We start from the raw sequence: 782,571 nt of genomic DNA, 5'->3' as shown, positions 1-782,571 counted from the left end.
CAAAAGCGAAGGTCATCGCGTCTACCGTGGCCGCGCAGCCGATCGCAAGTGCCATTGCAGGGCACACCGCTGCCGGAATCGTCAGCGACCACCTGCATGGCCACCGCCGCTCCCGGCGCGCACGCGCCTGCCACCGCGAGCGCATGCCCCCGCTCACATCCGGAACACCCCGAATCGGCTCGGCTCCGCCGGCGCGTTCAACGCCGCCGACAGCCCCAGCCCCAACACCCGCCGCGTCTGCGCCGGATCGATCACCCCGTCGTCCCATAGCCGCGCACTGGCGTAGTACGGATGACCCTGGCGCTCGAACTGATCGCGGATCGGCGCCTTGAACGCCGCCTCTTCCTCGTCCGACCACTGCCCGCCCTTGGCCGCGATGCCGTCGCGGCGTACCGTCGCCAGCACGCTCGCCGCCTGCTCGCCGCCCATCACCCCGATGCGCGCGTTCGGCCACATCCACAGGAAATTCGGCGAATACGCGCGCCCGCACATGCCGTAGTTGCCGGCGCCGAACGAGCCGCCGATCACCACCGTGAACTTGGGCACCTTGGCGCAGGCCACCGCCATCACCAGCTTGGCGCCGTCCTTGGCGATGCCGCCGTGCTCGTACTTGCGGCCGACCATGAAGCCGGTGATGTTCTGCAGGAACACCAGCGGGATGCCGCGCTGCGCGCACAGCTCGATGAAGTGCGCGCCCTTCAGCGCCGACTCGGAGAACAGGATGCCGTTGTTGGCGACGATGCCGACCGGATAGCCGTGCACGTGCGCGAAGCCGGTGACCAACGTCGTGCCGTAGCGCGCCTTGAACTCGTCCAAGCGCGAGCCGTCCACCACCCGCGCGATCACCTCGCGCACGTCGAACGGCTTGCGTGGGTCGGCCGGGATCACCCCGTACAGTTCCTCGGCCGGATACAGCGGCGGCTCCGGCGTGCGCAGCGCCAGCGCCGGCGCCGGCTTGCGCCAGTTGAGCTGGGCGATGATCGCGCGCACCCGCGCCAGCGCCTGCAGGTCGTTGTCGGCGAAGTGGTCGGCCACGCCGGAGATGCGCGTATGCACGTCGGCGCCGCCCAGCTCCTCGGCGCTGACGTCCTCGCCGGTGGCCGCCTTCACCAGCGGCGGACCGCCGAGGAAGATGGTGCCCTGCTCGCGCACGATCACCGTCTCGTCGCTCATCGCCGGCACGTAGGCGCCGCCGGCGGTGCACGAACCCATCACGCAGGCGATCTGGGCGATGCCTTGTGCCGAGAGGTTGGCCTGGTTGTAGAAGATCCGGCCGAAGTGGTCGCGGTCGGGAAACACCTCGTCCTGCAGCGGCAGGAACGCGCCGCCGGAATCGACCAGGTAGATGCACGGCAGCCGGTTCTGCTGGGCGATCTCCTGCGCGCGCAGGTGCTTTTTCACCGTGATCGGGTAGTAGGTGCCGCCCTTGACCGTGGCGTCGTTGGCGACGATCACGCATTCCACGCCGGAGACGCGGCCGATGCCGGCGACCACGCCGGCGCACGGCACCTCGTCGTCGTACAGGCCCAGCGCCGCCAGCGGCGCGATCTCCAGGAACGCGCTACCCGGGTCGAGCAGAGCATCGATGCGCTCGCGCACCAGCAGCTTGCCGCGCGCCTGGTGCTTGGCGCGGGCGGCTTCGCTGCCGCCCAGGGCGATGCGGGCCTGGGTGGCGTGCAGGTCGTCGACCACCGCGCGCAGCGCGGCGGCATTGGCGGCGAAGGCGTCGCTGCCGGGTTGCAACTGGGTCTGGATCGCGCTCATGGCTGGGCCGTGGAGGGAGGAGGGAAGGCTGGGCGGCGAATGTGGGAGGGGCTTCAGCCCCGGCGCGGTGACGTCGGAACGGTCTTTCGGCCGATACCTGTTTCGCAGCGCATCACTTGGTCCGCTCGAACAACTCGCGGCCGATCAGCATGCGACGGATCTCAGAGGTGCCCGCGCCGATCTCGTAGAGCTTGGCGTCGCGCCACAACCGTCCGGTGGGATAGTCGTTGATGTAGCCGTTGCCGCCCAGCACCTGAATCGCCTGGCCGGTCAGCCAGGTCGCCTTCTCGGCGGCGTAGAGGATGGCGCCGGCGGCATCCTGGCGAGTGGTGCGGCCGGCGTCGCAGGCGCGCGCCACCGCGTACACATAGGCGCGACAGGCGTTGAGGCCCACGTACATGTCGGCCAGCTTGCCCTGCATCAGTTGGAAGCTGCCGATCGGCTCGCCGAACTGGCGGCGCTCGTGCACGTACGGCAGCACCACGTCCAGCGCCGCGGCCATCAGCCCCAGCGGACCGCCGGACAGCACCACGCGCTCGTAGTCCAGGCCGGACATCAGCACGCGCACGCCGCCGCCCACTTCGCCGAGTACGTTCTCCGCCGGCACCTCGCAGTCCTGGAACACCAGCTCGCAGGTGTTGGAGCCGCGCATGCCGAGCTTGTCCAGCTTCTGCGCGGTGCTGAAGCCGGGCATGCCCTTCTCGACGATGAATGCGGTGATGCCGCGCGCGCCGCCGCTCGGGTCGGTCTTGGCGTAGACCACCAGTACGTCGGCGTCGGGGCCGTTGGTGATCCACATCTTGTTGCCGTTGAGCACGTAGCGGTCGCCGCGGGCCTCGGCGCGCAGCTTCATCGACACCACGTCCGAGCCGGCGCCCGGCTCGCTCATCGCCAGCGCGCCGACGTGCTCGCCGCTGCACAGCTTGGGCAGGTAGCGCGCCTTCTGCGCCGGGCTGGCATTCTTGCGCAACTGGTTCACGCACAGGTTCGAATGCGCGCCGTAGGACAGGCCGATCGCGCCGCAGGCCCGCGAGATCTCCTCCATCGCCACCACGTGCGCCAGGTAGCCCATCGCACTGCCGCCGTATTCCTCCTCGACGGTGAGGCCGAGCAGGCCCTGCTCGCCGAGCTTGCGCCACAGCGGCGCAGGGAAGGCGTTGTCGCGGTCGGCCTGCTCGGCCAGCGGCGCGATCTCGCGCGCGGCGAAGGCGGCGACGCTGTCGCGCAGCAGGTCGACCTCCTCGCCCAACTCGAAATTCAACGACGGCATCAGCATGGCGGCAACTCCGGGAATGGCGGGTGGCCGGCGGCGCCTAGAATCGGACCCGCGCCGGGCAAGAGCGCCCAGCGTAGCCGGGAACGGCAAAGAAGTGAACAGAAATTCATTAATTGAACTTAGAATCACGCCATGGCCTACAAACGCTCCGCCCTGATGGAAGAACGCCTCGCCGGCAACCGCCAGCGGATCCTGCTGGCGGCGCGCCGGCTGATCGCCGCCGACGGCTTCCGCGGCGCCCCGGTGACCGCGGTGGCGGCCGAGGCCGGGGTCTCGACCGGGCTGATCTACCGGCATTTCCCGTCCAAGGCCGAACTGTTCGTGGAGGTGCTGACCGCGGCGGTTGAATACGAGCTGACCATCCTGCGTGCCATCGCCGCCGCGCCGGCGCCGGCCGCGCAGCGCCTGCGCGACGCCATCGCCTCATTCGTGCGCCGCGCCCTGGCCGGCCCCGGCCTGGCCTACGCCTTCATCGCCGAGCCGGTGGAGCCGGAGGTGGACGCCGAGCGCATCCGCTGCCGGCGCCTGCTCGGCGACGTGTTCAAGGGCATCCTGGCCGACGGCGTGGCCGCGGGCGAGTTCCCCGCGCAGGACCTGGATGCGGCGGCCGCATGCCTGGTCGGCGCCTATACCGAGGCCCTGGTCGGCCCGACCGCGCCCAGCCGCGACGGCCCGCGCGACAGCGAGCGCCTGGTCGAGGCGGTGTGCGGGTTCTGCCTGCGCGCGGTGGGCAGCGCCTGAGCCGACGCCATGCCGCCTGCGCCGAACTGCTGCGATGCAGCACGCATCGCCTGCGATTCCGTGCCATTGCGGCGTGCCGCGCGGCGCAAACGCTGGCTATACTCGGTCGCGTAGCGGTGGTCCGGATTACCACGTGCCAAAGGGGTGTGATGTGCGGAATTACGACCTCGAATTTCTCAAGCGCTTCTCGATGGTGATCGGCCTGCTGGTGCTGATCACTATCGGCCTGATCGTGTTCGCGCATTACCTGCAGCGGGCCATCCCGCCGGAGGTGTCGCCGATCGCGCAAAAGCGCACCGAGGAACGCATCGCGCCGGTCGGCGCGGTCTATGCCGGCAGCACCGGCGCCGCGGCGCAGGCCGCCGCCCAGGCGGCGGCGCTGGCCAAGGCCTCGGCGCAGGCGGCCTACGGCGGCACCACCGACGGCAAGACCATCTTCAACAACCTGTGTACCGCCTGCCACACCACGGGCGTGGGCAAGGCGCCGACGCTGGATCATGCGCACTGGGACAAGCGCGTCGCGCAGGGCAAGGAGACGCTCTACAAGCATGCCATCGAGGGCTATACCGGCCCCGACGGCGGCATCATGCCGCCCAAGGGCGGCAATCCCGGGCTGACCGAGGAGCAGATCCACGCCACCGTGGACTGGATGCTGGCCAACCTGAAGTAACCTTGCGCCTCCCGCACGCCACTGCGCCGCCTTCGGGCGGCGCATTCGTTTCCGCGCCCGTCGCGTGCCGGCGCAAACAAGGAGAGTGATCACATGCGCATGCCGCCGCCATCGTTGTTGTCGTTGTTGCTGCTGGTCGCAGCCCCCGCCGCGCAGGCGCTGACGCCGCCGACATTGCTGCCGATCGGGCAGTTGCGCCCGGGCCCGCAGGCGCAGGGCGTGGTGTTCGAGGGCGTGGTCACCGCACGGGTGGAGGCCGGCGGCAGCGGCTACCTGGTGCAGGATGCCGGCGACGACGATCCGCTGACCGCCGACGCGCTGCTGGTGCGCGGCGATGCCGAGCGCAGCCTGGCCCCGGGCGACCGCGTGCGGGTGTGGGGCGAACTGGCGCCGCAGGCCGCTGCCTCGGCCAAGGCCGGCACCGCATTCGTCGGGCGCAGCGTGCTGGAGCAGGGCCACACCGTGCTGGCGCGGGCGCAGCCCTTGCCGCTGCAGGTGCTCGACGCGGCGCCGGGCGACTGGTCGGCATTGGCCGGCATGCGCGTGCGCATCGCCGCGCCGCTGACCGTGGTCGACAACGATGCCCTGGGCAAGACCGGCGAACTCGGCGTGGCCTTCGGCGGGCGCCTGTGGCAGCCCAGCGAAGTGGCCGCGCCCGGCAGCGCCGAGCAGGCGGCGGTCGTCGCCGACAACGCGCGGCGCGGGCTGCGGCTGGGCACGCTCGATGCTCCGGCTCCGGCTCCGGCTCCGGCTCCGACATCAACATCGGCAACGGCAACGGCAAAACTCCCGGACTATCTGGGTAGCGCCGCCGCACCACCACGCGCAGGCAGCGCAGTGCAGGACGTGGAGGGCATCGTCGGCGGGGTGATCGACGGCGTCGCGCGGCTGTACCCGACCGCTGCGCTGCAGCTGACGCCGCCGCCGGAACCGGCGCCGCCGCAGGTCGACGGTACCTTGCGCATCGCCGCGTTCAACCTGGAGAACTTCTTCAACGGCGATGGCCGCGGCGGCGGCTTCCCGACCCTGCGTGGTGCACGCACGGCGGCCGAGTTCCAGGCGCAGCTGCGCAAGCTGGTGGCGACGATCCGTCCGCTGCAGGCCGACGTCGCCGCGCTGATGGAACTGGAGAACGACGGCTACGGCCCGACCTCGGCGATTGCCAGCCTGGTCGACGCGCTCAACGCCGGCGGCGGCGACTGGCGCTTCGTCGATGCCGGGCACGGCCCCGGCAACAACCCGATCCGGGTCGGCCTGATCTACCGCGCCTCGCGGGTGAGCCCGGTGGGCAAGCCGGCGATGCTGGAAGGCGGCCCGTTCGCCGAGCACAGCCGGGTGCCGCTGGCGCAGGCTTTCCGCCACGGCAGCGGTGCGCCGTTCGTGGTGGTGGCCAACCACTTCAAGTCCAAGGGTTGCGGCGAAGCCAGCGGTGCGGATGCCGACCGCGGCGACGGCCAGGGCTGCTGGAACGCGACCCGCACCGAGTCGGCGCGGCGCCTGGACGCCTGGCTGCGCAGCGACCCCACCGGCACCGGCAGCACGTCCAGCGTGCTGCTCGGCGATTTCAACGCCTACGCGATGGAAGACCCCCTACGCCTGCTGCGCGACGCCGGCTGGCGCGACGCGCTGCAGGAGGCGCATGTCGCGCAGCCCTACAGCTTCGTCTACCGCGGTCTCAGCGGCCGCCTCGACCACGCCTTGCTGAGCCCGGCGCTGGCAGCGCGGTTGCGCGGCGCCGCCGAATGGCACGTCAACGCCGACCTGCCCGACAGCGATGGCTATCGCGAGCGCGATCTGCCCGGCCCGTGGCGCAGTTCGGACCACGATCCGTTGTTGCTGGGGTTTGATCTGTAGGGCTGGGAATGGGGAAACGGGAATGGGGAATCGGAAAAAGCCGTTCGTCGGCCTCCTTTTCCCCATCCTCGATTTGCGGGACGTCCCTATCTGGGCTCCTGTTGTTTGCAACGCGTACGACTGCCGTCATGCGGAGTTGCGCTGCGTTGCGTTTCGGGAGGACTGCGCGCTGCGCGTCCTGCCTTGCGTGTCACCAGCGATCCTGAAGGAGTGCTGGTGTCTTTCACGGCGTTGGCTGCGCGTTTTGCCGTTGTGCCAATCGAAGTCGGTAGATGCGGTGCTTTGCGCGATAGAGCGACAGCATCGGCTGTTGCTGCCGCCTTGGCAGTTGCCGTTGTTGTTGCTTAGCTTTGGCTCTTGTTTTTGACTTGCCGGGTTCCCTTCCGAAGCGGCGGCCAGCGCGGGGAAAAACCCCGAAGGGGCGGCGCACATGGACGTGCGCCGTCCGCGGCAGGGGCAGGATGCCCCTTCCGCGGATCCCCGTGATGGACGCGGACCCGGAGCGCGCCAGCGCGGAGGGCGCGAGGCAGGGTGTGTTTTCTTTTGGTTACTTTTCTTTGCACAAGCAAAGAAAAGTAACTCGCCGCAAGGCGAAAGCTTTGCTCTTGCACTTGCTGCTACGTCGGCGGCCGCTGAATTGTAGGAGCGGCTTTAGCCGCGACAGCGCGAGTCCATTCTGCCTGTCGCGGCTAAAGCCGCTCCTACAGACCTTCTCGCCTGACACACAAACTTCGAGCAACAGCAACGGCTTTCGCCCTTTCGGGCGAGTTACTTTTCTTTGCTCGCGCAAAGAAAAGGTAACCAAAAGAAAGCGCGCCCTGCCTCGCGCCCTCCGCGCTACGCGCTCCGGGTCCGCGGATGCACCGGGGATTCGCGGAAGGGGCATCCTGCCCCTGCCGCGAACGGCGTACATCCATGTACGCCGCCCTTCGGGTTTTTCCCCGGTCCATCCGCCGCTGCGGAAGGGAACCCGGTAAGTCAAAAGCCAGAGCAACGGCAACAGCAACAGCAACAGCAACAGCAACAGCAACGGCAACGGCAGAAACAGCGGCAACTGCCAAAGCGTCAGCAACAGCAGAGGCGACGGCAACTGCCAAGGCGACAGCGACAGCAAACTGCGCCTCGGACCTGATTGCCGCTCGGCGACCGCACGCTACGCCGCATCCAGCACGCGCCTGCGCCCGCGCTCAATGCCGACAACGCTGCCGGTGTCGGCGCCAGTTCCACAGATGCGCACCGGCCAGGGCCAGGCTGCCGCACACCGTCATCGCGGTCTCGCTGGCCTCGTCGGGAATCCCGAAGGCGCCGGCCAGCAGCCCGAGCAGGCCCAGCGCCGCCAGCGTCCACAGCGGCCAGGGCAGCGCGTCGCGCCGATGCCCGCGCCACAGCGCCAACCCCGCCAACGGCGCGGCGATCGTGACGAACAGCACGTGCACCCATTCGGCCTCGGCCCAGACCCCGAACAGCGGCAGCGCCGCGGCCAGCAACGGCAACGCCAGGCAGTGCAGCAGGCACAGCCCGGACAACACCATCGCCGAGGCATCGAAGAAGGATTGCGGCAGGGATTTCATCGACGTCCACTCCAGTGCATCAATTGTTATATAGTAACATTTCCAGTCCGCCACGCCTTCGCGCCGATGCCCGCCATGTCCATCTCCACCGTTTCCGATCGCCGCCTTCCCGTCACCGTGCTGTCCGGCTTCCTGGGCGCCGGCAAGACCACCCTGCTCAACCGCGTGCTGCACAACCGCGACGGCCGCCGCGTGGCGGTGATCGTCAACGACATGAGCGAGGTCAACATCGACGCGGCGCTGATCCGCGACGGCGGCGCCGCGCTCAGCCGCACCGAGGAGACGCTGGTTGAGTTCAGCAACGGCTGCATCTGCTGCACGCTGCGCGACGACCTGCGCCAGGAAGTGCAGCGCCTGGCCGAGAGCGGGCGCTACGACTACCTGCTGATCGAATCCACCGGCATCTCCGAACCGATGCCGGTGGCGGCCACCTTCGCCGTGCGCGATGCCGACGGCCGCGGTCTGGCCGATGTCGCGCGCCTGGACACCATGCTCACCGTGGTCGACGGGGTCAGCTTCCTGCGCGACTTCGGTTCGGCAGAGCGGCTGGCCGACCGCGGGCTGCAGGCCGGGGCCGACGACGACCGCGGGCTGGTCAACCTGCTGGTGGAGCAGATCGAGTTCGCCGACGTGATCGTGATCAGCAAGGCCGACCTGGCGGAAGCGGCCACCCTCGACCGCACCCGCGCGGTGCTGCGTGCGCTCAACCGCGATGCACGCATCGTCGAGGCCAGCCGCGGCGACGTGCCGTTGGAGTTGGTGCTGGACACCGGCCGCTTCGACTTCGTGCGCGCACAGCTTGCGCCGGGCTGGATGCAGGCGCTGCGCGGCGAGCATGCGCCGGAGACCGAGCAGTTCGGCATCGAAAGCTTCGTCTATCGCGCGCGCCGGCCGTTCCACCCGCTGCGCTTCGCGCGGCTGGCGCAGCGCGGCCTGCGCGACGTGATCCGCAGCAAGGGCTTCTTCTGGCTGGCCAGCCGCATGGACTGGGTCGGCGAACTGTCCATCGTCGGCGCGGCCACCCAGACCCAGGCCGCCGGCTTCTGGTATGCGGCGCGCGAGCGCGTGGACCGCGGCCTGCTGGACACGCCGCTGGCGCTGCCGCCGTCGCCGCTGCCGTATACCGAGCTGGGCTGGCAGCGCCAGCAGACCGCGTGCTGGAACGCGCCGCCGCCGCAGGCCGAGGAGGTCGGCGATGCGCGCGAGTACGCGGCGCTGCGGGCGATGTGGCATCCGCTATGGGGCGACCGTCGCCAGGAACTGGCGGTGATCGGCGTCGGCCTGGACGCGGCACGGGTGCGCGCCGAACTCGATGCCTGCCTGCTCGACGACGCCGAGCTGCGGCAGGGGCCGGTGGCGTGGCAGGGGTTGGAGGATCCGTTTCCGGTGTGGAGGCGCTGAGGGGCTGGGAATCGGGAATCGGGATTGGGGAATCGTAAGAGCGGGGTGCGGGCGCTGAGAGTTAGTTGCCTGCGTCAAACGATCAACGCGTATAGGGGCGGTCCCGGTGTAGCCGACTGGTTTGCGGCGGTCCGTTCCCGTGTGGATGCGCCGAGGCGATTGGGATTCGTCACTCGCGAGTTGGATGCGCAGTGGGCGCTGAGGGCTAGCCGCGCGCACCCATCGCGATCAGCACGATCGCCGGCACCGCCAGCAGCAGGCCGAGGCGGTTCCAGCGATTGGTGCGTTCGCCGAACACGGCGACGCCAAGCAGGGTGCCCAGGCCGATCACGCCCAGGTTCATCGCCGCGAACACGCTGGCGGGGCTGTCCGGCAGGGCCTGGTGCGCGCGCACGTAGAACAGGATGTTGCCGAAGTTGAGCGCGCCCAGCAGCAGGCCGGCGCCGAGGTTGCGCCAGGCCAGCGGGTCGGTGCCGCGCAGGTGGCGCCACAGCTGCACGCCCAGCAGCAGCGCGAAGGCCAGCGCGAAGGCGACCAGCAGCGAGGCGGCGAACGGCGTGCCGGCCTGGGCGATGCGCTTGAGCAGCACGTCGATCGCGGCGAAGCCGACCCACACCAGCAACAGCCACGGCGCGGTGCCTGCGGCGCTGCGCGGCGTCGTGTCCGGCCGCTGCACGATGCCGGCGATGGCCAGCAGGCCCAGCGCCAGGCCGGCCAGCTTGGCGCCGTTGGCGTGTTCGCCGAACCAAAGGAAGGCCGCGGCCAGCGACAGCAGCAGCGACAGCCGCTGCGCCGCGTCGGTGCGCACGATGCCGGCGCTGGCCACCGCGCGGCCCAGCACCAGGAAGATGCCCGGCAGCAGCACGCCCAGGGCCAGCAGCGACGCCCACGGCGTGTGCGCGCCGCCCAGCGCGGCCAGCGGCGGCTGCAGCAGGGCCGCGCACAGCAGCAGCGCCGCCAGGTAGTTCCAGGTCACCGCCTGGGCCAGGTCGAGGCGCCGTTGCGACGCCAGCTTCAGCAGGGCCGAGACCAGCACGCTGCACACCACACTCAGCAGAACGAAGACCACACGCGGGATCCGGATCGGGAAGGGAAAAAGAACGCTGCGTGCACCGCATCCGCATGTGGCCACGACCCAGCCCCGGTATTATGACCGCATGACCTCTCCCGCTTTCCCCACCGCCTCCGGCCCAGTGACGCTGCAAGGCCCCGCCGGCCCGATCGAGGCCGCGGTCGATCTGCCCGACGCCGACGTCGCCGCGCTGCCGGTCACCGCCATCGTCTGCCATCCGCTGTCCACCGAGGGCGGCAGCATGCACAACAAGGTGGTGACGATGGTCGCGCGCGCGCTGCGCGAACTGGGCGTGCACGTGGTGCGCTTCAACTTCCGCAGCGTCGGCGCCTCCGCCGGCAGCTTCGACCACGGCGAGGGCGAGCAGCAGGACCTGGCCGCGGTGGCCGCCTGGGTGCGCGCGCAGCGCCCGCACGACGCGCTGTGGCTGGCCGGTTTCAGCTTCGGCGCCTATGTCTCGCTGCGCGCCAGCGCCGCGCTGCAGCCGCAGGTGCTGATCTCGATCGCGCCGCCGGCCGGGCGCTGGGATTTTTCCGAGATGGTGCCGCCGCCGCAGTGGCTGGTGATCCAGGGCGAGGCCGACGAGATCGTCGATCCGCAGGCCGTGTACGACTGGCTGGAGACCCTGGAAGCGCAGCCGGAGCTGGTGCGCATGCCCGACACCAGCCACTTCTTCCATCGCAAGCTGATCGACCTGCGCGGCGCGCTGCAGCACGCGGTCAAGGGCTGGCTGCCGGCGGCACAGGCGTGAGCGCGGCGGCATTGCCGTCGCAGCGCTACGCCGAGGGCGTGGCGCGCGGCGACTGGCGCGACGATCCGGCCCAGCATGCGGCGCTGGCCGAACTGGACCGCATCCACGTCGCGATCGTGGATGGCGACCAGGACGGCTGGCTGGACCGCCTGTCGGCGTTCTGGAAGAAGCCCGAGCCGGTGCGCGGCCTGTACTTCTGGGGCGGGGTCGGCCGCGGCAAGACCTTCCTGGTCGATCTGTTCTACGACGGCCTGCCGATCACGCGGAAGTACCGCACCCATTTCCACCGCTTCATGCGCGGCGTGCACGAGCGCCTGCGCGCGCATGCCGGGCAGAGCGATCCGCTGGCCAAGATCGCACAGGAGTGGCGCAGCCGGCTGCGCGTGCTGGTGCTGGACGAGTTCTTCGTCACCGACATCGGCGATGCGATGCTGCTGTCGCGCCTGCTCGAGCGCCTGTTCGCCGAGGGCGTGACCCTGGTCACCACCTCCAATACCGCGCCGCAGAACCTGTACCTCAACGGCCTGCAGCGCGACAGTTTCCTGCCGGCGATCGCGTTGCTGCAGACCTACTGCGTGGAGCTGTACGCCGAGGGCACCGAGGACTACCGCATGCGCGCGCTGACCCGCTCGCCGGTGTACCGCGCGCCGCTGGCCGAGGACAGCGACGCCTGGCTGGAGCAACGCTGGAGCGAGCTGACCGGCAAGGCCGAGGCGCGCCGCGGCAACATCGAGATCGAAGGGCGCAAGATCCCGGTGCGCGCGCGCGGCAAGAGCATCGTCTGGTTCGATTTCGTCGCCTTGTGCGAAGGCCCGCGCGGTCCCAGCGACTACATCGAGATCGCGCACGAGTTCACCACCGTGCTGCTCGGCGGCATCCCGCACTTCGACCGCATGAACGAGGACGCGGCGCGGCGCTTCGTCAACCTGATCGACGAGCTGTACGACCGCCACGTCAACCTGGTCTGCACCGCGCAGGATCCTCCGCCGTCGCTGTACACCGGCGAGCGCCTGGCCGGCGCCTTCGAACGCACCGCCTCGCGGCTGATCGAGATGCAGAGCGCCGAGTACCTGTCGGCCGCGCACCGGGTCTGAACGCAGGAGCGCCGGCGCGCGCTCAGCGCACTGCGCCGGGCGCACACAGCCCGGCGACGAAGCGCGGCATCAGGCCCGCGCCCGCAATCTCCTCCAGATAGGCGGCCGCCGGGCAACTGGCGCCGCCTTCGCTGCGTGCGCAGCGGGCCGGGCCGAACGCCCCGTCCTGCGGCAACTGCCGGTCCATGGCCTGGCGCTGCGCCACCGACAGCCCGTCGCGAAACGTGTCCTCGGCATCGAGCAGGTCGGCCGGGGTGAGCCGGTCGGTCGGCACCGTTGGGCATTGGCGACGGGTTTCACGCGCCAGCGCGTCGGCGCCGGCGCCGACCAGCACCGGGCCGGCGGGCAGGGTGTTCGGCACGACGGCGGCGGGCGCACCGCCAAGCGCGGCTAGCAGCAGGAACGATGCGCGCATGCGGAGACTCCTCGGGCTGCGCGGCAGCGTAATCCTGCGCCAGCAGCGGCGCAGTGGCAGGACGCCGACCGCTTCAGCCGGAAGTTAGCACCGGCAAAAATATCGCTTGCGATTGAATTGCACGCTATGTAATATCTCCTCCCATGGACCGCAACTCTCCCCCCGACGCCACCGCGCTGCTGAAGCTGGACACCCAGCTGTGCTTCGCGCTGTATTCGGCCAACCTGGCGATGCACAAGCTCTACCGCGGGCTGCTGGGCGAGCTCGGCCTGACCTATCCGCAGTACCTGGTGATGCTGGTGCTGTGGGAACAGGACGGCTGCAGTGTCTCGGACATCGGCGAGAAGCTGTTCCTGGATTCGGCCACGCTGACCCCGCTGCTCAAGCGCCTGGAGGCGGTCGGCCTGCTGACCCGCCGCCGCGCCGCCGAGGACGAGCGCCGCGTGCTGATCGCGCTGACCGCCGAGGGCCAGGCCCTGCGTGCGCGTGCGCAGGCAGTGCCGGAAGGCGTGCTGTGCGCGGTCGCCTGCGACCTGCAGCAACTGACCCGGCTCAAGCACGACCTGGAAGAGGTCCGCGGCAAGTTGCTGGCCGCGCCCTGAGCGATTCCGGCTCCGATCACCCCATCCCCTCTACACCCATGGCGCCGCGGCGCCACCCTCCAAGGAGAACCACCATGGCTTCACCGACCACCATCGTCTACACCGCCACTGCCACCGCCACCGGGGGCCGCGACGGCCGCGCCGCCACCCCCGACAAGGCGTTGGACGTCAAGCTGTCGACCCCGCGCGAGCTGGGCGGCGCCGGCGGCGACGGCACCAACCCGGAGCAGCTGTTCGCGGCCGGCTACTCGGCCTGCTTCATCGGCGCGCTGAAGTTCGTCGCCGGGCAGGAGAAGGTGACGCTGCCGGCCGAGACGAACATCGAGGGCCATGTCGGCATCGGCCAGATCCCGGGCGGCTTCGGTATCGCGGTGGAACTGCGCATCGCGGCGCCGGGCGTGGAGCGTGCGACGCTGGAATCGCTGGTGGAGAAGGCGCACCAGGTGTGCCCGTACTCCAACGCCACCCGCGGCAATATCGACGTCAAGCTGGTCGTGCTCGGCTGAGCCAGCGAGCGGGATGTCTTGGCCGGTGCGTGCGCCGGTCCATGGCGGTAAGCGACGGGCGGCCAGTGGCCGCCCGTTCGCGTTGCGGGTGCCGCGAGTGTTGCCGCGCACATTGAGGCCGCCCTACGTCAATGTAATAGTTTGCGCTCCATCAAATCGGGCGCGCCATGCTCAGTTCCGCCTACAACGCCGAGACCGTCGCCGCCTTCCTGCAGGGCGCGCGTCGTGTGCTGGTGCTGACCGGTGCCGGCATGTCCGCCGAGAGCGGGGTGCCGACCTTTCGCGGCCAGGACGACAGCCTGTGGTCGCGCTTCGATCCCGAGCAACTGGCCACCGAGGACGCCTGGCGCGCGGACCCGGCCCTGGTCTGGGGCTGGTACCGCTGGCGCATGGCGATCGTGGCGCTGGCGCAGCCGCATGCCGGGCATCTTGCGCTGGCGCGCCTGGCCGAGGTCCGCCACACCACGCTGGTGACCCAGAATGTGGACGACCTGCACCAGCGCGCCGGCAGCGAGGTCGCCGCGCACGTGCACGGCCGCCTGTCGGCGCTGCGCTGCAGCGACTGCGGCCAGCCCTGGCGCGGGCTGCTGCCGCCGGTGGACGTGCACACGCCGAGCCAGCGCCTGGCGCCGCCGGTGTGCGCGGCCTGCGGCGGCACGGTGCGCCCGGGCGTGGTGTGGTTCGGCGAAGCGCTGCCGGCGGCGGAGTGGACGCGCGCGCAGACCGCGGCGGACGCCGCCGACCTGGTGCTGGTGATCGGCAGTTCCGGCCTGGTCTATCCGGCCGCCAGCCTGCCGCTGCAGGCCAAGGAGCGCGGCGCCTGCGTGGTCGAGATCAACCCCGAACCCAGCGCGCTGTCGGTGCGCGCCGATCTGCACTGGCGCGACAGCGCGGCGGTGGCGCTGCCGTTGCTGTTGCAGCAGTGCATGGCGGCCTGAGGCCGCTGCACGTTGAAGATGTGGCTTCGATTGCTTCGGTCGACCCCCCGTGGAGTGTGATGATGGGCATCAAGCCTGGCCCCAAGCGCATCGCAAAGAGCACCGGCAAGCCGGATCGGCGTCAGCGGGACAACAAGGACATTCCGGGAAACACGAAATCCCTCAAGCCGCACAAGCACAAGCAAGGCGACTGAGCCGACCGGCGGCGCGGATGGCCGGGGAGGGCGCGCGCCGGGCGGCCGGCGGGCCGTTTCGATGGCATCTTGGCCCTTTCCGGGGCCCGGCTTCACGGCCCCGTTATGGCCGCGAACGTTCTCCGCGGCGGGGCCGAAACCGGCTGCCGACGGCAAACCGTTGCCAGGCTTAGGTTTTCGTAATTTGACCCATATTTAGCGTTGACGTCGTCGACCGACCACACTATCTTGGGGTGGTCGGTTCCGGCGGCCCCAAGCCGCGGGATCAAAAGGGAAGCCGGTGCGGCGTGCCAACGCCAATTCCGGCGCTGCCCCGCAGCGGTAATTGGGAACGAACCCGTCATCCGCACTGAGGCGCCCGCCTTGGGAAGCGACGGGCTAGGAACCGGCCACGGCCGTTGCCCATCAGCCCGAAGACCTGCCGACAGCCGCGCGAAGCACACCGCGCGGCGCCGACCGCGCGATCTCCGGGGGGAGATGGTCGGTGCAGCGATGACCGCCCGCAGGCCCGGTGCCTGCGCCGTTTGCAGTCTTCGCGACACCGCCTGCCCCCTTCGGACCCGGTCGGACCGCTGCCTGCGAGGGTCGGGCGGCCGCGTGCACCACGCTTGGAGACCTTCATGAGCCAGACCCACAGCCTGCCGGCCACCGCGTCCGTCGACGCCGCCGTCGACCCCACGACCGCCGCCGCCACTGCCGCCACCGCCCAGCCGGAGCCGGCCAGCAGCGAGCCGAGCAACGACCAGCGCGCCGTGACCTGGATCGTCAAGGACGGCGGCAACCGCCGCATGGCCTTCGACCGCTCGCGCCTGCAGCGCACCCTGGACCGGATCCACGCCGAGTTCCCGCAGCTGGACGTGAGCGACTACGAGCGCAAGGCCTTCGCCTTCATCGAGAAGAGGGAAAGCCTGTCGGCCGACGACATGGTCGACTACCTGATCCGCGAGGCCGAGTCGCGCGTGGACATCGCCACGCCGGAGTGGGAGTACTTCGCCGCGCGCCTGTACCTGGACCGCCTGTACAAGCGCGCCAGCAAGAACCGTTTCTACGATGCCGGCGAGAAGTACGGCTCCTACGTCGGCCTGCAGGAAAGCCTGGCCGACCGCGGCGTGTACTCGATCGACATCCTCAAGAACTACTCCAAGGACGAACTGGCCGAAGCCGGCCGCATGATCGATCCGGAGCGCGACAAGCTGTTCGCGTACAACGGCCTGTACCTGCTGGCCACGCGTTACCTGGCCACCGACAACTCGCGCAAGGTCTACGAACTGCCGCAGGAGCGCTGGCTGACCATCGCCCTGTACCTGATGCAGGACGAGAAGCCGCGCGAGCGCCGCATGCAGCTGGTCGGCGAGGCCTACTGGGCGCTGTCCAACCTGTACATGACCGTGGCCACCCCGACCCTGGCCAACGCTGGCAAGATCGGCGGGCAGCTGTCGAGCTGCTTCATCGACACCGTCGACGACAGCCTGCAGGGCATCTACGACTCCAACACCGACGTGGCGCGCGTGTCCAAGCACGGCGGCGGCGTCGGCGCCTACCTGGGCTACGTGCGTTCCTCCGGCTCGGCGATCCGCGGCGTCAAGAACTCCAGCGGCGGCGTGGTGCCGTGGATCAAGCAGCTCAACAACACCGCCGTGTCGGTGGACCAGCTCGGCCAGCGCAAGGGCGCCATCGCCGTGTACCTGGACATCTGGCACCGCGACATCGAGGCGTTCCTGGACCTGCGCCTGAACAACGGCGACCAGCGCCTGCGCGCGCACGACGTGTTCACCGCAGTGTGCGTGCCGGACATCTTCATGGAAGCGGTTGAGCGCCGCGGCGAGTGGTACCTGTTCGACCCGCACGAGGTGAAGGAGGTCAAGGGCTGGTACCTGCAGGACTTCTTCGACGAGAAGCGCGGCGAAGGCAGCTTCCGCGCGCGTTACGAGGAAGTGGTGGCCGACGAGCGTATCGGCCGCAAGGTGGTCAAGGCCATCGACATGTTCAAGCGGATCATGGTCAGCCAGCTGGAGACCGGCAACCCGTTCATGTTCTATCGCGACGAAGTCAATCGCATGAACCCGAACAAGCACCAGGGCATGGTCTATTCCAGCAACCTGTGCACCGAGATCCTGCAGAACATGAGCCCGACGCGGGTCATCCAGGAGATGATCAGCGGCGACCAGATCGTCACCACCAAGCAGGCCGGCGACTTCGTCGTGTGCAACCTGTCCTCGGTGAACCTGGGCCGCGCGGTCACCGCGCAGCCGGACCTGCTGTCGCCGGACATCCTGGAGCGGCTGATCCGCGTGCAGGTGCGCATGCTCGACAACGTCATCGACCTCAACGAGCTGCCGGTGCCGCAGGCCACCATCACCAACCAGAAGTACCGCGCGATCGGCCTGGGCACCTTCGGCTGGCACCACCTGCTGGCGCAGAAGGGCATCGACTGGAACTCGCGTGCGGCCGAAGACTACAGCGACGAGCTGTACGAGCGCATCAACTACCTGACCATCCAGGCGAGCCTGGCGCTGGCCAAGGAGAAGGGCGCGTACAAGGTGTTCAAGGGCAGCGACTGGCAGAACGGCGAGTACTTCAGCAAGCGCGGCTACGACAGCGCCGAGTGGCAGGAACTGGCCGCGCAGGTGAGCGTGCATGGCGTGCGCAACGCCTGGATGGTGGCGGTGGCGCCGAACATGAGCACCGCCCAGATCGCCGGCTCCACCGCGTCGATCGACCCGATCTACAGCGCGTTCTACTACGAAGAGAAGAAGGACTTCCGCCGTCCGGTGGTGGCGCCGGGGCTGACCGTGGACACCTATCCGTACTACGAGAAGGGCGCCTACAAGGTCGACCAGTTCGCCAGCGTGCGCCAAAACGCGCGCCGCCAGCGCCACGTCGACCAGTCGATCAGCTTCAACTTCTACGTGCCCAGCGGCATCCGCGCCAGCACCCTGCTGGACCTGCACATGACCGCGTGGAAGGAAGGCCTGAAGACCACCTACTACGTGCGTTCCAACGACATCGACATCAGCGAGTGCGAGTGGTGCTCGAGCTGATCGCCGGCGTCTGACGCCACCGACGCGCGGCGGCCCATGGCCGCCGTGCGTTTCGCATTCCCGCGCCTCCCGCCGGCGCCGTTCACCCGACTTGACGAAGCAAATCCATGGCCATCGCGCTCGACCGCATCAAGATCCTCGAACCGCTGCACCCCAACCGCTCCACCGGCATCATCAACGGCACCACCAGCGGCATCCTCAACTGGAACGACATCCCATACCCGTCCTTCTACCGGGCGTACAAGGAACTGTCGACCAACTTCTGGATCCCCGACGAAGTGGACATGAAGGGCGATGCCAAGCAGTACGGGGAGTTGTCGGCGCGCGAGAAGAACGCCTACGACTCGATCATCGGCCTGCTGGCCACGCTGGATTCGCCGCAGACGCGCTTCATCTACAACGTCGCCGAATACATCACCGACCCGGCCGCGCACGCCAACGCCGCGATCATCGGCCAGCAGGAAGTGATCCATAACGAGAGCTACTCGTACGTGCTGGCGTCGATCGCCGGCCTGGCCGACCAGAACCGCGTGTTCGAGATCGCGCGCACGCATCCGACCATCATCGCGCGCAACCAGCCGATCATGCAGGCCTACGACGACTTCATGCGCGAGAAGACCGCAGAGACCCTGCTGCGCTCGCTGATCCAGTCCTCGATCCTGGAAGGCATCAACTTCTATTCCGGCTTCGCGTATTTCTACAACCTGGTGCGGCAGAACCGCATGACCGGCACCGGCAAGATCATCAGCTTCATCAACCGCGACGAACTGGCCCACACCAAGTTCATCAGCGAGCTGATCCGCGCCATCATCGGCGAGAACGCCGAGCTGCAGACCAACGAGCTGACCGACTACGTGCACCAGGCCTTCGAACACGCGATCCGCCTGGAGACCGAGTGGTCCTCGGAAGTGCTCGACGGCATCGAGGGCATCGACGTGGACGAAATGATCCAGTACGTGAAGTACCGCGCCAACAAGATGTCCGGCATGCTCGGCATCGAGAAGCTGTACAGCGGCGCCAGCGACAACGTGATGCCGTGGATCAAGGCCTACGCCGACAACTTCACCGAGACCAAGACCGACTTCTTCGAGATGCGCAACGCCAGCTACAAGAAGACCAACTCGGACAACGGTTTCGACGATCTTTGAGGGGCCGGGATTTGGGATTCGGCATTCGGGATTCGTAGCAGCAACGTGGAACCCGCTTTTCCCAGTCTCTGATCCCGTGCGCAGGAATTTGTTCTGCGCGACGGGTGGAAACCACGTCGACCCGCTCTTTCGAATCCCCAATCCCGACTCCCCAATCCCGGCTCCATGCGTATCCTGCTCGCCTACGCTTCGCTCAGCGGCAACACCCGCGACGTCGCCCGCCGCGTGCATGCGCAGTGCGAGGCGGCTGGGCACGCGGTGACCTGGATCCATACCGACCTGCAGACGCTGCAGGGCGCGCTCGGCGATGACGCGCGCGCGGCGGACTTCGATCTGCACCTGCTCGGCAGCTGGAGCGACAACGCCGGGCGCACGCCGGCGGAGATGAAGCGCTACATCGCCGAGCTGGTCGAGGCGACCGGCAAGACGATCGAGGTGGCTGCGTTCGGTACCGGCGAGACGCAGTGGGGGTTGGAGTACTACTGCGGGGCCGTGAAGCGCATCGCGCGGTTCTTCGACAGCGCCTATCCGTTGCTTGAGATCGAGCAGATGCCGCATGGCGACCGCGACAACGCGGCCATCGACGCCTGGTGCGCGCAGGTGTTGGCGTTGCGCGCGGGGCGGGCGTCGTCGGCAGATGCCGTGCCAGTGGCCGCTGCCGAGCCCCCGTCCGCCGGTGCGGGCGGATTCGCTGCGAGGGTGTTGCCGCTGCAGGGCAGCGGCTGACGCCGTCGTCGTTCCTTCGTTTTCCTGGCATTGCCGGTGTCGCCATCGTACGCCGGGCTTCTTCCGACATCAGACAAGGTTCCGTTCCATGCTCACCACCATCACCGTCTCCAGCGCCGAACAGTTCGCCGATGCGCTCGCCGCCCACCCGCGTGTGCTGGCCGATTTCAACAAGGACAACTGCCCGGGCTGCCGCATGCTCGACAAGTCGCTGGAGCGCTTCGCCGAGGGCGAGAGTGCGCAGGGCGTGACCCTGCTCAAGGTGAAGATGGAAGACGTGGGCGAGGATTTCTTCCGCGCCCAGGGCCTGCGCCAGACCCCGACCCTGATGCTGTTCCGCCAAGGCGAGGAAGTGGCGCGCGTCCCCGGCTTCGTGCCGCCGGCCAAGATCGACGAGGCCGTGCGCACGCACCTGGGCTGAGCGCGCTCATGCTCTCGTAGGACCGGCTTCAGCCGCGACGGGCTTCACCGATAGAGCCTGTCGCTGCTAAGCCGACTCTTGCGGTTGTGCTTGTCCGAAGCGCAAATCTCAAGCAGCAACGGCAAAGGCAAAGGCAAAGGCTTTCGCCCTTTCGGGCGAGTTACTTTTCTTTGCTTGTGCAAAGAAAAGTAACCAAAAGAAAGCACACCCTGCCTCGCGCCCTCCGCGCTAACGCGCTCCGGGTCCGCGTCCATCCCGGGGATTCGCGGAAGGGGCATCCTGCCCCTGCCGCGAACGGCGCACGTCCCTGTGCGCCGCCCCTTCGGGGTTTTTCCCCGGGCTGGCCGCCGCTGCGGAAGGGAACCCGGTAAGTCAAAAGCCGAAGCAACATCAACAGCAAAGGCCGAGGCGACTGCGACTGCTGCGCACGCCTGCGTCATTGCAGTGTCCGCCAGCGAATGCGCTGCACGTGGCGGCCCATGTCGGCTGTTGATCGTGGTGGACACGCAATCACCCTGGTTCCGGAAGAAGCTGCAGGCGCGGTTGTGCGTGGCGTATAGGCGGCTGTGCCGGCGTGCGCCTAGGCAGGCGCATCACCAGTGCAATGACGTATGCATGCGCTGTATCCGCAATAGCTTCTGCTTTTGCTGTTGATGTTGCTTTGGCTTTTGACTTACCGGGTTCCCTTCCGCAGCGGCGGATGGGCCGGGGAAAAACCCGAAGGGCGGCGCACAGGGACGTGCGCCGTTCGCGGCAGGGGCAGGATGCCCCTTCCGCGAATCCCCGGTGCATCCGCGAACCCGGAGCGCACAGCGCGGAGGGCGCAAGGCAGGGCGCGCTTTCTTTTGGTTACCTTTTCTTTGCGCGAGCAAAGAAAAGTAACTCGCCCGAAAGGGCGAAAGCCTTTGCTCTCTCCTTAAAACTGGTTCTCGGATGAGAAGCGCTGTAGAACCGGTTTTAGTCGTAATGGACGCTACCGGGAAAAGCTCGCGGCTGAAGTCACTCCTACATTGCCGCTAGGAGAGTGCAGTACCCACTACCCACGCCTGCCCGCCGCATGCCCCTGCGCCAACTGCCACAGGTGGCGCACGATCGGCATCGTCTGCACGGTGGCCGGTAGCGCGGCCAGCGCCAGCCGCGCCATCGGCACGCGGCCTTCGATGTCCAGGTAGCGCACGCCGGGCAACTGCACCTGGGTGGTGGAGGCCGGTACCACCGACACGCCCAGTTCGGCGGCGACCAGGTTGACGATGGAGGACATCTGCGGCGCCTCCTGGTCGATGCGCAGGTCGAAGCCGGCCTGGCGGCAGGCGTCGAGGATCTCGTCGTACAGGCTGGTGCCGAAGCTGCGCGGGAACAGGATGAAGGGTTCGCCAGCCAAGGCCGACAGCGGCGCGCGCTTGCGCTTGGCCAGCCGGTGCCCGGCCGGCACCGCGATCTTCATCGGCTCGTTGGGGAACTTCAGCAACTGCAGTTCCGGCGGCGTGACCACGCTGTAGCGGATGAAGGCCGCATCCAGACGGCCCTGCAGCAGCGCGGCGAGCAGGCCGGCGGTATTGGTTTCCTCCAACGACAACGCCACCGCCGGCCAGCCGCGGCGAAAGCCGCGCACCAGCGTGGGCACGACCGGATTGAATGCGGCCGATGCGGTGAAGCCGAGCCGCAGCACGCCGCTTTCGCCGCGCGCGGCGCGCCGGGCCGCCTCGCTGGCGCGTTCCAGGTCGGCCAGCACGCGCCGTGCCTCGGTGCGGAAGGCGTGCCCCGCTTCGGTGAGCTCGGCGCCGCGCGGCGTGCGCACGAACAGCGGCGTGCCCAGTTCCTCTTCGAGCGCGCGGATCTGCTGGCTCAGTGGCGGTTGCTGGATGCCCAGTTGCGCCGCGGCGCGGGTGAAATGGCCGACCTCGGCCACGGCCAGGAAATAGCGCAGATGGCGCAGTTCCACGTCATATCCATCACGTATGGAGGGTGGGTGCATCATATATTGGACGTGGGGTCGGCGCAGGCGAATACTGCACCTCCATCCACTCCTACGATGTCCGTCGTGAACGCTTCCAGCCAATGCCCGCCCGTGCAGGCGGTGGACGATGCGCCGCTGCTGCGCATCCGCCTGGCCCTGTTCCTTGCCGGCTTCGCCACCTTTTCGCTGCTGTACAGCGTGCAGCCGTTGCTGCCCGAGTTCGCGCACGAGTTCGGGCTCAGCGCCGCGACCAGTTCGCTGCCGCTGTCGCTGGCCACCGGCGGCCTGGCGATCGCGATCTTCTGCGCCGGCGCGGTGTCGGAAACGCTGGGCCGGCGCGGCCTGATGTTCGTGTCGATCGCGTTGGCGGCGCTGCTCAACCTGTTGGCGTCGTGCCTGCCGCACTGGGGTTCCCTGGTGGTGGTGCGCGCGCTGTCCGGCATCGCCCTGGGCGGCGTGCCGGCGGTGGCAATGGTGTACCTGGCCGAGGAACTGCCGGCGAACCGGCTCGGCGCGGCGACCGGGCTGTACGTGGCCGGCAATGCCTTCGGCGGCATGGTCGGCCGTATCGGCATGAGCATGCTCACCGACCATTTCGACTGGCGCATCGCGCTTGGCACGCTGAGCGTGGTGGATCTGCTGGTCGCGATCGGTTTCGTCCTGCTGCTGCCGCCGTCGCGGCATTTCGTTCGCCGCCAGGGCGTGAACCTGCGCTTCCACCTGCGCGCCTGGGGCGGGCACCTGCGCGATCGCCATCTGCCGTGGCTGTTCGCGATCCCGTTCCTGGCGATGGGCGTGTTCGTCAGCGTCTACAACTACGCCGGCTTCCGCCTGGGCGGGCCGGAGTTCGGACTGAGCCAGAGCCAGCTCGGCCTGATCTTCAGCGCCTACGTGTTCGGCATCGTGTCCTCGTCGGTCGCCGGCGCGGCGTCGGATCGCTTCGGCCGCGGCCCGGTGGTGCTGGCCGGCATCACCACCGCGGCGCTGGGCGTGGCGCTGACCCTGGCGCATGCGCTGGTGCCGATCATCGCCGGCATCGTGCTGCTGACCATCGGCTTTTTCGTCGCGCATTCGGCGGCCAGTGCCTGGGTCGGACGCCTGGGCGGCCAGCACAAGAGCCATGCCGCCTCGCTGTACCTGCTGGCCTACTACGCCGGTGCCAGCGTGATCGGCTCGCTCAGCGGTGCGGCCTGGCAGCACGGCGGCTGGAATGCGCTGGTCGCCTGTTGCCTGGTGTTGCTGGGCATCGGCCTGGTCGCTGCACAGGTGCTGCACCGCGGCGCCGACGACAGCCGCCCTTACGGCCGCTTCGGGCCGCATCCGCCGCGCGGCGAGTGAGCCGCGCCGCCATCAGCCAACGGGGATCCGCAATGCAGATCGACCACCTCGACCATCTGGTTCTCACCGTCGCCGACATCGAGGCCAGCTGCGCGTTCTACACGCGCGTGCTCGGCATGCAGGTGCAGCGCTTCGGCGAAGGCCGCACCGCGCTGGCGTTCGGCCGGCAGAAGATCAACCTGCATGCCGCCGGCCGCGAATTCGAGCCGAAGGCGCGCGTGCCCACGCCCGGTTCCGGCGACCTGTGCTTCCTCACCACCACGCCACTGGCGCAGGTGGCCGAGGAACTGCAGGCCGCCGCCGTGCCGATCGAGGACGGGCCGGTGCAACGCACCGGCGCCATCGGCCCGATCCTGTCGCTGTATTTCCGCGACCCGGACGGCAACCTGATCGAGGTCGCCAACCTGTCGTGACCGCGGGCGCCGCCGTGGCAGCGCCCGCGTCGTGCGCTCACTCCGAGTAGCTCACCGACAGGGTCACGTTGGCGTAGCCGCCGCTGCCGCCGACCAGGCGGAAGAAGTAGCTGCCGGTGGCCGGCACCGCCATCTGCACATTCTGCGTGGTGCCGTTGCGCACCGAGCTGTAGTCGGCGTCGCTGCCGTCGGCGCTGGGCGCGCGCACCGCGCGCACGTACAGCCGCAATTGGCCGCTGCCGCCGAGGGTGCGGATCTGCAGGTTACGCGCGTTGGTGGGCACGTCCAGGCGGTACAGCGTGCCCTGGCCGGCCGCGGCGGACAGCTTGCTCTGCGTGCCGCGTGCGATCGGAGTGGCGGTGGCTTCCTCGCCGCCGCCGCTGGCGCCGGCCGCGCGCGCCACCGCCTTGCCGGCATTGAGGATGCCGGCACCGATGCGCAGCGTCGGCTTGACCGGGAACACGTTGGAGGTCTGGGTCAGGATGTCGCGCATCTGCGCGCTCGTCGGCACCGGCCGGCCGGCGCTGATCGCAGCGCTGATCGCCAGCGCGACCACGCCGGCCACGTGCGGCGAGGCCATCGAGGTGCCGGCATAGCCGGCGTAGGTAGGCTGGTCCGGACCATGGGTGCCTTTGTTGAGGGTGGACCAGACCAGACCGGTACGTACCGATCCCGAGCCGCTGGACGCATCGTTGGCGTAGACGCCGCCGCCGGGCGCCGACAGGGTGATGGTGTTGCCGTAGTTGGAGTAGTACGCGCGGCCGCCGGTGATGCCGGTGGCCGCGATGTTGATGACGCCCGGGCAACTGGCCGGCGAATAGGCCGCGGCGTCGGCGTTGTCGTTGCCAGCGGCCACCACCACCACGCTGCCGCGCGCGATGGCGCTGGAGATGGCGTTGGCGGTCACCGAATCCTGCGCGCAGCTGCCGCCGCCGCCCAGGCTCATGTTGATCACTTCGGCCGGGTTGGTGTTGTCGGGCACGCCGTCGACATGGCCGCCGGACGCCCACACGATGGCATCGGCGATGTCGGCGGTGGTGCCGCCGCAGTGACCGAGCGCGCGGATCGGCAGGATCTTCGCGTCCGGCGCGATCCCGGCCATGCCGATGCCGTTGTTGGTGCGCATGGCGATGGTGCCGGCGACGTGGGTGCCGTGCCAGGAGCTGTCGCTCTGTTCGTTCGGCTGCGCGCAGCCGCCGTTGGCGACCAGGTATTTGTCGTCGGTGGTCCAGTCGCCGGTATCCCAGCCGCCGGCCGCGCGGCCGTTGCTGGCGCGGCCGGACATCAGCGCATCGCTGATGAAGTCGTAGCCGGCGTTGGCCAGCGACGTGTCCAGATCCGGATGCGCGGTGATGCCGGTGTCGATCACCGCCACCACCACGCCCTGGCCGGTGCCGTACTGCCAGGCCGGCAGCAGGTCGATGCCGCCGCGGTTGGCGTAGCCGGTGGTCTCCGGCGCCAGCGTTTCCAGGTGGCCGTCGGGCGTGCGCAGGTGCCATTGCACCTCGTAACCCGGGTCGTTGGGCGCGGCGACGGCACTGGCCGTGGCCTGCGCGGTGCTGCGCACCGGCTTGAGGATCAGGTTCGGCTCGACGTGCGCCACCGCGGGGTCGGCGCGCAGGCTGGTCATCAGCGTCTCCAGCTGCGAAGGACTCAGCGCGCGGTTGGGCCGCACCAGGTCGGCGCCGGTGGCCAGCCGCCGCACCCGGCTCAGCGCTGGCACGCTCTGCCGATAGGTGCTGGCCCAGGTGCCGGCGCTGCTGCGCGCGGCCTGGTTGAGCGTGCTGGCTGCAGCGTTGGCATCGCGGCGTGCGCTGCTGCCGTCGCGGTAGGTCACGATCAGGCCATCGTAGACCGTGGATTGCCCGGGCGTGGCCTGGGCCAGGGTCGAGAAGCGCGGGGTGGACTGCGCCTGCGCGGTGCCGGCGAGCGCCAGGCCCAGCGACAGGGCGAGCAGGTTGCGGGAGAACGGTGCGGTGGACGTCATGGCGGTGTCTCTGCAGAAGAGCGGGGAGGCGGAGTGGGAGGCGTGACGGGATGCGCTGCGCGCGTCACCAACTGAAGCCGGCACCGGCGGACACGCTCTTCTCGCTGCCGGAGAAGGCGCCGCCGAGCGAGACGCTGGCGCGGTTGCCGATCGCGCGCTGGTAGCCGACGGCCAGTGCGCTTTCGCCGCCCTGCGAACCGACGCCGACGCCGACGCGATTGGCTCCGGCCAGGCCGGAGGTGTTGACCGCCATGCCGGCATAGGCGGCGCTGACCGCGCCCATCCGGTCGATGCGCCGGTCCAGGTGCTGGAAGCGCTGGTCGGTGTCGTTGCGCAGCTTGGTCAGGTTGTCGTCCCATCCCGCCATGCGGCTGTCGGTGTAGGCGTTGGCGCTGCGGAGGGTGGCGCTGTCGCCGGCCTGCATCTGCGCGACGTTGACCGCATCGGTGGCGGCGCTGCCGGCAGCGACGTTGCTGATCTGCCGTTCGTTGCCGGCGCTGCCCACCGAGACGGTGTTGGCACGGGTGGCGGAGGAACCGCGACCGATGGCCACGGCGTTGGTCGCCGAGACCGAGGCGCCCTGGCCGATGGCGGTGCCGGAGGCCGCAGTGACCGTGGCGCTTTCGCCCACCGCCACCGCATTCGTGGCGCTGGCACTGATGCTGGCGTTGGCGCCGACCGCGGTGCTGCCGTCGGCATTGACCTGCGCGTTGCCGCCTAGCGCGGTGTCGTTGGGGCCATAGGCCAGCGCATTGGAACCGATCGCCGTGCCGTTCTGGCCGTTGGCGGTGGCCTGCGCGCCCACTGCCACCGCGTTGGTGCCGGCGCCGACGCTGGGGCCGCCCTCGGCACCGCCGCCCACCGCCACGCCGCCGGCACCGCTGCCGACACGGGTGTCCAGCGACGACAGCGCACCGTCCAGCGCCGACAGCGCCGAGCCGACCGTGCCGTAGCTGCGGCCCTGGATCAGATAGCTGCCGCCGTTGAAGCTGCCATCGCCGCCGACCGCGCTGCCGGCGCCGAGCGCGCTGGCGATGCTGCGCAACTGCAGCACGTTGACCGCATCGGTGTCGGCGGTGCCGGCGGCGACGTAGGTGAGCTGGCGCAGCGCGCCGTCGTTGCCGAACGCCACCACGTTGTCGCGGTCGGCCATCGAACCGGCGCCGATGGCCACGCTGTTGATGCCGGTGGCGGCACTGTTGTAGCCCAGCGCGACGCTGCCCGCGGTGAGCGCGGTGGCGCCGCTGCCGAGCGCGGTGGCGCCGGCGGCATTGGCGCTGGCGACGGACCCGAAGGCGCTGGCGTCCTGCCCGTCGGCGAAGGAGGTCGCGCCCATGGCGAGCGCATGGCTGCTGGTGGCCACCGCCGAGGCGCCCAGCGCCATGCTGTAGTCGGCATCGGCATGGCTGTCGAAGCCTAGCGCGGTGCCGTAGTCGGACAGCGCCCAGGCACCAGCGCCGACGGTGACCGCGCCCAGCCCGTTGGACTGCGCCGGCACGCCGGCATTGCTGGCGCCGATCGCCACGCTCTGCTGGCCGGCCGCCGCGGCGTTGTCGCCGATCGCGATGCCGCCATCGCCGCTGGCAGTGGCGGAATAGCCCATCGCCACGCCGAAGAAGCCGGAAGCGACGCTGTAGCCGCCAGTGGCGATGGCGCCGGTACCGCCGGCATTGGCCGCGTAGCCGAACGCGCTGGACTGCACGCCGCTGGCGGTGGTGGAGGAACCGCTGGCGGTGGCGTACTCGCCGGTGGCCGCGGAGGTCGAGCCCACCGCCGTGGCGCCGCCGCTGGTGGCGCTGGCGTTCCAGCCCAGCGCGCTGGCGGAGTCGGCGGTCGCGGTGGCGGCGGTGCCCAGGGCCAGCGAGCCGAAGCCGGTGCTCTGCGCTCCGGCCGAGTCGCCATAGGTGCTGCCGAAGAAACTGCCGCCGATCGCGATCGCCGAGGTGCCGCTGGCGACCGCGCCGTCGCCCATGGCGATGGCGGCACTCTCGGAGGCGACGGTGTGGTGGCCGATGGCGACGGCGAAGGCGCCGGAGGCATCGGCGCGGGCGCCCATCGCCACCGCGCGCAGGCCAGCGGCGCTGGCGTAGTCGCTGCCGTCGTTCAAGCCTTCGGCCAGGAAATAACGGGCGGTGTTCTGGCTGCCCGGCTGCACGTCCTGGGTGGTGGCATCCTGGGGCGCGGCCTCGGCGCTGTCGGTCTCGGTGCTGGCGGCCGCGGCGGCAGTACCGCTGTCCGTCGCCTGTGCGTGTGGCTGCGGCTGCGTGGTCGCAGCCGGCGCCGTGGCGGCGAAGGCGCTCGCGGGCAGGCTCAGCGCGAGCAGCAACGCGGCGGTCAACAGACCGTCAGACGCCCGCGGCAGGATGAACGAGGTTGGCGACAGCGGGCGCACACCGGTGCGCAAAGCGGTAAGCAGAAGAGGCATGGTCGGCTCCGGGCTGGGTCGGGAGCGTCGTCCCGACAACGAGTCAGGCCCGATTAAGGCCGCAAGGGGTCGCCCCCTTCAATGCACGCAGATTCACGCCTTCCTCACGGTAGACTCACCGCCATGGGAGTCTGGGTGAGATGGGGTGCGCACTCTCCGCCGGTCGCGCTGGCTGCGCGGCTGTGGCGGCGCCTCTCGCTGTGGCTGCGCCGGGTGCCGATCACCGACCCGCTGGACCGGCGCAACGCGCCCGCACTGCAGGTGCTGTTCGTGTTCCTGGGCAGCGAGATTCCGCTCAACAAGCTGTATCACCTGCTGACCGCGCCGCGCATCGAGATGAGTGCGGTGCAGTTGGCGGTGGATGTCGGCACCGATGCGGCGATCGCCGCCGCAGCCTGGGGCGGGGTCTGGATGATCCGTCGCGGCCTGCTCAAACAGGCCGCCGCTGCGTTCATCGCGGTGGTGCTGTGCTCGGCGGTCGCCGCCAACCTGGCCTTCGGCTACCAACTGCAGGCCTTCGATCCGTATCCGATGATGATGCTGACCCTGGCCGCGCTGGTGATCGGGCGCCGCGCGCTGTGGCTGGTGTACCTGTGCATCCCGCTGATCTTCTGGCTGGGCATGGAAAGCCCCTGGGGCCAGGACCCGCACGGCAACCGCAGCCCGTTCCAGAACCTGCCGTCGCTGGCGCTGAGCTACCTGATGATCACCCTGGTGCTGGACCGCACCGTCGCCGCGCTGCGCGAGAGCCTGTGGCGTGCGCGCCGCAGCGCCGCGCGCCTGCGCGTGGAGATGCGCGAACGCACGCAGGCCCAGCAGCGGCTGCTGCATCTGCAGAAGATCGAGCTGGTCGAACAACTGGCCAGCGGCGTGTCGCACGACTTCAACAACATCCTCAGCGCGATCCTCGGCTACACCGAGCAGCGCCATTGCGTGCACGAGCTGGACTATCACCCGCCGCGCGATGCGCTGCTGCTGGCCGAGGCGCTGGAAGGCGTGGCCCTGGCCGCGCAGCGCGGCGTGGCGGTCAGCCGCAAGCTGCTCAGCTTCAGTCGCCGCGAGGCCAGCGTGCCCGAGCGCTTCGACGCCGGCGAAGCGCTGCGCAGTTTGCAGCCGATGCTGCGACAACTGTTCGGCCCCACGGTGCAGGTGCGGCTGGACCTGGCCGCCGAGCCGGCACCGGTGTTCCTGGACCGCAGCCGTTTCGACCTGGCATTGCTCAACCTCGCCGCCAACGCGCGCGACGCGATGCCCAGCGGCGGCTGCTTTTCGCTGCAGCTGCACCGCGATGGCGAGGCCGTCGCCATCGCCATTGCCGATACCGGCGTGGGCATGAGCGAGGCCGTGCAACGGCAGATCTTCGAGCCGTTTTTCACCACCAAGCCGGCGGGGCAGGGCACCGGACTCGGCCTAGCGGTGGCGTTCGAGATGGCGCAACAGGCGCATGGCAGCCTGCAGGTGCGCAGCGCGCCCGGCGCCGGCAGCTGTTTCGTGCTGCGCCTGCCGCTGGCCGGGCTCAGCGTTCCTGCGGCATGAGCAGATAGCCTTCGCCGCGCACCGCGCGCAATGGCAACGCGCTACCGGTGCGCTCCTGCACCTTTTGCCGCAAGCGATGCAGCAACGCGTCGAGCCGGTGCGGGTCGATCTCCAGCCCGGCGTTGCCGCCGAGCATGCCGATCAATGCCTCGCGGCTGACCAGCCGCCCGCGCGCCTGCCACAGGCTCTGCAGCACCTTGCGTTCGGACGCGGTCAACGGCACCGCCTGCCCGTCCGGCGCGAACAGGCACCAGCCATCGTCCTGCAGCTGCCATTCCTCGCTGGCCGGCGCGCTCGGCCGCAGCATGCGTCGGGCCACGCTGAACAAGGTGGCGGCGAGGATCTCGATCTGCACCGGCTTGATCAGGTACGCATCCGCGCCTTGCACCAGCCCGCGCACCAGATCCGGCTGCTCGCCGCGGCCGCTGAGGATGACGATGCCCATGCCGGGGCGGCGTTCCTGCAGTTGCTGGGTCAGGGTGAAGCCGTCGCTGTCGGGCAGGCCGATGTCGAGCACGATCAGGTCGAAACGCTGCGCCTCCAGCGCTGCCCACAGCGCCTGCGCGGTGCGCAGCGGGGTGGCCTCGAAGCCGTGGCGCAGCAATCCCGGCAACAGCACGCGGTCGCGCAGCACATCGTCGTCCTCCAGCAACGCCACCCGCAGCAGGGCGTTGGCAGTGGCGGCGAGCGGGGACGGGCTGGGATCGGAAGCGCGGCTCACGAGGCGGAATCGGCGAAGGGACGGCATTCCTCACACAGCAGCGTACGGCGTCGAGGACGCCGTGACCGCTGAGCATCCTGCCGCGTCCCGGACAGTAGCCAGTTTCCGACGGGCTTTCAATGCGCGGGCAACGCTTCAGCGGCCGCGGCGGCCCGGACTTGCGTTGCCGCCACCCGCACCCAAGATAGGAAGGCGTCGCGCCATCGGCGCGCACCTCCACCACGCCCGGGACCGCCACGATGTCGCAGTTGCTGCAGGATCACGCCGCGTCCGCGCAGGCCGCGTCTTCCGCGCTGGAAGCGTTCGTCGACCGCCATCGGCGCCTGTTCGTGCTGACCGGCGCCGGCTGCAGCACCGACTCGGGCATTCCCGACTACCGCGATGCCGCCGGCGACTGGAAGCGGGCGCAGCCGGTGACCTATCAGGCCTTCATGGGCGAGCTGGCGACGCGGCAGCGCTACTGGGCGCGCAGCCTGCTCGGCTGGCCGCGCTTCGGCCATGCGCGACCCAATCCCGCCCATGCCGCGCTGGCGCAACTGGAAGCGCGCGGCCAGGTGGAAGTGCTGCTGACCCAGAACGTGGACGGCCTGCACCAGGCCGCCGGCAGCCGCGCCACCATCGACCTGCACGGGCGCCTGGACGTGGTGCGTTGCATGGGCTGCGAGCGGCGCATGCCGCGCGAGGCGTTCCAGCAGCATCTGCTGCAGCACAACCCGCAGTGGGCGACGCTGCAGGCCGCACCCGCGCCCGACGGCGATGCCGACCTGGAGGGCGAGGACTTCGCCAGCTTCGTGGTGCCGGCCTGCACGCGCTGCGGCGGCGTGCTGAAGCCGGACGTGGTGTTCTTCGGCGAGAACGTGCCGCGCGAGCGCGTGGCCAGCGCCTTCGCGCATCTGCAGCGCGCCGACGCGGTGCTGGTGGTGGGCTCGTCGCTGATGGTCTATTCCGGCTTCCGCTTCGTGCAGGCCGCGGCCAAGGCCGGGCTGCCGATTGCCGCGGTCAACCTGGGCCGCACCCGTGGCGACGACCTGCTGCGCCTGAAGGTGGAACAGCCGTGCGCGCAGGCATTGGCCTTCCTGCTGCCGCGCCCGGCCGCCTGACCGCTCCGGCCGATCCTGTCGCTGTACTTCCGCGATCCAGACGGGGCGATCCAGTCCAGTAGTGTCCTGCAGCGCGTCGGCTCTACCGGCGAGGCGCACCCATGCTCGCTACGCATCGGCGCGCGCTGCCGTTTTCGGCGTATGTCGGCGTGCCTGGAACAGCAGCGAGCCTACTGAACGCCCACGATCGGATTCTGATACCGGCCGACAGCTGGCACCAGGTGCCGGGCATGGCTAAAGCATCGAGATCCAGGCCTGTGGCCTATTCGGCGTGATGCCACTTGCATACGCCGTTCAACACAGGGAGGAGCCGGCCATTGCCCGTCGGCTTCACCACCACGCCGTCGATCACCTCGCCGTCGCGGTTGATCGTGACGTCGGCCTGCAGGATGTCGCTGGACGACGTGTCGACTCTTTCGTGCTCCGTCCATTGGTAAATCGTTCTCGTGCTTTGGTCGTACTGCGACTGCGGCGTTGTGATGTAACTGGTGGCTTCGCCATGGAAGAGCGCCATGACGATGTAACGCCCTGGCTTGATCCGGGTGAACATGAACTCGCCATTGGCGTTCGTCTTGCCCGCAAGGCCTGACGCAAACGCGCGCTTATCTACGTCAACCCGCACTTTTGCGCCTTTGTTGCGGTTGGCATCGATCAGGTCGATCGCTTCCTTCAGATAGGGCGTGTACGGGAAAAGCATGATTCCCTGATTCGGCGTCGTCTGGAATTGGGAACCACCTGCCGTCATTACCCGCCCGCACGTGAAGCCCTTGATCGTCGAGCTGCCTTCGGACTGCAGGCGCGTATCCGCGTCTGTGGGGGTGTATGTCGCCTTGGGCGTGACGACCTTGCGGCGGTCGGCGATTTCAGGCGCGGCACCGCGGTCGTCACCAGCGCTGACGACCGCTGTTTCTCGCTTGGCGGTCACCGATGCCTTGGCGGCCTCCTCTGCACTCATGCCACCATTCAGCGCGGCCAGCAGTGGTTTGGCGAGTGCGGAATTGCGAGCGGCATTGCGTCGGCTGGCATTTGCAGGCTGTCCATCCAATTTTGCGTCAGCAAAGAACGAACAGACGCTGCCTTTCGCATCGGGCGCGGTCATGCCTTTGGGCAATTCGAAGGAGATGACCGCCGCATCAGTGTCGGGTGCGACCATCATGACAACAGGAAAGCCGCGCGCGGTCGCGGATGCTTCCTGTGCGTAGACCATGGTGATGAGGCCGTCTTCGAGAATGGAGGGGCCTTGGATGAGTTGAAACTTCTGTCTCTTTGCCATGGCCGCAAGATTGGACGTCACTGCAGTCTTGTCGGCGCCGTACAGTCCAACGAAGCTCTGGTGGACAACGCCGCCATTGGAGCCGGGAGATGAACTGTAGTTTTGCTCGCATTCGCTCGCTGCATGGGCGGCCTGCGCACAAAGCAGCATCCCCAACGCTATTCCGTAAGCACCACACTTCATCGCACCAACCATTGCCTTTTCCATGGCGCTACATGCTCTTGTATGAAGGGAATTGTTGTCCTGGATCGGCCTAACGATAGCAAACGTCACCAAGGGTTTCCGGTGTTCGGATGAGGCTGGTCATGCGGTGCGGTGGCGGCGACGCATTTTACACGGCCTTTCCGTGGCCTGAAGCGTGTCGTCGACTTGATGCGATCTCGTTGTCATGGCCGAATGCAAGCGCCATATCCAGCCGAAATTTCCGATGAGGGGTGGGCCTCGGCTTATCTGGCACGAAGGCGGAATGGGCTCTGCAGCGCAAGTGTGCGTTGCGGGCGATATTCAATGCCTTGCGCCCGATGGCGTGAACTGGAGCGCCGCTTATCTGCAGCAGGCTGCGCGATGCTGGTGGTGGGCTAGGCGCCGATGGTCCATCCGGCTTCCGCTTCGTGCAGGCTGCCCCAAGGCCTGCCTGCCGATCGTCGCGGTCAACCTGGGTCGTCCCCGCGGCGACGACCTGCCCAGCCTGAAGGTGGAACAGCCGTGCGCGCAGGCATTGGCCTTTCTGCTGCCGGCGGCGGCGCGCGTTCCCAATCCCGGCACGAACTGATCCACCGGCAGTGGTTGATCGCGCCGCGTGGCAGGAGTGCAATGGCCGTCTTCTGCGCCGCGCGCGGCGTCTTTATGGATCCCTATCGTGAGTCAGTTGTTCTCGCCCCTCGCATTGGGGCCGCTGTCGTTGTCCAACCGCATCGTGATCGCGCCGATGTGCCAGTACTCCGCCGAGGACGGCCGTGCCAGCGACTGGCACGTGCAGCACCTGGGCCAGCTGGCGCAGTCCGGCGCCGGTCTGTTGATCCTGGAAGCGACGGCGGTGGAGCCGCGTGGACGCATCAGCTACGCCGACCTGGGCCTGTGGGACGACGCCACCGAGGCGGCGCTGGCCACGGTGTTGCGTTCGGTGCGGCGCTGGTCGCCGATGCCGCTGGGCATCCAGCTCGCGCATGCCGGGCGCAAGGCGTCCACGCGCAAGCCCTGGGACGGCGGCGGCGCGATCGCCCCTGACCAGCCGAACGGCTGGCAGACCGTGGCGCCGTCGGCGCAGGCGTTCGCCGCCGACGGCCCACCGCCGCAGGCGCTGGACCAGACCGGCATCGACGCCATCGTCGACGCGTTCGTGGCGTCGGCCCGACGCGCCGAACGCCTGGGCTTCGAGCTGATCGAACTGCATGCGGCACACGGCTACCTGCTGCACCAGTTCCTGTCGCCGCTGAGCAACCAGCGCGCCGATGCCTACGGCGGCAGTCTGGAGAACCGCATGCGCCTGCTGCTGCGCGTGCATGCGGCGGTGCGCGACGCCGTGGCGCCCGGCATCGCGGTGGGCGTGCGCATTTCCGCCACCGACTGGGTCGACGGCGGTTGGGGCCTGGCGCAGAGCGAGGTGCTGGCGCAGGCGCTGCAGGCGCAGGGCTGCGATTATCTGCACGTGTCCAGCGGCGGGCTGGACCGGCGCCAGCGCATTCCGGTGGCGCCCGGCTACCAGGTGCCGCTGGCCGAGGCCCTGCATCGGGCGGTGCGCATGCCGGTGATCGCGGTGGGCCTGATCACCGAGCCGCAGCAGGCCGAGGCCATCCTCGCCGAGGACCGCGCCGACGCCATCGCGCTGGCCCGCGGCATCCTCTACGATCCGCGCTGGCCGTGGCACGCGGCCGCCGCGCTGGGCGCGCGGCTGCGGCCGTCGCCGCAGTACCTGCGTTGCGAGCCGCATGCGGCGCGCGGCGTGTTCGACGCCTGACCGGCGCGGCGCGCTCGCTGGTGGCGGCCTCCATTTCGATTTCTTCAGGGAGCATGCAATGACGACGATTGGATTTCTCGGCCTGGGCACGATGGGCCAGCCGATCGCGCTCAACCTGCTGCGCGCCGGCCATGCGTTGACGGTCTGGAACCGCAGCGCCGCGGCGGCGCAGCCCCTGCTCGAGGCCGGCGCGCAACTGGCCGCGCAACCGGCCGATGCGGTGCGCGGGCCGGTGCTGTTCTCGATGCTGGCCGACGACACCGCGGTGCGCGAGACCCTGCTCGAACGCGGCGCGCTGGACGCGCTCACCGCCGGCAGCGTGCACGTCAACATGGCCACCATCTCGGTGGCGCTGGCGCGCGAACTGCACGCGCTGCATGCCGAGCGCGGCGTCGCCTACCTGGCGATGCCGGTGCTGGGCCGGGTCGAGGTGGCCGCGGCCGGCCAGCTCAACCTGCTCGCCGCCGGCGACGCCGCGGCGCTGGCGCGGGTGCAGCCCTTGCTCGATGTCATCGGGCGCAAGACCTGGTACTTCGGCGCCGCGCCGGAACAGGCCAACGCGGTCAAGCTCGCCGCCAACCTGTGCCTGGCCAGCGCCATCGGCACCATGGCCGAGGCGTCGGCGCTGGTGCGTGGGCATGGCGTGGAGGCGGCCGACTTCCTCGACATGCTCACCAGCACCGTGTTCGCCGCGCCGGCCTACCAGACCTACGGCGGCATGATCGCCGAGCAGCGCTACAGCCCGGCCGGCTTCAAGGCCACGCTGGGCTTGAAGGACGTGCGCCTGGCGCTGAACGCCGGCGAGACCAGAAACGTGCCGATGCCGCTGGCGGCGGTGCTGCGCGATGCCTTCATCGAGGCGATCGCGCACGGCGACGGCGAGCTGGACTGGGCGGCGCTGGCCAAGGTCGCCGCGCGCCGCGCCGGGCAGGGCTGAGTGGGGCCAACGGATCTTCAGCGGACCTTGGCGGGGCATGCCGCACACTGCGTCCCCGCTTGAGCCTGGCGCACGCTTGCCGCTAAGGTGCGGCGATTTGCTGGCGCATCACAGGAGGATGCCATGAGTCCGAATTCGTCCGATCCCGGCGACAGAGCCCCGATCCAGCCACCGCGCGCGGTGGTGCGCGAGGCCGTGCCCGGCCCCGATCATCCGGACCATCCCGATCACCTCCTGTACGCGCAGATCCGCGAGGGCGTGCATGCGCTGGACGCTGCCTGCGGCCGTGCGCCGGACGCGATCAGCGAGCGCATGGTGGCGCGGCTGCTGCCGCTGGCCAAGGAGTACGGTTTCGACCAGGTCGACCACGTGGTGCTCAGCCGCGAGATCGGCGACGTGGAGGATGGCGAGAACGTGTTCCTGGTGCGCGGCGACCTGGACGATCCGGCGCACCTGCGCGCGCACATCACCACCCACGAAGCGGTGGGCATGTCGGTGGAAGATTCGCTGGCGCGCCTGGAAAAGGTCAACCGCCGCCTGGCGTTGCGCCTGCGCCCGGAGTGAGCGCTGGCGCGTGAGCAATGTCATCGGCGCGACGTCAGCCTAGACGGGATTTTCAGGTTAAGGAGGCCGAGCCCCTCTCCCCCCGGGAGAGGGGTTGGGGTGAGGGTCCGGGGGCGCGAAGCGCCCGCACTGATCTGGCGATGCGAGGCTTCGCGCGAACCCTCATCCGCCCCTTCGGGGCACCTTCTCCCGAGGGGAGAAGGAAAAGCCGGCTTCGGCTGGATTGCTTTTAGCCCCTCTCTCCTCGGGAGAGGGGTTGGGGTGAGGGTACGGGTCCCCTATCATCTGCAAATGCGCCCCGACTACATCCTGACCCTGTCCTGCCCGGACCGTACCGGCATCGTCTTCCGCGTCAGCGGCCTGCTGTTCGAACACGGCTGCAACATCCTCGATGCGCAGCAGTTCGGCGACGAGGAGAGCGGCCGCTTCTTCCTGCGCGTGCATTTCGACGTACCCGCCGACGGCGTCGCCGCCGCGGTGAAGCTGCAACTGGAGCCCCTGGCCGCCGACTACGCGATGGACTGGCAACTGCACGACGCGCGCCGGCGCGCGCGCCTGCTGGTGCTGGTCAGCAAGCAGGGCCACTGCCTCAACGACCTGCTGTTCCGCGCGCACAGCCGGCAGTTGCGGGTCGACATCGCCGCGGTGGCTTCCAACCATCCCGATTTCGCCGCGTTGGCCGGTTCCTACGGCGTGCCGTTCCATCACCTGCCGGTGAGCGCCGCCAATCGTTCCGAACAGGAAGCGCAGCTGCTGGCGCTGGTCGAACGCGAACGCATCGACCTGGTGGTGCTGGCCCGCTACATGCAGATCCTGTCGCCGACGCTGTGCGCGGTACTGGCCGGACGCGCGATCAACATCCACCACAGCTTCCTGCCCAGCTTCAAGGGCGCGCAGCCGTACCACCAGGCGCACGCACGGGGGGTCAAGATCATCGGCGCCACTGCGCACTACGTCACTGGCGACCTGGACGAAGGCCCGATTATCGAACAGGACGTGGCCCGCGTGGACCACGCCATGACCCCGCGCGAGCTGGTGCGCCTGGGCAGCGACACCGAGTCGCAGGTGCTGGCCCGTGCCGTGCGCCGCCACGTCGAGCATCGCATCTTGCTCAACGGGCATCGGACGGTCGTGTTTCGGTGAGGCGGGGAGTGGGGATTCGGGATTCGCCAAAGCCGGCAGCGCTGCAACCGCAACGGTGATCAGCCAAGCCGCTTTTGCGAATCCCGAATCCCGAATCCCCAATCACGGCTCGAAGCGATAACCGGCCCCGTACACCGACCGCACCCAATCCGCGACACCGGCGTCGGCAAGCTTGCGGCGCAGGTTCTTGACGTGGCTGTCGACGGTGCGGTCGGTGACGATGCGGTGGTCGACGTAGAGCCGGTCCATCAGCTGCTCGCGCGAGTACACGCGGCCCGGGGCGGCGGCGAGGGTGCGCAGCAGGCGGAACTCGACCTGGGTCAGGTCCAGGTCGCGGCCGTGCACGCTGGCGCGGCAGGCGTCCTCGTCGATCTGCAGGCCCGGCGCCGGCGCGCCATTGGGATCGTGGCGATGGCGGCGCAGCACCGCCTGCACCCGCGCCACCACCTCGCGCGGACTGAACGGTTTGCAGATGTAGTCGTCGGCGCCGATCTCCAGGCCCAGCAGGCGGTCGATCTCCTCCACCCGCGCGGTGACCATGATCACCGGCACCGTGCTTTCCTTGCGCAGGTCACGGCAGAGTTCCAGCCCATCCCGATTGGGCAGCATCAGGTCCAGCAACACCAGGTCCGGCTTTTGCGCGCGGAATGCGCCCAGCGCCTGCGCGCCATCGGCGATCCAGTCGTGCGAATAGCCGGCCGCGTGCAGGTACTCGCCCATCACCGCCGCTAGCCGCGGTTCGTCCTCGACGATCAGCACGTGCCCGATCGGGTCCAGGCCGCTCATCCCGCCAGCGCCGGCAAACGCAACACCACGCGCAATCCGCCAAGCGCGGAGGCGTCGGCATCGATCGCACCGCCATGCGCCTCGGCGATGTTGCGGCAGATCGCCAGGCCCAGGCCGCTGCCGCCGCTGGCGCGGTTGCGTGACGCCTCGGCGCGGTAGAAGCGTTCGAACAGGCGCGCGCGCTTGTCCGCCTCCACGCCCGGCGCGCTGTCCTCCACCACCAGTTCCAGCAGCGCGTCGCGGCGCGCGCAGCGCACCTGCACGACGCCGCCAGCGTCGGTGTAGCGCAGCGTGTTCTCCAGCAGGTTGCCGAGCAGTTGCTGCAGACGGCGTTCGTCGCCGTCCACCGGCAGCGGGCCGGCCTGGATCTGCTCCTGCAGCTGCAGCCGCGCGCTGGCGAAGCGCGCGCGCATGCCGTCCAGCACGGTGGCCAGGATCACCGCCAGGTCGACCGGCGCGCGCCGATAGGCGAGCGCACCGACGTCGGTCAGCGACACGTCGTACAAATCCTCGATCAGCTTGCCGAGTTGGCCGATCTGCTGATGCAGCGAACCCAGCGAGTCCGACGTCATCGGCCGGATGCCGTCCTGCAGCGCTTCCAGTTCGGCGCGCAGCACCGCCAGCGGCGTGCGCAGCTCGTGCGAGATGTCGGCCATGAACGCGCGCCGCGCGCGTTCGTTGTGCTCCAGCGCCTGCGCCAGCAGGTTGAAGTCGCGCGCGAGTTGGCCGAGTTCGTCGCGCGCGGCCGCGTCGATGCGGGTGGCGTAGTCGCCGGCCGCCAGCAGGTGGGTGGCGCGGGTCAGGCCGCGCAGGCGCCGCAGCATGGTGCGCGACAACAGCCAGCCGAGCAGCGCGGCGACCAGCAGCGAGGCGCCACCGATCGCCCACCATGCGCGCTGTTGCGCGGCGTAGAACCGCGCGTCGGCCGCCGCCAGCGCCTTCTGGAAAGGCAGCATCGCCATCCAGCCGACAGTGCGGCCGTCGACCACCACGGGGCGCAGGATGTCGTCGCGCCCGACATCGGGATTGCCGATCACCGGCTTGTAGTCCTGGTCGAGCACGGCGAAGCGGAATACCGCGCCGGTCTGGTCGGAAATCGGCGGCCGCAGCGGCAGGCTGGGGCGGGGCTCCGGGCGCATCATGCCGAACCAGGCGTCGGGGTTGTCGCGCACGAACTCCCAGCTGCCGTGCCGCGCGTACTCAGCCCTGACCCGCGGCATGGCCTCCAGCATGCGCTCCACGCCCTGTTCGTTGAGGTAGTCCAGGAACTGGCGTTTGACGAAGGCCTGCACGGCCAGGCCATTGATCAGCAGCACCGTCACGCAGGCGGCGAGGATGGCGAGGAACAGCTTGGCGGTGAGGCCCAGTTTCATCGGCGAGGCGCGGCGCGGCGCAGGAACGGCTGATGCTGCGTATTAGCCGCGCCGCGGCAGGGGAAAGCAAGCCAATCCACGCTGTCGCCGGCAATCTCCAAATTTGCTGCACATTCGGGTCCTAGCGTGGCGACCTTCGGATCTTCCGTGAGTTCGCCGTATGTCGTCGGTCGCCCGTCGTTTCTCCATTTCGTCCTCGCGCTGGCTGCTGCTCGCCGTCGTCGCCACGGTCGTGGCCGCGTGTTCCTCCAAGCCGCCGCCGCAGATGCCGCAGACGCAGGTCGGCGTGCAGACGGTGAAGGTGCAGCGCCTGGCTGTGGATCAGACCCTGTCCGGCCGTACCGTGGCCTACATGAGCTCGGACGTGCGCCCGCAGGTCGGCGGCATCCTGCGCAAGCGGCTGTTCGCCGAGGGCCAGGACGTCCACGCCGGGCAAGTGCTGTACGAGATCGATCCGGCCACGTACCAGGCCGCGTACGACACCGCCAAGGGCGACCTTGCGCAGGCCGAGGCGGCGGTGTTGTCGGCCAGGCCCAAGGCGCAGCGCTACCAGACCCTGGTCGGGCTGGATGCGGTCAGCAAGCAGGACGGCGACGATGCGGTGGCCACGTTGCGCGCGAACGAGGCGGCAGTGGTCGCGGCCAAGGCCGCCTTGCAGACTGCGCGCATCAATTTCGACTACACCCGCATCACCGCGCCGATTTCCGGCCGCATCGGCACCTCCAGCTACACGCCGGGCGCGCTGGTCAGCGCCGGCCAGAGCGAGGTGCTGGCCACCATCAACCAGCTCGACCCAATGTACGTGGACGTGACCCAGTCCAGCGCGCAACTGCTGCAGTTGCGCCGCCAGCTCGACGCCGGCCAGCTCAAGGCGGTGGACGGCAAGGCCGAAGTGACGCTGCAACTGGAGGACGGCAGCACCTATGCGCGCAGCGGCACGCTGGAGGTGGTGGATGCTGCGGTCGATACCGCCACCGGCACGGTCAAGCTGCGCGCGGTGGTGCCCAATCCTGATCGCCTGCTGCTGCCGGGCATGTACGTCAAGGCGATGCTGTCGATGGCCGTGGACGAGCAGGCCATCCTCGTGCCGCAGCAGGCGATCAGCCGCAACAGCAAGGGCGAGGCGGTGGCGATGGTGGTCGGCCGCGACAACAAGGTCGCCCAGCGCGTGCTGATCACCGGCGATGCGATCGGCGACAAGTGGGTGGTGCGCGACGGACTGAAGGCTGGCGACCGGGTCGTCGTGCAGGGCCTGCAGAAGGTGTCGGTTGGCGCCGAGGTCAAGGCGGTGGAAGTGACCGAGAACGCGGCGACCGGCAATGCCGCCGCCACTGCAACGACGGCCTCGCAGGGCAACGCTGCCGCTGCGCCGAAGGCCGACTGAGAAACCGCCATGGCCCGCTTCTTCATCGACCGTCCCATTTTCGCCTGGGTCATCGCGATCGTGATCACCCTGGCCGGCGCGCTTTCGATCCTGTCGCTGCCGCTGGAGCAGTACCCGGACATCGCGCCGCCGTCGATCAACGTCAGCGCCACCTACACCGGCGCCTCGGCGGAAACCGTGCAGAACTCGGTGACGCAGATCCTCGAGCAGCAGATGACCGGCCTGGACCACCTGCTGTACATGTCCTCCAGCAGCAGCTCCGCCGGCACCGCCTCGATCACCCTGACCTTCGACTCCGGCACCGACCCGGACACCGCCCAGGTACAGGTGCAGAACAAGGTCTCGCAAGGCGAGGCGATGCTGCCGGAGGCGGTGCAGAGCAATGGCGTGACCGTCACCAAGTCCATGGGCAGCAGCATGTTCATGGTGCTGGCCTTCACCTCCGAAGACGGCAGCATGGACAGCACCGACATCGGCGACTACATGGTGTCCACGCTGCAGGATCCGATCAGTCGGCTCAACGGCGTCGGTGGGGTCAACGTGTTCGGCTCTGAGTATTCGATGCGGGTATGGCTGGATCCGGAAAAGCTGCGTACCTACGCGTTGATGCCCTCGGACGTCAGCAATGCGATCTCGGCGCAGAACGCCGACGTCTCCTCCGGCGCGCTGGGCGCGTTGCCGGCGGTGCAGGGCCAGCAGCTCAACGCCACGGTCACCTCGCGCAGCAAGCTCAAGACGCCGGCGCAGTTCGAGGCGATCGTGCTGAAATCGCAGCCCGGCGGCGCCACCGTCTACCTGCGCGACGTGGCGCGGATCGAGTTGGGCTCCAGGTCCTACGCGTCCAGTTCCAAGTACAACGGCAAGCCCGCCTCCGGCATGGGCCTGGAACTGGCGACCGGCGCCAACGCACTGGATGCGGCCAAGGCGGTGGAAGCCAAGCTCGAACAGCTCAAGCCCTACTTCCCCACCGGGCTCAAATACGAGATCGCCTACGACACCACGCCATTCGTGCGCATTTCCATCGAGGAAGTGGTCAAGACCCTGCTCGAGGCGATCGTGCTGGTGGTGCTGGTGATGTACCTGTTCCTGCAGAACTGGCGGGCCACGCTGGTGCCGGTGATCGCGGTGCCGGTGGTGCTGCTGGGCACCTTCGGTGTGCTGGCGTTGCTCGGCTATTCGATCAATACGCTGACCATGTTCGCGATGGTGCTGGCGATCGGCCTGCTGGTCGACGACGCCATCGTGGTGGTGGAGAACGTCGAGCGCCTGATGAGCGAGGACGGCATGTCGCCGCGGCAGGCGACCTACACCTCGATGGGGCAGATCTCCGGCGCGCTGGTCGGTATCGCCCTGGTGTTGACCGCGGTGTTCCTGCCGATGGCGTTCTTCGGCGGCGCCACCGGCGAGATCTATCGGCAGTTCTCGGTGACCATCGCCGCGGCGATGCTGCTGTCGCTGCTGGTGGCGCTGACCCTGAGTCCGGCGCTGTGCGCCAGCCTGCTCAAGCCGATCGCGCGCGGCGGGCACGTGTCGCGCAAGGGTTGGCTCGGGCGTTTCTTCGGCTGGTTCAACACCCGTTTCGACCGGGGCGCCGACGGCTACGGCCGCGGCGTGGGCAAGCTGATCGGCCACCGCAAACTGGGCGGACTGGTCTATCTGGTGCTGCTCGCGGTGATGGCGCTGCTGTTCTGGCGCCTGCCCAGCTCGTTCCTGCCCGATGAGGACCAGGGCATGCTGATGGTGATGTTCACCACGCCGGCCGGCGCCACCCAGCAACGCACCCAGCAGTCGATCGACCAGGCCACCGGCTTCATCCTCAAGCAGCCGGAGGTGGCCGGCATGATGACCATCACCGGCTTCAGCTTCGCCGGCAGCAGCCAGAATTCGGGCATGGGCTTCATCAAGCTCAAGGATTGGGCCGAGCGCGGCGCCTCGGCGCAGGAGATCGCCAATCGCATCACCGGCGCGATGATGGGCACGCTGCCGGATGCGCAGGTGTTCGCGCTGTCGCCGCCGGCGATCAACGGCCTGGGCACCACGTCCGGCTTCACCCTGGAACTGCAGGACGTGGCCGGCAAGGGCCATGACGCGCTGGTCACCGCGCGCCAGCAGCTGCTGCAGTCGGCCAACGCCGACAAGGAGCTGAGCGCGGTGCGCTTCAACGGATTGGAAGACGCACCGACCTACCGGGTGCAGATCGACGACGCCAAGGCCGGCGCGCTAGGCCTGAGCGCTTCGGACATCAACGCCACGCTGGCCACGGTGATGGGCGGCAGCTACGTCAACGACTTCCTCAACAACAACCGGGTCAAGCGCGTGTACGTGCAGGGCGAGCCGTCCGCCCGCATGCTGCCCGCCGACATCGGCCGCTGGTACGTGCGCAACAGCAGCGCGGAGATGGTGCCGTTCTCGGCCTTCTCCGGCAGCCAGTGGGCGTATGCGCCGCAGGTGCTGAGCCGGTTCAATGGCGTGGAGTCGATGGAAATCACCGGCAGTGCCGCCAGCGGCATCAGTTCCGGCGAGGCGATGAATGGCATCGCCGCGCTGGTGGGCAAGCTCGGCAAGGACGTCGGCTATGCCTGGTCGGGCATGTCCTACCAGGAGCAGGCCGCCGGCACGCAGACCTGGATGCTGTACGCAGTGTCGCTGGTATTCGTGTTCCTGTGCCTGGCCGCGCTGTACGAGAGCTGGTCGATCCCGATCTCGGTGATGCTGGCGGTGCCGGTGGGCATCGTCGGCGCGCTGCTGGCGACGTGGCTGCGTGGGTTGTCCAACGACATCTACTTCCAGGTCGGCCTGTTGGCGACGATGGGCCTGGCAGCCAAGAACGGCATCCTGATCGTGGAGTTCGCCAAGGAGCTGGAAGAGAAGGGCCAGCCGCTGATCGACGCCACCCTGCACGCGGCGCGCATGCGCCTGCGTCCGATCCTGATGACCTCGCTGGCGTTCATGCTCGGCGTACTGCCGATGGTGGTCAGCAGCGGCGCCGGCTCCGGCGGCCGCCATTCGCTGGGCACCGGCGTGCTCGGCGGCACCCTGATCTCGACCATGCTCGGCATCTTCTTCGTGCCGCTGTTCTACGTGATCGTGCGCAGTCTGTTCCCCGGCAAGCGTGCCGAACCGGAACCGGCGCAACTGCAGGAGGCGAACCCGTGACCCCCGTGACCCTGGCCCGCTCGGCGCTGGCGCTGGCGCTGGCCTGCGCCGGCCTGCTCGCCGGCTGCGCGAGCCTGGCGCCGAGCTACGCGCGTCCCGACGCGCCGGTGCCGGCCACCTTCGCCGACAGCGGCAGCGGCGCCGCTGGCGACGGCGCCAACGTCGCGACCCTGGACTGGCGCCAGGTGTTCCTCGATCCGCGCCTGCAGCAGGTGATCGCGCAGGCGCTGGACAACAACCGCGACTTGCGCGTGGCGGTGCTCAACATCGACAAGGCGCGTGCGCAGTACCGCATCCAGCGCGCGGACCTGTTCCCGTCGGTGAGCCTGAGCGGCAGCCAAAGCGCCTCGCGCAGCAGCGCGTCGACCAGCAGCAGCGGGCGCTCCGACGTCGCGCGAACCTATGCGGCCGACGTGGGCATCAGCAGTTGGGAGCTGGACCTGTTCGGACGCATCCGCAGCCTCAAGGACGAAGCCCTGGAAACCTACCTGGCCACCGCGCAGACCCAGCGCAGCACGCGCATGAGCCTGGTCGCCGAGGTCGCCGCCGACTGGCTGGCCGTGGCCGCCGACCAGCAGCGCCTGGCGTTGGCGCAGCAGACCCTGGACAGCCAGCGGCGGACCCTGGCGCTCACCGAGGCGCGGCACCGCGAAGGCATCGCCTCCGGACTGGACCTGGCGCAGGTGCAGACCAGCGTGGAAAGCGCGCGTGCCGACGTGGCCAGCTACACCACGCAACTGGCCACCTCGCGCAATGCCCTGGACCTGGTGGTCGGCGCACCGGTGTCGGCCGATGCCCTGCCGCAGGCCGGCGCGCTGGAGGGCGGCGTGGCGCTGGCGCCGCTGCCGGCGCCACTGGAATCGCGCGTGCTGTTGCAGCGCCCGGACGTGCTGTACGCCGAGCACACGCTGAAGTCGGCCAACGCCGACATCGGGGCGGCACGCGCGGCATTCTTCCCGACCATTTCGCTGACCGCCTCCACCGGGCGCAGCAGCACCGCGCTGTCCAGCCTGTTCGATGCCGGCAACCGCACCTGGTCGTTCGTGCCCAGCATCAGCGTGCCGATCTTCCGCGCCGGCGCGCTCAAGGCCGAACTGGACGTGGCCCGGATCACCCGCGACGTCAACGTCGCCAGCTACGAGAAGGCCATCCAGAGCGCCTTCAGCGAAGTGGCCGATGCGCTGGTCACGCGCGCGCAGCTGGACGAACGCATGGACGCACAGCGCGCCCTGGTCGACGTCACCCAGCGCAGCTACACCCTGGCCGACGCGCGCTATCGCAACGGCGTGGACAGCTACCTGGATGCGCTGGATTCGCAGCGCTCGCTGTACTCCGCGCAGCAGGACCTGATCACCCTGCGGCTGAGCGAGGCCGGCAACCGTGTGACCCTGTACAAGGTGCTCGGCGGCGGCGCCGATGCGCAGAGCCGCGAGGCCGTGGCGGATGCGGCGCGTTAGCGTATTCCCCGCACCACCGTAGGAGCGGCTCCAGCCGAGACAGGCATGACCTACAACGCCCGTCGCGGCTGAAGCCGCTCCTACAAAAAGCCGCACGCCGAGCGAATTGCACCAGCGGCGGCTTCGGCACTGGGGAAAGATCGGCGCTGCACCAGGCTGACATGCCCGGGCAGCGCTTTCACCAATCCCCAATCCCGACTCCCTAATCCCGGCCCCTCAACGCGCCGCGTTGGCGTTCATCGTCGCGTTGCGGCTGGCGTCCAGGTACTGCGCCGGATCGCGCATGCCGGTGGTGTGGCATTCGCCGGTGGTGTGGCCGCGGTTGACGCCGCCGGGCAGTTGGCCGTTGACCTGCTCCACGGTGCCGTCCTCCGGGTCGCTCAGCACCAGGTCCGAGGCCGCATTGCAGTAGTCGTTGGTATACCAGTTGGTCTTGGCGAAGGAGGTGGTGTAGTAGTTCACCAGCGCCCGCGCCGAGTTGGGGATGCCGGCCAGCCAGGCCTTGGCGCCGTCATAGGTCAGGTCGTTGTTGGTGCCGCAGCCCACACCGAACCACGAGCCCACCGTGGCCAGGATGCCGGCCAGGTTGGTGCCCTGGTACGGAGTGCCTACCGACTGCATCACCCGTCCGCCGCTGGCGTTGTCCAGGCCGCTCCAGTAGTACACGTACAGATGCAGCGCGGCCATGCCGCCCTGGCTGTGCGCCACCGTGCCGAACGAGTTCCACTGGCTGCCGAACTGCGCCAGGCGCTGCGCGAACTGGTCGTTGCTGCGGTTCTGGTTGACGTCCAGGAACGCGGAGGCGTTGCTGAACTGCGCCACCGGCCATACCCCGCCCGAGCAGTAGCCGTGCACCAGCACCAGGCGCTTGCCGGTGGCCTGCGCCTGCATGTCGGTGGTGGCGGCGCTCAACTGCGCCGGGCGCTCGCCCATGCGCATGCTCTCGTCGATCGCGCCGGTGCTGCGCGCCACGCTGCTGCGGCGCAACGCCGGCAGGGTCAGTGGCAGTGTCGCGCGCGTGGCCAGCGGCACGAAGTTGTCCGGATCCTCCACGCGCAGGTTGCGCAGGGTGAACGGTGCACGCGCGCCGGCGCGGGCGATCCAGCGTTCGTCCACGCTCAGCGGCAGGCGTCCATCCTGCGGCGCGAGCATGCCGCCGAGCCAGGCCACCGGCACCGCGCTGCCGTCGCGGCCGGTGCCCCACAGTTCGCCGAGCACGCGGTAGTGCGCCGGCGCCTGGCCGCCGCCGATGCGTACCGGAATCGGCAGGGTGAGGCGGGTGCCGGGCTGGGCGCTGGCGGCGACCGCATCGGCGTTGATGCGCAGGGTGGTGTCCAGCACCGGCAGCACGTGCTCGCTGGTGCGCACGAAGGGCTGGCCGCCGGCGTCGTGGCCGTGCACCACCACCTGCGCGATATAGGTGCCGGTGGCGGTCGCCGGGAAGTCGCCGGCATACACGCCGTCGCCCGCGGCGCCGTCGCCGTGGCGGCCGTCGTCGGCCATCGGCCATTGGCTGACGGAGCCGTCCGGCGCGATCACCCGCAACTGGGCGGTGTCGATGCGGCCGCTGCCGGCGCTGCGCGCCAGCGACACGCTGCCCTGCGCATCGATGCCGCCGAGCAGGGCGGTCAGGCCGATGCGCTGCCCGCGCTGCAGTTGCGCGCGGTCGCTGGGATAGGACGCCAGTTGCGTGCGCGCATCGCCTTCCATCAGCACATAACCGCGCTGCGCCGTGCTGTTGCTGTCGGCCTGCAGGGTCAGGGTCCACTCACCGTTAGCGGCTGTGTCCACGCGGTACTCGCGGGCTGGCAGTGCGGCGCCGCCGGCGCCCAGTTGGGTGGCCTTGGCGCTGGGCGCGAGCATCGGCGTCGCGGCGGCGGTGCCGGCGCGCGCACTGGCCGTGGCCGGCGCGCTCAGGCGCGGCTGCCAATCGTGTTCGCCGGACAGCACCACGAAGCGCAGCTTGCCGTTCTCCACCGGCAGTGTGGTGTGCCATTGCGCCGGCCCACTGCTGCGTGCGGCGGAGAACTCCACCGGCAGCAACGCGCTCTTGGACAGGATCGCCGCTTCCGCCGGGGCGGGCGCGCGCATCTGCGCGAACTCCTCCGGCGGACCGGCCAGTTGTTTGGGAATCAGTTCGGCCGCGTGCAGCGCGGCGGTGGGGATGACGAGATACAGGACGCAGACGGCGGACAGTTTCGACAACTTCGGCATGACGCGCTCTCCCTGGCGGTGCTGAGTAGCAGACGCACCTACCGGACCTCGCGGCGCGATGCGCCGCCGGCAGCACGTCGGCGAGGACGCAGCGCCCCCTCGCCACGCGTTCGCCTGCGGTTATAGCCAGCGCACATTGCCGGACAAAGACGCAATGCAGCAAAGCACGCCGAACTGGGATGCTGGACATGCCTGGAGCACGAAGATGCCCGGCGCACGTGGCGCCGGGCATCGCCGGTCACGCCGCCTGCGCCTGCTGACTGCGCAATTGCCGCGCCGCGGCGACCATCGCTTCCAGGGCGCTGCGCGTTTCCGCCCAGCCGCGGGTCTTCAGACCGCAATCCGGGTTGACCCACAATTGCTGCGGATCCAGCACCGCCCGCGCCTTCTCCAGCAACTCCACCATTTCCTGCGTGCTCGGCACGCGTGGCGAATGGATGTCGTACACGCCGGGCCCGATCGCATTCGGGTAGCGGAAGCGCACGAAGGCATCGAGCAGTTCCATGCGCGAGCGCGAGGTCTCGATCGAGATCACGTCCGCGTCCATCGCCGCCACCGCCTCGATGATGTCGTTGAACTCCGAGTAGCACATGTGGGTGTGGATCTGCGTGGCGTCGCGCACGCCGGCCGCGGCGATGCGGAAGCACTGCACCGCCCAGTCCAGGTACGCCTGCCAGTCGGCGCGGCGCAGCGGCAGGCCTTCGCGGATCGCCGGCTCGTCGATCTGGATCACGCCGATGCCGGCCGCCTCCAGGTCGCGCACCTCATCGCGCAGCGCCAGCGCGATCTGCCGGCAGGTCTGCGCGCGCTCCTGGTCGTCGCGCACGAACGACCACTGCAGCACCGTCACCGGCCCGGTCAGCATGCCCTTCATCGGCCGCTCGGTCAGCGACTGCGCGTACTGGGTCCAGCGCAGCGTCATCGGCGCCGGACGCTGCACGTCGCCGTAGATGATCGGCGGCTTCACGCAGCGCGAGCCGTAGCTCTGCACCCAGCCGTGCCGGGTGAAGGCGAAGCCGTCGAGTTGCTCGCCGAAGTACTCGACCATGTCGTTGCGCTCGAACTCGCCGTGCACCAGCACATCCAGGCCCAGTTGCTCCTGCGCGCGCACGCAGCGTTCGGTCTCGGCAGCCAGGAACGCGTCGTACGCGGCATCGTCGAGCTTGCCGGCCTTGTGCTGCGCGCGCGCCTGCCGCACCTGCTCGGTCTGCGGGAACGAGCCGATCGTGGTGGTCGGATACAGCGGCAGCCGCAACGCGGCCTGCTGCGCCTGGCGGCGTTGCGCATACGGCGACTGCCGGCGGCCGGCATCGTCGGTCAGTGCGTCTACCCGTCGCGCCACCTCGGCGCGGTGCACGCGGGCGGAGGCACGGCGGCTGGCCAACGCATCGCGCGCTGCATCCAGTCCCGCCTGCGCCTGCGGCTGATCGTCCAGCGCATCGGCCAGGGTGCGCAGTTCCTGCAGCTTCTGCCTGGCGAAGGCCAGCCAGCCGACCAGTTCACGGTCCAGCTTGGTCTCCTGCTGCAGATCCACCGGCACATGCAGCAGCGAGCACGACGGCGCCAGCCACAACCGCTCGCGGCCGACATGGCCGGCCGCGTAACGGGCCAGGGTGAGCGCGTTGTCCAGCGGCGTACGCCACACGTTGCGGCCGTTGACCAGGCCGGCCGAGAGTACGCGACCGGCCGGCAAGGCTTGCAGCACCGCGTCCAGTTGCGCCACGCCGCGCACCAGGTCCACGTGCACGCCGTCCACCGGCAGCGCCATCGCCAGCTCCAGGTTGTCGCCCAGCTCGCCGAAGTAGCTGGTCAGCAGCAACTTCGGCCGCGGCGCCTGCGCCAGGACGTCGTACGCGCGGCGATAGGCGGCGCGTGCGGCCTCGTCCAGGTCCAGCACCAGCGCCGGTTCGTCGAGCTGCACCCAGCCGGCGCCGGCCGCATGCAGGCGTTGCAACAGCTCGGCGTACACCGGCAGCAGGCTGTCCAGCAGCGCCCAGCGGTCGCTGCCGTCCACCGTCTTGGACAGCGCCAGGAAGGTCACCGGCCCGATCAGCACCGGCCGGGTCTGGATGCCCTGCGCCTTGGCTTCCAGGAACTCCACCACCGGCTTGTCGCCGCGCAGGCGGAAGTGCTGGCGCCGCGCCAGCTCCGGCACCAGGTAGTGGTAGTTGGTGTCGAACCACTTGGTCATTTCCAGCGCGTGCAGGTCCAGGCCGTTTTCTTGGGTGCCGCGCGCCATCGCGAAGTAGCCGGCCAGCGGATCGGCATCGGCCAGCGCGCGGTAGCGCTGCGGGATCGCATCGAACAGGAACGCGGTGTCGAGCATCGCGTCGTACAGGCTGAAGTCGTTGCTGGGCGGCACGTCCACCCCGGCCTCGCGCTGTAGCTGCCAGTGGCGCAGGCGCAGGTCGCGTGCGGTGTCCTGCAGTTGCGCGCTATCGATGTCGCGGCGCCAGTAGCGTTCCAGCGCCTGCTTGAGCTCGCGCCGCGCACCGATGCGCGGGAAGCCCAGGTTGGTCACGATCGTCATGTTGCGTTTCCTCATTGCGTTCAAGGGCATTGAGGAACGAAGGAACCGCGCGCCGCGCGTCCCGTTCGCACGGACCGCCCGCCACGCCAGCGACCTTCGCCCCCGCGGGCGAACCGGTACCGCGCGGGCAGGCGGACGACGCGGCGCGGCGCAAGGCCGGGTCGCGGTCCGGCCGCCTCCCCGCGGAGGCGCCAGGTCGAATCGGAGGACGCACGGTCCTCCGGCCGGGGCCGGTATTCGGGCTGATGGACACGCGCACCGTGCCGGCTGCGCACCTACTGTCCGTCGCTTCCCAGGCCGGCATGCGCCGGCCCAGTGCCATTGACGGAGGTCGTTTCCATTCACCGCTGCGGGGCAGCTCCGGAATGGGCAGGCGCTTGCGGCGCCGGCCGTCACCGGATTCCCGTTTAAATCCATCCCTTCATCCGAATGAAGAGATGAATACCTTCGGCGAGCGCACGATAGGCCGGATGGGGCGGCGGGTCAAGCGCCAGTGCGTTTTTGTCGGTAGGTCCCGGCAACGTTCATGGCGAACGTGTAAGCTATTGATCCCTAAGTCAATGACTTGGCGCTGCGGCGGATAGCCGGCGGCGCCCGCCCGTCGTGCCGATGACGCTTCCGCTCCCCACCGCCGATCTCCCCGCGCGTTACGCCGCCTCGCTGCGCCTGTCCGTGGCCCCGATGATGGACTGGACCGACCGCCACTGCCGGGTGTTCCACCGGTTGCTCGCGCCGTCGGCGCGGCTGTACACCGAGATGGTGCACGCCAATGCGGTGGTGCTGGGCGATCGCGCGCGGCTGCTGGATTTCGATGCGTCCGAGCATCCGCTGGCGCTGCAGCTCGGCGGCAGCGAGCCGGCGCTGCTGGCGCAGGCGGCGCGGATCGGCCAGGACTGGGGCTACGACGAGATCAACCTCAATTGCGGTTGCCCCTCCGACCGGGTGCAAGCCGGGCGCTTCGGTGCCTGCCTGATGCGCGAGCCGACGCTGGTCGCCGAGTGTGTGGCGGCGATGGTCGCGGCGGTGGACATCCCGGTGACGGTGAAGTGCCGGCTGGGCGTGGACCAGGACGACGACTATGCGGTGTTCCTGGCCTTCGTCGACCAGGTTGCCGCGGCCGGCTGCGGGCTGTTCGTGGTGCATGCGCGCAATGCCTGGCTGCAGGGCCTGTCGCCGAAGGAGAACCGCGAGGTGCCGCCGCTGCGCTACGACTGGGCGCACCGGCTCAAGCGCGAGCGGCCGCAGCTGCAGGTAGTGCTCAACGGCGGCCTGGCCGCGGTGGAGACGGCGCAGGCGCAGTTGCAGGCGGTGGACGGGGTGATGCTGGGACGCGCCGCCTACCACGACCCCTACGTCCTGCACCGGCTGGACACGGCCCTGACCGGCGCCGCGCCGCGCCCGCGAGCGGAGTTGCTGCGTGCACTGCGTCCCTACGTGGAGGCACGCCTGGCCGAGGGCCTGGCGCTCAAGCACATCACCCGCCATCTGCTCGGCCTGTTCCACGGTCAGCCCGGCGGCCGCGCCTTCCGCCAGGTGCTCAGCGAGGGCGCGCACCGGCCGGGTGCGGATTGGGCGCTACTGGAGCGGGCGTTGGCGATCACCGATGGGGCGACACGCGCGGCGGCCTGATCGGCGGGAGCCAATCGGAACGCAGTGGAGGCGCCATGGCCTTGCTCGTCGGCTGGTCGACCTCGTCTCTTCTCTAGAGTGTAGGACAGCGTCGCGAATCGGTCGGCGACGGGTCCGCATCCCACTTTTATCCTTTCGTTCAGGGATTCCGTTCAGGTATGGCCGGCTAGTCTCTGCGTTCCCGGAGACGCTGCGAAGCACCTGCCGTAGGGCCTCTCCAGACCCCAGGCGCGGCCCTTGCATCGACTCTTCATAGGTTCATTTGACTGAATGTCGCCCGTGGCGGCCGGAAAAGTTCAGACCGGATTCACCCCGAAAAATCAAGAATTTGCCTCGATTTCTCGAGGTCGTCTCCGTTTCCACGAGGTGTCGCGCTTCACAAGTTTTGAACGTTTCCGATCAGTCCGTTAGGATGCCCGTCGTGACTTCTCCTGCTTCCCGCCACTACCGCTTTGCCGCCGTCTTCGCGCTCGCGCTGGCGTCGGTCGCGGCTGGGCATGGCCGTGCGCAGCAGCCGCCCATGCCGGGCGCGATGGCGCCGCCGGAGCGCGACGCGGGACGCAGCCGTGACTATGCCGGCAGTTCCCTGTCCGATGCGGTGCGCCGGGTGCAGCGGTCCACCGGCGGTCAGATCCTCGGCGCCGAGCGCGTGCCGTTCGACGGACGCGACATCAACCGCGTCAAGTACATGGACGGCCGTGGGCGGGTACGCTACATGGACGATCCGCAGCCTGGCCGTGCGGCACCGCCGCGGGCGCCGCGGTCGGGCGAGCCTCCCGAGCCACCACGCGACGATCACCCGTGAGTCCGGATAGTTCGGTTCAGGTTCCACACACCGCCCCGGCCACCGGCCACCTGTAAAGTTACTAGGGAGAGTTCATGCGTATCCTTCTGGTCGAAGACGAAGCTCCGCTGCGAGAGACCCTGGCCGCTCGCCTGAAGCGCGAAGGCTTTGCGGTGGATGCGGCGCAGGACGGCGAGGAAGGCCTGTACATGGGCCGCGAAGTGCCCTTCGACGTGGGCATCATCGATCTCGGCCTGCCGAAGATGTCGGGCATGGAACTGATCAAGGCGCTGCGCGACGAAGGCAAGAAGTTTCCGGTGTTGATCCTGACCGCGCGCTCCAGCTGGCAGGACAAGGTCGAAGGCCTCAAGCAGGGCGCCGACGATTACCTGGTCAAGCCGTTCCATGTCGAAGAGCTGCTGGCGCGCGTCAATGCGCTGCTGCGCCGCGCTGCCGGCTGGAGCAAGCCGACCCTGGAATGCGGTCCGGTCGCACTGGACCTGGCGGCGCAGACCGTCAGCGTCAGCGGCAGCAACGTCGACCTGACCAGCTACGAGTACAAGGTACTCGAGTATTTGATGATGCATGCTGGCGAACTGGTCTCCAAGGCCGACCTGACCGAGCACATCTATCAGCAGGATTTCGACCGCGATTCCAACGTGCTCGAAGTGTTCATCGGCCGCCTGCGCAAGAAGCTGGACCCGGACGGCGAGTTGAAGCCGATCGAGACCGTGCGCGGCCGCGGCTACCGGTTCGCGATTCCGCGCACCGAAGGCTGATCGCAGGCGCCGGCGAGCACACCGAGGAAGCGACCGCGTGGCGGCACGACCCAGGTGGTACAAACGCTGGCGCCCGCGTTCCTTGCAGGCGCGCCAGCTGCTCGCCGCCAGCCTCAGCCTGCTGGCGTTCCTGGCCGCGGCCGGTTACGCGCTGGACCAGGCGTTCGCCGACACCGCGTTGAGCAACCTGCGCGAGCGCCTGAAGAGCTACGCCACCGCGTACGCCAACAACATCGACGTCGCCCGCGACGGATCGCTGTACATCAACAACGACAAGCCGCCGCCGGACCCGCATTTCGACCGGCCCGGCAGCGGCCTGTACGCGCAGATCGTGTTGCCCACCGAAGGCTGGATCTCGATGTCCAGCGAGGGCCCGCTGCCACCGCGCGGCGGCATGCTCGAGCCGCGCCAGGAAACCTTCGACGGGCCCTGGCCGATGACCCAGATCGACGGCAGCGAGGGCGAGGTCTACCGCTACGGCATCGGCCTGGCCTACGTGCGCCGCGACAAGGAAACCCCGGTCACCATCTACATCATGGAGGACACCCGCGCGCTGGGCGCGCAGCTGCGCGTGTTCCGCGGCCGGGTGTGGTTCAACCTCGGTGGCGCCGGCCTGATCCTGTTGGTGCTGCAGGCCTTCATCCTGCAATGGAGCCTGCGCCCGCTGCGCCGGGTCATCAACGAACTGACCAAGGTACAGCGCGGCGAAGCCATGCGCATGGGCGATCGCCACCCACGCGAGCTGGAGCCGCTGACCGACAGCATCAACGCCTTCATCGAGAGCGAGCGCGAGAACCTGGACCGTCAGCGCAACACCCTGGCCGACCTGGCGCACAGCCTGAAGACGCCGCTGGCGGTTCTGCGGACCCAGCTCGATAGCGGCGCGCAGGGGCCGGAGCTGCGCGAAGAGCTGGACGTGCAGCTGCGGCGCATGAACAACCTGGTGTCGTATCAGTTGGCGCGCGCCGCCTCCAGCGGCCACAAGCTGTTCGCCGCGCCGTTGCCGATCGAGCCCAATGCCGAGGAGATCGTGCGCGGCCTGGAGAAGGTCTACGCGGCCAAGGGCGTGCTGTGCGAGTTCGACATCGAGCCGAGCGCGCGCTTCCACGGCGAACCCGGAGACCTGCAGGAACTGCTCGGCAACCTGCTGGAGAACGCGTTCAAGTGGGCGCGCCGGCGGGTGCTGCTGAGCGTGCGCCCGGAACCGGCCGCCGGCAGCCGCCGCGCCGGCCTGATCATCTCGGTGGAGGACGACGGCCCCGGCATCGCCCCGGACGAGGTCGCGCACATCCTGCAGCGCGGCGTGCGCGGCGACGAGCGCGTGCACGGCCATGGCATCGGCCTGGCGATCGTGCAGGACCTGGTCAAGGGTTACCGCGGCGAACTGCAGGTCAGCCGCTCCGAGGAACTGGGTGGGGCGCGCTTCCTGGTCACCCTGCCGCCGGGATTTTGAGTCCAGCGGTGTCCCCGCGCTGGCTTGGGACCGACATCCCGCCGCGCAGCGGCCATGAGCACTGACAGACCGCACATGACGCTGCTGCGCCGCAGCAGCAGGTGAATCCCGTGCAAATGACCGGGAGGTTTCCGACAGTGGCTTAACGCGACCGGCGCACAGCTGGCGATACTGCGCCGGTCTTCACGCCGCTTTTCGTCCAGGAGCCTCGCATGTCCGTATCCCGGCATCGTCCTGCAGCAACGCGTCTGCGCGTGCGCGGCCGGCGTGTATTGCGCAACACCCAGCGACTGCTGCTGTCGTTGCTGCTGGTGCTGTTCACCGTCGGCGCCATCGCCGCTAGCGACAAGGTGATCAAGCGCGACGACGCGCGCTGGCTGCAGTCGATGACCCTCGGCCTGGACAGCGCCAGCGTGGCGCAGTTCGAGCACGACGGCCGCAAGCGTTTCCTGCGCGAGCAACTGCAGGCCGATACGGGCGATGCCGCGCTGCCGGCACCGGTGCGCGCGCAACTGGATGGCTATGAGGCGCTGCACACGCCGGTGCAGGAACTGCTCAAGCAGCAGGCTGCCGCACAGCAGGCGATCAAGGCGATGCCGGACGGCGATGCCAAGGTCGCGGCGAAGAAGGCCGCGCAACAGCGCGGCGATCTGCTGCTGAACCAGGCACGGCAGGCGCAGCTGCTGCGTGCGATCTACGCGCCGGACCAACTGCGCGAGCAGATGGTGTGGTTCTGGCTCAACCATTTCAGCGTGTTCGCCGACAAGGGCCGCCTGCACTGGACCGTGGCCGACTACGCCGACAACGCGATCCGCCCGCATGCGCTGGGCAAGTTCTCCGACCTGGTGATGGCGACGCTGCAGAGCCCGGCGATGCTGGAGTACCTGGACAACGCGCAGAACGCCAAGGGCAAGGTCAACGAGAACTACGCGCGCGAACTGATGGAGCTGCATACCCTCGGCGTCAACGCCGGCTACACGCAGAAGGACGTGCAGCAACTGGCGCTGATCCTCACCGGCGTCGGCATCGCGCCGGTCGACCGCGACGGGCCGCCGAAACTGCCGCCGGCGCTGCAGGCCCAGTATGTGCGCCGCGGCGCGTTCGAGTTCAATCCGGCACGGCACGAGCAGGGCGACAAGACCTTGCTCGGCCAGCGCATCGCCGGCGGCGGCTTCGACGAGGTCGAGCGCGCGGTGCAATTGATCGTGCGCCAGCCGGCATGCGCGCACTTCATCTCGCGGCAGCTGGCCGAATACTTCGTCGCCGACGATCCGCCGCCGGCGCTGGTGGAGAAGATGGCGCGCACGTTCCAGCGCAGCGATGGCGACATCGCCGCGGTGCTGCAGGTGATGTTCACTGCGCCGGAGATGGCGGCCGGCGCGCCGCACAAGTTCAAGGATCCGTACCGCTTCCTGGTCTCGGCGCTGCGCCTGGCCTACGACGGGCAGACCATCGTCAATCCGCAACCGTTGCTGGGCTGGTTGAATCAGATGGGCGAGCCGAGCTTCGGACGGATCACGCCCGATGGCTGGTCGCTGCAGTCCAGTGCCTGGAACAGTTCGGGGCAGATGGCGCAGCGCTTCGAGATCGCGCGTGCGATCGGCAACGGCAACACCCAGCTGTTCACCGTCGACGGGCAGCAGCGCGGCGGTTTCCCACAACTGAGCACGCCGCTGTACTACCACGCGATCGAGCCGCAACTGAGCGACGCCACGCGCCAGGCGCTGGCGCAGGCGCGCTCGCAGCAGGAGTGGAACGGCTACCTGCTGGCCTCCCCCGACTTCAATTACCGCTGACCGCGGCCTTGGCCGCACGGAGATCCGCCATGCACCGTCGCCGCTTCCTGCTCGCGTCCGCCGCCGCCGCGGCCAGCCTGCCGTTCGCCGGGCGCCTGTTCGCCGCGCCTGCGCCGTCGCCGCGCCTGTTGGTGGTGTTCCTGCGCGGCGGCTACGACTGCAACAACCTGCTGGTCCCGTACGCGAGCGATTTCTACTACGCCTCGCGGCCGAGCCTGGCGATCGCCAAGCCGGATCCGGCCAATCCCAACAGCGCCATTGCGCTGGACACGCAGTGGGGCCTGAATCCGCGGCTGCGCGAGACGTTGATGCCGCTGTGGAACGACAAGCAGCTGGCGTTCGTCCCGTTTGCCGGCACCGACGATCTCTCACGCAGCCACTTCGAGACCCAGGACAGCATCGAGGCCGGGCAGCCGGCCGGGCAGCGCAGCGACTATCGCACCGGCTTCCTGGCGCGGCTGTCGCAGGTGGCCACCGGCACGCCGTCGATCGCCTTCACCGATTCGTTGCCGCTGAGTTTCCAGGGCGGCGGCGACATCCCCAATCTCTCGCTCAAGCGCAATCCGACCCCGGCCTTCGACCAGCGCCAGGCCGACATCCTTGCCGGCATGTACCACGGCACGCAGCTGGCCAGCGCCGCGCACGACGGCCTGGCGCTGCGCCAGCAGGTCTCGCGCGCGCTGCAGGACGAGATGCAGCAGGCCAACCGCGGCGCCGCCAGTGCGCGCACCTTCGCCGACGAGACACGCCGCATCGCCACGCTGATGCGCGAGCGCTACCGGCTCGGTTTCGTCGATGTCGGCGGCTGGGACACGCACGTCAACCAGGGCAGCACCGACGGCGCGCTGGCCAACAACCTAGCCAACCTGTCCGAGGGGCTGTCGGCCTATGCCGAGGCGCTGGGACCGGAGTGGTGCAACACCGTGGTGGTGGTGCTGTCCGAATTCGGCCGCACCTTCCGCGAGAACGGCGACAAGGGCACCGACCACGGCCACGGCACCACGTACTGGGTGCTGGGCGGCGGGATCAATGGCGGGCGCATCGCCGGCGAGCAGGTGGCGGTGAGCAAGGACAAGCTGTTCCAGGACCGCGACTACCCGGTGCTGACCAACTACCGCGACATGTTCGCCGGCCTGCTCGGCCGCATGTGGGGCCTGTCGCCGACGCAGCTGCAGAAGGTATTTCCGCAGGCGCATGCGCGGGATTTGAAGTTGGTGTGATGCCTTTTCCGCGATGAAGGGATGCGGGAAATGTCCTGTAGGAGCGGCTTCAGCCGCGACAGGTACCGGACGCCCCGTCGCGGCTGAAGCCGGTACTACACGGCACCTGGCGCCCTACGGGTGCACCGCGGGAGGGACTTCAGTCCCGACGCGTTACGCGCTCGACTCCTCATAACGCATGCTTTGTCGCGTTCATCGCGGCGAAGTCTTGAAGCAATGCATCAAGACGCGATCGCCACATCGCCATTCAGTCCGCGGCAAACGGAGAGCGACCGTAGAACCGAGCCAAGTGTGCAGCTACCTCCGGCATCTCGCGCTGCAGTCGCTCCGGCGCGGAGAAGTGATATTCGCTGACCACGGCGAAGAACTCTTCCGGCGCTTCGGCAGCGTAGGCGTCGATCTCGCTGGCGCGGCCGCGGTCCACGCGCGCGCAGAAGGCGTCGTAGCTGCGCTGGAAATCGTCTGCCCATTGCCGCTGCCACGCGCGCGGCAGCAGCGGCGTGCCGTCCAGGGCGCCGTCGAGTACGTCGAGCTTGTGTGCCATTTCGTGCACGGCCACGCAGTAACCGGCGCGCGGATCGTCCAGGTCGGCCTGCACATCGGCCCACGACAGGATCAACGGGCCGCTGTCCCAGGACTCGCCGATCAGTTCGTCTTCCCACTCGTGCAGGACGCCGGCCGCATCGACATGGCTGCGTTGCACGCGGAACGCGTCCGGGTAGACCAGCAGTTGCGACCAGCCGCTCATGCCGCCGACGCCGTATTCCAGCAGTGGCAGGCAGCACAGTGCGGCGAGCAGGCCGCACTGCCGGGCATCCAACTGCAGGCCGCCCAACGGCGAGATGGTCTTGCGGTGCAGGAATTCGCTGGCCAGCGCACGCAGGCGCTGCTCGCGTGGCGCATCCAGGGCCGCGACCCAGGCGCAGTCGCGGCGCACGGCCTGCCAGGTGGCGTCATCGATGGCCGCGGCGGGCGTCGACCACAGCCCGCGCAGCCAGCGTGGAATCAGCGGAACATCCCCGGCAGAAAGCTGTGCCACTTCGGCATGCGCATGCGCGGCACCAGGTCGCTGTCGCTGCCGCCACCCGTGGTGGTCGAGGCCGGCTTGGTGGAGGAGGGCGCATGCGTCGCCGGCGCACGCGTCGGCGCGCTGTCGGCATCGGGTGTGTCGCCGTAGGCGCAGTCGGTATGCGGCTTCTCCGCCAGCACATTGGACGCGTGGGCGGCGGCGAGTGGCAGCAGCAACAGGAGCAGGCAGGGCAGGGAACGGCGCATCGTCGGCATCCAGGGCGAGCGGCGGTGAATCCCGATTCTAACGCGGTTTTCACCGGCTGCAGGACTTCGGCCCTGGGCGCCCGCGGGGCGTTGCCGCATACTTTTCGGTTTACGAGGGTGCGCCGCGGCGCGCCCGGGGGCGAAACGAGGCGATGGAACCGGCGTTGGACGAGCGCGAACTGTTGGCCAGGCTCAGCAAGGGGCCCCTGTCCGGCGACGCCCTGGCGCGCGCCTGCGGGTTGACCCGGGCGGCGGTGTGGAAGCGCATTCAGGCGCTGCGCGCGGCCGGGGTGGAGATCGAGGGCCGGGCCGGCGAGGGCTATGGCCTGGCGCGGCCGCTGGAGTTGCTCGACGCCGCGGCGATCCGCGACGGACTCAGCGGGCCGGCGCGCGCCGAGCTGGCCGGGCTGGAGATCGCCTGGAGCCTGGTCTCCAGCAACACCACGCTGCTGCAGCGGCCGGCGCCGGCGCAGGGCAGCGAGGTCCTGCTGGCCGAGCGCCAGACCGGCGGGCGTGGCCGCCGTGGCCGGGTCTGGGCCTCGCCGCTGGCGGCGCATCTGTACCTGTCGGTGGCGCGCAGCTTCCAGGGTGGGCTGGGCCGGCTGGGCGGCCTGAGCCTGGCCGCCGGCGTGGCCGTGGCCGAAGCCCTGCGCGCGGCCGGCTTCGCCACGGTCGGGCTGAAGTGGCCGAACGACCTGCTGGCCGACGGGCGCAAGCTGGGCGGCCTGCTGGTGGAAGGTGGTGGCGAGTTCGCCGGGCCGGCGCGGGCGGTGATCGGCCTGGGCCTGAACGTGGCGATGCCGGCGGCCAGTGCCGCAGACATCGACCAGCCGTGGACCGACCTGACGCGGTTGGCCGGTGGCCCTGTGTCGCGCAACACGGTCGCCGCGGTGGTGCTGTCGCACCTGCTGCCGGCGCTGGCGCTGTTCGACGCCGAAGGGCTGGCGCCGTTCCTGCCGCGCTACGCCGCGCTGGATCTGCTGGCCGGGCGTGCCGTGCGCATCGACGATGGCGGCCAGGTGCGCGAAGGCACGGCCCTCGGGTTGGCCGAGGACGGCGCGCTGCGGGTGGCCTTCGCCGATGGCGAGCAGCCGGTGCATGCGGGCGATGTCAGTGTGAGGGCAGCATGAGCGACTGGCTGTTCGACCTGGGCAATTCGCGTTTCAAGTTCGCCGCGCTGGAACACGGGCAGGTGGGCGCGGTGCAGGCCTGGCCGCATGGCGCCGAAGCCATGGACGCGGCAGCGGTGGCGGCGCTGCCGCAGGGCGGTACCGCCTACGTGGCCAGCGTCGCCGCGCCGGCCCTGACCGCGACCGTGCTGGAGGCGCTGCGCAGCCGCTTCGCGCAGGTGCAGGTGGTGCGCACCGAGGCTGCGTGCGCCGGGGTGCGGATCGCCTATGCGCGACCGCAGGCGTTCGGCGTGGACCGGTTCCTCGCGCTGCTCGCCGCGCATGGCGGTGGCGACGTGCTGGTGGTCGGCGTGGGAACGGCGCTGACCGTGGACCTGCTCGACCGCGACGGCCTGCACCGCGGCGGCCGCATCGCGCCGTCGCCGACCGTCATGCGCCAGGCCCTGCAGCAGAAGGCAGCGCAACTGCCGGCCGAGGGCGGCGATTACCACGAGTTCGCCGCCGACACCGCCGACGCGCTGGCCTCTGGCTGCGATGGCGCCGCAGTGGCGCTGATCGAACGTAGCCTGCAGCAGGGCGAGGCCTTACTCGGACGACGGCCGCGGCTGCTCCTGCATGGCGGCGGTGTGCCGCCGCTGTTGCACGCACTGCCGCCCGCCGAGCAGCGCCCCGCCCTGGTCCTGGACGGACTGGCGCTGTGGGCGCAGGCGCACGCCGTGGTTGATCACGCCTGAGCGGGGCGGCGCTGGCGGCGGCGGGCAGCGCAGACGCTGCGTTCAGGCGGTCACGTCCAACACGAACGCCGCTGTCTCTCCCAATGTGCATCGCACGCTCTAGAATCCGGCCATGCTCGTTCGCGCCCTGCTCGTCGTCCTGACCATCCTCAACCTCGGCGTCGCGGTGTGGTGGGCGATGCAGCCGCCCACCCCGCCGGCAGTGCCGATGCCGGCCGTGCCGGCCGGGGTGGCGACGCTGCAACTGGTCAACGAGGCGCCGGCACCGGCCGCGGCGCCGCCCCTGCCGGCGGCCGCGCCTGTCGCCGTGCCAGCCGATGCGCAGGACGACACCGCCGTCGCTGCCGATGCGACCGAATCTGCCCCTGCACCGGCCAGTACCCCGGCGGCCACCCCGGCCGCCGCGCCAACGCCACCCGCTGCCGCCCCTGCGCCCGCCCCCACCCAGGCCCAGGCCGATCCTGCGGCCAAGCCCGCCGCCGACGCGGCGGTGTGCCTGAGCGTGGGGCCGTACCCTGACCGCGATGCCGCCCAGGCGGCCATCACAACCTTGGCTTCGGGAGCGCCGCGTCCGCGCCTGCGCGAGGACGCCGACAGCGGTGCCACCAGCTTCCGCGTGCTGCTGCCGACCATCGGCGGCGAGGATGGCCTCAGGCAGGCCACCGAGCGCATCGTCGCCGCCGGCATCCGCGACTATTACCCGTTGCGCCAGGGCGATGCCGGCAATGCCATCGCCCTGGGCCAGTACCGCAGCCGCGAGGGGGCCGAGCGCCGCCGCGCGGAGCTGGCCCGTGCCGGCTTCAACGCCGACCTGATCCCCAGCGGCGGCGACGGCCAGTCGCGTTGGTGGCTGGACCTGCGCGCCGGCTCCGCGGCGCAGGCCGCCGCCCTGCGCCGCCAGCTCGGCGCCGCGCGCCAACGCACCGTGGACTGCGCCACGCTGCGCTAGAATGCCGCGCCTGTCGGTCTTCAGCGCCTTGCCGCAAGACGTGTCGAGGCTCGCGCCAGCAGGTAGACTGCCTCGGGCCCGCCCGCGGGTGTCGTCCATCTTGCCGCTTTAGCTCAGTCGGTAGAGCAACTGTCTTGTAAACAGTAGGTCATCCGTTCGATTCGGATAAGCGGCACCATCTTCCGCTACGTCGGCATCTGCAGATGGCCGCGTTGCGCCATCAGCCCGCTGAAAAACAGCGGGTTTTTGCTTGCTGTTGCGCGTGCTCACGAACATCCATTCGAGCCGGGAACAACTGCGCGTTAAGCGAGCCGGGTGGATGGCGCGGCAGTTGGCAGGCACGCCGCAGCGCAGGTGCGAAGCAACAGCGGTCAACCGAAGCGCGCTTGGATCGCTGCGCGCTGTCGGAAGCTGCTACGGGCTTCGCGGTAACAGCAAGGACTGCGCACGCGCGGAAAGCGGGCAACCCTGTCGCTGCAACAAGGCGATGGCCTCTCTGGTGCGCCGGACCAGTCCGGTGTTCGCGATGAAGGTGGTCTTCGCCCCCAGGAACTCCAGCACGACGTTCTCGGTTCCCCACGCTTTCCGATAGTCGACCCTGGCGATCTCACGGTACGGGCGGGTGCGCGTGCGCAGGACGCGGTACTCCACGTGGTCCGCGTGCAGGATCAGTGTGGGATTCAAGCTGTTGTGCGCCCACGCGAACCAGGGAAGGAACGTGAGCCCGGCGAACGCAGCCTCCAGGGTCACGATCAAGGGCTTTTCCAAGGCGATCTCCAGAAACGGCGGAGCAGCTTAGCCAGCCAGCGCCGTGGGCGTCCAACCGCACGCCTTTGGCTGCCGCAATGTACATGCCGCCTGCTGCGACGCGGCGGGTCGTGTCATGCCGGTCCCGCTAGACTGGGCCACTTTTTTGGTTGGAGCGTATGCGCATGAAGTCGTCTTTTCTGCCGGTGTCCCTGATCGGCGTTCCTACCGACATCGGTGCTGGCCATCGCGGTGCGCGCATGGGGCCGGAGGCGCTGCGCATCGCCGGCTTGCACGAGGCGCTGGCCAATCGTGGCGTGGAGGTGCGCGACGTCGGCAACATCGATGGCCCGCGCAATCCCTGGCAGGCGCCGGTCGACGGCTACCGCCACCTCGACGAGGTGGTGGCCTGGAACCGCGCGCTGATGGAGGCCAGCTATGCCGAACTGCGTGCCGGGCGCATGCCGATCGTGCTCGGCGGCGACCACTGCCTGGGCATCGGCTCGATCACCGCGGTGGCGCGGCACTGCCGCGAGCAGGGTCGCAAGCTGCGGGTGCTGTGGCTGGATGCGCACTCGGACTTCAACACCAGCGAGGTCACGCCGTCGGGCAATGTGCACGGCATGCCGGTGGCCTGCCTGTGCGGGTTGGGGCCGCAGGCGCTGACCGAACTCGGCGGCAGCGCGCCGGCGCTGCGGCCGGAGCAGGTGCGGCAGATCGGCATCCGCTCGGTCGACCCGGACGAGAAGCGGCTGATCAAGCAGCACCGCGTCGACGTGTACGACATGCGCTACATCGACGAGATGGGCATGAAGCGGACCATGGAGGCGGCGTTGGAGGGGCTCGATGCCGATACCCACCTGCATGTCAGCTTCGACGTGGACTTCCTCGACCCCAGCATCGCCCCGGGCGTGGGCACCACCGTTCCCGGCGGTCCCAACTACCGCGAGGCGCAGTTGGTGATGGAGATGATCGCCGATAGCGGGCGTATGGCCTCGCTGGACATCGTGGAGCTGAATCCGGTGCTGGACCACCGCAACCTGACCGCGGAACTGGCGGTGGACCTGGTGGAAAGCCTGTTCGGCAAGTCGACGCTGATGCGGGACTGAGAGGCCCGGCCTGGCTGGGTGGCGCCGCCGCTGCCTGAATGGGTCGCCGGTTCATTCACGTGAAATCCACAGTCGTGACGGCAGATTCACCGCCAGACGGTAGCGCGGCGACGCCTATCGCCGCCCACCCGACCACCTGCGACTGCCGAGGACGACCACGATGAAGCGACTGACCACCCTGTTGATGCTGACCCTGTTTTGCGCTGGCGTTCTGACCGGCTGCAACACCGTTGCCGGCGCCGGCAAGGACATGCAGAAGGCGGGCGAGAAGGTGGAAAACAAGGCGGATGATTGCAGCGCGGGCAAGTGCTGAGCGCCCCGGTCGATCGCGGCGGCGATGCGCCCCGCGGACGACCGATCCACGAGTTTCGTGCGGCCGTGCTGGCCGCGTTCCATGACCATGAAGGAGTGAACCTATGAAGCGTACGTTTGCGTGGATGCTGCTGGCGATGTTCTCGGTGGGCCTGCTGGCCGGTTGCAACACCGTTGCCGGTGCCGGCAAGGACGTGCAGAAGGCGGGCGAGAAGGTCGAAGACGCCGCCAAGAACTGAGCCTCGGCTCGGTCACCAAAACGGGTCGGCTTGCCGACCCGTTTTTTTTTGCGCGATCGTCGGCGATGCATAACGGTTCGCGATGCTCATGCATCGCTGACGCTGCGTTGATCGGTTCGCGACGCAGGCCGCGCGATGCTGCGCGAGCGGCGTGCAGCGCCGCTTACACATCACGAGAGATTCCATGAACAAAGACATCATTGCCGGCAAGTGGACCCAGCTCAAGGGCAAGATCAAGGCGCAGTGGGGCGACCTGACCGACGACGACTTCGATGTCGCCGAGGGCAACACCCAGTACCTGGCCGGCAAGCTGCAGGAGCGCTACGGCTGGGCGCGCGATCGCGCCGAGAAGGAAGTGCACGCGTTCCGCGACAGCCTGGGCAAGGAATACCACGACTGAGGCGCACACCGCCGCAGCGTCGTCGACACGGGCCGCATTGCGGCCCGTGCTTTTTTGGGCGTCGGGGAGGCTCAGCGCTCCGGCGGATCGGGCACGTAGTCGCCGGGAAACGCGCTTGGCGCAACCGCCACGCGCCGCGGAAGCAGGTCACGCGGCAGCACACCGCGTGCGATCAGCCGTGCGCGGCTGTCGTAGCGCAACTCGGTCCGTTGCATCGGCACGTCGCTGGCGCGCTCGAATTCTGTGACCCGCGATGGCGACCACTCGCGCGCGCCGTGGCCGGTGCCCAGGCGCCGCTGCACGCGGGCAGCGGAGGTGCCTTCGCGCGCATACGCCCGCGCGTCCGCGGACGGCGCCGCCGCGAGGGGCGCAGCCGCACTGCGTTGCGGCATGTCGGCGGCCAGCGCCGGTGCAGGCATCGCGTCCGGCGCCGGGACGACGGGCGTTGCCGCGCGCGCTGTTGCGTTGGCAGCTCTCTCGGCGTCGACGCCTGCGTCCCCCAGGACGGCATCGGGCCATGCCCGCGCTTCGTCGAACACCGCCATGCCGATCACGCCCACGTTGCGCGGCCGGCCGGTGCGTGCCGCATAACTGTCTTCAAGATCGGTGAACACGAACTGCGCCACATCCTCGGAAGATTTGCGCCAACCGGCGATCTCGGTGCGTTGCCACGGCGCCAGCACATAGCCGCGTTGATCGCTGGCCGCGGTCTGGCCACTGACCGCGTTGACGCCGTCCACCGACAGCACCACCAGCACCCGCGCACCGGTCAGGTTGGTCAGGCGCAGTGCATAGCGGTGGCCGGGCGTGGCGGCGATCCAACGCTCGCCGCGCCAGGCATGCGCCGGCAGCGGCGCCTCGCCGGCATCGCGATCGATCACCTGCAACTGCACCGCCGGCGCCGAGGCCGGCGGCGAAGGCCATGGACGGAAGCCGCACAGCCCGCCGATGCACACCAGGGCGAAGGCGAGGACGGCGAGGGAACGGGAACGGCGGGACAGGAGCGGAGGAAGAGGATGCATCATGGCGACTCCAGAACGGGGACGCCGGATTGAACGCGCCATGCGCCGGAACGGGGTTGTCGCGCAGCGGGTAAACTCGCCGGGTTTCCCCCCGGACCGTCCTTTTCGCATGACCACCCGCGTTCTCACCGGCATCACCACCTCCGGCACGCCGCACCTGGGCAACTATGTCGGCGCCATCCGTCCCGCGCTGCAGGCCAGCCGCCGTCCCGGCATCGAGAGTTTCTTCTTCCTGGCCGACCTGCACAGCCTGATCAAGGCGCAGGACCCTGCGCGCACGCAGCGCTCGACCCTGGAGATCGCGGCGACCTGGCTGGCGGCGGGCCTGGATCCGGCGCAGGTGTGGTTCTACCGCCAGTCGGACGTGCCGGAGACCAACGAGCTGACCTGGTTCCTGACCTGCGTCGCCGGCAAGGGCATCCTCAACCGCGCGCATGCCTACAAGGCGGCGGTGGACAAGAACCGTGCCGACGGCGAGGACGACGATGCCGGGGTCACCGCCGGCCTGTTCATGTATCCGGTGCTGATGGCCGCCGACATCCTGCTGTTTAAGGCGCAGCAGGTCCCGGTGGGCCGCGACCAGATCCAGCACATCGAGATGGCGCGCGATTTCGCGCAGCGCTTCAACCACGTCTATGGCCGTGAGCACTTCGTGCTGCCCGACGCGCTGATCGACGAGCAGGTGGCGACGCTGCCCGGGCTGGATGGGCGCAAGATGAGCAAGAGCTACGACAACACCATTCCGCTGTTCGCCCCGCGCGAGGAGCTGAAGAAGCGGGTGTTCGCCATCGTCACCGATTCGCGCGCGCCGGGCGAGCCGAAGGACACCGAAGGCTCGGCGCTGTTCCAGCTGTACCAGGCCTTCGCCAGCGCCGAGGAGACGGCCGCGTTCGCGCAGGCGTTCGCCGCAGGTATCGGCTGGGGCGAGGCCAAGCAGCAGCTGTTCGAACGCATCGATGCCGAGATCGCGCCGATGCGGGTGCGCTACGAGGCGCTGATGGCGCGCCCGCAGGACATCGAGGCGATCCTGCGCGACAACGCGCAGCGCCTGCGCGAGCGCTATGCGATCCCGTTCCTGGCCGAGCTGCGGCACGCGGTGGGCCTGCGCGACCTGTCGGCCCAGGCCGGCGGCGCCGCCGAAGCGTCGACGGCCAAGCAGGCGCTGCCGAGCTTCAAGCAGTACCGCGAGGCCGACGGTCAGTTCTACTTCAAGCTGCTCGATGGCGAGGGCGTGCTGCTGTTGCAGAGCGGCGGCTTCGCCTCGCCGCGCGACGCCGGGCAGACCATCGCCGCGCTCAAGCAGGCCGTGCAGGCCGACGCGCTGCAGGCCGCGCCGGTGACCCTGGAGGCACCGGCCGAGACGGTGCTGGCGGCGCTGGCGCGGCTGCGTGAGGCGGGCTGAGCGCTCGCACGGCGGTCCGTCGTAGGAACGGCTTCAGCCGCGACGCCTCAACGGCAAAGCGTCGCGGCTGAAGCCGCTCCTACAAGATCCTACAAGGCATACGACGCGTCCTGGTGCGACACCCCGAGCGCGTGTGGTTGCCGGTCGCATGCAGTCGGGACTGAAGTCCCTCCCACGGTGAACCCTCGCGGTCGTCGGGTCGGTTCCGTCCTTCGTCCTCATCCGGCCGCTGCCGCGCAGCACTGGCAGCGCCCTCCATACCGCCTAGAATGGTGGCTCGCCCAGCCACGCTCTGCGCCATGCCACGCGATCCCAGCATCCATCTCGTCGATACCGGCTTCCAGCGCGCGCAGTTCGATGCCGCCTACCTGATCGTGGAGAACGGGCGCGGCGCCTTCGTCGACTGCGGCACCAGCCATGCCGTGCCGCTGTTGCTGGATGCGCTGGCGCGCGCCGGCCTGGCGCCGGGCGAGGTGGACTGGCTGATCCTCACCCACGTGCACCTGGATCACGCCGGCGGCGCCGGTGCGCTGCTGCAGCACTTGCCGAACGCGCGCCTGCTGGTGCATCCGCGCGGCGCGGCGCACATGATCGATCCGGCGCGGCTGATCGCCGGCGCCACCGCGGTGTACGGCGAGGCGGAGATGGCACGCAGCTACGGCAGCATCGTGCCGGTGCCGGCAGAACGCGTGGTCGTGGCCGAGGACGGCCATCGCGTGTCGCTGGCCGGGCGCGAGTTGCTGTGCATCGACACCCCTGGCCATGCTCGCCATCACCTGTGCGTGTGGGACGCACGCAGCCGCAGTTGGTTCAGCGGCGACACCTTCGGCCTGTCCTACCGCGAACTGGACAGCGCGCGCGGCGCGTTCGCGATCCCGACCTCGTCGCCGGTGCAGTTCGAGCCGGACGCGATGCAGGCCTCGATCCAGCGCATGCTCGGGTACGCGCCGCAGACGCTGTATCTCACCCACTACGGTCCGGTGGAGGGCGCCGACACGCTGGCGGCGGAACTGCTGGAACAACTCGAGGCGATGGTGGCGATCGCGCGCGGCTGCGATGGGCGCTCCGATCGCCATCGCTGCCTGGTCGCGGCGCTGACCGCGCTGTATCTGGAGCGGGCGCGGCTGCATGGCTGTCCGCTGGACGATGCCGGCGTGGAGCGCGTGCTGCACATGGACATCGAGCTCAACGCGCAGGGCCTGGCCTGCTGGCTGGATCGTCCCGCGCGCTGAACGGCGCTTCGGTCGCACGCACGCGAATGCGTCGCCGTGCTGTCTCGGCACGACGCCATTCTCTACACTGTGCGGCCCGCTTGTTGCCAGGTCGTGACCGTGAACCCGATGCGCATGTTGCTGCTGTCCGCTTCCCTGTTCATGGGAGGTGCGGCACAGGCGGCCAACGATGCGCTGGCCGGCGACGCGGGCGGCGATGCCGATGCGCTGGAGCGGCATGCGTTGCCTGCGCCCTGCGATTCCTCCGAGGCCTGTGGTCCGGCGATGCCGGGCTGAGCGATCGGCGGGGAGGGGCTTTTTTTACGCAGGCCAGGCGCATGCGAGCGCCGCGATGTCATCCTGCACGCGCTTGGCGAAGCCGAAGAACAACGCGCAATCCGCCGAGGCGGCCACGCAGCACTGCTCAGGCAGTGGTATCGATCAACCCGCCGATGATGCCCTGGTTGAGCAGATCGCCGGTCACCGTCCCGCTCAGGCTGGGATTGGACTGCAGCAGGGACGACAGCTGCGGGGTCAGGCCCTGGCTGCTGAAGACGCCGGAGGCGTTGTACAGGCCCGGGGTCGACGGCGGCGTAGTAATCGTACCGAGCAGTCCCTGGTCGTAGGTCTGGGTGGCCTGGTCTAGGGTGGGATACGGCGCGGTGCCGGTCGAGGTCGACGTGCCTGTGGACGAGGTCGATGCGCCGGTGGTCGAGGTAGAGCTGCCGGCAGACGAGGTCGAGGCCGCATCGGTCGGGCCGGCGCTGACGATGCTGTTGAACAGCCCGGCCGCGTTGTAGGTCAGGCCCGTGTCGGCCGGGGTGCTTCCCGCGAGGCCGCCGAGGCTGAAGATCACCGAGGCGTCGCCGGACAATTCCACCGCCTGCTGCACCGCCGCCGGGTCGTTGCTGGCCACGATCGGGTTGCCGGCCTGGGTCGAATCGCTGGAGGCGCCCGTTGCCGGAAAGCCATAGGGCGACGCCCCGTAAGGCGAGACGGTGCCCAGTGGCGACAGTGCGGTATCGATGGCCATGGTGGTGCCCAGCGAGCAGTAGGGATTGGCGCACTGATACGCCCATGCGGCTGAACGGACTCTTAGGTCTTTCCGGGCGCCGCGACGCGCCGGAACAGGCGGCGGCCGCGCTGCCATGGACGTCCCGGCGCAGGGGAGGCGAGCGCACCCGAACTGCATTACGCCGCACGCGATGGACGCGACGTCGATTCCATTTCCCCGCCCGAGCATGGCGAGGCGATGGGGCGACCTGCCGATACGCGCGCGCCTGTCGCCAAGGCGGGACGAAGCACAGGCACCCGTCCCGCATCGGAATTGCGCAAAACAGCGTGCCGCCATTGGCGCCGGTGCGCGGCTGTCGCCGCCGGTGGCCGCTGGCCTAGAATTGCGCCATACCCGTTCCGCGTGCACGCATGTCTTCCCCTTCTTCCACGGCCGCCGCCGCACCTGCGCGCGGTGGCTTCGTCGTTCTCGCCCTGTTCCTGGTCTACGTCGTCTGGGGCTCGACCTATCTGGCGATCCGCTTCGCCCTGGAAGGCGGCGCGCCGCCGCTGAGTGTGGTCTCCGGCACGCGCTTCGTGATCGCCGGCAGCGTGCTGTACGCGGTGCTGCGCTGGCGCGGGGTGGCCGCGCCCACGCGCGCGCAGTGGCGGCCGCTGGCCATGCTCGGTGCGCTCATGCTGGTCTGCGGCAATGGCCTGGTGGTGCTGGCCGAGCGCCAGGTGTCCTCGGGGCTGGCAGCGGTGGCGGTGGCTTCGGTGCCACTGTGGATGGCGCTGTTCGGCACGCTGCGCGGCCACCACGCCAGCCGCGGCGAATGGCTGGGGATCGTGGTCGGCTTCGCCGGGGTGGTGTGGCTCAACGCCGGCAGCAGTCTCAATGCCAGCCCGCTGGGCCTGGTGCTGCTGTTGATCGCGCCGGTGGGCTGGGCGTTCGGTTCGGTGTGGTCGCGCGGGCGCGACCTGCCGATGCCGTTCATGGCCGCCGCCGGGCAGATGCTGTGCGGCGGCGTGATGCTGGTGGCGATCGGCCTGCTCAGCGGCGAGCGCCTGCACACCTTGCCGAGCGCGCAGGGGATGCTGGCGGTGGCCTACCTGTGCGTGTTCGGCTCGATCGTCGCGTTCACCGCCTACGTGTGGCTGCTGCAGAACGTGCGCCCGGCGCTGGCCGGCAGCTATGCCTACGTCAATCCGGTGATCGCGGTGGCGCTGGGCAGCTGGCTCGGCCAGGAGCGCTTCAGCGCCAGCGACTTCGGCGCGATGGCGGTGATCCTGGCCGGCGTGGTGGTGATCACCGTGGCGAGGACCCGACGATGACCGCGGTCGCCGAGCAGGAGGCCCGGCGCGGCCTGTGGATCACCGCGGCGACCTTCGCACTGTGGGGCGTGGTGCCGGTGTACTGGCACCTGCTGCAGGCGGTGCCGTCGCCGCACATCATCGCCCACCGCATCGTCTGGAGCACGCTGCTGGTGGTGGCGTGGCTGCTATACAGCGCGCGCCTGCAGTGGTGGCGGCGCATCGCCGCGCAGCCGCGCGCGCTGGCCACGCTGGTGCTGAGCAGCCTGGCGATCGCCTTCAACTGGGGCCTCTATATCTGGGCGGTCAATGCCGGCCATGTGATCGAGACCAGCCTGGGTTATTTCATCAATCCGCTGGTCAACGTGCTGCTCGGGGTGCTGGTGCTGCATGAGCGGTTACGCCCGCTGCAGTGGCTGGCGGTGGCCTGCGCCGCGCTGGGCGTGGCGTGGCTCACCGTCGACGCCGGCACGCTGCCGTGGATCGCGCTGGGCCTGGCCGGCTCGTTCGGGCTGTACGGCCTGCTGCGCAAGCTGGTGCAGGTGGACGCGGTGGCCGGGCTGGGCGTGGAGAGCCTGTACCTGTTCCTGCCGGCGCTGGGCTTCGTGCTGTGGGGCGAGGCCGGCCACGGCGGCGGCTTCGCCGGCGAGTGGGGCTGGCGCAACGACCTGCTGCTGGTGTTCGGCGGCGTGGTCACCGCGGTGCCGCTGATCGGCTTCGCTTACGGCGTGCGGCGTATTCCGTTGTCGCTGGTCGGGCTGCTGCAGTACATCGCGCCGAGCCTGCAGTTGCTGCTGGGCGTGTGGTTCTTCCGCGAGCCGTTCGACACCGGCAAGGCCATCGGCTTCGCCGCGATCTGGATCGGGTTGCTGCTGTTCGCGGGCGAGAGTCTATGGCGGTCGCGTGTGTGGCGGCGAGCGGGGATTCGGGATTAGGGATTCGGGATTGGCAAGAGCCGGCGCCCGCCTAGGTCGCCAGCGCAGCCGCTCTTACGAATCCCCAATCCCGACTCCCCACTCCCGGCTCAGCCGCGGCTACCGCTCGCGGCCGGCCCACCGGTCAGCTGCAGCTCGGGGTCCGCACGCGGCGGCAGCGGCTGCGGGCAGCGGCCGTCGTGACGCTGTGCCGGCAGATCGGCGAACCAGTCCTCCACGGTCGGCGCCAGCAGGTCCAGCCGCATCGGCAGGCTCAGGTGGTTCTCGCCGGGCATCTCCAGGTAGTGCGCGCGCGGTGCGTCCAGCGCCAGCAGGCGGCCATGCGCCACCGGGATGTGCTGGTCGGCGCTGCCGTGCAGCAGCAGCACGCAGGCCGGCGCGGCGCGCGCGGCGGCGGTGACGTCGACCTGGTCCAGGTTCAGCGCCAGGCGCTGGTTGGCGTTGGCGATCACCGCGTCCAGGTTCTGCCCGCCGTAGCGCCAGCGCGCCAGGTCCATCGCCGCGCTGGCCATCCAGCCGCGCGGGCGGCTGGCGAGCATGTGCGGGATCATGTCGCGGATGCCGCGGCCGGCGTTGGCGAAGGACTCCATCGCGACCACGCCGTCGACCTGGTCGCCGAGCTTCTGCGCGGCGAACAGCGCGGTGGCCGCGCCATAGGACACGCCGAACAGGTACAGCGGACCCTGCACCTCGCCGCTGGCGCGCAGCGCGCGGATCACCGCGACCACGTCGTCCGACTCGCGGGTGCCGTAGCCGGCCGGGCCGCCGCCGGAGCGGCCGTGGTTGCGCAGGTCGATGCTGATGCTGCGGTAGCCGGCCTGGGCCAGGTCCAGCGACCAGGGCAGCAGCGAGTCGCCGTCCATCATCCAGCCGTGCAGCAGCACCACGGTGCCGCGGGGTGCGATCTGCGTGGCCGGCGCCGGGGTCGCCACGTCCATGGCGAAGTCGGCGTGCTCGTGGCCGCTGGCGTCGCGGCCGGCGTGCTCGTAGCGGTAGCGCATGTGGTAGTCGCCCGGATCGATGGCGCGCCAGAAGATCGGGATGCCGCCCGGCACCACCACGTGGCCGCTGCGGTTGGGCAGGGTCGCCAGCAGGCTCTGGATGCGTTCCTCGTCCATCAGCGGCGACACGCCGCCCGGCGCGACCAGGCGGTCGCTGAGCGAGGTGGAAGAGCAGGCGCTCAGCCACAGGCTGGCGCAGAGGACGAGCAACAGGCGCAGGCGCGAGGACATGGGGGTGGCGGCGTGGAACCAAATGGCCGCGCAGGCTAGCGCCTCGGCGGCGGCCGTTCTACCGCGTTTCGATGACGAAACGATGACGCGTCATCCGCCATTGGGCCGGGCCGGGACAGGGGTCCCGACCCAGCGCGTTCAGCCGTGGCGCTACAGCGCGCGCAGGGCGGTGGTGATCGGCAGCCGCGCCGCGCGCAGCGCCGGGAACAGGCCGCCGACCAGGCCGATGCCCAGCGCCCACTTCAGCCCGGTCCATAGCAGCGGCGGGGAGACCTTGAACTGGAACACCACCTGGCTGAAGTTGCTGCCCAGCGTGGACACGCTGTAGCCGTTGAAGATCGCCCAGGCGATCAGCCCGCCCAGCATCCCGCCGAGCAGCGCCAGCAGCATGGTCTCCAGCATCACCGCCACCACCACCGGCAGCCCGCGGAAGCCCAGCGCGCGCATGGTGGCGATCTCGCGGGCGCGGGTGGCGACCGCCGCGTACATGGTGTTGAGCGCGCCGAACACCGCGCCGATCGCCATGATGGTGCCGATGAAGGTGCCCAGGACCTCCAGCACCTTGCTGAGGTTGCCGCCCTGCTTGCGGTAGTACTCGCGGGTGGTGAACACGTCCAGCTTCAGTCGTGGGTCGGCGTCCATTGCCGCCTTGAACTGGCGGAAGCCGTCCTGGCCCTGGGTGCGCACGCTGATCGACTGGTAGGCGCTGCGGTTGTAGGTGGTGGCCAAGGTCTGGGTGTCGGTCCACAGCTCCGAGTCGTGCGCGTCGCCGCTGGCGAACACGCCGACCACGGTCCAGGCCTGGTTGCCCAGGGTCAGGCGCTGGCCGAGCTGCAGGCCGCGGAACTGCGACTGCGCGCCCTTGCCGACCACGATCTCGCGCAGGCCGGGGGTGAAGCGACGGCCCTGCACGATCTTGACCTTGTCGTGCACCGCCCAGCCCTGCTCGCCGACGCCGCGGAACTGCGCGTTGACGTCGGTGCCGTCGGACTTGGACTGCAGGTTCACCACCTGCGACAGCTCCGGCGAGACCAGCGGGCGGTTGTCGGCCCCGCGCGCCACCCCGGCCAGGCCGGCGATCAGCGGCACCTGGTCGCGGAGGATGACCGAGTTGGTCTCGGCCTGGGAGCCGCCGCGCAGCACGATGGCGGTGGTGTCGTCGCCGGTGCTGTCCAGGGTCGCTTGGAAACCCTGGCCCATCGCCAGCATCGCCACCAGCACGCCGACCACGCCGGCGATGCCGACCACGATCACCGAACTGGCGCCCCAGCGCTGCGGCAGGCTGGCGATGCCGATGCGCGCGGCGGCCAGCGATAGCCGGCCGCCGCGGGTGGCCAGCAGCAGCACGGCGAGCACCGCCACCAGCGCCAGCACCAGGAACCAGGGCAGGGCGATCCAGATTCCCAGGCCGATCGCCAGCGCCGCGATCGCCAGGACATTCCATAACCATTGCATCTTCATTGCGTTGTTCCTCGGGTCTGCTTTGCCGTCCGTGGCATCGATGTGCTGGAGAGAAGGTGCGGGCTCAGCGCCCGGCCAGGGCGTCGACGATCTTCAGCCGTTGCGCGCGCAGCGCTGGCAGCAGGCCGACCACCACGCCGATGACCAGCATCAGCGCCGCGCCGATCAGCCAGGTCTGCGCCGGCACCGCGTGCACCGGCAGCGCGCCGCGGCTGGCGCTGGCCAGCACCGGGATCGCCGCCGCCGCCAGCGCCATGCCGAGCAGGCCGCCGAGCACGATCAGCAGCACCGACTCCACGATCACCAGGGTCAGCACGGTGCGGTCCTGGAAGCCCAGGGTCTTGAGCGTGGCCAGTTCCGGGATACGTTCGCGCACTGCCTGCGCCATGGTGTTGCCGGTCAGCAGCACCAGGGTGAAGAACACCGCGCCCATGATCGAGGTGACGATCAGGCCGATGTCGGCGAACTGCTTCACGAAGGCCTGCTGGAACGCCGACTCGGTCTGCGACTTGGTCTCGTGGTCGGAATTGGCCGACAGCGCATCGATCGCCTGCGCCACCCGCGAGGCATGCTCGGGGTTGTCCAGCCGCACCGTGTACCAGCTGACCTTGCCCTTGATGTAGTCGTTGCTCTCGTCGAAGTACTTCCAGTTCATCATCAACTGGTTTTCCGCCTGCACGTTGGCGCGGTCCTTGGCGCGGAAGATCGCCTTCAGCTCCAGCGGCCAGTCGTTGCTGCCGCCGCGGGGGAAGATGGTGGCCTGCAGCGGGATCACGTCGCCGACCTTCCAGCCGTACTTCTTCGCCAGCGCCTCGCCCACCGCCGCCCCGGTGCGGGTGTCGCGGAAGGCCTTGAGCTGCTCCGGCGGCATCTCGTACTCGCTGTAGACGTCGAAGAAGTTCGGCGCGACCGAGAAGTTGGGGAAGAAGTCCTTTGGGTCCTTGTAGATGCCGCCGAACCACATCGCATAGGTCACGTCGCGCACGCCGGGCACGCTACGGATCTGCGACTCCAGGCGCACCGGCAGGGATTGGGTGATCGACAGGCGCGAGGCCACGACCAGACGGTTGACCCCTTCCACCGAGCCGCCGGCGGTGAACGCGACGCGGACCGAGTCGAGCAGGCCGAACAGCAGGAACGCGACGATCACCGAGAACAGGGTCAGCAATGTCCGCGTCTTGCTGCGGAACAGTTGTGCCCAGATCAACGAGAAATACTTCATGGCATCGCCTCGCTCAGTGCGCGGCCGGCGCGTCGGCCAGCTCGCCCTTGTCCAGGTGCACGGTATGGGTGGCGTACTCGGCGGCCTTGGGGTCGTGGGTGACCATGACGATGGTCTTGCCGTGGCTGCGGTTGAGTTCCTGCAGCAGGCCCAGCACGTCCTCGGCCGAGCGCCGGTCCAGGTCGCCGGTGGGTTCGTCGCAGATCAGGAAGGTGGGGTCGGAAACGATGGCGCGGGCGATGGCCACGCGCTGCTGCTGGCCGCCGGACAGTTCGCTGGGCTTGTGGTTGCGGCGGTCTTCCAGGCCGACCAGGGTCAGCGCGATCTCGGCATTGCGTTTGCGCTGGGCGGCGCTGAGCGAGGTCAGCAGCAGCGGCAGTTCGACGTTCTTCTGCGCAGTGAGCATCGGCATCAGGTTGTAGAACTGGAACACGAAGCCGACGTGGTGGCTGCGCCAGGTGGCGAGCTGGCCGCCGCTCATGCGGTCGATGCGCTGGCCTTCGATCTCGATCTCGCCGCCGCTGGGCGAGTCCAGCCCGCCGATCAGATTGAGCAGGGTGGTCTTGCCGGAGCCGGACGGTCCCATCAGGGCGACGAAGTCGCCGCGGGCGATGTCCAGGTCGATGCCGTGCAGGACCTGGACTTTCTCGGGGCCGCGCTGGTAGGTCTTGGTGACGTTGCGCAGGGTGACGAGGGTGGACATGGTGGTGTTCCTGGCGGTGGACGAGGTGGAGGCGATGCGGTCGCCGATGGGCGAGGGGATTACCGTTGCGGTTGCGGTTGCGGTTGCGGTTGCGATGCAGGTGCAGGTGCAGTTGTTGCTCTTGTTGTTGCTGTTGCTTCTGCCGTTGCGGTTGCTCCGGCTTTTGATTTACCGGGTTCCCTTCCGAAGCGGCGGCCATCGCGGGGAAAAACCCCGAAGGGGCGGCGTACATGGATGTACGCCGTCCGCGGCAGGGGCAGGATGCCCCTTCCGCGGATCCCCGTGATGGACGCAGACCCGGAGCGCGTTAGCGCGGAGGGCGCGTAGGCAGGGTGTGCTTTCTTTTGGTTACTTTTCTTTGCACAAGCAAAGAAAAGTAACTCGCCGTCAGGCGAAAGCTTTGCACTTGCACTTGCTCTTGCTGCTACGGTGGCGACCGCTGGATCGTAGGAGCGGCTTTAGCCGCGACAGACATGACCAATTACGTTTGTCGCGGCTAAAGCCGCTCCTACAGTTTTTCTCATATGACACCAAAGCTTGGAGCAAAGGCTTTCGCCCTTTCGGGCGAGTCACTTTTCTTTGCTCGCGCAAAGAAAAGTAACCAAAAGAAAGCGCGCCCTGCCTTGCGCCCTCCGCGCTGCGCGCTCCGGGTCCGCGGATGCACCGGGGATTCGCGGAAGGGGCATCCTGCCCCTGCCGCGAACGGCGTACATCCATGTACGCCGCCCTTCGGGTTTTTCCCCGGTCCATCCGCCGCTGCGGAAGGGAACCCGGTAAATCAAAAGCAAGAGCAACAGCCAAAGCCAAAGCAACAACCAAAGCAACAGCTAAAGCAACAGCTAAAGCACAGCTAAAGCCAGGGTCGTGCGGCTGCTGTCTGCCGCAGCGGGGACGTCGGATACGTCAGGCGAAGACGACGGCGCGCTACTGCGCAACCGCCTCCGCCATCTTCACCTGCATGCCGGCACGCAAAGCCTCCGGCGGATCCAGTACCACCGTGTCGCCTGCGGCCAGGCCGGACAGCACCTGGCGGTCGTCGCCCAGGGCGATGCCGGTCTTCAGCGCGCGCTGCTCGACCGTGTTGTCCTCCTTCACCGCGAATGCCACGTCCTGTCCGGCGCGCTTGACGATCGCCGCGCCCGGCACCCGCACGCCCTGCGGTTTGTCCTGCGCCTGCGGCTGCGGCGCCTCCAGGAAGCTGACCCGCACGCCCATCTCCGGCACGATCCGCGCGTCCTTCTGCTTCAGCGCCACGCGCACCTTCACCGTGGCCTTGCCGCGGTCCGCGGAGGGAATGATTGCGATCACCTCTGCCGGGATCTTCCAGTCCGGGTAGGCGTTGAGCACCGCTTCCACCGGCATGCCCGGCTTGACCCGGCCGATGTAGGACTCGCCCACCTCGACCTCGATCTCCAGCGACTCCATGTCGACGATGGTGCCGATGCCGGTGCGGGTGAAGCCGCCGCCGGCCGACAGCGGCGAGACGATCTCGCCCGGCTGCGCCGCCTTGGCGGTGACCACACCGGAGAACGGTGCGCGCACGATGGTGTTGTCGACGTTGAGATCGGAGATCGACAACTGGTTGCCGGCCACCGCGACGTTGCGCTGCGCGTTCTGCAACTGCGCGCGCAGGGCGTCGCGCTGCGCCACCGCCTGCTCGTATTGTGAGCGCGAGACCAACTGCTGGCCGGCCAGGGTCTGCAGCCGTTGCGCGTCGGCATCGGCCTGGCGCACCTGCGCCTGCATGTTGGCCACCAGGCTGCGCGCCGCATCCAGTTGCGAGGCCGACAGCACCCGCTGCGCGTTGGCGTCGATCGGGTCCAGCGTCGCCATCACCTGGCCTTCCTCCACGCGCATGCCTTCCTCGATGCGCACCTCGCGGACCTTGCCGGTGATCTTGGCCGAGACCGTGGCCATGCGCCGCGCCACCACGTAGCCGCTGGCGTCTAGCACCGAGGCACTGCTGCTGCCGGGCGCGATCGCCACCACCGCGGCGGTGCGCACTTCCAGCGGCTTGCTGCGGCCGAACAGCAGCCAGGCGCCGGCGCCGAGGGCGAGCAGCACCACCAGCAGGACCACGGCGATCCACAGCCCGCGCCGCGACGGCGGTTCGCTCGGCGGCGCCTTGCGGTCGATACGGAGTTCCTTGAGCAGGTCGGAGGAAGTACTCATCGTGTCCTTGATCGAAAACGGTCGGCGCGCTGCAGTGTGCGAGCGTCCGGTCGCCGTGGGCATGGCCGGAAGTCACTTTCTGCGGTGCGATGTCGCGGGAGAACGCCGCCCCTCGGCGTGGATCGCAGCATGCGGCAATCGTGCCGGGGCTGCCAGTGACAGATGTCATCCGCTGCAGTTGACGCGCCACACTGGGCGGCGGCCCCGTCGCGGCGCAGCCTAGACGCTCCTTGCCATTCCGGGAGCGTCCCATGTCCGATCACGATGCGTTGCCGCTGGCGCAGCTCAGCGGCGTCCACAAGCGCTACGGCGCGCTGGTTGCGCTCGACGGCGTCGACCTGCAGTTGCGCCGCGGCCAGTTGCTGGCGCTGCTGGGCGCCAACGGTGCCGGCAAGAGCACCGCGGTGAGCCTGCTGCTCGGGCTGCAGACGCCCGACGCCGGCAGCGTGCGCCTGTGCGGACAGGATCCGCGGTCGTTGGCGGCGCGCCGCCAGGCCGGGGCGATGCTGCAGACCGCTGGGCTGCCGGAGACGCTGCGCGTGGGCGAACTGTTGCTGCAGGCGCGCGGCTATTACCCGACGCCGCGCAGCGTCGCCGACTGCGTGGCGCTGGCCGGGCTGGACGGGTTGATGGCACGCCGCTACGGCCAGTTGTCCGGCGGCCAGCAGCGGCGTGTGCAGTTCGCAATGGCGATCTGCGGGCGGCCGCAGGTGCTGTTCCTGGACGAGCCCAGCACCGGCTTGGACATCGAGGCGCGGCAGGGCCTGTGGCGGGCGATCCGCGAACTGGTCGCCGATGGCTGCGCGGTGCTGCTGACCACGCACTATCTGGAAGAGGCCGAGGCGCTCGCCGATCGGGTGGCGGTGCTGCAGCGCGGCACGCTGATCGCCGAGGGCAGCGTCGCCGAGCTGCGCGCACGCTTCGAGCAATGCACCATCCGCTGCCGTAGCGCGCTGCCGGCCGCGCAGGTGGCGCAGTGGCCGCAAGTGCGCCGCGCCGACAACCGCGATGGCGTGCTGGAGGTGGTCGCCGAGCCGGCCGAGCCGGTGGTGGCGCGGCTGCTCGCCAGCGATCCAGCGCTGCAGGCACTGGAAGTCCGCCGTGCCGGCCTTGCCGACGCCTTTCTCGCCATCACCCGTGCGGAGGCTGCATGAACCCGATCGATCTTTCCGTTGCCCCGCCGGCGGCCGCCTGGTCGTTGCGTGACCAGCTCGCGCTGCTGCTGCGCGAAATCCGCTACGAGGTGGTGCGCTGGCTGCGCACGCCATCCTTCGCCTTGCCGACGCTGCTGTTCCCGCCACTGTTCTACCTGCTGTTCGGCGTGCTGCTCAATCATGGGCGCCACGATGCGGCGGTGTACCTGATGGCTAGCTACAGCGTGTTCGGAGTGATGGCGCCGGCCTTGTTCGGCTTCGGCGTCGGCCTGGCGCTGGACCGCGAGCGCGGGCTGTTGGCGCTGAAGCGGGCGATGCCGGTGCCGCCGCTGGCGCTGCTGCTGGCGCGCACCGCGCTGGCGATGGCGTTCGCGCTGGCGATCGGGGTGGTGCTGCAGGCGCTGGCCGCACTGCTTGGCGGGGTCATGCTGACGCCGACGCAGCGGATCGGGTTGCTGCTGGTGGACGTGCTGGGCACGCTGCCGTTCTGCGCGATCGGGCTGGCGCTGGGTGCCTACGCCGGCGGCAGCGGCGCGCCGGCGCTGGTCAACCTGATCTACCTGCCGATGGCGTTCCTGTCGGGGTTGTGGATCCCGCTGCAGCTGCTGCCCGCGTGGCTGACCACGCTGGCGCCGCTGTGGCCGTCCTATCACCTGGGCCAGCTGGCGCTGCGCGTGGTCGGGCAGGGCGACGGCCATGGCAGTGCCGGCCATGTCGCCGCACTGCTGGCGGTGACGGTGGTGTTCTACGCACTGGCGCAGCGGCGCCTGCGCCGCGGCTGATGGTGCGCCCTGTCGATCCCGGCGCCGTCGCGCGGCTCTGCGCGCCGGCGCCTTCGCTAAGCTATGCGCCGCGGCAGCCGTGCCGCCCTGGGAGCCCGACGTGATCGCCTTGCTGCACGCCTCGCCCGACTCGTTGATCGCCCGCCGCATCGGCTGGAGCTCGGCCAAGTCCAGCACCCACTGGTTCGTGTGGCTGTCGCTGGTGTGGTCGATCTGGCTGTTCGTCACCCCGTTGTACGAACCGCATTACTTCCGCAACTGGGTCGCGCCGACCCTGGCCAGCTATGCGGTGTTCCTCGCCTTGTACTACGTGGCCTATTACCGCCACCGGCGCTACCTGCCCTGGTGCGTGGCGGGCATGACGGCGCTGGCATTGGTGCTATTGCCGTACAACCCCGGTGCGCAGTGCTACATCATCTATGCCTGTGCCTTCCTGGCGTTCTGCCTGGAGCCGGTGCGTGCGGTGGTGGTGATGCTGCTGGTACTGGCGGTGTTCGCGCTGGCGTGGACGCTGCGTGGCTGGTCGCCGCTGTACATGGTCAGCGCGGTGGTGGTGGGCCTGTCGGTGGGGCTGATGAACATCAGTTTCGAGCGGCGTGCGCGCGGCGAGGCGCGACTGCGCCTGAGCCACGAGGAAGTGCGGCGCCTGGCGGCGGTGGCCGAGCGCGAGCGCATCGGCCGCGACCTGCACGACCTGCTCGGCCACACCCTGTCGCTGGTGGCGCTGAAATCGGACCTGGCCACGCGCCTGCTCGCCCACGACGCCGCCGCAGCGCAGCGCGAGATGGAGGAGGTGGGCCAGGTCGCACGCGAGGCGCTGGGCCAGGTGCGACGCGCGGTCAGTGGCATCCGCGCGGCGCAGCTGGCGGCGGAGATCGCCTCGGCCAAGCTGCTGCTGGAATCGTCCGGGGTGACCTTCCGCTACCAGGTCGAGGCGTTGCCGCCGTGCCCGCAGCTGGAGACGGTGTTCGCGCTGGTGCTGCGCGAGGCCGCCACCAATATCCAGCGGCATGCCTCTGCCCGCAACGCGCAGCTGCGGCTGTGGTGCGAGCGTGGCCAGGCCCTGCTGGAACTGCGCGACGACGGCCGCGGCGGCGCGCTGCAGCCGGGCACCGGGCTGAGCAGCATGCGCGAGCGGCTGGAGGCGGTGGGCGGCAGCCTGCGCATCGCCTCCGAGCGCGGCCTGGGCACCTGTCTGGTCGCCGCCGCGCCGTTGCCGCGGGCCGAGGTGGCCGTGCCGGAGGCCACGCTGGCGCCGCGGACGCAGGCCCCGGCGGACCAGGACGCCGCGCTCGGCTGAGCGCCTGCCCGGGCCGGGCACTACAATGGGCCGACAAGGACCGGGGGGTGCCGTGATTCGTTTAGTGCTGGCGGAGGACCAGGCGATGGTGCGCGGTGCGCTGGGCGCACTGCTGGGCCTGGAAGCGGATCTGGACCTGGTCGCCAGTGCGGCCGATGGCGAGGCCGCCTGGCGCGCGCTGCAGGCGCATGCGCCGGATTTGCTGGTCACCGATATCGAGATGCCCGGCCTCAGCGGCCTGGAACTGGCCCAGCGCATCCAGCGCCAGCAATTGCCGGTGCGCGTCATCATCGTCACCACCTTCGCCCGCCCCGGTTTCCTGCGGCGCGCGCTGGACGCCGGGGTCGGCGGCTATCTGCTCAAGGATGCGCCGCCGCAGCGGCTGATCGAGGCGATCCGCCAGGTGCACCGCGGCGGCCGCGCGATCGATCCGGAACTGGCGCTGGAAGCCTGGTCCGAGGCCGACCCGCTCAACGACCGCGAGCGCCAGGTGCTGCGCCTGGCCGGCGAGGGCGCCTCGGCCGGCGATATCGCCACGCAGCTGGGACTGTCGGCGGGCACGGTGCGCAATTACCTGTCCGAGGCGATCGGCAAGCTCGGGGTCGGCAACCGCATCGAGGCGGCGCGGCTGGCCCGGCAGAAGGGCTGGCTGTGACGCCACACTCGGTTCGGCCCGGAATTTGCATGGCTCCCTGCGCTTGACTGCGCAGCGCCGTGCGGGGCGCGCGCGGCCTCCCTCCTTCCCACTGGCCGACGCCATGCATTCCACCATGATCAACCGCTATGGCGTGCCGCTGGCCTTGCTGCTGCTGTTGGGCATCAGTGGCGGGGTGCTGGTGGGCAGCGAGCGCTTCCTCGACGATGCCGCCGCGGTGCAGCGCAGCCACCAGGTCATCGCCGAGATCAATGGCCTGCAGCTCAACCTCGCCGACTGCGATGCCTCGCTGCGCGGCTTCCTGCTACTGGAAACCCGCGAACACCTGGTCGACTTCCAGCAGTGCCAGCGCGCGCTGCCGCCGCGGCTGCAGCAGCTGGCCACGCTGCTGCAGGGCAAGCCGGCCCAGCAGCAGCGGCTGCAGGAGGTCCGGGCCCAGATCCAGGCGCGCATGCGCGACAGCGCGCGCGCCGTGGCCCGCTTCCAGGCCAAGGACGCGGGCCTGCTCAAACCCGACCCCGAACGCGCGCGGCACGGCCGCGCGCTGTCGCAGGCGATCCGTCGCAACACCGACAGCATGGTGCGCAGCGAACGCGCGGCGCTGGCCAGCAGCGCCCGCTCCACCACCGCCAACGCCGACCTGCTGCGCCGGCTGGCGATGGTCGGCATCCCGGCGGTGTGCGCGTTGACCCTGGGCCTGTACCTGCTGCTGCGCCGCGAGATCGGCCGCCGCAGCCAGGCCGAGCAGCGCGGCCACCATGCCAATGCGCTACTGGTGGGCACCGTGCAGCAGATGCAGCGCACCGAACAGGATCTGCGCACACTCAACCGGTGCAGCCGTGGGCTGCAGAGCTGCGTGCAGCAGGACGAGGCGGTGGAGGTCGCACGGCAGGCGCTGGAGCGCCTGCTCGGCGACGCCGGCTGCAGCGTGTACTGCACCGACGCGACGGGCGAGCAGGCCGTCTGCGTGGCCCACTGGGGCGAGGATGCGGTGTGCGCACCGGCGCTGACGCTGAGCGGCTGCGAAGGCCTGCGCCGCCGCGCCACCCAGATCCAGCGGCCGGGCGCAGCGCCGGCCTGCGCGCACGCCGCCGGCGCCACGCGGCATGGCACCTGCGTGCCGATGATGGTGCAGGGCGAGCCGCTGGGGCTGATCCACCTGTCCAGCCGCGATCCGGGCTTGCTCGAACGGCTGCACCTGGTGGAGGTGGTGGCGGAGCAACTGGCGATGGCGCTGCACAACCTGCAACTGCGCCAGCGCCTGCAGATGCAGTCGATCCGCGATCCGTTGACCGGGCTGTACAACCGCCGCTATCTGGAAGAATCGCTGGTGCGCGAGCTGGCCCGCTGCGAGCGGCGCGACCAGCCGCTGGCGCTGATGATGCTGGACCTGGACCACTTCAAGGCGCTCAACGACCGCCTCGGCCATGCCGGCGGCGACGCCTTGCTGGCCGCGTTCGGCCAATTGCTGACCGGGCTGGTGCGGCCGGAGGACATCGCCTGCCGCTACGGTGGCGAAGAGTTCACGGTGATCCTGCCCGGCGCCAGCGCCGCCGCCGCGCAGCGTCGCGCCGAGCAGATCCGCGCCGCGGTGGCGGCGCTGCAGGTGCAGCACCAGGGCCAGGCGCTGCCGCCGGTGACCGTGTCGATCGGCGTGGCCGCCTATCCGGACCATGGCCGCAGCACCGAGGAACTGCTGCGCTGCGCGGATGCGGCGCTGTACCGCGGCAAGCGCAGCGGCCGCAACCGCGTCGCCGCCGCCGGCGATGTGCCGCTGTGCGTCGTCGAGGCCTGACCGCGCTGGCTCAGAACGACCAGCTGAAGCTCAGCGCGCCGCTGCGCGGTTCGCCCCAGGCGCCGTAGCCGTAGATCTGCGCGTAGTAGCGCTTGTCGAGCAGGTTGTTGAGGTTGAGCTGCACCGAGAACGCCGGCGACAAGCGATAACGCGCAAAGGCGCTGACCAGCGCGTAGCCGCTCTGCTCGAAGCGGCCATAGGTGGGGTCGACGTAGTAGATGCGGTTCTGCCAATTGACGCCGCCGCCGAAGGTCAGTTCGCTCAGGCTGCGTGGCGTGTAGCTGCTGTAGAGCTTGAGCGTGGTCTGCGGCAGCTGGCTGTTGATGTCCGCGCCGGCAACGTCCTTGGCGACGTAGCGCGAGGCGCCGAAGGTCGCGTTCCAGCCCGGCGCCAGCTCGCCGTTGAGCTCGAGTTCGAAGCCACGGCTGACCGTGCCCTGCGCGGCGACGTAGGCGGTCTCGGTGGTGCCTTGCACGAATCCGGCAGTGGCCTGGGCGACGTTGTCCTGGTCGATGCGGAACACCGACAGCGCGGCGTTGAGGCGGTCGTCGAACCAGGCGCCCTTGATCCCGGCCTCGTAGCTCTTGCCGATCACCGGGTCCAGGTAGGCACCGCTGGCGGTGCGCGCGGTCTGCGGCTGGAAGATGTCGGTGTAACTGGCGTAGACCGACCAGACGTCGTCGAGCGTGTACACCAGGCCGGCATAGGGCGTGGTCTTCTCCTGGTGCAGCACATAGCCCACCCCGCTCTCGGCGCCGTCCACCTTCCAGTCGGTGTAGCGCGCGCCCACGATCAACTTCAGCGGATCGGCCAGCGACAATCGCGCCGCCGCATAGCCGGCCTTCTGGGTGACGGTGCCGCGGCTGAACTCGCTGATCGGCGACCAGGCCGGTTCCGGATACGCACCGGTCCAGCCCAGATAGCTGGGCAGCGGCCCGGGGAAGTCGAACGCCCCGGTGTTCACGTAGCGGCGGCGGTTGTAGCTGAGCCCGGCCATCAGTTCGTGTTCGCGCCCGCCCAGTTGGAACGGGCCTTCGGCGTAGGCATCCAGGCCGTCGACCTTGCGCCCGATGATGTAGTCGCCCGAATACGGCACCACGCCGGCGCCGGTCTGGCGGTCGAAACCGTAGATCGTGTAGTACGGGTAGAACAGCTTGTCGGTGACGTCGGTCTGGTCGTGGGTGGCGTTGAGCTTGAGCTGCCAGCCGTTGCCGAAGGCGTGCTGCAGGGTGGCGAAGGCGCGCTTGCTGGTGGTGTCCCAGAAGGTCCAGTCCGCGGCCGGGTTGAACCAGCGCGGATAGTCGGTGCGGCTGCCGTCGGCGTACCACAGCGGGAAGCCGCCCCAGGTGACGCCGTCGGACTGCTTGTTCTGGTAGTCGTAGCCCACGCTCAGCTGCGTGTCCGGGGTCAGGTCGGCATCGATCACCGCATAGCCCAGCGACTTGCGCTGGCTGTAGCGCTGCACGTACGAATCGGTATCCAGGTAGCTGCCGATCACCCGTGCGCGCACCGTGCCGCTGGCGTTGAGCGGCGTGGTCACGTCGACCGTGGAGCGCGTGCGGCCCCAACTGCCGGCGCTGACGGTGACGCTGCCGGTCAGTTCGGCGCTGTCGGCGTGCTTGCGGATCAGGTTCACCGAGGCCGAGGGGTTGCCGGCACCGGTGAGCAGGCCGGTGGCGCCGCGCACCACTTCCACGCGGTCGTACAGCGCAAGGTCCAGCGCCGAATCGCCGTAGCTCCAGTTCTGCACCATCGTGGTCGGGATGCCGTCGAACTGGTAGTTGTCGATGTAGAAGCCGCGCGCGTAGAACTCGAAGCGTTCGCTGTCCGAACGCGTGCTGGACACGCCGGTGGTGTTCTCCAGCACGTCGATGATGTCGTCCAGGCCCTGATCCTCGATGCGCTGGTGGCTGATGATGCTCACCGACTGCGGGATCTCCCGCGGCGCCAGTTCGAAGCGCGTACCGGCACTGGTCTTGCGCACGCTGTAGCCCTCGGCGCGCTCGCCCTTGACGCTGATCTTGTCCAGGGTGGTGACGTCGCGTTCGGTGTCGTCGGCGCCGTCTGCAGCGGCCGCGGTCGGTGTCGCGGCGAACGTCGGCACGGCGGCCAGCAGGCAGGCGACGGCCAGGGCCGAACGGTGCGGGAAACGGCAGGCGGGGGCAACACGGGACATCGCGGACTCCAAGGCAGCAGGCATGGCCATCGCCGGCGCAGCGCCGGACGACGATCGGATGGTGAGCTGGCTTGGCGCGGGCGCCCGCAGGCCGGCGTGGCGGCTGCGGACCATCGGCGCTGGCTGGCGCGGTCGCGGCGCCGGATTCCCATGGGGGCGACCGGCGCGCGGGAACAACTGGGGGCGGACGAGCGTGCCCGTCCGCCGGCAAGTGTAACGGCGGCCCGACGCCGGCACCATGTCGTTGCCGACACAAATGCCTGGCGCGGCCCGGATGCAGGGCGACCCCGCGGCGGCCGCTGCGCGCGAGCGGGGCCAGTGCGGCGCGGCGGCGGTGCCTGCGTGCGCGGCAGGTGGCGCTCGCGCGGCCCCGCCTGCGTGTCCGGGGGACTACGTCTGGTCGTGCGGCGCGACTGGCGTCACCGGGCCGCGCGCCATGCTCGAGAACACGCCGTCGCGGCGCACCCAGGCATGGAACAGCGCCGCGCACAGGTGCGCCAGCACCGTGGCGAACAGCAGGTAGGCCAGCCAGCCGTGCGCGCTGCGCAGCCAGGCGTACAGCGCCGGGCTGTGCGGGGCGATCGGCGGCAACTGCATGCCCGGCCACAGCACGATCGGGTAGCCGCCGGCCGAGAGCATCGACCAGCCCAGCAGCGGCATCGCCAGCATCAGCGCGTACAGCAGCCAGTGCGAGGCATGCGCGGCGGCCTGCTGCCAGCGCGGCAGGTCGGCCGGCAGCGGCGGCGGCCGGTGCCGCAGGCGGTTGCCCAGGCGCACCAGCGCCAGCAGCAGGATCGCGATGCCCAGTGGGCGATGCAGGTCCAGCAGCCAGGGCCGCTGCGACACCGAGGCGACCATGCCCACGCCGACGAACAGCATGGTCAGGATCATCGCCGCCATCAGCCAGTGCAGCACCCGCGCGGGCAGGTTGAAATGCGCGGAGCGGTCGTCGCGGTTCATTGCGCACCTCCATGCGGCGTGCCGGTGGCATCGGGGGCCTGGCCGTGGGCGATCTCGCGCTCGCGGCGATTGAAGGACTGCGAGTACACCGCCGAGCGCGCGGCCAGGATCGGGTCGTCCGAGCCGGCGATGCCGCGCGGCAGGATCAGCGGATCGTAGTTGAGGTCGCGGCACGGCCCGGTGGCCTGCGGCTCGGCATGGTCCAGCACCAGGGTGCCGGCGACCACCTGCTGGCGGTCCTGCGGCCACGGCTGCGACGGGTCGTCGACCGGGTCGCCGGGCGCGGCCACGGTCAGCACCAGGTCCCAGCGTAGTGGGCCGTGTGCCAGCCGCGCCTGTAGGTCCTCGCTGAGGAAGTCGGCGTCGGCCTTGGCGCGTTGCTCGGCCGACAACGGCGCGAACGGGGTCTGCGGGCGCATCGACCAGCGCACCGCATGCGTGCTGCCGTCGGCGGCGGTGAAGCGGAACGCGTTGACGCCGTTGTACTGGGTGTTGGCCCAGCTGTTCGACCACGGCGCGGTCTTGGCCCATTCCTGGAACTTCTTCGCCTCCGGGTAGCGCTGCACGAACGCCGCCATCTTCGCCGGGTCCGGCTTGCCGGTGGCCGGGTCGGGTTGTGCGGCCAGGGTCTGCGCCATGAAGCCCTCGGGGCTGGCGACCACGAAGAACGGGAAGCTGTTCATCGCCGTGCGCCATTCCTGGCCGTCGTCGCTGCGCAACTGCAGGGCCATGCTGCGCACGCGCGCCGCACCGTCTGCGCCGTGCGGGTCGCCGCCGCCGATCGACAGGCGGCCCAGCACCGGCACCGAGGATTGCGCGAACACCCGCGCCGAGGACAGCGCGCTGCCCTGGCCGTTGCCCTCGAAATGGCCGCTGACGCACACGCCCTTGCTGTGCGCGCGGCGGAAGCCCGGATGCGGCGGGCCGCCGGCTTCGATGGCGTCGGTCATGCGTTGCGCAGTCAGCCGTTGCGGACCGCCCAGCCAGCCGGCGCTCCAGGCGAAGGCGGCGGCGAGCACGGCGGCGATCGCGGCGATGCCCGCCAGCGCCAGCCAGGGCCGCCGCGGCGGCGTGGGATCGGGACGGGACATGGGGCGGCTCCTGTGGCGATGGCGAGGGAGGGACGCGGTCGGGCGCGTGGCAGGCGCTAGCAGACACGGTCGGGCATGAACGCGGTGCAGTCGTGGCGAGCGGGCTGCGCGCGGTCGGCCGCCGTAGCGTGCCATGAGCGGCGGGGCACGACCACGGCGGCATCATCGACGCTGCGCATAGAATCGCCGCATCTTGCGGGCAGGAGTCGGCGATGGCCGGTGCGATCGGGTGGGTACTGGTGGGGCTGGCGTTCCTGGCGCTGGGCGGGGACTCGATCGTGAAAGCGGCCTCCGGCCTGGCCCAGCGCTGCGGCGCCTCGCCGTTCGTGGCCGGGTTGCTGCTGGTGGCCTTCGGCACTTCGCTGCCGGAACTGGCGGTCAATGTGCGCGCCTACGCGGCCGGCGCGCAGGACCTGGCGCTGGGCAACGCGGTCGGCAGCAACCTGGCCAATCTCGGCCTGACCCTCGGCCTGGCCGCGCTGGCGGCACCGCTGCTGCTGCGTACCCGCCTGCTGCCACCGCTGCTGGTGTTGCTGACCCTGGCGACGCTGGCGCTGATCGGCTTCGGCCTGGATGGGGCGATCTCGCGCGTGGAAGGCGTAGCGCTGCTGCTGGCCTTCGTCGGCGTGGTCGCGTTCCTGCTGCTGCGCGCGCGTCACGAACCGGCCGCGCGCCAGCTCGGCGTGTCCGGCTACGCGGTGACCCGCACCGGTCTGGTGCTGAACCTGCTGCGCCTGCTGATCGCCATCGTGCTGTTGAACGCCGGCGCCAACCTGGTGGTGACGCATGCGCCGCAGCTGGGTGCGGCCTGGGGCCTGTCGCCGCTGCTGGTCGGCCTGCTGCCGGTGGCGATCGGCACCGCGCTGCCGGAAGCGGCCGCCGCGGTGGCCGCGGCACGCCGTGGCCAGGGCGACATGGTGGTCGGCCACGTGCTGGGTTCGAGCCTGTTCAACCTGCTGGTGGTGATCGGCGGCATGGCGGCGCTGCGGCCGCTGCCGTTGCCGGCCTCCTTCGTGCGGCTGGAGCTGCCGGCGGCGATTGCGCTGGCCGTGGTGCTGTACCCGATGCTGCGCGGCGACATGCGCTTGAGCCGCGGCGAAGGTGCGGTGCTGCTGGCGGCGTTTCTGGCCTGGGTGGGCCTGGAGTTGGCGTTGGTGGCTTGAGTGCCGAGAGTGGGGATTCGGGAGTGGGGATTGGAAAAAGCGGCTGGCTTCAGTGGTAGGAGCGGCTTTAGCCGCGACGGGCGTTCCCGGTAAAGCCTGTCGCGGCTAAAGCCGCTCCTACGCAGACCTGCGCGCTCAGCGCTCCTCCGGCTGCTCCGGCGGCGGCAGCCCTTCCTGATCGGCGTGGTCGCTGCCCGGCACCTGCGGGCGCTGTTCCAGCATCAACGACAGCGCCGCCTTGGCCATCATGTGCGCGCTGATCGGCGCGGTGATGAACAGGAACGCGGTGATCAACAGTTCGCGCGGCTGCGGGTCCTGGCCCAGGAACAGGTGGTAGCCGACCGAGGCCAGCAGCACGCAGCCCACGCCCAGGGTGCTGGCCTTGGTCGGCGCGTGCAGGCGCTTGAAGAAGTCCGACAGCTTCACCAGCCCCAGCGCGCCGACCAGGATGAAGAAGCAGCCGACGATCAGCAGCAGCGACAGCCCGACCTGCAGTGCGGCGATCATTCGACGATGTCCCGGCGCAGCACGAACTTGCTCAGCACCACGGTGCTGCCGAAGCCGAGCATGGCGATGATCAGCGCCGCCTCGAAGTAGACCGGCGAATCCAGGTACATGCCGAACAGCATCAGCTCGGCGATGGCGGTCACCGACAGCGTGTCCAGCGCCAGGATGCGGTCGGGCACGGTCGGCCCGCGCAGCAGCCGCCACAGCGCCAGCAGCATCGCCAGCGCCACCACGTGCATGCACACGACGATCGTGGTCTCGATGAACATGTGGCTGGTCATGGGAAGATCTCCATCAACGGCGCCTCGTAGCGCGTCTTGATCTGCCGGATCACGGTCTCGGCATCGTCCAGGTGCAACACGTGCACCAGCAGGTACTTGCGGTCGTCCGACAACGCCGCCGACACCGTGCCCGGGGTCAGGGTGATCATGCTGGTCAGCGCGGCGATACCGTGGATGTTGGCGATGTCGAGCGGCACCCAGATGAAACCGGGGTGGATCCGTTTCTCCGGGCCGAGCACCTGCAGCGCCACCACCACGTTGGAGCGCACGATGTCCCAGGCCGCCACGCACAGCATCTTCGGCACCGAACGCAGCGAGCCGATGCGCGCGAACTCGCGGTCCAGGCGCGCGGCGAACAGCGGCACCGCCACGCCCAGCATGGCGCCCAGCAGCAGCTGGCCGAGACTGAAGCTGTCGCTCATCAGCAGCCAGAACGCGGTGACGGTCAGGCTCAACGGCCAGGACGGGAACAGGCGGCGCGACCAGGGACGGGCGGACATGTCAGGGCTCCCGCAGGATCGGCGCGGTGCCGCGCAGCTGGGTGGTGTAGTCGGCCGGGCGCAGCAGTTGCGCGGCGGCGGCCTCGCCGTAGCGCAGCAGCGGCCCGGCGGCCACGGTCATCGCCACGCCGTAGCCGAGCAGCAGCACGGTGGCGGCGGTTTCCAGCGGCCGCGCCGGCGCCTTGCGCGGGGCCGGGCGCGGCAGCTCCACGGTATCGTCCTCGGCCGTTTCCTGGTCGCCGGGCACGCGCCAGAACAGGCGCACGCCGCCGCGGGTCAGGCCCATGATCACCATCAGGCTGCTGAGCAGCACCGCGGCCCACACCGGCCCGGTCAGCCCGCCCGGCGTCGCGCTGAGGATCGCCACCTTGGCCAGGAAGCCGGACAGCGGCGGCAGCCCGGCCACCGAGATCGCCGCGATCAGGAACAGCACGCCGGGCACGGTCTTGCCGGGCAGCGGCGCGATGATCTCCTTACGGTCGCTGGCGCCGCCGCGGCGGCGCCGGATCAGGTCGGCGATCAGGAACAGCGCCGCGGCGACGAAGCTGCTGTGCGCTAGGTAGTACAAGCCGGCGCCGAGCGTGCCGGGCGCATCCAGGGCGAAGGCCACGAACAGCGTTGCCGCCGACACGATCACCAGGTAGCCGATCAGCACCCGCAGGCGCACCGCCGCCAGCACGCCCAGCGCGGCCAGCAGCAGCGTCGCCAGGCCCAGCCACAGCAGCCAGTCGCGGCCATAGCCGTCCAGCGCCTGCGCCTGGTTGCCGAGGATCAGCGTGCTCACCCGCAGCACCGCGTACAGGCCGACCTTGGTCATGATCACGAACAGCGCCGCCACCGCCGCCGGCGCGCGTGCATAGGTTTCCGGCAGCCACAGGTACAGCGGCAGCAGCGCGGCCTTGGCGCAGAACACCAGCAGCAACAGGCCGAACGCGGCCTTGATCAGCGCCACGTTCTGCGGCGGCGCCTGCGCCACGCGCTGCGACAGCTCGGCCATGTTCAGCGAGCCGAGTAGCGCGTACAGCAGGCCCAACGCAATCAGGAACACGGTGGAGGAGGTGACGTTGAACACCACGTAGTGGAAGCCCACACGCAGGCGCAGGCCGCGCCCGCCGCTGAGCAGCAGGCCGTAGGAGGCGATCAGCATCACCTCGAAGAACACGAACAGGTTGAACACGTCGCCGGTCAGGAACGCGCCGTTGAGGCCGACCAGCTGGAATTGGAACAGCGCGTGGAAATGCGGCGCGCGCCGGTCCCAGCCGGCGCAGGCGTGCAGCAGGCAGGCGCCGGCGAGCAGGGTGGTGGTCGCCAGCATCCACGCCGACAGGCGGTCGGCCATCAGCACGATGCCCAGCCGCGAGGGCCAGTCGCCGAGCAGATAGGCGTGGACCTGGCCGTCGCTTACCTGCACGCACAGCGCCAGCACCGTCGCGGCCAGCGCCGTCATCGCGGTCCAGGCCACCACGCGGCGCACCTTGCGGCCATAGCGGCGGTGCTCCACGAACAGCGACAGCGCCGCGCCGAGCAACGGGATCAGGATCGGCAGGATCAGCAGATGGGTCATGGCGGCTGGCCCTCGGCCGGATCCTGGCGCGCATCGACGTGGTCGCTGTGGTTGTCGCCGCGGCTGCGCATCGCCAGCACGATGCTCACCGCGGTCATCGCGAAGGCGATCACGATCGCAGTCAGCACCAGCGCCTGCGGCAGCGGATCGGCGTGTTCGGCCAGGGTTGGGGCGATGCCGTCGCGCAGCACCGGCGCCTTGCCCTGCACCAGCCGGCCGCCGGCGAAGATCAGCAGGTTGGTAGCGTAGGACAGCACGGTCATGCCCAGGATCACGTCGAAGCTGCGCGCCCGCAGCAGCAGGTACACGCCCACCGCGGTCAGCACCCCGATCGCGCTCGCCAGTGCCAGTTCCATCAGTGCATCTCTCCGGTGATGGGCGAACGCTGCGCCGGGTCGATCTGCCCGCGCTGCGAGTCGCGGGTGCGCGAGGGCTTGATGGTGCCCATCATCGACAGCGACAGCATGGTCCCGCCGAACACCACCAGATACACGCCGGTATCGAAGATCAGCGCACTGGCCAACGGCACGCTGCCGATCAGCGGCAGCGCCAGGTCGAGATGGCCGCTGGTCAGGAACGGCACCCCGAACAGCATCGAGGCCATGCCGCCCAGCGTGGCCAGCAGCAGGCCCAGGCCGATGCAGCGGATGTAGTCGAAGCCGAAGCGCGACTCCACCGAGGCCGCGCCCTGGATCACGTACTGCATCAGCAGCGGCACCGCCAGCACCAGCCCGGCGATGAAGCCGCCGCCGGGCGCGTTGTGGCCGCGCAGGAACAGGAAGATCGACACCGTCAGGGTCAGCGGGAACATCAGCTGCGCCAGGTCGGCCGGCACCGGCAGCTTGATCGGCGGCCCGGGCATCACCTTCTCCGGCGCCATCCGCGCGCGCCGCAGCAGCGCGTGCACCACCAGCGCGGCGATGCCGAACACGGTGATCTCGCCGAAGGTATCGAAGCCGCGGAAGTCCACCAGGATCACGTTGACCACGTTGCGGCCGTAGGCTTCCGGCAGCGCGCGCTGCAGCAGCTCGCCGGCCATGGTCGTTGCCGGCCGGGTCATCACCGAGTACGCCAGCAGCGCCATGCCGCCGCCGGCGACGATCGCCAAGGCCGCATCGCGCCAGCGGCGCCAGCGCCGCGGTTCCGGCGGCGAGGCCTTGGGCAGGTAGTTCATGCCCAGCAGCATCAGCACCAGGGTCACCATCTCCACCAGCAACTGGGTCAGCGCCAGGTCCGGTGCCGACAGGAACACGAACACCAGGCTCACGCCCAGCCCGCTGCCGCCCAGCACCAGCACCGCCAGCAGGCGCTGGTGGTACAGGAACAGCGTGGACAGCGCGCAACTGAGGATCAGCAGCCACAGGCCCCAGCCCAGCAGCGGCATGCCCTGCGGCGCCGGCCACTGCTGCCACAACGGTGGCGCGTTCAACAGCGGCGCGGCCACCACCACCACCGCGGCCAGCACCAGCCAGCGCAGGCTGCGTTGCAGGCTGCCGTTGGCGAGCACGCGGGTGAAGCGCGCGGCCACGCCGAACAGGGTCTGCACGTGCCAGTGGAACACGCGCTTGCCCAGCGAGTGGCGCACCTCGGTGTACAGCGCGGTCAACCGGCGCAGGCCGAAATACAGCGCCACGCCGCCGACCACGCCGGCGATGCTCATCGCCAGCGGCGCGTTCCAGCCGTGCCAGACGGCCAGGCTGTAATCGGGCAGGGCGTCGCCGAGGATCGCGCCGGCGGCGCTGCGCAGCACCGGCGCCACGGTCAGCGCCGGCACGATGCCGACCGCCACGCACACCAGCACCAGGATCTCCACCGGAATCTTCATCCAGCGTGGCGGCTCGTGCGGCATCGTCTCAAGATCGCGCGGGCCCTTGCCGAAGAACGTCTCGTAGACGAAGCGCAGGCTGTAGGCCACGCCGAACACGCCGGCCAGCAGTGCCGAGGTCGCGGTGAACAGGCGCATCGCCGCCGGACCGTCGGCGCCCAGCGCCTCGGCGAAGAACATCTCCTTGGACAGGAAGCCGTTGAGCAGCGGGATGCCGGCCATCGACAGCGAGGCGGTGATCGCCAGCGCGCTGGTGATCGGCATCCAGCGGCGCAGGTTGCCGAGCCGGCGCATGTCGCGGGTGTGGGTCTCGTGGTCGATGATGCCGGCGGCCATGAACAGCGAGGCCTTGAACACCGCGTGGTTGAGGATATGGAACACGCCGGCCACCACCGCCATCGGCGTGGACAGCCCGAACAGCATGGTGATCAGGCCCAGGTGCGAGATCGTGGAATACGCCAGCAGGCCCTTGAGGTCGTGCTGGAAGATCGCGAACCAGGCGCCGGTGAGCAGAGTGACCGCGCCGATGCCGCTGACCGTGTAGAAGAACAGGTCGCTGCCGGCCAGCGCCGGATGCAGCCGCGCCAGCAGGAACACGCCGGCCTTCACCATCGTCGCCGAGTGCAGGTAGGCCGACACCGGGGTGGGCGCGGCCATCGCATGCGGCAGCCAGAAATGGAACGGGAACTGCGCGCTCTTGGTGAAGATGCCGAGCAAAATCAGCCCCAGCGCCCACGGATACAGCGGGCTGGCGCGGATCACGTCGCCGGCGGCGAGCACCGCGTCGAGCTGGTAGCTGCCGACGATGCGCCCCAGCAGCAGCACGCCGCCGAGCAGCGCCAGGCCGCCGCCGCCGGTGATCACCAGGGCCATGCGCGCGCCGTCGCGCGCGTCCTGGCGGTGCGACCAGAAACCGATCAGCAGGAACGAACTGATGCTGGTCAGTTCCCAGAACACCATCAGCAGCAACAGATTGCCGGCGATCACCATGCCCAGCATCGCGCCCATGAACAGCAGCAGATAGGCGTAGAAGCGCGCCGCGTTCTCGCGTGCGCTCAGGTAGTAGTGCGCGTACATCACTACTAGCGCGCCGATCGCCAGCACCAGGCCGGCGAACATCCAGGCCAGGCCGTCCAGGCGCAGCGAGAACTGCAGGCCGATCTGCGGCAGCCAGGCGTGGTCGGCGCGGACGATGCCGCCCTCAAGCACGGTCGGCGTCAGCGCGCCCAATATTGCCAAGCCCGCCAACGGCGCCAGCGCCGCGGCCCAGGCCAGGGTGGCACGCGAGCGGTGGCGCAGGGCAACCACGGCCACTGCCATCAGAAACGGCAAGGCCAGCAGGAGGTCGAGGGCTGGGATCATGCAGGGAATACGAGATTCGCGAGCAGGAGCCCGAGTGTAACAGGCGCGTCACGGCGTTGGCCGGCGCGGAAACGAAAGGCGTGCACGGTCATGCGCACAGCATAGCCGCAGGCAGGTGATGTGCCTGCGAGTACGCGTTGCATGGGGCTGTCGACTGCCGACTGTGCAGGGCGTGCGCCATGCGTGTGGCACGAGCGTTGCCGTGGGTGGGCATGTTCTGCAGCAGAGGCGCCTGTCGCTCTCGATGCGGGCACGTGCGGCGTAGGGCGAGGGCGCCGTGAGCGTGGCGATCGTGGGTGATTGCGTACGCCAGCGCCGCGTAATCGCGCGCCTCCATCCGCCGTGGCGTGCTGTGCAGCGGCCCGATCCCGCATGCTCCCGGCCGCAAACGGCCGTGCACGCACTATTCTGTGTCGATGATCGATTCGCCTGCCGCTGCGTCCGCTTCCCCTCCGTCCGTCGCCTCCCCGCGCGTCGCGCTGGTGTTCGGCGGCAGCGGCCAGATCGGCGAGCGCCTGCTGCACCGCTTGCTGGCCGACGGGTGGGAGGTGCATGCCTACTCCCGTCAGACGCGCGCGCCGCAATCCGGCCTGCACTGGCATGCCGGTGAACTCAGCGCGCTGCAGGCGCCGCCGGTGGCGGCCGACGTGGTGTTCAGTTGCGGTCCGCTGGACGCCTTCGCCGACTGGTACCGGCGCGCGCCGGTCGCCGCGGCGCGCGTGGTCGCGTTCGGCTCCACCAGCCTGGAAGTCAAGCGCGACTCGCTGGATCCGGCCGAGCGCGACGTCGCCCGGCGCCTGCGCGAGGCCGAGGCCATCGTGTTCGCGGTCGCGGCCGAGCGCGGCGCGGCGGCGACGGTGCTGCGGCCGACCCTGGTCTACGGCGCCGGCCGCGACCGCACCCTCAGCGCGATCGCGGCACTGGCGCGGCGCACCGGCTGGTTCGTGCTGCCGCGCAGCGCCAGCGGCCTGCGCCAGCCGGTGCACGTGCAGGACCTGGCCGACGCGGCGCTGGCGGTGCTGGCGCATCCGGCCACGCACGGGCGCAGCTACGCCCTCGGTGGCGGCGAGACGCTCACCTATTGCGAGATGGTGCGGCGGGTCTTGGCCGTACTGCGTCCGCCAGCGCGGTTGCTGACGCTGCCGCATGCGCTGTTCGCGTCGGCGCTGGCGCTGGCCCACGCCTGCGGCCGCCTGCAGGGCATGAACCGCGCCGCGCTGCAGCGCATGCGCGAGGACCTGACGTTCGATCTGCAACCGGCGCGGCGGGATTTCGGCTACGCGCCGTGCGCCTTCGCGCCGGATGCGGGGATGTTGGGCCTGGACCTTGGGGACACGGCGAAGCAGGGCTGACGCCGCGTCGCGCGCACGCGTCAGCTGGGTGCGGACGGCGCGCAGGCGCCGCGGCGAACGAGGGGAGGAAGGTCCGGGCAGCGTCCGCGCGTACCCGGCGGCTGTGCTGCGGTGTGGGGCGGCCGCGCTCAGTAGCGCCAGTGCATGCGCCGGTACAGCTTGGCCAGCACCCAGGCCGGGCCGATCAGCAGATAGGTCAGGTCGGTGAGGAAGCTGGGCCGGTGGCCTTCCAGTGCGTGCCCGATGAACTGCGCGATCCAGGCCACCACGAACACGCCGATCGCCAGCCACAGCAGCCCCTGCAGGCCCAGGTGCGCCTCCAGCAGCCGGCACAGGCAGCCGCAGAAGAAGAACGCCGCCAGCATGCCGTAGCCCAGCGGACGCGACAGGCGGTTGTAGTACATCCACGCCGCGAACATGCCCAGCGCCGCCCACAGCCCGCTCTGGAACCAGGTGCCGCCGACCGGGATGCACCACAGCAGCGCCACCACAGACCACAGGATCGCCGGCACGGCGACCACGTGGATGCGCTGGTTGGCGGCATTGCGGTGATCGTCGGAATAACTGGCGAAATAGCGGTCGATCGGGCGCGCGTAGGCGGTGGTATCCATCTTCCCTCCCAGGAACCGGCCCAGCATAGCGCCATCGTCGGTGCGATGCGGAGACACCGGGCCGCGCATCCGGCGACGCCGGCAGCCGTTGCCAGCAGCACGGACGCCTTGCCCGTTTGCTGGTCGCGCCCGATGCCGTCCATGTCCTCGCCCAGCACAGCACGCATGCAGCCGTCCCCAGCGGAGCGACCTTCGGGGTCCTGCAAAACGTCGGGCAATGTCCTGTGGGAGCGGCGTCAGCCGCGACGGGCTTTACCGGGGACGCCCCGTCGCTTTCACAAGGCAACTTGCATCTGGTTCGATCGTGCCGGATGCAGGGGATGAGAGGTGCTTTTTTCGTTTCGACGAACGGTGTCTGCGATGCGTCGGCCGCCTGAGCGGTCGTCGCAGGCAAGCGGTGGAGTCGCCGAGCAGGGGCGATCGCGCTGTCGGCACGACCGCCCCGCCACGGCCTGGCGGCTCAGGCGCGCGCCATGCTCCTGTTCGTCTCCTGCTGCTGCTCGCGCTGCCCCGACTCCTGCTGCTGTGCGGACTGGTGCGCCAACTGCGCGCTGGTCTGCTCCAGCGGTGGTGCCGGCTGCTGCAGGTCCACCACCGCACGGAAGCCCGGCGTGGTCCCGGCGACGAAGGCCTTGTCGTTGGCGACATTGACCTCCTTCAGCTTGTCGGGGCTATCGATCCCGGCCTGCTTGGCCTGCAGGGTGAGGTTGGCTACTGCCTCGTTCGACAGCTTGGCGTGCGGCGGATTGGCCTTCTCCGCACCGCGATCGGCTTCCGTGCGCATCTTGTCGTACAGCGGCGTATCCGGATGCCCCGGCTCGCCGAGCTGCGGACCCTTCGCCGGCTTGGCCTGCGCCTGCTCGGCGGCCGCCAGCCCGGCCCGGGTATCGCGGCCGACGATGCCGTCCTGGGTGAGGCCGCGCTGTTTCTGCAAAGCCGTTACCGCCTCGTGGGTGTTGTCCCCGAAGCGGCCGTCCTCGGCCAGCGGACGGCCTTGCGCGTCGCGGATGCCGAGGCGGTTGAGATGCTGCTGCAACTCGCGCACCTCCTGGCCGTGGTCGCCTTGGCGCAGCGTGCCATTGCCATGCTGCGCCTGATCGCGGCCATGCGCGTCGACCTGCTGGCCGCGGTTCCACCACGTCTCCGGACTGACCGCCTTCCCGTTCGCATCGTGCATCTGGTAATGCACGTGCTGCGCGTACTGGTTCGCCCCGTTCGGGCCACGTCCGCCCATGGTGCCGATCGCATCGCCGGCGCGCACGGTATCGCCTTCTTTCACCGAGCGCGAATCCAGGTGCAGGATTTCGTGCGAATTGCCCTGCGCGTCGCGGATTTTCACCGTGCCGTACTGGCCGCCGGAGAAGGTCACCGTGCCGGAGATCGGCGCGTGCACCGTCGGATGCTGCCGGTTGATGCCGGTTTGGCCGCCTTCGTAGTTGAAGTCGGTGCCGCCGTGCGGACCGCGGGCGCGGTGTTCGCCATAGTGCCCGGTGATGTGCGGATCGACCTTGCCCTGGCTCGGCAGCATGCGCTCCATCGTCTGCTGGAAGTTGCTGTGACTGGTGCCTTGCGGTTGCTGCGTCGGCGCAGCCGTGTGCTGCTGGCTGCGTCCCTGCTCCTGTGCCTGTCCCTGTCCCTGTCCCTGGGTCTGGGTGCGCGCCTGGTGCTGCTCGACGAACTGCTGGTAGCGGTCGAGATACGGCGTCACTTCGCGCCGCGAAATGGCCAGGCCGCCATAGTCCTTGCTCGGGCCATCGTGGTGGTACTTGTAGATGTGGTCTTCGCCCTGGCCGCGGCGTTGGGCAAGGTCGCGGTTGTCGATGTAGTGCTGCACCAGTGCGCGCGACTGGGTGTCCACGTCGAACCGATTGGCATTGTTGACGCCGTAATGCGCGCCGGTACGGTCGACGAACTGGCCGAGGCCGGACGCGGAGGTGGTGCCGGCCGCCGCATCCGGATTGAAGCCGGATTCGACCCGCGCGATGGCCAGGACATAGGCGGTTTCCCGTGACGACAGGCCGGCCTTTTGCGAGGCGTCCATCAGGCTGTCGATCACCCTGGACTGCGTTTCTGGTGTGGCATCGCCCCAGCGCCGCGACTCGCCGTGCAGACGACCATCGTTGGTGTCGATGGGTTCGCGGTAGTGGCTCCAGGGCTTGACGTTCTCGCTGCGGTAGCCGGGCCCCCGCGGCTGCACCATGTCGTTGTAGATCGTGTTGTTGTCGCTCATGTGCGTTCCTTTCTGTGAGACGGATTCTTCCTTGGGATGGGTGTTGCTCCATGTACTGCGTACTACGTGTGCCATGCGCCGTTCCTCGGCGCACGGTCATGCTTGGCTCAAGGCAGGAACGGCTCCACGTCCGGATGCTTCAGGCCCAGCGCCTCGAGCTGGTGTTCGTATTCGTCGTTGTTCGGGCTTTGCTGGCCCTGTTCTTCGCGCAGCGGCGGATTGGCATGATTGAGCAGCTGGCCCTTGCCGTCGTAGAGAAAGAACCACTCGCAGAACTCGCAGCCGTACGGCAGTTCGCCGTATTGCACGACGAAGTACGCGTCGCCCTTGGCGTTTTCGCTGCAGCCCAGTCCCACGGGTGTGTAGTCGGCCATCTCCGGCGGCGGCGCGAGCGGCTGCTGCTGTCCGTTACGCTCCAGGGCAACCTGGGTCTTGGCGGGGGCGGACGCGTCCGCGGAAGGCAACGGGGTCAAATGCAGACGCGCTCCGGGGCATTCCTTGATCATGCCGTCTTTTCCTTTTCTGGCCGAATCGGGTGTAGCAGGTGCGGGGGCGGCCTCCGTAGCTGCCGCCTTCGGTGCCGCGTCGCTCGCAGGCTGGGGTTGGCCACCACAGGCGGCGAGCAACAACGTCAGGCCGAATGCGGAAGACAGGGTGATCGGATGTGGCATCGACGCCTCCTTGGAGGTGGTTACGCAGCCTGAAATCTACGGTTGCTTGAGCTGACAGCCAGCGGCACCGCTCGCTGCCGTGCACTACCAGATCGGACTTGTAGGCCGTTGTCCCGGCCATCGTCCACCCGGCTCGGCCGCGAGTCGACGAACACCGAGCGTAAAGCGATGCAGATCGGGGGCGAGGTGGGCAGCACGTCCATGGCCAGTCCAGTCCAGTCCAGGCTACAACGCCTGGTCGTCGACCTTTACCAGCGTCCAGCACGGTTTCTGCGCGAACTGGTAGACCTGCTGGTCGCCGGTATCAGGGGTGCGCACCAGGACCTGCCGGCCCTCGGCGTTCTGCGTCACCACGACCTCGCGCCCACCCTTGCGGGCCGCGTCCAGGTTCGGGATCACCGGCCATTCGACTTCGGCGAGCGGCACGTTGCGGGTGACTGGCGCCGGTTCCGGCTGCGCGTCCGGATCGATATGGATCATCGTCAACGGATCGGCGGTGGCCTTTTCCTGGACCGCGATGTCGGCGCTGAAGCGCTTGAGGAAGGCATCGAAATCGGCGTCCTGGCAGCGCGGCGCGGCTGCGGCACCTGTGGTCTGCGAGGGCGCGGCCGTGGCCGCAGCCACCGTGGAGCCGGCCGGTTGCGCCTTGCACGCGACCAGGGCCGCTGCCAAGGCGAGGGACGTCAGAATGGGGCGTGCGATAGCCAACGGATCCTCCTGATCGGGTCGGGCGGGGCAATCGCCCTGCGGGCGGCTGAGTTTAGTCGACCAGGATCATCACGTCGTGAAGCCGCGGCGGGGCATTGCGGCGGAATCTACCAGCGCCTAACGCCAGCGCGGTGATCAACCCCTGTCGAGCGCCTTCGCCTCACGGCGGATCACAGGCCTTCCGAAAATACGTCCAGCTTCTGCGGTTCGATCCACCCCTGCGCACAGTCGCCCTCAGGGCGCGCCTTGCCTGCAACGGCGCAGCGCTTTCCCTGCTTGCGCTGTGTCACGAAGTCAACCGGACGCTCGCCATACTGAGTGCAAATGGGCTTTCCCTTGCACGCGCCTACGCTGGCAGGGGGAATGGCGACCACGTAGTAGTAGGCCGCCCGTTGACCCGCGTGCGCGGTGGCCAGGATGCAGACGAATTGCCCGTCCGACAGCCTGGCGGCGACCTGCACCTTGCTGCCGGTCACTGGCAAGGCATCCAGAAGTGTCGCGTCGCGTTTGGCCACGCCTGCGAAGTTTCCGTCTGCGCCACAGCCTGGAGACACATCGACATCGTAGAAATCCCCGGCGTCCATATTGCCCGCCACGCAGCCGCTGCCCTTGGCCGCATTTTCACAGCGAAGGTGCAAGGACTCGGCCAGCGCTGCAACGCCGTCATCCTGGCGTGCAGCCTGTGATGTGCTGGGCGCGCGACCGGAAGTGGCCTTGTCCGAAGATGCAGTGCGAGCGGCTGCGTCAGCGACGGGGCTCGCAGTCGTTGAGGCGTCGGCCTGCCTAGAGTTGCAGGCTGCCAGTGCCATGAAAAGCGCAAGGGCGGCAAAAAGCGGGGGCGAACTGGCCAACGGATCCTCCTGATCAGGTCGGACGCACGAGCGCTCGCGCGGATGACCGAGTCTAGTTGGCCAGGATTATCAGCTGGTGAAGCAACAGGCAGAGCGGCGCGTGACCGCAAGGTGGCCGCCTTCCGCGACCACCCGCATGCGCCGGCACACCGGCGCATGGCAGCACCCCACTCAGTCGACCGAAATCCCCGCCAGCCGCTGCAGCGCCTCGGCGTACTTGGCGCGGGTGCGGTCGATCACGTCCTGCGGCAGGCGCGGGCCGGGCGCGGTCTTGCCCCAGTCCAGCGTCTCCAGGTAGTCGCGCACGAACTGCTTGTCGTAGCTCGGCGGGCTGGTCCCGACTTCGTACTCGTCGGCCGGCCAGTAGCGCGAGGAATCCGGGGTCAGCATCTCGTCCATGATGTACAGGCGGCCGTCGGCGTCGGTGCCGAACTCGAACTTGGTGTCGGCCAGCAGGATGCCGCGCTCGGCGGCGAAGTCGGCGGCGAAGCGGTAGATGCGCAGGGTGGCGTCGCGCACGCGCTCGGCCAGTTCGGCGCCCACGGTCTTGACCATGGCGTCGAAGTCGATGTTCTCGTCGTGGTCGCCGACGGCGGCCTTGGTCGAGGGGGTGAAGATCGGTTCGGCCAGCTTCTCGGCCTGGCGCAGGCCGTCGGGCAGTTCGATGCCGCTGACCTTGCCGGTGCGCTGGTAGTCCTTCCAGCCGCTGCCGATCAGGTAGCCGCGGGCGATGGCTTCCACCGGCACCGGCTTGAGCTTGCGGGTCACCACCGCGCGCTTGGCGTACAGGGCCTTGTCCACGCCCTCGGGCAGCACCGCAGCCACGTCGATGCCGGTGAGGTGGTTGGGCATCAGGTGGTCGGTCTTCTTGAACCAGAAGTTGGAGACCTGGCACAGCATCTCGCCCTTGCCGGGGATCGGGTCGGGCAGCACCACGTCGAAGGCGGAGAGGCGGTCGGTGGCGACCATCAGCAGGTAGTCGCCGGGCGGCGCGTCGGCCGGCAGGCGCTCGCGGGGAATATCGAACACGTCGCGGACTTTGCCGCGGTGGCGCAAGGGCAGGCCGGGCAGATCGGATTGCAACAGCGTGGTGGACACAGGCACTCCTACGGACTTCGCAATGGCGACCGTCCCGGGACCCGGCGGGCCCGCGGCGGACGGCGGGCCGCGTAGTGTACGGCCGGAATGCCCCGCTGTGCCGTAAAATGGCCGGCCCTGACGCCGCGCCCGCCCTCGCCCATGCCCTGGTACGGAAAACTGCTCGGCGCCATCGCCGGGGCCCTGCTGCTGCGGCCCACGCCGGTGCTGGGCGCGTTGATCGGGCTGCTGATCGGGCATGCCTTCGACGCTGACTGGTTCAAGCTGTCCCAGCGCGAGGATCCCTATCGGGAACTGGGCCTGACCCGCGACGCCACCGACGCCGAGATCGAACTGGCCTATCGCCGGCTGATGTCCCAGTACCACCCCGACAAGGTCGCCAGCGCCAGCCCCGAGCTGCGCGCTCGCGCCGAGAAGAAGGCCAGCCAGCTCAACACCGCCTACGACCGTATCCGCACCCTGCGCAAGCGCTGAGATCCCACCATGTCCGACTGCATCATCTCCCCGTCCATCCTGTCCGCCGATTTCGCCCGCCTCGGCGAGGAAGTGGATGCCGTGCTGCGCGCCGGCGCCGACTGGATCCACTTCGACGTGATGGACAACCATTACGTGCCTAACCTGACCATCGGCCCGATGGTCTGCCAGGCGCTGCGCAAGCACGGCGTCACCGCGCCGATCGACGTGCACCTGATGGTCGAGCCGGTGGACCGGCTGATCCCGGATTTCGCCGAGGCCGGCGCCAGCATCATCAGCTTCCACCCCGAGGCCAGCCGCCACGTGCACCGCAGCATCCAGCTGATCAAGTCGCACGGCTGCAAGGCCGGCCTGGTGCTCAACCCGGCCACGCCGGTGGACATCCTGGACTGGGTGCTGGACGACCTGGACCTGGTGCTGGTGATGTCGGTCAACCCGGGTTTCGGCGGCCAGGCCTTCATTCCCTCGGCGCTGGACAAGCTGCGCGCGATCCGCGCCCGCATCGACGCCAGCGGCAAGCCGATCCGGCTGGAGATCGACGGCGGGGTCAAGCCGGACAACATCGCCGCGATCGCCGCCGCCGGCGCCGACACCTTCGTCGCCGGCTCGGCCATCTTCAATGCGCCGGACTACGCCGCGGTGATCGCGCAGATGCGCGCCGCGGTGGCAGCGCGCTGAGGTGGCGGCCCTGCACATCCGCCCGGCGGTGGCCGACGACGCGGCGCTGATCCTGCGCCTGATCCGCGACCTGGCCCGCTACGAGCGCGCCGAGGACGCGGTGCAGACCGACGAAGCCGGCCTGCGCGCCACGCTGTTCGGCGCCGACGCCCGCGCGCAGGCGCTGATCTGCGAGGCCGACGGCCAGCCGATCGGCTACGCGGTGTACTTCTACAACTATTCCACCTGGCTCGGCCGCAACGGCCTGTACCTGGAAGACCTGTACGTGGACCCGGCGCACCGCGGCGTGGGTGCCGGCAAGGCGCTGCTGCAGCATCTGGCGCGGCAGGCGGTGGCCGAGGGCTGCGGTCGCTTCGAATGGTCGGTGCTGGACTGGAACCAGCCGGCGATCGACTTCTACGAAGCGGTCGGCGCCCTCGCGCAGGACGAGTGGACCGTGTACCGGCTGCAGGGCGAGGCGCTGGCCAGATTCGCGGCCGGCTGAGCGGCGCCGGGCGGCCAAAAGAAAAGAACCGCACCGTCGCCGGTGCGGCCCCTGGGAGAGAAATCGGAGGCTGATCCTGCCTCCATCCGTCTTCCTTGCTATGGCCTTCCATGTTCCGGACGCTCGGTGACGTGCGTATGACAACGCGCGCGCCTGGATTCACGCATCGCGCATGCCGTGCCCGTTAGCGTGGGCGCCTCACCCCGGGAAGGTCCGCATGGCTGCAGCGCACTGGCGTCTGATCCTCAACGGCAAGTCGGCCGGCGACGAGGCGTTGCGCGAGGCGGTCATGGCCATGCGTACCCGCGGCGTGGCGCTGCAGGTGCGGGTGACCTGGGAGCAGGGCGATGCCGAACGTTACGTGGCCGAGGCGGTGGCCGATGGCGCGGCCTGCATCGTCGCCGCCGGCGGCGACGGCACCCTGAGCGAGGTCGCCACGACGTTGGCGCATCGCCAGGAATCGGCCGCCGAGCTGCCGGCCTTGGGCCTGGTCGCGCTGGGTACGGCCAACGATTTCGCCACCGCGACCGGCATTCCGCTGCCGCCGCTGGAGGCGCTGGAGTTGATCGCACGTACCCCGGCGCTGCCGATCGACCTGCTGCGCATCGAGGCCGAGCACGGCCCGCACTGGTGCGCCAACGTCGCCAGCGGCGGCTTCGGCACCCAGGTCACGGTGGAGACCGACGAAGGCCTGAAGAAGATGCTGGGCGGGCTGGCCTACCTGGTCACCGGCATGAGCCGGCTGGGCCGGATCGATCCGATCCGGGCGCGTTTCGCGGGGCCGGACTTTTCCTGGGAAGGCGATTTCATCGCGCTCGGCCTGGGCAACGGCCGCCAGGCCGGCGGCGGCCAGGTCCTGTGCCCGGACGCATTGCTCGACGACGGCCTGCTCGATCTGACCCTGGTGCCGGAACTGACCGGCGAGGTCGCCGCGACCCTGGGCACCCTGGTCACCTCAGGCAAGCAGGCGGCGCTGGAGCGGGTGGCGGTGCGCGCGCGCCTGCCGTGGCTGCAGATCGAGGCGGCGCAGCCGCTGACCCTGAACCTGGACGGCGAGCCGGAAACCTCGCGCCACTTCCGCATCGATTGCGTGCCCGGGCGCCTGCGCATGCACCTGCCGCCGGAGTCGCCGTTGCTGCAGCCGCGCAGGCGTTAGCGGCCACGCATTCGTCTGCTCGCGTGCTGCCAGCGTATTGCTCTCCGTAGGAGCGGCTTCAGCCGCGACGGGCATTCCCGGTAACGCCCGTCGCGGCTGAAGCCGCTCCTACGGAGATGTACCCAGGCAATCAACCCCCTGTGGGAGGGACTTCAGTCCCGACGCGACGCCCTTGCCGACCACCTCTGCACCGCACTCGATCGATCGCGTCTGCAACCGTTGCCAGTCGCCGCAGTTGCGGTAAAGTAACCGCCGTGTCCAGCCTGACGACCCCGCTTTCCTTCACTTCCGCTCGCCGTGCGTGGCGATGGTGGCCTGCAGCCGTCGTCCGCCCTGTCACCGAGTCCCGGAAGGAAAGCCGTCTTGATTACCCGCGAGCAGTTCCAGCGCTACGCCGCTGAAGGTCACACCCGCATCCCCGTCGTCCGCGAAGTGCTGTCCGACCTGGACACGCCGCTGTCGGTCTATCTCAAGCTCGCCGACGCCCCGCACACCTACCTGTTCGAATCGGTCGAAGGCGGCGAACGCTTCGGGCGCTACTCGATCATCGGCCTGCCGGTGCGCCGCGTGTACACCTTCCGCGGGCACACGCTCGAGGTGCGCGACCATGGCGAACTGATCGAGCGCCGCGAGGTCGCCGATCCCTTCGCCGAGGTCGAGGCGCTGCGCGCGCAGCATGTGGTGCCCAAGCTGGCCGGCGTGCCCGGCTTCACCGGCGGCCTGGTCGGCTGGTTCGGCTTCGAATGCATCGGCTACATCGAGCCGCGCCTGGCCGGCGCCGTCGCACGCGACGAACTGGACACCCCGGACATCCTGCTGATGCTGTCCGAGGAAGTGGCGGTCTTCGACAACCTCAAGGGCCGCCTGTACCTGATCGTGCATGCCGACCCGACCGAGGCCGATGCCTGGGAACGCGCGCAGGCGCGCCTGGATGCGCTCACCACCACGCTGCGCCAGCCCGGTGCCGGCTACCCCGCGCCGCTGGCGCGCGACGTGCTGGACGAAAGCGACTTCGTCTCCGGCTTCACCCGCGAGGGTTTCATTGCCGCGGTGGAGAAATCCAAGGACTACATCCGCGCCGGCGACATCTTCCAGGTGGTGCTGAGCCAGCGCCTGAGCGTGCCGTTCAGCGCGCGCCCGGTGGACGTGTACCGCGCGCTGCGCGCGCTGAATCCGTCGCCGTACATGTATTTCCTCGACGTCGGCGACACCCAGGTGGTCGGCTCCTCGCCGGAGATCCTGGTGCGGCTGGAGAACGGCCAGGTCACCGTGCGCCCGATCGCCGGTACCCGCCCGCGCGGCAAGACCCCGGAACAGGACCAGGCGCTGGAAGCGGAGTTGCTCGCCGATCCGAAGGAGCGCGCCGAGCACCTGATGCTGATCGACCTGGGCCGCAACGACGCCGGCCGCGTCTCGCAGGCCGGCAGCGTCGCGGTCGGCGAGCGCTTCGTGATCGAACGCTATAGCCACGTCATGCACATCGTCAGCGAAGTCACCGGCACCCTGCTGCCCGGGCTCAGCTACGCCGACGTGCTGCGCGCCACCTTCCCGGCCGGTACCGTCAGCGGCGCGCCGAAGATCCGCGCGCTGGAAGTGATCCGCGAGCTGGAGCCGATCAAGCGCAACGTCTATGCCGGCAGCATCGGCTACCTGGGCTGGCACGGCGACGCCGACACCGCCATCGCCATCCGTACCGCGGTGATCAAGCACGGCCGCCTGCACGTGCAGGCCGGCGCCGGCATCGTCTACGACTCCGACCCGCAGGCCGAATGGGACGAGACGATGAACAAGGGCCGCGCGCTGTTCCGCGCGGTCGCCGAAGCGGCGAAGGGGCTGTGAGCGGCGCCGCGTCGCCGCGGATCGGCTTCCGCAACGACTACAGCGAAGGCGCGCATCCACGCCTGCTCGCCGCCCTGGCCGCCGCCAGTGCCGAGCAGAACGCCGGCTACGGCCTGGATCGGCACAGCGCGCGCGCCGCGCAACTGATCCGCGCCGAGATCGGCTGCGCCGACGCCGACGTGCACCTGCTGGTCGGCGGCACCCAGACCAACCTCACCGCCATCGCCGCGTTCCTGCGCCCGCACCAGGCGGTGATCGCCGCGGTCTGCGGCCACATCGCCACCCACGAGACCGGTGCGATCGAAGCCACCGGGCACAAGGTGCTCACCGTGGACGCGGCCGACGGCCGGCTCACGCCGGAGCGGATCGCGCCGCTGCTCGCCGAGCACGGTAACGAGCACATGGTGCAGCCGCGTCTGGTCTACGTGTCCAACACCACCGAAGTCGGCACCCTGTACCGCAGGCACGAACTGCAGGCACTGCGCGCGTTCTGCGACGCACACGGCCTGCTGCTGTTCCTGGACGGTGCGCGCATCGGCAGCGCGCTCACCGCCGAGGGCAACGACCTGACGCTGGCCGACGTCGCCGCGCTGACCGATGCGTTCTACATCGGCGGCACCAAGAACGGCGCCTTGCTCGGCGAGGCGCTGGTGATCCTCGATTCGGCCCTGAAAGCGGATTTCCGCTACCTGCTCAAGCAGCGCGGCGCGCTGCTGGCCAAGGGCATGGTGCTGGGTACGCAGTTCGCCGCACTGTTCGAGGACGGGTTGTTCTATCAGCTAGCCGCGCACGCCAACCGCATGGCCGCGCGGCTGCGCGCCGGGCTGGCCGCGGCAGGCGCGCAGTTCGCCTCGGACTCGCCGACCAACCAGCTGTTCGTGATCCTGCCCGCCGCCGCGGTCGAGGCCCTGGCGCAGCGCTACGACTTCGAGCGCTGGCAACTGCTGGACGACGGCCGCTGGGTGATCCGCTTCGTCACCTCGTGGGCCACGCAGGACGCGGCGGTCGATGCGTTGATCGCGGATTTCGCGACGCTGATCCAGTCCGGCGCGCCGCGTGCGGCCGGCTGATTTTCCACCAAGGAGAGGACGATGAAACTCAGCAAGATCGGTCCATGGGTTCTTGCCGCCGTGCTGGCGCTGCCGGCGTGCGCTAGCGCACAGGTCAACAGCCTGCCGTCGCAGCCGCATTTGTTGGTGAAGGGCGAAGCCAAGCGCGAAGTGGTGCCGGATCGCTTCGGTCTAACCATCACCCTCAGCGCCGTGGATGCCGACCCGGGTGCGGCGCGCAAGCGCGTGCAGGCCAATGCCGAAAAGGTGCTGGCCGCGTTCGCACAGCGCCACGCACTGGCCGGCAGCGTACAGGCCACGACGCTGTCGATCGCGCCCGAGCGTCGCTACCAAGGAGACAAGCAACTGTTCGAAGGCACGCGCGTGCAGCGCACACTGTCGGCCGAGTTCGCCGCGTTGGACGATGTGCGCGCCTTGCTGGGCGCGTTGGCTACCAGCGAGGACGTGCAGGTGTCGGGAATCGCGCCACGCTACAGCGGCGAAGCCGCGCTGCGCGCCGAGCTCAAGCGCCAGGCGGCCGAGCAGACGCGAAGCTCCGCACAGTCCCTGGCCAAGGCCTACGGCGTGCGCCTGGGCGGCCTGTACACCATCTCCGAGGTGGCACCGAATTTCGCTTATGGCATCCAGGCCGGGCAGTGGCCGTCCGAGTCGGTCGCGGTGCAGTTGGTGAGTGCGCCACCGGCGCCGGCAGCTGACCTCTCCACAGCGCGTGCGGCCGATGGCATGGCCGAATCCCTCGAAGCCGGCACCCTCACCCTTTCCGAAAACGTCTATGCGGTCTTCCTGATCGCGCAATGAGTCCTTCGCCATGCTGCTGATGCTGGACAACTACGACAGCTTTACCTACAACCTCGTGCAGTACCTGCAGGCGCTGGGCGCCGAGGTCAAGGTGGTGCGCAACGACACGCTCAGCGTGGACGAGATCGAGCGCCTGGCGCCCGAGCGCATCGTCATCTCGCCGGGGCCGTGCACGCCGAACGAAGCCGGGGTGTCGCTGCCGCTGATCGAGCGACTGGGCCAGCGCATCCCGATCCTGGGCGTATGCCTGGGCCACCAGAGCATCGGCCAGGTCTACGGCGGGCAGGTGGTGCGTGCCGGCACCATCATGCATGGCAAGACCTCGCGCATCCGCCACGAAGGCCGCGGCGTGTTCGCCGGCCTGCCGGACCGCTACGAGGCCACCCGCTACCACTCGCTGGTGGTGGAGAAGACCACGCTGCCCGACTGTCTGGAGGTGACGGCCTGGACCGAACACGACGACGGCACGGTGGAGGAGATCATGGGCCTGCGCCATCGCCAGTTCCCGGTCGAGGGCGTGCAGTTCCATCCCGAGTCCATTCTCACCGAGCATGGCCACGCCTTGCTCAAGAACTTCCTGGAGCGCTGAGCGCGCTGCGCCGACGCCGCCCGCCTTCCGTCATTGCCGGACCCTGCCGATGCACGATCGCACCGACGCCTTCCATTTCTACGAACCGGCCAATGGCCACGGGCTGCCGCACGATCCGTTCAACGCCATCGTCGGGCCGCGGCCGATCGGCTGGATCGGCTCGCGCGGTGCCGATGGCGTCGCCAACCTGGCGCCCTACAGCTTCTTCAACGCCTTCAACTACGTCCCGCCGATCGTCGGCTTCGCCAGCATCGGCTGGAAGGACAGCGTGCGCAACATCGAGGCCACGGGCGAGTTCACCTGGAACCTGGCCACGCGGCCGCTGGCCGAGGCGATGAACGCCAGTTCCGCCGCAGTCGCGCCGGAGGTCGACGAGTTCGCCCTGGCCGGCCTCGTTGCCGCGCCCTCGCGCCTGATCGCCGCGCCACGGGTCGCCGCCAGCCCGGTGAGCTTCGAATGCCGGCTCAGCCAGCTGCTGCCGCTGCAGAGCGCGCGCGGCGAGCCGATCCAGACCTGGCTGGTGCTGGGCGAAGTGATCGGCGTGCACATCGCCGAGCACGCGCTGCAGGACGGGATCTACGACCCGGCCGCGGTCGCCACCCTGCTGCGCGCCGGCGGCCCGGCCGACTACTTCGAGGTGCTGGCGCAAGGGCGCCTGCGCATGCCGCGGCCGACGCAGGCGCGCTGAGCGCATCCGGCGCGGTGCCTCCCACTTCCAGCCCTACGAGCAGATCCTCCCCCATGACCATCACCCCCCAGCAAGCCCTGCAACGCACCATCGAGCATCGCGAGATCTTCCACGACGAGATGGTCGGGCTGATGCGGCAGATCATGCGCGGGGAGGTGTCGCCGATGATGACCGCGGCCATCCTCACCGGGCTGCGGGTCAAGAAGGAGACGGTCGGCGAGATCGCCGGCGCGGCGGTGGTGATGCGCGAGTTCTCGCGCACCGTGCCGGTCGTCGACCGCACCCACATGGTCGACATCGTCGGCACCGGCGGCGACGGCTCGCACACTTTCAACATCTCCACCTGCGCGATGTTCGTCGCCGCGGCCGCCGGCGCCAAGGTCGCCAAGCACGGCAACCGCAGCGTCTCCTCCAAGTCCGGCAGCGCCGACGCGCTGGAGGCGCTGGGCGCGGCGATCGAACTGCAGCCCGAGCAGGTGGCGCAGGCGCTGGACGCCACCGGCATCGGCTTCATGTACGCGCCGGTGCACCACCCGGCGATGAAGGTGGTGGCACCGGTGCGGCGCGAGATGGGCGTGCGCACCATCTTCAACATCCTCGGCCCGCTGACCAATCCGGCCGGCGCGCCGAACATCCTGATGGGCGTGTTCCACCCTGACCTGGTCGGCATCCAGGCGCGCGTGCTGCAGGAACTGGGCGCCGAACGCGCGCTGGTGGTGTGGGGCCGCGACGACATGGACGAACTCTCGCTCGGCGCCGGCACCTTGGTCGGCGAGCTGCGCGACGGCCAGGTGCGCGAGTACGAGGTGCACCCGGAGGACTTCGGCATCGCCATGTCGGCCAGCCGCAACCTCAAGGTCGCCGACGCCGCCGAATCGATGGCGATGCTGCGCGCCGTGCTCGACAACGCGCCCGGTCCGGCGCTGGACATCGTCGCCTTCAACGCCGGCGCGGCGCTGTACGTGGCCGGCCTGGCCGAGGACATCGGCGCCGGCATCGCCCTGGCGCGCGCGGCCATCGCCGATGGGCGTGCGCGGGCCAAGCTGGAGGCGTATGTGGCATGTACGCAGGGCCTGGTCGGGGCCCGGGACCCGGGACCCGGGACCCGGTAAGAGCGCAGTTTGCCGATCTGCGGCGATTCGCGTCCGGCCATCCAGTCGTCAGTTGCAACACGTGCATGGCGGCCTAGGCTGTTGCGGGTCCCGGGTCCCGGGTCCCGGGTCCCGATCCCTTCTTTACCCCACATCGCCGATAATCCGGCCATCCCCCAGGATCCCAACCGCATGAGCAGCGACATTCTCCGCACCATCCTCGCGCGCAAGGCCGACGAGATCGCCGCGCGCAGCGCGCGCGTGCCGCTGGCCGAGCTGGCCGCCCGCGCGGAGGCCATGCCGCCCACCCGCGGCTTCGCCCGCTCGCTGCAGGCCGCCATCGCCAACGGCGATCCGGCGGTGATCGCCGAGGTCAAGAAGGCCAGCCCGTCCAAGGGTGTGATCCGGCCCGACTTCCACCCGGCCGACATCGCGGTCAGCTACGAATTCGGCGGCGCCGCCTGTCTGTCGGTGCTGACCGACGAGGACTTCTTCCAGGGCCACGACCGCTATCTGCAGCAGGCGCGCGATGCCTGCACGCTGCCGGTGCTGCGCAAGGATTTCACCATCGATCCGTACCAGGTCTACGAGGCGCGCACGCTCGGAGCCGACTGCATCCTGCTGATCGTGGCGGCGCTGGACGACCTGCAACTGGCCGAGCTGTCGTCGCTGGCGCTGCAACTGGGCATGGACGTGCTGGTGGAAGTGCACGACATCGACGAACTGGAGCGCGCACTGCAGGTGCCGGCGCCGCTGATCGGCATCAACAACCGCAACCTGCGCACCTTCGAGGTGTCGCTGCAGACCACCCTGTCGATGCAGGATGCGGTGCCGCGCGACCGCCTGCTGGTCACCGAAAGCGGCATCCTCGGCCCGGACGACGTGACGCTGATGCGCGGCGCCGGCGTGCATGCGTTCCTGGTCGGCGAGGCGTTCATGCGCGCCGAGGAGCCGGGCGAGGCGCTGCGCCAGCTGTTCTTCGCGGCATGAGCGCGCAGGACCCGAGCGCGTATCCGCTGCCGCGTGCCGATGCGCCGCTGGTGGTGTTCGATTTCGACCACACCCTGTACGACGGCGACTCCGGCAGCCACCTGTTCGCCTGGCTGATCAAGCGCAATCCGCTGCGCCTGGCCGCCGCGGTGCTGGCCACGCCGTTGCTGGGGCCGCTGGTGGCGATGCTGCCGACCCGGCGCACCGGCATCTCCGGCTACGTCTGGATCGCCAGTTTCGGCCTGCGCCGCGCGCGCGAGTTCAACCGCATCATCGACCAGTACGTGCTGCAGCACCAGGCGCAGATCCGCCAGCGGCTGCTGCCGCAGGCGCTGGACGTGTTCGCCCGGCACCGCGCCGCCGGCGACCGGGTGGTGGTCGCCACCGGCGCGCCGCCGGAACTGGCGCGCGCCATCCTCGGCTTCGTCGCGCACCAGGACGTGCCGGTGGTTGGCAGCCTGATCGGCCCGCGCCTGGGCGCGGTCACCGCCACGCGCCACTGCCACAACGAGGAAAAGATGCGCATGCTGCGCGAACTGGGCTACGGCGAGATCGCCATGGCCTATTCCGACAGCACCGCCGATCTGCCGCTGCTGCAGGCCGCGGCCGCGCCGGTGGTGGTCAATCCCAAGCACAGCGCAGTGACGGTGTTCCGCCGCGTGCTGCCGTCCGGCACGCCCATCCTCAACTGGGGCTGCCGCGACCGCGCCGGCGAGGCCGTCGGCTCCGAGTGAGTCACTGCGCCGCGTCGCATTCGGCGGCGCAGCGTCTACGACCGCGCCCGTCAGCGCCGTTCGCGCGGGTGCCGCCGCGCCGCCCCTGCGGCGATCAGCCGCCGGACTTGGCGTACGTGCTGTCGCTGCCCACCAGCGCGTGGTGCAGCGGCGCGACCCACTGGCCGCGGTCGATGTCGTAGGCGCCGAAGCTGCCCTCGAACTCCCAGTACGCCCAGGCGAAGTGGCGCTTCTCCGCGGCATTGACCACGGCCACGGTCCAGGCCAGTCGATCGGCCGGCGGTGCCTGCTCGTAGGCGCCGAATTCGCCCAGCAGCACCTGCCGATGGTGCGCCTTGGCCCAGGCCGCGATGCGGTCGAACTCGCCGTACAGCTTGGTGCGGTCGGCCGCGCTGCCCCAGGCCACGCCGGTGTGGTCGCGGATGTCCGCAGGCGCCCACGGCGCGCCCTGGTGGGTGAAGCGGAACGGGTTGTAGTAGTGCACGGTGACCAGCAGGTGGGTGTCGTCGTCGGGCAGGCGCAGGCTGTCGAGCGCGGTGAAGGAATTGCTGTTGCCCGGGCCCACCACCACCGTGCGGGTCGGGTTGTCGCGGCGGATGATCTGCAGCGCATCGCGCAGCAGGTCGTTCCACACCGCGCTGGTCATCTGGCCATTGGGCTCGTTGAGGATCTCGAACAGCACCGACGGCGGCGCATGGCGGTAGCGCGGGGCGATCTGGCTCCAGAACGCCAGCAGCTTGGTCCGGCACACCGCCGCATCGGCGGCGCAGGGGTGGAAGTCGTGTTCGTCCAGGATCACGTTCAAGCCCGCCGCGGTGGCCTGGTCGACCACCGTGTCCAGCGTCTTCAGCCAGGTCGGGTCGAGCTGGTTGGCCGCGTCCATGTGCGCGAAGGCCTGCAGGTTGACCCGGACCGTGCGGAAGCCGCCGTCGCGGATCGTGCGGTACAGCGGCGGGCGGAAGCGCGCCTTCGCCGGGTCGGTCCACAGCGGGTCGTAGCCGAGGATGTTGACCCCGCGCCCGAGCCGGGCGAAGGCGTCGTCGGCCTGCGCGCGCGGCGCAGGCAGCGCCAGGCACAGCAAGGCCAGGAAAAGCGGAACGGCACGGCGCATGGCGGTCTCGCGGGGCAGGGGCGGGGCGAGACGCGCGGCCATCGGCGGCAGCGTCCCGGCCGCGATCATCGCGCGGCCCGCCCCGGGAAAAGCGAACGCGGCCTGACCGCCTGCAGCGCAGCCAGCACCGCGTCAGATGCCGCCGACGCCGCTCCTGCGAATCCCCAATCCCGACTCCCGACTCCCGGGCATCAGTCCACCCACCGATACAGCGCGCTCCCCACCTGATACAGGCTGATGCCCAGCACCAGCAGGCCCACCGACACCAGCACCCAGCGCTCGCGCACGCGCTTGACCAGCAGCGCCGCCAGCGGCGCGGCGAGCATGCCGCCCACCAGCAGGCCGAGCACGATGTCCAGGTGCTGCACGCCCATGGTCAGCAGGAAGGTCAGCGAGATCGACAGCGTCACCAGGAACTCGGCGGCGTTGACCGTGCCGATGGTGGTGCGGGCCTGGCCGCCGTGGGCGAGCAGGGTCGAGGTCGCCACCGGCCCCCAGCCGCCACCGCCGCTGGCGTCGAGCAGGCCGGCGACGAAGCCCAGCAGCGGCACCCGCCGCACCTCGCGGCGCGGCAGCGCCCGTCCGGCCGCGCGCAGCAGGATCAGCACCGCCAGCGCGAGCAGGTACAGATAGACGAAGGGGCGGATCAACTCGCCCGGCAACTGCGTCAGCACGTAGGCGCCGGCGACGCCGCCGACCATGCCGGGCAGTGCCAGGCGCAGGAACAGCCGCTTGTCGACGTTGCCCAGCGCCAGGTGCGACAGCCCGGAGGCACCGGTGGTGAACACCTCGGCACTGTGCACGCTGGCGCTGACCACTGCCGGCGGCAGGCCCAGGCTCAGCAGGACCGACGAGGAGACCAGGCCGAAGGCCATGCCCAGCGCGCCGTCCACCAGCTGCGCGGCCAGGCCGACCAGCACGAACCAATAGAAGGTCTCGCTCAGCACCATCGCGCCGGGCCTACCGACCCAAGGCGGTCAGCGTGCGCCGTACAGCACCACGGTCTTGCCGCGGGCATGCAGGATGCCGTCGACCTGCAGTTTCTTCAGCACCCGCCCGGCCATCTCGCGCGAGCAGCCGACCAGCCGCGCGAGTTCCTGCCGCGACACGCGCAACTGCATGCCCTGCGGATGGCTCATCGCCTCCGGCTCCTGCGCCAGGTCGTGCAGGGTGCGCACGATGCGGTCGGTGACGTCCAGGAACGCCAGGCGGCTGGCCTTGCGCGAGGTGTCCAGCAGACGCTTGGACAACTGCACGCCGATCGCGAACAGCACCCGCGGCGCATCGGACGACAGCGAGCCCAGGAACAGCTGATGCAGGCGCTCGTAGCTGATCTCGGCCAGCTCGCAGGGCGTGCGGGTGCGCAGGATCACCTCGCGTTGGTCGGACTCGATGAACAGCCCCATCTCGCCGACGAACTCGCCGCTGCCGAAATAGCCCAGCACCAACTCGCGGTCGTCATCTTCCTCGGCGATGATGCTGACCGAGCCGCTGACCACGTAGTACAGGGTGCCGGCCGGATCGCCAGGCCTGAACACATCCGTCCGCGCCGGATAGCGGCGACGGTGGCTGTGGGCCAGGAAGCGGTCGATGGTGGCGGTGTCCAACGTCAAAGGACTTGGAGCGATGCGCACAGGTGCTGCAGTGGATGTGTTTCCGGGGCTCATGGCGGCTTCGCTACGGCGTAATTCCTGAAGCTTAACGGGACGCGTTCGCGGCGGCAAACAAGAGACGGACGCCACGTTTCGCGACGCGGCCATTTGGCTCATAATTGATTGGCTTTCCCCCCGACCAACTTCCAGAGGATCCACGCCGTGGTCAAGCCGTTGCCTCGCCTGAGGCTGCAAGGTTTCAACAACCTCACCAAGGCGTTGAGCTTCAACATCTACGACGTCTGCTACGCGATCTCCGAAGAGGAGCGCCAGCGCTACATCGAGTACATCGACGAGCAGTACGACGCCGATCGCCTGACCCAGATCCTCACCGATGTGGCCGAGATCATCGGCGCCAACATCCTCAACATCGCGCGCCAGGACTACGATCCGCAGGGCGCCTCGGTGACGATCCTGATCTCCGAAGAGCCGGTCATCGACAAGAAGGCGGCCGGCAAGGAGATCATTTCCGATGCCGTGGTCGCGCACATGGACAAGAGCCACATCACCGTCCATACCTACCCGGAAACCCATCCGCAGCACGGTATCGCCACGTTCCGCGCCGACATCGACGTCGCCACCTGCGGTGTCATTTCGCCGCTGAAGGCCCTCAATTACCTGATCGAGAGCCTGGAATCGGACATCGTGATCATGGACTACCGCGTGCGCGGCTTCACCCGCGACGTGAAGGGCAAGAAGCACTACATCGACCACAAGATCAACTCGATCCAGAACTTCCTGGCCAAGAACGTCAAGTCGCGCTACGAGATGTTCGACGTCAACGTCTACCAGGAGAACATCTTCCACACCAAGATGCACCTGAAGGACTTCGACCTGGACCAGTACCTGTTCGAGGAAAAGGCCAAGAACCTCTCGTTCAAGGAGCGCATGCGCATCGAGGCGCTGCTCAAGCGCGAGATCGAGGAGCTGTTCCACGGGCGCAACCTGTCCGAGTAAGCGACCTCGTCACGGCGGGACGGCCCGCCCGCAGCCTGCGCTGCGACCCCTGCCGACGGCGGCCCGATGTGCAGACATCGGGCCGTTTTCATTTGGATTTGTCTACGGAGAAAGACAATGCCTTGGATCTACCTGTTGCTCGCCGGTCTGTTCGAGATCGGCTTCGCCCTCGGCCTGAAGTACAGCGAAGGCTTCACCCGGCTCTGGCCGACCGTGGCCACCCTGGCCGGTGCTGGCCTGAGCCTGTGGTTGCTGACCCAGGCGCTCAAGCACATCCCGCTGGGCACCGCCTATGCGATCTGGACCGGGATCGGCGCATTGGGCACGGCCACGCTCGGCATCGTCCTGTTCGGCGACAGCGCCTCGCCGGCGCGGCTGGCCTGCATCGGCCTGATCGTGGTCGGGGTGATCGGCCTGAAGCTGGTCGGCCACTGAGCGCGGCCAGCGCTGGGCTCAGGCGACGACGGTGCGGCGCCGGGTCAGTACCCGGCCGATCAGCATCCGGTGCGCGATCACCGCCAGCAGGGCGACGATCGACAGCACGATCATCGCGCGGGTGAACACGCTGCCGAGGTTGCCGGCGTGCTGCAGCTGGTCCAGGCGCCCGAAGCGCGAGGGATCGGCGTTGGCGTAGGCGATCTCGACGGTGGCACCGTCCAGCAGCAGCGGCGCGGCTTCGGCACCGCTGGCTTCGAAGGCGCCGCTGTGCAGGCGGCCCTTGCTCTCGAACACGTAATGGAAGCGGTAGCGCACCAGCGGCTCGGTCTGTACGCCGAAGGCGCCGTCGGCGATCACCGGCACGGTGGCGACCGAATGGTCGCGCAGGATCGCGCTGGCCTGGCGATAGTCGCCGAGCAGGTGATGCAGCAGGGCGCCGCCGCCGAGCGCGAACAGGGTCGCGAACAACAGGCGCGACAACCAGCGGGTGCGGGGCGAAGGCAGATGGAGGTGGAGCGAAGAGGCGGGCATGGCAATCGGCAGGCGGAGCGCACGCGGGCGTGACTCGGCGGGGGTACATCGGATGACTGCGGCACGGGGGAGATGCTGCGGCGGAAGCGGCGTGCGTCGACGTGGATCAGTCAGCGTTCGTTCACTTTAACCCGATTGGGCCGACAATGCCAGTCGGCCCGGTCGCAGCCCGACCGGCGGGCGGCTACAGCCGATAGGCGACCGCCTTCATCAGCCGCGAGGCGGCGGCCATGACCGTGGGGATCGGCGGCGGCAGGCGCCGCGCCCCGGCCTGTTCGGCATGCTCGGCGTGGCGGGCCTCGTCGGCCTTCATCACCTTCAGCACGTCGCGGCTGCGCAGGTCCGCCGGCGGCAGGGTCTGCAGGTGTTCGTCCAGGTGCGCCTCGACCTGACGCTCGGTCTCGACCACGAAGCCCAGGTTCCAGCCGTCGCCGCGCAGCCCGGCCAGGGTGCCGATCGCGTAGCTGCCGGCGTACCACAGGGGATTGAACAGGCTGGGGCGGCTGTCCAGTTCGCGCAGCCGCGCCGCGCACCAGGCCAGGTGGTCGGTTTCTTCCTGCGCCGCCTCCAGCAGGTGCGCACGCGTGGCCGGATCGCGCGCGACCGCGGCCTGGCCGAAGTACAGGCCCTGCGCGCAGACCTCGCCGACGTGGTTGATGCGCATCAGGCCGGCGGCATGGCGCCGCTCGTCCGGCGCCAGCACCACATCGGCGGTGGCCGCGGCGGGGTAGGGGCGCTGCGCCGGCGGGTCGCCGAACACGGTTTCCAGCGCGCGCTGGGCCTCGACCAGGGCGCGATCGAGCGGGGAATGCTGGCGGCTGGCCGTCATGGGGAAAAGCCCGGAAGCGGTGGGGACCCCGATTTTCGCCGCCGGCCGGCGCACTGCCAAGCGCGCCGCCGGTCCTGCCGACTCCGGCAGGGCGGACTTGCGCGCTGCGGCCGGGCCACGTAGAATTCCGCCTCTTGCGTTTTTGCAATTCACAACGCGTGGCAAAGTTCCGGCCGTTCGCTGCAGGAATCCGCCCGACCAACCGAGTCTGATCATGAGCACCTTCACTGCTAAGTCCGAGACCGTCCAGCGCGACTGGTATCTCGTCGACGCCGCCGGCAAAACGCTGGGCCGGCTTTCCACCGAATTGGCCCGCCGCCTGCGCGGCAAGCACAAGCCGGTCTACACCCCGCACGTCGATACCGGCGATTACCTGGTGGTGATCAACGCCGAGAAGATCGTCGTCACCGGCAACAAGCTCAAGGACAAGAAGTACCACCGCTTCACCGGCTACATCGGCAACCTGAAGACCGAGAGCCTGGAGCAGGCGCTGGAGCGCCACCCGGAGCGCGTGATCGAAATCGCCGTCAAGGGCATGCTGCCCAAGGGCCCGCTGGGTCGCGCGATGTACCGCAAGCTCAAGGTCTATTCCGGTGCGGAGCATCCGCACGCCGCTCAGCAGCCGCAGGTTCTGGATATCTAATCATGGCGATTTCGCAAAACTACGGCACTGGCCGCCGCAAGTCCTCCACTGCCCGCGTGTTCCTGCGCAAGGGCACCGGCAACATCTCCGTCAACGGCCGTCCGCTGGACGAGTTCTTCGGCCGCGAGACTGCGCGCATGATCGTGCGCCAGCCGCTGGAGCTGACCAAGAACACCGAGAGCTTCGACATCCTGGTCACCGCCACCGGCGGCGGCACCACCGGCCAGGCCGGTGCGATCCGCCTGGGCATCGCCCGTGCGCTGGTCGAGTACGACGAAACCCTGAAGACCGAGCTGCGCAAGGCCGGCTTCATGACCCGCGACGCCCGCGAAGTCGAGCGTAAGAAGGTCGGTCTGCACAAGGCCCGTCGCGCCACCCAGTTCTCCAAGCGCTGATCCATCGCGCCTGGCGTGGGCTCCTTCGGGAGCTCGCTGGGACCAAGCAAAAGCCCGGCTTCGGCCGGGCTTTTGTCGTTCTGGAGTCGCGTCTATGCCGACAGGCATGTGTGGCAGGGGCGATTCGAAGCCATGGATCTGCTCGCGCGATCCGGGGATTGCTGGCTGGCCTGGGGCTGAAGGTCCGAGGTCGCCGCAAGGGTTCGGCGTCTATATCTATAGGAGGCGTGGTGCGCGCGACCTTGCCAGGACGGCGCCGATGCCGGTGGATCGCGAGTGCTGGCGCCTGCTTCTGCTGATCGGATTCCATCTGGTGGAATAGCCCCCTTGGAGTCCAAGGGGGCGCGCCGACAGGCGCGGGGATGTGGAGGCGGAAGGGCTGGGGCCCGCGTCTTGCGCAGCAAGGCGTGGGGCGCAGGCGCATGGCGCATGGCGCCTGCGCAAACCCCGCGCCAAATAAAAAAGAAGGCCGATCTTGCGATCGGCCTTCTTTTTTATTTGGCTGCCCCGGATGGATTCGAACCACCGAATGCCTGAGTCAGAGTCAGGTGCCTTACCGCTTGGCGACGGGGCAATGTGGACTGCAAGTATCGCACGCCTTGGGCGTACACACCATGGTGGCTATGGGTGGACTCGAACCACCGACCCCAGCATTATGAGTGCTGTGCTCTAACCGGCTGAGCTACATAGCCTTGGTGAACCGCCAATTCTTATAGAGAAGCGGGCGGCTGTCAACGGGTTTCTACGCTGCTTGTGGCCCGGCCGCAGCCATGGCAGAGTCGGAGCCAGTAGATTTTTCAGGAGTCCGCATCGTGATCGATCCGGACGGCTATCGACCGAACGTAGGCATCGTGCTGATGCGGCCGGATGGTCAGGTGTTCTGGGCACGTCGTGTGCGCCGGGACGGCTGGCAGTTCCCGCAGGGCGGCATGAACACCGACGAGACCCCGGTGGAGGCCATGTACCGCGAGTTGCGCGAAGAAACCGGGCTGTTGCCCGAGCACGTGGAAGTGCTCGGCGCCACCCCCGGTTGGCTGCGCTATCGCCTGCCCAGCCGGGCCATCCGCCGCAACGAGCGCCAGGTCTGCATTGGCCAGAAGCAGGTCTGGTTCCTGCTGCGGATGCAGTGCGACGAGAGCCAGCTGAACCTGGAACTGACCGAGACGCCGGAATTCGACCACTGGCGCTGGGTCGATTTCTGGTACCCGGTGGAGCACGTGGTGCTGTTCAAGCGTGGCGTTTACGCACGGGCGTTGCGCCACCTGGCGCCGCTGGCGCAGAGCATCGCCGGTGCCGGCATCCGTGCCATGCCGACCCTGGCCCAGGAGGCCTGGTTGCCGGGCAATACCGCCGGCCACGATCGGCCGCGCAAGCGTCCACGCAAGCGCGGCGGACCCTGGGCGGCGCGGATTAATAACGATTAACGGGCGGAATTGACAACCATTCTCACTTTGGTTTGAATGGGCGCCAGGCGCAGTCCGCGCCGTCCGCCGCCAAGCCCGCCGTGTACGTCTGCATCTGCAATGGGGTCACCGATCGCCAGATCCGCGAAGCCGCCGAAGCCGGCTGCCGCAGCGTGTCCGAACTGACCATGCGTACCGGTTGCGGTGCCACCTGCGGCTCCTGTCTGGACATGGCCGGCGACCTGCTGCAGCGCGCGCTCAGCCGCGAGCTGCCATTGCCGGTGCTGGGCGGCCTGGCCCGCGCCGCCTGAGTCCCGTCGCCGCGCTGCGGCGCATTCGGGATGATCACGATTCGCGTTCCTTCACGCCGCGGCGCGATTCGCTAGAGTCTGCGCTTTCCGGCTTTACGCGAGCGATGCAATGAAGGGCGACAGCAAAGTCATCGAGTTCCTCAACAAGGTCCTCTACAACGAGCTGACCGCGATCAACCAGTACTTCCTGCACGCCAAGATGCTGAAGAACTGGGGCCTGAAGGAACTGGCCGAGCACGAGTACAAGGAATCCATCGACGAGATGAAGCACGCCGACAAGCTGGCGGACCGCATCCTGTTCCTCGAGGGACTTCCCAACTTCCAGGCACTGGGCAAGCTGCGCATCGGCGAGAACCCCAAGGAAATCCTCGAGTGCGACCTGGCGCTGGAGCAGGAAGGCACCGTCACCCTGCGCGACGGCATCGCCTACGCCGAATCGATCCAGGACTACGTCAGCCGCCAGTTGCTGGCCGACATCCTGGAATCGGAAGAAGAGCACATCGACTGGCTGGAAACCCAGCTCGACCTGATCGAGCGCATCGGCGAGCCGAACTACCTGCTGACCAAGCTCGACGACTGAATCGTCGGCGCATGACGCCGCGGCGCTGGCCTGTGTCCGCGCCGCGCTGGATGCTGTACGCCCCGCACTCCCGGATATGCGTCGGCGTTGTCGTGCGCGTGTAGGAGCCGCTTCAGCCGCGACGCGGTGCCGGCGGACCGTCGCCGCTGATCCTGAAAAGCGGCGCATGCCGCTCCTGCGCGGGTCCATGCGGACGGCATAGCATCGGCATCGCGCGACGTCGCTCTCTACGAGAAAAGCAGCAGGCCGTGCGTCTGCGTCTTCGATGCACTGTGGCCAGGTCTTGCGGGCGTTCGTGTCGCCCGCAGTGGTGGCGCAGTGCGATGTCGCGCTACGGCGCGGCGGGTTCGGCGTTGTCGCGGACGCTGGCGCGGTAGCCGCTCAGCGCCAGGCGCGCGCGTGCGAACTCGGCGATCACCAGGGCGACTGCGACCACCGGGCGATCCAGGGTGCCGGTGCGCACGCCCGACTCGATGCGCAGTGCCGCTGCCGACAGCGCCAGTGCGCCGAGGTTGGCGGCCGAGGACTTCAGCGTGTGCGCGGCCTCGCGCAGCGCGTCGGGCTCCGACGTCGCCGCGGCCTGCTCCAGGCGCTGGATCAGCAGCGGCGCATCGGCCAGGAACAGCTCGACGATCTGCGCGACGCTGGCGCTGCCGATGACATCGCGCAGTTCGTCGAGCACGGCGATCTCCAGTACCGGCGCCGGCACGGCGGGGGGCTCGACCACCGCGTCGACGTTGGTCGCGTCGGTCGGCGCGGACGTCGCCACGGTGGATGCCGATGCCGCTTCGGGCTTTGCGGCAACCGGTGCCTGCGCTCCGACCTGTGGAGCGGGCTGCGCGTCCGCGGATGTCTTGGCAAGAGGGATCGTGTCCGGCACCTGGCCGCTCGCGGCGATCTCCGGCGCTGTTTGCGGTGCCGCTGCTGCGGCGGGCTCGGGCACGAACGCCGCGCTGGCCGGCATGGCCACCGGCTGCAGCGGCAGCCAGCGTTGCAGGCAGGCCTCCAGCCGCGTGCGGTCAATAGGCTTGGACAGGTAATCGTCCATGCCGGCGTCGAGGCAGCGTTGGCGGTCGCCGGCCATCGCGTTGGCGGTCATCGCCAGGATCGGCAGGCGCGGGCGTCCCGTCTCGGCCTCGCGCTGACGCCATTGCCGGGTGGCGGCGTAACCGTCCAGTACCGGCATCTGGCAGTCCATCATCACCAGGTCGTAGGGTTGCCGCGCCAACTGCGCCAACTGCGCCAGCGCGGCGGCGCCGTCCTCGACGCTGTCGGCGTGGTGGCCGAGCGATTCCAGCAGCCGCTTCGCCACCATCAGGTTGACCGGATTGTCCTCGACCAGCAGCAGCCGGTAGCCGCTGCGCGGCGGTGGCGCATCGGTCACGGCGGTCGCCGGGTCCGCGGCGAGCACCGGCGCGGGGGCGTGCACGGCGTCGGTCGCGAAGGCGTCGTGGTAGAACTCGCCAGCGTTGGCGGTGCCGTCGCCCGCGGCTTCATTGGTAAGGCTCGGGGTCGCCGGCGCCAGCGCCAGCATGCTGCGCAGGTCGATGTCGGCGGCCTGCCGCGACAGCAACGCGCCGTGCGCGCGGATCTCCTCGGGAATGTCGGCCTCGCCGTACAGCCAGATCAGCCGCGCGGTCTGCGGCGCCGGTAGTCGCGCCACTGCGCGCTGCAACGCGCGCGCGCTCTGCCGCAGGCCGTCCAGGTCGCCAATGACCAGATCGTAGGCCGGGCGCACGCCGCTGCCGTTGCCGCGCAGCCGCTCCAGCGCTTCCTGGGTCGAATCGACCTTGCTCACCTGCACGCCCCAGTTCGGCAGGAGCACGCTCAGGCGTTGCTGCAGGCGCTGGTCGGCGCCGACCAGCAACGCATGCAGCCGCGGCAGCCCGCCCGGGCTCTGCGGCAGGTCGCCGATCACCTTCAGCAGCGGAATCTCGAACCAGAACGTGGCGCCCTGGCCCTGCCGCGACACGACGCCGATGCGCCCGCCCATCAGCTCGACGATGCGCTTGCAGATGGTCAGGCCCAGCCCGGTGCCGCCATACAGGCGGGTGGTGGAGGCGTCGGCCTGGGTGAAGGCCTGGAACAGGTGCTCCTGGCGATCGGCGCTGATGCCGATGCCTGTGTCGCGCACCTCGAAGCGCAGCAAGTGCTGCGCCGGAGTCTCGCCGAGCCGGCGCACGCCCAGGTCGATGGCGCCGCGCGCGGTGAACTTGACCGCATTGCCGAGCAGGTTGCTCAGCACCTGGCGCAGGCGCACCGGATCGCCACGCACCGGCAGGCGTACCGCCGGGTCCAGTTGCAGCGCCATGCGCAGGCCCTTGGCCTCGGCCGCGCGCTGCATCAGCTCCAGCACGCCGTCGAGCAGCTCGCGCAGGTTGAAGGTGGTGATCTCCAGCTCCAGCCGGTTCGCTTCGAGCTTGGAGTAATCGAGGATGTCGTCGACGATGCGCAGCAGCTGCAGCGAGGAGGTGCTGGCCGCGCGCAGCATCTCGCGCTGGTCCAGGCCGAGCGGGCCGCGCCCGATCAGCTCCAGCATCGGGATGATGCCGTTGAGCGGGGTGCGGATCTCGTGGCTCATCGTTGCCAGGAACTCGCCCTTGGCCAGCACCGCCGCTTCAGCCGCCTGGGTGGCCGCCTCTGCGGCCTGCTTGGCCTGCAGCAGCTCCTTTTCCAGCCGCTCGCGCACGTGCACGTCGTGCTGCAGGGCGTTGCGCTCGGACTCGGCCAGGGCCGCACGCGCCAGCGCCGCATCCAGGCGTTCGATCTGCTGGCGTGCCCGGCAGCCGGCGACGGTGGCGAGCGCCGCGGCGGCGGCCATGCACAGCGGCGCCAGCCAGTGCCACGGCGCCGGCAACGGCAGCGCCAACGGCGGCAGCGCAAGCAAGGTGCCGGCGACGGCGAGCGCCGCGGCGAAGGCCGCCGGCCACGGAACGGGCCGGCGTCTGCGGTCGGACATGGCTAGAGCACCGCGTTCTGGAAGTCGAAGTTCAGCTGGTCGCCCACCGACTGCACCAGGTTGCCCTGGATGAAATCGACTCCGCCCATCCACATCGCCGCTGCCGCCTGCGCCTGCTCGATCTGCTGGCCGATGATCAGCAGTCCGGCGCGGTGCGCCAGATCGATGGTGGCGCGCAGTTGGTCGCGCAGTTCGGGGTCGGCATGCGCGCCGGCGAAGCGCGCCGACAGGCGCAGATAGCCCAGCGGCAAATGCGCCAGCAGCGCCTCGGCTTCGGCGCCCGGTTCGAACTGGCTGATGCAGAACTGCACGCCCAGCGGCATCAGCCGTGCGCAGAATTGCTGCAGCGTAGCGGTATGGACCAGCGCATCGTCCAGGCGCAGGTCGATCACCAGCGACGTGCCGGTGACGCCGCGGCGGCCAATGGTCTCGATCAGCCACTCGGCGAAGGCGGTGCGCGCCAGCGTACGCGTGGACTGCGAGACGAACAGGCGCAGCGGCGGGGTGGCGTGCTGGTACAGATGCAGCAGGCCCAGCGCGTGGTCCAGCACCTGCTGGTCGAGGTCGGCGATACGTCCGCCGGCTTCGGCGGCCGGCAGGATCTGCCCGGCCGAGAGCAGGCTGCCGTCGCGCTGACGCAGGCGCAGCAGCACCTGGTATTGGGCGATGTCGCCGCCGGCGACGGCGACGATCGGCTGGTAGGCCGGCTCCAGTTGCCCTTCCAGCATCGCGATGCGCTGCAGATCCTCTTCCGCGTGAGGTGGCACGTAGACGGCGACGCCCTGCGGATGCAGCCGCGCCTGCAGTGCGCTGCGTTCGACCGCTTCCAGCGCGCTGCCGGCGTCCTCGAAGCCATGACCGAAATCGGCGTAGCCGACCGCGCAGCGCAGATGCAGCGCCTCGTCCTCGCGCAGCGCGAAGGCGTGGCCGGACAGGGTGTCGCGCAAGCGCTGCGCGCGTTGCCGCTGCGTGTCGGCGTCGGCGTCCTCGGCCAGCAGCAGGAAGCTGTTGTCATTGAGCCGCGCCAGCGGCTGCGGCGCGGTGATGCCGGCCAGGCGGCGCCCGGCCTGCACCATCAGCCGCTCGAACGCGGCGTAGCCGTAGCGTTCGCGCAAGCCGAGTGCGCTGGCGATCTCGATGAAGTACAGGCTGCCGGGGCGGCGCGCGCGCAGCGTCGTGTCCAGCAGTTGCAGCAGATGGGCGCGGGTCGGCAGGCCGGTCTCGGGGTTGTTCAGCGGCACCGCCTCGGCGTGGCCCTGCTGGGCCTGTTGGCGGGCACGGCGGATGCGGTTGGACACCGCGGCGATCAGGTGCCGCGGCCGGATCGGCTTGGTCAGGAAGTCGTCGGCGCCGCTGTCGAGCACTTCGTACTCCAGCTCCGGATCCGCGTCGCCGGACAGGAACACGATCGGCAGCAACTGATGCTGCGGCTGCTGGCGGATCAGCGCGGTCAGGCGCATGCCGTCCAGTCCCGGCATGTGCAGGTCCATCAGGATCAGGTCCGGCCGGTAGTCGAGGATGGCCTGCTGCACGCCTTCGGCCTGCATCTGCACCTGCGCGTGCATGCCGGCGCCATGCAGCACGCTCTGTGCGAACAGCGCCTGCGCGCGGTCGTCCTCGACGATCAGTACGCGGTACGGCGCGGCCGCATCCTGTGCGGCGTGATCGGCGTCGGCGTCGGCGACCAGGAAGGCGGCCGCGCTGGCGTCGGCCGGGCCATCGTCGTGCTCGCTGCTGGCCAGCGGCATGGCGGACGCCGCGGCGTGGTCGGCAGGCGCGCGATCGGAGGCGAGGTCGGCGGGCGCGGCGACGTGCTCCGCGTCGCCGACCCAGCGGCGCCAGTAGTGCGGCGGCGGAGTCTCGGCGCGGACGGCGCGCGCGCGCGGGTCCTCGCGATGGGAAAGCGGAGCGGCGTCGTTGGCGGGCATCGCGTCTGGTTCCTGGTGCACGTCCAATTATGCGATCAAGTTCGCGAAGGCTGCGTGCCTTGCGGCGCGGCGGGCGCCGACGCCGGCGCCAGCAGGCGGCGCATGCCCCGCCACAGCAGGCGCCAGGTCCACCACACCAGCAGCGCGCCGAGCGCGCTCGCCGTCAGCACCACCGCCAGCGCCAGCCACGGATGCGCCAGGGCCAGCGCCAGTGCGGCGATCACCACCGAATCCTCGGCCAGCGAGGCGATCCAATTGCTGGCCGGCTCCGGCGAGGTGTTGAGCAGGGCGCGGGTGCCGGCCTTGAGCGCGTGGCTGGTCAGGGCCACGCCGGCCCCGGTGGCGAGCGCGCCGGCGCTCAGCTGGCCGTCGGGCGAGAGCGTGGCCGCGGCCAGGAAGGCGCCGGCCGGAATCCGGGTGAGGGTCTGCAGCAGGTCCCACACCGAATCCACACCGGGGATCTTGTCGGCGAAGAACTCGGCCAGCGCCAGCGCGCCGGAGGTGCCCAGCACCCACCACGACTGCGTCGCCTGCAGTGCCGGCGGCAGCTCCAGCCAGCCGCACAGGCCGGCCAGGCCGATCCCGAACACGGTCAGGTAGACGCGGATGCCGGCCAGCCAGGCCAGCAGGATGCCGATTACGAAGAGATGGGCGTCGGTCATGGCAGGCGCTCCTGCAACTGCACGGATGCCGGCCACTATCGGCCAAGCCCGCCACGAAGGCCAGCCCGCGGCGCGGGCTGGCCGTGCAGTCCGGCGCCGCTCAGGAGGGTGGCTTACACTAGGTGGCCCAGCAGGCCGACCCGCGAGGATCGACGCCGGCGCCGCCTTGGTGGCGCGGCCGCGCGCATGAACCGACCCGTTCCCCGTTTCCAGATCGTGCCCAATGGCGCCACGCCGCCGCGCGGCCGGACCGTCTGGCTGTTGCTTGCCGGTCTGTGGCTGCTGTCGCTGGCGCTGACCTGGTGGCTGGCCAGCCGCCAGGCCGCGCCGCGGCTCAGTGCGGTCAGCGCGCAGTTGCGCGAGGCCGAGCGCAACCTGCAGGCGCAGCAGCGGCAGATCGAGACGCTCAACCAGCGCCAGGCCACCCTGGCCCGCTCCGACCAGATCAGCCGCGCCGCCAACAACGAGGTGCAGAGTTCGCTGGCCGAGCGCGACGAAGAGATCGCCGGATTGCGTGCCGACGTGGCGTTCTACGAGCGCCTGGTCGGCGCGACCAGCCAGCGCAAGGGCCTGAGCGTGCACTCGGTGGAGTTCTCCGCCGAGGCCGGTGGCACCTGGCGCTACAACGTGGTGCTGACCCAGAACCTCAACCGCGGGGCAATCAGCCAGGGGCAGCTGCGGCTGACCGTGGAGGGTGTGCGCGGCGGCAAGCTGACCAGCGTGGGCTGGGACGAATTGCACCAGAAGACCGGTGTGCCCGGGCAGGACTACTCGTTCCGCTACTTCCAGCAGCTGGATGGCAGCGTGATCCTGCCCAAGGGCTTCACTCCGCAACGGGTGCGGGTGGTGTTGAGCGGCGGCGGGGCGCCGGTCAGCCAGACCTTCGATTGGACATTGGCCGGTAACGGCAAAGGGGAATAATCAGCCTATGTTTGGGAACAAGAACAGCCGCAACAGCGGCCAGACCGTGGTCGATACGCTGATCGGCGCGCAGGTGGTGATCCGCGGCGACCTGGTGTTCAGCGGCGGGCTCTACGTGGAAGGGCGCATCCTCGGCAAGGTCGTGGCCGAGGACGGCGCGCCGGCCACGCTGACCCTGTCCGAGCACGGCAGCATCGAGGGCGAGGTGCGCGCGCCGGTGGTCATCATCAACGGCCAGCTGATCGGCGACGTGCACGCGGCCGAGCGCGTGGAGCTGGCGTCGAAGGCACGGGTGCAGGGCAACGTGCACTACCAGGTGGTGGAGATGAACGCCGGCGCGCAGCTGACCGGGCGCCTGATCCACGCCGGCAGCCTGGTCGCGCTGGCGCCGCCGGAAGCGCACCGCGAGCAGGCCGGCAGCGACACCGAGCCGCCGCGTGCGCTGACGGCCGAGACTTGATTCGGGCGCCGGCCGTCCCCATCCTGCCGCCATGAGCACTCTCGTTTCCCTGCCGGGCGCCGCGCCCACGCCCGACTACCAGTCGCTGGAGCGGCCGTTGAACTTCACCGCGGCCGCCGCGGCCAAGGTGCGCGAGCTGATCCGCGAGGAAGGCAACGACGCGCTGGCGCTGCGCGTGTACATCCAGGGCGGCGGCTGTTCCGGCTTCCAGTACGGCTTCGAGTTCGACGAGAACCGTGCCGAGGACGACCTGGCGGTGCAGACCGACCAGGTCACCCTGCTGGTCGACCCGCTCAGCCTGCAGTACCTGATGGGCGCGGAAGTGGATTACAGCGAGGGCCTGCACGGGGCGCAGTTCGTGATCCGCAATCCCAACGCCAAGACCACCTGCGGGTGCGGCAGCAGCTTCAGCGTGTAGACACGCTGCGGCTTGCGGGACGCACGGTTTGCCTGCACCCTGCGGCGCATGTCCGATCCGACGCCCGCTTCCTTCGCCTTCGCCGGTCCTGCGATCGACCGTGCCGATGCCGTGCGCAACGATCCAGCGGCATTGTGCCAGGCCTGGGAACAGGCCCGGGTGCTGGTGCTGGACGCCGATGGCCATGCGCATGCCGATGCCGACGCACGCCCGCTGATCGCCAGCACCGCCGCCCTGGGCGCGCTGGCCGAGCACGCGCTGTTTCTCGGCCTGGACCACGGCCAGGCCTGGTTTGCGCTGGCCGCCGATGCCGTGCCGCAGTTGGCGCCGCCACCGCAGCGCATCGATCTGCGCCGCGCTGCGGCCGAATGGCCGGCGCTGGAGGCCGGCCTGTTCGCCTACGCCCGCGCAATGTTGCACTGGCAGTCGCGTACCCGCTTCTGCGGCGTATGCGGCGGCACCATCGCCTTGCAGCGCGGCGGCTTCCTCGGCGTCTGCACGCAGTGCGCCAGCGAGCACTATCCGCGGGTGGACCCGGCGGTGATCGTCGCGGTCAGCGACGGCCGGCGCCTGCTGCTGGGGCGCCAGGCGAGCTGGCCGGCGCGGCGCTACTCGGTGATCGCCGGGTTCGTCGAGCCGGGCGAATCGCTGGAACAGACGGTGGCACGCGAGGTGGCCGAAGAGACCCAGGTGCGGGTGCGGCCCGGCAGTTGTCGCTACTACGGTGCGCAGCCGTGGCCGTTTCCCGGCGCGTTGATGCTCGGCTTCAGTGCGCAGGCGGAGGCGGACACGCCGCAGGTGGACGGTGAGCTGGAAGACGCGCGCTGGTTCGAGCGCGAGGACGTCGGCGCCGCGCTGGCGCGCCTGGCCGCGCACGGCGACAGCGCCGACGACGGCCATGGCCTGCGCCTGCCGCCGCGCATCTCCATCGCCCGCGCGCTGATCGAGGACTGGTACCGGCACGGCGCGCCGGCCTGACCGCGCCGGCGCGCTGCGCGCATCCGTTTCAGAACGGTCCCGGAGGACCTGCATGTTCACGACCCTCGTCGCTGTGATCGTCGCCCTGGTGCTGGGCCATGTCGCGCCCGGCATGGTGGCCTCGTTGCGCCGCTTCGACGCCTTCGGCGACTGGCTGAGCTGGCTGGACACGCATGCCGGCGAAGGCAGCGCCTGGCGCGGCCGCTACGGCATCGCGCTGGCGCTGCTGCCGCCGCTGCTGCTGGTCGGCCTGCTGCAGTGGCTGCTGGCGGCGCCGCATCTGGGCCTGCTGACCCTGCTGTTCGGGATCGCGGTGCTGGCCTTCAGCTGGGGACCGCGCGATCTGGACACCGACGTGGAGGCGATCATCGATGCCGACGATGCCAGCGCGCGGCGCCTGGCGGTGGCGCAGCTGCAGGCCGATGGCGGGCCGCTGCGTGAGGATCCGGCCGGACTGGTCGAGGCGGTGGCGGTCAGCGCGCTGCGGCGCTGGTTCGCGGTGCTGTTCTGGTTCCTGCTGCTGGGGCCGTTCGGCGCGCTGGGCTACCGGCTGCTGGCGCTGGCCGCGGTCGGCCCGTATGCGCCGCGGCTGCCGCCCGCGACCGCCGCCGGCGCGCGCCTGCTGCTGGCGGCGATGGAATGGCCGGTGGCGCACCTGATGACCTTCTCGCTGGCACTGGTCGGCAATTTCGAGGCGGTGTTCGGCGCCTGGCGCGCCGCTGGCGGCAAGCGGTGGCAGCTGGACACCGGCTTTCTCGGGCCGGTGGCCTGCGCCAGCGTACGCGGCGAACTCGATGCCGAGGCGCACGACTACAGCGATGCGGGCATGGTGGTGCCGGCGCTGCGGCGCCTGCCCGAACTGCGCGATGCGATGAGCCAGGTCTGGCGGGTATTGCTGCTGTGGCTGGTGCTGCTGGCGCTGCTGGTGATCGCCGGCTGGGTCAGCTGAGGTCCGGCGGCGAGGGATGCACACACGCAGGCGATGCCTGCGCCCGGCGCGAATCGCGGCACCGTCCGCTAGTGCGGAGCCAACAGGGTGAACGGGAACCACGGCAGGTTGCGCGCGATCCAGTAGCCCGGCAGCGCGACCAGCCAGAAGTTCGGCCGCGAGACCACGCCGACCACCGGGGCGAACCAGGCTGCGCGCCAGCCGGCTTTCCAGGCGATCAGCCCCGGCAGCAGCGCCAGGCCGAGCATCGCGCCAGGATTCATCGCAAACGCACCGACCGGGTCCAGGTGCACCAGCGCATGCAGCGCACGGGTCATGCCGCAGCCTGGGCAGTAGTAGCCGGTGAGCGCATGGAACATGCACGGCGCGAACGGGTTGTTCGCGGCATTTGGGTCGAAGCGGTACAACAGCGTGGCGCCGCCGGCCGCGAATGCGGCGGCGGCACCCAGGCACGCCCGTTGTTGCCAGGCGCGCATGCCGGTCAGCTTGCGTGCTGCATCTGCTGCATGTAGTCCATGTAGGTCTGCATGCCGCCGGTGGCGAACATGACCACGTTGATCAGCAGGCCGATGATGGCCAGCGCGGTGGTCACCCAGCACCAGGTCTTGGCGGTGTTGGAGGCGCGGCGCGCGCCCTCCAGGTCGCCCTGGTTGAGCAGGCCGTTGACCTTGCTGGAAAACACGATGGCGACGATGCCGGTGATCAGCGCCGGACAGCACAGGCAGAAGCCGAGCACGGTCGAAATGATCGCCCAGGCCAGGTGATTGGGAACCGGGCCGGGGACGCCGGAGGCGGGGGGCGGCGGAGGCGCGACGGGGCTGACGGTGCTCATGTGGATCTCCTTGATGGGTGGTGCACGGCAGTCGGGGAGTCTAGACGAGTCGCTGCGGTGCGGGTGTGGCGGGCCGTCAGTGCGGCGCGAGCAGGGTGAAGGGATACCAGGGCAGATTGCGCAGCAGCGCATAGCCGAGCAGCACCCACAGCCACAGTCGTGGGTCGGCGAGGATCTTCAGCAGCGGCGCCAGCGGGCGCAGGCGCAGGCCGGCGGCGTTGAGCGCCATGATCGCCAGCAGCGGCAGCGCCACCACCAGCAAGGGATTGCTGGTCCAGGCGTGGGCCAGGTCCAGATGCACCAGCGCGTGCAGGCAGCGGGTACTGCCGCAGCCGGGGCAGTACAGGCCGGTGAGGGCACGGAACGGACAGCCGGGCAGCGGATTGCCGGGCACGTTGGGATCGATCCGGCGCAGCACCACGGTGGCGACCAATGCCGCGCCGCTCAGTGCGGCCAGCGGCAGCCAGCGGGGCAGGGACTGCAGGCGCGGCAGGGACATGGCAGGGAAGCGAGCGTGGGTGGCTGGCCGCCGTCGCCGGGCGACGGCGGCCGCGGTGCTCAGGACGCGGACGCCTGCTGCATCATGCCCAGGCCGCCCAGGGCGAAGAGGAAGATCATGTACAGCACCATCAGCACCACCGCAGTGATCGCCGAGTAGATCGCCCACTTCTTGGCCTTGTCCGCCGAATCGCGCGCGCCGGTCACGTCGCCCGCGGCGAGCTTGGTGTTGACCTGCGCGGCGTAGACGATGGACACGATGCCCAGCGGCAGGCAGCAGAACAGCGTGGTCAGGATCGCCCAGACGAGGTTGTTGGACACTTGCGGTGCGGTGGTATTCATCCGTGTTGCTCCGGTGGTTGGGTGGTGAAACGGGAAACGCCCAGCGCTAGTGGCTGGTCAGGCTGCCGAGGAAGGCCAGGCCGCCGAACAGCAGGAACCACAGCGCGATCAGGATCGGTCCGGCAAGCGCGGACCACAGCGCCCACAGGCCGGCCTTGCGCGAGGCCTCGCGCGCACCGGCGATATCGCCGGCGGCGCGGCGGCCATCCACCTGCGAGGCATAGACGATGGAGACGATACCCAGCGGCAGGCAGCAGAACAGCGTGGACAGGATCGCCCAGACGAGATTGTTGGGCACATAGACGCCCGTCGCGTTGGGCGCTGGTGGTGGCACGACCTGGTTCACTGTGTTCGGTCCTTCGCAATGGACGCCACCGCTTGTGGCGCCTCCCCTGCGGCTAATCTACCCGAAGCGCGCGCTTGCGGCACCTGCGCCGCACTCAGGCGGCGTCGCCGCGCAGGCGCCGCACCTGCGCTTCCAGGATCTCGGCGGTGGCCTGCGCGCCCGCCACAGGCGCGTCGGCGATCACCTCGACATGCGCGCGGAAGCGCCGTGGCACGCGCATGCGCCGCAGCCGCGAATCGCGCTTGCTCCACATACTGGTCCACATGTTGCGCAAGGCCATCGGCACCACCGGCACCGCGCGCCGGGCCAGGATCTTCTCCACGCCGGATTTGAACGCGGCGATCTCGCCGTCCTTGGTCAGCGCGCCCTCGGGGAAGATGCACACCAGCTCGCCCTCGGCCAGTGCAGCATCGATCGCGTCGAACGCGCGCTGCATCAGCTCGGGGTCTTCGCGCGCGCCGGCGATCGGGATCGCCTTGGCGGTGCGGAAGATCCAGCGCATCACCGGGATGTTGAAGATGCGGTAGTACATGACGAAGCGCACCGGCCGCGGGATCGCCGCCGCCAGTACCAGCGCGTCCATGTAGCTGACGTGGTTGCACACGATCAGCGCCGCGCCTTCCTCGGGCACGTGGCGCTCGACCCCGTGCAGGCGCAACCGGTACAGCGTGCGCACCATCACCCAGCTGAGGAAGCGCATCAGGAATTCGGGGACGATGCTGAAGATCCAGAGCGCCACCAGCGCGTTGGCGATGGCCAGCGCCAGGAACACCTGCGGGATGCTCAGCCCGGGCATCGCGACGCGCGTGCCGAACAGGTGCAGCTCCCGCATCTGCAGGACGATGCCGATCATGGCCGCCAGCACGATGAACAGCGAGTTCTGGATGTTGAGCCCGGCGATGACGCGCGACAGTTCCGCCTTCGGCGTGCGGCTCTGGATCAGCGCGAACAGCGGCACCACGAACAGGCCGGTGCACAGGCCGATGCCGACCAGGTCGAGCATGATCCGCCAGCTGCCGGCCTGGTGCACGAACTGACCGATGCTCAGGCCGGTCTGCAGCGCGGCGCCGGGCCGGGCGAAGTACAGGTCGAGCATGAAGGCGCTGATGCCGAACGCGCCCAGCGGCACCAGGCCGATTTCCACGGTGCGCCCGGACAGCTTCTCGCACAGCAGCGAGCCGGTGCCGGTGCCGATCGAGAACAGCGCCAGGGCGAAGATGTACAGGTCCTGCGCGCCGCCCAGGTTGAGTTCGGCATAGGTCGGCAACTGCGCGGTGAGCACGGTGCCGACGAACCAGAACCAGGACACGCCGAGCACCGCGTTGCGTACCGCCAGCTGGCGCCGGGTCAAGCGCATGATCGCCAGCGACTCGGGCAGCGGGTTCCAGTTGATCTTCAGGTCCGGCGCGCCGGCGTCGACCTTGGGGATGCAGCGCGCCATCAGGTTGCCGGTGACCGCCAGCGCCACCACCGCGGTGGCCGCGGCCACCGGCCCGTGGCTGCCGGCGATCTGGAAGATCAGCCCGCCCAGGATCATGCCGCACAGGATCGAGATCGAGGTGCCCATCTCGACCAGGCCGTTGCCGCCGGTCAGTTCCTCCGGCTTGAGCACCGAGGGCAGGATCGAATACTTCACCGGCCCGAACAGGGTCGACTGCAGGCCGGTGCAGAACAGCGCCACCAGCAGCACCGCCATGTTCTCGGTCAGGAAGCCGACCGCGGCCAGCGACATGATCGCGATCTCCATCGTGGTGGTGATGACCACCAGCCGCGATTTCTCCAGCTTCTCGGCGATCTGCCCGGCCAGCGAGGAGAACAGGAAGTACGGCAGGATGAACAGCGCCGGCGCCAGGTTGGTGTACAGCGTGCGCTGCTCCGGGGTCACGCCCAGATAGAACAGCAGGCCGATGATCGCCTGCCGGTACACGTTGTCGTTGAAGGCGCCCAGCGCCTGGACCACGAAGAACGGCAGAAAGCGGCGTTGCCGCAACAGGGCGAACTGGCTGTGGGCGGACATGCAGGCTCCTTTGCGAACGCGCGCAGCCTAGCAGGTTCGCCGCGCGCGCAGGCGCGGCGCGCGGCGGCCGGCCTCGGCGCTGCCGGCCGCGGCCTGCAGTGCATCGCGCCGCGCACGCAGCAGGGCGATGAAGGCGCGCGCGGCCGGGGTCGGGTCCGGCCGCCACACGGCATAGGTGAGGAAGCGGAAGCGCTCGCGCAGCGCCACCGTGGCCACGCCGTGCATGCCGGTGGCCATGGTCTGCGGCACCACCGCCAGGCCCAGGTCTTCGGCCACCAGTTGCCGCTGCAGGTCGGCGTGGGTGACCTCGTACTGCAGGCGCTGGCGCAGGCCGGCGGCGGCGAAGGCGCGGTCGATGATGCCGCGCACGCCGGCGCCGGGGATCAGCCCGGCCATCGGCGCGTCCTCCAGTTCGCGCAGGGCCACCTCGCGGCGCGCGGCGAAACGGTGGCCGGGCGCGGCGATCAGCGCCAGCCCTTCCTCGTGCAGCAACAGGTGCTGCGGCGGCAGCGCCACATGCGGGCCGACCCCGACCAGGGCCACGTCGAGCCGGCCTTCGCTCAGTTCCAGCAGCAGCGCATCGCTCATGCCGGTGCGCAGGTGCACGTCCACCGCGCTGTGCGCCTCGCGGAACTGGCGCAGCACGGCCGGCACCTGCACCGCATTCAACGAGGAGATCTGCCCGATCTGCAGGCGGCCGCGCACCGTGCCCAGGGTCTGCGCCATCTCCTCGTGCAGGCGCTCGGCCGCGCGCAGGGTGGCGCGGGCGTTGTGCAGGAACACCTCGCCGGCGGCGGTGGCGCGCACCTGCCGCGCACCGCGCTCGAACAGCCGCGCGCCCAGCGCCTGCTCGATCTTGGCGATCTGGTGGCTCAGCGCCGACTGCACGGTGTGGCAGCGGCGCGCGGCAGCGGTGAAGCTGCCTTCCTCGGCGACGGCCACGGCGAATTCGAGCTGGCGCAGGGTCAGCATGGCGTTGCCTGGCATGCGCCGTGGCGACGCGCCAGCCGAGCAGTGGTGGCGCTGCATGCATGCAACGACGTTTGTCGCAGCGGCCGCCTCACGTCGCGCGCCCCAGCCGCTTGCGCCATTGCTGGCGCAGCCACAGGCGGATGTTGTAGCGGCGCTTGCGGCTCATGAACGGGTAGCGCAGGCTCAGGCCGAGCAGGCCGTGCAGCGTCTCGAGCCGCGGCGCACGCGCGGGCAGCACGTCGCAGCGCACCGAGATGCGGTCGCAGCCGGCATCGTGGGTACGGTGGATGACATCGGCGCGCATGATCAGCAGGTCGCCGACCGCGAGTTGCGGCACCACCTTGTGCGCTTCCAGGTCGAAGTCGATCTTCCAGCCGGGACTGGCGTCGTGCAGGTCCTCGATCGCATACCAGTCGCCGATGGCGATGGCCTGCCCGGGAAAACGCAGCCGGAACCAGTCCAGCGTGTCGGCCTCCACGCAGCGGAAGCGCAGCGCGCCGCGGCCCTGGATGCGCCGGTGCAGCTGCGGATCCAGGCGTGCGACCACGTCGTCGGCGACGATGGCCACGTTGGCCAGGCCGGCATCGGGCTTGCGCACCGGCATGTAGCAGATCAGGTAGTTGCGATGGTCGCCATGCAGGAAATAGCTGAAGTGGTCCAGGTGCCAGTTGAGCGCGCCGCCCGGCGCGGTCTTCGGATCGCGGTGTTGGTCGAACGGCAGGCGCAGGCTCGGCGCGGCATGGCTTTCGCGGATGCGGATGGCGCAGTAGCCGAAGCGGTCGGCGGCGATCGCCAGGCCCATGGCTGCGGCCACGGGCGGCACGGTGGCGGCGATGCGCGCCTGGATCCGCTGCATGTCCGCCGCCGGCAGGTCACCGATCACGCCGTCGTGGAACTTCTCGGCGCCTTCCAGGAAGCGCAACAGGCTGTCGGGAATGTCGCCTTCGCCCAGGAAGCCGCGGACCACAGCGTACCCGTGCTGTTGCAGCGCCTCGGCGATGTCGGTGCTGGGCATGGGACGCGTTCCTTCGAGGCGATGGCAGTCGGTGGGGCCGCTTTTTTTTCTGGACTGCAGGGCTGCACGCGTCCGCAGCGGCAACCGCGGCGAAGCGGCCCGGCTGCCGGCTGCCGGCTGCCGGCTGCCGGCTGCCGGCTGCCGCGCCCACGCTATCTCAAAAGCAGATGGCAGTGGTGAAAAAAATGCGTTTGTAAGATCGCTGCCGTCACCACAGACTGCGCCCCTCCCCACGATTTCTGGTGTCCTTCCATGGAAACGACCTCGCACCCGCCGATGCGCCGCGGCCTGGTGCTGCTGATGGCCACCGCCACCGGCCTGGCGGTGGCCAGCAACTACTACGCGCAGCCGCTGCTGGAAGTGCTGGCGCAGACCTTCGCCATCGACGTGCGCCGCGCCGGCGCGGTGGTCACCACCGCGCAGCTGGCCTACGCGGTCGGCCTGCTGTTCCTGGTGCCGCTGGGCGACCGCTTCGAACGACGCAGCCTGATCGTCGGCCTGTACGCGCTCAGCGCGGTCGGCCTGCTGGTCAGCGCGATGGCGCACAGTTTCGCGCTGCTGCTGCTCGGCACCCTGATCACCGGCCTGAGTTCGGTGGCGGCGCAGATCCTGGTGCCGTTCGCCGCCACCCTGGCCGCGCCGCACGAGCGCGGCCGGGTCATCGGCACGGTGATGAGCGGCCTGCTGCTGGGCATCCTGCTGGCGCGCACGGCCTCCGGCCTGCTTGCCGGGATCGGCGGCTGGCACACCGTGTACTGGGTCGCGGCGGTGCTGATCCTGGTGGCTTCGGGCCTGCTGTGGCGCGGCCTACCGCGGCACCCGGGCAACCCGCACCTGTCCTATCCGCACCTGATCGGGTCGGTGCTGGCGCTGCTGCGCGACGAGCCGGTGCTGCGCGCGCGCTCGGTGCTCGGCGGGTTGTTGTTCGCCGGCTTCAGCATGTTCTGGACCACGCTGGCGTTCCTGCTGTCCGGCCCGGACTACCGCTACGGCACCGCGACCATCGGCCTGTTCGGGCTGATCGGCGCGGCCGGCGCGTTCGCCGCCAACCTCTCCGGCAAGCTGTCCGACCGCGGCGCCGGCCATCTGGTCGGCTGGGGCGGCCTGGTCATGCTGCTGCTGTCGTGGCTGTTGCTGCTCGGCGCGCCGCACTCGCTGTGGCTGCTGATCGCCGGGGTCGTGCTGTTGGACGTGGCGGTGCAGGGCGTGCACATCGGCAACCAGAGCGTGATCTATCAATTGGATCCGGCCGCGCGCAACCGCATCACCTCGGCCTACGTCACCTGCTACTTCATCGGCGGTGCGATCGGGTCCAGCCTCGGCACCGCGGCCTATGCCTACGCCGGTTGGCGCGGGGTGGCGCTCGGCGGCGCGGCGCTGGCGGTGGCGGCGCTGCTGTGGATGGGCATCAGCGTGCGGCCGGCGCGGCAAGCGCCGGCGCCGGCGGCACCGTCGCGGCGGTGACCGCCTGCGCGGCGGCGCGCAGCTTGGGCAGCAGGCGCAGGGTCAGCGCGAGCTGATTGCGCACCAGCCGGCGCTTGGCCTCGTCGATGCCCTCCTCGCGCTCCAGCGCGTCGGCCAGCGCGGTCTCGGCCGCTTCGTCGGCGGCCGGCAGCGCGCGCCGCTCGGCCAGCGCGTCGGCCAGTGCGCCCAGCGCCTGCGGCAGGTAGTCGCCAGCGCGGGCGATGTCCGGATCGGTCTCGCCGGCCAGCGCGGCACGGTGCGCGCCCAGCGCCGACAGATAGCCGAGCAGAGTGTTGGACAGGGCCAGGAAGCGGAAGCCGGCATCCAGGTTGCGGCGGTAGCGGCCGGGCTCGCGCAGCATGTTCGACAGCGCCACCGACAGCGCGGCGTCGGCGTTGTGCATGTCGCGGCGGGCGATGCGGTAGGGCAGGTCGTCGCGCATGCCGCTGCGGTACTGCTCCAGCACCTGCGCCAGGTAGCGCGCGCTGCTGGACAGCACGGTTGCCAGCACCTGGTTGAGGCGGCGACCCTGCCAGTCCGGCAGGATCAGGAACGAGGCGGCGGCGGCGATCGCGCAGCCGATCAGGGTGTCGAGCAGGCGCGGCCAGATCAGCATGAAGCCATCGCCGATCAGGTTGAAGCAGAACAGCGCCATCACCGTGATCGCCGCGGTGGCGAGCATGTAACGGTCGGTGCGGGTGACGAAGAACACCAGCGTGCCGAGCAGGGCGAACAGCAACTGCAGCTCGGTGCCGGGGAACAGCTGCATCAGCGCCCAGGCCGCGCCCAGGCCGATCAGGGTGCCGGCCATGCGCTGGACCAGGCGCAGGCGGGTGGCGCCGTAGTTGGGGCGGCACACGAAGGCGGTGGTCAGCAGGATCCAGTAGCCGTTGCTGGCGTGGATCGATTGCATGATGGCGTAGCCCACCACCAGCGCGATGGCCATGCGCAGACCGTGCCGGAACAGCACCGAGCCGGGCGTGAGTTGCTGGCCGAGGCGCCGCAGCATCTCGCGCAGGGTGTGCGGCGAGGAGTCGCGCAGGCGGGTGTCGAGGGTGTCGCTGGTGGTGTCCGACTGCGCGGCCTCTGCCAGGCGCCGCTCGATGCTGTGCAGGTTGGTGACCAGCAGTTCCAGCGAACCGAGCAGCCGTGCCTGCCGTGGATCGGCGCGGGCGTGCAGGAAATCCAGCGACTCGCGCAGGTCGGTGGTGGCCTGCTGGGTCTGCTCGCCGTAGTCGAACGGCTGGCGCAGCCGGATCGCCTCGCCCAGCGCCGCGCAGGCCTTGCCCTGCAGGGCCAGCAGACGCTGGCAGCGGTACAGCACGTCGCTGTGGAAGAACGCGTCGGTCAGCGCCTCGTACGGGTAGTGCGAGGAGCTGGCGCGCTCGTGAAAATCCTGCGCCATGTAGTACAGGCGGAAATACAGGCCCGATTGCACGCCGGGTCGGCCGGAGCGGCCGAAGCGGCTGATGATCGCGGTCTTGGCCGCGTTGAGCGCGGCCACCACCTGCGCGTTCTGCTCGGCCAGCGCCAGCCGCCGCGCGTGCAGGTCGCTCTGCCGCACCGGCTCGAACAGGGCCGCCTTGAGCCGCAGGTAGCGGCCCAGCTCCAGGTACAGCCGCGACAGCCGCTCGCGCACCGGCCGGTTGGCGAACAGCACCGTCCACAGCACCGACAGCACCGCATACCAGCCGGCGCCGAGCAACAGGAGCGCCACGCCGTGCCAGGCATTGCCGCCGACGTGGCCGTTCTGGGTGCCATGGTCCAGGCCGATCATCGCGTAGATCGCCAGCGCCACCGTGGCCTGGGCGATCGAGGCGTAGCGTTCGCCGAGCGCGCCGAGCAGGGTCAGGGCGAAGGTGGACAGCGCCAGGCCGGCAGCGAACGGCCACGGATACGGGAACAGCAGCACCACTGCGGCGGCGGCGGCGGCGAAACACAGCAGCGACAGCAGCACCGACTTGATCCGGCCTAGCCAGTTGTCGTCGGTCTCGGCGATGGCGCTGGCGATGGTGCCCAGGAAGAGCGCCGGCACCGCCTCCAATTGCTGCTGGTGCCAGCACACGCCCATCGCCACCGCCAGCGCGATGAACACGCGCAGCCCGTAGCTGGCCTTTTCGTGGGCCCACAGGCGGCTCAGGCGGGTTTCGATCGAGGGGGTCGGCACCGCGACACGATAACGCACCGTCGCTGTATGCGATCCCCCTCTAGAGGGCCCGTCTACGCGAGCGCGCTCAGACTTCCAGTTGTCGCAGGCGGGCGTCCAGCAGTGCCGGGAAACGTTTGTACCAGGTCTGGTTGAGCGGCGAGGGATGCGGCAGCGGATGCAGCACCACGCGGCGGGTGCGGCGGCCGTCCTCGCTGCGCAGCTCCACCTCGGTCTGCGCCTGGAAGCGGTCCTCGCGCGCCCAGAACGCGTCCAGCGCCGCACGCACCTCGCGCGGCTGGTCGATGCCGAACCACAGGAAGGCCTCGCGGCCGAGGGTGAGCACATCGCGGCCGCGCCACTGCTCGAGCAATAGGCGCCGCATCAGCGGATGGAAGCGCCGCTTCACCGGCATCGACCAGGCCTTGTTGCCCACCGGCTTGTACGGCACGGTGTTGAGCCAGAATGCGACGCGGCCGGCCTCGAGCCCGGCGGCGAAATCGGGCATCTCCGCCCCGTCGTGCAGGTGCCGGTACAGCGCCTTGCGCACCAGTTGGCCGCCACTGCCGACGAAAGGCTCGCCGTGCTCCACCTCGCTGCGGCCCGGGTCGCGGCCCAGGATGCACACCCGCGCGTCGCGGCGGCCAAGGCCGATGATGGGATCGAGCGGATCCTTGTCGCAGGCGGCGTAGGCCGCGGTGTCGATGCCGTCGGTCTGCGCGGCGAGCGCGCGGAAGCGGGTGCGGAGGGCAGGGGAGAGGGCCATGGGGAGTGCTGTGCGCAGAACCGGGGGAGGTGTCAGGCTAGCGCAAGGGCGATGGTGACCACGTGCGTGTTTCCACGTGCGCTCGACGTGCGCTCTTTGTGGGAGGGACTTCAGTCCCGACGAGGGAGAGTGTCAGCCGGCTTTCGGCTTCACTCGTCACGGCTGAAGCCGCTCCCACAGAGGGTCTGGTGCGACATCGTGGACTGCCAGCACGACCGGCTTCGTGGGCCGATGCTTCACTCCGATTCCCGATTCCCGATTCCCAGCCCCTTACGCCCCCTGCTCGCGCGCGATCGCACGCCAGCCGATGTCGCGGCGGTGGAATTCGCTGGCCCAATGAATCCGCTCCACACCGGCGTACGCATGCCGCTGCGCCTCGGCCACGCTGTCGCCCAGCGCCGCCACGCACAGCACGCGGCCGCCGGCGCTGAGCACGCCGCCCTGCGCGTCCAGCGTGGTGCCGGCATGGAACACCTTGGCGTTGGCCGGCACCGCGTCCAGGCCGGTGATCGCTTCGCCGGTGACCGGGGTCTCCGGATACGGCGCCGCCGCCAGCACCACGCCCAGCGACGGGCGCGGATCCCACTGCGCTTCGGTTGCGTGCAGGCGTTCGTCGAGCGCGGCCTCGAGCAGGTCGAGCAAGTCCGACTGCAGGCGCAGCATCACCGGCTGCGTTTCCGGGTCGCCGAAGCGCACGTTGAACTCGATCACCTTGGGCGCGCCGCTGGCGTCGATCATCAGCCCGGCGTAGAGGAAGCCGGTGAACGGCACGCCGTCGGCGCGCATGCCGCGCACGGTCGGCTCCACCACCTCGCGCATCACCCGCGCGTGCACCTCGGGCGTCACCACCGGCGCCGGCGAGTACGCGCCCATGCCGCCGGTGTTGGGGCCGGTGTCGCCGTCGCCGACGCGCTTGTGGTCCTGGCTGGTGGCCATCGGCAGCGCGGTGTGGCCGTCGACCATGGAAATGAAGCTGGCTTCCTCGCCGTCGAGGAATTCCTCGATCACCACGCGCGCACCGGCGTCGCCGAAGGCGTTGCCGGAGAGCATGTCGCGCACCGCGGCCTCGGCCTCCTCCAGCGACATCGCCACGATCACGCCCTTGCCGGCGGCCAGGCCGTCGGCCTTGATCACGATCGGCGCGCCCTTGTCGCGGACGTACGCCAGCGCGGGTTCGACCTCGGTGTGCACGGCGTAGAACGCGGTGGGAATACCGTGGCGCTGCAGGAAGTCCTTGGCGTAGGCCTTGCTGCCTTCCAGCTGCGCGGCGGCGGCGCTGGGGCCGAAGATGCGCAGCCCGGCGGCGCGGAAACGGTCGACCACGCCCAGCACCAGCGGCACTTCCGGGCCGACCACGGTCAGTGCCACGCCTTCGTCCTGGGCCAGCGCCAGCAGCCCGTCGAGGTCGTTCACCTTGACCGGCACGTTGCGGCACTTGGCCTCGCCGGCGGTGCCGGCATTGCCGGGTGCCACCAGCACTTCGTCGACACGGGGGGACTGGGCCAGCTTCCAGGCCAGGGCGTGTTCGCGGCCGCCGGAGCCGATGACGAGCAGTTTCATCGCGGAGTTCCAGATTGCAGGGGAAAGGGAAGCGGGTGCACCGGGCGCGCACGCCTCACGTGCAGCCTTCGCGCTGCAGCGCCTCGGGGAAATGGTAGGTCCAGGTCTTCTGATCCAGCGCGAAGCGGTGTTCGCGGTGCACCGGACGCTGGCCGCAGTCCGTGCCGGTTTCCTCGATCAGCAGCGGCCACACGCGGGCGGCATGGTCGCGGTCGTCGAAGCGCAGGGCGAAGTCGATGTTGAACTGGCCGGCCTTGCAGTCCGCCGCCGCATCGGCGTCGTCGCAGTCGGCGGCGCCGCCGTTGTCGATGTGGCTGCGCACGCTGCCGGCGTCGACCAGGCCCTTGGGGCCGGGCAGGATCAGGGTCTGCGATTGCAGCGCGTAGCCCTGGCCGAACCAGCCGTCCTCGACCCGGAACCCGTAGAAGTCGCTGCCGGAGCGGACGATGCCGACCTCGCCCGGCTGGCCCTGGCTGCCGTAGGTGCCGCCGGTGCGTTCGGCGGCGACGGCGAAGCCCTGGCCCTCGGGGCGCAGCACGTAGAAGTCGATGGTGCCCGGCTCCGGGTGGCCGGCATCGCGCAGCGCGCCGCACACTGCCAGCAACTGCTGCCAGCCGTCGCCGATGACCACCGGTTGTTCGGCGCAGATTTGCCAGTCCACCGCATGGCTATCGCCGTCCTGGGTCCATTGCCCCGGCCAGTGTCCGGCGAGCGTCGCGGCGCTGCCGTAGCGTTGCTGCACGAATGCGAGCAGGCGCGCGGTGCGGCTGACGTGGGCTGGTGCGGCGGCGCTGGCGGGCGCTGCCGCAGGTGCCTTGCCTTGTGAGGGCGCCGGCGCTGGCGCGCAGCCGCCGAGTACGACGGCGCCGGCCAGGGCCAGCACGGCGAGCGGACGCGGCGCGACAGCGGACATGCGCATCGCTCCGGACTCAGTGGCGGAAGTGGCGCACGCCGGTGAACACCATGGCGATGCCGTGCTCGTCGGCCGCGGCGATCACCTCGGCGTCGCGCATCGAACCGCCGGGCTGGATCACCGCCTTGATGCCGGCCGCGGCGGCGGCGTCGATGCCGTCGCGGAACGGGAAGAACGCATCGGAGGCCATCACCGAGCCTTCCACGGCCAGGCCGGCGTCGGTGGCCTTGATGCCGGCGATGCGCGCCGAGTACACCCGGCTCATCTGCCCGGCGCCGACGCCGATGGTGCGGTGGTCCTTGGCGTAGACGATGGCGTTGGACTTGACGTACTTGGCCACCTTCCATGCGAACAGCAGGTCGGCGAACTGCGCCTCGCTCGGCGCCAGCCGGGTCACCACCTTCAGCGCATCGCGCGGCACCACGTGGGCGTCGCTGGTCTGCAGCAGGATGCCCGAGCCGACCCGCTTGCTGTCGATGCCGTACGCACCGTCGCCGGCGGGGATGCGCAGCACGCGCACGTTGGCCTTCTTCTTGGCGTACTCGAGCGCGGCGTCGTCATAGTCGGGGGCGATCAGCACCTCGACGAACTGGCGGTCCAGGATGACCTTGGCGGTGGCCGCGTCCAGCGTGCGGTTGAAGGCGATGATGCCGCCGAAGGCGCTGGTCGGGTCGGTGGCGTAGGCCAGTTCGTAGGCGTCGCCGCAGCCGGCGCCGACCGCCACGCCGCACGGGTTGGCGTGCTTGACGATGACGCAGGCCGGCGCGTCGAACTGGCGCACGCATTCCCAGGCCGCATCGCTGTCGGCGATGTTGTTGTAGGACAGCTCCTTGCCCTGCAGCTGGGTGAAGGTGGCCAGGGTGCCGGGCGTGGGGTAGAGGTCGCGGTAGAACGCGGCCTGCTGGTGCGGGTTCTCGCCGTAGCGCAGTTCCATCACCTTGACGAAGCTGGAGTTCATCTGCGCCGGGAAGGGACTGCGCGTCGGCACCGCGGCGTCGCTGGCGGTGACCGCGGACAGGTAGTTGCTGATCGCCGCGTCGTACTGGGCGACGCGGTTGAACGCGGCCACCGCCAGGGCGAAGCGCTTGGCCGCCGACAGCCGGCCGTCGTTGGCCTCCAGTTCGGCCAGCAGTTCGGCGTACTGCGCCGGGTCGGTGGCCACGGCCACGCGGGCGAAGTTCTTGGCCGCCGAGCGCAGCATCGCCGGGCCGCCGATGTCGATGTTCTCCACCGCGTCGGCAAGCGTGCAGTCGGCCTTCGCCGTGACCGCCTCGAACGGATACAGATTCAGCACCAGCAGGTCGATCGCGGCGATGCCGTGTTCGGCCATCACCGCATCGTCGGTGCCGGCGCGGCCGAGCAGGCCGCCGTGCACCAGCGGGTGCAGGGTCTTGACCCGGCCGTCCATCATCTCCGGGAAGCCGGTCAGTTCGGACACGTCCTTCACCGCCAGCCCGGCCTCGCGCAGCGCCTTGGCGGTGCCGCCGGTGGACAGCAGTTCGACGTTGCGCGCGGCCAGCGCGCGGGCCAGGTCGATCAGGCCGGTCTTGTCGGAAACGGACAGCAGCGCCCGGCGCACGGGCAGGAAATCGGAGGGCATGGGGCAGGGCGGGGGCAGCGGAACGGGCCGCCATTGTAGGCGCTGAGGCCCGCCGACGCCCGGCTGGGGCCCGCACCTGGTAAGCGGATCGTGCGTGCGAAGGTCGATTCCACGCGATGACGCCGAGCGCTCGGCGGCCCTTGCGTAGGTGGGTTCTCGTGCCGCAGACAGTGCTGCGCGGCCCCCGCGGTGTGACGGCGACGCGCACTGGTCGTGCCGCCGCACGCGGCGCCTGGCGCGGGCGTGGCGGGCTGCGCCATCGCGCGCGCAGCCGCTGCGATGCATTAGGCTGTCGCCGCCCCGCCCTCGCCGTCAGGACCACGCGCGTGTCGATCTATGCCCTCAAAGGACGTTTCCAGGACCTGCTGCGGCCGGGCGTGCGCGTGCTGGACCGACTCGGCGTCACCGCCAACCAGGTGACGGTGGCCGCGGCGCTGCTGTCGCTGCTGGTCGCCGCGGTGGTCTACGCGCAAGGCGCGGCGCAGCCGCTGTGGTACGCGCTGCTGCCGGTATGGATGCTGCTGCGGATGGCCTTGAACGCGGTGGACGGCATGCTGGCGCGCGAGTTCGGCCAGCAGTCGCGGCTGGGCGCCTACCTCAATGAACTGTGCGACGTGGTGGCCGATGCGGCGCTGTACCTGAGCCTGCTGAGCGTGCCGGGCGTGATGGGCGGCTGGGTGTGGTTGATGGTGCTGACCGCGGCGCTGACCGAGTATGCCGGGGTGCTGGGGCTGATGGTCGGCGCCAGCCGCCGCTACGATGGGCCGATGGGCAAGAGCGATCGCGCCTTCTGCGTCGGCGTGCTGGGGGTGCTGCTGGCCTGTGGCTTACCCGGCGCACCAGCCGTCAATGGCTTCGCTGGGGTGGTGGCGTTCCTGTGCGTGTCGACGACGGTGCGCCGCGTCGCGGCCGGATTGCGCGAGGCGGACGCGCGCGACTGAGCGGGTGCGGCCATTGCGGGCCGCGGGATACATGGATTCACCACAGACAGGACATCGGCAACGGATGCGGCAGGTCAACGAAAGCGAATTCGCCAGTTTCGACGGCACACGGCTGTTTTACCGGCACTGGCCGGCCACCGCGCCGGTGGCGCCGCCGCGGGCGATCGTGCTGCTGCATCGCGGCCACGAGCATTCCGGGCGGGTCATGCACCTGGCCGAGGAATTGGGCCTGGACGACTGCGCGGTGTTCGCCTGGGATGCGCGCGGCAACGGCCGCTCGCCCGGCGCGCGCGGCGACGCGCCCGGTTTCCCGGCACTGGTGCGTGACCTGGACCGCTTCGTCGCGCACATCGGGCAGGTCCACGGCATCGCCGTGCAGGACATCGTGGTGGTGGCGCAAAGCGTGGGCGCGGTGGTCGCCAGCACCTGGGTGCACGACTACGCGCCGCCGCTGCGCGCGCTGGTGCTGGCCTCGCCGGCGTTCAAGGTCAAGCTGTACGTGCCGTTCGCACGGCCCGGGCTGGCCCTGATGCAGAAGTTGCGCGGCAACTTCTTCGTCAACAGCTACGTCAAGCCGCAGTGGCTGACCCACGACCCGGCGCGGGTCGAGAGCTACCGCAGCGATCCGTTGATCACCCGGCCGATCTCGGTGCGGGTGCTGCTGGGTCTGTATGCGGCGGCCGACCGCGTGGTCGGCGACGCGCAGGCGATCACCGTGCCGGTGCAACTGCTGGTGTCGGGCAGCGATTTCGTGGTGCATCGCGGGCCGCAGGATCGCTTCTACGAGCGCTTGTCCTCGCCGGTGAAGGAGCGCCACCTGCTGCCCGGTTTCTTCCACGACACCCTGGGCGAGCGCGACCGCGCACCGGCGCTGGCGCAACTCCGCCGCTTCGTGCGCGAGCGCTTCGCCGCCGCGCCGGCGCTGCCCAGCCTGCTGCAGGCGCACCGGCATGGCCCGACTTTCGAGGAAGCCGAGCGCCTGGCCTGGCCGCCGGAGCGCTACAGCCTGCAGGACCTGCGCTGGCGCGGCGTGCGCGCCGGCCTGCGCCTGGGCGGGCGGCTGTCCGAGGGCATCGCGCTGGGCCTGCAGACCGGCTTCGATTCCGGCAGCACGCTGGACTACATCTACCGCGATCAGGCCGCCGGGCGCGGCCCGCTGGGGCGGATGATCGACCGCAACTACCTGGATGCGATCGGCTGGCGCGGCATCCGCGTGCGTCGCCAGCACCTGCACGAACTGCTGGGCCTGGCAATGCAGCGCCTGCGCGCGGCCGGCCTGCCGGTGCGCGCGCTGGACATCGCCGCCGGCCATGGCCGCTACGTACTGGAAGCGCTGGCCGGTGGCAGCCAGCGCGCCGACGCGATCCTGCTGCGCGATTTCAGTCCCTTGAACGTGGCGCAGGGCCGCGCGCTGATCGCCGCGCTCGGCGCCACCGACATCGCCCGCTTCGAGCAGGGCGATGCCTTCGACCGCGACGCGCTGGCGGCGCTGCAGCCGCGGCCGACGCTGGCGGTGGTGTCGGGCCTGTACGAGCTGTTCCCGGACAACGACCAGGTGCTGCGCTCGCTGCAGGGCGTGGCCGCGGCGGTGGAGCCGGGCGGTTACCTGGCCTACACCGGTCAACCCTGGCACCCGCAGCTGGAATTCATCGCCCGCGCGTTGACCAGCCACCGCGGCGGTGCGGCCTGGGTGATGCGCCGGCGTACCCAGCAGGAGATGGACGAGCTGGTGTGCGCGGCCGGCTTCCGCAAGCTGGAGCAGCGCATCGACGACTGGGGCATCTTCACTGTGTCGCTGGCGCAGCGGATCGCGCCATGAGCGTTGCCGCCGCGCGGCCGTGGCGGCGTGCGCTGGTCTGGCTGGCGCTGCTGGGGCCGTTCTTCTTCCTCAGCTACGGCTTGGCCAACACGCTGGCCGCGCGTCGCGTCGACGTGCCGTCGCTGCCATTCGCCTGGGAAACCCAGATCCCGTTCTGGCCGTGGACCATCGTGCCGTACTGGTCGATCGACCTGTTCTACGTGGCCTCGTTCTTCGTGTGCCGCACGCGTGCCGAACTGGACACGCATGCGCGGCGCCTGCTCACCGCGCAGTTGCTGGCGGTGGGTTGCTTCCTGCTGTGGCCGCTGCGCTTCGGTTTCGAGCGGCCAACCACCGAGGGCGTGTTCGGCTGGCTGTTCGCGGTGCTGTTGGGCTTCGACAAGCCGTTCAACCAGGCGCCGTCGCTGCACATCGTGCTGCTGGTGGTGCTGTGGGTGCGCTACGCGCAGCACCTGCACGGGCTGCCGCGGCTGGCCCTGCACGGCTGGTTCGCGCTGATCGGGCTGTCGGTGCTGACCACCTACCAGCATCACTTCCTGGATGTGCCTACCGGCCTGGCCGCCGGCTGGCTGTGCGTGTGGCTATGGCCGGAGCGCATCGCCGCGCCGTTGCCCGCGGCGGCACTCGCGCGCGATCCGCGGCGCTGGCGCCTGGCCGCGCTGTACCTGCTCGGCAGCGTGGCCTGCGTGGCCGCCGCACGCGCGCTCGGTGGCGCCGGCTGGTGGCTGCTGTGGCCGGGGCTGTCGCTGCTGCTGGTCGCGCTCAGCTACGCGCTGCTCGGTCCGCTCGGTTTGCAGAAGCGCACCGACGGCCGCCTGAGCCTGGCCGCGCGCTGGTTGTACGCGCCGTACCTGGTTGCCGCGTGGCTGAACTCGCGCGCCTGGACCTGGCGCGATCCGGCGCCACGCGCGATCGCCGACGGCGTCTGGCTCGGGCGCATGCCCGGCCGCGGCGAGCGCACGCGCTTCGCCGCGGTGGTCGACGTCAGCGCGGAACTGTCGTTGCATCCGGCGCAGGCGCACGACCGCGTGGTGCCGATGCTGGACCTGGTGGCGCCGCCGGCCGCGGCCCTGCGTGCGGCCGCCGACGCGATCGAAGCGGCGCGCGTGCACGGCCCGGTGCTGGCCTGCTGCGCGCTGGGCTATTCGCGCAGCGCGGCCGCGGTTGCCACCTGGCTGCTGCGTAGCGGCCGCGCTGTCAGCGTGGACGACGCGCTGGCGCTGCTGCAGGCGCGCGCGCCACGCATCGTGCTGGGGCCGGCCCAGCGTGCCGCCATCGCCGCCGCCTGCACTGCGCCGCCGGCGTCGCTGCAGGCGCAGGAGCTGCCGGCATGAGCGCGTCGCTGGAACTGCGCACGATGGCGGCCGTGCTGCGCCAGGGCGCGCCGCTGGACCGGCTGTCGCAGGTGGTGTTGGCAACGGCCCTGCTGCTGGTCGCCTGGTATGCCGGCACCGGCGCCGTGCTCACCGCGGCGCTGTGCGGATGCTCTGCGCTGGCCGGCCTGCTGCAGCGCTACTGGGCGGCGCGGGTCGGGCTGGATGCGGATCTGCTGGAGGCAGTGCTGACCGAAGCGGATCCAGCGCGCGCCGGTGCCGATCTGGACGCGGTCCTGCACAGGTTGGGCCTGCTGCGCGCGCTGCCGCCGCCGCGCGACTGGCTGGCGCGCTGGCAGGGCATGCGCCGCCTGCTGCGGCGGCAGTTGATCGCCCTCGCGGTGCAGCTGCTGGCACTGGTACTGGCGCTGTGCACGGGGCAGTTTGCATGAGGAGGCAGACGCCATGACCGACGAACCCGCAACGACCTTGCGCTCCGAGGTGGATGCGGCCCGGCACGCGCTGTGGCAGCGCCTGCAGGTTTACCGTTTCGGCGACGGCGAAGCGGCGCTGCCGGCGTTCGTGCGCCGCGTCGCCAAGGAAGCCAACGTGTCGCAGGCGCTGGCCGCGCGGGCGGTCGAGGAGTACCGGCGCTTCTGCTTCCTGGCCTGCGTGGCCGGCGAGGAGGTGACGCCCAGCGCCCTGGTCGACCAGGTCTGGCATACCCACCTCACCGACACCCGCGAGTACTGGCAACGGTTCTGTCCGCAGGTGCTGCGGATCACCCTGCATCATCACCCCGGGCGCGGCGACCCGGCCGACGCCGAGCGCTTCCAGGCGCAGTACAAGGCCACGCTGGGGCACTACTGGCATCACTTCGGCGAGCCGCCGTTGGCGTGCTGGCCGGCCCCGGCCGGCGCGCCGACCGCGCCGGCACCGCGCCAGGCCGGCACGCGCCGCGTCGTCCCCGCGCGCGGCGGCGTCGCCCTGTGGGGCTGGATGCTGGGCGTGGCGCTGCTGTTCGCGGTGCTCTGGCAGGGCAACGGCCCGCACTCGCCGCTGCACTGGCCCGGGCCGCCGTTCCTGCTGCTGTTCCTGGCCGGCATCGGCCTGGCCTGGAGCCTGGGCGCGCGGCTGCGCCTGGCCGTGCGCGGACTGCGCGGCGGCGACACCGAGGCGCCGCTGGATCCGGCCGAGCTGGCGTATCTGGCCGGCGGCAGCGAGCGCGTCGCCGATCAGCAACTGGCCCTGCTGCTGGCGGCCGGCGCGGTGCGCCTGCAAGCCGACCAGCGCCTGCGCCGCCACGCGCGGCTGGAACACACCCGGGTCGCCGCACCGCCGGCGCTGCAGCGCGCGCTGGCGATCGTGCGCGCGCAACCGCAGCTGCAGCAGGCGCTGGCCGCCTTGCGGCGCGACGCCGCACCGCTGCGCCGGGCCCTGGTCGCCAAGGGGCTGTGGCTGGGCCATGCGCAGGCGCTGTGTGCGCGCCTGTTCGGCGCCGCACCGTTGCTGGCGCTGTGGACCGTGGGTTTGCTGAAGCTGCGCATCGGCCTCCAGCTGCAGCGCCCGATCGGCTTCCTGGTGGCGGCGATGGTGGTGGTCACGGTCGTTGCGCTCGGCTTCCTGCTCACGCCGCCGCGGCGCAGCGTCGCCGGCGACGCGCTACTGGCCGATCGCGATGCGGCCTGGCGCGACGGCGTCGCCGCTCCCTCGCTGGCGCCCGGTTCGCACCTGGCGCTGCCGCTGGCCCTGGCCGGCACCAGCGTCCTGATGACCACGCCCTGGGCCGACTACCACGCCTTGCGTTCGCCGCTGTCCAACGGTGGCGGTGGTAACGCGTCGACCAATAATTGCGGTGGCGGCGGTGGCAGCAGCGACGGCGGCGGCAGTTGCGGCAGCAGTTGCGGCGGCGGTGGCTGCGGCGGTTGTGGAGGCGGCGACTGATGGCCGGTTCGACCTGGCAGGTGCGGCGTGCGCAGTGGCGTGCGCGCCTGGCGCTGGCGTTGCGCGCGCGCGGGGCCACGCCCAACGGCGTGTCGTGGACCGGGCTGGCGTGCGCAGTGCTGGCCGCGCTGATGTTCGCCCTGGCCTGGCGCGAGCCGCCGCTCAATGCCGCCGCGCTGCTGGTGCTGGCGGCGCTGGCGCTGCAGGCGCGGCTGCTGTGCAACCGCCTGGACGGGCTGCTGGCGCATCAGGCGCAACTGATCGGCCGTGCCGGTGCGGTGTACAACGAGGCGCCGGACCGGCTGTCGGATGTGGCGGTGTGCCTGGGCGTGGGCTATGGCCTGCAGCCGGTGTTGGGCATCGGCGCGGAACTGGGCTGGGCCGCCGCCTTGCTGTGCGTGGGCACCGCCTATGTGCGCATGCTCGGCCTGGCCTGCGCGGTGCGCGAACCGCTGCAGGGGCCGATGGCGCGCGTGCAGCGCATGCATTGGCTGTCGCTGGCCGCGTTGGCGGCGGCCGCGGCGCTGCTGCTGCAGCACGCCACGCTGGCCCACATGATCCTGGCCGTGGCGCTGGCGCTGCTGATCGCCGCCGCCGCCCTGACCATCGTGATGCGCGTGCGCGCCATCGTGCGCGAACTGGAGTGGACATGATCGCCCGCCTGATCGCCCGCGGCTGCAGCGCCGCGATCCGTCTGCTCACCGGCGCACGTGCGCTGTGGCGCGGCTGCATGCCGTCCAGCGAGCGCCGCGTGTACTACGGCAACCACGCCAGCCACGGCGATTTCGTGCTGATCTGGTCGTCGTTGCCGGCACCGCTGCGGCGCGAGGTGCGGCCAGTGGCGGCGGCCGACTACTGGCAGCGCGACGCGTTGCGTCGCTACCTGATCCATGCCGTGTTCAACGGCGTGCTGATCGAGCGCGATCCGCAGCAGCGCCAGCGCGATCCGATCGCCTGCCTGTGCGAGGCGGTCGACGCCGGCGGCTCGCTGATCCTGTTCCCGGAAGGCACGCGCAACACCGAGGATGGCCTGCTGCCGTTCAAGAGCGGTCTCTATCACCTGGCGCGGCAGCGGCCGGAACTGGAGTTCGTGCCGGTGTGGATCGACAACCTCAAGCGGGTGATGCCCAAGGGCATGTGGCTGCCGCTGCCGCTGCTGTGCACCACCACCTTCGGCGAACCGCTGCGGCTGGGCGCCGGCGAGGACAAGCAGGCCTTCCTCGATCGCGCGCGTGCGGCCCTGCTGGCCTTGGCGCCGGAGCAGGCGGAGGCGGCCCGATGAATCCGATCGCGCTGAGCGAACACCTGCAGCAATCCTCGCTGCGGCAACAGACGGTGTGGTTGTTCCTGGGCATCGCCACGGTGCTGATCGTGGCCACGCTGATCGCCGAGACCCTGCGCTGGCGCGCGCGCGGACGGCCCAGCGCGGTGCTGGACAACCTGGTGGCGCGGATCCGCGCCTGGTGGGTGATGGCCGCGGTGGTGGCGCTGGCGTTCGCCTTCGGCCGCCTGGGCGTGATCGTGCTGTTCGCGCTGGTGTCGCTGTTCGCGCTGCGCGAGTTCATCACCCTCACCCCGACCCGGCGCGGCGACTACTACGCCTTACTGGCCGCGTTCTATGTGGTGCTGCCATGGCAGTACTGGCTGGTGTGGAGCGACTGGTACGGCCTGTACACGTTGCTGATCCCGGTCTATGCGTTCCTGGTGCTGCCGATCCTGTCCACCATCGGCGGCGACACCACGCGCTACCTGGAGCGCACCGCGAAAGTGCAGTGGGGGCTGATGATCTGCGTGTTCTGCATCTCGCACGTGCCGGCGCTGCTGAACCTCAAGATTCCCGGCTACGAAGGCCGCAACCTGCTGCTGTTCGCGTTCCTGGTGATCGTGGTGCAGTCCTCGGACGTGCTGCAGTACGTGTGGGGCAAGCTGATCGGCAAGCATCTGATCGCGCCCAGGCTGTCGCCGTCCAAGACCGTGGAAGGCTTCGTCGGCGGCATCCTCTCGGCCAGCCTGCTGGGCGCAGCGCTGTGGTGGATCACCCCGTTCTCGCCGCTGCAGGCGTTCGCGCTGGCGCTGGTCGCCAACCTGATGGGCTTCTTCGGCGGCCTGGTGATGTCGGCGATCAAGCGCGATCGCGGCATCAAGGACTGGGGCCACATGATCGAAGGCCATGGCGGCGTGCTCGACCGATTGGACTCGGTGTGTTTTGCGGCGCCGGTGTTCTTCCACCTGATCCGTTATGGATGGGTGTGAGGGGCGGGGATTGGGGATGTCGGGATTTGGGATTCGCTGGAGTGTCGCGCGCTGTGCGTGCGTAGGAGCGGCTTCAGCCGCGGTGCCTTCCCGATAGCGCGTCGGGGCCGATCGCGCAGCAAGCGGGCAGGAATTTCTTTCGGATTCCCATCGCCGTTTGTCTGTCGGCGATGGAGGTTGGGTGATGCGATCGCGTTTTGCAGCCAGGGTGTGGCGTGGCATTCGTTGCAGCAGGGCTGCAGCCCTGGCGCTGCAGCCAGTGTCGCGTCGGGGCTGAGCCCCTCCCACATGGCAATGTGCGGCCTTCGGCGCTCGCTGTTTCTTCGCGGCAACACTTCGCTCGACATCGCCTCGCGAGGCGATGCAGGTTTCAGGCGTCGCGGCTGAAGCCGCTCTTACAAGGATGATGCGCAGCGCTTACAACCAGCGTCGCGTGCTGTGTCGGATCGCTTGCCACTCAAGTCCTGCAGGACAGCGTGCTGCCATCCCGAATCACGAATCCCGGCTTTCACCAGCCGCAGGCTGGTCATCCCGAATCCCCAATCCCGAATCCCGGCCCTCAAGCCAGCCCGTATTCCTTGAGCTTCTTGCGCAGCGTGGCGCGATGGATGCCCAGCATCGCCGCGGCGCGGCTCTGGTTGCCTTCGCAATGGTTGAGCACTTCCACGAACAACGGGATCTCCATCTCGCGCAGCACGATCTCGTACACGTCGTCGGCGTCGCAGCCATCGAGGTCGCGCAGGTAGCGGCGGACCGATTGCGCCACGTGTTCGCGCAGCGGCGGCTTCGGCGCGCCGCGACTGGAGTCAGGACGAGTGGTGGCGGCGTTCAAGTTCGACGGATCCCCGGATGACAGCGGCGCCGGACGGCAGGAGGGCCGGCGCGGGGGGACGAGTCTAGCGCGTGGCCTGCGCCGCTGCCATGGCGCAGTGCCCGAACGCAGCGTTCTCAGTGGAAGTCGAAACTGAATGCCGCAGTCTCGGCGGCCGGTTCGCGCACCTGGAACGCGATCTGTGCGCTCTGTCCCGGCGCCAACGTGGCGCTGTCCGGGCGTGCGCGGCCCAGGTACTCCTGCGGGCGCAGCACACGGCTGCCGATGGTGCGGCCGTCGGTGTCGGCCAGCGACAGTTGCAGCAGCGGCCAGGCCTGCGCCCAGCGTGCGTCGTTGCGGAAGGTCGTCTGCACCTGCAGGGTGCCGGCATGGCCGGGCAACGGCCGCACTTCGCGGCTGAGCATGGTGAAAGCCGCCGGCTCACGCCAGGCCGGCACGCTGCAGCGCAGGACCTGGCACACCCCGACCACCCACGGCCGCCAGCGCGGGTCGGCGCCCAGACGCTGGCGATCGGCGATAAGGATTTGCAGCGCCAGCAGCAGGCCCAGCCCCGCCAGCGCGATCCACTGCCACGGCGCGGCGTGCAGCACCGGGCGCCGCGCGCGTGGGCCATGCAGGAAGCTCGGGGCGGCAGTGGCGGCGGACGCAGGCGCGATGGGGGCGGTACCGATGGCCGCGGTCGTAGCCGGTGCCAGTGTTGGTGCGGGGTCCGTCGCCGATGCGGGCGCTGACGGCAGCGCCCCCATGTCCGTGTCACGCGCGGCGTGGTGCGCGTTGGTGTCGGCGTCGTCCTCGGTCTCGCTCGGCTTCGCGTTCGCAGACGCTAGCGAGACGCTTGGCGCTACGGGCGGCGCTGCCGTGTCGGTCAGCGCCGCCGCCGGTGCCGGTGCATCGTCGCCCGCTGCCGGCGCGACCGGTGCCTCGTCCTGCGTGGCGGACGGATCGGGCTGACGCAGCAAGGTGGCGAGGCTGGGACGGGGCGGAGTGCGATCGGGCATGCGCGCGGGCAACGACGGCGAGACCGGTATTCAAGCACGCGCCGGCTGGATCTGCAGCGCGCTACCGCTGGATCGTGGCCTTCGTCAGCGCTAGACGCGTCACGGCGCGAGGGTCCCGCGGCCTGCTCAGCGCGACTTGCGGGTGTCGAGCAGGTCGAGCAAGCCGGCGCGCTGCCGCGGGCTCAGGCTTTCGAAGCGCTCCAGCAGGCGCAACTGCTGGTCGGTGAACTGGTATTGGTTGGGTAGTTCGCCGATGGCGGCGGCGTCCGCGGCGATCGGTTCGCCGAACACCCGCTCGCCGCGGCCGGTGGCCAGGTACTCGAAGCTCAGCCCGCTGCGGCGGGCCAGCGCGATCAGGTGCTCCACCGCCGGCGCTGTGCCTTCGGCCATTTCCCACTGCGCCACGGCGCTGCGGGTCACGCCCAGGTCCAGCGCCAGGGCCTCCTGGGTGAGGCCGGTCAGCTTGCGCGCTTCGCGCACCCGTTGGTACAGCTTGCTGTTCACACGCACCTCCGCAAGGGAGGCGAGATATAGCCGTGCCGGTCGTTGCGGTTGGTTCGTAGCGCTGCCTATTGGTCGAATGTTAGCGATACTATCTTCGTCGCGAGCCCGCCCTCTGCGGCCCCCGACGCTTTCCCGTTTTCCCGTTCCACGCGCCCAATCGCGCAAAGCGTCGACCATGCGCCGCGGGGTGGTGCTGGCTTATTCAGGTGCCTCGCAGCGCGAGCGATCGAACCAGAACCGCTTTGCCTGGTGGTCGTAGACCAGGCGCTGCCCCATCATCGCGTTGATGCCCAGGATCATCGCCGGCTCCTGGCCAAACCCGAAGCTTTTGAACACTGGCAGATCGGCCACGCGAACGGTGAGACGGTCCACGCGGCGACCTGCGAATGCCACCGCGTCGACCTCGCCTTCGCGCGTTTCCCTTGCCTCCGATGCCGCGCCGTAGAGCGTCTCCCCGCGCCGGAAAGACGGGCCATCCACATCGAGATGCGCGGCACGTGCGAACGCCGGATTGATCTGCGTCCCGCGCGAACCCGTGTCGAGCACGGCGATTCCCGCCACGCCGTTGACGGTGACAGGCAGCGTCAGTTGCGTTCCGTCGACGACGGTCCCGCCCTGGAGCATCACTGCATCCTTGGTGAGGATGCGGCGCATCGAGACGGGTTTGGGGCGCAGCGAGACTTCGCGGCACGGGAAGTCGAAGATTGCGATCGCACCGTCCATCAGGTCGTTGCCCGTCACCCCCGCCGCGACCTCGGCGTCCTTGCGATCCGGCAAGCCGGTGGCCTCGACGTTGCGCATCGTGCGGCCATCGACCGTGAGGCTGTCGAGTCGATAGGTCGGCATCATCGCCGCTCCGGTCATGCCCTCCACGCTGATGGGCAGGCCCGGTTCCAACGCCTGCTGCTTGGCGAACCACTGATAGACATGTGTTCCGTCAGCCCCGGTGTCGAGGATGAAGGGCACGGTCCCCTTGCCGTTGACGAAGGCAGGCACGACCAAATGGCCGTTCCCCGCCGGGGTCAGCGGCACGGAGGATTCGGCATGGGGGCTGAGCAACAGGCACGAGGCGACGAGCGCCGACATCGGACGCATGGGCTTCTCCATCATTGAGGGGGCGAGGGCGCGCTGAGCGCGGCTGATCAGGGGGGCGACGGCGTGTCCGGGTCGTATTCGAGAAGGTCGCCGGGCTGGCAGTCCAGCTCCCGACATATCGCTTCCAGTGTCTCGAAACGCAGTCCTTTGACCTTCCCCGATTTGAACAGCGACAGGTTGGCCTCGGTCGCGCCGATCGCACGCGCCAGATCTTTCGACCGCATCTTCCGCTTCGCAAGCATGACGTCGAGCCGGATGACGATCGGCATCAAAAGAACCCGGCACGGTCGCGTTCGATCTCTGCACCGACGGCGACGACGTTCACGAACGCGAACAGCAGGATGCCAAGGACCGCCGCGTCGAGCTGGCGGAGTTCCAGCTTGATGGCGACCGGGCTCATGTCGGCGGCATAGAGCGCGGCATGGGTCATGAGCGGGACGACGGCATAGGCGATGAGCGCCCATGCGATCCGACGCACCAGCGCTTCATTGGCGGCGGTGAAAATCAGGTGTCGGGCATAAAGACGGAACAGACCGATCAGCCCGGACAGGATCACTAGACCCGGAATCAGACGCAACGTCAGCAGCGCAGCCGCCAAGGCGGACTGCCAACCTGCATAGCGTGAGATCGCCACGAAACCGGCCGGCATCGCGCCATCATGCGCCTGCGTCAGGATGAAGGCGAACCCGCCGTGCAGCATGCCGGCGTGGTCCCCGACACGGAAAAGCAGCAAGAGCACCTGAAGTGCGGCGGTTGCCGCCATCAGCGCCATCACGGCACACGCGATGGCGAAGAACAGCCTTCCCCGGCGAGCAAGCGCATCGCCTGCCGCGGGTGTTGCCCCGCCGTCCTCTTTCCCCTGATGCCGCATGATGCTGCCTCCGCGTCGGTGCGCTACGCGGCGATAATTATCTTTTTACGATAATTAATCAAGAACTAATTTGCAGGGCGTGCAGGTCCTGTCCATGTGCCTACCCGCTGCCCTGCCGCGGGCCGGTCGGCGCCGGGCGCGGTGGCGCGTCGGATCGGGTGTGGCGAATCAGCCGCGGCGCACGCCGTCGATGCGCATCCAGTCGCCGTCCTGCTCGGTGCGCAGCTGGGTGAACCACGGCGCGTAGCGCTGCAGCAGCTCCTGTTCCTGGCCGTGCAGGATGCCGGACAGGGCGATGCGCCCGCCCGGGGCCACGCGCGCGGCCAGGGTCGGCGCCAGTGCGTCCAGCGCCGAGGCGAGGATGTTGGCCACCACCACCGGATAGGTGGCCGCCGGTTCGTCGGCGGGCAGGTACACCGCCAGGCGCTCGCCCACGGCGTTACGCTCGGCGTTGTCGTGGCTGGCCAGCAGCGCCTGCGGGTCGTTGTCCACGCCCACCGCGGCGGCGGCGCCCAGCTTCAGTGCGGCCAGTGCCAGGATCCCCGAACCGCAGCCGAAATCGAGCACGCGCGCCTGCGCCAGGACGCCGTCGGTGGCCAGCGCGTCCAGCCAGCGCAGGCACAGCGCGGTGGTCGGGTGGGTGCCGGAGCCGAACGCCAGGCCCGGGTCCAGGCGCACCACTGCGGCGTCAGCGCCGCGGGCGTCCTCGGGCAGGTCATGGTTCCACGGCACGATGAAGGTGCGCGTGCCGAAGCGCATCGGCTGGAACTGGTCCAGCCAGGCCCGCTCCCAATCCTGGTCGTCGACCTTGCGGAACGTGGCCTGGGTCCAGTCCAGCCCGGGGTCGAACGCCTCCAGCGCGGCCAGCAGCACCAGCGCGTCCTGTTCCTCGGGGAACAACGCGGTGAGCACCAGCGTGCCCCACAGCGGTGTCTCGCCCACGCCCGGCTCCAGGATCGCGCGTTCGTTGCTGGTGTCGGCGTCGGCATCGAGCAGGGTCACCGCCAGCGCGCCGACATCCTCCAGCGCAGTCTCGTAGCGGGGCTGGGTGGCGTCGGTGCAGCGCAGGGTCAGTTCGAGGAACGGCATCGGTCGGTGGGCAATGGGGGGAAGGGCGCATCTTAGACGGGCGGCGGACCTCGCGCTGGATGCGGCCTGTGCTGGCGCGTCGTGCCGTCCGTCCGTGCCGCCGGTCCGCGCGTCCGTGCTGCGGCGCCATTTGGCGCATGCCCTGGCCGCGGCCTGGGGTAGACTGCCGGCTCGCAGCACCGGGCGACAGGGGGTCCGGCTGCGCTTCTGCCCGTTGTCCGGCTCTCTCGCGCATGCCCGTCGTGTCCCGTCCAACCTGGCTGTTGCTGGCGCCCGCCGCGCTGTTGCTGGGCGTGGTCGCCTATCGCGCGCTGTCGCTGCCGGCTGCACCAGTGGTGGCCGCGCCGTCGACTGCGGTGGCGTCCGCTGCCGCCCCTGCGCCCGCCGCGCCTGCCACCGCGCCCGTGCCGCCCTCGGCGCCGACGCGCCTGCGTGGAGATACCGAGAGCGAACGCGGCGCCGATCTCTACCGCGCCGCGCAGCAGCTGTCGATCGCCGCCGCGCACGGCGATCCAGAGGCGTCCTGGCGGCTCAGCCGCATCTACGACTACTGCGCCGGTTACGCGATGGACCCGGTCGGCTACGGGGCCGATACCCGCGCGATCGCCGACGCCCGCCTGCCGACCTCGGCGCAGATGGTGCAGGCGCGTGCCCGCGTCGGCCGCCGTTGCGCCGGGTTCTTGCCCGGCGACGGCCTGACCCGCCAGGCCATCGTCGCCCAGCGGGTGCAGGCCGCGCGCGGCGGCAACCTGGCCGCCGAAGCGGCGCTGCTGGCGCTGGGCCAGCCGTTGCATGCCGGCGCCGAGTACAAGCGCGATCTGGTCGCGCGGGTGCGCGCCTCCGGCGATCCCGATGCCTACGTGGCACTGGCGCCGGCGATGGGCCTGGCCGCCAGCGGCGACGACGGCATGGACGGCGGCGTGGCCGGCACCCAGTTTTCCGAATTGGCCTGGCAGTTGGCCGCCTGCAGGCTGGGATTGGATTGCGGCCCGGACAGCGAACTGATGACCCGCTATTGCGCCAACGGCGGGATCTGCTCGCGCGACCCCAGCCAGGATTTCAGCAGTTTTGTTTATGACGCCGCGGTTCCGCGGCAAGGCACGGACACGATGAACGACATGGTCAACCGACTGGTGGACACCACGGGAGCAGGCTCATGAATTACCGGCGATGGCTGCATGGCGCCAAATTCTGGTTCTGGGTCCTGGCCTTCGTCGCCTATTCGGCGGCGGCGGCGGGCCTGCTGCTGATCGACACCGCCGAACAGCGCTACCGCGGCCTGTCCAAGGTCGAACTGACCACGGCACACTCCGCGCCGGACGTGCGCCGCGCCGGCGCCGCGCAGGTGGCGGCGATCTACCGCGCCAACAGCGGCATGCCGTTCTCCACCCTGGCCCCGGGCAGCACCTTCCAGATCGTCTGGCCGGACGGCTCCACCGAGACGGTGATGATCGTCAGCCCGACCTCGAGCCTGGGCGTGGAGCCGGTGACGGGGACGCAGACGAAGTAGCCGGGATTCGGGATTGGGGAGGTCGGGATTCGCAAAAGCGGATCCAGATCCGGATCTTTCAGGTGCGGCTGGGCGCATCTGCGACCCGAAGCCCGGCAGGACCATGGGTCCATCGAAGCCGCGCCCTTTGCGCCTGCCGGCATCGATCCGAAGCCGGCTCTAGCGAATCCCAAATCCCGAATCTCGAATCTCGAATCCCAGCCGTTCCTACAACGCGATCGACTTGTTCTTGCGTTCGGCCAGGCGCTTTTCCAGGTAGTGGATGTTCTGGCCGCCGGCCTGGAAGCCCTTGTCGCGCATGATCCGCTGCTGCAGCGGGATGTTGGTCTTGATGCCGTCCACCACCATCTCGCTCAGCGCCACGCGCATGCGCGCGATCGCGGTCTCGCGGTCGGGGCCGTGCACGATCAGCTTGCCGATCATCGAGTCGTAGTTCGGCGGCACCTTGTAGCCGCTGTAGATGTGCGTATCCACGCGCACGCCGGGGCCGCCGGGCGGGTGGAAGCCGGTGATCAGGCCCGGGTTGGGCATGAAGGTTTCCGGGTCCTCGGCGTTGATGCGGCACTCGATCGCATGGCCGCGCAACACGATGTCCTTCTGCTTGATGCTGAGCTTGTGCCCGGCGGCGATGCGCAACTGCTCGCAGACCAAGTCGATGCCGGTGATGCGCTCGGTGACCGGGTGCTCCACCTGGATGCGCGTGTTCATTTCGATGAAGTAGAAGCGCCCGTTCTCGAACAGGAACTCGAAGGTGCCGGCACCGCGGTAGCCGATGCGGATGCAGGCGTCCACGCAGACCTTGCCGATCTCGTTGCGCAGTTCCTCGGTGATGCCCGGCGCCGGCGCTTCCTCCACCACCTTCTGGTGGCGGCGCTGCATCGAGCAGTCGCGCTCGCCCAGGTGGATGGCGTTGCCCTGGCCGTCGGCCAGCACCTGGATCTCCACGTGGCGCGGGTTCTCCAGGAACTTCTCCATGTACACCTGGTCGTTGCTGAAAGCGGCCTTGGCCTCGGACTTGGTGGTCTCGATGGCGGCCTTCAGCGCGGCCTCCGAATGCACCACGCGCATGCCGCGGCCGCCGCCGCCGCCGGCGGCCTTGATGATCACCGGATAGCCGATCTCGCGGGCGATCTTGGTGTTGGCGACGATGTCCTCGCCCAGCGGGCCGCCCGAGCCGGGCACGCACGGCACGCCGGCGGCCTTCATCGCGCGGATCGCCTCGACCTTGTCGCCCATCAGGCGAATGGTGTCGGCCTTGGGCCCGATGAAGATGAAGCCGGACTGCTCCACGCGCTCGGCGAAGTCGGCGTTCTCCGACAGGAAGCCGTAGCCAGGATGGATGGCCTGGGCGTCGGTGACCTCGGCCGCGGCGATCAGCGCCGGGATGTTGAGGTAGCTCTCCGAGGAGGGCGCCGGGCCGATGCACACCGACTCGTCGGCCATGGCCACGTGCTTGAGGTTGCGGTCCACGGTGGAATGCACCGCGACCGTGCGGATGCCGAGCGTATGGCACGCGCGCAGGATGCGCAGCGCGATTTCGCCGCGATTGGCGATGACGACTTTATCGAGCATGGGATTCGGGATTCGAGATTGGGGATTCGTAAAGGGCGCCGGCATCGCGCAGGTGTCGCGAATCGTCCAGCGTGCGGATCAATGCGTTGAGCCTGGAGAACGTGCGGTTCAAGAGATCATGGGTTGCCGCGTCGGTCGCACAGAATTGCAGCCGTGTCGCGATCTGCAGTTGCGTATCCAACTCGGCCAGCGAACCCCGCGCCATCGACAGATAGCGCAGGTACTCGGCGGTGGAGCGCCGCGCGGCGCCCTCGGCGATGTTGGAGGGAATGCTGATCGCGGCGCGCCGCATCTGGGCTGTCAGTCCGAAGCGCTCGGCATCCGGGAAATCCTGGGTGAGCCGGTAGGTCGCTTCCACCAGCGCCATCGCGTCGCGCCAGACGTCCAGGCGCTCGTGAGGCCGCTGTTGCGAATCCCGAATCACGACTCCCCAATCCCGGCGTCTCAGCCAATCACGAACAACGGCTGGTCGAACTCCACCGGCTGGCCGCTTTCGCCCAGGATCGCGACGATGGTGCCGGAGACGTCGGCTTCGATCGGGTTGAACATCTTCATCGCCTCGATGATCGCCAGGGTCTCGCCGGCCTTGACCGACTGGCCGACGCTGACGAAGGCCGGCTTGTCCGGCGACGGCGAGGTGTAGAAGGTGCCGACCATCGGCGCGCGCAGCACGTGGCCCTCGGGCAGGGCGTTGCCGGGCTTGGCGCTGCCGCCGGTGGAGGCCTCGGTGGGCGAGCTCATCGGCATCGGCGCGGCGGCGGCCGGCGCGGCCACGGGGGCGGCGGCCAGGTACTGCGGCGCGCTGGCGGTCATGCCCTTGGGGGTGCGCGCCAGGCGCACGCTTTCCTCGCCTTCCTTGATCTCGATCTCGGCGAGATTCGATTCTTCCAGCAGGTCGATCAGTTTCTTGATTTTGCGGAGATCCATAACGGCCTCGTGAGGTGACTTTGAAAAAGACCGGGCGCGCGGCCCGGGGACTCAGACGGGGGTGTGCGGTGCCGGTCGTGCGTGGGCGCGGCTCATGCGACCGCTCCCAGCCGGGTCAGCGCCGCGTCCATCGCGTAGCGGTAGCTGTCGGCACCGAAGCCGCAGACCACGCCGACCGCGTGGTCGCTGAAATAGCTGTGGTGGCGGAACGGCTCGCGGCTGTGCGGGTTGGACAGGTGGATCTCGATGAACGGGATCGCCACCGCCGCCAGTGCGTCGCGCAGCGCCACCGAGGTATGGGTGAAGGCGGCCGGGTTGATCAGGATGAAGGCGGTGCCGTCGCCGCGCGCGGCCTGCACCCGCTCCACCAGCACGTGCTCGGCGTTGGACTGCAGGCTCTCCAGCTGGTGGCCGGCGGCGCTGGCCTGGGCCTGCAGCGCGGCATCGATCTGCGCCAGGGTGGCATGGCCGTACACGCCCGGCTCGCGGGTGCCGAGCAGGTTGAGGTTGGGGCCGTGCAGCAGCAACAGTCGCGCCATCGGGAACAAAGCAGCGGAAAGGGCGGCAGTCTGCGCGAAGCCGGCATTGCTGTCCAGTTCGGCGAAGTTGCGGGTGTTTTAAACAAATGTTTGATTTCGCCGCCGGGCCGCAGTGCGCATGCGGCGGGCCTGATTGGCGTCGGCGGCGCTGGACGGCGCGCGCTGGCGCCTACGTTTATGTCGCATCCTGCGCGCGCCGCGCAAGTGTCGCTGCAGCATGGGACAGCGGCATTTCAGATGTCGCCACGGGAGCGCGGCGACGCTCCTGGAAGTGGTATATACCATTTTAAAATCACTGAAAGACCAATCAGGAGTGGGCGCATGCGAACCGACCGCGCTGGCCGTTGCGGCCTTGGCTGCTCCATCCTGGCGCTTGCGCTGCTGGCCGGTGCGATCGCCACCCCCGCAGTGGCGGCGGCGCCGGCGACACTGCCGGCGGTGTATCCGGCGCCGATCGCCTTGCGCCTGCTCGGGCCGGAACTGCCGCTTGGGCCCTCGGTGGTGCTGGTGCAGGCCGGCACGCCCGATCCGGCCACCGAGGCGCTGGTGCGCGCGGTGCTGCGCGACGCCGGGGTCTCCCACATCCGCCGCGCCAGCGCGCTGCCGCGCGATCCGCAGGCAGTGTCGGTGGTGCTGGGCACCGTCGACGCGGCGTCGGTGCGTGACGCGCTGGCCGCCATCGACCTGGACGTGCCCGAGCGCGCGGAAGGCTATGCGCTGGGCAGCATGGCCCGTGGCCGCGGCACGCTGATCGTGCTGGCCGGTCGCGACGACGCCGGCCTGTACCACGCGGCGCAGACCTTGCGGCAGCTGGTCGCGCACGGGCGCGTCGCCTCGGTGGCGGTGACCGACGCGCCGGCGATGCCGGTGCGTGGCACGATCGAGGGCTTCTACGGCAAACCGTGGAGCATGGCCGAGCGCGCCGCGCACCTGGCGTTCCTGGCGCGCTTCAAGGCCAACACCTATATCTACAGCCCCAAGGACGACGTGTTCGCGCGCGACCGCTGGCGCGCCCCGTACCCGGCCGCCACGCTGGCGGCGCTGGGCCGGCTGGCCGCGGTCGCTAACCGCGAGCACATCAACTTCGTCTATGCGCTCTCGCCGGGGCCGTCGATCTGCTACAGCGATGCGGCCGAGCTGCAGGCGATCCGACGCAAGTTCGCCGCACTGCGCGCACGCGGCGTGCGCAGCTTCTACATCGCCTTCGACGACATCGAATACACCAAGTGGAACTGCCCCGGCGACGCCACCGCGTTCGGCGCCGCCAGCGAGCAGGCCGCCGCCACCGCGCAGGCGCAGCTGCTCAACGCGGTGCAGGCGGACATCGCCGCGGCCGGCCACGGCGCGCTGATCATGGTGCCGACCGAGTACTACAACGTCACCGAGTCGCCGTACAAGGCGACGCTGCGGCAGGCGCTGGATCCGCGCGTGGTGGTGCAGTGGACCGGCACCGACGTGGTCCCGGCGTCGATCTCGGTGAGCGATGCGAAGAACGCGACCAAGGCGTTCGGGCGCAAGACGCTGCTGTGGGACAACTATCCGGTCAACGACTTCGCCGAAACCGCCGGGCGCCTGCTGCTGGCGCCGTACGACCGCCGCCAGGCCGGGTTATCGGCGGAGCTGAGCGGCATCGTCGCCAACCCGATGAACCAGGAAGTGGCTAGCCGGCCGGCGGTGGCCGGGGTGCTGGCTTTCGCCTGGAACGACCGCGGCTACGACGCGCCGCGCACCTGGCGCGCGGCCGCGCGCGACCTGGCCGGCGGCGATGCGCAGGTGACCGATGCGCTGCTGACCTTCTTCGACACCCAGCACCTGGCGCCGACCTTCGGCCATCTGCCCTGGCAGCCGCAGGCGCCGCGACTCAAGGCGCTGATCGACGCCACCCGCGACGCACTGGCCGACGGCGATCCGGCCGCCCGCGCCGCGGCGCTGGCCGCGCTGGGCCAGGCGGCCGACGACCTGGCAGCGGCACCACAGCGCATCCGTGCCGGTGCCGCCACCGGCGCGTTCGTGGCCGAGGCGGCGCCATGGCTGGACGCGACCGCGCTGTGGGGCCGCGCGCTGCGCCTGAGCGTGGACGGATTGAACCAGGCGCTGGCGGCTGGCGATCCGGCGGCCGCGCAGGCCTTCGCCACGGCCGGGCAGCTTGCGGCGCAGGCCGCGGCGATCCCTTCCATCCCCGGCGCCACCCGCTTCGGCGGCCCGGTCAAGGTCGCCGATGGCGTGCTGGACAGCTTCGTCGCCGATGCGCCCGGCCTGGTGGAGCGTCCGCCGGCGCGCTAGCGAGACGGGGGCCGTGGCGGATCGGCGGGCCCGCGCGCCGGTGGCCCGGACCTGCTCATGGGCATCGCCCATGTGCTGATGCCCGATGGCCATGCCGCGCAGCGCACGCATTAACCGGCGATTTACACCCGCACGTCGCATCCGGGGCACAAAGGATGCCCCGAGCGGCCAAGGTGCCAGCCATGCGAATTGCGATCATCGGCGCAGGATTCTGCGGCAACGCGCTGGCCGCGGCGCTGGCCAGGCAGGGCACCGCCAGCCACGTCACCCTGGTCGGCATGGCCGACACCTTCGGCCGCGGCGTCGCCTATGGCGCGGCGCGGCCGGAGCACCTGTTGAACGTGCGCGCCAAGGACCTGGGCGTGGATCCGCAGGATCCGGGCGGGTTCGCCGCGGCGCTGCACCTGGACGCCGCGCAGGGCATGGCGTTCCTGCCGCGGCTGCAGTACGGCCAGTACCTGGAGCAGCACTTGGCCGCCGCGCTGGCGGAGTCGGCGACCGAGGTGGTGCCGCTGGCGCAGGAGGCAGTGGCGCTGGAGCGCGATCCGCAGGGCTTCCGCGTGTTCCTGGCCAACGGCGAGGACTTCGCAAGCGACGTGGTGGTGCTGGCGATCGGCGCGCTGCCGCCGGCGGCGTTGCCGGGCATCGGCCCGCGCCTGGCGGTGCACCGGCGCTACATCGGCTGGCCGTGGCAGGACGGCGTGCTCGACACGGTGCCGCCGCAGGCGCGGCTGTTGCTGGTCGGCACCGGCCTGACCATGGCCGACGTGGCCTTGACCCTGCGCCGGCGCGGCCACCGCGGCGCGATCACCGCCTTGTCGCGGCGCGGCCTGGCGCCGCAGGCGCATCTGCCGCAGCCGGGCGCACCGGTGAGCCTGCCGCCCAGCGTCGTGCAGGCGCTACGCAGCCACGACCTGCGCGGCCTGGTGCGCAGCCTGCGCCAGCTGACCACGGTGGTGGAGGACTGGCGCTGCGTGGTGGATGCGCTGCGTCCGCACCTGCAGCCGTTCTGGAGCGGCCTGGCGCCGGCGGCGCGCGCCCGTTTCCTGCGGCATCTGCGGCCGTACTGGGAAGTGGCACGGCACCGTCTGGCGCCGGCTGCGGCCACCGCGTTGGCGCAGATGCAGCAGCAGGGACAGTTGCGGATCCGCGCCGGCCGTCTGCTGCGTGCGCGCCTGGGCGACGATGCCGTGGAGGCGGTGATCCGCGACCGCGCCGACCGCGGCGCGCGCACCGAGCAGTTCGACGTGCTGATCCGCGCCACCGGGCTGGATACCGACGTCGCCCGCACCAGCCATCCGCTGGTCGCGGCCATGCGCGAGGCCGGCCTGCTGCAGGCCGATCCGTTGGGCCTGGGGTTGGCGGTCGATCCGCGGCTGCGGGTGCGCGACGCCGGCGGCCAGCCGGTCGCCGGCCTGTACTGCCTGGGCCCGCTGCTGCGCGGCGGCCTGTGGGAGATCACCGCGGTGCCGGAACTGCGTACCGCCGCGCAGCGCCTGGCCGAGGAGCTGGCGGCGCTGGCGCAGGCACGGACTGACGATGAGGGTGCTAGCGATGCGCGGCAGCGGCAGGCGTTGTAGCAGGCTGATCCAGTGCGGCGTGGAGGTGGTGTGGGCGTCGACTGCCATGCAGCCGCGACGCGTGAAGTGGGGTGCTTTCCGATGGCGCCATGCGTCGGGACGGAAGTCCCTCCCACAGCGCACTCGGCGGGTTCGCCGCAAGCCTCTGGGGGAGCGACTTCGATCGCGACGGGCGTGACCTGTCATCGCGTCGCGACTGCAGGGCAGCCTCCGCATCCTTCTGAAAGGCGCGTGTAGGAACGCCTGGCCGTGACGAGGCGTGATCGGCGATGCTGAAGTCGTTCCCACAAGACCGCGCATCGGCGGCGGGGTCCGTCGGTTAGCGCGAGGGATGAGCGCCGCCCGCCCAGCCCTCGACTTCGCCCGGCGCGAACGGGCCGAGCTTCTGCTTGACGATGCGGCCGTCGGCGTCGATCAGCACGCTGTACGGCAGCAGGCCCTGGGTGTCGCCCAGGCGCACGCTGGCGTCGGCCGGGCCCGGGGTCTCCAGGGCGATCGGGTAGCCGATCGGCACCCGCTGCAGGAAGTCGCGCACGTCCTCGGCGCGGTCCAGGGCGATGCCGAGCACCTGCAGGCCGTCGGCCGGCTGCGCGCGGGCCAGCCGGTCCAGTTCCGGCATTTCGCGCACGCATGGCTCGCACCAGCTCGCCCATACGTTGACCAGCAGCGGCCGGCCGCGGAACTGCGCCAGGGTCAGCTGGCCACCGTCGAGCGTGGGCAGGCGCAGCGCCGGGGCGGGGTCGCCCGGGCGCGCCGCAGCAACCGGGGCCGCCGCAGCATGGCCGCTGGCCGTGGCGGAGGACACCGAGACCGAGGCCACAGCCGGCGTCCGCCGTTCCCACCAGTGCGCCGCCGCCACGCCGAGCACCGCCGCCACCGCGGCGACCGCCAGCAGGCGCGCGGTGCCGGGTGTCATCGCGCCGCGCGCAGCAGGGCGTCCTCGACCACCGCCTGGCTCAGCACCGGCGGCAACACGGTCGGCGGCGCGCCGGGTCCGTAGACCACGTACAGCGGCACGCCCACCGCCTTGTGCTCGGCGAGGAAGGCGCTGATGCGCGGATCCTCGTTGGTCCAGTCGCCCTTCATGTACACCGCGTCCACCCGCTTGATGGTGTCGCGGAAGGCGTCGCTGTCGAACACGTTGCGCTCGTTGGCCTTGCAGGTGACGCACCAGTCGGCGGTCATGTTGACGAACACCACGCGGTTGTCGGTGCGCAGGCGGTCGAGCATCTGCGGCGAATAGGCCACGGTGTTGCGCTCGACGCTGGCGCCGGGCGGCGGCAGCCGGGTGACGCTCCACGCCGGTACCAGCGCGGCCAGCAGCAGCACGGCGGCCAGGCGCATGCCGGTCTTGTGGTCGCGCCAGCGCGCGCGCTCGAACCACCACAGGCCCAGCGCCAGCAGGGTGGCGCCGACCAGCAGCAGCGCCACCGCGTCCACGCCGCGCTGCTTGCCCAGCACCCACAGCAGCCAGATCGCGCTCAGGTACATCGGGAACGCAAGCACCTGCTTGAGCGTCTCCATCCAGGCGCCGGGCCTGGGCAGGCGCCTGGCCAGCGACGGCACGAAGCCGATCAGCAGGAACGGCAGCGCCAGGCCCAGGCCCAGGGTCAGGAACACCAGCATCGCCATCGCCGGCGGCGCGGTCAGCGCATAGCCCAGGGCCGGGCCCATGAACGGGCCGATGCAGGCGCTGGAGACCACGCAGGCCAGCACGCCGGTGAAGAAGTCGCCGACCGGGCCGCTGCGCGTGGACAGCGACTGGCCGACGCCGCCGAGGTTGGCGCTGAGGGTGAACACGCCCGACAGGCTCAGCCCGACCACGAACATCAGGTACACCAGCACCGCGACGAAGCCCGGGCGCTGCAGCTGGAAGCCCCACAGCAGGCGCGCGGCCACGGCGATGCCGCCGACCACGGCGAAGGAGACGAGCACGCCCAGCGTGTACCACAGCGCATGGCTGCGGGCACGGCCGCGGCTCTCGCCGCTCTGCGCCAGGCCCAGCACCTTCAGCGACAGGATCGGCAGCACGCACGGCAGCAGGTTCAGCAGCAGGCCGCCGCCGAGCGCCAGCAGCAGGATCCACAGCAGGTTCTGCGTGGCCGGCGGCGGCGCGGCGCTGCGCGCGGCGTTGTGCGCCGAGGCGTCCGGCGTCGCCGGCAGGGCGTTGGCGGCCGTGGCGGCGGCCGCGTCGTTGGCATCGGCCTGGCGGCTGTCCAGCGGCGTCACCAGCAGCGGGCTGACCTCGGCCTGGTCGGCGGGCGTGACGCTGCCCTTGGGCAGCGCCAGCTTCACCCGCCGGGTCATCGGCGGGTAGCAGATGCCGTCGGTCTGGCAGCCCTGGAAGGTCGCCACCAGGGTCGCGGCGGTGGCGTCGGCGCGCTGGCGCTGCAGCGGCACGGTGACCTCGGTCTGGTCGAAGTACACCACCACGTTGCCGAAGTGCTCGTCCTGGTGCGAGCTGCCCTGCGGCCAGCGCGGCATGCCGGTACGAATGCCGGGCGCGCCTTCCAGCGCCAGCGCGGTGCGGTCGCGATACAGGTAATAGCCGGGTGCCGGGGTGAAGCGCAGCAGCAGCGTATTGCCATCGCCGACGATGGCTTCGAAGTGGAAGGCCTGGTCCGAGGGCAGCGGCAGGCCCTGCACCGCGCCGGCGCCGGCGCCGAACAGCGGCTTGGCGCCAGTGCTCGCGCCGCCCAGGCCATTGCCCGGCAGCCCGCCCATCGCGGCCGGCGGCGCCGGCGTGGGATCGGCAGCGGCGGTGGCGGCGGCGGCCGCGGCCGCCGGCAGGGTCACCTCGAGCAGGCGTTTCTGCGGCGGGTAGCACACGCCGGCATCGGCGCAGCCCTGGTAGCGCACCTCCAGCTGCACGCGGTCGGTGCCGGGGTCGGCGATGCCGCTCTGCACCGCGTTCAACGCGTCGCGGTAGGTCTCCACCTCGCCGAAGTACGGGTCGGTCTTCTTGTGGCCGGCCGGCAGCTGCAGGGTCGGGTTGGGCTTGAAGCCGCCGATCACCTTGACCGCGATGCGGTGCCGGTACAGGTAATAGCCCTTGGCGATGTCCCAATGCAGCGCGATGCGGCCGCGCTCGGGCGCCTGCGCGCTGAGCGCGAAGGCCTGGTCCACCGGCAGCAAGTCCTTTTCGCTGATCGCCAGGGCGGGGAAGGCGGCCACGGCCAGCAGGCACAGGGCGGCGAGGCGGTGCAGCAGGGTCATCGGCTTACGGTTCCTCACGGGTTTCGGCATGCACCCATTGCAGGTAGGCCGGCAGGCCGCCGGCGACCTCGAGTTCGACCAGTTCGGGGACCTCGTAGGGGTGCAACGCGCACAGCCGCTGCCGCAACGCGGGCAGCCGGTCGGCGGCGGTCTTGATCAGCAGCAGCACTTCCTCGCCTTGCTCCACCTCGCCTTGCCAGCGGTAGGTGGACTGCACGCCGGGCAGGCGGCTGACGCAGGCGGCCAGGCGTTCGTCGACCAGCGCCTGGGCGATCCGCGCGGCGCTGGCCGGATCGGGGCAGGTGCTGAGCAGCAAGCGGAGGGCGGGCGCGGACATGCGGCCGACAGTATAGGGATGCCGGCCCCCCTTTGGCGGCGCCCGGCCGTGGCCGGCCGCCGCGAATCCCCAATCCCGAATCCCCGGCTTTTCAGCAGCCGAATGGCTGATCATCCCCGCCCGCTGCAGCCGCAGCGGGCGAGGCAACACGGCTCAGTTGAGCAACTGGCAGCTGGCCGGCTTGGCCGAGGTGAACAGCGACGAGGTCGCCCACTCCGGGTGGTCGATGAACGGATTGCGGTTGCCCTGGAAGCTGTAGATCACCTCGTTGCGGGCGCGCTCGGCATCGTCCGGCGGATCCTGCTGGCTCCACGCGATCAGGGTCGACAGCAGGCCCATGTAGGCCGGCGAGGACGAGGTCTTGACGATCTTGCTGCGGTCGTCGGTCAGCTCCAGGTCCGGCTCGGACTGACCGGTCTTGGCATCGGTCCCGCCTTCATAGCGGATCGCCATGTACATCACCGCGCGCGCCATGTCGCCCTTGCGGTGGTCCCACACCTCGAAGGTGCCGCCGTTGCCGTCCGGGGTGCGCACCCAGTTGGAATTGCCCGGGTAGCGGCCGCTGCCGCCGCCGAAGCCGGCGTTGGCCTCGGTGGCGCGCTCGCCGCAGTTGCTGTCGCACTTGGCGTAGGGCTTGTTGCCGCGGTCGGCGTTCCAGGTGGCGTCGGTCAGGTACAGCATGTGGGTGTCGGTGTACGGCGCGTAGGGCAGGCCCTTGTCGCCGGTGGAGGTGCCGAAGCCCAGCGAGTTCGGCCAGCTGTGCTCTCGGTTGTACTTCAGGCCGCTGCCGCTGCCGGCGCGGTCGGTGCCCTTGGCGTAGCTGCGGTTGCGGTAGGCGTCGAGCACGCGCTGGCTGTTGTTCGGATCCTCGTCGGCGATCTCCAGGATGGCCCAGGTGTCGGTGCCGGAGTTGCTGCTGTACGGATAGGCGGTGTGGCCCTTGATCGTCTCGTGCAGCGAGCAGCGCAACTGGCTGGGGCTGGAGGTGTTGACCCGCGAATAGTAGGTGCCGGCACCGCTGCCACCGCCGCCGGAACCGTTGGCGACGTTGAACGCGACGCTGCGGTCCTGCGCCGGATGCGCGCCGTCGGCATCGCTCACGCGTGCGGCGACGATGCTCAGGGTGCAGCTCTCGCCGGCCTTCAGCGCGGTGTTGGTGGACAGCGCGAACTGGGTGCCGCTGCCGGGGTAGGTCAGCGCCACGCTGCCGGACTGCTGGCAGCTCAGGCCGAACGCGCCGCTGGTCAGGCTCACCGCTTCGCTGAAGGTCACCGCCAGGTCGCCGGCGGCGGGGAAGTCGGTGGCGCCCTGGGTCGGGGTGGTGGCGGTCACCGTCGGCGCGGCGTTGCTGCCGCCGCCGCCGGCGAAGGTCTGGCCGTTGTTGCAGGCGCCGAAGGTGCCGGTGGCGCTGTCGGTCCAGCTGAAGTCGGCTGCGGCGCTGCCGTTGCCGCGCAGCTGCAGCGAGGTGCCGGCCGGGGTGCTGTTGCTCTCGCTGACCGGCAGGTTCTGGCTGGTCATGCCCGCGGCCGGGCCGCTGCCGCCGGTGATGCTGCCTTCGTAGCTGAGGAACTGCACCACCTTGCCGTTGCCGTCGACCAGCGCCAGGCCGTCGTTGGGCCCGTTCTGGATGCCGTTGCTGGCGTAGCCGACGGTGGCGATGCGCACCTGCCCGCCGCAGCTGACCAGGTTGCCGGCCGGCACCGCGCTGTTGGCGTAGACGGTGGCCGAGCCGGGGTTGCTGCCGTTGTACAGGTAGACGCGGTAGCCGCTCAGGCTCTCCCCGGCGGTGGCGACGATCTCCACGCCCTCGCCGGTGTCGCCGGCGGCGGTGGCATCGTCGTAATGCAATTCATTGATGAATACGGCGGCCTGGGCCGGCCCGGCAAGGGCGAGCAGGCAGGCCAGCGGCAGCGCAACGGCGGATGGCTTCATCGACAACTCCTTTTGGTGACGGATCCCCCCCTGGGTCCGCGGCCAGCCTAGCCTGCCTCTGTGACAATGTGACGGGCTTCGGTCACTGCTTGGCACCGAATGCACGTTGCCGGCAAAAATTTTTTGCCTCCAGCCCTTGAAAGGGCCTGCCACGGCACTACATCAGGCGCATCCCGGCGTTACCGGGTTTTTTCGCGAGCGTTGCTAGCAGTCGTCATGGGCGAGTGCTAATATCGCCGGCCTTTCCTAGACCAATCAATCACTTAAGAGGTCTCACTCAATGAGCATCAAGCCGCTTCACGACCGCGTCGTAGTCAAGCCGATCGAAGCCGACGAAATCTCCGCCGGCGGCATCGTGATCCCGGATTCGGCCAAGGAAAAGTCCACCAAGGGCGAAGTCGTGGCCGTCGGCGCCGGCAAGCCGCTGGACAACGGCAGCGTGCGCGCCCCGGCGCTCAAGGTCGGCGACAAGGTCATCTACGGCCAGTACGCCGGTTCCAGCTACAAGGCCGAAGGCGTCGAGTACAAGGTGCTGCGCGAAGACGACGTTCTGGCGATCGTGGGCTGAAGCCCCCGATCGCGGGATTCGGGAGTCGAGATTCGGGATTGGCAAGGCGCTCGGCGCCGCGCGACCCAGGATCTCAGACACGAATCCCCGCTCTAGCGAATCCCTAATCCCCAATCACGAATCCCGGAGCAACACACATGGCTGCCAAAGATATCCGTTTCGGTGAAGACGCTCGTTCGCGCATGGTGCGCGGCGTCAACATCCTCGCCAATGCCGTCAAGGCCACCCTGGGCCCGAAGGGCCGCAACGTCGTGCTCGAGAAGAGCTTCGGCGCCCCGACCATCACCAAGGACGGCGTCTCCGTCGCCAAGGAAATCGAACTGGCCGACAAGTTCGAGAACATGGGCGCGCAGATGGTGAAGGAAGTCGCGTCCAAGACCTCCGACAACGCTGGCGACGGCACCACCACCGCCACCGTGCTGGCGCAGGCGCTGATCCGCGAAGGGTCCAAGGCGGTCGCCGCCGGCATGAACCCGATGGACCTCAAGCGCGGCATCGACAAGGCCGTCGTGGCTGCCGTGGCCGAGCTGAAGAAGATCAGCAAGCCCACCGCCGACGACAAGGCCATCGCCCAGGTCGGCACCATCTCCGCCAACTCCGACGAGTCGATCGGCAACATCATCGCCGACGCGATGAAGAAGGTCGGCAAGGAAGGCGTGATCACGGTCGAGGAAGGTTCGGGCCTGGACAACGAGCTGGACGTGGTCGAGGGCATGCAGTTCGACCGCGGCTACCTGTCGCCGTACTTCATCAACAACCAGCAGAGCCAGCAGGCCGACCTGGACGACCCGTTCATCCTGCTGCACGACAAGAAGATCTCCAACGTGCGTGACCTGCTGCCGGTGCTGGAAGGCGTGGCCAAGGCCGGCAAGCCGCTGCTGATCGTCGCCGAGGAAGTGGAAGGCGAGGCGCTGGCGACCCTGGTGGTCAACACCATCCGCGGCATCGTCAAGGTCGTGGCGGTCAAGGCCCCGGGCTTCGGCGACCGTCGCAAGGCGATGCTGGAAGACATGGCCGTGCTGACCGGCGGCACCGTGATCTCCGAGGAAGTGGGCCTGGCGCTGGAGAAGGCGACCATCAAGGACCTGGGCCGCGCCAAGAAGGTGCAGGTCTCCAAGGAGAACACCACCATCATCGACGGCGCCGGCGACACCACGGCGATCGAGTCGCGCATCAAGCAGATCAAGGCGCAGATCGAGGAGACCTCCTCGGACTACGACCGCGAGAAGCTGCAGGAGCGCGTGGCCAAGCTGGCCGGCGGCGTGGCGGTGATCAAGGTCGGTGCCTCGACCGAGATCGAGATGAAGGAAAAGAAGGCGCGCGTCGAAGACGCCCTGCACGCGACCCGTGCGGCGGTGGAAGAAGGTGTGGTCCCGGGCGGCGGCGTGGCCCTGGTGCGCGCGCTGACCGCGATCGGCGAGTTGAAGGGCGCCAATGAAGATCAGACCCACGGCATCCAGATCGCGCTGCGCGCGATGGAAGCGCCGCTGCGCGAGATCGTCACCAACGCCGGCGAAGAGCCGTCCGTGATCCTCAACAAGGTCAAGGAAGGCACCGGCAACTTCGGCTACAACGCCGCCAACGGCGAGTTCGGCGACATGGTCGAGTTCGGCATCCTGGATCCGACCAAGGTGACCCGTTCGGCGCTGCAGAACGCCGCTTCGATCGCCGGCCTGATGATCACCACCGAAGCGATGGTGGCCGAGGCCCCGAAGAAGGAAGAGCCGGCCGCCCCGGGCGGCATGGGTGGCGGCATGGGCGGCATGGGCGGCATGGATTTCTGATCCAGCCGGCTTCGGCCGACCTGTTCCACGCAGTCGAAAGGAGCCCCGCAGCGATGCGGGGCTCTTTTTTTGTGGGTCGTCATGGCGGCATGCCGATGCGCGCGTCCGCGCGTTCGTGCGCCTTGGTCAACGACGCGGTGCATCCGCTGGCCGTGCCGCGGCAGAACCTGCTTGGCGAGCGTCTGTAGAGCACTTTGGCAAAGGCGGGAAGCAGTGTTGTAGGAGCGGCTTCAGCCGCGACGGGCATTACCGGTAACGCCGCGTCGCGGCTGAAGCCGCTCCTGCGAGGACAGCGGCGTGTCCGCCAGCCGCAGCAAAAAGTGCGTCATTGGAAGCTGCCTGCAGCCGCGCTCGTGCGATCTCACCGACCGAGGCGCGGCACAAGCGTGCCAGGCGACAGTGCCGGATGGGAGGGACGAGATGCGAGCGTCGTGGCATGCACCCCAGGCACGGCGAGACGCTGCGCGCCGGACCCTCACCCCAACCCCTCTCCCGTCGGGAGAGGGGCACGCGATCGCGATGCGGGAGCAGCACGTCGTCGCTCACCGGCGTCTCGGCCAGTGCTGCTGCTGTGACCGCCTACGATGGCGATGCGGCGAGAATCGACGCGCTGCGCGGCGAATCGCGCACAACGCGCAATCGTCTACATGCGCGGGGTGGCCGCGTGTTGACAGGGTTTTCGGCGGCATGCAGGTTAGGACGCACGGGCGCCCAGGGGGATCTGCACGCCCGCATGTTCGTCTTCTTCTGTGCGTCGCGGCCGGCGCAGGGCTGCGCGTGCCTGCGGCATGCGTGGCGTGGCCGTGGGCGCGGCGCAGCGAAGAGGACACCGCACGTCGTGCGCGCACGGCGCTGCTCCCATCCGCTGCCGGGGACATTGCATGCCACTTCGCCCATTCACCACCCTCGCGTTCGGCATCGTGCTGGCGCTGCACGGCGCGCCTGATGCTCGCGCGCAAAGCGAGGCCACCGACACCGCCTCTTCCAAGGCCGCCGCCACCGACCTGGGCCAGGTCGTGGTCACCGGCTCGCGGATCAAGCGCTCGGACGTGGAGGGCGCCGAACCGGTGCTGACGATCAGCGCGCAGCAGATCCAGCAGGAAGGTTTCCTCACCGTCTACGACGTGCTCAGCACGCTCAACCAGCAGGGCAGCGTCGAGGCCGACACCAAGTACGGCTCGCACACGCCCAACGCCTCGCCGGTGAGCCTGCGCGACCTCGGTCCCGGGCGCACCCTGCTGCTGGTCAACGGCCACCGCGTCGCCGACTACCCGCAGCCCTACGCCGGCGAAAGCAACTTCGCCAACTACGCCAACATCCCCTCCGCGGCGGTGGAGCGCATCGAGATCCTCACCGGTGGCGCCTCGGCGATCTACGGCTCGGATGCGGTCGCCGGCGTCATCAACGTGATCCTCAAGCAGGGCTACGAAGGCAACCAGGTGCGCCTGCGCGGCGGCACCGCCACCGCCGGCGGACGCGACGTGGTCGACCTGTCCTGGGTCGGCGGGCATAGCGGCGACAAGTGGAACCTGACCTACGCGCTGCAGTGGACCCGGCGCGACCCGCTCTCGGTCGGTGAGCGACCGAAGATGGACGACCAGGACGACGAGTCCTACAGCAACTGGACCGCGCAGGCGCGCAAGTACGGCTTCAATCCTTCCACCGGGCTGAGCCTGGTCGATGCCGGCGACAACACGCGCCTGGCGCCGCCCGCCGGCACCTGCGCGCGCTTCGGCGGCCAGTTCATCGATGCGCAGCGGCTGAGCTACGACTACAACAGCGACACCGTGCGCAACCTCGGCGGCTACTGCGGCATGGCCCACGACTACGCCGACTGGCTGGCCGCCAGCGGCGGCGACAGCGGCTCGGCCTATCTGTACGGCACCTTCGACTTCGACAACGGCGTGCAGGCCTGGAGCACGCTGTCCACGACCAAGAGCCTGGGCTACTGGACCTACGACCCGCCCTACGTCTACCTCGGCCCGTTCCACGACACCGGCAGCGACCGCGACCTGTACGCGATTCGGCAACTGACCCGCTTCGAATCCGGCGGCTGGAAGAACCTGGCCAACATCACCAAGGAACTGTCCTGGGACCTGAGCGCCGGCCTCAAGGGCCGCCTCGCCGACCGCTTCGACTGGGAAGTGGCGGTGGGCCGTGCGCGCTACACCGTCGACGAGTACGTGCGCACCGTGGACACGCGCAAGGCCACCGCCTACTTCCTCGGCCCGCAACTGGGCAGCACCGCCAGCGGCATCCCGCTCTACGATCTGAACGAAGCGCACTGGTACCAGCCGCTGACCGGCGCGCAGTACGACGACCTGGCGGTGAAGGCGCACAACCGCGCCGATTCCTGGGTCAACCAGGCCAGCGCCAACATCACCGGCGAACTGCTGCAGGGCTGGGCCGGGCCGATCAAGTTCGCCGCGGTCGGCGAAGTGGCCAAGCAGGGCTACCGGTTGGCGCCCGATCCCTGTGCCAACACCTGCTATCCGCTGGACGTGGTCGACTACGGCGGCGGCGAGCGCCTGCGCTACTCCGGCGGCGTCGAGTTCGATGTGCCGCTGCTGTCCTCGGTCAATGCCAGCCTCGCCGCGCGCCACGACCGCTACGGCGACTACCGCGCCTACGGCAGCGACCTCGGCGCGGCGATCGGCACGCAGCGCGACACCACCTGGAGCGCCGGCCTGGAATGGCGGCCGCTGAGCACGCTGCTGCTGCGCGGCAGCGTCGCCACCAGTTTCCGCGCCCCGGACATGCACTACGTGCTCGGCGAACCCAGTTCGACCCAGCAGACCGTGATCGACCAGTACCGCTGCATCCAGAAGGGCTACTACCTCACCGGTGGCTGCAGCGCCGAGAACAGCGACGTGTTCTACCTGATGCAGGTCAACCGCCGCGGCACCCCCGACCTGGAATCGGAGCACGGCCGCTCGCTCACCGCCGGTTTCGTCTGGGACATCGCCGAGGGCCTGTCGCTGACCGCGGACTACTACCGGATCCGCCTGCAGGACATGATCAAGGACCTCAACCGCGACGAGGTGCTCAGCGCCGAAGCCGGCTGCCGCACCGGCCTGACCACCGCCGGTGGCGTGTGGGTCAATCCCGGCGGCGCCGAATACTGCGCGCGCATCCTTTCGCGCGTGTCGCGCGACGCCGCCGGCCGTGTCACCGGCATCGAGCAAGGGCCGATCAACATCGCGCAGATGCACGTGTCCGGCGTCGACGCCTCGCTGAAGTACCGCCTGAACACCGCGCGCTGGGGCAACTTCAGTTTCGCCCTGGATTACAACAACCTGATCGGCTACCACGAGCAGACCTACCGCACCGACGACGACAAGAACCTGCGCGACCAGAAGATCCGCAGCAAGCTGCGCGGCAGCGTGCACTGGGAGAACGGCGGCCCGCTGGACCTGACCGTCTACGTCAAGCGCTTCGGCTCCACCCAGGCAGTGAACTGGGGCACCTGCACCCGCTTCGACGACGGCTACCAGCCCAGCCCCTCCGACGCCTGCCGCGTCACCGACAGCGGCAACCGCCACTTCGGCGAGAGCACCAGCCGCTACTTCGGCCGCGTCGGCCCGGCGCTGTACTGGAACCTCACCGCCGGCTACCGCATCGCCCCGAAGATGAAGATCAACCTGTACGTCAACAACGTGCTCGACACCGTCGGCTACGACAACAAGGAGCGCTACTACGGCTACCAGTTCTACAACACCACCCTCTACGACGCGATCGGCCGCGAGGTGGCGGCGGAGTATGTGTTGGATTTTTGAAAGGCCGGGATTGGGGATTGGGGATTGGGGATTCGGGATTGGGCTTGGTCAGCGTTGAAGCCGATCCGATACATGCGCAACATGTGGCAAGGAAAGCGCGCTACTAGCCCCTCTCCCGTCGGGAGAGGGGTTGGGGTGAGGGTCCGGAGCGCGCAGCGCCACGCAAGAACCCAGAGGCGTGCGCTTGTGGAGATGGATCGCTTGCTGCCGCACCCTCATCCGCCCCTGCGGGGCACCTTCTCCCGGTGGGAGAAGGGAAGCGCGTTAGCCCCTCTCCCACCGGGAGAGGGGTTGGGGTGAGGGTCCGGAGCGCGCAGCGCCGCGCAAGAACCCAGAGGCGTGCGCTTGTGGAGATGGATCGCTTGCTGCCGCACCCTCATCCGCCCCTGCGGGGCACCTTCTCCCGGCGGGAGAAGGGAAGCGCGTTAGCCCCTCTCCCACCGGGAGAGGGGTTGGGGTGAGGATCCGGAGCGCGCAGCGCCACGCAAGAACCCAGAGGAGTGCGCTTGTGGAGATGGATCGCTTGCTGCCGCACCCTCATCCGCCCCTGCGGGGCACCTTCTCCCGGTGGGAGAAGGGAAGCGCGTTAGCCCCTCTCCCACCGGGAGAGGGGTTGGGGTGAGGGTCCGGAGCGCGCAGCGCCGCGCAAGAACGCATGCATCAACCGCTCCTATTCGATGACGGCGACCTCATAGCCTTCCCGCCGCGTTGACCCGCTTTTTCCAATCCCGAATCCCCACTCCCCAATCCCACGTTCGTTGCATCAGCAACTGTGGCGCTGCCGCAAACCCTGTGCTATCACTACGTCCCATGAACGCTTCCTGCCGCAGCTTTTATTTTTGGTACTACGGTTTTCCGATGCCGCTGGCGGAGGAAGGATCGCGTTCACCCTGAAGGCAACTTCAGCCGCAATCCCGAAAGCCGCCAGCGAACCTGGCGGCTTTTTTCATGCCGCCGGATCTGGCCCCCCACAGCCCCCCGACGAGACATGCACATGGCCCCCCACACCGACGATCTGCGCATCCGCAAGATCGAACCGCTGACCCCGCCCTCCCAGTTGCTGGCGCTGCTGCCCTGCGACGAGGAGGCCTCGCAGACCGTCGCCGCCTCGCGCGCGGCGCTGCACGAGATCCTGCACGGCCGCGACGACCGCCTGGCAGTGGTGATCGGCCCGTGCTCGATCCACGACCCGGTCGCGGCGATGGAGTACGCGCAGCGCCTGCGTCCGCTGCGCGACACCTACGGCGATGCGCTGGAGATCGTGATGCGCGTGTACTTCGAGAAGCCGCGCACCACGGTCGGCTGGAAGGGCCTGATCAACGACCCCAACCTCGACGGCAGCTTCGACATCAACAAGGGCCTGCGCCTGGCGCGCGGCCTGCTGCGCGACATCAACCGCCTCGGCCTGCCCGCCGGTGTGGAATTCCTCGACATCATCTCGCCGCAGTACATCGCAGACCTGGTGGCCTGGGGCGCGATCGGCGCGCGCACCACCGAGAGCCAGGTGCACCGCGAGATGGCCTCGGGCCTGTCGTGCCCGGTGGGGTTCAAGAACGGCACCAGCGGCGACGTCAAGATCGCCGTCGATGCGGTCGGCGCGGCCTCGCATCCGCACCATTTTCTGGCAGTGACCAAGGACGGGCAGACCGCAGTGGCGGCGACCGCCGGCAACCCCGACTGCCACGTGATCCTGCGTGGCGGCACCCAGCCCAACTACGATGCCGACAGCGTCGCTGCGGCGGCGCAGGTGCTGGAGAAGGCGGGCCTGCCGGCGCGGCTGATGGTCGACGCCAGCCACGCCAACAGCGGCAAGAATCCGGACAACCAGCCCAAGGTGATCGAGGACATCGCACGCCAGCTCGAGGCCGGGCAGACCCGCATCGTCGGCGCGATGATCGAGAGCCACCTGCACGGCGGCCGCCAGGATCTGGTGGCGGGCCAGCCGCTGGTCTACGGGCAGAGCATCACCGATGGCTGCATCGACTGGGACCATTCCGTGCAGGTGCTGGAGCGGCTGGCGCAGGCGGTGCGCGCGCGGCGCCAGGCGCGGGTGGCGCAGGCAGCCTGAGGACGATGGTGCGGGAAGCGCACGCAGCCAGACCGGCTGCGTGCGTGGAGGGCGGGAATCGCCCGAAGAGGGGCCGGCCGCGCCGCCGAATGCGAAGGGAGAGAGCTTCGGTGTCGACGGCTGCGTACCGGTGATGACGTTATCCGCCCATCCGGTGGCTGCGGTATGCCGCCGTGTGGCAGCTGCTGGCAAGGTGTTTGCAGCGCGTTAAAGGCCGTTGTCGCTGGTTCAGCGCGGGCGCGAGAAGCGGCACGACAGCACATACGTTCGTCGGGTAGTGATGGAGCTTGGGAACGCAGCAGGGATCGCCTCTCAGACTCGCCAGGTGCGCGCGACAACATGGTCTGGCCAGTAAGGCGACCGCGGTTGCGTAAGCGCACCGGCGACACCGTTGCTGGCGAATCCGGCCGTCACGTCGATAATGGGCGCATGGCCGCCGACACGCCCTGGTTCCTGTACCTGCTCGAATGCCGCAACGGCAGCTACTACGCCGGCATCACTCCCGACCTGCACGCACGCTTCCAGGCGCATCTGCGCGGCACCGGCGCCAAGTACACCCGCGCCAACCCGCCGGTGCGGCTGCTGGCCAGCCGCGCCTATCCCGACCGCGCCGCTGCCTCGCGTGCCGAATACGCCCTCAAGCAGTTGCCGCGTGGCCGCAAGCTGGCGTTCCTGTCCGCGCCGGCGTCCGACAGCCCGCAACCGGCCGCCGAATCCGCAGCAGTGTAGGAGCGGCTTCAGCCGCGACGGCTCTACCGGTAACGCCTCTCGCGGCTGAAGCCGCTCCTACAAGGGCGCGGGGCGTTCGCGCAGATGTCCGGATGGAGGATGGCTGCACTGTGGGAGGGACTTCAGTCCCGACGCGATACGTTCGAACGCCTCGACAATCGCACCAGGCATGCCGCTATCCGCAGCAGGCACGCCCGCGAGGCACGACCCGCCTCAGCGGCTGGGCCAATGCCACGCCGGGCGGTCGAGCGCGCGCAGGCCGGCGACGTCGGTCTGGCCGTGCTCCTTGATCAGCAGGTGGTGCAGGCAATCGGGCTGCTGCTCCAGCGCCGCGATCAGCCGGCTGGCATGCGAGACCACGATGATCTGCGCCTGCCGCGCGGCGCTGCCGATCAGCCGCGCCAGCGCAGGCAACAGGTCCGGATGCAGGCTCGCTTCCGGTTCGTTGAGCACCAGCAGTTCCGGCGGACGCGGACTCAGCAGCGCGGCGATCCACAGCAGATAGCGCAAGGTGCCGTCGGACAGCTCCGCCGCCGACAGCGGCCGTAGCAGGCCATGCTGATGCATCGCCAGGTCGAAGCGCCCGGCATGCACCTCGATCGTCAGCCGCGCGCCGGGAAAGGCATCGTCCACCGCCGCATGCAGGCCGTCGGCATCGCCGATCTCCAGGATGGTCTGCAGGGCCGCGGCGAGGTCGGCGCCGTCGTTGCTCAGCACCGGCGTATGCGTGCCGATCTGCGCCATGCGCGCCGGTGCCGCCGCGTCGGTGCGGAAGTGGTCGTAGAAGCGCCAGCGCCGGATGTTCTCGCGCACCTGGTGCATCTCCGGCGCCGCGCGCGGATCGGAGAACTGCGCCAGCACGCTGTCGAAACTGGCGATGCCGGCACCGGCATCGGTCCAGCCATCGTCCTGGGTGCGCAGACGCACCGCCGGCCCGTTGCGGTCGACCAGCAGGTTGGACTGGCGTAGCCAGGGGCCGGCCCAGATGCATTCGCGCTTGATCTGCGGATCCAGCCCGAAGGCCGAGGCCGAGGGCGTCGGCAGGCCCAGGTCGATGGCATAGCCGAACGCGTCGCTGGCGTAGCCCAGTTTCAGCCCGACGGCCTGCTGCCGCACCGTGCCCTCGACCGGATGCTCGCCGCGCCGGACCGCGCGGCTCAGCGTCTCCGGGCCGGCCCACAGCGCCGACGGCAAACCGCCTTCGCGGGCCAGCGCGGCGATCACCCCGCCCTGGGCGGTGTCGGCGAGCAGGCGCAGCGCGCGATAGACGTTGGACTTGCCGCTGCCGTTGGCCCCGGTGATCAGGGTCAGCCCGGCCAGCGGCAGCACCAGCTCGCGCAGGGAACGATAGGAGGAAACCGCCAGGGTGGTCAGCATCGGCGCAGCATACCCACTGTCGGCGCCCCGCTCAGTTGCCCGCGTGCATCGTGCCGGTGTCCAGCCAGCGCTGGTGCCAGGACAGCGCCTCAGGCAGAAGATGCGGGGTGTGCTTGCCGTAGCTGGCGTGCAGGGCGCGGTCGAAGTAGTCCTGCAGCTGCGCGCGGTAGCTCGGGTCCACGCAATGCGTGAGCAACTGCTGCGCGCGCTGCCGCGGCGGCAGGCCACGCAGGTCGGCCAGGCCATGCTCGGTGACGATGATGGAGACGTCGTGCTCGGTGTGGTCGACGTGGCTGACCATCGGCACGATCGACGAGATGCTGCCGTTCTTCGCGGTGCTGGGGCTGAGGAAGATCGACAGGAAACCATTGCGGGCGAAGTCGCCTGAGCCGCCGATGCCGTTCATGATGCGGCTGCCCATCACGTGGGTGGAATTGACGTTGCCGTACAGGTCGGCCTCGATCATGCCGTTCATGCCGATGCAGCCCAGCCGCCGCACCAGTTCCGGATGGTTGGAGATCTCCTGCGTGCGCAGGATGATGCGCTCGCGATAGAAATCGATGTTGCGCTTGAACTCCTCGTTGGCCTCCGGGCTCAGCGCGAAGCCGGTGCACGAGGCGACCTTGAGCACGCCGCTGCGCAGCAGGTCGAGCATGCCGTCCTGTATCACTTCGGTGAACGCGCTGAGATCGCGGAAGCCGCTGCTGGCAAGCCCGGCCAGCACGGCGTTGGGGATGTTGCCCACGCCGGACTGCAGCGGCAGCAGGTTGGGCGGCAGCCGGCCCTTGCCGACCTCGTGCTGGAAGAACGCGATCAGGTGCTCGGCGATGCGCTGGCTGGTGGCGTCGGCCGGAGTGAAGGGGCTGTTGCGGTCAGGGCCGTGGGTGCGCACCACCGCCACGATCTTGTCCGGGTCGCAGCGCAGCGACGGCTCGCCGATGCGATCGTCGGCATGCAGCAACGGGATCGGTTTGCGGTGTGGTGGCAAGGCGGTGCCGTAGTACACGTCGTGCATGCCGTCGATGCCGGCCGGCTGCCAGTCGTTGACCTCGACGATCACCTTCTTCGCCAGGTCCAGCCAGGTCTTGTTGTTGCCGATCGAGGTCGACGGGATCAGGCTGCCGTCTTCGCGGATGCCGGACACTTCCACCACCGCCGTGTCGATCTGCCCGTAGAAGCCGAACCACACGTGCTGGGCGACATGGCTGAGGTGGATGTCGATGTAGTCCAGGCTGCCGGCGTTGATGCGCTGGCGCGCGTCCGGGTCGGACTGGAACGGCATGCGCAGGGCGATGCCGTCGGCCTTGGCCAGCGCGCCGTCCAGTTCCGGTGCGGTGGAGGCGCCGGTCATCAGCTGGATCTTGAACGGCTGGCCCTGCAGGTGCGCCGCCTCGATGCGCTGCGCCAGCGCCATCGGCACCGCCTTGGGATAGCCGGAGCCGGTGAAGCCGCTCATCGCCACCGTCTCGCCCGGCTGGATCAACGCCGCCGCGGCCTCGGCGCTGACGATGCGCTCGCGCAGGCGGGGATGGAGGATGCGTTCGGCGGACATGCGGCGACCATGACGTGGGAAGGGGATGGCAATTATCGCGGATCGGGACCCGGCCCGCCCTGGGGTGCGTCCCCACTTTCTGCGCCTGTCGCGCGGCAGCGCATGCGGGCGCCACCAAAACGCAGAGATGCGGACGCACGCCACGGTCTGCGCGATGTGTGCGGCGCTGCGCGCACCGGACCCTCACCCAAACCCCTCTCCCGGTGGGAGAGGGGCTCTGGCTTCTCCCTTCTCCTGGTGGAGCCCGGCATTGCGACGGCGGACGCAGCGCGCGCGCCGCCGGTGCAACGGACGCGATCTGGCGGCCATGCGTGCACCGCCACGCCACGCCGGGTGCGCGCTACTGCCGCTTTCACGCGCTCCACGCCGCGCCGCGGCGATAGTGCGGCGGTGCCGCTCCTCATTCGCCCACTGACTGCCGTCCACGCGCGCTACCGGCGTTTGCCGCGCGGCTGGCGCCTGCTCCTGCGCGGCCTGTTGATCGCGTACCTGCTGTATCTACTGGCCGGCAACGTGTTCCTCAACACGCCGCTGTTCGACCTGGCCACCAACCGCAAGCCGGAGAAGTTCCGCATGCACACCGGGCCGGCATTCACCGTGCTGCCCGGCTTCATCACCGCCTGGAACGTGCGCATGCGCGGCCATGTGCAACGCAACGTCTGGCAGGTGCGCGCCGACCGCGTCAGCGCGCGCATCGCGCTGCTGCCGCTGCTGCATCGCGAAGTGCGCCTGCCGTGGATGGAAGCGGTGAACGCGATCGGCGAGATGGACCGCGTCGAGGAGATGATCCCGCCACCACCGCCCAGCGACCAGGGCTGGACCCTGCGCTTCGATGCGATCCACAGCGGCACGCTGCAGCGCGCGCGCTTCGGCGAGCTGGCGATCGAGGGCAAGGGCCACGGCACCGTGGGCTTCCTCAAGCAGTTGCGCGGCGGCCCGTCGGAACTGTTCCGCTCGCAGATCGTGTTCGAGGACGCCAGCGTGCGCTACGGCAAGCGCCAGATCGCCGACCAGGCCACGCTGGACGCGCGCTTCTCGTTCCCGCGCCACTACCGCGCGCAGGCGCCGGGGTTGCGCAAGCTGGATATCACCGACCTGGCGCTGCGCGTGCACGGACGCAGCGTGGCGCTGCGCATCGACACCGCCGGCGACACCACCAAGCTGAGCACCGAACCTGGGCTCGGTCACATTCAGGCCGACCTGCACCTGCTGCGCGGCGCGCTGCAGCCCGGCAGCACGCTCAACTGGCGGGTGCCGTTGCATGCCGGCGTCGGCGCCACCGATCGCGGCGTGCTGGCGCTGCTGCTGGACGTGGAGGGCGACAGCATCCGCGCACGCGCGCGCCTGCCCGGCCAGGTCGATCCGCGCAGCATGCTCGATGCCGACCTGCGCATCGCCGGGCGCCAGGTGCCGTTCGCCGACCCGGCGGCGCTGCTGCCGCGCACCTCCGGCCGCGTGCAGGGGCGCTGGCATTTCGAATCGTTGAACTGGATCAGCGACCTGCTGGTGCGCAAGCCCTGGTTCCAGCTCGACGGCGGCGGCGACGTCGCCGCCGATCTGCTGCTGCGGCAGGGCGCGCTGCAGCCCGGCAGCCGCCTCGACGTGCCCGACGTGCAGGCGGTGGCGGAGATCATGCGCGTGCGACTGAGCGGCAAGGCGCAGGCGGTCGGCCGCATCGTCGGCAGCGCCGAACAGCCGCGCACACAGTTGGATGTGCGCATGCGCCGTTTCGTGCTGGCGCCGCTGGCCGAGCCGAAGGCGAGTTTCGTCGAAGGCGAGAACCTGCAACTGGACTTGCAGGGCGATGGCGCACTGGCCACCTTGCGCGATTCGTTGCAGGCGCGGTTGCGCTTCGCCGACGCGCGTGTGCCCGACCTGCGTGCCTACAACCGCTACCTGCCGGCGGCGCAGGTGCGCGTGCTCGGTGGCGACGGCCGGCTCAGCGGCGACCTGCAGCTGGACGCGTCCGGCCAGGTCGGCCAGGGCAGCGTGCGCGTGCTCGGCCGCCAGGCGCGGCTGCAGACCGCGGGCCTGGAACTGGCCGGCGATCTCGACCTGGACGCGCGGCTGCGTCGCGCCGAACTGCAGGACAAGCGCTTCGATCTGAGCGGCAGCACGCTGCGCCTGCAGGGCGTGCGCTACGGCACCCAGCCCAAGCAAGGCGACTGGTGGGCGACGCTGCGCATTCCGCAGGGCCGCATCGCCGCGGCGGCGCCGGTGCAGGCCGATGCGCAGGTGCAGATGCAGATGCGCGATGCCGGCCCGGTGCTGGCGGTGTTCGCGCAGCACAGCGATGCGCCGGCGTGGTTGTTGAAGCTGGCCGACGCCGGCCAACTGCAGGCCAGCGGTCAGCTGCGCTGGCGCAAGGACGCGCTATGGCTGGATCGGGTCGCGGCGGAGAACGAACGGGTGGCCTTGCGCGCGCGCCTGCGCGTCGGCGACGCCGGAACGCAGGGCGATCTGTATGCGCGCTGGGGCGTGCTCGGCGTGGGCGTGGCCTTGCGCGGCGAACAACGGCAATGGCATCTGCTCGGCGCGCGCGAATGGTACGACAAGCAACCGGCGTGGCTGCCAGAGGCGCCGGCACCGGCCGCATCGCCCTAGCGCGACGGCGAACGCGTCGTGCCGTGCGCCGCGATCAGTGCACCGGCCAAGGGTGGGGCAATGCATCGCGGCGCCGGGAATACGCGGACATGCACAAGGCGCGCATCCGCCCGCTGTTCCCATTTCCTATTCTCGTTTCCCCATTCCCCCCAACACCGCAGAATGTACTGCCCGGTATCGTTTTGCAGTGCAGCGTGCAATGTCCAAAAAAAGCGCCCAAGATCGCCCTGCATCCCGACGTGGGGGAGGGAGCAAAGCCCGCTGGCAGTTCGCTGCAAGCGGGCTTTTTTATTGCCTGTTTCCCGGGCTGGGGCGAGCGCGGACACGGTGCGACGGCGTGGTCTGGGATGTCGATCCCGTCATCCGGCGCAGTGGCGTCGATGCGCCACGTTTTGGGGACGTCTTCGCTGGCCGTATCGGGTACGGCCAGCGTGCAGCTTCCGCGATGGCGTCAGGTCGGCATGGCCTGCGACGGCGGTTCCGGCGACGGCGGCAGTTCCGGCCGGGTCGGATCCACGGTCAGCGGCTCGTCGCTGCGCAGCAGCGCGTGCGCCTCGGCTTCGCTGGCGACCGCTGGCGGCGAGCCGCGCAGCGGCAGGCCGGCGGTTTCGCGCACGAAGACCATCGTCGCGATGCCCACCACCGCCGCACCCATCAGGTAGTACGCGGGTACCAGTGGGTCGCCGGTGCGCTCGACCAGCCACGCGGTGACCAGCGGGGTGGTGCCGCCGAACAGCGACACCGACACGTTGAAGGCGATCGACAGCGCGCTGTAGCGCACCGGCGTGTAGAACAGCGCCGGCAAGGTGGACGGCATCGAGCTGGTGAAGCACACCAGGGCCACGCCCAGCAGCATCAGGCCGAGGAAGATCAGCCAGTCGTTGCCGGTGCCGATCAGCAGCAGGCACGGTATCGCCAGCACCAGCAGCGCGATGCATGCGCCGATCACCATCGGCCTGCGGCCCAGGCGATCGCTGAAGAGTCCGCCGACCACGTTGAGCGGCATCATCACCAGCATCACGATGATGATCAGCAGCAATCCCTTGCTCTCGGCATAACCCATCGTGACGCTGAGATAGCTGGGCATGTAGGTCAGCAGCATGTAGTCGGTGACGTTGAACACCAGCACCAGGCCCACGCACTTGAGCAGCTGCGGCCAGTGGATGCGGAACAGCGCGCCCAGGCCCGGCGCGTCGTGCTCGCGCTTCTCCGCCTCTTCGGCATAGGCCTGGAACGCCGGGGTTTCCTCCAGCTTCATGCGCATGTACAGGCCGAGCAGGCCCAGCGGGCCGGCGATCAGGAACGGCACGCGCCAGCCCCAGTCGAGCATCTGCGCATCGCTCAGCGCGACGTGCAGCGCGGTTACGGTGGCGGCGCCGGCGATGTAGCCGGCCAGCGTGCCGAACTCCAGCCAGCTGCTCATGAAGCCGCGGTTGCGGTCGGTCGAATACTCGGCGATGAAGGTCGCCGCGCCGCCGTATTCGCCGCCGGTGGAAAAGCCCTGCACCAGCCGCGCCACCAGCAACAGGATCGGCGCCCAGATGCCGATGCGTTCGTAGGAGGGGATCAGGCCGATCGAGAACGTGCCCAGCGCCATCAGGATCATGGTCGCGGCCAACACTTTCTGCCGGCCGTAGCGATCGCCCAGGGGGCCGAACACCAGCCCGCCCAGCGGACGCACCAGGAACGCCACGGTGAAGGTCGCGAACGTGGCGATCAGCTGCGCGGTCGGGTTGGTGCTGGGGAAGAACACGTGGCCCAGGGTCACCGCGAGATAGCCGTACACGCCGAAGTCGAACCATTCCATCGCGTTGCCCAGCGCCGCCGCGCCGACCGCCCGTTTGAGCATGGGTTTGTCGACGACGGTGACTTCTTCCACCCGCAGTTGGCGGCGGCGCTTGAACCATCCGAAATGGGCGTGGAACTCCGACATGTCTTCTCCTGTCTGGAACGGTGAGGTCATGACCCCCGGCCCGCACAGGGCAGGCAAAGCAAGACGGAAGGGCGCAAGAGGCGCCGCACTGGTCTGCGGGGGCACGATCCCGGATGGCCGCGTCAACACCACGACGCCGCGGGATCGAAGAGACGGAGCGGGTGCGCGTGATCACGCGGGGCTCCGTCGAGGGGCGCATGATACACCATCGCCCGATTCGGCCGGGCGGCAGGGTCTGCGAAACGCGGCGAATATGGCGTGAAACGCTGCGTATTGCGGCGATGTGCGGCAACGCGTGGCGCGTGCGGCGTCGTGTTTGCGACGCCTCAACCGCGCCGCCGACGCGCAGCGGGCATTGCCTCGACACACGCCTGGCGCGTGGTGCTGCGTGCACGCGGATGGTGGCGTGTCGCTTTGAGCCGATCGCAGTTGCATTGGGGGCGCGATGCCGAACGCCTTGCATGGTGAAAGGCAGAAGCATCCCGTAGGAGCGGCTTTAGCCGCGACGGGGCGTTCCCGGGAATGCCTATCGCGGCTAAAGCCGCTCCTACGACGTGATGTTGTTCGCGACGAGCCGCGAAACGCATGCGCTGTTGGATGTGCCTGAACGCCCGGGATGCCAGAATCGCCCGATGTCCAACGCTTCCTACGCCGTTCCCGCCGCCCTGCAGCCCACACTCGATCGCGGCCTGTCGCGCCTGCGCCAGGCCATGGCCGCGCAGCCATGGCCATCTTTCCCCGATTTCGAGCCCGCGCTGGCGCGCGCGCTGCTGGCCAGCGATTTCCTGCTCGACACGCTGTGCCGGCAGCCGTCCTTGCTCGCGCACCTGGCGCAGCCGGACCCGCCGCCGTTGCCGCTGCCGCAGCTGGATCCGGCGCAGCCCGCCGCATGGCCGGCGCAGCTGCGCCGCTACCGCGCGGCGGCCTCGGCGCGGCTGGTGTGGCGCGACGTGCTGGGGCTGGACGATGTCGATGCCACCCTGGCCGGCAGCACGCGCTTGGCCGAGGACTGCCTGGCGCTGGCGCTGCAGGCGCTGGAGGGCGAATTCGCCGCGCGCCACGGCGTGGTGCGTGCCGCCGACGGCAGCGTGCAGCGGCTGGTGGTGTTCGGCCTGGGCAAGCTCGGCGGCGGCGAACTGAATTTCTCCTCCGACGTGGACCTGGTCTACGCCTACCCGCAGGGCGGCGAGTCCGATGGCGCGCGGGCGCTGGCCGCCGAGGAATACTTCGCGCGGCTCGGCCAGCGCCTGGCGCGGCTGCTCGACGAGACCACCGCCGACGGCTTCGCGCACCGCGTGGATCTGCGCCTGCGCCCGTTCGGCACGGCCGGCCGGGTGGCGCTGTCGTTCGCCGGCATGGATCAGTATTTCCAGCGCGAAGGCCGCGACTGGGAACGCTACGCCTGGCTGAAGGCACGCGCGGTGGCCGGCGACATCGCCGCCGGCGAGGAGTGGCTGCAGGCGCTGCGTCCGTTCGTGTACCGGCGCTATCTCGACTACACCGCGCTGGACGGCCTGCGCGAGATGAAGGCGGCGATCACCGCCGAGGTCGCGCGCCACGACCGCCTGGACGACATCAAGCGCGGCGCCGGCGGCATCCGCGAAATCGAGTTCCTGGTGCAGTCGCTGCAGTTGATCCGCGGCGGCCGCGAAGCCGCCTTGCGTGAGCGCCGCCTGTTGCCGGCGCTACGCGCGCTGGTTGCCGCCGGCCAGGTCGCGGCCGAGGACGGTGCTGCGCTGGAGCAGGCCTACCGCTTCCTGCGCCGGGTGGAGAATCGCCTGCAGATGTTGCGCGACGCGCAGACCCATGCGCCGCCGGAGGATCCGCTGGACCGCGCGCGCATCGCCTTCGGCCTCGGCTATGCCGACTGGGCCGCGCTGCACGCGGCCCTGCAGGTACAGCGCGACCGCGTCGCCGCCGAGTTCGCCGAACTGCTGGCGCCGCGTGAACGCACGCTGGCGCCCGATGCGCTGGCCGACTACTGGCGCGGCCTGCCCGATGGTGGCCAGGTGCAGGTGCTGCGCGCCGCTGGTTTCGCAGACCCTGACGGGGCCGACCAGGCCTTGCGCGGCTTCGTGCAGTCGTTGGGCGTGCGCAGCCTGTCCGATGCCGCGCGCGCGCGCCTGGACCGGGTGCTGCCGGCATTGCTGCACGCCGCGGCGCGCTCGGCGCAGGCCGATGCCGCCTTGCATCGCGTGCTCGGCCTGCTGCAGGCGATCCTGCGCCGCGCCAGCTATCTGGCCCTGCTCGACGAACAGCCCAGCGCGCTGGCGCGGCTGGTCGATGTGCTGGCGCGCAGCGCGTTCCTGTCCGAACGGCTGGCCGCGCATCCGCTGCTGCTGGACGAACTGCTCGACAGCCGCGTGGACGGCCCGATACCGGATCTGGCGGCGATGCAGCGGTTGTGCGATGCCGCGGTCGCCGCGGCCGGCAACGATCCGGAAGCGGCCTTGCGCGGCCTCAACGAAGCGCGCCAGGCGCTGAGTTTCCGCATCGCCCTGGCCACGCTGGATCGGCGCCAGCCCGCACTCGACAGCGCTCGCCAACTGGCGCAGCTGGCCGAAGCGGTGGTGCTGACCGTGTTGCGCCTGGCCCGCGCCGAGCTGGTCGCCGCGCACGGCGAGGTGCCGGGCGGCAGTTTCGCCATCGTCGGTTACGGCAGCCTCGGTGGCGTGGAGCTGGGCATCGGTTCGGATCTGGACCTGGTGTTCCTGTACGACCATCCGCCGGGCGTGGAAGCCTCGGCCGGGCCACGGCCGCTGGAGAGCGGGCGCTGGTTCGCGCGGCTGGCGCAGAAGGTGATCGCCCTGCTCGGCGCGGTCACCGGCGGCGGCCGCCTGTACGACATCGACGTGCGTCTGCGCCCGGACGGCGGCAAGGGCGCGCTGGTGTCGTCGCTGGCCAGCTACCGCGAGTACCAGCGCGACCGCGCCTGGACCTGGGAGCACCAGGCGCTGGTGCGCGCGCGCGGCGTGGCCGGCGACGCCGCGCTGCTGCAGCAGTTCGAGCAGGTGCGCGCGCAGACCCTGGCACGCCCGCGCGAGGCCGCAGCGCTCCGCGAGGAAGTGCGCAAGATGCGTGCGCGCATGCGCACCGAGCTGGACCGCAGCGATGCCGCGCGCTTCGACCTCAAGCAGGGCGCCGGCGGCCTGGTCGACCTGGAGTTCCTGGTGCAGGCCGGCGTGCTGCTCGGTGCCGCGCAGCAGCCGGTGCTGCTGGTGCCGCGCGACACTCCGGCGCTGATCGATGCGCTGGCGCATAGCGGCTGGTTGCCACCGTCCATCGCGGCGGGCCTGCATGCCGCGCACGCCACGCTGGTGGAGGCCGGCCTGGCCTGCACACTTGACCGGCGTCCGCGCCTGACCGCGCCTACCGCCGAGATCGCCGCGGCGCGTGCGGCGATTCGCCAGGCCGCGGCCGCCCTGGATCTGGTGTTCGTCGAAGGGCGTGCAGGCGATGAGGCGGCGCACTGAAGGCGCGGCGGACGCGCTGCGTCGAGAGGATGCTGCTGCTGCGGGTGCCAGGGTCGGGAGAGCGACAGGATCTGTAGGAGCCGCTCTGCAGGAGTGGGCATTGGTTGTGATGTCTCCGCGCAGTGCAGCGCGTTCGACACAGCGCGTCGGGACTGAAGTCCCTCCCACAATGCAGTTCCCGACAGCGTCGACGCCGCCACTGTAGGAGCGGCTTCAGCCGCGACGCGCGGAGGTGGAAGAGTGCAGCCCTAGTCGGCCGTCGGGACTGAAGTCCCTCCCACAATGCAGTTCCTGGCAGCGTCGACGCCGCCACTGTGGGAGCGGCTTCAGCCGCGACGGGTGGAGGCGGCGGATTGCCGCACTATCGATGTCTTACACAGCTACCGCGTCGGCGCCATGCGCCACAGCAGCGCGCGGAACGGTGCCAGCAGGCACACGCCGATGCCCAGTTTCACCGCCAGGTCGCCGGCGGCCCAGCTCAGCCAGGGCAGCGTCGAGCCGGCGAAGGCGATCGACCAGAAGATCGTGGTGTCCAGGGTCGCGCTGCAGGTGGTGGCGACGATCGGCGCGCGCCACCAGCGTCCGCGGCGCAGCCGGTCGAACACGGTGATGTCCAGCAGCTGCGCGGCGATGAAGGCCAGGCACGAGGCCGCGGCGATGCGCGGGGTGGCGATCCAGATCGACAGCAGCACCGCCAGCGCGAACCCGCACCAAGCCACCCGCCGCGCCGCGCGCGGGCCGAAGCGGCGATTGATCAGATTGCTGACCAGGAATGCCACCGGATAGCTGAAGGCACCCCAGGTCAGCCAGTCGTTGATCGGGAACTGCACCAGCACGTTCGACAGCAGCACCACCGAGCCCATCGCCAGTACGGACAGCAGCAGCGCGCGCGGGGTCAGCGCGGCGAAGGTGGGCGAGGGAGCGGCGACAGACGGCACGGCGATCGGGCAGGGCGGGGTGGGCGCGCATTATCGCGGTCCGGTCGCGCCATGACCAACGCCCGGGCGTGGACAGGCTCTTCGTAGGAGCGGCTTCAGCCGCGACAGCGCGTTCCCCGATCTCGCGTGGTCGCGCCTGAAGCCGCTCCTACCGTAGGCAATTCCGCGATGGGAACCGCTGTTGCGATTCCCCAATCCCCACTCCCGGCTTCACCACGCCGGCACTGCCGAAGGCGGCACTGTGGAAGGGACTTCAGTCCCGACCCGACTATGCGTCCGCTTTGCACTGCGCGTCCCGACCTCTGCGCGTCGCGGCTGAAGCCGCTCCCACAGGGGAACCCCGCGATGGGAGCCGCTGTTGCGATTCCCTATTCCCCAATCCCCAATCCCGGCTTCATCGCGGCTGAAGCCGCTCCTACCGCAGGCAATTCCGCGATGGGAACCGCTGTTGCGATTCCCCAATCCCCATTCCCCACTCCCGGCCTCAGCGCGCCGGCGGCGGTGTCCCGTCCACCGCGGCGCGACCCACGGCCGGGTCGTCGGTGAAGAAGCCATCGATGCCGGCATCGATCAGCGCGCGCATTTCCTTCATGCTGCCGGCGGCGTTCACCGCGGCCGGGCCGCGTGCGTCCTGCAGCTGCTTGGGCAGGAAATAGTTCTCGGGCCGGAAGGTGTACGGAATCACCTGCAGGCCGGCCGCATGCGCGTCGGCAACGAAAGGCGTGGGCGCGGCCAGCGCGCCGTCGCCGGTCACCGGCACGATCGCACGCAGATTCGGGCTGACCAGCTGCGCGTACCTGGCGATCGCGCGCAGACCCTGCGCGCTGCCCATCTGCGCGTAGGTCGGGCCGTCGCGCAACTGGTCGCCCGGGCGGTCCTTGGGATCGCCCAGCAACTGCACCAGGCGCACGTTCGGATGGGTGTCGCCGAGCTTGCCGTGCAGATATTCCAGGTTGCCGATCTCGAACGACTGGATCACCACCGGCGCCTTGCGCGTGTAGACATGCGCATCGAGCGTGGCGACCACCTTGTCTTCCATCGCCAGGCCGAGCCCGCGGAAGTAGGTGCCGTGCTTGATCTCCGGGATCAGCCCGATCGGCCGCCCGCGCGTGGCCGACTCGGCCGCGGTGAAGTCGATGATCTCGTCCAGGGTCGGCACCTGGAACTGCCCGTCGAAGGCAGTGCCGCGCAGTTGCGGCAGGCGCTCGCGCGCGCGCAGGGTCTTCAGCTCGGCCAGGGTGAAGTCCTCGGTGAACCAGCCTTCCACGCGCTGCCCGTCGATCTGCTTGACGGTCTTGCGCGCGGCGAACTCCGGATGCGCGGCCACGTCGGTGGTGCCGCCGATCTCGTTCTCGTGGCGCGCCACCAGCACGCCGTCCTTGGTCGAGACCAGGTCCGGCTCGATGAAGTCGGCGCCGTCGGCGATGGCCTTGGCGTAGGAGGCCAGGGTGTGCTCGGGGCGCAACGCGCTGGCGCCGCGGTGGCCGATCACCAGCGGCTTGCTCTCGCCCGGTGCGGCGGTCGGTGCGGCCGCCGCGGTGGTCGTCAACACGGCCATCGCGCATCCCAACAACCAGGAGGTGGATCGGATCATCGCATGCGTTCCGGTTCGGTGGGCGGACAGGATGGACGCGCTCAGAAGCGCGCGTCCAGGGTCAGGAACGCCTGCCGCGGCGCGCTGGCGTGGAAGGCCAGCGAGCGGCCATTCGGGTCGCTGTTGCTGAAGGCCGTGAGGTTGGAGGCGTAGCGCTTGTCGGTGAGGTTGGTGACGTTCAACGACAGCTTCAGGTCCTGCAGGAACGACACCGCCCCGAAATCGTAGCCGGCGCCGGCATCGAAGGAGGTGTAGCCGCCGAAGCCCTGGTCGTTGGTGTAGGTGTAGTAGCGCTGGCCGGTGTACTTGCCGCGCAGGTTGGCGTTCCAGCCGTTCCAGGTCCAGCTGAGTTCGCTGGCGAACATGCGCTTGGGCGTGTCCACGGTGACCTTGCCGGCGGTGGGGATGACCACGCCGTTCTGCACGTAGTTGTCGTCGTAGGTGGAGCGGTTGATCGAGGCCGAGTTGTACCACTGCAGGTGCGCGTTCGGCTTCCAGATGAAGGTCAACTCGCCGCCGCGGCTGCTCACCGAGCCGACGTTGAAGAAGCGCGTGGTGCACGCCGGGGTGGTGCCCTGCTGGATGCTCGGGCACGGGTTGAGCGAGAGCAGGCGGTTGTCGAAGGTGACGTCGTAGCCGACCAGCGAGGCCTCGAACTGGTCGCGCACCAGGCGGTAGCCGGCTTCGAAGGTCTTGGACTTCTCCGGCTGCAGCGCGCCGACGCTGGCGTCGAACGAGGCCTGGGTGACCAGCAGCGGGCCGCCGGCGCCGCCGCCCTGGAACGCGGCGATGTTCTCGGCGTAGGAGGCGAACACTTCCTGGCCCTCGGCCAGGCGGTAGCGCACGCCGGCCTGCGGCAGCAGCGCCTTGCTGGCCTTCAGTTCGCCGTTGGCCACCGGCGCTTCCACCGCGATCCCCGGGGTCTCGCGCGCGGTCATCGTGGTGTGCGGGCTCTTGGCGCCGATGTCCAGGGTCAGGCGATCGTCGAGCAGCTTGAAGGTGCCCTGCACGTAGGCCTGCTTGGTGGTGATGACGTAGTCCTGCGAGAACAGCCGCCGGTTCGGGTTGCTCAGGAAGATGTCGTCGTCGATCGGGCCGTCGATCCAGTAGAAATTGCGCTCGACGTGGTGCTTGTTGCGCTCGTACCACACGCCCGCTTCCAGGTGGTGCGGGCCGATGTCCCAACCCAGCGAGGCGATGCCGCCGGTGCGGTTGATGGTGTAGTTGGTGCTGCGGATCGAGATCGGCAGTGCCTGCGGCGTGCCCGGGTAGGACGGCTGGCCCGGCGACCACCAGTGACCCTGGCCTTCGTTCTCGTGGTGGTAGACCTGGGTGTGCACGCTCACCGTATCCGACGGCTGGAAGTCGCCGGCCAGGTAGTACAGGTCGTCGTTGCGCAGCGCGCGGCTCTGGTAGTAGGCGTCGTCGGTGTTGTCCACGCCGCCGCTGTAGCCGCAACGGCTGGGGTCGCGCGTGGCCGGCGCGCAGTAGGCCGCGGCCAGCGCGCGCTGCCAGTCCGGCGCGTACAGATTCCAGTCCCAGCCCAGGCCGCGGTGCAGGCCGCTCTTGGACAGGTAAGCGTAGTCGGCCTGCGAGGTGCGCGAGGTATCGACGAAGGCGGTGATCTTGCCGCCCTCGAACTGGTACACGCCCTTGCCGTTGAACTGCGCGGTGTGGGTCGGCGATTCCGGCTTGGCCCACATGTCGGCGTCGGCGTAGATGCCGGACAGGTAGGCGGAGAAGCCGTTGTGCTCGCCGGTATCCAGGCGCAGGTAGGTGCGGCGGTTGTTGTCCGAACCGACGGTCTGCGCCAGGCGCACGCCCACTTCGGTGGACGGATCGTCGGAGTAGTACTGCACCGTGCCGCCGAGGTTGCTGGTGGAGGCGGTACCCAGGCTGCCGATGCCCGAGGCCAGTTCCACGCCGCCGAAGTTCTCGGCGATCAGCGCGCGGCTGATGTTCAGGCCGTTGTAGTTGCCGTAGGCGTTGTCGCCCAGCGGCAGGCCGTCGAGCGTGTAGCCCAGGCGGGTGCCGTTGAAACCGCGCAGGCTGATGGTCTGCGATTCCTCGTTGGCGCCGAAGGCGTCGTTGGACTGCACGTTGACGCCGGGAATGCGGTTGAGCAGCTTCTGGATGCTGGTGCCCGGCGGCAGCACCGCCACGTCCTGGGCGGTGATGCGCTGCACCTGGCGGGTCTCGCCCTGGCCGATCACCGACACCGCGTCGAGTTGCTGCACGTCGGACGCAGCGCCATCGGCAGCGGCGGGCTCCGCGGCGGTGGCGGCGAAGGGCGACAACAGGGCGGCGAGGATCGCCGTGCTCAGCAGGGAATGGAGAGGCATGCGCAAGGGGATTCGTAAAGGAAGTGCGCACACGATGCGACAGCGACGTTGCAGGTTGGCGTCACCTGCATTGCGTTTGTCATGCAGCGGTCCTGTGGCATGGCGTTCGCGGCGCATCCGCAAGGCGGGTCATGGCGGCAAGCAGGCCATCGCGCGCCATGCCGGAAGACACGGCGTGGCACCGCGTGCATCGACATCAATGCGATACAGAGTGTCGTCGATTGCCACGCATGACGGGTGGCGAGCACATGTACGCGCATGTGTCAGAAACGCCGTGAAAAGCACTGTTTACAAAGTCGAAAACGGCGCCGGCCGTCAAAGTTTTGTGGTGCATTCCTCCTCAATGATCAGGCCTCGCCCAAGCCCGACGACGTGCCGATGCGTGCAGACATGAGCAGGAAGCGCAGCGCATTTGTGTCGCTTGGATCGTCGTCCGTGTCCATCTGCGCTGAATCGCCGTTCGTGTGCTGCGCTGAGTCCTCGCATCGACCGGCCTGCGTGCGCGCTGCGCGCACCGTACCCTCACCCCAACCCCTCTCCCGATGGGAGAGGGGCTCTGGCTTCTCCCTCCTCCCCTCGGGAGAAGGTGCCTCGCAGGGGCGGATGAGGGTACGGGCGCAGCCTCGCAGCAAGCGGTCACGTGGGCGCTGCGCGCGCCGTACCCTCACCCCAACCCCTCTCCCGGTGGGAGAGGGGCTCGGCCTCTCCCTTCTCCCACCGGGAGAAGGTGCCCCGCAGGGGCGGATGAGGGTACGGGCGCAGCCTCGCAGCGACGGATCATGCGTGCGCTTCGCGCGCCGTACCCTCACCCCAACCCCTCTCCCGGTGGGAGAGGGGCTCGGCCTCTCCCTTCTCCCATCGGGAGAAGGTGCCCCGCAGGGGCGGATGAGGGTACGGGCGCAGCCTCGCAGCGACGGATCACGCGTGCGCTTCGCGCGCCGTACCCTCACCCCAACCCCTCTCCCGGTGGGAGAGGGGCTCGGCCTCTCCCTTCTCCCACCCGGAGAAGGTGCCCCGCAGGGGCGGATGAGGGTCGGGCGCAGCCTCGCAGCGATGGGTCGCTTCGCGCGCCGTACCCTCACCCCAACCCCTCTCCCGATGGGAGAGGGGCGATGAATTTTCCACCGCGAGGCCGCTACGGCCTCGTCCATTCGCTCTACCCCCGGAGAGACGCCCATGCTTGATCGCATCCGCCGTCGGCCCTTGCTGGCTGCCGTGTTGTCCGCTTCCCTGCTGTGCGCGCTCGGCACCGCCGATGCCGCACCCAACGTCTCGCTCGCGGCGATGACCGCAACGCTGCGCAGCGCGCCGGTCAACTTCGACGTGCACCTGCCGTTGCGCGATCAGGCCGGGCTGGACGCGCTGCTGGCCGACATCCAGGATCCGGTCTCGCCGCAGTACCACCACTGGCTGACGCCGGCCGAGTTCCAGCGCCGCTTCGCCCCGGCGCCCGCGCAGGTCGCGCAGGTGCGCGCCGCGCTGCAGGCCGCGCACATGAACGTCACCGAGCAGGGCACCACCCTGCATGTCAGCGCGAGCGCGGACAACGTCGAGCGTCTGTTCGCGGTGCCGCTGACCGCCGAGGTGCAGCAGGGCAACCAGGCCCGCCTCGCCGCCGCCGCTCCCTTGCAACTGCCGGCCGCGCTGCGCGACAGCGGCGCGACCGTGACCGGCCTGACCCGCGGTGCGCCGCCGATGCACGTCAACTGGCAGCGCGCGTCCACCAAGAATCCCGCCAACCGCTACGGCGCCGGCGGCACGACCTACTGGTACAACGACCTCAAGCAGGCCTACGGCTATCCGTCCTACCAGGCCACGACCGGCGCGGCCGGGCAGCAGCGCCGGCTCGACGGCAGCGGCAGCACCATCGCCATCCTGATCAGCAGCGACGTGCTGGATTCGGACATCAAGGCGATGTTCGACCACGAAAACTTCAGCCGCTACGCGGCCAACCACGCCAACCCGACGCTGTACGCGCGCCACTACGTGGCCGGCGCCAAGCCGGGCCTGCAGGACGGCAACGACGCCGCGGCGGGCGAAGCCGCGCTCGATGTGGAGATGGCGCTCGGTGGCGCGCCGGGCGCGCGCGTGCTGCTGTACGTGATCCCCGATCTGACCGACGCATCGGTGCTGGCCGGCTATCGGCAGATCGTGCAGGACAACCAGGCCGACGTGGTCAGCTCCTCGTTCGGCGGCTGCGAGCTGTACTACACCGCGGCCTACAACGGCGGCAAGGATTTCACTTCGCTGCTGCGCCCCTACGATGCGGTGTTCAAGCAGGGCAACGCGCAGGGCATCACCTTCGTCGCCTCCAGCGGCGACAACGCCGGCCTGGACTGCGCCGATACGCAGTACGCGGTCGACCACAAGGACGGCCGCTTCGTCGCCGGCGTCGAGCATCCGGCGGCCAGCCCGCACGTGACCGCGGTCGGCGGCGGCAATCTGCTCACCGCGTACAAGAAGGGCAGCCTGGAGTCGGGCTACAAGAGCGAAAGCGCCTACGGCGATCCGCTGGAGACCGCCGACTACTACGGCTTCGGCGCGAACCTGGCCGGCGGCTACTGGGGCGCCGGCGGCGGCGTCAGCACGTTGTTCCAGCGCCCGGCCTACCAGTTGCGTGCGCTCGGCGGCACGCGCACGTCCATGCGTACGCTGCCGGACATCGGCATGCTGGTCGGCGGCTGCCCGACGATCGCCACGCAACCCTGCCGCGACGGCGACAGCTCGGTGGCCACCTACTTCAAGGGCGGCATCGAAGCGGTGATCGGCACCAGCGTCGCCGCGCCGGAGTTCGCCAGCGCGGTCGCGCTGCTGGTGGAGAAGCAGGGCCGCCAGGGCAATCTCAACGACTACCTGTACCGCCTGGCCGCCAATGGCCCGGAGGCGCTGCATCGCGGCATCCCCGGCTACAACGGCGTGGTCGACAACAACCAGCCGATCAAGGGCAAGTACAACTACACGGTCGGCCTGGGCACGCCGGTGGTGCGGTTGCTGATCGGCGCGCTGGATGCGGCGCCGGCCGGCGTGCCGCGTTCGCCCAGCAATCCCTGACGCAGCTTGATCTGACGCGTTGGGCCCGGTTGCCGTGTCGGCGTCGTGGCAGCGACGCCGGTGCGGCGGCCGATCAGGCCAGCGCCAAGTGCTCGCGGATCAGCGCGGCCACCCGCGCGGTTTCGCGCAGCGGTTCGATGCCGGTGGCGGGCGCGTCGCCGGCATTGTCTACAGGCAGCAGTCGTCCACGTGCCTGCAGGGCGCGATGGAAATCCAGGGCGCGGCCACGCGCCGCCTCCGGCATCAGCACCTGCACCGGCACGCGCGTGGCGCAGGCTTCCGACAGCAAATTCACCGAATCCGGCGTGCAGGCCAGGCGCTCGGCCCAGCCGAGCAGGCCGGCGTAGGGATTGGTGCCATCGTCCGCGCCGCACCACACAACCCCTGGCACATCGGCGAACGCGCGACGCAAGGCCGCGGCCACCGCCGGCGGCGTGCGCCGCGATGCGCTGGCAAGAATGCTGCCGCCGTGCGTGCGCAACTGTGCGGCGATCGCGGCGAAGGCGGCGTGCGCCTGCGCTTCGCTCCACGGTGCCAGCCCGGACGGGCCACCGACCAACAGGCCGACGCGCGGCGATGGCAGCGCGCCCAGCATAGGAAATGCCGCGCGCCCGGCGGCCAACCAGGCATCGTCGATGGGATGCAGGCTGCCGAGCAGGGTCAGCACGTTGCTACCGCGCAGGCGATCGTGGGCCGGCACCACCACCACGTCCCAGTGTCGCGGATCCAGCCGTGGATCCAGGATCTGCACCACTTGGCTGCCGCGTGCCCGCAGCAGTCGCGTCGCCAGCGCCGCCTGGCGGCCGCACCCCACGGCCAGCCGCGGCGGTTGCCGCAGCGCTTCGGCGAAGGTCGCGCCGTAGGCATGCTGGGCGCCGGGAAGCCAGCGCGGCGCCAGCCAGCGCCAGGGCATGTGCGGCTGCAGCAACCGCGGCTGGATCGGTGTCGCGGCCGCAGGCGCCAACGCGGCGGCCAGCGCCTCGGCCAGCGCCTCGGCCTGGCGGGCGTTGCCGGCGCGGCCATCGCTAATCGCCCAGGTCGCGTCCGATCGTTTCACGTTTGGTAGTAATCCGTTGCATTGCGGCCGGGTGTTGCGACAATCGTGCCACTCTACACTGGCCGCCTCGCATCGGGACGGCCCCACCGGCATCCTGGCGCTTCCCTCGATCAAGGAACTTCCCCGCATGTCCGACGCCTTGCACGACGCCGCCCTCGACCAGTTGTTCCGCACCGCCCGTACCCAGAACGCGTTTCTGGACAAGCCGGTCGCCGAAGACACCCTGCGCGCCCTGTACGACCTGGTGAAGTGGGGCCCGACCGCGGCCAACGGCAGCCCGGCGCGCTTCGTCTTCGTCACCTCGCCGCAGGCCAAGGAAAAGCTCAAGCCGGCGCTGTCCGAGGGCAACCTGGCCAAGACCCTGGCCGCGCCGGTCACGGTGATCGTCGCCCACGACGAGGACTTCCACGAGAAGCTGCCGTACCTGTTCCCGCACACCGACGCCAAGAGCTGGTTCGACGGCCCGCGCGAAGGCCGCAGCGAAGGCGCGTTCCGCAACGGCTCGCTGCAGGGCGCCTACCTGATCCTGGCCGCGCGCGCGCTGGGCCTGGATGCCGGCCCGATGTCCGGCTTCGACAACGCCAAGGTCGATGCCGCGTTCTTCGCCGGCACTGCGATCAAATCCAACTTCCTGGTCAACCTCGGCTACGGCGACCCCAGCGGCCTGTTCCCGCGCCTGCCGCGGCTGAGTTTCGATGAGGCCGCGCGCATCGAGTGAGCGCGCGCGTCCCGCTTCCCTGTCCCACCGCAGGCCCGCGCCTGCCGCAGTTTCGTCCCATCACCCTTTCAAGGAGTTCCACCATGACCAAGACCCGTAAACTGCTGCTCCCGCTCGCCATGGCCCTGGCCGTCGTCGTCGCCCAGCCGGCCACCAGCGCCTTCGCCGCGCCGGCCGCCGCCGCTGCCGCCGCCAAGGGCGTCTCCGGCACCTACACGCTCGATCCGGCGCACACCGACGTGCTGGTGCAGTGGAGCCACTTCGGCTTCTCCAACCCGTCCGCGCACTTCGGCGACGTCGACGGCACCCTGGTCTACAACGCCCAGGACGTGAGCAAGTCCAGCGTCAACGTGACCCTGCCGCTGTCCGGCCTCAACAGCTTCACCGCCAAGTTCGACGAGCACCTCAAGAGCGCCGACTTCTTCGATGCCGCCAAGTTCCCGACCGCCACCTTCAAGAGCACCAAGGTGACCTCGGCCGGCGCCAACAAGCTGACCGTCGCCGGCGACCTGACCATCAAGGGCACGACCAAGCCGGTGGTGCTGGCGGTGACCCTCAACGGTGCCGGTCCGCACCCGATGAAGAAGGTGCCGGCGCTGGGCTTCGACGCCACCACCACGGTCAAGCGCAGCGACTTCGGCCTGGGCGCCTACGTGCCGAACGTCAGCGACGAGGTGAAGATCCGCATCACCACCGAAGCGCTGCAGAAAGCGGCCAAGTAAGCCGGCCTGCGCGCATGGCGGCAGCGCTTCGCGCGCTGCCGTCCGCCGCAATGCAAACGCCCGCCATCCGGCGGGCGTTTGCGTTTCTAGCCTCCACGCACTTCCTGCGGGCGGCTTACATCGCCTGTTCGATCGACAGCGCGTAGACCTGCACGCCGTAGCGGCTGAAGGTGGCGGTGGTGTCGCTACCGATGTTCATTTCCTCCAGCGGCGTGCCCTGCGCATCGGCCAGGGTGAGCCGGTAGATCGGCCCGAAGCGCGTGGTGATCTCGGTCGGGCTGATCTTCACTCGATAGGTGCCGTTGCCCTTGAGCGCCAGCGGCTCGGAGAGCTGGCCGGGGATCAGCTGCAGGTCGGTCGACGGCTGGCGCAGGTCGCCGAGGACCTGCACCGCGAAGATCTGCGTCTCGGGCAGGGCGCGGCCGACGGGAGACGACGCTTGTGGAGCGCCGGCACCGGTTGCCGCCGCAGATGCAGCAGCGGCGGGAATGATCGCAGCAATTGCAGTAGCGGCAGTGCCGAAGAGGAAATTGCGGCGGCTATCGTTCGTATGCGTGGTCATGGCGATCTACCTGATGGTTGCGCGTCAGTCCTGGCCTATGCCTGGGTCGGTAGAAATGAAGCAGGAGCCTTTGTTGTTGCAGTTGGTATTGCTCCCCAGTGAGCAGTCTTTTGTATTCGTGCATGCCGGGTTTGTTCCATTGCAAACTTCATTGGTGGCTAGCGGGCCGAAGCGCCGCGTTGCAAGCGCTTCGACCGCAGCAGCGGTAGACGCTTCCGATTCATCGAACAGCACTTCTGCATGCTTGCCTAAGGAGATGTTGCCTGGGTCGATGCGGGTTGGCATTGGGATCCATCTCAAGTGCTGGCCAGTGTGGAAAGAGGGCAGCCAAGCGTCTGTTCGGAGAGATCGGAGAATCCGCTCATCCAACGCCGCAGCTTGTCGTTCTCGATATCGATGGTGCCGTCCGCGTGCAGACGCCCCAGGTCGTTGCGATCGTCATTGAGTGCGACAGTGCATTTGCCGATCTTGCCGTTGGCGCGAATCATCAGCGAGTTCGGTTTTGCCGCATAGCAGATGTACCCATCCAGGTGCTCTTCCGACAGCGGGCGTTCGTCGTTTCGGGAGCGGTCGACGCAGGACGTGATGTAGGAGATCGCTTCAAGGTAGCGGTCGCGCGGCAGTATCTTTTCCCCGATCGTGCCACCCGCGCTCAAATTGGAGACCTTGTGGAAGTAAACAGAAAAACGTGCGTCGCTCAGCAACTCCCGATGCAGGCTGGCGTAGAGGCGCCGCATCGATGCGATGTTGTCCTGGTGCAGATGCAGCCGCAGCGAGATGGCGAAATCCGCTGCCAATGACCGGTAGGCGAGGAGGTTCGACCAGATCTTCTCGAAGGTGGCGCCTTTGTTGGCGGTGATCCGCGTCCTGTCGTGCCATTCCGCGTCGCCGTCCAGCGTGATCTGGAACTCGCGGTGCCGGAGTTCGGTCAACCTTTGCAGTAGAGCCGGCTCCAGCAGGTAGCCATTGGTGGTGAAGCCCGCGCTGAACGCCACGCCGTGTTGCGCGCAAACTTCATTTGCGTGTTGGCCGATCTCCAGAACGACATCGCGCGCCAGGAGCGGTTCACCGCCGAACCAGGAGATGTTGAGCCGATCCAGGTGCGGTGCGCGATGGGCGATCAGCGCCTTGATGCCGCTGATCACGCTCGGCTGCATGCGTCCTATTGCAAAGTCTTCATAGCAATAGGTGCAGCGGAAGTTGCATTTTTCGGTCGGCAGGAGAATGAGGGACAGAATGCGCGGAGAAAGCGCTTCGGCGATGGTGGCTTCGCTCAGCATCGTTCTGCCTCAACCTGGCGGCAGAGAGCTGTTGCCGCCTACGCAAGAGCCGACATTCGAGGCTTTGGAACAGTCGCCCGTATTGTTGCAGGTGTAGTTGGTAGACGAGCAGGTACCGGAGTTGGTGCATCTCCCGGCGTTTTCGCTCATGGGCCGAATGGCGTCCGCCTTCGCTGAGGCGGTCGCCGCGGCACGCAATCGATGGTTGGCGAAGTTGAGTGATCCGTCCGGGTTCAGCGTGATGCCGCGGGGATCGATATCGTGAAATGCCTTGTCCATGTGCAACCCGCTTCTCGAGATCCGTCGATGGGTAGGTGGCTTTTTAAAACCCGGGCCAGGTGAATTCTGTGACAAAACCAACAATTTACTGCCGTGTCTACGGCCTACCCTCCGGTTCCGGTTCCGGTTCCGGCTGGCGGCATGTCGGCGTTCTGGCGTGCTACTCGTCCTGATCGCCGCCCGCCTTCCAATACCCCGTCGCGCGGATCCACTCCTTAGGCACCCCCAGGTGGCCTTCGACGAACTTGCGCATCATCCGTGCGCGCGCCGATTCGCAGGCGATCCAGTAGAAGGCGTCGCCGTCGGGGACGTCGAAGTCGCGCAGTGCGCCTTCCAGCAACTGGCTGCTGCGCGCGTCCACGCCGTTGCGCTCCAGCCAGGTGATGCGCAGTTCGGCGTCGCAGTCCAGCGTCTGCCGGTCGGCGTAGCCGGGGATCTCGATCAGGGCGTCGACTTCCGCGTCGGCCGGCAGGGTTTCCAGCCAGCGGCCGATCGCCGGCAGCGCGGTCTCGTCGCCGATCAGCACGTAGGCGTCGAAATCGTCGGCGGCCACGAACGAGCCGCGCGGCCCGCCGACCACCAGCGCATCGCCCGGGTTGGCCTGCGCCGCCCAGCGGCAGGCCGGGCCGTCGCCGTGCAGCACGAAGTCCAGGGTCAGCTCCTGCGCGTCGGCGTCGTAGTGGCGCGGGGTGTAGTCGCGGGCGGGCGAGGGCAGCGCATCGGCCGGATACACCGGGCCGTGCTCGGTCATCGTCGGCAGCACGAACGCGCCTTCGGGATTGGGGAAGAACAGCTTGACGTGATCGTCCGGCCCGGCACTGACGAAGCCGTCCAGTTCGGGGCCGCCGACGACGAGGCGGCGCATGTGCGGGGTCAGCGGTTGCGTGCGCAGCACCTGCAGATGACGCAGGCGCAGCGGGTGGCGCAGCAGGCGGTGTTCGTGGGTCGCCATGGGGAATCCTCGGAAGGGGGGAGGGGGTGGCGTGCGACGCGGGTGTCGAAAGCGCAGGTGCCCGCGTGCTGGCTGGATGGGGAATCAGGGTGTGCTGCCATCCATGCCGTCGGCGGCGGCATGCAACAGCGCGGCGATGCGGTCGATCTCGTCCGGGTCCCAGCGCCCGTGCCGCGCCAGCAGGCCGTGCTTGATGCGGCGCAGCGCCTCGCGCACCGGCGCCGGCACGTTGGCGCGCACCAGGGCGCGCGCGCTGTGCTGGGTGCGCTGCAGCGCCGCGTCCACTTGCGCGCGCTCGGCCCGCACGAAGGCGTGGCCGGCCTCGGTGATCGCGTAGCGCTTGCGGGTGGCGTCGGTGTCGGCCTGCACCAGGCCCTGCGCTTCCAGTTGCGCCAGGGTCGGGTAGACCGTGCCGGCGCTGGGCGTGTACAGGCCATGGAACAGCTCGGCGACCGCACGGATCAATTCGTAGCCGTGGCGCGGCTGGGTCTCGATCATCGCCAGCAGCAACAGCCGCAGGTCGCCGTGACCGAGCGGGCGGGGGCCGCGGGCGCCACGGCCACGCCCAGGCCGGTCCTCTTCGAACAGGCGATGTGCAGGGTGCGGGCCGGGGGCGTGGGATCGTGGCATTTCGATATGTCGAATCGTGTGTGGAAACGATATATCGAAGTTGGGCGGTCGGCAAGCGCCTGGCAGGGCGGGCGTTGGAGCGCGGTGGGATTGGTTCAGTCAAGACGGCAGAGCGCGCCGGTGCGCGTTGGATCTCTGCGGAGGAGCTGCCCAGGGTGCATCGGCCAGCGATGGCGCTGTGGGAATCAACTGTCATGCAGCCGCGACAAGCGAAGCCGAAAGCCGACTGACACCCTCCGTCGTCGGGACTGAAGTCCCTCCCACAAGGATGCCCAGCCCCTCCCTGTAGGAGCGGCTTCAGCCGCGACGGGCGTTACCGATGACGCCTGTCGCGGCTGAAGCCGCTCCTACGACAAGCACAAAGGCAGGGCACCCCGGGTGCAACGCACAAACGCCGCCGCCCCTCAGCCACCACGCTCCTGCGCCAGCACCCGCCGCTGCATCTCGTCCAGGTACTCATCCAGTTCCTGCACCGAGGTGAAGATCTCGTTCAATGGCACTGCCTTGACCACGTCGAACACCTTGCGGATCTGCGGTTGCGGGTTGACCACCAGCACCCGGCCATCGCGCGCGGCGAGCACCTTGCGTGCCTTGAAGATCGAGCGGATGCCGGCGCTGCTGATGTAGTCCAGGTGCGAGACGTCCAGCACCAGGGTGGTGATCGGCGTGGCCAGCAGCGGCGCCAGCGCCTCGTCCAGGGCCTGGTAGGTGTGGGTGTCCAGGCGCCCGCTCAGGGTGATGCGTTGGCGCTTGTCCTGCGCCGGATCGATCTGCAGGCTCAACGTGGTCATGCGGGCGACTCCTGAAGGGATGGATCGGCGGGTTGCAGCAGGACGATGCGCACGACGTTGCGGTCGCCGTCGTGGCGGTATTCCAGGCGATCGGCGAGCTGCTGCACCAGGTGCAGGCCGAGGCCGCCGATCGGGCGCTCGGCGATGTCCGCGTCCAGGTCCGGCACCGGTGCGTCGCGCGGGTCGAAGGCCGGGCCGCTGTCGTGGAACTCCAGCACCAGCGCGTCGTCCTGCAGGTGCACGATCACGTCCACCGGCAGCGGTGCGCGGCGCAGGTGGCCGTGTTCCAGGGTGTTGCAGGCCAGTTCCTCGACGATCAGCCGGGTGCGGCTGACCTGCTCGCCGCTCACGCCGTGGCGCCGCAGCGCCGCCTCCACGCTGTCGCTCAGTTGCGCCAGTGCGTCCAATGCCGGTTCCATCTGCCACCGCAGCATCATCGTGTCGTCTCCCGTGCCGGATCCTGGCGTAGCCGGATCGCCAGCAGGGTAATGTCGTCGGACTGCGGTGCGGGCGCGGTGAACGCGTACACGTCGGCCAGCACCGCAGCGCATTGCGCCTGTGCGTCGGCGCCGGGCTGCAGCGCCGCCAGCAGCCGCGCCTCGCCATAGGCCTGCTCCTGCGCATCCATCGCCTCGGTGATGCCGTCGGTGTAGCTGAGCAGGGTGGCGCCGGCGGCCAGGCGCCCGTGCAGCACCGGATAGCGCGATTGCGGCTCCAGCCCCAGCGGTGGGCCCGATTCCAGCGGCAGCAATTGCGCATGCCCATCGGCGCCGAGCAGCAGCGGCGGCTCGTGGCCGGCGCTGGACAGCCAGTAGTCGCCGCTGTGCACGTCGATCAGCCCGCACAGCACGGTGGCGAACATGCACGGCTCGTTGCCTTCCACCAGCCGCTGCGAGGCCGCGATCAGGATCGCGTCCGGGCGCGTGTGCCGGCGCGCGGCGATCTCCAGCACGGTCATCGCCCGCGCCATGAACAGCGCCGCCGGCACGCCCTTGTCGGACACGTCGCCGACCACGAACCACAGCAGCCCCGGCTCGGTCTCGAAGAACTGGTAGAAGTCGCCGCCCACCATCTCCGCCGGTTCCAGCAGCGCATGGGTTTCCAGATGCTTGTGGGCGCTGTCGAAGGTGCGCCCGACCGGCAGCATCGCCTGCTGGATGTCGCGCGCGATCGACAGTTCGCTCTGCATGCGCTGCCGCGCCTGCGCCAGCGTGGCGATCTCGTCCAATTGGCGCTTGATCGACCCGCGCGCGCTGTCGAAGGCGCGCGCCATCACCCCCACTTCGTCCGCGCGCTCGACGTGGCGCAGCGGGTAGTCGAACGCGCCCTGGCTGAAGTGCAGTGCCGAGTTGGTCAGATCCTCGATCGGCCGCACCAGCCGCACCGTGTAGCGGTGCAGCAGCCACAGCCACAGCGCCAGCGCCGCGGCGCCGGCCAGCGCGCCCCACAGCACGATGCGGCCGAGCCCGGCCAGGATGTAGTCCTCCGACACGCTCAGCGCGAAGGTCCAGCCGGTGTCGCCGACGGGCGTGCTCTGGGTCAGGTAGCGGGTGCCGTCCGGCGCGGTGTGCTCGAACCGCACCGGCATGTGCGTGTCGGCCGCCTGCGCCAGCGGCGACAGGTCCGGCCGCGCCCGCGCCACGTGCGCCTCCAGGGTGCGGCGGAAGCGCAGCGCCGGGTCCGGGTGCAGCACGAACAGCCCGTCCGGCGACAGCAGCATCGGCTGCAGCCCGCTGTTGGCCGGCAGCTCGGCGACGATGGCCTGCAGGCGCTGCAGCGGCACGTCCACGCTGACCATGCCGATCGCCGGCGCCTGCGGGCCGTCGCCGGGCAGGCGCAGCGGCAGGTTGTAGGTGGTGAGGTAGGCGCCACCGCTGCTGGCGTCGCTGTACGGCTCGGACCACCACGGCGCCGGCGCAGTCAGCGTGCGCCGATACCACGGCATGCTGTGCAGGTCGAAGCCCAGCGTCTCCGCCGACTGCTCCTGCACGCCGCCGGCGGTGCGCCGCAGGTGCCAGGCGAAACCGCGGCCATCGTCCTTCAGGGCCCCGGGCTCGATCACCAGCAAGGCGCCGGCGATGTCCGGGTCGCCCTGCAGCGTGGCCTGCAGCAGGCTGCGCAGGTTGAACGGCTGCCGGCCCAATCCCGCCGCGGTGGCGGCCAGGGTGCGCCCGCTCACCTGCACCGAGCCCAGCGTGGCGTCCAGGCTGCGCGCGGTCTGCTGGGTCAGCCCGGCCACCTCCTCGCGCGCGTTGCGCACCATCACCTCGCGCGCGCCCACGTAGAACAGCAGGGCCAGGCCCAGCAGCAGCGCCACCTGCAGCAGGCTGCCCCACAGCAGCAGCCGCGTGCGCAGGCTATGCCGCCAGGCGACCGCGGAGGCGTCCTGCGCTGACGAGGCAAGGGCGATGGCGGCGCTCCACGGGGGCCTGGAGTTCGATCATAAGCGCAGCCGCGGCTGCCCGGCGCAGCGGCCGCGGTGGCTGCCCCGCAGCGTGTCCCGAGCCAATGTGACAGTCCGTTCCATACGCTGGCGTACGAGGTCCTGAGAGGCGGTTGCGCTACACTTGCAGGCTTCGAGAAAACACATGCCATCGCGCGCGTGCGTGCGACCTACGGGAGCGTTATGAACTGGTTGAACGAGGTGCTGCAGAACGATCCGAACCCCACTGAGACCCAGGAGTGGATCGAATCGCTCAAGGCCGTCATCGATGTCGCAGGCCCCGAGCGCGCGCATCAGCTGCTGGAGGACATGGTCGAACTGACCCGTCGTTCCGGCGCCTACCTGCCGTTCTCGCCGACCACCGAGTACGTCAACACCATCTCCCCCGCCAACGAGGCCAAGAGCCCGGGCGATGCGGCCATCGAGTGGAAGATCCGCTCGATCATCCGCTGGAACGCGATGGCCACCGTGGTCCGCGCCAACCGCAAGCCGGGCGACCTGGGCGGCCACATCGCCTCCTTCGCCTCCAGCGCCACCCTGTACGACGTGGGCTTCAACCACTTCTGGCGCGCGCCCTCGGACAAGCACCCCGGCGACCTGCTGTACATCCAGGGCCACAGCTCCCCCGGCATCTACGCCCGCGCCTTCCTGGAAGGCCGCATCAGCGAAGACCAGCTCAACAACTTCCGCATGGAAGTGGACGGGCAGGGCATCTCCTCCTATCCGCACCCGTGGCTGATGCCGGACTTCTGGCAGACCCCCACCGTGTCGATGGGCCTGGGCCCGCTCAGCGCCATCTACCAGGCGCAGTTCATGAAGTACCTGGAGCACCGCGGCCTGATCGAGAAGTCCGACCGCAAGGTGTGGTGCTTCATCGGCGACGGCGAGAGCGACGAGCCCGAGACCCTGGGCGCCATCGCCCTGGCCGGCCGCGAAGGCCTGGACAACCTGATCTTCGTGGTCAACTGCAACCTGCAGCGCCTGGACGGCCCGGTGCGCGGCAACGGCAAGATCATCCAGGAACTGGAAGGCGTGTTCCGCGGCGGCGGCTGGAACGTCATCAAGCTGCTGTGGGGCGGCTACTGGGACGCCCTGCTGGCCAAGGACACCAACGGCGTCCTCAAGAAGCTGATGATGGAAACCGTCGACGGCGAGTACCAGAACTGCAAGGCCTTCGGCGGCGCCTATACCCGTGCCAACTTCTTCGGCAAGTACCCGGAGACCGCGGCCATGGTCGCCGGCCTGTCCGACGACGACATCTGGCGCCTGAACCGCGGCGGCCACGATCCGCACAAGGTCTACGCCGCCTACCACCAGGCAGTGAACACCAAGGGCATGCCCACCGTGATCCTGGCCAAGACCGTCAAGGGCTACGGCATGGGCTCGGCCGGCGAGGCGCTGAACCCCACCCACCAGACCAAGAAGCTGGACGACGACGCCGTGCGCGCGTTCCGCGACCGCTTCAACATCCCGCTCAGCGACAAGCAGCTGGCCGACGCCGAGCAGGTGCCGTTCTACCACCCCGGCCCGGACTCGCCGGAAGTGCAGTATCTGCAGGAGCGTCGCGCCGCGATGGGCGGCTACCTGCCGCAGCGTCGCCGCAAGGCCGACCTGTCCATCCCGGCACCGGGCCTGGACAAGTTCGAGCGCCTGCTCAAGGACAGCGGCGAGCGCAGCTACTCCACCACCATGGCCTTCGTGCAGAGCCTCAACATCGCCCTGCGCGACAAGGAACTGGGCCCGCGTATCGTGCCGATCGTGGCCGACGAAGCGCGCACCTTCGGCATGGAAGGCATGTTCCGGCAGATCGGCATCTACGCCCCGTTCGGCCAGAAGTACAAGCCGGTGGACGCCGACCAGCTGATGTTCTACCGCGAAGACCAGTCCGGCCAGGTGCTGCAGCAGGGCATCAGCGAGCCGGGCGCGATCTCCTCGTGGATGGCCGCCGGCACCAGCTACTCGGTCAGCAACGTGCCGATGCTGCCGTTCTACATCTACTACTCCATGTTCGGCTTCCAGCGCGTGGGCGACATCGCCTGGCAGGCGGCGGACATGCGCACCCGCGGCTTCCTGCTCGGCGGCACCGCCGGCCGCACCACGTTGAATGGTGAAGGCCTGCAGCACGAAGACGGCTTCAGCCAGGTCATCGCCGGCTCCATCCCGAACGTGCGCAGCTACGACCCCACCTTCGGCTACGAAGTCACCGTGGTCATGCAGTACGGCATCCAGCGGATGATGCAGGAGCAGGTGGACGAGTACTACTACATCACCCTGATGAACGAGAACTACGCCCACCCGGAAATGCCGGCGGGCGCGGAAGACGGCATCATCAAGGGCATGTACCTGCTCAAGGACGCCGGCAAGCCCAAGAAGGGCGAACTGCGCGTGCAGCTGCTGGGCTCGGGCACCATCCTGCGCGAAGCCATCGCCGCCGCCGAGCTGCTGGACAAGGATTTCGGCGTCACCGCCGACATCTGGTCCTGCCCCAGCTTCAACGAGCTGCGCCGCGACGGATTCGACGCCGAGCGCTGGAACCGCCTGCACCCGGAAGGCGAACAGCGCAAGCCGTTCGTCACCCAGCTGCTGGAAGGCCGCCAGGGCCCGGCCATCGCCGCCACCGACTACGTGCGCGCCTTCGCCGACCAGATCCGCGCCTTCGTGCCGATGCACTACACCGTGCTGGGGACGGACGGGTTTGGTCGTTCGGATACCCGCGCCAACCTGCGTCGGTTCTTCGAAGTGGATCGGTACTACATCGCGCATGCCGCCATTGCGGCGTTGGCGAAGGATGGGAAGATGACCGGCAAGGATGTGGCTCGGGCGATCAAGCAGTACAAGATTGATCCGGAGAAAGCGAATCCGGTTGGGGTTTGATTGCTGCGATTAGATGAAACAAAAACGCGGCCTCTGGCCGCTTTTTTGTTTCTGAGGGCGGTGCTTGCGAGCTCCCGCTCGCTTGGACCGATACTTAGCGCATTAGCTGCGTGGTAGATGTCTCACGCCACGAACGTTGCTAGGATCGTAAGTTCAGGACAGCTCTATGGAGGGGGAGAATGAAGCCTACGCAAGACTTTACTGCCCAGAATCTTTTCTGGATGAAGGGGCGCAGAATTCCCGAAAGTCTTAGGAGAAATTCTCCCAAGACAAAGGATGACTGGTTGAAGTTGGCTAGTTCTGTCGAAGAAGACGTTGCAAGAGGTAGGTTTAGATTCACCGGAATTTTTTCTGCGAGTGCGTCCGGTAAGCCTGCACTATCTACCTCGAATACAGCCGATGCACTTGTGCTAAGGAAGATAAATGACAACATAAGAAGAGCTTACGGAATTCGTCAGACTCAGCGTGCTCAGGCAGTCAGTTTGGCAAAGACCGCCCTTGCGGAATGGACGCCCAAAGGGGTTATATCACTTGACCTAAAATCATGTTTCGAGAGTATTACTCCGCGCGAAGTTATCGAAAAGCTCCGCGAAGATGCAAAGGTCTCAACCCAAACCATTCATCTTCTGGATATATTCTTGATGCAAGCGCGGCACTTTGGCGCAAACAAATATACGCGGGGTTTGCCTAGGGGGATCTTAGTTTCGTCTACATTGGCGGAACTCTATCTGAAGGTTTTAGATAGTAAGATAGGGCGGATGAAAGGCGTCTATCTCTATATTCGTTACGTAGACGACATTCTTGTCCTTGCTACACGGCAATCAAAGTCCGTCTTTGAAGAGATATCTGAGATTGTTAAAGCTCAGGGTCTAGCATTAAACGCAGCAAAACTCAGGGCCGTGGACGTTGGGTGCCATTGTGCCTTCGAATGCACCCACGCTGTTGGGAAGTGCCCGTGCGCAAATAAATGCAACTGCTATAAAGGCGTTGATAATCTTGAACATATTGATTATCTTGGGTATCGCTTGATATTTTCAACTGGAGCCGCTCTTGCAAGTCCTAAGTGCTATGCGATGGTTGCAAAGGCGAAAGCTGATAAGATAAAGAAAAAAATATCAAGGGCAGTGCTGGATTACAAGAAAACTGGCGATTTGGATTTGCTTGTCGATTCAGTGAAATATCTAACCTCTAATGTCACTATCGACAAGTCAATTAGAGATTCGCGATTGTCATCTGGCGTTGCATTTACGTACAGTCAGTATGAAGAGCCGCCTCAGCCCCATAGATTTTCAGACTGCTCTTTGGATGGTATAGATAAATTTCTAAGGACTAAGCTACGGAGAGTTTCGGCGGCGCACAGCCTAAGCTACATCCAGCGTAGGGAGCTCCTAAGGCATTCGTTTGTACACGGGCACGAAAAAAAGCATCGTGCATCATTTTCAAAAGCTCGTGTTCTACAAATTAAAAGGACATGGGGCGATGTCCTCTAAAAAAAAGATAGACATAAAGGCTCGCGAGCGAAGCCTTCTTACTGATACACTTCCATATGAAGTTCCTATATTTTTCACTAATGCAAATTTTGCAGCTTTTGCGATGCAGGAGCGTAAGAAACCTGGTTCTCATAAGCTGCACGCTGCATTTTTACTGTATGGGAAATCTACGAAGCCGACAAAGCCGCTCAACTTCGAGATATCTCGAGCTACGCAGGCACCAAGGCGCTTGTCGGTTCCACATCCAATAAGTCAGCATCGAATTTCGCTTCTTTACAGCAAGTACGAATTTTTCATAACTAATGCTTGCGCGAGGAGCCAAGCATCACTCCGCTATCCTAGCAGAGTGGCTACTCACTACATCGATAGCCGATATGCCCAGCCAGTTCAGTCGACTTCAACCGCCGTCGTCGATGAAGATCCTGCTGGCTTCAGGAATCAAAGTAAGTGGGCCTCAACCTACTTTAGCTACAGAGATTACAGTCTCAGTCACAGATTCTTTGAAAGCGAAGAGTTTTTAGAGCTTGAACGAAAATATTCCTTTTTGATGAAGCTGGACGTTGCTAGGTGCTTTGAATCAATCTATACACACAGCATCGAATGGGGGATGCGAGGTAAGGACTTCGCCAAAACACATTTGTCCAGAAAACACTCAACTTTCGAGGCTGATTTTGATGCAGCTGTAAGGCATGGGAACTGGAATGAAACCCATGGAATTTTAGTTGGCCCTGAATATTCGAGGGTATTTGCGGAGATAATTTTGCAGTCCGCAGATAGAGAGATTGCCATATCTTTGGATGGGCGCAGCCCATCGGTCTTGGTGAAGAGATATGTTGATGATTACTATGTTTTTTCCAATTCAAAAGACGTTTTGGATGTCGTTGAAGATTTGATCAGGAGGGCGCTTCTTGATTTAAACCTTCATCTGAATTCAGCAAAGAAAGAGGTGCTAGATCGTCCCTTTGTTTCAAAGATAAGTGTTGCGAGAGGTAGTGTTGCTAACTCGGTAGATTCGTTCTTTGATCGAACGAAGGCTGTTCTTGACGTTGATATTGAGGTGAACACTCTTACCCCTCAAGTGATTGAGTTTGCTAAAAATGAGTTCGTGTCGTCGGTTCGAAAGCTGTCAGTACAGCTTGGTACTACATATGGAAATGCTGCGTCATTCGCGTTAGCGGTTCTCAAAAGAAAGTTGGAGGAAATAATATTTAAAATTCGGCATAACGAAATGAAGTTTGTTGGTGGAAGCGTAACTAGACTCGCTTGGCTGATAGCTATAATGAGGGCTTCGCAATTCTTATATTCGACCGATCATCGAGCTACTACATCAGTTAAGCTCGCTTCTATCTATTCGTTGCTAGTGGATTTAGCGTCGTCTTTTGGCTGCGCGAGAGGGCCACTTGAGCGACAGATAATCGATGGCCTAAGGGATGAGGCAATGGGGAGTTCAAGTAATGACGCAGACGAGGTTACTCGAATAAACCACATCTGTTGCGTTGATCTATTGCTCACGGAAGGGAGGCGACTTGAATTGAGTGATATTGAGCGATATCTTGGTCCGGCAAGCAGTGCTTCCGATCTGGAAAAATTTTCTATCTTTCAGCTTTCTGCTCTCATGTTCTTATGTAGGAGGCGTCGAAGATTTTCGCTAATCCTATCATTCTGTCAGCAAGAACTACTAAGAAGGATTTATTCAAAATTTTTTCAGCCGATGGCTGATGCATCCCATGCGCTTCTGTTGAGTGAGTTCATTTCCTGCCCATATCTAGATGATAATGTTAAAGTCGATGTCGTGAGGCATGGTCACAAGGCGGTGCTCGGAGCGGATTGTTCTGAGGAAATCGCTAGGGAAATTCTCAGCCAAAGCAGCTGGATTTCCTTTACCGACTGGAGCTCGCAAGCCAGTCTTGCTGAAATGCTTAAGCGGAAAGAGTTGACACCTGCCTATGAATAGCCATAATTCTCCTGCGGATGGAGTCAGCTCCTGGGGGTAAGATCTAACTCTGCGTCCAGCATACTTTCGGCGGCTCAATGAAGAATTTCAGGCCGGAAGAGGGTTTAACTAGCTTCACCGATGTCGAGCGTTCTTCACTGAGCATGAGAGCAGGCATGATTCGGCATCGGACACACACTAGCTGCCCATCGGCCCTGAGAGCCCGCATTGCGGGCTCTCTTGTATCCAGTACTTTGGCAGGTGGCTTATTTGGTGGTCGTGGGAGACGTGTGAGATAGAGGTCTAATGTCGGTCTGATCTTCGGTAGCCTCCCGTCTGCAGTGGCGCCGATGCGACAGACGAACGCGTATCGGGTTGAGTTCGATGTAGCGATAGTAGCGCGACGTAGGCATGTAGTTGGCAGCCGCTGGTATGCACTGCACCACGCAACAGGTGCAGGTAGCGTATGCGGTCGCCGTCATCCAAAAAAATCTGGAAGGCGATTTCCCGCGCTGTACTATTTGCTGTGGTATGCCGGAAGGATCAAGCCGAGGAAGGCGAGCCATGCCTGCAAGCGTTGTCAACGATTGCTATCACCGACATCGAGTAAGCTTCGTAAATATTTTCAGGCATAATCGTGTCGGCGTGTAAGAAGTTAGCCTAATCCCGTTCTTGAAGGGAGCGATAGTCAATCGTCGCTTCCATAGGTTGAAAACTTACTTTCCATCTCCGAATGCGCCCTTAGTGAATCGGACGCTAATTCGTCTAACTTCCATGTCTTTGCAAGACTGTGGATCATTATAGCGCGATCACGGGCTTGGATCATTCTTTGTAAGTGCATTTCAGTAAGTAGTCGAAAGGAGCGTAAATTTATTCCATTAAATTGCGAGAATTGCGAAAATGCGTTATTGAATATATTAAGGGATATCTCAAATTCGGATGAAATAATGGTGGGGACTGCATCGAAATTGTCGGTTAGGATTCTTACGAACTCATCGATGCTGTACCGGTGCGGATTGGCGACTTTGTCTAGCTCGTAATCTTTAAGATATCCACTTGCTTCAAGTAGCCCAGCTAATCGCTCGTCATAATCCCTATTGGCGAAAACAAAATTAAATGCGTCAACGATGCTAGTGGGCGCCTTAAGTCCCGCGGCATGTACCGCTTTAGAAAAAGGTCGCAGCCACGCATACGTATTTATTTGATGAACCTTTACTGTATCTACTCTTTTTGAAATCTCCAGTTCGGCCGGAGTCGCAAGCCTAATAGCACTGGCTACTAATGCAAAGGATTCGGACCTGGCGAGTTCACCTGGAGAGCAGTAATCAGCATTTTTTACAACTGGAATGCCGGCGTGAAAGTACGCTTGGGCAACTAATCGAGAGCAAAATTGAGAGTTGTTTAGTGATTTGAAGTCCGTCCTCTGAAAAAGAATAGTAAGGATTGCTTGGGGGACCGAGTAGAGCGTTCCGGCTAAATTACGGGAAAATTGGCAGGCGTACTCAAGCTGTTGATCGCTTGCTGCTAAGTGCCTAAGAACGATAGAAGTTCCAGAAGGAAATAGTCGCCGTTGCGGATTCGTCGTAAATACTCCATCGCCGTCTGCATGTATGATAGTTTTGCCGACGTAGAGCATCGCGTGAGAATAGGGGCTTTTGGTTACTTTGCGAATAACACTGCTATTCTTCTCGGGACTAGTAGAGAGGATTACGTCGCCCTTGCGGAGGGATGGAATATCGTACGTGTACAAATCCGAGTTGGACCAGCCTTCATCGCTTATCATTCTTATTCCATTTTATTTCATGTAATTTATTTTCGCGATTCTCTAGGCGTAGAGTATTCGAAGAGAGTCAAGAAACTAACTGGAGGTTGCGCGCAAGCCAATTGCAGAAATTGGCCCGAAAGATCTATGCGTCTGGCCTTGGTGGCAGGGGCTCTTTATTCGATTCGACTGCATCAGTCTTATCTTCGGATTGAGATATGACGTAGGAAATTGTTTCCGTCACATAGTGGAGCCGTTCCCTAGATGCCATCGCCGCAAACGCTATGAGATACATGCAGGTTGCCATGGCTACTGGTAACCAAAGCATTAGGTTGGCGTCCTCTTTAATTAATCTAGAAGCGGAGAGCGCAGCTGCAGCAAGTGCTGGCATGAGTCCAAATTTTTTTAGATCGCCTACTATCAATGCGCTTCTGTCATTCATTACATTCCATGTGGTCTTGTATTGCATAAATGCGTATTCCAGGAGATGCTTCGGGTACAGCTTTAGCTTAACGACACGATCGTAATCTTCTTCGATATTGCGCTGAATCCTCTTCATGATCATTCCGTGCTTGCCCGGTATTTTTCTTTGCCGGAGATATATGGCGACCAATCCGGAAACTGCCGATGTAATATAAACTAGCCATGAAAAAGCCAGGGGAATGTAGAGAATCCAGAAAAAATATATCTTATTTTCCTGACTTGTCGATAATATTTTGGACGAGGCGGAAAATACAGTAATTATAAAAAGAAATACAATCAAAAGCTTGAGGGATATGGATTCACACTTTGCTAGAAACTTTGGTGTGGAAGCCTCATATAGAGGCAGCTTGTCTTCTGTCATCTCCTGAAATATCTGGAAAATCGAGTTGAGTTGCTGCTGTGTACTTTCCCGCATTAATAGAGCTCCTGAGACTACAATCGACAGATCGGCTGGTACACTTGAATCTTGAGCGAGCCTTGGCAGGGGAATGTAGACAAATGTGGGGGCTGGAGGAGTGGCCCACGAAGCAGGGACAGGGGTCAGGAACAGGGGTCAGGGTGTACTTTCCTCTACTATTATCCGGCCTTCACAGCTCAATCAATTTCGTGCGGGAGATGCACTGTGCTCAGTCTCGAAAGTCCGCGCTGGTCCGAGCTGCAGCACGCATATGGCTCAGCCAGTGATATCCCCGCGTTGTTGGGGCAGCTACAGACGGTGCCTTCATCCATGGATGGATCGGAGCCGTGGCTCACCTTGTGGAGCGCCCTTGCGCATCAGGGCGAAGTCTACTCGGCTCCTTCGCGGCAGTGCCGCATGTCGTCCATGCATTGGCACGGGCGCCCGGCAAGGCGGATCACGGGTACTTCCAGTTCCCCGCCTGGGTCGAGATCTGCCGCGCGAAGAGCCAGAACGAGATCCCCGAGGATCTTCGGGCCGCTTACCTGCATTCCCTCACTCAACTTCCCTCTTTGGTCGCGGCTGCGCCCTCTCGCGCCTGGAACCCGGAGTTTCTTGCTTGCGCTCTAGCCGCCATCGCCGCTGCGAAGGGGCAGCACGCGGTCGCGGAGGTCGTCCTCGAGCTCACGCCCGACGTCGCCGAGGAGTTCATGGAGTGGTTCTCTACGCGATGAGGCGTGTTCAACCACTCGCGGCAGTGTCTTGCCGGTTCGCTTCACCAAGCAACTGCTCGTATGTCTGCACGCGAACGCGCAATCGGATCAGGTGCCAGGAAAGCGCGTAAGCGAACAGTAGCAAAAACGCGAGAACGCTTTGGACGACCGTGATCTTGCTCAGGACGCTCCAGTCACCCAGGCGCCAGTCCTTGAACTGAAGATAGAGTGCAAGCAGCACTGGCATGATCCCGAGCTTCTCCATTCCGCCGGTGAACAAGCCCAGGCGTTCATGCATGTTCGTTCGGCGGTCACGCATGAAGGTCTCGCGTTGACGGCGCTGCTCAAGCGGAAACGCGCGTAGTGCGGTGACGATGTCTTGGTACTGGAAAAACTCCTGTTCCATTTGCTCTGCAGGCTTGGCATGTGGATGTCTCACGCCAGGCAGCTCACGTTTGATCTGCAAAATGGCGGCGACTGCAAAGCCAATGAGCTCGATGGTGAGTCCCGCGGCCGCACAGACGAGCGCTGCTTTGCCATCCAGCACAGTGCCGAACAACATGCCAAACCCTGCGCCCAACAAGCCAACGATGAAACTCCACCGCTCCACTGGGCCGGCTCGATTCTGCTCGGTCACTTGCGAGTATTGGCTCATCACCGCTGCGAGCCAAGGAAAGCTGAGCTCGCTGGCTGCCGCCGCACCACCTTCGAAATTCTTAGCAGGCGCTGCGGTCATTTCTTCCATTGCGTTCGCCATGTCTCTACCTTCGAGCGTCCAGCTGAGGCTGTCTGCAGCAAGTATTCCGTAGCCACTGACATCGCGCTAGAGGAATCCGACTTCCCAATGCAAGGTCTACAAATGGCTATTGACACGCCATGGAGTGCAGTAGCACTCTCCACTTCAAGGAGCGTCGAAACTCCTCTAACAGCGGTACCCACCTCCGACAAACCGGTGGGTTTTTTGTGCCCGAAGCTCGGGCGCAAGCCGACGCGATGCCTGCGTCGGGAGGGCGGCTAATACAATACCCCTAGGGGAAATACGCCCGCCGTCTGTTAGCGGTTTCGAACCTCCCGACTTCCCGTCCGCCATGCGTGGCGGACGGACCCCTTCATGGAACGAGGAGGCAACGATGGCGCACGACCGTTTGGACGACGACGACATGCCCGGCTATTTCCTGCCGGAGGACAGCCAGTTCCGCCTGGCGAAGCTGCGCGACCACGTGCGCTTCCTGGTCCGGCTGGCGCAGCCGCGCACGCAGGCCGAGGAGCGCGCCGCTGAACCCAAGGTACGCATGAGCGAACTGGCGCTCTGCCTGGAGCTGTTGGCCGAACAGGTGGAGTTGGTGCTGGACGCGCTGTCCTATCCCGCCCAGCACACCGACACGACGCGCGGCGCCTGGTCCGTTGCCACCGCCCAGCCAGCGCTGGATGCCGGCAGTGGCACGTTCCGCGTGACGCAGCAGCAGATCGACAGGCTCATGCAGCTGGCCGAGACCGTCTCGGCCAACGCCCAGATAGTGGCGGCCGGCGATACGGCCGAGTGTGCCGGCCAGGCGCTGCCGGAAGTGGGCAGTACGCTCTGTGCCGCAGCCAACGACGTGCGTGAACTGCTGCTGCAGATCGCGCGCCAGCCGCTGCCCGAGCCACCGTCCAACCGCGTGCGCGAAGAGCGGGCGGTGTATGCGCTGGAACTTGAAGCGCCGCCTGTGGGAGGCGGGCGGCTGCATTGATCCTGGCTACATTGGCGCGGCGCGGCGCGGGCGCTTTGTAAGACAAGGCCGGCCCAGCGCTGTTGGTCCGAACAGGGCCGCAGCGAGCGTCCGCGTGGGCTACGGCATACTCGCGCAGGTCGGCCGGCCGGACTACTCTCTGGTGCAAGAGAATCGAAGCGAGCGTGTCACGGTGACAGCGAAGCACCTGATCGGCATCCTCTTCATTGCCGCGACGCTGCAATTGACAGGATTCAGTCCCCAGCGCCGGACCGAGCGCCGCATGCCAGGGAGGAATCTGCAATGAGAACGACTGTGCCGCTGGTCAGGCCGCTGAGCCCGCAAGTGTTGTCTGATGCCATCACGTTGGACTTCGCTGTTTCCGCCCAGGCCGATGATCCGGAACCACCTATCTTCATTGGACTGAGGGTAACGGCCCCGGATGCCGAGGCTGCGCTGTCCAAAGTGGACCACTTACGCTACGCCGGCGTCACCGCTCAGGTCCATCTCTCTCGGTTGACGGCGGCAGGCGAGGAGCCCATGGCATTGCAGCGGAGCGAACTGGTTGGGCGCACCGAGTACCACGCGGTGGCATTGGACCGCGACGGACATGTGCCAGGTCTCCTCAAGGCGAATGCAGATGAACCGACGATGCGCGCCGCTGGATTGATCGCTCCAAGTGCCTTTTACCGTGAAATGGATCTGGCCTTTGTTCGGGATACGCCGCCCGGCCAATATCGGGTATCCGTCCACTTCGAGGGCAATGTCCGTGCCTTGGAGGAGGCGAGTCCTGAACTGTTGGTCGCCTTCACGGCCAAGGCGAAGTAGGAACGTACGGTCGGTGAGTGCGTCACGGGGATGTGCTTGCCAATCTGCTGATGAAGGGAGTATTTCCTCGTCTATCGTCGGTTGAAGGTGATTGTGCGAGCATGCCTGTGCGTTGCGTCCAGCATCGAATCCCCACGAGGAGGCCCGCGTGAAGAGTGTACTGAGCCAGGCGCGCATTCCTGCGCTGGCGCTGGTGGTGGGGCTGCTGGCGGGATGTGGCGGAGCCCCGCAATTTGCGGAACGGAATGTCGTCAAGGAGCGAAGCGATATGCGAACTGAAGTGCCCTTGGTACGCAACCTGGATTCAACTGGTCCAGCGGAAGTCCAGGTGGAGTTTGACGTGCCGAAACAAGGCGATGACGAAACGCCACCGGTCTTCATCGGGGTCAGGATCGCAGGCGAGGATGCGACTGCCCTTGCCGATCTTGCTGACCGGCTGGTGCGTACCGACATCTTGGCGGTTCTCCAGCTTGAGCGGATCGATGTTTCTGGTGCGACGAAAGTGGGGCTCCAGCGGAGTGAGCGTATCGACCGTGAGCGAGAAGCGCTTGTGCCGCTCCCAGCCGATGGCACGGCGGCGGGCCTGTTCGATTTCGATGCTGACGTGACCACGATGCAGGACGCCGGTCTGCTTTCGCCGAGCAAGCCGGAAAGAGAGCTTGCATTCGCCTTCAGCCCGTCGCTGAAGGCGGGACACTATCGGTTGAGGCTGCGTGTGGATCGGCATCGCGAGGCGCTTGTCGAGGCGCATGCGCAGCTCTTGATCGCGTACACGGCAAAGGGAAAGTAAGAGGTGGCGGACATGGATAATCCGGATAAGCGTTATACCGTGACGGTGTACGTGGCGGCGCCTGGAACGCCAACGCTTCTGTCTGGCGGTACGTCGGCTGCGGGGCATGTCTACTACGCGATCGACGATGGCACGACGAAGAACAGCTATGGCTTCGCCCCGAAGCATCATGGGGACTACAGTGGGCCGGGCAAAGTCTTCAACAATGACGTAAAGGATTACAAAGATCCTTACTACTCGCGCACGATGGAGATAGATAAAGCGCAGTACGAAAAGCTGAGGGACTTTGGTGCGGATCCAAAGAAGTACGGCTTCGATATGCAATACAACGGCGCAACGAACAGTTGCATCGATTTCACGTGGGGTGCTCTCAACCATGCGGGACTACATCGTCGGGACCGGCATGGGGTCATCGACGAGAAATTCGAAGGCGATCTCAAACCCTTGAACAACGAGGACGACATCCGCAGCATTCCGGCACCGAAGCCCGGAAGCGAGTTGAACAAGGAGCATCACAACCCAATGCCGGAGCAGAAATTCTGGCAAAAAGCCATCAGCGAGAATGAGACACCAGGCGCCCGAGGAGCGTCCCCAGTGCTCGCTAGTGCGGGCCCCGAGCCACCACGCGATCCACTGCTGCAGCAGGCGGAATCTGCGGTGGTCAAGCTGGAACAAGGCCTAGGGCGGGATTACGACGGCAACAGCGCCAAGTTGGCGGCAAGTGCCGCATACCTTGCAAAAGAAAGCGGGCTCTCGCGTATCGACCATGTGGTACTCAGCCAGGACTCGCGCAACGTACGGGCAGGCGAGAACCTGTTCGTTGTCCAGGGCGCGCTCAACGACCCCGCGCACCTGCGCGCGCACATGCGGACGGAAGATGCGTTGCGCAAACCGGTGGAAGAGACGTTGGCGCAACTGCAGTCGTTGAACGAGTCGCAACGCCAGGGTCAGACACAGAGCGTCGAGCAGCGCGATCAGGTACAGGCTCGACCACATCAGTTGGGATAATACGTGTGGGCTCTCGGTACCCACTCACTGTTGCGATGTTGCCCAGCATCGTCGTGATGCTGGCGCGCGCCAGATGCCCGATACTGCGGCCTGCGATTCAAACGCTCGAGCGCGAGGGTGCGATGCGAAGCTACGGATGGGGTGTGCTGTTGTGGTTGCTGCTGTTGCCGGCGATCAGCGCTGCGGAAACGCCGGCCGACCAAGCGTATGCACGGGCCACCGCCTTCCGCGACCGTGCTGGTCAGTTCAGCGAGCGCGGCGCCAAGAGCACGCGTGAGGACCTGCTGCAGGCACGCGATGCCCTGCAGCAAGGCTTGCACTATCTGGACGACCCGACGGTCGCGGCGCTGGCCGAGGGCAGCAAGACACTGCGCTTCCGCCGCCTGAACCTGCTGGGCGATCTGGTGCGCGTGCAGGTGTGGCTCGGCGACCGCGACGCGGCGGTGGCGGCCTGGCGCGCACTGGATGCGATGTCCTGGCATGAGGGGCTGATCGACTTCGTGGTGGACAAGGACCCGGCAACGGCGGCGTTGCTGGACGACCCGCGCCTGGCCGAGGTGCGGCGCCACGAAGCGCTCGCGGTGCGCGATGCCACGGCGCCCTCGATCGCGGTGCCTTACGCCGTGCAGTTGACCGAAGCCCAGCGCGTCGCTGGGTTGTCGCAGGTGTGGATGGCCGCGCGCGAGCGCTTCGTGTGGTTCGACCACGTGCCCGACCTGGACTGGGACCGCCTGTACCTGGAGACGATGCCGCTGGTCCAGCGTGCGGCGGATACCGATGCCTACTACCGCGTACTGGCGAGGTTCCTGGCGCAGTTGCGCGACGGGCACAGCGGGATCCTGCCGCCCAAGGAACTGGAGGGCCATTGGTATGCCCGCCCCGGGCTGCGGACGGCCTGGCTGGACGGGGAGGTGGTGGTGACCTCGGTCAGTGATGCCGCGCTGCGCCGCCAAGGGGTGGCACGTGGTGACCGCATCCTGGCGATCGACGGCGAGCCGGTGGTGCAGTACGCGCAGCGGGTGGTGCGTCCGCAGCTCAGCAGCTCCACCCCGCAGGACCTGCAGTTGCGCATGTACACCTATGCCTTGCTGTCCGGCGATGCCGCGACCCCGGTGCAACTGTCGGTGGAGCACGCCGACGGGCGCCGCAGCGAGGTGCGTGCCGCACGCAGCGGCTACACCGCGGTGAAGGTGCCGGAGGAGCCGCTGCTGCGCATCCGCCGCGATGGCGTGGCGGTGCTGCGCGTGCCGCAGTTGGAGAACGATGCCAGCCTGCAGGCGCTCAAGCAGGCACTGCCGCGCGTGCGCGCCGCGCGCGGGCTGATCCTGGACCTGCGCGGCAATGGCGGCGGCAACACGTGGTTCGGCCTGCAGATCCTGCGCTACGTCGCCGCGGCACCGCTGCCCTCGCTGCGCTCTGTCGAGCGCGACAACGGCTCGTCGTTGGCGCAGGCACGCGGGGCCAGGCTGATCGAATGGCGGCCGGTGCAACAGGAGCCGGTGGCGCCGGAACCGAACGCCTATTCAGGCCCGGTGGCGATGCTGGTGGACGCGGGGACGTTCTCCGCTGGCGAGGACACGGCGGCGGTATTCCGGCTGATGCGGCGCGGTCCATTGGTGGGGCAGGCGACCGGTGGGAGCACCGGCCAGCCGCTGCTGCTGGCCCTGCCCGGCGGCGGCTCGGCGCGGATCTGTGTCAAACGCGACAGCTACCCCGACGGCACCGACTTCGTCGGCGTTGGCGTGCTGCCGGACATCGTGGCCACGCCGACCCGCACCGACCTACGCGACGGCAAGGACCCCGTGCTGGAACGCGCGGTGGCGGTGCTGGGCCAGCAGTGGCCATCGACATCGCGCTGACACGGGATGCGCCGCGTGCGGTGCGGTGGCATGTCGGCGCCGTCGCACTGGCGATGGCGCTTTTGCTGTTGCCTGCCTGCGCCTCGATCAAGGTGCCACCTGCCAACTTGATCGCCAAGGAGGGTGCACACGCGACGGCGATGACCAGGATTGGGCCGGTGTTTGTCGTCAGAACCGTGAGCGTGTTGCCTGGTAGCTCAGGTAGGGCCGAAAAGTTTACTGTCATGGACGAGTGTCGCAGCGGAACGCTGCACGTCGCCTTGCGACGACAAGAGAGTGCAGCAACCTATGCTGCTCCCGCCTGTGCCGCGGTGCTGGCGTCACTCCAGTACGCCGTCGCCGCGTCCACCTTGCCTGACGTCGAGTTGAAACTGACTGTGGATCTGATCAGTCCCGGGCGGAAACTCATTGCCCGCACGTCGTCGCTGGCAACGGCGGCCAGCGCAAGCGCGCGCTATGCATTCGCGCTAGACAAGGACAGCGATCTGGCTGCCGCGAATGTCGTCTCCACGACGGCACACGAAACATTTCATCTATTGCGTGGCCTCAGCGGCGCAACATCCGAAATACAGGAGGAGGAACGTCTTGCCTACACGATGGGGGCATGTGCGCAACTGCAGGCCCTGGGATGGGTGAGGAGCAAGGACCTTCCTTTTATTGCACTTCCACAGGACGCCGAAGGCGTTTCTGAAAGCGTCAATGCATCCAACGCTGCAGGCATCTCGGCGGCGAAAGATCTCATGCCGTTCATGCGGGACGGCGTCGTGATCAAAGACGCGCCCGAGGGAATCGCAATGGCGCAGTTCTGCCAGGCGGTGCTTCAGTGAGCCGAACCACCATCGGTAGGCGACGTTGATCCGGTGGATATGGGCAGTACGCCATGCGGTCGGCTATGTTTTGGTGAGATGTCGACTAGACCTGCCATTTCACGGACGCCGGGGCCGCAAGGAGGAAGTGATGGTGAGACCATGCTGGTGCCTGGGACTGACCGCGTTCTCGTTGGTTGGATGCGCCAACGTCGCTACTAGCGATGTCGTGGTGGCAGCCTCTGGAGATGCGATCTGTAAGCAAGCGATCGATTGGGATGATGACGGGTCGATGCTCGCACAGAAGATCGCGCCGACGGTCGTAGAGAGCGATGCAGGGCGGACCTATCACTTCGACCTGCGAGGAACAGGCGGTTTGCGTTCGCTGGATGCGAGCTGCGGGTGGGGCAGCTACGCCGTGCGCCTTCACCGCATATCAGGTGGACGGCAAGGCGTACCGGTTCTCCGATCTCTCCACCTTTGGTCTTTGGCAGAAGGAAGGCCGCCTATATTTGCTGTATCGCATCGTGTCACCAAAGAACGACACGGCGGCGCGCCAGCGCCGAGTGATGGCGTTGGCCGACCCGCCTGTGGAGCTCTGCAATCAGATCGGCGACTACTCGAACCTCATGTAGACGCTCTCGCTGAATCCACAGATTACCTATGCGCCTACTTCCCGCTGGATCATCGAGACAGCAGCGCTCTGACATGAGGTGGCCCATGACCAAGCACGTCAGAACCATGGCCTTGGCGCTGGTCGACTCCGGCGCGCGCTTGCAGCGCAGGTTCCGCGCGTGCGGTTGGATGCGTCTGCTGACATTTCCATGCCTCTTGATCGGATCGTTCTGCACGCAGGCGGTGGCGGCGAATGTGCCCCGCATGTCTGTCGAGGGAATGAACAAGCACAGCGTTATCACTGGGATAGGGCTGTTTCTGACGCGCTCTCAGGTGGCAACCCAGGGTGCCGTGCAGCCTATGCACTTTCAGCGACGCAGCGTGTGTAGCGATCGCCGCATCAAGGTAGCGTTTGCCAAGGGGCTGGAGCGCACACCTGAGCAGATCTGCCGTGTCGCCTCCGAGGCGCTCGCGTTCGTCAGCGCCCAGTCGCACGTGCAGAACATCGCCATTACATTGCTGGTGGTGCCTAGTCGGGTGGACTACCAGGCGACCTTCTACAGGATGGGCAGAGGGCCGAAGCTGGTCCTCATCGCCCCGGTGTTGCAGACCGAAGAGGCGACGCTGGCCAACATCGCCGATCTGGTGGCGCATGAGGGCTTCCACGTGGGTATGTTCGCCGCGGGCGACGTGTCGCTGGCTGGGAACGAGTATGTCGCCTACCACTACGGGCTGTGCGGGCAACTGGTGGCATTGGGGCATGTGGAGCCCTCGGCGCTACCAGGTTTTGGTGTGGCCTCGGACGATCCGCATCTTGTCGATTCATCCCAGAGCGCCGAGCGTGTGCGGGACGAGGTGCTCGGGGCTTTCGGCGGCCTTCCCATGACGAGAGAAAGCGCCGCCGGCCAGGCGTTGCTCGCGCAATGCCGTGCGATTGCGCCTGCCAGTCCGAAGCAGTGAGGCTGCTACCTTCTGATCTTCAGCCTGCCGACGCGAACGTGGCATTCGCCAGCGTCAGCCTTGGGTACGGGGTGTGGCGTGAGACGACTGCGGCGCGAGGAGCGATCGGTCCGGATGCGTGCCTGGCTTTGGCGGACCAGCAGATGCCTTGCCCGTGACGATGCGCTAGCATCCCGGTACACGACGGCGCGCGGCGCCGTCCTTCAGGGGGACATCGATGAAACATGCCATGCTGGCCGCCGTCGTGGCGGCCTCGCTGTGCGGCTGTACCGTGGTCTCGCCCGATCCGGGGCAGCAGGCGGTGCTGGTGGACAAGCCGCTGCTGTTCGGCAAGGGTGGCATCCGCCTGGACGACGTGCGCGATCCCGGCCGCACCTACACGTGGATGACGACGTCGGCGGTGTACGTGGACACCACGCCGCAGACGGTGCAGGTGGCCTTCGACGACTTCTCGTCCAGCGACAACATCCTGTTGGACTTCTCCACGCAGATCCAATACCGGATCACCGCGCCGGCGCGGCTGCTGTCCGGTTTCGGCCAGGACTGGTTCAAGAACAACGTCGCCAGCCAGTACGCGGCGATCGTGCGCGACCAGGTCAAGCGCTACGACATGACCAAGATGATGAGCGACCCAGACAGTGCGCGGAAGATCGACGAGGCGGTGACCGAGAACGTACGCGCCCTGGTCAAGGAGCAGGGCCTGCCGATCCAGATCCAGAACATCACTCTCGGCCGTGCTCGCCCCAATCCCGACGTGCTGCAGCAGATGAACCTGACCGCGGCGCAGCAGCAGCGGGTCAAGACCCTGGTGGAAGCCACCACCGCCGAGCGCCAGCGCGAGCAGGAACAGGTGGCCAAGGCCGATGCGGACAACGCCTACCGCAACCGCATGGGCCTGACCCCGGAGCAGTACCTGGCCAGCCAGATCGCCGAGATCAACGCCGAAGCCTGTGCCAAGGCGCAGGCCTGCTACATGGTGCCGTCGGGGACATCGGTCATCGCCAAGTAACGCAGCGTGGTAGAGGCGGGCTTGGGATGGCTCGCTTCATGCCGATTCGATCGCACTGTGCGCGTCGCCGAAGCGGCACGCCGGCAGCGGTTGTCGCCACGCCGCGGGTCTGCCACTGTGATCGCCGTGTCCTGCGAAGAGATCCGCAGATGGAACCCGCCCCCTCCCCATCGTCGCAGCGCCCGCCGGCGACCCGCCTGTTCGCCCTGCTGGCGCGCGACGCGCGCACCGGCGTGATCTTTCGCCGCGGGCCGAGCAAGCAGGTGCAGTTGATCCACTGGAATCTGCGCGACGACAGCTTCGTGCACGGGCAGTGGTTCAAGGGCCGCATCTACGAGCGGCGCTGCGATCTGTCGCCGTCGGGGCGGCTGCTGGTGTATTTCGCCTCCACGCAGCGAGGCGACTACGGCACTTGGACGGCGCTGTCGCGGCCGCCGTTCTTCACCGCGCTGGCGCTGTGGCCGAAGGGCGACAGCTGGGGTGGCGGCGGGATGTTCGAGGACGAGCGGACCTTGTTGTTGAACCATTCGCCAGGCGACGGGCGCGATCCCTTTCCGATGCCGCCCGGCTTCCAGTTGCCGCACGATCTGCAGGTGCGCCCGTTCGGCAAGCATTCGGGTGGTGGCGAGGACGAGCCGATCGACGGCGTGTTGCGCGAGCGCGATGGCTGGCACCTGCACGATGACGGCGAGGGCGAACGTTGCGGCCTGCGCGGCGATGCGCTGTTCCGCTTCAGCCGCCCGCGCGTGCGCGAGAAGGTTGGCGCCAATGGCCGCCGCCTGCAGTCGCTGCTGCATGTGGTCGGCCAGGACAATCATGCATGGTACGGCCTGGATCACCGGGTGCTGGACCGCGAGGGCAACGTGCTGGTCGATCTGCCAGGCAGCGACTGGGCCGACTGGGACGGCGGCGACCTGGTGTTCGCACGCGATGGTGGGCTCTATCGCCTGCGCAAGAGCGACTTCCGCGAGGCGGCGCAGCAGCGCGCGCAGGCCTCCCAGTTGCTGCACGATTTCAGTAACGCGCGCTTCGCGCCATTGGCGCCGACGGCGGATGCGCTGAAGTATTGAGCGATCCGTGCAGAGCGCCTTCAGTAAACCTCTTCGAACAACGCGTCGTTAAACGGAAGGTATGGCTTTAGGAAATCTTTAGCAGCGACCGGAGCGCCTTTGTAGGAGCGGCTTCAGCCGCGACAAAGCCATGCGTAGAGACGCGGCATCCGCCCGGCCAGCGGCGTGAGTACCACACCTCACTGTGGTGGCACACCTAGCAGGAACTTCATTCCACGGGTGAGGCCGCGCGGCGCCACGCTCAAGTGATCCTCGTCGGCAAGCACGTCCAGCTGCAGGCGCAGCGACGGATAATGCCGCCCGCGCAAGGTCTGCACCATCTGCTGCGCGTCGGTCACCATGTCGTAGGTCTTGCCGTAGCGGCGCTGTTCGTACTCGCCAACATAGATGTAGACCTTCGCGGGCAGGTCGCGGTGGCTGGAGGCAAAGCGCGCTTCCTCGGCGCGCACGGCATGTTCGCCGAACCAGTACGACGGACTGCCCAGGATGTAGCCGGAGAAAAGCTCCGGCGTGCTCAGCAGGATCTGCGTACCGAGCAGCCCGCCGTACGAATGGCCAAGGAACAGGCGCCGCGCTTCGTCGGTGCGATAGCGCTGCGCGACGAACGGCAGCACCTGATCGCGCAGATAGGCGATGTAGCTGCTGGCACCCCCATGCGTCGCGCCAGCGGACGCGGCGCCGCCGTCCTCGGTGGTGGGCGTGTAGTCGCGGCGCCGGCTAGGCATCGGCGCGTCGCCGAGCGCATACGACAAGCCCACCAGGATGAAGTCCTCGATAGCCGGCCCTTCGCCGTTCAAGCGTCGCGCGATCTGGCGCGCCACCGGAAACGCATAGTCGGCATCGGTGACGTACAGCACCGGGTAGCGCCGCTCAGGATGGTCCGCGTAGCCGGCAGGCAACGCCACGAACACCTGATAGGTGCGGCCGGAGACAGGGTCGGGGACATCCCACACCGCCGTCCCGACCAGTTCGTAAGCCGCACCGCTGCCGCGCTGACCGCCGAGCTGCGTCGCCACTGTGCGTGCGGGAGGGGGCGCAGGTTGCGTGGTGGCAGTCGCTGCCGCGGGTGCTTGCACCGCGTTCGTGCACCCCGCCAGGAGCAGGGATGTCCAGACCAACCACAGTGCTTTTCTCATTCCTTCGCTTCCGTTTGCTTGTAGCACGCGCGCAAGTCGGCGTGCCTGCATGGTGCCATGGCTGCGCGAGTGCCGGCGCCTCCCGTGTGCATCGCGCGCAAACCCGCTCCGCCAACCCCGCGGCGCGTGTCGACTGGACTTGCGAGAAGGGATTCCGGCGCTGGCCTCTTCCCTCTGCATGAAAGGTGGATTAGGTTGCATGCACTGGGGGGAATCGCATGCGTATCGCGTTGGTCATCGCCGTTGCCGTTGCATCGCTCTGGCTGCTTGCTGCAGGAAGTGTTGCAGCGCCGGCTGGGCGGCAAGTCCCGATCAGGATCGTCTCGGTCTCGATCCAATACACGTACATGGGGTGGGGGTACGTCGATGAAAGGTTCCACTTGGTTCCGGCGCGTAACGGCATGGGGTTTATCATGCGGTGGACGGACAACGATGGCACGAGGCACGCTGAGCAGCAGGTCGCCACGGACAAGGTGATGGCGTTGTTCGCGGCAGCGCGTGCTCCCCGCATCGACCGCGCGACTGGGCTGGGCGAGTTGCAGCAGCGAGCGATGGCGGCGGAGACGATAACCAAAATCCGCAACGCGCTGTTTGTCGCTCCGAATTGCTCCCCCCTGCAACAGCGCCAATTGCGCGCCGCGCAAGCGAATGGGGATAGCGTGAGGGGCGCGCTTGAGCAGATCTACCGGGAGCCCATTTCATGGACCGACGATGATCCGTCCATGACGGTTCGCATCGTGCTCGAACGCGGGGTGCCGATGGAATTCTACTCGCAGTCGCAAAAGCCGTTCATGCTGTCATGGATCCAAGGCAAGCCGGTGTTCGGACGAGATGAGGACATGAATGGGCCCAAGGCGACCTGGTCGCTGCTGCTCAGCGATGCGCTTGCGGAAATCCTGCCCGCCACGTCGCCCGCGCGAAAGCGCCTGGCGCGCAAGCAGTTGGTAACGGTGTTGGCTCGAAACCTGGAACGTGGCGCCCCCACGTCTTGCCCGCAGAGGGCATATCGCGACAAGTTTCAGTTAGGGAATTGAAACTTCGCCCGCTCGGTTTGCTGGCGAGCCGCCCAGGCAGGGATCCGCACTGACTTCCACGTCGTGCTGCGCGTATAGACTGGTGTCCCAACTCCTAGGGACGTCCGATGAAACTGCTTCGCCGCCTGCTGCTGCCGGCCTTGCTGTGCGTCGCCGCACTCGCCCAGGCCCAGGACGACACCCGCCGCATCGCGGTGACCATCGACGACCTGCCGTGGCAGCGCATCGAGCAGACGCCGCCGGCGCAGTTGCCGGCGCTGCATGCGCAGTTGATGGCGGCGCTGCGGCAGGCGCAGGTGCCCATCGTCGGCTTCGTCAACGAGGACAAGCTGGAACAGGACGGACAAGTACAGCCGCAACGCGTGGCGATGTTGCGCGACTGGCTGGATGCCGGCTATGCGCTGGGCAACCACACCTATGGCCACGTGAATCTGCATCAGGTCGGCGTGCCGTCGTATGAGGACGCGATCGTGCGCGGCGAGCGCACTTTGCGGCCATTGCTCGCGGAACATGGCCAGTCACTGCAGTGGTTCCGTCATCCGTACTTAGCGACCGGCCGCAGCGTCGCCGATCGCGAGGCGGTCAACGCGTTCCTGGCGGCACATGGCTACCGCATCGCGCCGGTCACCGTGGACAGTGGCGAGTGGGTGTGGGCGTTCGCCTACGCGCATGTATTGGACGAGCCGCCAGGTCCGGCACGCGACGCCCTGCTGTTGCGCCTGCGCAAGGGCTACGTGCCGTACATGCTCAACAAGCTGGATTACTTCGAGCGCGAATCGCAAGCCCTGTTCGGCCGCCGCATCCCGCAGGTCTGGTTGATGCACGCCAATGCGCTCAACGCGGCCGCGTTCCCGGACCTGGTCGCGGCCACGCGCCGCCGCGGCTACAGCTTCATCTCCTTGGACGAGGTGCTGCGGGATCCCGCTTATGAACACGCCGAGGGCTACACCGGCCCCGGCGGGATCGGCTGGCTGCATCGCTGGGCGATGGCCGAGGACAAGCCGAAGGACTTCTATGCCGGCGAACCGGTGGTGCCACGCTGGGTGTTCGCGCTGTCTGGGGTGGATTCGGAGTAGTGCAGAGCGTGCAGCTGCTGGCGAGTCCCGGCAGGCCTTCACCGTCCACGCACGCATGCCGGAATCACGATGACGCCTCTCCGCTCACGCTGACGCCCATGCCCTCGTCCAAGACGCCTCCGTGGAAGAAGCCGAATCCGCGCGGTCAGCGCAGCCAGCCGTTGTCGCCATCGCAGAAGGCGGCCGCGCGGCAGCGCGCCGAGGAGAACGGCCGCCCGTATCCGAACCTGGTCGACAACATGTGGGCCGCGCGGCAGCCGTACGCGTCGCCCTCGTCCGTCTCCGACATCGGCGAGGAATGAGCCAGGCGCGTGTGCCTGGATGAGGGCGTGCCTGGCGCGCGTTGTCGGAGAAATGTCGAAGTTCGCCATGGCGTTCGCGGGTCTGGCTCGCGGGCCAGGCGCGATTGATGAATGCCGCTGCACCGAACAGGGGCCGCACCCTTGGCCTGCGCCGAGCGATGCCCATACCGTGCCGTGCCGGCACTGGGCCGGTCATCGCATCCAGGTACGGGTATGACTCCGCAAGAACAGCAGCTTCTCGAAGACTTCCTGGCGCGCCTGCGCAGCGCCGGCGGGGTGGCCAAAGATCCACAGGCCGACGCGCTGATCCACGCGCGGCTGGCCGATCAACCCGATGCCGTGTATCTGCTGGTGCAGCGCACCTTGCTGCTGGAGCACGCGCTGGAGGCCGCCAAGGCGCAGATCGCGCAGTTGCAGCAGGCAGCGCCACCGCCGCCGCCTGCCAGCTTCCTCGGCCAGGGTTTCAACGCGCCGCCGCCGCCGTTGCCGCCGGCGCCCGCTACCGCAGGCGTCGCGGGTGCCGGCGCGCCCGGCTGGCGCGAGCGCTGGTTCGGTGGCGGCGCTGCGGCTGCCGAGGCGACGCCCCCTCCGGCCGCGGCGCGCGGACCGAGCTTCCTCAGCACCGCGGCCACCACGGCGGCCGGCGTGGCCGGCGGCATGTTCCTGTTCGAGGGCGTGGAAAGCCTGCTGGGCGGCCACCACGGTGGCGGCCTGTTCGGCGCCGGCGCGCCGCAGGAGACGGTGGTGGAGAACATCACCAACAACAACTACTACGACGACACGCCGCAGCAGGACATGGACCAGGACTTCCAGGACGACGGCGACTTCGGCAACGACAACTGGACGTGATGCCGGGGCGCTTGCGTTACCGCACTGGTCGTCTGATCGAGCGAGTGCCAGCCGGCGCTCGCAATCGGGGCGCTTCGAAGCATCGACGCGCCCGGTCGACATGAGTTTCTATTCTTCAATCTATTCACGGCTGGTGCGGCGGGCTGGCGCAGGACTGCAAAAAAACTGCAGAAAACAGGCATAACCTTGCCCTGCGCCAGTCGATTATCTATTCATGAATCCATTTAATCGAAGTCATGCGCGAGATCCGGAGCATGGGTTGGACGCGCGGCTTCGTCTCGCTTGCGCTGGTGGACGCGGCCTGGCCATCGAATGGTGGCGGTTCGCGCTGCGGTTACCGCGTGACGGCTGGCTAAGCCGCGCGCGAATGCGCTTCGCCCACGCGCTGACGCTGCCGTCAAATCCACATCAGTGCGACGATTGGCACCGGCTACCCGGCATGGCGTTGCTGCTGCGGGTCATCGAGCACGCCCGCGTGTCCGCGCGATTCAAGCGCATCGCGCGGGATGCGCTGGCGCAGTCGACGCGTGCCGTGCCTCGGATCGGCTGAGCGCTTGCGCGTCGCGTTAAGCGACTCGACACATCGCCCTCACGCGGGCCGGACATGCCGCAGAGGAAGCTGCCGCGATTCCCCACCACCGAGGTCTTGCCCATGGCTGCAACCAACGCGCGTGTCCGTCTGCATGTAGAAGATACCGGCGGTGCCGGCCGTCCGGTAATCCTGATCCACGGCTGGCCGCTGTCGGCAGAGGCATGGAAGGACCAGGTCGGGCCGCTGCAGCAGGCCGGCTACCGGGTCATTGCCTACGATCGCCGCGGCTTCGGCCGTTCCGAGAAGCCGGCCGATGGCTACGACTACGACACCCTGGCCGACGACCTGGCTGGCATCATCGAGGACAAGCAGTTGCGCGAGGCGGTGCTGGTCGGGTTCTCGATGGGCGGTGGCGAGGTGGCGCGCTATGTGGCGCGGCATGGCACCGCACAGCTGGCAGGGGTGGTGTTCGCCTCCGCGGTGCCGCCGTACATGCTCAAGACCGACGACAACCCGGAAGGGCCGTTGAGCAAGGAGCAGGCGCAGGAGATGGAGCAGGGGCTGAGGGCCTCGCGCGAGACCTTCTTCGACGACTTCACCCGCGGTTTCTTCAGCGCCCACGGCACGTTGAAGGTCAGCGAGGCGCAGCGCCAGGAGGCGATCGCACTGTGCCTGCAGAGCGACCAGACCGCGGCGCTGGGCTGCATGCAGGCGTTCGGCACCACCGATTTCCGCGAAGATCTCAAGCAGGTCGACGTGCCGACCCTGGTGCTGCACGGCGATGCCGATGCCACGGTGCCGTACGAAGGTTCCGGCCAGCGCACCCATCGCGCCATCGCCGGCAGCGACGTGGTGTTGCTGAAGGATGCACCGCATGGCTGCAACACCAGCCACGCCGAGGAGTTCAATCAGGCCTTGCTGACGTTCCTGGCCAAGCTGGGCTGAGCGCGAGCCCCCGCCTCGGCGGCGTGTCGCGGTGCCACCGCGCTAGGCGTGGCACCGTGTCGATGCAAGAAGCGAGAACGTAGAAAACCGACCCGCGGCAGCACTCGGCTGCCGCGGGTCGTTCTGCGCGACTTACGCGATCGTACAGTTCACTCGCCGACCAGCGTGGCCACGCTCTGCGGGTCGACGTAGACCACGGTCTGGCCCGAGGCGACGCTGTACTTCCCGCCGTAGCCGACGTTGAGGCTGGACGAGGTGCTGTACTTGGTGAACGCGGTGGCGCTGCCGGCGGGAACGCGCACGGTGATCTGCCGATGCTGGGTGCCGGTATTGACCACGACCAGGGCCAGTTTGCCGTTCGGCGTCTTGTAGGCGCTGACCGCGACATCGCTATACGGCGCGGCGGTGGCGCCGATGCGCACCGAGCCCGGGCGCACGAAGCGCGCGAACTGCGACATCACATACCCGCGCTTGCTCACCGTGCCGTTCTCGGCGATCAGCCCGTAGCTGCGGCGGATATACCACCAAATGTAGCCGCTGTAGTTGGCGAGCATGCTGTTGTGCAGCTCGCTGGCCACGCCGAGTGCCGAGGGCCAGGCGTTGCCGTCGGTGTTGTCGGTGTAGTGCTCGGTCATCCACAGCTGCTTGCCCTTGCTGCGCGCCAGCGGGTAGTCCTTGGGCTGCACGCCATACAGGTGCCCGCCGATGATCGACAGGTATTGCGCGGCGCTGCTGTTGAGCACCGGGTCGGTCAGTGCGGTGTTGAAGCCCAGCGACTCGGCGGCGAGCAGCTTGAACTTGCCGAACTTCGCGCCCTGCGCGCTGATGAAGTTGAGGAAGTCGGTGCCGTTCCAGTCGCCCGATTCGTAATCCGGATGCCAGTCCGGCTCGTTCTGCAGCGACAGGGCGTAGATCGGCGCGCCCTTGCTGTCCATGTAGGCGGTGAAGTCCAGCAGATGCTTGGCATAGGCGTCGTAGTACTGCGGCAGCAGCTTGCCGCCATTGTTGAGGCTGTTGTTCGACTTCATGTAGGCCGGTGCCGACCACGGCGTGGCCAGCAGCACCGCGCCGTGCGCGCGTGCCCGCACCGCCGACGGCACCTGCTGGCTCCAGCCGGAACTGGACGGATCGATGCGCATGCGCATGATCGACAGGCCGATCTGCCCCGTATCGCTGCCGAACGCCAGATCGACCTGGGCCGGGGTGAGGTCGGCGACCCAGCCGGCGCCGTTCATGCCGCCGAAGCCCTGGATGGTCTGGTGGACTTCGGACGGATTGACGGTGACGGTCTGGGCCAGGGCGGCGCCGGCCGAGAACAGCGTGGCGGCCGCGGCGAGCAAGGTGCCTAGCAGGCGAGGGGTCTTCATGGTGCTTCCAGGGGTTGGGGGAGGCGTGACGCTAGCCAGCACAGATGACCATTTCAATGTCGCGATCGTCCAAACCTGGCAAGTGAGACCGACGGCGCAAGGCGAGCGCAACCCTGTCCTCAGTCCGCAACGCGCGCAGGCCACGTGGGATGACGCGATGCAGCGTGGATGCTTGCGCCGCTGCGCAGTGAGGAGCCACGTGCGGATTGTGCGCAGTTGCGCGCGCAAACGCCGCAAGATGCACAAGTGCACATGCGGCAAAGCTGCGCACAATGCAGGTGCCGGCAGGACGAAGGGGGCGTGCCGGTGTTTCCTCTTGCGAAGGGTGTTGCGCATGCCACTGTTCCGTATTCCGCAACGCTGCGGCGTTGCGCTGTTCGCCGCGATGCTGCTGATCGCGCTCTGCCTGCCGCCGTCGGCGCAGGCGCAGGCTACCCGCTATCGCGACGCCGCGCCGCTGCTGCTGGGCGTGGCCTGGTATCCGGAGCAATGGCCGGAGGCGCAATGGGAGCACGATCTGGCGCTGATGCAGGCGGCGCACGTGCGCGTGGTGCGCATCGGCGAGTTCGCCTGGAGCCGGATGGAGCCGCGCGAGGGGCAGTACGACTTCGCCTGGATGGACCGCGCCATCGCCGCCGCCGCGCGCCATGGCATGGTGGTGGTGCTGGGCACACCGACCGCCGCGCCGCCGGCGTGGCTGACCCAGGCCTATCCGGATACCTTGCGGGTCAGCCAGGACGGCGTGCGCGACGAGCACGGCAACCGCCAGCAGTTCTCCTTCGCCAGCACCCGCTACCGCCGCTTCGCGCATGCCATCGCCGAGCAGATGGCGCAGCGCTACGGGCACAACCCGCACGTGGTCGGCTGGCAACTGGACAACGAGTACGCGCAGTCCTCGTTCGATCCCGAGGCCAAGGCGCAGTTCCATGCCTGGCTGCAGCGCAAGTACGGCAGCATCGAGGCGCTCAACCAGCGCTGGGCCACGGCGTACTGGAGCCAGACCTATACCGATTTCGCGCAGATCCCGGTACGCGAGGACGAGGAGAATCCGGCCCTGCTGCTGGAGTGGAAACGCTTCGTCAGTGACACCTGGACCGACTATTCGCGCAACCAGATCGATGCGATCCGCCCGCATGCCGATCCGCGGCAGTTCATCACCACCAACACCATGGGCTGGTTCGCCGGCTTCGACGCCTACACGGTGCACGGCGTGCTCGACATCGCCGCCTGGGACGACTACGTCGCCGGCGAGCGCTACGACTGGGTGGACAACGCCGCACGCCACGATCTCACCCGCGGCTACAAGCAGCGCAACTACTGGGTGATGGAGACCCAGCCCGGCTTCGTCAACTGGCGCGCGACCAACGTGGCGCTGCGCAAGGGCCAGGTGCGGGCGATGGCCTGGCAGGCGGTGGCGCATGGCGCCGATGCGGTGTCGTACTGGCAGTGGCGGGCCGCGCCCAACGGGCAGGAGGAATACCACGGCACCCTGGTCGGCGCCGATGGCGCGCCGGTGCCGGTGTATGCGGAGATCCAGCAGGTCGGCGCCGAGTTCGCCAAGGCCGGGCCGGCGCTGGCCGGCACCACGCCGCAGGCGCAGGTGGCGCTGATCAACGACTTCGACAGCCGCTGGGCGATCGGCTTCCAGAAGCATGCGGCCGACTTCGATCCGGTCGTGCAGATGAAGAGCTTCTACCGTCCGCTGCGGCAGCAGGCGCAGGTGGTCGACGTGGTCTCGGCGATGGCGCCGTTGGAGCGCTACAAGCTGGTGGTGGCGCCGGCGCTGAACGTGCTGACCGAGGCGCAGGCGCAGCGGCTGAAGGCCTATGTCGAGCACGGCGGGCATCTGGTGCTGGGGCCGCGCAGCGGCATGAAGAACATCGACAACGGCCTGCATCCGCAGCGCCAGCCTGGTCCGCTGGCGGCCTTGCTTGGCGGTCGCGTGGAACAGTTCTATGCGCTGGACAAGCCGATCCCGCTGGTCGGTGCGGGCACCGATGGCAGCGCCAAAATCTGGGCCGAACAGTTGCAGGCCACCGCCGCCGATACCACCGCGCCACTGCAGTACGGCGCGGCCAATGGTTGGCTGGACGGTGCGCCGGCGCTGCTGACCCGACGTGTGGGCAAGGGCCGCATCAGTTATGTCGGTGGCTGGTTCGACGATGCCACGCTCGACCGCCTCACCGGCGACTGGCTGCGCGACGCCGATGTGCACGCGCCGCTGGCCGACGTGCCGGACGACGTGGAAGTGGGCGTGCGCAGCGATGGCGCGCGCCGCATCGTGGTGTTGATCAACCACGGCACCGCCGCGCACGAAGTACGGCTGCCGGCGTCGATGCGCTCACTGGTGGGTCCGGCGCCGAGCAGCGACACGGTGCGGCTGGCGCCCGACGACGTGGCGGTGCTGGAACAGCGCCGCTGAGCGCAGCCGCGGTGCGCTGCAGCGCACTGCGGCCAGGGACGAAGGAACAGGGCGGCCGGAGCGGCTGGCCCGCGCCTGCCGTGGCCGCGTCGCGCCTGTGCGCCACGCGCGACGGCACGCTCTACAATGCCACTGCCAGCGGGCGTCGCCGCCGCCATCGCGTCGCGGCCTTGTCCCCTCACTGGAGTCGCGTGTGTCCTTGTTTTCTTCTGCTCCGTTGTCGCCGGTGGGCCGGCTGTTCGCCGCTGCCGCCGTGTTCGAAGGCCTGACCTGGGCCGGCCTGTTGCTCGGCATGCTGCTCAAGTACGGCACCCAGACCACCGAATTGGGCGTATGGCTGTTCGGCCGCCTGCATGGCGTGGCGTTCCTGCTGTACGTGGCCGCCAGCCTGGTCGCGGCGCTGCGCCTGCGGTGGCCCTGGTGGGCGTGGGCGTTGAGCCTGCTGGCGGCGCTGCCGCCGCTGGTCACGGTGCCGCTGGAACTGTGGTTCCGCCGGATCGGCCTGCTCGGCGCGCCACGCCAGCGCGCAGTGGGGTAGTGCACGCGCCGCGGCGCAGGCGGGGCGCGGCGGGGCCTGCGATGCGGAGCGTTGTGCCAGCGTTCTCCGGCATCGCCCTAGAATGCATCGCCTAGCGCAGGCGAGGACACCATGGGCAAACGCCAACGACGACCGCCCCCGCCAATGCCCGCACCCACGCGCCTGCAGCGGCTGGTCGCGCGTGTGCAACGGCCGGTGTTGGTGCTGGTGGCCATGGCCATCGGCGCGAGTGCCATGTTGAAGCTATACCTGCTGGCGAAAGCGCTGCAGAGCGGCGTGTACATCGGCGTATCGAGAGTCGGTCCGACACGGATCTATCCGCTGCAGACCGACCCAGGCCACTATTGGTTCTCGATCGCGTGGGACAGCGTGCTCAGCCTGGTGTTGCTGGCGCTTGCCGTTGCCCTTGGCTGGTCGGTGATGGCGCTGCGCAAGCCGAAGTAGTGCGCGTCGGCCGGAGCGTCGCGGTCGTCACTTGTCCAGGCAGCGCTGCCAACGCTCGGCCACGCGCTGCGCGAACCAGGCGGTCGTCAGCTTGCGGGTGATCTTCGGACTTTCCAGGGCGATGCCAGGCAGCACCGCGCGTGGCAGCGGCTTGCCGGCATCGCGGTCGGCCAGCGCGAACACCTGCCGATACAGCGCGCTGTCGCCGAAATCCGCATCGCTGCCGCGCTGCAGTTCGCGGCGGATCCTGCGCGCGTCCATGCCCAACTGCGTGCCCAGGCTGCGCGCGGCGCGCTCGGTGGCGCCGGGAGCGTCGAGATCGGCACCCGGCGTCAGCAGGTCGCCGTCCAGCGCCAGGGCGATACCGCTGGCCCGCGCCAATGCGGCCTGGAATGCGGCATTGCGGCTGGCGTACCAACCGGCGTTGAAGTCGGCGAAGCGGTATAGCATCGCCGCCGCGTTCGGGTAGCCGAGCAGGTGACGGGTGCCGAACCAGATGCCGCCGCGGCGGCTGAATACCGCGTGGCGCACGCCGTCGGTCAGCGGGTATGGGTAGCCGTCGGTATGCGCTTCGGCAAAGGCGATGCTCACCTGCATCGGCCCGGCGGTGTGCACTGGGTTGAGATCGCCGAACAGGCGCTCGCCCAGCGGCACGCTGCCGGCGATGTCCTCGAAGAGCGCACTGAGGTCTTGCTCGGTGCGCGCGGCGGCGAGGCGCTCGGCATAGCTGCGTCCATCGGGTCCGCGCAGCTGCAGCGCCGCATCCAGCGCGAACGCCGGCACATGCAGCGTGGCCGCGCGCCGCTGCAGTTCTGCCCGCGCGATCTTGCCCAGTCCCGGCACCGGCGGGTTGGTCTGGTAGGTCGATTCCTGCTCGATCACCGCCAGCACGGCGCAGATGGTGTCGGCGCTGGTCGGCAGGTTCTGCGAGGACAGCGCCACGTAGACGTCGTCGGCCCAGCCGCGGCGATCGGGCACCGTCGCCGGGATGCGCCGGGCGATGTCCGCCTTGACCTCGCTGGGCGTGCGCTCGGGCACGCGCGGCGCCTGCGTGGCGCAGGCGCCGAGCAGGGCGAGAGTGCACACGGCGAGCAGGCGGGCGAAGACGGCGGCGGGCATCGGCGAGGCGGTTCCTGCGAGATGGCGATCGTCCGCATCCTACAGGCGAGGTGTTGGCGCCGCGCGACGTCGCCGGTGACCACTAGGTGTGATCGGAGGTCGCTGGCGCCTGTGCGTCCGTCTCGGCCACATGGATGCCGAAGCCGCTGCGGCCGGGGGCAAGATCCTCCCGCAGCGTCAGTGCCGGAATCGCGTAGTCGCCATGATTCTGCTTGCGGAACGCGATCGCCGCGGTACTGAACAGTGTATCCAGGCGCTCGCCCAGCGCGGCGCTGGTCTGCGCGAAACGTGCCGCGTCCATGCGCCCGCTGCGGTAGACCACGAACGGCGGCAGTACGTCGAAGCCCGGGTAGTGCAGGATGCCGTGCTGGATCGGGAACAGCAGGTCGTCGATAGGGCCATTGATGCCGCGCGGCGCGTAGTGCGAATCCCAGCCGCCAGCGGTGACGATCAGCATCGCGCGCTTGCCGGCCAGCGTGCCTTCGCCGTAGCGATCGCCCCAATGCGTGTCGGAGTGTTCGCCGACGCCGTAGGCGAAGCCGCAGGCATAGACTCGATCCACCCAGCCCTTGAGGATGGCCGGCATCGAGAACCACCACAGCGGGAATTGCAGCAGCACCGCATCGGCCCAGCGCAGCTTGTCCTGCTCGGCGGCGATGTCCGCGCGCTGGCGGCCGCTGGCGAAGGCGCGCTGCGAGTCGCGCGAGGGATCGAAGCGCGCGTCCGCGGCGCCGTCCAGGCTGTCCTGTGCGTCGACCGTGCACTTCCAGTCCATCGCATACAGGTCCGACACCTGCACGCGATGGCCCGCCTCCTGCAGGCGCTGCACCGCCACCTGCCTGAGGGCGCCATTGAGCGAGGTGGATTCGGGGTGGGCGTAGACCAGCAACACGTTCATTCGGCTTCTCCACGAGGAATGCCGCCACGCTAGGCCGCCATTGGTTATAGTGGAAATGAATTGCCTTAATGGCCGCTATTGTCATGGTTGATTTGCGCCGGCTGGATCTCAATCTGCTGCTGACCCTGGACACGTTGCTCGATACGCACAACGTGACCCGCGCGGCGGCGCGCCTGCATCTGTCGCAGCCATCGGTCAGCGTGCACCTGGCCAAGCTGCGCGAGGCACTGGGCGATCCGCTGCTGCTGCCGGGGCCGCGCGGCATGCGTCCCACTGCCCGCGCCGAAGCGCTGCGCGCGCCCTTGCGCGAGGCCTTGCAGGCACTGCAGCAGGCGGTGGCGCCGGAAGCGCCGTTCGATCCGGCGCTGGCGCAGACGCTGTGGCGGGTAGCGGCCAGCGACTACGGCGCCTCGACCGTGCTGTCGCCGGCGATCGCCGCCTTGCGCCGGGTGGCGCCGGGGACCCAATTGGCGGTGTTGCCATTGGCGCCGTCGTCGATTGCGCAACAGGCCGAACAGGGCCAGATCGATCTGGCCCTGCACACCGTCGCCGATGCGCCGCCCGGCCTGCGCCGCCGCACGCTATTCGCCGAGCGCTATGTGCTGGTCGGCCGCGCCGGCCACCCGCGATTGCGTCGACGGCCGAGCCTGGCGCAGTTCTGCACGCTCGAACACGTCATCGTCTCGCCCGATGGCGGCGGTTTCAGCGGCGTTACCGATGCGGCATTGCGCGCGCACGGCCTGCAGCGCCGCGTGGTGCTGTCGGTGCCGAACTTCCTGTTCGTCGTCACCGCGCTGCAGCGCAGCGACCTTGTCGCGATGCTGCCCGAGCGCTTGGTGCGCAACCAATCCGGCTTGCAGGCGTGCGCGCCGCCCCTCGAACTGCCCGGCTACGAAATGGCCATGCTCTGGCACGAGCGCGTGCATCGCGATCCGGCGCATCGCTGGTTGCGCGAGCACCTCCTCGCGTCGATCTGACACGGTGGACGCGCTGCCGCCTCAGCGGCGCGTGGCCAGTACCCCGTCCAGCGCCAGTTGCGCGGCGAAGCCGGCCTTCTCCAGGCGCTTGGCGACTTCGCGCGGCACATCGCGGCCGCTGGTGAGCTTGTTCGGCGTGCCGGTGTAGTGGAACAGCCGGCCGCCGCGGCGCAGCACCCGCGCGAGCTGGTCGTAGAAGGTTTGCGCGTAGAGTTCGCCGGCGATGCCGAAGCGCGGCGGGTCGTGCAGGATCGCGTCCATCGACGCGTCGGCGATGCCACCGATGGCGGCGCCGACATCGCCATGGGTCAGCTGCAGGCGGCCCTCGCTGGCGGCCGGATCTGGCGACCATGGATTGAGCGTGCGCAGCCACAGCACATCGGCGTTCTTCTCGAACGACTGCAGCCGCGCCACCCCGGCCTCCAGCGCGCAGGCGGCGAAATAGCCGAGGCCGCCGCAGGTGTCGAGCACCTGCTTGCCGCGCGGTTCCACCAGCGCCACCTTGCGCCGCGCGTCCTCGAACGGCGACAGCTGCGCGCTGGGCAACATCTTGATGCCGTCGATCTCGAAGGTCGGCGCGCCCCACTCGGTCGGCACCAGCTTGATCAGCGCGCCGCCGAAGCGCGACACCGCTGCGAACTCGTCGCCGTCCCAGTAGTAGAGGGTGCGATCCTTGAGCTTGCCAGGATAGGGGTAATCGCGCCCCTGCCACTGCCAGCTTTCGGTGCCAAGCAGTGCCTGGCCCTGGCTGCGCTCCAGGTCGAGCGAGCCGGACCAGGTGGCGGCGCCGGCATCGCGCGCGGCGAGCAGCGCGGCGGCGAGCGGACGGGTGAGCAGGGGGCCGGAGTAGCGGGTCACGTGGGATCTGCCGGCGCCACGGCGCGGCACGGGGCTCGGATGCGGGAGCGCATCGTAACCGATGCCTTTGTGCATCTGCACTGCTGGCGATGACTCGAAGCATCCCCACGCGCCCGTGGTCGCCGGTAAATCAGGATTCCGGGGTATAGCGCAGCGCCAGCGCCTGGGTGATGAGGGCAATCGTGGCCGGCTCCAACGGTGCCTCGTTGCGTAGCTCTGCCATGAAGCATGCCCCGCGGCCGGCTGGATTGAACGCGCGTACACCATCCTTAGGAATCATCGGCGCGTCGATCCACCAGCCAGGCAGTGCCAGGGCCGGTTTTACTGGAATGGGTTGGCCAAGCGCCTGCTGCAGGTGCCGACGCAGCCAGTCGGCTTGTTGTCTCGCCTGTTGGCTCGGTTGATCGGTACGGAAATTGGGAAATGCCAGCCAGACGCCGTCGTAAGTTACCTTGAACTGACTTTTGCCATCGGCGGCGCGCGGCTTGCGGAACGACTTGGTCTCCACCGCATAGACACCGGCCGGCCCAATGATCACGTGATCCAGATTGAAGCCGTCGGCAGGAACGTCGTGAAAGACAACGCAGCCTTGCGCCTGTAGCCGGTTGAGCTCCTGCGCGGTGTACAGCTCTGCACGCAGCCCTTGGAGCGCATCGCGACGCCGGTTGCCATGCACGACGATTCGGGAAGCAGCCCAAAGTGTCATTGCCACGAACGCCACAAGCAGCAGCACCTCCTTGAACCCGAATCGCAGGTGCTGCAGGTCGATCTGCAGCAATGCCCAGAATGCGAGCAGATAGGGGCCGATGAACACCAGGGAGGTGATGCCTTGGATGATCCGCTCGTCATGATCATCGATCCGTTTGCGTAGTTGCTCGCCTGCTCCATGGATGCGTTTGTTGGCGATTGGCGAACGCCGTCCATCACGGGCCTGCCACTTGCGGTAAAGCATCAGGAAACACAATGTGGCCAACAACGGAGCGGCGGCGACGGTAAGGACGATTAGAATCTTGAGAAACGGCATGACATCCATGTGGGGTATGGCGTTGGGCAGAGGAGCAGGGATGCTAGTGGCGCGGTAGCGGCTGCGGGTGGACAAATGCCCGCCGCTCCTTTCAGCCGCCACACCCCGGGCAAAAGAGAGATACTGACCATCCCCCCACGTACGCCGTCGCAGCGCCGCTGCCGGCCAGGATCGTCCATGCTCAAGGGTGTGCTGCTCGGTTTCGCCTGTTATGCCGCCTATTCGATCAGCGATGCCTTCGTGAAGGGGTTGGAGGGCTCGCTGCCGGCCTACGAGGTGGTGTTCTTCGGCGCGCTGCTGATGCTGTCCGCGCTGCCGTTCCTGAAGAAGCCGGGCGATCGCTGGCGCGAGGTGGTGGTGGCGCAGCGGCCGAGCATCTGGCTGCTGCGCGCGTTCACCGGCGCGGCCGGCAATCTGTCCGCGGTCACCGCCTTCACCCTGCTGCCGATGGCCGAGGCGTTCGCGCTGATCTTCCTGATGCCGATCTTCGTCACCGTGCTGTCGGTGCTGCTGCTCAAGGAGGAGGTACGCTGGCGGCGCTGGCTGGCGGTGATCGTCGGCTTCATCGGCGTGCTGGTGGTGTTGCGGCCGGGCTTCCGACACTTGAGTCAGGGTCATGTCGCGGCGATCGTCTGCGGGCTGGTGGGGGCGGTGTCGGTGATCAGCTTGCGCATGGCCGGGCCCGGCGAGAAGCGCCTGACCCTGTACGGTGCCGGCGTGCTCGGCCCGCTGCTGATGGGCGGCCTGTTGATGCTGCCGACCTTCGTCTGGCCGACCTGGCAGCAGTGGATCCTGCTGGCCGGCTACGGCCTGCTCGCGGGGCTGGCCGCGATCTTCATGATGTACGCCTCGCGCGCGGCACCGATCAGCGCGGTGGCGCCGACCCAGTACAGCCAGATGCTGTGGGCCATCGGCTTCGGCTACTGGCTGTTCCACGACCACCTGGACTGGCCGATGGCGGTGGGGATCGCGCTGATCCTGGGCGCCGGCCTGTTCACCCTGGTGCGCGAGGAAAAGGTCACGCGCTGGTGGCGTCGCACCAAATTGGTGTGAGCGTCGCCGCCTGAGCCGATCTCGGTCGCCGCCCCGGCGCCGATCAGGAAATCGCCGATACGGCCGCGCGCGCAGCGCGGCGATCCTGCCCGTTCACGGACGAGGCAATGCAGGCGCGCGGCCGCGAGGGACCGCTGCGGTCGCCGCGCCATCGGACTTTCCTTATCAAGATCGGAGAACGGCATGACGAACAATGCGATGGGGCAGTTGCTCGACGCCGCGGCCCATGCGGGTGCGGCGAGTGCGGGCGCGACGGGCGTGCGGGTGGTGGCGGGCGTGGTCGGCGCGGATGGCGGGGTCCGCAACGGCGCGGGGTACACGGTGGCGCATGTCAGCACCGGGCATTACCTGGTGAGCTTCCAGCCGCCGTTCCAGGCGCTGGACGGGGTCTCCGTCACCCAGATCTACCCGGGCGACGGCAACACCTGCGACAACGCGGTGATCATCCGCCTGGACGCGGGCCAGGTGCTGCTGAAGACCGGCGACGGCGGCGGCAACCAGTCCGACCGCGATTTCAGCTTCGTCGCGATCGGGCAGGGCGGCGCGCTGGCCTGAGTCCGGCGGCGTTCGGCGTCCCGGCGGCATGCGGCGTGGTCCGCGCCGCCGCGGGCGCCATCCGGCGCACGCGCGGCTGGCGCGCGCTGCCGCCATCTTCTATGTTTGCAGGCTAATCCCTCGCGATGGCCTGCGCCCATGACCGATCCGTCCGCCCAGCCCGACCACCTGCAGCGCAGCCTCTCCAACCGCCACCTGCAGCTGATCGCGATCGGCGGGGCGATCGGCACCGGCCTGTTCATGGGCTCGGGCAAGACCATCAGCCTGGCCGGGCCGTCGATCCTGTTCGTGTACCTGATCATCGGCGTGATGCTGTTCTTCGTGATGCGCGCGATGGGCGAGCTGCTGCTGTCGAACCTGGAGTACAAGTCGTTCATCGACTTCTCCACCGACCTGCTGGGGCCGTGGGCCGGCTTCTTCTGCGGCTGGACCTACTGGTTCTGCTGGATCATCACCGCCATCGCCGACGTGATCGCGATCGCTGCCTACGCGCAATTCTGGTTCCCGACACTGGCGCCATGGATCCCGGCGATGCTGTGCGTGCTGTTGCTGCTGGGACTGAACCTGGTGACGGTGAAGCTGTTCGGCGAAATGGAGTTCTGGTTCGCGCTGATCAAGATCGTGGCGATCTGCGCGCTGATCCTCACCGGCGCCGGCCTGGTCGCCTGGGGTTTCCAGTCGCCGTCCGGGCACGTGGCCTCGCTGGCCAACCTGTGGAACGACGGCGGCATGTTCCCGATGGGGCTGGGCGGCTTCTTCGCCGGGTTCCAGATCGCGGTGTTCGCCTTCGTCGGCATCGAGCTGGTCGGCACCACCGCCGCGGAGACCGCCGACCCGCGCCGCAACCTGCCCAAGGCGATCAACTCGATCCCGGTGCGCATCCTGGTGTTCTACGTGTTGGCGCTGGTGGCGATCATGGCGGTGACGCCGTGGCGCGAGGTGGTACCGGGCAAGAGCCCGTTCGTGGAGCTGTTCGTGCTGGCCGGCGTGCCGGCCGCGGCCAGCCTGATCAACTTCGTGGTGCTGACCTCGGCGACGTCCTCGGCCAACAGCGGCATCTTCTCCACCAGCCGCATGCTCTACGGCCTGGCCGAGGAGCGCCACGCGCCGCGCGGCTTCGCCCGTCTCTCGCGCGCGGCGGTGCCGGCGCGCGGGCTGCTGTTCTCCTGCGCCTGCCTGCTCGGCGGCACCGTGCTGATGTACCTGATCCCGAACCTGGTCACCGCCTTCACCCTGGTCACCACGCTGGCCGCGGTGCTGTTCATGTTCGTCTGGTCGCTGATCCTGTGCGCCTACATCGCTTACCGGCGCAAGCGCCCGCAGCTGCACGCGGCCTCGGCGTTCAAGATGCCCGGCGGCGTGCTCATGTGCTACGTGTGCCTGGCGTTCTTCGCCTTCGTGCTGGTGCTGCTGACCCTGCAGGCCGATACCCGCCAGGCGCTGTTCGCCAGCCCGGTGTGGTTCCTGCTGCTGGGCGTGGGCTACGCGTTGAAGCGCCGCAGCGCCTAGGGCGTGTCACCCATTCCCGAGTATGCCGCGTTGGGCCTGCCAGGCCCAACCCGAAGGGCCGCGTTTGCGCGCGCCCGTGGCCGCGTCATCGCTCGGGCGTGGACGCACGTCCACTTCCTCGCTCTTCCTTGCCACAGGCGCGCGCAATCGCGGCGCGGCATGCTCGGGGATGGATGACACGCCCTAGCCTGAACCGGTGTGCGCGGCGGGCGTTGACGCTCCGCGCGCGCTGACGGATGCTCGCGGCCTTTCCTGCGCGAGCCCGTCCCGATGATCACCATCCATCGCCTCGGCGGCACCTCCGACACGCCGGTGTGCTGGGTGGACCTGTGCCGACCGAGCGAGGCGGACCTGGCCGAGGTCGACAGTAAGGTCGGCTTCGCGGTGCCGACGCGTGCGGTCATTGGCGAGATCGAGTTCAGCAGCCGGGTGCGGGTGGAGGGCGAGGTGCTGTTCCTCAACGTGCCGCGCTTCCAGGACGACGATGGTCCGACCGCGCCGCTGGGCTTTGCGGTGTCGCCGCGGGTGCTGGTGACCCAGCGCGAGCAGCCGATGGCCTCGTTGGATGCGGTGGCCGCGCAGTTGCAGCACAACCCCTGCCGCAGCAGCGACGACCTGCTGCTGCGCCTGCTCGACGAACTGGTCGGGCGCCTGGCCGACCGCCTGGAAGCGTTGGAAGCGCAGATCACCGAGACCACGCGCGCAGCGTTCGCCAAGCCGCACGCGCGGCACAAGTCGCGGCACCTGGAGCGGATGCTGCACGACGTCGGCGACATGGGCCGGCGCCTGGGCGGCATGCACAACGCCGGTCACGGCCTGCTGCGCCTGGCCACCTACCTGGACGACGCCGCGCCGGACTGGTTCGGCGAGGACGCGGCCAAGCGCATCGGCCTGTTGCACAAGGATCTGGCCACCCTCATCGAATTCGAGCAGCACCTGGACGACCGGATCGAGTTCCTGCTCGACAGCGTGCTGGGCATGATCAACGTCGACCAGAACAACGTGATGAAGGTGATGGCGGTGGCCTCGGTGGTGGGCATCCCGCCGACGGTGCTGGTCGGCATCTGGGGCATGAACTTCGCGCACATGCCCGAGCTGAAATGGCACGACGCCTACTACTGGGCCCTGGGCGTGATCGCGCTGAGCATGCTGGTGCCGCTGGCGTGGTTCCGCCGGCGCGGCTGGGTCTGAGCGGCAGCGGCGGTCAGTCCGGGCTGCGCCGGATGCCGCGGCGTTTGCGCAGGTGCTGCCTGGCCAGGCGGAGCGCGCGCAGCCCCGGATAGGCCCATTGCAGCGGCCGCGGCAGATGCGTGGCCGCGCGGTCGTCCTCGGTCGGTGCAAGCAGGAACGGGATCAGCTGCAGGCGACCACGCCAGTTCGATTGCAGCGAGAGCAGGCGCAGGGTATAGCGCGCCATGCCGAGTCGGGCTGCCAAGTCGGCGCCGCGATCGGAGCCGAGCGCATCCAGGTGCGGCAGCAGCGTGTCGGCGGCGAAGCGCGCGCTGCGCAGCAACGACGTCTGTTCGCGCAAGACCGCAGGCACGCTGACGCCGAGCGTGGCCTCGGCCAACAAGACGCCCAGGGCCAGTTGCCGTTCCATGCCGAGGCTGCGTGCCAATGCCAGCGTGGCATGCCAGTCCAGCGACGGGCTGCGCAGCGCCTGGGCGAGGTCCACCAGCCAGAACGCGCGGTGCCAGTTGTGCTTGGTGCCGTGGAAGGCGGCATAGACCACCGCCAGCGGCGGTGCCAGTGTGGTCACCTGCATCCCGGCCACGCGGACGAGGGTGGTGTGGTAGTCCCACAGCGCTGCGGGTTGCAGCGGGAATTCGCGGGCCTGGTTGGCCAGACGCAGATGCAATTCCAGCACGAGTCCGCTGCCGGCATGCCGCAACGATAAGGCGTGATTGTCGCGCACGTAGCGGTCCAGCGCGCGCGCCGCATCGGCGTCCACCACATAGCCCAGGCGCTGCAACAGCGGCAGCGCGCGATCGCGGTCGGCGGCATCGATCAACAGGTCGATGTCGCAGGCTTCGCGATGCTGTGGCATGCCGAACAGGGCGGCATAGCCCTGTCCCTTGAGCAGGCAGTGGCGCAGGCCGGCGTCGTCCAGGCAACGGACGATCTGCTGCAGCGCCGCGGTCTGTCGCAGCGTGTGCACGAGCATGCGGCGTTGCCGTTGGCGCAGCGCATCGCACAGCGGTGCCGGCATGGTTGCCGCCAGCGTGTCGGCAGGCGGTAGTGCCAACGCCAGACGATGTTGCGCGAGCACGCGCGCGAAGGCATGCGGATCGACGTCGCCTGCAAGCGATGGATCGGCTCGCGCCCGCCACAGTCCTAGCGCATAGGCGAAGGCGGGCGACCATCCGGGTGTCGTCGCAATCAAGAATGGAACCCGGATTCATCGCGCGCTTCAGTGGCAGGCGTCTCCCAAACTGAGGCCGATTTTGTCGATTCGGATGACTTGTATTCGAATGTAGACAAAATTTCTTGACCAGCGCGCACTGCATTCCCTCGAAAAAGTGCTAAGTGATTCAGTGCGCACATGATTCTTGTCCGTCTCTGTCATTCCCGTGCGATGCGGATCGGCATCGGACTGATGTATCGCCCACTCGTACGCTGTGTAGCATAGCCCTCGACGCATGACGCGGCGCCCGGGGCGGTGCAATTTCGTGCGCGATCGCAGCCATGGCTCTCGCTGATCCGCTCTCAAGGAGACGACGTATGACCGATGCGTTCATAGGCGAAATTCGCCTGTTTACGATGGACTGGGTTCCCAGGGGATGGCTGCCATGCGATGGGCGCTCGCTGCCTATTCAAGGCAATCAGGCACTCGCGGCGCTGCTCGGCAATCAGTTCGGCGGCGACGGCAAGACCACGTTCAATCTGCCCGATCTGCGCGGTCGGGTGCCGGTGGGGCAGGGCGCCAACCCCCTCACCTCGCCGCCGGTGATGTACTCCGTGGGCAACTACGGCGGTCTCGAAGGCGTGGCGCTCTCCGCCGCGCAGATTCCGCCGCATATTCATACCGTCAATGCGGTTGCCGCGGTGGGAACGACTGCAGGGGCAAGTAACGCCTATATCGCCGAACCCGCCGATCCGCAGTACCTGTATGCGCCAACGGGGACGCTGGTCGCGTTGGCTCCCGATGCGGTCAGCGAGGAGGGCGCGGGCGCTGCGCACAACAACGTGCAACCGTCGCTGGTGCTGAACTTCTGCATCTGCACGGTCGGTCTGTTTCCGTCCCGCCCCTGACGCCCGCCACGAAGGAAACGACATCTATGGACGCCTACATTGGTCAAATCATCTTGTTCGCCAGCTATTTCGAGCCGAAAAACTGGGCGTTCTGCGATGGCCGCCAGTTGTTGATCAAGGATTACGTCGCGTTGTACTCGCTTATCGGCACCGTCTACGGTGGCGACGGCAGGACCACGTTCAATCTGCCGGACCTGCGCAGCCGGGTGCCGATCGGGCAAGGGCAGGGCGTGCCCCGTGCGCCGGCACCGCAACTGACCGCACGCGTGCTCGGGCAGCAACTGGGTGTGGAAACCATGACCTTGCAATTGACGGAAATGCCGGTGCATCGGCATACCCTGCAGGCGACTACCGCGGCTGCCACGACCGTGGTGCCGACCGGCAATCTGTTCGCGGTGCCGCCGACCCCGAACGTGGAATATTTCACGCCACCCAGCGGCTCTACACCGGTGGTGCCCACCTTGGCTGCCAGCACGGTCGGATCTGCCGGCGCGAACCAGGCGCACGACAACCGTATGGCCACGCAGGCGTTGAACTACCTGATCTGCCTGAATGGTTTGTTTCCGGATCGGCCTTGATCGGCCATCGCATAGGAGCCTGACATGTCCAATAGCTTCATCGGCGAGGTGCGTGCGTTTCCCTATACCTTCGCACCGGAGGGTTGGCTCGATTGCATGGGCCAGTTGGTGAGCGTGCAGCAGTATCAGATGCTGTATTCGTTGCTCTCCAATTTCTATGGGGGCGATGGCCGTACGACGTTCGGCTTGCCGGACCTGCGTGGCCGTGCCGTGGTCGGTCGCGGTCAGGGGACGGGCCTGAGCAACTATGCGCTGGCGCAACTGGATGGCGCCGACTCCGTCGCGCTGGTGTCGGCGGCGCAGTTGCCGGCCCATACCCACACCATCACCAGCAAGTTCACGCCATTCGCATCGGCACAGACCGCATTCAGTGCGACGCCTGGCGCCACCGCCTACATATCGCGTCTGATCAATCCGACCGGCAGCACTACTACGTACAGGCAGTACACGGCGGCGGCCAGTGTCACTCCCGCAGCCATGTCTCCGAACAGTCTGACGCCGTTTCCCGCGAACCCCGTGCCAGCTCAGGCGCACGAGAATCGGCAGCCCTTCACCGCCATGCGCTACTGCATCTGCGCCACCGACGGCATCTATCCGGAACGGGATTGAGCACGCTGCGCTTCGACTGTCCCGCGCCGTTGCTGGTGCGGGGCATGCAGACACGACCGGAATGCGTGGCGGACCTGCCGGCGCTGCGCGCGCTGTATCGGGAGCAGCGCTGGGCCGAGTTCGCGATGTTGGAGTGGGACGATGTGGCGCGCGCCGCGTTCATCGACCAGCAGTTCGCGGCGCAGCAGCGTCACTACACCGTTAGCCAGGAGCAGGTGCTGTTCCTGGTGCTGCTCGAAGATGAGCGCGTCATCGGGCGGATGTATCTGGGGGGCGATGCGGCAGGCGCTGTGCGCTTGATGGATATCCTGCTGCGGCCGGATCGCCGTGGGCAGGGCTTGGGAACGGCGTTGATCGCTGCGCTGCTGGAGCAAGCGGCGGCCGATGGCCGCGACGTGTTGCTGCAGGTGGAAAAAAACAATCCTGCGGCTGGCCTGTATCGCCGGCTTGGCTTTCACGCGTATGCCGACACCGACATCGCCTGGCAGATGGTCTGGTCCCGCAGCGTGTCATGCTTTCCCGGATGAGCGTTCCGGAAGCGGTGCATCGTCCCGGTAGCCCAGCCAGGCCATGACCGGGCCATGGTCGGTGAGCACACGCGCCGCCTGTGCCGGGCTGAGCACCGTGCGCCACGCGCCCGCGCGGCCCTGGCGGAAGAAGTGCGTCTGTCCGTCCTGGCGTTCTGCGAATCCACGGCGTTGCTCTGTATCGCGCAGCGTCTCGAAACGGCACGACGCCACCGCACGCTCCACCAGTGCGGGATCCGTGGGCAGGCCGAGAAAGTCGGCCAAGCGCGTGGTTTCCCGCAGTGGATCGGTTAACAGGTCTTCATAGCGCAGCAGCAGACGTGGGCCGGGCGCCTGCTGCCAGGACGCCACGTGCTCGGACCATGAGCCGAAACGTTGCCGAGCCTGTGAACGGTATGCGGACAGCGTGCCGCAGACGGTGGCTCCGCTTTCGCCAAGTTGGCCGATGGCGGTGTCCAGATCCAGGCGGGCGTGGTCCGCCCAGGACGGGGCGACGTCGCGCGGATCACGCACGATGTAAACAGTCCCGACTGTCGCCGTGGCGGGAAACAGCGTGGCGTCGTAGCGGTCGTGAACCTTGAGCACGCTCAGGGTCTGCGCTGCGCATCGCCGGTAGGCGGCGGCGCGTAGCAGATGCAGTTCGGCCGGCGTCAGGTCGCCGATATCCACGTCGAGGTAGCGTGCCAGCCATACGCGCCATGCGGCGTTCGGCAGCGCCGTGGTGAGTTCGTCCAGGTCTACTGCGGCAGCGCCTCTCTGCAGACTGGCGATCAGGTAGCGAACCCAGGTATTGCCGGACTTGGGATACGAGGCGAGCCAGAAGATGCCGCGCCGGCTCATGTGCCGAAGTGCGCCTCGAGCAGGTCGGCCGTGGCGGCGAGTGCGTCGAAGCGGCGCGGGCGCTGCAGTCGCCAGACCGGTACCTGGCGGGCAATGGCGGCGGCCTGCGCAAACATGGCGGCGCGCAGGCCCAGGCGTTCGGCCGCCTGCGGGCGTGCCAGGTAGCCGTGCAGCGTCGCCAATCCGGCATGCGGCGACAGACGCTGCAGATGCGGCTCCGAAGCTGCATCGTGCAGGACTACGACCGCATCCAACGTCGCCGGTGCGGCATCGAAGCCGATGCTTGGACGCAGATCGAATTTGTCCATGCCTGGCCGCACCCGTGGCGTGCCGGTCATCGGCAACTGCAGCGACTCCAGCGTGTCGCGCCACAGTTTCAGCCGCGGAAATGCCGGCAGCATCGTGATGCCGTGGGCACCATCACTGCGGATGACGGTGAGGTCGTCGCTGAGCAGGCCATGGCCGCGTTGCAGCAGTGCCGCCGCCAGCGTGGATTTCCCTGCGCCGCTATGGCCGGCGAAGGCCACGGTCCGTGAGCCGATGCGCAGACAGGCGGCATGCAGCGGGAACAGGCCGCGCTGCAGGCACAGATAGCCCAGCGCCGAGCCGAGCAGAAACAGCCGCCAACTCTCGTCCTGCGAGTCCAGCCTTTGCACGCGCATCGAGCGGCCGCTCTGGACGAGGATACGCACCACCTGCGGCACCTGCAGCAGCATCGCGCCATCGCGGTCGACGCTCAACCAAGAGTCGGCAGGTTCGCCGGTGTCCAACCATTCCGGAACCGGGGCTTCTTCGATCGTCACGTCCGCAGCGGTGCACTCGGCGCTGCCAGGCCAGGGGGCAAGTTCCGGCAATGCCAGCGTACTGCTCACCTGCAAATCGCATAACACGTACCGATAGTGCAGGGACATGGCGGGCGATGACCGATTGGCAAAGACGTGTGTCAGACGCGGATCTCCACCGCCCCGGCGTCGCGCAGCGTTTCCAGCAGCGTCGTCACGTCGGTCTCGATGGTGGTCCGGGGCGCTGCGTATTCGGCACTCAGGCGATCGCACAGCGTGGCGAAGGCGCAGGGCGGATCCAGATGCGACCACACGTCCTTGCCGACGCGGTCCAGCGACAGGTAGAGCCCGCGTTCGGTGCTCATGAGAACCAGTTCATCGCCCATCTCGGCGGCAAGGCAACCGGGCGTCCGCGCGATGATCGTGCTTGGTGCGATGTGCATCCTGGTGCCAGGTCGGTGTGGAATGCAGGAGCTTACCGAGGACGCCGTGCGCTGCAAAGCGCCGGTTCTGCCTGCTAATCGCAGGGGGCGATGCGGCGCCGGAACACGGCCTGTTCGTCGGCCTGCTCGGCCAGGCGCCGATTGTCCGGACCGAACAGCGGCGTATCCGCACGTGCTGGCGTCGGCACGCACAGCGCTGTGTCGAACCAGCGTGCCGCCTGCGTGTCGCGCAGGCGGAAATTGGCGTGGCGCAGCACCAGCAGTCCGCCAGGGCGCAGGCAACGTGCGAAGTCGAGCAACTGCGCCTCCACGTCCTCGAACCTGATGAGATGATCGCAGCGCTCGCCGCGATACGTCCCCAGATCGCCGCGACGCAGCACCGCCAGGCAGAAGATGGCGTCGTAAGCGCCGTCGGCCTCGCCGGTCGTATCGCCGGCCAGGCGGAACTGCAACCCGGGATCGGGCCGATCGCGCAGTTGGCGCAGGCAGGCGCGAACCGAATCGGGATGGATATCCACGCCTGTGATCGTGGCATTGGGGAAGTACGCGCGCAGGCTGAATACCTCCGCGCCGCTGGCGCAGCCGAAGGACAGCAGCCGCACGTGGCGATCGGCACCGAGCGTCTGTCGGACGAAACTGAACAGGGTGGGGTAACGATCCATCGAGGTGGTCGCGTAATCCTGGAACAGCGGCACCGGCGAGGTGAGTTGCAGCCAGGCATAGGTGCGGCCCTCGCGGCTGCGCATGGCGCGATACAACAGGCGCACGCCGCGACGGATCGGCAAGAGCCTGCGCCAGTGGAATCGGTGCAGGCTCATGCCGGCTGCCGCGACCGGCAGGAAAAGCGCACGCGGTTGAAGCGCGAGCCGGAAACCGGCAGCGCAGATGACGATGCGCGTCGCCTCTGGCGTAGACATGTGAGCGCCGCGGGCGGCATGTGGTGGTAACCTGAAAACACCCTGCGCAAGCTTAATCGGCGGGCGCGTCCGGGGGAATCGGAGCGGACGATGGATGGCAGGGGCGCGCGTCGTGCCCGCTGCGCCTGTACTGATGCGCTGGGGAAGCAGGCGTCAGGTCCCATAGCAAAAAGCAGATAAGGAGATTCCGCGATGTATGAGCACCAACCAACTGTTTCGTCTGTTGCTTCCGTCGAGGGCGGACGCAAAGCGTGGTCGGCACCCGTGGTGTCCTTCCTGTCGATCGACGAAACGGCGAACGGCACTGTAGCGGGCGATGATGGCGGCGGGACGAGTACCGGTTCTTGAGCCTGAACGCCTGCACGGGGCGGCATGAGTGATTTTGCCGGCGTCTGGCGGCTGGATGGCACGCCGGTTGCGCCTGGCGATATCCAGCGCATCGGCCAGGCGCTGGATGCACGCGGGATCGGCCCGGTCCGGGTCTGGCAGGACGGTGCCTTCGCGCTAGTGCATCGCCAGCATGTCTTCACCCCGCAGGATGCCGATGAGGCGATGCCATGCGTGGGGGCATCGGGCGCCGTGCTCGCGGCCGACGTGACATTGGCTGCGCGGCAGGAACTGGCAGCGGCGCTGGGGGATTTCGCCGATGCCGCCATGCCCGATGGCGCGCTGCTGCTGCAGGCCTTGCAGCGCTGGGATGTCGCGGCGCTGCCGCGCCTCCACGGGTCTTTTGCCTTGGCCTTGTATCGGCCGGACCTGCAGCGCCTGTTGCTAGCCCGCGACCCGGTGGGGATGCGCTCGTTGTTCGTGCATCGCGGGCCACGCCTGATCGCCTTCGCCACGCGCCTGCGAGCGCTGCTGGTGCTGCCGGAGGTACCGAAGGATCTGGACGATCGCGCCCTGGCCGACAGGCTCATCATGGCCCGTGCGCGTCCCGAGCGCACCATCTATCGCGCTGTCGACCGGGTACCGATGGCGCATGCGGCGGTGCTGACCGCCGAGGCGATGTACTGCCAGCGCTGGTGGTCGCCACCCGAGGCAGGTTCGCTGCGTTTGCGCGACGACGCCGAAGTTGAGGCTGCCGCGGCCGAGGTGCTGGATCGTGCGGTGAGCGACGCGCTGCGCGCGCACGGTCCGGTGGCGACCTGCCTGACCGGCGGACTGGACAGCGGCTCGGTGACGCTGTCGGCAGCGCGGCAACGGGCGCCGGCGCCGCTGCTTGCGCTCACGCGTGCCCCGCTGGCGGCGACCGCAGCCGCCAATGCCACCCACTATTACGACGAGGTACCGCGTGCGCGTTGCCTTGCCGCCAGCCACCCAGGGATCGACTGGCATCTGGTCGGCGATGATGGCGACGACTGGGGTGAACACGATCCCGCGTGTTGGTGGCGGGAAGGCGCGCAGCCGGTCCGCACGCCCTCCAACATGGCCTGGTTCTTTCCGCTGTACCGGTTTCTGCATGCGCGTGGCGGACGGGTGATGCTGGGCGGCGAACTTGGCAACGCGTTCTTCAGCTACGACGGCCGGTTGCGCCTGCCGCAACTGTTGCGTCAGAGGCAGTGGCGGGTGCTGGCGGCACAGCTGCGCGCACTTGCTGTCAGCGACGGCCTGAGTCGGCGCAAGACCGTGCAGCGCTACCTGTTGCGTCCCTTTGCGCCGGTTGCGCTACTGCGTCTCTGGCATGGCCTGCCGGCTGCGTTCTGGGAAGCGGAGGCGGCGCTGCAGCCAGCGCTGGCGCATACGGTAGGAATGCGCCAGTCGCTGGATCGGGACCGATACCGGTTGCGTCTGGGAGGCGGGCATCATTCCCTGCGGACCCTGCGCGAGTGGATGCTGGGCGATGCAGGCCCAATGGACGTCATGAACACGCTGCGTGCGGTCTCCGGGGTCGACATGCGCTTTCCACTCGGCGACCGGCGCGTGATCGAATTCTTCGGGAGCCTGCCGCTGGACCAGTTCTTGCGCGACGGGGTCACTCGCGCGTTGCCGCGCCGCCTGCTGGCCGCACGCGGCGCACCGCCGGAGATCCATGCCAACCGCATGGTCGGTGTACAACAGGGCGACTGGTTCGCGCGCTTGAGTGCGCAGCGCGGCGCGCTGCAGGCACAACTGGCCGATGCTCGTCGCTCCCCGCTGGCCAATCGCGTCGTGGATCTGCCGCGGCTACAGGCATTGCTTGAGCGCTGGCCGCAGGATGCCGCGGCCGCCGAGTCGCGGCGTGGCGAGTATCTGCAGGTGTTGGCGTCGGGTCTGCAGATGGCCGGCTTTCTGGCCTGGCACGAGCGCGGCGGCGCCTGACGCGCAGACACTGCAGGCCCCTTCAACAGCGCTCCAGCCGTGAGCGCGACATGGCATGACGCGGGGCATGCCATGCGCGTTGCATCCGCCACTGAGCGAACGCATGCGCCATACCGAATTTCGGTGCACATGCGAGCGCAGGCGATCACCGGTCTGGTTCCGCCGCCGCGGCTGGATCTGAGGATCGGCTAGGCGCCGCGACACCGATCACGCCGCAAGGCTGTCGGCCTCCGCTGCGGCATCCGTCGCCTCGTGCTCCTCGCCGCTGACGTGCTGCACCGCGGCGATGTCCCATGACACCGTGTCCGGATCGATCAGGGCGTGGATCGCGGCGCCCTGCAGTTCGCGCATCAGCCGCCGCGCCGACGCGGTGCCGTGCGCCACGCTGTCCCACAGCACCATGTCGACCACGCTGCCGTCGCGGCGGCGGGCGATGCGCCGCGAGCGGAAGCCGGGCTGGCGCTGCAGCCAGGCATCGACTTCGGCATTGGCGCGCAGGAAGGTGCGCCAGGTGCAGTCGTGCAGGCGGAAGGTGGCGATTTCCAGGGCTTCGGTATGGGGATGCATCGGTCTCTCCTGCGGTCTGCGTCGCCCGCATGGCGCGCTGGCGGCGACGCGGCAGCGCGACGAGGGGCATGGGGGAAGGGACAGGGCCGAACGGCCGGAACAGGCGGGCGGGGGCGGGCGTTCCGGGACGGCGCCGGGACGGGAACCGGCCGACACAGGATGCTGGCCCACGCCGAGGACGCGTTAGCGCGATCCAACGGAATTCTTGTACGATCCTGCAAGCCGCGTCGCGCCGTGGTCCGTGCCGGCGCAGCATCGTGCAAGCTTCCCTTCCTTCTCCGCACGCTACGGCGCCCTTGCCGATGACCGCGCTTGCTCACCGCTATCAGGAAATGGCCGCCCTGGTTGCCCGATTGGCCACGCCCGATGGCGACCACGACACCGCCATCGAGGGCTTCTTCTGTTCCTACCGCTCCGCGCCATCGCCGAAGACGCATACCGCGCAATGGCCCGTCTTCGCGCTGGTGCTGCAGGGCGAGAAGTGCCTGACCCTGGGCAGCGAGGAGTACCGCTACGGGGTCGGCACCTTTCTGCTGGTGACGCTGGATCTGCCGGTGGTCTCGCGCATCACCCAGGCCAGCCCGGAACACCCGTTGCTGGGCGTGGGCATGTCGATCCGGCCGGACCGGCTGCGCGAACTGCTCGAGCGCATTCCCTTACCGCCGCAGGTCGGCGCCGAGCGCCCGCGTGGGGTGTCGGTCAACACCGCCTGCCCGGACCTGCTGGACGCGACGCTGCGCATGCTGCGGCTGCTGGAACGCCCGGCCGATATCGCCGCGATGGCGCCGCTGATCGAGCAGGAGATCCTGTATCGCCTGCTGGTCGGGCCGTGCGGGCCGAACCTGCTGCGCATCGCCCAGGAGGACAGCCCCAGCAACCGCATCGCCAAGGCCATCGCCTGGCTGCGCCAGCACTACGCCGAACCGCTGCGGATCGAAGACCTGGCGCGCCAGGTCAACATGAGCGTGTCCTCGCTGCATCACCATTTCAGTGCGGTCGCGGCAATGACGCCGCTGCAGTACCAGAAGCAATTGCGCCTGCGCGAGGCGCGGCGGCTGATGGTGGTCGAGCGCATGGACGTGGGCGCGGCCGGCTACCGCGTCGGCTATCAAAGCCCGTCGCAGTTCAGTCGCGAATACAGCCGGCTGTACGGGCGTTCGCCGCGCAGCGACCTGGCCGAACAACTGGGTCTGGCCGGCTGAGCGACGCTGGCATGCGCGGTGGGCGCCGCGACGTTGCATTGCGCGCTACGTGTGGCAGCGCTCGACTGCGCGACCGGATGCGAACGCGCGTGCGGCCAGGCAGACAGCCGCGCGGAACGCGTTGGCCAATCCCGAATCCCCACTCCCCAGCCTCCGCCCCGCCCACCGACAGGTCGGTGACCGCGACGCGTCGAGGCAGGCTCATTCCGATCCTGCATCGACGCCGTGGCTTACTGCAGTTGCTTGAGCCGCTCGACGATCTCTTGGGCGTGGCGCTCGATCAGGCCTTCGGAGGTGCCCCAGGCGGTGCTGTTGGTCGATTCCACGTCGAACTGCGCGGCGGTCTTGCCGTTGGTATCGGCGATGTCCACCCGGCTCTTGATCTTGTCGCGCCCGGCCATGATGCCGGCCCAGAAGCGCGCGCCGTTGCTGCGCATGTAGTAGTGGTCAATGACGATGGTCATCTTGCGCGCATTGGCCTGGCCCTGCGCGCCGTGCAGGTGTGCCGCGTCCAGTTGCGCGTCGAGCTGGCGACGGAACATGGCCAGGCTCTCGGCGTCGGTATCGTCGTTGCCGGTGAGCTGGTACCAGTAGGTTTCGGCAGTGGTCGCCTTGTAGCTCTGGTGCACCACGCTGTTGGTCGCGCAGCCGGCTGCCAGCAACATCACGCCCACCAGCGCGAGCGTTCTCCATTGCAGTTTCATGCTCTCTCCTTGTTGAGGTCCCCGATGCCGGGGCGAACGCCACCGGCTGCGGCAGCATAGCGGCTGCGCGCGTGCAGGCGGGAAGCCTACGGCGTCGCCTCAGGCTCGCCCAGCCACGCCGCCACGATCCGCGCATAGGCACCGCTGGCCTTGCTCAGGTGCAGCCACTGGTCGACGTAGGCCTTCCAGGCCATGTCGTCGCGCGGCAGCAGGAATGCCTTCTCGCTGTACTGCAGCGGCTGCTGCGGCGCCACCGCGCATAGGCCCGGCACCTGGCGCTGCTGGAAGCGCGCCTCGGAGGCGTCGGTGATCATGACGTCGGCGCGGCCCTCGCGCAGGTCGCGGAAGATGGCCGGGTTGTCGTCGGAGAGGATCAGCTGCGCATGCGGCAACTCGCGGCGGGCGAAGGCCTCGTTGGTGCCGCCGCGCGGTTCGATCACCCGCACCTCGGGGCGGTCGATCTGGGCGATGGCGCGGTAGCGCGCGCGATCGGCGCAGCGCACCAGCGGGATCTTGCCGTCGACCTCCAGCACCGCGCTGAACCAGGCTTGGCGCTGCCGCGGCAGCGACACCGAGATGCCGCCGACGGCGATGTCGCAGCGGTCGGCGAGCAGGTCCGGCAGCAGGGTCGGCCAGCGTGTCGGCACCCACTGGATCTTGACCTCCAGGCTCTCGGCCAGCGCTTGCGCCAGGGCGATGTCGATGCCTTCGTAGCTGCCGTCGGCCCGCAGGCGGCTATAGGGCGCGTAGTCGCCGGTGGTGCACACGCGCAGCGCGCCGCGCTGCAGGACGCTGTCCAGGTGCGAGGGCGCGGCGTGCGCCGGCAGCGCCAATGCGGCGCCGAGCAGGGTGGCGGCCAGGCGTCGGATCATGCGGGTCTCCTGCGGCAGGGCGGGCGCCGGTGCCCGCTGGCTGTACGCCGGCTGTCGCAGCGCCGGCGCGCGCCACCTTAGCCGGTTTCCGCGCGCGCCGGCACAATCCCTGGCAGGACAAGGCCTTGCGCGCGCAGAGCGGCCGCAGGTGGCGCCGTATCGCCGCCCGCCGCGCGCGGCGGCACGCGCCGGCAACGGAACTCGCGGCACGCTGTACCGGTCCGTCCTCCACATTCGCTATCGCGCCTGCCCATGGATCCCCGATCGTCGTGACCGCCCTCCCTGCGCAAGACCGTTGGCAGCAGCTGTGGGCGGCACTGGCGACCGCAATGATCCTGGTGTTGCTGGGGCGCCTGCTGTGGGGCGCACCATCGGCGCCGCCACGCGTGGCGGCCGACGATGCGCTGCGGCTGGTGTTCCTGCCGCCGCAACCCGTGCAGCGCGCCGCGGTCCCGCCATCGGCCTCCGCGCCTGCGCCGTCGACGGCCGCGCGCACGCACGCCCCCGCACGGCAGCCGCCCGCCGCCGCCGCGCCGCCGTCCACGCCCACGCCCACGCAGGCTGCGCCCGCCGCGGCCGACACGCGGATGGCGGCGACGCTCTATACCGGCGATGGCCATCCGCGCCTGCCGGACGGGGTGGCGGTGGATCCGTTCGCGCAGGCGCAAGGCACGCCGCCGGGGACGCTCAATCCGCGCGACGTCGCCAAGTCCAAGCGCCTGCTCGAACGGCCCAACCCGATCGACTACCGGTCGACCCGCTTCGACAAGGACTGGGCCAGCGACGGCACCCTCGGCGACGTCGCCGTGCAGGGCATCGACCGGGCGATCAGGCAACTGCTGCCCAAGAACACGCATCAGTCGGCCGTGGCGCGGCCGCCGCCGGACGTGCGCTTCAATCCGGCGCTGCACGAACGCCCCAGCGATCTCGGCAGCGAGGCCACCGGCGATGCCTACAAGGCCGCGCCGATCGCCTTCGAAAAGGCGCCGGGGTTGGATGGGGAAGCCAGCCGGCGGATTCGCCAGGCCCTAGCCGATTTGCAGCAACGCCGCGGCGCTTGCCCGGCCGCGCAGCGCGCGCGCCTGCTGGCGCCGGTGCAGCAGCACCTGGATGCGCTGCTGCAGGTGGAGACCGCGATGGCCAAGGGCGCCGACCCGATCCGCGCGCAGCAACTGCTGCCGCGCGAGGCCGACAGCGCCTACGACCTGGCGCGGCGCGCGCTGTGGTATGCCGACCAGAAACTGGCGGCGTGCGCGCCGTAGGTAGCGTGCGATGGGCGCGGCTTCAGCTGCGAAGAGCGGAGGCGGCGGGGCGCTTCGACCATGGCAGCAGTCGGGACTGAAGTCCCTCCCACAGTGCACCCGGCCAGCGCGTCGCGCGTTCCTTGTGGAGCGGCTTCGGCCGCGATGCGCGAAGAAGGCGGGCGATTCGACCTTGGAAGCCGTCGGGACTGAAGTCCCTCCCACAGTGCGCCCAGACAGCGCATTGCACGTTCCTTGTGGAGCGGCTTCAGCTGCGATGGGCGAAGAAGGCGGGCGATTCGACCTTGGAAGCCGTCGGGACTGAAGTCCCTCCCACAGTGCACCCAGACAACGCGTCGCAAGTTCCTGTAGGAGCGGCTTCAGCCGCGACGCGTGGTGTCTGGCACCGTCGTGGTGTGTCGGCGCCTGGTCGCGGCTGAAGCCGCTCCTACAAGGGGCTGTCGGAAAGCGTACCGAGGGGCCGGCCGTCACTCGCGTCGACATGCGCTGGGCGATGATGCGCGCCCGTCCTGTTCGATCATGTCGCCGATGCCGCTTGCCCGTGCCGCGCTGTGCCTGCTGCTGTGCTGTGGCGTGGTCGCCGGCGCGTCTGCGCGCACCGTGTACCGCTGCGTGCGCGACGGCACGGTCAGCCTGGCCACGGCGCCGGAGCCGGGCTCGCGCTGCACGCCGAAGGAGCTGGATGACGCGGCGATCGCCACGCCCAATCTGTGGGGCAACCTGGGCGTGTTCAGCGGCACGTTGTACGAGCGCGAGCAGGACGGCCAGTTGGTCTACTCCACGCGCAACCTGCCGGGCTCGCGGCCCTATCTGCGCTTCACCGCGGTCACCCCGCCGGGCGAAAGCGCGCATCCCGGCCTCGGCAAGGTCGGCGCGCCCCAGTTGCAACCGCATGCCAAGCAGTTCCGCGCCGCGGCGCGCGCCACCGGCGTGGACGAGCCGTGGCTGCGCGCGATCGCGCATGCCGAGAGCGGCTTCGATGCCGCCGCGGTCTCACCCAAGGGCGCACAGGGGGTGATGCAGTTGTTGCCGGAAGTCGCGAAGGAATACGGCGTCCACGACCCGTTCGCGGCCGACCAGTCGATCGCCGGCGGCGCGCGCTACATGCGCGCGCTGCTGCGCCGCTACGCCGGCGACCGGGTGCTCGCCGCCGCGGCCTACAACGCCGGCATCGGCACGGTGGCGCGCTACGGCGGCGTGCCGCCGTACGCGGAGACCCGCGAGTACATCGACAAGGTGATGGCGCTGTACCAGCGCTATCGCGTCGCGATGGGCATCCCCGTGGAGACGCCGGCGCAGTAGCTGCGGCGCCGACCGCTGGCCATGACGCATGCGCAGGCGGACGCGGCGTGGCCGCGCTGCCGCCCGTGGCGCTTCAGAGCGCGACTGCTTCCGCCTCGGCGTCGGCCTGCGCTTGCGCGTGCGCCGCTGTCGGCGCGGCGGCCGGTGCCGCGTACAGATCCATCAGCAACAGGGTCACGCCATTGGTCCAGCCGAAGCCGTCCTGCAGGGCGTACTCGCCGCCGCCGCCGCCCTTGGCCTGCGCGTCCACCGCGTACTTCTCCACCAGCTTGTGCTGTTGCGCGAACAGCGCCTGCACCCGCGCCAGGAAGCGGCTGCCGATGCGCTGCGCCAGGGCGTCCTGGCCGTAGCGGCGCAGGCCGTCCACGGCGATCCACTGCAGCGGCGCCCAGCCGTTGGGTTCGTCCCACTGCTGGCCGGTGTGCAGGCGCGTGGTCGCCAGGCCGCCGGGGCGCAGCAACTGCGCCTGCACGGTGTCGGCGCTGCGCTTGGCCCGCGCCGGCGAGGCGACGCCGACGAACAGCGGGTACAGCGCCGCGGCGGTGACCTGCTCGCGCAGCCGGCGCTGCTGCCAGTCGTAGTCGGCGTAGTAGCCGGCATCGCTCCACAGGTGCTTGTCGATCGCGGTCTTGCGCGCGCTGGCCAGGGCCGCGTAGTCGGTGTCGCAGCCGGCCACGCCGGGGTTCTTGGCGCAGGCCAGGGCCAGGGTGCTCTCCAGGTGGTAGAGCAGGCTGTTCAGGTCGACCGGGACGATGGCGGTGGTGCGGATGCTGGCCAGGGTCTTGCGGTCGCCGAGCCAGCGGCTGGAGTAGTCCCAGCCGCTCTCGGCGCCGGCGCGCAGGTCGCGGTAGACCTCGGCGGCGGGGCGGTCCTTGGCCTCGGCGGCGGTGCGCACGTCGTGCAGCCAGGCTTCCGGGCGCGGCGTGTCGCGGGCGTCCCAGTAGCGGTTGAGCAGGCTGCCGTCGGCCAGCCGCACCACGTGCGCATGCGCGTGGCCCGGAGCCAGGTTCTGCGCGCCCTCCATCCAGTACGCGTATTCCTTCTGCAACTGCGGCAGATAGCGCGCGTAGGCCGCATCGCCTTCCACCTTGGCCTGCAACTGCACCATGTGCGAGAAGAACGGCGGCTGCGAGCGGCTCAGGTAGTAGGTGCGGTTGCCGTTGGGGATGTGCCCGTAGGTGTCGATCAGGTAGGCGAAGTTGTCCAGCATCTGCCGGCTGCGTTCGTGTTCGCCGCTCTCCACCAGGCCGAGCATGGTGAAGTAGGAATCCCAGTAGTAGACCTCGCGGAAGCGCCCGCCCGGCACCACGTAGGGGTGCGGCAGCGACAGCAGGCTGCTGTAGGCCGGCACCTCGACCTGGCGGCGTACCAGCAGCGGCCACAGCGCGTCGATGTGTTCACGCAGGCCGGTGTCCTGGCGGATCGCCTCGGTCTGCACCGGGCCGGATTCCTCGAAGTTGGCGGCGACGAAGCGGCGCAGGTCGAAGCCGGGTTGCTGGCGCTGCGCCAGATAGTCGGCGTTGATCAGCGCCGGGTCGCGCAACGGCAGCGCATCGACGAAGTGCTTCTGGTCGTCGAACAGCTCCTGCTGCTGCACCGCCTGGAACAGTTCCGGGTAGGCCAGGTCGGGCGTCTGCGGCGGCGGTGCCGGCGCGGTCAGGGTCGTCGCCGGCGCGGCCTCGGCCATGGCGGTGTCGGCGGTACCGAGCAACAGGCCGAGCGACAGGCTCAGCAGCGGGGTGCAGCAGGGAGGAGCGGCATGGCTCATGTCAGGTCCAGAGCAGGATGCGTGCGGCATGGTAAACGACCGAGGCGAAGACGGGGCGGACGCGGCCGGATCCGATGCGCGGCCTGCCGATCGTGCCTTGGCGGCCGCGCGCCGTCCGGCTCGCACCGGTGAGGGACCGCAACGCCTGGGGAGATGCAAGAACGGGGCCGCCGCTGCGGTCAGGTGGCTCGTCGCCGGGACAGCCGGGGGCGTGTTGTTTGGCCAAAGGGTGGCGCAGTGCCCGCTCGGTGGGGCGGGCAGGTCGTTCAGGGCGCGCCGACGCCGGCGGGTCGGCGTCCGCCGTGCAGGTCAGGGCGTCTGCGGCCGCAGGCGGTCCTTCTCGGCGCTGAGCGCGGCTTCGGCGCGCAGGAACACCAGCCCGATCGGCTCGTCCGCCCGCGTGGCCTGGGCGTCGCCGACCAGGACGGTCAGCCCCAGCGCCTGCTGCCGCGCGGCGATCTCGCGCAGGCCGCGCAGCTTCTGTTCGGCATCGGCGCCATGCAGCATGACGATGAACTCGGCGTGCTCGGTGGCGCGGTCCACCGTGTCGGCGCCGCCGTCGTGCACGTAGCTGGCCAGGGTGCGGTCGAGCTGCTGCAGGCTGCTGCCCAGCAGGCGTTCGCTCTGCCGCTCGGCCAGCGCGGCCAGTTCCTGCACTTCCAGGATCACCACCCGGTAGCGGCCATCGGTGGCGGCGCCGTGGGCATCGGCCGAATGCGGTTGCAGGAGCGCCTCGCGTTCGCGTTGCAGGGTACGGCGGCGTTCGTCGAGCAGGCGCATGGTGGTGCGCGCCAGCGCACGCAGGCCGTCGCGCTGGGCGTCGGTGAGCTGGCGTGGCGCGGTGTCGAGCACGCAGACCGTGCCCAGGGCGATGCCCTCATCGGTCACCAGCGGCATGCCGGCGTAGAAGCGCGCGCCGGTGTCGCCGCGGACCACCGCGATGTCGGCGAAACGCGGGTCGTCGGCGAGGTCGGGCACTTCCAGCAACTGCTCGGGCTCACGGATCGCGTGATCGCACACCGCTTGGCTGCGCTCGGTCTGCGGCACCTCCAGGCCCATCCGTGCCTTGAACCATTGCCGGTCGCGGTCCAGCAGCGACAGCAGCGCGATCGGCGTATCGCACAGCGCGGCGGCGATCTGCACGATGTCCTGGTAGGCGGCCTCGGGCAGGCTGTCGACGATGCGGTAGCTGTCGAGGACACGCTGGCGCTGGGCTTCATCGGTCATTTGGCGGCATCGGGTCTGGCGCGGATCGCGAGGCGCAGCACCATACCGCAGGGCGTGGCGACGTCGCGTGGACAAGCCCACAAGCGTGACGCGGTGCACGCTCGAGTCTTTTGCCGCGCATGACTGACCAGCGTCGCTGGCGGTCGTGCATGGTGCAAAGGAAGGTCAAATCGCCGTGATAGGATGCGCCGCGTTTCGCTCTGCCATTCCGGTAGCCCAGGGCGCATCACGCATGCGGCGATCTGCGATGCCGGTTTGCACGGTGGCTGCCGCATGGTCCGCCTGTACTCCTTCTGCAAGGGAGTGCGCCGCCACTTCGCAAGGACGATTCCCATGGCTCTACCCGACACGCGCCGTTTCCGCACCTGCGTCGCCTTCCTGCTCGCACTATCGCTGTTGCCTGGCGCTGCGTCTGCCAGCAGCGTGACCGGCACCATCAAGGACCTGTCGGTCCGTGCGACGGACGGCGTGCACTACGTGGTGATCAACGGCACACCGACGCAGCGTCCGACCTGCGCGGCGAACACCACGTACTACATGATCAAGGACGAGACCTCCGATACCGGAAAGGCACAGCTGGCGATGCTGCTGTCCGCCTACATGGCGGGGAAGCCGGTCTGGATCGAAGGGACCGGTGCCTGCACGCGCTGGGGCGACGGCGAAGACGTTGGCACGGTGAGCTTTCATTGAGCGAGGCGATTGGGCAGCGCGGTGGTTACCGCCGGCGCATGCATGCTGAAGCGGTCCCGCGACGATCCTGAAGCAGGCCGTGCCTGGGCGCGGCCTGTCTTTTCGTGCGGATGAGCATGCCAAGCGAAACGTGACATCGACACGCTCGTGAGGTCGCGGCTGAAGCTGCTTCTACGAGGGCGGTGAACCAGGGGCTGGTTTCATCGCAGGAGCGGGGCCTGTCCCGCGTATCGCCGTACTCGCCGGGACGTGGTGATCAGCCGGCGGCGCCGACGCCGAGCGCGCGCAGTTGCGCCTGCAGCGTGGCGGCGTTGTCGAGGGCGTGGCCGAGCGCGGTGTTGTCGAAGATCACCCAGGCTTCGCCGGTGTGCGGCGTGGTGGCGACGACGTGGTCGGCCAGCCGGCGCAGCGCGTCGTCGGCGTAGTCGCTGTAGTAGATGCGTGGCGCGCCGTGCCAGCGCCAATAGGCCGGCGCCGCGGTGCCCGCCGGCTGCGCGGCATCGGCGTTCAGGGCCGGATCGGCGGCCACGCGCGCGATCCTGTGGCGCTGCCACAGCGCCTCGGCGCGCGCGCCGAACCAGCTGGCGTGGCGCGGCTCGCAGGCGATGCCGCCGTGCCAGCGGCGCCGCAGCATGGCGAAGAAGGTGGCGGCGGTGCGCGCGTCGAAGGCCAGGCTCGGCGGCAGCTGCACCAGCAGGCAGCCGAGCTTGTCGCCGAGGTGGCCGATCTCGCCGAGGAAGGTCTGCAGCAGCGGCGCGACGCGGTACAGACGCGCGTCATGGGTGATCGTGCGCGGCAGCTTGGCCGAAAAACGGAAATCCGCCGGCACGCTGTCGGCCCAGCGCTGGTAAGTGACGGGGCGGTGCGGGCGGTAGAACGAGGAATTGATCTCGACCGCATCGAAGCGCGTGGCATAGCGCGCCAACTGGCTGGCGCCGTCGCCGACCAGCGCGCGCTGCGTGCTGGCGATCGACCAGCCGGCGCAGCCGATGCGGATGCGGGGCGCGGCATCGGTGCGGCGTGGCGAGGCGGTCGGCATCGGCGATGGCAGGCGGGACGGGTCTCTGGGATATCAAGCGCTGCGGCCAAGCGCCGTGAACGAGATTGCCGGCCATACCCGCCTGCCGGCAGGTTCATGCGTCGTCCGCATCCTCCTCGTCGACCAGTCCCTGGACGAACTGGAGGAAATCCGGGCAGAGCGGCCTTTCGGCGTGGGCCTGGTTCTGTTCGGGGCTGAGCTCGCTGTCGAAGGTGTCGGTGGTGAAATAGCTGACGGCTCCCGTGTCCAGATCCAGGCAAAAGAAGTTGCCGCCGCAATCGTTCGCGAACGGCAGCAGGCGTGCGGGCAGAACCTGTTTCTGCAGCATCAACCGGTAGGTGGACAGCAGCGTGTAGTCGCAATGCGCAATCGGTTTGAACGTGGCGACCTCGATCGGCTCATAGTCCTCTTCGCCGACCCAATACGCTCGCTCAGGCATGCCGCCGTTGTACTTGAGGTAATGCTCCCGGAAGGGAGTCGGCAGCTTCCTGCCAATCACCGATTCCAGGTGATCCAGGTCCGCTGGGGTGACGGCCGCTTCGCCATCCGAGAGTGTGTTTTCAAGCATCGTGATCCCCGATCGGCAGCAGTGCCCAGGAGACGAGTCTACTTTTCGAAGGGTGTTTGGTCAGCCGGCTTTCCCGGAAACCGCAAGGACCGGCCCGCAGACGTCGTTCCGACCTTGCACCGCTTGAATGTCGAGCGACCGATGCGTGCAGCGCGCAACACTGGCTGCGATCGGCAGCGCGCTTGTGCGCGTGCCTCCAACGCGGGACTGGGGATCGGGCAGCATATGCACCACTGCGCGCGTCGCCACGCCAAGGCGTTTCGGCGCCGCGGGCGATCCGTCCGCACGCCGCCTTGCGACGCATGGCCGGGATCTTCCGGCCATGCGCGTATTGCCTTACTGCTTGGCGGCCGCCGTGGTCTTCGCCTTGACCGGCTGGCCGTCGCTGTCGAGCACCTGCACCTCGCCCAGCTTCAGCGCGCGCACCGGCGCTTCGATCTGCTTGAGGTCGCCGACGATGACCCAGGTCATCGCCTGCGGCGCCACGATCTCCTTGATCGCCGCTTCCGCTGCCGGCTGGTCGACCGCTTCCAGGCGCGTCTTCAGCGTCTGCACGTAGTCGTCCGGGCGGCCGTACTGGACGATGCCTTCCATCGCGCTGAGCACCGCACCGGTGGTCTCGAAGCTGCCCGGCAGGGCGCGCACGCGCTGTTCCTTGATCTTGGCGATCTCGGCGGCGGTCAGCGGCTTGTCGCCGACCACGGCCTTGGCTTCCTTGAGGATCTCGGCGGCCGATTCGGCGGTCTTGTCGGTCTGCACAGGGGCGAAGAACAGGAACGGGCGCTGGCCGATCGCGTCGATCATGAAGCTGTTGGCGCCGTAGGCCCAGCGCTTGTCCTCGCGCAGGTTCATGTTCAGCCGCGAAGTGAAGGTGCCGCCGAAGGCGCCGTTGGCCACGCCGATCGCCAGGTTGTTCGGCGCCTTGGTCGAGGGCGCCAGCAGGCCGGCCAGGATCAGCGACTGCGGGGCGTCGTCGCGGTTGATCAGGAACACGCGTGGCTTGGGCTGCGCGGCCACCTGCGGCAGGCTCTTGGTCGGGCGCTTGCCGGACGGAGCCTGCCAGTCGCCGAAGGCGGCATCCAGCTGCGGGATGATCTTGGCCAGGGTGGTGTCGCCGGCGACCAGGATGCGCACGTTGTCCCGACGCAGCCAGTTGTTCTGGAACGCGCTCAGGTCGCCCGCGGTGAGGCTCTTGATCGCCGCCTCGGTGCCGGTACCGGTGAGCGGCACGCCGTACGGATGGCTGGGGCCGTAAAGCAGCGGCGGCAGGGTGCGCAGCGCCAGGCCCTGCGGCTGGGTCTTCTCCTGCGCGATCGAGGCCAGCCACTGGCCGCGGATGCGCTCGATGTCGTCGGCCTTGAACGCCGGGTTGCGCACGATGTCGGCGAACAGGTCCAGCGACGGCGCCAGCTGGTCGTTGAGTGCGTTGAGCGAGGCGTCGCAGCTGTCCAGTTCGCAGGACACGCTGGTCATCGCGCCCAGGCGCTGGCGACGCTGCGCCACGTCCACCGAATCCAGGTTGCGGGTGCTCTCGTTCATCAGCGCCGCGGTGAAGTTGGCGGTGCCGAGCTTGCCGCCGCGGTCGGTCGCGTAACCGGCATCGAACAGCAACTGGATCTGCGTGACCGGGATGGTGTGACGCTCGGCCAGCACCACCTCGATGCCGTTCTTGAGCTTGCCGCGCTGCAGCTGCGGGAAGCTCAGGCTCGGGAACTGGCTGGTCTCCGGCACGCCGGCAGCGCGGTCCACCTGCGACTTGCCGACGCTGTAGTTACCCTTGGCCGGCACCTTCGGCGCGGGCTTGCCCGGTGCCGCGGCCAGCGGCTTGACCGCCTTGTCCTCGGCTGCTGGATCGAAGCCTTCCGGCGCCGGCAGCACGGTCAGCAGGTAGTCGCCCTTGCCGAACCAGGTGTCGGCGGCCTTGCGCACGCTGGCGACGGTGGCCGCCTGCGCGCGTTCCAGGTCCTTCTTGTAGGCGCCGGGATCGTTGCGGTAGACCTGGCCCTCGGCCAGCACCGTGGCCTTGCCGCCGAAGCCGCCGACCTTCTCCAGGCCGCGCACGAAGCCGGCGCGGTAGCCGACCTGGGCGCGCTGCAGTTCGTCGGCGGTGGGGCCTTCGGCCAGGAACTTCTGCAGTTCGTCGGCGATGGCGGCCTCGACCTTGGCCGGGTCCACGCCTTCCTTCACGTCGGCGGTGATCTGCAGCTGGCTGGCCAGCGCGAACGACTGCAGGCCGGCGGAGACGTCGTCGGCCAGCTTGTCGCGGTAGACCAGGCGCTGGTACAGGCGGCTGGTCTTGCCGCCGCCGAGCACGGTGGTGGCCAGGTCCAGCAGCACCGCATCGTCGGTGCCCAACTGCGGCGCGACCCAGGTGCGGTAGATGCGCGGCTGCGCGACGTGGTCGTGCTGCACGCCGCGGGTCTGCTTGGACAGCGGGGTGATCCACGGCTGCTGGCGCGGCACCGGCCGGCCGGCGGGGATGTCGCCGAAGTACTGCTCGGCCTTGGCCTTGGCCTGCGCCACGGTGATGTCGCCGGCCAGCACCAGGGTGGTGTTGGCGGCGCCGTAGTTGTCGTGGAACCACTGCTTGACGTCGTCCAGCGAGGCCGCGTCGAGGTCGGCCATCGAGCCGATGGTGTCGTGCTGGTAGGGGTGGTTGGCCGGGAAGATGTTGGCCAGGATGTTCTCGTCGACGCGGCCGTAGGGGCGGTTCTGGCCCTGGCGCTTCTCGTTCTGGACCACGCCGCGCTGGGTGTCCAGTTCCTTCTGGCCGATCGCGCCGAGCAGGTGGCCCATGCGGTCCGACTCCATCCACAACGCGGTGTCCAGCGCGGTGGTCGGCACGGTCTCGAAGTAGTTGGTGCGGTCGAACCAGGTGGTGCCGTTCATGTCGGTGGCGCCGACTTTCTCGAACGGCTGGAAGTAGGTGCCCTTGTGGTTCTCCGAGCCGGAGAACATCAGGTGCTCGAACAGGTGCGCGAAGCCGGTCTTGCCGGCCGGCTCGTCGCCCGAGCCGATGTGGTACCAGATGCTCACCGCCACCACCGGCGCCTTGTGGTCCTCGTGCACCACCACGGTCAGGCCGTTGGGCAGGGTGAAGCGGGTGTAGGCGATCTCCGGCGCGGTCGCCTGGGCCGGCGTGGCCGCGGCCAGGGCCGACGGCGCGGCCACCAGGGCGGCGCCGGTGCCGAGGGTGAGGATGCTGGAGATCAACAGCGACAAGGGTCGGAGCATGGGCCGGGCCTGAGTGTGGACAGTGCGCCAGCATAGAGGCGCAGCGGCGGCCGCGGGAACGTGACTGATGGCACAGCGCGCGGCGCCGCGTGGGCGGCGGCCATCGCGCGCGGCTCTCCCGGGGAAGGGCCGCGCGCGCGGCGTCAGCGACGCAACGGCGCGCTCAGCGCGCGGCGCAGAAGCCGAACTCGGCAGTGGCGCCCGGGGCCAGGGTCTTGTTCCAGTCCACGCCGCTGGCGCTGAGGGTGGTGCCCGATTGCGTCCAGCTGGCGTTCCACAGGTTGTTGACGGTGCCGCTGATCGACAGGGTGGCGGTCCAGTCGCCGCTGCTGCCGCCGGTGTTGGTCACCTGCACGCGGTTGCAGTAGCCGGCGTTCCAGTCGCTGTCGACCAGCACCCTGGTGCTGAAGCTGCTGCCGGACGGCGGCGGCGTGGGCGTTCCGCCGCCATTGCCACCGCCGTTGCCGCCGCCACCGCCAGTGCTGCTGCCGGCGCCGTCCCACAGCTTCTTCAGCAGGGTCACCTTGTCGGTGCGCACCGTGCTCCAGTCGTCGTTGAGGATGCCGCCGGTGTCGCCGCTGTTCGGGTTCCACGACCAGTAGAAGCCGCTGTGGAGGCCCTTGCCGATCAGGTAGTCGACCAGCGCATTCTGCCACTGCACGTCCAGCGGGTTGCCCTGGCCGTACTTGCCGCCGAACTCGCCCAGCAGCAGTGCGTGGCCGGCCTGGGCGAACTGGCCGAAGTGCTGCTCCCAGATCGCCGGCATGTTGGCCGGGAAGTTGGACGCGCTGAAGTACGGCTGCATGTAGACGTCCGGTCCGTACACGTGCGGGGCGAGCAGCAGGCGGTTGGCCGGGATGGCCAGCGGGGTGCAGGCCAGCGGTTCCAGGTTCTCGCCCCAGAAGTGCGCGGTGTCGCTGGAGCAGGTGGACGTGTTGGAAATGCCTTCGACCACGATCAGCCAGTTCGGCGCCGCGTTCAGCACCACCGCCGACGCGCGTTCGGCGGCCTTGTTCCAGTCGGTGGCGGCATTGCCGCTGCCCCAGGTGGCGGCGCCGTGCGGCTCGTTCTTCAGGTCCAGGCCGATCACCCCCGGCACCGACGCGTAGCGCTTGGCGACGAAGCTCAGATCATTCAGCCATTGCTGCTCGCTGTAGCTGCCGGTGTACCAGAGTTCGGAGATCGCGTTGCAGTCCGGGGTGTGGTGGTCGAGCAGCACGTACATGCCGCGGCTGCTGAGTTCGTTGATCACCTTGTCGAGCAGCTGCAGCGAGTTCAGGCCCTGCAGGTCCGGATTGCGGCTGTAGTCGATGCTGCCGGGCGATACCGCCTGCAGCGTCTGCGGGCAGAACGGCAGGCGCACGGCGTTGAAGCCCAGGCCCTGCATCTGCGTGATCATGTCCTTCCAGTTGCGCGCCCACAGGCCGTGCACGGTGTGCTGCGAGGTCTCGAAACCGAACCAGTTGACGCCGCGCAACTGCACGGCGTTGCCGGCGTCGTCCACCACCTTGCCTTGCTGGATGGCATAGCTCCAGGCCGAGCCGCTGGCGACCACGAGCGCCGCGGCCAGCAGGCAGCGGGTGAGGCGGGAATGCAGGGACCGTTTCATCGCGGTGCTCCGAGGGCGGCCGGTGCGGAGCGCGCCGGCCAAAGGGGGGCGGATGCTTGGCGGCGATGATCGGCATTGTCCGCCGTGGCGGCCGTGACTGCCGTTGCAGAAGACGGGCTTGTCCACGGATTGCGCGCAGCTGCTGTGGTGATGTCCACGGGCGCGCAGCCGCCTGGTGAAAACGCCAACGGCAGCGTCGTGGGACGCTGCCGTTGAGGGTGGGCCCCGCGCGCTGCGCGGAGCGATGGCGCCGCTTTCAGCGGGCGGCGCAGAACCCGAACTCGGCGGTGGCGCCGGGGGCCAGGGTCTTGTTCCAGTCCACGCCGCTGGCGCTGAGGGTGGTGCCCGACTGCGTCCAGGTGGCGTTCCACAGGTTGTTGACGGTGCCACTGATGGACAGGGTGACCGCCCAGTTGCCGGTGGCGCTGCCACTGTTGGTCACCTGCACGCGTTCGCAGTAGCCGGCGTTCCAGTCGCTGTCGACGATGACCTTGGTGCTGAAGCTGGCGCTGCCCGGGGTCGGCGTGGGGGTCGGGGTCGGGGTCGGCTCCGGGGTGGGCGTCGGGGTCGGAGTGGGCGTCGGCGTCGGCGTGGTGCCGCTGGCATCGCCCCACAGCCGCTTCAGCCCGACCATCTTCTCGCTGCGCACGGTGGTCCAGTCGTCGTCGAGCACGCCGCCGGTGTCGCGGCTGTTGGGGTTCCACGCCCAGTAGAAGCCGCTGCGGATGTTCTTCTTGATCAGGTAGTCGATCAGCGCCTTCTGCAGGACCGGATCCTGCGCCTGGTTGCGGCCTTCGTTGCCGCCGAATTCGCCGATCATCATGGCGTAGCCGCGCTGGGTCAGCTGGCCGAACTGGCGCTCCCAGATCGCCGGCATGTTGGCCGGGAAGCTGCCGTCGCCGAAGTAGGGCTGCCAGTTCACGTCGGGGCCGTACACGTGCGGGGACAGCAGCAGGCGGTTGGCCGGCACGTTGAGCTTGGTGCAGGTCAGCGGTTCCAGGTTGCCGCCCCACCAGTAGCCGTCGCTGCTGGAGCAGGTCGGGTTGTCGGTGATGCCCTCGACCACGATCAGCCACTTCGGCGCCACCTTCAGCACCGCCGCCGAGGCGCGCTCGACCGCCTTGTTCCAGTCGGTCTTGAGGTTGCCGGTGCCCCAGGTGTTGCGGCCATTCGGCTCGTTCTTCAGGTCGATGCCGATCACGCCCGGCACCGACGCGTAGCGCTTGGCCACGAAGCTCAGGTCGCTGAGCCACTGCTGCTCGCTGTAGGAGTCGGTGTACCAGAGTTCGGAGATGCCCTGGCAATCGGGCGAGTGGTGGTCCAGCAGCACGTACATGCCGCGGCTGCTGAGTTCGTTGATGACCTTGTCCAGCACCTGCAGCGAGTTCAGACCCTGCAGGTCCGGATTGCGGCCGTAGTCGATGCTGGTCGGCGCCACGCCGCGCAGGGTCTGCGGGCAGAACGGCAGGCGCACGGCATTGAAGCCCAGGCCCTGCATCTGCGTGATCATGTCCTTCCAGTTGCGCGCCCACAGGCCGTGCACGGTGTGCGCGCTGCCTTCGAAGCCGAACCAGTTGACGCCGCGCAGCTGCACCGCGTTGCCGCGGTCGTCCACCACCGTGCCTTTGCTGATCGCGTAACTCCAGGCCGAACCGCTGGCGGCCAGCAGCGCGGCGGCCAGCACGCAACGGGTGATGCGGGTGAGGGGGGACATCGACATCTCTGCAGGTCTCCGGAAGCGAGCCGGCCCGCAGTCGGAGCGGCCCGGGTGAGGTGGGGAGTGACGGTTCTCACGCCGGGCTCGGGTGGAAGCCAGGGCGGGCGCGCGGATCGGCATGGGCCACCGGATTGGCGCGGACCCCGCGGTGCGCGAGCGCGGCATTAGAGCATGTTCAGCTTCATATTTGAGTGGTTTATCACAATAAATTTTTGCGACAGCGCACGTATGGCGGTCGTTCGACCCACCACGACCCGGTAGGGGCGCCGCTACACTCGCCCTTCTTTGTGTCTGCCGAGGGGAACCAAGTGAAACGACCGATCCTGAGCCTGCTGGCCCTGGCGCTGTCCGGCGCCTGCCTGGCGGCACCGCCGCCCGCACCGACCTTCGACACCAAGCGCCTGTCCACCGACGTGAAGACCCTGGCCTCCGACGCCTACGAGGGCCGCGCCCCGGGCTCGGCGGGCGAGGAGAAGACGGTGGCCTATCTGAGTGCGCAGTTCCAGGCGGCCGGCCTGCAGCCCGGCGGCGACCTGCGCGACGGCAAGCGCCTGTGGACCCAGGCGGTGCCGCTGCGCCGCGCCGACATCGTCGGCACCCCGCGCCTGGCGATCGCCAGCGGCGACCAGCGCCAGGCCCTGACCCAGGGCCAGCAGATCGCCGTGCGCGCCGCGCTCGACGGCAGCAGCCAGGTGACCCTGGACGGGGCGCCACTGGTGTTCGTCGGCTACGGCGTCAAGGCGCCCGAGCGCGGCTGGGACGACTTCAAGGGCGTGGACCTGAAGGGCAAGATCGCGGTGGTGCTGATCAACGACCCCGACTTCGAGACCGGCAAGGGCGCGTTCGACGGCAAGGGCATGACCTACTACGGCCGCTGGACCTACAAGTTCGAGGAAGGCGCGCGGCAGGGCGCGGCCGGCGTGCTGATCGTGCACGAGACCGCACCGGCCTCCTATGGCTGGGCCACCGTCGCCAACTCCAACACCAACAGCATGTTCGACGTGGTCCGCGACGATCCCAAGACGGTGCACCCGGAGCTGGAAGGCTGGATCCAGCGCGATCTGGCGGTGGACCTGTTCAAGCGCGCCGGGCTGGATTTCGATGCGCTGAAGAAGCAGGCGCAATCGCGCGACTTCAAGCCGGTGGAACTGAAGGGCGAGCGCCTGTACGCCGACTACGCGGTGAAGTCGGAGGTGATCACCTCGCGCAACGTGGTCGCGCGGCTGCCCGGCAAGACCCAGCCGGACGACACCCTCATCTACACCGCGCACTGGGATCACCTGGGCGTGGGCGCGCCCGACGCCAAGGGCGACCGCATCTTCAACGGCGCGCTGGACAACGCCAGCGGCGTCGCCGCGCTGCTGGAACTGGCCCGCGCCTTCGCCAAGGGCCCGACGCCGCAGCGCTCGGTGGTGTTCATGGCGGTCACCGCCGAGGAGAAGGGCCTGCTCGGCTCGGAGTACTACGCCTCCAAGCCGCTGTATCCGCTGGCGCGCACGGTGGCGGTGATCAACATGGACGGCATGAGCCCGTTCGGGCCGTCGCGCGATTTCGGCATCTACGGCACCGCCAAGCTGGAACTGCTCGACGACCTCAAGCGCGTGGCGAAGGGCTGGTATCTGCGCTACACGCCCGATCCGAAGCCGGAAGCCGGCTACTTCTTCCGCTCCGACCACTTCTCCTTCGCCAAGCGCGGCGTGCCGGCGCTGTCCTTCGCCGCCGGCCAGGACTGGGTGGACGGCGGCGTCGCGGCCGGCAAGGCCGCCGCGGACGACTACACGGCCAAGCGCTACCACCAGCCCGGCGACGAATGGCAGCCGAACTGGACCTTCGCCGGCGCCGCGCGCGACATGCAGGTGCTGTACACGCTGGGCGAGGAACTGGCCAACTCGACGCAGTGGCCGAACTGGAGCCGCGACTCCGAGTTCCGCGCCACGCGCGACGCCAGCGCCGCGCAGCGCCAAGCCGCGCAGCGCCAAGCCGCGCCCGCCAAGTGAGCCACGACCCGTTGCCGCCTGCCCCGCAGGCGGCTCCGGACCCGCTGCCGGGCGTGCGTGCGGACGTTGCCGATCAGGCCGACATGGACGCGGGCAACGACCCGCTGCCGCGCTGGCTGGTCGGCGTTGGCGTCGTCATGACCTTCCTGTTCGTCGGCCCGCCGCTCGGGACCGTGGTGGTCGGGCTGCCGGTGGCGATCGCGATGACCTGGGGGGAGAGCAGCGGCGTCAGCGCCCCGCTGCTGCTGCTTCTGCTGATGGCGATGTTTTCCTATGTCTTCGGCGCCTTGCCGGCGCTGCTGACCGGGCTGTTCGCCGCCCGTGCCTGGCCACGCCTGCGCGGCTGGCGCGCGCATCTGCGCATCGGCCTGATCGGGGCCGGCACCTCGGCGGTGTGCGTCGCCGCGGCGCTGGCCCTGTTCGACAGACGCGACGACCCGTCCCACCAGGGCCTCGTCGCGGTGGGCCTGTGCGCGTTGGCCGGTTTCGTCGGCGCCGTGCTGCTGTCGCGCGCGTTGCAATTCCTGCGCGGCGGCTGACGCCGCCGCGGCTCAGCCGGCGCTGGCCTGCTGCAGCGACGGGGTGCGCCAGCCGGCGCGCACGCCCCAGAAGTAGAAGCCCAGCGCGACCACGCCGACCACCACCAGGTCCGGCCCGTAGGACAGATAGCCGTGACCGCCGAAGGTGGTGCTGCCGGCCCACGACAGCAGGGCGATGGTCGGCAGGTAGGCGATCAGCCAGCTGGCGCCGCGCAGGTGTCGGCGGAAATCCTTCCAGCCGTCGCGCTGCTGGTAGTAGGCATAAACCGGCAGGGCCACCAGCATCAGCAGGATGATCTCGCCGGTCAGCGGCCAGCGCGCCCAGTACAGCAGTTCGGTGGCCAGCACGAAGGCCGCCGCGGCCAGCACCGGCAGGCCGGCGATGCGCAGCGGGCGGTGCATCTCCGGCGCGTGCTTGCGCAGCGCCATGGCGCTGATCGGGCCGGTGAGGTAGGAAATGATGGTGGCCACCGAGATCACCGCCGCCAGCGTGCCCCAGCCGCGGAAGAAGAACAGGAACAGGTAGGACACCAGCAGGTTGAAGAACATCGCCGGCCGCGGCACGCCCCAGGTCGGATGGATCCGGCCCAGCACCTTGGGCATGGTGCCGTTGCGCTCCATGCCGTAGATCATCCGTGCGGTGGTGGCGGTGTAGGTGATGCCGGTACCGCTGGGGCTGATGAAGGCGTCCACGTACAGCAGCATCGCCAGCCAGTGCAGGTTGACGATGATCGCCAGCTGCGCGAACGGCGAGCGGAAGTCGATGCCGTGCCAGCCGGCCTTGGCCAGCAGATCCGGCGGCACCGCGCCCAGGTAGGCGACCTGCAACAGCACGTAGACCACCGTAGCCAGCGCGATCGAGCCGAGCACCGCGAACGGGATGCTGCGCCCGGGATTGCGTGCCTCGCCGGCCAGGTTCACCGGGCTCTGGAAGCCGTTGAAGCTGAATACGATGCCGGCGGTGGCCACCGCGGTCAGCACCGCAGCGAAGTCGATGGTGTGGCTGCCGCCGTGCAGGCCGACGCTGAAGTTCTCGCGGTGGAAGCCGCTGGCGATCAGCGCAATGCCGGTCAGCGCCGGCACCACCAGCTTGAACACGGTGATCAGGCTGTTGGAGCGCGCGAACAGCTTCACGCTCCAGAAGTTCAGCAGGAAGTACACCAGCACCAGCACCGCAGCGATGCACAGGCCGGGCACCGACAGCTCGCCGGCGCCGCCGGGCTGCTGCACGTACAGGTCCTGCGCCCACTGCCACGGCCACGAGGCCATGTACTGCACCGAGGCCTCGGCCTCCACCGGGATCACCGACACGATCGCGATCCAGTTGGCCCAGCCGGCGATGAAGCCGACCAGCGAGCCGTGCGAGTAGTGGCTGTAGCGGACCATGCCGCCGGACTCGGGGAACATCGCGCCCAGCTCGGCATAGGCCAGGGCGATGGTGGTGACGATCGCCGCGCCCAGCACCCAGGCCCAGACCGCACCGGGGCCGGCTAGCCCGGCGGCGCGCCAGGCGCCGAACAGCCAGCCGGAACCGATGATCGAGCCGAGGCCGGTCAGCATCAGGGCGAACGGGCCGACATCGCGGCGCAGAGCGGAGTGGGTCATGGCGAGTCCGGGCGGCGGCGGGAAGCGGGGGATGATCGCATGGAAAGCCGGGAGTCGGGATTGGGGATTGGGGATTGGCTTAGAAGCAGGGATTGGGGATTCGGGATTGGTGGAAGCGCAGTGCCGCCATCCGCTTTTGCGACTCCCCAATCCCGAATCCCCAATCCCCGCCCTTACGCAAGCTTTACGCCCACAGCGCCCCAACGCCATGGAACGCTTACGCGGCGCGCGCGCAGACTGCGCCCCGTCCTTCCCGTTGGATGTGTTCCATGTCGATTCTGCTGATCCAGGGCCCGCATCGCGATGCGTCGGCCATTGCCGCGGCGCAGTGTCTGGCCGCTTCCCATGCCGCGCACGTGGTGCCGGTGGCCTGCGCCGATGCCGCGCAGATCGTGGCGCGGCTGCAGCAAGGTGCGTGCGACGACACCGAACTGGTGCTGCTGGATTCCGGCGAGTTGCCGGCGTCGCAGTTGGCCGACCACGGCGCGCAGCTGTGCGCGGCATTGGACGCGCTGGGCCACCCGTACATCGAGATGCACGACGCCAGCGCGCAGGCGCTGGAACCGCTGCTGCACCCGCGGCACGCGCCGTTGCTGACGGTGATCGCCAATGGTGCGCTCGCCGACAGCTACGCCATCGCCCTGGGCGTGGCGCAGCGCCGGCTCGGCGCGCGCGCGGCGCTGGCCAACTGAGGGCGCCGCCATGTCGATCCTGTTGCTCCGTGGCCCGGACTGCGTGGCCGGCCATCGCGGCCGCCCGGCGCGCATCGCCCCGCCGGTGATGCGGCAATTGCTGGCCAATGCCGGGCGCGCCGGCAAGACCCTGGCCGTGCGCGGCTGCGCCAGCGAGCGCGAACTGCTGCAGGCACTGGCCCAGGCCGACCAGGCCGGCGTGGAGATGCTGTTGCTGGATCCGGGCGCGTGCTCGGACAGCGCCGTCACCGCCGATGCGGTGGCGCACCTGCGTCGGCCCTACGTGGAAGTGCACGACGATGCCAGCGATCGCCGCGAAGCCTGCCTGTGCGCGGCCTCGGGGCAGCGCCTGGGCCAGGTCGGCGGCTACTGCGCGCAGGGCTACGCGCTGGCGCTGTCGATCGCGCTCGAACATCTGGGCTGCAACGGCTACGAAGGCGATGTCCACGTCGGCACCTGAGCGCGCGCGCCACTACCTAGCCGACTACGAGGCCTACAGCTTCGGCCAGCGCGTGGCCTGGGGCACCCTGGCGCACACCTGGGCCGAGCCGGCGCCGCTGGACCCGGAGCGGCTGCTGTGCCGCCTGCGCACGCAGGCGGCGCAACGCCACGGCGTGGACAGCAGCGAGATCCGCATCCGCAGCGTGAGCCGGCTGTAGGGCACGCCCTCGCGCACCGCGGATGCGGCGCGCGGCGTGCCCGGCACGGGGCACATTTGCTAGGCTGGCGCATCCGCGCTTGCGCCATGGCCGCTCGGCAACCCGCCGCGGCGTCGAGTGCGCCGGCTTTCGCGGTCGTCCTCTCTGCGCAGGTGTCGCCCATGTCCCTTGTGTCGCCGCTTCCGCGTTCGCGCCTGCCGACAGCACGAGGCGTCCGTGCGACGGCGCTCTGCGTGCAGCGCACTGCGCCTCTGCGGCGGCGGGAGCGTTCATGCCCGGCGGCCTGAGCGGCTTCCTGCGCCTGCCTCGATTCGAACGCTGCCTGCTGTTGCCGGCCTGGGTGCTGCTGGGTACGGCGCGTGCCGCGGTGCTGGCGCTGGGCTTCCGTCGCCTTGCGCCATGGCTGGGACGCGGGGTGGCGGAGCCACCGCCCGCGCCGGTGCTGGATGCACGGGCGCAGCGCCGCGCCATCCAGATCGGGCGCACCTTGCGCCTGGCGGCGCGGCATACGCCCTGGGAATCCAACTGTCTGGCCCAGGCGCTGAGCGCGCGCTGCCTGCTCGGCCTGTTCCGGGTGCCGCATATGCTGTGCTTCGGCGCGGCGCGGGCGCCGGAGACGTCGGCGCTGCAGGCCCACGCCTGGGTGGTCGCCGGGCCGGTCCGGGTCACCGGCGGCGGTGGCGTGGAGCGTTTCGCCCGGATCGGTTGTTTCGTGGTGCCAGCGGAACCGCGGCAATGAGCGCTTGGCGCGCCTTGCGCCGGTTGCTGGGCTGGGCGCCGCGTGGTCGCCTGCTTGGCGTATTCGTCCTGATGTCGCTGGCCGGCGCCAGCGAGGGCATCGGCGTGCTGCTGCTGGTGCCCTTGCTCGGCGCACTGCAAGGCGGTGGCGCGACCAGTGGCGGTGCGATGGCGCATGCCGTCGGCGAAATCGTCGGCATGCTCGGCTTGCCGTCCGACGCCCCGCTGCCATTGCTGGCGCTGTTCTGCGCGCTGGTGCTGTTGCGCAATGGCATCCATTACGCACGCGAGCACGCTGCCGCCCGCTTGCAGCAGGACGTGGCCGAGCGCCTGCGCGAGGCCAGCTTCGCCGCACTGCTGGAGGCGCAATGGCGATGGTTGGTGGCCCAGCGCAGTAGCGACCATGCCAGCCTGATGCTGACCGAAGTGGAGCGGGTCGGGGTCGGGCTCGGCCATGCATTGCTCATGCTCGCGTCCCTGGCCACCGCCATCATCTATCTGTTCGCGGCCATTGCACTTGCCGGGACGCTGGCGTTGGCCACGGTCGTGGCGGGTGCGCTGCTGCTGTTGCTGCTCGGCCGCCGCCGTCGCGTGCTGTGGCTGGGCAGCGCGCTGACCCAGACCAGGCAGCGCCTGCATGCCGGCATGCACGACAGCCTGGCCGGGTTGCGCCTGGCCAAGATCCTGGGGGCCGAGGCGCGCTATCGCGCTGTCGTGAACCGCGATGCGACGGCCGTGCGCGACCTGCAGGCGCGCTTCGCGTCGGGCCTGGCGCTGTCCAAGGCACTGCTGCACAGCGCGGCGGCGCTCCTGCTGGCCGCTTATGTGCTGCTGGGTCTGCAGGTCTGGCACCTGCCGCTGGCCGAGCTGCTGATCCTGGTGGTGATGTTCGCGCGCTTGCTGCCATTGCTCACAATGGCGCAGCAGCAGCACCAGTACTGGGTGCATACCGTGCCCGCGTTCCTGGAAGTGGAGCGGCAACTGGCACAGGCGCGCGAGTGGTCCGAGCCGGCGCTGCCGCCGCGTGCCATCGACTGGCAGGTCCAGACGCAGATCGCCCTGCGCGATGTGCAGGTGCGTTATGCCGGTCGCGAGGCGTCGGCCCTGCAGGAGATCTCGCTGGTCTTGCCGGCGCGCACCACCACCGCCATCGTCGGCGCCTCCGGCGCGGGCAAGAGCACGCTGGCCGATGTGCTGTGCGGTCTGTTGGGCCCGGACCGGGGCGCGCTGGAGATCGACGGTGTGACCCTGGATGCGCACGCGCGCCGCAGCTGGCGGCACGCGGTGGCGTACGTGTCGCAGGATACCTTCCTGTTCAACGACAGCATCCGCAACAACCTGCTGCTGGCCGCACCGCACGCCGATGCGGCAACGCTGCAGCTGGCCCTGGAGCAGGCCTCGGCGCAGTTCGTGCATGCGCTGCCGCAGGGCTGGGAGACCGTGATCGGCGATCGTGGCATGCGCCTGTCCGGGGGCGAGCGGCAACGCCTGGCGCTGGCGCGTGCGCTGTTGCAGCGGCCGGCGTTGCTGATCCTGGATGAAGCCACCAGCGCACTGGATCACGACAACGAAGCGCGCATCCGCGCCGCGATCGAGCGCCTGCACGGCGATCTGACCGTGGTGGTCATCGGCCATCGGCTGGCCATGCTGGAACGCGCGGACCAAGTGGTGGTGCTGGAGGAGGGCCGGGTGCGCGCGCAGGGACGCTGGCACGAGGTGGCCGCGGCATGGACCGGCGCGGCATGACAGGCCTGTGCGGATGAGCGCGCCACGCACGCCTGCCTGGCGCGCCGGCGCCGGTGCCTTGTCCGCGCAATGGGGGGCGATCCTGTGCGTGGCGGCGGTCTCGCTGGGGTTGTCGGTGTGGCTGGCGCGCAGCATGCAGCCGGAGGGATTCGGCCGTTACGCCTACCTGCTCAACCTGGCGACGCTGCTGGCGCTGACCCAGGATGCAGGGATGCGCACGCTGGTGCTGCGCGAGCGCGTGGCGCCCAGCCCGGGGCTGGCCGAGTACGCGCAGGCGTTGCCGGGCCTGGCACGCGGGCATCTGCTATTGGCAACGCTGTTGCTGGTGGCCGTGGCACTGCTGCTGCCACGCAGTGTCGGCGACCCGGCGCTCGGGTGGGCCGTGCTGTGCTTCGCCGCGGTCACCCTGTCGCAACTGGTCTCGGCGCAGCTGAAAGGCGCCGGGCACTGGCGCCGCGAAGCGCGTTGGCAGGTCGGCGCGCGTGCGCTGAGCGGACTGTCGATCGTGCTCGCGGTGCTGCTCCTGGGCGCCCGTCCCGAGGTGGTGTTCGCGGCCTGGGCCGTGGGGCTGTTGCTGGCGTACGCGCTGCTGGGTCGGGATCTGCACGATCGGCCGCGCTGGCGGCCGCAGGCCGCGGTGTATCGCGCCGCGGCCGGCTTCCTGTGGATCGACCTGGCGACCTGCCTGTACCGGCGCAGCGACATCGTCATCCTGCATCGCGTGGTCTCGCCCGCCGAGGTTGGCCAGTATGCCGCGGCCTATCGCCTGTTCGATGGCGTGCTGTTGCTGGCGGCGCCGGTGGCGCTGCTGTTCTTCCGGCGCCTGCGCCTGAGCCGTGTCGATCCCGCTGCCGCGCAGCGGCTGCAGCGCCGTACCCTGGTCGCGGCGACGATGGCCGGTATCGTGCTGGCGATCGCCGGCGCGGCGCTCGGCAGTTGGGTGGTCGGGCTCCTGTACGGGCCGGCGTACCGATCCACGGCGGGATCGCTGGTGGGCTGGCTGTTCGCCGCGTTCGTGTTCGTGCTGCCGAACTACGTGCTGACGCAGACGGCGATCGCGCTCGAGCGCCAGCGCTGCTACATGCTTGGCGCCGGCCTGGCGGCCGCGACCAACCTGGCGCTCAACCTGGTGCTGACGCCGCACTATGGGGCGCATGGCGCAGCGCTGGCGACGATCGCCACCGAGGCAGTGCTGGCGGCGACGTTGTGGCTGGGGTTGCGCCGTGCCGCCGCACCGGCGGGGTGAGCCGCTTCGCATTGCCGCCATCGCGACCGGTATGGCACAGTGCCCGCTCCTCCAGCCGCCGATCGACATGAGGGGACATGCGATGCCGCGTAAGGCGCTGCGCCGGGCTGGTGACTTCCTTGTGACGCGAACACGGCGATGGATCCGATGCCTGGCAGAGACGATGTGCGTGACCGTGGCGACGATGCGTCGTTGGGCGACCTGCTGTTGGAGTTGCTGCGTTTCTATCGGCAGTTCGGCCGCCTGCTGATTCCCGTGGCCGCACTGCTGGCGCTGGCCGCCGGCGTGCTGGTCGCGCTGCGCCCGGTCTACAGCGTCAGCGCGCTGCTGGATGTGCCGCAACTGACCCTGGAGCAGTGGCGGCGACTGCAGCCGATGCTGTCGGATCGGCAACTGGTGGCCGATTCGGTGGCCGCCATCGCATTGCCGGCGGACCTGCGCGAGCGCGTGCAGCGGCAGTTCCAGCAGCCGCGCTACTGGGAGACGCGCGTGCAGTACCGCAGCGCGGTGGAGCGCGATGACATCCGCCAGCAGGTCAATATCGATCCGAAGACGGTCGGCGCGCTGGGCCTGGAGGTGGCGATCAACGCACGCGACGATGCGGCCGCCACGCAGCAGTTGCAGGCGATCGCCCAGCACGTGCGCCAGGTGATGCTGTGGGGCGGCCTGCGCGATGCGCTGGATGGCATGCGCCAGCAGACCGTGGAGAAGCGGCCGGAACTGCAGATCGCGCAGATCCAGCAGCAATTCGCGATCCAGCAGAGCAGCCAGCAGGCGGCGGACATGCAGGCGTTGCTGGAGCGCTATCCGGAACTGCGGCGCAGCGAGGTCAACACGGTGGTCTCGGTCGGCGACGGCGGCGGCAAGTACCTGTCGCCGCTGGCGCAGATCGTGGCGTTGCAGGCCACCATCACCGAGACCCGGGCCAATCTGCGCCAGGGCCAGCGCGAACTCGAACAGCTCGACTGGAAGCAGCGTTTCCTCGCCTGTGCCGACAAGCGCGCCTCGACACTGCATTCGGGCAAGGCCCTGCAGGACTGGCTGCAGGCGTGCCACGCGGCGGTCTTCGCCGCCGGTGCGCAGGCCGATTCGGTGCGGGAGCAGATCGCACGCGAGATCGAACTGACGCTGGCCCAGCAACGCGGGCGCGCCCAGCAGGTGCGTTATCGGGCGCTGCCGGCGCTCTCGGCGACGCCGGTGCCGGCGCGGCGACCCCTGCTGGTGGCAGTCGCGGTGTTCGTGGCGGCGCTGCTGCTGATGTCGCTCGGGCTGGGCCTCTATGTCGCGGCCCGGCGTCTGCGCGATCCGTCCGCGTGGTCGCCGCAGCGCGATCCGCTGTTCGCCTGGCTGCCTGCCGGACTGCGGCGCCGGTTGTTGCCCGATGACGCGTCGCCGCCTGTACCGGGGCGATCGTGAAACGGGTGCTGGTGACCGGCGCCGCCGGCATGATCGGACGCCGGCTGGTCATGGCGCTGTTGCAGCGTGGCGACGCGGTCGCTGGCCTGGACGACCTGTCCAGCGGCATGGCCCTGCCGGAGGGCCTGCACGTCGCGGCCGTCGCCGACATCCGCGACACGGCCGCGGTGGCTGCCTGTTTGCGTACGTTCCGCGCCGACGCGGTGGTGCACCTGGCCGCGATCCACTATATCCCGACCTGCGAACGGCAGCGCATGCATTGCCTGCAGGTGAACGTGGTCGGGACCGAGAGCGTGCTGCAGGCCGCCGACGACACCGACGTGCGACAGGTGCTGATCGCCTCCAGCGGGGCGGTGTACGCCTGGGGCGAGCAGGCGCTGGACGAAGCCGGCAGTCCCACCGAGGCACGCGACAACTACGCGCTGTCCAAGCTCTGCAACGAAGGCCAGTTGCGCCTGTGGTGCGCGCGTGGCGGCGGCCGCCGCGGCCGCGTGGCGCGCCTGTTCAACAGCATCGCCCACGACGATCCGAACGCGCACCTGATTCCCGAGGTGCTGGCGCAACTGGCGGCCGATCCGGCGCCAGCGCCGCTGGTGCGGCTGGGCAACCTGCAGCCGCGCCGCGATTACCTGCATGCCGACGATGCGGCCGCCGGGCTGCTGGCCCTGCTCGACGATGCGCGGGCGGAGCCGGCCTACGATGTGTTCAATCTGTGCTCGGGCGTGGAACACTCGGTCGGCGAACTGGTGGAGGAAATCGGTGCCTTGCTCGGCCGGGCACCGCGGGTGCAGGTGGATCCGCAGCGGAAGCGTGCGCATGATCGGGCGCATCAGCTCGGCAACCCGGCCAAGGCCGCCGCGGTGCTGGGCTGGCGCACGCGCTGGACCCTGCGCGAGGCGTTGCGGCGCACACTCGCGCCGGAGCAGGCTGCGGACACACGCGTTCCCGGATGAGCGCACTCGACCGGATCGCTCAGTGCACGGCCGATCCGCGCGTGCAGCCGGTGGCGAAGGTCGTCGAGGACGGTGTTCTCGACACCGTGCCGTGTGCGTCGCGCGCATCTGCCGCTGACCAGGCGTGCGCCGCCGTCTCCACGGTCACGCGCACCCGCGTGCGCCATTGCGCTGGTCGGGATCGAGCCTGGATACTCGGACGTTTCCGCCCCTGGCCCGACGCACGGTGTCCGACGTGTCCATAACGCTCATCGAACGCCTCAAGCTCGCCTATCGCGGCCTCCGGGTCGGCGCGAACCTGCATCGCAACGATGCGCTGGGCGCGCTGTATCGCGCCTGGGCCTACGTGCATGCCACCCAGCTTGCCGGCGATTACTACGAGTTCGGCGTGTACCGCGGCAACAGCCTGGCCCATGCGTGGCTGTGCTATCGGCACCAGCGGCGGCGCATCGAGCGCAGCGCCGGTTTGCCCTTCCAGCACCGGGGCACGGTGCTGGGCTTCCTGGCGCAGCGGCCGCGGTTCTACGGCTTCGACACCTTTGCCGGCATGCCGCGCAATGCCGAAGGCGAGGACAGCCTGGCCACCGGCAGCTTCCTCGCCGCCCAATCCGAGGCGCAGGCGCGCTGCGCCGCGGTGGGGCTGCGCGCGCCGGACCTGCACCTGGTGCCCGGCCTGTTCGCCGACAATGCGCATGCCATCGGCCACACCCAGGCAGCGATCGTGAACCTGGATTGCGATCTGTATGCCTCGGCATGCGATGCGCTGACGTTGATCGCACCGCGCCTGGTCCAGGGCAGCGTGCTGCTGTGCGACGACTACGATCTGTTCCAGGCCGATCGCCAGCGCGGCGAACGGCGCGCCCTTCGGGAATGCGCCGAGCGGTTCGGCATCGAATTCGAGCCGTGGTTCGCCTACGGCGCGGCTTCGCGCGCCTTTCTGTGCCATGTGCCTGCGGCCGGATCTCTCGCCCGGCCATGAGCACGGCCGGGCGCCTGCGCGCGGGATTCGTGTCCGGCGCGCTGCTGTATGCGCTCGGGCAGGGCTGCGCGCTGCTGTTCCAGTGGCTGCTGTTGCGCCAGTTCGGCCTGCAGGGCTATGGCGAGGTGGGACTGGCGCATCTGGGACTGACCACGGTGCTGTTTCTGGCCGACCTGGGCTACGCCTCGCTGTTCCTGCGCGAAGATCCGGCCGCGCCGGGATGGGAGATGCGCTGGCGGCAGGCGCTGCGCCATCGGCTGCTGGCCACCCTGGTGCTGGATCTGGCATGGGTCGTCGCGGCCGGATGGTCATGGCAGTGGCGGGGCGCGGGCTTCGGCTACGTGCTGGCGGTACTGCCGGCCACCTTGTTCGGCCTGGTCAATTATTCGGCGCCGTTGCTGGCGCAGGCACGGCGGTTGTCGGGATTCGCCGTGCAGCAGGTGGCGATGCCGGTGGCGATCCTGGCCTGGTTGCTGCTGCGGCCGTTGCCTGGGTGTGGCGGCGCGGTCGGGGCCGGCATCGCCGTGAGCATCGGCTATCTGCTGCAGGCGCTGGTCAACATGGCGGTGTTCGCCGCGCCGCCGCGCCTGCTGTGGCCGCAGCGCGGCCACGGCCGCCATCTGCTGGCAACGGCCGTGCAGCTGTCGCTGCTTGGCATCGCCGGCATCCTGCACGACCGCCTGACGCCGCTGCTGCTGGCGGCGGTGGCGCCGGGCTTCCTGCCGGTGTATCTGTTCCTGGGCTATCTGCTCAACGGCGCCAGCGGCGTGTTCAACCAGTTCAACCGGCTGCTGCTGGCCGAGGCCGCCAGCGAGGCCGGCCAACGCTGGGCGCAGTGGCTGATCTCGCTGGTGCTGGGCGGCGCGGCGCTGGCCGCGCTGCTGCTGCCGCTTGCGGTGGCGGCCTGGGGCAGTGCCGAACAGCGGGCCTGGTGGCCATGGACGACGCCGGTGTTGGCCGGTGGTGCGACGGTGCTGCTCAGCGGGGTGCTGGCGGCGCTGCTGATCGGGCGCCATCGCGAACGCGCGCTGTTGCGCCTGCTGCTGATCGGCTTGCTGTGCAGCGCGGGGCTGCAACTGGCCGCTGCGGCATGGGCAGCGCCGCAGTGGCTGCTGTGGGGGCGGCTGCTGTGCCTGTTGGGGATCGCCGCGGTGAGTCTGCGGCTGTGCGGCCTGCGCCTCAACGGCGGCGGCGCCGCGGCCCTGCTCGCGGCGCTGCTGGCGGCCTCGCTCTGGGGCGGGCGGATCGGCTGGACGCTGGCGGCGGTGCTGCTGCTGCCGGCGCTGTGGACGGCCTGGCGCCAGCGCAGCCTGTTCGCGCCCGCGCCGGAGCGCGCGGCGTGACGCGGTCGTCGAGGTTCGCTGTCGTGTCGCGCCGCAGCGTAGGGGCAAGGAGGCGCGCATGTGCGGCATAGTCGCGTTGCGCAATTTCGGCGACGGCGCAGCGCTGCAGGCGCAGGCCGAACGCGCGTTGGCCGCCTTGGCCCGGCGTGGTCCGGATGCGCAGGGGTTGCTGTGTGAGCAGCAGCCGGTGCCGACCGCGCTGGGTCACCGCCGCCTGGCCATCCTCGACCTGAGCGAGGCGGCGACGCAGCCGATGCGCTGTGCCGACACCGGCAACGCGGTGGTGTTCAACGGCGAGATCTACAACTTCCTGGAACTGCGCCGCGAACTGGAAGGGCTCGGTCATCGCTTCCGCACCGATAGCGACACCGAGGTGCTCCTGCACGGCTGGCGCGCCTGGGGCGAAGACCTGTTCGCGCGCTGCAACGGCATGTGGGCGATCGTGTTGCTGGAGCAGGCCAGCGGCGATCTGATCTATTGTCGCGACCGGCTCGGGGTGAAGCCGCTGTACCTGCATCACGACGGCCGGCAGTTGCTGCTGGCCAGCGAGATCCGCGCCATCGCCGCGGCGTTGGGCGGCTATCCGCCGCCCAATCCCGGTGCGATCTTCGATTTCCTCGTCGCCGGCCTGTCCGACCATCGCGGCGAGACGTTCTATGCCGGCATCCGTGCGGTGCCGCCCGGCTGGGTGTACCGCGTCTCGGCGGACGGCCACAGCCGCCGCCACCGCTACCATCGCTGGCCGCTCCCGGGAGAGGTGGCGCCGCTCGACGACGAGGCGACGCGCGCGCTGCTGGAAGACGCCACGCGGCTGCGCCTGCGCTCGGACGTGCCGACGGTGACGCTGCTGTCGGGTGGGCTGGACAGCGCGATTCTGACCCGGCTCAGCCTGAGCGCGACGCATGCGCCGCGCACCTGCTTCGCCGGCGCCTACACCTACGGCTACCGCGACGCCGAGCAGGCGCGCTTCGACGAGGTCGCGGCCGCGTCGGGGTTGATGGCCGAATGGGGCGAGGCGGCGCGCCACCGCGTGCACCGCGCGCATGCGATTCCGGCCGAAGACGAGTTGCTGGAGCTGGTGCGCGCGCAGGAAGAGCCGTTCTGCACGCCGTCGATCCTGGCCAGTTTCCGCATGTACCGGGCCGTCCGCGACGCCGGCTACACGGTCGTGCTCAACGGCGAGGGCGCCGACGAGCTGTTCGGCGGCTACGTCCGCCTGTACCTGGCGTTGAGCGCGCGCAGCGCGCTGCACGCTCTGCGCCTGCCGACGCTGGTGCGCCTGCTCGGCAGCGGCGCGGTGGATCCGAGGTTGTTGCTCAACCGCCTGGCCTGGGATCTGCCGGCCGGTCCGCTCGGGGCGTTGCTGCGGCGGCAGCGGCCGAGCGTGGCCAGCATGTCGGCGGCGCTGTGGCACGACCAGGCGTCACGTCTGGCCGTGTTGCAGGCCGATCGCCGCGGCGACGTGCAGGCGCGCCTGCGCGCCGACGTGCTGACGACCAACCTGCCGATGATCCTGCGCATGACCGATCGCAACAGCATGCACTCCGGGGTGGAGGTGCGCGCGCCATTCCTGGATTACCGGGTGGTGGAACGCGCGCTGGCCACGCCGGCGCAGCGGCGGATGGGCGACTACCATGGCAAGGCGCTGCTGCGGCAGGCGTTCGCCGGCATCTTGCCGCAGCGCCTGGTCGGCCAGCGCAAGAGCACCGGCTTCGGCCATGCCGAGCAGTTCCTGGTCGATCGCATGCCGCTGCAGCCGATCCTGGCGACATTGCCGCCGGAGCTGGGCGAATTTCTCGACCTGGCGGCGTTGCGCAGCCAGTGGCAGCGTGGCGAGGCGCACAGCACGCTGTGGTTCGCCGTCTCCGTGGCGCTGTGGTACCGGAGCATCTATGGCTAGGCCAGGGCGTGTGCCGATCGAACTGGCGGCCGACGCGGGCGTGTGCCGTTGTTGCGGCGCCACCACGCTGCAACGCGTGGTGTGGCCCGAGGTCTATGCCGACACCGGCCAGGAATTGCGCCGGTGCGGGCATTGCGCGCTGGCCTATCTGGCGCCGGACTTCACCGAGGACACCCTGGCGCGCTTCTATGCGCACGACTACCGGCGGCTGTTCCCGGCCGAATCGCCCTGGCGCAGCGAAGCGCGCTTCTTCGCCTGGCGTGGCGACCGGCCGATCGCGCAGCGGCGGCTGCAGTGGATCGCGCCGCAACTGGCGAACGGTGCCCGGCTGCTGGAAATGGGCTCGGGTTTCGGTGCCTTCCTCGGCGTCGCTGCGGCAGCGCGTCCGGACCTGGCGCTGTGGGCGATCGAACCCGACCTGGAACATCGTGCACGGCTGCTCGGCGACGCGCGCGTGGCGTTCGTGCCGGACCCGCAGACGGTGGCGGACGCCAGCGTCGACGCAGTGGTGGCGTTCCACGTGCTGGAGCATCTGCCCGATCCGCGCGGTTTCCTGCACACGCTGACGCGGATCCTGGCGCCAGGCGGACACGCTTGGATCGAAGTGCCGGACGTGATGGGCGATTGGCACTCGCGCAATTACGTGCATCCGGCGCATCTGAGCTATTTCTCTGGCCCCGTGCTGCAGCGCTTGGCGCTGAGCGCCGGGCTGGAGGTGGTGCAGTGCGGGGCGCATCCGGCCGGCGGCGTGCTGGCCGACAATCTGTGGGTGCAACTACGGCGGCCGCCGCATCCCTGCGCCACGCCACTGGCGGGCGCCAGCGCCGAGGAAGTGCGCCTGCTCGATGCACGGCTGGACAGTGTGGGCTGGGGCCTGCGCGATCGTCTGCGGCGCGCGCTCAAGCGCGTGATCGTGCGTGCGTTCGGCCCCGGCCTGCCCGGCGAAGTGCAACGCTGGCGCGGACGCCGGCACGTGCGGGAGGCGACGCGCGATGCGCTTCGCTGACTTCCAGGAGGCGCTGCATGCGCACTATGGCGAGGAGGCCGCGGCGGCGCGCCACGAACTTTATTTTCTCGCCCGGCGTGGGCGCGGCGCGGTGGTGCGGGCATTGCTGGCGACGGTGCGCGATGCCTGGCTGTGCTGGCGCCTGCCACGCGCGCCGGCACCGTTGGCCGCCTGGGTGGCGCTGGTCACGCTGCCCGGCGCCAACGGCTGGGGTGCGCTGGCGCCGTGCGTGGCCGACCTGGCGCAGCGCGGCATCGCCTGCAGCGTGCTGATCCATCCGCGCCTGCGCAGGCGGGTCGCCGGCGACCCGCCCGCTCGCCCGGCAGCGGCCGCCTGGCGCCACGCCGCCGGTGCCTGGCGATTGCGGCAGACCGCCGCAGGCGCGCCACCGTTGTCGCCCTGGCTGGTGCGCTGCTGCGTGTTCCGGCAGCGCCTGTGGCGTGGCGCCTGGGCGCGGACTCTAGTCGCGCGTGGCGAGGCGACACTGCTGCTGCACAACGACTTCGACCTGTATGCGGTCGCCGCGCAACAGGCCGCAGGCACCGGCTGGCGCAGCGTGTGCGTGCAGCATGGTCTGCCCACCGACGAGTTCTTCCCCGTGCGCGCGCAGCGGCACCTGCTGTGGGGGCCGAGCAGCGCACAGGTGTTCGCGGAGCATGGGGTGGCGCCACAGGCACTCGGCTATGGCCCAGCGTTGCTGCCGGCCGCTGCAGCGGCCGAGCGTGCCGACGACGCGCCGTTGCCCGCGGCGCTGTGCCTGGTGTCGCAGACGCACACGCCGATCTATGGCCGTCCGCTCGCGGCGGACTTCCTGGCCCTGGCGCAGGCCCTGGCACAGTGCGACGGCCCCACGCTGCAGATCCTGCTGCATCCGGAGGAGGTGCGCGGCGGCCATCCATATGCCGCCCCCGTGCTGGCGACCCGTTGCCGGCGTCCGCCGCATGCGCTGCTGGACGCTGCCGCGGCGCCGGCGATCGTGGTCGGTTTCTGCTCCACTGCCTTGCTGCAGGCCGCCTGCCGTGGCCATTACGTGATCGGCCTGGCCTGGCCGGCGACGCAGTCGCTGGATGCGCTGGCGGTCGGGCGTCCGCCGACGCAGGTCGCTGATGCCTCCGCGCTGTGCGCGTTGATCGGCCAACTGTGTGCGGACCCGTCGGCACGCCGGCGCCTGCTCGCGCAGCAGGCGCAGTGGCTGCGCCAGACCTTCGCCAGCGACCCGCACTGGCCGCAGCGCCTGGGAGCGATGGCGTGAGCCGGCTGAGGCGGCTGGGGCTGGTGCTGCTGATCCTGTGGATCCATCTCGGCGATCTGCTGGTGGCCTGGCTGTACGCCGGCGGCGCGTTGCCGCAGGCGACCTGGCTGCGGCCACTGCGCGATGCCACGGTCCTGGGGCTGGCCGCGCTGTGCCTGCTGACCGCGCGCATGCCGCGGCCGATGCTGCTGTCCGTGCTGGTGTTCGGCGCGTTGGCGGCCGCGTACGCGCCGCTCGGCTATGCGCATGGGCTGCCGGCCGGCATCGTCGTGGGATCGTTCGGCGTGGTGATGGTCCCGCTGCTGTTCGTGCTGGCCGGTTACGGCGGCATGCCGCAGCCGCGCGATCTGCGCGCCGCCACGCGTACCCTGGTCTGGCTGGGCCTGGCCAGCGCGCTGTTCGGCGTGTGGGATCTGACCCATACCGACTTCTGGGTGAGGCAGGTGCGCTTGCCGGACTACCTGCAACAGGTCAAGGGCGTGATGCCGCAGGACACCGACCCGGAGACCGGGTTGCCGTGGAATTTCGTCGGCGGCGAAGATTACGCGCGCCGCGCCGGGGGACTGCTCGCCGCACCGTTGGCGCAGGGCCAGTTCCTGGTGACCGCGGCGCTGGCGGCGTTGGCGCTGTGGCAGCGGCGCTGGCCGTGGCGGGCACTGCTGGCCTGTGCCGGGCTGTTCGCGGGGATCTGGATGTCCGGCACCCGTGGCGCGATGCTGGCCGGCATCGTCGCCGTGCTCGGCTATCTGCTGACCGGGCGCGGCCTGGTGCGCTCGGCGTCGGCGCGGATCGTGCTGGCCGGCGCGGTTGGGTTGGCGATCGTGGTGGCCTCCTACGGCATCGTGGTGATGTCGGTGAACTTTCGTGACGGGTCCACCATCGGCCACTGGTGGGCGCTGCAGCGCAATCTGGCCGACCTGCATCAGGTCGCGTTGTTCGGCGGCGGAATCGGACGCCAGGGCGCCCTCGCCGCGCGGCAGGGGCTGACCGATCTCGGCGGCGGCGAAGGCGCGATCTTCAGCATCGCCTATCAGATGGGCGTGCCGGCGGCACTGCTGTTCCTCGGCTTCCTCGGCTGGTGCCTGCGGACTCTGTGGCGCACCTACCGCCAGGACGACGATCGCCTGGCCCTGGCCAGCTTCTGGCTGCTGTGCGGCATGATGACCACGCTGGTGTCCTCGGACAACGCCTTGACCGTGTCCGGTGCGGGCGGCTTCTGGCTATTGCTCGGCGGCGTGTTGCGGCAGTGCCGGAGGCGGGCACGTCCAGTCCAGACGCACACCCCCGCGCTGCCGCCGTCTGACGCTGCGGCGGAGGCCTGAGTCGTGCGCATCCTGCACGTGTACAAGGATTTTGCGCCGCTGCGCGGCGGCGGCGGCGTGGCCCGGCACATCCATGGCCTGGCGGTGCTGGCGGCGCAGGCCGGACACGCGGTGCGGGTGGCGGCGCCTGCGGCGGAAGATTCCGGCCGGCCCGACTACGCCACGGTCCGCGTCGCCGCGGCCGGGTTGTGGCCGCAGATCGGCTGGGCCGATGTCGTGCACGTGCACGGCGCACGCACGCCGATCGCGGCGCTGGCGGCGCTGCTGGCGCGCTGCCGCGGCAAGCGCGTGGTGTACACGCCGCACTGCTACTACGACGATGCGCCCAGCCTGGGCAAGCGCCTGCGCAAGCGCGTCTGGGATGGGCTGGTGGAACGTTCGCTGCTGCGCCGCGCCGATCGCGTGGTGCTGCTGTCGGCCTACTGGCGCGACTACCTTCAGGCACGGCGGATGCCGGTCACGCACGCGCTGCTGCTGCCCAATGCGGTCCTGGCCGCCGAACTGCCGGCGGCTCCGTTCGAGGCCGCCACGCTGGCAGGCGCGCCGGCCTTGCTCTCGGTCGGCCGCCTGGATGCGGTAAAACGCCTGCACGATGCGATCGCGCTGCTGGCGCAGCAGGGGATGGACGCGGCGGTGCTGCATGTGGTCGGGCGTGGACCCGATCGCGCCCGGTTGGAGGCCTGCGCGCATGCACACGGCGTGGCCGCACGCGTGCGCTTCCATGGGTTCGTCGCCGACACCGAGGTCGCGGCGATGGCGGCGCGCGCCGATGCATTCGTGCTGCCGTCGGCGGTGGAAGGCATGCCGACGGTGTTGATCGAAATGCTGCTGCTCGGTTGTCCGGTGTTGGCCAGCGACATCCCCGGCAATCGCGCGATCCTGCAGCCGCTGGGTTTGCAGGATGCGCTGTATCCGCTGGGCGATGTTCCGGCGCTGGCGTCGCGGGTGGCGGCGCTGCGCCGGCAACGCGTCGCGCCGCAGGTGGTGGCCTCGGTGCATGCCGGCTTCACTTGGGAAGGCATTCGGCCGCAGGTACTGGCGCTGTACGATGCAGTGATCCCCGAGGAGCCTGTCCCTTGAACCCCAGTCCGCCGCGTCTGCGTTTCTTCGATTGCCCGCTGGATCTGCTTGCGCCTGCCGAGCTGCTGCAACGGGCACAGACCGCCGCCTCCGGCGGCGCGCCGCTGCGGATCGAGGGCCTGAACGTGGCCAAGCTGATCGATGCGCGCGCGCAGGCGCCGTTGCGCGAGGCGCTGGAGGAGGCCGAACTGGTGCATATCGACGGCAGCGGCATCAGCATCGGCCTGCGCTGGATGGGCGTGGAGCCGCCGCCGCGGCGCGCCGGTATCGATCTGATGCAGGACCTGTGTGCGCAGGCCGCGCAGTCCGGCGACGGCGTGTATCTGCTCGGCGCGCGGCCGGCGGTGGTGGCGGCCGCGGCCGAGCGCCTGCGTGCGGCCGCGCCAGGGCTGCAAATCGTCGGCGCCCGCGACGGCTACTTCGGCGAGGCCGAGGTGCCGCAGGTGGTCGCGGCGATTCGCGCCTCCGGCGCACGCTACCTGTTCATCGGCATCAGCTCGCCGAAGAAGGAACTGTTCCTTCAGCGTTACTGGTCCGACCTGGGCGTGGCGGTGGCGATGGGCGTGGGCGGATCCTTCGATGTGCTGTCCGGCATGCTGCCGCGCGCGCCGCTGTTGATGCAGCGGTTCGGCATGGAGTGGCTGTTCCGGCTGGCGTTGGAGCCGCGTCGCCTGGGCTGGCGTTACGTCCGCACCAACTTCCTGTATCTGCTCCTGCTGCTGCGTGCGCGCCTGAGCCGGCGCTATCGCGCACGCGCGGCGATCCGCGAACCGGCATGAGCGCATCGGCGACGGGCGCGTCCGCTGTTGGCGCGCGCGCGCCGCAGCCGCTGGCGGTCGCGGCATGCCTGGGCGTGTATCTGCTGTTCTGCCTGCAGCAGGTGGTGCTGACCGGACGTTACTTCGGCGTGGGGCTGTCGCTGGGCTCGATGGCGATTCGCGCCTTCGTGCTGGGCGTGGCGGTCTGGGCGCTGTGGCGGCATGGCGTGCCGTCGATCCTGCGCGCGCCGTTGCTGGCGATCCTGGCGTGCCTGGCGGCACTGGTTGCGTCGGTGCTGGCATCGGGATATCCGGAGTTGGCGTTCAAGTTCGCCGTGCGCTACGCCACCGCCTTGCTGGCGCTGTGGGCCATGCTCAATCTCGCGCTCGCCTGCCCGCGCTGGCCGCGTGCGGCGACGCTGGCGGCATTGATTGCGCTGTGGTGGAACCTGGCCCTGGGGCTGGCGGTGCGTCTGCACTGGCCGCCTGCACTGCGCCTGTCGTTGGCCTTCCACGCCGAGGACAGTTTCAAGTACCTGCCGCGGATCTCCGGCATGTACGAACATCCGGCGCTGCTGGCGGCGAGCGCGGTGGTGGTGGCGGCGCTGGTCCTGCAGCTCTGGCGCAGCGGCGCGCTGGGGCGTTTTGCGCTGGTCATGGCGCTGCTGGGGGCCGTGCTGGCGCTGGCCCTGACCCAGGTGCGCAACCCGCTGTTGCCGGTCGGCGCGCTGGCGCTGTGGTGGGCATGGCCGCGCCGCGGCGCTTCGCGCGTCCGCCGCAACGCGGCCGTTGTCGCGTTGCTGGGGGTGTCGGGGCTGGCCGGCTTCGTGCTGTGGCAGCGCTATGCGGACATGACCAGTGCGGTGCACGAAAGCATGCTCACCGCGGTGTCGCTGGGGCGGACCTATCTGTGGGCCGGCGCGTTCGAGGCCTGGCGCAGCCACCCGTGGTTCGGGCTGGGGGCCGGGGTCTTCCAGTTCCTGGTGCCGGACTACACCGGTGGACGCTTCGATCGCGGCGAACTGCATGCGCACAACCTGCTGCTGGCGGTGCTGTCGGAAACCGGGCTGTGCGGGCTGCTGGCGTGCCTGGGCTTGCTGGCGGCCTTGTGGTCGCCCCTGCTGCGGCAGATGCGAATGCGCGCCTGGGCGCTGCTGTGGGGCGTGTTGCTGCTCGGCCTGGGTGTGTTCGACTTCTACCTGCAGTTCTATGCGTTCTCGCTGCATGCGGCGCTGGCGGTGGCGACGCAGTACGCCCTCATGTGCGCTTCCACGCGATCGCCCGAATCGGGCCGTCAGCGCGCGGCCTGACGCAGCGGCGCGCGTGCCGAGAAGCGTTGCCCGGCCTGGGTGCTGGTCAACAGGGTGTCGAGCACGTCGCGATAGGCATGGCCGTCGCCGAACGGGTTGCGCCATGCCACCTCGCGCGCCAGCAGCGCGTCGGCGGCCACGCGCAGACCGGGCGCGTCCAGGCTCAACGGCAGTTCCGCCCCGCCGACCTGCAGGGTTTCCGGCCGTTCGGTGTTGGTGCGCAGCACCAGGCACTTGCGCTGCAGGATGCAGGCCTCCTCCTGGATGCCGCCGCTGTCGGTCATGATCAGCGATGCGCCCTGTTGCAGCGCCAGCATGTCCAGATAGCCGACCGGCCCGATCGCGCGCAGGCAGCGATGCCGCGCCGAGGCGGCATCGCCCATGCTCGCCAGGCGCGGATGCATCGGGAACACCAGCGGCACGCCGGCGTCCTCGGAGATCGCCGCCACCGCCTGCATCAGCGCGGCGAAATGCTGCGGATCGTCGGTGTTGGAGCGCCGGTGGCAGGTCAGCAGGTGGTAGGCGCCCTCACGCAGTCCCAACCGCTGCAGGATGTCCGACCGTCGCAGGGCGGTGCGCGCGTGCGCCAGCGTCGCATCCGCCACCGTGTTGCCGGTGACCCGGATGCTCGCCGGCGCCAGGCCTTCCTCGCGCAGGATCTGCGCCTGCAGCGGGGTCGGGCAGAACAGGTGATCGGACATGTGGTCGATCAGGACCCGGTTCACTTCCTCCGGCATGCTGCGGTCGCGGCTGCGCAGGCCCGCCTCCACGTGCGCCACCGCGATGCCGAGCTTGTTGGCGGCCATGGCGCCGGCCAGCGCGCTGTTGGTATCGCCCTGCACCACCACCACGTCCGGGCGGATACGTTCCAGCACCGGTTCGATGCCGCACAGCATGCGGCCGATCTGGGTGGCGTGCGACGCCGAGCCGATCCCGAGGTTGTAGTGGGCGCGCGGCAGTTCCAGTTCGTCGAAGAAGATGCGGTCCATCTTTTCGGCGTAGTGCTGGTTGGTATGCACGATCGAGAAGCGCAGGCCGTCGCGCTCGCTGGCCGCGATCAGCGAGGCCAGCTTGATGATCTCCGGGCGGGTGCCGAGAACGTAGCTGATATGCATCGGATTCGGACTCCCCCGGTCCTGCGGTCAATAAGCGTCGCGGTCGAACAGCACGATCACGCCGGTCTGCGCGATGATGCTCAGGTCCAGCCACAGCGACCAGTGCTGGATGTAGTACAGGTCGTAGTCGATGCGCTTGCGCATCTTCTCCACCGTGTCGGTCTCGCCGCGCAGCCCGTTCACCTGCGCCCAGCCGGTGATGCCGGGCTTGACCCGGTGGCGTTGCAGGTAGTTCGGCACCAGGTCCTGGTACTGCGCGTTGTGCGCCAGTGCATGCGGACGCGGTCCGACGATGGACATGCGCCCCTGCAGCACATTGAAGAACTGCGGCAGCTCGTCCAGGCTGGTGCGGCGCATGAAGGCGCCGAACCGGGTCACCCGCGGATCGCCGCGCTGGGTCTGCGGCGCGGCAGCGTCGGCGTCGTGCAGACGCATGCTGCGGAACTTCCACAATTCGAATGGTTGACCGTCCCAGCCGTGCCGCGTCTGCCGGAACAGCACCGGCCCCGGCCCGGACAACTTGACGCCCAGCGCCAGCGCCAGCAGCAGCGGGCTGCTCAGCAGCAGGATCAGCGCGGCCAGCAGTTTGTCGGTGACGTCCTTGATCCATTGCGCGGTGCGCGACAGTGGCCGCACCGACAGCTCCAGCAGCGGCATTCCCGCCACCTCGGCGATGCCGTGGTGAATCATGCCGAAGGCGAAAATGTCCGGGATCCAGCGCACGTCCACGCTGCTGGCGTCGAGGCGGCGCATGCTCTCGCGGATCAGCGCTTCCTCGCGCATGGGCCAGGTCAGCCACACTTCGGCAATGCCCTGCAGATCCAGCCATTGCGGCAATGCCGCAAGGTCGCCGTTGCGGATCATCGCCGGTGAAGGCACCCATTGCAGTCCGGACCATGGCCCCTGGCTGATCCGCGCGCCGACCTGTTCGACCCGCTCCGGCGGACCCAGCACCGCGATTCGACGTGTGCCGATGCCATGTCGGTGCAGCCAGCGCAGCAGACGATCCGCGGCCAGGCGCACCCCGATCAGGCCGAATGCGCCGATCACCGCCCAGTACAGAAACCACAAGCGCGAGAAACTGGGGCCGGTCTTGCTCAGGAAACTCAGCGACGCGAGCACGCCCAGCACCACGCCCCAGCCGAGCAGCAACCGGCCCAGCATCATCGTCGGCAGCGCCAGGCGCCAGCTGCGGTACAGCGCCAATTGCGAGAACACCAGCAGCGTCAGCGCGGCGCCAGCCAGCAGCGCATACGGATAACGTGGCGCCTCGGGCAGGTTCGCCTGGCCCACGCGCACGGCATAGGCCAGCAGGCCGCTACCGATCACCACCGCCGCATCGGCCACCTTCAGCAGCGTCGCCGCCAGCGCCATCGCATCGCCGACCATGCCCGCTGCCGCCGTCCGCGGCAGTGGCCTGCCCAGCAGTCTCATGCGCGTTCGCTCCGCGCGCTGCGCGACTGCATTGCCTTGTTTCCGTGCGTCCCCAAGCTGCTCCTCATCCCCATTCCCTGTCTTCTGCCCCGCGCGCCCCGCAGACACTGCGGTAAAGTGCCAGATAGGCGTCGGTCATGCCGTCGGCGGTGAACAACCGCCGGTATCGCGCTTCCGCGTGCCCCCCGAAGGCCGCGGCGATGTGTGGATGGTCCCATAGATAGCGCATCGCGTCGCGCAAGGCCACCGGATCGGCCGGCGGCACCACCAGACCGGTTTCGCCATCGATGTTGACGAAGCTGGTACCGGTGCCGATCTCGCAGGAAATCATCGGCTTGGCATGCATCGCCGCTTCCAGCAGGGAAAGGCCGAAGGCTTCGGAACGCAGATGCGACGGGAACACCAGCGCGTCGCAGGCGGCGAGCAGGGCGTGCTTGTCGGCCTCGTCCACCGTGCCGAGGAACTGCACGTGGGGCAGGCCCTGCGCCTGCGCCTGCGCGCGCAAGGCGGACGCTTCCGGGCCATCGCCGACGATCGCGATCGGGATCTGCAGCCCGTGTGCGGCCTCCAGCAGAAAGCGCACGCCCTTGTAGTAGCGCAGCACCCCGACGAACAGCAGGAAGCGCGGACCCAGGCGAGTGCGCCAGGCCTGCATCCGCTGCGTCGATGCCGCGTGTTGCGGCGCGGCATCCAGACCGATGGGAATGACGCTGACCTTGGCGCGGTGTTCCGCCAGGACCGCGCTGCTGGCCAGGTAGTTCGGCGAAGTCGCGACGATGCGGTCGACGCTGCGCAGAAAGCGCCGCTGCAGCGGTCGGTACAGGCGCAACAGCTGCCGTTGCCGCACGATGTCCGAATGGTAGGTGAGCACCGAGGGGGTGCCCGCCGAGGCGGCGAAGTGCAGCGCGTCCATGAACGGCCACGGGAAGTGGTAATGGATCAGGTCGGCGCGGCGCGCCAGTTGCGCGTAGCGCCGCACCAGGCCGAGCGAGACCGGCATCGAAGCGAACTCGGCGATGCGGCGCAGCCGATGCAGCGTGTAGCCGGCATGGAGGCGGGTGCCGGCCTGCGCGGCATCATCGCAAAGCGCCAGGACCTCACTGTCGATCCCGCGTGCCTGCGCCTGCTGCGCCAGCGTATGCACCACCCGCTCGATCCCGCCGATGGAGTCGGGCAGGGCGGTCTTGTAGACATGCAGGACGCGCATCAGCCCGGGGCTCCGTGATTCATGCGCGCATCGCGTCGCGGTAGGCGTCGACAGTGCGCTCGGCGCACGTACGCCAGTCGAACTCGGCAGCACGACGGCGCCCGGCCGCGCTCAGCGTCGCGCGCCAGGCCGCATCGTCCAGGCCGCGCGCGAGCAAGCCGACCAGACCGTCCGCATCGCCGGGATCGAACAGTGCGGCCGCGTCGCCGGCGACCTCGGGCAGCGCCGCCGCATTGGAACACAGCACCGGTGTGCCGCTGCCCATCGCCTCCAGCACCGGCAGGCCGAATCCCTCGTAGAGCGACGGGAACACGAACAGCCGCGCACCGGCGACCAGCGCCGGCAGGCTGGCCTCCTCCACGTAACCCAGGTAGCGCAGCCAGCCGTCGCGTTGCGCCTGCGCCATGCGCTGGTGCAGCGCCTCGCTGTGCCAGCCCGGATGGCCGGCCACCACCAGCGGCCAGCGCGTGCGCAGCGCCGCCGGCAGCGCGGCATAGGCCTGCAGTAGCGTCTGCAGGTTCTTGCGCGGCTCGATCGTCCCCAGGAACAGCGTATAGCCATCGGCCTGCAGGCCCAGCGCCTGCAGCGGCGCCTGCAACTCCTCGGTGCGATGCGGGCGGAAGGCCGCGTTGCCGGCCAGCGGGATGGCGCGGATGCGCGCCAGCGGCCAGTCGAACTGCGCGGCGATCTCGCGTCGCGAAAATTCCGAGACGGTCAGGATCAGTTGCGCGCGGCGCAGGGACAGCGCGAGTTCCTTGCGCATGTAGCGTACCCGGTCGGCACGATGGCACTCGGCCCATCGATAGATCGAGACGTCGTGGAAGGTGGCAACGCAGGGGCCGTCGAACGCCGGCAGGTAGTAGTTGCAGCCATGGAACAGGGCCGGCGCCTGTCCGCGCAGCGCGCGCGCCTTGGCTGCATTGTTTATCCGCCGGTAGATGTCGACGGCCGGCTGGATGCCCGACAGTCGGTCGCGCAGCCACGGCACGAGCGTCGGTGCCGGGCCCGGCGCCGGCAGGTCGTTGCGCAGGCGCCGGCCGTGCAGGAAGCGCAGCGAATCGATCTGTGGCAAGGACGCCAACTGCGTGGCCAGTTCCTGCGTGTAGCGGCCGACGCCGGTCAGCGGATACCGGATCGATTCCGTCGCCAGGATTACGTGCATCGTGACCACGGTCGCGCGCCACGCACAGCGGGGCTGGCGACGCAGTGCCGATCCGGCGCGCGCGGGGCGACCGGGCCGGGCGCGACTGCCGCCGGCGCTCCGCGTTGGGCGAGCGTCGTCATGGCGCGGCGTGGGACGTGCTGCTGGCGCATCCTGGTTTCCCCTGGTCGGACATAGAGTCTAGAACGAAGCTGCGCCGCCGAGGCGGTGAGCGATCCTGGCAGGCGATGCGCGCCGGTCTGGCCGACCATACGAGCCGCTGCCGCTCAGGAGGCCTGTGCGTCGCGCGGGCGATGGTCGCTTCGAGCCCCGACGCCGTCCATCGCGGATCGCCATCCCGGCAGTGCGCGGGCAGCGGCTGCAGCGCCGGACGGGCAGCGGTTGGCACGCCGAATTCCTGTCTCCGCTCCGCGTTCGTGCGGTTTCGTCGCAGCGCGCTGGCGCCGCCGGCTGCGGCGGCTATGCTCGCTGGCACCTCTTCCGGTCCCCGGCCGCCATGCTCGCCAGCCTGTTCTTCATCGTCCGTCTGTTGTGCGCCTGGGCCGTGGCGGTGGTCGTCGCCGGCTTCGTCTGGAGCGGACTGTTCTACGCCATGTCCAGACCGCCGGGCTGGTTCTTCGGCCTGGTGGCGATGCTGCTGATGCTGTCGGCGCTGATCGCCGGCATCACCCACCTGCGCCGGGTCTGGCTGATCGCCGGGCGCCTGGACTGGGAGACCCTGGCCAGCCGCCAGCGACGCCAGATCGAGATTCCGCTGGACACCCGCGAGGCGTTCGCGCTGCTGGATGCGGCGGTGCGCGAGCTGCCGCGGGTGGAGGAGGTCGAAAGCACGCTGGACAGCCTGCAGGTGCGCGCCAAGGTGCGCCGCATCGATCCGTACAACGGCCGCCGGCCGTCGCGCTGGAACCTGGTCGCGCGCTTCGCGGTCAAGCGCAACCAGGTGCTGGCGACGGTGACCCCGGGCACCGGCACCAGCAGCCTGACCTTGCTGCTGGAGCCCGATGCCAGCGCCTGGATCGACCTGTTCGCCGTCGACGAAGGCAGCAACTACGAGAACGCCGAGGCCTTGGGCCGCGCGCTGACGCGGCGCGTGGCCGAGCTGCGCCGCGACGAGCAGGCTGCCGCCGCGCAGGCCGCCACCGCGCAGGAGCTGACCGTGGCGCGGCTGAATCTGCTGCACGCGCAGGTCGAGCCGCATTTCCTCTACAACACCCTAGCCAGTGCGCAGGTGCTGGCGCGCACCGACCCGCCGCGCGCCGACCTGATGCTGGGCTATCTCATCCAATATCTGCGACGCTCGCTGCCCAGCGCCGAGGACGCGATGAGTTCGCTCGGCGACGAGCTGGAGCGGACCCAGGCCTATCTGGAGATCCTGCGCATCCGCATGGGTGCACGCCTGCAACTGCAGGTACAGGTGCCGGAGACGATGAAGACGCTGCCGCTGCCGTCGATGATGTTGCAGACGCTGGTGGAGAACGCGATCAAGCATGGCCTGGAACCCAAGCCCGGCGGCGGCACCATCTGGATCCTGGCGCGCGTGGTCGACGACCACGTCACCCTGACCGTGGCCGACGACGGCCTGGGCTTCAACACCCAGTCCAGCGGCACCGGCATCGGCCTGAAGAACCTGCGTGAGCGGCTGCGCCTGACCTACGCCGGCGCGGCGAGCTTCGCCATCGTCTCCAACTTCCCCAGCGGCGTGGCCGCCACCATCACCCTGCCGTGGCCGGTTGGGGCGCCGCCACCGCCATTGCCGGTGCCGGCGCCGATGGCCATGGGAGCGCAGCATGACTGATGCGATCGTCGCCGAGGACGAAACCCTGCTGCGCGACGCGCTGGTCGCGCTGCTGGGCGAGGTGTGGCCGCAGCTGCGCATCGTCGCCGAGTGCGAGGACGGCGCCAGTGCGCTGGAGCGGCTGGCGGAGTTGCGCCCGCAGGTGGCATTCCTGGACATCCGCATGCCCGGGCTGAGCGGCATCGAGGTGGCGCGCGCGCTGGGGGAACTGAGTCCACACACGCAGGTGGTGTTCGTCACCGCCTACGACCAGTACGCCATCGATGCGTTCGAACACGGCGCGGTGGACTACCTGCTCAAGCCGATCGTGCGCGAACGCCTGCAGGCCACGGTGCAGCGGCTGCAGGCGCGGGCGGCGCAGGGGCCGGATCCGGCGGTGCTCGATGCGCTGTTGCAGCGCCTGCAGCAGCGCCCAGTCGCCCCATCGGCGCCGCCACCGCTGGCCTGGGTCACCGCCAGCAGCGGCCGCGAGACGCGGCTGATCCTGCTCGACGACGTGTTGTATTTCCAGGCCGACAGCAAGTACACCACGGTGCTCACCCGCGATGGCGAAGCGGTGCTGCGCACTTCCCTGCGCGAGTTGCTGGACGTGCTCGATCCGGCCGCGTTCCGACAGATCCACCGCTCCACCATCGTCAACCTCAAGGCGGTGGCCTCGGTGGTGCGCGACGACACCGGCAAGGGCCGGCTGAAGCTGCGCCACCGCGACGAGGTCCTGACCGTCAGCCAGCCGTACATGAGCCTGTTCCGCGGCATGTAGCCGCGGCATCACCTTCCGCTTCGCACTGGAACAAGGAATCTCCGCATGCGCTTGCTCTCCTTGCTGTGGTCGTGCCTGCTCGGCCTGTTCGGCTGCCACGGACATGCCGATCTCGACCTGTCCGTCGGCGCCAGCCGCGAGACGGTGGTGCAGGCCAGCGAACGCGGCGTGCCGCTGCTGTTCAGTCGGACCACCTACCGCGGCGGCCTGGCCACGTTCCGCTGCATCGACAGCCACAGCGGACGCTGCCACTACCAGGTCTACGCCGCCTGCACGACATCGCAGGCGGCAAGCGGCGGCGACGGTGCTGCCTGCAGTCCGCGCGTGTTGCAGGCCTTTGATCTGACGGTCGGCCAGCGCCGCGAGATCGCCGGGCTGCCGCGCGATTTCCGGCAATGCGTGGTGTCGGATGCCGCGGCGTCGGCGTGCGGGCGCGATTGAGGAGCGATGGCGTGTGGCTGGCCGACATGATCTGCCGCGGCATCTGGCGATGTCCGGATGATCGCGGCTGTTGTGGGAGGGGCTTCAGTCCCGACGGCGGGTGCAAAGCGGCTGCCGGATGACGTCATGCGTCGCGCCTGAAGGGCGCCTCTGACAACGACGCGAGCCCTCCTGTAGGAGCGGCTTTAGCCGCGACGGGCTTTCCCGGGAAAGCCCGTCGCGGCTAAAGCCGCTCCTACGAAGGTGACACGACATGTTCGCTTGAGTCGCGACAAAGTGCGTTATTGCAGGTGCCCTGCAGTCGCTCCCACAGGAGGCTGCTCCGTCCCTTTCGGCAGGACGGCATGGCGGCGCGGGGATGATGCGTCGACGGCGCGGTCACGCGCCGCAGGCCGCGCTTGCGACCACGCATGCGCGGCGGGGAAGCGACGCCGTCTGCTCAGTAATCTACGCCCACCGAGAACAGCAGCGTGCGCGGGTCGCCCAGGGCCACGGCGCGCTGTAGGCCGCCGGTGTAGTAGTCGCGGTCGAAGGCGTTCTTCAGGTTCAATGCGTAACGCCAATGGCCCTGGCGGTAGCCCAGGCCGGCGTCGAACACCAGGTAGCCGGGAATCCGGTGGCCGTAGGCGGTCTTCTCGCCTTCGGCACGCGCGCCGCCGCTGACGCTCCAGCCGTCGGCCGCGCCGTGGGCGCTGTACTGCAGCCACAGCGAACCGCTGTGCCGCGGCACGTTGCTCAGACGATCGCCCACGCTGCTGACGCGTTGGCCGCCATCGTCGGTGACCACCGCATCGGTGTAGGCGTAACCGCCGAACAGGCTCAGCCCGTTGCCCAGGTCGGCGGCGGCGTTGAGTTCCAGGCCGCGGCTGCGCTGTTCTCCCACGGCGATGCTGTAGCCGTCGTTGAACGGATCGGCCTGCAGCACGTTGCGCCGGCGCAGGTCGTACAGCGCCATGCTCAGGCTGGTGCCGCTGCCCACCTCCATCTTGACGCCCAGTTCCACCTGGCGGCCGCGCTCGGGGTCGAACTGCGCGCCCTGCGCGTCGGTACCGACGTTGGGATAGAACGAGGTGGCGACGCTGGCATACGGGCGCAGGCCGCCGCCGGCGTCGAACATCAGTGCTGCCGAGCCGGTGGTCGCGCTGGCGTCGTTGCGCACGTCGCTGCCGGCCAGGTGGTCCTCGCTGCGGTTGCGGCTGCGGTCGTGGCGCAAGCCCAGCAGCAACTGCCAGTCGGACGCGAACTGGATGCGGTCGCGCAGGTACAGGCCGCCGGAGGCGACCACGCTGAGATTGTCGCGGTTGGGCCGGGCCGGGCAGATCACGGCGCTGCCGTAGACCGGCGCGTACACGTCGAGAGTGCCGACGCGGCAGGTCGACTGCACGTTCCACTCCCAGGTCTTGAACGCGTCCAGGCCGGCGGTGACGGTGTGCTGCCAGGTGCCGGTGGCGAAGCCGCCCTGCAGGTAGGTGTCCTGCACCCAGGTGCGCCCGTCGAACTGTTGCTGGGTGGCGGTGCGACGCAGGGTACGCAGGTCGGCGGCCAGGCCGTTGTTGGCGATCAGGAAGCCGTCCAGGCCGAAACTCTGCCAGCGCGCGGCGTGGTGCAGGGTCCAGCCGTTGTCGAAGCGGTGATCGAGCACGTAGCCGATCCGGCTCTGGTGGCTGTGGTACGGCCGCTGCCCGGGTTCGCCGGTGAACAGCGCGCGGTCGATCCTGCCATTGCGGTTGGGTTCGGCGCTGCCTTCCCAGGGCAGGCCCTGCTGGCGGATGTAGTCGCGTTCCTGGTAGCTGGTCAGCAGCACGAAGTCGGTGCGCGGGCCCAGGTCCAGCGACAACGACGGCGCGATCCAGCGGCTGCGGAAGTACACGTGGTCGGTCGGGTCGTCGCTGTTCATCGCCAGCGCATTGAGGCGCAAGGCCGCCTTGCCGTCGGCCGACAGCGGCTGGTTGAAATCGACGCTGCCCTGGCGCAGGCCATCGCTGCCCACGCTCAGGTCGACCCGCCGCATCGGGTCGGCGCCGGGGCGCTTGCTGATCAGGTTGACCAGGCCGCCCGGCAGCACCTGCCCATACAGCAGCGAGGCCGGGCCCTTCAGTACCTCCACCTGCTGCACGCCGAACAGTTGCTCGGCCACGCGGTTGTTGGCGGCGGTGCGCAGGCCGTCGACGAACAGCGCGTCGGAGGCGGTCTGGCCGCGGATGATCAGGTCGTCCCAGCCGCGCCGGCCGTAGGTGTTGGCGACCACGCCGGAGACGTTGTGCAGCGCGTCGGACAGGCTCAGTGCCTGCTGGCTGTCCAGCAGCGCACGCGGCACCACGGTGATCGAGAACGGCGTCTGCGCCAGCGGCGCGTCGGACTTGTCGGCCTGCACCGGTCCGGTGGCGTGGAAGCCGCTCTGGGCGTCGGCGCGCACCTGCACCGTGGGCAGGGCGGTCGCCTGTGCGGCATCGGCGCTGCTGTCGGCGGCCGTGGCGGTATCGGCGGTGGCGGCGTGCGCAGGCAGGGACAGCGCCATGCCCAGCAGGCAGGCGCAGGAGAGGGGGTGCAGTGGCATCGAGACCGTGGGGGCGAAAGTTCTAATCGAGAATGATTATATTTCGCGAAATGGGCGTTGGGAATGCCCATGGCCGGCGCGTGCGTTGCAGCGGCCGTGACGGGTGCACGGCGGGGAGTCGGGTGGGAGGTCGGCTGGACCGGCAGGCTCCGGCCAAATGGCCAGGCATCGTGGTTGCGCTGCCAGCGTGTCCAAGCTGCAGCGCCGAACTCGACGAGCACCCTGCAGGCGCGTGCGTGGATGCCGACCGATCATGCGTGCATGGCGGCCGCGCTGCGGTCGCGTGTGGCGCCAGGCCGACGACGCGCCGTCGTGCAGACGGCGCGCCTTGTGCGTGTGCGGCAGCCTCAGCCGGCGACGCGGAACACGCCGGGCTGGCCGCCGGGCGGCGTGCCTTCGAACTGGATCAGCGAGGCGACCAGTTCGGCATGCAGGCGGATGCGGCCCATCTCGCGCATGATCCGGATGTCCTCGTGGCGCAGCTCGCGGTTGGCCACCACCTCGCGCTTGTAGGCGAGGATCTCCGGGTACTTGCGCGCCATGTTCAGCGCGTCGGCCACGCATTCCACGGTGTCGGCATCGGCGGACAGCGGCTCGCGGCTGTTGAACGCGGTGAGCCAGCGCTCGAAGCCGGCGGTGCGATCGAACATGTTGGCGATGAACCAGATCACGAACAGGATCGCCACCCACGAGGTGACCACGATGACGATGCGCGAGAAGGTCAGGTGGTAGTCGTGCTGCCACAACTGCGCGGTGATCACCCCGAGCAGGATCAGCGAGATCGCCTGCCAGCCGATGATCGAGGCGACCAGCCATTGCTGCTTGGCCTTGGCCAGCAAGGCCACCTCTTCGCGGATCTGCGATTCGCTCTTGTGCTGCCAGTGCGCGACCTGTTCGGGAAACGAGCGCTGGTGCAGCGCGTTGTCCTCGAGCAGCAATCCCAAGCCTTTGAACAAAGCGAGCATGACGGGCTCCTTGCAGATGCGGTGACGGATGCGGAACGTCGACGGGCTATCTTGAGGCAGCTTCTTTCTAGCACAGCGGCCGCAAAGTGCATGCTGCGGTCGCACATGCGGCGCGGCCGGTGCGCGCCATACGCCATCGCACGGCGCTCGCGCCATCTCCGCTAGCATCGGCGTATGCCTTCGTTGTTACGCACCCTCTCCGCCCCGGCCACCACCCAGATTCGCCGCTGGGTGTTGGGCGCGTTCCCGCGCGAGCGCGATGCCATCGATTACGACCAGCCGCTCGGCGACATCGGCCTGTTCGGTCCGGACAGCGTCACCTGGCGCATCCATGCCGAATTTCCCGGCATGCTGGCCGGCGGGCTGTGTGCGCTGTTGTTGCAGACCCTGCATCCGCTGGCGTTGGCCGGGGTCTACGACCATTCCAACTTTCGCGAGGACCTGGTCGGGCGCCTGCGTCGCACCACGCAATTCGTCGCCGCCACCAGCTATGCGCCCACCGACGCGGCGCAGCGCCAGATCGCCCGGGTTCGCGCGATCCACACGCGGGTGCGCGGCCACACGCCCGACGGGCGCGCCTATGCCGCCGACGACCCGGCGTTGCTGACCTGGGTGCACGTGACCGAAGCCTACGGCTTTCTGCAGGGCTACCGCCGCTACTGCCGTGCGGTACCGGCGGCGATCGCCGACCGCTACTACGACGAGGGACGGCGCGTCGCCGAGGCGCTGGGCGCGCGCGCCGTGCCGGCCAGCGAGGCCGCGGTGTTGGACTATTTCGAACGGCAGCGGCCGCAGTTGCGGGTGGACGCGCGCTCGCGCGAGGTGCTGGCGGTGCTGGCGGGCCTGCGCCTGCCGGTGCCGGCGCCGGGGTTGTCGCGCGAATTGTTCCTGGGCGCCGGCGCGGCGCTGCTGCCGCCGTGGGCCAGCGCCATGCTGCGGCAGGCGCGGCTGCAGCGTACCGGCCCTGCGGTGCCGGCCTGGCTGCTGCAGCAGGTGGCGCCGCTGTTCCGGGTCGCGCTGCACGACGGCATTGCCGCGCGTGCCTGCCGGCGCGTCGGTTTGACCACGCAGCAACTGGCGCAGTGGCCCGTGATGGACTGAACCGTTTATCTGCGTCGCTGAACGCAGTATCGCATCACGTACGGTCAAGAACGCCGGTGCCAGGCCGCTGTAACCAGCACCTACGCACCGTTGCAATTCTCGATGCCGCAGCACCCGCTCGCCGACAGGAAGCGCGACCGTCGCTTCCGGCACCGCCTGCGGCGCGTCACGCGCGCGCCGTCGCGGGCGATCGCGACCTGGGGCCTGGTGCTGGCGGTGGTGCTGGCGGCCGGCCTGGTGCTGGTCCTGGCGCAGGACCGCCACAATCGCCTGGCCGCGGCGCAGCGGCAGAGCCTGGCGCTGGCCACCGGCGCCGACCGCTTGCTGCAGTTGCAACTGGACAATCTCGGCCAGGCCCTGCACGGCGAAGGCCTGAGTGCGCAGGCGCTGCTGGCGGAGACGCCGCGACGCGCGCCAGAACTGATCGCCGCCTCGCTGCAGGGCCTGCTGACGCGGCACCCGGAACTGCACGACGTGTCCTTGCTGGATGCGCAGGGGCGACGCTGCTTCGGCGGTGCCGGCGATGCGCACCTGCGTGCGTGGATGCAGCGTGCGCGCTGTGGCGGCCGGGTCTGCGTGAGTCCGCCGCTGCGGCTGGCCGACGGCGAGGCGGTGGTGCGGGTGGCTGTGCCCTGGGGCACGGACGGTTGGGTCGAGGCGCAATGGCGGGTGGCCGCGCTGCAGCGCATCGTGCAGGGCACCGACAGCGGGCGCGACGGCATCGTCGCCCTGACCGACGCGCAGGGTGCGCTGCTGGGCGCCAGCCGCCCGCTCGCGGCCGGCCAGTCCCGCCTGCCGATCGCGCTGGCGCAGCCGATGCCGCACGGCGGCGCGCTGGGCGTGCGCCGCGATGTCTTCGACGGCACGCCACGGGTCCTGGCGCTGAGCGGTGGCGGCGCGTATCCGTTGCTGGCGGTGGCCGGCGTGGGGCTGCGCGAGACGCTGTCCGGCTGGTGGGGGTTCGCCGCGGTGGCGGCGCTGGTGTATGTGCTGTACCTGCTTGGCCTGGCCTATCTGCTCGGCAGCCTACGCCGCGCCGAGCGTCGCCAGCGCCATCTGCTGCAGCGCCTGCGCCGCGGCGACGAGGACCTGCGCCTGGCCCACGGCATGGGCGGCATCGGCACCTGGCGCATCGACATCGCCGAGCGCGTGCTGCGCCTGTCCGAGCCGACCGGCGCGATGTTCGGCCTGCAGCGCATGCAGCTGCCGATCGAGGCGTTTCTGGAGCGGATCCACGACGAGGATCGCGCGCGAGTGACGCAGCTCTACGAGGACGCCGCGCGGGGACGGGCGGACTACAACACCGTCTACCGTATGCATCTGCCCGATGGGCGCCTGCGCTGGCTGGCCGCGCGCGGCGCGCTGGTGCGCACCCGCAAGGGCCTGTGCATGACCGGTGCGGTACAGGACGTCAGCGACCGGGTGGCGGCGCAGGCGCGCCTGCTCGACGCCGAGCGCCAGTTCCGGCTGGTGTTCGACCGCAATCCGCTGCCGTACTGGGTGTTCGCGGTGGACAGCCTGCGCTTCCTGGAAGTGAACCAGGCCGCGGTGCGCCAGTACGGCTACAGCCGCGCCGAATTCCTGGCGATGGATCTGCGCGATCTGCGTCCGGCCGAGGACGTCGAACGCTTGCTGCAGGACGTGCGCAAACCGCGCGAAGGCTTCGCCGCGCCGAGCGTGTGGACCCACCGGCGCAAGGACGGCAGCCTGCTGTCGGTGTGCGTCCACAGTGCCGACCTGGAGTTCAGCGGCGTGCCGGCGCGCTTGATCCTGGCCGAGGACGTCACCGAGCGCGTGGCCCACGAACGCGAGCTGGCCTACCTGGCGCGCCACGACTTCAGCACCGGCCTGCTCAAGCCGCACGCCCTGGCCGATGCCCTGCGTGCGCAACGCGGCGGCTATGCCATCGCCTACGTGCAGGTGCGCGGCCTGGCCCTGATCGGCGATACCCTGGGCCGCGCCGCCGGCGATGCGGTGCGCAGCACGGTGGCCGGTCGCATCCGCGCGCTCGGCGAGCGCTTCGGCCTGAGCGCGCATCAGCCGGCGCAGGACTTCGTGCTGGCGATCCTGGACCCATATGCGCTGCCACAGGCCTTGCAGGCGCTGCAGGAGGCGCTGTACGCGCCGGTGCAGGGCGGTGAGTTCGCCCAGCAGCTGCAGGCGCACATCGGCGTGGCGCTGTGTCCGGACGATGCCGCCGACGCTCACGAGGCGATCGGCAGCGCCGCGCAGGCCGCGCACGCGGCACAGGCCGAGGGCCGCAGCCTGGTGCGCTTCGACCCGGCCATCGCGGCGCGGACCGCCGAACGCCTGCGCCTGGCCGGACGTCTCCAGCAGGCGATCGAGCGCCAGGAATTCGAGCTGTATTTCCAGCCGATCATGCACGCCGGCAGCAGCGCCCCGCGCGAACTCGAGGCCCTGGTCCGCTGGCCGCAGGCCGACGGCAGCTTCATCGCCCCGGATGCGTTCATCCAGTTGTGCGAGGACACCGGGTTGATCCTGCCGCTGGGGCGCTGGGTGATGCGCGCGGCGGCGCGCGCGCGTCGCGACCTGGTCGACCACGGATGGCCGGACCTGCCGGTGGCGGTGAACGTGTCGGCGCTGCAGTTCTTCGATGGCGATTTGGTCGCCGACCTGGTGCAGGCCTGTGCCGAGGCCGGGCTGGCCGCCAACGGCCTGCAGCTGGAACTGACCGAGAGCAGCCTGATGCGGCAGCCGCAGCAGGCCGGCGACGTGCTGCGGCAACTGCGCGCGCTGGGCGTGCGCGTGGCCCTGGACGATGTCGGCACCGGTTTCTCCAGCATGGCGCATCTGCGCGACCTGCCGCTGGACACGCTGAAGATCGACCGCAGCTTCGTCGCCGAGGTGGACCGCGACCCGCGCAACGCCTCGATCTGCCAGGCGCTGCTGACCCTGGGCCATTGCCTGGGGCTGGACGTGGTCGCCGAGGGCGTGGAAACCGAGGCGCAGTTGCGCTGGCTGCGCGCGCACGGCTGCGGCGGCGTGCAGGGCTATCTGCTCGGGCGTCCGGCCCCGCTGGCGGACGTGCTGCAGCGGCTCGGCGCGGTCACAGCATGATCTCCACGTCGTGACCGCTGCCGGGCGTCGGTAGCGCGTCGCCTTGCCAGTAACGGCGTAGCGGTTCGCGCACCAGGTCCAGCGCGGTGGAGGCGCCGCGCGCGCCCGGGTAGCGCTGCAGGTTGCGCGACTGCAGCGCGAGCATGCGCCGGTCCTGTTCGCCGACCCGGTGCAGCAGCGGCCACACCAGCAGGCGCACCGCCCACGCCGGCGCCCAGCGGCCTTCCACGTGCAGGCTGGCGAAGACGTCGGTGCTGCGTTCGCCGAGCGGGGTGAAGTGCAGGCTGATCCGCACGCGGCCGCCGCGCGCGTAGCGATACTCGATCTGCGCGCTGCCGGGGGCGGCGAAATGCGCGCGTTCCAGGATCCGCGGCGATTCGAACAGCCGGTACAGCCAGCCGCTCTGCGCCGCGGCGCCGCGGTAGTCCACGTGGAAGCCTTCCTCGGTATGGCGCAGTTCCGCGCGCATCGCGGTGCGCGCGCCGCCACGTCGCACCAGCCCCGGATGCAGCAGGTGGGTGTGCAGCGGGTCCAGGAAGTTCTCCAGCGCATCGACCACGTGCGCGTCCCAGCGCGTACGCCACAGGAAGCGCCGCGCCGACGGCTGCAGCGCCTGCACCAGTTGCGACGGCGCGTCCGCGCCCTCGGGATCGGGACGCAGCCAGATCAACCCGTCGTGCTCGCGCGCGGCGAAGGCGCGTACCCGCACCGCCGGCGGCACCTGCCCGGGCGGCAACCCGGGGATCTCGCGCAGGGCGCCGGCGCGGTCGAAGCGCCAGCCGTGATACGGGCAGGACAGGCCATCGCCGGTGGCGCAGCCGGCCGACAGCGGCGCGTGCCGGTGCGGACAACGGTCTTCCAGCGCCAGCAGGCTGCCGTCGGCGCAGCGCGCGATCGCCGCGTGCCGGTCCATCACCGACACGGCCAGCGGCCGCCGTCGCAACGCCGCGGCGGGCGCGACGGCGAACCATTGCCGGTACAGGGACGGATGCCAGCCGCTCATGCCGCGCGCAGCGCCCGCAGTGTGTGTGGTTCGCCGCTGGCGATCATGCGACGGTGGTGCCGGCGATCTGGTTGCGGCCGGCACGCTTGGCGGCGTACAGCGCCTGGTCGGCCGCCAGCACCAGGGTCTGCCAGGGCGCCTGCGCGCCTGCCGACCGGCAATAGCCGATGCTCACCGTGCATGCCAGTGGCGCATCCGGCGCCGGACCGATCTGCTGCTGTTCCACCCGGCGACGCAGGCGCTCGGCGAGATTGCGTACCGCGGCTTCGTCGCCATGCGGGACCAGCACCATGAATTCTTCGCCGCCGATGCGCGCCAGCAGATCGGGCGCGCGGATGTGCTGCGACAGGGTCTGCGCGATGGCGATCAGGACCTGGTCGCCGACGGCATGGCCGAAGCGGTCGTTGATCGCCTTGAAGTGGTCCACGTCGATCATCAGCACGGCGATCGCGCCCTGCTTGCGCGCCGCATCGCAGGTCGCCGCTTCGCCGCGCTCCCACATCACCCGGCGGTTGGTTACCCCGGTGAGTGGATCCTGCGAGGCATGCCGGACCAGTTCCGCGTTCATTTCGCGGGTCAGCATCCACAGGAACCCAGGGGTGATGCTGGCCGTCAGCACGATGCGCGCCAGCAAGCCGAAATTCGTGGTCGGGTCTTGGCCGAGACCGACGTCGGGATGGACGGCCCACCATGCGATCCGCAGCCCGATCATCCCGGCCCACAGGAAGTGGAAGACGGCAGTGAAGCGCGCCGCGGTGCGCACCATGCTGTGGGCATGGCGCCACAACGCCACCGCCGTGGCCACGGTCAGGATGCCGCGCAACAGGCCGCCGAAGATCACCATGATCCGGTGATCGTAGCCGGCGTAATGCAGGCTGTAGAGTTCCAGCGCGCAGAGCATCGCGACCGGCAGCAGCAGCGTCCACTGCAGCAGCGGGCGTTGCAGGTAGGCGTTCACCGCCACCAGCGTCAATACAGTCGCCACGTCCAGGGTGACGTTGCCGGCCGGCGCGATCCAGACGGCCGTGAAATGCCAGGCCGGCGCCAGCAGGATGCCGAAACCCAGGGCGAAGACGGCGTAGCTCAGCGCCAGCAGCAACAGGCTGCGCGCATGCCGTTCCTTGCGGCCGGTGACGTACAGCGCCAGGAACATCGCCGAGGACACCGCCGCGAGCAACGCGTTGACGATCAGCAAGGTGCCGGCATGGGCCAGGTGCGCAATCCATTCCACAGATGTCCCGGGCCGCAGCGGCGATGGGGTGTTGCAGGTGCAGCAAAGTATAAGGCAGCGGGTGTACCCGGCATTCGGCAGAACACGCGCGTTTTGCGCTGAAAACGGTTACGGAATGCAAAACACGCGGCGCGGCGTCGCTCATAGCCGGTAGCGGCGCATCAGCGGGACGCCGATGCGCCGGGTCAGCGTGCCGAGCGCGGCGATCGGCTGGCGCCGTCGCAACGGCAGGTGGCGCGCATCGACCGCGCTGTATTCGATGACCGGCAGGCCGCCGCGCTGGCGTTTGAAGCTGGCTGCGCCGGCACTCTGGTTCAGGCGCTGGCCGTACCGACGCGCATGGTCGATGCCGCAGGCGGTGAGGGTGCGGTACAGCGCCAACCGCTGCGGCAGGCGCAGGTCGTAGCCGACGATCGGCGCGGTCACGGTGCCGCCGATGCCGAACAGGCCGGTGATGCAGACCAACTGCCCGGTATCGTCGCGGAAGCCGTCGAAGCGCAGCAGACCGGCGCGGTGCCAGGCGCGCAGGAAGCCGGCGTGGTAGGCCGGATTGCAGCGCGAATATTTTTCCAGATACAGCTGCGCATACAGCGCGGCGATGCGCGGATAGTCGGCCTCGCCGATGGCGTCGTTGCCACAGCGCTGCAGGTCGCGGCGGTCCACCAGCTTGAGGTCGCGGGCCAGGTCGCGATGGCGCAGCAGCTGCGGCCAGTCCTCGTACAGGTACACCTGGCGGCTGGCGATCAGGGTGAAGCCTTCGGCCTGCAGCGCGTGCAGCCACTGCGGCGTGTCCACCGCATTGAGCGAGCGGAACCACAGCGCGTGGTCGGGCCAGCGCGCGCGTGCGGCGTCCAGCAGCGTGCGCAGGCCGCCCGGCGGCAGCGGCGGATACAGGTTGGTGGACAGCAGCCAGTTGTTGAGGGTGACCGCGCGGTCGATCCGTGCCCAGTCCAGCCACGCGCCGATGCCGCCGCACAAGCCGCGTACCGGTGCGGCCAGCGCACCCGGCAACAGCCGTGCGGCTTCCTCGGCGGCATAGTCGGCATACGTGGTGCGCGGCGAACATACCCAGGCGTTGCCCGGGTGACGCTCGCCGACCGTCACCGGCATTGCCAGTGCGCCGGCCTGCAGCACCTCGATGCGCGCATGCGCGTTGTCGGCCAACTGCTGCGCATCGCCACCGGCATGCAGCGCGGCGAAGCGCTGCAGCTGCGCGGCGTAATCGGCGGCCGCGGCGTCGGCGCTGCCGGCGTTCATGGCGGCGGCAACGCCTCGCCGTCCCACTCGGTATCGCGGGTGGCGGCCTCGCGCACACTGCAGCGCTGTGCCAGCGCCAGCCGTGCATGGCTGCCCAGGTCGCACAGCGTGCCGGCCAGCGGCCAGCGGTCGCCGCGCGGCGCCAGCACGTCCTCGGCGCGCGCGTAGTCGTGGCGCCACTGCCGTAGCCGGCCCTGGCCCAGCGCCGCCGGCAAGGCCACGCCCAGCATCAGCATGGCCAGCATCGCCGCGCGATCCTCGGCCGGGCGCAGCGGCGCCTGCGCCCGGCCCGCGTCGCCGCTCAGCAACGCCACCAGCGGATCGGTCGCGGCGAACAGGTGCAGGCCGCTGGTCGCACGCGGATTGCATTCGATCACGCTGCAGCGCCCTTGCGCGGAGACCATCCAGTCGAAGGAGATCTGCCCGCTGAAGCGCAGCGCCTTTACCAACTGCGCGGTGAAGCGCTCAATCTGCGGATCCGGCGCGGCGTCGAAGTAGTAGCTGGAACTGCGCCGCAGGCGATAGCGCGGGCGGTACACCGCATGCGCCAGCAACACGCCGTCGCGCGCCAGTGCATACGAGCAGCGCTCCTCGCCGGTGCAGTAGCGCTGCGCGACCCAGTCGCCCTGGTCGGGCAGCGGCGTGGCGTCGGTGGGCACGCCGTGCGGGTACAAGCGCACATGCACGCCGAAGCGCGAGAACTCCGGCTTCAACACCAGCGGCGCGGTACCGGCCCACTCGCGTGCCTGCGCCAGGCTGCGCACGCGCACGCTGTCCGGCACCTCGACGTCGCTGTCCAGGCCGCGCGCCAGTTCCATGAAGGCGTACTTGCTGTGCAGCGCGCGCAGCGTGTCGAAGTCGTGCAGCGGCAGGTGCAGCTGCGCCGGCAGCGCGCTGCGGTAGCGGGCCAGGTAGAACACTTCCTCGCAGGTCGGCATCAGCACGTCGATGCGCTGGCGTGCGAGCACGCCATTGAGATCGGCCAGCCAGGCGCGCGGTGCGTCGCGCGCGGGCGCGACGCGGTGATGCGCGGCGACCGCACGCGACCAACCGGAGATGCGGCTGGCGACGCTGTCGGCCAGGTGCACCCGCCAGCCCTGCGCGGCGAAACGGCGCGCCAGGTCCAGGGCGACCGGCGCACGCGCGCCGGTGATCAGCACGCCGGGTGCATCAGCCATGCGTGTGCCCTGCCCGCGTCGGCCGCCATTGCCGGCAATGCGAGGGCACCAGCCGCAACTCCGGCTCGGCCTGGCGCAACGCATGCAGCCGCGCCAGCGTGTCGCGATAGACGCGGTGCTCGCCGAGCAGGTGGGTGACCAGCGCCGGCGGCGGCGTACCGTCGGCGAGCGCGGCGCTGGACCAGGCCGCGTCGGCGATCAGGAACACCGGGCCATGCGCGTCCTCGAACCACAGGCCGTAGTGGCCGGGCGCATGCCCGGGCAGCGGCACCAGCAGCACGCTGCCGTCGCCGAACAGATCGCGCGGCGTGCCGAAGTCGCGCAGCGGAGCGGGCGGCATCGCCGCGGGCAGCGCCTCGATCCAGTGCATGCGTGGGCGCGCGCCGTGCAGCAGCGCCGGCAGGAAACCTTCGCGCAACGCGGCCAGCCGGCCGCGGCGCTGCAGGTCGTCCCAGGCCTGTTGTGCGCAGGCCAGACGCGCATGCGGGAAATCGGCGACGCCGCCGACATGGTCGCCGTGGAAATGCGACAGCACGATCCAGCCGATGCGGTCCGCATCCACGCCGTCGCGTGCGAGCTGTTCGCGCAGCGATTGCCCGGGTGCCAGCTGCACGGGGGTCAGCCAGCGGTACAGGCGCTCGGGAAAGCGCGCGGTGGCGTCGAAGAAGTGGGGCGAATAGCCGGTGTCGAACAACAGGTCGCCGTGCTGCGGATGCTGCAGCAGCGCCGCCAGCGCCGGGAACGGGCATGGTGCCAGCGGCGCGCCGCGGCGGGTGGCGCGTTCCGGATGCGTGCAATGGCCGGCCTCGTACAGCCGCCAGCGCAGCCGTGGCGCGCTCATCGTTGCCCCAGCGCGGCCAGCCCGGCCTCGGTCGACAGCACCGGCGCATAGCCGAGCTCGCGGCGCGCGCGGCCGATGTCCAGCGTTTGCGAATAGCCGAGCACGCCGATGCCGTAGCGGCTGAGCCGCGGTTCCGGTTGGCCGCGCCGGCGCAGCGCGATCTGTTCGCCGAGCGTGGCCAGGGCCAGCGCCGGCCCGCGCGGCACCGGCAGCAGCCGCACGCGCAGGCGCAGCACCGCGAACAGCTCGGTCACCAGGTCGCGGACCGCGATCGGTGCGCCGTTGCTGATGTTGTAGGCGCGGCCGTCGCCGATGTGCTCGGCGCGCAGCGCGGCCAGCGCCGCGGCCACCGCGTTCTCCACACAGCACACGTCGATCATCGCGCGGCCGCCGTCGATCAGCGGGAACCAGCCGCGCTGCGCCACCGCCAGCAGCCGCGGCACGATCGCGTTGTCGCCATGGCCGAACACCGCGCGCGGGCGCAGCACCACCGCCGGCAGCCCTGACGCCGCGGCGGCGCGCACCTTTTCCTCGGCCTCCCACTTGGTCTGCGGGTAGCCGCCGATCCAGCGCGCCGGCGGGGTGAACTCTTCGGTGATCTGGTACTGATCGGCGAAGCGAAAGTAGATGCTCGGCGAACTGAAGTGCACGAAGCGGCGCACGCGTGCGGTCAGCGCGGCGGCGAGCAGGCGTTCGGTGGCGACCACGTTGGCCAGGCGGAAGGTCTCGGCACTGGCCCACGGTGCCGACAGCGCCGCGCAGTGGATCACTGCATCGCAGCCGTGCAACAGCGGCGCAAGGTCGTCGCGGCACAGCTCGGCGCGCACCACCTCGATGCGCGGATCGCCGGCGAAAGCCGACAGCTTGGCGGCGTCGCGGCCGCTGGCGCGCACCGGCATGCCGGCAGCGGCCAATGCGCGCACGATGTAGGCGCCGATGAAGCCGGAGGCGCCGGTGACCAGGACGCGTGCCATGTCAGTAGCGCAACACTGCGCCGCCGAACGCCAGCCCGGCGCCGGAGCCGACCAGGCCGATCAGGTCGCCACGGACGATGCGGCCGCTGTGGATCGCTTGGTGCAGCGCGCTGGGAATGGACGCGGCCATCTGGTTGCCGTGGTCGCCGATGATCTCGATCAGCGCGTCCGGCGCCAGCCCCAGCGCGACGCGCAGGTGGCGCAGCGCCTTGGCGCTGGCCTGGTGCGGCACGATCCGCTGCAACTGCGCCAGCTCGACTCCGGCCTGCGCCAGCAGCCGCTGCAGGAAGCCGGGCAGCTTCGCCGCGGCGAGGCGATAGGTGGCGCGGCCGTGCATTTCGAACTGCGAGCCGGCGCGCAGCGCCTCGACGCCGTGCTCCAGACGCAGGCGGGTGCCGCCGGCGCGCACGCGGCAGTGGTCGATGCCTTCGGAGTAGGTCTCCAGCCGCGCCGCCAGCAACTGCGAGCCGCTGTCGCCGGTGTCGGCGCCAACCACCACCGCCGCGGCGCCGTCGCCGAACAGCGGCGCGGTGTCGGCATCGTCCGGGTTGAGGCCGACGCTGGCGATCTCGCTGGAGACGATCAGTACGCGGCGATAGCGGCCGGCGGCGATCGCGCAGGCGGCCAGGTCGAGCGCAGCGATGAAGCTCAGGCAGGTGGCGTTGATGTCGAAGGCCGGGATGCCGCTGCCCTGCAGGCCCAGCCGCGCGTGCAGCAACGCGGCGCTGCACGGGATCGCCTGTTCCATCAGGCTGCAGGCGCTGATCACGCAATCGACCTCGTGCGCCTGCAACTGCGCGGCCTCCAACGCCGCGCGCGCGGCGCGCTCGCCCATCGCCGTGGCCGGCTCGTCGGCGCCCGCATAGTGCCGCGTGGCCACGCCGGTATGCCGCAGGGTCCAGCCGGCGGGCTTGCCCCAGCGCCGGTCGAAGGTCTCTGCCGGCACTTGCTGCGCGGGCAGATACGCGCCCGTGCCGAGAAGACGCAGCGCGATGGGCCTGCTGGTGTGGACGCTCATCCGTAAAGCTCGCACAAGGGGCGCGCAGCGTACTGCCAGCGGATCGGCGCCGGCAACTGCGCGCGGGACGATCGCGCCGTTGCCTGGCGCTGGCGATCGCAAGCAGTCCTCAGTCGCGCAACGACTTGGCGAAATATTTGGGCACTTCGACGAAGCCTTCCCGCCGATAGAAGGCGTGCGCCCGTTCGCGGCGGCGATGGCAGTGCACCTCCAGGCGGTCGCAGCCGCGCTGCCGCGCCAAGGCCTCGCCCTGCGCCAGCAGGCGCTGCCCCACGCCGGCGCCGCGTGCGCGATCGTCCACGCAGAAGTAGCTGATGCGGCCGATGTCGCCGGCCAACGCCAACTGCGGCAGAAAATGCAGCGACAACACGCCCACGACGTCGTCTCCTGCGGCGGCCACCAGCAAGGCGGCGTCCGGATGCGCCAGCAGCTGCGCCAGGCGCGTCTCGATGAAGGCCTCGGTGCCCGGATAGTCCAGCGCCGCCATCAACGCCGCGATGGCGTGCCGGTCCGCCATCACCGCGTTCCTGATCTCCAGCGTACCGTTCTCGTCCATGTGCAGATAGTCGAAAGCGCCCGAGCCTGTAGGGAAATGGATGACACGCCTAGGGCGTGTCATCCATTCCCGAGTATGCCGCGTTGGGCCTGCCAGGCCCAACCCGAAGGGCCGCGGTTGTGCGCGCCCATGGCGGCGTCATCGCTCGGGCATGGACGCACGTCCACTTCCTCGCTCTTCCTTGCCACAGGCGCGCGGCAATCGCGGCGCGGCATGCTCGGGGATGGATGACACGCACTAACGCCCGCGGCGCTGCCCGTACCAGAAGCCGAGCGCGTCGCGCGAGCGCAGCATGCCGCGGCCGCGGCGCAGCAGTTGCAATAGCAGTCCCAGGTGCTCGCGCTTGCTGAAGCTGCGCAGTTTGCGGTCGGAAGTGTGCACCGGCTCGCGCAGGATCACGAAACGTCCTTGCCGCGCCAGTGCGCGGCTCAGCGCCACGTCCTCGCCGGCGTAGTAGCGCTCGTCGAAGCCGCCGGCGGCGACGAAGGCGCTGCGCGTGCAGAACAGGAAGCAGCCGGGGGCGATGCCGGTGCAACGGAACAGCCAGCCGAACAGCGCCTGGGCCAGGCGTTCGTACCAGGCGACGTCGCCGAGCAGGCGCACCTGCGCGCCGCCGCCGACCGCACCGGTGCCGAGCGCGCGCAGCGCCGCCGCCAGTAGCGGGGTGTTGACCCGCGTGTCGGCATCGACGAACAGCAGATGGCGACCGCGGCTGGCGGCGGCGCCGGCATTGCGCACGGCGGCGATGTGCCGCAACTCCACCTCCAGCACCTGCGCGCCGTGCCGGCGCGCGATCTCGGCGGTGGCGTCGCTGCAGGCATCGGCCACCACCAGCGTCTCGCAGTCCAGCCGCAGCGCCTGGGCGGCGACGTGCAGCGAGGCCAGCGTGTCGCCGATCAGGGCAGCTTCGTCGTGCGCGGGGACGATGAAGGAGATCACCCCCGCATGATGCGGGGCCGGCGCGGCGCGGGCAATCGACCCGCGCCGCGGCCGGGGGCGCGGTTCAGCCCTGCAGGGCGCCGCGCGACGCGGCCGGGTAGCGATGGCCGGCGGCGGCATCGGCGGGGAAGATCGCCTCGATCTGCGCCAGCTCCTCGGCGCTCAGCTTCACCTGCAGCGCGCCCAGGTTCTCTTCCAGGTAGGCCAGGCGCTTGGTGCCGGGGATCGGCACCAGGTCCTCGCCCTGCGCCAGCACCCAGGCCAGCGCCAGTTGGCCCGGGGTCACGCCCTTGGCCTGGGCCAGCTCGCGCACCCGCTCCACCAGCTGCAGGTTGCGGTCGAAGTTCTCGCCCTGGAAGCGCGGCGAATGGCGCCGGTAGTCGTCGGCCTCGAAATCCTCCGGCGAGCGGATCGCGCCGGTCAGGAAGCCGCGGCCCAGCGGCGAGTAAGGCACGAAGCCGATGCCCAGCTCGCGCACCGTCTCCAGCACGCCGTCGTGTTCCGGGTCGCGCGACCACAGCGAATACTCGCTCTGCAGCGCGGTGATCGGATGCACCGCATGCGCGCGGCGGATGGTGTCTGCGGCGGCTTCGGACAGGCCGAGGAAACGCACCTTGCCCTGTTCCACCAGCCGTGCCATTGCCCCGACCGTGTCCTCGATCGGCACGTTCGGATCCACCCGGTGCTGGTAGTACAGGTCGATATGGTCCACGCCGAGCCGGCGCAGGCTGGCCTCGCAGGCGGACTGCACGTACTCCGGGCGGCCGTCGATGCCGCGCGCGGTCGGGTCGTTGGGGTCGAGCTTGATGCCGAACTTGGTCGCCAGCACGACCTGGTCGCGGCGCCCGGCCAGCGCCTTGCCGACCAGCACTTCGTTGGTGTGCGGGCCGTACATGTCGGCGGTGTCGATGAGGCTGACGCCGTGCTCGATCGCGGCATGGATGACCGCGATCGAGGCCGCGTCGTCGCTGCGGCCGCCGTAGAACGCGCTCATGCCCATGCAGCCAAGGCCGAGGGCGGAGACGCGGGGGCCGTTGCGGCCGAGGGTGCGGGTTTGCATGGAGATGCTCCTGAGGGGGAGGGGAGGGAGAGCGTGGCCGCAGGGCGGTTCGCTCAGGGTGAGGATTCGCCGAGGACCTCGCGGGCGACGGCCAGGGCATTGAGCGCGGTGGGGAAGCCGACGTAGGCGTACAACTGGTCGAGTACCGCGAAGATCTCCGCGCGGCTGGCGCCGGCGGCGAGCGCCGCACGCAGATGCACGCGCAGTTGCGGTTCGGCGTGGCCGAGGCTGGCCAGCACCGCCACCGTGACCAGCTCGCGGGTCTTCAGCTCCAACGCGGTGCCCGGACGATAGATCTCGCCGAACGCGATGGCCGCGCCGCGGCCGGTGAGCGCAGTGTCCGCATCGTCGGCGAGGGCGCGGATCGCCGCGCCCTGCTGCGCACCCATCAAGGCGGCGATCTGGGCGATGCCGGCCGCTTCGGCGTCGGCCAGGGTCATGCTGCTCGGCAGTGTGTTGGTGGTGGATGTCATGGGACGGTCCTCGTGTGCGAAGGTCGCCGCGCTCAGCGCGGCTGGATGCGGGTGCCACCGCTCAGCAAGGCCTGCGGATTCGGCGAGGCCAGGAAGTCGTGTGGGAAGCCCAGTTCGATCGCGCTGGCCGCGTCCAGCCGCTGCAGTGCCTCGGCGTCCAGGTGCAGGGTGAGTGCGCCCAGGTTGTCCTGCAGTTGCGTCACGCTGCGCGCGCCGACGATCGGCATCGCCCCGCGCGCCAGCAGCCAGGCCAGCGCCACCTGCGCCGGCGAGCGCTGCAACTCGGTGGCAAGCGCCACCACCACCTCGGCCACCGCCAGGGCGTGCTCGTTGAAGGTGCGTTGCGAATGCGCGACCTCGGCGCGGCCCACGCCATCGACCTGGGCGCCGCCGGAGGCGGCCGCGCGCACCCGCGCCAGGTCGGCGGCACCGTACTTGCCGGTGAGCACGCCCATCGCCAGCGGCGACCAGGCCAGCACCGACATGCCCAGCGCCTCGGCCATCGGCACCAGTTCGCGCTCGACCGTGCGCTGTGCCAGCGAGTACTCGATCTGCAGGGCGACGAACGGGGTCCAGCCGCGCAGGTCGGCCAGGGTCTGCATGCGCGCCACCTGCCAGGCGGGGGTGTCGGAGATGCCGGCATAGAGGATCTTGCCGGCGCGCACCAGGTCGTCGAAGCCGCGCATGACTTCCTCGATGCCGGTGGTGCCGTCCCAGGCGTGCAGGTACAGCAGGTCCAGGTAGTCGGTGCCCAGCCGCGCCAGGCTGGCGTCGACCGAGCGCAGCAGCGCCTTGCGGTGGTTGCCGCCGCCGTTGGGATCGCCGGGGAAGGGATTGAGCGCGAACTTGCTGGCGATCACCAGGCGGTCGCGGCGGCCGGCGACGAAGCGGCCGAGCAGGGTCTCGGCGCTGCCGTTGGTGTAGATGTTGGCGGTGTCGAGGAAGTTGCCGCCGGCCTCCACGTACAGGTCGAACAGCCGGCGCGCCTCGTCGGCGTCCGCGCCCCAGCCCCAGTCGGCGCCGAAGGTCATGGTGCCCAGGCACAGCGGGCTGACGCGCAGGCCGGAACAGCCGAGCAGGCGGTAGTGATCGAGGGCCATCGCGGCGGTCTCCAGGTGAGGGTGCGGGAACTGTAGGCGCCACGTTGCCATGGATAAATCCGGGTAATCCGCATGTGCTTTGAAGGTGTGCTAAACAATGCTGGCGCACCTGACGCGTCCGTCCTCTACTGCTGCCCGCTCGCCATGCACCGTCCCCCGCCGCTGTCCGCCGTCGTCGCCTTCGTCCGCGTCGCCCACCATGGCAGCTTCACCCGTGCCGCCGCCGAGTTGGGCGTCTCGCCCTCGGCGCTGTCGCAGACGCTGCGCGCGCTGGAGGCGCAACTGGGCGCGCGCCTGCTCAACCGCACCACCCGCCGGGTCGGCCTGAGCGAGCACGGCGAGCGCTTCCTGCAGCGGGTGGCGCCGGGCCTGGCGCAGATCGACGCGGCCTTCGCCGACCTGGATTTCCTGCGCGACCGCCCGGCCGGCACGCTGCGCATCAACCTGCCGCTGGTGGCCGCCGAGCAACTGGTGTGCCCGCACCTGCCGGCATTCCTGGCGCGCTATCCGGAGGTCAGCGTGGAGCTGTACTCGGACCGGACCCTGGCCGACATCGTCGCCGGCGGCTTCGACGCGGGCATTCGCCTGGGCGAGAGCCTGGCGCGCGACATGATCGCGGTGCCGGTGGGTCCGCCGCAGCGGCAGACCGTGGTGGCCGCGCCGGCGTATTTCGCCGCACACGGGACACCGCGCACGCCGGCCGAACTGGCCGAGCACGACTGCATCCGCTGGCGCCGCACCGACGGTCGCCTGCAGGCCTGGGAATTCACCCGCGACGGCCACGATTTCCTGGTCGAAGTCACCGGGCGGCTGGTGGTCAACGACACCCTGGTCGGCCTGGACGCCGCGTGCCGCGGGCTGGGCCTGGGGCAAGTGTTCGAATGGCAGGTCGCCGCCGACGTCGCCGCCGGCCGCCTGCAGCGGGTGCTGGACGACTGGCACGCGCCGTTCGCCGGCTGGCACATCTACTACCCGGCGCGCGAGCACCTGCCGCCGAAGCTGCGCGTGTTCATCGATCACCTACGCGCAGCGCACGCGGCCGGCCGCGCTGCGTAGAGCGCGGCGCAGGCCGGTGGTCGGCACATTGCGACGTGGGGACAAAGAGGACAGGCGGCAGTGCCGCAACCGCCGCCGCGATCGTATCGCGGCTAGGAGCAGCGCCAGACCGGCACGGCCAGGCGCCGAGGGGCGTCGCGTCGCCCAGAGACCGCTTGCGATAGGGGTGCAGGGTGCCGCCCTTCGCGAGCGGCACCCGACGGACTCAGCCCTTGAGCTTGGCCGCGAACTCGGCCACGCGCTTGCCGAGCAGGCGCGCGGTCTCCAGGTCGCCGCTGCGCGGCGCCTCGTCCGGGGACGCATCGGACGGCGAGATCGCCAGCGCGCCGCCGGAGCCGGCGGTCCAGTTCACGTCGTCGGGGCCGTGCGCCTTGGTGTTGGACGGCAGCAGGCCGGTACCGACCCAGATCTGGCCATGCTGCTGGGACAGGGTCCAGAAGTAGCCGATGGTGGCGAACTTGTCGCCGTTGACCGAGGCCGAGTTGGTGAAGCCGGCGGCGACCTTGTCCTTCCAGGCCTGCGAGAACCACGGCTTGGAGCTGGCGTCGGCGAACTTCTTGAACTGCCAGGCCGGGCCGCCCATGTAGGTCGGGCTGCCGTAGATGATGGCGTCGGCCTGGCCGATGGCCTCCCAGGCGCCGTCGGGCAGGTTGCCGTCCTGGTCGATGCGGTACAGCGTGGCCTCGCCGACGCTGGCGGCGCCGGCGTGCACGGCCTCGGCCTGCTTGACGGTGTGGCCGTAGCCGCTGAAGTAGACGATCGCGATCTTGCTCATGCGCGGACTCCTGAGGGTGTGGGGGGAAAAGCGCGGGCATTGTGCGCATGCGCGGCCGCCGCGATCAGCGCCATCGGCGGGATGTTGTGTCCGACCGCGCGCCGCGGTTCAGCTCTCGGCCGGGGCGCGCATGGTGCGGTCGATGCCGACCTCGACCAGGTAGTCGATGAAGCTGCGCACCTTCGGCGCCAGGTGGCTGCGGCTGGCGTACACCGCGTACACGCCGATCGGCCCGATCTCGTGGTCGGGCAGCACCCGCACCAGGCGTCCGTCCTCCAGTGCCGCCTCGGCCATGAAGTCCGGCTGCACGGTGATGCCCATGCCGGCGATGGCCGCCTCGCGCAGCACGTCGCCGCAGTTAGCGCGCAGGGTGCCGGCCACCCGCACCTGGGTCGCGCCGTCGGGGCCGTGCAGAGTCAGGTCGTCCTGCACGTAGCTGTAGCTGAGGAAGGCGTGGCCGGCCAAGTCGGCCGCCAGTTGCGGGGCGCCGGCGCGCGCCAGGTAGGCTGGGGACGCGCACAGGAAGGCCTGCACTTCGCCGAGCTTGCGCGCGATCAAGGTCGGCGCCACCTGGCGGGTGATGCGGATCGCCAGGTCGTAGCCTTCCTCGACGATATCCACCAGGCGGTCGGACAGCGACAGATCGAGGGCGACCTGCGGATAGCGCACGCTGTAGCCGGCCAGGCGCGGCCCGAGCCGGGCGACGCTGAAACTGAAGGGGGCGTTGATCCGCAGCGTGCCGGACGGCGTCAGCGCCTGCTCGCCGACCGCCGCCTCCATATCGTCGAACTCGGCCAGCAGCAGCTGGCAGCGTTGGTAGTAGGCGGCGCCGACACTGGTCGGGCTGACCCGGCGCGTGGTGCGGTTGAGCAGGCGCGAGCCCAGGCGCTGCTCCAGCCACGCCACCTGGCGGGTGACGCTGGCGGTGGAGATGCCCAGCGCGTCGGCGGCGGCGTTGAAGCCGTTGCGGTCGACCACGGCGACGAACACCCGCATGGCATCCAGCGTATCCATTGTTGCGCATCCTGAAATTAATCTTCGGAATAAAGGTAATTTATCCGTGGTGGCGATGGGAATAGCCTGTGCAGCGTTTCCCATCCCACCGCTGTCGGAGATCCTTCATGTCCGCTCCCGTCTCCCGCCTGGCGCCCTATGGCGCCACCTTGCTGCGCCTGGCCCTGGGCGCGCTGTTCCTGGTGCATGCGCTGACCAAGCTGCTGGTGTTCACCCCGGCCGGCACCGCCGCCTACTTCGTGTCGCTCGGCCTGCCTGGCGCGCTGGGCTATGTGGCCATGGCGCTGGAATTCACCCTCGCCGCGGCCTTGTTGCTCGGCGTGTACGCGCGCTGGGTCGGCCTGCTCGGCATCCCGCTGCTGCTCGGCACCATCGTCAGCGTGCACGGCGCCAACGGCTTCGGCTTCGCCAATCCCGGCGGCGGCTGGGAGTACCCGGCGTTCTGGGCGCTGGCGCTGGCGGTGCTGTTCCTGATCGGCGACGGCCGCTTCGCGTTGCGCTCGCGCTGAGCGCGGCGCTCCTTCCTCCGGAGACCTTCCATGTCCCGCCTGCCTTCCCTGTACATCTCGCACGGTTCGCCGATGACCGCGTTGCAGCCCGGCCTGGTCGGCACGCGCCTGGCCGAACTGGCGGCGACGCTGCCGCGGCCGCGCGCCATCGTGCTGGCCTCGGCGCACTGGCTGGGCCGGCGGCCGCTGGTCGGCGCCGCGGCGCAGCCGCAGACCATCCACGACTTCGGCGGTTTCCCGCAGGCGCTGCATGCGATGCAGTACCCGGCGGCGGGCGCGCCGGCACTGGCCGAGCAGGTCGCCGAGTTGCTGGAACAGGCCGGGCTGCAGCCGGTACTGGACCCGCGCCGCGGCCTGGACCACGGCGTGTGGGTACCGCTGTCGCTGCTGTACCCGCAAGCCGACATCCCGGTGGTGCCGCTGTCGATCCAGCCCGAACTCGGGCCGGAGCACCACCTGGCGCTGGGCCGCGCGCTGGCGCCGCTGCGCGAGGACGGCGTGCTGGTGATCGGCTCGGGCAGCATCACCCACAACCTGCACGACTTCGGCCGCTACGCCGAGGGCAAGGAGGTGCCCTACGTGCGTCCGTTCATCGAATGGACCGAGCAGGCGTTGCGCCGCGACGACGTGCCGGCGATGCTCGACTACCGCCGGCAGGCCCCGTTCGCCGCGCGTGCGCATCCCACCGACGAGCACTGGTTGCCGATCTACGTGGCGATGGGCGCGGCCGGCGCGGAGGGGCTCGGCGCGCAGCGCATCGACGCCGGCATCGACGCTGGCCTGCTGGCGATGGACATCTACCGCTTCGACGGCGCTGTGGCGCGTGCCGCGGCCTGAACACCGGGCGCGTCGACTGAGCGGTTCATCGCGGTGAAGGCCGCAGCGCATCCGCGTCTCACCGTTTGAGACGCGGACCCGGCATCGTCGGCCGGTGAATACCCTCGAAAAACTCGCCGTGCTCGCCGACGCGGCCAAGTACGACGCGTCCTGCGCCTCCAGCGGCGCCGACAAGCGCCATTCGCTGCGCAGCGGCGGCATCGGCAGCACCGAGGGCATGGGCATCTGCCATTCGTACACGCCCGACGGGCGCTGCGTGTCGTTGCTTAAGATCCTGCTGACCAACTTCTGCGTGTTCGACTGCGCGTACTGCGTCAACCGCGTGTCCAGCAACGTGCGCCGCGCGCGCTTCACTCCGGCCGAAGTGGTCAAGCTGACCCTGGATTTCTACAAGCGCAACTACATCGAAGGCCTGTTCCTCTCCAGCGGCATCATCCGCAACAGCGACTACACCATGGAGCAACTGGTGGAAGTGGCGCGGCAACTGCGCGAGGAGCACCGCTTCGCCGGCTACATCCATCTCAAGACCATTCCCGACGCGGCGCCGGAACTGCTCGCCGCCGCGGGCCGCTACGCCGACCGGCTCAGCATCAACGTGGAGTTGCCGACCGAGCGCGGCCTGGCGCAACTGGCGCCGGAGAAGAACGTCGGCGGCATCCGTGCGGCGATGGGCGAATTGCGTTGGCGCATCGAGGAGAGCAAGGAAGCGCGCAAGGCCGAGACGCGGGTGCGCGCCAAGCCGCCGCGCTTCGCCCCGGCCGGGCAGAGCACGCAGATGATCGTCGGTGCCGATGGCGCCGACGACCGCGCGATCCTGCACACCAGCCACAATCTCTACGGCAACTATCGGCTGCGCAGGGTCTACTACTCCGCGTTCAGTCCGATTCCCGACGCCTCCAGCAAGCTCCCGCTGCAGGCGCCGCCGTTGCAGCGCGAGCACCGTCTGTACCAGGCCGACTGGCTGCTGCGGTTCTACGACTTCTCGGTGGAGGAGATCGCCCCGCCCACCACCAGCGGCATGCTCGATCTGGACGTGGACCCCAAGCTGGCGTGGGCGCTGCGCAACCCCGAGCGATTCCCGGTGGATCTCAATACCGCCGCGCGCGAACTGTTGTTGCGCGTGCCGGGATTGGGCACGCGCAACGTCGAGCGCTTGCTGCTGGCGCGGCGGCATGCGCGGCTGCGGGTCGAGGACCTGGCGCGGTTGCGGGTGCCGCTGAAGAAATTGCTGCCGTTCGTCAGTGTGCTCGACCACCATCCGCGGCAGCGGCTGGACGATCCGCAGCGGCTGCGCGCGCAATTGGCGCCGGCACCGCGGCAGGCTGGGTTGTTTGACTGACACGATGGGCGCGGTCCTTTGCGTTCGCGGCGCCAGCGCGATGCGCGGGGCGGGCCATGTTTCAGGCTGAGGTGGTGCCGCCGTGGAGCCTGGAGGCGTGGCGGGCGGTGGCGCGGGCGGCGTGGTGCGCACAGGTGGCGCCGGAGACGCTGGCCTGGGATGGCGATGCGCAGGGCGGCCTGCTGGTCGGGACCGACGTCGCGACGCTGCCTGCGCAGGTCCAGCCGCCGCGGGTGTCGGCGGAGTTCCTGGCGCTGGCCGGTGCGGTGCTGTGCCATCGCGATCCGCAGCGTCATGCGCTGCTGTACCGCCTGCTGTGGCGCATCGCCGGCGGCGAGCGCGCGCTGCTGCAGCGGGTCACCGATGCCGACGTGCACCGCGCGCAGCAATGGGCGCAGGCGGTGCGCCGCGACAGCCACAAGATGAAGGCATTCGTGCGCTTCCGCGAGGTGCCCGGCGAGCAGGAGGCGTACATCGCCTGGTTCGAGCCGGAGCACCATATCGTCGATCGCGTGGCGCCGTTCTTCGCGCGCCGTTTCGCCGGCATGCGCTGGGCGATCCTCACCCCGTACCGCAGCGTGCGCTGGGACGGCGAGACGCTGCAGTTCGGCGACGGCGCGCAGCGCGCCGATGCGCCGGCCGACGATGCGCAGGACGCACTGTGGCGCACCTACTACGCCAACATCTTCAACCCGGCACGGTTCAACCCGACGATGATGCGCCAGGAGATGCCGCAGAAATACTGGAAGCATCTGCCGGAGGCGCAGCTGCTGCCCACGCTGATCCGCGATGCCGGGCAGCGCGTGCGCGAGATGGCCGAGCGCGCGCCCGAGCCGGTGCGGCGGCGCATTCCCGCGCCGGCACCGGCGCCGGTGGTGGCCGCCGACGACAGCCTCGATGCGCTGCGCGCGGCGGCGCGCGACTGCCGCCGCTGCCCGCTGTGGCAGCCGGCCACCCAGACCGTGTTCGGCGAAGGCCCGATGGATGCCGCGGTGATGGTGGTGGGCGAGCAACCCGGCGACGAGGAGGACCTGAGCGGGCGTCCCTTCGTCGGCCCGGCCGGGCGCCTGTTCGACCGCGCGCTGCAGGAACTGGGCCTCGACCGTGCCGGTCTGTACGTCACCAACGCGGTCAAGCATTTCCGTTTCGAGCAGCGCGGCAAGGCGCGGCTGCATCGCAATCCCGAGCGTGCCCACGTCGAGGCCTGCCGGATGTGGCTGGCCGGCGAACTGGCACGGGTGCGTCCGCGCATCGTGCTGTGTCTGGGCGCGACCGCGGCGCGTGCGGTGCTGGGCAGCGGCTTTGCGCTGATGGCCCAGCGCGGGCAGTGGCAGGCGCTGGACGATGGCACCCGCGCGTTGGCCACGGTGCATCCGTCGTGGGTGCTGCGCCAGCGTGGCGGCGAGGCGGGCGAGGCCGCCTATCAGGGCTTCGTGCGCGACTTGCGCGTGCTGGCAGCGCAGGTGCCGATGCCGCACGCAGGCGGTGCCCGCGACTGACGCCCTGTGCGCGTGGCGCGGTCGTCGTCGGCGGAGCGCCGTCGTGGTCGGCCGCATGCACGTGCAAAACGGGGACGGCCGTAGCCGCCCCCGCGATGCCAATGCACCCCCCGACGTGTGCTTACGGCATCAAAACCTTGTCCACCACATGGATCACGCCATTGCTCTGCATCACGTCGGCGGTGGTGACGTGCGCGGTGTTGCCCTTGCTGTCGGTGAGGGTGACCTTGCCGCCGCGGGTCTTGGCGATCAGCGTTTCGCCCTGCACAGTGGTCAGCTTGGCGCTGCCGCCGCCGGCCTTGATCTGCGCCAGCAGCGCGGCCGCATCGAGCTTGCCCGGGACCACGTGGTAGGTCAGCACCTGGGTCAGTTTTTCCTTATTTTCCGGCTTGAGCAGCGTGTCCACGGTACCCGCCGGCAAGGCGGCGAAGGCGGCATTGGTCGGTGCGAACACGGTGAACGGGCCGGCGCCCTTCAATGTGTCCACCAGGCCGGCGGCCTTGACCGCGGCGACCAGGGTGGTGTGATCCTTGGAGTTGACCGCGTTGTCGATGATGTCCTTGGTGGCGTACATCGGCGCGCCGCCGACCATCGGATTCGGCTTGGCCTCGCTCATCGCCGCGTGGTCGTGCATCGCGGTTTGGCTGGGGGCGGCCATGGCAGGCAGGGAGACGAGGCCGGCGAGGGCCAGGGACAGCAAGTGGATCTTCATGGGCTTGCTCCTTGAAAGGGATGCGCGGCCAGTCGGCCGTGCACCTGTCTTTACGCGCGCTGCGCCGGCGCGGTTGCATCACGCCGTCCAGATAATGATGAACGGAGGTCGCTGCCGGTTGGGCACGCACGCGCTGAAGCAAACAGGCCGTACGACGGCAATGCGTACGATGTGCCTAAACGGAGACGTTGCGTCGTCAACCGTCCATGCCGGCGCCGCCACCTTCCAGCGCTGGTGAGCGCTGGACAGATTCAGCACCTCGGCTCAGCGGCGCTGCAGCACGTAGCTGTTCTCGAAGCCGTGGGCGCAGCCGAGCACGTGGAAGTCGCCGAAGTAGCCGGCGGCGCGCAGCAGGTCCACGGCCGGGCCGACCTCCGGCGAGTATTCCCAGTCGCCGTAGTCGTCGAACACCACGAACCCGCCGGAGACGACACTCGGTCCGTACAGCAGGAAATCCAGCAGCACATTGCGCCCGGTGTGTCCGCCGTCGATGTGCAACAGCGCCACCTTCGGCTCCATGGCGTAGAAATGCTCGGCGCAGAACTCCGAATAGCCGCGGATGAAGCGCGCATTGGGCAGCAACTGTTGCCGGTAGTGGTTGAATTCCTCGAACTGGTTCGGCAACGCGAACGGATCCATGCCGATCACCCGGCGCTCGCGCCCGCAGACCTCGTTCATCAGCACCAGCGACTTGCCCTTCCAGACCCCGATCTCCACCAGGTCGCCCGGCACGCCCTCCAGCAGCAGGCACAGGTAGCCCAGCAGCCGCACATGGTCGTGGAAGGACAGCTCGCGCCGCTCCATCGCGTGCTCGGCCGGCAGGCTGGCCTGGGCCTGGACGAAGTGGTCGCCGATCAGGTCCCAGACCCGCTGGACGCTGCCTTCCGCCGCCTGCGCCTCGATGAAGCGGTTGAGTTCCTGGATGGTGAGCATGCGGTCTCCGGCGGAAGGCGCCGGTGTCCACCACCGGCCTGCAGCAGGATAGTAGCCGTACACGCCCGCCGCGCCACTGGACATCGCCGCCGCGGTGCGCTTTGCTTGCAGGCTCCCCCCATTCATGGGCGGCGCCGCCTGCGTGGCGCCGCTGTCGGACGAGCATGCATTCGATCGAAGTGGTCTTGGCGATGTTGCTGGCGGTGGTCGCCAGCGGCTATCTGGTGCGCGTCCTGCCGTTCTCGCTGCCGTTGCCGCTGGTGCAGATCGGCCTGGGCGCGATCATCGCCGGGGTGTTCAAGAAGGGCTATGCGCTGGAGCCGGAACTGTTCTTCCTGCTGTTCCTGCCGCCGCTGCTGTTCCTGGACGGCTGGCGCATCCCCAAGCAGGGCCTGTTCCGCGACAAGGGCGTGATCCTCGAACTGGCGCTGGGCCTGGTGGTGTTCACGGTGCTCGGCGCCGGCTTCCTGATCCACTGGATGATCCCGACCATGCCGCTGGCGGTGGCGTTCGCGCTGGCCGCGGTGGTGTCGCCGACCGACCCGATCGCGGTGTCCTCGATCGCCGCGCGCGCGCCGATCCCCAAGCGGCTGATGCACATCCTCGAAGGCGAGTCGCTGCTCAACGACGCGTCCGGCCTGGTCTGCTTCCAGTTCGCGGTAGCCGCGGCGATCACCGGCACGTTCTCGCTGGCCGATGCCTCGCTGACCTTCCTGTGGGTGGCGCTGGTCGGCGTGGCCGCCGGCATCGCGGTGGTGGTGGGCACCAGCCTGGCGCAGCGCTGGGTGTGGCGCCAGGTCGGCGAGGAGCCGGGCGCGGCGATCCTGGTCAACCTGCTGCTGCCGTTCGCCGCCTACCTGCTGGCCGAGGCGATCAACGCCTCGGGCATCCTCGCCGCGGTCGCCGCCGGCATCGCCATGAGCTACGTGGAGCTGAGCGGCCGCGCCCCGGGCAGCATGCGCGTGCAGCGCTCGGCGGTGTGGGACATGGTCCAGTTCACCCTCAACGGCATCATGTTCGTGCTGCTCGGCGAGCAGCTGCCGGGCATCGTGCAGGGCGCCATGCACAACATGGACGAGGCCGGGCACCTGAATCCGTGGTGGCTGCCCGCCTACGCGCTGGCGATCTACGTCGGCCTGCTGCTGCTGCGCTTTTTGTGGGTGTGGCTGTCGCTGCGCTGGACCCTGCTCAAGGCGCGCCGCCGCGGCGAGGACCGGCAGAGCCCGCCGTGGCGGATCGTGGTGGCGACCTCGCTGGCCGGCGTGCGCGGCGCGATCACCCTGGCCGGCGTGTTGACCCTGCCGCTGGCCCTGCCCAGTGGCGCCGTGTTCCCGGCGCGCGACCTGGCGATCTTCCTGGCCAGCGCGGTGATCGTCACCTCGCTGCTGGTCGCCAGCATCGGGCTGCCGCGGCTGCTGCGCGGCCTGGCGTTGCCGGAAGAACCCAACGACCAGCGGGAAGAGGATCTGGCGCGGCGCGAGTCCTCGCGCGCAGCGCTGGCGGCGGTGGAGAAGCTGCGCCAGCGGCTGGTGCAGGACAGCGAGCACGCCGATCTCTACAACGAGGCCGCCAACCGGGTCAGCGCGCTGTACCAGCGCCATCTCGACCACGGCGAGGCGATGGAGAGCGATCCGGAGGAGGCGCGGCGCCTGGACGCGGTGCTGCGCCAGCTGCGCCACGCCGGCCTGCAGGCCGAACGCCAGGAATTGTTCAAGCTGACCCGCCAGCGCAAGATCTCCGACGAGATCGCGCGCCGGCTGATCCGTAACCTGGATCTGCTGGAGGCGCGGCGGAAGAGCTGAGGGCCGGGAGTGGGGAGTCGGGATTCGGGATTGGTGAAAGCGGGTTCCTGGTGCCGTCCCAGGTCGCGCCGGCTTGGTGTTCTTCGCCCTCTGCCCTCCATGGCGCACGCTGGCCTACGCCTCTGCGCTGCATGGTCTGTCGCAAGCCCCGCGGCTAGCGCATCGCGCTAGGCGTCCTCGACCAGCGGCGGCAGCCGCCTGCGGACCGGGGTCGACTTCACGATGGCGGAATTGGTTTCGGCGCGATCGGTGACTTTTGCCAGGATGCTGTCCAGGTGCTCGATGTCGCGCAGGTAAAGCCGGCAGATGAAGCAGTCTTCGCCGGTCACCTTGTCGCACTCGACGAATTCCGGAATGCGCTGCAACAGTTCCTCCACCAGGTGCAACTGTCCGGGCAGCGGCTTCACCCGCACGATCGCCTGCAAGGTGTAGCCGAGCGCGCGCGGGTCGAGTTCGACCGTGAACCCGGCGATCACGCCCTGGTGCTGCAACCGGCGCACGCGGTCGGCGGTGGCCGGCGCCGACAGGCCGATCTGCCTGGCCAGCTCGCTGGTCGCCATGCGCGCATCCTGCGCCAGCGCGGCGAGGATGGCGCGGTCGATCGCGTCGAGCGGGGCGACGGCGAGTGGGGAAAGGCGGTTTTGCATGGCGACCTTTCTTTCGCAGGAAGATTGCGGGATAAGCTTAATTTTAAGCATGTTTTCGCGGAATCCCGGTTTCTACAATGGCTGTCGTTCGCAGCATTGAAAGGAACCGGGATGGCGTCCAACGAAATTCGCCGTGGTGCGGCCGAGATGGTCGTGGCCATGCTCATGTCCGGCACCATCGGCTGGCTGGTGATGTCGTCACGACAGTCGCCGGTCAACGTGGTGTTCTTCCGCTGCGTGTTCGGCGCGGCCACCCTGCTCATCCTTTGCGCGGCGCTGGGTCTGTTGCGCCGCAAGGCGTTCTCGCCGCGGATGCTGGCACTGGTGCTGCTCGGCAGCGTCACCATCGTGGCGAACTGGCTGCTGCTGTTCGCCGCCTACGGCCGCGCCTCGATTTCGATGGCCACCGCCGTCTACAACACGCAGCCGTTCATGCTGGTCGGACTCGGCGCGATCGTGTTCCGCGAGCGCATCAGCGCCTCGACCGTGGCGTGGCTGGCGGTGGCGTTCGTCGGCCTGGTGGGCGTGGTGCGCATCGCGCCGGCGGTGCTCGCGGTGCCGGGCGAATACCTGCAGGGCGTCGCGCTGGCGCTGGGCGCGGCGTTTCTGTACGCGGTGTCCTCGATCGTCACCAAGCACCTGAAAGGCACGCCACCGCACCTGCTCGCGCTGCTGCAACTCGGGATCGGCATCGTGTTGCTGGCCCCGTTCGTGCATTTCGATGCCTTGCCTACCCGCCCGGGCCAATGGCTGGATCTGGTCGTGCTCGGCGTGGTCAACACCGGCGTGATGTACGTGCTGCTGTACGGCGCGATCCAGAAACTGCCCACCGCGATGATCGGGGCGCTGTCGTTCATTTATCCGGTGGTGGCGATCGTGGTCGATCGCATCGCCTTCGGGCAGTCGCTGGCGTGGACGCAGGTGCTCGGGGCGCTGCTGATCCTGCTGGCGGCGGCCGGGGTCAACTTCGGCTGGCGCGTGCTGCCCTGGCCGCGCCCTACGCGACCGGCCACCGGCAGCCTCGATACCGGCGAACGCTAGCCGGCGTTCGGCGCGGCGACCACGGCGGCGTTGTCAGCGTGTTGCAGGCACCGGCTGGCGCACTGTCCCGCATCCGGGAGAGTGCTTCCGCCGGATCGGGATTTATCCATCACGACCGGGCTTCTACCCTGGGGGCCGTACCGCAGTCGCTGCGCCGCCCAGGGAGTTCCCGTGTCGCCGATCATTTCCGTGCAACAGCTCACCAAGACCTATGCCGGGGGCTTCCAGGCGCTCAAGGGCATCGACCTGGAGATCCGCCGCGGCGAGATCTTCGCCCTGCTCGGTCCCAACGGCGCAGGCAAGACCACGCTGATCAGCATCGTCTGCGGGCTGGTCACGCCCAGCAGCGGCCGGGTGCTGGCCGACGGCCACGACATCGTGCGCGACTACCGCGCCGCGCGCAGCAAGATCGGCCTGGTGCCGCAGGAACTGGCCACCGATGCGTTCGAGACGGTGTGGGCGACGGTGCGCTTCAGCCGCGGCCTGTTCGGCAAGCCGCGCGACGACGCCCACCTGGAGCGGGTGCTGCGCGAACTGTCGCTGTGGGACAAGCGCGGCAGCAAGATCTCCACCCTTTCCGGCGGCATGAAGCGGCGCGTGCTGATCGCCAAGGCGCTGGCGCACGAGCCGTCCATCCTGTTCCTGGACGAACCCACTGCCGGCGTGGACGTGGAGTTGCGCCATGACATGTGGCAGATGGTGCGGCGCCTGCGCGAGCAGGGCACCACCATCATCCTCACCACCCACTACATCGAGGAGGCCGAAGACATGGCCGACCGCGTCGGCGTGGTCGCCCGCGGCGAACTGCTGCTGGTGGAGGACAAGCGCACGCTGATGCGCAAACTCGGCAAGAAGCAACTGGCGCTGACCCTGCAGGCGCCGCTGCCGGCGTTGCCGCCAGCGCTGGCGGCGCAGCCGCTGGAACTTTCCGCCGACGGCGCGACGCTGACCTACACCTACGACGCGCAGGCCGCGCAGACCGGCATCGGCCCGCTGCTGCGGCAACTGGAGGCGCAGGGCGTGGAGATCAAGGACCTGCAGTCCAGCGAGAGTTCGCTGGAGGATATCTTCGTCAACCTGGTGCGGCCGGCCGCCGCCGGTGCGGAGGTGCGCGCATGAACCTGCACGCGATCGCCGCGATCTACCGCTTCGAGATGGCGCGCACCTTCCGCACGCTGACCCAGTCCATCGCCTCGCCGGTGCTGTCGACCTCGCTGTACTTCGTGGTGTTCGGCGCGGCGATCGGCTCGCGCATGGGCGCCATCGACGGCATCAGCTACGGCGCCTACATCATCCCCGGGCTGGTGATGCTGTCGCTGCTCAGCGAAAGCATCTCCAACGCCTCGTTCGGCATCTACATGCCGCGCTGGGCCGGCACCATCTACGAGGTGCTGTCGGCGCCGTTGGCGTGGTGGGAGGTGGTGATCGGCTATGTCGGCGCGGCGGCGAGCAAATCGGTGCTGCTGGGTTTGCTGATCCTGCTCACCGCGCGCGCCTTCGTGCCGTACGAGATTGCCCATCCGCTGTGGATGTTCGGTTTTCTGGTGCTGACCGCGCTGACCTTCAGCCTGTTCGGTTTCATCATCGGCGTGTGGGCCGACGGCTTCGAGAAGCTGCAGGTGATCCCGCTGATGGTGATCACGCCGCTGACCTTCCTCGGCGGCAGCTTCTACTCGATCAACATGCTGCCGCCGCTGTGGCAGAAGATCAGCCTGTTCAACCCGGTGGTGTATCTGGTCAGCGGCTTTCGCTGGGCGTTCTACGGCAAGGCCGACGTGCACATCGCGGTCAGCGTGGGCATGACCCTGGGATTCCTGGCGCTGTGCCTGGGCGTGATCTGGGCGATCTTCCGCAGCGGCTACCGGCTCAAGCCCTGAGGCGGTAGCCGGGGCCGCGGCGTGCGGCCGGCCACCGCAATGTGCCGGCAGGCGCCGTGCCTGTCGGCGGTCGCGCTTACTTGGCGTCGAGCCAGAAGGCTTCGACCTGGCCCTTGACCTTCATGGTCATCGGATTGCCGCGGCGGTCGCGTGCCTTGCCGACCTGCACGCGGATCCAGCCTTCGCTGATCGAGTATTCCTCGACGTTGTCGCGCTCCACGCCGTTGAAACGGATGCCGACGCCGCGCGACAGCGTCTCGGCATCGTGGAAGGGGCTCTGCGGGCTGACCGCCAGGCGGTCGGGGGGCGTGTCGGACATCGTGGTGGCTTCGCGTGGCGGCGGACAGCGCCGTCTTCCGGGCTGCGAAGGATAAACGCCCGCGGTGCCGTTGCCGAGTTCCGCGCTTCCGTCGTCGCGCCGGGCGCGGCACACTGGCGCTCCCCCGTGATGCCCGATCCGCCGCCATGCCCGACAACAGCGCCGACTACGACGATCCCGACGACCTGTTCGACGACGACGACGATCCGGACACCCAGCAGGGCCTGATCTGGAACCTGTTGCTGCTGATCAACCCGGGCGACGAGGAAAGCGCGCTGCGCCAGTTCGACGCCTACCGCGAGGCCGCCGGCGAAGCAGAACGCGAGAACGCCGATTGGCTGTGGACGCTGAAGGACGCGATCGACTGGCGCGCGGGCTTCTACGTCGACGGCCACGACTGCGAGGCACTGATCGGCGCGATCGACGAACTGGCCGCGCGCTGGAACCTGCGCATCGACTGGGGCGGCGACATCGACGACGCCGATTTCCTGGAGGACCACGACAGCGCCTCGCTGCTGGCCGTGGCCTACGACCGCCTGCGCGAGCACGGCTACAGCATCTGGTGCTGGGACGCCGGCAGCGAGATCCGCGCCGGCTGGATGGCGCTCAGCCGCGACGACCAGGACATGCAGCGCCTGGCCGCGATCCTGGGCATCGACCTGCGCCCGGGCAGCGATCCGTTCTAGGCAGACGTCAGTCGGCGCTGCGGGCGTGCTGTAGGAGCGGCTTCAGCCGCGACAGGCTTTCCCGGGAACGCCAGTCGCGGCTGAAGCCGCTCCTACGAAAAGCGCGTTGGCGGACGCGGTGGCATCGCTCACTGCGCCTCGCCGCGCGCCTGCGCACGCGCATGGCGGATCAGGGCTTTCAGCAGTTCGCGATCGCTGTGCCGCGACACCGGCACCGCGCCCAGGCGGATCGCTTCGTCGCGCAGGGGCGCCGGCACGTCGTAGTGCGCGCCGCTGAGCTTGTTCTGGAAGGCGCGGCGGGGAATGCCCAGCCGCGCCGCCATGGCGTGCAGTTCGTCCAGCGTGTCGGCGAGCAGGTGACCCCAGCGCTGGCCGCGCCAGGGATGCACCGCGTCGTCGATGTAGACCGCCATCGGGTCCGGTCAGGCCGGCTTGTGCGTGCCGTCGGCATCCGCCGCGGCGTCAGGCGCCGCGCTGCTGTCGGCCTGCGCCGGCGCGGCACCGGTCGTCTCCGGCGCGTCGTCCGCGTCGGTCCCGTCCTCGTCCTCGTCCGCAGTCTCTGCCGCGCCGTCGCCAGCCGCGAACTCGGCGACCAGCGCGTCCAGATACTCGGCCGGGGTCTGGCCGGCCTCGGCCGCCAGCGCGTCGATCATCTGCTGCAGCTGCGCCGAGTATTCCAGGGTGATGGTGTTGCCTTCCTGCTCCTGCAGGTTGGCCAGGTGCTTGAGCATCGCCAGCATCGGCACCGGATTGTCGGCATTGCCCATGGTCTGGCCGCCGACCGCCAGCAACCACTGGCGTCCCTGCAGGCCGATCGCGGCCAGCACGCGGCCGCTCTGGTCCTGCAGCACGGCATGGTTGGCGATGGGCTGCTCGCGGCCCAGGCGGGCGAAGGGGCGCGGCGACTGCTGCTTCTTGCGCTTGTCGCGCTTGGCTTTGGATTGCTTGGACACGGCGGTCTCGTTGGCGAAGTGGCGGCCATTGTAAGCGCCGCGCCGCGTACGGTCCTGCCGGGCCAGCGCGGTGCGGCCACTGGCCGCCGGATGTGCCGCCGCGATCAGCGTGCGCTGGCCGCTTCGGCCCCGCCGCTGCCGGCGGCAGCCGTCACCGGTGCGCCGCCATTGATGCTGCGCAAGGCATCGCGTGCGGCGGCGGCCGCGGTCTCCGGCGAGGTCGTGCGCGGCTCGGCGATCTGCACCGAGGCCTTGGCCGGTGTCGCAGCCGGTGCCGCCGGGGCAGCGCCAGGCGTGGCGGCAGGCGCCGCCGCGGGGGCACCCTTGCCGGCGGCCGGTGTTGCGGCCGCTTCCGTCGCCGCGGCGCTCAGGTCCGGCACCTTGGTGTCGGCGTCCGGCTGCACCGTGCCCAGGGCCACGCTATGGTCGCCGTCGGCGGTGGCGGCGTCCTCGGCATCCTTGGTCATCACCACGATGCTGATGCGGCGATTGATCGGGTTGTTCGGCACCTGCTTGTCGAACAGCACCGACGAGGACAGCCCGACCACGCGCGAGACCTTGTCCTCGCCCATGCCGCCGGCGACCAGCTCGCGGCGCGCGGCGTTGGCGCGGTCCGCGCTCAGCTCCCAGTTGCTGTAGCCGTTCTTGCCGCTGTACTGGGTGACGTCGGTATGGCCGGTGATGCTGATGTGGTTGGGCACCTGGTTGATGAAGCCGGACAGCTCGTGGAGGATGCCGCGGGTATAGGGCTTGAGCACCGCGCTGCCGAGGTCGAACATCGGCCGGTTTTCCTTGTCCACGATCTGGATGCGCAGGCCGTCCGGGGTCAGGTCCAGCAGCAGCTGGTCCTTGAACGGCTCCAGCGCCTGGCTCTTGTCGATGGCTTGCTTCAGTTCCTGCATCAGCGTTTCCAGGCGCTCCTTTTCCTTCTCGCGCTGGCTGCTCTTGCTGTTGTCGTCGCCCTTCAGGCTCTTGCTGCCGAACGGATCCTTGTTGTTGCCGCGCTGCATTTCGCCGGCGCCGCCGAGCTTGATCATCGAGGTGCTGGCGCCGCCGGGGCCGGCCATGCCGGGGCTCGGCGCCGGGCTCTTGCCGGCCAGCGGACTGGGATTGCGGAAGTATTCGGCGATCGCCGCGCGCTGTTCCTTGGTGGTGGCCGCGACCAGCCACAGCACCAGGAAGAACGCCATCATCGCGGTCACGAAGTCGGCATAGGCCACCTTCCACGCGCCGCCGTGGTGGCCGCCGCCCTGGACCTTCTTGACCCGGCGGATGACGACGGTGGGCTTGGTCTCGGCCATGGCGGCGTTACTTGATCGTCTTCAGATGCGTTTCGAAATCGGCGAAGCTCGGCCGCACGTCGGTCGGCAGGGTCTTGCGCGCGAATTCGAGGGCGATCTTCGGGTTGTAGCCGCGCAGGCAGGCCAGCAGCGCGGTCTTCACCGATTCGAAGATGCGGCTGTCCTGCTCGGCGCGCGCTTCCATCGCCGCCGACAGCGGCGAGACGAAGCCGTAAGCCATCAGGATGCCGAGGAAGGTGCCGACCAACGCCGCGCCGACGTGGTGGCCGATCTCCTCGATCGGGCCGCCGATCGCGCCCATGGTGATCACGATGCCCAGTACCGCGGCGACGATGCCGAAGCCGGGCAGGCCGTCGGACACCTTGCTCAGCGCATGCGCCGGGGCCATCGCCTCGTGGTGGTGCTTCTCCAGCTCCAGTTCCAGCAGCGGTTCCAGTTCGTGCGGCTCGATGTTGCTGCCGATCATCAGGCGCAGGCAGTCGGTGATGAAGTCGAGCAGGTGATGGTCGGCAAGCACCTTCGGGTAGTTGCCGAAGATCGCGCTGTCGGCCGGCCGCTCGACGTGGTCTTCCAGGGCCATGAAGCCGTCGCGGCGCGCCTTGTTCAGCAGTTCGTAGATCAGGGTCAGGGTGCTGCGGTAGTCGTCGGACTTGTATTTCGGACCCTTGAACACCCCCATCACGTCGGCGATGGTGGCCTTGACGATCTTGCCCGGGGTGCTGACCAGGAACGCGCCCAGCGCCGCGCCACCGATGATCATCAGCTCGTAGGGCTGCCACAGCGCGCCGAGTTTGCCGTGCGACAGCACGTAGCCGCCGACCACGCTGATGATGACGACGATGAAGCCAACGATGATGAGCATGGCGGGGCAGCCTGCGGGCCGAAGCGGGGACGCCCTAGATGTCGGCCCCACCGCGCCATTCTGAAGGTGTGAACTGTGCCGGGTTTTTGGCGGTGTGGGTGGCGGACCGGGTGCTCAACCGGTCATGCCGCTGTCGTGGCGGACGCATTTGAGCGCCTCGCCCACACCCGCCAGGGTCAGCGTGGCCTGGTCCGGCTGCGACTGCCAGAAGGTGTTTCCCAGCGCGTCTGCGTAGCGCGCGCCGGTGGCGGCGCCGGCATCGGTGCGCTGCATGTCCAGGCGGGTGCCGCGCACCTGCAGGGCCAGGCGCTCGCGCGCCGGATCGGCCGCCGCCTGCACCAGTTCCTCGCCGCAGCGCCATTGCATGGGCAGGGCATCGGCCTGCAGGCCGGGCGCGGCGGCGGGCGAAGGCGTGGCCGCTGTCGGCGTGGTCTGCGCCGGCGGCGGGGTGGGGCTGCGCTGGCAGGCGCTCAGGGCCAGTGGCAGGAGCAGGAGGGGAAGCAACGGGGTACGCATACCGGTGGTCTCCCTATGGCGGCGCGGCTGCGCCGGAATCAGGCCGGTTCGGTCTCGCCGCCGGCGCGGTGCAGCGGGTTGGGCAACGCCTGGCCCTGTTCGGTGAACTGCAGCGAGACCGAGTTCAGGCAGTGGCGCTCGCCGCTCGGCGGCGGGCCGTCCGGGAACACGTGGCCGAGATGGCTGTCGCAGCGGGCGCAGACGATCTCGGTGCGGATCATGCCGTGGCTGGTGTCGCGTATCTCGCGCACGTGGTCGGGGTGGTAGGGCGCGAAGAAGCTCGGCCAGCCGGTGCCGGAATCGAACTTGGCGCTGGAGCGGAACAGCGGCAGTCCGCACAGCCGGCAGGTGTAGACGCCCTCCAGCTTGTTGTCCAGGAACACGCCGCAGAACGGCGCTTCGGTACCGTGCTGCAGCAGCACCCGGCGTTCCTCCACGTTCAGGTCGCCGATCAGGCGCTCGCGCTCGGCAGTGGTGGGAGGCGTGAGGTCGAATCGGCTCATGGCGGGACCCGTGGCTGGAAGAGGGGGAAAACAACATGAGGGCTGTACGCGGCGGATCAAGCGCGCCGTACCGCGTCGACGCGGCCTCGGCGATGCGCTAGCGTGGAACGCTCCCCCGGCCCATCGACGGAGCCACCGTGAACCGCTTGCTGCCCTGCGTTGCCATCGCCCTGCTCGTGCCGGCGCTTGCCGCCGCGCAGAGTCTTCAGCCAGTCCCCGGCGCACCGGCCGGCAATCGCGACGCCAATACCCTGCAGTCCGCGCCGCCGCCGGCGCCCTCGGTGGCCAGCCGTCTCGACGAGCGTGCGCCGGCGTCGACGACCGCTCCCAGTGCCGCGCCTGTGCCGTCCAACCTGGACGACAGGCAAGGAAAGACTCGGCACACGCGCCCGGCCAGCCCGGCAGTGCCTGCGGCCGCGGTCGCCGACCCCTCCGCACGCCGTCCGGTGCGCCTCTACGACCGCAGCGGGCAGGTGATCCCCGGAGCGATGCAGGTCGGCCCGAACCGCGCGCTGGACACCCGCACCGGCCGTTACTACGACACCGTCCCCAGCGGCGACGGCGTGCGCATCCAGGAGTGATGCGCTTGCACCCGGGCGACGAACGCGCGGCGAACGCCGCGTGGCCGCCATCCTCACAAATCGGTTTCTAGACTGGCGTACCGGCCGCGATTGCCGCGGCGCCATGTTTCGCAGGAGAACCGATGAGCAAGCTTCCCGACAACACCCTGATCGTCGTCGCCGACCGCACCAGCGCACGCCTGTTCCGGGTCAACCTGGCCGGCGAGACCGCGCTGCTGGAGCAGACCGAAGTGCTGAACCCGACGCCGATCGAGGGCGTGGAGGACGGCGACCGGCCGATGACCATGGATGAGGCCGGGTTTGTGCGCCAGGTGGCCGAGCGGCTGTACCAGGACGCGTTGCGCGGACAGGTGGAGCACCTGATGCTGGTCGCCGACCCGCACACGCTGGGGCAGCTGCGGCCGCTGTTGCACAAGGAGGTCCAGAAGCGGGTGGTGGCCGAACTGGCCAAGAACCACGCCAACTCCTCGCGCGACGATCTCGAGAAGCTGCTGGTCTCCTGACCTGCGCCCCGCGCGAAACGCTCAGTCGGCGATCGGCAGGCTGAGCGTTTCCTTCACTTCCTCCATCACGATGTAGCTCTTGGACTCGCGCACGTGCGGCAGGGTCAGCAGGGTGCTGCCCAGCAGCTTGCGGTAGGACGCCATCTCGCTGATGCGCGCCTTGAGCAGGTAGTCGAAGTCGCCCGAGACCAGGTGGCACTCGAGCACGTTCGGCAGCTTGAGCGCGGCGCGGCGGAACTCCTCGAAGATGTCGCCGGACTTGTAGGCCAGGCTGATCTCCACGAACACCAGCAGGCTGGCCTTGAGATAGTGCGGGTCCAGCCGCGCGTAGTAGCCGGTGATGGCGCCGTCGCGTTCCAGCCGGCGTACCCGCTCGGTGCACGGGGTGGTCGACAGGCCGACCCGCTCGCCCAGTTCGGTGAAGGAGATGCGCCCTTCCTGCTGCAGGATGCGTAGGATCTTGCGGTCGATCTTGTCCAGTTCGCGGAGGCGTGCGGCCATGCGGGTGGGTCTCAGGGGGTTGGCCTGCCAGGCCGGCGGAAGTCAGGGGAAAATCCTGGGTTGCGCTGCCTATACTGCACCGAACTTCTGCCCTGGCGCCATCCAGCCAGGGAATTGATCCGAACGGAGTAGGCGCATGCGGGTTCTGGTTCTCGGCAGCGGTGTGATCGGCACGGCCACGGCGTGGTATCTGGCCCGCAGCGGCTGCGAGGTGACGGTGGTCGACCGCCAGCCGGCGGCCGGGCTGGAGACCAGTTACGCCAATGCCGGCCAGGTCTCGCCCGGCTACGCGTCGCCGTGGGCGGCGCCGGGGGTGCCGCTGAAGGCGCTGAAATGGCTGTTCCAGCGCCATGCGCCGCTGGCGATCACGCCGACCGCCGACCTGCAGCAGTACCTGTGGCTGGCGCAGATGCTGCGCAACTGCACCGCCGAGCGCTATGCGATCAACAAGGCGCGGATGGTGCGTCTGTCCGAGTACAGCCGCGACTGCCTGGACCAGCTGCGCGCCGAGACCGGCATCGCCTACGAAGGCCGCCAGCTCGGCACCACCCAGTTGTTCCGCACCCAGCAGCAACTGGACGGCGCGGCCAAGGACATCGAGGTGCTGCGCGAGTACGGCGTGCCCTACGAACTGCTGGACCGTGCCGGTATCGCCCGGGTCGAGCCGGCCCTGGCCAGCGCACCGGCGACCCTGGTCGGCGCGCTGCGCCTGCCCAACGACCAGACCGGCGACTGTCGCCTGTTCACCCAGCGCCTGGCGGCGATGGCGGCTGCGGCCGGCGTGCAGTTCCGGCAGGGCGAGACCATCGAGGCGCTGCACGCCGATGGCGATCGCATCGACGGCGTGCGCATCGGCGGCCGGCTGGAGCGCGCCGATCGCTACGTGGTCGCGCTGGGCAGCTATTCGCCCGGCCTGCTGGCGCCGCTGGGCATCCGCCTGCCGGTGTACCCGCTGAAGGGCTATTCGCTGACCCTGCCGATCCGTGACGCGGCACTGGCGCCGACCTCCACCATCCTCGACGAGAGCTACAAGGTCGCGATCACCCGCTTCGACGAGCGTATCCGCGTCGGCGGCATGGCCGAACTGGCCGGCTTCGATCTGTCGCGGCCGGCGCGGCGCCGCGCCACGCTGGAGAAGGTGGTCAACGACCTGTACCCGCACGGCGGCGACCTGGCCGCGGCCGAGTTCTGGACCGGGCTGCGTCCGGCCACCCCGGACGGCACGCCGGTGGTCGGCGCCACCGGCTACCGCAACCTGTTCCTCAATACCGGCCACGGCACGCTGGGCTGGACCATGGCCTGCGGCTCCGGCCGCTACCTGGCCGACCTGATGGTCTCGCGGCAGCCGCAGATCAGCGGCGAGGGCCTGGACATCTTCCGTTACTCCCGCGGTTCCGCCGCGTCCGTCGCCGAGGCCGTCGCGTGCGCCCAGCCCGTGCATTGATCGACCTCGACGCGCTGCGCCACAACTACCGCCTGGCCCGCCAACTGAGCGGCGGCAAGGCGCTGGCGGTGGTCAAGGCCGATGCCTACGGGCATGGCGCGGTGGCCTGCGCGCGCGCGCTGGACGGCGAGGCCGACGGCTTCGCGGTGGCCTGCATCGAGGAGGCGCTGGAACTGCGCCAGGCCGGCATCGCCGCGCCGATCCTGCTGCTGGAGGGCATCTTCGACGCCGACGAATTGCCGTTGGTCGCCGAACACCGGCTGTGGTGCGCGGTGGCCTCGCCCTGGCAGGTGGAGGCGATCGCCGCCTTCGCCGCGCCGCAGCCGCTGTGCCTGTGGCTGAAGCTGGACAGCGGCATGCACCGGCTGGGCCTGGCGCCGGAGGAATTCCGCGCCGCGCATGCGCGCCTGAGCGCGTTGCCGCAGGTCGAGCGGCTGGTGCTGATGAGCCACTTCGCCCGTGCCGACGAACTGGACAGCGCACGTACCCGCGAGCAGGTGGCGGTGTTCCGCCAGGCCACTGCCGGCCTGGCCGGCGAGACCAGCCTGTGCAATTCGCCGGCGCTGCTGGGCTGGCCTGAGCTGCACAACGACTGGGGGCGGCCGGGGCTGATGCTGTACGGTGCCGACCCGTTCGCCGCGACGGCGGCGCTGCCCGGCGAACTGCGCCCGGTGATGACCCTGCAGTCCAAGGTCATCTCGGTGCGCGACCTGGGGCCGGGTGAGCCGGTCGGCTATGGCGCGCGCTTCGTCGCGGCGCGGCCGACCCGGGTCGGGGTGGTGGCGATCGGTTATGCCGACGGCTATCCGCAGTTCGCGCCCAATGGCACGCCGGTGCTGATCGACGGCGCGCCTGGTGAACTGATCGGGCGCGTGTCGATGGACATGCTGACCGTGGATCTGACCGACCACCCGCAGGCCGGACTCGGCAGCGAGGTGCAGTTGTGGGGCGCGCAGCCGCGTATCGATGCGCTGGCCGGGCGCTGCAACTCCAGCGCCTACCGGTTGCTGTGCGGCCTCAAGCGCGCGCCGCGCACTTATCTCGGCGGTTGACCCGTGCCTGACGGCGCCGGCGCGATGCCGGCGCCGCGCGGACGGCTTCAGCGCTCGGCGACCGCGCTGTCCTTGTTGCGGAACTGACGGCGCAGCCAGTCGTCGAGCATGCGTTTTTCGTAGCGCAGCGGATCGGTGCTCAGGCCGACCGAGCTGTTGTACAGGTAGCTCGGGTCCATCAGCTTCGGCTGGCCCTGCGCCAACACCTGGCCGTCGGCGCCGTACAGGGTGAAGTCGAGGCTGATCCGCGGCGGGTACAGGTCGCGCATCACCCGCACGTCGTTCCAGTTCGGGCCGTGCCAGGGCTCGTAGTCGCCGGCACGCTTGATGTCGGTCAGTTTGATGTCCAGGCGCTGGCCGGGCTGCAGTTGCTTGGCGGCCTGCTTCTGCAGGTAGGCGGCCAGGTCCTGCACCCAATCGCCGCGTTCGGCTTCCCAGCGGTTGCGGCTCTGCCGCAGTTCGCTGAAGGTGGCCGGATCGGCCCAGCTGACCTGCACCGGGCCGTCGCTGGCGAGGCTGCGCGGCGCCTGCGGGTCGGTGACGTTACGGATCTCGGCGGAGGCGCCGCCCGCCCACAGGCAGGCAACAGCCAGCGCCGTCCAGGCATAGCGGATCTTCATGGCGGATCTCCAGGAGGCGTGTGTCCAGTGTGTGCCTGTGCCGGCGCGCCCGCAATCGCGGCGAGGCGTGTGGCGAGCACCGTTGGCCGCGGATTCATCCGCTCCGGCGTGACGGCCGGCTCACATCGCCTCGCCGCCTGCTTCACGGTGCGCGCGCGAGCATGGAGGCCACTGGAGTGATGCGGGGATCGCATGAAGACGCCGTTGTTCCACCACGCCCATACCGGTAGCGATGTGCGGCTGCAGTTCATCGAGTGGGCCAAGCGCCACGGGCACAGCCCGGCCAGTGGCGCGGCCGCGTTCGTCGAGCACCAGGCCAACCTGGACGAGGCGGCGCGCCAGCTGCGCCTGAACCCGGGCGACGACGTGCGCCATCTGTTGCGGCGCTACCTGGTCTCGCTCGGCGAGGCGCAGGACGTGGCCGTGCAGTTCCCGCCCAGTTACCACTACCGCAGCCCGCAGGGGCAGAGCTTCCGCTATACGCTGACGCTGGTGCTGGCCGAAGACGGCGTGGAGTGGAAGGCGCGGGTGTGGGCCGGCCTGGAGTACCTGGGCCTGATCGTCGGCCGCGGGGCCGGCCCGCGTGCCAACTACACGCGATTGGCGCGGATGGCGGTGGAGCACGAGCTCGCCAGCGACGCACCGCGTTTCACGCTCGGCTGAGCGGTTCAGGAAGCTTGTCATGTCCGTCGTGAGCGCACCCCAGCGACCCGTGATCCCCGCAGAATGCCGTCGGCAATGCCGGCAGCTGGGGGCGGCACGCGTCCAGCAACTGCTGGAATCCTCGCCGCCGCCGCCGTGGCGCGAGGAAGCCGAGCGTTGGCTGGAAGAGCAGGCCTTGCGCAGCGCGCGCCTGACCCAGTGGCTGGTGTTTGCCGGGATCGGTCTCTCGCTGCTGGGCATCGTCCTGGTGATCGCCTTCTTCTGGTGACCCGGTTCCCGCAGGTGCAGCGTGCCCCTGGCTTGACGGCGGCGGAGTGGCTTAACAAGATGGGGGTTCCGCCTCGCCGTTCCTAGCGCGTCGTTGTTGCGCCGCGGATGCAGGGCACCGTCGTCGTCCGTTGCCGTAGGCCGCTTCCAGAGTTACTCCGTCATGCATGCCAGCCCAGAATCCACCTCGTCTTCGTTCGCGCAGGCGACGGACCTGCAGTACCGCGAAATCTTCGACAAGATCGATTCCGGCTTTTGCGTGATCCAGATGCTGTTCGAAGGCGAGCGCGCGGTCGATTACGTGTTCCTGCAGGTCAATCCGGCCTTCGAGCGCGAGACCGGCCTGCGCGAGGTGGTCGGGCGGCGCATGCGCGACATCTCGCCGACCCACGAGGAGCACTGGTTCCAGCGCTACGGCGAGGTGGCGCTGAGCGGCCGCTCGGCGAAGTTCGAAAACTTCGCCACCGCGCTGGACCGCTGGTGGGCGGTGGATGCGTTCCGCGTCGGCGCGCCGGAACTGCGCCAGGTTGCCGTGCAGTTCCTCGACATCACCGAGCGCAAGCGGATGGAGCGCGACCTGGCCGAGAGCGAGGCGCGCTTCAGCGCGCTGGCCGAGGGCCTGCCGATGCCGGTGTGGGTGCTGGACGCCCAGGGCGAGCTGCGTTTCACCAACACTGCCTACGCCGAGTTCTTCGGCATCGATCTGGACACCGATGGGGTGCGCCCGGGCTGGGGCGATGTGCTGCATCCGGAGGATGTGGGCGTGTTCGCCTACGAACTGCGCAACGCGCTGCACGACCAGCGCAATCTGCGCGCGCTGGTGCGCGCGCGCCGCCACGACGGCGAATGGCGCTGGGTGGAAATGACCGCGGTGCCGCGCTACTCCGCCGAGGGTAAGTTCATCGGCCTGGCCGGCAGCAGCCCGGACGTCACCGAACGCCGCGACATCGAACTGGCGCGCGAGCAACTGCTGGAGTCCGAGCGCAGCGCGCGCAACGCCGCCGAGAGCATGGCGCGGCTGAAGGACGAATTCCTGGCGACGCTGTCGCACGAACTGCGCACGCCGCTGACCACCATCCTCGGCTGGAGCGATCTGCTGCTGCAGCGGTTGCCGCCGGGCGACCCGAGCAGCAAGGGCCTGTCGGTGATCGCCAGTAGCGCGCGTGCGCAGCAGCGGCTGATTTCCGACATGCTCGACCTCAGCAGCATGCTGCTGGGCAAGGTGCAGTTGGAAGTGGAGGCGCTGGACCTGGCCGAGCAGGTGCGCGAGGCGATGCGCGCGCAGGAGCCGGTGGCCGAAGGCAAGGACCAGGCGCTGACCCTGCAGGCGCCCGCGCAGCCCTGCATGGTGCTGGGCGACGCCACGCGCCTGCAGCAGGTGTTCTGGAACCTGTTGTCCAATGCGATCAAGTTCACCCCCGCGCACGGGCGCATCGCCCTGGCGATCGAGCTCGACGACGATGGCGAGCACGTCAGCGTCGCCGTGCGCGATTCCGGCGACGGCATCCCGCCGGAATTCCTGCCGCACCTGTTCGGCCGCTTCCGCCAGGCCGACAGCACCACCACGCGTCTGCACGGCGGCCTCGGCCTGGGTCTGGCGATCGTGCAGCAACTGGTGGAGATGCACGGCGGCCAGATCAGCGCGTTCAGCGAAGGCCGCGACTGCGGCTCGGTGTTCACCGTGCGCCTGCCGCTGCACCGCGACGCGCCGGGCTCGCGCCCGCTGCGCGAAGTGCGCGCCTTCGCGATGGCCGAACAAGTGGTCGAGGCGTATTCGCTCAAGGGCGTGCGCCTGCTGGCGGTGGAGGACCAGCCGGACATGCTCGACTACCTGCGGCGCCTGCTCGAGGAGCAGGGGGCCGAAGTGGTCGCGGTGGGCTCGGCCAGCGAGGCGCTGGAGGTGCTCGATGGCGGCGGCCATGCGGCGATCGACGTGATGGTCACCGACATCGGCATGCCGGGCATGGACGGCTACGGCCTGATCCGCACCGTGCGCGAGAACATGGGTCTGAGCGCGGACGACCTGCCGGCGGTGGCAGTGACCGCGCTGGCGCGTGCCGACGATCGCCAGCGCGCGCTGCAGTCCGGCTTCCAGGAGCACCTGGCCAAGCCGTACAGCGTGGCGCAGCTGGTGTCTGCGGTGCGCTTCGCGCGGCAGCGCTGACTGCCGGCTCACACCGGCGGCGCTAGGGTGCAGCGGTCCCCATACGGAGTCCGCCGATGACCCAGTTTGCCGAGCGTATCCACACCGACCAGGCGCAGATCCAGGCGCTGGAAGCGTTGATCCTGCAACTGCCCGGTCAGTCGCATGTGCGCATCGAACTGACCGACGGCAGCGTGTGCTTTGGCACCGTGTCGGTGCGCCCCAGCATCCAGCAATTCCGCGATGCCGACGGCAACGAAGGCAGCAATGCGCAGGTGCGCATCGACGATCTCGACGATCCGGCCCAGCACCGTTACCTGTGGCTAGACGAAATCCGCAGCGTGCGCCAGCTGCCGGCGCGGCCCTGGGATAGCGATCCGCGCGGCGACGCCTCTTGACGCATCTTTCACTTTTTCCGCGGCGGGGCTGGGCATCATCGGCGTTCCCCCGTGTTCCCGGATATCCAAGACGCATGACCATGTCTTCGCCGATTCGTGCCCGTTGGGTGTTGTGTGCGCTCAGTGCCGCCTTGCTCGCTGCCTGCGGCGACACCGCCAAGCACCCCATCGAGGACGGCATGGGGCCGAACCCGGTGCTGCCCGATCCGGTCAAGCGCATGATCCCCACGGTCAAGGTCGCCGAGGTCAAGCGCTGGGCCGACGGCGCCGCGCCGGTACCGGCCGCCGATCTGGCGGTGCAGGCCTTCGCGCGCGACCTCGACCATCCGCGCTGGCTGTACGTGCTGCCCAACGGCGACGTGTTGGTCGCCGAGACCGCCGAGCCGCCGGCGCCGGAAAAAGAGAGCAGCGGGCTGCGCGACAAGATCCAGGGCGCGATGATGTCCAAGGCCGGTGCCAGCGTGCCCAGCGCCAACCGCATCACCCTGCTGCGCGATGCCGACGGCGACGGCGTCGCCGAAGTGCGCACGCAGTTCCTCAAGGGCCTGTATTCGCCGTTCGGCATGGCCCTGGTCGGCGACCGCCTGTACATCGCCAATGCCGATGCGCTGGTCAGCTTCCCGTACAAGGAGGGAGACACCCAGATCACCGCCGCGCCCAGCTTCGTCGCCAACCTGCCCGGCGGCATCAACCACCACTGGACCAAGAGCCTGCTGGCCAGCCGCGACGGCAAGAAGCTGTACGTGGGCGTCGGCTCCAACAGCAACGTCGCCGAAAACGGCATGGAGCAGGAACTCAACCGCGCCGCGATCCTGGAAGTGGACGCGGCCAGCGGCGCCACCCGCGTGTTCGCCAGCGGCCTGCGCAACCCGGTCGGCCTGGCCTGGCAGCCCGGCACCGACACCCTGTGGACGGTGGTCAACGAGCGCGACGAACTCGGTAGCGACCTGGTGCCCGATTACCTGACCTCGGTGCGCGAGGGCGGCTTCTACGGCTGGCCCTATAGTTACTACGGCCAGCACGTGGACGAGCGTGTGCAGCCGCAGAACCCGGAGATGGTGGCCAGCGCGATCAAGCCTGATTACGCGCTGGGCGCACATACCGCCTCGCTCGGCCTGGCTTTCTACGAAGGCGCGCTGCTGCCGCAGACCTACCGCGGCGGCGCCTTCATCGGCCAGCACGGCTCCTGGAACCGCGACCCGCCGTCGGGCTACAAGGTGATCTACGTGCCCTTCGCCAACGGCAAGCCCAGCGGCAAGCCGCAAGACGTGCTGACCGGCTTCCTCGACGCCGAGGGCCACGCCCAGGGTCGCCCGGTCGGTGTGGCAGTGGACAAGCCGGGCGCGCTGTTGGTCGCCGACGACGTCGGCAACGTGATCTGGCGGGTGACGCCGAAGCCGGGCAAGTGAGCGTCAGGCGCTGGCGTTAGGCGCGCCTGTTCGCACCGATCTTAGGAGCGTATTTGGTCGCGATCAGCGGCTTCCTCGTGAAGCCCGGTCGCGGCTGAAACCGCTGCTGAAACCGCTGCTGCAAAAGCATTTCGGACGTGGCCGGTACAGGCCCCACAAGGCTCCCGCATCGCGCATTCCGATGCACGGCGTCGCCGCGTCCTTCTAAGAAGATGTGCACTTCTTCGCAGGAGCGGCTGCAGCCGCGACCGGGGGATTCCTGGTAAGGCCCGGTCGCGGCTGAAGCCGCTCCTACATGTCGACTTTGGATTTCCTACGCCGCCTGCCCGACGTCAGTGTTCCACCGGCGCCGGCTCCACGCCGAAACGGCGGGCGTAGCCGCGTTCGTTGAACACGCGCTCCACTTCGGTGTCGCCCAGTTCCGGGGCGGCGTAGACGGCGTAGACCACGCTGCCGTCGTCGCGCGCGCCGCGCTGGTGCAGGCGGTAGCGCGGGCGCCCGGTGCCGGTGTTCTCCGGGTAGTGCAACGGCGGCTGGCTGCCATCCAGGTCCACTTCGCTGTTGTCGACGACGCCGCCGATGAACACTGCGCGCATGCTGCCTCTCCGGTCATTGGGTGCCTTGCAGCCTAGGCGCGGCGATGTTGCCGGAACATCAATGATGCGTTGGATTCGCGCAAAACCGGGGTCGCGACGCGCTGCCGGTAGAATGCGCGTCCCTGTCCCGATGACCATGCCCGATGCCGGCCGCGCAAGACGCTCCCCTCGATACCCTGTTCCTGCCGTTTTCCCAGGGCGTGCTGCGCTGGCCTGCCGGCAAGGTGCTGTTCCTGCGCGCCCGCGACGGCTGGGCGCTGCGCCAGCACGCGCAGTCGGCGCAACTGGTCTGCGAGCAGGACTACCGGCCGTTCGCCAGCGCGCTGCAGCAGGGTGGCTGGACCGTGCGCGCCGAGCAGGACGGCGCCGCCGATGCCGGCGGCTATGCGCTGGTGCTGGTGCTGCCGCCGCGCCAGCGCGAGGAGGCGCGGGCGCTGCTGGCGCGCGCCGTGGCGCTGACCGCGCCTGGCGGCGTGGTGGTGGCCTGCCAGGCCAACAACGAGGGCGCGCGCTCAGGCGAGGACGACCTGCAGCAACTGGCCGGCCTCGGCGGCAAGTTGACCAAGCACCACTGCCGGGTCTACTGGACCGCGCCGCTGCAGGGTGGCCACGACGCCGCGCTGCAGCAGCGCTGGGCAACGCTGGATGCGGTGCGGCCGATCCTGGACGGGCGCTTCCGTAGCCGCCCCGGCGTGTTCGCCTGGGACCGCATCGACCCGGCCTCGGCGCTGCTGGCCGAGCACCTGCCCGTCGACCTGCGTGGCCGTGCCGCCGATCTCGGCGCCGGCTACGGCTACCTGTCGGCGGAACTGCTGGCGCGCTGCCCGCAGCTGACCGCGCTGGACCTGTTCGAGGCCGACGCGCGCGCGCTGGCGCTGGCGCGCGCCAACCTGGCGCAGGCGCCGACTGGGACGACGCTGGGCTTCCACTGGCACGACGTGACCACCGGACTGCCGGGGCAGTACGACGTCATCGTCAGCAATCCGCCGTTCCACGCATCGGGGCGGCTGGAACGGCCCGACATCGGCCGGCGCTTCATCGCGGTGGCGGCGCAGGCGCTGGCGCCCGGCGGGCGGCTGTTCCTGGTCGCCAACCGCCATCTGCCCTACGAGGCGGTGCTCGACGCCAGCTTCGGCGCGACCGAGGTGCTCGCCACCCGCGACGGCTTCAAGCTGATCCACGCGGTGCGCAGCCGCGGCGGAGCGCGCCGATGAAACTGGTCAAGCACCTGGCCAACCTGGGCTACGGCAGCCGCAAGCAGGTGGCGCTGATGTTCCGCGAAGGCCGCATCACCGACGCCGAGGGCGAGGTGCTGTACGCCGACGACCAGGTGCCGCACGCGGCGATCCGGGTTGACGGTGAGCCGCTGGATCCGCCGCCCGGGCTGATCCTGGCGCTGCACAAGCCGGTCGGCTACACCTGCTCGACCAAGGATCCGGGACGCATCGTCTATGACCTGCTGCCGCCGCGCTTCCGCCTGCGCTCGCCGTTGCTGTCCACGGTCGGGCGGCTGGACCGCGACACCAGCGGCCTGCTGCTGATGACCGACGACGGCGCGCTGCTGCACCGCATCGTCTCGCCGAAGGCACGCCTGGCGAAGGTCTACGAGGCCACCCTGGCCGAGGATCTGCGTGGCGACGAAGCGGCGCAGTTCGCCAGTGGCACGCTGATGCTCGAGGGCGAGACCACGCCGCTGCTGCCGGTGGCGCTGGAAACGCTGGGGCCGCGGCAGGTGCGCGTCGCCCTGCACGAAGGCCGCTACCACCAGGTGCGGCGCATGTTCGCCGCCGTCGGCAACCACGTGACCGCGCTGCACCGCAGCCGCATCGGCGGCTTTGCGCTGGGCGATCTACCCCCGGGACAGTGGCGGGTGCTGGAGGCAGCGGACGTGGCGGTGCTGTTCGAGGGCCGGGAGTAGGGATTGGGGATTCGGGATTGGCAAAGGCGCGATGCGCCTCGCACCGCGGCGAATCCCGCTTTTACGAATCCCCAATCCCGAATGCCTAATCCCGGCCGTCAAGCGCCCGCTTCCAGCCCTCCAGCCCCAGCTTCTCCAACGTCTGCAGATTGCGCTCGACGATCACGTCCGCGTCCGGGAACGCGGCCACCGCGCGTTCCACGCTGTCCTCGCGCAACAGGTGCAGGGTGGGGTAGGGCGCGCGGTTGGTGTAGTTGCCGATGTCCTCCGGCGCGGTGCCGGCGAACTGGTACTGCGGATGAAAACTGGCCACCTGCAGGATGCCCTGCAGGTCCAGCGCCTCGACCGCGGCGTCGGCGTTGTCGAGGAAGTCGTTGTAGTCCAGGAAATCCTGCAGCACGTCCGGGTGCACGATCAGCGTGGTGTCGATCTGCTCGGCCGGGGTGTCGCGCAGCAGCACCAGTTCCTCGGCCAACTGTTCGAGCAGCGCCTCGGGCGTGCTCGCATCGCTGAGCACGTAGCGGATCTGCTGCTTGACGTGCACCGCCTTGGCGAAGGGACACAGGTTCAGGCCGATCACCGCGCGTTCCAGCCAGCGGCGGGTGTCGCCCAGGTAGTCGGGCGCGTCGTTGGGCGTGGGGGTCTGCATCGGTGCTGGCGTTGCCTAGGGGAGAAGAAGCAGGCGATTGTAGGCGCTGTCCAGCCAGGCCGGCCGTTCCAGATACATCTCCCGGATCAACTGCATGATCAGCGGGAGCAGGTCCGAACTGTCGTTGCGGCGGTGGCTGAGGATGATCGGCGAGGTGGCGCGTTCATCGTCGAGCAGACGGTAGTGCAGGTCGCGGCGCAGCACCCGGACCGAGGTGGGGATGACGCAAAGGCCCAGGTCGGCGGCCACCAGGCCCAGCGCGGTCTGCAGTTCGCGCACCTCCTGCACCGCCAGCGGGCGGATGCCGCGGTCGCGCAGCAGCGACAGCACCTGGTCGGCGAAGCTCGGCCGCGGTTGGCTGGGATAGACGATCAACCGCTGTGCGGTCAGCGCTTCCGGCGCCAGCGGGGCGTCGGACGTGGCCAGCGGATGGTCCATCGGCAGCGCCACTGCCAGGCGCTCCTCGCGCAGCACGAAGCGCTCCACCATGTCGTCGTCGTGGCGGATGCGACCGATGCCCAGATCGATGCGGCCGGTCTTCAGCGCCTCGATCTGCTCGCCCGACATCAGCTCCAGCAGGCGGATATCCAGGTCGGGACGCTGTTGCCGCAGGCGCCGCACCAGGGTCGGCAGGCCACCGTAGAGGGAGGAGGCGACGAAACCGATCGAGAACACGCGTTGCTCGCTGCGGCCGAGCCGGCGCGTGGCGTCCTGCATCTGTTCCACGCGCCCGAGGATCTGCAGCGCCTCTTCGTAGAGCAGCTTGCCGGCATCGGTGAGGCGGAGCGGGCGGCTGCTGCGCACCAGAAGGCGCGTGCCCAGTTGTTCCTCCAGTTGCTGGATCTGCCGGCTCAGCGGCGGCTGGGCGATGTGCAGCAGCTCGGCCGCGCGGGTGAAGTTGCGCTCGCGAGCGACGGCGACGAAGTAACGCAGTTGGCGCAGTTCCATTGTGGTCGATGTGCTCTTTGGGTATGTTGCACTGCAAAAAAGCCAGATCAAACGGGTATCGCGAGAGGAAAATACCAGAAAGGTATGATGGAAAGACCCACATAGTCTTGGACGCGCGGACGGCGGCGGCGCAGTGTTGTCCGCATGAACCCGTTGCCGCACGCCCTCCATCGCGCCGCCCCGACCATCGACCGCGTCGAGACCCTGCTGCTCGACCTGCCGACCATCCGCCCGCACCGCCTGTCGGTGGCGACCATGCAAGGCCAGACCCTGATGCTGGTGCGCCTGCACTGCTCCGACGGTGTGGTCGGCGTGGGCGAAGGCACCACCATCGGCGGCCTGGCCTACGGCGCGGAAAGCCCCGAAGGCATGAAGCTGGCGATCGACCGCTACCTGGCGCCGCTGCTGACCGGTGCCGACGCCAGCGGCGTGCAGGCGCTGATGCAGCGCATCGGCAAGCAGGTCAAGGGCAATCATTTCGCCAAGTGCGCGGTGGAAACCGCGCTGCTGGACGCGCAGGGCAAGCGCGTCGGGCTGCCGCTGAGCGAGTTGCTGGGCGGGCGCCTGCGCGAGCGCCTGCCGGTGGCCTGGACCCTGGCGTCCGGCGACACCGCGCGCGACATCGCCGAGGCCGAGCAGATGCTGGACCTGCGCCGGCACCAGGTGTTCAAGCTGAAGATCGGCGCGCGGCTGCCGGCCGAGGACATCGCCCACGTGGCCGCGATCAAGCGTGCGCTGGGTGCACGTGGCGCCGTGCGGGTCGACGTCAACATGGCCTGGAGCGAGGCCGAGGCGGTGCGTGCGCTGCCGGCGCTGGCCGATGCCGGCTGCGAGCTGGTCGAGCAGCCGGTGGCCTCGCGCGACGCGATGCAGCGGCTGATGCAGCGCTTCCCGCTGGCGCTGATGGCCGACGAGATCCTGGCCGGGCCGGAGAGCGCGTTCCTGGCCGCGCGCGCGCCGGCGGCCGACGTGTTCGCGGTGAAGATCGAGCCGTCCGGCGGGCCGATCGCCGCGCAGAAGGTCGCCGCCATCGCCGAGGCGGCCGGCATCGGCCTGTACGGCGGCACCATGCTGGAAGGGCCGATCGGCACCATCGCCTCGGCGCAGGTGTTCGCCACCTTCCCGCAACTGCAGTGGGGCACCGAACTGTTCGGGCCGCTGCTGCTCACCGAGCACCTGCTGACCGAGCCGCTGCGCTACGCCGACTTCCATCTGCATCTGCCCACCGGCCCCGGCCTGGGCATCGCGCTGGACGAGGCGCAGGTGCAGGCCTTCCGCCGCGATCGCGGCCGCAGCGTGGTGGCGATCAGCGCCGCCGCGGAGGACTGATCATGCTGTTCCACGTGACCATGGACGTGAATCTTCCCGCCGACATGCCGCCGGAGCGCGCCGAGCAGCTCAAGCGCGAGGAGAAGGCGCGCTTCCAGGAACTGCAGCGCGACGGCCGCTGGCGGCACATCTGGCGGGTGGTCGGGCAGTACGCCAACGTCAGCATCTTCGACGTGGCCGACAACGCCGAACTGCACGCGCTGCTGCTGTCGCTGCCGCTGTTCCCCTACATGCGCATCGCGGTCACCCCGCTGTGCCGCCACCCCTCGTCGCTGTACGCAGACGATCGTTAGACCCGGACCGCGGGCGCTCCCATGGTCGGGGCGTCTCAAGGCAGCCAACGCAACCAAGCGCAGAGAAGGAACACCACGATGAGCGTCAAGATCTTCGAGACTCGGCAGGTGCAGGAATTCCTGCGTACCGTCAGCGGCCTGGACCAGGCGGCCGGCGATGCGCGCGTAAAACAGATCGTGCACCGGGTGCTGTCGGACCTGTTCAAGGCGATCGACGATCTCGACGTGACGCCGGACGAGTACTGGGCGGCGATCGCCTGGCTCAACGACCTGGGGGCGGCCGGGCAGGCCGGGCTGATCTCGCCCGGGCTGGGCCTGGACCACTTCCTGGACCTGCGCCTGGACGCCATCGACGCCGCGCTGGGCATCGACAATCCCACCCCGCGCACCATCGAAGGGCCGCTGTACGTGGCCGGCGCGCCGGTGGCGCAGGGCTTCGCCCGGCTCGACGACGGCACCGACGAAAATGGCCACACCCTGATCATGCACGGCACCGTGTATGGCGCCGACGGCCAGCCGCTGCCCGGCGCCAGCGTCGAGGTCTGGCATTGCGACACGCGTGGGTTCTATTCGCACTTCGATCCCACCGGCAAGCAGGCGCCATTCAACATGCGCCGCACCCTCATCACCGACGGCAACGGCCAGTACCGCTTCCGCAGCATCGTGCCCAAGGGCTACGGCGTGCCGCCGGGCAGCCCGACCGAACGCCTGCTGTTCGCGCTCGGCCGGCATGGCCAGCGTCCGGCGCACATCCACTTCTTCATCGGCGCCGACGGCCACCGCAAGCTGACCACGCAGATCAACATCGCCGGCGATCCGCTGGTCGACGACGACTTCGCCTACGCCACCCGCGACGGCCTGGTGCCGGCGATCGTCGAGCACAGCGACCCGGCCAGCATCGCCGCCAACGGCGTGGATGGCCCGTTCGCCGAGATCGCCTTCGATTTCCACCTGACCCCGCTGGTCGACGGCGTCGACAACCAGGCCAATCCGCTGCGCCGCCGCGCCGCGGCCTGATCCCACCATCGCGTGATGCGGCCCGCGCCGTCTCGGCCACGCCGCCCGCTTCCACGCTTCCAGGAGACAACGCCATGTCCGCCGTCATCGACAAAGCGGCTGCGCTGGATGCGCTGCTCGCGCATGCCATCGAGCACGATCCCGCCGAGGGCCGGTTCCGTTGCCGCCGCGACATCTTCACCGACGCCGATCTGTTCGAGCTGGAGATGCAACACCTGTTCGAGGGCAACTGGGTGTACCTGGCGCACGAGAGCCAGATCCCGAACGAAAACGACTACTACGCCACCTATATCGGGCGGCAACCGGTGGTCGTCACGCGCGACAAGCAGGGGCAACTGCACGCGCTGATCAACGCCTGCGCCCACCGCGGCGCCATGCTGTGCCGACGCAAGCACGGCAACAAGGGCAGCTTCACCTGTCCGTTCCACGGCTGGACCTTCTCCAACAGCGGCAAGCTGCTCAAGGTCAAGGACGAGAAGACCACCCAGTATCCGCCGCAGTTCGGCAAGAACGGCAGCCACGATCTCAAGCGCGTGCCGCGGTTCGAGAACTACCGCGGTTTCCTGTTCGGCAGCCTGCGCGAGGACGTGGCGCCGCTGGAGCAGTTCCTCGGCCAGGCGCGGTTGATCGTCGATCAGATCGTCGACCAGGCGCCGCAAGGGCTGGAGGTGTTGCGCGGCAACTCCTCCTACATCTACGACGGCAACTGGAAGCTGCAGATGGAGAACGGCTGCGACGGCTACCACGTCAGCACCGTGCACTGGAACTACGCGGCCACCATGAGCCGGCGAAAGCAGGAGGGCACGCCGGCGGTGGATGCCGCCAGCTGGAGCAAGAGCGTCGCCGGCGTCTACGGTTTCGAGAACGGCCACCTCCTGTTGTGGACCAAGACCATGAACCCCGAGGTGCGCCCGGTGTACGCCCATCGCGAGGAGCTCGCGCAGCGGTTGGGTGCCGAGCGTGCCGCGCTGATCGTCGAGCAGACCCGCAATCTGTGCCTGTATCCGAACCTGTTCCTGATGGATCAGTTCTCCACGCAGATCCGCGTGATCCGGCCGATCGACGTCGACCGCACCGAGGTCAGCATCTTCTGCTTCGCCCCGAAGGGCGAAAGCGCGCAGGAGCGGACCCTGCGCATCCGTCAGTACGAGGATTTCTTCAACGTCTCGGGCATGGGCACCGCCGACGACCTGGAGGAGTTCCGTGCCTGTCAGGCCGGCTATGCGGCCACCGCCGCGCCGTGGAACGATCTCAGCCGCGGCGCGCCGCTGTGGATCGAGGGGCCGGACGACAACGCGCGGCGCATGGGCCTGAAACCGCTGCTGTCCGGCGAGCGCAGCGAGGACGAAGGCCTGTTCGTGCGCCAGCACGCCTACTGGGCGCAGGCGATGCGCGCGGCGATCGCGCGCGACCGGGCGGAGGGCGTATGAGCGTCGACTACCAGGCCATCTGCGCCTTCCTGTACCGCGAGGCGCGGCTGCTCGACGATCGCCAGTGGGACGAATGGCTGACCTTGTACGCCGAGGATGCGACGTACTGGATGCCGGCCTGGGACGACGACGACCGCCTCACCGACGACCCGCAATCGCAGATCTCACTGATCTACTACGCCGACCGGTCCGGCCTGGAGGACCGCGTGTTCCGCATCAAGACCGAACGTTCCGGCGCCTCCACCCCGGAGCCGCGTACCGCGCACCAGGTGAGCAACGTCGAGGTGCTGGCCGCGCGCGGACGCGAGATCGAGGTGCGCCACAACTTCCACACGCTCAGTCACCGCTACAAGGTCACCGACCAGTTCTTCGGCACGACCTCGCTCACCTTGCGCCAGGAGGGCGATGCGCTGCGCATCGCGCGCAAGACCATCGTGCTGAAGAACGACTACATCCGCCAGGTCGTCGACATCTATCACGTCTGACCGGGCCGCACCGCGAGCAACCGCCATGTCCTATCGCATCGCACTGAACTTCGAAGACGGGGTCACCCGCGTGATCCACTGCACCGCGGGCGAAACGGTGCTCGATGCCGCGTTCCGCCAGCGGATCAACCTGCCGATGGATTGCGCCGACGGCGTGTGCGGCACCTGCAAATGCCGCGCCGAAAGCGGGCGCTACACGCTCGGCGAGGACTACATCGAGGACGCGCTCAGCGCCGGGGAGGCCGCCGCCGGCCTGGTGCTGACCTGCCAGATGCGTCCGGATTCCGACTGCGCGCTGGCGGTGCCGGCGACGTCGGCCGCGTGCAAGACCGGCAGCGTGCCGTTCCAGGCGACGCTGGCGTCGGTGCGCGCGCACGCCGACGCCGCCCTGGAGCTGACCCTGCAGCCGGTCGGCGAGGTTCCCGACTTCCTGCCCGGCCAGTACGTCAACATCGCCGTTTCCGGCAGCGGACAGGCCCGCGCCTACTCGTTCAGTTCGCCGCCTGGCGCTTCCGAACTGACGTTCCTGATCAAGCGCGTCCCTGGCGGATTGATGAGCGCCTGCCTGGATGCGGCCACGCCGGGACAACGGTTCGATCTGAGCGGCCCGCTGGGCAGTTTCTATCTGCGCGAGGTGACGCGGCCGCTGCTGATGCTGGCCGGCGGCACCGGCCTGGCGCCGTTCCTGTCGATGCTGGCGCAACTGGAGGCCAGCGGCTGCGCGCAGCCCGTGCACCTGGTGTATGGCGCCACCCGTGGCGCGGACCTGGTCCTGGTCGAGCGCCTGCAGGCGCTCGCCGAACGCGTGGCCTGGTTCGACGTCACCACCTGCGTGGTCGATCCGGCGGCCGGCCACCCGCGGACCGGCTACGTCACCGATCACCTGCCGGCGCAGGCGCTGCACGACGGCGATGTGGACGTCTATCTGTGCGGCCCGCCGCCGATGGTCGAGGCGGTGCGTGCGCACTTCCAGCAGCGTGGCCTGGTGCCGGCCAACTTCCACTGCGAGAAGTTCGTCGCCAACACGGCGGCGCCGGTCCAGGAGCGCGCCGCGTGAGCCCGCGCTTCGCCGGCAAGGTGGTGGTGGTCACCGGCGCCGCGCAAGGAATCGGCCGCAGGGTCGCCGAGCGCGCCGCCGCCGAGGGCGCGCGGCTGGTGCTGGTGGATCGCGCCGAGCACATCGTCGAACTGGAGCAGGCGCTGGCGCCGGCGGAGGCGGCGACGCTGGTGGCCGACCTGGAGGACTACGCCGAGAACCTGCGCGCCATGGCGTTCGCGCATGCACGAATGGGGCGGATCGATGTGCTGGTCAACAACGTCGGCGGCACCATCTGGGCCAAGCCCTACGCGGCCTACGCGCCGGACCAGATCGAAGCCGAAGTGCGGCGTTCGCTGTTTCCCGCGCTGTGGGGATGTCGGGCCGTGCTGCCGTATCTGATCGAGCAGGGCGGCGGCGCGATCGTCAACGTCTCTTCCATCGCCACCCGCAGCATCCACCGCGTTCCCTACGGTGCCGCCAAGGGGGGAGTCAACGCGCTGACCGCCTGCCTGGCGTTCGAGTACGCAGGGCAGGGGATCCGGGTCAACGCGGTCGCGCCGGGCGGCACCGACGCACCGCCGCGGCGGGTGCCGCGCAATGCCGAGCCGCAGAGCGCGCAGGAGCAGGCGTGGTACCAGGACATCGTGGCGCAGACGCTCGATTCGAGCCTGATGAAGCGCTACGGCACGCTCGACGAGCAGGCCGCGGCGATCCTGTTCCTGGCCTCGGACGAGGCCTCCTACATCACGGGCACCGTGCTGCCGGTCGGCGGAGGCGACCAGGGATGAGGCGCGCGGGCGATCGTCCGTGCGTTGGCGTTGTCCCGCGTCTTCGCCTGGTCCGAGCCGTCTGCCATGCCGTCTCGCGGGCGGACGCCGGCAGCCCGGTCCGCATGCGCACCGCCGTGCACCGGCCCTGACGTCCCGCCGCACCACCCCATCCCCCTGGAGTCTTCATCGATGCAGACCATCCCGTTCGATCCTGCGCGGCTGGCACCGGAGGTGCTGGCGGTGCTGCAGGGCATGGCCGCCGCCGGCGTGCCTGCCCTGGAGACGTTGCCGATCCCGCTGATGCGTCAGGCCTACGCACAGATCGGCGCATTGCTGGGAGGCACGCCGTTGCCGATGGCCGACGTCCGCGGCCTGCATGCGCAGGGGCCGGCCGGCGCGATCCCGCTGCGCCTGTATCGTCCCGAATCCGCCAGCACCGGCCCGGCCATCGTCTATGCGCATGGCGGCGGCTGGACCGCCGGCGATCTGGATACCCACGACAAGATTTGCCGGCGATTGGCGCAGGCGGCCGGTTGCGCGGTCGTGGCCATCGGCTATCGGTTGGCACCTGAGCATCCGGCACCGGCCGGGCCGCAGGACGTAGTGGCGGCCATTACCTGGCTGGCGGCCAATGCCGACGGGCTTGCCATCGATCCCGCGCGGCTGGCCGTGGCCGGCGACAGCGCCGGCGGCAGTCTGGCAGCGGTGGCATGCCAGCAGTTGCGTGGCAGTGCGGTGACGCTGCGCGCGCAGGTGCTGTTCTATCCAAGTACGGATCTGTCGCCAGCGGCGCGGGAATTTCCGGCGCGACACGAGAACGCCGCGATGCCGCCACTGACCCTGGCGACCATGCAGGCGATGGTGGCGCCGTTCGTGGAGGGCTTCGATCCAAGCGATCCGCGGGTGTCGCCGTTGCGTGAGGCGGACCTGCGCGGCCTGCCGCCGGCGCTGATCTATACCGCTGCCTGCGACGTGCTGCGCGATGACGGGCGCTTCTACGCCGAGTCCCTGCGCGCGGCCGAGGTGCCGGTGGACTATGTCGAACTGCCGGGCATGGTGCACGGCTTCGTCGAAATGGCCGGCGTGCTGCCGGCGGCCGTACACGCGCTCGAACACGCCGCGGCGTTCCTGCGCGAGCGGCTGGCACGCCCCTGAACGAACGATCCCGAGGAACGACCATGACGGAAGATGCATTGCTGCAAGACGATGCCTGGCAGGCCGCCTTGTTTACCGGCCAATGGCAGGCGAGCGACGCCAGCGCTGCGGCGATCGAGCCGGCCACCGGCAAGGAACTCGCGCGCATCGGCCTGGCCTGGCCGGCGCAGATCGCCGCCTCCGCGGCCTCCGCCGCGCAGGCGCAGCGCGGTTGGGCCGCGGCGCCGTATGCGCAGCGCGCCCAGGTGCTGCGCGAGGCGGCGAGGCTGGCCGAACGCCACCAGCAGGAGATCGCCGGCTGGCTGGTGCGCGAAAGCGGCTCCACCCAGGACAAGGCCGGCTTCGAGGCGAGCCTGTGCGCGAGCGCGCTGCACGAAGCGGCGGCGCTGCCGTCGCGCAGCCAAGGCGAGGTGCTGCCATCGGCTCCGGGGCGGCTGAGCGTGGCGCGACGGCGTCCGCTCGGCGTGGTCGGGGTGATCGCGCCGTTCAATTTCCCGCTGTACCTGGCGATGCGCGCCGTGGCCCCGGCGCTGGCGCTGGGCAACGCGGTCGTGCTCAAGCCCGATCCGCGCACCGCGGTCTGCGGCGGTGTGGTCATCGCCCGGCTGTTCGAACGGGCCGGTCTGCCCGCCGGCGTGCTGCACGTGGTGCCCGGCGACGGCGCCGCCGGGGCCGCACTGACCGCGGACCCGCACGTGGCGATGATCCAGTTCACCGGTTCCACCGCGGCCGGACGCAAGGTCGGCGAGGCCGCCAGCCGGCACCTGAAGAAGGTCTCGCTGGAACTGGGCGGCAAGAATTCGCTGATCGTGCTCGACGATGCCGACCTCGATCTGGCGATCGCCAACACGGCCTGGGGCGCGTATCTGCACCAGGGACAGATCTGCATGTCGACCGGGCGGGTGCTAGTGCAGCGCGCGCTCTATCCGCGTTTCGTGGAGCGCCTGGCCGCCAAGGCCGGGAGCCTGCGCGTGGGCGACCCGGCCAGCGGCGAGGTCGCGCTCGGGCCGCTGATCAACGCCGCCCAGCGCGACCATGCCGCGCGGTTGGTGGCGGATGCCTGCAAGGCCGGCGCCACCCTCGCGGCCGGCGGCGGCTACCGCGACCTCTTCTTCGAACCCACCGTGCTCAGCGATGTCCGGCCGGACAATCCCGCCTTCCGCGAGGAGATCTTCGCCCCGGTCGCGGTGGTGGTGCCGTTCGAGACCGACGCCGATGCCATCGCCCTGGCCAACGACACCGAGTACGGCCTGTCGATGGCGGTGATCTCGGCCGACGTCGGCCGCGCGCTGGCGCTGGGCGAACAGCTGCGCACGGGCCTGCTGCACATCAACGACCAGACCGTCAACGACGAGGTCATCAATCCGTTTGGCGGCGTCGGCGCGTCGGGCAACGGCAGCAGCATCGGCGGTCCGGCCAATTGGGAGGAATTCACCCAATGGCAGTGGTTGACCGTCAAGGGCACTGCGCCCGCCTACCCACTTTGACCGCCAGGAGACGTGCCATGCATGCAGCAACCGACAAGCTCCAGATCACCGTGGCCGTGGCGCACGCGCCGCAACAGCCGTTCACCATCGAACAGGCGCGCATCCGCGCGCCGCAGGACGACGAGGTGCTGGTGCGGGTGGTGGCCACCGGCCTGTGCCATACCGACCTGATCGTGCGCGATCAGTACTATCCCGTGCCGCTGCCGGCGGTCCTCGGCCACGAGGGCGCCGGCGTGGTCGAGGCGCTCGGGCCCAACGTCAAGGGCTTGCAGGTCGGCGATCATGTCGTGCTGACCTACGGCGCGTGCGGCCACTGCAATCCCTGCACGGGAGGCCACGCCGCCTACTGCCAGGAATTCTTTCCGCGCAACTTCGGCGGGGGCGACGCGCACGGCCATACCGCCATCGAAGATCTGCACGGCCAGCCGCTGCACGACCACTTCTTCGCCCAATCCTCCTTCGCCACCTATGCGCTGGCGCGCGAGAACAACGCCATCAAGGTGGCACGCGAGGCGCCGCTGGAACTGCTGGGCCCGCTCGGCTGCGGTATCCAGACCGGTGCCGGCGCGGTGATCAACGCGCTGAACGTGCGGCCCGGCAGCAGCTTCGTGGCGATCGGCGCCGGCGCGGTCGGACTCAGCGCGGTGATGGCCGCGCGCGTGGCCGGCGCCGCCTGCATCGTCGCCGTGGACGTGGTGCCCTCGCGGCTGGAGCTGGCGATGGAGGTGGGCGCGACACATGTCATCGACAACCGCGAAGGCGATCTGGTCGAGGCCGTGCGCGCGATCACCGGCGGAGGCGCGGACTTCGCGCTCGAATCCACCGGGCGCCCGGAGCTGCTGGAGCTTGGCATCGAGGCGTTGGGCGGTCTCGGTACGATCGGCGTGGTGGGCGCGCCCAAGCTGGGCACCAAGGCCGGTTTCGACGTCAACAATCTGCTGCTGGGCGGACGCAGCATCCGCGGCATCGTGGAAGGCGACAGCGTGCCGCAGGTCTTCATTCCGCAATTGGTGACGCTGTATCAGCAGGGGCGCTTCCCGTTCGACAAGCTGGTGAAGTTCTATCCGTTGGCGCAGATCAACCAGGCCGCCGCCGACAGCAGCAGCGGCATCACCCTGAAGCCGATCCTGCGCATGGCGTCCTGAGCCGGTCGCCCGCGGCGGCGGCACCGCCGCCACGACCTGCGCGGCGGCGCCAGCGCTGTCCGCCGCGTCCTGATACGCGCCTGCACGATGCCGTCTGCGTCGTGCAGGCGCGTTTTGCTTTCTGGCCATGCTTGCGTCCGAGTGCCGCGTTGTGCAATTCGGCAGCGTCGGCATCTCGCGATCCGGCGCTGCCTGTCGCCCCGCCTGGTGGGCGCCGCCCGCCGCTGCCCCGCGAGCCCGCTGCACTGGCGTCATTGCGCGATTCGCACCGGGCGAGGCGCACATGCACGGGCGGCGATGAACGCAATGCGCGTGTCGCGCACGCATTGATGCACTGCGGAAGATGCAGTGGATTCGGGCCTTGCGCGACGAACATACCGGCAGAGTATCGAGCGAGACTGCGATGGTCTTAGACGCCCGGTCCGATCGCGCGCAGTGTCGATGGCATGAACCGCACGCCGCGTCCCACCGACCCCATCAGCCGACCCGTGACGTGGCGCTGGCGCGCGGCGCATGCGGCGCGCGGCCGCGGCGACACACTGCGGCGATGCGCCGATGGCGCGGAAGCGATCCGTCGCCGTCTTCGATCGGCGCGCGCCGAACCGCGAGCACATCCACGTTCGATTTCCGCTGCCGCCGCGTAGGCGACGGCACGCACCCCCGCGCGCCGCCGGCCGGCGGCACGCATCCACGCATCGGCTCGGAGGGAGGGCCCGATCATGCAGCAGTTCCGACATCCATCGCGTCGCACGACGCAACGCCACTTCAAGCAGCGCTGGACCACGCTGCTGTGGACCATGGCGGCGGTTTCCGGCGGCGCGGCCGCCAACAACGGCGTGGCCTTGCCCGGCTACGGCGCGCAGACCCAGGGCCTGGCCGGCACCTCGATCGCCTTGCCGCTGGATGCGGCGGCGTCGGCCAACAACCCGGCCGGCATGGGCGCGGTCGGCGACCGTGTCGATGCCGACCTCACCCTGATCTCCGCGCCGGTGCGCAGCCAGGTCGGCGCTGCCCGCTATAAGGACGATGCGCTGGTCCCGGTGCCGACCGCCGGCTACAACCGCCAGCTCAACGACGACCTGAGCCTGGGCGTGTCGGTGTTCGGGCATGGCGTGGCGCTGGACTATGGCGCCCCGGTCTACGGCAGCCATGACACCCTGTCCAAGCTGCAGCAGGTGGTGCTGGCGCCGACCCTGGCCTGGCGTGTGGGCGAGCACCAATACCTGGGCCTCTCGCCGCGGCTGGCCTATCAGCGCCTGCACATCGCCGGCCTGGAAGGCATCGGTTTCCAGTCGGCCGGTGCCGACACCGCGTACGGCTATGGCATGGCGCTGGGCTGGTACGGCCAGTTGGCGCCGGGTTTGAACGCGGGAATTACCTGGTCCAGCCGCATCCGCTTCGGCCGCCTGCAGCGCTACCGCGGGCTGCTGCCGGAAGGCCGCCTGGACCTGCCGCAGCAGGCCGGCGCCGGCCTGGCCTGGCAGCCCACCGCGGCACTGACACTGGCCGCCGATTGGCTGTGGATCGACTGGTCCGGCGAGCGCGCCTACGGCAATCGCATCGACCAGGGTGGCGCGCTCGGCGATGCGGACGGCCCCGGCTTCGGCTGGCGCAGCCAGCGCGTGTTCCGGCTTGGCGCCGACTACCGCCTCGACGATGCGTGGTCGTTGCGGCTGGGCTACTCGCGCGCCAGCCGCCTGATCCCCGACAGCCAGGCGCAACTGGCCGTGCTGGCGCCGCTGGCGCAATACCGCCACTACGCGTTGGGCGCGACCTGGCGGCTGTCGCCGCAGCTGTCGCTGACCGGCAGCGTCACCCACGCGCCGGGCGGCGCGGTCGCCAGCGGTGGCGTGCAGGCCGGGACCCGCGATCTCACCTACTTCAATCTCGGCATCGGCTGGACCTTCCGCTGAGCCTCACGGAGACGACTCCATGCAAACCTATCTGTTGCTGCACGGTTCTTGGCATGACGGCCACGCCTGGGATGGCGTCGCCGAGCACCTGCGCGCGCACGGTGCGCAGGTGCATGCGCCGACCATCGCCGGGCATGGCGCCGGCGCCGACAGGCGCGTCTCGCACGCCGACTGCGTGGCCTCGGTGGTGGACTACGTGCGCCGCCACGATCTGCGCGACCTGGTCGTGCTCGGCCACAGCTGGGGCGGCAGCATCGTGCAGCGCCTGGCGGAAGAGGAACCGGAACGCTGCAAGCGCCTGGTGTTCCACAACGCCTTCGTGTTGCGCGACGGCGAGGCGCTGTTCGACCTGCTGCCGTCGCACTACCAAGCGCTGTGGAAGAACGCGGTCGATGCCGACGGCGGCATCATGCTGCCGTTCCCGATCTGGCGCGACGGCTTCATCGGCGACGCCGACCTGGCGCAGGCGCAGCAGGCCTACGCGCAGCTGAGCCCGACCCCGGCGCGCAGCCATTTCGACGCGGTGCCGCTCAAGCGCTTCCACGAACTGCTGATCCCGCGCAGCTGGCTCTACGCCACCGACGATGTGGCGCTGCCGCCGGGCGAGTACGGCTGGCATCCGCGGCTGAGTGCGCGCCTGGGCGCCTATCGCCTGGTCAGCCTGCCGGGCAGCCACGAAGTGTGTTTCAGCGCGCCCGCGCGGCTGGCCGAAAAGATCCTGCTGGCCGGCCGCGACTGACCTTCCCAACCGGAGACTCCAGATGAACCCTGCATCCCCCCTGCGCATCGGCATCGTCGGCGGCGGCATCGCCGGCGTCGGCCTGGCCCTGGGCCTGTGCCGCCACCGCCATCTCGACGTGCAGTTGTTCGAATCGGCGCCAGCCTTCGGCGAAATCGGCGCCGGCGTCTCGTTCGGTCCCAACGCGGTGCGCGCGCTGGCTGGCCTGGGCATGGGCGAGCCCTATGCCGAACTCGCCGACCGCACGCCGGCACCGTGGCAGGACGTGTGGTTCGAATGGCGCCGCGGCGAGGACGCGCGGCTGCTGGGGCAGACCCTGGCGCCGGGCGTCGGCCAGTCCTCGGTGCATCGCGCTGACTTCCTCGACGCGCTGGCCACGCGCCTGCCGTTCGGGCTGGCCCAGTTCGGCAAGCGCGCGGTCGCTGTGGAGCAGGATGCCGACGCGGCGCGCGTGCGCTTCGCCGACGGCAGCCAGTACGAAGGCGACGTGCTGATCGCCGCCGACGGCATCAAGTCGGCCTTGCGCGGCGAGGTGCTGCGCGCGCTCGGCCACGCGCCGGCGGAGCCGCGCTTCACCGGCACTTGCGCCTATCGCGGCCTGATCGACGCGGCGCGGTTGCGCGCCGCCTTCGCCACGCGCGGTGTGGACGCGCACCTGGTCGACGTGCCGCAGATGTTGCTGGGCCTGGACGCGCACATCCTCACCTTCCCGGTGAAGCAGGGCCGGCTGATCAATGTGGTCGCCTTCGTCTCCGACCGCAGCGACCCGGCGCCGCAGTGGCGTACCGGCCAGGCCTGGGTGCGCGAGGCCAGCCGTCGCGAGATGCTGGAGGCGTTCGCGCACTGGGGCGAGGCGGCGCGCACTTTGCTGGAGTGCATCGACACGCCCACGCACTGGGCGCTGCACGATCTGGCCGAGTTGCCCGGCTACGTGCACGGGCGGCTGGCGCTGATCGGCGATGCCGCGCACGCGATGCTGCCGCACCAGGGCGCCGGCGCCGGGCAGGGCCTGGAAGACGCCTATCTGCTGGCGCAACTGCTGGCCACGCCCGGCCTGACCCGCGGCGATCTGCCGGCCCTGCTGCAGGTCTACGAGCGCCTGCGCCTGCCGCGCGCCTGCCGCGTGCAGCGCACCTCGCGCGAGGCCGGCGAGCTGTACGAGCTGCGCGATCCGCAGGCCGGCGCCGACGATACGCGGCTGGCGCAGACGCTGGCGCAGCGTTTCGACTGGATCTGGACGCACGACCTGGAGGCCGAAGTGGAGCAGGGGCGGCGGATGCTGGTCGCGGGCGTCACCGCGGGCGCCTAGCCCAGGACTGCGGCGCGCGGCGTTGAGCGTCCGCGGCCCGGAGGCGGCGTCGTATCGACGCGTCGCGCTGCGCCGTGCATCGCCTTTGCACGCATCGCGACGCCAGGAGGCGTCCCGGTTGCCACGCCGGGACGCCCACGCCTGCGCTGGCCGGATGGCGTGCGCAGGTCGCGGCATGGCGTACTTGAGACATGGCGTACCGGCCATTCCGCCGCGCGGCCCCGGCGATGCGATCGGCGGTGTGTGCATTCGCGCCGCATGCGAAGAGATCGTGCGGTCGGGTGCAACGCGACCAGTCGCAACGCGGTGCCCCATGCGCCCTCGGACTGATATGGCGATGAGGCGCGAAGCGTTTGTTCGGCCCGCCTCAGTCGCGGAAGTTGTCGAACTGCAGCGGCAGCTCGAAATCGCTCTTCTTCAGCAGCGCGATCGCGTCCTGCAGGTCGTCGCGCTTCTTGCCGCTGACCCGCAGCTTGTCGCCGTTGATCTGCGCTTCCACCTTCAGCTTGGCCTCCTTGAGCGAGGCCACGATCTTCTTGCCCAGCTTCTGCTCGATGCCCTGCTTGACGGTGATCTTCTGGCGCGCGCCGGCCAGGTTGGTCTCCACGTCGCCGAACTCCAGGCAGCGCACGTCGATGCCGCGGGCCAGCAGGCGCGCGCGCAGGATGTCGGTCATCTGCTTGACCTGGAAATCGCTGGGCGCGGACTGCGTGATGACCTGGTCGTCCAGTTCGAACTTGGCCTCCACGCCCTTGAAGTCGAAGCGCGTCGACAGCTCGCGGTTGGCCTGGTCGACGGCATTGGTCAGTTCGTGCTTGTCGACTTCGGAAACGATATCGAAGGAAGGCATGGGCGGGTCCTCGGCAAAGATGCCTATCGTAGAACGTGCGGGCGGCGCGTGGGGACGTGCATGTGCGCAATGCCGTGCGTTGGTCGGTGCCGCGCGTCGCGACTGAAGGCGCTTCCACAGGAGGCGACATCGACCGGCACGCCGGCCGGAGCCATGTGGGAGGGACTTCAGTCCCGACGCGATGTCCTCCGGCACCACGCCCAGCGCCGATCGCGGCGATAATGCGCCGATGCCCACCTCCCGCTCCAATGCCGCCGCCGCCGCGTGGATGATCGCCGCCGTCGCGTTCTTTTCGCTCATGGATGCGTCCATGAAGCAGCTCAGTGAGCACTATCCGGCGCTGCAGGTCGCGGCGCTGCGCGGCGGCGCCTCGCTGCCGTTCGTGCTGGTGTGGGTGCTGGCCAGCGCCGGGCCGCGCGCGATCTGGCCGGTGCGCTGGGGCTTGCACCTGCTGCGCGGGGTGCTCGGCATCGCCATGATCGGCTGCTTCGCCTGGGCCTTGCGCAGCCTGCCGCTGTCCACCGCCTACACCATCTACTTCGTCGCCCCGCTGCTGGTGGCGGCGCTGTCGGTGCCGCTGCTCGGCGAGTACGTGGGTCCGCGGCGCTGGGCGGCGATCGGCGTCGGCCTGGTCGGCGTGCTGGTGGTGCTGCGCCCCGGCATGGATGGGTTCGTCTCGCTGCCGGGGCTGATGGTGCTGCTGGCGGCCGTGGCCTATGCGGTCGCCTCGGTGCTGGTCAGCCTGCTGGCGCGCACCGACACGTCGCAGTCGCTGGTGGTGTGGTTCCTGCTGATCATGGCGCTGGGCGCCGGCGCGTTGGCGCTGCCGGACTGGACCCCGCTGCGCCCGGCCGACACCGGCTGGATCGCCGGCATGGGCCTGGCCGGGGCGCTGGGCCAGGTGGCGCTGACCCAGGCGTTCCGCCGCGGCGACGCCTCGCTGGTCGCGCCGCTGGAGTACAGCGGCCTGCTGTGGGTGATTCCCTGGGACTGGCTGCTGTGGCGCAAGCTGCCCGATGTCTGGACCTGGGTGGGCGGGGCGATCATCGTCGCCAGCGGCCTGTACCTGCTGCACCGCGAGCGGATCCGCGCGGTGGCGCATCCGCCGCCGCAGGCGCGGCCGTAGTCGTAGCCGGCTGCGATGCGCGCCTACGTTAGAATCGAATGGAATAACGCACGCCATCCTGGCCTGCTAGGCTTTGCGCCCCCTGTCGCTGCCGGTCCCGCGCGTTGATCCAGTTCGAGCGCCTGCACAAGTCCTATTCCGTCGCCGGCCAGCCGGTCGTGGCGCTGCATCCGCTCGACCTGCGCATCGACGCCGGCGAGGTGTTCGGCATCATCGGCCATTCCGGCGCCGGCAAGTCGACCCTGATCCGGCTGATCAACCGGCTCGAGGAGCCCAGCGGCGGCCGCCTGATCATCGACGGCGAGGACGTCACCGCGCTGGATCGCGCCGGGCTGCGCACGCTGCGCCAGCGCGTGGGCATGATCTTCCAGCACTTCAACCTGCTGTCCTCGCGCACGGTCGCCGGCAACGTCGCGTTCCCGCTGGAACTGGCCGGCACACCGCGCGCGGAGATCGACGCGCGGGTGGCCGAACTGCTGGAGCGGGTGGGGCTGGCCGCGCATGCCGGCAAGTATCCGGCGCAGCTGTCGGGTGGGCAGAAGCAGCGCGTCGGCATCGCCCGTGCCCTGGCCACGCGCCCGCGCATTCTGCTGTGCGACGAGGCTACCAGCGCGCTGGATCCGCAGACCACCGCCTCGGTGCTGGCGCTGCTGGCGCAGATCAACCGCGAACTGGGCCTGACCATCGTGCTGATCACCCACGAGATGGAAGTGATCCGCCGCGTCTGCGACCGCGTGGCGGTGCTCGATGCCGGGCGCCTGGTCGAGAGTGGGCCGGTTACCGAGGTGTTCCTGCATCCGCAGCATCCGACCACCAAGCGCTTCGTCTCCGAGGCCGAACACGTCGACGAGGCCGAGCTGTACCGCGACCTCACCGCGGTGGACGGGCGCATCCTGCGGCTGACCTTCCTCGGCACCGATACCTACGCGCCCCTGCTCGGGCGCATCGCCCGTGCCACCGCGGTGGACTACAACATCCTGTCCGGGCGCATCGACCGGATCAAGGACACCCCTTACGGCCAACTGACCGTGGCCCTGGTCGGTGGCGACATGGATGCGGCGCAGGCCGCCTTCGTCGCCGCCGGCGTGCATGTGCAGGAGCTGCGCCGATGAGCCCGTTCGCCACCGCCGCCGCCGGCTTCTTCCGCAATCTCGATGCCGGCAAATGGAGCGAGATCGGCCGCGCCACCGTCGACACCCTGTTGATGCTCGGCGGTTCGCTGCCGCTGACCCTGCTGATCGGCCTGCCGCTGGGCGTGCTGCTGTTCCTGACCGGCCCGCGCCAGACCCACCAGAAGCCGCTGCTGTACGGCAGCCTGGCGCTGGTCATCAACGTGCTGCGCTCGGTGCCCTTCATCATCCTGATGATCGCGATGATCCCGCTGACGCTGTGGGCGATGGGTACCTCGCTGGGCGTGCGCGGCGCGATCCTGCCGCTGGTGGTAGGGGCGGCGCCGTTCTACGCGCGGCTGGTGGAGACCGCACTGCGCGAAGTGGACCGCGGCGTGGTCGAGGCCAGCCTGGCGATGGGCGCGACCACCTGGCAACTGGTGACGCGGGTGCTGCTGCCGGAAGCGCGGCCGGGCCTGATCGCCGGCGCCACGGTGACCACCATCGCGCTCATCGGCTTTACCGCGATGGGCGGCGCAATCGGCTCCGGCGGCCTCGGCGACCTGGCCTACCGCGACGGCTACCAGCGCTCGCATGCCGACGTGGCGCTGGTGACGGTGGTGATCCTGCTGCTGCTGGTGCAGGCGCTGCAGATGCTCGGCGACCGCCTGGTCGCGCATTACAGCCGGCGCTGATGTCCTCCTGGTTGTCGTCGTAGGAGCGGCTCTTGTCCCTTTGCGGGATCAGCTGCGACCGCTGGCGGTAGCGCGGTCACGGCTGACCTGCAAGCGCACACGAGCGTCGCTCCCACAACACGACGCAATCTAAGGTCTTTCGCCGCAGAGCGAGGCCGGGTCTGCTAGCGTGCTGACAGAGCTGGCCGCTGCCCTTCTCCTTCCCCACGTTTTCCGGATACCTGCCATGACCCGATTCCCGTTCCGTCTCCTGCTCGCCAGCGCCGTGCTTGCCCTCGGCGGCTGCGGCAAGCCCGATGCCGGCGCCGCCAGCGACCACCTCAGCGTCGCCGCCACCGCGGTGCCGCACGCCGAGATCCTGGAGGTGGTCAAGCCGATGCTGGAACAGCAGGGCGTGACCCTGGACGTGCGCGTGTTCAACGACTACGTGCAGCCCAACGACCAGGTGGTGCAGAAGCAGATCGACGTGAACTACTTCCAGACCGAGCCCTACCTGCAGGCCTACAACCGCGACCGCAAGAGCGATCTGGTCACCGTGGTCGGCGTGCACATCGAGCCGTTCGGCGCCTACTCGCGCCGCTACAAGTCACTGGACGCACTGCCGCAGGGCGCCGACGTGGTGATCCCCAACGACCCCAGCAACAACAGCCGCGCGCTGATCCTGCTGGACAAGGCCGGGGTCATCAAGCTCAAGGACCCGCGCAATGCGCTGTCCACCCAGCGCGACATCGTCGCCAATCCCAAGCAGCTGAAGTTCCGCGAGCTGGATTCGGCGATGCTGCCGCGGGTGCTGGACCAGGTCGACCTGGCGCTGATCAACACCAACTACGCGCTCGACGCCGGCCTCAACCCGACCCGCGACGCGCTGGCGATCGAGAGCAAGGATTCGCCATACGTGAACTTCCTGGTCGCGCGTGCCGACAACAAGGACGATCCGCGCGTGCAGAAGCTGGCCAAGGCGCTGACCAGCCCGGAAGTGAAGGCCTTCATCCAGCGCAAGTACCAGGGCGCGGTGCTGCCCGCGTTCTGATCGGCCCACGCGCATGCCGCTGCTGCTGGCCATTCCGCTGGCGATCGTGATCGCGCTGGCGGTGACCGCGGTGTTGCTGCCGCTGTCGCTGCTGCAGCGGTTCCGCGTGGGCACGGCGCGACGTCAGGCGCGCGGTTGGCTGATCGCAGTGCAACTGTGGTCGGCGCTGCTGTCCAGCGTGGTGCTGCTGGTCTTCGCCCTGATCGCCGCGCACTGGTGGGCCGGTGCGGCCATCAGTGCGTTGGCCGGCTGGGGTATCGGCGTGCTGCTGGGTGCGCTCGGCATCGTCGCCACCCGCTTCGAGCCGCTGCCGCACGGGCTGCACTACACGCCTAACCTGTGGCTGGTGCTGGGCATGACCGCGCTGGTGGCGGTGCGCATCGGTGCCGGGGTGTGGCAGGGCTGGCGCAGCCTGGTCGATGGTGCGGCCTGGCCCACCGAGGGCTGGATGAGCCACGCCAGCCTGCTGGCCGCGGCGGCCTTGTTACTCGGTTATGCCTGCGCCTATGCCTGGCTGTTGCGCCGGCGCCTGCGCCGTTTCGATCGCTACCGCGGTTTCGATCGCTCGCCGCGTTGAGGGCGAGCGCGCCTGCAAGGCGACGCGGTACCGCTTCTGTCGATCGTGCTGCCAGCAGCTTTCAGCGCAGAGTCGAGCCCTGTGCACGCACGAAAACAAACGGGCCCTTTCGGGCCCGTTTGCGCAAACACTTGAGACGGAACGCTTAGAAGCGCGCGCCGACGCCGAAGCTGAACAGCCACGGATCCAGCTTCAGGTCTTCGCCGGTGCCTTCGCCGGCCACCTTCACTTCCGGACGCGAATGCATGTAGCGCGCATCGGCACGGGCGAACCAGGTGGAGTTGATGTTCATGTCCACGCCGACGGTGCCGATGGCGCCCTTGGCGGTGTCCAGGCTCACGTGCTGGCCGGTACCGGCAAGCGCGTCGATCTTCTCGTTGCTGAAGTTGGACTCGTAGTAACCGACGCCGACGAACGGACGGAACACGTTGTCCGCCTGGCCGAAGTGGTACTGGCCGCTCAGCGCGATCGGCTGCTGTTCGACGGTGCCGACCTTGCCAACGCCGTCCGCCTTGACGCGGTGGTTGAACTTGTCGGCAGCGCCCCACAGTTCGACCGCCCAGTTGTCGTTGATCAGCCAGCTGGCGCTGATGGTCGGCGCCGGGCCGCCATCGACGTCGAGGCCGGCCGCCGGCTTGGAGTGCGTGTCGAGCAGGGTCGCGCTGCCGACGACGGAGAAATGCTTGCCGGACGCGGTATCGGCATCCTGTGCGAATGCGGCGGGCGCAAACGCAAGGGCGGACACGACAGCCAGGCTCAGGATCTGAATGGACCGCATGGGGTATCTCCTCATCTTTTTCTTGTGGGGCCACGGGAGTGGGCGCGCACACCGTATCGATGAGAAGATGAATCGTCGCCGACCCTCGCCGGACCAATGCAGGCGACGTTCAGGCACTTGCGCCTGATGCTTGAAATAACGAGGTTTTAAGGCTTTTGGCTGTTCATCCTGATGTGTGCAACGTGACGACGCAGCCGCTGTTGCAGGGTCTGCCCGCGCAGATACGCGACGATTGCCGGGTGCTGGTGCTCGGCTCCATGCCAGGCGCGGCGTCGTTGCAGCAGGCGCGTTACTACGCGCATCCGCGCAACCGGTTCTGGCCGCTGATGGCGGCGCTGTGCGGTTTCGATGTGGCATTGGACGTCGAAGCGCGGATGCAGGCGCTGCACGCCGCCGGCGTCGGCCTGTGGGACGTGATCGGCCAGTGCCGGCGCCGCGGCAGCCTGGATGCGGCGATCGTGCGCGGCAGCGAAGTTCCCAATGCCTTGCCCGAACGCATCGCGCAGTTGCCGCAGTTGCGCGTCATCGCCTGCAACGGCGCGGCGGCGGCACAGGCGTTCGCGCGTTTCGCGCAGCCGCAACTGACGCTGCGCGATCCGCCGCTGGTGCTGCTGGCGCTGCCTTCCAGCAGTCCGGCCAATGCCGCCTTCGCCTGGCCGCGCCTGCTGCAGGCATGGTCGCCGCTGCAGCACTGGCTGCGCCCGGCCGTGACGGACGGTTGAATCAGCGCCGCGCGCGCAGGCGAAGCCACAGGGTCTGCAGCGCCAGCGCGGCGGCCAGCAGCAGCGCGACCCATGCCGCGGTCTGCGCACCGGCGAGCGTGCTCTCTGCCTGTTTGACGTAGACCGCGGCCAGCGCCCACAGCGCCGCCGCTGCATAGGCAAGATTGCCGCGCATCGCCCGATTCATGCCCAGCAGCAGCGCCGCCGCCAGCGCGAACAGCACCAGGCTCCACGGCAGCATCCGCTCGGTCGAGAGCCAGCGGTAGGCCACGACCACCTGCGCGGTGTTCAGGAACGCCGCCAGCGACAGCCAGCCGGCGTGCAGCGACAGCGGCAGCCAGGCCCACAGGGTCTGGCCCGGTTCGGTCGCCCGATCGCGCGACAGCCGCAGCGCGGCCAGCAGCATCGCCGCCAGCGCGGTCCAGATCACTGCCAGCGCCAGCAGGAAGTGCTGCTGGGAGAACACCGGCATCCACGCCGCGGTCAGCGCGAAGCCCAACGCGGCCGGTGCCCGCACCTGCGCCAGCGCGCTGCCGCGGCGGCGCCGCGCGCTGAATTGCCACAGGCCGAAGGCCAGGTCGAGCAGGAAGATCACGCCCCAGATCGCAAAGGCGTAGCCGGCGGCGACGATCAGGGTCGGGTAACGGTCGGAGATGGCGCCGTTGGTCGGGCCGAACGCGCCGCGTTGCCCGAACCAGGCGACCAGCGGCATCGCCAACGCCATCAAAAGCACCAGGATCCGCATGCCTGCCCTCCGGAAATCTGCGGCGAGCCTAGCGGCGGCCCCGTGAAGGCGGTGCACCGGCGGCGGGCGCCGCGGGCCGGCAACATGCGCCGGCGTACTGTCCGCCGGCAGTCGCGCCGCGCAGGCGATCGGGCTTTTTTGCCCGGCAAAGGTTGGCGCTGCGGCTGCGGGCCGCCACAATAGGGGTTTCCCCCTCATTAGTTGCCGGAGTTGCCCGCATGGCCGAAATCAAGGAAGCACTTGTCCCCGATATCGGTGACTACAGCGACGTCCCGGTAATCGAAGTGCTGGTGGCCGTCGGCGACACGGTGAAGAAGGACCAGAGCCTGGTCACCCTGGAGTCGGACAAGGCGACGATGGAAGTGCCGTCGCCGTTCGCCGGCGTGGTCAAGGAGATCAAGGTCAAGGTCGGCGACAGCCTGTCCGAGGGCAAGGTGGTGGCGCTGATCGAAGTGGCCGAGGGTGGCGCCAGTGCCGCACCCGCTGCGCCTGCGGCCGCCAAGGCCACGCCCGCGCCGGCCCAGCAGGCCGCCGCGCCGGCCGCCGCGCCCGCGCAGAACGCGGTCAAGCCGGCCCCGGCCGCGGCTGCGCCCGCCGGCGTGGTCGAAGCGCGGGTGCCGGACATCGGCGACTACAGCGACGTGCCGGTGATCGAGGTGCTGGTCGCGGTCGGCGACACGGTGAAGAAGGACCAGAGCCTGGTCACCCTGGAGTCGGACAAGGCGACGATGGAAGTGCCCTCGTCGGTGGCCGGCGTGGTCAAGGAACTCAAGGTCAAGGTCGGCGACAGCCTGTCCGAGGGCAAGGTGGTGGCGCTGATCGAAGTGGCCGGCAGCGATGCCGACGCACCCTCCGCGCCCGCGATCCAGCCCAGCGCCGAGACCGGCGGCGGCGTCGAGCCGGTGCCGACCTCCTCTGCGCCGGACAAGCTGGCCCAGCGCGAAATCGCCCAGGTCCAGGCCACGGCGCCGGCCAAGGCCGCCGCGCCGTCCGCCACCCAGAGCAGCCCGCCGGTGGCGTTCGACGCCGACAGCGTGCTGCCGCAGAAGGTGCCCTATGCGAGCCCGGCGGTGCGCGTGTTCGCCCGCGAACTCGGCGTGGACCTGTTCCAGGTCAGTGGCTCGGAACAAGGCGGCCGCATCAGCAAGGACGACGTGCAGCGCTACGTCAAGGCGGCGCTGTCCGGCGCCGCGCCGGCCGCTGCGGGTGCCGCGCCTGCCGCCGGCGGCAACGGCCTGAACCTGCTGCCGTGGCCGAAGGTGGACTTCGCCAAGTTCGGCGAGGTCGAGGTCAAGCCGCTGTCGCGGATCAAGAAGATCTCCGGCGCCAACCTGGCGCGCAACTGGGCGATGATCCCGCACGTCACCCAGTTCGAGCAGGCCGACATCACCGACCTGGAAGCCCTGCGCGTGGCGCTGAACAAGGAAAACGAGAAGGCCGGCATCAAGCTGACCATGCTCGCCTTCCTGCTCAAGGCCAGCGCCGCGGCGCTGAAGCAGTTCCCCGAGTTCAACGCCTCGCTCGATGCCAGCGGCGAGAACCTGACCCTGAAGAAGTACTTCCACATCGGCTTCGCCGCCGACACCCCGAACGGGCTGGTGGTGCCGGTGATCCGCGACGTGGACAAGAAGGGCGTGGTCGAGCTGGCGCGCGAGAGCGGCGAGCTGGCCAAGAAGGCGCGCGACGGCAAGCTGGGCCCGGCCGACATGAGCGGCGGCTGCTTCTCGATCAGCTCGCTCGGCGGCATCGGCGGCACCGCCTTCACCCCGATCGTCAATGCGCCGGAAGTGGCGATCCTGGGCGTGTCCAAGTCGTCGATCCAGCCGGTCTGGAACGGCAAGGAATTCGCGCCCAAGCTGCTCTTGCCGCTGTCGCTGAGCTACGACCACCGCGTCATCGACGGCGCTGCCGCCGCGCGTTTCACCACCTACCTGAGCCAGGTGCTGGCGGACATGCGCCGCGTGCTGCTGTAAGTCCTGCCGTCACGGCGCCGCGTCCGTCGCGGTGCTGGTTTTCCCCCACTTGCGCGCGCCGCGTGTTTGCGCGGTCGCGCCGACGAACTGCAAACGCCCATCGCCGCGGCGATGGGCCACAGGAGAAGCTGCATGGCGGTCATTGAGGTCAAGGTCCCGGATATCGGCGACTACAGCGACGTTCCGGTCATCGAGGTGCTGGTCGCCGTCGGCGACACGGTGAAGAAGGACCAGGGCCTGGTGACGCTGGAGTCGGACAAGGCCACGCTGGAAGTGCCGTCCGCGGCCGCCGGCGTGATCAAGGAACTGAAGGTCAAGCTTGGCGACATCCTGTCCGAGGGCGCGGTGATCGCGCTGCTGGAGACCGCGGACGGCGCCGCGGCCGCGCCCGCCGCGGCCCCGGCCGAGGTGCCGGCCAGCAAGCCGCCGGTGGCGCCGTCGCACCGCGCGCCGGCCGAGCCGCCGGCGCCCAAGCCGGCGCTGGCCAGCGGCCAGCCCGCCGACATCGAATGCAAGATGGTGGTGCTCGGCGCCGGCCCTGGCGGCTACACCGCCGCGTTCCGCGCTGCCGACCTGGGCCTGGACACGGTGCTGATCGAGCGTTACGCCAGCCTCGGCGGCGTCTGCCTCAACGTCGGCTGCATTCCCTCCAAGGCGCTGCTGCACGCGGCCGCGGTGATCGACGAGGTCGCCCATGCCGGCGACTTCGGCGTGGACTTCGGCAAGCCGAAGATCACCCTGGACAAGCTGCGCGAGTACAAGGAGAAGGTGGTCGGCAAGCTCACCGGTGGCCTGGCCAGCATGGCCAAACAGCGCAAGGTGCGCACCGTCACCGGCGTGGCGTCGTTCGTGTCGCCGAACGAACTGGAGATCGTCGGCGCCGACGGCAAGACCCAGTTGCTGCGTTTCGAGCACTGCATCGTCGCTGCCGGCTCGCAGGCGGTGAAGCTGCCGAATTTCCCGTGGGACGACAAGCGGGTGATGGACTCCACCGACGCGCTGGAACTGCAGGACATCCCCAAGACCCTGCTGGTGGTCGGCGGCGGCATCATCGGCCTGGAAATGGCCACCGTGTACAGCGCGCTGGGCAGCAAGGTCACCGTCGTCGAGTTCATGGACCAGCTGATGCCGGGCGCCGACAAGGACCTGGTCAAGCCGCTGGCCGACCGGCTGAAGAAGCAGGGCGTGGAGGTCCATCTCAAGACCAAGGCGGCCGAGGTCAAGGCCGACAAGAAGGGCATCACCGTGTCCTTCGAAGCCGCTACCGCGGGCGAAACGCCGGCGCTGGCCGCCACCACCTACGACCGCGTGCTGGTCGCGGTGGGTCGCGCGCCCAACGGCAAGAAGATCGGCGCCGACAAGGCCGGCATCAACGTCACCGAGCGCGGCTTCATTCCGGTCGACCGGCAGATGCGCACCAACGTGCCGCACATCTTCGCCATCGGCGACATCGTCGGTAACCCGATGCTGGCGCACAAGGCCACCCACGAGGGCAAGCTGGCCGCGGAAGTGGCCGCCGGCGAGAAGAAGGAGTGGGTGGCGCGGGTGATTCCGTCGGTGGCCTACACCAACCCGGAAATCGCCTGGGTCGGCGTCACCGAGACCGAGGCCAAGGCCAAGGGGTTGAAGGTCGGCGTGGCCAAGTTCCCGTGGGCGGCCAGCGGCCGCGCCATCGGCATCGGCCGCACCGAGGGCTTCACCAAGCTGATCTTCGACGAGGAGACGCACCGGGTCATCGGCGGCGCCATCGTCGGCGTGCACGCCGGCGACCTGCTGGCCGAGATCGGCCTGGCGATCGAGATGGGCGCGGAGGCCGAGGACATCGGCCACACCATCCATGCGCATCCGACCCTGAGCGAGTCGGTCGGCATGAGTGCCGAGGTCTACGACGGCACCATCACCGACCTGTACATCCCGAAGAAGAAGTGATGCCGCCCCGCGCGACCGTGCCGCCACGCGCGGTGCGGTCGCTGCCGGGGTGAACCGACGCACGGAGGTCGCCGTGGGGCAGGACAACCTGTGTCCCGAACTGCAGGCGCTGCTGCAGCGCGAACTGGCCAGCGGCAATCGCATCGCCGAGCCGCCGCAGCGGACCGACTGGCCGCAGCCGGGCTCGGTGTTCGTGTCGCTGAAGCACGATTTGCGCAGCGACGTGGCGTCGCTGCCGGCGGTGGTGCAACACGCGATCTGCACCGATCCGCACTACGGCTGGCACGACGAGTGCTACTGCACGGCGCACCAGCATCTGCTGGTGGCGGGGGCGACCAAGCCGCCCTGAGTGTGTGTCGGCTGCGCGACGCGGCTGTCGCCGCGCCGGCCATTGACCACGTACCCGTTAAACGACAGAACCCCGCATCGCTGCGGGGTTCTGCATGAACATGAAGCTGCTTGCGGGTCCCGGGTCCCGGGTCCCGAACCAATCAGAACGCGAAGGTCACGCCCGCGACCGGGCCCTTGAACTCCTGCTTCAGGCCGATGCTGGCATTGTCGCGCTTGCGGTCCACGTCGAGCTTGAACCAGTCGTAGCCGGCGAAGATGCCGAAGTTGCGGGTGAAGCGGTATTCGACGATGGCGTTGGCGCGGCTCAGGTCGCCGTCGTACTTGTCGAAGTTGCCCCACTTGGTGTTGAGGTACTGGCCCTGGATGTTGAACAGCCAGTGCTCGCTCGGGTGCGCGGTGAAGCGCAGGCCGACCACCGGCGCGGCGCCGTCCTCGCTCTCGTCCAGGAAGGTGCCGGCGTACACCGGGCCCAGGTCGGCGTAGGCGTTGGCCTGCACCTTGGCCCACTCGGCACCGATCTGCAGGCCCATGCTGAACTGCGGGTTGTCGATCACCGAGTAGTCGTACACCAGGCTGGCGACCTGGTACTTCAGTTCGCCCTTGACGAAGCTGCCGGTCGGCACGGTCACGCCGCCGAAGCTGACGTCCTCGCCCAGCTCTTCGCGGCGGTCCTTGTCGTACTTGAAGTAGTCGAAGATCAGGCGCTGGCGGGTGCTGAGGCGGAACACGCCATCCACGCGCGGCTCCCATTCCTTGCCGCCGAAATTGAAGTCCTGCGCGCCGGAAATGGCGTTGCCATTGATCACGGCATTGCCGCGCAGGGTGTTGTCGTTGTCCACGTTCATCGCGCCCACCCGCAGGGTGAAGCGGTCGTCGCCGTCTTCGGCGTGGGCGGGCGTGGCGTAAGCGGCGGCGAGCGCGAACGGCAGCGCCAGGGCAAGCAAGTGTTTCATGGGGGACAAGCTCCGTCGTCTTGGGTTCTTGGGATAGGTCGTCGATGGCTGGCGCCAGCGCGTGGCGTCACTATCCTTAAATCCGCGTCCACCATTCGTGAAAGTATGGTTGCCCGTGTCGCCACCCACGTCCCAGAACGCGCAACGAAAAGAGCCCCGGAAAGACCGGGGCTCGGTGGGCCTGCGCTGTGGGCCGACGAGGATGGGCGCAGTCCCTGTCCGATCAGACAGGGCAGTGGACAGAAAGTTCCTCCGCAAAGACGTGTTGCAACGCCGCATTCGGCGCCGGCCGTGGGCGACGGCCGTGCTATCGTCTACGGGCGGATGGGCATTCGGGCGCGGTCAGGACCACTGGCGGTTGTCTCGCAAATTGTCCCATTGCTATAATTCCGCGGCTCGACGGACGCGAAGCCGTCCTCAATCCACCACCAAATGCAGGATTTTCTGTGCTGAACTCCGTTGATGCGGGTCGGCGGCTGATGCTGCGCGCAGCGATTTACCCGCTGGTGGCGGTGGCCGTGATGTCCCTGCTGTTCTTGCTGCTGGGGCCGAAGTACGCGATGGGCGCTGCCGCAACCGGGCTGGCGACCGTGGCAGGGGGATGGCTGGCAGCACGTACCGCGCTCAATGGCGGTGTGCAGGCGGCGGGTTCGGCATTGGCGCGGTTGATCGTGGCCATGGTGCTGAAGTGGGTGTTGGTGTTCGCGGTACTGGCGCTGGGCTTTGCCTGGTGGCGGCTGCCTCCTCTGGCCCTGTTGGCGGGTATCGCCGTCGGGCTGATGTTCCAGGTTCTGGCTCTGGCCAGACGTTGATCGAATCAAGAAAAGGCTCAGGACACATGGCGGGCGAGGCAGAAACCCCTACCTCCTACATCCAGCACCATCTGCACAACCTCACCTTCCAGGTGCAGGAAGGCGGGTTCTGGCAGGTGCACGTCGATACCATGGTCATGTCGGTGCTGTCCGGCCTGCTGATGGTGTTCGGCTTCTGGCTAGCCACGCGCAAGGCCACCGCCGGCGTGCCGGGCAAGTGGCAGGCATTCGTGGAGATCCTGCTGGAGTTCGTGGACCGTCAGGCCAAGGACACCTACCACGGCACCAGCAAGCTGGTGACCCCGATCGCGATCACCCTGTTCTTCTGGATCCTGATGATGAACCTCATCAAGATGATCCCGGCGGACTTCCTGGCGATCCCGCTGAGCTGGGCCGGCGTGCACTACTGGAAGCCGGTGCCGACCGCCGACGTCAATGCCACCCTGGGCATGTCGATCAGCGTGTTCTTCCTGATGATCTTCTTCTCGCTGCGCTCCAAGGGCGTGGGCGGCATGGCCAAGGAATTCCTCACCGCGCCGTTCGGCAAGTGGATGCTGCCGTTCAACCTGATCCTCAATGTCGTCGAGTGGCTGAGCAAGCCGGTGTCGCTGGCGATGCGACTGTTCGGCAACATGTTCGGCGGCGAGATCGTGTTCCTGCTGATCTGGGTGCTCGGCGGTGCCGGCATCTTCGGCGCGCTGGCCGGCGGTGCGTTCGGCTTCGGCTGGATGCTGTTCCACCTGCTGGTGATTCCGCTGCAGGCGTTCATTTTCATGATGCTGTCCATCGTGTATCTGAGCCTGGCGGAAGACAGCCACTGACGTTTCTGTTTCACGCGTTCTAAGCAACCCTTCGTTCGATTCACCATCCTCAAGCAACTTTGTTCCTGGAGAAAACCATGTACTTCGCCGTCCTGACCAACCTCGCCCAAGTCCAGAGCTCCACCGTCCTCGCCGTCGGCATCATGATCGGCCTGGCCGCGCTGGGCGCCGGCCTCGGTCTGGCCATCATGGCCGGCAAGTTCCTGGAATCGGCCGCGCGCCAGCCGGAACTGATCCCGGTGCTGCAGGTCCGCATGTTCATCACCGCCGGCCTGATCGACGCCGCGTTCATCATCAGCGTCGCGGTCGGCCTGCTGTTCGCGTTCGCCAACCCGATGATCGGCGAGTTCGTCGCGCGTCTGCCGCAGGGCGGTTGATCCCGTCGTACCGGCGTGCGGTCGCCACCGGCGGCCGCCGCTACGGATGAAGGTTCGGACGCGCTGCCGTGCTGGCGGCGCGTCCACCCCGTCACCATTGGCTGAGCGTACCCCATGAATATCGGTCTCACCCTCTTTGCCCAGGCGCTGGCGTTCGCCGGTCTGATCTGGATCGTCGCGACCAAGATTTGGCCGCCGCTGATGCAGGCCATCGAAGAGCGCCAACAGAAGATCGCCGAAGGCCTGGCCGCCGCCGATCGCAGTCAGAAGGATCTGGCGCAGGCGCAGGAAAAGGTCAACGAAGCGTTGAAGGACGCCCGCATCAAGGCCAACGAGATCATCGATCAGGCCCATGCGCGCGCCAATCAGATCGTCGAGGCGGCCAAGCACGAGGCGATCGTCGAAGCCAACCGGCAGAAGGAACTGGCCCAGGCCGAGATCGACGCCGCGGCCAACCGTGCGCGCGAGGACCTGCGTCGCCAGGTGTCGCTGCTGGCGGTGAGCGGTGCCGAGAAGCTGCTCAAGCGCGAAATCGACGCCAACGCCCACAAGGCGCTGCTCGACGAGCTGGCGGCGGAGATCTGAGATGAGCCAGGCCCTCACACTGGCGCGTCCCTACGCCCGTGCCGCGTTCGCCGCGGCCAGCGACGCCGGCAAGCTCGCGCCCTGGTCGCAGGCGCTGGCGTTCTCCGCCCAGGTCGCGGCCGACCCGCGCGTGGCCGCGTTGCTGCACAACCCGCTGCTGCAGCGGGAGCAGGCGGTGTCGCTGCTGGCGCCGGAAGCCGCCGACGAGCAGTACCAGCGCTTCCTGAGCCTGCTGGCCGAAGGCCAGCGGCTGCCGCTGCTGCCGGAGATCGCCGGGCTGTACGACCAGCTGCGGGCCGAGGCCGAGCGCGTGGTGCAGGCCAACGTGACCTCCGCGACGGCGCTGAGCGATGCCGAGGTGGCCTCGCTGAAGGTGGCGCTGAAGCAGCGCTTCGGCCGCGAGGTCGAAATCACCACGGCGGTGGACGCTTCGCTGATCGGCGGCGCGGTGATCGACGCCGGCGACGTGGTCATCGACGGTTCGTTGAAAGGCAAGCTGTCGCGTCTGCAATCCGCACTGGCCCACTAAGAAACGGGAATGGCGAATAGAGAGGAGAGAACCCGGCCCGGCGGCGACGCCACCCCCGATTCCCGATTCCCCATTCCCGATTCTCAAAGAAGCTAACCACACGTCGCCATCCGCCGCTGCGCGATGGACGATCCGAAGGAAACCAAGATGGCAACCACGCTCAACCCCTCCGAAATCAGCGAACTGATCAAGAACCGCATCGAGCAGGTCAAGCTGGCCGCGGAGTCGCGCAACGAAGGTACGGTCACCAGCGTGTCCGACGGCATCGTGCGCATCTTCGGCCTGGCCGACGTGATGCAGGGCGAAATGATCGAACTGCCGAACGACACCTACGCCCTGGCGCTGAACCTGGAGCGCGACTCGGTCGGCGCCGTGGTGCTCGGCGACTACGAGAGCCTGCGCGAAGGCGACGTGGCCAAGACCACCGGCCGCATCCTGGAAGTGCCGGTCGGCAAGGAGCTGCTGGGCCGCGTGGTCAACGCGCTGGGCGAGCCGATCGACGGCAAGGGCCCGCTGGGCACCAACCAGACCGCGCCGGTGGAGCGCGTGGCGCCGGGCGTGATCTGGCGCAAGTCGGTCGACCAGCCGGTGCAGACCGGCTACAAGTCGGTCGACGCGATGATCCCGATCGGCCGCGGCCAGCGCGAGCTGGTCATCGGCGACCGCCAGACCGGCAAGACCGCGCTGGCCATCGACGCGGTGATCAACCAGAAGAACACCGGCATCAAGTGCGTGTACGTGGCGATCGGGCAGAAGGCCTCGACCGTGGCCAACATCGTGCGCAAGCTGGAAGAGAACGGCGCGCTGGCGCACACCATCGTGGTCGCCGCGACCGCCTCCGAATCGGCGGCGATGCAGTACATCAGCGCCTACGCCGGCTGCACCATGGGCGAGTACTTCATGGATCGCGGCGAAGACGCGCTGATCGTGTACGACGATCTGTCCAAGCAGGCCGTGGCCTACCGCCAGATCTCGCTGCTGCTGAAGCGCCCGCCGGGCCGCGAAGCCTACCCGGGCGACGTGTTCTACCTGCACAGTCGCCTGCTGGAGCGCGCCGCGCGCGTGTCCGAGGACTACGTGGAGCAGTTCACCAAGGGCGAGGTCAAGGGCAAGACCGGTTCGCTGACCGCGCTGCCGATCATCGAGACCCAGGCCGGCGACGTGTCGGCGTTCGTGCCGACCAACGTGATCTCGATCACCGACGGCCAGATCTTCCTGGAAACCGACCTGTTCAACGCCGGCATCCGCCCGGCGGTGAACGCCGGTATCTCGGTGTCGCGCGTCGGCGGCGCCGCGCAGACCAAGATCATCAAGAAGCTCTCCGGCGGCATCCGCATCTCGCTGGCGCAGTACCGCGAGCTGGCGGCGTTCGCGCAGTTCGCCTCGGATCTGGACGAAGCCACCCGCAAGCAGCTCGAGCGCGGCCAGCGCGTCACCGAGCTGATGAAGCAGAAGCAGTACCTGCCGATGTCCATCGCCAACCAGGCGCTGTCGATCTACGCCGTCAACGAGGGCTACCTCGACGACGTGCCGGTCAACAAGCTGCTGGCGTTCGAAGAGGGCCTGCATGCCCACTTCGCCAACACCCAGGGCGAGCTGATCGCCAAGGTCAACGACACCGGCGACTGGAACGGCGACATCGAGGCCGCGTTCAAGAAGGGCATCGGCGAGTTCAAGACCACCGGTAGCTGGTAAAGAGCCGGGATTCGGGATTGGGCATTCGGGATTCGTAAGAGCGGTGGTTCAGGGGATGGGTCGATCCCGATCACCGCTCCGGATCTTCAGATTCAGATAGTTGGGTTTGTAGGCGAGGTGGGTTTGGGAGCTTTAGCGAATCCCCAATCCCGAATCCCGAATCCCACGAGCGGAGCGAGCGAGTAATGGCAGGCGGACGCGAAATCAAATCCAAGATCAAGAGCGTGCAGAACACCCGCAAGGTGACGCGCGCGCTCGAGATGGTCTCGGCCTCCAAGATCCGCAAGGCGCAGGATCGGATGAAGACCTCGCGTCCCTACGCGCAGGCGATGAAGCAGGTGATCGGGCATCTGGCGCAGGCCAGCACCGACTACACGCATCCGTTCCTGGTGCAGCGCGAGTCGGTCAAGCGCGTCGGCTACATCGTGATCTCCTCCGATCGCGGCCTGGCCGGCGGCCTGAACAACAACCTGTTCCGCAAGATGCTGGGCGAAGTGCGCCAGTGGCAGGACCAGGGCGCGGGGGTGGACGTGGTCACCATCGGCCAGAAGGCCTCGGTGTTCTTCCGCCGGCTCAAGGTGGACATGGTCGGCAGCGTCAGCCACCTGGGCGACCTGCCGCGCGTGGAGCAGCTGATCGGCGTGATCAAGGTGATGCTGGATGCGTTCACCGAAGGCAAGCTGGATCGCGTGTATCTGGTCTACAACCGCTTCGTCAACACGATGACGCAGAAGGCCAGCTTCGACCAGCTGCTGCCGCTGCCGGCGGCCGAGAGCCAGGTCGCGCACCACGACTGGGACTACCTGTACGAACCCGATGCCGCGACCGTGCTCGAGCACGTGATGACGCGCTACATCGAGTCACTGGTGTACCAGGCGGTGCTGGAGAACGTGGCGTCCGAGCATGCGGCGCGCATGGTCGCGATGAAGGCGGCCAGCGACAACGCCAGCAAGCTGATCAGCACCTTGCAGTTGGTCTACAACAAGGCGCGTCAGGCTGCGATCACGCAGGAAATTTCCGAAATCGTCGGCGGCGCAGCGGCCGTGTAGTGCCGGGATTCGGGATTGGAGAGTCGGGATTGGCAAGAGCAGCGCAGCGCGCTTTTACCACTCCCGAATCGCGAATCCCCAATCACGAAATCCATGGGATGGCGCAGGCCATCCGGACAGAACTAAAGCTAACCGGAGCAGCAAAATGAGTCAGGGCAAGATCGTTCAGATCATCGGCGCGGTCGTCGACGTCGAATTCGCGCGTGCCGATGTGCCGAAGATTTACGACGCACTGAAGGTCGAAGGCACCGCCATCACGCTGGAAGTGCAGCAGCAGCTGGGCGACGGCATCGTGCGCACCATCGCCCTCGGTTCCACCGACGGCCTCAAACGCAACCTGATCGCCACCAACACCGGCCGCGCGATCTCGGTGCCGGTCGGTGCCGGCACGCTGGGCCGCATCATGGACGTGCTGGGCCGTCCGATCGACGAGGCCGGCGACGTGCAGGCCAGCGATCACTGGGAAATCCACCGCGCGGCGCCGACCTATGAAGACCAGTCCTCGGCCACCGAGCTGCTGGAAACCGGCATCAAGGTGATCGACCTGATGTGCCCGTTCGCCAAGGGCGGCAAGGTCGGCCTGTTCGGCGGCGCCGGCGTCGGCAAGACCGTCAACATGATGGAGCTGATCAACAACATCGCCAAGGCGCACTCGGGTCTGTCCGTGTTCGCCGGCGTGGGCGAGCGTACCCGCGAGGGCAACGACTTCTACCACGAGATGAAGGACTCCAACGTCCTGGACAAGGTGGCGATGGTGTACGGCCAGATGAACGAGCCGCCGGGCAACCGCCTGCGCGTCGCGCTGACCGGCCTGACCATGGCCGAGTACTTCCGCGACGAGAAGGACGCGTCCGGCAAGGGCAAGGACGTGCTGCTGTTCGTCGACAACATCTACCGCTACACCCTGGCCGGTACCGAAGTGTCGGCGCTGCTGGGCCGCATGCCGTCGGCGGTGGGCTACCAGCCGACCCTGGCCGAGGAAATGGGCGTGCTGCAGGAGCGCATCACCTCGACCAAGTCCGGCTCGATCACCTCGATCCAGGCCGTGTACGTGCCCGCGGACGACCTGACCGACCCGTCGCCGGCGACCACCTTCGCCCACCTCGACGCCACCGTCGTGCTGTCGCGTAACATCGCCTCGCTGGGTATCTACCCGGCGGTGGATCCGCTCGATTCGACCAGCCGCCAGCTGGACCCGAACGTGATCGGCCACGAGCACTACGACACCGCCCGCCGCGTGCAGTCCACCTTGCAGAAGTACAAGGAACTGAAGGACATCATCGCGATCCTGGGCATGGACGAACTGTCCGAAGAGGACAAGCAGGCCGTGTCGCGCGCGCGCAAGATCGAGCGCTTCTTCAGCCAGCCGTTCCACGTGGCCGAAGTGTTCACCGGCTCGCCGGGCAAGTACGTGTCGCTGAAGGACACCATCCGCGGCTTCAAGGCCATCGTCGACGGCGAGTACGACCACCTGCCGGAGCAGGCCTTCTACATGGTCGGCGGCATCGAGGAAGCGGTCGAGAAGGCCAAGAAGATGGCCGAGAAGGCGTAAGCGCCGGGATTCGGCATTCGGGATTAGGGATTCGCAAGGCGGCATCGAGGACAAGGGAGTGGGTGTGAGGACCAAGCGGCGCGACCGCTTGTGCCAATCCCCAATCCCGACTCCCCAATCCCGCCTCGCGCCAGCGAGGTAATCATGAGCACCATCCGTTGCGACATCGTCAGCGCCGAGCATGAGATCTACCACGGCGACGCCACCCTGGTGGTCGCGACCGGCGAGCTGGGCGAGCTGGGCATCGCGCCTAAGCACGCGCCGCTGATCACCCGGCTCAAGCCCGGCAAGGTGGTGGTGACCACCCCGAGCGGCGAGCAGCTGGACTTCGCCATTTCCGGCGGCATCCTCGAGGTGCAGCCGCAGGTGGTGACGATCCTGGCCGACACCGCGATCCGCGCGCAGGACATCGACGAGGCGTCGGTGCGCAAGGCCAAGGAAGAAGCCGAGCGCTTGCTTGCCAACCGCGGCGAAGGCATGGACGTGGCCGAGGCGCAGGCCAAGCTGGCCGAGGTCACCGCGCAGCTGCAGGCGCTGGAGCGCCTGCGCAAGAACCTCAAGCACTGAGTTCCGTGCCACGCGGCCAGCGGCCGCATGCGCGACGACGACGCCGGCGTTTGCCGGCGTTGTCGTGTCTGGAGCTGTGGTGCTCCGCGCTTACGTGGTGCGTCCGCGCGCGTGCGCCTGGATCATCGTCGCCGCATCGATGCGGAATGCGACGCAGCGCACGGCGCTGGCTTGCTGGTCGCTGACTCGGCCGCGATGTCATGCGACAAGACCCGAGTGCGGTCATCGTTCGGTCCGCGGACTACGGCAAGATGACCGCCCGATCTGCGGTCCATCCCCCGCCCGCAGACGGTTACCGGAGAATCGAGATGCCCCTGTCCGCTTCCGTTCCTCGTCCCTGCGTGCACGCGTTGACCGCCGTGCTGGCCGGCGCCCTGTTGATGGGATGCGCGTTGCCCGCGCGCAGCGCCACCCCGTTGGAGCCGCTGCTGGATCGCATCGCCGAGCGCAATGCGATCGGCGACCAGGTCGCGCTGAGCAAGTGGGACAGCGGCAAGCCGGTGCTGGACGCCACGCGCGAGGCCGCGGTGCTGGCGAGCGTGCGCGAGCAGGCGCCGGCCCACGGCCTGGATCCGGACGATGCCGCGCGTTTCTTCGGCATGCAGATCGAATCCAACAAGCTGGTGCAGTACGAACTGCTGTCGCGCTGGCACCTGCGTGGCCGCGCGCCCAACAGCCCGCGCCCGGACCTGACCGCGCTGCGTGCGCGCCTGGATCAGCTGCAGGGCGAGATGCTGGATGCGCTGCAGGCCAGCGCCGCGGTGCGCCAGGCGCCGGATTGCCCGGCCACCACCGCCCGCGCGGCCGAGGCCTATGCGCTGCGCTGGCAGTTGGACCAGCTGCACCGCACCGCGCTGGTGCGCAGCCTGGGCGATTTCTGCCACTGAGTCTTCGGTAGTGGGCCGGCGACGGATGGCCTGCGTTGGAGGGAGGCGAAGTTGTTCTGGCGATCAGCGCCCCAGATGCGGGCCCGTCGTTCGGGCTTCGATCGTCGCGACTGAAGGGTCTCTCTAATAACACTCGTTGCCGCGGCGCAGCCGGACACATCTTTATCCTCGTAGGAGCGGCTTCAGCCGCGACCGGCGTTTCCGGTAGAGCTTGTCGCGGCTGAAGCCGCTCCTACAAAGGGACTGCGTGGTTATTCGAGGTTCCCTGAAGTCGCCCCCACAGGGACGCTCCCGGCATCCGCTGGCTCTTGTGGGAGGGGCTTCAGCCCCGACAGCCATCGATGCCGATTGCGCGCAGCGGCGTGCCGTCTGTATGCCCGCCGTGCTGCCAGCGCTAGCGGTAGACCAGCTGCCGGCCGAGGAAGAACGACACCACCGCCAGCATGCCTTCGACCAGCGGCTTGGCCAGCCAGGCCAGGCGCAGGCCCAGCGCGTGCGCGCACAGCGCCACCAGCCAGGTGCTGAGCACGGTAAGCACCAGCCACATGGCCATGAAGCGGCCGAAGCGGCGCCAGCCCAGGCGTGCGGCGTCGTCGCTGGCGAAGGTGATGCGGCCGTTGAGCCAGAACCCGAGCAGGGCGCCGCAGACGCGGCCCAGCACGTTGCCCGGCACCGTCGGCATGCCGGCCGCGGTGGCGGCGACGAACACGCTCCAGTCGATCAGCAATTGCAGCAGGCCGATCAGCAGGAACTGGCTGCCCTGGCGCAGAAGACCCATGAACATCCGCAGGAGGAGACGATCGCGCATGCTAGCGCCTGCGGCGTCGATGTACAGCCCGCCGCGTGTGGCGCGGTCGTGACGGCAGGCGTGGCCGGCAGCCTCTAGAATTCGTCGTCCACCCGCAACGGAACCGTCCCATGAGCCTGCCACTGCACGTCGTGATCCTCGCCGCCGGCGCGGGCAAGCGGATGAAGTCGGTCAAGCCCAAGGTGCTGCAGCCGATCGCCGGCCGGCCGATGCTGGCGCACGTGATCGAGACCGCGCGCCAACTGCAGCCGGACGCGATCCACATCGTCCATGGCCATGGCGGCGATGCGGTGCTGGCGGCCTTCGCCGACCAGCCGGACCTGCTGTGGGCCGAGCAGGCGCAACAGCTGGGCACCGGCCACGCGGTGCAGCAGGCGATGGCGGCCGTGCCCGACGCGGCCACGGTGCTGGTGCTGTACGGCGACGTGCCGCTGATCCGCGCCGAAACCCTGATCCGCCTGCTGCATGCGCCCGGCCGCGTCGCGGTGCTGGTGGCCGAACCGGAGGATCCCACCGGCTACGGCCGCATCGTGCGCGACGCCGCCGGCAAGGTCGCGGCGATCGTCGAGCAGAAGGATGCCGACGACGAGCAGCGGCGCATCCGCACCATCAACACCGGCATCGTCACCGCCGAGTCCACTGCGTTGAAGCGCTGGCTGGCGCAGTTGCGCAACGACAACGCGCAGCGCGAGTACTACCTGACCGATGTGTTCGCCGCGGCTGCCGCCGAGTTCACTCCGGCGGAAATGGTGCTGGTGGCCGATCCGATCGAGGCCGAGGGCGCCAACGATCCATGGCAACTGACGCAACTGGAACGCGCCTGGCAGTTGCGCGCGGCGCGTGCGCTGTGCGAACAGGGCGTGCAGCTGATCGACCCGCATCGCCTGGACCAGCGCGGCCGCGTGCGTGTCGGCCACGACGTGTGCATCGACGCCAACGTGATCCTGGAAGGCGAGGTGGAACTGGGCGACGGCGTCAGCATCGGCCCGTTCGTGCGGCTGAAGGACGTGGTGCTGGGGCCCGGCACCGAGGTGCGCGCGCATTGCGACCTGGAAGGCGTGGTGGCCGAGGGCGCGGTGCAGATCGGTCCGTTCGCCCGGTTGCGACCGGGCACGGTGCTGGCCGATGGCGTGCACATCGGCAATTTCGTCGAGACCAAGAAGGCGGTGCTCGGTGTCGGCAGCAAGGCCAATCACCTGACTTATCTGGGCGATGCCACCATCGGCAGCGGCGTCAACGTCGGCGCCGGCGTGATCACCTGCAACTACGACGGGGTCAACAAGTCGCAGACGGTGATCGGCGATGGCGTGTTCGTCGGCTCCAACAGCGCGCTGGTGGCGCCGCTGGAGATCGGCGAGGGCGCCACCATCGGCGCCGGCTCGGTGATCACCCGCAGCGCGCCGGCCGGCAAGTTGAGCGTGGCACGGGTGCGGCAGGAAACCGTCGAGGGCTGGAAACGCCCGGGCAAGCGCGACTGAGGCATGGCCAGGCACATCCGCCTGGCGCGCGAGCACGAGCTGGCGCGGTTGCCGGAAATCGAGCGGCGCGCCGGCGCCCTGCTGCAGGGCCATATGGCGCAGGCCGTATTCGCGGCGCATGCGTTGGAGATGGACGCCCTGCGTGCAGGACTGGCGCGCGAGCAGCTGTGGGTGGCGCTGGACGACGATGGCGATTGCGCGGGCTATCTGCTCGGCGGGTGCCTGGACGATGGTTTCCATGTGCAACAGATGGATGTGGATCCGCGCTACGGGCGTCGCGGCCATGGACGTGCGCTGCTGCGGCATGTGCGCGCCGCCGCGGCAGCTGCTGGTTTCCAATGCATGCTGCTGACCACCTTGCGCGACGTGCCGTGGAATGCGCCGTTCTACGCCAGCGAAGGCTTCGTCGAGTTGCCGCCTACGCAGTGGGGGCCGCAGTTGTGCGCGACCTTGCAACAGGAAGCCGCACTTGGCTTCCCCATGCACCTGCGGGTGGCGATGCGCTGTCCGCTGCCGTTGCGCTGAGCGGGGTGCGGCAAGTCGCCGTCTCTCAGGTTGCAGCGGCTGCCATGTTTCTCGGGAGCCGGGTTACGAATCCCCAATCCCGAATCCCGAATCCCGGCTCCAAAACAATCAGCTCCGCTCCCCCTGCGGCAACTGCACCGTCACGCACAGCCCGCCTTCGTCGCGGTTGTGCAGCGACAGGCGGCCGCCGTGGGCTTCGACGATCTCGCGGGTTAGGGCCAGGCCCAGGCCGGTGCCGTTGCGCTTGGTCGAATAGAACGGCATCAGCGCGTTGTGCAGCACCGCCTCGTTCATGCCGCTGCCGCGGTCCAGCACTTCCAGGCGCAGCCAGTCCGGGCGTGTGGACACGCGCACGCGCACGCCGTCGGCCGGCGTCTGTCCCTCGGGCAGGGATTCGTGCGCGTTCTTGACCAGGTTGAGCAGCGCCTGCTGCAGTTGCGCCGGATCGACCCGGCTGTGCAGGTCCGGCGACTCCAGGTCCAGCGCGAACGGAATCTGCTGCTGCAGCCCGGCCAGGAACTGCGCCCAGTGCACCGTCTGCAGTTGCGGCTGCGGCAGCTTGGCGAAGCGCGCGTAGCCGCGGATGAAGCCTTCCAGGTGCCGCGCGCGTTCCTCGATGGTGCCGAACACCTCTTCCAGCCGCTCCACCTTCTGCCGCCGCACCAGTTCGGCGCCGGAGTGCGCCAGCGAGGCGATCGGCGCCAGCGAGTTGTTGAGCTCATGGCTGATGACCCGGATCACCTTCTTCCACGTATGCACTTCCTGGCGGCGCAGCTCGGCGGTGAGCAGGCGGATCAGCAGCAGTTCGTGCGGGCGGCCGTTGAGATGGAAGCGGCGCTGCGACAGGTGGTAGATCTGCTCCTCGTCCGGATCCTCGTCGCCGCCCTCGATCGCAAACAGGCTGTCGCCGCCGCGCGAGATCGCCTCGCGCAGCGGGGCCGGCACGCCGAGCAACAGGTCGTCCAGTCGCTGGCCTTCCAGCTTCCAGCCGCTGTGCAGCAGCTTGCGCGCGGCCAGGTTGGAGAACACCACGCGGCGCAGGCCGTCGCCGCCCTTGGAGGTGAGCAGCATCGCCACCGGGGTGTTCTGCACCATGGTGTCGAGCATCAGCTCGCGCTGCGCCAGACCCTGGCGTTGCTCGCGCAGGATCTCGCCCAGTTGCGCGTGCGCGGCGACCATCTCGCCCAGTTCGTCGTCGCCGCGCCAGTGCACGCCGAAGTTGTACTCGCCGTCGCGATAGCTGCTGACGGTGCCGGCCAGGGCGCGGAACACCGAGCGCATCGGCGCGGTGGCGCGGCGCAGGGTCCACCACATCAGCAGCAGCAGGGCCAGCGTCGAGGCCGTCACCACTTCCCAGCCGCGGTCCATCCAGTAGGCCAGCAGCCACGGCAAGGCCGCCGCCAGCGCCAGCACCGGCAGCAGGCGCAGGAACAGCATGGCTGTGAAGGAGCGGCGCAGTTTCATTCGCGCGGGATGCCGTAGCGGTCCATGCGCCGGTACAGCGCCTGCCGGCTCATGCCCAGTTCGGCGGCGGCCTGGGCGATGACGCCGTGCGCGCGGCCCAGTTCGGCCACGATGCGCTCGCGGTCGGGTTCGGCGGCGGCGGTCATGCGCGGCGCTGCCGGCTTCGGCAGGTTGAGGTCGGCGACCTCGATCTGCGCGCCGCTGGCCAGCAGTTCGGCGCGCTGCACCACGTTGCGCAGTTCGCGCACGTTGCCGGGCCAGGCGTGGCGCTGCAGTGCCTGGCAGGCGCCGGACGACAGCGGCTTGTCGCCGGAGAGGAAGTGCTCGGCCAACGGCACGATGTCGCCGGGGCGCTCGGCCAGCGCCGGCAGCGACAGTTCCACCGCGTTGAGCCGGTAGTACAGGTCCTCGCGGAAGCTGCCCTCGCGGATCATCGCGGTCAGGTCGGCGTTGGTGGCGCTGATCACCCGCACCTTGACCTGCCGCTCGCGGTTGGAACCGAGCCGCTCGAAACGCCCGGTCTCCAGTACCCGCAGCAGCTTCATCTGCCCGGCCAGCGACAGGTTGCCGATCTCGTCCAGGAACAGGGTGCCGCCGTCGGCGGCCTCGAACTTGCCCTCGCGCACCTTGTTGGCGCCGGTGTAGGCGCCGGCCTCGGCGCCGAACAGTTCGGCCTCGATCAGGTCGGCCGGGATCGCGCCGCAGTTCAGCGCCACGAACGGGCCGCGTCGCACCGAGGAATTGGCCTGGATGATCTGCGCGATCTTCTCCTTGCCGCTGCCGTTGGGGCCGGTGATCAGTACCGGCAGTTCCGAACGCGCGACCTGGCAGGCCAGGGCGATGGCGCGCTCGCTGGCGGGGTCGGCGAACACCGCGCCGCACAGGTCGTAGCGCTGCGCCAGTTGCTGACGATGGCGGCGCTCGCCGTCGCGGCGGCGCTCCAGTTCGCGGCGCGTCTCGGACAGTTCCAGCAGGTTGTTGACCGTGGTCAGCAGCTTGCGGTCGTCCCAGGGTTTGGCCAGGTAGTCGGCGGCGCCCGCCTTGACCAGTTCCACCGCGCTGCTGAGCTGGGTCCAGGCGGTCAGCAGGATCACCGGCAGGTCCGGATGGCGCGTGCGGATCGCCTCGAACAGGGCCACGCCTTCCTCGCCGGAGGTGGTGTCGGCGGTGAAGTTCATGTCCTGCAGCACCAGGTCGATGTCGCTCTCGGCCAGGCGCTGCAGGCCAGCCTGCGGGCTGTCGGCATACACCGTGTCGATGTCGTGCAGGGAGAACAGCACTTCTAGCGCAGTGGCGACCGCGGGGTTGTCGTCGATGATCAGCAGGCAGGGCATCGTGCACCTTGGGCGCGGGTCGGCGCGCCGGTGGAGGAAAACGGATCAGGCCGCATCATCGCAGCCTGCGTCCGGCTTGTCGTGTGTCCGCGCATCGCTGGCTCAGACACTGCGCGTGGCCACTGCCGGCGGAACCGCGGCGGCGCGGCGCGCGGGCGCCAGTATCGCCAGCTGGCCGAGCAGCAAGAGCGCTGCAGCGACGGCCGGCAGGTAGCCCAGCGGCAGGCGTGGCAGATCGTAGTGCTGCAAAAGCGCGTGATTGAGCAGCAATGCCAGCATCATGCCCACGGCGCTGCCAGCGCTCACGATCAGCAGGTTTTCGGTCCGAAAATGCCACAGGATGTCGCGACGGCTGGCGCCGATGGCACGGCGGATGCCGATCTGGCGCGTGCGTTGCTGCACCCAGAAGCTGGCCAGGCCGCCGATGCCCAGGGCGGTCACGAACAACAGGCCCGTGGTCGCTGCGAGCAGCAACCCGATCATGGTGGCATCGCGCTGGAAATAGCGCTGCCGCAGCTGGGAGTAGCTGCGGCGCCCTTCGCGCGGAATCAGCCGCAGCGGCCCTGCCTTTGCCAGCGCGCCGGCCGCTGCGGCCAGGACCCGTTCGCGGTCCTGCGGCGCGCTGCGCAACAGGTATTGCACGTGGTTGCCCGCGGGAAGCTGCGGCGACAGTGCGGCAAGGTGGTCGACCGTTGCGCCACGCAGCGTCGTGCGCAGCAGATCGTCGACGACGCCGACGACGATGGCGCCCTGGACTCCGCCATACAGCGTTTTGCCCACCGCAGGTTGACCTGGCCACAGTTGCCGCGCCAGCGTGCGGGTGACGATCACGGCGCTTGGCGAGGCGGTGGAATATTCGTCGGCACGGAAGTCGCGGCCGGCGATCAGGTGCGCGCCCATGGCCTGCACGAAACCTTGCGAGCCGGAGTAATACGTGGCCTGGATGCACCCTGTATTGTCCATCGAATGCTGCGCCATCGCGCGGTCCAGCGTCTGCCGGTCGGGGCAACCGCCATAGTCGTTGGCGCCGCCGGACAGCGGCAGGCTGAAGCCGATCGCGGCGGCTGCGGTGACGCCGGGGATGCCGCGCAATGCCCGCAGATCGGATTGTTGCTGGGCCAACGCATTGCCATCGCTCTGGACGCCGCGGACCGAGATCAGCGCGAGTTCTTGCTCCGGCAAGCCGCTGGGGACCCGCAACCGTTCGATGCGCCCACCGATCAGGAACACGGCGTTGGCGACGAAGGCGCAGGTCAGCGCGACCTGCAGCGCCAGCAGCGCGGCGGTGAGGCGGTGATGTTGCAGGCTGGAGAGGATGGGGCGGATCGGCAGATTCATGTCAGGTCCTTGATCTGCAGGGCGGGGTTGATCCGGCTCGCCCGCCATGCGGGCAGCAGGCCCGCCAGCAGCGCGGCGATCACCGCCAGCGCCACGGTGGCGAGCAGCATCTGCAGGTCCATCCGTGCCAGCCTGGCGTAGTCGTCCGGGCGCTGGCGCACGCTCCACAGACCCAGCTCGGCGATCGCGATGCCCAGTCCGCCACCGAGCAGCCCGATCAGTGCGGCTTCGCTGCCGAACTGCAGGAACACGTGGCTCCGGCGGGCGCCGAGCGCGCGCCGCACGCCGATCTCGCCGCCGCGACGCAGGAATTTCGCCAACAGCAAGGCGATCACGTTGACCAGACAGATCCAGAGGAAGCCCAGTGCCAGCAGCGTCTGCAGGCGCACATCGTCGGGCACCATCCGCAGGTGGCGCAGCCAGTCCATCAACGCGTACAGCCGTGCACGCTCCGGCGGGCGCTGGAAGCGTCCGCTGGCGTGTTGTGTCGCGGCATAGTCGTAGAGCAGGTGCTGGTAGTCGGCGACCTGCTGCGGCGTGTCCAGCCGCACCCAGAATTGCAGCCAGCTGGTCGAAGGATCTTTTAATCGCGCCGCGTCGTCGCCGCTGACCTTGTCCCAGCTACTGATGTTGCCGTTGACGTCCAGCGCCAGTTCCATCGCGGTCGACAGCGGCAGGAAGAAATCGTCCTGCTGGCCGAAGCTGCCCTTGCTGCCCGGATCGCCATAGAACAGCGGTTGCGGATTCCATGGGCCGGCCACGCCGATCACCTCGAAGCCGATGCGCTTTTCCCCGAGCGCCACCCGCTGGCCGACCGGGTCGCGCGCGCCGAACAGTGTATCGGCCAGGGTGCGGCTCAGCACGATGACGCGGGCATGGTTCTGGTCGTCCTGCGCGCTCCAGCCGCGTCCGCGCTGCAAGGGGATGCCGAACAGGGCGAAGAACCCGGCGCTGGCGTAGCGCCCGCTCAGGTCGAGCGGCGCTTGGGCCCCGCGCGGTGGCCACAGCAACGCTTGCCCGCCGGTCATCGCCGCCTGTGGCGTGGCCGGGGCGGCGCGCAGCAGCGCCATGGCGTCGGGCCAGGTGAGGTTGTCAGCCGGATCGCTCCACTCCTGGCTATCGGGGTAACTGGCCGGCAACGGGTCAAGATGCGGGGTGTAGAGCGCAGCGCTTCTGCCCGGCAGCGGATCGCGCGACATCACATGCAGCACCGTCAGCATGGTCATGCTCGCGCCGATGCCCAGGCCGATCGCCAGCACCATCAACGCGGTGGCGACCGGCGTACGCCGCAGGCTGCGCCAGGCCAGCGGCAGATAATAGTTCAACATGCGACAGCTCCTTCCTTGGGTGGTGGCCGTGTCGGGTCAGACACTGCGCGTGGCCACTGCCGGCGGCACCGCGGCGGCGCGGCGCGCGGGCGGCAGCACCGCGAGCTGGCCGAGCAGCCACAGCACCAGCGCGCCGACCGGCAGGTACCACAGCGGCAGCCGCGGCAACTCGTAGGCGCTCATCAGGTACAGGTTGGCGGCGTAGGCCAGCAACATGCCCAGCACGATGCCGGTGCTGGCGAGCAGGAAGTTCTCCAGTTGGAAATGCCGCAGGATCTGCGTGCAGGTGGCGCCGAGCGCGCGGCGGATGCCGATCTGCTTGGTGCGTTGCTGCACCCAGAAGCTGGTCAGGCCGACGATGCCCAGCGCGGTGATCAGCAACAGCGCCACGCTCACGCCGACCAGCAGCCAGGCCATCGCCTGGTCGTCGCGGTAGTAGGCCGCGCGCGACTGCTGCAAGGTCTGGGCGCCGTTCACCATGCGCCGTGGACCGTGTTGCGACAGCGTCGCCTTGGCTTGCCGCAATATCGCCTCGCGCTGCGCCGGGTCGCTTACGCGCAGCAGGTAGGTGCCGTGATCGTAGGGAACGTTCACCGGGAACAGCATCGTGTCTTCGTACTGGCCGGTGGTCCCGCCTTCGCGGGGCTGCACCAGGCGCTGCACCACGCCGACGACGCGGTGTTCGCCGTAGACGTAGATGGTGCGGCCCACCGCGTTCTGGCCGGGAAACAGGCGTTGCGCCAGCGACTGGCTGAGGATGACCGAGGGCGGGATGCGCTTGGCGACCGGATCGCGCAGTTGCGCGTAGTCGATGAACTCCTCGTTCGCGAAGCGGCGTCCTGCGACCAGGCGCAGCCCCAGGGTGTCGAGCAGCCGTGCGTCGCCGAAGTACTGCACTGCATGCAGGGTGCTGCGTTCCTGGTCCGGGCGCAGCGACACGCCGCTGTAGCCGAGCGAATCGCCGAACAGCGCCTGGTTGATGATGCTGGCGTCGCGCACACCGGGGATGCGCCGCAGCGCGTCCAGGTCGGCCCGGGTCTGCGCCGCGCCGTTGCCGTCGCTGACCACGCTGCGGCTGCGCAGCTGCACCAGCTCCTGCTCGGCGGCGCCGCTGGGCCGGTGCATGCGCTCGAGCCGCTGATCGATCAAGAACAGCGCGTTGCAGACCACGGCGCAACTGAAGGCGATCTCCAGCACGATCAGGCCGGCGGCGACGCGGTGCTTGCGCAGACTGGAGAGGATGGGATGGAGGGACACGGCGGGAGTTCCTGGCGGAGAGGGACGCGTGCGGCGCGTCATTGCGACTTGAGTTGCAGGGCGGTGGGCACGCGCATCGCCTGCCAGGCCGGCAGCAGCCCGGCGAGCAGGCTGCTGCCCAGGCTCAACGCCAGCGCGAGCAGCAGCATGCGGCCATCCATGTGCGCCAGCGCGGCGTAGGTGGACGGCTGCTGCCGCACCAGCCAGGTGCCGATCCACGCCAGCAGCAGGCCGCCGCTGCCGCCGACCACGCCGATCGCCGCCACTTCGACCAGGTGCTGGGCGAAGATCGCGCGGCGCGAGGCGCCCAGCGCGCGGCGCACGCCGATCTCGCCGCTGTGGCGCAGGAACTTGGCCAGCATCAGCCCGGCGGTATTGAGCAGGCAGATGCCCAGGAACGCCAACGCCAGCCACACCTGCAGGCGCACGTCGGAGGGGACCGCGTGGTTGCGGTCCAGCCAGGTCATCACGTCGCTGAGGCGGATGTCCGGCGGATGGCGGAAGCGGCCGGCGTCGCGCTGCTGCTGCGCATAGGCCTGCAGCGCGTCCAGGTAGGCGGCGCGCTTGTTGGGGCTATCCAGTTCCACCCAGTACTGGATCCAGGCGCAGGACGCGCTCTCGCTGGTCTTGTCGCCACCGCTGTCGCCCCAGCAGGACATCGAACCGCTGACGTCCAGGTCCAGGTCGCGCGCGGTGGAGAACGGCACGAACACGTCCTCGCTGTCGCCGTATTCGTTGTTGGTGAGGTCGTAGAAGCGCGGGTTCATGTCCCAGGCGTCGATCACCCCGACCACGCGCAGCACCGCATCGCCGAGCTGCAGCTGGCGGCCGATGCTGTCCACGTCGCCGAACAGCTGGGTATTGAGCCGCCGCGAAATCACCGCCACGCGCGCGCGCCGGGCGTCGTCGTCCGCGGTCCAGGCATGCCCGTAGCGCATCGGCACGGCGAACATCGGGAAGAAGTCGGCGCTGGTGTAGCGCGCTTCGGCGCCGAACGGCGTCAGCTGCGGCTGCGCCGGCACCACCGTCACGCTGCCGGCCGACATCAGCGCCTGGCGATCGCCGCGCCTGTCGCGCAGCAGCGCCTCGGCATCGCGGCGGGTCAGTTGCTGCGGGTCGGTGTCGTTCGGATCGTAATGGTCGTCCGGCTCGACGTTGAATTCGACGTTGAACAGCTGCGCGCTCTTGCCGGGAATGGGATCGGCCGCCAGCACATGGAACACGGTCAGCGTGGTCATCGACGCGCCGATGCCGACCGCGATCGCCAGCACCATCAGGGCGGTGAGCAGGCGGTTGCGGCGGAAGCTGTGCAGCGCCAGTTTGCAGTAGTAGCCGACCATCGGGGAGCCTGAAGAAAAAAGGCCGGCCGGAGCCGGCCAAGGGGAGGGGTCAGGTGCTGCGGGTGGCGACGGCCGGCGGCACGTCGGCGGCGCGCCGCGCCGGCGCGAACACCGCGATCTGGCCGAGCAGCCACAGCGCCACCGCGCCGATCGGCAGGTAGGCCAGCGGCAGCCGCGGCAGTTCGTACTTGCCCATCAGCCACTGGTTGATGGCGTAGGCCAGCAGCATGCCGAGCACGATGCCGGTGCTGGCCAGCAGGAAGTTCTCGGTCTGGAAGTAGCGCAGGATCTGCCCGCGGGTGGCACCGAGCGCGCGACGGATGCCGATCTGCTTGGTGCGCTGCTGCACCCAGAAGCTGGCCAGGCCGACGATGCCCAGCGCGGTGACGATCAACAGCGCCACGCAGACTGCGCCGAGCAGCCACACCATCGCGCGGTCGCCCTGGAAGTAATCGTCGCGGATCTCGCTGTAGGTCTGCTGCTTGAGTACCAGGCGGCTGCTGTCGACCTTCATCAAGGCCGCGGTCGCCGCGTTCAGCACTTCCTGGCGCCGCGCCGGGTCGGTGACCCGCAGCACGTACAGCCCGTCGGTGTACTTCAGGCGTAACGGCAGCAGCATCGCGTAGTCGATCTCGGCCAGGCCGCTGGCGGCGGTGGGGCGCGCCAGCGGGTCGACGATGCCGACGACGCGGGCGCCCACCGGGCCGGTATACACCGTCTTGCCCAGCGCGTTCTGACCCGGAAACATCTTTTCCGCGGTGGCGCGGTTGAGGATGATGGCGGTGCCTTTCTCTCGGATCTGCTTGTCGGTCTGGGCGGCGTCCATATCCATGTACTCGTCGGGCGCGAAATCGCGTCCGGCCACCAGCTTCAGGCCAAGGGTCTTCAGCGTGCCCTCTTCGGCCATGTATTGCGCCGCGTTGAGAGTGGGGCGCTCCTGGTCCGGGGTCAGCGACAGGCTGGTGTTCCAGGAGTAGTGCACGAACGGCACCTGGTTGAGCAGCGTGGCGTTGCGCACGCCGGGCACGGCGCGCAACGCGGCCAGGTCCTCGCGGGTGCGGGCGGCGGCGTTGACCTGCTGGCCGATGCCGCCCAGCGAGATCGTCACCAGTTCCGACTCGGCGATGCCGCTGGGCCGGTGCAGGGTCTCGATGCGGTTGCCGATCAGGAATAGCGCATTGCAGACGATCGCGCAGGCCAGGGCGATCTCCAGCACGATCAGCGCGGCGGCGGTCTTGTGCCTGCGCAAGGTGGACAGGGTGGGGCGGATATCCATGGCGATGACCTTGTGAGAGAGCATGAACGGCGCAGGGCGCGCAGGGTCAGGACTTGAGCTGCAGGGCGGGCGCGACCTGGATGGCGCGCCACGACGGCAACAGGCCGGCGAGCAGGCTGGCGCCCACCGCCATGGCGAAGGTCAGCACCAGCATGCTCGGATCCAGGTGCGCCAGCTTGGCGTAGCTGGCCGGTTGCTGGCGGACCGCCCACAGCCCGAGCATGGCCAGGCCCAGTCCGGCCACACCGCCGGCCAGGCCGATGGCGCCGGCCTCCACCAGGCATTGCGCGAAGATCGCCCCGCGCGAGGCGCCCAGCGCGCGGCGCACGCCGATCTCGCCGCTGCGGCGCAGGAACTTGGCCAGCAGCAGGCCGACGGTGTTGAGCAGGCACACCAGCAGGAAGCCCATCGCCAGCCACAGCTGCAGGCGCACGTCGCCGGGCACCACTTTGTTATGGTCCAGCCACTGCATGACGTCGCGCAGGCGCACGTTGTTCGGGCGCTGGAAGCGTCCGGCAGCACGCTGCTGCGAGGAGTAGTTCTCCAGGTAGGCCTTGTAGTCGGTAGCCTGCGCCGGACTCTCCAGTTCCACCCAGTACTGCACCCAGGTGCAGGGCGCATTGAGCGCGGTCTGGTCGCCGTTGCTGTCGCCGAAGCAGTTCATGTTGCCATTGCGGTCCATTTTCAGGTCCATCGCCACCGAGAACGGCAGATAGGCCTGTTCGTCCGACCCGTAGGTGTTGGTGACGTCGTAGAAGCGCGGCTTGGGCTCCCAGGTGTCGAGCACGCCGACGATGCGGAAGGTGTTCTGGTCCATGCGCAGTTCGCGGCCGACGCTGTCGGCGCCTTCGAACAGCTTTTCGTTGAGCTTCCTGCTGATGACGACCACGCGCTCATGGCGCTCGTCTTCCGTGCCGGTCCAGCCGTGCCCGTACAGGAACGGCGTATCGAACATCGGGAAGAAGTCCGCCGAGGTGAAACGCACTTCCGACTTGAACGGCTTCAGGCCGCTCTTGCGCGGTTCGATCGCCACGCTGCCGCCGCTCATCAACGCCTGGCGCTTGGCGCGCTTCTCGCGCAGCAGGGTCTCGGCATCGAAGCGGGTGTTCTGCAAATCCGGTTCCTCGCCCGGCTGGTAGCCGGCCTTGGGCTGCGCATCGACCTGCACGTAAAACAGACGGTCGCTCTTCTGCGGGATCGGGTCGCCGGAGAGCACGTAGAACACGGTCAGCGTGGTCATGCTGGCGCCGATCCCCAAGGCGATGGCCAGCACCATCAGTGCGGTGAGGACCTTGTTGCGGCCGAAGCTGCGCAAGGCGAGGCGGACGTAGTAGCCGAACATGGGAGCTCCGGGGTCAGGCGCTGCGGGTGGCGGTGGCGGGCGGGACGGCGGCGGCGCGCAGGGCGGGGCCGAGCACGGCACATTGGCCGAGCAGCCACACCGCGACCATGCCGGTGAGCACGGTGGGCGAGGACAGCCGCTCCAGTTCGAAGCGCTGCATCAGCCACTGGTTCATGACGTAGGCGAGCACCGCGCCGAGCAGCGCGCCGCCGCCGACGATCAGCAGGTTTTCCAGCTGGAAGTAGCGCAGGATGTCGTCGCGGGTGGCGCCGAGCGCGCGGCGGATGCCGATCTGCCGGGTGCGCTGCTGCACCCAGAAGCTGGCCAGCCCGCCGATGCCCAGTGCGGTGACGGTGAGCAGGATCAGGATGATCGCCAGCAGCATCCGCGCCACCGCGCTGTCGCTCTTGAAGTACTCGGTCCGCAGCTCCTGCATGGTGGCGACCTGCTGCTGCACATAGGTGGGGTTGGCGCGCTGCATCGCCGCCGCTGCGCGCGGCAGCGCCTGCGCCAGTTGCCCAGGCGCGCTGCGGATCAGGTAGCCGCCGCCCCAGCCCTCGCTGCTGGCATGGATCTCGGTGAGCAGCGCATCGGCATCGTCGTCGTGGCCGGTGATCTCGCCGCGCAGCGGCGCCATCACCCCGACGATGTCCAGGCGTACCTGCTGGTTGAAGGTGCTGGTGTAGAGCGTGCGCCCCAGCGGCGAGGCGCCGGGGAACAGCTTGGCGGCCAGCGACGGGGTGATCAGCGCCGGCAGGCGCCGCTCGATCTCGGCAGGCGCGCCGAACAGGGCCGAGGCGCCGGGCAGCTCCGCATCGCGCAGGTCGCGGCCGGCGACGATGCGGATGCCCAGGGTGCGGTTCAGGCCCTGGCTGCCGAGGAACAGGCGGGCACGGGCGACCGGTTGCGTGGCCTGCGGCTGCAGGAACAGCTGCGCCTGCGCCGGCCCCCACAGCGGCGGCGCGCCGAACGCCGCCGCTTCCACGCCGGGCACCGCCTGCAGGATGTCCAGGCTGCGGCCGACGCTGCTGACACTGCCTGGCTCGCCGACCACGCTGATGCTCTGGATCAGGCCGATGTCCTGTTCCATCACCCCGGTCGGGGTCTGCACGCGCTGGTAGGTGCGGGCGATGATGAACACCAGGTTGCACAGCACCGCCAGGGTCAGGGCGATCTGCAGCGCCATCAGCACCACCGCGGCGCGATGGCTGCCCAGCGCGGACAGGATGGGACGCACGGGAGGCAGCGCGGTCATAGCGATTTCACCTGCAGGGCGGGGGCGATGCGCGAGGCACGCCAGGCCGGCCACAGGCCGGCGGCCAGCGCCGACAGCGTGGCCACGGCCAGGGCAATGCCCAGGATCGCGGGATCGGCATGCGCCTGTTGCGCGTAGGCCACCGGTTGCTGGCGCACCAGCCACAGGCCGATCCAGGTCAGCGGGATGCCGAGCAGGCCGCCCAGGCAACCGATCAGCGCCGATTCGGCCAGGCATTGCGCGAACACTGCGCGGCGGCTGGCGCCGAGCGCGCGGCGCACGCCGATCTCGCCGGCCTTGCGCATGAACTTGGCGACCAGCAGGCCGACCGCATTGAGCAGGCACACCAGCAGTACGCCGAAGGCGATCCAGGTCTGCATGCGCACCGTGGCCGGCACCACCCGCTTGTAGTCGAGCCAGTCGACCAGGCTGCGCAGGCGGGTGTTGGGAGCGCGTTCGAAGCGGCCGAGCTGGCCCTGCTGCGCGCTGTAGGCGTCCAGCGCCGCGCGGTAGCGCCGCACCTGTTCCGGCGTGTCCAGCCGCACCCAGTACTGCACCCAGGTGCACTGCGCCGCCTTGGGGTCGTGCAGGCCGGCCTCGCCGTCCTTGCCCCAGCACTGCATCGGCCCGTAGCCGTAGTCCTGCGGCAGGTCCAGCCAGGTCTCGAACGGCATGTACAACGCTTCCGGCGGCGTGTACGCGCCAGAGTTGAGGTCGTAGAAGCGCGGCTGCGCATTCCAATCGTCGATCACCCCGACCACCCGGAACGGGCGGGTGGCGATGGTCAGGGTCTTGCCGACGCTGTCCGCGCCACCGAACAGCGCGTCGTTGAGCTTGCGGCTCAGCACCACCACCGGCGCGCGCTGGGTATCGTCATGACGGCTCCAGCCGCTGCCGTAGAGGAAGCGCATGCCGAACATGGCGAACAGGTCGGCGGTGGCGGCGCGGGTGGTGAGCATGCGCAAGGGGCTGTTGGGCACGGTCTGGCGCACCGGCAGCCAGTTCGCGCTGGTCATGGTCTGCGCCGGTGCCGCCTGCGCCCGATACAGCGCGGTGGCGTCCTGCCAGGTCAGCTCGTCCGGCGGCTCGCGGTCGGCGCTGGGCAGGTTGCGCGGACGCGGGTCCACCTGCGGATGGAACAGCGTGGCGCTGCGCCCGGGCAGCGGATCGCCGGAGAGCGTATGCAGCACCGTCAGCATGGTCATCGACGCGCCGATGCCCAGCGCCACCGCCAGCACCATCAGCGCGGTGAGGATGCGGTTGCGGCCGAAGCTGCGCAGCGCCAGGCGGAGGTAGTAAGCGAACATGCGGGCTCCGGGTCAGGCGCTGCGGGTGGCGATGGCGGGGGCGACGGCCGCGGCGCGTAGGGCCGGGCCGAGCACGGCAAGCTGGCCCAGCGCGCACAACAGCAGCGCGCCGACAGGCAGGTAGCTGGCCGGCAGCCGCTCCAGTTCGAATACGTGCATCAGCAATACGTTGCCGCCATAGGCCAGCAGCATGCCCAGCGCCACGCCGGCGCCGACCAGCAGCAGGTTCTCGGTCTGGAAATAGCGCAGGATGTCGCGGCGGGTGGCGCCGAGCGCACGGCGGATGCCGATCTGCTTGGTGCGCTGCTGCACCCAGAAGCTGGCCAGGCCGACGATCCCCAGCGCGGTCACCAGCAGCATCGCGACGATGATCGCGACCAGCAGCCCGGTCATGGCGCGGTCGCTCTGGAAGTATTCCTGGCGCAGGTCGAGCAGCGGCTTGCTGTACGCGTTGTCCATCACCGCTTCGGGCACCGCCCGCGCCACCGCGGCGCGCGCCTGCGCCAACACCCGCGGCAGCTCGCGCGGATCGGCGCGCAGCACGTAGGTGCCTGAGCGCTCCGCTTCGCGCACCGGGATGACCACCGACCAGTCGCTGCCGATCACGCCGTCTTCGCTGCGGCCTGGATCGGGGCGCGCCAGGTGGTCGAGTGTGCCGATCACGCGGAAATGTCCGCCGGCCCAGAACTCCTTCCCCAGCGGATCCTGGCCCGGCCACAGATGTGCGGCCAGCGCGCGAGTGATCCACACGCTGGCCGCGGTCGGGAGGCCGTTTTTGAGCGGTTGGTAGTCCGCGTCGCCGAAGGTGCGGCCGCTGTCGGGCTGCAGTGCCAGGGCCGCGACGGCGCCGGGACTGACCATGTAGAAATGCGGCACGCCGCCGATCTGCGTGCAGTCCTGGTCCAGGCACAGTCCGTTGTTGTTGGTGGGCGTGGCGAACGGCACGCTGTTGACCACGCCCGCCGCACGTACGCCGGGCGTGCGGCGCACCGCATCCAGCGCGCGGGCGTTGAGGTCGGCATTGTTGCAGTCGTCGCAGCCGGACAGCGACACCAAGCCCAGCGCGGCCTCGTCGATGCCGCTGCGCAGATGCACCAGCTCCATGCGGTTGCCGATCAGGAAGAAGGCGTTGCACAACACGGCGCAGGCCAGCGCCACTTCCAGGGCGATCAGCGTCGCCGCGATGCGGTGGCGCGCCAGCGCGCTCAGGATGGGTTTGATCTGCATCGTCGCGCGTCCCGGTTACAGACTCTTGAGTTGCATGGCCGGCGCGATACCGCTGGCGCGCAGGGCGGGGAACAGGCCGGCCGCGAGGCTGCAGGCGATCGCCAGGGCGAAGGTGCCGGCGAACGTCGCCAGGTCCAGATGCGCCAGGTCGGCGTAGGCGGTGGGTTGCTGGCGCACGCTCCACAGGCCCAGCAGGGTCAGCAGCCAGCCGCCGGCGCCGCCGACCAGGCCGATCACGCTGGCCTCGGTCAGGCACTGCGCGAAGATCGCGCGCCGCGACGCGCCCAGCGCGCGGCGCACGCCGATCTCGCCACCGCGGCGCAGGAACTTGGCCAGCAGCAGGCCGACGCTGTTGAACAGGCACAGGCCCAGGAACGCCAGCGCCAGCCAGCTCTGCAGGCGCACGTCGCCAGGCACCACGCGGTTGTGCTCCAGCCATTGCGGCAGGGACAGCAGGCGCGCGGTGTCAGCACGGCCGATGCGCCCGGCGGCGTGCTGCTGCGCGGCGTAGTCGGCCAGCAGCCGGCGGTAGTCGGCGACCTTCGCCGGCGTGTCCAGTTGCACCCACAATTGCAGCCACACGCACGGCGCATCGCGCAGGTCCATTGCGGAATCCACCTTGCTGAAGCAGGTCCATGGTTGGATATGGCCGTCGTTGACCTCCAGGCTGCTGGACAGCGGCATGAACACGTCCTGCGGCCGTCCGTAGAAGCTGGCGGTGTCGCCATGCGCGAAGCTGCCGCCGGCCAGCGTGTAGAACAGCGGCGACGGCCGCCATGGCGCCAGCACGCCGACGATGCGCACCGCGGTGCCGCGCACCAGCAGGCTGCGGCCGACGCTGTTGCGTCCGCCGAACAGCTTGGCGTTGAGATCGGCCGAGATCACCGCCACCCTTGCCCTGTCCTCATCGTCGCGCGCCCGCCAGCCACTGCCGTAGGCGAACGGCACCTGGAACATCGGGAAGAAATCGGCCTGGGTCATCAGCAACTGGGTCATGAAGGGCGCGGTGGCGCTGTCCGGCGCGCGCACCTTGATCTCGCTCTCGGCGACCATGGCCTGGCGATCGGCGCGTCCGCGCTTCCACAGGTCCATGGCCGAGGGATAGTCGAGCTTGTCGTACGGCTTCTGATTGGCGCCGTTGCTCGGGCGCGGATCGAGTTGCGCGAAGAAGATCTGCTGGCTGCGCCCGGGCAACGGATCGCCGGACAGCAGCCGCATCACCGTCAGCGTGGTCATCGCCGCACCGATGCCCACGGCGATGGACAGCACCATCAGCGTGGTGAGCACCGGGCTGCGGCGCAGGCTGCGCAACGCTTGCTGGAAGTAGTAGCCGAGCATGCCAGTCTCCGCGCCGTCGCCCTGCCGATCAGCCCGCGGCCGCGGCGTCGTTGCCGCCGTGCGCCAGCACCGGTTCGCGCTGCAGGTCGGTGGCCTGGCCGTCGACGATGTGCACGTTGCGCTGCGCGCGCGCGGCCAGCTCCGGATCGTGGGTGACCATGACGATGGTCGAGCCCTGCGCGTTGATCTCCTCCAGCAGTTCCATCACCCCGCGCGCCATCTGCGAGTCGAGGTTGCCGGTCGGTTCGTCGGCCAGCAGCAGGCGCGGGCTGCCGGCCAGGGCGCGGGCGATCGCCGCGCGCTGCTGCTGGCCGCCGGACAGTTCGGACGGATAGTGCTTCATGCGCGAGCCCAGCCCGACCCGACCCAGCGCCTCCTCGATGCGCTGCTTGCGCTCGGCCGCGCCCATGCCGCGGTAGCGCAGCGGCACGTCGACGTTGTCGAACAGGTTGAGGTCGGGGATCAGGTTGAAGCCCTGGAAGATGAAACCGATCTTCTGGTTGCGCATGCGCGAGCGCGCATCGTCGTTGAGGTTGCTGACGTCCTGGCCATCGAGCAGGTACTGGCCGCTGGTGAAGGTTTCCAGCAAGCCGGCGATGTTGAGGAAGGTGGTCTTGCCCGAACCCGACGGCCCGGTGACGGCGACGAACTCGCCCTCGCGGACATGCAGGTCCAGCGAGCGCAACGCATGCGTCTCGACCTGTTCGGTGCGGAAGACCTTGGAGACGGAGCGCATTTCGAGCATGGCGTGAGTTCCTGTGGTGGTGGAGCGGGGATTGGGGATTGGGGATTCGGGATGTCGGGATTCGAAAGCGGCGGCCAGGAGAGGAAAACGAGAGGGGGCTTACGAATCCCCATTCCCGATTCCCCAATCCCGGCTCCTAATGCACCGTCACCTGCGGCGCGTCGCCGAACAGGTCGCTGCCGGAGACCACGACCCGGTCGCCCGGCTGCAGACCCGAGCGCACTTCGACTTCGCCCAGGCTGGTGACGCCCAGTTCGACCGGGCGGCGCACCGCCGAGTCGCCGTCCATGACGTAGGCGTAGCGGCCGCCGGACTGTTCGACGAACGGACCGCGCTCGAGCTTGAGCACGTTCTTGCGGGTATCCAGCAGCACCCGCGCGCTCATGCGCTGGCTCTGGCGCAGGCCCGGCGGCTGCTTGTCGGTGAAGCGGATGCGCGCGTTGACCTCGCCGTTGACCACTTCCGGCGACACCGCCGAGATCGCACCGGCGAACGGTTCGCCGGCACCGCTGGTCAACTGCGCCGGCATGCCGATCGCCAGATCGCGGGCGAAGCTCTCCGGCACCTTGATCTCCAGTTCGAACTTGGACAGGTCGACCACGCTCAGCACCGGCGCATTGGCGGCGACATTGGTGTGCTGCGAGACCTGCACCTGGCCGACCTGGCCGTCGAACGGCGAGCGCAGGGTCAGCAGGTCGACTTGGCGCTGCACCTCGGCCACCACCGCGCGCTGGCGCTCGGCGAGCAGGAGCTTGTTGCGTGCGTCCAGCGAGGCGCCCTGCGCCTGCAGGCCTGAGTCCTTCTGCGCGTGGCTCATCGCAATGTCGGCCTTCTTCAGGGTGTCCTGGGCCTTGGCCAGTTCCACCTGCGGCACCGCGCCGCCTTCGTAGCCGCGCTCGTAGCGCTCCAGGTCGCGGCTGGCGGCCTGCCGCTCGATCTGCGCCTGGTCGATCAGCTTGCTGGCATTGGCACGGGCCAGGGTCGCGTCCAGGTCGGCGCGGCCGGCCTCGGCTTCCAGGCCGGCCAGGGTGGCCTCTTCCTGGGCCAGCTTGCTGCGCAGCTCCGGGCTGTCGATCTCGGCCAGTTCCTGGCCCTGCTTGACCACGTCGCCGGCGACCACCTTCAGGGTCACGGTGCCGCCGGAGATGGCGTACAGGGTGGGGCTGTTGGCGGCGATCAGGCGGCCGTCGGCGGAGATGTCGCGGACCAGGTCGCCGCGGGTCACCGTGGCGATGCGCACACGTTGCGCGTCGAACGAGCGGCTGCCGGCGATCCAGCCGCGTGCGGCGAAGGCGATGCCCAGCAGCACCAGCGCAACGATCAGCCCGGGCCACAACCAGCGGCGCCAGGCGGCGGAGCGGGGGCGGGCGAGAACCTGGTCCTGGGCGGAGGTGTCACGGATCATCGGACGATCGCAGCGGTGAGGATGGGAACTTCATCGCAGGATGCGTGCCAACTGCAAGTCATTGAATTGCATGGAGGTGGGCGGCGCGGACGAGTGTCCGAGTGTCCGCGGACACGTTCGCGGACACTCGGGCGTGTCATCAATTCCCGAGCAATCGCGGCCCTTCGGATTGGGCTTGCCAGACCCAACGCGACATCCTCGGGAATTGGTGACACCCCCTAGTCCGGCAGCGGACAGCGGCGAGACATTCAGCGGACTTGGCTAGAATGGCGGACTTTTCGGCGAAGGGCGTGGCTATGTGCGGTATCGTCGGTGCGATCGCGGATCGCGATGTGGTTCCGGTCCTGATCGAGGGGCTCAAACGCCTGGAATACCGGGGCTACGACTCGGCCGGCATCGCCGCCATCGCCGACGGCCAGGTGCGCCGCGTGCGCCGCACCGGCCGCGTGTCCGAGACCGAGAGCGCCGCGCTGGCCGAGGGCCTGCATGCGCCGCTGGGCATCGGCCACACCCGCTGGGCCACGCACGGCGGCGTCACCGAGGCCAATGCGCATCCGCACGTCAGCCACGGCGACCTGGCTCTGGTCCACAACGGCATCATCGAGAACCACGAACAGCAGCGCGAGCGCCTGACTGCGCTGGGCTATGTGTTCGAGTCGCAGACCGACACCGAGGTCATCGCCCACCTGATCCACCACTACATCGACCAGGGCCGCGATCTGCTCGGTGCGTTGCAGGCGGCGGTGAAGGAACTGACCGGCGCCTATGCCGTGGCCGCGGTGAGCAAGTCGCGCCCGGACCTGCTGGTGTGCGCGCGGATGGGCTGCCCGCTGCTGATCGGCCTGGGCGAGGGCGAGAACTTCATCGCCTCCGACGTCTCGGCGGTGATCCAGGCCACGCGCCGGGTGATCTTCCTGGAAGAGGGCGACACCGCCGAACTGCGCCGCGACGGCGTGCAGGTGTACGACGCGCAGGACCAGCCGGTGCAGCGCGAGCCGCACGTGTCCGACGTGTCGCTGGCCTCGCTGGAACTGGGCCCGTATCGCCACTTCATGCAGAAGGAGATCCACGAGCAGCCGCGCGCGCTGGCCGACACGCTGGAGGCGCTGTTCGACGCCGGCGGGTTCGACACCACGCTGTTCGGCAGCAAGGCCGAGGCGCTGCTGGCCGATGTGGACGGCGTGCAGATCCTGGCCTGCGGCACCAGCTACTACGCCGGGCTGACCGCGCGCTACTGGATCGAGGGCATCGCCGGGCTGCCGTGCAGCGTGGAGATCGCCAGCGAGTACCGCTATCGCGACGCCTGCGCCAATCCGCGGCAACTGATCGTGACCATTTCCCAGTCCGGCGAAACCCTGGACACGATGGAGGCGCTCAAGTACGCCAAGTCGCTGGGCCACGCCAAGACCCTGTCGATCTGCAACGTGCCCGAGAGCGCCATCCCGCGCGCCAGCGCGATGGTGCTGTACACCCGCGCCGGCGCCGAGGTCGGCGTGGCCTCGACCAAGGCCTTCACCACCCAGCTGGCGGCGCTGTTCCAGCTCACCTGCGTGCTGGCCAAGCGCCGCGGGCGGCTGAGCGCCGAGCAGGAGGCCGAGTACCTGGAGCAGTTGCGCTACCTGCCCGGCAGCGTGCAGCACGTGCTCAACCTGGAGCCGCAGATCGCGGTATGGGCCGAGCGCTTCGCCGACAAGCACAACGCGCTGTTCCTCGGCCGCGGCCTGCATTACCCGATCGCCCTGGAGGGCGCGCTCAAGCTCAAGGAAATCACCTACATCCACGCCGAAGGCTACCCGGCCGGCGAGCTCAAGCACGGCCCGCTGGCGCTGGTCGACGCCAGCATGCCGGTAGTGGTGATCGCGCCCAACGACACCCTACTGGAGAAGGTGAAATCCAACATGCAGGAAGTGCGCGCACGCGGCGGCGAACTGTTCGTGTTCGCCGACCAGGACAGCAACTTCAACGAATCCGAGGGCGTGCACGTGATCCGCACGCCGCGCCACGCCGGTGTGCTCAGCCCGGTGCTGCACACCGTGCCGGTGCAATTGCTGGCCTACCACACCGCGCTGGCGCGCGGCACCGACGTGGACAAGCCGCGCAACCTGGCCAAGTCGGTGACGGTGGAGTAAGCGCGTCCAGGGACGTTCGGCGCGCCAACGATGGCGGGCGTGCGCGGGCCGCCATGACGGTGCGATGCGGACGGGAAGCGCTGTGGCGATGTCCGCCGTAGCGCCACCGGAGGTCGCTGGCGGCTACGTGGCGACGCCGTTGAAGAAGTCGACCAGGCTCTGCGGCGCGGCGTCGTCGAAGAACAGGGTGAGATTGCGCTGGGATTCGCGGGCGAACGGCGCGCTGCGGGCGAACAGTCGGGTTTCGTACGTGGCCAGCGCGGCCTCGATCGCGCCGGGATGCGCGGCGATGGCCTTGCCCAGCTCGGCACCATCGTAGAGCGCGAGGTTGGCGCCTTCGCCGGCGAACGGCGACATCAGGTGCGCCGCGTCGCCGAGCAGGGTCACGCCGGGGACGCGCTCCCATTGGTGCTCGACCGGCAAGGCATGGATCGGGCGCAGCACCGGCGGCGTGTCGCTGGCGGTGATCAACGCCGTCAGCGCCGGCGCCCAACCGGCGAACTCCGCGGCGATGCGCGCCATCGCGCTTGCCGGCACGGCGACGTCGATGCCGTCGAACCACGCCTGCGGCCTGACCAGCGACACATACGCATGCAGCGTGCCGTCGGCATAGCGGTGCGCGAACAGGCCCTTGCCCGGTGCGACTGCCATCAGCGTTCCGTGGCCGACCAGCTGCGCGCTGGCCGGATGCCGGGTGTCGGCCTCCAGCAGGCGGGTCTCGACGAAAGTGATGCCGCTGTAGGCGGGCACGGCAGCGGACAGCAATGGCCGCACCTTCGACCAGGCGCCGTCCGCGCCGACCAGCAGATCGGTGGTCACCGTGGCGCCATCACTGAAGCGCAATAGATGCCGCCCATCGGCGAGCGGCGACACATCGGCGAGTTTGCAGCCCCAGCGCACCGCGCCGGCGGGGAGGGCGTCGAGCAGCAGGCGGCGCAACTGCCCGCGATCCACCTCCGGCCGGTTGCCGGCGCCGAGGTCCGGCCGCTCGATCAGGAGGGTGCCATCGCGGTCGACGACCCGTTTCGCATCCGCGCCGGGCAGCACCAGCGCGCGGAACTGCGGGTAGAGCCCGGCGTCCTTGAGCGCCAGCTGGCCGTTGTAGTCGTGGATGTCGAGCAGGCCGCCCTGCGGGCGCGCATCGGCCGATGCCTCGGCTTCGTAGAGGGTCGCGGCGATGCCGTGGAGGTGCAGCACGCGGGCGAGCGCGAGCCCGCCGAGTCCGGCACCGATGATTGCGATGGGAGTGTGCATGGTGCCTCGATGACGGGTGTGCGCGACGAACCCCGCTGCGCCGAGCTGGATGGAATGTCGTTCCATCATCTTGGAATGGCGTTCCATCCATGTCAAGATCGGCCATGACCAAGACACGACGCAACCAGCCCCGCCGTGACGCCGCACTGTCGCGCGAGCAGATCGTGGAGGCGGCGATCGCCCTGCTCGATCGCGACGGCGAGGCCGGGCTGACCTTCCGCGCCTTGTCCGAACGGCTCGCCACCGGGCCAGGCGCGCTCTACGGACACATCGCCGACAAGCGCGATCTGCTGACGACCGCCTGCGACGCCGTCATCGCGCGCAGCCTGCCGGCGGCACCGGCCGGCGCCACGCCGCAGGCCGCCATCCGCGCGCTGGCCCTGGCCATGTTCGACACGATCGATGCGCATCCCTGGATCGGGTCGGCCCTGTGGCAGGCGCCGGGACAGTTGCCGATCGTGCGCATCATCGAAGGCCTTGGCCGGCCGCTGCGTGCGCTTGGTGTGGCCGACACGGCGCAGTGGGCGGCGGTGTCCGCGCTGCTCAACTACATGCTGGGCGTAAGCGGACAGAACGCGGCCAATACGCAACTGGCGCTCACCCAGGGTCTTGTCCGCGACGCGACCCTGGCCGCAATGGCGAGCACGTGGTCGCGGCTCGATCCCGTCGCGTATCCCTTCGTGCGCAGCATGGCCGGCGCACTGCAGACGCACGACGACCGCGTGGACTTCATCGCCGGGATCGACCTGATCCTTGCCGGCATCGTGGCGCAGGGCGGCGCGCAGGTGACCGGCGGCGCGCGCAAAAAACCCCGTCATTCCTGAGCGGTCCTTCAGGACGCGCCTGCTGCTGGCACGCACGCCGCGCACGTCGCCCCGTCGCGCTAGTGCCGGCGCAGCTAAGTCTGTGCAGCCAGCGCCGTCGGCCTGGCGCGATTCATTGCCCGGAATGACATGGCCAGGCCACGGTATCGGTGCGTCCAGCATCGGTCGCCAGGTGGTGTCGCCGAGGAGGCGGAGGCACATCGCGCTTCGTCCGGTTCTGATGCGCGCGCCGCGCCGCCAGTCCATGCGGCGAACGCTGGCGCCTGTGGGCAAGCCGCGCGACCTGGCCACGTCGGTGACGGTGGAGTAAGGCGCCGCAGCGGCACCGCCTTGGCAGACGGCGTGGTCGGCTGCCAGCGCACTGGCCCGGGTTATGCATAAGCTTCCTGCGAGGGTTCCCACCACGCAGGAGGACGCATGTACGAGTCTTTCAGACAGGGGGCGCCGGCCGAGCTGTGGCAGGCGCTGGTGCACGAGGCCGGGCAGCGCCTGGGCCGGCCGCTGGACGAATCGCGCGAGCACTACCTGGTGTTCGTGCTGCTGCGCTACCAGCGCGACGCGCAGTTGCTGGCGCGCATCCAGGCGCTGGCCTGGCTGCATGCGCAGGAGCAGGTCGGACGCACGCGCGCCGACGCATTGCGCGAGGTCGGCGACGGTTGTCTGCTGATCGCCGGGCTGTTTCCCGGCGTGGCGGAACGGCGCCGGGTCAGCGTCGACTACTTCATCGATCTCGGCCGCGGCGCCTATGCCGAAGTGGCCGAGACCCGCGACAGCGACGCCGGGCTGTTCGCGCAGCTGGCGCGCAGCTACCGCGAACTGGTCGGCACGCTGGGCGCGCTGCGGCCGCCACGGCACGAGGTGGAGGCGCTGCAGGCACCGCTGCACGCGTGAGCGGTGGCGAGGCACGTCGGATGTCCTTCGCCGTTCATGCGTGATGCGCTGTGGCCCGGCCCCGTCTCGGCGTCTCGTAGGAGCGGCTTCAGCCGCGACGGGCTTTCCCGGTAACGCCCCTCGCGGCTGAAGCCGCTCCTACAAAGGCACGTCTTCGTTGTTCGTGCCTGGATGGTGGCGATGGGCGCACATGCAGCTGGGGCACCGCGAACGCCGGTCTAGCGGCGGTGCCGTGTTTCGCCAAGGCGGCGCGTCTTCTGCGCCGCCGTTCGCCATGTGCTACGGCGCGCCGCCGTGGCTCAGAACCAGAAGCGCAGGCCGGCGACCCAGCGCGTCTCGCGCATGGCCTCGCCAGCGGCGCGACGCTGGCCGGCGGTGTCGCCGAAGCTGCGCACGTGCTCCACGCCGACATACGGCGCGAACCGGCGGGTGACTTCGTAGCGCAGGCGCAACCCGCCCTCCGCGGTGGTCAGGCCGCTGCCGGTGCGGTGCGCCGGATCGTCGCGCGCGGCCAGTTCCGCCTCCAGCCGTGGCTGCAGGATCAGGCGATTGGTCAGCAGCACGTCGTACTCGCCTTCCAGGTGCAGGCTGGCATGGCCGCCCTCGGCGACGTAGAGCATGGCCGACACCTCGAACTTGTACGGCGCCATGCCTTGCACGCCGAACGCGGCAGAGGTCCGCGCGTGGCCCGGCGCGAACGTCTGCCTGCCGCCGATCAGCACGTCCCACCAGGGCGAGATCGCGCGTCCATAGGCCAGTTCCAGCGAGGACGCCGTGGTGCGGCCGCCCTCGCGTTCGCCGTCGCTGCGCAGCCATAGCCGGTCGATGTCGCCGCCGTACCAGCCGCGCGCTTCCCAGGCCTGGCCGCTGCCATGGGCGTTGTCCCAGCCCTCCAGGCGATCGACCAGCAAATAGCCGGTGCGCGAGGCGCCGTGCGCCATGCCGTGGTCGCGTAGCACAGGGAACGCGGCCGCACGGTCGGCCGCGGTGATCGGTGGGATCGGCTCGCGTGGCAGCGGCGTGCCGGCGCTCGCGGGACAGTGGCATGCGGTCGCTGTGGGGGCCGGCGCCGAGGGCATCGCGTGGTCCATGCCGTCGTGATGCATGCCGTCGTGCGCGGAGTGCGCGTGTTCGCGGTGATCGCCCTGCGACGCCGGCGCGGCCGCGTGGTCCATCGTGGCGTGGTCCATGTGCGCGTGCGACATGGCGTCGGCGTGCTCTGCCGTGGTCTGCGTGGCAGGCGCGCCTTGCATGGCCGGCACGTGCGCGGCATGCCCCATGGCTGCGTGGTCCATGGCGCCATGCATTGCCGTGTCGGGCTGCGCTGCCGCCGCGTCCGCCATGGACACGGCGGCAGCGGACGCAGGGCAGGCGCAGCGCGCGGCAGCTGCGTCGGCGCCGGTGTCGGCAGCATGGGCATGCTGCGCCTGCGCTGCGGCGTGCGCCAACAGCAGCGCCAGGCCGGTGGCCTGGGCGAGCGGAGCGAGGCGCGAGCGGCTCATGCGTCCACCCGCACTTCGCGCATCATGCCGCCGTCCATGTGATACAGCAGATGACAGTGGTAGGCCCAGCGCCCCAGCGCGTCGGCGCGCACGCGGTAGCTGCGGCGCGTGCCCGGCGGCATGTCCACGGTGTGCTTGCGCACCTGGAAGCGGCCGGCGGCATCCTCCACGTCGCTCCACATGCCGTGCAGGTGGATCGGGTGCTGCATCATCGTGTCGTTGACCAGCACGATGCGCAGGCGCTCGCCGTAGTTGAGCCGCAGCGGCGCGGCGCTGGCGAAGGGAATGCCGTCGAAGGACCAGGCGAACTTCTCCATGTTGCCGGTCAGGTGCAGCTGGATCTCGCGTCCCGGCTCGCGTCCGTCCGGATCCTCGAACAGGCTGTGCAGGTCGGCATAGGTCAGCACGCGGCGGCCGTTGTCGCGCAGGCCGATGCCCGGGTCGTCCAGTCGCGGCGCGCTGGCGGAGGACTGCATGTCCACCAACGGATTGCCGCGTTCGCTGCGTGGATGCGCAGGTGCGGCGGCAGCGCCTGCAGTTGCGTGCGCGGCGTGCTCCATGCCCGGCATGCCGGCCATGTGCATGCTCGCGCCGCAGCCGCCCTCCATGCCGTGCATGGCCTTATCCGCGCCATGGTCCATGCCGGCGTGCCCGGCCATCGCGTGGCCCATGTCCTGCATGCGCAGCAGTGGGCGTGGATCGTTCGCCGGCACCGGCGCCTGCAGCCCGTCGCGCACGGCCAAAGTGCCGCGCGCGTGACCGGTGCGGCCCATATCCTGGGCGAACACCGTGTAGGCGTCCTGGCCGCTGGGTTCGACCAGCACGTCGTAGGTTTCGGCCGCGGCGATGCGGAACTCGTCCACGCTCACCGGATGTACGTACTGGCCGTCGGCGGCGACCACGGTCATCTTCAGCCCGGGGATGCGCACGTCGAAGTAGCTCATGCTGGAGGCGTTGATGAAGCGCAGCAGCACCTTCTCGCCGGGGCGGAACAGCCCGGTCCAGTTGCCGGCCGGGGTCATGCCGTTGAGCAGGTAGGTGTAGGTGTTGCCGTTGACGTCGGACAGGTCGCTCGGCGTCATGCGCATGCGCCCCCACATGCCGCGGTCGGCGAGGGTGGCGCGCAGCCCGTCCTGCCGCGCGTCGCGCAGGAAATCGCCGACGGTGCGCTGGTACAGGTTGTCGTAGGACGGCATCTGCTTCAGCCGCCGGAACAGCGCGGCCGGGTCCAGGTCGGTCCAGTCCGACAGCAACAGCACGTGCTCGCGGTCGTAGCGGTACGGCGGCGGGTCGCGCGGGTCGATCACGATGGCGCCGTACAGCCCGGCCTGCTCCTGGTGCAGCGAATGGCTGTGGTACCAGTAGGTGCCGGACTGGCGCAGGGCGAAACGGTATTGGTAGGTCTCGCCCGGATAGATGCCGTCGAAGCTCATGCCCGGCACGCCGTCCATGTTGGCCGGCAGCAGCAGGCCGTGCCAGTGCACCGAGGTCTGGGTGTGGCCGGGCAGGCGATTGGCCACGCGGATGGTCACGGTGTCGCCTTCGCGCCAGCGCAGGATCGGTGCGGGCGCGCTGCCGTTGACGGCGATGGCGGGGCGCTCGCGCCCGGTGAAGTTGACCCGGGTGCTGCCGATGCTCAGGTCCAGGTCGGTGCCGTGCAGCACGTAGGGCGCGGCGCCGTTGCGGGCGAGCGCGCTGGCCTGTGCGCTGCGCAGCGGCAGCCCGCTGAGGCCGGCGGCGGCGCCCAGCGCCAGCCCGGTGACGAAGCGGCGCCGCGACGGCAGCGCCGGCAGGCCGGAAGAAGATGCGTTCATGTGTCAGGTCCATAAGCGGATGCGATGTGCCGCGCAGCGCCGACGGGGCGCTGCAGGCACGGACGCGGCAGCGTCTGTGCGCCGCCGCCAGGAGACCGCCCGTGGGGCGGCCGCGCGCGCTCAGGCGCTGGGAGGACGTTCCAGTCGTGGCAGGCCGGGCGCACCGTGCGCGGCCTGGGAAGCGGCGGCGACCAGGGTGCGGGGCATGCGCGGCAGTGCCAGCGGCATCGCCAGCAGGGCCGGCAACGGTTGCGCATGCGGACATTGGCAGCCCGCCATGCCGCCGCAGCCGCCGTGCTTGCCGGCATGGTCGTGGCAGGGGCCGTCGTGATCCGTCGGTGGCGGTGGCGGCGCGTCGTGGCAGGGCATCGCCGTGTGCGCCGGCGCCGCGCTGGCCATCGTGGCAGCCGTGTCGTGCGTCGAGGGGCCGTGCGTCGCCATGCCCGGCATCGCCATGGCGGCCGCGGTGCCGTTGAGCAGCAGGCTCAGGCACAGCAGCAGTCGCATCAGGACGGCGAAGGTCGGCACAGGCGGCGGGGTGACGGCGGGAAGCGCAGAGGATACCGAAGCCGGCGTGGGCGGCAAGCGACTGCCGCGCGGGAAGGCTTGACTCTGGACCCGACTCCAGGGAGTAGGGTGTGCGCATGCGATCCGATCCCGCCACCGTCCGCTTCACCATCGGCGCGCTCGCCCGCCAGGCCGACGTCGCCATCGATACCGTGCGCTACTACGAGCGCCAGGGGCTGCTGCCGCCCGCCCCGCGCCGCGCCTCCGGCTACCGCGAGTACGACGCCGCGGCGGTGCAGCGGGTGCGCTTCATCCGCCGCGCCAAGGAACTGGGCTTTTCGCTGGAGGAGATCGGCGAGCTGCTGGCGCTGCAGGACGATCGCGTGCACGGCGTGGAGGGCATCAAGCAGCGCGCCAGCGCGCGCCTGCAGGCGCTGGACCGGCGCATCGCCGAACTGACCGAGATGCGCGACACCCTGGCGATGCTGGTCGAGGAGTGTCCCGGCCGCGGTGCGCCGGACGCCTGCCCGATCCTGGGCGACATCCGCGGCGATGCCACCGGCGAGCCGCCGCGATGAGCGCGGACCGCGCCACCGCCTCGTTGACCTTGCCGGTGCAGGGCATGACCTGCGCTGCCTGCGCGGCCGGCGTGGAGAAGGCGTTGCAGCGCCTGCCCGGGGTCGCGGCGCAGGCCAGCTATGCCGGGGCGCGCGTGCAGGTCGACTACGACCCGCAGCAAGTGGACCTGCCGACACTGCTGCAGCGTATCCAGCAGGCCGGCTACAGCGTGCCGACCCAGACCCTGACCCTGGAACTCAGCGGCCTGCACTGCGCCTCCTGCGTGGCGTCGATCGATGCGGTGCTGGCGAAGACCCCGGGCGTGCTCGCCGGCCACGCCAACCTGGCCTCGGCCAAGGCGCGGGTGGAGATCGTGAACGGTGCGGTCGCGCCGGCGGAACTGATCGCGCGGATCGCCCGTGCGGGATTCGGCGCGCGCGTCGCGCAGGCCATGGACCCCGAGCAGCTGGCCGAGCGCGACCGCAGCGAGCGCCGCGCCTGGCGGCGCGAGCTGGGAATGTTCGCAGCGGCGGTGCTGCTGACCCTGCCGTTCTGGGGGCAGATGCTGGGCATGCTGGATGGCGACGCCCTGCGCGGTGCGCACGCCGAGCCGCTGCCGCGCTGGCTGCAGTGGCTGCTGGCCACGCCGGTGCAGTGCTGGATCGGCGCGCGCTTCTACCGCGCCGGCTACCGCGCGCTGCGCAACGGCAGCGCCAACATGGACGTGCTGGTCGCGCTGGGCACCGGCATGGCCTATCTGTACAGCGCCGTGGTCACCGTGGCCGGCCTGCACGACCAGCACGTGTACTTCGAGGCCAGCACCAGCGTCATCACCCTGGTGCTGCTCGGGCGCCTGCTCGAGGCCCGCGCCAAGCGCCGCACCACCGCGGCGGTGCGCGCGCTGCTCGACCTGGCGCCGACCACCGCGCGGGTCGAGCGCGACGGCGTCATCGTGGAGGTGGATGCAGCGGAACTGGCGGTCGGCGATGTGTTCGTGGTCGCTGCCGGCGAGCGCGTGCCGGTCGACGGCGAGGTGCTCGACGGCCACTCCAGCGTGGACGAGGCGATGCTCTCCGGCGAGGCGCTGCCGGTGGCCAAGGCACCGGGTAGCCGCCTGCATGCGGCCACGGTCAACCAGCTTGGCCTGTTGCGCGCGCGCGCCACCGGCGTTGGCGCGGACACGCTGCTGGCGCAGATCGTGCGCATGGTCGATGCCGCGCAAGGCTCGCGCGCGCCGATCCAGCGCCTGGTCGATCGCATCGCCGCGGTGTTCGTGCCGGCGGTACTGGCCATCGCCGCGATCACCCTGGGCGCGACCTGGGCGCTGGGCGGCAGCTTCGCCGACGCCCTGGTGCACGCGGTGGCGGTGCTGGTGATCGCCTGCCCGTGCGCGCTGGGCCTGGCCACGCCGACCGCGATCATGGTCGGCACCGGCGTCGGCGCGCGCGCCGGCATCCTGATCCGCGACGCCGAGGTGCTGGAACGCGCCCGCGCGCTGACCGCGCTGGTGGTCGACAAGACCGGCACCCTGACCCTGGGCCAGCCGCAGGTGACCGCGGTGCTGGTCGCCGACGAGGCCGAGGCCGCGCCGCTGTTGCGCCTGGCCGCGGCGCTGGAGACCGGGTCGGCGCATCCGCTGGCGCGCGCCATCGTGCAGCGCGCCGCCGACCTGGGCGTGCGCGCGGCGGTGCCGGCGCCGCTGGCCGAGGCAGTGCAGACGCTGCCGGGGCAGGGCGTGCGCGGCCGCGTGGACGGGCGCGAGGTCGCGCTGGGGGCGCTGGCGTGGCTCGACGGCCTGGTCGCCGTGCCGGCCGACCCGACGCTGCGCCGCCAGGCCGAGGCGGCGCAGGCGCAGGGCCAGAGCGTGGTCGGGGTGGCGGTGGACGGCGCCGTGGCCGGCTACATCGCCATCGCCGATCCGCTGCGCGAGGACGCCGCCGAGGCGGTGGCGTTGCTGCAGGCGCGCGGTATCGCCGTGACCATGCTCAGCGGCGACAACCGCCACGCGGCGCAGGCGGTGGCCGCGCGACTCGGTATCGAGCAGGTGCAGGCCGAGGTGCTGCCGCAGGACAAGGCCGCGCATGTGCGCCAGCTGCAGGCCGTGCCGGGCGCACACGTGGGCATGGTCGGCGACGGCATCAACGACGCCCCGGCGCTGGCCGCGGCCGACGTCAGTTTCGCCATCGGCAGCGGTTCGGACATCGCCATCGAGGCGGCCGACGTGGTGCTGATGCACGGCGACCTGGCCGGCGTCGCCGCCGCCATCGACCTGTCCGCGGCGACCGTGCGCAAGATCCGCCAGAACCTGTTCTTCGCCTTCGTCTTCAACGGCCTGGGCATCCCGCTGGCCGCGTTCGGCCTGCTCAACCCGGTGATCGCCGGCGCGGCGATGGCGCTGAGTTCGGTCTCGGTGCTGGGCAACGCGCTGCTGCTGAATCGCTGGCGTGCGCAGTGAGCGCGTGTTCGATTTCTTCACTTTGGAGCCTGACATGCAACATCTCGATCTCCTCGTCCACGGCATGAGTTGCGGCGGCTGCAGCGCGCGGCTGCAGCGGGTGCTGGACGCCTGTCCGGGCGTGAGCGCCAGCACGGTGGTGCTGGAGGGCGGGCGCGTGGGCATCGACTACGACCCCGCGCGCATCGACGTGGCCGCGCTGGAGCAGGCGATCGCCGACGCCGGTTTCAGCGTGGCCGCCGGCTGAGCGCCGCCCCGGCGCCGCGCCACGCCGGGTGAACGCCGGCGTGGCGGCCGCGGTCGCGCATGACCCGAGCGCGGGCCGGGCGTGTATCGTGGGCGCGGTTTCTCCGCTCCCGCACCGCCATGACCCATCGCGCTTGGGTGGCCGCCGCCATCCAGAAGATCGAAGCCGACTTCAACCGCTCGGCCGACACCCATCTGATCCCGCTGGACCTGCCCGGTTTCCCCGGCATCGACCTGTATTTCAAGGACGAATCCAGCCATCCCACCGGCAGCCTCAAGCATCGCCTGGCGCGCTCGCTGTTCCTGTACGCGCTGGCCAACGGCTGGCTGCGCGAGGGGCGGCCGGTGATCGAGGCCTCCAGCGGCTCCACGGCGGTGTCCGAGGCGTACTTCGCGCGCCTGCTGGGGCTGCCGTTCATCGCGGTGATGCCCGCGACGACCTCGCCGGAAAAGATCGCCGCGATCGAGTTCCAGGGCGGGCGCTGCCATCTGGTCGGGCGCGCCTGCGACCTGCATGCCGATTCGGTGCAGCTGGCGCGCGAGACCGGCGGCCATTTCATGGACCAGTTCCTCTACGCCGAACGCGCCACCGACTGGCGCGCCAACAACAACATCGCCGAATCGATCTTCCGGCAGATGCAGGAGGAGCCGCACCCGATCCCGGACTGGATCGTGTGCAGCCCCGGCACCGGTGGCACCGCGGCCACGCTCGGGCGCTACGTGCGCTACCGGCGCCATCCCACCCGCATCCTGTGCGCGGACCCGGAGGTGTCGCTGTTCTTCGACGGCTACCGCGAGGCGCTGGCCGGGCGCGACTACGCCGGCCTGGAAAGCACCGGCGGCTCGCGCATCGAAGGCATCGGCCGGCCGCGGGTGGAGCCGAGCTTCATCCCCAGCTGCGTGGATGCGATGGTCAAGGTGCCCGACGCGCTGAGCCTGGCGGCGATGCGCTACGTCAGCGCGCGCCTGGGCCGGCGCGTGGGCGGCTCCACCGGCACCAACTTCGTCGGCGTGCTGCAGGCGGCCACGCGCATGCGCGAGCAGGGCCGCAGCGGCGCCATCGTCACCATCCTGTGCGACAGCGGCGAGCGCTACGGGCACAGCTACTACCGGCCGCAGTGGTACGCCGAGCACGGCATCGACGTGGACCAGGCCGATGCGCAGCTGGCCACGGCGGTGGCCGGCGCCGGATTGCCGCCGCTGCCTTGTGCCGCGCTGGACTGACCGCCATCTCACTGCCATGGCCGGCGCCGCCGGCCTTCCTTCCGTGACCGAGACTTCCGCGATGACCAATCCCCTGCTCGATTTTTCCGGCCTGCCGCGCTTCGATGCGATCCAGCCCGAGCACATCGGCCCGGCGATCGACACCCTGCTGGCACAGGCCGAGGCCGCGGTGGCCGCCGCCGAGACCGTGGCGCCGGTGCGCTGGGACAACTTCGTGGCGCCGCTGGACGACGCCACCGAGCGCCTGTGGCGCGCCTGGGGCCAGGTGAGCCACCTGCAGGCGGTGGTCAACACGCCGGCGCTGCGCGAGGCCTACAACGCCAACCTGCCCAAGGTGACGCGCTTCTCCAGCGCGCTCGGGCAGAACCTGGCGCTGTTCGCGCAGTACCGCACGCTGGCGCATTCGCCGGAGGCGGCCACGCTCGGCCCGGCGCAGCGCAAGGTGCTGGACAACGCGTTGCGCGATTTCCGCCTGGGCGGCGCCGAACTGGGCGAGGCCGACAAGCAGCGCTTCGCCGCGATCCAGGAAGAACTGTCGGCGCTGTCGGCCAAGTTCTCGCAGAACGTGCTCGATGCCACCGACGCGTGGTCGCTGTTGATCGACGACGAGGCGCGCCTGGCCGGCCTGCCCGAGGACAGCATTGCCGCCGCGCGCGCAGCGGCCGAACGCGATGGCCAGGCGGGCTGGAAGTTGACCCTGCAGATGCCCTGCTACCTGCCGGTGCAGATGTACGCCGAGGACCGCGCGCTGCGCGAGACGCTGTACCGCGCCAACGCGATCCGCGCCTCGGAGTTCGGCGATGCGGCGCTGGACAACAGCGCGGCGATCGGCCGCATCCTCGCCTTGCGTGGCGAACTGGCCGCGCTGCTCGGCTTCGCCAGCTACGCCGAGTATTCGCTGGCGACCAAGATGGCGCAGGATCCCGCACAAGTGCTCGACTTCCTGCACGATCTGGCCGCACGCGCCAAGCCCTACGCGCAGCGCGACCGCGCCGAGCTGGAGGCATTCGCGCGCGAGCATCTGGGCCTGGACACGCTGGAAGCCTGGGACCTGGCCTATGCCGGCGAGAAGCTCAAGCAGGCGCGCTACAGCTTCTCCGAGCAGGAAGTGAAGCGCTACTTCACCGAGCCCAAGGTGCTGGACGGCCTGTTCGGCCTGATCCACGACCTGTACGGCTTGCGCGTGGAGGCCGACAGCGCGCCGGTGTGGCATCCGGACGTGCGTTTCTTCCGCCTCAGCGACGCGCAGGGGCGCCTGGTCGGGCAGTTCTATCTGGACTTGTACGCGCGCGAAGGCAAGCGTGGCGGCGCCTGGATGGACGATTGCCGCAATCGCCGCGAGCGCGCCGACGGCGTGCAGACCCCGCTGGTGTACTTGGTGTGCAACTTCGGCCGCGGCAGCGACGGCAAGCCGGCCACCTTCACCCACAACGAAGTCACCACCCTGTTCCACGAGATGGGCCACGGCCTGCACCAGTTGCTGACCCAGGTCGGCGAACTGGGCGTGGCCGGCATCAACGGCGTGGAATGGGATGCGGTGGAACTGCCCAGCCAGTTCATGGAGAACTTCTGCTGGGAATGGTCGCGTCTGCAGGCGATGACCGCCCACGTGGACAGCGGCGAGCCGCTGCCGCGCGCACTGTTCGACAAGATGCTGGCGGCGAAGAACTACCAGAGCGGCATGTTCACCGTGCGCCAGCTCGAGTTCGCGCTGTTCGACATGCAGTTGCACCACGACTTCGATGCGCAGACCGACAGCGTGCTGCAGTTGCTCGAGCGCGTACGCGACGAAGTGGCGGTGAACCGGCCGCCGGCCTGGAATCGCTTCCCGCACCAGTTCAGCCACATCTTCGCTGGCGGCTATGCGGCCGGCTACTACAGCTACAAATGGGCCGAGGTGCTCAGCGCCGACGCCTATGCGGCGTTCGAGGAAGCGCCCGACCAGTTGCCCGCCACCGGTGCGCGCTTCCTGCGCGAGATCCTCTCGCGCGGCGGCAGCCGTCCGGCGCTGGAGAACTTCACCGCCTTCCGCGGCCGCGCGCCCGAGCTGGAGGCGCTGCTGCGGCACAGCGGCATGGCGGGATAAGCGGGGATTCGGGAGTCGGGATTGGGGATTTGTGATTTTTCGCGAGTGCATGGCATTCCTCGCGCTTCTGGCTTTGTTGTAGGAGCGGCTTCAGCCGCGACGGGGCATTACCGGTAACCACCGTCGCGGCTGAAGCCGCTCCTACAGAAAATCGCTTGCCAATGATCTGGCTCCGCACAGCACGCTGCCGCCCCCAATCCCCAATCCCGGCTCCTCTGTGCTAGAACAAAGCGCAGCGGCACGGCGATCTTCGCCGCCGCAATCGCGGCGCAGGACACTGCCGCACTGCACAAGGAGGACCGCATGAAGCGAGCAGGGTGGTGGACGCCCTTGCTGTTGAGCATGGCCGTGCCGGCGCTGGCGCAGGATGGCAGCGGCACGGTGCGCATCGGCGCCAGCCTGCGTGCCGGCCCCGCACCGGAGTATCCGCGCGTGGCCACCCCGGTCACCGACGAGGCGTTGCGGGTACATGGCTGCACCCGCGACTGGGCCTGGTGCGATGTCAGTTGGCGCGAGAAACGCGGCTGGCTGCCGGCCGGTGCGATCGACTTCAACGCCCAGGAACAGGGCAGTGCGCCTGGCGTGCCCACGGTCGGCTTTGCGCTGGACCGCTATTGGGACACGCACTATCGCGGTCAGCCGTGGGCGCGCGAACGTGCGCGCTATCGATCGCTGGAAAGCACCGCGACCGCGGCCGGCCCGGCGCAGATTCCGGCCCCGCTGCAGCGGCAGCTGGCGCCACAATGGCGGACGCCGCCGTCGCCTGCGTCCGAGGCGGTGAGCGCCACGCCGCAATGGACGCCGCCCGGCGAGCGGATGTACCAGATTCCGCCGCCGGACGCGCTCAATCCCCGCTACAACAAGGAACTGGCGAAGGAGTTGCAACGCCAGGACGACGACCGCCGCCAGCGCGAAGCGATGGGCCTGATGCCCGTGCCGCCGCCTGCGTCCGCGCCATCGGCATCGCCGTCCTGGCCGCCGTCGCCGGCGACGATCCAATGGGTCGAGCGGCATCCGCCGAAGCCGAGTTCGCCACCACCACCACCACCGCCACCGCCACCGCCACCGCCACCGCCTTCAGCGCCACCGGCCAAGCCGGAAGCGCACAAGGACCACGACGCCGGGCGTCGCGACGTCAGGCAACTGGAGCGTTGACGCGCGGCACGCTGCCGTTGCTGGCAGCGTGCGCGTTTGGCCCGGCTCAGGCCTTGGCGAACACCAGCGCGGCGTTGGTGCCGCCGAAGCCGAAGCTGTTGGACATCACCGTGCGCAACGCGGCATCGCGGCTCTCGCGGACGATCGGGAAGCCCTCGGCGCGGGGGTCCAGCGTGTCGATGTTGGCCGAGCCGGCGATGAAGCCGTCGCGCAGCATCAGCAGGCAGTAGATCGCCTCGTGCACGCTGGCCGCGCCCAGCGAATGCCCGGACAGCGCCTTGGTCGAGGACAGCGGCGGCACCGCATCGCCGAACACCGCGCGCACCGCGTCCAGCTCGGTGACATCGCCCAGCGGGGTCGAGGTGCCGTGGGTGTTGAGATAGTCGATCGGCGCATCCACGCCCTGCAGCGCCATGCGCATGCAGCGCACCGCGCCTTCGCCGGACGGAGCGACCATGTCGGCGCCGTCGGAGGTCACGCCGTAGCCGACCAGTTCGGCATGGATGCGCGCCCCGCGCGCCACCGCGCGCTCGTAGTCTTCCAGCACCAGCATGCCGCCGCCGCCGGCGATGACGAAGCCGTCGCGCGCGGCATCGTAGGGCCGCGACGCCACCGCCGGCGTGTCGTTGAAGCCGGTGGACAGCGCGCCCATCGCGTCGAACATCAGACTCATGGTCCAGTCCAGCTCTTCGCCGCCGCCGGCGAACATCACGTCCTGCTGGCCGTGGCGGATCAGGTCCGCCGCCGCGCCGATGCAGTGCGCCGAGGTCGCGCAGGCCGCCGATAGCGAATAGCTCACGCCCTTGATCTTGAACGCGGTGGCCAGGCTCGCCGACACCGCCGAACACATCGTGCGCGGCACCATGTACGGGCCGACCTTGCGCACGCCGCGGTTGCGCAGCAGGTCCGCCGCTTCCACCTGCCAGTGGCTGGAGCCGCCACCGGAGCCCGCGATCAGGCCGATCCGCGGGTCGCTGATCGCCGCCTCGTCCAGGCCGGCATCGGCCAGTGCATCGCGCAGCGCCAGGTAGGCGTAGGCCGAGGCATCGCCCATGAAGCGCTTGAGCTTGCGGTCGATCGCCGCGTCCAGGTCCAACTGCACATCGCCGCCGACCTGGCTGCGCAGGCCGGCTTCCACCGCCTGCGGGTTATGGCGGATGCCGGACTGGCTTTCGCGCAATGCGCGCGACACGCTGTCCAGGTCGTTGCCCAGGCACGAAGTGATGCCCATCCCGGTAATTGCCACGCGCCGCATCAGAATGCCTCCGTCGAAGTGAACAGGCCCACGCGCATGTCCTTGGCGGTATAGATCTCGCGCCCATCCACCGACATGCGGCCATCGGCCACCGCCATCACCAGCTTGCGGTTGATCACCCGGCTGATGTCGATCTCGTAGACCACCTGCCTGGCGGTGGGCAGCACCTGCCCGGTGAACTTCACCTCGCCCACGCCCAGCGCACGGCCACGGCCGGGTGCGCCCAGCCAGGTCAGGAAGAAGCCGGTCAACTGCCACATCGCATCCAGGCCCAGGCAGCCGGGCATGACCGGGTCGCCGATGAAATGGCAGCCGAAGAACCACAGGTCCGGGCGGATATCCAGTTCGGCGCGGATCACGCCCTTGCCGTGCGCGCCGCCGGTCTCGTCGATGGCGACGATGCGGTCGAACATCAGCATCGGGTCGTTGGGCAGGCGCCCGGCGTCGGCGCCGAACAGCTCGCCGCGTGCGCTGGCGAGCAATTGCTCGCGAGAATAGGAGGACAGACGACTCATGAGCGGAACATTCCCAGGCGAGACAGTCGAGGCGCGCAAGAGTGCATGAGCCTTGCGCGTTCAATCAAACGTTTTATCCGTACGCACGCGTAGTGTCGGCATCTGCGGCGGCGCGCGCACTGCGCCGGATCAAGGCGCGCATTCTCAGCCCGTGCGCAGTGCGGGGCTTATCATGCGCACACCGTTCGCAGGCGTAGGGTATGGGGTCGATGCGCAAGATCATTCACGTCGACATGGATGCGTTCTACGCGTCCGTGGAGCAGCGTGACGATCCGGCGCTGCGCGGCAAGCCGGTGGTGGTGGCCTGGCGCGGCATGCGCTCTGTGGTGTGCGCCGCCTCCTACGAGGCGCGCGTGTTCGGCGTGCGCTCGGCGATGCCGGCGCTGCGCGCCGAGCGGCTGTGCCCGGACGCGATCTTCGTGCCGCCGGATTTCGCCCGCTACAAGGCGGTGTCGCGGCAGGTGCGCGAGATCTTCCAGCGCCACACCGACATGATCGAGCCGCTGTCGCTGGACGAAGCCTACCTGGACGTCACCGCGCCCAAGGGCGAGTTGCGCACGGCCACCGAGATCGCGCAGACCATCCGCGCGCAGATCCGCGAGGAAACCGCGCTGACCGCCTCGGCCGGGATCGCGCCGAACAAGTTCCTGGCCAAGATCGCCTCGGACTGGCGCAAGCCCGACGGCCAGTTCGTGATCCGTCCGCATCGCGTGGACGCGTTCCTGACGCCGTTGCCGGTGAACAAGGTGCCCGGCGTGGGCAAGGTGATGGAGGCCAAGCTGGCAGAACTGGGCATCGCCACCGTCGGCGACCTGCGCACGCGCGGCGAGGCCGAACTGGAAGCGCGCTTCGGCAGCTTCGGCCTGCGCCTGTACCAGCGCGCGCGCGGTATCGACGAACGCCCGGTGGAGTCGGACCAGCCGGTGCAGTCGATCTCCTCCGAGGACACCTTCGCCGAGGACCTGGCGCTGGACGCACTGGAGCCGGCGATCCGGCAACTGGCCGAGAAGACCTGGAACGCCACCCGCCGCACCGAACGCATCGCGCGCACGGTGGTGCTGAAGCTGAAGACCGCGCAGTTCCGCATCCTCACCCGCAGCTTCACTCCGGAGCAGCCGCCGGATTCGCTGCAGGCCTTGATCGACATCGCCCTTGCGCTGCGCGAGCGCGTGGATCTGCCGACGTCCACCCGTTACCGCCTGGTCGGCGTGGGCCTGTCCGGCTTCCACGAACGCGAGCCGGGACAGGCGCAGGGGCGCTTGTTCGGTTGAGGTGGTCGCGCGCGGAAGCTGTATCGTGTTCTGCTGGTGCGTGGATTGAAACGGGTTGTTGTAGCCGTCGAGGATGCCGAGTTGGCAGCCGCACCTTCACCGGTGCACAGGTCGAAATAGGAACGGCTGCACCATAGGCAGCGTCTGTCGCAGTCCTGCCCTTGAGTGTGCGTGGATTGAAACCCGATCCGGGACAGCCAGGACAGGCACCAGCTCCAGTCGCACGGTTACCGGCGTGGATTGAAAGCCAAGGGAGACGCGAGCGAACCGGAAACGTGGCCTTCGCCTCTTCCGCGTCGGGACTGAAGTCCTCCCACAGGGGCATGCTGCAAGGATTGGAACACCGACTTCATCGTCTGGTCATGCTGATCGGCCTTGTTGCGACCGCATACCAGCCTTGCCCCACCTACAATGCGCACTTCCCCCTCCCGCATTGGCACGACATGACGTTCCCCTACGCATTGGTGGTGTTCGACCTGGACGGCACCCTGGTCGACAGCGGCGCCGACATCGCCGAGGCGTTGAACCGCACGCTGGCTGACTTCGGCCTGCCGCGCGTGCCGGAGGCGACTGTGCTCGGATGGATCGGCGAGGGCGTGCGCAAGCTGGTCGAGATCGCCTGGCGGCATGCCGGCGACGCCACGCCACTCGAGACGGTGATGCCGACCTTCATGCGCCACTACGCCGAATGCCTGTTGCGCAGTCCGCGGTTGTATCCCGGCGCGGCCGAGGCGTTGGCGCACCTGCACGCAGATGGGGTGACGCTGGCGCTGTGCACCAACAAGCCGTCGGCGATGGTGCCGCCGCTGCTGCGCCATCTGGGCGTGGCCGATCTGTTCTCCGCGGTGCTGGGCGGCGACAGCCTGCCCGAACGCAAGCCCAGCCCGGCGCCGCTGCTGCACCTGGCACAGCAGTTCGCGCAACCGCCGGCGCGTTGCCTGATGGTCGGCGATTCGGGGACCGACCTGCAGGCCGGGCAGGCCGCCGGCATGCCGGTGGCGCTGGTGCGCTACGGCTATCCGCGCGATCTGGATCTGGCCACCGCCGACGTGGTGCTGCTGATGGACGACCTGCGCGAGCTGCTGCAACTGCGTTGATACGACGGCGGTTCAAGCACCGCGGAGCAGCGCAAAGAGCGGGATGCGGTTGAACGGCTTCAGCCGCGACAGGCTTTCCCGGCAAGGCCCGTCGCGGCTGAAGCCGCTCCCACAACCCATGACGCATTACGCCCCTCTCCCCCCGGGAGAGGGGTTGGGGTGAGGGTACGGGCGCGTAGCGGGCGCCGAACTGTGAGGTTCGTGCCGCGATGCATGAGCACGAGGGCGGGTGTTTGCGTTCGACAGCCAGCGGCCCTTATCGCGAGCGACCAACTGCGCGATGCATCGCGCATGCCTGCGTTGAGAATGCGCGCATCTACATCCGACGTGGTCGCACATGCGGAGCGGCTTCAGCCGCGACGGGAGTTCGCGGGAAAGCCTGTCGCGGCTGAAGCCGCTCCTACAAAAAAGACGCGCGTGTTTTCCGTGCGGCTGCCCCGCGCCACGCCCGCCGGCGCAGCACGGGACGCCGACTCAGCGCGCCGCCGGCGCGTAGCGCAGGGTCAGCGCGTACTCGCGGCCCGGCTGGTTGTACCAGTTGATGGTCTGGTAGTCGCGGTCGAACACGTTGCTGGCCTTGGCCTGCAGCGTCCAGTCCGGGGTGAACGCGTATTCCGCGCGCAGGTCGACGGTGCCGTAGCCGGCCAGGCGTACGCGGTTGGCCGCGTCGTCGAAGCGGTGGCCGCTGCCGAAGACGGTGACGCCGAGCTTGACCGGGCCGATGCCGCGATCCACGTCCAGGCGCGCGGTGTTCTGCGCGCGGCGCGCCAGCCAGTTGTCGCGGTTGTCGCCATCGCTGCGGTTGCGCGGGTCGGTGTGGCTCAGCTGCGCCGACAGTTCCCAGCCGGCCAGCAATGCATAGCCGGTCAGTTCGGCGCCGCGGATGCGCGCCTCGTCCACGTTGACCGGCAGGAAGCTGATCGCGTCGTAGGAGATCAGGTCCTTGACCCGGGTCTCGTAGGCGTTGAAGGTCCAGTTCCAGCTGTCGGCGTACTGCGCCACGCCCAGGTTGCCGCTCTTGGAACGCTCCGGCTTCAACTCCGGATTGCCGGCGAACGGGTAGTACAGGTCGTTGAAGGTCGGCGCCTTGAAGCCGGTGCCGACGCTGGCGGTGAGCTTGAGGCCATGCGCCAGCGCCAGGCCCCAGCCGAGGCTGCCGGTGGTGTGCTCGCCGAACTGCTCGTTGTCGTCGCTGCGCACGCTGGCCTGCACCTGCTGCGCGCCGAAACGGCCCTGGTACTCGGCGAACACGCCGGTGTTGTCGCGGCTGTCGACGTCGAAAGCGGTGGTGCTGGTGACGTGCTCGCGTTGCCAGTCGCTGCCGACGCTGAGCAGGTGGCCTTCGGCCAGGGTGATGTCGCCCTGCAGCGCGGCGGTGTCGCGGCGGCTGTCGAAGGTGCTGACGAAGTTGCGGGTGCGCGCGCCGGGGGCACGATAGTAGCTGTCGGCGTCGTCGACGTTGCGACCGAGCTGCGCGGCCAGGTGCAGGCGATCGGACGGGGTCCAGTCCAGCTTGCCGCCGAACACCTGCTGGGTGTTGTCGGCCTCGTTGCCGGCGAACAGCGGATCGCCGTCGTACTCGTTGCGGCTGTCGATGTTCAGCGCCTGGCCTTCGATGCGCAGCGTGTCGGTCAGCGCGTAGCCGCCGCGCGCGCTCAGCGAGACGTTGCGGTAGCCGTCGCGGTCGGGCTGGTCGACGAAGCAGCCGGCGAACAGCGTGGCCGAGCCGTTGCAGGCATTGATGCCGTCGGTCTTCTGGTAGCCGCCCTGCACGGCCAGCCAGCCGCGCTCGCCGCGGTTGCTGAAGCCGGCGCCGGCCTCGCGCAGGCCGTGGCTGCCGCCGCCCAGGCTCAGGTTCTGCTGGAAGCCTTGACCGCCGCGGCGGGTGAAGATCTGGATGACGCCGCCGATCGCGTCGGAGCCGTACAGGCTCGACCGCGGGCCACGCACGATCTCGATGCGCTCGATCTGGCTCAGCGGCAGGTCCTGGAACGCGGCCAGGCCGGCGCTGGCCGAGCCGATGCGCACGCCGTCCACCAGCACCAGCACGTGGTCCGATTCGCTGCCGCGCAGGCTCAGCGTGGTCAGCTTGCCCAGGCCGCCCTGATTGGAGATGCCGATGCCGGCGCGACCCTGCAGCAGCTGCGCCAGCGACGTGGCCTGGCTGCGCTCGATCTCCGCGCGGTCGATGACCTGCGCCGGGACCACGCTGTCCTCCACCGAGATCTGAGTGCGGGTGGCGGTGACCAGGACCTGGTCGAGATCGGTGGCGGCGTCGGCGGCGTGGGCCAGCGCGGGCAGGGACAGGGCGGACGCGATCGCGACCGAAAGCAGGCGGGACGACATGGGTGGCAACTCCGGCGCGCGGCTGCGCGCTGTGACGGCGAGGGAGTCGCGAACGGAAGGTGCAAGCGGACGGCGCCGAACGCGGCGCGGCACGCCGCGACGCCCTCCGCATCGCAACCAGTGAGCTGCAAGGCCGGTCTCCGGGCTGGCGATCGGGGAGGCGGACCTCCCGGCTGCGACGCCTTCCCATGCCGTGGCACAGTGGCGAAAGTCGTCAGCGCGGATCGCTTACCGTTGCGGGGGCAGCGCCGGCCTTGTCGCAAGACGCACCGGCTTCCCGTTTCAACCCGCTGGCCGGAGCCGGTGGGTCACCTTGAAGCGGCGCGATTGTACGCGATCGCCGCTGGCTGCGCGGGGTAGGGCATGCCCATCCATCCCGGGGATGCGGCTTTGGGTCTGGCAGGCGCGCCACCGGTGTTGCGTGGCGCAGCGCCGACGGGTAGTCAGGTCGGGCCGCGCGGCGCAGGCGACATGCCGGCCAGACCTCGCCCGAAGGGCTGTGATCGCGTGCGTCCGTGGTCGCGTCGTCGCTCGGGCGCGGACTCACGTCCACGTTCTGCGTTGTCACAGGCATGCGCAATCAAGGCGCGGCATGCTTGGGGATGCGGCAACGCCCTAGTCGGCGTGGGTGCCGTGGCCGTCGTCGTCGCCGTGATGGTCGGCCACCGGCGTGTCGTGCGCCTCGTGCGCGTAGGCGCCGTCGGCAGCGTCGTCGCCGCGCGTGTCGTCGCGGTCGAAATGGGTGGTCGCCACCGGCCCGGCAACGGGCAGGCCGCGCTGCGCCGGCAGCGCCGCCGTCGCGGTCTCCAGCTCGCCCAGCAACTGCGCGCGCCGCGCCTCGGACAGTTCCTGCCAGTGACAGCCGCTGAGCGCGCCTTCCAGCGAATACAGCAGGTTGAGGCTGGGCTTGAAGCCGGCGCGCTTGACCTTGACGAAGGCGCCGACCGCGCCGGCCGCCTCCAGGTCCTGCTGCGTGCGCACGCCGACCTGGCGCAGCCAGGCCGCACTCTTGGGGCCGATGTTGCGCAGCTTGGCCGTGCTCATCGCAGGCTGTCGACGAAGACCTGGGCGATCGCTTCCAGGCCGCGCTGGTCGTCGGCGTCGAAGCGGGCCAGGTCCGGGCTGTCCAGGTCGAACACGCCGACCAATGCACTGTCGCGCAGCAGCGGCACCACCAGTTCCGAGCGCGAGGCGGAATCGCAGGCGATGTGCCCGGGGAACGCCTCCACGTCGTCGATGCGCTGGGTCTGGCCGCTGCTGGCAGCCGCGCCGCACACGCCCTTGTGCAACGGAATGCGCACGCAGGCGGGCAGGCCCTGGAACGGGCCGACCACCAGTTCCTTGCCGTCGTAGAGATAGAAACCGACCCAGTTCAGCCGCGGCAGCGCGTGATACACCAGCGCGGCCAGGTTGGCGGCATTGGCGATGCGGTCGGGCTCCCCGGCGACCAGGGCACGGGCCTGGTCGAGCAACTGGGCGTACTGTTCCGGCTTGCTGCCGGTGAGCGAGGACGAGGCGAACATCGCGCGAGTCTAGCAGCGCGCTGCGTCCGCCGGCACCGCGGCGGCTGACGCGCGCGGCGCGCCCGGCTATCCTGCGCGCCGCCGCGCGTCCCGCCGGCCAACCGACAGGGTTTTCGCATGGCTGTTCCCGCCTTCTACGTCACCGGCACCGATACCGGCATCGGCAAGACCATCGCCAGCACCGCGCTGCTGCATGCCTTGCGCGCGCGTGGCCAGCGCGCGGTGGGCATGAAGCCGGTCGCCAGCGGCTGCAGTCGCGACGCCGACGGCTGGCGCAACGAGGACGCGCTTGCCCTGCAGGACGCGAGCACGCCGCGGCCGGCCTACGCCGATCTCAATCCCTACGCGCTGCCGCTGCCGCTGGCGCCGGAATTGGCCGCCGCCGATGCCGGCGTGCAACTGGAACTGGCGCCGATCGCCGCCGCCTTCGAACGCCTGAGTGCGCAGGCCGACGTGGTGGTGGTGGAGGGCGTCGGCGGCTGGGCGGCGCCGCTGTCGGCGACGCTGGATCAGGCCGATCTGGCGCGCGCGCTGGGACTGCCGGTGGTGCTGGTGGTTGGCCTGCGCCTGGGCTGCCTCAACCACGCCCGGCTCAGCGCCGCGGCGATCGCCGCCGACGGCCTGCAGTGCATCGGCTGGATCGGCAACGAGATCGACCCGGCGATGGAGCGCATCGACGACAACATGGCGATGCTGCGCGCGCGTCTGCCGATGCCGTGCTGGGGGCGGCTGCCGTACCGGCCGCAACCGCAGGCCGCGCAGTTGGCGGCGGAACTGCAGCCGTGGGCGGGAATATCGCCCAGCTGATCAACTGCCGGGGCGGGTTTTGTGGGAGGGACTTCAGTCCCGACGCCTTACCGATGAAGCACGGTGCGGCAGCTTTTTCCTCGAAGAAAGCCAGGAGCGCCGGAACGCGCGCAATCGGCAAATCCCCACTCCCGAATCCCGAATCCCGAATCCCGCCCATAAAAAAGGCCCGGTAGAGGGAGGGATCTACCGGGCCTGTGGTTGCACGGGGGGAGGGACCCATGCAGACCGAGCGTGCGTCGGGCGGCGAACCGCAGCGACGTCGAAAACGGTGTTACTTGGCGGTGGGCTTGGCCTTGGGCGCAGCCTGTTCGGTCGCCGCCTCGAACTGGTGCTTGGCCAGCTGGCCGATCGCCTCGGAGGTCTTCAGGCCCAGGCCGAACACTTCCTGGTTGGCCGTGGCCAGCCGCTCGAAGTTGTCGCGGGCGATCTGCAGGCCCTTCGGCCACAGCGCCTGCACGGTGCCCAGATCGCGGGCCTCGGTCAGTTCGCCGAGGAAGCCGGTGGTGGCCGACACGTTCTTCTCGAAGGTCTTCAACTGCACGCCGAACACGCTCTCGGCGCTCTCCAGCGCCAGGCGGTTGGCACGCGCCGCGGCAGCGGCGAACTGCTGGGTGTAGCTGCTGAACTGATCGTTGAATTGAGCGGACATCATGCAACTCCGTTGGAATGCCGACTGCTGTTGCAGTGCAACATACGCCCATTCTGTTGCGATGCAACAAAATTTTTTGAAGCCGCTCAGGATTCGTTCAATCTACTTTCCGGATCAATGGCTTGGCGCAATTTTCCGGGGCTCGGCAAGGCGCCTCTGGGTTTTGGCAAGCGCCAATGCGCGCTACGACGCACGGGCGGGCGGCATCGCAAACGCTCAGCCACCGCGGTGCCGCCCTTGCGATTCCCCACTTCCCATTCCCAGCCTTTCAACCCGGACCGCGATAACGGCAGCCGGAGGTGCAGGTTTCATGGACCACCACTTCGCTCAGCAGCGGCAGCGCCGGCTTGAGCCGGTCCCAGATCCACACCGCCAGGCGTTCGCTGGTGGGGTTGTCCAGGCCCTCGATGTCGTTGAGGTAATGGTGGTCGAGCTGGTCGTAGAGCGGGCGGAAGGCCGCCTTGATGTCGCCGAAATCCATGACCCAGCCGCTCTGGGCGCCGGGTTCGCCGCTGACGTGCAGCTCGATGCGGAACGAGTGCCCATGCAAGCGCGCGCACTTGTGGCCGGGCGGCACGTTGGGCAGGCGGTGTGCGGCTTCGAGGGTGAAGACTTTGAAGATATCCATGGGCGGCATTGTACGGGCAGGGGCGGGAGCGGCGCGGTCGCGCGCGGGTCGAGGCGATGCAGCGGCGGTGGCCCGCGGCAGGCATCGCACGGCGATGCCGTGCCTGTGCCCGGGCTGGGGCCGCGCAACGAAAAAGCCGCCCCGAAGGGCGGCTTGTCGAGTGACGCGGCAGCGCTGTACGAGCGCTGCGATCAGCGCGGCGCGGCGGGACGGTTGCCGCCGTTGCCCTGCCGGCGTCCCTGGCCCTGGCGGCGTGCGCCGTCGGCGTGGTTGCCGCCGGGCTTCTTGCTGCCGGCGTGCGCATGCGCGTGCGCCGGCGCATCGCCATGGCCGCGACGGGCATGGCTGCCGCGACGCGGCGGACGGGCACCGCCCGGCCGCTCGTCCGGCGGGTTGTTGTTGCCCCAACGGATCGGTGTCACCGGCTCGAAGCCCGGCACGTCGCGGATGTCCATCTCGCGCTTGAGCATGCGCGCGATCGCGCGCAGCAGCTTGGCCTCGTCCTGCGCCACCAGCGAGATCGCCTCGCCGGTCGAGCCGTTGCGGCCGGTGCGGCCGATGCGGTGCACGTAGTCCTCGGCGACCATCGGCAGGTCGTAGTTGATGACCTTGGGCAACTGGTCGATGTCGATGCCGCGCGCGGCGATGTCGGTGGCGACCAGCACGGTGATGCGGCCGGCCTTGAAGTCGCTCAGCGCGCGCAGGCGCTGGCCCTGGCTCTTGTTGCCGTGGATCGCGGCGGTCTTCAGCCCGGACTTGTCCAGGAACATGGTCAGCTTGTCGGCACCGTGCTTGGTGCGGGCGAACACCAGGGTCTGCTTGCGCGAGTCGGCGGCCAGCAGGTGCAGCAGCAGTTCGCGCTTGCGCGCGCCGTCCACCGGGTGCACGCGGTGGGTGATGGTGTCGGCCACGGTGTTGCTCGGGGTGGCCTGGATTTCCTGCGGATCGTGCATGAACTCGCGGGCCAGCTGCTTGATGCCTTCCTCGAAGGTGGCCGAGAACAGCAGGGTCTGCCGGTTCTGCTTGGGCAGCTTGGCGAGGATGCGCTTGATCGACGGCAGGAAGCCCATGTCGAGCATGCGGTCGGCCTCGTCCAGCACCAGGATCTCGATGCCCGACAGGTCCACGCTGCGACGCTCCAGGTGGTCGAGCAGGCGGCCCGGGCAGGCGATCAGCAGGTCCACGCCGCGGCGCAGCGCGTCGAGCTGGTTGCCCATGCCCACGCCACCGTAGATGGTGGTGCTGGGGATGCGCAGGTACTTGCTGTAGCCGCGCAGGCTGTCGTGCACCTGGGTGGCCAGCTCGCGGGTCGGGGTCAGGATCAGCGCGCGCGGCTTGCGCGGGCCGCCACTGCTGACCGGCTGCGGCGAGGTGCCCAGGTGCTGCAGCAGCGGCAGGCCGAACGCGGCGGTCTTGCCGGTGCCGGTCTGCGCGCCGGCCATCAGGTCATGGCCTTCCAGGGCGACGGGAATGGCCTGCGCCTGGATCGGGGTGGGGGTTTCGTAGCCCTGCTCGGCCAACGCGCGCAGCAGGAAGGGCGCAAGGCCCAGGGATTCGAACGACATGAGAATGCTCCGGATAACGCGCCGACGCCGGGACGGACCCGGCGCGCAGACGCAAGTAGGTGAGGCTCGGAGCGTTCCCGTGAACCGCGCTGCGAGAGGGTGGATCAACCCGCAGCGCAAGGCTGGGGTTCGTCGGCACCACGAAAGGCGTCGGGTGGGGCGGGCGAGTCGGATCGTTGCGATCCTGGCCTCGCCGGCTGTCCCTGAGGGAAACGGACGGCCGCATGCAGACCGACATAGTCTACCTGAATTGGCGCGCTGCACAAACGCGGTGTCCGTTTCAGTTGAAACCAAGCCGGCGTCTGGCCGTACAATCGCCGGCTCAGCCCCCAGCACTGGACGGACATGAAGCTAGGTTCCCTGAAGGAAGGCGGCCGCGACGGCACCCTGATCGTCGTGTCCCGCGATCTGACCCGCGCGGTGCGCGCCACCGGCATCGCACCGACCCTGCAGCGCGCGCTGGAGGGCTGGAGCAACCTCGCCCCGCGTCTGAACGCCCTGTCCGAGTCGCTCAACGACGGCAGCGCCGACGGCCAGTTCGACCTGGACATGGCGGCACTGGCGGCGCCACTGCCGCGCGCCTACGAATTCCTCGACGGCAGCGCCTACCTGCCGCACGTCGAGCGGGTGCGCCGTGCGCGCGGCGCCGAGGTGCCGGAGAGCTTCTACACCGATCCGCTGATGTACCAGGCGGTCAGCGCCGGCTTCTACGGCCCGCGCGATGCGGTCAAGGTGGTCAGCGAGGACTACGGCATCGACCTGGAGGCCGAGATCGTGGTGGTCACCGACGACGTGCCGATGGCGGTCAGCCCGGCGCAGGCCGCCGCGCACATCCAACTGATCGGCCTGGTCAACGACGTGTCGCTGCGCAACCTGATTCCGCCGGAGCTGGCCAAGGGCTTCGGCTTCGTGCAGTCCAAGCCGCGTTCGGCGCTGTCGCCGGTGTTCGTCACCCCCGACGAACTGGGCCAGGCCTGGCAGGGCAACAAGGTGCACCTGCCGCTGCTGACCCACATCAACGGCGCCTGGTTCGGCGCGCCGGAAGCCGGCGAGGACATGCAGTTCGATTTCGCGCAGTTGGTCGCGCACGCGGCCAAGACCCGGCCGCTGGCGGCCGGCGCGGTGGTCGGCTCGGGCACCATCGCCAACCAGGACACCACGCGCGGCGCCTCCTGCTTCGCCGAGCAGCGCACCGTGGAAACCCTGCGCGACGGCAAGCCGAGTACCCCGTACATGTCCTTCGGCGACGTGGTGCGGATCGAGATGCTGGACCGTGACGGAGTGAGCATCTTCGGCGCGATCGAGCAGCGCATCGAGCAGGCACCGCTGCCCTGACCCGGCCGGCGGCGCTACCGGGGCGACCGGCGGCGCCGCACCGCCGCTGTCCACCGGTATCGTTGTCGATTGCGCAGACGGAGGCGGGCATGGACGAGGCACTGCAGCTTTACACCTACTGGCGGTCCAGCGCCGCGTACCGGGTGCGCATCGCGCTGGAGCTCAAGCGTCTGGCCTACCAGTCGCTGCCGGTGCACCTGGTGCGCGACGGCGGGCAGCAGCACTCGCCGGAATATGCGCGGTTGAACCCGCAGGAACTGGTGCCGACCCTGTGCCACGACGGCCAGCCGATCCGCCAGTCGCTGGCGATCCTGGAATACCTGGACGAGCGCTGGCCGGAGCCGCCACTGCTGCCGGACGCGCCGATCGACCGCGCCCGCGTGCGCGGCCTGGCGCAACTGATCGCCTGCGACATCCATCCGCTCAACAACCTGCGCGTGGCGCAGTTCTTCGAGAGCGCCTGGAGCGTGCCGCAGCCCGAGCGCGAGGAGTGGATGCGGCACTGGATGCAGACCGGCTTCGACGCGCTGGAGCAGTTGCTGGCCGAGTCGCCCGACACTGGCCGCTTCTGCCACGGCGAGCAGCCGGGCCTGGCCGACTGCTGCCTGGTGCCGCAGCTGTACAACGCGCGTCGCTTCGGCGTGGACCTGCAGGTCTACCCGACCCTGAAACGGATCGAGCGCGCCTGCCTGGCGTTGCCGGCATTCGAGGCGGCGCGCCCGGAGAACCAGCCCGACGCGCAGTGAGTCGCGCTGCGCCGTAGCAGCGGCTTCCGTCGCGACCGGGCTTCCGATGATGCCCGGTTGGCCACCACCACCCTCCACCGCCGCATCGTTGCGCGTGAGGGTATGAGAGGGGCTTCCGTCCCGACTGCAGTGTGTCGGACGCTCCGGCTTTCGCGCGTCGCGGCTGAAGTCGCTTCCATAGAAGCTTGCGGCGAACTCGCCGGGTGCACTGTGGGAGGGACTTCAGTCCCGACGACGGGGGGTGTCAGTCGGCTTTTGGCTTCGCGCGTCGCGGCTGCATGACAGTTGACTCCCGCAGTGGCTGGGGCCGGGCCTGGCGCGTAACTGCGTGGAAGTGGCGTTTGCCCTGGCAAGGGCGACGCGGCAGCGACCGCCGATGGGCGGTCGGTCCACTGTTGCCGCGGCTGCATCGCGATCGCAGACCTGCGAAGCCCCGGCCGTGCCCTCGCCGCTGCTGTGACGAAGCGGCGAGGCCTCAGACGAACCCGTGGGTGATCCGCGGCGCGGCGCTGGGGCTGTCGTAGTCGGCGTAGGGGTCGTGCTCGCCGCTGCCGCCTTCGGACAGGCGGAACTTCAGGGCCAGGCCGTCGCGCGAGTCGGCCGCGCGCAGCGCTTCCTCCTGCTCGATCTGGCCCTGCTTGACCATGCGGAACAGACATTGGTCGAAGGTCTCCATGCCTTCCTCCAGCGACTCCTCCATCGCCTGCTTGATCTCGTGGACCTGGCCGCGGCGCAGCAGGTCGCGGATCATCGGCGTGTTCAGCAGCACTTCCGAGGCCGGTCGGCGGCGGCCGCTGCTGTCCTTGACCAGGCGCTGCGAAATCACCGCGCGCAGGTTCAGCGACAGGTTCATCAGCACGTTCTTGTGCGCATTCTCGGGGAAGAAGTTGAGGATGCGCTCGATGGTCTGGTCGGCATTGTTGGAGTGCAGGGTGGCCAGGCACAGGTGCCCGGTCTCGGCGAAGGCGATGGCCGCCTCCATGGTCTCCGCGTCCAGGATTTCGCCGATCAGGATCACGTCCGGCGCCTCGCGCATCGCGTTCTTCAGCGCGTTATGGAAGGCGTGGGTGTCCAGGCCGACCTCGCGCTGGTTGACGATGGACAGCTTGTGCTTGTGCAGGTATTCGATCGGGTCCTCGATGGTGAGGATGTGCCCGGTGGTGGTGCTGTTGCGGTAGTCGATCATCGACGCCAACGAGGTGGACTTGCCCGAGCCGGTCGAGCCGACCACCAGGACCAGCCCGCGCGGGGTCATGATCACGTCCTTGAGCACCTGTGGCAGGTGCAGCTCCTCGATGCTGGGGATCTTGCTGCGGATCGCGCGGATCACCATGCCGACTTCGCCGCGCTGCTTGAACACATTGACGCGGAAGCGCCCGGCGTCCTGCAGGGCGATGGCCATGTTCAATTCCAGGTCCCGCTCGAACTGCGGCACCTGGCCTTCGTCCATCAGCGAGTAGGCGATCTTCTTGACCATGCCCGGCGGCAGGCCGGTGGCGCCGAGCGGGTACAGCTTGCCTTCGATCTTGATATAGACCGGTGCTCCTGTGGTCAGGAACATGTCCGAGGCGTTCTTTTCGGTCATCAGCTTCAGGAAATAGCCGATATCCATGCGCAATGGTTCCCCAACGATCCGCAATCGCCCGTTGCAAGCGCGCCACAGGCTTCCGACAATGGCCGTGACCGACGTCTCCGTCCACGGCCCCCCTAGATGAAAACTAGCTTCGCACACTTCCGTTGTCAGCAGTATGTGATGGCCTGCGCATTGGCGTTGTTCGCCGCGCCGGCCGCGTTCGCCCAGGTGGCCTCGCCGGAGCTGCTGTCTGCCCAGCAGGCGGTGCAGCGCGCGATCCAGGCCGATGCCGACCAGTACGCGCCGGACCTGCTGGCCAGTGCCCGCCAGGGCCTGGAACAGGCGCAGCAGGCCGCGCTCGACCGCCGCCAGCGCAAGACCGCGCCGCAGCTGGCGCTGCGCGTGGCCGCCGATGCCGATCTGGCGCGGGCGCGCAGCGAGGAGGCGGTGGCCAATGCGCAACTGAAGCAGCGCCAGGCCGAGGTGGCCCAGCTGCAACAGACCCTGGGCACCGGGGAGGGCCGTCCATGAGCCGCGCCCTGCACGGAATGCGCCGCCTGGCCCTGCTGGCGTTGCTGCTGGCGCCGCTGGGCGCGATGGCGGCCGACGATCCCGAGCTGGCCGTGCTCAACCAGCGCCTGATGGCGCTGCAGGCCGATCCGCTCAATGCCGATGTCGCCGCCTACGAGCGCCTGCAGGCGCAGCAGGCGGTGGCCAACTTCGCCAACGCCAAGCGCAAGGAGCGCGACGAGGCGCGCTACCTGGCCGAGCGCCGGGTCGAGATCGCCGAAACCATGGCCCGCGCCGAAATCGCTCGGCGCCAGGTCGACCAGTTGGAGAAGACCCGCAGCGACCTGCTGATCGAGGCCAGCCGTCGCGAGGCTGCCCGCGCCCGTCAGGAGGCCGAGCGCCTGCGCGTGCAGGCGCAGATCCAGGCCGAGGAGGCCGAAAGCCTGCGCCAGGCCGCCGAAGCCGAGCAGGCTGCGCGCGCGGATGCGGATGCGGCCCTGGCCAGCGTCGCCGGGCAGCAGACCGCCAAGCTCAGCGCCGCGCAGCAGAAGTCGGCCAAGCTGGCGCGCGAGGAGGCCGAGCTGGTCGCCGGCACCAAGCTGCCGGCCTCGCGCTTCGAGACCCGCGGGGAGGTCTTCACCTTCTCCGGTGCGGCCTTCGGTGCGGGCAAGGCCGCGTTGTCGGGCGACGCCACCAACCAGACCAAGGCCCTGTCGCAGTACCTGCAGATCAGCAAGGGCAAGGTGCGGATCGAGGCCTACGACACCGACGCCGGCGTGGCGCAGAAGCGCGCCGACGCCCTGCGCGCGGCCCTGGTCAGCGGCGGCGTGCCTGCCAACCGGGTGCAGGCGGTCGGCAAGAAGGGGCCCTCGACCAAGGCGCGTTCGGCCGAAGTTGTGATCGCGCCCTAAGGTCTGCGGGTGCCCGCGCAGGCGGTTTAACGGGGTTTTTCCCTGGGCCTGAGCGCCGAGCAACTGAATGCGGCAAAGCGGGCCTGCTTCTCTTGTTCGCGGCGGTGGGGAAGCGTAGGGTCGGTATTCCAGGTGGCACTCCCGCCGCCTGGTGCCAACGGAGGAGTTCGAGCCGATGACGCAGTGGCGCACACCGCAGTCCGACGTCGCAGGAACCGTGGTTCCAGGCGTTGCAGCGGTGCAGCCGGCGGCTCGCGCGCTTCCGCTCCCAGGCAACGCCCCGTGCCGCAGCGGCCGGGGCGTTCTTGTTTTTAGCTGAAGGAGGCTATTCCTATGTTCGAAGGGCAACCGCAGACCGAAATCGACGCGTTGATCAAGTCCGATCCGGAGTTCAAGCAGCTCTACCAGCGCCACAAGACCTTGGACAAGAAGTGCATGGACGCCGAACTCGGCGTGCTGCCGATCGACGATGTCACCCTGGCGCAGATGAAGCGCGAAAAGCTCGCCGCCAAGGAAAAGCTGCTGCGCCTTTACGAGCAGAAGCCGCACTGACCGTACTATTGCCCCCTTGTCGCGGGCGGTGGCTGGCCTCCTCGTCGGTTTGCCACCGTCCGCGTCATCCCTCTCCAAAGCCGCGATCGCGGCTTTTTTCGTCCCCGCCGCGCGTTTCCATCCCCGAGCGGGGATAATGACCGGTCCAGCCGCTGCCGCGGCGCGACGCATTCGGACCCGATGGCCATTCACTCCTCCGTACTCGACCTGATCGGCGACACCCCCATCGTCAAGGCCAGCAAGCTCGACACCGGGGTGTGCGAGCTGTACCTGAAGCTGGAGAGCGCCAATCCCGGCGGCTCGATCAAGGATCGCATCGGCCTGTCGATGATCGAGGCGGCCGAGCGCCGCGGCGACCTCAAGCCGGGCGCGGTGCTGGTCGAGGGTACCGCCGGTAATACCGGCATCGGCCTGGCCCTGGTCGCCCAGCAGAAGGGCTACAAGCTGATCCTGGTGGTCCCGGACAAGATGAGCCGGGAGAAGATCTTCAACCTCAAGGCGATGGGCGCCGAGGTCGTGCTGACCCGCTCCGACGTGGCCAAGGGCCACCCGGAGTACTACCAGGACCTGGCTGCGCGCATCGCCGCCGAGACCCCTGGCGCCTATTTCATCAACCAGTTCGGCAACCCCGACAACCCGGCCGCGCACGAGTTCGGCACCGGCCCGGAGATCCTGCGGCAGATGGATGGCCGGCTGGACGCGATCGTGTTCGGCTGCGGCAGCTCCGGCACCATGACCGGCCTGTCGCGCGCCTTCGCTGCCGCCTCGCCGCACACCGAACTGGTGCTGGCCGACCCGGTCGGGTCGATCCTGACCGAGTACATCGAGCAGGGCACGGTCAGCGAGAAGTCCGGCAGCTGGCTGGTGGAAGGCATCGGCGAGGACTTCCTGCCGGCGATCTCCGATTTCAGCCGGGTCAAGAAGGCCTATTCGATCAGCGACGCCGAGAGCTTCCACACCGCGCGCGAACTGCTGGCCAAGGAGGGCATCCTCGGTGGCTCCTCCACCGGCACGCTGCTGGCGGCGGCGCTGAAGTACTGCCGCGCACAGGCCGAGCCCAAGCGGGTGCTGGTGTTCGTCTGCGACACCGGCAACAAGTACCTGTCGAAGATGTACAACGACTACTGGATGCTGGACAACGGCTTCCTGGAGCGCCCGCAGCACGGCGACCTGCGCGACCTGATCCTGCGCCCGTACAGCCAGCGCGACACCGTGGTGGTCGGCCCCAAGGACCTGCTGACCACCGCCTATCAGCGCATGAAGCTGTACGACGTGTCGCAGCTGCCGGTGATGGAAGGCGATCAACTGGTCGGCATCGTCGACGAAAGCGACGTCTTGTTGCATGTATATGGCGACGAGGCACGGTTCCGAGACCCGGTGGCCACGGCCATGGTCAGCAAGCTCGACCGGCTGGACGTCAAATCGCCGATCGAGGCCCTGCTGCCGGTGTTCGATCGCGGCCAGGTCGCCATCGTGATGAACGAGGGCGCCTTCCTCGGCCTGATCACCCGTATCGACCTGCTCAACTATCTGCGCCGCCGGGTGCAGTAACACTCCCCGCGGCTGGCCGGCTCCGCTGCATGGGGCCATTCAGACCGCGCTGCTAGAATCACGCCCCTTTTCCGGTAACCCCCTCATGACGGACAACACGTCGAACCCCCAAGGCGACGGTCCAGCGCTGGCGCTGGCGACCCTGGCCATCCATGGCGGACAGCACCCGGACCCGTCCACCGGCGCAGTGATGCCGCCGATCTACGCGACCTCCACCTATGCCCAGTCTAGCCCCGGCGAGCATCAGGGGTTCGAGTACTCGCGCACCCACAACCCGACCCGCTTCGCCTACGAGCGCTGCGTGGCGGCCCTGGAAGGCGGCAGCCGCGGCTTCGCCTTCGCCTCCGGCATGGCAGCGACGGCCACGGTGATCGAGCTGCTGGACAGCGGCAGCCATGTGATCGCGATGGACGACCTGTACGGTGGCAGCTACCGCCTGTTCGAGCGGGTGCGCAAGCGCACCGCCGCGCTGGAGTTCGGCTTCGTCGACCTGACCGACCCGGCTGCGTTCGAGGCGGCGATCCGCCCGACCACCAAGATGGTGTGGATCGAGACCCCGACCAATCCGATGCTGAAGATCGTCGATATCGCCGCGATCGCCGCGATCGCGCGCAAGCACGGCCTGCTGGTGGTGGTCGACAACACCTTCGCCTCGCCGCTGCTGCAGCGGCCGCTGGCGCTGGGCGCGGACATCGTGGTGCATTCGGCGACCAAGTACCTCAACGGCCACTCGGACATGGTCGGCGGCATGGCCGTGGTCGGCGACAACGCCGAACTGGCCGAACAACTGGCCTTCCTGCAGAATTCGGTGGGCGGCGTGCAGGGCCCATTCGACAGCTTCCTGGCCCTGCGCGGCCTGAAGACGCTGCCGCTGCGCATGCGCGCGCACTGCGACAACGCCCTGGCCCTGGCGCAGTGGCTGGAAACGCACCCGGCGGTGGAGAAGGTGATCTACCCGGGCCTGCCCTCGCACCCGCAGCACGCCCTGGCCGGCCGGCAGATGGCCGGCTACGGCGGCATCGTCTCGATCGTGCTCAAGGGCGGCTTCGACGCGGCCAAGCGTTTCTGCGAGCGCACCCGCCTGTTCACCCTGGCCGAATCCCTGGGCGGCGTCGAGAGCCTGGTCAACCACCCCGCAGTGATGACCCACGCCTCGGTGCCGGTGCAGCGCCGCGACCAGCTCGGCATCAGCGATGCGCTGGTGCGCCTGAGCGTGGGGGTGGAGGATGTGGGGGATTTGCGCGGGGATTTGCTGGCTGCTTTGGCGGGAGATGAAAGGTAATGCAGAGCCATGCAAATCTAATTTTCTTGTTCCGCCAATTGCTCGCGCGCGAACTTGCATTAAAGTACAAAACAACGGTTCTCGGCGCTCTTTGGCTGGTTCTTCTGCCAATTCTGATGCTATGCGTCTACACGCTGGTGTTCAGTGGCATTTTCAAGGCCCGATGGACTGGTGCGCAGAATTCAGGCGATTTTGCCTTGATGCTCTTCGCAGGGTTGATTCCCTTCTCCTTTCTTTCGGAAGTTCTTATTACGTCGCCAACGCTGGTGGTTGGGCAGCCGAACTTCGTGAAGAAGGTGGTCTTCCCGCTGCCCATGCTTGTGGTTGTCAAGGTGGCAGGGGCCTTGGTCACGGCGGCTATCAGCTTGCTTATCCTGCTGCTCGCCCAGGCATTTCTTTCCGAAGCTCCTTCTGCAAAGGCGCTGTTGACGCCGATTATTCTGCTTGAAATGGTCCCGATGCTGCTTGCGATCGGCTGGATACTTTCAGCGCTCGGCGTCTATCTGCGCGACGTAGGTCAGTTTGTCGGCATTCTGAGCAGCGTTCTTCTTTTCTTGAGCCCGATTTTCTTCCCGCCCAGCGCCATGCCGGCGTCCGTCTCCGGTCTTATTGCGTTCAATCCCCTGGTCACCCCGATCAGTCAGTTGCGTGCAGCAACATTGGGCCATGAAGCGCTGGATTTGGTGTCGCTTGGAAATCATTTCGTAATCTCCATCATCGCTGCGCTGCTGGCGTACGCGCTTTTCAAGCGTCTATCACGAGGTTTTGCGGACGTCCTATGACTAGCACTGCGCTTCCCCAAATTCCAGACAACAAGCTTGCGCTTGAGATGCGTGGAGTTACCAAGGACTACCCGGTGTATGGGCATCCTCTCAAGCGTCTATTGTCGCTGTTGCGTCCTTCGGGTGATCGTGCATCCCACAACTTTCGTGCGCTGGAGGATGTGACCCTCCTCGTGCCAAGGGGCGAAACCGTCGGCATCATCGGGCGGAACGGTGCCGGCAAATCGACTCTTCTACAGATTCTGTGCGGCACGCTTTCGCCGACCAAGGGCACCGTCCGCATACGGGGGCGTTTTGCGGCACTGCTGGAGCTGGGAGCCGGCTTCAACCCTGATTTCAGCGGCCGTGAGAACGTCTATCTCAGCGCGTCTCTGCTTGGCCTGACGCATGCGGAAGTCGATCAAAGCCTGGACAAGATCATTGAGTTCGCCGACATCGGTGAATTCATCGACCGCCCGGTCAAAACCTATTCCAGCGGCATGTACGTGCGGCTGGCTTTCTCCGTTGCCATTCACACCGAGCCTGACGTGCTGATCATCGACGAGGCACTGTCTGTGGGCGATATCCGCTTTCAGATGAAGTGTCTGGCGCGAATCGAGCAGATCCGCGCTCGTGGAGCCACCGTCCTGTTTGTCTCGCATTCGCTGGAGCAGGTGAAGCGTTTCTGCCAAACCGCGATCTGGCTTGAGCAGGGGCGCGTAAAATTGCATGGCGAAGCGAGTTTTGTCGCGGACCGGTTTCGGGACTACGAATTGGGACGACTGGCGCCCCCGTCAGGCGAAGCGAATCCTGTTGGGGAAAAGGCTCCTGCAAAACGCGATTCGGTGCCCGCTCATATCGAGCGTACGACGATGTCTACCGACATGTTGGCGCCCTTCGAGCCCTTGACAGTCGAGATCGAGTACGCGGTCAATGACGACATGATCGAAGGCTTGCTCTTGGGTGTTGCAATAAAAGGCCTGGATGGTCAGCACATCTTTGGCCCGAATACGCATCTTGAGCAGATCGATATTCCTTCTGGCCGTGGCACTCACGGCATTACGTACCACATTCCTTCCATGCCGTTGTTGACAGGCACATATCGCATCGATGTCGGTCTTTTTACCGATAAGGGCCTGGTGTGCTTGGATTACCTGTCTTCCGTCAATGAGTTCACCGTCGCTGCGCCGTACTTCAGCGAGGGACTGGTCTATATTTCTCATGAGTGGCGTGTCCATGGTCGTTGATCTCCAAGCCATCGCATTTGATCACTACCAACGCTACGGTGCGGCTTCTGCGATATTGAACACGCTTGGCTGCGGCGACTGCCGGATACTCGAAGTCGGTGCGAACAGGCAGCGGTTGCTCGGTGAATTTCTGCCGAAGGCAAGCCTGCTGTATACCGACATACGTGTGGAAGGGGACGAGCAGGATTTCGTTGTAGCCGACGCCACTGCGTTGCCGTTCCAATCAGGCGAATATGGCGCCGTTGTCTCGCTTGATGTGCTTGAACATATTCCTCGCGAACTCCGTGCTGCGGCCGTATCGGAAATGGGGCGCGTCGCCGGGAATGCCGTGGTGATTGGCTGTCCTACGGATGAAGAGTGGGTGGTTCAGGCCGACGCGGCCGCCAATGGTCGTTGGAAAGAGCTTTTTGGCGACGATTACGAGTGGCTGCAGGAGCATCGCGACTACGGGCTCGTGAATGCCGCGGAAGTGGTTTCCATCCTGCAAAATCAGGGATTGCACGTAGTCGTGCTGACACAGGGAAGCGCGACGTTGTGGGAAAGCCTGATGGGCGTTCACTTCATGAAGGTGAAGTTTCCCGAACTGGAAGGCCTTTCAACGGCGGCAGACAGGCTCTACAACACGCGGGTGTTCGCTGGCGATTGCGTTGGACCCTGTTACCGAACCTATTTTATCGGGCTTCGCAATGCGGAAAAGGCCCAGGAATTGCGCGATTGGTGGGTCTCCCGTGGCGCCTCGGATGATCAAGCCGTGGGTTTGCTGGAACAGTTGGCGTCTGGTCTGAGGGAACTCGCTCTTCGCACGCTCAATTCAGAACTGGAATGGGCCGCTACCGCCGACGTTGCCAAGACCCATGCGAAAGATCTGGAGGTGGCGACACGGGAGTGGAGCGCGACGATCCAGCGGTTGGAGACCGCAGAAGCCGATGTTGCGAAAGCCGTCGCTGGATGGAAATCCACAGCCGAAGCTAATGCACGTTTGGAGGCCCAGGTCAAAGAGATCACTCACGAGTGGGAGCAAACTGTTGCCCTATTCAAGCAGGCACAGCAAGACGCTCTGAGCGCATCTGAAGGATGGAAGCAGGCCGTTGATGCCTGTCGCCAAAAGGATGAAGACTTGCGGATCGCTCTGGGTGAGTGGCAGTCAACCGCCGAGTTGCTGAGATTGTCGGAACAGAGAGCGGTAGAGGCTGAGCAGGGTCGGATCGCGTTGGTGCATCAATTGGAACAAGGGCAGCAAAGTTTCGTCGCCGAGCGTCAAAAAAGTGCATCGGCGGGAGAAGGGAATGTTGCTGGCGCCGAGGTGGCCGATGAATCTTCTCAGGCTGAGTGCGATCATGCGGGTGCGACGGAGTTCGTCGATGAGCTTCGCCGTGAGTTAATGAAAAGTAGAAAGGCGCTAAATGCTTCATTGGACGCTATTCGTGGCGGCGACGAAGAGGTCGGGGCGGCATCGCTTGGGCTTGACGCTTCAGAATCGCTCCGGGAGGCCGTTGAAAAGGAGATGCGCGATCTGCAGGCACGCCTGGAGATCAAGCTGATGGCGATGTTCTGGCGCAACAGCAACAATTCCGCCAGCACACAGAAGCAATAACAAGGTTTGAGCTGAATTCGAGAGCGACAGCGCGACCATTCAGTGTGTGGCAATGAGCGTGGCGCTCATGCTTGGCCGCTCATTGGTTAATTGAAGCAAAATTGATTTGAGGTATTGAAATGGGGGTTTCATGGTAGTTCGGCAAATTCGCGCCCTGCTTAGCTCGCTGCGCTGGGCGTGGCGTCGTGCTCGTCTGCAAGGGAGATCCCCTTTTCAGCTCGTGAGCGCCTGTATTCGTGAGGGCGCAAAGGGGCCCCGGCACTTCGCGAGGCGGATGGCGGCATATGCTTCTGGCGGATCGGCGCCTGCGCCACAGGTATCTTTGGATGCCTATGAAAGCTGGCACTCAGCATTGCCGCAGCTGGAAGTTCCCGCTGATAGCGGGATGATCAGCGTCATCATCCCGGTCTGCAATACGCCCGAGCTATTCCTCAGGGAAGCGATCGAGAGCGTGTGCACGCAAACCTACAAGAACTGGGAAATTTGCATTCATGACGACGCTTCCAACGAGCCCCACGTGGGCCGGATATTGGCCGAGTTCAAGAAGCGCATTCCCAACCTGCGGGTTACCCGGTCGGAGACGCGCTCAGGCATCGCGGCCACCACCAATGCGGCGCTTGCGTCAGCCCGCGGAAGGTGGGTGACGTTCCTCGATCACGACGACGTGCTCGACCGCAACGCGTTGGCGGCGGTAGTGGATTGCCATATCAAGACAGGAAGCGCCGTCGTTTATACCGACCACGACATGTTGGGTGAGGATGGCCGGTTGCGTAATCCGTACTTCAAGCCGGATTGGAACTACGACCTTTTCCTGGCGCAGATGTACCTAGGACACCTGGTCAGTTTCGAACACGATCTGATCAAGCGAGTGGGTTTGACGCGTAGCGAGTGTGACGGTTCGCAGGACTATGATTTGGTGCTGCGTTGCGTGGCGGCAGGAGCCAAGGTGGGCCATGTTCCGCGCGTGCTGTATCACTGGCGCATGCACGCAGGCTCCACCGCCGCGAACGCCGATTCAAAGCCATATGCGCATGATTCGGGGAAGCGTGCGATTCAGTACCACGTGGATGCGGTCTATCCCGGCGCCCAGGTGGAGGACGGTCCGCATTTGTTCTGTTACGACGTGCGCTACCCCTACGCACAGCATGCGCCGAAGGCGAGTATCATTATCCCGACCCGGGACGGGCTCGATCTGTTGCGGCCATGCATCGAGTCGATCCAGGGAAGGACCGATTACGCGAGTTTCGAAATTATCGTTGTCGATAATGGATCCAAGGACCCTGCCACGCTCGAATGGCTTGATTCGATGTCCAACGAACCGTGGTTCCGCGTGTTGCAGGCGGATGTGCCGTTCAACTGGTCTGCGCTCAATAACCTTGCCGCGGCGAGCGCCGAGGGCGAAGTGCTCGTATTCCTGAACAATGATACCGAGGTCGCTTCAGCGGATTGGCTGCAACGATTGGTGGAAAACGCGCTCAGGCCGGATGTCGGCGCATGTGGCGCATTGCTCCTGTATGCAGATGGCAGCATTCAGCATGCGGGCGTGGTTGTCGGCATGGGTGGCTGGGCCGATCACGTGTTCAAGGGGCAGCAGCCGATCCACCACCAGCACCTTTTCGTATCGCCGATTCTGCGCCGCGAAGTGCTGGCGGTGACAGGTGCGTGTGTCGCCATCTCGCGCGCTAACTTCGATGCCATTGGCGGATTCGACGAGTCATTCGTCGTCTGCGGTAGCGACGTGGAACTGTGCCTGCGTGCCATGGCGAATGGCAAGCGCACCGTGTATGTGCCGGAGGCGATCCTTATCCATCACGAATCCAAGACGCGAGATCCGCGCGTAATTCCAGAGAGTGATTTCGTGCGATCGGCGCAGGCCTATTCGCCTTATCGTGAATCCGGAGATCCATTCTACAGCCCGAACCTGGATTACATGTCGCCGTCGCCGGCCTTGCGAGGAGCGCAGGCAGATGCTTGATCGTTTGCTACGGCGCGCCGCACGTGGGTTGAGGACAGCAGTTGTTGCATCCCATCCAGTGCGCACGAGCGTCGGGGAGATCACGCCCTGTGAACCCAGGGCGGAAGATCGGCATGGCCGTAGGCTTAATTTGATACTGCCTTCCATCAACAAGCAGCATTACTTTGGTGGCATTCACACGGCGGTCCTCATCTATCGTGAACTCTGCCGCTACTTCGATGAGTCGCGGATCATCCTTGTCGATTCGGCACCCGACGATGAGGCGCTGGCGAGGTTCGGGGATCACCAACTCGTCAACTGCGGAGAGGAAAGCGAGGCGCCGCGTCAGATCGTTGCATTCAATGATAGGTATGGGCAGACGTTGCCGGTCGCTGCGGGTGATCATTGGTTGGCCACGGCGTGGTGGACTGCTTATTCGGCTCAACGTCTTGCGACCTGGCAATCGGCGATGCAGGCAAGTGACCGACCTGTGATGTACCTGATCCAGGACTATGAGCCGGGATTCTATGCATGGTCCAGCCAGTCGGCACTTGCGATGAGCACGTACCGCAAAGACCGCGATATCGCGATTTTCAATACGTCGCTTCTGCGGGACTATTTCGCGCGCCAAGGATTCGACTATCAGCGTGCGGTGACGTTTGAACCAGTGCTTCATGATGGACTGAAAGCGGCGCTGGAGCGTGTGCGCTCGACGCAGCAGACGCCACGCCAGCGCGTGATCCTCACGTACGCGCGTCCGGGAACGCCTCGTAATGCGTTTGAGCTCCTGTGCGAGGGCTTGAGGAAGTGGGGTTGGGCAGACCCACGCTGTGCCGACTGGCGTGTTCTTGCGGTCGGCGAGCTCGATTCAGATGTCGATCTCGGGCCGTTCGTTCTGCAGGCGCTGGGTAAACTTTCGATCGATCAATATGCCGAGCTGCTTTCCACGTCGTCGCTCGGAATCTCATTGATGATTTCCCCCCATCCCAGCTATCCGCCGCTGGAGATGGATGCATTCGGCATGTCGGTGATTACCAATCGGTTCGCCAACAAGGATCTGTCATCAAGCCGTGCAAACATCGTGTCGTTGGAGACGATGACGCCTGAGGCTATTGCCGCCGAATTGAGTCGACAGATCGATATCTGCGAATCGAGGCAGATGCTCTCGGGGCCATTGGCTGCCTTGGACAATGCCTATGTGTGTCAAGGGCGCGATGCATTCTCTACAATGGTGGATGATGCGGCGATACTGTGGGGTGTAACTCAGGTTGGCCGGGTGTAGGCGTTGTCGTTAAGGGCTGAGTGGTTTGTTGCGTTACAGGGGGATAGTGATGAAGTTTTTGAAGATGTTCCAAAGTGAGCGCGGGTCGCCGGAAAGCGATGCCGCTGCAGCTGTCGCAGTGAGTAGTCTGCATGAGCATGGCTATGCGCATTTGCCAGGCGTCTTGTCTGCCAAAGAATGCGATGCCATTTGTGCTGACTTCACGCGCTACGTGGCGAAACACCGCCAGGAGGCAGATAAGCATGTCATGGGGACTGGGCGTCATTCGCGGTTGACCAACATGCACCTCGTGAGCAACAGGGCGCGTGCGGCGATTGCCAAGCCTGTGGTAATGAAAGCCCTGGACGCGTTCTTCGGCGACCGAGCATTCGTTGCGACCTCTCTTTTCTTCGAACAGTCGAGCGAACAGGCGCTCCATCGCGATACGCCATTCTTCCATACGCGTCCTCACAACATTTTTGCTGGCATCTGGTTTGCGCTAGAGGATGTGCATGCCGAAGCAGGGCCGCTCCAATACTACCCCGGTGGCCATCTGATCGAGATCGAATCCATCCAGGCCACTGGCGCCGATCAATTGGGCGAGGCGTTCAACCACTACATTGGACGCGTGGCTGAGGAAGTGCACAAGCGTGGCATCAAGCCGGAGATTGCGCTGATCAAGAAGGGCGATTGCTTCATTTGGCATCCCGAGCTTCCCCATGGGGGCACCCCCATTCTTTCGGCTGGTATGACCCGTAAGAGCATGGTGTTCCACTGTGCGCCCGAGCGGGAGACCATGTATGGCATCGAAGAGTTTTTTGGCGTACGTCCTTTCGCGCCGAAGGACATCCGTAAGGTACCGATGATCGGTGATCGGTTCATGCTCCAGCTGGAGCGCCCGATGTTCGCACCAAATAACTAGCGCGAATACCCCGGTGGGGAGCGGCTCGGCGTGCTGAAGCCAGTGAGCGACACAGGTGGCTCGCTGGCTTCTGCAAGAGTTACATTTTGATGGTGATTGCCTTTGCTCACTGATGGGCTGTAGCTGCTGAATGCTGCAATTCCAATATGGCAGCTGGCCCCAAACCGATTGCTAGCGCTCGACTACGGGCAGTGAACGACCCTGGGCCAACGATGGCGTGTCGATGTCGGAGCCTAGACCCTGGAGCAACTGTGGAAATGGCGCGGGTCAGGGTAGTGATCCTGTGCCCGCGCAAGTTCCAACGTTCTCGAATCCTATAGGCTCTTGGGGGCGACTGTGGTCGTGCAAAATCCCGGTATTACGATCTTGTAAACGGCTGGTTGTGCGCGTCCCCTCAGGTACGCCTTGAAGGGGGCGCCGAAAGGCGCGCCGGGGCTATCCTGTTTGGGCTCGGCGAGCAGGCCTCGACCCACGATGGTGTTGTTTGCGTCCACCAGCAATACGGTGGATATCTTCTGAGGCAGGATGGAATTCATCAGTCCGCCCTTCAAACGGATCCAGTCGTTCGTCGACGCATCGACAGCCTCGCTCTCCAGCCCGGCCAAGCTACAGGTCTGCAGCGGCAACGTGGGATAGCTGCCGCCTAAGGTGAGTTTCGCATCGTAGATCCCTGGCTTCGCGAATATGCCAAGACCCATGTTCGCGGCAGGCTCGGCGATTTTCTGTGCCCAAGCTGCGTCGGGGAAGATCCACCCGATCTGCTTTTCATCCTTGACTCCCAATTCGAGCGCCAGGGCGGCGAAGCGCCACTCGAAGTCCAGATAGGGTTGCGGACGCGTCGCTGTCAACTGCGAAGGCAGGAATGCGAGCGCCATCAGCGCGAGGCCGATCTGATAAGGCATTGTCAGCGCGCGATCGCGAAAGAAGTTTCGTGATGCCAAGATCAGGACACAACCAAGCACCAATAGGCCAGGTGTCGTGTAGCGACTCGCCACAGCGGCATCGAGGCCAAACAGCGCTCGGCTACCCGCCGTTGCAAATGCGGAGGCGACGAGGTATCCAAGGAAAAGGGTGACGACAAGATCGACATCAACCGTGTCATGGCGCTTGAATATCGTGCGCCAGGACAGGATCGCTCCTGCAGTCAATAGCACGACACCGGCGAGGATGGCCCAGCCGAGATGGAGCGAGCCACTCGCGTCCAAGTGGGCGAAAGGGCTGCCGATGTACGCGAAGAAGAACTTGATGACTTCGAGCGGCTCTGTCCGAAGCGATTCGAGGATCGAGCCATGTCCGGCGGGTGCCGTGTAATGGTGGAAGTACAATGCCGGAACGGCAATCGCCAATGCCCAGGCCAGCAGATTGCGACGCCAGCTTTGGCGCCCCAGCAGGCAGGCAGTAGCGACGACGCCCCCCGCCAACACACCATTTGCCATGCTGACGGCGGCCATTGCGGCCACGGTCAGGGCTGCCAGGAAAACGATGGCATTTCCGCGAATGCGCGTGCGGCATGAGGCATGCAGCAACACCAGGGCGAGCAGGGGCAGTAGATTCGCGAGGAAGAACTGACTCTGGAATGCCCATGTCAGGTTGTTGCTTTGGGTCCACAGCAGTGCGCAGCACAAGATGAAGGCTGCGATCATGCGCCCATCCCGTCTCCGGGCTGCGTCGCGTTGCAGGGCGCACCAAGCGAGTAGCCCAAAGGTCGAGCACGCAAGCAAGTAGTTGATAACGACCAGTACCGCGCCATTGCTATCGAAATAGCGATAGTCGAGGAAGAAAAGGATTCTGGACAGCACGATGCGATGTTCGTTGTGCTGCGCCCACCACTGCGAGACATCCGTCATCTGGCGGACATAAAATCCCAGCCCGCCATCCCACATGTCCCAGAACGGGACAGGGCTGAACGTGAGGATTCCACCCACTACGGCCAATAGCGCATAAAGAGCGGCCAATGCGGTGATCGCTGCAAGCGCAGGCTGCGACGCCATCAATGTGAACGCAGCCAGCGTCCTATCGCGCAGCCCTGATGGCGCGCTATGTTGAGCTGTCTGATTCATCGATGCCCCCGAAAAGTGAAATGCTTGTGCCCCAGATAGCTGATTGCAACCGGCGCAATGACGCCTATCGCGTGAGCAACGGCTTGAGGATAAAAGTTCATCTGCATTTTCGGAAAGATAATCTTGGCGAAAAGCAAGCTGATTAGCAGAGTCTGTAGTGCTGCCGCCACGTTGATGAGTATGAACCAAGCTGCCTGCTGGTGGATGTGGTTGCTGGATTCCTTGAATACGAAAAGTCGGTTCAGCAAAAAGGCGGTCAGCATGCCGATGCAGTAGGCAATGATGATGGCCTGCGCATACGGCATAAACTCATTCAGCAGGATTCTCGATCCAAAATTGACTAGCGCCGCAAGACCGCCCGCCACCAGGAACTTGAAGAACTTCTGATCAATCACAGATCAGCCACCAACTTGGCTCCGACAGCGATGCTCTCGTTGATCGAGCGATCCTCCGGGTAGTAGTACGCCGTATCCGCCATGTAGAAGCCTTCCAGCGGCGTCTTCATCGGCGGCAGCATGTCCTGGAACCCCGGCGGGCAGATGGTCTGCGCGTACTCGTAGCGATGGCAATGGGTCGCGCGGATCCACTCCGGCTTGAAGTCCGGATTGATCATCGGCAGGTAACTGACGACTTCGTCGATCAGCTGCTGGTTGCTCCACTGCCACTTCGGATGGGTCTTGGGCATGTAGTAGGGCGCGTACACGATGTGCTCGCCAGGGCCCTTGCCGGGGTTGAGGTTGCTGTATTCGATCAGGCCGGGGATGCCGATCCGGTCGTCGCTGATGTTCATCCAGAAGTTTTCGCTGACCGGCTTGGACAGCTTGAGGATCACGCAGGCGACCGGGATGTTCTCGATCGCGGCGACCTGGTCGGCAAAGGTCTTGGGCAGGCCCGGCACCATGCCAGGTACGTACTGGATCGGCGCCGTCGACACCACGCCGTCGTAGGCATGATGGCCGTCGCGGGTGCGGATGCCGGTGACCTTGCCGTCGACCGAGGCCACTTCCTCGATCGGTTGCGACAGCAGGATGCGTCCGCCGAGGCGTGCGACTTCCGCCGCCATGCGTTCCAGCAGCACGGCCGAGCCGCCTTCGAGATAGCCCATGCTTTCATTGAACAGGTTGCGCCGCGACAGCGCCACGCGCTTGATGCGGGTGCCGATCCACGAGGCGGACAGGTCATTCTGGTACTCGAAGAACTTCAGCGCGAAGGCCTTCTCCCACATCACCTTGTAGGCTTTGGGGCCGATCCAGCGGGTGATCCAGTCACGCGCATTTTCCTTGTCCAGCGCCGTCCAGTCGCTGATGCCCTTGGTGTGCATGACGTGCAGGGCGTAGCGGATCTTGTCGATCAGCCCCAGGTGCGGGAAGCCGAGCAGGGCGAACGGCGTTCCCCATTTGTGCAGCTTGCCCTGGTAGTAATACCCCATCTTGGTGTCCGTCCAGTGCAGGCGGTCGGACAGCTTCAGGTCCTCGAGCAGCTTGAACAGCGGGAAATCGGTCTTGCAGATGAAGTGGTAGTAGCGCTCGATGCGCAGGCCATCGAAATCGAAGTCCGCGGACATGCCGCCGATGCGGTCGTCGCGTTCGTAGACGTCGACCTGGTGGCCCTTCTTCAACAGTTCCATGGCAGCCATCAGGCCCATGGGGCCGCTGCCGACGATCGCGAATGTACTCATGATTCTAGTCTCGTATGACGGTTCAGCGCTTGAGCACGATGTGGCTGTAGCGCGGGTCGGTGTAGCTTTCGCGGATCGCGTCTTCGAACGGCGTCTGGCGCACGCCGAACACCGCTTCGGTATCGACGCCCTTGAAGTCGTCGCCGGCGCTCAGCGCCTTCAGCTGGTCGGCGGTGAACGGCGGCTTGGAACTGAAGAGCGAATACACGCGCAGCAGGAAGGCGAAGAAGCCGATCGGGATATGCACGATCAGGGTGTGCAGCTTCTTGACCCGCTTGATCGTCTTGATGATGTCGACGTAGTCCACGCGCGTGTCGCCGACGATATCGTAGACATCGCCGTCGGGCTCGCGTTCGATGCACTTGGCGATGCAGCGGCAGAAGTCGCGCTCGTACAGCGGCTGGCGCATGAAGCGACCATCGCCCGGAATCGGGAACACCGGCGTCCTGGCCATGAAGCGCGATAGCCAGCCCAGATGCTTGGGATCGAACCAGCCGAACATCAGGGTCGGGCGCAGCACGCAGTGGCGCAGGCCGCTGGCGACCACCATTTCTTCCTGAGCGCGCTTGGTGTTGGTGTAGTCGTCCTTGGCCACCGAGTTCACCACCGATGAGCTGATGTGCACCATGTAAGGCACGTTTGCCGCGCGGCAGGCGTCGAGCACGTGCGCGGTCGCGGTCAGGTTGTTGCGAGTGAACAGGTCGGTGGTCTTGCCGGTGATCTGCGCGTGCAACTGCACGACGAGCCGAGCGCCTTCGAACGCCTTGCTCCATTCGCCCGGCTCGGCCAGATCCGCAAGGATCGTCTCCACATCCGGATGCAAGCCTCGCAGGATGCCGAGATTGTGCGCGTGCTTATCGATGGCTACCAGCCGGGTATAGCCCTGTCGCTTCAGTTCGACGATCAGGTTCTGCCCCACCAGCCCTGCAGCGCCGGTCAGGACAATCTTGTCATTCTTCTGTGCCATGAATCAAACTCGAAAGCGGATGAATGGAGTCAAGGTTCGTCGGCGCAATGCAAGTGGCTAGTGGAGCCGCCGTCGGTGTTTGTTTGTGAAAGAAAGCGAAGAATTTTCGCCGATCGCTGCGGGTCATCAGCGACATTCTGATCGCAACAGTGCAGGAGCTCGGCGCAATTGCAGGATGGGCACGTTCAAAATCATACAGAAACCTGCTCTTTGCCCGAATAATCGGAGGGCTCCTGTATCTCAAGGAGGGAGGTGCCGACGACCGAACTCTGCGTAAAAGCCTCGGGTGCTTCCTCGCCATCGGAATGCGCTCCCGATGGCAGGTGTGCCGCCTTTGCGAAGCAACTCCCTGTGGCGATCAGGGTTGCCAATGCCAGGCCGCCGCACAGCAAGGCGCTCACCAGGACGTAGGCCGACTGCAAGCCGGGGAGGAACTGCCGATCAAACACATAGGCTGACAAGGACACGGTGACGTTGGCCAAGCAGATCGCATAGAAAAGAGGAGCACTGGTGCGCCACACAGCGGCCAGGATGGCGAGCTGCAGCAGCAGTACAGACGCGTAGGCACCGATGTGCGTCGTCGTTACCCCTCCCTTGAAGATGGCGATCACCCACACCAGGGTGACCACAGCAAAAGACGTCAGTGCCTGCAACAGCGTCTTGAGCGGCTGACTGTCTCGATGGCGGTCGCGCAAATACATCACGACGATGCAAGGGAGCAGCAACAAGGGCGAGGCAAACCACATCGAATGGAACATGTGGTAGAAGTCGTCCTCGATAAAACGGGAAAGGAATGCGGGATCCTGTCGCGTTGCCATCCTCCACGCATCATAGGGTGCCGATAGCGTGCCTTTGACGATCACGCCGAGATTCTGCAAGCGTGCGGTCAGCCAATCGCCGGGCGTGAGCTGGGAATAGGCGTGGAGAATCGCCTGCGCGGCGCTCTCGTCGCTGACGTCGATCTTGTCGGCAAAGTGCCACTTGATAAGCCGGTCGCCAGGAGGATCGACAAGCCGCTGATAGGCCACCCATGGAAGGTAGAGCGCGGCGGCGAGTGGCCCGGTCCGCAGCAGCATCGCCAGGCCTTGGCGCTTGTACCAGCACAGGTGGACGAGGGCGACGCCGACGATGAAGAACAACGCGCCGCCATGCGACAGCATGGCCAGCGCTGCGGCGATGCCCGCCTGCCCCCAGCGCCTGGGTGCACCGTCATCCGGAAACAGCGCCAGGTAGTAGATGAGCGAAAAGGCCGCGGCCAGCAGCTTGGGCCAGACAAAAAGGGTGCTGAGCAGCATCAAGGCCGACAGGCTGAGCACGAGCAATGCCATCGCTTGCGCCCGCTTACTCATGAACCGTGCGAGCAGGGAAGCCAGCGGCAGCAGAACCAGTGCCTGCGCCCAACTGCAAATTCCCTGGTACACCAACACGTGGCTGTGCGGCAACAGCTTGTACAGCATGAGGTACAGTCCAACCTGCAAGGGAGGACGGTCGCTGCTCAGCCAGTCGCCAACCATCGGGATGTCCAGCCTGCCGCGTGCAAGCATGTCGCCGAACAGCATCGGCAGCCAGGCGTCGGTCGGGAAATGCCTCCAGCGCAATGCCGGGCCATCATCCAGTTGTCCCTCCCAATGGAACGGGAACAATCCGATCCACAGAATCAGGCAGACAAGCAGCAGTGCGGGGAGCAGGCCTTTCTGCAAGTCTGCGATGTCGGCGAGCGAGATGTGCCGACGCCTTCCGAGCATCAGCGCGAGCGGGAAGGGGAGTACCAGAATCAGCAAGGCCAGCGCACTGCCTAACTTGGCAGAAAGCACATAGCCCAGAAAGATCGCAAACCAGCCGCAGCCCGCGGCGAGCAGGCCCTGGAGCAGACGCTCACGTGGAGGTGCACCTGCGGGCAGGCACAAGCAAACGGCAAGCAACCAGACATTCCCCAGCAGCACGGCGGCCAGCATCGGCAGCATGCCTCCGGCCAAGTCCACGGCGGGACGCGTGATTGAATCGCCGAGTCCGGCCCAGCCGAAAGAAGAGCGGGACTGATCGTCGATCCGGATGCGGTAGCCCTCCTGCGCGATGTCATCGGGAACCACCAGCATGAAGCGTTCCCAATGCTCGCGGGGTTGCTCCGGAATCGCGATCCGCGCGGTCTTTCCCGTGCGAGTGACCGCATTGAGGCTCACACCGGGATTTCCCGGATAACCTGTAATCATGACCTCGATGTGCTTTGTGCCAGGAGGATAAGGGCGCGACTCCAGCGTTCCGACCCAGGCGTCGGCGCCTTCGCAGAAGCTGATACGGCCCGCGACGGTGTCATCCTGCTTCAGGAACGGCGAGTTGGTCGGGGCGCAACCGCCATCGATTCCCAACGCAGGGTCCGGATAGAAGCCGCAGCCTCCAAGAAGCAACAGGCAGATGAGCAGTGCCATGTTCATGACACGACGTCCCGCAGAGACGCTGGTCCTGTGGGGCCTGTCAAAAATTCCTGCAGGGTTGTCCTGCGCGTACAGGGGCGCCGCGGTGCCGAACATGGCATGTCGACCGGTCATGTCAGATCTCGATCCTGCAGGAAACGAATGTACCGGTCATGTCAGAGCTTGATCCTGCGGAAAACGAATTCGGGAATGGATTTGATGACGAACATGATCGCCCACCAGAAACCGGGCAGGTAGGCGACCGCGCGGCGGCCGTCGACCGCGCGCAGGATGCCCTTGGCGATCTGGTCGGGCTTGGCCCACAGCGCGCCTTTCTTGAAGGCGGCGGTCATCGGCGTATCGACGAAGCCCGGCTTGATGGTGAGTACGTTGATGCCCTCCGGGCGCAGGCGCTGGCCGAGGCCGCTCAGATAGGCGCTGACCGCGGCCTTGGCGCTGCCGTACAGGTAGTTGCTGGCGCGGCCGCGGTCGCCGGCGACCGAGGAGATCACCGCCAGCGTCGCGCCCGCGCGCAGGCGCGGCACCAGCGCGGCGCACAGTGCGATCGTCGAGGTGCCGTTGGTGGCGAACTCGCGCATCGACAGTTCGACCGAGGCGTCGCACGCGGCCTGGTCGGGCAGCGTGCCGTGGGCGATCAGCACCACGTCGACGCCACCCAGTGCGGCCCAGGCGGCATCGAAGGCCGCCGCATGGCCGGCGCTGTCGTTGACGTCGAGCACGCCGCAACTGGCCTTGCCGCCGCGCGCCGAGAGATCCGACGCCATAGCGTCCAGGCGCGCAGCCTGGCGGCCGAGCAGATGGAGGGCCGCGCCGCGCGCGGCGTAGCGCCGGGCGGTGGCCTCGGCGATGGCCGAGGTGGCGCCAATGATGAGGACGCGTTGCATGTTCACTCCGTGACCCGGCGCCAAAAGCCGGAAGAAAAGCGGGGATCGAGATAGCGGTTGAAGTCCTGCCAGCGGGCATAGGCGCGCTGGAACGAGGCGGCTGACATCCGCGCATCCTTGGCAGGGTACAGAGCGCCGTCGGCGGCGTCGACGATGCGGTCCAGCCGCTCCAGCAGGCGCAGCACGTCGGCGCCGTCGTTGGGGAAGTCCAGCGCCAGCGTGGTGCCCGGGCGCGGGAAGGACAGCATGCCGCGCGCGGGAAGGTCGCCGAATTCCTTCAGCACGGCCAGGAAGGAGCCGCTGCCGCTGCGGGCGATTTCTGCCAGCAGCGCGTCCACGCCGTCGCGCGCGGTGGCCGGCGGCAGCACGCACTGGTACTGCAGGAAGCCGCGTGGGCCGTACATGCGGTTCCAGTGGCGGATGCCGTCCAGCGGATAGAAGAACGGCAGCACATGGCTCAGCCGGCGCTTGCTCCGCGCGGGTTGGCGCCAGTAGTACAGCGCGTTGAACGGCCGCAGCGACAGCTTGTTGACCAGCGAGACCGGCGGGGTCAGCGGCATCGCCAGGCCCTTGCCGGGCGAGGCCGGGCGCTCCTCGGGCAGGCCGGCGCAGTGATCGGCACGGGTGAAATGGCCGCGGCCACGGGCGCGACCGCTGGCCAGGCAGTCGATCCAGGCGACGCTGTATTCGTGGCTGTCGGCCGAGGCGGCGGACAACGCGAAGAACTCGTCGAGCGAGCCGAAGCGGATGTTCTCCGTCTCCAGCGCCGGGCCCGGCACGCGGCGCAGCTGGATCTCCGCCCAGGTGATCAGCCCGGTCAGGCCGAGTCCACCGACCGTGGCCGCGAACCAGCCGTCGGCGTCGTCGTGCGGGGTGCACAGGCGGCGGCTGCCGTCGCTGCGCAACAGCTCGAAGGCGAGTACGTGGTGGCCGAAGTTGCCGGTGCGGTGATGGTTCTTGCCGTGCACGTCGTTGGCGATGGCGCCGGCCACAGTGACGTAGCGGGTGCCCGGCGTCACCGGCAGGAACCAGCCCTGCGGCAGCGCCAGATCGATGATGTCGGCGAGGGTGACTCCCGCCTCGCAGTGCAGCCGGCCGGTGGCCGGGTCGAAGCCGATGAAGCGGTCCAGGCCGCGCGCGCACAGCAGGGTGCCATCCGGATTGAGGCAGCTGTCGCCGTAACTGCGGCCATTACCACGCGGCAGCGCGTTGCCGGCGAAGGCCGGCAGGGCGGCCGCCCGGTCGGCGATCGGCAGCAGCGTCTGCGTCGCGTGCGGGTAGCGTCCCCAGGACTGCCCGGCATCGGCCATCAGATGGCGCTCAGCGCGAACAGCCCGCACAGCACCACCACCACCTGGCTGACCCGGTCGGTGGCGGCAAATACGATCGGGTCGTCGTGCATGTCGCCGCGGTGCGCCACGATCCAGACCCGGCTGACCCAGTACAGCAGCACCGGGCAGATCAGCCACAGCAGCTTGGGATGCCGATACAGCTGCACGCTGGCCGGGCTATTGATGTACAGCGCCATCACCATGACCGCGATGTAGCCGGCCGCCGCGCCCATCGACTGCAGCAGCACCAGGTCTTCCACCGAATAGGCACGCCCGCTGGCCTTGGTCTTGCCGCTGCCGAGCATTGCGTGCAGTTCGGTGTAGCGCTTGAGCAGCGCCAGCGAGAGGAAGATGAACATCGAGAACGCCAGCAGCCAGAACGACAGCTCCAGGTCGATGGCTACCGCGCCGCCGATGATGCGCACGGTGTACAGCGCCGCCAGCAGTACCACGTCGATCATCACGATGCGCTTGAGTCGCAGCGAGTAGGCCAGCGTCATCACGTAGTAGGCCAGCAGGACCAGGGTGAACTGCAGGTTGCAGGCCAGCGACAGCGCCAGTCCGGCCAGGGTCAGGGCGGGCGCGGCGAACAGGCCCTGCAGCAGCGGCAGCCGACCGGCGGCGAACGGGCGCTTGCGCTTGCGCGGATGCTGGCGGTCGGGGGTGAGATCGAGCAGGTCGTTGAGCACGTAGACGCCGGAAGCGCAGAGCCCGAACGCGACCATGGCGATCACCGACTGCAGCACCGACTCGCCGTCCAGGAAGCGGTGCGCGGTCAGCAGCGGCACGAACACCAGCAGGTTCTTCAGCCATTGGTGCAGGCGCAGCGCCTTGAGCCAGGCGCGGGCGCGCGGCGGTGCCGGCCAGTGGCCGTGGACGGTGGTGCGCTGTGCGGCAGCGGCGCGCAGTCCGTTGCCGTTGTTGACCACCCAGGCGCCGCCCGCCTTGTCCCACACGTGCAGGTCCACGCGGCCATTGCCGGCATAGTCGAAGTTGCCGGCGCCGAACCGCTCCACCAGCACGTCGGCCTTGTTGCGGCCTGACAGGTTGCGCTGGCCGTCGCTGGCGATGACCTCTTCGAACAGGCCCAGGTGCGCGGCGATCGGCGCGACCAGCAACTGGTCCGAGGCGGTGCACAGCACGCGCGGGCGCTGCGACGTGGTGCGCAGCAGCTCCAGCACGTGCGCGTTGTAGGGCAGGGTCTCGGCGGGGAGCGTGACCCGCGCGGCCAGTTCGCGCTTCAGCGCGGCCTTGCCGCGCAGCAGCCACAGCGGCAGCAGGAACACGTACAGCGGATTGCGCGCCAGCAGGGCCAGCAGGGACTCGTAGAGGATGTCCGAGTTCAGCAGTGTGCCGTCCAGATCCACGCAGAGCGCGCGCCCTGAAACAGCCGGGCGGTCGGCGGGAGAGCTGGGGAGGAAGGACATGCTGCGGCCTGGTGATGCATAGCGGGGCCGCATTATAACCAGCGGTTCAGGCGGCCTGGCGTCGTTGCAGAAATTCCGTCGCGCCCATCGCCAGGGCGCCCACGGCGACCGCGTACCAAAGCGTCACCAGCCGCGCCGCCACCGCGACCGCGATCGCATCGGCGGTGGCGACCCCCAATCTGTCCAGCATCAGCACGATCGCCAATTCTGTGGTGCCGACCCCGCCTGGGACGAAGGACAGCGCGCCGATCAACATCGCCAGCGGGTAGATGCCGAACGCGACCAGTGGATCCAGGTCCAGGCCCAGGCCACTGCACAGCCCCACGAAGACCGCCGAGGTCAGGCCCCAGGCGCCGGCGCCTGCGATCAGGCTGCGCACCATCTGTGTGGTGCCCAGGCAGGCACGCAGTTCCATGGCGGCGAACACGGCGAACTGGGCCGTCCGCTGCAGCCAGCGGCCGGGTAGGCGTCGGCCCACGCCCTCCAGCCACGCCAGCAGCGCCGGCCAGGCGGCGGCGCCGAACAGCAGGGCGACGAAGCCCATCACCACCGCGGCGAGGGTGCCCAGGGTGGGGAAGACCGGTGCGGCCAGCAGCGACAGCGCCAGGATCACCAGCAGATCGGAGGCGCGCTCGAACACGAACACCGCCAGCGTCCGCCCCGCCGGCACGCCCATGCGGGCGAAATAGCGGATGCGCAGCAATTCCCCGGCCTTGCCGGGGGTGGCGGTCAACGCGAACCCGGCCAGATAGGCGGCCCATCCCAGCCAGAACGGCACCGCATGGCCTTGTCGTTGCAGCAGCCAGCGCCAGCGCCAGAAACGGAACAGGTAGCTGGCCGAGACCGGCAGCACCGCCAGCGCCAGCAACGGCCAGATCGCGCCGAGCCGGGCGAACGTGCCGTTGCCTCGGTCGATCCACCACAGGGCGGCCAGGTAGCCGCCGCACAACAGCACGACGAACAACGCCAGATGATCCGCACGGTGGCGCGGCGCGGGCACGCCGTCGGCGCCGTGCGGCATCATTCCCGGGTCTCCGCGCCTGCTCAGCCCAGCGCCTTTTCCAGCTCCGGCAGCACCGTGAACAGGTCGCCGACCAGGCCGATGTCGGCGATCTCGAAGATCGGCGATTCCGGGTCCTTGTTGATCGCGACGATGGTGCCGGCGTCCTTGATGCCGGTCAGGTGCTGGATGGCGCCGGAAATGCCGATCGCCACGTACAGTTCCGGCGCGATGATCTTGCCGGTCTGGCCCACCTGCAGTTCGTTGGGCACGTAGCCTGCGTCGACCGCCGCGCGCGAGGCGCCGACCGCCGCGCCGAGCTTGTCGGCGAGCTGGTAGACGATCTGGAAGTTCTCCGCCGAGCCGACGCCGCGGCCGCCGGAGACCACGCGCTTGGCGCTCTGCAGGTCGGGGCGGTCGGACTTGCCGGCGGCCAGGCCGACGAAGCGGGTGTGGCTCGGCAGCGACGCGTCCACGCTGGTCGCTTCGACCGCCGCGATGCCGCCTTGCGCCGCTTCCGGCCAGGAGGCGCTGCGCACGGTGGCCACCACGATCTGGTCGGCCGGGGCCTGCACGCTGATGATGGCGTTGCCGGCGTAGATCGGGCGCTTGAACGCGTACTCGCCGTCCACCGCCATCAGGTCGGAGATCTGGTTGACGCCGAGCAGGGCGGCCACCACCGGCATCAGGTCCTTGCCGAAGGTGGTGGACGGGCCGAACACGTGGGTGTAACCGGTCGCCAGGGCGGCGATCTGCGGGCCCAGCACCTGCGCGATGGCGTGTTCGTTGGCGGGATTGGCGACGGTGAGGACGCGGGCGACGCCGGCGATCTGTGCGGCCTGCGCGGCCACCGCGGCCGGATCGGCGGCCAGCACGACGATATCGATGGCCTCGGGCGACAGCGCCTGCGCGGCGCTGACGCACTTGGCGGTGGCGGCGTTGAGCTGCCCGTTGAGATGTTCGGCGACGACGAGGATCTTGGCCATTACAGCAACCCCTTCTGCTTGAGTGCGGCCACCAGTTCGGCGGCATCCTTGACCATCACGCCGCGGCTGCGCTTGGCCGGCGGGGCGTAGTGGGTGGTGGTGAGGCTGTCGTTGGCCTCCACGCCCAGGTCGGCGAAGGCCAGGGTCTGCAGCGGCTTGCTCTTGGCCTTCATGATGTCCGGCAGTTTGATGAAGCGCGGCTCGTTCAGGCGCAGGTCGGTGGTGACCACCGCCGGCAGGTCCACTTCCAGGGTCTCCAGGCCGGCGTCGACTTCGCGGGTCACCGTGGCCTTGCCTTCGGCCACCACCAGCTTGCCGGCGAAGGTCGCCTGCGGGCGGCCCCACAGCGTGGCCAGCATCTGCCCGGTCTGGTTGGCGTCGTCGTCGATCGCCTGCTTGCCCAGGATCACCAGGTCCGGCTGCTCCTGCTCGACCAGCTTGAGCAGGGTGCGCGCGGCGGTCAGCGGCTGGATCGCCGCGTCGGCGACCACGTGGATGGCGCGGTTGGCACCCATCGCCAGGCCGTTGCGCAGGTGCGCGGCGGCGTCGGCCGGGGCGATGGTGGCGACCACCACCTCGCTGGCGATGCCGGCGTCGCGCAGGCGCAGCGCCTCTTCCAGGGCGATTTCGTCGAACGGGTTGGCGGAGAGCTTGACGCCCTCGGTGATCACGCCGGAGCCGTCCGGCTTAACCTGGATGCGGACGTTGTAGTCCACCACGCGCTTGTAGGCGACGAGGATTTTCATCGTGTACGAGATCCTTCAGCAGTGCGGGAAGGCCCGGCCGCGGCGGCTGGCACGGGGCAGTCGGAGGATTCTAACCGGGCGCGGGAGACCATGCGAGGGCGTATGGTGACGGGGTCCGTAGGCCCCGATCCTGCCGCGCGGCAACCACGACTGGTTCATATAAACCGTATATCCTGTGCCGTTCGAACAGCGGGCGCCGACGGTGCCGAATCAGGAGAAACATACAGTGGCGACTTGGCTCGTAACCGGCGGTGCCGGTTTCATCGGCGGCAATTTCGTGCTCGAGGCGGTGGCGCGCGGCATCCGTGTGATCAACCTGGACGCACTGACCTACGCCGGAAACCTGAACACACTGGCGTCGCTGGAAGGCAATCCCGACCACGTGTTCGTGCACGGGGACATCGGCGACCGCGATCTGGTGAGCCGTCTGCTTGCCGAGCACCAGCCCGACGCGGTGGTCAATTTCGCCGCCGAGAGCCACGTGGACCGCTCGATCGACGGCCCCGGCGCCTTCATCCAGACCAACGTGGTCGGCACCCTGGGCCTGCTGGAGTCGGTGCGCGATCACTGGAAGGCGCTGCCGGACGGCCGCCGCGACGCGTTCCGCTTCCTGCACGTGTCCACCGACGAGGTCTACGGGACGCTGGGCGAGACCGGCAAGTTCAGCGAAACCACCCCGTATGCGCCGAACTCGCCGTACTCGGCGTCCAAGGCCGCCTCCGACCATCTGGTGCGCGCGTTCCACCACACCTACGGCCTGCCGGTGCTGACCACCAACTGCTCCAACAACTACGGCCCCTACCACTTTCCGGAGAAGCTCATTCCGCTGGTGATCGCCAAGGCGCTGGCCGGCGAGCCGCTGCCGGTGTACGGCGACGGCAAGCAGGTGCGCGACTGGCTGTTCGTCGGCGACCACTGCGAAGCGATCCGCACCGTGCTGGCCATGGGCAAGGTGGGCGAGACCTACAACGTCGGCGGCAATTCCGAGAAGCAGAACATCGAGGTGGTGCAGGCGATCTGCGCGCTGCTGGACGCACGGCGTCCGCGCGAAGACGGCAAGCCGCGCGCCAGCCAGATCACCTACGTCGCCGACCGGCCCGGCCACGACCGTCGCTACGCCATCGACGCCTCCAAGCTGAAGAACGAACTGGGCTGGGAGCCGAAGTACACCTTCGAACAGGGCATCGCGCTCACCGTGGACTGGTACCTGAGCCATCAGGACTGGGTACAGGGCGTGCTCGATGGCAGCTATCGGCTGGAACGGATCGGCACCGCGGCATAACCCGCGTCCCTCGCATGCGCCCGCACATCCACATGCGGACGTCCAAAGGAAGTACCTCATGACACAACGCAAGGGCATCATCCTCGCTGGCGGCTCCGGCACACGGCTGTATCCGATCACCAAGGGCGTCAGCAAGCAGCTGTTGCCGGTGTACGACAAGCCGATGATCTACTACCCGCTCAGCGTGCTGATGCTGGCCGGGATCCGCGAGGTGCTGATCATCAACACCCCCCACGAACAGGCGCTGTTCCAGGCGCTGCTGGGCGATGGCGCGCAGTGGGGCATGGACATCCATTACGCGGTGCAGCCGAGCCCGGACGGGCTGGCCCAGGCCTACCTGATCGGCCGCGACTTCGTCGCCGGCAAGCCGAGCTGCCTGGTGTTGGGCGATAACATCTTCCACGGTCATGGTCTGACGGAAACTCTGCAGCGTGCCGATGCGCGGCAACAGGGCGCCACCGTGTTCGGCTATTGGGTCAACGATCCCGAGCGCTACGGCGTGGCCGAGTTCGACGCGTCCGGCAAGGTGATCGACATCGAGGAAAAGCCGGCCAAGCCGCGCTCCCACTACGCGGTCACCGGCCTGTACTTCTACGATGGCCAGGCCAGCGACCACGCCGCCGAACTGAAGCCCTCGCCGCGCGGCGAACTGGAGATCACCGATCTCAATCGCCGTTACCTGGAAGCCGGTGAACTGCATCTGGAAGCGCTGGGTCGCGGCTATGCCTGGCTGGATACCGGCACCCACAAATCGCTGCACGAAGCCTCCAATTTCATCGAGACCATCCAGTCGCGGCAGGGCCTGCAGGTCTGCTGCCCGGAAGAGATCGCCTTCGGGAATGGATGGATCGATGCGGCGCAGCTGGAGAAACTTGCCGCTCCGCTGCGCAAGAATGATTACGGCAACTACTTGCATGAACTGGCTGTACGAGGAACCGTTCCGTGAAAGTGATTGAAACCAATCTGCCCGGCTGCGTGGTGATCGAGCCGGCGGTGTTCGGCGACGCGCGTGGCTATTTCTTCGAGACCTGGAACGCCGAGCGTTTCGGCGAGCACGGACTGCCCACCAAGTTCGTGCAGAGCAACGTCTCCACCTCGGCCAAGGGCGTGCTGCGCGGCCTGCATTACCAGTGGCCGCGGCCGCAGGGCAAGCTGGTCAGCGTCCTCGAGGGCGAGGTGTACGACGTCGCCGTCGACATCCGCCATGGCTCGCCGCACTTCGGCCGCTGGGCCGCGGTGGTGCTGAGCGCGGAGAACAAGAAGCAGTTCTGGATTCCGGAAGGCTTCGCGCACGGATTCGCCGTGCTGTCGGAGCGTGCGGTGTTCAGCTATCTGTGCACCGACGTGTACGTCAAGGAAGCCGACGCTGGCGTGCGCTGGGACGATGCTGCGATTGGCGTCGATTGGCCGATCTCCGAGCCGGTGCTGTCGGGCAAGGACGCTGTCGCGCCGTTCCTGGCCGATATCCCGGTCGAGCGCTTGCCGGTCTACCAGCCATGAGCATGCTGGTCTTCGGCGGCAACGGCCAGGCCGGGCAGGAACTGCTGCGCGCGCTGGCGGCGCAGGGGCCGGTGCTCGCGACCACGCGCAGCGGCCAGTTGCCCGACGGCAGCGCCTGCGAGCGCGCCGATTTCGACCAGCCGCAGACGCTGGGCGAACTGCTGGACCGGCTGCGGCCGACGGCGGTGGTCAACGCCGCGGCCTACACCGCGGTCGATCGCGCCGAACAGGACGCAGAGGCCGCCCGCCGTGCCAATGCCGAATCGCCGGCGGCGATCGCCACCTGGTGTGCGGCGCATGGCGTGCCGCTGGTGCATTACTCCACCGACTACGTGTTCGACGGCCAGGGCACGCAGCCTTATCCCGAGGATGCACCGACCGCGCCGCTGGGCGTGTACGGCGCCACCAAGCTGGCCGGCGAGGAAGCGATCCGCGCTTCCGGTGCGCAGCACCTGATCTTCCGCACCGCCTGGGTGTATGCCGCGCACGGACACAATTTCCTGCGCACCATGCTGCGCGTCGGCGCCGACCGCGACGAACTGCGGGTGGTCGCCGATCAGGTCGGCACGCCGACCCCGGCGGCGCTGATCGCCGATGTCACCGCGCGCGTGCTGGCGCAGCGCGCGACGCTGCCGTCCGGGACCTGGCATCTGACCGCGGCCGGCGAGACCACCTGGCACGGCTTTGCCGAGGCGATCTTCGCCGAGGCGGTGGCGGCGGGGCTGCTGTCGCGCGCGCCGCGGGTGCTGCCGATCACCACCGCGGAGTATCCGACCCCGGCCAAGCGCCCGGCCTACTCGCGCCTGGACGTGTCGCGCCTGCAGCGCGATTTCGTGCTGGAACTGCCGCAGTGGCGCGATGGCCTGCGCCAGGTGATCGGTGAACTCGCCACGGCAGCACCGGCTGGCTGACCTGCCGTACGCGGCAGAAAAAGCACGCAGCCGAAAAACAAAGAGCCGGGCAGTGCCCGGCTCTTTGCGTGACGGCGTGTGCCGGACTCAGGTGCGCCCGTAGGTGTCCTCGAAGCGCACGATGTCGTCCTCGCCCAGGTAGCTACCCGACTGCACTTCGATCAACTCCAGCGGCAGCTTGCCGGGGTTCTTCAGACGGTGGGTCACACCGAGCGGGATGTAGGTGCTCTGGTTCTCGGTGAGCAGCAGTACTTCCTCGCCACGGGTGACTTCGGCGGTACCGCTCACCACGATCCAGTGCTCGGCGCGGTGGTGATGCATCTGCAGGCTCAGCGTGGCGCCGGGCTTGACCGTGATGCGCTTGACCTGGAAACGCTGGCCGTTGTCGATCGAGTCGTAGGCGCCCCACGGGCGGTACACCTTGCGGTGCCAGGTGGCCTCGGAACGGCCGTTGGCCTTGATCTTGCCGACGACGTCCTTCACTTCCTGGATGCGCTCTTTGTGGCCGACCAGCACCGCGTCGTCGGTCTCCACGACCACCACGTCCTGCAGGCCCACCATCGCGATCAGGCGCGAGCCGTAGGCGTAGGTGTTGCGGCAATCGATCTCGATCACGTCGCCGTGGTGGGCATTGCCGTTGGCATCCTGCGGCGACACGTCCAGCAGCGCCGACCACGAACCGACGTCGCTCCACTTCGCGTCCAGCGGCACCACCACCGCGTCGGCGGTCTTCTCCATCACCGCGTAGTCGATGGAGTCGGAGGGGCTGGCGGCGAAGGCGTCCTTGTCCAGACGGGTGAAGTCGGCGTCGCGCTTTGCCGACTGCCACGCCTTGGTGCAGGCATCGGCGATGGCGGGCTGGAACTTGCGCAGTTCTTCTAGATAGCGCGAGGCGCGGAACAGGAACATGCCGCTGTTCCAGTAATACTCGCCCGACGCCAGATAACTTTTCGCGGTGGCCAAGTCGGGTTTTTCGACGAAGCGCTCGACCGCGCGCGCGCCATCGCCGGCGGCCGCCTTGATGTAGCCGTAGCCGGTTTCCGGTGTGGTCGGCTTGATCCCGAACGTCACCAGCTTGCCTTGCTCGGCCGCGATGGCGGCCACGCGCACCGCTGCCTGGAAGGCCGCCTCGTCACCGATCACATGATCGGAGGGCAGGACCAGCAACAGCGGATCGGCGCCGTCGCGCGAGGCCTCCAGCGCCGCCACGGCGATCGCCGGCGCGGTGTTGCGGCCCTTGGGTTCGAGCAGGATCGCATGCGGCTTCACGCCGATCTGTTGCAACTGCTCGGCCGCGACGAAGCGGTGTTCTTCGTTGGCGACCACGATGGGCGCATGCGCGGCGACCGGCGCCGCGCGCTGCCAGGTGGCCTGCAGCATGCTCTGTTCGCCGACCAGTGGCAGGAATTGCTTGGGATACGACTCGCGCGACAACGGCCACAGGCGCGTGCCGGAACCGCCGGACAGGATGATGGGAAGGACGTCGCTCATGGGCGGGGGAACTCCATAGTGCGTCTGTGGGTGGGGGAGGGTGTCGGGATCAGCCGCGCAGCAGCTCGGAGATCTCCTGGGTACGCTGTTCCAGCAACGCCGCATCGCCGCGGGTTTCCACGTTCAGGCGCAGCAGCGGCTCGGTGTTGGAACTGCGCAGGTTGAAGCGCCAGTCGGCGAATTCGGCGCTGACGCCGTCGGTGTAGTCCAGCGTCGGCGCATGCGAGGCGAAGTGTTCCATCACCCGCGCCACCGCCGCCTTGGCGTCGGCGACCTTGAAGTTGATCTCGCCGCTGCACGGGAACTTCTGCATGCGCGCCTCGACCAGGTCGGCCAACGAGCGGCCGGACTGCGACACCAGTTCGGCGATCAGCAGCCACGGGATCATCCCCGAGTCGGCGTAGGCGAATTCGCGGAAGTAGTGGTGCGCGCTCATCTCGCCGCCGTACACGGCGTTCTCGCTGCGCATCTTCTCCTTGATGAAGGCATGCCCGCTCTTGCACAGCACCGGGATGCCGCCGGCCTCCTCGACCTGTTCGATCGTGTTCCAGGTCAGGCGCGGGTCGTGCACGACCTTGCCGCCCGGCTGCTTGGCCAGGATCGCCTGCGCCAGCAGGCCCACCAGGTAGTAGCCCTCGATGAAGCGGCCGTCGGCGTCGAAGAAGAAGCAGCGGTCGAAGTCCCCGTCCCAGGCGATGCCGAAGTCGGCGCCGTGCTGCTTGACCGCATTGGCCGTGGCGGCGCGGTTCTCCGGTAGCAGCGGGTTGGGAATTCCGTTGGGGAAGTGGCCGTCCGGCTCGTGGAAGACGCGCACGAACTCGAACGGCAGGTGCGGCGCCAGCAGGTCGATGATGGCACCGGCGCCGCCGTTGCCGGCGTTGACCACCAGCTTCAGCGGCTTGAGCGTGGCGCGGTCCACGTAGCTGAGCAGGTGCTCGATGTAGGCGCTCTTGTCCGGGCGGTGATGCTCGGCGGCGGTCGGCGCCGCGGCCGGCGCTGTGTCGGCGGCGACGGTGTCGCGGATCGCGAACAGGCCGGTATCGGAGCTGATCGGGCGCGCGTTCTCGCGCACCAGCTTCATGCCGTTGTAGTCCATCGGGTTGTGGCTGGCGGTGACCATCACGCCGCCGGCGGCCTGCAGGTGATCGGTCTGGAAATACACTTCCTCGGTGCCGCACAGGCCGATGTCGATGACCTCGCGGCCGCTGGCACGCAGGCCCGCCGACAGTGCCGCCTGCAGCGCGGGGCTGGCCAGGCGCACGTCATGGCCGACCACCACCGGGCCGCTCTGCAACTGCCCCGCCAGCGCCACGCCGATGCGGCGCGCCAAGTCCTCGTTCAGTTCGTCGGGAACGCGACCGCGGATGTCGTAGGCCTTGAATGCGGGAAGCGACATAGGAAGAGGGTCCTAGTTGGGGGAAACCGGAGTGTAACGTTCCGCCGCTTAATCGGTCGTTGCGGCGGTGCGGCGGGGGTCCGGCGCGGCGAGCGGCTAGACTACGCGCCTATTTCCAACGCGGAGCTGGCGAATGGGCGACACCACTACCCCTGCGGGCGGGCGGCGCGGCAAGCTTTACCCTGATGCGGCCACGGCGTTGGCCGACGTGGTGGCGGATGGGCAGACCCTGGCGGTCGGCGGCTTCGGCCTGTGCGGCATCCCGGAGGCCTTGATTGCGGCTCTGCGCGACAGCGGCGTCGGCGGCCTCACGGTGATCTCCAACAATGCCGGCGTCGACGGCTTCGGCCTGGGCCAGCTGCTGGCGACGCGGCAGATCCGCAAGATGATTTCCTCCTACGTCGGCGAGAACAAGGAGTTCGAACGCCAGTACCTGGCCGGCGAACTGGAACTGGAATTCAATCCGCAGGGCACTCTGGCCGAACGCCTGCGTGCCGGCGGCGCGGGCATCCCCGCGTTCTTCACCGCCACCGGCTACGGCACGGTGGTGGCCGAGGGCAAGGAGACCCGCGAGTTCGACGGCAAGCACTACGTGCTGGAGACCGCGCTGCGCGCCGACGTGGCCCTGGTCAAGGCGTGGAAGGCCGATGCCGCCGGCAACCTGGTGTTCCGCAAGACCGCGCGCAACTTCAACCCGGCCTGCGCGATGGCCGGCAAGGTCTGCATCGCCGAGGTCGAAGAAGTGGTGGAGACCGGCAGCCTGGATCCGGACCAGGTGCACCTGCCCGGCATCTACGTCGACCGCATCGTGCACAACCCGCACCCCGAAAAACGCATCGAACAGCGCACCCTGCGCCAGAAGGACGCCTGACATGGCCTGGACCCGCGACGACATGGCGCAGCGCGCCGCCCGCGAACTCACCGACGGCGCCTACGTGAACCTGGGTATCGGCCTGCCGACCCTGGTCGCCAACCACATTCCCGAGGGCGTGGACGTGTGGCTGCAGTCGGAGAACGGCCTGCTCGGCATCGGCCCGTTCCCCAGCGAGGACGAGGTGGATGCCGACCTGATCAATGCCGGCAAGCAGACCGTCACCGCCCGCGCCGGCGCCAGCTACTTCGGTAGCCACGATTCCTTCGCGATGATCCGCGGCGGCCATATCGACCTGGCCATCCTCGGCGCGATGCAGGTCAGCGAGAAGGGCGACCTGGCCAACTGGATGGTGCCGGGCAAGATGGTCAAGGGCATGGGCGGCGCGATGGACCTGGTGGCCGGGGTCAAGCGCGTGGTCGTGCTGATGGAACACGTGGCCAAGGACGGCAGCCACAAGATCCTGCCGGCATGCGATCTGCCGCTGACCGGTGTCGGCGTGGTCGATCGCATCATCACCGACCTGGCCGTGTTCGACGTCACCGACAGCGGCCTGGTGCTGGTGGAAACCGCCGAGGGCGTGGACGAGGCCGAACTGGTCGCCAAGACCGGCGTGCCGTTCCGGCGCGGGTAAGGGTGCGCTGCGCCGCTCAGGCGCTGCGCTGCGCGTAGGCGTAGTCGGTGGTGGATACCGGCGGTGGCTGGCCGAGCAGGTCGGCCACGGTGGCCACCCGGTAGCCGGCGCGCTCGGCCAGCGGCGCCGCCAGCCGTTCCACCGCATGCGCCAGGGTGGCGTCGAGCTGCCCGTGCTCGGCCTCGAATTCGGAAGGGCACAGGCCGCTGTCCAGCAGCGGCCGCAGCGCGTCCAGGCGTGCCCAAAACATGCTGCCCGAGATGAACTGCGCCTGCTCCAGGCGCGGGTCGCTGTGGCCGGTCCGGCGCAGCAGGTAGTCGGCGGCCGCGCGGTTGCCGCCCCAGAATTCGGCCAACGGCAGCAGATGGCCTTCGGGCGCGACCAGGCCGAGCGCAGGCTCCTGCGCGAAGGCCTGCAGCACGCGCGCGGCACGGTCGGCGCCGGCCAGGCGTTGCAGCAGTTCGGTGCGCCAGGCATCGCCGTTGTGCAGATGGGTGCTGCGCTTGGTATGCAGTTTCAGCACCACGTCCACGCCATCGCGCAGCAGCCGCTCGGCGGCGTGCAGGAACGGCAGGATGTCGCGGCCGCGGTTCTCCAGCACCATCACCTCGGACGGCAACGCGCACGCACGCAAGTGCGCGCGCACCGCATCGGCCTGGTCGGGCGAGGTGGTGACCAGCAGACGCCACGGCAGGGCGCTCGCGGCCAGTTGCGCCAGCAGTTCCGGCAGTACGTCCGGATACCACGCGTGGACGATCGCGTGCGGCGTCGTGTTGCGTGCCGGCAGCGGCGCCAGCGCGCGGCGGGTGGCGTCGAGATAAGCATGGCCCAGCCGCGCATCCGGTTCCAGCACGGCGCCTTCGGCCCACTCGTTCCAGGCGTTGACGAACACCAGGCGCTGCTCGGCGCGGCGACCCTGCAGCCGGGTATGGATGGTGGTGCGCAGCCAGTCCTCGTAGCCGCGCGGCGAGGCGTGCAGATAGACGCGGCCGGCGCCGGGACGGCGCGCTTCGTTGTCCCAGCCCGGGTTGACGCCCGGATACAGCAGATAGTCGGGCAGCGGGCGCGCGGCGATCTCCGCGGCCAGGGCGCGCCAATCCAGCACGGCGCCGCTGTAGTCGGGATTGAGCAGGTGCTGGTCGGCCGCCAGCGAGCGGGGATTGCTCATGTTCGGCGGGAACTCGACCGCCGCGTCGAAACCGATGTCGCGCGGGTCCGGCCGCTCGAAGCCCTGCACGTAGGCCAGGTGCAATTCGCCGATGCCGTGCTGCCGGCACCAGTCGCGCCAGCGCGTGGCGGTGGCCTGTGGATCCGGCAGCAGATGCGGGCGGTACACCAGCAGCATCGGCCGGCCATCCACGCGCAGGCAGCGCGGGTCGCGCAGGTAGTCGGCGACGTGCGCGATGAAGTCCAGATCGTCCTGCGCGCTGTGCGCCTGCGCCATCAGCACATCGTCGCCGCGGCCGTCCCAGCGCCGCGACCATTGCTCGTTGGCCCAGCACAGGCAGAACGGCAGCTCCAGCGTGGGATCGTCCAGCCACTGCCGCAGCGGCGTCTCCAGCAAGGTCTTGCCGCCGAACCAGTAGAAGTAGAAACAGAACGCGCCGATGCCGTACTGCTTCGCCAGCGCCACCTGCTGCCGCATGCTCTGCGGGTTGCGCAGGTCGTAGAACCCCAGGTCCGCCGGCAGCCGCGGCTGCACATGTCCCTCGAACTGCGGCAGCGCGCGGGTGACGTTGCGCCATTCGGTGAAGCCGGTGCCCCACCAGGCGTCGTTCTCCGGGATCGGATGGAACTGCGGCAGGTAGAACGCCACCACGGTCGCCGGCAGTGGCGTCGGCAGCGTCACCTGCTGCGCGGATACATGGCCGATCGCACGCTCGTCGGCGCGCGCGCGTGGCCGGCGTTCGCCATGCCCGTCGGTGGCGCGCCCGCGCGGCGGCGGCGGCACCAGATCCGCATGGCGCTCCAGGAAGCGCGCGCGCAGGCGATCGCGCTGCGCCGGCGCCAGCGGCAGGACGCGAAAGCCCGCGCGCAGCGTGAGGTACAGCGCCGTCTTCAGGCGCGCGGGCAGGCCTGCGCTCACAGGTTCTGGTAATTCGGCCCGGAGCCGCCTTCCGGCGTCACCCAGTCGATGATCGCGTACGGATCCTTGATGTCGCAGGTCTTGCAGTGCACGCAGTTGGCGGCGTTGATCTGCAGACGCTTGCCGGCCGCGTCGTCGACGATCTCGTACACCGCCGCCGGGCAGAAGCGCGTGCAGGGGTTGCCGTACTCCTCGGTGCAGCGGGTCACGCAGATCTGCGGATCGAGCACGTGCAGGTGCACCGGCTGGTCCTCGTCGTGCTCGGTGGCGGCGAAGTACACGCCCTGCAGGCGGTCGCGCGGGGCCAGTTCGCGCTGCACGTAGTCGCGCTTGGGCTGCTCGTGCTCGCCCAGCCGGTCCAGGCTCTTCCAGTCGGCGCCGACCTTGAGCGTCCACGGCGAGGCGCCCTTGACCAGGGTTTCCCACGCGCCATTGAGCAGGCCGAACCACAGCCCCTTCTTGAAACCGGGCTTGATGTTGCGTACCTGGCGCAACTCGGCCATCACCTCCGAGCCGCGCAGGCGCGCGTCGAAGCCGGCCGGGTCGAGCGCGGCGCCGGCGGCGAGGTGTTCGGCGGCGAGCATGCCGCTGCGGATCGCCTGATGGGTGCCCTTGATCTTGGGCACGTTGAGCAGGCCGGCGGTGTCGCCGATCAGCAGCGCGCCGGGCATCTCCACCTTCGGCAGCGACTGCCAGCCACCGCTGGCGATGGCGCGCGCGCCGGCCGAGAGGATGCTGCCGCCTTCCAGCAGCGACTTCATCATCGGGTGGTTCTTCCACTGCTGGAAGGCTTCCCACGGCCGGTATTCGGGGTCGTGGTAGTCCAGGCCGCTGACGTAGCCCAGCGCCACCTGGTTGTTCTCCAGGTGGTACAGGAAGCTGCCGCCGTAGGTCTGGCTGTCGGCCGGCCAACCCAGGGTGTGCACGATCTTGCCGGGGCTGACGCGGCCCTCGGGCAACTGCCACAGCTCCTTGATGCCGATCGAGAACGCCTGCGGATCGTGGCCGGCGTCGAGCGCGAAACGCGCGATCAGGCGCTTGGTCAGGTGTCCGCGCGCGCCTTCGGCCAGCACCGTGACCTTGGCGCGGATGTCGATGCCGGCGGTGTAGCCCGGCTTGTGCGATCCGTCCTTGGCCACACCCATGTCGCCGATGCGCACGCCCAGTACCGTGCCGTCCTCGGCGTGCAGGGTCTCGGCGGCGGCGAAGCCGGGGTAGATCTCCACGCCCAGCGCCTCGGCCTGCGGCGCCAGCCAGGCGCACATGGCGCCGAGGCTGACGATGAAGTTGCCGTGGTTGCGCATGCCCGGCGGCACCATCGGGAACTTGTGCCCGCCGTCCTTGCTCAGGTACCAGAACTCGTCCTCGGCCGCCGGCACGCAGATCGGCGGCGGGTTGTCGCGCCAGCCCGGCAGCAGCGCATCCAGCGGCGCCGGTTCGATCACCGCGCCGGACAGGATGTGCGCCCCGATGGTGCTGGCCTTCTCGATCACGCAGACCGAGATGTCGGGGTTGAGCTGCTTGAGCCGGATCGCGAACGCCAACCCGGCCGGGCCCGCGCCGACGGTGACGACGTCGTACTCCATGACGTCGCGCTCCACTGGCTGCAGCGCGTTGGCGCCGCCCTCGGTTCCCGTCATCTGTTCCGCTCCCGTTGGCTCGTTCTGGCTGCCTGCATTTTCAGGGTTTGCGCGTGAAGGGGCAAATTCCGCACGCCGGCGTATGGTGGGGGCGGGCGTGCTAGCGTGGCGCGATGGAACTGGACCTGCCCGGCGCCGATCTGCGCTGGTATCCCGAGTGGCTGGACCCGGCCGCGGCGACGGCGCTGTGTGCGCAGTTGCTGCGCGAGGTGCCGTGGGAAGTGCACCGGATCCGCCTGTTCGGAAAGCTGGTCGATTCGCCGCGGCTGAGCTGCTGGATCGGCGATGCCGACGCCAGCTACCGCTATTCCGGTACCCGCTTCGCGCCGCATCCGTGGCCGGCGGCGCTGCTGCCGTTGCGCGCGCGGCTGGCGGCCGAGACCGGGGTGGCGTTCAACAGCGTGCTCGCCAACCGCTACCGCGACGGCCGCGACGCGATGGGCTGGCACAGCGACGACGAGCGCGAACTCGGCCCGGCGCCGGTGATCGCCTCGCTGAGCCTGGGCGCGTCGCGTCGCTTCCTGTTGCGCCATCGCCAGCAGCCGGCGCTGCGGCAGGCGCTGGAACTGAGCTCCGGCGGATTGCTGCTGATGGCGGGCGACACCCAGCGCCTGTACCGGCACGCCTTACCGCGCACCGCCAAGCGGGTCGGCGAGCGGATCAACCTGACGTTCCGCAGGATCGTGTGATGCCTAATTCCTTCTCCCTCCGGGACCACGGCCCCCTTTTTGGGGGAAGGTGCCCCGAAGGGGCGGATGAGGGTCGGGAGCGCTAGGGAGGCATCTGGGAAAGAAGACTCCCTGGCCGCCGCACCCTCACCCCCAGCCCCTCTCCCGGTGGGAGAGGGGAGTAGAGCGGTCATGGGGGCATGATCCCTTCTCCCTCCGGGAGAAGGTGCCCCGAAGGGGCGGATGAGGGTCGGGTTGCTAAAGAGGTTTCTGGGGAGATGACTCCGTAGCCGCCGTACCCTCACCCCGACCCCTCTCCCGGTGGGAGAGGGGAGTTATCAGCGCCGCGGCGGCCTCGGGCTGACCGGCGGCGGAACGCTCGGCGCCATCGCCGTCGCCGCGTCGGCCTGGCCCTGCTGCAGGGTCCAGCCGACCACATCGTGGCCGAGTTGCGACATGGCCTGGCCGAAGGCGTCGACCACCTGCGATTCGGCGGTGCCGGCGGCCGGCTGGGTCACCAGGAAGGTGCGCGAGGCGACCACGCGCTGGTCGGCGCTGTACAGCAGTTTGGCATTGAGTTCGATGGTGGCCGACGGCACCGCGCGCCCGGCGTAGTCCGCCTCGAAGCGGCGCAGGTCCAGCAGCAGCTTGTAGTCGGCGCGAATGCCGGTGCCGAGCCGGGCCACGCCGGGGATGCGCCCGGAATCCTCGAACCCGCGCAGCAGCATGTCCTCGAGCATGTCGGTGGCCGGCTGCGCCCAGCTGACGCCGCCGTACACCTGCAGTTCGTCGGGCGTCGGCCGCACCGCGATGCGCGAACTGTCGACCACGCGCGCGGCGCTGGGCTTGGTCAGCGCCAGTTGCCAGCTCACCTGCGGCCAGGCAGGGTCGGCGGTCACCCGCACGTCCGGCGCGTAGATCGTCACCGGCTCCTTGTTGCCGCCGGGCAGCGAGCAGCCGGCCAGCAGCAGGGCCGGCACGGCGAGCAGGAGGAAGGCGCGCATCGGCTTCATTTGGGTTTGAACTCCTTCGGGGCGTCGCGGCCGAGCAGGTAGCGCGCGGGGTTGTTGTCCAGGCGGTCGCTGACCCGGCGCAGGTCGCGGATCAGGCCGCGCAGTTCGGTCAGGGTCGGGCCGAGCTGGCCGAGGCCGTCGTTGGCGAAGCTGTTGATCGCCGAGCGGTTCTCGCCAAGGATCTTGTCGGCATTGCCCGCGGCCGAATCCAGCTTGCTCAGCGTGTCCTCCAGCTTGTCCAGGATCGGCGGCAGCTGCTGCACCAGATTCTGGTCCAGGCGCTGGATGGTGCCGTTGGTGGTCTTGAGCGTGGTGTCCAGGTTGCGCGCGGCGTCGCGCGCACTGACGATCAGCGACTGCATGCCCTGGTCGCGGTCGGCCAGGCCGCCGCTGATGGTCTCCAGGTTGTGCAGGGTGGCGGTGATGCTGGCGACGTTGCGGTCGCTGAGCACTTCGTCCAGGCGTTCGACGATGCGGTTGGCGGTGTCGGTGATGTTCTGCAGCGCCGAGGGCGTGGTCTGGATGATCGGCGCATCGCTGTTGTCGATCGAGGTCAGCGACGGCGCTTCCGGGGTGCCGCCGGAGAGCTGGATGATCGACGGGCCGGTCAGGCTGGTGATGCCCAGCTTGGCGCGGGTGTCGCTCTTGATCGGCGTGGTCGAGTTGACCCGGATCCGCGCCACCACCTGGCGCGGGTCGTTCGGCGCCAGGGTCAGCTCGGTGATCGAGCCCACCGCGATGCCGTTGTACTGCACCGGGCTGCCGACCGACAGGCCGGTCACCGCCTCGCGGAACACCACGCGGTATTCCTGCCAGGTGCGGTCGGAGGAGTACTTGGCGGCCCAGAGTCCGAACAGCAGCAGCGCGATCCCCACCACGATGGTGAAGGCGCCGATCAGCACGTAGTTGGCTTTGGTTTCCATGGGCTCAGGGGGTCTCGGTCCAGGCGGTCTTGGCATCGCGCGCGGCGCGCGCGCGCGGGCCGTGGAAATACTCTTGGATCCACGGGTGGTCCACTTGCTCGATCTCGGCCAACGGCGCGTTGGCGATGACCTTGCGGTCGGCCAGCACCGCCACGCGGTCGCAGATAGCGTACAAGGTGTCCAGGTCGTGGGTGATGAGGAACACGGTCAGGCCCAGTGCTTCCTGCAGGGTACGGATCAGCCGGTCGAAGGCGGCCGCGCCGATCGGGTCCAGGCCGGCGGTGGGCTCGTCCAGGAACAGCAGCGGCGGGTCCAACGCCAACGCACGCGCCAGCCCGGCGCGCTTGCGCATGCCGCCCGACAGTTGCGAGGGCAGCTTGTTCAGCGCATCCGCGGGCAGACCGGCCAGTTTCACCTTCAGCAGCGCCAGCTCGTAATGCCAGCTGTCGGGCAGTTCGCCGAAATGCTCCTTCAGCGGCACCTGCACGTTCTCGCCGACGGTCAGCGAGGAAAACAGCGCGCCGTCCTGGAACAGCACGCCGGTATTGCGCTCCACGTGCAGGCGATCGGCGCGGCGACCGGAGTCGGTATCCACGCCGAGCACCTGGATCTTGCCGGCATCGGGGTCGCGCAGGCCGAGGATGGCGCGCATCAGCACCGACTTGCCGGTGCCCGAGCCACCGACCACGCCGAGGATCTCGCCGCGGCGCACGTCCAGGTCCAGGTCCTCGTGCACGGTCTGGGTGCCGAAGCGGTTGACCAGGCCGCGGACGGAGATGGCCAATTCGGGATTTGGGATTTGGGATTCGGGATTGGTCAACGCAACTGCTCCCGCCCAGGCGCATAGCGCCCGGCTTCAACGAATCCCCAATGCCCACTCTCCAATCCCGGCTCCATCACCACCCCATGTTCATGAACCACAGCGCGGCGATCGCGTCGATGATGATCACCAGCGAGATCGTCTGCACCACGCTGGAGGTGGTGCGCTCGCCGACGGATTGCGCGGTGCCTTCCACCCGCAGCCCTTCCAGGCAGCCGATCAGGCCGATCACGATGGCGAAGATCGGGGCCTTGGACAGCCCGACCAGCATGTGCCGGATATCGATGGTGTCGTGCATGCGCGCCAGGTACATCTGCGGCGGGATGCCGAGGTCGAAGGCGCCGACGGTGACGCCGCCGGCCAGGCCGGCGATCATCGCCACGAAGGTCAGCAGCGGCAGCATCAGCATCAGCGCCACCAGCCGTGGGATCACCAGCAGGTCCATCGGGTCCAGGCCCAGGGTCTGGATCGCGTCGACCTCTTCGCGTGCCTTCATCGCGCCGATCTGCGCGGTGAACGCACTGGCGGTGCGCCCGGCGAGCACGATCGCGGTGAGCAGCACCGCGAACTCGCGCAGGAAGGCGATGCTGACCAGCTCCACCACATAGATCTCGGCGCCGAAGTCGCGCAGGATGGTCGAGCCGAGGAAGGCGATCACCGCGCCGACCAGATACGACAGCAGCGCCACCAGCGGCACCGCGTCCAGGCCGACCTGCTCCATGTGGTGCACGGTGGAGGTCAGGCGAAAGCGCCGCGGCTCATGCACCAGGCGCATCATCTTGACCAGGGTCTCGCCGAGGAAGCCGACCAGGGCGACGATTTCCTTGCCGTTGCGGTGCACCGCATAGCCCAGGCGTTCCAGCGCCGCGGCGAAACCGTAGTCGCGCTTGCGCTTGGGGCGGTCGTCGGCGACGTCCTCGATGGTCGAGACCAGCGCGCGATGATCCTGGCGGAAATCCAGCGCCTCGTGGGCGATGCCGTTGCGGGTGGCGTAGCGCATCAGCTGCAGCACCCCGGCCGAATCCAGCTGGCCGATGCCGCTGGCGTCGATGCCGGTGGTGCCGGCCGGCATGCCGCGCAGCACTTCCGAGGAGGCCAGGGCCGTGGCCAGGGTCCAACTGCCGGTCAGCCGCACCCGCGAGGGGTCTCGGTCGTCCTGGCTGAGTTTGGGCGGTTGCGGTTCGATCATGGGGGCGTCCGGTGCGCGAGCATACCTGTTTCGCCCGTGTTGCAGATGTGGTGATCGCGACGGGGTGGCCGGGCGCGGCGTTCGCGCCATACTAGCCGACATGCCCGCCGCTCCCACCGTCAGTCCCTCCGCCAACGCGACCTACGCGCAGCGCATCGCCTTCGTCTCGGACATCGCCGGGCGACTGCACACCTATGGCACCACCGCGCAGCGGCTGGAGGCGGCGGTGGTGGCGCTGGCGCAGCAACTGGACCTGGATTGCGAACCCTGGTCCAACCCGACCGGGCTGATCCTCAGCTTCAGCGACCCGACCAAGGCGATCGGCTCCAGCGACATCACCCGCGTGGTGCGGCTGGCGCCGGGCGACAACGACCTGCACAAGCTCAGCGTCGCCGACCGCATCGCCGACGACGTGGCCAGCGGGCGCATGAGCGTGGCCCAGGGCCATACCGCGCTGCGCCAGCTGGACCAGCCGCCGGGGCGGCGCTGGGTGGCGATGCAGGTGCTCGGCTTCGGCCTGGCCGCGGCCGGCGTGGCCGGGCTGTGGCGCCTGCCGTGGCTGGACATCGCCACCGCCACGGTGATCGGCCTGCTGATCGGCGTGCTGACCCAGCTCACCGACAAGCGCCCGGCGACCAAGGAAGCCAACGACGCGCTGGCGGCGCTGCTGGCCGGTTTCGTCGCGACCCTGGTGGCCAGTTTCGTGGCGCCGCTCAATCTCAATACGGTGATCATCGCTTCGCTGGTGGTGCTGCTGCCGGGGATGGCGCTGACCAATGCGGTCAACGAACTGACCAGCCAGCACTGGGTCTCGGGCACGGCGCGCTTCGCCGGCGCGGTCACCACCGTCCTCAAGCTGACCGTCGGCGCGGTGATCGCGGTGACCCTGGCGCAACTGCTCGGCCTGGAGCCGATGGTGAGGGCGTCGCGGCCGCAGCACGGCTGGGTGGAATGGGCCTCGCTGCTGGTCGCCGCCTATGCGTTCGCGCTGCTGTTCAAGGCCAGCGGCCGCGATTATCCGTTCGTGATGGCCGCATCGGTGGCCGGTTATGCGATCGCGCGCTTCGCCGGCGACGCCTGGGGCAGCCCGGTCGGCATCTTCCTGTCGGCGATGGTGTTGACCGCGGCCGGCAATCTGTTCGGCCGCATCGTGCACCGGCCAGGGGCCCTGGTCCGGTTGCCGGGCATCATCATGCTGGTGCCCGGCAGCGCCAGTCTGCGCGGACTGTTGACCCTGGTGCAGCAGCAGGACGTGCTCGTCGGGCAATCGGCACTGCTGACGGTGACCAATATCGTGATGGCGCTGGTCGCCGGCCTGCTGTTCGGCAATCTGCTGGTACCGGCGCGCAAGAATCTTTGAATCCGGTAATAAAAAACGCCGGCATGTGCCGGCGTTTTTCACTGCGGTCACCGCGGCGGATCAGGCCTTCGGCGCGGCGCTCTTGCTGGCCTTCTTGGCCACGCGCTTGACCGCCTTCTTGGCGGTTTTCTTGGTCGGCGCGGCGGATTTGGCAGCGCCGCCGGCGATCAGGAAATCGTCGACCTTCTTGCCCTTGGCGACCAGATCGGCCAGCCAGCGCGGCTGCTTGCCGCGGCCGGTCCAGGTTTCGGCGGCATTGGCGGGATTGCGGTATTTCGGCGGAACCTTGCCCAGTTTGCGGCCCGGCTTCGGACCCGGCTTGCCGGCCTTGCGGCCGCGTGCGGTGGGGGCGGCGCCACCGAAGACTTCCTCGATGCTGTAGCCGTGGCTCTTGGCCAGGCGGGTCAGCTGGGTGCGGACCTTGGCGATGGGGGGGCGCTTGGCGACGATGGACTGCTGCTTCTTGGCGGTCTTGATGAGCGCGCCCAATTGCTTGGCCGACAGGCCGCTGAGATCGATGGTCATCTTTACTCCGGAAAATGGGTGGTGGCCGTCCGCCATTCCCTGGCCAGCGCAGAATGATAATGATGTGTTATCGGTTTGACAAATATTCGGCTTATTCCCGGCAGGCATCTGCAAGCGGGATACCGCTGCACCATTTCCCGATCCGCTTATACGGGATGTATTCAATTGCAGCGATATCCGGAGAATTCGCTTGCGAGCGTGATGAGCGTGTAAAGAAAAAGGGCCGGGATAATCTCCCGGCCCCAGACATTACCCCTGCAATCGCGCCAGCAAGGCGGCGCGGTCCAGGTGTTCGGCATCGCCGCCGCTGCGCGCGCGATATTCGAACGTACCGGCGGCCAAACCCCGTTCCGAGACCACCACCCGGTGCGGAACGCCGATCAATTCGATATCCGCGAACATCGCGCCGGGGCGCAGGCCGCGGTCGTCCAGCACCGCATCGAGCCCGGCCTGCTGCAGTTCCGCCAGCAACGCCTCGCCGGCGGCGTCGACCGCCGGGTCGCGCTTGGGATTGATCACGCACACCGCCACCGTCCACGGCGCCATCGGCTGCGGCCAGCGGATGCCGGCGTCGTCGTGGTTCTGCTCGATCGCCGCGGCGACGATGCGGGAAATGCCGATGCCGTAGCAGCCCATCGCCAGCGTCACGGTCTTGCCGTGCTCGTCCACCACGGTGGCATCCAGCGCCTGCGCGTACTGGCGGCCGAGCTGGAACACATGGCCGACCTCGATGCCGCGGGCCAGGCGGATCTCGCCGCCGTCGTGGGCGCGTTCGCCCTCGACCACGTTGCGCAGGTCGGCCACGGCGTCCGGTTCCGGCAGGTCGCGGCCCCAGTTGACCCCGGCCAGGTGGAAGCCGCGTTCGTTGGCCCCGACCACGAAGTCGGCCAGCGCCGCGACGTCGCGGTCGGCGACCACGCGGATCGGCTGGCGCGGACCCAGCGGGCCGAGGAAGCCCGGCTCGCTGCCCAGGTGCGCGAGGATCTCGGCCTCGTTGGCCATGCGGTAGCCGGCCAGGCCGGCGACCTTACCCAGCTTGATCTCGTTGACCGTGTGGTCGCCGCGCACCAGCGCCAGCACGAAGCGCTCGCCGGCCATCACCGCCACCGACTTGACCGTGCGCTGCAGCGGGATGCCGAGCAGCTCGGCCACCGCCTCGCAGGTCTTCTGGGTGGGCGTGGCGACCTTGCGCAGCTCCTCGCTTGCCGCCGCGCGCGGCGCCGGTGCGGCGGCGATCGCGGCTTCGACATTGGCCGCGTAGTCCGAGCCGGTGGAGAACGCCAGCGAATCCTCGCCGGACTCGGCCAGTACGTGGAATTCCTGCGAGGCGTCGCCGCCGATGTCGCCGGAATCGGCCTGCACGGCGCGGAACTGCAGCCCCAGGCGGGTGAAGATGCGGATGTAGGCCGCCTTCATGTTCTCGTATTCGCGCGCCAGGTCCTCATCGCTCAGGTGGAACGAGTAGGCGTCCTTCATCAGGAACTCGCGCGCGCGCATTACCCCGAAGCGCGGCCGGATCTCGTCGCGGAACTTGGTCTGGATCTGGTAGAAGTTGACCGGCAGCTGCTTGTAGCTGTTGAGTTCCTGGCGCGCGAAATCGGCGGCGGCCTCTTCGGCGGTCGGGCTGTAGCAGTAGTCCTGCTCCTTGCGGTCCTGCATGCGCAGCATCAGCCCGCCGAACTTGCTCCAGCGCCCGGTGGCATCCCACAGCTCGCGCGGCTGGATGGTCGGGAACAGCACTTCCACCGCGCCGGCGCGGTTCATTTCCTCGCGCACCACCGCTTCCACCTTGCGCAGCACGCGCAGGCCCAGCGGCGACCAGGTGTACAGGCCGGAGGCGAGCTTGCGGATCATGCCCGCGCGCAGCATCAGCTGGTGGCTGACCAGTTCGGCGTCGGCCGGGGTTTCCTTGGTGGTGTGCAGGTGGAACTGGGAAAGGCGCATCGAGGGGCTTCGCAGACGGCGGGTCGCCCATTTTGCCAGTCATTGCCGGCGCTGCGGGCATTGCCCGCGGCCGGCGCCGCGCGTTCGGGTTACTTGGCGGGTGCGGCCGCCGGCGAGCAGTAGGCCTTGATCGCGGCCTCGGCCAGGGCCTTCTGCGCGCCGCGCTGGGATTCGTCCAGTTCCCCGTCCGGCTTGCCGTCGCCATCGCTGTCGGTGGTGATCTTGCCGGGCTTGTTGAGGATGTCCAGGTTCTTGCGCGCGGTCAGGCACTGGCCGTTCTCGGCCGGGGCCGCCTCGGGCGTCTCGGCCGGGGCGTCGCCGCGGGTGTCGACCTTGCGGACCTGGTACTTGCCGCCGGGGGGCGGGGTCTCGGCATAGTGGGTGACGCCCTGCGCGTCCTTCCATTGGTACAGGGTGGTGGCGCCGAGCATGCCGCTGACGGCGAGCAGGGGCAGGCAGCAAAACCGGGGCAGGGCGCGCATCGCGGTCTCCAGGGGCGCGGCGGGAGCGCCGATTGCAGCACCCGCCGACGGGCCTGGCAAGTCGATTAGACTGACGGGATGGACTCATCCCGACCGCCCCCCCGTTCGCGCACCATCTACCTGCTGCCGAACCTGTTCACCACCGCCGGCCTGTTCTCCGGTTTCTACGCCATCATCGCCGCCGCCAACGGCCAGTTCGTGCACGCCAGCGTGGCGGTGTTCGTGGCCGCGGTGATGGACGGGCTGGACGGGCGCGTGGCGCGGCTGACCGGCACCAGCAGCGAATTCGGCGTGCAGTACGACTCGCTGGCCGACCTGGTCAGCTTCGGCATGGCGCCGGCGCTGGTGATGTACCACTGGTCGCTGTCGGCGCTGAAGTTCGATGGCAGCATGCTGGGCCGGGTCGGCTGGTCGGCGGCGTTCCTGTACGCGGCCTGCGCCGCGCTGCGCCTGGCCCGCTTCAATACCCAGGTCGGCACGGTCGACAAGCGCTGGTTCGTGGGCCTGGCCAGCCCGGCCGCGGCCGGGCTGATGATGGCCTTCGTCTGGTCCTTCGCCGACGGCTCGCTGGGCTGGGACGGCGAACAGCTGCGTTACGTGGCGCTGGGCCTGACCGTGACCGCGGCGCTGCTGATGGTCAGCCGCATCCGCTTCTGGAGCTTCAAGGGCAGCGGCGAGAAGGGCCCGCGCACCGACCGGGTGCCGTTCCTGATGCTGGTGCTGGCGCCGATCGTGCTGGCGGTGCTGGTGATCGACCTGGCGCGGGCGCTGCTGGCGATCGGCGTGTTGTACGCGCTGTCCGGGCCCTGCCTGTGGCTGTGGCGGCGCTGGCGCAAGGTGCCGGACGCGACATGAGCGAGCACGCGTCCATGGATGCGCCGTTGTGGTCGGCCGAGCAGGTCGGCTGGCTGCAGGCGCTCGGCCACACCGTGTACGTGGATGCCGCGGCGGTGATCGAACCGGCGCCGACGCCGGAGGTGGAGCCCGTCGCGCCGGTACAGCGGTCGGCGCCTGGATCGGCGCCACCGCGGGGAGGCCGCGCCGTCGAGCTGCCGGCCGCCGAGTTGCCGGAACGGCGCCGCGCGTCGGCGCCGCCGCCACCGGCGGAAGCGCCGGACGCGGTGCGTGCGGCACCTGCGGCAGCGGCGCGTCGGGTCGGCCTGCGCCTGCCCGATCGCCTGCAGATCGCCTTGCTGCGCGCTTCCGGCCTCAATCCCAACGATCCGGCCACGCAGGCGCTGATGGCGACCTGGCCGCTGGACGAACTGCGCGGCAATGCGGCGGCCAAGCGCGCGCTGTGGCCGCAGCTGCGCGCGCTGCGCAAGCGGACGCCGCGATGAGCGCGCTCGGGTCGGCGCCTGCGCCAGCGGCCACGCTGCGCGCCTTGCGCGAAACCGATCTGGATGCGGTGATGGAGATCGAGCGCCGCGCCTATCCGTTTCCCTGGACGCGCGGCATCTTCCGCGACTGCCTGCAGGCCGGTTACCCGGGCTGGGTGCTGGTGGAGGAGGGCACGATCGTCGGCTACGGGGTGATCAGCGTCGCTGCCGACGAGGCGCACATCCTCAACGTCTGCGTGGCGCCGGAGCGGCAGTCGCGCGGCTATGGCCGACTGCTGCTGCGCGCGCTGATCAAGTACGGCGTCGACCTCGGTGCGCGCCGGGTATTCCTGGAAGTGCGGCCATCCAATCCCAATGCGATCGCGCTCTATCACAGCGAAGGCTTCAACGAGATCGGCCGGCGCCCGCGCTACTACCCGGCTGCAAACGGCCGCGAGGACGCGCTGGTGATGGCGATCGAGCTGTTCTTCGACGGCATGTCCTGAGGCCTCTGCGCGTCCGCCACGGGCGACGTGCGGTTTCATTCGAGCGGTGCTGCCGCGTGTGTGCGGAAGGCATCGGCGCAAGCGGCCGGTGTGGGTGAGTGCTGGCCTGCGTCTGGCCGGTGCGATGTACTGCGCTGCGTGCGCGTCGCAACCTGATCTAGGCGATCGCGCTGCAGGCGCTTGGCGATGTCGGCGTCGTGTTCGCTGCGACCAGTGCACCTGCGTGCTGCGTGCCGCGCGTCGATCGGCGATGACCGACGTGTGCCGTTACCCGCCTGTTGTGGTTTTCCCGGCGTTTTTGCGCCGTCGCAGGCGCCCCCCGCAATGTCGCCTTCTGTCGGTGGGACAGCGTTGTTGTCCCGCAGCGATGGCACTGCGGCGCCCTGTTGCGCGCAGGCAATTCGTGCGACGCGGCTCCCATATCGTGCGGCTGGATCGTGCGTGTCTACATCGTCCCTTTACACACGCCGCGCGGTCCCTACAGTGCGCGCCTCTTCGGCGCCTGCCTCCCACGAAGGCATGACCCGCAGTTGTCCGAGGGGACAGCGACCGCGCAGGCGTCGCCGTGCATTCCGCTGCTGCGGAGCGCGCGCGCCTGCGTCCAAACCACGCATGCTCACGAGGTTTCCAGGATGACCACGCAGTCCCGCATCGCTCCATCGCCGCGCTCGCCGCTGCGCACCTTCGGCCTGGCCCTGTGCCTGGCCGGCATCGCCGGCGCCGCCCATGCCGACGCCAGCCTGGAGGTCGCCAGCACCGGCTGGGCGACGCAGAACGGCGGCACCAAGGGCGGCTCCAAGGCCGCCGCCGCCGATGTCTACAGCGTCAGCACCGCGGCGCAGCTGAAGGCCGCGCTGAAGGCCAGCGCCGGCAGCAACGGCCGCATCATCAAGGTCAACGGCATCATCGACATCAGCGAAGGCACGCCGTACAGCACCACTGCGGACATGAAGAGCCGCGCGCGCCTGGACGTGCCCACCAAGACCACGCTGATCGGCGTCGGCAGCAACGCCGAGATCCGCGAGGGCTATTTCTACGTCAAGGCCAACGACGTGATCGTGCGCAACCTGACCATCGAGAATCCGTGGGATCCGCAACCGGTGTGGGATCCGAACGACGGCAGCGCCGGCAACTGGAATTCCGAATACGACGGCATGACCATCGAGGGCGCCAGCAACGTGTGGGTGGACCATGTGACCTTCACCGACGGCCGCCGCACCGACGACCAGAACGGCACCGCCAACGGCCGGCCCAAACAGCACCACGACGGCGCGCTGGACATCAAGAAGGGCGCCAACTACGTCACCGTGTCCTACTCGGCGTTCAAGTCGCACGAGAAGAACAACCTGATCGGCTCCAGCGACAGCGCCTCCAGCACCGACAGCGGCAAGCTCAAGGTGACCATCCACAACACCCTGTTCGAGAACATCTCCGCGCGCGCGCCGCGGGTGCGCTTCGGTCAGGTACACCTCTACAACAACTACCACGTGGGCAGCACCAGCAACGCGGTGTATCCGTTCTCCTACGCGCACGGCGTGGGCAAGGAATCGAAGATCTTCTCCGAGAACAACGTCTTCGACATCAGCGGCGTGAGCGGTTGCGACAAGATCGCGGCCGACTACGGCGGCAGCGTCTACCGCGACTTCGGCTCGCTGCTCAACGGCCAGGCGCTGACCTGTTCCTGGAACAACAACATCGGCTGGACCCCGCCGTACACCTATTCGCTGCTGCCGGCGAACAAGGTGGCGGCGGACGTCAAGGCCAAGGCCGGCGCCGGCAAACTCTGAGGGCGTCGCTGCGCCGCCGCCCGCAAGGCCGGGCGGCGGCGTGGAGAGGGGTGGGGGCATCGTGCCCGGCGGGCAGTGCGTGTTCTACAGCCAGCGACGCACGCGTCGGCAGTAATCGACATACGCGGCGCCGAAGCGCGCTTGCAACGCCGCTTCCTCGCGCGGAATCTGCACGCGATCGACGTACAGCAGGTAACTGGCCAGGGCCACGCCAGCGGCGGGATGGCCGAGCCACAGCAGCCAGCCCAGCAACATCAACGCGTGACCCACGTACATCGGGTTGCGCGAATGCCGATGCAGCCCGGACTGCACCAGCGCGCTGGCGCGCTGCGGCTGCAGCGGGTTCACCGTGGTGCCGGCGCGGCGGAAATGCCGTTTCGGTGCCACGTTGGCGATCACGCCAGCCACGATCAGCACCACGCCCAGCGCGCGTTGACCCGGCAGTAGCAAGGTCGGCGCGGGCCATGCCCGGGCCGCGACCCAGGCGCCTGCCGCACCGACCAGCACGAGTAACGGTGGCGGCACGCGCCAGCGCATGCGCGTGCCGCCCTGCCTGGCTACAGCTTGGCGCGCTGCTCGCGCAGGCCGTCCAGCTGCGCGCTCCAGTCGGCCAGGCGCTGGCGTTCCTGCTCGATCACGGCGGGCGGCACCTTGTCGGTGAACTTGCCCAGCTTGGCCTCGCTCTTGTCCTTCTCGGACGCGACGCGGGCGATCTCCTTGTCCAGGCGCAGGCGTTCGGCATCCAGGTCGACCAGGCCTTCCAGCGGCACCAGCAGTTTCAGTTCGCCGACGATCGCGGTGGCCGCGGCCGGCGCGGTCGCGCCGTCGTCCAGCCACTGGATGGCCTCGAGCTTGAGCAGGAAGCGCAGTTGCGCGGCAAAGCGTTCGACCCGCGCGCGGTCCTGCGCCTGGCCGCCCTGCAGCAGCAGCGGCACCTGCCGCGACGGCGCCACCTGCAATTCGCTGCGCACGCGGCGCAGCGCCGACACCATCGCTTTCAGCCATTCCACGTCGGCCGCGGCGCCGGCATAGGTGGCCACGTCCATCGCCGCCGCATCCGGGTACGGCTGCAGCGAGATGGTCGGCGCGGCGATGCCCAGGCGCGGCGCCACCTGCTGCCACAGTTCCTCGGTGACGAACGGGGTCAGCGGATGCAGCAGGCGCAGCAGGGTTTCCAGCACATGCAGCAAGGTATGGCGGGTACTGTCGGCGGCCGCCGCGTCGTCGCCGTTCAGCGCCGGCTTGGTCAGTTCCAGGAACCAGTCGCAGAACTCGTTCCAGGCGAATTCGTACAGGCACTGCGCGAGCAGGTCGAAGCGGTATGCGGCGAACTGCGCCTGTGCCTCGGCAGTGACCGCCTGCAGGCGCAGCAGGATCCACTTCTCGGCATCGGTCACCGGCTGTTGCGTGGCTGAACCGGCATTCAAAGCGGTGTCCGCGTGGTTCGCCATCTGGGCGCGTGGCGACGCGTTCGTGATTGTCGCCGCGTCCGCATCTTCCTGGCGCGTGTTCATCAGCACGAAGCGGCTGGCATTCCACAGCTTGTTGCAGAAATTCTTGTAGCCCTCGGCGCGGCCCAGGTCGAACTTGATGTCGCGGCCGTGGCCGGCCAGCGCGGCGATGGTGAAGCGCAGCGCATCGGCGCCGTGGGCGATGATGCCCTCGGGGAATTCCTTGCGCGTGGCCTTCTCGATCTTCTCGGCCATGCGCGGCTGCATCAGCCCGGTGGTGCGCTTGGCGACCAGGTCCTCGATGCTGATGCCGTCGATGATGTCCAGCGGATCGAGCACGTTGCCCTTGGACTTGGACATCTTCTGCCCGTCCTTGTCGCGGATCAGGCCGGTGATGTAGACGTCGCGGAACGGCACCTTCCCGGTGAAGCTGTCGGTGGCCATGATCATGCGCGCCACCCAGAAGAAGATGATGTCGAAGCCGGTGACCAGCACGCTCGACGGCAGGTAGCGGTCGAAGCCGCGCTCGGCCATCGCCTGCGGCTCCGGCCAGCCCATGGTCGCGAACGGCCACAGCTGCGAGGAGAACCAGGTCTCCAGCACGTCGCTGTCCTGGTGCAGGGCGACGTCGGCGCCGAGGCCAGCCTTGGCGCGCGCATCGGCCTCGTCGCGGCCGACGTAGCAGTTGCCGGCGTCGTCGAACCAGGCTGGGATGCGATGGCCCCACCACAGCTGGCGGCTGATGCACCAGTCCTGGATGTTCTCCATCCAGTGGCGATAGGTGTTGATCCAGTTCGGCGGCACGAACTGGATCTGCCCGGACTCGACCAGCTCCAGGCCGCGCTTGGCCAGCGCGTCCATCTTCACGAACCACTGGTCGGTCAGGTACGGCTCGATCACCTGGCCGGTACGGTCGCCGCGCGGCACCTGCAGCTTGTGCGGCTTGGTCTCGATCAGGATGCCGAGGTCTTCGAGGTCGGCCAGCACCGCCTTGCGTGCGTCGTAGCGGTCCAGGCCGCGGTACCGCTCCGGCACGCTGTCGTTGAGCGCGGCGGTCGGGGTGAACAGGTTGATCATCGGCAACCCATGCCGCACGCCGACCTGGTAGTCGTTGAAGTCGTGCGCCGGGGTCACCTTGACCACGCCGGTGCCGAACGCGCGGTCGACGTAGTCGTCGCCGATCACCGGCACGCGGCGGCCGGTCAGCGGCAGTGTCACCGTCTTGCCGATCAGGTGCGCGTAGCGCGCATCCTCCGGGTGCACCATCACCGCTGTATCGCCGAGCAGGGTCTCCGGGCGGGTGGTGGCGACCACCAGGTAGTCGCGGGTCTCGCGCAGGGTCTCGTGGCCGTCGGCGTCGTGCTCGACGTGCTCGTAGCTGGCGCCATCTTCCAGTTTGTAGGCGATCGACCACAGGAAGCCGTCTTCCTCCACGTTCTCCACTTCCAGGTCGGAGATCGCGGTCTTCAGCACCGGGTCCCAGTTGACCAGGCGCTGGCCGCGGTAGATCAGGCCCTGTTCGTGCCAGCGCACGAAGGCCTCGATCACCGCCGCCGACGGCTGCGGATCCATGGTGAAGGTGCTGCGCGACCAGTCGGCCGAGGTGCCGAGGCGACGCATCTGCCGCTCGATGGTGTCGCCGGAGTGCTGCTTCCACTCCCAGACCTTGGCGATGAAGCCGTCGCGGCCCAGCGAATCGCGGGTCTCGCCCTTGCCTTCCAGGGTCAGGTTGCGCGACACCACCATCTCGGTGGCGATGCCGGCGTGGTCGCTGCCGACCTGCCACAGCGTGTCGAAGCCGCGCATGCGGTGGTAGCGCACCAGCGCATCCATCAGCGTCTGCTGGAAGGCGTGGCCCATGTGCAGCGTGCCGGTCACGTTCGGCGGCGGCAGCAGCACGGTATACGGTTCGCCCTTCCCGGACGGTGCGAAGTAACCGGACGCTTCCCATTGCGCGTACAGGCGCGATTCGAAGGACTTGGGATTGTAGCTGGAGGCGAGGGTGGTCATGGGGAAGCCGGGATTGGGGAGTCGTGATTCGGGATTCGTTGCCGTGCGGTGCCGATGATGGGGCGGGGCAGGGACCCATCCCGAATCCCCAATCCCGGCTCCTCACATATCGTGCTTGCTGACCGCGTAGCCCTGGGCCTTGTACTGCTTCCAGCGCTCGCGCAGCGGTTCGCGCGCGGACGGGTCGGCCGGGACCACTTCCAGTACGCGCTCGCAGGCGCCCAGGTAGGGCGCATCGCGCAGGTTGATCACCAGCGGGCGTTCCGGCGCGTCGACGCCGGGCGGGACGATCAGCACCTGCGCCTCTTCTTCGTCGGCATCGGCGTCGGCGATCTGGTGCGGGATGTAGGCGTCGGCATCGAACGCCCACAGCAGCTCGTCCAGTTCCTCGGCCTGGGCCATGTCGCGCGCCAGCACCAGCGTCCACAGATTGGCGTCGTTGGCCTTGCGCGCCAGCTCGCACACCAGTCGCAACGGTTCGTTGAGGAACCGCGGCTTGGCGATCAGATAGAAGTCGGCGCGCATCAGGGCAGGGATTCGTTGTTCGGGATTGGGGATTGGCAACCGCGGATCACGGTCGCCTGCCGGAGCAAGAGGCGCGGAAAGGGAACACGGAGGCGCCTTTCACGAATCCCCAATCCCGACTCCCCAATCACGCCGCGCCGCCTGCAACGCGGTCGAGCAACCACTGCGACAGCAGGCCCACCGGGCGGCCGGTGGCCATGCCGCGCTTGCCTTCGTCGCTGGCCACGCCGGCGATGTCCAGGTGCGCCCAGCGCTGGCCTTCGGTGAAGCGCGACAGGAAGCAGCCGGCGGTGATCGCGCCGGCCCAGCGGCCGCCGATGTTGTAGACGTCGGCGAAGCTGGAATCCAGCAGGCCCTGGTACTCGTCCCACAGCGGCAGGCGCCAGGCGCGGTCGAACACGTGCTCGCCGGCGGCCAGCAGTTCAGCGGCCAGGTCGTCGTGCTTGCTCATCAGGCCGGCGGTCTGGTGGCCGAGGGCGACCATACAGGCGCCGGTGAGGGTGGCCACGTCGATCAGCGCCGCAGGCTTGAAGCGTTCGGCGTAGGTCAGCGCGTCGCACAGGATCAGGCGGCCTTCGGCGTCGGTGTTGCCGACTTCGATGGTCTTGCCGGACATGCTGGTGATCACGTCCGACGGGCGGTAGGCGTTGCCGTCGATCGCGTTCTCCACCGCCGGCACCACCACCACCAGGTTCAGCGGCAGGCGTGCGGTGGCCGCGGCGACGAAGGTGCCGATGACGTTGGCACCGCCGCACATGTCGTACTTCATCTCCTCGATGCCGCCCTGGGTCTTCAGGTTGACGCCGCCGGTGTCGAAGGTGATGCCCTTGCCGACCAGCACGTAGGGCTGGGCGTCGCCACCACCATTCCACTTCAGCACCAGCAGCCGCGGGCGGTTGGCCGAGCCGCGCGCCACCGCCAGCAGCGAGCCCATGCCCAGTTCCTGCATCTGCGTCTCGTCGAGGATCTCGGCCTCGGCGCCGTCCACGCCCCGGGCGAAGGCGGCCGCGGTCTCGGCCAGGTAGGCCGGGGTGCACAGGTTCGGCGGCAGGTTGCCGAGTTCGCGGGCGAACGTCACGCCGGCGGCGATCGCTTCGCCCTGGGCCAGCGCGGTGGCGTCGTTGCCGTGCACGGCCAGGCGGGCGAGGCCGCTGTCGTCGGGCTTCTTCTTGCCGAGGGTGGCGGTGTAGCGGTAGCAGGCGTGGTCGCTGGCGATCACCGCCTGGCGGATCGCCCAGGCCTGGTCGCGGCCCTTCACCTCCAGCTCGCTCAGGGTCAGCAGCGCGCTGCCCGCCGGCCCGCTCTTGAGGGCGCGCGCGGCGTCGCCGACCGCCTTCAGGTACTGCGGCACGCCGAACTTGGCGGCGTCGCCCAGGCCCACCGCCAGCACCCGCGGCGCCTTCACGCCGGGCAGGTCGTGGAGCAGGGCGGTGGCGCCGGTCTTGCCGCTGACGTCGCCGCGCTCGGCCAGGGCGGTCAGGCGTCCGCCGCTGGCCGCGTCCAGGGCCTGGGCGGCCGGGGACAGGCGCTTGTCGGCGAACACGCCGACGACGATGCAGTCGAACGCCGCGGTAGCCGGGGCGTCGTGGTTCAGGGTGAATTCCAGGGCCATTGATCAGATTCCGTTGGCAAATCCGTACAATCGCGGACTCTTTACCCCCAGTCGGATAGGCTGGGGCAGCCGCGAACGAATCCGAGAGTTTAAATCAACCCACCCCCATGCCGAAGCTCGATCGATACCTGCTGCGCGATTTCGTCCAGAGCTTCTCTGCCACCCTGATCGTGCTGCTGGTGGTCAGCGTCGGTGGTGTGCTGGTGGACATCCTGGGCAACATCGCCGATGGCCGCATCCCGGCCAAGTTGTTGTTTTCACAGCTGGGCCTGCAGTTCGTGGTGTACCTGCCGCTGATCCTGCCGCTGGCGCTGATGCTGGGCCTGCTGCTGGCGCTCGCGCGCCTGTACCGCGACTCGGAAATGGCCGTGATCACCGCCATCGGCGTCGGTCCGCGGCGCCTGCTGCGGCCGATCCTGATGCTGGTGATCCCGGTGGTGACCCTGGTCGGCATGTGCTCGCTGTGGCTGGGCCCCTGGGCCGACCGCACCTCCGACCGGCTGATCGACGAGGCCAACCACAGCCTGCTGATGGCCGGGCTGGAGGCGGGGCGCTTCACTCCGCTGTCCGATGGCGGCATCGTCTACATCAGCACCCTGTCCGGGGACGGCACCAAGCTCAGCAAGGTGTTCATGCAGCGCCAGAAGGACGGCCGCCTGGACGTGGTCACGGCGCAGCGCGGCGCCATGTTCTTCGAGGGCAAGGCCGACCGCTACCTGCGCCTGGAGGATGGCTATCGGGTCGAGGGCCCGCTGGCCGGCGACGGGCTGGACTACCGGATGATGCGGTTCGTCAGCAACGACGTGGCGCTGCCCGACCGCAACGCCGCGCGCAAGGACGACGACCCCGAACTGCTGCCCACCGGCAAGCTGATCGGCGATCCGCGCCCGCAGGCCAATGCGCAGCTGCACGCGCGCCTGGCGCCGCCGTTGCTGGCGCTGGCCTTCGCCCTGCTGACCCTTCCGCTGTCGCGCAGTTCGCCGCGGCAGCAGCGCTACGGCCGGATCATGCTGGCGTTCCTGGCCTATCTTGTCGGCACCAACCTGATGTTCCTCGGCACCCAGTGGCTGAGCACCGAGAAGCTGCCGCGTGCGCTCGGCCTGTGGTGGCTGACGCTGCCGTTGCTGGCGCTGGCGGTGTGGATGTACCTGCGCGATGGCCGGCTGTCGCGGCCGCGGAGGCAGCCGGCATGAGGCTGCGTCCGAACCTGCACGATGTGTACGTGGGCCGCGCCGTGCTCGGCACGGTGCTGCTGACCTGGGCCGTGCTGCTGGGCCTGGACGTGATCATGGCCCTGTCCAACGAGTTCAAGGTCATCGGCACCGGCAGCTACAGCCTGGGCCATGCCGCCGCGTTCGTGGCCTACACGGTGCCGCGCCGCGCCTACACCCTGTTCCCGACCGGCGCGGTGATCGGCGTGCTGATGGGCCTGGGCCAGCTCGCCGCCACCTCCGAACTGACCGCGCTGCGCGCGCTGGGCCTGTCGCGGCGCCGGCTGAGCCTGGCCGCGGCCTCGACCATGGCGGTGCTGACCGTGGCCATGGTGTTCAACGGCGAGACCCTGGCGCCGTGGGCGCAGAACCAGGCCGACGCGATCAAGGCCAACGCCAAGTACAACGGCGACATGAGCATGGCCCGCTATTCCGGGCTGTGGGCGCGCGAGGGCAACACCTTCCTCAATGCGCAGGCCGGCGAAGAGCACCTGGAGGACGACGGCGGCACCTGGCTGGAGTTGCGCGACGTGCGCCTGTACACGCTGGACGAGAGCGGCCGGCTGGCCTCGCTGACCCACGCCGCCATCGCCGAGCACCGTCACAGCAGTTGGACCCTCAAGCAGGCCTACCGCGACACCTTCGCCGAGCGCTCGGTGCAGCGCGAGAAGTTCGACAGCCTGCCGTGGCAATCGCGCCTGGATGCGGCGGCACTGGCCTCGGGCCTGGCCAAGCCGCGCAACCTGTCGGCGCGCGACCTGCACACCAGCATCGAATACCGCCGCCGCAACGGCTTGGACGCGCGCGACTACGAGGATCAGTACTGGAGCCGTTGGTTCTATCCGCTGAACGTGCTGGCGCTGTGCTTCGCCGCGATCCCGTTCGCGTTCGGCGCGCTGCGCAGCGGCGGCATGGGCAAGCGCCTGTTCCTGGGCATCCTGTTCGCGCTGGTGTTCTGGCTCCTGCAGCTGTTCTTCGGACGCATGGCCGGCGCCCTGAAGTTCGACTACCGCATCGCCTACGCCTTGCCGCCCTTGGTGATGTTGACCGTGTCCTGGTTGCTGTTCCGCAAACGCAGCAGTTAGTGATGCTCCGGTGCAGCCTGCTCGGCTTCGGTCTGAGCATGCTGTACGCCGCGCTGGTGGCGTCATGCGTGTGGATGGCGCTTGGCTCCTGAAAAAGGGCGCTTCGTGTTCTTGCAGTTGCCGTTGATGCCGCAGGAGCTGGCGTTAGAGGCGTTGGGTGTGGACTGAGCGCTGCACGGTCTGTCCTGGGTTGCCAGCTATCTGTTGCTGGCACCGCCGTTTTTGTTGCTGCTGTACCTGATGAGATGTGTGCTGCAGGAGTTGGGGGCGGCGCGCGATCATGCGCCTGGTGCATGCCATGCGCGGTTCGGCGGCGAAGCAATCCTGAGGTCGCTTGCCGCCATGATCCGATTAAGGCAGGAGCGGTTGGCGCCGCCGTCCGTCAGGGCTTGGCTTTCGGTGATCGGGTCAGATAGGTGCCGCTTGCGCGGTCGTGCCACGTCAATCGCTCCCGATCGACCAGCGCCCACCAGAACCCCAGCCCGCCCAGCAGCAACGATACGGTGCCGACCAGATAGCGGCGCCACAGCGCGCCCCAGCTCGGTGTGTGGCCGTCGGCGCCGTGCAGGCGCAGCCGCCACGGGCGCATGCCCAGGGTCTGGCCGCCGCGACGCCAGCTCAGCGTCGCGTACAGGCCGGCCACCACCCAGCAGCACAGCCACAGCAGCCACTGCAGGGTGCTGAACGGCGCGATGTTCTCGCGCGGCGCATGGCCCTCCAGCGTGTAGCCGAGCGTAAACAGCGCCGAGATCACGAACCACAGCGCCAGCACCGGCCAGGCGTCGTAGAACAGTGCCAGCAGCCGCCACAGCAGCAGCGCGCGTGGACGGGGGGCGGAAGCGGGAGGCGATGCGCTCATCGGCACAGCTTAGAGCCAGTCGCGCGCGTTGCGGTGGACCGTGCACATCGCAGTGGTGCTGCTGGCGCACGCCATCCCGGTGCGCTGCCCGGCCACGTCGACCTTGCACACCCAGGCAAAGTGGCTAGGCTTTTCCCAGTCCCAGTCCCAGTCCCAGTCCCAGTCCCAGTCCCAGTCCCCAGTCCCCAGTCCCCAGTCCCCAATCCCGCCCGCATGCCCTCCCTGCATTCCCCCGCCGAACGCCGTCAGCAGACGCAACGGCTCGCGCCGCTGCGCGAGGCCGATGCGGTGGCGATCCAGCAGTTCCTGGATGCGGCCTGGGCCGAGCAGGGGCTGGCGCGGCAGAGCCTGGACAGCTACCGCCGCGACCTGGAGGGCTTCGCGCGCTGGCGCGACGGCGCCGGTGGCGGCCTGGCCGGTGCCGATCGGCAGGCGCTGTTCGACTATCTGGCCTGGCGCACCGAGTTGGGTTATTCGCCGCGCAGCAATGCGCGCTGGCTGTCGTCGCTGCGCGCGTTCTTCGCGCTGCGCGTGCGCCGCGGCGAGCGCGGCGACGATCCGACCGCGCTGCTGGAGCCGCCGCGGCTGCCGCGTTCGCTGCCCAAGGCGCTGGCCGAGAGCCAGATCGATGCGCTGCTGGCGGCGCCGGACGCGACCGCGCCGGCCGGGCTGCGCGACCGCGCCATGCTCGAGTTGATGTACGCCGCCGGCCTGCGCGTCAGCGAGTTGGTGAACCTGCCGGCCAATGCGGTGAACCTGCGCCAGGGCGTGCTGCGGGTCACCGGCAAGGGCAGCAAGGAGCGGCTGGTGCCGCTGGGCGAGGAATCGCAGCACTGGCTGCAGCGCTACCTGGACAGCGCGCGCCCGGCGCTGGCGGCCGGGCAGCCGGTGCCGGCCAGCGACGGCGTGGTGCCGCTGTTCATCGACGCCGCGCGGCGCGCGCTGACCCGCCAGCAGTTCTGGGTGCTGGTCAAGCGTTATGCCGCGGTGGCCGGGATCGATCCGGCGCGGATCAGCCCGCATGGCCTGCGCCACAGCTTCGCCACGCATCTGCTCAACCGCGGCGCCGACCTGCGCGCGCTGCAGATGCTGCTCGGCCACAGTTCGCTGTCCACCACCCAGATCTACACCCTGGTCGCGCGCGAACACCTGCAGAGCCTGCACCGCAAGCATCATCCGCGCGGTTGAGCGCTGCCGCAGCGCGTGCGCTGGCCGCTCAGCCTGTCTACATGGACCGTGCCGGGGGGTGTGCGACAATCGGGCGATTCGCAGCCCTCATGGATCGCCAATGCTCCGTTTTGCTTTTTGCGCGCTGTTGGGCGCGGCTTCGCTCTCCGCCTGCGCACAGTCCACCACGCCTCCGGCCGGTGCGGCCGCCTCGGCCAAGTCCGCACCCGCCGCCAGCGGCGCGCCGGGAGAGCAGCGCGTGCGTTCGGCGCTGTTGCAGCTGGATCCCAACTTCAAGCCCGACTACATCGGCGCCGCGCCGTTCCCGGGCTTCCGCGAAGTGGTGGTCGGTGGGCAGGTGCTGTACGTGTCCGACGACGGCCGCTATCTGTTCCAGGCGCAGCCGTTCGACATCCAGGAAAAGCAGCTCACCTCCAGCGAGGGCCTGCTGAGCTATCGCCGCAAGCTGCTGGAGTCGGCGCCGCGTGCCGATCGCATCGTCTTCGCCCCGGCCAATCCCAAGTACACCATCAGCGTGTTCACCGACATCGAATGCGGCTACTGCCGCAAGCTGCACAGCGAGATCGGCGAGCTCAACAAGCAGGGCATCGCCGTGGAATACCTGGCGTTCCCGCGCATGGGCCTGGGCAGCCAGGACTACAAGGACATGGTCGCGGTGTGGTGCGCGGCGGACAAGAAGCAGGCGCTGACCGAGGCCAAGAGCAGCGGCAAGGTGCCGGGCGCGACCAACTGCAAGAATCCGGTGACCATGCAGTACAACCTGGGCCAGCGCCTGGGCGTCAACGGCACCCCGGCGATCTTCGCCCCGGACGGCACCCAGATCGGCGGCTACCTGCCCCCGGCCAAGATGCGCGAAGCGCTGGACAAGCGCGCGGCGGAAGCGGCGAAGGCTGGCGGAAGCCGTTAAGGGCCGCGCGCGGGGATTCGGCATTCGGGATTGGGGATTCGCTGGAGCGCTGCTGCGGCGAATTCCAACGCGTGGTCGTCCCGCATCCCGAGCCGGGAGCCTGAATCTCTAAGCCCGTTGCGATCAGGACGCCGTCGGTGCGTCCCTAGCGAGCGTGCCCGCGCGGGGCGCTGCCATTGACGCCCCCGTGCCGCAACCCCGCCACGGACACGCCATCTTCATGGCGTTGCCTGATGAGCGTCCGCGCGCGAAACGCCGCTTTTACCAATCCCAAATCCCGAATCCCCAATCCCGGCTTACAATAGCCAGCCCGTTTCCTCACACGGTTCCCCGGACATGATCGTCCTCGAGGGCGCTTCCGCCCTTTCGCCGTTCCGTCGCGCTCGGCTCGAAACCCGCCTGCAGTCCATCGTCCCCGGCGTGCGCATCGCCGGCGCCTGGCACGTCTACTTTCTCGACAGCGAACCTGACGCAGCGCTCGACCTGGGCGCGGCCCGCCGCATCCTGCAGGCGCAGGACGCGCCGGCGCCGGCCGAAGCGGGCACCTGCTCGCGCTACGTGGTGCCGCGGCTGGGCACGCGCTCGCCGTGGTCGAGCAAGGCCACCGAACTGGTCCGCGGTGCCGGCCTGGCGATCCGCCGGGTCGAGCGCGGTACCCGCCTGGACCTGGCCGGCTGGCCCGCGGCGCCGGCCGACCAGGCCGCGCTGGCCAAGCTGCTGCACGATCCGATGACCCAGTCGCTGCTGGATGGCGCCGCGCAGGCACAGGCGCTGTTCCAGGCGCCGGCGCGTGGCGAGGTCGAGCGTATCCCGCTGGACCAGTTGGAGGCGGCCAACGCGCGGCTGGGCCTGGCCCTGGCCCAGGACGAGATCGACTACCTGCGCCAGCGCTTCGGCGAGCTCGGCCGCGATCCGGCCGATGTGGAACTGATGATGTTCGCGCAGGCCAATTCCGAGCACTGCCGGCACAAGATCTTCAACGCCAGCTGGACCATCGACGGCAAGGAGCAGGACCGCTCGCTGTTCCGGATGATCAAGCACACCCACCAGCAGACCCCGCAGCACACGCTCAGCGCGTACAGCGACAACGCGGCGGTGGTGGAAGGGCATCCGGCCGCACGCTACCGCCCGGATCCGGCCAGCGGCGAATACCGCAGCGAGGCGGTGACGCCGTCGGCGTTCTGCATCAAGGTCGAGACCCACAACCACCCGACCGCGATCGCGCCGTTCCCGGGCGCCTCCACCGGCGCCGGTGGCGAGATCCGCGACGAGGGCGCCACCGGCCGCGGCGGCAAGCCCAAGGCCGGCCTGACCGGCTTCAGCGTCTCGCACCTGCGCATTCCCAGCCTGCCGCAGCCGTGGGAGGGCGCGCGTCCGCTGAACCCGCGCATGGCGCCGGCGCTGGAAATCATGCTGGATGGCCCGCTCGGCGGCGCCGCGTTCAACAACGAATTCGGCCGGCCCAACCTGCTCGGCTATTTCCGCAGCTTCGAGCTGCCGGAGACGCAGGACCTGACCCGCGCCTACGACAAACCGATCATGCTGGCCGGCGGCCTGGGCGCGATCGACCGCGTGCAGGTGGAGAAGATCCCGCTGCAGCCCGGCGATGCGGTGATCGTGCTCGGCGGCCCGGCGATGCTGATCGGCCTGGGCGGCGGCGCGGCCAGTTCGGTGGCCTCCGGCGACAGCGCCGAGGACCTGGATTTCGCCAGCGTGCAGCGCGACAACCCGGAGATGGAGCGGCGCGTGCAGGAGGTCATCGACCGCTGCGTGGCGCTGGGCACGGACAACCCGATCCGCTGGTTCCACGACGTCGGCGCCGGCGGCCTGTCCAACGCCATTCCCGAACTGCTGCACGACTCCGGCGTGGGCGGCCTCATCGACCTCGACCGCGTGCCCAGCGACGACCCGTCGCTGTCGCCGATGCAGCTGTGGTGCAACGAATCGCAGGAGCGCTACGTGCTCGGCGTGCCGCAGGCGCGCCTGGCCGAATTCGCCGCGATCTGCGAACGCGAGCGCTGCCCGTTTGCCGCTGTCGGCGTGGCGACCGCCGAGGAACGGCTCGTCGTGGGCTATGGCGTCCTCGGCGGCGGGATTGGGGAGTCGGGATTGGGGATTGGTGACGGCGCTGCGTCGTCCGGTTTCTCCGCTCCTCACGAATCCCGCATCTCCAATCCCCAATCCCCGCACCCCATCGACCTTCCCATGGACGTCCTCTTCGGCAAGCCGCCGAAGATGCACCGCGACGCCCGGCAGCCGCCGGCGCCGCGCTGGCCGGAACTGGACACCGATGCGCTGGACCTGCGCGAGGCGGGTTTGCGCGTGCTGGCCCATCCGACCGTGGCGGCGAAGAGCTTCCTGGTCACCATCGGCGACCGCAGCGTCGGCGGCCTGACCGCGCGCGAGCAGATGATCGGCCCCTGGCAGCTGCCGCTGGCCGATTGCGCGATCACCCTGGCCGGCTTCGATACCCACGCCGGCGAAGCGATGGCGATCGGCGAGCGCACCCCGCTGGCCCTGCTCGATGCCGCCGCAGCGGCGCGCATGGCGGTCGGCGAAGCGATCACCAACCTGTGCGCGGCGCCGGTGCAGGCGCTGGACCAGGTCAAGCTGTCGGCGAACTGGATGGCCGCGGCCAACCACGACGGCGAGGATGCGCGCCTGTACGCCGCGGTCAAGGCGGTGGGCATGGAACTGTGCCCGCAGCTGGACCTGAGCATCCCGGTGGGCAAGGACTCGCTGTCGATGCAGGCGCAGTGGGGTGTGGCCGGGATTCGGGATGGCCGGCCTGCGGCCGTCGAAGAGCGAGCGGGATTGGGGATTGGTGGAAGCGGGTCGACGGGCACGGACAGTGCTGTTGCCAATCCCGAATCTCCACTCCCCACTCCCGGCGTCAGCGAAACCCACAAAAGCGTCTCGCCCGTCTCCCTCATCGTCTCCGCCTTCGCACCCGTCGCCGATGCGCGGGCGCAGCTGACGCCGTTGCTGGCGCGCGAGGCCGAGAGTGAGCTGTGGCTGATCGGGCTGGGCGGCGGCAAGCAGCGCCTGGGCGGTTCGGTGCTGGCGCAGGTGCATGGCGACGGCGCGCTGCCGGCCTTCGGCGGCGCGGTGCCGGACCTGGACGATCCGCAGCGGCTGCGCGCGTTCTTCGAGCTGATCCGCGATGCGCGCGAGGCCGGCATGCTGTTGGCCTATCACGACCGCAGCGACGGTGGCGCGTTCGCCGCGCTGTGCGAGATGGCGTTCGCGTCGCGGCAAGGCCTGGACATCACCCTCGATGCCTGGGGCGACGATCCCTTCCGCAGCCTGTTCAACGAGGAACTGGGCGCGGTGGTGCAGGTCGCCAAGGAAGACCGCGCCGCGTTCGCCGATCTAGTCGAGCGCCATGCGCTGACCGAGTGCGCGCAGCGCATCGCACGCCCCAGCACCGCCGCGGCGGTGCGCGTGGGCCTGGGCGGCAAGACCCTGGCCGAATGGCGTTGGGACGAGCTGTTCGATGCCTGGTGGTCGGTCACCCACGCCATGCAGACGTTGCGCGACAACCCCGACAGTGCCGCCGAGGAACGCGCGCTGGCGCGCGACTTCGCCGCGCCCGGGCTGAAGCCGAAGCTGGCCTTCGACCCGGCCGAGGACATCGCCGCGCCGTTCATCGCCAGCGGCCAGCGGCCGAAGGTGGCGATCCTGCGCGAGCAGGGCGTCAACGGCCAGATCGAGATGGCCAATGCGTTCGAGCGCGCCGGCTTCCGTGCTTTCGACGTGCACATGAGCGACCTGATCGCCGGCCGCGTGAACCTGGCCGACTTCGTCGGCCTGGCCGCCTGCGGCGGCTTCAGCTACGGCGACGTGCTTGGTGCCGGCCGCGGCTGGGCCACCTCGATCCTGGAACGGCCGGCGCTGCGCGATGCCTTCGCCGCGTTCTTCGCGCGCAGCGACAGCTTCGCCCTGGGCGTATGCAACGGCTGCCAGATGCTCAGCCAGCTCAAGGACATCATCCCCGGTGCCGAGCACTGGCCGCGCTTCCTGCGCAACCGCAGCGAGCAGTTCGAGGCGCGCACCAGCCTGCTGGAAGTGGTGGAGTCGCCGTCGATCTTCCTGCGCGGCATGGCCGGTTCGCGCATCCCGGTGGCGGTGGCGCACGGCGAAGGCCGCGCCGAATTCGACAGTGCGGTGGACCAGGCGGCCGCGCGCGTGGCGCTGCGCTTCGTCGACGGCCATGGCGCCGTCGTCACGCAGTACCCGCTGAACCCGAACGGCTCGCCCGACGGCATCACCGGCCTGACCAGCGACGACGGCCGGGTGACCATCCTGATGCCGCATCCGGAGCGGACTCTGCGCTCGCTCAACCTCAGCTGGCATCCGGCCGAGTGGCCGGACGAGGCGCCGTGGCTGCGCATGTTCCGCAATGCACGGGTGTGGGTGGGCTGAGCGCCCCTGCGCCACGTCCGCCCCTGGCGGGCGTGGCGGGAGTGGCGGGTCGGGGGCGGTCGCGGCAGCCATACGCCGCCGCAGATGTGCTTGCACCCTGCGACGGCGACGCTGCAGCGCGCTGGAGACATCAGGCCTTGTTCGAGGGACGCGGTGCCGATCGGGGCGCCGCCTCTGTGCCTTCAGCACCCAGATGCGACGCGACGCGATGTGGGCAGGCGATGGCGCATCGCGCGCGCTGCGTCCCGCCTGGCCGACAGGCCGGCCGCGTAGTGCCTGGCCAGGCCAGGCACTGTTGGACCATGCGGGCGCCGACCGCGCGCCCGCGCCTGTTTCAGAACTCCTTCCAACTGCTGTCGCTGTCGGGCGTGGTCACGACAGCACGCAACCGGGACGCGGCAGGGCGGCCGGCCGTCGGACGCTTGGCTGGCGGTGCCGTCGGGCCTGGAACCGCCTGCCGCGCGGCCGCATGCGCGGCATCGAGCTTGAACACCGCCACCGCTTCGGTGAGCTGCACCGCCTGGTCCTCGAGCGAGCGCGCGGCGGCGGTGGCTTCTTCCACCAGCGCGGCGTTCTGCTGGGTGGTCTCGTCCATGTTGGTGATGGTCTGGTTGACCTGGGCGATGCCGGCCGACTGTTCCTGCGACGCTGCGGAAATCTCGCCCATGATGTCGGTGACCCGCTGCACGCTGGACACCACCTCGCTCATGGTCGCGCCGGCGCTGTGCACCAGGGTGGAGCCTTCGGCCACGCGCTGCACCGAGTCTTCGATCAGGTCCTTGATCTCCTTGGCCGCGCCGGAGGAGCGCTGCGCGAGCATGCGCACTTCCGAGGCCACGACCGCAAAGCCGCGGCCCTGTTCGCCGGCGCGTGCCGCTTCCACCGCCGCGTTCAAGGCCAGGATGTTGGTCTGGAACGCGATGCCGTCGATCACGGAGATGATGTCGGCGATCTTTCTGGAGGAGGCTTCGATGCCGCGCATGGTCTCCACGACCTGGTCCACCACCTGCCCACCCTGCGCGGCCACGCCGGCCGCGCCGATGGCGAGCTGATTGGCCTGGCGCGCGCCGTCCGCATTCTGCTTGACGGTGGAGGTGAGTTCTTCCATCGAGGCGGCGGTTTCTTCCAGGTTGGCGGCCTGCTGCTCGGTGCGCTGCGACAGGTCCTGGTTGCCGGCGGCGATCTCGCTGGCGGCACCCTTGATCGATGCGGCCGAGGTCTGGATGCTGCCGACGATCTGCGCCAGCTGGCTGGCCGTGGCATTGGCGTCGTCGCGCATCTGCGCGAACACGCCGCGGAACTCGCCGTTCATGCGCACGGTGAGGTCGCCGGTGGCGATCGCCTGCAGCAACCGCGACACCTCCGCCAGGTTGGTGTCGGTGGTCTGCATCAGGTTGTTCAACCCTTCCACCATCCCGCGGAAATCGTGGTCGAACGCCTGCGCATCGCCGCGGGTGGCGAAGTTGCCGGCCGCGGCGGCCTGCGCCAGGGCGAGGATCTGCCGGTTGATCGCCTGCAGATTGCGCTTGGTCGCCGCCATCGCATCGCTGAGCGCCGCCTTCTCGCCGGGCAAGGCGCGCATGTCGGGCTGCATGTCGCCTACGGCGTAGCGCGACATGACCGCCACCAACTCGCGCTGCACCTGCACATGCGCATCGACCAGGTCGTTGGTGCCGGCCACCATGCGGCCGTACTCGCCGGGGAAGCGCGCCGCATCCATGCGATAGCTCATCTCGCCGGCGTCGTGCCGGCTGGCCATGTCGTCCTGCGCGTCCATCACCGCGCGCAGCTGCGCCTGCATGCTGCCCATCGACTGCAGCAGCTGCCCCATTTCGTCCATGCGGCGCGGTTCGATGCGGCTGTTCAATTCGCCCGAGGACACTGCCGCGGAGACCTTGACCGCCTCGGCAAGCGGCGCCAGCACCTGCCGCCGCAGCAGCAGGTACAGCGACACGCCGAGCAGGGCGGCCGAGAACAGTCCCACCGCGAGGATGACCCACAGCAAGGTGCGGGCCTGCGCCATCACGTGGTGCTTGGGCACCATGATGCCGAGCGCGAACACCTGCGGCGCCTGGCCCAGGCGCATCGGCACGAACACCCGCAACCAGTCCTCGCCGGCCACCATGGCCTCGTCGCTGCTGATCTGTCCCGCGCGCACGTTTGCCAGCATGGCCTGGGTGCCGGCGTCGGACAGCGTCTTGCCCACCTGCTTGGCATCGGCGCTGGCCATCACCGCGCCGGTCGGCGACAGCAGCATCGCCTGGCCCACGTCCAGCGGATGCAGCGACGCCACGCGTTTTTGCAGCGCATCCAGCGACATGGTGATGTTGACCGTGCCCAGGAACTTGTCGCCGTCCATCACCGGCGTGCTCAAGGTGGTCATCAGCGTGTCGACGCCGGCCACCGGGTAGTAGTAGGGCTCGATCACCACCGGCGCGTGGCTGTTGCGCGCCGCGAGGTACCAGTCGCCCTCGCCGGGCTTGTCGTAGCTGTGCAGCGCCTCGCGCACCAGCTCGCCCTTCTGGTACGACCAGTACACCATGAAGCGCCCGGTCGCATCGTGGAAGGGCGCGTCGACATTGGCGGTATCGTGTCCATCGAACGCGTTCGGCTCCCATAGCGTGCTGATCCCCAGCCAGCGCTTGTGAAGACGCAGCTGCTCATGCAGCACGGCGGCGGCCGAGTCCCGGCTCACGCCGTTGGCGCCGCGCTGGATGCGAAAGGTGTTGGCCAGGGTCGCGCCGGCATCGAAGGCCGAGCCGATGTCCGAGGAGATCTCGCTCGCCTCGTGGCGCGCCGCTTCGCGCAGCATGGCATGCGACGCGTCGAGCAAGGCATGGCTGCTGCGCCAATAGGTGATGGCGGCGGTCATGCCGAAACACAGCAGGGCGATGATGCCGGTGCCGATCATCAAACGACTGGCGACGCTGTGACGGCGGACGAGGGTCCTGCTCATTGCTGCTCCCGTTGTGGATGATGGGCGACCCTGCTGGGCACACCGCTGCGCTGAGGTATCGACGTCCCCGCGCCAAACTTGATCTCCGTTTTCATGCTCATGCTGGGCCTGCCGTGGCCGATACTGGTCTGGCGACAACCACCAGGGAGGCGGTCACGCTCATGTCCTTTCGTTCCGGGCTTTTATTCGTGCTGGCCGCTGCCTTAAGCGGTCATGTATGCGCACAGGACACTCAGAACACCGAGACCTACTTCAAGCTCGGCGGAGCGGTCCGTTTCAACTACGGCTGGCTGGATTACGGCCCCACGCATGGCCTCGATCTGGAACTGCTGCGGGTCGACCTGAATGCGGGAGACGGTCCGTTCTTCGTCTCTGCGCAACAGCGTTGGTACGACGGATTCAATGCGGTGCATCATGCGTTCGTGGGCTGGAACGTCGACGATCGCACGGTGCTGAAGGCCGGCATCCAGCAGGTGCCGTTCGGCCTGTTGCCGACTGCCTCCAACAGTTTCTGGTTCGGGTCCGGCTACTACCTCGGCATCGAAGACGATTACGACCCGGGCCTGGTGCTCATGCGCACCAACGGCAACGACACCGTGCACGTCGGCTGGTTCTCGGGCGACGAATACGGTGACGGTGCGCGCACGGCGCGCTATTCGTTCGATGTCGCCGAGACGGCGCGCTATCCCTATCGCGAATACCATCGGCTGAATGTGCGCTACGAACACCGCGTCGACCTGGCACACGGCAGCCTCCTGCTTGGCGCGTCGGCGTTTTCCGGGCAGATACTCGATGTCGAGGATCGCCGCCGCTACGGGCATCGCGGCGCGGCGCTGCACGCGCAGTGGAGCAGCGGCGGCTGGACCAGCCAGGTGCAGTGGGCGCGCTATCGCTACGCGGTACCGAGCGATCGCATCGCGATGTCGGCGTTCCTTGCGCCGTTCGAGATCGCCGCCGAAGCCGATGTCCCCACCGCCAACATCGCGTATTCGTTCGGCAAGGGGCGCTGGCTGGACGACGTGACCTGCTACAACAACTTCAGCATGACCCTGCCCACCCACGATCGGCCCGACCTGCGTTCGTCCGCGCAGAACGTCACCGGGTGCAGCATCAAGAAGGGCGTCATGCTGACCTATCTGGACTGGATCGCCGGCAGGAACATGTGGTTCGCAGGCGGCGACGGTATCGCGATCGACGACGGCGACCGGTCCAGGTGGCACTCGCGGTTCAACCTCAACATCGGGTTCTACTTCTAGCGGTTGCCGTGTTGCATTCCTGGGAGAGGAAGACCTTCCGGTTTCGATCCACGTCGTTGCTGTGGCGACGTGCCATCTGATGGCGGAGCAGCGAGCCTGGTGTCTTGCGCGGAATTCTTCGCCACGCTTGCCACACATGGACGATGCCCGACCCGAGCTGCGGCGAACGACGTCGCGGCTGCCGGGCGCAAACAAGGCCGGCCGCTGGGCACGCGCTACGACGCGCGTGCTGTCACGTCCGCATGTGTCGGAGCGGGCGGCACCGCAGCTGCCGATGCGGGAATTGCCCAGGCTGGCCGCTGCGCCTGAGGGACCGCATGCGGTCGTTTTGTGCGCGAGGAGATTCCTCGATGCAGCCTGCCCGCCTGTGCTGAGGGGGCCTGGTCGCGGCTGAGACCGCTCCTGCAAAGGCGTTGCGCGTCTGACCATCTCTATCGGCTGATCGCCGTGGCGAACGCTCCTGCATGCCTGCGCCGTGCGCAAACCAACACTGTCCTGCCTCGGCGACTGCCGAACGATCCGCGGCTCCCAAGCTGGGGCCGAATCACGGCCATGCGTCGTCGCCTGCGCTCCAGGTCCCCCTCGCGCGCTCTCGGGAGCCGCATTTCGCGCAATCGACTCCATCCGCGTCCGTCTGGTGCGGCCTTCGGCATGCGTCGGCGGTCCGAGGGCGCACTTACCACCTTTTTGCGTCAAGTCCTTGACAGAAAAAGAAATCGCCGGAAAGGCGGCATGTCAAGAATGGCAAGGTGCGTGCCGAAAAATTGACGAAACCTGATTGTTTTCATTGATATTTGTCGAAAAATTAACGAAACAAGGCTGAATTCGCGGCTTTTGTCACGGCTCGTGTCTCATCAAGTCAAAAACTTGACGTAATTCCGAGGCCGAGTTAACACTCGAGTCAGTTCCGCATTCCACCTCGGTTCATCTACAGCTCCGAGCAGCGACAGGCGTGAGCCTCTCGCGTCCCGGTAAGGGACGTGCGGCACCAAAAACCGACAGGGGGTCGGCCGGCCGGAACGCCGGGCGAGGGTGGCTTTTTGACCAAAACCAGCCGAATTGAGGAGCAGTCGTCGATGAATCGGATTTATCGCAAGGTCTGGAACAACGCACTGGGGATGTGGGTCGTGGCATCGGAACTGGCCAGCGGCGATGCGCGCGGCGCCGTCGTCCGCGACCGCCGCGCCGCACGCGCACACGGCCTGGCCCTGGCCGGCGCGATCGCCCTGGCGCTGGGCGCCGGCGCCCTTCCCACCAGCGCCCAGGCGCAGGCCCTGCAGATCGGCGACAACGCCAGCGCCAGCGGCGACTACGCCACCGCGGTCGGTGCCGAGAGCAACGCCAGCGGCGCGCAGAGCACCGCGACCGGCGCGGCCAGCAATGCCAGCGGCGACGGCAGCGTGGCCAGCGGCACGCTCAGCGAAGCCAGCGGTGTGGAGGCCAGCGCGCTCGGCTACTACAGCACCGCCAGCGGCGATGGCGCGACCGCGCTCGGCGCCGAGAGCATCGCCTCCGGCGCCGCCAGCGCCGCGGTCGGCGTGGCGGCCGACGCGACGGGCGAGTACGCCACCGCGGTCGGCGGCTTCTCCAGCGCCAGCGGCTTCAACAGCACCGCGCTGGGCAATAGCGCGGTCGCGCAAGGCCGCAACAGCGTGGCGCTGGGCGCCGATGCGGTGGCCGACCGCGACGACAGCGTCTCGGTCGGCAAGGCCGGCAACGAACGCCAGATCACCCATGTGGCCGCCGGCACCGAAGCCACCGACGCGGTCAACGTGGCGCAGCTGGACGCGGTCAAGCAGACCGCCGACACCACCGCCAAGTACTTCCAGTCCAGCGGCAGCGACGCCAGCGATGCTGGCGCCTACGTCGAGGGCGCCAATGCGATCGCCGCCGGCGAAGGCGCCAACGCCATCGGCAACGGCGCCAGCGCGCTCGGCAGCGGCGCCACCACCCTGGGCGGCAATGCCACCGCGGTCGGCAGCAACGCCACCGCCGTCGGTGCCTCGGCGACCGCGGTCGGCGGTGCGCTGTCGATCGTCGACGAGAACGGCCAGGTGCAGCTGGAAGGCACCACCACCGCGGCCGAGCAGGGCGCCAGCGCGTTCGGCGCTGGCGCGCAGGCCAATGGTGCGTTCTCCACCGCACTGGGCACGGCGGCGCGCGCCGACGGCCTGCAGAGCACCGCCACCGGCTTTTCCGCCGCGGCCACCGGGCTGGCCGCGACCGCCAACGGTGGCTTCAGCCAGGCCGGTGGCGACTTCGCTTCCGCGGTCGGCTACGGCGCCAACGCCAGCGGCGGCAACGCCGTGGCGCTGGGCTATTCGAGCCTGGCCAGCGGCGCGTCCAGCACCGCGGTCGGTGGCAGCGTGCTCGGCCTGTTCACCACCGAGGCGCAGGGCGAGGGCGGCAGCGCATTCGGCGCCGGTGCCTGGGCCAACGGCGCGTTCTCCACCTCGGTCGGCTGGCTGAGTTCGGCCGACGGCGCCTCCAGCGCCGCGTTCGGCGCCGCGTCCTGGGCGCAGGCCGACGATTCCACCGCGCTGGGCTACGGCGCCAAGGCCGCGGCCAGCGGTAGCGTCGCGCTTGGCCAGGGCACGGTCGCCGATCGCGCCAATACCGTCTCGGTCGGCACTGCCGGCAAGGAGCGGCAGATCGCCAACGTCGCCGCCGGTACCGAAGGCACCGATGCGGTCAACGTGGCGCAACTGGACGCGGTGAAGCAGGCCGCGGCCACCACCGGCAAGTACTTCCAGGCCAGCGGCAGTGCCAGCAGCGATGCCGGCGCCTACGTCGAAGGCGACGACGCGCTGGCCGCCGGCGAGGCCGCCAATGCCATCGGCAACGGCAGCACCGCGCTCGGCGCCGGCGCCGATGCGCTCAACAACGGGGCGACCGCAGTGGGCAGCGGCGCGGTCGCGGCCGGGCAGAACAGCGCCGCCTTCGGCACCAACGCGCAGGCCACCGGGCCGGCGGCGGTAGCGGTGGGTGGGGTGGCGGTGGATGCCAACGGCGAGCCGCTGATCACCAAGAGCGGGGTGGCGGTGGACACCGGCGCCACCAGCGCCGGGGTCGGCGGCACCGCGCTGGGCGCCAGCGCCGACGCCAGCGGTTTCGCCGCTTCGGCGGTGGGCGTGGGCGCCTACGCCGGCGGTGCGCAGGCGGCGGCCTTCGGCGCGGTGGCCAATGCCACCGGCGATTACGCCACGGCGGTCGGCACGCAGAGCGCGGCCACCGGCACCAGCAGCGTCGCGGTCGGCGGTCCGGCCGACCTGATCCCGGGTCTGGGCCTGTTCGTGCAGACCCAGGCCAGCGGCACCAATGCGGCCGCGTTCGGCGCCGGTGCGATCGCCTCGGGCGACTACGCCACCGCCAACGGCAGCATGACCGAAGCCTCGGGCCTGCAGAGCACCGCGCTGGGCTACTTCGCCTATGCGCCGGGCGCCTTCGCCAGCGCGCTGGGCGCGCAGTCCTGGGCCAGCGGCGCCAACAGCACCGCGGTCGGCTACTACAGCACCGCGCTGGCCGCCGACAGCGTGGCGCTGGGCGCCAACGCGGTGGCGCGCCGGGCCAATACGGTCTCGGTCGGCGATGCCGGCAGCGAGCGGCAGGTCGTCAACGTCGCCGCGGGCACGCAGTCCACCGATGCGGTCAACCTCGCGCAGCTGGATGCCGTGCGCGCCACCGCCGAAGACACCTCCAAGTTCTTCGCGCACGGCGGCGGCGCGGTCGGCGCCTATGCCGACGGCGAGGGCGCGCTGGCCGCCGGCGATGCGGCCAATGCCTACGGCAGCGGCGCGGCGGCGTTCGGTAGCGGCGCGGCGGCGATGGGCGACGACGCGGTGGCGCTGGGCAACGGCAGCAGCGCCAGTGGCACGGGCGGCACCGCGATCGGCGGCCGCGGCCAGGCCTACGACCAGTACAACCAGCCGATCGTCGATGCCGACGGCAAGCCGGTGCTGGTCGGCGCCAATGCAGGCGAGAACGCCACCGCACTCGGTGCGGGCGCGCAGGCCACCGGCAGCGTCGCCACCGCCACCGGCTACGGTGCGCAGGCCACCGGCGACCACAGCACCGCCGGCGGCTACAAGGCGCGCGCGACCGGCAACTACAGCCTGGCGCAGGGCGACAACGCCTGGGCCAGCGGCGAGGACGCCAGTGCGGTCGGCGCCTATGCCTGGGCCACTGCCGACGGCGCCTCGGCGTTCGGTGCCTCGGCCTGGGCCACCGGCGCCAATGCGTCGGCCTTCGGTACCGGTGCATGGGCCAGCGGCAGCGGCGCCACCTCGATCGGCTTCAACAGCTGGGCGCCGGGTCTGAGCGCCACCGCGGTCGGCCGCGGCGCCTTCGGCTACGGCAACTACAGCGTGGCGATGGGCTTCCAGGCGCTGGGCAACCAGGTCAATACCATCGCCATCGGCACCAACACCGTGGCCGACGCCGAAAGCGCGATCAGCATCGGTGCCGGTAGCGAAGCCACCGCCGCCAATGCGGTGGCGCTGGGTGCCGGGGCGGTTGCCGACCGCGCCTACAGCGTGTCGGTGGGCAGTGCCGGGCAGGAACGGCAGATCACCAACGTCGCCGCCGGCACCGAAGCCACCGACGCGGTCAACGTCGCACAGCTGGATGCGGTGAAGCAGGCGGCGGCGACGACCAGCAAGTACTTCCAGGCCAGCGGCAGCGCCGACAGCGATGCCGGTGCGCTGGTCGACGGCGACAACGCGCTGGCCGCCGGCGAGGCGGCCAATGCCACCGGCGACGGTGCCACCGCGCTCGGCGGCGGCGCCAATGCCGTGGCTGCCGGGGCGACCGCGATCGGCTTCAACGCCGTGTCCAGCGGCGTCGACGCGGTTGCGCTGGGCAACACCAGCCAGGCGTCGGGCGAGAACAGCATCGCCATCGGCAGCAACGCCCAGGCCAGCGAGATCGGCGCCACCGCCAGCGGTGCCGGTGCGCAGGCCAGCGGCACCTACGCCACCGCCACCGGCAACGAAGCGGTGGCCTCGGACAACCAGGCCACGGCGACCGGCTTCCGCAGCACCGCCTCGGGCACCGGCGGCACCGCGCTGGGCGGCTACAGCGAGGCCACCGGCTATCTGTCCTCGGCACTGGGCTATGGCGCGCTGGCATCCGGCAGCTACGGCACCGCGGTCGGCGTGTCCTCCACCGCCTCCGGCAGCGGCAGCGTGGCCGTGGGCGAGTACAGCGTGGCCTCCGGCGAGGAGAGCGTGGCGGTCGGCGGCACCTCGTTCTTCGGCCTGATTCCGGCCGAGGCCTCGGGCGCCAACAGCGCGGCGTTCGGCGCCGGCGCCGGCGCCACCGCGGACTTCAGCAGTGCGCTCGGCAGCCTCAGCTACGCCAGCGCCGACAGCGCCAGCGCCTTCGGCTACGGCGCGTACGCGTCCGGCGTCAACAGCGTGGCCCTGGGGGCGAACTCCGAGGCGGCGCGCGACAACACCGTCTCGGTGGGCAGTGCCGGCAACGAGCGGCAGATCACCAGCGTCGCCGCCGGTACCGAGGCCACCGACGCGGTCAACGTCGCCCAGCTCGACGCGGTGAAGCAGTCCGCCGATGCCACCGGCAAGCAGTTCAAGGCCAGCGGCGGCAGCGATCCGGCCGACGATGTCGGCAGCTACGTGGAAGGCAATTACGCCACCGCCGCCGGCGAGGCCAGCAACGCCTACGGCACCGGCGCCTCGGCGTTCGGCAGCGGTGCGCTGGCCGGTGCCCGCTACGCCACCGCGTCCGGCTACAACGCCACGGCCACCGGCGAATCCAGCACCGCGATCGGCGGCTCGCTGTACTACACCGATGCGTCGGGCAACGTGCTGCTCGACGCCACCACCACCGCCAGCGCCGCCGGCGCCACCGCGCTGGGCGCGGGGGCGCAGGCCAGCGGCACGTTCAGCAGCGCCAGCGGCGCCGGTGCCATCGCCAGCGGACTGCAGGCCACTGCCGACGGCTACAAGGCTGCCGCCAGCAGCGACTACAGCACCGCGGTCGGTGCCTTCAGCGCCGCCAGCGGCACCCGCACCAGCGCGTTCGGCTACGGTGCGGCGGCGGCAGGCAACTACGCCTCGGCGCTGGGGTGGGGCAGCACCGCGTCCGGTGCCTATGCGTCGGCGCTGGGCAATAGCGCCCGCGCCACCGGCGAAGATGCGACCGCGCTCGGTGCCTCGGCCTGGGCCACGGCGGCGCAGACCACCTCGGTCGGCCAGTTCGCCTGGGCCACGGCGCAGGGCGGCACCGCGATCGGCCAGAACGCCTTCGCCTTCGGCGGCACCAATGCCACGGCGCTGGGCATCAACGCGTCGGCCAGCGGCGCCGGCAGCGTCGCCCTGGGCTCGGGCGCGCGCACCAGCGAAGCCAACGTGGTGTCGGTGGGTGGCGGCAACGGGGTCAGCGCACCGGCGACGCGCCGCATCACCAATGTCGATGCCGCGGTCAACGCCAACGATGCGGTGAACAAGGCGCAGCTGGACGCGGTGGCCACCGCCGCCGGCGACACCAGTGCGCGCTTCCAGAGTTCCGGCACCGCGGTGGCCAGCGCCAGTGGCGTGGACAGCACCGCGGCCGGTGCCGGCGCTATCGCCAGCGGCCTGCGCAGTTCCGCGCTGGGCGTGGGCAGCGTCGCCGCCGGCGCCGGTGCCACCGCCAACGGTGCCGGCAGCTCGGCGACCGGTGCGCGCAGCACCGCGATCGGCCTGCAGACCAATGCGATCGGCGAGAACGGCGTGGCGATGGGCTACAACAGCTTCGTCCGCAACAGCGGCAGCAACGGCGTCGCGCTCGGCGCCAATGCCGGTGTCTCGGCGGACAACGCAGTCGCGCTCGGCGCCGGCTCGCGCGTGTACGAGGCCGACACCGTGTCGCTGGGCAGCGGCAACGGCCGCGGCGGCCCGGCCACCCGGCGCATCGTCAACCTGACCGCCGGCAGCCTTGCCGCCGGCAGCACCGAGGCGATCAACGGCGGGCAGCTGTACCAGTCGCTGAGCAACATGGCCACGTTCCTGGGCGGCGGTGCCGGGCTCGGTGCGCAAGGCCTGTTCGTGGCGCCGACCTACGTGATCCAGGGTGCCAGCTACAACAACGTCGGCGCGGCGCTGGCAGCGCTGGATGGCAAGGTCAGCGAACTGGATGCGCGCAGCGGCGGCAGCGCCACCGCGGCACGCAGCGCACGCATGGTCGGTACCAGTGCGGTGGCCGTGCAGGCCGAGGCTGCGCCTGCGGCGTCGGCAGCGACGGCTGCCACTGCAGCAGCGGCGACGCCGGTGTCCGGAAGCATCGGCACTGCGCAGGTCGGCGAAAACGTGGCGGTGGCCTCCAGTGCCACGGCGGTGGGGACCGCCGCGCGCGCCAACGACGTCACCGGCACCGCCATCGGCGGCAGCGCGTATGCGCATGGCCCCAACGACACCGCGATCGGCAGCAACGCCAAGGTCAATGCCGACGGCAGCACCGCGGTGGGCGCCAACAGCCATATCGCGGCGGTGGCGACCAATGCGGTGGCGATGGGCGAGGGCGCCAGCGTCAGCGCGGCTTCGGGCACCGCCCTCGGCCAGGGCGCCAGCGCCACGGCGCAGGGTGCGGTCGCGTTGGGGCAGGGTTCGGTGGCCGATCGTGCGCAGACGGTCTCGATCGGCAGCGCCGGCAACGAGCGCCAGCTCGCCAACGTCGCCGCCGGCACCCAGGCTACCGATGCGGTCAACAAGAGCCAGCTCGACAACGGCGTGGCTACCGCCAAGTCGTACACCGATGCGCGCTTCGGCACCATGGCCGACAGCTTCGAGGTGCTGCGCGGCGACGTCGATGCGCGGTTGCGCGACCAGGACCGCCGCATCGACCGCCAGGGCGCGATGAGCGCGGCCATGCTCAACATGGCCACCAGCGCCGCCGGCATCCGCACCCAGAACCGGGTCGGCGCCGGCATCGGCTTCCAGAACGGCGAGTCGGCGCTGTCGGTGGGCTACCAGCGTGCCTTCAGTGATCGCGCCACCGTGACCATCGGCGGTGCGTTCAGCAGCGACGACAGCTCCATCGGCATCGGTGCCGGTTTCGGCTGGTGATCCATCGCGGACGGCGGCGCGTGCCGCCGTCCGCCACGCAATGGCCTGAGGGGGCAGACCACAGGACCTTGGCTGGGCCGGCCAACGGATTCGGTAGAGGGAGTTTTACGGCCGCAACTGTCGCCTGATCCACGAAACTTTGAAGAGGACGTCAACGTGATCGACAAGCAAAACCTTCGTATCAATGCCATCGCCGCCGCCATGCTGGCGATGTCACTGGGAGCCTCGAGCGCGATCGCGGCCAGCGCTTCGGCGCCGCTGCCGGTCAAGGAACCGGGCAGGTCCGCGCCGGCCGATGCGGTGACCTCCAACCGCATCCTGGTGCGCTACAACGCCGGCACCGCCGCGGCCAGCGACCGCAGCGCCAAGCTGTCGACCGTGCAGTCGGCGGTGGGCCGCGCCAGCCTCGGCGGCGGCAACGGCATCTCGCGCGCGGCCGCGGCCAGCGTGCGCGCCGAGTACGTGCGCACCCTGGGCATCGGCGCGGACCTGATCCGCCTGACCGGCAAGCTGAGCAAGGCCGACCTGGACAAGGTGGTGGCGGAGATCGCCGCCGACCCGACGCTGAAGTACGCGCAGGTCGACGCCAAGCTGCGCCCGGTCGATGTGCTGCGGGCCGCCTCGCAGGTGCAGCCGCAGCTGGTGCCCAACGATCCGCTGTACGCGCAGTACCAGTGGCACTACAGCAACGCCACCGGTGGCATCAACCTGCCGGCCGCGTGGGATGTGTCCAAGGGCGACGGCGTGGTGGTCGCGGTGCTCGATACCGGCATCCTGCCGAACCACCCGGACGTGGCGGTGAACCTGCTGCAGGGCTACGACTTCATCTCCGACGCGGCGACCTCGCGGCGTCCGACCGATGCCCGCGTGCCGGGCGCGCTGGACTACGGCGACTGGGTGGAGAACGACAACGAGTGCTACGCCGGCTCGGTGGCCGAGGACAGCTCCTGGCACGGCAGCCACGTCGCCGGCACCGTCGCCGAAGCCACCAACAACGGCATCGGCATGGCCGGCGTGGCGCCCAACGCCACCGTGCTGCCGGTGCGCGTGCTCGGCAAGTGCGGCGGCTACACCTCCGACATCGCCGACGCCATCATCTGGGCCTCGGGCGGCACCGTGTCCGGCGTGCCGGCCAACCAGAACCCGGCCGAGATCATCAACATGAGTCTGGGCGGCGGCGGCGCTTGCGACAGCGCCACCCAGGAGGCGATCAACGGTGCGGTGTCGCGCGGTACCACCGTGGTGGTGGCCGCCGGCAACAGCACCGCCAATGCCGCCAACTTCAGCCCGGCCAGCTGCGACAACGTGATCGCGGTCGGCGCAACCCGCATCACCGGCGGCATCACCTACTACTCCAACTACGGCGCCAAGGTGGACCTGTCCGGTCCGGGCGGCGGCGGCAGCGTCGACGGCAACCCGGGCGGCTACATCTGGCAGAACGGGTACAACGGTGCGACCACGCCCACCTCCGGCAGCTACACCTACATGGGCCTGGGCGGCACCTCGATGGCCTCGCCGCACGTGGCCGCGGTCGGTGCGCTGGTGCAGAGCGCGCTGATCGCCGCGGGCAAGGCGCCGCTGACCCCGGCGGCGCTGGAGACGCTGCTCAAGCAGACCGCGCGTCCGTTCCCGGTGTCGATCCCGTCCAGTACCCCGATCGGGACCGGCATCGTCGACGCCAAGGCCGCCCTGGCCAAGGCGCTGGAAGAGCCGTGCGATCCGGCCACCGAGCAGTGCGCGCCGCCGGCGACCGCCCTGACCAACAAGGTGGCGGTGGCGGGCCTGGCCGGTGCCGCGGGCAACGAGGTGCTGTACAGCTTCGAGGCCAAGGCCGGTGCGGTGCTGAGCTTCCTCACCTACGGCGGCAGCGGCAACGTGTCGCTGTATGTCAGCTTCGGCAAGGAGCCGGGCACCGGCAACGCCGACGCCAAGTCCACCCGTCCGGGCAACAACGAGACGGTGCGCTTCACCGCGCCGCAGGCCGGCACCTACTACATCAAGCTGGTCGGCGAGAGCGCCTACAACGGCGTGAGCCTGGTCGCGCGCCAGTAAGCGCACCCGGCGCAGGGAAGCGCCATGCGGTTCCAGGAAACCCGGCTGCGGCCGGGTTTCCTGCGTCTGGGGGCAGCGCCGTGCGGCCTGCTCCGCGGTCGCCATGGGGCGTTACGCGACTGACCAGCATGTCCTGCCAGGATGTCAGGCCGATGACCGCGACGGGCCTGCCTGCACCCGCGTCCTGGCCGCCCGGTAGACAGCGGCAGGGGAGCGGGCCGGATTCGGCGTCGGGTCATGCCGAACTGCTAAAGTCGCACGGTCATCTGGGAGGGATCGCGTGAATGCGCTCGTGAAGGACACTGCCGTCGCCGTGGAGACGCCCGAAACCCGCATCATCGCGGCGTTGCTGGCCAAGGGCCGGCTCAAGGACGGCGACCTGGCGCGCGCGCGGCAGTTGCAGCGCGAATCCGGCGGCAGCCTGCTGGCGCTGCTGGCGCGCCTGGGCCTGGTCTCCGAGCGCGACCACGCCGAACTCAGCGCCGAGGTCCTGGGCCTGCCGCTGCTCGATGCCAAGCAATTGCCGGCCACCGCGCCGGAGAGCCTGCCCGAGGCGCAGCCGCTGTCGCTGCGCTTCCTCAAGCAGTTCCATGTGTGTCCGCTGGGCGAGCGCGACGGCGTGCTGGAACTGTGGATGGCCGATCCGCACGACACCTATGCCGCCGACGCGGTGCGCCTGGCCACCGGCCTGCAGGTGCTGCCGCGGGTCGGCCTGCGCTCGGAGATCGACGACCTGATCGAGCGCTGGTTCGGCCAGGGCCGCAGCGCGATGGGCGCGATCGTGGAAACCGCCGACGGCGACAGCGTCGCCGCCGACGACATCGAGCACCTGCGCGACCTGGCCTCCGAAGCGCCGGTGATCCGCCTGGTCAACCTGGTGATCCAGCGCGCGGTGGAACTGCGCGCCTCGGACATCCACATCGAACCGTTCGAGAGCCGGCTGAAGGTGCGCTACCGCGTCGACGGCGTGCTGATCGACGGCGAGAGCCCGCCGGCCAATCTGACCGCGGCGGTGATCAGCCGCGTCAAGATCATGGCCAAGCTCAACATCGCCGAGCGCCGCCTGCCGCAGGACGGCCGCATCATGCTACGGGTGCAGGGCAAGGAACTGGACCTGCGCGTGAGCACCGTGCCCACTGCGCACGGCGAGAGCGTGGTGATGCGCCTGCTCGACCGCGAGACCGTGGTGTTCGACTTCCACCGGCTCGGCTTCACCGATGCGTTCCTGCCGCAGTTCCGCAAGGTGCTGGAGCAGCCGCACGGCATCCTGCTGGTCACCGGCCCCACCGGCTCGGGCAAGACCACCACGCTGTACACCGCGCTGAGCCAGCTCAACACCGCCGACGTCAAGATCATCACCGTCGAAGACCCGGTCGAATACCAGATCGAGGGCATCAACCAGATCCAGGCCAAGCCGCAGATCGGCCTGGATTTCTCGCATGCGCTGCGCAGCATCGTGCGCCAGGACCCGGACATCATCATGATCGGCGAAATGCGCGACCTGGAGACGGCGCGCATCGCCATCCAGTCCGCGCTGACCGGCCACCTGGTGCTGTCCACCCTGCACACCAACAACGCCGCCGGCGGCATCACCCGCCTGCTCGACATGGGCGTGGAGGACTACCTGCTGACCTCCACCATCAACGGCATCCTGGCCCAGCGCCTGGTGCGGCGACTGGAGCCGACCCATGCCGAGCGCTATGCGGCCTCGCCAGAGGAAATCGAGAAGTTCGAACTGCGCCGGCTGCAGCCGGAAGGCGAGATCTTCCTGTACCGCCCGCGGCCCTCGGCGATCGCGCCAACCGGCTACGTCGGCCGCACCACCATCATGGAATTCCTGGTGATGAACGACGTGCTGCGGCGCGCGGTGATGCGTCACGCCGGCATGGGCGAGATCGAGCAGCTGGCGCGCGAGGCCGGCATGCGCACCATGTACGAGGACGGCCTGTGCAAGGCGCTCAGCGGTCAGACCACGATCGAGGAAGTGCTGCGCGTGACGGAGGAAACCTGATGTCGCTGCCGCGCAGGTCCGTCGCACCCGCATGCTCGTTCGGCGCGTCGCGTCGGCGCGCGCGCGATGCGGCATTGCTGTTTTCCGGGTCCCGGGTCCCGCGTCCCGGGTCCCGCGTCTGATGCCGCTCTATCGCTACAAGGCCCTGGACTCGCACGGCGAGGTCCTGGAAGGGCAGATGGAAGCCGCCAGCGAGGCGGAGGTGGCGCTGCGCCTGCAGGAGCAGGGGCACATGCCGATGCAGGCCCGGCTCGCCGCCGAGGGCGGCGGCACTTCGCTGCGCGGGCTGTTCCGGCCCAAGCCGTTCGACGGCGCGGCGCTGGTGCAGTTCACCCAGCAACTGGCGACCCTGCTCGGCGCCGGCCAGCCGCTGGACCGCGCGCTGTCGATCCTGCTCGAACTGCCCGAGGACGAACGTTCCAAGCGCACCGTCGGCGACATCCGCGACGCGGTGCGCGGCGGCGCGCCGCTGTCCACCGCGCTGGAGCGCCAGCACGGGCTGTTCTCGCGCCTGTACATCAACATGGTGCGCGCCGGCGAGGCCGGCGGCAGCCTGCACGACACCCTGCAGCGCCTGGCCGAGTACCTCGAGCGCAGCCGCGAACTGCGCGGGCGGGTGATCAACGCGCTGATCTACCCGGCGATCCTGGTCAGCGTGGTCGGCTGCGCGCTGCTGTTCCTGCTCGGCTACGTGGTGCCGCAGTTCGCGCAGATGTACGAGAGCCTGGACGTGGCGCTGCCGTGGTTCACCCAGGCGGTGCTGAGCGTGGGCCTGTTCGTGCGCGACTGGTGGATCGTGCTGCTGGTGGTGCCCGGGGTGACCCTCCTGGCGGTGGACCGCAAGCGCCGCGACCCCGCATTCCGCGCCAGTTTCGACGCCTGGCTGCTGCGCCAGCGCTTCGTCGGCGTGCTGATTTCGCGACTGGAGACGGCGCGCCTGACCCGCACCCTCGGCACCCTGTTGCGCAACGGCGTGCCGTTGCTGGCGGCGCTGGGCATCTCCCGCAACGTGCTGTCGAACCTAGCGCTGACGGCGGACGTCGGTGCCGCTGCCGACGACGTCAAGAACGGCCACGGGCTGTCGGCGTCGCTGTCCAAGGGCAAGCGCTTCCCGCGCCTGGCGCTGCAGATGATCCAGGTCGGCGAGGAATCGGGCGCGCTCGACATCATGCTGCTGAAGACCGCCGATACCTTCGAGCAGGAGACCGCCCAGGCCATCGACCGCCTGCTGGCGGCGATGGTGCCGGCGATCACCCTGGTCCTGGCCTCGGTGGTCGGTCTGGTGATCATCTCCGTCCTCGTCCCCCTCTACGACCTCACCAATGCGATTGGGTGAGGCGCCACGCTTATGCGCCATGGCGCATGTGGCGCCGAACGCCCGGCCAGAGATGGCCGGGCCGGTGGTTCCGGCGCCCGTGATGTTGCGCCATGGATGGCCGCGCGTGCGTCTGGCGCAGCGGCCGAATGAATCGAAGGAGGCCATGCGCTTGCGAACCACCGGTTCGCGCATGGCCGAACGCCCGGCCATGGATGGCCGGGCCGGTCTATCCGGAGCCGGCACTGCGACGCCATGGACGGCAGCGGCCTTGCCTGGTGCGTCCGCGCGGCGCGCCATGGCGCATGTGGCGCCGAACGCCCGGCCATGGCCGGGCCTCCGGCGGCCCTCGCGGACTGTGACGCCACGCGTTTCCGGCCGGGAACCTTCCGCCGCCGTCCCTGTCCCATTGCCAGCGGCGCCGCGCATGCCGGCCGCGGCCGTGCGTGCGCGCGGCACGGATCCTCCGCCGCCAGGTGTGACGGCGTGCGTGACGCGCCGCTGTACCGCCGGCCGGCGCCGGCTGCCATCGTCACCGTGTTCGGCTACATAGGTCTTCCACCGCAAGGATCCATGCAATGCGCACTCTCCGCCGCTCCCTCACCCGTTCCCCGTCCGCCGCACGCCAGGCGGGCATGAGCCTGCTGGAAATCATCATCGTCATCGTGCTGATCGGCGCGGTGCTGACCCTGGTCGGCAGCCGCGTGCTCGGCGGCGCCGATCGCGGCAAGGCCAACCTAGCCAAGTCGCAGATCCAGACCATGGCCGGCAAGATCGACAATTACCAGCTCGATACCGGCAAGCTGCCGTCCAAGCTCGACGACCTGGTCACCGCGCCGGGCGGCGTCAGCGGCTGGCTCGGCCCGTACGCCAAGCCGGCGGAACTGAACGACCCGTGGGGCCACCCGATCGAGTACAAGGTGCCCGGCGAAGGCCGTCCGTTCGACCTGATCAGCCTGGGCAAGGACGGCCAGCCCGGCGGCAGCAGTTACGACGCCGACATCAAGTACGAGTGATCCGGCGCCGTGATCCGGGCCCCTGCCGGCGCGCTGCGCTTCGGCGCGCCGGCGTGCGCGCCGGCTGCGCGTGCGCGCATGCGCGGCGTGTCGCTGCTGGAGATGCTGCTGGTGGTGGGCCTGATCGCGATCGCCGCGCTGCTGGCGGCCTCGGTGCTGACCGGCGGCATCGACGGCATGCGCCTGCGCTCGGCGGCCAAGGAGATCGCCTCGCAACTGCGCTACACCCGCACCCAGGCGATCGCCAGCGGCCAGCCGCAGCGCTTCCTGATCGACCCGCAGGCGCACCGCTGGCAGGCGCCCAACGGCCGCCACGGCGAGATCCCGCCGTCGCTGACGATTCGCTTCACCGGTGCGCGCCAGGCGCAGCGCCGCGACGGCGAGGGCGCGATCCAGTTCTTCGAGGACGGCGCCTCCACCGGCGGGCGCATCGACCTGCAGGCGCGCCAGGCGCGCTGGCGCGTGGATGTGACCTGGCTGACCGGCGAGGTCACGGTCGGGCGTGCACCGGACCAGGCGGGCCCATGAACCGCCAGCGCGGCTACACCCTGATCGAGGTGATCGTGGCGTTCGCGCTGTTGGCGCTGGCGCTGACCCTGCTGTTGGGCTCGCTGTCCGGTGCCGCGCGCCAGGTGCAGCGCGCCGACCAACTGAGCCGCGCCACCCTGTATGCGCAATCGCTGCTGGCGGCGCAGGGCGTGGAGCAGCCGCTGCAGCCGGGGCGCAGCCAGGGCACGCTGGACGAGGGCCGCTACCGCTGGACCCTGGACGTGGCGCCCTACGCCGACCCGCGGCGGCCGCCCGATGCCGCGGTGACGCCCGGCGCGCCGACCTTGCTGCAGTTGACCCTGCAGGTGCGCTGGGGCGATACGCCGGCGCAGGCACTGCAGTGGAAGACCCTGCGCCTGGTCGCCCCGCAAGGCAACGGGGTGCCGCAATGAACGCGCGCGCGCCGCACCGCGCCACTGCGCGCGGCTTCACCCTGATCGAAGTGCTGCTGGCCACAGTGCTGCTGGTTGGCGGCCTGACCCTGGCCTTCGCCACGCTGCGCTCGGCGATGGCGATCAGCGGCCGCGGCGAAGCGATCGCCGGCCGTAGCGAACGCATGCGCGCGGTCGAGGGTTTCCTGCGCCGGCGCCTGAGCGGCGCGCAGTCGCTGCCACTGGACATCGACACGCACACCCTGCAGCCGGTGCGCTTCGTCGGCGAACCGCAGCGCATGCAGTTCGTCGCCGATCTGCCCGAGTACCTCGGCCGCGGCGGTCCCTATCTGCACGACCTGCGGGTCAGCGGCGACGGCGATCATCGGCAACTGGCGATCGCGCTGGTGCAGGTGCAGGCCGGCAAGCAACTGGCCGAGACCCCGCCGCGTCCGCCCGAGCCGCTGGCGCGCGACCTGCGCGAGGTGCGCTTCCGCTATCGCGGCCTGGACCCGGAGCGCGGCACCATCGGCCCCTGGCAGGAGCGCTGGGAGCGCACCGACACGCTGCCGCTGCTGGTCTCGATCGAACTGCGCAGCGGCGACGGCACGGCATGGCCGCCGCTGGTGGTGGCGCTGCGCCAGGCCGGCGGCGCGGAGATGCGGCAATGAGCGCGGCACGTCTCGACCGCGGCGCCGCCCTGGTGCTGGTGCTGTGGCTGATCGCGCTGCTGACCGCCCTGATCGGCGCCTTCGCGCTGACCGCGCGTACCGAGAACCTGCAAGGCAAGGTGCTCGGCGACGGCGCCGAGGCGCAGGAGCGCGCGCGCGCCGGCCTGGAATACGCGCTGACCCGGCTCGCCGGCACCCCCACCCAGCCGGGCTGGCGCGCCGACGGGCGGCGCTACCGCTGGCAGTACGAAGGCGCCACGGTCGACCTGCGGGTCACCGACGAGAGCGGCAAGGTCGATTTGAACATGGCCGATGCACAGCTGCTGGCGGCGCTGGTGCGCGCGGTCGGCGAGGATCCGCAGCGTGCCGAGCGCATCGCCGCGGCGATCGTGGACTGGCGCGACCCGGACAACCTGACCCAGCCCAACGGCGCCGAGGACCCGGACTATGCCGCGGCCGGCCTGCCCTACGGCGCCAAGGACGCGCCGTTCGAGAGCCTGGCCGAGCTGCAGTTGGTACTGGGGATGGACCCGGAGCTATACGCCAAGCTGCTGCCCAACCTGACCCTGTACGGTGGGGTGTCGCGGCCGACGCCGGACTTCGCGCCGGGGCCGGTGCTGACCGCGCTCGGCCTGGACGCGCAGCAGGTGCTGGCGCAGCGCGAACGCACCGACCAGACCCAGCTCGGCATGGTCGGCATGGGCGGTGGCGGCACCTACAGCATCGAAAGCCGGGCGCGGCTGGGCAATGGCCGCGAGGGCGTGCTGCGTGCGGTGGTGCGCCCAGGCTCGTCGGCGCTGCCGGGCTCCGCCTACACTGTGTTGCGTTGGGAAGAAGGAACGACGGTGCGATGACGGCGTGGCGCGACACGATGGACAAACTTGGCGTACGCATCGCCCCCGGTGCGGGCGGGCTGCTGGCCTGGTGGCAGCGCTCGCTGATGGCGTGGCTGCCGCCGCGCTGGCAGCTGCAACTGGGCTGGTCGCAGGCGCGGCTGCTGCTGTGGCGCGAGGGCGAGCAGCTGATGCTGGCGCGGCAGGTCGAGTCCGAACTGGGCGCGCCGCTGGCGCTGCCGTGGCCGCTGCTGCCCGACGAACTGGAGGCATTGCTGGGGCCGCGCCTGGCGGCGTTGCCGCGGGTGTGGCTGTTGCCGGCCGAGGCGGCGCTGCAGCGCCGGTTACGGCTGCCGGCGGCGGCCGCCGAGCACCTGCGCGAGGTGGTGAAGTTCGAGATCGACCGGCAGACCCCGTTCCAGGCCGACCAAGTGATCTACGACGTGCGCGCCGAGGGCCGCCGCGACGACGCCCAGCTCGACGCCGAACTGGTGGTGGCACCGCGCCGCGTGCTGGACGACCTGCAGGCCAGCGCTGGCGCGCTGCGCCCGACCCTGGCCGGCATCGACGTCGCCGGCAGCGATGGCGCGCCGCTGGGGGTGAACCTGCTGCCGCAGGAACAGCGCCACCGCCGCGCCGACCCGATGCGGCGCTGGAACGCGATCCTCGCCGTCACCGCGTTGCTGGCGCTGTGCGCGGCCGGCTGGCAACTGCTGGACAACCGCCGCGACGCGCTGGAGCACCTGCGCACGCAGGTGGACAACGGCGCGCAGCGTGCGCGCGCGGTCGCCGCGCAGCGCCAGCAACTGATCGACCTAGTCGAAGGTGCCGCATTCTTCGACCAGTTGCGCGCCGAGCGCCCGGCCTCGGTGGAGGTCTGGAACGAACTGAGCAAGCGCCTGCCGGAGGGCACCTATCTGGAGAAGTTCTCGATCGAGGGCAACCAGTTGCAGTTGATCGGCCTCAGCAGCGAAGCCTCGTCGCTGGTCGGGCGCCTGGAAGGCTCGCCGCTGTGGCGTACGCCGTCGCTGACCGGCGTACTGCAGGCCGACCCGGGCAGCCACCGCGACCGTTTCACCCTTACCGCCGAACTGGCCGGGACCAAGCGCAAGGAGGCCGCCGATGCCGGTGCAGGTCGATAAGCGCGACCGCTGGCTGGCGCTGGGGCTGCTGCTGGCGGCGCTGGCGCTGGGCTACCTGGTGCTAGTGCACCCGTGGTGGACCGTGCCGATGCGCGAGGTCGATACGCAGATCCAGGAACTGCGCCAGCGCGAACTGCGCGTGCGCATGCAGCTGCAGCAGGCGCCGCAGGTGGCGCAACGGCTGCAGCAGGCGCAGCGCGAACTGGCCACGCGCCCGGGCTTCCTGCGCGAGACCTCGGCCGAGCTGGCCTCGGCCGGCCTGGTGCAGCGCCTGGAAAGCGCGGTGGCCACGGCCAGCCCCGGCAACCGCAGCTGCGCGATCAGCAACCGCTCGCCGCTGGCCGCCGACAATCGCAGCGACCGCTTCACCCGCGTCGCGGTGCAGGTGCGCCTGCGCTGCGGCACGCCGGAACTGGCCGCCGTGCTGCATGCGCTGGAGAGCGGCACGCCGGCGCTGTTCGTCGACAACCTCAACGTGATGGCGCAGCGCTACCAGCTCTCGCCGGGCGAGAGCGGCAACGGCCTGGACGTGGCTTTCGAACTGGCCGGCTACCTGCGTCCCAACGCGATGCCGGCGCCGCCGGCGTCCGCCACGCCGGACCCGGCTGCAGCGGCGGCACCCGCCGCGGCCACGCCGGTGATGAACGCTGGCGGTTCCGCCGGTGCCGGGCCGAGCGAGCCGGCTGCCGCGCCAGCGCCGCAGGCCGCGCCCAGCGCGACCAACCTGCCGGGCACGCCTGGCGCCGCGAATGCCGCCCCGGCGGACCTGCCGCAACAGGTGGAGGGCCGCCATGCGAATTGAAGCGATGGGCCTGCGCACCGTGTGGCTGGGCACGCTGGCGCTGTGGGGGCTGCTGGTCTGGGCCTTGGGCCTGGGCGGGCTCGGCGAGCGCGTGGCGCCCCTGCCCGACGATCCGTCCATGCTGCAGCGGCTGCCGGGCCTGCCCGCGGCGAGCACGCAGCGCCTGGGCGATTTCTCCCAGTACGGGGAGATCGCCGCGCGCCCGGTGTTCGCCGAGGACCGCCGCCCGCATCCGTTCTTCCTCAGCGCCGACAGCGGCCAATCGGCCGCGCCCAACGTACGCCTGACCGGCGTGCTGCTCACCGACGGCTTCAAGATGGCGACGCTGACCACCGAGCAGGGCGAATCGCTGCGCCTGCAGGAAGGCGGCGCCGCGGTGCAGGGCTGGCGGCTGCTGTCGTTGGCGCCGCGCCAGGCCACGGTCAGCGGTAGCGGCGGCACCCAGACCCTGGAGTTGAAGGTGTTCGACGGCAAGGGCGGGCAACCGCCGACCGTGCTCGGCCAGGCCGGGCGCGCGGCTGCCGGGCAAGGGCAGATGCCGCCGCCTGCGTCCGCGCCCAACGGCCAGTCCAACGCCACTGCGCCGCGCCCGCCGACCCAGTCCGCCCCCAACCCGGTGCCGAACCAGGCACCGACCCCGAGCGCACCCGCGCCGTCGTCGCCGGCTCCCTCGTCGGAGCAGCTGCAGGCCATCCGCGAGCGGATCGAAGCGCGGCGCCGGCAATTGCAGCAACAGCGCCAGAACAACCCCTCAGGTCAGAACCCTTGAAGAGTGATCGCATGACGCCGCGTCTGTTTTCCCTGTTCCTCGCCATCGGCCTGGTGGCCGGCTGCGCCACCACGCCCTCGCCGGACGTCCGTCGCGGCGCCGCGATCAATCCCCAGGTCGGCGCGGCCGGCAGCACCCAGAACGACGGCGAGGGCGGCCCGGCCGATCCCAATGCCTTGCCCGAGCGCGCCACCCCGGTGATCCGCCGCGGCAGCGGCACCATGATCAATTCCGCGGCCGCCGCAGCGCCAGCACCGTCGCTGGGCAACGCCAGCAGCGGCAGCGCCACCTTCAACTTCGAGGGCGAATCGCTGCAGGCGGTGGTCAAGGCCATCCTCGGCGACATGCTCGGGCAGAACTACGTGATCGCGCCGGGCGTGCAGGGCACGGTGACCCTGGCCACGCCCAAGCCGGTGTCGCCGGCGCAGGCGCTGAACCTGCTGGAGATGGTGCTGGGTTGGAACAACGCGCGCATGGTCTACAGCGGCGGCCGCTACAACATCGTCCCCGCCGACCAGGCCCTGGCCGGTACGGTGGCGCCGAGCACCGCCTCGCCGGCCAACGCGCGCGGCTTCGAGGTGCGCGTGGTGCCGCTGAAATACATCTCCGCCAGCGAGATGAAGAAGGTGCTGGAGCCGTACGCGCGGCCGAACGCCATCGTCGGCATCGACGGCTCGCGCAACGTCATCACCCTGGGTGGCACCCGCGCCGAGCTGGAGAACTACCTGCGCACCGTGCAGATCTTCGACGTCGACTGGCTGTCGGGCATGTCGGTGGGTGTGTTCCCGATCCAGTCGGGCAAGGCCGAGCAGGTCGCGGCCGACCTGGAGAAGGTGTTCGGCGAGAACAGCAAGACTCCCAGCGCCGGCATGTTCCGCTTCATGCCGCTGGAGAACGCCAACGCGGTGCTGGTGATCACCCCGCAGGCGCGCTACCTGGACCAGATCCAGGAGTGGCTGGACCGCATCGACAGCGCCGGCGGCGGCGCGCGGCTGTTCTCCTACGAACTCAAGTACATCAAGGCCAAGGACCTGGCCGACCGCCTGGCCGAAGTGTTCGGCGCCGGCGGCGGCAACCGCGGCGATTCCAACGCCTCGCTGATGCCGGGCTCGCAGATGAGCCAGTTGAACGGCGGCGGCCTGGGCGGCTTCAACGGCAGCGACAGCAGCGGCCTGGGCGGCGGCAGCTTGGGCGGGAGCCTGGGTGGCAGCAGCGACAGCCTGGGCGGCGGCAGCAGTTCTTCCGGCAGCAGCAGCGGCGGCCTCGGCAACGGCAGCCTGCAGCTGTCGCCGCGCACTGCCGGCAACGGCAGCGTGACCCTGGAAGTGCAGGGCGACAAGGTCGGCGTGTCGGCCGTGGAGGAAACCAACACCCTGCTGGTGCGCTCGACCCCGCAGGCCTGGCGCTCGATCCGCGACATAGTCGAGAAGCTCGACGTGATGCCGATGCAGGTGCACATCGAGGCGCAGGTGGCCGAGGTCAACCTGACCGGCAAGTTGCAGTATGGCGTCAACTGGTTCTTCGAGAATTCGGTCAACGCCTCTGCCGATTCCAACGTGGCCAACTCCACCGGTCTCGGACCGGGAGCAGGCTTGCCCAGTGCGCAGGGCCGCAAGATCTGGGGCGATATCGCCGGTAAGATCACCGGCAGTAGCGGCCTGGGCTGGACTTTCCTAGGCAGGAACGCCGCAGCGGTGATCACTGCTCTGGATCAGATCACCAACGTCAAGCTGCTGCAGACGCCATCGGTGTTCGTGCGCAACAACGCCGAGGCGACGCTCAATGTGGGTACGCGCATTCCGATCAATTCGGTCAGCGTCGACACCGGCCTGGGCACCGGCACTACCTACTCCTCGGTTAACTACATCGACACCGGCGTGATCCTGAAGGTGCGCCCGCGGGTGACCAAGGACGGCATGGTGTTCCTGGACATCGTGCAGGAGGTCAGCTCGCCCGGTGCGGCGCCGACAAATTGCGGCACCAGCGCTGGCACCAGCACCGCCTGCAACGTGCCGATCAACACCCGTCGGGTCAAGACCGAGGCCGCGGTGCAGAGCGGCGACACCATCATGCTCGCCGGCCTGATCAGCGACAGCACCACCGACGGCAGCAACGGTGTGCCCTACCTGAGCAAGCTGCCGGTGGTCGGTGCGCTGTTCGGACAGAAGACCCAGGACAAGAGCCGCAACGAAGTGATCGTACTGCTGACCCCGACGATCGTGCGCAACCCGCAGGAAGCGCGCAATCTCACCGACGAATACGGGCAGAAATTCGAGGCCATGAAGCCGCTGCCGGCACGCGGCAAGAAGTAAGCGGACACTCCTGTGTGCGGCTTGCTGAAACGCAGGCCGCGCACACGATCAAGTCGCTAACCGATCAAGTATCTTATGTGGATGCGGTCAGGCATGGTGGAGTGCGATCTTTGCTGTTGCGAGGCTCAATTTTGATCTGCCGCTAGGATCTCACCTTTTCTGCCTTTCAACGGAGTCTGTGGATATCCAGTCTGATGTAATGTCCTGTTTCAGTGGCGAGCAAGATGAATTACAGGAGGTTTTATGCGTAAAGAATGCGCTCTTCTGCTTTTTGCTGTTTCCGGCGTGTTGCCTTTAAGTGCGCATGCTCAAGTAGTGAACGGAGCGTTCAATAGGCCTGGTCAGCCTTGGGTATGGGAAGCCGCATTCGGCAAGTCCGGTGCTTTTTCGAGTTGCGCGAACGCGACTTACACTCAGGGTGGGGCGAGATTGGGTGGTGCCACAGAGAGTCCGGCCGATGGTTATGTGGCGGTCGTGTCGTTCGACTATAGAGGAGACGTGGGAGCGAATAATCTGTGTGGGCGCGTGTCCCAGACCTTCGTCGTTCCCGTAGCGGCGAAACTGAGCTTTGCCTACAAGATCGGGGATATCTTCCAGCCCGCATCGACTCCACGTACTTTTGAGACGGGATACCTGTACGTCACGATCAAGGATTTGGCCACAGGAGCGACGGAGTCCCTGGCTTCTTACAGCGGTAGAAACCAGGAGCAGCAAAGCTGTTCCGTGACACAGTCGTGTCCGAGGTTCAGGCAGGTGAGCAATATAGACATGTCGAAGTACGCCGGGAAGCAAGTGACGGTCACGATATCGGGCTACACATCGAACTATGTAACCAACTTGGGCGAAGTGCAGAATGTGCCTTCCATGGTGTATGTCGATAATTTTTTCGTGAATTGAGTGATGAGCAGAATATGCGCTTGATCCCGGGCTTGCAGGTGTCTGTATAGACCTGCCCATCGTGCTGCTGGCGGTCGGCGTCGACGACGTCGCGCTGGACGCCTGCCTGGGCGCGCTGGAGGCGAACACGCCGGCCGGCACCCGGGTGTGGCTGGCCGACGATGCGCAGGCCGGGCCGCGCGGCATGCGGGTGATCGAGGCCTGGCTGGCGCGTACGCGCCTGCAGGCCGACTACACGCGGCGGCCGCGCATGCTCGGCGAAGTCGCGCATGTGGACGAGATGCTGCGCGCCTGCGGCGACGCCGACGTGGCGGTGCTGGCTGCTGATGCGCAGCCCGGGCCGGGCTGGTTGCTGCAGTTGAGCGCCTGCCTTGCGCGCGATGCGGCCATCGCCAGCGCCACGCCATGGAGCAATGCCGGCGAAGCCTGCGCGTGGCCGCGGCTGGGCGAGATCAATCCGCTGCCCGAGGATCCCGAGCGCCTGGCACGGGCCTGCGCGGCCTTGCCACCGCTGCATCCGGAACTGCCGTCGGCGGTGTGCCATGCGGTGGTGCTGCGCGGGGTGGCGCGGCAGCGCGCCGGCGGCCTGGACGCCAGCAGCTATGGCTCCTGGTATGCGGCGCTGACCGACCTGTCGCTGCGCATGGCCGGGCTCGGCTGGCGCAACGTGCTGTGCGAGACCGCGCATGTCGCGAGCAGCGGCGAGGGCCGCGCCGCCGACGGCGACATGGACGCGCTGGCCACGCGCTGGCCGGCCTGGCACGCGCGCCTGGCCGGGTTCCTGATGCACGATCCGCTGCGCGCCTGCCGCGAGGAGTTGCAGCGCCTGTACGACACGCTGCCGCCACCGGATCCGCAACGCGCGCTGTTCGATGCGTAGCCTGGCGCCGCCCGACGTGCTGCGTGCGCATTGTTGGACGCAATCCGGCCGCATCTCGCTGTGGCGCTATCTCGAGAACGAGCGCAATTACCCCGGCTGGCATCTCAACGCAGATCCAGATGGATGCCATTCCCTGCTGGCCTTGCTTGATGCGTTGGTCACCGATGGCGACGGTTCACGTGCTATCGCGATCACAGCACCCACTAAGGTCGAGCTTGTCGTTCCAAACAATCGGCGCGGCCGCGCTGCGTGGGTCGCTCCGGAGAAGCTGCGCCTCACCTTCTCGACAACCGATGATCTGTGGTCGTTTCCAGCGGATCTAGCGCCGGCCGCACTCGACATTGGCGCGGTCTGGCTTGCAGCCCTGCGAGACGGGATCGACGGTATCCCGAAGGGGCGGGGAGACTATTGCATCGGCAGGGGCGATCTTCGCCTGCGGTTCTGGTGGTGACGCGGGAGCGACCCAGATGGCCATACAAGCCACTCCCGGCAGCGCGCCTGCGCGGCGATATGCAGAGTCAGCCTCATTCCGGCGGCGCGTACACGTCCACCGAGACCTCCAGCACGTCGTGGCGCCAGGACTCGATGTCGAATTCCACGGCGCGGCCGTCGGCGGCGTAGCTGACGCGTTGCAGGCGGAAGCAGGGCGTGCCGGCGGTGGATTGCAGCAATGCAGCCTGTTCCGCATCGAGCGTCGCCGGGTACATCGACAGCCGGCTGCGCGCCTGCCGCAAGCCCAGGCGTTGGGTCAGTACTGCGCTCAGCGAGCCGGCCAGGTCGTGGTCGAGCAGGTGGGGCGCCCACGCGGCGAGGATCGCGTTGGTCTCCAGCAGCACCGCGCGGCGCCCGATCCAGCGCCGGCGCCGCAGCACGAACACCTCGGCCGCGGGATCGTCCAGGTGCAGGTGCCGGGCGAGCGCCGGGCCGGCCGGCTGGCACTGCGCGGCGAGCAGTTCGGTGCGCGGCACGCCGCCCTGTGCCGCCACGTACTGCATGAAGCCGGCGATGCTGTTGGGGTCGTGGCGCACCCGCGGCGCGCTGACGAACCAGCCGCGACGGTTCTCGCGGTAGATGTGCCCGTCCGATTCGAGTTGCTGCAGGGCCTCGCGCAAGGTGATGCGGGTGCAGCCGAACAGCGCGGCCAGTTCGCGCTCCACCGGCAGGCGTTGGTCGGCACGCCATTCGCCGGCGGCGATGCGCGCCAGCAGCGCCTCGGCGATGCGTTGGCCGAAGCCGGCGGCGGTGGCGAAGCTCATGCGAAGTCCAGGGTGTGGCGAAGCGTGGCTGAAAAGACTACGCCGCCGGCAAGCCCGCGGACGCTACGTGAGCGTCTCATGGTCGCACGGTCGCTGTGCGCCGTTCGCCCCCCGACGACGGCGCGCGCTGTGCCGCTAGCCAGCGAAAAGGGAATGGCGGGTCAGGCGACGGATTGCGCGCGGCGCAGATCGACCTGCCACAGCCGCAGTCCGTACACCGCCAGCACCACGAACCCGGCGTATAGCGCGGCGGTGGGATACAGCCCCTTGTAAAGAAACACGCCGACGTAGACGCAGTCCAGCACGATCCACAGGCCCCAGTTGGCGATGCGCTTGCGCGCGGCCCAGACGCTGGCGACCACACTGAACGCCGACAGCGCCGCATCCAGCCATGGCAGCGCGGCATCGGTGTGCCGATGCATCAGCCAGCCAAGCAGCACCGCGCCGGCGGCGCCGGCCAGCAGCGAACGCACGCCTTCGCCCCACGGCAGCGGCCCGACCTGGACCTTGCCGTCGTCGCCGAGCCCTTTACTCCAGCGCCACCAGCCGTAGCCCTGCAGCACCACGTACAGGCCCTGCAGCAGCATGTCCGAGTACAGCTTCCACCGATAGAACAGCCACGCGTACAGCAACACCGCGACCACGTTGACCGGCCAGCACCAGCGCACCCGCCGCGCGGTCAGCCACACACCCAGGACGTTGACCAGCACGGCGAGCAGTTCGAGGGGAGACATGGGTGGGAAGCCGGGATTGGGGAGTGGGGAGTGGGGATTGGAGGGGGTGCGCGAGCGCGCAGCATTGCGCTCGTTTTTGTAGGAGCGGCTTCAGCCGCGATAAGCGTTACCGGGAAAGCCCGTCGCGGCTGAAGCCGCTCCTACAACGGCCCTCAGCACAGTTGGCGTTCGAAGAGGGGATGGTGAATGACGTCATCGTGGATCAAGGCATCTGAATCAGGAAATCTCGCAAACGCATGGGATCGTGGGTGTTGCACGAGCGGCTTCAGCCGCGACCGGTCAGCGGCAGCGCGTCGCGGCTGAAGCCGCTCCCACACCAGTAACGCATCCGCATCTAGCTTCGGCTTTTACCAATCCCCAATCCCGATTCCCCGATCCCGGCCCTTCAAAAATCGAACTGCAACGCCAGCCGCGCGGTCCGCGGCGCGCCGAGGAACAGATAGTCGTCGCCTTCGTAGGCGCCGACGTCGCGCCAGTAGCGCTTGTCGGTGAGGTTGTCCACGCTCAGCCGCAGCGTGGTCGGCACCGTGCCCAGTCGGGTGGCGTAGCGGGCGCCCAGGTTGTAGACGCTGTAGCCGCCGACGGCGACCTGGCCGCTGCGGTCGGCGTACTTGGCGCCGCTGTACTGCGCGCCGCCCAGCAGCGCCAGGCCGCGCACGCCGGACACGTCCCAGCTGGCCTGGGCGCTGGCGCGCAACCGCGGCACGTTCAGTGCCTGGTGGCCTTCGTCACTCGGTGTGCCGGTGCCCTCGGCGCGCGCGCGGATGCCGGCGACGCTGGCCTGCAGATGCAGCCCGGCGCCCAGCGTGCCGGCGGCGGACAGTTCGATGCCGCGGTTGTGCAGGCGGCCCTGCTGCACGAACAGGAAACTGCCGTCGGCCTGCGGCTGCGCGTACTGGTTGGCTTGGCGCATGTCGAACAGCGCCGCGCCCAGGGTCACGCCGTCGCGCTCGTACTTCATGCCGGCCTCGCGCTGGTAGGCGCTGGTGGGGGCGAGGATGCTGTCGGCGTTGCTGGCGAACCACGGCGCGGTGCCGCCCGGGGCCAGGCCCTTGGCGAAGCTGGCGTACAGCGACAGCGACGGTTGCACCTTGAACAGCAGCGCCGCCTGCGGCAGCAGCACCGAGCGGCGCGTTTGCCGGGTCAGGTTGCCGTCGCGGTCCCAGGCGCGTTCGTCGTAGCGCACCTGGCGCGCGCCCAGCAGCAGCTGCCAGGCATCGCCGATGCCGATGCGGTCGCTGGCCAGCAGGGCAGTCTGTTCGCTGTCCAGGCGCCGACGCTTGGGGCCGAGCACGGCGTCTGCCGGCGCCAGCAGCGGCGGATCGGCGTCGATGTTGCCGCTGCCGATCATTTCATTGATCGAGCCGTGGCGGTCGATGGTGCGATGCAGATAGTCGACCCCGACCTGGAACTGGTGCTGCAGCACGCCAGTGCTGGCGCTGCCGCTGGCGATCGCCTGCAGTTCGTCGTTGCGGCGGCTGTCGGCCGGGCTGCGGTAGTCGTAGATGTCGTAGTCGCCTTCGCGGCTGAAGTAGTTGGGCACCGCGTCGCCAGCGCAGCTGGCCGCGCCGTAGCAGCCCCAGGCGAAGCTGGAGTAATCGTCGATCAGCGCGCGGCTATGCGATGCGGCGACGTGTACGTTCCAGGCGTCGCTGAAGCGGTACTCGTAGCGCACCTGTGCATTCAGCGCCTCGATGCCGACCGGCTTGGACCACGGCTGGTAGGCGAGCAGGCGATGCACGGACACCCCGCTCGGCAACTGCGTGCCGCCGAGCAATTGGTAGCCCGGCACCGAGCGCTGCTGGCGGTCCTGGTATTCCACGTCCAACTGCAGGGTCGATTGCGGATCGATGTTCCAGTCGGCGGCCAGCGACAGGAAGTTGCGGTGGCCGTCGGCGTGGTCGACATAGCTGCGCAGCGTCTCGTGCGCGGCGTTGACGCGCAGGCCGAACTGGCGCTCGCTGCCGAACCAGTCGCCCAGGTCCACCGCCGCGCCGCGGCTGCCGTCGTCGTCGCCGCTCAGCACCAGGCTGCGCACGTGCTGCGGACGCTTGGTCTGGTAGTCGATCACCCCGGCCGGGGTGGTGATGCCGGACAGCACCCCGGACAGGCCCTTGAGCACCTGCACCTGCTCCTTGTTCTCCAGCGCCACGTTCTGTTCGCCGGCGATGGTCAGGCCGTTGATGCGGTAGCTGTTGGCCGCGTCGAGCGAATAGCCGCGGACCAGGAAGTTCTCGTAGTAGCCGATCGGCGCGTAGCTGTCGCCGACCGCGGCGTCGGCGCGCAGCACCTCGCTGAGCACGCGCACCTGGCGGTCGGACAGCTGGGTGCGGTCGATCGTGTCGATGGCCATCGGCGTATCCAGCAGCGGTGCATCGCCGTAGCCGCTCAGGCTGCTGCGGTTGTGCGGCTGGCGGCCCTGCACGTTGACGGCGTCCAGGTCGACCGGGGTCTGCGTCGCGGCGGATGCCGGCGCTGCGTCGGCGGCCAGGGCCGGCAGCGGCAGCGCGATGGCCAGCGCCAGCGTGAGAGCGTGCGGGGCGGGGAAGCGGCGGGTGGGAAGCATGCGGGACGACCTCGGGCAAACGAAACGAAAGAGGGAAGCGGCACGCCCGCGCAGTGCGCGGACGACAGGCGTGACGGTGTCGAGACGGCGGTTCATGGCGCGGCCGCGGCGCGCCGCTGCAGATGTCGCAGCAGGCGCTGGCCCTCGTCCTCGCCATACCAGGCGGCGTGGCCGAGCAGGTAGCGGCGGTAGGCGATCTCGGCGTGCGCATCCGAGCCGGTAATGCCGGCGAAGTACTCGATCTCGCTGAGTGCGAAATCGGCATGCACCAGCGGCAGCAGCGCAGTCAGCAAGCGCAGTTGCGCCGCGTCCAGCGGCAGCAGCGAGGCGTAACCCTGCAGCAGCGCGTCGAGCTGGTCGAGGTCGGCGACCGCGCTGCCGCCGTCGTCCAATTGCAGCCACGGGATCAGGTTGCGTTCGATCGCGGTGGCCAGGTCGAACAGGGCGAAGGTGCGGTCGGTCAGGCCGAAATCGAACACTGCGCTGACCGTGCTGGCCGGGCCATGGCCGCGCCACAGCAGGTTGGAGGCATGCCAGTCGCCGTGCGTCCACAGCGCCGGCGGCGGTGTCTGCAGCAGCGGCCAGGCCTGCGCGTGCCAGGGCAGCAGGTGCGCGCGCAGGTCGTCCTGCCAGTCGCGTTGCTGCAGCCACGCCGCCAGCGCCGGGCGCCGCGCCAGGTCGTGTTGCAGCGCCTGCAACGGCTGCGGCTGGACGAACAGGCGCAGGTTGGCGACCAGCACAGTGGTGGTGCGCGGCGGCGCCGCGTAACTGGCGGCGGCGCGGTGCAGCGCGGCCAGCGCGCGGCCGGCTGCGGCGGCATGGGCGGTGTCGGCGAACGGCGTCCACGACATCGCCTCGCGGTAGCGGTCCTCGCCCTCGCCGGCGCGCAGCACTTCGTAGGTCCAGTGGCCGCGCCGCACCGCGCTGGCGCCGTCGCGGTCGCGCAGCACCTCCGGCACCGGCATGCCGCGCGCGCGCAGGTGGGCGATGAAGGCGTGCTCTTCGCCGAGCGCGTGCAGGTCGCGCACGCGGCGATGGTGGCGCTTGACGAACAGCGTGCCCGCGGTGGTCTCGACCTCCGCCGCCGCCGAGAACGGACGCGGACTGTGCCAGCGCAGGGCGCGCAGGCGACCGGGCACGGGGTACTGCTGCAGCAGCGCCTCCACCTCGCCGTCGGACAGCGGCGGCCAGTCGGCCACGACGGTCTGCGTGCCCATGCCGTGCATCTGGTGGCGGGCGCTCATGCGCGCGCCTCGTGGCGTCGGCGCGACCCAGTGCGCCACGTTGGCGGCTGCATGCCGGGCATGCAATGCGCTGCGGCGCGGCTTTCGCGGATGGTTGGTCTAGACCAGGAGCGGGGAGGCCTGGCGGAGGGCCCGGTCGCGCGATCGGGAGCGGGGACGGTGGCGCCGCCGGCATCTCGGCATGCGCGCGGGCTCAGGTGGCGCGCGCGGTGTGCGGGGTGGGGCGGCAGCCTGGGACAGGAAACAACGCTGACCGGCATCTGCACTGGGCGAAGGAGAGGGCACGGATCGCTCCGTCTCCCGCACGCGCGGGGCCGCAGGCGGCCGCGCAGCGCACGGGGCGCAGAGTATGCGCGGCAATCGCCGCCGCCGCCATGCCCGCCGCGCGCGTGGCGGGCGGCGCATGCGGGAGACATGCGGGATAATTGGCGGATGAGCGAACAGCAGATAGCCGTGGTGGTGGTGACCTACGAGAGCGGCAGCACCATCGATGCCTGTCTGCAGCGGTTGCGCGCGGCGGCCGAAGTGGCGCAGATCCGGGTGATCGACAACGCCTCGCGCGACGACACCCTGGCGGTGGTGCAACGGCATGCGCTGGACGATGCGCGGGTGCGCTTCATCGCCAATCCCGACAACCCCGGCTTCGCCACCGCCTGCAACCAGGGCGCCGCGGCCAGCGACGCGCCGTGGCTGGCCTTCGTCAATCCCGACCTGATGGTCGAGCCCGACACCCTGGCCCAACTGCGCGCGCAGGCCGCCGCGCTCGGCGAGGCGCTGCTGGGCGTGGAGCAGGTCGACGAGCACGGCCGCGCCGACGCCGCGGTGCGGCGCCGCGATCCGGACTTCGCGGCGATGCTGCGGCATCCGCTGGCCGGCTCGCGGCTGGCGCTGGCGGCCGACCCGGCGCAGCCGCTGCAGCCGGTACCGGCGTTGTCCGGTGCGCTGATGCTGTTGCCGCGTGCGCTGTTCGCGCGCATTGGCGGTTGGGACGCCGGTTACCGGCTGCATGCCGAGGACCTGGACCTGTGCCGCCGCGCGCGCCAGGCCGGGGCCACGGTGGCGGTGCTGAACACCCTGCGCGTGCTGCACGTACGCGGCGTGTCCAGCCGCAAGCGGCCGTGGTTCGTCGAGTGGCACAAGCACCGCGGCCTGTGGCGCTACTTCCGCAAGTTCGAGGCACCGACCCGGGCCTGGCCGGTGCGGGTGGCAGTGTGGGCGGTGATCTGGCTGCATGCCTGGGTCACCTTCGCCCGGCTGTGCTGGCGCCGCCCAGGCTGAACGAAATCGGCCGCGTTGCGCGCGCGTGCGGCATAGCAACATAAATTCGCTATATTGGGAAGTGCGTCACTTAACAAATGGCGTGTTCCGCCGATTTCCTCCCTGGGCCGCGTCTGCTTTTCCGGTTCGGGGAACCCCCACCAGGAACTCAACCATGCATGATTTCGATGGCGTGCGTCCGCGCACCCGCGCGCGCGCTTGCGCGGCCGCTATGCCCATGCCTGCTGCTGGCAGCGCCACGCCTGCGCGCCGCGCGCGGCTGGCGCTGGCGCTGCTCGCGCTGGCCGCCGGTCCCTGCTACGCCAGCGCCTGGGTCGACGAGGCCGGCCACGGGCTGGTGATCCTCAAAGCCAGCCACACCGATGGCGGCGCGGTGTTCAACAGCCACGGCCAGTCCGGCAACTTCCCCGATGCCGGGCGCAGCCGCCAGGACCAGCTCAATCTCTACGGCGAATACGCGCTGACTTCGGACCTGACCCTGGTCGGCAACTTCTATTTCAGCAAGGTCGGCTACCGCAACGACAGCGGCTATGGCGATCGCCACAGCAGCGGCTGGTCGGATCAGGAAATCGGCCTGCGCTACCGGCTCGACCCGGACGGCCGCGACGGTCCCTGGCAGGGCGCGCTGCAGGTGCTGGCACTGGTCCCCGGCTACGCGCGCCAGCGCGACGGTGAGCGGCCGGCGCTGGGCCAGGGCGACTACGGCGCCGAACTGCGCTACAGCGTCGGCCGCGGCTACCGGCTGGGCGAGCACGACGGTTATGTCGATCTGGGCACGGCGGTGCGCCTGCGCGGCGGCGATGCCTCCGACGAGGCGCGGCTGGACCTGTCCAGCGGCGTGGCGCTGGCGCCGCGCTGGATGCTGATCGGCGAGTTCAACGTGATCCAGAGCCTGGGCAACGGCAAGGGGCCGAACCGGATCTACGCGCCCGGCGACAACACGCCGATCCGCGGCAACAACTTCGATTTCAGCAAGCTGCAGGCCTCGGTGCTGTACACGCTGCCCGGGGGCACGCAGCTGCAGCTCGGCTACCAGCAGCCGGTGGCCGGGCGCAACACCGGCGGCGCGGGCGGCCCGTTCGTCGCCGCCTGGTGGCGGTTCTAACCGTGTCCGGCGAACACGACAGCGCCGCCGCCGAGGCGAGCGTGCCCGGCCGGCTCGGGCGGCTGGCGACCGAGGGCGGTCTGCAGGTGCCGATCGGCGAGGCCTTGGTCGCCGCGGGGGTGATCGACCCGCCGCTGCTGCAGAACGCGCTGGCCCTGCAGGCGCGCTGGCGCTCGCGCCTGGGCGACGTGGTGCTGGCCCAGCGCGGGGTCGCGCCGCTGCGCTTCTACACCGTGCTGGCGCAGCATTTCGGGCTGAACTTCGTCAATCTGCTCAAGCAGCCGATCGACCCGGCGCTGTTCCAGCCGGAGCGGCTGGCCGACTACGCGCAGCGCCTGGTGCTGCCGTGGCGCGAGGAGGACGGCCAACTCGTGCTGGCGGTGGCCGATCCCGGCCCGGAGATCTTCGCCTGGGCGCGCGCCACCTACGGCGAGCAGGTGCGCTTCGTCGGCACCTCCAAGTTCGACATCGTCTGGAGCCTGCAGCAGCACGCCGACGCGCAGCTCACCCACGACGCGCTGAACCTGCTGGCCGAACACGCGCCGGAGCATTCGGCGCGGCAGGTGATCACCCGCGCGCAGTCCGCCTTCCTGGTGGCGCTGACCGTGGTGCTGGCCGCGGCGCTGGCGCTGTGGCCGCTGGTCACGCTGATCGCGCTCAACACGCTGATCGCGGTGGCGTTCCTGGCCACCTTCGGGCTGAAGCTGGTGCTGGCCTGGCGCGGCGCGCGGCGCCGCATCGACATCAAGGTCAGCGACGAGGAAGTGGCCGCGCTCGGCGACGAGGACCTGCCGGTCTACACGGTGCTGGTGCCGATGTACAAGGAACCGGACGTGCTGCCGATCCTGGCCAATGCGCTGCGCCGGCTCGACTATCCCACCTCCAAGCTGGACGTGAAGCTGGTGCTGGAGGCCGACGATACCGAGACCATCGAGGCGGCCAAGGCGCTGGGCCTGGAGGCGTTCTTCGAGATCATCCGGGTGCCGCCGTCGCAGCCCAAGACCAAGCCCAAGGCCTGCAACTACGCGCTGCGCTTCGCCCGCGGGCAGATGCTCACCATCTACGACGCCGAGGACAAGCCGGAGCCGGACCAGCTCAAGCGCGTGGTCGCCGCGTTCCGCAAGTCGCCGGCCGACGTGGCCTGCATCCAGGCGCGGCTGAACTACTACAACGCCGACGAGAACTGGCTCACGCGCATGTTCACGCTGGAATACACGTTGTGGTTCGACTTCTACCTGCCGGCGCTGGAGACCCTGCGCATCCCGATCCCGCTCGGCGGCACCTCCAACCACTTCCGCCTGGACATCCTGCGCAAGGTCCACGCCTGGGACCCGTACAACGTCACCGAGGACGCCGACCTGGGCGTGCGCCTGACCCAGCAGGGCTACCGCGTCAGCGTGGTCAACTCGACCACGTTCGAGGAAGCCAACGTCAGCATCCCCAACTGGATTCGGCAGCGCTCGCGCTGGCTCAAGGGCTACATGCAGACGTGGCTGGTGCACATGCGCAACCCGCTGCAGTTGTACCGCTCCACCGGCGCGCGCGGGTTCTGGGGCTTCCAGCTGTTCGTCGGCGGCACCTTCTTCACCGCGCTGGCCGCGCCGCTGATGTGGCTGAGCTACGGGCTGTGGCTGGCGGTCGGGTCGAAGTTCTTCGATCCGTTCTTCCCGCCGGCGCTGCTGTACCTGAGCCTGCTCAACCTGCTGCTCGGCAACGGCTTCCTGATCTACATGACCCTGGTGGCGGCGTTCAAGCGCGACTACTTCCGCCTGGCGCCCTACGCGCTGACCGTGCCGCTGTACTGGCTGCTGCAGTCCATCGCCGCCTACAAGGGCCTGTGGCAGCTCATCCGCAACCCGTTCTACTGGGAAAAGACCACCCATGGCATCAGCAAGCACATGGCCGAAGAGCGCCGCGCCGCGCTCGACGACTGACGCGCCGCGCCGCGCGCGCGGCACCGCGGTGTTCGTGTGCACCGCGGCGCTGCTGGCGCTGCTGTGCCACCGGCTGCTCGCGCACGGCTACATGAGCGACGACGCGATGGCGCAGTACGCCAAGCTGTTGCTGTTGCGCGACGCGGCCGGCTTCCGCATCGAGTACCTGGGCTTCCTGTACGCGCAGGCCTCGCTGTACCTGGGCGTGCTGATCGGCGGCCTGCCGGGGCTGTCCACGCCGCTGCTGCCGTACCTGGTCGACGTGCTGGCCGGGGCGACTCTGGTGACCCTGCTGTGGCGCGACATCGCCGCCGGGCTGGGCCGCGGCTGGGCCTGGGCGCTGAGCGCCGGGCTGGTGGTCCAGCCGTTCTTCCTGTGGCCGACCCTGTCCGGCAACAACCAGGGCCTGGGCCTGCTGGTGTTCTACGTGGCCGCGCGCGCGCTGCGCCACTTCCGCGACGATCCGGAAGCCTTCGCCTACCTGCGCCTGGCCGCGAGCCTGTGCCTGCTGTTCTTCGTCGACGAGCGCGCCTGCTTCCTGGCGGTGGGGCTGGCGCCGTGGCTGTTCCTGATCGCGCCGCCGCGCCTGATGCGGCAGGCGCCGCTGGCCTTCTACCTGGTGTGCTACCTGCCGTTCCTGTTCGCGGTGGCGGCCTGGATGTACCTCAACTACATGTTCTTCGGCGACCCGCTGCTGTTCGTGCGCGACGCCAATTCCGCCTTCCGCGGCATCTATGCGCAGGCGGCGCTGCAGCCGTGGCTGCAGCAGGCCGCGGCGCAGCCGTGGTGGCCGCCGCTGTGGCTGCTGCTGGCCGGGATGGTCAGCGCGCCGCTGTTGCTGCTGCTGCGCCACACCCGCACCGGCGACACCTGGCGCAGCGTGCTGGCCGCCACCGCCACGGTGATCGGCGCCGGCACGCTGGCCACCTGGGCGCGCTTCACTGCGCAGCCGCTGGACTTCCTGGCCCTGCTGCTGGTGCCGGTGGCGCTGGTGCTGGGCGACCTGCGCCGCGACCTGCGCTGGCTGGGCCTGGCGTTGCTGCTGGCCGGCGCGGTGTCCAGCGGCTGGGTGATCGCCCGCACCGCCACCTCCACCACCCGCGACTGGATCGCCGCGCTGCAGGCGCCGGCAGCGCCGCGCCATGCCGACGCCGCGCAGTTGGGGGCGTGGCTGGCCGAGGCGCGGTTGCCGACCCTGCTCGACGATCGCGCCAGTTATCCGGTGATCGTCGCCCGCGGCGACGCCAAGCAACTGATCCTGCCGTTCGATCCGCGCTTCAAGCAGGCGCTGGTCGATCCACGGAAGATGCCGGACCAGGTGGTGGTGAGCGACCCTGCCAGCCAGACCGGTGCCCTGGACAGCCTCAACCGGCGCTTCCCGCAGCTATGGCAACAGGGCCTGCCGGGCTACAGTCTGGTCTACCACCAGGGCATCTACCGGGTATGGCGCCGATCGCCGTAAGATTGCTGGCCGCCTTGCTGCTGGCGCTGAGCGCCGGCGGCTGCAGTGCGGCGCCCGCACCGCCGTGGATGGGTGCCAACGTCAAGGTGTCGCCCAGCGCGCCGTGGGGCAGCAACGCGGCACAGCAGTCGCTGCAGCAGCTGGCCGATGCCGGCGCCTCGCGCGCGCTGCTGGTCGCCTTCGTCTGGCAGGCGTCGCCGCAGTCCTCGGCGCCGGTGTTGGGCAGTGACAGCAGTCCTGCGCTGATCCGCGCCGGATTGCGGCAGATGCGTGCGGCCGGCCTGCAGCCGGTGCTGAAGGTGCATCTGTGGATTCCCGGGCACTGGGCCGGCGAGGCCGCGCCGGCCGATCGCGACGCCTGGTTCGCCGCCTACCGGCGCGCGCTGCTGCAACTGGCCCAGGTCGCCGCCGAAGAGCGCGCCAGCGCGCTGATCGTCGGCACCGAACTGCGCCAGTTGCAGGATGCGCCGCAGTGGCCGGCGCTGCTGGCGGCGGTGCGCCAGGTCTATCGCGGCCCGATCGGCTACGTCGCCGACGGCCTGGAGCAGGCCGAGCGCTTCGGCTATTGGGACCGTTTCGATTTTGTCGGTACCAGCCTGTACCCGGCGCTGGCCGCGGCGCCGGCGCAGCGGCGCGCGCAGATGCATGCGGCGGCGGCGCGGGTGCAGGCGCTGGGCGAACGCAGCGGCCGCCCGGTGTGGGTGGCCGAACTCGGCTTGCGCTCGGCGCGCGGCAGCCTCGCCGCGCCGTGGGAAAGCCCGGAGCAGCGCAGCGCCGAAGTCGACACGGCGCTGCAGGCGCAGGTGCTGCGCGAGTGGCGCGATGTACTCGACGCGCAGCCGCGCATCGCCGGCATCGCGCTGTGGTGCTGGTACACCGATCCGGGCGCCGGCGGCGCCCGCGACAGCGATTTCACCGTGCAGCACAAGCCGGCGCAGGCGGTGCTGAAGCGTTGAGGTGTGCGGCCGCATTGCGACGCGCGCAACCGGCGACAACGGACTGGCAACGCAGCGGGCGCATAATCGCGCGATGATCATCGACTCGTTGCTGGACACCGACCTCTACAAATTCACCATGATGCAGGCGGTGCTGCATCAGCACCCCGGCGCGCAGGTGGAGTACCGCTTCAAGTGCCGCACCCCGGGCATCGACCTGGCGCAGTACCTGCCGCAGATCTCGGCGGAGATCGACGCGCTGTGCGCGCTGCGCTTCCGCGCCGACGAGCTGGACTACCTGCGCGCGATGCGTTTCATCAAGCCGGACTTCGTCGATTTCCTGGCGCTGTTCCACCTGGATCGCAAGTACCTGCAGTTGCAGGCCTCGACCAGCGTGCCCGGCGAGATCGAACTGCGCATCCGTGGGCCGTGGCTGCACACCATCCTGTTCGAGGTGCCGCTGCTGGCGATCGTCAACGAGGTGTGGTTCCGCAATGCCGGCGGCGGCGATCATGCCGAAGGCCTGCGCCGCCTGCAGGCCAAGATCGCACTGCTGCGCGACACCCCGGGCTACGACGGCTGCGCCATCGCCGACTACGGCACCCGTCGCCGCTATTCGCGGGCCTGGCACGGCGAACTGCTGCCGGTGCTGCAGCAGACCCTGGGCCAGCAGTTCGTCGGCACCAGCAATGTGTATTTCGCCCGCCGCTACGGCCTGACGCCGCTGGGCACGATGGCGCACGAGTATCTGCAGGCGTTCCAGGCGCTGGGGCCGCGCTTGCGCGACTCGCAGGCGGCGGCGCTGGAATCGTGGGCGCGCGAGTACCGCGGCGATCTCGGCATCGCGTTGTCGGACGTGGTCGGCCTGGACGCGTTCCTGCGCGATTTCGATCTGTATTTCTGCAAGCTGTTCGACGGCATGCGCCACGATTCCGGCGATCCGTTCGAGTGGGGCGAGCGCGTGCTGGCGCACCTGCAGCAGCATCGGGTGGATCCGCGCAGCAAGATCCTGGTGTTCAGCGACGGCCTGGACATCGACAAGGTGATGCGGCTGTACGCGCATTTCCGCGAGCGCTGCATGCTCGCGTTCGGCGTCGGCACGCACCTGACCAACGACCTGGGCCTGGTGCCGTTGCAGATCGTGATCAAGATGGTTCGCTGCAACGGCCAGCCGGTGGCCAAGCTCAGCGACTCGCCCGGCAAGACCCTGTGCGACGACCCGGCCTATCTGGCCTACCTGCGGCAGGTGTTCCAGGTGCCGGCCGAGGACCAGCCCTGAGCCTGCAATGACCCTGCTGGTGCCGACGCGGCAGCGGTCGCCGGGGCGGCCGGGCAGGAGTCGCCGTTCGGCGCAACAGGGCTTTGCGGTGAAGAAAGAGTGAGATACACTGCACGGGAAAGTGAGAACTGTGTCGCAATAGTGACGGTCAGGATGGGCCGCCCAGGCGCTACAGCCGCTACGCCGTTGTCGTTCCGTCCCTGGCCAGAGACTTCCCGATGAGCGCTCACGCGTTGCCGACCCATTACCGCACCCAGGCCTGTTCGCGGCAGTGGCGGGGCTTCCTGCGCGCGTTGGCGGAGGAGTTCGCCGCGGAGCTGGGCCCCGAGGATCTGGCGCTGCTGATGGCGCGCATCGGCCGTCGCTTTGCCGCCGAACATCCGGTCGGTGCCTGCGCCACCCTGCAGGAGCTGGAGGACGCGGCCAATCGCGTCTGGGACCGGCTGGAATGGGGCTATGCGCGGTTCGAGGAACATGCCGACCGCGTCGACCTGCTGCACGCCGGTTCGCCGCTGCATATCGGCCTGGCCGGGCAGGCCGCCGGCGCCGACGGCTTCCTGGAAGGGGTGTACCAGGCCTGGTTCGTGCAGGTCGGCATGTCGGCCGGATTGGGCGTGCGTGCGTTGTCGTCCGCGAACGAAGACCTGCGCCGCCTGGTGCTGGCCCGGGTCGGCTGAGCGCGGCGCGACGCACCGAACATTTTTTGATCGTCATGAGGGGAGTCATGTCCAAAAAGTCCAAGCAGACGGGTGCCGAAATCGGCGACGACGTCTCCAGCCTGTTCGCCAAGCTCGGCAGCAGCGGCGCCACCGCCTACCAGGATTTTTCCGCCGACCGGCTCAGCGCCGCCGAGCCGGCTGCCGCCACGCCGCCGCCAGCACCCGCCGCACCGGCGCCGGTGCTGTCGGTGGTACGCGCCGCGATCGAGGCCAGGCCGGCCGCGCTGTCCCCGGCCGCACCGTTGCCGCTCACGCCTGCCGCACCTGCACCGGCCGCTGCCGCCGGCGCCGCCACCGGCACGCCGCTGCAGCAGCTGTTCCAGCGCCTGCTCGAGGCCGGCCGCGATGCCGCCGTGCCGGCACCGGGCGGTCCGCTCAAGCGCTTCTTGAATCGTTGATGTCGCGCGGCGCCTGCGGGCGCCGCACCTGTTTGCCGTCGCCGCGTGGTGGGGAAGACCACGCGCCGGCCTCCTCCCCCTTTTAGGAACCGCCGATGAGCGCTGCCTCCGCGTCGCATGCCGCGCGCCCGCTGCATGTCCTGGCCAACTGGTCGCTGTGGCTGCTGGGCGCCGTGTTGCTGGTCTTCGTCGTCGCCATCCCGATGGATGTGCCGCAGCAACTGCTGTTCTCGCTGGTGGTGTTCGCCGCGGCCATGCTGCTGCGGCGCAGTGGCAGCCGCCTGGCGATCCTGGTGATGATGGCGCTGTCGCTGGCGGTGTCCTCGCGCTACATCTGGTGGCGCCTGACCCAGACCGTGGGCATGAGCAGCCCGGTCGACCTGAGCCTGGGCCTGGGCCTGCTGCTGGCCGAGCTGTACGCATTCGTGATCCTGACGCTGGGCTACTTCCAGGTGCTGTGGCCGCTGAACCGGCGGCCGCTGCCGCTGCCGGCCGACCAGCGCGAATGGCCCAGCGTCGATCTGTTCATCCCCACCTACAACGAACCGCTGTCGGTGGTGCGCTCGACCATCCTCGCCGCCAGCGTGATGGACTGGCCGGCCGACAAGCTCAACATCTACCTGCTCGACGACGGCCGCCGCGAGGAGTTCCGCGCGTTCTGCGCGCAGGCCGGCATCCACTACGTCACCCGCACCAACAACCTCCACGCCAAGGCCGGCAACATCAACGCCGCGCTGAAGAAGTCCAGCGGCGAGTATGTGGCGATCTTCGACTGCGACCACATCCCCACGCGCTCGTTCCTGCAGGTGGCGATGGGCTGGTTCCTGCGCGACGCCAAGCTGGCGGTGGTGCAGATGCCGCACTACTTCTTCTCGGCCGATCCGTTCGAGCGCAATCTCGGCAACCACGGCAAGGTGCCCAACGAAGGCGAACTGTTCTACGGCCTGCTGCAGGACGGCAACGACCAGTGGGACGCCACCTTCTTCTGCGGTTCGTGCACGGTGATCAAGCGCAAGCCGCTGGAAGAGGTGGGCGGGGTGGCGGTGGAGACCGTCACCGAGGACGCGCACACCGCGCTGAAGCTGCACCGCCGCGGCTACCGCAGCGCCTACATCGCGGTGCCGCAGGCCGCCGGCCTGGCCACCGAAAGCCTGTCCGGCCACGTCGCCCAGCGCATCCGCTGGGCGCGCGGCATGGCGCAGATCGCGCGGCTGGACAATCCGCTGCTGGGCAAGGGCCTGCGCCTGTCGCAGCGGCTGTGCTACGCCAACGCGATGCTGCACTTCTTCTACGGGCTGCCGCGCATCGTCTACCTCACCGCGCCGCTGGCCTTCCTGTTCTTCGGCGCGCACGTGATCCACGCCTCGGCGCTGATGATCCTGGCCTACGCCCTGCCGCACATCCTGCAGGCCAACCTGACCAACCTGCGCACCCAGGGCAAGTTCCGCCACCTGCTGTGGAACGAGGTCTACGAGACCACGCTGGCCTGGTACATCCTGCGCCCGACGTTGGTGGCGCTGTTCAATCCCAAGCTCGGCAAGTTCAACGTCACCCCCAAGGGCGGCCTGGTGCCGCGCAGCTACTTCGACGGGCAGATCGCCAAGCCCTACCTGTTCCTGCTGGTGCTCAACCTGGCCGGCGTGGTCGCCGGGGTGATGCGCCTGCTCAGCGTGCAGGCCGGCGGCGAGGCGCAGACCATCTGGTTCAACCTGGCCTGGACCGCCTACAACGTGCTGCTGCTCGGCGCCACCATCGCCACCGCCAGCGAGATGCGCCAGGTGCGCCGTTCGCACCGCGTGCCGCTGGACATCCCGGCCACCTTGCATCTGGCCGATGGTCGCGAACTGGCCTGCCGCACCGTCAACTTCTCCACCGGCGGCATGGCGTTGCGCCTGCTCGAGCCGGTGCCGGTGGAGCCGGATATGCCGGTGGAGATCGCGCTGCCGCAGCGCGGCAGTTCCAAGCGCCTGCCGGCGATGGTGCGCCACGACCGCGACGGCGAGATCAGCATCCAGTTCCGGCCGATGTCGATCGAACAGGAGCGCTGGCTGGTGGCCTGCACCTTCGCCCGCGCCGACATCTGGGTGTCGCAGTGGGGCCGCCACGACCGCGATCGCTTCTGGGTGTCGCTGGGGCGCGTGTTCGCTGCCAGCGTGCGCGGTTTCCGGCGTCTCGGCCAGCACGTCGCCAGCAGCGCGCGCAGCGGCTGGCGCGGCCGTACCGCCGGCGAGGAGGCTGCGCCGTGAGTCGTCGCCCCGCTGTGCCGCGTTCCTTCCTCTCTTCCCTTTCTTTCCGGTCGCCGTCGATGCGTCTACCCGCCCTGGCTGCATGTTGTCTCACGGTCCTGTCCGGCCTGGCGCTGGCCCAGGAGCCGACCCTTCCTGCCACCGCGCCGGCCGCCGCCGCGACCGCCACGTCGCTGCCAGCGCCGGCCGAACGCGAGCGCTCGGCCACGCTCAAGCAGCTCGGCATCGACTACGAGATGACCCTGCGCGGCATCCAGGGCAGCGCCGGCATTCCCTTCAGCACGCGCACCGACGAAGTGGTGCAGGCGGCGAACCTGCATCTGGTGTACAGCTACTCGCCGGCGCTGCTGCCGGACCTGTCGCACCTGAAGGTCAGCGTCAACGGCGTCACCGTGGCGGCCCTGCCGGTCAGTCGCGAGAACGCCGGCAAGTTGCAGCAGAGCGACGTGCCGATCGATCCGCGCCTGATCAGCGACTACAACCGACTCAACCTGCAGCTGATCGGCCACTACACCCGCGACTGCGAGGATCCGGACCACACCAGCCTGTGGGCCAACATCGATCCGTCCACGCGGCTGTCGCTGACCGCCACCCCGCTGGTGCTGCGCAACGACCTGGCGCTGCTGCCGGTGCCGTTCTACGACAAGCGCGATACGCGCCGCCTGGAGCTGCCGTTCGTGTTCCCGCAGCGCCCGGATCTGGCCACGCTGCGCAGCGCCGGCATCGTCGCCTCCTGGTTCGGCGCGCAGGCCGGCTACCGCGGCGCCGCGTTCGGCGTGGCCATCGGCGACGTGCCGGCCACCGGCAATGCGGTGTTGTTCGCCACCGCCGCGACCCTGCCGGCGGAACTGGCCGCGACCCAGGCCGGCTTGAGCGAGATCTCCGGCCCGACCCTGGCGATGATCACCAATCCGCGCGATGCCACCGGCAAGCTGCTGCTGGTGCTGGGCCGCGACGACGACGACCTGCAGCAGGCCGCCACCGCGCTGAGCCTGGGCACGCCGCTCAACGGCCCGGTGGCGCGCATCGGCGAACTCAAGCAGGCGCAGCCGCGCAAGCCCTACGACGCGCCCAACTGGATCTCCGGCGACAAGCCGGTGCGCTTCGGCGACCTGGTTGCGCAGACCGCGCAGTTGAACGTCAGCGGCTACCACCCCGACCTGATCCGGGTCGGCCTGCAGCTGCCGCCGGACCTGTTCGTGTGGCAGCGCGACGGCATCCCGGTCAATCTGCGCTACCGCTACACGGTGCCGGAGACGCAGAACAAGTCGGCGCTCAACGTCAGCATCAACGATGCCTTCGTCACCACGCTGCCGCTCAACGGCCACGCCTATGCCGAGTCGTTGCCGCTGCGCTGGTGGCACGCGCTCTCGCCCAAGGGCGCGATGCCGGTGGAGCAGAAGCTGCTGCTGCCGACCGGGCCGTTCTCGGCCAACAGCCAGCTGCGCTTCCACTTCTTCTTCGATCGCCCGCAGGCGGAGGCGTGCAAGAACACCTTCCCCGATGTGTCCGGCGCGATCGACGCCGACTCCAGCGTGGACCTGCGTTCGTTCCATCACTACATGGCGATGCCGAATCTGGCCGCCTTCGGCAATGCCGGCTTCCCGTTCACGCGCCTGGCCGACCTGTCCGAGTCCACCGTGGTGGTGCCGGACGAGATCGGCGACCAGGACATGGCCAACCTGTTGACCCTGCTCGGCCGGCTCGGCGCGTCCACCGGCTACCCGGCGCTGCGGGTGACCCTGATCCACGCCGCCGAGGTCGACAAGCACGCCGACAGCGACCTGCTGGTGTTCGGCAGCCTTCGCTCGCAGCCGCTGTTCCAGCGCTGGAGCGCGGCGCTGCCGATCGGCGACGGCGCCAGCGGGCGGCGCTTTTCGATGAGCGACTGGGTGCTGGACAAGCTGCCCGGCTTCCTGTCGTTCGATGCGCGCCGCACCGACCTGCCGACCACCGCCGAGGTGGCCGTGAAGCCGGCGCCCGGCGACGTGGTGTTGATGGGCTTCCAGTCGCCGCTGAAGGCCGGGCGCAGCGTGGTTGCGCTGCTGGCCGAGGATCCGGCCAGCGTCGAGGACTTCTTCGACGCCTGGCTCGAGCCGGCCACGCTGAAGGACTTCCAGGGCAGCGTGGTACTGCTGCAGAAGGGCAAGGTGCGCAGCCTGGCCGGCAACCAGACCTACTACGTCGGCCACCTGCCGCTGCCGACCTGGGCACGCTGGTACTTCTCGCAGCACCCGCTGCTGCTGGGACTGGTGGTGGTGGTGCTGAGCGTGCTGCTGGCGCTGGCCGCGCGCGTGGTGCTGCGCCGGCATTCGGCGGCACGGCTGCAGGAAGGGCGGTGAACGGACACACCGTCCAACGCCGGCGCCTGCTCGGCGGCCTGCTCGCCGCCGGCGCGGCGACGCTGCTGCCGCCGGCGCGCGCCGCGCTCACGGTGGCGCCGGCCTGCGCGCCGTGGCGCGAGTGGACCGCGTTCGTCGCCAAGCACGTCGATGCCAGCGGACGGGTGATCGATTTCCAGCACGCCGACCAGCGCAGCACCTCCGAGGGTCAGTCCTACGCGCTGTTCTTCGCGCTGGTGGCCAACGACCAGGTGCTGTTCGAGCGCGTGCTCGGCTGGACCCGGCACAACCTGTGCGGCGGACGCCCGCAACAGGTGCTGCCGGCCTGGCTGTGGGGCCGCGCCAGCGATGGCAGTTGGCGCGTGCTCGACGGCAACAGCGCCAGCGACGCCGACCTGTGGATCGCCTACGTGCTGCTCGAGGCCGGGCGCCTGTGGCAACGGCCCGGCTACACCCAGGCCGGCCTGCAGATGCTGGCGCTGGTGCGGCGCACCGAGCTGGTCGAACTGCCCGGGTTCGGCAGCATGCTGTTGCCGGCGGCCAAGGGCTTCGCCACGCCGCAGCGCTGGACGCTCAATCCCAGCTACCTGCCGCTGCAATTGCTGCGGCGTTTCGCCGCGGTCGATCCGAAGGGGCCGTGGCCCGGTCTGGCCACGCGCAGCGCGCGCCTGCTGCGCGACAGCGCGCCGGTCGGTTTCGCGCCGGACTGGATCGCCTGGGACGGCCGCGCCTTCGGCGTCGATCCGGACAAGGGTGCGATCGGCAGCTACGACGCGATCCGCGTGTACCTGTGGGCCGGCATGCTCGATGCCGCCGATCCGCTGCGCAAGGCGCTGCTCGACGATCTGTCCGGCCCGCTGCAGCAACTGCGCGGGCAGGGCCGCCTCGACGAGAAGATCGATACCCGCCAGGGCGTCGGCAGCGGCCAGGCCCCGCCCGGCTTCGCCGCAGCGCTGCTGCCGTACCTGAGCGCACTGCGCGAACCGGCGCTGCTCAAGGCGCAGGCGCAACGCATTCCCGCGCCCGGCGACGCCGCCGCGGCCCGGCTTCCCTACTACGACCGGGTGCTGATCCTGTTCGGACGCGCCTGGCTCGACAACCGCTACCGCTTTTCCGCAGACGGCGCGCTGCAGCCCGCCTGGAGAACCCAATGCTCCGCATGAACCTCAAACCCCTGTACCTGGCCGGCATGATCGACCTGTGCCTGCTCGCCGGCAGCGCCCACGCGCAGAACGCCGACGCCACCCAGCAACTGGTCAGCCAGGGCAACTACTGGCACGACCAGGGCCGCGACGACCTCGCTGCCGACGCCTGGCGCAAGTTGCTGCGGGTCGACCCGAACCAGCCCGACGCGCTGCTCGGCCTGGCCCAGATCGATCTGGCGCAAGGCCGCCAGACCGACGCGCGCAAGCGCCTGGCGCAATTGCAGAAGGCGCATCCGCAGGCACCGCAGACCCAGCGCTTGGCGATGTCGATCGGCGGCACCGGCGACAACGTCGACCTGCGCAACGCGCGCCGCGCCGCCGCTGCCGGCCGCTACGTGGACGCGGTGCGCGCCTACCAGGCGATGTTCGACGGCAAGGGCCCGCCGGACGCGCTGGCGCTGGAGTACTACCAGGCGCTGGCCGGCACCCCCCAGGGCTGGGAAGGCGCGCGCGACGGCCTGCGCCGCCTGGCCGCCGCGCAGCCGGACAACACCGCCGCGGCGCTGGCGCTGGCGCAGGTGCAGACCTACCGCGAACCGTCCCGGCGCGAGGGCATCGCCCAGCTCGCCGCGCTGAGCAAGCGCGCCGATGTCGCCGGCCCGGCGCGCGCCGGCTGGCGCCAGGCCCTGCTGTGGCTCAATGCCGGCGCCGCCGATGCGCCGCTGTACCAGGCGTTCCTGGCCGCCAATCCGAACGATGCCGAGATCGCCAGGAAGGCCGCGCAACTGCAGGAGCGCCGCGCGCAAGGCGGCGGCGATCCAGCCGGCGAACAGCTGGGCGAGGGCTTCAAGGCGCTCAACGCCGGCAACCTGGTCCTGGCCGAACAGCGCTTCGCGCAGGTGCTGCGCGCGCGTCCGCGCGACGCCGAGGCGCTCGGCGGCCTGGGCTCGGTGCGGCTGCGCCAGCAGCGCTTCGGCGAAGCGCAGGAGCTGCTGCGCCCGGCCGCGGCTGCCAACGGCAAGTGGCGCAGCGCGCTGGACAGCGCGCGCTACTGGCTGCAGTTGCAGCAGGCGCAGGCCGCGCGTGCGCGCGGCGACAACGACGCGGCGCTGCGCCTGGCCCAGCAGGTGGTCAAGCTCAAGCCCGAGGAGGCCGCCGGCTATGCGCTGCTGGGCGACATGCAGTCGGCCAGCGATGCCGCCGTGGCCGAAAAGAGCTACCGCGAGGCGCTGCGCCTGCATGCCGACGATGCCGGCGCACTGCAGGGCCTGATCGCCCTTTACAGCCGCCAGGGTCGCGCCAACGAGGCCAATGCGCTGTTCGCCAGGCTCAGCCCGGCGCAGCGCCAGCAGGCCGGCGGCGAGACCGCACTGAAAGCCAACCTGCAGCGCGCCCGCGCGCAGCAGGCGTTGGAGGCCGGCGACACCGTCACCGCGCAGAGCGAGCTGGAGACGGCGATGGTCGACAACCCTGGCGATCCGTGGGTGCGCCTGGACCTGGCGCGCCTGTACCAGCAGGCCGGGCGTCCGGACCAGGCGCGCAGCGTCATGGACGGCCTGCTCGCGGTGCATGGCGACATGCCCGAGGCGCTGTACGCCAACGCGCTGCTGGCGCAGGAACGCGGCGACTGGGCCAGCGCCTACGCCAGCCTGGAGCGCATCCCGGCCAGTGCGCGCACCGCCGAGATGAGCGCGCTGCGCAACACCGCCTGGGTGGAGCAGCAGGCGGCGCAGGCGCGGCTGCTGCAACAGCAGGGCCGTGGTGGCGAAGCGCAGTTGCTGCTGGGGCGCACCGAGGCCGCGCTGGGCGACGCGCTGGAGCAGCCGGCATTGCTGGCGGCAATGGCCGGCGCCTATGCCGATATCGGCAGCAACACGCGCGCGCTGACCCTGGCGCAGCGCCTGGTCGCACAGAATCCCTCCACCGAGGCGCGCCTGCAGTACGCCGGCGTGCTGCTGCGCGCGCATCAGGACGCGGAACTGGCGGCGACCCTGCGCCAACTGCGCGACACCGACATGAGCGCCGAACAGCAGCACCGCTACCAGGCGCTGCGCAGCGGCTACGTGCTGCGCCAGGTCGATGCCCTGCGCGAGCTCGGCAATCTCGAAGCCGCCTACGACGCGCTGGCGCCGCTGCTGGCGCAGCAGAACCAGGACCCGCAGGCGGTGGCCGCGCTGGCGCGGCTGTACGCCGCCGCCGGCGACCAGCGCCAGGCGTTGGTGCTGTACCAGCAGCAACTGCAGCAGTCGCCCAACGACCTGGACACGCTGATCGCCGCGGCCAACACCGCCGCCGCACTGCGCGACCTGCACAGCGCCGAGGACTACCTGCAGCGCGCGCTGGCGCAGGCGCCGGATTCGCCGCAGGTGCTCGCCGCGGCCGGTCGCGTGTATCGCAGCGCCGGCAAGAACCGCAAGGCCGAGAGCTATTTCCGCGCCGCGCTGGCGGCGCAGGCGCGCGAGGCCGGTCAGTACGACAACGGCCTGCCGGTCGCCAACGGTCCGGCGTCGTACGCCGCGGCTGGGCGCCCGCTCAATCCGTTCGCCGGCATGAACGGGCGCATGCCGCGCAGCGCCGCCGTGGTGTCCGACAGCCTCGGCGGCGGCGTGCCGGCCCCGGCCTACGCGGCCTCCGCGTTGCCGGCGTCTGCGCCCGTGGCCGCCGGCGACGACCTGCCGCCGCCGGCCAGCGCCAGCGCCAGCGCCGTGGGCGTGGCCCTGGCCGCGCTGCCGGTGCCGGGCCAGCGCAGCAGCACAGCCCGCACCGCGCCGCGCGCGCTGCCCGATGATGGATTGCTGGCCGACACGCCGCGTGCGTCTCTGCGCCAGCCGGCGGCACCGGCCACCTCCGCGGGCGGTTCCAGCGTGCTCGACGAACTGCGCGAAGTGCAGGCCGAAAACAGCGACAGCGTCGCCACCGGCGCCAGCTACCGCGCCCGCGACGGCGAAGCCGGCCTGGGCCGCTTGCGCGATCTGGAAGTGCCGCTGCACGGCGAGTTCGCGGTGGGCGAGGGCAAGCTGCAGGTCGACGTCACCCCGACCCTGCTCGATGCCGGCACGCTTGGCACCGGCTACGCCACCGCCAGCCGCTTCGGCGCCGGCCCCGCTGCGGCGATGGGCGATGCCCTGGCCGCCGACCGCACCCCGATCGACAGCCTGGTCGGCAGCGATCTGTACCAACTGCTGCTCACCGAGGGCAACAGCAACGCCACCCGCAACGCGCTGCGCACCTACGCGGTCAACACCGGGCTGTACAACAAGCTGTTCAACGACACCGACCCGACGCTGACCAACGCGCAGCGCGAGGCGGCGGCGCTGCAGGCGCTGTACGCCGAGCCGCTGTCGGCGTTCCTGCTCGGCAATACCGCCGCCGACACCGCGATCGGCACGCTGGCCAGCGCCATCCTCGGCGACGCCTCGCGCAGCGCCGACCTCAGCGCCGCCGACATCGCCCGCTTCCGCAACCTGGCGGCCAACCCCACCGCCGCGACGCTGACCCCGGCCGGTTTCAGCCAGGCGCTGTACACCATGGCCGCCAACGGCAACGGCGCGCGGCGCATGGACCAGGACGCGCGCGGCGTCGGCATGGCGGTGACCTACAAGAACGGCGGTTTCAGCGCCGACCTCGGCAGCACCCCGGTCGGCTTCCCCGAGCGGCGCATCGTCGGCGGCGTCGGTTACCGCGGCCAGGCTGGCGACACCCTGACCTATTCGGGCGAGGTGTTCCGGCGTGCGGTCAGCGACAGCCTGCTGTCCTTCGGCGGCGTCGACGACGGCCGCGCCGGGCTCGGCTGGGGCGGCGTGACCAGCAACGGCCTGCGCCTGTCGGCCACGCTCGACAACGGTCTGCTCGGCGGTTACGCCAGCGTCGGCGCCGACCGCCTGGTCGGCCGCAACGTCGCCAGCAACGACCATCGCCAGGTCGACCTGGGCGTATACGTGCATGCGCTGGACACCGAGAACCAGTCGCTGACCGCCGGTCTCAACCTGACCGCGATGCAGTACGACAAGAACCTGGGCGGCTACACCTACGGCCAGGGCGGCTACTTCAGCCCGCAGGACTACGTGGACCTGGGCTTCCCGGTGCACTGGAGCGGGCGAACGGCCGGGCGCACGGTCAACTGGAGCGTGGACGCCAGCGTCGGCGTGCAGCACTTCCGCAGCGACGACAGCCCGTACTTCCCGACCAGCGCGCAGATGCAGCAGGCCGCCTACGATGCCGCCTCGCTGGCCGCGCTGCTGGGGCTGACCGACCGCTACGTCGCGCCGGTCTACGCCGGGCAGAGCAAGACCGGCATGTCCTACAACATCGCCGGCGCGGCCGAATGGCAGATCGCCCCGCAACTGTTCCTGGGCGGCCGCCTGCTGTTCAACAATGCTCGCGACTACACCCAGTTCAGCACCAACCTCTACGTGCGCTTCGTGCTCGACCGGCTCGGCGCCGGCCTCGGCCGCCGCCCGCAGGTGCTGGCCTCGCCATACGTGCCGGAGTAGGGCGCGGCAGGCGCACTGCTCCCGTCGTAGGAGCGGCTTCAGCCGCGACAGGCGTTCCCATGAAACCTGTCGCGGCTGAAGCCGCTCCTACGACGTTGCGTCGGCGCTTTGCTGGAATGCAGATATCGCACCGCTGCAGACCGTAGCTGGGGCCACGGTACATCGCAGCCCCGCTGCACGCATCGCCGCCACGGCGGATAATCGCGGGCATCCCCGTTCAGGAGTCCGCACATGATCCGCGACATCATCCGCATGGGCGACCCGCGTCTGCTGCGCCAGGCGCCACCGGTCACCGACTTCGACAGCGCGCAGCTGCACACGCTGGTGGCCGACATGTTCGAGACCATGGACGCCGCGCGCGGCGTCGGCCTGGCCGCGCCGCAGATCGCGGTGGATCTGCAACTGATGGTGTTCGGTTTCGAGCGCAGCGCGCGCTATCCGGAGGCGCCGCCGGTGCCGCGCACCGCCCTGGCCAACGTCGAGATCGAGCCGCTGTCCGACGAACTGGAGGATGGCTGGGAGGGCTGCCTGTCCATTCCCGGGCTGCGCGCGGTGATCCCGCGCTACCGGCACATCCGCTACCGCGGCGTGCTGCCGGACGGCACCCCGCTGCAGCGCGAGGCCGAGGGCTTCCATGCCCGCGTGGTGCAGCACGAGCACGACCACCTGATCGGCCGGCTGTATCCCTCGCGCATCCGCGACTTCGACAAGTTCGGCTTCGAGGACGTGCTGTCGTACGAGCTGTAGCGCAGGACCGACCTGCTTTTCGTAGGAGCGGCTTCAGCCGCGACCGGGCGTTACCGGTAGCGCCTCGGTCGCGGCTGAAGCCGCTCCCACGAGCATCCCTGCAAACGTCATCGCAGATACGACCGCAAAACGCACACGGCCCGCGCGAGGCGGGCCGTGGCGGGTGCTGCACGAACGCGCTGCAGCTTACTTCAGCGCCTTGAAACGCAGGCGCTTGGGGCCGGCATCGTCGCCCAGGCGGCGCTTCTTGTCTTCCTCGTACTCGCGGTAGTTGCCCTGGAAGAACTCCACGTGCGAGTCGCCCTCGAAGGCGAGGATGTGGGTGGCGATACGGTCGAGGAACCAGCGATCGTGCGAGATCACGAACGTGTTGCCCGGGAACTCCAGCAGCGCGTCTTCCAGCGCGCGCAGGGTTTCGATGTCCAGGTCGTTGGACGGTTCGTCGAGCAGCAGCACGTTGCCGCCCTGCAGCAGGGTCTTGGCCATGTGCAGGCGGCCGCGCTCACCACCGGACAGCGAACCGACCATCTTCTGCTGGTCCTGGCCCTTGAAGTTGAAGCGGCCGATGTAGGCGCGCGACTGGATCTCGATGCCGTTGATGTTGAGGATGTCCAGGCCGCCGGCGATTTCCTGGAAGACGTTGTGGTTGCCTTCCAGCTTGTCGCGGCTCTGGTCCACGTACGACAGCTGCACGGTCGGGCCGACCACGATCTCGCCCGAATCCGGCTTCTCCTGCCCGGTGATCATCTTGAACAGGGTCGACTTGCCGGCACCGTTGGGGCCGATGATGCCGACGATGGCACCCGGCGGGATGATCATCGACAGGTTGTCGATCAGCAGGCGGTCGCCGAACTTCTTGGAGACGTTCTTGAACTCCATCACCGAGTTGCCCAGGCGCTCGCCCGGCGGGATGAAGATTTCGTTGGTCTCGTTGCGCTTCTGATAATCCACCGACTGCAGTTCGTCCAGGCGCGCCAGACGCGCCTTGCCCTTGGAGCGGCCGCCCTTGGCGTTCTGCCGGGCCCACTCCAGTTCCTTCTGGATCGCCTTCTGCCGCGCCTTCTCCTGGTTCTCTTCCTGCTTCAGGCGCTCGTCCTTCTGCATCAGCCACTCGGTGTAGTTGCCCTTCCACGGAATGCCGCGGCCGCGGTCCAGTTCCAGGATCCACTCGGCGGCGTTGTCGAGGAAGTAGCGATCGTGGGTGACCGCGACCACGGTGCCGCTGTAGCGCGCCAGGAACTGCTCCAGCCATTCGACGGACTCGGCGTCGAGGTGGTTGGTCGGTTCGTCGAGCAGCAGCATGTCCGGCTTCTGCAGCAGCAGCCGGCACAGCGCCACGCGGCGCTTCTCGCCGCCGGACAGGTTGGCGATCTTGGCGTCCCACGGCGGCAGCCGCAGTGCGTCGGCGGCCACGTCGAGCTGGTTCTCCAGGGTGTGCGCATCGCCGGCGGCGAGGATCGCCTCCAGGCGCTCCTGTTCCTTGGCCAGCGCGTCGAAATCAGCGCCTTCCTCGGCATAGGCGGCGTACACCGCTTCCAGCGCGGCCTGCGCCTGCAGTACTTCGCCCACGCCTTCCTCGACCGACTCGCGCACGGTCTTGTTCGGGTCCAGCTCCGGCTCCTGCGCCAGGTAGCCGACCTTGGTGCCGGGCTGCGGACGCGCCTCGCCTTCGAAATCGGTGTCCACGCCGGCCATGATCTTCAGCACGGTGGACTTGCCGGCGCCGTTGAGGCCGAGCAGGCCGATCTTGGCGCCGGGGAAGAACGACAGCGAGATGTCCTTGATGATCTGGCGCTTGGGCGGCACGGTCTTGCTGACCCGGTTCATGGTGTAGATGTATTGCGACATGGCGGCTCCAAAGGCGCAGGGCGCCCGCCGGCCGGCGGCCGGAGGGCGTCGAAAGGGATGACGGATTATAGCCGGACGGCCGCCTGCATTCTTTGCCGCGCGGTTGCGGCACCAGACGCGCGGGCGTTGCCGCGCGGCCTACTCGGCGATCGGCGGCAGCGCCGCGCTCGGTGCCGTTGCCGATGTGCCGGCACGACGTTGCCGGCGCAGATAGAACAGTGCGCAGAGCACCAGCAGCAGCATCGCCAGCCACTCGCTGTGCAGCGCCGCCTGCATCGCGGCCAGGCTGCCGCCACCGCGGGCGTGGGCGTAGATCGCGCCCAGCGCGGCCGGGCCCAGACCCATGGCCGCCTGCAGGATGGTGGAAAGCATTGCGCTGCCGGCGCCGGCATGGTCGGTGGGCACCTGCGACAGGCCGATGCGGTAGAAGCTGGCCACGATCCAGGCCTGGCCGGCGCCGATCAGCGCCGTTGCCGGAGCCAGGTTGAGTGCGCCCGGATGCGGCCACACCGCGTGCAGCGTCCAGCCCAGCGCCAGCAGGCCCAGCATCTGCACCAGGCAGCCGAGCAGCAGCGTCGGCACCGGGCCGCAGCGCGCCGCGACGCGGGCGCTGACCAGCGCGGAGGCGAAGTAGGCCGCGCCCAGTACGATGAAGGCGTTGCCCGACTGCAGCGGCGAGAGTCCGGCGCCGGTCTGCAGCGTCAGCGCCAGCACGAACATGAAGCCGCTCCAGCAGGTGAAGAACACCCCGCCCACCAGCAGCGCGAAGCGCACGCTGGGCAGCCGCAGCAAGGCCGGCGGCAGCAGCGGCGTCCGCCCGCGGCGTTCCTGCCACAGTTCGACCCGGGTCAGTGCCGCCAGCAGCGGCAGGCAGGCGGCCAGCACCGCCAGGCATGCCGGTGGCCAGTGCAGCGCCGGGCCCAGCGCCAACGGCAGCAGCAGGCAGGCCAGGAACAGCCCCAGCAGCCCGGCGCCGGCCAGGTCGGGCGGCATCCGCCGTGCCGCGCGCGTCTCCGGCACGGCGCGCAGGCAGGCCAGCGCCAGCAGGCAGAACGGCAGGTTGATCAGGAACACGCTGCGCCAGCCGGAGCCGGCGATGTTCGCGCTGACCAGCGATCCGCCCAGTACCTGGCCGATGACGAAGGCGATGCCGCCCAGCGAGCCGTACAGCGCCAGCGCCCGCGCGTGCGCCTTGCCGTGCAGGCTGACGTGGATGGTGGCGAGGATCTGCGGCACCGCCAGTGCCGCGCCCAGCCCTTGCAGCGTGCGCCCGGCCAGCAGCGCCGTCACCGAGCCGGCCACGCCGCACAGCAACGAGGCCAGGCCGAACAGCAGCACGCCGGCACCGAACACGCGGCGCCGGCCGAGGTTGTCGCCGAGCCGGCCGCCTGCTGCCAGGCCCACCGCGAAGGCGACGCCGTAGACGGCCACGATCAGCTCCAGTTGCATCGCCGACGCATGCAGCGTGCGCGCGATCGAGCCGAGCGCGACATTGAGGATGGAGAAGTCGATCAACGGCAGCATCTGCCCGATCAGCAGGATGCCGAGGCCGCGGCGGCTCAGGGTGGGGGCGGTGGCGGACATGGTGGAGACGGGGGAGGGCGTGGTCATGGCGCGCAGTATGGAGAGCCTCTAAACTGGTACAAGGACTCATTTATCCTGGTACTGATAGTGCCTCCCTGCGATCTCGGACGGTTGCTCTGGGTGCGACGTCCCCGGCGGCATGACCGGAAATGGCGGCGCAGCGAGCGCTGTGTGTCGCACGGGATCGTGGCACTGGCGGACAACGAAGCGGAGAAGACGATGCAACTGGACCTCGCCCATTCCACCTCCACACCGGAGAGGGCCGCCGCGCTTGCGACGCCTGCAGCGTCGTCGGGCCCGGCCCTGGCCAGCGAGCGTGCCCGCGCGCTTGGCGCCTTCCTGCGCTCCCGCCGCGAGAGCCTGGATCCGGCGCGCCTGGCGCTGCCGCGCGGCGGCAGGCGCCGCACCCCCGGCCTGCGCCGCGAGGAGGTGGCCTTGCTCGCCGATGTCGGCGTGACCTGGTACACGTGGCTGGAACAGGGGCGCCCGGTGCGCGCTTCGGCGCGCGTGCTGACCGCCATCGCCCGCGCCCTGCAGTGTTCGGAGGTCGAAACCGCGCACGTGCTGGCACTGGCCGGCGTGGGCGGCACGACCGCCCTGGCGGCGCCGCCGTGCGAACGCCTGACCGGCACCGCGCGCATGCTGCTCGATCAGCTCGGGCCGTGGCCGGCGATGCTGCAGACCCCGCGCTTCGACATCCTCGGCGCCAACCCGGCCTTCGAGCGGCTGATGGGCGTGACCCTGGCCGACCTGCCCGACACCGATCGCAACTGCGTCTATCAGGCCTTCACCAATCCGCGCTGGCGCGACGCATTGCTCGATCGGCAGGACGTGCTGCAGCACATGGTGGCGTTGCTGCGCGCGGCGATGGCCGAACACCTGGGCGAGCCGGAATGGGAGGCCTTGCTGGCGCGCTACCGTGCCGCCTCGCCCGAGTTCGATGCGCTGTGGCGGCAGCGGCGCGAGGTGCGGGGCGTGGAGAACCAGCTCAAGCGCTTCCGCCATCCGCAGGAAGGCGAGCTGCGCCTGCACCAGGTCAACTGGTGGTCGGCGCCGCGCAACGGCAACCGCCTGGTGGTCTATTTGCCAGCCGATGACACAGCGCAGGCGGCGCTGTTGCGCCTGCACGCACAGGCCGCAAACCCTGATGGATGAACGCTTTCTTAGTCCGATCAGGAAAGCTGAATACGTAACCGATTCCAGAAGGAGGCGGTTCAGATGGCAAGGGCCTAAATGCAATCGCCACACCACGTGACGGAGTTGCCATGAACATGAAACGCCTTGCCACAATTGCCCTCTCGTCCGCGCTGGCGCTGGGTTTCATGGCGCCACCCGCATTCGCCTGGGGTCCGGGCGGCCCGGGCCCGGGCCCGGGCTGGGGCCCGCCGGGTCCTCCGGGGCCGCCGCCTCCGCCGCCGGGACCGGGTCCGCGCGACCATGGCTGGTACGACCGCGGCTACCGCGACGCCGATCGCGAGCGTTACTGGCGCGACCGTGAGCGCGACCGCCGCGACGCCCGCCGTGCCTATGACCGCGGCTACCGCGACGGCTATCGCACCGGACCGGACGTCGTTTACTACCGCCCGGGTCCGCCGCGCTGGGCGCGCGGCCAGCGCTACTACGGTCCGAACTACGTGGTCTACGACTACGACCGCTACCAGGTCCGGCGCCCGCCCCACGGCTACCGCTGGGTGCGCGACGATACCGGCAACCTGCTGTTGGTCGCCATCGCCAGCGGCATCATCGCCGACCTGGTGCTCAGCGGCCGCTGAACCCCTGCCGCGGCACCAGCAGACGGCCTCCTCCGGGAGGCCGTCTGCGTTTTGGTTCGCCCTGGGCGCTGCGCGGGGCTTAAACTAGCGTTCTGCCTTCTGTCCATGCCCCCTGGAGACCCGATGTTCCCGCGCGACGCCCGCATCGAAACCTACGATCCCGACCTGGCCCGCGCCATCGCCGCCGAAGCCGGCCGCCAGGAAGACCACGTCGAGCTGATCGCCAGCGAGAACTACTGCAGCCCGCTGGTCATGGAAGCGCAGGGCAGCCAGCTCACCAACAAGTACGCCGAAGGCTACCCGGGCAAGCGCTACTACGGCGGCTGCGAATTCGTCGACGTCGCTGAGCAACTGGCCCTCGACCGGGTCAAGCAACTGTTCGGCGCCGACTACGCCAACGTGCAGCCGCACAGCGGCTCGCAGGCCAACCAGGCGGTGTACTTCGCGCTGCTGCAGCCGGGCGACACCATCCTCGGCATGTCGCTGGCGCATGGCGGCCATCTGACCCACGGCGCCAAGGTCAACGCCTCCGGCAAGCTGTTCAACGCCGTGCAGTACGGCGTCAACGACCAGGGCCTGATCGACTACAACGAGGTCGAACGGCTGGCCGTGGAGCACAAGCCGAAGATGGTGGTGGCCGGCTTCTCCGCCTACTCGCAGGTGATCGACTGGGCGCGCTTCCGCGCCATCGCCGACAAGGTCGGCGCGTATTTCTTCGTCGACATGGCGCACGTGGCCGGCCTGGTCGCCGCGGGCGTGTACCCGACTCCGCTGCCGCATGCGCACGTGGTCACCTCCACCACCCACAAGACCCTGCGTGGCCCGCGTGGCGGCATCATCCTCGCCAGTGCCGCCGGCGCCGGCGACAAGCTCGAAGACCTGTCCAAGAAGCTGCAGTCGATCGTCTTCCCCGGCATCCAGGGCGGCCCGCTGATGCACGTGATCGCGGCCAAGGCGGTGGCGTTCAAGGAAGCGCTGGAGCCGGAGTTCACCACCTATCAGCAGCAGGTGGTGAAGAACGCGCAGGCCATGGCCAAGACCCTGATCGCGCGCGGCTACAAGATCGTTTCCGGCGGCACCGAGAACCACCTGATGCTGGTCGACATGATCGGCCGCGACGTCTCCGGCAAGGACGCGGAAGCGGCGCTGGGCAAGGCCCACATCACCGTCAACAAGAACTCGGTCCCCAACGACCCGCGCTCGCCGTTCGTGACCTCGGGCCTGCGCCTGGGCACCCCGGCGATCACCACCCGCGGCTACCAGGAACAGGATTGCGTCGACCTGGCCAACTGGATCGCCGACGTGCTCGACGCCCCGGCCGATGACACCGTGCTGGCGCGCGTGCGCGACGCGGTGACCGCGCAGTGCCGCAAGTATCCGGTGTATGGCTGAGCGGCGGGGATTGGAGATTGGGGATTCGGGATGGAGCGTAAGCTCCGCTCCTGAGACGCCCGCTTTTTCCAATCCCCAATCCCCAATTCCCAATCCCGGCCCCTGATGCACTGTCCCTTCTGCCAGCACACCGATACCCGGGTGATCGATTCGCGCGTGTCCGAGGACGGCGCGACGATCCGCCGGCGTCGCGAGTGCGAGGCCTGCGGTGAGCGCTTCAGTACGCTGGAGACGATCGAACTCAAGCTGCCGACGGTGATCAAGAGCGACGGCGGCCGCGAGGCGTTCGATGCGCGCAAGCTGCGCACCAGCTTCGACCGCGCGCTGCAGAAGCGGCCGGTGGCCGAGGAGCAGATCGAGGCGGCGGTGCGCGCGGTGGTGCACCAGTTGCGCATGTCCGGCGAGCGCGAACTGCCCTCGATCCGGGTCGGCGAGTACGTGATGGCCGAGCTGCGCAAGCTCGACCACGTCGGCTACGTGCGCTTCGCCTCGGTGTACCGCAGCTTCCAGGACGTGGCCGATTTCCGCGAGGAGATCGAGAAGCTCGAGCGCGAATTGCCGGTGGGCAGCGAGCAGTTGCCGCTGCTGGACCTGGTGCGCGCGGCCAAGCCGGGCGACAAGACCGGCAAGCGCTGAGCGCATGCGCATCGTCTGTCTGGCCGAGGCGGCGCAGCACATCCCGGCGCTGGCGCAGGAGCATCTGCAGGCGTTCGGCCCGCTGTTGCCGGAATGGAACGTGGTGGAGGCCGAGGCCGACCTGCGCAGCCATCGCGACGATCGCCGCATTCCCACCACCTGGATCGCGCTGGATGGCGAGGACTGGCTGGGATCGGTGAGCCTGCTGCAGAACGACGACGCGCGCATCCGCCAGTTTTCGCCATGGCTGGCCACGCTGTACGTGCGGCCGCAGGCACGCGGTGCCGGCGTCGGCGCCGCCCTGGTCGCGCACTGCGTGCAGGCCGCCGCGCGCTTCGGCGTGCAGTGGCTGTACCTGTACTGCGAGCCGGTGCTGGTGCCGTTCTACGAGCGCCTGGGCTGGCGGCGCCACGCCGACCTGCCGCTGGGGCCGCTACAGATCGTGGTGATGCGCCGCGACGCCGGCGCTGCCGCCGCATCCGCATGAGTGCCGACCTCGTCCCCGGCTTCTCCGCCGACGACCATCGCTGGATGGCGCAGGCCCTGCGCCTGGCCGAGCGCGGCGCCTACACCACGCGCCCGAACCCGATGGTCGGCTGCGTCCTCGTGCGCGACGGCGTGGTGGTGGGCGAGGGCTTCCACCAGCGCGCCGGCGGACCGCACGCCGAGGTGTTCGCGCTGCGCGCCGCCGGCGAACGCGCCCGCGGCGCCACCGCCTACGTGACCCTGGAGCCGTGCGCGCACTACGGCCGCACCCCGCCGTGCGCGCTGGCGCTGATCGAGGCCGGGGTGACGCGGGTGGTGGCGGCGATGGCCGATCCGTTCCCGCAGGTCAACGGCGGCGGCTTCGCGCTGCTGCGCGCCGCCGGCATCGCGGTGCAGACCGGCCTGATGGAGGCGCAGGCGCGTGCGCTCAATCGCGGTTTCCTGTCGCGGGTGGAGCGCGGCCGGCCATGGCTGCGGATCAAGCTCGGCGCCAGCCTGGACGGACGCACCGCGCTGGCCAGCGGTGAATCGAAATGGATCACCGGCGCGGCGGCGCGGCAGGATGTGCAGCACTGGCGCGCCCGCGCCGGCGCCATCCTCACCGGCGCCGGGACCGTGCTGGCCGACGATCCGGCACTGACCGTGCGCCTGGATGCCGCGATCGAAGTGGCGCCGCCGCTGCGCGTGGTGCTGGACGCGCAACTGCGCAGCCTGGCGCAGACCAAGGTCCGCGACGGCAGCGCGCCGACCCTGTACCTGCACGCGCCGGACTGCGTGCCGCCGGCGCTGGAGCATGCCGCCTTCGCCGCGGTGCCGCTGCACGACGGCCGCTGCGACCTGCACGCGGCGCTGCGCCTGCTCGGCGAGCGCGGCATCAACGAGGTGCAGGTCGAGGCCGGGGCGACGCTGGGCGGCGCACTGTTGCGCGCCGACGTGGTCGACGAAGTGCTGGTGTACATGGCGCCGCTGCTGCTGGGCGATACCGCCCGCCCGCTACTGGCTGGGCTCGGCATCGACACGATGGCGCAGCGCGTGCCGCTGCAGCTTGCCGACGTGGTGCACCTGGGGCAGGACCTGCGCTTGCGCTATCTCCCGTTGGTGGGCTGAGTCCATCAATGTGAGGCATAAACGCAAAGGGCACGCCGGCGGTGTATGCCGGCGTGCCCTTTGTGCGCGCAAAACGCCGCGCTTTTGATCAGAAGCTTGCGCGCACGCCGACCTTGTACTGGCTGGCGTCATCGATGTATTCGATTTCGCCGACCATGCCCCAGGTGCGCGTGAAGTTGATCTGGCCACCGAGGGTGCCGACGAACTTGCCTTCGTCGGCATCGCTGCCGTCGATGTAGCCGGCCTTGATCCAGGCTTCGGTCCGCGGCGAGGGCTTGCCGCGCAAGCCGAGATTGACGGCACCCAGGGTGCTGGAATCGGATCCGCGGCCCAGACGCACGCCGTCCTCGCGCAGGTCGGCTTCGGCCTTGATCCGCAACACGCTGGCGTCTGCGATGAAATCGACGCGCTCGGTCATTTCCTGGCGGTAGCCGATGCCCAGGTTGGCCTGCTGCACGGTCACCTTGCCGCTGTACACCTCGGACAGGGCGAAGTCTTCGCTGGCGCGCTGGTAGCCGGCGAACACATACGCCGGCTCGGCGATCTGCCAGGAACCGCGCAGGTAGCCGCCGTTGACGTCCTCGGAGGACGCATTGACGTTGATGTCGGTGCGGTTCCAGCCGCCTTCGACATAGTTGTAGCTCAGGCCTTCGGCCGACGCGGCAAAAGGTGCGGCCGCCAACAGGGCAGCCAGGATCAGTGTGTTGCGCATGGGTGGTGCTCTCCGGATGAATGGCAGTGTCATCGTCCCAATGCAGGGCGGCACACAGGCGACGTCTCCTGTCGCAAACAGGATCTTAACATATATTTCACATTCCTGTCTTCGCGGCGGGCTGCGTGATGCAGCGTCCCGCCGCGATGGGTAATGCAGGCCGGGCCCGTATGCCGCGCCTGCTAGAATGCGCGGGCCGGTTCGCCGGCGACCACAAACGTCTTCAGGGCGGGGTGCGATTCCCCACCGGCGGTAGGTGCGTTCGCGCACGAGCCCGCGAGCGCTTCCCGGCGCAGGCGCGACGCGTCGAAATCGGGAAGGTCAGCAGATCCGGTGCGATGCCGGAGCCGACGGTATAGTCCGGATGAAAGAAGACGGCCTTCGCGCAGCCTTGCGGCTGTGCGCGTGCCTGTTTGCCTTGTGGCGTTTTTCGCTCACCCCATTGCGAGAAACGTAGCTATGTTCACCGGAATCATCGAAGGCGTCGGCCATCTCGCCGCACGCCAGCCGCAGGGCGGCGATATCCGCTTCACCTTCGCCACCGGCAGCCTGCCGTTCGCCGACGTGCGCCTGGGCGAGAGCATCGCGGTCAACGGCGTGTGCCTGACCGTGATCGCGTTCGACGCCGCCTCGTTCCAGGCCGACGCCTCCACCGAGACCCTGGCGCTGACCACGCTCGGCCGCCTGGCCGAGGGCGCGGCGCTGAACCTGGAGCGGGCGATGCGCCCCAGCGACCGCCTCGGCGGGCACCTGGTCAGCGGCCATGTCGACGGGCTCGGCCAGGTGCTGTCGATCCACGACGACGCGCGCGCGCAGCGCTGGCGCTTCGCCGCGCCGGCGGCGCTGTTGCGCTACATCGCCAAGAAGGGTTCGATCTGCGTGGACGGGGTCAGCCTCACCGTCAATGCGGTCGATGCGGAAGGCTTCGAAGTCGCGCTGATCCCGCACACCGTGGCGCACACCGCGTTCGCGCAGACCGCCGTCGGCGCGGCGGTGAACCTGGAGATCGACCTGGTCGCGCGCTACGTCGAACGCCTGCTGCAGGGCCGCCAGGACTGATCCTGGCCGCATCCGTTTCGCCTTTTCGTCGCGCCACGCCGCTGCCTGCGGCGCGCGCGGCACCCTCCGTCTTTCCGCGAGTCCCCGCATGTCGCCTTCCGTTACCCCGAGCCTGAATTTCGCCTCCGTCCCCGAGTTGCTGGAAGAACTCCGCGCCGGCCGCATGGTGGTCATCGTCGACGACGAGGACCGCGAGAACGAGGGCGACCTGATCATGGCCGCCGAGCTGGTCAAGCCCTCGGACATCAACTTCATGGTCACCCACGCGCGCGGCCTGGTGTGCCTGTCGCTGACCCGCGAGCGCTGCGCGCAGCTGGGCCTGGCGCCGATGGTCCAGCGCAACACCGCGCAGTTCCATACCAACTTCACCGTCAGCATCGAGGCCGCCGAAGGCGTGACCACCGGCATCTCCGCCTACGACCGCGCCCACACCGTGCGCACCGCGGTCAAGCCCGATGCCAAGCCGCACGACCTCAGCCAGCCCGGCCACATCTTTCCGCTGATCGCCCAGCCCGGCGGTGTGCTGACCCGCGCCGGCCACACCGAGGCGGCCAGCGACCTGCCGATGCTGGCGGGGCTGGAGCCGGCCGGCGTGCTGGTGGAGGTGCTCAATCCCGACGGCAGCATGGCGCGGCGTCCGCAGTTGGAGGAGTTCGCCCGCACCCATGGCCTGAAGATGGGCTCGATCGCCGACCTGATTGCCTACCGCCTGGCGACCGAGCACACCGTCGAACGCATCGACGAGCGGCCCATCGATACCGAGTTCGGCGGTTTCACCCTGGTCACCTACCGCGACCGCATCGCCCACGATCTGCACTTCGCCCTGGTTCGCGGCACCCCGGACGCCGACACCCCGACCCTGGTGCGGGTGCAGGTGGAGAATCCGCTCGCCGATCTGCTGCACTGGCGCCGCGAGGACTTCGGCGTGGCGGCCAGCGACGCGCTGCGCGCGATCGCCGCGGCCGACCGCGGGGTGATGGTGGTGCTGTCCGCGCCGCGCGACAGTGAGGCGCTGCTGGCGCGGCTGCGCGCGCAGCCGGAGGCGGCGCACGGCAAGGACGTGGGCCAGTGGCGGCGCAACGGCGCCGGCAGCCAGATCCTGGCCGACCTGGGCCTGGGCAAGCTGCGCGTGCTCGGCACGCCGCGCCGGCAGATCGGCCTGGCCGGGTTCGGGCTGGAGGTGGTGGAGCACATTGAGCCGGGAATCGGGAATCGGGATTGGGGAATCGGTAAAAGCTGATTCCGAGCGATTCTCGCCATTGGCGGTGCTCAGCCGACTACGCGGTTCCCCTGGATCGCATTCCGGGCCCTGGCCTCCCTGCCTGTTAAACTCTCCCACCCCCTCAAGCTGCCACCGCCATGTCCCATTACGAAGGCGACCTCCGCACTCCCGAGTCGGCGCGTTTCGCGATCATCGCCAGCCGCTGGAACGCCCGCATCACCGACGTGCTGGTCGCCGGCGCGCGGCAGAGCCTGTCCGGCAACGGCATCGCCGATGACGCGGTGGACGTGATCCGCGTGCCGGGCGCGTGGGAGCTGCCGCTGGTCGCCGCGCGCCTGGCCGCGACCGGCAAGCACGCCGCGATCATCGCGCTGGGCTGCGTGATCCGTGGCGATACCCGCCACTACGAACACGTCGCCGATGGCTGCGCCGAGGGCCTGCTGCGGGTCTCGCTGGACTTCCGCATCCCGGTGCTCAACGGCGTGCTCGCCGTGGAGCAGGTCGAGGACGCCGAGGCGCGTGCCGGCGGCAGCCATGGCAACAAGGGCGAGGAAGCGGCGCTGAGCGCGCTGGAGATGGTCAACCTGCTGGAGTTGCTGCCGTGAACAAACCCGCTGGCCACAAGCACCACCCACGCCGCGATGGTGTCGATCCGGTCCTGCGCTCGCGCGCGCGTCGGCGTGCGCTGCAAGCGATCTACGCCTGGCAGATTTCCGGCGGCAACGCCCAGCACGTGATCGCGCAGTTCGCGCACGAGCAGGCGCACGAGATCGCCGACCTGGTGTACTTCGAGAACCTGGTCGAGGGCGTGCTCAAGCACCGTGCCGAACTGGACGAAGCGCTGGTCGGCTACCTGGACCGCACGGTGGAGGAAGTGGATGCGATCGAGCGCGCGGTGCTGCGCCTTGCCGCCTACGAACTGCTGCACCGCATGGACGTGCCGTACCGCGTTGTGATCAACGAAGCGATCGAGACCGCCAAGCGCTTCGGCTCCGAGCACGGGCACACCTACGTCAACGGCGTCCTGGATCGTGCCGCGCTGCAGTGGCGCGCGGTGGAGTCGGGCGGCGGCGGCGCCTGACGGCGCGGGATTGGGCATTCGGGATTGGGGATTCGCCAGAGCGACATTCCCGTCCGAGGACGCGCTTTTGCCAATCCCCAATCCCCAATCTCCATTCCCGGCCCTTCAATGCCCGAATTCGATCTGATCGAGCGCCTGCGTGCGCGCAGTCGGGCGCGTGCGGATCTGCCGCTGGGCATCGGCGACGATGCGGCGTTGCTGCTGCCGCCGGCGGGGGAGTTGCTGGCGATCACCACCGATACGCTCAATGCCGGGGTGCATTTCCCGGCCGAAACCGCGGCCGCCGACATCGGCTGGAAGACGCTGGCGGTGAATCTGTCCGACCTGGCGGCGATGGGCGCGCAGCCGCGCTGGTGCACGCTATCGCTGTCGTTGCCGCAGGTCGACATGGCCTGGGTCGATGCGTTCGCCGAGGGCTTCTTCGCCCTGGCCGACGCGCACGGCATCGGCCTGGCCGGTGGCGACACCACGCGCGGGCCGCTGGCGTTGTCGGTGACCGCGATCGGCAGCGTGCCGGCGACGGCGGCGCTGCGCCGCGATGCCGCGCAGCCGGGCGATGAGGTCTGGGTGACCGGCCAGCCGGGCGAGGCCGCCGCGGCGCTGGCATTGTGGCAGGGCGGGCGCCTGGACGTGACCGCGCCGGCCGCCGATCCGCTGCACGAACGCCTGCGCCAGCGCCTGCTGCGACCGACACCGCGGGTGCAGGCCGGCTTGTGCCTGCGCGGCCTGGCGCGGGCCTGCGTGGATGTCTCCGATGGCCTGCTGGCCGACCTGGAGCACATCTGCGTGCGCAGCGGCGTCGGTGCCGAACTGGAGCTGGCCACGCTGCCGGCGGTCGCCGCCCCGGCCGACGCGGACCCTGCACAGGTGCACGCCTGGCAACTGGGCGGCGGCGACGACTACGAACTGTGCTTCACCGCCGACCCCGCGCAGCGCACAGCGATCGTGCAGGCGCTGCAGGCGGTCGGGGTCACAGCGACGCCGATCGGGCGCATCGTCGCCGGCCGCGGCATTGTGGTGCGCGATGCGGCCGGCCGGCCGTGGCAACCGCCGCGAAGCGGCTACCAGCACTTTTTGAGCTGAGCGGCGCGGCCGAGCGCACGCCGGCCCCGGCCGCGGCGCCAGCGCGTGGGGGGGGGGGGGGCGCGCCCACCAACGCCGACCGACGCCCCTTCCATACTGTGCCGCACTGCGGCGTGAATATCGCCCGTACCTGGTGGTACGGTCCGCCTGCCCGGCACCGTGTCGAGCGCTTGTCACCGTTCTGGCAGTACCGTTCCGGCAGCCGGCCATTCCGGTTCGGCGCCGCTTGGGAGGCAGTCCATGCGCATGTCCGTGTCACGTCGCATCGCCCTTGGCGCGATGTTGCTGGTGTTCTCCGCCGCCGCGGCCGCGGCCGGCTTCAGCAAGCAGTACCAGAGCATTTCCAGTTTCGATGGCACCAAGCTCGGCGCGCTCGTCCTGGTGCCGCAGGGGCAGGGCCCGGGACCGTTCCCGCTGGTGGTGATGCCGGCCAGCTGGTCGCTGCCCAACCTGGAGTACGTGGGCCGCGCCAGCGAACTGGCCAACGACGGCTACGTGGTGGTCAGCTACACCTCGCGCGGCTTCTGGGACTCGCAGGGGCTGATCGACATTGCCGGGCAGCCGACGGTGGAGGACGTCAGCGCGGTGATCGACTGGGCGCTGGCCAACACTCCGGCCGACGCCAAGGCGATCGGTGTGTCGGGCATCTCCTACGGCGCCGGCACCAGTCTGCTCGCCGCCGCGCGCGACCCGCGGATCAAGGCGGTGGCCGCGCTCAGCGGCTGGGCCGACCTGCAGGCGTCGCTGTACGCCAACAGCACGGTCAGCCAGCAGGGCGTGGGCATGCTGGTCGCCGCCGGGGTCGCCACTGGCCGGCCCGGTCCGGAACTGGCGCAGATCACCGCGCACGTGGCGGTGGGCGACTACGACGGTGCGGTGCAGGGCTTCCTGCCCAAGGCCGCCGAACGCGGGGTGATCAACGAGGTGCAGGCGCTCAACCGCAACGGCCCGGCGGTACTGCTGGCCAATGCGTTCAATGACGGCCTGTTCCCCCCGAACCAGTACATCAACCTCTACAACCAGCTCAGCGTGCCCAAGCACCTGATGTTCAGCCAGGGCGACCACGCCACCGCCGAACTGCCGGGCGCGTTGGGCCTGCCGAACCAGGTGTATACCGAGGCCACGCGCTGGTTCGACCGCTACCTGAAGGGCCGCGACAACGGCGTGGACCGCGAAGCGCCGGTGCAGCTGTCGACCCTCGGCGGCACCTGGCTCAGCTATGCCGACTGGAACAGCGTGCAGGCCGGCGCCACGCGCTACGGCCTGACGGGCCCCAGCGGCCTGCTGCTGCCGACTGGGTCGCTGAGCACCGGCAACAGCAGCGGCTGGAACTACCGCATCGCCACCGGTGTGCCGACCCTGGCCGATTCCGGCGTGGTGATGTTGAGCGGCCTGCTGCAGGGCCTCGGCCAGCCGGTAACGACCTCGATCCCGCTGGTCAGCCGTGCTGGTGCCGCAGTGTGGAGCGGCCCGGTGCTGTCCAGCGACAAGCGCCTGGCCGGCGCGCCGTCGCTGCGGCTGACGGTGACCCCGAGTCAGTCCAACGTGTCGCTGTTCGCTTATCTGTACAGCATGGACAGTTCGGGTTCGGCGCAGTTGCTCAGCCACGTGCCGTACACGCTGCGCAATGCGACGCCGGGCACGCCGGTGACGGTCGATCTGGCGCTGCAGGCGACCGCAGTCGAGATCCCGGCTGGTCGCCGCCTGGTGCTGGTGGTGGACACCACCGATCCGCGCTATACCTCGGCCAGCCGCTTCGGCGGCACGGTGAGCTTCAGCTCGCCGACGGCCACGCCGTCGTTCCTGAGCGTGCCGTTGCATTGAGGCAGTTAGCGTTTCCCTTCTCCCCTCGGGAGAAGGTGCCCCGCAGGGGCGGATGAGGGTACGGGCGTAGCCTCGCATGATCAGGTCGGCGCGGCGCTTCGCGCCCCGTACCCTCACCCCAACCCCTCTCCCGGTGGGAGAGGGGCTTCGGCTCTTCGCTTCTCCCGTCGGGAGAAGGTGCCCCGCAGGGGCGGATGAGGGTGCGGAACCACGCATCGCCACACAGCGCACCGGCCCATTCTGCAGACGAATTTACGTAGGTTTTATTCGAACCGGCGCGCGCTTTGCAACGAAGATATCCGGCGATTCCTATACTTTCCGCGCTGACGACGGGGATGCTTGCGTGGAATCGATGCCTGGAAGTTTGAGCGTGTCGCTGACCGCAATGATCGCTTGCATGCGCAATATGTCGCCTCCGCTCGCGCATTCGCCTGGTGCCCGCATCAGCGTGGCCGTCATGCCACGTGCGTTGCGCTGCCACCATGGCTGCCGCAGCGCGCTGCAGCGTCCGCCGCCACGCAGCAGCGCGCTCACTGCACGCGCGTTGACCACCTGACACCGCCGTCAGCGCGGCGCTGCATTCCAACTCTCTCCCCGCGATGCGCCATCAGGCGCATCGCCGGCGATGGCGCGCGGCGCGCTGTCGTTGTCTCCCTCCACCCAAACAAGGACGGCTCGTCCCAGAGCCGAAGTCGCGATGTCCATGAAGCTCCACCCCCTGTTCCTGTCACTGACCCTGCTGTGCGCCGGCGATGCCGCCGCCGCGGGTCTGGCTGCGCCCGTGTCGGACGCGATGCCGGCGTCGGACGCCGCCACGGCGCCGCTGGCGCGCAGCGCCGATTGTGCCAATGGTTTCTTCTCGCGCCTGGCCTCGGCCTATCACGAGGATGCGCAACCGGCCGATCCCGATGCGCCGACGCCAGCGCGCCGCGGCCTGGCTTCGCCGTTCTCCTCGCCGCCGTTTCCGTCGGCCGAATGGCAACTCGGTGCGGTGGACTACCCGGTCGGCGTGCCCAACGAGAATGCGCAGTACCCGGTCGAGAAGGCGCTGGCATGCACGCGTGTGGGGCAGTGGATGCAGCGCAACCGCATCGAGCTGTACGGCTGGATCAATCCCTCGCTCAACGCCAGCACGTCCTCGCGCACCAACTATCCGCTGTCCTACTCCACGCGGCCCAATCGCGGCGAGTTCAACCAGGCGCTGATCCGCCTGCAGCGCGTGCCGGACACCGTGCAGACCGATCATGTCGACTGGGGCTTCCATCTCGACGACCTGTACGGCTACGACTACCACTACACCACGATGAAGGGAGTCACCAGCGATCAGTTGCTGCACCACCCACAGCCCAACAGCGCACTCAACGGCAAGATCTACGGCAACGATCCGATGATCGCGCACGTGGACCTGTACCTGCCGTCGGTGGCGCAGGGCATGCTGGTCACGGTCGGCCGCTACCTGTCGCTGCCGGACATCGAGGCGCAGTTCTCGCCGAACAATTACTTGCTGACCCATTCGATCCTGTACACGGTCGATGCCTATACCAACATGGGCATCCTCACCACCACCAAGCTCAACGACCAGTGGACGCTGCAGCTCGGCGTGCACGGCGGCGACGATTCGGCGATCTGGGACGCGACCAGCCGCCTGAGCGCGCAGGCCTGCCTGCGCTGGGTGTCCAAGAGCAACGACGACATGCTGTATCCGTGCGTGGAGTCGTACAACAACGCCGCACAGACCTACAACAACCTGCAGGAGTTCGTGCTGACCTGGGGCCATCGCTTCTCGCCGAAGGTGCACATGCTCACCGAGGCCTACCACCTCTACGTGCGCGACCAGGCGCTGGCGACCGATCCGTCGCAATCGCACGCGCCGACTGGACGCCCGGGTTATGCGCTGGGCGAGGCGCCCGACTTCCCGCTGGGCCGCAGCAGCGCCGACGCCATCGTCAACTACGTCAACATCCAGCTCGGCGCCTCGGACATGCTGGCGATCCGCAACGAGTTCGTGAACGACCACGACGGCCAGCGCACCGGTTTCGCCACGCGCTACTCCAGCCACACCATCGGCCTCACTCATTGGGTGTCGCAGGACCTGGAGATACGCCCCGAGCTGCGCTACGAGCACGCCTATGATTTTCCTGCCTACGACGGCGGCCGCCGCAATCATCAGGCGACGGCGTTGATCGACGCGATCCTGCATTACTGAGGACGGCGCGCGCGGCGCCGGCCGTGTCGCGCGTCATCGTGCGCTGCCGGCGCCGACCATGGCGACACGCCGGCAACGTGCGGTGCGATCGCCGGCACGCACGGTTTTACGCAGAATTTATGCGCGCCGCGCGGCTTCGCCACGGAGAGTTTATGGCGCCGGCTTCGATAATGCCGGCCTGGGCCAGAAGGCCTGTCCGACCCGGCGTCCGTCGCCATGTTGCGCTTCCCTTCTGCCTCCGTGCGCGTGTCGCGTACGGCGGTGTTCCCACGTGATTGCGGCCTGCCCTGCGGCGGGCCGTCCCTTTGTTTCGGAGTTGAGACCATGAGCGGTTGGCTTTCGTTCGTTTGCGGCGTGGCGGTGATCGTCGCGGCCGGTTACCTGCTGTACGTGATCCTGCGCCCCGAAGATTTCTGAGCCGAGTGCCACTTCCATGATCGATACATTGCTTGTCTATGCGCTCGCGCTGCTGCTGGGATGGCCGCTGGGCCTGTACCTGGCCACGGTGATGCGCGGGGCGCCGATGCGCGGCGACGCGCTGTTCGGCTGGATCGAACGCCCCCTGTACCGCCTGCTCGGCACCGACCCGGCGCGCGGCATGCAGTGGCGCGCCTATGCCGGCGCGTTCCTGGCCAGCAACCTGGTGCTCGGCGTGCTGGTGTTCGCGCTGTTCGTGACCCAGGCCTGGCTGCCGTTCAATCCCGATGCGGTGCCCAACATGCGCTGGGACGTGGCCCTGCACACCATGGTCTCGTTCCTGACCAACACCAATCAGCAGCACTACTCGGGCCAGGCGCAGCTGTCGTACCTGTCGCAGGCGGTGGGCGTGGTCGGCCTGCAGTTCATCACCCCGATGATGGGCCTAGCGCTGGTCGCGGCGACGCTGCGTGGCCTGTTCGGCGGGCGCGGCCGTGATGCCGCGCGTACGCCGGCCAGCAACGGCGGCGAGATCGCGCAGGACGTCGACCTCGGCAACTACTGGGCCGACGTGATCCGTCCGACCCTGCGCTTCCTGCTGCCGCTGTGCCTGCTGTGGACGCTGCTGCTGACCCAGCAGGGCGTGCCGTCGACGTTGGCCGCCGGTCCGGTGGCCACGCCGCTGGACGCCAGCGCCGGCCAGCAGACGCAGAAGATCCCGCTCGGCCCGGTTGCGGCAATGGTGGCGATCAAGCAGCTCGGCACCAACGGCGGCGGCTGGTACGGGCCCAACAGCGCGATGGCGCTGGAGAATCCCACGCCGTTCTCCAACCTGCTGGAGATGCTGGGCATCGTGCTGATCCCGGTGGCGGTGGCGTTCATGGTCGGGCCGTTCACCGGGCGCCGCAAATTCACCGCGCTGGTGTTCGGCAGCATGCTGGTGATGTCGCTGGCGTCCACTGCGGTGTCGCTGTGGGCCGAAGGCCACGCACCCGGCAGTGCCGCGCTGATGGAAGGCAAGGAGGTGCGCTTCGGCGTGGACGCCTCGGCCGCCTGGTCGTCGCTGACCACGCAGACCTCCAACGGCTCGGTCAACGCCATGCACGATTCGCTGGCGCCGCTGACCGGCGGCGTGGCCATGGTCAACATGCTGATCAACGCGATCTGGGGCGGCATCGGCTGCGGCCTGCAGCAGTTCCTGGTGTATCTGCTGCTGAGCGTGTTCCTGGCCGGCTTGATGACCGGGCGCACCCCGGAATTGTTCGGGCGCAAGATCGAGGCGCCGGAAGTGCGCCTGCTGGCGCTGCTGATCCTGCTGCAGCCGCTGGTGCTGCTCGGCTTCACCGCGGTCACGCTGGCCTTGCCGGCATCCATCTCGGCGACCTCCAATCCCGGCTTCCACGGCATCAGCCAGGTGTTCTACGAGTACACCTCGGCCTTCGCCAACAACGGCTCCGGCTTCGAGGGCCTGGGCGACGGCATTCCGTGGTGGAACCTGAGCTGCACCGCGGTGCTGCTGCTGGGCCGCTATCCGGCGCTGATCGTGCCGCTGATCGTGGCCGCGCAACTGGCGCGCAAGCGGGTGGCGCCGGAAACCGGCGGCAGCCTGCAGGTGGAAACCCCGACCTTCGCGCTGACCCTGATCGCGGTCATCGCGGTCCTGACCGTTCTGCAATTCACGCCGGCTTTGGTGTTGGGACCGATCGCCGATCACCTGACCCTGGCCGCGCACTGAGACGACGACGATGAGCACCCCGCTTCCTTCTACTTCCGTGGCCTCTTCGCCGGCGCGCCGGCCTGGGCTGTTCGATGCCGCGGCGCTGCGCGCGGCCTTGCGCGACAGCGTGCTGAAGCTGTCGCCGCGGCACCTGCTCGGCAGCCCGGTGATGGCCGTGGTCTTCGCCGGCACGCTGCTGTCGGCGCTGATCACCGTGTCCGGCCAGGGCCCGGCCGGCTTCGGCTGGGCGGTGACCGCGATCCTGCTGGTCACCGTGCTGTTCGGCAACTTCGCCGAGGCGGTGGCCGAGGCCCGCGGCCGCGGCCAGGCCGCCTCGTTGCGGCGCGCACGCAAGGACCTGGTGGCGCGCCGGGTCGCCAGCGTGCGGCTGGACGGCGAAGCCAGCGTGCCGGCCGCCGAACTGCGCCCGGGCGACCTGGTGGTGGTCTCGGCCGGCGAACTGATCCCGGCCGACGGCGAGATCGTGCACGGCCTGGCCACGATCAACGAGGCCGCGGTCACCGGCGAATCCGCGCCGGTGCTGCGCGAGGCCGGCACCGATCGTTCCGGCGTCATCGGTGGCACCAAGGTGCTGTCCGACGAGATCCTGGTGAAGGTCACCGCCGAGCCGGGCCACAGCTTCCTGGACCGCATGATTGCGCTGGTGGAAGGCGCAAACCGGCAGAAGACCCCGAACGAGATCGCGCTGACCATGCTGCTGGCGGCGATGACCCTGACCTTCCTGATCGTGGTCGCCTCGCTGCCGGCGATCGCCGGCTTCGTCGGCGTGCACGTGGATCCGCTGCTGCTGATCGCGCTGCTGGTGTGCCTGATCCCGACCACCATCGGCGGGCTGCTGCCGGCGATCGGCATCGCCGGCATGAACCGCGCGCTGTCGGCCAACGTGCTGGCCAAGTCGGGCAAGGCGGTGGAAGTGGCCGGCGACGTCGACGTGCTGCTGCTGGACAAGACCGGCACCATCACCCACGGCGACCGCCAGGCCACCGTGTTCCATGCGCTCAGCGGCGTGGACGTGGCGCAACTGCGCGAGGCGGCGATGCTGTCGTCGCTGGCCGACCCGACCCCGGAAGGCAAGTCGATCGTGCGCCTGGCGCGCGAGCAGGGCCTGCCGCCGGCCGACCCGGAAGGCGCCGAGTTCGTCGCCTTCACCGCGCAGACGCGCATGTCCGGCGTCGACCTGCCGGCATTCGGCACGGCGTCGCCGCGGTCGATCCGCAAGGGCGCCGCCGATGCGTTGATCCGCCACGTCACCGCGCTGGGCGGGCAGGTGCCGGCGGAGCTGAAGAGCCGGGTCGAGCAGGTCGCGCGTAGCGGCGCCACGCCGCTGGTGGTGGCCGAGGGCCGGCACGTACTGGGCGTGGTCGAACTGTCGGACGTGGTCAAGCACGGCGTGCGCGAGAAGTTCGCGCGGTTGCGTGCGATGGGCGTCAAGACGGTGATGATCACCGGCGACAACCCGCTCACCGCCGCAGCCATCGCCGCCGAGGCCGGCGTCGACGACTACATCGCCGAAGCCACGCCCGAGGACAAGTTGGCGCGCATCCGCCAGGAGCAGGCCGGCGGACGCCTGGTGGCGATGGTGGGCGACGGCACCAACGACGCGCCGGCGCTGGCCCAGGCCGATGTCGGCCTGGCGATGAACTCCGGCACCCAGGCGGCCAAGGAGGCCGGCAACATGGTCGACCTGGATTCGGATCCGGCCAAGCTGCTGGCGGTGGTGGAAGTGGGCAAGCAGCAGCTGATCACCCGCGGCGCGCTGACCACCTTCTCGCTGGCCAACGACGTGTCCAAATACTTCGCGATCCTGCCGGCGCTGTTCGCCGCCTCGATCCCGCAGATGGCCGCGCTGAACGTGATGCGCCTGTCCAGCCCGACCAATGCAGTGCTCGCGGCGCTGATCTTCAACGCGCTGGTGATCCCGGCGCTGATCCCGCTGGCGCTGCGCGGCGTGCGCTTCACCCCGTCCTCGGCGACTTCGTTGCTGCGCCGGAACATGCTGATCTACGGCGTGGGCGGCGTGCTGCTGCCGTTCGTCGGGATCAAGGCCATCGACATGCTGCTGGTGGCGCTGGGCTGAGCCCGGTGCCGATTTTGACGCTCCTTCCGGAATCGCTCCCATGACCGTGTCTTCCGTTTCCCCCCGTGAGCCGATGCGCTGGCGCGCCGTGCTGGTGCTGCCACTGCTGGTGCTCGGCTCCGCGGCGCTGTACTCGTTGCTGGCCACCGTGCTGGCCGGCGCGCTGTTCCCCGCGCAGGCCAACGGCAGCCTGCGCACCCACGATGGCCGCGTGGTCGGCTCGGCGCTGGTGGCGCAGCCGTTCGCCGCTGCCGGTTACTTCCAGCCGCGTCCGTCCGGCGCCAAGTACGACCCGATGTCGGCGGCCGGCAGCAACCAGGCGCGCAGCAACCCCGACCTGCGCAAGCGCCTGGACGACACCCGCCAGGCGGTCGCCGCGCGCGAAGGCATCGACCCGGCGCAGGTACCGGACGATCTGGTCACCCAGTCCGGCAGCGGCATGGACCCGGACATCAGCGTCGATGCGGCGCACATTCAAGTGGCGCGCGTCGCCGCCGCGCGCGGCCTGCCGCCGCAGACCGTCGCCGCCCTGGTCGCCGCACAGACCCAGCCGCGCCAGTTCGGCGTGCTTGGCGAGCCGCGGGTGAACGTGCTGGCCCTGAATTTGGCCCTGGACGCCGCAGGGAATGGGGAAACGGGAATCGGGAATGGGCAAAAGCAGTAGAGCGCATGGCCTGACGCTGTACGCTTCGCGAATCCCCAATTTCGAATCCCCAATCCCGGCCCTTCGATGCCCGACCCCCGCACCCAACAGGCCGACGCCCTGATCGGCGAACTGCAGCGCGAGCGCGGCGGGCGACTGACCGTGTTCCTCGGCGCGGCGCCAGGGGTCGGCAAGACCTACGCGATGCTGTCGCGCGCGCGGCAGTTGCAGCAGCAGGGCAGCAACCTGGTGGTCGGCGTGGTCGAGACCCACGGCCGCGCCGAGACCGCGGCACTGCTGGAGGGCCTCACCGTGCAGCCGCGGCGGCGCCTGGAGTACCGCGGCCGCACCCTCGACGAGATGGACCTGGATGCGCTGTTGGCGCTGCGCCCACCGCTGGTGCTGGTGGACGAGCTGGCCCATCGCAACGCGCCCGGCAGCCGCCACGAGCGGCGCTGGCAGGACGTGCAGGAATTGCTCGACGCCGGCATCGATGTCTACAGCACGGTCAACATCCAGCACCTGGAGAGCCTCAACGACGTGGTCCACCGCATCACCGGCGTGCGCGTGAGCGAGACCGTGCCCGATGCGATCTTCGACCGCCTGCGCGACATCGTGCTGGTCGACCTGCCGCCGCGCGAACTGATCGAGCGCCTGCAGCAGGGCAAGGTCTACCTGCCCGAGCAGGCCGGGCAGGCGCTGCAGGCGTTCTTCTCGCCGTCGAACCTGGCCGCGCTGCGCGAACTGGCGATGCAGACCGCCGCCGACCGCGTCGACAACGATCTGCGCGATGTGCAGGCCGCGCAGGGCCGCACCAGCGTGGCGCTGCGGCGCACGGTGATGGTGGCGATCGACGGGCGCGGCCAGTCCGACTATCTGGTGCGCGTGGCACGGCGTTTGGCCGAGCGCCGCGGCGCGCCGTGGACCGTGGTCACCGTGCAGACCCAGGCGCAGCCCGACGCCGACTGGCAACTGGAGATCGACCGCGCCTTCGCGCTGGCGCGTCGGCTCGGCGGCGACGCCGCGCTCCTGCACGGCGCCAACGTCGCCGATACCTTGCTCGACCATGCCGCGCGCAGTGGTGTGTCCACGCTGGTGCTGGGGCGCACCCGCGAGCGTCCGCTGGCGCGGATGATCAACCGCACCCTGACCCAGCAACTGCTGCAACGCGGCGCGCACTACGAGTTGGTGATCATCAGTTCGCCGGAAGCGCGCGCCCGCGCGCGGCGGCGCTGGCGCAGTCCGGGGCATTGGCTGTCGCGCGACGACCTGGTGTTCGCCACGCTGGCCTCCGTCCTGGCGGTGGTGGTGGCCTGGGTCGCCGAACGTTGGGTCGGTATCGACGACCTGTCGATGGTGTTCATCGTCGCGGTGGTGATGGTGGCGTCGAAGACACGAATGGCCGCGGCGGTACTGGCGGCGCTGCTGAGCTTCTTCAGCTACAACTTCTTCTTCATCGAGCCGCGCTTCACCTTCCAGATCGGCGCGCGCCAGGGCGTGGTCACGGTGCTGCTGTTCCTGGTCGCCGCGCTGGTCGCCGGGCGCCTGGCCTCGCGCCTGCGCATGCAGGTGCTGGCGCTGCGTGCGGTCAATGCGCAGACCACCGCACTGCAGCGGCTGGGCCGCGAACTGACCAGCGCCGCCGACCTCGGCCAGGTGCTGGAGGCCGGGCGCCGCGCGCTCGCCGGTACGCTCGACGCCGAGGCCTGGTTGCGCCTGCAGCCGCTGGAGCGCGCCCATGACGGCGCCGACGACTACGCGCCGACGATGGCCGCGGTGGACCGCAGCGCCGCCGACTGGGCGCAGCGCCACGGCCAGGCCACCGGTCGCTTCACCGATACGCTGGCCGGCGCGAGCTGGTGGTTCCTGCCGGTGCGCCACGAGCGCGGCACCATCGGCGTGGTCGGGCTGCGCTTCGGCGCCGGCGTGCAGCGCCCTGGCCTGGAGCAGCAGCGCCTGGCCGAGGCGATGGTCGAGGACATCGGCCAGGCCGCGCTGCGCACGCGCCTGGTCGCCGACCTGGAGAGTGCGCGGGTCAGCGGCGAGACCGAGCGGCTGCGCTCGGCCCTGCTGTCCTCGGTCTCGCACGACCTGCGCTCGCCGCTGGCGGCGATGATCGGCGCGGCCAGCAGTCTGTCCAGTTACGGCCAGGCGATGGACGCGGACGATCGCCGCAGCCTGCTCGAGACGATCCAACTGGAAGGCGAGCGCCTGGACCGCTACATCCAGAACCTGCTGGACATGACCCGGCTCGGCCACACCGGGCTGACCTTGAACCGCGACTGGATCGGCGTGGACGAACTGATCGGCTCGGCCGCGCGGCGCCTGCAGCGCTACCAGCCGCAGGTGCGCCTGGACATCGCCCTGGCCGCGGACCTGCCGACGCTGTGGGTGCACCCGGCACTGGTCGAGCAGGCGATCTTCAACGTACTGGAGAACGCGGCCAAGTTCTCGCCGGCGGACGCGGCGATCCGCGTCGTCGCGGGCATGGTCGACGGCCGCCTGCGCATCGACATCAGCGACCGCGGCCCGGGCATTCCCGAGGACGAGCGCGCGCGCATCTTCGATATGTTCTACAGCGTCGAGCGCGGCGACCGCGGCCGCCACGGCACCGGCCTGGGCCTGACCATCTGCCAGGGCATGATCGGCGCGCACGGCGGCAGCGTCGAGGCGCTGCCCGGCCCCGATGGTCGTGGCACCACGATCCGCATTACCCTGCCGCTCATCGAACCCGCCGCACCGCCGTCCCGCCCCGATGCCGACTGAGTCCCACGCCGATCCGATTCCGCCGCCGCGCGTGCTGGTCATCGACGACGAGCCGCAGATCCGCCGTTTCCTCGACATCAGCCTGCGCGCGCAGGGCTACCGCGTGCTGCAGGCGGATACCGGCGCCGCCGGCCTGGCGCAACTGGCCGCGCACGGCGCCGAACTGGTGGTGCTGGACATCGGCCTGCCCGACCAGGACGGGCACAGCGTGCTGCGCGAACTGCGGCAATGGTCGTCGGTGCCGGTGATCATGCTGACCGTGCGTGCCGGCGAGGACGAGAAGGTGCAGGCGCTGGACGCCGGCGCCAACGACTACGTGACCAAACCGTTCGGTGTGCAGGAACTGATGGCGCGCATCCGCGTGCTGCTGCGCATGCAGCCGGTGGCCGGCGAGGCCGAGCCGGTGTTCGACGACGGCCGCCTGCACATCCACCTGGGCCTGCGCGAAGTGCGCCTGGACGGCGAAGCGCTGCCGCTCAGCCGCAAGGAGTACGCATTATTGGCGCTGCTGCTGCGACACAGCGGCCGCGTGGTGACGCAGCCACAACTGCTGCGCGAACTGTGGGGTCCCACCCACCAGGACGACACGCATTACCTGCGCATCCTGGTCGGCAAGCTACGGCAGAAACTCGGCGACAGCGCCGTGGCCCCGCGCTACATCGCCACCGAGCCGGGCGTGGGGTTGCGCTTCATCGGCGTGCAGTGTCCGTCCGCGTGATGTGTCGCGTCGGCCTTGCCCGGTGTTCGTTGGAGCGGCTGCAGCCGCGACCCGGCGTTTTCGGTAAGGCCCGTCGCGACTGAAGTCGCTCCATAGGGCGTATCGCGACGGACACAGCCCGACAGCGACGGAAATCAGGATTAGGTCGACGTTGCAATGGATCCGCACGCGAAAGACGCTGTTACGAATCCCGAATCCCGAATCCCGAATCCCGAATCCCGAATCCCGAATCCCGAATCCCGCTCAAGCCTCCGGCAACACTTTCCCCGGATTGAGAATCCCATCCGGATCCAGTGCCCGCTTGATTGCGCGCATCGCGTCCAGGGTGGCGGCGTCGAAGGCCTGGTCCATGTAGTCGCGCTTGGCCACGCCGATGCCGTGTTCGCCGGACAGCGTGCCTTCCAGCGACAGCACCAGGGCGAACAGCCGCGGCAGGGCGGCCTGCGCGCGCGCAGTCTCGTCGGCATCGTCGGGCGCGTACATGATGTTGACGTGGAGGTTGCCGTTGCCGGCGTGGCCGAAGGCGACGATCGGCAGGTCGAACTCGGCGGCCAGCGCTTCCACACCGGCAACCAGCTCGGGGATGCGCGACACCGGTACCACCACGTCTTCGTTGATCTTGCCGGGCCGGATCGTGCGCAGCGCCGGCGACAGCGCGCGGCGCGCGGCCCACAGGCGGTCGCGTGCGCTGCCGTCGGCGGCCACGTCCAGGGCCAGCAGGCCGTCGCCCTCGGCCGCCGCGCCCAGCGCCTGCAGCGTGTAGGGCAGGGTGTCATGGTCGCCGTCGGCCTCGATCAGCAGCATCGCGCCGGCCTCGGGCACGTCGCTGCCGTTGCGGCGCAGCAGCGCGATCGCGCTGCGGTCCATGAATTCCAGCATGGTCGGCGTGCTCGGCTGCGCCATCAGCCGCGACACCGCCGCGGCGGCGCCGGCGGCGTCGCGGTACAGCGCGCGCAGGCCGGCCTGTGCCAGCGGCCGCGGCGACAGCTTCAGCGTCGCTTCCACGATCAGCGCCAGGGTGCCTTCGCTGCCGACCAGCAGGTGGGTCAGGTCGTAGCCGGTGGCGTCCTTGGTGTAGGCGCCGCCGCAGCGGATCAGCTCGCCGCTGCCGGTCACTGCGACCAGGCCAAGCACGTTGTCGCGGGTGGCGCCGTATTTCACCGCGCGCGGCCCGCCGGCATTGGTGGAGAGGTTGCCGCCGACGCTGCAGATCTCTGCGCTGGATGGGTCCGGCGGCCAGAACAGCCCGTGCGGCGCCAACGCTTGCTGCAGGTCGCCGTTGAGCACGCCGGGTTCGACCACCGCGCAGCGGTCGGCCGGGCGCAACTGCACGATGCGGTTCATGCGCGCGAACGACAGCACCACGCCGCCGCTGAACGGCACCGCGGCGCCGGCGGTGCCGGTGCCGGCGCCGCGCGCCACCAGCGGCACGCGGTGCGCGCGGCAGGCGCGCACGATCGCCTGCACCTGCTCGCGGGTCTGCGGCAGCGCCACCGCGTCGGCCAGCGCCCAGCGCCGCGAATCGTCCTCGCCGTAGCTGCGGCGGCTGTCGGGATCGGTGCGCCAGCCCTCGGCGCCGAGCAGGGCGGAAAGGGTGTCGGTGAGTGCGGCGGGGAGGGCTGTGGTCATGGCGAAGGCGGCGACGAAGGAGCGGAGGGCGAGGGTGGCTGCAGCAGTTTCCAGGTGAGCACCGCCAGCGCCAGCGGCAGCCACACCCAGCGCAGCTCGGACCACAGCGTGGCCACGCCGCGCGCGCTGAAGAAGCCGTTGGCGAACGGCGAGACCCGGATCGGCCGCCACGGCGCGAACCAGCGCTGCTCGCTCCACGGCCAGGCCAGGGCCACGCCGAGGCCGCCGGAGGTCATCGCATCGAGCAGCGGATGCGAGGCGGTGCAGACGAACATCCACGTGGCCGCCTGCAACGCGCCGGCGCGCAAGGGGCGGTGCAGCACTGCGCCGAGCATGCCCAGCACCGCGGCGAACAGCAGCGAGTGGCTGGCGCCACGATGGCCGAAGGCGTCGGCATAGGGGATGTGCAGGGCGAAGCCGAGCACGTCGGCGTCGGGCAGCATCGCCGCGACGATGCCGGCGCCGAGCAGGCGCGTGGAGATGCGCCCGCGGTCGGCGGCGGCCCACAGCGCCAGCGGCACCGCGGCGTGGGTGAAGATGCTGGGCATCTCAGCAATCCTCGGCGCGGAAGGCGTCCCGCAGCCAGGTCAGCCGCGGCGGATCGCCCTCGGCCTCGACCACGTCGAAACGGCACGGCCAGGTGGCGTACTGCGGATGCGCGGCCAGGAACAGTTGCGCCGCCAGCAGCAGGCGGCGGCGCTTGCGCAGGTCGACCGAGGCCGCGCCGCCGCCGAACGCGGTGCTGCGCCGGTAGCGCACTTCGACGAACACCAGGCTCTGCGCCTGCTGCATCACCAAGTCCAGCTCGCCGCCGCGGAAGGCGACGTTGGCGGCGATCAGGCGCAGGCCGGCGCGCTCCAGTTCGGCGCGCGCCGCCGCTTCCACCGCGTTGCCGCGTCGGCGCCGCTCAGTTTCCATCGGGCAGCGGGGTCGGGCGCCCGCCGCTGAAGGTGGACCAGGCCGGGGTGCGCACGATGTTGCCGAAGCCGTCCAGGTGCAGCACGCCGGTGGCGCCGCGCAGGCCGCTGTCCTTGCCGGTCGCCAGCTTCTCCAGGTACGCGGTGATCTGCCAGGCGTCGTAGCCGAAGGCGAACAGGCGCGCGGCCGGGCCGCGTGCGGTCGGCAGCATGTCGGCCACGCTGGTCGCCGCCGGCAGGCCGCCGACGCCACGCACGTTCCACAGTTCGCTCGGGTAGACGATGCCGTCCAGTACCAGGTCGTCCTCCGGCTTGCCGGTGCCCAGCACCAGCTGCGAGGTCGCCACCCGGGTCTTGCCGGCGAAACCGGCCAGCGCCAGCTGCGGCGCCAGCGCGCGGGCGGTGTTGCCCTTGACCGCCAGCAGCACCGAGTCCGCCGCGCCGGCGTTGCGCAGTTGCGCGCCGATGTCGCCCGGGGTGTCGGCCACGCTGACGCTGCCGGCGACCTTGCCGCCGCGCTCGCTGAAGCGGTCGCGGAACGCGGCCACCGCGCGGCGGCCGTTGTCGTCGTTGCTGCCGATCACCAGCGTGTTGTGGCGCTCGTGCGCCAGCAGGTACTCGGCGGCGGCGATGCCGTCGTCTTCCGGCGCAAGCGAGAAACCGGCGCTGCCGCCCGGCGGCGCGTGAGTGCCGCGGTTCAGCGCCAGCACCGGCACCGGCAGCGCGTCGCGCCCGAACAGTGCGGTGACCTCGTCGCGGCCGAGCGGGCCGACCACGAAATCGGCGCCGCCGTCGACCGCCTTCTGGTAGGCGGCCAGCGCGCCGGCCGGGGTGCCGGTGGTGTCGATGAAGTCGATCGCAGGACGGCGGCGGGTCTCGCCGTAGTAGCCGGCGAGCAGGCCATCGCGCACCGGCGCGGCCGCGGTGGCCAGGTTGCCGCTCAACGGCAGCAGCACCGCCAGCTTGGCCGGCGGGCGGTAGCCGTCGCGCTCGGCCGGCGGCCGCTTGCTGGTATCGAAGCCCCATTGCTCGCCGCGGTCGAACGGACGCGGCAGCGCCAGGCCGCGGCTCAGCAGTGCGCGGCCGACGAAGTTGTACAGCGGGTCGCCGGCCGGCAGCGCGGCGGCGCGCGCCTGCAGGATGGCGTCGTTGAGCGTTGCGAGCTGGCGCACGATGGCGCGCTGGTTGTCGCTGCGCGCCTGGCCGCTGAGGCCGTTGTCGGCGCGGGCACGCTCGTCCAGCGCGGCGGTGGCGTCGCCGGTGCCTTCCAGCGCCTGCGCGCGGGCCAGGTGCCAGCGCGCGCGCAGGTTCTGCGGCACCGCCTGTGGATCGCTGCCCAATGCCTGCAGGGCCTTGGCCGGCTGGCGGTCGGCCAGGGCCAGTTCGGCTTCCACCAGCGCCACCCGCACCTTGCTCAGCGGCGGCAACTGCCGCACCTGCACCTGTGCCAGCAGGCTGCGCGCGCGCGCGGCGTCGCCGGCCTCGTACCAGGCGAAGGCGGCGTCGCCCAGCAACTGGTTGCGCTCGCTGCCGGTGGCGCCGGCGGCCTGCGCCTCGAGCTGCTGCGCCGCGTCCCGCGGCTTGCCCTGGTCCAGCAGCGCCAGCGCCGCCGATTGGGCCGGCGAGGCGCTCGGCGTCACGCTGGAGGTGGCGCAGCCGGCGATGAGCAACGCCAGCAGCGACAGGGCGGAAATCCTTGCGAATCGCTTGTTCATTTCTGGTCCATTCGGCTGGGCACGCCGGGCGCGCCGGGGAAAACCGCTACGATTCTACCCTTGACCATGGAAAGCCGTAGATGAGCGCCCAGCCCGGAACCCTGCATGTCGTCGCCACGCCGATCGGCAACCTCGCCGACCTGACGCCGCGCGCCCAGGAGACGCTGCGCTCGGTGGCGGCGATCTGTGCCGAGGACACCCGCCGCAGCGGCCAGTTGCTGGCCCACTTCGGCATCGAGCGGCCGCTGCTGGCGCTGCACGAACACAACGAGGAGGCGTTGTCCCAGCGCATCGTCGCGCGCCTGCTGGAGGGCCAGTCGCTGGCCCTGGTCAGTGACGCCGGCACCCCGCTGGTCAGCGACCCCGGCTACCGCCTGGTGCGCGCGGCGCGCGCGGCCGGGGTGCGGGTCAGTCCGGTGCCCGGCGCCTGTGCGGTGATCGCCGCGCTCAGCGTGGCCGGCCTGCCCAGCGACCGTTTCGCCTTCGAGGGCTTCCTGCCGGCCAAGGCCTCGGCGCGCCGCGAGCGCCTGCTGCGTCTGGCCGGCGAGCCGCGCACCCTGGTGTTCTACGAAGCCTCGCACCGCATCGCCGAGTCCCTGGCCGACTGCCGCGCTGCTTTCGGGGATGCCCGCCCGGCGGTGCTGGCGCGCGAATTGACCAAGCTGTTCGAGACCGTGCTCGACGGGACCCTGGCCGACCTGCACGCCCGGGTCGAGGCCGACGACAACCAGCGCAAGGGCGAGTTCGTGCTGATGGTGCAGGGCGCCGGCGACGACGCCGACGCGCAACTGGCCGAGGGCCGCCGCGTCTACGCCAAGCTCAGCGAGCACCTGCCGCCGTCCACCGCCGCCAAGCTGGCCGCCGAACTGACCGGTGCTTCGCGCAAGGCCTTGTACGGCGGCTGACGTGGCAGTAGGCCGGGCGTTCGGCACCACCCGTGCCAGGCTGTAGGGGCGTTCCATTTCTGCTTCTTTGATGAAAGGGCACACCATGAGCACAGCAGTTGCGAAGGAGCAGGGCGCGTGTCTCTGCGGCGCCGTTCGGCTGCAGGCGACGTTTTCCGCCCGCGAAATGGGGGCGTGTCACTGTTCGATGTGCCGTCGCTGGTCCGGCGGCGTATTCCTCGCGGTGGAATGCCGCGACGTCGAGGTCGAGAACGCAGAGAACGTGGGCGTGTATGCCTCGTCCGAATGGGGGGAGCGGTGCTTCTGCAAGGTCTGCGGCAGTACGCTGATGTGGCGGTCCAAGGACGGGACGCACCACGCGCTGTCCGTTCACCTCTTCGAGGATCCTTCCGGCTTCGCGTTGACGTCGCAGATCTTCATCGACGAAAAGCCGGCCAGCTACTCGTTCGCCGAACCCACCAGGAACATGACCGGCCCCGAATTCGTCGCCATGGTGACTGGCGCAGCGCAATAGTGGCCCGTCTGGACAGGCCGGGCGGCTGTCCCCGGCCAGCGGTGGGCAGGGGGCGTAGAAAAAAGCGGCGGAGCCGGCCGATAAGCCGGGTTCTGTCGTGGACAGTCATTCTTCTAGGCGCACCGTCACCGGTACGCTCGAGCAACCTACCCGGACCCGACGCGGGCCGCGCCATGAGGTCCCTATTTGGTCTTGCTCCAGGTGGGGTTTGCCGTGCCGGTCCGTTACCGGACTCGCGGTGCGCTCTTACCGCACCATTTCACCCTTACCGGCCTGCTTGCGCAGACGTAGGCGGTATCTTTCTGTTGCACTAGTCCGTCGGCTCGCGCCGCCCAGGCGTTACCTGGCACCTTGCCCTATGGAGCCCGGACTTTCCTCGGCATCCCGCCGCACCGAAGTGCGAGGGGATGACGCGACTGTCTGGCCGACTCCGCCGCGCGCATTGTCGCATGTTAAGCCGGAGCCCGGGATTCGGGATTCGGGATTCGGGATTTTTCCGCGAGTGCAGGGCGGTTGCGATTGCATTGTGGGAGGGACTGAAGTCCCTCCCACGAAAATCGCCGCTTTTTGTATCAGGTCGCTGACAGCGATTTCGCGCCTCATCCCATGCTTCCCGAATCCCGAATCCCGAATCCCGAATCCCGGGTCACGAGTCCCGGTTCTCCAGCCGCGTCTCCCCCAGGAACACCCCATCCGGGCCGAACCGGCGCTCGTGGATCCAGCCGTGGCCGGCGGCGTCCACCGCGACGATGGTGCTGGCGCGGGTGCCGTAGTCGTGGCCGCGGATGAAGGCCGGCGACAGCCGCCGCTCCAGTTCCGGGCCGACCCCGGTGTCGGGCAGGTCGGCCGGGTCGGCCAGGGTCTCGTCGGCCAGCGCCCGCCACAGCGGCGCCAGGTCGTCGTTGCCGGCCGCGATCCAGGCGGTCACGGCAGTGCGCAGGCGCAGGGTCTTCGGCCAGGGCGCGTCCAGCGCGCCGTTGGACATGCCGTGCACGCCGGGCGCCAGGGCGCTGCGGCCAGGCGGGTGGTTGCCGACATAGGCGGCGCCGGCGGCATCGGCCAGCAGCAGGTTGAACGGCGGATAGGCGTCGGCGCGCGCCGCCAGTGCCTCGGCGAAGGCGGCGGCCGGCTGCGCGCCAGTCAGATAGTCGGCGATCAGGGCGCCGCGCGAAGCGCCGGACATCGACGCCAGCGGGTCGCGCACATTGGTGACCACGGCGCAGCGGCCGGCCTCGTCCAGCCCCACCCAGGTACCCCCGGAACGCAGGTCGCGCCCGGCCAGCAGGCGTTGCGCCGGGGCCGGCCAGCGCTGCAGCGGCGCGGTCGGGCGGGCGTGGAATTCGTCGCGGTTGCCGACCAGCAGCAAGCGCCATCGCGGGTGCGCAGCGTGCGCGAGAACGACCAGACACATGCGCCGCAGTGTGCGCGCTTGCGCAATCGGGTGCGAGTCCATGCGCCGTGTCGACGGCCGGTGACGATGGCCTTAACGCCCCGTACACAGGCCTGAATTTCCGTTCAATCTCAAAATTTGAGACGAAACAGTAACTTGTGGATAAGCCTTGAACAAGTCTCTAAAGATTGCTGCAAACCATTGATCCCGCTAGCGATTTGCCGCTCGCAAAGTTGTTGACAACCTGTTGCGCGCTGCTAAGGTGGGCACTTGAGGGGAAACCGGGTTTTTTGTGGTTTTTCGTGGTTCAATGACCGCCCAGGCGGATTCGGAAAGGTGCAGGCGTCGTGTTTCAGGGCGAGACCGCAATCACTGTGGACGACAAGGGGCGTATGGCGGTTCCCACCGCGTACCGCGACCTCGTCGCGCGCGTGAGCGGCAATCGGCTGGTGCTGACCTACAACCCGTTCGAGGCCGGCTGCCTGTGGCTGTATGCGGAGAAGGAGTGGGAGCGGGTCCGTGACGACGTCATGGCCAAGCCCAACACCCAGCGCGTGGTGCGGGTCCTGCAGCAGAAGCTGGTGGGTTCGTCGGCCGCGCTGGAGCTGGACGCCAACGCCCGCATCACCATTCCGCCGAGCCATCGCGCTGCGGTGGGCATTGAAAAGCGCGCCGTGCTGTTGGGCATGGGCGACAAGTTCGAACTGTGGAGCGAGCAGGCTCATCGCGCACTGATCCAGCAGACGTTGTCTGACGAGGATCTGGGCGATGGATTGCTCGATCTGAAGTTGTGAGTCGGGGTGTCCGGATGCGCGGACAGGCGCAGGCCGGTCACCTCCCGGTGTCGCAACCATCGGCGGCGCATGTGCCGGTGTTGTTCGCGCAGGTCCTGGACGGGCTGCAGGTGATCGAAAACGGAATCTATCTGGATGGCACGTTCGGGCGTGGCGGACACGCGCGCGGGGTGCTGCACAAACTCGGCCCAGGAGGCCGGCTGCTGGTGATGGACAAGGATCCCGAGGCGATCGCCGAAGCCGAACATGCGTTCGGCGGCGACGCGCGCGTGTCCATCTATCGCGGCAGCTTTGCCGAGCTGGGCCAGTGGGACGCCGCCACCGCCCTGGACGGGGTGCTGTTCGACCTGGGCGTGTCCTCGCCGCAGCTGGACGTGGCCGAACGCGGCTTCTCCTTCGGCAAGGACGGCCCGCTGGACATGCGCATGGACCCGGAGGCCGGCGAGAGCGCGGCGCAGTGGCTGGCGCGCGCCGAGGAGCGCGAGATCGCCGACGTGCTGTGGACCTACGGCGAAGAGCGGCAGAGCCGGCGCATCGCTCGCGCCATCGTCGCCCGCCGCGAGAAGCAGCCGCTGACCCGCACCGCCGAGCTGGCCGAATTGATCGCCAGCGTGATGCCGCGCGGCGACAGCAAGACCCACCCGGCCACGCGCAGCTTCCAGGCCATCCGCATCCATATCAACCGCGAGCTGGCCGATCTGGAGACCGGCCTGGACGCGGCGCTGGCCCGGCTCAAGCCCGGCGGCCGCCTGGCGGTGATCAGCTTCCACTCGCTGGAAGACCGCATCGTCAAGCAGTTCATGCAGCGCCACGCCAAGGCCCCGCCGAGCAACCGCCGCCTGCCCGAGGCCACCACGTTCGTGCCGACCCTGCGCCTGCATGGCGGCGCGATCAAGGCCGACGCCGACGAACTGGCGGTGAACCCGCGCGCGCGCAGCGCGGTGCTGCGGGTGGCTGAGAAGCTGGGATTGGGGATTCGGGATTCGGGATTCGACGAGCGCTCCTCCCCAATCTCCAATCCCCACTCCCCAATCCCGGCGTCTCCGCACGGAGACGCCCCATGAGCCGGCTCCTGCTGATCGTCCTGCTCGCCTGCACCATCGCCTCGGCGATCGGGGTGGTGTACATGCGCCATCGCCATCGCCAGTTGTTCGTGGAGCTGTCGCGGCTGGAGCACAACCGCGACGAGCTGAACATCGAGTTCGGGCGGCTGCAGCTGGAGCAGGCGACCTGGGCCGAGAGCAATCGCGTCGACCAGGTCGCGCGCGAGCGGTTGGGGATGAAGTTCCCCGAGACCGGCGACATCGTGGTGGTGCGCCCGTGAGCAAGAGCGGACGTAACCGCACCCGCAGCAACTTCAACCTGCGTGGCCGCCTGGTGCTGGTCGGCGCGGCGCTGGGCTTGTGCTCGGTGACCCTGATCGGCCGTGCGGCCTACGTGCAGCTGATCAACAGCGACTTCTACCAGCGCCAGGGCGAGGCGCGCTATCTGCGCGAACTGCCGATCGCCACCTCGCGCGGCATGATCACCGACCGCAACGGCGAGCCGCTGGCGGTGTCCACGCCGGTGGAGTCGATCTGGGTCAATCCGCAGGAACTGCTGCGCAGCCCGGACCGCATCCCGCAGCTGGCGCAGGCGCTGGAGCTGCCGGTCGACGAGCTGACCGCCAAGCTGTCGCAGAAGGCGGACAAGGAGTTCATGTACCTCAAGCGCCGGATCAACCCGGACAAGGCGCATGCGGTGGTCGCGCTGGGCATCCCCGGCGTGTTCTCGCAGCGCGAATTCCGCCGCTTCTACCCGCAGGGCGAAGCGATGGCGCACGTGCTGGGCTTCACCAACATCGACGACCGCGGCCAGGAAGGGCTGGAGCTGGCATTCGATTCCTGGCTGCGCGGCAAGCCGGGCGCCAAGCGGGTGATCCGCGACCGCAAGGGCGCGATCGTGGAGAGCATCGACCTGGTCAAGCCGGCGCAGCCGGGCAAGGACCTGACCCTGAGCATCGATCGCCGCATCCAGTTCCTGGCCTACAAGGAACTGCGCAACGCGCTGGTCGAGAACAAGGCCGCCGGCGGCTCGATCGTGATCATGGACGTGGCCACCGGCGAGATCCTGGCCATGGTCAACCTGCCGACCTACAACCCCAATGCGGTCAACGGGGTCAACCCGGACGTGCGCCGCAACCGCGCGGTCACCGACCTGGTCGAGCCGGGCTCGACGATGAAGCCGCTGACCATCTCCACCGCGCTCAAGGCCGGGGTGGTGACCAAGGACACGCTGATCGACACCAACCCCGGCTACATGGCCGTGGGCCGCTTCACCATCAAGGACGTGCCGCGCAACAACGGCGTGCTGACCGTGACCGGGGTGATCACCCGCAGCTCCAACATCGGCGCGGCCAAGATCGCGGCCAAGCTGCCGGACCAGACCTTCTACGACCAGGTCCACAGCTACGGCTACGGCAGCTCCCCGCACAGCGGCTTCCCCGGCGAATCGGCCGGCGTGTTCCCGTCGCCGGCGCGTTGGAGCGGCTCGTCCAAGACCACCATGTCCTACGGCTACGGCCTGTCGGTGACGCCGCTGCAGATCGCCCGCGCCTATTGCGCGCTGGGCAACGGCGGGCGCCTGGTGACCCCGACCTTCGTCAAGGGCCAGCACGAGGACAGCAAGCAGGTGCTGGATCCGGCGATCGCCAAGGAAGTGGTGGCGATGATGGAGACCGTGGTCACCCAGGGCGGCGCCAAGGGCGCGGCGATCCTGGGCTACCACGTCGCCGGCAAGACCGGCACCGCGCGCAAGGCCGGCCCCGGCGGCTACGAGCGCGGCCACTACAACGCGCTGTTCGCGGGCCTGGTGCCGGCGAGCAACCCGCGTTTCGCCACGGTCATCGTGATCAACGACCCGCAGGGTGCCAAGTACTACGGCGGCCTGGTCTCGGCGCCGGTGTTCCACAACGTGATGGAAGGCGCGCTGCGGCTGATGGACGTGCCGCCGGACGACATCCAGTCGTGGCTGGCCGCGCAGGCCGCCGGCAAGAGCGGCCACGCGCCGCCGCCGGCGCCGGTTGAACCGGATCCGGCGACCGTGCCCGACGCCGCCGCCGAGGTCGATGCCGCGCTGCCCAGCGCGCGCGCGGTGGCGCCGCCGGCGCCGGCCGCGTTGCCGGCGCCGCTGCAGGAGACCCGCCAGTGACCCGCGCGATGTCGCTGTCGCAACTGTTGCCGGGTGTGGCTTTACCGCACGACGTGCAGGTGTCCGGGCTGGTGATGGACAGCCGCGCGGTGCGCCCGGGCGATGCCTTCGTGGCGATCGCCGGGTTCGGCGCGCACGGCCTGGGCTTCGTCGAACAGGCGCGCGCCAACGGCGCCGTCGCGGTGCTGTACGACCCGCCGGCCCCGGCCGAGCTGCGGGCGCCGGCCGACGCGATCGCGGTGCCGGGCCTACGCGCGCGCATGGGCGCGATGGCCGATCAGTTCCATGGCCATCCGTCGCAGACCATGACCATGGTCGGCGTCACCGGCACCAACGGCAAGACCTCCACCGTGCAACTGCTGGCGCAGGCCTGGCATCTGCTGGGCACCCGCAGCGGCAGCATCGGCACGCTCGGCGCCGGCCTGTACGGACAGGTGCAGCCGACCGGTTTCACCACGCCGCTGGTGCTGCCGCTGCACGCGCTGCTGGCGCAGCTGCGCGACGCCGGCGCGCAGGCGGTGGCGATGGAAGTCAGCTCGCACGCGCTCGACCAGGGCCGCGTGGACGCGGTGCATTTCGACGTGGCGGTGTTCACCAATCTCACCCGCGACCATCTCGACTACCACGGCGACATGGCGGGCTACGGCGCGGCCAAGGCGCGCCTGTTCGCCACGCCGGGGCTGAAGTCGGCGGTGATCAACCTGGACGATGCGTTCGGCCGCGCGTTGCTGGAAAAACTGGATCCGGCGCTGCGCCGCATCGCGGTCAGCTCGCGCGGCCAGGACGGTGCCGAGGTGCGCGCAGAGGCGCTGCGCCTGGACGCGCGCGGCATCGGCTTCACCCTGGCGATCGGCGAAGAGCGGCATCCGCTGCAGTCGCCGTTGCTGGGCCGCTTCAATGTCGACAACCTGCTGGCCGTGGCCGGCGCGCTGCACGCGCTGGACGTGGCGCCGGTGCGCATCGCCGCCACCCTGGCGCAGTTGCAGCCGATCCGCGGGCGCATGAACCGGCTGGGCGGCGATGGCGCGCAGCCGCTGGTGGTGGTCGACTACGCGCACACCCCCGACGCGCTGGAACAGGCGTTGCAGAGCCTGCGCGCGCACGTGCAGGGCCGCATCACCTGCGTGTTCGGTTGCGGCGGCGAGCGCGATACCGGCAAGCGCCCGCAGATGGCGGCGATCGCGCAGCGCCTGGCCGAGCGCGTGGTGGTCACCGACGACAACCCGCGTGGCGAGGACGGCGACCGCATCGTCGCCGACATCCTGGCCGGCTTCGACGGCATGCAGGCGGTGCAGGTGCAGCGCGACCGTGCGCAGGCGATCGCCATGGCGGTCGCCGACGCCGGCGCCGAGGACATCGTGCTGATCGCCGGCAAGGGCCACGAGCCCTACCAGGAGATCGCCGGCGTGCGCCATCCGTTCGACGACACCGAGGTCGCCGCGCAGGCCCTGCGCGCGCATGCGACGGAGGCGGCCCGATGAAGCGCCTGCCGTTGTCGATGATCGCGCACTGGGCCGGCGCCGAACTGCATGGCGACGACGTGGCGATCGATGCGATCAGCCACGACACCCGCAGCCTGGCTGCCGGCAGCCTGTACGTGGCGCTGCGCGGCGAGCGTTTCGACGGCCACGCCTTCGCCGCCGACGCCGCCGCGCTCGGCGCCAGCGCGCTGCTGGTGGAGCGCGTGCAGCCGCAGATCGAACTGCCGCAGATCGTCGCCGCCGATACCCAACTGGCGCTGGCGCGGATCGCCGCCGGCATGCAGCGCGGCCGCGCCACCCGGGTGGCCGCGATCACCGGCAGCAACGGCAAGACCAGCGTCAAGGCGCTGCTGCTGGCGATCCTGCAGCACGCCTGCCGCATCGACGGCGGCAGCGTCTATGCCAACCCCGGCAACCGCAACAACGAGATCGGCCTGCCGCTGGCGGTGATCGAGGCGCCGGACGACGCCGACTACGCGATCTACGAGATGGGCGCCGGCAAGCCGGGCGACATCGCCTACCTCGCCGACATCGCGCCGCCGCAGGTGTCGCTGGTCAACAACATCGCCGCCGCGCACCTCGAGCGCATGGGCAGCCTGCTCGGCGTGGCGCAGACCAAGGGCGCGATCTACACCGCGCTGCGGGCCGACGGCACCGCGGTGGTCAATGCCGACGACGCGTTCGGCCTGTGGTTCGAGCAGCGCCTGCCGATGGGCGAGGCGCGGCCGCAGGTGCTGCGCTTCGGCCTGCAGCCGGGCGCCGAGGTCGGTGCCGCGCAGATCCGCATGGCCGCCGACCGCACCCAGTTCGTGCTGACCACCCCGCGCGGCGACGTCGAGGCGACGCTGCCGCTGCCGGGCCGGCACAACCTGCAGAACGCGCTGGCCGCCGCCGCGTTGGCGCTGGCGCTGGACGTGGCGCCGGCGCGCATCGCCGCCGGCCTGGCGCAGGTGCAGCCGGTGCCGGGTCGGCAGATCACCCACACGCTGCCCAATGGCGCGGTGTTGATCGACGACAGCTACAACGCCAACCCCGGCTCGCTGGCCGCGGCGATCGACGCCCTGGCCGCGGCCGGCGGCGAGCGTTGGCTGGTGCTGGGCGACATGCGCGAACTCGGCGCCGGCGCCGAGGCGCTGCATGCCAGTGGCGGGCGCCGCGCGCGCGATGCCGGGCTGACCCGGCTGTACGCGCTCGGCCCGCTCAGCGCCCACGCCGCACAGGCGTTCGGCGAGAACGGCCGTGTGTTCGACAGCCATGCGGCGCTGATCGAAGCGCTGCAGCGCGATCTGGCGGCCGTGGCCGGGACCCGGGAACAGCAGGATCAAGAGCAGGAAGTGAAGCACATGCATGAGAACACCGGCGCGCCGTCCGTTGGCGCGCCTTCGCGGGACCTGGGACCCGGGTCCCGGGTCCCGGCCACGCTCCTCGTCAAGGGCTCGCGCGGCAGCGCCATGGATACCGTCGTGCGCGCGCTGCTGAACCAGGCACAGGAGGCGCCGCATGCTGCTTGAACTCGCCCGCTGGCTGCAGCAGCTCGAAAGCATGTTCGGGCTGTTCGGCTATCTGACCTTCCGCGGCATCCTCGCGGCGCTGACCTCGCTGTTCCTGTCGCTGTGGCTGGGCCCGGCGGTGATCCGCAAGCTGGCGCAGTTCAAGGGCGGCCAGCCGATCCGCCAGGACGGCCCGCAGACCCATTTCTCCAAGGCCGGCACCCCGACCATGGGCGGCTCGCTGATCCTGCTCACCGTGCTGCTGTCGGTGCTGCTGTGGGGCGACCTGCGCAACCGCTACGTGTGGCTGGTGCTGGCGGTGATGCTGGCGTTCGGCGTGATCGGCTGGTACGACGACTGGATCAAGATCGTGCGCCGCGACCCGAACGGCCTGAAGTCGCGCTGGAAGTACCTGCTGCAGTCGATCTTCGGCCTGGCCGCCGGCCTGTTCCTGTACTACACCGCCGACGTGCCGGCGGCGATCACCTTCTACATCCCGATGTTCAAGTCGATCGCGCTGCCGCTGGCCGGGATCAGCTTCGTCGCCATCGCCTACTTCTGGATCGTCGGCTTCTCCAACGCGGTCAACCTGACCGACGGCCTGGACGGCCTGGCGATCATGCCGACGGTGCTGGTGGCCTGCGCGCTGGGCGTGTTCGCCTACGCCTCGGGCAACGCGGTGTTCTCCGCCTACCTGAAGATCCCGACCATTCCCGGTGCCGGCGAGTTGATCATCATCTGCGCGGCGATCGCCGGAGCGGGCCTGGGCTTCTTGTGGTTCAACACCTACCCGGCGATGGTGTTCATGGGCGACATCGGCGCGCTGGCGCTGGGCGCGGTGCTGGGCACCATCGCGGTGATCGTGCGCCAGGAACTGGTGCTGGTGATCATGGGCGGCGTGTTCGTCATCGAGACCCTGTCGGTGATGATCCAGGTCGCCTCATTCAAGCTCACCGGCAAGCGCGTGTTCCGCATGGCCCCGATCCACCACCACTTCGAACTGAAGGGTTGGCCGGAGCCGCGGGTGATCGTGCGCTTCTGGATCATTTCGGTGGTGCTGGTGCTGGTCGGCCTCGCCACGTTGAAGGTACGCTGATGAACGACACCGCCCGCCAAGCGACCCGCCTGGAGGCCATCGGTGGCCGCTACGACCCGTGGCTGCTCGGCGCCGCGGTGGCGCTGGCGTCGCTGGGCGTGGTCATGGTCGGCTCCAGCTCGATCGAGCTGACCACCAGCCCGTTCTATTACCTGAGCCGCCACCTGCTGTTCCTGGCCGGCGGCGTCGGCCTGGCGATCTGGGCGATGCGCACCGAGCTGAAGAACATCGAGCAGTACAACCAGTTGCTGCTGCTGGCCTGCTTCGGCCTGCTGCTGGTGGTGTTCGTGCCCGGCCTGGGCAGCACCGTCAACGGTGCGCGGCGCTGGATCAACCTGGGCATCTCGCGCTTCCAGACCGTGGAAGCGGTGAAGGTGTTGTACATCGTGTGGCTGTCCAGCTACCTGGTGCGCTTCCGCGACGAGGTCAACGCGACCTGGCCGGCGATGCTCAAGCCGCTGGGCGTGGCGGTGGCGCTGGTCGGCCTGCTGCTGCTGCAGCCGGACTTCGGCTCGTCCACGCTGCTGCTGGCGATCACCGCCGGCATGCTGGTGCTGGGCGGGGTGAACCTGCCGCGCATGTCGATGCCGATCGTGATCGGCCTGCCGGTGTTCGCCTTCATCGCGATCCTCGAGCCGTACCGCCTGCGCCGCATCACCTCCTTCCTCGATCCCTGGGCCGACCAGCTCGGCTCCGGCTACCAGCTGTCCAACGCGCTGATGGCGGTGGGCCGCGGCGAACTGTTCGGGGTCGGCCTGGGCGGCTCGGTGCAGAAGCTCAACTACCTGCCGGAAGCGCACACCGACTTCATCTTCTCGGTGATCGCCGAGGAGCTGGGTTTCGTCGGCGTGTGCCTGATCATCTCGCTGTACGCGCTGCTGGTCGGCCGTGCGTTCTGGCTGGGCATGCGCTGCGTGGAGATGAAGCGCCACTTCTCCGGCTACATCGCCTTCGGCATCGGTCTGTGGATCAGCCTGCAGAGCTTCGTCTCGGTCGGCGTGAACCTGGGCATCCTGCCGACCAAGGGCCTGACCCTGCCGCTGATCTCCGCCGGCGGTTCCAGCGTGCTGATGACCTGCGTGGCGATGGGCCTGCTGCTGCGCGTGTCCTACGAACTCAACCGCGCCGAGCGCCAGGTGGCGCTGGTGCGCAGCGATGCGGCGATGCCGGTCAAGCAGACCGTCGACAACGCCGAGGACCTGCACGCCGCGCGCGAGGCCAGCGCCAGCGCGGTCGCCGCGGCGATCCAGGGCGGCGCCCCGGGGCGCGGTACCAGCCGCATGCAGCCGCGCGTCGAACCCACCTTCGGGAGGCTGGGATGAGCGCGGTGCAGGGCGATCGTCCGGTAATGATCCTCGCCGGCGGCACCGGCGGGCACATCTTCCCCGCGCTGGCCGTGGCCAAGGTGCTGCGCGCGCGCGGCGTGCCGGTGGTGTGGCTGGGCGCGGCCGGGCGCATGGAAACGCGGCTGGTGCCGGAACACGGCATCGAGCTGGACACCATCGAGATCGGCGGCCTGCGCGGCAAGGGCGCGCTGGCCCTGTTCGGCGCGCCGGTGCGGGTGATGCGCGCCGTGCGCGCTGCCGGCTTCGTACTGCGCCGGCGTGCGCCGCGCGCGGTGATCAGTTTCGGCGGTTTCGCTGCCGGTCCCGGCGGCCTGGCCGCGCGGCTGCTCAAGCTGCCGCTGCTGGTGCACGAACAGAACCGCGCGCCGGGCCTGACCAACAAGGTGCTGGCGCGGGTCGCACGGCGCGTGCTGACCGGCTTCCCCGGCAGCTTCGCCACCCGCGAGGAAGCGGTAGGCAACCCGGTGCGCGCCGAGATCGCCGCGCTGGCGCCGCCGGCGCAGCGCCTGGCCGGTCGCCACGGCGCGCCGCGGCTGCTGGTGCTGGGCGGCAGCCAGGGCGCACGCGTGCTCAACCAGGCGCTGCCGCAGGCGTTGGCCGCGCTCGGCGTGGCCGTCGAGGTGCGCCACCAGTGCGGCGAAGCGCTGCGCGAGGAAGCCGCGCGCGCCTATGCCGAGGCCGGCGTGGCCGCCAGCGTCGAAGCCTTCATCGGCGACATGGCCTACGCCTACGCCTGGGCCGACCTGGTGGTGTGTCGCGCCGGCGCCTCGACCCTGGCCGAACTATGCGCGGTCGGCATCGGCAGCGTGCTGGTGCCGTTCGCCGCCGCCGTCGACGACCACCAGACCCGCAACGCCGAATACCTGGTCGAGCGCGGCGCCGCCGTGCTGCTGAAACAGGACGATGCCCTGGCCGGCCACCTGCAGCGCGTGCTGCGCGACCTGCTGGCACAGCCCGCACAGCGCCTGGCCATGGCCGAGGCCGCACGCCAGCTGGCCAAGCCGGATGCGGCCGAACGCATCGCGGACATCGTGTTGGAAGAAGCCGGGAGTCGGGATTCGGGATTGGGGATTGGTAAAAAGCAGGAGCACAAGCAGGACACCATGCAGACACCCGTACAACGTGCGGCGCTGCGGCCATCGGCCGCCGGCGACGCGAATCTCCAATCCCCAATGCCGAATCCCGGCACCTCCACCGGAGGTGCCCAATGATCCGCCGTCTCCACGACACCGGCGATCTGGTCCGCGCGTTCCCGCGCGTGCACTTCGTCGGCATCGGCGGCACCGGCATGAGCGGCATCGCCGAGGTCATGCTGACCCTGGGCTATGAGGTCTCCGGTTCGGACAACGCCGACAACGCGGCCACCCGGCGCCTGGTCAAGCTCGGCGCGCGGGTGATGCGCGGGCACTCGGCCGCCAACGTGCTCGGCACCGACTGCGTGGTGGTGTCCAGTGCGATCCGCGAAGACAACCCGGAACTGATGGAAGCGCGCAGCCAGCGCATTCCGATCATGCCGCGCGCGGCGATGCTGGCCGAGCTGATGCGCTTCCGCCGCGGCATCGCGGTGGCCGGCACCCACGGCAAGACCACCACCACGAGCCTGGCCGCGGCGGTGCTCAGCGAAGGCGGGCTGGACCCGACCTTCGTGATCGGCGGGCAACTGCTCGCCGCCGGCGCCAACGCCAAGCTCGGCGGCGGCCAGTGGCTGGTGGCCGAGGCCGACGAGAGCGACGGCAGCTTCCTGCGCCTGAACCCGCTGATCTCGGTCATCACCAACATCGATGCCGACCACCTGGAGAACTACGGCAACGACTTCGCCCGGGTCCAGGCCGCGTTCGCCGAGTTCCTGCAGCGCCTGCCGTTCTACGGCCTGGCGGTGCTGTGCATCGACGATCCGGAAGTGGCCGCGCTGGCGGGGAAGACCCCGCGCCACGTGATGAGCTACGGCCTCAGCGAGAACGCCGACGTGCGCGCCGAGGACGTGGTCCAGGACGGCCCGCGCATGCGCTTCACCCTGCGCCTGCCGGAAGGCAGCAGCATCCCGGTGACCCTGGCGCTGCCGGGCCGCCACAACGTGCTCAACGCGCTCGCCGCCGCCGCCATCGGCTGGCAGCTGGGCGTGGCGCCGGAGGCGATCGCCAGCGCGCTGCAGAGCTTCGCCGGCATCGGCCGCCGCTTCAACGACCTGGGCGAAGTGACCACCGCCGCCGGCGCGCGCGTGCGCCTGGTCGACGACTACGGCCATCATCCGCGCGAGCTGGCCGCGGTGTTCGCTGCCGCGCGTGGCGGCTGGCCGGACAAGCGCCTGGTGGTCGCGTTCCAGCCGCATCGCTACAGCCGCACCCGCGACCAGTTCGATGCCTTCGCTGCGGTTCTGTCGGAAGTGGACGCGCTGGTGCTCAGCGAGGTCTACCCCGCCGGCGAGGCACCGATCCCGGGCGCAGACGCGCGCTCGCTCGCCCGTGCGATCCGCGCACGTGGCCGCAGCGAACCGGTGGTGGTCGGCCAGGTCGGCGAACTCGACAGCGTGCTGCCGGACGTGCTGCAGGACGGCGACCTGCTGCTGATGATGGGCGCGGGCGACATCGGCTACGTCGCCCAGCACATCGCCCAGCACGGCTTCGCCGGCGGAGCGGACGCATGAGCGCGCAGACCCTGCCGCCGCCGCGCGTCACCGACCCGGCCGCGTTCGGCCGCGTCGCCGTGCTGCTTGGCGGCAGCTCCAGCGAGCGCGAGGTGTCGCTGAACTCGGGCGCCAACGTGCTTGAGGCGCTGCGCAGCCGCGGCGTCGACGCGCAGCCGGTGGACGGCATTCCCGCCTTGCTGGAGCGCATCCGCTCCGGCGAGGTCGACCGCGTATTCAACATCCTGCACGGCGGCGACGGCGAGAACGGCGTGCTGCAGGGTCTGCTGCGCGCGTTGCAGGTGCCGTTCACTGGCCCCGACGTGCTCGGCAGCGCGCTGACCCTGGACAAGATCCGCACCAAGCAGGTGTGGATCGCCGCCGGCCTGCCGACTCCGGGCTTCGCCCGCATCGACGCCCAGGCCGACCTGGCCGCGGCGGCCGCCGCGCTGGGCTATCCGCTGTTCGTCAAGCCGGCCTGCGAGGGGTCCAGCGTCGGCGTGTTCCGCGTGCTGTCCGAGGCCGACCTGGCGCCGGTGCGCGCCTTCGCTGCCGACTACCGCGGCGAACTGCTGATGGAGCAGATGGTGCAGGGCGAGGAATACACCGTCGGCATCCTCGGCGACGTCGCGCTGCCGTCGATCCGCATCGTGCCCGCGGGCGACTGGTACGACTACCACGCCAAGTACATCGCCGAGGACACCCAATACCTGTGCCCAGGCATGGAGGGTGAGGACGAGACCCGGATCCGCCAGCTCGCGCTGCAGGCCTTCGCCGCGGCCGGCTGCAGCGGCTGGGGCCGCGTGGACGTGATGCGCGACCGCGTGCGCGGCCTGCAGCTGATCGAGGTCAACACCGCCCCGGGCATGACCAGCCATTCGCTGGTACCCAAGGCCGCGGCGCAGCTGGGCGTGGATTTCGCCGGCCTGTGCTGGCGCATCCTGGAGCAGACGCTGTGAAGCCGGGATTGGGGATTCGGGATTGGGGATTCGCACCGTCGGCGCTTCGCGCCGCCGGCGCGGTCTGCTGCGCGCATTGCGCCAATCCCGAATGCCCAATCCCCAATCCCGCACGCGGAGCGCGCCCATGAACGCCTCCCTGCGCATCCTCGCCTGGCTGCTGGCACTGGCCCTGGTCGCGCTGCCGATCGTGGCCGTGCTCAACGGCTGGGTCGGCGCCGAGCGCTGGCCGCTGAGCCGGCTGCAGGTCAGTGGCGACTTCAAGCGCGTGTCCGCCGAGCAGTTGCGCCAGGTGGTGCTGCCGTACGCGCGGCGCGGCTTCTTCGCGGTGCGCCTGCAGGATGCGCAGAACGCGATCGAGCGCCTGCCGTGGGTGGAGAGTGCGCGCGTGCGCAAGCGCTGGCCGGACGTGCTGGAAGTGCGCGTCACCGAACATCGCCCGTTCGCGCGCTGGGGCACGGACCGCATGCTGTCCGAGCAGGGCCGCATCTTCGCCCTGCCCAACGAACTGCGCGACGTGGCGCTGCCGCACCTGGACGGTCCCGACGCCAAGGCCGCCGACGTGGTCGCGCTGTACAACGCCTCGCGCGCGCTGTTCGCTCCGGTCGGCCTGCCGGTACAGGGCGTGGCCCTGGACGCGCGTGGTAGCTGGTCGCTGGCGCTGGGCAACGGCGTGCAGGTGGTGGTCGGCCGCGACGACGCGCGCGCGCGCCTGGAGCGCTTCGCCCGGGTGCTGCCGCAACTGCTGCAGCCGGGCCAGCCGCCGCTGGCGCGCGCCGATCTTCGCTACACCAACGGATTCACGGTGGCATGGGTACCCGAGAGCAAAGAGCCGAGTAAGGAGCCGGGCAAGGAGAAGAAACCAGCGGCGCCGGCCCAGCCCACGCGCCACGCGGCACTGGCCGACCCTCCGACCCCGCGCACGCGCTCGCTCTTCTCCATTCCCCATTCCCCATTCTCTATTCCCGGCTCCAAGACATGAACCGCAAAGGCGACAAATCCCTCATCGTTGGACTGGACATCGGCACCTCCAAGGTCGTCGCGCTGGTCGGCGAATACTCGCCCGGCAACCCGATCGAGGTGATCGGCATCGGTTCGCACGAATCGCGCGGTCTCAAGCGCGGCGTGGTCGTGGACATCGAATCCACCGTGCAGTCGATCCAGCGCGCGATCGAGGAAGCCGAGCTGATGGCCGGCTGCGAGATCCGCTCGGTGTACGCGTCGATCTCCGGCAACCACGTGCAGTGCAAGAACTCACCGGGCATCGTGCCGATCCGCGACGGCGAGGTGACCTGGAACGATCTGGACCGCGTGCTGGAAGCGGCCAAGGCGGTGGCGATCCCGGCCGACCAGCGCATCCTCCACGCGATCCCGCGCGAGTACGTGCTCGACGATTCGCAGGAAGGCATCCGCAACCCGGTCGGCATGACCGGCGTGCGCCTGGAGGTGCACGCGCACCTGGTGGTGTGCGCGCAGTCGGCCGCGGCCAACATCAGCAAGTGCGTGCAGCGCTGCGGCCTGCAGGTGGACGACCTGATCCTGTCCTCGCTGGCGTCCTCGGTGGCGGTGCTGACCGCCGACGAGCGCGAGCTGGGCGTGGTGCTGGTGGACATGGGAGCCGGCACCACCGACCTGGCGGTGTTCGTGCAGGGCGCGATCTGCCACACCGCCTCGCTGCCGATCGCCGGCGACCACGTTACCAACGACATCGCGCACATGCTGCGCACGCCCACCCCGGAAGCCGAGCAGATCAAGGTGCGCTACGCCTGCGCGCTGGCGCAGCTGGCCACCGCGGAAGAAAGCATCCAGGTGCCCAGCGTCGGCGACCGCCCGCCGCGGCGCATGCCGCGCCATTCGCTGGCGCAGGCGGTGCAGGGGCGCTACGAGGAGATCTTCGAGATGGTGCAGGCGGAACTGCGCCGCTCCGGCTTCGAGGAACTGGTGCGTGCCGGCATGGTGCTGACCGGCGGCGCGTCGAAGATGGAAGGCGTGGTCGAACTGGCCGAGGAAATGGTGCAGATGCCGGTACGCGTGGGCATTCCCCAGCACGTCACCGGCCTGGGCGAAGTCGTCGGCAATCCGGTCCACGCCACCGGCGTGGGCCTGCTGCTGATGGGCAGCCAGATCGAACACCCGCGCCGCCCGTCGCTGCCGACCGGCCGCGCCGGCAGCTTGTTCAAGAAATTGAAGAACTGGTATCGCGGCGAATTTTGATGGAGCCGGGATTCGGGATTCGACATTCGGGATTGGTGGGAGCAACAGCGGTAGGTAGAGAGAGTGGAGAGCGGTAGGTAGGCAGGCGATAGGTTTTTTTGCAGTGATTCCGCCGCGGAAAGGGTCACGGAACTGGGTAGTCGCTCTTGCGAATCCCCACTCCCGAATCCCGAATCCCGGCATCCAAACAACAACACTCGCCGGACGGAGAGGCAGGAAAAAAGGATCGGAGTTCTCCGAATCCCCAATCCCCACTCCCCAATCCCGGCTCAAGAGGACACGGACATGGCGCATTTCGAACTGATTGAAAAGATGGCACCCAATGCAGTGATCAAGGTCGTTGGCGTGGGCGGCGGCGGCGGCAACGCGGTCGCGCACATGGTCAGCAGCAGCGTGGACGGCGTGGAATTCATCACCGCCAACACCGACTCGCAGGCGATCAAGAACTGCGGCGCCAAGCTGCAGCTGCAGCTCGGCACCAACGTCACCAAGGGCCTGGGCGCGGGCGCGAACCCGGAAGTCGGCCGCCAGGCCGCGCTGGAAGACCGCGAGCGCATCATGGACGCGCTGCAGGGTGCGGACATGGTGTTCATCACCGCCGGCATGGGCGGCGGCACCGGCACCGGCGCCGCGCCGGTGGTGGCGCAGCTGGCCAAGGAAATGGGCATCCTGACCGTGGCCGTGGTCACCAAGCCGTTCCCGTTCGAAGGCCGCCGCCGCATGCAGGTGGCGCTGAAGGGCATCGAGGAACTGAGCCAGCACTGCGACTCGCTGATCACCATCCCCAACGAGAAGCTGATCACCGTGCTCGGCCGCAACGCCACCATGATCCAGGCGTTCCGCGCCGCCAACGACGTGCTGCAGGGCGCGGTGCAGGGCATCGCCGACCTGATCGTGCGTCCGGGCCTGATCAACGTCGACTTCGCCGACGTGCGCACCGTGATGTCGGAAATGGGCCTGGCGATGATGGGCACCGGCTCGGCCCGCGGCGACGACCGCGCGCAGGCGGCCGCCGAAGCGGCGATCCAGAACCCGCTGCTCGACGACGTCAACCTGGCCGGCGCCAACGGCATCCTGGTCAACATCACCGCCGGCCCGGACTTCACCATGGCCGAGTTCGACGAGATCGGCCGCACCATCGAGGGCTTCTCCTCCGAGGACGCCACCGTGGTGGTCGGCACCGTGCTGGATCCGGACATGCAGGACGAAGTGCGCGTGACCGTGGTCGCCACCGGCCTGAACCGCGCGGTGTCGCGCCAGTCGCAGCGTCCGGAGCAGCGTGCGCCGATCAAGCTGGTGCGCAACGCCACCACCGGCCAGCCGGAGTTCGGCGACTTCGAGCACGGCGGCGACGCCGTGTCCAAGGCGGTCGGCGGTGCGATGGGCCTGGGCCTGCGTCGTCCGAGCGGCGAGTCGATGAGCCCGGCGGCCGCCGCGCCGACCCCGGCCGCGGCGGACCTGCCGAGCGACTACCTGGATATCCCGGCGTTCCTGCGCCGCCAGGCCGACTGATGCCGTCCCTGGCGCAGCCGTCCGGCTTGCGGATGGGCCTGCCCGGCCATCCATGGCCGGGCGCGGGGCCGCTCGCGAAGCCGTGCTTCGCAAGCAAGTGGCCTGCCCTGCGTCGCCAGGCCGACTGAGGTCGATGCGTCATCGGCCGGCGTTCGCGCCGGTCCGCAACACCGCCGTCCAGGAGCGCCTCCCTGGTCGGCGCGCCGTGTCCCTTGCTGCCGGGTCCTCGCGACCCGGCAGGTTTTTGCGACCGCGACGCCGGCACGGGCCAGCGTTGCACCCATGGGATGCTGTGACCGCTTTGTTAAAATTTGGCTAAACGCGTGATATTCTCGTTGTCTGTTCAGTTCCCGTGCGAACAGACGTTTCCAGACTGTCTGCCATGACCCAGCAACGCACTCTCAAGAACACGATCCGCGCCACCGGCGTGGGCCTGCACAGCGGCGACAAGGTCTACATGACCCTGCGCCCCGCACCGGCCGACCACGGCATCGTGTTCCGACGCGTGGACCTGGATCCGGCGGTGGACGTGCCTGCCGATGCCGAACTGGTCACCGAGACCACGCTGTGCACCGGTTTGAGCCGCGGCCAGGCCAAGATCCAGACCGTGGAGCACCTGATGTCGGCGATGGCCGGCCTCGGCGTGGACAACGCCATCGTCGAACTGTCCTCGGCCGAACTGCCGATCATGGACGGCTCGGCCGGTCCGTTCGTGTTCCTGCTGCAGTCGGCGGGCATCGTCGAGCAGGACAAGGCCAAGCGCTTCATCCGCATCAAGCGCGAAGTGGAAGTGCGCGACGGCGACAAGATCGCCCGTTTCGTGCCCTACGACGGCGGCTACAAGCTCGGTTTCACCATCCAGTTCGACCACCCGATGATCCCGGCCAAGCAGTCGCGCCAGGAGATCGAGTTCTCGACGATGGCCTACATCAAGGAAATCTCCCGCGCGCGCACCTTCGGCTTCATGCGCGACCTGGAGTACATGCGCGAGCGCAATCTCGGCCTGGGCGGTTCGATGGACAACGCCATCGTGCTCGACGAGTTCCGCGTGCTCAACGACGACGGCCTGCGCTACGCCGACGAGTTCGTGCGCCACAAGATCCTCGATGCGATCGGCGACCTGTACCTCGCCGGCGGTGCCATCCTCGGCGCTTACGAGGGCTACAAGTCCGGCCATGCGCTGAACAACAAGCTGGTCCGCGCGCTGCTCGCCGAACAGGCGGCGTGGGAATGGGTCAGCTTCGAATCCGCCGCGCAGCAGGCGCCGGTGGCCTACGGGGCCGTGGCTTACGCCTGAATCCGTTCAGCTCGGCCAACGGCCGGGTGGGGATCACGGAATCGGCAATCGGCCGGTTCTTCTTCTCCCCTTAACATCGATTTAACGAATCGGTAACGACCTCACGCCCGACGCCCGCTAGGATGCGTCGGGTCGCGGCGTGCGTGTCTACGTACGTCGACGGCCGGGGTCGGAGCCCGCGGTCGCATCAGGCGTCGCGGAGCCGACGTCCTGCAGGGAAGCCAGAGCCTCGCGCAGCCCCTTGTGCGTGGCCGCAGAAACCGGAGCTGGCTTGCTTCTTGCCTGCTGCATTGGGGAATGCGCGGGTGCAGTCGCAGTCTTGACGGTCACTTTGGTGGCTTTCAGCCCGAGGGAACGGGCCGCAGCAAGGATGTCGGCCTCGGCCAGCCTGACCCGGGCGTGCCAGACCGGAGACTCAACGAGAAAAACGAGCTGCTCGCCGTTCACATTGGCCAACCGGCAACGGGAGGCCAGGTTCGGCGGCAGATGGGGGCGTAACTGCCGGTCCAGCGCGTCGAGCCACAGGGCGCGTCGCAACGGGTCGCCCGCCTTGTCCGCCAGTGCGGCGTCCAACGCCGGCTGCGGCGTGGCGGTATGGCCTTCGCCGGACTTTCGCTTAGACATGAAAACTCATATGACGTTCAAGAAGATCGTAATCCGTTCCAGTGAAAAGGGGGTCAAGACGTTGCCGTGGCGATTGCGCGACTTCGCCGATCGCCGCCCCCTCGCCGCGCTCGGCGCGGTCCTCGGTCTCGGCATGGTACTCGGCATCGGTGTCAGCGCCGCGGCCGGGTGGGGTGGTTCGGCGCAACTGCGCGCCAAGCTCGAGCGGCAGGACCAGGAGTTGGCGCAGGTGCGCCGCGACGCGCAGACCCAGGTCAACGCCCTGGCCGCGCGCCTGGGCGAGCTGCAGGCGCAGGCGACCCGGCTCAACGCGCTCGGCGAGCGCCTGACCCGCATGGGCAAGCTGCAGGACGGCGAGTTCGACTTCGACCAGCCGGTCGGCGTCGGTGGCGGCGACGACGAGCCCAGCCACGACATGCCCGCGCAGCAGCTCGGCAAGGAGCTGGACGGGCTGCAGCAGAAGTTCGCCACCTCCGGCCAGCAGCTGTCGGTGCTCGAATCGCTGCTGTTCGACCATCAACTGGACCAGAACGCGGTGCCCTCGCGGATGCCGATCCGCAACAGCTACATCACCTCGGCCTTCGGCGGCCGCGCCGATCCGTTCGGCCGCGGCACCGGCAACCACAAGGGCATCGACTTCCATGCCAATGTCGGCGATCCAGTGCTGGCGGTGGCCGACGGCGTGGTCAGCTATTCCGGCGTGCGCGGTGGCTACGGCAACGTGGTCGAGGTCGACCACGGCAACGGCTATGTCACCCGCTATGCGCACAATTCGCGGCTGTCGGTGAAGGTCGGCGACCTGGTGCGGGTCGGCCAGGAAGTGGCCAAGGCCGGCTCCACCGGCCGGTCCACCGGCGCCCACGTGCATTTCGAGGTGTGGAAGGACGGGGTGGTGGTGAACCCGGCCAAGTTCCTCGGCGATGGCGCCATTCCGGTGGGTCGCCGCGGCCGCGGCTGAGTCCGGCAGGGGGCGGCGTGCCGGCGCTTGAATCGCCGGCCCTCGCCCCAAGCTACAATGTGCTTTGCCATCGACAGGGCGCCTCGCGCCCTGTTTCGTTTGCGGCCCGTCGATTCCCTGGGGATCGGGCCGCGCGGGCGTTCCTTTCCAACCGGTTCCTTCAATGATCAACAGTCTGCTTACTCGCGTTTTCGGTAGCCGCAACGAGCGCCAACTGCGCCAGCTCCACCGTATCGTCGCCAAGATCAATGCGCTGGAGCCGGAGATGGAGCAGCTCTCCGACGAGCAGCTGCAGGCCAAGACCCCGGAACTGCGCGGACGCATCGCCGGCGGCGAGACCCTGGACAAGGTGCTGCCGGAAGCGTTCGCGGTGTGCCGCGAGGCCAGCCGACGCGTGCTGGGCATGCGCCACTACGACGTGCAGTTGATCGGCGGCATGGTCCTGCACCTGGGCAAGATCGCGGAAATGCGCACCGGCGAGGGCAAGACCCTGGTCGCGACGCTGCCGGTGTACCTCAACGCGCTGGAAGACAAGGGCGTGCACGTGGTCACCGTCAACGACTACCTGGCGCGCCGCGACGCCGCGCAGATGGGCAAGCTGTACAACTGGCTGGGCCTGAGCGTGGGCGTGGTGTACCCGGGCATGCCGCACAGCGACAAGCACGCCGCCTACGCCGCCGACATCACCTACGGCACCAACAACGAATTCGGCTTCGACTACCTGCGCGACAACATGGCGCTGTCCAAGGCCGATCGCTTCCAGCGCGGGCTCAACTACGCCATCGTCGACGAAGTCGACTCGATCCTGATCGACGAAGCGCGCACCCCGCTGATCATCTCCGGCCCGGCCGACGAGTCGCCGGAGCTGTACATCCGCGTCAACCGCATCGTGCCGCAGCTGGTCAAGCAGGAATCGGAAGAGGGCGAGGGCGACTTCTGGGTCGACGAGAAGGGCAAGCAGGTGCACCTGTCCGAAGCGGGCATGGAGCACGCCGAAGAACTGCTGCGCGCCGCCGGCATCCTCACCGACGAGGAAGACCGCCTGTACGGGGCGCAGAACCTGAGCGTGGTCCACCACCTCAACGCGGCGCTGCGCGCGCACGCGATCTACCAGCGCGACGTCGACTACATCGTGCGCGACGGCGAGGTGGTGATCGTCGACGAGTTCACCGGCCGCACCCTGCCGGGCCGGCGCTGGTCCGACGGCCTGCACCAGGCGGTGGAAGCGAAGGAAGGCGTGCCGGTGCAGCGCGAGAACCAGACGCTGGCCAGCATCACCTTCCAGAACCTGTTCCGCATGTACAAGAAGCTGTCCGGCATGACCGGTACGGCCGATACCGAAGCCTACGAGTTCCAGAGTATCTACGGCCTGGAAGTGGTGGTGATCCCGACCAACCGCCCGACCATCCGCAAGGACTGGCCGGACCAGGTGTTCCTCAACCGCCAGGGCAAGTTCAACGCGGTGCTGGCCGACATCGAGGACTGCGCCAAGCGCGGCCAGCCCGTGCTGGTCGGCACCACCTCGATCGAGACCTCGGAGATGCTGTCCGAGCACCTGCGCAAGGCCGGCGTGAAGCATGAGGTACTCAACGCCAAGCAGCACGAGCGCGAAGCGCAGATCGTCGCCAACGCCGGCCAGCCGGGCGCGGTGACCATCGCCACCAACATGGCCGGCCGCGGTACCGACATCGTGCTCGGCGGCTCGCTGGAGGCCGAACTGCACGCGCTGGGCGAGGAGCCGGACGACGCGACGCGCGCGCGCCTGAAGGCGGCCTGGCAGGAGCGCCACGACGCGGTCAAGGCCGCCGGCGGCCTGCACATCATCGGCACCGAGCGCCACGAATCGCGGCGTATCGACAACCAGCTGCGCGGCCGTTCCGGCCGCCAGGGCGACCCGGGTTCCTCGCGGTTCTACCTGTCGCTGGAAGACAACCTGATGCGCATCTTCGCCTCGGACTGGGTGCAGAAGGCGATGCGCATGATGGGCATGAAGGAAGACGACGTCATCGAGGACAAGCTGGTCAGCCGGCAGATCGAGAAGGCGCAGCGCAAGGTCGAGGCGCACAACTTCGACATCCGCAAGAACCTGCTCGACTTCGACGACGTCAACAACGACCAACGCAAGGTGATCTACGCCCAGCGCGACGAGTTGCTGGACGCCGAGTCGGTGAAGGAGAACGTCGACGGCATCCGCGACGACGTGATCTACGACATCGTGTCGCGCTTCGTGCCGCCGAACTCGGTGGACGACCAGTGGGACCTGCCGGGCCTGGAAGCCACGCTGGCCAGCGAACTGGGCCTGTCGCTGTCGATCACCGATCTGGTCAAGCGCCATGAGGAACTGGACGCGGACGGCATCGTCGAGAAGGTGCGCGAGGAAGTGGACCGCCATTTCCGCGAGAAGGAATCGGCGATCGGCGGCGAGACCATGCGCGCGCTGGAGAAGCACGTGATGCTCACCGTGCTCGACCAGAGCTGGAAGGAGCACCTGGCGCGCATGGACTACCTGCGTCAGGGCATCCACCTGCGCGGCTACGCGCAGAAGCAGCCCAAGCAGGAATACAAGAAGGAAGCCTTCGAGCTGTTCTCGGAGATGCTGGAGCACGCCAAGCGCGAAGTGGTCACCCTGCTGGCGCGGGTGCGCATCCGCAGCGAGGAGGAAGTGGCCGCGCTGGAGGCGCAGGAGCGCCAGCAGGTGGAGGCGCAGCTGCGCCAGGCGCAGTTCCAGCACCAGGACGCCGGTGGCTACGGCGCCGACGAGGAAGCCGAGCAGGTGCAGCGCGGCGAGGCGGGAGCGCCGACCGTGGCGCAGGTGACCCGCGAAGCGCCGAAGGTCGGCCGCAACGATCCCTGCCCCTGCGGCAGCGGCAAGAAGTACAAGCACTGCCACGGCCAGCTGAGCTGAGCCTGGTCCCGCCGCAGCGCTGCGCACGTGCGCAGCCGCTGTGGGCGCCGGCCCTTTCCTAGGCCCCGGCATCCCGGATCCGCTGCTCCCGACCCTGGCGGGGCAGCGACCGTCCGACGCTCAGTTGCCCAGTTCGGCCAGTCGCGCCGCCAGCCTGCGCTGGATCGGGGGCGCACGATCGATCAGGCCGAGCAGGCCATTGCGAACAGTACGTGTCATCGGTGCGGTAGCGGTGGCCGCACGCGTCATCGCATCGGTCATGCGCACCACGCCGCGGGCGATGCGATGGCGGCGGGTGGCCCAGGCGTCCAGGGCTTGGTCGTCGTGCTGGTGTAGCGCCTGCTGCAGCGCGGGCGCCAGCGCGATCGCGTCCTGGATGCCGGTATTCATGCCCTGGCCTCCGGCGGGGCTGTGCACATGCGCCGCATCGCCGCATAGCAGGACCCGTCCCCGCCGCATCTGCGCGGCCACGCGGTGCTGCAGATGGAAGTCCGAACTCCAGAGCAGCGTGTCGATGCGGCCGCGCGCACTGCGCGGTCCGCGCGCGTCGAGCAAGGCCTGCATCTGCGATAGGGTCGGCGGCCCGGCTGTGTCCGTCACCGTCGCCACGATCCGGTGGCAATCGCCGGCTGCACCGTCGGGCTCCGGCAACGGCGCCACCACCATCAGGCCCTGCGGCGAGAAGAACAGGCTGACTTCCTCGCGCGGCAGCGGCCATGCCATGCGCACGTCGGCGAGCACGAAGGTTTCCGTGTAGTCCCCGCCCTCGAACGCGATCCCGGCGGTCTCCCGCACGGCGCTATGCGCGCCGTCGCAGCCGACGATCCATTGCGCACCCACCAACTGCCTGCGCTGTTGCGGCAGTTCCAGGTCGGCGCTGATGCCATCGGCTGCCTGCGCGAACGACAGCAGGCGTGCCGGCCGCCACACCGTGGCGGAATGGGGCCCGAGCTTGTCGCCGAGAATCGCCTCGGTCGCGTTCTGCGGGCACATCAGCGCGTATCGGTGCGTCGAGGGCAGGTCGTCGAAGCCGATCTGCAGCAGGACCCGGTCGCCGTCGCGCACGCGGAACCGGGTGGTTCGCACGCCCGCCGCGAGCAGGCGCGGCACGACCCCGAGCGGTTCGAGCACTTCCAGGGTACGCGCATGGATCACCGCGGCGCGCGAGGTGTTCAGCCCTGCCGGATGCCGGTCGATCAGGAGCGAGGCGATCCCGAGACGATCCAGGGCCAGGCGCAGCGCAAGCCCGCTGGGCCCGGCACCCACGATCAGCACGTCCGTCGATAGCGTGTCGCCATACGTATTCATCGCACTTCCCTGAGTAAGCGTGTGTTTACATCCTGCGCCGTTTCCGGCGTGGAGTAAACTTCCGTTTACAGGCGCTACGTCTGTTCCTCCCACGGACACCCCAGTGACACGCTCGCAGGCCACCAAAGACCGCATTCTCGAATCGGCGCGGGCGCTGTTCGCCCTGCACGGCTACGACGGCGCCACCGTGCGCCAGATCGCGGCGCAGGCGCAGGCCAATGTCGCGCTGGTGATCCGCTACTACGGCAGCAAGGAGCAGCTGTTCCTGGCGGCGGTGGAGTTCGACCTGCACCTTCCGGATCTGCGCGACACGCCAGCCGAGGAAATAGGCGAACGCCTGGCGGCGCATTTCTTCGCGGTCTGGGAGGACGCGCCCTCGGGGCATCAACTGGTGGCCTTGCTACGCGCGGCGGTGAGCCATGCCGATGCGAAGGCGCGGATCACCGAGATTTTCGAGACGCAGTTGCGCACGGAGGTGCGGCGCCACCTGGGACCGGGCGCGGCGGCGGAGACGCGCGCAACCCTGATCGCCTCGCAGATGCTGGGCTTCGCCCTGGTGCGCTACGTGCTGGAGTTTCCGGCCAGGGGCCTGACCCGGCCGCTGGCGGTGCGGGTGTTGGGAGAGACGCTGCAGCGGTATCTTACCCAGCCGCTGTGAGTGCAGGGCGCGTTTGCCAAGCCCTTGCTCAAGGCCGGGGCGTGTTCCAGCGGCCATGCCGCGGCCGGGGCGGGGAGAGGGAGGCTTGCGCGTGCTCGTGCTGACGCGCGTGTACCGTCGCAGCGTGGCATGCTGGGTAACGAATCGCACGCATGCGTTGGAGGAAGTGCCATGGAAGCCTTGCACAGCCTGGAACTGAAGGTCTTCGTGCCGGCGCAGGATTTCGGGGTGTCGGCGCGGTTCTATGCGGAGGTCGGATTCGCGCCCGAGCCGCTCGGCGACGGCCTGACCTGCTTCCGCCACGGCGACCGCTGCGCGTTCCTGTTGCAGGATGGCTACCACCAAGCCCTGGCGCACAACCTGATGCTGCACCTGTGGGTGGAGGACGCCGATGCCTGGTGGCGGCGGCTGCACGCGGCTGACCTGGTCGCCCGCTACGGCGCGCGCCTGGGCGAACCCGAGGACCGGCCCTGGGGCATGCGCGACTTCACCCTGCACGATCCCGGCGGGGTGCTGTGGCGGATCGGCCACGACCTGGTCGCCTGAGCGGGAGTCGGGAGTGGGAGTGGGGATGATCGGCACCGCGATCTGGAATGCAGCCGTCTCCGTGGGAGCGGCTTCAGCCGTGGCGGTTTTCCGTGAAGGCCCGTCCCGGCTGGAACGCAACCGGGGCTGCGGAAGTGCACCCAACCACCACGATGCGTGCCGCAGCGGCACGATGAGCGGCGCACGCCACGCAGCGTCGCATGTGGACCAGCGCGCGATGCTTGGTGTCGGCGCGACACGCCCGCGCCTTCAAGCCGCGCTGGGTGCAGGTCATGGTCCCGTCCCGGGGATTGCCCGGTCGCGCGGGATGTCGCCTCCGCGGCCGATCGGCGCCGATGTGACCCTGGTTGATTGCGTTGGCGCTGCCGGAAACGGCAAGCTTGCGCCATGTCCGAACCGCTCAGATCCATCCATGTCGTCGCCGGCGTCATCACCGATGCGCGCGGCCGTATCCTGCTGACCCGTCGTACCGAGGGCCGCGACCTGGCGGGCCTGTGGGAATTCCCCGGCGGCAAGCGCGAGCCCGGCGAGACCTCGGAGCAGGCGCTGGTGCGCGAACTGCAGGAGGAACTGGGCATCGACGCCGTGGTCGGCGAGTGGCTGATGGAAGTTCCGCAGCGCTACCCGGACAAGCGGCTGCGCCTGGAAGTGCGCCAGGTGTCGGCGTGGAAGGGCACGCCACGCGGCCGCGAGGGCCAGGCGCTGACCTGGGTGAGCGCCGACAAGCTGGGCCGCTACGCGATGCCGCCGGCCGACCAGCCGGTGGTGGCGATGCTGCGCCAGCCCGCGTGCTACCTGGTCACGCCTGAGCCGGCCGAACCGGGCCCCTGGTTGGCGGCGTTGGAGCGCGCGCTGGATGGCGGTGTGCGCCGCGTGCAGTTGCGCGCGCGCGGCCTGCCGGCCGAGCATTGGTCGCCGCTGGCGCGTTCCGCGGCGGCGCTGTGCGCGGCACGTGGCGCGCAGGTGCTGCTCAACCGCGACGTGGCGCTGGCGCGGGAACTGGGCGTGGGCGTGCACCTGGGCGCGGAGCAGTTGCCGCACTGGCAGGCGCGTCCGTTGCCGGCCGGACAGCCCGTCGCGGCGTCCTGCCACAGTCTCGAAGAATTGCAGGCGGCGCAGCGCATCGGCTGCGATTTCGCGGTGGTCGGGCCGCTGGCGGCCACCGCCAGCCACCCCGGCGCCGCGCCGTTGGGCTGGGAGGCGTTCGAGCGCCTGCGCGAGCAGGTCGCCCTGCCGATCTATCCGATCGGCGGCCTGGCGCCGACCCAGGTAACCGAGGCACGCCGCCACGGCGGCCAGGGCATCGCCGCGATCCGCGGGCTATGGCCGCTGCCGGCCGATGTGGCGTGAGCGGGGCGGTGGCAACCGCTCCCCGTAGGAGTCAACTGTCATGCAGCCGTGGCGCGCGAAGTGGTGCGCCTTCCGATGGCGCAATGCGTCGGGACTGAAGTCCCTCCCACAGTGATCCTCCGACGAGGCTGGCGCCGTACTTGTGGTAGCGGCTTCAGCCGCAACAGCGGATCTCCGACAGGTCGCGGTTGAAGCCGCTCCTGCGCGAGGGGGAGGAGCGTACGGGACGCCGCTGTTGCGATTTCCCAATCCCCAATCCCCAATCCCGGCTCCTCAGAAACTGATCCAGAAGCAGTCGTACTGCCGGCGCAGGTCCAGCACGGTGGAGGTGGGGGTGATGCTACCGGCGAGGGTCTGCTGCAGACGCAGGCCGGTCGGATGCGGACGCGATGGCGCCTCGCCGCTGTCGGCATCCGCCGCGGCCGACGTGTCCGTTGTCGCGGACGCGACTGTCGACGACGTGCCGGCTGCAGGAGCGTTGGTCCCGCTGGTGTCCGGCACCACCGGCACGATCGCAACCAGGGGGCGGCGCACGATCGCCTCCAGCCGGTCGAAGATGCGTTGCGCGCCGTCGTCGGAAGCGCCGTTCCACCAGTACAGCGCCGATAGCCGATTGACGTCGCGGGCGTCCACGGCACTGCGGATCTGCTGGACCAGCACGCTGAGCCGGCGCACGCACTGCGGCGGCGCCAGGCCGCGAGCGTTGTCGCCGACATTGCCGGGCGCGGCCGGTGGCGGCAGCCGGTCGATCGCGCCGACATCCTCGCAACGGCGATCGCTGAACACGGTAGTGCCGTCGGGACCGCTGCAGCGATTCACCCGCTGCGCCGCGGCGGGAGTGGCGAACACGTACAGGCACAGGCACAGAACCAGCAGGATCGGCGGAAGAGCGCGCATCGGCGCAGGGTAGCGGCAGCCGGCGTGACCGCGGAGCGAATGCCTACGAAGCCGGGATTGGGGATTGGGGATTGGGGATTCGCCAAAGCGAGGCCGCGCGCGCCGCTGTTGCCAATCCCGAATCCCGAATCCCCAATCCCGAGCGGCGACACTCAGCCGGCGGCGATGGCGCCGCGCAGGCGCGCCAGCACGCTGGCGGTCGGTTTGGCCAGGTTGAGCGTGTAGAAATGCAGCCCGGGCGCGCCGCCGTCGATCAGGCGCTGGCACAGCGTGGCGACCACGTCGGCGCCGAAGTCGCGGATGGCCTCGGCATCGTCGCCGTAGGCCTGCATGCGCTTGCCGATCCAGCGCGGGATTTCTGCGCCGCATTGTTCGGAGAAGCGCCGCAGCTGGCTGAAGTTGGAGATCGGCATGATGCCGGGCACGATCGGGATCTGCACGCCGAGCTTGCGCACCGCGTCGACGAAGTGAAAGTAGGCGTCGGCGTTGTAGAAGTACTGGGTGATGGCGGCATCGGCGCCGGCGTCGACCTTGGCCTTGAAGTGGCGCAGGTCGCTGAGCGCGTCGTTGGCCTGCGGATGCGTCTCCGGATACGCGCCCACTTCCAGGTGGAAGGCGTCGCCGTGCTCGGCGCGGATGAAGGCGATCAGGTCGGCGGCGTAGCGCAGGTCGCCGGGGTGGCCCATGCCGGACGGCAGGTCGCCGCGCAGCGCGACCAGGCGGCGGCAGCCGATGGCGCGGTACAACTTGAGCAGTTCGCGGATCTCCTCGCGGCTGCCGCCCACGCAGGACAGGTGCGGCGCAGCCTCGAAGCGGTGGTGCTGCTTGAGGTGGCGCACGGTCTCGGAGGTGTAGCTCAGGGTCGAGCCGCCGGCGCCGAAGGTGCAGGACACGTACTCCGGGGCGTAGGCCTTCAGCCGCGCGGCGGTGCGGTCGAGCTGCGCGCGCTGCTCGTCGGTCTTGGGCGGATAGAACTCGAAGCTGATGGCGGTCATGGGCGCAACGCAGCGGGCGGTGTCGCCAGTATATCTCTTCATCCGGATGGATATGCAATAAGTGGTGGCGGCCGCACCTTGGTCAGCCGCCACCGCGCCGCCCGGATCGGCGACTCAGCCCCTTGCGGCGCGCCGCGTCCGCTCGCAGGCTCAGCGCTTCCACATCCGCGCCTGCCGCGGCGGCAGGCTGAAGGTGTAGCTGCCGCTGGAAATGCGCACCACGCTGCCGGAGCCCAGCGCATCGGTGTAGTCGACGTTCCAGCGCAGCACGCTGCCGTTCATCGGTACGGCGGCGGTGACGGTAGTGCCGCACTTGTTGATGCCGACGATGCCCAGGTCGCCGCGGCGGAACAGCAGGTAGCAGGCGCCGTGCGCCAGCACCTGCATGTCGCGGCCCTGCGCGGCGTTGTGGAAGCCGACCATGCGCTTGAGGTCGTCGCGCTGGTAGGCGTTGACCCAGCGGTTGTCGCCGCTCTCGTTGTTGTCCGAGTACACCATCGGCACGCCGCCGTCGCGGCCGAGCAGGTAGGCGTAGGCCAGGGTCTCGTCGACCGGGTCCATGATCGCGTAGCGGAAGCCGGCGTTGTTGGGGATGTCGTGGGTGATGGCGAAGGTCACCGCACGTGCGCCGGGCAGCGCCTGGCCGTAGGCGCCCGGGTCCACCAGCTGGTCCATGCTGCCGCCATAGGCGAAGGCGTTGCGCACCGAGTTGAACAAGGGGAAGTCGTAGGCCGCGTGCGGGGTGGCCTGCAGGTACGGCGCCAGGAACTGGTCGTAGTCGGAATTGCCGCTGCCGCCGCCGGTGATGACTTCGCCGAACACCAGCACGCCGGAGCGCACCTGCGCATCGAGCACCTTGTTCAAATGGTCGAAGGTCATGTGCTTGGCCGCATCGATGCGGAAGCCGGTCACGCCCAGTGCCTTCAGCGCCAGCAGATAGTTGCGCTGCTGCTGCACCACCCAGTCGTTGCCGACCAGGTCCGGCAGGCCGGGATCGTTGCCGCCGCCGCAGATGCGGTAGGTGCGCACCTGGTAGGGGTCGTTGTAGTTGGTGATGCATTGCGCCGGGCCGAAATCGCTGGCGCTGAGGAAGTTCTGCGAGAGGTCGCCGAACAGCCGCAGCGACGCATAGCGCTGCGGATTGGCGGCGTACTGGCCGAGCACCGCGCTGCCCGGGTAGTTCAGGTCCGAGCGCGTGGCCGCTTCGTTGGCCATGTGGTTGAGCACCACGTCGGCATAGGTCTCCACGCCCACCGCCTTCAGTGCCTGCACCATGCTGGCGAAGGCGTCGGTGTCGCCGAGCGGGTTGTCGATCAGGCGCATGTCCTGCGGCTGGTAGCGCGCCCACCAGGCGTCGCCCTGCGAGCGGTAGGCCGGTGCCACCAGCACCTTGCGGTAGCCGGCGGCGGCGATCTGCGCGGCGCGCGCTTCCACGGTGGCGTACGGCCAGTTGAAGGCATGCAGGATGACGTCGGCCTGGGCGCTGGCGGTGGCCAGGAGCAGCAGCAGGCCGAGCAGCAGGCTGCGCCAGCGATGCAGGCGCAGCAGACGATTTGCAGCGGCGGATGGGACGCGCATCGTTCGATCTCCTCGTTGCGTGGGCGCAGGCAGGAACGCCTGCAGGACAGGGGCGTGACGTCGCCGCGGGGCTGGCATGCGGCGGGAGGATGCTAAGCGCGCATCGCGGCGCAACATGCGCGCGCTACATACGTATTCATGGCGACAGCGCGCGAAAGCGGGATCGGCATCCGTTTCCGCACCGACACGCCGCCGATACCGGGTTCCGGCGTGTGCAGCAACGCAGCGGGTGCGCTTTGCTACAGTCGCCGCCCTCACCTGTCGACGCGGAGCCGCACCATGACCAGCGCAGCCTTCTATCCGATCGGAACGCCCGGCGTGCCCTGGGGCCCCGCAGAGAAGGCGGCTTGGCTGGCTACACAGTCGCGCCGGCGCAGCTACCAGGACGAGGTGGTCGCCGCCATCGAAGGCATGCGCGGGCAGTGGGAGGTAGTCGCGTACGGGCAACTGGCGTATGCGCAGGAGCGTTATCCGCTGCTGGCCTTGCGCAGTCGCAACTGGGACGACGCCTTGCCGTGCATGCTGGTCACCGGCGGCGTGCATGGCTACGAGACCAGCGGCGTGCATGGCGCGCTGCAGTTCGCGCAGCAGCATGCCGACGCGTATGCCGGCCGCGCCAACGTGCTGGTGGCGCCGTGCGTGAGCCCCTGGGCGTACGAACGCATCCACCGTTGGAACGCCGATGCGCTGGATCCCAACCGTTCGTTCCGCGCCGACAGCCCGGCGCAGGAGTCGGCCGCGCTGCTGCGCCTGGTGGCGCCGCTGCGCGATCGGGTGCGCATGCACATCGACCTGCACGAGACTACCGACAGCGACGAGTCCGAGTTCCGTCCGGCGCTGGCCGCGCGCGATGGCATCGCCTACGAGCCGGGCGGCATTCCCGACGGTTTCTACCTGGTCGGCGACAGCGAGAATCCGCAGCCGGCGTTCCAGCAGGCGGTGCTGGCCGCGGTGGCGCAGGTCACCCATATCGCACCGGCCGATGCCGCCGGCGAACTGATCGGCACGCCGCTGGCCGCGCCGGGTGTCATCAACTATCCGGTGAAGCGGCTGGGCCTGTGCGCGGGCATCACCGACGCGCGCTACACCACCACCACCGAGGTATACCCGGACAGCGCCAGCGCGACGCCGGAGCAGTGCAATGCCGCGCAGGCGGCGGCGGTGCGCGCGGCGATCGATTACGCCTTGGCGCATCCCTAACCGGAAGCGTGGTGCGTAGCATCCGTAGGAGCGGCTTCAGCCGCGACGGCATTGCCGGTAACGCCCGTCGCGGCTGAAGCCGCTCCTATCCTGGTTTCCCATGCTGAGGCTGATGCGCCAGATACGCATCGGGATCTGGCGGCACGGTGGGCACCGGCCGTGCCGCGCGCTACGCTTGTCCGCCCTCGTTCGCCAAGTCCGCCATGTCCATCGTCCTCACGCCGTTCGCCCGCACGCGCCTGTTCCCGCGCGATGGCCGCCGCAATGCGATCCAGGACTGCACGCCGGAACAGTTCGAGCAGCATCTCAACGCGCACGCGCCGCTGCAGGTGCTCGACGGCTACGCGCCATTCTGCAAGTTGCACGTGCACCGCAACTGGACCTCGACGCGCTGCCTGACCGTGCCGATCACCGACGCCAACCGGCGCCTGCTGCGTTCCGGCTACGAGGCGCGCAGTCGCGAGGAACTGCCGGTACTGGTGCGCTGGTTCGAAGGGGTCGAGCCGCCGGTGGCGGAGTACCTGCTGCCCATCCTCTACAGCCGCGAACAACTCGCCCACGAGGGCGCGCCGATCGAGGCGGACTGGGGCGTGGTCGGTTGCCTGTACACCGCCGAGCCGCAGGAGATCCCGATGGCGCCGATCACCATGCTGCGCAATGCGCTGGGCGTGGAGGAGGGTGGCTCCGGCGTTCCGTTGGATCGCGACGCCTATCGACGCAGCGTGGCGTTCTGGGAATACAACGCCAACTGGCGGCCGTAAGCCCGGCTCGCACGTGTCGATGCCCAGCACGCCGGAAGATGCGTGCGACGGCGATACGCGCGTCGCGGCTTACAGGGCGGCGGCGCGTTCGCCCAACGCTTCGGCCATCCGCCGCGTCGCCTCGCCCCGGTCCACAGGGACGACCAGCAACGGATAGCTGTCGCTGTCGATGTCGAGATGGATCAGTGCCATGCCCTGCGCGTGCAGGCAGCGCGCCGCGAGCGTCAGCGCCTCTTCGTTGCGTGTCTGCGATGCGGCCAGTGGCGACAGCACGTTCCGCATGCCCGCCAGGGGCCGCAGTTCGCCCAGCGCGTGGGCGAGGTCGGCGGCGTCCACTTTCCAATCCACCTCGGTGCACAAGCGCCGGGCGATCAACCCGTCGACCAGGGCTAGCCACGGAGTGACCTGATGGGGCTCTTCGATGCCGCGCTCGAACAGCGATTCTTCGAACCGCTGCAGATAGCGCGCCGGCGCCTCCACGGCGAGCGCAACGTCGTCGCCCAGGTCGTGGTCTTCGGGCGCAACCGTGTCGCAGATGGACGTCCAGCTGTCGCGGGCAGGGTGCATGGCCTCTCTCCTTGTACGGGCCATTGTCGATGCACCGTCGTGCCGGCAGCAACACCGGGCTGCCGTGGCCGCACCGGGGCGCCGTCCGTTCGCGTGCGGCTTGCTCGCATACCGCGCGTACCTCGCCGGTATCCGCATGGCTCGTCCCTCATGCCGTCGCGCTTGTGTATGCCGACACGCAGTGCTGCACCAGTGCACGCAGCTGTTCACTGGCGCATGCATACAGGAGAAAACCACGCGCGATCGGCCGCTTTGAACGCGAACACCCGTCCGTTCATCGGCCTGGCGCGGGATGGCCATCAAGTTTGCGGGCGACGGGACGATAGCGATGGGGTGGGCCGCCATGCAGCCGCGCCGGGACGTGATGCCCGGCCGCGCGTCGTGGCCCGGTGGGGAAGGCGTCCCGGGCAGATCATCGGCAACGGACACGGCGCGCTCGCGCCGCGCGCTGCGGTGAGCTGCCGCGTGGCGCGTTCCCCGCGACCGTATTCCCTCTCCCCGCCAAGGAAGCCCTCATGTCCACTCCGTCGCCGCATCGCCGTCGCGGCAGCGTCGCCAAACGCCTGATGCTGGGTACCGGCCTGCTCGCGCTGGCCTGTTTCGGCCTGACCGCGATGATCATCTACTGGCGCAGCAGCGATGCATTGCTGTCGACCTCGCGCACCAGCATCGAGAACCTGGCGCAACTGGAAGCGCAGCGCGTGTCGCGCGAGATCGGCGTTGCCTTCGACGCCAGCGACGCGCTGGCCAACAGCTTCCGCGTGCAGCACGCCGTTGGTTTGTCGCGTGCCACCGCCACTGCGGTGTTGCGCAGCCAGCTCGACGCGCATCCGCAATGGCTGGGCATCAGCACGATGTGGGAGCCGGACGCGTTCGACGGCAACGACAAGGCCTTCGTCGGTGCCGAGGGCCACGATGCCACCGGCCGCTACATGACCTGGTGGTCGCGGCAGAACGGCAAGCTGGTGCGCGAGGCGCTGCGCGACTACGAAAAGCCCGGCGACGGCGACTGGTACCTGCTGGCGCGCAATACGCACAAGCCGGTGGTGATCGAGCCGTACTACTACCCGGTGGCCGGCAAGGACACGTTGATGACCACGCTGGCCACGCCGATCCTGGAGAACGGCCGCTTCCTGGGTGTGGTTACCGTCGACTTCACCCTGGATACGCTGCAGCAGCGCATCGCCGCGCTGCGGCCGATGGGCGAGGGCTACGCCAGCCTGTTGTCGCCGTTGGGCATGGTGATGGCCAGCCGCGATCCGCAGCAGGTCGGCAAGACCCGCAACGACGCCTGGTCCAAGGACATGCTCGCGCGCGTGGCCAAGGGCGAGGTGGTATTCGACCATCGCCGCGCCGACGGCGAGGATGCATTGAACGTGTTCGTGCCGCTGAAGATCGGCGATGCGCCGCAGGCGTTCGCGCTGGGTATCTCGGTGCCGTATGCGCTGGTCATGGCCAAGGCGCGTGCGCTGTTGTGGACCATCGCCGCGGTCGGCCTGCTCTCGGCGTTGTTGCTGAGCGGTGCGCTGTACCTGTTGCTGCGCCGGCAGGTGCTCGATCCGCTGGCCGAGGCGGTGCGCGTGTCCTCGGCGGTCGCCGCCGGGCGCCTGGACAGCCAGGTCCGCCACCGTCGCGACGACGAACTGGGCCAGCTGCTGGATGCGATGGGCAGCATGCAGACGCAGTTGCAGGCGGTGATGCAGGCCCAGGCGGAGATGGCGCAGCGCCACGACGCCGGCGAGATGAGTTACCGGATGGACGCCGAGCGCTTCCCCGGCGAATACGGGCGCATGGTCCACGGCACCAACGCGCTGGTCGCCGCGCACGTGGACGTGCAGCGGCGCCTGGTCGAGGTGATGTCGCAGTACGCGATCGGCAACATGCAGGTGGACATGGAACCGCTGCCGGGCGAGAAGGCGGCGATCACCGAGGCAATGCGCACCACCAAGCACAGCCTGCAGGCGATCAACCAGGCCATCACCGAACTGGCGCAGGCCGCGGCCTCCGGCGACTTTTCCCGGCGCGGCGATGCCGAACGCTTCCAGTACGACTTCCGCGGCATGGTGGTCGGGCTGAACCGGCTGATGGAGCTGACCGAAGGCAATCTCTCGGCCTTGTCGGCGCTGTTGCGCGCCGTGGCGCAGGGCGACCTCACCGCGCGCATGCACGGCGAATTCCATGGCGTGTTCGCGCAGATGCGCGACGACGCCAATGCCACCGTGGAGCAGCTGACCGGCATCGTCGGTCGCATCCAGCAGGCCACCACCGCGATCAACACCGCCGCCGGCGAGATCGCGGCCGGCAATGACGACCTGTCGCGGCGTACCGAGCAGCAGGCGGCGAATCTGGAAGAGACCGCGGCCTCGATGGAGGAGCTGACCTCCACGGTGAAGCAGAACGCCGAGCATGCGCACCAGGCCAATCGCCTGGCGCAGGACACCGCCGGTGTGGCGTCGCGCGGTGGCGCGGTGGTCGAGCAGGTGGTGGAGACCATGACCGGCATCGCCGCCGCGTCGAAGAAGATGGCCGAGATCATCGGTGTGATCGACGGCATCGCCTTCCAGACCAACATCCTGGCGCTCAACGCCGCGGTGGAAGCCGCGCGCGCCGGCGAGCAGGGTCGCGGCTTCGCGGTGGTGGCGAGCGAGGTGCGTGCGCTGGCGCAGCGGTCGGCGACCGCGGCACACGAGATCAAGGGCCTGATCGATACCTCGGTCGGCAAGATCGACGACGGCACCGCGTTGGTGAACGGCGCCGGCGACACCATGCGCGAGGTGGTGGCCAGCGTGCGTCGGGTCACCGACATCATGAGCGAGATCGCCGCCGCTTCGCAGGAGCAGAGCGCCGGCATCGAACAGGTCGGCAAGACCATCGTGCAGATGGACGAGGTGACCCAGCAGAACGCCGCGCTGGTCGAGGAGGCCACCGCGGCGGCGCGGGCGATGGAGGAGCAAGCCGAGGAACTGCAGCGCGCGGTGGCGTTGTTCAAGCTCGCGGCGCCATCGCCGGGCGGCCTGGGGACCTCGGGCCGGACGCGGCTGGAGCTGGCGTCGTGAGGGCCGTGCGCACGGGAGTGCTCCTGCTCGCGTTGGGCGCCGCTGCACCGGCCTGGGCCGGGACCGCCAGCGCCAATCTGGCGGCGACCTCGAACTACGTTTCGCGCGGTTTCGAGCAGAGCTGGGGCCGGCCGGTGCTGCAGGGCGGGCTGGACGTGGCCGCCGACAGCGGCTGGTATGCCGGCACCTGGGCGTCGGGCGTGAATTCGTACTTCATCGAAGGCGGGCACGTGGAGTGGGACGTATATGCCGGCTATGCGGCCAGCCATGGCGACTGGGGCTGGCGCGCCGGCGTCTACCACTACGCGTATCCCGGCGCGCGCATGAGCGCCAGCGGCACCCGCTACGACTACGGCGAAGCCATCGTCGCCGGGCACTGGCGGACGGTGGAGCTGTCCTACGCCAGCACCTGGACGCGCGACTACTTCGGCTACAACAGCGCCACGCTGGGCGTCGGCCAGGGCCAGCACTCGCGCGGCTCCGGCTATCTGGCGCTGGACGCCACGCTGCCGCTGGCGTCGGACTGGCAGGCGAGCATGCATGCGGGCCATCAGCACGTGCGCAACTTCGCCGACTACGGCTGGACCGACGCGCGCGTGGGCCTGAGCCGCACTTGGCGCGGCACCGAGTTCGGGCTGGCCTATTCGCGGGCCTGGAACAGCGCCGGGGTCTACCGCCGCTATACCACTGGCGTGCCGGATGGCGATGGCCGGGTGCATGTCACCAATCCGATCGACGGCGCCTGGTCGTTCACCATCAAGCGCAATTTCTCGCTGTAGCCGGGTGGCGATCAGCCGTCGACGGACGGCGCGAACGCCTCCACGGCGAGCCGGTCCAGGTAGGCGCGCAGGCGTTGTTCGCGTTGTGCTGGTTCGCTCGGTAGCGGGCGCGCTTGCGCGCCGTTGCTGCCGCGCGCATGCACGCGCGGATACGGCTGTGTCGGCACCGGCACGCCGAGGAAGGCGCACAGCGGTTCCCAGCCGCTCTGCGCGTCGGTGTCGAGTACCAGCAGGCGATGTGCCGGTACGTTGGCGATGACGGCCTGGTTCCAGCGGTGGAAGTAGTCGGTCATGAAGCCGCGATCGTCGATGCGTGTGGCGAACCCGCGGCGCAGGAACTGGCTCAGACGTTGGCCATCAGGGCCGAACAAGGCCGGCACGCTGCCGTCGCTGGCGAAGATGGTGCTGCGCACAGAATCGAACCACGCATCGGCATCGCGCACGGTCAGGATCACCTGGGCCTGCGGATAGCGTGCGACCAGCTCGGGCCAGAAGCAGCAGCCGGGATAATCGACGGTGGCGGTGTAGCCGGCGAACAGCGCTTCCCAATCCGCCTGCCCGTCGATCGCCGCGTCCCACAGCGGCAAGGCCTGGCGCAGGTTCGCGGCCAGTTCCATGGCGTGATAGCAGCGGCCCAGGCCCAGATGCTCCAGCGCCACTTTCAGCGACAGGGTACCGGTGCGGCCGAGGCCGGCGCCGATGATGCGCAGGCTCATGCCGACGCCCCTGCGCCCTGCGCCAGCCACTGCGCGGCCTCGCGGCCCAGTTCGGCCTGCGCGCGCGCCTCATAGTCGGCGGCGACGGCCGCCGGCAACAGCGTGCGCCAGCGGCCGCTGCGGCCCTGGTTGAAGAAGGCCTTGCCGCCCTCGCGCCACAGCCCGGCGCCCTGCGGCACGTAGCGTGCGGCGTGTTGGCGCATGTAGCCGAACTGGCAGTGCGCCAGGATCGTCTCCCAGGTCGCCTCGCGTACCGGGATCTCCAGGAACGTGGCGATGCGCCGCACCTGTGCGGGCAGATCCTCCAGCAGGTCGGCGTAGTGCACCAGCAGCACATTGGGCTGCGCGCGCTGCTGCCACCAGCTGCGCACGCCTTCCCAGAACGGCCAGAACGGCGCGCCGTCGTGGGCCAGCCAATGCGCCACATAGGCGTCCACCGGCAGGCTCGGCGGCGGCACTACGCGCAGCTTGCCGGGTTCGGCCGCGCCGGCGTCCAGCCGCGCCTGCGCATCCTGGCTGACCGCGCATTGGTGGTCGTACAGACTGAGCGCGATGTCGCGGCCATCGCGGCCGATGTACAGATACTTGGCGCGATCGCTGACCGCCAATGCATCGGCCGGCAAATGGGTCTTGATGAAGCGCCGGTGGGCCTGTGCCTGCAGCAGCGCGAGCTTGCTGGCGCGGTCCGGGTACACGCCGTCCAACCATGGCGAGATCGCCGACACGTCGACGTCCGCCGCGCCCTCGAACAGCAACTGCGCGACGATCTGCTGCAGCCAGGTGGTGCCGGCCTTGGCGTAGCTGGCGATGACGATGTCGCCGTCGCGGAAGGCCAGCGCGTTCCAGGCGGCGGAATCGAAAAAGCGGTTGGGATATTCCCGGGTCTTGGCGAAGGCGGCGGGATCAGCCATGCGGGGCTTCCGGTGTGGGAGCGAGGGGCGCCGTCGCGGTAGGCGACTGGCGAGGCGGGGTTGCCGTGCGCGGGCGCAGGGCGATGCGGACATCGAGCGGACGCAGCACCAGCGCCGGATACGGCCGCGGCTGCGCATCCGCAGCCAGCTGCAGCATGCGCTCGCGCAGCAGGCCGGCCACGACCACGGTCATCTGCACCAGCGCCAGTTGGCTGCCGATGCAACTGCGCGGGCCACCGCCGAAAGGGAAGTAGGTGTAGCGCGCCGGCGCATGTGCGGCGTCCAGCCAGCGTGCCGGCATGAAGCGCTCCGGCGCGGCGAAGTGGCGCGGATCGCGCTGCACCACCCATTGGCTGATGACCAGCTGGGTGCCGCGTGGCACCGCGAAGCCCTCCAGCGTGGTGTCGCGTTGCGCGATGCGCGCGGTTATCCACGCCGGCGGATACAGGCGCATGGCTTCCTTCACGCAGGCGCGCGCCAGCGGCAGGCGTTCGACCAGCGCGTCGTCGCAGGCCGTGGCGGACGCGCTGTCGAGGCCGGGCAGGGCATCGGCTTCCTCCGCCACCGCCTGCGCGATCGAGGGATGCTGGGCCAGCAGCAGCAGCGTCCAGGTCAGGCCGGCCGCCATCGGCTCCAATGCCGACATCAGCATCGCCGCCGCTTCGTCGCGGCACCAGTCGCCCTGGCCCTGCGGATCTTCGCGCTGCAGCAGCTCCAGTACCGAAGCGCCTGTGCCTGCTGAACGCGGCGACACCAGGATCTGCGTCATCGCGCTGTCCAGTTCGCCGCGTGCGGCACGCAGGCGGCGCTTGCCGGCACTCGGCCACCAGGCCGGTGCCGCCGACGGCGTGCGCGTCTGCTGCAGGATCGCATCGACCATCGGCAGCATTCGCAGCAGTGCCGGCGCGTGCGCCGTGTCGCCGAGCAGGAAACCGGCGCCCAGTTGCGCACAAAGCGCCGTCATCGTCAGCCGCAGATCCTGGGCGTGGGCGCTGTCATTGCGCGCTTGCAACAACGCTTGCGTGGCAGCGAGCGCCTGCCCGGCGTAGTCGCGCACCAGGCCGGCGCGGAACGCGGGCTGCAGTGCCTGGCGCTTGTGCCGCCAGGCCTCGCCCTCGCTGTTCATCACCGATCCCGGGAATGCGGCGCGGCGCGCACGCGGATCCGGATCCGATTTGGCATAGAGGCTGCCGTCGTCGCCAAGCACCGTGGCAATGGCAGCCGGTGCCGCGATCAGATAGGTGCGCTCGGCGATCTGCACTACGTCGCCATGCTCGCGTGCGCTGCGTTGCAGGAATTCCAGGGGATCGGCGGCGAAGGCCTGCCGATTGCCGAACGCCCAGTGCCCGCGCGGCCCTGGTGGCAGTCGCTGCGCCTCGGTCACGCGAAGATCCGCATGGTGACGCGCCGCGAAACGGAAGCTGGCATGTGTCGCATGGCGAACGAAGCGCGTGGCCGGGCGAAGAGAAGCGCCGCGAGAGGGCGGACGATTGCCCCCTCTCGCACAGGCACGCCACACGACGGTGGCGGGAAGGTCAGTAGGTGTAGATGTAGCCGAGCTTGCGGCCGCCGAGGCTCTGCACCCAGCGCGACAGCGAATCAAAAAGGCGTTTCATGGCGATACTCCTGATTGAACGGGGGATCTGTTGCGGTTGTCGCGTCTGTCACCGTGACAGACGCGGGAAAAGCATCCCTGCTTGGGTGTGGCGACGCAAGCGAAAGACTGAAGCGCGGCCAACTGCAATGCGCCTGTCATCTGCTGCGCCGTGCCGTGTATTGCACGCAGTCGCCGTTCATTGCAGCGCCTGCCATGCACGGCGTTGCCTGTGCGACGCGCCATCCCGTCGCATCAGTGCGTGCTATCGTCGCGCCACTTCGGCAACGAGTGGCTACGGATGCCCGTGACCCACGACTACGACCGCCTGGCCGCGATCTACGACCGGTTCTACGATCGCTGGCCCGACGTCGTCACGCAGCAGTGCGTCGGTGTCCTCGCCGAGCTGGCCGCGGGCCGTGCGGCACTGGAACTGGGCATCGGCACCGGCCGCCTCGGCTTGCCGCTTGCGCATCGCGATGTGCCGGTCACCGGCATCGACAACGCGCCGGCGATGCTCGAGGCCTTGCGCGCCAAACCCGGCAGCGAACGCCTGCAGCTGGTCTGCGCCGACTTCGCCGACATGCCCGTGTCCGGGCCGTTCGGCCTGATCTATGCGGTGGCGGCATTCGGTTATCTGCTGACTCAGGCCGAGCAGTTGCGTTGCATGGTCAACGCGGCGCGCTGCCTGGCGCCGGACGGGCGTCTGTTGATCCAGACCGCGGTGCCGGGGGCAGAGGTGTTCGACGGCGGCGGCAAGGTCAGCCAGGTGCTGGACGTGCCGGATACCGACGGCGACGGCGCGGCGGTGATGCTGGTGTGCTCGCAGCCCGATCCGCTGCAGCAACGCATCGACCAGCGCGTGGTGGTGCTGGGTGAGTCCGGCACGCGCATCTTCCGCGAGCGCCGCCGCTACGTGTGGCCGTCCGAATTGGACCTGATGGCGCAGATCGCCGGCCTGCGTCTTGAAGCGCGCTGGAGCGACTGGGCACGTGCGCCGTATCACGCGCGCAGCCGCATCCAGATTTCGGTGTACGTGCCGGCTGGCGAGCGCAGGATCTGAAAGACTTGCGCCGTCTCAGGCACTAGATGGCGATGTCCGGTGTGTGCGTTGCGGAATCTGCAGTGGGGCCATGTCACCTTTGGCGCCTGCGTGTCCATGCCGATGCGATACCGGTCGATACCGTTGGTGTCATGGGCGAACCGCGCCTGCAGCCGCGCCGCATCGTGTTTGGTCTGGTCGACGCTCGTGCCACGACCAAGCACGGTGCGATTGGCTTCGCGATCGCCAGTTTGCTGCGGGAGTCACTCAGCATGTCATCTTCCGGCAGCGAAGTGCCGCGCTAGCAGGCGCGAGGGGGGCAGTTGTAGCAAATCAGTCGGGGTGGGGCTTCGCGCGCCCATGTCCCTGTCAGCATCGCATCGATCAGGTTGGCGCGCCGGCCTTGATGTTAGGCATCGCGTGCATAGCCTGCCTCGCGTTGCGCGCGGATCGCCAGGACAAAGACGGTATCCAGCGCAACCACGTATCGGTAGAGGGCAATATATCCGTGAGCGCCTTGGCCAATGACCAGTTCACGCACATCATGGCGCGTCAGCCGGCCGATCAGCGGATTGTCCGTCAGCACGTTCGATGCGCTGACGATCTCGCTCAGACGCTCTTGGATATGTTCGGCTTCGTGTTGTTCCAGATGGCCGATGATGCGCCGTAGGTCCTCGTTGACAGATGGCAGGAACTCGACGTGCGCCATGCTATTTCGCGAACTTGCGGGGGACGGGAGGGGGAGTGTCCTTGCCCTCAATGCGTTCCATCAGATAACGGCGCATCTCGTCCCAGGGAATGCTCTCGCCGGTCTCGAGGAATTGGCCCCAACGGCGCTCGGCCTCTGCATGGAAGTCGACGCGCCGCTCGGCCAGCTCGGCCTTCTCGGCGATGGCTTCCAGGATGAAGTTGTGCGACGTGGTGCCGGCCGCTTCCGCAGCCTTGGCGATGCGGGCCTTGAGCGCGTCCGGCAGGCGGATGGTGGTGGTGCTCATGGGGAGCTCCAGGCGATTGGTGTGGAATCAATGTAGCACAGGTGTGGTACAGGCGGCCTGGCCGGACAGCCGCCTTCGGTCAGCTTGCCGGAAAGTCCGTTTGGAGCAGGGATTGGCTCAGCGATGCCGGCAGTTTTCGCTCGATACGAATTCCTAGCCTCCCGAGCATGTTCCTAGCCTCCCGACCATGCGCTCGCAGCACCGACCGCACAAAAAACGGGCGCCTCACGGCGCCCGTTCTTGTCTGCATGGCGATGTCTTGCCAACGGCTCAGTAGCGGTAGTGCTCCGGCTTGAACGGGCCGTCGACCGGCACGCCCAGGTAGGCGGCCTGCGCGTCGGTGAGCTTGGTCAGCTTCACGCCGATCTTCTCCAGGTGCAGGCGCGCCACTTCCTCGTCCAGCTTCTTCGGCAGGCGGTATACCTGCTTCTCGTAGCTGTCCTTGTTCTGCCACAGGTCGATCTGCGCCAGGGTCTGGTTGGCGAAGCTGTTGGACATCACGAAGCTGGGATGGCCGGTGGCGCAGCCCAGGTTGACCAGGCGGCCTTCGGCCAGCAGGAAGATCGCATTGCCGTTGGGCAGCACGAACTTGTCCACCTGCGGCTTGATGTTGATCTTCTGCACGCCAGGCAGCTTGTACAGCGCCTCGACCTGGATCTCGTTGTCGAAATGGCCGATGTTGCAGACGATGGCCTGGTCCTTCATCTGCGTCAGGTGCTCGATGCGGATGATGTCCTTGTTGCCGGTGGTGGTGACGTAGATGTCGGCCTGGCCGAGGGTGTCCTCGACGGTGTTGACCTCGAAGCCTTCCATCGCCGCCTGCAGCGCGCAGATCGGGTCGATCTCGGTGACGATGACGCGGGCGCCGTAGGCGCGCAGGCTGTGCGCCGAGCCCTTGCCGACGTCGCCGTAGCCGCACACCACCGCGACCTTGCCGGCCAGCATCACGTCCATCGCGCGCTTGAGGCCGTCGGCCAGCGACTCGCGGCAGCCGTACAGGTTGTCGAACTTGCTCTTGGTCACCGAGTCGTTGACGTTGATCGCCGGGATCAGCAGGGTGCCGGCTTCGGCCAGCTGGTACAGGCGGTGCACGCCGGTGGTGGTTTCCTCGGAGACGCCCTTCCAGTCCTTGACCACGCGGGTCCAGTAGCCGGGACGCTCCACCGCCACGCGCTTGAGCAGGTTCTTGATCACCTGCTCTTCGTGCGAGGACGCCGGTTCGTCGACCCACTTGGAGCCGTTCTCAAGCTCGTAGCCCTTGTGGATCAGCAGGGTCACGTCACCGCCGTCGTCCACCACCAGCTCCGGCCCGGTCTGGGTGCCGTCGGGCAGGGTGAAGGTCAGCGCGTCGAGGGTGCAGTCCCAGTATTCCTCCAGGGTCTCGCCCTTCCAGGCGAACACGGGGGTGCCGGTGGCGGCGATCGCCGCGGCGGCGTGGTCCTGGGTGGAGAAGATGTTGCACGAGGCCCAGCGCACGTCGGCGCCGATGTCCTTCAGCGTCTCGATCAGCACCGCGGTCTGGATGGTCATGTGCAGCGAGCCGGTGACGCGCACGCCGGCCAGCGGCTTGGCGGTGGCGTACTGGCGGCGGATCGACATCAGGCCCGGCATCTCGTGCTCGGCGATGTCCAGTTCCTTGCGGCCCCAATCGGCCAGGGAAATGTCGGCGACCTTGTAGTCGCCCTCGGTGGAAAAGCGCTTGAGTGCAGCGTTCATCGATAAAGCTCCGGTCAATGGCGAGAAACTCGCGAAGTCCGGGCGCCGTTGTCGCTCAAGCCTCGCGCCGAGCCTGGCCGGATCTGGAGACGGGGAACGCGGTCTCGATCCGGTCGCAGCGCCCCTCGGCGCAAGGGGTAACCGATTATAGCGGCTGCCGCGTGTGGCGCTTGAACACGCGGTCAGAACGTGGATGACACGCCCAGGCCCAACCATCGACAGGGGGCGCTCGACGCCGGCCCTGCTACCGTCGTCGGTTCGAACGATGCGAAGGAGAGGGGAGAGATGAACCAGATCACAGTGCGCGGGCGCCGCCGCGTCGCCAGGCCGGTCTGCGGCCTGCTGTGCGCGGCCCTGGCCGCCGCCGGCAGTGCCGCCGCCAACGCGGCCTCGGCACCTGCGGCGGCGGCCACCGCCGATCCGGCCGACAGCGGCTATCAACTGCCGTCGGCGCCGCTGCAGGCCATCGTCGACGCACCGCGGCCGCCGCAACTGTCGCTGAGTCCCCGACGCGATCTGGCGGCGATGCTGCAGTTGCCCGCGCTGCCCGGCATCGCGCAGGTCGCGCAGCCGGAACTCAAGCTCGCCGGCCTGCGCATCCATCCGCGCACCCGCTCGCAGAGCCGGTTCGTCTTCGGCGACAAACTGTGGTTGCTGCGCATCGCCGACGGCAGCGAGCTGCGCATCGACGGCCTGCCGTCGCCGCTGTCGATCGCCGGCATGGCCTGGGCGCCGGACCAGCGTCATCTGGCCTTCAACCGGGTCGACGCACGCAACGGCGCCAACGAGCTGTGGGTGGTGGACATCGCCGCGCAGCGAGCGCGGCGGATCGCCGAGCGGCTGAACACGGTGTCCGGCGACGGTTACGCATGGATGCCCGACAGCCGCCAGTTGCTGGTGCTGCTGCAGCCGCAGGAGCAGGGCGCGGCGCCGCCCGCCGATGCAGTGCCGACCGGGCCGGCGGTGCAGCAGACCGCGGGCGGTGGCGCCACCGCCTTGCGCACCTATCAGGACCTGCTGAAGAACGAGGCCGACGCGCGCCAGTTCGACGATCAACTGCGCGCGCAGCCGGCGCTGGTCGATGTCGACGGGCAGGTGCAGCGCATCGCCAACCCGGACCTGTACCTGTCGCTGGCGCCGTCGCCGGACGGCCGCTATCTGCTGGCGCAGCGCCTGCAGCGGCCGTTCTCCTACCTGGTGCCGGCCAGTGGCTTCCCGCGCACCATCGAGGTGCTCGACCGCGCCGGCAAGCCGGTGCACACGCTGGCGCAGCTGCCGCTGGTGGAAGGCCTGCCGACCGGCAACGATGCGGTGCGCACCGGCGTGCGCGACATCGACTGGCGCAGCGACGCGCCGGCCACCCTGGTCTGGGCGGAAGCCCAGGACGGCGGCGACCCGGCGCGCGAAGCGGCCGTGCGCGACGCGGTGATGATGCAGGCGGCGCCGTTCAAGGCGCCGCCGGTGACGCTGGCGCGCCTGCAGTCGCGCTTTGCCGGCATTGCCTGGGGCCGCGGCGATCTGGCCCTGATCGACGAGTTCTGGTGGAAGACGCGGCAGACCAAGCAGTGGCGCGTGGCCCCGGACCATCCCGCGCAGGCGCCGCAGCTACTGGCGCAGCGTTCGCAGGAGGACCGCTACGCAGATCCCGGCACGCCGGTGACGGAGCGCGATGCCGCCGGCAACCCGCGCCTGTTGATCGCCGCCGATGGCCACAGCCTGTTCCTGCGCGGCGAAGGCGCTTCGCCGCAGGGCGATCGGCCGTTCCTGGACCGCTACGATCTGGACACGCGGAAAAGCACCCGCCTGTTCCAGTCGCAGGCGCCGTACTACGCGGTGCCGCAGGCTCTGCTCGACGACAGCGGTCAGCGCCTGCTGATCACCCGCGAGACGCCGCAGGAGCCGCGCAATTTCTATCGGCTCGACAGCGCGAACGCCGAGCCGGTGGCGCTGACTCGCTTCACCCATCCCACGCCGCAGTTGCGCGACGTGCACAAGGAGCAGATCCGCTACCGGCGCAAGGACGGCGTGGAGCTGACCGCGACCCTGCTGTTGCCGCCGGGCTACGACGCCAAGCGCGACGGCCCGCTGCCGATGCTGATGTGGGCCTACCCGGGCGAGTTCAAATCCGCCGATGCCGCCAGCCAGGTCACCGATTCGCCGTATCGGTTCAATGCGATCGGCTACTGGGGGCCGCAGGCGTTCCTGGCGCTGGGCTATGCGGTGCTCAACGACCCGTCGATGCCGATCGTGGGCGAGGGCGCGCGCGAACCCAACGACACCTATGTCGAGCAACTGGTCGCCGATGCGCAGGCGGCGGTGGACGAGGTGGTGCGGCGCGGCGTCGCCGATCGCGATCGCATCGCCATCGGCGGGCATTCCTACGGCGCCTTCATGACCGCCAACCTGCTCGCGCACACGCGCCTGTTCAAGGCCGGTATCGCCCGCAGCGGCGCCTACAACCGCTCGCTGACGCCGTTCGGCTTCCAGTCCGAGGAGCGCACCTACTGGCAGGCGCAGCCGGTGTACCAGGCCATGTCGCCGTTCAACTACGCCGACCGGATCAAGGATCCGCTGCTGCTGATCCACGGCGCCGAGGACAACAACTCCGGCACCTTCCCGATCCAGAGCGAGCGCATGTACGCGGCGATCAAGGGCAACGGCGGCACCGCGCGGCTGGTGATGTTGCCCAACGAGGCGCATGCCTACCGCGCGCGCGAGTCGGTGCTGCAGATGCTGGCCGAGAGCGAGCGCTGGCTGCGCACCTATCTGGGGCCGGCGCCCACGCCGACTGCGGCAGGCGCTGTGTCGCGCTGAGTCGTGCCTGTGCCACGGCCGCACGTTTTCGTGCAGCCGTGGCACAGAGCACTGCCGTGCGGTGCAAATGGTTCGCTTTGAAACCGTCGCCGCGGCCGACGGGAACGCGATCCCTTTTCGGTTAGGCTTGCGGCGCCCCCACTGCCGAGCCATGCGTTTTCCGATGAACGAGTCCCGCAGCAGTATCGTTTTCGCCACGCCCGACCTTCCCCTACGCGACGACGTGCGTCGCCTCGGCGCCCTGGTGGGCGACCTGCTCGCCGAACAGGTCTCGGCGCAGTTCCTGGACGAGATCGAACGCATCCGCACCACCGCGATCGCCCGCCGTGAGCGTGCCGCGCCGCTGTCCTCGCTGAGCGAGCAACTCGCCGGCCGCGCACCGCGCGACGCCGAAGCGCTGGTGCGCGCCTTCAGCACCTACTTCCAGGTGGTCAACATCGCCGAGCGCGTGCACCGCATCCGCCGCCGCCGCGACTACCAGCGCAGCAGTGCCGATACGCCGCAGCCGGACGGTCTGCACGACGCCTTGCGCCGGCTCAAGGCGCAGGGCGTCGGCATCGAGGAGCTGCGCGACTGGCTGCCGCGCATCGACGTGGAGCCGGTGTTCACCGCGCACCCGACCGAGGCGGTGCGGCGTGCGCTGCTGGAGAAGGAACAGCTGATGGTGGCCAGCCTGGTCGACAACCTCGACGGCCTGCGCACCCCGGGCGAGCGCGCCACCGACGCGGCGCGTTTCCGCATGGCGCTGACCGCCTCGTGGCAGACCGCCGATTCCTCGCCGGTGCGTCCCACCGTGGAGGACGAGCGCGAGCACGTCGGCTTCTACCTGACCCAGGTGCTGTACCGGGTGATCCCGGTGATGTACGAGACCCTGGAGCACGCCATCGAGGAGACCTACGGGCAGGCGCTGACCCTGCCGCGGCTGCTGCGTTTCGGCACCTGGGTCGGCGGCGACATGGACGGCAACCCCAATGTGGATGCCGCCACCATCACCGCCACCCTCGACGCGCAGCGGCGCGCGGTGCTGGAGCGCTATCTGAAGGAGCTGTGGCAACTGGCCAGCCTGCTCAGCCAGTCGACCACCCTGGTCGCGGTCAGCGCACCGCTGCTGGAGCAACTGGAGCGTTACCGGCAGCTGCTGCCGGAGGCCGCCGCGCGCTCGCGGCCGCGCCACGGCGACATGCCCTACCGGTTGCTCAACGATCTGATGCGCGCGCGCCTGCAGGCGACCCTGGACGACGCGCCGGGTGCCTATGCCGCCCCGGCCGAACTGGAAAGCGACCTGCAGTTGATCCTGGACAGCCTGCAGGCCAACAAGGGCCTGCACGCCGGCTGGTTCGCGGTGCGGCGCCTGCTGTGGCGGGTGCGCAGCTTCGGTTTCCACCTGGCGCGGCTGGACGTGCGCCAGGAGTCCAGCGTGCACGCGCGCGCGGTCGCCGCCGCGTTGGACACGCAGGACTGGGACGCGCGGGCGGTGGAGGAGCGCGCGCGTCTGCTCGGTCCTTACGCCGGCGGCGAGCAGACCCTGCCGGCGGCCGATGACGAAGGCAATGCGCGGTTGGACGCGGTGTTCGCCGCGCTCGCCGATGCGCGCGCGCGGCACGGCGCCGACGCGCTGGGCAGCTACATCATCTCGATGGCGCACGACCGCGCCGACGTGCTGACCGTGCTGGCGCTGGCGCGCCGCGGCGGCCTGGTCGATGACGATGGCGCGGTGCCGCTGGACATCGTGCCGCTGTTCGAGACCGTGGACGATCTGCGCGGCGGCACCGCGACCTTGCGTGACCTGTTGGCCGATCCGGTCTACCGCCGCCACCTGGCCGCGCGCGACGACGTGCAGATGGTGATGCTCGGCTATTCCGACAGCGGCAAGGACGGCGGCATCGCCGCTTCGCGCTGGGGCTTGCAGCGCGCGCAGGTGGAACTGCTGGAGGCGGCGGCCGAATTGGGCATCCGCCTGACCTTCTTCCACGGCCGCGGCGGCTCGATCGTGCGCGGCGGCGGCAAGACCACGCGCGCGCTGGAGGCGGCGCCGCGCGGCAGCGTCGACGGACGTCTGCGGGTCACCGAGCAGGGCGAGGTGATCCACCGCAAGTACGGCATCCGCGCACTGGCGCTGCGCTCGCTGGAACAGATGACCGGCGCGGTGCTGCTGTCGAGCCTGCGCCCGCGTGCGGCCGACGCGCGCGAGGACGGCTGGCGGCCGGTGATGGACCTGGTCGCCGAACACAGCAGCCAGGCGTATCGCGGCTTTGTCGGCGATGCCGAGTTCATGCGCTATTTCCGTCTGGCCACGCCGATCGACGTGATCGAGCGCATGACCCTGGGCTCGCGGCCATCGCGGCGGCTTGGCCAGGATGCGGCGCTGTCCAATCTGCGTGCGATTCCCTGGGTGTTCGCCTGGAGCCAGGCGCGCGCGGTGATCCCGGGCTGGTACGGGGTGGGCAGCGGCCTGCAGGCGGCGGTGGACGCCGGCCACGAGGACGCGCTGCGCGCGATGGCGGCCGACTGGCCGTTCTTCCGCACCTTCCTCGACGACATCGCCATGGTCCTGTCCAAGGGCGACCTCAACATCGCCGAGATGTTCTCGCGCCTGTCCGGGCCGCTGCACGAGCGCTTCTTCCCGCGCATCCGCGACGAGCTGGCGCTGACCAAGGGCTGGGTGAAGACGCTGACCGGGCAAACCTCGCTGCTGCAGCACGATCCGCGGCTGGCCTTGTCGATCCGCCTGCGCAACCCCTACATCGACCCGATCAGTGTGCTGCAGGTGGACCTGCTGCAGCGCTGGCGCGCCACCGAGGGCGAGGACGAAGACCTGCTGCGGGCGCTGGTGGCCTGCGTCAACGGCGTCGCCCAGGGCGTGCAGAACACCGGCTGAGGCCAGTGCTTCAAGGTGCCGCCGGTCGATGCCGGCGGCTGCCGACCGCGATCCGCTTGCAAGCGGACAAAATTGTCCGATAATGCCGCGCATGGAAATGCGAGCCGATACCGCCCACCGCCGCCGCTTGTTGCTGGACGCCGCCGACGAGGTGTTCTGCGAGCATGGCGTGTTGGCGCCGTTGGAACTGGTGGTGGAGCGCGCCGGGCTCGGCCGCGCCACGCTGTACCGCCATTTCGCCGACCGCACCGAACTGATGGCGGCCCTGCTGGAACGCGGCCTGGACGGCCTGGAGGGCTGCGCGCGCGAGATCGGCACGCGGCCGGACGGGCTGTTCCTGCTGCTGTACGACGTCGCCGAGCACATCGCGATGTCGGCGCCGCTGGCCGACTATTGGCGGTCGATGCCGCGCGAGCATCCGACGATCGCCGCGGCGCATGCGCGGGCGATGGCGATCCTGCTGCCGTACCTGCAGCGTGCGATCGCCGCCGGCCTGTGCCGTGCCGACCTGGACGACCAGGATCTGGGGTTGGCGATGGACATGCTCGGCGCCTGCCAGCGTGGCAGCGACGAAGCCGAGCGCAAGGCGCTGGCGCAGCGGGGGTGCCGCCTGCTGCGCCACGCCCTGGCCACGCCCGCAGCGGCGGCGGACTTGTGAGCCGCGCTGCCGGCGCTGCGCGGCAGCGCGCCGCGGCGGACACGGGCGCGCCCAGACGGCGCTGGCCGCGGCGGCTGGCACGCGCGCTGGCGATGCTGGCGATCCTTGCCGCCAGCCTGTGGGGCGCGCTGTTCCTGAGCTACCTGCCGCATACCGGCGCCGTGGTGCGCTACGGCTCGGCGCTGCTGTGGGCCGCGCTCGGCGCCGCTGCGCTGTGGGGCCTGCGGCATCCGCGCGAGTACCGCGTACTGCCGCTGTTGTTCGCGGTCGGTTGCGCGGGCATGGCGGTGGGCTGGTCGGCGCTGCAGCCGCAGCAGAACCGCGACTGGGCCGACGATGTCGCGCAACTGCTGCAGCCGCAGGTGGACGGGCACGTGGTGACCCTGCACAACGTGCGCAACTTCGCCTGGCGCAGCGACCACGACTACACCCCGCACTGGGAGACCCGCCGCTACGATCTGGACCGACTGGCCTCGGCGGACCTGGCGCTGTCGTACTGGATGGGGCCGGCGATCGCCCACACCCTGGTCTCGTTCGGCTTCGACGACGGCCGTCGCGTGGTGTTCTCGCTGGAGATCCGCAAGGAGCGCGGCGAGGCGTTCTCGGCGCTGGCCGGATTCTTCCGCAATTTCGAGCAGGTGATGGTGGCTGCCGACGAGCGCGACATTCTGGCGGTGCGCAGCAACGTGCGCGGCGAGGACGTGTACCTGTATCGGCTCAACCTCTCGCGCGCGCAACTGCGCCAGCTGTTCCTGGGCTACGTGGCGCGGGCGCAGCAATTGCAGCGCACGCCGCGGTTCTACAACACCGCCACCAGCAACTGCACCACCATCGTGTTCGAACTGGCGCGCAAGCTCGATCCCGCGCTGCCGCTCGACGTCCGCCTGCTGCTGTCCGGCTACCTGCCTTCCTACGTCTACGCGCAGCACGGCTTCATGCCCGGCTACAGCCTGGCCACGCTGCGCGCGCGCGGCCGTATCGGCGAACGCGCGCGGGTTGCGGGCGCTGACGCCGACTTCTCCACGCGCATTCGCGCCGGCATTCCCGGCGACGATCCCGCGGCCACGCCATGACCCTGCGCACACGTCTTGCCTGGTGCGCCGGCACCGGGCTGCTGGCTGCCGCGCTGCTGCTCGGCACCGGCTGCGCGATGGTCAGCGTGCAGTCGCGCAGCGCCGCCGACTACATCGCGACCCAGCGTGGCGACGTCCTCAGCACCGGCGAGCTCAGCGACGCCAGCCTGGAGACGCTGCGCGTGCTCGCGCTCGATCCCAAGACTTGCGAGGCGGACGTTGCGGCCTGCGCCACGCAGCTGCGCGCATTGCAGGGGCTGGACCAGGAGCGGCGGCTGGCGACCCTGTCGGAGCTGTGGGTGCATGCGGCCAATGTGCGCACGCCGCGGCAGGCGAGGGCGCTGGACGATGCGACGCTGCAGGCCTGGCTGGAGGCGGCTCGCTACGCTTATGCCTACCTGTTCTACACCCAGCGTCCGGCCAGCGCGCGCGCATTCGAGGACCGGCAGACCCAGGTGCGCGACTATTACAACTACGCGGTGCAGCAGGTGGTCGGCGAGCTGTTCCTGCGCTGGCGCGCCGGTAGCGCCAGCGGCGAGCTGCACGACGACGACATGCTGCGCACGGCTGGCTGGCAGGTGCGCGCGGACATGGGCAGTTTCCGCCTGCCCGGCGGGGTGGCGCGGCCGGACGCGATGCTGCCGGCGTCGACGCTGCGCTTCGATGGCCTGCGCAGCACCTACCGGCGCGACGGCTTCGGCGCCGAGCTGGTCGCGGAGATCGCACCGTCCAAGGTCGGCGACCCGACCGCGGCAACCGCCGCCAAGACCGCGCCGGACCCGCACGCGCCGGCCTTCAGCGAGATGCCGTATGCGCCGACCACGGTGCTGCTGCGCTTCGACGGCGACAGCCTGGCGCAGGTGCTCGACACCCGCAGCGTGGTGGTGGCGCCCTACGATCCGTATCGCGACGGCGAGGTCGAGGTGCACGGCCAACGCCTGCCGCTGGCGGCCAACTTCACCGCCGCCTACGGCCTGTGGCTGGCCCGTGCCGGCTTCGCGCGGCAGTCGCTGCGCTCGATGCTCGGCCGCGAGGATGGCATCGAGCAGCCGCATCTGTACCTGATGCAGCCGTACGATCCGGACCGGCGCATCATCCTGATGCTGCACGGCCTGGCCAGCAGTCCGGAAGCCTGGGTCAACGTCGCCAACGAGTTGATGGGCGACGAGCAGCTGCGCCGCCACTACCAGATCTGGCAGGTCTATTACCCGACCAACATGCCGATCGCCTGGAACCGTACGCAGATCGATGCGTTACTGCAGCAGACCTTGCGCCATTTCGATCCGCAGGGGCAGGCGCCGGCCTCGCAGCACATGGTGCTGATCGGCCACAGCATGGGCGGGGTGATCGGGCGCCTGTTGGTCAGCGACTCCGGCGACACGCTGTGGAACGAGCTGATCGGCGCACGCGGCGACCGCCGCCCGCTGGATCCGCAGGCGCTGGCGCAGTTGCAGCCGCTGCTGCGCTTCGCGCCGTTGCCGGAGGTGGACCGCGCCATCTTCATCGCCGCGCCGCAACGCGGCACCACCTTCGCCGAAGGCCGCCTCGGGCGGCTGGCCGGGCGCCTGGTACGCCTGCCGGTGACGCTGTTCGATCGCTTGAACACCTTGCTGCAGGGGATCGACGGCCCCGATGGCGCGCCGGTGCGCGTGCCCAACAGCATCGACAACCTGCGCGACACCGATCCGTTCGTGCGCGCGGCGGCGGACCTGCCGATCGCGCCGGCGGTGCGCTACCACACCATCATCGCCCGCCGCGATCCGGCGGTGCCGCTGGCCGACTCCGATGACGGGCTGGTGCCGTACCGCAGCGCACATCTGCCGGGCGCGGTCTCCGAACTGGTGATCACCTCGGGCCACAGCGTGCAGGAGACGCCGCAGGCCATCCTGGAGATCCGCCGCATCCTGCACGCGCAGTTGCAGGTCGACGCCGCCGCGACGCCGCGCTGAGGACACCGCGGCGCAGCCGCGCCCAGCGTCTCGGAGCGCGTCGGCGGCATTGCGTCGCGCACCGCACCCACCGAGAGGCGGGCGACGCATCCCTGCAGCCAGCTCCACGCAACTCGGATAGACGCGCCCAACGCGTCGCGCTCGCCTTGGCGCCACGCCCCGTAGCGCCGCGCCGTGCATCGTCGCGGTTGTGCCGAATTCCGCGGGAAATGCGTCGGATCGATGGCCGATGGTGGTGGGTGACATCGTTGTCATCAAATTGCAGCCGCGCCCGCCAACAATGCGCGCCGCCGTGAACACGATCACGGCCTCTCTCCCCACCATGCCCGGCCTGCGGAACATTCCGTTGGCCGCGCCTACGCTCGGATTCTTCATGTCGCACTCGATCCATCTTCCCAAACGCCTGTCATGGGCGATCGCCGCAGCGTTGCTCGGTGTCGCGCCGATGGCCTTGGCCCAGGCGCAGGATGCGCAGGAGACGCAGAACCCCGCGTCCGACGCCAGCGCCAAGACCCTGGACAAGATCACCGTCGCCGTCACCCGCTACAACGCCGCGGACATGCAGATGGCGGCCACCAACACGGCCAACGTGCTGTCGGCCGAAGACCTGAAGTACACCGCCGTGCACAACATCGCCGAGGCGCTGGGCCTGCTGCCGGGCGTCAACGTGGTCAACACCGGGCAGTCGTACTTCGGCGGCGTCGACGGCGCCGCGCGCGGCGAGGGCATGTTCGCCTCGGTGCGCGGCCTCAACGCCGAGTACAACGTCAACCTGATCAACGGCGTCAACGTCGCCCAGGGCCTGCCCTACAGCCGCAGCGTGCAACTGAGCCTGCTGCCGCCGTCGGGCCTGCAGACCATCGTGTTGAACAAGACCTCCACCGCGGCGATGGACGGCGACGCGATCGGCGGCACCATCGACTACCGCACCCCCAGCGGCTTCGACTACAGCGAGGCGATGGGCGGCAGCGTCACCGCCAGCGGGCGCATGGAAAGCCGTGCGCGCGACTACGGCGACAGCGGCCTGGGCGAGGGCGCATCCGGCGAGTTCCACGCCAAGTTCGGCGCCGACAACCAGTTCGGCATCTACACCAGCGCGTACTACGACGAGCGCCACTACGTGAACAGCGAAGTGGCCAACGCCGCCGCCTCGCGCGGCGACTGGTCGGGCAAGTACTTCTCGCGTACCACCGCCAGCGGCCAGCCGGCGCCCGGCTACGATCCGCAGGACCTGCTGATGGCCACCGGCGCCAACATCGGCTATTCCGCCGGCGACACCAAGCGCTACGGCGGCAACGTGTCCTTCGACTGGCACGTCGACCCGAGCCTGCAACTGTACGCACGCGCCACCTACGCCTACGCCAAGACCGAGCAGAACACCGGTTATACGCAGCTGGTGCCGGCCAACGTGAGCCTGGTGCAGATCGGCACCACCGGCGTGTACCAGCCGCAGATCAACCGCGTGGCGGTGCGCTACTGGTACGAGACCAACCCGGAAGTGGCGGACCTGGCCACCTTCCAGTTCGGCGCCGACAAGCAACTGGGCAACTGGACGCTGTCGCCGAACCTGTTCTACAGCTACGGCGACAACGATCGTCCGGACCACGTGGAAATTTCCGCGCGCGTGGACCAGTACGCTTCGACCCAGTTCCCGTACGGCGGCGCCAACACCTTCTCCGGCTACGACAGCGAAGGCTTCCCCAAGCCGCTGCTGACCCCGGCGATCCAGGCCCAGGCCAGCGACATCGGCGGCCTGTATGCGCGCCGCTACGGCCAGTTGACCAAGTCCTACAGCGGCCAGACCAAGGGCGGCGCCAAGTTCGACGTGCGCTACGACTTCGACCAGGGCGCGCTGAGCAACATCCAGTTCGGCGTGAAGTACGTCGACAGCTCCCGCGACTTCACCTCGCGCGACTGGACCAACAGCAAGTTCACCGACGGCACGCTGCTGCGCGACACGGGCCTGGTGGTCGGCCAGTACGATTCGGTGTACCCGGGCAAGTACGCGTGGCCGACGGTCAAGCTCAGCAACGGCGGGTTGAAGGCGATGATCGCCCAGCACCTGACCGCGGCCAGCTTCGACACCTGCGGCAGCCTGGCGATCAACAACCAGAACTGCGCGACCATGCGCGGCGACGAGGCGGTCACCTCGGCGTATGCGATGGCCACCTTCCGCAGCGGCGACCTGGAAGTGATCCCGGGCGTGCGCTTCGAGCACACCAGCATCCGCAACACTTTCTGGACCATGCCCGAAGACGCCAACGGCAACGAACTGCCCGGCTTCTTCAGCAGCAACCGCACCAGCTACGACGTGCCGCTGCCGAGCGTGTTCCTGAACTACCGTCCGGGCGCCGGCAATGCGGTGTACCGCGCCTCGGTGTGGACCAGCTACACCCGGCCGGCGCTGGTGCAGCTCGGCGGCGGCGCCAACTACGACGTCTCCAGCGACGGCACCACGGTCATCACCGAGGGCAACCCGGACCTGAAGCCGATCAAGTCGCTCAACGTGGACCTGTCCGGCGAGTGGGACAACGGCCATGGCGGCCACGCCATGCTGGCCGGCTACTACAAGCGTCTGACCGACTACATCTACGAGAGCGGCTCGGATCCGGCCAACGCCGGCAGCAGCGCCGGCGCCGGCAACGTGCGCTATGTGCGTCCGCAGAACGGCGGCGACGGCAAGGTGCTGGGCTTCGAAGCCGCGGTGCGGCAGACCCTGCAGGGCATGCCGGCTCCGCTGGACGGCTTCGGCATCGGCGCCAACCTCACTCGCCAGACCACCCGCGTGGACCTGGGCATGGACGGCTTCCACGACGAGCGCATCCAGAACGCGCCGGACCTGATGGCCAACGCCGAACTGTTCTACGAGAAGGGTCCGCTGTCGGTGAACCTGGCCTACCACTACTCCGGCGAATACGTCTCGGTGTACGACTACTACAACCGCGGCGCGACCTGGGACGACCTGTGGGTCAAGCCAATCACCCGCGTGGACCTGCACGTCGGCTACACCTTCAACGAGCACCTGCGCGCCGACCTGTCGGTGGCCAACCTCACCAATCGCCTGAGCTACTGGGCGCACGTGGGCCGCAACAGCACCGCGATCTCCGACATCGTCGATGCCGGCCGCACTGCGTTGTTGAACGTGAAGTACACGTTCTGAAGCGGGCGCTTGCGCATGCTGGACGTCCCCGCCCGCCGCACGGCCTTGTGCCGCGCGGCGGGTGGGGCGTTGTGTGCAGCGCGCTGCTGCTCGTCTGGCTGGCGCTGATTGGCCTGCCGGGAGCGGCCAGCGCGGCAGCGGCACCGGCGACAGTGCCGATCGACAACTTGCGCCTGGACCAGGTACAACTGCTCGGCTCACACAACAGCTATCGACCGGTGCCCACCGCACAGATGCGGCGGCGTCTGCAGGCGCATGACGCCGCCGAATGGCCGGCACTGGCCTATGGCCATCCTTCGCTGCAGGCCCAGCTCGCGCTGGGGCTGCGGCAACTCGAACTCGACGTGGCCGCCGATCCGCACGGCGGCCTGTATGCCGCGCCGTATGCGCGCGCAGATGCCGCGACCCGCGCGAGAATGCGCGCACCCGGCGCCAAGGTCTTGCACCAGCCGGGCCTGGACTACGCCAGCCATTGCCTGCGCTTCCGCGACTGCCTGGCGATCCTTGCCGCCTGGTCGCGCGCGCACCCGCGGCATGCGCCGCTGGTGGTGCTGGTCAACGCGGTGGATTTCGATCCGGTGCCGGGCCTGTGGCCGCACTGTGCCGCCTTCGATGCCAACGATCTGGACGCGCTGGACCGCGACATCATCGAGGTGGTCGGGCGCGCACGCCTGATCGTGCCCGACGATGTGCGCGGCGCCGCGCCGAGCCTGCGCGACGCGGTGCTGGCGCATGCCTGGCCGAGCGTGGCACAGGCGCGTGGCCGCATGCTGTTCGTGCTCGACGGCAATCCGCGGCACGAGGCGCTGTATCGACAGGAGCATCCATCGCTGCGCGGACGCATGATGTTCGGTTGGTATGCGCCGGACCAGCCGGAGGCGGCGGTGCTGTCGATCGAGGATCCGCTGGCCGAGGCGTCGCGGATCCGCGCGCTGGTCGCGCAGGGCTTCGTGGTGCGCACCCGCGCCGATGCCGAAGGCCGCGAAGCACGTGCGCACGACCGGCGCCGTGCGCAGGCGGCGCTGGATGCCGGCGCGCAGTGGATCAGTACCGATTACTACGCCGGCGCGCCGGATCCGCAGCGGCTGCACTACTGGCTCGGCATCGCCACGGGCCTGCGCTGCGACCGGGTCACCGCTGACTGCGGCGCGACCGCGCCATGAGATTTTCCATCTTGGGAACGACGATGAAGACAGGCTTGTGCTGGATGTTGTGGGGCGCGCTGGTGGTGGCGACACTGGGCGCGCAGGCGCGGCGGGCGCCGAAGCCCGCGCCCGCGCTGCAGGTGGAAAAGGTGTGGATGCTGTTCCGCCATGGCGTACGCGCACCGCTGCCGGGCGAGGCTGCGGCTGCCGCGCTGGCGCCGCAGCCCTGGCCGGTATGGGACACGCCGCCGAGCCTGCTTACCGCGCATGGCCGCACCGCAGTGGAGCGCAGCGGCGACTACACCCGGCAATGGCTGCTGCGCGATGGCGTGCTGCCGGCCCAGGGCTGCCCCGCCGACGGGGCGGTCAGCATCTACGCCAACACCGACCAGCGCACCATCGTCAGCGCGCAGTTGCTCGCCGATACCCTCGCGCCCGGCTGCCATCTGCAGGCCGGCCATCAGACCGAAGGCAGCGACGACCCGCTGTTCCGCCCGGTGGAAGCCGGCGCGGTGGAGTTCGATGCCGCCGCCGCGGTGGCCTCGATCCAGCGGCAGACCGGTGGGCCGGGCGCGGTGCTGGCACCGTATGCACGCGAACTGCGGACCATGCAGGAGATCCTTGGCTGTGCCGACACCTGCGACTTCGTGCACATGCCGTCGTCGCTGACCCCGGGCGGGAACGGACGCAGCCTGGCCCTGCACGGACCGCTGGACCTGACCTCGGGCACGGCCGAGGTGTTCATCCTGCAATACGCGGAAGGCATGCCGCTGGACCAGGTTGGCTGGGGCCGCGCGACCCCGGCGCGCATCGCTGCGGTGTCGCGCCTGCATGCCTTGCTGTTCGAGATCTATGCGCGGCCGCAGTACATGGCCGCGCGCGCGGGCGCGCCGATGGCGCACCGCCTGCTGGACACGCTGGGCACGGCCGATGCGCCGCGGCTGAGCGTGCTGGTCGCCAGCGACACCCACATCGCCGCGCTCAGCGGCCTGCTCGACCTGCACTTCCATCTGCCCGGCTTCGGCCGCGACGACGCGCCCCCGGGCGGCGCGTTGGTGGTGGAGCAGGTGCGCGACGCACGCAACGGCCAGCGCTACGTGCGCGTGCGCTACCAGGCGCAGTCGCTGGACCAGCTGCGCGCACTGACCCCGCTGAGCCTGCGCCATCCGCCGCTGCTGCAGACCCTGCAGATTCCGGGTTGCAGCGACCCAGCGACCGGGCTGTGCCCGCTGCCAACATTCCAGTCATTGCTGCAGGCCGCGCTGCAGCGGCGCGGCTGAGCCGGCTCGACGCTCTTTTTTGCTTTGCTCGTCGTAGGAGCGGCTTCAGCCGCGACAGGCCTTCCCCGGAACGCCCGTCGCGGCTGAAGCCGCTCCTACGCGAAGACGTTCCGGCTGCGGGATGCGCTCCTGGCCAAATCCCATTCCCCAAACGCAGAACGGGCCGCAGTGCGGCCCGTTCCGTGTCGCAAGCGCGGCAGGCCGGCTTACTTCAGCTTGGCGTCCGCGCGCAGTGCCTCGGCGCGGTCGGTCTTCTCCCACGAGAACGCGGTGGCCTGGTGCTGGGCGCCGGTGCCGTCGGTGTAGGTGAAGGCCTTCGGGGTGCGGCCGAAATGGCCGTACGAGGCGGTCTGCTGGTACATCGGGTGGATCAGGTCGAGCATCTGGATGATGCCGAACGGACGCAGGTCGAAATGCTTGCGGATCAGCTTCTCGATCTTGTCGTCGGCGATCTTGCCGGTGCCGAAGGTGGTGACCGAGATCGAGGTCGGCTCGGCCACACCGATGGCGTAGGAGACCTGCACTTCGCAACGGTCGGCCAGACCGGCGGCGACCACGTTCTTGGCGACGTAACGCGCGGCGTAGGCGGCCGAGCGGTCGACCTTGGACGGATCCTTGCCGGAGAACGCGCCGCCGCCGTGGCGCGCCCAGCCGCCGTAGGTGTCGACGATGATCTTGCGCCCGGTCAGGCCGCAGTCGCCCACCGGCCCGCCGATGACGAACTTGCCGGTCGGGTTGATGTGGAACTTGGTGCCCTTGTGCAGCCACTTGGCCGGCAGCACCGGCTTGAGGATTTCCTCGCGCACGGCTTCGACCAGGTGCTTCTGCTTGATGTCCGGGTCGTGCTGGGTGGACAGCACCACCGCGTCGATGGCGGTCGCCACGCCGTCTTCGTAGCGCAGGGTGACCTGGCTCTTGGCGTCCGGGCGCAGCCACGCCAGCGGCGAGTTCTTCTTCTTGCGCACCTTGGCCTGCTGTTCGACCAGGCGGTGCGACAGGTGGATGGCGGCCGGCATGAAGCTGTCGGTCTCGCGGGTGGCGTAGCCGAACATCAGGCCCTGGTCGCCGGCGCCCTGTTCTTCCGGCTTCTTGCGGTCCACGCCCTGGTTGATGTCCGGCGACTGCTTGCCGATCAGGTTGAGCACGCCGCAGGTCTCGCCGTCGAAGCCGACGTCGGAGCTGTTGTAGCCGATGTCCAGGATCACCTTGCGGGTCAGCGCTTCCAGGTCGATCCAGGCGCTGGTGGTGATTTCGCCGGCGACGATCGCCACGCCGGTCTTGACCAGCGTTTCGCAGGCCACGCGCGCGCGCTTGTCCTGGGTCAGGATCGCGTCGAGCACCGCATCGGAGATCTGATCGGCGATCTTGTCCGGGTGGCCTTCGGAGACCGACTCGGAGGTGAAGAGATAGCTGGACATCGCGGCTATATCCTTGTATTCGGATGAAAAGATGGAGGCGAATGATACACGGGCGCCGGGCGGCGTGCATGGTGCCCGGGGCCGACGTTGCCCAAGGTTAACCGGTTGGCGCGCCACGGTGCGTCCGTCACCTTGCCGTAGCCAGATTGCAAGATCGGTGTCGCCGCCGCGGCCGAAGCTGTGCGCAGTCAGCAAGGGGGCTTGCCGTGCTCGCACTCGAACGCCGTCTTCAGGACCGCTACCCGCATTGGTTTGCCGGACGCCGCTCGCGGCTGGTCCGGCCATTGCTGCGCGGCCTGCAGAAATGGTCGGGACTGGACGCGCTGGACGCGTTCCTGGAGGCCAACCGCGACCTGCGCGGGTTCGCCCTGGTCCAGGCCGGACTGGATTTCCTGCAGGCCCGCTACGTGGTCGGGCCGACCGCCGCCGAGTGCATCCCGGCGCGCGGGCGCCTACTGATCGTCGCCAACCACCCCTCCGGCGCGCTGGATGCGCTGGCGCTGCTGGACTGTGTCGGCCAGGTGCGGCGCGACGTGAAGATCGTCGCCAACGATTTCCTGTGGGCGCTGGAAGGGCTGCGCGACCTGCTGCTGCCGGTACGCATCCTCGGCGGTGCGCCGTCGCCGGCCAGCGTGCGGGCGATCGAGCAGGCGCTGGCGCAGGAGCAATGTGTGATCGTGTTCCCGGCAGGTGAAGTCTCGCGGCTGGGCTGGGGCGGCGTCGCCGACGGCCGCTGGCGCCGCGGCTTCCTGCGCTTCGCCCTGCGTAGTGCCGCGCCGGTGTTGCCGGTGCGCATCCATGCGCGCAACTCGGCGCTGTTCTATGGCGCCTCGGCGCTGTTCAAGCCGGCCGGGACTGCGTTGCTGGCGCGGGAGATGTTCGCCCGTCGCGAGCGCCGCATCGCGCTCAGCCTGGGCCGCGCCCGCGCGCTGCCGCAGGACCTGCCCGAAGCCGAGCTGATGCGGCGCCTGCGCAGCGAGCTGTATGCGCTCGGCCGCAGCGGCGGGCAGGCCGCGCCGAGCGAGGAAGCGCTGGTCGCCGCCGAGGACCCGGCGCAACTGGCCGTGGAAGTGGCGAGCCTGCGCAGCCTCGGCCACACCCTGGACGGCAAGCAGATCCGCGTCGGCCGGCTTCGCGCCGGCTCGGCGCTGCTGCGCGAGATCGGCCGCCTGCGCGAGCTGACCTTCCGCGCGGTGGGCGAGGGCACCGGCCGGCGCCTGGACCTGGACGACTACGACACCTGGTACGAACACATCGTGCTGTGGGATGGCGCCGCCACCCGCGTGGTCGGCGCCTACCGCGTCGCCCGCGGCGCGCCGGTGCTGGCCGAGCGCGGCCTGGCCGGCTTCTACACCGCCGAACTGTTCCGCTACGGCGAGGGCATGCTGCCGCGCATCGCCGCGGGCATGGAACTCGGGCGCAGCTTCGTGGTGCCGGACTACTGGGGCAGCCGCAGCATCGACTACCTGTGGCAGGGCATCGGCGCCTATCTGCAAGATCATCCGCAGGTGCGCTACCTGTTCGGCGCGGTGTCGATCAGTGCCGCGTTGCCGCAGCAGGCACGCGAGCAGATCGTGGCCTACTACGCGCGTTACTACGGCGACGCCAGCGGCGAAGCCGCCTCGGCGCGGCCGTTCCCGTACCCGGAAGCGCCGCCGGCGTTCGACGAACTGGACGCCGACACCGCCTTCAAGGTGCTCAAGGGCAACCTCGACGCGCTGGGCGCGGCGGTGCCGATGCTCTACAAGCAGTACACCGATCTGTGCGAACCCGGCGGCGCGCGCTTCCTCGCCTTCGGCGTGGATCCGGCGTTCAACGACGCCGTCGACGGCCTGATCGAGCTGGACCTGCAGCGCATCCGCAGCAAGAAGCGCGCGCGCTACCTCGAACGTCCCCGCAACGAAGCAGAGGTGGTGGCATGAATCCGGTCAGCAGCCTGTCGCCGCGCCGCGCGGTGTTCGTCTCCGACGTGCACCTGGGTGCGCCGCATTGCCATGCACGCGAACTGGCCGATTTCCTCGGCGGCCTACGCTGCGAACAGTTGTACCTGGTCGGCGACATCGTCGACTTCTGGTGGATGGCGCAACGCCGCGCGGTGTGGAGCGCGGCGCACCAGCGCGTGATCGATGCACTGCATGCGCTGGCCCGTGGCGGCACCGAGCTGATCTACGTGCCCGGCAACCACGACCGGCCGATCCGCCGCTTCTGCGGGCTGGCGCTGCCGGCGATGCAGGTGCGCCGGCGCGCGGTGCACGCCACCGCCGACGGACGCCGCCTGCTGGTGGTGCACGGCGACGACTACGACAGCGTGACCCAGTTCGGCGGCCTGCAGGAGAAGTTCGGCGACTGGCTGTACTACCGCATCCTCACCGGCAACCAGCTGACCAACCGCGTGCGCCGCCGCCTGGGCATGCGCTACTGGTCGCTGGCCGACTACCTGAAGCGGCAGAGCAGCGCGGCCGAGCGCTACATCGAGCGCTTCGTCACTGCCGGCCTGGACGACGCGCGCCGTCGCGGTCTGGACGGGGTGATTTGCGGCCATGTGCACCGCGCCGGCCTGTTCGAACGCGATGGCCTGGTCTACGCCAACGACGGCGACTGGGTCGAAAGCCTCACCGCGCTCGCCGAGGAGGCCGACGGCACGCTGCGCCTGCTCTCGCATCGCGGCGACGTGCTGCGCGAACTGCCGCCGCGCCTGCGGCTGGTGCAGGAGAACGCCTGGCCGCGCGCGGCCTGAGGCGGACGGTTCGCGCGCGGCTACGCTGCGCCGCTCTCTGCGGAGTTTCTGAGCACGTCGTGGACTGCGCATGCCGCAACCACGGTGCGGGTCGACTGGACGCAGCGCTGCCACAGTGGCACTGGACGGCGGCGTAGAACTCGGCGTGACGTCCATTCCATGATGATCGACGTGGTGCGGATAGCACCGCGGTGTGCGCTTGCCCGGCCTCCAGCGCATCGGGTCTACTGCGTTGCGATGGAGCGATACGCCCGGGCAGGAGCACATGGCCGCCGCGCCCGGTTGTCGCCCCGGGCCATATCGCTGCGGCGCATCTGCGCCGCATCCCGATCAGTTCTGGAGCCGTGGAGCACGTGAAACCAGGGAAGGCAGTGTGCGGCCGGTCGCTGCGATCCGCATGGACGTGGTCGAGCCCGATCTGGTCGGCGTCTTGCAGCACGACCCTCCAGGCCCAGGCCACCACTGCACGCGCGTGGCAGCGGGCACGCGTCCGAGCGGCGTGCCTGGGCGTCCTGCTCGCGGCGTGCGGGACAGCGATCGCGCAGAACACGGTCTACGGCTGCACCGATGCCGAGGCACCGCGCAAACTCCCGGATGCGATGCTGTGCCTGCAGCAGGCCGGCCTGTCGACCTTGCACACAACCGGTGGCACGCGGATGGACGCGCTGTTCGCACGGGCCAAGGAACAGCTCGACGGCGGCCGCTTCGACGCCGCCGAGCAGGCGCTGGACTGCGCCGAGGCCAATATCGGCGATGCCGGCGACGCGCGATTGCGCTACGAACTCACGCGCCGCCGCGGCATTCTCGATTTCCGTCGCGAACGCCTGCCGCAGGCGCTGGCGCGCTTCGAGTGCGCGGCCACGCTGTCCCGCTCGCTGCACGACCGCGTGGGGCAGGCGCGCGATCTGAACAACGTCGGTGCGGCGCTGCGCCGGCTCGGCGATTTCCGCGGCGCCCTGCGCAACCTGACGCTAAGCCTGGACCTGCAGCGTGCGCACGGCGCAGTAGCGGCGTCGGTGCTCACCAATATTGCCGACGTCTATCGCGAACTGCGCGAGTCCGACACCGCGATGCGCTACTACCGCGATGCGCTGGCCGCCAACCGCGCGCAGGGCGACGCCATCGAGGCCGCGCACGTGCAGGAAACCATGGCCGAGCTGGCGCTCGACAGCGGCGACACGCCGCAAGCGCTGGCCTGGTTGCAGGAGGCCCTGGCCGTGTACCGCGCGCAGGGCCGCCGGGTGTACGAGTTGCGTGTCCACGACGGCCTGATCCGTGCGGCGCTGGCGCTTGGCGATGTGGCGCAGGCGCAACGCTGGAGTTCCAGTGCGCTGGCGCTCGCCGAGGCGTGGGCGCTGCCGCTGCCATCGGCACTGCAGCTGCAACTGGCGCGGACGGCCCGGCTCGAAGGCAATGCCGCTGCGGCCGCGGCACGCCTGCGCGAGGCGCTGGCCGCGGCCGCCGGCGGCGATCCGGTGCGGGTGCCACTGCTGGAGGAACTGGCACGGCTGCAGGAAAGCAGTGGCGACACGGTGGCCGCCATCGCCACCCTGCGGCGCGCGAACGCAGAAGCCGCCGCGTTGGTGCGCGCGCAGCACGATCGCCAACTGGACTGGTTGCGGATCCGCTTCGACACCGCCGAAAAGCAGCGCACCATCGACGCCCTGCAAAGCGAAAACCGCCTGCGTCAGGCCCAGCTGCGCCAACGCACGCTGCTGCTGTGGCTGGCGCTGGTGTCCGGCGTCGCCGCCGCGCTCGGTGTCTGGCTGTGGCTGCAGCGTCGCCGGCAGCGCGAACGTGTGCTGCAGGCCGCCCAGCGTGTTCGCCATGAGGAGCAACTCGCCCGTTATCGGCGCGAGGCCGATGCGCTGGCCGAGGATCGCAGCCTGCTGCAGACCTTGCTCGATAGCCGCGAGGATGCGCTGTGCCTGCTCGATGCCGAAGGCCAGGTCCTGGCCGCCAATCGTGCCGGCCGCCTGCTGCTTGGCGGCACGGACGCCGCCGAACCGGTAGGGCAGGCGGTGTTCGCCTGCGTTGCCGAACGCGACCGTCCGGCGTTGCAGGCGGCGCTGGAGCGTATGGAGGACAGCGCCGCGCAGCGCCTCGAGGTCGTGGCGCGGCACGGCACACCGCTCGCCGTTACCCTCGCACCCTGGCGGGGCGGCGATGGCCTGGTCGTCCTCGCCCTGCAGGAACGCGACACTGACGCGGCGTCGGACACCGCGCAGGCCGAGCACACGCAACAGGAAGCCGCTGCGCCTGCGTTGCGCGATGCCTTCCGACGCGCGCTGGTCGACTTGATGCTCGCGGTCATCGACACCTGGGAGCGCACCACGGCGACCGGCCGGCTGGAGTTGGCCGAGCGCAGCCGGATCTGGCGCGTGAACATCGACGATGGCCGCCTGCGCGCGCGGGCGATGGAGCGCTACCTGGCGGTCTCCAAGTTGCCCAGCAACCCGCGCTGGCGGGATGTACTGCGCTCGGCCTATTTCGTGCTCGCGCACTGCGAGGGAATCTCGGCAGAGGCGCGCGCCGCGCTGCAGTCGCGGATCGACACGGTGCTTGCCTACACCCGACGGGACGCGCTCGGCTGAGCGTGCCTGGCCGCCCTGCTGGCGACCGTTGGCCGCCCTGAGGAGCGAGCGCGCCTGCACGGTGGGTCAGCGCCCGCGCTTGGCCGGGCAGACCACGCACGCGCCCTTCAAGCCTTGTTCCATGCGGTAGGCGCTGTGGTGGTCGCGGGCCAGGAAGGTCGTCGGGCCGAGCACGATGGGCTTGGCCGATCGCGACGGGGCCACCACCTCGCAATAGGCGGCAATGGTGTTCAGCGTATTCGTGTACGGCTCGTGGCTATCGACCACGCCGCACTTGTCCATGGTCTGCCGCAGCTGCTGGCCGTCGAAATCGAACTTCACCACGACCTCCGGTTCCTGGTCCTGCTCCAGGCACCAGTCCGGTGGCAGGGTGTCGTGGCCGTGGGCGATCAGCGGCAAGCTCAGCAGGACCGCGACGAGGGCGGCATGAAAGACGGAGCGGGAGGCAGGCATCGGAATCTCGCAATGCGCAGAAGGGAAGCCGCAGCCTACGAGTGGCGCGACGGCCGATGCCAGCGCATCCACGGGTATAGACCGGGAATAAATCCGGCTAACGCATTGATTCTTCGATGGCGGCATCGCGCCGCGCCGCAGGATCGCGCGCCCGCGACCGGTGGTGCTCGTATCCGGGCTTCGTCAATCCGACCCGGTTCATTCCATGGGCGGCCCGGCTTCGCCCTCGTGCTGCGCCGTCGCCCTGCCTAGCCTGGAATCGCCGGATCGCACCGTGTGTCGATGCGGCGGTGGCCTTCCTCCGGGGGCGGTGCACGCATCCCAGCCATCTCCAATCCCTTCCATATAGCGAGAGAACGCTCATGAAGAAGAAGTTCCTTGTCGCAACCGCTCTGCTGGCGGGCAGCGTCGTCGGCACCCCTGCGCTGGCGGCCGAGAACCCGTTGGACCATGCCGGCATCCAGCACAACATGTACCTGGGCTGCCTGATGGACCTGAATGCCACGGCCGAGGACGCGCTGACCCTGCTGGTCAAGAAGTGCGGCTATGCCCCCGGCGTGCCGCTGGAGCGGTACATCGCCACGCAGCAGCCGATCGTCGACTCGATCGATCCGACGCGGTCCCTGACGGAAAACCTGCCCGCACTGCGCCAGCAGTTCAATGCCTACGAGTACTCGTTCCTCGTTCGCATGGATCAGATCGTCGAGAACGCCGCGGACATGGATGCCGCGGCGGCCCAGTTCGAGGCGCTGGAGCGCGAGGCCATCGCGCGGCTCGATCCCAAGTCCGAGAACGGCGCGCTGATCCTGGGCGGGCTGAGCGTGGCCAGGCATTCCAATGGCTACTGGTCCAAGCAGGCGGCCGAGAGCGGCGTCACTTCGAAAGGGCGGTTCTGGAAATGGCTGGCCGTCGTCGTGAGCGACGTGGGTGGCTATTTCCTCTCGAATCACGACGTCGGGGCGGCGGCCACGGTCTCCAGCCAGGCCCACGACGTGATCTTCGACACCGCGAGCCCGACTCCCAATCCGCAACCCTGAGTCGATCCATCTGCCGCCAGCCTTTCGGGAGACCCGATCGGGCCAGGCACGCCGAGGGGGGAGGCCCGATGGGCGCCTTCCCCTGTATCGCATTGCGCCATGTGCCGATGCGTCGGTGGTCGCCCTTTGCGGGGCCTGCGCAGGAACGTCGAGACCTGGCCACCTCTCTCCATCCATTGCACGAGAATGTTCATGAACAAAAAACTCCTTGTCGCGACCGCCGCCCTGCTGGTCGGCAGTGCCTTCGGCGCGGCCCCCGCGCTGGCGGCCGAGAATCCGATGGACCAGGCCGGCATCCAGCACAACATGTACCTGGGCTGCCTGATGGACACCAACGCCCCGCCCGACGGGGCCCTCGCCGCGCTGGTCGAGAAGTGCGGCTACAACCCTGGCATGCCGCTGGAGCGCTTCATCGCCACGCGGCAGCCCATGGTGGATGCGATCGACCCGACCCGGCCGATGACCGAGAACCTGGCTGTACTGCGCCAGCAGTTAAGCGCCTACGAATTCTCGTTCATCGTGCGAATGGACCAGATCGTGCAGAACGCCCAGGACCTGGACGCGGCGGCGGTGCAATTCGAGGAACTGGAACGGGAAGGCATCGCGCGGCTCGATCCCAGGTCGAAGAACGGCGCGCTGGTCCTGGGTGGGCTGAGCGTGGTCAGGCACTCCACGCGCTACTGGTCCAAATTTGCGGCCGACGCCTCATCGAGACAGGCTGCGCCTCCGCACACGGGCTGGGCGATCGTCGCAGCGAGTGATGCGATGGGCTACTTTCTCTTTGGTGACAGCGAAATGGCATCTGGCACCTCGTATTTGGCCTTTGGCATCCTCGTTTCACAGGGATATTTCCCACTCTACGCATCCGGAGAAATTTCCCCCTGATCCTGCTTCAGGCAGTGCAGATGAAATAAAGAAAGGCGTCCCCGACGGGGCGCCTCTCCCTGTCGGGCACATCGAGAATGCGGGTATCTCACCGCTGCGCATCGAGCACTGCATCGCTGCTAGCATCCCCCGATGGATTCCCTCACCCAGATCGTGCTCGGCGGCGCCGTTGCCGCGGCCATCGCCCCGGCCGCGCATCGGCGCGCGGCGCTGCTTGCGGGTGCCGCGCTCGGTACCGTGCCCGACCTCGATTCGCTGATCCTGCTGCCGCTCACTCGCGATCCGGTCACGCTGATGACGGTGCATCGCAGCGTCAGTCATTCGCTGTTCGTGCTGCCATTGTTCGGCTGGCTGATCTGGTGGCTGTTCCGCCGCTTCGGCCACGGGCGTGTGGCCGAGGCGCCGCGTCGCTGGTTCTGGGCGATCCAACTGGCCTTGCTCACCCATCCGTTGCTGGATGCGTTCACCGTCTACGGCACGCAGCTATGGTGGCCGCTGCGGCCGCCGCCGGCCATGTGGTCGAGCGTGTTCATCATCGATCCCGCCTACACGCTGTGGCTGATCCTGGCCTGCGCCATCGCCTGGTGGGCGCGCGCGCGGCGCGTGGCGCAGCAGGCGCTGCTGGCCGGGCTGATCCTGAGCAGCGCCTACCTGGGCTGGTCGCTGCTGGCCAAGCACCTGGTCGATCGCGAGGCCGACCGCGCATTGGCGGCGATGGGCCTGGCGCAGGCGCCGCGCTTCTCGGTGCCGATGCCGTTCAACACGTTGTTGTGGCGGGTGGTGGCGATGACGCCGAGCGGCTATGTGATCGGCGAGCGCTCGCTGGTCGCCGATCGTGGGCCGATGCGCTTCCAGGGCTATCCCTCCAACACCCAGGCGATGGCGCAGGTACGCGACCTGCCGGCAGTGCAGCGACTGAGCTGGTTCAACCGCGGTTTCATGCGCGCGCAGGTCAAGGACGGCGAACTGGTGCTCAGCGACCTGCGCATGGGCCTGGAACCGGACTACAACTTCAACTTCGCGGTCGCGCGGCAGCAGGGCAATGACTGGGAGGCGATTCCGCCGCGGCAGTTGCAGGCGGCGTACCGGGCGCCGGCGGCACGTGGGCAGATTCGGGCTGCGCTGGCGCGGATGTGGCAACGGATCTGGGTCGAACCGGCATCGCCCGCACCGGTCGGCACGCAGGCATCGCCAGCGGCGCCGTGAGCGCCGCTCAATACACCGTCGCGTGCGCCTGCACGAACGAATAGAAGAACACCGCATCCGGGTCGCTCTGCACCTGCGCCATCTCCCGGCGCATGCCGGCCACGGTCTCCGCGTCCACCGCGCCGGCCTGCAGCAGCCTGTCGGCCGCCGACAGCAGCAGCTCTTCCCAGAATCCGATCATGGTCTTGCGCCGTGCCGGCTCGCGGTTGTCCAGGTGCAGGGTCTTGATCTCGGTGCTGACGTCGCGATACCCGCCGGCCAGCAGCAGGTTGCCGAGCTTGGCGCCGACGAAGGGGTCGCCGCCGTGGTCGTACTGGAAGTCGTTGAACGCCATCCAGTAGCGCCACACGTTCGGCGAGTAGGGGTGCAAAAGGAACGAGGCGTTCATCACCTCGGTCACGTACACCGGCGACCCCGGCGCCAGCACCCGCCGCACTTCGCTGAGCACGCGTGCCGGCGACGGCACGTGCTCCAGCACCCAGCACAGGAACGCCGCATCGAAGCTGCGCGGCTGGAACGGCAGGTCACCGGCGTCGGCCTGCTGCAGCGTGTAGCGGTCCTGGCACCAGGGCATGCGCTGCAGGTTGTCGCGCGCGGCCTGCAGCTGCGCCTCGCTCAGGTCGATGCCGGTGACGTGCAGCTCCGGGAAGCGCCGCAGCAAGACTTCGGTCTGCGCGCCGACGCCGCTGCCCACCTCCAGCAGGCGCCGCGCGCCGGTGTAGTCGATCTGATTGAACAGGGTGGCTTCGAGCAGCCGCGCCTGTTTCAGCAGGCGTGCCTGTTCGGTCTCGGAATAGCCGTGCAGATAGGTCGGAGTCTCGGCAGATGCGCTCATGGCGGTGCTCCAGGAAGAAGGCGTCAGGCGGCGGCGGACAACGCGGGCGGGACCCCGGCGATCAGCGCGTCGAAGTAGTCGGCGGTCAGCGCCAGTTGCGCCTGTGCGCTCTCGGCGCGGTTGACCACGGCGCGGAACGCGGCGTTCTCCGGCCGGTCCTTGGCGTACCAGCCCAGGTGCTTGCGCGCGATGCGCACGCCCTGCGCCTCGCCGTAGAAGTCGTGAAGGGCCTGCAGGTGGCCGAGCAGGGTGTCGCGCACGAACGTCAGCGATGGCGCCGGCTGCTGTTCGCCGGTGGCCAGATAGTGCGCGATCTCGCCGAAGATCCATGGCCGGCCCTGCGCCGCGCGCCCGACCATCACCGCGTCGGCGCCGGTCGCGGCCAGCACCTGCGCCGCCTTCTGCGGCGAATCGATGTCGCCGTTGGCGATCACCGGGATGCGCAGCATCGCCTTGATCTGCGCGATGGTCGCGTATTCGGCGTGGCCGCTGTAATGCTGGTCGCGGGTGCGCCCGTGCACCGCCAGCGCGGCGATGCCGCAGTCCTCGGCGATGCGCGCGATGATCGGGCCGTTGCGGTGGTCGCAGTCCCAGCCGGTGCGGATCTTCAGCGTCACCGGCACCGGCGATGCCTTCACCACCGCGCTGAGGATGCGCGCCACCAGCGCCTCGTCGCGCATCAGCGCCGAGCCGGCCCAGGCGTTGCACACCTTCTTCGCCGGGCAGCCCATGTTGATGTCGATCAGTTGCGCGCCGTGGTCGGCGTTGTAGCGCGCGGCCTCGGCCAGCTGCTGCGGTTCGGTGCCGGCGATCTGCACGCTGATCGGGTCCGGCTCGCCGGCGTGGTCCATGCGCTGCAGCGACTTGCGGGTCTGCCAGAAGCGCGGATCGGAGATGGTCATCTCCGACACCGCCAGGCCGGCGCCCAGGCGCTTGCACAGCAGCCGGAACGGCTTGTCGGTGACCCCGGCCATCGGTGCCAGGATCACCTTCGGTTCGATCGTGTAGGGGCCGATGCGCATGCCGCTAGTGTAGCGGGCCTGCGTATCGGCGCGCCGCAGTCGCGCCGCCCTCCGCGGTGGTAGACGCCGCGCGCGTCAGCGGATCAGCTGGTACAGCTCGAAGCCGTTGTCCTTGCCGTCCAGGATCAGCAGCAGTTCGTTGGGTCCCAGCGCGACCAGGCGGCCGACGCTGTTGCCATGCGTGCCGTCGGAGACATGGCCAGGGGCGTAGGCCGCCTCAGGCTCGTCGTTCACCGTGCTGGCGCCGAGGAAGGCCAGTTCGTGACTGCCGGCGGCCAGCGGATACAGGGTGCCGCTGCGGCGCTGCGAGCCGCTGGTCTTGCTCAGGTGATAGCCGCAGGCATCGCCGCGGATCTCGGCCTTGAAGTACGGATAGGCATAGGCGAAGTGCGGGTCGACCTGGATCGAGCGCACCTTCCAGCGGCCTTCCAGCTTGCCGGGCTGCTGCGGCGTCTGCGCGCGCTGCAGCAAGGTGCGCGCCAGCGTGGCGCCTGCTTCCTGCTCGGCATCGTCGTAACGTGGTGCGATCACCTGTTGCAGGCGCTCGGCGGACACGGTCACCGCCGCGCGGTCGGCATCGGCGGCCAGGCTGTTCCAGTCGCAGCGCGGTGCAGCGGCAGCGCACAGCGGGAGCAGCAGCGCGCACAGCGCGCCGAACGGCAGCAGGGAATGACGGGGCATCGGGAACTCCTTGTCGGATGCGGCCGGCACGGCGGCCGGCGGTGTTGTGGTCAGGGAAACGCGGCAATCGCGGCGATGCGGATCGCCGCGCGCAGGCTCAGGCGGGGTCCGGGGTCAGCCGCGGCATCGATGCCGCCGCGCCCTCGGCTTCGGTGGAGCGCGCCGCGTAGTGATTGGCGAAACGCACGTGGGTGGCGAACGCGGCGTTCGGCGACTGCGCCAGCGAGGCCACCAGAGCGCCGTTGAAGGCATCGCCGGCACCGGTGGTATCCACCGTGTGCGCGGTCTCGGCGCCGATCCGGTAGTAGGGCTGGGTGTCGCCGCGCAGGCGCTCCTCGGGATGCGAGATGAACGCGCCGACCGCGCCCAGCGTCACCACCACGGTGCCGCCCGGCAGCAGCTTGCGGCATAGCGCGTGCAGGCTGCCGCCATCGGTGGCGGCGACGTCGTCGGCGTCCACGCGCGCGCCGACATGGCGCGCCAGCAGAGCGGCGAACTCGGTTTCGTTGGGGGTCAGCACGTCGGCCAGCTTGAGCAGGCCGATGCTGGTCTGCGCGTTGGCCGGGGCGGCGTTGAGCACCGTGGTCAGGCCGGCCTCGCGCGCCAGCGCCAGGGTGGCCTCGATGGTCTCGATCGGCGACTCCAGCTGCGCCAGCAACACCCGTGCCGATCCCAACAGCGCGCGCTGCGCCTGCACGAAGTCCAGGCTCAGCGCGGCGTTGGCGCCGGCGCCGATGACGATGGTGTTGCGGCCGTGGCCATCGACGTAGATGCCGCCGGTGCCGGTCGGCTCGGTGCTGGCCTCGGCGACCAGGGCGATGCCGTCCTGCGCCGCCAGGCCACGCGCCATCGTGCCGCCGGCATCGTCGCCGAGCGCACAGACGAAGCTGGTGCGTGCGCCGGCGCGGGCCGCCGCCACCGCCTGGTTGAAGCCCTTGCCGCCGGGGCCGGTGCTGTAGCGGCCGGCGATGGTCGCCCCCGGTGCGGGCAGATTCTCGCAACGCCACACATGGTCGACATTGAACGAACCGACGACGATGACCGAACTCATAGGCATGTACTGCTTCTCGACTGGAACTGGAAAAAAGAAAACCGGTGCGGCGGGATGCTGCGGCCGGATCACGCGAAGTGCGACAGCACCCCGGCGATGGTCGCGGTCATGAAGGTGGCGATCGAGCCGCCCAGCACCGCGCGCAGGCCGAAACGGGCCAGGTCGTGCCGGCGCTCGGGGGCCAGGCCACCGATGCCGCCGATCTGGATCGCGATCGAGCTGAAGTTGGCGAAGCCGCACAGCGCGTAGGTGGCGACCAGCCGGCCTTCCGCGCTCAGGCTCACGCCCGGCACCTGACCCTGGACGATACGCGACAGCTCGGTATACGCGACGAACTCGTTGATGACCACCTTCTGGCCGATCAGCGAACCGACCGTGGTCGCATCCGGCCACGGCGTGCCGATCACCCAGGCCACCGGCGCCAATACGTAGCCGAAGATGGTGGACAGGTTGGTCGGGCGGCCCAGCGCGGAGGCCAGGCCGGTGACGTCGCCGAGCCAGGTCAGCGGCGCGTTGACCAGCGCGATCAGGGCGATGAACGCCAGCAGCATCGCGCCGATGTTCAGCGCCAGGCGCAGGCCGTCGCCGGCACCGGCGGCGGCGGCGTCGATCACATTGCTGGTGGTCTTCTCCACTTCCATCTTGACCGTGCCGCGGGTCAGCGGCGTGCCGGTCTCCGGGATCAGCAGCTTGGCCACCACCAGCGTCGCCGGCGCGGCCATGATGCTGGCCGCCAGCAGATGCTTGGCATAGAACGCCTGCTGCGCCGGGTCGCCGCCGCCGAGCATGCCCACGTAGGCCGCCAGCACGCCGCCGGCGATGTGCGCCATGCCGCCGATCATCATCGTCAGCAACTCGGATTCGGTCATGCGCGGGATGTACGGGCGCACCGTCAGCGGCGCCTCGGTCTGGCCGATGAACACGCTCGCGCACACGCTGGTGGTCTCGGCGCCGGACACGCGCATCACCTTGGTGATCGCCCACGCCATCACCCGCACCACCGCCTGCATCACCCCCAGGTGATACAGCACGCCCATCAGCGCGGAGAAGAAGATGATGGTCGGCAGCACCTGGAAGGCGAAGATGAAGCCATAGGTCTTGGTATCGAGCAGGCTGCCGAAGATGAAGCTGGAGCCTTCGTTGACGAAGCTCAGCACCTTGACGAACACCTGGCCGAGCCAGTCGAACACCTCGCGCCCGCCCGGGACCAGCAGCACCAGCGAGGCGAAACCGATCTGCAGGACCAGGCCGGTCGCGACCAGCTTCCAGTCCACCGCTCGGCGGTTGTTGGAGAACAGCCAGGTGATCCCGATCAACACCGCCAAACCGAACAGGCCGAAGCCGATCCTTCCCAATCCCTCGACCATCTGCGTCCCCGGTCCCCGACCAAAGACGGGAAGCCTAGTGCAGGGGGTGACGGCCGGCAAGGCGAGGCGTGTTCAGTCGGGGGATTCGGGAGTCGGGATTGGGGATTCGCAAGAGCGGGGCGCCCCCGCTGCCGCCGACGGGGCCTTGCCGCGGCGCCGCTACACTGTGCGGCCACCCGCCGGCCGTGCCGCGGGTTCGCTCAGCAGGAGGAGTTGCCATGCATTACCGTCGCCTCGGTGCCACCGGGCTGCACCTGTCGGCGCTGTCGTTCGGCGCCTGGATCAACTTCGGCGGGCAGACCGGCCGCGACGAAGCGCGCAACCTGATCGCCGCCGCCTGGGACCACGGCATCAATTTCTTCGACAACGCCGAGGTCTATGCGCACGGCCGCGCCGAGCAGGTGATGGGCGACGTGATCGCCGACCTGCGGCTGCCGCGCGACGGCTTCTGCGTGTCCAGCAAGGTCTACTTCGGCGCCGTGGAATCGCCGCGCCCGACCCAGCGCGGGCTCTCGCGCAAGCACGTCACCGACGCCTGCCATGCCGCGCTCAAGCGCTTGCGGGTGGAGTATCTGGATCTGTATTACTGCCATCGTCCCGATCCGGACACGCCGGTGGAGGAAACCGTGCGCGCGATGGACGCGCTGATCCGCCAGGGCAAGGTGCTGTACTGGGGCACCTCCGAGTGGCCGGCCGAGCGCATCCGCGAGGCGGCGCAGGTGGCGCGCGCGCTGGGCCTGCACGGGCCGTCGATGGAACAGCCGCAATACAACCTGCTGCATCGCGAGCGCGTGGAGCAGGAGTACGCGCCGCTGTACGCCGAGCTGGGCCTGGGCACCACCATCTGGTCGCCGCTGGCCTCGGGCCTGCTGACCGGCAAGTACAACGACGGCATCGATCCGGCCTCGCGGCTGGGCCAGGAGCGCAATGCCTGGCTGCAGCAGGAGGTCATCGGGCCGCCGGCGCAGCGCCGGGTCGAGCGCGCGCGCGCCTTCACCGCGCTGGCCGCCGACGAGGGCGTGGCGCCGGCGTCGCTGGCGATCGCCTGGTGCCTGCGCAACCCGCACGTGTCCACGGTGATCCTCGGCGCCAGCAGGGTCGCGCAATTGCTGGAGAACCTGGCCGCGCTGGAATTGGCCGAGCGCGACGACGCGGCGTGGTGGGAGCGGGTCGAAGCCGCCGTGCGCTGAGGACGGCACTTGCTTGCCCCGTCACGATGTCGTGGCGGCGCAAGCGAGAGGGTTCGTGTCGATCTTTGAAATCTTTCGGGATCTGCATTTTGATCGGTACTGCGAATCGAATCGGGCGAGAATGGGTCTTGATTAAGTATTGAGAATCATTATCATCTCGATGCACCCCGTGGATGGAGTTCGACCATGACCGCTCAACCCGTGCTGTTGCGTCACCCCGACACCCTGAGCCTGCGCGAGCGCACCGTGCCGCGCGCGGTGCCGGCCGAGGAAACCATCAGCAGCCAGGCGCTGCTCAAGGGCCGCCGCGAAGTGCTGATCCAGCACGGCGACCGCGTCTATCGCCTGCGCCACACCAGCAACGACAAGCTGATCCTGACCAAGTAATGCCCTCCGGCCGCCGCGTGCGGCCGGCCTCCCGCTCGACCTGCCGCCACCTGGCCGACGCCCTTGCGCGTCGGCCGCGGCCGCCTCGCAGTCGCGATCCTTCTCTCCCCCTCGGCCAGGCGCGGACCCCGCGCCGTGCCGGTCGAGGGTCTTCCGCGACCACCGATGCTCTCCATGTTCCGTACCGCTCCGCTGACCGGCGCGCTGTGGCTGGCTCTTGCCGCCGGCGCGCATGCCGCTCCCGCTTCCGCCGCAGACGACGACGCCAGTGCGGCGGCGGCCATCCGCGATTTCGACCGCCTGCAGGTCACCGCCACGCGTACCCAACGCGCCATCGTCGACGTGCCCGGCAGTGTCGACGTGATCGACCGCGAACAGATGGACCGCACGTTGGTCCATGACCTGAAGGATCTGCTGCGCTATACGCCCGGCGTGTCCGCCACCGGCAACAGCGGCCGCTTCAGCGGCATCGGCGGCATCCGCATCCGCGGCCTGGATGGCAACCGCGTGCTGATCCAGACCGACGGCATCCCGGTCTCGGACGGCTTCAGCTTCGGCAGCTACCTCAACGCCAATCGCAACTTCGTCGACATGGACACGCTCAAGCGCGTGGAGATCGTGCGCGGCCCGGCCAGCGCCCTGTACGGCTCGGATGCGCTCGGCGGCGTGGTTGCCTATGTGACCAAGGATCCGGCCGACTACCTGGCGCCGGGCAAGGACCGCTACGTCGGCCTGAAGTTCGGCTACGAGAGCGAGTGGAAGGGGCTGTTCGCCGGCGCGCTGGTCGCTTTCGGCGGCGACCGCTGGAGCGGCATGGCCGCGGTCAGCCATCGCCAGGGCCAGGAAAGCGAGACCCAGGGCGACAACCGCAGCACCGGCGCCGCCCGCACCGCGCCCAATCCGCTCAGCAGCGACGGCCGCAGCCTGCTCAGCAAGCTGGTCTACGCGCCCAGCGCCAACCAACGTTGGAAGTTGACCGTCGAAGGCAACGAGGACTACTCCCGCATCGACGCGCTGAGCAATGTCACCGCCAGCATCCTGTCGCAGCGCGGCCGCGACCATCAGACCCGTGCCCGCGTGTCGCTGGGACACGAGATCGACCAACTCGGCATGCTGCTCGCCGATGACCTGCAGTGGCAGTTGTACCGTCAGGATAGCCAGAGCCTGCAGCGCACCGACGAACGCCGCAGCAATGGCACGCTGCGGCACATGGAGCACGACTTCGACCAGCGCCTGTACGGCCTGCAGGCCAATCTGCACAAGCGGGTGGAGCAGGGCAGCGCCGTGCACGACATCAGCTACGGCATCGATCTGTCGCACACCGACACCCACGAAAAGCGCGACGGCCACACGCTGACGCTGCGCACCGGCGCGATCAGCAAGACCGTGGGCATGGAGACCTTCCCGGTCCGCGACTTCCCGATCACCGAGACGGTCAAGGCCGGCGCCTACCTGCAGGACGAGATCGCACTGGCCGACGGCCGTTTCAGCCTGATCCCGGCGCTGCGTGCCGACTACTATCGGCTGTCGCCGCAGGTCGATGCGATCTTCGCCACCGACAATCCCGGCGTGGCGGCGAAGAAGATCAGCGACCGCAACGTCTCGCCCAAGCTCGGCGCGATCTGGCGCCTGGACGATGCCTGGTCGCTGTACGCCAACTATGCGCACGGCTTCCGCGCGCCGCCCTACAACGACGTCAATATCGGCTTCACCAATCTGTTGATCGGCTACACCGCGATCGCCAATCCCGACCTGAAGCCGGAGACCAGTCGCGGCGCCGAACTGGGCGTGCGCTACGCCGGTCCGGCCGTCTACGCCGGACTGAGCGCCTACCGCAACGCCTACCGCGATTTCATCGAGTCCTATCGCTTCGTCGGCTTCAACGCCGACGGCTTGATGCTGTATCAATCGCGCAACGTCGACCGGGTGACCATCCGCGGCGTGGAGGCCAAGGCCGGCATCGACTTCGGCGCACTCGATGCGCGCTGGAGCGGCTGGTCGTTGCAGGCCAGCGCCGCCTATGCGCGTGGCGACAACCGCACCGACGGCACGCCGCTCAACTCGGTGGATCCGCTGCGCGGCGTGCTCGGCCTGGGCTACGACCGCAGCACCTGGGGCACGCAACTGGTCGCCACCGCGGTGGCGAAGAAGCGCCGGCCGGAACTGCCGAGCTACTACACGCCGGCCGGCTACGCGACGCTGGACCTGCTCGCGCACTGGCGCTTCACCGAAGGCGCGCGGCTGGACGTGGGCGTGTTCAATCTGGCCGACCGCCGCTACATCGACTGGAACATGCTGCCTGGCGCGACCCTGGCCAGCAGCAGCGTGCTCGATCGCTACACCGGCGCCGGGCGCAACGTCTCGGTCAGCCTGGCGCTGGACTGGTAGCCGCGCATGCGCACGGCCGCGCCAGCGCGTACCGGCCCGGAGCGGATCGCCGCTGCGCCGCTGCCGCGCCCGGCGCAGCTGGCCGCACTGGGCACCGTGTTGTGTCTGTACCGTGCCCGCACCGGCGCCGAACTGATCGGCTGGGGCCACGCCTGCAGCGTGGCCGCGCACCTGGACGTGGACAGCGATGGCGTGCTGGAGAGCCTGCGCTTCTACGATCGCCAGCAGCAGTGCTGCTGGCGCTTGTACCTGCTGCCCGACAGCGATTTCGTCGCCTGGGACATGCTGCTGGCGGCGCTGCCCGCGGCGCAGGATGCCGCCGACGGCGGCGTCGCCGAGCGGTTGTGGCGGCGCGTCGCCGGCCGCCTGCGCGGCGATGGCTGGCACGCGCGGGCGCTGCGCCTGCACGCGGCCGATGGCGTGCTGGCGGCCAGCGTCGCCGGCGTGTCGCCGCTCGGCGCCAGCATCGCCCGCCGCATCGCACGCCTGGAAGCGGCCGAGGGCGATGTGCTGGTCGACGACTGCTGCTGCGCCCGCGCCGGGCGCCCTGCGCCGCGCCCCGATCCCGACCGGCCGTGGCCGCTGCTACGGTTGTGAGCGGCCGATGGCGTTTCCTCATTTCCTGTCACTACCCACACACCTCTCGATGATGAAAGTCCAACTCCCGTTCTGCGCCTTGCTGCTTGCCGGCAGTCTTCCCGTCCACGCCGAGAACGCCGATCCGGCGCGCGACCGTGCCAGCATCCTGGCGATGCAGGGCGAGTACACGGTGGCGTTCGCCTTCGACGAGACCGTGCTGCTGCAACCCGGCTACACGCGCGCCGCGCCAATGCGCAGCGGTGGCGACGAGGTGGTGATCGTGGTCGAGGACAGTCCGCGCAAGGTGGTGCTGCAGCATCTGCTGGTGGAGCCCAAGAGCGGCCACGTGACCAAGCACTGGCGCCAGGACTGGATCTACGAGGCGCCGCAGCGCTTCGAGTTCAGCGCCGACCAGACCTGGCAGGTGCGTCGGCTCGATGCGGCGGCCACCCGCGGCGCCTGGACCCAGTGCGTGTACGAGGTCAGCGACGCGCCGCGCTACTGCGGCACCGGGCGCTGGGACTACGCCGATGGCCATCCGACCTGGACCAGCGACCTGAGCTGGCGCCCGTTGCCGCGCCGCGAGTACACCAAGCGCAGCGACTACAACGCGCTGGCGGTGATCAACCGGCACACGCTGACTCCGGCCGGCTGGACCCACGAGCAGTTCAACACCAAGGTGCTGCGCAAGCCCGATGGCAGCCAGCAGGCCATCGCCCGCGAGTTCGGCTTCAACGACTACGTCAGGACCACGACCGTCGACTTCAGCCCGGCGCGCGCCTACTGGACCGCGACCCAGGGCTACTGGGCCAGGGTGCGTGCGCGCTGGGACGGCCTGCTCGGCAAGCCGCCGGGCGTGCACCTGAAGACCAAGGTCGATGGCATGGCGATCATCATGCCGCTGTTCGGCCAGGCCGAGGCGGTGCAACAGGGCAAGCCGGTCAGCGATGCGCAACTCGATGCGGTGTTCGCGCAATGGACGGCACCGGCGCCGGCCGCGCGCTGAGACGGCGGCGTCAACTAGCCAGGGTGGGGAAGGCGGCCGGGATGGCGCCTTCCCCTTTTTCTTGCGTGTGTCGCGCCGCCGCAGAACCTGTTCGGCGCTGGATGGCGTGCAGAGCACGGCTCACGCTCTGAGCGCCGCAGGTGTGCGCTAACGGGAGGCAAGCCGACGCAAGGCCGGCGCCAGCGCGGCGCCGCGATGGCGTATCAGCGTGCCGCGTCGTGCGCGTGTGCGGGCGTCGTCGTTGGTGACGACGTGTCATCCGGGGATGTGGCCATCACCTGCGTCATCCACGGCAGATAGCGCGACACGCGCACGGCGTGCACGATCTGGCCGTAAAGACCCTGCACGAATGGACGACCCGTGGTCCAGGTCGCCCAGAACGGATGGTCCGGCGGATAGTTGCCCCACGACGCCAGCCCGATCAGTTGCCGCGCGTCGCCCTCGCCAATCAGCAAGGGGCCGCCACTGTCGCCGCTGCCGGTGATGCCTTCCAGCGGTAGGGCGGCGGGGGGCGCGTCGAAGCGATACGAGAGGTAGCGCGGGTCGGCGCCGACGATCGTGTTGAAGGCGTGGCGCAGCACGCCGCGATGGGCGCCGTGGGGATCCTGGCCGGCCTTGCCATCGCCGGTGGCGCCCTTGCCGATCAATTCGGTAGTCATCCCGACTTCTCCGTCGCCGCGGTACAGCGCGACCGGGGTCACTCCCGGCACCGGCGCAGCCAGCTCGATCAGCGCGATATCGTCGGCGGCGCCGAGCGCCGCATAGAACCTGGAGAAGTCGTGCGTCGTCAATGCCTCCTGCACCAGCGCATCGGCCGGCTTGTGGTAGCCGGGATGGAGAACGATCCGCTTGATCCTGTACGCCACGCCGCCAATGGACACGTCCTGGTCCATGCCCGGCATCTGCATCGGTGCCGCGTGCGCGGCGGTGACCACCCACTGCGGCGCGATCAGCGCGCCGTGCCCTTCGCCGGGCAGGTCGACCAGGGCCGGGAATGCCGCCGCCGGCATCCGGTAGCGCGTTTCCTCCACGTCCGCCCTGACCACCACGGCGCCAGCCGCAGTGGAGAGGGCCAGCAGGCAACAGGCGACAATCCATTTCATGCGTTTCTCCTTTCGATGTGCCGCGATCTTACCCGTGTGCGGCACGCATCGCGCCCGTCGTCGCCAAGGAGCACCGCCGAGCGCCAATGGCGTCATGTCCGCGCAGCCTGCGGCGCTCTACCAATCCCCAATCCCCAATCCCCAATCCCCAATCCCGGCTCCACTCAAGGCTCGCGCAAGGCCAGCGCCGGCGGCGTGCGCAGGATGCGCCTGGTGCCCGACCAGCCGGCGAGCAGGCTCAGCGCCACGCCGCCCAGGCCGCCGAGCAGTAGCGCCGGCCACGGTGGCGACAGCGCGAGGTCGAAGGCCTGCCTGGCCACCACCACGCCGATGATCGCCGCTGCCCCGACCGCGAGGATCGCTGCGAGCAGGCCGAGCGCGCCGAACTCCACCAGCACCGCGCCGCGCAGTTGCCCGCGGCGCGCGCCCAGGGTGCGTAGCACCGCGCTGTCGTAGCGACGCTCCCCGGCGGTGGCCTGCAGGGCGGCCAGCAGCACCAGCGCGCCGGCCAGCAGGCTGAAGCCCATCACCAGTTGCACCGCCTGGGCGACGCGGTCGATGACCTCGCGCACGCGCTGCAAGATCGCGTCGATGTCGAGCAGCGACACGTTCGGATAGGCGCGGCTGAGCCCACTCAACTGCGCGGCCGAGGCGCGCGGCAGATGGAAGGCGGAGATCAGGTTGTACGGCGCATCCTGCACCGCACCGGCGTTGAGCAGCAGGAAGAAGTTGACCCGGAACGAATCCCAGTCGGCCTTGCGCACATTGGTGACGGTGAAGCTGCGCTGCTGGTCGCCGAGCAGCAAGGTGATGCGGTCGCCGAGCTTGAGCCCGTAGCGCTGCGCCCAGCCTTCCTCCACCGAGGCCTCGGCGGCGGTGCTGTCGGCGGCCCAGAAGCGCCCGGACAGCAACCGGTTGGCGGCGGGGAACGCATGCCGCCAGGAGAAGTTGATGGGCCGGTCGCTACCGTCGCCCTCGTCGTCCGGACCCTGCGCGCGGCGCTGCGGCGGCTTGCCGTTGATCGCCACCAGCTTGCCGGTGCTGAACGGCTCCACCGCCGCGTCGGCGACGCCGAGCGTGCGCAAGGTGCCGAGCACCTGGTCGGCCTGGTCGGGCTGGATGTTCATCAGGAAGTAGTTCGGCGTGTCCGCCGGTAGCCGGTCGCGCCACTGCCCGAGCAGGCCGGGGCCGATCACCGCCAGCAACAGCAGGGCGCACAGCGACAGCGACAGGCCCACCAGCTGCACCACGCTCAGCGCGCGGCGCCGGGTCAGCGCCGCCAGGCCCAGCTTCCATGGCCCGCGCAGCCGTCCCTGCAGCCGCCGCAACACCGCCAGCAGCACGCCGCCGACGGCAGCGGCCAGCGCCGCCAGCAGGGTCAGGCCGCCCAGCACCCAGGCCGCCAGCAGGCCGTCGCCGGTGGCGTAGACCGCCAGTACCACGGTGGCGACCAGCGCCGCGGCGTAGACCAGCAGCGAGGTCGGCGGCAGCGCGGCGAAGCTGCGGTTGAGCACCCGCATCGGCGGGACGTCGCGCAAGCGCAGCAGCGGCGGCAGGCCGAAGCCGAGCAGCAGCAACAGGCCGATGCCGGCGCCGGCCAGCGCCGGGGTCGCCTGCGGCAAGGGCAGGCGGTTGGGGATCAGGCTGCCCAGCGCTTCGACCAGGCCCACCTGGGCCAGCATGCCCAGGCCCACGCCGAGCGCGCAGGCGGGGATCGCCAGCAGCAGCAACTGCAGCGCCAGCGCACCGAGGATGTCGCGCTGGCGTGCGCCCAGGCAGCGCAAGACCGCGACCTGGTCGATGCGGCGCAGGGCGAAACGGTTGGCGGCCAGCGCGGTGGCGACGCCGGCCAGCAGCACCGCCAGCAACGCGGCCAGCGCCAGGAAGCGCCCGGCGCGGTCGAAGGCGCCACGCACGCCGCGCTGGGTGTCCTCGATGCCCACCAGGCGGTACGCCTTCGCACGCGGCGCCAGCCAGTCGCGCAGGGAGGCAATCTCGCTTTGTGTGCCGGCGAACATCAGCCGATAGGAGGCGCGGCTGCCAGGGCCGAGCAGGCCGGCGGCATCGACGTCGGTGCGGTTGACCAGCAGCGGCGGCGACAACTGCATCAGTTCGCCGGAGGCATCCGGTTCGGCACGCAACACGCGGGTCACGCGCAGCGTGCCGGCACCGAACTCCAGCGCATCGCCGAGCTTCAGCCCCAGCGCTTCGAGCAGGCGCGGATCGGCATAGGCCTCGCCGCGCGGCGGCGGTCCGGCGCGTTCGCTGCCGGCGCCGACGGTGTCGCGCGCCACCAGCAGTTCGCCGCGCAGCGGATAACCGGCGCCCACCGCCTTGATGTTGGCCATCTGGCTGGCGTCGCCGTGGAACAGCACGCTGGGGAAACTGACCAGGCGCGTGCTGCGCAGGCCGCGCCGCTGCGCCTCCTCGGCGAAGTCGCCAGGGATGTCCTGGCGTCCGCTGACGCCGAGGTCGCCGCCGATCACCTCGGCGGCGCTGCCGGTCAACGCCAGGGTCACCCGGTCGACCAGGGTGCCGACCGCGGTCATCACCGCCACGCCCAGCACCAGTGCCGCGAACACGGTCAGCAGATCGCCGGCGAACAGTTCGCGGCGCAGCGCGCGCGCGGCGTGGCGCAGCACGTTCATGCGGCGTCCGCCGCGTCGGCGGCGCGCAGGCGGCCGCCGTCGAGCCGGTAGCGGTGTTCGCAGCGCTGCGCCAGGCGCATGTCGTGGGTGACCAGCACCAGGGTGGTGTCGCTGCCTTCGTTGAGCGCGAACAGCAGGTCGCTGATCTGTTGCCCGGTGGCCTGGTCGAGGCTGCCGGTGGGCTCGTCGGCGAACAGGATCCGCGGCCGCGCCACGAACGCGCGTGCCAGCGCCACGCGTTGCTGCTCGCCGCCGGACAGTTGCCGCGGATAGTGCCGCGCCCGCGCGCTGAGCCCCACCGCCTCCAGCACCTCGCGCACCCGCGCCGGATCCTCGCGTCCGGCCAGTTCCAGCGGCAGGGCGACGTTCTCCGCCGCGGTCAGCGACGGCAGCAGGTGGAAGCTCTGGAACACGAAGCCGACTTCGCGCGCGCGCAGCGCGGCGCGCGCTTCCTCGTCCAGTGTGTTGAGCGATTGCCCGGCCAGCACGATCTCGCCGCGCGTGGGCAGGTCGAGGCCGGCCAGCAACCCGAGCAGGGTGGTCTTGCCGGACCCGGAGGCGCCGACGATGGCGACGCTGTCGCCTTCACCGATGGTCAATCCCACCTTGTCGAGAATGTGGACCGTGCCCTCCGGTCCGCTGACGGATTTGCCGACATCGCGTACGTCGATGGCGATACCGGCGCGAAGAGTGGGGGCCTGACTGTCGATAAGGAATCTCCGGATGCGTGGCGACGAGACGAGAAGCAAGCGGGCCTGGATGCGCCGCGCCTGGCTGTTGCTGGCATGGTGGGTGCTGCTGCCCGCCATCGCCTGTGCCAAAGGTGCGACGGGGCCGGTGCTGGTGCTCGGCGACAGCCTCAGCGCCGCCCACAACATCCCGGTGCAGTCCGGCTGGGTGGCCTTGCTGGACAAGCGCCTGCAGCAACAGATGCGGGCGCCACCGGCGGTGGTCAATGCCAGCATCAGCGGCGAGACCTCCTCCGGCGCGCTGACCCGTCTGCCGGCGCTGCTGCAGAAACACAAGCCGTCGGTAGTGGTCATCGAGCTGGGCGGCAACGACGCATTGCGCGGGCTCAGCCCGGCCGAACTGCGCGGCAACCTGGAGAAGATGATCGTGCTCAGCCGTGACGCCGGCGCGAAGGTGCTGTTGCTGGGCATCGACGTGCCGCCGAACTACGGACCGGGCTACCGGCAGCGTCTGCGCGCGATCTACGCGGACCTGGCGAAGCAGTACCGGACCGGCCTGCTGCCGTTCCTGCTGGAAGGCGTGGCGCTGAACCCGGCGCTGATGCAGGGCGATGGCCTGCATCCGACCGCCGCGGCCCAGCCCAAGGTGCTGGACAACGTGTGGCCGCAGCTCAAGCCATTGATCGCGCAGTAATTTTTTCATGACTCAGGCACATGAAGCGGTCTTCACGCCGCCACCACTGCACATCCGGCATGTTTCACAAAGCTGAAGACTGAGGAAGCATCATGCGTCAGACCAAGGAAACATCCGGGCTCGTGCTGGTCGTGGAGGACAACCGCAACATTTCCGAGATGATCGGTGAGTATCTGGAAGGCCGCGGGTTCGAAGTGGATTACGCCTGCGATGGCCTGGACGGCTACCGCCTGGCGGCGGAGAACAGCTACGACGTGGTGGTGCTGGACCTGATGCTGCCGCGCCTGGACGGTATCGAAGTGTGCCGCCGCCTGCGCAACGACGCGCGCAAGTCGACCCCGGTGCTGATGCTGACCGCGCGCGACACGCTCGACGACAAGCTCACCGGCCTGGGCTTTGGCGCCGACGACTACCTGACCAAGCCGTTCGCGATCCAGGAACTGGAAGCACGCCTGCGTGCGCTGATCCGTCGCGAGCGCCGCCAGGTCGGCTCGGAAGTGCTGAAGGTGGCCGACCTGGTGCTGGACCCGGTGAGCATGCGCGCCACCCGCGCCGGCACCGAGCTGCAGCTGTCGCCGATCGGCCTGCGCCTGCTGACCATCCTGATGCGCGAATCGCCGCGCGTGGTCACCCGCCAGGAGATCGAGCGCGAGATCTGGGGCAACGGCCTGCCGGACTCGGACACCTTGCGCAGCCATCTGTACAACCTGCGCAAGATCATCGACAAGCCGTTCGACCGCCCGCTGCTGCACACCGTGCAGAGCGCCGGTTACCGCATCGCCGACATCGCCCAGCCGATGAGCTGAGGCGGCGCGCGATCGTGAAACCCGCAGCGGTCCCTGCAAACGGGGCCGCTTGCACGAAAGGCTCACGATCGGCCTTCCTATAATCGCGGCAACGATCACGGATGCCGTATGCCGCACGGGTTGCCGCGCAAACTTCGCCTCGCCCTGATCGCCCGCATCGTGTTTGCGGGCTGTGTGGTCACGCTTGCCAGTTATCTGGTGGTGGCGATCGTGCAGCACTCGCTGGTCGGCTCGATCCTGAAGCAGGAGGCGCGCTACTACTGGCGCCTGCATGCACAACAGCCGCAGCAGCCGCCCCCCAATACCCACAGCCTGCGCGGTTATCTGGTGCCGGCCGGACACTCCGATGCGGCGGTGCCCATCGACCTGCGCACGCTGGCGCCCGGCCTGCACGAGGACCGCCCCGGCGGCGAGATCGTGCTGGTCGACCAGAACCCGTCCGGCCGCCTGTACCTGGTGTTCCTGCGCGCGCCGGCGCAGCGGCTGGCGTTCTGGTTCGGCGTGGTGCCGACCCTGTTGACCCTGATCGCGGTGCTGGTGGTGGCCTGGCTGACCTGGCGGGTGTCGCGCCGCTTGCTGTCGCCGATGAACTGGCTGGCGCGGCGGGTCTCGCGTTGGGATCCGCGGCATCCGGTCGCCGCCGAACTGGCTCCGGAAAACCTGCCGGCCGATGTGCAGGGCGAGGCGCGGCAGTTGGCCGCCGCCCTGCATACCCTGGCCCAGCGCGTCACCGACCACGTCGCCCGCGAACGCAACTTCACCCGCGATGCCAGCCACGAACTGCGCACGCCGCTGACGGTGATCCGGGTCGCCACCGACATCGCGATGACCGATCTGGAACTGCCGCCGCGCCTGCAGCGCAGCCTGCAGCGGATCCAGCGCGCCGGCCGCGATATGGAGGCGGTGATCGACGCCTTCCTGATCCTGGCGCGCGAGGCGGACGTGGTGCCGCAGAGCGAACTCTTCGACGTCGCCGACGTGGTCGCGTACGAGGCCGAGAACGCGCGCGAGCTGCTGGCGGACAAACCGGTGACGCTGAGCGTGCGCGTGCTGGGCTCGGCGACGCTGCATGCGCCGCCGCGGGTGCTGCACGTGGTGGTCAGCAACCTGCTGCGCAACGCCTGCAGCTACACCGATGCCGGGCGCGTCGAGGTCGAGGTCGAGGCCGATCGCATCCGCATCCGCGATACCGGCATCGGCATGTCCGAGGAGGCCTTGCGACACGCCTTCGAGCCGTTCTTCCGCGCCGAGCCGGAGCGCCCGCAAGGCGCCGGGCTGGGCCTGTCGATCGTGCGCCGGCTGTGCGAGCGCTTCGGCTGGCAGGTCTCGCTGGAAAGCGCCGAGGGCGGCGGCATCCTGGCAACCGTGCGGTTCGTTCCGGCGAAGTGAGCGCCGGCAGTTCCGGATCCGTGCAGGCCGGTGCCCGTGCGTTGGCCCGCGTCGGTTCCGCGCGCTGCAATGGCCGGCGTGCTTCGAAAAGACCGTCGGCCAGCCGCGTTCACGCCTTGGCGTGTCCCCCATCCGCCTTCGGCGCGCTGATGCGCACCTTGTCGCCGTCGGTCAGGCCGTCCGGCGGACTTTCGATCAGGCGGTCGCCGGCGGCGATGCCCGAGCCGAGCTGCACGGTCTTGCCGAAGTCGCGCGCGATGGTCACCGGCTTGAAGGCGACCGTGTCGTGCGCGTCGACCACCGCCACGCGCAGCCCTTTGTCGTCGAACACCAGCGCGCTGGCCGGGACCCGCACCAGCGCGGCGTCGGCCGGAAGATCGAAGCGCACGCTGGCGTAGCCGCCCGGCATCAGTCTGCCGTCCTGGTTGTCCACGGCGACCTGGACCAGCGTGGTGCCCGAGGCCGCGTTGACCGCCCCCGACGCGCTGTCGACGACGCCGCTGAAAGTCTGCCCCGGGTACTCCGGCACGGTCAGCGTCACCTTGCTGCCGGCGCGCACCGACGGCGCATCGCTCTGCGGCACGTTCACGTACATGCGCAGCTTGTGCGTGTCCGACACGACGAACAGTTCCTGGCCGCCGCCGCCAGCGTTGATCAGCGCGCCGACATCGGTCTCGCGCGCGGTGACGGTGCCGTCGAACGGCGCCACCAGTCTGGCGAAGCCCTTCATCGCCTCCAGGCGCTCGAGGTTGGCCTGTGCGGACTGGGCCAGGGCGCGCTTGGCGTCGTAGTCGCCGGTCTTCTCGTCCACCGCCTGCTTCGACACCACCTCGGTCTGGCCCATGGTCTGCCAGCGCTTGGCGGTGGTCTGGGCCAGGGCGGCGTTGACCCGGGCGTTGGCCAGGTCGGCCTTGGCCTGAAGCAACTGCTGGTCCAGGTCGGGCGTTTCGATCTCGGCGAGCACGTCGCCGGCCTTCACCCTGGCGCCGATGTCGGCTTTCCACCATTTCAGGTAGCCGCTGGTCCGGGCGAAGATCGGCGCGCGGGCATACGCCTCAAGGCGACCGGGCAGGTTGAGCACGCCGGCGCCCTGGTCGGTCTCCGGGGCCACCACGGTGACCGTCGGCACCGCCTGGTCGTCGGTCCATGCACGCAGCCGGCGCGCGTCGCCGGCGCGCGTGGCGATGCCGGCGACGACGATGGCCAGGACCACGATCGAGGCGATGACGCCGGCCAGGCGGAGACGGCGCGGCGAAACGGGGGGCGACAGATCAGGCGACATGCGGGGACGCTCCGGAGGCGTGCGCCGTCGGCGAGGACGGCTGGGAACCACGGCGGTGGATGAGGCTGAAGACGATCGGCACGAAGAACAGCGTGCTGACGGTGGCGAAGATCAGGCCGCCGATGACGGCTCGGCCCAGCGGCGCGTTCTGCTCGCCACCTTCGCCCAGGCCCAGCGCCATCGGCGCCATGCCGATGATCATCGCCAGCGCGGTCATGAGCACCGGGCGGAAGCGCACGAAGCCGCCCTCCAATGCCGCCTTCGCCGCGTCGCCGTGCTCGGCGAGGCGCTCGCGGCAGAAGCTCACCACCAGGATCGAGTTGGCCGTGGCCACGCCCATGCACATGATGGCGCCGGTCAGCGCGGGGACCGACAGGGTGGTGTGCGTGGCGAACAGCATCCAGACGATGCCGGCGATCGCCGCGGGCAAGGCGGTCACGATCACGAACGGATCGCTCCACGACTGGAAGTTGACCACGATCAACAGGTAGATCAGCACGATCGCGCCGAGCAGGCCGAAGATCAGGCCGGCGAACGCCTTGTTCATCGTCTGCACCTGGCCGAGCAGCGCCGTGCTGGATCCCTTGGGCAGGAATTTCTGGTTGGCGTCGAGGATCTTCTGGATGTCGGCGGCGACCGCGCCCAGGTCGCGGTCCTGCGGGGAGGCGAAGATGTCCACCGTCGCATTGATGTTGTACTGGCTGACCACGGCATTGGTCGCGGTCCGCGACAGCGTCGCCAGCCCGCCCAGGCTCTGCGCGCCGCCCTGGCCGGCGCTGGGGCTGATCGGCACGTTCTGCAGGTCGGGCAGGCTGTCGAGGCTGTACTGCGGCGTCTGCATCACGATCGGATACGACACGCCGTTCTGCGGGTTCAGCCAGAACGTCGGCGCGATCTGGCTGGAGCCGGCCAGGTTCACGCCCAGGCTGCTGGTGACGTCGCGCTCGGTAATGCCCACCTGTTGGGCGAGGCTGCGGTCCACGTTCACCGCAAAGCCGGGGCTGGACTGCGATTGCTGGATGCGCGCGTCCGCCACGCCCGGGACGCGGCGGATCTCGCGCAGCAGGCGGTTGGCATAGGCGAAGTTGGCGGCGAGGTTCGGGCCACGGATCTGCAGGTCCACCGGCGCCGGCGCACCGAAGTTCAGGATCTGGCTGATGATGTCGGCCGGCGGAAACGAGAACACCACCGACGGGAACTGCCGCGGCAAGGTCTGGCGCAGCGTGCGCACGTAGTCGGCGGTGGGCGCGTGGCCTTCGCCCAGCGCGATCTGGATGTCGCCGTCCTGCGAGCCGATGGTGCCGGTGTTGTTGTAGGCGTTGTTGATGCCCGAGGACGACAGGCCGATGTTGTCGACGACGCCGGCCAGGTCGTGCGGCGGAATGAGCCTGCGCACGGCGCCGGTCACGTTGGCGAACAGGTGCGCGGTTTCCTCGACGCGGGTGCCGACCGGCGCGCGCACGTGCATCAGGATCTGGCCCGAGTCCACCGACGGGAAGAAGTTGCGGCCGAGCATCGGCAGCAGCAGGAACGACAGCGCCACGCACAGCATGAAGCCGGGCACGAAGGCCCTGCGGCGCAGCAGCGCGGTCTCGAGCAGGGCGTAGTAGCCGGCGCGCAGCCGCTCGAAGCGCTTTTCGAAACCGCGCTGGAAGCGCACCAGTGGATTGCGCGACGGCGGCTGGCCATGGCCGTCGCCGTGCATGTCGGTGTGCGGCGCATGCGGATGCAACAGGTACTTGGCCATGGTCGGCACCAGCGTGCGCGACAGCAGGAAGGACGCGATCATCGCGAACATCACCGCTTCGGCCATCGGCACGAACAGGAAGCGTGCCACGCCTTCCAGGAAGAACATCGGCACGAATACGATGCAGATGCACAGCAGCGAGACGAAGGCGGGCGTCACGATCTGCGAGGCGCCGTCCAGGATCGCCGTCTCCACGGACTTGCCCTGCTCCAGGTGCCAGTTGATGTTCTCGATGGTCACCGTGGCGTCGTCCACCAGGATGCCCACGGCCAGCGCCAGGCCGCCCAGGGTCATGATGTTCAGCGTCTCGCCGATCGCCGACAGCGCGGCGATCGAGCCGAGGATCGCCAGCGGGATCGAGATGGCGATGATCAGCGTCGAGCGCCAGCTGCCGAGGAACAGCAGGATCATCAGGCTGGTCAGCGCCGCGGCGATCACGCCTTCGCGCGCCACGCCGGCGATCGCGCCGCTCACGAACAGCGACTGGTCGCCGATGGGAACGATCCGCAGGTTCGGCGGCAGCGCCTCCTTCATCGCCGCGACCCGGTCCTTGATGCCGGCGATGATCGCCAGCGTCGAGGCCGAGCCGTTCTTCATCACCGTCATCAGCACCGAACGGTCGCCGTTGACGTGCACGATGTTGGTCTGCGGCGGCGCGCCGTCGCGGACATGCGCCACGTCGCGGATGAACACCGTGGCGCCGTCGACCGTCTTCACCGGCAGGTTGCCCAGCTCCTCGATGTCCGATGGCGCGTTGTTGAGCTGCAGCGTGTATTCGTACTTGCCGATCTTCTGCGTGCCCACCGGGGTGATGAGGTTCTGCGCCGCCAGCGCATTGGCCACGTCCTGCGCCGAAAGGCCGCGCGCCTGCAGCGCCGGCGGATCGATGTCGATCTGCACCTGGCGGGTCTTGCCGCCGAACGGATACGGGATCGCCGCGCCGGCCACCGAGGTGAGCTGCGGACGGATGATGTTGAGGCCGAGGTCGGCCAGGTTCTGCTCGGTGAGCCCCTTGCCGGACAGCGCCAACTGGATGATCGGCACCGTGGAGGCGTTGTAGTTGAGGATCAGCGGCGGCGTGGTGCCTTGCGGCAGCTGCCGCAGCATGGTCTGCGCCACGGCGGTGACCTGCGCGTTGGCGGTGCGGATGTCGACGTTGGGCTGGAAGAAGATCTTGATGATGCCGAAACCCTGGATCGACGTGGCCTCGGTGTGCTCGACGTCGTTCACGGTGGTGGTGAGCACGCGTTCGAACGGCGAACTGACGCGGCCGGCCATCTGCTCGGGCGGCAGGCCGTTGTACTGCCAGACCACGGCGATCACCGGGATGCGGATGTCCGGGAAGATGTCGGTGGGCGTGCGCAATGCAGCGAGCGGGCCCACGATCAGGATCAGCAGGGCCAGGACGACGAAGGTATACGGTCGCGTCAGTGCGATCCGGACGAGGCCAATCATGGAGGAGCGGTTCCGTGCGCGAATGTTGCGTCGCGGCGGATTTTGCCTGGGGGGTGTTCCCGGGCTTCATTAAGATTTATTTAGACATCCGCCCCGGCGCCGCAAATGCTCGATGGTTCAACGACTTGTGTACTGACCGGGCCGTAAGCCGCACGCCGCCTGTCCGGCGCTGCCACTCCACGCGCGGCGAGATGTGGGCGAATGCGCGCGACCGCGCACCGGGTGCGGGCCGTGTCAGGCAGGGCAGGGTGCACGGCCCGCGGACGGCGCGGCCGCGGCGGGCGGGCAGAGGACCGAGAACACCGCCCCGCGCGCGTCGCCGCCCACCTGCAGCGTATAGCCGTGCAGGCGGACGATGGCGCTGACGATCGCCAAGCCCAGTCCGCAGCCGGGCTTGGCACGCGTCTGGTCGACGCGGTAGAAGCGGCGGAAGATCGTCTGGCGCTCGTCGGGGGCGATGCCGGGGCCGCTATCGGCGATCTCGATGCGCGCGTTGCCGCCCTGGTCGGCGCCTGCCGACAGGCGGATCGTCCCGCCGTCGGGCGTGAACTTGATGGCATTGCTGACCAGGTTGGCCAGCGCCTCGAACAGCAGCTGCCGATCGCCGTGCACGGCCGGCAGCGGCTCCAGTACAAGGTCGAAAGCCTGGCCGCGGTCCTCGGCCACGGGCGCGTAGAACGCGTGGACCTCATGCAGCAGCGGGGCGAGGTCGATGGTCGAGAAGCAGGCGCTGCGCTGGCGGTCTTCCAGTTCCGACACGCGCAGCAGCGCGCGGAAGCGGGTCAGCACGGTGTCGATCTCGCTCACGCATGCGTCCAGCTGCTCGCCCTCCGGGCGGCCGGCGAACTGCTGCTGCAGCCGGTGCAGGCGCGTGCGCATGCGCGTCAGCGGGGTGCGCAGGTCGTGGGCGATGTTGTCGGTGACGCCCTTCACCTCGCCGAGCAGGCGTTCGACCTCGCCCAGCGTCCGGTTCACCGTGGCCGCCAGCAGGTCCACCTCGTCGCCGCGCCGGGACACCGGCAGGCGCACGCTGAGATCCCCACCGTGGATGGGTTGCATGGCCTGCTGAATGGCGCGGATGCGCCGGGCCGGGCCGCGCGCGATGAGCAGGCCGCCGAGCAGGCCCGGCAGCAGGGTCAACGACAGTCCCCACAGCAGTCCGCGGTAGATGATCGCGGTCAGTCCGTCGATGACGGTGCTGGCCTTGACCACGACCAGGCGGCGGCCGTCCGGGAGGTGCCGGGCGATGCCGCGCGCCCGGGTCTGGCCGCTGCGCCCGCTGTCGATCAGCCGGGCGCTGACCACGCCGACGGTGCCATCGGCGGCCATGCCCTTGGGCGCCTCGGCGATGTTGCCGGCGATGCGGCGTCCCTGCGCGTCGAACAGGCCAACCCACATGAAGCCCTGGATGTCGATGGCGTTGGCCTGGCCCACCGTCTCGGCCAGGCGCGCGGGGTCGGTGTGTTCCAGGTAATGGATGCGCGCGACCAGCATCTGGTCGATCACGTGCGAAAGATAGCGGGTGGACTCCCACTGCACGATGCCCAGCAGCACGATGCACCAGATCGCGAACAGCGACCCGTAGATCAGGATCAGCCGCGAGGTGGCCGACCGCCAGGCGTCACTCAGCGGGGGCAAGGACATATCCCGAGCCGCGCATCGTGCGGATGAGCGGCGGCTGGCCGTTGCCGTCGATCTTGCGGCGAAGGCGGCCGATGTGGACGTCGATCACGTTGGTGCCCGGATCGAAATGGAAGCCCCAGACATGCTCGAAGATCATCTGTCGCGTCACCACCTGGCCGGCGTTGCGCATCAGGAATTCGAGCAGGCGGAACTCGGTGGGCAGCAGGGTCAGCGGCTGGCCGTTGCGCAAGGCGTTGTGGCGGACCAGGTCGAGTTCCAGGTCCGCCACGTGCAGGCGGGTTTCGGTCGCGGTCGTGCTGCGATGGCGGCGCACCAGCACTTCGGCACGCGCGACCAGCTCATCGGGCGAGAACGGCTTGGTCAGGTAGTCGTCGCCGCCCGCGCGCAGGCCGCGCACGCGCTCGTCCACCTCGGACAGTGCGCTGATCATCAGCACCGGCGTCTGCACCGAGCGCTTGCGCAGTTCGGACACCACGTCGATGCCGTCCATGCCGGGCAGCATGCGGTCGAGAGTGATGATGTCGTAACCATCGGCCAGCGCGCGCTGCAGGCCGTCGCGTCCGTCGGCGATCCAGTCGGCGCTGAAGCCGTGCGCGCCGAGTTCCGCGACGATGTCGCGGGCGGTCACTTCGTCGTCTTCGATGACCAGGGCCCTGGGCATCCTGGCTTACTCCCTGCCGGAGGCGGCAGAACGCGATCGCCGGCGCGTGCTGGCCGCACCGGCAGGGCCCCGGCCTTCGTGCATGCGCGCCACGCCGCTCATCGTCGTGTCAGGGACTCAGATACGGCCGCAGCGTGTCGCGCCACAGCGCGTAGCCGGCCGCGTTCATATGCAACTTGTCCGGGCCGAACAGCTCGGCGCGCGGCTGCCCGTCGGCACCGAGCATCGGCGTGTACACGTCGACGAACTGCACCTGCTTCAGGCCGGCGGCGGCCTTGCGGATCAGCGCGTTGGCCTCGGCCATCTTCGGCATCAGCGCCGCACGCGAGGGGCTGGGCTTGATCGACAGGTAGACGATGCGGGTCTTGGGCAGGTCGCGGTGCACGCGGGTCACGAAGGCCACGAAGTCGTCGCGCACCTGCTGCGGGCTGCGGCCGCTGTTGAGGTCGTTGTCGCCGGCGTAGAACACGATCAGGCGCGGCTTGTACGGCACCACGATGCGGTCGGCGTACCAGGTGCTGTCGCGGATCTCCGAGCCGCCGAAGCCGCGGTTGAGGGTCTGCACGCCCGGAAAATCCGTGGCCAGCGAGGTCCAGAAGCGGATCGAGGAACTGCCGACGAACAGCACGCCGCCGGGTTTGACCGGATGCGCGGCATCGTCCTTGGCGAAGCGCGCCATGTCCTCTTCCCAGGCCGCATTGGAGACCTGGTCGGGCACGCTGGGCGCCGCGGCTGGGGTGAGTGCGCGTGCCGGCGACACGCCCAGCAGGGACAGGCTGAACAGACTCAGGGCGAGCAGCGGTGCGCGCAGCGGCGAACGGGGCATGACGCCTCCTCGAAGCAAGGGAGCGGCGATGGTGCCGCAGGCGCCGCATGCAGGCAAATCCGCGGCGATGCCGGCGCCGCCCCGGGGCTTGTGGCAAAATTGCGGCCTATCCCGCTGCGCCCTTGCCCATGACCGATTCCTTCCGGCCGTCGTCGTCGCGTCCCCGTTGCCTGGGACGGGGCTGAGCCATGGCCGACCAGTTCGGGCATCTGCCGCGCGGGCCGCGCCGCATGCTGATGGCGGCGCGCTGGTCGTGGCAGGGACTGCGCGCGGCCTGGCTGCACGAGTCCTCGTTCCGCCTGGAGGTATGCCTGTTCCTGATCCTGGCGCCGCTGGCGCTGTGGTTGGGGCAGGGGCCGGTGCAGCAGGTGCTGATGATCGGCTCGCTGCTGCTGGTGCTGGCGGTGGAGCTGCTCAATTCGGCGATCGAAGCGGTGATCGAGCGCTACGGCCCCGAGCATCACGAGCTGGCCGGCCGCGCCAAGGACATGGGCTCGGCCGCGGTCTTCGTGATGCTGGCCAACGTGGTGCTGTGCTGGGGCCTGATCCTGCTGCCGCGCCTGCTGTGATCGCCGCCCGTTTCTTCTTCTGTTAAAGGATCCGACGCCATGGCCCTCGAGTTTCTCGCCGACCCCAACACCTGGTTGACGCTGTTGACGCTGAGTGCGTTGGAGATCGTGCTGGGCATCGACAACCTGGTGTTCATTTCCATCGCGGTGGGCAAGCTGCCGGAAGCGCAGCGCCCGGCCGCGCGCAAGTTCGGCATCGCCGTGGCCTGCCTGACCCGCATCGCGCTGCTGGTGTCGCTGGCGTTCCTGGCGCGCATGCAGGGCGAGCTGTTCAGCGTGGCCGGCATGGGCATCTCGATCCGCGACCTGGTGCTGATCGTCGGCGGTCTGTTCCTGCTGGTGAAGGGCACCATGGAGATCCGCGAACTGATCACCGGCGGCGAGGACGAAGACCCCACCACCAGCAAGGCCTCGGGCGTGTTCTGGATGGTGATCGCGCAGATCGCGGTGATCGACATCGTGTTCTCGCTGGATTCGGTGATCACCGCGGTGGGCATGGCCCAGCACATCCCGGTGATGATCGCCGCGGTGCTGCTGGCAGTGGCGGTGATGCTGCTGGCGGCCAACCCGCTGGGCCGCTTCATCGACGCCAACCCGACGGTGAAGATGCTGGCGCTGGCCTTCATCCTGATGATCGGCGTGGTGCTGATCCTAGACGGGCTGGACGTGCACGTGCCCAAGCCCTACATCTACGCGGCGATGGGGTTCTCGGTGCTGGTGGAGTGGCTGAACCTGCTGATGCGCCGGCGTGCCGCCGCGCACCAGGTGCCCGGCGCCGGCAAGTGGTGAGCGGCTGAGCGGCGCAGGCTGCGTTTTCACCGGGCGCGTGGCAAGCTGCGCGCAGTCATCTGCCGGAGTCCTCGCATGCGCCTGTTGTCCCGCTCCCTGTTCCTGGCCGCGCTGGCGGTGTTGCTGTCCGGCTGCGGCTACAACGCGATCCAGCAGAAGGATCAGGCGGTCAAGGCCGGCTGGTCGGAAGTGCTGAACCAGTACAAGCGCCGCGCCGATCTGGTGCCGAACCTGGTCAACACGGTCAAGGGCTATGCCGACCAGGAGCGGCAGGTGCTGACCGACGTGACCAATGCCCGCGCCCGGGTCGGCCAGGTGCAGGTCAACGCCGACGACGCCGCCTCGCTGCAGCAGTTCCAGCAGGCGCAGGGCCAGCTGTCCAGCGCGCTGTCGCGGCTGCTGGTGGTCAGCGAGAACTATCCGAACCTGAAATCCGACCAGGCCTTCCGCGACCTGCAGGCGCAGCTGGAAGGCACCGAGAACCGCATCACCGTGGCGCGCGGCCGCTACATCCAGGCGGTGCAGGACTACAACACCTACATCCTGTCCTTCCCGCAGGTGCTCACCGCCAAGCTGTTCGGCTACAAGGAAAAGCCCAACTTCTCGGTGGAGAACGAGGCGCAGATCTCCGAGGCGCCGGCGGTGAACTTCGGCGGCCAACCGGCGTCCGCGCCGCAGCAGCAACCGCAGCCGCAGCAGCAACCGGCGCCGGCGCACTAAGCGCCGCCGCGGGCGGGCCCGAGCGTGCGTTCCACATCCGTGACGGCTGAGTGCGCTACCGCATCGGCGGCGTCACGCAGTGCGGCTCGCCGTGTATCTCGCCGGCACGCCGGCGTCTGGCTGGTGCTGCTGTTGGCGCTGCTGCCCTGGCTGGCCTGGGCGCAGGCCGAGGCGCCGATCCCGCCGCTGGACGCGCCGGTGGTCGACACCACCGGCACGCTGACGGCGAACCAGCGCCTGGAGCTGGACCGGCAGGCGGTGCAGTTGCAGCAGCGCAAGGGCAGCCAATTGCAGGTGCTGGTGGTGCCGAGCACCGCGCCCGAGACCATCGAGCAATACACCCAGCGCGTGTTCGACCAGTGGAAGCTCGGCCGCAAGGGCGTGGACGACGGCGTCCTGCTGGTGGTGGCCAAGAACGACCGGCGCGTGCGCATCCAGCCCGGCTACGGCCTGGAAGGCGCGATTCCCGACGCCACCGCCAACCGCATCATCCAGGAGTACCTGGTGCCGCGCTTCCGCGCCGGCGACTACAGCGGTGGCATCGCCGAGGCCACCGCGATGCTGGTCAAGCTGATCGACGGCGAAGCGTTGCCGGCGCCGGTCAGTGCGCATGCCTCGGCCTCGCGCGGGGGCGGCCTGGGATTCGGTTTCTTCGCCGGCCTGTTCGCGGCGCTGGTCGCGCAGGTGCTGTTCGCGCGGTTGTCGCGTCCCGTGCGTGGCGTGCTGAGCGGCGTGGTCGGCGGTGGCGTCGGCTTGTTGCTGAGCCTGTCGCTGTTCATCGGTGCGCTGACCGGCGGGATCGGCCTGCTGCTGGGCCTGTTTGTCGGGATCGCGCCGGGCCGCTCGGCTGGCGGCGGCGGTTGGGGCGGCTGGGGCGGCGGAGGTTGGGGAGGCGGCGGCTTCGGCGGTGGCTGGGGCGGCGGTGGCGGCGGCGGTGGCGGTGGAAGTTGGGGCGGCGGCGGAGGCGGCTGGGGTGGTGGCGGTGGCAGTTCCGGAGGCGGTGGCGCCTCGGGGAGCTGGTGATGCGCCTGCTCCGGCACCTGTTCGCGCCGTCCGCCCAGCGTCTGTTCCCGGCGGCCAGCCTGGAACGCATCGGCGCGGCGATCGCCGAGGGCGAGCGCTTGCATCGCGGGCAGGTGATGTTCGCGGTGGAGTCGGGCCTGGCGCCGGCGCAGGTGCTGCGCGGCATGACCCCACGGCTGCGCGCCGAACAGGCCTTCGCGCAGTTGCGCACCTGGGATACCGACGCCAACAACGGGGTGCTGATCTACCTGCTGCTGGCCGATCACCACATCGAGATCGTCGCCGACCGCGGTCTGCGCGGGCGGGTGGACGCGGCGCAGTGGCGCCAGGTCTGCGCGCTGATCGAGCGCGACATGCGCGCGGGCCAGCCCGAACAGGCGGTGCTCGCCGGCGTCGGTGCGGTGTCCGCGCTGCTGGCCGCGCACTTCCCGGCGCAGCCGGGTCAGCAGCGCGAGAACGAATTGCCGAATCTGCCGCGGGTGCTGGACTGAGTGTGCTGCGGCAGTGGGCTTGCCCGGCCAGCAGATGAGATGCAGCGTCGGTGCCGGGTTGGAGCCTGATGGCTGCGCTCGTCGCGGCTGAAGCCGCTCCCACAGTGGTGCACGGGCCGTTCCTGCATCTGCGCGATCCGGTGATGTTGTGGGAGGGACTTCAGTCCCGACGCGGGAGTGCCGCTCGCGCAAGGAAGGAGGGGGCACGTGGCGTCTGGGCTGCGCATGTGTCTTGAGGTCGGTCGGTGGCGGGTTCGTGCGCCTGCCAGCAGATGAGCGCTACCCCGCTGTGCCATCCGCAAATCGCGGCAAGCAGCGGAGTCAGTGGCAGACGCGTGCGCCTGCCAGCAGATGAAGCGCCACCCCGTTGTGCCGTCCGCAAATCGCGGCAAGCAGCGGAGTCGGTGGCAGACGCGTGCGCCTGCCAGCAGATGAAGCGTCACCCCGCTGTACCATCCGCAAATCGCGGCAAGCAGCGGAGTCGGTGGCAGACGCGTGCGCCTGCCAGCAGATGAAGCGCTACCCCGCTGTGCCGTCCGCAAATCGCGGCAAGCAGCGGAGTCGGTGGCAGAATAGGCACTCTTTGCCCCCCGGCCGACGCTTGCGCATGACCTATCTCCACCAGATCGATCCCATCGCCTTCTCGTTCGGGCCGGTGAAGGTGCATTGGTACGGGCTGATGTATCTGGCCGGCTTCCTCTCGGCCTGGTGGCTGGGCCGTCGTCGCATCCGCGCCGGTCGCCTGCCCGGGGTGAACGAGGATGGTTTCTCCGACCTTCTTTTCTACGCGATGCTCGGCGTGGTGCTGGGTGGGCGCATCGGTTACATGCTGTTCTACGCGCTGTCCGATTTCCTGGCCGACCCGCTGTTGATCTTCAAGGTGTGGGACGGTGGCATGAGCTTCCACGGCGGCTTGTTGGGCGTGCTGGCGGCCTGCCTGTGGTGGACGCGCAAGGCGCGCCTGCATTTCTTCGACACCGTCGATTTCGTCGCGCCGCTGGTGCCCCTGGGCCTGGGCTTCGGCCGGATCGGCAATTTCGTCGGCGGCGAGTTGTGGGGCAAGTTGACCCACGCCGGCTGGGGCGTGATCTTCCCGCACGCGCCGATACAGGACGGGGTGGCCAACGCGCCGGCGCTGGAGAGCCTGAAGAGCGCCGCGCAATTGCAGCAGCAATACGCCGCGGGCCTGCTGGACCGCTACGCCCGCCATCCGTCGCAGTTGTACGAAGCGGCGCTGGAAGGGCTGGTGATGTTCGTGGTGTTGTGGACGTTCTCGATGAAGCCGCGCGCGCGCTATGCGGTGTCCGGCCTGTTCGCGCTGCTGTATGGCGTGTTCCGCTTCGCGGTGGAGTTCGTGCGCGTGCCGGATGCGCAGCTCGGCTACCTGGCATTCCATTGGCTGACCCGCGGCCAGCAGTTGAGCATTCCGCTGGTCCTGCTCGGCCTGTTCCTGCTGTGGCGCTCGCGCAGCGCGCCGGTACTGCAGCCGGTGCCGCCGCCGGAGGTGACCAAGTGAAGCCGTACCTGGAATTGCTGCAGCACGTGCTGGAGCGAGGCGCGGAGAAAGCCGACCGCACCGGCACCGGCACGCGCAGCGTGTTCGGCTGGCAGATGCGCTTCGACCTCAACGACGGCTTTCCCCTGGTCACCACCAAGAAGCTGCACCTGCGCTCGATCGTGCACGAGCTGCTGTGGTTCCTGAAGGGCGAAACCAACATCGCCTATCTCAAGGACAACAAGGTCAGCATCTGGGACGAGTGGGCCGATGCGCAGGGCGAACTCGGCCCGGTGTACGGCAAGCAGTGGCGGCGCTGGACCGGCGCCGATGGCCGCGAGATCGACCAGATGCAGTGGCTGGTGGACGAGATCAAGCGCAACCCGGATTCGCGGCGGCTGGTGATCAGCGCCTGGAACGTGGCCGAGTTGCCGCAGATGGCGCTGATGCCGTGCCACAGCCTGTTCCAGTTCTACGTGGTCGACGGCAAGCTCAGCTGCCAGCTGTATCAGCGCAGCGGCGACATTTTCCTCGGCGTGCCGTTCAACATCGCCAGCTACGCGCTGCTGACCCACATGGTGGCGCAGGCCACCGGCCTGGGCGTGGGCGATTTCGTGCACACGCTCGGCGATGCGCACCTGTACTCCAATCACTTCGCGCAGGCGCGCGAGCAACTGGCGCGCACGCCGCGGCCGCTGCCGCGGTTGCGGCTGAACCCGGCGGTCACCGATCTGTTCGCCTTCACCTACGACGACATCGCCATCGAGGGCTACGACCCGCATCCGGCGATCAAGGCGCCGGTGGCGGTGTGAGCGGCGGGGAGTCGGGAGTGGGGATTGGGGATTCGCGTGAAGCAGAGGCAACGGCGGATTCCCGGGCGGCAACGGGTGGCCTGCGGCTCAGCCTGATTGCGGCGCTGGATCGCGCCAATGCGATCGGCCGCGACAACGATCTGCCGTGGCGCTTGCCGGACGATCTGAAGCGGTTCAAGGCGCTGACCCTGGGCAAGCCGGTGCTGATGGGGCGTAAGACCGCGCAATCGCTGGGGCGCGCGCTGCCGGGGCGCCTGAACCTGGTGATGACGCGTTCGGGGCAGGTGCCGTTCGCGGACATGCAGGCGGTGGCGTCGCTGCAGGCGGCGATCGACGCCGCGCGCGAGGCCGGCGCCACGGAGCTGGCGGTGATCGGTGGCGGCGACATCTTCGCCCTGGCCCTGCCGTTGGCCGAGGTGCTGTACCTGACCCATGTCGACACTGTCGTCGATGGCGCTGATGCGCATTTCCCAACGTTCGATCCGGCGCAGTGGGAGGTGGTGGCGCGGCAGGCGCATCCGGCCGATGTGCGGCATGCGCTGGCCTTCGACTTCGTGGATTACCGGCGCCGGCCTGGCGCGGCGTAGGGATTCGCTGGCGGATGCCGGTGCTGTCGTAGGAGCGGCTTCAGCCGCGACGGGCGTTACCGGGAAAGCCCATCGCGGCTAAAGCCGCTCCTACGACATTACACATATCGCCTGAGACCTCACTCCTGCTCGGGCGCAGAGGCAGCGGGCGCCTGTTGTCCACGGTGCGGCGCGCTGCGCCGTCGCGGCGTGCCGCTGCGCGCCGCTGGCGGCGGCCCCTGCACCGGCCGGCCGGGGACCTGCACCACCTGCAGGTCCTCGCTGTCCAGGCGCAACGCGGTGAGCTTGCCGCCCCAGACCGCGCCGGTGTCGATCGCGTGCACGCCCTGGGTGATGGTCAGGCCCAGCGTCGACCAGTGCCCGCAGACGATCTTCAGGTCGCGCTCGACCCGTCCCGGCACTTCGAACCACGGGTACAGGCCCTGCGCCTGGGTGCCGGGGGTGCCCTTTTCCTCGATCGCGATGCGTCCGCGCGGGGTGCAGTAACGGGCGCGGGTGAACAGGTTGATGATCGCGCGCGAGCGGTCGTAGCCGGTCAGGCCCGGCGACCAGGCCGGGCGATCGCCGTACATGTTGCGGAACAGCTTGCGGTAGCCGTTGCCGTGCAGTTGCTGCTCGACCTCGCGCGCATGCTTCTCGGCCAGCGCGGTGGTCCACTTCGGCGCCAGGCCGGCGTGGATCATCATCCAGCCGAGTTGGCGGTCGGCGTGCAGCAACTTTTGCATGCGCAGCCAGGTCAGCAGTTCGTCGCGGTCCTCGGCCAGCACGATGCGCTGCAGGTCCGGATTGACCTTGCGCTGTTCGTCCGGGCTGCGCTCGCCGATCGCCAGCAGCGACAGGTCGTGGTTGCCCAGCACCACCATGCTGTGTTCGCGCAGCGAGTGCACCAAACGCAGGGTCTCCAGCGACTGCCCGCCGCGGTTGACCAGGTCGCCGCAGAACCACAGCCGGTCCACCGCCGGATCGAAACGGATCTTCTCCAGCAACTGCTGGGTGATGTCGTAGCAACCCTGCAGGTCGCCGATGGCCCAGACCGCCATCAGTGCAGGGTCCGCGGCACGGACAGCACGAATGGCGCGATCGCGGCGATGAATTGGGTGCCGTCGTCGGCCTCCATGTCGTAGTGGCCGCGCATCGTGCCGTGCTCGGTTTCCAGCACCAGCCCAGAGGTGTAGCGGAAATCCTCGCCCGGGCGCAGCCGCGGCTGTTCGCCGACCACGCCGTCGCCGTCCACGCGTTCGATGCGGCCGTTGCCGTCGGTGATCTCCCAATGCCGGGCGATCAGTCGCGCGGCGACGCGGCCGCGGTTGTGGATGCGGATCGTGTAGGCGAACGTGTAGCGTCCGTCCTCCGGCGCCGATTGGTCGTCGAGGAATCGGGGCGACACTTCGACCTCGATCCGATAGGGGGCGTCATCGTTCATCCCCACAGTTTAGAGCGTGTTTTGCCGTTTGAGGCAGATGCGTGAGCGGTTCGCGCTGCGAGGCGGGTGGCGCGCCGTGGCGGCCTTGTTCGCGGCCCGGGCGCGCCGCGATGGCCGGCGTCGTGCCGCGGGCGGGCGGCCTGCGGGAACGCGGATCGTGACGTGCAGGGTCTGCGTCGTGCGTCTTGCCACCAAGTGGTACAGGCGGACTTGTGTCGTCGCCACGTCCAGGCCTGCGTTGGCCGGGCCGGTGCCGGCATGTGTGCCATCGCATCACGCTCGTGGGTGCGCCCCGCGAGCACGCGCGGGGCGGCGCAGGAGCGTCAGGCCAGGGGCAGGTTGGCCAGACGCACGAAGTCGGCGACCTCGAGCTGCTCGGCGCGCGCGTCCGGGCGCACGCCCGCGGCCTCGAACTGCGCGGCATCGCAGACGCCGTTCAAGGCGTTGCGCAGGGTCTTGCGGCGCTGGCCGAACGCGGCGCGGACCACGTCGGCGAAGCGTTTCGGATCGGCGATGCCCACCGTCTGCGGCGGTCGCGGCACCAGCCGCACCACCGCCGAATCCACCTTCGGCGGCGGCCGGAACGCGCCCGGTGGCACCACGAATAGCGAGGTCACCTCGCAGTACGCCTGCAACATCACGCTGAGCCGGCCGTAGACCTTGCTGCCGGGGTCGGCGGCCATGCGGTCGACCACTTCCTTCTGCAGCATGAAGTGCATGTCGGCGACCGCCGCGGCGTGGTCCAGCGCATGGAACAGGATCGGCGAGGAAATGTTGTAGGGCAGGTTGCCGACCAGGCGGATGCGCGCGCCCTCGGCCAGGGCGGTGAAATCCACCGACAGCACGTCGCGGTTGAGAATGGTCAGTTCGCCGACGCCGGCCGCCGCCGCGGTCAGCGGCGCGATCAGGTCGCGGTCGAACTCGATTACGGTCAGCTGGCCGTGCCGGCGCAGCAGCGGGAAGGTGATCGCGCCCTGGCCGGGGCCGATCTCGACCAGCCGGTCGCCCGGCTTGGGGTCGACCGCGCGCACGATGCTGTCGATGTAGTGGCGGTCGCTGAGGAAGTGTTGGCCGAGGGATTTCTTGGCCGGGGCGCCGAAGCCGGAAGAGGAAGTCATGGCGGGCATTTTATCGGCATGCGTGGGGCGGCGCGCGCTGCAGCGACATAGGAGTGGTTTCAGCTGCGACCGGCATGACCGTGAGCCTGGTTGCGACAACGCGCCGAGCGCCGCTTGGACCGGGAGCTAAGCCTGCGTGCGGCGCGCAGCCAGTTGCGCGCACAGCGCGGTGGCGGCGAACAGGCTGGATGGATCGGCCACGCCGCGGCCGGCGAGCTCCAGCGCGGTGCCGTGGTCGACCGCCACGCGCGGATAGGGCAGGCCGAGGGTCAGGTTCACCGCCTGCTCGAAGCCGCTGTACTTGAGAACCGGCAGCCCCTGGTCGTGGTACATCGCCAGCACCGCGTCCACGCTCGCCAACTTCTGCGGCAGAAAGGCGGTATCGGCCGGCAACGGGCCGAGCAGGCGCATGCCTTCCGCGCGCAAGGCGTCCAGCACCGGCTGCATCACCTGGATCTCTTCAACGCCCAGGTGGCCGTCCTCGCCGGCATGCGGGTTCAGCCCCAGCACGGCGATGGTCGGCGCGGCGATGCCGAACTCATGACGCAGCGCGGCCTCGGTGATGCGCAGGCTGCGTTCCAGCAGGGTCGGGGTGAGCGCATCGGCGACCGCGCGCAGCGGCAGGTGGGTGGTGACCAGGGCCACCCGCACGATGGCGTTGGCCAGCATCATCACCACCTCGCGGCCGGCGTGTTGGGCCAGCAGTTCGGTGGTGCCGGTGTAGGCGATGCCGCCGGCATTGATCGCGGCCTTGTGCACCGGGCCGGTCACCATGCCGTCCAGCTCGCCGCTCAGGCAGGCGTCGGCGGCCTGGGTCAGTGCGGCGATCACTGCGCCGGCGTTGGCCGGCTCGGTCGCGCCGAAGCGGCTGGGCACGGCATTGGCGACCGTGCGCAGGCGCAGGTCGCCAGGGGCGAGGGCGGGGCTGGATTCGGGCAGTAGCTGCAGCGGCAGCGACAGCGCCGCGGCGGCGGCGCGCAAGGTCTCGGGATCGGCGAAGGCCAGGAGCTGGCAATCGTGGCGCGGCTGTTGCGCCAGCCGCACGCACAGCTCCGGGCCGATCCCGCCCGGCTCGCCCGGCACCAGCGCGAGCGAGGGACGCATGGGTCAGGGCTTGGCGGCGGGCGCCGGCGCGGGCGTGGTCGCCGGCGCGGTGGCCGCGTCGGTGTTGCCCACGCGCAGGTCGACGTAGGCTTCGCCGCGCATTTCCTGCAGGAAGCGGTTGTATTCCTCTTCCAGCTTGCGGCGGCCGATGGTCTCGCGGACCTGGGCACGCTGGGTGTCGCTGGTCACGTCGGTCTGACGCTCGCCGACGCGCTGCACGATGTGCCAGCCGGCCTCGGTGCGGAACGGCTGCGACACCTGGCCGTCCTGCAGGCTCGCGACCTGGTGGCCGAAGTCCGGGCCGAACGCGTCGACCGGGAACCAGCCCAGATCGCCGCCCTGGCTGCGGCTATTGGTGTCTTCCGACGCTTCCTTGGCCACGGCCTGGAAGTCGGCGCCGCCGGCGATGCGGGCACGCAGGGTCTCGATCTTGGCCTTGGCGGCCGCGTCGGGCTGCGCGTCGTTGACCCGGATCAGGATGTGACGGGCGTGGTACTCGGTGACCGTCTTCTTTTCCGGATTGGCCGAGGCATCGCGCACTTCGACCAGCTTCAGCAGCTGGAAGCCGCTGGGGCCGCGCAGCGGGCCGGCGACCTGGCCCGGCTTCATGTCGCGGATCATCTGCGCGAACGCGTTGGGAATCTCGTCCAGGCTGCGCCAGCCCAGGTCGCCGCCTTCCAGCGCGTTGGGGCTGTCGGAGTAGCGCACCGCCGCGGCGTTGAAGTCGATCTCGCCCTTGTCGATCAGGGTCTTGACCCCGTCGATCTTGCCCTGGGCGGTCTTGATCTGCTCGGCGGTGGCGCCTTCCGGCAGGCCGACCAGGATGTGCGCCAGATGGTACTGGGTGCCGGTGGTGGCCTGCTGCGCCAGCGCCGCGTCCACTTCGCTCTCGCTCACGTTGATGCGGCTCTGCGCGAAGCTCTGGCGCAGGCGCTGCACGGTGATTTCGTCGCGCACCGAGTTGCGGAAGTCGGTGTACGACATGCCGTCGGCAGCCAGCTTCTTGCGCAGGCCGTCCACGTCGGTGCCGTTCTGCTGGGCGATGCTGGCGATGGCGCGGTTCAGCTCGTCGTCGCCGACACGGATGCCGGTGCTGTTGGCACGCGCGACCTGCAGCTTGACCAGCACCAGGCGCTCGAGCACCTGCCGCTGCAGCACGTTATCCGGCGGCAGCTGCGCCTCGCGGCCGACATACTGCGCCTTGACGTTGCGTACGGCACGATCCAGCTCGCTCTGCAGCACGACATCCTCGTCGACCACCGCGGCAATGCGGTCCAGCGGTTGGGTTTGTTGCGCGGCGGCCGGAGCGGACACACCGGCGATCGCCAGCAGAGCGGCGAGGAAAGCAGAAAGGGTCTTGGTCATGGAATCTGGTTCGGATCGTAAGCGTCCGGATCGGTCGTGGTGTTGCTGGGCGGGACCAAGTACAGGTCGTCGCGGTTGTAGCCGAGGATAGCACGGCGCAGAACGCGGTCCGTGTCCTGGCCCAGGGACGACAGGCCCTTGAGCACGAACTCGATCTGGAATGCGGTATCCAGCGCGCCGGTACGATTGCGCACGTAGCGCCGCGCCAGCGCCCGCACCGCCAGGCAGCAGCTGTCCCACTGCACGCCGAGGATGCTTTCCAGCGGCTTCTTGTCCATCAGCGAGTAGTAATGCCGGCCCACTACGCTCCAGGTCGGGTTGATCGGGTACAGGAACGACACGTCGGCCTGCTCCAGCAGGTCGCGGCGGTAGCGGTAGCCGATGTTGACGATGCCGTCGCCGGGCATCAGATAGCGCGCACGGAAACTGGCCAGGTCCTTGCGCCGGTACTTGGGATCCCACTGATAGGTGGCGCCCAGGTTCCAGCGGTCGTTGATCATGTAGTTGGCATCTGCCACCCAGGCCGACTTGCCCTGCTCGATGGTGGTGTCGCTGTCCGGCAGGCTGACCCGCGAATCGCTGAAATACAGGATCTGGCCGAGGCTGACCGACAGCTTCTCCTTGCCGTCGTCCTGGCGCAGCAGGCGCGAGCTCAGCGCCATGGTCAGCTGGTTGGCGTCGTTCTGGCGGTCGGCGCCGGTGTAGCGCGAATCGCGGAACAGCTGGCCCCAGCTGAAGGTGAACTCGCGGGTGTCGAAGATCGGCAGGTCGCTCTGGTCGCGGTACGGCGTGTACAGATAGAACAGCCGCGGTTCCAGGGTCTGCAGATAGTTGGTGTTGCCCCACTTGGTATCGCGATCGAAGTACAGGCCCGCATCGACCGTGGCGATCGGCAGGCTGCGCGAAGGCGTGGTGTCGCCGCCGAGCGTGGCCGCCAGGTCCTTGTCCAACTGATAGGCGGTGTAGCGCCAGGCCAGGGTCGGCTTGAGGAACCAGGCGGCGCCGGCCAGCGGCATCGAGATGTAGGGCTTGAGGTCCAGGCGGTTGCCACCGGGGCGCGGCGTGACCACGCCGGTCCGTTCGTAGGTGCCGTCGGTGGTTTTCTGGTGGATGTCGTCGTGCACGAAACGCACGGCTTCGCTGTAGAGGCCGGCTTCGAAGTAGTTGCCGAACGTCTGGTCCCAGTTGAAGAAGGCGCGCGGCTGGCGGTTGTACGGCAGCGCGTCCTCGGTCAGGGTGTAGTCGGTCAGCTGCCAGCGGTCGGCCATCACGCCCGCAGTCCAGGTCTCGCCGGTGCCGTAGACGCCGATCGTGCTCTGGATGTTGGACACCGCATTGCCGAGCAGGCGGTTGGAGAAGTCCTCGGTATAGCGCTCGTCGCTGACCCAGGCCACCGAGGCACGCGCCTGCCACTGCCCGTTGATGTTGTGGTAGCCCTGGTAGCTGAAGCGGCCGCGATCCTTGTCGCGCAGCTTGTCGTCGGACAGGTAGGCGGCCTGCAGTTCGCCCTTGCCGCCGTCGTACAGATAGCGGAATTCGCTGCCCAGCATCAGGCCACGCCGGGCCATGAAGCGCGGATACAGCGTGGCGTCGTAGTTGGGCGCCAGGTTCAGGTAGTACGGCTGGGTGTAATCGAAGCCGTTGCGGCTGGACAGGCCGATCGCCGGGAACAGGAAGCCGCTGGTGCGGCGATCGTCGATCGGGAACTTGAACCAGGGCGCGTACAGGATCGGGACGTTGTAGATCTTCAGGATCGCGTTGCGCGCGGTGCCGAAGCCTTCGTCGTTGTCGACGTCGATCTCAGGCGCGTGCAGCTCCCACACCCGCTGCGAGGGGTCGCAGGTGGTGTAGGTGGAGCGGTGCATCTGTCCCAGCGCGCCCTGCAGGTCGACCGAGTCGGCCTTGCCGTTGCCGCGGCGGGCCAGCAACTGGTAACGGATGTTGGTGATCTTGTGGGTATCGGTGTCCTGATTGCCCTCGGCGCGGTCGGCGATCATGCGGATCGACGAATCCTGGTAGCGCACGTGGCCCTCGGCGATGTAGTTGCCGGTCTCGGTGTCCACCCGCAGGCTGTCGGTGCCCATGAACTGGTCGCCGCGCTTGAGCGCGACGTTACCGGTGTAGTTCGGGATGGTGGTGGTGCCCGACAGCTGGTCGCCTTCGATATTGGTCGGCTGCTGGTCGCGGTTCTGCGCGAGCTTGGGGTCCGGCTTCTGCGCGTCGTCGAACTTGGGCAGGACGTCCGGGGTCGGGCACAGGCCCCAGTTCGGCGGCTTTTCAGCCGCCACGGCCGGCAGGCAGAGGGCGATACTGAACGGAAGAGGGAGCAGGCGGAGGGTTCGGCGCACGCGCGTCAGGTATCGGGCTAAAACGGTCGCTAGCTTGCCCCATCCGGTGCATAGGGGCAATGAAGGCGTCCCGGGGCCGGGGGCCGGGGTTCATCGGTGCCCAGGGCGGGCCCTCGATTCCCGAGCACGCCGCGTCGGGCCTGGCCGGCGGCGCTCAGCCGCGTCGCGGCGTCGCCGGGGCTGGATGACACGCCCTCAGCGCAGCGCGTCGACGTGGGCAACGCTGCCCTCGCGCAGGGCCTGCAGGTCGTAGCCGCCTTCCAGCAGGGACACCACCCGGCCACCCGCGTGCCGCTGCGCCACCGCGCGCAGTTCGGCAGTGATCCAGCCGAAGTCCTCGGTTTCCAGCATCAGGTCGGCCAGCGGGTCGCGCATGTGCGCGTCGAAGCCGGCCGAGATCAGCAGCAGCTGCGGCTTGAACGCGTCCAGCAGCGGCAGCATCTGGTCGGCCCAGGTGTTGCGGAAGCGGAAGCCGCCGCTGCCCGGCGGCAGCAGTGCGTTGTGCAGGTTGCCGACGCCGCGGTCGTGGACCCCGCCGGTGTGCGGGAACAGCCCGGACTGGTGGGTGCTGAGGTACTGCACCTTCGGCTCGCGCTCGAAGATCGCCTGGGTGCCGTTGCCGTGATGCACGTCGAAATCGACGATGGCGATCCGCTCCAGGCCGTGCGCGTCGCGGGCGTGGGCGGCGGCCACGGCCACGTTGTTGAACAGGCAGAAGCCCATCGCGGTGTCGGCGGTGGCGTGGTGGCCGGGCGGGCGCACCGCGCAGAACGCGGTGTCGCTGGCGCCGTGCATCACCGCGTCCACCGCGGCGACGCCGGCACCGGCGGCGCGCAGTGCGGCGGCGCGCGAACCGGGCGAGATCACCGTGTCCACGTCGAGCATCTGCGGGCCGTCGAGGTCGGCCAGGACGCGATCGATCAGGTCGCGCTCATGCACCCGGGCCAGGTCGCCGAGCTTGGCCAGCGGCGCTTCGCGCCATTCCAGCGCGGGAAACGCCTCGCGCAGTGCGGTCGTCACCGCGTCCAGGCGCTCCGGCCGTTCCGGGTGCTCGGGTCCCGGCGCGTGACCCAGGCAGGCAGGATGGGTGTAGATCAGCATGCGCGGCCGCGGCCCGGGCCTCGCTCAGGCCTGGCGCCGGTCGTGGCGCCACAGCACTTCGCCGTGGCCGTCGGCCCGCGCCAGCACCCGCGCCAGCACGAACAGCAGGTCGGAGAGGCGGTTGAGGTAGCGCACCGCTTCCGGGCGCACCGCGTCCTGGCGCGACAGCGCCACCGTCTCGCGCTCGGCGCGGCGCACGATGGTGCGGGCCAGGTGGCAGCGCGCCGCGGCCTCGCCGCCGGCGGGCAGGATGAAGTCCTGCAGCGGCGGCAGGGCGTCGTTGTAGCGGTCCAGGTGCCGTTCCAGCGCGTCGATGTCGGCGGCATGGATCGCGGCGTGGCCGGGGATGCACAGCTCGCCGCCGAGGTCGAACAGCTGGTGCTGGATCGCGGTCAGCAGCTGCCGCACGTCCTCGGCCAGCGCGCAGGCCAGGACCACGCCGATCGCCGAGTTGGCCTCGTCCACGGTGCCGTAGGCGGCGACCCGCGCCGAGTCCTTGCCGACCCGGTTGCCGTCGCCCAGGCCGGTGCTGCCGTCGTCGCCGGTACGGGTGTAGATCTTGGAGAGGCGGTTGCCCATCCCGGTCAGTGACCGACCGGCTGGCCGCGCTGGCCCAGCCGCGCCAGCTGCTCGACGCCGACCTGGATCGCCGCGGCCAGCGCTACGTACAGGCTGGCGCTGCCCAGGTATGGCAACAGCCAGTCGCTGTAGTTCTGCCACCAGCCGGCCAGGGTCGGGTTCGGCACGCTGCGGCTGACCCAGTAGAAGCTGCCCTGCGCCAGCAGGTGGCACAGCGCCACCGCGACCAGCAGGCTGGCGGCGGTCAGGCCCAGCGCGCGCCAGTCGGCGCCGCGATAGCGCCGCGCCAGCCACGCGCCGCCGGCCCACAGCACGAAGTAGGCCGGGATCAGGCACCAGTAGGCCGGCGACACGCAGTAGTGCTGCCAGAAATCCAGGCCCTGGCCGCGGATGACCAGGTAGTCGACCAGCACCGCCAGCGCCATCAGCAGCGGGAAGGCCCAGCGGGTCCAGCTGCGCAGGTAGAAGCCGCCGACGAAGAACACCGCCCACGACGCGTCCGGGATCGCCCCGAAGTGGTTGATACGGGTCGCGGCCAGCAGTGCGGTCAACAGCAGCAGGGCGGGGAGGCGGTGGGCGGAAGGCGTCATGGCGGCGGGCACCGGTGCACGTAAGACCCGGGATTCTACTGGAAGCGTGGCGCGCGCGAGTGCCGCGCGCCGGGGCGGCCTGTGCGGCGCAAGCCGGGCGTTGGCGCTCACCGGGCAGACGGGTGCGGGTCGTATCATGGCCAGATGAGCAAACGACATGACGTAGTGATCGTCGGCGGCGGCCTGGTCGGCGCCAGCCTGGCCATCGCCCTGGACCGGCTGGGGATCGACGTGGGCCTGGTCGAGGCCGCCCCGCCGGGCGCGTTGCCGCCGGTGTTCGACCAGCGCAACCTCAGCTTCGCCGCCGCCACGGTCAACGCGCTGAGCGCGCTCGGAGTGATGCAGCGGCTGCGCGCGCCGACCGGGCCGATCCGCCGCATCCACGTCAGCCGCGCCGGCGATTTCGGCCGGGTGCGGCTGGAAGCCGCCGACTACGGGCGCGAGGCCTTCGGCCAGGTGGTGGTGGCGCGCGACTTCGGCGAGGCGCTGGAGGCCAGCCTGGCGGCGACGGTGCGGCTGACCCGCTACCGCCCGGCGCAGTTCGTGGCCCTGGAGGCCGACGCCGAAGACGGTGCGCGCCGCCTGCGCATCGTGCGCGACGGCAACGAGGAGGTCCTGCACACGCGTCTGCTGGTCGGTGCGGACGGCAGCGCCAGCGCGGTGCGCGAGGCCTTGGGCATCGGCGCAACGCGACACGATTTCCAGCAGACCCTGGTCGTGGCGCGGGTACGCGGCAGCCGCCAGCCCGACGGCACCGCCTACGAGCGCTTCCGCGACGACGGCCCGACCGCGCTACTGCCGCGCGGCGATCGCCATTACGGCGCGATCCACGCAGTCGCCGCCGAGGACGCCGCGGCGGTGGCCGCGCTGGACGAGGGCGCCTGGCTGCAGCGGCTGCAGGACGCGCTGGGCTGGCGCGTCGGTCGCCTGCTGGGCAGCGGCGAGCGCAGCGCCTACCCGATCGTGCAGGTGCTGGCCGAGCGGCTGACCGACGCGCGCGCGGTGCTGCTGGGCAATGCCGCGCAAACCTTGCACCCGCTGGGCGCGCAGGGCTTCAACCTGGGTCTGCGCGATGCGCTGACCCTGGCCGAGCTGATCGAGCGCGACGGCACCGATCCGGGCGCGCCGGCGCTGCTGCAGCAGTACGCGCAGCGCCGCGAGCAGGATCGCCAGCGCACGGTGACGTTCTCCGGCGGGTTGGCGCGCTTGACCGCCAATCCCACACCGCTGCTGCGCCCGCTGCGCAGCCTGGGCCTGTTGGCGGCGGCGCAGGCCGCGCCGCTGCAGTCGTTCCTGGTCGGCGGCGCGATGGGCTTCCGCGGCGACGTGCCGCAACTGTGCCGGGAGGCGCGCGCATGAGCCGGCGCGGCGTGCTGGATGTGGTGGTGGTCGGCGGCGGCGTGGTCGGCGCGGCCTGCGCGCTGGCCCTGGCTGCGGAAGGCCTGGCGGTGGCCCTGGTCGAGGGCCGCGAGCCGCCACGCTGGTCGGCGGACACGCCGGACCTACGCGTGTACGCTTTCGCCCCCGACAACGCGGCCCTCTTGCAGGGCCTGGGCGTGTGGCCGCAGGTGTTGGCGCAGCGCGCCAGCGCGTACCGGCGCATGCGCGTGTGGGATGCCGGCGGCGGTGGCGAGCTGGCCTTCGACGCCGACACCCTGGGCCGCGACCAGCTCGGCTGGATCGTCGAACACACTCTATTGGTCGAACAGCTGTGGGCGGCGCTGCCGGCGGCCGGCGTGCAGGTGCATTGCCCGGCGCGCGTGGAGGCGCTGGAGCCTTCGGCCGAGCGCGCGCGACTGCGCCTGGACGACGGCAGCCGCCTGGACGCGCGCTTGGCGGTCGCCGCCGACGGCGCCGATTCCACGCTACGCGGGCTGGCCGGTCTGGATGCGCCGGCGCACGACTACGGCCAGCGCGGCGTGGTCGCCTTCGTGCAGACCGAACAGCCGCAACAGGACACCGCCTGGCAGCGTTTCCTGCCGGGCGGGCCGCTGGCGTTCCTGCCGTTCGCCGATGGCCGCAGTTCGATCGTGTGGACCCTGCCCGAGGCCGAGGCGGCGAGGGTGCTGGCACTGGACGACGCGGCGTTCGGCGCCGAACTGACCCAGGCCTTCGGCGCCCGCCTGGGCGCGGTGCGCGCGCTGTCGCCGCGGCTGGGCTTCCCGTTGCGCCGGCAATTGGTGGAGGCCTACCAGCGCGGCCGCCTGCTGGTGCTGGGCGATGCCGCGCACGTGGTGCATCCGCTGGCCGGGCAGGGCGTCAATCTGGGCCTGCGCGACGTCGCCGCGCTGGCGGCGTTGGTGCGGCAGGCGCAGGCGCAGCGGGTCGACTGGGCGGCGCCGCAGCGGCTGGCGCGCTGGGCGCGTGGTCGCCGCAGCGACAACACTGTCGCCGCCTACGGTTTCGATGCGATCAATCGCCTGTTCTCCAACGACGATCTGCACCTGACCCTGCTGCGCGGCCCGTTGCTGGGCCTGGCCGGCAAGCTGCCGTTGTTGATGCACGGTTTCTGGAAGCGCGCTTCCGGCGTGTAAGCGCACGCTCCGGCCGGATGCGGCGGCCGCGGGATCCGACCACGCGCCGAGCGGCGCCCGTACCCTCATCCGCCCCTTCGGGGCACCTTCTCCCGGAGGGAGAAGGAAGAGCCAGCTTCGGCTGGTTGCTTGAGCCCTCTCCCCTCGGGAGAGGGGTTGGGGTGAGGGTAGGGCGCGAAGCGCAGCACGCAGGCCGCGTCCCTGCCATGGAGGATGACGATGCAAGACGCGACACAGACAGTGGATCTGCTGATTTCCCACAGCCAGGTGCAATTGCGCGCCCGCGACTTCGACGAGGCCGCCTGCCGCTGGGGGCCGCGCAACCTGGAGCAGGGAGCGATCCTGCACCGCGACTACGTGGTGTTCGACCCGCTGCCCGAGGACGCGTTCGGCGCGCAGGTGCACCTGGTGCTGGCCACGGCGTTCGCGCCCGACCCACGCGCGCAGCGGCGCATGCAGGTGCCGTTCCGGGTGAATCCGGACGTGCGGGTGCAGGTGGCGTCTGCCGCCGAGGCCTTCGATGTGACACTGGCGCTGCAGCCCGGCGACTACGCGCTGTACTACGAGGTCTGCGAAGGCGTTGACGAAGTGTATTACCGATTCACCCTGGTGCCGGCGACGCAGCCGGTGTCGGCGTCCTATCTGCTGGACGACCCGTGGGGTGGGGCGCAGGATGCGCCGCTGCAGGAAGGGACGCTGTAGCGGTCGTCAGCGCGGCGATCGACGCAGTGGCGATGGCGGCGGCAGCTGCAGTGAATGGTTTGCGCGACCCTTCGACCATCGCGTGACGGATGTCTGCGGCGTTGCCGCTTCAGAAAACAGTCGCGCCGCATGCGGCGGGAAGGCCGCAGGCGGCGCGTGTGGTGGAAAGGATGCGGGTCGTGCGACGCGTGGGTCGCGTCACGTCGACATCCAGCCTTGCAGGTCGGCCTTGCTCAGGCGGCCGTGGTGATGCACGTCGACGGCGTCGAACTCGGCGTACAGCGTGGGATCGGCCTTGGCCTCGGCGCGGCTGATGTAGCCGTCATGGTTGCGGTCGAGCTTGGCGAAGTCGATGTGGTAGTCGCCGACGATCGAGTTTGGTTCGACCGAGGTGACATTGATGATCTGGCCGTTCTGGTGCAGGGTCACTTCGTCCGGCGCCGACTGCGCCATGGCCAGCGCCGGCGCGGCAAGCAGCGCAAACGCGAACGGGACGAGACGAGGAACGATGCGGTTCATGGCACGACTCCTGTTGCTGGGAAGGAGTCAAGACCATAGGCCTGGCCGAATTAATCGACACTAAAAAAATCGGGCATTCGCGCGCGCGCGCCGGCGCTGTTTAGCAAGCGTTTCCAACGCTGTTTAGCAAGCGTTTCCAATGCGCCCGCAAGGCGACCGGCGGTGCGCCGGCGCCCGCCATGGTGGCGCCGGACGCATGCCGTTTACCGCTACAGCCAGCCGGCCAGTTGCGCGCGGCTGAGGCGGCCGCTGTGGGTGGTGTCCAAGGCATCGAACTCGTCGGCCAGCGACGGGTTGGCCTGCGCTTCGCTGCGGCTGATGTAGCCGTCGTGGTCGGCGTCCAGCGCCTCGAAGTCGATGCGGTAGCTGCCGGCGACGCGGTCGGGCTGGATGCTGCGCACGGTGACCTGCGCTTCGCCGGGCGTCGTTGGCAACTGCACCTGGTGGGTCACCACGCCGTTGCTGAGCGGCTGCGCGCGCACGTTGACCGGCGCATCGCGCAGCGGCTCGGTGGTGGCGCTGGAGGTGGCGGTGAGGTTCTGCGCCGCGGCTGGTGCGGCGCAGGCGCACAGACAGCAGAGCAGGGCGAGGGAACGGCAGGACATGGACACGACGAAACTCCGGGACGGCGATGGAATGGCGGCCCCGGCGCTCAGCCGGGGATGAACGGGAACGCGAGCTTCAACAGGCCCTTCAGCCCGCCCTCGGCGGTGCTGGCGACGGCCTTGGCGCCGAGGCTGTTGAGCGCGCGGCGCACATCCTCCCAGCGTAGCTTGCTCACGTCCTTCTTCAACAGGTCGGCGACCTCTTCGGCGGCCGGCGCGAGCTTCTGCAACTCCTGGGTGATCTTCTCCGGGTCCGGCTGCAGGTAGCCCCAGCGCTCGGCGATCTTCAGCAGCGTGTCGAAGCGCACCGCCATCACGTCGCGGTTGCGCTCGTACACGGGCATGGCGCCGACGTCGACGATGGCCTGTTCGAAGCGCTGCTGGTCGTCGGGGTGTTCGATGCGGATCGCCAGGAAGCCGTCCTTCTTGCTGCGCTCGCTGACGTGCTTGGCCCCAGCGCGCAGGTTGTCCTCGGTGAGCACCGTGGCGACGATGCGCTCAAGCGCCGCCTCGCCCTCTTCCGGCACCAGCGCGCGCCAACGCGCATAGCCGTCGCGGCGCAGGCCCTTGACCTTGGCCGGTGTCACCCGCAGGCGCATCGCCACCGCGTTGTTGGAATCGCTGCGCGAGATCGCGCCGTCGCGTTCCAGCAACACGAAGATCAGCAGCTCCAGGTCGCGCTTGGTCAGCGACTGGAAGCCCTGCAGCAGGGTCAGGCGCAGGAATTCGTCGGCGAAGCCGGCCGGGTTGTTCAGTTCGATCGGCTGCATGTGCGCGGCCCTCCAGTCAGTGCAGCCAGGATGCCAGGTGGCCATTGCGCGGGCTGAGACGCCGCTGCGATACGCATCCCATCAGCGTCCGTACTCGCGTCCGGGGCGGTCGCTGCGGAAGGTCTCGATCGCGCCGCGGTCCTGCAGGGTCACGTCGACATCGCGTCCGTCGGCGCCGCCGAAGGCCAGGTTGGTGGGCTTGCGGCCCTTGGTCGCGACCTCGTGCAGCAGCGTGCCGTCCGGCGCCAGCACGATCACCTTGCCGGCGTCGTAGCGGGCCACGTACAGGTTGCCGTCGACGTCGCAGCGCATGCCGTCCAGGCCGGCGTCGGCGAAGCTGGCGAACAGCCGCTTGTTGGACACGGCACCGTCGGCGGCACGGTCGTAGACCCAGATCCGCCGCTGCACGCTCTCGTTGACGTACAGGCGCTTGCCGTCGGGGCTGACCTCGATGCCGTTGGTGGTGCCCATGCCGGTCTCGATCAGATGCGCGCTGCGGTCGCGGTCGATGCGCCACAGCTGGCCGCCATTGTGCTTCCAGTCCGGGTCGCTGGCGTACAGGGTGCCGTCCGGCGCCATTGCGATGTCGTTGGGCTGGAACGCGCCCGGCAGCGCGGCGTAGACCTCGATGCGCTTGCTGCGCAGGGCGATGCGCAGGATGCGGTGCCGGCCGTAGTCGGCTACATACATGCGCCCGCGGCGGTCGAAGCGGATGCCGTTGCCGATGCTGCCGTCAGGCAGATCCACGAACAGGGTGGCCTGCGCGCGGCCCTCGGCATCGCGCTGGACCCGGCCGATGCTGCCGTCGTGGGCGAAGTTGACCACGTACAGCGCACCATCGGGGCCGGTGGCAGGACCTTCGATCTTGTCGGTGAACACGCCGTCGCCGACCAGGTCGCGGGCCTGGAACAGGGGCTCCTGCGCGCCGGCCGGGGCAGCCAGCAGCAGGGCGAGGGCGGCGAGCAGTGGGCGGCAGCGCATCGGCGTCTCCGGAAAAGCGGAGGCGGCAGTGTGCCAGAGGCCATGGCGCATCGCGCGATGGGGCTCACAGTGCCGATGCGGCGCATGCGGGTAGGGTGCGAAGACTGTCCGGTTGGAGTCGCGCATGTCACCTTCCTCGCCGAATCGCCGCCGTCTGTTGCTTGCCGGCCTGTCCGCGGCCGGTGCCGGCATGCTGGGACCGATGGGGTGGGCGGCGACGCCATCGCGGCGGCGCAAGCCGCTGGGCGTGGCCCTGGTCGGGCTGGGCGAGTACGCCAGCAGCCGTCTGGCGCCGGGTCTCACTCTGACCAGGCATTGTCGCCTGGCCGGCATCGTCACCGGCTCGCCGCAGAAGATCCCGCAGTGGCAGGCGCGCTATCGCATCCCGGATCGCAACGTCTACAGCTACGACGACCTGGCGCGCATCGCCGACAACCCGGACATCGACGTGGTCTACGTGGTCACGCCGCCGCACCTGCACGCGCCGCTGAGCATCCGCGCCGCCGCCGCCGGCAAGCACGTGTGGTGCGAGAAGCCGATGGCGCTGCATGCCGAGCAGGCGCAGGCGATGATCGAGGCCTGCGCGCGCAACAAGGTGCGGCTGAGCATCGGCTACCGCATGCAGCACGAGCCCAATACCCGACGCCTCATCGCCCTGGCCGGCGAACGCCCGTTCGGGGCGATGCGCAGCGTGCGCGCGGAGGCGGGCTACGCCGGCTATGGCGACACCGACCCGGCGCAGCGGCCATGGCGGCTGCGTGCGGAGTATGGCGGTGGGGCGATGTACGACATGGGCGTGTATCCGCTCAACGCGGCGCGCTACACGACCGGCGCCGAGCCGCTGGCGGTCAGCGCGCGGCGTTCCACGCAGCGGCCGGCGTTGTTCGACGAGGTCGACGAGCACATGCATTTCACCCTGGAATTCCCGCACGAGGTGACCGCCACCTGCGCGGCCAGCTTCGGCCGCACCATGAACCTGCTGCGCGCCGAGTGCGCGAACGGCTGGTACGAACTGGCGCCGTTCCAGGCCTACGACGGCGTGCGCGGCCGGGCCAGCGATGGCCGCCTGTTCGACGCGCGGGTGCGGCACCAGCAGGCGCTGCAGATGGACGAGGACGCGCTGGCGATCCTGCACGGCACGCCGCTGCGCGTGCCCGGCGAAGAAGGCCTGCGCGACATCCGCATCGTCGAGGCGATCCAGCGTTCGGCGCGTGCGGATGGGGCGCGGATCGTGCTGTAGCGGCGAGCGGAGCCAATGCGCTCTTGGTAGGAGCGGCTTTAGCCGCGATGGGCGTTATCGGGAAAGCCCATCGCGGCTAAAGCCGCGCCTACGAAACGCCGGATGTGAACGCGCCGCCGCTCAGCCCGGTATCGCCAGCACCGTGATCTCTTCGCGGTCGTGGTAGAGCTGCTTGGCGCGCAGCTGCAGCGGGCGCTCGGCGCGTTCGGCGAACAGGTCCAGGCACAGCCGGGTCTCGTCCCAGCGCTTCTTCATCGGCAACTTCAGATTGAAGATCGCGTGCCGGCACCAGCCCTCGCGGAACCAGGTGGCCATGCGCTCGGCGACGCGGCGCGGTTGCTCGACCATGTCGCAGACCATCCAGTCCAATGGTTGCGGCGGTTTCCAGTGGAAGCCGTCGGCGCGCAGGTGGTCGACCAGGCCGCTGTCGAGCACGTGCTGGCGCAGCGGACCGTTGTCCACGCTGGTCACGTGCAGGTGCTGGCGGGTCAGCACCCAGGTCCAGCCGCCGGGGGCGGCGCCGAGGTCGGCGGCGCGCATGCCCGGGCGCAGCAGCGTCTCGCGCTCCTGCGGGGTCAGCAGTGCCAGCAGCGCTTCCTCCAGTTTCAGTGCCGAGCGCGAGGGCGCCTCCGGCAACAGCTTCAGGCGCGGAATGCCCAGCGGCCACGGCGCGCTGTCCTCGCTGTCGGCCACCGCGAGCAGGGCGTGGGTGCCGGTCACGAAGCAGACGTGCAGGCGCGGCAGCCGCGGCTGCGGCTTGTCGCTGAGCAGGCCGGCCTTGCGCAGGGCGGGTCGCAGCGCGTTGCCGAAGCTGCGCGCCAGGCCCGACAGCGGCTTGCCGGCGTCCGAGTCCGGATGTTCGACCCACAGGTCGCCGAAGCGCGGCTGCCCGGCCAGCGCCTGCAGGATCGGTGCGATGCGGTCGCTGGCCGGCAGGTCGCGCAGTTCGGCCAGCAGGTGCAGCTTCTGCCGGGCGAAGATCAGCCCGCGCCAGGGCAGCGCCTGCGCCGGCACCGCGGTGTCGGCGAGCAGCAACGCATAGCCGCTGTTGCGCTCGGTGCGCGCGTAGGCGGCCAGCCCGGCCTCGCCCGCGCGGGCGTTGAGCTCGCCCGCCAGTTCGGGTTCGAAGCCGGGCCGGCAGTAGCACAACAGGCCATGGACCAGCGGGCCGTTCTCGGGGGACATGGGCAAGCCTTCGCCGGCGGCGTCAGTAGCGTGGGCTGTCGAGTTCGCCGTAGCGGCGCAGCACCGCGCAGGCGGCGTCGCGGTGCAGGCCGCGCACCACCTCGATGCCGCGGCGCTGCAGTTCGCCGACCCAGTCGGCCGGCAGCGGGCCTTCGTCGAACGGGGTCAGCGCCATCACGTCCTCGGCGCTGGCGCCGATCAGCAGGCGGTCGATGCCGGCCCAGATGGTCGCGCCGTAGCACTGGCAGCACGGCTGCGAGGAGGTGGCCAGGGTCACCGGCGACAGCACAGCGTTCAAGCGCGGGGTCTGCAGACGCTGCTGGGCCAGCATGTAGGCCATGTTCTCGGCATGCGCGAGCGAGGTGGTCTGCGGCACCACCCGGTTCACGCCGACGGCGATGATGCGGTGGTCCGGGCCGAACACCGCCGCACCGAACGGACCGCCGCTGCCGGCGTCCACGTTCAGTCGCGACAATTCCACCGCCAGCGCCACCTTGTCGGCGTCGCTGGCGTAGACGGCCTGCGGATCGACCGCTTCGTGGATCCAGGCGGGCAGGGTGAGGTGGACTTGCGCGTAGAGCATCAGCGGACGGGTTCGGCAGGCGGGGGGGCGCGCAGTGTATCGGCTTGGGCGGGGCGCGCGCTGCATTGCCCGGACACGCAGGAGCAGCCGGCGATGGCGCGCGAGCCGCACACGCTCATGCGCCCGCTGGCCTGGCACTGCGCCATCACCCCCTGTGGATCGGTGGGGCTGTCGCGGTTGACGCACGCCGGCATCGCGCCGCAGCAGTTGCCGACGTTCTTGACGGTGCAGTCGGCATCGGTGCGGCAACTGCTGTCGACCTTGATCGGCAGGCCTGGCGCGGACGCCGTGGGTGCCGGCGCAGGTTCCGACGGTTTGGCGGTTTCGCTGCGCGCGCAGGCGCTGGACAGCAACATGCCGGCGATCAGGCACAGGGAACACAGCAACGACGCGAAATGGCGGGGCATGGCGACCTTCCGTGCGGTGGAGTGCGGCCATGGTAGCAACCCACCGCGCCGCCGCCGGGTCAGCGGCGCACGACGGTCATCGCGTCTGCGCTGTCCTGTGCGATCCGCAACGCGGTGCCGTCCAGTGCCTGGTGCAGCGCCTGGCGGATGCTGACTTGTCCCTTCACCGCGTTGACCGGCAGCGACGCGAGGCTGGGGTCGCGGTAGACGACCATGCAGCCGGTGGCGTGGGCCAGTTGCTGCGCTACCTCATCGAAGCGCCCGGCCGGCAGGTCGTAGGCGTGGTCGGGGACCGCGTCGCACTTGCCGGTCGTTGCCGGTGCGCTGGCGGTGGCGGCTGAATCCGGGGCCGCGCCGGACGAGGCGGTGGAGGAGGCGCAGCCGGCGAGTGCGATGGTCAGGGCGAGGGCGGGGCAGCTACGGCGCAGGACGGTGTGCATGGCGCGATTCCCGTGGGGAGGACCTGCGCCAGTCTAGGCAGCGTGGCTTAACCGGGCTTGGCTTCGTGCGCAGGGGATTGCGGCCGCGCATGCACCAGGGTGCACCACAGCACGCCGCCGAGCAGGCAGGCGATCGCCAGCAGTTCCAGCGGGTTCGGCCAGCGCTGCTCCCACAGGAAGCCGTACAGCAGCGCGAAGACCGTCTCGAACACGATCATCTGCCCGACCAGGGTCAGCGGCAGCAGCCGGCTGGCGTGGTTCCAGCAGGCGTTGCCGATCACCGAGGCGAACAGCGCCAGCACCAGGGCCAGGCCCCAGAAGCGCATCCAGTCGGGGCCGGCATGTGTCGTGTCGGCCAGGGCGAAGGCCGGCAGCGCCAGTGCCAGGGCCAGCGCGCCGGTGACCACGCCGGTCAGCAGCGACCAGTCGCGGCCGGACAGGTCCGGGCGCCGCCGCAGCCAGCGCGCGTTCTTGATCGAATAGGCGGTCCAGCACGCCAGCGCGCCGACCGCGCACGCCAGCCCGGCCGCGCGCAGGCCGAGGCTGGCCGGAATATGCGGCCGCGCGACGGCCAGGGTCTGTACCGCGACCAGCGCCACCCCGAGCACGCACAGCGCGCAGGGCGCGGCGAGCCGGCGCAACCGCACTGCGCCGGCCGCGCGCGAGCCGATCACGGTGACCGCCGCCGGCAACAGGCCGATGATCAGCGCGGTGGCGGCGCCGCCGGCCCACTGCACCGCGCTGCCCAGCAGCACGTAGTAGACGATGTTGCCGAGCAGGCTCAGGCGCAGCAGCGCCCACCATTCGGCGGCACCCAGCGGCGCGGTCGCGGCGCGCCAGCGCGGCAGCAGCACCAGGGCGGCGATGGCGCCATAGGCCAGGTAGCGCGAGACCGCCAGTTGCAGCGGCGAGAAGGCGCTCAGCAGTTGCGGCACCAGGAACACCAGTCCCCACAGCGCGCCCGCGGCCATGCCGCTGCCGACCCCTGCCCATAGACGTTCGCGCATGCGTTCCGGTTCCGTTGCTGCGGTATCGGCTCAGCATGCCGCCAGCGGCGGGCGCCGGCTTGTCCCAGACTCCTGTCCTAGTGCTGGACGATGGCGGCGGCGGTAGGCGGCCGGCGTCTGCCCGGTGCTGCGCTTCAATGCGCGGGTCAGCGCGCTCTGGTCGGCGTAGCCGCTGTCCTGGGCGATTGTGGCGATCGGCCGAGTGCCGTGCGCCAGTTGCTGGCGCACCCAGTCCAGCCGGCGTGCCGCCACCCAGTCCTGCGGCGTACGCCCCAGCGCAGTGCGAAACAGCGCGTGCAGGCGGCTCGGGCTCAGGTGCGCCAGCTGCGCCATGCGCCGCACCGGCCAGTCCTGGCCGGGCGCGGCCTCGACGCGTCGGCACAGCGCCTGCAGCCGCTGCCAGCCACGGGGTGCGGTGTCCGCCTGCAGCCAGGCCAGCACGGCTGCGCCGGCGCGAGCATGGGTGAGGTCGAGGTCGGGATACGGCGCCTGCGCGGCGAGCAGGGCCTGCAAGGGCGGGGGCAGGTCGAGAAAGGGCTGTCGCCGCAGGCGTTCCAGCGCATCGTCGCCGAACGCATCGGTGGCGCAATCGACGATCAGGAAGCGGTTTGCGTCCAGCGCGGACTGCGCATGCCGGGTCTGCGGCGCGACCACCGCCGCGCGGAAGCGGTCCAGATAGCCGCCGCGGCCGTCCACTTCCAGTTCCAGCGTGCCGTGCAGCGGCAGCACCAGCTGCACGTGGCCATGCTGATGAGCGGCGCCGTCGCGGCCGTAGCTGCGCAGGCTGAGGGAGGCGGCGGGGGACATGCCCGTTACGCTAGCGCGCGGGTAGTTGTGAGGGGAAGGGCTGAGATTGGGGATTGGGGGTTTTTGCAAGATCCCGATGCGGGCACCGCCGTTGTAGGAGCGGCTTCAGCCGCGACCAGGCATTCGCGGTAACGCCTTGTCGAGGCTGAAGCCGCTCCTACGGACGCGTCGAGCGGGTCGGTTGCGGTGCGCCTGGGCGATATGGCGGCGTACACCGTGCGCCGGTCGTGGCCGGCGCTGACTCATTGCAGGCGATGGCGTGCGCTGACGCGTGCGGCCGTGAGGACCACACGCGCAGCAACGCCTCAGGTGCCGCCCTGGCCGGCACTCCAGGTATCGCGCAGGGTCACGCTGCGGTTGAACACCGGCGCGTCGGCGCGGTGGTCGTAGCGGTCGGCGACGAAATAGCCGGTGCGCTCGAACTGGAACGCCTGCTCCGGCGCGGCCTGCGCGGCGGCGGGTTCGACGTAGCCACGCACGCTGCGCTTGGAGTCGGGGTTGAGGTGGTCGCGGTAGGTCTTGCCGTCGGACTCGTCGTCGGGCTTCTCCACCGAGAACAGGCGGTCGTACAGGCGGATCTCCGCCTCCACCGCGTGGGCGGCGCTGACCCAGTGGATGGTGCCCTTGACCTTGCGGTTGGCGCCTTCCATGCCCGGACGCGATTCCGGGTCGAGCCAGCCGCGCAGTTCCACGATCTCGCCGGCGTCGTTCTTGATCACCTCGTCGACGCGGGCGATGCCGGCGCCGCGCAGGCGCACTTCGCCGCCCGGCACCAGCCGCTTCCAGCCCTTGGGCGGGACTTCGGCGAAATCCTCGTGCTCGATCCACAGCTCGCGCGAGAACGGCACCTCGCGCGTGCCGAAGCTGTCGTCCTTGGGATGGTTGGAGAAGGTCAACGTCTCGCTGTGGCCTTCCGGGAGATTGCTCAACACCAGCTTCAGCGGCTCGATCACCGCCATGCGCCGCGCGGCATGCGCGTCCAGGTCTTCGCGCAGGCAGCCTTCCAGCACCGAGAAATCGATCACCGAGTTCTGCTTGCTGATGCCGACGCGGTCGACCAGCAGGCGCAGCGCGGCCGGCGTGTAGCCGCGGCGGCGCAGGCCCTGCAGGGTGTACATGCGCGGATCGTCCCAGCCGTCGACCAGGCCTTCGGTCACCAGTTGGGTCAGCTTGCGCTTGCTCATCACCGTGTAGTTGATGTTGAGTCGCGAAAACTCGATCTGCCGCGGCTTGCCCGCCTCGCGCGGCAGGCCCTTGTCCAGCAGCGGCTGCAGCAGCTCCGGGTGGCCGGCCAGGTCGACCTTGTCCACGCACCAGTCGTACAGCGGGCGGTGGTCCTCGAACTCCAGCGTGCACAGCGAGTGGGTGATGCCTTCCACCGCATCGCCCAGCGAATGCGCGAAGTCGTACATCGGGTAGATCGGCCAGGCGTTGCCGGTGTTCTGGTGCTCGACGTGCTTGATGCGGTACAGCGCCGGATCGCGCAGGTTGATGTTGCCGCTGCTCATGTCGATCTTGGCGCGCAGGGTGCGCGCACCGTCCGGGAACTCGCCGGCGCGCATGCGCCGGAACAGGTCCAGGTTCTCCTCGACGCTGCGGGTGCGGTACGGCGAGTCGCGGCCGGGCTCGGTGAGCGTGCCGCGGTACTCGCGCACCTGCTCGGCGGAGAGGTCGCAGACGAAAGCGTGGCCGTCGCGGATCAGCTTCTCGGCGGCCAGGTAATACACCTCGAAATAGTCCGAGGCGTGGCGCAACTCGGCCCAGTCGAAGCCCAGCCAGCGCACGTCGTCCTGGATCGCGGCGACGAATTCGGGGTCTTCCTTGGCCGGATTGGTGTCGTCGAAGCGCAGGTTGCAGCGCCCGGCGAACTCGGCGGCGATGCCGAAGTCCAGGCAGATCGCCTTGGCGTGGCCGATGTGCAGGTAGCCGTTGGGCTCGGGCGGGAAGCGGGTGCGGATGGCCGTGTGCTTGCCGCTGGCCAGGTCCTCGCGGACGATCTGGCGGATGAAGTCTTTCTTCTCGGCCGGGGCGGAGGCGTCGGTGGCGGGGGTGTCGGACATGCGCGCGTCAACAAATTGGGTGCGCAACAGTCTACTCGCGTCAACAAAAGTTGACCGTATGTTGACGTTTGTTGACGCAAAAGGGCTTCCGGCGGCTGGTTGCGACCTGTGCCCACGGCGTACTCTGCCGATCTTCCACTGCGAGAACGCGCCATGCCTTTGCTCAGCCTCGTCATCCGCGCCAAGCGCCCGTCCTCGGGCGTGCGCCGCGCCGCGCGTGCGGTCGCCACACACGGCTGAGGAGCCGATCATGCAGATCGCCTACCGTGCCCAGCACCTGATCGATGCGCATCTGGCCAAGCACGCACTGGAGGACGCCGGCATCACCGCCTTCGTGTTCGGCGAGGCCCTGCTCGGCGGCGCGGGCGAACTGCCGTTCGGCGTGGTCCAGGTCTGCGTGGCCGACGAACTGCTGGAAAAGGCCCAGGAAGTGCTGATGGCCTTAGGCCTGGGCGGGCAGGTGACGCGGGCGATGTAGGTTGGGTGCCGGGATTGGGGATTGGGGATTCGCAAAGGCAGCATCCCGCTTTTGCCAATCCCCAATCCCGATTCCCCAATCCCGGCCTTGAAACGGCCATCGGGCAGCGCCATCCACAAGGCATCGCCGTCGCTGCCAGGAGTCCGTGCCATGTTGGGAATCGGTGCCTTCAAGCAGCGTCTGCCGCGTCCGGGCGAGAGCCTGCCGGGACGCGCGCAGCCGCTGCCGCTGCACAACCGTCACTTCGTCAATGGCCATCCGTTGCGCGATGCCTTCGCCGGGCTGGAGCAGGTGCAGTTCGGTCTGGGCTGTTTCTGGGGCGCCGAACGCAAGTTCTGGTCGCTGCCGGGCGTGTTCAGCACCGCGGTGGGCTACGCCGGCGGGCAGACGCCCAATGCCACTTATCGCGAAGTCTGCTCCGGCCAGACCGGCCACACCGAGGCGGTGCTGGTGGCGTTCGATCCGCAGGCCGTGCGTTTCGAGCAGTTGCTGCAGACCTTCTGGGAGAACCACGACCCCACCCAGGGCATGCGCCAGGGCAACGACACCGGCACCCAGTACCGCTCGGCGATCTACTGCACCACCCAGGCCCAGTACGACGCCGCGCTGGCCAGCCGCGACGCCTACCAGCAGCGCCTGGACGCCGCCGGCTACGGCGCCATCACCACCGAGATCCGCTTCCCGGCGCCGCCGTTCTACTACGCCGAGGACGAGCACCAGCAGTACCTGGCGAAGAATCCAGGCGGCTACTGCGGCCTCGGCGGTACCGGGGTGAGCTGTCCGATCGGGCTGGAAGCCTGAGCCTCAACGCGGAGGCTGCGCCGCGGCCGACCGGCGCTCGGCTGCGGCGCGCCTGTACGCTTCGTGCGGGCTGCCCGTGTCCGTCCTTTGCTGGCCGGGAGCGGCTGAAGCCTGGGGTACTTCTGATCGAAGTCGCTTGTGAGCCGGTAAGCAGCTTCCGCACACGCGGAGAGCCATGCCAGAACGGGGGTCAATAGCAACATCGCCAGCGCGATCCCACCGGCAATTTGTTTGGATGGCTCAAAGAGATTGAAGGCGGCAGGTGCAAGCAACCAGGGGGCGAATGCGGCCACGTACAGCGCGATGGCTGCTTTTCGATAGCTTCCGGCTGATTTCCAATTTCCTTTGGGCACGAAGCGCGACTTGTCGTTCGACACGCCAATCATGCCCTTGGCCATCTTGCAGTAAGTCAGCACCCGGACTGCATTGCTGCGCTCCAACGCGATTCTGATGTCGTCGCCGTCGAGATTGCCGCCAATGGCATTGCCGACCGCGATCTGCAAGGCGGCCGCATCCGCATGCCGCCAAGCGCCGCCCAGCGAAAGCGCATAAAGGCGTTGCGTGCGTTTCACGGAGAGACCGAGAAAGCCCGTCCTCCATTTGAGGAAGAACATGGGAAGCGCGCCGGCGGCGGCGATGACGCCGGCGATGTTGCTGTAGCGACCTGCGAACTCGGCGAGTGACATGCTGCGTCTCCGAACTGAATTCGGCTGCATCAAGCCACAGCCCTCTCTCAAAGAGCGAGACCGATCCTCGATGGGCGCGGCGCCGGCGTGCGTCCGGCCGCCCGCCATCATCTGCTTATTTGGTGATGCCCGCGGTGCCCTTGCCGGTGGCGGGCAGCAGCCGTGCCGCGTAGCCGGAAAGCTGCAGGGCCTTGCGCGGCGACAGGTCGGCCTTGAGTCGTGCGATCGCCGCCTCGCCGTGGCGATTGCGGCCGAGCGCGTAGTCGGTCCGTGCCAGTTCCAGCGTCGCGCGCTGGCGAACCGTCAGGTCGCCGAAGGGGTCGAAGAACGAATCCACGCGCGTGCGGTCCTGCACGCCGGTCCAGCCGAACGCCAGCTCCGCCGGCGCTTCCTCGGCGAGCCGCGCGTAGCGGCGCCGCGCCTCGGCCGGTGCGATCTGGCCGCGCAGCAGGGCCAGGCGGGTCCGCAACAGCGCCGTTTCGGCGGCCGGCGCCTCGGTCGCGTATGTATCCAGAACGTGCGTCATCCAGGCCCAGTCGACGTTGCCGGTGTCGGCCTGGGCGCCGAGCAGGTTGAAGGCCAGGATCGCCGCGCGCTGCGTCGCGGTGGTGGCGCGCTCGACCGCGTCCGCCGTGGGCCGACCCAGCGTCGACGGCTGTACCAGCGCGATCGCCGGATCGTGCGCGAGGATCGCTTCGAGGTCCGGCTTGTGGAAGTAGCCGACCACCACCAGCACGGTCTTGCCTGGATGCGCCAGCGCCGCGGCGCGGATGCGCTGGGCCTGCAGGAAGGTGCGGTACAGGTACAGGCGCCGTGGCAGGTCCTGGTCGGCGCGCGGCGCCGGGGTCTGCGCCCACTTCTGCACCGCGGCCAGGTTCTCGGCCGCATCCGCCGCGAAGAAGTCGCGTTGCAGGGCGGCCTTGTCGGGGAACGCCAGGAAGCCCTGGAAACCCTGCTCACGGCGGAGTTCCAGCGGGGTGTCCAGATCCATGCCGAAGCCGAGTCTGGCGTCCTCCACCGGCGGCATCCAGTCGATCGGGCACACGGCCACCGCGTGCGTCGCGGCGTAGGGCAGGATCACGCCCTGCACCTCGTAGGTGTACTCGTAGTAATCGCCGCGTGCCGCCTGCTCCGGCGGGCGTTCGATACACACCGCGTCCGGCGCGAGTTGCTCCAGGAATGCCGCGAGCACCCCCGGCTGGTCGCGTTCGGAGACCAGTTGTGCGGCGTGCTCCACGCCCAGGATCGCAACCCGGGTCGGCGTCGGCGTGGCGGACATGCCGGTGGCACTGGCGGTGGCACCGGCAAGCGCCAGCGAAAACAAACAACGCGCCATCCATCCGCGCATGCAGCCTCTCCTGTCGAAGTCGTGGAAGCACCCTGCCGGCGCACCTGGGACAGGCGCCGCGCCATGGCGCGACCGCGACGTCGCGCTCAGCCGCCGATGGCGTACTGCAGGGTGTGGCGACAAGTGTAGTCATGCGGCACGGCCGCCGTCTGCATGACAGGTGGCACTGGTCGCGCTACACGAACTCGGCGGCGAACATCTGCCGCATCTGCGCGATCTGCTCCTCGCGCTCGGGATGCAGCAGGCGCAGGCATTCCTCGGCGAAACTGACCGGGCTGGTGCCCGGGGCGGTGATCAGGCCACCGGCGCTGACCACGCGGCGGTCCTGGTAGTGCGCGCTGCCGGCATAGACGCCGGCGTGCTCGCGCAGGAAGGCTTCGGAATTGCTGGTGTGCGGGCGGGTGTCGAGCAGGCCGGCGTAGGCCAGCGCCAGGGTCGCGCCACAGATCGCCGCCACGCCGCGGCCAGCCTCCAGGCGTTGTTGCAACAACCCGCTCAGGCCCGGGATCTCGCCGGCCTGCCAGCGGTCGCTGCCGGGCAGCAGCCACAGGTCGGCGTCCAGCGGCGCCAGGTCCGACAGCGCATAGGTAGGGTGGAGGTCCAGTCCGCCGATCGAGCCGACCGGCTTGCCGTCGATGCTGGCGATCTGGATCTCGTCGCCGAACCAGGCCCGTGCCGCCGGCAGGATGATGCCGATTTCCCAGTCCGCCACGCCGTCCACCATCACTACCGCGATCGTTGCCATTGCCTTGCCTCTGCATTCGGGCGCGCAGCATAGCCCGGCGAAAGTTGCGGCCGCGCCAACGCGGTGTCGAAAGCATCGTGGGTAAGGCGCATTGCGCCTGCGCCTGTTTTCAGGGTTCCGTGTGCAGTGCGCATTGGTACTCGCGCGGTGCGACCGCCTGCACCGGCGGCATCCGATCGAGAGGGCGGCGGCAGCGAGCCAGGGACCGCTTTACCGATTCCCCATTCCCGCACCCAAGCGCGGCATCGCCGCACTTGGGGCTGCGCCGCTCAGCCGACCAGCTTGTGCCGGATCGTGTCGCGCAGGGTCTGCAGGTCCTTGGCGAAGGTGTCGATGCCGCCGGCCAGCTTCTCGGTGGCCATCGGATCGGCGGCCAGGTCGGCGGCGAAGCGCTTGGCGTCGATCGGTTCCACCTTGGCGCCATCGGCCTGGCCGGGCGAGAGCTTGCGCGGCAGCGGGCCATGATCGGCGTCGAGCTTCTCCAGCAGGTCCGGCGAGATGGTGAGGCGGTCGCAGCCGGCCAGTGCCTCGATCTGCGCGGTGGAGCGGAACGAGGCGCCCATCACCACGGTCGCCGAGCCGCGGCGCTTGAACTCGTCGTAGACCCCGCGCACGAACTGCACGCCCGGGTCGTCGTCGATGGTTGCCGGGGTCTGGCCCTTGGCCACATACCAGTCGAGGATGCGGCCGACGAACGGCGAGATCAGGAACACCCCGGCCTCGGCGCAGGCCAGCGCCTGGGTGCGGTTGAAGATCAGGGTCAGGTTGCAGTCGATGCCGTCCTTCTGCAGCTGCCGCGCGGCCTCGATGCCTTCCCAGGTCGCGGCGACCTTGATCAGGATGCGGTCCTTGGCAATGCCATGTTCGGCGTACATGGCGATGAACTTGTGCGCCTTGGCGATGGTGGCGGCGGTGTCGTGGGCCAGGTCGGCGTCCACTTCGGTGGAGACGCGGCCCGGCACCAGCGCGCTGAGCTTGGCGCCGACGCCGATGGTCAGGCGATCGGCGATTTCGTCGACCAGGGCGGCGTGGTCGCCATCCTGGCCGCGCGCCCAGGCCAGCGCCTCGTCGATCAGGTCGGCGTAGACCGGCAGGTCCAGCGCCTTCTTCACCAGGGTCGGGTTGGTGGTGCAGTCCACCGGCTTGAGCCGCTTGATCGCGTCGTAATCGCCGGTATCGGCCACGACCACGGACAACTCGCGCAACTGGGCGAGCTTGGAGGGGGCGGAAGAGGTCATCGGTATCTCTCGGGAACGAGTGGGAAAACGCGTGGAAACAAGGATAGGGCCGCGCACGTTAACGCGCTGCGCGCGCGTTGTCGTCGTCGGCGCGCTGCACCGCGGTCACGCGCAGGCGCAGCGGGCGTCCGCCGGGCGCCTGCCAGTCGATGGACTGGCCTACGGCCAGGCCGAGCAGGGCGCTGCCGACCGGGGCCAGCACCGAGATGCGCGCATGCGCGGCATCGGCTTCGTGCGGATAGACCAGGGTCAGGTGGTGGCGTTCGCCGTGCAGTTCGTCTTCGCATTCCACGCGGGAATGCATGGCGACGATGCCGGGAGGAAGTTGGTCCGGTGCCACGACGGTGGCGCGGTCGAGTTCTGCGCCCAGCGCGAGCGCGGCCGGGTGCTGGTGCAAGGCAGGGGAGTCGAGCAGGGCTTCCAGGCGCGCGAGGTCGCGGCTGGAGACGATCAACGAGGGCGGCAGGCCGCTGTGGTGTTGCGAGGTCATGGACAGGCTCCGGTTTGGTTGGCACAACGAACGGGGGCGGCACCGCGCCGCCCCCGTTCCCATTGTGCAAGCAAGCCGGCGCCGATGCGACGCCGCGGCCAGGCCGGCCCTGCTCAGGCCACCTGGCGCGGCGTCTGGCTCGGCAGCGGGGCCTGCGCCGGCAGGGTGAACAGGTCTTCGGGCAGCGCGCCGAACAGGTGCGCCAGTTGCTGCAGGAACGCGCCCATCGCCGAACTGCGCCGCCACAGCATGGCGATGCGCCGGCTTGGGCCGCCGTCGGGCGCGAACGGCAGCAGGCGCAGATTCGGCGGATTGGCCACCGGCGGTTGCACCGCCAGCAACGGCAACAGGGTCACGCCGACGTTGGCGGCGACCATCTGCCGCAGCGTCTCCAGGCTGGTGGCCTGGAACTCGGCCTTCTCCAGTGCGCCGGACAGATGGCACACGTCCAGCGCCTGGTCGCGCAGGCAGTGCCCGTCCTCGAGCAGCAGCAGGCGTTGCGCGTGCAGTTCGTCCATGGTCAGCGGGGTCGGCCGCCGCGCCAGCGGATGCTGCTCGGGCACCGCCAGCACGAACGGTTCCTCGAACAGGAATTCGGCGTGCAATTGCTCGTCGTGCAGCGGCAGCGCCAGCAGCGCCGCGTCCAGCCGGCCTTCGCGCAGGCGGGCCAGCAGCACGTCGCTCTTCTCTTCGATCAGCAGCAGTTCCAGCTGCGGGAAGCGCTCGCGGATGCGCGGGATCACGTGCGGCAGCAGGTACGGGCCAAGCGTGGGAAAGATGCCCAGGCGCACGGTGCCGGCTTCCGGATCCTGGCTGCGCCGCGCCGCCTCCTTCATCTGCTCGATCTCGGCGACGATGCCGCGCGCGCGGCTGGCGGCTTCGCGTCCGGCCGGGGTCAGCATGACCTTGCGCGGGGCGCGTTCGACCAGCGGCACGCCCAGTTCGTCCTCGAGTTTCTTGATCTGCGTGGACAGCGTCGGCTGGCTGACGAAGCACGCCGCGGCGGCGCGCCCGAAATGCTTGTGATCGGCCAGCGCCACCAGGTATTTCAGATCACGCAGGTTCATCGGCGGAGTCCTTGAGACGCAGCGGCGGGAGGTGACGCAGGGTCACAGCATAGAGCGTGTGGTGCACGTGACGGCGAGACAGATGGGGCGTGCGCCGTGGAGGTGGCACGCCCTGGCCCCGCGCCGGCAATGCGGCGCGGGACGGGTGCGGATCAGGCCGCTTCGGCGACGCTGCCGCTGGCGACCGGTGCGCTGTGGCGAATCAGGTGGTCGAACGCGCTCAGCGCCGCCTTGGAGCCTTCGCCCATGGCGATGATGATCTGCTTGTACGGCACCGTGGTCGCGTCGCCGGCGGCGAATACGCCCGGCAGCGAGGTCTGGCCGCGGTCGTCGACCACGATCTCGCCGCGCGGCGACAGCGCCACCGTGCCCTGCAGCCATTCGGTGTTCGGCAACAGCCCGATCTGCACGAAGATGCCTTCCAGGCTCAGGCGATGCACGTCGCCGCCGACGCGGTCCTTGTACACCAAGCCGGTGACCTTCTGCCCGTCGCCCAGCACCTCGGTGCTCTGCGCGTTGACCAGGATGTCGACGTTGCCCAGGCTGCGCAGCTTGCGCTGCAGGACGTCGTCGGCGCGCAACTTGCTGTCGAACTCCACCAGGGTGACGTGGCTGACGATGCCGGCCAGGTCGATCGCCGCTTCCACGCCGGAGTTGCCGCCGCCGATCACCGCCACGCGCTTGCCCTTGAACAGCGGGCCGTCGCAGTGCGGGCAGTAGGCCACGCCCTTGTTGCGGTACTGGTCTTCACCGGGCACGTTCATCTGCCGCCAGCGTGCGCCGGTGGACAGGATCACCGTGCGGCTCTTCAGCGAGGCGCCGTTGGCCAGCTTGACCTCAACCAGGCCGTCGGCACCGGCCGGCACCAGCTGTTCGGCGCGCTGCAGGTTCATGATGTCCACGTCGTACTGGCGCACGTGCTGCTCCAGTGCCGCGGCCATCTTCGGGCCTTCGGTTTCCTGCACGGAGATGAAGTTCTCGATCGCCATGGTGTCCAGCACCTGGCCGCCGAAGCGCTCGGCCGCCACGCCGGTGCGGATGCCCTTGCGCGCGGCGTAGATCGCCGCCGCCGCGCCGGCCGGGCCGCCGCCGACCACCAGCACGTCGAACGGCGCCTTGGCCGCGATCGCCGCCGCATCGCGCTTGGCCGCACCGGTGTCGAGCCGGGCCACGATCTGCTCCAGGGTCATGCGGCCCTGGTCGAACACTTCGCCGTTGAGGTACACGGTGGGCACCGACATGATCTGCCGCGCCTCGACCTCGTCCTGGAACAGCGCGCCGTCGATCGCCACGTGCTGGATGTTCGGGTTCAGCACCGCGGCCAGGTTCAGCGCCTGCACCACGTCCGGGCAGTTCTGGCAGGACAGCGAGAAATAGGTTTCGAAGCGGTACTCGCCGGGCAGGTTGCGCACCTGCTCGATCAGTTCGGCGGTGGCCTTGGACGGGTGACCGCCGACCTGCAGCAGCGCCAGCACCAGCGAGGTGAACTCGTGGCCCATCGGCAGGCCGGCGAAGCGCAGGTGGATGTCGTGGCCGGGGCTGTTCAGCGCGAACGAGGGCGCGCGCTCGCCGCTGTCGCGGTGCACGTCCAGGGTGATCTTGTCCGACAGCAGCACCAGGTCCTCGAGCAGGTCGAGCATCTCGCGCGACTTGGCGCCATCGTCCACCGACGCGGTGATGTGGATGGGCCGGACGACCCGCTCCAGGTAGGCCTTCAACTGGGTTTTCAGATCGGCATCCAACATGGCGGACTCCTGACGTTGGGCAAAACGAGGGGGAGGCGAGCTGCCGGAGCAGCGCGCCGCGTATTGGGAGGAGGGATGAACCGCAGCCGGCGCCGGCGGGCGATGCCGGCTGCGGTTCACCCCCACCCCCGCGCTAGGCGGAGATGGGAGCGAGGGCGGCTTAGATCTTGCCGACCAGATCCAGCGACGGCTTCAGGGTCTTCTCGCCTTCCTTCCACTTGGCCGGGCACACCTCGCCCGGGTGCGCGGCGACGAACTGCGCGGCCTTGAGCTTGCGCAGGGTCTCGGTGACGTCGCGGGCGATCGCGTTGTCGTGGATCTCGAGGGTCTTGATCACGCCTTCCGGGTTGATCACGAAGGTGCCGCGCAGGGCCAGGCCTTCTTCCTCGATGTGCACGCCGAAGGCGCGGGTCAGCTGGTGGGTCGGATCGCCGACCAGCGGGAACTGGGCCTTGCCCACCGCCGGGGAGGTTTCGTGCCACACCTTGTGCGAGAAATGGGTGTCGGTGGTGACGATGTAGACCTCGGCGCCGATCTTCTGGAACTCGGCGTAATGCTCGGCGGCGTCTTCCACTTCGGTCGGGCAGTTGAAGGTGAAGGCGGCCGGCATGAAGATCAGCACCGACCACTTGCCCTTCAGGTCCGCGTCGGTGACTTCGATGAATTCGCCGTTGCGGTAGGCGTTGGCCTTGAACGGCTGGACCTGGGTGTTGATCAAAGACGACATGGAGTTTCCTCGTGGTTGCAATAGGGGTCGGGGGATGGAACGAGCCTCATGATAGGGGGCACCAATAGATCCCTCAAATCGATTGATGGAATTGAATAGATAGGTTTCTTCTATCGATTCTCAAGCCTGGCTCTTTGCTGCACTGCCGCACGATGGCGCCAGCCACCCTTGGCGCATGGGCGTCGGTCCGTTCTACCACGTTGGCTTTTCCGCGCTCGCTGCGTCATCGTGACAGCGATGAATGCGCCTACCCCCGAGTCCCTGCTGCGCGCGGCCTGCACCCAGGTCGAGCGCGGCGATGCCGAAGCCCTGCTGCTGCACGCCCTGCAGCGCGACCGTGCATGGCTGTTCGCGCACGCCCGCGAGCCGCTGGCGGACGAGGCGGCGGGCCGGTTCCAGGCGCTGCTGGACCGGCGTGTACAGGGCGAGCCGGTGGCCTACCTGACCGGCCGGCGCGGGTTCTGGACCCTGGACCTGGCGGTCGGACCGGCCACGCTCATCCCACGCGCGGACACCGAGCGGCTAGTGGAATTGGCGCTGGAGCGGCTGGACCTGGCACCGGGCCGCCGCGTGGCCGACCTCGGCACCGGCAGCGGCGCGATCGCCCTGGCCCTGGCCAGCGAGCGGCCGCAGGCGCAGGTGCTGGCCACCGACCTCAGTGCGGCCGCCCTGGCGGTGGCGCAGGCCAATGCGCACGCGCACGGCCTGGACAATGTCACCTTCGCCCACGGCGCCTGGCTGGAACCGCTGGCCGGCCAGCGCTTCGATCTGATCGCCAGCAACCCGCCATACATCGCTGCCGACGACCCGCACCTGCAGCAGGGCGACCTGCGCTACGAACCGGCCAGCGCGCTGGCCTCCGGCCCCGATGGCCTGGACGACCTGCGCCGGATCGTCGCCGATGCGCCGGCGCATCTGCTGCCCGGCGGCTGGCTGTTGCTGGAACACGGCTGGGACCAGGGCCCGGCGGTCCGCGCGCTGCTCGAGGCGGCCGGCTTCGCCGAAGTGGCGACCTACCAGGACCTGGAAGCGCGGGATCGGGTCACGCTGGGGCAGCGCCTGGCGGCGTAAGCCGGCAGCGGTGGATGGAACGCCGCGACGTGCTTGAGCGCGCTCGGTTCGGGCGGTGGCGCGACGTTATTCGTAGACAAAACGTGATCCGCCGATTCGGCAACCACGCCTCGCATCAATAGCGGGGCCTGTCGGCAGCGCCGTCGCAGACCGGCGCGAGGAATGTCCGTGCCGCCTGAACCTTTCCCAGGCCACGCCTGCCGGCCTGCCTTCGCGCGCAATCGACGCGCCGCGGTACCGTGCTGCACGTTGAATATTGCCTGCAAGACGGTTGGGGCTGTCGCGGTGCATGACCGCTACGAGCGGAGCCGGGGAGGGGTAGGCAGGCTGGAGCGCCATATCGCCATCGCGTTGGCGCGCCCGTCGGCCGCGGCGTAGAGTGCCCGCATGAAAACCCGAATGGCTCTGGCTGCATTCACCCTTTCCATCACCCTGACGGCAGGATGTTCCATGACGCACGGCAGTCCGAAAAACCCCGCGAAGAATCCACACCCGGTCAAGCGCTACGAGGTCATCGCCACGTCGCAGGCTCCCGGGCCGTGGGATTCGATCGAGGGTTACATCGGATATGACGTGGTCAACAAGAAATGCTTGCCGATGGACTCATTCCTCGGCGAGCAGGACGTGCCGAACATTGGCGTTGATATTGAAATGACCCGCATGGACGAGCACACGTGGAAAGGGTATTTCTATCGCGATGCCTTGCAGGACGAGGACTACTACAAACTTGGCGTCTGCCACTGGGACGTGACCAGTGTCGCCATCACGGCGGTCGCCAAGGGCGTCAGGTTCAACTGGAGCCACACGTTGAATACTCTCCTGCGCGATGGCCTGCAGACGAGCTATTTCAAGAAGAGCGTGTACGGCGACCCCGCCGCCGCGCGCCATGGTGCGCAAACCCTGACCGCTGAAGATCCCGACGTCGCCCAGCATCCCGATGCGTACTTTCCCGTCACCGTCGTCGTCAAGGATGTCATCCCATGAGCCACATCGATCAGGTGCGCGCCGATGCTGCCAACGACGCCTATGTCAACCGCTCGCAGCGCGATGTCGAAACGTCCAAGGCCGTTGCCCTGGACGGCAAGGACTACACCGTCTTCGGATATGCGAGCGACCCGATTACCGGCTTTCATGCAACCGCCTATCAAAACGTGGCGGCGCCGCATGACATCGTCATCGCCTATCGCGGCACCGATCCGGCGCTGTTTTCCGGAGCGACCAGCGCGGAAAGACGGGACCATGCGCTGACCACGCTGCAGGACATCGCTGTCGACGCCAAGATGGTGCGCGACAACGTCAATCCGCAAAAAGCCGCCGCCGATGCGTTCACCGCGGAGATGCTCGCCAAGGCGGCCGACCGTGGCATCCCCAGGGACCAGGTCTCGGTCGCCGGCCATTCCCTCGGCGGTGCGCTGGCGGAAATCGAGGCGGCCAGATACGGGCTGCGCGGCGCCACCTTCAACGCCTACGGCGCGGCACAGCTCACCGGCGGTGCGCCGCAGCCCGGCTGCCAACTCACCAACTACCGCATGGCCGGCGATGTGGTGAGCGCGGCCAGCCCGCACGTCGGCAAGGTGGTATCGCTGGCCAGCCAGGACGACATCCAGAGCCTGCGTGCTGGCCGTTACCTGGACGCGCCGGCCGGCGCGCCGCCCCCGAACGTGCTGATCGCGATGCGCCTGGGCGATCACGGCGGCCAACAACACTTCGGCAGCCAGAGTCCGGGCAACATGCTGGAACCCACCCGCTTCGCAGAGGCGGTGCAGCGCTCTGCGGCGCATGAAGCGGCCATTGCGCAGTTCCAAAGCGATGTCACGCATCACCGCGGGGAACTGTCGCTGGCGCTGCGGCAGATGCAGGCAGGCGATGGCCAGCGCCTGCTGCCCCCCGGGGTCCAGCGGCAAGTGAACGAATACCTGACCTTGCATGCCGAGCAGCCCATTCGAGACGGGATCGAAGGCAACGGTGTCGTGCGGGGCGTGCAACATGGCCTGCAATCCGGCGCCGATGCCGTGCGCGCCGGCGGTCGCTACGTGCAAGCGCTGGACGAGCGCATAGCGATCGTGGCGCGGGAGGGTGGGCGCTTTACCGGACCCTTCATCCCCGTGGCGCCATTTGCCGGACATGTGGTGGGCGAAGCCGCCCGTCTGCACGGGCAGGGTACGGATGCGGCAGCACGTTGGGTGAGCGGTGGGCTCGAGTCGGCCAAAGGCGCCGTGGAGCGAGGCGCACACGCGGCGGCCGAAGCCGTGATCGAGAAGATCCATGATCCTCGTGTACAGGCGCGCGTGGCCAACGTCGCCAATCACATCGTCGATGCCTACGATGGTGCGCGGGTCGCGGCGCAAACCGCCACGCAGACCTATCAACTCGGCAAGCAAACGGTCTCCGATGGGATCGATCGCGCCGAACGTGCGGTGACGCAAACCTACGACGCGACCAAGCACGTGGTGACCGAAGGCGCGCAGCAGGTTGGTCGCGCCGCCACCCAGACCTACGACGCCGCGAAGCATGTGGTGACTGAAGGCGCGCAGCAGGTTGGGCGCGCGGCCACTCAAACCTACGGCGCGGCGAAGCATGTGGTCGCAAGCGGTGTGGAGCATGTCGAGCGCACGGTCACGCGGACCTACGACGCGTCCAAACACGCCGTGACCGAAGGCGCGGAGCAAGCTGGACGTGCGGCCACCAGTGCCTATGATGCGGCGAAGCAAGCGGCCGACAGCGCCGCGCGGGTGGGTACGCAGGCGTACGAGACCGCAAAACAGACCGCCACGCAGGGCATCGATGCGGCCAAGCACGCGGCGGGCCAGGCCTACGACACGCTGACCCATCCCGGGCAGTGGTTCCAGCGCAGCGCGCCGGCCCCCGCGCCCGCGCAGCCGCACCCGCAGGCCCCTGCCGCGACGCATCCGCATGGCGCGGCGACGACGCCTGCTTCAGGAGCCCACTCGGCACCTCCGACAGGACATACGGCCGATCGTGCGCAGAACTTGGGCGCGCTGCCTGCGTCCGATCAGGCCATGTTCGCGCGCATCCGCAAGGACGTGCCGGCGCACATCGACGATGCGCACGTCGCGCAGGCGATGCTCGGCGCCAAGCAGGCCGGCATCGCCGGCGCGGACAAGATCGACCGGGTGCAGGTGGCCGGCGACAAGCTGTGGGTGTCCGGTACCACGCCGGGGTTTCGCGCCGCCACGGACGTGGCGCAGGCGGCTGCCCCGATGCACGAGACGGTGCAGCAGACGCAGGCGTTCAACCAGCAGCGCGAGCAACACTTGGCCATGGAAGCGCAGCAGCGGCTGCAGGACGCCCCTGGCGGCAGAGGCGCGCCGGCTCTCGGTTAATCCCGACCCCGGCCGATTGGCGCTGCGCCAGGTCCGTTCGCGGCCGGCCGTTGCCGGTCGGCGCCGCCCATCGTGGCGCGCATGGGTAGAATCGCGGTTTTCCCGCAGGAGTCGCCATGCGCACGCTGTATCCCGAGATCGAGCCGTTCGACAGCGGCATGTTGCCGGTGGACGCACGGCATACCCTGTCCTACGAACAGTGCGGCAACCCGCAAGGCAAGCCGGTGGTGCTGCTGCACGGCGGTCCGGGCGGCGGCTGCAACGCCAAGATGCGCCGCTTCCACGATCCGGCCAAGTACCGCATCGTGCTGTTCGACCAGCGCGGCTCCGGCCGTTCCACGCCGCATGCCGACCTGGTCGACAACACCACCTGGGACCTGGTCGCCGACATCGAGCGGCTGCGCACGCACCTGGGCATCGAGCGCTGGCAGGTGTTCGGCGGCAGTTGGGGCTCGACCCTGGCACTGGCCTACGCGCAGACGCATCCTGAGCGCGTCACCGAGCTGGTGCTGCGTGGCATCTTCATGCTGCGCCGCTGGGAATTGGAGTGGTTCTACCAGGAAGGCGCCAGCCGCCTGTTCCCCGATGCCTGGGAGCACTACATCGCGGCGATCCCGCCGGTGGAGCGCGCCGACCTGATCTCCGCCTTCCACCGACGCCTGACCAGCGACGACGAGGCCACCCGCCTGGCCGCGGCCAAGGCCTGGAGCGTGTGGGAAGGGGCGACCAGTTTCCTGCATGTGGATGCCGATTTCGTCGACAGCCACGAAGACCCGCATTTCGCGCTGGCCTTCGCCCGCATCGAGAACCACTACTTCGTCAACGGCGGTTTCTTCGAGGTCGAGGACCAACTGCTGCGCGACGCGCACCGTATCGCCGACATCCCCGGGGTGATCGTGCACGGCCGCTACGATGTGGTCTGCCCGCTGGCCAACGCCTGGGACCTGGCCAAGGCCTGGCCGAAGGCGACGCTGCAGATCACGCCGGCCTCGGGCCATTCCGCGTTCGAGCCCGAGAACGTCGACGCACTGGTGCGCGCTACCGACGGCTTCGCCTGACGCGGGAACGGCGTGCGCCGGCGCTGGCGCATGCCGTGCCCGGAGGATTCAGGCGCGCGTCGTTGCGGGTTTCCGCCGTGCAGGCGCTGCCGTCGCCGGGCACGGCATGCAGCGCAAGCGCACTACAGCGGCAGGCCGGCGTCGTGCAGTGCCGTTGTGCCGGCGGTGCCTGCCGCGGCGGGGCGCGGGTCCAGGCGCGCCTGGTCGGTTTCCTCGGTCCACACCACGAACGATTCGAGGGTGTTGTCGCCGAAGGTGTTGCTGATCGCGACGTCGGCGGCGTCGCGGCCGCGCGCGATCAGCACCCGGCCGATGCGCGGCAGGTTGTGGCGCGCATCGAAGGTGTACCAATGCCCATCGAGGAACGCCTCGAACCAGCCGGAAAAGTCCATCGGCGCGTCCGAGACGGGGACGCCGATGTCGCCCAGATAGCCGGTGCAATAGCGCGCCGGGATGTTCATGCAGCGGCACAGCGCGATGGCCGCATGCGCGAAGTCGCGGCACACGCCGCGGCCTTCCTGCAGCGCCTGCGCGGCGCTCTTGGTCGAACGCGCGTGGGCGTAGCCGAATTCGATCTGCGCATGCACGTAGTCGCAGATCGCCTGCACCCGCGCCCAGCCGGTGGGCGCGCTGCCGAACAGGTCCCAGGCCATGCCGCTGAGCAGGTCGGTCTCGCAGTAGCGGCTGCCGAGCAGGTACACCAGGGTGTCGTCCGGCAACTGTTCCACCGGCGTCTGCGGCGCGTCGTAGCGGTACTGGTCGGGCAGGCCGCTGTCGCGCACCACCGCGTCGGCGCGCAGCGTCAGTACGCCGACCGGGGCCAGCATGCGTGTGCAACTGTTGCCGAACTGGTCGCGGTAGCCGCGCAGCGGGATCGCCGGTTCGGTCTGCAGCGCGGTGGCGACGACGATGTCGGTGCGACGGCTGTCGTGGATATCGAGCATGGCCAGCACCGGGGTCGGCTGCGGGAAGTGGTAACGGATCTCGTAGCCGAGACGAATGAGCATGGGCGGTCCGGTGCGTGGCGGGACGTCCGGATGTGGACGGCGTAGTCCGAGAGTGCGCAGCGCACGCTCAGGTGGGCGTGAAGGCGCCCCCTCGCCTGTTCGGCATCCTCGGCGGGCGTGGGTCCCCGGGCTGTGGCGGCGATCGGCCTCTCGGCGGATCGCCAGCGCCAGTTGGGTCGGGCCGCACGCTGCGGCACCGCGATCGCATCGCAGCGCGGTCGGCGCCGGATATGGTCGGCGGTGGCCAAGCCAGCGAGTGCCTGCCGTCGACCGGGCACCGCGCGTCCACGTGCGGTGCGTCGCCCGGGGGGTACAGTGAATGGCCCGGTCTCGGAGCTTCGACGCCAGGCATGCGCACGCCTGACGTAGACTGCGCTGCCGCGCGCTGCCTGCCCGACGACGCATGATGCCGCTGTTGACCTTGCGCCAGACGCTGGACGCCTTTGCCGCCTGCAACGACGACGCTCACGTGCACGAGGCGTTCGGCTGGGTGCATGCCAGCGGCGAGGAACCCCTGCAGGCGCGCTTCTGGTTGCCGCCCGACGAAGCTACCGCGTTCGACGACGCTGGTGCAGCGCCGCCGGCGGCGCGCGCGCTGGGCCTGGCGCCGTACCTGGAGCCGGCAACGTTTGCCGACGTGCTGGACGTGCAGAAGCGGCAATGCCCGTTGTCGACCTTGCAGGACTACGCGCAGGCACTGGCCTACTACGCCGAGTACGACGCATTCCTGCAGGTCGAGGGCGTGGACGAAGCCCTCGGCGAGGCGGACGAGGACGCATGGGAGGCAGCGCGTGCGGCTGGCGTCGGTGCAGGCATCTTTGCCTCGTTCGACCTGGTGCTTGCAAGCTGCCCGCCCGAACACGTGAAGCCGGTGGCGCAGCAGGTCGCGCGCCTGCTGGATTGGCCGATCGGGCAGGCGCTGGCCGCCTGTCGTGCCGGCTCGCTGACAGTAGGCGAGGCACTGGATCGTCGCCGCGCCACGGCGATCGCGACCGACTTCGCCGCACTTGGCGCCCCCTTGCAGGCGCAAGGCTACAAGGCGTTTCCGTGGATGTCGGTGCCGACGCTGAAATAGACGACGGGTTGTGCGCCTGGCGTGCGCCGTCTCTGCCGCGCGTTGCCATGCCATCGGCGGTGGGCGGGCTTCACCAGCTCCCGGCCAGCAGAGCGTCCGTCAACACGTGCAGCTTGGCCGAGCGCTGCCGTGACGGCGGATAGATCAACGACAGCGTGCGGCTGCGGCCTTCGAACGGCTGCAGCACACGTTGCAGTCGTCCGTCGGCCAGTGCATCGGCCACAGCGAAATCCATCACCTGCACGATGCCGATGCCGGCAATGGCGCCTTCGACCAGTGGATCGCCGTGGTCGAACACCATCCGCGCCGGCGGCGCGAATCCGCAGCGTTGTCCGTCCTGCAGGAACTGCCAGTTCGCCAGGCGCCCGCTGCGCGGATTGCGGATGGCCAGGCAGGCGTGATCGCGCAGCGTCTCCAGGTCGGTAGGCGTGCCGTGTGCGGCCAGGTAGGCGGGACTGGCGACGGTCACCCAGCGTAGCGGTCGCAGCGGCCGTGCGACGATGCGCCTGTCGGCGATGGGGCCGGTGCGCAATGCGGCGTCGAAACCTTCCTCGACCAGGTCGACCAGGCGATCGCTGAGCACGGTCTCCACCCGTAGCTGCGGATGCCGCGCCAGCAATGGGGCCAGCAGCGGTACCAGCACCTTGCGGCCGAACATCGACGGCGCGCTGATCTTCAGCGTGCCGGACGGCGTGCAGGAGCGGTCCGCCAGTTGCCGCTCGGCCTCGTCCAGGCCGCTCAGCAACGGCGCCACGTGCTCGACGAACTGGCGTCCGTCCGGGGTCAGCCCGACGTTGCGGGTCGTGCGCTGCAGCAGCTTGACGCCGAGCGCCGCTTCCAGCCTGCCGATCGCGCGGGACAGGCCCGATTGACTGGCCCCGAGCTGGCCAGTGGCGACGGTGAAACTGCGCGCCTCCGCCACCTGCACCAGCATGCGCACGGCGTTGAGATCCATCTGGCGCTGTACTTTCAGGACGGCTACGGCTGGAGTCCGCTGCAGGCCGGCATGGCGTTCCTGCCGCCGACGGTGGTCTGCGCCGTCGGCATCCGCATCGCAGAACGCTTGCTGCAGCGGCGCTCGCCGCGGCAGGTGCTGGCCTGGGGATTCGGCGCAGGTGCGCTGGGCATCGCGGGAGCGACCGTCGCATTGCCGCACGGCGCAGGCTATTGGCCGTTGCTGCCGGGCATTCTCATGCTCAGCGTGGGGCAGGGCATGAGTTGGACGGCGATGTGGGTGGTGGCCGGCCAGGGCGTGCCGGCACCGCAGCAGGGCGTGGCCTCGGGCATGGCCGCCACCGCGCAGCAGATCGGTGGTGCTGGTGGGCCTGGCAGTGCTGGTGATGGTGGCCAATGCGGCGCGCGGCGCGCAACCGGCCGCCAGTGCGGCGGCGCTGGATGGGTTGGCGCGGGCGCAGTACGGGGCTGCGCTGTTCGCGGTCCTGGGCATGGTCATCGCGTTGTGCCTGCGCTACCCGCGCGGCGCGTGCGGTGCAGCGCCCTGCCTGTCGCGCGAGGCATGAGAGATCGCTGGGCTTGCGTCCGCCTCGGCTTACTCCAACGCCAGCAACTGCGGCTGCAAGGTGCTGAAGATCCGCGCCAGCCGCTGCGCCCAGGCCTGCTGGCCGGCGGCGTCGGCGATCAGGTCCTGGCGGATCTCCAGTTCCACATGCGGCAGGCCGCGGCCTTCGCCGTGCACGGGCACCGCGTAGTCGCTGCTGTCGCTGACCGCGTACGGCGCGTTGTCGCCGACCAGCAGGTCGTCTTCCTCGCGTAGCGCCTGCAGCAGCGCGTGGGCGAAGCGGGTGTCGCGGTGGTAGAGCACGCCGGCATGCCAGGGCCGCGGCGCGCCGTCCAGCGTCGGGGTGAAGCTGTGCATCATCACCAGCACGGTGGGTCGCGCGTTGGCACGGCGTGCGTCCAGCTCGGCGGCGATGCGTGCGTGGTAGGGCGCATGCACGGCGTCGATGCGCTGCTGCCGCTGCGCCGCCGTCAGTGCGGCGTTGCCCGGCACCACGGTGCGGTCGCTGACGGACGGGATCAGCGTCGGCGAGGCGAGCGGGCGGTTGCAATCGATCAGCAGCCTCGAATAGGTCTGTTCGATCGCCCAGGCGTCGAGCAACGCGGACAGTGCACGGGTGGTGCCGGCGATGCCGATGTCCCAACCGATGTGCCGATCCAGCTCCGCCTGCGCCAGGCCGAGGCCGTGCAGCGCGCGTGGCACCGCCTGCCCGGCGTGGTCGGCCAGCAGCACGAACGGGGACGTGCCGTGCGGGCGGTGGACGCTGAATACCGCCGGGTCGTCGGCGCCCAGTAGCGCTGGCAGGGCGGACGCGTGCGGCTCAGACACGCGGCGTGCCGTCCAAGTGGTGTTCGATCATCCACAGCCCGGCCCACAGCTTCGCGTCCAGCTCGTAGCCTTCGCCCATCTTCTGCACCAGCCACGCGGCGGCGCGGGTGCGCGGCACCGAATGCACGGTGATGTCCTCGCTGGCGTCGCCACCGCCGTTGCCGACCTTGCGCAGGCCGCTGGCGCGGACGAAGGCGATCTTTTCGTTGCTGGCCCCGGACGAGGTCGGGCCGATCAGCAATACCTCGGCGTGGTCGGCGGTCCAGCCGGTTTCCTCTTCCAGTTCGCGCACTGCCGACACCTCGATCGATTCGCCGGCATCGATGTCGCCGACCAGCCCGGCCGGCATCTCGATGGTGCGCGCCTGCAGCGGCACGCGGAACTGTTCGACGAACAGCACCTCGTCGTCCGGCGTGACCGCCACGATGATCGCGGCCAGGCCGCCGGCATGCACGCGTTCGGAATACTCCCAGGTGCCGCGCACGACCATGCGCTGGTACTTGCCTTCGTAGACGACGCGGGGCGGGGAATTGTGGCGGGGCATGGGCAGCTCGCAGGTAGCGGAGGAAGAAGGCGCGGTCGCGCGCGGCGCGGTCCGGCGATGCGGTGCAGTGTAGAGCGTGCGATGTCGTTTTGATGTGCGCCACGCGGCCTGCGGTTGGCGGGTGCGACGCGGCGCCGGCGTCGCGTGGTTCGCCGGGGCGTAGCGGCCAAGGCCAGACCTTGCACAACCGGTGCATCTGACCTTGAAGGGCGCGCAGGCCTCGATTCGGCAGTGTTGTCGAGTCGCAACGGCGAGACCGGCGCTCAGCCGGCCGCAAACTCCAGGCCGGCCGCCTGCAGCAGGCGGCGCCGGGTCAGCGGCCCGAAGCGCAGCGCTTCGCACAGGCCCTGCAGCATGTCGGCATCGGCCACGCCACGGGCGAAACCCGGCGCGGCGGTGTGCAGGGGCGCGTCCAAGGCGATGGTGGTCAGTTGCCGCCACAGCAGCGCGTGCTCGCGCTGTTCGCGCAGGCGCACGGCCATCTGCGCGGCGCCGCGCAGGCGCAGGAACGCCACTTCGTCGACCCGCGCCAGCAGTGTGTCGAGGTCGCCGAAATGCGCCAGCAGGATCGCCGCGGACTTGGCGCCGATGCCGGTAACGCCGGGGATGTTGTCGATCGCATCGCCGGTCAGCGCCAGGTAGTCGGCGATCTGGTGCGCATGCACGCCGTGGCGCGCCTTGACCCCGGCCGCGCCCCAGCGCTGGCCGCGGCCGTAGTCCCACTGTTCGTCGAACTCCAGCAGCAACTGCGACAGGTCCTTGTCGGCCGAGACGATCACGCCATGGAAGCCGTCGCCGCGTGCGCTGTGCAGGGCGCTGCCGATCAGGTCGTCGGCCTCGTAGTCGTGGTGCGCCAGCACGCCCAGGCCCAGGGCCGCGCACAGTGCCTTGCAGTGCGCGAACTGGCGGCGCAGCGCATCCGGCGCCGGCGCGCGGTTGGCCTTGTAGGCCGCGTACAGGCGATGCCGGAAGCAGCTGTCCAGCGCTTCGTCGAAGGCGATCACGATGTGCTGCGGGCGTTCGCGCTCGAGCAGGTCGAGCAGGAAGCGGGCGAAGCCGTGCACCGCGTTGGTCGGCCAGCCCTGCGCGTCCTGGAACTCGTCGGGAATCGAATGCCAGGCGCGGAACACGTACAGGCTGGCGTCGACCAGGTACAGCGGCCGCGACAGGGGCAGCCCTGCGTTCACGGCGTCCAGTCGCTGAGCAGCGCGCGCGGATCCGGCCGCTCGCGCTCCGGTACGTCGAGGCGGGCGGTGCCGATGTGGATGAAGCCGGCGACGTGCTCGTGCTCGGCCAGGCCGAGCCGTGCGGTCACCGTTTCGTCATACGCCATCCAGCCGGTCAGCCATTGCGCGCCGAAGCCGTAGGCCTGCGCCGCCTGCAGCAACGCGAAGCACACCGAACCGGCGGTGAGCCACTGTTCGATTTCCGGCACCTTGTGCCCGCGTTGCAGGCAGGTGATCACCGCGATCACGACGGGCGCATGGGCGAAGCGCTCGCGGTCCTTCTCCACCGCCGCCGGCGAGGCGCCGGGGTCGCGCTCCCGGGTGCGCTCGGCAAGGATGTCGCCCAGCGCCTGGCGCGCCGGGCCGGCGATACGCAGGAAGCGGAACGGCACCAGCTTTCCGTGATCGGGAACACGGACCGCCGACCGCAGCATGGCCAGCAGCGTGTCCGTGTCCGGTCCCGGCTCGCCGAGCTGCTTGGATGGCACTGAACGGCGCGCATCCAGCGCTTGCAGCGAATGAATTGTGCGCATAGTCTCGATTCCGTGGGGCGGGCGCGAAATTATAGTCGGGCGCTCGCAGGCGGCAGGGGATGCCGCGGTTACACGGACAATCACATTGTGTTGCTGATCTGCCGCTAGCTTCCGAATTGACGTCGGTCTCACTGCTGCCTGCGTATCACACTGCCATGACCCTTGCTGAATACGCTGAAGAGTTGTCGCCCAGCCGCAACGCGGATCTGCTCGAGCAGGTCCGGGATGTGGTGTCGGTGCCGCTCGCCGGCGCCTTCGGCGAGGTGCTGGACGTGCTGGCCGAAGCGCTGTTCCGCATGGCCGAGCGCGCCGGGCCGACCCAGAACGACTATTTCGAGGCGATCCAGTTGCTGCGCCAGCAGCGCGAGCCGATCGCCGCGCGTTTCCGCGCGCACCTGGCCCAGGCCTGGCAGGCGCTGGAGGCCGGCCGCCCGCTGTCGGTGGAACGCAGCCTGGCGCGCGAGCGTGGCGACCTCAGTCTGGTCTCGGAACAGGAGCTGGATGTGCGCCTGGCGGTGCGCAACCTGGCTGGCGCGATCCAGCACCGCTGGCGGCCGGAACTGATGCGGCTGAACCGGTTCCTCGGTTTCATCGCCGGCGGCCAGCGCATCGATGCCGACAACAACCCGTTCGGTCCCGAGCACGTGGGCGCGGCGGTGTACGCGGCGCTGCACGGGCTGGTGCTGGCGCCGCAGGTGCAACTGGCGATCGTCAAGATCTGCGAGGAGGAACTGCAGGAGCGCGTCGGCGAGCTGTACGCGCAACTGGAGCAGCGCCTGAACGAGGTCGCGCGCGCCCGTGCGCTGCCCAGTGGGCGTCCACGCCGCCGCGCCATCCCGCGCCTGGGCGCCAGCGACAACGAGGCGGCGCCGGACTGGATCAGCCGCTTCTTCGAGAACTGGGACACCGCCGCACCGCTGACCGCCGCGCAGCGCCGCGCCGCGCGCGCGCTGGACGCGCACGCTCGCAACGAGCAGGAGGTGCTGCCGCCGGCGTTGCGCGCGCTGCTGCACGAGGCGCAGCCGGAGGCGGGCCCGGGCGAGGGTCGGCGCTGTCTGTCGCCGCGCGAACTGCTGTCGGTGCTGTCGTTGTTGCAGACCATGCCGTTGGCCGGATTCGCCGCCGTCTGCGAGCACGGCGGCCCGCTGGCGCAGGGCCTGCGCCGGCAGATCGCCGGTGTCGGCGCCTCGCTTGGCCTGGACCCGGCGGGCACCTGCCTGGATCCGGCCGATGCGGACACGCTGGATCTGGTCGGCCTGCTGTTCGACGTCATGCTCGAGGAATGCGTGCTGCAGCTGCCGCAGCGCGAACTGCTGGGGCAGATGCTGGTGCCCATGGCCAAGGTGGCCTTGATCGACGGGCGCCTGTTCGTGCGCGACGGGCATCCGGCCCGGCGCCTGCTCAACCTGCTGGCCGACGCCTGCGACGGCAATGCCGGCAGCACCGGCCCGGAGCAGGCGTTGCAGGCGCAGGCGCAGGCGGCGGTGGAACGGGTGGTGCGCGATTTCGACGAGCACCTGTCGGTGTTCCTGGCGCTGGAGGCCGAGTTCGGCAGCGCCTATGAGCAGTACCGACGCCGGGTGGAGATCGCCGAGCGCCGCGCAGCCGAACTGCAACGAGCGGAGGAACGCCGCGAGGTCGCCCGGCAGCGTGCCGCACAGGCCGTGCACGAGCTGTTGCAGCAGGCCGGCGACGACCTGACCCTGCCGCCGCCGATCGAGGCCTTCCTGCGCCAGTCCTGGTGCCAGTACGTGCAGCAGTCGGCGCTGCGCGACGACGGCCAGGGCAGCGTGCTTGCCGCGGCGCTGGCGCTGGGCGATGCGGTGCTGGCGCAGTGTCGCCAGGCGCAGTCGGGCGCAGCGCCCGCGGGAGGCTGGCTGCAGCCGCAGCGCGCCGAGCTGACCCGGCTGTGGACCAGCGTCGGCCTGGACGCGGCGGCAGCCGAGGCCGCCTGGCAGTCCCTGCACACGGCGCTGGACGACCTGGCGCACGCGCGGCCGCTGCAGGCCGCGTTGCCCGTGGCCAGCGTGGAGTTGCCGGAACCGCCCGCCGCCGAGCCGGTGCCGGCGCTGCCGGAGCCGGCCCAGCCCACCGATTTCGATCACATCACCGCCGATTATTTCCGCACCCTGCCGATGGGCACCTGGCTGGACTTCGTCGACCGCGAAGGCCGCGTACAACCCGGCAAGCTGACCTGGGTGAGCCCGATTTCGGCGCGGTTGCTGTTCGTCAACCGCCGCGGCGGGCGGCTGTGCGTCGCCTCGGCCGAGGCGCTGGCGGTGATGGCGCGGCTGGATCGGCTGCGCCTGCATCGCGACGACGACGCCTTCTACAGCGCCATGCAGGGCGTGGTCGACCGCCTGGAACGGGTGGCGGTCGCGGCCTGAGCGCGTGCGGATTCAGGCCGCGCTGCACGCGGAGTTACGCCGTCAAGCACTACGATTTTGCTCGGGGTCACGTTCTGGAGCGAGAAATGCGTAGCCCATCACGGTCGATATTCAGCTACCTTGCCTACCATGCAGGAGCGGAAACAGGGGCCGCGTCTGTTCGTCCTCCACTACTCTTTCATCTGGCGCCGTCCATGGCGCGGAGCCGTTGCGCATGAGTTTCAGCCCCAGCCCGCACGCACACCCGGCGCGTGACCCGCGCCTGTTGACGCAGGCGCGCGAGGGCATGCTGCCGGTGCTGGGCCAGGCCTTCGCCGAGGCGCTGGCGCATTTCGATGACGTGCTGTTCGACCGCGCCGAGAGCGCCGGCGCGTCGCAGTTGCTGTTCCTGGACGGCATGCGCGAACTGCGCCGTCGCCGCGACGAGATCGCCGCACGCTTCCGCGCGCAGCTGCACACCGCCTGGGAGGCGCTGGAGGCCGGCGCGCCGCTGTCGGCGGAAGTCGCGCTGGCCGGCTATGGGCAGGGCCTGAGCCTGATCTCCGAACACGAACTGGAATCGCGGCTGGCGGTGCGCAACCTGGCCAGCGTGCTGCTGCGCGAGTGGAAGCCGGTGCTGACCCGCATCGACCGGCGCCTGGGCTGGATCGCCGGCGGCCTGGAACTGGATGCGGACACCAATCCGATCGGCCCCGAACACATCGGCGTGGCCGTGCATGCCGCCTTCTCCACCAGCGACCTGGCCCCGGAAGTACGGCTGGTGCTGATCAAGCTGTGCGAGCGCGACTTCACCGCCGGCGTCGGCAAGCTCTACCAGGACCTGGACGACAGCCTCGCCCAGGCCGGGGTGATGCCGGAGATCTCGCGGCCGCGGCCGCCACCGCCGCCGCGGCGCGCCCCACCGCCGGAGCCGCGCCCGTCGCGCGAGGCCGGCGCGGCGGCCGATGCCGGCGTCGGTGCCGAGCTTGGCGACGACGAAGAACACTACGCACCGGCCTGGGCCAACCGTTTCGTCAACCGCTGGGCCGAGCGCCGCGGCGGCCTGCAGGCCGGCGAGCGCTACGACGACGGTGAGGCGCGCCTGCCCGGCGGCAGCCAGGGCGTGTTGCTGGAAGCGCTGCACGAGCTGCTGCAGCAGACCCGCAACGCGCGCGAAAGCGCCACCTCCGCGGCCACTGCGGCGGTCGGCCAGCAACGGCCGCTGAGCCAGCGCGAGATGATGTCGGTGCTGTCGCTGCTGCAGGCCACGCCCAGCGCCACGCTGCGTGCGGCGATCGGCGACGACAGCGAGTCGCTGGCGCAGCGGCTCAAGAGCGAGGTGCTGTCCAACGCCACCCAGTTCGGCGTGGACCCGGCGCATGCGCGGCTGGATCCGGTCGACGAAGACGCGATCGATCTGGTCGGCATGCTGTTCGACGTGATGCTCGACGAGCGCGACCTGGAGGGCCGCTCGCGCGAACTGATCGGCCGGCTGGTGGTGCCCTTCGTCAAGGTCGCGCTGCTGGACCGGCGCATGTTCGTACAGAAGACCCATCCGGCGCGGCGCCTGCTCAACTCGTTGGCCGAGGCCTGCGAGGGCAACACCGGCGAGAGCCAGGCCGAGCGCGTGCTGATGGGCAAGGTCGAGGAGATCATCGACCGGCTGGTGGCCGATTTCAACGAGAACCTGGCGATCTTCCTGACCCTGGAAGAGGAGTTCCGCGATTTCCTGGTGCAGCACCGCCGCCGCATCGAGATCGCCGAGCGCCGTGCCGCCGAAACCCAGCGCGGCCAGGAGAAACTGGAACTGGCGCGGCAGCGCGCCGAGGCCGAACTGCAGGTGCGCCTGCAGGGCCGGCAACTACCGCAGGCGCTGCAGGACTTCCTGCGCCAGCCGTGGCAACACCATCTGACCATGGCGATGCTGCGCGAAGGCGAGGGCGGCCCCGGCGTGCGCGATGCGCTGGCGCTGGCCGACGGCCTGCTCGAGGAAGCCGCCGAGGCGCAGCGGCACATCGTCGGCAAGCCCTGGCTACAGGCCTGGCAGGGGGCGCTGCAGCGGGTCTTCGCCAGCGTCGGCCTGCATGCCGAAGCCGCGACGGCGGCGATCGATGCGCTGCACGACACGCTGCAGGCGGTGGCCGAACTGCGCCCGGAACTGGAGCGGCCGCTGCCGGAACTGCCGCAGGTGGCGCTGCCGCAGCCGCCGGTGCAGGAGGCGCAGCCGGTGGAGGTGGCGCCGCCGCAGACCATGGACGATTTCGACAATGCAGACGCCGACCGCTTCCGCGCGATGCCCATCGGCACCTGGCTGGATTTCGTCGACCGCGACGGCAAGATGCAGGCCGGCAAGCTGTCGTGGGTGAGCCCGATCTCGTCGCGGCTGCTGTTCGTCAACCGGCGCGGTGTGCGCTTCTGCGTGGCCTCGCCGGAAGAACTGGCGGTGATGGTGCGGCTGGGCCGGCTGCGCGCGCACGTCGACGACGGCGCCTTCGACAGCGCCATGCAGGGCGTGATCGACCGCCTGGATCCGCATAGCGCGACCTTGCACTGAGCGGGCCGTCGCGGGGGCGTGGATGAGCGCTGCCGTGACGTCAAATGTGGTCACGCGTTGCTTGGTTTGTACCGATTGCGGCGCGTGGGTCCGCGCTATCGGGCGCGCGTCGCCAGCGTGCCTGTCCACGGATGCCCGCCTAGTGGGCGCTTCGCCTCCACCTGGCGTGCGGACCCTGTAGGATCGGCGCGGACGACGGGCAAGGCACGGGGAATCGCATGGCAGTGCAGGTGCTGGTGGTGAAGGAGTCGGCGCAGGGCGAACGCCGTGTGGCGGCCACGCCGGAGACGGTCAAGAAACTGGTCGCCCTGGGCGCGCAGGTGCGGGTCGAACCGCAGGCCGGCGTGTCGGCCGGCTTCGTCGATGCGGCCTATCTGGCTGCCGGCGCCAGCCTGGCCGATGCCGACAGCCCGGCGCAGGCGGATCTGGTGCTGTGCGTGCAGCCGCTGCCGGCGCTGGCGCTGGAGCAGCTCAAGGAGGGCGCCGGCGTGGTCGGCATCCTGCAGCCGCAGGCCGATCCGACGCGCGCGGCGGCGCTGCAGGCGCGGCAACTGATCGCCTTCCCGCTGGAACGGCTGCCGCGCACCACCCGCGCGCAGGCGATGGACGTACTCAGCTCGCAGGCCGGCATGGCCGGCTACAAGGCGACCCTGATCGCTGCGCAGCTGGCGCCGCGCTTCTTCCCGATGCTGACCACCGCGGCCGGCACCATCCGCCCGTCCAAGGTGCTGATCGTCGGCGCCGGCGTGGCCGGCCTGCAGGCCATCGCCACCGCCAAGCGCCTGGGTGCGCAGGTGGAGGGCTTCGACGTGCGCCCGGAAACCCGCGAGCAGATCGAATCGCTGGGCGGCAAGTTCCTCGACCTCGGGGTCAGCGCCGCCGGCGAGGGCGGCTACGCGCGGCAACTCACCGACGACGAGCGTGCGGAGCAGCAGCGGCGCCTCGCCGAGCACCTGAAGGGTATCGACGTGGTGGTATGCACCGCCGCGGTGCCGGGGCGGCCGGCGCCGAAGATCCTCAGCGCGGCGATGGTCGCCGGCATGAAACCCGGCAGCGTGGTGGTGGACCTGGCCGCCGAGACCGGCGGCAATTGCGAACTGACCCGGCCGGGCGAGACCATCGAACACGCCGGCGTGACCATCGCCGGTCCGCTGGACCTGGCCAGCATGGGCGCGGTGCACGCCAGCGAGATGTACGCGCGCAACGTCTACAACTTCGTCGCGCTGTTCCTGAAGGACGGCGCGATCGCCTACGACTGGAACGACGAACTGCTGGCGAAGACGCGCTGGACGGCGTGAGTTGGCGTTATGGGTCGTTGACCCGTTGAGAGGGGGCGGGCTGTATTCCAGGCGCCGATATCCGCGTTACTACACCGGGCGAACTGGCAGGCGTCATTGCAGGCCACTTGATCCAGCACCTCGCAGGCTGCTTTTCCCATGTAGGAGCGGCTTCAGCCGCGACGGCGTTCCCGGGAACGCCGTCGCGGCTGAAGCCGCTCCTACAGGTTGTCCTGCGACGGTCTCCCTGGAAGCCATCACCCAACACGTACCGCAAGGCACCGCGCGAGGTGCGCATCAACCTCGACCGGCGCGAAGGGAAGCGCCGTCCGCTTACCTGGCAGACTCCGCCGGCGGCACGCTGTCCGGGCCGGCATTGGCGCGGATCCAGGCGGCGCGTTGCGCCGGCGTCATCGCTTCCCAGCGGTCGCGCAGCGCCTTGCGCTGGTCCGGCGGCAGCGCGCGCATGCGGTCGAACAGCACCCGCGCCTCTTCGCGCTGCTGCGGGGTCATGTCCTCATAGCGGCGGGCGCCCTTGCGCGCGCGGTCGCGTTGCTCCGGGGTCATCGACTGCCAGCGCTGCGCGTGCTCGAACATGCGCCGGCGTTGCTGTGGGGCATCGTTCCAGCGCTGGCGCAGGGGGGCGATCAGCAGTTCGCGCTGCTGCGGGCTCAGATGCTCCCAGTCGGGCAGTGGCGGGCCGGCATCGTCGTCGCGATCGGCCGCGGACGGCGGTGGCGGCGGCCCCGGCGGGGGCGGGGCGGCGAACACGGCCGGGACGGCGCTGCCTGCCAGCAGCGCCAGCGCCAGGGAAAGACGGATCAAGCGAGTCATCGGGTTCATTCCATTGCCAGCGAGGTATCGGAGCCCAGCCACAGGTACAGGTCGGGATTTTCGTCCAGCATCGCGGTCGCGGCCTGGTCGGTGTCGGTGCTCGCGCCGGCGCGCGCCGACGTGGTCGCGGCCGCGGTGGTGTCGGTGGCCACGCTGGCGGTGCTGGTCGGCACCGAGGGTGCCGGGCGCAGCAGCAGGTGCACGCCCAGCGCCGCACCGAGCAGCGCCGGTACCGCTGCCAGCAGCCAGCCCCAGCGCCGGCCCGGCGCCGTGTGCGCCTGGCTGGCCTGCTGGCGTGCGGCGCGTAGCCGCGCCAGGGTCGGGGCGGGCAGGGCCTGCAAACCCGCCTGGTGGACGGCACGCAGGCGCGCATCGAAGTCCGCGGAGCGGGTGGGATCGGATGTCATCGGACGTCCTCCAGATGTTTCTGCAGCGCCTCGCGGGCGCGCGATAGATGGGTTTTCACCGAGCCTTCCGAGCAGCCCATCGCGCGTGCGGTGGTGGCCACGTCCAGCTCTTCCAGCACGCGCAGGGTGAAGGCCTCGCGCTGCCGCGCCGGTAGCGCGCGCAGGGCGATCACCAGCCGTGCATGGGTCTGGCGGCGCTCGTGTTGCTCGGACGGATTGGGGCCGTCGTCGGCCCAGTCCGGCGGGCTGTCCGAATCGCGCTCGCTGTTGGGTGCCCAGAAGCGCAGGCGGAAGTTGCGGCGGCGCTGCAGGTCGATGATGCGCCGGCGCAGGATGCTCCAGAACAGCGGCGTCCATTCCTGCGCCGGGCGCTCTCGATAGGCCAGCAGCTTGATCATCGCGTCCTGCACCGCGTCCAGCGCGTCCTCGCGCTGGCGCAGGCCGGCTTCGGCGAAGCGGAACGCGCGCGGCCCGATCTCGGCCAGGAACGCATCCAGCGACGCCGGCAACGGGCGCTGTTCGGGGTCGGCATCGGTCGACGGCGGTGCGAGGGCGGGCGTGCTCACCAGCACAGCTTAGCTTCCTGGCAGGGGGATGCCGTGGTAAACGCGCCATGGCGGTCGCGGTTGACCGGCCGGCGCCGCGCGTCTTTGCGCCACCGCATGGCGGCATCGCATAGTGGTTCAGCAGGCGGTTATGATGCGGCGGACGGGCGCGGCGCCCGGGAGAACGGTGCGATGAGCGACGGGTTCGTGGCCTTGTACATCTTCATGCTGGCGGCCATCGCCGGGCATGTGATCATCTCGCGGGTGCCGGTGATCCTGCACACCCCGCTGATGTCCGGTTCCAACTTCATCCACGGCATTGTCCTGATCGGCGCGATGGTGGTACTGGGCCATGCCGACACCACCCTGGAAAAAGCCATCGGCTTCGTCGCGGTGCTGCTCGGCGCCGGCAACGCGGCAGGCGGCTACGTGGTGACCGAGCGCATGCTGGACATGTTCAAGTCCAGCAAGCCGGACGCCTCCAAGACCAAGGCGAAGGATTGAATGCGCGGCCCCTGCGCATCGTCGCGGCGCTGGTCGCCGTCGCCCTGCTCGTGCTGCTGCTCGGCATCGCGTCGGGCGTTCTCTCCCACTTGCTGCCGCTCGGGCAGATGTCCTTTTTCGGAGCACGCCTGCTGATGGAACTGTTGCCGATCCTGATCAAGAGCAGCTATCTGGTCGCCGCCACCCTGTTCCTGCTCGGCCTGCAGCGCATGGCCTCGCCCAGGACCGCGCGCGGCGGTATCCGCTGGGCCGGCTTCGGCATGCTGCTGGCGACCGCCGCCACCTTCCTGCTGCCGGGCCTGCACAACCTGCCGCTGATCGTGCTGGCGATCGCGCTCGGCACCGCCGCGGCGTGGATCTCGGCCAAGAAGGTGGCGATCACCGACATGCCGCAGATGGTGGCGCTGTACAACGGCATGGGCGGCGGCTCGGCGGCGGCGATCGGTGCGGTGGAACTGCTGCGCTTCTCGTTCCTGATGCGCCGCGATACGACCCACTGGAGCGAGGCCGCGATCGCCGCGCTGGCCGCACGCCAGCCGGATGCGACCACGCTTGCATTGGCGGTGATCGGTTCGGCGATCGGTGCGGTGTCGCTGTCCGGCTCGATCGTCGCCTGGGCCAAGCTCGACGGGCGCCTGGACAAGCGCGTTACCTTCCCTGGGCAACAGGCGTTCAACCTGCTGGTGTGCGTGGCGATGCTGGGCGTGGGCGCGTGGGCCGCGATCAGCCTGAGTCCGCTGGCGATCGTGCTGTTCTTCGTGCTGGCGCTGGCCCTGGGTGTGCTGATGACGCTGCCGATCGGCGGCGCCGACATGCCGGTGGTGATCTCGCTGTACAACGCCTTCACCGGCCTGGCGGTGGCGTTCGAGGGCTACGTGCTCGGCAACGAGGCGCTGATCATCGCCGGGATGATGGTCGGCGCGGCCGGCATCCTGCTGACCCGGCTGATGGCCAAGGCGATGAACCGGCCGATCCGCGGCGTGCTGTTCTCCAACTTCGGCGGCGGTGGTCAGGCGCAGGCGATCGCCGGCAGCCAGAAGCCGATCGAGGCCGGCGACGTGGCGGCGATGATGGCCTACGCCGAGCGCGTGGTGATCGTGCCGGGCTATGGCATGGCGGTGGCGCAGGCGCAGCACAAGATCTGGGAACTGGCGCAGCGGCTGATCGAACGCGGGGTCAAGGTCAAGTTCGCGATCCACCCGGTGGCCGGGCGCATGCCCGGACACATGAACGTGCTGCTGGCCGAAGCCGGCGTGCCCTACGACCTGATCGCCGACATGGACGACATCAACCCCGAGTTCGCCAGCACCGACGTGTCGCTGGTGATCGGCGCCAACGACGTGGTCAACCCGGTCGCCAAGACCGACCCGGCCAGCCCGATCTACGGCATGCCGATCCTGGACGTGGTCAATTCCAGGAACGTCATCGTCATCAAGCGCGGCAAGGGCACCGGCTTCGCCGGCATCGAGAACGCGCTGTTCTATGCCGACAACACCCGCATGCTCTACGGCGACGGCGCCGAGGCGGCCGGTGCCCTGGTCAGCGAACTGAAGGCGCTGGACGGCGGCGGGCATTGAGTGCCGCGGGCGCGACAGTGGGGCAGGGACGGCGCTCTGGGACCTCTCCTGCTGTCGCGTTCAAGGAGGTTTCGGACAGCGATCGCAGGTGCGCTCGCAGGAACCGTAGGAGCGGCTTTAGCCGCGAGGGGCGTTACCGGTAACGCCCCTCGCGGCTAAAGCGGCTCCTACAAAATGCCAACGTCGTGCGTGGCGAAAACAGGGAGGACGAGAGAGGCCTGACGCCGCGGCCAGCCGGCTTGCCTCGCTCGTAGGCGCGGTGTCTACCGCGACCCGCCGCTTCAGCGCGCGCTGAAGTACGCGGTGACCACGCCGATGCCCAGCCACAGCAGATCGCTGGGGCTATTGGCCAGCATCGTCAGGGTCCAGGCGTACTGGGCGCCCATCTTCAGCGACGAATCCCACACGTTCAGGCCCAGCCCCGCGCCCATCTGCGCGGCGGCGATCCCCCAGTTGGCGGCGACGATCACCAGCACCGTGGCGAGCATCGCCACCGCGATGCGCAGCGGCCCGCGCGGCAGGTTGCCCAGGCGCAGCATCCAGGCGCTCTCCAGCGCCACCACCACGGCCATCCAGCCGGCCTGGCGACCCAGCGACAGCGCCACCAGCAACCAGGCGATCAGTGCGGTGAAACAGCCCATGGCGAGCAGCAGGGGCCACAGCCAGTGCGAGGGCCTGGCCGGCGTGGAGGAAGGCGGCATTCGATGTTCCCGGAGAAGGCGTACAGGATACTTCCGGCGCGCGCCCCGCGCACTCGGATAAACTGCACGACTTGCACCGGCGGGGCCCGTCCCCATATCGCCCCCATGTACTCACGCAGCAGTGAACCTGTCCAATTCGAACGCGATTGCGCGGCGGTGATGGTGCCGCAGGGCGACGTGGTGACCCTGCCGGCCGGCAGCTATGGCTATATCACCCAGGCCCTGGGCGGCAGCTACACGGTGTTCGTGGAGGGCAACCTGTTCCGCATCGCCGGCAAGGACGGCGACGCCATCGGCAAGGAGCCGCCGCCGGGGCTGGAACTGCCCGACGATGCCGGGGACGAGCAGGTCGAAGCGCTGATCTGGCAGCAGCTGCGCACCTGCTTCGACCCGGAGATCCCGTTCAACATCGTCGATCTGGGTCTGATCTACGACGTGACCATGCACGCGCGCGAGGATGGCCAGCGCACCGTCGAGGTCAAGATGACCCTGACCGCGCCGGGCTGCGGCATGGGCGAGATCCTGGTCGACGACGTGCGCAGCAAGCTGGAAATGATCCCGACCATCGCAGAGGCCGACGTCGAGCTGGTGTTCGATCCGCCATGGGGCCGGCATATGATGTCCGAGGCCGCGCGCCTGGAAACCGGCATGCTCTGACCCCCGCGCGACGCCCCGCGCGTCGTGCCGGAGCCCGGATCTGGCGCCGCCGCTGCGGCCGCCATGCCCGGCGGCCCTGGCCATCCCTCGACTACCACAGGAATTCCCGGTGTCCGCTACCGAGCCGTCCACGCAGTTCCGCCTGATCCCGTCCACCGCCGCGCGCAGCGCCGAGGCGCGCGCGCAGATCCTCGCCGCGCCGGGCTTCGGCAACTACTTCACCGACCACATGGTCGCCATCGAATGGAGCCGCGAGCAGGGCTGGCACGACGCGCAAGTGCGTGCCTATGGCCCGCTGGCGCTGGACCCCGCCGCCTCGGTGCTGCATTACGGCCAGGAGATCTTCGAAGGCATCAAGGCCTATCGCCATGCCGACGGCTCGATCTGGACCTTCCGCCCGGAGGCCAACGGCAAGCGCCTGCAGCGCTCGGCGCAGCGCCTGGCGCTGCCGGAGCTGCCGGTGGAGCTGTTCGTGGAATCGCTGCGGCAGCTGATCGCGGTCGATGCGGCCTGGGTGCCGTCGGCGCCGGAGACCAGCCTGTATTTCCGTCCGTTCATGATCGCCAACGAGGCGTTTCTGGGCGTGCGCGCGGCGCAGAAGGCCGGCTACTACGTCATCGCCAGCCCGGCGGGCGCCTATTTCGCCAAGGGCGTGGCGCCGGTGGCGATCTGGCTGTCCACCGACTACGCGCGCGCCGCCAAGGGCGGCACTGGCGCGGCCAAGTGCGGCGGCAATTACGCCGCCTCGCTGCTGCCGCAGCAGCAGGCGCAGGCGCAGGGCTGCTCGCAGGTGCTGTTCCTCGACCCGGTCGAGGGCAAGTACATCGAGGAACTGGGCGGCATGAACGTGTTCCTGGTGATGCGCGACGGTAGCCTGGTCACCCCGGCACTGTCGGGCAGCATCCTGGAAGGCATCACCCGCGACAGCATCCTGCAACTGGCCCGCGACCGCGGCATGCAGGTGGTGGAGCGGCAGGTCAGCATCGACGAGTGGCGCAACGGCGTGGCCTCGGGCGAGATCGCCGAGGTGTTCGCCTGCGGCACCGCCGCGGTGGTGACCCCGATCGGCCAGCTCAAGGGCAAGGATTTTGAGGTCGGCGACCTCACCGCCCCGGCCGGCCCGGTGACGCTGTCGCTGCGCCAGGAACTGACCGACATCCAGTACGGCCGCGTGGCCGACCGTCACGGCTGGCTGGTGCGGCTGGGCTGAACCCCGCCCCCCGACGCCGGGGGGGAGCATCGGCCGCCCTGGCGTGCGGGTTTCGCGCCCCAGGCGCAGGGTGTCCGGCGATGGCGTCCACCATCGCGGGCGGTATCCGCGCTGGTGGCGCGGCGCCTGAGGCGTCGGTGCCCCGTCCATGCGCCCGACGCGCTCCTGTCCTCTCCAACGGAGGAGTCCGCGCGCTGGACATTTCGTGTCCATCCCGGTGCGGCGAGGTGTCCTGCCGACCCTCCCGGCCTGTCTGTATCTGTTGTCTCTTTTTCTTGCCGAGACGTCGCGCGAGTGCCAAAAGGCTGCCCTGAATTTGCCAAATTTGGCGTCTTGGCATGCTGCACCGCAGCAAAAATGAGGTAAGAATCACTTTATTACATCGAATCCCATTGCATTTCATGGTTTTGTACAACGGATTTCCGTCACAGCCCGCTCCATACGCACTTGTACTGAGCTAGGTTCGATGAATGGTCGGCAACACAGGGGTCGACCGGGCTCGCAATGCATGCCGGGTTCAGGTTAAGGCCGGGCCGGTGCAGCGCGGAACACCGCCATCAGGCGGCTACTCAACCGAAAGGAAGTCCGAATGTCCGAAATGTCGCATCGTGGTTCGCGCCAGCGTCCGTGGCTGGTGGTGCTGGGCGCCTCTGCTCTCACCTCGCTGCTGCTGGCCACCCCAGCGTTTGCCGGTGACGTGAACCTCTCCGGCCTGTCTTCCGAACCGACCGTGCAGCGCTTCATCGTCAAGACCCGCGACGCCGCGCCGGTCAGCATCTCCAGCGCCTCCGCGGCCGCTGCCGCGCCCTCGGCGGCGCTGCGCGCGACGCTGCAATCGGCCGCCGCCGCGCTGCCGGCCAAGAACGGCCGCGCGCTCGGCCTGACCAGCCTGCGCCGCCTGGCGGTGGGGCCGGAAGTGGTCAAGGCCAGCCGTCCGCTGGACCGTGCCGAGGCCGAGACGCTGATGCGGCAGATCGCCGCCGACCCAAACGTCGAGTACGTCGAGGTCGACCAGCGCATGACCATCGCCCTGACCCCGAACGATCCGCGCCTGGGCGACCAGTGGGCCTTCGGCACCAGCAATGCCGGCATCAACGTGCGCTCGGCCTGGGACAAGGCCACCGGCGACGGCGTGGTCGTGGCGGTCATCGACACCGGCATCACCAGCCACCCCGATCTCAACGCCAACGTCCTGCAGGGCTACGACTTCATCAGCGATGCGGATGCCGCACGCGACGGCAACGGCCGCGACAGCGACCCGTCCGACGAAGGCGACTGGGCCGCCGCCGGCGAGTGCTACTCCGGTTCGCCGGCCTCCGACTCCAGCTGGCACGGCACCCACGTGGCCGGCACCATCGCCGCGGTCACCAACAACGGCACCGGCGTGGCCGGCACCGCGTTCAAGGCCAAGATCCTGCCGGTGCGCGTGCTCGGCAAGTGCGGCGGCTACACCTCCGACATCGCCGATGCGATCACCTGGGCCTCCGGCGGCACCGTCAGCGGCGTGCCGGCCAACCAGAACCCGGCCGAAGTGATCAACATGTCGCTGGGCGGCAGCGGCACCTGCTCGAGCACCTACCAGAACGCCATCAACGGCGCGGTCGGCCGCGGCACCACGGTGGTGGTGGCGGCGGGCAACAGCTCGACCAACGTGTCCAGCTCGGTGCCGGCCAACTGCAACAACGTGATCGCGGTGGCGGCCACCACCTCGTCGCGGGCCAAGGCCAGCTACTCGAACTACGGCGCGGGCATCGACATCTCCGCGCCGGGCTCGAACATCCTGTCCACCCTCAACGACGGCACCACCACCCCGGGCAACCCGAGCTATGCCTCGTACAACGGCACCTCGATGGCGACCCCGCACGTGGCCGGCGTGGTTGCGCTGATGCAGTCGGTGGCGCCGACCGCGCTGACCCCGGCGCAGGTGGAAAGCACCATCAAGAACACCGCCGCCAGCTTCTCCTGCTCGCAGGGGTGCGGCGCCGGCCTGCTCGATGCCAACGCGGCGGTCACCGCGGCGCAGAACGGCGGCAGCGGCGGCGGTGGCGGCAGCAGCAGCAACGAGCTGCAGGACGGCGTGGCGGTCACCAACCTCAGCGCCAACAGCGGCTCTTCGTTGAACTACACGGTCAAGGTGCCGTCCGGTGCCAGCAGCCTGGTGGTCACCACCTCCGGCGGCAGCGGCGATGCCGACCTGTACGTGCGCTTCGGCAGCGCGCCGACCGATTCGGCCTACGACTGCCGTCCGTACAAGAACGGCAACAACGAGAGCTGCACCTTCAACTCCCCGCAGGCCGGCACCTACTACGTGCGGGTGAAGGCGTACAGCACGTTCTCCGGGCTCAGCCTGAAGGCCGACTACTGAGGCATCCGTCGCGGCGGCCGCTATGGCCGCCGCGCACCTCCCGGTGCCGGATCGCAGCGGTCGGCAGGACGCCGATGCTGCCACTCTCGGTCGCCCCGCGCTTCGGCGCGGGGCTTTTTTATGGGCGCAGGTTTATGGGCGCAGGGGCGCGCTGTCGCGTGGCGTGCCACCGCGCTACGCCATGTCAGCCATCGCAGCACTTGTCGTGCGGATCCGGCCGCTGGCACGACGGCGTGGGCTTCGGTGCGTGCCAATGCTCACGCACAGGCCGCTGCCCGGCGCGGCGATCGGCAGGGGCGCGAGCTACGCCTTTCGCTCCTGCGTCGCCATCATTCGCACAGATCGCAGGCACGCGCCTGTAGCGCATCGAGGATCTGCGCGGCGTCCATCTCCAGCAGCAGGCCGCGTTGCCCGGCGTTGAACCACACGCTGCCCGCGCCCAGTGCCGATTGCTCCACCAGCACCGGCGCCGGCCGCTGCTGGCCCAGCGGGCTGATGCCGCCGACCTTGTAGCCGGTGCGGCGCTCGGCCTCGGCGGCCTCCATCATCCGCGCCGCCTTGCCGCCCGCCGCCGCGGCCAGCTTCTTCAACTGCACACGGCGGTCGGACGGGACCACCACGCAGACCGCGCGCGTATCGACCCAGGCCATCAGGCTCTTCAGCACCCGCTCCGGCGGCAGGCCCAGCGCCTGCGCGGCCTGCAGGCCCTTGGCAGCGGCCTCGGCAGCGTAGTCGTAGGGATGCAGCCGATAGGCGATGCCGGCCGCGTCCAACGCCTTGGTTGCGCGCGTGGCCTTGGACATCGCGGTCGCTCAGGCGGCTTCGAAGCGGTTGGCCGCCACGTTCTTGCGCACCTTCTGCGGATCCCAGATGCGCCCGTTCATGGCGATGTAGACGCCGGCCGGCAGCGACTGCACCGCGCCGACCGCGCAGCCGATGTTGAACTCGGCGTCGGAACCGCGGAAGCGCGCCGGGTTCAGCGCGCCGGTCATCACGATGGTCTTGCCCTCGATCGCCTGCAGCACCTTGCCGGTCTGCACCATCGAGTCGGTGCCGTGGGTGATCAGCACATGCCGCGCGGACTGCGCGGCGATGGTGGCGCGGATCAGCTCGCGGTCCTCGTCGGTGATATGCAGCGAATCCTTGCGGATGATCGGGATCACGGTGAAGCGGAAGGTCACGCCCAGTTCCTTGAGGATCTGGCCGATCTGCGGGTCGCCGATCTGGTAGTCGGACTTGTCGTCGAAGTAGATCTTGTCGATCGTGCCGCCGGTGGTGACGATCAGGAGTTCTTCCATTGCCGTTCCTAGAAGCATGTCGGGACGCGGCCGTGGCCGCGCAGGCCGTCCATGATACCGGGCGCGGCGGGATGGCCGCTCAGTCGCGCCCGGCGGCGCCGCGGCGGCGAGCGAAGCGCGCGCGGATGCCCGGCGCGCTGGACAGGCCCACCACCAGCAGCGCCAGCAGCAGTTCGGCCCAGCCGTAGCCGCGCTGCGGCGGGTGGCTCCAGGCGGTCATCACCCCATGGCTGAACCACAGCAGCGCGCCGACGCCGCTCCAGAACCGCGCCAGCGCCGAGCCGCGCAGCACGCCCACGCCGAGCAGCAGCGGCGGCAGCGCGAACACCAGCAGGGCGGCGAGACGGTGGCGATCGTCGTGGAACCAGGCCGCGAACAGCGCCGCCAGCGCCAGCAGCGTCACCCCCAGCGCCACCTGAAGGCGCCCCCCGCTCATAGCGCCGCCAGTCGCTGCGCGATGTCGGCCAGGCGCCGGCCGAGCGCGCGCGCCAGTTGCGCTTCTTCCTCGCTGGGTTGCGGATCGTCGTCGGCACCAGCGACGTGGCTGGCCCCGTACGGCGTGCCGCCGCTGCGGGTGCTGCTGAGCAGCGGTTCGGTATAGGGAATGCCGACGATCAGGCAGCCGTGGTGCAGCAGCGGCAGATGCATCGACAGCAGGGTGGCTTCCTGGCCGCCGTGCAGCGACGCGGTCGAGGTGAACACCGCCGCCGGCTTGCCGGCGAGGGTGGCGCTGGCCCAGTCGGCGCCGAGCCCGTCGATGAAGTGCTTGACCGGCGCGGCCATGTTGCCGAAGCGGGTCGGGCTGCCCAGCGCCAGGCCCACGCAGTCGCGCAGGTCGCTGGCATCCACGTACGGCGCGCCGCTGTCGGGCACCGGCGGTGCGCTGGTCTGGGTGACCGCGGCCACCGGCGGCACGGTGCGCAGGCGCGCGGCCATGCCCGGCACCTCGCCGACGCCGCGCGCGATCTGCCGCGCCAGGCGCGCCACCGAGCCGCCGCGGCTGTAGTACAGGACCAGAATCTCGGCCATGCGGCCCTCTCGTGGATCGAAACGACCGCCAGTATCGACGATGCCGGCGTCCATGCGCATCGGGTACCCTTGCCCGATGCAGCCGCTGGACACCGTCAATCTCTGGGCCGATCGCCTGCGCGACCGCGCGCGCATGCGCAGCTTCGCCGGCTTCCTATGGCGGCGCTTCATCGACGACCGGCTGTTCCAGGCCGCGGCCTCGCTGGCCTACACCACCATCTTCGCGCTGGTGCCGCTGGCGGTGGTGGTGTTCGGGGTGCTGTCGGCGTTCCCGGTGTTCGACAAGTGGAGCGACCAGCTCAGCGACTACATCTTCTCCAACTTCGTGCCGGCCGCGGCGCGCTCGGTGGAGGCCTACCTGCGCCAGTTCTCGGCCAGCGCCGGGCAGCTGACCACCGCCGGCGTGGTCGCGCTGGTGGTCTCGCTGCTGATCACCCTCAACAGCGTCGAGCAGACCTTCAACCAGATCTGGCGGGTGGTGTCGGCGCGGCCGCAGTTGACCCGCTTCCTGGTGTACTGGACCGTGCTGACCCTCGGCGCGCTGCTGGCCGCGGCATCGTTGGCGGTGTCGGCGCGGTTCTTCGCGCTGCCGCTGTTCAAGACCAGCGAGGGCCGGCTGCTGGCGCAGGTGGTGCTGAGCGTGGCGCCGGTGCTGATCGAGTTCGTCTGCATCACCCTGGTGTACCGGGTGGTGCCGCACCACACGGTCAAGCTGCGCCACGCGGTGCCAGGCGCGCTGCTGGCGGTGCTGCTGCTGGAACTGGTGAAGTGGGGGTTGAGCCTGTACCTGGGCAGCTTCCAGTCCTACCAGCGCATCTACGGCACGGTCGCGTTCGTGCCGATCTTCCTGTTGTGGATCTACCTGAGCTGGATCGCGATCCTGCTCGGTGCCTCGGTGTCGTCCTCGATCGCCGCGTTCCGCTACCAGCCGGCCTCGATGCGCCTGCCGGCCGGCTACGAGATCTATGGCCTGCTGCGCCTGCTCGGGCGCTTCGCGCAGGCGCGCAAGCAGGGCTGCGGGCTGCAGGAGGACCAGATCCTGCAGTTGGAGCCGATGCTGACCGACTCGTTGATGCAGCAACTGCTGTGCGAGCTGGAACGCATCCGCCTGCTCCGCCGTACCGAGCAGGGCGACTGGTTGCTGGCCCGCGACCTGAGCGACCTGCCGGTGGCCGAGCTGTACGAGAATTGCCAGCTGCGCATCCCCGTCGTCGAGACCTATTTGCCGTGCCGCGACGACGCCCTGGGCCAGGCGGCGTGCCGCGCGCTGGACGAACTGCGCCTGCCGCTGCGCGACGTGCTCAAGCGTCGCGTCGGCGACCTCTACACCGAGATCGGAGACCTTGCATGACCGCCATGCGCCTGTTGTTCCCGCTGTTCGCCGCCGCCGCCTTGCTGGCCGGGTGCGACCGCCAGCCCACGCCCAAGCCGGCCGACGGCACCGCGACCACCGCGCCATCCTCCTCGCCCAAGCCGCCGCCCGCCCCGCCCGCGCCGGAGGCCCCCGCCGCCCCGGCAGCCGGACCGTCCGTGGTGCAGGAGACCCGCCCCGAGCCGACCCTGAAGATGAAGGCGGTGGATGGCCGCGAGTACGACCTGGCCGCGCATCGCGGGCAGTGGGTGGTGGTGAATTTCTGGGCCACCTGGTGCGCGCCGTGCCTGAAGGAGATGCCGGAGCTGTCGGCCCTGCACGTGATGCGCGACAACATCGAGGTGGTGGGCCTGGCCTACGAGGACATCGAGCCGGCGGAGATGCAGGCGTTCCTGAAGCAGCATCCGGTCGCCTATCCGATCGTCATCGTCGACACCTATGCGCCGCCGGCGGACTTCGCCACTCCGCGCGGGCTGCCGATGACTTACCTGATCGCGCCCGATGGCAAGGTCGCCAAGCAGTTCCTGGGGCCGGTCAACGCGAAGGGCATCGAAAGCGCGATCGCCGCTGCCGGCGGCCCGGCACCCGGTCGGGGCAAGGGGAAGGCGGCGGGGTGAGGGTGTCGGTTGGCTGGGCGGCGTGGTCGCCGCCTGGGATTGGGCATTCGGGATTGGGGACTGGGATGCGTGCCTCCGTGCGTGCGGAGGCGCCATCAGGTCGCCATCAGGTCGCGGTCGAATCGCTGTAGGAGCGGCTTCAGCCGCGACCCGGAAGGCTGACCGATGGTGGTGACGCGGCTAAACCCGACCTCCTATCCGATGCGTCCGGAATGAAGCGCAGTCGTTGTGGGAGGGACTTCAGTCTCGACGCCTTGCGCGACGGGAGGATGGGATGGCTTCGCTCGTCGCGGCTGAAGCCGCTCCTACGATGGCCTCTGCTCGCACTCCACTAAACAGGCGCCTGTCCCCCTTAAAAGCGGCTTCAGCCGCGACGCACTATCCCTGTGGGTGGGCGCGCCAAGCGAGGCGCTGTCGGAAGGTGACGACTGCGCGCCTCACCCAATCCCCAATCCCTAATCCCCACTCCCGACCTCATACGACGGAATCGGCTGCAGCAGCCCGAACTTTTCCTTGTGCAGCTTGTGCTTCAGCGGCGGCAGGTCTAGGTCCGGTTCGTGCAGGCGGGTTTCCGGCAACTGATCGAGGAGGTGCCGGATCAGGGTCAGGCGGCCGCGCTTCTGGTCGTTGAAGTCGACCAGGGTCCACGGCGCATAGTCGCGATGCGTGGCCTCCAGCATCGCTTCGCGGGCGCGGGTGTAGTCGGCGTACTGGCTGCGCGACTTCAGGTCCACCGGCGACAGCTTCCAGCCCTTCAGCGGGTCGTGCAGGCGCTCGGCGAAACGCTTTTCCTGCTGCGCCTGGTCCACGCACAGCCAGTACTTGAACAGGCGGATGCCATCGTCCACCAGCAGCCGCTCGAACAGCGGGGTCTGGCGCAGGTAGGCGTGGTACTCGGCATCGCTGCAGTAGCCCATGACCCGCTCCACGCCGGCGCGGTTGTACCAACTGCGGTCCATCAGCACGATCTCGCCGGCGGCCGGCAGGTGCGCGATGTGGCGCTGGAAATACCACTGCGTGGCTTCGCGGTCGGTCGGCTTGGGCAGGGCCACCACCCGGCACTGGCGCGGGTTCAGGTGTTCGGCGATGGCCTGGATCGCACCACCCTTGCCGGCGGTGTCGCGGCCTTCGAACAGCACCAGCACACGCTCGCCGCTGTGCTGCACGGCCTGCGCCATCGCCATCAGTTCCAACTGCAGCGGCTGCATCAGGGCCTTGTACTGCTTGCGCTTCAGATGACTCATTTGCTGCTCCGCTTGCGGGTGCCGGTGCCGGCCATGCTGCGCGCCACTTCCAGCAGCGCGCCCTGCTGGCGGGTGTCGAGGGCGCGGTAGGCCTGCAGCAGATCGTGTTCGCCGCGGGTGCGCGCCGGGTCCAGCTGGCTGGCCAGTTCGCCGAGCAGGGCGCCGGCGGGGACGCCGAAGGTGCGCGCCAGCGCAGTGAGCTGGGCGCGCCCGGGCAATTTCTCGCCGGCCATCCAGGCCTTGACCGTGGCCGCACCGGCGCGTGGGATGGCCGCGGCGATGTCCGCGGCGCTCATGCCGCTGGCTTTGGCCAGCAGGCGCAACGTGGTGTCCAGGGACATGCGGGAGTCCAGGTCATTCCTTCAGCCGCGGGCGCAGCGTGGCCAGATTGCAGGGGCGGGTGCGGGCATCCAGCTGCGCGACGATGATCCGTTCCCAGGCCGTGCGGCAGGCCGAGGTGGAGCCGGGCAGGCAGAACAGGAAGGTGGCATTGGCCAGGCCGGCGAAGGCGCGCGACTGCAGCGAGGAGGTGCCGATCTCCTCGACACTGATCGCGCGGAACAGCTCGCCGAACCCCGGCATCTGCTTGTCCAGCAACGGCAGCAGGGCCTCGGGCGTGGAATCGCGGCCGGTGAAGCCGGTGCCGCCGGTGACCAGGATGCCATCCACTTCGGGATCGGCGATCCAGGCCGAGACCGTGGCGCGCATCCGGTAGCGGTCGTCCGGCAGCAACTCCCGCGCGTGCAGGCGATGGCCGACGCCGCTGAGGGCGGCGACCAGGTAGTCGCCGGAACTGTCCTGGTCGAGGCTGCGCGTGTCCGAGACGGTCAGCACGCACAGGTTCAAGGCAATGAAGTCGGCGTTTGCGCTCATGCCGGCAGCCTAGCCGCTCGCCCGGCCGGCGTATAGCCTGCCCGCGCCACCGCTTCAGCTACGGTGCTTCCAGGGCCATTGCTTGCTGGATGGAGACCGGCCCGCGCCCAATAAGGCAGGCCGCGTGGCGTGTCGGCCTTGCTTGAGCCCGATCCCGGCGCCTAAGCGCGATCGAGCCGCTGCATGCGGAGGATCGGGTATTTCACGCCAGGGCCAGCGTGCGCGGCCGGAAGCGGCGGACGCTGGCGGCACGATCGGCCGCCAGCGGCAGGCGCTCGGGCTCGCGCTGCAGCGCGCGTCGCTGTGCGTCGGCGCCGTGCCACTCGGTGCATTCGAGCAGAGTGCTGCCGTCGTCGGACAGGTACAGCTGCGCGGCGATCAATCCCCGCAGCGCATGCGCGCCATCCTGCAGGGCGGCGAAGGCAGCGTCGGCGCGGCGCTGCGCCTGCGCCGCATCGCGTGTCGGGACACGTGTGACCACCACGCAGGACGCTTCCCGGTGCGGATCGGACACGCCGCTGCGAATGCGCCGGTAGCGCCGCAGCGTCCGCCGCAGCGCCGGCAGGCGTGCGCGCAGCAATTCATGCAGTTCCGGTGCCGCGTCGCAGCAGCAGCGTGCGTACAGCAGATCGGGAGCGTCGCCGAGGGATTCCATCCAGGTCAGGGCGTGCAGGCGGTGGTCGCACAGGCCGCGCACGCCTTCGAGCAGCGCGGTCCGGTCGGGCATGGACGCCTCGGCGAGCAGCATGCTGCGTGTGGGCGAGGGGGAGGAGGGCGTGGACGTGGGGAACGACAGCGACATCGCGGGATCTGCACAGGGAGCGTGCGCGCAGTGTCGGACCTCAAGTTTGCTTGAGGTCAAGTGTTGTGGACGATCCGCTGACATGCACAGGCCACACTCGCTGATTGTCTGTGACGCTTCGGTGCGATCTGCAGCGATGGATCGTCCTCATCGCGGGGTGCGTCGTGGCGTTGCGCGCGAGAAGAGACCGAATGATGCGATGCAAAGGTTCCATCAGCGACGTCGATGGCGACAAGTGACGCGCCGTCGCGCCTCACGCATGTTCATGCGCGCCGCGCGGCTGCCGCACATCCCGATTCAATCAGGCCGACGCGGCGCCTTGCCAGCCGTGGCGTGCCGCAGTGTCGCGCAGCAGCGCGGCGAAGTCGGCGGCGAAACCTTGCATGTCGAACAGCCCGCTGTCCGCGCGCTGCGCGTGCAACCGCTCGCGCAGCGCCTGCAGTGCAGCAGGATCGCGACCCAGGCGCACCGCGGTCGCGACGAACGCCGCGTCGTCGGCGGCATTCATTTCGTCCAGGCCGAGATGATGGTTGAGGCTGCCGGCCACGCGTGCGGCGAAGGTGCTGCCGGGGCAGGTCAGCACCGGGCAGCCGGCCCAGAGGGCATCGGAGGCGGTGGTGTGGGCGTTGTACGGATGGGTGTCCAGGAACAGGTCGGCGTGCCGGTAGCGCGCCAGATAGTCCGGATGCGCCAGCTTGGGCATGAAGCGCAGACGCGTCGGTTCCACGCCGGCCGCCGCAGCGGCCGCACGCAGTCGGTCATCGGCCTGGCCCGGGCCGGACAGCAGCCACAGCACGCTGTCCGGCACCTGTCGCAGCACCTCCAGCATCCGCGCCATGCTGCGCGGGCCGAGCTTGTAGCTGTTGTTGAAGCAGCAGAACACGGTGCCGTGCTCGGGCAGGCCGCAGTCGCGGCGCGCCGGTGGGGCGCCGACGTGGCGGGTGTCGTCGGAAGGCTGGAAGGCGCGCGGCAGCCGCAGCACCCGCTCGCTGTAGTGCGCGGCCAGGGCCGGTGGCAACGCATAGGCATCGCCGACCACGTAGTCGATCCACGGCGCGCCGGAGGTGCCGGGGTAGGCCAGCCAGTTCAACTGCACCGGCGCCGGGCGCAACGCCAGCACCTCGGGTGTGCCGCCGCCGCCCCAGCCGCGCAGATCGAACAGCAGGTCGATGCCGGCGTCGCGGATGCGCTGGGCGATCTGCCGATGCGGCTGCCCGGCCACGGCGTGCCAGGCATGCGCGGCCGCCTGCAGGCGCGCGCCGATCGCGCTGCGATCGTCGTGGTTGAGCGCGAACAGGTGCACCTGCAGGTCGGGATGCGCCCGCAGGCGCTCGAACAGGGCGACGGTCAGCAGGCCGGTGGGATGTGCGCCGAAGCCGTTGGACAGGAACCCGATGCGCAGCGCGCCATCACTGCGCACCTGCGTGGCAGGCAGCGGCGCGAGGGCGCGCGCCAGCGCCTGGGCGCGGTTGCGCGCGCAGCGCAACTGCTCGTCCGCGCCCGCGTCCTCGTTGAGGAAGGCGAACGGTTCGATGGTCGGGTGCCCCTGCCGCACCGCGCTGCGCACCTGTTGCGACAGCGCGTCCAGCCCGCGCCAGTCGCACAGCTTGCGGCGCCAGTTCAGCAGGTAGGCGGCGATCGACGGTTCCTGCGGCAGCAAGGCATGCGCGTGCGCATAGGCCTGCGCTGCGGCTTCCGCCTCGCCGTTGTCTTCCAGTGCGTGGCCCAGCCAGACCGCGATGCCCGGGTGCTGCGGCGCCTGTTGCAGCGCTGCGCGCAGGGCCTGCGCGGCCTCGGCATGGCGACCCTGGGTCCAGCGCACCCGGCCCAGCCGCGCCAGCGCCTCCGGATGCCCCGGACGCAGCTGCAGTGCGCGCACGGCGGCCTGTTCGCCCGCGGCAACCGCGCCGGCGCCGAGTTCGGCGTCGGCGAGCATCACCCAGGCCAGGAAATCCTGCGGATCGAGCCGCACCGCGGCCTGCAATTGCAGGCGTTCGTCGGCGCCGCCGCCGTTCATGCGGCCGTGGCGACCGCGATCGACCGCAGTCCGCGCACACTCATGGCACCAACGCCTTGGCGTAGTGCTGCGCGCTCAGGTCCTGCTGCCAGCCGCAGGCGCGGTACAGGGCCTGCGCGGAGAGATTGTCCTGCGCCGTCTCCAGCACGATGCGCACCGCGCCATCGTCCGCGGCGTGGCCTTCGGCGGCGTGCAGCAGCGCCTGCGCCACGCCGTGGCGGCGGTGCGCAGGCGTGACGTATAGATCGTTGAGGATCCACAGCCGCGCCGCCCGCACCGAAGAGAAGGACGGATACAACTGCACGAAGCCGGCGGCCTGCGCATCGCGCTCGGCCAGCAGCACCACCGACTCGGCGCGGGCCAGGCGCGCAGCCAGGAAGGCGTGCGCGGTCGCCGCATCCGGGGCCTGCCCGTAGAACTGCCGGTAGGCATCGAACAGCGCTGCCAGCGCCGGCAGGTCGTGCGCATCGGCCTGGCGCACGCGCACGTTCACGGGCTGTCGCTCAGGCGCGCGAGTTCGTCGACCTGGTGCTCGTGGCTCAGGCGACCGATCAGTGCATCGAGGTCGCCCTCGATCACGTTCGGCAGGTCGTACAGGGTCAGGCCCTCGACGCGGTGGTCGGTGATCCGGCCCTGCGGGAAGTTGTAGGTGCGGATGCGCTGGCTGCGGTCGCCGCTGCCGACCTGCAGCTTGCGGTCCTGCGCCTCGGCCGCGGCCTGCTTGCTGCGCTCGGCCTCCAGCAACTGCGCCTTGAGCCGCTTCATCGCCTTGTCGCGGTTGGCGTGCTGGCTGCGCTCGGTCTGGCACTCGACCACCACGCCGCTGGGGACATGGGTGATGCGGATCGCCGACTCGGTCTTGTTGACGTGCTGGCCGCCGGCGCCGGAGGAGCGGAAGGTGTCGATCTTCAGGTCGGCCGGGTTGATCGCGATTTCCTCCACGTCGTCGGCCTCGGGGATGATCGCCACCGTTGCCGCGGAGGTGTGGATGCGACCCTGCGACTCGGTCGCCGGCACGCGCTGCACGCGGTGCGTGCCGGATTCGAACTTGAGTTTGGAGTAGGCGCCGCGGCCGACGATGCGCGCCACGATCTCCTTGTAGCCGCCGTGCTCGCCGGGGCTGTCCGATTCCACTTCCACCTTCCAGCCCTGGCGCTCGGCGTAGCGCGCGTACATGCGGAACAGATCACCGGCGAAGATCGCCGCCTCGTCGCCGCCGGTGCCGGCACGCACTTCCAGGAACAGGTTGCCGTCGTCGCGCGGATCCCGCGGCACCAGCAGCAGCGCCAGTTCCGCATCCAGTTCGGCCAGGCGCGCCTGCGCGGCGCCGATTTCCTCCTCGGCCAGCTCGCGCAGTTCCGGATCGGCGCGCATCGCCTCGGCCGAGGCCAGGTCGGCCTTGGCCGAGGCCTCGGCCGCCAGCGCGGCGGCGACCGGCTCCAGTTGCGCGAACTCGCGCGAATAGTCGCGGAAGCGCGTGTTGTCGCCTACCACTTCGGGGTCGGACAGCAGGCGTTCGAGTTCTTCGCGACGCTCGGCCAGCGCCTCCAGCTTACGGCGCAGGGTCGGTGTCATCGGTCTTCAGAATGGGGTGGAAATAGCCCGGCTTCTCCGGGAACAGGCGCTCGGCGGCGCGGGCCAGGTCGGCGTCGCCGCGCAGCGCCGCCTCGCGCAGGGCCGCGGTGGGCGGATGCAGCAGGCGGTTGGTGAGGGTATTGGCGAGGAACTCCAGCACCTCGTCGGCGGGCTTGCCGTGCGCCAGTTGTTGACGCGCCTTGGCCAGCACGTCGTCGCGGGTGCTGTCGCCATGCGCGCGCAGGCGCTTGAGCGGCGCCTGGCGGGTGCTGGCCTGCAGCGCTTCCATGTAGCGCACGACCTGCAGGTCGATGATCGCCTCGGCCGCCTCGGCGGCCTCGCGGCGGCCGCGTCGGTTGTCCTCGACCGCGCGCTCCAGGTCGTCGACGGTGTACAGGTAGGCGTCGGCCAAGTCGGCCACGCCGGCCTCGATGTCGCGCGGCACTGCCAGGTCGAACAGCAGCATCGGCTTGTGCTTGCGTGCGCGCAGCGCCTGTTCGACCTGCGCCCGGGTCACCACCGGCTCGCGCGCGGCGGTGGCCGAGAACACCACATCGGCCTCGTGCAGGTGACGCTCCAGCTCGCTCAGGGGCAGCGCCACGCCGCCGTGGCGGCTGGCCAGTTCCTGTGCGTGGGCGAGGGTGCGGTTGGCGATCAGCAGGCGTCGCACGCGACCCTCGCTGAGATGCTTGGCGGCCAGCTCGATGGTCTCGCCGGCGCCGACCAGCAGCACGGTGGATTCGCTGAGCCGGGCGAAGGAACTCTGCGCCAGGCGCACCGCGGTGGAGGCGACCGAGACCGGATTGGCGCCGACCCGGGTGTCGGTGCGCGCGCGCTTGGCCACCGAGAAGGTCTGCTGGAACAGTCGGTCCAGGCGGCTGCCCATCGCCCCGTGCTCGCGTGCCAGCGACCAGGCGTCCTTCACTTGGCCGAGGATCTGCGGCTCGCCCAGCACCATCGAGTCCAGCCCGGTGGCGACCCGGAACAGGTGCCGCACCGCGTCCGCATCCTGGTGCTGGTACAGATAGCCGTGCAGGCCGGCGGCGTGCGAATCCAGCCAGTCGGCCAGGTGCTGTGCATCGCCGGCAATGGCGTACAGCTCGGTGCGATTGCACGTGGACAGCAGCGCCGCTTCGGTGACGTCGGGCAGCGCACGCAGCGATTGCAGCGCGCGCGGCAATGCGTCGCCGGCGAATGCCACCCGTTCGCGCAGGTCGACCGGCGCGGTCTGGTGGTTCAATCCGAGCACCCACAACGTCATCTGTTCAGTTGCTTGCGATAAGCTGCTGGCCATTCAGGGCCCCATTTTACGGCCCGGCCGCTTCCGATGCCCGCACTGATTCGCATCCGTACCTTTCTGCTGCTGTCCGCAATCGCCGCCGTGGCCGCACCGGCCGCGGCCAAGGCGCCGAGCCCCGCCCAGGACGTGATGACCCCGGTCCTGGCCGGCGAGTTCGCCCTGCAGGCCGGGCAGCTGGCCGACGCCTCGCGCTGGTACCTGCAGGCCGCCAACGACAGCCCCGGCGACGCCGGTCTGGCCGAGCGCGCCACCCGCATCGCGATGCTGGCCAACGACAGTGCCGCCGCCGCCCAGGCCCTGGCGCTGTGGCGGCAGCGCGCGCCCGAGTCGCTGGCCATGCGCAGCTCCGAGGCTTCGCTGGCTCTGCGCAACGGCAACCTGCGCCAGGCGCGCAGCCTGCTGGTGGCCTTGCTGCGCGACAAGGATCCGCGCGGCTGGCGCTTCGCGCTGATCGCGCTGGTCAGCGGCAACCGCGATCCGGAGGTGGCGGCCAAGGCCCTGGACCAGTTGCTCGACGCCAACGCTATCCCCGACCAGCTCGAGGCCTGGCAGGAGTTCGGGCGTTTGGCGCTGCGCCTGGACCAGCCCAAGCTGGCCGAGCGCATCGTCGACCAACTGGTCAAGCGCTTCCCGCAGGAGCCGCGCGTGGCGCTGCTGCACGCCACGCAGCTGCAGCAGGCGGGCAAGACCGAGCAGGCGCGCGCGCTGCTGCAGGGTGTGGAGCCCAAGGTGTCGGGCGATCCGGAACTACGCACGGCACTGGCCTATGCCTACGACGCCATCGGCGACACCGCCGCCGCGGCGCGGGTGCTGGCGCTGGGGCCGCAGACGACTCAGAACTATGGCCTGCGCGCCTCGATGCTGGCCAAGCTGCAGGACAACGCCGCCTTGATGGCGCTGTACGACGAACTGCGCAAGGGCGCCGACCGGCCCGATCCGGAGCGACGCCTGCTGCTCGGCAAGATCGCCGAGTTCCTCAAGCGCAACCAGGAGGCGGTGGACTGGTATCGCGGCGTGCCGGGCGGCCCGCTGCGCAGCGAGGCGCGGCTGCGCGCGGCCGGCGCGTTGTACGCGCTGGGCCAGAAGGACGCGGCCTTCGCCGAGGCGCGCGCGCTGCAGGACGATGCCGAGGCCGACGATGCCGCGCGCCGCGACGCCTATGTGCTGGAGGCGGAACTGCGCCAGCGCAGCGGCGACGACGCAGGCGAGCTGCAGGTGTTCGAGCGTGGCCTGGCCGCGTATCCGGACGACAACGCACTGCTGTACGCGCGCGGCTTGTCCTGGGAGCGCCGCGACCGCATCGACCGCGCCGAGGCCGATCTGCGCAAGATCCTGGTCACCGACCCGGAGAACGTGGCGGCACTGAATGCGCTCGGTTATACCCTGGCCGACCGCACCAAGCGCTATCGCGAGGCGCTGCAGCTGATCGACCGCGCCCGCACCGCCGATCCGGACAATGCCGCGATCATCGACAGCTACGGCTGGGTGCTGTACCGGCTCGGCAAGACCCAGGAGGCGCTGGTGCAGCTGCGTCGCGCCTGGAGCCAGGTGAAGGATCCGGAGATCGCCGCGCACATCGGCCAGGTGCTGTGGGAGCAGGGCAAGCACGAGGAGGCCAACAAGTACTTCGACGAGGCGCGCAAGCTCGATCCTGACAATCGCGCGCTGCGCCGCGCCCTGGAACAGGTGAACCCGTGAGGCCTGGCTTGCGCGCCGCGTGGGCGCTGGCCGCCGGGCTGCTGCTGGGCGGCTGCAGCGCGCTGCCGACCCGCACCCCGGCGCCGGTCGCCGCCGCCACGCCCGATGCCGCCGCGCAGCAGGCCGAGGCCGCGCGCGCGCAGTGGCTGCAGGCGCATCCGGACTGGTCGTTCCAGGGACGGGTCGCGATCAGCAACGGCCGCAATGGCGGCAGCGGCCGCATCGACTGGAAGCAGCAGCATCGCCAGTACGAGGTGCAGCTCAGCGCGCCGGTGACCCGGCAGAGCTGGCGCCTGATCGGCGACAGCCACTCCGAGGCCGGGCGCCTGGAAGGCATGGAGGGCGGGCCGCGCGAAGGCGAAAACGCCGAACAGCTGCTGCTGGAAGCGACCGGCTGGGAAATCCCGGTCAATCTGCTGCCGCAGTGGGTGCGCGGGCAGGTGGCGTGGGATACCGAAGCGCCCGAACACGTGGACTACGATGCCCAGGGGCGGCCGCGCACCTTGCGGCAGATGGGCTGGGACATCGAGTTCCAGGAGTGGTACCCGCCCAGCGACGGCCAGCCGGCCCTGCCGCGGCGCATCGAGGCGCGCAACGGCGACGCCAAGGTGCGCTTGCTGGTGGATCACTGGGACATTCCGGCGCCATGAGCGCGGCCATCGACGGGGGCTGGTCGTCCTGGCCGGCCCCGGCGAAGCTGAACCTGTTTCTGCAGATCACCGGCCGCCGAGCAGACGGCTACCACCAGTTGCAGACCGTGTTCCGCCTGCTGGACTGGGGCGATACGGTGCACCTGCGGCCGCGCGCGGACGGGGTGGTGGCGCGGATCGGCCCCTCCGTGGCCGGGGTCGCCGAGGCCGACGACCTGCTGGTGCGCGCCGCGCGGCTTCTGCAAAAAGCGGCGAATGTCGTCCAAGGTGTGGATATTCGCGTCGAAAAGCGCATTCCGGCGGGCGGTGGCTTCGGCGGTGGCTCGTCCGATGCGGCGACCGCACTGGTGGCGCTGAACGCGCTGTGGGGCGCCGGGCTGGACGAGGATGCCCTGGCCGGCCTCGGCCTGTCGCTGGGGGCGGATGTGCCGGTGTTCGTGCGCGGGCGCGACGCCTGGGCCGAGGGGGTGGGCGAGCAATTGACCGCCCTGGCGCTGCCGCCGGCCTGGTATGTGCTCGCCGATCCGGGGGTGCACGTGCCCACCGCGGCGCTGTTCCAGTCCCCCGATTTGACGCGGGATGCTGCGCCCGCGAAAATAGCGGACTTCGTTTCAGGTTTCCTGCTCGGTAACGCGTTCGAGCCGGTCCTGCTTCGCCGCGAACCGGCCGTCCAGGCCACGTTCCAGGCGCTGGCGCGGATCGGTACGCCACGCCTGACCGGGTCGGGGAGCGGTTGTTTCGTCGAGTTCGCCGATCGCGCTGCCGCCGTGCGCGCGCTCGCGGACTTGCCGGACGGGATGCGCGCCTGGGTGGCAGGCGGCGTCCCGCGTTCGCCGCTACTCGACGCGCTGGAGGCTTGACACAGGTTTACGCAGGGGCGTCGCCAAGAGGCCCAAGGCACCAGGTTTTGATCCTGGCATTCGTAGGTTCGAATCCTACCGCCCCTGCCATTTGGGTATGCAGATCCCTCTGCAAACGCCCGCACATCCCTGTGCGGGAATTCAACGGGAAAGGCATCGCTTTTCCTCGCTTTTTCGATTCGTCCGGTTTTCGTCGCCACACGCTCTTTGCAGCCACCCGAGAGACCCCTCATGCAAGACCAACGCAACCTGCTGGTGTTCTCCGGCAACGCCAACAAGCCCCTGGCCAAAAGCATCTGCCGCGAACTGGGCGTGCGCCCCGGCAAGGCGATGGTCTCCAGCTTCTCCGATGGCGAAGTGCAGGTGGAGATCGAGGAGAACGTGCGCCGGCAGGAAGTGTTCGTGATCCAGCCGACCTGCGCGCCCAGCGCAGAGAACCTGATGGAACTGCTGGTGATCATCGACGCGCTCAAGCGCGCCAGCGCCGCCAGTGTCACCGCGGTGGTGCCGTACTTCGGCTACTCGCGGCAGGACCGGCGCATGCGCTCCTCGCGCGTGCCGATCACCGCCAAGGTCGCCGCCAAGATGTTCAGCGCGGTCAACGCCGACCGTGTGCTGACCGTGGACCTGCACGCCGACCAGATCCAGGGCTTCTTCGACATCCCGGTCGACAACGTCTACGCCTCGCCGCTGCTGCTGGCCGACATCTGGCGCGCCTACGGCACCGACAACCTGATCGTGGTGTCGCCGGACGTGGGCGGCGTGGTCCGCGCCCGCGCGGTGGCCAAGCGCCTGGACGATGCGGACCTGGCGATCATCGACAAGCGCCGCCCGCGCGCCAACGTGTCTACGGTGATGAACATCATCGGCGACGTCGAGGGCAAGACCTGCGTGCTGGTCGACGACATCGTCGACACCGCCGGCACCCTGTGCGCGGCTGCGGCCGCGCTCAAGGAGCGCGGCGCGCTGAAGGTCGCCGCGTACTGCACGCATCCGGTGCTGTCCGGCCCGGCGGTGAGCAACATCACCAATTCGCAGTTGGACGAGCTGGTGGTCACCGACACCATCCCGCTGTCGGAGGCCGCCCGCGCCTGCGGCAAGATCCGCCAGCTCAGCGTCGCCGAGCTGTTGGCCGAAACCATTCGCCGCATCGCCTTCGGCGAGTCGGTGAGCTCGTTGTACGTCGATTAAGGGCAGGGATTGGGGATTCGGGATTGGGGATTCGCAGAAGCGGCGCCGTTGCGAATCCCCAATCCCGAATCTCCAATCCCGGCTTCTCCCAGACTCTTCTGGTCGCGGAAGAGTCATCAAAACCGCCGCGAGGCGGTTCATTCAACCAAGGTAGTAAACGCAAATGGCAACCACGCATGAAATCAAGGTTCAGCGCCGCGAAGTCGAGGGCAAGGGTGCGAGCCGCCGCCTCCGTCGCGACGGCCTGATCCCGGCGATCGTCTACGGTGGCGATCTGAAGCCGGTCAACATCCAGCTCGACCACAACGAAGTCTGGCTGGCCAGCCAGAACGACTGGTTCTATTCGTCCATCCTCAGCCTGAGCCTGAACGGCGACGTGCAGAAGGTGCTGCTGCGCGATATGCAGCGTCACCCGTTCAAGCAGCTGATCATGCACATCGACTTCCAGCGCGTGAACGACAACGAGGCGCTGCACGCGTCGGTGCCGCTGCACTTCCTCAACGAGGACGTGTCCCCGGCCGGCAAGTCGGCCGAGGTGGTCGTGACCCACGAGCTGAACGAAATCCAGGTCGTGTGCCTGCCGAAGGACCTGCCGGAGTTCGTCGAAGTCGACCTGTCGGCGCTGTCGGTCGGCGACGTGATCCACCTGTCCGACCTGAAGCTGCCGGCCGGCGTCGAGCTGCCGGAACTGAAGCTGGGCAAGGAGCACGACGTGGCGGTGGTCATCGCCAAGCACGGCCGTGTCGAGGAAGAGCCGGAAGCCACCGACGCGGCGGCTGCCGCTGCCGAGCCGGCCAAGAAGGACGGCAAGTAATCGCCTGCGCGGCGTCCGGGCTTCGGTCCGGACGCTGCGGCGATGCATTGCGCATGACTGGTCTGCGTCTGATCGTCGGCCTGGGCAATCCCGGTGCCGAACACGCGAACACCCGGCACAACGCCGGGTTTCGTTTTGTCGACGCGTTGGCCGAGCGGGCCGGCGCGCGCTGGGGCGTGGACGCCAAGCTGTTCGGCGAGACCGCCAAGATCGAGGTTGCGGGGCAGGCGGTGTGGCTGCTGAAGCCGGCCACCTTCATGAATCTCAGCGGCAAGTCGGTGACGGCCGCATTGCGCTTCTGGAAGATCGAACCGGCGCAGGCGCTGCTGGCACACGACGAACTGGACCTGGCGCCGGGCACCGCGCGGCTCAAGTTCGACGGCGGCCACGGCGGCCAGAACGGACTGCGCGATACCATTCGCCTGCTCGGGCATGCCGGCTTCCACCGCCTGCGCATCGGCATCGGCCATCCCGGCCACAAGGACAAGGTGGTGCCGTGGGTGCTGGGACGCGCCGGCAAGGACGACCAAGTCCTCATCGACCGCGCCATCGACGACGCCATCGACGTGCTGCCGCTGGCCGTGCAGGGCGACTTCAACGAGGCGATGAAGCGGTTGCATACGAACAGGGATGCGTGATTGGGGATTGGGGATTCGCGGCCGCGCGGCTGGGCGAATCTCCAATCCCGAATCCCAAATCCCGGAAACTGAAACATGGGCATCAAATGCGGCATCGTCGGCCTTCCCAACGTCGGCAAGTCGACCCTGTTCAATGCGCTGACCAAGGCGGGCATCGCCGCGGCCAATTTTCCGTTCTGCACCATCGAGCCGAACGTGGGCGTGGTGCCGGTGCCGGATCCGCGTCTGAACGCGCTGGCGGCGATCATCAATCCACAGAAGGTCGTGCCGACCGCGGTCGAGTTCGTCGACATCGCCGGCCTGGTCGCCGGTGCGGCCAGTGGTGAGGGCCTGGGCAACAAGTTCCTGGCGCATATCCGCGAAGTCGATGCGATCACCCACGTGGTGCGCTGCTTCGAGCATGGCGACATCATCCACGTGAACAACAAGGTCGACCCGGTCTCCGACATCGAGACCATCGATACCGAACTGGCCCTGGCCGACCTGGACAGCGTGGAGAAGGCGCTCAACCGTGCCGAGCGTTCGGCCAAGGGCGGCGACAAGGACGCAGCGGCACGCAAGCCGGTGCTGGCCAAGCTGCAGGCCGCGCTGGCCGAGGGCAAGGCCGGGCGCAACGCCGGCCTGGACGAGGAAGAGAAGGCGCTGGTGCGCGATCTGTTCCTGCTCACCCTCAAGCCGGTGATGTACATCGCCAACGTGCTGGAAGATGGGTTCGAGAACAATCCGCACCTGGATGCGGTGCGTGCGCATGCCGCCGCCGAGGGCGCCGAGGTGGTGCCGGTGTCGGCGGCGATCGAGGAAGAGCTGTCGCAGCTGGACGACGCCGACCGCGATGCGTTCCTGGCCGATCTGGGCCTGAACGAGCCGGGCCTGAACCGGGTGATCCGCGCCGGCTACACCCTGCTGGGGCTGCAGACCTACTTCACCGCCGGAGTGAAGGAAGTGCGCGCCTGGACGGTCAAGGCCGGGTCGACCGCGCCGCAGGCCGCGGCGGTGATCCACACCGACTTCGAGAAGGGCTTCATCCGCGCCGAAACCATCGCCTACGACGACTTCATCAAGTACAAGGGCGAGGCCGGTGCCAAGGAGGCCGGGCGCCTGCGTCTGGAGGGCAAGGAATACCGCGTGCAGGAAGGCGATATCCTGCATTTCCGCTTCAACGTCTGAGGCGTGCGCGTGTCCTGGCCGGGCGCGCGCGAGCAACGACGATTTCCTACGACATCGCGTCAAAATACTGTTGACAAGGCGGGGATGTCAGGGAAGAATAGCGGGCTGTTTCACCCCTCTCTGATTTCGGCTTCGCAGCCGGGTTCGAGTGGGTAAGTTGGAGGGATACCCAAGCGGCCAACGGGGGCAGACTGTAAATCTGCTGGCTTACGCCTTCGGTGGTTCGAATCCACCTCCCTCCACCAGTTATTTTGTTGTGGCAGTGCGGCATCCCGTAGCGGGAGTAGTTCAACGGTAGAACCTCAGCCTTCCAAGCTGATGGTGCGGGTTCGATTCCCGTCTCCCGCTCCATTGAACGCGCTTGTGTCACAATAGAACAACGCTCACGTAGCTCAGTCGGTAGAGCACCTCCTTGGTAAGGAGGAGGTCGAAGGTTCGATTCCTTTCGTGAGCACCATATTCAGTCGTCAAATCTTTCTACGATCACCGAGAAGAAGCAGCCATGGCCAAGGGTAAGTTCGAGCGCACCAAGCCGCACGTCAACGTCGGCACCATCGGTCACGTCGACCACGGCAAGACCACGCTGACCGCGGCGCTGACCAAGATCGGCGCAGAGCGCTTCGGCGGCGAGTTCAAGGCGTACGACGCGATCGACGCGGCGCCGGAAGAGAAGGCGCGCGGCATCACGATCTCGACCGCCCACGTGGAATACGAATCCCCGACGCGCCACTACGCGCA

Annotated in this window: 686 protein-coding genes, 7 tRNA genes, 1 other RNA gene, 8 pseudogenes and 5 riboswitches; of the genes and pseudogenes, 399 read left to right on the top strand and 303 right to left on the bottom strand. The window is 69.2% G+C overall.

All coding sequences use genetic code 11. The features are described from left to right. Positions 1–153: 153 nt before the first annotated feature. Both GGR64_RS08345 and GGR64_RS08340 read right to left on the bottom strand, forming a co-directional pair. Positions 154–1,764: a carboxyl transferase domain-containing protein gene (locus tag GGR64_RS08345; protein WP_184645088.1), complete on the bottom strand. Its 1,611-nt coding sequence runs from the start codon at positions 1,762–1,764 to the stop codon at positions 154–156. A gap of 112 nt (positions 1,765–1,876) precedes the next feature. Further along, positions 1,877–3,040 carry an isovaleryl-CoA dehydrogenase gene (locus GGR64_RS08340; protein WP_184449777.1) on the bottom strand — a complete coding sequence of 388 codons (1,164 nt, stop codon included), beginning with the start codon at positions 3,038–3,040 and terminating at the stop codon, positions 1,877–1,879. A gap of 132 nt (positions 3,041–3,172) precedes the next feature. Here GGR64_RS08340 and GGR64_RS08335 point away from each other — a divergent pair, with 132 nt between their 5' ends. From GGR64_RS08335 to GGR64_RS08325, 3 genes are all read left to right on the top strand, one after another. Further along, positions 3,173–3,781 (top strand): TetR/AcrR family transcriptional regulator, encoded by a 609-nt coding sequence (locus GGR64_RS08335; protein WP_184645087.1) that lies wholly within the window; start codon positions 3,173–3,175, stop codon positions 3,779–3,781. A gap of 151 nt (positions 3,782–3,932) precedes the next feature. Continuing rightward, positions 3,933–4,451 (top strand): c-type cytochrome, encoded by a 519-nt coding sequence (locus tag GGR64_RS08330; protein ID WP_184645086.1) that lies wholly within the window; start codon positions 3,933–3,935, stop codon positions 4,449–4,451. 93 nt (positions 4,452–4,544) lie between these two features. Next, entirely contained in the window at positions 4,545–6,305 is a 1,761-nt protein-coding gene (locus tag GGR64_RS08325) for an ExeM/NucH family extracellular endonuclease (protein WP_184645085.1), read from the top strand. Between the two features lie 1,187 nt (positions 6,306–7,492). Here GGR64_RS08325 and GGR64_RS08320 read toward each other — a convergent pair. Next, entirely contained in the window at positions 7,493–7,876 is a 384-nt protein-coding gene (locus tag GGR64_RS08320) for a MerC domain-containing protein (RefSeq protein WP_184645083.1), read from the bottom strand. Between the two features lie 75 nt (positions 7,877–7,951). Between GGR64_RS08320 and GGR64_RS08315 the strand changes: the two genes are divergently transcribed. Further along, positions 7,952–9,277: a GTP-binding protein gene (locus GGR64_RS08315; RefSeq protein ID WP_184645081.1), complete on the top strand. Its 1,326-nt coding sequence runs from the start codon at positions 7,952–7,954 to the stop codon at positions 9,275–9,277. A gap of 205 nt (positions 9,278–9,482) precedes the next feature. Here the strand turns inward: GGR64_RS08315 and GGR64_RS08310 are convergent, their stop codons facing one another. Then, a complete protein-coding gene (locus tag GGR64_RS08310; protein WP_184645079.1) occupies positions 9,483–10,346 on the bottom strand; it encodes an EamA/RhaT family transporter in 864 nt (287 codons plus the stop codon). Positions 10,347–10,434: 88 nt separating this feature from the next. Between GGR64_RS08310 and GGR64_RS08305 the strand changes: the two genes are divergently transcribed. Both GGR64_RS08305 and zapE read left to right on the top strand, forming a co-directional pair. After that, on the top strand, positions 10,435–11,100 hold the full coding sequence (locus GGR64_RS08305; RefSeq protein WP_184645077.1) for a CocE/NonD family hydrolase: 666 nt from the start codon (positions 10,435–10,437) through the stop codon (positions 11,098–11,100). Continuing rightward, complete coding sequence (gene zapE / locus GGR64_RS08300; RefSeq protein WP_160968414.1) at positions 11,097–12,194, top strand: cell division protein ZapE; 1,098 nt, start codon at positions 11,097–11,099, stop codon at positions 12,192–12,194. The genes GGR64_RS08305 and zapE overlap by 4 nt, the downstream gene beginning before the upstream one ends. A gap of 22 nt (positions 12,195–12,216) precedes the next feature. Here the strand turns inward: zapE and GGR64_RS08295 are convergent, their stop codons facing one another. After that, positions 12,217–12,609 (bottom strand): hypothetical protein, encoded by a 393-nt coding sequence (locus GGR64_RS08295; protein WP_184645075.1) that lies wholly within the window; start codon positions 12,607–12,609, stop codon positions 12,217–12,219. A gap of 143 nt (positions 12,610–12,752) precedes the next feature. On the opposite strand from GGR64_RS08295, the gene GGR64_RS08290 reads away from it, so the two are divergent. From GGR64_RS08290 to GGR64_RS08260, 8 genes are all read left to right on the top strand, one after another. Further along, the gene (locus GGR64_RS08290; protein WP_184645073.1) at positions 12,753–13,211 is read left to right on the top strand and encodes a MarR family transcriptional regulator; all 459 of its coding nucleotides are present in this window, start codon (positions 12,753–12,755) and stop codon (positions 13,209–13,211) included. A 74-nt stretch (positions 13,212–13,285) separates the two neighbouring features. Beyond that, positions 13,286–13,717, top strand: a complete 432-nt coding sequence (locus tag GGR64_RS08285) for an organic hydroperoxide resistance protein (protein WP_160968419.1) — start codon at positions 13,286–13,288, stop codon at positions 13,715–13,717. 167 nt (positions 13,718–13,884) lie between these two features. Beyond that, positions 13,885–14,655: an NAD-dependent deacylase gene (locus GGR64_RS08280; RefSeq protein WP_160968421.1), complete on the top strand. Its 771-nt coding sequence runs from the start codon at positions 13,885–13,887 to the stop codon at positions 14,653–14,655. 59 nt (positions 14,656–14,714) lie between these two features. Then, on the top strand, positions 14,715–14,849 hold the full coding sequence (locus tag GGR64_RS20820; protein WP_260302951.1) for a hypothetical protein: 135 nt from the start codon (positions 14,715–14,717) through the stop codon (positions 14,847–14,849). A 221-nt stretch (positions 14,850–15,070) separates the two neighbouring features. Beyond that, positions 15,071–15,290: riboswitch (cobalamin riboswitch) on the top strand. A gap of 179 nt (positions 15,291–15,469) precedes the next feature. Further along, on the top strand, positions 15,470–17,890 hold the full coding sequence (locus GGR64_RS08275; protein WP_160968423.1) for a ribonucleoside-diphosphate reductase subunit alpha: 2,421 nt from the start codon (positions 15,470–15,472) through the stop codon (positions 17,888–17,890). 107 nt (positions 17,891–17,997) lie between these two features. Further along, positions 17,998–19,038: a ribonucleotide-diphosphate reductase subunit beta gene (locus GGR64_RS08270; protein WP_010340146.1), complete on the top strand. Its 1,041-nt coding sequence runs from the start codon at positions 17,998–18,000 to the stop codon at positions 19,036–19,038. 165 nt (positions 19,039–19,203) lie between these two features. Further along, positions 19,204–19,764, top strand: coding sequence for a flavodoxin (locus GGR64_RS08265; RefSeq protein ID WP_184645071.1), 561 nt, complete (start codon positions 19,204–19,206; stop codon positions 19,762–19,764). Positions 19,765–19,852: 88 nt separating this feature from the next. Next, the gene (locus GGR64_RS08260) at positions 19,853–20,185 is read left to right on the top strand and encodes a thioredoxin family protein (RefSeq protein ID WP_148827238.1); all 333 of its coding nucleotides are present in this window, start codon (positions 19,853–19,855) and stop codon (positions 20,183–20,185) included. A gap of 1,036 nt (positions 20,186–21,221) precedes the next feature. On the opposite strand, the gene GGR64_RS08255 is transcribed toward GGR64_RS08260, so the two are convergent. Continuing rightward, entirely contained in the window at positions 21,222–22,127 is a 906-nt protein-coding gene (locus tag GGR64_RS08255) for a LysR family transcriptional regulator (RefSeq protein ID WP_160968429.1), read from the bottom strand. A gap of 99 nt (positions 22,128–22,226) precedes the next feature. On the opposite strand from GGR64_RS08255, the gene GGR64_RS08250 reads away from it, so the two are divergent. Beyond that, on the top strand, positions 22,227–23,480 hold the full coding sequence (locus GGR64_RS08250; protein ID WP_160968431.1) for an MFS transporter: 1,254 nt from the start codon (positions 22,227–22,229) through the stop codon (positions 23,478–23,480). A gap of 32 nt (positions 23,481–23,512) precedes the next feature. Continuing rightward, on the top strand, positions 23,513–23,893 hold the full coding sequence (locus GGR64_RS08245; protein WP_184645069.1) for a VOC family protein: 381 nt from the start codon (positions 23,513–23,515) through the stop codon (positions 23,891–23,893). A 37-nt stretch (positions 23,894–23,930) separates the two neighbouring features. Here the strand turns inward: GGR64_RS08245 and GGR64_RS08240 are convergent, their stop codons facing one another. Together GGR64_RS08240 and GGR64_RS20995 are read right to left on the bottom strand one after the other, a co-directional pair. After that, positions 23,931–25,880: a S8 family serine peptidase gene (locus tag GGR64_RS08240; protein ID WP_184645067.1), complete on the bottom strand. Its 1,950-nt coding sequence runs from the start codon at positions 25,878–25,880 to the stop codon at positions 23,931–23,933. A 64-nt stretch (positions 25,881–25,944) separates the two neighbouring features. Continuing rightward, positions 25,945–28,305 carry a YadA-like family protein gene (locus tag GGR64_RS20995; protein WP_184645065.1) on the bottom strand — a complete coding sequence of 787 codons (2,361 nt, stop codon included), beginning with the start codon at positions 28,303–28,305 and terminating at the stop codon, positions 25,945–25,947. A 135-nt stretch (positions 28,306–28,440) separates the two neighbouring features. Between GGR64_RS20995 and GGR64_RS08230 the strand changes: the two genes are divergently transcribed. Continuing rightward, on the top strand, positions 28,441–29,841 hold the full coding sequence (locus GGR64_RS08230) for an ATP-binding protein (RefSeq protein ID WP_184449738.1): 1,401 nt from the start codon (positions 28,441–28,443) through the stop codon (positions 29,839–29,841). Here the strand turns inward: GGR64_RS08230 and GGR64_RS08225 are convergent. Further along, positions 29,822–30,562, bottom strand: coding sequence for a response regulator transcription factor (locus GGR64_RS08225; protein ID WP_184449736.1), 741 nt, complete (start codon positions 30,560–30,562; stop codon positions 29,822–29,824). The genes GGR64_RS08230 and GGR64_RS08225 overlap by 20 nt on opposite strands. A gap of 239 nt (positions 30,563–30,801) precedes the next feature. On the opposite strand from GGR64_RS08225, the gene GGR64_RS08220 reads away from it, so the two are divergent. Further along, complete coding sequence (locus GGR64_RS08220; RefSeq protein WP_184645063.1) at positions 30,802–31,662, top strand: NAD-dependent protein deacetylase; 861 nt, start codon at positions 30,802–30,804, stop codon at positions 31,660–31,662. Between the two features lie 262 nt (positions 31,663–31,924). On the opposite strand, the gene GGR64_RS08215 is transcribed toward GGR64_RS08220, so the two are convergent. Continuing rightward, positions 31,925–33,142 (bottom strand): hypothetical protein, encoded by a 1,218-nt coding sequence (locus GGR64_RS08215; RefSeq protein ID WP_184645061.1) that lies wholly within the window; start codon positions 33,140–33,142, stop codon positions 31,925–31,927. A 354-nt stretch (positions 33,143–33,496) separates the two neighbouring features. On the opposite strand from GGR64_RS08215, the pseudogene GGR64_RS08210 reads away from it, so the two are divergent. The 5 genes and pseudogenes from GGR64_RS08210 to purU form a co-directional block, all read left to right on the top strand. Next, positions 33,497–33,707 (top strand): annotated as a pseudogene (locus GGR64_RS08210) (NAD-dependent deacetylase); the annotation flags it as partial. Between the two features lie 87 nt (positions 33,708–33,794). Next, positions 33,795–34,892 (top strand): NADH:flavin oxidoreductase/NADH oxidase, encoded by a 1,098-nt coding sequence (locus tag GGR64_RS08205; protein ID WP_184645059.1) that lies wholly within the window; start codon positions 33,795–33,797, stop codon positions 34,890–34,892. Between the two features lie 58 nt (positions 34,893–34,950). Continuing rightward, positions 34,951–35,829: an NAD(P)-dependent oxidoreductase gene (locus GGR64_RS08200; RefSeq protein WP_184645057.1), complete on the top strand. Its 879-nt coding sequence runs from the start codon at positions 34,951–34,953 to the stop codon at positions 35,827–35,829. 123 nt (positions 35,830–35,952) lie between these two features. Further along, complete coding sequence (locus GGR64_RS08195; RefSeq protein ID WP_043093636.1) at positions 35,953–36,393, top strand: XVIPCD domain-containing protein; 441 nt, start codon at positions 35,953–35,955, stop codon at positions 36,391–36,393. A 291-nt stretch (positions 36,394–36,684) separates the two neighbouring features. Beyond that, entirely contained in the window at positions 36,685–37,536 is an 852-nt protein-coding gene (gene purU / locus GGR64_RS08190) for a formyltetrahydrofolate deformylase (RefSeq protein ID WP_184645056.1), read from the top strand. A 102-nt stretch (positions 37,537–37,638) separates the two neighbouring features. On the opposite strand, the gene GGR64_RS08185 is transcribed toward purU, so the two are convergent. Together GGR64_RS08185 and baeS are read right to left on the bottom strand one after the other, a co-directional pair. Beyond that, complete coding sequence (locus GGR64_RS08185; RefSeq protein WP_184645054.1) at positions 37,639–38,322, bottom strand: response regulator; 684 nt, start codon at positions 38,320–38,322, stop codon at positions 37,639–37,641. Then, positions 38,319–39,695, bottom strand: a complete 1,377-nt coding sequence (baeS, locus tag GGR64_RS08180; RefSeq protein ID WP_184645052.1) for a sensor histidine kinase efflux regulator BaeS — start codon at positions 39,693–39,695, stop codon at positions 38,319–38,321. Before baeS ends, GGR64_RS08185 begins: the two co-directional genes overlap by 4 nt. 160 nt (positions 39,696–39,855) lie before the next feature. Between baeS and GGR64_RS08175 the strand changes: the two genes are divergently transcribed. The 3 genes from GGR64_RS08175 to GGR64_RS08165 are packed head-to-tail and all read left to right on the top strand — an operon-like array spanning position 39,856 to position 45,692. After that, positions 39,856–41,079: an efflux RND transporter periplasmic adaptor subunit gene (locus tag GGR64_RS08175; RefSeq protein ID WP_184645050.1), complete on the top strand. Its 1,224-nt coding sequence runs from the start codon at positions 39,856–39,858 to the stop codon at positions 41,077–41,079. Positions 41,080–41,088: 9 nt separating this feature from the next. Continuing rightward, positions 41,089–44,235, top strand: a complete 3,147-nt coding sequence (locus GGR64_RS08170) for an efflux RND transporter permease subunit (RefSeq protein WP_184645048.1) — start codon at positions 41,089–41,091, stop codon at positions 44,233–44,235. A gap of 11 nt (positions 44,236–44,246) precedes the next feature. After that, entirely contained in the window at positions 44,247–45,692 is a 1,446-nt protein-coding gene (locus tag GGR64_RS08165) for an efflux transporter outer membrane subunit (protein ID WP_184645258.1), read from the top strand. A gap of 216 nt (positions 45,693–45,908) precedes the next feature. Here GGR64_RS08165 and GGR64_RS08160 read toward each other — a convergent pair whose 3' ends face one another. Further along, positions 45,909–47,906, bottom strand: coding sequence for a choice-of-anchor X domain-containing protein (locus GGR64_RS08160; RefSeq protein ID WP_184645046.1), 1,998 nt, complete (start codon positions 47,904–47,906; stop codon positions 45,909–45,911). A 238-nt stretch (positions 47,907–48,144) separates the two neighbouring features. Next, positions 48,145–50,436, bottom strand: a complete 2,292-nt coding sequence (gene metE / locus GGR64_RS08155) for a 5-methyltetrahydropteroyltriglutamate--homocysteine S-methyltransferase (protein WP_184645045.1) — start codon at positions 50,434–50,436, stop codon at positions 48,145–48,147. A gap of 210 nt (positions 50,437–50,646) precedes the next feature. Beyond that, a riboswitch (cobalamin riboswitch) is annotated at positions 50,647–50,900 on the bottom strand. A gap of 145 nt (positions 50,901–51,045) precedes the next feature. Here metE and dusA point away from each other — a divergent pair. The 6 genes from dusA (at position 51,046) to GGR64_RS08125 (ending at position 58,097) form a co-directional block, all read left to right on the top strand. Beyond that, positions 51,046–52,065 (top strand): tRNA dihydrouridine(20/20a) synthase DusA, encoded by a 1,020-nt coding sequence (gene dusA / locus GGR64_RS08150; RefSeq protein WP_184645043.1) that lies wholly within the window; start codon positions 51,046–51,048, stop codon positions 52,063–52,065. Between the two features lie 532 nt (positions 52,066–52,597). Continuing rightward, a complete protein-coding gene (locus GGR64_RS08145) occupies positions 52,598–52,870 on the top strand; it encodes a hypothetical protein (RefSeq protein ID WP_160968483.1) in 273 nt (90 codons plus the stop codon). A 74-nt stretch (positions 52,871–52,944) separates the two neighbouring features. Next, the gene (locus GGR64_RS08140; RefSeq protein WP_003469280.1) at positions 52,945–53,628 is read left to right on the top strand and encodes a response regulator transcription factor; all 684 of its coding nucleotides are present in this window, start codon (positions 52,945–52,947) and stop codon (positions 53,626–53,628) included. A gap of 82 nt (positions 53,629–53,710) precedes the next feature. Next, complete coding sequence (locus tag GGR64_RS08135) at positions 53,711–55,081, top strand: sensor histidine kinase (protein WP_184449833.1); 1,371 nt, start codon at positions 53,711–53,713, stop codon at positions 55,079–55,081. A 212-nt stretch (positions 55,082–55,293) separates the two neighbouring features. Next, a complete protein-coding gene (locus GGR64_RS08130; RefSeq protein ID WP_221236103.1) occupies positions 55,294–56,877 on the top strand; it encodes a DUF1800 domain-containing protein in 1,584 nt (527 codons plus the stop codon). Positions 56,878–56,906: 29 nt separating this feature from the next. Then, a complete protein-coding gene (locus tag GGR64_RS08125) occupies positions 56,907–58,097 on the top strand; it encodes a DUF1501 domain-containing protein (protein ID WP_184645041.1) in 1,191 nt (396 codons plus the stop codon). Between the two features lie 247 nt (positions 58,098–58,344). On the opposite strand, the gene GGR64_RS08120 is transcribed toward GGR64_RS08125, so the two are convergent. Together GGR64_RS08120 and GGR64_RS08115 are read right to left on the bottom strand one after the other, a co-directional pair. Beyond that, positions 58,345–59,136, bottom strand: a complete 792-nt coding sequence (locus GGR64_RS08120) for a M90 family metallopeptidase (RefSeq protein WP_184645038.1) — start codon at positions 59,134–59,136, stop codon at positions 58,345–58,347. Next, positions 59,103–59,381, bottom strand: coding sequence for a hypothetical protein (locus GGR64_RS08115; protein WP_160968473.1), 279 nt, complete (start codon positions 59,379–59,381; stop codon positions 59,103–59,105). The genes GGR64_RS08120 and GGR64_RS08115 overlap by 34 nt, the downstream gene beginning before the upstream one ends. A 143-nt stretch (positions 59,382–59,524) precedes the next feature. Here GGR64_RS08115 and birA point away from each other — a divergent pair, with 143 nt between their 5' ends. The 4 genes from birA (at position 59,525) to GGR64_RS08095 (ending at position 62,363) form a co-directional block, all read left to right on the top strand. Further along, positions 59,525–60,502, top strand: a complete 978-nt coding sequence (birA, locus tag GGR64_RS08110) for a bifunctional biotin--[acetyl-CoA-carboxylase] ligase/biotin operon repressor BirA (RefSeq protein ID WP_184645036.1) — start codon at positions 59,525–59,527, stop codon at positions 60,500–60,502. Further along, positions 60,499–61,236, top strand: a complete 738-nt coding sequence (locus GGR64_RS08105) for a type III pantothenate kinase (protein WP_184645034.1) — start codon at positions 60,499–60,501, stop codon at positions 61,234–61,236. The genes birA and GGR64_RS08105 overlap by 4 nt, the downstream gene beginning before the upstream one ends. 112 nt (positions 61,237–61,348) lie before the next feature. Beyond that, positions 61,349–62,185 carry an SPOR domain-containing protein gene (locus GGR64_RS08100; protein ID WP_184645032.1) on the top strand — a complete coding sequence of 279 codons (837 nt, stop codon included), beginning with the start codon at positions 61,349–61,351 and terminating at the stop codon, positions 62,183–62,185. A 102-nt stretch (positions 62,186–62,287) separates the two neighbouring features. Next, positions 62,288–62,363, top strand: a tRNA-Thr gene (locus GGR64_RS08095). Positions 62,364–62,599: 236 nt separating this feature from the next. On the opposite strand, the gene GGR64_RS08090 is transcribed toward GGR64_RS08095, so the two are convergent. Then, positions 62,600–62,935 (bottom strand): hypothetical protein, encoded by a 336-nt coding sequence (locus tag GGR64_RS08090; protein ID WP_326520322.1) that lies wholly within the window; start codon positions 62,933–62,935, stop codon positions 62,600–62,602. Positions 62,936–63,117: 182 nt separating this feature from the next. Between GGR64_RS08090 and rocF the strand changes: the two genes are divergently transcribed. The 4 genes from rocF (at position 63,118) to GGR64_RS08070 (ending at position 64,992) form a co-directional block, all read left to right on the top strand. Continuing rightward, positions 63,118–64,041: an arginase gene (gene rocF, locus GGR64_RS08085; RefSeq protein ID WP_184449699.1), complete on the top strand. Its 924-nt coding sequence runs from the start codon at positions 63,118–63,120 to the stop codon at positions 64,039–64,041. Positions 64,042–64,201: 160 nt separating this feature from the next. Beyond that, on the top strand, positions 64,202–64,354 hold the full coding sequence (locus GGR64_RS08080; RefSeq protein ID WP_160966333.1) for an entericidin A/B family lipoprotein: 153 nt from the start codon (positions 64,202–64,204) through the stop codon (positions 64,352–64,354). A 103-nt stretch (positions 64,355–64,457) separates the two neighbouring features. Next, entirely contained in the window at positions 64,458–64,592 is a 135-nt protein-coding gene (locus GGR64_RS08075; RefSeq protein ID WP_160966335.1) for an entericidin A/B family lipoprotein, read from the top strand. 184 nt (positions 64,593–64,776) lie between these two features. Then, positions 64,777–64,992, top strand: a complete 216-nt coding sequence (locus GGR64_RS08070) for a CsbD family protein (RefSeq protein WP_010341025.1) — start codon at positions 64,777–64,779, stop codon at positions 64,990–64,992. A gap of 71 nt (positions 64,993–65,063) precedes the next feature. On the opposite strand, the gene GGR64_RS08065 is transcribed toward GGR64_RS08070, so the two are convergent. Next, entirely contained in the window at positions 65,064–66,014 is a 951-nt protein-coding gene (locus GGR64_RS08065; RefSeq protein WP_260302968.1) for a hypothetical protein, read from the bottom strand. Positions 66,015–66,123: 109 nt separating this feature from the next. Here GGR64_RS08065 and GGR64_RS08060 point away from each other — a divergent pair, with 109 nt between their 5' ends. From GGR64_RS08060 to GGR64_RS08050, 3 genes and pseudogenes are all read left to right on the top strand, one after another. After that, a complete protein-coding gene (locus tag GGR64_RS08060; protein WP_184645030.1) occupies positions 66,124–67,416 on the top strand; it encodes a tryptophan--tRNA ligase in 1,293 nt (430 codons plus the stop codon). A gap of 299 nt (positions 67,417–67,715) precedes the next feature. After that, positions 67,716–68,648 (top strand): MBL fold metallo-hydrolase, encoded by a 933-nt coding sequence (locus GGR64_RS08055; protein WP_184645028.1) that lies wholly within the window; start codon positions 67,716–67,718, stop codon positions 68,646–68,648. A gap of 108 nt (positions 68,649–68,756) precedes the next feature. After that, positions 68,757–68,867, top strand: a pseudogene (locus GGR64_RS08050) (peptidase); the annotation flags it as partial. A gap of 184 nt (positions 68,868–69,051) precedes the next feature. On the opposite strand, the gene GGR64_RS08045 reads toward GGR64_RS08050, so the two are convergent. Beyond that, on the bottom strand, positions 69,052–69,660 hold the full coding sequence (locus GGR64_RS08045; RefSeq protein ID WP_184645026.1) for a hypothetical protein: 609 nt from the start codon (positions 69,658–69,660) through the stop codon (positions 69,052–69,054). A 392-nt stretch (positions 69,661–70,052) separates the two neighbouring features. On the opposite strand from GGR64_RS08045, the gene yedA reads away from it, so the two are divergent. After that, the gene (gene yedA, locus GGR64_RS08040; RefSeq protein ID WP_184645024.1) at positions 70,053–70,955 is read left to right on the top strand and encodes a drug/metabolite exporter YedA; all 903 of its coding nucleotides are present in this window, start codon (positions 70,053–70,055) and stop codon (positions 70,953–70,955) included. After that, a complete protein-coding gene (rarD, locus tag GGR64_RS08035) occupies positions 70,952–71,869 on the top strand; it encodes an EamA family transporter RarD (protein WP_184645022.1) in 918 nt (305 codons plus the stop codon). The genes yedA and rarD overlap by 4 nt, the downstream gene beginning before the upstream one ends. An 89-nt stretch (positions 71,870–71,958) precedes the next feature. Here the strand turns inward: rarD and GGR64_RS08030 are convergent, their stop codons facing one another. The 4 genes from GGR64_RS08030 to GGR64_RS08015 all read right to left on the bottom strand — a co-directional run bounded on the left by GGR64_RS08030 (position 71,959) and on the right by GGR64_RS08015 (position 76,487). After that, positions 71,959–73,101 carry an alpha/beta fold hydrolase gene (locus tag GGR64_RS08030; RefSeq protein ID WP_184645019.1) on the bottom strand — a complete coding sequence of 381 codons (1,143 nt, stop codon included), beginning with the start codon at positions 73,099–73,101 and terminating at the stop codon, positions 71,959–71,961. A 150-nt stretch (positions 73,102–73,251) separates the two neighbouring features. After that, the gene (locus GGR64_RS08025) at positions 73,252–74,562 is read right to left on the bottom strand and encodes an ABC transporter permease (RefSeq protein ID WP_184645017.1); all 1,311 of its coding nucleotides are present in this window, start codon (positions 74,560–74,562) and stop codon (positions 73,252–73,254) included. A gap of 64 nt (positions 74,563–74,626) precedes the next feature. Continuing rightward, entirely contained in the window at positions 74,627–75,784 is a 1,158-nt protein-coding gene (locus tag GGR64_RS08020) for an ABC transporter permease (RefSeq protein WP_160966349.1), read from the bottom strand. Positions 75,785–75,797: 13 nt separating this feature from the next. After that, positions 75,798–76,487, bottom strand: a complete 690-nt coding sequence (locus GGR64_RS08015) for an ABC transporter ATP-binding protein (protein WP_184449684.1) — start codon at positions 76,485–76,487, stop codon at positions 75,798–75,800. On the opposite strand from GGR64_RS08015, the gene GGR64_RS08010 reads away from it, so the two are divergent. Then, positions 76,486–76,773 carry a hypothetical protein gene (locus tag GGR64_RS08010; RefSeq protein ID WP_184645015.1) on the top strand — a complete coding sequence of 96 codons (288 nt, stop codon included), beginning with the start codon at positions 76,486–76,488 and terminating at the stop codon, positions 76,771–76,773. The genes GGR64_RS08015 and GGR64_RS08010 overlap by 2 nt on opposite strands. Before the next feature lie 638 nt (positions 76,774–77,411). On the opposite strand, the gene GGR64_RS08005 is transcribed toward GGR64_RS08010, so the two are convergent. Further along, positions 77,412–78,659, bottom strand: a complete 1,248-nt coding sequence (locus tag GGR64_RS08005) for an efflux RND transporter periplasmic adaptor subunit (RefSeq protein ID WP_184645013.1) — start codon at positions 78,657–78,659, stop codon at positions 77,412–77,414. A 251-nt stretch (positions 78,660–78,910) separates the two neighbouring features. On the opposite strand from GGR64_RS08005, the gene GGR64_RS08000 reads away from it, so the two are divergent. The 5 genes from GGR64_RS08000 (at position 78,911) to GGR64_RS07980 (ending at position 84,345) form a co-directional block, all read left to right on the top strand. Next, a complete protein-coding gene (locus GGR64_RS08000) occupies positions 78,911–79,813 on the top strand; it encodes an ABC transporter ATP-binding protein (protein ID WP_160966355.1) in 903 nt (300 codons plus the stop codon). Next, positions 79,810–80,595, top strand: a complete 786-nt coding sequence (locus GGR64_RS07995; RefSeq protein WP_184645011.1) for an ABC transporter permease — start codon at positions 79,810–79,812, stop codon at positions 80,593–80,595. The genes GGR64_RS08000 and GGR64_RS07995 overlap by 4 nt, the downstream gene beginning before the upstream one ends. A 100-nt stretch (positions 80,596–80,695) precedes the next feature. After that, a complete protein-coding gene (locus GGR64_RS07990; protein WP_184645009.1) occupies positions 80,696–81,895 on the top strand; it encodes a sensor histidine kinase in 1,200 nt (399 codons plus the stop codon). 52 nt (positions 81,896–81,947) lie between these two features. Then, entirely contained in the window at positions 81,948–82,550 is a 603-nt protein-coding gene (locus GGR64_RS07985) for a response regulator transcription factor (RefSeq protein WP_160966361.1), read from the top strand. Between the two features lie 103 nt (positions 82,551–82,653). Then, positions 82,654–84,345, top strand: a complete 1,692-nt coding sequence (locus GGR64_RS07980; RefSeq protein WP_184645007.1) for a diguanylate cyclase — start codon at positions 82,654–82,656, stop codon at positions 84,343–84,345. 10 nt (positions 84,346–84,355) lie between these two features. Here GGR64_RS07980 and fhuE read toward each other — a convergent pair whose 3' ends face one another. From fhuE to GGR64_RS07965, 3 genes are all read right to left on the bottom strand, one after another. After that, positions 84,356–86,521 carry a ferric-rhodotorulic acid/ferric-coprogen receptor FhuE gene (gene fhuE / locus GGR64_RS07975; RefSeq protein WP_184645005.1) on the bottom strand — a complete coding sequence of 722 codons (2,166 nt, stop codon included), beginning with the start codon at positions 86,519–86,521 and terminating at the stop codon, positions 84,356–84,358. 390 nt (positions 86,522–86,911) lie between these two features. After that, a complete protein-coding gene (locus GGR64_RS07970) occupies positions 86,912–87,481 on the bottom strand; it encodes a cytochrome b (RefSeq protein WP_184645003.1) in 570 nt (189 codons plus the stop codon). Then, on the bottom strand, positions 87,478–88,572 hold the full coding sequence (locus GGR64_RS07965) for a catalase family peroxidase (RefSeq protein WP_184645001.1): 1,095 nt from the start codon (positions 88,570–88,572) through the stop codon (positions 87,478–87,480). The genes GGR64_RS07970 and GGR64_RS07965 overlap by 4 nt, the downstream gene beginning before the upstream one ends. 212 nt (positions 88,573–88,784) lie before the next feature. Here GGR64_RS07965 and GGR64_RS07960 point away from each other — a divergent pair, with 212 nt between their 5' ends. Beyond that, positions 88,785–89,735, top strand: a complete 951-nt coding sequence (locus GGR64_RS07960) for a calcium/sodium antiporter (protein WP_184644999.1) — start codon at positions 88,785–88,787, stop codon at positions 89,733–89,735. Between the two features lie 135 nt (positions 89,736–89,870). On the opposite strand, the gene GGR64_RS07955 is transcribed toward GGR64_RS07960, so the two are convergent. Genes GGR64_RS07955 through GGR64_RS07930 form a run of 6 tightly spaced genes read right to left on the bottom strand, consistent with a single transcriptional unit; the run spans position 89,871 to position 95,774 of the window. Beyond that, entirely contained in the window at positions 89,871–90,242 is a 372-nt protein-coding gene (locus GGR64_RS07955; RefSeq protein ID WP_184644998.1) for a Na+/H+ antiporter subunit G, read from the bottom strand. After that, positions 90,239–90,523 carry a K+/H+ antiporter subunit F gene (locus tag GGR64_RS07950; RefSeq protein WP_017908201.1) on the bottom strand — a complete coding sequence of 95 codons (285 nt, stop codon included), beginning with the start codon at positions 90,521–90,523 and terminating at the stop codon, positions 90,239–90,241. The genes GGR64_RS07955 and GGR64_RS07950 overlap by 4 nt, the downstream gene beginning before the upstream one ends. Further along, positions 90,520–91,023, bottom strand: coding sequence for a Na+/H+ antiporter subunit E (locus GGR64_RS07945; protein ID WP_160966393.1), 504 nt, complete (start codon positions 91,021–91,023; stop codon positions 90,520–90,522). The genes GGR64_RS07950 and GGR64_RS07945 overlap by 4 nt, the downstream gene beginning before the upstream one ends. 1 nt (position 91,024) lies before the next feature. Beyond that, positions 91,025–92,587, bottom strand: a complete 1,563-nt coding sequence (locus GGR64_RS07940) for a monovalent cation/H+ antiporter subunit D (protein ID WP_184644996.1) — start codon at positions 92,585–92,587, stop codon at positions 91,025–91,027. Beyond that, entirely contained in the window at positions 92,584–92,943 is a 360-nt protein-coding gene (locus GGR64_RS07935; RefSeq protein ID WP_184644994.1) for a Na+/H+ antiporter subunit C, read from the bottom strand. The genes GGR64_RS07940 and GGR64_RS07935 overlap by 4 nt, the downstream gene beginning before the upstream one ends. Next, a complete protein-coding gene (locus GGR64_RS07930) occupies positions 92,943–95,774 on the bottom strand; it encodes a monovalent cation/H+ antiporter subunit A (protein WP_184644991.1) in 2,832 nt (943 codons plus the stop codon). Before GGR64_RS07930 ends, GGR64_RS07935 begins: the two co-directional genes overlap by 1 nt. 416 nt (positions 95,775–96,190) lie before the next feature. Here GGR64_RS07930 and GGR64_RS07925 point away from each other — a divergent pair, with 416 nt between their 5' ends. Continuing rightward, the gene (locus GGR64_RS07925; protein ID WP_184644989.1) at positions 96,191–97,126 is read left to right on the top strand and encodes an NAD-dependent epimerase/dehydratase family protein; all 936 of its coding nucleotides are present in this window, start codon (positions 96,191–96,193) and stop codon (positions 97,124–97,126) included. 128 nt (positions 97,127–97,254) lie between these two features. Here the strand turns inward: GGR64_RS07925 and GGR64_RS07920 are convergent, their stop codons facing one another. The 6 genes from GGR64_RS07920 to GGR64_RS07895 all read right to left on the bottom strand — a co-directional run bounded on the left by GGR64_RS07920 (position 97,255) and on the right by GGR64_RS07895 (position 103,295). Continuing rightward, positions 97,255–97,737, bottom strand: a complete 483-nt coding sequence (locus tag GGR64_RS07920; RefSeq protein WP_152236627.1) for an Mpo1-like protein — start codon at positions 97,735–97,737, stop codon at positions 97,255–97,257. Between the two features lie 460 nt (positions 97,738–98,197). Then, positions 98,198–99,967 carry a peptidoglycan-binding protein gene (locus GGR64_RS07915; RefSeq protein WP_184644987.1) on the bottom strand — a complete coding sequence of 590 codons (1,770 nt, stop codon included), beginning with the start codon at positions 99,965–99,967 and terminating at the stop codon, positions 98,198–98,200. A gap of 107 nt (positions 99,968–100,074) precedes the next feature. Beyond that, the gene (locus GGR64_RS07910; RefSeq protein ID WP_260302950.1) at positions 100,075–100,638 is read right to left on the bottom strand and encodes a hypothetical protein; all 564 of its coding nucleotides are present in this window, start codon (positions 100,636–100,638) and stop codon (positions 100,075–100,077) included. 225 nt (positions 100,639–100,863) lie between these two features. Beyond that, complete coding sequence (locus tag GGR64_RS07905; RefSeq protein ID WP_184644985.1) at positions 100,864–101,346, bottom strand: hypothetical protein; 483 nt, start codon at positions 101,344–101,346, stop codon at positions 100,864–100,866. Between the two features lie 170 nt (positions 101,347–101,516). Continuing rightward, positions 101,517–102,197 (bottom strand): hypothetical protein, encoded by a 681-nt coding sequence (locus GGR64_RS07900; protein ID WP_260302949.1) that lies wholly within the window; start codon positions 102,195–102,197, stop codon positions 101,517–101,519. A 171-nt stretch (positions 102,198–102,368) separates the two neighbouring features. After that, entirely contained in the window at positions 102,369–103,295 is a 927-nt protein-coding gene (locus GGR64_RS07895; protein WP_184449647.1) for a phosphoribosylaminoimidazolesuccinocarboxamide synthase, read from the bottom strand. A gap of 141 nt (positions 103,296–103,436) precedes the next feature. Here GGR64_RS07895 and GGR64_RS07890 point away from each other — a divergent pair, with 141 nt between their 5' ends. The 12 genes from GGR64_RS07890 (at position 103,437) to GGR64_RS07835 (ending at position 113,886) form a co-directional block, all read left to right on the top strand. Beyond that, positions 103,437–103,769, top strand: a complete 333-nt coding sequence (locus tag GGR64_RS07890; RefSeq protein WP_010341396.1) for a DnaJ domain-containing protein — start codon at positions 103,437–103,439, stop codon at positions 103,767–103,769. A gap of 9 nt (positions 103,770–103,778) precedes the next feature. After that, complete coding sequence (rpe, locus tag GGR64_RS07885; RefSeq protein WP_184449645.1) at positions 103,779–104,447, top strand: ribulose-phosphate 3-epimerase; 669 nt, start codon at positions 103,779–103,781, stop codon at positions 104,445–104,447. Between the two features lies 1 nt (position 104,448). Beyond that, positions 104,449–104,931 (top strand): GNAT family N-acetyltransferase, encoded by a 483-nt coding sequence (locus GGR64_RS07880; protein ID WP_184644983.1) that lies wholly within the window; start codon positions 104,449–104,451, stop codon positions 104,929–104,931. Positions 104,932–105,148: 217 nt separating this feature from the next. Next, the gene (gene yegS / locus GGR64_RS07875) at positions 105,149–106,087 is read left to right on the top strand and encodes a lipid kinase YegS (RefSeq protein WP_184449641.1); all 939 of its coding nucleotides are present in this window, start codon (positions 105,149–105,151) and stop codon (positions 106,085–106,087) included. 363 nt (positions 106,088–106,450) lie between these two features. Next, positions 106,451–107,926, top strand: coding sequence for an anthranilate synthase component I (gene trpE / locus GGR64_RS07870; RefSeq protein ID WP_160966411.1), 1,476 nt, complete (start codon positions 106,451–106,453; stop codon positions 107,924–107,926). Continuing rightward, positions 107,923–108,996, top strand: coding sequence for an aminotransferase class I/II-fold pyridoxal phosphate-dependent enzyme (locus GGR64_RS07865; RefSeq protein WP_184644981.1), 1,074 nt, complete (start codon positions 107,923–107,925; stop codon positions 108,994–108,996). The genes trpE and GGR64_RS07865 overlap by 4 nt, the downstream gene beginning before the upstream one ends. A gap of 21 nt (positions 108,997–109,017) precedes the next feature. Further along, positions 109,018–109,794 carry an SIMPL domain-containing protein gene (locus GGR64_RS07860; protein WP_160966415.1) on the top strand — a complete coding sequence of 259 codons (777 nt, stop codon included), beginning with the start codon at positions 109,018–109,020 and terminating at the stop codon, positions 109,792–109,794. 10 nt (positions 109,795–109,804) lie between these two features. Continuing rightward, on the top strand, positions 109,805–110,383 hold the full coding sequence (locus tag GGR64_RS07855; protein ID WP_160966417.1) for an aminodeoxychorismate/anthranilate synthase component II: 579 nt from the start codon (positions 109,805–109,807) through the stop codon (positions 110,381–110,383). A gap of 49 nt (positions 110,384–110,432) precedes the next feature. Beyond that, positions 110,433–111,071 (top strand): flavin reductase family protein, encoded by a 639-nt coding sequence (locus GGR64_RS07850; protein WP_184449632.1) that lies wholly within the window; start codon positions 110,433–110,435, stop codon positions 111,069–111,071. A gap of 53 nt (positions 111,072–111,124) precedes the next feature. Continuing rightward, positions 111,125–112,183 (top strand): anthranilate phosphoribosyltransferase, encoded by a 1,059-nt coding sequence (gene trpD / locus GGR64_RS07845; RefSeq protein WP_160966421.1) that lies wholly within the window; start codon positions 111,125–111,127, stop codon positions 112,181–112,183. A gap of 171 nt (positions 112,184–112,354) precedes the next feature. Further along, positions 112,355–113,152, top strand: coding sequence for an indole-3-glycerol phosphate synthase TrpC (gene trpC / locus GGR64_RS07840; RefSeq protein WP_184644979.1), 798 nt, complete (start codon positions 112,355–112,357; stop codon positions 113,150–113,152). Continuing rightward, the gene (locus tag GGR64_RS07835; RefSeq protein WP_184644977.1) at positions 113,149–113,886 is read left to right on the top strand and encodes a haloacid dehalogenase-like hydrolase; all 738 of its coding nucleotides are present in this window, start codon (positions 113,149–113,151) and stop codon (positions 113,884–113,886) included. Before trpC ends, GGR64_RS07835 begins: the two co-directional genes overlap by 4 nt. Before the next feature lie 94 nt (positions 113,887–113,980). Here the strand turns inward: GGR64_RS07835 and GGR64_RS07830 are convergent, their stop codons facing one another. From GGR64_RS07830 to crp, 3 genes are all read right to left on the bottom strand, one after another. Further along, positions 113,981–114,997, bottom strand: coding sequence for a glycoside hydrolase family 5 protein (locus GGR64_RS07830; protein ID WP_260302948.1), 1,017 nt, complete (start codon positions 114,995–114,997; stop codon positions 113,981–113,983). A gap of 191 nt (positions 114,998–115,188) precedes the next feature. Continuing rightward, positions 115,189–115,947, bottom strand: coding sequence for a sulfite exporter TauE/SafE family protein (locus tag GGR64_RS07825; RefSeq protein WP_184644973.1), 759 nt, complete (start codon positions 115,945–115,947; stop codon positions 115,189–115,191). A 27-nt stretch (positions 115,948–115,974) separates the two neighbouring features. After that, positions 115,975–116,664 (bottom strand): cAMP-activated global transcriptional regulator CRP, encoded by a 690-nt coding sequence (gene crp / locus GGR64_RS07820; protein WP_160966431.1) that lies wholly within the window; start codon positions 116,662–116,664, stop codon positions 115,975–115,977. Between the two features lie 147 nt (positions 116,665–116,811). On the opposite strand from crp, the gene speD reads away from it, so the two are divergent. Together speD and sugE are read left to right on the top strand one after the other, a co-directional pair. Beyond that, positions 116,812–117,606 (top strand): adenosylmethionine decarboxylase, encoded by a 795-nt coding sequence (speD, locus tag GGR64_RS07815; protein WP_017910332.1) that lies wholly within the window; start codon positions 116,812–116,814, stop codon positions 117,604–117,606. A 117-nt stretch (positions 117,607–117,723) separates the two neighbouring features. After that, the gene (gene sugE, locus GGR64_RS07810) at positions 117,724–118,041 is read left to right on the top strand and encodes a quaternary ammonium compound efflux SMR transporter SugE (RefSeq protein WP_184644971.1); all 318 of its coding nucleotides are present in this window, start codon (positions 117,724–117,726) and stop codon (positions 118,039–118,041) included. A gap of 18 nt (positions 118,042–118,059) precedes the next feature. On the opposite strand, the gene GGR64_RS07805 is transcribed toward sugE, so the two are convergent. Then, positions 118,060–118,524: a hypothetical protein gene (locus tag GGR64_RS07805; protein WP_184644970.1), complete on the bottom strand. Its 465-nt coding sequence runs from the start codon at positions 118,522–118,524 to the stop codon at positions 118,060–118,062. 235 nt (positions 118,525–118,759) lie between these two features. Beyond that, on the bottom strand, positions 118,760–119,404 hold the full coding sequence (coq7, locus tag GGR64_RS07800; protein WP_048489304.1) for a 2-polyprenyl-3-methyl-6-methoxy-1,4-benzoquinone monooxygenase: 645 nt from the start codon (positions 119,402–119,404) through the stop codon (positions 118,760–118,762). A gap of 214 nt (positions 119,405–119,618) precedes the next feature. Between coq7 and rplM the strand changes: the two genes are divergently transcribed. Both rplM and rpsI read left to right on the top strand, forming a co-directional pair. Beyond that, positions 119,619–120,047, top strand: a complete 429-nt coding sequence (gene rplM, locus GGR64_RS07795) for a 50S ribosomal protein L13 (protein WP_010341420.1) — start codon at positions 119,619–119,621, stop codon at positions 120,045–120,047. A 2-nt stretch (positions 120,048–120,049) separates the two neighbouring features. Next, positions 120,050–120,442, top strand: coding sequence for a 30S ribosomal protein S9 (gene rpsI, locus GGR64_RS07790; RefSeq protein WP_010341421.1), 393 nt, complete (start codon positions 120,050–120,052; stop codon positions 120,440–120,442). A 499-nt stretch (positions 120,443–120,941) separates the two neighbouring features. Here rpsI and GGR64_RS07785 read toward each other — a convergent pair. Both GGR64_RS07785 and GGR64_RS07780 read right to left on the bottom strand, forming a co-directional pair. Further along, positions 120,942–121,016, bottom strand: a tRNA-Gln gene (locus tag GGR64_RS07785). A 41-nt stretch (positions 121,017–121,057) separates the two neighbouring features. Then, positions 121,058–121,134 (bottom strand) — tRNA-Met (locus tag GGR64_RS07780). Positions 121,135–121,254: 120 nt separating this feature from the next. On the opposite strand from GGR64_RS07780, the gene GGR64_RS07775 reads away from it, so the two are divergent. From GGR64_RS07775 to bfr, 3 genes are all read left to right on the top strand, one after another. Further along, the gene (locus GGR64_RS07775) at positions 121,255–121,866 is read left to right on the top strand and encodes an RNA pyrophosphohydrolase (RefSeq protein WP_160966437.1); all 612 of its coding nucleotides are present in this window, start codon (positions 121,255–121,257) and stop codon (positions 121,864–121,866) included. A gap of 80 nt (positions 121,867–121,946) precedes the next feature. After that, the gene (locus GGR64_RS07770) at positions 121,947–122,156 is read left to right on the top strand and encodes a (2Fe-2S)-binding protein (RefSeq protein ID WP_160966559.1); all 210 of its coding nucleotides are present in this window, start codon (positions 121,947–121,949) and stop codon (positions 122,154–122,156) included. Positions 122,157–122,265: 109 nt separating this feature from the next. Next, positions 122,266–122,736 (top strand): bacterioferritin, encoded by a 471-nt coding sequence (gene bfr, locus GGR64_RS07765; RefSeq protein WP_160966439.1) that lies wholly within the window; start codon positions 122,266–122,268, stop codon positions 122,734–122,736. 331 nt (positions 122,737–123,067) lie between these two features. Here the strand turns inward: bfr and GGR64_RS07760 are convergent, their stop codons facing one another. Genes GGR64_RS07760 through GGR64_RS07750 form a run of 3 tightly spaced genes read right to left on the bottom strand, consistent with a single transcriptional unit; the run spans position 123,068 to position 128,285 of the window. Further along, positions 123,068–125,695 carry an ATP-binding protein gene (locus GGR64_RS07760; protein ID WP_260302947.1) on the bottom strand — a complete coding sequence of 876 codons (2,628 nt, stop codon included), beginning with the start codon at positions 125,693–125,695 and terminating at the stop codon, positions 123,068–123,070. A gap of 2 nt (positions 125,696–125,697) precedes the next feature. Further along, entirely contained in the window at positions 125,698–127,623 is a 1,926-nt protein-coding gene (locus tag GGR64_RS07755) for an EAL domain-containing response regulator (RefSeq protein ID WP_184644968.1), read from the bottom strand. A gap of 35 nt (positions 127,624–127,658) precedes the next feature. Next, positions 127,659–128,285, bottom strand: coding sequence for a DUF4126 domain-containing protein (locus GGR64_RS07750; protein ID WP_184644967.1), 627 nt, complete (start codon positions 128,283–128,285; stop codon positions 127,659–127,661). A gap of 186 nt (positions 128,286–128,471) precedes the next feature. On the opposite strand from GGR64_RS07750, the gene GGR64_RS07745 reads away from it, so the two are divergent. The 5 genes from GGR64_RS07745 to GGR64_RS07725 are packed head-to-tail and all read left to right on the top strand — an operon-like array spanning position 128,472 to position 132,011. After that, positions 128,472–129,206, top strand: a complete 735-nt coding sequence (locus GGR64_RS07745) for a DUF6776 family protein (RefSeq protein WP_160966445.1) — start codon at positions 128,472–128,474, stop codon at positions 129,204–129,206. A 7-nt stretch (positions 129,207–129,213) separates the two neighbouring features. Then, positions 129,214–129,666 carry a polymer-forming cytoskeletal protein gene (locus GGR64_RS07740; protein WP_184644965.1) on the top strand — a complete coding sequence of 151 codons (453 nt, stop codon included), beginning with the start codon at positions 129,214–129,216 and terminating at the stop codon, positions 129,664–129,666. 31 nt (positions 129,667–129,697) lie between these two features. Then, positions 129,698–130,084 carry an iron-sulfur cluster insertion protein ErpA gene (gene erpA / locus GGR64_RS07735; RefSeq protein WP_160966449.1) on the top strand — a complete coding sequence of 129 codons (387 nt, stop codon included), beginning with the start codon at positions 129,698–129,700 and terminating at the stop codon, positions 130,082–130,084. 48 nt (positions 130,085–130,132) lie between these two features. Next, complete coding sequence (gene nudC / locus GGR64_RS07730; RefSeq protein WP_184644962.1) at positions 130,133–131,062, top strand: NAD(+) diphosphatase; 930 nt, start codon at positions 130,133–130,135, stop codon at positions 131,060–131,062. A 52-nt stretch (positions 131,063–131,114) separates the two neighbouring features. Next, positions 131,115–132,011 carry a hypothetical protein gene (locus GGR64_RS07725; RefSeq protein ID WP_160966453.1) on the top strand — a complete coding sequence of 299 codons (897 nt, stop codon included), beginning with the start codon at positions 131,115–131,117 and terminating at the stop codon, positions 132,009–132,011. A gap of 68 nt (positions 132,012–132,079) precedes the next feature. Here the strand turns inward: GGR64_RS07725 and GGR64_RS07720 are convergent, their stop codons facing one another. The 8 genes from GGR64_RS07720 to GGR64_RS07685 form a co-directional block, all read right to left on the bottom strand. Next, the gene (locus GGR64_RS07720; RefSeq protein WP_160966455.1) at positions 132,080–132,487 is read right to left on the bottom strand and encodes a DUF2752 domain-containing protein; all 408 of its coding nucleotides are present in this window, start codon (positions 132,485–132,487) and stop codon (positions 132,080–132,082) included. 5 nt (positions 132,488–132,492) lie between these two features. Continuing rightward, positions 132,493–132,843, bottom strand: coding sequence for a CD225/dispanin family protein (locus GGR64_RS07715; RefSeq protein ID WP_160966457.1), 351 nt, complete (start codon positions 132,841–132,843; stop codon positions 132,493–132,495). A gap of 76 nt (positions 132,844–132,919) precedes the next feature. Continuing rightward, on the bottom strand, positions 132,920–133,342 hold the full coding sequence (locus GGR64_RS07710) for a DUF2752 domain-containing protein (RefSeq protein ID WP_184644960.1): 423 nt from the start codon (positions 133,340–133,342) through the stop codon (positions 132,920–132,922). 59 nt (positions 133,343–133,401) lie between these two features. Next, positions 133,402–133,683 (bottom strand): CD225/dispanin family protein, encoded by a 282-nt coding sequence (locus GGR64_RS07705; RefSeq protein ID WP_160966461.1) that lies wholly within the window; start codon positions 133,681–133,683, stop codon positions 133,402–133,404. A 46-nt stretch (positions 133,684–133,729) separates the two neighbouring features. Next, positions 133,730–134,029, bottom strand: a complete 300-nt coding sequence (locus tag GGR64_RS07700; RefSeq protein WP_160966463.1) for a CD225/dispanin family protein — start codon at positions 134,027–134,029, stop codon at positions 133,730–133,732. Positions 134,030–134,123: 94 nt separating this feature from the next. Further along, positions 134,124–136,046, bottom strand: a complete 1,923-nt coding sequence (locus GGR64_RS07695; RefSeq protein ID WP_184644958.1) for an MFS transporter — start codon at positions 136,044–136,046, stop codon at positions 134,124–134,126. A 27-nt stretch (positions 136,047–136,073) separates the two neighbouring features. Beyond that, positions 136,074–137,018: a LysR family transcriptional regulator gene (locus tag GGR64_RS07690; RefSeq protein ID WP_160966467.1), complete on the bottom strand. Its 945-nt coding sequence runs from the start codon at positions 137,016–137,018 to the stop codon at positions 136,074–136,076. 88 nt (positions 137,019–137,106) lie between these two features. Further along, the gene (locus tag GGR64_RS07685) at positions 137,107–138,033 is read right to left on the bottom strand and encodes a hypothetical protein (RefSeq protein WP_184644956.1); all 927 of its coding nucleotides are present in this window, start codon (positions 138,031–138,033) and stop codon (positions 137,107–137,109) included. 252 nt (positions 138,034–138,285) lie between these two features. Between GGR64_RS07685 and GGR64_RS07680 the strand changes: the two genes are divergently transcribed. Beyond that, the gene (locus GGR64_RS07680) at positions 138,286–139,497 is read left to right on the top strand and encodes an MFS transporter (protein WP_184644954.1); all 1,212 of its coding nucleotides are present in this window, start codon (positions 138,286–138,288) and stop codon (positions 139,495–139,497) included. Here the strand turns inward: GGR64_RS07680 and yccS are convergent. The 5 genes from yccS to purH all read right to left on the bottom strand — a co-directional run bounded on the left by yccS (position 139,442) and on the right by purH (position 146,482). Continuing rightward, positions 139,442–141,664: a YccS family putative transporter gene (gene yccS / locus GGR64_RS07675; RefSeq protein WP_184645249.1), complete on the bottom strand. Its 2,223-nt coding sequence runs from the start codon at positions 141,662–141,664 to the stop codon at positions 139,442–139,444. The two genes, GGR64_RS07680 and yccS, sit on opposite strands and share 56 nt — an antisense overlap. A gap of 67 nt (positions 141,665–141,731) precedes the next feature. Next, positions 141,732–142,409, bottom strand: a complete 678-nt coding sequence (locus GGR64_RS07670) for a uracil-DNA glycosylase family protein (RefSeq protein ID WP_184644952.1) — start codon at positions 142,407–142,409, stop codon at positions 141,732–141,734. Between the two features lie 270 nt (positions 142,410–142,679). Then, positions 142,680–143,969: a phosphoribosylamine--glycine ligase gene (purD, locus tag GGR64_RS07665; RefSeq protein ID WP_184644951.1), complete on the bottom strand. Its 1,290-nt coding sequence runs from the start codon at positions 143,967–143,969 to the stop codon at positions 142,680–142,682. Positions 143,970–144,024: 55 nt separating this feature from the next. Next, positions 144,025–144,882 (bottom strand): hypothetical protein, encoded by an 858-nt coding sequence (locus GGR64_RS07660; RefSeq protein WP_184644949.1) that lies wholly within the window; start codon positions 144,880–144,882, stop codon positions 144,025–144,027. Positions 144,883–144,898: 16 nt separating this feature from the next. Continuing rightward, complete coding sequence (gene purH / locus GGR64_RS07655; RefSeq protein ID WP_184644947.1) at positions 144,899–146,482, bottom strand: bifunctional phosphoribosylaminoimidazolecarboxamide formyltransferase/IMP cyclohydrolase; 1,584 nt, start codon at positions 146,480–146,482, stop codon at positions 144,899–144,901. Positions 146,483–146,808: 326 nt separating this feature from the next. Here purH and GGR64_RS07650 point away from each other — a divergent pair, with 326 nt between their 5' ends. From GGR64_RS07650 to GGR64_RS07615, 8 genes are all read left to right on the top strand, one after another. After that, positions 146,809–147,423, top strand: coding sequence for a CDP-alcohol phosphatidyltransferase family protein (locus GGR64_RS07650; RefSeq protein WP_184449601.1), 615 nt, complete (start codon positions 146,809–146,811; stop codon positions 147,421–147,423). Between the two features lie 64 nt (positions 147,424–147,487). Beyond that, entirely contained in the window at positions 147,488–149,242 is a 1,755-nt protein-coding gene (locus tag GGR64_RS07645) for a bifunctional alpha/beta hydrolase/class I SAM-dependent methyltransferase (RefSeq protein WP_184644944.1), read from the top strand. Next, positions 149,239–150,576, top strand: a complete 1,338-nt coding sequence (locus tag GGR64_RS07640; RefSeq protein ID WP_184644942.1) for a phosphatase PAP2/dual specificity phosphatase family protein — start codon at positions 149,239–149,241, stop codon at positions 150,574–150,576. The genes GGR64_RS07645 and GGR64_RS07640 overlap by 4 nt, the downstream gene beginning before the upstream one ends. After that, entirely contained in the window at positions 150,573–151,007 is a 435-nt protein-coding gene (locus GGR64_RS07635; protein ID WP_184644940.1) for a hypothetical protein, read from the top strand. The genes GGR64_RS07640 and GGR64_RS07635 overlap by 4 nt, the downstream gene beginning before the upstream one ends. A 13-nt stretch (positions 151,008–151,020) precedes the next feature. Next, entirely contained in the window at positions 151,021–152,499 is a 1,479-nt protein-coding gene (locus GGR64_RS07630) for a TIGR04222 domain-containing membrane protein (RefSeq protein WP_184644938.1), read from the top strand. Further along, positions 152,499–153,152, top strand: coding sequence for a CDP-alcohol phosphatidyltransferase family protein (locus GGR64_RS07625; RefSeq protein WP_160966487.1), 654 nt, complete (start codon positions 152,499–152,501; stop codon positions 153,150–153,152). The genes GGR64_RS07630 and GGR64_RS07625 overlap by 1 nt, the downstream gene beginning before the upstream one ends. Beyond that, a complete protein-coding gene (locus GGR64_RS07620; RefSeq protein ID WP_160966489.1) occupies positions 153,149–153,781 on the top strand; it encodes a lysophospholipid acyltransferase family protein in 633 nt (210 codons plus the stop codon). Before GGR64_RS07625 ends, GGR64_RS07620 begins: the two co-directional genes overlap by 4 nt. Then, positions 153,778–154,752: a phosphatidate cytidylyltransferase gene (locus tag GGR64_RS07615; RefSeq protein ID WP_184644930.1), complete on the top strand. Its 975-nt coding sequence runs from the start codon at positions 153,778–153,780 to the stop codon at positions 154,750–154,752. Before GGR64_RS07620 ends, GGR64_RS07615 begins: the two co-directional genes overlap by 4 nt. A gap of 559 nt (positions 154,753–155,311) precedes the next feature. On the opposite strand, the gene fis is transcribed toward GGR64_RS07615, so the two are convergent. The 7 genes from fis to prmA form a co-directional block, all read right to left on the bottom strand. Beyond that, on the bottom strand, positions 155,312–155,584 hold the full coding sequence (gene fis / locus GGR64_RS07610) for a DNA-binding transcriptional regulator Fis (protein WP_003471008.1): 273 nt from the start codon (positions 155,582–155,584) through the stop codon (positions 155,312–155,314). 116 nt (positions 155,585–155,700) lie between these two features. Next, on the bottom strand, positions 155,701–156,582 hold the full coding sequence (locus tag GGR64_RS20695) for a DUF3426 domain-containing protein (RefSeq protein ID WP_221236101.1): 882 nt from the start codon (positions 156,580–156,582) through the stop codon (positions 155,701–155,703). Between the two features lie 126 nt (positions 156,583–156,708). After that, positions 156,709–157,086, bottom strand: coding sequence for a helix-turn-helix domain-containing protein (locus GGR64_RS07600; protein ID WP_160966493.1), 378 nt, complete (start codon positions 157,084–157,086; stop codon positions 156,709–156,711). 198 nt (positions 157,087–157,284) lie between these two features. Beyond that, positions 157,285–158,181, bottom strand: coding sequence for a retroviral-like aspartic protease family protein (locus GGR64_RS07595; RefSeq protein ID WP_160966495.1), 897 nt, complete (start codon positions 158,179–158,181; stop codon positions 157,285–157,287). A 47-nt stretch (positions 158,182–158,228) separates the two neighbouring features. Then, complete coding sequence (locus tag GGR64_RS07590; protein ID WP_160966497.1) at positions 158,229–158,450, bottom strand: helix-turn-helix transcriptional regulator; 222 nt, start codon at positions 158,448–158,450, stop codon at positions 158,229–158,231. Then, the gene (locus tag GGR64_RS07585; protein ID WP_184644928.1) at positions 158,450–159,052 is read right to left on the bottom strand and encodes a hypothetical protein; all 603 of its coding nucleotides are present in this window, start codon (positions 159,050–159,052) and stop codon (positions 158,450–158,452) included. Before GGR64_RS07585 ends, GGR64_RS07590 begins: the two co-directional genes overlap by 1 nt. Positions 159,053–159,220: 168 nt before the next feature. Then, positions 159,221–160,141 carry a 50S ribosomal protein L11 methyltransferase gene (gene prmA / locus GGR64_RS07580; RefSeq protein WP_184644927.1) on the bottom strand — a complete coding sequence of 307 codons (921 nt, stop codon included), beginning with the start codon at positions 160,139–160,141 and terminating at the stop codon, positions 159,221–159,223. Between the two features lie 233 nt (positions 160,142–160,374). Here prmA and GGR64_RS07575 point away from each other — a divergent pair, with 233 nt between their 5' ends. Next, positions 160,375–161,301, top strand: a complete 927-nt coding sequence (locus GGR64_RS07575) for a hypothetical protein (RefSeq protein WP_184644925.1) — start codon at positions 160,375–160,377, stop codon at positions 161,299–161,301. Then, positions 161,298–161,651 carry a hypothetical protein gene (locus tag GGR64_RS07570; protein ID WP_184449579.1) on the top strand — a complete coding sequence of 118 codons (354 nt, stop codon included), beginning with the start codon at positions 161,298–161,300 and terminating at the stop codon, positions 161,649–161,651. Before GGR64_RS07575 ends, GGR64_RS07570 begins: the two co-directional genes overlap by 4 nt. A 207-nt stretch (positions 161,652–161,858) precedes the next feature. Here GGR64_RS07570 and accC read toward each other — a convergent pair whose 3' ends face one another. The 4 genes from accC to aroQ all read right to left on the bottom strand — a co-directional run bounded on the left by accC (position 161,859) and on the right by aroQ (position 164,689). Beyond that, a complete protein-coding gene (gene accC / locus GGR64_RS07565; protein WP_048489337.1) occupies positions 161,859–163,223 on the bottom strand; it encodes an acetyl-CoA carboxylase biotin carboxylase subunit in 1,365 nt (454 codons plus the stop codon). Next, the gene (locus GGR64_RS07560) at positions 163,213–163,647 is read right to left on the bottom strand and encodes a four helix bundle protein (RefSeq protein WP_160966507.1); all 435 of its coding nucleotides are present in this window, start codon (positions 163,645–163,647) and stop codon (positions 163,213–163,215) included. The genes accC and GGR64_RS07560 overlap by 11 nt, the downstream gene beginning before the upstream one ends. 20 nt (positions 163,648–163,667) lie before the next feature. Further along, positions 163,668–164,150 (bottom strand): acetyl-CoA carboxylase biotin carboxyl carrier protein, encoded by a 483-nt coding sequence (gene accB, locus GGR64_RS07555; protein WP_160966509.1) that lies wholly within the window; start codon positions 164,148–164,150, stop codon positions 163,668–163,670. Positions 164,151–164,242: 92 nt separating this feature from the next. Next, a complete protein-coding gene (gene aroQ / locus GGR64_RS07550; RefSeq protein ID WP_184644923.1) occupies positions 164,243–164,689 on the bottom strand; it encodes a type II 3-dehydroquinate dehydratase in 447 nt (148 codons plus the stop codon). Positions 164,690–165,010: 321 nt separating this feature from the next. On the opposite strand from aroQ, the gene GGR64_RS07545 reads away from it, so the two are divergent. Next, complete coding sequence (locus GGR64_RS07545) at positions 165,011–166,972, top strand: beta-N-acetylglucosaminidase domain-containing protein (RefSeq protein WP_184644921.1); 1,962 nt, start codon at positions 165,011–165,013, stop codon at positions 166,970–166,972. Positions 166,973–167,154: 182 nt separating this feature from the next. Then, positions 167,155–168,552 carry an FAD/NAD(P)-binding protein gene (locus tag GGR64_RS07540; RefSeq protein ID WP_184644918.1) on the top strand — a complete coding sequence of 466 codons (1,398 nt, stop codon included), beginning with the start codon at positions 167,155–167,157 and terminating at the stop codon, positions 168,550–168,552. Between the two features lie 319 nt (positions 168,553–168,871). Here the strand turns inward: GGR64_RS07540 and GGR64_RS07535 are convergent, their stop codons facing one another. The 4 genes from GGR64_RS07535 to GGR64_RS07520 all read right to left on the bottom strand — a co-directional run bounded on the left by GGR64_RS07535 (position 168,872) and on the right by GGR64_RS07520 (position 174,037). Further along, positions 168,872–169,468, bottom strand: coding sequence for a TlpA disulfide reductase family protein (locus tag GGR64_RS07535; protein WP_184644916.1), 597 nt, complete (start codon positions 169,466–169,468; stop codon positions 168,872–168,874). Next, positions 169,465–171,768 (bottom strand): protein-disulfide reductase DsbD, encoded by a 2,304-nt coding sequence (locus GGR64_RS07530; protein ID WP_184644914.1) that lies wholly within the window; start codon positions 171,766–171,768, stop codon positions 169,465–169,467. Before GGR64_RS07530 ends, GGR64_RS07535 begins: the two co-directional genes overlap by 4 nt. 4 nt (positions 171,769–171,772) lie before the next feature. Next, a complete protein-coding gene (gene cutA / locus GGR64_RS07525; RefSeq protein ID WP_160966521.1) occupies positions 171,773–172,105 on the bottom strand; it encodes a divalent-cation tolerance protein CutA in 333 nt (110 codons plus the stop codon). A gap of 153 nt (positions 172,106–172,258) precedes the next feature. Continuing rightward, the gene (locus GGR64_RS07520) at positions 172,259–174,037 is read right to left on the bottom strand and encodes an endonuclease (protein ID WP_184644912.1); all 1,779 of its coding nucleotides are present in this window, start codon (positions 174,035–174,037) and stop codon (positions 172,259–172,261) included. Positions 174,038–174,317: 280 nt separating this feature from the next. On the opposite strand from GGR64_RS07520, the gene GGR64_RS07515 reads away from it, so the two are divergent. The 5 genes from GGR64_RS07515 (at position 174,318) to GGR64_RS07495 (ending at position 182,962) form a co-directional block, all read left to right on the top strand. Then, a complete protein-coding gene (locus GGR64_RS07515; protein ID WP_010340979.1) occupies positions 174,318–174,605 on the top strand; it encodes a co-chaperone GroES in 288 nt (95 codons plus the stop codon). Between the two features lie 137 nt (positions 174,606–174,742). Further along, entirely contained in the window at positions 174,743–176,389 is a 1,647-nt protein-coding gene (gene groL, locus GGR64_RS07510; protein WP_160966525.1) for a chaperonin GroEL, read from the top strand. An 881-nt stretch (positions 176,390–177,270) separates the two neighbouring features. Continuing rightward, positions 177,271–180,165: a TonB-dependent receptor gene (locus tag GGR64_RS07505; protein WP_260302946.1), complete on the top strand. Its 2,895-nt coding sequence runs from the start codon at positions 177,271–177,273 to the stop codon at positions 180,163–180,165. A gap of 994 nt (positions 180,166–181,159) precedes the next feature. Continuing rightward, positions 181,160–182,233, top strand: coding sequence for a 3-deoxy-7-phosphoheptulonate synthase (locus tag GGR64_RS07500; RefSeq protein WP_160966527.1), 1,074 nt, complete (start codon positions 181,160–181,162; stop codon positions 182,231–182,233). A gap of 429 nt (positions 182,234–182,662) precedes the next feature. Further along, positions 182,663–182,962 carry a GIY-YIG nuclease family protein gene (locus GGR64_RS07495; RefSeq protein WP_184644909.1) on the top strand — a complete coding sequence of 100 codons (300 nt, stop codon included), beginning with the start codon at positions 182,663–182,665 and terminating at the stop codon, positions 182,960–182,962. A gap of 213 nt (positions 182,963–183,175) precedes the next feature. On the opposite strand, the gene GGR64_RS07490 is transcribed toward GGR64_RS07495, so the two are convergent. Then, the gene (locus GGR64_RS07490; RefSeq protein WP_184644907.1) at positions 183,176–184,339 is read right to left on the bottom strand and encodes an AAA family ATPase; all 1,164 of its coding nucleotides are present in this window, start codon (positions 184,337–184,339) and stop codon (positions 183,176–183,178) included. Positions 184,340–184,370: 31 nt separating this feature from the next. After that, a complete protein-coding gene (locus GGR64_RS07485; RefSeq protein ID WP_184644905.1) occupies positions 184,371–185,891 on the bottom strand; it encodes an acetyl-CoA hydrolase/transferase family protein in 1,521 nt (506 codons plus the stop codon). A gap of 390 nt (positions 185,892–186,281) precedes the next feature. On the opposite strand from GGR64_RS07485, the gene GGR64_RS07480 reads away from it, so the two are divergent. Beyond that, positions 186,282–188,495 (top strand): hypothetical protein, encoded by a 2,214-nt coding sequence (locus tag GGR64_RS07480; protein ID WP_184644903.1) that lies wholly within the window; start codon positions 186,282–186,284, stop codon positions 188,493–188,495. Positions 188,496–188,946: 451 nt separating this feature from the next. On the opposite strand, the gene proP is transcribed toward GGR64_RS07480, so the two are convergent. Beyond that, positions 188,947–190,428, bottom strand: coding sequence for a glycine betaine/L-proline transporter ProP (proP, locus tag GGR64_RS07475; protein WP_167088057.1), 1,482 nt, complete (start codon positions 190,426–190,428; stop codon positions 188,947–188,949). A 632-nt stretch (positions 190,429–191,060) separates the two neighbouring features. On the opposite strand from proP, the gene glnE reads away from it, so the two are divergent. Next, positions 191,061–193,901 carry a bifunctional [glutamate--ammonia ligase]-adenylyl-L-tyrosine phosphorylase/[glutamate--ammonia-ligase] adenylyltransferase gene (gene glnE, locus GGR64_RS07470; protein WP_184644902.1) on the top strand — a complete coding sequence of 947 codons (2,841 nt, stop codon included), beginning with the start codon at positions 191,061–191,063 and terminating at the stop codon, positions 193,899–193,901. Between the two features lie 380 nt (positions 193,902–194,281). On the opposite strand, the gene GGR64_RS07465 is transcribed toward glnE, so the two are convergent. The 3 genes from GGR64_RS07465 to GGR64_RS07455 form a co-directional block, all read right to left on the bottom strand. Beyond that, on the bottom strand, positions 194,282–194,839 hold the full coding sequence (locus GGR64_RS07465) for a queuosine precursor transporter (protein ID WP_184644900.1): 558 nt from the start codon (positions 194,837–194,839) through the stop codon (positions 194,282–194,284). A 484-nt stretch (positions 194,840–195,323) separates the two neighbouring features. Then, positions 195,324–196,397, bottom strand: a complete 1,074-nt coding sequence (locus tag GGR64_RS07460) for a glycerophosphodiester phosphodiesterase (protein ID WP_184645246.1) — start codon at positions 196,395–196,397, stop codon at positions 195,324–195,326. A 77-nt stretch (positions 196,398–196,474) separates the two neighbouring features. Beyond that, entirely contained in the window at positions 196,475–198,775 is a 2,301-nt protein-coding gene (locus GGR64_RS07455) for a TonB-dependent receptor (protein ID WP_160970400.1), read from the bottom strand. 1,176 nt (positions 198,776–199,951) lie between these two features. Here GGR64_RS07455 and GGR64_RS07450 point away from each other — a divergent pair. Further along, on the top strand, positions 199,952–201,826 hold the full coding sequence (locus GGR64_RS07450) for a S53 family peptidase (protein ID WP_184644898.1): 1,875 nt from the start codon (positions 199,952–199,954) through the stop codon (positions 201,824–201,826). 73 nt (positions 201,827–201,899) lie between these two features. Here GGR64_RS07450 and GGR64_RS07445 read toward each other — a convergent pair whose 3' ends face one another. Beyond that, positions 201,900–202,883 (bottom strand): ELM1/GtrOC1 family putative glycosyltransferase, encoded by a 984-nt coding sequence (locus tag GGR64_RS07445; RefSeq protein ID WP_326520316.1) that lies wholly within the window; start codon positions 202,881–202,883, stop codon positions 201,900–201,902. Positions 202,884–203,010: 127 nt separating this feature from the next. Between GGR64_RS07445 and GGR64_RS07440 the strand changes: the two genes are divergently transcribed. Together GGR64_RS07440 and GGR64_RS07435 are read left to right on the top strand one after the other, a co-directional pair. Then, entirely contained in the window at positions 203,011–203,601 is a 591-nt protein-coding gene (locus GGR64_RS07440; protein ID WP_017915369.1) for a malonic semialdehyde reductase, read from the top strand. Between the two features lie 83 nt (positions 203,602–203,684). Further along, on the top strand, positions 203,685–204,323 hold the full coding sequence (locus tag GGR64_RS07435; protein WP_184644894.1) for a YceI family protein: 639 nt from the start codon (positions 203,685–203,687) through the stop codon (positions 204,321–204,323). 115 nt (positions 204,324–204,438) lie between these two features. Here GGR64_RS07435 and GGR64_RS07430 read toward each other — a convergent pair whose 3' ends face one another. From GGR64_RS07430 to GGR64_RS07390, 9 genes are all read right to left on the bottom strand, one after another. Then, entirely contained in the window at positions 204,439–204,885 is a 447-nt protein-coding gene (locus tag GGR64_RS07430; protein ID WP_237475457.1) for a hypothetical protein, read from the bottom strand. A gap of 24 nt (positions 204,886–204,909) precedes the next feature. Further along, positions 204,910–205,170, bottom strand: a complete 261-nt coding sequence (locus GGR64_RS07425; protein WP_184449547.1) for a hypothetical protein — start codon at positions 205,168–205,170, stop codon at positions 204,910–204,912. An 11-nt stretch (positions 205,171–205,181) separates the two neighbouring features. Continuing rightward, positions 205,182–206,165, bottom strand: a complete 984-nt coding sequence (locus tag GGR64_RS07420; protein ID WP_184644892.1) for a radical SAM protein — start codon at positions 206,163–206,165, stop codon at positions 205,182–205,184. Between the two features lie 9 nt (positions 206,166–206,174). Further along, entirely contained in the window at positions 206,175–206,444 is a 270-nt protein-coding gene (locus tag GGR64_RS07415; RefSeq protein ID WP_184644890.1) for a hypothetical protein, read from the bottom strand. Positions 206,445–206,604: 160 nt separating this feature from the next. Then, complete coding sequence (locus GGR64_RS07410) at positions 206,605–207,396, bottom strand: siderophore-interacting protein (RefSeq protein ID WP_184449545.1); 792 nt, start codon at positions 207,394–207,396, stop codon at positions 206,605–206,607. Positions 207,397–207,480: 84 nt separating this feature from the next. Beyond that, the gene (locus GGR64_RS07405) at positions 207,481–208,026 is read right to left on the bottom strand and encodes a PadR family transcriptional regulator (RefSeq protein ID WP_260302945.1); all 546 of its coding nucleotides are present in this window, start codon (positions 208,024–208,026) and stop codon (positions 207,481–207,483) included. A 404-nt stretch (positions 208,027–208,430) separates the two neighbouring features. After that, positions 208,431–208,817 (bottom strand): STAS domain-containing protein, encoded by a 387-nt coding sequence (locus GGR64_RS07400; protein WP_184644888.1) that lies wholly within the window; start codon positions 208,815–208,817, stop codon positions 208,431–208,433. After that, complete coding sequence (locus GGR64_RS07395) at positions 208,814–209,254, bottom strand: ATP-binding protein (RefSeq protein ID WP_184644886.1); 441 nt, start codon at positions 209,252–209,254, stop codon at positions 208,814–208,816. The genes GGR64_RS07400 and GGR64_RS07395 overlap by 4 nt, the downstream gene beginning before the upstream one ends. Next, positions 209,251–211,227, bottom strand: coding sequence for a SpoIIE family protein phosphatase (locus GGR64_RS07390; protein ID WP_326520321.1), 1,977 nt, complete (start codon positions 211,225–211,227; stop codon positions 209,251–209,253). Before GGR64_RS07390 ends, GGR64_RS07395 begins: the two co-directional genes overlap by 4 nt. Before the next feature lie 216 nt (positions 211,228–211,443). Here GGR64_RS07390 and aceE point away from each other — a divergent pair, with 216 nt between their 5' ends. From aceE to drt3b, 3 genes are all read left to right on the top strand, one after another. Continuing rightward, positions 211,444–214,134: a pyruvate dehydrogenase (acetyl-transferring), homodimeric type gene (aceE, locus tag GGR64_RS07385; RefSeq protein ID WP_184644882.1), complete on the top strand. Its 2,691-nt coding sequence runs from the start codon at positions 211,444–211,446 to the stop codon at positions 214,132–214,134. 179 nt (positions 214,135–214,313) lie between these two features. After that, entirely contained in the window at positions 214,314–215,624 is a 1,311-nt protein-coding gene (drt3a, locus tag GGR64_RS07380; RefSeq protein WP_184644880.1) for an antiviral reverse transcriptase Drt3a, read from the top strand. Beyond that, positions 215,614–217,578, top strand: coding sequence for an antiviral reverse transcriptase Drt3b (gene drt3b, locus GGR64_RS07375; RefSeq protein ID WP_184644878.1), 1,965 nt, complete (start codon positions 215,614–215,616; stop codon positions 217,576–217,578). Before drt3a ends, drt3b begins: the two co-directional genes overlap by 11 nt. A gap of 667 nt (positions 217,579–218,245) precedes the next feature. Here drt3b and GGR64_RS07370 read toward each other — a convergent pair. Next, positions 218,246–219,340 (bottom strand): YiiX/YebB-like N1pC/P60 family cysteine hydrolase, encoded by a 1,095-nt coding sequence (locus GGR64_RS07370; RefSeq protein WP_184644876.1) that lies wholly within the window; start codon positions 219,338–219,340, stop codon positions 218,246–218,248. Positions 219,341–219,464: 124 nt separating this feature from the next. Next, entirely contained in the window at positions 219,465–220,217 is a 753-nt protein-coding gene (locus GGR64_RS07365; protein WP_184644874.1) for a hypothetical protein, read from the bottom strand. A gap of 392 nt (positions 220,218–220,609) precedes the next feature. On the opposite strand from GGR64_RS07365, the gene GGR64_RS20690 reads away from it, so the two are divergent. Further along, a complete protein-coding gene (locus GGR64_RS20690; RefSeq protein ID WP_221236100.1) occupies positions 220,610–220,933 on the top strand; it encodes a hypothetical protein in 324 nt (107 codons plus the stop codon). Between the two features lie 7 nt (positions 220,934–220,940). Here GGR64_RS20690 and GGR64_RS07355 read toward each other — a convergent pair whose 3' ends face one another. Continuing rightward, positions 220,941–221,669 (bottom strand): hypothetical protein, encoded by a 729-nt coding sequence (locus GGR64_RS07355; protein ID WP_260302944.1) that lies wholly within the window; start codon positions 221,667–221,669, stop codon positions 220,941–220,943. A gap of 373 nt (positions 221,670–222,042) precedes the next feature. On the opposite strand from GGR64_RS07355, the gene GGR64_RS07350 reads away from it, so the two are divergent. The 11 genes from GGR64_RS07350 (at position 222,043) to GGR64_RS07305 (ending at position 231,566) form a co-directional block, all read left to right on the top strand. Then, positions 222,043–222,642 carry a hypothetical protein gene (locus GGR64_RS07350; protein ID WP_184644872.1) on the top strand — a complete coding sequence of 200 codons (600 nt, stop codon included), beginning with the start codon at positions 222,043–222,045 and terminating at the stop codon, positions 222,640–222,642. A gap of 94 nt (positions 222,643–222,736) precedes the next feature. Continuing rightward, positions 222,737–222,928 carry a hypothetical protein gene (locus GGR64_RS20685; RefSeq protein WP_221236099.1) on the top strand — a complete coding sequence of 64 codons (192 nt, stop codon included), beginning with the start codon at positions 222,737–222,739 and terminating at the stop codon, positions 222,926–222,928. After that, a complete protein-coding gene (locus GGR64_RS07345; protein ID WP_184644870.1) occupies positions 222,925–223,449 on the top strand; it encodes a hypothetical protein in 525 nt (174 codons plus the stop codon). The genes GGR64_RS20685 and GGR64_RS07345 overlap by 4 nt, the downstream gene beginning before the upstream one ends. 148 nt (positions 223,450–223,597) lie before the next feature. After that, positions 223,598–224,239 carry a hypothetical protein gene (locus GGR64_RS07340; protein WP_326520315.1) on the top strand — a complete coding sequence of 214 codons (642 nt, stop codon included), beginning with the start codon at positions 223,598–223,600 and terminating at the stop codon, positions 224,237–224,239. A 12-nt stretch (positions 224,240–224,251) separates the two neighbouring features. Then, on the top strand, positions 224,252–225,247 hold the full coding sequence (locus tag GGR64_RS07335) for an XVIPCD domain-containing protein (RefSeq protein ID WP_260302943.1): 996 nt from the start codon (positions 224,252–224,254) through the stop codon (positions 225,245–225,247). 122 nt (positions 225,248–225,369) lie between these two features. Continuing rightward, the gene (locus GGR64_RS07330) at positions 225,370–227,106 is read left to right on the top strand and encodes a S41 family peptidase (RefSeq protein ID WP_184644868.1); all 1,737 of its coding nucleotides are present in this window, start codon (positions 225,370–225,372) and stop codon (positions 227,104–227,106) included. Then, positions 227,085–227,933: a hypothetical protein gene (locus GGR64_RS07325; protein ID WP_326520314.1), complete on the top strand. Its 849-nt coding sequence runs from the start codon at positions 227,085–227,087 to the stop codon at positions 227,931–227,933. The genes GGR64_RS07330 and GGR64_RS07325 overlap by 22 nt, the downstream gene beginning before the upstream one ends. Before the next feature lie 419 nt (positions 227,934–228,352). Next, positions 228,353–228,547 (top strand): hypothetical protein, encoded by a 195-nt coding sequence (locus GGR64_RS07320; protein WP_260302942.1) that lies wholly within the window; start codon positions 228,353–228,355, stop codon positions 228,545–228,547. Between the two features lie 85 nt (positions 228,548–228,632). Next, positions 228,633–229,487 (top strand): hypothetical protein, encoded by an 855-nt coding sequence (locus GGR64_RS07315; protein WP_260302941.1) that lies wholly within the window; start codon positions 228,633–228,635, stop codon positions 229,485–229,487. 229 nt (positions 229,488–229,716) lie between these two features. Then, positions 229,717–230,496: an SPFH domain-containing protein gene (locus GGR64_RS07310; RefSeq protein WP_184645235.1), complete on the top strand. Its 780-nt coding sequence runs from the start codon at positions 229,717–229,719 to the stop codon at positions 230,494–230,496. Between the two features lie 149 nt (positions 230,497–230,645). Beyond that, positions 230,646–231,566 carry a hypothetical protein gene (locus GGR64_RS07305; RefSeq protein ID WP_184644866.1) on the top strand — a complete coding sequence of 307 codons (921 nt, stop codon included), beginning with the start codon at positions 230,646–230,648 and terminating at the stop codon, positions 231,564–231,566. A gap of 179 nt (positions 231,567–231,745) precedes the next feature. Here GGR64_RS07305 and GGR64_RS07300 read toward each other — a convergent pair whose 3' ends face one another. Continuing rightward, positions 231,746–232,702, bottom strand: a complete 957-nt coding sequence (locus GGR64_RS07300; RefSeq protein ID WP_184645233.1) for an alpha/beta hydrolase-fold protein — start codon at positions 232,700–232,702, stop codon at positions 231,746–231,748. A 218-nt stretch (positions 232,703–232,920) separates the two neighbouring features. Here GGR64_RS07300 and GGR64_RS07295 point away from each other — a divergent pair, with 218 nt between their 5' ends. From GGR64_RS07295 to GGR64_RS07275, 5 genes are all read left to right on the top strand, one after another. Next, entirely contained in the window at positions 232,921–233,736 is an 816-nt protein-coding gene (locus GGR64_RS07295) for a hypothetical protein (RefSeq protein ID WP_184644864.1), read from the top strand. 107 nt (positions 233,737–233,843) lie between these two features. Further along, complete coding sequence (locus GGR64_RS07290; RefSeq protein WP_184644862.1) at positions 233,844–234,812, top strand: polysaccharide deacetylase family protein; 969 nt, start codon at positions 233,844–233,846, stop codon at positions 234,810–234,812. Between the two features lie 98 nt (positions 234,813–234,910). Continuing rightward, complete coding sequence (locus GGR64_RS07285) at positions 234,911–235,114, top strand: hypothetical protein (protein WP_184644860.1); 204 nt, start codon at positions 234,911–234,913, stop codon at positions 235,112–235,114. Between the two features lie 213 nt (positions 235,115–235,327). After that, complete coding sequence (locus GGR64_RS07280; RefSeq protein ID WP_184644858.1) at positions 235,328–235,963, top strand: DUF2076 family protein; 636 nt, start codon at positions 235,328–235,330, stop codon at positions 235,961–235,963. Between the two features lie 652 nt (positions 235,964–236,615). Beyond that, positions 236,616–237,440: an alpha/beta hydrolase gene (locus GGR64_RS07275; protein ID WP_184644856.1), complete on the top strand. Its 825-nt coding sequence runs from the start codon at positions 236,616–236,618 to the stop codon at positions 237,438–237,440. 149 nt (positions 237,441–237,589) lie between these two features. On the opposite strand, the gene GGR64_RS07270 is transcribed toward GGR64_RS07275, so the two are convergent. Continuing rightward, on the bottom strand, positions 237,590–238,807 hold the full coding sequence (locus GGR64_RS07270; protein WP_184644854.1) for a glycoside hydrolase family 30 beta sandwich domain-containing protein: 1,218 nt from the start codon (positions 238,805–238,807) through the stop codon (positions 237,590–237,592). 334 nt (positions 238,808–239,141) lie between these two features. On the opposite strand from GGR64_RS07270, the gene GGR64_RS07265 reads away from it, so the two are divergent. From GGR64_RS07265 to GGR64_RS07255, 3 genes are all read left to right on the top strand, one after another. Continuing rightward, complete coding sequence (locus GGR64_RS07265; RefSeq protein ID WP_184644852.1) at positions 239,142–241,229, top strand: beta-galactosidase; 2,088 nt, start codon at positions 239,142–239,144, stop codon at positions 241,227–241,229. Positions 241,230–241,428: 199 nt separating this feature from the next. Beyond that, the gene (locus GGR64_RS07260) at positions 241,429–241,767 is read left to right on the top strand and encodes a DUF3817 domain-containing protein (RefSeq protein ID WP_184644850.1); all 339 of its coding nucleotides are present in this window, start codon (positions 241,429–241,431) and stop codon (positions 241,765–241,767) included. Positions 241,768–241,911: 144 nt separating this feature from the next. Continuing rightward, positions 241,912–242,211, top strand: coding sequence for a hypothetical protein (locus GGR64_RS07255; protein ID WP_160970376.1), 300 nt, complete (start codon positions 241,912–241,914; stop codon positions 242,209–242,211). 27 nt (positions 242,212–242,238) lie between these two features. Here the strand turns inward: GGR64_RS07255 and GGR64_RS07250 are convergent, their stop codons facing one another. Both GGR64_RS07250 and GGR64_RS07245 read right to left on the bottom strand, forming a co-directional pair. Then, positions 242,239–243,330, bottom strand: coding sequence for a DUF1615 domain-containing protein (locus GGR64_RS07250; RefSeq protein WP_160970374.1), 1,092 nt, complete (start codon positions 243,328–243,330; stop codon positions 242,239–242,241). A gap of 82 nt (positions 243,331–243,412) precedes the next feature. Continuing rightward, the gene (locus tag GGR64_RS07245) at positions 243,413–244,228 is read right to left on the bottom strand and encodes an NAD(P)H-dependent oxidoreductase (protein ID WP_184644848.1); all 816 of its coding nucleotides are present in this window, start codon (positions 244,226–244,228) and stop codon (positions 243,413–243,415) included. A gap of 83 nt (positions 244,229–244,311) precedes the next feature. On the opposite strand from GGR64_RS07245, the gene GGR64_RS07240 reads away from it, so the two are divergent. Then, positions 244,312–245,205 carry a LysR family transcriptional regulator gene (locus GGR64_RS07240; RefSeq protein ID WP_184644846.1) on the top strand — a complete coding sequence of 298 codons (894 nt, stop codon included), beginning with the start codon at positions 244,312–244,314 and terminating at the stop codon, positions 245,203–245,205. 21 nt (positions 245,206–245,226) lie between these two features. On the opposite strand, the gene GGR64_RS07235 is transcribed toward GGR64_RS07240, so the two are convergent. Next, positions 245,227–246,063 carry an SAM-dependent methyltransferase gene (locus tag GGR64_RS07235; RefSeq protein ID WP_184644844.1) on the bottom strand — a complete coding sequence of 279 codons (837 nt, stop codon included), beginning with the start codon at positions 246,061–246,063 and terminating at the stop codon, positions 245,227–245,229. Between the two features lie 130 nt (positions 246,064–246,193). Continuing rightward, on the bottom strand, positions 246,194–247,087 hold the full coding sequence (locus GGR64_RS07230; protein ID WP_184644842.1) for a nuclease-related domain-containing protein: 894 nt from the start codon (positions 247,085–247,087) through the stop codon (positions 246,194–246,196). A gap of 177 nt (positions 247,088–247,264) precedes the next feature. Here GGR64_RS07230 and GGR64_RS07225 point away from each other — a divergent pair, with 177 nt between their 5' ends. From GGR64_RS07225 to GGR64_RS07210, 4 genes are all read left to right on the top strand, one after another. Next, positions 247,265–248,140: a DMT family transporter gene (locus tag GGR64_RS07225; RefSeq protein WP_184449495.1), complete on the top strand. Its 876-nt coding sequence runs from the start codon at positions 247,265–247,267 to the stop codon at positions 248,138–248,140. Positions 248,141–248,323: 183 nt separating this feature from the next. After that, positions 248,324–248,695 carry a hypothetical protein gene (locus tag GGR64_RS07220; RefSeq protein WP_160970362.1) on the top strand — a complete coding sequence of 124 codons (372 nt, stop codon included), beginning with the start codon at positions 248,324–248,326 and terminating at the stop codon, positions 248,693–248,695. A gap of 138 nt (positions 248,696–248,833) precedes the next feature. Beyond that, positions 248,834–250,204, top strand: a complete 1,371-nt coding sequence (gene cycA / locus GGR64_RS07215; RefSeq protein ID WP_160970360.1) for a D-serine/D-alanine/glycine transporter — start codon at positions 248,834–248,836, stop codon at positions 250,202–250,204. A 270-nt stretch (positions 250,205–250,474) separates the two neighbouring features. Further along, positions 250,475–251,395 carry a CorA family divalent cation transporter gene (locus tag GGR64_RS07210; RefSeq protein ID WP_184644840.1) on the top strand — a complete coding sequence of 307 codons (921 nt, stop codon included), beginning with the start codon at positions 250,475–250,477 and terminating at the stop codon, positions 251,393–251,395. Between the two features lie 13 nt (positions 251,396–251,408). Here the strand turns inward: GGR64_RS07210 and GGR64_RS07205 are convergent, their stop codons facing one another. After that, entirely contained in the window at positions 251,409–252,587 is a 1,179-nt protein-coding gene (locus tag GGR64_RS07205) for a nucleotidyltransferase family protein (protein ID WP_184644839.1), read from the bottom strand. A gap of 338 nt (positions 252,588–252,925) precedes the next feature. Between GGR64_RS07205 and GGR64_RS07200 the strand changes: the two genes are divergently transcribed. The 4 genes from GGR64_RS07200 to GGR64_RS07185 are packed head-to-tail and all read left to right on the top strand — an operon-like array spanning position 252,926 to position 255,170. Beyond that, entirely contained in the window at positions 252,926–253,456 is a 531-nt protein-coding gene (locus GGR64_RS07200) for a tail fiber protein (protein WP_160970354.1), read from the top strand. A 26-nt stretch (positions 253,457–253,482) separates the two neighbouring features. Continuing rightward, complete coding sequence (locus GGR64_RS07195) at positions 253,483–254,034, top strand: tail fiber protein (RefSeq protein ID WP_160970352.1); 552 nt, start codon at positions 253,483–253,485, stop codon at positions 254,032–254,034. 24 nt (positions 254,035–254,058) lie between these two features. Next, positions 254,059–254,643: a tail fiber protein gene (locus GGR64_RS07190; RefSeq protein WP_160970350.1), complete on the top strand. Its 585-nt coding sequence runs from the start codon at positions 254,059–254,061 to the stop codon at positions 254,641–254,643. Then, positions 254,640–255,170, top strand: a complete 531-nt coding sequence (locus tag GGR64_RS07185; RefSeq protein WP_260302940.1) for a GNAT family N-acetyltransferase — start codon at positions 254,640–254,642, stop codon at positions 255,168–255,170. Before GGR64_RS07190 ends, GGR64_RS07185 begins: the two co-directional genes overlap by 4 nt. Here the strand turns inward: GGR64_RS07185 and GGR64_RS07180 are convergent. The 4 genes from GGR64_RS07180 to GGR64_RS07165 all read right to left on the bottom strand — a co-directional run bounded on the left by GGR64_RS07180 (position 255,153) and on the right by GGR64_RS07165 (position 258,053). Then, complete coding sequence (locus tag GGR64_RS07180; RefSeq protein ID WP_184644837.1) at positions 255,153–256,010, bottom strand: sulfotransferase domain-containing protein; 858 nt, start codon at positions 256,008–256,010, stop codon at positions 255,153–255,155. The two genes, GGR64_RS07185 and GGR64_RS07180, sit on opposite strands and share 18 nt — an antisense overlap. Further along, the gene (locus GGR64_RS07175) at positions 256,007–256,813 is read right to left on the bottom strand and encodes a hypothetical protein (RefSeq protein WP_326520313.1); all 807 of its coding nucleotides are present in this window, start codon (positions 256,811–256,813) and stop codon (positions 256,007–256,009) included. Before GGR64_RS07175 ends, GGR64_RS07180 begins: the two co-directional genes overlap by 4 nt. A 140-nt stretch (positions 256,814–256,953) precedes the next feature. Then, positions 256,954–257,235, bottom strand: coding sequence for a PqqD family protein (locus tag GGR64_RS07170; RefSeq protein WP_160970344.1), 282 nt, complete (start codon positions 257,233–257,235; stop codon positions 256,954–256,956). Between the two features lie 74 nt (positions 257,236–257,309). Next, on the bottom strand, positions 257,310–258,053 hold the full coding sequence (locus GGR64_RS07165) for a class I SAM-dependent methyltransferase (protein WP_160970342.1): 744 nt from the start codon (positions 258,051–258,053) through the stop codon (positions 257,310–257,312). Between the two features lie 471 nt (positions 258,054–258,524). Here GGR64_RS07165 and GGR64_RS07155 point away from each other — a divergent pair, with 471 nt between their 5' ends. Next, on the top strand, positions 258,525–260,450 hold the full coding sequence (locus GGR64_RS07155; protein WP_184644833.1) for an asparagine synthetase B: 1,926 nt from the start codon (positions 258,525–258,527) through the stop codon (positions 260,448–260,450). A gap of 207 nt (positions 260,451–260,657) precedes the next feature. Here the strand turns inward: GGR64_RS07155 and GGR64_RS07150 are convergent, their stop codons facing one another. Then, on the bottom strand, positions 260,658–261,017 hold the full coding sequence (locus tag GGR64_RS07150; protein WP_160970338.1) for a hypothetical protein: 360 nt from the start codon (positions 261,015–261,017) through the stop codon (positions 260,658–260,660). A 302-nt stretch (positions 261,018–261,319) separates the two neighbouring features. Between GGR64_RS07150 and GGR64_RS07145 the strand changes: the two genes are divergently transcribed. Then, the gene (locus GGR64_RS07145; RefSeq protein ID WP_160971043.1) at positions 261,320–262,219 is read left to right on the top strand and encodes an AraC family transcriptional regulator; all 900 of its coding nucleotides are present in this window, start codon (positions 261,320–261,322) and stop codon (positions 262,217–262,219) included. Between the two features lie 230 nt (positions 262,220–262,449). Here the strand turns inward: GGR64_RS07145 and GGR64_RS07140 are convergent, their stop codons facing one another. Together GGR64_RS07140 and GGR64_RS07135 are read right to left on the bottom strand one after the other, a co-directional pair. Beyond that, entirely contained in the window at positions 262,450–262,923 is a 474-nt protein-coding gene (locus GGR64_RS07140; RefSeq protein WP_160971045.1) for a DUF4410 domain-containing protein, read from the bottom strand. An 86-nt stretch (positions 262,924–263,009) separates the two neighbouring features. Further along, the gene (locus GGR64_RS07135) at positions 263,010–263,795 is read right to left on the bottom strand and encodes a transporter substrate-binding domain-containing protein (protein WP_184644831.1); all 786 of its coding nucleotides are present in this window, start codon (positions 263,793–263,795) and stop codon (positions 263,010–263,012) included. Positions 263,796–264,064: 269 nt separating this feature from the next. Here GGR64_RS07135 and GGR64_RS07130 point away from each other — a divergent pair, with 269 nt between their 5' ends. Beyond that, the gene (locus GGR64_RS07130) at positions 264,065–265,057 is read left to right on the top strand and encodes a hypothetical protein (protein WP_326520312.1); all 993 of its coding nucleotides are present in this window, start codon (positions 264,065–264,067) and stop codon (positions 265,055–265,057) included. A 528-nt stretch (positions 265,058–265,585) separates the two neighbouring features. Next, positions 265,586–266,359, top strand: a complete 774-nt coding sequence (locus tag GGR64_RS07125) for a lytic transglycosylase domain-containing protein (protein WP_160971049.1) — start codon at positions 265,586–265,588, stop codon at positions 266,357–266,359. A 73-nt stretch (positions 266,360–266,432) separates the two neighbouring features. Here GGR64_RS07125 and treA read toward each other — a convergent pair whose 3' ends face one another. Further along, positions 266,433–268,127: an alpha,alpha-trehalase TreA gene (gene treA / locus GGR64_RS07120; RefSeq protein WP_184644829.1), complete on the bottom strand. Its 1,695-nt coding sequence runs from the start codon at positions 268,125–268,127 to the stop codon at positions 266,433–266,435. A 309-nt stretch (positions 268,128–268,436) separates the two neighbouring features. After that, on the bottom strand, positions 268,437–269,354 hold the full coding sequence (locus GGR64_RS07115) for a GAF domain-containing protein (protein WP_184644827.1): 918 nt from the start codon (positions 269,352–269,354) through the stop codon (positions 268,437–268,439). A gap of 333 nt (positions 269,355–269,687) precedes the next feature. On the opposite strand from GGR64_RS07115, the gene GGR64_RS07110 reads away from it, so the two are divergent. Further along, positions 269,688–270,044, top strand: a complete 357-nt coding sequence (locus tag GGR64_RS07110) for a hypothetical protein (protein ID WP_260302938.1) — start codon at positions 269,688–269,690, stop codon at positions 270,042–270,044. A 256-nt stretch (positions 270,045–270,300) separates the two neighbouring features. On the opposite strand, the gene GGR64_RS07105 is transcribed toward GGR64_RS07110, so the two are convergent. The 5 genes from GGR64_RS07105 to GGR64_RS07085 form a co-directional block, all read right to left on the bottom strand. Further along, a complete protein-coding gene (locus tag GGR64_RS07105) occupies positions 270,301–271,083 on the bottom strand; it encodes a DUF72 domain-containing protein (RefSeq protein ID WP_184644825.1) in 783 nt (260 codons plus the stop codon). Between the two features lie 94 nt (positions 271,084–271,177). Beyond that, a complete protein-coding gene (locus GGR64_RS07100) occupies positions 271,178–271,651 on the bottom strand; it encodes an SMI1/KNR4 family protein (protein ID WP_184644823.1) in 474 nt (157 codons plus the stop codon). Between the two features lie 336 nt (positions 271,652–271,987). After that, complete coding sequence (locus tag GGR64_RS07095) at positions 271,988–274,885, bottom strand: pitrilysin family protein (RefSeq protein ID WP_184644821.1); 2,898 nt, start codon at positions 274,883–274,885, stop codon at positions 271,988–271,990. A gap of 163 nt (positions 274,886–275,048) precedes the next feature. Continuing rightward, positions 275,049–276,494, bottom strand: coding sequence for a glycoside hydrolase family 5 protein (locus tag GGR64_RS07090; RefSeq protein ID WP_184644819.1), 1,446 nt, complete (start codon positions 276,492–276,494; stop codon positions 275,049–275,051). A 256-nt stretch (positions 276,495–276,750) separates the two neighbouring features. Beyond that, positions 276,751–278,214, bottom strand: coding sequence for a glycoside hydrolase family 5 protein (locus GGR64_RS07085; RefSeq protein ID WP_184644817.1), 1,464 nt, complete (start codon positions 278,212–278,214; stop codon positions 276,751–276,753). Positions 278,215–278,519: 305 nt separating this feature from the next. On the opposite strand from GGR64_RS07085, the gene GGR64_RS07080 reads away from it, so the two are divergent. Continuing rightward, entirely contained in the window at positions 278,520–280,208 is a 1,689-nt protein-coding gene (locus GGR64_RS07080; protein ID WP_184644815.1) for a M28 family metallopeptidase, read from the top strand. Then, positions 280,205–280,747 (top strand): hypothetical protein, encoded by a 543-nt coding sequence (locus tag GGR64_RS07075; protein WP_326520311.1) that lies wholly within the window; start codon positions 280,205–280,207, stop codon positions 280,745–280,747. The genes GGR64_RS07080 and GGR64_RS07075 overlap by 4 nt, the downstream gene beginning before the upstream one ends. A gap of 12 nt (positions 280,748–280,759) precedes the next feature. Here GGR64_RS07075 and GGR64_RS07070 read toward each other — a convergent pair whose 3' ends face one another. Continuing rightward, a complete protein-coding gene (locus tag GGR64_RS07070; RefSeq protein WP_184644813.1) occupies positions 280,760–282,352 on the bottom strand; it encodes an APC family permease in 1,593 nt (530 codons plus the stop codon). A 269-nt stretch (positions 282,353–282,621) separates the two neighbouring features. Here GGR64_RS07070 and GGR64_RS07065 point away from each other — a divergent pair, with 269 nt between their 5' ends. The 17 genes from GGR64_RS07065 to GGR64_RS06985 all read left to right on the top strand — a co-directional run bounded on the left by GGR64_RS07065 (position 282,622) and on the right by GGR64_RS06985 (position 300,752). After that, entirely contained in the window at positions 282,622–283,044 is a 423-nt protein-coding gene (locus GGR64_RS07065; RefSeq protein WP_160968220.1) for a hypothetical protein, read from the top strand. A gap of 10 nt (positions 283,045–283,054) precedes the next feature. After that, entirely contained in the window at positions 283,055–283,504 is a 450-nt protein-coding gene (locus GGR64_RS07060; RefSeq protein ID WP_160959607.1) for a type II 3-dehydroquinate dehydratase, read from the top strand. Next, positions 283,485–283,703, top strand: coding sequence for a hypothetical protein (locus GGR64_RS07055; RefSeq protein ID WP_184644811.1), 219 nt, complete (start codon positions 283,485–283,487; stop codon positions 283,701–283,703). Before GGR64_RS07060 ends, GGR64_RS07055 begins: the two co-directional genes overlap by 20 nt. Positions 283,704–283,974: 271 nt before the next feature. Further along, complete coding sequence (locus GGR64_RS07050) at positions 283,975–284,442, top strand: lasso peptide biosynthesis B2 protein (protein ID WP_184644809.1); 468 nt, start codon at positions 283,975–283,977, stop codon at positions 284,440–284,442. Continuing rightward, positions 284,439–286,187 (top strand): ABC transporter ATP-binding protein, encoded by a 1,749-nt coding sequence (locus GGR64_RS07045; RefSeq protein ID WP_184644807.1) that lies wholly within the window; start codon positions 284,439–284,441, stop codon positions 286,185–286,187. The genes GGR64_RS07050 and GGR64_RS07045 overlap by 4 nt, the downstream gene beginning before the upstream one ends. A gap of 13 nt (positions 286,188–286,200) precedes the next feature. Beyond that, positions 286,201–287,433, top strand: a complete 1,233-nt coding sequence (locus tag GGR64_RS07040; RefSeq protein WP_184644805.1) for a polysaccharide biosynthesis C-terminal domain-containing protein — start codon at positions 286,201–286,203, stop codon at positions 287,431–287,433. A 147-nt stretch (positions 287,434–287,580) separates the two neighbouring features. After that, the gene (locus GGR64_RS07035; protein ID WP_184644803.1) at positions 287,581–288,849 is read left to right on the top strand and encodes a hypothetical protein; all 1,269 of its coding nucleotides are present in this window, start codon (positions 287,581–287,583) and stop codon (positions 288,847–288,849) included. Then, positions 288,846–289,802 (top strand): NAD(P)-dependent oxidoreductase, encoded by a 957-nt coding sequence (locus GGR64_RS07030; RefSeq protein ID WP_184644801.1) that lies wholly within the window; start codon positions 288,846–288,848, stop codon positions 289,800–289,802. Before GGR64_RS07035 ends, GGR64_RS07030 begins: the two co-directional genes overlap by 4 nt. 235 nt (positions 289,803–290,037) lie before the next feature. Continuing rightward, positions 290,038–290,781 (top strand): TylF/MycF/NovP-related O-methyltransferase, encoded by a 744-nt coding sequence (locus GGR64_RS07025; protein WP_184644799.1) that lies wholly within the window; start codon positions 290,038–290,040, stop codon positions 290,779–290,781. Further along, a complete protein-coding gene (locus GGR64_RS07020; RefSeq protein WP_184644797.1) occupies positions 290,778–292,124 on the top strand; it encodes a hypothetical protein in 1,347 nt (448 codons plus the stop codon). The genes GGR64_RS07025 and GGR64_RS07020 overlap by 4 nt, the downstream gene beginning before the upstream one ends. Positions 292,125–292,182: 58 nt before the next feature. After that, positions 292,183–294,024, top strand: coding sequence for an asparagine synthase (glutamine-hydrolyzing) (gene asnB / locus GGR64_RS07015; protein WP_184644795.1), 1,842 nt, complete (start codon positions 292,183–292,185; stop codon positions 294,022–294,024). After that, the gene (locus tag GGR64_RS07010; protein WP_184644793.1) at positions 294,017–295,030 is read left to right on the top strand and encodes a class I SAM-dependent methyltransferase; all 1,014 of its coding nucleotides are present in this window, start codon (positions 294,017–294,019) and stop codon (positions 295,028–295,030) included. Before asnB ends, GGR64_RS07010 begins: the two co-directional genes overlap by 8 nt. Then, a complete protein-coding gene (locus tag GGR64_RS07005; RefSeq protein WP_184644791.1) occupies positions 295,017–296,282 on the top strand; it encodes a hypothetical protein in 1,266 nt (421 codons plus the stop codon). The genes GGR64_RS07010 and GGR64_RS07005 overlap by 14 nt, the downstream gene beginning before the upstream one ends. Then, entirely contained in the window at positions 296,279–297,604 is a 1,326-nt protein-coding gene (locus tag GGR64_RS07000; protein WP_317843914.1) for a hypothetical protein, read from the top strand. Before GGR64_RS07005 ends, GGR64_RS07000 begins: the two co-directional genes overlap by 4 nt. A 3-nt stretch (positions 297,605–297,607) precedes the next feature. Then, on the top strand, positions 297,608–298,684 hold the full coding sequence (locus tag GGR64_RS06995; protein ID WP_184644789.1) for a glycosyltransferase family 4 protein: 1,077 nt from the start codon (positions 297,608–297,610) through the stop codon (positions 298,682–298,684). Next, positions 298,681–299,463, top strand: coding sequence for a WecB/TagA/CpsF family glycosyltransferase (locus GGR64_RS06990; protein ID WP_260302936.1), 783 nt, complete (start codon positions 298,681–298,683; stop codon positions 299,461–299,463). The genes GGR64_RS06995 and GGR64_RS06990 overlap by 4 nt, the downstream gene beginning before the upstream one ends. After that, positions 299,460–300,752 (top strand): O-antigen ligase family protein, encoded by a 1,293-nt coding sequence (locus GGR64_RS06985; protein WP_184644787.1) that lies wholly within the window; start codon positions 299,460–299,462, stop codon positions 300,750–300,752. Before GGR64_RS06990 ends, GGR64_RS06985 begins: the two co-directional genes overlap by 4 nt. Here GGR64_RS06985 and wecB read toward each other — a convergent pair. The 4 genes from wecB to GGR64_RS06965 all read right to left on the bottom strand — a co-directional run bounded on the left by wecB (position 300,737) and on the right by GGR64_RS06965 (position 305,670). Then, positions 300,737–301,867: a UDP-N-acetylglucosamine 2-epimerase (non-hydrolyzing) gene (gene wecB, locus GGR64_RS06980; protein WP_184644785.1), complete on the bottom strand. Its 1,131-nt coding sequence runs from the start codon at positions 301,865–301,867 to the stop codon at positions 300,737–300,739. The genes GGR64_RS06985 and wecB overlap by 16 nt on opposite strands. 27 nt (positions 301,868–301,894) lie before the next feature. Next, a complete protein-coding gene (locus GGR64_RS06975; RefSeq protein WP_260302934.1) occupies positions 301,895–303,301 on the bottom strand; it encodes an undecaprenyl-phosphate glucose phosphotransferase in 1,407 nt (468 codons plus the stop codon). Between the two features lie 64 nt (positions 303,302–303,365). Then, a complete protein-coding gene (locus tag GGR64_RS06970; RefSeq protein WP_184644783.1) occupies positions 303,366–304,508 on the bottom strand; it encodes a glycosyltransferase in 1,143 nt (380 codons plus the stop codon). Between the two features lie 19 nt (positions 304,509–304,527). Continuing rightward, positions 304,528–305,670 carry a glycosyltransferase family 1 protein gene (locus GGR64_RS06965; RefSeq protein WP_184644781.1) on the bottom strand — a complete coding sequence of 381 codons (1,143 nt, stop codon included), beginning with the start codon at positions 305,668–305,670 and terminating at the stop codon, positions 304,528–304,530. A gap of 496 nt (positions 305,671–306,166) precedes the next feature. Here GGR64_RS06965 and GGR64_RS06960 point away from each other — a divergent pair, with 496 nt between their 5' ends. The 3 genes from GGR64_RS06960 to GGR64_RS06950 are packed head-to-tail and all read left to right on the top strand — an operon-like array spanning position 306,167 to position 308,666. After that, the gene (locus GGR64_RS06960) at positions 306,167–307,465 is read left to right on the top strand and encodes a histidine kinase (protein ID WP_184644779.1); all 1,299 of its coding nucleotides are present in this window, start codon (positions 306,167–306,169) and stop codon (positions 307,463–307,465) included. After that, a complete protein-coding gene (locus GGR64_RS06955) occupies positions 307,458–308,225 on the top strand; it encodes a LytTR family DNA-binding domain-containing protein (protein WP_160968192.1) in 768 nt (255 codons plus the stop codon). Before GGR64_RS06960 ends, GGR64_RS06955 begins: the two co-directional genes overlap by 8 nt. Positions 308,226–308,270: 45 nt before the next feature. Continuing rightward, positions 308,271–308,666 carry a hypothetical protein gene (locus GGR64_RS06950; protein WP_184644777.1) on the top strand — a complete coding sequence of 132 codons (396 nt, stop codon included), beginning with the start codon at positions 308,271–308,273 and terminating at the stop codon, positions 308,664–308,666. 439 nt (positions 308,667–309,105) lie between these two features. Here the strand turns inward: GGR64_RS06950 and GGR64_RS06945 are convergent, their stop codons facing one another. Beyond that, on the bottom strand, positions 309,106–311,223 hold the full coding sequence (locus GGR64_RS06945) for a TonB-dependent siderophore receptor (protein WP_184644775.1): 2,118 nt from the start codon (positions 311,221–311,223) through the stop codon (positions 309,106–309,108). A gap of 347 nt (positions 311,224–311,570) precedes the next feature. After that, a complete protein-coding gene (locus GGR64_RS06940; RefSeq protein ID WP_184449412.1) occupies positions 311,571–312,188 on the bottom strand; it encodes a hypothetical protein in 618 nt (205 codons plus the stop codon). Positions 312,189–312,362: 174 nt separating this feature from the next. Between GGR64_RS06940 and GGR64_RS06935 the strand changes: the two genes are divergently transcribed. After that, positions 312,363–313,289, top strand: a complete 927-nt coding sequence (locus GGR64_RS06935; protein ID WP_184644773.1) for an oxygenase MpaB family protein — start codon at positions 312,363–312,365, stop codon at positions 313,287–313,289. A 102-nt stretch (positions 313,290–313,391) separates the two neighbouring features. Next, positions 313,392–316,367 (top strand): EAL domain-containing protein, encoded by a 2,976-nt coding sequence (locus tag GGR64_RS06930; RefSeq protein ID WP_184644771.1) that lies wholly within the window; start codon positions 313,392–313,394, stop codon positions 316,365–316,367. Here GGR64_RS06930 and GGR64_RS06925 read toward each other — a convergent pair. From GGR64_RS06925 to GGR64_RS06870, 12 genes are all read right to left on the bottom strand, one after another. Next, positions 316,357–317,370 carry a Rieske 2Fe-2S domain-containing protein gene (locus GGR64_RS06925; RefSeq protein WP_184644769.1) on the bottom strand — a complete coding sequence of 338 codons (1,014 nt, stop codon included), beginning with the start codon at positions 317,368–317,370 and terminating at the stop codon, positions 316,357–316,359. The genes GGR64_RS06930 and GGR64_RS06925 overlap by 11 nt on opposite strands. Before the next feature lie 43 nt (positions 317,371–317,413). Further along, the gene (locus GGR64_RS06920; RefSeq protein WP_184644767.1) at positions 317,414–318,601 is read right to left on the bottom strand and encodes a GGDEF domain-containing protein; all 1,188 of its coding nucleotides are present in this window, start codon (positions 318,599–318,601) and stop codon (positions 317,414–317,416) included. 141 nt (positions 318,602–318,742) lie between these two features. Then, positions 318,743–319,858 carry a hypothetical protein gene (locus GGR64_RS06915; protein ID WP_184644764.1) on the bottom strand — a complete coding sequence of 372 codons (1,116 nt, stop codon included), beginning with the start codon at positions 319,856–319,858 and terminating at the stop codon, positions 318,743–318,745. Then, positions 319,855–321,036 carry an ATP-grasp domain-containing protein gene (locus GGR64_RS06910; protein ID WP_184644762.1) on the bottom strand — a complete coding sequence of 394 codons (1,182 nt, stop codon included), beginning with the start codon at positions 321,034–321,036 and terminating at the stop codon, positions 319,855–319,857. The genes GGR64_RS06915 and GGR64_RS06910 overlap by 4 nt, the downstream gene beginning before the upstream one ends. Further along, positions 321,029–321,877, bottom strand: a complete 849-nt coding sequence (locus GGR64_RS06905; RefSeq protein ID WP_184644760.1) for an MBL fold metallo-hydrolase — start codon at positions 321,875–321,877, stop codon at positions 321,029–321,031. Before GGR64_RS06905 ends, GGR64_RS06910 begins: the two co-directional genes overlap by 8 nt. Beyond that, positions 321,874–322,851, bottom strand: a complete 978-nt coding sequence (locus GGR64_RS06900; RefSeq protein ID WP_184644758.1) for an NAD-dependent epimerase/dehydratase family protein — start codon at positions 322,849–322,851, stop codon at positions 321,874–321,876. Before GGR64_RS06900 ends, GGR64_RS06905 begins: the two co-directional genes overlap by 4 nt. A 1-nt stretch (position 322,852) precedes the next feature. Further along, positions 322,853–323,869 carry a 3-oxoacyl-[acyl-carrier-protein] synthase III C-terminal domain-containing protein gene (locus tag GGR64_RS06895; RefSeq protein ID WP_184449394.1) on the bottom strand — a complete coding sequence of 339 codons (1,017 nt, stop codon included), beginning with the start codon at positions 323,867–323,869 and terminating at the stop codon, positions 322,853–322,855. 109 nt (positions 323,870–323,978) lie between these two features. After that, positions 323,979–324,425 carry a GNAT family N-acetyltransferase gene (locus GGR64_RS06890; protein ID WP_221236098.1) on the bottom strand — a complete coding sequence of 149 codons (447 nt, stop codon included), beginning with the start codon at positions 324,423–324,425 and terminating at the stop codon, positions 323,979–323,981. Between the two features lie 237 nt (positions 324,426–324,662). Continuing rightward, positions 324,663–325,364, bottom strand: a complete 702-nt coding sequence (locus GGR64_RS06885; protein ID WP_184644756.1) for a glycosyltransferase — start codon at positions 325,362–325,364, stop codon at positions 324,663–324,665. Between the two features lie 64 nt (positions 325,365–325,428). Beyond that, entirely contained in the window at positions 325,429–326,424 is a 996-nt protein-coding gene (locus tag GGR64_RS06880; protein WP_184644753.1) for an aldo/keto reductase, read from the bottom strand. Positions 326,425–326,477: 53 nt separating this feature from the next. Beyond that, on the bottom strand, positions 326,478–326,897 hold the full coding sequence (locus tag GGR64_RS06875; RefSeq protein WP_237475368.1) for a carboxymuconolactone decarboxylase family protein: 420 nt from the start codon (positions 326,895–326,897) through the stop codon (positions 326,478–326,480). A gap of 32 nt (positions 326,898–326,929) precedes the next feature. Then, complete coding sequence (locus GGR64_RS06870) at positions 326,930–328,048, bottom strand: aldo/keto reductase (RefSeq protein ID WP_260302926.1); 1,119 nt, start codon at positions 328,046–328,048, stop codon at positions 326,930–326,932. A 93-nt stretch (positions 328,049–328,141) separates the two neighbouring features. On the opposite strand from GGR64_RS06870, the gene GGR64_RS06865 reads away from it, so the two are divergent. Continuing rightward, positions 328,142–329,053 (top strand): LysR family transcriptional regulator, encoded by a 912-nt coding sequence (locus GGR64_RS06865; protein WP_184644751.1) that lies wholly within the window; start codon positions 328,142–328,144, stop codon positions 329,051–329,053. A gap of 205 nt (positions 329,054–329,258) precedes the next feature. On the opposite strand, the gene GGR64_RS06860 is transcribed toward GGR64_RS06865, so the two are convergent. Next, complete coding sequence (locus GGR64_RS06860) at positions 329,259–329,828, bottom strand: flavodoxin family protein (RefSeq protein ID WP_160968160.1); 570 nt, start codon at positions 329,826–329,828, stop codon at positions 329,259–329,261. Positions 329,829–329,936: 108 nt separating this feature from the next. Continuing rightward, positions 329,937–330,842, bottom strand: coding sequence for a LysR family transcriptional regulator (locus GGR64_RS06855; protein WP_184644749.1), 906 nt, complete (start codon positions 330,840–330,842; stop codon positions 329,937–329,939). A 107-nt stretch (positions 330,843–330,949) separates the two neighbouring features. Here GGR64_RS06855 and GGR64_RS06850 point away from each other — a divergent pair, with 107 nt between their 5' ends. The 4 genes from GGR64_RS06850 to GGR64_RS06835 all read left to right on the top strand — a co-directional run bounded on the left by GGR64_RS06850 (position 330,950) and on the right by GGR64_RS06835 (position 335,026). Beyond that, a complete protein-coding gene (locus GGR64_RS06850; protein WP_184644747.1) occupies positions 330,950–331,351 on the top strand; it encodes a DoxX family protein in 402 nt (133 codons plus the stop codon). 30 nt (positions 331,352–331,381) lie between these two features. Then, complete coding sequence (locus GGR64_RS06845) at positions 331,382–332,188, top strand: class III extradiol ring-cleavage dioxygenase (protein WP_184644745.1); 807 nt, start codon at positions 331,382–331,384, stop codon at positions 332,186–332,188. A 94-nt stretch (positions 332,189–332,282) separates the two neighbouring features. Then, positions 332,283–333,527 carry a putative DNA modification/repair radical SAM protein gene (locus GGR64_RS06840; RefSeq protein WP_160968152.1) on the top strand — a complete coding sequence of 415 codons (1,245 nt, stop codon included), beginning with the start codon at positions 332,283–332,285 and terminating at the stop codon, positions 333,525–333,527. A gap of 56 nt (positions 333,528–333,583) precedes the next feature. Continuing rightward, positions 333,584–335,026, top strand: coding sequence for a UdgX family uracil-DNA binding protein (locus GGR64_RS06835; protein ID WP_184644743.1), 1,443 nt, complete (start codon positions 333,584–333,586; stop codon positions 335,024–335,026). A gap of 121 nt (positions 335,027–335,147) precedes the next feature. Here the strand turns inward: GGR64_RS06835 and GGR64_RS06830 are convergent, their stop codons facing one another. Together GGR64_RS06830 and GGR64_RS06825 are read right to left on the bottom strand one after the other, a co-directional pair. Continuing rightward, positions 335,148–335,738, bottom strand: a complete 591-nt coding sequence (locus GGR64_RS06830; protein ID WP_160968148.1) for a fasciclin domain-containing protein — start codon at positions 335,736–335,738, stop codon at positions 335,148–335,150. Between the two features lie 264 nt (positions 335,739–336,002). Beyond that, positions 336,003–336,671, bottom strand: coding sequence for a class I SAM-dependent methyltransferase (locus tag GGR64_RS06825; RefSeq protein ID WP_160968146.1), 669 nt, complete (start codon positions 336,669–336,671; stop codon positions 336,003–336,005). A gap of 164 nt (positions 336,672–336,835) precedes the next feature. Here GGR64_RS06825 and GGR64_RS06820 point away from each other — a divergent pair, with 164 nt between their 5' ends. After that, positions 336,836–338,473: a Na+/H+ antiporter gene (locus GGR64_RS06820; protein WP_184644741.1), complete on the top strand. Its 1,638-nt coding sequence runs from the start codon at positions 336,836–336,838 to the stop codon at positions 338,471–338,473. 167 nt (positions 338,474–338,640) lie between these two features. Here the strand turns inward: GGR64_RS06820 and GGR64_RS06815 are convergent, their stop codons facing one another. After that, a complete protein-coding gene (locus GGR64_RS06815; protein WP_184450413.1) occupies positions 338,641–339,120 on the bottom strand; it encodes an Lrp/AsnC family transcriptional regulator in 480 nt (159 codons plus the stop codon). 111 nt (positions 339,121–339,231) lie between these two features. On the opposite strand from GGR64_RS06815, the gene GGR64_RS06810 reads away from it, so the two are divergent. From GGR64_RS06810 to GGR64_RS06800, 3 genes are all read left to right on the top strand, one after another. Continuing rightward, complete coding sequence (locus GGR64_RS06810; protein ID WP_184644739.1) at positions 339,232–340,161, top strand: DMT family transporter; 930 nt, start codon at positions 339,232–339,234, stop codon at positions 340,159–340,161. Positions 340,162–340,332: 171 nt separating this feature from the next. Beyond that, positions 340,333–341,280 (top strand): ABC transporter ATP-binding protein, encoded by a 948-nt coding sequence (locus GGR64_RS06805; protein WP_184644737.1) that lies wholly within the window; start codon positions 340,333–340,335, stop codon positions 341,278–341,280. Continuing rightward, entirely contained in the window at positions 341,277–342,038 is a 762-nt protein-coding gene (locus GGR64_RS06800; RefSeq protein WP_184644735.1) for an ABC transporter permease, read from the top strand. The genes GGR64_RS06805 and GGR64_RS06800 overlap by 4 nt, the downstream gene beginning before the upstream one ends. 76 nt (positions 342,039–342,114) lie before the next feature. On the opposite strand, the gene GGR64_RS06795 is transcribed toward GGR64_RS06800, so the two are convergent. Continuing rightward, the gene (locus GGR64_RS06795) at positions 342,115–342,357 is read right to left on the bottom strand and encodes a DUF3297 family protein (protein ID WP_048492240.1); all 243 of its coding nucleotides are present in this window, start codon (positions 342,355–342,357) and stop codon (positions 342,115–342,117) included. Between the two features lie 146 nt (positions 342,358–342,503). On the opposite strand from GGR64_RS06795, the gene GGR64_RS06790 reads away from it, so the two are divergent. Further along, a complete protein-coding gene (locus tag GGR64_RS06790; RefSeq protein WP_184644733.1) occupies positions 342,504–343,043 on the top strand; it encodes a hypothetical protein in 540 nt (179 codons plus the stop codon). Positions 343,044–343,171: 128 nt separating this feature from the next. Here the strand turns inward: GGR64_RS06790 and GGR64_RS06785 are convergent, their stop codons facing one another. The 6 genes from GGR64_RS06785 to msrB all read right to left on the bottom strand — a co-directional run bounded on the left by GGR64_RS06785 (position 343,172) and on the right by msrB (position 347,178). Further along, the gene (locus tag GGR64_RS06785; RefSeq protein WP_160968132.1) at positions 343,172–343,456 is read right to left on the bottom strand and encodes a DUF4031 domain-containing protein; all 285 of its coding nucleotides are present in this window, start codon (positions 343,454–343,456) and stop codon (positions 343,172–343,174) included. Between the two features lie 9 nt (positions 343,457–343,465). Continuing rightward, positions 343,466–343,996, bottom strand: a complete 531-nt coding sequence (locus GGR64_RS06780) for a hypothetical protein (protein ID WP_184644731.1) — start codon at positions 343,994–343,996, stop codon at positions 343,466–343,468. Positions 343,997–344,100: 104 nt separating this feature from the next. Continuing rightward, a complete protein-coding gene (gene motB, locus GGR64_RS06775; protein ID WP_184644729.1) occupies positions 344,101–345,297 on the bottom strand; it encodes a flagellar motor protein MotB in 1,197 nt (398 codons plus the stop codon). 7 nt (positions 345,298–345,304) lie between these two features. Beyond that, positions 345,305–346,159, bottom strand: coding sequence for a flagellar motor stator protein MotA (gene motA, locus GGR64_RS06770; RefSeq protein WP_160968126.1), 855 nt, complete (start codon positions 346,157–346,159; stop codon positions 345,305–345,307). Positions 346,160–346,273: 114 nt separating this feature from the next. Continuing rightward, positions 346,274–346,675: an MliC family protein gene (locus tag GGR64_RS06765; protein ID WP_184644727.1), complete on the bottom strand. Its 402-nt coding sequence runs from the start codon at positions 346,673–346,675 to the stop codon at positions 346,274–346,276. A 38-nt stretch (positions 346,676–346,713) separates the two neighbouring features. Then, positions 346,714–347,178 carry a peptide-methionine (R)-S-oxide reductase MsrB gene (gene msrB / locus GGR64_RS06760; protein ID WP_160968122.1) on the bottom strand — a complete coding sequence of 155 codons (465 nt, stop codon included), beginning with the start codon at positions 347,176–347,178 and terminating at the stop codon, positions 346,714–346,716. A gap of 137 nt (positions 347,179–347,315) precedes the next feature. Between msrB and GGR64_RS06755 the strand changes: the two genes are divergently transcribed. After that, a complete protein-coding gene (locus tag GGR64_RS06755) occupies positions 347,316–347,759 on the top strand; it encodes a hypothetical protein (RefSeq protein ID WP_184644725.1) in 444 nt (147 codons plus the stop codon). A gap of 122 nt (positions 347,760–347,881) precedes the next feature. Next, positions 347,882–348,262, top strand: a complete 381-nt coding sequence (locus GGR64_RS06750; protein WP_048492458.1) for a host attachment protein — start codon at positions 347,882–347,884, stop codon at positions 348,260–348,262. A gap of 21 nt (positions 348,263–348,283) precedes the next feature. Here the strand turns inward: GGR64_RS06750 and GGR64_RS06745 are convergent, their stop codons facing one another. Next, positions 348,284–348,763, bottom strand: a complete 480-nt coding sequence (locus GGR64_RS06745; RefSeq protein ID WP_017908762.1) for an Lrp/AsnC ligand binding domain-containing protein — start codon at positions 348,761–348,763, stop codon at positions 348,284–348,286. A 136-nt stretch (positions 348,764–348,899) separates the two neighbouring features. Between GGR64_RS06745 and GGR64_RS06740 the strand changes: the two genes are divergently transcribed. Together GGR64_RS06740 and alr are read left to right on the top strand one after the other, a co-directional pair. Then, the gene (locus GGR64_RS06740; RefSeq protein ID WP_184450394.1) at positions 348,900–350,207 is read left to right on the top strand and encodes a D-amino acid dehydrogenase; all 1,308 of its coding nucleotides are present in this window, start codon (positions 348,900–348,902) and stop codon (positions 350,205–350,207) included. Further along, entirely contained in the window at positions 350,186–351,259 is a 1,074-nt protein-coding gene (gene alr, locus GGR64_RS06735; RefSeq protein WP_184644723.1) for an alanine racemase, read from the top strand. The genes GGR64_RS06740 and alr overlap by 22 nt, the downstream gene beginning before the upstream one ends. Positions 351,260–351,306: 47 nt before the next feature. Here the strand turns inward: alr and GGR64_RS06730 are convergent, their stop codons facing one another. Continuing rightward, positions 351,307–351,879, bottom strand: a complete 573-nt coding sequence (locus GGR64_RS06730; protein WP_184450390.1) for a DUF3016 domain-containing protein — start codon at positions 351,877–351,879, stop codon at positions 351,307–351,309. Positions 351,880–352,071: 192 nt separating this feature from the next. On the opposite strand from GGR64_RS06730, the gene GGR64_RS06725 reads away from it, so the two are divergent. From GGR64_RS06725 to GGR64_RS06705, 5 genes and pseudogenes are all read left to right on the top strand, one after another. Next, complete coding sequence (locus GGR64_RS06725) at positions 352,072–352,542, top strand: hypothetical protein (RefSeq protein ID WP_184644721.1); 471 nt, start codon at positions 352,072–352,074, stop codon at positions 352,540–352,542. Between the two features lie 19 nt (positions 352,543–352,561). After that, complete coding sequence (locus tag GGR64_RS06720) at positions 352,562–352,810, top strand: hypothetical protein (RefSeq protein ID WP_237475366.1); 249 nt, start codon at positions 352,562–352,564, stop codon at positions 352,808–352,810. A gap of 219 nt (positions 352,811–353,029) precedes the next feature. After that, positions 353,030–354,973: pseudogene (locus tag GGR64_RS06715) on the top strand (ATP-binding protein); the annotation flags it as partial. A gap of 56 nt (positions 354,974–355,029) precedes the next feature. Further along, positions 355,030–355,350, top strand: a complete 321-nt coding sequence (locus GGR64_RS06710) for a DUF3247 family protein (RefSeq protein WP_160968108.1) — start codon at positions 355,030–355,032, stop codon at positions 355,348–355,350. A gap of 74 nt (positions 355,351–355,424) precedes the next feature. After that, positions 355,425–356,759, top strand: coding sequence for a sorbosone dehydrogenase family protein (locus GGR64_RS06705; RefSeq protein WP_184644719.1), 1,335 nt, complete (start codon positions 355,425–355,427; stop codon positions 356,757–356,759). A 332-nt stretch (positions 356,760–357,091) separates the two neighbouring features. Here the strand turns inward: GGR64_RS06705 and GGR64_RS06700 are convergent, their stop codons facing one another. Continuing rightward, positions 357,092–357,355, bottom strand: coding sequence for a hypothetical protein (locus GGR64_RS06700; RefSeq protein WP_017908770.1), 264 nt, complete (start codon positions 357,353–357,355; stop codon positions 357,092–357,094). 143 nt (positions 357,356–357,498) lie between these two features. Between GGR64_RS06700 and GGR64_RS06695 the strand changes: the two genes are divergently transcribed. Both GGR64_RS06695 and GGR64_RS06690 read left to right on the top strand, forming a co-directional pair. Next, positions 357,499–358,569 carry a methyltransferase gene (locus GGR64_RS06695; RefSeq protein WP_184644717.1) on the top strand — a complete coding sequence of 357 codons (1,071 nt, stop codon included), beginning with the start codon at positions 357,499–357,501 and terminating at the stop codon, positions 358,567–358,569. After that, the gene (locus tag GGR64_RS06690; RefSeq protein WP_160968102.1) at positions 358,566–359,273 is read left to right on the top strand and encodes a pseudouridine synthase; all 708 of its coding nucleotides are present in this window, start codon (positions 358,566–358,568) and stop codon (positions 359,271–359,273) included. Before GGR64_RS06695 ends, GGR64_RS06690 begins: the two co-directional genes overlap by 4 nt. A gap of 85 nt (positions 359,274–359,358) precedes the next feature. On the opposite strand, the gene GGR64_RS06685 is transcribed toward GGR64_RS06690, so the two are convergent. Both GGR64_RS06685 and GGR64_RS06680 read right to left on the bottom strand, forming a co-directional pair. Further along, positions 359,359–359,922 carry a DUF1415 domain-containing protein gene (locus GGR64_RS06685; protein WP_184450377.1) on the bottom strand — a complete coding sequence of 188 codons (564 nt, stop codon included), beginning with the start codon at positions 359,920–359,922 and terminating at the stop codon, positions 359,359–359,361. A 15-nt stretch (positions 359,923–359,937) separates the two neighbouring features. Then, positions 359,938–360,870: a LysR family transcriptional regulator gene (locus GGR64_RS06680; protein WP_184450374.1), complete on the bottom strand. Its 933-nt coding sequence runs from the start codon at positions 360,868–360,870 to the stop codon at positions 359,938–359,940. A gap of 144 nt (positions 360,871–361,014) precedes the next feature. Between GGR64_RS06680 and GGR64_RS06675 the strand changes: the two genes are divergently transcribed. From GGR64_RS06675 to salA, 13 genes are all read left to right on the top strand, one after another. Then, positions 361,015–362,199: a muconate/chloromuconate family cycloisomerase gene (locus tag GGR64_RS06675; protein ID WP_184644715.1), complete on the top strand. Its 1,185-nt coding sequence runs from the start codon at positions 361,015–361,017 to the stop codon at positions 362,197–362,199. Between the two features lie 2 nt (positions 362,200–362,201). Next, a complete protein-coding gene (gene catC / locus GGR64_RS06670; RefSeq protein ID WP_184450369.1) occupies positions 362,202–362,492 on the top strand; it encodes a muconolactone Delta-isomerase in 291 nt (96 codons plus the stop codon). A 78-nt stretch (positions 362,493–362,570) separates the two neighbouring features. Further along, positions 362,571–363,509 (top strand): catechol 1,2-dioxygenase, encoded by a 939-nt coding sequence (gene catA, locus GGR64_RS06665; RefSeq protein WP_184644713.1) that lies wholly within the window; start codon positions 362,571–362,573, stop codon positions 363,507–363,509. A 74-nt stretch (positions 363,510–363,583) separates the two neighbouring features. After that, the gene (locus GGR64_RS06660; protein WP_184644711.1) at positions 363,584–364,939 is read left to right on the top strand and encodes a Rieske 2Fe-2S domain-containing protein; all 1,356 of its coding nucleotides are present in this window, start codon (positions 363,584–363,586) and stop codon (positions 364,937–364,939) included. After that, entirely contained in the window at positions 364,936–365,424 is a 489-nt protein-coding gene (gene benB, locus GGR64_RS06655; RefSeq protein WP_184450363.1) for a benzoate 1,2-dioxygenase small subunit, read from the top strand. The genes GGR64_RS06660 and benB overlap by 4 nt, the downstream gene beginning before the upstream one ends. Before the next feature lie 25 nt (positions 365,425–365,449). Beyond that, positions 365,450–366,481 carry a benzoate 1,2-dioxygenase electron transfer component BenC gene (gene benC / locus GGR64_RS06650; protein WP_184644709.1) on the top strand — a complete coding sequence of 344 codons (1,032 nt, stop codon included), beginning with the start codon at positions 365,450–365,452 and terminating at the stop codon, positions 366,479–366,481. Beyond that, positions 366,478–367,251 (top strand): 1,6-dihydroxycyclohexa-2,4-diene-1-carboxylate dehydrogenase, encoded by a 774-nt coding sequence (locus GGR64_RS06645; protein WP_184450359.1) that lies wholly within the window; start codon positions 366,478–366,480, stop codon positions 367,249–367,251. The genes benC and GGR64_RS06645 overlap by 4 nt, the downstream gene beginning before the upstream one ends. Positions 367,252–367,422: 171 nt before the next feature. Continuing rightward, positions 367,423–368,388: an alpha/beta hydrolase gene (locus GGR64_RS06640; RefSeq protein WP_184644707.1), complete on the top strand. Its 966-nt coding sequence runs from the start codon at positions 367,423–367,425 to the stop codon at positions 368,386–368,388. A gap of 23 nt (positions 368,389–368,411) precedes the next feature. Continuing rightward, positions 368,412–369,875 carry a benzaldehyde dehydrogenase gene (locus tag GGR64_RS06635; RefSeq protein WP_184644705.1) on the top strand — a complete coding sequence of 488 codons (1,464 nt, stop codon included), beginning with the start codon at positions 368,412–368,414 and terminating at the stop codon, positions 369,873–369,875. 17 nt (positions 369,876–369,892) lie between these two features. Next, positions 369,893–371,020: an NAD(P)-dependent alcohol dehydrogenase gene (locus GGR64_RS06630; RefSeq protein ID WP_184450353.1), complete on the top strand. Its 1,128-nt coding sequence runs from the start codon at positions 369,893–369,895 to the stop codon at positions 371,018–371,020. 719 nt (positions 371,021–371,739) lie between these two features. Continuing rightward, a complete protein-coding gene (locus GGR64_RS06625; RefSeq protein ID WP_184644703.1) occupies positions 371,740–372,933 on the top strand; it encodes an outer membrane protein transport protein in 1,194 nt (397 codons plus the stop codon). A 19-nt stretch (positions 372,934–372,952) separates the two neighbouring features. Further along, positions 372,953–373,672: an alpha/beta hydrolase gene (locus GGR64_RS06620; protein WP_184644701.1), complete on the top strand. Its 720-nt coding sequence runs from the start codon at positions 372,953–372,955 to the stop codon at positions 373,670–373,672. A 22-nt stretch (positions 373,673–373,694) separates the two neighbouring features. Beyond that, positions 373,695–374,981, top strand: a complete 1,287-nt coding sequence (gene salA, locus GGR64_RS06615; protein ID WP_184644699.1) for a salicylate 1-monooxygenase — start codon at positions 373,695–373,697, stop codon at positions 374,979–374,981. A gap of 367 nt (positions 374,982–375,348) precedes the next feature. Here salA and GGR64_RS06610 read toward each other — a convergent pair whose 3' ends face one another. Next, the gene (locus GGR64_RS06610; RefSeq protein ID WP_160969280.1) at positions 375,349–375,831 is read right to left on the bottom strand and encodes a YajQ family cyclic di-GMP-binding protein; all 483 of its coding nucleotides are present in this window, start codon (positions 375,829–375,831) and stop codon (positions 375,349–375,351) included. A 229-nt stretch (positions 375,832–376,060) separates the two neighbouring features. Between GGR64_RS06610 and GGR64_RS06605 the strand changes: the two genes are divergently transcribed. The 5 genes from GGR64_RS06605 (at position 376,061) to GGR64_RS06585 (ending at position 380,368) form a co-directional block, all read left to right on the top strand. Then, the gene (locus GGR64_RS06605; protein WP_184644697.1) at positions 376,061–376,957 is read left to right on the top strand and encodes a DMT family transporter; all 897 of its coding nucleotides are present in this window, start codon (positions 376,061–376,063) and stop codon (positions 376,955–376,957) included. 104 nt (positions 376,958–377,061) lie between these two features. Continuing rightward, complete coding sequence (locus GGR64_RS06600) at positions 377,062–378,069, top strand: methionine ABC transporter ATP-binding protein (protein ID WP_184450343.1); 1,008 nt, start codon at positions 377,062–377,064, stop codon at positions 378,067–378,069. Next, a complete protein-coding gene (locus GGR64_RS06595) occupies positions 378,066–378,761 on the top strand; it encodes a methionine ABC transporter permease (protein WP_184644695.1) in 696 nt (231 codons plus the stop codon). The genes GGR64_RS06600 and GGR64_RS06595 overlap by 4 nt, the downstream gene beginning before the upstream one ends. A gap of 226 nt (positions 378,762–378,987) precedes the next feature. Then, positions 378,988–379,791: a MetQ/NlpA family ABC transporter substrate-binding protein gene (locus GGR64_RS06590; protein ID WP_160969274.1), complete on the top strand. Its 804-nt coding sequence runs from the start codon at positions 378,988–378,990 to the stop codon at positions 379,789–379,791. A 13-nt stretch (positions 379,792–379,804) separates the two neighbouring features. Beyond that, entirely contained in the window at positions 379,805–380,368 is a 564-nt protein-coding gene (locus tag GGR64_RS06585) for a DUF1453 domain-containing protein (protein WP_184644693.1), read from the top strand. Between the two features lie 145 nt (positions 380,369–380,513). On the opposite strand, the gene GGR64_RS06580 is transcribed toward GGR64_RS06585, so the two are convergent. Further along, positions 380,514–381,146: an OmpW family outer membrane protein gene (locus GGR64_RS06580; RefSeq protein WP_184450341.1), complete on the bottom strand. Its 633-nt coding sequence runs from the start codon at positions 381,144–381,146 to the stop codon at positions 380,514–380,516. Positions 381,147–381,328: 182 nt separating this feature from the next. On the opposite strand from GGR64_RS06580, the gene GGR64_RS06575 reads away from it, so the two are divergent. Continuing rightward, positions 381,329–381,868, top strand: a complete 540-nt coding sequence (locus tag GGR64_RS06575; protein WP_184644691.1) for a DNA-deoxyinosine glycosylase — start codon at positions 381,329–381,331, stop codon at positions 381,866–381,868. 1 nt (position 381,869) lies between these two features. On the opposite strand, the gene GGR64_RS06570 is transcribed toward GGR64_RS06575, so the two are convergent. Next, positions 381,870–382,613 (bottom strand): hypothetical protein, encoded by a 744-nt coding sequence (locus GGR64_RS06570; protein ID WP_184644689.1) that lies wholly within the window; start codon positions 382,611–382,613, stop codon positions 381,870–381,872. A 218-nt stretch (positions 382,614–382,831) separates the two neighbouring features. On the opposite strand from GGR64_RS06570, the gene aceF reads away from it, so the two are divergent. The 3 genes from aceF (at position 382,832) to GGR64_RS06555 (ending at position 386,864) form a co-directional block, all read left to right on the top strand. Next, on the top strand, positions 382,832–384,586 hold the full coding sequence (gene aceF, locus GGR64_RS06565) for a dihydrolipoyllysine-residue acetyltransferase (RefSeq protein WP_184644687.1): 1,755 nt from the start codon (positions 382,832–382,834) through the stop codon (positions 384,584–384,586). Between the two features lie 132 nt (positions 384,587–384,718). Next, entirely contained in the window at positions 384,719–386,515 is a 1,797-nt protein-coding gene (gene lpdA / locus GGR64_RS06560) for a dihydrolipoyl dehydrogenase (protein ID WP_184450333.1), read from the top strand. 49 nt (positions 386,516–386,564) lie between these two features. Beyond that, entirely contained in the window at positions 386,565–386,864 is a 300-nt protein-coding gene (locus tag GGR64_RS06555; protein ID WP_184644685.1) for a hypothetical protein, read from the top strand. A gap of 142 nt (positions 386,865–387,006) precedes the next feature. Here the strand turns inward: GGR64_RS06555 and GGR64_RS06550 are convergent, their stop codons facing one another. Next, the gene (locus GGR64_RS06550; RefSeq protein ID WP_160969258.1) at positions 387,007–387,819 is read right to left on the bottom strand and encodes a hypothetical protein; all 813 of its coding nucleotides are present in this window, start codon (positions 387,817–387,819) and stop codon (positions 387,007–387,009) included. A 446-nt stretch (positions 387,820–388,265) separates the two neighbouring features. Between GGR64_RS06550 and GGR64_RS06545 the strand changes: the two genes are divergently transcribed. From GGR64_RS06545 to GGR64_RS06500, 10 genes are all read left to right on the top strand, one after another. Next, positions 388,266–388,631, top strand: a complete 366-nt coding sequence (locus GGR64_RS06545) for an ATP synthase subunit I (protein ID WP_184450328.1) — start codon at positions 388,266–388,268, stop codon at positions 388,629–388,631. A 26-nt stretch (positions 388,632–388,657) separates the two neighbouring features. Then, entirely contained in the window at positions 388,658–389,452 is a 795-nt protein-coding gene (atpB, locus tag GGR64_RS06540; protein WP_184644682.1) for a F0F1 ATP synthase subunit A, read from the top strand. Between the two features lie 77 nt (positions 389,453–389,529). Then, complete coding sequence (gene atpE / locus GGR64_RS06535) at positions 389,530–389,829, top strand: F0F1 ATP synthase subunit C (RefSeq protein WP_010340497.1); 300 nt, start codon at positions 389,530–389,532, stop codon at positions 389,827–389,829. Between the two features lie 114 nt (positions 389,830–389,943). Beyond that, on the top strand, positions 389,944–390,414 hold the full coding sequence (locus GGR64_RS06530; protein WP_017910291.1) for a F0F1 ATP synthase subunit B: 471 nt from the start codon (positions 389,944–389,946) through the stop codon (positions 390,412–390,414). 1 nt (position 390,415) lies between these two features. Next, on the top strand, positions 390,416–390,943 hold the full coding sequence (locus tag GGR64_RS06525) for a F0F1 ATP synthase subunit delta (protein WP_017910292.1): 528 nt from the start codon (positions 390,416–390,418) through the stop codon (positions 390,941–390,943). A 147-nt stretch (positions 390,944–391,090) separates the two neighbouring features. Further along, positions 391,091–392,638: a F0F1 ATP synthase subunit alpha gene (atpA, locus tag GGR64_RS06520; RefSeq protein WP_184644680.1), complete on the top strand. Its 1,548-nt coding sequence runs from the start codon at positions 391,091–391,093 to the stop codon at positions 392,636–392,638. Positions 392,639–392,823: 185 nt separating this feature from the next. Next, positions 392,824–393,687 carry a F0F1 ATP synthase subunit gamma gene (gene atpG, locus GGR64_RS06515; protein WP_048492349.1) on the top strand — a complete coding sequence of 288 codons (864 nt, stop codon included), beginning with the start codon at positions 392,824–392,826 and terminating at the stop codon, positions 393,685–393,687. A 145-nt stretch (positions 393,688–393,832) separates the two neighbouring features. Then, the gene (gene atpD, locus GGR64_RS06510) at positions 393,833–395,239 is read left to right on the top strand and encodes a F0F1 ATP synthase subunit beta (protein WP_160969252.1); all 1,407 of its coding nucleotides are present in this window, start codon (positions 393,833–393,835) and stop codon (positions 395,237–395,239) included. A 144-nt stretch (positions 395,240–395,383) separates the two neighbouring features. After that, positions 395,384–395,806 (top strand): F0F1 ATP synthase subunit epsilon, encoded by a 423-nt coding sequence (locus GGR64_RS06505; protein WP_019796279.1) that lies wholly within the window; start codon positions 395,384–395,386, stop codon positions 395,804–395,806. A gap of 308 nt (positions 395,807–396,114) precedes the next feature. Continuing rightward, complete coding sequence (locus GGR64_RS06500) at positions 396,115–396,693, top strand: chorismate mutase (protein WP_184644678.1); 579 nt, start codon at positions 396,115–396,117, stop codon at positions 396,691–396,693. A gap of 394 nt (positions 396,694–397,087) precedes the next feature. On the opposite strand, the gene GGR64_RS06495 is transcribed toward GGR64_RS06500, so the two are convergent. Further along, positions 397,088–397,471: a GtrA family protein gene (locus GGR64_RS06495; protein ID WP_160969295.1), complete on the bottom strand. Its 384-nt coding sequence runs from the start codon at positions 397,469–397,471 to the stop codon at positions 397,088–397,090. A 140-nt stretch (positions 397,472–397,611) separates the two neighbouring features. On the opposite strand from GGR64_RS06495, the gene glmU reads away from it, so the two are divergent. Beyond that, positions 397,612–398,979 (top strand): bifunctional UDP-N-acetylglucosamine diphosphorylase/glucosamine-1-phosphate N-acetyltransferase GlmU, encoded by a 1,368-nt coding sequence (gene glmU, locus GGR64_RS06490; RefSeq protein ID WP_184450321.1) that lies wholly within the window; start codon positions 397,612–397,614, stop codon positions 398,977–398,979. Positions 398,980–398,982: 3 nt separating this feature from the next. Beyond that, complete coding sequence (locus GGR64_RS06485) at positions 398,983–399,504, top strand: GNAT family N-acetyltransferase (protein ID WP_184644676.1); 522 nt, start codon at positions 398,983–398,985, stop codon at positions 399,502–399,504. A gap of 108 nt (positions 399,505–399,612) precedes the next feature. Here GGR64_RS06485 and GGR64_RS06480 read toward each other — a convergent pair whose 3' ends face one another. The 14 genes from GGR64_RS06480 to GGR64_RS06415 form a co-directional block, all read right to left on the bottom strand. Beyond that, on the bottom strand, positions 399,613–400,968 hold the full coding sequence (locus GGR64_RS06480) for a HAMP domain-containing sensor histidine kinase (protein WP_184644674.1): 1,356 nt from the start codon (positions 400,966–400,968) through the stop codon (positions 399,613–399,615). Then, the gene (locus GGR64_RS06475; protein ID WP_184644672.1) at positions 400,965–402,302 is read right to left on the bottom strand and encodes a sigma-54 dependent transcriptional regulator; all 1,338 of its coding nucleotides are present in this window, start codon (positions 402,300–402,302) and stop codon (positions 400,965–400,967) included. Before GGR64_RS06475 ends, GGR64_RS06480 begins: the two co-directional genes overlap by 4 nt. A 102-nt stretch (positions 402,303–402,404) precedes the next feature. Continuing rightward, a complete protein-coding gene (locus tag GGR64_RS06470) occupies positions 402,405–403,640 on the bottom strand; it encodes an FtsX-like permease family protein (protein WP_184644670.1) in 1,236 nt (411 codons plus the stop codon). Continuing rightward, the gene (locus GGR64_RS06465; RefSeq protein WP_184644668.1) at positions 403,637–404,968 is read right to left on the bottom strand and encodes an ABC transporter permease; all 1,332 of its coding nucleotides are present in this window, start codon (positions 404,966–404,968) and stop codon (positions 403,637–403,639) included. Before GGR64_RS06465 ends, GGR64_RS06470 begins: the two co-directional genes overlap by 4 nt. A 36-nt stretch (positions 404,969–405,004) precedes the next feature. Then, on the bottom strand, positions 405,005–406,225 hold the full coding sequence (locus tag GGR64_RS06460; protein ID WP_184644665.1) for an FtsX-like permease family protein: 1,221 nt from the start codon (positions 406,223–406,225) through the stop codon (positions 405,005–405,007). A 38-nt stretch (positions 406,226–406,263) separates the two neighbouring features. Then, positions 406,264–407,565 (bottom strand): ABC transporter permease, encoded by a 1,302-nt coding sequence (locus GGR64_RS06455; RefSeq protein WP_184644663.1) that lies wholly within the window; start codon positions 407,563–407,565, stop codon positions 406,264–406,266. Between the two features lie 49 nt (positions 407,566–407,614). Beyond that, positions 407,615–408,841, bottom strand: coding sequence for an FtsX-like permease family protein (locus GGR64_RS06450; protein ID WP_184644661.1), 1,227 nt, complete (start codon positions 408,839–408,841; stop codon positions 407,615–407,617). Positions 408,842–408,887: 46 nt separating this feature from the next. Further along, positions 408,888–410,183, bottom strand: a complete 1,296-nt coding sequence (locus tag GGR64_RS06445) for an ABC transporter permease (RefSeq protein WP_184644659.1) — start codon at positions 410,181–410,183, stop codon at positions 408,888–408,890. 13 nt (positions 410,184–410,196) lie between these two features. Then, positions 410,197–411,438 (bottom strand): FtsX-like permease family protein, encoded by a 1,242-nt coding sequence (locus tag GGR64_RS06440; RefSeq protein ID WP_184644657.1) that lies wholly within the window; start codon positions 411,436–411,438, stop codon positions 410,197–410,199. Further along, complete coding sequence (locus GGR64_RS06435) at positions 411,435–412,745, bottom strand: ABC transporter permease (protein WP_184644656.1); 1,311 nt, start codon at positions 412,743–412,745, stop codon at positions 411,435–411,437. The genes GGR64_RS06440 and GGR64_RS06435 overlap by 4 nt, the downstream gene beginning before the upstream one ends. A gap of 12 nt (positions 412,746–412,757) precedes the next feature. After that, positions 412,758–413,972, bottom strand: coding sequence for an FtsX-like permease family protein (locus GGR64_RS06430; protein ID WP_184644654.1), 1,215 nt, complete (start codon positions 413,970–413,972; stop codon positions 412,758–412,760). 15 nt (positions 413,973–413,987) lie between these two features. After that, entirely contained in the window at positions 413,988–415,310 is a 1,323-nt protein-coding gene (locus GGR64_RS06425; protein ID WP_184644651.1) for an ABC transporter permease, read from the bottom strand. Positions 415,311–415,338: 28 nt separating this feature from the next. Beyond that, positions 415,339–416,055: an ABC transporter ATP-binding protein gene (locus GGR64_RS06420; RefSeq protein ID WP_160969222.1), complete on the bottom strand. Its 717-nt coding sequence runs from the start codon at positions 416,053–416,055 to the stop codon at positions 415,339–415,341. Between the two features lie 136 nt (positions 416,056–416,191). Continuing rightward, positions 416,192–417,460, bottom strand: coding sequence for an efflux RND transporter periplasmic adaptor subunit (locus tag GGR64_RS06415; RefSeq protein WP_184644649.1), 1,269 nt, complete (start codon positions 417,458–417,460; stop codon positions 416,192–416,194). 296 nt (positions 417,461–417,756) lie between these two features. Here GGR64_RS06415 and glmS point away from each other — a divergent pair, with 296 nt between their 5' ends. After that, positions 417,757–419,589, top strand: coding sequence for a glutamine--fructose-6-phosphate transaminase (isomerizing) (gene glmS / locus GGR64_RS06410; RefSeq protein WP_184645216.1), 1,833 nt, complete (start codon positions 417,757–417,759; stop codon positions 419,587–419,589). A gap of 123 nt (positions 419,590–419,712) precedes the next feature. Here glmS and GGR64_RS06405 read toward each other — a convergent pair whose 3' ends face one another. After that, positions 419,713–420,843: an NAD(P)/FAD-dependent oxidoreductase gene (locus tag GGR64_RS06405; RefSeq protein ID WP_184644647.1), complete on the bottom strand. Its 1,131-nt coding sequence runs from the start codon at positions 420,841–420,843 to the stop codon at positions 419,713–419,715. A 104-nt stretch (positions 420,844–420,947) separates the two neighbouring features. Here GGR64_RS06405 and GGR64_RS06400 point away from each other — a divergent pair, with 104 nt between their 5' ends. Together GGR64_RS06400 and GGR64_RS06395 are read left to right on the top strand one after the other, a co-directional pair. Continuing rightward, positions 420,948–421,667, top strand: a complete 720-nt coding sequence (locus tag GGR64_RS06400; protein WP_184644645.1) for a TetR family transcriptional regulator — start codon at positions 420,948–420,950, stop codon at positions 421,665–421,667. A 417-nt stretch (positions 421,668–422,084) separates the two neighbouring features. Continuing rightward, the gene (locus GGR64_RS06395) at positions 422,085–422,558 is read left to right on the top strand and encodes a hypothetical protein (protein ID WP_184644643.1); all 474 of its coding nucleotides are present in this window, start codon (positions 422,085–422,087) and stop codon (positions 422,556–422,558) included. Between the two features lie 299 nt (positions 422,559–422,857). On the opposite strand, the gene GGR64_RS06390 is transcribed toward GGR64_RS06395, so the two are convergent. From GGR64_RS06390 to GGR64_RS06380, 3 genes are all read right to left on the bottom strand, one after another. Then, positions 422,858–424,060: a copper resistance protein B gene (locus tag GGR64_RS06390; protein WP_184644641.1), complete on the bottom strand. Its 1,203-nt coding sequence runs from the start codon at positions 424,058–424,060 to the stop codon at positions 422,858–422,860. Further along, the gene (locus tag GGR64_RS06385) at positions 424,057–425,874 is read right to left on the bottom strand and encodes a copper resistance system multicopper oxidase (RefSeq protein WP_184644639.1); all 1,818 of its coding nucleotides are present in this window, start codon (positions 425,872–425,874) and stop codon (positions 424,057–424,059) included. Before GGR64_RS06385 ends, GGR64_RS06390 begins: the two co-directional genes overlap by 4 nt. Before the next feature lie 120 nt (positions 425,875–425,994). Beyond that, positions 425,995–426,381 (bottom strand): CopL family metal-binding regulatory protein, encoded by a 387-nt coding sequence (locus tag GGR64_RS06380; protein WP_221236096.1) that lies wholly within the window; start codon positions 426,379–426,381, stop codon positions 425,995–425,997. A 137-nt stretch (positions 426,382–426,518) separates the two neighbouring features. Between GGR64_RS06380 and GGR64_RS06375 the strand changes: the two genes are divergently transcribed. The 6 genes from GGR64_RS06375 (at position 426,519) to GGR64_RS06350 (ending at position 434,105) form a co-directional block, all read left to right on the top strand. Next, positions 426,519–426,959, top strand: coding sequence for a heavy metal-responsive transcriptional regulator (locus GGR64_RS06375; protein ID WP_184644635.1), 441 nt, complete (start codon positions 426,519–426,521; stop codon positions 426,957–426,959). After that, entirely contained in the window at positions 426,956–429,394 is a 2,439-nt protein-coding gene (locus tag GGR64_RS06370; protein ID WP_184644633.1) for a heavy metal translocating P-type ATPase, read from the top strand. Before GGR64_RS06375 ends, GGR64_RS06370 begins: the two co-directional genes overlap by 4 nt. Before the next feature lie 34 nt (positions 429,395–429,428). Next, the gene (locus GGR64_RS06365) at positions 429,429–429,641 is read left to right on the top strand and encodes a heavy metal-associated domain-containing protein (protein WP_184448460.1); all 213 of its coding nucleotides are present in this window, start codon (positions 429,429–429,431) and stop codon (positions 429,639–429,641) included. Positions 429,642–429,760: 119 nt separating this feature from the next. Continuing rightward, entirely contained in the window at positions 429,761–430,864 is a 1,104-nt protein-coding gene (locus GGR64_RS06360) for a PLP-dependent cysteine synthase family protein (RefSeq protein WP_184644631.1), read from the top strand. A 61-nt stretch (positions 430,865–430,925) separates the two neighbouring features. Beyond that, positions 430,926–432,950 (top strand): M3 family metallopeptidase, encoded by a 2,025-nt coding sequence (locus GGR64_RS06355; RefSeq protein WP_184644629.1) that lies wholly within the window; start codon positions 430,926–430,928, stop codon positions 432,948–432,950. Positions 432,951–433,253: 303 nt separating this feature from the next. Beyond that, the gene (locus GGR64_RS06350; RefSeq protein ID WP_260302884.1) at positions 433,254–434,105 is read left to right on the top strand and encodes a hypothetical protein; all 852 of its coding nucleotides are present in this window, start codon (positions 433,254–433,256) and stop codon (positions 434,103–434,105) included. Between the two features lie 46 nt (positions 434,106–434,151). Here GGR64_RS06350 and fabB read toward each other — a convergent pair whose 3' ends face one another. Both fabB and fabA read right to left on the bottom strand, forming a co-directional pair. Beyond that, a complete protein-coding gene (gene fabB / locus GGR64_RS06345; protein WP_160968845.1) occupies positions 434,152–435,360 on the bottom strand; it encodes a beta-ketoacyl-ACP synthase I in 1,209 nt (402 codons plus the stop codon). After that, positions 435,360–435,875: a 3-hydroxyacyl-[acyl-carrier-protein] dehydratase FabA gene (fabA, locus tag GGR64_RS06340; protein ID WP_160968846.1), complete on the bottom strand. Its 516-nt coding sequence runs from the start codon at positions 435,873–435,875 to the stop codon at positions 435,360–435,362. The genes fabB and fabA overlap by 1 nt, the downstream gene beginning before the upstream one ends. Positions 435,876–436,084: 209 nt before the next feature. Here fabA and dinB point away from each other — a divergent pair, with 209 nt between their 5' ends. Together dinB and gph are read left to right on the top strand one after the other, a co-directional pair. Beyond that, positions 436,085–437,146 carry a DNA polymerase IV gene (gene dinB / locus GGR64_RS06335; RefSeq protein WP_184644626.1) on the top strand — a complete coding sequence of 354 codons (1,062 nt, stop codon included), beginning with the start codon at positions 436,085–436,087 and terminating at the stop codon, positions 437,144–437,146. Between the two features lie 443 nt (positions 437,147–437,589). Beyond that, positions 437,590–438,243, top strand: coding sequence for a phosphoglycolate phosphatase (gene gph, locus GGR64_RS06330; protein ID WP_184644624.1), 654 nt, complete (start codon positions 437,590–437,592; stop codon positions 438,241–438,243). A gap of 474 nt (positions 438,244–438,717) precedes the next feature. Here gph and btuB read toward each other — a convergent pair whose 3' ends face one another. The 3 genes from btuB to GGR64_RS06315 all read right to left on the bottom strand — a co-directional run bounded on the left by btuB (position 438,718) and on the right by GGR64_RS06315 (position 442,112). After that, complete coding sequence (gene btuB / locus GGR64_RS06325) at positions 438,718–440,589, bottom strand: TonB-dependent vitamin B12 receptor (protein ID WP_184448456.1); 1,872 nt, start codon at positions 440,587–440,589, stop codon at positions 438,718–438,720. 113 nt (positions 440,590–440,702) lie between these two features. Further along, positions 440,703–440,920, bottom strand: a riboswitch (cobalamin riboswitch). A 284-nt stretch (positions 440,921–441,204) separates the two neighbouring features. Then, complete coding sequence (locus GGR64_RS06320) at positions 441,205–441,633, bottom strand: TfoX/Sxy family protein (protein WP_184448455.1); 429 nt, start codon at positions 441,631–441,633, stop codon at positions 441,205–441,207. Beyond that, on the bottom strand, positions 441,630–442,112 hold the full coding sequence (locus GGR64_RS06315; RefSeq protein ID WP_184448454.1) for a GAF domain-containing protein: 483 nt from the start codon (positions 442,110–442,112) through the stop codon (positions 441,630–441,632). The genes GGR64_RS06320 and GGR64_RS06315 overlap by 4 nt, the downstream gene beginning before the upstream one ends. Positions 442,113–442,229: 117 nt before the next feature. On the opposite strand from GGR64_RS06315, the gene bioD reads away from it, so the two are divergent. Further along, the gene (gene bioD / locus GGR64_RS06310; RefSeq protein WP_184644622.1) at positions 442,230–442,919 is read left to right on the top strand and encodes a dethiobiotin synthase; all 690 of its coding nucleotides are present in this window, start codon (positions 442,230–442,232) and stop codon (positions 442,917–442,919) included. 274 nt (positions 442,920–443,193) lie between these two features. Here the strand turns inward: bioD and GGR64_RS06305 are convergent, their stop codons facing one another. The 3 genes and pseudogenes from GGR64_RS06305 to GGR64_RS06295 all read right to left on the bottom strand — a co-directional run. Beyond that, positions 443,194–443,571, bottom strand: coding sequence for a phasin family protein (locus tag GGR64_RS06305; protein ID WP_160968855.1), 378 nt, complete (start codon positions 443,569–443,571; stop codon positions 443,194–443,196). Between the two features lie 268 nt (positions 443,572–443,839). Then, a complete protein-coding gene (gene queD / locus GGR64_RS06300) occupies positions 443,840–444,199 on the bottom strand; it encodes a 6-carboxytetrahydropterin synthase QueD (protein WP_184644620.1) in 360 nt (119 codons plus the stop codon). Between the two features lie 248 nt (positions 444,200–444,447). Then, positions 444,448–445,764 (bottom strand): annotated as a pseudogene (locus GGR64_RS06295) (DEAD/DEAH box helicase); the annotation flags it as partial. A 345-nt stretch (positions 445,765–446,109) separates the two neighbouring features. Between GGR64_RS06295 and GGR64_RS06290 the strand changes: the two are divergent. Together GGR64_RS06290 and maiA are read left to right on the top strand one after the other, a co-directional pair. Next, the gene (locus GGR64_RS06290) at positions 446,110–447,099 is read left to right on the top strand and encodes a fumarylacetoacetate hydrolase family protein (protein WP_184644618.1); all 990 of its coding nucleotides are present in this window, start codon (positions 446,110–446,112) and stop codon (positions 447,097–447,099) included. A gap of 89 nt (positions 447,100–447,188) precedes the next feature. After that, positions 447,189–447,845, top strand: a complete 657-nt coding sequence (maiA, locus tag GGR64_RS06285; RefSeq protein ID WP_184644616.1) for a maleylacetoacetate isomerase — start codon at positions 447,189–447,191, stop codon at positions 447,843–447,845. Between the two features lie 475 nt (positions 447,846–448,320). On the opposite strand, the gene GGR64_RS06280 is transcribed toward maiA, so the two are convergent. Beyond that, positions 448,321–449,457 (bottom strand): PilT/PilU family type 4a pilus ATPase, encoded by a 1,137-nt coding sequence (locus tag GGR64_RS06280; RefSeq protein ID WP_160968863.1) that lies wholly within the window; start codon positions 449,455–449,457, stop codon positions 448,321–448,323. A 99-nt stretch (positions 449,458–449,556) separates the two neighbouring features. Between GGR64_RS06280 and GGR64_RS06275 the strand changes: the two genes are divergently transcribed. The 11 genes from GGR64_RS06275 (at position 449,557) to GGR64_RS06225 (ending at position 461,963) form a co-directional block, all read left to right on the top strand. Continuing rightward, complete coding sequence (locus GGR64_RS06275) at positions 449,557–449,949, top strand: DUF4398 domain-containing protein (RefSeq protein WP_048491628.1); 393 nt, start codon at positions 449,557–449,559, stop codon at positions 449,947–449,949. Positions 449,950–449,966: 17 nt separating this feature from the next. Continuing rightward, positions 449,967–450,839, top strand: a complete 873-nt coding sequence (locus tag GGR64_RS06270) for an OmpA family protein (RefSeq protein ID WP_184645212.1) — start codon at positions 449,967–449,969, stop codon at positions 450,837–450,839. 333 nt (positions 450,840–451,172) lie between these two features. Further along, entirely contained in the window at positions 451,173–451,391 is a 219-nt protein-coding gene (locus GGR64_RS06265; protein ID WP_010340228.1) for a YdcH family protein, read from the top strand. A 180-nt stretch (positions 451,392–451,571) separates the two neighbouring features. Further along, positions 451,572–452,942 carry a pyridoxal-phosphate dependent enzyme gene (locus GGR64_RS06260; protein ID WP_184644614.1) on the top strand — a complete coding sequence of 457 codons (1,371 nt, stop codon included), beginning with the start codon at positions 451,572–451,574 and terminating at the stop codon, positions 452,940–452,942. Between the two features lie 85 nt (positions 452,943–453,027). After that, positions 453,028–454,224 (top strand): cystathionine gamma-synthase, encoded by a 1,197-nt coding sequence (locus GGR64_RS06255; protein WP_184644612.1) that lies wholly within the window; start codon positions 453,028–453,030, stop codon positions 454,222–454,224. Then, the gene (locus tag GGR64_RS06250; protein ID WP_184644610.1) at positions 454,224–455,006 is read left to right on the top strand and encodes an ABC transporter permease; all 783 of its coding nucleotides are present in this window, start codon (positions 454,224–454,226) and stop codon (positions 455,004–455,006) included. Before GGR64_RS06255 ends, GGR64_RS06250 begins: the two co-directional genes overlap by 1 nt. After that, a complete protein-coding gene (locus GGR64_RS06245) occupies positions 455,003–456,232 on the top strand; it encodes an ABC transporter ATP-binding protein (RefSeq protein WP_326520310.1) in 1,230 nt (409 codons plus the stop codon). Before GGR64_RS06250 ends, GGR64_RS06245 begins: the two co-directional genes overlap by 4 nt. Then, positions 456,222–457,826, top strand: a complete 1,605-nt coding sequence (locus GGR64_RS06240; RefSeq protein ID WP_184645210.1) for a class I SAM-dependent methyltransferase — start codon at positions 456,222–456,224, stop codon at positions 457,824–457,826. Before GGR64_RS06245 ends, GGR64_RS06240 begins: the two co-directional genes overlap by 11 nt. A gap of 322 nt (positions 457,827–458,148) precedes the next feature. After that, positions 458,149–459,801, top strand: coding sequence for a glycosyltransferase family 2 protein (locus GGR64_RS06235; RefSeq protein WP_184644608.1), 1,653 nt, complete (start codon positions 458,149–458,151; stop codon positions 459,799–459,801). Between the two features lie 130 nt (positions 459,802–459,931). Continuing rightward, positions 459,932–461,062 carry a hypothetical protein gene (locus tag GGR64_RS06230; protein ID WP_184645206.1) on the top strand — a complete coding sequence of 377 codons (1,131 nt, stop codon included), beginning with the start codon at positions 459,932–459,934 and terminating at the stop codon, positions 461,060–461,062. A 49-nt stretch (positions 461,063–461,111) separates the two neighbouring features. Continuing rightward, entirely contained in the window at positions 461,112–461,963 is an 852-nt protein-coding gene (locus tag GGR64_RS06225; protein WP_184644606.1) for a phytanoyl-CoA dioxygenase family protein, read from the top strand. A gap of 314 nt (positions 461,964–462,277) precedes the next feature. On the opposite strand, the gene GGR64_RS06220 is transcribed toward GGR64_RS06225, so the two are convergent. The 11 genes from GGR64_RS06220 to GGR64_RS06170 form a co-directional block, all read right to left on the bottom strand. Further along, a complete protein-coding gene (locus tag GGR64_RS06220) occupies positions 462,278–463,954 on the bottom strand; it encodes a hypothetical protein (RefSeq protein WP_184645204.1) in 1,677 nt (558 codons plus the stop codon). 65 nt (positions 463,955–464,019) lie between these two features. Continuing rightward, positions 464,020–464,418, bottom strand: coding sequence for a GtrA family protein (locus tag GGR64_RS06215; protein WP_010377761.1), 399 nt, complete (start codon positions 464,416–464,418; stop codon positions 464,020–464,022). Next, positions 464,415–465,701: an NAD(P)/FAD-dependent oxidoreductase gene (locus tag GGR64_RS06210; RefSeq protein WP_184644604.1), complete on the bottom strand. Its 1,287-nt coding sequence runs from the start codon at positions 465,699–465,701 to the stop codon at positions 464,415–464,417. Before GGR64_RS06210 ends, GGR64_RS06215 begins: the two co-directional genes overlap by 4 nt. A gap of 22 nt (positions 465,702–465,723) precedes the next feature. Then, positions 465,724–466,668, bottom strand: coding sequence for an NAD-dependent epimerase/dehydratase family protein (locus GGR64_RS06205; RefSeq protein ID WP_184644602.1), 945 nt, complete (start codon positions 466,666–466,668; stop codon positions 465,724–465,726). Positions 466,669–466,859: 191 nt separating this feature from the next. After that, positions 466,860–469,100, bottom strand: coding sequence for a hypothetical protein (locus GGR64_RS06200; RefSeq protein ID WP_184644600.1), 2,241 nt, complete (start codon positions 469,098–469,100; stop codon positions 466,860–466,862). A 155-nt stretch (positions 469,101–469,255) separates the two neighbouring features. Then, positions 469,256–469,984, bottom strand: a complete 729-nt coding sequence (locus GGR64_RS06195) for an SDR family oxidoreductase (RefSeq protein ID WP_184644598.1) — start codon at positions 469,982–469,984, stop codon at positions 469,256–469,258. Positions 469,985–469,986: 2 nt separating this feature from the next. After that, the gene (locus tag GGR64_RS06190; RefSeq protein WP_184644596.1) at positions 469,987–471,294 is read right to left on the bottom strand and encodes an FAD-binding oxidoreductase; all 1,308 of its coding nucleotides are present in this window, start codon (positions 471,292–471,294) and stop codon (positions 469,987–469,989) included. Further along, positions 471,294–472,682 (bottom strand): UbiA family prenyltransferase, encoded by a 1,389-nt coding sequence (locus GGR64_RS06185; protein WP_184645202.1) that lies wholly within the window; start codon positions 472,680–472,682, stop codon positions 471,294–471,296. The genes GGR64_RS06190 and GGR64_RS06185 overlap by 1 nt, the downstream gene beginning before the upstream one ends. Before the next feature lie 106 nt (positions 472,683–472,788). Beyond that, positions 472,789–473,766: a lysylphosphatidylglycerol synthase transmembrane domain-containing protein gene (locus GGR64_RS06180; protein WP_184644594.1), complete on the bottom strand. Its 978-nt coding sequence runs from the start codon at positions 473,764–473,766 to the stop codon at positions 472,789–472,791. Positions 473,767–473,786: 20 nt separating this feature from the next. Next, a complete protein-coding gene (locus GGR64_RS06175) occupies positions 473,787–474,728 on the bottom strand; it encodes an electron transfer flavoprotein subunit alpha/FixB family protein (protein WP_184644592.1) in 942 nt (313 codons plus the stop codon). Beyond that, positions 474,728–475,474, bottom strand: a complete 747-nt coding sequence (locus tag GGR64_RS06170; protein ID WP_184644590.1) for an electron transfer flavoprotein subunit beta/FixA family protein — start codon at positions 475,472–475,474, stop codon at positions 474,728–474,730. Before GGR64_RS06170 ends, GGR64_RS06175 begins: the two co-directional genes overlap by 1 nt. 226 nt (positions 475,475–475,700) lie before the next feature. Here GGR64_RS06170 and rfbB point away from each other — a divergent pair, with 226 nt between their 5' ends. The 4 genes from rfbB to rfbD are packed head-to-tail and all read left to right on the top strand — an operon-like array spanning position 475,701 to position 479,167. After that, positions 475,701–476,756 (top strand): dTDP-glucose 4,6-dehydratase, encoded by a 1,056-nt coding sequence (gene rfbB, locus GGR64_RS06165; protein ID WP_184644588.1) that lies wholly within the window; start codon positions 475,701–475,703, stop codon positions 476,754–476,756. A 58-nt stretch (positions 476,757–476,814) separates the two neighbouring features. Further along, positions 476,815–477,702 (top strand): glucose-1-phosphate thymidylyltransferase RfbA, encoded by an 888-nt coding sequence (gene rfbA, locus GGR64_RS06160; RefSeq protein ID WP_184644586.1) that lies wholly within the window; start codon positions 476,815–476,817, stop codon positions 477,700–477,702. Continuing rightward, a complete protein-coding gene (rfbC, locus tag GGR64_RS06155) occupies positions 477,699–478,256 on the top strand; it encodes a dTDP-4-dehydrorhamnose 3,5-epimerase (RefSeq protein ID WP_019797144.1) in 558 nt (185 codons plus the stop codon). The genes rfbA and rfbC overlap by 4 nt, the downstream gene beginning before the upstream one ends. Continuing rightward, positions 478,253–479,167 carry a dTDP-4-dehydrorhamnose reductase gene (rfbD, locus tag GGR64_RS06150; RefSeq protein WP_184644584.1) on the top strand — a complete coding sequence of 305 codons (915 nt, stop codon included), beginning with the start codon at positions 478,253–478,255 and terminating at the stop codon, positions 479,165–479,167. Before rfbC ends, rfbD begins: the two co-directional genes overlap by 4 nt. An 87-nt stretch (positions 479,168–479,254) precedes the next feature. On the opposite strand, the gene GGR64_RS06145 is transcribed toward rfbD, so the two are convergent. Beyond that, positions 479,255–480,658, bottom strand: a complete 1,404-nt coding sequence (locus GGR64_RS06145) for a mannose-1-phosphate guanylyltransferase/mannose-6-phosphate isomerase (protein ID WP_184644583.1) — start codon at positions 480,656–480,658, stop codon at positions 479,255–479,257. Between the two features lie 49 nt (positions 480,659–480,707). Next, positions 480,708–482,054, bottom strand: a complete 1,347-nt coding sequence (locus tag GGR64_RS06140) for a phosphomannomutase (protein ID WP_184448432.1) — start codon at positions 482,052–482,054, stop codon at positions 480,708–480,710. A gap of 133 nt (positions 482,055–482,187) precedes the next feature. Between GGR64_RS06140 and GGR64_RS06135 the strand changes: the two genes are divergently transcribed. After that, complete coding sequence (locus tag GGR64_RS06135) at positions 482,188–482,925, top strand: CoA transferase subunit A (protein ID WP_160968903.1); 738 nt, start codon at positions 482,188–482,190, stop codon at positions 482,923–482,925. 1 nt (position 482,926) lies between these two features. Further along, positions 482,927–483,559, top strand: coding sequence for a CoA transferase subunit B (locus GGR64_RS06130; protein WP_160957519.1), 633 nt, complete (start codon positions 482,927–482,929; stop codon positions 483,557–483,559). A gap of 16 nt (positions 483,560–483,575) precedes the next feature. Here GGR64_RS06130 and GGR64_RS06125 read toward each other — a convergent pair whose 3' ends face one another. Beyond that, positions 483,576–485,645 (bottom strand): glycoside hydrolase family 99-like domain-containing protein, encoded by a 2,070-nt coding sequence (locus tag GGR64_RS06125; protein WP_184644581.1) that lies wholly within the window; start codon positions 485,643–485,645, stop codon positions 483,576–483,578. Beyond that, positions 485,642–487,285, bottom strand: coding sequence for an electron transfer flavoprotein-ubiquinone oxidoreductase (locus GGR64_RS06120; protein WP_184644579.1), 1,644 nt, complete (start codon positions 487,283–487,285; stop codon positions 485,642–485,644). Before GGR64_RS06120 ends, GGR64_RS06125 begins: the two co-directional genes overlap by 4 nt. 113 nt (positions 487,286–487,398) lie before the next feature. On the opposite strand from GGR64_RS06120, the gene GGR64_RS06115 reads away from it, so the two are divergent. Further along, a complete protein-coding gene (locus tag GGR64_RS06115) occupies positions 487,399–487,974 on the top strand; it encodes an alpha-ketoglutarate-dependent dioxygenase AlkB (RefSeq protein ID WP_184644577.1) in 576 nt (191 codons plus the stop codon). Positions 487,975–488,291: 317 nt separating this feature from the next. Here GGR64_RS06115 and GGR64_RS06110 read toward each other — a convergent pair whose 3' ends face one another. The 4 genes from GGR64_RS06110 to GGR64_RS06095 form a co-directional block, all read right to left on the bottom strand. Continuing rightward, positions 488,292–488,966, bottom strand: coding sequence for an ABC-type transport auxiliary lipoprotein family protein (locus tag GGR64_RS06110; RefSeq protein ID WP_184644575.1), 675 nt, complete (start codon positions 488,964–488,966; stop codon positions 488,292–488,294). Continuing rightward, complete coding sequence (locus GGR64_RS06105) at positions 488,963–489,889, bottom strand: MlaD family protein (RefSeq protein ID WP_043093283.1); 927 nt, start codon at positions 489,887–489,889, stop codon at positions 488,963–488,965. The genes GGR64_RS06110 and GGR64_RS06105 overlap by 4 nt, the downstream gene beginning before the upstream one ends. A 4-nt stretch (positions 489,890–489,893) precedes the next feature. Continuing rightward, positions 489,894–490,709 carry an ABC transporter ATP-binding protein gene (locus GGR64_RS06100; protein WP_184644573.1) on the bottom strand — a complete coding sequence of 272 codons (816 nt, stop codon included), beginning with the start codon at positions 490,707–490,709 and terminating at the stop codon, positions 489,894–489,896. 76 nt (positions 490,710–490,785) lie between these two features. Further along, on the bottom strand, positions 490,786–491,898 hold the full coding sequence (locus tag GGR64_RS06095; protein WP_160968915.1) for an ABC transporter permease: 1,113 nt from the start codon (positions 491,896–491,898) through the stop codon (positions 490,786–490,788). Positions 491,899–491,998: 100 nt separating this feature from the next. Here GGR64_RS06095 and GGR64_RS06090 point away from each other — a divergent pair, with 100 nt between their 5' ends. Then, positions 491,999–493,258: a threonine/serine exporter family protein gene (locus GGR64_RS06090; protein ID WP_160968917.1), complete on the top strand. Its 1,260-nt coding sequence runs from the start codon at positions 491,999–492,001 to the stop codon at positions 493,256–493,258. A gap of 60 nt (positions 493,259–493,318) precedes the next feature. Here GGR64_RS06090 and GGR64_RS06085 read toward each other — a convergent pair whose 3' ends face one another. From GGR64_RS06085 to GGR64_RS06075, 3 genes are all read right to left on the bottom strand, one after another. Further along, on the bottom strand, positions 493,319–493,783 hold the full coding sequence (locus tag GGR64_RS06085; protein ID WP_184644571.1) for an H-NS histone family protein: 465 nt from the start codon (positions 493,781–493,783) through the stop codon (positions 493,319–493,321). Positions 493,784–494,032: 249 nt separating this feature from the next. Continuing rightward, positions 494,033–495,727: a proline--tRNA ligase gene (locus GGR64_RS06080; protein WP_184644569.1), complete on the bottom strand. Its 1,695-nt coding sequence runs from the start codon at positions 495,725–495,727 to the stop codon at positions 494,033–494,035. 89 nt (positions 495,728–495,816) lie between these two features. Next, positions 495,817–496,209, bottom strand: a complete 393-nt coding sequence (locus GGR64_RS06075; RefSeq protein ID WP_160968923.1) for a DUF4124 domain-containing protein — start codon at positions 496,207–496,209, stop codon at positions 495,817–495,819. 78 nt (positions 496,210–496,287) lie between these two features. Here GGR64_RS06075 and pssA point away from each other — a divergent pair, with 78 nt between their 5' ends. The 4 genes from pssA (at position 496,288) to GGR64_RS06055 (ending at position 499,821) form a co-directional block, all read left to right on the top strand. Further along, positions 496,288–497,064, top strand: coding sequence for a CDP-diacylglycerol--serine O-phosphatidyltransferase (pssA, locus tag GGR64_RS06070; RefSeq protein WP_048491588.1), 777 nt, complete (start codon positions 496,288–496,290; stop codon positions 497,062–497,064). Positions 497,065–497,078: 14 nt separating this feature from the next. Beyond that, positions 497,079–497,549: an alanine acetyltransferase gene (locus GGR64_RS06065; protein ID WP_184645200.1), complete on the top strand. Its 471-nt coding sequence runs from the start codon at positions 497,079–497,081 to the stop codon at positions 497,547–497,549. Then, entirely contained in the window at positions 497,546–498,034 is a 489-nt protein-coding gene (rimI, locus tag GGR64_RS06060; protein WP_160968927.1) for a ribosomal protein S18-alanine N-acetyltransferase, read from the top strand. Before GGR64_RS06065 ends, rimI begins: the two co-directional genes overlap by 4 nt. 632 nt (positions 498,035–498,666) lie before the next feature. After that, on the top strand, positions 498,667–499,821 hold the full coding sequence (locus tag GGR64_RS06055) for a pectate lyase (RefSeq protein ID WP_184644567.1): 1,155 nt from the start codon (positions 498,667–498,669) through the stop codon (positions 499,819–499,821). 84 nt (positions 499,822–499,905) lie between these two features. Here the strand turns inward: GGR64_RS06055 and GGR64_RS06050 are convergent, their stop codons facing one another. The 4 genes from GGR64_RS06050 to GGR64_RS06035 form a co-directional block, all read right to left on the bottom strand. Beyond that, positions 499,906–500,358 (bottom strand): isoprenylcysteine carboxylmethyltransferase family protein, encoded by a 453-nt coding sequence (locus GGR64_RS06050; RefSeq protein ID WP_184644565.1) that lies wholly within the window; start codon positions 500,356–500,358, stop codon positions 499,906–499,908. A gap of 20 nt (positions 500,359–500,378) precedes the next feature. Next, complete coding sequence (locus GGR64_RS06045) at positions 500,379–503,282, bottom strand: valine--tRNA ligase (RefSeq protein WP_184644564.1); 2,904 nt, start codon at positions 503,280–503,282, stop codon at positions 500,379–500,381. Positions 503,283–503,384: 102 nt separating this feature from the next. After that, the gene (locus tag GGR64_RS06040) at positions 503,385–503,810 is read right to left on the bottom strand and encodes a DNA polymerase III subunit chi (RefSeq protein WP_160968945.1); all 426 of its coding nucleotides are present in this window, start codon (positions 503,808–503,810) and stop codon (positions 503,385–503,387) included. A gap of 124 nt (positions 503,811–503,934) precedes the next feature. Then, positions 503,935–505,419, bottom strand: coding sequence for a leucyl aminopeptidase (locus tag GGR64_RS06035; protein WP_184644562.1), 1,485 nt, complete (start codon positions 505,417–505,419; stop codon positions 503,935–503,937). Positions 505,420–505,526: 107 nt separating this feature from the next. Here GGR64_RS06035 and lptF point away from each other — a divergent pair, with 107 nt between their 5' ends. Together lptF and lptG are read left to right on the top strand one after the other, a co-directional pair. Next, positions 505,527–506,612, top strand: coding sequence for an LPS export ABC transporter permease LptF (lptF, locus tag GGR64_RS06030; RefSeq protein WP_160968935.1), 1,086 nt, complete (start codon positions 505,527–505,529; stop codon positions 506,610–506,612). Then, complete coding sequence (gene lptG / locus GGR64_RS06025) at positions 506,609–507,715, top strand: LPS export ABC transporter permease LptG (RefSeq protein ID WP_160968937.1); 1,107 nt, start codon at positions 506,609–506,611, stop codon at positions 507,713–507,715. The genes lptF and lptG overlap by 4 nt, the downstream gene beginning before the upstream one ends. A 382-nt stretch (positions 507,716–508,097) precedes the next feature. Here lptG and GGR64_RS06020 read toward each other — a convergent pair whose 3' ends face one another. Next, entirely contained in the window at positions 508,098–508,574 is a 477-nt protein-coding gene (locus GGR64_RS06020; RefSeq protein WP_184644560.1) for an RDD family protein, read from the bottom strand. Positions 508,575–508,787: 213 nt separating this feature from the next. On the opposite strand from GGR64_RS06020, the gene xerD reads away from it, so the two are divergent. The 3 genes from xerD (at position 508,788) to purL (ending at position 515,094) form a co-directional block, all read left to right on the top strand. Then, on the top strand, positions 508,788–509,762 hold the full coding sequence (gene xerD / locus GGR64_RS06015) for a site-specific tyrosine recombinase XerD (RefSeq protein WP_160970296.1): 975 nt from the start codon (positions 508,788–508,790) through the stop codon (positions 509,760–509,762). Between the two features lie 100 nt (positions 509,763–509,862). After that, positions 509,863–510,669 carry a DsbC family protein gene (locus GGR64_RS06010; protein ID WP_160970262.1) on the top strand — a complete coding sequence of 269 codons (807 nt, stop codon included), beginning with the start codon at positions 509,863–509,865 and terminating at the stop codon, positions 510,667–510,669. Between the two features lie 336 nt (positions 510,670–511,005). Next, on the top strand, positions 511,006–515,094 hold the full coding sequence (purL, locus tag GGR64_RS06005) for a phosphoribosylformylglycinamidine synthase (RefSeq protein WP_184644558.1): 4,089 nt from the start codon (positions 511,006–511,008) through the stop codon (positions 515,092–515,094). Between the two features lie 334 nt (positions 515,095–515,428). Here the strand turns inward: purL and GGR64_RS06000 are convergent, their stop codons facing one another. Beyond that, entirely contained in the window at positions 515,429–518,050 is a 2,622-nt protein-coding gene (locus GGR64_RS06000; RefSeq protein ID WP_184644556.1) for a methyl-accepting chemotaxis protein, read from the bottom strand. 113 nt (positions 518,051–518,163) lie between these two features. Here GGR64_RS06000 and GGR64_RS05995 point away from each other — a divergent pair, with 113 nt between their 5' ends. The 17 genes and pseudogenes from GGR64_RS05995 to GGR64_RS05915 all read left to right on the top strand — a co-directional run bounded on the left by GGR64_RS05995 (position 518,164) and on the right by GGR64_RS05915 (position 543,440). Then, positions 518,164–519,306, top strand: a complete 1,143-nt coding sequence (locus GGR64_RS05995) for a hypothetical protein (protein ID WP_326520309.1) — start codon at positions 518,164–518,166, stop codon at positions 519,304–519,306. Positions 519,307–520,382: 1,076 nt separating this feature from the next. Beyond that, positions 520,383–527,369, top strand: a complete 6,987-nt coding sequence (locus tag GGR64_RS05990; RefSeq protein ID WP_184644554.1) for an ESPR-type extended signal peptide-containing protein — start codon at positions 520,383–520,385, stop codon at positions 527,367–527,369. Between the two features lie 156 nt (positions 527,370–527,525). Further along, positions 527,526–529,421, top strand: a complete 1,896-nt coding sequence (locus tag GGR64_RS05985) for a S8 family peptidase (RefSeq protein WP_184644552.1) — start codon at positions 527,526–527,528, stop codon at positions 529,419–529,421. A 280-nt stretch (positions 529,422–529,701) separates the two neighbouring features. After that, positions 529,702–531,432 (top strand): type II secretion system ATPase GspE, encoded by a 1,731-nt coding sequence (gene gspE, locus GGR64_RS05980; protein ID WP_184644550.1) that lies wholly within the window; start codon positions 529,702–529,704, stop codon positions 531,430–531,432. A gap of 121 nt (positions 531,433–531,553) precedes the next feature. Further along, entirely contained in the window at positions 531,554–532,768 is a 1,215-nt protein-coding gene (locus GGR64_RS05975; protein WP_160970274.1) for a type II secretion system F family protein, read from the top strand. Positions 532,769–533,325: 557 nt separating this feature from the next. Beyond that, positions 533,326–533,763: a type II secretion system major pseudopilin GspG gene (gene gspG / locus GGR64_RS05970; RefSeq protein ID WP_048492274.1), complete on the top strand. Its 438-nt coding sequence runs from the start codon at positions 533,326–533,328 to the stop codon at positions 533,761–533,763. 78 nt (positions 533,764–533,841) lie between these two features. Continuing rightward, positions 533,842–534,291, top strand: coding sequence for a GspH/FimT family pseudopilin (locus tag GGR64_RS05965; protein WP_039726527.1), 450 nt, complete (start codon positions 533,842–533,844; stop codon positions 534,289–534,291). Continuing rightward, a complete protein-coding gene (locus tag GGR64_RS05960) occupies positions 534,288–534,704 on the top strand; it encodes a prepilin-type N-terminal cleavage/methylation domain-containing protein (protein WP_184448413.1) in 417 nt (138 codons plus the stop codon). Before GGR64_RS05965 ends, GGR64_RS05960 begins: the two co-directional genes overlap by 4 nt. Continuing rightward, complete coding sequence (locus GGR64_RS05955; RefSeq protein WP_160970280.1) at positions 534,701–535,354, top strand: type II secretion system protein J; 654 nt, start codon at positions 534,701–534,703, stop codon at positions 535,352–535,354. The genes GGR64_RS05960 and GGR64_RS05955 overlap by 4 nt, the downstream gene beginning before the upstream one ends. Further along, entirely contained in the window at positions 535,351–536,208 is an 858-nt protein-coding gene (locus tag GGR64_RS05950) for a type II secretion system protein GspK (RefSeq protein WP_184644548.1), read from the top strand. The genes GGR64_RS05955 and GGR64_RS05950 overlap by 4 nt, the downstream gene beginning before the upstream one ends. Then, positions 536,205–537,329 carry a PilN domain-containing protein gene (locus GGR64_RS05945; RefSeq protein ID WP_160970284.1) on the top strand — a complete coding sequence of 375 codons (1,125 nt, stop codon included), beginning with the start codon at positions 536,205–536,207 and terminating at the stop codon, positions 537,327–537,329. The genes GGR64_RS05950 and GGR64_RS05945 overlap by 4 nt, the downstream gene beginning before the upstream one ends. Then, a pseudogene (gene gspM / locus GGR64_RS05940) lies at positions 537,310–537,951 on the top strand (type II secretion system protein GspM); the annotation flags it as partial. The gene GGR64_RS05945 and the pseudogene gspM, both read left to right, overlap by 20 nt. Positions 537,952–538,120: 169 nt before the next feature. Next, complete coding sequence (xpsN, locus tag GGR64_RS05935) at positions 538,121–538,900, top strand: type II secretion system protein XpsN (protein ID WP_184644546.1); 780 nt, start codon at positions 538,121–538,123, stop codon at positions 538,898–538,900. A gap of 11 nt (positions 538,901–538,911) precedes the next feature. Beyond that, a complete protein-coding gene (gene gspD, locus GGR64_RS05930) occupies positions 538,912–541,212 on the top strand; it encodes a type II secretion system secretin GspD (RefSeq protein WP_184644544.1) in 2,301 nt (766 codons plus the stop codon). A gap of 243 nt (positions 541,213–541,455) precedes the next feature. Next, on the top strand, positions 541,456–542,109 hold the full coding sequence (locus tag GGR64_RS05925) for a hypothetical protein (RefSeq protein ID WP_184448408.1): 654 nt from the start codon (positions 541,456–541,458) through the stop codon (positions 542,107–542,109). Positions 542,110–542,155: 46 nt separating this feature from the next. Continuing rightward, positions 542,156–542,989, top strand: a complete 834-nt coding sequence (locus GGR64_RS05920) for a glycosyltransferase (RefSeq protein ID WP_160970302.1) — start codon at positions 542,156–542,158, stop codon at positions 542,987–542,989. Further along, on the top strand, positions 542,982–543,440 hold the full coding sequence (locus GGR64_RS05915) for a hypothetical protein (RefSeq protein ID WP_184644542.1): 459 nt from the start codon (positions 542,982–542,984) through the stop codon (positions 543,438–543,440). Before GGR64_RS05920 ends, GGR64_RS05915 begins: the two co-directional genes overlap by 8 nt. A gap of 73 nt (positions 543,441–543,513) precedes the next feature. Here GGR64_RS05915 and GGR64_RS05910 read toward each other — a convergent pair whose 3' ends face one another. The 4 genes from GGR64_RS05910 to GGR64_RS05895 form a co-directional block, all read right to left on the bottom strand. After that, positions 543,514–544,245 carry a UTRA domain-containing protein gene (locus GGR64_RS05910; protein ID WP_184644540.1) on the bottom strand — a complete coding sequence of 244 codons (732 nt, stop codon included), beginning with the start codon at positions 544,243–544,245 and terminating at the stop codon, positions 543,514–543,516. Positions 544,246–544,406: 161 nt separating this feature from the next. Continuing rightward, positions 544,407–544,979 (bottom strand): nicotinamide riboside transporter PnuC, encoded by a 573-nt coding sequence (pnuC, locus tag GGR64_RS05905; protein ID WP_184644538.1) that lies wholly within the window; start codon positions 544,977–544,979, stop codon positions 544,407–544,409. Positions 544,980–545,364: 385 nt separating this feature from the next. Beyond that, positions 545,365–547,545: a TonB-dependent siderophore receptor gene (locus GGR64_RS05900; RefSeq protein ID WP_184644536.1), complete on the bottom strand. Its 2,181-nt coding sequence runs from the start codon at positions 547,543–547,545 to the stop codon at positions 545,365–545,367. Between the two features lie 92 nt (positions 547,546–547,637). Next, positions 547,638–548,789: a phosphotransferase gene (locus GGR64_RS05895; RefSeq protein WP_160970677.1), complete on the bottom strand. Its 1,152-nt coding sequence runs from the start codon at positions 548,787–548,789 to the stop codon at positions 547,638–547,640. A 432-nt stretch (positions 548,790–549,221) separates the two neighbouring features. Between GGR64_RS05895 and GGR64_RS05890 the strand changes: the two genes are divergently transcribed. From GGR64_RS05890 to GGR64_RS05830, 13 genes are all read left to right on the top strand, one after another. Continuing rightward, positions 549,222–550,067: a glycosyltransferase family 2 protein gene (locus GGR64_RS05890; protein ID WP_184448403.1), complete on the top strand. Its 846-nt coding sequence runs from the start codon at positions 549,222–549,224 to the stop codon at positions 550,065–550,067. 154 nt (positions 550,068–550,221) lie between these two features. Then, positions 550,222–551,172, top strand: coding sequence for a hypothetical protein (locus tag GGR64_RS05885; protein ID WP_184644534.1), 951 nt, complete (start codon positions 550,222–550,224; stop codon positions 551,170–551,172). A gap of 41 nt (positions 551,173–551,213) precedes the next feature. After that, a complete protein-coding gene (locus GGR64_RS05880; protein ID WP_326520320.1) occupies positions 551,214–553,106 on the top strand; it encodes a glycosyltransferase family 2 protein in 1,893 nt (630 codons plus the stop codon). Beyond that, positions 553,054–554,568 carry a hypothetical protein gene (locus tag GGR64_RS05875; protein ID WP_184644532.1) on the top strand — a complete coding sequence of 505 codons (1,515 nt, stop codon included), beginning with the start codon at positions 553,054–553,056 and terminating at the stop codon, positions 554,566–554,568. Before GGR64_RS05880 ends, GGR64_RS05875 begins: the two co-directional genes overlap by 53 nt. After that, positions 554,559–555,524 (top strand): glycosidase-like protein, encoded by a 966-nt coding sequence (locus tag GGR64_RS05870; RefSeq protein ID WP_160970708.1) that lies wholly within the window; start codon positions 554,559–554,561, stop codon positions 555,522–555,524. The genes GGR64_RS05875 and GGR64_RS05870 overlap by 10 nt, the downstream gene beginning before the upstream one ends. A gap of 73 nt (positions 555,525–555,597) precedes the next feature. Next, positions 555,598–556,782 (top strand): nicotinate phosphoribosyltransferase, encoded by a 1,185-nt coding sequence (pncB, locus tag GGR64_RS05865; RefSeq protein ID WP_184644530.1) that lies wholly within the window; start codon positions 555,598–555,600, stop codon positions 556,780–556,782. 218 nt (positions 556,783–557,000) lie between these two features. Next, positions 557,001–557,459: a hypothetical protein gene (locus GGR64_RS05860; protein ID WP_184448399.1), complete on the top strand. Its 459-nt coding sequence runs from the start codon at positions 557,001–557,003 to the stop codon at positions 557,457–557,459. A 47-nt stretch (positions 557,460–557,506) separates the two neighbouring features. Further along, complete coding sequence (locus GGR64_RS05855) at positions 557,507–557,899, top strand: hypothetical protein (RefSeq protein ID WP_184644527.1); 393 nt, start codon at positions 557,507–557,509, stop codon at positions 557,897–557,899. Between the two features lie 95 nt (positions 557,900–557,994). Continuing rightward, a complete protein-coding gene (bcsA, locus tag GGR64_RS05850; RefSeq protein ID WP_184448397.1) occupies positions 557,995–560,145 on the top strand; it encodes a UDP-forming cellulose synthase catalytic subunit in 2,151 nt (716 codons plus the stop codon). Between the two features lie 59 nt (positions 560,146–560,204). After that, positions 560,205–562,487 carry a cellulose biosynthesis cyclic di-GMP-binding regulatory protein BcsB gene (gene bcsB / locus GGR64_RS05845; RefSeq protein WP_184644525.1) on the top strand — a complete coding sequence of 761 codons (2,283 nt, stop codon included), beginning with the start codon at positions 560,205–560,207 and terminating at the stop codon, positions 562,485–562,487. Next, complete coding sequence (gene bcsZ, locus GGR64_RS05840; protein WP_184644523.1) at positions 562,484–563,650, top strand: cellulose synthase complex periplasmic endoglucanase BcsZ; 1,167 nt, start codon at positions 562,484–562,486, stop codon at positions 563,648–563,650. The genes bcsB and bcsZ overlap by 4 nt, the downstream gene beginning before the upstream one ends. After that, complete coding sequence (locus GGR64_RS05835) at positions 563,638–568,125, top strand: cellulose synthase subunit BcsC-related outer membrane protein (protein ID WP_184644521.1); 4,488 nt, start codon at positions 563,638–563,640, stop codon at positions 568,123–568,125. The genes bcsZ and GGR64_RS05835 overlap by 13 nt, the downstream gene beginning before the upstream one ends. A 231-nt stretch (positions 568,126–568,356) precedes the next feature. Continuing rightward, positions 568,357–568,872: a peptide deformylase gene (locus GGR64_RS05830; RefSeq protein WP_160970655.1), complete on the top strand. Its 516-nt coding sequence runs from the start codon at positions 568,357–568,359 to the stop codon at positions 568,870–568,872. A gap of 186 nt (positions 568,873–569,058) precedes the next feature. Here GGR64_RS05830 and ettA read toward each other — a convergent pair whose 3' ends face one another. Beyond that, positions 569,059–570,720, bottom strand: coding sequence for an energy-dependent translational throttle protein EttA (ettA, locus tag GGR64_RS05825; RefSeq protein ID WP_160970653.1), 1,662 nt, complete (start codon positions 570,718–570,720; stop codon positions 569,059–569,061). Between the two features lie 138 nt (positions 570,721–570,858). Next, positions 570,859–572,331, bottom strand: a complete 1,473-nt coding sequence (locus GGR64_RS05820) for an MFS transporter (protein ID WP_260302854.1) — start codon at positions 572,329–572,331, stop codon at positions 570,859–570,861. Positions 572,332–572,475: 144 nt separating this feature from the next. On the opposite strand from GGR64_RS05820, the gene GGR64_RS05815 reads away from it, so the two are divergent. The 6 genes from GGR64_RS05815 to ribD all read left to right on the top strand — a co-directional run bounded on the left by GGR64_RS05815 (position 572,476) and on the right by ribD (position 577,697). Further along, the gene (locus GGR64_RS05815) at positions 572,476–573,459 is read left to right on the top strand and encodes a helix-turn-helix transcriptional regulator (RefSeq protein ID WP_326520308.1); all 984 of its coding nucleotides are present in this window, start codon (positions 572,476–572,478) and stop codon (positions 573,457–573,459) included. 110 nt (positions 573,460–573,569) lie between these two features. Beyond that, positions 573,570–574,076, top strand: a complete 507-nt coding sequence (locus GGR64_RS05810) for an RcnB family protein (RefSeq protein WP_184644519.1) — start codon at positions 573,570–573,572, stop codon at positions 574,074–574,076. Positions 574,077–574,199: 123 nt separating this feature from the next. Beyond that, positions 574,200–575,468: a serine hydroxymethyltransferase gene (glyA, locus tag GGR64_RS05805; protein WP_184644517.1), complete on the top strand. Its 1,269-nt coding sequence runs from the start codon at positions 574,200–574,202 to the stop codon at positions 575,466–575,468. A gap of 105 nt (positions 575,469–575,573) precedes the next feature. Further along, entirely contained in the window at positions 575,574–576,104 is a 531-nt protein-coding gene (gene nrdR, locus GGR64_RS05800) for a transcriptional regulator NrdR (protein WP_010340907.1), read from the top strand. A 4-nt stretch (positions 576,105–576,108) separates the two neighbouring features. Next, positions 576,109–576,591 (top strand): GNAT family N-acetyltransferase, encoded by a 483-nt coding sequence (locus GGR64_RS05795; protein ID WP_160966571.1) that lies wholly within the window; start codon positions 576,109–576,111, stop codon positions 576,589–576,591. After that, positions 576,588–577,697 (top strand): bifunctional diaminohydroxyphosphoribosylaminopyrimidine deaminase/5-amino-6-(5-phosphoribosylamino)uracil reductase RibD, encoded by a 1,110-nt coding sequence (gene ribD / locus GGR64_RS05790; RefSeq protein WP_184644515.1) that lies wholly within the window; start codon positions 576,588–576,590, stop codon positions 577,695–577,697. The genes GGR64_RS05795 and ribD overlap by 4 nt, the downstream gene beginning before the upstream one ends. Positions 577,698–577,785: 88 nt before the next feature. Here the strand turns inward: ribD and GGR64_RS05785 are convergent, their stop codons facing one another. After that, a complete protein-coding gene (locus tag GGR64_RS05785; protein ID WP_184644513.1) occupies positions 577,786–578,409 on the bottom strand; it encodes an outer membrane beta-barrel protein in 624 nt (207 codons plus the stop codon). A gap of 215 nt (positions 578,410–578,624) precedes the next feature. After that, positions 578,625–578,789: riboswitch (FMN riboswitch) on the top strand. A 79-nt stretch (positions 578,790–578,868) separates the two neighbouring features. Between GGR64_RS05785 and GGR64_RS05780 the strand changes: the two genes are divergently transcribed. The 13 genes from GGR64_RS05780 (at position 578,869) to GGR64_RS05720 (ending at position 595,243) form a co-directional block, all read left to right on the top strand. Then, positions 578,869–579,468 carry a riboflavin synthase gene (locus GGR64_RS05780; protein WP_184448390.1) on the top strand — a complete coding sequence of 200 codons (600 nt, stop codon included), beginning with the start codon at positions 578,869–578,871 and terminating at the stop codon, positions 579,466–579,468. A 112-nt stretch (positions 579,469–579,580) separates the two neighbouring features. After that, on the top strand, positions 579,581–580,708 hold the full coding sequence (ribB, locus tag GGR64_RS05775) for a 3,4-dihydroxy-2-butanone-4-phosphate synthase (protein WP_184645192.1): 1,128 nt from the start codon (positions 579,581–579,583) through the stop codon (positions 580,706–580,708). 119 nt (positions 580,709–580,827) lie between these two features. Next, a complete protein-coding gene (gene ribH, locus GGR64_RS05770; protein WP_184448389.1) occupies positions 580,828–581,295 on the top strand; it encodes a 6,7-dimethyl-8-ribityllumazine synthase in 468 nt (155 codons plus the stop codon). Further along, complete coding sequence (gene nusB, locus GGR64_RS05765; RefSeq protein WP_048490537.1) at positions 581,292–581,771, top strand: transcription antitermination factor NusB; 480 nt, start codon at positions 581,292–581,294, stop codon at positions 581,769–581,771. Before ribH ends, nusB begins: the two co-directional genes overlap by 4 nt. A gap of 108 nt (positions 581,772–581,879) precedes the next feature. Then, positions 581,880–582,854: a thiamine-phosphate kinase gene (gene thiL, locus GGR64_RS05760; RefSeq protein WP_184644511.1), complete on the top strand. Its 975-nt coding sequence runs from the start codon at positions 581,880–581,882 to the stop codon at positions 582,852–582,854. Positions 582,855–583,106: 252 nt separating this feature from the next. After that, positions 583,107–584,678 (top strand): CocE/NonD family hydrolase, encoded by a 1,572-nt coding sequence (locus GGR64_RS05755; RefSeq protein WP_184645190.1) that lies wholly within the window; start codon positions 583,107–583,109, stop codon positions 584,676–584,678. A gap of 697 nt (positions 584,679–585,375) precedes the next feature. After that, complete coding sequence (locus GGR64_RS05750) at positions 585,376–586,884, top strand: outer membrane beta-barrel protein (protein WP_184644509.1); 1,509 nt, start codon at positions 585,376–585,378, stop codon at positions 586,882–586,884. Positions 586,885–587,208: 324 nt separating this feature from the next. Further along, entirely contained in the window at positions 587,209–587,301 is a 93-nt protein-coding gene (locus tag GGR64_RS05745) for a potassium-transporting ATPase subunit F (protein WP_010341961.1), read from the top strand. A 16-nt stretch (positions 587,302–587,317) separates the two neighbouring features. Next, positions 587,318–589,036: a potassium-transporting ATPase subunit KdpA gene (gene kdpA, locus GGR64_RS05740; protein WP_184644507.1), complete on the top strand. Its 1,719-nt coding sequence runs from the start codon at positions 587,318–587,320 to the stop codon at positions 589,034–589,036. Between the two features lie 10 nt (positions 589,037–589,046). After that, complete coding sequence (gene kdpB, locus GGR64_RS05735) at positions 589,047–591,116, top strand: potassium-transporting ATPase subunit KdpB (protein ID WP_160966591.1); 2,070 nt, start codon at positions 589,047–589,049, stop codon at positions 591,114–591,116. A gap of 73 nt (positions 591,117–591,189) precedes the next feature. Next, the gene (kdpC, locus tag GGR64_RS05730; protein WP_260302956.1) at positions 591,190–591,780 is read left to right on the top strand and encodes a potassium-transporting ATPase subunit KdpC; all 591 of its coding nucleotides are present in this window, start codon (positions 591,190–591,192) and stop codon (positions 591,778–591,780) included. 66 nt (positions 591,781–591,846) lie between these two features. After that, complete coding sequence (locus GGR64_RS05725; protein WP_184644503.1) at positions 591,847–594,525, top strand: sensor histidine kinase KdpD; 2,679 nt, start codon at positions 591,847–591,849, stop codon at positions 594,523–594,525. Further along, positions 594,515–595,243, top strand: coding sequence for a response regulator (locus tag GGR64_RS05720; RefSeq protein WP_184448382.1), 729 nt, complete (start codon positions 594,515–594,517; stop codon positions 595,241–595,243). Before GGR64_RS05725 ends, GGR64_RS05720 begins: the two co-directional genes overlap by 11 nt. A gap of 243 nt (positions 595,244–595,486) precedes the next feature. Here GGR64_RS05720 and GGR64_RS05715 read toward each other — a convergent pair whose 3' ends face one another. Genes GGR64_RS05715 through GGR64_RS05700 form a run of 4 tightly spaced genes read right to left on the bottom strand, consistent with a single transcriptional unit; the run spans position 595,487 to position 599,504 of the window. Continuing rightward, positions 595,487–596,872 (bottom strand): FAD-linked oxidase C-terminal domain-containing protein, encoded by a 1,386-nt coding sequence (locus tag GGR64_RS05715; protein ID WP_184644501.1) that lies wholly within the window; start codon positions 596,870–596,872, stop codon positions 595,487–595,489. Next, positions 596,869–597,420, bottom strand: a complete 552-nt coding sequence (locus GGR64_RS05710) for a metal-dependent hydrolase (protein WP_184644499.1) — start codon at positions 597,418–597,420, stop codon at positions 596,869–596,871. Before GGR64_RS05710 ends, GGR64_RS05715 begins: the two co-directional genes overlap by 4 nt. A 1-nt stretch (position 597,421) precedes the next feature. Then, positions 597,422–597,790 carry a YraN family protein gene (locus GGR64_RS05705; protein WP_160966603.1) on the bottom strand — a complete coding sequence of 123 codons (369 nt, stop codon included), beginning with the start codon at positions 597,788–597,790 and terminating at the stop codon, positions 597,422–597,424. After that, positions 597,780–599,504 (bottom strand): penicillin-binding protein activator, encoded by a 1,725-nt coding sequence (locus GGR64_RS05700; RefSeq protein ID WP_184644497.1) that lies wholly within the window; start codon positions 599,502–599,504, stop codon positions 597,780–597,782. Before GGR64_RS05700 ends, GGR64_RS05705 begins: the two co-directional genes overlap by 11 nt. An 80-nt stretch (positions 599,505–599,584) precedes the next feature. Between GGR64_RS05700 and rsmI the strand changes: the two genes are divergently transcribed. Then, complete coding sequence (gene rsmI / locus GGR64_RS05695; protein ID WP_160966607.1) at positions 599,585–600,409, top strand: 16S rRNA (cytidine(1402)-2'-O)-methyltransferase; 825 nt, start codon at positions 599,585–599,587, stop codon at positions 600,407–600,409. 85 nt (positions 600,410–600,494) lie between these two features. Next, on the top strand, positions 600,495–600,923 hold the full coding sequence (locus tag GGR64_RS05690; RefSeq protein ID WP_160966609.1) for a GFA family protein: 429 nt from the start codon (positions 600,495–600,497) through the stop codon (positions 600,921–600,923). Positions 600,924–600,988: 65 nt separating this feature from the next. On the opposite strand, the gene rnpB is transcribed toward GGR64_RS05690, so the two are convergent. Both rnpB and GGR64_RS05680 read right to left on the bottom strand, forming a co-directional pair. Further along, positions 600,989–601,355, bottom strand: an RNA gene (gene rnpB, locus GGR64_RS05685) — RNase P RNA component class A. A 214-nt stretch (positions 601,356–601,569) separates the two neighbouring features. After that, entirely contained in the window at positions 601,570–602,334 is a 765-nt protein-coding gene (locus GGR64_RS05680) for an NRDE family protein (protein WP_184644496.1), read from the bottom strand. A 371-nt stretch (positions 602,335–602,705) separates the two neighbouring features. Between GGR64_RS05680 and GGR64_RS05675 the strand changes: the two genes are divergently transcribed. The 15 genes and pseudogenes from GGR64_RS05675 to lpxC all read left to right on the top strand — a co-directional run bounded on the left by GGR64_RS05675 (position 602,706) and on the right by lpxC (position 620,314). Beyond that, positions 602,706–603,107 carry a division/cell wall cluster transcriptional repressor MraZ gene (locus tag GGR64_RS05675; RefSeq protein ID WP_010344444.1) on the top strand — a complete coding sequence of 134 codons (402 nt, stop codon included), beginning with the start codon at positions 602,706–602,708 and terminating at the stop codon, positions 603,105–603,107. 14 nt (positions 603,108–603,121) lie between these two features. Further along, on the top strand, positions 603,122–604,171 hold the full coding sequence (rsmH, locus tag GGR64_RS05670; RefSeq protein WP_184644494.1) for a 16S rRNA (cytosine(1402)-N(4))-methyltransferase RsmH: 1,050 nt from the start codon (positions 603,122–603,124) through the stop codon (positions 604,169–604,171). After that, positions 604,168–604,431, top strand: coding sequence for a cell division protein FtsL (gene ftsL / locus GGR64_RS05665; protein WP_009576670.1), 264 nt, complete (start codon positions 604,168–604,170; stop codon positions 604,429–604,431). The genes rsmH and ftsL overlap by 4 nt, the downstream gene beginning before the upstream one ends. Continuing rightward, entirely contained in the window at positions 604,428–606,296 is a 1,869-nt protein-coding gene (locus GGR64_RS05660; protein WP_184448376.1) for a penicillin-binding transpeptidase domain-containing protein, read from the top strand. Before ftsL ends, GGR64_RS05660 begins: the two co-directional genes overlap by 4 nt. Further along, entirely contained in the window at positions 606,293–607,777 is a 1,485-nt protein-coding gene (locus tag GGR64_RS05655; protein ID WP_184644492.1) for a UDP-N-acetylmuramoyl-L-alanyl-D-glutamate--2,6-diaminopimelate ligase, read from the top strand. Before GGR64_RS05660 ends, GGR64_RS05655 begins: the two co-directional genes overlap by 4 nt. Beyond that, complete coding sequence (gene murF / locus GGR64_RS05650) at positions 607,774–609,288, top strand: UDP-N-acetylmuramoyl-tripeptide--D-alanyl-D-alanine ligase (RefSeq protein ID WP_184644490.1); 1,515 nt, start codon at positions 607,774–607,776, stop codon at positions 609,286–609,288. The genes GGR64_RS05655 and murF overlap by 4 nt, the downstream gene beginning before the upstream one ends. Next, positions 609,278–610,363 (top strand): phospho-N-acetylmuramoyl-pentapeptide-transferase, encoded by a 1,086-nt coding sequence (gene mraY / locus GGR64_RS05645; RefSeq protein ID WP_010344435.1) that lies wholly within the window; start codon positions 609,278–609,280, stop codon positions 610,361–610,363. The genes murF and mraY overlap by 11 nt, the downstream gene beginning before the upstream one ends. Further along, complete coding sequence (gene ftsW, locus GGR64_RS05640; RefSeq protein WP_167087284.1) at positions 610,363–611,685, top strand: putative lipid II flippase FtsW; 1,323 nt, start codon at positions 610,363–610,365, stop codon at positions 611,683–611,685. Before mraY ends, ftsW begins: the two co-directional genes overlap by 1 nt. After that, positions 611,682–612,920 (top strand): undecaprenyldiphospho-muramoylpentapeptide beta-N-acetylglucosaminyltransferase, encoded by a 1,239-nt coding sequence (murG, locus tag GGR64_RS05635; RefSeq protein WP_184644488.1) that lies wholly within the window; start codon positions 611,682–611,684, stop codon positions 612,918–612,920. The genes ftsW and murG overlap by 4 nt, the downstream gene beginning before the upstream one ends. Next, entirely contained in the window at positions 612,917–614,353 is a 1,437-nt protein-coding gene (gene murC, locus GGR64_RS05630; RefSeq protein ID WP_184644486.1) for a UDP-N-acetylmuramate--L-alanine ligase, read from the top strand. The genes murG and murC overlap by 4 nt, the downstream gene beginning before the upstream one ends. Next, positions 614,350–615,291, top strand: a complete 942-nt coding sequence (locus GGR64_RS05625; RefSeq protein ID WP_184644484.1) for a D-alanine--D-alanine ligase — start codon at positions 614,350–614,352, stop codon at positions 615,289–615,291. The genes murC and GGR64_RS05625 overlap by 4 nt, the downstream gene beginning before the upstream one ends. Positions 615,292–615,418: 127 nt before the next feature. Next, positions 615,419–616,096, top strand: a pseudogene (locus GGR64_RS05620) (cell division protein FtsQ/DivIB); the annotation flags it as partial. A 173-nt stretch (positions 616,097–616,269) separates the two neighbouring features. Beyond that, entirely contained in the window at positions 616,270–617,505 is a 1,236-nt protein-coding gene (gene ftsA, locus GGR64_RS05615; RefSeq protein ID WP_010340121.1) for a cell division protein FtsA, read from the top strand. A 285-nt stretch (positions 617,506–617,790) separates the two neighbouring features. Further along, the gene (gene ftsZ / locus GGR64_RS05610; protein ID WP_160966631.1) at positions 617,791–619,017 is read left to right on the top strand and encodes a cell division protein FtsZ; all 1,227 of its coding nucleotides are present in this window, start codon (positions 617,791–617,793) and stop codon (positions 619,015–619,017) included. A gap of 382 nt (positions 619,018–619,399) precedes the next feature. Then, positions 619,400–620,314 carry a UDP-3-O-acyl-N-acetylglucosamine deacetylase gene (gene lpxC / locus GGR64_RS05605; RefSeq protein WP_160966633.1) on the top strand — a complete coding sequence of 305 codons (915 nt, stop codon included), beginning with the start codon at positions 619,400–619,402 and terminating at the stop codon, positions 620,312–620,314. Positions 620,315–620,461: 147 nt separating this feature from the next. On the opposite strand, the gene GGR64_RS05600 is transcribed toward lpxC, so the two are convergent. After that, entirely contained in the window at positions 620,462–620,938 is a 477-nt protein-coding gene (locus tag GGR64_RS05600; protein ID WP_184448369.1) for a DUF721 domain-containing protein, read from the bottom strand. A gap of 10 nt (positions 620,939–620,948) precedes the next feature. Here GGR64_RS05600 and GGR64_RS05595 point away from each other — a divergent pair, with 10 nt between their 5' ends. Beyond that, a complete protein-coding gene (locus GGR64_RS05595; protein ID WP_160966637.1) occupies positions 620,949–621,896 on the top strand; it encodes a M23 family metallopeptidase in 948 nt (315 codons plus the stop codon). A gap of 163 nt (positions 621,897–622,059) precedes the next feature. Beyond that, a complete protein-coding gene (gene secA / locus GGR64_RS05590) occupies positions 622,060–624,801 on the top strand; it encodes a preprotein translocase subunit SecA (RefSeq protein WP_184644480.1) in 2,742 nt (913 codons plus the stop codon). Between the two features lie 120 nt (positions 624,802–624,921). Here the strand turns inward: secA and GGR64_RS05585 are convergent, their stop codons facing one another. Further along, on the bottom strand, positions 624,922–626,244 hold the full coding sequence (locus GGR64_RS05585) for an NAD(P)/FAD-dependent oxidoreductase (protein ID WP_260302852.1): 1,323 nt from the start codon (positions 626,242–626,244) through the stop codon (positions 624,922–624,924). On the opposite strand from GGR64_RS05585, the gene GGR64_RS05580 reads away from it, so the two are divergent. The 3 genes from GGR64_RS05580 (at position 626,213) to GGR64_RS05570 (ending at position 628,663) form a co-directional block, all read left to right on the top strand. After that, positions 626,213–626,767, top strand: a complete 555-nt coding sequence (locus tag GGR64_RS05580; protein ID WP_184644478.1) for a TetR family transcriptional regulator — start codon at positions 626,213–626,215, stop codon at positions 626,765–626,767. The two genes, GGR64_RS05585 and GGR64_RS05580, sit on opposite strands and share 32 nt — an antisense overlap. Positions 626,768–626,938: 171 nt before the next feature. Next, entirely contained in the window at positions 626,939–627,313 is a 375-nt protein-coding gene (locus tag GGR64_RS05575; protein ID WP_184644476.1) for a VOC family protein, read from the top strand. A gap of 387 nt (positions 627,314–627,700) precedes the next feature. Then, positions 627,701–628,663, top strand: coding sequence for a Nudix family hydrolase (locus tag GGR64_RS05570; RefSeq protein WP_184644474.1), 963 nt, complete (start codon positions 627,701–627,703; stop codon positions 628,661–628,663). A gap of 273 nt (positions 628,664–628,936) precedes the next feature. On the opposite strand, the gene GGR64_RS05565 is transcribed toward GGR64_RS05570, so the two are convergent. The 3 genes from GGR64_RS05565 to GGR64_RS05555 form a co-directional block, all read right to left on the bottom strand. Then, entirely contained in the window at positions 628,937–629,560 is a 624-nt protein-coding gene (locus GGR64_RS05565) for a DUF4124 domain-containing protein (RefSeq protein WP_184644471.1), read from the bottom strand. Positions 629,561–629,712: 152 nt separating this feature from the next. Next, positions 629,713–630,555 carry a methylenetetrahydrofolate reductase [NAD(P)H] gene (gene metF / locus GGR64_RS05560; RefSeq protein ID WP_184644469.1) on the bottom strand — a complete coding sequence of 281 codons (843 nt, stop codon included), beginning with the start codon at positions 630,553–630,555 and terminating at the stop codon, positions 629,713–629,715. Between the two features lie 150 nt (positions 630,556–630,705). Next, positions 630,706–632,076, bottom strand: coding sequence for an alpha-amylase family protein (locus GGR64_RS05555; RefSeq protein WP_184448490.1), 1,371 nt, complete (start codon positions 632,074–632,076; stop codon positions 630,706–630,708). Between the two features lie 336 nt (positions 632,077–632,412). Between GGR64_RS05555 and GGR64_RS05550 the strand changes: the two genes are divergently transcribed. Beyond that, positions 632,413–633,333: a M14 family metallocarboxypeptidase gene (locus GGR64_RS05550; RefSeq protein ID WP_184644467.1), complete on the top strand. Its 921-nt coding sequence runs from the start codon at positions 632,413–632,415 to the stop codon at positions 633,331–633,333. A 203-nt stretch (positions 633,334–633,536) separates the two neighbouring features. Next, positions 633,537–634,094 (top strand): DUF3228 family protein, encoded by a 558-nt coding sequence (locus GGR64_RS05545; protein ID WP_160966657.1) that lies wholly within the window; start codon positions 633,537–633,539, stop codon positions 634,092–634,094. Positions 634,095–634,163: 69 nt separating this feature from the next. Here GGR64_RS05545 and GGR64_RS05540 read toward each other — a convergent pair whose 3' ends face one another. Beyond that, the gene (locus GGR64_RS05540; protein WP_160966659.1) at positions 634,164–634,661 is read right to left on the bottom strand and encodes a DUF6630 family protein; all 498 of its coding nucleotides are present in this window, start codon (positions 634,659–634,661) and stop codon (positions 634,164–634,166) included. Positions 634,662–635,176: 515 nt separating this feature from the next. On the opposite strand from GGR64_RS05540, the gene GGR64_RS20990 reads away from it, so the two are divergent. Both GGR64_RS20990 and GGR64_RS05530 read left to right on the top strand, forming a co-directional pair. Further along, positions 635,177–637,717 (top strand): methyl-accepting chemotaxis protein, encoded by a 2,541-nt coding sequence (locus tag GGR64_RS20990; RefSeq protein WP_184644465.1) that lies wholly within the window; start codon positions 635,177–635,179, stop codon positions 637,715–637,717. Positions 637,718–637,734: 17 nt separating this feature from the next. Continuing rightward, positions 637,735–638,496 (top strand): TorF family putative porin, encoded by a 762-nt coding sequence (locus GGR64_RS05530; protein ID WP_326520307.1) that lies wholly within the window; start codon positions 637,735–637,737, stop codon positions 638,494–638,496. An 11-nt stretch (positions 638,497–638,507) separates the two neighbouring features. Here the strand turns inward: GGR64_RS05530 and GGR64_RS05525 are convergent, their stop codons facing one another. From GGR64_RS05525 to GGR64_RS05515, 3 genes are read right to left on the bottom strand one after another with little or no spacing between them, the layout of a single operon-like run. Beyond that, positions 638,508–639,212, bottom strand: a complete 705-nt coding sequence (locus GGR64_RS05525; protein ID WP_184644461.1) for a sulfotransferase family protein — start codon at positions 639,210–639,212, stop codon at positions 638,508–638,510. Next, positions 639,209–640,123: a sulfotransferase domain-containing protein gene (locus tag GGR64_RS05520; RefSeq protein ID WP_184448357.1), complete on the bottom strand. Its 915-nt coding sequence runs from the start codon at positions 640,121–640,123 to the stop codon at positions 639,209–639,211. Before GGR64_RS05520 ends, GGR64_RS05525 begins: the two co-directional genes overlap by 4 nt. Then, positions 640,116–641,507, bottom strand: coding sequence for a cytochrome P450 (locus tag GGR64_RS05515; protein WP_184644459.1), 1,392 nt, complete (start codon positions 641,505–641,507; stop codon positions 640,116–640,118). Before GGR64_RS05515 ends, GGR64_RS05520 begins: the two co-directional genes overlap by 8 nt. A 511-nt stretch (positions 641,508–642,018) precedes the next feature. Between GGR64_RS05515 and GGR64_RS05510 the strand changes: the two genes are divergently transcribed. Together GGR64_RS05510 and GGR64_RS05505 are read left to right on the top strand one after the other, a co-directional pair. Then, positions 642,019–642,780: a class I SAM-dependent methyltransferase gene (locus tag GGR64_RS05510; protein WP_260302851.1), complete on the top strand. Its 762-nt coding sequence runs from the start codon at positions 642,019–642,021 to the stop codon at positions 642,778–642,780. Positions 642,781–642,911: 131 nt separating this feature from the next. Continuing rightward, entirely contained in the window at positions 642,912–643,064 is a 153-nt protein-coding gene (locus tag GGR64_RS05505) for a hypothetical protein (RefSeq protein WP_184644450.1), read from the top strand. 104 nt (positions 643,065–643,168) lie between these two features. Here the strand turns inward: GGR64_RS05505 and GGR64_RS05500 are convergent, their stop codons facing one another. From GGR64_RS05500 to ahcY, 3 genes are all read right to left on the bottom strand, one after another. After that, the gene (locus tag GGR64_RS05500; RefSeq protein WP_160957430.1) at positions 643,169–643,468 is read right to left on the bottom strand and encodes a type II toxin-antitoxin system RelE/ParE family toxin; all 300 of its coding nucleotides are present in this window, start codon (positions 643,466–643,468) and stop codon (positions 643,169–643,171) included. A gap of 1 nt (position 643,469) precedes the next feature. After that, on the bottom strand, positions 643,470–643,754 hold the full coding sequence (locus tag GGR64_RS05495; RefSeq protein ID WP_160966673.1) for a DUF1778 domain-containing protein: 285 nt from the start codon (positions 643,752–643,754) through the stop codon (positions 643,470–643,472). Positions 643,755–644,024: 270 nt separating this feature from the next. Next, complete coding sequence (gene ahcY / locus GGR64_RS05490) at positions 644,025–645,470, bottom strand: adenosylhomocysteinase (protein ID WP_160957428.1); 1,446 nt, start codon at positions 645,468–645,470, stop codon at positions 644,025–644,027. Between the two features lie 33 nt (positions 645,471–645,503). Then, positions 645,504–645,603: riboswitch (S-adenosyl-L-homocysteine riboswitch) on the bottom strand. A 152-nt stretch (positions 645,604–645,755) separates the two neighbouring features. Between ahcY and GGR64_RS05485 the strand changes: the two genes are divergently transcribed. The 8 genes from GGR64_RS05485 (at position 645,756) to GGR64_RS05450 (ending at position 660,427) form a co-directional block, all read left to right on the top strand. After that, a complete protein-coding gene (locus tag GGR64_RS05485; RefSeq protein ID WP_260302850.1) occupies positions 645,756–648,284 on the top strand; it encodes a prolyl oligopeptidase family serine peptidase in 2,529 nt (842 codons plus the stop codon). Between the two features lie 163 nt (positions 648,285–648,447). Continuing rightward, positions 648,448–651,162 (top strand): phosphoenolpyruvate carboxylase, encoded by a 2,715-nt coding sequence (gene ppc, locus GGR64_RS05480; RefSeq protein WP_184644448.1) that lies wholly within the window; start codon positions 648,448–648,450, stop codon positions 651,160–651,162. Between the two features lie 82 nt (positions 651,163–651,244). Then, the gene (locus tag GGR64_RS05475) at positions 651,245–651,820 is read left to right on the top strand and encodes a TetR/AcrR family transcriptional regulator (RefSeq protein ID WP_160966677.1); all 576 of its coding nucleotides are present in this window, start codon (positions 651,245–651,247) and stop codon (positions 651,818–651,820) included. Positions 651,821–651,912: 92 nt separating this feature from the next. Continuing rightward, on the top strand, positions 651,913–652,893 hold the full coding sequence (locus GGR64_RS05470; protein WP_160966679.1) for a DUF4105 domain-containing protein: 981 nt from the start codon (positions 651,913–651,915) through the stop codon (positions 652,891–652,893). Further along, positions 652,890–654,842 carry an alpha/beta hydrolase gene (locus GGR64_RS05465; RefSeq protein WP_184644446.1) on the top strand — a complete coding sequence of 651 codons (1,953 nt, stop codon included), beginning with the start codon at positions 652,890–652,892 and terminating at the stop codon, positions 654,840–654,842. Before GGR64_RS05470 ends, GGR64_RS05465 begins: the two co-directional genes overlap by 4 nt. Before the next feature lie 373 nt (positions 654,843–655,215). After that, positions 655,216–658,002, top strand: a complete 2,787-nt coding sequence (locus GGR64_RS05460) for a TonB-dependent receptor (RefSeq protein WP_184644444.1) — start codon at positions 655,216–655,218, stop codon at positions 658,000–658,002. 71 nt (positions 658,003–658,073) lie between these two features. Then, on the top strand, positions 658,074–659,165 hold the full coding sequence (locus GGR64_RS05455) for a Ca2+-dependent phosphoinositide-specific phospholipase C (protein ID WP_326520306.1): 1,092 nt from the start codon (positions 658,074–658,076) through the stop codon (positions 659,163–659,165). Between the two features lie 23 nt (positions 659,166–659,188). Beyond that, a complete protein-coding gene (locus tag GGR64_RS05450; protein ID WP_260302849.1) occupies positions 659,189–660,427 on the top strand; it encodes a histidine-type phosphatase in 1,239 nt (412 codons plus the stop codon). 206 nt (positions 660,428–660,633) lie between these two features. On the opposite strand, the gene metK is transcribed toward GGR64_RS05450, so the two are convergent. Continuing rightward, a complete protein-coding gene (gene metK, locus GGR64_RS05445) occupies positions 660,634–661,845 on the bottom strand; it encodes a methionine adenosyltransferase (protein WP_010342184.1) in 1,212 nt (403 codons plus the stop codon). Positions 661,846–662,051: 206 nt separating this feature from the next. Here metK and GGR64_RS05440 point away from each other — a divergent pair, with 206 nt between their 5' ends. From GGR64_RS05440 to GGR64_RS05430, 3 genes are all read left to right on the top strand, one after another. After that, positions 662,052–663,767: a lysophospholipid acyltransferase family protein gene (locus tag GGR64_RS05440; RefSeq protein WP_184644440.1), complete on the top strand. Its 1,716-nt coding sequence runs from the start codon at positions 662,052–662,054 to the stop codon at positions 663,765–663,767. Continuing rightward, the gene (locus tag GGR64_RS05435) at positions 663,764–664,582 is read left to right on the top strand and encodes a UDP-2,3-diacylglucosamine diphosphatase (protein WP_160966683.1); all 819 of its coding nucleotides are present in this window, start codon (positions 663,764–663,766) and stop codon (positions 664,580–664,582) included. The genes GGR64_RS05440 and GGR64_RS05435 overlap by 4 nt, the downstream gene beginning before the upstream one ends. A 656-nt stretch (positions 664,583–665,238) precedes the next feature. After that, positions 665,239–667,176: a tetratricopeptide repeat protein gene (locus tag GGR64_RS05430; RefSeq protein WP_184644438.1), complete on the top strand. Its 1,938-nt coding sequence runs from the start codon at positions 665,239–665,241 to the stop codon at positions 667,174–667,176. A 66-nt stretch (positions 667,177–667,242) separates the two neighbouring features. Here GGR64_RS05430 and GGR64_RS05425 read toward each other — a convergent pair whose 3' ends face one another. Beyond that, complete coding sequence (locus GGR64_RS05425; RefSeq protein WP_160966687.1) at positions 667,243–667,629, bottom strand: hypothetical protein; 387 nt, start codon at positions 667,627–667,629, stop codon at positions 667,243–667,245. A 362-nt stretch (positions 667,630–667,991) separates the two neighbouring features. On the opposite strand from GGR64_RS05425, the gene GGR64_RS05420 reads away from it, so the two are divergent. From GGR64_RS05420 to GGR64_RS05410, 3 genes are all read left to right on the top strand, one after another. Beyond that, positions 667,992–668,666 carry a hypothetical protein gene (locus tag GGR64_RS05420; protein ID WP_160966689.1) on the top strand — a complete coding sequence of 225 codons (675 nt, stop codon included), beginning with the start codon at positions 667,992–667,994 and terminating at the stop codon, positions 668,664–668,666. Between the two features lie 192 nt (positions 668,667–668,858). Further along, the gene (locus GGR64_RS05415; protein ID WP_260302848.1) at positions 668,859–669,551 is read left to right on the top strand and encodes a hypothetical protein; all 693 of its coding nucleotides are present in this window, start codon (positions 668,859–668,861) and stop codon (positions 669,549–669,551) included. Positions 669,552–669,683: 132 nt separating this feature from the next. Further along, positions 669,684–670,757: a metal-dependent hydrolase gene (locus tag GGR64_RS05410; protein WP_184644436.1), complete on the top strand. Its 1,074-nt coding sequence runs from the start codon at positions 669,684–669,686 to the stop codon at positions 670,755–670,757. Positions 670,758–670,764: 7 nt separating this feature from the next. On the opposite strand, the gene GGR64_RS05405 is transcribed toward GGR64_RS05410, so the two are convergent. The 5 genes from GGR64_RS05405 to GGR64_RS05385 form a co-directional block, all read right to left on the bottom strand. After that, positions 670,765–671,592, bottom strand: coding sequence for a class I SAM-dependent methyltransferase (locus GGR64_RS05405; RefSeq protein WP_184448344.1), 828 nt, complete (start codon positions 671,590–671,592; stop codon positions 670,765–670,767). Positions 671,593–671,615: 23 nt separating this feature from the next. Further along, the gene (gene dusB, locus GGR64_RS05400; RefSeq protein ID WP_184644434.1) at positions 671,616–672,614 is read right to left on the bottom strand and encodes a tRNA dihydrouridine synthase DusB; all 999 of its coding nucleotides are present in this window, start codon (positions 672,612–672,614) and stop codon (positions 671,616–671,618) included. 75 nt (positions 672,615–672,689) lie between these two features. Then, positions 672,690–673,295, bottom strand: coding sequence for a DUF4893 domain-containing protein (locus GGR64_RS05395; protein ID WP_160966697.1), 606 nt, complete (start codon positions 673,293–673,295; stop codon positions 672,690–672,692). Between the two features lie 97 nt (positions 673,296–673,392). Then, positions 673,393–674,346 (bottom strand): ribokinase, encoded by a 954-nt coding sequence (locus GGR64_RS05390; RefSeq protein ID WP_160966699.1) that lies wholly within the window; start codon positions 674,344–674,346, stop codon positions 673,393–673,395. A gap of 68 nt (positions 674,347–674,414) precedes the next feature. Next, on the bottom strand, positions 674,415–675,713 hold the full coding sequence (locus tag GGR64_RS05385) for a nucleoside transporter C-terminal domain-containing protein (protein WP_160948067.1): 1,299 nt from the start codon (positions 675,711–675,713) through the stop codon (positions 674,415–674,417). Positions 675,714–675,931: 218 nt separating this feature from the next. On the opposite strand from GGR64_RS05385, the gene GGR64_RS05380 reads away from it, so the two are divergent. The 5 genes from GGR64_RS05380 (at position 675,932) to GGR64_RS05360 (ending at position 681,263) form a co-directional block, all read left to right on the top strand. Further along, a complete protein-coding gene (locus GGR64_RS05380) occupies positions 675,932–676,903 on the top strand; it encodes an aldo/keto reductase (RefSeq protein ID WP_160966700.1) in 972 nt (323 codons plus the stop codon). A gap of 186 nt (positions 676,904–677,089) precedes the next feature. Continuing rightward, on the top strand, positions 677,090–677,290 hold the full coding sequence (locus GGR64_RS05375; protein ID WP_160966701.1) for a hemin uptake protein HemP: 201 nt from the start codon (positions 677,090–677,092) through the stop codon (positions 677,288–677,290). Between the two features lie 174 nt (positions 677,291–677,464). Beyond that, complete coding sequence (locus GGR64_RS05370; RefSeq protein ID WP_184644432.1) at positions 677,465–679,678, top strand: TonB-dependent hemoglobin/transferrin/lactoferrin family receptor; 2,214 nt, start codon at positions 677,465–677,467, stop codon at positions 679,676–679,678. 6 nt (positions 679,679–679,684) lie between these two features. Further along, on the top strand, positions 679,685–680,275 hold the full coding sequence (locus tag GGR64_RS05365; RefSeq protein WP_160966703.1) for a Hemin transport protein: 591 nt from the start codon (positions 679,685–679,687) through the stop codon (positions 680,273–680,275). A gap of 49 nt (positions 680,276–680,324) precedes the next feature. Beyond that, positions 680,325–681,263 (top strand): DUF6607 family protein, encoded by a 939-nt coding sequence (locus tag GGR64_RS05360; protein ID WP_184644430.1) that lies wholly within the window; start codon positions 680,325–680,327, stop codon positions 681,261–681,263. 203 nt (positions 681,264–681,466) lie between these two features. On the opposite strand, the gene GGR64_RS05355 is transcribed toward GGR64_RS05360, so the two are convergent. The 3 genes from GGR64_RS05355 to GGR64_RS05345 form a co-directional block, all read right to left on the bottom strand. Next, on the bottom strand, positions 681,467–682,366 hold the full coding sequence (locus GGR64_RS05355; protein ID WP_184645180.1) for a trypsin-like serine protease: 900 nt from the start codon (positions 682,364–682,366) through the stop codon (positions 681,467–681,469). A gap of 164 nt (positions 682,367–682,530) precedes the next feature. Beyond that, positions 682,531–685,014: an FtsX-like permease family protein gene (locus GGR64_RS05350; protein WP_184644428.1), complete on the bottom strand. Its 2,484-nt coding sequence runs from the start codon at positions 685,012–685,014 to the stop codon at positions 682,531–682,533. Beyond that, positions 685,011–685,613 carry an ATP-binding cassette domain-containing protein gene (locus GGR64_RS05345; RefSeq protein ID WP_184448336.1) on the bottom strand — a complete coding sequence of 201 codons (603 nt, stop codon included), beginning with the start codon at positions 685,611–685,613 and terminating at the stop codon, positions 685,011–685,013. The genes GGR64_RS05350 and GGR64_RS05345 overlap by 4 nt, the downstream gene beginning before the upstream one ends. A gap of 109 nt (positions 685,614–685,722) precedes the next feature. Between GGR64_RS05345 and GGR64_RS05340 the strand changes: the two genes are divergently transcribed. The 3 genes from GGR64_RS05340 (at position 685,723) to GGR64_RS05330 (ending at position 688,592) form a co-directional block, all read left to right on the top strand. After that, positions 685,723–686,397 (top strand): arylesterase, encoded by a 675-nt coding sequence (locus GGR64_RS05340; RefSeq protein WP_184645178.1) that lies wholly within the window; start codon positions 685,723–685,725, stop codon positions 686,395–686,397. Between the two features lie 92 nt (positions 686,398–686,489). Then, a complete protein-coding gene (locus tag GGR64_RS05335) occupies positions 686,490–687,203 on the top strand; it encodes a response regulator transcription factor (protein ID WP_003481607.1) in 714 nt (237 codons plus the stop codon). Between the two features lie 108 nt (positions 687,204–687,311). Then, positions 687,312–688,592, top strand: a complete 1,281-nt coding sequence (locus tag GGR64_RS05330; protein WP_184644426.1) for a HAMP domain-containing sensor histidine kinase — start codon at positions 687,312–687,314, stop codon at positions 688,590–688,592. 109 nt (positions 688,593–688,701) lie between these two features. On the opposite strand, the gene GGR64_RS05325 is transcribed toward GGR64_RS05330, so the two are convergent. From GGR64_RS05325 to GGR64_RS05305, 5 genes are all read right to left on the bottom strand, one after another. Then, positions 688,702–689,874: an efflux RND transporter periplasmic adaptor subunit gene (locus tag GGR64_RS05325; RefSeq protein ID WP_184644424.1), complete on the bottom strand. Its 1,173-nt coding sequence runs from the start codon at positions 689,872–689,874 to the stop codon at positions 688,702–688,704. Then, positions 689,864–693,076, bottom strand: coding sequence for an efflux RND transporter permease subunit (locus GGR64_RS05320; protein ID WP_184644422.1), 3,213 nt, complete (start codon positions 693,074–693,076; stop codon positions 689,864–689,866). The genes GGR64_RS05325 and GGR64_RS05320 overlap by 11 nt, the downstream gene beginning before the upstream one ends. 234 nt (positions 693,077–693,310) lie before the next feature. Continuing rightward, a complete protein-coding gene (locus GGR64_RS05315) occupies positions 693,311–694,720 on the bottom strand; it encodes a HAMP domain-containing sensor histidine kinase (protein ID WP_184448331.1) in 1,410 nt (469 codons plus the stop codon). After that, positions 694,698–695,381: a response regulator transcription factor gene (locus GGR64_RS05310; protein ID WP_160966712.1), complete on the bottom strand. Its 684-nt coding sequence runs from the start codon at positions 695,379–695,381 to the stop codon at positions 694,698–694,700. The genes GGR64_RS05315 and GGR64_RS05310 overlap by 23 nt, the downstream gene beginning before the upstream one ends. 109 nt (positions 695,382–695,490) lie before the next feature. Beyond that, positions 695,491–696,207: an SGNH/GDSL hydrolase family protein gene (locus GGR64_RS05305; protein WP_160966714.1), complete on the bottom strand. Its 717-nt coding sequence runs from the start codon at positions 696,205–696,207 to the stop codon at positions 695,491–695,493. Between the two features lie 188 nt (positions 696,208–696,395). On the opposite strand from GGR64_RS05305, the gene GGR64_RS05300 reads away from it, so the two are divergent. From GGR64_RS05300 to GGR64_RS05265, 8 genes are all read left to right on the top strand, one after another. Next, complete coding sequence (locus tag GGR64_RS05300) at positions 696,396–696,776, top strand: diacylglycerol kinase (protein WP_010342212.1); 381 nt, start codon at positions 696,396–696,398, stop codon at positions 696,774–696,776. A gap of 39 nt (positions 696,777–696,815) precedes the next feature. Next, positions 696,816–697,565 (top strand): TerC family protein, encoded by a 750-nt coding sequence (locus tag GGR64_RS05295; protein WP_010342213.1) that lies wholly within the window; start codon positions 696,816–696,818, stop codon positions 697,563–697,565. Between the two features lie 75 nt (positions 697,566–697,640). After that, positions 697,641–698,285, top strand: a complete 645-nt coding sequence (locus GGR64_RS05290) for a LemA family protein (RefSeq protein WP_184644420.1) — start codon at positions 697,641–697,643, stop codon at positions 698,283–698,285. A gap of 120 nt (positions 698,286–698,405) precedes the next feature. Then, positions 698,406–699,308, top strand: coding sequence for a TPM domain-containing protein (locus GGR64_RS05285; protein WP_221236111.1), 903 nt, complete (start codon positions 698,406–698,408; stop codon positions 699,306–699,308). After that, the gene (locus GGR64_RS05280) at positions 699,308–699,799 is read left to right on the top strand and encodes a TPM domain-containing protein (protein ID WP_184644418.1); all 492 of its coding nucleotides are present in this window, start codon (positions 699,308–699,310) and stop codon (positions 699,797–699,799) included. The genes GGR64_RS05285 and GGR64_RS05280 overlap by 1 nt, the downstream gene beginning before the upstream one ends. Before the next feature lie 607 nt (positions 699,800–700,406). Then, positions 700,407–701,315, top strand: coding sequence for a prolipoprotein diacylglyceryl transferase (gene lgt, locus GGR64_RS05275; RefSeq protein WP_184448329.1), 909 nt, complete (start codon positions 700,407–700,409; stop codon positions 701,313–701,315). Then, positions 701,312–702,106: a thymidylate synthase gene (locus GGR64_RS05270; protein WP_184644417.1), complete on the top strand. Its 795-nt coding sequence runs from the start codon at positions 701,312–701,314 to the stop codon at positions 702,104–702,106. Before lgt ends, GGR64_RS05270 begins: the two co-directional genes overlap by 4 nt. Before the next feature lie 80 nt (positions 702,107–702,186). Continuing rightward, positions 702,187–702,693, top strand: coding sequence for a dihydrofolate reductase (locus tag GGR64_RS05265; protein ID WP_184645174.1), 507 nt, complete (start codon positions 702,187–702,189; stop codon positions 702,691–702,693). A 179-nt stretch (positions 702,694–702,872) separates the two neighbouring features. On the opposite strand, the pseudogene GGR64_RS05260 reads toward GGR64_RS05265, so the two are convergent. From GGR64_RS05260 to GGR64_RS05220, 9 genes and pseudogenes are all read right to left on the bottom strand, one after another. Further along, positions 702,873–703,733 (bottom strand): annotated as a pseudogene (locus GGR64_RS05260) (symmetrical bis(5'-nucleosyl)-tetraphosphatase); the annotation flags it as partial. Continuing rightward, positions 703,733–704,116 carry a Co2+/Mg2+ efflux protein ApaG gene (apaG, locus tag GGR64_RS05255; RefSeq protein ID WP_043093104.1) on the bottom strand — a complete coding sequence of 128 codons (384 nt, stop codon included), beginning with the start codon at positions 704,114–704,116 and terminating at the stop codon, positions 703,733–703,735. The pseudogene GGR64_RS05260 and the gene apaG, both read right to left, overlap by 1 nt. 323 nt (positions 704,117–704,439) lie before the next feature. Next, complete coding sequence (rsmA, locus tag GGR64_RS05250) at positions 704,440–705,234, bottom strand: 16S rRNA (adenine(1518)-N(6)/adenine(1519)-N(6))-dimethyltransferase RsmA (RefSeq protein ID WP_184448327.1); 795 nt, start codon at positions 705,232–705,234, stop codon at positions 704,440–704,442. Between the two features lie 126 nt (positions 705,235–705,360). After that, entirely contained in the window at positions 705,361–706,338 is a 978-nt protein-coding gene (pdxA, locus tag GGR64_RS05245; protein WP_184644413.1) for a 4-hydroxythreonine-4-phosphate dehydrogenase PdxA, read from the bottom strand. A gap of 3 nt (positions 706,339–706,341) precedes the next feature. Beyond that, the gene (locus GGR64_RS05240) at positions 706,342–707,703 is read right to left on the bottom strand and encodes a peptidylprolyl isomerase (protein ID WP_184448325.1); all 1,362 of its coding nucleotides are present in this window, start codon (positions 707,701–707,703) and stop codon (positions 706,342–706,344) included. Beyond that, complete coding sequence (lptD, locus tag GGR64_RS05235; RefSeq protein WP_184644411.1) at positions 707,700–710,051, bottom strand: LPS-assembly protein LptD; 2,352 nt, start codon at positions 710,049–710,051, stop codon at positions 707,700–707,702. Before lptD ends, GGR64_RS05240 begins: the two co-directional genes overlap by 4 nt. A gap of 195 nt (positions 710,052–710,246) precedes the next feature. Next, a complete protein-coding gene (locus GGR64_RS05230; RefSeq protein WP_184644409.1) occupies positions 710,247–711,152 on the bottom strand; it encodes a histone deacetylase family protein in 906 nt (301 codons plus the stop codon). A gap of 24 nt (positions 711,153–711,176) precedes the next feature. Further along, complete coding sequence (locus GGR64_RS05225) at positions 711,177–711,731, bottom strand: cob(I)yrinic acid a,c-diamide adenosyltransferase (RefSeq protein ID WP_160970583.1); 555 nt, start codon at positions 711,729–711,731, stop codon at positions 711,177–711,179. A 5-nt stretch (positions 711,732–711,736) separates the two neighbouring features. Continuing rightward, complete coding sequence (locus GGR64_RS05220; RefSeq protein WP_184644407.1) at positions 711,737–712,321, bottom strand: hypothetical protein; 585 nt, start codon at positions 712,319–712,321, stop codon at positions 711,737–711,739. A gap of 144 nt (positions 712,322–712,465) precedes the next feature. On the opposite strand from GGR64_RS05220, the gene ubiH reads away from it, so the two are divergent. From ubiH to comJ, 3 genes are all read left to right on the top strand, one after another. Further along, entirely contained in the window at positions 712,466–713,680 is a 1,215-nt protein-coding gene (gene ubiH, locus GGR64_RS05215; RefSeq protein WP_184644405.1) for a 2-octaprenyl-6-methoxyphenyl hydroxylase, read from the top strand. Further along, positions 713,677–714,855, top strand: a complete 1,179-nt coding sequence (locus tag GGR64_RS05210; protein ID WP_184644403.1) for a UbiH/UbiF family hydroxylase — start codon at positions 713,677–713,679, stop codon at positions 714,853–714,855. Before ubiH ends, GGR64_RS05210 begins: the two co-directional genes overlap by 4 nt. Before the next feature lie 219 nt (positions 714,856–715,074). After that, complete coding sequence (comJ, locus tag GGR64_RS05205; RefSeq protein ID WP_160970591.1) at positions 715,075–715,557, top strand: competence protein ComJ; 483 nt, start codon at positions 715,075–715,077, stop codon at positions 715,555–715,557. Positions 715,558–715,755: 198 nt separating this feature from the next. Here comJ and GGR64_RS05200 read toward each other — a convergent pair whose 3' ends face one another. From GGR64_RS05200 to GGR64_RS05185, 4 genes are all read right to left on the bottom strand, one after another. Continuing rightward, on the bottom strand, positions 715,756–716,076 hold the full coding sequence (locus GGR64_RS05200; RefSeq protein ID WP_160970593.1) for a hypothetical protein: 321 nt from the start codon (positions 716,074–716,076) through the stop codon (positions 715,756–715,758). A gap of 209 nt (positions 716,077–716,285) precedes the next feature. Then, on the bottom strand, positions 716,286–716,681 hold the full coding sequence (locus GGR64_RS05195; RefSeq protein ID WP_184644401.1) for an EF-hand domain-containing protein: 396 nt from the start codon (positions 716,679–716,681) through the stop codon (positions 716,286–716,288). A 47-nt stretch (positions 716,682–716,728) separates the two neighbouring features. Further along, positions 716,729–717,451: a hypothetical protein gene (locus tag GGR64_RS05190; RefSeq protein WP_160970597.1), complete on the bottom strand. Its 723-nt coding sequence runs from the start codon at positions 717,449–717,451 to the stop codon at positions 716,729–716,731. 81 nt (positions 717,452–717,532) lie between these two features. Beyond that, positions 717,533–718,432 (bottom strand): SMP-30/gluconolactonase/LRE family protein, encoded by a 900-nt coding sequence (locus GGR64_RS05185; RefSeq protein WP_184644399.1) that lies wholly within the window; start codon positions 718,430–718,432, stop codon positions 717,533–717,535. 124 nt (positions 718,433–718,556) lie between these two features. On the opposite strand from GGR64_RS05185, the gene GGR64_RS05180 reads away from it, so the two are divergent. Continuing rightward, the gene (locus GGR64_RS05180; RefSeq protein ID WP_184644397.1) at positions 718,557–719,672 is read left to right on the top strand and encodes a Gfo/Idh/MocA family oxidoreductase; all 1,116 of its coding nucleotides are present in this window, start codon (positions 718,557–718,559) and stop codon (positions 719,670–719,672) included. 120 nt (positions 719,673–719,792) lie between these two features. On the opposite strand, the gene rlmM is transcribed toward GGR64_RS05180, so the two are convergent. The 7 genes from rlmM to GGR64_RS05145 all read right to left on the bottom strand — a co-directional run bounded on the left by rlmM (position 719,793) and on the right by GGR64_RS05145 (position 726,161). Next, on the bottom strand, positions 719,793–720,857 hold the full coding sequence (gene rlmM / locus GGR64_RS05175) for a 23S rRNA (cytidine(2498)-2'-O)-methyltransferase RlmM (protein WP_160970603.1): 1,065 nt from the start codon (positions 720,855–720,857) through the stop codon (positions 719,793–719,795). A 22-nt stretch (positions 720,858–720,879) separates the two neighbouring features. Beyond that, positions 720,880–721,440, bottom strand: coding sequence for a nucleoside deaminase (locus GGR64_RS05170; protein WP_017914178.1), 561 nt, complete (start codon positions 721,438–721,440; stop codon positions 720,880–720,882). Next, complete coding sequence (locus GGR64_RS05165; RefSeq protein WP_184644395.1) at positions 721,440–721,847, bottom strand: hypothetical protein; 408 nt, start codon at positions 721,845–721,847, stop codon at positions 721,440–721,442. Before GGR64_RS05165 ends, GGR64_RS05170 begins: the two co-directional genes overlap by 1 nt. Positions 721,848–721,906: 59 nt before the next feature. Then, positions 721,907–722,287, bottom strand: coding sequence for an STN domain-containing protein (locus GGR64_RS05160; RefSeq protein ID WP_184644393.1), 381 nt, complete (start codon positions 722,285–722,287; stop codon positions 721,907–721,909). A 47-nt stretch (positions 722,288–722,334) separates the two neighbouring features. Then, positions 722,335–723,294 (bottom strand): DMT family transporter, encoded by a 960-nt coding sequence (locus tag GGR64_RS05155; protein ID WP_184644390.1) that lies wholly within the window; start codon positions 723,292–723,294, stop codon positions 722,335–722,337. Positions 723,295–723,324: 30 nt separating this feature from the next. Then, positions 723,325–724,101, bottom strand: a complete 777-nt coding sequence (locus GGR64_RS05150) for an AraC family transcriptional regulator (protein WP_184644388.1) — start codon at positions 724,099–724,101, stop codon at positions 723,325–723,327. A 305-nt stretch (positions 724,102–724,406) separates the two neighbouring features. Further along, on the bottom strand, positions 724,407–726,161 hold the full coding sequence (locus GGR64_RS05145) for a glutamine--tRNA ligase/YqeY domain fusion protein (protein ID WP_184644386.1): 1,755 nt from the start codon (positions 726,159–726,161) through the stop codon (positions 724,407–724,409). Between the two features lie 250 nt (positions 726,162–726,411). Here GGR64_RS05145 and GGR64_RS05140 point away from each other — a divergent pair, with 250 nt between their 5' ends. Next, positions 726,412–726,639 carry a DUF2007 domain-containing protein gene (locus tag GGR64_RS05140; protein ID WP_017915895.1) on the top strand — a complete coding sequence of 76 codons (228 nt, stop codon included), beginning with the start codon at positions 726,412–726,414 and terminating at the stop codon, positions 726,637–726,639. Between the two features lie 150 nt (positions 726,640–726,789). After that, positions 726,790–727,440, top strand: coding sequence for a peptide-methionine (S)-S-oxide reductase MsrA (gene msrA / locus GGR64_RS05135; RefSeq protein ID WP_184644384.1), 651 nt, complete (start codon positions 726,790–726,792; stop codon positions 727,438–727,440). Here the strand turns inward: msrA and GGR64_RS05130 are convergent. The 8 genes from GGR64_RS05130 to ahpC all read right to left on the bottom strand — a co-directional run bounded on the left by GGR64_RS05130 (position 727,386) and on the right by ahpC (position 735,486). After that, positions 727,386–728,126 carry a hypothetical protein gene (locus GGR64_RS05130; RefSeq protein ID WP_160966916.1) on the bottom strand — a complete coding sequence of 247 codons (741 nt, stop codon included), beginning with the start codon at positions 728,124–728,126 and terminating at the stop codon, positions 727,386–727,388. The genes msrA and GGR64_RS05130 overlap by 55 nt on opposite strands. Before the next feature lie 115 nt (positions 728,127–728,241). Then, positions 728,242–729,474: a hypothetical protein gene (locus tag GGR64_RS05125; RefSeq protein WP_260302846.1), complete on the bottom strand. Its 1,233-nt coding sequence runs from the start codon at positions 729,472–729,474 to the stop codon at positions 728,242–728,244. Between the two features lie 175 nt (positions 729,475–729,649). Next, positions 729,650–730,219, bottom strand: coding sequence for a type 1 glutamine amidotransferase family protein (locus GGR64_RS05120; RefSeq protein WP_184448309.1), 570 nt, complete (start codon positions 730,217–730,219; stop codon positions 729,650–729,652). Between the two features lie 269 nt (positions 730,220–730,488). Further along, complete coding sequence (gene tal, locus GGR64_RS05115) at positions 730,489–731,457, bottom strand: transaldolase (RefSeq protein WP_184644382.1); 969 nt, start codon at positions 731,455–731,457, stop codon at positions 730,489–730,491. Positions 731,458–731,515: 58 nt separating this feature from the next. Beyond that, positions 731,516–731,947 carry a nucleoside diphosphate kinase regulator gene (gene rnk / locus GGR64_RS05110; RefSeq protein ID WP_167087300.1) on the bottom strand — a complete coding sequence of 144 codons (432 nt, stop codon included), beginning with the start codon at positions 731,945–731,947 and terminating at the stop codon, positions 731,516–731,518. Between the two features lie 113 nt (positions 731,948–732,060). Then, positions 732,061–733,014 (bottom strand): LysR substrate-binding domain-containing protein, encoded by a 954-nt coding sequence (locus GGR64_RS05105; protein ID WP_184448307.1) that lies wholly within the window; start codon positions 733,012–733,014, stop codon positions 732,061–732,063. Between the two features lie 152 nt (positions 733,015–733,166). Then, a complete protein-coding gene (gene ahpF / locus GGR64_RS05100) occupies positions 733,167–734,759 on the bottom strand; it encodes an alkyl hydroperoxide reductase subunit F (RefSeq protein ID WP_184644380.1) in 1,593 nt (530 codons plus the stop codon). 160 nt (positions 734,760–734,919) lie between these two features. Continuing rightward, complete coding sequence (gene ahpC / locus GGR64_RS05095; RefSeq protein ID WP_043093067.1) at positions 734,920–735,486, bottom strand: alkyl hydroperoxide reductase subunit C; 567 nt, start codon at positions 735,484–735,486, stop codon at positions 734,920–734,922. A 237-nt stretch (positions 735,487–735,723) separates the two neighbouring features. Between ahpC and prmC the strand changes: the two genes are divergently transcribed. The 4 genes from prmC (at position 735,724) to pip (ending at position 740,959) form a co-directional block, all read left to right on the top strand. Beyond that, positions 735,724–736,557, top strand: a complete 834-nt coding sequence (gene prmC, locus GGR64_RS05090) for a peptide chain release factor N(5)-glutamine methyltransferase (protein ID WP_184644379.1) — start codon at positions 735,724–735,726, stop codon at positions 736,555–736,557. Between the two features lie 387 nt (positions 736,558–736,944). Then, positions 736,945–737,541 (top strand): hypothetical protein, encoded by a 597-nt coding sequence (locus tag GGR64_RS05085; RefSeq protein WP_237475313.1) that lies wholly within the window; start codon positions 736,945–736,947, stop codon positions 737,539–737,541. After that, entirely contained in the window at positions 737,538–739,901 is a 2,364-nt protein-coding gene (locus tag GGR64_RS05080; protein WP_184644377.1) for a hypothetical protein, read from the top strand. Before GGR64_RS05085 ends, GGR64_RS05080 begins: the two co-directional genes overlap by 4 nt. Before the next feature lie 116 nt (positions 739,902–740,017). Beyond that, positions 740,018–740,959 carry a prolyl aminopeptidase gene (pip, locus tag GGR64_RS05075; RefSeq protein WP_184448303.1) on the top strand — a complete coding sequence of 314 codons (942 nt, stop codon included), beginning with the start codon at positions 740,018–740,020 and terminating at the stop codon, positions 740,957–740,959. Between the two features lie 122 nt (positions 740,960–741,081). Here the strand turns inward: pip and GGR64_RS05070 are convergent, their stop codons facing one another. Continuing rightward, positions 741,082–741,966, bottom strand: coding sequence for a transglutaminase family protein (locus tag GGR64_RS05070; RefSeq protein ID WP_184644375.1), 885 nt, complete (start codon positions 741,964–741,966; stop codon positions 741,082–741,084). Between the two features lie 403 nt (positions 741,967–742,369). On the opposite strand from GGR64_RS05070, the gene GGR64_RS05065 reads away from it, so the two are divergent. Beyond that, on the top strand, positions 742,370–743,041 hold the full coding sequence (locus GGR64_RS05065) for a hypothetical protein (RefSeq protein ID WP_184644373.1): 672 nt from the start codon (positions 742,370–742,372) through the stop codon (positions 743,039–743,041). A gap of 70 nt (positions 743,042–743,111) precedes the next feature. Here GGR64_RS05065 and GGR64_RS05060 read toward each other — a convergent pair whose 3' ends face one another. Then, a complete protein-coding gene (locus GGR64_RS05060) occupies positions 743,112–743,996 on the bottom strand; it encodes a LysR family transcriptional regulator (protein WP_184644371.1) in 885 nt (294 codons plus the stop codon). Between GGR64_RS05060 and GGR64_RS05055 the strand changes: the two are divergent. Next, a pseudogene (locus GGR64_RS05055) lies at positions 743,976–744,561 on the top strand (MFS transporter); the annotation flags it as partial. The gene GGR64_RS05060 and the pseudogene GGR64_RS05055 overlap by 21 nt on opposite strands. Before the next feature lie 29 nt (positions 744,562–744,590). Here the strand turns inward: GGR64_RS05055 and GGR64_RS05050 are convergent. The 4 genes from GGR64_RS05050 to GGR64_RS05035 form a co-directional block, all read right to left on the bottom strand. Then, the gene (locus tag GGR64_RS05050; RefSeq protein ID WP_326520305.1) at positions 744,591–745,388 is read right to left on the bottom strand and encodes an N-formylglutamate amidohydrolase; all 798 of its coding nucleotides are present in this window, start codon (positions 745,386–745,388) and stop codon (positions 744,591–744,593) included. Then, entirely contained in the window at positions 745,381–745,932 is a 552-nt protein-coding gene (locus GGR64_RS05045) for an NUDIX hydrolase (protein ID WP_184644369.1), read from the bottom strand. The genes GGR64_RS05050 and GGR64_RS05045 overlap by 8 nt, the downstream gene beginning before the upstream one ends. Positions 745,933–746,195: 263 nt before the next feature. Then, the gene (locus GGR64_RS05040) at positions 746,196–747,119 is read right to left on the bottom strand and encodes a 5'-3' exonuclease H3TH domain-containing protein (protein WP_160966944.1); all 924 of its coding nucleotides are present in this window, start codon (positions 747,117–747,119) and stop codon (positions 746,196–746,198) included. Beyond that, on the bottom strand, positions 747,116–747,691 hold the full coding sequence (locus GGR64_RS05035; protein WP_184448299.1) for a nitroreductase: 576 nt from the start codon (positions 747,689–747,691) through the stop codon (positions 747,116–747,118). The genes GGR64_RS05040 and GGR64_RS05035 overlap by 4 nt, the downstream gene beginning before the upstream one ends. 155 nt (positions 747,692–747,846) lie before the next feature. Between GGR64_RS05035 and GGR64_RS05030 the strand changes: the two genes are divergently transcribed. The 3 genes from GGR64_RS05030 to GGR64_RS05020 all read left to right on the top strand — a co-directional run bounded on the left by GGR64_RS05030 (position 747,847) and on the right by GGR64_RS05020 (position 753,909). After that, complete coding sequence (locus GGR64_RS05030; RefSeq protein ID WP_184644367.1) at positions 747,847–750,078, top strand: DUF1631 family protein; 2,232 nt, start codon at positions 747,847–747,849, stop codon at positions 750,076–750,078. Positions 750,079–750,292: 214 nt separating this feature from the next. After that, positions 750,293–752,611, top strand: a complete 2,319-nt coding sequence (locus GGR64_RS05025) for a DUF1631 domain-containing protein (protein WP_184644365.1) — start codon at positions 750,293–750,295, stop codon at positions 752,609–752,611. A gap of 218 nt (positions 752,612–752,829) precedes the next feature. Next, positions 752,830–753,909 carry an NAD(P) transhydrogenase subunit alpha gene (locus tag GGR64_RS05020; protein ID WP_184644363.1) on the top strand — a complete coding sequence of 360 codons (1,080 nt, stop codon included), beginning with the start codon at positions 752,830–752,832 and terminating at the stop codon, positions 753,907–753,909. A gap of 312 nt (positions 753,910–754,221) precedes the next feature. Here the strand turns inward: GGR64_RS05020 and GGR64_RS05015 are convergent, their stop codons facing one another. From GGR64_RS05015 to GGR64_RS05005, 3 genes are read right to left on the bottom strand one after another with little or no spacing between them, the layout of a single operon-like run. After that, positions 754,222–754,722 (bottom strand): DUF3106 domain-containing protein, encoded by a 501-nt coding sequence (locus tag GGR64_RS05015; protein ID WP_167087304.1) that lies wholly within the window; start codon positions 754,720–754,722, stop codon positions 754,222–754,224. Between the two features lie 5 nt (positions 754,723–754,727). After that, entirely contained in the window at positions 754,728–755,129 is a 402-nt protein-coding gene (locus GGR64_RS05010) for a hypothetical protein (RefSeq protein ID WP_184644361.1), read from the bottom strand. Continuing rightward, the gene (locus GGR64_RS05005; protein ID WP_184644359.1) at positions 755,126–755,701 is read right to left on the bottom strand and encodes an RNA polymerase sigma factor; all 576 of its coding nucleotides are present in this window, start codon (positions 755,699–755,701) and stop codon (positions 755,126–755,128) included. The genes GGR64_RS05010 and GGR64_RS05005 overlap by 4 nt, the downstream gene beginning before the upstream one ends. Positions 755,702–755,866: 165 nt before the next feature. On the opposite strand from GGR64_RS05005, the gene GGR64_RS05000 reads away from it, so the two are divergent. Continuing rightward, complete coding sequence (locus tag GGR64_RS05000) at positions 755,867–756,178, top strand: NAD(P) transhydrogenase subunit alpha (protein WP_017909519.1); 312 nt, start codon at positions 755,867–755,869, stop codon at positions 756,176–756,178. A gap of 107 nt (positions 756,179–756,285) precedes the next feature. After that, positions 756,286–757,755, top strand: coding sequence for an NAD(P)(+) transhydrogenase (Re/Si-specific) subunit beta (locus GGR64_RS04995; protein ID WP_184645168.1), 1,470 nt, complete (start codon positions 756,286–756,288; stop codon positions 757,753–757,755). A gap of 281 nt (positions 757,756–758,036) precedes the next feature. Here GGR64_RS04995 and GGR64_RS04990 read toward each other — a convergent pair whose 3' ends face one another. Beyond that, positions 758,037–758,456, bottom strand: a complete 420-nt coding sequence (locus GGR64_RS04990; protein WP_160966960.1) for a hypothetical protein — start codon at positions 758,454–758,456, stop codon at positions 758,037–758,039. Positions 758,457–758,561: 105 nt separating this feature from the next. On the opposite strand from GGR64_RS04990, the gene sufT reads away from it, so the two are divergent. The 3 genes from sufT to GGR64_RS04975 all read left to right on the top strand — a co-directional run bounded on the left by sufT (position 758,562) and on the right by GGR64_RS04975 (position 762,688). Further along, positions 758,562–759,113: a putative Fe-S cluster assembly protein SufT gene (gene sufT, locus GGR64_RS04985; RefSeq protein WP_160966962.1), complete on the top strand. Its 552-nt coding sequence runs from the start codon at positions 758,562–758,564 to the stop codon at positions 759,111–759,113. 109 nt (positions 759,114–759,222) lie between these two features. Further along, complete coding sequence (locus GGR64_RS04980; protein WP_184644357.1) at positions 759,223–760,323, top strand: branched-chain amino acid aminotransferase; 1,101 nt, start codon at positions 759,223–759,225, stop codon at positions 760,321–760,323. Positions 760,324–760,912: 589 nt separating this feature from the next. Beyond that, a complete protein-coding gene (locus tag GGR64_RS04975; protein WP_184644355.1) occupies positions 760,913–762,688 on the top strand; it encodes a S8 family peptidase in 1,776 nt (591 codons plus the stop codon). Between the two features lie 329 nt (positions 762,689–763,017). On the opposite strand, the gene ybaK is transcribed toward GGR64_RS04975, so the two are convergent. The 4 genes from ybaK to wrbA form a co-directional block, all read right to left on the bottom strand. Further along, positions 763,018–763,491, bottom strand: coding sequence for a Cys-tRNA(Pro) deacylase (ybaK, locus tag GGR64_RS04970; RefSeq protein WP_184644353.1), 474 nt, complete (start codon positions 763,489–763,491; stop codon positions 763,018–763,020). A gap of 9 nt (positions 763,492–763,500) precedes the next feature. Next, the gene (locus GGR64_RS04965; RefSeq protein WP_017909075.1) at positions 763,501–763,986 is read right to left on the bottom strand and encodes an asparaginase domain-containing protein; all 486 of its coding nucleotides are present in this window, start codon (positions 763,984–763,986) and stop codon (positions 763,501–763,503) included. Between the two features lie 79 nt (positions 763,987–764,065). Then, positions 764,066–764,422, bottom strand: coding sequence for a DUF2069 domain-containing protein (locus GGR64_RS04960; protein WP_184644351.1), 357 nt, complete (start codon positions 764,420–764,422; stop codon positions 764,066–764,068). Beyond that, a complete protein-coding gene (gene wrbA / locus GGR64_RS04955; RefSeq protein ID WP_184644349.1) occupies positions 764,419–765,015 on the bottom strand; it encodes an NAD(P)H:quinone oxidoreductase in 597 nt (198 codons plus the stop codon). Before wrbA ends, GGR64_RS04960 begins: the two co-directional genes overlap by 4 nt. A gap of 76 nt (positions 765,016–765,091) precedes the next feature. On the opposite strand from wrbA, the gene GGR64_RS04950 reads away from it, so the two are divergent. After that, a complete protein-coding gene (locus GGR64_RS04950; protein ID WP_167087655.1) occupies positions 765,092–766,366 on the top strand; it encodes a YihY family inner membrane protein in 1,275 nt (424 codons plus the stop codon). After that, entirely contained in the window at positions 766,363–767,004 is a 642-nt protein-coding gene (locus tag GGR64_RS04945) for a TlpA disulfide reductase family protein (protein ID WP_326520304.1), read from the top strand. Before GGR64_RS04950 ends, GGR64_RS04945 begins: the two co-directional genes overlap by 4 nt. 455 nt (positions 767,005–767,459) lie before the next feature. Here the strand turns inward: GGR64_RS04945 and ppk2 are convergent, their stop codons facing one another. From ppk2 to hemA, 8 genes are all read right to left on the bottom strand, one after another. Continuing rightward, on the bottom strand, positions 767,460–768,248 hold the full coding sequence (gene ppk2, locus GGR64_RS04940; protein WP_184644347.1) for a polyphosphate kinase 2: 789 nt from the start codon (positions 768,246–768,248) through the stop codon (positions 767,460–767,462). After that, complete coding sequence (locus GGR64_RS04935; RefSeq protein ID WP_160966973.1) at positions 768,245–768,589, bottom strand: helix-turn-helix domain-containing protein; 345 nt, start codon at positions 768,587–768,589, stop codon at positions 768,245–768,247. The genes ppk2 and GGR64_RS04935 overlap by 4 nt, the downstream gene beginning before the upstream one ends. 13 nt (positions 768,590–768,602) lie before the next feature. Then, positions 768,603–769,121: a molybdenum cofactor biosynthesis protein B gene (gene moaB, locus GGR64_RS04930; RefSeq protein WP_184644345.1), complete on the bottom strand. Its 519-nt coding sequence runs from the start codon at positions 769,119–769,121 to the stop codon at positions 768,603–768,605. 202 nt (positions 769,122–769,323) lie between these two features. Further along, a complete protein-coding gene (locus GGR64_RS04925; RefSeq protein WP_260302845.1) occupies positions 769,324–769,848 on the bottom strand; it encodes a hypothetical protein in 525 nt (174 codons plus the stop codon). 376 nt (positions 769,849–770,224) lie between these two features. After that, on the bottom strand, positions 770,225–771,940 hold the full coding sequence (locus tag GGR64_RS04920; protein ID WP_184644341.1) for a tetratricopeptide repeat protein: 1,716 nt from the start codon (positions 771,938–771,940) through the stop codon (positions 770,225–770,227). Positions 771,941–771,980: 40 nt separating this feature from the next. After that, complete coding sequence (locus tag GGR64_RS04915) at positions 771,981–772,433, bottom strand: GNAT family N-acetyltransferase (protein WP_184644340.1); 453 nt, start codon at positions 772,431–772,433, stop codon at positions 771,981–771,983. Next, positions 772,430–773,515, bottom strand: a complete 1,086-nt coding sequence (gene prfA / locus GGR64_RS04910; protein WP_184644338.1) for a peptide chain release factor 1 — start codon at positions 773,513–773,515, stop codon at positions 772,430–772,432. Before prfA ends, GGR64_RS04915 begins: the two co-directional genes overlap by 4 nt. Further along, positions 773,493–774,776, bottom strand: coding sequence for a glutamyl-tRNA reductase (gene hemA, locus GGR64_RS04905; protein WP_160966983.1), 1,284 nt, complete (start codon positions 774,774–774,776; stop codon positions 773,493–773,495). Before hemA ends, prfA begins: the two co-directional genes overlap by 23 nt. A gap of 66 nt (positions 774,777–774,842) precedes the next feature. Between hemA and GGR64_RS04900 the strand changes: the two genes are divergently transcribed. The 12 genes from GGR64_RS04900 to GGR64_RS04845 all read left to right on the top strand — a co-directional run. After that, a complete protein-coding gene (locus tag GGR64_RS04900; protein ID WP_184644335.1) occupies positions 774,843–776,513 on the top strand; it encodes a tetratricopeptide repeat protein in 1,671 nt (556 codons plus the stop codon). Continuing rightward, complete coding sequence (gene lolB, locus GGR64_RS04895; RefSeq protein ID WP_184644333.1) at positions 776,510–777,163, top strand: lipoprotein insertase outer membrane protein LolB; 654 nt, start codon at positions 776,510–776,512, stop codon at positions 777,161–777,163. The genes GGR64_RS04900 and lolB overlap by 4 nt, the downstream gene beginning before the upstream one ends. After that, the gene (gene ispE / locus GGR64_RS04890; RefSeq protein WP_184448285.1) at positions 777,160–778,023 is read left to right on the top strand and encodes a 4-(cytidine 5'-diphospho)-2-C-methyl-D-erythritol kinase; all 864 of its coding nucleotides are present in this window, start codon (positions 777,160–777,162) and stop codon (positions 778,021–778,023) included. The genes lolB and ispE overlap by 4 nt, the downstream gene beginning before the upstream one ends. A gap of 13 nt (positions 778,024–778,036) precedes the next feature. Further along, a tRNA-Gln gene (locus tag GGR64_RS04885) sits at positions 778,037–778,113 on the top strand. A gap of 141 nt (positions 778,114–778,254) precedes the next feature. After that, positions 778,255–779,214, top strand: coding sequence for a ribose-phosphate diphosphokinase (locus GGR64_RS04880; protein ID WP_160966991.1), 960 nt, complete (start codon positions 778,255–778,257; stop codon positions 779,212–779,214). A gap of 163 nt (positions 779,215–779,377) precedes the next feature. Further along, positions 779,378–780,028, top strand: a complete 651-nt coding sequence (locus GGR64_RS04875) for a 50S ribosomal protein L25/general stress protein Ctc (RefSeq protein ID WP_160959210.1) — start codon at positions 779,378–779,380, stop codon at positions 780,026–780,028. A 53-nt stretch (positions 780,029–780,081) separates the two neighbouring features. Beyond that, positions 780,082–780,666 carry an aminoacyl-tRNA hydrolase gene (pth, locus tag GGR64_RS04870; protein WP_184644331.1) on the top strand — a complete coding sequence of 195 codons (585 nt, stop codon included), beginning with the start codon at positions 780,082–780,084 and terminating at the stop codon, positions 780,664–780,666. Positions 780,667–780,741: 75 nt separating this feature from the next. Beyond that, positions 780,742–781,833: a redox-regulated ATPase YchF gene (ychF, locus tag GGR64_RS04865; protein WP_160959215.1), complete on the top strand. Its 1,092-nt coding sequence runs from the start codon at positions 780,742–780,744 to the stop codon at positions 781,831–781,833. 159 nt (positions 781,834–781,992) lie between these two features. After that, positions 781,993–782,078, top strand: a tRNA-Tyr gene (locus GGR64_RS04860). 32 nt (positions 782,079–782,110) lie between these two features. Beyond that, positions 782,111–782,184 (top strand) — tRNA-Gly (locus GGR64_RS04855). A gap of 30 nt (positions 782,185–782,214) precedes the next feature. After that, positions 782,215–782,290: transfer RNA gene (locus GGR64_RS04850), tRNA-Thr, on the top strand. Positions 782,291–782,335: 45 nt separating this feature from the next. Next, positions 782,336–782,571 (top strand): GTP-binding protein (locus GGR64_RS04845; protein ID WP_260302844.1); only part of this gene is annotated, 236 nt, incomplete at its 3' end.

The organism is Xanthomonas sp. 3307, assembly GCF_014199735.1.
Classification (GTDB): Bacteria; Pseudomonadota; Gammaproteobacteria; order Xanthomonadales; family Xanthomonadaceae; genus Xanthomonas_A; species Xanthomonas_A rydalmerensis.
The sequence above is the reverse complement of the archived record's forward strand: the minus strand, read 5'-3'. Positions and strand labels throughout refer to the sequence as shown.

Coding starts and splice junctions, on each gene's coding strand:
- GGR64_RS06180 (WP_184644594.1), bottom strand. CDS start 473,766: ATGATGCCGCACGGCGCCGACGGCGTGCCCGCGCCGCGCCACCGTGCG.
- GGR64_RS08280 (WP_160968421.1), top strand. CDS start 13,885: ATGCTCAGTTCCGCCTACAACGCCGAGACCGTCGCCGCCTTCCTGCAG.
- GGR64_RS06035 (WP_184644562.1), bottom strand. CDS start 505,419: ATGGCCCTGGAATTCACCCTGAACCACGACGCCCCGGCTACCGCGGCG.
- GGR64_RS05020 (WP_184644363.1), top strand. CDS start 752,830: ATGGCAGTGCAGGTGCTGGTGGTGAAGGAGTCGGCGCAGGGCGAACGC.
- GGR64_RS07220 (WP_160970362.1), top strand. CDS start 248,324: ATGACGAACAATGCGATGGGGCAGTTGCTCGACGCCGCGGCCCATGCG.
- GGR64_RS06010 (WP_160970262.1), top strand. CDS start 509,863: ATGCTCCGTTTTGCTTTTTGCGCGCTGTTGGGCGCGGCTTCGCTCTCC.
- GGR64_RS07850 (WP_184449632.1), top strand. CDS start 110,433: ATGCACGATCGCACCGACGCCTTCCATTTCTACGAACCGGCCAATGGC.
- GGR64_RS07705 (WP_160966461.1), bottom strand. CDS start 133,683: ATGAATACCACCGCACCGCAAGTGTCCAACAACCTCGTCTGGGCGATC.
- GGR64_RS07165 (WP_160970342.1), bottom strand. CDS start 258,053: ATGAGCCTGCACCGATTCCACTGGCGCAGGCTCTTGCCGATCCGTCGC.
- GGR64_RS06845 (WP_184644745.1), top strand. CDS start 331,382: ATGTCCCGCCTGCCTTCCCTGTACATCTCGCACGGTTCGCCGATGACC.
- GGR64_RS06820 (WP_184644741.1), top strand. CDS start 336,836: ATGCATTCGATCGAAGTGGTCTTGGCGATGTTGCTGGCGGTGGTCGCC.
- GGR64_RS07100 (WP_184644823.1), bottom strand. CDS start 271,651: ATGCTTGAAAACACACTCTCGGATGGCGAAGCGGCCGTCACCCCAGCG.
- GGR64_RS07740 (WP_184644965.1), top strand. CDS start 129,214: ATGTTTGGGAACAAGAACAGCCGCAACAGCGGCCAGACCGTGGTCGAT.
- ftsZ (WP_160966631.1), top strand. CDS start 617,791: ATGGCGCATTTCGAACTGATTGAAAAGATGGCACCCAATGCAGTGATC.
- benC (WP_184644709.1), top strand. CDS start 365,450: ATGTCCTATCGCATCGCACTGAACTTCGAAGACGGGGTCACCCGCGTG.
- sufT (WP_160966962.1), top strand. CDS start 758,562: ATGTACTCACGCAGCAGTGAACCTGTCCAATTCGAACGCGATTGCGCG.
- GGR64_RS05230 (WP_184644409.1), bottom strand. CDS start 711,152: ATGCTGATCTACACCCATCCTGCCTGCCTGGGTCACGCGCCGGGACCC.
- GGR64_RS07115 (WP_184644827.1), bottom strand. CDS start 269,354: ATGACCGATGAAGCCCAGCGCCAGCGTGTCCTCGACAGCTACCGCATC.
- rnk (WP_167087300.1), bottom strand. CDS start 731,947: ATGACCTCGCAACACCACAGCGGCCTGCCGCCCTCGTTGATCGTCTCC.
- GGR64_RS05300 (WP_010342212.1), top strand. CDS start 696,396: ATGGCCGACCAGTTCGGGCATCTGCCGCGCGGGCCGCGCCGCATGCTG.
- GGR64_RS04960 (WP_184644351.1), bottom strand. CDS start 764,422: ATGAGCGGGGGGCGCCTTCAGGTGGCGCTGGGGGTGACGCTGCTGGCG.
- GGR64_RS06530 (WP_017910291.1), top strand. CDS start 389,944: ATGAATATCGGTCTCACCCTCTTTGCCCAGGCGCTGGCGTTCGCCGGT.
- GGR64_RS07335 (WP_260302943.1), top strand. CDS start 224,252: ATGGATAATCCGGATAAGCGTTATACCGTGACGGTGTACGTGGCGGCG.
- GGR64_RS08070 (WP_010341025.1), top strand. CDS start 64,777: ATGAACAAAGACATCATTGCCGGCAAGTGGACCCAGCTCAAGGGCAAG.
- GGR64_RS06680 (WP_184450374.1), bottom strand. CDS start 360,870: ATGGAACTGCGCCAACTGCGTTACTTCGTCGCCGTCGCTCGCGAGCGC.
- GGR64_RS05895 (WP_160970677.1), bottom strand. CDS start 548,789: ATGAGCGCCCGCCACCAGATGCACGGCATGGGCACGCAGACCGTCGTG.
- GGR64_RS06115 (WP_184644577.1), top strand. CDS start 487,399: ATGGAACTGGACCTGCCCGGCGCCGATCTGCGCTGGTATCCCGAGTGG.
- GGR64_RS07230 (WP_184644842.1), bottom strand. CDS start 247,087: ATGCCGTTTCTCAAGATTCTAATCGTCCTTACCGTCGCCGCCGCTCCG.
- metK (WP_010342184.1), bottom strand. CDS start 661,845: ATGTCCAGCTATCTCTTCACCTCCGAGTCGGTCTCCGAAGGCCACCCG.
- GGR64_RS06710 (WP_160968108.1), top strand. CDS start 355,030: ATGACCCAGTTTGCCGAGCGTATCCACACCGACCAGGCGCAGATCCAG.
- gph (WP_184644624.1), top strand. CDS start 437,590: ATGACGTTCCCCTACGCATTGGTGGTGTTCGACCTGGACGGCACCCTG.
- birA (WP_184645036.1), top strand. CDS start 59,525: ATGGAACCGGCGTTGGACGAGCGCGAACTGTTGGCCAGGCTCAGCAAG.
- accB (WP_160966509.1), bottom strand. CDS start 164,150: ATGGATCTCCGCAAAATCAAGAAACTGATCGACCTGCTGGAAGAATCG.
- GGR64_RS08245 (WP_184645069.1), top strand. CDS start 23,513: ATGCAGATCGACCACCTCGACCATCTGGTTCTCACCGTCGCCGACATC.
- GGR64_RS06730 (WP_184450390.1), bottom strand. CDS start 351,879: ATGAAGATCCGCTATGCCTGGACGGCGCTGGCTGTTGCCTGCCTGTGG.
- GGR64_RS08270 (WP_010340146.1), top strand. CDS start 17,998: ATGGCCATCGCGCTCGACCGCATCAAGATCCTCGAACCGCTGCACCCC.
- pip (WP_184448303.1), top strand. CDS start 740,018: ATGCGCACGCTGTATCCCGAGATCGAGCCGTTCGACAGCGGCATGTTG.
- GGR64_RS07690 (WP_160966467.1), bottom strand. CDS start 137,018: ATGCTGACCCTGCGCCAGCTCGAATTCGCCGTGGCCGTCGCCGAGGAA.
- GGR64_RS06130 (WP_160957519.1), top strand. CDS start 482,927: ATGGCCTGGACCCGCGACGACATGGCGCAGCGCGCCGCCCGCGAACTC.
- GGR64_RS07200 (WP_160970354.1), top strand. CDS start 252,926: ATGACCGATGCGTTCATAGGCGAAATTCGCCTGTTTACGATGGACTGG.
- aceE (WP_184644882.1), top strand. CDS start 211,444: ATGAACTGGTTGAACGAGGTGCTGCAGAACGATCCGAACCCCACTGAG.
- ribD (WP_184644515.1), top strand. CDS start 576,588: ATGAGTGCCGACCTCGTCCCCGGCTTCTCCGCCGACGACCATCGCTGG.
- GGR64_RS06355 (WP_184644629.1), top strand. CDS start 430,926: ATGACCAATCCCCTGCTCGATTTTTCCGGCCTGCCGCGCTTCGATGCG.
- GGR64_RS06135 (WP_160968903.1), top strand. CDS start 482,188: ATGGGCGACACCACTACCCCTGCGGGCGGGCGGCGCGGCAAGCTTTAC.
- GGR64_RS06975 (WP_260302934.1), bottom strand. CDS start 303,301: ATGAGACTGCTGGGCAGGCCACTGCCGCGGACGGCGGCAGCGGGCATG.
- GGR64_RS06940 (WP_184449412.1), bottom strand. CDS start 312,188: ATGCTCGCTTTGTTCAAAGGCTTGGGATTGCTGCTCGAGGACAACGCG.
- GGR64_RS05600 (WP_184448369.1), bottom strand. CDS start 620,938: ATGTCTAAGCGAAAGTCCGGCGAAGGCCATACCGCCACGCCGCAGCCG.
- GGR64_RS07670 (WP_184644952.1), bottom strand. CDS start 142,409: ATGGCCCTCTCCCCTGCCCTCCGCACCCGCTTCCGCGCGCTCGCCGCG.
- GGR64_RS07450 (WP_184644898.1), top strand. CDS start 199,952: ATGCTTGATCGCATCCGCCGTCGGCCCTTGCTGGCTGCCGTGTTGTCC.
- GGR64_RS07835 (WP_184644977.1), top strand. CDS start 113,149: ATGAGCGCGCAGGACCCGAGCGCGTATCCGCTGCCGCGTGCCGATGCG.
- GGR64_RS06245 (WP_326520310.1), top strand. CDS start 455,003: ATGACTAGCACTGCGCTTCCCCAAATTCCAGACAACAAGCTTGCGCTT.
- GGR64_RS05830 (WP_160970655.1), top strand. CDS start 568,357: ATGATCCGCGACATCATCCGCATGGGCGACCCGCGTCTGCTGCGCCAG.
- GGR64_RS05180 (WP_184644397.1), top strand. CDS start 718,557: ATGTCACCTTCCTCGCCGAATCGCCGCCGTCTGTTGCTTGCCGGCCTG.
- GGR64_RS20695 (WP_221236101.1), bottom strand. CDS start 156,582: ATGCCCGATCGCACTCCGCCCCGTCCCAGCCTCGCCACCTTGCTGCGT.
- GGR64_RS07615 (WP_184644930.1), top strand. CDS start 153,778: ATGAATCCGATCGCGCTGAGCGAACACCTGCAGCAATCCTCGCTGCGG.
- GGR64_RS06260 (WP_184644614.1), top strand. CDS start 451,572: ATGGCCATTCACTCCTCCGTACTCGACCTGATCGGCGACACCCCCATC.
- GGR64_RS07355 (WP_260302944.1), bottom strand. CDS start 221,669: ATGGCGAACGCAATGGAAGAAATGACCGCAGCGCCTGCTAAGAATTTC.
- GGR64_RS06415 (WP_184644649.1), bottom strand. CDS start 417,460: ATGATCCGTGACACCTCCGCCCAGGACCAGGTTCTCGCCCGCCCCCGC.
- metF (WP_184644469.1), bottom strand. CDS start 630,555: ATGACCGCCATCAGCTTCGAGTTCTATCCGCCCAAGACCGACGAGCAG.
- wecB (WP_184644785.1), bottom strand. CDS start 301,867: ATGCATATCAGCTACGTTCTCGGCACCCGCCCGGAGATCATCAAGCTG.
- GGR64_RS05105 (WP_184448307.1), bottom strand. CDS start 733,014: ATGAACCTGCGTGATCTGAAATACCTGGTGGCGCTGGCCGATCACAAG.
- GGR64_RS07750 (WP_184644967.1), bottom strand. CDS start 128,285: ATGACCGACGCCCATCTCTTCGTAATCGGCATCCTGCTGGCCTGGCTG.
- drt3a (WP_184644880.1), top strand. CDS start 214,314: ATGAAGCCTACGCAAGACTTTACTGCCCAGAATCTTTTCTGGATGAAG.
- fabA (WP_160968846.1), bottom strand. CDS start 435,875: ATGAGTCGTCTGTCCTCCTATTCTCGCGAGCAATTGCTCGCCAGCGCA.
- GGR64_RS07095 (WP_184644821.1), bottom strand. CDS start 274,885: ATGCTCCGACCCTTGTCGCTGTTGATCTCCAGCATCCTCACCCTCGGC.
- GGR64_RS07855 (WP_160966417.1), top strand. CDS start 109,805: ATGCTGCTGATGCTGGACAACTACGACAGCTTTACCTACAACCTCGTG.
- GGR64_RS05795 (WP_160966571.1), top strand. CDS start 576,109: ATGCGCATCGTCTGTCTGGCCGAGGCGGCGCAGCACATCCCGGCGCTG.
- GGR64_RS08075 (WP_160966335.1), top strand. CDS start 64,458: ATGAAGCGTACGTTTGCGTGGATGCTGCTGGCGATGTTCTCGGTGGGC.
- GGR64_RS06550 (WP_160969258.1), bottom strand. CDS start 387,819: ATGAAACACTTGCTTGCCCTGGCGCTGCCGTTCGCGCTCGCCGCCGCT.
- GGR64_RS05945 (WP_160970284.1), top strand. CDS start 536,205: ATGACGGCGTGGCGCGACACGATGGACAAACTTGGCGTACGCATCGCC.
- crp (WP_160966431.1), bottom strand. CDS start 116,664: ATGAGCCCCGGAAACACATCCACTGCAGCACCTGTGCGCATCGCTCCA.
- GGR64_RS06365 (WP_184448460.1), top strand. CDS start 429,429: ATGCAACATCTCGATCTCCTCGTCCACGGCATGAGTTGCGGCGGCTGC.
- kdpA (WP_184644507.1), top strand. CDS start 587,318: ATGATCGATACATTGCTTGTCTATGCGCTCGCGCTGCTGCTGGGATGG.
- GGR64_RS07305 (WP_184644866.1), top strand. CDS start 230,646: ATGGAACCCGCCCCCTCCCCATCGTCGCAGCGCCCGCCGGCGACCCGC.
- GGR64_RS07545 (WP_184644921.1), top strand. CDS start 165,011: ATGCGAACCGACCGCGCTGGCCGTTGCGGCCTTGGCTGCTCCATCCTG.
- GGR64_RS07925 (WP_184644989.1), top strand. CDS start 96,191: ATGATCGATTCGCCTGCCGCTGCGTCCGCTTCCCCTCCGTCCGTCGCC.
- GGR64_RS06140 (WP_184448432.1), bottom strand. CDS start 482,054: ATGTCGCTTCCCGCATTCAAGGCCTACGACATCCGCGGTCGCGTTCCC.
- GGR64_RS08125 (WP_184645041.1), top strand. CDS start 56,907: ATGCACCGTCGCCGCTTCCTGCTCGCGTCCGCCGCCGCCGCGGCCAGC.
- msrB (WP_160968122.1), bottom strand. CDS start 347,178: ATGAGCCGATTCGACCTCACGCCTCCCACCACTGCCGAGCGCGAGCGC.
- GGR64_RS04945 (WP_326520304.1), top strand. CDS start 766,363: ATGACCGCCATGCGCCTGTTGTTCCCGCTGTTCGCCGCCGCCGCCTTG.
- GGR64_RS05165 (WP_184644395.1), bottom strand. CDS start 721,847: ATGCCCCGCCATTTCGCGTCGTTGCTGTGTTCCCTGTGCCTGATCGCC.
- rimI (WP_160968927.1), top strand. CDS start 497,546: ATGAGCGCGCTCGGGTCGGCGCCTGCGCCAGCGGCCACGCTGCGCGCC.
- mraY (WP_010344435.1), top strand. CDS start 609,278: ATGCTGCTTGAACTCGCCCGCTGGCTGCAGCAGCTCGAAAGCATGTTC.
- nudC (WP_184644962.1), top strand. CDS start 130,133: ATGTCCGATCCGACGCCCGCTTCCTTCGCCTTCGCCGGTCCTGCGATC.
- GGR64_RS07225 (WP_184449495.1), top strand. CDS start 247,265: ATGCTCAAGGGTGTGCTGCTCGGTTTCGCCTGTTATGCCGCCTATTCG.
- GGR64_RS07070 (WP_184644813.1), bottom strand. CDS start 282,352: ATGACCCACTCCGCTCTGCGCCGCGATGTCGGCCCGTTCGCCCTGATG.
- cutA (WP_160966521.1), bottom strand. CDS start 172,105: ATGTCCGCGCCCGCCCTCCGCTTGCTGCTCAGCACCTGCCCCGATCCG.
- rfbA (WP_184644586.1), top strand. CDS start 476,815: ATGACACAACGCAAGGGCATCATCCTCGCTGGCGGCTCCGGCACACGG.
- GGR64_RS05150 (WP_184644388.1), bottom strand. CDS start 724,101: ATGTCCCCCGCCGCCTCCCTCAGCCTGCGCAGCTACGGCCGCGACGGC.
- purH (WP_184644947.1), bottom strand. CDS start 146,482: ATGCCCTCCGATTTCCTGCCCGTGCGCCGGGCGCTGCTGTCCGTTTCC.
- GGR64_RS07145 (WP_160971043.1), top strand. CDS start 261,320: ATGACCGCGCTTGCTCACCGCTATCAGGAAATGGCCGCCCTGGTTGCC.
- GGR64_RS07970 (WP_184645003.1), bottom strand. CDS start 87,481: ATGAACCGCGACGACCGCTCCGCGCATTTCAACCTGCCCGCGCGGGTG.
- rsmA (WP_184448327.1), bottom strand. CDS start 705,234: ATGACTTCCTCTTCCGGCTTCGGCGCCCCGGCCAAGAAATCCCTCGGC.
- GGR64_RS06915 (WP_184644764.1), bottom strand. CDS start 319,858: ATGAACGCCGGCAGCGCCGACGCCGCGGCCGCCGATTACGCCGCGCAG.
- GGR64_RS06475 (WP_184644672.1), bottom strand. CDS start 402,302: ATGCCCTGCCTGCTGATCATCGACGACAACCCCGCGGTCGCCACTGCG.
- GGR64_RS07410 (WP_184449545.1), bottom strand. CDS start 207,396: ATGGCGACCCACGAACACCGCCTGCTGCGCCACCCGCTGCGCCTGCGT.
- GGR64_RS06485 (WP_184644676.1), top strand. CDS start 398,983: ATGGCCAGGCACATCCGCCTGGCGCGCGAGCACGAGCTGGCGCGGTTG.
- GGR64_RS06630 (WP_184450353.1), top strand. CDS start 369,893: ATGCATGCAGCAACCGACAAGCTCCAGATCACCGTGGCCGTGGCGCAC.
- yegS (WP_184449641.1), top strand. CDS start 105,149: ATGGCTGCAGCGCACTGGCGTCTGATCCTCAACGGCAAGTCGGCCGGC.
- lpxC (WP_160966633.1), top strand. CDS start 619,400: ATGACCCAGCAACGCACTCTCAAGAACACGATCCGCGCCACCGGCGTG.
- GGR64_RS06080 (WP_184644569.1), bottom strand. CDS start 495,727: ATGCGCCTTTCCCAGTTCCACCTGCACACCACCAAGGAAACCCCGGCC.
- GGR64_RS07415 (WP_184644890.1), bottom strand. CDS start 206,444: ATGGACAAGGCATTTCACGATATCGATCCCCGCGGCATCACGCTGAAC.
- atpA (WP_184644680.1), top strand. CDS start 391,091: ATGGCAACCACGCTCAACCCCTCCGAAATCAGCGAACTGATCAAGAAC.
- GGR64_RS06095 (WP_160968915.1), bottom strand. CDS start 491,898: ATGATCGAACCGCAACCGCCCAAACTCAGCCAGGACGACCGAGACCCC.
- GGR64_RS06685 (WP_184450377.1), bottom strand. CDS start 359,922: ATGCAGACCCCCACGCCCAACGACGCGCCCGACTACCTGGGCGACACC.
- atpE (WP_010340497.1), top strand. CDS start 389,530: ATGTACTTCGCCGTCCTGACCAACCTCGCCCAAGTCCAGAGCTCCACC.
- GGR64_RS06290 (WP_184644618.1), top strand. CDS start 446,110: ATGAAGCTAGGTTCCCTGAAGGAAGGCGGCCGCGACGGCACCCTGATC.
- lptF (WP_160968935.1), top strand. CDS start 505,527: ATGCCGAAGCTCGATCGATACCTGCTGCGCGATTTCGTCCAGAGCTTC.
- GGR64_RS05910 (WP_184644540.1), bottom strand. CDS start 544,245: ATGAGCTTCGCCACCGCCGCCGGCTTCGGCCAACGCATCGCCGAGGCG.
- GGR64_RS06075 (WP_160968923.1), bottom strand. CDS start 496,209: ATGCGCGCCCTGCCCCGGTTTTGCTGCCTGCCCCTGCTCGCCGTCAGC.
- GGR64_RS06690 (WP_160968102.1), top strand. CDS start 358,566: ATGAAACTGGTCAAGCACCTGGCCAACCTGGGCTACGGCAGCCGCAAG.
- GGR64_RS08140 (WP_003469280.1), top strand. CDS start 52,945: ATGCGTATCCTTCTGGTCGAAGACGAAGCTCCGCTGCGAGAGACCCTG.
- GGR64_RS07495 (WP_184644909.1), top strand. CDS start 182,663: ATGGCCGCCGACACGCCCTGGTTCCTGTACCTGCTCGAATGCCGCAAC.
- GGR64_RS07135 (WP_184644831.1), bottom strand. CDS start 263,795: ATGATCCGACGCCTGGCCGCCACCCTGCTCGGCGCCGCATTGGCGCTG.
- rpsI (WP_010341421.1), top strand. CDS start 120,050: ATGGCGATTTCGCAAAACTACGGCACTGGCCGCCGCAAGTCCTCCACT.
- GGR64_RS08335 (WP_184645087.1), top strand. CDS start 3,173: ATGGCCTACAAACGCTCCGCCCTGATGGAAGAACGCCTCGCCGGCAAC.
- GGR64_RS05295 (WP_010342213.1), top strand. CDS start 696,816: ATGGCCCTCGAGTTTCTCGCCGACCCCAACACCTGGTTGACGCTGTTG.
- GGR64_RS20820 (WP_260302951.1), top strand. CDS start 14,715: ATGATGGGCATCAAGCCTGGCCCCAAGCGCATCGCAAAGAGCACCGGC.
- rocF (WP_184449699.1), top strand. CDS start 63,118: ATGAAGTCGTCTTTTCTGCCGGTGTCCCTGATCGGCGTTCCTACCGAC.
- GGR64_RS07595 (WP_160966495.1), bottom strand. CDS start 158,181: ATGCGTCCGATGTCGGCGCTCGTCGCCTCGTGCCTGTTGCTCAGCCCC.
- GGR64_RS07715 (WP_160966457.1), bottom strand. CDS start 132,843: ATGAGCACCGTCAGCCCCGTCGCGCCTCCGCCGCCCCCCGCCTCCGGC.
- GGR64_RS05065 (WP_184644373.1), top strand. CDS start 742,370: ATGATGCCGCTGTTGACCTTGCGCCAGACGCTGGACGCCTTTGCCGCC.
- purL (WP_184644558.1), top strand. CDS start 511,006: ATGATCGTCCTCGAGGGCGCTTCCGCCCTTTCGCCGTTCCGTCGCGCT.
- GGR64_RS06275 (WP_048491628.1), top strand. CDS start 449,557: ATGAAAACTAGCTTCGCACACTTCCGTTGTCAGCAGTATGTGATGGCC.
- GGR64_RS06810 (WP_184644739.1), top strand. CDS start 339,232: ATGGCGTCCAACGAAATTCGCCGTGGTGCGGCCGAGATGGTCGTGGCC.
- GGR64_RS06890 (WP_221236098.1), bottom strand. CDS start 324,425: ATGGACGAGAACGGTACGCTGGAGATCAGGAACGCGGTGATGGCGGAC.
- GGR64_RS05485 (WP_260302850.1), top strand. CDS start 645,756: ATGAACCAGATCACAGTGCGCGGGCGCCGCCGCGTCGCCAGGCCGGTC.
- GGR64_RS07315 (WP_260302941.1), top strand. CDS start 228,633: ATGACCAAGCACGTCAGAACCATGGCCTTGGCGCTGGTCGACTCCGGC.
- GGR64_RS07575 (WP_184644925.1), top strand. CDS start 160,375: ATGCCCGTCGTGTCCCGTCCAACCTGGCTGTTGCTGGCGCCCGCCGCG.
- GGR64_RS06875 (WP_237475368.1), bottom strand. CDS start 326,897: ATGACATCCACCACCAACACACTGCCGAGCAGCATGACCCTGGCCGAC.
- GGR64_RS05030 (WP_184644367.1), top strand. CDS start 747,847: ATGACCCTTGCTGAATACGCTGAAGAGTTGTCGCCCAGCCGCAACGCG.
- GGR64_RS05425 (WP_160966687.1), bottom strand. CDS start 667,629: ATGCCTGCCTCCCGCTCCGTCTTTCATGCCGCCCTCGTCGCGGTCCTG.
- GGR64_RS06970 (WP_184644783.1), bottom strand. CDS start 304,508: ATGCGCGTCCTGCATGTCTACAAGACCGCCCTGCCCGACTCCATCGGC.
- GGR64_RS08285 (WP_160968419.1), top strand. CDS start 13,286: ATGGCTTCACCGACCACCATCGTCTACACCGCCACTGCCACCGCCACC.
- queD (WP_184644620.1), bottom strand. CDS start 444,199: ATGGATATCTTCAAAGTCTTCACCCTCGAAGCCGCACACCGCCTGCCC.
- GGR64_RS07125 (WP_160971049.1), top strand. CDS start 265,586: ATGCCGCTTGCCCGTGCCGCGCTGTGCCTGCTGCTGTGCTGTGGCGTG.
- GGR64_RS07935 (WP_184644994.1), bottom strand. CDS start 92,943: ATGGAACTGGCACTGGCGAGCGCGATCGGGGTGCTGACCGCGGTGGGC.
- catC (WP_184450369.1), top strand. CDS start 362,202: ATGCTGTTCCACGTGACCATGGACGTGAATCTTCCCGCCGACATGCCG.
- salA (WP_184644699.1), top strand. CDS start 373,695: ATGAACCCTGCATCCCCCCTGCGCATCGGCATCGTCGGCGGCGGCATC.
- GGR64_RS07745 (WP_160966445.1), top strand. CDS start 128,472: ATGAACCGACCCGTTCCCCGTTTCCAGATCGTGCCCAATGGCGCCACG.
- GGR64_RS05130 (WP_160966916.1), bottom strand. CDS start 728,126: ATGTCACTCGCCGAGTTCGCAGGTCGCTACAGCAACATCGCCGGCGTC.
- hemA (WP_160966983.1), bottom strand. CDS start 774,776: ATGACGTTGTGGGTGCTCGGATTGAACCACCAGACCGCGCCGGTCGAC.
- thiL (WP_184644511.1), top strand. CDS start 581,880: ATGCCCGAATTCGATCTGATCGAGCGCCTGCGTGCGCGCAGTCGGGCG.
- pnuC (WP_184644538.1), bottom strand. CDS start 544,979: ATGTCTCCCCTCGAACTGCTCGCCGTGCTGGTCAACGTCCTGGGTGTG.
- GGR64_RS06635 (WP_184644705.1), top strand. CDS start 368,412: ATGACGGAAGATGCATTGCTGCAAGACGATGCCTGGCAGGCCGCCTTG.
- GGR64_RS05385 (WP_160948067.1), bottom strand. CDS start 675,713: ATGGTCGAGGGATTGGGAAGGATCGGCTTCGGCCTGTTCGGTTTGGCG.
- rfbD (WP_184644584.1), top strand. CDS start 478,253: ATGAGCATGCTGGTCTTCGGCGGCAACGGCCAGGCCGGGCAGGAACTG.
- GGR64_RS07460 (WP_184645246.1), bottom strand. CDS start 196,397: ATGGCCGTGTTGACGACCACCGCGGCGGCCGCACCGACCGCCGCACCG.
- GGR64_RS05565 (WP_184644471.1), bottom strand. CDS start 629,560: ATGCGCGCTCTTCCGCCGATCCTGCTGGTTCTGTGCCTGTGCCTGTAC.
- aroQ (WP_184644923.1), bottom strand. CDS start 164,689: ATGGCGCGACTGTTGCTGCTGCACGGCCCCAACCTCAACCTGCTCGGC.
- GGR64_RS06480 (WP_184644674.1), bottom strand. CDS start 400,968: ATGAAACTGCGCCGCTCCTTCACAGCCATGCTGTTCCTGCGCCTGCTG.
- GGR64_RS06090 (WP_160968917.1), top strand. CDS start 491,999: ATGCCCGCCGCTCCCACCGTCAGTCCCTCCGCCAACGCGACCTACGCG.
- GGR64_RS04935 (WP_160966973.1), bottom strand. CDS start 768,589: ATGTCCCTGGACACCACGTTGCGCCTGCTGGCCAAAGCCAGCGGCATG.
- GGR64_RS05990 (WP_184644554.1), top strand. CDS start 520,383: ATGAATCGGATTTATCGCAAGGTCTGGAACAACGCACTGGGGATGTGG.
- GGR64_RS06705 (WP_184644719.1), top strand. CDS start 355,425: ATGACCATGTCTTCGCCGATTCGTGCCCGTTGGGTGTTGTGTGCGCTC.
- GGR64_RS06240 (WP_184645210.1), top strand. CDS start 456,222: ATGGTCGTTGATCTCCAAGCCATCGCATTTGATCACTACCAACGCTAC.
- GGR64_RS08340 (WP_184449777.1), bottom strand. CDS start 3,040: ATGCTGATGCCGTCGTTGAATTTCGAGTTGGGCGAGGAGGTCGACCTG.
- GGR64_RS05915 (WP_184644542.1), top strand. CDS start 542,982: ATGCGTAGCCTGGCGCCGCCCGACGTGCTGCGTGCGCATTGTTGGACG.
- GGR64_RS05720 (WP_184448382.1), top strand. CDS start 594,515: ATGCCGACTGAGTCCCACGCCGATCCGATTCCGCCGCCGCGCGTGCTG.
- GGR64_RS05210 (WP_184644403.1), top strand. CDS start 713,677: ATGAGCCGGCGCGGCGTGCTGGATGTGGTGGTGGTCGGCGGCGGCGTG.
- GGR64_RS07400 (WP_184644888.1), bottom strand. CDS start 208,817: ATGACCACGTTGAGCCTGCAGATCGATCCGGCGCAGGACAAGCGCCAA.
- GGR64_RS05435 (WP_160966683.1), top strand. CDS start 663,764: ATGAATCCGGTCAGCAGCCTGTCGCCGCGCCGCGCGGTGTTCGTCTCC.
- GGR64_RS05500 (WP_160957430.1), bottom strand. CDS start 643,468: ATGGCGCACGTCGAGTTCCTGCCATCTGTCAACGAGGACCTACGGCGC.
- drt3b (WP_184644878.1), top strand. CDS start 215,614: ATGTCCTCTAAAAAAAAGATAGACATAAAGGCTCGCGAGCGAAGCCTT.
- GGR64_RS04925 (WP_260302845.1), bottom strand. CDS start 769,848: ATGCCCGACCGGACCGCGCTGCTCGAAGGCGTGCGCGGCCTGTGCGAC.
- atpB (WP_184644682.1), top strand. CDS start 388,658: ATGGCGGGCGAGGCAGAAACCCCTACCTCCTACATCCAGCACCATCTG.
- GGR64_RS06170 (WP_184644590.1), bottom strand. CDS start 475,474: ATGAAAATCCTCGTCGCCTACAAGCGCGTGGTGGACTACAACGTCCGC.
- treA (WP_184644829.1), bottom strand. CDS start 268,127: ATGAGCCATGCCGCTCCTCCCTGCTGCACCCCGCTGCTGAGCCTGTCG.
- GGR64_RS07365 (WP_184644874.1), bottom strand. CDS start 220,217: ATGCGGGAAAGTACACAGCAGCAACTCAACTCGATTTTCCAGATATTT.
- GGR64_RS06425 (WP_184644651.1), bottom strand. CDS start 415,310: ATGCTCGGCTACTACTTCCAGCAAGCGTTGCGCAGCCTGCGCCGCAGC.
- GGR64_RS07440 (WP_017915369.1), top strand. CDS start 203,011: ATGTCCGACGCCTTGCACGACGCCGCCCTCGACCAGTTGTTCCGCACC.
- GGR64_RS08045 (WP_184645026.1), bottom strand. CDS start 69,660: ATGGCCATCGATACCGCACTGTCGCCACTGGGCACCGTCTCGCCTTAC.
- GGR64_RS08010 (WP_184645015.1), top strand. CDS start 76,486: ATGGTGGTGTTCCTGGCGGTGGACGAGGTGGAGGCGATGCGGTCGCCG.
- GGR64_RS07590 (WP_160966497.1), bottom strand. CDS start 158,450: ATGCCGATCGTCATCCGGCTCGACGTCATGCTTGCGAAGCGGAAGATG.
- GGR64_RS05960 (WP_184448413.1), top strand. CDS start 534,288: ATGAACCGCCAGCGCGGCTACACCCTGATCGAGGTGATCGTGGCGTTC.
- GGR64_RS04900 (WP_184644335.1), top strand. CDS start 774,843: ATGCCCGCACTGATTCGCATCCGTACCTTTCTGCTGCTGTCCGCAATC.
- GGR64_RS08060 (WP_184645030.1), top strand. CDS start 66,124: ATGACCACCCGCGTTCTCACCGGCATCACCACCTCCGGCACGCCGCAC.
- GGR64_RS06605 (WP_184644697.1), top strand. CDS start 376,061: ATGCCCACCTCCCGCTCCAATGCCGCCGCCGCCGCGTGGATGATCGCC.
- GGR64_RS05680 (WP_184644496.1), bottom strand. CDS start 602,334: ATGTGTCTGGTCGTTCTCGCGCACGCTGCGCACCCGCGATGGCGCTTG.
- GGR64_RS07455 (WP_160970400.1), bottom strand. CDS start 198,775: ATGCCTCTCCATTCCCTGCTGAGCACGGCGATCCTCGCCGCCCTGTTG.
- GGR64_RS08275 (WP_160968423.1), top strand. CDS start 15,470: ATGAGCCAGACCCACAGCCTGCCGGCCACCGCGTCCGTCGACGCCGCC.
- GGR64_RS05125 (WP_260302846.1), bottom strand. CDS start 729,474: ATGCGCGGATGGATGGCGCGTTGTTTGTTTTCGCTGGCGCTTGCCGGT.
- gspD (WP_184644544.1), top strand. CDS start 538,912: ATGACGCCGCGTCTGTTTTCCCTGTTCCTCGCCATCGGCCTGGTGGCC.
- GGR64_RS06925 (WP_184644769.1), bottom strand. CDS start 317,370: ATGAGCGGCTGGCATCCGTCCCTGTACCGGCAATGGTTCGCCGTCGCG.
- GGR64_RS06375 (WP_184644635.1), top strand. CDS start 426,519: ATGCGATCCGATCCCGCCACCGTCCGCTTCACCATCGGCGCGCTCGCC.
- GGR64_RS07050 (WP_184644809.1), top strand. CDS start 283,975: ATGCCCGGCGGCCTGAGCGGCTTCCTGCGCCTGCCTCGATTCGAACGC.
- GGR64_RS06145 (WP_184644583.1), bottom strand. CDS start 480,658: ATGAGCGACGTCCTTCCCATCATCCTGTCCGGCGGTTCCGGCACGCGC.
- GGR64_RS07310 (WP_184645235.1), top strand. CDS start 229,717: ATGCTGGCCGCCGTCGTGGCGGCCTCGCTGTGCGGCTGTACCGTGGTC.
- GGR64_RS05785 (WP_184644513.1), bottom strand. CDS start 578,409: ATGCGCAACACACTGATCCTGGCTGCCCTGTTGGCGGCCGCACCTTTT.
- GGR64_RS08030 (WP_184645019.1), bottom strand. CDS start 73,101: ATGTCCTCGCGCCTGCGCCTGTTGCTCGTCCTCTGCGCCAGCCTGTGG.
- dusB (WP_184644434.1), bottom strand. CDS start 672,614: ATGCGCATCGGCCCCTACACGATCGAACCGAAGGTGATCCTGGCACCG.
- GGR64_RS05190 (WP_160970597.1), bottom strand. CDS start 717,451: ATGCAGCCGATCGAACTGAACAACCCGGCCGGCTTCGCCGACGAATTC.
- GGR64_RS08055 (WP_184645028.1), top strand. CDS start 67,716: ATGCCACGCGATCCCAGCATCCATCTCGTCGATACCGGCTTCCAGCGC.
- ispE (WP_184448285.1), top strand. CDS start 777,160: ATGAGCGCGGCCATCGACGGGGGCTGGTCGTCCTGGCCGGCCCCGGCG.
- ftsA (WP_010340121.1), top strand. CDS start 616,270: ATGAACCGCAAAGGCGACAAATCCCTCATCGTTGGACTGGACATCGGC.
- GGR64_RS05950 (WP_184644548.1), top strand. CDS start 535,351: ATGAGCGCGGCACGTCTCGACCGCGGCGCCGCCCTGGTGCTGGTGCTG.
- xpsN (WP_184644546.1), top strand. CDS start 538,121: ATGCGAATTGAAGCGATGGGCCTGCGCACCGTGTGGCTGGGCACGCTG.
- GGR64_RS07020 (WP_184644797.1), top strand. CDS start 290,778: ATGAGCACGGCCGGGCGCCTGCGCGCGGGATTCGTGTCCGGCGCGCTG.
- GGR64_RS06445 (WP_184644659.1), bottom strand. CDS start 410,183: ATGTTCGGCTACTACGTCCGCCTCGCCTTGCGCAGCTTCGGCCGCAAC.
- GGR64_RS05370 (WP_184644432.1), top strand. CDS start 677,465: ATGTTCCGTACCGCTCCGCTGACCGGCGCGCTGTGGCTGGCTCTTGCC.
- GGR64_RS05625 (WP_184644484.1), top strand. CDS start 614,350: ATGAGCGCGCAGACCCTGCCGCCGCCGCGCGTCACCGACCCGGCCGCG.
- GGR64_RS07920 (WP_152236627.1), bottom strand. CDS start 97,737: ATGGATACCACCGCCTACGCGCGCCCGATCGACCGCTATTTCGCCAGT.
- GGR64_RS05520 (WP_184448357.1), bottom strand. CDS start 640,123: ATGGCTGATCCCGCCGCCTTCGCCAAGACCCGGGAATATCCCAACCGC.
- GGR64_RS08145 (WP_160968483.1), top strand. CDS start 52,598: ATGGCGCCGCCGGAGCGCGACGCGGGACGCAGCCGTGACTATGCCGGC.
- GGR64_RS06935 (WP_184644773.1), top strand. CDS start 312,363: ATGCCTTCGTTGTTACGCACCCTCTCCGCCCCGGCCACCACCCAGATT.
- wrbA (WP_184644349.1), bottom strand. CDS start 765,015: ATGGCCGAGATTCTGGTCCTGTACTACAGCCGCGGCGGCTCGGTGGCG.
- glyA (WP_184644517.1), top strand. CDS start 574,200: ATGTTCCCGCGCGACGCCCGCATCGAAACCTACGATCCCGACCTGGCC.
- GGR64_RS07265 (WP_184644852.1), top strand. CDS start 239,142: ATGCCACTGTTCCGTATTCCGCAACGCTGCGGCGTTGCGCTGTTCGCC.
- murF (WP_184644490.1), top strand. CDS start 607,774: ATGAAGCGCCTGCCGTTGTCGATGATCGCGCACTGGGCCGGCGCCGAA.
- GGR64_RS07040 (WP_184644805.1), top strand. CDS start 286,201: ATGAGCGCGCCACGCACGCCTGCCTGGCGCGCCGGCGCCGGTGCCTTG.
- GGR64_RS06055 (WP_184644567.1), top strand. CDS start 498,667: ATGACCACGCAGTCCCGCATCGCTCCATCGCCGCGCTCGCCGCTGCGC.
- dusA (WP_184645043.1), top strand. CDS start 51,046: ATGACGCTTCCGCTCCCCACCGCCGATCTCCCCGCGCGTTACGCCGCC.
- GGR64_RS08295 (WP_184645075.1), bottom strand. CDS start 12,609: ATGCGCGCATCGTTCCTGCTGCTAGCCGCGCTTGGCGGTGCGCCCGCC.
- GGR64_RS05505 (WP_184644450.1), top strand. CDS start 642,912: ATGGGCGAACCGCGCCTGCAGCCGCGCCGCATCGTGTTTGGTCTGGTC.
- GGR64_RS07890 (WP_010341396.1), top strand. CDS start 103,437: ATGCCCTGGTACGGAAAACTGCTCGGCGCCATCGCCGGGGCCCTGCTG.
- GGR64_RS07515 (WP_010340979.1), top strand. CDS start 174,318: ATGAGCATCAAGCCGCTTCACGACCGCGTCGTAGTCAAGCCGATCGAA.
- ahpF (WP_184644380.1), bottom strand. CDS start 734,759: ATGTTGGATGCCGATCTGAAAACCCAGTTGAAGGCCTACCTGGAGCGG.
- GGR64_RS06700 (WP_017908770.1), bottom strand. CDS start 357,355: ATGCGCGCAGTGTTCATCGGCGGCGTCGTCGACAACAGCGAAGTGGAC.
- GGR64_RS06225 (WP_184644606.1), top strand. CDS start 461,112: ATGAAGTTTTTGAAGATGTTCCAAAGTGAGCGCGGGTCGCCGGAAAGC.
- GGR64_RS07995 (WP_184645011.1), top strand. CDS start 79,810: ATGAACCCGATCGATCTTTCCGTTGCCCCGCCGGCGGCCGCCTGGTCG.
- GGR64_RS06720 (WP_237475366.1), top strand. CDS start 352,562: ATGTCCGTCGTGAGCGCACCCCAGCGACCCGTGATCCCCGCAGAATGC.
- GGR64_RS08315 (WP_184645081.1), top strand. CDS start 7,952: ATGTCCATCTCCACCGTTTCCGATCGCCGCCTTCCCGTCACCGTGCTG.
- GGR64_RS07695 (WP_184644958.1), bottom strand. CDS start 136,046: ATGTCCGCCCACAGCCAGTTCGCCCTGTTGCGGCAACGCCGCTTTCTG.
- GGR64_RS07155 (WP_184644833.1), top strand. CDS start 258,525: ATGAGTGATTTTGCCGGCGTCTGGCGGCTGGATGGCACGCCGGTTGCG.
- GGR64_RS07570 (WP_184449579.1), top strand. CDS start 161,298: ATGAATTACCGGCGATGGCTGCATGGCGCCAAATTCTGGTTCTGGGTC.
- GGR64_RS06190 (WP_184644596.1), bottom strand. CDS start 471,294: ATGGCCGATGCCGGGCAGTCCTGGGGACGCTACCCGCACGCGACGCAG.
- GGR64_RS06610 (WP_160969280.1), bottom strand. CDS start 375,831: ATGCCTTCCTTCGATATCGTTTCCGAAGTCGACAAGCACGAACTGACC.
- bioD (WP_184644622.1), top strand. CDS start 442,230: ATGGCTGTTCCCGCCTTCTACGTCACCGGCACCGATACCGGCATCGGC.
- kdpC (WP_260302956.1), top strand. CDS start 591,190: ATGCGCTGGCGCGCCGTGCTGGTGCTGCCACTGCTGGTGCTCGGCTCC.
- purD (WP_184644951.1), bottom strand. CDS start 143,969: ATGAAACTGCTCGTCATCGGCTCCGGCGGCCGCGAACACGCCCTGGCC.
- GGR64_RS08015 (WP_184449684.1), bottom strand. CDS start 76,487: ATGTCCACCCTCGTCACCCTGCGCAACGTCACCAAGACCTACCAGCGC.
- GGR64_RS07915 (WP_184644987.1), bottom strand. CDS start 99,967: ATGAGCGACAACAACACGATCTACAACGACATGGTGCAGCCGCGGGGG.
- GGR64_RS05965 (WP_039726527.1), top strand. CDS start 533,842: ATGCGCGGCGTGTCGCTGCTGGAGATGCTGCTGGTGGTGGGCCTGATC.
- GGR64_RS07090 (WP_184644819.1), bottom strand. CDS start 276,494: ATGAAACGGTCCCTGCATTCCCGCCTCACCCGCTGCCTGCTGGCCGCG.
- sugE (WP_184644971.1), top strand. CDS start 117,724: ATGCCTTGGATCTACCTGTTGCTCGCCGGTCTGTTCGAGATCGGCTTC.
- GGR64_RS05470 (WP_160966679.1), top strand. CDS start 651,913: ATGCTGGCGATCCTTGCCGCCAGCCTGTGGGGCGCGCTGTTCCTGAGC.
- pncB (WP_184644530.1), top strand. CDS start 555,598: ATGATCATCGACTCGTTGCTGGACACCGACCTCTACAAATTCACCATG.
- xerD (WP_160970296.1), top strand. CDS start 508,788: ATGCCCTCCCTGCATTCCCCCGCCGAACGCCGTCAGCAGACGCAACGG.
- groL (WP_160966525.1), top strand. CDS start 174,743: ATGGCTGCCAAAGATATCCGTTTCGGTGAAGACGCTCGTTCGCGCATG.
- GGR64_RS05025 (WP_184644365.1), top strand. CDS start 750,293: ATGAGTTTCAGCCCCAGCCCGCACGCACACCCGGCGCGTGACCCGCGC.
- GGR64_RS05315 (WP_184448331.1), bottom strand. CDS start 694,720: ATGTCCTTGCCCCCGCTGAGTGACGCCTGGCGGTCGGCCACCTCGCGG.
- GGR64_RS04965 (WP_017909075.1), bottom strand. CDS start 763,986: ATGGAAGAACTCCTGATCGTCACCACCGGCGGCACGATCGACAAGATC.
- trpC (WP_184644979.1), top strand. CDS start 112,355: ATGAGCAGCGACATTCTCCGCACCATCCTCGCGCGCAAGGCCGACGAG.
- GGR64_RS07540 (WP_184644918.1), top strand. CDS start 167,155: ATGCGAATTGCGATCATCGGCGCAGGATTCTGCGGCAACGCGCTGGCC.
- GGR64_RS06500 (WP_184644678.1), top strand. CDS start 396,115: ATGCCCCTGTCCGCTTCCGTTCCTCGTCCCTGCGTGCACGCGTTGACC.
- GGR64_RS05305 (WP_160966714.1), bottom strand. CDS start 696,207: ATGCCCCGTTCGCCGCTGCGCGCACCGCTGCTCGCCCTGAGTCTGTTC.
- GGR64_RS07635 (WP_184644940.1), top strand. CDS start 150,573: ATGAGCGCGTCGCTGGAACTGCGCACGATGGCGGCCGTGCTGCGCCAG.
- GGR64_RS06380 (WP_221236096.1), bottom strand. CDS start 426,381: ATGCGACTGCTGCTGTGCCTGAGCCTGCTGCTCAACGGCACCGCGGCC.
- cycA (WP_160970360.1), top strand. CDS start 248,834: ATGACCGATCCGTCCGCCCAGCCCGACCACCTGCAGCGCAGCCTCTCC.
- GGR64_RS07430 (WP_237475457.1), bottom strand. CDS start 204,885: ATGACCACGCATACGAACGATAGCCGCCGCAATTTCCTCTTCGGCACT.
- GGR64_RS08200 (WP_184645057.1), top strand. CDS start 34,951: ATGACGACGATTGGATTTCTCGGCCTGGGCACGATGGGCCAGCCGATC.
- GGR64_RS05690 (WP_160966609.1), top strand. CDS start 600,495: ATGAGCACAGCAGTTGCGAAGGAGCAGGGCGCGTGTCTCTGCGGCGCC.
- GGR64_RS07065 (WP_160968220.1), top strand. CDS start 282,622: ATGTCGATTCTGCTGATCCAGGGCCCGCATCGCGATGCGTCGGCCATT.
- gspG (WP_048492274.1), top strand. CDS start 533,326: ATGCGCACTCTCCGCCGCTCCCTCACCCGTTCCCCGTCCGCCGCACGC.
- GGR64_RS06905 (WP_184644760.1), bottom strand. CDS start 321,877: ATGAGCGCGCCACGGCTGCGCTGGCGGCTGTACGAGGCCGGCCATTGC.
- GGR64_RS05380 (WP_160966700.1), top strand. CDS start 675,932: ATGCATTACCGTCGCCTCGGTGCCACCGGGCTGCACCTGTCGGCGCTG.
- GGR64_RS05955 (WP_160970280.1), top strand. CDS start 534,701: ATGAACGCGCGCGCGCCGCACCGCGCCACTGCGCGCGGCTTCACCCTG.
- proP (WP_167088057.1), bottom strand. CDS start 190,428: ATGTCGGAGTTCCACGCCCATTTCGGATGGTTCAAGCGCCGCCGCCAA.
- GGR64_RS06660 (WP_184644711.1), top strand. CDS start 363,584: ATGTCCGCCGTCATCGACAAAGCGGCTGCGCTGGATGCGCTGCTCGCG.
- rpe (WP_184449645.1), top strand. CDS start 103,779: ATGTCCGACTGCATCATCTCCCCGTCCATCCTGTCCGCCGATTTCGCC.
- ettA (WP_160970653.1), bottom strand. CDS start 570,720: ATGTCGCAATACATCTACACCATGAACCGGGTCAGCAAGACCGTGCCG.
- GGR64_RS05550 (WP_184644467.1), top strand. CDS start 632,413: ATGACCAGCGCAGCCTTCTATCCGATCGGAACGCCCGGCGTGCCCTGG.
- GGR64_RS06725 (WP_184644721.1), top strand. CDS start 352,072: ATGAAGACGCCGTTGTTCCACCACGCCCATACCGGTAGCGATGTGCGG.
- glmS (WP_184645216.1), top strand. CDS start 417,757: ATGTGCGGTATCGTCGGTGCGATCGCGGATCGCGATGTGGTTCCGGTC.
- GGR64_RS05675 (WP_010344444.1), top strand. CDS start 602,706: ATGGCGGTTCCCACCGCGTACCGCGACCTCGTCGCGCGCGTGAGCGGC.
- GGR64_RS06930 (WP_184644771.1), top strand. CDS start 313,392: ATGCCGCAGCACCCGCTCGCCGACAGGAAGCGCGACCGTCGCTTCCGG.
- GGR64_RS06850 (WP_184644747.1), top strand. CDS start 330,950: ATGTCCGCTCCCGTCTCCCGCCTGGCGCCCTATGGCGCCACCTTGCTG.
- GGR64_RS07760 (WP_260302947.1), bottom strand. CDS start 125,695: ATGTCCGACCGCAGACGCCGGCCCGTTCCGTGGCCGGCGGCCTTCGCC.
- GGR64_RS07825 (WP_184644973.1), bottom strand. CDS start 115,947: ATGGTGCTGAGCGAGACCTTCTATTGGTTCGTGCTGGTCGGCCTGGCC.
- GGR64_RS05890 (WP_184448403.1), top strand. CDS start 549,222: ATGAGCGAACAGCAGATAGCCGTGGTGGTGGTGACCTACGAGAGCGGC.
- GGR64_RS06465 (WP_184644668.1), bottom strand. CDS start 404,968: ATGTTGAACTATTATCTGCCGCTGGCCTGGCGCAGCCTGCGGCGTACG.
- GGR64_RS06320 (WP_184448455.1), bottom strand. CDS start 441,633: ATGAGCACGGCCAAGCTGCGCAACATCGGCCCCAAGAGTGCGGCCTGG.
- GGR64_RS06865 (WP_184644751.1), top strand. CDS start 328,142: ATGCACCGTCCCCCGCCGCTGTCCGCCGTCGTCGCCTTCGTCCGCGTC.
- ribH (WP_184448389.1), top strand. CDS start 580,828: ATGTCCCATTACGAAGGCGACCTCCGCACTCCCGAGTCGGCGCGTTTC.
- GGR64_RS06825 (WP_160968146.1), bottom strand. CDS start 336,671: ATGCTCACCATCCAGGAACTCAACCGCTTCATCGAGGCGCAGGCGGCG.
- GGR64_RS06205 (WP_184644602.1), bottom strand. CDS start 466,668: ATGGCACAGAAGAATGACAAGATTGTCCTGACCGGCGCTGCAGGGCTG.
- GGR64_RS05410 (WP_184644436.1), top strand. CDS start 669,684: ATGGATTCCCTCACCCAGATCGTGCTCGGCGGCGCCGTTGCCGCGGCC.
- GGR64_RS07980 (WP_184645007.1), top strand. CDS start 82,654: ATGCATTCCACCATGATCAACCGCTATGGCGTGCCGCTGGCCTTGCTG.
- GGR64_RS08065 (WP_260302968.1), bottom strand. CDS start 66,014: ATGCATCCTCTTCCTCCGCTCCTGTCCCGCCGTTCCCGTTCCCTCGCC.
- GGR64_RS05010 (WP_184644361.1), bottom strand. CDS start 755,129: ATGACATCCGATCCCACCCGCTCCGCGGACTTCGATGCGCGCCTGCGT.
- GGR64_RS05415 (WP_260302848.1), top strand. CDS start 668,859: ATGAACAAAAAACTCCTTGTCGCGACCGCCGCCCTGCTGGTCGGCAGT.
- GGR64_RS07660 (WP_184644949.1), bottom strand. CDS start 144,882: ATGTCCGCTGTCGCGCCGCGTCCGCTCGCCGTGCTGGCCCTGGCCGGC.
- erpA (WP_160966449.1), top strand. CDS start 129,698: ATGAGCACTCTCGTTTCCCTGCCGGGCGCCGCGCCCACGCCCGACTAC.
- GGR64_RS06420 (WP_160969222.1), bottom strand. CDS start 416,055: ATGCTCGAAATGCGCTCCGTCTCCAAGGTCTTCCGCACCGAACAGGTC.
- GGR64_RS06470 (WP_184644670.1), bottom strand. CDS start 403,640: ATGAATCTGCCGATCCGCCCCATCCTCTCCAGCCTGCAACATCACCGC.
- GGR64_RS06585 (WP_184644693.1), top strand. CDS start 379,805: ATGCCGCTGCTGCTGGCCATTCCGCTGGCGATCGTGATCGCGCTGGCG.
- GGR64_RS07645 (WP_184644944.1), top strand. CDS start 147,488: ATGCGGCAGGTCAACGAAAGCGAATTCGCCAGTTTCGACGGCACACGG.
- GGR64_RS06525 (WP_017910292.1), top strand. CDS start 390,416: ATGAGCCAGGCCCTCACACTGGCGCGTCCCTACGCCCGTGCCGCGTTC.
- nrdR (WP_010340907.1), top strand. CDS start 575,574: ATGCACTGTCCCTTCTGCCAGCACACCGATACCCGGGTGATCGATTCG.
- ppc (WP_184644448.1), top strand. CDS start 648,448: ATGAACGAGTCCCGCAGCAGTATCGTTTTCGCCACGCCCGACCTTCCC.
- GGR64_RS04920 (WP_184644341.1), bottom strand. CDS start 771,940: ATGAACGGCGGCGGCGCCGACGAACGCCTGCAATTGCAGGCCGCGGTG.
- GGR64_RS05585 (WP_260302852.1), bottom strand. CDS start 626,244: ATGCGGTCTTTGGTGGCCTGCGAGCGTGTCACTGGGGTGTCCGTGGGA.
- GGR64_RS05375 (WP_160966701.1), top strand. CDS start 677,090: ATGACCGCTCAACCCGTGCTGTTGCGTCACCCCGACACCCTGAGCCTG.
- GGR64_RS08325 (WP_184645085.1), top strand. CDS start 4,545: ATGCGCATGCCGCCGCCATCGTTGTTGTCGTTGTTGCTGCTGGTCGCA.
- fhuE (WP_184645005.1), bottom strand. CDS start 86,521: ATGTCCCGTGTTGCCCCCGCCTGCCGTTTCCCGCACCGTTCGGCCCTG.
- ubiH (WP_184644405.1), top strand. CDS start 712,466: ATGAGCAAACGACATGACGTAGTGATCGTCGGCGGCGGCCTGGTCGGC.
- rsmH (WP_184644494.1), top strand. CDS start 603,122: ATGCGCGGACAGGCGCAGGCCGGTCACCTCCCGGTGTCGCAACCATCG.
- tal (WP_184644382.1), bottom strand. CDS start 731,457: ATGACCTCTTCCGCCCCCTCCAAGCTCGCCCAGTTGCGCGAGTTGTCC.
- GGR64_RS05540 (WP_160966659.1), bottom strand. CDS start 634,661: ATGCACCCTGCCCGCGACAGCTGGACGTCCATCTGCGACACGGTTGCG.
- GGR64_RS06195 (WP_184644598.1), bottom strand. CDS start 469,984: ATGCAACGCGTCCTCATCATTGGCGCCACCTCGGCCATCGCCGAGGCC.
- accC (WP_048489337.1), bottom strand. CDS start 163,223: ATGCTCGATAAAGTCGTCATCGCCAATCGCGGCGAAATCGCGCTGCGC.
- prfA (WP_184644338.1), bottom strand. CDS start 773,515: ATGACACCGACCCTGCGCCGTAAGCTGGAGGCGCTGGCCGAGCGTCGC.
- GGR64_RS06625 (WP_184644703.1), top strand. CDS start 371,740: ATGCAGCAGTTCCGACATCCATCGCGTCGCACGACGCAACGCCACTTC.
- GGR64_RS05290 (WP_184644420.1), top strand. CDS start 697,641: ATGCGCCTGTTGTCCCGCTCCCTGTTCCTGGCCGCGCTGGCGGTGTTG.
- GGR64_RS08000 (WP_160966355.1), top strand. CDS start 78,911: ATGTCCGATCACGATGCGTTGCCGCTGGCGCAGCTCAGCGGCGTCCAC.
- bcsA (WP_184448397.1), top strand. CDS start 557,995: ATGAGCGCTGCCTCCGCGTCGCATGCCGCGCGCCCGCTGCATGTCCTG.
- GGR64_RS08260 (WP_148827238.1), top strand. CDS start 19,853: ATGCTCACCACCATCACCGTCTCCAGCGCCGAACAGTTCGCCGATGCG.
- GGR64_RS07140 (WP_160971045.1), bottom strand. CDS start 262,923: ATGAAACTGCAATGGAGAACGCTCGCGCTGGTGGGCGTGATGTTGCTG.
- GGR64_RS04875 (WP_160959210.1), top strand. CDS start 779,378: ATGGCAACCACGCATGAAATCAAGGTTCAGCGCCGCGAAGTCGAGGGC.
- GGR64_RS05060 (WP_184644371.1), bottom strand. CDS start 743,996: ATGGATCTCAACGCCGTGCGCATGCTGGTGCAGGTGGCGGAGGCGCGC.
- purU (WP_184645056.1), top strand. CDS start 36,685: ATGCGCCCCGACTACATCCTGACCCTGTCCTGCCCGGACCGTACCGGC.
- GGR64_RS05875 (WP_184644532.1), top strand. CDS start 553,054: ATGGCATCAGCAAGCACATGGCCGAAGAGCGCCGCGCCGCGCTCGACG.
- GGR64_RS08175 (WP_184645050.1), top strand. CDS start 39,856: ATGTCGTCGGTCGCCCGTCGTTTCTCCATTTCGTCCTCGCGCTGGCTG.
- GGR64_RS07110 (WP_260302938.1), top strand. CDS start 269,688: ATGGCTCTACCCGACACGCGCCGTTTCCGCACCTGCGTCGCCTTCCTG.
- GGR64_RS07630 (WP_184644938.1), top strand. CDS start 151,021: ATGACCGACGAACCCGCAACGACCTTGCGCTCCGAGGTGGATGCGGCC.
- GGR64_RS07190 (WP_160970350.1), top strand. CDS start 254,059: ATGTCCAATAGCTTCATCGGCGAGGTGCGTGCGTTTCCCTATACCTTC.
- GGR64_RS06860 (WP_160968160.1), bottom strand. CDS start 329,828: ATGAGCAAGATCGCGATCGTCTACTTCAGCGGCTACGGCCACACCGTC.
- GGR64_RS06675 (WP_184644715.1), top strand. CDS start 361,015: ATGAACCCGTTGCCGCACGCCCTCCATCGCGCCGCCCCGACCATCGAC.
- GGR64_RS07405 (WP_260302945.1), bottom strand. CDS start 208,026: ATGCCACGATCCCACGCCCCCGGCCCGCACCCTGCACATCGCCTGTTC.
- GGR64_RS05160 (WP_184644393.1), bottom strand. CDS start 722,287: ATGCACACCGTCCTGCGCCGTAGCTGCCCCGCCCTCGCCCTGACCATC.
- asnB (WP_184644795.1), top strand. CDS start 292,183: ATGTGCGGCATAGTCGCGTTGCGCAATTTCGGCGACGGCGCAGCGCTG.
- GGR64_RS06270 (WP_184645212.1), top strand. CDS start 449,967: ATGCGCCGCCTGGCCCTGCTGGCGTTGCTGCTGGCGCCGCTGGGCGCG.
- GGR64_RS06595 (WP_184644695.1), top strand. CDS start 378,066: ATGAGCCCGTTCGCCACCGCCGCCGCCGGCTTCTTCCGCAATCTCGAT.
- comJ (WP_160970591.1), top strand. CDS start 715,075: ATGCAAGACGCGACACAGACAGTGGATCTGCTGATTTCCCACAGCCAG.
- GGR64_RS06210 (WP_184644604.1), bottom strand. CDS start 465,701: ATGAGTACATTCGCGATCGTCGGCAGCGGCCCCATGGGCCTGATGGCT.
- GGR64_RS07350 (WP_184644872.1), top strand. CDS start 222,043: ATGGCGCACGACCGTTTGGACGACGACGACATGCCCGGCTATTTCCTG.
- GGR64_RS08345 (WP_184645088.1), bottom strand. CDS start 1,764: ATGAGCGCGATCCAGACCCAGTTGCAACCCGGCAGCGACGCCTTCGCC.
- motA (WP_160968126.1), bottom strand. CDS start 346,159: ATGCTCATCATCGTTGGCTTCATCGTCGTCATCATCAGCGTGGTCGGC.
- GGR64_RS05325 (WP_184644424.1), bottom strand. CDS start 689,874: ATGTCGCCTGATCTGTCGCCCCCCGTTTCGCCGCGCCGTCTCCGCCTG.
- GGR64_RS06895 (WP_184449394.1), bottom strand. CDS start 323,869: ATGAGCGTCCACACCAGCAGGCCCATCGCGCTGCGTCTTCTCGGCACG.
- pssA (WP_048491588.1), top strand. CDS start 496,288: ATGGACTCATCCCGACCGCCCCCCCGTTCGCGCACCATCTACCTGCTG.
- GGR64_RS08020 (WP_160966349.1), bottom strand. CDS start 75,784: ATGAAGTATTTCTCGTTGATCTGGGCACAACTGTTCCGCAGCAAGACG.
- GGR64_RS07170 (WP_160970344.1), bottom strand. CDS start 257,235: ATGCACATCGCACCAAGCACGATCATCGCGCGGACGCCCGGTTGCCTT.
- motB (WP_184644729.1), bottom strand. CDS start 345,297: ATGGCCGAGACCAAGCCCACCGTCGTCATCCGCCGGGTCAAGAAGGTC.
- apaG (WP_043093104.1), bottom strand. CDS start 704,116: ATGAACGATGACGCCCCCTATCGGATCGAGGTCGAAGTGTCGCCCCGA.
- GGR64_RS06120 (WP_184644579.1), bottom strand. CDS start 487,285: ATGACGGGAACCGAGGGCGGCGCCAACGCGCTGCAGCCAGTGGAGCGC.
- GGR64_RS07345 (WP_184644870.1), top strand. CDS start 222,925: ATGAGAACGACTGTGCCGCTGGTCAGGCCGCTGAGCCCGCAAGTGTTG.
- GGR64_RS08115 (WP_160968473.1), bottom strand. CDS start 59,381: ATGCCGACGATGCGCCGTTCCCTGCCCTGCCTGCTCCTGTTGCTGCTG.
- GGR64_RS06350 (WP_260302884.1), top strand. CDS start 433,254: ATGAAGCGAGCAGGGTGGTGGACGCCCTTGCTGTTGAGCATGGCCGTG.
- GGR64_RS06950 (WP_184644777.1), top strand. CDS start 308,271: ATGCGCTTGCTCTCCTTGCTGTGGTCGTGCCTGCTCGGCCTGTTCGGC.
- GGR64_RS06175 (WP_184644592.1), bottom strand. CDS start 474,728: ATGGCCAAGATCCTCGTCGTCGCCGAACATCTCAACGGGCAGCTCAAC.
- rsmI (WP_160966607.1), top strand. CDS start 599,585: ATGAGCGCCCAGCCCGGAACCCTGCATGTCGTCGCCACGCCGATCGGC.
- bcsB (WP_184644525.1), top strand. CDS start 560,205: ATGCGTCTACCCGCCCTGGCTGCATGTTGTCTCACGGTCCTGTCCGGC.
- GGR64_RS05000 (WP_017909519.1), top strand. CDS start 755,867: ATGAGCGACGGGTTCGTGGCCTTGTACATCTTCATGCTGGCGGCCATC.
- GGR64_RS08215 (WP_184645061.1), bottom strand. CDS start 33,142: ATGGAAAAGGCAATGGTTGGTGCGATGAAGTGTGGTGCTTACGGAATA.
- GGR64_RS05140 (WP_017915895.1), top strand. CDS start 726,412: ATGCAGATCGCCTACCGTGCCCAGCACCTGATCGATGCGCATCTGGCC.
- GGR64_RS05320 (WP_184644422.1), bottom strand. CDS start 693,076: ATGATTGGCCTCGTCCGGATCGCACTGACGCGACCGTATACCTTCGTC.
- GGR64_RS05240 (WP_184448325.1), bottom strand. CDS start 707,703: ATGACCAAGACCCTTTCTGCTTTCCTCGCCGCTCTGCTGGCGATCGCC.
- GGR64_RS06385 (WP_184644639.1), bottom strand. CDS start 425,874: ATGAACGCATCTTCTTCCGGCCTGCCGGCGCTGCCGTCGCGGCGCCGC.
- GGR64_RS05510 (WP_260302851.1), top strand. CDS start 642,019: ATGCCCGTGACCCACGACTACGACCGCCTGGCCGCGATCTACGACCGG.
- GGR64_RS07585 (WP_184644928.1), bottom strand. CDS start 159,052: ATGCGGCATCAGGGGAAAGAGGACGGCGGGGCAACACCCGCGGCAGGC.
- GGR64_RS06200 (WP_184644600.1), bottom strand. CDS start 469,100: ATGAACATGGCACTGCTCATCTGCCTGTTGCTTCTTGGAGGCTGCGGC.
- GGR64_RS06045 (WP_184644564.1), bottom strand. CDS start 503,282: ATGACCACCCTCGCCTCCAGCTACAATCCCAAGTCCTTCGAATCGCGC.
- GGR64_RS07240 (WP_184644846.1), top strand. CDS start 244,312: ATGGTTGATTTGCGCCGGCTGGATCTCAATCTGCTGCTGACCCTGGAC.
- GGR64_RS05070 (WP_184644375.1), bottom strand. CDS start 741,966: ATGCTCATTCGTCTCGGCTACGAGATCCGTTACCACTTCCCGCAGCCG.
- GGR64_RS06765 (WP_184644727.1), bottom strand. CDS start 346,675: ATGCGTACCCCGTTGCTTCCCCTCCTGCTCCTGCCACTGGCCCTGAGC.
- prmA (WP_184644927.1), bottom strand. CDS start 160,141: ATGCCGTTCCTCGAACTGACCCTGCGCTGCACCGACGCCACCCAGCCC.
- GGR64_RS07520 (WP_184644912.1), bottom strand. CDS start 174,037: ATGAAGCCATCCGCCGTTGCGCTGCCGCTGGCCTGCCTGCTCGCCCTT.
- trpD (WP_160966421.1), top strand. CDS start 111,125: ATGACCATCACCCCCCAGCAAGCCCTGCAACGCACCATCGAGCATCGC.
- GGR64_RS06965 (WP_184644781.1), bottom strand. CDS start 305,670: ATGCACGTAATCCTGGCGACGGAATCGATCCGGTATCCGCTGACCGGC.
- GGR64_RS05925 (WP_184448408.1), top strand. CDS start 541,456: ATGCGTAAAGAATGCGCTCTTCTGCTTTTTGCTGTTTCCGGCGTGTTG.
- GGR64_RS07295 (WP_184644864.1), top strand. CDS start 232,921: ATGCGTATCGCGTTGGTCATCGCCGTTGCCGTTGCATCGCTCTGGCTG.
- GGR64_RS07500 (WP_160966527.1), top strand. CDS start 181,160: ATGGCCCCCCACACCGACGATCTGCGCATCCGCAAGATCGAACCGCTG.
- GGR64_RS05155 (WP_184644390.1), bottom strand. CDS start 723,294: ATGCGCGAACGTCTATGGGCAGGGGTCGGCAGCGGCATGGCCGCGGGC.
- GGR64_RS06305 (WP_160968855.1), bottom strand. CDS start 443,571: ATGTCCGCTCAATTCAACGATCAGTTCAGCAGCTACACCCAGCAGTTC.
- GGR64_RS07210 (WP_184644840.1), top strand. CDS start 250,475: ATGATCACCATCCATCGCCTCGGCGGCACCTCCGACACGCCGGTGTGC.
- GGR64_RS06370 (WP_184644633.1), top strand. CDS start 426,956: ATGAGCGCGGACCGCGCCACCGCCTCGTTGACCTTGCCGGTGCAGGGC.
- GGR64_RS06430 (WP_184644654.1), bottom strand. CDS start 413,972: ATGCAGATCAAACCCATCCTGAGCGCGCTGGCGCGCCACCGCATCGCG.
- GGR64_RS06315 (WP_184448454.1), bottom strand. CDS start 442,112: ATGTTCGCCTCGTCCTCGCTCACCGGCAGCAAGCCGGAACAGTACGCC.
- GGR64_RS07535 (WP_184644916.1), bottom strand. CDS start 169,468: ATGACACCCGGCACCGCGCGCCTGCTGGCGGTCGCCGCGGTGGCGGCG.
- GGR64_RS05475 (WP_160966677.1), top strand. CDS start 651,245: ATGCCGCGCATGGAAATGCGAGCCGATACCGCCCACCGCCGCCGCTTG.
- GGR64_RS06570 (WP_184644689.1), bottom strand. CDS start 382,613: ATGCGGATCCTGGTGCTTTTGATGGCGTTGGCGATGCCGCTGGTCGCC.
- GGR64_RS05900 (WP_184644536.1), bottom strand. CDS start 547,545: ATGCTTCCCACCCGCCGCTTCCCCGCCCCGCACGCTCTCACGCTGGCG.
- GGR64_RS05015 (WP_167087304.1), bottom strand. CDS start 754,722: ATGACTCGCTTGATCCGTCTTTCCCTGGCGCTGGCGCTGCTGGCAGGC.
- GGR64_RS05195 (WP_184644401.1), bottom strand. CDS start 716,681: ATGTCCTGCCGTTCCCTCGCCCTGCTCTGCTGTCTGTGCGCCTGCGCC.
- GGR64_RS06960 (WP_184644779.1), top strand. CDS start 306,167: ATGCTCGCCAGCCTGTTCTTCATCGTCCGTCTGTTGTGCGCCTGGGCC.
- GGR64_RS06835 (WP_184644743.1), top strand. CDS start 333,584: ATGTTTCAGGCTGAGGTGGTGCCGCCGTGGAGCCTGGAGGCGTGGCGG.
- GGR64_RS06435 (WP_184644656.1), bottom strand. CDS start 412,745: ATGTTCGCTTACTACCTCCGCCTGGCGCTGCGCAGCTTCGGCCGCAAC.
- GGR64_RS06910 (WP_184644762.1), bottom strand. CDS start 321,036: ATGGCTGATGCACCCGGCGTGCTGATCACCGGCGCGCGTGCGCCGGTC.
- GGR64_RS06590 (WP_160969274.1), top strand. CDS start 378,988: ATGACCCGATTCCCGTTCCGTCTCCTGCTCGCCAGCGCCGTGCTTGCC.
- ftsW (WP_167087284.1), top strand. CDS start 610,363: ATGAACGACACCGCCCGCCAAGCGACCCGCCTGGAGGCCATCGGTGGC.
- coq7 (WP_048489304.1), bottom strand. CDS start 119,404: ATGACGGCCAGCCGCCAGCATTCCCCGCTCGATCGCGCCCTGGTCGAG.
- GGR64_RS08240 (WP_184645067.1), bottom strand. CDS start 25,880: ATGACGTCCACCGCACCGTTCTCCCGCAACCTGCTCGCCCTGTCGCTG.
- GGR64_RS07060 (WP_160959607.1), top strand. CDS start 283,055: ATGTCGATCCTGTTGCTCCGTGGCCCGGACTGCGTGGCCGGCCATCGC.
- ybaK (WP_184644353.1), bottom strand. CDS start 763,491: ATGTCCAAGGCCACGCGCGCAACCAAGGCGTTGGACGCGGCCGGCATC.
- GGR64_RS08290 (WP_184645073.1), top strand. CDS start 12,753: ATGGACCGCAACTCTCCCCCCGACGCCACCGCGCTGCTGAAGCTGGAC.
- GGR64_RS08130 (WP_221236103.1), top strand. CDS start 55,294: ATGTCCGTATCCCGGCATCGTCCTGCAGCAACGCGTCTGCGCGTGCGC.
- GGR64_RS05450 (WP_260302849.1), top strand. CDS start 659,189: ATGAAGACAGGCTTGTGCTGGATGTTGTGGGGCGCGCTGGTGGTGGCG.
- GGR64_RS05820 (WP_260302854.1), bottom strand. CDS start 572,331: ATGACCACGCCCTCCCCCGTCTCCACCATGTCCGCCACCGCCCCCACC.
- GGR64_RS07055 (WP_184644811.1), top strand. CDS start 283,485: ATGTCCACGTCGGCACCTGAGCGCGCGCGCCACTACCTAGCCGACTAC.
- GGR64_RS06790 (WP_184644733.1), top strand. CDS start 342,504: ATGCCCGACAACAGCGCCGACTACGACGATCCCGACGACCTGTTCGAC.
- GGR64_RS06785 (WP_160968132.1), bottom strand. CDS start 343,456: ATGGCGGTCTACATCGACGACGCGGTGCATCCCTGGCGCGGCCAGCGC.
- GGR64_RS08320 (WP_184645083.1), bottom strand. CDS start 7,876: ATGAAATCCCTGCCGCAATCCTTCTTCGATGCCTCGGCGATGGTGTTG.
- GGR64_RS05330 (WP_184644426.1), top strand. CDS start 687,312: ATGCCGCACGGGTTGCCGCGCAAACTTCGCCTCGCCCTGATCGCCCGC.
- GGR64_RS07370 (WP_184644876.1), bottom strand. CDS start 219,340: ATGATAAGCGATGAAGGCTGGTCCAACTCGGATTTGTACACGTACGAT.
- fabB (WP_160968845.1), bottom strand. CDS start 435,360: ATGCGGCGCGTGGCAATTACCGGGATGGGCATCACTTCGTGCCTGGGC.
- GGR64_RS05120 (WP_184448309.1), bottom strand. CDS start 730,219: ATGGCAACGATCGCGGTAGTGATGGTGGACGGCGTGGCGGACTGGGAA.
- GGR64_RS07085 (WP_184644817.1), bottom strand. CDS start 278,214: ATGTCGATGTCCCCCCTCACCCGCATCACCCGTTGCGTGCTGGCCGCC.
- GGR64_RS06955 (WP_160968192.1), top strand. CDS start 307,458: ATGACTGATGCGATCGTCGCCGAGGACGAAACCCTGCTGCGCGACGCG.
- maiA (WP_184644616.1), top strand. CDS start 447,189: ATGGACGAGGCACTGCAGCTTTACACCTACTGGCGGTCCAGCGCCGCG.
- GGR64_RS05035 (WP_184448299.1), bottom strand. CDS start 747,691: ATGCGCACAATTCATTCGCTGCAAGCGCTGGATGCGCGCCGTTCAGTG.
- prmC (WP_184644379.1), top strand. CDS start 735,724: ATGAATGCGCCTACCCCCGAGTCCCTGCTGCGCGCGGCCTGCACCCAG.
- GGR64_RS06505 (WP_019796279.1), top strand. CDS start 395,384: ATGAGCACCATCCGTTGCGACATCGTCAGCGCCGAGCATGAGATCTAC.
- GGR64_RS07625 (WP_160966487.1), top strand. CDS start 152,499: ATGGCCGGTTCGACCTGGCAGGTGCGGCGTGCGCAGTGGCGTGCGCGC.
- GGR64_RS07275 (WP_184644856.1), top strand. CDS start 236,616: ATGGCTGCAACCAACGCGCGTGTCCGTCTGCATGTAGAAGATACCGGC.
- GGR64_RS07725 (WP_160966453.1), top strand. CDS start 131,115: ATGTTCACGACCCTCGTCGCTGTGATCGTCGCCCTGGTGCTGGGCCAT.
- GGR64_RS05145 (WP_184644386.1), bottom strand. CDS start 726,161: ATGTCCGACACCCCCGCCACCGACGCCTCCGCCCCGGCCGAGAAGAAA.
- GGR64_RS05570 (WP_184644474.1), top strand. CDS start 627,701: ATGTCCGAACCGCTCAGATCCATCCATGTCGTCGCCGGCGTCATCACC.
- GGR64_RS06400 (WP_184644645.1), top strand. CDS start 420,948: ATGACCAAGACACGACGCAACCAGCCCCGCCGTGACGCCGCACTGTCG.
- GGR64_RS07830 (WP_260302948.1), bottom strand. CDS start 114,997: ATGCGCCGTGCCGTTCCGCTTTTCCTGGCCTTGCTGTGCCTGGCGCTG.
- GGR64_RS20990 (WP_184644465.1), top strand. CDS start 635,177: ATGTCCACTCCGTCGCCGCATCGCCGTCGCGGCAGCGTCGCCAAACGC.
- GGR64_RS05750 (WP_184644509.1), top strand. CDS start 585,376: ATGTCCATGAAGCTCCACCCCCTGTTCCTGTCACTGACCCTGCTGTGC.
- GGR64_RS05495 (WP_160966673.1), bottom strand. CDS start 643,754: ATGAGCACCACCACCATCCGCCTGCCGGACGCGCTCAAGGCCCGCATC.
- GGR64_RS07420 (WP_184644892.1), bottom strand. CDS start 206,165: ATGCTGAGCGAAGCCACCATCGCCGAAGCGCTTTCTCCGCGCATTCTG.
- GGR64_RS07395 (WP_184644886.1), bottom strand. CDS start 209,254: ATGATGCTGCGGTGGCAGATGGAACCGGCATTGGACGCACTGGCGCAA.
- GGR64_RS05575 (WP_184644476.1), top strand. CDS start 626,939: ATGGAAGCCTTGCACAGCCTGGAACTGAAGGTCTTCGTGCCGGCGCAG.
- GGR64_RS05085 (WP_237475313.1), top strand. CDS start 736,945: ATGAAAACCCGAATGGCTCTGGCTGCATTCACCCTTTCCATCACCCTG.
- GGR64_RS04880 (WP_160966991.1), top strand. CDS start 778,255: ATGCAAGACCAACGCAACCTGCTGGTGTTCTCCGGCAACGCCAACAAG.
- GGR64_RS05405 (WP_184448344.1), bottom strand. CDS start 671,592: ATGAGCGCATCTGCCGAGACTCCGACCTATCTGCACGGCTATTCCGAG.
- GGR64_RS07960 (WP_184644999.1), top strand. CDS start 88,785: ATGGCCGGTGCGATCGGGTGGGTACTGGTGGGGCTGGCGTTCCTGGCG.
- GGR64_RS05170 (WP_017914178.1), bottom strand. CDS start 721,440: ATGCTCTACGCGCAAGTCCACCTCACCCTGCCCGCCTGGATCCACGAA.
- GGR64_RS06580 (WP_184450341.1), bottom strand. CDS start 381,146: ATGCGGTCCATTCAGATCCTGAGCCTGGCTGTCGTGTCCGCCCTTGCG.
- GGR64_RS05595 (WP_160966637.1), top strand. CDS start 620,949: ATGACGTTCAAGAAGATCGTAATCCGTTCCAGTGAAAAGGGGGTCAAG.
- murG (WP_184644488.1), top strand. CDS start 611,682: ATGAGCGCGGTGCAGGGCGATCGTCCGGTAATGATCCTCGCCGGCGGC.
- GGR64_RS05310 (WP_160966712.1), bottom strand. CDS start 695,381: ATGCCCAGGGCCCTGGTCATCGAAGACGACGAAGTGACCGCCCGCGAC.
- GGR64_RS06745 (WP_017908762.1), bottom strand. CDS start 348,763: ATGGCCGCACGCCTCCGCGAACTGGACAAGATCGACCGCAAGATCCTA.
- GGR64_RS07180 (WP_184644837.1), bottom strand. CDS start 256,010: ATGAGCCGGCGCGGCATCTTCTGGCTCGCCTCGTATCCCAAGTCCGGC.
- GGR64_RS07255 (WP_160970376.1), top strand. CDS start 241,912: ATGCCCGCACCCACGCGCCTGCAGCGGCTGGTCGCGCGTGTGCAACGG.
- GGR64_RS07530 (WP_184644914.1), bottom strand. CDS start 171,768: ATGACCCTGCTGCACCGCCTCGCCGCCCTGTGCCTGCTGGCCGTGGCC.
- atpG (WP_048492349.1), top strand. CDS start 392,824: ATGGCAGGCGGACGCGAAATCAAATCCAAGATCAAGAGCGTGCAGAAC.
- GGR64_RS05335 (WP_003481607.1), top strand. CDS start 686,490: ATGCGTCAGACCAAGGAAACATCCGGGCTCGTGCTGGTCGTGGAGGAC.
- GGR64_RS08265 (WP_184645071.1), top strand. CDS start 19,204: ATGCGTATCCTGCTCGCCTACGCTTCGCTCAGCGGCAACACCCGCGAC.
- GGR64_RS08195 (WP_043093636.1), top strand. CDS start 35,953: ATGAGTCCGAATTCGTCCGATCCCGGCGACAGAGCCCCGATCCAGCCA.
- ahcY (WP_160957428.1), bottom strand. CDS start 645,470: ATGAACGCTGCACTCAAGCGCTTTTCCACCGAGGGCGACTACAAGGTC.
- GGR64_RS07680 (WP_184644954.1), top strand. CDS start 138,286: ATGGAAACGACCTCGCACCCGCCGATGCGCCGCGGCCTGGTGCTGCTG.
- GGR64_RS07005 (WP_184644791.1), top strand. CDS start 295,017: ATGCGCTTCGCTGACTTCCAGGAGGCGCTGCATGCGCACTATGGCGAG.
- GGR64_RS08005 (WP_184645013.1), bottom strand. CDS start 78,659: ATGAGTACTTCCTCCGACCTGCTCAAGGAACTCCGTATCGACCGCAAG.
- GGR64_RS05390 (WP_160966699.1), bottom strand. CDS start 674,346: ATGAGTTCGGTCATCGTCGTCGGTTCGTTCAATGTCGACCATGTGTGG.
- GGR64_RS07425 (WP_184449547.1), bottom strand. CDS start 205,170: ATGCCAACCCGCATCGACCCAGGCAACATCTCCTTAGGCAAGCATGCA.
- GGR64_RS05700 (WP_184644497.1), bottom strand. CDS start 599,504: ATGAACAAGCGATTCGCAAGGATTTCCGCCCTGTCGCTGCTGGCGTTG.
- GGR64_RS06000 (WP_184644556.1), bottom strand. CDS start 518,050: ATGAGCAGGACCCTCGTCCGCCGTCACAGCGTCGCCAGTCGTTTGATG.
- GGR64_RS07860 (WP_160966415.1), top strand. CDS start 109,018: ATGAAACTCAGCAAGATCGGTCCATGGGTTCTTGCCGCCGTGCTGGCG.
- kdpB (WP_160966591.1), top strand. CDS start 589,047: ATGAGCACCCCGCTTCCTTCTACTTCCGTGGCCTCTTCGCCGGCGCGC.
- GGR64_RS07490 (WP_184644907.1), bottom strand. CDS start 184,339: ATGCTGACCACCCTGGCGGTTTCCTCCTATCGTTCCCTGCGCGAGCTG.
- GGR64_RS05835 (WP_184644521.1), top strand. CDS start 563,638: ATGCTCCGCATGAACCTCAAACCCCTGTACCTGGCCGGCATGATCGAC.
- GGR64_RS08080 (WP_160966333.1), top strand. CDS start 64,202: ATGAAGCGACTGACCACCCTGTTGATGCTGACCCTGTTTTGCGCTGGC.
- GGR64_RS08105 (WP_184645034.1), top strand. CDS start 60,499: ATGAGCGACTGGCTGTTCGACCTGGGCAATTCGCGTTTCAAGTTCGCC.
- GGR64_RS20995 (WP_184645065.1), bottom strand. CDS start 28,305: ATGCCTCTTCTGCTTACCGCTTTGCGCACCGGTGTGCGCCCGCTGTCG.
- bfr (WP_160966439.1), top strand. CDS start 122,266: ATGAAGGGCGACAGCAAAGTCATCGAGTTCCTCAACAAGGTCCTCTAC.
- yedA (WP_184645024.1), top strand. CDS start 70,053: ATGTCTTCCCCTTCTTCCACGGCCGCCGCCGCACCTGCGCGCGGTGGC.
- murC (WP_184644486.1), top strand. CDS start 612,917: ATGATCCGCCGTCTCCACGACACCGGCGATCTGGTCCGCGCGTTCCCG.
- GGR64_RS06065 (WP_184645200.1), top strand. CDS start 497,079: ATGGATGCGCCGTTGTGGTCGGCCGAGCAGGTCGGCTGGCTGCAGGCG.
- GGR64_RS06450 (WP_184644661.1), bottom strand. CDS start 408,841: ATGGATATCCGCCCCACCCTGTCCACCTTGCGCAGGCACAAGACCGCC.
- GGR64_RS05280 (WP_184644418.1), top strand. CDS start 699,308: ATGCGCCTGCTCCGGCACCTGTTCGCGCCGTCCGCCCAGCGTCTGTTC.
- GGR64_RS07290 (WP_184644862.1), top strand. CDS start 233,844: ATGAAACTGCTTCGCCGCCTGCTGCTGCCGGCCTTGCTGTGCGTCGCC.
- GGR64_RS06495 (WP_160969295.1), bottom strand. CDS start 397,471: ATGGGTCTTCTGCGCCAGGGCAGCCAGTTCCTGCTGATCGGCCTGCTG.
- GGR64_RS07330 (WP_184644868.1), top strand. CDS start 225,370: ATGCGAAGCTACGGATGGGGTGTGCTGTTGTGGTTGCTGCTGTTGCCG.
- atpD (WP_160969252.1), top strand. CDS start 393,833: ATGAGTCAGGGCAAGATCGTTCAGATCATCGGCGCGGTCGTCGACGTC.
- aceF (WP_184644687.1), top strand. CDS start 382,832: ATGGCCGAAATCAAGGAAGCACTTGTCCCCGATATCGGTGACTACAGC.
- GGR64_RS05080 (WP_184644377.1), top strand. CDS start 737,538: ATGAGCCACATCGATCAGGTGCGCGCCGATGCTGCCAACGACGCCTAT.
- secA (WP_184644480.1), top strand. CDS start 622,060: ATGATCAACAGTCTGCTTACTCGCGTTTTCGGTAGCCGCAACGAGCGC.
- dinB (WP_184644626.1), top strand. CDS start 436,085: ATGCGCAAGATCATTCACGTCGACATGGATGCGTTCTACGCGTCCGTG.
- ahpC (WP_043093067.1), bottom strand. CDS start 735,486: ATGTCGTCTTTGATCAACACCCAGGTCCAGCCGTTCAAGGCCAACGCC.
- GGR64_RS05885 (WP_184644534.1), top strand. CDS start 550,222: ATGCATGATTTCGATGGCGTGCGTCCGCGCACCCGCGCGCGCGCTTGC.
- GGR64_RS05725 (WP_184644503.1), top strand. CDS start 591,847: ATGCCCGACCCCCGCACCCAACAGGCCGACGCCCTGATCGGCGAACTG.
- GGR64_RS06220 (WP_184645204.1), bottom strand. CDS start 463,954: ATGGCGTCGCAGCCTGCGCTTGCAGCGATCACCGCATTGGCCGCTCTT.
- rlmM (WP_160970603.1), bottom strand. CDS start 720,857: ATGTCCCCCGAGAACGGCCCGCTGGTCCATGGCCTGTTGTGCTACTGC.
- GGR64_RS08305 (WP_184645077.1), top strand. CDS start 10,435: ATGACCTCTCCCGCTTTCCCCACCGCCTCCGGCCCAGTGACGCTGCAA.
- glmU (WP_184450321.1), top strand. CDS start 397,612: ATGAGCCTGCCACTGCACGTCGTGATCCTCGCCGCCGGCGCGGGCAAG.
- GGR64_RS07945 (WP_160966393.1), bottom strand. CDS start 91,023: ATGTCCGCCCGTCCCTGGTCGCGCCGCCTGTTCCCGTCCTGGCCGTTG.
- GGR64_RS06110 (WP_184644575.1), bottom strand. CDS start 488,966: ATGAAGCCGATGCGCGCCTTCCTCCTGCTCGCCGTGCCGGCCCTGCTG.
- GGR64_RS04990 (WP_160966960.1), bottom strand. CDS start 758,456: ATGCCGCCTTCCTCCACGCCGGCCAGGCCCTCGCACTGGCTGTGGCCC.
- GGR64_RS06830 (WP_160968148.1), bottom strand. CDS start 335,738: ATGAAGATCCACTTGCTGTCCCTGGCCCTCGCCGGCCTCGTCTCCCTG.
- GGR64_RS06020 (WP_184644560.1), bottom strand. CDS start 508,574: ATGAGCGCATCGCCTCCCGCTTCCGCCCCCCGTCCACGCGCGCTGCTG.
- GGR64_RS05365 (WP_160966703.1), top strand. CDS start 679,685: ATGCGCACGGCCGCGCCAGCGCGTACCGGCCCGGAGCGGATCGCCGCT.
- GGR64_RS07045 (WP_184644807.1), top strand. CDS start 284,439: ATGAGCGCTTGGCGCGCCTTGCGCCGGTTGCTGGGCTGGGCGCCGCGT.
- GGR64_RS05525 (WP_184644461.1), bottom strand. CDS start 639,212: ATGAGCCTGCGCATCATCGGCGCCGGCCTCGGCCGCACCGGTACCCTG.
- GGR64_RS05745 (WP_010341961.1), top strand. CDS start 587,209: ATGAGCGGTTGGCTTTCGTTCGTTTGCGGCGTGGCGGTGATCGTCGCG.
- lgt (WP_184448329.1), top strand. CDS start 700,407: ATGACCTATCTCCACCAGATCGATCCCATCGCCTTCTCGTTCGGGCCG.
- ppk2 (WP_184644347.1), bottom strand. CDS start 768,248: ATGAGTCATCTGAAGCGCAAGCAGTACAAGGCCCTGATGCAGCCGCTG.
- GGR64_RS05780 (WP_184448390.1), top strand. CDS start 578,869: ATGTTCACCGGAATCATCGAAGGCGTCGGCCATCTCGCCGCACGCCAG.
- lptG (WP_160968937.1), top strand. CDS start 506,609: ATGAGGCTGCGTCCGAACCTGCACGATGTGTACGTGGGCCGCGCCGTG.
- benB (WP_184450363.1), top strand. CDS start 364,936: ATGAGCGTCGACTACCAGGCCATCTGCGCCTTCCTGTACCGCGAGGCG.
- GGR64_RS05360 (WP_184644430.1), top strand. CDS start 680,325: ATGATGAAAGTCCAACTCCCGTTCTGCGCCTTGCTGCTTGCCGGCAGT.
- GGR64_RS06695 (WP_184644717.1), top strand. CDS start 357,499: ATGCCGGCCGCGCAAGACGCTCCCCTCGATACCCTGTTCCTGCCGTTT.
- GGR64_RS05200 (WP_160970593.1), bottom strand. CDS start 716,076: ATGAACCGCATCGTTCCTCGTCTCGTCCCGTTCGCGTTTGCGCTGCTT.
- metE (WP_184645045.1), bottom strand. CDS start 50,436: ATGACGATCGTGACCAACCTGGGCTTCCCGCGCATCGGTGCGCGGCGC.
- GGR64_RS05460 (WP_184644444.1), top strand. CDS start 655,216: ATGTCGCACTCGATCCATCTTCCCAAACGCCTGTCATGGGCGATCGCC.
- GGR64_RS05855 (WP_184644527.1), top strand. CDS start 557,507: ATGTCCAAAAAGTCCAAGCAGACGGGTGCCGAAATCGGCGACGACGTC.
- GGR64_RS08185 (WP_184645054.1), bottom strand. CDS start 38,322: ATGAGCGGCCTGGACCCGATCGGGCACGTGCTGATCGTCGAGGACGAA.
- GGR64_RS05710 (WP_184644499.1), bottom strand. CDS start 597,420: ATGCCCAGCATCTTCACCCACGCCGCGGTGCCGCTGGCGCTGTGGGCC.
- GGR64_RS06390 (WP_184644641.1), bottom strand. CDS start 424,060: ATGAGCCGCTCGCGCCTCGCTCCGCTCGCCCAGGCCACCGGCCTGGCG.
- GGR64_RS07950 (WP_017908201.1), bottom strand. CDS start 90,523: ATGACCAGCCACATGTTCATCGAGACCACGATCGTCGTGTGCATGCAC.
- GGR64_RS05395 (WP_160966697.1), bottom strand. CDS start 673,295: ATGCCCCGTCATTCCCTGCTGCCGTTCGGCGCGCTGTGCGCGCTGCTG.
- GGR64_RS04975 (WP_184644355.1), top strand. CDS start 760,913: ATGTCCGAAATGTCGCATCGTGGTTCGCGCCAGCGTCCGTGGCTGGTG.
- pth (WP_184644331.1), top strand. CDS start 780,082: ATGACTGGTCTGCGTCTGATCGTCGGCCTGGGCAATCCCGGTGCCGAA.
- GGR64_RS06440 (WP_184644657.1), bottom strand. CDS start 411,438: ATGACCGCGCTGCCTCCCGTGCGTCCCATCCTGTCCGCGCTGGGCAGC.
- GGR64_RS05185 (WP_184644399.1), bottom strand. CDS start 718,432: ATGCGCTGCCGCCCACTGCTCGCCGCCCTCGCCCTGCTGCTGGCTGCC.
- GGR64_RS05355 (WP_184645180.1), bottom strand. CDS start 682,366: ATGAAATGGATTGTCGCCTGTTGCCTGCTGGCCCTCTCCACTGCGGCT.
- GGR64_RS07195 (WP_160970352.1), top strand. CDS start 253,483: ATGGACGCCTACATTGGTCAAATCATCTTGTTCGCCAGCTATTTCGAG.
- GGR64_RS08100 (WP_184645032.1), top strand. CDS start 61,349: ATGCTCGTTCGCGCCCTGCTCGTCGTCCTGACCATCCTCAACCTCGGC.
- GGR64_RS07505 (WP_260302946.1), top strand. CDS start 177,271: ATGCCACTTCGCCCATTCACCACCCTCGCGTTCGGCATCGTGCTGGCG.
- GGR64_RS07720 (WP_160966455.1), bottom strand. CDS start 132,487: ATGCGCGCCTGGCAACAACGGGCGTGCCTGGGTGCCGCCGCCGCATTC.
- moaB (WP_184644345.1), bottom strand. CDS start 769,121: ATGAGCGCAAACGCCGACTTCATTGCCTTGAACCTGTGCGTGCTGACC.
- GGR64_RS06740 (WP_184450394.1), top strand. CDS start 348,900: ATGCGGGTTCTGGTTCTCGGCAGCGGTGTGATCGGCACGGCCACGGCG.
- GGR64_RS07910 (WP_260302950.1), bottom strand. CDS start 100,638: ATGCCACATCCGATCACCCTGTCTTCCGCATTCGGCCTGACGTTGTTG.
- GGR64_RS05810 (WP_184644519.1), top strand. CDS start 573,570: ATGAACATGAAACGCCTTGCCACAATTGCCCTCTCGTCCGCGCTGGCG.
- GGR64_RS06800 (WP_184644735.1), top strand. CDS start 341,277: ATGAACCTGCACGCGATCGCCGCGATCTACCGCTTCGAGATGGCGCGC.
- GGR64_RS07285 (WP_184644860.1), top strand. CDS start 234,911: ATGCCCTCGTCCAAGACGCCTCCGTGGAAGAAGCCGAATCCGCGCGGT.
- GGR64_RS06455 (WP_184644663.1), bottom strand. CDS start 407,565: ATGGTCGGCTACTACTGCAAACTGGCGCTGCACAGCTTCCGCCGCAAC.
- lpdA (WP_184450333.1), top strand. CDS start 384,719: ATGGCGGTCATTGAGGTCAAGGTCCCGGATATCGGCGACTACAGCGAC.
- msrA (WP_184644384.1), top strand. CDS start 726,790: ATGTTGGGAATCGGTGCCTTCAAGCAGCGTCTGCCGCGTCCGGGCGAG.
- GGR64_RS07010 (WP_184644793.1), top strand. CDS start 294,017: ATGGCTAGGCCAGGGCGTGTGCCGATCGAACTGGCGGCCGACGCGGGC.
- GGR64_RS05045 (WP_184644369.1), bottom strand. CDS start 745,932: ATGCCCCGCCACAATTCCCCGCCCCGCGTCGTCTACGAAGGCAAGTAC.
- GGR64_RS07930 (WP_184644991.1), bottom strand. CDS start 95,774: ATGATCCCAGCCCTCGACCTCCTGCTGGCCTTGCCGTTTCTGATGGCA.
- GGR64_RS07955 (WP_184644998.1), bottom strand. CDS start 90,242: ATGATCGCCGCACTGCAGGTCGGGCTGTCGCTGCTGCTGATCGTCGGC.
- GGR64_RS05350 (WP_184644428.1), bottom strand. CDS start 685,014: ATGAACGTGCTGCGCCACGCCGCGCGCGCGCTGCGCCGCGAACTGTTC.
- pdxA (WP_184644413.1), bottom strand. CDS start 706,338: ATGCGTCCCTCGCTCGCGCTGGTGCCGGGCGAGCCGGGCGGGATCGGC.
- GGR64_RS07685 (WP_184644956.1), bottom strand. CDS start 138,033: ATGCCCAGCACCGACATCGCCGAGGCGCTGCAACAGCACGGGTACGCT.
- GGR64_RS07280 (WP_184644858.1), top strand. CDS start 235,328: ATGACTCCGCAAGAACAGCAGCTTCTCGAAGACTTCCTGGCGCGCCTG.
- GGR64_RS06640 (WP_184644707.1), top strand. CDS start 367,423: ATGCAGACCATCCCGTTCGATCCTGCGCGGCTGGCACCGGAGGTGCTG.
- GGR64_RS07150 (WP_160970338.1), bottom strand. CDS start 261,017: ATGCATCCCCATACCGAAGCCCTGGAAATCGCCACCTTCCGCCTGCAC.
- GGR64_RS06815 (WP_184450413.1), bottom strand. CDS start 339,120: ATGCAAAACCGCCTTTCCCCACTCGCCGTCGCCCCGCTCGACGCGATC.
- GGR64_RS07620 (WP_160966489.1), top strand. CDS start 153,149: ATGATCGCCCGCCTGATCGCCCGCGGCTGCAGCGCCGCGATCCGTCTG.
- GGR64_RS07940 (WP_184644996.1), bottom strand. CDS start 92,587: ATGACCCATCTGCTGATCCTGCCGATCCTGATCCCGTTGCTCGGCGCG.
- GGR64_RS06985 (WP_184644787.1), top strand. CDS start 299,460: ATGAGCGCATCGGCGACGGGCGCGTCCGCTGTTGGCGCGCGCGCGCCG.
- GGR64_RS05705 (WP_160966603.1), bottom strand. CDS start 597,790: ATGGAAACTGAGCGGCGCCGACGCGGCAACGCGGTGGAAGCGGCGGCG.
- rplM (WP_010341420.1), top strand. CDS start 119,619: ATGAGCACCTTCACTGCTAAGTCCGAGACCGTCCAGCGCGACTGGTAT.
- GGR64_RS08025 (WP_184645017.1), bottom strand. CDS start 74,562: ATGAAGATGCAATGGTTATGGAATGTCCTGGCGATCGCGGCGCTGGCG.
- GGR64_RS06750 (WP_048492458.1), top strand. CDS start 347,882: ATGAGCAAGCTTCCCGACAACACCCTGATCGTCGTCGCCGACCGCACC.
- GGR64_RS07640 (WP_184644942.1), top strand. CDS start 149,239: ATGAGCGTTGCCGCCGCGCGGCCGTGGCGGCGTGCGCTGGTCTGGCTG.
- btuB (WP_184448456.1), bottom strand. CDS start 440,589: ATGTCGTCCCGCCTGCTTTCGGTCGCGATCGCGTCCGCCCTGTCCCTG.
- GGR64_RS06050 (WP_184644565.1), bottom strand. CDS start 500,358: ATGCGCTGGCGCGTGCCGCCACCGTTACTCGTGCTGGTCGGTGCGGCA.
- GGR64_RS06945 (WP_184644775.1), bottom strand. CDS start 311,223: ATGCCACTGCACCCCCTCTCCTGCGCCTGCCTGCTGGGCATGGCGCTG.
- GGR64_RS06085 (WP_184644571.1), bottom strand. CDS start 493,783: ATGACCATCGATCTCAGCGGCCTGTCGGCCAAGCAATTGGGCGCGCTC.
- GGR64_RS08220 (WP_184645063.1), top strand. CDS start 30,802: ATGTCGCAGTTGCTGCAGGATCACGCCGCGTCCGCGCAGGCCGCGTCT.
- GGR64_RS06880 (WP_184644753.1), bottom strand. CDS start 326,424: ATGCAAACCCGCACCCTCGGCCGCAACGGCCCCCGCGTCTCCGCCCTC.
- GGR64_RS04950 (WP_167087655.1), top strand. CDS start 765,092: ATGCAGCCGCTGGACACCGTCAATCTCTGGGCCGATCGCCTGCGCGAC.
- catA (WP_184644713.1), top strand. CDS start 362,571: ATGAGCGTCAAGATCTTCGAGACTCGGCAGGTGCAGGAATTCCTGCGT.
- GGR64_RS06620 (WP_184644701.1), top strand. CDS start 372,953: ATGCAAACCTATCTGTTGCTGCACGGTTCTTGGCATGACGGCCACGCC.
- GGR64_RS07245 (WP_184644848.1), bottom strand. CDS start 244,228: ATGAACGTGTTGCTGGTCTACGCCCACCCCGAATCCACCTCGCTCAAT.
- baeS (WP_184645052.1), bottom strand. CDS start 39,695: ATGAAACTGGGCCTCACCGCCAAGCTGTTCCTCGCCATCCTCGCCGCC.
- GGR64_RS08170 (WP_184645048.1), top strand. CDS start 41,089: ATGGCCCGCTTCTTCATCGACCGTCCCATTTTCGCCTGGGTCATCGCG.
- rarD (WP_184645022.1), top strand. CDS start 70,952: ATGACCGCGGTCGCCGAGCAGGAGGCCCGGCGCGGCCTGTGGATCACC.
- GGR64_RS06280 (WP_160968863.1), bottom strand. CDS start 449,457: ATGGATATCGGCTATTTCCTGAAGCTGATGACCGAAAAGAACGCCTCG.
- GGR64_RS05545 (WP_160966657.1), top strand. CDS start 633,537: ATGTCCATCGTCCTCACGCCGTTCGCCCGCACGCGCCTGTTCCCGCGC.
- GGR64_RS07270 (WP_184644854.1), bottom strand. CDS start 238,807: ATGAAGACCCCTCGCCTGCTAGGCACCTTGCTCGCCGCGGCCGCCACG.
- GGR64_RS07105 (WP_184644825.1), bottom strand. CDS start 271,083: ATGCCGACCGCCTCGCCACGCCGCACCGATGCCGCGCCCCGCATCCGC.
- GGR64_RS05465 (WP_184644446.1), top strand. CDS start 652,890: ATGACCCTGCGCACACGTCTTGCCTGGTGCGCCGGCACCGGGCTGCTG.
- ychF (WP_160959215.1), top strand. CDS start 780,742: ATGGGCATCAAATGCGGCATCGTCGGCCTTCCCAACGTCGGCAAGTCG.
- GGR64_RS05430 (WP_184644438.1), top strand. CDS start 665,239: ATGGACGCGCTGTTCGCACGGGCCAAGGAACAGCTCGACGGCGGCCGC.
- GGR64_RS06900 (WP_184644758.1), bottom strand. CDS start 322,851: ATGGCACGCGTCCTGGTCACCGGCGCCTCCGGCTTCATCGGCGCCTAC.
- GGR64_RS07755 (WP_184644968.1), bottom strand. CDS start 127,623: ATGCCCGCCAACGACGCCGCTCCGCTTTCCCATCGCGAGGACCCGCGC.
- GGR64_RS04995 (WP_184645168.1), top strand. CDS start 756,286: ATGTCCTTTTTCGGAGCACGCCTGCTGATGGAACTGTTGCCGATCCTG.
- GGR64_RS07300 (WP_184645233.1), bottom strand. CDS start 232,702: ATGAGAAAAGCACTGTGGTTGGTCTGGACATCCCTGCTCCTGGCGGGG.
- GGR64_RS05220 (WP_184644407.1), bottom strand. CDS start 712,321: ATGACGCCTTCCGCCCACCGCCTCCCCGCCCTGCTGCTGTTGACCGCA.
- GGR64_RS06795 (WP_048492240.1), bottom strand. CDS start 342,357: ATGTCCGACACGCCCCCCGACCGCCTGGCGGTCAGCCCGCAGAGCCCC.
- GGR64_RS05420 (WP_160966689.1), top strand. CDS start 667,992: ATGAAGAAGAAGTTCCTTGTCGCAACCGCTCTGCTGGCGGGCAGCGTC.
- GGR64_RS08160 (WP_184645046.1), bottom strand. CDS start 47,906: ATGCCGAAGTTGTCGAAACTGTCCGCCGTCTGCGTCCTGTATCTCGTC.
- GGR64_RS07710 (WP_184644960.1), bottom strand. CDS start 133,342: ATGTCCCTGCCGCGCCTGCAGTCCCTGCCCCGCTGGCTGCCGCTGGCC.
- GGR64_RS06265 (WP_010340228.1), top strand. CDS start 451,173: ATGTTCGAAGGGCAACCGCAGACCGAAATCGACGCGTTGATCAAGTCC.
- GGR64_RS07250 (WP_160970374.1), bottom strand. CDS start 243,330: ATGCCCGCCGCCGTCTTCGCCCGCCTGCTCGCCGTGTGCACTCTCGCC.
- GGR64_RS06405 (WP_184644647.1), bottom strand. CDS start 420,843: ATGCACACTCCCATCGCAATCATCGGTGCCGGACTCGGCGGGCTCGCG.
- GGR64_RS06250 (WP_184644610.1), top strand. CDS start 454,224: ATGCAGAGCCATGCAAATCTAATTTTCTTGTTCCGCCAATTGCTCGCG.
- GGR64_RS05860 (WP_184448399.1), top strand. CDS start 557,001: ATGAGCGCTCACGCGTTGCCGACCCATTACCGCACCCAGGCCTGTTCG.
- GGR64_RS05975 (WP_160970274.1), top strand. CDS start 531,554: ATGCCGCTCTATCGCTACAAGGCCCTGGACTCGCACGGCGAGGTCCTG.
- GGR64_RS05715 (WP_184644501.1), bottom strand. CDS start 596,872: ATGACCACAGCCCTCCCCGCCGCACTCACCGACACCCTTTCCGCCCTG.
- GGR64_RS06255 (WP_184644612.1), top strand. CDS start 453,028: ATGACGGACAACACGTCGAACCCCCAAGGCGACGGTCCAGCGCTGGCG.
- GGR64_RS06870 (WP_260302926.1), bottom strand. CDS start 328,048: ATGGCAACGTGGCGCCTACAGTTCCCGCACCCTCACCTGGAGACCGCC.
- GGR64_RS06855 (WP_184644749.1), bottom strand. CDS start 330,842: ATGGATACGCTGGATGCCATGCGGGTGTTCGTCGCCGTGGTCGACCGC.
- GGR64_RS07035 (WP_184644803.1), top strand. CDS start 287,581: ATGCCTGGCAGAGACGATGTGCGTGACCGTGGCGACGATGCGTCGTTG.
- GGR64_RS05225 (WP_160970583.1), bottom strand. CDS start 711,731: ATGGGCAACCGCCTCTCCAAGATCTACACCCGTACCGGCGACGACGGC.
- GGR64_RS06360 (WP_184644631.1), top strand. CDS start 429,761: ATGACCCATCGCGCTTGGGTGGCCGCCGCCATCCAGAAGATCGAAGCC.
- GGR64_RS06395 (WP_184644643.1), top strand. CDS start 422,085: ATGTACGAGTCTTTCAGACAGGGGGCGCCGGCCGAGCTGTGGCAGGCG.
- GGR64_RS07435 (WP_184644894.1), top strand. CDS start 203,685: ATGACCAAGACCCGTAAACTGCTGCTCCCGCTCGCCATGGCCCTGGCC.
- GGR64_RS07965 (WP_184645001.1), bottom strand. CDS start 88,572: ATGTCCCGTCCCGATCCCACGCCGCCGCGGCGGCCCTGGCTGGCGCTG.
- glnE (WP_184644902.1), top strand. CDS start 191,061: ATGTCCAACGCTTCCTACGCCGTTCCCGCCGCCCTGCAGCCCACACTC.
- GGR64_RS06105 (WP_043093283.1), bottom strand. CDS start 489,889: ATGGAAACCAAAGCCAACTACGTGCTGATCGGCGCCTTCACCATCGTG.
- ftsL (WP_009576670.1), top strand. CDS start 604,168: ATGAGCCGGCTCCTGCTGATCGTCCTGCTCGCCTGCACCATCGCCTCG.
- GGR64_RS07485 (WP_184644905.1), bottom strand. CDS start 185,891: ATGTCCGCCGAACGCATCCTCCATCCCCGCCTGCGCGAGCGCATCGTC.